We start from the raw sequence: 922,746 nt of genomic DNA, 5'->3' as shown, positions 1-922,746 counted from the left end.
TTTTAAGAGACTCCACGCCAGATATTAATTAATGCGGTAAAATCATTCGTTCACTAGGTTGAATTTTCAACTAACGAATTTGCTGATCAGCTAAACTTAGATTCAGCCCATGCAATTCATTACGTACCCATCGACCATCTAAGTATTGTTCAAGGTGGTCTTGGGCAAATGTTAAAAAACTACGCGCAGCATGAGCAATATGCCGATCAGTGCGGATCACAAAGTACCAATGACTTGCTAAGCTTGCATCACTTACAGTTAATACTTTGAAGCCATGATCTCCTATTGGCAACACATGGCGAGACAGCACACCAATTCCCATTCCTGATGATACTGCAACGCGAATAGCCTCATTACTTGCCATTTGCACGCTGTTACTCAGTACTAAACCGCGTCTTTGCAGTTCGCTCTCAAATAACATCCGAGTTGCAGAGCCAGGCTCTCTTAATAAAAAGCGGTATTTCACTAGCTCAGAAAGTGCAACGTGTTGTTGATTAGCTAATGGATGATCAGTAGGCACAATAAACTCAAGCGGGTTTTTTAAAAAGCGTGCCGCTTTTGCATGTTCAAGTGACGGTGGATGGCTAAATACATAAATATCATCTTCACCGCGTTCAAAGCGCGCTAACACCTCTGCTCTATTGCCAATCTCAAGAGGCAACTCAACATGAGGATGCAAATTACTATAGGGCCCGAGTAATTTTGGCAAAATATATTGTGCGGTATTCACCATGGCGATTTTACATCGCCCGCGCTCACCCCCTTTGAGTTCAGCTAAAAAATCGTTGTAATCATCAAAGTGGCCAAACACTCGTTGGCAAGTCCTAAATAACTCATGCCCGGCTTCTGTGACATGCAGTTTTTGTTGCTGCATAATCACCAGCGGCTCATCTACAGCCTCTTGTAAACGTTTAATTTGCAGCGACACCGTTGGCTGAGTTAAGTGTAAACGCCGTGCGGTTTCACTGATCGAGCCGGTTTTTACTACACTCATAAACACTTCAAGCAGCCGAAAAGAAATATGTCTTAAATCCATCGCTATCACATCCCCTCAGGTATTAATCAGCCCATAGATAATAACCTATAACTAACTACCAATCATTTTATTATTTACAATGCATGATTTTATCTACAATAGCGCAACTTTAAATTAATAGGAGAAAGGTGTGCCAGATATTGTTGTAATGTTTTTTGTTTTGGGTTTAGTTGCGGGGATTTTACGTTCTGATCTCGTTATTCCAAAAGCAACTTACGAGACCTTAAGTTTGCTGCTGATGCTGACCATAGGCTTAAAAGGCGGCATGGTATTACACGGCAATCTTAGTTGGCAATTATTGCCAGAAATGGGCTCGGTGATGCTGCTTGGCGCATTTATACCTTTAATGCTCTACCCTATTTTAAAATATGTGATAAAACTTTCGGTAGCGAACAGCGCAAGTATCGCCGCCCATTATGGCTCCGTAAGCGCGGGGACATTTGCAGTCGCCCTCGCTTATGCTGAATCGGCGCAGCTAGCAGTAGGTGCTGAAGTAACCCTGTATTTAGTGATGCTAGAGCTTCCCGCGATTATCGTCGGGCTGTTACTTTATCGACGACTTGATAAACAACATAGTGCCGATAATACCTTATCGCTTAAAGCACTCTGGCATGAAACCTTAACCAATAAGAGCGTTATTCTCCTCGTAGGCGGTGTTGTTATTGGTATGATGTATGGCACACAGCAAGGCAGCCAAGTAACTGGATTATTAACCAATAGTTTTAAAGTCGTGCTTGCATTATTTTTACTCGAAATGGGTTTAACGGCAGCGCAAACATTACGCCCTATACCTTGGCATCACTGGAAACTGACACTATTTGCTATAATCAGTCCATTAATATTAGGCGCGATTGGGGTCAGTGTCGGCACTTTATTAGCGCTTGAGTTAGGCTCAATCGTTATCTTGGGGAGTTTAGTGGCCAGTGCATCTTATATTGCAGCGCCTGCCGCTATAAAAGCCGCAATCCCCAAAGCCGATATAGGTCTGGCTATGCTCAGTTCACTAGGCATCACTTTCCCATTTAACGTACTTATCGGTATCGGTTTGTATCATCAACTTGCTGTTGCGATGCAATAAATTAAACAATAGATAAGGGCTATTTAGCCCTTATCTATCTATAGGTTAAGCAAGCTCGGGCCATTGAATTGACTTACTGTCTTTGCCATTTTTACAGCTAAGTGGATCATTACCTTTATAATTTTTGCATCCCCAAAACTGCCCTTTTGCGCTATTGCGTAATACCATTTCAGCACCGCATTTATCACACGTTGGCACTAGATGGTTACAGGCTGTATTTATACATAATTTAAACCCTGTATAGCGACTGCGAGTCATTGGGCTTTGGCACTGCTCGCACGATTTTTCTTTATGCTCACAACGCGGAAATAACGAACAGCCGTAGAATGGCCCAAAACGACCACTGTGTTTTTTTAATACCCCGCTATCACAGCGCATACAGTTTATATCTGCGATATGTAATTGATCAACATCACTAGTAAATTCATCCAGTTCTATGTCATGTTCAGCAATTAACTCCGAGACAAAACAACTGCTATTGGTCATATCAGCAATGATGTAGGCGCGGTGTTTTGCGCGCGTTAGTGCAACGTAAAATAACCGTCGCTCTTGTGCGTAAGCGAAGTTTTCTGGCGCTGGTAATAAAGCTTCGATAATTGCGGGCGCAACTTTTTCAGATGGAAAACCATGTTTACCCTTTTGTAATCCGATAATAATAACATGATCGGCTTCTTTACCTTTTGAGGCGTGAAAAGACTGCGACTGAATTTTTAACAACGGGTATTTAACACTCATGGTTTTAATATCCGTATTTGTTGGTAGCTGAAACCAAAATCGCGCTAAAAAATACACGGTTGTGGGTTTACATGCCTTGCTGTGTATTGTGCAGAGTATGTCATCAATCGCACCATTTAATAGTTCAGGAATGTCACTGTAATAACTATTTTTATAACCAATAGACGCATTACTACTGCGCCTTAATAACGACACACTAGTACTTCGTCACACAAATTTTGACTAGTTGAGAGCACCGTAAGCTCTCTCTAGTTTTTCACGTGCTGAATCAACATTAAACATCCAATTTATACTGGCGCCTTCTTTATTTCGGCGCCATTCCCACGCCGTGAGCTCTGTCTTTAACTCTTCCATACTTGCTATGCGCCGATCTAAGCATTGCTTATTCATATTGCCAATTTCTATCTCGACCATATTCAACCAACTCGCATGTTTAGGTGTGTAATGGAACTCTATTTTATTTAAAATACGTCGTGCTTCTTGCGGTGAAAATGCTTTATATAACGCACCTTCCGTATGAGTCGATAAGTTATCTAGCACGACACGAATTTTATTCGCATGTGGGTAGTGTTCATCGACTAAGTCCTTCATACAGTGTGCAAAATCAACTTTCGTTTTCCTCTGTGTTGCTTTAACGTGTCGCCAACCCCGATGACGGTCAAAGAATACAAATAAGTTAGCCACGCCAACCCGTTTATATTCATAATCTAGGCGTTTTACCTGTCCCTTTTTCATCGGTTGTACTGGCCGTGTATCATCAACAAGTTGCTTCATCGCCTCATCAAAATTAATAATGGGATTGAGCTCATCCGCTGGCTCAGCATATAATTCAAGTACATGCTCCATTCTTGCAATATACTCAGCGTCCATTGTTGCCACACACCACATCTTTTTTTGCCATGGCTTTAACGCATTTTCTTTAAGGCGTCTACGAACCGTTTCATATGAAATACTGTCTAAATCCGTTAATGTTATTAATCGCTCGCCAAGTAACGCTAATGTCCATCGGCAGTGTCCTGTTGGCGGCTCAGAACAGGCTGTGGCTATTAAAGTTACTTCATCTTTCGCGGAGGTTTTTCTCATAGCACCACTTCGTGCACCTTCATTTAAAGCGGCTTCTAAACCGTCTTCGACAAACTGACGTTTGACTCGAAATACAGTTGAAGAGCTCACTTGAACCGCTTCACATATTTGATCTGTTGTATATCGACAACGGTCCGCTTTTAATAAAATGGCGGCTCGTTTGTACTTTCGAACATTGACCATGCCTTTTTTGCAGTAGTTAACTAATTCGCATTTTTCTTCTGCTGATAATTCAACAATATACTTTCGGTTCATAACAATATTAAATGAGTAAATATGAGTTAAAGGATCGTCAATTAGGATAAAAGTTCATTATGAATAAAGAAGAGTTGCCGTCGTTCACTGTGAAACAAGGGCAGTATTTGGCATTTATTTATTACTACACAAAAGTGAATGGTGTTGCACCTGCTGAAAATGATTTTGAGCGTTATTTTGGAACTGCATCATCAAGTGTTCATGCAATGATTTTAACGCTTAAAAAGAAAGGGTTCATCACTTCAACTGCTGGAAAAAGCCGAACGATAAAGCTATTGATAGGAATAAATCAGTTGCCTGAATTTAAGTAAGGCAACTGATCAGAACTTCTGTGAACGAGTACTAGGATGTGAAACCTGAGTTAAAGAAGTAATCGTTTTATCAAGCTGCGCGGGATTTTTACTAATAAATGCTGAGGCAACTTCACCAATTTTATTATTGAAACGAAACGTAAGATCCAGCGCCGTTTGCGTAGTAAAGCCAAAATACGTTGCAAACTCAGTGGTCAACTTAATATCAGCGCCGCTGAATCGGTAAATTGCTTGCCAATCGTCACCCACTGCAAATACTGAACTACCCTTGTTGCTATCGCGAAGTGCTTTAACCAATCGTGCTCTTGGCTGTGATATATCTTGAAATTCATCAACCATAATATAACGCCAAGGCGATTTAAACTTGCCCGACTCAACATACTCGATTGCCTTGATAATCATATCATCAAAGTCAATTTCACCGCGCTGCTGCAAGTGAGCGTTGTAGTTAGATAAAATTGGTTTTAATAGCGCCAACGCTTGGGTTGTTTGTTTGGCGTCAAGGGAGCGTTTAATGACATCAACTTCATCAGCATCAGTTAAATAAGCCGCCTTATATAAACTCAGCAATTGACTAAATAACGCAGCTAATACGGTGATCCTGCCAGTTTCTTTTAAGCTTTCGAGCAGTGATTCTAAGGGCAATAACTGTGTTTTCACGCTCGCACTTAAAAGCGCTTGTTCAAGTTCGTTTAACAGCTTACCTTGTTTATGTTGCCCATAAGTCAAAGCTATACAGTGAGTGTTATTACTGGCATGAGTGGTATTTTTCCAATCAATTTCGCTATGGTATTGCGCTTTATCAATGTAAGGCGCAGTATTGCCAACGTCATCGATGCCGTAATATTCAATGTAAATATCGTACTCAGGTAAATAAAAATCAGGCTTGTACTGTCTGCGTTCAATGGTTTTTACGTCAACTTTATAAGGCGCTTCGTATTGATAATCTATGCCGTGATAAAACAGCCAATTAGCTATATATAACTCACCAAAGCTTTTTACCTTGTCGCCTTTTAGGCTACGGATATCGTTATCATTTAAGTAGCTGTAATAATCACCCAATGTTTTAAAATCAAATTCATTTTTTTCAACATAATAGTATTTACTAAAATAATCTAAAACCAGATGACGATACTCGGCACTGTTTTCAATCAATGATTCAAAGCACTGCTGCACCCATTTTGCTTTCGCTTTTTCGTCTTCTGCAAATACACTCATAGTCGGTTTAGCACGTTCAACTTGTGAGATAATCGCCAGTCCGACACTATGAAAAGTAGCGGCTTTTATTTTATCGGTGGCGAGCTTATTTTCGATCCGTTGATCCATTTCATCAGCAGCTTTGCGACCATAGGCCAGCAATAAAATATCACTGTAACTTGCCTGCTGACTTTGCACTAAAAACCCAGCCCTGCCAATCATAACACTGGTTTTACCGGTGCCTGCGCCAGCCAATAACAAGTTATTATCGTCATCAATCACACAAGCACGTCTTTGACTTAGTGTTAATGGATTTGCTTCAACACGGTCAAAAAAAGTGTGGTGTAGATTAAGTTGCTTAGTAACGTATTTTTGTTGTAGATACTGGGTAAGTGCAGCATCCCAGTTTGCATATTGCTCTAATACGTTTATTTTTTTATCCACTAAAACAAATGCGGGGCTGATTTTTATCCACGGCAACCAACGATCATGCTCTTGCTGTGCCAACCGCTGAATACGACTAACATAAGACTGGCGTAAATATCGCTGCTTGACCAGTTTTGTTATTTTATTAAGAAAAGTGTCAAGCTTAGCTTCATTAGCGTTCACCCAATAGCGTTCAAATTCAGCTTTAAATTTACGGTGAGCACCATATGCCAGCAGCGAAAATGTATGATTTTGTTGTGCCGTAACAAAAGAAATCGTTTGACCAAACAAGCCGAAAGCAAACGACGGCGGTGCCTCCAAATCACTCCAACTTATTTGTCTAGTTGAGTTTCCTTGGCAAATAGTCAACATATGGTGATCAAACGCCAACATGGCTTTATTAGAAAACATCCTGCCAAACAGGCTCACTGCAATAGAATTCATTACTGCTGAATTCCTAAATAAAAATAGTGAATTAACGGTATTTTAAGTTAATCAGCTGGATAAGTGTGAAAATAACGGCAATTATTTTAGCGTAGTTTTTCATCTGGATTTAAAAAGAACATTTTCTTCCAGCCTTGGCTTTGCGCGGTCATTAACCATGGGTACGGCAGTAACGATAAAATAGAGTAATGTACGTGAGGTTGTTTACCTGCCGCATTCCCCGTGTCTCCTAAGCTACCAATCAGCTCACTGACTGCAACATAGTCTCCTGCACTTACCGAATAACTTTCTAAGTGGGCAAAGTAATGCAGTCGCCACTTAGGCCCAAGTAATGCCACCACTTTACCACCGCGCTTTAGCTCACCTGAATACAGCACCACACCACTTACCGAAGCAACCACTGTAGTGTGTTTTTTGCCAAAAATATCTATCCCTTTGTGTACACCTGATTTACCCCAAGGGCCATACCAAAAGGTATTATGATGCCAATCATTTGCTGTTGCACCTTTGACTGGGATCACTATTTTTTCAGGTATGAGCAGCCCAATAACAAGGACTGTAAAGAACGTTAGTCCCATGTACTTCATCACTTTCATTACAACTTCCTTGAAATAGTTTAACAGTGAAATAGTTCATTATTGTTTGATACGTGTGCAACCAGCCACTCACACAACTCATGTGTTAAACTATCTTTTTTAAGCTGTAATTGGTCTACCTGCTGCGTTTTAACCGCCGTTAGCCATGCCTCTAGCATTGACTCAAAGCCCCGTTTATATAGCGTTGCTTGCCAATCATTTTGCATCGCGCTCTGCTGTATTCCATTGACCATAGAGGTCATATTGGTTAGCGATTCAAACCGCCACTTTTCATTCAAACCGGTTATTTCAACCACTTCTTCATTGCAGCCACTTAATCTATCCATAGCGCCTTGAAATAACCGCCCCTCAAACTCAAAACTAACATGTATTGCTGCCAATAAGCCTTGTGGATCTAGCTGTGAAAACACCTGTAACTGGTTAAGTTGATCAAAACGCTCTACATTTGCAAAATGGCATAAACTATCAACCACATGGATGAAGTCATCAAAAATAAAAGTGCGCGGCTGTGCTGGTAAATTTAAGCGGTTTTTTTGCCATTTAAGATGGCGTATTTGTGGCTTTGCAATATCGGCCATAATTGGTAAAAAGCGACGATTAAAACCTAAAAATAATGGCGTGTTATGTTTAGTTGCTAACGCAATAAGTTCACTTACCTCACTAAAACTATACGCTAATGGCTTATCCACAAACGTAGCGATTTTTTGTTCAAGTGCCTGCTTCGCAAACGTAAAATGAGACTCAGTATTAGTGTGGATCATCACCCCATCGGGCTTACACGCCAGTACCGCTTGGTAATCTGTAAAGCACTTTTGAACCCGATACTGCTTCTCTAACTGCGTTAATGTTGTCAGGTTTCGTGTACAAAAAATAGGATCGATCTGTGCATGTTGCGTGGCAATAGGTAAATATGCTTTTTGTGCTATATCCCCAAGCCCGACTAAAGCGATTGTTAGCTGGTTCATTTTTACTACTGCCTCTTGATGAAAAATAAAAACACAGCATACCAAGTTATTATTTAGATTGATAAAACAACTACAAATTTTAAACAATTTCGCTAAAAAAATGATACCAAAATGACGTAAATAACCGGTTTATTTACCTAACTAAGTGTTCTAAATAAAATGTTGAGTAAATATTCAAATATAACTTTACTTGTGTTCAAAATCGGATTAAATTCGCCGCAAAATTAACCAACCAAAAATAATTGCCAGCTATTAAAACACTCCAACGCAATTATTTATGCCCTTTAAATCGGATTCTTTAATGGTTGAGCTCGCTGCCGGTCATAAACCAAATAACCCACTTGCACCTGTTATTGGTTTGTCTTTTTTTGCTATTGCCTCAGGCTTTTTAATGAGTCTAATTCCTTTATCATTGAGCGCCTTTGGGCTTGATAATGAACTTGCCTCTTGGTTAGCTAGTGTCTTTTATCTTGGCTTATTAATTGGTGCTTTTTTTATTGAGCGTATTGTTGCAAGAGTAGGCCACCGTCATGCTTTTCTGGCATTTCTGGGGTTATTAATTTTCAGTGTTGCAGCACAGCTTATTTTACCTAATGCCAACGTGTGGCTTTTAGCCCGCTTTGTAGCTGGTATCGCCGTAGCTGGGGTATTTGTGGTGGTTGAATCTTGGTTACTAATGACTGACACTGCCAAAGCACGAGCTAAACGATTAGGCCTGTATATGACATCCCTGTACGGTGGCAGCGCCGTTGGCCAACTAGCTATCGATCCGCTTGGCACCAGTGGCCCACTCCCCTATTTGTTTGTTATTGCTCTATTATTTTTAGCGATGTTAGCACCGCTGCTGATTAAATCAGGGCAACCGCAAAGTCAGCACTCGCAAAAACTACAATTAACTGAGTTAAAAAAGCTCAGTCGCCCAGCAATTTTAGGCTGTTTGGTATCAGGATTAGTACTTGGCCCAATATACGGTTTAATGCCAGTATATATCGCTGCCCAAAGTGAGCAGGCCGCTTTTACTGGCACCTTGATGGCGGTGATTATTTTAGGCGGTATGTTAGTACAGCCGTTGGTGAGTTATTTATCAACACGAATGGCAAAAAGCTTATTAATGGCATTATTTTGTTTATTTGGCGCGATGGGTGTAGTTGGTATTATGCAAGCTGTACACTTCAACGTATTGATGGCCAGTTACTTTATTTTAGGGGCTGCAAGTTTTGCACTCTACCCCATTGCCATCACCTTAGCCTGTGACGCATTGCCAATCGAAAAAATAGTCTCAGCAACGGAAATTATGTTACTGAGTTACAGCTTTGGCTCGGTCTTTGGGCCTTTGCTTGCTGCCAACCTATTTGCTTCAGCTAACGGCATTATGTTGTATTTAGGCGGTTGTTTATTTACCACCTGTATTTATATGCTGATCAAAAGCCTTAAAGGCATCTCCACTGACAATACCCCTGTGGCAGGATAAGCCATAGCCTAATAACGCAAAAACCCCATGCTGAGTTAACAGTATGGGGCTTTAATTCAAGTAATAAGGCCTAATTTATAAAGATAGGTATTCTTTAGCACGAGTAAGGTTATGCGATACCATCGCGCTATCAGCCATTTGTGCAGCTTCATATAAATCTGAAAGACCAGCGGTATCATTTTTAGCCATCATACGTGATACACCGCGATTACTTAATGCAAACGATGTTAATTCACGTAATTTCATTTTTGGGCCTTCGCTTTGTTTTAGCAACGCAATCGCTTTAGTACAAATAGTTTCTGCTTGCGCGTAATTTTTTGATTTCACGTTTAGTGCGCAATTATTAAATGATTGTTCAACTGGCTGTGGCGCTGTTGCTGTCTCAATAACCATTAATTTGTAATCACTTTGATCAGCCAGAGCAACAGCTGAACATGTTAATAGTGAGCTAAGAGCAATAGTTTTGATAAGTGTACGTTTCATGATTATATTCCTATTTGATTATTTGCCTAAATCGTGTCGTATCTGGTGCCGACAATTGAACTTTAGAGTGTTAGCTCAATTTCAACAAACGATAAAAATAAACCTAATAGGTGAAGAAAATTAACTTATGGACTTTATAAAAATGAATTGTTACTGAAACTAGATTGAGCAACACAACTAAAAGGTGTCAATAGCGACACCTTTTTATCTATAAACAGCTACTTTATGTTTTTAATATGCGAGCTAATAATGCTGCTATTACTGATAAAATGTTTTTTCTGGGCTGGAAGGCGTTTGCACGAATGGTAAAGCAGGATCGTTCGTTAGCGTTTTTTCAGCTGTGGTACTAGGTATTACAGGGCTTGGGCCGACTGAGCCTTGCGTTGTTTCTGTGTTCAAAATTAATGGTAAACCATCTTTACCACCACCTATCACTACAACTTTACTATTGTTAGATTTGGCCAACTCCACTGTAGCTTCAATCCCTCGCCAGCGTAAATATGTTTCAGAAATACCACCACTGACTGTTTGCTGAAAATCTCTGATCCCTTCTGCTTCGGTCTTCTTACGCTGCGCTTCTTTTCTAGCAACAACTAAACGCATGTCGTATTCTTCGTTCAAATAATTTTGATTCACTTTTGCGATAATCGCATTATGTACCTTTTCTGGTATATTAACGCGCTTGATCAGCATATCATCCAAATTAACTAACACTTGCCCTGAGTGCGTCGCTTTTTCTTGCTGTAAAATTGTCTGCTCTTGTAATTGCAGTTCCTTTAAAACTTCATCTAGAAGCTCATTTTGCACTTGTAAACGCATATTACCGTACACTTGCTCTGCCGTATAACGCGATACAATCATGATCACCGCAGAATTAACTTCTGGTAGTACTGTTTCTTTTAGGTAATCCGTACCAACTAACTTATGTAGATAAGGTATTTGTGAAACCACTGGCCGATAACGCACAGTCACATCTAACGAAATTTGTAAGCCTTGGGAAGTAATAGCGTGAATTGTTTCATCAGCAGTTTGAAACCGACTTGAATAAAGCGTTAGCGTATCCCAAGGCAGAACTAACACTGTTCCTTCATCAAACGGTTTTTCCAAATAGGTACCACCGCCTAAACGTTTCCACAAAACTCCGACTTGGCCTGAATCAATTTTAATAAACATCACTGGCACCAGCACCATGCCTAGAAACATAAAAACCAGTAATGTGATCCCAGCTCTAAAACGCCATGACAAAATACGTTTATGAAATTTAGGCTTATAACGTTTAATAAAACGCATACTGATATTTGTGATTATTAATGCAAGTAGTAAACCCGCAAGCACCAACAGAGTTAAATCGGGAGTAATGACAATATTCATGATGAGACCCCATTGCTTACAATATCGTTATTATCGGTTAACTGCCCTTCCACCATTTTTAAATGGGCATCAGCTAAATGAAAGTATGTATCATCATGGGTAATTGCAATCACTGTATTTCCTCTTGCTTTGAGTCGTGGTAATACTTGCTCGTAGAATTTACGCCTAAAAATAGGGTCTTGATCGGCAGCCCATTCATCAAAAATATATACAGGTCGATTTTCTAAAATTGTACTCAATAACGCTAAGCGCTTTCGCTGCCCTGACGATAAGTCAACAGTGCTAAATTGACCATCGACGATACTCACTTTGGTGTTCATTTCTAAAAATGCCAACCATTCATCAATTTCTTGTTGTTTTGTATCGTGAATACCATACAGCTGTTTAAATAAATGAAAGTCAGAAAATACCGCAGTAAACAAGCTACGATAACCTTGCAGTGAAGTTTCATTGAGCTGTTGACCATCGAGGAGTATTTTTCCAGCCTGTAACTCATATAGACCTGTGAGCATACGAATAAAGGTAGTTTTTCCGCTCCCATTTCCCCCAGTAATAAAAGTAATTTTGCCTCGCTGCAGCTGAAAATCAATGGGACCAACTACAAAGGCATGTTCACCAGGTGCACGATTATGCTGATAATATGCACCACTTAGTTGTATCTGTTCAAATGTTGCGAGCTCAGCATTAGCCGATTTAGTATGTTGAGTTTTTTCCTGTTCAGACTGTAACTCCTTTTCCAACGCTAACACATTTTGTCCAGCTTCACTGGCAGCGGTAAAAATAGGAATACCGCCGACAATACTGGTGATTGGGCCAATTAAAAACAGCGAAGCTGTGGTAACTTTAATAACCACATCGGTGTAGACATGCGATAACACCGGTACAATAAAAACCATAGCCCCAGTTGCCGCAAAAAAACTGATTTGCGATAAAATAAAATCGCTGGCAAACAAAGTTTGTGTTTTCGTCTTAGAGCGTTTAGCGCGCGCTGAGTCCATTGCAAACTCATATTCAAGATCATCCGCTCTTGGAACACTTAGCTTTACTTCTTTAAAGCCATCGAGTAAATCAGACAAGCGTTGAATTAATTTGTTTTCGCTCTCAAATGACTGCTGCATATTCTTTTGTATTTCGTCTGCCCGAAGCCGGTGAATGCTGCCGCCAAGCATAATCAATACGGCCAACACAATGAAAGCCACAAAGGAGTGATATGCAATATACATAGATGTAAAAAAAACTAAGCTAATTGACTGACCTATAATCACAAACAGTTGCGCAGACTGAGAAATAGTCTGTAATTCTTTGCTTAGCGTAGTAAAAATTTTCTCTTTACCAATCTTCTCTAAGGTCGCCAGTTCAGTATGACGAACACATTCAAACAACTCGACACGTAACCCATCTATGGCTTGTTCAACCATTTTTGCAGCTTTAGTCATTAATCTATGTTGGGTGAGACCATAAATAGCAATGGTTAACGAAAATAAAGCGAGATAATAAAGAATATGATTTTCGCGGTGAATATCAGCAATATTTTCCGCAACATTATTTATTAGCGCTAAAACGAGGGCATTTGCTAATCCGGAAATACAACCTAGCGCAGCAAAAGTTCTTTTTTTAACTGTGATGTTTCGACTAATTAAATCGTATAATACCATTTTAGAATCTTTTATTGTTTTTTGATGGTCTTTATCAACACTCATTAACGTACAGCTGAATAATATTACCACTGCTTTAAAACCAGTGGTTTAACTAAGCTATATAACTAATTGAGCGTTAAACGTTGTTATCCATGTCGCTGTATTACTTGTTATGTATCTTGGCTATGTGTTGCATCTTTTTTGTGCGCAAAAATTAATATTAATAAACCGACAAAAGGTGTCAGCATCAGCGACAGCAAAAAAAAGCCTACCGGGCCTGCAAAAGTGTTTCGCCCCCAGTAACCACACAATAAACATAATCCTAAATATAAAATGACGATCATTATTAATTCCTTTTCAGTTAAGCTGTAATCAATTGATAAATAAACCAGCAATAACTGCTGGTTTATTTAGGGTTTAGCTCATTCTACTTACACTGCAGCTTGGCTTTGTTGAGCACTTGCATCACCTTTGTCTTTACGATACTTCGCTGCGATCTCAGAGATATCACCTTTAATACTCGCTAAATTAAGGTCTATCAATGTACCGCCATTTTCAAAGTGTCGAATAAACGTAGAACCGACTGCATGCGAAGATGCCGCCGAGATCACTGGCATAAATGCAATGGAACTAAGCGTTCCAATGATAGGTATAGCTTTAAGGAAACTACTCAAGCCAGCCCCTCCCAATGTCTGTGGAAAAGAGCCACCAATTACCGCACTAATAGTGCCTCGCAGCTTATTCTCACTATAGGATTGGCCATATACCTTAGCAATCTCATCAATCATTTTTATTTGAATACCTGTCAAAGCTACCAAATCAACCACTGGAATTGGAATAAGTCCGCTGCCAAATGACCATTTGCTATACTTATCGACGATGATCTGCGCTACAGCAACTCGATTTTCTGCTTCAACGAGATCTGCTTGTTGCTCAGAAACGGTGTCAGTATTCGCCTTTTCGTCCTTCGCTGTTTTTGCCGCTGTCATATTTTTTCCTCTATGAATTAAATTAACAGTTGTTGAACCCACCAAATTACTGCTCTAGTAAAACTTTAGTCAGTAACTTGCCCTTTTTCACTTTTCTTTTCATATTCATGAAAAGAAAAGTAATACTTTGCATAAACATGCAAACAGTAATTGGACTACAACCACTCCTTGTTCAGGTTTGGTTCCAACTTTATTAGTACTTAGCCCACAGCCAGTACAAGAAACTAATCAATTCAATTCTTTTGACATTCACCAATTCATCGACACAACTTTACGCATCAATTAATATCGCTTGGCACTTATCTTCTCGGTGCTTATCACTGTAAAAAATTATATTTCTGATCTCACTTGCAATGCAGTCCGACTCTAGTCCTGTTTTAACGTAATTACTAAAGACCATCACTGATTGATCCCGTTCCACTAAACGGTTAAAGCTTGTCACCCATGAATAAGGATAACTACCTGAGTACTGTAAAAATTTTTCATATTTTCGCAGGTTTGCATCAGCAGGATCTGATGGACAATCGGCAACTTTGCCAAACTGTAAAGGGTCAATAAATGTAACAAACCAACCATAACCATAGTATTCGCATTGCGTACTGTTACCGGTATTAGAATAAGGTGCAAATGCCACTAATTTTTGTGCCTCATCTAAAATTTTACTTGTGTATAATGCCTGATCCCACTTATGCATATCAGTCACTGTTGAGTACATATCACCAGCAGAATAAAGTACCAATGGATTGCTATAAGGATTCTTTAAAATATTCTCGTATGGCGCAGGACCGCCAACTAATGGCGGTCTGCCATTGGCTAGTGGTAAATATGGGTTTTGATTTGAGATATAGCCTGTGGTCATATTTTTATACACGCCAATGGCGCTAAATGAACCACTATCGTTCATATTAATGGGATCTAATATCTGTTCTTTAAGGAGGTTTTCGAACCAAAAGTTACGGTCAATATCGCCTTGGCTACCCGCAGCTATTTGCTCAATAATATTGCCGACTAAATAATAATTACAATTACTATATTGATACTTAGAGCCCGGAGTAAATGTCGGTTTTTCATCTTGTTCTGTACAAGTACAAAAACGATTACTGAAATCTTCAGGCCCATTTAAATTTAGCGTTTGATCATAAAGAAACGGCCGCCAACCATAATTATCATAAACGTCTTCATTATCACTGTAATTATTAATGCCTGAAGACATAGTCAATAAATTGTGCAATGACACATCCGCACATTGATTTTTAGGAAACCAAGGTAGATAGTCACCTATAGTCTGTGTTCTTAAATCTTTTCCTTTGAGCATTTTCATTAACATGGTTGCCGCAAATGCTTTAGTGTTAGAACCAATTCGGTATTTTGACTCTGTAGTATTTGCAATATCATATTGCATATTTTGTGGTCCACAATTAGCCTCGTATACAACCGCGTCACCAGAAGTAATATACACAGTGCCAAAAAAGACTAAAGTGTCACAATATTCTTGCACTGTTGTAGCAATCATTTCTATCTGAGCCGCTGTGATAGTGACATTTTTTGCCACACTCTTTTTTTGCAAACAAGACGCTAAAATCAAACTTAATAAGCAGACAACCATGATTTTAAACTTTACATGCATAAGCCATTTCATTATTTTTCTCCTGTAAATAGCCACATCTCTTTGCCAAAATCATCACTGCTAACAAAGTGAAAATAGTCTTAGTAAACTTCTCATAATAACAACCTGTTAAGCCATGCCCACCAGTACTTTTCGAGGACCGCTATATGCTTCTCGTCCATGGGTGTACAGCATGTTATCAAGCAACAAAATATCATTACGCTGCCATTGATAAGAGAATGTAAGCCCACGATACACATCATTGATTGCTGCTATGTCTTGTGGGTCAATGTCCGTGCCGTCACCGAAGTACGCATTACGGGGCAAATTTGCTTCACCGATACTACTTCGCATTGATTGCACCACGGCACTGTCCATACTTGAACAATGAAAAAGATGGGCTTGATTAAACCAGACTTTTTCACCACTTGAAGGGTGAGTGACAACAGCAGGGCGGCATTGGCGTGTTTGCAATTTATCGCCATCGACCCATTCGAACTGTATGTCGTTTGCATGGCAATACTGTTCAACATCACTTTTACTCTGTGTTTGAAACACTTCTTGCCAAGGTAAATCAATATCACCGTAGTTTCGCACGTACATGACGCCTAACCGCTCAAACTTTTCTCTGATCCGCATGGGTATGTGGTTATACACCGCACGACTATCGGCCAAGGGAGTATTGCCCCCAGTCGTCGCTGGCACCACACAGAAAAACCCCATTCTCTTAGGCCAACTATTCGAATACGCATTTTCGTTGTGTTGTAAAATCACCTGATCAGCATGGTATTCTGTAGTGGTATAAATATTATTCTTCAACGCAGTGCGTGGCGATGAACGATAAACATACTGCTTTAGAGGCTCACCAAAAATAGTTTCTAAAATAGTACTAAATTGGTGAGTACTCACAATATTTAGCCCTCTCAGTAGCGCTAAACCATCTTGATTTACCCAATCATTTATTAAGTCAGTATTGGCTTTAACCCATGCCAAACCACTTTGCTTTTGAGCGCTCATATCATGCACACGGCAATCGCTATTGTCAGTGCAAAAATCCATATCTATTGCTAATAACTGATCCATTTCATTCCCGTCCTTTTATAGGTAGAGGTTTACTGTAGAACATTTTTCACCCACTTGTTAATAAAGTGTATATTTACTTGCAATTTGTTCAACGATTGCAGCAACAAACTGATGCTGTAAGATTGACAGATGATTACCTGTGATCTCTATTGCCGAAAGTTCAGGGTTAACTACTCGCCAGCCCATATCATCAGCAAGCAATTGGCCTGCAAACTCTTTGGTATCGTGTGCTTTTATAACCATAAGCGGCACCTCAAGTAACTCTCTATTTATTTCTACCTTTGCTTGTAACTGCGCTTTATATACGCATTGCAGTGTTAGCAATTGACGAGCACTGAACTGGTAGCCCGCAGCAGCTAAATGCTTACTTAACCACTTTGTTTGTTGTTCATCAGCAAGCGTGCAATATAACTGCTGCTCATCGTCAGTTAAGTTCAATTGAAAAAATTCACTCAGGTTCGCTATTAGTAACGCTGCTATTTGCCTGTCTTGCAGTTCTAGCACAGCTGAATTAGGCATAGGCGTATCAATTACTAGCAGTGAGGCTGGAGCTTTATTGCGCAGTACTAATTGCTGCGCCATTTGATGAATAACAAAGCTTCCAAATGAATGACCAACCAAGTGAATATTAGCGTCTATCCCCTGCTCAATTAATGCGTTGCAGTAATGGTGTGCGGTCAGTGACAATGAATTAATAATATCTGGCTCTAAAGCGATCAGATCTGGCTGCAAACCATAAACAGGAATACGTTGATCTAGTTGATTAACCAATGCTTGATAGATCATCAGTAACCCTCCCGCACCGGCGACTAAAATCACCGGCTGAAACCCTTGTTCACCGGCCTGTAAACAGACTAAAGTTGTAGGCTGAAAATCAGCAGCGTGGCTTTTTTGTAATTGCTCAATTGCCTCAGCTAAAGCGTTTACAGTACGGTGGCGAAATAACATATCAATAGATACCGTTAACTGCATCTGATAGCTCAATTGTGATACCAAGCGCATTGCCAGTAATGAATGACCACCCAGCATAAAGAAATCATCGTTGATCCCCACTTGCTCTATGTTTAACAACTGACTAAATTGTTCAACCAATAATTTATGCAATGGCGTGATCGGCGCACTATATGAAAAGTCATTATGACTACTCAATTGTTGCGCTGTTTTACTAAGCTGTTTTCGATCAATTTTGCCATTATTTGTACAGGGTAAACTGTCAACAAATTGAACATTTTGTGGCACCATATACTCGGGCAACACACCAACTAAAGCACGAATTAGTTGCTCACTGGCTCGCTCTAGCTCACCCACATCAACAAATGCAACTAGCTGCTCATTGCCACTTTTATCTTTACGAACCACTACAGCACAGGCGTTTATTTGTGGCAACGCAAGTAAATGACGTTCTATTTCGGGTAACTCAACACGATAGCCGCGAATTTTAACTTGTTCATCTAAACGCCCTAAGAACATTACTTCTTGGGTATTTGTACAACGCACTTTATCACCCGTTTTATATAACCTAACGCCGCTTTTTGGTTCAATAATAAATGCAGCAGCCGTTTTCTTTACATCGTTAAGGTAACCCCTTGCTAACCCTTTTCCACTGAGGTACAGCTGCCCACTAACATAATAGGGAACCGCTCTTAAATATTTATCTAGAATGTGTAATTGTAGCCCTGCCACTGGTTGGCCAATCGGTACTTCAGAACCTGTATAATCAGTTACCTCAATTAATGTTGCAGAAATAGTTGCTTCTGTTGGTCCATAAGCATTGATCAAAATAATATTATCACTGTAATAAGCTTGCCATTGCTGCAACATTGCGGCTTGCATTTGCTCTCCACCAATTGTGATAATGCGTAACTGATCGGCAAGTGTTACTGGTGCTGCAGCTAATTGATGCCAATAGGCTGTAGGTAAACTCATTAAGGTCAATTGACTATATTGCGATAGTTTAGCTAAATACTGGGTATCGAGTAATTTTTGTTGATCGGCCATCACTAAAGTTGCACCGCTTAGCAAAGTACAAAAAACCTCCTCTGCAAATACATCAAAGCTGCAACTTGCAAACTGTAAGTAATTATCTTGCGAAGTGATCGCATAATTTTTTTGTAAGCACTGCACATAGTTAATAACACTGTGTTGCTCAACCATAACTCCTTTTGGCACCCCTGTTGTACCTGAGGTATAGATCACATAGCATAAATCATGCGGTGTGTAAGTTACTGTTGGGCTGTAATTAGGTTGTAAAGCAAGTGCCGCAGCACAAGTATGAAGATCGATGTTAAGTGTTGGCGGTAATGCGCCCTGCCAGTCTTGTTCGCACGTTAGCAATACTGCAAGCTCTGCATCAGCGGCCATAAACTGCCGCCTTTTTAATGGTAAACTAGGTGCAATCGGTACATAAGCCGCACCGATCTTTAAACTCGCTAAAATAGCGACAATCAAATCACAACCTGGGCTCAAACAGATCCCTATGGTCAAAGCTCTGTCAGAGCCTAGCGTATGTGTGAGTAAGTAATTAGCCAGTCTGTTAGCGGCTGCATCCAACTCATTATAACTCATTGTTTTAACTGGTAGGTTATTGTCATCATTATAATATTTCAACGCTGTTGACTCACCATAACTTGCTACAATTTGTGTAAATCGTTGTTGTAATGTTGTTGCTATATCCCAGCTTACATCTGCCACTTGATTAGCTGATAAACTAAACTCAGCTACCTTATCTATACCTGTTGTAAATCGATGATCTACTAAATCAATTGCTAAGCTAGACAATGGTTGCTCAGGTGCCATTACAAACGATTGTAATAACTGCTGCAACATAGCCAAGCAATGACTGGCAAGCGGATCATTAAATAGTGCGCTTTGATAACTCAAGGTCAATGAGAGTTGCTCAGCTTGGCCAACAACTAAAGTCATTGGATAATGAGTGAGATCTTTACTGTCATTCGCTAACACCTTAAATGGCATATTTGCAATTTCAGCCAATGGATCTGTCGGGAAATTTTCAAATACATACAAAGCATCAAACAATGGACTGCCATTAGCAATATTACTGTAGTTATGTACTTGGGTTAATGGAGTATGTGCATAATCAGATACAGCTAATAAGCTTTGCTTAACTGACTTTAAATACGCTAACACCGACTGCTCACCCGATGTGGTTAACAACACAGCTTGGGTATTAATGTATAAACCAACCCGTTGCTCAACGTTAGTAAGTTGGCTAGGTCGCCCAGATACTGTTTGCCCAAATAAGGCGTAATCTGAATTGCAACAAACACTCAGCCAGTAACCCCAGGCACCTTGCAGTAAATGATTAACTGTTAAACCCTGTTGACGAGCAAACTCAACCAATTGTGAACACAATTCAGGCTCAAGCACTAAGGTTTGCTCAGACACCGTGTTGATATCATCGCCTTGCTTGCGCTGCGCAATATGCTCAACCAATAATGTTGCCTGATCTATATTGGCTAGATAACCTTGCCAAAATTGTTGCTCGGTTGTTTTATCTTGTTGCTGTAGATACTTAATATAGTCGCTATAGTTATCTTTTTTTAGAGATAAACCATGCCCTGCAAGGCGAGCCTGATAATGCTGTAATAACTCTGAAAACAATACAGGTAATGACCAGCCATCCATGATCAAATGATGGTATGTCCAAATAAATGCCATTTTTGTATCACTCAGAGCAAGCAAACGTAATCGCATACAAGGCGCCGCAGCTAGATCAATACCTTGTTGATATTCCTGATCTGCAATAGCAGTAATATAGGCTTGCTCATCAAGTATTGATTGTTGTTGCTGCTGCATAATTGCGTCAGTTACCAAGTCAACCTGCAATGGTACATGGTATTTATCAACCACGATTTGCACCGGTCCCACTGGGCTTGCTACGAACGCAGTACGTAATATGCTATGTGTATCAAGTAGCTGGTGCCATGCATACTCGAAAGCTTCGATGTCAAATGCCCCCTCAAGTAACAGTGTCGTTTGTTCATAATAAGCACTATGTTGTGATACTTCACCAGTTCGTTGACTGTGAAACCACATACCTTCTTGCAGTGCACTTAGCGGGTAAATATCAACAATGGCTGATTGCTTAAAAGGGGCTAATAAATGTTGTAACTGATGATTTGCCATCGTTGGCAAGAGTGGAAAATCACTTACCGTATGGCGCTTAATGTCGTCTTGTATGCAATGTTCAAGCACCGTCATAATACTTGCTTGATAATGCGTCATAAATGAAGCGACATCGGCTTCAGCTATACGGGCACCACCATACTCCACATGCATCGACAATTGCTCATTGACTATTGCTGCTGTTAATTGCAGACCATAGTAGGCGTGATTATGTTGGCTATGCAAACTGCCCGCGGATTCTGGCGCATCATCTAATAAACCATTATGTTGCAGCGCACTATCTAGCTGGCCTAAATAATTAAAAAATAGATGATTCTCCGTCGTAATAGTCAACGATTGGCGGGTCTCCTCATCTGGATGATAATAACGTAAGGCTCCATATCGACTAGCTTTAGTCGATAAATTGGCTAATTGCTCTTTCATATCACAGATCAAATCGGCAATATTTTGCGTATTGCTAAATAATCGAAATGGATACATAGCAGTAAGCCAGCCAAGCGTTCGAGTACTATCAAGTTGATTATTAAGTAACTCTCGGCCATGTCCTTCAAGGATAATAAGATGATCGTCCAAGTCATAATGCCTAACTGCAGACCATTGTAACGCGGCCAACAGTAGCGTTTGGATACTGGTATTATAAGGTCTATTTGCTGTCGTCAAGAGCTGCTGCGTAGCTGCACATGGGAGCGTTAATGTATGTTGTTGCAGTTGTTTTTTGATTGGCTCTTGCTGCCTTACAAAACGAAAAAAGCTGGGCTTAGTCGCCACAGCAACCAATGCTTGCCAGTGTTTTAAATCATATTCATCTTTACCTTGCGCAATTAAAAATTGACTAATGTCATATAAATTAGCAGTACGAGAAGCAAAACAAATATTCTGCTGTAATTTTGCAGCTGACAACGCTTGGTTAATATCTTCAAGCAAAATGCGCCAAGATACACCATCAATTAATAAGTGATGGGCGATGATCAGCAAGCGGTTATCACTTTGCTGAGCTGGGGTTTTTATATGGCAGATTTGCAACAATGCAGTGCCATCAAAGCGAAAAGCTCCTTGTTGCACTTCACACACTTTCTCTAATGCTTGAGACCAATCATCATTGTGCTCAGCTAGATCAATAAAATGGCAAACGTGATCTGCACTAAGATGCTGTTTTATAAAAAATTGCTTTTGCAGGCCTTTATCATCAACGACTAACCGCAAACTATCATGGTGCGCTAATAAAGCGCATGTTAACTCTTTAATATGTTGCACAGTCACTGTTTTATCAACACTGAGTAAGAGTGACTGGTTCCAATGATCAGCTGCTACAAATTGTTGTTCAAAAAACCAATGTTGAATGGGAAGTAATGGCAATGCGCCTGAAAAGCTTTGCTGTGGCTCAACCTGTTTCCGTTGTGGCTGTTTGTGTACCAATTGCTCAGCTAGCACTGCAACGGTACTAAAGTTAAAAATATCAGCTACTGACAAACTAATATTTTGCGCTCTTGCCCGACTGGCAATTTGAATACTGAGAATTGAGTCCCCTCCCGCCGCAAAAAAATCATCATCAACTTGCAGCATCGGCTGATTTAATACTTGTCGATACAAAGTGAGTAGTAAGCTGCTTAATCCGCTTGCTTGTTGTGCTGCAGGTCCTTGATTTAATTGCTGTGTAACAATTTGTTCGCTTGGTGTGCGTAGGTGTTTATGTAATTGCAGATGATCTATTTTGCCATGTGCCGTCAGGGGAATTTCATCTACGTGAATAAGCTCACTCGGTATCATGTGATCCGGTAACTTAACTTTAAGACTTGCTATACTTTGGCGCTTAAATTGCGCTTGGAGCGAATCACTTATCTGTGGCGTGACAATAAAAGCCAACAGCTGCTTATGGCCTTCAGCCAATTCACTCACGCTAACAACACAATCCGTTACGCCAGCAATAGCACGTAAGTGATACTCAATTTCAGACAGTTCAATACGGTAACCGCGTAATTTAACTTGTGCATCATTGCGGCCAATATAGGCAATACGACCGTTATTTAATTGCCTAACTAAATCACCAGTTTTATAGGCTCGCAGTTGTTGCTCTGCAACTGTCGTTAAGTAAATAAAACGCTGTGCTGTAAGCTCTGGACGGTTCAAATAGCCTCGCGCTAATCCTGCACCAGCTATATATAATTCACCAATCATGCCAGGCACAACCGGCTGCCCCTGCTGATCAACAATTAATAACTCTACATTATCAATCGCATAGCCTATATCTGGAGCCATGCCCAGCTCTTCCGTTGTTTTACCAACCTCAGCCGAGGTGGCAACAACTGAGGTCTCTGTAGGGCCATAATTATTAATAATACAATACGGTTTTGCAGCTGAGGGGCATGTTTTTAACTTGTCGCCGCCAACCAGTAAATAACGCAAAGTAACAGGCGTAAAAGCGTGATCTGCCAACATTATTTCAGCGATTGGGGTGGCTAAAAAGCAATGACTCACATGATGTTCATCAAGTAGTTGCGCTAATTGTTGCGGGTTATCTAAACTTTCTCGCGGCACAATTACCAGCTTTGCTCCGGCGCTTAAATAAGGCCAGATCTCCCAGCTTGCAGCGTCAAACGCGATATTTGCTGTTTGACTGGCAATACTTGATTTATCAACAGCAAATGCGCGTTGATGCCAACGGCATAAATTGCTCAGCCCTTGGTGGGGGATCATTACCCCTTTAGGGTTACCCGTTGTGCCTGAGGTATAAATGACATACGCTAATTGCGCCGCCTCTATTTTGGGTAATTGCACTTGACTTAGTGTATTACATGCAAGGTTTAAAGTGTGCTTAAATTGCTCATTATCAAGGTAAATAAGCTGGCTGTTCGCACCACAATTATCTTCTAACAGCGCTGCAAATGCAGTGTGAGTGATAAGCCACTGCGCACCACAATCATTAATAATATAAGCAATTCTAGATGCTGGATAATTCGGATCAACAGGAACATAACAGCCACCCGCTCTCATAATCGCTAGCAATGAAACTATTAAGTCAATGCCGCTTTGCATGCTTACAACAACAGGCTGTTCAGCTTGTAAGCCTTGCTGTATCAAGTATTTTGCCAATAATTCACTACGCTGATGAATTTGCTGATAACTCGCAAATTGCCCTGAGGCTGCCTCAATAATGCCAGTGTCAGTTTTAGCATGCTGTTCGGCTACAGCAGTAAATGCATCTATGACGGTTGCAACTGGCTTATTTAGCCGTTGCTCACCTTTGAGCACGCAGTTATGCAGCTGTTTATCTGTCAACATTGTAGCTGACTGTATAGCAACCTGCGGATCGGCTGTGAATGACCTAATTAAAGTGCATAATGCCGTAGCCATGGTTTGAATTGTTTGTGGGGTAAATAACGCCGTGTTATAAGCCCAGCTAAAGCGTAACTCATCGTCATCTTCACTGCATGCCAGCTCAATATCAAATTTTACTTGCGGTGGCTGCTCATCAATCGCTGTAACCTGTATATTAGGTAATTTAAACTGTGTATTTAACCTTGGGTTTAAAGAAAATGTAAGCTGAAAAACACTCTGTTGACTCATGCCACGCGGTAACTGCAAAGCATCAACAATTTTTTCAAATGGCATGGCTTGATGCTGACCAACGGCAACAATTAATTGTTTTTGCTGTGCGAGTAGCCCTTCAAAACACATATCTTCGCGCAATTGACAACGGATCGGCAGTGTATTAATAAAGAATCCAATTAAGGGAGTTAGTTGCGTTTGTGAACGCCCTGAAAATGGCGCACCAATCACAACATCATCACACTGACTATACCTAGCTACAAATGCGGCATAAGCACTATGCAGCCACATAAATAAGCTCACATCAAACTGCTGGCATTGCCTGTGGATCGCCGAAACCGTGGTTTTATCTAGCTGTATTTGATAGCTCGCACCAGCGGACGTAAGCTGTTTAGGACGTATTTTATCCAGCGGTATTTGATGTATCGGTGGGGCATCTTGTAACTGTTGTAACCAAAATGCTTGGTGTTTATCTAACTGCTGCTGGTGTAACTGACTACGCTGCCAATGAGCATAATCCCCGTATTGAATTGATAAAGGTTGCGCAAGCTGTTCAGGCAACCGAGTTTGACTCGTAAAGCTTTGATAAAACGCTTCAAATTCACTCGCTAATATTGCTAAAGAATGTGCATCAGAGGCAATATGATGCATATTTACCCGTAACTTCCAATGCTTTGCATGCAGCTTAACTAAAATAATACGCAGCGGTAACTGGCACCTTAAATCAAAGGCTGTTTGGCTGTCATCGCGCAGCGTTTTTAACCACAGTCGTTGCTGTTGCTCATCGTTAAGTTCACTGGCATCTATGATCTTTAACACCGATGGAAATGTGTCTTGGATCACTTGCTGAGGTAAGTTTGCTTTACCGACTGTGATAAACGTACGCAACACTTCATGACGCTGCACGATAGCGTCACACACGCGTTGAAATGTACCAACATCAAGCAAACCATGCAGTTCAAAATTAGCTGGCATATGATATTGCACGTTTCCCGGCTGCAATTGATCTATGGTCCATAATCGTTGTTGAGCAAAAGATACCGGTAATTGCGTTACTGATTGCACTTTCGGGATAACTGCTGATGCTACAGTGTAGTTGGCAGCTTTATTGCGCGCAGCCGCTAACGCGAGTGTGTGGACCTGCGGCGCGTAAAACAGATCAGCTAAAGTAATCGACAACTGAGCGTGTTGCGCTAAGTGACTGACTAATTGGCTAGCTAATAATGAATGCCCACCCAATTCAAAAAAGTGCCCTTGCCTACCCACGTTTGAAACCTTTAATATCGCCTCAAATGCCGCAGCGATTGCTTGTTCGTCATCCGATCCTGGAGGCTCATCTGCAGTTGCTTTAAGCTGTAATTGATCCAGCGCTAAGAGTGCTTTTTTATCAATTTTACCGTTCACCGTTAATGGCATCTGCAGCACGGCAATAACATTCGTTGGCAGCATAAATTCGGGTAATGTGGTGCGTAAAAACTGTTGTACTTCGCTTGTGAGTGCAGCAAATACGGCATCACTTTTGACGATAACAAATGCTGTGATCCGTGGATTAGTCGGCTGTTGAGTATTCAGTAACACTGTTGCGCTACTCAGCTTAGGGTGGCCACGTAACTGGTTTTCTATTTCACCCAGTTCAATACGGTAACCGCGTACTTTAACTTGGTCGTCAATACGGCCCATATAACTCAATTCGCCAGTTGCTAACTGACGTACTAAATCACCCGTTTTATATAGTTTTTTAGCTGCGTTAGCTGAAGAAAATGTATCTGCCACAAAGCGCTCAACGTTGAGCTCATCACGGCGCCAATACCCCCTGCAAACCCCATCCCCACCTACATATAACTCACCAACTGCGCCAACAGGTAGTAACTGACGAAACTTATCCAAAACGTAGCAACTGGTCGTTGGTATTGGCCGACCAATATTGTTTGCACCAGATACCAGATCTGCGTCATGTAAACGCTTGAAAGTCACATGAACCGTTGTTTCAGTAATGCCATACATATTGATCAGTTGGCAGTCGCTAAAGCGTTTTGCCCAAGGGGTCAACTTAACGGGCTGTAATGCTTCGCCACCAAAAATGACGTATCTAATTTTGCTCTGCTGTATACGCTGCGAAGGCTTGGTTAACATTGCTGTTTGTAGCGCATAAAAAGCACTGGGGGTTTGATTTAGCACGCTGACGTGTTGATCTAGTAATAAATTTGCAAATGCATCACTGTCTTTTGCGGTATCTGCATCCACAATAACTAAGCGTCCACCAAAAAGTAACGCGCCGTACATTTCCCACACCGAAAAATCAAAACAAAATGAATGAAACAGAGTCCATACATCATGCTCATTAAAATCAAATAAACTCGGCTGTACACACAATAATCGGATCACTTGGCGGTGTTCAATTTGCACGCCTTTAGGCCGTCCAGTAGTGCCAGAGGTGTAAATCATATACGCTAAGTGGGATGGACAAATAGCTAACTCGAGGTTTTGTGTATCACTAATCTGATTAATAGCTGTGTAGATCGCGCAATCATCAATATTTATGCACGTTAAGTTATGCTGCGAAAACAACCCGAGACTACTGTTATCACACAACACTAAGTTACTCTGGACATCGTCTACAATATAACTGATCCGATCGCGAGGATAATTGGGATCAATAGGCACATAAGCAGCGCCAGCTTTTAGCACCGCTAATAACGTCACCACTAAATTAACATTGCGGGTTACGCTCACTGGCAGCATATCTTGCGCTTCAACACCCTGACTTAATAATACTCTGGCGAGTAGATTTGCCCGTTCATTAAGCTGTTTATAAGTGAGTGCTTCGTGCTCATCGACTAGCGCCAACTGGTCAGCAAACCTGATTGCTTGTTGTTCAAATACACTCACTATACTGGCGCTTTGATCCCAACTTGTACTATCCGCTTGCTGCGATGTGGCAGCGTCAGTTAATGCCTGTAGCTGCTGTTCATCAAGCAATGCCAATTTTGATATTTGGGTATCCGGTGCAGCAACAATGTTTGCTAATAATACGGCAAAACTATCTGCCCAGTGAGTAATTGTCGCAAGCTCATAAAGTGCTTCATCAAACTTCCAAGTAACTGTTAAACCTTGGTTGTCGATAACTGCATTAAGCTCCAAATCACATTTTACTGCACTGTGGTGCTCTCGCGCTTCACTGCGAGCCTCAGCTATTTCAACACCCGGTAACTGAAAGGTTGGTTGCTCATCAACAGTTAAGGTGAAGAAAATTTGTACTAAAGGATGATGACTTAAATCGCGTTGACAATTGAGCCCTTCAACCAGTTTATCAAATGGCATATTGCGATATTCAAACGACTGTAAAATACGTTCTTTTTGTTGCTGCAACCATGCATTAAAAGTTAATTCATCCGGCAATACGGCATGCATAACTAAGGTATTAACAAACAAACCGATTAAATCGTTTAGCTGTGGATGCTCACGGCCCTGAGTTGGCGTGCCGATCAGTACCTGTTCCGTTTGTTTAATACGGCCAATAAATAACATAAAACTACTTAACAACCACATAAATGGTGTGACTGATTGACTCGCCGCATGTTGTTGTATTTTTTCAACAAACGAGCGACTTAACCGTTGCCGATAAACTAAACCAGACTGCTTTTGAACGCTCGATCTAACTTTATCCGTTGGTAGTGATTGCAACGGTTCAAGATCGCCAAGTGTTGTACGCCAATAATTAATTGCTGCTGTAAAGTACTCTGCTGTTAAGGTATTTCGTTGCCACGCAGCGTAATCAGCATATTGAATTGGTAACGAGTCTAATTCGACATTACCTTGCAGTAGTTGCGTATAAATGGTTTGTAATTCTTGAGCAAATATTTGCATTGACGCGCCATCACTAACAATATGATGCATATTAAATGCTAAATAATGTTGCTCATTATCGGATACCAATAGCACTCGTATTAATACATCTCGACTCAAATCAAATGGCTGAGCTTGATGTTGTATCAGCGCCGCTTTTATTTGGCTTTGTCGCTGTGTAACTGGGAATGTTGACGCATCCAGCCACTGAAAAGGCGTCACAAAGGTGTCTGTTACTTGCACATACGGTATACCTTGCGGATCAGTTATAAACTGACTGCGTAATATTTCATGGCGACCAACAATGTGTTTGATTGCCGCGCGTAACAACGGCACATCTATGTGGCCTTTTAGAGTAAACTCAGCAGGCATATAATATTGTTGGCTGCCTTGTAACTGCTCAATAAACCATAAGCCTTGTTGAGCAAAGCTCAAAGGCAAACATCTATCTCGCTCAGCGATGGCAATTGCGTCCATATTACTTTGCAACGTAACCACTGACTGTTGTTGCTGAAAATAGCGGATAATCGCCGCTTTATGCTCAATGATCCGAGCTTTAAGTTCACTTGGAAAACCGTTACTTTGTTTAAATGCTAAAGCACCTTGTTTTTCATACAAAGTAACACCTGCTCGTAAAGCATCTGCGATTAACTCTTCAATTTCTAGCAGTTGATTTTCCATCACAAAAACATCTCTTCTGAGTTATCATTTTCACTCATGGCGTTATTAGCGGCTTGATGAATGGCGTACCAGCTAGCAATAGCCGCAATTGTCGGCCTTTCAAACAGAACTCTCACTGGAATATCAGCCTGTAACCGCGCCTTGAGCAACGCCATACATTGTGTTGCCAATAATGAATGCCCCCCGAGCGCAAAAAAGTTATCGGTGATGCCAACAGAGTCAACTTGTAACTGCTCTGCAAAGATATCGACCAAGGCTGCCTCAAAGTCATTACGCGGCGGCACATTTTCAGTTGCTACTGCGACTGATTGTCCCCATTGAAGCAGTTGTTTACTGTCAACTTTTGCGTTAGATGTCAGGGGAATAGCACTTATCGCATGCCATTTTGTTGGCATCATATAAGCAGGTAAATAGTTCGTAAGGTAGTTGCTAAGCAAAGCCTGTTGCTGTGCGCCTAAGAGTGTTATTTGCTGCTCTTGCCCAAACGCTTTAATCAATGAGTTATTTGGCGTAAGCACTAAGTAAGCCTCAAGGTTTTCAGTGTCTTTATTTAATATTACACATGCCTCACTAATCTCTTTATGCTGGACTAACTGTGCTGTAATTTCGCCCGGCTCAATGCGATAACCGCGCAACTTAATTTGTTCATCGACTCGTGCACAAAATAGCAGGTGTTCTGGTTGGCCATGTTTATCAAGCAACCAACGCACTTTATCCCCAGTACGATAAAATCGCTGCACAGTTTGCTGATGCCCAAAAGGTAACCACACAAAACTTTGCGCCGTTAAACTCGCTTGATTTAAATACCCTTGAGCAACATTGTCACCGGCAATATAAAGCTCGCCAATGGCACCCATTGCGGTTAATTGCTGATGTTCATCTAATATCACCAACTGACTATCTGCAATCGCCCGACCAATTGGCACCTGGGCCATTTTACGCCGTTCAAGCTCGCTAATTTGCTTAAGCTCGCAATGATAAACACTGCAACCTACCGTCGCTTCAGTTGGGCCGTACTCATTCACCCACTGGCAATTAGGCAAATACTGAGTTAACGATTTGAGCAACTGAGTGGGTAATGCTTCACCACCAATGACAACCACATGTGCAGTTGCTACTGCAGCAGCTGGAGCAAACGCAAGTAAGCCTTGTAAATGTGCAGGAGTAACTTTAAATAAGCAGGCTTGAGAGCTGAATATCTGCTTTGCAAGCTGCTCAAGCATCTGCTCATCATCAGCAAGTAGTGTAATATTGATACCCATTAGTAATGGTGCCCACAACGAAGTGACCGTAGCATCAAATGCCAATGGCGTACTCACCACACTGGTTGTTAACGCAGCTGATAGATACTCACACTGCGCATGTGCTAAGTAACAAGCTAAATTACCATGGCTGATCATCACCCCTTTTGGGGTGCCTGTGGTTCCTGATGTATAAATAATATATGCAAGATCATCCGCCGAATATGACGCAGGCAGTGCACTTTTCGAACCATTGAGTGAGCCATACTGCCAACTGTTTGGCTCATCAAGCAATACACATAATGGCGCAATAATACTCCCGGGCTCATCCGTTAGATGCTGTTTAGCAAACGCTGACTGTGTGATCAAACACTGTGCTTTACTGTCATCGATAATAAATTGCACTCTGGATACTGGTAATTTTGGATCAATCGGCACATAGGCACTGCCGGTTTTTAAAATCGCTAACATGGCGACCAGCATTTGTGCTGTTGCGCTAACACATAAAGCAACTTTACTTCCGGCGGTTATCCCTTGTTCTTGTAAATAATTGGCTAACAGCTGTGACTGAGTCTGTAATTCAACATAACTCAACACCTCACCATCAGGGCCAACGACCGCATTACGTGTTGGATATTGTTCAGCTTGACGTGCGATTTGCGTGACAAGGTTAAGTGACTGAGTGTGCCTTGCATAGGGTGGCGAAGATAAATTAAGCAGCACATTTTCTTTGGTTGCTGACACTACAGGTAATAGCTGCAACTTCATAAGAGGGTCACTTAGTATCGCATCAATCAATACCTCGAATGCTGCTGCATATTCAGTAATACTACTGGCATTAAATAATGTCTCACTAAAATTCCACTGCAGCTCAATGCCATCGCCTTGCTCAATTGCATTGACCTCTAAATCAAATTTCATTTTTGGTGCTGCGTGTGGCTGCATTTCAATATGTAAACCTGGCAGTGAAAAATCACTCGTTTCATTGTTTTGCAGTGCAAATAAAATTTGAAATAAAGGATGATGTGCTAAGTTTCGCTCAGGCTGCAGTACTTCAACTAATTGTTCAAATGGCACTTGTTGATGTTTAAAAGCATCTAAAATCACCTGTTTTTGCTGCATTAATAACTGCGTGAAGTTTTGCTGTCCTTCACTGCGGGTGCGGATCACTAAGGTATTAACAAAAAAACCAATTAGATTAGCTATTTGTGGCTGTTCACGACCAGCAACTGGAGAGCCAACTAAAATATCCGTCGCTTCACTCAATCGCATCATTAACAAGGAAAAGGTTGTGTGTAACCACATATATAAAGTAACACCGTGTGTGGCACATTGTTGGTGGATAGCTTTAGTCGTTGCAGCGGACAAATGCTGGTTAAAACATTGCCCTTGCAACTGCTGTTGGATTGCTCGAGGCTGCTCTATTGGTAATTGATGAACAAAAGGGGCACCTGTTAACTGAGTACGCCAATAAGAAAGTGATTCATGCAAGGCACTTTCACTGCATACTAAACGCTGCCAATAAGCGAAATCGGCATATTGGATAGCTAATGGTTGCTGTAATAATGCAGGTAAAACAAATCGCGGTTCAGCACTTGCAGCTCGGTAAAAAGCAATAAACTCGCGAACTAAAATTGCCATTGACCAGCCATCGCTTGCAATATGATGCATATTAAAATGTACAAAACTTTGCTCATTGCTAATTTTAGCAACCACCACACGCAGTAAAACGTCGCTTGCCAAATCAAACGCTTTACTACTTGCATGTGACGACAGTGATTGCCATTGGTGATCTTGCTGTTCACGATTAAGCATACTTAAATCGTGCAGCTCAAGTGGGATCTCAAAGTGTTCATTAATACATTGCTCAGGCGCTGAGCCTTGGTCGCGTGTAATAATAACGGTACGCAGCACTTCATGGCGTTCAATAAGTGCATATAACGCGCCCGACAACGCAGTCAGCTCCAACTTCCCCGTAAACACAAAGCTAGCTGGCATATGATATTGCACACTTTCATTATGTACTTGATCAATAAGCCATAATCGTTGCTGTGCATAGGAAAGAGGTAGCGCTTGCTGGCGAGATATTTTCACAATCTCTTGGTGTGGCTGAATTTTTTCACAGTTTTGTAATGCTTGCGCTAACGTTGCAATCGTTGGGGTTTTAAATAATTGCGGTAATGTTATGTCGAGCTGCTTACCTTCACGAATCTTACCAATCAAGCGGATCGCTAATAACGAGTGCCCCCCTAAATCAAAAAAGTTATCGTCTAAACCAATATGTGTAGTGAGTAAAATCTCACTAAACAGCTGTAACAAATATTGCTGTAATGGTGTTTGCGCGTGCTTGCTGTGTGTTGTGCTAGTTGGCTGTAAACAACTGAGTGCGTCAGCTATCAATGTGGCTTTATCAATCTTGCCGTTTTTCGTCAGTGGCATCACAGTAATAGCATAACAGTGTGCGGGGATCATATACGGCGCTAAGTAATGCGATAAATGCGATTTAATGGTGTTAACGGCTAATGGCTTTTCATGTTGATGGTAAACAATATGTGCCGCTAACGTTTGCTGCTTGCTATCAACCGTCACCGCACAATCAGCCACTTCAGGGAGTTCCAGGATCAGCTGCTCAATCGCGGCTAAATCAACTCGAAAACCGCGCAGCTTGATCTGTTGATCCTTACGTCCACAGTATCTTAAATAACAAGCAGCACCTGTTTCATCAGCTTGCCATAACGCTATGTCGCCTGTTCTATAAAAACGCTTGGTCACTTTTCCACCCTGTTGGCTAGGCAGCTGCAAAGTAATAAAGCTGGTATTATTAAGCTCAGTCTGATTAATGTAACCTGGGCTGACAACAGGTCCTGCTATAAGTAATTCACCACGCATATTCACTGCTGCTGGCTGATCAAATTGGTCAACCACTAACAGCGTTACATTATCGTTAGCTAAACCAATTGGGACATCATTATGACGCAGTAAAACCTCATCACTGGTACTGTGATCAATTACAAAAGTACTTGAACCGACTGTAGTTTCTGTTGGTCCATATTCGTTAATCCAACGACACAGTGGTAACTTTGCACGGATCGCCAACAACAATTCAGTTGTGAGTGCTTCACCACCGATCACCAATGTATGGGTAACATTGCTTACACAATAGTGCTGCGATAATGCCAAAATGGCACGTAAATGAGCTGGCGTGAGCTTAAACAGTTTAGCGTCTGTTGCTGTAAAGAGTAGTTCCGTCAGCTGGGTTAACTGTTCACCCCCTTGCGCAATAATTTCCACCACGCCACCTTGCATCAAGGCTGGATATAACGCCGTGACCGTTGCATCAAACGCCAAAGGTGTACTCAATACGCTGCTACAAAGGGCTGAATTATCGGGCATATAATGCGCAACCGCATGCTGTAAATAAGCCGCTAAATTAGCATGATTTATCATCACCCCTTTCGGCCGTCCGGTCGAACCAGAAGTATAAATAATGTAACTCAAATCATCATCTTTGACATTGAGGCTGAGTTGTTCATCTGGCTGCTCCACCGGGTAGCCGTCGAAGTTAGAATCGTCATCAAGAAGATCATCAACGAGCAAAAAATCTGCGCCACTGTTGATCAGCGTGTCGGCATTTTCACTCAATGCTAAAATCATCATCAACTCAGCATCTTCAACAATATAACTTAACGTTTTTATTGGTGTATCTTGGTGTATCGGTACGTATACATGACGTGCCTTTAAAATAGCGAGTATCGCCACCACCATAGCTGCACTTGATGGCAGCAAAATGGCAATTCGACTTTGCGCAGCAAAATCCATTTCGAGTAAACAATGCGCAAGCTGATTAGCACGTTGTTCAAGCGCGAGGTAACTATAGGTTTGGCCATTACATCTTACTGCGGGGTGTTGCGGGTGCTGCTTTGCAAAATGCGAAAAACACACATGTAAAGGCGATGGTTGGGTATTTTGTATATCAATTGAGTCACTATGAGATAATGCCGCTGCGTGCTGGCTCGGGCTCCACAGCATTAACTCTGCGAGCTTGACGCTTTGATCAGCCAAGCATTGCTGCAACACATAACTAAATTGAGCAAAGAATGTCTCTATATTCGCTTGATGCCATAGTGCGGTATCGTATAACCACTCAATTTCTAGCACGTCACCGGTATCTATAACTGAGACTTCTAAGTCAAGTTTAGCGCTACGCACCTTGCTCTGTGAGGCTTTAATTGATAGCCCTGCTAGCTGTAAATTTTCATTTATCGTATTGTTTACTCTAAAGATGACTTGTACTAACGGCGGAATTGCTAAACTGCGTTCAGTGGCTAATTCATCCACTAAGAGATCAAATGGGATCTGTTGATGAAGCAGTGCTTCACTCAATGTTGCTTTTACATCAGCTAATGCTTGGTTAAAGCTTGTATCCGCTGACACCGTATTACGTAACACCAGCGTGTTAACAAAGTTGCCAATAATAGGTTCAAGCTCTGCGGCAACTCGCCCTGCAACTGGCGTACCTAGCACACAATCTGATTGCCCAGAAACTCGACTAAACCACAAAGTAAATACAGTTTGTAAGGTTACAAACAAAGTGTCACCTTGGTTTGCAATAAACAATCTTAATTGTTCAGTTAATGCAGGCGACAACACGGTTTTATATAAACCGCCGCCGCTGAGCACTTCGTTACCTCGCTCGTACTGTGTAGGTAACTCATGCACTGTAGGTAATTGCGCTAACTGTTGACGCCAGTAGTCAATACTTATTTGCCACTGAGGATCAGCTTGCATACTATGCTGCCAATGTACAAAATCAATATAATTATGCTCTAGAGTTTGCAAATCAGTGGCGCTTGTCATACCAATGTGCTGATTATAATTGCTAGCGAGTTCACGGCATATCAAGCCAATAGACCAGCCATCGGCAACAATATGATGAACAGTAACAAGTAACTGATAATGATGATCGGCTATTTTAATCAAGCTTGCCCGTAACATCAGCTGTGAGGTTAAATCAAATGACTGATTATAATCTTCCACTATCATCTTCTGTAACAGCTGCTGTTGATCTGCTTGTGTGCAAAGGTCTATCTGTTGCAATGAAAAAGCTAAATGGCCGTTAAAATATTGGCATGGCTGCGCATCAGCTGTACTTTTATAGTTATAACTTAGGATCGTATGGCGCTTAATGATATCTTTAAATGCCTGCTGCAATGCCACCACATCAACATCACCGCGCAGCGTAAACACGCCCTGTAAATTATATTGACGGCTGTGTCCTTGCATCTGATCAACAAACCAAATACGCCGCTGAGAAAATGACAACGGGTGTTCCCCAGCTAAATCAATATGTGTTAATTGCACCTTTGAGCTAGCTTGTTCACTACAGGTTAAATACTGGGCTAACTCCTCAACGGTTGCATGATTGAAGATGTCTTTAAGTGACAATGAAACGCCAAACTGCTGACGAATTTGGTTAAGTAATCTAATTGCTAGTAAGGAATGCCCACCGATTGCAAAAAAGTCATCTTCTAGACCCACCCTAGCAAAGCCTGTTAACTGTGCAAATAACGCCGCTACTTGCTGCTGCATTAGCGTTTTTGGCGCTACAAAAGTATTGCTGCTGCGTACCATTTGTTGTTGTAAGAATTTACGATCAACTTTGCCATTTTCAAGATAAGGTAATTGCTCTTTCAGTACAAAGAAACTGGGGATCATAGGCTCTGGTAATACACACTTTAAGTCCGTTTTGATCCGTTGTTGTAAGGCCTCAGCAGTTAATTGCTGGCCTTCATTAGATGCCACATAGTACGCAACTAAAGTATCTGCAGAGGCAATTTCGCGACAAATCACAGCACTATTTTTAACCACTGATAAAGCCGTTAACTTTGCCTCGATATCAAGTAAGTCAACTCTAAAGCCTCTGATCTTAGGTTGCTTATCTAAACGCCCTAAATATTCCAGCGCACCGTCTTTGCGCAAACGTACATTATCACCAGAGCAATAATAGCGTTGTTGTCCCTTGGTCGTGTTAATCACAACAAAACTTTTCGCAGTCTGATCCGTTGCACGAATATAGCCTGTTGCTAAACTCTCACCACCAATATAAAGCTGTCCAGGCATGCCCATGGCAACGGGCTCGTGGTGTGCATCTAGTATGGCAAGTTCAACATGCGCAAGCGCGCTACCAATAGGATAACTCATCTGCTCAGCAGTTTGATGATCCTCAATTTCATAGGTAGCCACCCCAATGCAGGTTTCTGTCGGCCCATAATGATTGATTAATTTAGCGCTTGGATAGAGCGCCCGAATTTGCGCTACTAATTGCGCTGTTAATGATTCCCCCCCTAACACCCACTGTTGAAGAGGTGCGCGAGGTGCTTGACTCGCAGCAATCGTGGCTAATAGTTCAGCAGCAAAGCTGGGAGTGATCTTTAAAAAGTTAATTGCTTGCTCACTGAACGTATCGACAATCGCAACAGGATCACTTTTTACATGTGGCGAAATTAATACCACAGTGCCGCCACTCGCCCATACCGGGTAGATCCCAGTTAAACAAAGATCGGTCGCAAGCCCTGTAACCACAGCTGACTTGGTATCATTATTCAATTCAAGTCGCTTAGTAATACTTTGAACATAGTGCGCTAGTGCAGCATGATTAACTTCAACCCCTTTTGGCGCGCCTGTTGAACCGGAGGTAAATATCACGTACGCGCTGTCATTAAGGTTTAAATTGGGTAAGCCAGTTAAATTAACCGCCGCTTTTGACAGCTGCGCAAAAGGCCATAATGTAATATGTTGCTCATTTAATACCGTAACTGCTTGCTTTTCGAGCGCGGCATCATCAAATGTTACTAAATATTCACAGCCTGCCTGCTGTAAAATTTCCGCAATACGCGCCACTGGAGTGCCTTGCTCAATCGGTAAGTAAGCACGGCCTGTTTGCAATAGTGCAAACATCGTTAATAAGGCATCGATTGAGCGAGATACCAATAATGCAATGGGTGCTGCAGTTGTTTGTTGATGATGATGAGTTTGCAAAGCTAAAATATGGCTGGCGAGTGCTGCGCTTTGTTGCACTAATTGTTGATAACTCAAACTTCGTGCGGTTTTTCCATGTTGGTCAGCTTCAATACAAGCTGTTTTTTCAGCACTAAGCTCAGCCTGCTTTATCACCTGTACAGGTAATGCAATCACATCACTGCTGACTTTTTCATGATCTTTTTTACGCCCTAACAACTGGCTGGCATAACACGCAGAGGGTAACTCAACGGTTGCAATAGTTTGTGCTGCGTTATTGCCAAGAGATATAACTAATTCATTAAAATCATTGCTCATTTGCTGAATAACATGGTCATCAAATAGCGCACTGCAATAATCAAAACTAATATCTAAGCCCTGCTCTGATTCACTTACATTCAAGGTTAAATCAAATTTTGCAGTACCGTTATCTAATGGCAATAATTTAGCCGACAATGTTGCGGTTTCCACAGTACCGGTATCTACACCATTATAATTAAACAGTATTTGAAACAATGCTGAATGTGCTGACGATTTAGCTAAGCCAAGTGTTTCGATAATATCTTCAACTGCCACACTTTGATTTGCTAGCCCTTGCGCCACTAACACTTTAGTTTGCGCTATTAATTGTGCAAAAGAGCTCTGCGGTGACACCATTTGTCGCATAGGTAAGGTATTGATAAAACACCCTATAACATTCTCAAATTCGGGCTGTTCACGATTCAATACAGGCACCGCCACCGTAATATCCTGTTTTTGGCTATAGCGCTGTAATAGTACATAAAACACACTTAACAACCCGACAAACCGAGTAGCACTTAATTGCTGACAGCAACTGTCAAATTCGGTAACCAGCCGTGTCTCGATAACACTGTGCTGGCTCTTGCCTTGATAGGTTTTTTGTTTATCACGAGGATAACTCGTTGGCAGCTCAAATAACTCCATCCCTGTTAGCGCTTGTTGCCAATAACTTAGCTGCTGTTGATATATAGGTGATTGTTTAAACTGACCTTGCCAATGTACATAATCTAAATACTGTAAAGGTTTACATGCAGCCGCATTATTAACGGTATTATTATTATTTGTCAGTATCGCCAATAATTCTTGCACCAAAAGCCGTACAGACCAACCATCGGCAATAATATGATGCATCGCAATGTATAACCATTTACCCTCACCTGAGTGGCCAATTAACGTTGCACGTATCAGTAAATCATTTTCCAGATCAAAGCGGTAACTTAATTCATCGTGTAATTTTTCAACTATTTGTGTGGGTGTTTCATGCCGTGCTATCTCAAGTGCATTCAATGCTAAGCGCAACTGGCTATTAACTCGCTGCACAACACCTTGATCAGTGTTAAAAAATTGCGTTGTTAATATTTGATGGCGAGCCAACAATTTGTCAAATGCCCGCTGTAGTTCATTTATTGTCAATGAATCTGACAGCTGCAACAGACCACACATATTGTATGCAGTTGACTGCTGTTCATATTGATCAATAAACCAAATACGTTGTTGCGCACTTGATAAACCCCCTTGTTGCTGATGATGACGTTGCATATAGGCAATCAGCTCATCCTTACATGCTTTGATCTTTGCCAGTTCTGGTGCTGGGACTGTCGTTAACTTACTTCGTAACTTTAACCGCCCATCTTGCAAATAAACGAAGATACCTTGTGCGTCCAATTCGGCCAGTAAAGTTTTAATTGCTACATTATCCATGTTACAAGTCCATTTCAGTCATGCTGCTATCATCAAGGGCTTTACTAATATCACGGCCGCTCACTATATCGCTCACAACAGTAACCTGAGGCTGACTTTGCTCGGTACTTGCTGCTCGCGCTGATAATAAATCGTCAATTCGTAGCGCTAATTGCGCCACGCTAGGGTAGTCAAAAATATCGCCTACCGTCACCCGTACTTTAAATTGCAGATTAATTCGTGACACAAGCTGCATAGCGAGTACAGAGTTACCACCACAATCAAAGAAGCTTTCTTGGGTACCTAACACTGCAACCTTAAGTAATGCTAAATAATGTTGCAGTAAGCTCGTTTCAGTCGCGCAGCTGGGGGCAATACGCACTATTGCCGATTGCATAGCCGCAGTCGGAAGCGGTAATGCTTTCGTGTCTAATTTTCCATTTGGTGTGGTTGGCCACTGCGGTAACCAACAGATTGATTCTGGCACCATATAACTTGGCAATGATTGTGATAGCACACGGCGTAATTCACTCACACTCCAAACACTTTCCAAACTGTCGTCCTCAAGGCTATAAGCACATAAACTCGGCTGGTCTTGATTGTTTGGTTTGATAAAAACACGTACATCTTGGTTCGCAAATAACAAGCGCAGGTGGTGTTCAATTTCACTTAATTCAATACGATGCCCGTTTAGTTTAACTTGTTGATCTAACCGCCCTTGTAGTTCAATACGGCCATCGAGTAAACGCCTTGCACGGTCGCCAGTTTTATACAAACGCTGATGCGATTGACCATTAAAAACATGACTAACAAAACGTTCAGCTGTAAGTGCTGGTTGCTGTAAGTAGCCAGTCGCTAATCCTAAACCACCGATCCATAACTCCCCCCACACGCCAATAGGTAGAGGTAAACATGGACTTTGTGCATCCTCAGCCATAACATACAAGCTCGTATTAGCAATTGCTGAACCTATCGTAATATCATCACTGTGCTGAATATGGCTAATTGCAGACCAAATGGTGGTTTCGGTTGGACCATACATATTCCATAAATCCCCCTGCTGCGACAGCACCGCCTGAGCAAGTGCTGGATCAAGCGGTTCGCCACCACACAAGACCTTGATACCAGCTAAACAATCAGGTGCTGCATTTATTATTAATCGCCATAACGTCGGAGTCGCTTGCATAATAGACACTGGGAAATGTGCTATTAGATCGGTAATTGCATATGGGTCACTGCATGTTTGCTCACTCGCAAGCAGTACATTAGCCCCAACAATTAAGGGCGAAAACAGCTCTAACATCGCGATATCAAATGCAATAGTGGTAACTGCCAACAAGCAATCGGTTGGCTCTATTCCAGGCTGTACCGTCATAGCGAGCAACAGGTTTTGTAGCCCTTGGTGATTAATTTCCACACCTTTAGGTTGCCCCGTTGAGCCCGATGTATATATAACATAAGCGCTTGATAAAGGAGCAATAACGCGATCTGGATTACTGCTTTGCAAGCCTGTAAGTACCACAGTATCAATATCTAATACGGGCAATTTGTTGCTCGCAATAATTGGGCTACTATCACTAAAACTGTCACACAACAGTAAATCAGCTTGTGCATCAGCCAGAATATATTCAATGCGTGCTTGCGGAAAAGTAATATCGAGTGGCAAAAATGCAGCCCCCGTTTTTAATACCGCTAATAAGCTAATAATCAGCTCCGCACGCCTTGGTAGTGCAATTGCGACTAAGCTGCCGACCCCAATACCTTGCTCAATAAGATAATGAGCAAAGGTATTTACTCGTTGATTTAACTGTGAATAGTTAAGGCTTTGGCCATCACAGGTAATAGCAATATTGTCAGGGTATTGAGTCGCAGCATATTCAAATGAAACGATACAAGAATCGACACAAAGTTGTTTATCAACACGCTCACATTGTTCAGTAACCAGTGTCGCTATTTGTAAATCATCTAACAATGAACAGTTCGCACTGTTTAGTTCGTCTGTCCCAACAGCGTTGCTAAACAACCCTATTAACCCAGATAACCAATGATTTACCTGTTCATATGTAAATTTATCTTTTTGATATTCAAGGGTGAGTGACCAACTGTTAGCAAACTGAGTTAAGTTACAACTTAATTGGAATTGGCTATAACAGGTGTTGCTTGGCATGGTATTTAATTGCAATTCAGTAAATGCCGGTAAGGCAGTAACTTTATCTAAATTAAATAAAGTATTAGGTAAATTAAGCGATTCATTTGCTAACGCTGAATAAGGGAAATGTTGATGTTCAAATGCAGTTAATAATTCAGATTGCACTGTTTTGATTAACTCTCGAACACTGCTGATGTTTGTAACATCAATGCAAATTGGTAAAATATTCGTGCAATACCCGACTAATTCGCTATCGGAAGATTCTGCGCTATCAGCTTGAGGGAGTAATTGTCGATCAGAGCAAGGGATCCCAACGGTGATCATTGACTGCTGGCTAAGCTTACTTAACCACGCTATATATAACCCCAATAAAGTGGCAAATTGACCGCAGCCCTGCTGTTTAGCCAGATCAGCAATATTTCCTTTGGTGTGCTCATTAAGCTCAACAGTCAATACCGATACTGCATAGTTCGTTGTCGTTGCAATCGCAGTGTTTGTTGGTAGTTGCAACGGCATACTTGGCGCTAGTTGTGCCAACCAAAATGCCTTATCTTGCTGGTAATTAGCAGACTCTTTATAGTGGTCAAGTGCTTTAACATATGCACTAAAGTCTACCTGTGCTGCCAACGCCTCTGTTGTGGTGTTGTTATAGTGTTGGGCAACTTTACTCAAAATAATCTGCAACGATACGCCATCACAGAGTAAATGATGCGTAACCACACTTAAGTAAGCAGTATTATCATTTTCTCTTAGTAGCGCAAAGCGACATGCAACTTCATTATTAAAATCAAAAGCATGGTAACGTAACTCCTGCAACTGAGTTGCTACAGCGATATTATTATCTGAGTGTTGTAGATTAATAACTAACAATTGAGGACGATGCTCAGCCACTAACCTATGGCAAAGCGTATCGCTATCAATTGCATACTGTAAAATAGTGCACTCGCGTACTGTTTTATCAACTGCGGTAACTAAGCGACTTATATCTAACTGACCTGTTAATTTAAGTACGGCTTGTAAGTGATACGCAAAAGCCCCCTCAGGTGACTTTGACGCTAAGGCAAGTAATTGCTGCTGCGCCTCGGTCAATGGAAATGTCGCCGCTAAGGTGACCAAGCTCATCTTATCATCACGCTCAATACCAAAATAACCTGCCACCTTTAAGCTCAAGGCACTGTCTTTAACTGCGGTAATAATGATCTCTATATCTGCATCTGTATGTGCTGCTGATAAAAAGCAGTTACGTCCTTCCCAAATAAAGATGCCACGATTAAGCATTTCATAAAAAAACATATCTAGATTTTGGCTAAATCTAAAACGAAATAAAGAGCTAAAAGCTTCAATTTGAATTGGGATCATTGCATCAGCAAAAAAGCGATTAAGGGTTGTTTTCAGATAATTGGTTTTATCACTTAGCCTTTGTTGTAACTGTGGTCCTTGGCGTTTAATTTCGCTTAAAACCGCTTTTGCACTGGCCATTGCCATTGGGTGTTTACAAAATGTTCCAGCAAAAAAAGTCGTATCTGCCTGTGGATAAGACTGATCACCATATTGCCATACACCACCATCAATACCGTCTAAGTAATCGGCACTGCCGGCAACAACTCCGATTGGCAACCCTCCACCAACAATTTTGCCATAGGTTGCCATATCAGCTTGGATCCCCACTAATCCCTGTACGCCGCCTGGATGAGCGCGAAACCCGGTGATCATCTCATCAAAAATCAGTGCTATTCCATGCTCTGTGGTTATTGCTCTGAGCTCTTTTAAAAATTCCCACGGTTGTATTTCTGGGTATCTGCTTTGAACCGGTTCAACCAATACCGCAGCAATTGTATGTGCATTTGCACGAATAATTTCCAGCGCCTGCGCGCTACCGTAATCTAATACTAAGTTGTCATTAACTGCGCCTTGGCGAACACCTGCGCACATAGGCTCGATGTCTCCTTGGCCCACAGAGTGCGCCAAAGTACCATCATAATGACCATGGTATGCCCCACTAAACTGCACAATTTTGTCACGTTTTGTATAATTGCGTGCTAAGCGCAGTGCGGTCATGACCGCCTCGGTGCCTGAATTACAAAACGTCACACGCGCCAAACCAGTTAATTCGCTGATCAAAGCAGCCACTTCACACGCTAAAGGACTGGCTAAGCCTAATTGAATACCTTGATCTACTTGTTGCGCTAAAGCATCAGTCACAAATTCGGCTTTATGGCCAAATAAATTAACTCCAAAATCCATTGTAATATCAATGTATTCATTGCCGTCTATATCCCATAATCTGGCTTGCTCGCAGTGGTCTGCATAAATCGGATAAAGCATTTCCTTGCTTGATAACCTAAACCCCGCTGAGGCTCTGCAATCAGCTAAGTTGCCACGATGTTGAGCAACCAGCTTTTTCGATGCGCTGGTTTTTGCGCAATAATCAGCTTTTAGTTGTTCAAAATGCTGCTGCATAGCGGGTGACTGATGCTGCATGTGTAATTGTCTACTTTGCGATGCAGGAAGTTCTGTGGCGCGCTTATTTACGGGCATTGCAACTGTTTTTACTTGCTGCTGAGGCATATTGTCTGGCGTTACACTTGCCGAGGAGGTTATAGCACTGCCCTGTAGAAAACGTAATTGTTGCGCTGTCACCGCGGCAATGCTTTGACGGCCAAAATCATTAGTTACACTCGCGGCAGCTTGCAGCTGCTGCTGGCAAATTGCCATGATAGTCTGTTGATCAAACCCCATATTGGCTGAAGAAGTTGTTGTATCAGAGTACGAAGGGGTATTCTGCTCTACAATTGCAATATCCGAGGTTAACTGGGCATCTTCAGTGTGTGGGTAAAAGTCACTATGTTGCGCAATATAATCCAATAAACTATCCACTGTGCTTAGTTCTTCGTAAAACTGGCGTACGCTAAACTCTAAGCCAAATTCTCTTTCATAGGTGCGTACGGCTTGCATTATCATTAATGAATCAACCCCCATTTCAAGTAAGGGAACATTCGTTTTTATAGCATCAACTGGTAATGATAATAAATTTGCAAGATTAGAGAGTACGATGTCACGAATAAGCTCAGTTCGTGCAACAACTTGGTTTATGTTTGTTACCGATTTATTGGCCTGCATATTTTCCTGCATTGCAGTACTTTTTAGCGCTGGTTGCTTTGCTGTTGGCACTATCCAATGTGCATTTTTTGCAAACGGATAAGCGGGTAATGGCTGTTTTTGAATATTTATTTGTGGATAAATATGCGCCCAATTTAGCTCAATGCCTAGTTCAAAAATACGCCCTAAACTGGTTACTAAACGTGTTTTATCAGCACCTTGACTGTGCAATATAGGTAAATATTCAGCATCTAAATGGGGCAAGTTTTCTTGCAATAACACCATCAAAACAGGTTTTGGTCCAACTTCTACCGCGCACAAATGCTCACGTTTATCTAACTCGCTCACGCATAAATCAATGCGAACAGGTTTAGTGATCTGCTCGATCCAGTATTGAGGTGTTGCTAAGGCGTCAGTTTCTAGCTGGCCAGTCACCGACGACAACAAGGGATAACAAGGTTTTCTATAGTTTACTTGCGCTGCTATAGCAGCAAAATCATCAAGCATCGGATCCATAAGTGGTGAATGAAAAGCACGTGCTGTGTTGAGCTGTTTAATCGTCAGATTTTGTTCTTTTAATAACTCAATGGCAATCTCAAGCGCTGAGTTTTCGCCTGAGAACACCACGCCAGAAGCACCATGATAGGCTGAAATTGCAATTTGAGTCTTGCCATTATCATGGCATTTTGTAATGACTTGCTGGGCAACTTGCTCACTACAACGCACTGCAAACATGCCCCCATTATCAGCAAGTTCATGCATGAGTTGGCCACGCGCAGCTATCAATAAAATAGCATCAGCTAACGAAAACACCTGAGCAATGCATGCCGCTGCATACTCCCCAACACTGTGACCTAATAACAGCTTAGGAGTGGCGCCAAAGTGGATCATTAATTTGGCCGTAGCATACTCAACCGCAAATAAGCCGACTTGAGTCCAGTTAGTTTGTTCTAAAAACTGTTTATGGCTTTGCTGATACAGAACCGTTAGCAATGACTCGCCGAGTCTATCGCCAAGTAAATGATCACATTCATCAATCGCGTTTTTAAATACAATTTGCGTATCATACAATTGTTTTGCCATTGCCGGATATTGCGAGCCCTGACCAGTAAATAGCATTACTAACTCATAATTTGTCGCAGCTTTATCATTTTCAGCCGCACTTAAATGTGAGGTTGTATTTAAGCCACGCATCGCACGTAATAAACCTGCACGATCTTCGCCGCATACGGCACGTTTTGCTTCTTTAAACTTAGTCAGATGTGCTGCTGTGTAGATCAGCGCATCAAATTCATTATCAGATAAACTCTTTAATCTCGTTTCATAACGCGTCAGTAAATTGGCTAACGCATCTGGAGTTTTAGCTGATAACGGTAACAGATAAAATCCCGTTTGCGAGGCTAAATCAATGGTATCGACCGCACGTTGAGGTGCACTCGCACAGATAATATGTGCATTTGTGCCACCAAAACCAAACGAGCTAACACCAGCAATACAACCATTGTCTGAACCAACAGGCCACGGCTGTAAATCACGATTAATTTTTAACGCAATTTTATGCCAAGCAATGTGTTTGTTAAGCTCTTTAGCATGAGCTTGGCCGGGTATTTTTTTATGCTGCATGCATAACATGGTTTTGATCATACCAGCAATGCCTGCACCCGATTCCAAATGGCCAATATTCGCTTTCACAGCGCCCACAGTAAGTGGCTCAGCTAAGCTTGTTTGTGGCCTATATACTTTACTCAGCGCCGATACTTCTATTGGATCACCCAGCTCTGTACCAGTGCCATGGGCTTCAACATATTGCACGTCATCTGCTGCAATTTGTGCATTAGCTAACGCCGACTTAATAACACTTTGCTGTGACAAGCCATTAGGTGCTGTAATGCCATTACTGCGGCCATCTTGATTGACTGCACTGCCTTTTAGTACCCCGTAAATAGGGTCGTTATCCTGTACTGCCTGCGCTAACGACTTTAATAATAAACATCCCACCCCTTCACTTCGTACATAGCCATCTGCGGAGTCTGAAAACGTTTTACAACGGCCATCTTTTGCAAGCATTTGCGCGTTTTCACAGGCGTTCGTTACCTCATCACTGAGGATCAAATTCACCCCGCCCACCAAAGCTTGGGCTATTTCACCACTGTGAATACTTTGCATGGCTAAATGCAATGCAACTAACGAAGATGAGCATGCTGTATCAACTGCAACACTTGGCCCGCTGAAGTTGTAATAATACGATAACCGATTAGCCGCAATACTCAGCGCAGTACCAGTACCTAAATAAGCATTTTGCTTTTCATATTGCTGAGAAAGTAAGAAGTAATCATTTTGCGAGATACCAATATAAACCCCTACTTTTGCACCCGATAATTGCATCGGCGCATAACCTGCGGCTTCAATGGCATGGTAACTGGTTTCTAGCAACAATCGATGCTGAGGATCTATATGCTTAGCTTCGGTTGGAGAAATACCAAATAAATTTGCATCAAATTGTTCAATGTCACTGATGTAACCACCTAAACGGGTATTATCCAAATGTGGGCATAACATGCCGCGACTTTCGTTTGGCAGTCCAATTGCATCTTGTTGGTTACATAATAGCTGCCAAAACGCCTCTATACTTTCAGCTTCAGGGTAACGACATGCCATCCCTATAATGGCAATGTCTTTGTCCGTGGAGTCCCTTAGAGACTGAGCAGCTTCATTTAGTGTGGGTATAGCCGCGGGCATAGTGACTGTATTTGATGATATAGCAGCAGTTCGGATCGCAGCAAATTGCCATAAATAATTAGCAAGCTTTGAAATAGATGGATAGTCATATAAAACTGTCGGCTCTAACTCAATATCATGCAATTCCATTAACTCACCCGAAATACGCACCGCCTTCATTGAATCAACCCCTAAAGATTGAAATGAAGCATCAACAGCGAGTGATTGCGGGTCCATATCAACTTCCTGTGCAACGACGCTTTGCAACAAGCTAAGTAAATTTGCATGTTGTTCATCTTCAAGTGCACAGTGGTTACTGAATATATCTGCGGATTGTGGCTCAAACGTTTCGCTCTCAAAAGAACCACGCAATTGATAAAGTGGCGTTAGCTGCTGCGCTAAGTAATGACGTTTGTTTTCTTGACGTTGAATTTTTCCGCTAGATGTTTTTAATACTCGCCCAGGTTTTATCAGTACAACATCATAGGGCGTAATACCATGCTGCTCTGTAATCGCTTGGATCACATCTTTACATATCGCTTCAGGATCAAGTTTACGAACCGCAGTACGTTTTACTTGTTGCACAATGACAAGTCGCTCTTGCTGTTCGCACATTATTGAAAATGCCGCACCACCGTTATTATCAAGTGCAGCATTTGCGTTACTTACCGTCAATTCAATATCTTGTGGGTAATAATTTTTACCGCGAAAAATTAATACATCTTTAGAGCGCCCAGTGACGAACAACTCATCGCGATATACAAAGCCTAAGTCGCCAGTGCGTAAGTATGGGCCATCGTTATCATCAACATAGGCCTGAAATATTTCTTTTGTTAATGCGGCTTTTCCCCAATAACCTTGTGCAACACTTGCACCTTTGATCCAAATTTCGCCGGTTTCGCCATCAGCACAGCGTTTATTAGTGTCAGTATTAACAATGGCCATTGTATGGTTGTGCCACGTAATGCCACACGACACCGCATAATAAGGCGAGTTATCGGATGATGTGTGTAAATCACAAAATGAATCATCATCGCCATGCGTTACGTTTCTTACTTTACCTGTTTGTAATTCTGCAGTGATAAGACGTAACACAGTTGGCGAGTGTGATAATTTACCACCGCTTGCAAATAAAGTTGTTTCCGCCATACCATAACAAGGAGAAATACTGTCACGGCGAAAACCACACCCTTTAAATTTCTCTACAAAGCGCTCCAACGTCGTCGCTCGAACGGGCTCCGCACCATTTAATGCAGAGCGCCAATGTGATAAATCGAGGTTTTTTAAATCAGTATCTTTAACCGTATCGACACATAAATCATAAGCAAAGTTAGGCGCACTAGAGGTTACAGCTTTAGTATCACTTAACAGTTTGAGCCAGCGATACGGCTTTTGTAAAAAGTAAGTCGGATTCATCAAAGCCGCTGGTGCACCAATATAGATCGGATGCAAAATACCAAAAATAAGACCCATATCATGAAAGTGCGGTAACCAGCTGACAATACCGGTGCTGTGATCATGACCAAAGGCTTGCTTCATCATTTCTTGATTATCGAGAATATTGGCTTGGCTAACCATTACCCCTTTTGGCTCACCCGTTGAGCCAGATGTATATTGTAGAAAGGCTAATTCGTCAGCTGCTACTTCGCAGTGCTGAAAATCTATAGTGTTAATTTGATAAGTGGGTTCAGCGTCAGTGGTAAAAATAGCTAAATCAGCCAATAAAGGTTCAGCTTCAAATAATGGACGTGCTATTTCATTAATTTTTTCTGTGATCAGTGCACCTTTCGCACCTGCATCAACAACAATAGTTCTTAAACGGTCAATATTTTGATTCTTTTTGGGAGGATAGACAGGAACAGCCACAATGCCAGCGTACAGACACGCAAAAAATGCCTCCACAAATTCAAAACCAGAATTAAATAGCAATAGCGCCCTATCCCCTTGCGAAAAATGCTCCTGCAAGTGCCGAGCAATTTGCTTAGCACGTTCATCTAACTGTGCATAAGTGAGTGTTTTACAAGGTTGCTGATCGTCATAAAAATATTGATATGCAGTATCACTACCACGCGTGTTAGCTAATTTAACTAACCTAGCCGCTAAATTTATATTCATTCCATGACCTATTTTGGTTTGCGGCTCACTGCAACACCAAAGCCAAAATAAAACTCTGCACTTCTACAGCTTGGTTGCCTCAGTGTATAAACCACTAAAATTGAAATATAATCAATTACATAGATTCATAACATTATTTAACGATTGCACATATTGTAATCCGCACAATATAAATAACGTATTGAAACTTAAAGGTAAACTAACCGCTAAAACCACCAGCTGCGCTAATCAACTGCACCTTAATTTTGCAATAACTTTCATTTAAAACTTGGTATATAAATACCAACAAATAAAGTTACTGTGATAAAAATAATTAATATTGCGACTAAGAGAGTAGTACAAAAAAACTAGACCAACATTAATAAAGCCAATAATTTACAAGTTAACACCAAAAACCATCCTAAAGACGTATTTATTAATTAACCTCTATGCTGAGACTCATGTTACTTGATCAAACCCTATAGAAATATTACAAAACATTACGTTTTATTAAAAAACAATTAACCCAAAAGTGATGATTGATTTAAGGCAACAATTAGCTTTATTAGTAAATTCACTTTACCTACTTGAGCTATTTTCAGCATTTCCTGTATGAGTCTTATCGGGGTCTTCAAGTTACGTGACTAAATACACAAAAGCTAAATGTGATGCAAAGATGACCGACTTTAGCTACTGACAAACGTTCTACTCATTTAGTGCTAGTATTCCCTCACAAGGCACGCCTGCAATATTACGAACTCAATCGTCAAGTAAGTACACGGTTGATCAACTGCACATCTTCTCTATTAAATAAAGTATCTAATAACTTTGATTAATCTGTCCTAAGGTTAGTTAATTAATGCTTGCTGTGGTCAGACTGAATAAGCTAGATTACGCGCTTTTTAAACTATACTTGAGGGACTATTAAGCAGTGAGGAACTTTATGTCGGTATTCAACTGGTACAATGCGTCAATAAAGCAAAAAATTGGTGGATTATTTGTTTTTTTATTAACGTTTTTGTTTTGTGTTATTGTTTTTTCGGCCTATAAAGTAAATCAAATAGAACGTGAAATGCGCGTAGTGGCTTTTCTGGATATTCCGTTAAGTCAGTTAATGCAACAAGTGGAGTTCATAGAGCTTGAACAACACCTGCAATTTGAGCAATTTCAACTAAAAAACCAAATGGGTGATAAGCCGCTCAACCCACATCAACAATTTGCTTTTGAAAAACAAAAAATAAAACAATTGCTCGATAAAGCGGTAGCAATGATTAATCACTCATTAGCATTAAAAGAAGTCATATTACAGCCTGAAGCACATCAAAAAGTGGCCACCACAATTGAAAACTATACGCAAAAAAGTGACGAGTTCGAAAACTATTTAGAAAATGTTTACCAACAAAATCAACTTACTGAGCAAGCGCGGTTGCAAGTCGAAACAATGGCAACTGAGCTAGAAAGTGCAGAAAAGCAAATAATAGCGCAATTAAATAAATTAACCTCTGATGATGCGTATTACACAGATCAGCACGAAAAAGACTTTCTATTTGTCAGCAGCTTACTCGGTATATGCGCCATCATCCTCGGCTTGCTGTTAACGACCTTTATTATTCAAATTATTTTACGTCGTATTCAACGCATCCAATCTAATATCGAAACGTTAAACTCTTCTGTTGAACACCATGAGTTACCTTTGGAACTTCAGAAAAAGATCAAAACTAAAGATGAGCTTGCAGCATTAGAACACGATATAAAAATTGTTATATCACGTTTGAATCAGGAAATGACTAGCCGTGAGGAAATTGAAAAACAATTAATAATATTAGCAACCCAAGATCGTTTAACCGGTGTATTTAACCGACACAAGTGGGAAGAACAAATAGAAAACCAGATCAATATGGCAGCACGAAGCGAATATCTATTTGCTTTAATAATATTGGATATTGATCACTTTAAACAAGTTAACGACCAATTTGGCCATCAAATAGGTGATAAGTTATTAAAACATCTAGCTACACAATTACAGCAACAAATACATGCCATGGATATGCTGTTTCGTATCGGTGGCGAAGAGTTTGCAATTATTTCCCCCACACAAGATAAGCAACAAGCCCATCAACTTGCAGAGCGATTACGAGTGTATATTAGCGAATTAGATGAAGTGAGCTTACCTAAAGTGACCGCAAGCTTTGGGGTAACATGTTATCAGGCAGATGACTCGAGTTCAGTTATTTTTAATCGCGCAGATAAAGCACTCTATGAGGCAAAAGCACAAGGTCGTAATTGTATCGTAGTCGCTTAACTTGTATTGGCTGTATTATTTAGGCTGGCTTTACACACATGTAAATACCTATGTTGATACTGTTAACTGGCAAACTCAATACAATATTCTGCCGGCTCTATTTGTACTTGAGTTACATACAAATCATTGGGTAGCTGCACATTATTAGCCATATCAGCTGAATTAAGCGCGTTGAGGTTAGCCATTAACGCTTGCCGCTTTTCGACCCACTCACTAGGAAAGCACGGATTATCAATAAAATGTGATACTGCTCTGAACTCAAAGTAGATCGTTCTACGTATAGCTGAACCTTTCTGTCTTCCTGATGCATGAACCGTGTTTACATGGTGAATTACCACATCCCCTGCATTGGCCGTAATATCCACACTTTGTAATTGTGCAATGGATAGCTGGCGCTTTAAATCACACACACTTGCTTGGCTACAATGAGACTGCGGGATCACTGTTAACGCCCCTTGCTGCGCTATTGCATCATCTAAATACACCCCCACGGTAAAAATAGGCTCTTGAGTTCTCACCGCCATATCGCGGTGCCAATCAAATCCGCGTGCATCTAATGAATTTTTTATCACAAGTGACTCATAGCTAGGTAAAACAGCTTCGCCGATAATCGCTTCAACGTAACTCATTAGTTCGGTTTGCGCTAGCAGTTGAGCAAATTGTGGCTGAAATTGAAAAAGCTCATTAACGCGATACACAAAAGGCTCATCTGCAGTTTGCATAACAGCAATATTATCCAATGGTAAACCGGCTACATAGTGTGACTGTGCTTGAGCAACCAGCTCATCACAAAAGTGCTGCAGTTTTGTGATTACACTTGGTTTAAGTACTTGTTTAATTTTTACAAAACCCTGCTGCTTAAACCGTTCAACCACTAAATTGGTTTGCATATTTAATATCTCCTTTTAATATACAGGTACTTAAATTTGTAGTCCGGCGCTATTAATAACTAAACAGGCTGTATTTCACTTGCCCAACAGTTCAGAAAAGTAATAAAAAAGCATACTAACCTTGCTCAAATCTAGCTAGCACATATTCGATGAATAATCTGACGCGCAATGGTATATGGTCACGATCCCGATATAACATAAATAAAGTGCGTGCCTTGCTTTGCCAATCAGGCAAAACATGCTGAAGCTCACCTTGAGCTATCATTGGTAATGCATAATAGTCAGGAATATAACCAATCCCCAAGCCTTTTTTAACCGCGTGTGTGAGCATTTGAATTTCATCAAGCTCTAAACGAATGCCCTTACTGGGTTGAAAATCATAAGCGTCATCATTTTGTTTATTTACTAATTGCCAAATAGACATCGGCTGGCAAATCACAGCGCTTTTTGCACATAAATCAGTGGGATGCTTAACACTGTCGGCCACCGTCTGCGAATTACTGCACAAAATAAAGTGAATATCTTTTAGTGGCCTCGCAATCCAATTATCAACCACCGTATTACCCACCCTAAACACCACATCCATTGCTTGCGCTTCAATATCAATTAAAGTATTCGAGAGCCTAATATCTAGTTGGATCTCAGGATATTGCAGTAAAAAATCATAAAAAATATCCCTTAAAAATTGCGAGCCGGCATTAATAGGTGCACTGATTATGATCTTACCTTTCGGTTGATTCTTCTCGATATGAAGATCATCATTAATGCCATCTAACTCAGCAAACAATGCACTCGAACGTTGGTAATACAGCTCCCCCATATGGGTCAGCGATACGCGATGAGCATCACGGTTTAACAATCTAAGCTGTAAATCATCTTCAAGTTGTCGAATACGACGGCTCAATGTTGATAAAGGCACTGATAAAGCCAGTGCAGCATCTTTAAAACTTTTTAAATGGGCAACAATACAAAAATAGCGTAAATCGTCTAGTGAATATCTATATTTCATTTTTGGAATCTACTCTATTATTTTTGCTTGTTTATCCACATTATGGAAAGTAATACACTTGCCGCAACTTTTCAACATCTCTGGATTGCTGATGAACTTCTCAGCCAACACAAAAGCTATTTTACTCCTGTTATTATGTGCATTTTTTTGGGGAAGTTGTTTTCCTATTGGTAAACATGCATTAAATCAAGTACACGCACTGACTTTAGTATTTTGGCGCTTTAGTATTGCCGCAATCTGCTTGGCTATCTACTTAAAAATAATTAACAGTACAAAACCAAGTTTAACGTTCAACCAATGGGCTTGGGTGATTATTGTTAGTGCTGTTGGCGTAGGTGGCTTAAACCTCGGTTTATTTACCGGGCTGGAACATACCAGTGCCGCAAACGGCTCGTTAATAATGGCGCTGAGCCCACTTGCAACCTCATTAATAAGCTCAGTTGCAAAGCGCTCAATGCCTACTGCAGCACAATGTTTTAGCTTAATCGTTAGCCTATCAGGTGTATTATTAGTTATCACCAATGGCGACTTAGCCGTGCTTTTGAATATGCAAATCAATGCCGGCGACAAAATGATCTTTTTAGGTATGTTAGCTTGGAGTTCATACACTTACTTTAGCCAAGGTATCAATCAGTACATGCCTGTATTGCCTTATACTTTTGTTAGTATGCTAAGTGGTGCAACAATCATTGGCTTAATGTGTTTAGTGACCGCCAATGTACACCCGCTTAGCGAACTCAGTAATAGCTCAATGGTAGGTATTATCGATGTTATTTATATTGGCTTATTTGGAACTGTTGCCGGCTATCTTCTGTGGCTTAATGGCATACGCCAACTTGGCTCAGCGAATGCGTCGTTATTTTTTAACTTCGTTCCGGTATTTGCCATGTTAACAGCATTTTTGATGGGCCAACCAATTACAGAACTACAATTAATTGGCATTATTGTTGTGATCATCGGCTTATTAATGCCACGAATTGTTACCCCAAAACGCATTCCTGAACCTTGTAAATAACAAGTAATACAGCACCAGCTTATGAGATAGCGATGGGTTAACTGCAACTCTATCGCTATTTAACCGCGTATTATTTTAGGATAAACAGGTAAGTGTGGCAGTTACTCTTTAAATAGAAAGAGTTACAATAATGCATTAGCAGCACACATAAACACCAAAGAGCAAAAAAATGAAAAATAACGACACCTTTAAAACTATCGCCACCTTAATTTTTAAGCAGCTTTATCAGCAGTTTCCAACACCAGTCAATTTAGAGCCAAAAGCTATTATAGAAAGTGCATCAGCAGAGCAAATCGAATCAGTTAAAGGCACGATTGCGTTTCTTAACTACGAAGGCTATATTTTTGCTACCCCGAGCGCGACTTTTTTATTAACTGAAAAAGGCTTTGATCACGCTTTATGCCCAAAGTTTTAAACATTAAGTCAATACATTAGCCTATGTTAATTAAGATTAATCACAACCAACACTATATAAATAGTACTCACTAAAAATAACATTACGACGACCAAATAGACTTCTAATAACTTTTATTACCTTGAGGTGAAACTCTTTGGCTGGACTATTAATAGTTAAAAAACCTTCAGTAAAGAACACGTTTAGTTATATTTAGCTCACTAAACGTGTTTAAAAACATAAAAACGCACACTTATATTTACATTAAATTTACAAAATAAAAACATTAAACATACACGTGTAACCAGCTCATTTGTTGTTAACCATCACATTTTTGTTTTCAACTGGATAACAAACAAGTTTTTTTATTGACTTTATTGCACTTATTGGAGGTTCTAAATATTTCACGCAATTTATTGGCATTGATTAAAATTCACTCTAGATTTTGCTTTAGCAATTGGGTACTGATTATTTGCTAAGATTTTTATGAATCAAACATGCAATTAATCATTAGTTTTACATCAAACAGTCGGTAAATTAACTATGGTAGGAAATAAAAATGAAAAAATGTAAATATGCAGCATTAATTGCCATTGCCATCTATGGCCAACACAGTATTGCTGAAGTCGATGAACTGACTATTATGCAACATACCAATCAAGCAGCAAAAAAAACGACAATCGGTGCACAAGCCGATACTCATTTAAAACTCTCTAAGCAATTTGTAAATATTCAAAGCCAAGTAATCAGCCATACAATCAGTCATCCCGGTGCTGATTATATAAAAGTACATTTTAGTCGGGTGCAACTCAGTGGTAATGCAAAACTAGTCGTCAGAAACCAAGATAACACTGAACGATACGAATATAGTAGTGACAACATGAATGCTGCAACAATTGATGATGTTAAAGGTGATGACGGGGTGCATTCGTTTTCAGCTATGTCGGTCTCTAATGACAGCGTTATCATTGAATATTACCCCGACCCGACACTCAGTAAACAACAAACCCAGTTTGGCATTATTGATAGTTATTTTTATGGCACCGAAAGTGATATAACTACGAATACAGAGTTAAATAATGGCAATGAACCAGCGCTATTATCAACCTGTGGCGTTAATGAACGAAAAGATGTGCAATGCTGGGCTGATTCCCATCCAATAGAGTTTGACCGAAGCCGACCTATTGCGCGCTTAGTGATCGGTGGGCGCAGTTTATGCACGGGCTGGCGCGTTGGGAGTGATAATAAATTATTTACTAATAATCATTGTATTGAGACCGCATCAGAACTTGCCTCAACGGAAGTATGGTTTAATTATCAAAATAAAAGCTGTAATGGCTCAACTAAAGAAACTGTCGTAAAAGTCACGGGGAATGAGTTTTTTAAAACCGATTACACGCTCGATTATACTTTGTTCAGTGTTAATGATTTTAGCACTATCGAGCAATTTGGTTATTTAGGGCTAGATGTACGAAACGCGCAACAAAGTGAACGCATATATATTCCACAACATGGATCCGGTAACCCCAAAGAACTTGCAATAGAGTCAGATCAAGACAATGATGGTTTATGCCAAGTTAATGCTCCTTCAACAAATGGCCGTGGCAACAACACAGATATAGGATATTATTGCGATACCATTGGTGGCTCATCTGGTTCGCCTGTTGTAGCTGCATCAAGCAATCGTGTTATTGCATTGCATCATCTAGGTGGCTGCTACAACAAAGGAGCTAAAATAAGTAAAATTTGGCCTCAAGTAGCCAGCTATTTTAACGGTACTGTGCCCATTGGCGATAATGATGGTAATACCCCTCCTGCGCCTACGGCCCGTTTTGAATACAATTGTGATCAATTGCAATGTAACTTTGATGCTACTGGTTCCAGCTCTTCGGGCACAATAACTAATTACAGCTGGGATTTTGGCGATAATCAAATAGACAGTGGCGCAACTGTACAGCACACCTTCACTTCTACTGGAAACTACAACGTTTCTGTAACCGTTCAAGATAGCAATAACAACACCAACACACTAGCTCAGCTAGTCAGTGTTTCTGATGGTACGTCATCTGACATTGAGTTAAATAAAGGCCAAGCATTACCAGGTCTTAATGCAACAAGAAACCAAGAAAGTATCTATTTTATTGATGTGCCAGCTGATGCCAATAATATTATGATGAGCATATCAGGTGGTAACGGCGATGCAGACCTATACGTTAAGAAAGGCGCTAAGCCCACCACTTCAGACTATGACTGTCGGCCCTTTAAAAATGGTAACGAAGAAATCTGTACAGTTAACCTAGGAGAGGGTCGCTATTATATTATGCTCAAAGCCTATAGCAGCTACAATAATGTCACTATCATGGCTGATTATAAAAACAGTACACCACCGACGGGAGATAGCACAATTATTACCTCTCGCGCCTATGGATTTCCCGGTTTTTGGCAACGATACAGCTATCTGGTTCCTACAGGAAAAACATCTGTAACAATAAGTACAGCAGGCAGCCAAGGAGATATAAGCCTATATGTAAATGCAGATGGTGCAGTCACGCAAACAAAGTATGATTGCCAGTCAAAAAATCCCGGCAGCAACGAAAGCTGTACTTTAGCTGTTAACGCTGGTCAATCGTTACAAATCGGGTTACTAGGGATAGTCAGTTATGACTGGGTTAAACTAGTCGCTACTGCACAGTAAAATAACATTACTCCCCTTGTACAAAGCACTTCAGCGCCCTCTGAAGTGTTTTTATTTTTTACTAGTTTAGATAAAGCCCCACTCTACAACTTAAAATTTAATATATTTAGTACAGCTAAACTGAGGCCAGTAAATACGTAAATAAATAAGTGAATTTTACGGTTGGCTCAGAAGAGAAACACTTTAAAAAAACAAAAAACCACGTTGGCTTAGCCTAACGTGGTTTTGTCTTTAATCGTTTATAAAAACTATTATAGAGAAAGGTACTCTTTAGCGCGCGTCAGGTTATGAGAAACCATTTCGCTATCAGCGATTTGTGCCGCTTCGTATAAATCAGAAAGACCAGCCGTATCATTGTTTGCCATCATACGTGACACACCACGGTTGCTTAATGCAAATGACGTTAGCTCGCGAACTTTCATACGTGGACCATTACTTTGCTTTAGCAATGCAATTGCTTTGGTACAAATTTCATCTGCTTGTGCATAATTTTTTGATTTCACATTTAATGCGCAGTTATTAAATGATTGTTCAACTGGCTGAGACGCTGCCGCATTATCAATAATCATTAATTTGTAATCACTTTGATCAGCCATAACAGCCGCTGAGCAAGTAAATAATGAGCCAAGTGCGATGGTTTTGATTAGTGAACGTTTCATGATTATATTCCTATTTGGTTTGAGTCGTGTCATGTCGGCTCTGTTGCCGACAACTGAACTTTAGAGTGTTGGCTCAATTTCGACAAACGATAAAACTAAACCCGATAAGTGAAGAAAATTAACTTATAGACTTTAGTCTAATAAACGAACTGATCTTCTATTTATTAACGGCATTAAATTGTTCATATACGCCTGACAATGAAATATTACTGGACTTGTACGTAATCGCTATTAGTATTGAATACAATACTAGCTGTGGACTTTATACTTAGTTTCAACAACTTAATTATAAAATTTCCTTTTAAGTTGTAATTATGGGATCCAAGTTCAATGATGGCGATTTTTTGTAGACCCTGAAGCCGAATGCATTCACGGTTCTTACGTAGTAGCCCGCCTAGACAACGACAACCAAGCCACATTTAAACAGCTAATAATTGAAGGTGGCCACAAATTCTTAAAAGCCGCCAACCCCAACTGGCCAGAGCAATTAATCCCAATTAATGGGAATTATACGTTGGTTGGTAAGGTAATCTTTACGGGTAAGTCGCTTTAAAACGATTAATAACAATAAAATTAAAGGACTAATTATGTTTTTTGAAAAACAAAATAATCTCACTGTGCTAGAACACACGCTAAATAAGTATTGGGATAATGGCGAACGGTTACAATTTAAGAATAACTTTGATGTTGACGATAATAACTTTAGTCTTTTTGTTGACTCATTATCGATAATTAAAGAGATTTATAACCAGCCTAAAACTTGGGATAAATTCACTTTAGTTCAAACTCAGGTATCAACTGAATTAATCGATATATGCCAATATTTCAATAAACTGGATGCTAATCATAATCTAAACTTACAGAACCCGATAGAAATAATTTACTTGTGCTGTATAAGGTTATTTTACGAGGTCGATTTTAGAAGAAATGAAGAACTCGTGTATAGCACTCTTTTCAGTGAGCAATCTTTAGAAAAAGTAAAAGTTAATGCTGCTAATTATTCAAAAAATGAATATTTCAGTTCTCACTTCAGAAAAAAAGTGAATGACATAGTATTTTCTGTCCCCTATGATATTTTGAAGAACCTATTCAACTCAAAAGAAATAAAATTATTCTCTGAATTCGATGAAAAAAATGAGGTTGCCAACTCTACGCTTGGAAAAATTGATTCCTATGCAGATACAATTACCGAAAGAATAAATAAGTTTAATAATGAACTAAGCGAGAAAGAGCAAACCGTAAATAGCTTAAAAGAAACGTTAGATAAACAAGAAACTGCATTTAACTTTGTAGGTTTATATGACGGATTTAATAAACTGTTAAAAACAAAAATTTTAGAATCGAGGATACTGTTAGGCTCATTGGTTACAATGGGTATCATTATGATAGTTCCATTATTATGCACTATTTTTGGCTGGCTACCTGAAAATATACTAAAAGACGAAGAAGCAATTTCTCACTTGTTGAAACTAGTTCCATTTATTTCGTTAGAAGTATTACTTATTTATTTTTTTAGAGTAATACTCCAAAACTATAAATCCGTAAAAGCCCAAATACTTCAAATTGAGCTAAGACAAACACTTTGTCAATTTATTCAAAACTACGCTGATTACTCTAAAGACATTAAAAAAGATGACCCTGCTGTTTTAGAAAAGTTCGAAAATCTTATATTTAGCGGGATTATCAGCGATGCTGAAAACCTCCCGAGCACATTTGATGGCATGGATCAGATAGGTAAACTATTTAGCACACTTAAAGGTAAGGGATAGCATGGAAAAGCTCATTAAAAAAATTTGTATAACCGCTGCAATAGCTGCATTAATAGCTATAGGTACTTTCATCTCTCATTTTGGGTTAGGTTTCGCATCTAATATTGGTAACTGGGGTGCAGTTGGTGACTTTTTTGGTGGTGTACTAAACCCCACGTTCGCCCTACTCAGCTTAATTTTAATTGCTTATACACTAATGCAAAATAAAAAAGCGCTAGAGCAAAGCGAAAAAGCAATCGAGCAAGGCACCAAAGCAATAGAACAGAATGAAAAAGCACTTCAAGTGAGTAATAAAGAGCTAGAACTTACCCGTAACGAACTTGCAAACTCATCTGATGCATTAAAAGAGCAAGCTAGCTTATTAGCTGTGCAGAGCTTTGAAACTACGTTTTTTAATATGTTAGATTTACACAATAAACTACTAAGTAACATTTTCTACGGTGATGGCAAATCTTATGAAATTATCATAGGTTGGATCTTAAGAAACTTGAAGTTGAACTCTGTTAATGATCAAATAGTTACGCCAATAAAAACATGACCAAAAACAGAGTTCACATGCAGATTAACCAAGTTTCAAATCAATTAAAAGCCCTTATCTCAGAAAAACACCTCATTGAGCTTGCAAAAACCTCCGGATTTCAAGTTCGACACCGTTGCCTGTCGATCGTTTCTCTGCTCAAAGCTGTGTTCAAAAGCTTATCTTGCCTGCAAGACGCTAACTTGTCAGATATCCATCAGAACCTGCGAACGCAGGCCAATTGCACGATAAGTTATAAACCCTTTCATAATCAAATTCGAAAACCAGCCTTGACTGAGCTAGTCCGTGAACTCGTTATTCAAGCGATGTCTAAATTGACTGTAAACACGCTGGATAAAACCTTTTTTACCCAGCGAGGAATACAGCGAGTGTTATTGCAAGATGGCTCTTCATTTGCTCTACATTATGAATTAGCGCAGGTTTTTGCTGGTCGCTTTACTGCGATAAGTCCTGCCGCAATTGAGTTACATCTTACTTATGACCTATTTAACGAACAGCCTTGTGAAATAGATATCCGTCCTGATGTTGAAACCGAGCGAGCCTTTTTACCGGGTAGTCACACACTTGAAGATACGTTATTACTTGCTGATGCAGGGTATTTTGACTTAGATTACTTTGAACAAGTATCTCAAGATGGCGGCTACTTTTTGGTCAGAGCGAATAAAAACATCAACCCAACCGTCACATCTGCTTATTGCGCGGGCGTAGAGCTTAAAGAAAAGCATATTAAACTCAAAACCTTGCTCAAAAAGCGTGCTAGTCAGCCACTTGAGTTAACAGTACGCTGGAAGAAAAATGGACCCGAGTACAGGCTTATTTATCTACCCGATGAAAAGCGCCCTGTTTTCCTTGTTACTAATTTAAAAGAAACACAGTTTAACTTTGATGAGTTACTCGATATATACGCGACTCGTTGGCAAATCGAGTTACTTTTCAAAGAGCTAAAGTCATGGAATAACCTTAAGGGATTCATCACAAGAGACCCACACATTGCAGAATCGCTGGTTTGGCTGAGCATACTGCAAACACTTATCAAGCGTTTTATCTGCCATAGTGCAGCGACGATATTTAAGTGTGCGATCTCGACATTTAGAGCGAGCAAGTGCAGTTATCTTTGGTTGGATGATGTTTTGGATTGCATAGAGCAAACACGGTGCAGCCACAAGATACACCGTGTACTAAAGCTACTAGCGGTAAATTGTAAGCGTCAATCCATTGAAAAAGAAAGTGACATTTGCCGTTTTAAAATAGGAAGTCACGCGATCAATGTTCCTTAAGAACTAAGGTATGATGAAATTATTAAAGATGAATTAGATATAACTTATTATACAGATGGCTCATTTTATAACGAAGACAAAAAACATAAAGGGTTAGATTCAGTAGAACGATTACTTATTGCTATTAAAAGTGCTTTTGAAGATGAAAAAAACCAAGCAACTGTACTTTTTATTTTCAATACTATTTATAAATTTGAAAACAAAGCTTTTGGTAGCTATTTTAGAAACCTGTACCAAATTTTGAAATTAATAAAAAACAGTTTTCCAGATATAGATGTTCAAAAAAAGTATAGCAATATTCTTAGAGCTCAATTATCAAACCAAGAATTATCATTATTGCTTTTAAACTGCCTATGCCCTCATGTGGATAATGGCCAGTTTAGAAAATTAGTAATTCACTTCGAACTACTCGAACATTTAGATATCACCTACACTTTAGGTAGTGATTACATCGCAACTTTTACAATAAATAACCCAACCATGCATTTGACTAGTAATGAAATCGACCTGTACTTTTCAACAGATACCAGTGGCAAACTCATTAAGTCTGCTTTTGGGCAAAACGCTCAAATTATCAGCTATTGCAAAGATCAAAATTATATAGATAAAAATATTTAACAACTAAAGAAGTTAATAAAATATGGTTTTAAGTAAAACAAAGAGCTCTTTTTATAGAAGACTATTAATCGCTAGCTTGATTGAGCGTGGGTTTAATACTATTCCTAAAATAATGGACGAAATTGAAATTCCTCGGCGAACAGCGCAAGATACAATCTCTGCGCTGGAGGAATTAGATATTGAGTGTATTTTTATAGGTGCTCCCAAGAACGGCTACTATGAAATTCGCTCTTGGGGGGCTATTGATAAAAGCTGGGTAATGAACAATACCGTTAAGCTAATGGAAACACTTAGCTATTAATTTTAAAACCTATATTCCTTTTCTGACTTTCCACTGTAAACAAAGGTACTCTAAGTTTATATAAGCTGATTGATTTCGTTTTTTTACTTCAACAATATAAGATCTTAGATAATCATGAATATTCAAAACCAATGATGAAAGGGAACTATATAAGAACTCTTCATCATAAATATTATGTCTAACCCCTGCGGCCATTCTTTCAAACTCATTTAAAACTGTTCTAATGGCATTGGCTTCATCTGTACTCATATCTTTTATTGCGTATTCTGAAAGTGGTTTGTCTAGCCTATTATCTAAAAGTACAGCCAAAGTCTTCAATGAGCCATGAAATAGCTTATTTTCACTGAGTCCTTGAGAGAAAGACAAAGACTTTTCAAGTCTCTTCTCTTGTTTTTGAACTTTAATACCATAAAGAGCGACTAGTGCAGCTAATGGTATTGTAATTGGCGCGATAGCCGCAACTTTTAGTAAAAAATCATACATATTTACCTTCAATACTATTATTTAGTATCACCTAACGAACCTATACATGGTAATTAAGCGTTCTGCTGGATTATCTATCAGAATATTAAACTCAGCGTTTTGATATAACGATACTAATTTATCTACTTTTTCACATTCAAGTATGATTACTCTACCACCAACAAGTTGATTTGCTTTATCTATAATTGTGTAGGCTTCTTCGAGAATTAGATCCAGATTAATTGGGTTATCTTTGATTGAGTCATTCTTACCTACTTGGCCAATAAGGTAAGCATTTACACGGTCGCTATTTTTGCAAATACCATCAAGCCTTTTGCGTAAATTTTTACTTATCGGCTTTTCATTATCTTGATTAAGGTGGATTTCTTTTAGAGATAGAGAGAAATAAGCGAGTATTTGCCCATCATCATCGAGGATCAAAGACGTGCGTGATTTAGATGTATTTTCAAGGCGGATTGATTTATTGGGATCTGTTAAGAAGGACTGAACATCTGTGTTTTTATTACTGCAAAAACTAGAAAGGAGTTGATGTAATTCTTTTTCATCAAACTCCTCTATTAGATCTGAGAGTGGGACAACCGTTGTCTTAATAACGCAATTCCTTTTACTCTATCTGCCTCATGGTTACGGTTATTAGTTGTAACTTTATGGGCTTTTTTGCAGTTTTCTTTAAACGCTCTGATTGCGTTTGGGTCTGTTACTACAAAGTTTTTTTCAAATGACGTGGTAGCCATAACAAGCTCCTTAATGCCGTTTTGATAACCTTTTATACTGTATACATAATTTTGTATGCACTGTAATATAATAAAGCTATTGACGACTATGTCAATAATTTTGTATGCACAAGTATCTTGGTGTATGCTGCCGTTTCTATTTCTTTTGCAGCTCTATTTTTATTGCATCCTAAATGAGCTGACAATATAAAGCGTAACCTTCTGCCTGCTCTTTTATCCAATCGTGTTTGTTGTATACGGCAATTACTCCACGCATTGTGTGGCCTAACATTTTTTCGGTTACATGTGGTGCAACACCATTTTCGCTTAGCAATGTTGAGATTGAACGGCGGATGGCTTTATTTGTTTTTGAGTTTTCAGGTGGTAAGGTCCAAATATTGTTTTCAAAATCGAAATGTCCCACTTGGCTAAACGAATCTCTGATTGCCGTGCACCGGTTATATAAATTAGCTGCAAATATGCTTTTAAGCTCTTTCTCGTCGTAACAACCTGAAAATAAGCAATTGATGATGAATTCCATCTGAGCAATAGGAAAGCTTTAAAGTATAGAACATGATGAAAAGGTAAAAAACATTCGTGGCTAAAGCACACTCCTACTTATAGGGCCAAAAAGCTCAACAACAATTTAAATATTGCTTTTAATTTAGAACACTGATTTATAAAAACTTTAACGCTGATACTCGCCCTTGTTTTCTCGACCAAAAAATGCGCCAGCAAGCTTAACGCCTACGATAATGCTCTTGTAGCTCGCAGTAAAATTTTTTCAGGCTAAAACTCAACCGACAATTGAATGTATTCATAGTTATGAGTTTTTAAGCAGGATTTTCTTTTAATGATTAATTAGGTTTCGCAATACTTAAGACAAGCTACCCGAGAATAGTATGATTACCATCATTTCATCATCCAAACCTATAAACTCCCTCGCCTGTATGCCATAATCTAAATAATTCATGAATTTAGTAACTTGGCGGTATTGCAACCGCTTCAAGCTAACTTAAAGGGTTTTTAAATGGCTTATCAAGAGCAAAATCAAGCAACAATCTACTGGCACGATTATGAGACCTGGGGGGCGAGTCCGCAAAAGGATAAGCCGAGCCAGTTTGCGGGTGTTCGTACTGATCTTGATTTAAACATTATTGGTGAGCCGCTGATTGAATATTGCAAACCTGTAGCTGATTATTTACCGCATCCTGAGGCATGTTTGATCACCGGTATTACTCCGCAAGTGGCGATGCAAAAAGGTTTAGTTGAGGCTGACTTTATTGCCAAAATTCATGCTGAATTTAGTGTGCCGAATACCTGCGTGGCCGGTTATAACAGCATTCGTTTTGATGATGAAGTAAGCCGTTATAGCTTTTACCGTAACTTTTACGACCCTTACGAACGCGAATACAAAAACAATAACAGCCGCTGGGATATTATAGATTTAGTGCGTGCTTGTTATGCACTGCGCCCTGAAGGTATTGAATGGCCGTTAAAAGAAGATGGCAGCCCAAGCTTTAAGTTGGAACATTTAACGGTTGCCAATGGCATTGAACACGCTGCGGCACATGATGCACTAAGCGATGTAACCGCGACGATTGCTTTGGCTAAACTAATAAAAGAAAAACAGCCAAAACTGTATAACTTCTTTTTTAGTTTGCGCGGTAAAAAAGCCTTAGCTGAGTTAGTTGATGTATTTAATATGACGCCGCTGGTGCATACTTCATCACGTATTCCTGCGACCCAAGGCTGTACCAGTTGGATTGCCCCGATGAGCTTTCATCCGACTAATAAAAATGCAGTAGTGTGTTTTAACTTAACCGAAGATCCACAGGTATTACTCGATTTATCAATTGAAGAATTGCGCACCCGCCTTTATACCAAGCGCAGTGAGCTTGCCGATGATGAACTGCCTGTTGGTTTAAAACTGGTACATTTAAATAAATGCCCTATTTTAGCGCCGGCTAAAACCTTATTACCTGAAAACGCCGCCCGTTTAGGCATTGACCGCGAGCAGTGTTTAAAAAATCTTGCGATTTTAAAAGCCAACCCAAGTCTTCGCGATAAAGTGACTGAAGTATTTAACGATAAGCCCGATTACGGTAAAACCACCAATACTGATTACATGTTATACGACGGCTTCACCAGTCATGCTGATAAAGCTAAATTTGCCATTATCCGTGATGCCAGCCCTGAGCAATTAGCGGGTATGAAGTTGGATTTTGAAGATAAAAAGTTTGATAACTTATTGTTTAAATACCGTGCCCGTAACTGGCCGCAATCGCTTAATCAAGATGAACTTGATCAGTGGCGTCAATATTGCCAAAACAAATTAATGCATGGTGAAGATCAACCATCGATCAGCGCACAAGATTTTATGGTTACGCTAGAAAATCTCGCCCATGAACATGACGATAATGAAAAAAATCTGACTATTCTAAAAGCGCTTTATAACTACGCGCAAAGTATGTAGTTTGCAGAGATTTAAAGCCGCGAGCAGAGTTATTCGCGGCTTTTTACTTTAAAATTCAAACTCTAGGGCAAGGCGAAAACTGTGATCTTTACCTTGTTGGCTCAGCTCTGTCACAAATCCTGCTTCCCACTTTAGTTGTCGCTTCGCTGAAAATCGATGTAGCCCAATAAAACCTGGACCAATACCAAAGAAGTCTTCTCCGGCGTATAGCTCTAATGCAGGCTGAAACTCAGAGCGAAGGCGATAGCGATACTGTGCGCGAAACTCAGTTTCCCATTCGTTTTTAATATCACCGCCCCACTCGTAGACTAAAAATGCATTCATGGTGAGGCTAGTCCGGCCAAATTCTTTTTCCCATAAAAAGCCAGTTTTGGCTTCATAACTATCTTTGCCTTCTTGCATTTCAAGTTCAAATAAGGCGCCCCAGTCAGCCCACAGCCGCCCTTGCTCAACCAACTGCCAACGTAATTCTAATTCGTAGGCTGAGAAGCCAAAATTACCGTTGTCATCGCGCTCTCCAACCGCATAACCTTCCAAACTCATAATGTCGTTAAACGAGCCACCTAAGCCAATTCGTTGGGCTAAAATATTGCCCTTATCTGTTTGATGAGAGATCAAACGCCATTCAAATTCGCGCTCAAATGGTAATACGTAAGGGTGGTAAACTTTATCTACAACTATTCCATCGGCACGCACATTAAACGATGCCATGAACAAAATCGAAGTTAAGCACCACGCGAGAATAAATCTCATGATGGCTCCTTTTGAGAAAATTGCCGAGTAAATACTATGCTGGTGCCAATAAAGGCTAAAACCGCAACTAGATATAGCCATAATGCAGTTTTGCTTGGCGTTGCCTCATAGCCGACTAAGGCTTTGAGTACACGGCCTAACTCTGAGTTTTCGACTAACACTGCACGCCAATCAAAGTAGTTGGATGTAATATTGATCAAGTCAATTTGGCTGGCCAGATCTAACACTATGAGTAGTTTTGCCGAGACATTAAAAGCCAATAACAACATCAGCGGATACACACCAAATCGTGCTCTAACACTGTGCAGTAAAAATAATAGCAACACACCAAAACTACCACAGATCCCTATTCCCAGAGATGTCCCTATAAGCAAGGGTTTTGATGTGTCGGTGTTATGCCAAAAACCAACCAGATAAATAAAATAGTGACTCAAATACAGCGCCATAACCGCAACTATTGCAAGCAATGCGAATAAACGCCGCTGTTTACAACTTACTAGTGACGCAACATACACAATGACGCACAACAACATTTGACTAAACTCTAGGCCGCGATGATCAAATAACTGGCTCAACCAAGCGGCACTTTGTACATAAATAATACTACAAAGCAGCCCAACAAAAGCGGTCACTATCAGCACTCGCTGGTTTAGCTTTAACAATGACTGTAACAGCACGAGTAAAATTATGACCGGTAACAGCTGATTTATACTCATCAATAAACTAGTTATCAGCATCAGTCTTTCCTTCTACTAATACTGCACCACGGGCTGTGTTAGGTGAAAACTCACCAAAAAACTCATAACGCCCGGGACTTAGTGGCCCGATATAAATCACACTACTACGATTAGGATACAGCACTTTTTCTCGATTTAAATCAAAGCTGTCAAACTCTTCTGGCGTACTATCTTGATTTTCAATTAAAAGTTTTAGTTTAGTATTGGCCGGAACAATGATCTCCGCTGGATAAAAAAGGTGATCTTTTAAAATTAATTTATATTCTTTAGCAAAACACGAAAACGGTAATACGCTAAATAGCAGCAGGCTGATAAACCCTAACCAGTTATTCACTCTCTGCTCCTTGCATAAATTCTACTCGTACTTGTAAGCCGCCTAATTCACTGTCGGCTAAAGAAATACTTGCATCATAAATTGTTACTATATGTTCAACTATCGCCATACCTAATCCGGCACCTTGCTCTCCAGAGGGGTGTTTATCACCTCCAACACGGTAAAAACGGTTAAAAATTCGTGCTTTATGGGCATCATCAATACCAGGACCTGAGTCATCAATCTGCCAACCATACGCACCTTGTTGATTGTTTAAGCGGATCACTATATTGCCACCACTGGGCGTATATTTTATGGCGTTACTTAATAAATTACTAAATAAAGTTGCCAAGGTAAATTGGTCACCATTAATAACATAATCATCGCCTTCAATACTGATCATATGTTGTTTTTCATCAAGTCGTTCGTATAGCTGTGCAACCACTTGTTGACTGACCTCTAGCACTGAAATTGAGCTAAATTGTGCCTGCCATTGCTCTGGATAGGTGCGTCCCAAAATCAACATTTGCTCAACAATATTACTTAGTTTATCGATACCTTGCGCCATTGCATCAAGCTCCAAGCAACCATCACCTTGTGCGCGTAGATTATGAACATTTATTTTTAGGCTACTTAGCGGGGTGCGTAATTCATGGGCAGCATCTGAGGCAAAAAAGCGCTCTCTTAAGTAGGCACTTTCTACACGTTTAAACAGATCATTTAAACGTGAGATCACCGGTTTAATTTCGTATTCATTCACTTGCCAATTAATGGCAGTAAAGTCATTGGCTTGTCGCGTTTTTAATAATGTTGAAAGGCGTGTTAATGGCCTCAATCCTTGTTTGACAAATAGACTGATCAACACCGCAAGCAGTGGCACACTCCAAAGCAAAGGTGTCATTGCTGACAAAATCATGGTCTCGCTAAGTTCATAACGTTTACTCAGCGGCTCTGCCACCAGCACTTGTTTAGTGCCTTCGGTTAAATGAAATACGCGCATTCGCTGTCCGGCTAAGTTTTCGACACTAAATCCGTTAACCCTTGAGTTTTGCGCCAGCTCAGCTAATGATTTAGATGCGCTGAGTAAATTGTTATCTTGCCAAATTTGAAACAGTAATCGATTTAGATCACTTCTTAACACTGGCTTGTCGCTGTGTAGAGGTTGCTCGATCAGTACATGAGCAATGGTTTGCAATTCGTTATCAAGTAGCAGCTGGGCCTGGCTCATACTTTCGCGGTAGCCTTTGCTGAATGCCAAAAAGCAAGTCAGGATCACCGTTGATAAAATAATCAGCGTTAGTCTGCGTTTAATTGACACTAACGTTTACCTACCACATAACCTATACCTCGTAAGGTTTTAATTAGATCTTTAGGGAGCTTTTTGCGCAAATGATGGATATGCACCTCAATGGTATTTGAACCGACTTCTTCGCCCCATTCATATAGTTTGCTTTCTAATTGTTGTTTGGACAATACGCGCCCTTGGTTTTCAAAAAAAGCCTTTAGCAACATAAACTCTTTACGCGGCAGGTTTACTGGTTTCTGATCAAGTGTGACTGTAAAAGCGGAGGTATCCATTTCTACATTTGCTACATTAATAGTACTTGATTGCGCATGAGTTACGCGCCGACTAGCGACTCTTAAACGGGCAAATAATTCAGCAGGATCGAATGGCTTAGCTAAATAATCATCAGCACCTAAATCTAGCCCTTGTACTTTATCATCAATACTACCGCGTGCCGTTAAGATTACTACTGGTAAGTTAGGGCGATGCTTTTTGACGTGTTTTAATACATCAATACCATCGCCATCAGGTAGCCCTAAATCAAGTACAAGTAGTTCGATCTCGTCATTTTCGAGCCATTGCATGGCTGATTTTATACTAGCACAGTGCTCGACACTGTAACCTTGTTGACGAAGTGAACGACATAACCCTTCAGCCACTAACTTATCATCTTCAACCAGTAGTAAATGCATATTATCTCTTAAGTTTTTTCTCGACTTTTGCCAACAATTGGGTGATCTCTTGCTGGCGGTATAAATCCGCTTTTGGCCTATCAGGACGTGCAGGAGCCTGTTGAGCGGCAAGTAAATGTGTTTTTGCCTTTTTGTATTCTCTTTCGTCATACAAAAATGCCGCGTATAAGTAATTACTATCGATACCATTTGGATTAATAGCAAGCGCTTGGTTAAATAATTTATTCGCTTTGTCATCATCACCAAATCCAATTGGCCAACCCGGTACTTTACTATATAGGGTCGCTAAACTGGTGTAAGCAGAGCCTGATAACGCATTGGCATCAATTTCTATGGCTTGCTCTAACTGTGCTTTAGCATCTTTTGCTAATCCTAATGCACCTAAGCCGCCTTTTGCCCCAGCATAACTAGATAGCACAATACCATACCAAATATGGCTTTGTGCCTGATCATCATAGGTCTTTGCAAACTCAGCGGCCTGCTCTGATAACTTTTCAAATGCATTGAGCTGCGCTTTATCTACTAATTCATAATTCACAGTTGCCCAACTTGTTTGCACCTGAGTTAATTCGCTAGCAACATCAGCATGCGCTGCACTGGTTAAAAATATCCCAGTTAACAAGCAGCTAGTATAAAGTAGTTTAATCATAGTCATTCACCTTTATCAATTTTATCTGCAAAAAAACTTTTAATTTTAGGAAGTTGTTTTGCAATTGCGTTATCTACTAAGGATGGAAAAGCACCATTTAGTTTGACAAATAAGCGTTCTGGGAAGCCAATGTAACTGCGTGAATTTCCAGATTTCAATAATGAAATAAGCGCATCTGCCACTTTATCAGGTGGATCCATTGTATTGCCTAAAGCTTTATTCATCGCGCGTACTTGCACTGAATTGATATTTGTATCAGTTGCTCTAGGTGCTAAATATAATATTTTTACATCACAGTGACTAAGTTCGCGGGCCAGCGCTTCGGTCATTCCTCGTAAACCAAATTTACTTGCGCAATATAAGGTTTGATAAGGGTAACCAATACTACCAAACGATGATCCCACATTAACAATTGAGCCTTTTTTAGCTAAAATTTGTGGTAAAAATAGTTGGCATAACTTAATTGGCACCGACAGATTAACTATCAGTAAGTCATCTATTTGCTGCTCCGTCATTTCACTAAAACCTTGCATCACATTAATGCCAGCGTTATTGATAAGCATTGTTGCACCGCCAAGTGATTTAGCATGTGCAAGTAATTTTTGGCGAGTCTGTGCTGATGTTAAATCACCAATAAATATCTCACAGTCTTGGCCACACTTAACCTGTAATGCCTCTAGTTGTGCTTGTTGGCGACCAACTAGCAGTAAACGCCAACCATGCTGAATCAACTTTAATGCTACGGCTTGACCAATTCCGCCTGTCGCACCTGTTAACACGCAAAGTGGACGGTTCATGCAGTTTGCTCCAAGTCGCTACTTGCAAACTGTGGATCTGTATCTAATTCACGAAAAATATTGCCATATAATTTATAAAAACATTTAGCGGCATGCACAATCGCTTGTTGATCTGCAGGAGACTCTATTTTATTCATCAGATCTTCAAAAAACTTCACATGCTCAATATCCAAAGCTCCATGAGATGTTAAATAGCTAAATGCCTTTTTAGGTAATCCGGTCATATTGGCTATATTACTTGCCGCATTATCGGCTAACGCAATTGAAGTACCTTCGAGTACATGCACCATGCCAAAAAATGCCAATGGATTACCACGATTAATTGTATCGTAGGCATAAGCAACCATTAACTCGGTGGCAAATTTGGGAGCACTTTGACGTACTTGTTGTTTATCAAAACCACAGGCTGCAATATCATTGAGCACCCACTCTTGATGACCTATTTCTTCTTCTATATATTGTGCAACAGCCTCGCGGATCCACTCTTGTTCAGTCGATAATTTCGCGCCCACGGCCATCATTAATGGCACCGTATGTTTAACGTGATGATAGGCTTGAGCTAAAAATGAAGCATACTCAGTTGTGCTTACTTGCCCCTTGAATACTCGAGCAATGATCGGTGCAGCCAGTAAATACTCGCGTTCTGCTTGGGTTTGTGATTTTAATGTCTCGAAAAAATTGCTCATAATATTGCCTCACTGTACAGTGCTGTTAGTTGTGCATGATAATAGTTTGCTATTGCTTGGCGTTTAGGGCGGTTATTACTGGTTAATAATCCCCGCTCTGCAGTAAGTGGTTCAGCTAAGCGATGAAATGTTTTAATTTGGGCATATTCAGGTAATTGTGCGTTAATACCTCTACAATGCTCGGCTAATACCTCATCAGTCATATTTACTGATGCATAAATAAGTGCTACTAAATGCGCTTTACCTTCACCAAAGACAACAGCTTGTTGTACTTCACTGTTACTGAGTAGCAAAGATTCAGGCCACTCAGCGCTGATGTTGCGCCCAAAACTAGTAATAATTTGGTTTTTTAAACGCCCCTTAATAGTTAACCGACCTTGTTGTTGATCAACCAAATCACCGGTTGCATACCAACTCGTTTGATCATGGGGTTGTTGACCTAAATAGCCTAAAAATAAGGGTCCTTTAATAAATAGCTGCCCGTCTACCAGTTTGCTTTGCAAGTGATTTAACACCCGCCCTGCACACTCTATGTCATCATCATTTGGCGTGTTTAAGCTCACCACTGATGAAGCTTCAGATAAGCCATAACCTTGATAAACTGGTAACCCTAAACTACGCGCCACAGTGATCAATTCACTGCTGACCACAGCGCCACCAACGGCAATAAATTTCAGGCTCTTTGGTACTGTCCATCCCTGCTTGGCAAACCAGACTAAACAGGTCAATAATTCTGGCACCAAAATAAGCGTATTCGGTTGCACACGATCAATGGCATTGATCAGTTGACTGGCATCATTTAATTTTGCCCCAGAGAAGCCTAATTCTGGCAGTGTCATAACATGCACTTCACCTGCGGCTAATAACGGTGCAAAAACCCCTGCAATGTTTTCAAGTAATACTGGCAAAGGTAATAAACACAGATGTTTTGGCTGTTTTATCGCTATTTTTTTATGCAATGAGGTCGCCACTTGTAATTGGCTTTGTAAAGATAAACACACTCCCTTTGGCTCACCGGTAGAGCCTGAAGTAAACGTCACTTTTTGAGTATCTGTAAAAAATGTTGTAGGGCTCGAAGCGCTTACTTTATATATATAAAGCGGGTAGCGGGTTAACACGCTCAAGGTCGCAATACATTCTAACCCGTCAAGTTCACAGGGGGTGTCGCTGATAAAATGCGAAACGCCGCTTTTATTCACGCTATTAGTTAGCTGTTGTGGGCTAAAAAAGGTCGGCAGCGGAATGCTTACTTGTTGTAACTCAATCAATGCAAAGTCAACAATTAACCAAGCAGGCGTATTGTCCATTACAAACGCCACGGCTGACATATCAAGCGCTTTAAAGTCGATAATTAACTCTGCCACTGCTTGCATCAGCATCTGTTTACTGATCGGCTGCATTTGTTGGTCATGATGATCAACAATCACAGTATCAAGCGCTGCATGTGGTAGTTTCGATAAAAACCCCATTATGCCTCCAATTGCGATGCTAATTGGCAACTCGCTTGATGATAGTGCTGTTTAATATTAAACAAATGAGGTGTGTTTATTACGCAATAATGAGCAGCCGCTAAATCAACCACACACAGTGTTGGTTTATTTTCATAATAAGTCCCCCAATCTGCTGGGTTATCAAGTGCCTGACTATTAGCTAATGCAATTTCAGTGCAATTAACTCCGAGCATTTTTAATAATGCTCTAACCTTTGCAGTGGCACAAAATACCAAACGTTTTGCGCCAATTTGATAAAGTGCTTCGTTCATTAGTACAAAATGAGCGAGAGTCGCTTTGCGATTTGTTGAGCATAAATTACCAAGCTCGTAAATATCTTCCCTCGGTACATCAACAAAGTATTCAATCGGCTCTGGTAAGTATTGCTCGATAAAAAGTGATTGAGTAGCAGCTCTAAGTCCCAGCGTGCAAGAATCAGCGGCAATACTTAATTGGCATAACACCGGCATAAACTGCTTAATATTGGCGCCGTAAGCTCTGGCAAAACTCGCTTTAACGACTTGCTCTAATTGCACACGAAATGGCATGTTTGCATTTGCACACACATAATCATGTGTGTTGGTAACAGGCAAGTTAGTAACTTGAAGTGATTGCATAGTGTTCGCTCTTTTTAGACTATGGGTAAAATCTAACGAGCAAAACTTAAATAAACCTTAAGAAAAATTAATTTTTATAAAAAAACCCAAACAATGTTTGGGTCAGTGATTACGTAACTGGAGATTTCAGGAATAATAAGCCACATCTACCCGCTAATTGCGGGCTTATGCAAGTAAATTTAAGACAGTTAGCGTTTAATTTACTTGCTGGAGATAGACTTATTATCCGATGCTCTGATTATCTATTTTTTATGTAACGCTTCGATGCGCGCCAATAAGCTTGATGTGTCAAAACGCCCACCACCAAGTGCTTGTACGTCAGCGTAGTACTGATCGACCGTCGCGGTCATTGGTAAAGTGGCACCATTATTTTTTGCTTCATCTAACGCAATACCTAAATCTTTACGCATCCAATCAACAGCAAAACCAAATTCGTACTCACCTGCCCACATGGTTTTGTAACGGTTTTCCATTTGCCATGAACCAGCCGCACCTTTTGCAATCGTCTCAATGACTTTTTCGCCATCAAGGCCTGCTTGTTTGGCAAAATGTAAGCCCTCGGCCAAGCCTTGTACAACGCCCGCGATACAAATTTGATTAACCATCTTACACAACTGCCCAGAGCCAACTTCGCCAAGTAACTGGCTAAAACGGCTAAATGCCGCCATAACTGGTTGTACTTTTGCAAACACTGCTGCGTCGCCACCAGCCATGACTGTTAATACACCATTTTCAGCACCAGCTTGACCACCCGATACTGGCGCATCAATAAACGCAATATCTTTTAGTGCCGCATTAGCGGATACTTCGCGCGCAACTTCGGCTGAAGTCGTGGTGTGATCGACTAAAATAGTGCCTGCTTGCATACCTTTAATCACCCCGTCAGCACCATAAACGACTGAGCGTAAATCATCATCGTTACCTACACACATAAATACGATATCTGCATGTTCTGCGGCTTTTGCTGGCGTTAATGCCACCTGACCTGCGTATTTTTCTGCCCATTGCTGTGCTTTTGCTGTGGTACGGTTATACACGGTTACTTGATGACCGGCAGTTGCTAAATGACCCGCCATTGGATAACCCATTACACCTAAACCGATAAATGCGACTTTCATTGACATAAAATTGACCTATTTCAGTGGTAACTTAAAAAGATAATTTGATTATCTCAACCGAACAGTAAAAAAGCGAATGAAAAAGTCTTCATTAAATTTCTTCATGGACGAGACAAAATAGGTAACCTATGGATAGCATATATCAATTCAGTGCCCCGCTTTATAACGGCGAAAATTTTGCCTTAAGTCAGTTAAAAGGCAAAACGATTTTAATCGTCAATACCGCCAGTAAGTGTAACTTTTCGGTGCAGTTAAGCGCACTTGAAAAGCTGTATCAGCAATATAAAGCACAAGGGTTTATTGTGTTAGCATTTCCGTGTAATCAATTTGACTACAATGAGCCAATAGACAACATTGATATTAAAGACTTTTATCAACAACAGTTTAATGTTAGTTTTCCTGTGTTTAGTAAAGTAATGGTCAACGGCCCTGATGCTCACCCGTTATTTAACTATTTAAAAGCACATACCCGAGGAATTGCACAAAATCGTGCTATAAAATGGAATTTCACCAAGTTTCTAATAAACTCTGAGGGACAATTGGCGGTACGTTATGCACCGCGCACTAAACCCGACACCTTGAAACAGGTCATAGAGAGTAATATTAATGATGCAACTAACGGTAGCGCTTTTCAGTTCGCAAAAATATGAACATGCATCTTTTGATGCCTGTTTAAACAATCAAACACGCATCAAATTAACCCGTTTTGAACAATCTCTTGATGCGAAAAGTGCCATACTTAGCCAAGGCTTTGATGCTGTATGCGTATTTGTAAACGATATCGTTGATAAAACGGTTATTGATCAGCTTGCTCAATTCGGCGTGAAATGTATTTTATTACGCTGTGCTGGCTTTAATAACGTTGACCTAGCTGCGGCACATGCCCATAACATCAAAGTATGCCGAGTACCCGCTTACAGCCCTGAGGCAGTTGCAGAGCACTGTGTGGCATTAATGCTTACCCTCAATCGCAAAACTCACAAAGCCTATAACCGTATCCGTGAAGATAATTTTGATTTAAATGGCTTGCTTGGCTTTAACTTATTTAAGAAAACCATTGGTATCATAGGCTGTGGAAAAATTGGCTTGGCTTTAGTAAATATACTCAATGGCTTTGGTGCAAATGTATTGGTTTGCGACCCTTATGCAGTTCCAGGTAAGTATACAATTTGTGATCTAGACACTTTATTAAGTCAAAGCGATGTGATCTCTTTACACTGCCCGTTAACCGAGCAAACTCATCATATGATCAACGAACACGCTTTTGCCAAAATGAAGCAAGGGGTGATGCTTATAAACACTTCCCGCGGCGCATTAGTTGATAGCAAAGCCTGTATTGGCGCACTTAAAACTAAAAAATTGGGTTATTTAGGGCTAGATGTGTACGAACAAGAGTCAGAACTATTCTTTAAAGACCGCAGTGATGAAATTATGCAAGACGATGTGTTTTCGCGTTTGGTAAGTTTTCCAAACGTACTGGTCACCGGCCACCAAGGCTTTTTTACCAAAGAAGCATTGAGTGAAATTGCGCAAATCACCGTAAATAATGCACTTGAGTTCGCTAATAACCAACCACTAAGTAATGAAGTTAAATAAGAGGTTGATTTAGGTGCTAGGTGCTAGTACTCGTTCACAGAAGTTCTGATCAGTTGCCTTACTTAAATTCAGGCAACTGATTTATTCCTATCAATAGCTTTATCGTTCGGCTTTTTCCAGCAGTTGAAGTGATGAACCCTTTCTTTTTAAGCGTTAAAATCATTGCATGAACACTTGATGATGCAGTTCCAAAATAACGCTCAAAATCATTTTCAGCAGGTGCAACACCATTCACTTTTGTGTAGTAATAAATAAATGCCAAATACTGCCCTTGTTTCACAGTGAACGACGGCAACTCTTCTTTATTCATAATGAACTTTTATCCTAATTGACGATCCTTTAACTCATATTTACTCATTTAATATTGTTATGAACCGAAAGTATATTGTTGAATTATCAGCAGAAGAAAAATGCGAATTAGTTAACTACTGCAAAAAAGGCATGGTCAATGTTCGAAAGTACAAACGAGCCGCCATTTTATTAAAAGCGGACCGTTGTCGATATACAACAGATCAAATATGTGAAGCGGTTCAAGTGAGCTCTTCAACTGTATTTCGAGTCAAACGTCAGTTTGTCGAAGACGGTTTAGAAGCCGCTTTAAATGAAGGTGCACGAAGTAGTGCTATGAGAAAAACCTCCGCGAAAGATGAAGTAACTTTAATAGCCACAGCCTGTTCTGAGCCGCCAACAGGACACTGCCGATGGACATTAGCGTTACTTGGCGAGCGATTAATAACATTAACGGATTTAGACAGTATTTCATATGAAACGGTTCGTAGACGCCTTAAAGAAAATGCGTTAAAGCCATGGCAAAAAAAGATGTGGTGTGTGGCAACAATGGACGCTGAGTATATTGCAAGAATGGAGCATGTACTTGAATTATATGCTGAGCCAGCGGATGAGCTCAATCCCATTATTAATTTTGATGAGGCGATGAAGCAACTTGTTGATGATACACGGCCAGTACAACCGATGAAAAAGGGACAGGTAAAACGCCTAGATTATGAATATAAACGGGTTGACGTGGCTAACTTATTTGTATTCTTTGACCGTCATCGGGGTTGGCGACACGTTAAAGCAACACAGAGGAAAACGAAAGTTGATTTTGCACACTGTATGAAGGACTTAGTCGATGAACACTACCCACATGCGAATAAAATTCGTGTCGTGCTAGATAACTTATCGACTCATACGGAAGGTGCGTTATATAAAGCATTTTCACCGCAAGAAGCACGACGTATTTTAAATAAAATAGAGTTCCATTACACACCTAAACATGCGAGTTGGTTGAATATGGTCGAGATAGAAATTGGCAATATGAATAAGCAATGCTTAGATCGGCGCATAGCAAGTATGGAAGAGTTAAAGACAGAGCTCACGGCGTGGGAATGGCGCCGAAATAAAGAAGGCGCCAGTATAAATTGGATGTTTAATGTTGATTCAGCACGTGAAAAACTAGAGAGAGCTTACGGTGCTCTCAACTAGTCAAAATTTGTGTGACGAAGTACTAGGTGCTAGGTAAAAGTTTAAAAACTAAGGCACAAAAAATCAACCAAGTTAGCTTGGTTTAAACCGGTTAAGTTGCATAAGCTGAAGTAACAAATATCTGTTCTAACACTTTTAACCAATAATTAGAGTTGGCTGGCAGGCTGCTATGAGCGAATTATAGTCATTCACACCTAAGAACTACACTTTAAAGTGGTTTAGGGTATGTGCTTACGGAACTAACGCAGAAACTAACGCAGACAGCCACTCTAATTGAACAAGCAAAACTGTGTCACTAAATTTACTCTTTTAGGCTAAAATATATCTTTTGCTACTTGGTTACTTTCACCTCATCCATTAAATGGGTCATTGTCACTATTAAACCTAAATTACATGCATGACAATAACTGCATGATGCAGTTTTAAATTTTTACTGAGTAGTTTGATTCTCATGCAAGTAACTTTTCACAGTTACTCATATTCGCTCTTCGTTTCCTTCCTAAATTATCACAATAGCTTTCATGTGACGAAGGTCTTCCAACAGCGCCATGGAACACGCGGGTAAATTGCGTTGTGAGTTTTAACCAGTTCTCTGGGCTAATATTGACTCGCTCTAATAAAGTAAGGGATGTGTTTTCAATGTATCCTCGCTTATCTTCTCGCATTACACGGCCCGTTAATTCAACAAGTTCAAGATACGATTTAAGCTCAAACGGGAGTCCTTTTGGCATTCTTTGGCGTGGCATCCCTGCAAAACGTAATAGCTTTTTAGGTTGCTTACCTGTGGTTGCACTTTCAATTCGTTTTTGCACACTGGTATGAATTGATTCTTCTGGCGTGTTGGCTATTTTTGCTCTTATTGGGTTTAAATCAACATAGGCCATACAGGCTGCAAGTGCTGCTTCATCTAGTAGAGCTTGTGATTTAAAGCGACCTTCCCAGAATCGGCCTGTGCAGTTATCTTCTTTATTGGCTCTGCGGGCAATATCTTCATTTAACAACCGCATAAACCAGCTAATACTGGATAACCGCTCTCGATATTGCTCAACCGTTTGATTAAAAAAGATGAGCTCTGATTTACTTAATTTTTCACCTTGCAAATACTTTTTCGTCAATAACGTGCCTTTACACAGCTTATGCCAGCGTAGAATAATGGCTTTGTCATTAAGGCGTTTGGCTTTTTTATCATCAACATACAACACTAAATGTGTGTGATTGCTCATCACTGCATACGCACACACATCAATGCAAAACACCTTAGCCAATGCGAGTAGTTTATCTTCTACCCAGCCTCTGCGGTGCTCATAGGACTGACCTGTAAAACGGTCTTCACCGCATAAAAAAGCACGGCGTACACAGCGTGAAATACAATGATAGTACCTTGTATCAATCAAACTTACTTGACGCTTTCTTGCAATTGCCATGGAACACCCTATTTGTTTTTCATACTAATTTAAAGTTAGTAAAAAATAGGGGAAATACAAACTTTAGGGTGGGTGTCATCTTTGTTCTCCGTAAAATCGAAGTAACAGATTGAATCAAAATAGGAACTCGGCTATGGTTAATGCATCAATAAAAATAAATTAAAAACGAGTTATTCTACAGCCTCGTTAGGTATTCAGGGAAGGTTCGAGTTTGTATAATCTATTAAAATTTATAAGTATCGTTTTACAATGCTTTTTACTCTTATCATTACTTAACTTCTTTTCAGGTTTATATTCCGCATTCTTAGAGTTAGCTACAAACGATCCTAAATTAGTTGCAGGTCATATATCGGCAGGCATCGTGCTTTCTCTTATCCAGATAATTCCTGCTTTAATCGGTCTAATCATCAGTGTTTGGTTATTGAACAAAAATCATAGTTCCAAGTTGTTTGTTACTTACTGCAAATACTTCGCGTATCTATGGCTTTTATTTATTCCTATTGGTACATTCTTTGGTGTTAAGCAGCTAAAAAGGTTAAATAATACCTAATCGGGTAGCCGGAGGTCTCTAACCTCCAGCCCCCACACCACCCATCATGCGGGTCCGCAATGGGCGGTTCATCTCCCGTAGTGAATATTGATCCAAATATCTCTTAATGACGCTAAACCTTGTGACGCTAGATAGTCATTGCCTATCGCAATGTTAATTCCTTTTGTTTTTGAGCTTCTACAAGGACCTTTACTGGTGATACCACATGCAATGGCGAGTCGTTCGCTAACACCCAATTTCATTAAACTGCGTACTTTGGTGCGAGGTTTACGCCATTGCCGCCAGTAGCACATTCTTATCCTACGGCGGATCCAGTGATCTAAATCCACCGTTAGCTGATAAGCGTTGGCTATTAGGTAGTAGTGTCCCCAGCCGCGCAAATACTGTGTGAGTTTATGAATTTGTAGGGTCATTGAGATCCCCCAGTTGCGGTTAGTGAGCTCCCTGACATTTGCTTTAAATTTCTTTAGCGCCTGTTCGTGGATCTGCACTTGACCGTAGCGGAAGGTAAACCCGAGAAATTTCGAGCCTGATACTGGACCGACCCGACTTTTCGATTCATTCACTTTGAGTTTTAATCGCTTAGTGATGAACGCAGTAATTTCCCGTTGGATTATTAGTCCTTCGCTTTTGGTTTTTACTAAAATGATTATGTCATCAGCGTAACGGGCAAACTTAAGGTGTTTGTAGGCTAGCTTCTTATCTAATTCATCGAGTAAAATATTGGAAAGTAAAGGGGATAATGGCCCACCTTGAGGGACTCCTTTGGTTGACTCAAACCACAGACCTGTTTCGCACTCTGCTACTCCCGCTCGTAGGTATTTACCGAGTAGGCGCATGAGTGCTTTGTCTTTGATTTTACGACCAACACGATTCATCAGCATGTCATGGTTTACTTCATCAAAGAACTTAGACAAGTCGATATCAACCGCTGTTTTATAACCTTGTTTAACACAAAATTGAACATGGTTCACTGCTTGACTGGCTCTTTTATGAGGACGATAACCATAACTATGTGGTGAAAATTGAGTCTCAAAGTAAGGGCTGATCACTTGAGCAATGGCTTGTTGGATCACTCTGTCGATAACAGAAGGGATCCCAAGCATTCGCTCACCGCCATCGGGTTTGGGTATCATCACGCGTTTGACTGGCAAGGGTTGATAAGTGCCGTTAAGTAATTGTTGTTTAATACCCAGCCAATGTAACTTAGCGAAGTGATTAAACTCTTCAATACTCATATTATCAATACCCGCAGCCCCTTTATTGCGCTTAACATGTTGCCATGCTGCACCAATATTGTGGTTGCTTAGTACCCTTGCCATCAGGTCATGATCTGTTTGGCTATATTCATTCGAGGTATTATTCACAGTAGAACGCTGTTCATCACTATCGCAACACGGTGATCTATGTGAATTCAAGTTCATTTGTAGTATCTCCTCTGGTTAAGATGTTCAGGCCTTCACCGTGTCCCCTCCATTACGATGGGCGTTTGGCTACTATGCCGTCTGCTGACTTCTGATAAATCACTCTAGCGATTACTCGATAAAGCGCGTCTAAACTAACGCTTGTTTACTGCTATTTCGCTCGCTGTAGGTCGCAGCAACCAAAGCGCCAAGGGTTGATCAACCAGTCCCTAACTGGTAATCTCCAAGCGTTAGCGCGGATGCGTGTTTATCAGATCTCCCCGAATAAGGTGCATCGACTTTCTCTGCACAACTGCATCATTTACGGTGGCCGTTAGATCACATGACTTCGCTATCTTGTGCTAGCTCGTCTTCAGCCTACGCCTCATATGATGTTTTTGTTCATCAGCTCGCAGATTTGCTAGCGGCTTCCTCCAGACTATCTCTCGCGATTTAGCCCTTGCCATTCGCTAGTAGTTATCGTTTAATAACAGTATGTTATTTAAACGGTGATCTTCCTACAGAGGACTTTCACCTCATAAGTCAATGCCCATGTCGGGCGTACACAAGAGCCTCAATTCGCTCTCAAGTTCGCTCGGACAATTAACAATGGACTATTGTCGCTGCGCTCAATATTTTAGCCCATTATTAATCGCCGCTTAGGCAGGCGTTGAGGCTGTAGAATTACTCTTTTTTAAGAAAAACAGCTCGTTTTTTAAATGAATTTGGGTGTTGGAGTTATTCTACAGCCTCGTTATACCTTTAGGGAAAATTTACTATATGAATTATAGATTGGTTGCTATCGAGGTGGGGGATTTACTAAAGTATGACACTTCGGTAAATCAAATTAACCGTATTGGCCAAGCGATTCTAGGGATTAAGCAAGAGTCTTTTGTGAATGATTCTATTACCTCTTTAAGAGCGCGGACAGTGCATGATTGGATTCTGTCTTTAGCCAAAAATAAAATGGAATCAACGAAAAGAACTGCACTACTAATATCATTTTGCCGTCAAATTTGTCCTGATGAGCATATTGAGGCATTGGAAAAAATATTAGAGAATGCAGGGTTAAATTCTTCAGCTATTAATAAAGAATTACTCTCGGAATTTATGTCTCGCTCATATCACCCAGAGATTATAAAACACGCAAAAAAGTTATTCCTTCAAGGGCATTATTTTCATGCTATTTTTGAAGCTTGTAAGGTTTATAATAAATTGGTTCAAAGTAAGTCTGTTTCTCCTAAAGATGGCCAAGCATTAATGCTCGATGTTTGGGGGGCTGATAACGGTGTACTAAAAATAACACCATGCCAAACTGAAACAGATAAAAACACTCAGAATGGCATAAAGTTTCTATCCGCAGGTTTAATGCAGGCAATACGTAATCCTACTGCTCATGAGCCTGCAATTGACTGGCCTATAAATAAACAAGACTGTCTCGATTTACTTGGGTTTGTGTCTTATTTATTTAGACAACTTGATAGCTCAGTGTACGTAAAGGTATAACAAGGCGTTACCACCTTCCGCTTCACATCTGTGACAGGTCAGACTTGATTGAGTCCTATTAATCGAATCTGACAAACAAGCTTATACATATAAGTATCTTAAACACTGGCACTTACATTTTACGGATAGCATTTATTTTATTAATCTTTTTGATCACTCCTGACTCAAAAAGTTGCTGCGCGCTGGACTTGAGCAATTGAGTTTCCTCAAGCGTTATATGCTCTTTAATGATTAAGTTTGCATAGATAATTTGCAACTGGTTTATTGCACGGCTTTTCTTTCTGCATTCAAAGCACTTGATCGCATGTGCATCAATCCAAAACTTTAATTCTTCAAACCAATATTGCTGCTCTTTAGCAAAAAATATAAACGCTCTATGGCAATCTACACATTGCTCTTCTATATCAACATAGAGTTGCCTTGGATATACACAGTAACTTTGTTTTTCAATTGCTGCGGGGGTCGCCGTCTCAGGAAAGTAACGCAAACTTGCATATCGCCAATGGGCATTATCGATTTCTTGCTTTGTATAACTATTACCAGAGAGGATTGGCTCGCTGCCATATTTTGGGTGGTTTACATAATTGGTCATTTTAGCTATTTACCCAGCACAATGAGGGTTCCTAAAACACCTGCAGCCACACCGATAATAAAACCAATTACCCAGCAGATAGTATTTAGTTTACTAAATAATGCAGAAGCAATAGCGTCTTCTTCTGCTGAGCCGCTTACTGACAGTTTACTGTCATGGGTTTGGTCTACTGTTGGTCGTGCTGGCAGTTCGCTGTCTGCAAGCTGCTGCAAAGTCATTACAACCTGTTCAGGATTAACATGGTCGCCATTTGCAATCGTTATATTCTCAATAATGCCACTGCAGTCGGCCATTATTTCTAAAACAACCTTTTCAGTTTCAACATCAAATAACACATCACCGGCATAAACGAGTTGGCCTTCACTAACATAAAGTTTAGCGATATCTGCTGTGTGTATTGAGTCTGGAAGCGTAGGGACTTTAACATCTATGTTCATAATTCCTCCTTGGATATAATACCAATCGACTTAAATATTTAACCATTCTAGCGAGCTAAATGGTCAGTAACTTAAAACGATTGGTATAACACTATGTATTAACAATTAAAACTAAAAAACTGACCGCTAAATTATCAACCAAACGCGACATTAGCGAACACGGCGGTCATCAGTATCGGACACGCATAACGTATGTACTGAGCAAACCAATAACGCATGCCACTTGCAGCCTCATTTAATTGATTACCACGGCGCCACAACCACCCTACAGTGATAAAGTAAAATAAGCCCATAAGCGGTAATTGATACTGAGTCAGTACCATGATCACTAAACCAAATAGCCAATCAAAATTGAAAATAATCAACGATGACGCGGCTAAAACCGTTAAGCTCACTAAAAACGTCGCTTTTTTACGCTCTACTTGATGGTTTTCAACTAAAAAAGCAACTGGAATTTCAGTTGATGAAATAGTCGATGTGAGTGATGCAATCGACATAAGTACAAAAAACAGTAAACCAACCAATAAGCCAATTTCGCCCATAGTATTAAATAACTGCGGTAGAATTGCGAAAATTAGTTGCCCTTCTCCCACTAATTTTCCATCACTAAATACTTGCACGCCATTGTGCTGCGCCACGTAAATTGCAGGAATAATTAATAAACCAGCTAAAAAGGCAACCCCTGTATCAAGTAACGCTACCGACGCGGTTAACCGCGGCAAATTAGCATCAGGCTGCAAGTACGAGCCATAAATCATCATACAACCGACACCCAGTGACAGCGAAAAGAACGCCTGCCCCATTGCCGCAATAATTAAACCTGGGTCGAGTATTTGGCTAAAGTCTGGCACTAAATACGCAGCAAAGCCTTCACTTGCGCCATCAAGCGTGGCTATATAAGCAATTAGCACAACGAGTAACACTAATAGCATCGGCATTAACCGTCGCGACCATGTTTCTATGCCAGATTTAACACCTTTGAGAATAATACTCGCAGTGAGGATCAGCATCAGTGGTGTAAATACAAAATTACGCGCCATCGAATCCGTGTGTAAAAACGTACTGACGGTGGTAAATCCAAAAAAGCTAGCAATGGGTTCAAGGGCATAAGCAAGCATCCAACCTGCAACAATTGAGTAAAAGCTCAGCATCACAATCGCACCGGCTAAACCTAAATAACCAGCAGCAGCGCCTACTTGCGGTGCTTGCTCTTGCCATGCTTGTCTAAGTGCTTTAACCGGATTAGCTTGCGCTTTATGACCTAAGTACAACTCAGTGTATAAAGCTGGCAAGGCTAAAAAAAAGATAACTATAAAATAGACTAGTAAAAACGCGCCGCCGCCATGATTTGCCGCTTGCGTGGGAAATCCCCAAATATTACCTAATCCAACTGCAGCGCCAGAAGCTGCTAAAACAAAGCCAAGGCGGCTTTGAAAACCATCACGCAATTGTGCCATACATCTACAAATCTGTTATTATTTTTCATTATTGTGAATTAAACCATATTTAACTCTCACAGAGTAATAAATTTGCCTTGGCTTAATTAACCAGCGCACAACCGCACAAAATATAAACATGTTTGTTCTTTTATCACTTTAATTGTGGATTTTATGCCTGCGTTATTTTTTCAACAGCAACTCGTTATCACCAAACACAGCGTGCAGCCGTTCAATGCGAATACTATTTTATTATTTGACGCCCAGCAGTTAAATGTTGATGAATTTGATTTAAACGCACTATTAAGCCCATTTGAACTGACGGTTATCACCCGTAGAAAAAGTTACAAAGCCAAGCAAGAATATTTAGCCACTCGGCTACTGCTTAAGTATTTGGTAAAGCAAACGATGCCACAATTTCGTGAGCTAGCAAATAACCATATTAGCTCTGAATTTGACCAGCAAAGCAGTAAATTACTGCTACATATAACTGACAGTGACACTGTATTGCGTAGTTGTTTATCCCACTCTAATGGTTTTGTGGGTGCTGCATTAAATGTAGAACGAATTGAATTTGGTTTTGATATTGAAAAAATAAACCTGAAGCGTCCATTTGCAAAGCTCGCTAAGCATTTTTATCATCTTGATGAGGTAAATTTAATAACGCAAGATCAGCAAAGTGCAGAACGATTTTTTAGAATATGGACCTTAAAAGAAGCACTTGCCAAAGCCACCAGCCAACCAATTGCAAAATTACTCAGCCCCAATGTATTTACTGAACTTGAGCGAGCAAATTTAACAGCGCTGAGTTGTCAATATCATGAGTTTGATATCAGTGTGGTAAGTGACAAGAGCACTGACTGGCAGTGCTCTGTGGTAAATTCAACCGCCCAATTACGCGGCGTTTTGAACTTCTAATAAACGGCTGTGGATCGCTTGCACAACAAAGTCTGACTCGCTCTGCTCCACTAAAAAGCACAGGTTATGTTTACTTGCGCCATGACAAATTAAGCGAATATTAAAATCGCTTAATACATTCATTAAGTTAATTTCTTGCTGACGTAATTGAATTTGTGAACCAATTAATGCCACTAAGGTTAAGTTGTTCTCAACCGACACGTGGCAAAACTCCGCTAACTTATCAAGGCATTCTTGATCAAGCTCAGGACGCGAGGCATTTGGCGCATTATCTAAAGTAATAGCAACACTTATCTCTGAGGTAGTTACCAAATCAACCGAGATATTAAACTCACTTAAAATTGTAAACACGTGAGCTAAAAAGCCACTAGCCAAAAGCATTTCGGGGCTTTTTAAGGTTAACAATATTTGATTTTTACGCTGCGTGACAGCACGAATTCCGGGGATTTGTGATTTCTCACGTTCGATCCAGGTACCACCACGTTCAGGCTCACGGCTAGAACCAACAAACACACTAATATGGCTGCGGCTCGCAGGTAAGATAGTTGCCGGATGTAATACTTTCGCCCCAAAGGTAGCCATTTCGGCCGCTTCATCAAAACTTAAACGCGCAATCGGCGTAGCCTTAGCACATAAGCGCGGATCGGTGCTAAAAATGCCCACTACATCAGTCCAAATGTGCACGCTTTTAGCGTTTATAGCTTCGGCCAGTAATGCCGCACTGTAATCTGAACCACCACGACCAAGTGTGGTAGTTTGACCATGCGCGTCACTGCCTATAAAGCCTTGAGTTACAATAACCTGTTCAGCTAATAACGGAATTAAATGCTCTTTTGCGGCCATTGCTGTTGCAGCTACATCTGGGGTTGCTTTAGAAAATTGGCTGTCGGTTTTTAATACCTGTCGCACATCAAAACGCACCGCATTTAAGCCATTTAAACGCAGTACCTGAGTAAATAAATAGGATGATAAACGCTCACCAAAGCTCAATAACTCATCATGTTGTTGCTTTGATTTTAGTGGCTCACTGGCAAGTGACTTAAAAGCTTTAATGGTTTCATCAAAGCCATGAGCTAAATCAGCATCCAATGACAGCTCATTTAAAATAGCTTCTTGAATAGCAATAACGCCAGCAATGTTCTCATTGCGCTCATCTGCTGATAAATCTTTTTTACATAAGGTCACAAGGTGATTAGTCACTCCTGCGCTGGCACTGACGGCCACTACTCGTACGTTGTTATCGGCTACAATAATTTCACTGCAACGGCTCATCGCTTCAAAGTTAGCCACACTGGTGCCACCGAACTTTGCGACTACGTAGTCTGATTTTTGATTTTGTGCTGACTGTTGCAAGTTAGTTGCAGCTAATTGGGTATTCATGTCGTCTCCTTTTGTGGCATTCATACCACGATAAAACAAGAAGAACTTGGCAAGGGGGTGCTCGATAAGAAAAGTCCACTGCCAGAAGCTCTCCACCTAATTGGTGACAGTTTTGAGGATTCAGCCCCATAAACCGAAAAACCACTGTGACGTCCAGTTGCTTTCCTCGGCGAGTACTTCCCTCCTTAATGATTACAGGCATACGTCGCCTAACATTAAGTACCTAAGTACCGCACCTCTTCTGAATGTTAGATTAATTACGTAAATTATTAGCAATTAAATAACAAAACCCGCTATTAAGCGGGCTTTGAAAGTTATCGTTTAGACGTCTAGCTGTCAAGTTGTTTTAAATAATAAAAGCAATTAAATAAAACTACCTGCTAAATACGATCCCATATAACCAATTGTATAAGCGATTAATAAATACACCGACATACGTAAATAACTCATGAAGGTAAGCGCTTTTACTTTACTCATAGCGATAATACCGGCAGCCGAGCCAATAATAAGCATGGACCCCCCCACCCCAGTTGCATACGTAAACGACAACCATTGTTGTGGACTCATCACTATTTCAGCTTTAAGTAATGCAGCCGTTAGCGGTACGTTGTCAACCGCAGCTGATAATATACCCATTAAATAATTAGCGTATTGTGCTGGCATTAACTCGTAAAGATGAGTGAACTTACTGAGCATACCGACTTCTTTCAGGGCGCCTACAAGTAATAATACGCCAACGAAGAACAGCAAGGTGTCGTATTCTATTTCGCGAATATAATCGATGATTTTTTTATTCACATCTTTTTTGCGCATTAAAAATTGCGCTACTAAAAACATCAACGACAAACCAAATAAGAAAGTTAACAAAGGCGGCACATGATAAAGCACGCTTAACGTTAATGTCCCGACAATCGTTGATAAGAAAATCACTGCAATAGTGATATCTGTTTTCTCAATGCGACGGTCCTCTTGTTTGGTAAACTCAACTTGGCCGTTGAGTCCAAATGACAGCATAATGGCCAATAGCGCCACGCTAAATAACGCAGGCACAACCAACAATAGCAAGTGACCAATGGTAACTTTGTCATCAAGGAAAATCATCAAGGTAGTAACATCACCGGTAATTAACGACACTCCGCCCGAGTTCACACTAAAGATGATAAGCGTAGCGTATTTAATTAGCTTTTTCGGATCGAGTTTTAACGACATCACCACCGCAAGGGAAATTAATGTGGCTGTGATATTGTCTGAAATCGACGAAAATAAGAAGGAGAACCCGCCAATCAAAAACATCAGTTTGCGTTCGCTAATAGCACTGGGCATTATCTTATGCACAATATTTTGGATAAAACCTTTGGAGTTCAAATAGGCTACAAAGGTCATTGCAGCCATTAAAAACAACCAGAGTGTGGCAATCTCTAAAATATTGTGGTCAAGTTGATGTTGTACGTTTTCGGGGCTTTGCCCGTGAAGCGGCGAGATAAATAAGATAATCCAGCATAAAGTACCAAAGAAAAGCGTGGTTTTGGCCTTGTTTACATGGATAATATCCTCTATAACGATGAGCACGAATGCTAGCGTTATCAGGGTTAGGATAATTGCAGTTACCATGGTGTTTGAACAACCTTTATAAAAATGTAAAAATTGTATGTTATGAGCCGCAGGACGACACGGCGCGCAGTCTAGCACCAAAGAATGTGTAAAACTATTGTCAATTTGCTTTTCTACGACTAATCGCTGAGGCCTAACAAGCCGGCTTTACAAGATAAATTAGGATTTTTGGAGTTTTATGATCCCAGCTAAAAAGTTGCTAAATACCCTAACAGAGCACTGGGGAATGTTAGAGCTGCTATTTAAACGTTTTAAAATGGCTGATTTCAGCCTAAAAGACGTGCAAAATGCGATCAAACAAAAACAACCTACGTGGTCAAATGAGCGCATTTACAAAGAAACCAACCGCCTTTTAAACCAAGATATTATTATTCCCTTGGCTAAATCGTCACAACTTGAAATTAACCGTGCAATTGCAGATTTTGCCACTTTTTTATTGCAGGAGGAACATTTAGGCTTGGCGCAAGAAATTAGCGTGCTGGTTGAAGATTTAGCTCGTTTGGGTAACCGTTTAGACAATGCCGGTAGTATTGAAGACTACGACGAGATGCGCCGTTTTAGCCGCATTATGGATGATCGGGTGCGTAAAATAATGAAACTATTTGCCCACAACGAAAATGCCATTTTAAATATTGTAGAACAAGCAAAAGCTAATAATGCGGTGCAATCATTACAAAAGCGTTATCAAGCGGTGATTGAAGCATTTGATGAATACATTGAACCAATGCTTGAAATGGTTGATATTCGTGGCGATTTTCATGCTTGTTTTAATACCATCGAAACACAAATCAGTACGCAAATTGAATATATTGAACGCAGCGGTAAAGCTTATCAAGATAAACGCATGCTTGAACGATTACGTACCCGAATTTTAGAAATGCATTTAGTTGGTCGCGAAAGCCTGCGTAAAAGTGCCGATATGCTAATGCCACTGCGTGAAGAGTTGCGCCGTAATAATATGATCACTCGTCAAGCAGCTAAAGTACTTGGTTTAGTACGTAAAAATGGCGTTGATAATATGCTCAGCGCCGTACAACCACATTTTGTCTCTGACACGCAGCGATTCTCATTGGGGCAACAGCGCCATATGGTCGCTTATATGGCTGCACTTGTTGAGTTTGAACACAGTGAATACGAACTTCCTGATCAACAAGATGTGCCTGCTTTTGTTACGCCAAATATTCCAGATTACAATAATGTTAAAGCAAACTTTAAAAAACGCTTCAATGCTAAACGTAAAAAGCCACAACCATTATTGACCTTTTTAGAGCAAAGCTACCCAGACCTTGAAGCCGACGAAATGCTGTTTTTATATCAAAAGCTGGTAAGTGACACCGATATTGAAATCAATCAAAGTGATGAAAAAATGCGCGTAAAAATTGCCGGGCAACATTTTTCTCTTTTCCCTTTTAATTCTAAGCCTGTTGACCCTCAGCAAACACCAACAGTGGATGAGTAACCGTTATGACACAGATAAATTTAGATGAACTTAGTCATCTACAAGCAATTAATAAAAAATTAGTCACCGGCTATCACATTAGCGAACAAGACACCGTAATGTGGCAAGAGCTTGATCAACAAATTGATCATTACCGCGCATTATTCAGCGCCCTTGGCCACGATTTACAACATGACAGCCGTGGTTTTTATTACTTTGCCAGTGATGAAAGTACACCCAATATGGGGAAAATTTCCCGCGCGATTGCCTTAACCATTTATATCTTAATTGAGCACTATGCAAACTCAGGTAAAGACCCAATGCGTGCCTTATTTGATGAAGTGAATGATTTAGAACTGATGCAAACTTTAGTGCAAATGAACAAGCACTTATTTGATCAACTCGAAATTTTTTCAGGATCAGACCTACGTAAAGACGTGTACTTACGCATGATACGACTTGGCCTTGCCCGTGAAGTAGAAGGCGGCTTTATGCTGCAAGCACCTATCTACCGTTATATTGATGCCTTAATGGAAGTAAACGAAGAAACCTATATTGGAGAGGACGAATAATGAAAAACCTATACGGCCTCAGTAAGCTGGCATTATTAAACACCGCCGGTTATGCCAAATGTGTGATCCCGCTTGATAAAAGCAGCTCAATTTGTGCACCAAATAATACCGGTAAAAGCTCGGTGATCAATGCTCTGCAATTTCCGCTTATTAATGATTTACGCCTAACAGAATGGGACGGTCATGATTTAGACGAAACCCGTAAATTTTATTTTTCGTCAGATCAATCCTATATTTTACTCGAAGCCGACCTACCCCATGGCCCGGTGGTGATTGGTGTAGCTGGGCTTGGTAAAATTGCCGGTTACGCACATCAGTTTTTTTGTTACCAAGGCAAGCTTGATCTTGAGCAGTATACTCAAGGTAAAACCATTATTAAGTTCACTAAGCTGTTTAATCATTTAAAAGAGCAAGGCTTTAACCCTATCGAGCTTAAAGCGCAAGAGCTCAACGCACTATTAACGGGTGGTGCCACGCCATTTGATGGCGACATTAACTTAAAGATGATCCCGCTTAACAACGTGCAAGATTCGGCAATTTATAAAGAAATTTTCCGCCGTATTTTGAACCTGCATAAATTAGGCGCTGCCGACGTAAAGCGCTTTATGTTACGCGTATTTGAACGCCACATGTCAAACTCAAAGGTCGATTTTTATGAAGTATGGCGTCGCTCCTTTGATAAAGTAAACCGCGCAAAACGTGAGCTAAAAGCACTCGAGTCGATGCAAGAGCCTATCAGCGCCCTTGAATCTATGCTTGAAAACCAAACCGTACTCAAAGGTAAATTAGCCGCATACGCCCCCAAAATTGACCAAGCATTAATCGATTTTGATAGCTACCAAGAGGCGCAATTGAGCGAGCTTAATGTTGCCCTTGAAGACATTGAACACGAAAAGCACGAGTTTGAACAAAAACAACAACTTTATGTACAACAATCGCGCGATATTGAACGCAGGCAAACACAAATAGAGCAATGGTTTTTAGACTTTGGTGCTCTAAAATCTGAATTTGAATTGGTTAACATGGCAACCTTAAAAGTAAGCCTTGGTCAATTAAAGCAAGATTACGAGTCACTATCGCATTCTATCAACAGTGCGCAAGGGCAAAGCCTGCATACTCTTGATTACCGTATTAGTGAAACACAAAAGCAGATCAAAAGCTTAAAGCTGCAGCTTAAAAATCTTGAGTTTAATTTATTTACCCGTATGCGCGAGGATTTATCACTTAAAGAAGTTGAAGAGATCTCGCGTATTCTAAACCCTGACATTCTGTCATTTGCCACCACCAGTAATGGTGATATAGATATCACTGACGAAGATGCCTTTGGTGCATTTTTAGAGCAATTATCAGATAACGTGAAAGGCGGCGTGCTCACCCTGCCAGGCGCGACCATCAAGCTGAAAAAACTCTCCCCGGTGCAGATGCAAAGCGGTGAAAATAAAGAGCAACTTACTGCGCAACTCAGCGCCCTTGAACAGTCACTCAATGAATTTAAGCAACAGCGTGATGTGGCCGCCAATGTGGCCGACAAACAAAAAGAAAAAGATGCCTTATACGATGAACTCATGGCAGCAGAAAGCGCACTTAAACGCTTTGAACAATTCCAGGTTATGCTGCAATCTATTGATGCACAAACACTCTTAAAAGAGCAATTATTGGCTGAACGCGAGCAAGTTGATAGCTACTTACAAGATATTCAAAATAACAGCGGTTCAATTAGTGATCGACGCTCGATTATTAAATCGAAAAAAGATTTAATTTCACGCCAAGCCGAGCGCCTACGCCAAGTGAAATCTGAACGAATTGACCACACGCTGGATTTATATAGCGGTAAAGTCACCCCGTATATGATTGATGTGCAAATTGATTTTGATAATCTCAGTGACTTAGTTCATCACTTTAATAAAGATTGCCAAGAGCTGCGTAATTTTGATATCAACGTTCGTAATACCTATTTGCATATTTACAATGCCGGTATTACCAAATTTGATAACGAAAATGACGAGTTTAGTAAATACCAGAAATTGATTGGCGCGTTCCATAATATTGATAACGAACGTGATGCGGTTGAACGCCAAGCCCGGGTTGCACTCACAGAAGTAGCCGCGACGATTAAGGGACTGCGTGAAGATTTAGACAGACTGCGCCGTGAAATGAACAGCTTCAATAAAGGCATTAGTCAGCATCGTATTTCAAACTTACAAGCATTTAAAATTAACGTGATACCACGCAAAATGTTGGTTGATAGTATTGATACCATCATCAGTACCTCAAATCAGTTTGAACAAGGTGATACGCTGGATTTACTCAGCCAAGAACCCTACAGTGAAAGTGCTGTCAACGAAGCAAAAGATCACTTAATTAAACTTGCCTCTGATAAAGCCGGTTTAACCCTTACTGACTTATTTGATATTCGCTTTGAAGTAGTAAACCGTGCAGGCGAAACCGAGCATTTTGAAAAAATTGATTCGGCTGGCTCAAACGGTACGCGTATCACCATAAAATTATTATGCGGCATGTTGTTTATCCGCTACTTATTAAGCGACCAAGAGCAAAACTTATACCGCATCCCGATTTATATTGATGAAGCGGCCGATATCGATCCGCAAAATCAAAAAGCAATTATAGAAACCGCCCTGAGTTTTGGCTTTGTGCCAATATTTGCATCGGTGAAACCACAAATTAGCTGTGATTATATTGTGCCAATTCGCTCCGTTAAAGACGGCGCCCAGAACTGGGTAGATGAAAAGGATTGGATAGAAGTAGAGCATGAATAAGACAATAGCCACGTTTGTGTAAATTAATGCATCATTCAGTCAAGGACGACTAGACTGATCAACATCTACTTTGTACACAAATTACAGGTAAAAAATAACATTTCCTTGAATTAATTCTATGTTATGTTATCAAACGAATAGTAATTAAATTTGCCAAGGAGCAAACTCCATGAAAAATATACTAATTGCAGCTGCTGTATTACTACTAGCAGCGTGTGCAAAAACGCCTGATATTGACTACGACAAATCTGTGGACTTTGGTAACTACAAAACATTTGCTTGGTTTCCACAAGCGACCTTGGCTGACGCTGGTAACTATCAAATCAGTCCATTGATGGAAAAACGTGTGCGTGAAGCGGTAAATGCACAATTACAAGCAAACGGTATGACACCTGCGGATGAAGCATCAGCAGATGTATTAATTAACTATCATGCCTCTGTTGATACTAAAGTTGACGTTGATACATTTAATGTAGGTTACGGTGCACGTTGGAACTACTGGGGCATGGGTTATAACACGCAAACAACAACCCATGAATATGATGTGGGCACTTTAGTGATTGATGTTGTTGACCGTGCCTCTAACCAGCTTGTTTGGCGTGGTGCTCGTGAAGGTCGCCTTCAGAAGAAACAAACACCTGAAGAGCGTAACAAAGCAGTACAAGAAGCCGTTGCAACAATTTTAAGTGGTTTTCCACCAGAAAAACTAAAATAACACTTTAAATTAGCATTCAAAAAAGCTCACTATTTAGTGAGCTTTTTTGTAAGTCTTATGCCTCTTCTAGCACATTCGCCACAAATTCTGTGAACGAATTGGCTATAGGACTAGTAAAGCTAGCATTGTATACATTGCTTGTATCGGGTCTAATATAAATAGTACCATCTATATCGTTTGAAAAGACCATAAGAAACCCATATCTAAAATGTTCAGTGTGCTTATTTTGTTCGTAAATATCTAAACGTTTTATCTCAGGGTTAATCCCATAAATAGGCTCATCAAATATTTCTGCATAATTTAAGTTTACCAGGTAATCAAAAAAATCTTTTGGTAAATCAATATTTAATCTTGCTTCTAGCTCATAAACTTTTTTTCTTGCTTGGCCTTGGCCAACTACACTAGAATGATCTTTCAACATTTCTACTAGATTCATAAGTCCTTCTTATAATTAATTATACATAGCATTTTTTATGAAAGTTAAACTATGCAGGTTTATTAAATTAGTAAATGCTAATCCGCCTTATATTTATGCAGTAAATCTAGCGGTATATGGCAGTAATCATCTGGATGATTAGTTAGTCGGTCTTGGTGTTCAGCATCACTGGGGACGTAATTTGTTAGCGGTTTAACCTGCACAGCTATTTTGTCGGCATCATCTCGTTGGCTGATATAATCGCTTGCTAACGTTAAGTGACTTTGCTCTTCACTATAAATAGCCGTGCGGTATTTTTCACCCACATCATCACCTTGCTTATTAATACTGTATGGGTCAATAATTTCAAAGAAATAATCAATTAGTTTATTAGGCGTGACAGCATCAGTATCAAAAATGACTTTGACACACTCTGCATAACCATCGTACTCACTTTGTGTATTATCACTTGTACCATTAGCCCGCCCTGCTTCTGTAATAACTACTCCGGGTAAGTGCTTCATAAACTCTTGCACGCCCCACAAACACCCTCCCGCAAAATAAATAGTTTGCTGGCGAGCATAAAAGTTAGCTGGTTGTTTTTCATTCATAGAGGGACCTAATATATTTAACAAGCAAAGACAGTGTAATGCTTTCATTTTAAGAATGATTATCAAATGCAGTTTTTTCGAATTAATGTACAATAGCGCCAAAAATCGTGACTGTTTAATTTTGCTATTTTATCACGCTATAAAAAAGTGTTAAGACTTTAATTTTTATCGCAATCGCACATAAAGAATATGAGAAAAACAACATGAACCGTACCTCGCACCTTATTATACCCGCAGTACTTGCCAGCATATCAAGTGTTGCTTATGCGGCAGATGACTCTGAAGAATCGACAACCATTGAGCAAATAACAATCGAGGCATCCCCTACAGCAAATACGTTACCAGTAGGTACCTTTGACTCACCTATATCAAATTTAGAGTATGACCCTCGTGTTGATTTGCAATCGCGTAACATGGCAGAAGCACAAGCTGATGTTACTATTCGTGGCGGTATCTTTGAAAACACCGGTTTTAGAGTCGGCAGTGCTACTTTACTCGATCCGCAATCAGGCCATTATTTTGCAGAAATTCCTATTGCACCACAAATGCTCACTGGCGCAAGTGTATTGACCGGTGCTGATAATGCACTTTACGGTGTAAATAGCTCAGTAGGTACTGTGTCGTTTGGTTGGAAGCCAATTACCACTGGTGGCAGTGTATCTGTAGGTGTCGGCACTAACGACTTTAATTTACAGAGTGTTCATGCTGGTAAAAGTATCCCTTTAGATACAATCGCCGATTGGCGCCTAGGTTTTGAAGGGGAATATTCTCATTCACAAAGCGATGGCTCAATTGATTTTGGCGATCATGATTTTAATCGCGCTACAGCTCGTGTGCAATTAACGAGTGCAGATTCACAAACTGATTTATTTTTTGGCTCACAAGAGAAATTTTTTGGCTGGCCGAACCTCTATACCCCATTTGGCGTGAATGAAACAGAAGACTTAGAAACGCAACTGTTAATGCTTAACCATAAACAAAGTTATGCAACAAACAGTGAGTTTGAAGTATCAGCTTATTATCGAAAAAATAACGACCATTATATTTACTCTCGTGAAAACCCAAGCGCGTTTCAAGCTTTTCACGAAACAGAAGTTAAATCATTCGCCATCTCTGGGCGACATGCTCAAAACGATGTGTTCTCACTAAACTACTCAGCACAATTTATTGAAGATTCCATTGAATCAACCACGCTTGAGAATAACTTTACTTCGCGTAACTATTATAAAATCAGTGTATTGCCAGAATACACTATGGCTCTTGAGAACAATCAGCAGCTAACAGTGCGTTTAGGCGCAGCCTTCGATGATACCAACCGCGATGACTCACAATTGTCGCTGATAGGTGATATCACATTCAATACAATTAATAGTAACGCCACTGAGCGGACATTTTATTTATCCTACGCTGAGGCCAGTCAAGTTGCAGGTTATACTGCTATTGGTGGCAATGACACTGGTGGATTGTTTAGAAGTAATTATAGCCTTGAGCGTGAAACCACCAAAAACTTAGAACTGGGTTTATTACTAGAACAACAAAGTTGGCAGCTTAATTCGGCTATTTTTTACCGCCAAGATAATAACTTAACTGACTGGACATTTAGCTTTGATTCAACCTCAGCGCGTTTTGCAGAACCGGTTGATATTGATACCGCTGGCCTTGAATTTTTAGCCACTAAGCAATTTGAAAATACTGAAATTATAGCCAGTTACACCTACCTCCATAAATCAGAAACCTATGGCTCGCCAGACGTCGATGCAAGCTTTTATGCCTTAAACTTCCCTGATCACCGTTTAACTCTTGGTGCTGTATGGAGCCCGACGGATATATTAGAGTTTCGGATTGATAATGAATGGCGTAAACAGCATAAAAATGCGCTGCGACGCTCTGATGATGAAGCCTTGTTTACTCAGCTGACGTTAAAAGTAACGCCACCGATACTGCAAAACTTCTTTATTACTTTAGCAGCAGATAACCTTTGGGATGAATCGTTTGAGGAAATTCCAGGCACACCTGGGCGCGGTGAGCAATACACACTAACTGCAACTTATAGCTGGTAAATAAAAAATATGTATAAAAACCGCATTTTTAAGATGCGGTTTTTTTATGTCATTTGTTCAAGCTCGGTAATTAATTGCAGCGCTTGCGCATTCGTTGTTCCACACACATCAATCGTCGCACTAAAATCACTGCATACTTTTGGCCGCCTTTCATCACCAAATAACTTACATAAATTGTTGTTATCTAACTGAATGCAGCGCTCTCCTGCTTTTTTGCCATTAGGCATCCCCGGAATCGGTGAGCTAATACTTGGTGCGATACAACAAGCCCCACACCCGAGTCGACACGCCATTGGTGATGTATTCATCTTTGCCCCTTTTGTAATCTATTTCGCTAATTTGTTAACTGTGTAATGACTTGTTACATCTTAATACGCCTTGTAAACACTTTATTCATTATAATTGCTGTGTCACCTAATTATGAGGAAAGCCCTGTGGCTACTAAAAAACAAATAATTCTACCTATTGCCGTATTAGTCGCCGGTGTAGGTCTTGCGGTTGCGTTTTCAGCAATGAAACAACCGCCAGAAGAAAAGCCAGCACAAGATACACGCCCTCTGGTATCAGTTAGCGCAGTTCACCTTGATGCAATTACGCTAGACGTAAAATCGTATGGTGTAGTAAAAGCAAAAGATCACACCCCACTGGTTGCGCAAGTAAGCGGTCAAGTGGTATTTGTCTCTGAGCAATTTGTGCAAGGTGGATTTGTCAAACAAGGCGATATTCTAGCACGAATAGATCCAAATGATTATGAAGCTGCGTTAATTGAAGCCCAAGCAGGCATGGCGCAAGCCAGCTCTGATCTAGAAATTGAGCGAGCGCAAGCTCATGTAGCACAGGCAGAGTGGGATCGAATAAAAGACGATTCAAATCAAATGATCCCATCTCAATTATATTTACGCAAACCACAATTAGCCGAAAAACTAGCGCGTTACCGTGCAGCACAGGCATCTGAAAAACGCGCAAAACGTAATTTAGAGCGCACATACATAAAAGCGCCTTATGATGCGATTATTTCTGAACGTGCAATTAGTTTAGGCAGCGTAGTTAATCCTGGAAGCCAATTTGGCGCTCTCAGTTCAACCTTAGTGGCTGAAATTCGCCTTCCTGTGGCAGATAAAGAATTACAATACCTAATCGATAGCGGTATCGGCGCGAATGTAACACTCAGTGCAGACTATGCTGGTAAGCCAACTACTTGGCAGGCAAAAATTGTCCGCAGCGAAGGTGTTATTGATCAAAAAAGTCGTATGAGCTATTTAGTGGCGCAAGTAAATACACCTTATGCCAGTGAGCAACCGCTGCGCTTTGGCTCTTATATCAATGCGACCATTTCTGGCCGCGAGCTTGATAATGCGATTATCGTTCCTCATCACTTAGTGAAAAACGGTAAAATAGTGGTAATGAATGATGATTTAACTCTTTCGTTCAAACCTCTTAATATTATTAGAGAGCAAAATGGCATGGTCATCGCTTCACAAGGCTTAAATGATGGTGAGCAATTGATCACCTCGGCTTTAGATTTCCCAACCGAAGGCATGCAAGTAAAGCTAAATGACTCTGATAAGCCTGCAGCTGCAACTCAACTTGCACTGAAAGAGGAATAGAGCATGACCATCCATAGCGAAAAAGGCTTAATTGCCTGGTTTGCTCGCAACCCTGTTGCAGCAAACCTATTAATGATTTTTATTTTAGTGGGTGGTATTTTAACCGCGTTTTCTATTCGCAAACAAATGTTCCCACAATTTGAAAATAACTGGATCAGCGTCCAAGCTGTCTACCCAGGTGCTGCCCCACAAGAAGTAGAAGAAGGCATCACCATCAAGGTAGAAGAAGCTCTCGAAGGCCTAGAGGGTATTAAACGGAAGATTACTTATTCAAACCGCGGTTATTCTCAAGCGTGGATCGAAATTGAAGAAAAATATGATACTAAAGAAGTGCTCGATGAAGTAAAAATGCAGGTTGATGCAATCAACACCTTCCCTGCAGACATGGAGCGTCCTATTGTGCGCCATGATAAGTTTGAGCAAGAAGTAATGATCCTCGCCTTATACGGTGACATGAGCAATTATCAGCTCAAAGAACTTGGCAACAATATCAAAGACGAACTGCAAGCACTGCCACAAATTAACTTAGTTGAATTTAATGGTGGCCTTGATTATGAAATTGGTATTGAAGTTAGCCCTGATAAACTTCGTGAGTATGGTTTAACTTTTAGAGACATTGCGAATGCAGTGCGTGCTTTTTCAGCCAATATGTCTGCAGGTCAGATTCGCTCTGAAAACGGCTATATTTCGATGCGGGTTGAAAAACAAGCTTACCGAGGTGATGAATTTGCCAAACTGCCATTGATATTACTACCTGATGGTGCACAAGTGTATTTAGGCGATGTAGCAACCATTAACGATGGCTTTGCAGAAGGCTTACAATACTCTAAATACAATGGTAAAAATTCCTTGTCGTTTGAAGTAAATGCCTCAAAAGATCAAGATATTACCAAAGTTGCAAAAGTTCTTAAGCAGTACCTTAATGATAAAGCAGGTCAACTTCCAGCGGGTGTTAAACTCACGCCGATTGTCGATTTAACCTACTACCTAGAGGGTCGATTAGACATGATGATCGACAACATGGTGTGGGGTGGTCTATTGGTTATGGTAGTACTTGCGCTATTTTTACCCCTACGCTTAGCATTTTGGGTGATGATGGGTTTACCTGTGTCATTCCTTGGCGCATTTTTAATGATGCCGATGGGCTTTTTAGATGTCACCATCAACTTAGCATCACTATTTGCCTTTATATTAGTGCTAGGTATTGTGGTTGATGACGCCATCGTCGTAGGTGAATCAGCCAGTGCTGAAATTGAAAAGCATGGCCACTCTCTTGATAACGTAGTACGTGGTGTTAAACGCGTCGCAATGCCTGCCACCTTCGGTGTCTTAACTACCATCGCCGCTTTTTTACCGCAAACTTTAGCAAGTGGCCCTGGTGCTGCGTTTTCAAAAGCCATTGGCGGGGTTATTATTCTGTGTTTGATTTTCTCTCTGATTGAATCAAAACTTATTTTACCAGCCCACATAGCAGCAATGAAACACCGAGAACCAAATCCGAAAAACCCATTACATCGCCTCCGTAAAGTGATGGATGGCGGTTTAAAACGGTTTGTTGATAACTATTACACGCCATTTATTGGCCATTGTATTCATTATCGTTATACCGTAATTATTGGTTTTATTTGTGTATTAATTGTCAGTGCTGGGATGTTTGCCGGTGGTTTAGTGAAGTTCGTAGCGAACCCTAAAATTCCTCATGACTTTCCACGTATTTCAGTTGAAATGAACTTAGCATCGTCTGAACAAGCAACCCTAGAAACTGCGCAAAAAATAGAGCAAGTTATTATCAATGTTGATAAACAACTTAAAGAGCAATATGGCACAGCTATGGTACGCGATCTTTCAGTTAGCTTACGCGGACGTACCAATGCCAGTATCATGGCAGTATTAATTGATCCTGAGTTACGCCCTATCGATACCTTTGCATTGAGCGCACTATGGCGTGAACAAATGCCTCCTTTACCGGGCGTGAAAACACTAACCATTCAAGACAGTATTATGAATGGTGGTCGAGACGACGGTGATGTGAGCTTCCGCCTAGAAGGAAAGGGTGCCAAACAACTAAAAGAAGTAGCAGCAAAACTTAAAGAAAAACTCAACACCATGGAAGGTGTGGGTGATGTAAATGACTCAATGCAAAGCGCTACAGATGAAGTACAGCTTGACTTAAAACCACTGGCGTACAGCATGGGTTTAACCCTTGCCGATGTTGCCTCACAAGTCAGCTTTAGTTACTACGGCCTTGAAGCACAGCGTATTCTACGTGACGGCGAAGAAGTGAAAGTAATGATACGCTATCCTGAAGAAGCTCGTAACTCGATCAGCGATATCGCCAGTGCTCGTATCATTACACCTAGTGGCGCAGAAGTACCTTTGGCTGAAATTGCCGATGTAAAACTGGTTGATGGTGTAAACCGTATTCGCCGCGAAAACTCAAAGCGTACTGTTAATGTATGGGCTGCGGTTGATACCGACCAAGTTGAACCTTTTGCCATTGCTGAAGAAATACGTGATGAGTACTTACCGGCACTACTGAAAAACTACCCAGGTGTACAAAGTAGTGTTGCTGGACGTATTCAAGAAGAAATGGATAGCGTTGCTGAGCAAGTGCGTGATTTTGCACTTTCAATGATGATTATCTTCGCGTTATTGGCAATCCCACTACGCTCATACTCACAACCATTGATTATTATGTCAGTGATCCCATTTGGGGTTATTGGTGCCATGTTTGGCCATATGATTTTAGGCATGACAATGAGTGGCTTATCAATTTTCGGGATCATTGCTGTAGCCGGTGTTGTTGTGAACGATTCATTAGTAATGGTGGACTTTGTTAATAAAGCACGTGCTGATGGCGTAGCAATAAAAGACGCAGTAATGCAAGCTGGTGCACGTCGTTTTAGAGCGATTATGCTCACCTCAATCACTACCTTTATTGGCGTGTTACCAATCATTATGGAAACCAGCTTACAAGCTAAAATTGTCATCCCAATGGCAGTATCACTGGCCTTTGGTGTGTTATTTGCCACGGTGATCACGCTGATCCTGATCCCATGTCAATATGTCGCACTAGAAGATGCTAAACGATTAATTCGTAAATGGCGTGGAAAAGAAGCGCTGGTAGATGGTGAATCAATTCATAGCAAAGTGAATACTATAATAAACCGCTCACCTTTATAAAATTTGATATCCCAACCAACTAGCCCGAGCTGTATACAGTTCGGGCTTTTTTATGCTTATAATAACAATGAAATATAATTTATTCACATAAAATCAACACGATAATAATTTACTTTGTATTTTATCCACGGTAAAAGTAGTACATAAAACAAACTAAAAAACCAAGGAAGCTCATGAAACTCACCCGAATATGTTTTATCACACTATTTTTATCACAGCTCTACTACTGCTCTCACACACTGCAATTGCAGGCGAACACGCGAAAGAAATGGATGCATTTATTGAACAATTTCATGGTTTCAAACAATTCAATGGCAACGTACTGGTCGCCAAGCAAGGTAAGGTTATTTTTGAAAAAAGTTATGGCTACGCCAATTTTGAATGGGACATCAAAAATACTGCCGAGACTAAATTTCGAATAGGCTCAATTACCAAGCAATTCACTGCGTTGCTTATTTTACAGTTAGCGCAGCAGAATAAAATACAGCTTGATGCTCCCCTTGCTACTTACCTACCCGACTATCGCCAAGATATAGGTAATAAAATCACCATTAGGCAGATACTTAATCATACATCAGGACTTAGTAATTATACTCAAACGAAGACCTTCAGAAGTGAATACAGTCGCAACCCTTACAGTGTAGATGAATTTATAAAATTACTGTGTACTGATGATTTATTGTTTGAGCCTGGCACGCAATTTCGCTATAGCAATTCAGGCTACTTTATTTTGGGCGCCGTGATTGAAAAAGTCACTCAACAACGTTACCAAGATGTACTGCAAGAAAATATTTTTAAACCACTCAATATGCATAACACCGGTTACGATTCGCATGCAAAAATAATCAACCAACGTGCATCTGGTTATAGCAATAACTTAGACGGTTACACTAATGCTGATTACCTAGATATGTCGATCCCTTATGCTGCGGGGTCAATATACTCAACCGCACGCGATCTCGTTAAGTGGGACCAAGCGCTGTACACAAATAAGCTAATAAATAAAGAACTAAAAAAACAAATGTACACCGTATCTGAACAGCGTAATTACGCACTTGGCTGGGAAGTTAATCAGCTAGATGCTGATAAATATGGTAAACCATTGACACAAGTACAACATGGCGGTGGTATCGAAGGGTTTAATGCATTTATTAGCCGTATTATTGAAGATCAGCTACTGGTGATAATTTTAAATAACACTGGCGGTGCACCAATGACACCTATGACTAAAGGATTAACCAATATTTTTTATGGTAAGCCCTATGACGGTGCAACTGAAAATGTGGATAGCCAACTTTATCATGCCTTGCAAAATGGCGGTATTGCACAGCTTAAAAGCAAATATAATCAATTGGATGAGCAAAAAGTTCCGCTGCGAGAAAGAAGCATAAATTACTTTGGTTATGAATTAATAGCAATGAAAAAACTCGATGCCGCAATCGCAGTATTTGAACTAAATGCTGCTAAATACCCCGATTCTGCTAATACTCACGATAGTCTGGGTGAAGCGTATTTAACTGCTAATAAACCCGTACTTGCATTAAAAAGTTACCAGCGCGCCCTTGAATTAAACCCCGACAGTGAAAGCGCAAAGCAAGCAATTATAAAACTACAATAATTCTAAAAAGTCGCGTTATATTATTTAAAATCTGCAACATTAAACTCGCTTATGCTACGAACATAAGCGAGTTAGTAGTTTATAATTTCAAGTAATTAGTCATCAAGAACACTAGGTTCAAGTATACCTTTATCAATTAGTTGGCTTATCATCGTACGTGCTTTTTCTCTGCATATATCACGTAATAAACGCACTGCAGGCGTTATTGATTGACGGCTTGGACAAATTAACCACAGCTCACCACAAGTATGCTGGTAATTATTCATCACTGTAACTACCCTATCGTTAAGTAGATCATCAGCAATATCTAATGCCGATTTTACGGCAAGCCCTTTGCCAGCAACACACCAGCGCCTGACTAAATCACCATCATTAGAGGCGCGCTTGCCTTGCATTTTTACTTTGTATTTTTTTGCCCATTGGTGAACTCCCAAACATTATTGATAATATTTTGCAGCTGATAAAATAACCCTTGATGCTGTGCTAAATCATCTGGGTGCATAGGCGCACCATAGCGTTTTATATAGTCAGGTGTGGCGCATAACAAACGTGGAATATTACAAATTTTAAATCCGTAAACATTGGCATCAGTTGGCGAGCCATAACGCAGTGCTATATCCACCGAATCTCGGTAGAAATCCACGTTACTATCACTAATATGTGTGCGCAGGCTCACCTTCGGGTAACTATCCATAATTTCATCAATCCAAGGGATAACTAAATTACGGCCAAGATCAGAAGATAATGCAACCCTTAACTCACCTTCAATCTCATCATGTTCGCCTTTTAGGTTCTGCCGAGCTTGCTCAAGTATCGCTATTGCTTGCTCACACTGTGGGATATAGCGCTCCCCTGCGGCAGAAAGCCTTAGATGACGCGTTGTGCGCACAAATAGGTCTACACCTAATGTTGATTCTACCCGTTTGATAGTAGCACTGGCGGTTGCTGTACGCATATCAAGTTTTGCCGCTGCAAGGGTAATACTTTTAAATTCAGCAACTTTCAAAATAAGTTTTAAATCGTCAATCTGCATATTATCTAAATATATTTGATAATGATTCAATAATTATGCTGTTTATCAAAAGTAATGCAAGCGCTATCATCTGCCTCATTCAACGGCTTTGATTAAATAAAGCTATTCGCTACAGGAACCAATTATGACACACCCGATTATTACCGACTTAGAAGCGCGTTACACAGCAAAAAAATATGATGCAACTAAACGTGTATCGGCAGAAGATTTAGCTGTGATCTATCAAGCTATGCGTTTATCTCCGTCATCAATTAATTCGCAGCCATGGAAATTCATTGTTATTGAGTCTGAGCAAGCAAAACAACGTATGCATGATACTTTCGCTAACAAGTTTCAATTTAATCAGCCGCATATTAAAACTGCATCACACATTATTTTGTTTGCTTACAACCCGAAATACACCAGAGAAGATTATGCAAAAGTGATTGACTCTGATATCGCCAATGGCCGTACGCCAGCAGAAAATCGTGAGCAAGCCTTTGGCGCATACGCATTTGTTGACTTAAATACTGACGCATCTGGCAATAATGCCGCATGGACCAAAACACAAACCTATCTTGCACTTGGTAATACTATGCATGCTGTTGCGCGCTTAGGTATTGATTCAACACCAATGGAAGGCGTAGATAGCGAGCTAATTAGTGAACTTTTTGCGGATGAGTTAGATGGTTATATTTGTGAAGTCGCACTTGTCATTGGTTATCACGAAACACAAACCGACTATAATGCTAAGCTTCCAAAATCACGTTTGAGTCAAGATCAAATTATTCAAGTGGTTTAAGTTTTACATTACCGGTTAAGAAGAGCCTGTTACAGGCTCACTTAAACAAGCTTTTGGCATTATAGCCTCTGCTATGTGCTCTCTTTAGCAGCTCCACAAACAATTTTTTCTTCGCCAAGATGATATATATTATTTATTGCTACATAGGCGCCAGATACAACGCCTGTAATAGGGACTAATAATATCCCACTAATTGAATAGTAGGTATTGGTATCCTCAAAGCCATTAATTATTTTCAATGTCTTACGGTCAGAAGATATTTCACATTTATTGACTGCTGACATGTCCTTAGTTGGTACAACGATACAGCCTGATAACATCGTCAAAGTAAAACATATAGTCGTAACTAATTTCATCTTATAACATCCTCGTTTTTAATTGTCATATAGAAACCATAAAAATTAATATTTATAGATTGTTGGGTAACTATCTTATAAATACTTTACTAAACAAAGTATGCGCTCCCCGCAAACCTTGCACATATAAATCAAGCTTATAGGTTCAATTTTCACTAATAAACATGCACATCAGACACCACACTATGCAACCGTTTTATATTGAGGGAACTTCCCTAACATTCTCTTCAATAACAATATCATAGATAGGCAACTTACTTTAGCAGTGATTCTGTTAAAGAAGTCAAGTTGCACCCAAATAAAGAGATCAGCTTGAGTAGATAGCTACAGCGGTTAATGAACCTACAGCAGCCATTGAAGAAGTTGCGCATAGTGCAAACTCTACAAGTGATAATACTGAGGTTGCGGATAAAAGCACAATTAGGGCAGACTAAAATAAACAAAATTATCAAAACAATAGGTTCATTGGTTTCAGAGATCCAACACTAAGCAGCTGGTATTACGACCTTAGCCGCAAATATAAAAAATATAGAGTCAGTACTTGATGTGTATATAGCGATAGCAGAGCAACTCAATAACCTTGTATTTCGATTTACTCTTTAACTAATCCAAATTAAAAAATCATATAGTTACACGCTATTACGCAACTATAGGGTCAATGCAGCAAGTGACGCTCTCACGTGAAGTAGGTACGGGCATCGCAGCAGGCTTCGACTTTATTAACTTATAGCAATATTGTGACCTCTTTTTAACTATTTTGTATTTAGTTATAAAAAGAGGCTGCTCGAAGCAGCAGCCTATAATTCTAACTACACTATCTAAGGTGCCCGCTTTCAACAATAGGCGTAACCCAATATTTTAATGGGGTGTATTGACACACAGGACTTAATGCCGTTTTAATTGTTTGCAGCTGCGCTAGTAATATATGCACCTCAAACTGATAAAAACTGCGATGCCCTTCTACTTGCTCGGCAATATCAAATTCACTGTGCTCTTTACTGTAGCCTTCAATGTTTTTTAAGTTAAAGCCGGTAATGCAGTCTATGCCAATTAATATATCAACCACTTCATCTTTTATGTTTGTGGGTACATTTAAGGTAAAAAGTAACTGTTCAGCCATGTTTTTTCTCCAACCAACCATAAAAGATAGGTAATAAATAAAGTGTTGTAATTGTTGAGGTAATTAACCCGCCAATAACCACAATCGCCAATGGCTTTTGAATCTCAGCGCCGGGGCCGGTGGCAAATACCAGTGGCAGTAAACCAAACATTGCGGTTGTGGCTGTCATTAACACTGGACGAAGGCGTCTGCTTGCGCCATCTAAAATGCGCTGCGTTACATTGGCAGAAAACATTTTCATTTGCTCAAAGTAGCTGATCATCACAATACCATTGAGTACCGCTACGCCAAGTAAAGCAACAAAACCAACCGATGCAGGCACCGACAGGTATTCATTACTAATAAATAGGGCAATCACTCCCCCCATTAATGCAAACGGAATATTAGCAATTATCAGCGTTGATTTAGATAACGATTTAAACGTGGTAAATAAAATAATGAAAATCAGTATTAATGCCACCGGAATAAGCACCAGCAAGTTTTGTGTTGCACGTTGCTGGCTTTCAAATTCGCCACCAAACGACAAGGTAAAACCACTGGGTAATTTTATGCTGCTATTAATTTTAACTTCCAGTTCATTCACATAACTAACCACATCGCGGTTATCCACATTAACGCTTACAGAAGCAAAGCGCTTTGCTTTTTCTCGCTCTATTAACAATGGCCCCGTTTTAAAGCTAATATTAGCAACCTCTTCAAGTGGCAGTAGGCTGTTGTCGGGCATTAAAATTAACTTTTGTTTTAATGCGCTCATTGACGATAACTCAAAGTGTGCTGCGCTTTCGCCTTTTTGTGCATTAAACACAATAGGGATCACGCGGTTTCCTTCTTGCAGTGCCGATACCTGTAGGCCTTCTAATTGCGACTTTAAATAATCGCTTAATCCTGCGGTGGTTAAACCAAACTGACTGGCAACCTCAGGAATAAGTTTAATATTTACGTATTTACCCCCTTCAATAAGCGCCATTTGCACATCACTTGCGCCGTCAATATTAGTGGCAAGTGCAGTGATTTTTTCAGCTAATGAGGCAAGTGTCGCAATGTCATTACCGAATACTTTAATCGAAATATCACCGGTGCCACCGGTGAGCATTTCTGATACCCGCATTTGTATTGGCTGAGTAAAGCCAATATTTACCCCTGGAAATTGCGCAAGTGTTTGTCGAATATCCTCGATTAGCAGCGCTTTGGAGTCAAAACGCCACGTATCTTTTGGCGCTAATTCCATAAACACATCGGTTTCGTTTAACCCCATAGGATCAAGCCCGAGTTCATCGGAGCCGGTACGGGCAACAATTTGTACGATTTCTGGGGTGTTTTTTAGCAGTGTGGCTTCAATTTGTTTATCGATATCCAGCGAGGCTTGCAAGGAAATACTCGGCGATTTTTCCAGTTGCACAATAATGTCGCCTTCATCTAAAACGGGCATAAAGCTTTTACCAAGCCCCTGAAATAACACCCCACTGAGCACTAAAACAGCAACTGATATAACACTAATAGCCACCGGCTTTTTAATTGCTTGGGCAAGTGTTTTAGTATAAAAACCTTGTAATAGCGTGACCATTTTAGGCTGGGTTACGGGTTCATTTTTTAATAACAATGAGGCTAAAATTGGAATAACCGTTAACGACAACAACAGCGCACTTAGCATTGCAAACACGATAGTTAACGCCACTGGGGTAAATAACTTGCCTTCTAACCCTGTAAGCATTAATAGCGGTGAAAACACGATAATTATAATAATTGTGCCTGAGAACACTGGCGCCGCGACTTCTTTACATGCGCGATAAATAACATGCAGCCGAGGGAGGTGCTGATTGTTAGCCAACCGATTAACTATGTTTTCAACAATAACTACCGATGAGTCCACCAGCATACCAATGGCAATCACTAAGCCGCCTAAACTCATTAAATTAGCCGATAAATCAAACTGCTTCATCATTATAAATGTCAGCAATGCCGACATAGGTAAAGACAAAGACACCACCAATGAAGAGCGAATATCACCTAAAAACAAGGCAAGTAGCACTATCACTAAAATAATCGCTTGGCCTAATGCGCTGGTAATGGTGCTAATTGCGGTATTTATTAAGTTAGAGCGGTCGTAAAACACATTAATTTTTGTGCCTTGCGGTAATGAAGCTTCAATGGTGCGAAGTTTATCTTTTACATCTGCAACAACTTGCGCTGTATTACTATTTTTAAGCGCAATTATAAGCCCTTGTACCGCCTCTTCACTGTTTTTAGTGACTGCGCCATAACGGGTTAAACTGCCAACGTGTACCGTGGCAATATCACTTAACCGAATAACCTTATTTTGAGTGGACTTAATCACGGTATTTTCAATGGCGGTTATATCGTTGTATTTGCCCTCAGTGCGCAAAATTAAGGTGTCGTTGCCTTTTTCTAAGCGCCCTATGCCACCGTTTTGATTCGTTTGCGTGATTGCTAACTTCATTTCATCAAAGCTGACTTGATGCTGTTGCATCAATAAAGTATTGGGAAGTATTTCATAGGTTTTTGAAAAGCCGCCAAGGCTATTTACGTCAGCAACGCCGGTTACAGTGCGCAATAATGGACGAATTTGCCAATCTAAAAGCTCTCTTTTTTCAATCAGCGATAAGTGAGTACTTTCTATGGTAAACATGAACACCTCGCTCAAAGGCGTGCTCATTGGCGCCGTGCCGCCACTAATATTACTGGGCAAGGTGGGTAAAATATTTAATAAACGCTCATTAACTTGCTGACGGGCCCAATAAATGTCGGTGCCCTCTTCAAAGTCAATGGTAATATCGGTAATAGAATACTTAGTGGTAGAGCGCAGCATTTGCTGTGACGGAATACCCAGTAATTCGGTTTCAATCACCCGTGTTACTTGCGATTCTATTTCAAGGGCGTTCATGCCGGGTAATTTGTACACTATTTTAACTTGAGTGGGCGATATTTCTGGAAAAGCATCCACCGGAATACTTAACCAAGATTTAGCGCCAATGGCCATAGCAACAATAACAAAAATACTAACAAACAAACGCTGAGTAAGTGAAAACTTAATAAGCTGGTTTAACATTTACTCTCTCCCTAAGTGAAGCAACATACCTTGTAGCGCACTTACCGAGCTTATTAGTACCTGCTGATCATCTAGGTTTTTATTGGCAGTAAATACATAGTCTTTGCCTTGTGTACCTTTGAGCTCAATCGGCAGTAACTCAAGGTTATCGCCAGACTTTAAAGCAATGTAATTAACATCTTCAAATTCAAACACCGCTGACTTTGCTATTTTAAAGCCTGTTAATTTATTTACCGGCGTGACTTTGATGGTTTGCCCCAGTGTCAGCTGGCACTCATTTGAGCTTGGCGACGCCCACACAATTTGATGGTATTTATCTGCAATACTGTCATAGCTCTCAATATTTAAGCTGCAACTTTGTGACAGCTTAAAATGCGCTAACGTGTTGGTAAAACTAAGAGGGACTTTAATCTTAACGCGAATACTACTTGCATCGATAATATCAAACGCGGTGTCACCCATCACACGGTTTCCCGACTCATTGGTGAGTTTTAAAATGCCCGTTTTTGGACTCACTAAGGTCACGTTTTCATTATCATCAATGTTTAAAAATGCCATTTGATGTTGCATATGTTCAAAATTTAGCTTGGCTTCAAAATAGCTTTTTGTGATTTCAACCCATTCAGAACTTCTTATTATTTTGTTTTTTAAGTGCTGTTGGTTTATGTCGTAATGGCTTTTAGCAATAGCGAGCATGTCTTTTGCTGATTGATAGGCATCTAAAAAATGGTGAACATCACTGCCCTCAACGCTTGCGATAGTGGCGCCCTTTTCTACCATGCTGCCGTTAGGGTATAAGTAACGAACCTGCTGTACATCAAACGCAAACAGCACCGTATAATTGACCCCGGGTTTGAAATTGACTTCACCAATTAAACTTTGCCCGTTAATAAACTCTGTTTTTTGAATCGGCGCAAATTCAACATCAAAACCACTGAGTGACGAAAGCCCTACAGGTGCTAAATTTTGCGAAGCAAACACAGGATTAAATGTTAATAAAGCCACCGTAGAGAAGAAAAATAACGTATATTGAATACGCAAAAAATGACACATTTTTTTTGTAAAATTTAACAGCATTTCGTTTGTTCACATTTGATTAATTTTATAGAATCAACCATGACTTTTTTAGACTGTTAAATCATCAGGCAAACGCCTTAACGTACCCAAAAAAAGCGAAATTTACGCTATGGTACATTTGTCCATTGTATTTATAAAGCATTGATAATAGAGGTTTTAATGAGAGACAAGTTAATAGCAGCCACCTTGTTAATAATAATGGTGCTAAACTTTTTTGATGTACTAACGGATATACATTTAGGGGTGCCGCAGTGGCATATTTTTTCTGAGGGCTTAATCGTCGTCATTTCTGCAGCCTGTGCTATTTACTTAATTAGCGATATTCGTGCGCGTACTGCCAATATTAATGCGCTGAAACAAGAATTAGTGCATTCAAAAAAAGAACTTAAAAACATATCACAGGCAATGATGGATGCGCGCCATGAATACAGTGGTGTTATTCAAACCCAATTTTCACAGTGGACATTGACCCGCAGTGAGCAAGAAGTCGCGATGTTGTTACTTAAAGGCTTAAGCTTTAAAGAAATAAGCGCACTAAGAAGCACAAAAGAAAAAACCGTTCGTCAACAAGCGTCCGATATTTACAGCAAAGCCGATGTAGAAGGCCGACATGAGTTTGCTGCATGGTTTTTAGAAGACTTTATGCAACAAGGACAATACCAACCAACAAGTTCAAGCCTCAATTAATTGACAAGCTACAAAGGTGAGGCCTCTGGTTATTTCTATAGCCTTGCATCCGCTGCGCATTAAATCTTAAGGAATAATTAAAAACCTTAATGATTATCTCTGTGTAAAACTAGATGATTTCATTTTTACTATGACAACCATTGCTCAACTTAGCAAAAACATAACCCCCTACAGCCCCTGCAAGCAGCTGCATATAAAAACCCCAGCCTCTTGCGCCCGCTATAATAGTAATATTCATAATTGACTCAATAGCAATTAAAGCCGAAGCAAACGCCACAATACCCGCAATTACAAATAATTGCGCACCTTGTTTTTTAACTTTTTTAGCAATAAGCCAGGTAACCAAAAACGCGATGGCAAGTGCAATAGCAATAATAGCGCCATAGGTCGGTAGCAAGCCGAGCCAATCTTCAAGGGTTAAGTTAACACGGTCATTAAAGCCCACCACAACACCCACATTAACTAATTGATTGACAACGTATTGACTATGAAACAAGCTAGCGAGTGTAAATGTAAGTAACCAAGAAACTAAAAATGAAGGGAGTATACGTGTTAAAAACGACATGGTTATCTCAACTTAAAATGAAACTTTTTTCTTACAGTAGCAAAGGCTTGCAGGGTAAACAATCTCTACGTTGTATTACTCTACTCTCGCTTTTAGCGTTTTCTTGTAACGCCAGTGCCGAGCTACCAAAACAGCAATACACTGCTGATACCTTAGCTACTGGACTCAATTCACCGTGGAGCATGGTTAAACTCCCAAACAATACCTGGTTAGTCACAGAACGTGATGGCCATATTGTTATCATTAAAAACAACCAACAAACCCGAGTTAAACTAGATTTCGAGGGCTTATACGTTGCAGGCCAAGGCGGCCTACTCGATATAGTGCTTTCGCCAAATTACAGTGAATCAAAAGAAATTATATTCACTTACGCTCAAGGTGAGCTTGATGCAAACAGGCTCGTTATTGCCAAAGCTACGTTTGATGGTGCGCAATTTTCAACGCCAAAAATTATTTATAAAGTTGCCACTGATAAAGACACACCACAACATTACTCAGGCCGCGCCCTTGTCCTACCCGATAATACCTTATTATTTTCAAGTGGCGATGGCTTTGACTACCGTGAGCAAGCACAGGTTATGACCAGTCAACTTGGCAAAACATTACGCATAAACTTAAACGGCACGATACCAAACGATAACCCATTTATTAATCACAAAAATCCTGCAGCTCATGCTGTGTACTCACTCGGGCACCGTAACTTGCAAGGCTTGGTTTATGATTACGATACACAGCAAATTGTTAGCCACGAACACGGCCCCGCAGGCGGCGACGAACTAAACTATTTAACCCCAAGCACCAATTACGGCTGGCCGGTGATCACCAACGGAGATGATTACTCACAAGCACGTATTTCACCGTTTAGAGAATACCCTGGAATGGCTAAACCAACGGTTGATTGGACGCCCTCAATCGCCCCTTCTGGCATGGCTTATTATGGCTCAAAGCATTTAGCTTTTCCCTCACTACAACAGCATGTGCTAATCACTACGCTGGTCGATAAAAAGCTCTACAGCGTTAATTTAGCGAATGGTGAACTTACCCAGACTCATGTTTTACCAGAGGTAACTGGGCGTTTGCGGGATGTATTTGTTACAACCGAGGGTAATATCGCGGTGTTAACCGATGGAAAAGATGCAAAATTGCTGCTGATAACGCCAAAGTGATTAGCTTGACTAGATCGTTCAACACAACTGTATCTAAATACTCGACGAGCTTTTTATATGATTATCAGGTCTTATTTTTTGCTGTTTGAGCGAAAGTCAAAAAGAAAGACCTGACTTTATTGGTTTTTGCGATGCATATTTCTGATTAAATACAATCAAGGTGAGTTAGTTAAATTGGCTTTCGTCTATTTCAATGGTTATGCTATTTAATAAATCGTTAGTGAACTTTTCACTTTCTTCTTTACTGACATAACTTCCTTTGCCTTGAATATTTGCAAGTAACTGGTTTGCAATCTCCTCATAGGCAACATCTAATTGAGTCTGTAATGTTTTAATATCGTCGTGAGTCATCGAGTTGCCTAAAATAAAAGGCTTACTTGGATTCATTGGCCCATAGTTGCCTTCCCAAATTACTTTACCTGTTTTAGACTTAAGGACGGCTTTGAGCTGAGGTAAAAACCTTGTGCTTTTTTCGTCGGTAAAAATGACGCACCATGGCTCAAGTGTTATAACTTGTTTATGAAGATTTTCATTTAAGTGAATAGACTTTACTGATTCTTTTAAAATTTGAATGCTATTTAGCGAATTCAACAAAGTGCTCGCTAAATCAAAGTTCTCTTTTAAGTCGAGCTCTAAACTGCCTTTCATGTGCTTTTCATTAGACAAATCAGATGCTATAACGCCAAGAACCCCATAACGCAGCCCTACATCATCCGACGTATTAACCCAATTAGTAATAACAAAACCTGAACCTTCAATTCTTCGATCCCCTATAGCTAAACTCCAATCATTCCAATCGATATTTAATACATCTAGTTTAATTTTTTCATTTGAACCTAAAGGAACAGCACCTCCCCTTTGAACCGATTGGCACGCTGAAACTAAAAAAATAAAAGTGAATATAAATAGGTGCTTATACATTATAAAACAATCCTTGTTAAAAACTCGATTAATCAAAAGTAAACTATAACACCCTTATTTAACTCTGCGCACTAGTTAAAGTTTTCCGTGCTGAATGATGAACACTAACGCAATCAAATAAATGGCATTGTTAATCCACTTGATTGATTTGTTGTGTGCCTATTTCCACATAGCCAACCTACATTGTATAAATTTATCTAAGGTTTGCTGGTGTAACTTGTGATAAGTTACCCCATGCTATATCTATTTCAAACTTCCTACAACTTGTTGAATAAGCAAACTTTTTACTTATTTCATCAAAAAGAGTCATCTGCAACCTCAGTGGCTACAATAATAAAAAAGTTAAGCCTATCTTTGCAGTTGCTATTTACTCCTCGTTCATATGGTTGACGAGGTAATTTTTGAACCAATTCTGATAATATTTTTACCTCTTGTTGTTCAAGCTTTGTATTACAAGGCATAGCGTTCATATAAAACGAAGAAGCCCAGTAAATATCACCTTTACTATTTACCCATACTCGTTCCGTAGCTCTCATCGTCTCGATTTCAGCTCGAACTATCTAATCTCGCTCCTTTCCAACTACAAACATCGATAATACAAAAATCACTAAACCTATTAGTGATTTCATGAAACTTCCTTATGTACTTAACAACTTACCATGTGCCAAGTAAGCGGTTTATAAAACCCCAAAACAGCATTTAATACTGTTATTCGAAAAGCTAATTTATGGGGTTTAAACTATGATGGCTAAAGCAGATTCCTACGCGGTGAGTTTCACACCGAGTTAATCTCACAGCTCGCTAACTTGCTAACTGAACCCTGATTAACAAAAAAGCCGCTGTTCATTACAAACAGCGGCTTCTCTTCTTAAAGCTTACGGCTTAAAACTTACAGCTCTAAAGCTTATTTAATTACTTCAAGGCCGTTCATATATGAACGAAGTACTTCAGGCACGACTACTGAACCATCCGCTTGTTGGTAGTTTTCAAGTATTGCTACTAGAGTACGGCCAACCGCTAAACCCGAACCGTTTAGTGTATGCAATAACTCTGGCTTTTTCTCACCATTGCGACGAAAACGTGCTTGCATACGGCGCGCTTGGAAATCAACCATGTTTGAACATGATGAGATTTCACGGTAGGTATCTTGCGCTGGTAACCATACTTCTAAATCGTAGGTTTTTGCTGAGCCAAAGCCCATGTCACCCATACATAAAATTACTTTACGGTATGGTAGCTCTAGTGCTTGTAATATTTGCTCTGCGTGACCTGTTAGCTCTTCCAATGCTTGCATTGAATCTTCTGGTTTTACCAGCTGTACTAGCTCAACTTTATCGAACTGGTGCTGACGAATAAGGCCACGAGTATCACGGCCATAACTGCCAGCTTCACTTCTAAAACACGGAGTGTGGGCAGTTAAACGAATTGGTAAATCTTTTTCGTCGTAAATTTCGTCACGCGCGCTGTTTGTCAGTGGTACTTCTGCAGTAGGAATTAAGCTAAAACCTTCTTGCTCTTCACCGTCATCATTTACAAGACCTTTAGTGTGGAATAAGTCTTCTGCAAACTTAGGTAATTGACCTGTACCGTATAAACTGTCGCGGTTTACTAAATACGGTACGTACATTTCTGTATAACCGTTTTTATCTGTATGCGTGTCTAGCATAAATTGCACTAGTGCACGGTGCATGCGGGCCATTGCGCCGCGCATTACAGTAAAGCGTGAACCGGTAATTTTAACGCCCATTTCAAAATCAAGGCCGTTTAAATCTTGTCCTAAGTCTACATGATCTTTTACTGCAAAATCATACTTTTTAGGCTCGCCCCAGGTTGAAATCTCAACGTTGTCAGATTCATCAGCGCCCGCTGGTACTGATTCATCAGGTAAATTTGGGATAGCTAAAGAAATTTGCTTAAGCTCTTCTAAAATAGCGTCTTGCTCAGCTTTAACACTATCAAGTTGCGCGCCTAAGTTGCTTACTGCATCTAACAATGGTTGTGCATCTTCGCCTTTAGCTTTAGCTTGGCCAATCGCTTTGGAGCTACTGTTACGCTCACTTTGTAATTCTTGTGTTTTTACTTGTAATGTTTTGCGTTTTTCTTCAAGTGCGCTGACAGTCGCAGTATCTAGCTCGTAACCACGTGCTGCTAGACGCGCAGCTGTTTGCTCGAGATCTTGACGTAATAATTTAGAATCTAACATGTTAGTTTTTAACCTTTTTGCATTACCAGCTGAAGGCCCAGCCAAGCCATAAAAATACACACCACCACATTTAAGGTGATATTGAGGGCCATTTTAAAAAAGTGACCTTGTTGTAATAACAACAACGAATCCATTGAAAATGTCGAGAAGGTGGTCAAAGCACCTAGAAAGCCAATCCCTATAAGGGTTTTAGCGGGGCTAACGGTGATAATTTCGCGCTCTATCAAACCGTATAATACGCCCATCAACAATGAACCAAGAATATTAACCGTCAACGTGCCAAAAGGGAATCCCCTACCAAGTAGTTTTAGCATGGTTTCACTAATAAAAAACCGTAAACAGGCGCCTGAGGCTCCTCCTGCGGCAATCATGAGATATATCTTAAGGCTTGTCATAGCGTTTTATGTCACTGTGATGATCGCGCTCTTTTAAATAGTCGAGCTTTTGCTTTATTTTTTGTTCTAAGCCACGATCCGTTGGAAAGTAATATTGCTTATCGGCTATCTGCTCTGGAAAGTACTTTTCTCCTGCAGCATAGGCGCCTTCTTCATTGTGCGCATAGCGATATTCAGCACCATAGCCTAAGTCTTTCATTAAGTTGGTTGGTGCATTACGTAAATGCTCTGGCACCGGGTAACTTGGCTCGTTCTGCGCATCCGCTTTGGCTTGATTAAACGCCGCGTACACCGCATTACTCTTCGGTGCGCTAGCTAGGTAAATCGTAGCTTGTGCAATTGCACGCTCGCCTTCACTTGGTCCAACTCGCTGAAATATATCCCATGCATTGAGGGCCACTTCCATGGCACGCGGATCAGCATTACCAATATCTTCAGTGGCGATGGCGAGTAACCGCCTTGCAACATACAGCGGATCGCCGCCACCGGCTAAAATACGACAATACCAATACAAAGCACCATCTGGGGAGCTACCTCGAACTGACTTATGAAAGGCTGAGATCAAATCGTAAAATTCATCCCCCCCTTTGTCATACTTGGCTAAATGCGTTGGCAATACTTGACTGAGTACGTGCTCATCAACTAGGTATTGGCCGTTTTGCTCTACGGTTAAATCAATCGCCTGCTCAAGTAAATTAAGCACTTTACGAGCATCGCCATCACTGGCTTGGCACAACGCTTGTTTAGCATTTTGTGCAAGTACCACCGTTTTATTTTTCAGTTCATCATCGCTTGCAAGCGCTCGCTCAATAACAAGATGCAAATCAGTGTCTTGCAGCGATTTAAGGACATATACTCGTGCTCGCGATAAAATCGCATTGTTTAGTGCAAACGAGGGATTCTCGGTGGTGGCACCAACAAAAATAAAGGTACCATCCTCTATATGTGGTAAAAACGCATCTTGCTGAGATTTATTAAAACGATGTACTTCGTCAACAAACAGTAAGGTACGTTGGCCACGACCTTCAAGGTTAGTACGCGCTTCACTCACCGCATCACGAATATCTTTAATGCCTGCCGTTACCGCCGACATTTGAATCAGCGCCGCATCGGCATGGTTGGCAATAATTTGCGCTAAGGTAGTTTTACCAACGCCCGGCGGCCCCCACAAAATAAGACTGTGGCAACGCCCTGCTAAAATAGCTTGATAGAGAGGCTTATCTTGGCTTAATAGATGTTGCTGGCCAATATACTGATCTAAACTGGTTGGTCGCATGCGCGCAGCAAGTGGGCGCACATCCGGGCCAAAATTAAAGCCTAAATTACTCACCTTGACTTTGATCGTCTATTTCAACGCCTTCAGGAATACTAAACTCAAAGGTTGAAGTAGCAAGGCTTTGATTTACTTTAGTGTCGCTAAAAGTAAATGTAGATGATTGCCCGGAGCTGTCTTTAACCAATAATGACGCTAAGCCTACTTTATCTGCTGCAAACACAATATCCAGCTGTTCAACTTGGCTTTCAACGCCTTTATTAGGTGTAACACTGAACCCAGTATCCGTGGCGTGTACTTGGTACTTTTGCCATTGCGCCGGATCTTTGGAGGTGAGTAATACAAACGGTGTTGAATCAATCAAACTGTGAGTATTCATAATCGTTACTTGCTCAGCAAAGCTGTCGAAGTAATAGGTTTTATCGCCATTTGATACAAATAACGTGTCATCAGGGCTCGCTTGTTGCCAACGGATCATCATTGGCTGTTGTAAGGCGATAGTACCTTCACCTTGCATAATTGATTGACCTTGGTCGTCATTAACTTGCTGCGCAAATTGCGCTTGAAAACTCTTTAAACCGGCCAGTTTATCTTGTAATGCTTGGCTGTCATCCGTTGCACTGTCACTTGCAAATACTGATGCTGATAAAAAACAGCTAATTGCTAAGGCTAAATATTTAATTTGTTTCATTTAATTTGCTCCACCATTGGGCACTAATACATCTCGGGCACCGTTATGACCTGGTGCGCTTACAATACCCGATGTTTCCATTTGTTCAACTAAACGTGCGGCACGGTTGTAACCAACACGTAATTTTCGCTGCACACTTGAAACTGACACTTTGCCTGTTTCAACAACAAATGACACGGCTTCATCATAAAGCGGATCTGATTCTTCATCCGCATTTTCACTGGCTTCGCCCGGCAATAAAATATCCTCAGTGGCGTCACCATTTAAAATTTCGTCTATATAATTTGGTTTTGCACGTGCTTTCCAGTCATTCACCACCGCATGTACTTCATGGTCATCAACAAACGCGCCATGCACACGTATCGGTACGCTGGTGCCCGGCGGTAAATAGAGCATATCACCCATACCTAGCAGGTTTTCTGCGCCTTGTTGATCTAAGATGGTACGCGAGTCAATTTTACTTGATACCTGAAACGCCATTCGCGTTGGGATATTCGCTTTAATTAAACCAGTAATTACATCAACCGATGGGCGCTGTGTTGCTAGTATTAAATGAATACCTGCCGCTCGGGCTTTTTGCGCAATACGGGCAATTAGCTCTTCAACTTTTTTACCAACAATCATCATCATGTCAGCAAATTCGTCAATCACCACCACGATACTCGGTAACTTACCTAACTCGTCTGGTCCTTCTTTCATACCATCAGTATCTTTAAATAATGGATCGAGAATCGGGTAACCCGCCTCTTTCGCATCCAATACCTTTTGGTTGTAACCTTTTAAGTTACGAACACCTAACGCCGACATTAACTTATAACGACGTTCCATCTCACCTACACACCAACGCAGCGCATTGGCAGCTTCTTTCATATCGGTGACCACTTCACACAGTAAATGTGGGATACCTTCGTAAACAGAAAGTTCCAACATTTTCGGGTCAATCATGATCATACGCACATCATCAGGGCCTGATTTGTACAGTAAGCTTAATATCATTACATTAACGCCCACTGACTTACCTGAACCTGTGGTACCTGCCACCAGTAAATGCGGCATTTTACCCAAATCAGCACAGATTGGCTCACCGGCAATATCTTTACCTAAGACCATAGTCAGTGGCGATGGATTTTGCTCAAATTTTGGTGCGTCGATTACTTCTGATAACCGCACTATTTCACGGTGTTTATTCGGTAATTCAATCCCTACATAGGTTTTACCCGGAATAACTTCAACCACTCGGACACTAACCGCTGATAGCGAGCGGGCTAAATCTTTAGCAAGACCAGTAATTTTAGAAACTTTAATACCCGGCGCTAAATCAAGCTCAAAACGGGTTACAACAGGTCCAGGGTATACGGCAACAACCGTAGCTTGAACGTTAAAATCAAGGAGTTTAGTTTCAACTAACCTCGATACAGCTTCAAGCTCTTCTGGTGAAATTGGGTTTTTGGCTTTATCAGGTCTATCTAACAAATCAAGCGTAGGCAATGGTGTACTTGGCGGCTTTTCTTCGAGTAGCTGCTCAAACTTTTCTTTTGCGGTAGGTGGAGGCTGATAGGTACTCTTTGGTTTTGGCATTGGTCTTGCTGGCGAAACCACAGTAGTAACTGGTTTTTCAGGCTCAGTAACATGGCTTTGATCAAGCGCGTTTAAGGCAGCCGCAGTGTCCATTGGTTCATCATCAATGGCGCTAAAATTAATTTCTTGATCCAGAATATCATCCAAGTCATCAAATGCAGGATGAGAGTCTTGATTTGACACCGCACTATCACTATCCACTTTTGGTTCTGAAAAGCGAATGGCGGGTGTTTCTTTACGTGTCTGTTGCTCATTAACAGGGTCTTGTTCAATTACAACTTCAGTATTTGCAGTGCGTTCGCGTTGTAACCATGCTTTTAAGTGATGGGCAATAAAACGATAACCTCGCATGATCAAATCGCCAATAAAATCGACACATTGCACCCACGACACGCCTGTTAATAATGTTAATCCAGCAAAAAAGAAACATAATAATAAAATCGAGGTACCGGTAAAGTTAAATGCAGGCATCATCGCTGAAGCTATCACATCACCGACTACCCCACCGGATGAAAAATTATAAATATCATCAAAATTAATACTACTGATGGCCGTTGCTGAAGTGATAAATAATGCAAAACCAATCACTCTAAGCGATAACGTTGTATAGTCGAGTTGAAATATTCTATGAGGTTGCTTAAATAATAAGTAGCCGAATATTTGTAGTGCAGCTGGCACAAAATAAGCTAACCAGCCAAATGTCAGCAATAAAATATCGGCGATCCACGCACCTGCAGCTCCAGTTATGTTTCTTACATTGTCATAACCTGTTTGCGACCAACTCGGATCAGCAGGATCAAAGCTTACCAGCGCACACAATATAAATATTGCGGCAAAGGTGCTAATTATTAAACCGGTTTCTAATAGTCTTTGTACACCATTTAGGCGCATAACTCGCTATTCCTCATTTTTCTTTGTACTTCTTTGTACTCATTCTTAGCAATGGAATACCTTAGCAGGAAATACTTTTTGTTGCACTTTATCTTAACCATGATGGCCTGATTATGAACAGGTTTTTATTAATCGCGCATGTATCAATAATACAACTTAAGTAGTTACTAAAAAATAGCGCATAGTTCAGCCGATATATGGGCGAATAATCACCCCTTGCTCGCCTTTTACTTCTTCCATAACAACATAGGTACGGCTTTCACTAACGTTCGGTAGCTTGAGCAGAATATCCCCTAATACACCACGATATTCAGACATATCATTTACGCGGGTTTTTAGTAAAAAGTCAAAGTTACCCGAGACTAAATGGCATTCGATAATTTCATCATGCTTTTTAACTGCAGCACTAAATTCATCAAACACATCAGGTGATGTTTTAGTGATTGTCACTTCGACGTACACCGACAAACCTTGCCCAAGTTTAGCAGGGTCAACCACGGCTTTATAACCGACGATGTAACCTTCGCGTTCGAGCTTTTTTACACGCTCTAAACAGGGCGTTGCACTGAGCCCCACACGTCGAGCTAATTCAACATTAGACACTCGGCCATCGTGCTGTAGCTCTATTAAAATCTTACGGTCAATACGGTCTAATAACTCATGCATAATAACGACTAGTTTTTTGTACTGTTTAAACGGTGTTTTCAGATTATATCACTAGAATACCGATTAAAAAAGGTGAGACACACTGCCAGTACATGAATATAATAGTGAAAAATTTTATCCCGTTCTATTAAGGCAATATTATGATTATCGGTGTACCTAAAGAAATAAAAAACCATGAATACCGTGTAGGTATGGTCCCTGCTAGTGTTCGTGAGTTAGTAAACCACGGCCACCAAGTTTTTGTTGAATCTGATGCAGGTATGGGCATTGGCTTCACTAACGAAGATTACACACTGGCAGGTGCAGAAATTCTAGCAACTGCTGCTGAGGTTTTCGCAACAGCAGAGATGATTACAAAAGTAAAAGAGCCACAAGCCGTTGAACGTGCAATGCTACGTGAAGACCAAATTCTTTTCACTTACTTACACCTTGCACCAGATCTTCCACAAACTGAAGACCTAATCAAAAGCAAAGCAATTTGTATCGCATACGAAACAGTAACTGATTCACGCGGTGGTTTGCCACTACTTGCACCTATGAGTGAAGTTGCTGGCCGTATGTCTATTCAAGCTGGTGCACAAGCGCTTGAAAAATCAAACCATGGTCGTGGCATGCTACTTGGCGGCGTACCGGGTGTTGAGCCAGCTAAAGTTGTTGTTATTGGCGGCGGCATGGTTGGTCGTAGCGCAGCACAAATGGCTGTTGGCCTTGGTGCTGAAGTTGTCGTACTTGATCGTAACATTGACGTACTACGCGCACTTGACGCTCAGTTTGGTAATAAAGTTAAAGCGATTTACTCAACAGCTGATGCACTTGAAAAGCATGTACTTGAAGCTGACCTAGTAATTGGTGGCGTACTTATCCCAGGTGCTGCTGCACCTAAACTAGTTACTGCTGAACACATTAAAGCAATGAAGCCTGGCTCTGCAATTGTTGATGTTGCAATTGACCAAGGTGGTTGTATCGCAACGTCTAAAGCAACAACTCACGCTGATCCGACCTTCATCGTTGATGACGTTGTTCACTACTGTGTTGCTAACATGCCAGGTGCTGTACCACGTACATCTACTTTCGCACTTAACAATGCAACATTGCCTTTCATCATTAACCTTGCAAACAAAGGTTATAAGAAAGCATTACTAGATGACGCTAATTTCCTTAAAGGTCTTAACGTGATCAAAGGCCAAGTAACTTACAAAGAAGTTGCTGAAGCCTTCAACATGCCATACGTAGATCCACGTACTGCTGTTGAAAACGCATAACTAGCGTTTAGAATAATAAAAGCCTGTGAACATCAGTTCACAGGCTTTTTTTATATCACCAAAAAAGTTTATTACAGCTTACATTGTGGGTTTTTACCCGCCGCTTTTGCTGCTTTTTGCTCATTTAATGCTTGTGGCAATTTTGCTTGTAGCTCTTTAATGCGGTTAGCAGGTGCTGGGTGAGTAGACATAAATTCAGGTGTATTACCACTGCCTGCTTTACTCATATTCTGCCAAAGTGTTACGGATTCTTTTGGATTAAATCCGGCTTTTGCCATTAAATCTAAACCCACTTGGTCGGCCTCAGATTCATGAGAGCGACTAAATGGTAAAATAACGCCGTACTGCGCACCTAAACCAAGACCTTGCATAATTTCGTTACGATATTGTACATTGCCCATTTCAAGTGCGGCACTGCCCGCTTGCATACCTGTTTGTAGCAAGGAACTTTGTGATACGCGTTCATTAGAGTGCTCAGCAATTACATGCCCTACTTCGTGCCCGATAACGGTTGCTAGCTGATCTTGATTTTCAGCCACTTTCAACAACCCTGTATGCACACCAATGTAGCCACCGGGTAATGCAAACGCGTTAGCTGAATCGTCTTCAAATACCACCACTTCCCACGCCTGAGTTGCATACTGTTGCGGTAATACTGCAATCACATCGTCAGCAATGCACTTTACATACGCATTTACTTGAGGATTATTATTAATTTTTTGATTCTTTTTCATATCAGCAAAGCTTTGCTGACCCATCTGACTCATTTGTTGATCAGAATAAAGCGCAATTTGCGTACGCCCTGTTGGTGATGTTTTACAACCCGCTAATACAGCGGTGGCAAGCACAGCCAAAACTAATTTTTTCATTGTATTCTCTTAACTAACAATTTAATTGTTCTTAGAATAGCAAACCAGCCTGCAATTGAATATATCGACTGCCAGTAAAAACATCTGTTGCGTTATATTTCAGTTAAAGGCGATAGTTAGCATGCAAACTAAGTACCCAAGACTAATTGTCGCTGTTACAATAGCAGCCTCTTTTTGTTTAATGGGTTAGTCATGCAGGACTCGGTTTCTTTAAATAAACGCATTCTATTACCTTTACTCGCCAGTATTGTTGCAATTACGCCACTGGCAATCGATATGTATCTTCCGGCAATGTTAGTCATTGCTAACGACCTTAATACCACAATGCCCAATGTACAAATATCGTTAAGCATATATTTAGCTGGCTATGCGCTGGGAATGCTATTTTTTGGCCCAATCGCAGATCAAATTGGTCGTCGCGTGTTAACGAAGGTCGGCTTAGCATTGTTTGGCTTAAGCTCTGTCGCATTGGCCTTTTGTAATGACATTCATCTATTTTGGGCTTTGCGGGGCGTACAAGCATTCACAGGTGCTGCAGCAACCGTTGTGGTGCCAGGGATAATTCGTCATATTTATAAACAAGATACTGCTAAAGGAATGTCGTATGTATCGATGATCATGATGGTAGCGCCCTTAGTCGCACCAACGGTTGGATCAATGATCATGGGCTTATCTCACTGGCAAACAATCTTTTTAGTACTGGCTAGTTACAGCTTTGTTATTTTAGCCTTGGTACAAATATACTTAATCGATATCCCTATTTTCAAAAGCCCGATGAAAGGCTTTGCACTATTTTTCGATAGCTATAAAACCGTATTTAAAAATAAAGATACCCGAGCAGATATAGCCAGCTCAATGTTTGTCTCATTCGGCTTTTTTTGCTTTTTAACCGCAGTGCCCTTTGTATACCTTGATTACTTTAAAGTATCAGAACAATTATTTGGTGTTTTATTTGCTTTCAATGTCATGGCGCTAATGTTTGGTAACTTTTTAAATACCCGCCTAGTACCACGTATTGGTTCACGAAAAATGCTGTATTATGGATTAGCGGTCGGCTTTGTAGCTGGCAGTGCCCTACTCACATTTAGCATATTACACCTATCGCTGTATTTTATTGTTGCAGCTATTGCTCCTCTGATGATGAGTTTAGGGGTTACCGCTAGTAATGCTGATGCATTGATCTTAATGCAGTTTGAAGAGCGTTCTGGCACCGCTACGGCGGTTATTGGTACATTGCGCTTTGGCAGCGGTGCATTAGTCGGTCCAATTTTAGCCTTAATGCATGCACAAAGTGCGGTACCATTTTCAAGCTTAATGTTCAGCGCATTAGTATTAACACTAATAGCCCAGCTTTGGCACCGAGCTAGAAACAAAAAAAATGCCCGTAGTTAACGGGCATTTTTTTACTAAGCGACTTATTTATTCAGCTGCTTTAGATACCATCACCATTGCAGGGCGTAATAAACGACCATTTAATGTATACCCTTTTTGCATCACTGCTAATACAGTGTTAGGTGTTACATCATTGCTTGGTTGAATCGACATTGCTTGGTGGAATTCAGGATTAAACTGCTCACCTTGTGGGTTAACAATTTCAACACCAAATTTTGCAACCGCATCGTTGAAGCTTTTAACTGTCATATCAATCCCTTCAAGCAATGGCTTTAAGGTTTCGTTTTCTTTGTCTGAGAACTCAATAGCACGTTCTAGATTATCAATAACAGGTAATAATTCGTTAGCGAACTTTTCAAGTGCAAATTTATGCGCTTTTTCTACATCTTGTGCAGCACGGCGACGAATATTATCAACGTCTGCAGCGGCACGTACTACGCTATCTTTTTGGTTTGCGATAGTTTGTTTCGCATCTTCAAGCTCAGCATAAAGCATAGCAATTTCAGCTTCAGGGCTAACTTCTTCGCCTTCGTGCGCGTCAGCAGCTTCTACAGCCGCTTCAACGTCTGCTTGCATTTGCTCTAATTCTTCGTTTAATTCAACTTCTTGCTCTGGTGATTTTGTCTGCTCAGACATAATTTAAGTGCTCCAATACTTTTCAATTGCGGTAATTATGGGGATTGAATCAAAAGATTCAAGAGCCAAATGACTCGATTAATTTAAATTCTTGAATGATTGCTTCAATTTGCGCCGATTTAGGACAAATTACACAAAAACGACTTTGATATTCTTGATTTTGAAAATACGGCACGCTGATCACCATCAGTTCGTCACAATCAGTAAATGGCAATTGTGACGTATTTAAAACCGACACACCATTTTTAAAAGCTAACTTATCTTCTACAAAGTTCAAAAATGAGACACCAATATTTAAGCTTTGTTCACAATCAATTTGCCGATATAAATAATTTTCGCCGACCACGATACTGTTATCTGAGCCTAATTTATGGCTCAGCTCACGGGTCCATTGATTTAACGAATCATGACAATTTCGTGGTGCTGTATTTGCCATTGCTTGCATACGGTACAAGCCTTCCATTAAAGTTTGCTGACTGAATACAGTATTAAGCCAAGTAGCGAATTGATAACGTACGGTGTCAGACGCATCATCCGGCTTATGAATACAAATGTTATGGCTTTGCCCTGCTCTATCTAACAGTAAAATAAGCCAATCATTGCTGTCAAAATCTAATACTTCAACTCTAAAAACATGTTGAGAACTTACTTGCGGCAGACCAACGCAGCAACATACCTGATAACGCTGGCTTATACCATGCGCCATCTCGACTAATTGCGCTTGTGCAGGCTGCCAATATTGCGCAATCTGCGACAGAGGGAAAAATTCACTTAGCCAATAATCAAATCCGGCATTAGTAGGTACCCGTCCAGCAGAAGTATGCGGTGAATACAGCAGGCCTATTTTTTCTAGGCGCGACATCGCATTTCTAACTGTTGCAGAACACACAGCCATACCTTTTTGCTTGGCAATACGGCTTGACGCGACAGGTTGACCTTCACCATTACAGTACAGGCTCATCACGGCGGAAAATATTTGCTGATCTCGAGGGTTTAAATTCATAGTATCTACATCTTGCTGCATACTGGGGATATCGGGGCGTAGTGAGTTTATTTCAAGGTTATTTTCAAACTTGTCACTTTTGAGTTACTCTACTGATATTAATACTATTGATGCGTTTATCATGGAATCACCGTTTAAAACCATAGGTTTAATTGGCAAACCAAATCACAGTGGTGCAGCTGCAACTTTACAGCGCTTATACACTTTTTTAAATGCGTTAGGATTTGACGTGTTATTAGAGCAGAGAACAGGTCATCAATTAACCAATGTCCCCAAGGAAAAGTTAGTCAAACTGGTTGAGCTTGGCGAACGTGCCGATCTCGCTATTGTGGTCGGAGGTGATGGTAATATGCTTGGCGCAGCAAGGGTATTAGCCCGATTTGATGTTGCTGTTATAGGCGTAAACAGAGGCAATTTAGGCTTTCTAACAGATTTAAACCCAGAAGGCTTTGAAGCTAGTTTAGAACAAGTATTAAGTGGTCAATATCTTGAAGAAAAACGCTTTTTATTAGAAGTTGCAGTTTATCGCCATGGCGAATTAAAAAGTGCTAACTCAGCAGTGAATGAAGCCGTTTTACATGCCGATAAAGTTGCTCATATGATTGAATTTGAAGCCTTCATTAATAACGATTTTGTTTTTTCTCAGCGCTCTGATGGTTTAATTGTCTCAACCCCTACGGGCTCAACAGCCTATTCGCTGTCGGGTGGCGGGCCCATTTTGACCCCAGAACTAAATGCAATCTCATTAGTACCGATGTTTCCGCATACATTATCAAGCCGACCATTAGTGGTTGATGCCGATAACGAAGTACGCTTAAAGCTCAGCTTAGAGAATACCGACAGCTTACAAGTCAGCTGCGATAGTCATGTGGTGCTTGCTGTATTGCCTGGCGATGAAGTGATAATTAAAAAAGCAGATAAGAAACTGCGCCTGATCCACCCCAAAGACTACTCTTACTATCATGTACTTCGCACTAAGCTCAACTGGGGTAGTCGTTTATATTAATTTTATTGCGCTCATTCAGACTTTAGAGCAAAATAAGCTGAATTCATTTATTACCTTTTCAAGGGAAATCAAACCGAAATGACGTATGTTGTTTTCTTTGCTTTATTATTATTGATAACGCTGCTTGGCAGCTATTTGGTGATTGAAAATAATCGCCGAAAAGCGCTTGAAGCGCAAAAAAAGCTATTCAATAATCGCGTTAAAGAAGTAACTCAACAGTTAAAAATAAAATTAAATGAGTACTGCGACGCAAAAATAATTCGTCCTAAATACATCCCAAGAATACAAGTTATTGCCAGTAATTTCTTTGTCGTACAACCTCATACTGACGAAAACTTATTGTATCTTGAACGCATAAACGAGTCATTGATCAGCACGATTAGTAGTGAGTTGGCAAAAACTTATGTAACAGGTGAACGAGATGCACTAGCTGAACGCTTAGATTTTTTTGTGGCTGAGTTACCCATAGCCGGCGTTGCTTACAATAAAACGTTTTACCATGAACTTTTACCATCCATGATTAAAGTTTTACGCACTGATGATTTATCTGCGAATCCTGAAGATTATGTCAAACCTGTTGATCCTGAAACTAATTTTGAGAAATCAACCAGTGAGTAAGTAATAAACTAGATAGCGACATTAAAAATTAATTTGCAAAAACCCAAAACACTGTATAAATTAACAGTTAATTGACTGGATGGATGAACAGTATGTTAACTGGGTTAGAGATTAAAAATTTTGCAATTGTAAGCAATTTAAGCACCGAGTGGCAAAGCGGTATGACAGCCATTACGGGTGAAACAGGTGCCGGTAAATCTATTGCTATTGACGCCTTATCTTTATGTTTGGGTGAACGTGCCGAAGCCTCAGCTGTTCGCCCAGGCACTGAGCGCGCTGAAATATGCGCTACCTTCGATTTAACCAACCTCCCCTTGGCTAAGCAGTTTTTAGAACAGCATTTGCTATCGAATGATGAGCAAGAGTGCTTACTTCGTCGTGTGGTGTGTAAAAATGGCCGCAGCAAAAGTTACATTAATGGCACCCCAGTCACTGCAGCCCAACTAAAAGAAATCGGTCAGTACTTGATCTCTATTCATGGTCAACATGCTCACCAATATTTGCTTAAAAGCGAACATCAACTCCAGCTATTAGACGCTTATGCAGGTCATCAACCTCTGGTTGAAGCAGTGCGCCAGCATTATCGTAATTGCCAAAACTTACAAAAAGAATTTACCGCGCTCGAACAAGCCCAGTTGCAACAAGCAGCGCAAAAGCAGTTATTAGAGTACCAAGTAGCTGAGCTTGATGAATTTGCATTACAACCAGATGAATTTTCGCAAATTGAAGCCGAGCATTATAAGCTCAGCCACAGCCAAACTATTATTGAAGCATGCCAACGTGAGTTACAAAGCTTATACGAAAATGACGAGCAAAATGCCTGTTCCCTATTACAACATAGCGCGCAGCAGTTTGCTGAGCTTGCGGGGTTTGATGAAAGCCTAGCTAGTGTGGCTGCTTTACTCGAAGAAGCGGCTGTGCAAGTTGAGGAAGCGAGTCGTGAAATTCGTAATTATGCAGAGCAAGCTGAACTTGATCCGAGCCGACTAATCGACGTTGAAACACGATTAAGTGGTGCGATGGATTTATCACGTAAACACCATATTAAACCAGAGGACTTAGTTGAGTTTCACCAAAGTATCACACAAGAGCTTGAGTCGATTAGTAATAACTCTACCCGTTTAACGCAACTTGAAGGTGAAATTAACCAAGCATTAGCAGCTTATCAGCAAGCTGCGCAAACCCTAAGCGAAAGCCGTCATGAGGCCGCGCAGACATTAAATACATTGATCAGTGCAAGCATGGCGCATTTATCAATGGAAAATGGTGTGTTTGAAATCGCCCTTACACCACAACCTGAAAAAGCACCAAACAGCCTAGGTTTTGATAATGTAGCGTTTTTAGTATCAACCAACCCCGGGCAGCCATTACAACCACTGTCTAAAGTCGCCTCTGGCGGTGAGCTGTCGCGTATAAGTTTAGCGATACAAGTTATTATTGCGCAAAAAGTCATTACGCCAACGCTTATTTTTGATGAAGTGGATGTAGGTATTTCTGGACCAACTGCAGCAGCTGTAGGCAAGCTTTTACGTCAATTAGGCAAATCAACTCAAGTTATCTGCGTAACCCATTTACCGCAAGTTGCCAGCTCGGGGCATCAGCAGTTTTTTGTGGCCAAAGAAATTGCCAATGGCGAAACCTTTACACAAATGTTGCCACTCAGTAAACATGGCCGTATTGATGAAATTGCCCGTTTACTTGGTGGTGATAACATCAGTAAAACAGCCAAAGCTAACGCAAAAGAGTTAATTATGGCGCATGCTTAATTAAGCTAAAACAACACCTACGTTTAGACTATTTTTAAATACAACCATCCATTAAGCCTTACTTATATAAAGCAAGGCTTAATAACTAACAATAGAACACATATAAATCATGACGATAACAACATTGCCAATAAAATTAATTAGCCTACTTTTTTGTTTTACACTTTTAACGGGTTGTAACGATTACTTTATAAATACCACGCAACTGACGAATAGCACATGGCAACCACTTTTAGTCATTGCATTTATTAGCCTATTTTTGATCCCGTTAATTAGCTTAGCGCTGCTTATATTTAGTCAATGGAAGCACCTTCAGTTTAAAATAACTCTGCAACGTTATTTACATGGCTCACTTGTTTTAATGCTCGCCATAGCATGGTTTATCGAATTAAGCTTAGTGCAACGCGCTGATAACCGTATGGATTTGATGTTAACGCTGTGCGCGCTAGCCACTCAAATGGTATTAGTCGTGGCTGCTTTTGTACTTGTTAATAAACAACAAAAAATGCACCACCGCGCTAAAAACTTTCTGTAAAGCACTGTTTAAAATAACAATTAAAAACATTTACTTTACATAATTGACACATTTAATTTAGCAACATACACTCAATAAAATAAAAAAATCGATGGAATGAATAATGAGCGCTACACAATCTAAAATCACCCAGCTAAAACGTTGTTATGCAACATTACAACTGGGTGTTGCTAAAGCTGATGGCCGCCTTACTCTTACTGATAACCTGCTACATTTTGAAGCCCTCAATAAACAACTTAACTTAGGTTGTTATGCCATCAAACTTAATAACATTTCCCATGTCGAAAAATGCGCAGCTAAAGCCGGCGGTTTAATCCCTATTACCACCGCTGGAATCAAAATAACCACCAAAGAAAATTATCATCTAGAGTTTATTTTAGCTGAACCCGATGAGTGGCTTAATTGCCTGCAAGCTAGTCATTAAGTATTAAAGGAAAGGTACTAGGCTGGAGGTTCTAGGCGCTAGGCACCCTAACAAATAACTCGGCGTTTAATTCACCGCCGTAGGCTGGGTTGAGAGCAACGAAACCCAACGATGAATGATTAAAACTGAATGACGGCTTAGAGTGATAACCGGTCATTGAGATTGGCTAAATATCGTAGTTACTTGATAGGTCAAACTGATTTTTGCGCGTATATTCATGAAAATGAGCGCTGCGTGCATATTGGTTAATTTAACTTTACCTAAAAATTTTAGAAAACTTTGTGATAGTAATGTCTTAGGTAATTTGTTAAAACTATATAAAGCAGACAAATGAGCGTTAAGTCGGCAGAAATATGCGTGATGAGCTCACTATTAAATTGTTAGCTTTCAAGGTGGAATGTGCGACATGCTTGTTGTGAAAAATTGGACTATATGGTGGGAAAAGAAAAGATTTTTGATCATTCCTCATATTGTACTTTATTTTGATAATAGGCCTGAAAATTATTGGGTGGGTGTGTTTGACTACGACGGAAAACTGGATAAGTTGTTAAAAGCTGATCCATATCATGATTTAACAGGTGTTCTAATTCAGAAGAGAGATGTTTTATTGTACATTTTTTCGTTTGCGTATTTTAGGGGGCAACGATTTCGCCTAGTCGAGAAAGGATATGAAAGTGATAAGCATAATTTTTGAGAATAAAGAATGGCTATTTAGTGGGCTTGGTATAGCGTGTTTGGGTATAGTCTGGCGTGCTCTATCGGGAAAAAAATCAAACAGAGATAGTAACAATGCCCCTAGAAAAGTCGAGACTACGTTTGGTGCTATTACAACTGGCGATAACTCAACTAACATTCAGTCCAAGGGAAATGTGACGGTGAGTATAGAAAATGGCAAAGTACAGAAATCTGATTAGTGGAGATAATTCTGTGAATATACAAGCTGAATCTGTCAGCTTAATATTCCCAGAGCAAGTGATCTCTAATCCTGATAACCCGATCTCGGCTTTAGAGGAATCTCTACATTTCATTAGTGGCTTAAAGACTTCTTCATTTCTAATCGAAGCGTCAGATGCATTAGCTAAGTTATATCATCAATATTCTCGAAACTACTATCAAAGGGTTCCATTACATTTGTTAGCCTCACTAACTGAAGAATATGCTCTCGTGCAAATGGACCTTGGCAGAGTTTTTCATTGCAAGGACTCAGCATCCTCTCTCTTTCTGCGTGCTAGTCGGATTTGGAGGTACATTGGTAACGTCTATAATTCTCTATTCGATTTACATATGCTTGGCGTGTGCTCCGGCATTGCGGGAAGGAATGAACGAGCTCTTAGTATCTATAAGCTGTGTCAAAATAATATTCCTACATCAAACAGATTTAAAGCTCTGTCTGGACATGTTTCTAGAGATTTAGCAATTGCATTAAATAGAAGTGGGGAGTATGAAGCTGCTTTTAAACTGTTGTCAAATAGTCGAGCTGGAACTGAAAAATGGCGTTCTGAGTTTAATTTTGCTCTCGATACTCAAAAACTGGCAATTGCCGCGGCTGGATGCCAAAAGTATGATCTCTCTTGGTCCTTGATCGAAAGTGCATCTAAAGTTATGGAAACAAAAGACGACTTGTCTTTCGTGAAAAACCTTAACGCAAAGCATTTTTTTGCTGTAAAAGCAAAAGAAATGACACTAGCAAACACTCTATACTCAGAGATAGAAGAAATATGTAAACTCAAAGGATTATTTCACCAGATGCAAGTACTACATACGCAGTCTGCATTTGGAGTTACACGATAAAGCTAATCGGGTAGCCGGAGGTCTCTAACCTCCAGCCCCCACACCACCCATCATGCGGGTCCGCAATGGGCGGTTCATCTCCCGTAGTGAATATTGATCCAAATATCTCTTAATGACGCTAAACCTTGTGACGCTAGATAGTCATTGCCTATCGCAATGTTAATTCCTTTTGTTTTTGAGCTTCTACAAGGACCTTTACTGGTGATACCACATGCAATGGCGAGTCGTTCGCTAACACCCAATTTCATTAAACTGCGTACTTTGGTGCGAGGTTTACGCCATTGCCGCCAGTAGCACATTCTTATCCTACGGCGGATCCAGTGATCTAAATCCACCGTTAGCTGATAAGCGTTGGCTATTAGGTAGTAGTGTCCCCAGCCGCGCAAATACTGTGTGAGTTTATGAATTTGTAGGGTCATTGAGATCCCCCAGTTGCGGTTAGTGAGCTCCCTGACATTTGCTTTAAATTTCTTTAGCGCCTGTTCGTGGATCTGCACTTGACCGTAGCGGAAGGTAAACCCGAGAAATTTCGAGCCTGATACTGGACCGACCCGACTTTTCGATTCATTCACTTTGAGTTTTAATCGCTTAGTGATGAACGCAGTAATTTCCCGTTGGATTATTAGTCCTTCGCTTTTGGTTTTTACTAAAATGATTATGTCATCAGCGTAACGGGCAAACTTAAGGTGTTTGTAGGCTAGCTTCTTATCTAATTCATCGAGTAAAATATTGGAAAGTAAAGGGGATAATGGCCCACCTTGAGGGACTCCTTTGGTTGACTCAAACCACAGACCTGTTTCGCACTCTGCTACTCCCGCTCGTAGGTATTTACCGAGTAGGCGCATGAGTGCTTTGTCTTTGATTTTACGACCAACACGATTCATCAGCATGTCATGGTTTACTTCATCAAAGAACTTAGACAAGTCGATATCAACCGCTGTTTTATAACCTTGTTTAACACAAAATTGAACATGGTTCACTGCTTGACTGGCTCTTTTATGAGGACGATAACCATAACTATGTGGTGAAAATTGAGTCTCAAAGTAAGGGCTGATCACTTGAGCAATGGCTTGTTGGATCACTCTGTCGATAACAGAAGGGATCCCAAGCATTCGCTCACCGCCATCGGGTTTGGGTATCATCACGCGTTTGACTGGCAAGGGTTGATAAGTGCCGTTAAGTAATTGTTGTTTAATACCCAGCCAATGTAACTTAGCGAAGTGATTAAACTCTTCAATACTCATATTATCAATACCCGCAGCCCCTTTATTGCGCTTAACATGTTGCCATGCTGCACCAATATTGTGGTTGCTTAGTACCCTTGCCATCAGGTCATGATCTGTTTGGCTATATTCATTCGAGGTATTATTCACAGTAGAACGCTGTTCATCACTATCGCAACACGGTGATCTATGTGAATTCAAGTTCATTTGTAGTATCTCCTCTGGTTAAGATGTTCAGGCCTTCACCGTGTCCCCTCCATTACGATGGGCGTTTGGCTACTATGCCGTCTGCTGACTTCTGATAAATCACTCTAGCGATTACTCGATAAAGCGCGTCTAAACTAACGCTTGTTTACTGCTATTTCGCTCGCTGTAGGTCGCAGCAACCAAAGCGCCAAGGGTTGATCAACCAGTCCCTAACTGGTAATCTCCAAGCGTTAGCGCGGATGCGTGTTTATCAGATCTCCCCGAATAAGGTGCATCGACTTTCTCTGCACAACTGCATCATTTACGGTGGCCGTTAGATCACATGACTTCGCTATCTTGTGCTAGCTCGTCTTCAGCCTACGCCTCATATGATGTTTTTGTTCATCAGCTCGCAGATTTGCTAGCGGCTTCCTCCAGACTATCTCTCGCGATTTAGCCCTTGCCATTCGCTAGTAGTTATCGTTTAATAACAGTATGTTATTTAAACGGTGATCTTCCTACAGAGGACTTTCACCTCATAAGTCAATGCCCATGTCGGGCGTACACAAACGGCTACAAGCGACATCCACCCGTCGCGTCATTTGTTCCAATGGCCCGAGCGCCAATTTTGGCACAAATCCCGCTCCGGCTGGTTGCGCCTGAGCCGGGCGTTGAGGCTGTAGAATTACTCTTTTTTAAGAAAAACAGTCTGTTTTATGGGTTCAAAATGCATTGCCGAGTGTTTTAAAAACGCTTAGAGTTAATTACAGGAGCTCGTTTTTTAATTGAATTTGGCTGTTAGAGTTATTCTACAGCCTCGTTAAGTGTCAGGGCTTCTTCAAGAAAATGGTATATAGAATGAAAAGAGTGGGAGCTATATTGTCAGTGACCTTAATGTTGCAAGGATGTGCAATTAATTATGTAGATTCCTCTGGAGCGAATCATACGATTGGGTTTGCACATGTCATACAAAAAAAAGAAAAAAAGGACAATGCAGTTGCTAACATTCATCAGGTTAAAGCCGTTGGCGTCTATTTTCTAGTAATGGAGCAGAGCTCATCTTTTGGAGTTGGATATACAAACACTTACGAGGTCGTAATAGAGGAAGACAATGCTCTGAGTTTAGAACTGAAAGAAAGCAATCCAATCAATTTGAAATTCAAGACTACAAATTCACTAATCAAACAAGGAAAGCGTGATGAAGAAAAATAGAATATTTATTCTAGCCATGAGTGTAATTTTGGCTTCTGGGTGTTCAAATCTAGGTAAGAAAAACGTCCTTTTCGTAACTAAGACAAGCTTAGGTGTTGATGTAGATAGTACGCCTCCAGCTATTGATGTCGGTTATGCTCGAAAGGAGGGGACAGTAGCTCCCGTTTTTGAGGATGGACAGGTTCTATCCCAAATGGCGGCATTTTCGACTAAACAGGGGTTAGTAAATCAAGCCGCCGGACAAAGCTTCGCAACAGGTAATGCCGCCGAGCTGATGACTAAGTATTTAATCTCTAACGCCACAGTTACCACAGGTGACACCATAGGTATGGATGAAGTTCTGAAAATTCATACTATAAAAAGAAAAGGTGAGCCGGAACGGTATTTTTTTGGTACTGACATGAGCTTTGGTCTAAAGGTAGGATTGGCAGTTGAAAATGGGGGCATGCCAGACTCACTCAGCCTGGGCTATAAAAGAAAAGAATCTACTTTCGTACCTTTAATAGAAAAAAGTGTATCGAACAATGAAGTTGAAGTTGCTTTGCCATCTTTGATTTCTACATCAGGTTTCGAAAATCAAATATCATCTAGTGACTCCTCTCTGTTGCTACGTCAATTTTTTGCCACAGGAAATGCGGCCAATTATTTGGCCTCAATAGCAGGTATTCGCCAAGAAGTAGTACCTAAAATGATACCGGGAACTGAGGAGCTGGTCAGTTTTGTAAGAGAAAGAGGTTTCACAGAATCAAAAACTCAACAGCGAATTGAAAAGTTGTTAATCGCTGTTGATTCGCTTGACGATAATACTGTTTATTCAATAAATAAGACTCCTCCTCTAGTTAATCCTGCAGCAGACAATATCATCAATCAAATGGATCCTGCATGCCAGCGCCTTTCGGACAGAGATTGTAACTCTGACGGTACTCCCGACTTTGGAGGGACCGGAGCGACTGGAAATGTGGATATAGCTAAGCGGATGCTAAAATTTAGAGTGGTAATGTCGGGTAAAAGAAGCGAAGCTGAATTAGCTAGCTGGGAAGCGGTTATTAAAGCCAACTAAGGGAGTAAATGAAGATGCCAGCTATAGTTACAACAAAAGAAGAATTCGACAAAAGCATACCTAGAGAATCTCTAGAAAAGGAGGTGGAACTAAGAATTTTAGCAGGAGCTATAAGAAGTAAGATAGTAGATCTTGGAAATAAGTGGGTTATAGAAACTGAGTGGAATGTTGTTGGGCAGCAGTAGTAATTAAAACACTTAACAAAGCCATTAAATTCTCTCCCTTCGGTCGACGGACGCTCGCGGCGTTTATCGATTAACATAATTAATGACTCGTGATTACTCGAAAGGTAATCACTTATTACGCAGGTGAAACTGCAACATTAAGTGAAATTGAGGTTAATATGAACACATCTTTTTCTACATTATTTACTAATCTACGACGATAGAGCCCCTATAGGAAAGCTAGATCGTGGCACGCACTATTCAATATTACGATCTACAAAGGAGCTATAGTCGTTTCTGGTGTATGAGAAAAAGTCATTGCGATGTAATCTGTTAATTGATCTTGGCGGATCAACAATTAACCAGAGAGACATCGCAATAACTGAAAATGATAATGTTATTTCCATCGAGACATCAGTAAATCCGTTAGAACAATTACTGAAAACAGGGGCGCAGCAGCCGTTAGCTCAAGCTATAGAGGCGGAACTAGCACAATTGCTTACTCAATACCAGCATGAGACCGTCGAAGGGCTTCAGAGGATTGTTAAAAATGGTCACCAACCTGAACGTACTATTCAAACAGGCCTCGGTGATATTGAAGTAAAAATACCTAAAGTAAGGGATCGAAAAAAGGAGGGCGTTAAATTCAATAGTGCCTTGATCCCGCCTTATTTGAAACGGACGAAAAACATTGAAGAATTGATCCCATGGCTCTATTTACGAGGGATTTCAACAGGTGATATGCAGCCTGCTTTGGTGTCATTGCTCGGTGAGCAGGCCAAAGGGTTGTCCGCAAACAGCGTCTCTCGATTGAAAGCCGCTTGGGAAACAGAATACCATCAATGGACTGGACGTTCTTTGGCTAAGCGTCGGTATGTGTATATCTGGGCTGATGGGATTTACAGCAAAGTTAGAATGGATGATAAGTTGTGCTTATTAGTGGTTATGGGCGTAGATGAAACGGGTAGAAAGGCATTGTTAGCGGTGGTAGATGGCGTTCGTGAGTCTGAGCAGAGCTGGATTGACGTGTTAAACCAGTTGCACTCACAAGGTCTAACAATACCGCCCAAATTGGCCATTGGTGATGGCGCGCTGGGATTTTGGAATGCCCTCACCAAAGTATGGCCAACAACGCAACATCAGCGTTGTTGGGTGCACAAAATAGCGAATGTGTTAAACAAAGTGCCTAAATTGTTACCAGCAATGCAAAAATGATCCACTTCAACAATTGAAATCTGATCCAGTTAACTTAACACTGGTGCTTTTGGATAAGCACCATGATTTCAAAAGAAGAGTTCATGAAAATAAAAGTCTTAGCCATGCAAGGCATGTCTCAACGAGCCATCGCTAAACAATTGGGCATATCGCGCAACACCGTTAAAAAATACCTTCAAGGTGACTTTGACGAGCCGCATTATGCTACTCGTAAAACGGGTATTTCAAAATTAGAGGCATTTAAACCGTATTTACATTCTCGATTAGCTAAAGCCGCTCCAATACATTTATCAGCCGTTGTTTTACTCAGAGAAATTAAAGAGCAAGGCTATACCGGAGAAATATCGTTACTACGCCAGTACTTGTATCAATATCGAGGTAGCGTTGAACCCCAACCCATTATTCGCTTTGAAACAGAAGCGGGCAAACAAATGCAAGTTGATTGGGGCCAAATGCGAGGTGGGAAATCACCACTGCACGCCTTTGTCGCTGTTTTAGGCTTCAGCCGTGCATTGTTTGTCGCAATCACTGATAACATGCGCTATGAAACACTCGAAGCGTGTCATCGCCAAGCCTTTGAGTATTTCCAAGGCATTCCACAACAAGTGTGGTATGACAATATGAAAACAGTGGTAATAGAGCGTGATGCTTACGGTGAAGGCAAACATCGCTTTAATCAATGCTTTTATCAATTTAGTAAAGAAATGGGGTTCATTCCAAAGCTCTGTAAACCCTACCGCCCACAAACAAAAGGGAAAGTAGAGCGAATGGTGCGCTATGTGCGCGATAACTTTTATCAGCCATTAGCCACTAAATTATTTGCCCTTGAACTTACTTTGGACGTTGAAACAGCCAATGTTGAAGTCATTAACTGGTTGAACACAGTGGCTAACCAGCGCATTCACGACACAATAAAAGTAAAGCCCGCAGATAGATTAAAAGAAGAGCAAGCGTACCTACAACCTTTACCCCCGCTCCAACCTGTTGCACCACCACAGCCGGCAGAAGTGGCTATACCTGTATTTGATATGTCCTTCGAGACTCACCCGTTACATCATGACTTAAACATTTACGCGCAATTCTCGGAGGCACTATGAACTTGCAACTCGCACGCTTACATGAACTAACGGAGGAGCTGCAACTCGCCGGTGTTGAAACAAATGCAACAGCGCTAGCGCAGCAAGCAGCAAAAGAGGAATGGGATTATTTACAGTTCTTAGAGCGCGTACTGCAAGGTGAGCAGGCGTACCGGCACCAACGTAAACAGGTTATGTTTACGCGTATGGCTGGATTTGCGTCATTAAAATCGCTTGAGGAGTTTGACTTTACGTTTGCCACCGGTGTGCCCAAAAAACAAGTTAACGAGCTTGCCACACTCTCGTTTATTGAACGAAAAGAAAACGTCGTTCTGCTCGGGCCATCAGGTGTAGGCAAAACACATATTGCCAGTGCGCTAGGTTACAAGGCAGTGCAAGCAGGCTTAAAAACCCGCTTTATTAGCGCGTCTGATTTAATATTGCAATTAACCACAGCGCAACGTCAAGATAAGTATAAACAAGTGATGCAGCGCTCAGTTCTGGCACCCAGGCTACTAATAATTGATGAAATAGGCTATTTACCGTTTAGTGCTCAGGAATCTAAATTATTGTTTGATGTCATTGCAAAGCGTTATGAAAAAGGAGCGGTCATACTCACCAGTAACCTCCCATTTGGACAATGGGGGAGCATTTTTGCGAATGACACAGCGTTAACATCAGCGATGTTAGATAGAATTTTACACCACTCACATATTGTTCAAATTAAGGGGGAAAGTTATAGGATCAAAGAAAAGAAACAAGCCGGATTAATGGAAAACCTTAATAAATAGTGGATCATTATTCAAATGGTGGAGTGGATCACTTTTCGGTTGTTGTTGACATAAATCAATGCAGCCGAAAATCAAAGCGAATTTGCAAGATATCTGGATGGCAGAGAGTCGCTTTTCTGCTTATAAAGCGTATGATTTATTTGTTAAGAATTACTCTGTTAAATACAAAAAAGCGACGGATTGCTTGATGAAGGATAAAGATGAAATGTTAGCATTTTATGATTATCCAGCGGAGCATTGGATTGTAATGGTCAACTAATTCTGTAGAGATTCTAAGCGGCATTTTTTAATTCATTATATTTCTGATGTGGCGTCATATAATTAAGCGTAGAATGCCTACGTTTGTAATTGTAAAACTGAATATAATTGTCCACCTCACTTATAACTGAATGATGATTTATAAATGACAGGCGATTCAGTCGCTCTGTTTTTAAACGTCTAAAAAATCGCTCCATTACTGCATTATCCCAACAATTACCTCGACGACTCATACTTTGCGTTATAGTTAGTTGTGATAACCGAGCTCTAAACGAGGCCGCAGAATACTGGCACCCTTGATCGGAATGAAACATCAGTTGATTAAGAACCGGCTGTTGACGCTTAATAGCATTATTCAATGCTGCTATAGCCAATTCAGCATTTGGGCTTGTTGATAACGCATACCCTACAACTTCTCTCGTTGATAAATCTAACACACAGGCCAAGTAACTCCACCCTTGATGATTCCAAATATAGGTAATATCACCGACCCAATGCGTGTTATGTGAATCAGGGTTAAACTCTCGTTTTAAGAGGTTCTGTGCGTACTTATGTTCATCGCCTGAATTAGGGTAGTAATGTTTTTTCTTCGGCCTGATGGCTTTTATATTCAACCTCTTCATCAGCGCCGCTGTTTTATATATTCCAATCGTATGATTTAACGCATTCAATTCAACGTGCACTCTACGCCTACCATACGTATAACCAGAATCGTCAGCGATAGATTCAATTAACGCCAGCAGCGCCTGCTCTGCCTCATTTGGCGTGACGGGCGCATAGTAATAACTACTTGTACTGACCTCTAAAACACGACACAACTCAGATACCGTATAGCTTGGGGTCGCTTTCTTCAACGCTTTAATTACTTTAAATTTTGATTGTCGCGAATGAAGAAAGCGGTGGCTTTTTTTAATATATCATTATCCCTTAAAGCTCGCTGTAGCTGCTTCTCTAGCAATTGAATACGTTGCTGCTCAGGTGTGAGTGCTTGTACATTTCCCGAACTCTTACCATCAAGTTCAGATAAATATTGTTGCTTCCAACGTGATACAGCTGACTTTCCTGCGCCAGACATCTCTTCAATTTGCTTATTGGTATAACCTTCTTCTACCATTAATTTGGCATATTCAAGTTTTTGTTGTGCACTGAGTGTTACTTTTGATTTTCTGGTCATAGTGATACCTTTTTGGTTTAGCTCATTTTACGCTATAAACCTGTCCAGTTTCATTAGACCATTACAATAGGTCTTGTTGACATTATTGTTATCCTCATCAAACGATTTAGATAACGGTTTAACATACCTACAAAAATGATAAAACGTGAACTCGGTAACGAGTGGCATTAAGCTTTGATCGGCAAAATCATTAAGAACACAAAAGTGATCATTATCGCGTAATTTTCGTGATCAAAGCTTAATGAGAATAAGCGATCAAAGTTAATGCCATTGGGTGATCAAAGCTGGTGAGAATATGCACGTTGATAGAGTGGTGACAACAATTCAGCACAGCGTAGCATCCAACTCGACATGGTTTGCCTACTCAACTCAATACCGATATCGGGGTAATCCCCCCATTTTTAATGGAGGCGAGCTGTAGAATTTCCGTTGTTTAACTTTTCCATCTTTTGTATTGGTGTTATACCACCTAAGCCCATGTTAGGCCGTCCATTATTATAAGTCCATAGCCAATAAGTCGCTTTGTCTTGTAACTCACTAATATCGCTATAAATATAATGACTCAGCCAGTCGTAACGAACCGTTCGATTGAAGCGCTCTATATATGCATTTTGCTGCGGGTTACCGGGTTGAATAAACCGTAATTCGATATCATTATTTAACGCCCATTGCGCTAGCTGCTTACTAATATATTCTGGGCCATTATCACACCTGATAGCTTTTGGTTTTCCGCGCCATTCTATAATTTGATTTAACGAGCGGATCACACGTTCAGCAGGCAATGATAAATCAGCCTCAATAGTCAGTCCTTCACGATTAAAGTCATCAATGACATTAAACAGACGACACGCTCTGCCATCTGCTAATTGGTCATGCATAAAATCCATTGACCAACATTCATTGATGGTTTCTGGTACTGCCAATGGCTCAGGCTTATCTCTATTTAAGCGTTTCCTAGGCTTGATACGCAAATTTAACTCAAGCTCACGGTAAATGCGGTAAACTCGTTTGTGATTCCATTTATATCGTTTTACATTGCGAAAATATAAAAAGCATAGCCCAAAGCCCCAATTGCGCTTTGATTCAGTCAAATCGAGTAACAGCTCTGCTATTTTTAAGTTTTCATTTTTTAATGTCGACGTATAGCGATAACACGTTTCACTGATCATGAAAGTGCGACAGGCTAAGGCAATACTCATTTTATTTGTACTAACGACTTCATGTGCCAATATCTTGCGCTCAGAAGCCTTTACCACTTTTTTGCTATTGCCTCTTGAATGGCCTCAGACTTTAGCCGCTCTTCAGCATACATTTTCTTTAAACGGCGATTTTCATCTTCAAGTTCTTTCATTCTCGTCATTAAAGAGGCATCCATACCGCCGTATTTTGCGCGCCATTTATAGAAGGTTGAGTTGCCCATACCATGTTCACGGCATAGCTCAGGGATCGGGACACCGCTTTCGGCTTGCTTCAAAATAGCGAGGATCTGACTGTCTGTAAAATGTGCTTTTTTCATAATTTTCTCCTGTGTTTACAATAAGAGAAAATTCTACGTTTGACACCCATTATTTTTCGGGAGGATTACCTCGGCAAACACTGTTTCTTGACGACTTGAATTCAAGTATTAAGTGCAATCATTATGCAGCAACCAGAACTTCTGATTGCCCCGTAAATAATTCATGAGGGGTTTTATACCCTCTTGTTTTTCTTGGCCGATGGTTGAGCTTATCAACTGCCGCCTGTATTTCTGCTTCACTTAGCGCCATAAAATCAGTTCCCTTGGGGAAGATGCGTCTAAGTAAACCGTTGGTATTTTCATTTATGCCCCGCTCCCATGATGAATATGGGTGAGCGAAATACACATCAGCTTCTAATTTTTGTGCAATACGCTCATGGTGAGCAAACTCTTTTCCATTATCTAAAGTCACGGTAATAACCCTACTTTTATATGGTGTCATACACTTGATCAGCGCATCGGCTGTTATTTTCGCATGCTTGCTTTCAATTCTGTGAACGACTGTATATAACGTTTTACGTTCAACCATTGTGACAAAGGCATTTTTACGCCCTTTGCCTATCACTGTGTCACCCTCCCAATCACCAATCCTAGACTTTGAATCCACAATATCTGGGCGTTCATCAATATTGACTCGATTAACTATCTGTCCGCGTTCATCGTAGCTTCCATAGCGTTTTTTATACTTTTTACATGCACGAGTGAGTGTCTTATGTAGCTCGCCACCACGGGCCTTGTCTCTGTAAATATATTGATAAATCGTTTCATGATGTAAAACGACCTTTTTCTCTAAAGCTAAGCGGCCTGCCACCTGCTCTGGCGAAAGTCCGTCATGCAACAATTTATTAATCCAGTCAGTAACGTAATCTGTTAACTTACTTGCTTTGAAAGATGACTTGCGTCTTTGTTCAGCAAAACTATTGGCTTGGTTAGGCCGATAGCCTTTAAGTCCTTTATTGCGTTGTAACTCTCTAGAGATAGATGACGGTGAACGAGTTAGCTCATCAGCTATCTGTTTTTGGTTATTTCCTGCTTTTATTAACGCGTAAATCTGGTATCTTTCTTCTTGTGTCAGCTGTTTATATTTCATTAAAGCAATTTCCTTTGGCGAGAAAATGGCCGAATTATAACAGCTAGCCATCTAATCTGAGAAATTGCACTTATTATCCGAATTTAGGCGATAAAGCGGTAAGCCAAACTGGTATTTACACATGATTATTTGGCTCAGCAAGCTGGGCGTTGCAATGCTTTTTGGGATCGCTGTTGCGGGCATAAGGGCGGTTTTTACCACACTTTTAATCCCTTCTCGCTCACAATGGCGGCACGTATATTTCGGGCGAATGGTTTTGATGACTTTGATATGCGCTGGCACAAACTCGAGCGCTTCACTGCTGCTTTCACCCATTTTATGTAGTGGGCTTTGACAGCAATCACACTTTTTATCACCCTCATCAAGGTCAACAACGACCTCAACTCGGGGTAACTGTGCTGGCAGTGGCCGGCGTTTCGGTTTGGCTTTTTCTTTCTTTACTGAGGCCGATGTGGCCAATAGCGCTTTATCATGTTCATCAAGAATGTCTTCGGCTTCATTGAATACGTCGCCTGCACCCGGCATCTTTTCAGATTTCTTCGCGTACTCTTTGGCAAGTTTCGCGTTATAAGCTTGTAGCAATTCGTGAATTTGCGCGTCTTTTTCAGCCAACTTTTCATCCATAAGCTGTTGCAACTCAAGCACCATGCGCTTGAGTTGTACAGGATCGTCAGGTAATGAGTGGGCATCAAGTTTCATACCTGCAATTTAACAAAATTTCATGCACCTTTCTCGTTTGCATAGCAGATAAAATCTGATGTGTGGCAATGATCGTTTACTGTGAATATGATCAATTAGATCATAGACTGATACTGTAATTCTTCATGACCAAGCACGTCATATCCCGACAATAACCAATCCAGTTGTTGAGGACTGAGCTCAAACTCTTGCAAGCAGGCTTTGGTTGGCCATTTGAACTTTTGTTTTTCTAAGCGCTTATACCACAAAGCAAACCCCGTTTTATCCCAGTAAACCAGCTTGAGTTTATCTTTCGCTTTATTGCAGAACAAAAATAATGCGCCAGTGTAAGCATCACGTTCAAGCTCGCTTTCAACGAGTGCGACTAGACCATCAATGGATTGTCGAAAATCCACAGCATCGCGGTGTAAGTAAATACATTGAGGTTCAACAAACATTTTCATCAGGCAAACTCGCGTAGTAATTGGCCCAGATAAGATGCAGGCGTTGTGGGGGGTAAGCTGACTTTTACGTTGCTAATCGTAAGGATGATTGGCTGTTGCGGTTCGATAACATCGACGTGTTTCGTGACGTTTGCTCGAACAAAACTGCCTGATGAGGCATTAAGCTTACTTCGTGCGGCATAAAAAGTTGTTTTTGATAACGCATTTTGATGGCAATAGTCAGTGATAGTTAAATCGCTGGCTTGTTGTTCTTCGATAATACAGCGCCACTGCTCAAGGCTACGTGTTTTTCTCATGGCTATCTCCTCATTGAAATTCGGAAATAGCTTAATCATTTTGACCAGTTACTGGCAGGTGCATTTTGCTAGACGCTTACGATACATTAGCGAAATTTATTCCTGATATTAACCCTGAATTTAGGTATTTAACGATTGATAGAATTTTAAGCCATACTTCTGGTCTACCAGATTACTTAGGGGACCCTTCAGTAAGTAAAATTTATGATAAATATGCTTCTATTGATCAAGTTATACAAAGTATAAGTAAACAACCTCTTAACTCAGAACCTGGTAAAAAATATAGTTATTCAAATTTGGGTTACGTCTTTCTGGGAAAAGTCATTGAAACTGCTTCTGGTACTCCATATGACCAGTTCATGTCAAACACATTTTTTAAACCTCTGAAAATGGATAATACTTTTGTTATTACTAAAGGTACATCTGCTGGGGAAATAAACGGCTACACTACTAGTCGTAATGAGCCTAAAAAGTATATTAATCCGGAAGATTCAACTGAAAGGCGATGGAATGTTGATCGTAGTTGGATCTATTCTGCGGGCGCTATTGCTTCTACACTTGCTGATATGCACCTTTGGCAGAATGCATTAAAGTCAGGGCATGTAATTTCAAAAGAAAGCTATAAACTAATGACCTCCAAGGCATTATTAAATAATAATGCGCATGTGAATTATGGATATGGCTTAGATATATACAAAATAAGTGGATTAGATAGCTTTAGCCACCAAGGTCAGGTTCCCGGATTTTTTGCTTGGCATGTCTATTTCCCAAATGAAGATTTAACCGCTACAGCGTTAACCAACATCGACACAAAACACCCTGGTCCCGCTTTATTAGACATGGTAGCACTACAATTAAATTTATCCCCTAAGCCAGTAAATAGTCAAAAAGCAAAGGCTATAGCTGCATCTTTAGTTGGAAGTTATCGTTCTTCCGATTCGAAAATTTTAAAAATCTCGTTTGAAAAAGGTACACTTTACTCTCAATATGAAGGTGAGAATAAAATAAAAATCATACCCCGGGAAAACAACTCGTACTCTTATGAGTGTACTGAAAATTACTTTCAGCTTAGAGAAAACAATGGGAAACATGAAATCGTCCCAGTGTATTTATATCAAGGTGAGCAAGAAGCACTTGTTAAATTAGAATTATGAAAAATAGGCTAAGGTTATCAACGGCTGCTCATAGCACATTTAACAAAACCGATAATGCAAAGCCTTGATGCAGACTGATAGGCTATTTTTTCGTTGGGTTTAGTTATCCCCTACCTACGTTGCTTAATTTAACACCGCGCAAACTTTAAGCTTATGGCTTAAATTTTACGACTTAGCGCTTAAAACTCTACTATCCAAGCCATAAAAAAAGCAAGCCAATCGGCTTGCTCTTTACTCTTTGACTCGTAAAAGTCTTACACTTTCAAGTAGTCCATGATCCCTTCGGCGGCGTTACGCCCTTCGAAGATTGCGGTGACTACTAAATCTGAGCCGCGTACTATATCGCCGCCAGCAAAGATTTTAGGGTTAGTTGTTTGATGGGTAAATTCACCTTGCTCTGGTGCGTTAATGCCGCCCCAGTGATTTATCTCTACATCGTATTTTTCTAACCAGTCCATTTTGTGTGGTTTGAAACCAAATGCCATTATTACTTGGTCGGCTTCAATCACATGTTCTGAGTCAGGTACTACTTCTGCGCGGCTGCGGCCTTTTTCATCTGGTTCACCCATTTGGGTTTTTACCATTTGTACGCCTGCAACATGGCCGTTGTCGTTTAGTACGATACCGGTTGGTTGCACGTTAAAAGTAAATTCAACGCCCTCTTCTTTGGCGTTTTTCACTTCACGTCTTGAACCTGGCATGTTTTCTTCATCACGACGATAAGCACAGATTACTTTTTCCGCACCTTGACGAATTGAAGTACGTACACAGTCCATCGCGGTATCACCACCACCAAGTACCACAACCTTTTGGTTAGCCATATCAAGATAAGCTTGGTTAGACTCATCATAGCCCATTACGCGGTTGGTATTACCAATTAAGAACGGTAATGCATCATGTACACCTGGTGCATCTTCGTTTTCAAGGCCAGCACGCATGCTTTGATAAGTCCCCACTCCCAAAAATACTGCGTCGTATTCGGCCAATATCTCATCCATAGTGATATCAACACCGACTTCAGTGTTAAGTTTAAACTCAACCCCCATTTCGGTGAAAATTTCACGACGTTTTTGCATGACTTGTTTTTCAAGTTTGAACGATGGAATACCAAAAGTAAGCAAGCCACCAATTTCTGGATGACGGTCAAATACCACTGGTTTTACACCATTACGCACTAGAATATCAGCGCAACCTAGGCCTGCAGGGCCGGCACCGATGATAGCTACTTTTTTATCGGTCCATACCACGTACGACATATCAGGCTTCCAGCCCATTTTAAATGCAGTATCAGTAATATATTTTTCAATATTACCGATTGTTACTGCACCAAACTCTTCGTCTAATGTACATGAACCTTCACACAAACGATCTTGCGGGCACACCCGGCCACACACTTCTGGTAAACTATTTGTGCGGTGTGATAGCTCCGCAGCTTCAAGAATACGGCCAGTACGAATTAACTTTAACCACTGTGGGATATAGTTATGCACTGGGCATTTCCATTCACAATACGGGTTACCACAATCTAGGCAGCGGTCCGCTTGTGAGTTTACTTGCTTCTCTGAAAAGGGTTCGTAAATTTCAACAAATGATTTTTTACGTGACGAAATTGGCTTTTTGCGGGGATCAACCCGCTGCACGTCTATAAATTGATATACATTCTCGCTCATACTACCCCCTTACTGTGCTTGAACACGAAGTTCAGCACTACTACGAGCGCGATGCCCGAGTAAACTTTTCACATCACTTGATTTTGGCTTAACTAGTTTGAATTTTGGTAAATACGTTTCAAAACTGGCTAAAATAGTTTCTGCACGGCTTGAGCCTGTTAGTTCTAAATGCTCAGCAATTAGACCACGCAAATGCTCTTGGTGTGACGCTAGCTCATCTAAAAGCACCACTTCGACTAGCTCTGGATTAATGCGTTTTTCAAAGTCATTACGCTCATCCAAAATATAGGCAAAGCCACCGGTCATACCTGCACCAAAGTTCACGCCTACATTGCCCAACACGCAAACTACGCCACCGGTCATGTACTCACAGCCATTATCACCTACGCCTTCAACAACCGCTTGCACGCCTGAGTTACGAACCGCAAAACGCTCTCCCGCACAACCTGCAGCAAACAGCTTGCCACCCGTTGCACCATATAAACAGGTATTACCTGCGATGGTCGCTTTGTGACTTTCAAATGACGAACCCAGTGGTGGGCGAATAACCAGCTTACCGCCCGCCATGCCTTTGCCTACGTAATCGTTAGCATCGCCGACTAGGGTCATTTCTAGGCCACCAGCATTCCATACACCAAATGATTGACCAGCGGTTCCGTGTAACTCAATCGAGACAGGATCAGCTGCCATGCCTTGATTGCCATGCTTATCGGCTATATAACCCGATAACATCGCGCCCACTGAACGGTCAGTGTTACAAATACGGCTGACCAGTGAAATACCGCTGCTCTCATCAATTGCTTGTTGAGCTTTAGCAAGTAAGGTTTCATTCAACTTACCTAAATAATGTGACGTATTAGGTGCGCTGCAGTATAAGGTTTCACCAGTTGGGTTATTCGGCTGTGCAATCACTGACGATAAGTCAATTTTTTGCTGCTTTGCCGTTTTACCTTCAATCGCTTCGAGTAAATCAAGACGACCGATTAAGTCTGTTAGTTTGGCAACCCCTAGGCTTGCCATAATTTCACGGGCTTCTTGAGCAATAAACTTAAAGTAGTTCATCGCCATTTCTGGTAGGCCATGGAAATGTTTTTGACGCAATGTTTCGTCTTGCGTTGCTACACCGGTTGCACAGTTATTTAGGTGGCAAATACGCAGATACTTACAACCAAGCGCAACCATAGGACCCGTACCAAAACCAAAGCTCTCTGCACCTAAAATAGCTGCTTTGATGATATCAAGGCCGGTTTTTAAACCACCATCAGTTTGCAAACGAATACGATGACGTAAACCGTTTTCAACCAGCGCTTGTTGTGTTTCAGCAAGACCAAGCTCCCACGGGCTACCCGCATATTTAACCGACGTTAGCGGGCTTGCGCCAGTACCGCCGTCATAGCCTGAAATAGTAATTAAATCAGCATATGCTTTAGCAACACCAGTGGCGATTGTGCCCACACCTGGCTCTGATACTAGTTTTACTGAGATCAACGCTTTAGGGTTTACTTGTTTTAAATCGAAAATAAGCTGAGCTAAATCTTCAATCGAATAAATATCGTGATGCGGTGGTGGCGAAATTAAGGTCACCCCCGGTACCGAGTAACGAAGCTTAGCAATATACGGGGTTACTTTTTCGCCCGGCAATTGCCCGCCTTCACCTGGTTTTGCACCTTGCGCTACTTTAATTTGAATAACGTCAGCACTGCGTAAATAATGTGGTGTTACCCCAAAACGACCTGACGCAACTTGCTTGATACGTGAATTTTTCTCGGTACCATAGCGTAGTTTGTCTTCGCCGCCTTCACCTGAATTTGAACAGCCACCTAAGCGGTTCATCGCAATTGCAAGCGCTTCATGCGCCTCTGGCGATAATGCACCGATACTCATTGCCGCCGAGTCAAAACGCTTATATAGCTCAGTTGCTGGCTCAACATCATCAATACTGATCCCTTCTGCTGGCAGTTTCAGTGCAAGCATGTCACGTAATGTGGCAATTGGGCGCTTATTAACAAGATCTGCGTATACGCTGTAATCAGAATATTCACCTGAGCGCACCGCTTTTTGTAGCGTTTGAATAACATCTGGGTTGTACGCGTGATACTCGCCGTCATGCACATACTTTAATAAGCCGCCATGGCTGAGTAATTTACGTTTACTTAATGCCAAAGTATGTAACTTGCGTTGGTCATCATCAAAATCAGTAAAACACGCGCCTTTAATGCGACTTGCCACACCATTAAAACAGGTATCAACAATTGCATCCGACAAACCAACTGCTTCAAACAACATTGAACAACGATACGATGCCACGGTACTAATGCCCATTTTTGACATGATCTTGTACAAGCCTTTGTTGATTGCATTACGATAAGCAAGCGTAACTTGGCAATAGCTCTTGTTGATCACTTTAGAGTCGCTCATCGCAACCAGTGATTCATATGCTAAGTACGGGTAAATTGCCGTTGCACCAAAACCAATTAATACCGCAAATTGATGCGCGTCACGGACACTACCTGTTTCAATGATGATATTTGATTCACAACGTAAATTGTTATCAACTAAACGCTTTTGTACCGCTCCAACAGCCATAGCGGCAGGAATTGGTAATTTATTCTCATCAAAATTACGGTCACTCAAAAACAACATGACACAGCCACCAGCTGCTTTTTCTTGCGCTTCGTCACAAATACGGATTACTGCATCACCAAGGCCTTCTTCTTTGCTGTAGGTGATATCGATTTTGCAATAGCTGTAATGAGCCTGATCAGCGCTCAATAATTGTTGCATGTCTGCATACATTAGAATTGGAGTATCAAACTGTAGACGCTTAGCGTGGCCGGTGGTCTCGTTAAACACGTTTTGCTCACTACCGATACAGGTCGCCAGCGACATTACATGGTTTTCACGCAGTGGATCGATTGGCGGGTTAGTTACTTGCGCAAACTTTTGACGGAAGTAATCAAACAATGAACGGTTACCTTCAGAAAGCACTGCAAATGGCGTGTCATCCCCCATAGAACCGGTTGCTTCTTGACCAATTTCACCCATTACGCGAATAACGCTATCAAGTTCTTCATTGGTGTAACCAAACATTTTTTGATATTTCAGTAATGTTTCATCATCAAATGAACGGTTGCCCGCATCTTGCTCTGATAGCTGCTCAAACGGCGTTAAGCGCTTAACATTGGCCTCAAGCCATGCTTTATATGGGTGGCGAGATTTAAGGTCGCGATCAATTTCGTCTGAGTGCCAAATTTTACCTAACTGAGTATCAATAACTAACAGCTCACCAGGGCCAACGCGGCCTTTCTCAACCACTTCATCCGCAGTGTAATCCCAAATACCCACTTCAGAAGCTAGGGTAATAAAGCCATCTTGAGTGATCACATAACGTGCAGGACGCAGACCATTACGGTCCAAGTTACACGCAGCAAAACGCCCATCAGACATCACAATACCAGCTGGGCCATCCCATGGTTCCATGTGCATAGAGTTAAAGTCGTAAAATGCACGTAAGTCATCATCCATCGCACGGTTTTTCTGCCATGCAGGTGGTACTAGCATTCGCATAGCACGAAATAAATCCATGCCACCAGCTAAAAACAACTCAAGCATATTATCTAGGCTTGATGAATCTGAGCCGGTTTCATTGACAAATGGTGCTGCTGATTGCAAATCTGGAATAAGCGGCGATGCAAACTTATATGAACGAGCACGAGCCCACTGGCGGTTACCTTGTATGGTGTTGATTTCACCGTTATGCGCTAAATAGCGGAACGGCTGAGCCAAAGGCCAACGCGGTTGTGTATTAGTTGAAAAACGTTGGTGAAATACACAAATTGCGCTGGTCATGCGGATATCGGCTAAATCTAAATAGAAGTTAGGCAAATCCACCGGCATCATTAAGCCTTTGTAGATAGTTACTAACCCTGACAAGCTGGCAATGTAAAAGCCTTCATCTTCGCTTAAACGCTTTTCAGCACGACGGCGCGCAACGTATAAACGACGCTCTAAATCTTTTGGGCGCCAGCCTTCTGGTGCATTAACAAAAATCTGTTCAAATTTAGGTAACTGCTTTATTGCAATTGGCCCTAAACATGATTCATCTGTTGGCACAATTCGCCAACCTTGAATATTGAGGGTTTCTTTTTCGAGTTCTTCACTCAATATATCTTTTGCAGCTTGCGCAAGTACTGGATCTGAGTTTAGGAAAATCATGCCAACGGCATAATTTTTACCCAAGTGCCAATTTTTTTCAGCGGCAATAGCACGAAAAAAGCTATCTGGCTTTTGTAATAATAAGCCACAGCCATCGCCTGTTTTACCATCGGCAGAAATACCACCACGGTGTTCCATACGGTCTAAGCCAGTGATCGCTGTTCGAATTAAACGATGACTTGCCTGACCATTAACTTGGGCTATTAAGCCAAAGCCACAATTATCTTTTTCTAATTTTGAGTCGTATAACATAGACCCCTCCCCTTGCTACAACAGCTAGCTATGAATGACCTTCTCGACGGTTTGCTAGCAGACAGTCAAAACTATCGCCAATTGTACATTGAGTCAATAGCACATTGAATACATATTCACATTCTTGAATATTTCTCACCACAACACAATCTTTTTATTTCATGCCTATTTTTAACATTTAGCGATATTTTACCCGTTATTTTTTTATGACACTGGTGTCATATTTAACAAGTTGTAAAATAACCGCTCTATAAACCTGCAGTTTACGTTAACGTAAACCAGAGTAAAAATGAATAAATATTCACTGAGTTATGTGGCGAAAATAAATGCTTTCTTTTTTATTGAATCTCTTTGCTGTCGTTCAAGGTCGATACCACAGTGCACATTAGAGTAAATACTCTTTCCAGTGTCTTTTTATGGGTAAATTTAAAGCCACTAATTAATGCATAATTATCATCACAACAGTCACATTTTGCATAATTTACGCTAGTTAGTAAGTTTTTAGCTTGCTCACCCTGTTGACGCCTGCGGCAGCTTCTTAGCCGCCACAGTAAAGTGTCCGCAGCGGACACAATTTATGTCCGCGGACACCAAATAATTTAAAAATAAATAATTATTTCATTAAAATCATGACATTAAATAGTGGCATGATATTCGAATAAACATTAAAAGATAATTACAGGACACAACTTATGTTTATTCTCAGTTTATTTTTAGTTTCACCAATCACTGTCTTAGTAGTGAGCTTGATGATCACTTACTGCGAGAATAGACATAGCTAAGGATCACTCATGATAAAAGATACCAGCGCACAAGATGTAAGTATTACGCAAAGACGTAGTTACAAAAAACCATTAATAGTACTGGCGCTATCACTTGCTGTACTTGCTTTATGTGCACAAGCATTTATGGGTAACAATCAAGGCAGTATTTCTGTTGAGCGGGCTTCTTTACAGATTGCTACCGTTAATATTAGTCGTTTAGTACGTGATGTAGCCGCCAGCGGTAAAATTGTTGCTGCAAATGCTCCCAAGGTTTATAGCCCAGAACGTGGCTATGTGGATTTACAAGTTAAAGCCGGTGATAAAGTAAATAAAGATGACATTATTGCTTTAGTCGATAGCCCAGAACTCAATAATGAACTAAAACAGCAACAATCGGTGTTAGCCCGCCTTGATGGTGAATTACAACGTAAGCACTTAGAAGCACGCCGACAAAAGTTAAGCTTAACCAAAACGCTTGATCTCGCCCAAGTAGAGCTCAATGCAGCAGACAGGGAAAATCGCCGTGCTAAGCTTTCTATCGAAAAAAACTTGATCAGCCAAATTGATTTAGAAAAAGCAGTTGATGATCTTGCCCGTGCCAAGCTTTCTTACAAACACGCTCAACAAGAAGTTGAACTTGCTAAAGATACACTCGCATTTGAACTCAAAGCTGCAGAGCGCGATCTCGCTCGCCAACAACTGATCGTTGATGATTTAAATCGCCAAGTCAGAAACTTAACTATTAAAGCCAGCGTCACCGGCATTGTTGGTAACCTGCTTGTACAACAAAAAGAAGCCGTTACCCAAAGTCAGCCGTTAATGACGCTGGTTGATTTAAGTAATTTTGAAGCACAACTGCAAGTACCTGAAAGTTACGCCAACGAACTCGGTTTAGGAATGGAAGTTGAGCTCACACTCGGGGCAAAAAAAGTGACTGGTGTGTTGTCGGCAATTTCGCCGGAAGTTAACAATCGTGAAGTAACTACTCGAGTACGCTTTGACGAAGAGCTAAAAGGCATTCGCCAAAACCAGCGATTAACAGCGCGCATTTTATTAGAAAATCGTGATGACGTTTTACAAATCAAACGCGGTGCGTTTATGCAGCAAGGTGGTACGCAGGTTTACAAAGTTATCGGCGACACCGCACAACTGGTAAATATCACAACCGGGGCAAGCAGCATCAACGCAATAGAATTGCTACAAGGTGTTAGCTCAGGCGATCAGCTGATCATCTCCAGTTACGATAACTTTAAACAAGCGCCAACATTATTACTGAGATAAGAACAAACATATTACAAGGATCAACTCATGCTTAAAATGAACAATATTAGTAAACTGTATCAAACAGAAATGGTGCAAACCCATGCACTACGCGACTTTAATTTGCACGTAGATGAAGGTGAGTTTATTGCAGTAACTGGCCCTAGTGGCTCCGGGAAAACCACCTTTTTAAATATCGCAGGCATGTTAGAACCTTTTAGCAGTGGTGAATATCTGCTCGATGGTATTGATGTTGGCAAACTGAACGACAATCAACGGGCGGATTGTCGCAATCAAAAAATTGGTTTTATTTTCCAAGGCTTCAACCTGATCCCTGATTTAAATTTATATGAAAACATTGAAGTGCCACTGCGCTACCGAGGTATTAAAGCAAGCGAGCGTAAACGTCGTATTGAACAGTGCTTAGAACAAGTAGGTCTAGCTTCACGCGCTAAACATTTGCCGCAGCAGTTATCAGGTGGTCAACAGCAACGGGTAGCGATTGCCCGCGCCCTCGCCGGTGAGCCGCGCTTTTTATTAGCCGATGAACCAACAGGTAACCTAGACAGCTTAATGGCACGTCAAGTGATGGAGTTGCTGGAGCAAATTAACCGTGACGGCGCGACCATCATTATGGTGACTCATGACCCAGAACTTGCCCGCAGAGCACCTCGTAATATTCAAGTGGTTGATGGTCAACTTGCCGACTTTACCTTGTATCAAGGCGCGCAAAACCTAAAAAATGTGGCTGGAGTGTAACTTATGCTATTACATTACCTCGATTTAAGTTGGCGTAGTTTTAAGCGCACACCACTGGTAAGCATGTTAATGGTGCTAGCCATTGCTATTGGGATTGGTGTAACCATGACCAGTTTAAGCGTTTATCATATGATGTCGGCGGATCCTATTCCCGAAAAAAGCAATCAACTTTATACTGTGCAATTACAAACCATGGATGAAGGCCATACGTGGTGGACCGAGGATAACCTTCCTATGCAACTGACTTATCAAGATGCAGTCAATTTGCAGAATGCGCCGGTTCCTGAGAAAAAGGTCGCGATGATGCGTACTGGATTCTCAGTGTATCTAGACTCAAACAAAGTAAAGCCGTTTACCAGTAATGCACGGATGACTACGCCTGATTTTTTTAATATGTTTAATGTATCGTTTATTTACGGCGGTGAATGGAGTGAACAACAAGAGCAATCTGCCGCCCCTGTGGTGGTGATTTCAAAAGAACTCAACGATAAACTGTTTGCAGGAAACAACTCAATTGGCCAATTGATCTACTTAGATGATTACAGCTACGAAGTTGTTGGTGTGATCGCTGACTGGTCACTTAACCTTAAGTATTATGATTTAAATAATGGTGCATTTAATGAACCTGAAGAATTATTTTTACCATTTAGCTTAGTCAAAACCAAAGAGCTCACTAGTTGGGGCAACAGCAACGGTTGGAAACATGAGAATATCAATAGCTACGCCGATAGAATGCAATCGGAAATAGTTTGGATCCAATTTTGGGCGCAACTAGATAACGCGGAGCAAAAAGCAAACTACGAAAATTATCTTAATTCTTACATTCAAGAGCAAAAAAAGCGCGGCCGCTTTGCCCGAGAAAAACCCGAATATAAGCTACGTGATGTTAACCAATGGATGCAATACAACAATGTCGTTAGTGAAGACAATAAAATATTGGTCGGCTTAAGTTTTATGTTTTTAGCAGTGTGTTTAGCCAATATTCTTGGTTTATTGCTAGCTAAGTTTTTGCGTCGGGCACCGGAGGTAGGTGTGCGCCGAGCACTAGGCGCCAGTAAACGACAAGTGTTTTTACAACACCTTGTTGAAGTGGCTATGCTTGGATGTTTTGGCGGCCTAGTCGGTATCGTACTTGCGCAATTAGGTTTGTGGGCTGTTCGTCAAAGCTATGATTACTATTCATCAATCGCCACAATGGATATCACTATGTTACTCAGTGCGCCTGTTATCGCTATTACAACCTGCATAGTAGCCGGGCTTTATCCTGCATGGCTGGTTTGCCGTACTAACCCAGCTATTTATCTTAAAAGCCAATAAGGAGCACACTAATGTTAGAGATCAAACCTATATTTCATGCTCTTTGCCGCTCAAAAGTCGGGGCAATATTACTCTTAATTCAAATTGCCATAACCACCGCAATCGTTAGTAATGCGGCATTTATTATCCAAGATAGAGTCGCTTTTTTAAATCAAGACACTGGCTATCCTGAACACGATATTTTTAAATTCAATGTGATGACCTTTGGTAAAGATATCGATATAAGTCAACAGTTTGAATTAGACGAAGCGATGTTAAGAGCACTACCTGGGGTTGTAAATGCAGCGCAAAGCAGCAGTATTCCCCTATCCGGTAGTGGCAGTGCATCAAGCTTTAATTTGAAACCGGCTCCTCAAGAAAGTAAAAGTATCCGTAGTTCTTATATTTTCATTGATGAGCATGGTTTAGACACTTATGGTGTAAAACTAATTGCAGGGCGCAACTTTACAGAGGATGAAGTAACAATCACTAATTCACCTACTGAGAGAACTACCAATGTTACTGTCGTCACTCAAGCTTTACTCGATGAACTTTTTCCTGAAGGTGATGGCCTCGGCAAAACAATTTATTTTGGCGATTTGCCTTTAACGATTATCGGTGTGGCAGATCATATGAAGAGCCCTTGGCTTAAAGATAGTCACCCAAATAATGTTGCGCTGATCCCTTATATTCAAGGCAAAACTTACGCACAATTTGCAGTCAGAACCAAGCCTGGTCAACGTGCAGCTGTGATGAAGCAAATCGAAACCGCGATGCTAAATAATTACAATAAACGGGTGATCAACAATATCAATGGCTTAGATCAACTTAAAGACGAATATGTTGCAGCAGACAAATTGATGATGCGTATGCTGATTGTGCTCATCACGATATTAGTACTGGTAACTGCATTGGGGATTTTTGGCTTAACCTTATTTAATATCAGCAAACGCACCAAGCAAATAGGCACTCGCCGTGCATTAGGAGCCAGAAAATCAGCCATTATTAACTACTTTTTAGTTGAAAATGCGATGATCTGCTGCGTGGGGTTGCTCCTTGGCATTATTGCGGCGCTGTTACTTGGTCAATTATTAATGCAGCACTTTTCAATTGCCGCACTGCCGCCGAGCTATATCGCAGGCACTGCAATTATGGTGTTTGTTATGAGCTTACTTGCCGTGTTTGGCCCTGCAAAACGTGCCGCCAACATATCACCGAGTATCGCCACGCGAACAATATAAAGCAGCTCCCAACCTATGCTACACTGGTTTAATACCGTGTAGCATTTTGAAATAAAGATAACAAAAACAGCGATTAAATTCACATGGAAAAAATACTTATTGTCGATGACAACCCTGCCATATTAGAAGCCTTGTCATTACTGTTAGAAATTCATGACTATCAGGTTGTGACTGCAAAAACGCAGCTTGAAGCCTTACAAATAGTGCAATACCAACGTATCGCGCTGGTTATTCAAGATATGAATTTTAGTAATGACACCACCTCTGGCGAAGAAGGTAAAGCGTTGTTTTATCAACTAAGAGCTCTCAACCCGCACTTACCGATTATTTTGATCACCGCGTGGACTGAACTGGCCAGCGCCATAGAGCTAGTCAAAGCCGGCGCCGCTGATTACTTACCTAAACCATGGGACGATAGCAAGCTCCTCACCTGTGTTAATAACTTAATCGAACTTGGCCAAGCAAAACAACAAAATGTAATGTATGCGCGCCACCAGCAAGAGCGAACATCAAGTTTAGCCGATGCCAACCTAGTTGGTTTAGTGTATCAAAGTACCGCCATGGAAAAAATTCTCAATATGGCAATACAAGTCGCTAAGTCAGATGTCTCTGTGCTAATAACAGGTGCAAATGGCAGTGGTAAAGAACGCATTGCACAAATTATTCAAGCCAATTCTCACTTAAACCATGCCCCGTTTTTGACCATCAATGCCGGAGCCCTGCCCCATGATTTAATTGAAGCCGAATTATTTGGCGCTGAAGCGGGTGCTTATACTGGCATCACCAAACAGCGAATTGGTCGCTTTGAGGCCGCTGATGGTGGTACGCTGTTTTTAGATGAAATTGGTAACCTGCCATTATCAGGGCAAATGAAACTACTGCGCGTGTTACAAACTGGTGAGTTTGAACGACTCGGTTCAACAAAAACACAAAAAGTAAATGTTCGGGTTATTTCAGCTACCAATGAAGATTTAAAAGCGGCCATTCATGCAGGTCGATTTAGAGAAGACTTATATTATCGCCTCAACGTGATTGAGCTAAATTTACCCAGTTTAGCGCAAAGACCAGATGACATTTTAGCGCTTGCTAAACACTTCTTAGGCGAGCGCGAATTATCGCTTACAACAGAGCAAGGATTACTCGCGCACAATTGGCCCGGCAACGTTCGTGAGCTAGAAAATGCCTGTAAACGCGCAGCCGTACTCAAACCTAATGGCGACATTACCCTCGATGATTTTGCTCTACAATCGCAACCGCTGCACACTAACTTTGCTAAACAAGAACCCAGTAGAGTAGAACTAGAACAAGCTATGCGTCAGCACCAAGGAGTGATCGCAAAAGTTGCCAGACAGTTTGGTTTAAGTCGTCAAGCACTGTACCGCCGTTTGCAGAAATTTGAGATTGATTACTAATGGAAAAAAATAAACCTGCACTGTCTCTCACTCGTAAAATAGTGCTGATATGTAACATCTCTGCACTTATTCCTGTTTGGCTCATCTGCTGGTTAACCCATTTAAGCTGGCCTTCACTATTAATAACAACGCTGCTCACATCGCTGCTGGCAAGTTATTTATCTTTTCGGCTCAGCCGCACTCTGGTGCAAGGCATACACTCACTTGAAACTGGTTTGCTTAATTTTAAAGACGGTGAATTAGCCACCTTACTAGCTTATAACGACAACGATGAATTAGGCCGCTTGTGTCAATTGTGTAATCAAACTGCAAAGCAATTACGCCAAGAGAAACAATGGATCTATCAGCGCGAGCTGATGCTTGATAAAGTGCTACAAAGCTCTCCCCAAGCCGTTATTTTAAAAAATGATAAAGGCTTTATTGTTTATAGTAACTACAGTGCCCGAGACCTTTTTAATGCCAAAACAGCGCTTGAAGGAAGTCAGTTTGCACACCTGCTTGAAAATGCTCATCCACAGTTAAACAATGCTTTAACGCGCGGTAGCGATGGTTTATTTACGCTAGATACTGAAGACCAAGAATCTCAAGCGTGGCATTTATCAACCGGTAAGTTATTACTTAACAATCAATACCATTACTTATATGTCTTTAAACAACTCACCCGCGAACTTAGCCGTCAAGAAGTCGAGGTGTGGAAAAAGGTCATTCGGATCATCAGTCACGAACTTAATAACTCTCTGGGTCCCATGTCGTCAATGCTGCACAGCGGCCAGTTACTCAGTGAAAAAGTTGACGAACCCAGACTTAGCCGCGTGTTTGCTACCATTTCTGAACGCATCAAACATTTAAACGACTTTGTACAAGGCTATGGCAAATTTGCCAAACTGCCCACTCCTCAGCCAAGCGCAATTAATTGGCAAGTGTTGCTCACACAACTGCAAAATCAATGGTGTTTTATGCTCGATATAAGTAATGACGTGCATACACTGGCTGATCCGACTCAAGTCGAGCAGCTACTGATCAACTTAATAAAAAATGCTCACGAATCAGGCTCTGCAAGCGAACATATAAGTGTCACTGTTACACAGAATATTAAAGGCACACATATCAGTGTAAACGACCAAGGTAAAGGTATGAGTGAGCAAGTGATGGCCAATGCATTAATCCCATTTTATTCAACTAAAGTCGCTGGTAGTGGTTTGGGGTTAGCATTGTGCCGTGAAATAGTCGAAGCGCATCATGGTCAAATTAGCTTACACAATCGTAAGCACGGTGGGCTTAGTGTTCATGTCATTCTGCCCCACGGTCCTAACAAACAATCACAAAAAAGCCGCAATTAAGCGGCTTTTTGTTGATTTGCTGATAAACGTTACTCAGCGTCAGCTTCTTTATATTTAGCTGCTGTTTCGGTGATCAGTGGTTGTAATTCACCACGTTGAAACATTTCAATGATAATGTCACAACCACCAATTAATTCGCCATCAACCCACAGTTGTGGAAATGTTGGCCAATTGGCATATGCTGGTAATTCAGCTCGGATATCAGGATTTAGTAAAATATCAACATAGGCAAACGGTTCACCGCATGACATTAATGCTTGAGATGCTTGTGAAGAAAAACCACAATTTGGTAATTTAGGCGATCCTTTCATATAAAGGATAATTGGATTTTCAGAAATCTGCTGTTTAATTTTATCAATGGTTTCCATCTACAACCTCAAAAGTGACGATAGCTGAACATATTAAGGCTTGAAAAATTTTCATTAAGCCTCATATATGTATCTTAAAGTGGGCAAATAAAGCCGCAATCGAAATAGTCTTGCATTTGCACTGCTGTTTGGCATTGCTGTTTGCTAAAACTTGAGTAAAATACTCAACAATTATAGTAACACTATAATCTCATTTGGTATAGGTAACTACCCTGTTTGAACAGGCATTAACTATTACTATTTGAACTATCAACCAAAAGAAGATGGAGATAAAAAATGGCATTTGAACTACCGTCACTACCATATGCAATTAATGCACTTGAGCCACATATTTCACAAGAAACATTAGAGTTTCACCACGGCAAGCACCACAACACTTATGTGACTAAACTTAACGGTTTAATCCCAGGTACTGAATTTGAAGGTAAATCACTTGAAGAAATCGTATGTTCTTCTGAAGGTGGCGTATTTAACAATGCAGCACAGATCTGGAACCATACTTTTTACTGGAACAGCCTATCTCCAAATGGCGGTGGCGAAGCAACAGGCGCTGTTGCAGATGCTATCAATGCTAAATGGGGTTCTTTTGAAGCATTCCAAGCAGCTTTTGATGATAAAGCAGTGAACAACTTTGGTTCAAGCTGGACATGGTTAGTTAAATTAGCTGATGGTTCTTTAGACATCGTTAATACTTCTAACGCAGCAACGCCACTAACTCAAGACGGTGTAACACCGATCCTGACTGTGGACCTGTGGGAACATGCTTACTACATTGATTTCCGTAACGTTCGTCCAGACTACTTAAAAGCATTCTGGTCGCTTGTTAACTGGGAATTCGCGAACGCTAACTTCGCATAATTGATTGCTCGTTCTGAGCAAGCCCAATTTAAAAGACGCTACGGCGTCTTTTTTGTTTTCTAACATAAATTTTTAATTTTATTGCACAAAAAATCAAATTCGTGACTAAGCTTTAAATAACCTTTGCTTCTTTTTTAATTTGTAAGCACCTAGTTTAAGCAGGTTTTTCGGAGGTTTCCATGAGTATTTTTGAGCATTACCAAGCACGATACGAAGCGGCACAAGAAGAAGAGTATAGTATCGCTGAGTTCTTAGAGATTTGTAAAACTGATAAATCGGCTTATGCCAGCGCACCAGAGCGATTATTAGCGGCCATTGGTGAGCCAAAAATGATCGATACTTCAAAGGATGCACGGTTAAGTCGATTATTTTCAAACAGAGTAGTAGCACGTTACCCTGCCTTTAATGATTTTTACGGTATGGAGGATGCGATTGAACAAATCGTTTCTTACCTAAAACATGCCGCGCAAGGCCTTGAAGAATGTAAACAAGTGCTTTATCTACTTGGACCTGTTGGCGGTGGTAAATCATCGATTGCCGAAAAGCTAAAATATTTAATGCAACAAGTGCCTATTTACTCGATTAAAGGCTCACCGGTCAATGACCACCCGTTGGCGCTTTTTGATCCTAATGAAGATGCTGAGCTGATGGCAAAAGAATACGGGATTAAGCCCCGTTACTTAAAAACTATTATGTCACCATGGGCCACTAAGCGCTTATCTGAATTTAATGGTGATATTAGCCAGTTTAAAGTGGTAAAACGCTACCCCTCTATTTTAAATCAAATTGCTATTGCAAAAACTGAACCTGGGGATGAAAACAACCAAGATATTTCCGCTTTAGTCGGTAAAGTTGATATTCGCAAACTAGAACATTTTGCTCAAAACGATGCTGATGCTTATGCTTATTCCGGTTCATTATGTCTTGCAAATCAAGGTTTAATGGAATTTGTTGAGATGTTTAAAGCGCCAATCAAAGTATTGCATCCGCTTTTAACAGCCACGCAAGAGGGAAATTATAATGGCACCGAAGGTATTAGTGCACTGCCCTTTAATGGCATGATTTTGGCTCATTCAAACGAATCAGAATGGCAGACCTTTAAAAACAACAAGAACAATGAAGCCTTTTTAGACCGTGTTTACATCGTCAAAGTGCCGTATTGTTTACGTGCATCTGAAGAGGTAAAAATCTACGACAAGCTATTGGAACATAGTGAATTATATAATGCTCCTTGCGCGCCAGGCACACTGGAAACATTGGCAAAATTTACCACGCTATCACGGTTAAAAGATCCAGAAAACTCTAGTATCTACTCAAAAATGCGGGTATATGACGGCGAAAGCTTGAAAGACACCGATCCTAAAGCTAAATCGTATCAAGAGTATCGAGATTATGCCGGTGTAGATGAAGGCATGACCGGACTATCAACTCGGTTTGCATTTAAAATTTTATCGCGCGTGTTTAACTTTGACACACTTGAGGTAGCGGCAAACCCAGTGCATTTATTTTATGTATTAGAGCAACAAATTGAACGAGAGCAATTCTCTGCCGACGTTGAAGAACGCTACTTAAGCCACTTGAAAGGCTATTTAATCCCGCAGTATGTTGAGTTTATTGGTAAAGAACTGCAAACAGCTTATTTAGAGTCTTACTCTGAGTACGGGCAAAACATTTTTGACCGCTATGTCACTTATGCTGATTTTTGGATCCAAGACCAAGAGTATCGCGACCCTGATACCGGCCAGCTATTCAACCGCGAAGCATTAAATGCCGAACTTGAAAAAATTGAAAAACCAGCAGGCATTTCAAATCCAAAAGATTTCCGTAACGAAATCGTTAATTTTGTATTGCGTGCACGGGCGCACAACAATGGTAAAAATCCATTGTGGACCAGCTATGAAAAACTGCGCACTGTGATTGAGAAAAAAATGTTCTCCAATACTGAAGAACTATTACCCGTTATTTCCTTCAATGCGAAAACATCCGCAGAAGATCAGAAAAAACATGAAGATTTTGTCAATCGTATGGTGGAAAAAGGATATACCCAAAAGCAAGTTCGTTTGTTATCAGAGTGGTATTTACGCGTGCGTAAATCGCAATAACACGCAGCTGTGTATTTTTAGGGGGTCTTTATGGCGCGTTTTATAGACCGTCGCCTGAACGGTAAGAATAAGAGCACGTTAAATCGTCAACGCTTTATCAGGCGCTATAAAAAACAGATCAAAGAAGCGGTGTCAGATGCAATAAATAAACGCAGTGTCACTGACTCCAGTAGCGGTGAGAGTATTTCAATTCCGCAACGGGATATAAGTGAACCTACTTTCCATCAAGGTAAAGGGGGCGATAGAGAACAAATTCATCCTGGTAACGATCAGTTCTCAACCGGTGATAAGATTAAACGCCCGCAAGGTGGCCAAGGTGGTGGAGCCGGCGAAGGTGAAGCGAGTGACTCTGGTGAAGGAGAAGATGACTTTGTCTTCTCGATTTCTAAAGATGAGTATCTAGACTTACTTTTTGAAGACTTAGAACTGCCAAATTTACAGCAAAACCAGTTAGATAAACTCGTGCAAATGAAAACTCATCGTGCTGGTTTTTGTAGTGATGGTATGCCGAGTAATATTGATATTGTGCGTTCACTTCAGGGCTCACTTGCAAGGCGTGTTGCGATGAGCGCGGGTAAAAAGCGTCAATTAGCAGAGCTTGAAGCACAGCTTTGCCTATTAATGGCTGAGCCTGAACCTGATATAGCTGCTATTGCATTAATGGAGCAAGAAATCGCCGCATTACAAAAACGCATCAGTGCAGTGCCCTTTATTGATAATTACGATTTGCGCTTTCGTAACTATGAAAAACAGCCTCATCCAACTAGTAAAGCGGTGATGTTTTGTATTATGGATGTGTCGGGCTCGATGGATCAAGCAACCAAAGATATGGCAAAACGTTTTTATATTTTGCTTTATCAATTTTTGACCCGCAGTTATAAAGACATTGAAGTGGTGTATATTCGCCATCATACCCAAGCCAAAGAGGTCGACGAACAGGAGTTTTTCTATTCCCAAGAAACTGGCGGCACAATTGTCTCCAGCGCACTGAAGTTAATGAATGAGATAATTACCGAGCGTTATAACGCTGGCGAGTGGAATGTGTATGCAGCACAAGCCTCTGATGGCGACAATTGGGCAGATGACTCTCCCCAATGCTCAGAGATCTTACGCAACAAGTTGCTCAGTACCATTCGCTATTACGCTTATATTGAGATCACTACCCGCGCCCATCAGAGCCTATGGCGTGAGTATCAAAATATTTGTCAAACTCATAATAACTTTGCTATTCAACATATACGCAATGTTGAAGATATTTACCCTATTTTCCGTGAGTTATTCAAGAAGAGTCGTCAACACCAAGGGGCAGCCTAGGCTGTACAGCGAGGTATTTATATGACCAATAAACGAATGAGTGATGGGCCAGATTGGACATTTGAATTACTACAACAATACCAAGACGAAATTGCGCGGGTTGCTGAACATTATCGCCTCGATACTTATCCTAATCAGATTGAAGTGATCACCGCAGAACAAATGATGGATGCCTATTCCAGTGTTGGTATGCCTATTGGCTATAGTCACTGGTCTTATGGTAAAAAATTTATTCAAACTGAGCAAAACTACAAACGCGGACAAATGGGATTGGCTTATGAAATTGTCATAAACTCGAATCCTTGTATTGCTTATTTAATGGAAGAAAATACCCTTCCAATGCAGGCTTTAGTGATGGCGCACGCTTGCTACGGGCACAACTCGTTTTTTAAAGGTAATTATTTATTTAAAACATGGACTGATGCCAGCTCTATTATTGACTACCTATTATTTGCAAAAAATTATATTGCTCGTTGCGAAGAAAAACATGGCATTGATGAAGTCGAAAACCTAATCGATTCATGCCATGCACTTATGAATTACGGTGTTGATCGTTATAAACGCCCACAGCAAATATCTTTATTTGAAGAACAAAAACGCCAACAAGAGCGCGAAGATTACTTACAATCACAAGTGAACGAACTTTGGCGCACAATACCTTCACATCAACAGGAAACTAAAAAACACGAGCGTCATTTTCCTTCAGAGCCACAAGAAAATATTTTGTATTTTATAGAAAAAAATGCGCCATTACTGGAATCTTGGCAACGAGAAATAATTCGTATTGTGCGTAAAATCTCACAATATTTTTATCCTCAAAAGCAAACCCAAGTAATGAATGAAGGCTGGGCAACGTTTTGGCATTATACTATTTTGAATCACTTATATGATGAAGGGAAACTCACTGACTCATTCATGTTAGAGTTTTTACAAAGTCATACTAATGTTGTGTATCAGCCCCCTTACAATAGTAATTATTATTCGGGTATTAACCCTTATGCGCTGGGTTTTAATATGATGGTGGATATCCGCCGTATTTGTGAAAACCCTACCGAAGAAGATAAACAGTGGTTTCCAGAATATGCCGGGAGCAACTGGTTAGATACGCTGCACTTTGCAATGGAAAACTTTAAAGACGAAAGTTTTATTAGCCAATTTTTATCACCCAAACTTATTCGTGACTTTAAATTATTCACTATTATCGATCATGAAAAAGATCCGAATCTACAAGTTGGTGCGATCCACGATGAAAGCGGCTATCACGCGGTACGGACTGCGCTCTCAGCACAATATAACCTCAGTAATCACGAACCCAACATTCAGATCTATGATGTTGATATTAGAGGTGATCGCTCTTTAACCTTGCGCTACGTGCCACATCAGGATATTCCACTGGCAAAGTCTCACCATGAGGTATTAAAACACCTTTACAGACTATGGGGCTTTAAGGTAAAACTGGAACAAGAGTCAACCTCTGGCGAATTGAATATACTCGGGCAATGTCCATCAGATGATTCACGCCATACAACAGAGTGAATAGAATGGATAAAAAGCTTCTCGTACTAATTGATTCAGTAGAATTTGCACGTACTGCTATTTTGCACGCGAAACACAAAGCAATTGGTAAGCAAAAACATATTGATATTGTTGCCTTTGCCTATGAAAGTGCTGGTAATATTTTGTTCTCGCCGCCAGCTGAACAATTGCAAGTAATTCAAGAAACAAGGTTGGCTACTCTCAAAAAAGAATTAGTACCACTACTTGAAAGCGAATTGTCAGAATCAGATTATTCATTAAATATTATTTGGCATGAGGCACCTGAGCAATGGTTAGCCAATGAGAGTGACTTTGAAAATTATGAGATGGTGATAAAAACGCGCCATATTGACGAGCATTGTCAATTTAGTGAACTTGACTGGCAGTTGATCCGCTTTACCCCACTACCACTTTATTTAGCTGCGGATAATACCTGGCGCAATAACACCAATGTGTTAGCTGCGCTTGATTTAGGTAGCGAAAAAGCCACTAAATACAAACTAAACAAAGATATAATTGAAACTGGTTTAGCTTATTCTAAGCATTATGACTGTCAGTTTTATACTTGTTATACCGTTCATGTATCCCCAATTTTAAGAGACTTAGGCATTGTATTTTCAGACGAACAAGTACTGAATGCTTTTGACAAACTACCTGTCATTCAACGTAATTTAATTATTGAGCACGATATAAAAAATAACCTTCATATAAAAGCGGGCCTAGCCGAGCAAGTGATCCCAAGTATTGCAGCTAAGCTTAGTGCCGGTCTCGTGATCATGGGCTCAGTAGGCAACATAGGTATAAAAGGTAAGTTAATTGGCAATACCGCTGAAAAAGTTATGCGGTTACTAAAAACAGACTTGCTTATTTTGCCACCTGAATGCTAGATACCTGCTGGCGATAGCATAAAAAATGACGCATTTTGCGTCATTTTTTATGCCTATTCAAAGCAACTTAATTTAAACTTTTGCTATTGTGTCGCGAGGGTATTTATACTCATCAAGGTTAACTCAAATCTTTATATGCAGTAATACAATTTCTGCCATTTTCTTTTGAAAAGTAAAGTGCCTTATCAGCCGCTTCAATCCATTTTTCATAACGTTCGAATTCATCTTGAAAACAGGCAAAACCAACACTAACAGTCACTTTAATTTGCTGTTCGTCAAAGTAAATGGATGAGTTTTCAATTAAACTACGCAAACGCTCAGCAAATATCTCAGCACCTTTGTGATCCGTGTCTAATAACGTTACTGCAAATTCTTCGCCGCCATAACGACCTGCGATGTCTGTTTCACGTAATGTTTTACGCAGTAAATCAGCAATGTTACGCAGTGCTTCATCGCCACAACGGTGCCCATGTTCATCATTTACTTTTTTAAAGTGATCGATATCAAACATCAATAAAGTACTTGTGCCACCACTGCGTTTGATCCTAAGAAATTCTTTTCGTAGGGTATCTTCCCAATGACCTCGATTAGTCAATTTTGTTAGTGCGTCCGTTTGACTCACTTGTTCAAGTTTACGATTTACTTCTTCAAGTTCTTTTTTATTCACTGCCATATCAGTTACATCATAAAGAATGATACAAATATGGCCAACTTCTCCCATCGTATTTGATAGAGGAATAAACGTAGCGTTTTGAAACATATGGTCTGCTTTACCCGTGATTGGACGGTAATTTTTAAAGCGGAAAATATATGGCTGCTGTTCCCAAATAGTGAATGAACGGTTTTTCAAAATAAACACTGATTCTGACTTACTACGAAACCACTTTTCATCAATTGATGGAAATAAATCAAACAAGTCTTTATCTTTTACAGCGCTGGGTAACATACCTGAATGGTTTTCCATAAAACCATTCCAAATACACACTTTATAGTCCCTATCTAACACCACTAAACCAACATCTACGGTATTAAACATATCCATTAACCAATGGATTTCATTCATATTAAAATCAGCAGCAGGCATAATGTTAGTCTTCTAATAGGTAAGCAACTTTGTATTTCAAAGTTTTTAGTGAGTCTTCGGTAAATAATAGCATCAAGTCACAGTTAATATTGTGGTTCTCAATACCATAGCTAATTTCTATTGCCAGAGTACGTTGCCAGCGTGATTTGTTTGCTTTAACTAAATCAGATACATCACAATGTTGGCCTAACACCACCGGATGTCCTTGGCTAAAAGTCATATCTAATTGGCGAGATAATCCCGTTAAGATTGCACCAATCAGGATATTACTAATATCCATTAATAACTCCAGCTCAATTTTGTTAGTGAGCTCCCCTTCATAATTCATCAAGGACGCAATTTCTTTAAAGCTAGAATCATTTAGAAGTAACAATGCCTCACCGGATACACCACCACCGATAAAACCTTGGCACACGCCTGACGTTGTTGCATTGGCATCAATTGATCGCAGTGCCATATCAAGTTCATTAACTTCGAGAATATTGACATTAGGAATAGGCAATTCAACAAATACATTTAATAGCCGTGCTAATAAGTCTCCAGCCTGCCCCATTGCCACGTTAGTCAGCTCTTGGTATATGTCTCTGACATCTGGGTCAACTTGCTCACCTAAGCGGTGTGAGAGCCGCTCACGCATTGCTTTATCTTTAATTCCATGGTGTTCGATAATATCGGCAAGCTTTTGGGCATCACATGGTTTTTGGATAAAGTCTATCGCGCCAAGTTCGATTACCCGTTGATGCGCATTGGGCTGAATATCGCCAGAGACAACAACGGTTAATATATCCAAGTTTTGCTCTTGAATCGCTTGCAGTACTTCGTAGCCATCCATTTGCGGCATATTTAAATCGAGAAATAAGATTTCCGGGTTTAACGCTTTAATTTGCTTAATACAATGCACGCCATCTTCAGCAAACTCAACTTTAATATCCCAATCATCGGGCAACGAACGAGCTAACTGACGGCGCGCAAGCTTAGAATCATCACAAATTAGTACCGATGTTGACATAGTCTCTCTCTGATTGCTTTTATTTTTATTAGTAAAAATGTAAACATTTATTACTGCTTTATGTTAATCAATGTAACCATACATTACAATTTTAAATTGCATTAAACTCTTGGTGTCCATGGATGATTATAATACACTCAGCCTAATTGCGTTAACTCTAAAGGAAATACCTTATGCTCCGATCACTCACTTTTGCTTTAAGTGCCTTTTGTTCAATGGCTTTTGCCGCCGATATGACCGAAAACACGCTTGATGCGGGAAAAGTATCAGCACAATCTAAGCCAATCACTTTATTAGGACAAGGTGTAAAACTAGGCGATAAAGCACCAGACTTTAAAGTGGTTGATGGCTCATTCACGCCAATTACTTTAGCCGATTACCAAGGTAAAGCCGTTTTAATAAGCGTTGTTCCAAGTCTGGATACTGGTGTTTGTAGCATTCAAACCAAGCATTTTAACGAAAAGGTTGCATCGCAATTTCCAAATATAGCCATGCTCACCATTAGTGCTGATTTACCGTTTGCACAAAAACGTTTTTGCAAAGCCGAGAACATAGATAAAATTACTGCTTTATCTGATTCAGTATGGCGTGACTTTGGTCAAAACTATGGTCTGATCATTAAAGATATGGGTCTGCTTACACGAGCCGTATTTGTATTAGATGCAAGTCATAAAGTTGTTTACAAGCAGTTAGTAGCTGATTTATCAACAGAGCCAAAGTATGACCCAGTTATAAGTGCTTTAAACGCATTGTAATTTATTGCGCTCGAGTACATTACAATGATAAAAAAACCGCCAATCGGCGGTTTTTTATTGATTGAATTATCAACCCAATAATTCAGCAAGTTGCTGATTAACAGCTTCAACAGCTTGGGTACCATCTAGTTTATGATATTGCGTATTGCCCGCTTGCGCTTCCGCTTGGTAATAATCAACCAATGGCATTGTTTGCTCATGGTAAATACCTAAACGTTTACGTACTGTTTCTTCTGTGTCATCAGCACGGATGATCAGATCTTCACCTGTAACGTCGTCTTTACCTTCCACTTTTGGCGGATTGTAAACTACGTGATAAACACGGCCGGAACCTGGGTGAACGCGACGTCCTCCCATGCGGTCAACAATAATTTCATCAGCCACATCAAACTCAATAACGTGATCAACAACTACGCCATTTTCTTTCATTGCATCAGCTTGTGGGATGGTACGTGGGAAACCATCTAGTAAAAAACCTTTTTCACAATCAGCTTTAGTAATACGCTCTTTAACAAGGCCAATGATGATGTCATCAGAAATTAACTGACCTGCATCCATTACTTTTTTTGCTTCAAGACCCAGTGGAGTGCCTTCTTTAATTGCAGCACGTAACATATCACCAGTAGAGATCTGTGGAATACCGTACTTGTCCATCAAAAACTGAGCTTGAGTGCCTTTACCTGCACCCGGCGCGCCCAAAAGAATAATGCGCATATCATTGTCCTCGGTTGATACTAATCAAAAGAAAAATCCGCAGATCAGTATGATTTATTTTAAAGCCTGAATTCTTCCATAAGCGCCGCCGATACTCAAGCAACTTATACCAATTGACTACGTTGAGATCATAAAAAAAGGGAACCGAAGTTCCCTTTTTATTAAAATGTTAGTTTTTGAGCAATTACTTACTCAAATCTAACATTAATTTATTTAAGCGAGTCACAAAACCTGCTGGATCTTTTAATGTACCGCGCTCTGCAAGCAAGGCTTGATCAAGCAGTACATGTGACCACTGTGCAAATTTGTCTTCGTCTTGTTCAACATTTAAATGCTTAACAAGTTGATGCTCAGGGTTAAGCTCAAAAATTGGTTTTGCTTCTGGAGCAGCTTGACCTACTGATTCCATTAGCTTTTGCATTTGTGAGCTCATGTCGTTGTCATCAGCGACCACACAGGCTGGTGAGTCAGTTAAACGATGCGTAAAGCGTACATCTTTAACATTATCGCCAAGTGCTGTTTTGATGCGCTCAACTAAGCCTGCAACTTCTTTTTCAGACTCTTCTTGCGCTTTTTTGGTCTCTTCATCATCTAAGCTACCTAAGTCTAGGTCACCACGGGTAATTGACTTAAATGGTTTTTCAGCAAACTCGGTTAAGTGGCTCATCATCCACTCATCAACACGGTCACTCATCAACAGTACTTCGATACCTTTCTTACGGAAGATCTCTAGATGTGGAGAACTTTTCGCCGCAGTGAATGAATCCGCAACAACGTAGTAAATCGCGTCTTGGCCTTCATTCATACGCTCAACGTATTGCTCTAATGAAACGTTTTGTGCTTCTTCATCAGTATGTGTTGATGAGAAACGCAGTAACTTAGCAATCGCTTCTTTATTCGCTGCATCTTCTGCTGGACCTTCTTTGATCACTTGACCAAATTCATTCCAAAATACTTGGTAATCGTCGGCTTTATTTTTCGCCATACGCTCAAGCAGTTTTAAGGTACGTGACGTACAACCTTTGCGGATTGCTTGCGTTACTTTGTTATCTTGTAAAATTTCACGTGATACGTTTAACGGTAAATCGTTTGAATCAAGTAAACCTTTTACAAAGCGTAAGTAGCTAGGCATAAATTGCTCAGCATCATCCATTACAAATACACGTTGTACATATAGCTTTAAGCCACTTTGACGGTCACGATTCCATAAATCAAATGGTGCTTTTTTAGGAATATACAGTAAGCTTGTGTATTCAGTTTTACCTTCAACTTTGTTGTGAGCCCAGCTCAGTGGATCTTCCCAATCATGGCTTACATGCTTATAAAATTCTTTATATTCTTCATCAGATAGCTCTGATTTATCACGCGTCCACATTGCTGTGGCGCGGTTAATGCTTTCCCACTCACCAGGTACGGCTGGAATTTTCTCGCCATCTTCACCTTCTGACTCAGGCACTTCGGCTTTGTACATTTGTACTGGTGTTGAAATATGATCCGAGTACTTAGTTACAATACTACGTAGGCGCCATTCATCAGCAAACTCTTTTTCATCTTCACGAAGATGTAAAGTAATTTCAGTACCACGGCCTGCTTTTTCAATTTCTTCTAGCGTGTATTCGCCCTCACCTTGTGATTGCCATTCAACGCCTTTTTCTTCACCGGCTTTGCGAGTACGAACAGTCACTAAGTCTGCAACTATAAATGCAGAGTAAAAACCAACACCGAACTGACCAATTAGTTGCGAATCTTTGCTTTGGTCGCCAGTTAAGTTTTTGAAAAACTCAGCAGTGCCTGATTTAGCAATAGTCCCTAACGAGCTGATCACTTCATCACGGGTCATACCAATACCGTTATCTGAAATAGTGACAGTATTTTTTTCTTTATCAGCACTAATACGCACGCGTAAGTCTGCGTCACCTTGGTATAGTTCACCATTTGAAAGTGCTAAAAAGCGTAATTTATCAGCTGCGTCTGAGGCATTTGACACAAGCTCACGTAAGAAAATTTCTTTATTAGAATAAAGTGAGTGAATCATTAAGTTTAATAGTTGTTTAACTTCTGTTTGAAAGCCTAATGTTTCTTTTTGTGCTGCAGTCATTTATATATCTCCAATTTGCAAAGTGTCTGCGTTATGCACTTAATATGGGGCGCGGTTTGTTAACTTCAAGTCAAAAGAGCAAAAAAGTAAGCCATAGCAAGATAAACACGGAAGTTAAGTTGTTTTTTCTTACAATCAAAATGGCTGTGGGCAATGTAGGTGCGTTTGCTTGGAGCTTCGAGGGTGTACAAAAAACAGATCGCTGGCATGTAATTGTAAGCGCTCAGCCAGTTGTTGGCTATGTTGGTTTTTATACAGATCACAGCCAATAATTGGGTGCCCAATGCTGTGACTGTGTATACGTAATTGATGTGTACGCCCCGTCACAGGGGTAAATTGTACTAAAGTACGCGGCGGTGATGTTAAGCGCTGTAATACTAAATAGTCACTGACGGCAGACTTACCCGTCACATTACAAATTTTAACTAATGGAAAGAGTAACTTATCTTTGACTATTGCAGCGTTTATTTGACCTACGTCATTTAATAACCAGCCATCCAACATGGCTATATAGTGTTTTTTTATTGTCCCTGATTGAAACTGCTTATTAAGGAGCTTAGTTGATTCAGGGTTAAGGCCTACAATCATAATACCTGAAGTACCATAGTCTAATCGATGCGGCAATTTAGCTGTCGGAAATGCGGCAGTCAGACCTGGCTGCCCATTCACTAAACGATAATGCACAGAATCCCAATTGGCCGGATTTTTACCAGATAAACTCAGTAAGCCACTGGGTTTATTGATCAATAAAATATCATCGTCTTTATATAAAATTTCCACATGCTCATGACAAACCGATGCAATAAAGTCATCGACAATAGAATGCTGTGGCAAATTTATATTAGACATTATTTCTCTCATTATTGATTTTATAAAAACGTTGCGACATTAGTATCTTGAAACTAGTTAAATTTCTATCATACACAAAAAAGTCGGTATGCTGCGCTGTAGTTTGGCTTTTAACTATAAAGGGCACTAGTTTTCAAGATTAGAAAATGGCAGTGAACGCATGTCGAAGGTTAATACCAATCGTGTTAAGTTACTGACCATTTATAGCGACAGATAAATACAGTGATAACAAGGCGTAAATTTTGACATGTAGTTGTTCTACTTGAAAAAATTATAACGCAGTTAGCGCTTTATTTAGCTCGCTAGAATGGTTAAATATTTAAGTCGATTGGTATAACACTGCGCTGCTGACAGCTCAAAGCCATTAGCTTTCCTACAGACGTAAAAAAGCCGCTTCATTTCTGAAGCGGCTTTCTCAATTTGGAGCCTGGCAATGTCCTACTTTCACATAGCAAATGCTACACTATCATCGGCGCTGTTTCGTTTCACTACTGAGTTCGGCATGGGGTCAGGTGGGTCCAAAACGCTATTGTCACCAAGCAAATTTGGTGTCAGTCCGTATCGCTACGCACTAACTAAAATTTGGAATTCTGATAATAAAGTCTTCAAGTATCTACTTTAGTCTATTAACTTCTGCGCTATCAACTATCACATAAAACGCGTTTGGCGTTGTATGGTTAAGCCTCACGGGTAATTAGTACAAGTTAGCTTAACATATCACTATGCTTCCACATCTTGCCTATCAACGTTGTAGTCTTCAACGGCCCTTCAGAGAGCTTATAGCTCTAGTGAGAACTCATCTCGAGGCCTGCTTCGCGCTTAGATGCTTTCAGCGCTTATCAGTTCCGAACGTAGCTACCGGGCAATGCCATTGGCATGACAACCCGAACACCAGCGGTTCGTTCACTCCGGTCCTCTCGTACTAGGAGCAACCCCTCTCAATTCTCAAACGCCCACGGCAGATAGGGACCGAACTGTCTCACGACGTTCTAAACCCAGCTCGCGTACCACTTTAAATGGCGAACAGCCATACCCTTGGGACCGACTTCAGCCCCAGGATGTGATGAGCCGACATCGAGGTGCCAAACACCGCCGTCGATATGAACTCTTGGGCGGTATCAGCCTGTTATCCCCGGAGTACCTTTTATCCGTTGAGCGATGGCCCTTCCATTCAGAACCACCGGATCACTATGACCTACTTTCGTACCTGCTCGACGTGTCTGTCTCGCAGTTAAGCTGGCTTCTACCATTACACTAACCGTACGATGTCCGACCGTACTTAGCCAACCTTCGTGCTCCTCCGTTACTCTTTGGGAGGAGACCGCCCCAGTCAAACTACCCACCAGGCACTGTCCGTAACCCCGATTCAGGGGCCAACGTTAGAACATCAAAACTACAAGGGTGGTATTTCAAGGACGACTCCAACAAAACTAGCGTCTCATCTTCTAAGTCTCCCACCTATCCTACACATGTAGGTTCAATGTTCAGTGCCAAGCTGTAGTAAAGGTTCACGGGGTCTTTCCGTCTAGCCGCGGGTACACAGCATCTTCACTGCGATTTCAATTTCACTGAGTCTCGGGTGGAGACAGCGTGGCCATGGTTACACCATTCGTGCAGGTCGGAACTTACCCGACAAGGAATTTCGCTACCTTAGGACCGTTATAGTTACGGCCGCCGTTTACCGGGGCTTCGATCAAGAGCTTCTCCGAAGATAACCCCATCAATTAACCTTCCGGCACCGGGCAGGTGTCACACCGTATACGTCATCTTGCGATTTTGCACAGTGCTGTGTTTTTAATAAACAGTCCCAGCCACCTGGTCACTGCGGCTCCAATCAGCTTAGAGAGCAAGTCTCATCACCAATCGGAGCGTACCTTCTCCCGAAGTTACGGTACGATTTTGCCTAGTTCCTTCACCCGAGTTCTCTCAAGCGCCTTAGTATTCTCTACCTGACCACCTGTGTCGGTTTGGGGTACGATTCGGTATAATCTGAAGCTTAGAGGCTTTTCCTGGAAGTATGGCATCAGCAACTTCATCACCTTGGTGACTCGTCTCGTGTCTCAGCCTAACAGTAACCCGGATTTACCTAAGTCACTAGCCTACACACTTTCACATGGACTACCATCGCCATGCTTGCTTAGCCTGCTCCGTCCCCCCATCGCAATTATACCAAGTACGGAAATATTAATCCGTTTCCCATCGACTACGCCTTTCGGCCTCGCCTTAGGGGTCGACTTACCCTACCCTGATTAACATGGGATAGGAACCCTTGGTCTTCCGGCGTGCGGGTTTTTCACCCGCATTATCGTTACTCATGTCAGCATTCGCACTTCTGATACGTCCAGCATACCTCCCGGTACACCTTCAACCGCTTACAGAACGCTCCCCTACCACTCAGAATAAATTCTGAATCCGCAGCTTCGGTGCATAGTTTAGCCCCGTTACATCTTCCGCGCAGACCGACTCGACCAGTGAGCTATTACGCTTTCTTTAAAGGATGGCTGCTTCTAAGCCAACCTCCTGGCTGTCTGGGCCTTTCCACATCGTTTCCCACTTAACTATGACTTTGGGACCTTAGCTGGCGGTCTGGGTTGTTTCCCTCTTCACGACGGACGTTAGCACCCGCCGTGTGTCTCCCGGATATTACTTTACGGTATTCGGAGTTTGCAAAGGGTTGGTAAGTCGGGATGACCCCCTAGCCTTAACAGTGCTCTACCCCCGTAAGTATTCGTCCGAGGCTCTACCTAAATAGATTTCGGGGAGAACCAGCTATCTCCCGGTTTGATTAGCCTTTCACTCCTAACCACAGGTCATCCCCTAACTTTTCAACGTTAGTGGGTTCGGTCCTCCAGTTGATGTTACTCAACCTTCAACCTGCCCATGGCTAGATCACCGGGTTTCGGGTCTATACCTTGCAACTAATCGCCCAGTTAAGACTCGGTTTCCCTACGGCTACCCTATTCGGTTAACCTCGCTACAAAATATAAGTCGCTGACCCATTATACAAAAGGTACGCAGTCACCCAACAAGTGGGCTCCTACTGCTTGTACGTACACGGTTTCAGGTTCTATTTCACTCCCCTCACAGGGGTTCTTTTCGCCTTTCCCTCACGGTACTGGTTCACTATCGGTCAGTTGGGAGTATTTAGCCTTAGATGATGGTCCACCTATATTCAGTCAAAGTTTCACGTGCTCCGACCTACTCGATTTCACTTAAAAGGGATTTTCATGTACGGGACTATCACCCTGTATCGTGGCACTTTCCAGAGCCTTCCATTAACACCAATTAAGCTTAAGGGCTGTTCCGATTTCGCTCGCCGCTACTTTCGGAATCTCGGTTGATTTCTTTTCCTACGGGTACTTAGATGTTTCAGTTCTCCGCGTTCGCCTCGTTAACCTATGTATTCAGTTAACGATACCTGCAAGCAGGTGGGTTTCCCCATTCGGAAATCCTAGTCTCAAGTGCTTTTTACTAGCTTGACTAGGCTTATCGCAAGTTAATACGTCCTTCATCGCCTCCAACTGCCAAGGCATCCACCGTGTACGCTTAGTCACTTAACCATACAACCCAAACGGGTCTTGCTTGGTCTTTGTTACTTATGCTGCCTTGCTTTCTATTTTTGCTTGGTTACATAACACGTTATGCGCCCAGCGACAAAAATATCAGCGGCGTTGCCTAAGTATCAAATCCACGTCGCAATACTAAACAGTAAAGTTTAGTCATACGTTAGTGACAGTTTAACTTCGCCAGAAGTTAATATTGAATACTAAAGTAGATACCAATCAACAAACGTAAAACGTTCATTAAATGGCACTGAATGATACTGCTATCATTCTTTTTTACTTTTGAAAACTCTGTACAAATAACAATGTTATTCATACGAATTTTATTATCAGCTTTTCCAAATTTTTAAAGAGCATATTAATTAGTTAACCCAGAGGGTAAAACTAACTAACAATCATCTGTGTGGACACTACGAACAAATAAGTTCTAAATCGTATAAGGAGGTGATCCAGCCCCAGGTTCCCCTAGGGCTACCTTGTTACGACTTCACCCCAGTCATGAATCACTCCGTGGTAAACGTCCTCCCGAGGGTTAGACTATCTACTTCTGGAGCAACCCACTCCCATGGTGTGACGGGCGGTGTGTACAAGGCCCGGGAACGTATTCACCGCGTCATTCTGATACGCGATTACTAGCGATTCCGACTTCATGGAGTCGAGTTGCAGACTCCAATCCGGACTACGACGCACTTTAAGTGATTCGCTTACTCTCGCGAGTTCGCAGCACTCTGTATGCGCCATTGTAGCACGTGTGTAGCCCTACACGTAAGGGCCATGATGACTTGACGTCGTCCCCACCTTCCTCCGGTTTATCACCGGCAGTCTCCTTAGAGTTCTCAGCATTACCTGCTAGCAACTAAGGATAGGGGTTGCGCTCGTTGCGGGACTTAACCCAACATCTCACAACACGAGCTGACGACAGCCATGCAGCACCTGTATCAGAGTTCCCGAAGGCACCAAACCATCTCTAGTAAGTTCTCTGTATGTCAAGTGTAGGTAAGGTTCTTCGCGTTGCATCGAATTAAACCACATGCTCCACCGCTTGTGCGGGCCCCCGTCAATTCATTTGAGTTTTAACCTTGCGGCCGTACTCCCCAGGCGGTCTACTTAATGCGTTAGCTTTGAAAAACAGAACCGAGGCTCCGAGCTTCTAGTAGACATCGTTTACGGCGTGGACTACCAGGGTATCTAATCCTGTTTGCTCCCCACGCTTTCGTACATGAGCGTCAGTGTTGACCCAGGTGGCTGCCTTCGCCATCGGTATTCCTTCAGATCTCTACGCATTTCACCGCTACACCTGAAATTCTACCACCCTCTATCACACTCTAGTTTGCCAGTTCGAAATGCAGTTCCCAGGTTGAGCCCGGGGCTTTCACATCTCGCTTAACAAACCGCCTGCGTACGCTTTACGCCCAGTAATTCCGATTAACGCTCGCACCCTCCGTATTACCGCGGCTGCTGGCACGGAGTTAGCCGGTGCTTCTTCTGTAAGTAACGTCACAGATAGCCTCTATTAAAGACTACCCTTTCCTCCTTACTGAAAGTGCTTTACAACCCGAAGGCCTTCTTCACACACGCGGCATGGCTGCATCAGGCTTGCGCCCATTGTGCAATATTCCCCACTGCTGCCTCCCGTAGGAGTCTGGGCCGTGTCTCAGTCCCAGTGTGGCTGATCATCCTCTCAAACCAGCTAGGGATCGTTGCCTTGGTAAGCCATTACCTTACCAACTAGCTAATCCCACTTGGGCTAATCTTTTGGCGTGAGGCCCGAAGGTCCCCCACTTTGGTCCGTAGACATTATGCGGTATTAGCAGTCGTTTCCAACTGTTGTCCCCCACCAAAAGGCATATTCCCAAGCATTACTCACCCGTCCGCCGCTCGTCAGCAAAGTAGCAAGCTACTCTCTGTTACCGCTCGACTTGCATGTGTTAGGCCTGCCGCCAGCGTTCAATCTGAGCCATGATCAAACTCTTCAATTAAAAGTTTTTTGTCTTTCGACAGCTCAATGAATTCTGAATTATTTGTTTTTGTTACCAAAAACGAATTGACTGTGCTGCAATTCTTTTCTTAAGTAAAACCTAAGTAAGTTATTGCTGTTGGTCACTCAGTTTCAATTGAGACTCTAAATTTTTTGCCTTGCTTAGCGAACTAAGCTCGGCTGTTAGAACTCAATCTGTACGAGTGCCCACACAGATGATTGCTTTATATTGTTAAAGAACGTTGCGGTTAAAGTCAAACTTTATCTCGCTAGGGCTGAGCATATTACGCTTTCCTATTTTTTTGTCAACACTTAATTTTAAACTTTCTTAAAAATCTAAATTCAAGTTTTACTCGACTAACTGATTAACTCTTGCCTCGCTAAGCGTTGCTGTCTGCCGTCTCAGTGGGGTCGCATTATAGGGCGCGGCGAATTTTACGCAAGCGTTTTTATCATTAAATTCGCATTTATTTCATACCCTCAAGATACCCAAAAGAAACTTACACCTTACCCACAGAAGCCTGTGGATAACCTCGTTTTTTTCATCGTTTCACTAAACTATCTGCTTTGCTTATGGTAAGTTGCCCGCTGTTTTTTAAACTCGTTCATTAGGCATATAACATGATAGATATAATAAATAGTATTAGTGGGCTGCTTTGGGGTCATATTCTCGTCTACCTATTAATAGCGGCAGGACTCTTTTTTACTATTAAACTCAAGTTTATTCAATTTGTTCAATTCCCCCACATGATTAAAGTCATGTTCAATTCTCGTCAGTGTGATAAAAACGGTATTTCATCTTTTCAAGCTTTTTGTACTTCCTTAGCCGCACGTGTTGGTACCGGAAATATGGCTGGTGTTGCTGTTGCACTGTATTTAGGTGGTGCTGGGGCTATTTTCTGGATGTGGCTAATTGCCTTAATAGGTATGGCAACGAGTTTTGCAGAAAGTACTTTGGCTCAAGCTTATAAGATTCGTGATGAACATGGTAATTTCAGAGGAGGCCCTGCTTATTATATGGAATATGGTTTGGGTAAACGTTGGATGGGGGTGGTTTTCTCACTCTGTTTGATATTGGCATTTGGCCTAGTATTCAATGCAGTGCAATCTAACTCTATAGCCGCTGCATTTAAAGTCGCTTTTGACATTCCAAACTATGTTGTTGGTTTAGTACTAGTCGTTGGCTCTGGCATTATTATATTTGGTGGCCTGAAAACTATTTCTCGCTTTGCAGAGTTGGTTGTACCATTTATGGCATTAGCTTACTTACTTGTAGCTTTATATGTGTGCGCTATTAATGCAGAGCAATTACCGACTGTATTTATGCGTATTATTAATAGTGCCTTTGGAATTGAGCAAGCGGGTGCCGGTGCGATTGGTTATGGCGTTATGCAAGCAATGATCCAAGGAATAAAGCGCGGCTTATTCTCAAATGAAGCAGGTATGGGTAGCGCAGCAAATGCGGCAGCGACTGCGACGCCAAATCCGCCCCACCCTGCCTCACAAGGTTATGTGCAAATGCTTGGTGTATTTATTGATACGGTTGTTATATGTAGTGCAACAGCCGCGCTGATTTTGCTCTCTGATCAATTAATAGCTGACTCAGGTGTAACTGGTATTGCATTAACTCAGGCTGCTCTTGAAGAACATGTTGGAAGCTGGGGCACAATCTTTGTTGCGATTGCTATATTATTCTTTGCTTTTACCTCAATTGTTGCTAACTATTCATACGCAGAAACTAATCTATTATTCTTAGAGCATAATCATGAGCATGGTATGTTGATCTTTAGACTTATAGTATTAGGTATGGTGATGTTTGGCTCTGTGAGTGAACTGGGGTTGATCTGGACCTTAGCTGATATTTCGATGGGCCTCATGGCAATCGTGAACGTTATTGCACTGTTTATGTTATCAGGCGTGGTGATCTGGCTTGCGAACGACTACACCACACAGCGCAAAGCTGGCAAATTACCAACATTTGATCCAACCAAAAATACTCAGCTTGATCAAACCATCCCGAAAGGGATTTGGCATAAAAAGTAAATAAGCTTATTTACAATCAAAGAGGGAGCCTATGTGCTCCCTTTTTTGATCAAAATAATAATGCCTTAGTAGTTATTCAGATTTGCTATCACAAGCGTCTAATATATTCATCGCTAAAGCGCGGCCCTTATTGAGTGCTTTATAAATCTGGCTACAGCTTCAACAATGCTTCAGCGAAGCGCCACACAGGAGTGTTGCTCTGAATCTATTGGGTATGCATGCGGCTGCAATTGGCATAGTGACGCTTTACTGTTCTCAGCATTGGCCATTTATCAAGCGTCACCACAAAAGTAAAGCCTGCTGCTTTTTATACCAATCTGCCAAATTATGTGATCTAATTAGCGCACAGATACTTATCTACTTTTACTGAATTGAACTTAAAAGAATCCAAACAACTTTTAGTTTTATCACGTAAAGAGCCTAATGCAAGAAAACGCATACGCCTGCTTGCTGTTTCATTATTCTTTGAGGGTGGAAACAGAACGAATATTGCTAAGCGGCCAAATACAGCACGCGGCAGTGTCAAAAATGGATTTCAAACTACCTTAACAATTGAGTTGGATACGACAACACTGTCTATCTAATCGTGTATTTAGTGGTTATGAAGAAATAGTCGAACAGGTTTCGCAAGCGTGGAATAAATTCATCTCCGTCCCTGATACGGTTAAAATTATATGCTCTAGAGATTAGATCAAATTTACTTAATCTTTATGCAGATTGGTATTAGTGTTAGTTAAGCTAATTTCTCTGGCATCAATCAACAAAGTGATTTGCGTATATTTTGGTATTAAGATTGTCCGTACGCGCTATGGATAAAAGTTAAACGCATACAAAAGCTATAAGGTGAAAGTTTAATTTAATAGATAGATAAGCAATTTTGGGTGTGTTTTTTTACGCTGTAGGTATAAATGAAGTAATAGTAAATATAAAGTGGTGCCCGAGGCCGGACTTGAACCGGCACGACTTGTTAGTCGAGGGATTTTAAATCCCTTGTGTCTACCAATTCCACCACTCGGGCATCGAGTTTGCTAATTAAAGCGTGTGGAGTAATTATTTGGAGGCGGAACCCGGAGTCGAACCGGGGTAAACGGATTTGCAATCCGGTGCATGGCCACTCTGCCATTCCGCCTAAATGTAACAAATAATTTGGAGCGGCACACGAGGCTCGAACTCGTGACCTCGACCTTGGCAAGGTCGCGCTCTACCAACTGAGCTAGTGCCGCATAAAACTTTGTCAGTAATTTGTACGTTGGTGCGCGACTATGTCGCGGTAAACGTTCTGGCAACTGAGCTAGTGCCGCATAATTAGATATAATTCTTTGTAAGAAATATTTTTTATCGCCCTTAAATTACCTTGGTTGAGTAATTTAAAGTGGTGCCCGAGGCCGGACTTGAACCGGCACGACTTGTTAGTCGAGGGATTTTAAATCCCTTGTGTCTACCAATTCCACCACTCGGGCATCGAGTTTGCTATTTAAAGCAAGTGGATAAAACTAATATGGAGCGGCACACGAGGCTCGAACTCGTGACCTCGACCTTGGCAAGGTCGCGCTCTACCAACTGAGCTAGTGCCGCATCATATTAATTCTAATTACTACATTTTTAAAAGTTACATTTGGTATATGCAACTAAACCACAAAGTGGTGCCCGAGGCCGGACTTGAACCGGCACGACTTGTTAGTCGAGGGATTTTAAATCCCTTGTGTCTACCAATTCCACCACTCGGGCATCGAGTTTGCTAATTAAAGCGTGTGGAGTGTTGATTGGAGGCGGAACCCGGAGTCGAACCGGGGTAAACGGATTTGCAATCCGGTGCATGGCCACTCTGCCATTCCGCCTCAATACTGGGTAACCTTTGATAAACTGGAGCGGCACACGAGGCTCGAACTCGTGACCTCGACCTTGGCAAGGTCGCGCTCTACCAACTGAGCTAGTGCCGCATAACGCATGTAAGTATTAATATGTTTCATCGCAACCTTGTCGCGGTAAAACATTCTAGCAACTTAACCAGTGTCACTTTGTTTATCTAGGGGGCTATGCCCTCTCAACACGGACGCATTCTACAGAGATTATTAAACGCGTCAATACAAAAAATGCTAGTTTTGAACTGTTTGATTATTTTTTATCTAAAACGGTGCGTTATTATACGTTTAGAGTCAATTTTTAGTCAATTCAGACCACGCTGCTATCAAATATTGCAGCATAGAAGTAACCGTTAAGAAGGTCGCAATGTAAAGTAAGCCATAACTTAAGTACATCATCCAACTATCATATTGCCAAATGAGTCCAATAATAGCTAACATTTGCGCAGCAGTTTTAAACTTACCCATATTTGATACAGCTACATTACCACGCTTGCCTTGCTCTGCCATCCATTCTCGAAGTGCTGAGATAACAATTTCTCTGCTTATTATGATTAAAGCAGGAATAGTCATATACATTGATTGATAATAACTAGCTAAAGCAACCAATGCTGTACACACCATCACTTTGTCAGCAACAGGATCTAAGAATGCACCAAATGGCGTAGACTGCTCAAGCTTGCGCGCTAGATAGCCATCAAGAATATCAGTGATCGATGCAAGCCAGAAAATAAAAGCTGCAGCAAAGAAAGCCCATGAATAAGGCAGATAAAATACCACCAAAAAAATGGGGATAAGAAAAAGTCTAAATGTTGTGAGTGTGTTTGGAATATTCCACATAACTACTTGGGGATGTCTTTTTTTCTATATTCGCACGAAGGGCTAGCCCTTGTCATGCAAATGGTTAAATATCTTCTCAGCCATGTCAGAGCTGATCCCGGGTACTTGCTTTAATTGATCTATATTAGCAGCTTTTACTCCCTGCATGCCCCCTAAAAATTTTAATAATGTTTGGCGTCGTACCGAGCCGATACCACCTATCTCTTCTAATAGTGATTGAGTGCGTTGTTTTTGCCGCTTATTACGGTGCCCTGCAATAGCAAAGCGATGTGATTCATCGCGAATATGTTGGATCAAATGTAGCGCTGGTGCGTCTGAATCCATTGGAATTGTTTTCCGACCACCATCAATTAATAGTGTTTCAAGGCCTGGCCTACGACTGGTGCCTTTTGCCACACCGACTAACAGCGGCATTTTTGCATGTGGCCAATTAGCAAAATACTGCTCGGCACGAGAAAGTTGTCCTTTACCACCGTCGATAAAAATCACATCAGGAATTTTATCTTCGTCAACCAACTTGTTGTAACGCTTGTTTAACGCAAACTCCATTGCAGCATAATCATCACCTCCGGTGATCCCTGTGACATTAAAGCGTCGATATTCTTTATTATTCGGTCCTTGCGAATCAAACACCACACAACTGGCAACTGTGTTTTCTCCCATTGTATGGCTGATATCAAAACATTCCATACGATTAATATCATCAAGCCCTAACGTCGCTTTAAGTTGTGCGTAACGCTTATTAATCGAATCCTGAGTGCTTTGCTTCACGGTAATACTATTAAGCGCATTCTTATTAGCGAGCTGTAAGTATTGCGCACGCTCACCGCGTGTAACTGTTTTTAAAGTTACTTTGCGTTCACTCACTTGGCTTAATGCTTCACTGAGTACATCAATTTCATCAAGTGCAAATGGCAAAATAACTTCTTTAGCAATTCGCCCTGTTGCACCTGGCGCTAAATAATATTGCCCAAGAAATGAAGCCAGTATTTCTTGTGGCTGTGAATCTTTCGGTACTTTTGGAAAGTACGTTTTGCTACCGAGTACTTTATGATCGCGGATCATCAACAAATGAATGCCATTGAGGCCATTTAAATGAGCAAAACCCACAACATCCATTTCGGCATAATTACCTGATATCGATTGTTGCTCTTGCATTTTACGCAGTAGCATTATTTGATCGCGTACTTTAGCCGCGAGTTCAAATTGTAAAGCGTGGCTCGCAGCTTCCATTTTAGAGATCAACGCTGCGATGACTTCATGAGATTTGCCAGTCAAAAATTTACGTACAAAATCAACTTGCTGATTGTATTCATCGTCACTCACTTCATTCACGCAGGGTGCAGAACAACGTTTTAGCTGAAATTGCAAACAAGGTCGGCTGCGAACGCGATAATACGCATCTTCACATTGACGAACAGGAAATATTTTCTGCATTAACCGCAAACTTTCAGAGACAGCCCCAGCGCTTGGAAATGGCCCAAAATACTCGCCTTTTACTTTGCGGCTACCGCGATGAAATGCAAGTCTTGGATGTTTGTGAGCAGTTAATAAAATATACGGATAGGATTTATCATCACGCAGTAAAATATTGTAACGTGGCTGATATTTTTTTATTAAGTTATTTTCAAGCAGTAAAGCTTCGGTTTCAGTATTGGTTAAAGTGATGTCAATATCACTAATGTTACTGACTAAAGCGCGAGTCTTGCCATCCGTGACATTGCTACGAAAATAGCTACTAACACGTTTTTTAAGGTTTTTAGCTTTACCAACATAAATAACTTTGTCATCACTATCAAGCATCCGATAAACGCCGGGTTCGCTTGATAGTGTTTTTAAGAAATGGGCGTGATCAAATTCTGCCATGGGGCAACACTAGTGGGCGCTGTCGATGTCGATCATCTTATGACGAATAGCCAAATGAGTTAATTCAACATCACCACCCACATTCAGCTTTTCAAACATTCTATAGCGATAGCTGTTCACTGTTTTAGAACTTAAATTAAGGCGTTCGGCAATGTCTTGTACTTTTTCACCTTTAGTGATCATTAACATGATCTGTAATTCACGTTCAGATAAACTCTGAAATGGACTTTCATCAGTACGACCCGTCACTTGCGCAAGGGCAATTTGTTGAGCTATTTCTGGTGCAATATAGCGTTGCCCTGCATTTACTGCGCGAATTGCATTAACCATTTCATCAGAGCCCGCCCCTTTGGTTAAGTAACCATGAGCGCCAATTTGCATCACTTTACTTGGGAATGGGTCTTCACAATGTACTGTTAGTACAATAATTTTCACATCAGGGCAATAGCGACAAATTTTCTTGGTCGCTTCTAATCCGCCAATACCTGGCATATTCATGTCCATTAGCACAATATCAGGAGAATGCTGACGGCAAAATTGTACCGCTTCTTCACCTGTTTTAGCTTCACCAATTACTTTAAACCCACGAACATCATCTAAAATACGTTTGATACCCGTTCGTACGAGCTCATGGTCATCAACTAAAAGTACATTAATCAATGGGACACCCTCATATAACCTAACAGCACGTCAATATGACAATTTAATTGGTCACACTAACACAGAAAATCTGAAACGATAACTCAATTATCGTTTCAGATAACTAATTTAAGATGGCGTTTTTTCACTGAAGCGGTCAACCCACAAAGCAATTACACCATCACCGGTAACATTACAGGCTGTACCAAAACTATCCTGAGCCAAATAAAGCGCTATCATTAACGCCACAGCACCTTCATTGAAACCGAGCATACTGGTTAACAAACCCAGCGCAGACATGACGGCTCCGCCCGGAGCACCCGGTGCGGCAATCATTACCACACCTAGCATCATAATAAACGGCAACATCCCAAATAATGATGGTACATCCATGTTTGGTGATAAAAACATCACCGCCATCGCGCAAGTTACGATAGTGATCGTTGAGCCAGATAGATGAATAGTCGCACACAAAGGTACAGTAAAGTTAGCAACATCTTCTTTTACATTATTTGCTTTGCTTGAGCGTAAAGACACTGGAATAGTCGCAGCACTAGACATAGTGCCTAAGGCTGTAAAGTAAGCTGGGAGCATATTTTTAATTAATTCAACTGGGTTGCGTTTTAATAAGATACCCGTACCGATATAAAGAATACTTAACCATACCCAATGCATGATTAATGCAGCAATCAACACCACACCAAACGTTTGTAAGGTATCAACAACAGTGCCTGCAACTGTCATCTCAGCAAACACACCTGCAATATAAAACGGTAATGCTGGGATAATAACTTTTGCTAGCAAACCATCAATCACATCGCGGCCCTGATCCGATACTTTTTTCAAGGTCTCTAGCTCTAATTGGCTCATACCGATACCAAACACAAACGCTGTCGCAAGCGCAGTCATAACACCCATCAATGGTGGGATCTCTAAATCAATAAAACTTGCCACTTCGGTGGCTATTTCAGCTTCGAAGGTTAAACCGCCATCAAATAACGGAATAATTGCACTAACAACCATCACTGCTAATGTGCCTGCAATAATGGTCGAACCGTAGGCGAAACCAACGGTTTTACCTAACAGATGGCCTGAGCCTTTTGGTAAACCAGCAATACCTGATGCTATAAAAAATAAAATAATTAGTGGAATAGTAAAAGTGATCAGTTGGCCAATTATTTCTTTTACCGTGTAAAGGAGTTCAACTCCCGTTAGTGGAACATATAAACCCACTAAAATACCGGCCAATATACCGGCAATTAATTTTAAGATTAACGTCATTGTCATCACTTCATAAATTTTGATGGGTGAGGTTTTAGCATGTTTTTAATTATATGTATCATAAAACCGCTCAACAACAGCCTGTTTGCACAAAATACAATCACTTTTAGCGTTAAACGCCCGTCTAATTTGTTCATTATAATATCTACTAGGCAATTCATTATGATCTAGCGCATATAAATTTTGGTCAGTATTTGTATCCCTAATAATCCTATGTCAGCATACCTGATAGTATTTTTGTTTTAATAACTATACATACAAGCTGTCGCTGTTTTTATTTCATTCAGTTATAAGCCGAATAGATATATCTTATAGCCAAACTTTACTTTAGTTTTTTTAATTCAGCAGTAAAGTGTCACTATTACAGATCGATTTACAATAAAAATCGGTCACGATTGAATAAATTGCACCTAAGGGAACATTATGTCTACTATTTTTGAAGATAACTCACTCAGTATTGGTAACACACCGTTAGTAAAACTAAACCGTGTAACGACAGGTAATGTTTTTGCTAAAATAGAATCTCGTAATCCTAGCTTTAGCATTAAATGCCGTATTGGTGCATCAATGATCTGGGAAGCTGAAAAATCAGGTGAGCTGACTAAAGATAAAGAGCTGATTGAACCAACTTCAGGTAACACAGGTATCGCTTTGGCGTTTGTTGCGGCCTCGCGTGGATACAAACTTACGCTTACAATGCCAAACACCATGAGTCTTGAACGTCGTAAGTTACTAAAAGCATTAGGTGCTAATTTAGTCTTAACAGATGGTGCTAAAGGTATGAATGGTGCGATCGCTAAGGCAAAGGAAATTCAAGCATCAGCCCCTGAAAAGTTTATTTTATTACAACAATTCGAAAACCCTGCAAACCCTAAAATTCACTTTGAAACAACAGGCCCAGAAATCTTTAATGCATTAGATGGAAAAGTTGATTTCTTTGTGGCTGGTGTGGGTACTGGAGGTACAATTACTGGTGTCAGCCGTTATTTGAAACTTGAAAAAGGCCTTAATGTAAAGTCAATCGCTGTTGAACCAACTAATTCGCCAGTGATCAGCCAAACACTCGCGGGTGAAGAAATTAAACCTGGGCCACATAAAATTCAAGGTATTGGCGCAGGCTTTATTCCTGGTAATTTAGACCTATCAATGATCGATGGTGTAGAGCAAGTGTCTAATGAAGAATGTATAGCAATGGCTCATGAGCTGATGAAAAAAGAAGGTATATTAGTTGGTATTTCATCTGGCGCTGCGGTTGTTGCAGCAAAGCGCATTGCGGAGTTACCTGAAAATGCAGGTAAAAATGTCGTAGTAATTTTACCTAGTGCAACTGAGCGTTATTTATCAAGCCCACTTTTTGCTGAAGAGTTTTCAGAGCAAGAGCTGGTTCAATAAGTTTAAATAGCTTTTGAAAAAGGATGCAAACTGCATCCTTTTTTATTATTTATTGCATTCACATCACTAATTCTTACCGTAAACTTTACATCTGTCGCATTTCGTCACACACTAAATCATCACTAATAAATCTATTTATCTAATGAAATCATTTATAACTCTTTGCACTGCTACATTTTTACTGCTAATGAGCGGCTGTGGAAATGAAGATTCACCAAAAGGTGAAAAAAATACTCCAGGAAATAGCGCTGCACTATTTTTTGATACGCTTTATAACGAAAACGACCTAAGCAAAGCCAGTACTATGGCCACACCTAAAATGGCGCGGATCATGAACTCTTACGGCACCTCAAAACAATTTGCCCGCAATTTAGTCAACATGCAATACGATGATGTAGTAATTGAAGTTGATATGACTAATATGAGTTTAAGAGAACAATATGGCGATACAGCCAATATCAACCTTATTTTCACAGGCCACTTCAATGGGAATAAAGTTGATGATATGCGCAGCGTAAAAATGGTGCGTAAAAAAGGCAATTGGTACGTTGATAAAATCAATGCCGATCCATTTGCACGCTAACGCTTTATATTAAATATTTAGACCACTTAACTAGCCTTGCTCGCAGCAAGGCTTGTTAGTTTTCGCTATTACAGTTCACCTGGCTGATAATTATCTACCGCAATAGCCTGTTTGCGTAGGTTATTTGCAGCATGTAGCTTTTCGCCTTGCTCATCAGTTATTAACTGTTTTTCAAGCGCACTGTCGATTGCAGTTGCTATATCAGCATTACGGTTAAGTGTGCCGTCACGTTGCCATTTCTTCAATCGTTTGAAGGCGGCGCTGGTATCATGCATCGCTATAAATGCATTCTCCATCACACCAGTACCCGCTTTATCATCCACATAACATAAATGAGTTAAGCGGTTTCTAAATACCCCTGGTTGCGTCATATGCTCACAAATTGTTTGTGCAAGTTCATCACTTGGGCGCTGGTAATGATTACCAAGCGGAAATACAATACGTTTTAGGATGAAGTTAATAACCGGGTTTGAAAAGTTTTTGAAAAAACCGTCAAATGCTTGGCCAATTTCAAACAGTGACAATTCAACCGCATATTTTACGAACGGAAGATCAGCTTGTTGACGCCCCTCGTCTTCAAAACGTTTTAATACACAAGATGCTAAGTATAAGTGGCTTAAGACATCCCCTAAACGCGCTGAAATCATCTCTTTACGTTTAAGCTCACCACCAAGTACTAACATTGCCACATCAGTGCTAAAGGCAAGTCCTCGGCTCATACGCCCTAATTGCTTATAATATGAAGCAGTCTCACCACAAACGGGCGATTTTGCAAAATAGCTTCGCGTTAATCCATGTATAAAAGCCATACTCGCATTAGTAGCGGCAAATAAAATATGCTGCAGTAATAATGAATCAAATTCTTTTAACGCGAGATCGTCATCTTCCATTGCTGCGGCTTCCATTTCTTTGAGTACAAATGGGTGGCAACGAGTTGCACCTTGACCGAAGATCATCAGATTACGGGTTAATATATTCGCCCCTTCAACGGTAATTGATACTGGAATGCCCATATAACCGTGCGCTAAATAGTTATTTGGCCCCACTTGGATCCCCTTACCTGAATGAATGTCCATAGCATCATTCATTACCGTGCGGCCCATCTCTGTCATATGATATTTGGCAATCGCAGTCACCACTGATGGGCTTAATTTTAAATCAATGGCTCCGGCAGTCATTAAGCGGCATGATTCAAGACTATAGGTTAGTCCACCAATGCGAGCCAGCGCCTCTTGCACGCCTTCAAACTGCCCGATAGAAACACCAAATTGTTGACGTACCATTGCATAGGCCGATGTCATACGGGCACATAAATGCCCTGTTGCACTGCTCAATGCTGGTAATGAAATACCGCGCCCGGCACTTAAGCACTCAACCAACATCCGCCAACCTCGTCCTGCCCCTTTTTGACCGCCAATGATCCAATCAAGAGGAATAAATACATCTTTACCGTAGGTTGTGCCATTCATAAACGCCATATTCAATGGATAATGGCGCTCCCCCGTTTCCACACCAGGGTGATCTGTTGGGATCAGCGCACAGGTTATACCTAGCTCTTTATGTTTACCAAGTAATCCATCGGGATCATACATTTTAAAAGCAAGTCCAAGAACCGTTGCTACGGGTGCAAGCGTAATATAGCGTTTTGACCAATTTAATCGTAAGCCTACAACTTCTTGGCCTTCAAACTCACCCTTACACACTACGCCAGAGTCAGGAATACTGCCAGCATCAGAGCCGGCTTCAGGGCCTGTTAGAGCAAAACACGGCACATCATCCCCCTTCGCAAGTGAAGGTAACCAGCGCTCTTGCTGCTCTTTTGTACCATAATGTAATAGTAATTCCCCAGGGCCTAAGCTATTGGGCACCATCACGGTCACTGCTGCTGTTAAGCTTTTAGTGGCGATTTTAGCTACAATGGTTGAGTTTGCGATTGCTGAAAACTGGCGTCCGCCAAATTTCTCGGGAATGATCAGCGCAAAGAAACCTTGGGTCTTTAGGTAATCCCATACTTCTTTTGGCAAGTCTTTATCTTTTTGCACAATGTGATAGTCATCAAGCATCGCCAACAGTGTTTCCACTTCATTGTCTAAAAATATTCGCTCTTTTTCGCTCAACTCTGGCTTTGGGTAGCTGTGAAGTAATTGCCAATCAGGATTGCCACTAAATAGTTCTCCATCCCACCACACGTCGCCCGCTTCCATCGCTTCACGCTCAGTTTGCGAAAGCGGCGGTAATACCTTTTTAAACATTTTAAATGTCGGGCGGCTGACGAGATTTAAGCGGATATCTTTAACCGCAAAAATAACTATCACCAACACCAGTAACAAAATAAACACTGACATGGAAACTATCCTTATTAATTAATAAAACAGATTGGCTTAATTATGACCGATCCTTTAATAAATACAATGCCACTATAAACTCGCATGGCCTGAGCTTAAGAGTCGGTTATTGATAAACTTTGCCTAACACATAGACGCTGCTATCATCCTACACGATAAATAACAAATATAAGGACCAACATGACTACTCCACATTTTAAGCTCAGTTTGAGCGCAATAATGGTTGCCAGCACATTAGCATTGAGCGGCTGTAACCAAGAAGCCACTAACACAGTAACTCAAGTTGCAAGCCCTGCGCCGGTAACTGCAAAAGACGCGCAAGCCTTTTTAGATACAACAGAGCAAGAGCTCAGTGCTTTATATCTAGAATCAAGTCGCGCGGAATGGATTTACGCTAACTTTATAACGCATGATACATCAGCCCTATCAGCTGAAGTAAATCGTAAAATGACCGAAGCGGTGGTTCGCCTTGCTAACGAAGCTGCACAGTTTGACTCTCTCGAACTTGATTATGACGCACGTCGTAAACTCGACAAATTAAAACTGGCACTGACTTTACCTGCCCCACAAGATGCAGAAAAAACAGCAAAACTATCACAGCTTGTGGCTGAACTTGGCGGTATATATGGTAAAGGTAAATATTGTAAAGACGATGGCAGCTGTTTAAGCCTAGGTGATATGACTGCAACAATGGCCACCAGCCGTGATTACAACGAACTGCTTGATTTATGGCAAGGTTGGCGCCAGGTATCAAAACCAATGCGTCCACTGTATGAACAACAAGTTGTATTAACCAATGAAGGCGCTAAAGAGCTTGGTTATGCAGACACTGGTGCAATGTGGCGTAGTAAGTATGATATGCCAGCAGATGATTTTGCCAAAGAACTTGATCGTATTTGGGGGCAAGTAAAACCATTATATGATTCGCTGCATTGTCATGTTCGTGCTAAGTTAGGTGAAAAATACGGTGAAGACAAAGTACCCCAAGACCAACCTATCCCAGCGCATTTATTAGGTAATATGTGGGCGCAATCGTGGGGCAACATTTATAATGTAGTCGCACCTGAAAATGCCGATCCTGGTTATGATGTAACCGCATTATTAGCCGAGCATAACTACGATGAACTTAAAATGGTACGCGGCGCTGAAAAATTTTTCACCTCAATGGGATTTGCACCTTTACCTGACACCTTTTACCAACGTTCGTTATTCACTAAACCTGCCGATCGTGATGTACAGTGCCATGCTTCAGCGTGGAATATAGATAGTAAAGACGATTTACGCATTAAAATGTGTATTCAGCGTACTGGTGAAGAATTCTCAGTTATTCACCATGAGTTAGGTCACAACTTTTATCAACGCGCTTACAATACCCAACCGCTTTATTATCAAGAAAGTGCTAACGACGGTTTCCACGAAGCCATTGGCGATACTATTGCGCTTTCGGTAACACCTGGTTACTTAAAAGAAATTGGTTTATTAGAGCAAGTGCCTGATGAATCGAAAGACATTGGCTTACTGATGAAAATGGCGCTAGATAAAGTAGCGTTTATTCCATTTGGTTTACTTGTGGACCAATGGCGTTGGCAAGTATTTTCAGGTGCAGTAACCCCTGAAAACTACAATAAGGCATGGTGGGAATTACGTGAAAAATACCAAGGTGTAAAAGCACCTATCACACGAAGCGAAGCTGACTTTGATCCAGGTGCAAAATATCATGTGCCAGGTAATACACCATATACACGTTACTTCTTAGCGCATATTTTACAGTTTGATTTCCACCGTAGTTTATGTGAAATAGCAGGTAACAAAGAAGCCATTCATCGCTGCTCAGTATACAACTCTAAAGAAGCAGGTGAAAAACTCAATGCTATGCTAGAAATGGGTTCAAGCCGCCCTTGGCAAGAAGCATTAGCCACCGTAACAGGTAAACCTGAAATGGATGCAACAGCCCTACTTGATTACTTTGCGCCACTGCAAAAATACCTTGATGAGCAAAATAAAGGCCGACAATGTGGTTGGTAAGTAAACTTAGTTAAATAACAAAAATGCAAAAGCCCGCTCAATTGAGCGGGCTTTTTTAGTATTGCAGTACTAGTATTACAGTTTGATTAGAACTGTAAGCTTACATTTGCAAAGTAAGCGTCATAACCAGAATCATCCCAGTTATTGCCGTAACCAGCTTTTAAGCCAACATTTTTGTTGAAGAAATGTTGAGCACCAAAAGTGTAATCATCGTTTTTATTAAATGTAACAAACGCTGATGTCGCTTTAGTGAAGTAGTAATTAGAACCTAATTCCCATGAACTACCACTGTCGTCAGTATCTGAAATAGTACCTTCAACAGTTAGGTAGTTACCTTGCTTAAGATCCATGAAGTATTTAGCGTTCACAGCGCGGTAATCAAACTCGTCATCAGATGTTACAGTGAAACCGATGTAATCTGTGCTATTAAGTTTATGATCATAAGCAAGATCAAATATTACTGAATTTTCGCCATCTTCAACGTCAATGAATGTCGCTTTTAATAATAAATTTGGATTAAAAAAGTAACCTGCTGATACATTAAATACGTCTTTGCTTGAAACAGAATCAACATCAAGGTTGCTATATTGAGCACCTACCACAAAATTTTCAACAAAGTACTCACCACCGATAGTTGTTACATCGCTAAAGTCATTATCAATGTATGAACCATATACGTTGGTTTGCTTGTTAATATACTCAAATTGATCGTAAGGACCTAATGTTGCTTTTGGTGAGAAGTAATATTTTGAATCAACACTAACTGTGTCGTTGCCATCGGTATCCATATATCCTAAATGGCTGATTGACTGATAGTTATCCGCAGCAGTCGCGGCACTAGAAAGAAGAATACTCGAAATAATAACTGCTAATTTTTTCATAAAAAGATTTCCCTATTTTACATTGTTTTATTGCTACAAGGTTTAACGTTTAACCGGTTGGTTAAGACGGGGCACATCCTAACGCGAGTAAACTGAATTGAAACTTAACTAAGTGCTTGTATTTTATTATAAAAATGTAAGTGGATGTAAGGAAGTGTAAAAAAAAGGTAGCGAATAGGAATGTTAATCGCTACCGTTTTAAAAGTTCAATTATGATCAAAGCGCGTACTGGCTGATTATCCGGTACACATCATTGATATTATCACCCGATTTAAAGTCTTTGCTGATCGGTGTTGGATCAGAGCCAACCCAAATTTTTAATTCAGCATCTAAATCAAAATGACCTGCACTTTCTTTACTAAACTTAGTAATTTTTGAATAAGCAATACTGATCATCTCTATTTTTAAGCCAGTGACCCCCTGCTTATCCAACAAAATTAAACGTTTGTTAGTAAAAATAAACATGTCACGTACCACTTTATAGGCCTTTTCAACTTGTTCACCTTCAATCAGTGTATTTGCCAATACTTTTTCTAAATCATTGTCATCAATTTCACTGGCATTACCCATTAAACCACTTAATAAACCCATTATATTTGCTCCTGTTTAAATATTTGATTTTCTAATGTATGGCCGTTTACCAATTGGCGATACCGCCAACCTTGCTGATAACAATGTTGCAGTATGGTGATATCAAATGGTGTCGCCGTTTTTTGGTACTCAATAACATATTCTTTAGCTTGGCTCATATACACTTTAGACACTTCTGCTAAAGCTTGTATTTTCTCTTCAACATCCGGGTAATGCTCGCTCAATAACAATGTAATAAATCCAGACTCTAGTTCGCTATTATCACTGTGCGTTGGATGCTCTGTGAGCTTACCTTTATCAAGGTGCAGTACATGTGAACATAAGCGTTCTAGTTCAGTTAAATCATGCGAACTTAAAATAAAGGTAGCCTCACTGCTAAGATTCGCAACCACTTCGCGTACTTCGCGAGCATGAATAGGATCAAGCCCAGCGGTTGCTTCATCCAGCATGACTATTTGTGGTTTCCCGATCAGCGCTTGACCTATGGTGACACGTTTACGCATTCCATGTGATAAATCATCAGAACGCTGTTTAGCAACGTCAGCTAGTCCGACTAACTCAAGTACGCGGATCGCTTCTGCTTGGCTTTGCTTATTTGACAGCCCTTGTAGCTGGCCATAAAACGCCAGTTGGTGAGCGATACTAAAGCGCGGATCAAGTTGAGCATCTTGCGGTAACGCACTGAGCTTGCCAAACAATTCACTACTACCTGGATTATGTCCAATAATATTGAGCGTGCCTTTTGTTGGTAAAATATAACCGCATAACAAACTAAACAAGGTGGTTTTGCCTGCACCATTTGGCCCAACCAGTGCTACTGACGCGCCTTGCTGTATCTCAAAACTTACCTGATCAAGGGCCAATTTATTACCATACTGCTTAGTTAAACCTGTTGCGTGTATTAGTGTGCTCATAGAGAACTCCTTGCAAAAATACGCTGAGCAATCGCTAGCATCACGGTAGTTTGTATTAACGGAATGCCAATGCTATTAAATATTCCTGCGTTTTGTCCTGCCATTTGATCAAGTTGTACGCCAGGGAAAACATAATCAAGCATTGCCAAAACGGGTATTTGCCAGCTTAAAATACTGACCACAATATTTCCGCCAGCAAAAAATAATACGGCAAGCACTACAGTTAAACGCGCTGAGCGTGCAAAAGTATTTAACAACGTCATTAGTGCTATAAAGGGCAAAACAGCAATTAATAAATAACAGAACAAAATAAAGCTGCGACTTATGCCACTGACTAATAATGCTGGATCTCTAAATACCATAACCGCAACTGAAGCTACCAAGGTAACAAGTAGTAATGCTGCTAAAATAAATACCTGTCCTAAAAAGCGGCCAAATAACATTTCATTACGGGTAGCTCTAAGAGATAAAAAGCGTAGTGTTCCTCGTTGTTTATCACCAACAAGTTGGTCGCTACATAAAAACAAGCAAAAGCTGGGAAAGCTATACAATGCAATTAACCAATACATAGCTAATTCAGCTTCAGGCCAATCGAGTAATTTACTCAGCCCAATAGCGCCAAACACTTGTTGTGCTAAATCGGCTATTTGGGGCGAACTAATTAAGCTGACAGCTTGACCTATCGGATAACGTAAAATCAATAACCAACAAATCGAAAATGCGGCAACAGCAAGTAAGCCGCGCTTGGTCAAAAATAATCTCACTAGTTCAAACTGGGCAATCTTTAATAATCGCTGAGGGTGGAGTTGCGTCACAGATATTCCTTATTAATCTATATACAGCTTACACTAAGGGCAAACGTGTTGAATTACTAGCAAAAAAAAACCCGTATTAATACGAGCTTTGTAACAAATAATGTAGTCTTATTGATCCGCAGGCTACAAATTCTGTTGGTATATGTCGAGTGCTTGGCTTAAATCAGCAATCAAATCGTCCACATCTTCAAGGCCTATATGTAAGCGGATCACTGGTCCTTGCGTCCAACCAGTTGCTGAGCGTAAACCTTTCATAGTTAAGTTGGCAGTCACTAAACTCTCGAAGCCGCCCCACGAGAAGCCCATTTTAAAATGCTCTAAACTATCTAAAAAAGCATCAATCGCGCTTTGGTTACCTTGTTTCATAACAAAAGAAAACAAGCCATTACTACCATCAAAATCACGCTTAAAAAACTCATGACCCGGACACGTTGCAAATGCCGGGTGACGAATATGGTCAACCAACGGATGTTGCTCTAACCAAGTAGCGACTTCGATCGCGGCTTTTTCATGCTGATTTAAACGTACCGCCATAGTGCGCAGGCCTCTTAACGCTAAATAAGCGTCATCAGCCGACGTACATTGACCAAGTAAATATGAATTTTCTCGAAGTGTCGGCCAGTATTTTTTATTGGCCACTGCCACCCCCATCATCACGTCCGAATGACCCACAATGTATTTAGTTGCCGCTTGAATACTAATATCCACCCCGTGTTCAAGTGGGCGATAATGCAAGCCATTACCATAGGTGTTATCAAGCATGGTCATTACCCCATGCTCATTGGCAACTGCAACCATGGCTGGTACATCTTGAATTTCCATGGTGATAGAACCTGGCGACTCTAAAAACAGCACTTTGGTGTTGTCTTTGATCAGCGCTTTAATATCTGCCCCAATTGTTGGTGGATAATAAGTCGTCTCAACGCCAAAGCCAGCTAAAATTTTATCGCAAAAATCACGCGTTGGTTCATAGGCATTATCTACCATTAAGATATGATCGCCCGCTTTCAAAAAAGCCAATAGTGTGCTGCTAATGGCCGCTGCACCACATGGATAAAGCGCACATCCCTCACCACCTTCAAGCTCAGTGATCGCTTCTTGTAATGCAAAATGTGTAGTAGTACCACGACGACCATAAAAAAGTGTTTTATCGCCACGTTTTTTTGCCGCTTCTTTAAGCTCTGCCACTGAATCAAAAACAACTGTCGATGCACGTTGCACTACGGGGTTAACCACCCCATGAGTATATGCTTTTTTACGTCCGGTACTTACTAACAGCGTATTTTTATTGCTTTTTGTCGTCATCATTAATCCTTAAAATATTTCGTTAGAACATACTCTGCACTATGCTTAATCTTGCAAATTACACCAATAGTCGATTAAATAGCGCGAAATAGAATCAGCTCTTGGTAGCTTTAAATGCTCCCCCTTTTCGTGCCAATTGCCAAATTGAGCGAGCTCTTCACGGCTAAACCACTGCGCATCGTCTAGTTCGTCCTTATCAACCTGGATATTTTCTGTAACAGCTTCAGCGGTAAAGCCCAGCATAATCGATGATGGAAATGGCCACGGCTGCGAGGCAATATACTTAACATTTTCAACCACAATGCCCGCTTCTTCCATCACTTCACGCGCCACCGCTTGCTCTAAGCTTTCGCCCGGATCAACAAAACCAGCTAAAGACGAATACATACCTGGTGCCCATATTGCTTGGCGACCAAGTAAACAGCGTTCAACACCATCAGCAAATGTACGAGTAACCACCATGATCACGGCCGGATCAGTTCGCGGAAACGTTTGGTGTTTACACCCATCATTACTACATAAACGTGAATGACCAGCTTCAACAAGCTCGTTTTCGCTGCCACAACGTCCACAAAAACGATGAGTTGCATGCCAGTAACACAAACCTCGTGCCAGTGCAGCCATTGAGCCTTGCGCGATTTCCACTTGCACCCCAAAGCGGCGAATATCAACAAACTCAGCGTCACCTATCAGCTGACTTAAGACGGCTTCGTCTAGCTTGCTTACATCAAGTGCGAAATGACTGGTTTGCTGCTCATCTAAACCTAAAAAAATCGCTTCGTTTAATGCTAAGTGACTCACATCACTAAAGCTTAAAAAAGTCACAGCAATATTATTTATATCAAATAAAGTGTGATTGTTATTCACCAATAACCAACGGCTTTGCTCATTTATTTGTGCTGCCACCCATTGTTGCTCTTTACGTAGGTTTGATGCACGGTTTAAAGGCATCTGGCTGTAATTAAGCATGCTTATCCTTTTTACTATTTAGATGGCTAAAACTACCATAACACTTACTTAAACCCAATTATTACTCACTGACAAATAGGCAAAAAAAAAGCCCTTACGGACTTTTTTAAACACACAATAAATTCTGTCGTAATTACAATGTAGCTAAATGAGCCTGTAATTTTTGATTTTCAGCTTCAATATGCTGATAAAATTCTAAATCGGCTAATTTACTTGCCGCCGCTTTATCAATTACAATCACTGCATCTTGATGAAGCTGTAGTGCCGACGCTGGACATGCAGCCATCAGTGGCCCTTCAATCATAGCGCGTACCGCATCCGCTTTATTTTCACCCGTTGCAAGTAATACGACTTTTTTCGCCTCTAAAATCGTACCAATTCCCATCGTAATTGATAACTGTGGCTGATATTCATCAGCAGCAAAAAAACGGGCATTATCATCTACCGTTGCTTTTGTGAGTGTTTTTACGCGAGTACGTGAACGCAGACCTGATGAAGGCTCATTAAAGCCGATGTGACCATTACGTCCGATGCCTAATAACTGTACATCAACACCGCCTGCTGCAACTATTTTGTCTTCGTATTCTTTGCATGCTGTAATTGGGTTTAGGGCATCCCCTGGCGGTACAAAGGTGTTATCTTTGTTTATATCAATATGGCTAAACAATTGCTCATTCATAAAGTGGCGGTAACTTTGTGGATGATCGCCCGTTAAACCTAAGTATTCATCTAAATTAAACGTTGTTGCTTGTGAAAATGAAATCTCACCCGCTTTATTTTTAGCGATTAATTCTTGATATAACGCAACTGGCGTAGAGCCCGTTGCTAAACCGAGCACTGACGTTGGTTTTTTTTGTAATTGTGTTGCGAAAATATTTGCGCCATATGCTGCTACGGCTGCTGCATCATTTAAAATTACTATTTGCATATTAATTTGCTCAGTTATTAAATTAGTTGATGAAAAAATGGGATCTAAGTCCCAACCCCATGTGCAATCGGATTGGGCCTTAGATCAAACCAAACAGGGATACACTATTTGGTCAATACCATTATGACAACGCTGTCATTATTACCATTCAATTTTAGTTTGTAAAGTAAAAGTGAATAAAAATTTACCTTTTTTACTGTGCTGTACATTAGCCAGCTAAACACTGACAAATATTTTGCGCTTATACATCCAATGTAATAAAAGCATTTGCACCAGCAAAAGCGCAACAACGCCAATCAGTGGCTGCCAATCGGTAGCTGCTGCTGCAATAAAGCCACCAAACACGCTATGGCTTATAAACTCCCAATTCACTAAGCTTGATGCCAAATAAATAATGATTGAGTTAGCACCAATAATCACAAACGGATAAGCTAATTTTTGGCCATTGAGAATATCAACCACTGCATAAAACACAGCCAGTAATATTGCGCTCCACCCGACTGTGACTAAAACAAATGAACTGGTCCATAATTCTTTATTAACTGGAAACTGTAAATCCCAAAGCCAACCTAAGCAAACACTCACAACACCTGCAACAAATAATATGCCTGCTGTTTGCCACTCGCCAACCTTACTTGCTCTGGCGATTAGTTGTCCTGCAAATACCCCAAACATGGCATTCACAATAGCTGGTAGACTCGATAACACGCCCTCGGGGTCGACGGCTCTATTTTGATAACTAATACCGGGTAAAAAATGCGAATCAAACCATGCATTCCAACTCCCCTGTGCACTTAAATCACCAGCGTTACCACCTGGTACAGGAATAAAACACATCAAGATCCAATACCCTAGCAGGAGAGCGATTGCTGTAAAGAGCTGTGTGCGAATACTGGTATGCCACACTAGCATTGCACAGAAAAACCATGCAATCGCTATTCGACCAAGTACACTCGCATAGCGTATTTCATCGAAGGCAAGCGGAATACCTGTGCCCCAACCATGGTTATACATCACCCCTAACCCGCACAATAGCAATAACCGCTTTAATGCTTTAGCATAAAAAACTTTTCGCTCTTGCCATGGCAGGTGATCGATGCGTTTTGGTGCTAAGCCCATCGCCACACCTGATAAAAAGATAAATAACGGAAAAATCAAATCGTAAAATGTAAATCCATGCCATGCACTGTGTAGCGTATGCGCTTCAAATACCTGCCAACCAGTCCAACCGGTTAAAACAAATAAAGCGGCAAAAATAGATTGCCCACCTAAAATCCAAAACATATCCATGCCACGTAAAGCATCAAGAGATGCTAAGCGCTTTTTACTCGGCTTTGTGTCTGTATGTGCTGTTGTCATTATTTTTACTCTTAAATAAAAAGCCCCGCGATACAACTGCGGGGTTTTTACAGGGAAACGTTACACTGCATTACCTGCAATATAAGTGGCTTTTACAAACTGATGTTCATCGAGCACCACAAAGTCTGCATCAAAGCCATCAAGTAAACGTCCCTTTTTCTTGAGGTTTAAATATTCTGCTGGATACAGTGCAGCCATGCGTAAACTTTCACTGAGGCTTACATCCAATGTATTAATGGTATTACGCACTGCACTGGCCATGTCTAATACACTGCCTGCTAATTCGCCCGTACTTGAGTTTAATCTATCCCCAGTACGAATTACTTTGCGCCCGTCAAAAAAATCAAATTCCATATCATCGGTACCCACTGGTGGCATTGCGTCAGTGACTAACATAATTTTGCCGCGCTGTTTGGTGCGAATAGCTAATTGTGCAGACAATGGAGCTACATGATGCCCATCAACAATTAAGCCACACCAGCTGTTATCATGCCAAAGCGCAGCGCCAACCACGCCTGGTTCACGCGATGTAAACGGCGACATCGCGTTATATAAATGTGTAAACCCATCGGCGCCAGCATTGAGTGCCGCCATTGTCGTTGTATAGTCAGCATTAGTGTGACCTAGTGATACTTTTACACCACACGCCACTAAGCGCTCAATATCAGCAATGCTGACATTTTCTGGCGCTAAGGTAACCATTTTGATACCTAAATCTTGACGCGCATAAATGGCAAATTCTTGTTCGCTAATTGGGCGAATAAACTGCTCACTGTGTGTGCCTTTTTTTGGAAAAGACAAATGCGGACCTTCAAAGTGAATACCTAATACACCCGCGACCCCTTCGCATATTGCTTTTGCTGTTGCATCAGCAGCTGCTTGCATGGTTTCAACTTTATCGGTGATAAGTGTTGGCATCAGTGCCGTTGTACCAAATTGACCATGCGCTTTTGCAATACGATCTAAGCATTGTGTGCTTTGCTCAGCATTAAAAAATGCCCCGCCACCGCCATTAACTTGTACATCGATAAAGCCTGGCGCAACTAAACCATCTAGCTCAATAACACTGCCGGTGGTGGAAGTTTCAAGATGAAAAACGCCATTTTCAACGCTGAATAATGCATTATCTAGAAATTTTTCAGCCGTGAATAAACGTGTCGCGCGATAGAAGGTTTTCATTACAGTGCTACCTTTTGGTCTTGCTCTAATACTGATTGCTGTGCAAAATAAATTGCGCCCATTTCAGGCGGTTGCTTTGGTACTTCAACGAGTTTTGCAATTGCTGGGTCAAGCCATTGATTTAAAGGCTCTGCAAGACCACCGATCATAGATAAACGCGGAGGATTGTTCTCTAATAAACGATGCGCTAACTGACTCACGTATTGCGCTCCGTCTTTTACAATGGCTAAAGCGATTTGATCGCCTTGGTGTGCTGCATCAAATACATAGCGAGCAAGTTTTGCATAGCTACTTGACGGTTGTCCAGCCATTTGCTCTGCAATGCCCATTGCTGTGGTGACATTAAAATGCTCTTTAACCACTGGCGTCATTATCGTGTGAGGACCTAAACCATCTAGCTCCATTAACACCGCTTTAATTGCCTCTAAGCCCATCCATGCGCCACTGCCTTTATCGCCAAGTGCAAAACCATGACCGCCGTAATTCACCGACAGCCCTTTTACATATGAAAAACCACATGAACCAGTACCCGTGATTATCACGGCACCATCACCGCCTTCATGAGCCCCGATACACGCCGTATGTAAGTCAGTAGTTAAAAACATTTGTTTAAATGGGTGCTCCCACTCTGTTATTTTTTCATATAAGTTCGGTAAATTAACACCCGCCAATCCTAAACCGGCATACACTTGATGAATAGACTCTAATGGCAAACCTGCATCGCGCATCGCCAATTGTGTAGATACCATTATTGACTCTAATGTGCGCTCCAACCCATGTAATGGATTCGCAGGGCCACCTAAACCTGTTCCTAATACCCCGTTTTGCACAGAGTATATAGTTGCACGGCACTTAGTTCCGCCACCGTCGATACCAATATACAATTGGTCCTCATTCGCACTCTTAGCCATCATTTAACGACCTCTAACCTTCGTTTTATATTTGTATTAATCGCATGTTTTTTTATTATCTTAATGCGATTCACCCTCAACCCATGTTGAATTAATGTTACACAACAAATGACAGCGTTGTCATTAAGTTTTTTATAAAAAATCTCACATATCCCACATTTATCTCTAATTAACTGAATTAAATAAATAATTAATATCAATTAAATTAGTGTCGACTATCTTTTAACGTAATAATAAGGTTTAAAAATGACATTATTACCTAAAAAAACAACAAAAATGGTGATTTATAACACTATTTTCATAACTTAAATGGCCAAAAAACATAAATAAAAATGCAGAATATGCATCCAGTTTACCAAAAATAATAATTTAGTAAAGATTCACTGTCGATATTGGAATATTTTTTCTAGTGGTAGATTAAAAACAATCGCGATCTTAAAAGCGACCTCCAGCGACGGTGAATACCTTGCCGCTTCAATTGCGGCAATTGTTTGACGCGTCACCCCAACGACTTCAGCTAATTGCTGCTGCGTCATTTCATTATGCTGAAACCGTAATGCACGGATCGTGTTAGTAATCGCTAACTTTGCCATTCTAACCTCTATATAATAGCCAAGCTTCGGCCCCAGCGCCGATTATCTCGCTCACCAACGCTGCGATTACTAACTGGTGAACCGGACTAATTGCAAACCCAAAATGTGGGTCAATCAGCATTGCAAACACCGCGTTCACAACGCCTAATTGTAAAATAAGTAGTGCAACACTTTTTGCTTTTAAGGCAATAGCCTGTTCGCGTTCATCTTTCGCTTGATTCGCATATTTAGTATTAAATATCGCTAAGATAATGTGCATCACAATAAGCATTACAACGGTTTGTATCGTAAGTGATATCAACAAGCCACTTGCTAATAACGGATCCATCTGAGCTTCTGACGTCATTGATAATACTGACTGCAAGTAATTAAACAACACAACCATCGTTATGCACATCTCAAGTAACCGCGATTTTTGTGTATAACTCATATCACCCCCTTATAATAATAAATTTGATGTTAAGTATACTTAACATTAATGACTATAAGAGTGGGCTCACATCATGTCAAATATTTTTAACATGATGTTATGTTTTTAATACATTAGTTTCAAAGTAACAGGGAATCATCAATGCAAAAAAACTGTGCCGCACTTTGTTTTAATGCATCAGCCGTCAGTCTATCAGCGCCATAGACGTCACACGGTACATTATAATGATGCTGTAAATGACCCAGTAATAAGGCAAAATCCCCGTCGCCGGAGAGTAAAATAACTTTGTCGAGGTTTTTACCTTGTTCTAGCATGTCGATGGTGATGCCGACGTCCCAATCGCCTTTTGCGCTGCCATCTTTACGCTGAATAAATGGTTTTAGCTTTACCTCAAAACCAATCGCACGAAGAATATTTTGAAATTGAGATTGCTTTTCGTCCCCGCGATAGATTGCATATGCAATCGCGCAGTCTATATCATAGTCATCACTGATTTTTGCCCAAAAGGCATTGTAATCAAAGTTTTTTCGGTAGCTCTCTCGACAGGTGTAATAAATATTTTGGACATCGACAAAAATCCCCACTCTCGGCTTTTTCGCCGTTGTACTATGTATTTCTTGACTCATGCGTTATCCCTTTTAAATTAATCACGCTACTGTAGCATACCCTGATTAATTTCAAGCCCTTGCATTTAGCTTTCAAGTAACCTAAATTAGTTACATTGAAGCATGTAACCAAAGTTGGTTACTTTTCTTTATGTAACTTAAATCAAGGACATTTATGATTGCGGTGATCAGCGGTGATGTGATCAAATCACAACATATTCCAAAGCACGACTACGATGCGATGCTCTACCAGCTCGACCAAAGTTTGCGAGCAATTACTCAACGCCATCTAGGACAAAGTATTATTTATCGAGGCGATGCGTTTCAGGTGCAAATAAATCAACCAGCCCAAGTATGCCGTGTCGCAGTGCTGCTTTACTTACATCTTAAAGCCACCGGCTATGAAATTCGCCAAAGCCTTGCCATTGGTGAAATAGACAATGCTAGAGCCGATATTAAAACAGCAACAGGCTCTGCATTTACATTATCGGGGCGCGGTCTTGACGAAATCCATAACCAACGCTTTACTCTGAGCAGTATTGATGAACTCAAAAATGATGGCTTAGCCCTTAATCTAGCTTTTATTGACGTGCTCCTGAGCAAAATGACACACAAACAAGCGAATGCCTTATATGTCTATTTAACCGCAGAAAACAATCAACATAGTGAACTTGCTAAACAATTAAAAACCAGTCGTGAGAATGTGACCAAGTTACTTAATCTTGCACATTATCAGTTGATCGAGCGTTTTTTAGACTATGCAGAGCAGGCCATTGCTAATGCCGTGATAGGAGTAAAAAAATGAGTTTTATGTTGTTATTAGTTGCATTATTTATCGGTCATATTTTAGCTGATTTTTATTGGCAGCCAATGAGTTGGGTTAATAACCGTAATACACGTCACTTTCGTGCTAAAAAACTGTACTTGCATGTGCTAGTGCACGGTCTAACTACAGCAGCAATTGTCAGCTGGTGGGAGTTTAGTTTTGGCTGGCAAGAGCTCTCGCGTATCGGTATTGCCACAGCTATTGTTATCGTGACCCACTACTTAATTGATTTAGCAAAATCATATTCAAACAAAGGGGTTGTGCCATTTATCATTGATCAACTTGCTCATCTTGTCGTGATACTACTACTGACTGTGTGGTTGAGCGACAACAGTGAATTTATTACCAGCATTTGGCAATGGCTGATAACCCCCACTACATTATGGGTGCTATGTGGCTATTTACTGGTATTGAGTCCCAGTGCTGTGTTCATTCGTATGATGTTAGAGCGTCTCACTACCGGGTTTAGCTCCACAGGAAGTTTACCAGCAGCGGGGCAAAGTATTGGCATGCTTGAGCGAGTATTAATGCTTACATTTATTTTGCTAGATCAGTTGGCTGGCGTTGGCTTTTTATTAGCAGCAAAATCGGTATTTCGCTTTGGCGACTTACGTGCCAGTAAAGATAAAAAACTCACCGAATATGTTATGCTCGGTACACTTTTAAGTGTCACCGTCACCTTATTTATTGGCTTAGCAGTTAATTATCTTAAAGCATTATAGAAATAAAAAGCATAAAAAAACGCGCCAGCTTAGGCGCGTTTTTTATCAAAATATTATTACGTGTTACTCACGCCATCATTACCAGAGCGACGACGTTGACCACTGCCACCAACAGATTGACGCTTAGCCCATGGGTTTTGTGTTTGCTCACCAGCGGCTTTAGCAGCAGGTTTTTTACCTGAGCCACCACGGCGTGGGCCGGTGCCATTACCGCCGTTATTATTTGGCTTTTTGCTATCAGACTTAGGTTTAGAAAAAGGCTGACCCGCTTTTTTAGGCTTTTTAGGTTTGATAGGTCGTGCATCAAGCTCTCTTTCAGGCACTCCTTTTGTTGGCTCAAAACCAGCTTCTTTTGCACGTGGGATCAATTCACCGATAAAACGTTCAATACCGTATAAGTCATCAGCATCTTCCGGTGTTACAAATGAAATTGCGTCGCCAGATGCACCCGCACGGCCGGTACGACCAATACGATGCACATAATCTTCATACACATTAGGCAAATCATAGTTAACTACATGTGGCAGTTCAACAATGTCTAAACCACGGGCAACAATATCCGTTGCCACAAGTACGCGTACTTCGCCACTTTTAAAGCCTTCAAGCGCTTTAACACGCGCGCCTTGAGATTTATTACCATGAATTGCAGCGCCAACAATATCATCGCGCTCTAACTGCTTTACTAAACGGTTTGCACCATGTTTAGTGCGGCTAAATACCAACACTTGTTGCCAATCATTAGTACGAATTAAATGACTTAACAAGGCGGTTTTACGTGCTTTATCTACCGCATAAACGCATTGGGTAACACTTTTTGCCGTGGTATTTTTTGCAGCGACTGAAATTTCAACCGGATCATTAATAAGCCCTTTCGCAAGCGCTCTAATATCGTCTGAGAACGTCGCTGAGAACATCAAGTTTTGACGTTTAGCCGGTAACTTGCTGATGATACGTTTAATGTCATGAATAAAGCCCATATCAAGCATACGGTCAGCTTCATCAAGCACCAACACTTCGAGGTTATCGAACTTCAAGGCATTTTGGTTATGCAAATCCATTAAACGACCCGGAGTGGCAACTAAAATATCTACGCCTTTGCGTAAACGCATCATTTGCGGATTAATTTTAACACCACCGTACACAACAAAAGAACTGATATTAGAATGCTTAGCATACTCTTCAACGTTCTCGCTTACTTGTAATGCCAGCTCACGGGTTGGAGTTAAAATTAAAGCACGAACTTGGTTAACCTTGGCTTTTTGGCCTGTTGATAAGCGCTCAATTAACGGTAAAGTGAAACCCGCTGTTTTACCTGTACCAGTTTGCGCTGCAGCCATAACATCACGACCTTCAATGATCGCTGGAATGGCTTGAGCCTGAATTGGTGTTGGCGTTTCATAGCCCTTTTCTAAAACCGCATTAACTAAAGACTGTGATAAACCTAACCCATCAAAACTCATATTTTCTCTCAATAATTTTAAGGCCCAATCGGCCAATGGCGCATTATACCGATCGTACGCAATAATGCATGGTATATTCACGTTTGAAATAGCGTCAGCCAAATTTAACTAGCCACATCACACTATAAATCACTAAAAAAGAGATGCTGTGAATTGAACTATCACGATAGAGTCCTATCTATGCTGGTAATATACGGTTCCTGCAATTGCTTTGTTAGTGCTTTTTCATCAGTTTCGATTTATTGCAATCTTGAATTCAAGTATTAAGTGCAATCATTATGCAGCAACCAGCACTTCTGATTACCCCGTAAATAATTCATGAGGGGTTTTATATCTTCTTGTTTTTCTTGGCCGATGGTTGAGCTTATCTACTGCCGCCTGCATTTCTGCTTCACTTAGCGCCATAAAATCAGTTCCCTTGGGTAAGAAGCGTCTAAGTAAACCGTTGGTATTCTCATTTATGCCCGCTCCCATGATGAATATGGGTGAGCGAAATACACATCAGCTTCTAATTTTTGTGCAATATGCTCATGGTGAGCAAACTCTTTTCCATTATCTAAAGTCACGGTAATAACCCTACCTTTATATGGTGTCATACACTTGATCAGCGCATCGGCTGTTATTTTCGCATGCTTGCTTTCAATTCTGTGAACGACTATATATAACGTTTTACGTTCAACCATTGTGACAAAGGCATTTTTACGCCCTTTGCCAATCACTGTGTCACCCTCCCAATCACCAATCCTAGACTTTGAATCCATAATACGTGGGCGTTCATCAATACTGACTCGATTAACTATGTGTCCGCGTTTATCATAGCTTCCATAGCGTTTTTTATACTTTTTACATGCACGAGTGAGTGTCTTATGTAGCTCCCCACCACGGGCCTTGTCTCTGTAAATATATTGATAAATCGTTTCATGATGTAAAACGACCTTTTTCTCTAAAGCTAAGCGGCCTGCCACCTGCTCTGGCGAAAGTCCGTCATGCAACAATTTATTAATCTAGTCAGTAACGTCTCTGTTAACTTACTTGCTTTGAAAGATGACTTGCCTCTTTGTTCAGCAAAATTATTGGCTTGGTTAGGCCAATAGCCTTTAAGTCCTTTATTGCGTTTTAACTCTCTAGAGATAGATGACGGTGAACGAGTTAGTTCATCAGCTATCTGTTTTTGGTTATTTCCTGCTTTTATTAACGCGTAAATCTGGTATCTTTCTTGTGTCAGCTGTTTATATTTCATTAAAGCAATTTCCTTTGGCGAGAAAATGGTCGAATTATAACGACTGGACATCTAATCTGAGAAATTGCACTTATTTACCCGAATTTAGGAATGGTAAACTTTTTGAAAAATATTTAAGTATTATAACTTACCAAGATTTGAACATTCTCCAGCCACATAAAAATAGCCCTATCAAAAAAAGTAGGGCTATTTTCATATGATCGTTTTTGTAGTCAACCAATCAATTTATTCATTGTTGTTAGTAATATTACTTATCTTCAAAGTACAATTTGTCGCGTGCTTTTTTGCCGACTTCATTCATAGTCGCGGCATCAAATAACCGACCGTTGATCATCGTGTAATCAACTTTATCTGTATCACGAATATTAGTCAGTGGATTACCATCGATCACCATTAAGTCAGCCAGTTTACCGACTTCCAATGAACCGATATTCTGATCAAGACCGATGTACTTGGCCGGATCAAGCGTCGCCGCACGGATAGCTTCCAGTGGACTCATACCACCTTGAGCAAACATCCAAATCTCCCAGTGCGCTGCAAGGCCTTCGCGCTGACCATGTGCACCTAGATTCACTAAAACACCTAAATCTTGTAGCTCTTTTGCTACCCGTGCATTGTTAAAGTGATTATAGTGGTGATCGGGTGCTTTAACACGGCGCATTGAACGTGGTAGTAATTGGTTTTTTGGCACAAATTTACTTAAGCGCGGGTGATTCCACACATCAGTCTTATCATACCAATAGTTTTCTCCCCAGATGCCCCCATATGCCACACCAAGTGTTGGCGTGTAGCCTACATCACTTTGTGACCAAAGCTGCTTGATATCATCATAAATATTCGCCACGGGAATTGAGTGCTCAATGCCCGTATGACCATCAACCACCATCGTTAAATTATGCTGTAATAATGAACCACCTTCTGGCACCACCATCATTTCAAGCTCTCGGCCAGCTTCAATTACTTGTTGGCGTTGTTCACGTCGTGGTTGGTTGTATGATTTAACACTAAACGCGCCAACTTTCTTTAATCGCTCTAAGTGAAATTTAGCATCATCTAACGAATCAATGTGTGATGTATAACCTGGCATATTGGCACCATATAAAATAGTACCGGTTGAGAAAATACGTGGGCCTACAATAGTCCCCGCTTTTTGCATTTCGCTGGCTGTAAAAATCTCTGTTGTATCGTTTGATGGATCGTGAATTGTCGTGACGCCTAACGATAGGCCCGCTAAGTTTTTCCAATTTTGCTCAGGAATGATCTCATCGCTGCCTTGTGAACCATGCGCATGCGCGTCAACAATTCCTGGCATAATTGTTTTGCCAGATACATCAATTACCTGTGCGCCTTTTGGAATGTTAATATCAGCAGCTGTGCCAACGGCTTTAATATGTTTACCATCGGTTAATAGTATGCCATTTTCAATGACTTGCTCACCTTTCATGGTAATAATACGTGCGCCCGTTAAAGCTATCATGCCTTTTGGTTCAGCCATTTTGCTACTAAAGCCAATGTTATCGCCACTTTTTACTTTGAAGTCAGCGTCATCCGCTTTATTGATATCAAATAAACCTGCCAAACTTGCATGATAAAGCTCTGGGCCTAGCGTCCAATACAGTTTATCGCTGCTGGCGCTCCAGCTGATATTCTCACCGGCACGAACAGATAACTGCTCAATCGGAAATTGGCTGTCTTTAGGACCAATATTAATGGTTTTACCACTTTGCACTAATGGCGTAACAAACACTTTAAAACGTTCAGCAAAAGCGAGGTACTTGCCATCAGGCGATACTCTAAACTCAGTAGCATGCTCTGACTCATAAAGCTTAGTGATTTTTTTCGAATCAAGTTCAACCACACTTAGCGTTGGCTTAGGCCATGGGCTCATCACAAAAACTCGATCATTAGCTGATGCAAACTGCGGCTGATAACCACTTTTAGAAATCAACTCAGCTTTCCCGCCTTTGCTACTCACTGCATAAATACCCGGATGCAGTGACCAATCAGGGTTTAAGATGCTGCCTCCTGAGGCTTTACGGTACACCACTGTTTTGCCATCAGGGCTGAATGTTGGCTCAACATATTTACCTGGCTCTGTGGTAATATCATCACCGCGACCACTGCGCGCAGAGACAACTCGAACAGCACCCTGTTCGTTATCATCCCAAGTTACATAAACTATTTTTTTACCATCACGGGAAAACTGCGGGAACAACTCAAAGTGGTCATCTTGTTTAGTTAAACGCTTTATTTTTCCTGACTCTAAATCGCGTTTATAAATATGTCCTAGCGCTTCAAAAATTGCTGTTTCACCATCCGGCGAAATCTGTACATTACGCAACATTTTTACAGCAAATTCATCGCTATCAATATTTTGTGTAAAACGCACTGCTTGTTGAATTTTTTTACTGGTTTTTACTTCAAATGGTACGGTTTCTACATCGCCATCTTGCACATCAAGTTTATGAATAGTACCGCCAGCCCAAAATACCAGTTGGTTATTATCTGGTGTCCATGCAATGGTTGGATACACGCCATGAATAGCCCAAGTCTCTTGCATATCACGTTCAAGCTTGTCATATAGCTTAGTATGCTTACCGCTGGTTAAGTCATATAGGTAGAGGCTAGTTTGAAAATCATCTCGTTTAATATACGCAAGCTTCTTACCGTCTGGCGACGGGGTTGGTCTAATCGCGCCGCCCATACCATCAATAATCGTTTCTATCTCACCCGTTTCGCGATCGTAACGCTTGATTTTATAAATGCCAGCAACCGAATCTTTTGAATAATGAAAGGTTTTACCCGGCGTCGCATCATGTGAAAAATAAACATATCGGCCATCAGGTGAAAACATCGGCTCACCTAAATCTTTTTGATCATTCTCACGTTTAGTGAGTTGTACACCTTTGCCACCCGCTTTATGATAAAGCCATACTTCACCTGCGCCTAATGAACGGCTCGCTGTAAAATGCTTACGAGCAACAATATAGTCGCCGTCGGGACTCCATGCGGGGCTGTTCAATAAGCGAAACGTTTCATCGGTTACCGCGGTTTGATTCTCACCGTTTAAATCCATCAACCAGATATTATCGCCGCCACCTTGATCAGAGGTAAACGCAATATGTTTACCATCAGGACTAAAACGCGGTTGCATTTGCCATGCGATATCAGAGGTCAGTTGAGTGGCAGTGCCACCAGCCATCGGCATAGTGTAAATATCGCCCAGCAAATCAAACACAATGGTTTTGCCATCAGGACTGACATCGATATTCATCCAAGTGCCTTGAGAGACACTAATATTAGCATCAACAAATTGCCCTTGTGGCGCATCCACTTGCCATTTTTTGTCATCATTATCTTGTGCCTGAGCCTGACCATATAGCGCCAGTGACACAGCTACAGCCATTGCTGTATGAAGCATTTTTTTCATCGCCTTCTCGCTTATTTTTATTGCGGTTTTCATCTTATAAACATGATTGCAACAAAAACGGCAGCAAGTTACCAGCGATATCTGATAAAGCGTCGTTATTTGGCGGTTAATGCCATTTTATTGGATCAAACTGATAATAGCCGACCAATAAACTGTATATTTCAGGATCATAATGGCGCAGCTCACTGGGCTTTTCGAGAAAAGTTTCGGTGATCACGGCAAAAAATTCGGCTTCATTTGTTGCACCATAACTATGAATAACATGCGGCATATTATACGCAACATGCGTTTTTAACTGATTATAAGCGCGGCTAAAAACACGCCCCCACTGTTTATAATCTACTTCTTTAGCTAATATAGGCGTGCCTGTGGTTTTACCTGTTTCTTGATCGAGTTGGTGAGCAAATTCATGAAACACTAAATTATGTCCGTCACTGGGTAAGCGGTTCCCTTCAAGCACATCGTGCCAGCTCAGTACTAAAGTCCCTCCAGGCCATGACTCGCCTTGACGAACAGTATTATGATAGCTTACTAATCCGGCACTATCACGAGATGTCTGCGGCGCGTAATAAGCACTTGGGTACAGCAAAATTTCTTTCACATTTTGATAAAGTGGCCATGGTTTATTAAGCACCAACACACACGCATCCGCAGCAATTATTAACTTCATACTCTCGTTAAGAATTAAACCATCACAACCAATAAAGCGTTTTTCATTTAGAAACCAGACAATATGACGCTCTAATTTTTCCCGATCAGCATCCGTCATTTTTTGATAAATAGGCATATACCGTAACAATAATGTTTTTTGCTTTTCATCTAAACGATAATCTTGATACTTTTTTTGCCACAAGCGGTTTTGAATAACCGGCCAACGCCAATAAACAACTACAAACGCAATCAGCGCAAATATTAATAATCCATTTACCATTAAAAGGTCCTATCAACAGGTGTAGCTTATTAATATGTCCTGTGAGGATAAAATTCAATCATCTAGCCTAGCAACAGCTAAAAAAACCGCCCATAACTATGTTATAGACGGTCAGCTATATTATTTCGTAAAATCAATTATATTAACGATATAAACGGTCCCAAGCACAAGTACGGTAACCATTACGTTCAAAGTAAAAGTTATTACAATTGTCATCGTAGTTGCTATTGCCGACATCAATACGATGACCACTAATATATTGATTATGTAATGACACCTGCTGGCCGTTATACAACAAAGTAAAATGCACGTGAGGACCTGATGATTGTCCCCCTTCACATAGTGCTTGGTAATAATTGTTCGCATAACGACCGAGCCATGCACCTGACTGCACAAAATCACCGCTACTATACTGCAGATTAGACATATGATAATAGTTGGTTGAATAACCACTCGAATGCGTTACGCGGATATTACATGACGAAAAACGTGTGATAGTACCACCATGCGCCGCTTGAACATATGGTGTATTTGCGCCCCAACCACCAGAGCCATTATTAAAATCAAGCGATGAATATGGATAACCAGAGCCAGTATTAGAGTGAGCCCCACCGCTGTACCAATAATAACCTGATGACCATGGTAAGTTCATTGAAAAACTAGCCGCAGCAAACTGCTGATTGCTACTTTGTAGTGCACTTTTAGAGGATCTTTGTAACTGAGCGCGACTATCAGGGAATAGACGCTCAAACGTCGCTAAAAAGCCGGTTAGATCGCTCTTAGCGTAATTAACATTATCTTTGCTTAATACTTGTTTTTTAAGAACACTGACCAATGCTACTGTCGCTGCAGTACTGCTGTTGGTATTGACTCTATTAGTGATTTCCTCGCCCGCATACTTTGATGTTTCCGGGGTGGCTTGGCTATCTTGCCACTGTTTATATGCATAAAAACGTTGACTTAACATCATTACCACATCTTCTAGCTGGGCATCAAAACCGTGTTCGTCCGATAAACCTGCAAAAGCATTATTAATATCTGCGTCAGGATCAGAAAGTAAGCCACTTTGCAGCTCAATCAACGCTAAGATAACTTTAGGGTTGATACTTGTATAACCTGCCCAGTGCAAAACACGCTCTTTTTTATCTTCCAGTACTGGCGCATGCAGAGCAAAGAAATTATCCCAATCTTCACGCAACAAGTCATTATTGAACACAAACTGAGTATCGTCCACAGCCACCAAGGAGGTTAACTTAAGTGACTCAATGGACTGTGCAGTAAAGTTAAAATCATTATGCTTATGGCCTTGTGCAAACACCGCTGGCGACACACCTAAAACACCTGCTAATGCTACATATATCATCTTACTTTTCATCTTTTGTTCCTTCTGTTTACATCAAAAACATCCCAAATCGGGAACAAAAGGTATAGCATCAAACCCAATTAAATGTTAATAAAATGTTTTAATATATGTATTGATATATATTATGTACCCGAAAAGTAATAGCCTGTAGCGTGTTTTCCCAAATACTCTACTATAACTTTTAGAGTGTTATAACTTCGACTCGATTTCGCCCATTACTTTTTGCTTGATAAAGCGCTTGGTCAGCTTGCGCCAGTAACCTGTCATAGTCATTAACTGCCAATGAATCAGCGACTCCAAAACTAACCGTTACCGATAACCCGCTAGCGATGTTTGAAAAATCGTAGTTTGCAATTTGCACACGTAATTCTTCACATAATTGAGCGGCTTGTTGCGCGGTTTTATGAGGAAATAGTAATGTAAATTCTTCACCTCCCCAGCGAGCAACTTGACTATCATCACTCTCATTGAGCTCTCCTAGCATATGAGCAACCACACAAATTACACGGTCGCCAACAATATGTGACCACCCATCATTAATTCGCTTAAAATGATCAATATCCATAATCGCAATAGCGAGAGGTGAACCATGCTGTTTAAAATCAGCAAAATTGTCCGCAAGCCAACAGTCAAAGGCACGACGGTTTGGTAAATCAGTTAGTTGATCATGGGTTGCTTGATGAGCAAAGGCATCTGTTTGTTGTTGCAGATCATTAGTTTGTTGCTCAACCCGCTTAATCAGCTCTATCTCTATTTTTTTATAATGATAAAGCCGGTATCTATAAAGCCCGTAGACTAATGCTAATAAACCGATAAAAACCATTATTTTAAAAGTAATTTTTTGCCAAAAATATGACTGAATCACAAACGTTAAGGTTTTATCATTATTTTGCCATTGCCCATTAGGGTAGCCCGAACGTACCTTAAAAGTATACTTTCCCGGTGGTAAATTAGTGTATTCCGTAATGGTTAATTGATTACGATTAACCCACACATTATTATAACCAGTCAACTGGGTTTGGTAATTCAACCGATGAGGCATAATAAAACTTAGGCCAGCATAATGAAAAGAGAGCCGCGAAACGCCAAGCGGTAAAATAATTTCTTCATCTTGCTGCACCAAGGGGGTCATTTTGCCATCTACATACATTGCCTCAATAATTGTCGGTAATGTTTTCTTTGTAGCTTGCTTTAATCGTTCAGGGACGATAGTACTTGCCCCTTGCGCTGTAGCAATCCAAATACTGCCATCTTTGTGCAGCACTGCAGAAGGATTAGACCCGCCATTAGCCTGAGCGCTTAGCATGCCATCTCCTTCATCATATAGCTGATACTGGATTGGCAACGCATTATTTTGTGCTAACTGCGCTAGCCGCTGTTTGACCTGTTTTTGATTTACTTGGATCACACCGCGATTACTAGATAACCAAAACGAATCTCCCTGTGCCACAACTTGAAACAACTTATCAACTGGCAAGCCTTGTTCACGCCCAAGAATACTCATTTCTCCAGTTGGGATATGACACCGGACAAGACCACGGTCTGTCGCCATCCAAATATATTCAGATTCAGCATAAAAACCAAAAGCATATTCAGCATCAAAATGGGCAGGAAACACTTTAGCCGTAAATTTTTCTAAATTTGGGCTAAAAGATGCTACTCCAACGCCGGTTCCAATCCATACATTGCCATAATTGTCTTCACTAAGGGCTATAATAAAATCACCAGGTAAACCATCTGTACTTGAAAACTGCTTCAGAGAGCCATCCACGTCTATTCGTGTCAAACCTGCTGCAGTTCCCACCCATAAGCGCCCTGCACTATCAAATAACAACGCCCTAACTTCATTACTGGCTAAGCCATTTTGACGATCCAGAACAGGATAAACTTTACCATTGATAATCCGCATCAAACCTGAGGTATAGGTCCCGAGCCAAATTTGACCTTGCGCATCTTCGGCTAAACTTAAAACCGATAACGGATCATTCCCATAAGCAGGAGGGAATGTGTTTACTTTATTATCTTCAATGCGATTTAAACCAAGGCTGCTGCCTACCCATAAGCTACCATCAGAATGCGACAACACGGTACGGACATAATCGCCTGTCAACCCTCGTTTTGTGGTCCAAGTCGAAAAAGCGGCTTCACGCAATCGGTATAAACCGCCATTTGTGCCAACCCAAATACTATTTTCACGATCTTGTAATAACGATAAAATCCGATTTGCAGGTAAACCAGCGTCAGCATCAAGTTGTTCAAGTCCTAACGGGCTTAATCGAAACACCCCTTTATTGATCGTACCAAACCAAAGATCATCATGATCATCTTGTAAAATACTTGAGATAGCCTCATTTTTAAGTTGAGCATGAATACTGATAAAACGATTGTTTACCTGTTTCCATGCACCTTGTTCACTGCCGACTATGAGCTCACCTTGGCGGGTCAAATACAAGGTGTATATTGGGCTTTGTGGTAAACCGGAATCGGGAGTGATTAAACGCGCTGTTTTATTATTAATTTGATACAAGCCATTGCTGGTTGCAACCCAGATAATACCTGCATTGTCTTCTATTAGACGATAAGCACTGAGGTTTTCTAAAATAGCCGTGTCCGGCGCACTATCAAACTCTCGATATACAACACCTTGTCCCTCAAGGGCTAACCAAGTTTCATCTGAAGGCGTTTTTAATACGTGATTTACCATCGCAGTCGCATTTGGCTTGGCATGCCATTGCCCTTGATATAAATGACTGATCCCCCCTCGAGCGCCCACTATGTATAGACCGCCATCAGCTTGTGGGGCTAAACTACGTAAACCAGAATCTGGTAAACCAGTTATTTCCGTACGTGTAAACAGTTTAAACTCTCGGCCATTAAATCGGGCTAATCCTTCCCAAGTGGCAATCCACACGTAACCATCATTTGTTTGTACCACGCTATTGATACTATTATGAGGCAAACCAGAACGGGTATTCCAGGTTTCAGCAAAGTAGTCATTAAGAGGTAAGCGGGTTTGCTCAGCAGCAAAGCAACTAAAAACAACAAAAAAGAAAAAGCAAAGACCTAAACGAATCATTATACTAAACGCCTTCGTAATTATGGCGAGCTAACAACTTAGCATGAACGCAAATTAAATAGATAATGATTTTCCAGTAGTTAACTATCATTATGTGTTCTTGTATATGAATTATACTAACATAGTCTGAGTTTTATTTTCATTAACTAAATAACACAATTCGTTTACGGCCACGCTAAGCACACAGAGCGTCTATACTCTGCTGCAGCTGTTCAATAAACTTCGCTACATGTAAACCATCCATCAATGCATGGTGCACATCTATTGAGATAGGCATTGTCCCTTTTTGTGCATCAAACTGTCCAAACACTAATTTAGGAATGCCGAAATGATTACCTTGTGTATGTGCATGAGAGAAGCTTGTAAAGTTCAACCACGGTAAAACCGAAATATGGATCAAATCAGTCTGACCTTCGGTTTGCGCAAAAGCAGTTGAGAATAATGGCTGTTGCTTTGCCGCTAAGCTAACTCTGTTTGCATGTATTTGAAAGTCGTTCAACGTAGCTTGTTGTGAAAAGTAGCTAAACCTAAAGGTATCATCATCAGCAAGCTCTACAACACTGGCACGTTGAGCAGCTAGTTGCCAAGGTACACCGTCAATGATCCTCAGTAACATTGGTTGATAAGTATTACTTGCCTGCAATGTCGCATAGATATAGGCATGAAAAAAAGAACATTGCTGTGATTTACAATGCTGATACAACGCCCCCATATCTAATTGTACACATACATTAAAGTAGGGTTGCGTAAACTCTTTAAACAGTGAGAAGTGTTGTTCGCGTGGCCATGTGGCTAAATCGATGGGCGTCATATCTTTAAAAACTATACAGGTCAGGTTGACCGTATCGTGAGGGATTTACTGAATAATGTAAAGGCGTGCAATTGCACGCCTATAACGCGTTTATTATAAACCGTTTTTGATGATCTCTTGTGCGAGTTCGTCTGCGATCAAATGCGTTGATTTTTGCTCTTTCTCACTTCGCGAAAAAATTTCAGTTAAGGTTTTGAAGATCCCCTCAACATGTTTATTTGATGCCTCAGCACTGTAACCTTCTGGCGCTGTTTCATAATAAACATTAATAATACCACCTGCGTTAATCACATAATCTGGTGCGTATAAAATACCTTTTTCACGAATGATCTCACCGTGACGAGACTCGGCTAATTGGTTATTTGCACAACCAGCAATAATTGTCGCTTTAATGCGTGGAATAGTCGCATCATTTACTGTTGCACCAAGTGCACACGGTGCATATACATCGACATCAAGGTCGTATATTTCATCAATGCCTACAGCAGTCGCTGCAAAATCATTCACGACTCGATCAATTGCCACTTGGTTGATATCAGTTACAAACAAGGTCGCACCCGCGTCATGCAAATGTTTACACAAGCCATAAGCAACAGCGCCTAAGCCTTGTACTGCCACTTTAATGCCACTCAAGTCTTGGTGACCACGTTGATGTTGTAACGCCGCTTTAATTCCTAAAAATGTGCCATACGCTGTAAATGGTGATGGGTTACCACTTTTACCTTCAAGGCCTAATACATAGTTAGTTTCTTTATTCATGATAGCCACATCATCACAGGTGATGTTTACATCTTCAGCAGAATAGTAACTACCATTTAAGCGCTCTAATTGGCGACCAAATGCACGGAATAACTGTTCAGACTTAATTTCTTTGGCATTACCAATGATCACAGATTTACCACCACCAAATGGTAAACGTGCTACCGCATTTTTGTAGGTCATACCCTTTGATAAACGAAGCGCATCGACAACAGCGTCGTCATCACTTGCGTAATCCCACATTCTGCAACCACCAACAGCAGGACCTAAATTAGTATTATGAACGGCAATAATTGCACGAAGGCCTGATTCTTTATCTGAACAAAAAACCACTTGTTCGTGGTTATCAAAATCAACTCGATTGAACACAGCCACTTTATCTTACTCCGAAATTTGTAACCCGTGAGAGGGTATGCACGCTGAAATTGCCGAGACTCTACCACTTCATATTACAGCTTGCCACTATATGAGATGATAAAACCTATCAATATCAGGCGCCGTAATGAACAAGCTAAATTATCGCAATTTTAAACATTTTAAATTCAAAAATAGTCACTTTTTAGAATAGTTAATTAACTAAACTAAAAATATAGCATGATAACGTTTACGTGAACGTCAATTTAAATATTATTGTAAAGTTTAAATTACAAGGCAATAAACAGCAACAAGAGAGTAATGATGGGTCTTTGCGGGAGGTTAGGTGGTTTACATCCAACTGGTCAGAGCTGATAAGCGGTATCTGAGAAAACTCAAATACCGCATAATAAAGCGAATACTTATTTTAATTTAGCGTCTAACTCTGCAATTTTAGCTTTCCAAATTGCTGGGCCTTGGGTATGCGCATTTGCGCCTTCACTATCCACTGCGACAGTGACTGGCATATCTTCTACTTCAAATTCATAGATAGCTTCCATACCTAAATCTTCAAATGCCACTACACGGGCTTTTTTGATAGCTTTAGATACTAAATAAGCTGCTCCACCTACGGCCATCAAATACACAGATTTATTGTTTTTGATAGACTCAACCGTTGCAGGGCCACGTTCCGCTTTACCAATCATGCCAATAATGCCGGTTTTTTCTAGCATCATGTCAGTGAATTTATCCATCCGCGTTGCTGTTGTAGGACCCGCTGGGCCCACTGCTTCATCACGTACCGCGTCAACTGGGCCAACGTAGTAAATAAACTTATTATCAAAATCAACACCTGCAGGTAACCCTTCACCAGAATTGATCATATCTTGCAGACGTTTATGCGCTGCATCACGACCAGTTAATATAGTCCCTGACAGTAATACTGTTTCGCCCATTTTCCATTCATGCGTGTCTTCTTTAGTTAGCGTATTTAAGTCAACACGACGCGTGCCCTCACCCACTTCAAATGTGACTTCTGGCCAATCTTCAAGTTTTGGCGCTTTTAAGTTTGCAGGACCTGAACCATCTAATGTGAAATGTACATGGCGAGTCGCCGCACAATTAGGGATCATAACCACAGGTTTTGAGGCCGCATGAGTCGGTGCGGTTTTTATTTTCACATCAACCACTGTTGTTAAACCGCCAAGGCCTTGTGCGCCAATACCGAGCTTATTTGCGCGCTCAAATATTTCTAAACGAAGTTTCTCTTCGGTGGTTTCTGCGCCACGTTCCATAAGCTCATGGATATCAACTGGATCCATAAGTGATTCTTTTGCCATTACTGCGGCTTTTTCTGCCGTTCCGCCAATACCTATACCTAGCATGCCTGGTGGACACCAACCAGCGCCCATGGTCGGCAAGGTCTTTTCGACCCATTCAGCCACATCATCAGATGGATTAAGCATCACCATTTTACTTTTATTTTCAGAGCCGCCGCCTTTTGCTGCCACCATTACTTCAACATTGCCGCCTGCCACTAAATCAATGTGCACGACCGAAGGCGTATTATCTTTGGTGTTTTTACGGCTACCTGCAGGATCTGCAACAATAGATGCACGTAATGGATTATCTGGATTCAAATAAGCACGACGCGTCCCTTCGTCAACCATTTGCTGTACGGTTAAATCTGTTTTGTCCCACTTAACATCCATACCTACTTTCACAAAACAAGTAATAATACCTGTGTCTTGGCACAAAGGACGTTTGCCTTCTGCCGACATCCGCGAGTTAATTAAAATCTGCGCAATGGCATCTTTTGCCGCTTTACTTTGTTCTTTGTTATAGGCTTTTTCGAGCGCTTGAACAAAATCAAGTGGATGATAAAACGAAATATACTGCAATGCATCTTCAATGCTATCAATAAAGTCTTGCTGACGAATTGTACTCATAGGGGTTCCTTAAATTACCTTTACGTGAGAACACGTAAACTAGGCCAAACCAGTGACGGTGGTTTGTACAGCGCTTAGGCAACGTCACTAAACGCTGCCAAAAAATTATAACTTATGATACCCTCCTAGCCCGTTTCGAGCCAGTTCTTCAGGGTAAAAAAATAGATGATAAAGCAACAAAAAACCTGTATTCAATTAGACATTTCGCTCAACTGCCTAGAGGTTTTCGCCTATTTTGCCCATTTACCTTATGCCGTTCTGCTGGATTCAGCCAACAGCGACCATATAAATAGTCGTTACGATCTGATTGCTATAGCGCCAAAAATGCGCCTCGAAGTTAAAAATAACCACACGTTTATTGATGACAAGGCAACTGAACAAGATTGTTTTAGCATTATTAAAGCACAGCTAAATACTCTAGATAGCAGTAAAACTCAGCCTAACCTACCTTTTAGTGGCGGCTGGCTCGGGTATTTTGGTTACGACCTTGGCCGAGTCATTGAAAAACTTCCCAGCCAAGCTATCGATGATATCGATATGCCACAACTAGCTATTGGTCTCTATATGGATGCACTTATCTATGATAAAAAGCTGCACAGTTGGTTTTATGTCGCACAGCCTGATGTTGATAGATCAGCAATGTATCTACAGGAGTTAGCTCACGCCTCTCCAATTACCTCGCCATTTGAAATCACCCGAGGCTGGTCATCAAATATGAGCCGCGCACAATACAGCGCTAAGTTTGCAAGAATTCAGGGATATTTAAAAAGTGGCGATTGTTATCAAATTAACTTAGCACAGCGTTTTACAGCGCAGTATCAAGGCTCACCGTGGCATGCTTATTGTACTTTGCGCGAAGCTAACAAAGCACCATTTTCAAGTTTTATTAATCATCTTGATGGCGCTATTTTATCTATTTCCCCTGAGCGCTTTATTGCCATTAATGATAATCAGGTTGAAACCAAGCCAATCAAAGGAACGCTGCCACGGTGTCTTGATAAAAAAGAAGATGCGTTACAAGCAACTCGATTACAAAATTCAGCGAAAGATCGCGCTGAGAATGTGATGATTGTTGATTTACTGCGCAACGACTTAGGTAAAGTTGCCAAACCTGGTACCGTGCAAGTCCCGTCACTCTTTGCGATTGAGAGTTTTCCTGCAGTACACCACTTAGTCAGTACCGTGACAGCGCAGTTAGCTGACGATAAAACTGCGGTTGATCAGTTGTATGCTGCTTTTCCGGGAGGGTCAATCACCGGTGCACCCAAAATTCGTGCGATGGAAATCATTGAAGAATTAGAACCGCATCGGCGCAGTATTTACTGTGGTTCAATCGGTTATTTAAGCGCTTGTGGCAATATGGATACCAGTATTACCATCCGAACTTTAGTGTGTCACAAACAGCATATTTATTGTTGGGCTGGCGGCGGCATTGTTGCTGATTCACAAGTGGATTTGGAATACCAAGAAACTTACGATAAAGTAAATAAAATCTTACCTTTATTGAAGTAACCTGTGTGAATAGCAAACAGCTTATGGCTCGTTTTCAGCTAACTGCGCCTGCCAATGAGTATATACAGCCAGCTGATAAGAGACATTTTAAACAACGTTCCCAACGAGCCAGTGCCGTTATGTTACCGCTGATTGATGTAGATAACAGCGCGCACATATTACTATGCAAACGCCCAATGTTCTTAAATCACCATCCTGGGGAAATTTGCTTACCAGGCGGTAAGCATGAGTTGAGCGATGCAAACTTACGCCATACTGCACTGCGTGAACTAAGTGAAGAGCTAAATATCGCCCCATCAAATGTCACTGTCATCGGTCAATTAGGCGATTACTCTACTCTTACCGGCTTTACGATTACACCGTTTGTTGGTGTATTAGCCCCAGATACACATTGGCATGCAGACCAAAATGAAGTGGCCGCCAGTTTTTTGCTGCCCGTCAGCGCACTCGCTGATGTAAACAATTGGCAATCCTTACCTTTTCATCGCTTTGGCAAAACTATTACTTTACAAGGTTTTTCAACTCCTTACGGACTACTTTGGGGAGCCACTGCTAGCATTATAAAAAACTTTACAAAACAGCTTGCCATACCAGTTTAAATCTCTATTGCAAAGGGTTACAAGGGTACAATTACGCGTTATTATGTGCGACCGTTCAAAGGCAGCAATCGTGCTGAGTAAAAGTAGAGTAAAGTTATTATGATCAGTGCATTCGATATGTTTAGTATTGGCATTGGCCCGTCATCATCACACACCGTCGGCCCAATGCGCGCATCGCGTTTATTTGTTAACGAACTACAACAACAAAACTTGTTAACCGATGTCACCAGCATTAAAGTTGAGCTATATGGCTCATTGGGACAAACAGGTATCGGCCATGGCTCAGGCAAAGCAGTTATCCTCGGACTTGCGGGTTATGATCCGGAAACCATTGATGCCGATTTAGTAGACGGTATTCTCGCTAAAATTGAAAATGAACAAGTGATCCACTTAAATCAAGTGCATCAAGCAAAGTTTCCAAAACAAGGAGCGATTGTATTCCACCGTCGTAAAACTTTGCCAAAACACTCAAATGCAATGGAGATCATTGCTTTTAAAGGCGACGAAAAACTCCATAGTAAAGTTTACTATTCAATTGGCGGCGGTTTTATTGTTACCGATGAAGAATTTGAAAACGAAAAACAAGCTGCGCTCACTGTCCGTGAAGAAAACCCAGCCCCCTTTCCATTTGGCAGTGCCAAAGACTTATTAGAAATGTGTAAGGAGTCAGGTTATAGCGTATCAAGCTTGATGATGAAAAATGAAAAAACCTTACGCACAGAAGATGAAATAAAAGATGAACTATTCAATATTTGGCAAGTAATGAAAGCCTGTATTGAACGCGGTATGCGCACCGAAGGAATTTTACCTGGTGGTTTGAAAGTAAAACGTCGCGCCCCTAGCCTGTACTTAAAGCTCAATATTGAAGTCAGCAATGACCCCCTTCGCGCAATGGACTGGGTGGATTTATTTGCCCTTGCTGTTAATGAAGAAAACGCTGCAGGTGGCCGTGTAGTTACAGCACCAACTAATGGCGCAGCAGGTATTTTACCTGCGGTATTAATGTACTACCACACATTCATTAAAGAAATAGACCGCGATATTGCAACTCGTTATTTATTAACTGCCGCCGCAATTGGCATCTTATATAAAAAGAATGCCTCAATTTCAGGTGCTGAAGTTGGTTGCCAAGGCGAAGTTGGCGTCGCATGTTCAATGGCTGCTGGTGCATTGACTGAAATTGTCGGTGGCAGTGTATTACAAGTAGAAAATGCCGCTGAAATTGGCATGGAGCATAACTTAGGGTTAACCTGCGACCCTGTCGGTGGATTAGTACAAGTGCCGTGTATTGAACGTAATGCGATGGGAGCTATCAAAGCAATTAATGCATCGCGTTTGGCTATTCGTGGCAGTGGCGAGCAAAAAGTATCATTGGATAAAGTTATTAAAACCATGCTTGATACTGGTAACGATATGAAAACTAAATATAAAGAAACCGCTCGCGGTGGCTTAGCTGTAAATATAATTGAGTGTTAGGTTTTATACTCAGTAAAAAATCGTAATACATCTAACACCATTCAATTCAGATTGTTTTGATTGAATGGTGTAACTCGTTTTAGTGATCCTAACAGCCTTCGGTTTGAGTAGTTTTCATTGACAAAATAAACTCTTTAATTTTACTACGGGTTGCTTTCAGTTTAGTGAAGATTATTCCCTGTTTTCCTAACGAGCACAACAATATTAACCTATTTAAGAGTTAACGCTCAGTTGAGTTTACTGATAGCATCATCACTTGAGCAATCACGATTAAAGTCCCACCTCTGACAACTAGCTTTACTTGTTATTTAGACACCTGCTAATTGCTTTATTCGCGTATTCAATCGTTTCTATTCATTCCAATGGTAAACTTTTTGGAAAAATATTTAAGCATTACTGCTCAGCAAAAAAAGCCCTATCAAAAAGGTAGGGCTATTGTCTTATGCTCGTTTTTGCAGTAAAGCAGCTTATTCATTAATCCGCGTTAACAATTAGGTAGATGTTGAAAAGCTATCATCACTTGAGTGATGCTATTTAACACCTAACTCACGCAGACGCTCTTGTAAGTAACTGTCAGCAGTATAACGCGCTGATAACACCACATCTGGACGCGGGTGCAAAAATAACGGCAAAGAAATACGTGACTTAGATGACGCTTTGCCAGTAGGGTTAATAACACGGTGAATAGTCGACGGGAAATAACCACCTGACGCTTCTTGCAACATGTCGCCAATGTTAATAATTAAACTGCCAAAATCGCATGGCACATCTAACCAACCGCCATCTGTTTTTTGTACTTGCAAGCCTGGCTCATTTGAAGCAGGTAATACCGTTAATAAATTAATATCACCATGTGCAGCAGCACGAATAGCGCCAGGTTCTTCATCACCTGTCATCGGCGGGTAATGTAATATACGTAATAATGTTTGCTCTGAATCAGCAATCATATCTTTTAAATCGATTGAAAACTTAGCACGCACATCCGCTGGTGCTTCAGCTTGCACCCAGCTTAACAATGTCGCAGCAAATTCATTGGCTAAACGATAATATTCGCGAATATCTGCTTCTAACTGCGCTGGTACACGGCCTTTTGGATAAACATGAAAATATTCTTTAATATCTTTAACTGTAAAGCCTTTTGCAACTTCTGATACCGAAGGCGGAAAGTAGCCATCTTGAGTGTCTTTAGAGAATAAGAATTCATGTTTTTGTTCAGAATTAAAAAAATCCTGCCAATTTTTATAAATTGATTCAACAAGAGACTGTGGAATTGGGTGGTTTTTTAATACACCAAAGCCCGTATTTCTAAGAGACTCAACAAATTGAGCGGCCGCATCGCTCGCTTTATAATCAACGGTAGGTAATTGCATGTTCGTATCCAATGAATTAAGTTGTTAAAAGCCTTTGCTAATCATAGCAGTTGCTCCATTGTAGCGCTTCGCGAGCATAATAAAACGGGCAAAAAAACATAAGGACTTATGTCCTCTTTAGCTGGGTAAGCGTTTATTACTTGATGCAAATCAAAATGTTGCTATTGTGGATAAAACGCCAAAACAACTGTAATTATAAACGCACTTTAATGGTCTATTCTTCACTAACCTCTTTCATTAAGCAAAGGTAACCTATGCGCCAAAAAATTTCGTTCAAAAGTGGTGATTTAACACTCGCCGGTCAGCTTGAAACACCCGCCAGTGATATTAAATTTTATGCCTTGTTTGCCCATTGTTTTACCTGTGGTAAAGATATAGCCGCAGCAAGTCGAATTAGCCGAGCACTCACTCAACAAGGCATTGCGGTATTACGCTTTGATTTTACTGGCCTTGGTAATAGCGACGGTGATTTTGCCAACAGTAATTTCTCATCAAATATCCAAGATTTAATTGCCGCAGCAGATCACTTACGTGAACACTTTAAAGCGCCACAATTATTAATTGGTCATAGTTTAGGGGGCGCAGCGGTACTTGCAGCTGCTGAACACATTGCTGAAGTACAAGCCATTACCACCATAGGCGCACCATCAGATGCGCAACATGTAGCGCATAACTTTGCCGCTCATCTAGATGAAATTAATAGCAAGGGCGAAGCCAAGGTAAATTTAGCAGGGCGAGAATTTACCATTAAAAAACAGTTTGTGGACGACATTGCCAATTACGACCGCAGCCATATCAGTAAATTAAAGCGAGCATTGTTAGTAATGCACTCCCCTATTGATGCCACGGTAAGTATTAACGAAGCTGAAAAAATTTACGCCGCTGCTAAACATCCAAAAAGCTTTATTAGCCTGGATAACGCCGACCACTTACTCACTAACAAAGACGATGCAGACTACGCAGCAGACGTTATAGCATCATGGGCAAAACGTTATGTGGATTTTGATAAAAACCAGTACAGTGCCAAACTTAGCAGCGGCAATGTATTAGTTGAAGAGAAAGATCATGTCTTTACTCAGCATGTAAGTACCAAGGATCATACTTGGCTTGCCGATGAACCACTAAGTGTTGGCGGTAATAATTTAGGCCCAGACCCTTATCACCATTTACTTGCTGGACTTGGTGCATGCACAGCGATGACTTTACGTATGTATGCAAGTCGTAAAAACTTGCCACTTGAACACGTAAAGGTAGAACTGAACCACAGCCGTGATTATCACGCCGATTGCGATAACTGCGAGCAAACCGACAAACTCGAAGCCATCACCCGTAAAATCACCTTAGTGGGTGATTTGAGTGACGCTCAGCGCCAGCGCCTATTAGAAATTGCCAACAAATGCCCTGTGCATAAAACCCTGCATAACAACCCACTGATTGTAAGTGAGCTGGTAAAATAACTATCAAGCGCGTAAGAGTGGCAACTTAATATGTTTACGCGCTAAGTTTTATTATTTTAGTTTGCAACAAACGCTTTGATTTCTTTACTCATCCGCTCTACTAACCACTTAGGTCCGCCATCATACATATCATTATGGCGTGAGTTCTTTATCGCAATCTGCGTAACCGGATACTGTGCTAATTCATCTTCATTGAGTAATACCTGATTATCCGCAGGGTAATCACTGCCACGAAGCGTTAAAACCCGAATGTTATTATTGCGAGGTAACAACATACGCCGATGATCAAGCGTAATAATTTGACTCACTTGCTTAGGATAAATCGCCGCGTAAAGCGCGGCTATATCACCGCCATTAGAATGGCCAAATAACGTTAACCGCGTAAAATCATACTCTGGGTAGCGAGAGCTCAACTCAGTCACTAAAAATTTTAGAGTGACCACACCACGATGCCAGTTTTCCATACGAGTGGCCATATAAGGTGGCGTGCGGTTGAGCGCAGGATCGCGGTCTAATTCATGGGCTACAGCAATAGTTAAATAGCCCTTAGCTGTAAATATATCAGCCGCAAACTGATAGTCAGTATGCGCAATACCATATCCGGCATTAATAAATACCACAGGGCATTTTGTTTGTTGGCTACAATGCTCGTTATATGCTGGTAATGAAATACTGATCGGGATCGCGCGGTCACGCGCTTTATCAACAATCATTTCGCTGTTTGTTGCGGAACTGGCGACGGCACTGACTATGAGAAAGAAGAAGCTCACAAGGTACTTAAAAGGTAGTGGCATTAATTTGCTCGACTTATTTTATTTAAATTATAAAGTACTTTAAGCTTTTGAATATTAATTGCAATAAAACGAGGTACCTAAAACAGCAGAAGAGTTTTAAAGAAAAAAATAATTATTATAAATTTATGCGATAATAGTCGTATTGTCCTAACGTCTATTTAGAAAAGAACCTATCCATGAAATCATACAACAGCATCGAAGAACGTATCGATATTTTACAAAGCAGAATTGAAGCGTATCAAGATGAAATCGAAACGCTAGAAACAGAGCCAAAAAATAATAACGAGCGTATTATTTTTAAATTCATCGAAACAGGCAGCACTGGCAAGACTAAAGATTTTGTGCGTGAATTAGGCATTAAATCACCACGCGATAGTTTGTATTCATCAGGTGATGTATCAAAACTCATCAAAGATGGCGCCAGTGATATTTCCCCTGCATTACTTGAAATTGCCCGCGCACTTGCCAGCGCACGAAATAAAAATGGTCCTGCCTGCTAATTAAGCATTAGATTAGCCGTGTCATAACGGCTAATCTACCAGCTCGATATCTAGTCCGCTGAGTAAGTTTAACGCTGCAAAGCGCTCAAACTTAGCCCGGCTAACATTATTATTTTTAATATCAATATTAAAATGCATCGCCCCGACAAAGTTTACTTTACTCAAGTTTGTTTGCAGAAATAGACTATCTCTAAAGTCAGTGTTACTAAAATCACTGGTAGCTAAATTAGCCTGTCTAAAATCAACATCTTTGGCAAAACAGTCAATCATGATCAAGCCTTTTAACTGTAACTCATAAAATGAGCTATGACTAAGTTGGCAATTTTTAAAACTCACCGATGACGTAAGTGCCAATTGTGGCCAATTTACCTGCGCCCATTGAATACTGTTGAGCTTACAATCAACAAAGCAGACTTCTTCTAACGAACTATAGCCCCAATTTAAATCGCTTAAATTACAGTTAATAAATTCGCACTCAATAAAACGACAATTACTAAATTGACTATGACTAAAATCACATTCAATAAACTGGCACTGTTCAAACTCAATGTCACTAAAGCGCTGCGTATTAGCCATGCAGTTTGAAAAATGCTGGTCGTAGTAGTCTGTTTGTGAAAATTGATAACTCACAGCCATAAAATCCTCTAAAAAAATTATCTACACATCTAAATGAAAAAACCCCTAGGTATGAGCCTAAGGGTTTTCAACAAATCACTTATCGGATTGCTTATTCTGCTGATTTTTCAGCTTTTTCAACAACACTAATAGCAAGCTCTGTAAGCGAATCTGCATTTGCTTTACTTGGTGCGTTAGTTAACAAACACGACGCTTGGGTTGTTTTAGGGAAAGCAATCACGTCACGAATATTATCAGTACCACACAGTAGCATTGCTAAACGGTCTAAACCGAACGCTAAGCCAGCATGTGGTGGCGTACCGTATTTTAACGCTTCAAGTAAGAAACCAAACTTGTCTTGCTGCTCTTGTGCATCAATACCTAGGATTCTAAACGCTGCTTCTTGCATATCTGTATTATGAATACGTACCGAACCACCACCTACTTCGTAGCCATTTAGTACCATATCGTATGCATCTGAAATAGCCGCTGCTGGGTTTGCTTCAAGTTCGCTTGCATTTACATCTTTTGGTGCTGTAAATGGGTGATGAACAGCATGCAATGTACCTTCGTCGTCTTCTTCAAACATTGGGAAGTCAACAACCCAAAGCGGAGCCCAGCTATTTAGATTAGTGATTTCTAAATCAAGACCAATCTTAATACGTAGCGCGCCCATTGCTTCGTTTACTGTGTTGCGTTTATCAGCACCGAATAAAATGATGTCGCCAGTTTGTGCGTTAGTGCGTGCAAGAAGTTCGTTGATCACGTCTTCATTTAAGAACTTAGCGATTGGCGATTGCACGCCTTCAGCGCCTGCTGCACGGTCATTTACTTTCATCCACGCAAGCCCTTTTGCGCCGTAAATGCCGATGAATTTAGTGTAGTCATCTAGTTGCTTACGCGAAAGTGATGCACCGCCTGGTACTGTTAATACAGCAACACGGCCTTTTTCATCATTGGCAGGACCAGAAAAAACTTTAAACTCGACGTCTTTTACTAAATCGGCAACGTCAATTAATGTCATTGGATTACGTAAATCAGGCTTGTCAGAACCATACAAGCTCATTGCCTCAGCGTAAGGCATGATTGGGAACTCGCCTAAATCCACGTCTAGCAATTGCTGCCACATTTCGCGGATCATTTTTTCTGTGATACCACGTACCTGAGCAGAGCTCATGAACGAGGTCTCTATATCGATTTGAGTAAACTCAGGCTGACGGTCAGCACGTAAATCTTCATCACGGAAACATTTAACAATTTGGTAGTAACGGTCAAAACCCGACATCATCAACAATTGCTTGAACAACTGCGGAGACTGCGGTAATGCGTAAAAACTGCCTTTGTGAACACGGCTCGGTACTAAATAATCGCGCGCTCCTTCTGGGGTAGCTTTTGTAAGTACTGGCGTTTCGATATCTAAGAAATTATTTTCATCTAAGAAACGACGCACAAAGCTGCTAGCTTTAGCGCGTAGTTTAATACGGTCACTCATTTCTAAACGGCGAAGGTCTAAGTAACGGTATTTTAAGCGACGCTCTTCAGAGTTTACCTGATTAAAATCAAGTGGTAATGGCTCTGAACGGTTGATGATAGTAAGGCCTGTGCCTAAAATTTCAACTTCACCAGTTGCCATATCTTTGTTGATTTGGCTGTCAGGACGTGCGCGAACTACACCTTTTAATTGTACGCAAAATTCTTGACGTAATGTATTCGCGGTATCCATTAAGCCTTCAACTTCAGGATCGAATACAACTTGTACTAAACCTTCTCTATCGCGTAAATCGACAAAGATAAGTCCACCAAGGTCACGTCGTTTGTTGATCCAACCACATAGTTCAACTTCTTGATCTACGTGAGTTTTATTTAGCTGTCCGCAGTATATAGAGCGCATAGTTTTCCTGTCAGTGTAAAGACGAATAGCCGCTTCCCCTAAGAATTGCTGTTTTTGAGGGAGAATAAGCCACTATTTATAAATCATTTTAGGGGAAGCATTATACCCAAGTTACTTGAAAATGCGAGCTCGGCAGCAGCTACTATGCTTTCAATTTATAGATTTGATATACTAACCAAAACACACAATCAGTTAACCGTTTTATGTTGTATTTAGGGTGTCCGCAGTGGTCAAGTACCGCGTGGAAAGGCAATTTATTATCAAGTCACTGCAAAAATGCCGATATGTTGCACGAATACGCACAGGTGTTTAATTCAGTCGAAGGCAATACCAGCTTTTATGCCGATCCTAGTGTTGAATCATTAAATCGCTGGCGTGATGCTGTCGGCAATGACTTTAAATTTACTTTTAAATTCCATCGACGCTTTAGTCATGAATTACAGCTTACTAATATCGATGACGAACTCACTGCATGGTTTAATTTATTCGAGCCAATATTGTCTCATGTTGGGCAGATCATGTTGCAGCTACCAAGTAGTTTTAGCCCCAAACAACTGCCGTTATTAGCACAGTTTATTGCCAAGCTCCCGACAGGTTTAAACTACGGCGTTGAAGTTCGCCACCCCGAATTTTTTAAGAAAGGCGCAGCCGAAATTGCCTTTAATCAGCTATTAATAGCAAACAATGTCAACCGTATCTCAATGGACACCCGCGCATTATTTGCAGTTAAGCCGAACACTGAAGCACTCATCGATGCCCAACAAAAAAAGCCCCATTTACCCGTGCATGCCATTGCAACAGGCAATCAACCTATGGCCCGCTTTGTGATTGCCGATTTAGATCATGACTATAAAAGCTATTACCAACCGTGGCTTAAAAAAGTAAAACAATGGCTTGATGAGGGTAAGCACCCGTATGTATTTTTTCATACTGCAGATAACCGCCAAGCACCATTATTAGCACGCGAGTTTTGCCAAGATTTAGGTTACCCGCACCCCGTGCTAAACCCTTTCACTGGTGAAAAAGAAGCCAGTCAAGCCAGCCTTTTTTGACTCGCTTTGAAAATTAATTAACTACAAAGAAGTATTGAATGAGTGATTTTAAACGCTATTTTAGCGGCTATCCAGAGCAAATTGTAACGCAAGTAATGCAGCTTATTGAAAATGATAAACACGGCGCGTATTTAACTAAAAAATACCCCAGCTCCCATAATATTACCAGTGACAAGTCGTTATACGCATACGCCACTGAGCTTAAAAAGCGCTATTTAAAAAATGCGCCACCGTTTGGCCGCGCCGCGTTTAAAAAACAAGGCGATATGGTCACTAACGCGCTAGGTACTCATACGTATCGTATGCAAGGTAAAACCCGCAAGCACGATTTAGCCATCAACAGTGATTTACTGCGTGCACCAGAGGAATTACTCAAAGCTTTAGTAGTACACGAGCTCGCCCACTTTAAGGAAAAAGACCACAACAAAAGCTTTTACGCCCTGTGCTGCCACATGGAGCCAAGCTACCATCAACTCGAATTAGATTTACGGATTTTTTGTGTATTAGTAGCTGAAGGTAAAAACCCTTACACATAAAAATAACTGAATCACAAAGTACATAACCGAACAGTGAACATATAAATACTATGCAAGATGAGTACGGGAGATCTCTTCATTGACCCAATTTAGCAATTGCTTTATCGCTTTTGAAAGTACCTGATTTTGCCTCACTATATAACCTAAACTGGTAGTTGGAAATTGCGGTAATGCGGTCACTGTGGTAGTTAGATTTGCTTTACTGCGCAGGGAAAACTCTGGCACGATGGCAACGCCAAACCCCGCTTCAGCCCAATCAATTTGCGCATCCACACTGCCCACTTCCATCACCCGGTAATTTGGTAAGTTTAAAGATGGCAAGGCACTATCGAGCAAGTCTCGGGTTCGCGTATCATGGCCGAGTAAGATTAATGTTGGCGGCTCAGTCAGTGTAACATTGTTATCGTTTTTGGCTTGCTGCCATAACTTTAAATGATTACCTAATGCACACCATTTTATCTGCTGTAATTGCGTAAAATGCAGCGGCTCACTTTCTTTTTGGGCAATCACAAACCCTAAATCGGCTTCAGCACTTTTAACCAATGCTGACGCTTGCGAAGACGTTGTATTGAGCAAAGTAAAGTCAATGCCAGGAAACTGGCGCTTAAAAAGCTGAAAAGGCTCAATCAACAATAAACGAGAAATTATATCACTGGCGGCAATTGTCAGTGTGCCTTGGCTGAGATCATTAATCGCATTTAAGTCAGATTGGCAAACCTGTAATTCCCATAAGGTTTTTTGTCCAGACTCTAATAGCCGTAAACCTGCTTGGGTCAAACTAAAGGGATTACGTTCTATCAGTTTAACCCGTGTCGTTTTTTCTAACTGCTTAATATGCAAGCTAACATTTGGCTGTGTCATATGCAGCGCATTGGCTGTTTTACCAAAGTGCTTTAACTCAGCCAATGTGACAAAAGTTTTTAACCAGTGAATATCTAGCATCTTTATGACCTTAATGGTGTGAAATCGATATGAAATTCTTATCAAGATAATAATTATAATTAATTTCTCTTATTTTAATAGAGCGCATACCATATTCGTTCAATCAATTTGGAGATTAAACTATGCCGTCAATTGTTGTTGTAGGTGCAAACTGGGGTGATGAAGGCAAAGGCCGTATCGTCGATTTTCTAGCTGAGAACGCATCTGCGAGCATTCGCTTTCAAGGTGGTAACAACGCCGGACATACCGTTGTGAATGACTTTGGTACGTTTAAACTACACCAATTACCAAGCGGTATTTTTAATCCTGATTGTATTGCAGTACTAGGCCCAGGCATGGTGATAAGCCCTGCGGCATTAAGCGAAGAAATAGCCGAAGTTAACGCCGCCGGTGTTGATGTAAAATTATGTATTTCTGATCGTGCAACGTTATGCTTACCATTACACGCCCTTGAAGATACCCTCGAAGAAGTGCGCTTAGGCGATGCTGCTTACGGCTCTACTCGTCAAGGAATTGCACCTGCATACGGCGACCGAGTAATGAAGAAAGGCATTTTAGTTGGCTGGTTAAATCAGCCAGACGTTTTATTAGAGCGCATTCAATTTATGCTGGATTGGAAAATGCCACAGCTAAAAGCCCTTTACCCAAGCTGTGATTTTTCACAAACAGCTGAACAAATGACTGAGTGGTTATTAGCTGTCAGCGCTCCTTGGCGTGAATTTATTTGTAATGTAACAGAGCCTTTAAAAGCACTGCAAAAGCAAGATGCCAACTTATTGTTTGAAGCGCAACTAGGCGCAGGCCGCGATTTAGTTTACGGCGAATACCCGTATACTACATCATCAAACGTGACTGCTGCCTATGCAGGAATTGGCAGCGGGCTGCCAGCTTTGCGCCCTGAGCGTGTTATCGCTGTGGCTAAATCATTTAGCTCATCTGTTGGTACAGGTACACTTGTTACCGCCATGGCAGAGCAAGACAATTTTCGTGAAAGCGCGAACGAATATGGCGCAGTGACTGGCCGCCCACGTGATATGGGTTATTTTGATGCAGTTGCCACCCGTAACGGTGTTGAATTACAAGCAGCCACTGAAATCGCTTTAACCAAAATTGATTGCCTATCTGGCATGAAAGATTTAAAAATCTGCGTTGGTTATGCAGGCGATCACAGCGAAAACCCTATTTGGCCACAAACAGCGGCTTTAACGCCAATCTATGAAAGCATGCCAGCGTGGGATGAAGATATTACCGGTTGTCGTACCTTCGACAGTCTGCCTGCTTCAGCGCAGCATTATGTAGAACGCATCGAAGCACTGATGGGAGTACCTGTAAGTATGGTCTCTGTGGGCCCTGAGCGTGAGCAAATGATTATCCGCTAGATTTATAGCATAGCGTTTTTTTATCATTCAATTGAGCACAATAATATTGGGTTTCATTACGAAACCCAATATTATGCACTCTATTAATAACTAAATGCTTTGACCTGCTATTTAATGTCCTTGCAAGGTGTTATTTAAAGTCCGAGCTCTGCCATAAAGTCGTCATCTAAATCACTTGCTTTAGCATCATCAGCAGCTTTTTGTTTTTCTGCTTTATGCTTTGCTTCGTTTTCAATGATGTCATCTGGGTCAATAGCTTCAGCAATATCAAAATCGTGTAATTTGATAAACTCCGTTTTATCCATTGCTAATTCTAAATAAAAGATATTTTGTTTACTGGTGGTAAATGTCACGCGCCGTGCTTGCGGTCTATCCATCGTAGTATCGACCGAAATCTGTACTTGCTTGTTGATGGCCATCATCTTCGGTTGATTTTGGGTAATTGAAGTATGTAACTGCTCGCGTACCTTTGAAGTAAAATCACCAACGATTTGGTTCATCAATTCACCGAGTACATTTGATACATCGTCAGATAAATGACTGTGAGCTAGTTCTTCTTCAGGCATCCCCATATTACGCATGTAATCATGATAAATCTCCATCGCCGCTTGCGAGGTGAAATTAGTAATTACCAGTCCTGTAAATCCGCCATCAAATAATACAAAACAACCGATATCAGGACGCATACAGGTACGGGTTATTTTTTGTACCATTGCTGAGTAGCTAATGCTATTACCACTTGCCGACGACAATACACCCGTTACAGAATGGCAAAGGGTTGCCAATATATCATCTGTGCTGATCACTTTACTTTTGCTCATAAACTTCTCTTTTTCTACTTGTTATTCATTATTCTAGCCAAGCTACTGAAATTATCACTGACTATCCAGCATAAAATGCTAAAATAGCCCTATTATTTTTCAAGAGACTGTTTGTGTGAACATAAAAGACAGCATTTATGCCACTGAGCAAGCGGTTAAAGACTTTAGCTTTGACCAACATGTAGTAGAAGTTTTCCCAGATATGATCCAGCGCTCAGTTCCGGGTTATGCAACCATTGTTAGTACGATGGGTAAATTGGCCGGTGAATATGCGCAAAGCAATTCAAACCTTTATGATTTGGGCTGTTCCCTTGGCGCAGTAACATTAAGCATGCGCCGTAATATCCGCACTGATAATTGCCATATTATTGCCGTTGATAATTCACAAGCCATGGTTGAGCGCTGTAAATTACATTTGCACGGATTTCGCTCAGAAGTGCCTGTTACAGTGACGCTTGGTGATATTAATGAGCTAAATATTGAAAACGCGTCAGTGGTCGCCATGAACTTTACTTTACAGTTTATTCCACCCGCACAGCGCCAAGCCGTGCTTGAAAAAATATACGCGAATTTAAAACCCGGTGGTGTATTGCTGTTAAGCGAAAAAATCAAAGGCGAGAACGAGCAATGCGATAACTTGCTGATTGACTTGCACCACGATTTTAAACGCCACAATGGTTATTCTGAATTAGAAATTAGCCAAAAACGTACCGCCATTGAGAATGTAATGCGCCCAGATACTTTAAATGCTCACCTTTCTCGACTTACCGATATTGGCTTTAGCCAAACCCAAGTGTGGTATCAATGTTTTAATTTTTGCTCACTGGTAGCAATCAAGTAACAAATATAAAGAGTAATTCAATGTCTCAATGGTTTAACCAATTTTACGCCGCAATCGCACAAAGCCCGCTAAGTCACTGGCTGGAAACGCTACCTAGCCAATTAAAACACTGGCAATTAGAGGCAAGTCACGGTGATTTACCGAAATGGCAGAAAGTGTTAAAAAACTTGCCTGAAGTGGCGACCAAACACGTCAATATTATCGACAAAGTTGAAATTGGTGCCCCAGGCGAAATGACCGACGGCGAACAAAAACAAGTTACACACTTATTAAAACGAATGATGCCATGGCGTAAAGGCCCTTTCAGCCTACACGGTATTGAAATTGATACTGAATGGCGCAGCGATTGGAAGTGGGACCGTTTATTACCGCACATTGAGCCGCTAAAAGGCCGTACGGTTTTAGACATCGGCTGTGGCTCTGGCTATCACTTATGGCGGATGCGCGGTGAAGGCGCTGAGTTTGTGGTTGGCATTGATCCGTCTGATTTATTTTTATGTCAGTTTCAAGCCATCAAACACTTTAACCCAGATGAAAACGTGCATTTATTACCGCTAGGTGTTGAAGCCCTGCCTGAGTTAAAAGCCTTTGATACGGTGTTTTCGATGGGTGTGCTTTATCATCGTCGTTCCCCTATCGACTTTTTAGCACAATTAAAAGCGCAGCTTCGCCCAGGTGGTGAATTAGTGCTTGAAACCTTAGTTATTGAAGGCGATGAAAACACAGTACTCGTGCCCACTGATCGCTATGCGAAGATGCGTAACGTGTGGTTTATTCCGAGCACGGCAGCGCTAAAACTCTGGATGGAACGTGTTGGTTTTAAAGATGTGCAAGTGAAAGACTGCGCTATTACAACGCTTGACGAACAACGTAAATCAGATTGGATGGAAAACGAGTCCCTGATCGACTTTTTAGATCCAAACGATACTCGTAAAACCATTGAAGGTTACCCAGCGCCGTTGCGTGCAATTTTGACTGCAAAGGCTTAATACTAAAGGAACTAGGTTTTAGGTGCTAGGAACTACCTAGCACCTGCTACCTAAATCTATTGTGTCATTATACGGACAACTGTCCTTGTCAATAATAGTAAACTCATATTTGAACTAGCCGCGCCCTTGCAATTGTTGTAAAATACGCGCGTTTCTAAGCATACACATGCAAAACCATGCAACTTTTTTGAGGAAATCCTGTGAGCGAACAAAAACAGTCTCTAAGTTATAAAGACGCGGGCGTAGATATCGATGCCGGTAACGCACTTGTTGAGCGTATTAAAGGCGTAGTTAAAAAAACCCGTCGTCCTGAAGTTATGGGCGGAATTGGTGGCTTTGGCGCACTTTGCGAAATCCCAGCTGGTTATAAGCAACCAGTACTTGTTGCAGGCACTGATGGTGTTGGTACTAAGTTACGCTTAGCTATCGACCTTAAAAAACACGATACTGTAGGTATCGATTTAGTTGCTATGTGTGTAAATGACCTTATCGTTCAAGGTGCTGAGCCATTATTTTTTCTAGATTATTATGCAACAGGCAAACTTGATGTTGATACTGCCGCAGACGTAGTAACAGGCATTGGTAAAGGCTGTGAGATCTCTGGTTGTGCATTAATTGGTGGCGAAACTGCTGAAATGCCAGGTATGTACGAAGGCGAAGATTACGACATGGCTGGTTTTTGTACTGGCGTAGTTGAAAAAGCAAATATCATCGATGGCACAAAAGTAGCTGCTGGTGATCAACTAATCGCGCTTGCATCAAGCGGCCCGCATTCAAATGGCTTCTCATTGATTCGTAAAGTACTTGAAGTATCAAATGCTGATACAAGTGCTGAATTTGAAGGTAAAACATTAGGCGAAACTCTGCTTGAACCAACACGTATTTACGTTAAACCATTACTTGAGCTGTTCAAGCAAGTAGATGTTCATGCTCTTTCGCATATTACTGGCGGCGGCTTTTGGGAAAATATCCCACGCGTATTACCAGAGTCTGCAAAAGCAGTAGTTAAAGGTGATAGCTGGCAGTGGCCTGGTATTTTCAATTGGTTACAAGAAAACGGTAACATCACCACCCACGAAATGTACCGCACATTTAACTGTGGTGTAGGTATGGTATTGGTTGTGCCTGCTGACAAACTTGAGCAAAGCTTAAGCATCTTAAAAGAGCTTGGCGAAAATGCTTGGCACCTTGGTGAGATCCATGATGCCAAAGCTGGCGAAGAGCAAGTAGAAATCCTAGGCGGCCGTGATTAATGGCCCCTGCTCGTCTAGTAGTCTTAATTTCAGGTAGTGGCTCTAATTTACAAGCCATCATTGACGCCTGTAATAACGGCGAGATAAATGCAAACATAGCGGCTGTTATTAGTAATAAAGCAGACGCTTATGGCCTTGAGCGAGCAAAGCAAGCGGGCATTGCAACAGCAGTGCTCAGCCATAAAGATTTTGACTCGCGCGAAGCCTATGATGCGCAATTAATGAACGTTATTGATTCTTTTGCACCAAATCTAGTTGTATTAGCTGGGTTTATGCGTATTCTTACTCCTAACTTAGTGCAAAAATTTAAAGGAAAAATGTTGAACATTCATCCTTCTTTGTTGCCTAAGTACCAGGGGCTGAATACCCACCAAAGAGCAATTGATGCAAAAGATGACATTCATGGCGTAAGTGTGCACTTTGTTACTGAAGAGTTAGACGGTGGTCCTGTCATTCTTCAAGCCAAAGTACCCGTGCTGGCAGATGATACTGCTGACACATTAGCAAAACGCGTGCATGCACAAGAGCATATAATTTACCCTTTGGTGGTCAAGTGGTTCAGTGAACAACGACTTACTATGGAAGCAGATTATGCAGTTCTTGACAAAAAACAACTTCCTGCACACGGCGCGCACTACCCAGAATAAAAAACTAAGTGCCTTGCTATTGTGTGCGGGCACTTTATTACTTCCTACTAGTTTAATTGCTGGTGAACTTACTCAATTTGAAGCTAACTATGATATTTTGCGCAAAGGCGAAAACCATGGTCAAGGCGTCCGCACATTAAAAAAACTAGCAGATAACAGTTACCAAGTTAGCTACCACAGTGACATTGAGTGGATGATATTCTCAGATACACGTGAAGAAACATCCAATTTTACGTTTAACGACAAAATAGTCACACCTCTAAATTATAGCATGATCCGCACAGGTACAGGCCCAGATAGAGAATATACACTGCAATTTGATCATACTAAAAAACTCGTAAGTAGTAGTGAAAGTAAATACCCCATTGAATGTGAATGGTCTGAGCAATTTCAAGACTCAATTTCATATCAAGTACAAGTACGCGAAGAATTAAAAATGGGTAAAACCAGCTTTTCGTACCAGCTAGTTGATAAAAAAGGCAACTGCCGTGAGTATAACTTTGAGGTCGTTGGTAAAGAGACTATTTCCCTACCAATCGGTAATATCGAAGCGATCAAAGTAAAACGCTTATATGATAATGATAAACGCCAAGCGCTTGCATGGTTCGCCCCTGAAATGGATTACATGCTAGTCAGGATGTGGAAAGGCGAAAAAGGCGTAGAACAATTTGAAGTGCAACTTAACTCGTTCACTGTAACCAGCCCAGTTGCATTACCTGAAGAAGTTAAAAACGAAATAACACCAGAATAAATTGCTCTCAAGATGCAAGACGAAAGGCTCAAGTGTGACGCTCATAACTTGGGCTTTTCAGTTTATGACTTATTACCACATTAATTAAGTTCAAACGTTAAAACTGACGGCTAAATTAACTCACCCATTTTAAATAACGCAAATTCACCAGGTTCCATTTTTTGCCAACGCTCATCGTTGGTCAGTGGCCGAGTAGCGATCACCGTTACGACATCATTTGGCGTAGTTTCTTGTTGAAAATCTACCACCATATCTGCATCAATTAACGTAGCCTTACCGAACGGCGCACGGCGGGTGATCCAATGCAAATTATTAGTACAATACGCTAACACATACACACCATCGGTCAGCAGCATATTAAACACACCTTTTTCACGTAAAGTGTGTGCAAGCTTTGCCGCATAACGAAACACTGACGCCATATTAGCTGGACGTTTAGGGTATTTTTCACGAATTTGATCGAGTAACCAACAAAACGCCAGTTCACTGTCGGTATTACCCACTGGCCGATAATATTCAGGTTTTAAATCATAATAATTCGAAAGCTGACCATTATGCGCGTAGGTCAGCTCCCGGCCCCACAACTCTCGGGTAAAAGGATGCGTATTTTCAAGACAAACACGGCCACGATTACCTTGGCGAATATGGCTAATCACCGAGACACTTTTAATGGGATAGGCCTTTACTAACTTGGCAATTTCAGACTGACAGCTAGGCTCAGGATCTTTAAAAGTACGACACCCCTTCCCTTCATAAAAAGTAATGCCCCAGCCATCTTTATGCGGACCTGTGTTACCACCGCGCTCTAACAGCCCTGAAAAACTAAAACAAATATCTGTAGGCACATTCGCCGACATGCCAAGCAACTCACACATAAAATAAATTAACCCTTAAAATAAGTAAGTTAGTAGATTTAAAATTCAAATAAATCACTAGAGGCCGCAGTTTTGATAACACAATAGTATTTTTATTGACTGCGATTAATTATTCTTACAGCTTCCACAATCATTGTTAAACAACGGCGAGCTAAAGGCAAGATTCAATGTAAGGAATGATAATTAGAACCTTTTCTCACTAACGATTCTTTTTATTGTTAATCTCTCGAGAAAATCAACTCAAAACCGAAAAAACTTTACACAAAACAAACAAGAAGCTAACCTTTGTGTTCAATTTAAATACAAGGAAATGATTATGAAATTTATAACTTCTACGACAGTATCTCTACTATTGGCTTTTCCACTGGTAGCATCTGCTGCGGGTGATGAAAAAGTTAAATGTGAAACAAAAACAACGCAATTAGAGTACTTCTATGGATTAGCTAGTTGCACTACGTTTGATGGTAAATTCTTGAGTGAATACGTTTCTAGAAACTCTATTAGCTTGTACACGATAGATAAGAACATATATGAAAAAGGCTCATGGAAAAACTACCGCTGTAGTACTACCTTACCAAATTCAGCATTCGATACAGTATCAAGTGAATCTTGTCAGTACACTCCAAAGGCCAATATCAAGCAACATTATGTCGTAGAAAGTTACGATAGCCGAACTGATACCACATACTATGCTGCAGGAGTTAAAGTAGCTCAATTTACATTCAGTGATAGAGACGGTGAAGTACAAAAAGTAGAGAAATGGGTAAATGGTATAAGTACAACCAAAAACCATGTAGATATCACTTCTACTTCTGAAGTTAAATTAAAAGTAACCGATAACGATGGTAATGTTACTGAAACTAGGACTACTGTGCATCCGCCGATGATGCAAACATGTTCTCGAGGTGGTCAACTTATCTTATGCAATAATGAGTTTTAATATGGTATATAGTTTTCCTTAAAATTAATTTTTACATAAAGCTTGAATGCTATACATCAAGCTTTATGTCATTTACATTTCTACTGCGTTTTTCAAATGACTACACCATGCTCAATGAATAACAATGTATTACTAGACATTTTTATTGACTCGCCAAAGCAAGCTTATGCTTAAAGAACCTTACTATACTCTTTACAAAAGACCAACTAAACTCTCAGATTATCTCACTAAGCTACTTGATAATTATTCACTCTAGCGCTACTCTAACTAAAGGTGGTCTGACCTCTATTAAGGATTGAATACATGACACTCATATTTACACTTGGTTTAATCGTGCTGCTCAGCATCGCGAGTTACCACAGAGCGAGCTGGAATACTGCCCTTGGCGTTTCCATCGCAACACTTGTCATTGGTACCTTTGCAGGTGCATTTGGCGCAATTAGCTGGTTGATCTTCTTGATCATTGCAGTGCCATTGTCTGTTACTGGCATTCGTCAGCAATATATTATTAAACCTATTTTTGCCATGTTTAAAAAAGTTACTCCAACTATGTCTGAAACTGAAAAATCAGCCATTGATGCGGGTACAACATGGTGGGAAGCCGATCTTTTTTGCGGCCGTCCTGATTGGAACAAATTACACCAATACCCAATGCCTAAATTGACAATCGAAGAGCAAGCCTTTATCGATGGTCCAGTTGAGGTGGTATGTAGTATGTTGGACGACTGGGAAGCAACTCATGAGTTAACCGATTTACCACAAGATGTTTGGCAATACCTAAAAGATAATAAATTCTTTGCCATGATCATTAAAAAAGAATATGGCGGCCTGCAATTTTCTGCCTTTGCACAATCGTGTGTACTGCAAAAGTTAACCAGTAAATCTACCCTGCTTTCATCAATTGTAGGCGTTCCTAATTCATTAGGTCCGGGCGAATTGTTACAGCACTATGGTACTAAAGAACAAAAAGATCATTACTTACCTCGCCTTGCTAGTGGTCAAGAGATCCCATGCTTTGCCTTAACTTCACCAGAAGCAGGCTCTGATGCCAGCGCCATTCCAGATTATGGTGTGGTATGTAAAGGTATGTGGGAAGGCGAAGAAGTCATTGGTCTTAGCCTAACATGGAACAAACGTTATATTACGCTAGCGCCTGTTGCGACAGTATTAGGTCTGGCGTTTAAACTACAAGACCCAGATGGTCTACTAAGCGATGTTAAAGAGCCAGGTATTACTTGTGCACTTATTCCTACAGACATGCCAGGTGTTGAAATTGGTCGTCGTCATTTCCCGCTAAATGTACCATTTCAGAATGGTCCTACTCGTGGTAAAGACATTTTCGTACCGCTTGATTACATTATTGGTGGACCAGAAATGGCCGGCCAAGGCTGGCGCATGCTGGTTGAATGTTTATCGGTTGGTCGTGCTATTACATTGCCGTCAAACTCAACGGGTGGTATTAAAACAATTGCACTTGCAAGTGGTGCATACAGCCGTATTCGTCGTCAATTCCGTTTACCTATTGGCCAAATGGAAGGTGTTGAAGAGTCACTAGCAAAACTAGCAGGTTATGCGTACAGCTCAGATGCGGCTGTTAGCATGTCAACTGGTGCGGTTGATTTAGGCGAAAAGCCATCGGTTGTTTCGGCAATCATTAAATACCATTTAACCGAGCAAATGCGTGATTCAACCAACCATGCAATGGATGTTCACGGCGGTAAAGGTATTATGCTTGGGCCAAATAACTATTTAGGTCGTGGCTATCAAGGTGCACCAATTGCCATCACTGTTGAAGGTGCAAATATCTTGACCCGTAATATGATTATTTACGGTCAAGGTGCCATTCGCTGCCATCCATTTGTACTGACTGAATTGGGTGCCTGCGCAATCGAAGATCGTGAAGAAGCGCTAGCGGTATTTGATAAAGCGTTAATGGGCCACATCGGCTTTACTATGTCTAACCTTGTACGTACTAAGTGGATGAGCTTTACCGGAGCCCGTTTTGCAACTACACCATTTAAAGACGAAACAGCTGAGTTTTACCGTACTGCGTCACGCTTTAGCGCGTCACTTGCATTGATGTCTGACATTAGCATGGCTGTATTTGGTGGCTCACTAAAACGTAAAGAGCGTATTTCCGCTCGTTTAGGTGATTTGCTTAGTTACCTTTATTTAGTGTCTGCAACGCTGAAACGTTATAACGATGAAGGCCGTAAAAAAGAAGATTTACCGCTTGTACAATGGAGCTGTCAAGATCACCTTTACCACTGTCAACGTGCACTTGCTGATTTAATTAACAATATGCCATCAGCTCCGCTTCGTGCAGCACTTAAGTTGATGTTGTTCCCGTTCGGTCGTCCAGTTCGTAAACCGACTGATAAACTTGAGCATAAATTAGCACAAATTTTACAAGTACCTAGCGAAACACGTAACCGTTTAGCAAGCTACGTATACTTAACAAATGAACCACTTAACTTAGTTGGTCGTCAAGAGCAAACGCTTAAAGACGTGCTAGCTGTTGAACCTTTATTTGATAAGGTATGTCGTGAAAAAGGCGTTAAACTGCCTTTCTTCCAGCTTGATAAAGTTGCTCAGATGGGACTTGAAGCGGGTATTTTAACGCAAGCAGAGGCTGATCAGCTGGCAAGCGTTGAAAAAGCACGTTTAGATGTTATTAACGTTGACGACTTTGACCCTGCAGATTTATTAGCAGGCAAAGCCGCACGTAATAACACGGCAAAAAAGGCGAATGCTGCTTAACATCTTAAGTTAACACAGCCAACAGCCCGCCTGTTGTAATCATCCAAACCAGCGCAAAATGCGCTGGTTTTTTTTGTGCTATATATAATTGTAATATACACCAGCCAACACTCAGGCTCAGTAATAACCATTCTATTTGTTCAACAAACAGCAGATAGCTGCTCAGTGTTATCAAAAAGAACAAGCAACTTGGCATAAATTGGCTGATAAAAAACACCCGTTGTTGATAATTTGCTTGAAAAAACAACTGATACTTATCATGTAACTTACCACAATCAAATTGCAGTGAGCTGGTAAACAACACCATAAAAGCTGCGGCTATCACGTTAAATATAGCCTCTAAATCAGCACGCTCATTGAGCAAAGTAGTGATTGCCATAAATACACACAACAATAAAGCCACTCGCCATACTAGTACCCTGCTATGTTGCATAAAAAAGCTCAGCCAAAAAGTAGATAATGCATTGATCGGTAACTGGTCGCTCAGCGAAAATGCTGGCAACAACATGCTCAGCGCAAATAATATAATAAAGCCACAGTGATAGGCTAACGGCGCTATATTAATCGGTAGCAAGACTAAAATAGCAGTAAATACTAAGCCATATATTAATGCTCTTGGCTTGTACAAACACAGTACACCGAGGCTAAACTGCAGTAACATAAACAGCACAAAATGGGGTGCTCGTAGCCACTGTGAATAGTTTAAATCCAGCGCAATTACAGCACTTGCTAGCAACCAGCCATTGCTTAAAAGCAATAGTTTTATATCCATTAACTTAAGCCAGTTTGACCTTACAATAGTGCGTTGAAAGAGCCGCTGCTGACTATTTTGAATGGCTGATTTCATTGCACTGAGCATCACGCTTTGCAGTAATAGATACAGCCACGCCATTTGAGCGCCATATTGCGGCGCATCTATGCTGTTGATGATTTTGCCCAGACCTAAAAATAACAGCAAAATCATTCCAAGCATGGCTGAGCCAAGTACCACTAAAAATAATAAGCCGAAGTTTTTAAGTTGCTGTAGTAGTTGTGCCAGCTCAATTTTATAGGCCTGATAACGATACTGCATAAATGAGCGATATTGTGCAATCTCAAGCTTAATACCTAGCTTGCTCATAAGGGGACACACTCAAAGCCATGCTCGATAAACGGCGCCGGCTCATGGCAAGTGATAATGATTTGCCCATGCGCTTTATCTGCTAAATAATTATCTAGTAAACCAAGTAAATATATAATGCTGGCTTGATCAAGTGCCGCACTGGGCTCATCTAGTAACAAATACGGCGCACCGCGCATTAACGCTAAAATTAATTGGCACTTTTTTTGATTACCCGATGACAACGCATCAAAACGAGTCGCTAAAAAATCTGAAAAATTAAAGCCGCTGATAAGCGCTGTCGGCCAATCGCAGCCTAAACTGCTAACCGTTAAATTGATAATTTGTTTCGCGGTTAAAAACTCAGGCAGCGCGATGCGATCACTGGCAATTGCTACCTGTTTATAAGGCTCAGACAACACCTTGCCTGCAAATAATATCTGTCCACTTTGTGGTTGCTCAAGTCCAGCAAGCATCATTAGCAGCGTGGTTTTACCTTGACCGTTCGGCGCTTCAATACATACTCTCGGTGCTGTAAAGCTGATGCGATAATCTTTATATAGGATGTTTTGGGCAAATTGCTTGTGTAAACCACTAACTTCAATCATCACTTTCCTTTTATATGAGAGAGCCTTTTATATGAGTGAGTATTATAACGTAGGCTGTATTTTTAACGATACAGGCTTTGTAACACTTTGTTGCAGTTAAAATCAGCTAAAAACTTGCGTTAAAATAGGGTTAGGGCAACACTAAAACCGGTAAAAATATGCTTAGATAACAATAAACCAAGGAATGTACTATGAACAAAAAATTGCAATTTGCCGCACTCGCCTGTGCAATCAGTATTGCCTTGAGCGGTTGTAGCCAATCAACCTCAACAACAGCCGTCACCACAGTACAGTCGCAGCAAACTCAGCAAGTTAGCACCTATAATGCTAAAACCTTCTTTGATACGACCGCAATTATGGGCAGTAGCTTTTCACCCAATGGCGATAAAGTACTGGTAAGCTCTGATGAAAGTGGTATTTACAGCTTGTATGAAGTAGATGCAAAAACAGGCAACAAAACCCGCTTAACCAATTTTCAGGATAGCACCTACCCTGTCCGTTACTTCCCAAATGATGAAAGGGTCCTCTTTACCAAAGATTCTGGCGGCAATGAGCGCTTTCACGTCTACGTCCGTGAACTTGACGGGTCAATAACAGATTTAACCCCCGGCGATGAAACCCGCGCAAGCTTTGCAGGATTTACAGAAGATAGCAGCGAGTTTTTTATTACTAGTAACCAGCGCGATGCTAAATTTATGGACTTATACCGCGTTGATAGTAAAACCTATAAAATCACCCCTGTTTATCAAAATACGCTTGGTTTAGATGTCGGAGCAATCAGCCCCGATGGCCGCTATATCGCACTATCTAAAAATAACACCAATAAAGACAGCGACACATTTATTCTCGATACCTATAAAAAGACCCTCAAACCACAGCTAATTTCAAAACACAATACACCAGCTCAATACACGCCTGAAACCTTCTCTGTTGATAGTAAATACTTATACTACTCAACGGATGCTAAAGGCGAGTTTTCACAAGTGTGGCGTTATGAGTTGGCCTCAGAGGAGCATAGCCCTGTATTAAAAGATAATTGGGATGTCAGCTTCATTTATTTTTCTAAATCAGGGCGTTATCAAGTCAGCGGTGTCAATGCCGATGCCAGCACTAAAGTCACGGTGATTGATACCCAGTCAGACAAAGAGATTGCGATGCCTCAGTTACCCGCAGGTAACTTACGTGGTGTTAACTTTTCTGCAGATGAAAAAAGCATGGCGTTTTACCTAAACTCAGACACGTCACCAAGTAACTTATTTGTATGGCAAGTAGGCAGTAATAAAGCACAGCAATTAAGTAATACTTTAAGCAAAGAGATAGATCAAAATGATTTAGTTGAAAGTACCATAGTGCGCTTTAAAAGCTTTGACGGTTTAGAGATACCCGGCGTACTTTATAAACCCAAGCAAGCCAGTAGCAATAATAAAGTGCCAGCGCTAATTTGGGTGCACGGTGGCCCAGGTGGCCAAAGCCGCACTGGTTACAGTGCAATGCAACAACATTTAGTCAATCATGGCTATGCTATTTTTGCGGTTAATAACCGTGGCAGTTCAGGCTATGGTAAAACCTTTTTTCATTTAGATGATAAAAAACACGGCACCGACGACTTACAAGACATTGTTTACGGTAAAAAACACTTACAAAGTTTAGATTGGGTCGATGCAGAAAAAATCGGTATCATAGGTGGCAGCTACGGTGGCTTCATGACCGCAGCAGCGCTTGCTTTTGAGCCTGAAGAATTCAAAGTGGGCATTAATATTTTTGGTGTCACCAACTGGGTAAGAACGCTCAACTCAATTCCACCGTGGTGGGAAAGCTTTAAAAAAGCGTTGTACGATGAAATGGGCGACCCTGCAACGGACGGCGAGCGTCATCGTGCAATCTCACCGCTATTCCATGCTAAGAATATCACCAAACCATTAATGGTTATTCAAGGCGCCAACGATCCGCGCGTATTACAGATAGAAAGTGATGAGTTAGTTGCCGCAGTGAAAGCCAATGGCGTACCGGTCGAATATGTATTATTTGACGATGAAGGTCATGGTTTTAGCAAAAAAGAAAACCGTATCAGTGCCTCCAACGCGTATCTAAACTTTTTAGATACCTACTTAAAAGAACGCTTTGGCCCACAAGGCTAATATATTAAAGCTGACTAGAAGTTTAATTATAAGCCTGTAATTCTGATCAAGATTGCAGGTTTTATTATGTTCTTTGTCAAGTTCAGATAAGATAACTGATAGCTGATAGCTGATAGCTGATAGCTGATAGCTGATAGCTGATAGCTGATAGCTGATAGCTGATAGCCAAAGTATGTTTTATTGCAATAGGTATACAAGGACTTTATAAACTTATTATTGAGGAAATAACAAGTGGCGGAGTGGACGGGACTCGAACCCGCGACCCCCGGCGTGACAGGCCGGTATTCTAACCAACTGAACTACCACTCCGCAGTGGTATGTGCATGGGGTAATGCACTTACTAATTTTATTACTGATATCAAGTGGCGGAGTGGACGGGACTCGAACCCGCGACCCCCGGCGTGACAGGCCGGTATTCTAACCAACTGAACTACCACTCCGCAGAGATATCATTATACTTGTTATTACTTAATTTGTTGGCGGAGTGGACGGGACTCGAACCCGCGACCCCCGGCGTGACAGGCCGGTATTCTAACCAACTGAACTACCACTCCAGCATACAAATTTTGTAATATAACATTGTTTAAATAGTTGGCGGAGTGGACGGGACTCGAACCCGCGACCCCCGGCGTGACAGGCCGGTATTCTAACCAACTGAACTACCACTCCAGCGCATATTTAAACTGTTATTTTTTCTTATTGGCGGAGTGGACGGGACTCGAACCCGCGACCCCCGGCGTGACAGGCCGGTATTCTAACCAACTGAACTACCACTCCATAATAAGAATATGTTTTACAACCATATGTTGTGTAAGTGTTGGCGGAGTGGACGGGACTCGAACCCGCGACCCCCGGCGTGACAGGCCGGTATTCTAACCAACTGAACTACCACTCCAGCGTCTACTTACAAATTGTCGAAAATTGGCGGAGTGGACGGGACTCGAACCCGCGACCCCCGGCGTGACAGGCCGGTATTCTAACCAACTGAACTACCACTCCACATTTTCGTTGCTGTCTGAGTCTCCCCTGACAGCGGCGTGAATAATACGAACCAACCCCTACTTCGTCAAGGGCTTTTTTGTTTTTTTACAGGTTTTTTAGTCATCTGACATCGAAAGGTTTAAAATTTCACCGGTTCTATCAATTTTTGAACCATTTTTGTCGAGTTCTTTTTTTTCATTACTTTGCGGCTCATTTTCAACTGCTGTTTTTTTCTTCATAAATGGTAAGTTGATTTTCGGCATGATTGATTTTTTCTGCACAAATACACGAATTGCTAACCAACCCAACAGCAAAACCAGTAAATTCCCGCCAACAATTAAACTAATAAATGTAATTGTTGCCATTGATTCGGCTTCCTTAGCAACTCTTTCTATTTCTTGTTGCTGTGCTGGGGTAATAATTGGTTCTGGTAATTCAGGCACCACTTCTATTGGTCGTTCTATTTCAAATTTATAGGTCGGTAAAGTCGCCATAAATTCGCGCCCATTAACATTAGTACCAAAAACAGACAGTTCAATACTGTATCGCCCCCAATCATAATTTTTAATCGTCAGCTGACGGGTCAAACTGTTTTTAGCATCAAGCGTAAACATTTGCTCTTCATTATTGGGGTAATAAATTTTACCTTGGATCAATACCGTATCTGGTTGCACTATTTGGTTATCGAGGGTAATGGTTAATTGATGTTCTTGCAGGTCATCTTCGGCTAAGGCGATTTCATAACTAAAGGGGGGTTCTTTAACTTCGATAAGATCTTGCACGACGGTGCGCTTTAATAATGGGGTTTCAATATATAGCTCTGGTCGCCATTGTCCGGCTGGGAAAACTAATTTAAATTCACCGGTAAAAATACCATCTTTAGGGCGCTCATCGAAACCACGGCCATCGTCTTTAAATTCAGCAACATTCTGAGTGCCAGCGCCAAAGTTTGCAAAGTCACTGTTATTGGTGCTAATAAAGTCAACATTTAAACTGACCACATCCCGAAACAAGCCCACTTGAATCGGCTCACCATCATTTAGTATTTGCCCTGTAATTTTAACTGTTTCGCCACGAAACAGTAATGGGGGTAATGGTTCGGCTTGTAATTCTACTTCTCCTAACACCACAATCCGGCTTTTCGGCAAAATACTACCAACGACCTGCCAAGGCCCAGGCATTGGCTGCTTAATAGTAATCAGATCATAACTTAGCTCATCAAACCATTGTAGGTTGTCATCTTTTCTCGCCGAGGTTGCATAATATTTACTGCCATCGGGTTTTACCAATACCACTGCTGGTGCACCGGGCTTGCGAAAAAATAATAAGGTGATTTCGTCAACTTTATAATCAATACGAAAACGATTTTCCAGTAAAGGAATTTCATTTTGCCGCCCATCGCGCTGCAGTAAGGTTATTTTATCTTCATTTGTTGCACTGCTGGTGTTTGGTAACATCATAACCAAACACACAACTAACATTATGCTTCTCATGTTTTGCCTTATTCGGCGCGCCATATACATTGACCACCGGCTTCGTTGACTATATTTAATCGCTCTTCGTGAGCGAGTTGCTCATCATTATTGGCTTGTAAGACCACCAGCGGTGGACGGTTTGAATCTAAACGACGCAGTTCTTTTTGTTGTTGCTCACTGCCTTGATTTTTATTTTGATTAAGATTGAGCTTTACCTGCCCCCCCGTCATCGCTAAATAAACGTCAGCTAAGATCTCAGAATCCAGTAGTGCGCCGTGTAAGGTACGCTTAGCGTTATCTACATCATAACGCCGGCATAACGCATCTAAGTTATTCTTCTGTCCTGGATGCAAGTCACGCGCCATTTTGAGGGTGTCGAGAACTTGGCAGTAATCATGGGTTTTTTGATAACCTTGATTGAGCAACGCAAATTCATTATCCATATGACCGACATCGAACGGCGCATTATGAATTACCAGCTCCGCCCCTCTAATATAGTCGAGAAACTCTTGAGCTATTTGATGGAATAACGGTTTATCACGTAAAAACTCATTAGTGATACCATGAACATCAATGGCTTCTTCGTCACTTTTGCGCTGTGGGTTGATATAAACGTGAAAGTTATTGCCGGTTAAACGACGATTCACTAATTCCACACAGCCAATTTCAATAATACGATGCCCTTGTTTAGGGTCGATGCCGGTGGTTTCTGTATCTAAAACTATTTGTCTACGTGCCATATCGAATTTAGCCTGACTCTGGTATCTTTCTATAATCACTTTATTGTACATAAGATCAAGGGAAAACAGTGCAAAAAACCGTAGAGATTTACACCGATGGCTCATGTTTAGGTAATCCGGGCCCCGGCGGTTATGGTATTTTTATGTTTTATAATGACCACGAAAAAAAATTAAGCCAAGGCTATACCCTCACCACCAATAACCGAATGGAAATGCTCGCAGCAATTGTTGCTCTTGAGAGTTTAAACCGCCCGTGTGAGATAAACCTCACCACCGACAGCCAATACGTGAAACAAGGTATTGAATCATGGCTTGCTAACTGGAAGAAGCGAGGCTGGAAAACGGCTGCTAAAAAACCAGTTAAAAATGTCGATTTATGGCAGCGTCTTGATGTAGCCTGCGCCCGTCATAATGTGACTTGGAAGTGGGTAAAAGGTCATAGCGGCAATAAATACAATGAAATTGTTGATGATTTGGCGCGTGATGCCGCTGGCAGTAAAGATTTATTAGTCGATGAAGGTTACAACCCTGAATAATATTAGTAGGTAATTCATCATAAACCATTTAACAACTTAGTTATATGATATAGGATTTGGATATATTAAATAATGGAGTTGTTAAATGGCTATCTCGATCGAGTCTTTTTTTCATCAGCAAAGTGCTACCTTTACTTATTTAGTGTCTTGCCAAACCACTAAATCTGCCATGTTGATCGATGCCCCTGCTGACTTTGATGCTGCTAGCTGTACGTTAAGTTTTCAAACCGCCGACGAGATCATTGCCCATATAAACGATAACCAACTTATTCTTGAGTGGGTTTTAGAAAGCCACGCCCATGCAGATCACATTACTGCCGCCAGTTATATAAAGCAGCAACTTGCGACATATCATCCTTGCAAGTTAGCAACGGGTAAAAAAATAATACAAGTGCAAGAACATTTTAGCCGCCTGTATAATATTAATATGCCATGTGATGGCAGCCCATTTGAACAGCTATTTACTGATAACGAGCATTTTGCACTGGGCGCACACAAGGTTACTGTATTAGCGACTCCAGGCCATACTCCAGACAGTGTGTGTTATTTAATTGAAGGCAACTTGTTTGTTGGTGACACATTTTTTATGCCCGATAGCGGTACTGCACGCTGTGATTTCCCAGGTGGCAGTGCCAAAACGCTTTATCAGTCACTGCAACGTATTTTAGCCCTGCCCGATGAAACTATTTTATGGATGTGCCACGACTATCAGCCGGGTGATCGCCCACTTGCCAATAAAACATCGGTACTCGAGCAGCGCACCAGTAATATTCATCTACAAGCCTCTGAGCAAGATTACATAACAACCCGTAGCGCCCGTGATGCAACACTCAGTGCACCTAAATTATTGCACCCAGCAATACAAATGAATATTCGCGCAGGCCAATTACCAAAAGCACAGCAAAACAGTCAGCGTTATTTAACGCTTCCGCTCACAGTGTTGCTTTGAGGTTTGCCGTAAACCAGCTCCTTTTACTGGAGCAAACTGTGGACGAGCGTGCCATTTAGGCTTTATGGGTGTCAAAGGCGCAACTCGTTTACGAGCGACCAACATATACACACTTCCCATGGGTTTTAGATATTGCTTGGTAAAACGTCGCCATGGCGCAAACCGCGATAAACGGTTGCCTCGTGCTAATGACGAATAAATAAAACGTTCATCACTGACTATTTCAAAACCTAATAGGTTAAGCCAATCTTTTACCCGTGCGGGAGTGAAAAAGCGTCCCGTCCATGGCAACTTTTGACCGCTAAAGGGCAACAACTGCGCAAGTCCACATAAACTAAATGGGTTAAACCCGGTGATCACCATATAGCCACCTGGTATTAAGGTGCGGTGTGCTTCACGTAATATATGATGCGGATCGGTGTGATACTCTAAGCAATGACTTAATATACAGGCATCAACACTGTGCTCGTAAAAAGGGAGTTCATCTATATCGGCAACAACACCTGTAAATGGTCCTGACTCTGCTACGCAGACTTGGTGTTTAATGGTACTTTTACTGGTATTAAGTTCGCCACTGAGATTACCGAGTTTTAACATGTGATAGCCAAACATTCGCGGTAACCACTTGGCCATTTTACGTTCTATATCACTACGTAAATAGTCACCATGAGGAAACTCTTGCCACGACAGTGGTTTGGGTCCTTCTTGAAAACTAAGGGCTGGTTTCATACGCTGAGCTCGTTATACTGTTTGATATCGTCACTTTATAGAGCAATGTCACATGGTGCAAGTCAAAGCAATTAAAGCCTTTTCTGATAATTACATTTGGTGCCTTAGCGATCCTACAAGTTCGCAAGCATGGGTAGTTGACCCAGGTCAAGCTGAACCAGTGTTAACTTATTTAAACCAAGCTGGTTTAACCTTAGCGGGTATTTTAGTTACCCATCATCATTATGATCATACTGATGGCGTAGCCGCTTTGTGTGAAAAATTTGTGGGCATTGATGTATATGGCCCACACAATAGTCCATTTAAAGGGATCACAAAACCATTAATGGACGCGGATAAGATAACCGTACTTGGGACAGAATTTTCCATCATAACAACACCTGGACATACCTTAGATCATATTTGCTATACCCACCCTGCTCTCGCTTTTACTGGCGATACATTATTCAGTGGTGGTTGCGGACGCTTATTTGAAGGAACAGCAGAGCAAATGTACCACTCATTTAACAAACTAAAAGCGCTACCGCATGATTGTAAAATTTATTGTACTCACGAATACACCCAAGCTAACTTAGCATTTGCATTAGCCGTTGAACCGGATAATCAAGACTTGCTCAACTATTCACACTGGGTTGACGAGCAACGTAACAACGACTTAATCACTTTGCCGAGTACTTTAGGGCAAGAGTTAAAAATAAACCCGTTTATGCGTAGCGAGCTGCCAAGCATTACCACGCTATTGCCTGCACAATTTAAAGGACTCAGAAAAAACTCAGCACAAAAAACTGAACCTTGGCAAAACTTCGCAGGTCTGAGAACCTGGAAAGATCATTTTTAATATAATAAACCTGCCCTGTAGTTAATAAATCTAAGCAGATTATTTAGTTAGCTGGTAAACAGCAGCATTGTTGCATATTTTAAACGGTCATAAAGTGGTAATACCGACTCATAACGGGTAGTATTCGCCGAGTTTTTTACCTGATGTATTGGTATTTATGAATAAATCCCCCCTCGTTTTAGCCTTGGCTTTAGTGCTAAGTGGTTGTCAAACCTTGACATCAACACAATCTGATGACGCTATCGTCAATCAAGCAGAGCAGCCACAACTTAATGGCGCCAGCCCACACGATATCAGTGAAGCATTGATGATCAATGCACAATACCAACAAGTTAACGACTTGGATGATGCACCACCCGTTTTTGATGATGTGTGGGAGCGAATTCGTTACCAATTATCAATTGAAGTGCCGCAAAATCGCCCAGTTGTCACTGAGCGTAATTATTATGCTAAACATCAAGCTTATCTAGATCGCATCTCAAAACGCGCGGAACCTTATCTGCATTTTATTGTAGAAGAAGTTGAAAAGCGTGATATGCCAATTGAAATAGCATTACTGCCTATTGTTGAAAGTGCCTTTGACCCGTTTGGCTACTCATACCGAAGTGCATCGGGTATTTGGCAATTTATGCCACAAACTGGTGAGCGTTTTGATTTAAAGCAAAACTGGTGGTACGACGGTCGTCGTGACATTGTACAATCAACCCGTGCGGCGCTTGATTATCTATCTTATTTACATAAAACCTTAGAGGGTGATTGGCTCAACGCCATTGCGGCCTATAACTCAGGTGAAGGGCGTTTATTACGCGCCATAAAAAAGAACCGTAAAAAGCACTTGCCTACTGATTTTTGGTCTCTTGATTTACCAAGTGAAACCACCGCCTATGTGCCAAAGCTATTAGCATTATCAGATTTACTAAAACGCCAAGATGACTTTGGGGTAAAGTGGAACCCGATTATCAATGCACAAGTTGTTGAAGCCGTTGATATAGGTTCACAAATTGATTTAGCACTTGCTGCGGATATGGCTGACATTAGCCTGACTGAATTGTATCGTTTAAATCCTGGCTTTAATCGCTGGGCAACGGATCCAAATGGTCCTCACTTTTTATTATTACCAACAGACAAAATTGAGCAGTTTCAACAGTTATTAGCTAAAACAGCGATGAAAGATCGTCTGCGTTGGCAACAGTATATTGTCGCAAGCGGTGACAGCTTATCGGTAATTGCGAAGAAGTTTGCCACCAGCACCAGCGCTATCAAATCACTCAATAAACTAAAGTCAAATACCATTCGTATTGGTCAGCAATTATTAGTGCCGTTAAGTGACGGTGCAATTAATAGCGAACACCTACCAAAACAAATGCGTATGGCGGTGAATAACAATAGTCAAAAGAAACTGTCTCATACGGTTAAAAGTGGCGACACTTTATGGGATATAAGCCGAGAGTACGATGTAACCATTAATGAACTCGCTAGCTGGAATAAACTTAAAAAGAATAGTGTATTACGTTTAGGCCAAAAGTTAACGGTTTATCAGAGCCCTAAGACCCCTAAGGCGGCGTTAGTCAGTACCGAGCGGACAATCACCTATAAAGTTCGCCGTGGTGACTCTCTGGCTCGCATCGCAGCTAAGTTTAACTTAACAGTAAACGATATTATCAAATGGAATAACTTAGCAGGACAAAAGTACTTACAACCAGGGCAAAAGTTAAAGCTTAAAGTGGACGTAAAAAGCACCTAAGCGAAATAATACAGACAATAAAAAAGAGCGTTTTCGCTCTTTTTTATTGTCTAATGAGGTAACTTAGCTAACCACTCTTGGAGCCATGGCTGAGTTACTGGCCAAGGTTCAAAATCTTCACAGGCATCAATTTCTAAACGATGGCCGATAGGTTGTGCTTGTAAGTCACGAAATAACTCATCAAAACTTCGCCCTGCACCACAAAACGTATCACCATAACTTCGGTCGCCCATAGCGATAATGCCGTATGGCTTAGCAGTTAACATAGGAAAAGTGCTATTCAACTCGTTAAAAAAACCAGCAAGGTTGTCAGGAATATCACCTTGCCCGGTAGTTGAAGTGATAACTAAAATATGTGTGGCTTGCTGAATATCTGCAATGGTTGGTTGATCGACTAAATTTACGCTGTGCCCTGCTTGTTCTATTGCGTCAATAACTTCGTCACTTAAACGCTCGGCACCGCCATATACACTGCCTACAAATATGCTAATAGTTGCCATTAATAATCCCTCTCTTGATGTGGCCAGCCAAGCTGTTGACAAATAGTGAGCATTTCTTCACCTAGCGGCGCTTTAATATTGATCTGTTGTTGAGTATAAGGGTGCACAAAATTAAGCTCAGTTGCAAATAACATTAATCGACGTAATGCAAAATGCTCTCTAAAAAATTGGTTATGCTGATTATCACCATGATTAACATCACCAATTATAGGCAGTGATAAATGTTTTAAGTGACGGCGGATTTGATGCTTACGACCAGTTTTAGGAAAGCACTCCACCAGCGAATAGCGCACTGTTGGGTATTTATCAATTGGTATCGGTAACGTTGCTTGCTGCAAGCAGTTAAACAGAGTTTGTGCCTCTTGTGGGGCTTTATTTTGATCAGCAAACTTATCCGCAATTTTATCCAGCTGTTCTTTTAGTGGCTTATCTAAAAACACCGACTCCGGCGCAAAACCACGCACTAACGCGAGATAGCGTTTAGAGATTTGATTATCAATAAATAACTGATTAATGTCCCGTGCAGCTTCAGAGCTCAATGCAAACAGTAAGACGCCCGATGTAGGCCTATCTAAACGATGCACAGGGAACACATGCTGGCCAATTTGATCGCGCAGCATCTGCATCGCAAATTGTGTTTCATGTTTATCTAAAAATGATCTGTGTACTAATAAACCAGAAGGCTTATTAATTGCGATATAGTTTTCATCACGGTATAAAATTTCAAGCTCAGCAAATTCAATTGGCTCAGGGCGTTCACTCATGGCTGCTTCCTAGTACATTATCAAACTCTGTGAGTAACGCGATGATGGCATCGCCTCCAGCCTTTTCAGTAAGCATTAACTCAGCCATCGGTGCAATTGCAAAATTACTCGGTAACGGCTGCTGTTTAGCAACTAACATTTGCATTTTTTCAATAAATACAAATTGTAACCACTGCTCAAACGCCATAGTATCGTGACAAAATGGCACTGTTGAGTTTAACGCTTGCGGATCAATTGGAGTATTTTGCCAAAGTTGATGCTGTTTTAATAAGTCTTCGAGTTGCGTTAAGTAAGTTTGGGTCTGTTGGTACATAACCACCCTTGTTGATTATCATTGCTTGATTATACCCTGTTCCCACATGGCCTGCTATGGCGTATAATTTAACGAATTTTGCAGTAAAAAATCAGTGGATCATTATGACCGAGCAGATCGCAACCTTAGGGCAATTACTTGATGGCGCAGGTACAAATTGGCGCGCTTTTGATATTGGCAGACATATTACCAAGCTAGATAAAAAGCAATTTTTAGCCATTGAGCAAGCACAGATCCCCTATCCTTTCCCGCTCGCAGGCCATGCATGGTTAGCTATTCAGTTTTGGGATAGCAAAGCCAGTAGCGAGCCCTACGTGTGGTTTTTAAAGTTTCCAGTTGATGAGCAAAGCAAACTGGTATGCGCCAGTCGCGATCACTTTGCCAATATGGTGATAGAAGCACTTGGCAATGATTTGACCGGCGAGCAAGCCGACGGGAAGCTTGATAATAACCCATATGTGTTTACACCTAACGCAAATAAACTAGCTGCATTTAATGCACAGTTAAAAGTGTTATTAAAACAACCTGCCTCACAATATTATGAGTACACCCAACTGTATTTTAGTGGCAAACTAGGGTTTGATAATTGGCAAAGTGTTGCAGTACAGGGGATTGCTGATTTTGCATTACGCTTAGATAGCGATAAAAATCTAGCGTCATTACAACAAGCCTGGGAGCAACTGCCAGCTGAAGTGTTACAACCGCTCAGCGCAATGCTTGAACACGTTGAAATACCGCCGGTATTTAGTCAACAGTTGTTAAGCTACGCCCAGCAAGCCATTGCGCAAAAAGATACCTTAGCACTGTGTTGTGCCCTACGTGCAATGTCAAAAGCACAAGCGCAAACACTTACGGTACAATTAGTGGATACTCTTTTAGATTCAGAAATCGCCACAGAATCGGATGTTTTACTGACCATTGCAGGACGTTGTTTTAACTTGCTCACTGATCCCGAGCGGTTACATATTTTTATGGACAATTGCGCCCACCATCAGCAAATTGAAGAGCTTTTCCCAAGTATTTTTGCTGACTTAGTTGCAATACCGAGTATTCGACCACACCTATTAGGTTTACTTCGCAAAGAAAATCGCAGCGAAACCCTCGCGCGAGCAATTGGAAGGTTATTCTCGTAAATGGCAAGTTTATGGACATTCATTATCATTGGTGGTGTGATTTATCTTTTTTGGCTTAATCGTAAAGTTGCTGAAGCTGCCAACGCACACGCAAAACGTCAAAGCGACCAGTTACAAGTGCAATTAATGAGTGTCGCCTGCACTAAACGCCGCTTTGGCCTTCTAAAAAGCGGCAAACCTGGTATCAAAAGCGAGTTTATTTTTGAATTTTCCAGTGATGGTGAAAGCGTTTATCAAGGGGTGTTATTTATGGAAAATGAAATGCTGAAAAGCGTTTTAGTGCCGCCGCATAAGATTTAGTAGTGAGTTAGTGAGTTAGTGAGTTAGTGAGTTAGTGAGTTAGCAAGTTTGCGAGTTAGAAAGTTAGCGAGTTTGCGAGTTTGCGAGTTAGTGAGTTAGAAAGTTAGAAAGTTAGAAAGTTAGAAAGTTAGAAAGTTATCAGCGCACACTGATATTTAATCATTTCACGTCAACTATAAAAAACTAAGGCGTAACATATAGTTACGCCCCAATCTGACTTCGTCCATAATAAGGCATCCATACCTACGCCGAAGCTACCATTTTTATCTATCCCCTGAACGGGTATATATCCAAATACACCCTCACATTGCATCTATGCAATATCCTACACATCCTAGTGTTATCCTCTTTGCCTACCTGGCCGTCCTGCGTTTCCAAACGCTCCTATTACTTCCTGTAATATAATCCTTTGGGCTATCCTTATCATTAGCTCCGCTAATGTACTGCATCCTCGCAGTGTCCTAACTCATCCTTGCATCCGTGTTAACTTGTCCATTTGCTTCCTGCTAAGCATCTTGCTTAATTGCCATAATCCGTTTCCTTGGCAGCAGCTCATTCATTGAGTCTGTGTCGTCTTGACAAAGTAAAGTTTAAAGCAAAGTGGACTCAGCGGTAGTCATAAATAATAATAATTTTCATGTAACAAATTTGCAAAAAAAATTTTTTTACTATAAAACAGTTTGTTACGATGAAATCAATCATGATCACAGCGATATAAAAGGCTTAAGCGCACGATAATGTAAGATATCTCTCACAGTGACATTTCCATTATGGCGCTTTATCTTAAATCAATGCTGTTGAGCTGATTTAAATAGCAGTTCACCTTGTACATTGTTAAAAGTCAGTTGTTGTAAGTGCACAAAACCTTCACTGGCAAAAAACGCGGTATGTTTATCTTGGGTTACAAATACAGCCATACCCGATGCAGCTGGATTACCGCTAACTAAATCATTCAAGCCACGAAGTAGATGACGGCCGAGGCCTTCACCATGAAAATGAGGATCAACTGCAATAAAGGCTAAAAAATAGTAGTTTCCTTGTGCTGCGAGCGCATTACGGATCGTTTGCTCTTTCTCAATTAATTGATTTGTTTGCAAATAGCCAGCACTAAGCATTAACTTTAAACGCCAGTGCCAATAGCGCTGTGCTTGCAGCTGACTTGATGATTCGAATACACACGCAACCGCTTTTAAACGATCATTTTTATATAAACCAATCAGCGGCTGTTTTTCTTGCCAAAAAGTACTGAGCTCTTCACGGATCAGAGCACGTAATTTTTTTTCATAAACGGCTTTATTCGCCTCACTATAATTGAGCATTGGTTGCAATAGCGGATCATCATGATAAGCTTGATAGATTAAGCTCGCAGCAATACTAATGTCTTCTGCAGCAATATATTGAACTCGAAATGTCTCATTTTCAGTCTCAACTGTCATAGCTAGTCCTTTTTATTATTTTGATTTTTTGTACATCAACAACTATAGGTATATTCCTATCTGCGTTAAAAGGCAAATTCAGCGGGTGTTAAACTCTAACAACCCATCATAAAGTTCTATAACTGTTTTACCGTTACCATCAAGGAGCATGACATGGATACCACTAAACACGATATCAATACATTATTCAAACAACTCGGCTTACCAAGTTCAGAGGCTGAGATTGACACTTTCATTGCTGCTCATTCATTACCCGCCACAACATTATTACAAGACGCCCCTTTTTGGGATCAAGCACAACAACATTTTATTGCTGAATCATTAGCAGAAGATGGTGATTGGAGTGAAGTGATTGACGAACTGGATGTACGTTTACGTCAGCAGTAAAAGTATTTGGCTACGGCCAACCACCTGTTATTATACCCGGCGCAGCACATGTTAGTGCTATGCCTTACTTTAAAGAGTTTAAAAATCGAATGAATGCTGTTGTTTTTGATGCAATTAAAGCCCTTCTTGATGAAGGCAAAATTCCTACTGTAGCTTTAACTAAAAGTAAACTGACACAACCTATTCCATTGCCTGTTATTATTGCTGCTGTCAGCCAATATAAAAATAACCCTGATTCTATCCATAATTTAGCAAAACAACCTCAGCAAAAAAGTGAGACTATAGATAACTCTAGTCAACTTGATCGCATCGAAGCAAAACTAGACCGCTTACTAGCACTACTTGAAAAATAATAAATTAGAGATCCATCATGTTTGTTGTTGATTTAACGTTTGATTGTTACCAAGACACGACCCTTGAAAATGCCGAACAAGCGATAAACCGCTTAGTTAATGCACTGCGCTTTAATGGGCAAATAATGGGAGAAGAATTCCCAACAGTATTAAAAGATGGCTACTTTGTAACGCGTGTTATGTGTCCCACTGATGATGCAATGCACCCGCTCAACAACAGTCCATTTGTAAAACACAGCATTGATAAATTACATAGCGCTGGATTGCTGGCACCAAAAGTAAAAGTGATCGGCCAAGATATTCACTCTAATGGTGCAGATGAGTGTCATGAGCCGTCCAGCTATATTTTATATACAACCTATGTGCATACATGTAGTCCGCTGTATTGCGGTGATGATTTTTTACCCGTTCCGTTGTTTAAAATACCCGCGATTGCCAATGGTGATTATAAAACTTTAATAAAATGGCAAGAAGACTGGCAAGCTTGCGACCAAATTCAAATTAATGGTGCAACACGTTGTGAATTTCCTGCATTAGATGAAATATCAAACATTGATAGCGATCTTTCTCGTCGCGGTAAAGATATTGCCAAACGTGTTAGCTTTTTAACTAAAAAGCCAGTTTATTATTATTTGTATCGGGTTGGTGGCAAAGACAAAGCATCTGAGCTTGAACGTAAATGCCCAGGCTGTAATAACGATTGGAAGTTACCTGAATCATGGTTTGGCTTATTTGATTTTAGGTGTGAACCATGTGGTTTAGTGTCTAATATATCGTGGGATTTTCAGTAATAAAAACAAAAGGGAACTGCAGTTCCCTTTTTTAGCATTGTTATATTTCAAGTGCTGCAATAAACTCTCCAAGATTAGCCGCTAAGGTATGATGCGGTTTCTTTCCGACATACTCCAAACATACTTCACCTGAAGAAATTAATACTGATACTAATAAATCGTCTTGATCCGTTAAGCCTATAAATACCGTTGGCTCTTGCTTAAGCTTACGCTTCATCAATACATGCCCGGTTATATTTTGTTGCAGTAAATCAAAGTCATCTTCATTCCAAGCTTGCAGTAACTCCACGCTATGTTGGTTTATTTTGGCAGTAATTGCTCCTGCGAAAAACGCGCCATAATACTCATTCAGTGCTTGTGGAAACTCAACCTCAAGGGCTGCTGCTAAATCAGTTAAAGAGCCTGTAGGACTGCGACGCGTCGCCTGCCATTGGATCATACCATTTGCATCCGCACTGCCAACCTCACAAGGGCTTGACCAATCACTGTCGTGCTCAATACATGGTAATGAATCTGTTTGCTCTAACTGGCGCTGGGCAAATCGTTGATGAAGTTGTTCTAATTCTGTAGCAATACTCATACTGTGAAACTCATAAGCTTTAGGTATAATGGCGCTATTGTAACTATAAAAGACGTAACATGACAGATTACAGCAATTCACCTGAACTAAAAGGCAGCGTACTTGGCCAATCAACCGAGTATGTAGATACCTACACACCGAGCTTATTGTTTCCGATCGCACGTAAACTTAACCGCGATGATTTAAATATTGATGAAAGTGCCTTACCCTTTAAGGGTCAAGATCTTTGGACTGGCTATGAGCTATCGTGGTTAAACGCAAAAGGTAAACCTGTGGTTGCCGTGGCCACCTTTGAATTTCCTTGTCAAAGTAGCCATATCATTGAATCAAAGTCTTTTAAGTTATATTTAAATAGCTTTAATCAAAGCCGTTTTGATTCAATTGATGACGTACAGGCTATTCTAACTGCGGATCTATCGACAGCAGTAGCAAAGCCCGTCAATGTTACTTTGTACAGCCCGAGTGATTATAACTGTTTACCCTGTACGCCGTTGCCTGGTGAGTGCATTGACGACTTAGACATTGAAATTGATAACTACCATTTAAATGCTAACTCTTTACAAGCGGTCGCGACAAATACAGTGACTGAAACACTGCACAGTCACTTATTAAAATCTAATTGCTTGATCACCTCACAACCTGACTGGGCGAGTATTATTATTCGCTATACCGGTGAGCAAGTATGTAAAGAGTCTTTATTGCGGTATTTGATTTCTTTTCGTACTCATAATGAGTTTCATGAGCAATGTGTTGAGCGTATTTATTGTGACTTAATCACGCAATTGAAGATTACCAAGCTTGAAGTTTATGCCCGTTACACCCGCCGTGGTGGCCTTGATATCAACCCATATCGATCCACTGATCACGATACAATACCATTTAACGTGAAAATAAACCGCCAATAATAGCCATTTCATTGTATAGAACCCCGAGCCCGCTCGGGGTTAATTTTCAACTCGCTAACTTTCTAGCTCACTAACTCTTTTAGTTGGTATTGACATACCGCATACATCAACATAATTAGGCGTTTCTATAAACCATGCTTCACTGCGATTTTGACGCGCTTTAATCAACATTTTAAAACTATTAGAATCTGTTTTTAGCACCTTAAATTGACTGCGGTCCTCTTTGCTTATATCAGCTAAAACTTGCAGATCCGTTATTGGATTAAATTTCTCTCCTGCTGTTTCTATGCGTGAGAGCAGATTAAAATGAGCCATGCCTTCTAGCACCCGGCCAAATACGGTAATATTTCTATCTAAGTAACGAGGTCCATGACCTAATGTGACATAAAACTCAGTGCCACCGCTGTTAATATCATTATCCCTTGCCATCGCAAATATACCGTTACAATGTACTTGCCAAGTTTGGGCTTGCGCTTCATTTTGTGCCACTGCAAAGCCATTTAAAAACCCCGTGATTGCAGCGTAACCATCTTCTCTATCCAGTTCGGTAATTTTAAGTGCCGTTTTAGTCGCTAAATAAAACTCAGCAGGTACTGCTTTACTTGCAGTGTTAATTACTTTTTTACCACTGGCATCACCGCCTTGGGCTACAAAACCTTCCACAAAACGGTAAACACTCAAACCTCTATAAAAGCCTTCACGAGCAAGTTTTTTTATATTCTGTGTGTGTTTTGGTGCAAGTAATGGATTAAGTTCAATATACGCCGCGCCCGAAGGTAGAGTAATTTTAATGATATTATCAGTGTCTACCATTCGCCATTCTGATGCGCTTACATTACTCATTACATCACTGACTGTTGGTTGTTCAAGCGTGTTTGCCACGCTTGTTTGACTCAAGATTAACGCAACCGCAGCTAAGCATGATTTTTTCAACATATCCCACAACTTTTTTATTATTAGTGGTGCTACATTATTGGGTTAAGGTTTTTTTATCAAGCCAAAATTGTTGTTGCTGAATCGGCGCACTGCGCGGCAATAAGGGATTGCGAAGCTGAATAATTAGACGATTTTTTAAATTAGCTTGCGCAATAGTGATAGCAGACTTACTTAATACCAGTGCGAGTAACTCAGCAGGATAAGGATGACCTTCGGCTTAGCTAACACTTAATTGCGTGTTAGCTAAGCCACTAAAAGAACAAAATAAATAAGCTAAAATATAGGCTCTCAATGCATCATGACCATTAATCTAAATCGAATTTATAAAGAATATCAACATTTTGATACAGGCCACTGGTGATTTCAATGTATAACTGCGACAGTAACTGATAGCGTACAGCCACTTCACTAAGGGAGTCAAAAATCCCCACACTGTATTTCACTTGAATGCCTGGCGCAACGTAACCCGAAATTTCAACTTTGGTTTCCTCGCCGCTACCCTTAGAGCTCAAACTCACATCAGATAAACCAAACGTTTCACCAACTTTAGAAACCATTCCTTCACTGCGGCTCACCCCTTGCGATAGCAACAACTGAGTTAACATCGCATCGGTTGAGCTATCACCTTCACCTAATGGTTGACCATTTAACAAGTAAGCGAGTGATTGTGCTTGATCCATTGCAGGCTCTGAAAACACTTTGAATACAGGCTGGTCGATATTGCCTGTTAAAGTGATCCCGGCAATAACATCATTAGCTGTATTGGCTGGATTACGGATCGCTTTAATATTTAAGTACGGCTTATCAATTGGGCCACTAAAACCAATTTGCCCGGTGCGAATTATCAAATCTTGACCAAATGAACGATATGTCCCTTGTCGTAAATTCAATTCACCGGTGGTGATCATTGGCGTTTGTTGATCCATTTTAATCGCTAAATCACCTTCAATTTTTGACTCCAAACCAAAAGATTTTATACGAACATCGTTTTCAACAATTAGCTTTAAGTTTATATCGTAATCAAAAGGCACAGCTTGCGTTTGCTTAGTCTGCTTATCAATAATAATCTCATCATCACTGACTCGCACAGCGCCTTCTGGTAACTCTTCGATTTCTATTCGACCATACGGGACAACCACTTGCCCTGCTAGTTTAAAAGCATTATCAACTAAACTTATTTTTAAGTCTGGGGAGATCTTAAAAATCACTCCTTGCTGCGCACGCACATAAAACTGCTCACCAAGTACCGCTAAGTTAACTGCAGGCTGAGTCCCTTGCCAATCAATATCACCGGTCAGTGCTAAGTCACCGCCTTCAGCATCTTTTAACTGACCCTCTAAGGTCGCTTTGGTTTTATCAAATGCGATACTAATATTTGAATCCACAATCGCGACTGGAAGTTGCTCGCCTTGTAAATTCACGTCGGAAATCTCAAGTTCACCATTTAACAATGGCGCACTGAGCGTGCCAGCTAACGCAATTTGCCCGCTAATACTGCCTCTTAATTGCTCTAGAGTACCCATAAAAGGCTGTAAATCGGTTAATAAAATCTTATCAATCATAAGTTGACCACGAAGCAATTGCTGACCAGTTAAATCTTCAGTATTGAGGTCAGCACTGATATCACCAATCACACTAGAGCTTAGACGAGCCTGCAATTGTGCATTTTGTTGATCCGCGGTGGCGTTAAGCGAAAATGTTTCTATTGGTAAACGATAGCGTTTATCTTCATTTATAAGCGTGGTCGCTAAATCATGTGAGCTAATTACTGCTGTTAAAGTTTGTAATTGAGTGTTTTGCCAATTCGCATTTAGTTGGCCGTTCAAGCCCCCTTCGGTAATAATATTTTCAGGTAATAAATGTTTTATTTCAGCTAGATCAAAATTATCCAGTTGCGCTTTAAACTGGCCTTGTTGGTTAGTTTGGCTAAGCTGCTCAACGCAAAGTTTGCTATTGTCACTTTGCCAGCAATGTTGCTGCACCGAAAAATCACCATTGTCGATGTTAAATTCAATTGCAACCGCCGGTTGTGCGCTAATGCGAATAACATTATCAGTAAGCATTACATCACTGACATGGCCTTGCCATAATTGATTAGTAAATTTACCAGCAACTTCAAATTGAGCTTCTCCGTCAGCGGCATCTAAATTAAATTGCAATTGATGATCAGCTTTATCGCCTGCTGCTGCAATAGTAAAACTGTTGATATGACGACCAGATACACTCGCATCTGTGAGCTTTAAACTCACATTGGTTTGCCAATCAGCGGCATAATTAAAGTCCGTTTTGAGCGCTAGATGTTCAATCGCAATATCAGCAAAGCTTAAATGACTGATGCCAACATCTAGATTGACTATCGGCTCCAACCGTTGCCCAGTTATAGCAAGCTTACCTTCACCCACACCGGTAAATTCGAGTTCATTTTGCTGCGCTTTATTTAAATGTAACAGCCCTTTAATATTCCACTGCTTAGTAATATCACCAGATAATGTAAGTTTATTTTCACCACTGGCAAGCTCAAACTTATCAATACTTGCATACAGTGAGTTATTTAAATCAAAGTCTGAGGCTAAGCTAAATGGTATATCGTTCAGCGTACCAGCTAGCTGAGTATTGGTCATTTTCAGCTGCCATTGCTGCTGCTCAGCACTGAAAACACCGTTAAATTGCCCTGAAAGATCACTTGTTAGCGCATCTGTTAGGTACTGGGCTTTCAAATGAGTTAATTGCCCTGAAAACTCACTATGGATACCTTCATCCCAACGCGCAGACGCTGTAATAGTGGCTTTACTCTCGTTCGCTAACAATGACAAGTCATCGACGTGGATCTGGGTTAGGCCACCTTTAAGAGAGGACTTTAACTGTACCTTAGGGTATGCCGCCAACTGACTTTGCGCTATTAGCTGTAACTTATAATCATCAGCATTACCTTTGCCAGTTAACTGCACATCACTAATCTCTAAAGCGTTGTTATCTACTTCAAGCTGCCACTGAGTAATATTTGCATTGACTGAAAAAGGAAAGTTTATCGTTTTTAAATCTGCGTTTATTTTTGCACTTAGCGGATATTGCCCTTGGGTGATTACATCTAGTTGCAAATCGTGTAAATCACCATCCACAGCCAAACTGAGCTGATGCTCTGGATTGTTAAGAGTTATTTTTGCCGTAACAGGCGTATCATCAACTAAGGTTGCTTTCAATTGGCTACTCAAATGCCATTGCAAATAATCAGCACTGAATGAAGGTAATATCAGTTGGCTTTTTGCAATTGAGAAAGCACCTTTAATATCTGTAATTTCATGACTTTGCTCACCTTGTACAATCGTTACTTTCGATACCAATAATTGCTCAAGTGTTGCTGCAAGCGGCGAGCTAAAATGGATGTCAGGTAACGCCGCAAGTGCAGTTAGTGGTTCGCTAGGAGGTGATTGAGTCTCTTTGAGCAGCACATCAACTTGAGCAATTGAGAGTGAGTTTAACGTCACAAGGGATTGCTCTGCCGAGGCTGACAGCGCAAATTTTGTCACTGTGACATCAGCGCTGGGATGAGCAAGCTTAAACGATGCAATTGCGATACGTTTAATCGAAATTGCTATCGGTAAACTGATCTCATCAGTACTACTGGCAACTGGCTGCTCTGGAACAGTCGCTTCATCATCAGCTAAATTTTGTGAAATATCGGGCAATATCAGTGCCATACTCTGCGCACTAATATTTTCGATGCAAATACCTTCACATCCCCACCAATATAGGTCGAGTTTTAGGTTTTTAGCATTAAAATCTAAGCCATCTTGTTGAAACTGCACATCAAATGAATCGTTATATAAAAAACGGCCATTGTTAATATCTATGTGTAAGCCATCGACTAGTTTATTTGCAGTATAGGCAATCAGCTGATTACCTGGTGCTGTAAATAATAAACAAAATACCAGCACGAATACCGAGGCGAGAAACACTGTGAGTACAGTGATGATTTTTTTCATTCTTGACATTAAATTTCAGGCCCTATGGTAATACTTAATCGTGTACTTTTACTTTCTTTAGTGAGTCCCCACGCGTGATCAATTCTCACAGGGCCTACTGGTGTTAAATAACGAATACCCAACCCAGCTCCCACTTCGACACGATCAGTAAAGTCATTGGTCGCTGTACCGCTGTCTACAAATAAGGCTGCTCGCCAACTCTCTGCAAATTGATAATTATATTCAACAGTACCTGTAATTAGATATTTACCACCAATCAAACGACCGGCTTCATCTTCAGGTGATATTGATTGATATGCAAAACCACGTACGCTTTGATCACCACCAGCATAAAAACGCAGTGAAAATGGTACGTTATCAATATCATCGACTAGCATTGCACCAATATTTGCTTTTAAAAAAATCAGATGTCGGTCAAGGTATGTTTGCAACCAAGCATTTTGTATCTGCATTCTGACGATATTTGTGGTTGAAAACATGTCCTTTAAGCCAAACTCTGCCGACAATAACCATTGATATCCTGATAATGGCGTTGTGCCTCCCTCTGTGACTTTTTTTGCGTAACTGAGCCCGGGCATTAACATTTTTGAGCTTTGCTCTGCATCACCAATTCGGTATGTTTCTCGATCGCGGCGTAAAAAGGCAGTACGAACCCAATTATCATCAGTCAACCATTGGCGTTGTAGTTGTCCAGTAAGGATTTTACTGTAAACGTCGTTAGTTAACTCATCTTCTAACTTGTAACCGACAGAAAAACGCCATAAATCATCATTTGGATCATCAACAGGAACTGTGTAACCAAGTGAAATATCTTGTTGGCGCTGCGACACATTTAAGTTGCTTTCAAGGTAGTGGCCATTTTCAGTGAGCCAAGGTTTGGACCATTTAAAACGCACTTTTGGACCAAGATCTGTACTGTAACCGCCACCTATTTCATAACTGTTGGCAGGTCGATGTAGTACGTCAACCCTAATAGGTACTTGCTTATTCGCACGATTAGCAATATCAGCGTAAACACGCACACTGGCAAAATAAGGTGTGGTTGAAAGTGCTAAGTTATACTCAGAAACCAAGGTTGCTTTATAAGCTTCACCTTGCTTAAATTTTGCAATTGAACGAATGTATTTCTCTGCTCGGGTTTCTTCACCTAAAACTAACTCACCAAATTGGTAGCGAATACCGGTGTCGATCGTTAAAATCACTTCAGCACTGTTATTCTTTAATGAAATTGCGAGTTGATGTGCTTGCCATTTAACATCAAAATATCCTAACTCAAGCAATTGTCCTTCAATTTTTTTACGCGCCGCGTCATAATTGCTGTGATTTAAAATATCTCCTTGCTTTAAATTAATACTATTGATGCTTTGCTTGAGAAGAGGGTCATCTTTACCATCACCTTGAACAGTGATACGTACATCTGCAATTCGTGTTACAGGTCCGCGCTCAATGGTAGCGACTAAGGTTTGTGTTTCATTATTATATTTTAACTTAATGGTCGGTTTATAATAACCGAGTGCTTTTAAGCTAATCGCCACTTGTTTTTTTGCATGACTTAACAAAGTGCTGGTTACTTTTTCACCATCTAGTTGTTTTAAGTACAGCGCAACGTTTTTTTCAAGATCGCCCTTTATACCATTAATTTCATAACTAGTTACCACTTGCGAAGCTGCAAATACATGAAATGAAAACAACAAAAATAAACCAACCGCAAAGCGAGTTAATATCCAACTAGGCAAGTAATTTCCTTACTTAAAAAAATTTACCGATAATGATTGAAATAGTACCATATTGAAGTGACTTCACGCAGTAACTCAAATGTGAAAATTAGTACGCTTATGTGCTTTATTTTGGTTACAATAGTCGATACTAATTTGAAATAATTTTATTGAGTTTTTAAATGCACTTTCCTGATGATGACAATGGCCAACTTTTAGCTGAAATCGCCGCTGCGGGTATAGATTTGGCGCAGATGCACAAAATTGATTTCTATATTTTATTTGAGCAAAAAGTAGATGCCGAAAAGTTTGCCACCGCGATAGCCGAAGATGAACTCTCCCCTGCCACCGAATTAGTGCAATGCACAGACACGGGTATTTGGGAAGTGGTAACTCAGGTCGAGATGGTGCCAGATCACACTTTACTTGGCCAAACAGAGCAATATTTAGAAAGTATTGCAAATGGCTATAACGGTTATGGTGATGGCTGGGGATTAATGGATGGCGACGACGCCTAAATCTAAAATCAGTTAAGCTTATTAATAGCTTAGCTGATTTGCCTTTCTAAAGTTACCTTGATAATCAAATAGTTTATCGGCAACCTTCCAGCCATATTTTTTACTCTTTCTAGCAATAACAAAATCCGGTGCAACAAGCTGCATCTGTCCAGCAATAACTTGTCCAGCTGACTTATATTCTGTGGGTGTTTGACCATTAGCAGTACGCTGAGAAAATTGTTTATTAAACGCATAACGGGCGCCGGACTTTGAAAAATCATAAATTTCATCGCAACTAGCACCATCTTCATCATAATAAGTAACTTTAATAATATGTTCGTTATTTGCGAGGCTAACAACACTTAAACCACTGCAACGTAATACCAATGCATCTTTTAAATTTAATGCAGCACGTAGTTTATCATCAGGATCAGCCATTACCTCATGGCAAGACTGGCACTGACGTGCGGCAATATCATTTTGCGCACCACACGCTTCACATTCTTTAAAGCGAAAACGGTAATCACATTGCTCTTTTGAGCCATCATCATCTTCGAGTAAACCTTGGCAGCGACGGCCAAAATGCTCAATCACTTTACCTTGTGTATCGGTTTTTCCCCAAAATATATTGGCAAAACCACAACCAGGGCAAAGTACTTGTACAGGCTCGTTATCACTATCGCCTTTTTTACTTCCTACTTCGGGGTAAAATAAGTCAAAGCCATTACCTGCATAATCAATTACCAAACACTCGGTTTTCCCTTCGCTTAAACGCAGGCCTCGACCAACAATTTGTTGGTATAAACTAACCGACTCTGTCGGACGTAAAATAGCAATAAAATCAACATGAGGCGCATCAAACCCGGTGGTGAGCACAGATACATTGACTAAATACTTTAGTCGGCGCTGCTTAAATTCCATAATAATACGGTCACGTTCAGCGTTAGGAGTATCCCCGGTGATCAAAGCCGTTTGTTGTTCAGGCAAATAACCATAGACTTCTTTTGCATGCAGTACGGTCGCAGCAAAAATCATGATCCCTTGGCGTTGCTCGCTGTACTGAATAACTTGCTGCATAATAGCTTTGGTTGCTCTGCTATGCTTCTCTAGTAACTGGTTCATATCATCGGCTGTATAGCGTCCGAATGAATCACTTTGTAAAGAAGAAAAATCATAATGACTGATCGCCGCATCCACTTCCTTTGGTGCAGTCAAATAATGATGCTTGATCATATAACGCAGTGGTAGTTCAAAAATACATTCTCGAAATGGACTCGCTTTATCGCCTCGAACAAAACCATGATAATGACGATAATAAACCCAGCCCATTCCCATACGATAAGGCGTAGCGGTAAGTCCAAGTACTTTTAACTGCGGATTATATGCTTTTAGCGCAACGATCACTTTTTGGTACTGGCTATCTTGCTCACCACTGACACGGTGACATTCATCTATGATCACTAACGAATAATGTTCGTTAAGTTGCTCAATATTGCGTGACAGCGATTGGATACTGGCAAACGTTACTTGATGTAGCAATGACTTTTGTTTTAAACCCGCAGAAAAAATACTCGCCTGAAGACCAAAGCTTTTATATTTTTCAGCATTTTGCTCAACAAGCTCTTTGACATGGGCAAGTACTAAAATTTTCTTTCTGGCAATTCGCGCTAACTCAGCGATCACCAAGCTTTTACCTGCACCCGTAGGTAATACAATTAAAGCAGGATCTGAAGTTTTACGAAAATGAGCGACTGTGCGATCAACCGCTTCTTGTTGATAGGGTCGTAGTACATACGTCATAGTAGCAACTTCGAAGGGGTCAAAAAAATAATGGAGTAATAAACTATTTTGTAAATAAAGAGGGGGTATACACCCCCTACAGTATTAAGCTAAGTGGTCGGTAAGTTCAACACCTTGGAATGCTTTAGGGCGTTTACCACGGCCAGTCCATTCAACAATTTCACCCTCAAACTCAATACGGTATTTAGGCATTACTTTTGTGCGTTTATCGTTGGCACCGTCTTGAAGATCATCAAGAGTAAGACCTTTTTCTTTCAACAGATCAAGTACTTCCTGTTTAGCTTGCTGCTGCTGCGTATATTTTGCAATCGCATCACCAAGTAATGCCTGTGCTTTTTCTAAGTCTGATAGACTCGCTGATTTAATAAAAGCTTTAACTTCTTTCATTTTTTACTCACTAAGTTGTAAAGTTATAAATTAGATATTATTCAACTAAATTATAAGCCTATTCTTTAAAATAGGCCAAGCTGATTAATCAGTTTTTAAGGATTTTATTTAAACGAGGATTAATCAATAAGATTAGTATAGTCATTTATTAAGGTTAAGTAGTTTATTATTCACTTTATCAGCGCTGAAAAATATACTTAACATGCTTAATTAACCTAAAGAGTATGCAATCCTTTTATTTAAAAACGAACGTTCAGTTTAATATTTTCGCAATTACATAAAATAATTTGATCACTTTATAATACAACTACATCGACGTTATTAGCGTTTCAAATCGCCATTTTAAACCAATATCATTAATATTTTTTTCAATACCAATGAAATAGGATTGATTTTCGTCAGCCCAAGATAAACTAGTGTACACATTATCGCTATTATCTTTAAGTACATAAAGGATCCCTGGATTGCTATTTACATAATAATTCACCGCGTCCGCATCGATATATACACCACTGCTTTGACTAAAACTAAACATTTTTATAATCACAGTACCAAACGTATCATTTTTGACAACCTGAGTTAACTGATCCCAGCCGCTACCGGCAATAAAATTTCCACCGACCATTCTACTAAAGGTAATAAACTCTTGCTGTAACAAGATACTGTCTAAGCTAACTGTATCGCCTGCAAATTGCTGCGACAAATTAGTTTGGTCTGCGATTGATTGCGCCGCCATAATTTCAGGTTTTAAACTACGCAGAAATAGTTCATGGTCATTTTTGTGCTCTGCAATCACTTTTTCAATATCTTTGATCTGAGATGTGTCCACTAACGCAAAACCATTGCTTTTAGTCTCTAAAGCAAGCCGTAAATAGCCTGTATCTTGGGCTGTATTAATTTTATCATTTTCGTGCAGTTCAATTGGCGTTTCTTTAAAAGAAAACACCTGAGCGCCCTGCTGTTGTGTTGAAGGTTCTACAAGAAAAGGATTAGAATTTAAATCGGGCTCATTAGCAAAAGCTACAACCGAGAATACAGCTATTAGAGTTGCATTGAAGATCACGTTACATTTTTTCATAATAGGCTCTTTATCCATAAAGAAGGCAATTAATGGTGATTAACTAACAATCAGTATAGTCGATTAAATACACAACTTGTACCTATATAATAAAATTATTATTTTGATTTATATCTCGATGACCGGTTATAAACAGCAGCCCTTACAGCGTGTGCCTCCTCTTGTAAATTAAGCCGCAGTAATAGTGCTAATATTTAATAATAACCTTATAGATACAAAAAAGCCCTGTACGTGCAGGGCTTCAACCATCTGAATAATATTAGTTTAAATGCTAGGTACTAATTTAATTGCGCCCTGCTCTACTTTCATATCTAAAGGTAATTTACTTAATAGCGCAACCTTAGGGTCATTCATATTTAGTTTATAAACTGGGTTTACAGCTAAAAATCCGTTAATAACTTTCATTGCTTCATCATCAAGTACCGCTAGGTTTCCCTTAAAACCGCCTGCGTCGATAGTTGAATCAAGCAATTTTACATTCCGTAAAAATACCGCCTTTTTCTCACTATCATAAAATGGCGCACCTTCTATTTGCAGCTTTAAACGCACTGGGTATTTAAGTGCGAAAGCATTTATAACAGCACTCGAATCTGCACCTAATAAGATTACATCACGATTATCAGGGCCGACATTCACGCTCAAATCATTCACATTAAACTGTACAGGTAATCCCATCAAGCTGACTTTTTCACTAAGTTTTGGTAATTGCTGGTTAAGTGCTGTTTCAATTTCACTGCTAGTAAATGAATAAACCGATACGCCGTTCGTGGTGTTACAAGCAGAGAGTAATAAGCAACTAATTAATAAAATATACTTCATTGTTTTTCCTTTACTATAATATTATCGTCAAAACCAAATAAAAATAAAAGCCGCACAACGGCGGCTTTTATTTAATCTACAGCGCCCTAGATTATTTAAATGCTAAATACCGCTTTTAAACGTCCTAGTGTGTCAGCATCAACTGAACCTTGACCCAAAGCCAATAACTGTTTTAAGTAATAATGTAGATCAGCTTGTTCACCGCGATGCTTATCGTCAAGCATTGCAACCTGCTCAGCCATACGCGGTGCTCCCTCAGGACTGGCAACATTAGCTAGAATTTCCATTCTTAGCATCAGTTGTGTAATGGTTAAATGCGTATCAGCACCCCCTTGCCATTGTGCAGGGATTGCTTGCTGGTTTTCAAGCGCACTAAATAAAGCGCTAAAATCAGCCTGTGCTGCTTGCTCTGTCAGCACGGCTAATTTACCATCAATGTTAGCTAATAGCTTTTGCATGCGGTTATTTAGTTCTTTGCTCCCTTCAAGCGCAATTAGCTTAGTGCGTAAATCAAGTAATTGTGCTTTTTGATTAACCGCTGGTAATGCGTCTTCAAGTTCACTCAGTTGTGCTGCGATAACTGCGTTGTCGGCGGCTTGTTGCTGCTTATGCTGAGCAAACTCTTCACTGCGTTTAGCAAATGTCACATCGTTGCATTGACGGAATTTTTGCCATAATGCATTTTCAGCTTTTACACCCGCAAAGCCTATTCCCTGCCACTGCTGTTGCAGCTCTTTGAGCTGCTGACAAGCATCAGCTAAGTCTTCACTTACTGATAATTGCTGTGCTTGTTCAACTAGTGCATTTTTTGCTGCCGCGTTGCTTTTATGAAACGCATTCAACGCATTGAATACTTGCTGTTGCTGCGCTTTATATTGTGTTTGCAAAGCACGGTATACTTTTGGCTCTACATTACCAGCATTACGCCATACTTTATTGATACGATTGTATTGGCTTTCAAACTCTTTCCAATCAAACTCATCACTCGTCGTATCAGTATCAGCCAATGATTTCATCTGAGTAATAATCGCTTCGCGTTCAAGTTTCGTCGTTTCGCGCTGTTGTTCTAGTTGCGCAAAATGTTCACGACATGGTACAAATAATAGCTCTATCTTGTCATCAAACTCTTTACCTTGCGCCTGCTCTTGCTCGGTATCTAAACGCCCAAGCTCATTCCAACGACGACGTAATGTTTTCACTTCGTTTGCACGCGCCTTGGGATCTGTGCAAGGTTGATTGAGCAAACTGGTAATTTCAGTTAGTAGCTCTTCACGCTTAGGGGCAGACGCATACTTTTGCCAATCACGAGCATTTTCTAACTGCTGCTCAAGATCTGCTTTGACTTTTTCAAGACTTTGCTGACTAACTGGAGTTAACGTTTCATACAGCTCAATAAAGCCTTTAAACACACCAAATGCAACATTAAAACGGCCTTGTTCAATAAGGCGCTGAACATCGCGTCCTTTGCGAGTAGCTTGTTGCTGATTTTTCGTTAATTTATCACTAATAGGTGCAACAGCTTTATCCCAGCGTTGTTGTTGCTCATTTAATTGTGCTTTAAAAGGCCCTTGTAAAGGCTTAGGTAACTGAGCTAGAGATGCATTCGCCGCTTTATACGTCTGCTTAAATTGGCGATTAGCCTCATCATAATTTGCTTGGTCAATATCGTCAGTGTTGATACTGCACAATTCTTTTAATGAAGTTTTAAAAACCCTGATCGCTTCACTAAGCTCTGGTAATTTAGCTACTTGCTTAAACAAACTTGTTAATCTGCCAGTCACTTGGTTTTTTTGCCCGCCGTCTTGCAGTTCGCTTTGTGTCAGTGTTTCCTGTGCTTGTGCAACTTTAGCTTCCAACCAATCTTGTTGTATTTGCTCTGGTGTTTCTAAGCCAACTTGTAGCGCATTTTCAATTTCATCACTTAACGCTTCTAAATTTGCCAACGCCAATAATTGTCGTTGCTGCTGAGCTAACCGTTGTTGTTGTTGCTCATGCACAGCTTGTAATTGACTAACTAACTCATTTAATTTTTCGGTTAGTACGATGTATTTATTTGCAACCGTCTCGCGTTGTTCTGGATTTAACCAGGTTAGATCAAGTGCCTGCCATTGCTGAGTAAGTTCGCCATATTGTTGAGTAACAAGCGCATAGTCTTGTTTTTCACGTAATGCATTAAGTTTTGCCAAGATAACACGAGTATCATTTTGTACTTTTAATGGCATTTCAATTGCTAAACGCTCATTTTCTATATGCGTCTCAAGGGCTACTTTTGCCTCATCATGTGCATGCTTAACTAAGTTTTTCACTAATTGATGGGTGATCACTTGCTCAACAAGGTTTACTTGTAGTTCGCTTGAACCTTCTTTAAACGCCTTTTCAACTAACTTAGGATTAGCCAAGCGTTTTAATAGCTTCACTCTTACTTGTAGTTCTTTTTCTGCAAATGCAAGTTTTTCAAGTGTTTTTACTGGAGCAAAACGCTCTATGTATTCGTTTTTAATTTGGCTAGATAAGTTACTTTCATCACTCAGTACGGCATTTGATATATGCTGTTCTGCTAATTCTTTTAAACTTTGATCTTGTTTATACGCCTGCCACCACAACACTAAATCATTGACTTTATTAAGCGCTTTTTTACGGATCTCTGCTGAACTATCTTCCAGAGCTAATGCATTTAAAATCGTCGCATCACGCTCTACATCTAGCTTTTCAATTGCCTCTAAACGTACTTGTTGCTTTGGGTGCTTCCACTTCGGGGTAAAAAGGTGTTTAAAGATCATTTTCACTAAACCTTGCTATTTCGTTGTCTGCGGTAAATTCTTTTTGCAATTGTGCTTTGGTTTTTTGCACCATTTCACCATTAGAACCTATGGTGAATTGCTCATTTGTTTGCGCTACTTTTGCTTGGTAAAGCATAACTAATTGCACTGTCTGCTTCTTTTGCTCGTCACTGAGTACCGTGCCATCAGGCCACTTACCTGTTGCTGCACCATACTGAAGGCGTTCGAATAATTCTGGGGTAATTGTTTTTACGAGATTATCGATGTTCATGTCATTTTTTCTTTTTTAAAGTCACTAAAATAACGCGGTTTATTAAATACCAAATACAACCGATTGCAATGGCTGCGGTGCATGCGTACCACGATGGAGTTTCAGGTTCTGGATGTAAAAAGTATAAACTAAAGAAACCACCTAAAAATATCAGTAGAGCAAAAAAAGAATGATTCATAAACATTTGTTGTTTTTGAATGCGTTTTTCGCGCGCTAGCTGTTGACGTTGTTCATCATCAAGCTGCGCTACATTATTCTCACAGTGAGGGCACTGTTGGTGTTTATCGGATATTGACTTATTACAACTAGGACAACGAACAATTGCCATATCTTTCTCCATACTTCGCATAAAAATCTACGCATAAAAAAGGCGCCTTGCGGCGCCCTTTATTGTACGTGTTTTATTTGTCGTTGTCTTTTTTCAATTGCAGCCAATAGCTGAGATCCGAAAAACAACGAGTATCTAATTTTTACAATAACCAAAACATGTCTGATTACGCCACTCAATCCTATAACTGAGAGTCTTTTGATTGTTTTGCGAGACGCTTTTCCCAAAAAGTAGCGTTTTTGATCCCTAACTTAACAGGGTCAAATGTGATATCCCCACCTTTTTTCTTCTGATCTTCGTAATCGCGCAAACATAATAGCGCAGGTCTAGCCACAAAGAATATTGATAAAATGCCCAATATATTTATCCAAGCCATTAAACCCACACCAATGTCACCAATACTCCAGATATAACCAGAGCTGTTTACCATGCCATATGACACCATAAACATAATCACAAATTTCACCATCACAAGCGGAATAGTGCCTTTAAAATAACGATTTAAATATGCAATATTGGTTTCAGCAATATAGTAATAAGCAAGTATTGTAGTAAAAGCGAAGAAGAACAATGCAATACCAACAAATGCTTCACCAAAACCACCAAACACGCTGAATAAAGCCATTTGCGTGAAAGCAGCTGAACCAACTTCAGTTGCAGCATCAACGTTTTGTACAATAAATTGCCCTGCTGGTAATTCACCCACTACATTGTATTGCTGTGTAATTAAAATCATTAATGCTGTCGCAGTACAAACAAAAATAGTATCAACATAAACAGAAAAAGCTTGCACTAAACCTTGTTGGGCTGGGTGATCAACTTCGGCCGCTGCAGCTGCATGCGGTCCGGTACCTTGACCAGCTTCGTTAGAATAAATACCACGTTTTACACCCCAACCAATAGCGGCACCAAAACCGGCCTGTGCGGTAAACGCATCTGTTATGATTAAAGAGAAGATATCAGGTACTTTATCGATATTTAAAAATACCACGATTAAAGCTAATACTATGTAGCCTAACGCCATAAATGGCACCACAATTTGAGTAAAGTTAGCAATACGCTTAATACCACCGAAGATAATAAACGCTAAAACAATAAGAATAATTGCCAAAGCAACCAATTTAAAGCTACCGACTTCACCAAAACTCGTTGAGACCATAGTGCCATCACCAAACACTTGGGTAAACGCGTTGCCAACAGCATTGGCTTGCACGCCCGGCAGAAAAACACCACATGCAATAATTGCCGACACGGCAAATAAAATCGCCAGCCATTTTTGTTCTAAACAGCGATCAAAATAATATGCTGGGCCGCCGCGATATTGGCCATCTTCTTCTGTTTTATAAATTTGCCCTAATGTTGATTCGGCGTACGCTGTACTTGCTCCTAAAAAAGCCACAACCCACATCCAAAAAATAGCACCTGGGCCACCAAAACCAATAGCTGCCGCTACACCGGCTATATTACCAACCCCTACTCGTCCAGATAACGACACAGCCAATGCTTGAAAAGATGAGATCCCTTTATCTGAGGTGTTAGGGCTAAATAGTAATTTGCACATTTCTTTAAAATGTCTAACTTGAGCAAATCGGGTTAATACAGAATAGAACAAGCCTGCGCCTAGGCATAAATAGATGAGTGCGTTACTCCAAACAACATCATTAACAGCGCTTACAAAAGCTTCCATGGATATCCTCTATAGTTATATTTATTATTTTCTAGTTACGATACTCTGCTGTAGCTAATCAGAATGCGCGACATATGGCTATGGGAAATAAGGTAACAACATTACTACCTCCCCTGCAACTTTTTGAATATTAACTTAAACGTTCTAAGTTTGTTAACACTTAATTTTCAAAATAACTACTTTTAAAATTTAATTAACCCTACATGGTTTTATGTAGGTAACTTAAAGATACGGCTCGAACAGAGCTTGGAAAAGATTTAAGTAACACATTAAGCAAATATCATCGCTTTATTAGCGTCGCTAATGCCATTCATCGCGATTAAAAAAACTAAGGGCATCGATATGAATGATGCCCTTAGTAACAAACACGTTATCTTAATTTATCTACTACGTTAACAATCGCAGCCAAGGTGTCTTGGCCAAATTGATATGAACGGCGATCTGACCAGCCATAATCAGGATCTGGTAAACCATCGTTATCTTTAAATGGCATTTCAACCGTGTAAGCAAGCGCTTTAAATTCTTCTGCAACAGCTGATGACCCCACCGTTAGATTGGCTTGACCTGGCTCATCTTTCGGGTAACCGTGGATATCTTGAAACTCAGGAGTCACTATGTGCAATGCCGCTTTAAAACTGTCTTCTAAGTCTTTTAAGCGCGCATCATAGCTTGGGATACCTTCACTACCGGCTACAAAGTTATATGGAATCGCTTCATCTCCGTGAATATCAAGGTGCATATCAACACCGGTCTCACGCATTTTATTTAGCACTAAATATACTTCAGGGCTATTTTCCATGCTTGGAGTTTGCCATTCACGATTTAAGTTAACTCCTTTTGCGTTAGTACGTAAATGCCCACGAGCACTACCATCAGGATTCATATTGGGTACAATATAAAATACCGCTTTTGATAACAATGCTGCTGCATGTGGATCTTCATCATCTAATAACTTATGTAATACACCTTCAACAAACCATTCGGCCATCGTTTCGCCTGGATGTTGACGGGCTGTTATCCAAATTGTTTTCTTATTTTCATCACTTTCGCCACCAATACGCAGTACGCTCATATCACGGCCATCAAGTGTTTCACCTAAGGTTTCAAGCTGACAGGCTTCTTGGCTTTGTGCCCATGTGATTAGATCTAAGTGACGCTCGTAGCTATATGGTGCAAAGTAAGCAAAATAAACACAGCCACATTCTGGCTCAATCTCAAATGATAACGTGCCATCAGCATAGTTTGAAGGAACACGAAACCAGGTTTGGCGATCATACGATGCAACAGCCTGATAACCTTCCCAGCCGTCAGGGTAAGCTGAATTTTCAAGGTTATTGATATGTAATTTATGGCTTTGAAAAGGTGTTGTTTCTAAACGGAAATGGAACCACTGAAAAAAATCAGATAAATGATCTTTATTGATCTCAAGCTGAATATTAAGTGGATCGGTCGCGGCAATGACCTTGATATTGCCACTGTCAAAATTACTGGTGATTTTCATTTTATTAAACCTATATATGAAAAATTAATCGCTAACTTATCGCTTGTTAGTTAGAAATTAAATAACGCCCACTATAATGGGCGCATTGTTATTAAAATGTAGCAAACTGGAGACAGCCTACCACATGGCTTGGGTTTTGAAAAAACATTCATGACTAAAAAAGCCAGCGAATGCTGGCTTTTTGTAAAGATTTTTAAGCTATTACCAATTAACGTGGCAAGCTTGGGAATGAAACCTCGGCCATATCGCGCATACAACGCACAACTTGGCAGCTGTAACCAAACTCATTATCATACCAAACATAAAGTACAATACGGTTGTCATCAACGATAGTGGCGGTTGAATCAACCACACCCGCATAACGACTGCCGACTAAATCGGTAGACACAATCTCAGTAGAGGCCGTGTAATCAATTTGGTCGCGTAACTCTGAATGCAGAGCAGCATGGCGTAAGAACGAGTTTAACTCCTCAACCGTGGTGCTGGTCGCAAGGTTTAAGTTCAAAATAGCCAGAGACACATTCGGTGTAGGTACACGGATTGCGTTACCCGTTAATTTGCCTTCAAGTTCTGGTAATGCTTTTGAAACGGCTTTAGCTGCGCCAGTCTCAGTGATCACCATATTAAGTGCTGCGGCACGGCCACGACGATCTGCTTTGTGGTAGTTATCAATCAAATTTTGGTCATTAGTGTACGAGTGAACTGTTTCAACGTGACCATTGTTAATACCAAACTTATCATTAAGTGCTTTTAATGTTGGTGTGATTGCGTTGGTAGTACAGCTTGCTGCACAAACAATTTTATCTTCCGGTTTGATATCGTGGTTATTAACACCATATACGATGTTTTTGATATTGCCTTTCGCCGGTGCTGTTAATAGTACTTTTGCAGCGCCTTTTGATTTTAAATGTAAGCCAAGGCCAGCTTCGTCTTTCCAGATCCCCGTATTATCAACGATCAATGCGTTTTCAATACCATATGCTGTGTAGTCAATTTCATCTGGAGAGTTAGCATAGATCACCTGAATGTAGCTACCATTGGCTTTTATTGCATTACGTTCTTTATCAATGGTGATTGAACCATTAAAAGGACCATGAATTGAATCACGACGTAATAGGCTAGCACGCTTTTCAAGGTCGCCGTCTTTACCACCACGAACAACGATTGCACGTAAGCGTAAATCCGCATAAGGACCTGATTTTTCAATTAACAAACGCGCTAGTAAACGACCGATACGACCAAAACCATATAACACCACATCGCGTGGCTCTTTGGCTTGTGAGTTTACAATTTCAGCTAACTCGTCGTTTAAATACTCTTCGATAGAACGACCATTTGCAACATCGTTAAATAAATAACCATAAGCCAGTTTACCAATATCGATACGTGCAGAGTTTAAATCCATTTTGCTAATAGCTTCTAAAAACGGAAAGCTTTCACGTAAACGAAGTTTAGTGCCTTCAAACTGCGCCACTGTTTTGTGAGATTTGATGATATCAATTGTACTGGCATTGACGAGAGGACGGCCATATACCGCGATTTCAATACCACGATTACGATAAAGCTTTCCAATGATAGGTTGCATGCTTTCTGCGTAATCTTGGCGTTCTTGCCAACTATTTGTGTATTCTAACTCGTGAGATGAGGTCATTTTATTTACCTAATTAAACAATTTTTGAACGGATAGCCATAAGACGTATTGAGTTTTGAGAGCAACACGCCTCAGTGGGCTTCGCTATTCTAATTTAAACTAACTTTATTCTCCACTGTTAGAGAGCAATTCATTACGCTAGAATAACAAGGTAATTATTAAGGTGAGGTTAAGGGATGTTACTAAGAGCAAGTGTTTTACTGAGTTTGTTGGCATTAACTGGGTGTGAAGAACCGTTGACACTTGCACAGGTGTGTAAAGAAACCCCAGGTTTATGTAATGATTTAAATAAAGATAGTCACTGTAAAGCCCAACGTGCTGATGTGATCATGGCGCGTTACCATGAATACAAACAACCGACTGACGATAACAAATATTTATTATTAAAGGGTTTTGAAAAATACGATAGATGCGTATCGCTGGCGGCAAAAATTGAACATATCAAGTTAAAAGAAAAAACCACCTCCCGCGTTGAAGCACATTTAACCAGTATCAAGGAAATGACGCGGTTATTTCAAGATACCAAAAATACTAACCACCCTGGGTTGTTGTATTATCATTGGTCTCGCAATAATGACCAATCAGCCCTGACTAAATTACTTGCGCTTGAAAACGATCCTAGTGTCACTGAGGACGCTGAAATCCAGTTTTTCTTAGCCAGTTATTATATTAAGTTTGATGAAGATAAGACCATAGACTTACTGTATAAAACGTTAGAGCTAAACAAAGCTGAACAAACTCCAAACCCCGAGATTTACACCTCATTGATCAGTTTATTTTATAAACAGGAAAAATATAAGCATGCCTATACTTTTGCAAAAATTGCACAGCTTTCTGGGATAACCAATGTTGAAATATTCCCGATTGAGCAGCAACTCACAGCAACAGGAAAAAGTCTCAGCGGATTAGATACCCTCGCACAGCAAACCTACGACAGTATTCAAGCTGGGCAGTTTGTTTCACCACGGGATTTTTAATCGTGTTCAAACTTAGTTTATAGAAAAGAAAAAGGCAGCTGACGCTGCCTTTTTTAATTTATTTGCTCGTACCAACTTCAACACGAGTTTTGAGCTTTTGACCAGGTCGAAAGGTGACGACGCGTCGTGCCGAAATAGGGATATCTTCCCCAGTTTTCGGATTACGGCCAGGCCTTTCTTTCTTGTCACGAAGATCAAAGTTACCAAATCCAGAGAGCTTAACCTGCTCGCCTTTTTCAAGCGCTGAGCGGATTTCTTCAAAAAACGCTTCAACTAAATCTTTGGCATCCTTTTTATTGATCCCCAATTTTTCAAATAGGTGTTCAGCTATGTCGGCTTTAGTAAGCGCCATATCTAGTCCCTCAACGATGCATTAAACTGTTCGGCCAGTGCGGCCACCACGTTATCAACTACTAGATTGATATCTTTCTCTTCGAGTGTTCTATCAACCGCTTGCAGTGTTAGAGCAATCGCCAAACTCTTATAATTTGGCTCAATACCTTTGCCCTTATACACATCGAATAAGTTTAGGTCAACCAATTGATTTCCGCCAACTTTTTCTATCACTGATAAAATGTCGCCAGATTTCACCTGATCTTCCACTAAAATAGCGATGTCGCGGCGGTTTGAAGGGAACTTCGAAACCCCTACAGCCTCTGGTAAATTTCTTTTTTCAATGGCTGACATTTCAATTTCAAACACATAAGTCGCATTATTGATATCTAACGATTTTTGTACTTGAGGATGAATAGCACCAAAGAAACCGACCTTTTTACCTTCAACATAAATCACCGCAGATTGGCCCGGATGTAAGCCATCTGATTGCTCTGCTTTGATTTCAAAACGCGTTATATCATTGGTTAATGAAAGTAATGCTTCAACGTCACCTTTTAAATCATAAAAATCAACGGTGCGCTTTTCTTCAACCCAATGTTCACCATGTGCCAGACCAGTAATAGCCCCACCAATAACTGCAACTTGGTTTACGCCATTCTCTGCGTTTTCATCACGTAGAAATTTAAGGCCATGCTCAAATAAACGAATACGTGGCTGCTGGCGGTTTTGATTATACATTACTGATGCCAGTAAACCTGGCATAAGGCTCACACGCATTGCCGACATTTCAATCGAAATTGGATGTGGCAAAACCAGCGCGTCACTGTCTGGGTGTAAAATAGCTTGTGCTTTAGGGTCAACAAAGCTGTATGTGATCGCTTCTTGATAACCACGAGTCACTAGCGTATTGCGAAATTTGCTCACTGCAATATTGGCTTCGTTATGAGTGGTCATTTTTAATTTAGCAGTCGGTGCTACGTTTGGAATACTGTTGTAACCATATACGCGAGCAACTTCTTCAATTAGATCTTCTTCGATACGAATATCAAAACGGTAGCTTGGTACATCTGCACTCCACACACCATCGACAATTTTCACATCAAGCCCTAAACGGGTTAAAATGTCGGTTACTTTCGCATCTTCAATATGATGACCAATAACACGGTCTAAACGCGCACGACGAAGACGCACTTCAGTCACCTTAGGAAGCTTATCTTTTGCAACAGCTTCAACTACAGGGCCTGCTTGACCGCCTACAATCTCAAGTAACAACGCAGTTGCACGTTCTATTGCATCATGTTGCAGCGCAAAATCCACACCGCGTTCATAACGATGCGATGCATCTGTGTGTAAACCATAGCTACGGGCTTGCCCTGCGATAGCAACTGGATTAAAAAACGCACTTTCTAATAGAATATCCGTTGTTTGCTCGGTAACGCCTGATTGCTCACCGCCAAAGATACCGGCAATCGCCAGCGCTTTGTTATGGTCGGCTATTACTAAGGTAGATTCATTCAACTTAGCAGTATTACCATCTAGTAATACCAGCTCTTCATCAGCATGGGCGCTACGTACTTTGATACCGCCTTCAATCGCATTTAAATCAAAAGCATGCATTGGATGGCCAAGTTCAAGTAACACATAGTTAGTTACATCAACCACAGGATCAATTGCGCGCACGCCACTACGACGAAGCTTCTCAACCATCCAAAGTGGTGTTGTGGCGTCAAGGTTGATGCCTTTGATCACACGCCCTAAATAACGTGGGCAGGCTTCATCATTTACTAGTTCAATTGATACTTTATCATCAATAGTTGCTGCAACCGCTGGTATATCTAGGGCTTTAACATCAATACTGTTAAGTACGCCCACTTCACGAGCGATGCCTTTAATACCTAAACAGTCACCACGATTCGGGGTTAAATCAACATCAATAATGTTGTCATCAAGACTTAAGTATTCACGTAAGTCTGTGCCCACTGGTGCATCAAGTGGCAACTCCATGATACCGTCGCCTTCTTCGCTAATACCCAACTCCACGAATGCACACAGCATGCCGTGAGACGGTTGACCACGTAGTTTGGCTTTTTTAATTTTAAAATCGCCCGGTAATACAGCGCCAACCATAGCTACTGCAACTTTGATACCTAAACGGCAATTTGGCGCACCACATACAATATCTAATAGCTCATCGCCACCGACATTGATTTTAGTTACACGTAGTTTATCTGCATCAGGATGCTGACCACATTCAACTACTTCACCGACAACAACGCCAGAGAATTCTGCCGCAGCGGGCTCTACGCCATCTACCTCAAGGCCGGCCATCGATAACTGTTCCGAAAGAGCCTGCGTGTCAATTGCAGGATTAACCCACTCTCTTAACCACTTTTCACTAAATTTCATGTTATTTCTTCACTCTTAACGGAACTGATTAAGGAATTTCAAATCGTTTTCGAAAAACGCACGTAAGTCATTTACCCCATAACGCAGCATGGTTAAACGCTCTACACCCATACCAAAGGCAAAACCAGTGTATTTTTCTGGATCAATTCCCACTGATTTAAGCACGTTAGGGTGCACCATTCCGCAACCTAATACTTCTAACCATTTTCCGTCTTTACCCATCACATCAACTTCCGCTGAAGGCTCTGTAAATGGGAAAAATGAAGGACGGAAACGAATTTCCATATCTTCTTCAAAAAAGTTACGCAAGAAATCGTGCAAAATACCTTTAAGCTCAGTAAAGCTTACATCAGTATCAACCATCAACCCTTCAACCTGATGGAACATCGGCGTATGTGTTTGGTCGTAATCGTTGCGGTATACACGCCCTGGAGAAATAATACGCAGCGGCGGTTGCTCAGCTTCCATGGTGCGAATTTGCACACCACTGGTTTGCGTACGCAACACCAGTTTTGGATTAAAGTAAAAAGTATCGTGATCAGCACGCGCTGGGTGATGCTCAGGAATATTTAGCGCGTCGAAGTTATGAAAATCATCTTCTACTTCTGGGCCAGATTTAACCGCAAAACCTAATTCGCCAAAAAAGCTCTCAATCCGCTCAATGGTACGCGTCACTGGGTGTAAACCACCTGTTGGCATAACGCGACCGGGCAATGTTACATCGATTGTTTCAGCGGCTAATTTCTCTTCAAGGGCCTTGCTTGCTAGTAATTCGCGCTTGTCGTTAATCGCAACTTGTACATCTTGCTTAGCTTGGTTAATTACTTGGCCTGCTTCTTTGCGTTCTTCAGGGGCAATTTTACCAAGGGTTTTTAATAGATTCGTGATTTCGCCTTTTTTACCAAGGTAGTTAACCCTGATATCTTCAAGCTGCGCGATTTCACTGGCACTGGCGACCGCCTCAAGTGCTTGCGCTAATATATTTTCTAAGTTCATTCGATACCTGATCTGTCACAGAAGGTGATTTAAGTAATAGCTAATGATAACTGAAAGCAATGGCTAGATTCCAGACCTTATACCAATCTTATTGAATTCTTTCCCATTCTGGTTAAGCAAAATGGGAAGTTAGACGATTTTGTAGAGAAAACTAGAGTTTTAGAGTGGATTTTATGAAAGGAATTGTCAATTTACGTTGTGCAGCCATCGAGGCATGGTCAAGTTTATCAAGCACATCAAGTAACGCTCGCATATCACGACTCAAACGCGTTAATAAAAAGCGCGCACATTCATCACTAAGCTCTAAACCGCGCATATTGGCGCGCTTTACTAAGGCTTCGGCTTTATCATCATCACTCATAGAACGGATTTGAAATGTCGTACCCCATTTTAATCGTGACTCAAGATCCGGCAAGTTAATGTTAAGCATGTCTGGTAACAGATCCGCTGTCACTACTAAGCATTTACCCGGTTCGTTAAAACGGTTAAAAAAATTAAACAACGCTTTTTCCCACGCATCGTTACCAGCTACTAAGTGCACATCATCAATACACAACACATCAAGCGCGTCTAAGCCATCGAGCACCATAGGGCCAAAATCAATCACTTCGCGCATTGATAGCAGCATAGTCGATAAGCCATGCTCTTGGGCATGAATACAGGTTGCATACAGTAAATGTGATTTACCCGAATCTCCTAAACCACATAAATATGTATATTGAAAAGTGGTTGCTAAACTTTTAAAAGCATTTTTTAAATGACTCACTTCCAGTGAATTTTCACCACCAAAATAAGATGCAAAGGTTTCATCATCAGGCAACGTTACCGGTAATGCCATTTGCACCGGCTCAATTGTCTGCATTACAAACCAACCCATTGATATTCTAAATCGTCTTGCGCTACTACGGGATAAAATGCACGAGGATCAACAAATGGTTGAAAAGCACGGTCGAGCTCTAAGGCTTTTTGTAAATCATGCATACTACCAGTGTGATTGATCGCAAAACTAACTACATCAGCAGTACGAGAACGAATTGTCACTTGGGTAACTACGCTTAAGCTCTGAAGCTGACGTTTAGCCAACTCAATATCGACAAAGTTAGTGGTGCCTTTTAATTTAAATACCGCTTGGGCAAGCTGCGTTGTAGAATTTGGATCAACCGCATATTCATTGGCCAAGCCAGCTGCTAAGCTGTCGATCATTAAGGCTATGGCTTGTTGTTTATCACCGCTTACTCTATTTGCTTCAAACAGCTCATCATTAGTAAAGCGCCAATCCAACAACCAAATCTCGCTGTCAGGTTGTTTGTATAAACGCGCGGTAATACTGCGTTCTGCACTATAACGGCTTGATGCCTGTTCGACTGGCGAGGAGAAATTACCCCACACCTCAGGTATTCCCACTAATGCACGGTCTTGTAAATCAAGCAACGGTACCACGACAGGCAAACCACGTCGCGCTGCGGTGCTATAAATTAGTTGCTCTAATTGCGGATAGCTTTCTTGGGTAACAAGTTCGCGACGCCAGTTATCTTCAATGGCAAGCCAAATAGCCACCAGCGGACGACGCGTCCCCCACAATGGTAAATTAAGTTCTTTGACGAGTGCGTTGATTTTGTTTGCTTCAAATTTAACCACGAGGTTAAGCTGACCATTGGCTTTTTCGTCGTATTCAAATTTGAGCATGTAATCTGATATATCTTTACTACGTCGCTGAGCCGTTGGGTTTTTGTCCGCATTTGGATCGCCACTGACCTTAACCAGTACATTTAGCAACGCTTCGCGGCTGGCGCTGAGTCGAGCATCGCGAGATTTGTCAGATACTTTTAATACGTCCTGATATAGATCAGTAACTTCAACCGCAGTCGCAGTAAAACTTAGGAAAATGATGATAATAGCAATAAATAATCTAGACACAGGGCATTAGTTCTTGGTTTTAAACTGTTTTGATCCTAATTCAAAGCACCCAACAAAGCAAAAATATATTTGTTAAAACCCACTTACAAATAAGTGCTTGTGATCAGTGCATAGAAGCTTCCTGCTACATGCTCCTCAAAGATCTAAATTAGCTTGCGTATTAGTAATCAGTTTATGCTTTATCGCCAGTGCTAACAATCTCTTAATTGTGCTTAACCATCCCAAATTGGTTTCTAACCCTTTCAAAAACAATTACCATTGCGCATTCTATTACAGCAACTAACGGATGCTTACATGCTCGACTTCGCAGTCCTGGGGGTATTTATACCCACCTTCTTTTTTGTCTCTATTACACCTGGGATGTGTATGACTTTAGCCATGACCTTAGGAATGAGTATTGGCGTGCGCAGAACTATGTGGATGATGATTGGCGAATTACTTGGCGTTGCTATTGTGGCTGTTGCAGCAGTCGCAGGGGTGGCAAGTATCATGCTCAACTACCCGACACTTTTTAGCGTATTAAAATGGCTCGGTGCAGGTTATTTAGTCTATATTGGGGTTGCAATGTGGCGAGCAAAAGCAACCATCAAATTAGGCGCAGACAGTAAATTAAAAGTATCTCGCCAAGCGCTATTCTCACAAGGGTTTATCACCGCGATTGCCAACCCTAAAGGCTGGGCGTTTATGATTTCCCTGCTACCGCCGTTTATAAATATTGACTACGCGATTGCGCCACAATTGAGTGTGTTAGTCGCCATCATTATGCTCAGCGAGTTCACTTGCATGATGCTCTATGCCACTGGCGGTAAAAGTTTACGGCTGTTTTTAAACCAAGGTGACAATATCAAGTGGATGAACCGCATCGCTGGCAGTTTGATGGTTGGCGTTGGAGTATGGTTAGCGCTTAGCTGAGTCGCTTTATTTTAGAGCGACTATAAAAAAGCCTGCAAATGCAGGCTTTTCGCTTTCAAAGAATTTATTTACTTAACTGCAAAGCTAATTTTGACTAACCACTCGTCGGCCACTAAATGCATGCATTAATGTCATGCCATCGAGCAAATCAAGTTCTCCACCGACCGGAATACCATGGGCTATCCGCGATGCATCAACTTTATAACGGTGACAAAGCTGGGCAATATAATGCGCTGTAGTTTCCCCTTCAACTGTAGGGTTGGTCGCTAATATAACCTCGTTTATCCCACCTTGTTGCAACTTACTTTCAAGAATATCAAGGCCAATTTCATTTGGACCAATACCATCGATAGGTGATAAATGTCCCATCAATACAAAGTACAAACCTTTATACTGGCCAGTTTGTTCAATCGCCAACACATCGGTAGGTGATTCAACCACACATAAAATTCCGCTATCTTGACGTTTGGGGCTTAAACAGATTTCACACTGCGGCTGCTCTGCAAAAGTACGACACGATTGACAGTGTCCAATAGCAGTCATCGCTTTGGTAAGTGCATTACCAAGCTGAGTGCCCCCCTTACGGTCACGCTCAAGCAAATGGAACGCGATGCGCTGCGCTGACTTTGGGCCTATGCCCGGCTGACAGCGCAATGCTTCAATTAGCTGGTTTAAACTCTCTGAAAGCTGCATATTTTATCTTAAAATGGCATTTTCATACCTGGTGGTAATTGCATACCGCCAGTTACTTTACCCATGCGCTCTTGTGTTTCTTCTGCTACACGGCGAACTGCGTCATTACACGCAGCGGCAAGTAAGTCTTCAATAAGATCTTTTTCGTCTTCCATTAAACTTTCATCAAGTTCAACACGTCGAACATTATGGTTTCCAAGCATGGTTACTTTAACTAAACCAGCACCTGCTTCACCAACCACTTCTAAGCTAGCAATTTCGTCTTGGGCTTTTTGCATGCGCTCTTGCATTTGCTGCGCTTGCTTCATCATGTTACCCATTCCACCTTTAAACATAACTTTCTCTCTTTCTATTTCTAATTGCCATGAAGATAAGGGCTATTGCAGTGAATTACAATGCCTGAATACTGTTTTCATCGATAATTGCAGAAAATAGCTGCTGTAACTGTACGATATTTTCATCACCGTTGATCACATCAATTGCTTGCTGATGGCGCCCTGCATCAATCTTTTGCTGAATTAAGTAAGGCGAATCTATCACCCCAGGGGCAAAATTGATTGTCAGCTCAACATTATACCCGTAAATACTGGCCAGCGCCGCACTAAGCTTTTGCCTTAACATCGGGGTATCGAGATGTTTTTGCGATTCATCCACTTCTAAGTGCAGCTGTTGTTGTTGCTTTGAATAAATTGAATGCAAAGCAAATTGACGCATCCGCCCGCCAAGTCCCATCCGCTTAATTAAGTATGCCCACTCATCTTGTTGATGTGCAAAACGAATATCGCTGATCGGGCTTTGAAAATCATCCGGTATTTGAATATTTATTTCAGGCTCAGGTGCAGCAACTACTTTTTGTGGATTAATTTGCTCTAGCAATTCCGGTGCTAAATTCTCAGTAATAGTCTGATGTTTTTCTTTAAAGTCAGGTTTCACACGCTTATTTGGGGCGATATTCGGCGTGTAACCATCAGTCTCAGGCTGACTACTTGCCCCCGTTATCTGGGGCTGTGACTTTTTTACCGCAGTACCGCGCTCAACCGCAGCTGGTTTATTCGTTGATGGCGCAACAGATGTTTTACCACCAGAGAGCGTACCTGCACCAGAAATATTTCTATCTCGTAAAATACGTGCAATTGCGGACTGCGCTTGTGCTTCTTTTTGGCTAATATCTGTGGTATCTGAATAGTCAGAGAATGAGCTGTTATTTTGTGCTGGAGCGGTTTGCTCTGCGCTATATTGATGCTCAGGTAAAGATTGTTCTGGCGCATGCTCAAAGCCACTATGAAAGCCCTGCTCCACTGCGTTATTCATTACCTCATCATATTGGGATACTAATTGTTGCTCAAGCTCAGCATCTGAATCATGCTCATTACCATGCGCGGCTTCGTGCATAATTCCCGAATTTGTATGTGGTGCTGTGGTCACAGTTGGCTGCGTATCGACAGGTGCAATTTGCTCACTGGTTACAGAGTGTTCAGTTGTTGCAACGGCTTGTTCAGGCGCACTCACGGTCGTTTGTAGCGGTGCAGCTTGAGGCAATGATACTTGGTTATCAACAGGCTGTGGTGTTGCAGGCTTATTTTTATTGAGAATATCTCTCAATGCTGCTGAGCGAGACCGGTTGTTATCGGCCGCTGGAGCCTGCGCCGCAGTACTTGCAAGCATTTGGCTATCAACTGGTTGAAATGCCAGTAAGCGCAGCATAACCATTTCAAAACCTAAACGAGGCTCTGGCGCCCATTGTAAGTCTTTTTTGCCATTAAGCAGTAATTGATAATAAATTTGGATTTGTTGTGAATCGCAGCTCTTTGCTACTTCATTAATAAACTCGCGATTATATTCATCTAACTTGGCGGCATCGGGCACTAATTGGGTTAATTGTGCTAAATGTGTAAGGCCAATTAGATCATCTAACAAAGCAATATAATTTGGGTTTTGGGTGGCAACTTGCTCGATTTTCGCCATCAATGCATGACCGTCTTGGGCTAATAATGCAACCAGCAAGTGCTGGCTATAATGGTTGTCCATCAACCCTAGCATTGCTTGCACCGCTTGATGCTTAATATCACCATTCGTTTGAGCAATCGCTTGATCAGTTAAACTCAACGCATCACGCATACTGCCATCAGCCGCTTTGGCGATAATTTGCAGGGCTTGAGTTTCAAAACTTAATTTTTCTTCGCCTAACACATATTCAAGTTGTTGGAGTATTTCAGGTTGCGATAACGCATTAAGATTAAACTGCAAACAACGCGATAAAATGGTGACAGGCAGTTTCTGTGGATCCGTCGTCGCTAATAAAAACTTAACGTGCTCAGGCGGCTCTTCCAAGGTTTTTAATAATGCATTGAAACTATGCTTTGAAAGCATGTGTACTTCATCGATCAGGTACACTTTGTAGCGACCGCGAGTTGGCGCGTACTGCACGTTATCCAATATCTCACGGGTATCTTCAACTTTAGTGCGCGATGCTGCATCTATTTCAAGTAAGTCAATATAACGACCAGTTTCGATATCTATACAGCTGCTACACTTGCCACACGGTTGCGCCGAAATGCCTTCATCACAATTTAAGCTTTTTGCAAAAATACGTGCGATGGTGGTTTTACCCACCCCGCGAGTCCCAGTGAACAAATAAGCGTGATGCAGTCTGTTTTGTGTTAAAGCATTAATAAGCGCTTGTTTCACATGGGACTGACCGACCAATTCATGAAAGGTCTGTGGACGCCATTTTCTCGCTAGGACTTGATAACTCATTAATTATTCGCCTTCGAATTCAACCAATTTTAGGATTTTAATCCCCATTTTTGCAATGCGTTGCTCGCCACCAAGTTCTGGTAAAGAGACTACAAATGCTGCATCTGTCGCATGACCACCCAGCTTATTGACTAATTTAGCGGTCGCTTCAATGGTACCGCCGGTTGCTAATAAGTCATCGACTAAAAGCACTTTGTCACCTGGGACAATGGCATCTATATGCAGCTCTAATACATCTTCACCATATTCTAGCTGGTAATCTTGAGAGATCACTGCACGTGGCAGTTTGCCCGGTTTACGCACTGGAATAAAAGGAATACCTAATGCATATGAAAGCGGCGCACCGAAGATAAAACCACGTGATTCAGTACCTATAATCTTGGTAAAACCTTGATCTTTATAAGCTGAAATAAATGCATTAATTGTTGCTTGAAATGCAGCGGGATTAGCCATTAGCGTAGTTACATCACGGAACATAATGCCTGCTTTAGGGTAATCTGCAATAGTAGTTATGCTATCTTTAATGATAGATGGAGTTACTTGAGTCATAATTTAAACTGTTTTATCTGTAATATTACAAAGCAGACAATTATAACATCACAAAAATGAGTTGTCGGTAAGAAGTTAAATAATTAAGTAATAAGACTGTATTATATACAGCCTTATTATAATTTAGCAGTGCTAAATTAAGAGACTGTGGTGATCCAGCCTAGGATTGCATTTAAACAGCCGATTCCTGCAAACACAGCTAAGAACGCAAGAAAATACATTGCATTAAACGGATCTTTAAAATCTTTATCTTCTGACATAGGTACTACCTTTTATTAAGCGCGACGAATTAAGGCGCACATAATAGACGATGTAAAATAATCAATAAAGACTTTAAGGGTGATTTTTTGTCACGATAACGCCACGTTCCGCCATTGCATGTAATGTTACTGTAGCACCTTGAACAAGCTGTTCTGTAGTAAATTGCGGCGCTTGTAAAGCAACTTGCTCCACCAACGAAGCTAATTTGATACTCGGTGTTGTGTCTATAATTGCCAGTAATAATGCGGTCATTGCATTGGTAGCAAGAAATTGTACTTCGTCATCGGTATCGCGATACACCACAAAATAATGAGGCTGTTCACTAGGCTGCTGTGGTTGAAAATCAACACTGATATGCTGTACAGCAAACTGATAACTTAAATTTCGCGCGCAACTACTCATATAAAGAGGCACATTACTCAGCGGTGCATTAATGATGCAATCAGTTGGATCCGCATGCGCAACCGAGACATCAAGCTCAATCCATTCATAATGAGCAAGTTCAAGCATAAAGGGGGGATCAATTTCTTGCAATTGGTAATCACTACTTAAATACGCAATAAACTCACTAGCAATATCCAAAAAATAAGGTGATTGACAATCGTGTTCAGCAAAAAATTGGCGAACTAATCTTAACCAATTGTTATCGCTGTAGAGTGTTTTCAGAACCGGAAATGCTGAGGAAATAAAGCCATTGATATTATTGAAAAATAAATCACGGTAGATCGCCATACGACGCTCTTCAATGTCATCGAGCTTTGGTTGTGTATCTGGCGCTCGAATATGCGCCATAAACGCTTGTTGGGTTTCAATAAAATTCATATCAGGCACTTTCTTTACGCTGTATTATTGCGTGCTTGGCTTGTAGTTGATGAATTATATCCAGCTCTTTGGTAAGCTCAGCGATAGCTGGAATATTAAAATCACGTTCCAATAAAGTCGCAAACACTCCATGATGTTGATAAGCACGATCAAGTAATTGCCAAACAGGGTCAATCACGTCAGCGCCGTGAGTATCAATAAGTAAATCATCCGCCTCATTGAAATGCCCTGCGACATGACCATACGCTATACGTTGCGATGGCAAGCTAGCTAGAAAATGTTCTGCATCATAACCATGATTTATCGAATTCACATAAATATTATTTACATCGAGTAATAACTTACAATCAGCTTGCTGTAATATTTCAGTGGTAAATTCTAACTCGCTCATTTGCTGACCAGGTGCGGCATAATAAGACACATTTTCGATAGCTATTTGCTGCTCGAGAATATCTTGCACCTGTTTTATCCGCCCAACAACATGGGCAATCGCAGCTTCAGTAAATGGGATCGGCATCAGATCATACATGTGGCCGCTGCCGGAACAATAACTAAGGTGCTCACTAAAAAGCTTAACATTATGTGCTTTGAAAAAGACTTTTAATGCTTTAACAAATTCAATATCTAACGGTTCAGGAGAGCCGATGGATAATGACAAGCCATGACAAACAAAATTATTTGTATCGGTCAGTGACTTAAACTGCTTAGCAAAGCGACCACCGAGTTTTAACCAGTTCTCAGGCGCCACTTCCATAAAATCAATTTGCTTTGGTATCTGCATCAGCAATTCATCGAGCATTTCTCTACGCAGCCCAAGCCCTACCATGCCAAATTCACTGTTACTAGATACAGTCATATCAACTCCTTCATTTAAAAGGGCCACAATGCGGCCCTTTTATAAACATACTACTTAGCTAAAGTGCAGGTTACTTAACTTATCTAATTAATGGCTACCGCATTTGCCTTCTTTCTTAGCTTTAGCATCGCCGCCGCACTTACCTTCTTTGTTAGCTTTATCGTGTTTAGCGTCGCCGCCACATTTTCCTTCGCCGCACTTACCTTCTTTTTTTGCTTTATCGTGTTTAGCATCGCCGCCGCATTTGCCTTCGCCGCACTTTCCTTCTTTTTTAGCTTTGTCATGTTTAGCATCGCCACCGCATTTGCCTTCGCCGCACTTGCCTTCTTTTTTAGCTTTGTCATGTTTAGCATCGCCACCGCATTTGCCTTCGCCGCACTTGCCTTCTTTTTTAGCTTTGTCGTGTTTGGCATCGCCACCACATTTGCCTTCGCCGCACTTACCTTCTTTTTTAGCTTTGTCGTCTTTAGTTTTAGCATCTCCACCGCATTTACCTTCGCCACATTTTCCTTCTGTCGCGTCGACTTGGTAGCCCGTTACCATTTGTTGAAATTCAAACGGATTCGCTTGAACATCTGCAGAAATAAAACTTGTGCTACCTACTACTACCGCGCCTAATGTTAACGCGATTGAATTTTTTTTAAGTGTATTCATTTTATGACTCTCTCTAAACATACAAAGGTTGTACTAAGTAGACCTTGCTACAAAAATAATATTTCATTTAATCACATATTTTTATTTATTATTGATGATAACGCTACAAAGGAGTACAAAACTGGAGTTAACTATGGGAGTAAAATTGGCATTTATCAATGTTACAGGTAAAATACGCCTCCTTATGTAAAGTCAAAGTGCCCCTATCATGAAATTAGTTTTAGCGCCTATGGAAGGGGTTGTCGATTTTAAAATGCGTCAACTACTCACCGAAATTGGCGGTTTTGATTTATGCGTCACTGAATTTGTTCGTGTTATTGATGCCTGCCTGCCTGATAAAGTATTTCATCGCTATTGCCCAGAGCTAAATAATAACGGTTTCACTCGTTCAGGCACTCCTGTGCGTATCCAATTACTTGGCCAAGTTGCACACGCATTGGCTGAAAACGCAATCAAGGTAATAGAGCTTGGCTCTCACGGCGTTGATCTTAATTTTGGTTGCCCTGCTAAAACAGTCAATCGCAGTAAAGGCGGCGCCGTACTACTAAAAGATCCTGAACACATGTATGAAATCATTAAAGCAGTCCGTGATGCCGTGCCAAGCGAGCATCAAGTAAGCGCTAAAATTCGTTTAGGTTTTGATGATGACAGTAACAGTCAAGAAATTGTTGATGCCGTTGTCAGTGCCGGTGCCAATAGTATTGCCATACATGCCCGTACAAAGCGAGACGGTTATAACCCGCCGGCTTACTGGGAGAAGATTCCACCACTGATCAAAGATAAAAACATCGCCGTGGTCGCAAATGGTGAAATTTGGCAAGTAAAAGATGCACTACTTTGCCAGCAACGTAGTGGTTGCACAGACTTAATGCTTGGTCGCGGTGCATTATCGCATCCTGATTTAGCACGTAAAATAAAAGCACACTTTAATGATGAGCACTATGATGGCCTGCAGTGGGAGCATATTCTCTATCATCTGATCCATTCAGCCATACATCATGACCCAGCGAAAGATGAAAAGTATTTTGCTTCTCGTACTAAACAGTGGCTAGGCTATTTAAAGCGCCAATATAGCCAGGCCGATACTTTATTCGATGAGATCAGGCGCCTTAAAACAAAAGAAGATGTTGCAGGTGTTTTGAAAAAATATGCTATCGCACCTTAATTTGACACACATCATAGTCGGCTTTTTTAAATTAATGAATACTGCAGCATTGCTCAACGAGGACAATGACAATGATCAATGCTCAACATCACCTTCTAAGACTTAATACAGAGTTAGAGCAAGTAAGGCAGTGCTTGCTTACGACACTATCAAGCTCAAGTAACAAATCGCATCACTCGCTAGCTGAAACCTTGCACAAAAATAACCCTGAACAATGGTTAGAGCTTACGCAAAAGCAACTTGGCACTGAATATAAAGATATCATAGTACGCTTAGAACAACTTGAAGCGGCGGTCTGCCAAATCGATATCGGCCAATATGGTTATTGCTGTGACTGTGAAGAAAAAATTGACTCGCAACGGCTGAATGCCGATCCAACAGCGCAGCGCTGTGGCAACTGCGAGCCAAGGCTATAAAAATCAGCAAGCGGACTTACGAAGTTGTTAAAAGTGTTGCAAACGCAAAACTTTGCGCCGGATAAAAAATGATATCAGCCACTAAATAATCGACTTGTTGTGGCGTCATTTTCAGCCGTTTAAGCAAATTAACTTTCGCTTGTTGGACAGTCCAAGCATGGTAATGTATGCCAAGATCGGTTTCCATCATAGCTAACCAAAAAGTACGCTCTTCATTACTTAGTCCTGTTGCAGCTTGCCCAGCATAGCCTATCAGACTCTGATAATCTTGTGCCCAATCAAAGCCAACAAGCTTTTTATTAGACAATGCAAAACGCTGTGCAAGCACGGAATAGCGATGATCAACTGCTACATGGATAGAATATGCTTCTTGCTGCATTTCCTTCAACTGAGATTGTACTGCTACTAGCCAATTTATTGGTGCTTTAGTGACGCCTGAGAAGTAATTTAACTTACTTTGATACCAAGACCCACCATTTGATATGCCATGTAAACCAACACTACCTCGGGGTGCATAGAGCGCTAAATAATCATTAAATTCAGTTAGAGTGTGTTTAAGATTTTCTGGAAGATCAACGCGAGCAAGATTTTTAGTTACCTGCGCTTGTAAGGCATTAAGCTCGATTGAGTTGAGTCTAAGTTTGCTCTCTTTAGCAAGTATTAACTGCTGCTGGGTAAAACTAAGCCAATTTTTTATGTTTGCAGTAATATCGTGTTGCTGGTTATAGGCAAGCATGTTATCGAGCACAGGAATATACACCGGCCACGTAAAGTAACGCTGCGGAAAACGCTCTGCAATAATGAGGTAATCCAATGTGCGCTGAGCGACAGGAGTTAATTCAAGGGTTTGCATTGCTTGATATATGCTGTGGCGCTCTTTTAAATACGCATCACTGAATGGAAACTGTTGCTCGTTAACTGGTTTAATTTCACCTGTTGGTCTTAAAAATTGATTTAGTGTTTGCAACGCTTGCTGAGCTTGCTCTTTACTTTGATACTGATTATTCGTATCACCACATGCGCTCAAGAAAAGCGCTAAGAAGCATATCCATATTAGGTGTTTTATCATGAGTTAATCCAATAAAAAAAGCCCCATAGGGGCTTTTTATAAATTGCTATAGCGAATTAAAGTTAAATCTTAACACCGTTGCGAGCGGCTTTATCTTTAATAAATACAGACCAACCTTTCGCAAACTTACGCGTGCGAGGGTCATCCATTGCTTTAGTAATTGCAGCATAAGCTTGCTTATACTTTTCTTGATAGTAATAAGCTTCCGCTAAATCTGAATAAATAGTTCCTTTCTTATCAGAACCAAATTCAAGCGCCTTGTTCAGACGAACAACGGCAGCACTATAATTTTGCGATTGTAAAAGTAATGAACCTGCTTTGCGATAAAGCTCAGCATCGTCATCAAATTTAGCCGCTTCTTCATAGTACTTAGCTGCTTTTTCAATATCTTTTGAGCGATGATAGTTACTGGCTACTGCGCTGATATTTTGTTTATTACGCTTCACAATTTTATCATTGATAGACTTCTCTAAAACCTTAGCGGCTTTATAAGGAATTTCATTCAATGAATAAAAGTTAGACAAAACTTTATAATCAACTTCAGTTTCAAAATAACCATTTTTGTAAGCTACTTCCATCGTTGCAAGACCAGTTTTATAGTCTTCCGTCTGAAGGTAGTATTTACCTAAGCTTACCCATGCTTTTTTATCATCTGGCCAGATACGAACAATTTCTTCACCAACTTTGACCATATTTTTATAGTCTTTAAGCTCAAAGTAAGAACCTAATTTTAATTGGTAAGGGCCTTTGTTAGGCTCTTTTTGAAGTTTAATTGCTTTCTCAGCTGGTGTAAAAACATCACGGAATTTACCTAACTGATAGTTAGCTTGGGCTATACGAGTATAAACCGTTGCATCTTCTTCACCAGTAAAGTCCATCCATGCAACATAAGCATCTTTGGCTTTTTCATACTGCTCAGTACCAGCATACATATCGCCTAATGTTTTTAAACTTTGTTCTTGATCGGCAAAGTTCAAAACATCAGGGGCAACAGCTAATTTTAAGTAACCAATCGCAGTTTTGTACTGCTCTTTCTGGCCATACATGCTACCTAAATAGCGGTTAACTGTTGCTTTGTCGAAATCATCAGAAGCATCGATCTCTTTCAACATGGCGATAGCTTCATCAAGCTTTTCTTCGTTATACAAGTCAAACGCTTTTATAACTTTTTTACCAGTGCGCTCACCCATGATTCTAGTTTTTGCTTTCTTCCGCGCTTCAATTTTCGCGGGATCTGGCGCTGCTAGAACCGGTGCAGTAAATACTGCACCCGAGAAAGACATAAGTACCGCAAGTGCTGTTACTTTAGATAAATTTCTCATTACTTGCCTCCTTAATTGCCTTGGTTAATTTTAAAGTCTAGCTGAACTTGTAAGCCAACTTGCTTTTGTGGCTTACCGTCAATAATTTTAGGACGGTATTTCCACTTGCTCAAGGCGCGTTTAGCTTCTCTATCGAAAATACGTTTAGGGTCTGCGTCGATTACTTCAACATCAGTAACCCCACCCAATTCATCGATTGAGAATGAAAGTTGTACCCAACCTTCTTTGCCATCACGTGCTGCTTGTGTTGGATATTTTGGTTCAATACGAACGATTGGTGTCGCATCACCGTCTCGTCCGAATGCCCCTGGACCACTTAGACCACCTGCCGAACTTCCCACATTAATGCTTGGCATGTTAAATGACATAGCACCTGGATTTGGGTTGTTGTTTTCCGGCTGTGGCGGCTGCGGTTTAGGCGGCTGCTTTGGCGGTGGAGGCGGCGGAGGCGGTACTCGCTTCCGTTCCTGCACCTTAGATTCAGGCGGATTCGTCATAATTTCGACTATGATCTGCTCTTTTTGTTCCGTATTACGGTCAGCCCCACCAGAGATGAGGAAGGCCATGAAGTAGAACAAGCCGAAAGTAACTGCCCCACCTGCAATCAGTGAAAACAGAAAACGAATCATTACTGATCTCCAGCTATTGAAATTCTCAGGTTGTCGCCCGTCGCTTTGATCTGGTCCATAACTTTAACCACTACGCCGTGTTTTGCATCTTTGTCAGCTTGCAAAATTACAACTTCAGTAGGTTGTTCTGCTAATAAACTTTCAATTTTTGCTGAAACACGTTCAACATCAACTTGCTGTTTATCAATCCAGATTTCGCCGTTGTCACGAATTGCAATAAAAATGTTAGCATTTTTTTGCTTCGTAGCTTGGGCCGCTTTTGGTTTATTGACCTCGATACCAGCCTCTTTAACGAACGATGTAGTTACGATAAAGAAAATAAGCATGATAAATACGATGTCAAGCATCGGTGTCATATCTACCGTTGCATCTTCTTCTTCACGAAAACGTTGTTTACGTGCCATATTTAATTCTCTCTCTAGTGATGAGGCATACTATCAACAAGCTTGGCTTTCACCATTCTCGCTCTTGCCTCAAGGCGTGAGCTAAAGAATACTCCAGATAATGCCGCAACCATTCCAGCCATTGTTGGGATTGTTGCCATTGAAATACCTGATGCCATTAAACGTGCATTACCTGTACCTTGGCTTGCCATGGTTTCAAAAACCGCGATCATGCCTGTTACTGTACCAAGTAAGCCAATTAAAGGACAAACAGCTACTAATGTTTTAATCAACAACATACGCTGATCTAATTTTTCAGACGCTTCAGAAATCCATGCTTCACGGATTCTGTGTGCGTACCAAGACGTAGTGTCTTGGCGGGCATCCCACTTTGCTACAATTTCCGACGATAAACGAGGAAATTCTGCAAGTAAGAACCAATAGCGCTCAATCATTAAAACCCACATAAGAAAGAGTGCTATCGCGACCACGTATAAAACCTGGCCGCCTGTGCCAACAAAATCCCTGATAGATTCCCAGATCTCCATCAGGACTAGCATTAGGCTTTCTCCTTCTCCGCGTGAGTAGCAATAATACCTGCGCTTTGCTCATCAAGGATGTGTAATACCGACTTACTACGACCCGCAACAACAGCGTGAAGAAGAATAAGTGGTAGTGCAGCAATTAGACCTAGCGCAGTAGTTACAAGTGCTAGAGAGATGTTACCTGCCATGATCTTCGGATCACCTGTACCGAACAATGTGATTGTTTGGAACGTTAAGATCATACCGATTACCGTACCTAGTAGACCAAGTAACGGGGCGATTGCAGCAAGGATTTTAATGATATTGATACCAGCTTCAATGCGTGGCGTTTCACGAAGAATCGCTTCATCAAGTTTAAGCTCAAGGTTTTCAACATCTTGCGATTTATTGTCATGATACACTTTAAGAATACGACCCAGTGGGTTATTTGTATTCGGTGTAGACACGTTTTTAAGCTGGCTATTAATCTTACTACGAGTAAGTGTAAGGTCAATAAAGCGTACTAGTGTGATTAAGATACCTAAACCTAATAACGCAGTAATGATGTAACCAACTACGCCACCTTGGTGGAAGTATTCATCAAGTGTCGCTTTTTGTGTATTGATACGTAAGATAGCACCACGAGTCGGATCCACGTATACACCAGCATAGTTATCAGAAGACGTATTTTCTAAGTCTTTAATACCAGCAAGGATGTAACCATCAGGCTGTTTACCTAAAGGCTGAATTGATTTAGTTTCAGGCGAATAGATTAAGTAGCCATCGTCTGTTACTAAGTTGAAGTTACCGATACGTGTTACTTTCTTAACTGTCGCGTTACCGTCAAGACCTGCAACTTCAGTTTCGAATGTTGAAACTTTAGCTGACTCAGTCATTTCAGTTTGTAGTGAAATCCAAAGCTCTTCAAGTTCACGAACTGTTGGTAGTTCTTTAGCAGCAGCTAATGAACGTAAGATTTCAGCACGGCCAGGTTTTTCAGCAGAAACAAGTGATGCTTCGATTGAACCAATTGCATCTTGCGCAGCACGACGTACAACACCAAACATTTCACCCAACGTACCTTGTGCGCTTTGAAGAGCAGCCTCTTTCTCAGCTAAAGTATTTTCGTTTTGTGCATATTCTTTAGTTAAACGATCGCCACGAGCTTTTTCAGCAGCTAATTGGCTTTTTGCTTTATTAAGTAACGCTTGCTTATCAGCACGATCTGATAAGAATTCTTGCTCACGTTGCTTATTGATTTTGCCTTCAGATATACGCTCTTGCTTTACTTGCTCAAGAATTTTATCTAAAGCAGTGGTATTTGCATGTGCATTAAGCGCGGTACCTGCAGAAACAGATAGTACTGCTGCAACAGCAAAACCTTTAAATAGTTTCTTCATTATTGATTACTCCGCGCCAAAGATTGGTAGTTTAACAAGTTCTAATGTCGCTTGCTTACGCGCCATACGAATAACTTCTTTAACAGGTTTTAGGTATTCATCACCTAATTCTTTCCACTGTTTAGTATTGTTATCCCATACCCATGCGTGCTTTAAGTCAAACGATTGAGCAACGTAAGTGATACGACCAAGTTGGCCGAAATCAACGTTAATGCTCTTGCCATCAACTTCTAAAGTACCTTGTGAAGCAGCTACTAAAGAGCTATATGCAGCTTCGATAGTGTACGCCTCTAACACTTGACGGAACTTTTCTGAAGTAGTAACAGAAGAAGAAACCATTGTTTCACGTAATCTTTCAACACGCGCCAAACGATTGTCACTGTTAAACGGAACGTCCGCTTTGATGAATTGCTCGAGCGTATCGATCATGCGATACATCAAAGGCACAACGTTTTGTTTTGTGTTGTCGATCGTAGCGATTTGACGGTCAAACGATTCAATTGACGCGTTTTGGTCAGCGACCAAACGGGCAACGTGATCGTTGTATACTTTTAATAGCTCAGATTCATCAACAACGCTACGGTACTCAGCTAATAGCTCTTGAGTTTGACCATATACATTGTCAATTTTAGTTTGAGACTTAACCGCAGCCGTTTGAATTTGTAGACCTGCTTTTTGCACGTCATTCAAAGGATCTGCAATCACATTGCTGCTTGCGAATGCAAAAGCGCCAACCAACGCAGTTGCTACAAGACTCTTTCTGATTTTAACAGACATAGTTCCCAACCAATTAAGTAATGTTACTTTTATAATTTAATTACCTCCCGAAGGAGACAACCCTGATATCTTTTAATAGATATCAACCCTCCAATAATGCTAAATGCAATGCACGCTGTCAACTTGATGTTTGGAATTAACCATAAATAAATTAATTCAATCATTGCAAACTAAAACACAAAAAACAAAGGATTAACATAAATGTAACAGAGGTGGATTTTCATATAGGATGAAAGCCGCTTACTAACAACAGTTTTACCTCCCTTAATGAAAGAGAAAACATTAATGTAACATTTTATGTGTAATCAAGCAGGGTTAAAAAAAGTTCATAATAATTTCGAATAAGCGTAATCATTCAGTAAAAAAGCCTTTTTATGCAGCAATAACCTAGGTGTTTCGTACAAAAAACAAGCACCCGACCTTTAAAAGAAATCGTAGCCGCAATTTTACAAACAGAAGTTATATTTGTTTTTTATCTACAAGACTTAAAGGCGCACTGTAAATGTTACCAATATATTCGAAATAATAACGCTATATACCCAATTTCTTTTATACCGATTACTAACCGTGCCAAACTTGTCTATGAACAATCAGAGGTAAAATAGCATTATCTAATTAAATACTAATTTATACCAATCGTGTTAAGTTACTGACCATTTATAGCGACATATAAATACAGTGATAACAAGGCGTAACTTTTGACATGCAGTTGTTCTACTTGAAAAAATTATAACGCAGTTAGCGCTTTATTTAGCTCGCTAGAATGGTTGAATATTTAAGTCGATTGGTATTAATTAAAAACATCATCGTTATTGGTGTTGAGTAGCTGACTAACTGTATACAGTTGGTATAAAAAGTTTATTGAGGGACGCAAGGATGTACACCGCTTGTATTGAGCAGCATTTGGTCTAGTGAAATAGCATTCAGAATTTAGTGTATATTTATTGAATTTAAAAAGTAGCGGTAGAAAGTTTATTTTAAAAAAGAATTTGATGAGGGGGAAATTATGGTGAAACAGAGTCCTGTTTCACCAAGTTGAACCTAGGTTCACATAATAAAAATTATGCTAATTCTACGTTCTCAGCTTCAGGGCCTTTTTGGCCTTGCTTGATGCCGAAAGACACTTGTTGGCCTTCGCTTAGAGTGCGAAAACCTGAGCCTGTAATAGCGCTGAAATGTACGAATACGTCAGGACCATTTTCTTGTTCAATAAAACCGAAACCTTTAGCTTCGTTGAAGAACTTAACTTTACCAGTAACCGTGTTTGACATACCAAATTTTCCTGTAAGTCAATAATTAAAATTCAGCCAGATTGGCTATATCCTCCCTGAGTGAATGCCCAATAAATCGCTGGGATAAAGTACAGGAAGAAGTAATAACCATTAACCGGAAACCTTACACGCCGCACATTAACCAAAAAATTCAATACGCAAAAACTCAAAGCAAGTTAAGGTTAACACAATATAATTGTTTTAGCTCTATTAATTCAGAATTATTTTAATGCTTTTAACATCAACTCAATAAAACTGTTCAAGTGATTAATTTTAATACAAAAAGCACACCTTTCTCAGCTGTGCTTTACTTACTCTATGGTTATTTGATCAGCCAATCAATTGTACTTTCGGCTTTAATTGGCACCACGTGATCATTTCCTAATGGGTAACTTGCTGGCACTGTCCATGGTTGCTTTATAAGGGTAACAGTATCTGCATTACGTGCTAAACCATAAAAGTCTGGACCAAAATGACTTGCAAAGCCTTCAAGCTTATCAAGCGCTCCGGCCTCCTCAAATGCTTCAGCGTATAACTCAAGTGCAGCATGAGCGGTGTATGCACCGGCACATCCACATGCGGCTTCTTTTTTATCTTTATAATGCGGCGCCGAATCTGTACCTAAGAAAAACTTAGCACTGCCACTGGTCGCAGCACTAATAAGTGCTTGTTGGTGTGTATTACGCTTTAATATTGGTAAACAGTAGTAATGTGGGCGGATCCCTCCCGCTAACATATGATTACGGTTATACAATAAATGATGTGCAGTAATGGTTGCAGCCACATTATCAGAGGCATTATTTACAAAATCAACGGCATCTTTAGTGGTGATGTGTTCAAGCACAATTTTTAAATCTGGGAAGTCTTGTACAACATCCACTAAAATAGTTTCTAAGAATACTTTTTCACGATCAAATATATCAATCGATGAATCTGTCACTTCACCATGGATCAGCAATAACATACCGACTTCTTGCATGGCTTTTAATGCTGGGTAAATCTTTTTAATTGATGTTACACCAGAATCAGAATTTGTTGTCGCACCTGCTGGATACACTTTAGCAGCAACAATTTTACCAGTTGCATGTGCTTTTTTAATCTCATCCGCGCTCGTATTATCTGTTAGATAAAGCACCATTAATGGCTCAAAATTTCCTTGTGGCCCGGCCGCCATAATACGGTCGCGATACGCTAAAGCAGTTTCAGTACAGGTTGCCGGAGGAACTAAGTTTGGCATAATAATAGCGCGTCCCATATAGCGGCTAATATCACGCACTGTATCTTTTAGTTGATCCCCATCACGTAAATGAACATGCCAGTCATCTGGACGAGTGATAGTTAACGTTGACTGAGTGTCGAAGGCTTGCTTTGTCATTACTTGTTTCCTCGGCTGAATTTAGTTGATCATATGCATATGCCCTATCTGAGTAAAGATTTTATTGCGGTTTTTCCTGATGCTTTTTATCAACAGATAGAATGAAAACACTGGTTCATCAATCGTTTGGCGTGCGTTTACCTTTACAAACATACCTCGTTAATTTTATTTATTCTTTGTCTAAACGTTAACATTCCGTTAATCTATAAGTATATCAATGACACAAAACGGTATATTCACGCGTGGCATATGCAGAATAAAGTAGACTTATCTTCAGCGCTTGATGCAAAAACCGAGCAACTGAGTATTATTAATCAGTTTTCTTCAAGCTTATTACAGTTAGATAAACTCGATGAATTATTCGACTACGTGACCACTGAAGTAGTTAAGCGGTTAGGCTTTGTCGATTGTGTTATTTATATTGCCGATGAAAGTGCTACAACCTTACATGAAGTCGCATCAATGGGAGTGTCACCTGCAGATAGTAACTATGCCGTAGAACGAAAAACTATCGCATTTAATCAAGGCATTACTGGTTATGTTGCTTCTACAAGTCGCGCTGTTATCATTGGTGATGTCAGTACTGATAGCCGTTATATCGCAGATGTACGCCCTGCAATGTCTGAACTATGCGTACCATTAGTTTATAAGCAGCAGGTTTTAGGAGTTATAGACTGCGAGCACCCGGTGCGTAACTATTTTAGTGATGCCCATCTTGAAATTTTAACCACCGTTGCGCATTTACTCAGTGCCAAAATAAATCAGGTCAATACTGTTGAGAACTTGCAACAAACGGTGAGTAAATTAAATGCTGCACAAAAGCTAGAAGGAACGCTCTTACAAATAGCAAATTTAACCTATCAAGCCAATGACTTAGATACTTTTTTAGAAGCATTGCATGGCATTATGACCAACTTGCTACGCGCTGATAACTTTTTGGTAGGGCTATACAACAAAAATATCGATATCCTCGATATTGTTTACATTGTCGAGGAAGGAGTACGTTCAAATGCTCATAAAAAAATATCAAAAGAGCAACTAAAACATACCGCATCCTATTACCTTTTAAATTCCGAACAGCCATTACTATTAAATAAAAAAGAATATCAACAACATATAAATGATGGCCATTTTAAAATGGTAGGCCGCCAGTCAGAATCTTGGCTTGGTGTTCCATTTAAAGTAAGCGAACATATAAGTGGTGTGATCGTAGTACAAAGTTACGATAAAACTCACCATTATAATGATCATGACCGCGCTCTACTGACGTATGTCAGCCGCCAAATTAGTATGGCTATCGACAGACAACTATCTCGCCAAGCACTTGAACATCGCGCTTTGCATGATGAATTAACTGGGCTTGCTAATCGCTCTTTACTGATTGACCGCATTAAGCACGGCATCTTACGGCTAACTCGAACACCCAAAGGGCGATATCATGCGTTGCTGTATCTAGATTTCGACCGCTTCAAAAGCATCAATGATTCTTTAGGGCATGAAGTGGGCGATCACTTTTTAATCGCCATTTGTAAGTTAATTAAAGGCACAATTCGAAATACCGATACATTCGCACGACTCGGTGGTGACGAGTTTGCTATTTTTATGGAAAACATCACTCATAAAAACCAAGTTAATGATGCATTAAAGCGGATTAAAAAAGTACTCGCTAAACCACTTAATATTGATGGCCATTTACTGCAAGCTTCTACTAGTATTGGCGTTGCATTTTGCGAAAACGAAAATGATAAAGCCTATCAGTTATTACAGCATGCAGATGCTGCAATGTACGAAGCTAAATCAACAGGCCGTGGCCAAGTCAGATTTTTTAATAACACCATGCGTAAAAAGCTTAAAAGTCACGCAGATATAGAAAATGATCTACAACATGGCATTGAGCATCATGAATTTGAGTTATATTATCAGCCGATCTTTGCTATACAGCAATGTAACGTTGTAGGTTTTGAAGCGCTCGTTCGTTGGCACCACCCACGCAAAGGCTTTGTTTCACCTAATGATTTTATTTCAATAGCAGAAAACACTGGGCAAATAATTAATCTCGACCTGCATTTATTAGATCTGGCAGGAAAACAAATAGCTGCGTGGCAACAACAAGGTAAACGTTTCTTGCGTGTGACGGTGAATGTTTCCTCACGACACTTTGCAAGTGTAGACTTTATCTCGCAAATTCATGCTATTTATAATAAATATGAGCTAGCATTAGGCTCCTTATGTTTAGAGATCACCGAATCAGGTTTGATCGAAAACTTAGAATTAGCAACCAAGATAATTGAAGGGTTAGCGCCATTAAAAGTAAAGTTATGTTTAGATGATTTTGGCACCGGATACTCTTCTTTGGGTTACTTACACCAACTGCCAATTCATGTGCTAAAAATTGATAAGAGCTTTATTGACCGTCTTAAAGACACCGCCACGCCATTAGTTGATGCCATTTTGTCATTGGCATCATCACTTAAGTTAGATGTTGTAGCCGAAGGAATTGAAACGCAAGAGCAACTCGCCATATTGCAAAAAACTCAATGTGATTTTGGCCAAGGCTTCTTAAAAGCCAAACCCCTGCCCGCCGCTCAAGCAATTTTATTGATTGATAAACCACTTTAAAACAACCATAAAAAAGCCCTGATTAATCAGGGCTTCTTGCAAATAAAAAACAGGCAGAATCAGCCAACCAACCAATGTGCCATCAGAGCAATAACGGGTAACGTGATCAAGGTTCTGAGAATAAATATTACAAACAATTCAAATATATTTACTGGGATTTTACTACCCAATAAAAGCGCGCCCACTTCTGACATGTAAATTAACTGGGTTACACTCATTGCCGCAATAATAAAGCGAGTAACATCACTTTCAATCGTGCCAGCAGCTAAGATTGATGGAATAAACATATCCGCAAAGCCAACCATGATCGTTTGCGCGGCAGCTTCTGCTTCTGGTATTTGTAATAACTCTAAAAATGGGATGAACGGTTTACCTAAATAAGCAAATATCGGCGTATATTCAGCAATAATTAATGCGAATGTGCCCACAGCCATCACTACAGGTAATACTGCAAACACCATATCTAATGCGTTGTGAATGCCTTCTTTCATGGTACCTGCAAAGCCCGGTGAGTTTTTAGCTTTGTGCAGCGCGACATGTAGGGCATGTTTAAACACATTTTTGCCATGCGGCACGCGCTCTTTGTGCTGATCAGGCTGACTACCATCAATATATATATCTTTCTTAAAGCTCAATGGCGGTATACGTGGCACGATCAGCGCAGCAACAACTCCCGCTAAACAAACCGTTAAATAAAATGGGGCAAATAATTTTTCTAGTCCGACTTGGCCTAATACCACCAAACAAAACGTAATTGATACCGCAGAGAATGTAGTACCGATAATCGCCGCTTCACGCTGAGTGTAATGCTTTTCTTCATATTGGCGCGCGGTCATTAAAATACCCACACTGCCATCGCCTAACCAAGAGGTTGCACAATCAACAGCACTTCGTCCTGGCACGCCAAATAACGGGCGCATTACTCTAGTTAATAACGTGCCTACTAGCTCCAGCAAACCAAAATTTAACAATAAAGGCAGTAATAAGCCCGCTAAAATAAACACCGAAAATAGCACTGGTAATAAATCTTTTAGCACTAAGCCACCGGTACTTCCTGATGTAATACCATCGAAAAGCGGAATTAAAAACTCTGGTAATGTCGATTTAAAATCCGGATTATTAATGCTTAAAACCGTTAAGATAATAAACGCCATACCAAATAAACGGATCACTAGCCAAAGCCAATGCACATCAAAAAGATGCTTTAAAATAGTAGATTTCATTAATACCTCAGGCTTAAAAACCTTGAATATCAATGATAAAACACCTGTAGTACAAATAATTAATGTAATCAACGTATCGGCATACGATGTAATATGAGCTTGCACCGCTTTTGCCATAACAGCGATAGGAATAGTCATTGCCCCGTCCATTGGCACTGGAGTCATGAATAAGAGAACCCCAATTAGAGACGGAACTAAAAAATTAAACCATATCTTAAAGTCAAACTGCGGGTGAGAGGAAGTTAGATTAGACATTGTTTTCAACCTGTAAAAACCACAAAAAGAGCAAAAGCTCTTTTTGTGGTGTTATTATTATTTATTATTAAATTTTAATACCGCGTTGACGCAAAGCACTTTCTAACGCTTGTTGTAAGTCATTCATCGTACCAGGCTCTAACGTTGTGCCTTCATCGTCCATCCACGTTAAGCTAGTACCACCTTCTTTGGTGCGACTGACTAAAATTTGATATTGGCCATTTTCAATCGGTAATTCAGCAAGCTCTTCACCCCAAATTGAATCCCAAACACTTGATTCAGGTTTGTTGTAATCAGCTGTGATCAAACCACGATCTTGGTCAATTTCAACAATCGTAAACGACAAGCGCTCAAGGAACCCTGAGAAACGATCAAATATTAATGAGTAATCCTGTTCCGTTACCAGCGCCGCATTACCTTTATTGTCAAAGCCCATTTCCAACGAAATAATGCCTTGTTGTTTGCGAATTTCAACTTCAAGTTGACGATAACGATAATCAAATTCAGCCACAACTTGATTTAGTGCACGCACTTCTAGTTGCTGTTGCAAAATTGGCGTCAATGGCACATCTTTACTATTGTATTCCGCTAGCTTAGCGCTTAACGAAGCAGTACGCTGATGTGACTTCTCTTCAATAGTAAAAATAAAACGTTGCTCAGATACAGCGGTATCGCTATTCCACAACCAACCTTCCTCGGGTTTGATAATCGCATACCAGTCAGTTTCAATCGAACCTAATGACTTATCTTGTTTGATTGCCTTTGTTTGATGCTCAGTTAACACAGCGTGTACTGAATCCCAAATAAACTCATCTAAATTTGCAATACCATCGTTTTTATCAAAATAAACGCGTGCTTGTTTATCACCTTCTTCAACCCAACTGCCTTTTGCCACAGTTAATACTTGTGCTGGGGGACGATAGTTTGTTGAATCCGGATCATTATTATATTCTGCCACATCCATTTTATAAATGGGGTCTAAAGCTGGCTGAGCCAATTGTCCTGGCACTTGTACCGGCTCACTGGCACGGTAATTACGTTTTTGATGCGCTTCGTCAGTGAACACACCACATCCTGACAAGCTAACCAATACGCTTACAGCAAGCGCTTTTGGGATCCAATACTGCACAGATAATTCTCCTTAGCATACCCTTAATTGTTTTAACAAATATATGAGTGGGTTATGCCGATTTGGTTCAGTGTAAAGCCAATATTAACTTTACGTATCTTGTTTTTATGCAAACCCCGTTACTTTAGGGCACGGCTAAACGTAAATGTAAGCCAGTCTATATGCAAAATTTTAACTATGGTACTTTCCCATGCCACTAAAAACAAGAAACACCGTGCTTTAATAACAGCTTAATTATCTCGGCCTGTAGTTTAGCGATTGTTTTGTGTTAAACTTCGCCGCCGTGTGGTGGTAATTGCCGGCTCAGCTTACTCTGATTGTTATTAATAATATAACCTAGGTACTTGAATTCATGACTGCTTTTTCAAATCATCAGATCGTTTTAACTGCTATTGGCGATGATCGCCCTGGTATTGTCAGTGAATTAACCCAATTAGTCAGTGACTGTCACTGTAATATTATTGATAGTCGCATTGCCATCTTAGGCAATGAATTTACATTTATTATGCTGTTATCAGGTGATATGTCGGCAATCAGCCGCATTGAACACACCCTGCCCCTCAAAGGCATGGAGCTGGGCTTACTCACTATGATGAAGCGGACAGCCAGTCATACTCAAAGTGAATTTTGTGCCGGCTACACCCTCGAATATACAGGTATCGACACACCAGGCACGTTAAGTAAAGTTACCCGCTTTTTTGCCGACAACCACATTAGTATTTGTTCTTTAAAGTCAGATACCTATGACGAAGAAAAAGATACAAAAATGCGCTGTGAACTGGAGTTTAACATTCCTGTTGAGGTTGACATTGATACGTTTAAAGTCCAATTTGAAGATCTGTCGCGTACTCTAAACGTAGATTACATATTTCGACGCATTCGCTAAGGAGCAAAGCATGAACACAATTAATCCATTACAAGCCGGTGACAAAGCACCCGCTTTTAGCCTACAAAATCAAGATGACGAAACAATCGTCCTTGCAGAGCTATTAAAAGAGCAGCAAGTATTAGTGTACTTTTATCCAAAAGCATCAACACCTGGTTGCACCGTGCAAGCTGAAAACTTACGTGATGAAAAAGCCGTGTTAGCACAGCTAAATACCCGCGTGGTTGGTATCAGCCCTGATCCGGTAAAAAAATTAAAGAACTTTGAAACCAAAAAAGAATTAAACTTTGACCTACTTTCAGACGAAGATCACGCGATTGCAGAAGCATTCGGCGTATGGGGCTACAAAAAGTTTATGGGTAAAGAGTACGACGGTATTCACCGTTTAAGCTTCTTGATCGGCCAAGACGGAACAATAAAGCACTTTTTCGATAAATTTAAAACCAAAGACCATCATCAAGTGGTGCTGGATTATTTGACTAAATAATCGGTGCTAGGTGCTAGGTGCTAGGTGCTAGGTGCTACAGAGTTGAACTTAAGCGTTGCCTATTGGCAACGCTTTTTTTATGCACGAGAGTACGAAATAAAAGCGCACCTACAACATACTTGTAGTTGTTATTAAAAAACTACTTTTTTACATGACATCGCTAACGGTTTTACTATCAACAAATTGTTCAAAACTGATGATCTTACCCTCTTTGAGTATCCATAAATGGGCGACTCTGGCCTTAAAAAATTTGCCTGTGGCTTTATTGGTTCCGCTATAGCTACCATAAGCAAACACCTTGTCGCCAGCAGCAACATAGTCTTCTACCGCAAAATTATAACCATTCCATTCACAGCCTAACCGTACAAATACTTTTTTTTCAATTTCATCAAAGCCTTGGTAGGTTCCGGCATATGGAAAACCAGCGGCTTCCGTCCATTGTGTTTCGTTTGTTATATAACGCTTGAGGTTTTTACCGTTTTCTTCTGAGGTCTTACCTTCATAAGTACTTTTTACAATATCAAGATTGGTCATCAATTTAGTCTCCAGATTAAAACTATTGTAATGTTCTAATGACGATATTTTGGCAGTGGTACTGCATGCTTGAAGCATAGCCAAAGCCATTACTATCGTGATTACTCGCGGAATTTCCCCCATGAAATGAAGCCTGTACAAAGAGTTGAACAGACCTTTCAAACTGCAAGCAGCTTGAAAAGCCCTAAATAAATTTAAGCTGTAGTAATTAGCCCCAAGGCATCTCGCCCATAATAACTTTGGCACTTAACGCCAATACGCTATCGCCGCCAATATTTGGATAGCTTGCTTTCATTTTACTCATCAATTCACTTGAATTAGCTGAAGACTTGGCTGCAGCTTCAAAGTCTTGAATGTATTTGCGAGTAAAGTGCACCGCTTCAATAGTCAATGGCTTATCACCTAACATATGACCAGAGATCACAGTTTTAGGATGCAGCTGCTTAATAACATCAAGGGTTTTATACCAACTTTGACGTGATTCAGGTGTTTGCGTATCTGCTAAAAAAACATGCATGTTGTTAAATACCACAACACCACCCAACATAGTTTTAGTCGAAGGGATCCATACAAAAGTATGTTTTGGATCATGACCGTCAAGACCAACAATATTCACTTTTTCACCATCAACCAATAAGGTGTCGCCTTGCAATACTTCTGGCAAAACTAGTTTTTGCGGTGCGTTTTCTTTAAGAATTGGCCCCCAATAAGCCTTTTTAGGCGCCATTGACGCTTTAATATAATCTCGGGTTTTAGCAGTTGATAATAACTTAGCATCAGGATAGGCCTCGGTGATCACGTCTAAGCCAAAATAATAGTCAGGATCACCATGACTAATGTAAATAGTGGTTAATTTTTTACCTGATTTTTTAATCAACTCAACCACTGATTGTGCGTCATTACGCTGAAATTGCGCATCAACTAAAACCGCTTCGGTTGGACCGCTGATCAACACCGAACTAACTGGGAACGTGCTTTTTTGTTGTGGATTAAACACACTGGTTTCAAGTGTTGCACTAACCGCATTGGCAGATACTGCCATCATTGTAGCAAGCGTGCTTGCCTGAATTAATTTAGATAAAAATGTCATAGTAGCCTCTAAAATGTCGCTCATTTAGCGAGTAAATTGGGTGTTTTTAAACGTGTAAAATTATTGGTTAATCAATCGTATTAATTAATTGTTTTACATAAGCTAACCACTGCTGTGGCTGACCGTAATAACGCGAGTGGTCTAATTTAGTAAATGCGCCATCGCTGTGCTCAAACGCAAGTGTTGGAAACCCACTACCGCCAACTAAATTCAACATCTGCCGCGCTTTAATTATTTGCTGCTGCGTTTTTTCGCCACTAAAAAGGTCAAACGCATTTAAAAAAGCCCTAGAGCTAGCACCAAGTTGAGTGGCTATGTTAGCTAAATTAGCTATATCAGACTGAGAACGGCCAAGTACAAATTGATCAACTTGCATTCTATGCAGCATGGCAACAGTATTAAGACCTAAAGATCCACCAGCTAATAGCGCCGTGATCGGCGTATCTGAATCTAAAATTCGCTGCTTATCATCTAATAACGTTTCATAATAAGTTGGACTAAATACTTGCCCCGTTAAACTCGTGATCCTGTTATCCATGGCGATTATTTGCTGATGAAAATCAGCTGATAACTGACGTTTATTAGCCCCTGAAAATAAGCCGCCGCCATACAGCTTAATATCTATTGTTGTTAATTGAGTGAGCTCATCAATCAGCGGTGCGACGGCATAACACCAACCACACTGCGGATCCATAATGAAATGCAAGGTCTTCATTTTATTTTCCTGTCAGCAGTATTAAATTTATGAAACAAGTATAAATTGCAAATATGTTGCAATAAACATCACAACAGGCAATAGTTAATTGCATATATCGAACATATAGGAAATAAAATGGACAGGATCACCGCAGCTCAAGTCTTTGTTAGAATTGTCGAGCAAGGTAGTATGGTCAGCGCAGCGCATTCGTTAGATATGTCGCGCTCGATGGTAACTAGGTACTTAAGCGAAATGGAAAGTTGGGCGAATAGTCAGTTATTACATCGCTCTACGCGTAAACTCACGCTCACCGCCGCAGGTGAAAAAGCTTTTGTAAATTGTCTGTCGTTATTAGATTTAGCCAAACAAGTGTCTATCCCTTTAGAGCAAGATCATGTCGCACAACCTGAAGGGTCGATCCGTATTTCTTGCTCTCAATTTGTCGCCGCTAATTTATTGCCAGCAGTAATTGATCAGTTTTTAGATGAGTATCCCAAAGTACATATAGATATTCATATCAGTAACCAAGTAACTAATTTAGTTGAAGATAGAATCGATCTAGCAATACGTATTACCAACGACTTAGACCCCAATATCATTGCACGCCCGCTGGGTCGTTGCCGCTCAGTGTTATGCGCCACCGAAGATTACCTAAATCGTTTTGGTTACCCTGTTTACCCTGATGATTTGGCCAAACATAATTGCTTAATTTATTCTAATTTTGGAAAAAGTTTGTGGCATTTCAGCAAAGAAGAACTCGCGGTTGTTACTTCAGTCGCCGGCAACTTCAGTGCGAATGAATCAATGCTCTTACTTCAATCAGCACTCAAAGGACGCGGTATCTCTTTGCAACCTAAACATGCCGTACAACAGTTGATCAATGATAAAAAGCTGGTTCATGTGCTCCCCAACTATGAGCCAACGTCCTTAGGTATTTACGCCATATACCGTTCTCGCAAACATCAATCTATCGCGATTAGAAAGTTACTCGAGCGCCTAATTGCGTATTTTGAAAAAACAGACACTTAAAAATACAAATAACTTAAAATTAATAAGCGCATAAACCAGCTAATGCTACTTAAACGCCCGTGGTATTGCTCAACCGTTTGATTCAAAAAGGTGAGCTCTGTTTTACTCAATTTTACCCATTGCAAATACTTTTTCGTCAATAACGTAGCTTTACACAGCTTATGCCAGCGTAGAATTATAGCTTTGTCATTAAGTCTATTTGCTTTTTATCATCAACTTAAGTGCTAAGTGCGTGTGATTACTCATCACTGCATACGCACACAGGGAAATACAATGACCAAATTTTAGGCTGGGTGTCTTGTTTATTGTCTAGAAAAAATTAGGCCGCGATGAGACCGCAATAATCGATTACTGCGTAACGCAAGCTACTGACGTATCGACAGACGAATTAAACGAGTTTGTTTATTAATTTAGAATTGACCAACATTATATAAAAACGGTCAAAAAGACTAATAGCGCTTATTGGCAGAGTTAAGGCTCATATGTGTCATACGCTTGCTTCCAATTGACCAAGTAGTTCATTAAGAACTTCTAGCTCCGCGTCGTTATTTGATTGGCCTTCGATTTCATCTACTCGGTGACGAACTAGGTGCCACTCATTTTCGTTTTTGATTTTACCTTTAGCCACGATACGCTCTAGCTGCGCCTTGCTTTTTTGAAAGAAGCGAGGCAAATGCAAGCCGACAACTTTATAAAAGACCTCGATTGCTGACGACCTATATTGTGCATTTAGATCACCAAGCATCAGATGCGTGTCACGTAGCCCTTGTTCAAAACCTGATGCGATTTCAGAAGGCTTAACTGCGTTATCAGGGTTATTAATTATTTCGTTAACCTGACCCCAAAGACAAAGGCCAGCTATTTAATAACGGCTCTAACTCTGGGCTATTTAGTTTGCCAAGTGCATCGGCTAATTCCATGTATACATAAATTAGAGTATCTAGCTTCTTAGATCTCATGGAAAACCCTCAATTCCATAGTGCTATGAGCCTGTAGAATAACTCATTTTTAATTTATTTTTATTGATGGTTTAACCATAGTCCCATTAAATAGAGTTTACTTACATAGGTTTTAACAAACTAAGAAAACGCCCTCTCCCCATTTTGAAAACGTTATTTTACATTTCTTTTAAACCTTTGTGTGATTATTAACATCTTTAGATTGATTTTTAGCCGCTTACAAGATAGCCTCCATTTTAGGTACTAACTCATCGAATTAGTTAGTTTGAATAGTTTTTTACAAGGAAGTTATAGTGAAAGTTAATGTATTTTTTTTATTATTTTTTATCGTTTTTTTGTCAGGTTGTGGTGGCTCGTCAGATACACCCGCCAAACAAACCACTGTTGTTAATCAGGCACCAGTCGCAGTAATTACCGTAGCTCAAGAGTCAATATTTGTTGTTGGGCAAGAATTTGTTTTTAGTGCCGCCAAAAGTCATGATGCCAATAAAGATAAGCTCACATATCAGTGGTCATTAGTTAACAGTGATAAGCAAGCTATCAGCTTAGCTAATACCACCGCACAAAATATTACCTTGGCCTTTGCTACTAAAGGTGAATACCTGCTAACACTTGTGGTTAATGATGGTACCGTCAATAGCGTCGTTGCTTCATATGATATTAATGTTGAGCAAGCGACGGCGGCAGTGGTAGCACATGCAGGACCAGATCAAAGCGTTAAACTCGGAACGTTAATTAAGCTCAGTGGAAGATCAAGCTATGTCTTGCAGGGCAATATTCACTATCAATGGAGCTTCATTGATAAACCGGCGAGCAGTATTGTAGTGTTAGACAAAATTAACTCGATAGAAAGTGAGTTTATAGCCGATGTTATGGGGCAATATCGCCTTAGGTTGATCGTTAGTGATGATACAGGGCAACAATCAACAGACGAAGTCGATATTGAGGTAAAGCCACATACTGAAAATAGTAGCCCTAATGCAGCGATTTCTTTTATTGCTCCGCAAGTATTAATGTCACAAACACTTAATTTAAGTGCTCGTGATAGTTATGATGTTGATGGCGATCTATTAACCTATTTATGGGAAGTTATTAGTCAGCCAAGTAATTCCAGTGTGGAGCTCAATAATTATCGCACGGTCAATGCTGAGTTCTCTGCCGATACGCCAGGAGACTATGAAATTGAGTTAACTGTTGCTGATCCTACTTTAGCTTCAACAAGCACCAGTGCGATAGTCAAGGTAGTTTCGGGTAATCAAGTACCTGTTGCTAATGCAGGACCCGATAAAATCGTTAACACAGGTCAAAGTATTCCGCTGTCAGCTATTGCTAGCTATGATCCTGAGCAATCTCCTTTAGCATATCAATGGTCTTTAATTAAAAAACCTGATGATAGTAATCTGCAATTAATAACATCAAATCAACAAATAATAATGGTTGAATTAGATGTTGACGGTGAGTATGTTTTTTCTTTGGTTGTTAATGACGGTCAAGCTGACTCAACACCGAGTCAAGTTCGTATTACCGCGAAAAATAATCAAAAACCTATCGCTAAAATAAAGGCTGCAACCTCTGCCTATTTGTACCAAGAAGTAACATTAGATGGCAGTGGAAGTCAGGATCCTGAAGGAGCAGATCTTAGCTATCAATGGATATGGCTCAGTCGGGCTGGTGATAGTGAGTTAAATGATGCCCAATCTAAAAACCCGAGTTTTACCCCGCTAGTAGGGGGAGAATATGTTGTGCAGTTGATCGTTAATGATGGTAGCCAAAGCTCAGACCCTGTGCAGCTGGCTATTACCGCCCAAAAAAATTTACCGCCTGTTATCCATCTTGCAGGAGATAGTGAACGAGCTACTTCTTATGGTAGCGAAGTAACACTTGACGCCTCATTAAGTAAAGATCCAGAGGGAGGCGCACTAACCTATACTTGGACTTTGAGTAAACCAAGACTTAGTAATTCAATTCTAGCGAATACCACTGAAGCGATAACCTCATTTACGCCACTAACCCTTGGTACTTATACTGCTTCGGTTAGTGTAACGGACGATGCAGGTAATACGGTTGTAAAACAGATTTTAATTGCTGTTTCTATGCATGATGTTAGCTGGCTTGGTAGTGTTAGCGGTCGTTTGGTTGATTCTTTAGGGCGCGGCCTCGCTAATGTCGATCTCTTTTCAAGTGAAGCAATAATAGACAGTTTATATTTCTCTACGGATGATAATGGCTATTATCAAGCAGTAATAGGCGTAGGAGCAGAGAAGAAATTTAGCATTATGGGTTTTAGCTCTCCATTTATGTCTGCTAACGTTGTGACAGATCAGCAGGTAACTACCAACCACTTTATTATTGACTTAGGAACAAAAACAGCACTTATTAAGCAGAATGTCCGTATTGGTATAACTGCTTGTGGAGGATATAGTGGCCCTACTGAGCTTGAGCTTAGATTTTCTACATTAGATTTCTCGTTAGAGGGGGGTGAATTAGATCAGCGCGTCTATAGCGTTCAAACAATTACCATTGGCAAAACCAGTGAGTTTTCACTATTCGCACCTTTTTTATATCGTGTTGATACAGATGATTATCCTGTTACTTGGATAAAAAACACCGAAAAAGGAGATTATGATAGTAAGGAAGAATGGCAATTAGATTTACGTGCTAACTCAAATGATGTTGTTGAGCATACATTTGAAGTCTGTGACCAGCTCACCCCATAATGATTAAAGCTTGCTTGATAAACCTTTATAACCTTTATCGAATTTCAGCTTAGTTCGATTCAATTTATCTTAATAAGAAAAGCTTTTGTACTAGTACAGAAGCTTTTTTGTATAGTAAGTGTGGGTTATCTTTTAGTTGTTATAGTCTCAGTCAACTCTTTTAGAAAACATAAAAATCAAACTAGACAGCCACTTTTATTGAGCAACCAAAACTGTGTTACTAAGCTTGCTCTTTTAGATTAAAAATCATCCCTTTTTATATCATCACTCGCACAACGTTTTTAAATGAGTAGATATCACTGATTTTTAGTGAGTCGTTCAAGCTCTATATCACCTAGATACACCAAGATTTTAGTATTGAATATCGCGAAGATAGCCCAACATTATCCGCTGATGAAACATTTAAAATTAACAAAGGATCTTGTACTGACTTGTCTTAAATGCAAATTAATCTGCTGCGCCATTCTGGCATTGCCGTGCGTTTTGTCAGCGGCTATTTCTATTTTGATATGGAAACCCCTTCGATGAACTGCACGCTTGGCAGAGGTTTTTTACCTGGTACAGGTTGGTTAGGTTTTAACCCCAACCATGGCATTCTGATTAGTAATACCCACTTTGCTGTCGCGTCTAGCGCCCCCCGAAAACACCATGCCTATTTATGGTGGTATACGGGGCAGCGCAACATCGCAATTAATCTCCAACTTAAGTAAAGAAAAACGTCGATAACCTAAAGTCGGGCTAATGCTAAGGCGACAGAAAGGGTGCTGTTTGGCTGGCCTTTGACTTAGCGACATTGGCCGGTGGTCCTTGAGCAACAATATTCCCACCTTCATCGCCCGCACCAGGACCAATATCAATGACCCAGTCACTACGGCTCGCGACCTGCATATCGTGTTCAACCATGATTACGGTGTTACCTGCGTCTACCAGACCATTTAATTGCAACATCAACATAGCAACATCTGCGGGATGAAGGCCATTAGTGGGTTCATCGAGAATATACAAGGTGTCACCGAGTTGCGCTCGTTGCAACTCAGTAGCTAATTTTATCCGTTGCGCTTCACCGCCCGATAATTCAGTAGCAGGCTGACCAAGCCTTAAGTAGCCGAGCCCCACTTGCAACAAGGCATCCAAAGCGCGCGCTATTAAAGGCTCATCCATAAAAAATTCGCGGGCAGTTTCGACGGTTAAATCAAGCACTTCAGCGATATTTTTATCTCGATAAGTAATATCGAGCGTTTCATCATTGTAACGCTGCCCTTGGCATACCTGACAAGGCGAATAAACACTAGGCAAAAACAACAATTCGACACTCACAAATCCTACACCTTCACAATTCGAACAACGCCCCTTAGCTACATTAAACGAAAAACGCCCTGCGTTATAGCGCCTCGCTTTTGCTTTGGGTGTGGCGGCGAATAGCTTACGTACATGATCAAACAAACCGGTGTAAGTGGCAAGGTTTGAGCGTGGTGTGCGGCCAATAGCTTTCTGATCCACGGTCACTAAACGTCGGATGTGCTGTATACCATCAACAATTTTACCGCTGGTGGCGATTTCTAATTCTTCCTCAAGTAAATCAGTCTCATCATTGGGTGCCTCGACGGTATTTTGCTGACCAAGGGCATCAGACACAAGCTCCACCAGCGCCTGACTGACTAAACTCGATTTTCCTGAACCCGATACACCGGTAACGCTAGTCATAAGCCCTAGCGGAAACTCAATGTCGATATTCTTCAGGTTGTTTCGCTTAACCTGAACTAATTTGAGCCAAGCATTCGGCTGTCTTGGTCTATGTGCTGCACTGTCATCTTTACTAAACACAAATCGACCAGTGTGAGACTCGGTTACCTCGCGCAAGCCCTCAAGCGGACCACTGTAAATAATTTCTCCGCCATGGGTTCCAGCATTGGGACCTACATCAACAATCCAATCTGCATGGCGAATAACGCTAACATCATGCTCTACCACAAATACTGAATTACCCGCTGCGATTAATTCATCTAAGGCACCTAGCAATGCTTGAGTATCAGCGGGATGCAGACCGGCTGAGGGTTCGTCTAATACGTAAACGACACCAAATAATTGAGAGCGGATCTGCGTTGCAAGGCGCAGGCGCTGTAGTTCGCCCGGAGATAACGTGGGCGTACCACGTTCAAGCGACAAATAACCCAAACCAAGTCGAGTAAGCGCTTCAACACGAGTAAGAATATCGCTGGCAATACGCTGTGCGACGATGGCTTTTTCTCGATTAGCGGTGTTATCGTCGGGCTTGCTATTAGCAGTATCCTTTAACCGCAACGCCAACTCAGTCAGCGTCAATTGCGACAATTCACCAATATCAAGTCCAGCAAATTTAACCGACAGTGACGCTTGTTTGAGTTTTTTTCCCTGACATTCGGGGCATTGAGAAATCTGCATAAACTGCGACACCCGCTTTTTGGTACGCGGGCTTTGCGTAGTAGCAAACGACTGCAAAATAAAACGCTTGGCGCTTGTATAGGTCCCCATGTAATTGGGCTTTTCCCCTTTATCAATTGCCTCTCGTATTTGGCTAATATTGTAGTCTCGATAAACCGGCACTTCAGGGGTTTCATCGGTAAACAAGATCCAATCCCGCGTTTTTTGCGGCAATTTTTTCCAGGGAGTATCAACTTCATAGCCCAATGCAATCAAAATACGCAATAAATTTTGCCCTTGCCATGCTGGCGGCCATGCCGCGATAGCGCGTTCCCTAATGGTCTTGCTATCATCTGGTACCAACGACTTCTCTGTCACTTCAAATACACGACCTATACCATGGCATCGTTCACAAGCGCCCTCAGGAGTATTAGGCGAGAAGGCGTCAGCGTAAAGTATATTTTGACCTGTTGGATATTGCCCTGCACGGGAATAAAGCATGCGCAAGCCATTAGAAATCGTGGTAACACTACCAACAGATGAACGCACCGATGGAGTTCCTCGCTGCTGTTGCAGTGCTACTGCTGGCGGTAACCCTTCAATTGAATCAACATCTGGCTCCTCTACTTGATCAATCAAGCGACGGGCATAAGGCGAAACAGAATCTAGGTAACGACGCTGAGATTCAGCAAACAAAGTGCCAAAGGCCAATGACGACTTTCCTGAGCCAGAAATACCAGTAAAAACCACCAAGGCATTACGGGGCAAATCAACATCGATGTTTTTTAAGTTGTGAACCCGTGCACCTCTAACTTGGATACATTCATCAGGCTCGATATAACTAGGTTTGTTTTTTTGTCGAACGATTGTTATCTCCTTTTTGTCGCGTGTTGGCATAAAAAACCACCTTACGGTTTTATAGATATGGAGGTTGATGATAAATTAGCAAGGCTAAAATTATTATCACCTCTACCACAAAAAAAAGGATAGCCAAATTGCCTACCCTTTTTATAAAATCTTAAAATACTAACGCTAATCATTCGCTAAACTGATATTTATTTAAAGCCCCTTCCAAAGCATTCATACCCGCAAAACGTAATAAATTTTTAGGCTGCTTATCTGTTGTTACGCTTTCAATACGTTTTTGTACGCTGGTGTGGGTTGATTCTCGGGGGGGGAGCTATTTTGGCACGTATTGGGTTTAAGTCGATATACGCCATACCAGCTGGCAGTGCAGCTTCATCAAAGAGCGCTTGTGATTACTCGTTATCGAAAGGAAAGGTCCTTCCCACAAATTTAAAGGCCGTTAAGCAGCCCGAAGGGTGAGCGCCAAGGACGGCAGCGAATAATATTTACCCGTGCAGTTATCTTCTTTATTGGCCTCGCGGGCAATGTCTCCATTTAACAAACGCATAACCTACTGATACTTGATAACTTCTCTCGGTATTGTTTCACTGTTTGATTAAAGAAGATAAGCTCGGCTTTACTGAGTTGTTCACCTTGTAAATATTGTTGTGTCAGTAATGTGTCTTAACAAAGTTTATGCCATCTAATAATAATTGCTTTGTCATTGAGCCTATTTGCTTTTTTATCATCTGCATACAAGACTAAATGAGTGTACTTCAGACATCCTGTCTTTCGCCCTTCGGGCCAGCGGCACTGTTGTTAAATGTTCCTAACATTTTGCTGATTACTCACTACCGCATAGGCACACACATTAATACAGAAAATTTTGGCGAGTACAAGTAAGCTTATATTCCCCCTACAATGCTCGAACGATTGCTCCATAAAGTGATCTTCACCGCACAAAATACACAGCGCACGCAACGTGAAATACAATGACCAAATTTTAGGGAAAAATTTAGAACAGCGAATGCTGGGCCGAAGACTAAAAACCAAGGATGGTTTTTATAAAGTATTTCGTATCGGCCAAACTAACTCGACGCTTTCTTACAATAGCCATGTGACATCTTGTTTGTTTTTTGTACTCACTAAAGCCTAATTTTAAACTTTGAAAAGTACAAATTTTAAAATGGATGTCTTGTCTATTCGTCTTTTAAAATTGACCGCGTAACTCTAAACTAAAATACCTCGGATTTTCTTGTTGCCTTATTTCATATTGCATTATTTCTGAGTTGCCAATTTCATCGATATAACGTACGCGTTTTCGTTCTGCTCTAGCCTGCAATAATTCAGAAGCATTCAAGCGCAGTTTTAATGTAGGGTTGATTGTATATTCAATAAACGCTTCGGCATCAATATCTGGTTTAAAATTGCTGGTATACTCGCGTCTATTATACAATGTGGCTGAACTTGAAAAAACTCTAAAACCATAAGCCAAACCTAATTCAATTGCATCGTGCTTCAATTCAAATGACCAGAGATGTTTTTCTTTGTCATTTATCTGCCTATTTAACTGCGTAAATGGGTCGGTAAAATCAGATTCCTCAAAATGATAAATGCCATTGATCACGGTATTAATTAAACCTATTGAACTTAACCGAAGTGTTGCCTCTAGGTTAATAGCATATTTTTTTGCATCCATGACATTACCCGTACCTGAACCATTACCAAGTTTAATCTCAGTTAGGTGATCAGTAATGTTTTCGTGTAAAGCCATAATACCGATACTGCCCTGATCATCACTGAACGTGTGCTCGTAAGTTAGGCTAATTACCCAAGATTGTTCTGGAAGTAGCTGTGGATTAGTCGGTTCTAAACGTGCTTGTTCCTCATTAAACTCGGGGAGGAAATCAGTTAAGTCTAGTTGACTAACTTTCTTTTCAATATTAAAACGTAACTGATCATTGTTGGTATGGTCATAACGTAAATTAATACGGGGTTTAAGATAGCTAAAGTCTCTATTGAGCGCTAATTGTGATACCTGTGGTATTTCACTATTGAACAACATTTTATAATCAGTCGTTAAAGCGACCTCTGACCACTCAGAAACCAAAGATGTTTGTAAATTTAATCTCGGCGAAATAATAAAGTTATGATTTACAAAAGCTTGATAACGGTTCTCTTGGATATTTGATGATTCAATGCTTAGCTCATCTTTATTGTCGAACTGGGTAAATGTCGCAACGCCATCGACGTTGTTAATAGCTAATTCAAGACCTGCATCAAGTGAATGTTGCTGATTTAATACCTTGCTTAAACTGATACGAAGAATTTTCTCTCTGGTAATTGCATCTTCATCGAATTGAAAAGTTCGAATAGGTATGCCGGTATTCAGTTGATTTTTTTGACTATTAAAGTTATTACCATCGGATTTATTGGCGATAAATATTACTTTAAATTTTCCGAGCTCTTTAAATTTATAAGTAAAATCACCACCGATCTCCCAATCTTGTTCTTTTTTACTATAGTGATTGTCTTCAAGATGTTTGTCATTGTGTATTAACATACGGCCATGGTACTGCCGATAAATTGGCTTTCGCTCGGTCGCGTTAATAAATTTATAAGCGCTGTTTATGCGAAGGGCACTGGTTGTTGAAAAGTCATAGGCGATACTCGCAGACAAGTTATTACTGGACCATTTATCTGTCGTGTCAAATTGATTGGTTTCAACGACATTATGCTCATTATCGGTAAGCGTTTCGCTAGCAATAAATTTATCGGGTTCTACTTGATATTCATAAGCTAATGAATATTTTAACTGCTCATTACTGCCACTGTGGCTGATGCCACCAGAAGCTAAAGGCGCAAGTCCAGTTATATAATCAATACGAGTGTTCCAAATCGTTGACGAAATAGGGTCACCATATAAAACTACGTTGATAATTAAGCCCTCAGATTGCACATCCAACTCCGCCACTGTACCTCGAATAAGCTCTACATAGCGCACATTTTTTGCTTGGACACGGGAAAGCTCTGCGACAATGCCATTCATCTTTCCAGAAAGACGCTTGCCGTTAATTAATATTTGATCTCCACCGGAGCCAAAACCACGCGCAGGATCGCCATCATCGATATCACGTAAGATAGTTGCAGTGCCAGGAATTTTATCTAAAATATCTTTAGCGTTTTGCGGTGAAAATTGACTAAAGTAGTCACTCTCATATCGGCTGGTAGCAGCGGCGTATTCTACTTTTAATTCAGCCGATTCTGAGTGGGTTTTGATGGCCGCTAAGGAAGAAAATGATACTGTGCTGGCGAGTACGGAAGATAAAAATAAGGTGATTTTTATTACCGATCTGTATTGTAAAAAAGTCATAATATCCTTTAAAAAAGTAAAAAAGTTATATCAAAATGGGCAAGCGTCGCGTCGTATATTTGATGAAACGTAAAGACTATTGCGCAATGCCAGCTATTATCCATAACGAGATAAAATTTAAATGTAATAACACTGATTTAAAGCTGATGTTTTGCTGATGGCTTGATATATAAGGGTTTCCTTATATTTTTACGTGGCTAAATAATGATAAAAATGTATAATCCCGCCATCATAAGTGGGGGGTTATTTGTTCATTATTCAAAAGAGACGGCAAAGCCAAGATGATTGAATTTGCTGTAGGTAATTTTTATATTGATATGGCTCGCTCACAAATCAGAGACCGAGAGAATATTGTTGCTGTAGAGCCAAAGGTTTTACAGGTGTTGTTGATCCTGGCTGAAAATCAGGGTGACGTTGTTAGCCATGAAACAATTTTACAAAAAGTTTGGCCAAATGTGTATGTCGCTCCTAATGCTTTACAACGCTGTATTGCACAGCTGAGAAAGGCGTTTAAAGATAATGCAAAAAATCAGCGAATAATAGCAACACACCCTAAGCGAGGTTATAGCCTTATTGTTAATGTTGACTGGCAAGCTAAACTAACAACAGTACAACAGCGCAAGGGACAAGAAAGTAGAACTAAAATGAGTGATTTTTTCTTAAGCAAGCGAGTCACTTATTCTTTTGCCATAATATTAATACTACTTCTTTCTTTAATTTATTTACAGCCTGTGGCAAAACAGAGTTTACCCATTAATAAACTGACTCTGCTTACGACAACGGATAATAAAGAGTTTTCACCAGAATACTCTCCTGATGGGCGCTATATTGCGTTTGAACGACACCTGAATGTATGTGAAAACCAAGTATGGGTGAAAGATACACAGAATGATAAAGAATATTTATTGACCAAAGAGCCTGGTCTGTATGGCCCTCCTGCTTGGTCACTTGACGGTAAGCAGTTGGCATTTTCTCATGAAAGTAGTTGTGGGCAGGAGCAGGAGCTTGGTTGGTGTTCTGATATACGCCTATTGTCATTTGCCTTAGCCAAAAATAGCCCACAGTTAACTCGAACTATCTTACCTTGTGGTAAACAATATTATCAAGAGCTAAGTTGGCTTTCAAATGACAGTATTGCGCTAGTCGCGACAGAAGGTCAGCAAGAAAAAATTATGCGCTTATCATTGTCAGATAATTCGTTAACCACCTTGTATACCACGAAAAATAACATCATCACCACAATAGATTATTCAGCTAAGTACCAAAAAATAGCGGTTATGCAATACAATGCGATGCGGGTTGCTAATATGGTATTGCTCAATCCTGAAACTAAAGAATTTACTCAGGTGAAGTTACAGCCACCAGAAAAATTTAAATACAATACTCACTGGCCAGCAACTTGGCACCCAAACCGATAATCACTGCTCAGTGCGAACTATAGCTCATTATTTGAAATAGATTTATCGGGTACTTTTACTGAATATTCGATACCAACAATACAGGAATTTTATGGTCCAAATTACCACCCTAGCGGAACAAAAGTTGTTGCTGAAATGGGCTTTTGGGATAGTGATATTGTTGAACTAAGTTGGTCAACAAAGTCGGAGTTAACTGATTTCGACATTTTACCTGAGCAGACTGATTATCAATATAAAACTTTACATCGCAGTATAGTAAGTGAATACAGTGGTCAATATCACCCAAAAGGGCAAGCAGTCGCCTTTCTTTCTGACCGCAGTGGCTCAAAGCAAGTTTGGCTTACTCGCTCTGAAGGACAACCCCCAGAACAAATCAGTCACTTTAGTGAAACAATGCACATTGAGCAATTTCGCTGGTCAATGGATGGGAATTTGATCTTGGTGATTGCCGATCGCCAACTATACCTTTTGAACTTAAACGGTGAAGCACACTTACAAAGTACAGCCTTTGACATTTTAAATATTTACCAACTGCATCATGAACACCAAGTGTTATTAAGTGTGGTACAAGACGAAGAAGTAAAAGTCGTGTTATATAACCTTGAAACTGGTGCGGTGCAATCCTTATATAAAGGTGACAGTCTAGAGGCACAGCTCACCAAAGATAAAACACTATTTATTGTTGATAACAAGTATAAATTGAAAAAAATTATCAATGGCCAACAGCACGCTGTTGCTGCAACAGCGTACTTGGCTGTTACATTTTTATTCTATGATGATAAAGGACATTTATTGCTTGCAGATGATAAATCAAACATATGGCGTTATGATATAAACCAACAGAACAAGACAGTATTTTTACCCTCGATTGATGGCATAGACGAAATTACCGATATTGATATTAACAATAAACGCCTGTTGTTTACCCGTATGACGGCTGCGACAAGAGAGGTTGTTGTTTTTCATCAATAGTCATTATGTCTAGAAGTAGTGGCAAGGATAAGTTTAATGAAATTGGGTGTCAGCGAACTACTCGCCATTGCATGTGGTATCACCAGTACCAAAAGTAGGCGCTTGGAAGCGAAGGCCCTTGTAGAAGCTCAAAAACGAAAGGAATTAACATTGCGATAGGCAATGACTATCTAGCGTCACAAGGTTTAGCGTCATTAAGAGATATTTGGATCAATATTCATTACGGGAGATGACCCCCCCATTGCAGTTGCTGCTAATAAAAAGCGCATGATGGGTGGTGTGGGGGCTGGAGGTTAGAGACCTCCGGCTACCCGATTAGCTATATATTTTGGAATGTACCAGTCATTCGTCCCTGGCTAAATCCAAGTGGACTATTTTTTGCCTGTGGAATAACAAAATCTAAAGTGTGTATAACCCCATGTAGAGTAACAACTTTTGGATCTTCTGTTTCCTGATAGCTAATTAAACACAAATATGTTTTAAGTCCATCAGCACTCTTCATATATAACAAGTTACCTTCATTAAAAAGTACAATATATTGATTTGCTGTTGCTACAAAATGTATTGGCCCTGGATTCGCTTGGTTATACTGGAACTGAATAGGACCTTTGGTTTTATTTATTGGATCGCCGTTAACAGTCAAGCCTGTCCACTCCCAGCGATCTAACGTAATAGAAACAAGACCATTATTTTCACTTATATTTATATCTGCCATTTCAATCTCCAATTGATAGATTAGTTGATATTACTTATCGTAAATAAGAATACAGATATAATTTAGTTGTGAATTGAAGAAATAGATATTACAAGGCATTACACGTAATCACTAAAACTGGAAAGCTAACGAGGCTGTAGAATAACTCGTTTTTAATTTATTTTTATTGATGCATTAACCATAGCCGAGTTCCTATTCTGATTCAATCGGTTACTTCGATTTTACGTAAAATATAAAAAGAGGACTAGGTGTTGTTTTAATGGGCGTTTTGGAAGGTATGACAGGTGTTTAAGTGGCTTATTTGGAGAGGTAGCAGCTTACCTTTATTAATGCATCGTGTTTTGCAATAAAAAGGACCGACACATATTTTGTGTCAGAGAATTTAGCACCTCTCCCGTCATAGGTAACCGTATCATTATTTTTTGCACACTGTTAGTGTTAGTTACAGAGCTTAGAATTGAGGTGCTTGGAAAGAATTTTAGACGAAGCTAGGCCGTCACTTTGTTCAATAGTGTATTTTTAAAACAACCTAATAATGATGCAACTGTTCAGCCTGTGCCTTTGTACCATTTTACATCATTACTGGCGGCTTGCTGCTTTAACCGTTTTTTGCTGCCTGCAAAATTTGAGTACTGCTGCCTGAAACGTTGAATTGATTCAAGCCATTGCGCCTCTTCTATATTCAAAGTCAGGAGCACTTTTGGCATAGTTTTGTTGATATGCCCTTTTTTCTTTGGATCTATGTAGCGGCCACTCCAGTCGACTAATTCAATATAATCCAGTAAGGCAAAGGGGATCGTGTGTTTAATGTGATTGCCGCCAAATGGTTTTAGCTGTGCTGGTTGGCTTTCATGCTGAATATTATCTTTTTGTTTGAGAAGCTTATTCGCTTTAACCGTGTCTGTGGTAAAGGCTTTGAAGTGCGCTATACGTTCTTGAATTGAGGTGAAATCACTGTCTTCAAGCGTATCAGCTATGTTTGCTCTGATAGGGTTCAAATCAACGTAGGCCATGCAACTGAGCACTGCCGTTTCATCTAATAATGCTTGCGACTTATAGCGCCCTTCCCACAAATTTATAAGGAATAAATTTGAATGCCGTCAGGCAGCCCGAAGGGTGAGCGCCAAGGACGGCAGCGAATAATATTTACCCGTGCAGTTATCTTCTTTATTGGCCTCGCGGGCAATGTACTCATTGAGGTTTTTCATATACCAGCTGATGTCATACAATCTTTCTCGCCATTTAGCGATGATCTCATTAAAAAAGAGCAAACTTGGCTTATCTAACTGCTCACCTTTTAAGTGGCGGTCGACTAAAAAGTGGCCGTTATAAAGCTGATACCAGCGTTTAATTACTTCATCATCGGACCAATCAAGTGCTTGACGCCTATTGACGTTCACAACAAGGTGGTAGTGATTGCTCATAATCGCGTAGGCCGCAATTTCAATGGCGAATACACTACTTAATAACTTAATTCGCTCTACTAACCACTCCCTACGGTGATCAAAGTTTTTACCTGTGTATTTATCATCACCACACAAGAATGCACGTCTCACGCATCGTGAGATTAAGTGATAATAAGATGTCGATGCTAAATCAATAAGCTTTTTTCTTGCGCGAGTCATAATATATCAACTTCATCAGCTACTGTATGTAATAACAGTAGTTGATGCTATGATTTTTGCAAAAAAAATGTGCCTGTCCTTTTTTACTCCTATGGGCTATGTAAGATAATAATATTGCCAGAGCAAGATACAGGCCTCGGTGCAACGGTTGTTGCAGGTTCGAAAACAACATGTCTATCGAAAATAGAGGCACCAATACACAAGCCACCATCAAGACAACATTGCCTGTCGTTGTGCTAGATTCACCACCGCAATTTAGACAGACATGGTTTTTCCAACGACTAATTTTCCATGCTTTAAAGTAGCTAACTCTCACACCGCAATATGGACACTTCATATTCTCTCCTTGAATTGGCACTCCATCAATTGACACCTAACGCCCGAAGAAGGCGCGCCGCTTTTGGCGTCGCTCTTACTTCGATTGTTATATGGATTATTGTTTGGGCCTGAGCATTTCTATAACCTGCGAATCCACCCAGTAGATATCACCTTCAGGATCGCTACCATCGTTTGTTTGAATTGGGGTCCGATTAAAAAAAAGATACTTGCCATCGGGCGATACATACGCGCCAGATTCAACCCCATTAGTATTTACCTTCTATCCTAAGTTTATCGCCGCCCCCCATGAACCATCTTGTTGGCGAAAGCTGATATACAGGTCTTGATCGCCATATCCATCGTTCTTTTCACTATCCCAGATTAAGTAAGACTCATCTGGTGCAATAAAGGGGTGGGCAGTCCATTTTCCAGAGTTTATCTGCGATCCCATCAATTTTGGTGGTTGGCGTTTGCCATTTTTAATTGTTGAAATGCGGATTACATCATTGTTTTTGTAGTCATCAAATACATAAGTGCCTTTGGCCGATGCAGACAGGCGCATAATGCCCCAATCTTCCCTCTCAAACATAGGCCCCAGACTTTTTATCTCTGACCAGCCATTACTGGTGCGCTCCATATATTTATTGCCCAGATGCATGATCTTACCATCTGGCGCAAGTATAGGACGTCCCACTCTGGCTCCTACAACTGATTCTTGCCACTGGTTATTTTCTAACTTAAAACGTATTAACCACCATTTTTTAGTGTAAACATCCTTTCTCGTAAAATAGAACTCTTTCATATCAGGGGTGAAGGAACCGCTATAGTCACGATGCTTAGTCGCGACATACCCAGGAGCAAATGTTTTTGGGGTTAAGCCAGGTGGCTTTTGCCCAAGGTATGGCCCCTCTAAGACTGGAAATTCATCTTGGCTATAACTTTTGCTACTGATAATTAGAATAGAAAGCAGCAGAATAATTGAATTAAAAATATGCTTCACAATTTATCCTTGTTTTAAAATCAACGAATAATTTAACTTCGCTTCAATGTGATTGAACAAACGGTCAATTTATGCAAATCGACTTTAAAATACCTGACGTCCTTATGACTTTTTGATGATTTTTTCTGACGGCAATAAACAACTTATTAGGTGCATATAACGTCTCGTTAAGCGGATAAAAATGGTTGGTTAAAATCGCGAAGCGATAACCAACTGTTTTTATTCCGTTTAAACGACTTGTGTACGCCCGACATGGGCATTGACTTATGAGGTGAAAGTCCTCTGTAGGAAGATCACCGTTTAAATAACATACTGTTATTAAACGATAACTACTAGCGAATGGCAAGGGCTAAATCGCGAGAGATAGTCTGGAGGAAGCCGCTAGCAAATCTGCGAGCTGATGAACAAAAACATCATATGAGGCGTAGGCTGAAGACGAGCTAGCACAAGATAGCGAAGTCATGTGATCTAACGGCCACCGTAAATGATGCAGTTGTGCAGAGAAAGTCGATGCACCTTATTCGGGGAGATCTGATAAACACGCATCCGCGCTAACGCTTGGAGATTACCAGTTAGGGACTGGTTGATCAACCCTTGGCGCTTTGGTTGCTGCGACCTACAGCGAGCGAAATAGCAGTAAACAAGCGTTAGTTTAGACGCGCTTTATCGAGTAATCGCTAGAGTGATTTATCAGAAGTCAGCAGACGGCATAGTAGCCAAACGCCCATCGTAATGGAGGGGACACGGTGAAGGCCTGAACATCTTAACCAGAGGAGATACTACAAATGAACTTGAATTCACATAGATCACCGTGTTGCGATAGTGATGAACAGCGTTCTACTGTGAATAATACCTCGAATGAATATAGCCAAACAGATCATGACCTGATGGCAAGGGTACTAAGCAACCACAATATTGGTGCAGCATGGCAACATGTTAAGCGCAATAAAGGGGCTGCGGGTATTGATAATATGAGTATTGAAGAGTTTAATCACTTCGCTAAGTTACATTGGCTGGGTATTAAACAACAATTACTTAACGGCACTTATCAACCCTTGCCAGTCAAACGCGTGATGATACCCAAACCCGATGGCGGTGAGCGAATGCTTGGGATCCCTTCTGTTATCGACAGAGTGATCCAACAAGCCATTGCTCAAGTGATCAGCCCTTACTTTGAGACTCAATTTTCACCACATAGTTATGGTTATCGTCCTCATAAAAGAGCCAGTCAAGCAGTGAACCATGTTCAATTTTGTGTTAAACAAGGTTATAAAACAGCGGTTGATATCGACTTGTCTAAGTTCTTTGATGAAGTAAACCATGACATGCTGATGAATCGTGTTGGTCGTAAAATCAAAGACAAAGCACTCATGCGCCTACTCGGTAAATACCTACGAGCGGGAGTAGCAGAGTGCGAAACAGGTCTGTGGTTTGAGTCAACCAAAGGAGTCCCTCAAGGTGGGCCATTATCCCCTTTACTTTCCAATATTTTACTCGATGAATTAGATAAGAAGCTAGCCTACAAACACCTTAAGTTTGCCCGTTACGCTGATGACATAATCATTTTAGTAAAAACCAAAAGCGAAGGACTAATAATCCAACGGGAAATTACTGCGTTCATCACTAAGCGATTAAAACTCAAAGTGAATGAATCGAAAAGTCGGGTCGGTCCAGTATCAGGCTCGAAATTTCTCGGGTTTACCTTCCGCTACGGTCAAGTGCAGATCCACGAACAGGCGCTAAAGAAATTTAAAGCAAATGTCAGGGAGCTCACTAACCGCAACTGGGGGATCTCAATGACCCTACAAATTCATAAACTCACACAGTATTTGCGCGGCTGGGGACACTACTACCTAATAGCCAACGCTTATCAGCTAACGGTGGATTTAGATCACTGGATCCGCCGTAGGATAAGAATGTGCTACTGGCGGCAATGGCGTAAACCTCGCACCAAAGTACGCAGTTTAATGAAATTGGGTGTTAGCGAACGACTCGCCATTGCATGTGGTATCACCAGTAAAGGTCCTTGTAGAAGCTCAAAAACAAAAGGAATTAACATTGCGATAGGCAATGACTATCTAGCGTCACAAGGTTTAGCGTCATTAAGAGATATTTGGATCAATATTCACTACGGGAGATGAACCGCCCATTGCGGACCCGCATGATGGGTGGTGTGGGGGCTGGAGGTTAGAGACCTCCGGCTACCCGATTAGCTTTTTTTCTCATGCCAAAACTTCAACTCTCTACCCGCAAGCAACTCTTTAAATTTTTCTGCTGTTACCTTATTTTCAGAAGATCCACTTTCAAGTTTACTAATCATTTTTTCTCTAAATTGTTCATTCACCTTTCTACGATCCATAACCGCACTTAAGGTTTTCAACGCTAACCGATATGGGAATTCATTTTTATTCATATCGAGCAATAGTTGCTTATATTCTTCTGTAACATCAATCCAATCAACTAGTGCGTCAGCCTCTTTATCAAAATGAGCTGGGGTAACTTTGCTTGGAGCTTTACATCCAATTATTTCTATTTCTGCTCCCGAATATGCTTTTGCTACCAATTCAGAACAAAACGATGAATAATCAGTCCCTGCACCTAAAAAGACTTTATTATAATCTTGGGCGTAGTAATACAATACATTGCTGCTTTTTGCAGTTTCTCTGTTTCAGGACCTAAACCTGTGATCGATTTATGCCTAATGACTCTCCAATTATTATTACAACTCTTATCCTCGTCGAGGAGTAAAGTTAAATGGACACCACTATCACCTGTAGAGTGTATAAATACACCGTCTCCTAAACTAAGTTCAACATGGCTTGAAACTGCCTTTGAATAGATAACCTTTTGTCCAGCAACAAGAGATTTAGAAAGTTTCCCTTCACCTGTAACTAACAATATATCCCCTGGTAACAAAGTACACTCCTTAAAAAGCTAACGCCGCACTCACCGGTAAATTATGAGCGCAGCGAGTAATTTATCCGCGTGCAGTGCTTTGTTATAACGCGCTTTTAACTGCACATCCTCTCAGATATTTCCTTTAATTTTTCTATATCTAGGCGATCACTCGCCCAGCCCTGAGCAAATGGTATTGTATTTGATTTCGGCAATTGCTCTTCTTTTAGATCCCGTACCCTTACCCTAGAAGGTAGAGCAGCTCCTTCACCAACAAATATTGCTTCTTGCTGAGATAAAATAGGTAGCGCTCCAACCATCCCAGAAAGTCCATCTGGCAGGAATCGAGCAACATGTTGCTGGTCTGCAGAATTTGTAAGCCTTAATACAACCCAAGTACCACACTGTGAAATTACTGTACTGTCTACATCGGCTGGACGCTGACTTACCAGCATCAAGCCGATTCCGTATTTTCGTCCCTCTCTTGCTATGCGCCTTATTGCTCCTTGAGCGGCTGCGTATTGAGCCTCTCCATGATCCGGAACATACCTATGAGCTTCTTCACACACTAACAATATAGGATCTTTCTCTTTTTCTTTTTGAGTCTGAAATACTTTGTACTGAAAAAGTAACCTAGCGATTAGCGCGGTAAGCGGGCCTGCAACTTCATTTGGCAGGCCTGAAATATCAATAATCCTTATATCTTTGCCTGCCTGACTAGGTGCACCAATGAATTGATTCAAGACTTGATGTAGCTTTACTTCTGCATCGTTATCAACCCAACACCTCATCATAAATGAAAGTCGAGTATCCCTTCTCAGAACTTTTAGCTTATCTAAAACAGAAGGCACTGGTGACTTAGCTAAATCAGAGTTGGTCATACTTTCATGGCTATTTTTATTTATTCTTCCACCCTGAATATACCTAACATGGCTTTCAAACTCATCTAAGCAAAATGGTCTAGGTTTATCACGATCGAACTCCAGAATGTCTGAAGTATCTTTACCATCACACAAATCTGGATCGTCAAAATTTTCTAAATGGTTAAGGGCTTCTGTACCAAATTCTCTTGGGCAAGGCTTAACAATTCCAGCGGCAACCATTCTTGCATGAGCAAGTGCTTTTTGAACTACATTGTTTTGACTAGTAGCGCTTCTTTCCGTTTTACCGATAACTAGGTTTGTGAACTCATCACTAGACATTAACCAATACGGTAGCTTTATCTCTTCTTGGCCATCGTCGCCTGCTGCGATGTCATATGCTCGGTACTGTACCGCTCTATCTTTAAAGGCTGTACCATACTCGCCGTGAGGGTCAACAACCACTATCTGAGGAGACAGCTCTTTCTCATTATTTTTATGCGATAGTACGCTATGAATTATCGCAGCAACGGTACCTGACTTACCAGAACCTGTAGAACCAAGAACCGCACAATGCATACCAAACATTTTATTAATGTTAGCTCTACAGGCTGTAGATTCAGAAGCACTGTAAACCGCAAAGGGGACTAATGGATCCACCCCATCATCTCTTGTACCTTCAGCGGAACGGTAAACAAAAGAAATTTCCTCGTTGGTTAGAAGAAATACGCCTTGCTGGGGTAATGGGTAGGTTTTAATACCACGTTTGAAAGCCAAAGTTGATTTTGTATTATTCCAACTGCCTTCAGCTAGCAGTTGGACTTCCATTACACGCTGATCAGAATCAGCAGTTACAGGCATACCAGCTTCAATTAACTCTTCTGATCGCATTCTGAGCATTGTCACCAAGCCAAAAATTATTTTGCGGCCATAGTGAATTTTAACCATGCTACCTATTTGACCGATAGGGTAAACGCGACCATTGAATGTCCTAGACAGCTCAGAAATTTTATCGGAGATCTCTACCTTAATATTAGTTCCAGATACTTCAACAACCTGTCCAATCTTTAACTCTTCTTCCGGTGTAAACATAACTAAACCTCACATCCATTCTTTAGTACTGATGTTACACCTTTGAATGTCCACCAATAATCATCATCGTCTTTTCTTTTAAATGGTCCTTGGCCACCGACATATAAACCACGCAACGAAGCAATAATCACTCTTGAACCAAAACTAGAACTACGCCACTTTTCTAAACATGCTGGTATGTCATCCCTACATTCCAAAAATGCCAAAAGTACTGTTTTGTTTTCTTCTTTAGATAAAGCGAACTCAATTTCATTATTAATGTGGTCATCGCCAAAACTGTAACCACAAACAGCTAACGTATTACTTTGAGGAGAATTTAGAGATTTTCTAAATAAATCAAACTGAGAAGAAAACGGATCTTGCTGAGTAGCAATGTATTTTGTTGCTTGAGGGTAAATTAGAACGCGACGCTCTGCCTTGGGATAGCGGTCATTATCCCTAACGCGCCAGACATAGCCTTTATTACAAAGAAACCAATCTATCGACCCGTGCATCTTGATTAAGTTTGCGCGCTGTCCATTTGTTGGTGCTGGTTCGCCATATCTCTGAGTACGGTGAGCTACAGCTCCTCCAGCAAAACCGTCCCAATACGGCACTTTGTTCAGTGCTAATGCATCTTCCAAAAGAGTGTCATAATTAGTTGTGAAAATATTGACTGTTTTTCTTCGCTCATGAACACCAGCAGACGCATGATTAAACAGTGTGTCGATAAACTCTAAATGGGACTCAATATCGACAATTGGCTCTGACAACGTACCTTCTTCATCTGCCGTTTCATCACTGCCTTCAACATAGCCGCAACGGATAACATTTGAGATAGACTCAAGAATTGTGTTATGTACTTCTTCTAGAGTAGCTAGTTCAACTTTCGTCCCTCGAATTACTGTTTTCTTTTCTTTGTTTCTTTCAGCTAATGCAGCATAGTCGCCTAGATGACTAAGAACATGCTCTATATGGCATTGCTCTGGCAACTCTTCAAATAGTGGAGTAATAATATCGTCATATAATTTCTTATGGCTAGCTTTTATATCCTTCTTAACTTTATTCGTTAAAGGGTACATAAGCGGTAGTTTAGCGTCGAAACTTATTCCTGCACCCAGCAGCCAACTTTGCTCACTACACTTTAAGTGTTCCTCTACTTGCAAGAACAACTCGTCATCAATCAAATCATCCATTTCCTTTCCTTTCCTTCTTATAGAGTTGTACCGAAGCGGCAACCAGAGCGTTATAACGCTGCGTTAAGTAGTGAGCAACATTGCCACTTAACCTAAACCATTGTGCCGTAAACACTAAATTCAAAGCAAACCGAAAATGCTTAGCGTTGCGAATCTGCCTTAAACGCCTTGTTAGTTGCCATTCTACACCTTTGATTTTCAGTTCATTACCACTTTGCCTACACCGTTTTTGAGCGCTTTGAAAAACTCAAATCAGGCGCAGTTTCAAAGCGCCTGTCACTGAAACCACTTGGAATTAGCAACGCCGTAGAAAACTGACTAAATGCACCAAAAAAACCTTTTGGAAAGACAATGTCACAAAGCTGATTTTCAACAACTGAATTAGCATCTGAAACGGCAAAACAAAACTACAACATTAAAAATCGAACCCAACGTCAGCAAACGATACCCAGAAACAAAACCGAGCGCAATTGCACAATTCATTAGCCTTAATTTTTCTGATTTAGCTGCGTTTTTTCCGCTGGCAACTAACGAGCCTGTAGATTAACTCGTTTTTTATTTCTTTTTATTGATGCATTAACCATAGCTGAGTTCCTATTTTGATTCAATCGGTTACTTCGATTTTACGTAAAATATAAAAAGAGGATTTACTGTTGCTTTAATGGGCGTTTTGGAAGGTATGACAGGTGTTTAAGTGGCTTATTTGAGGTGATAAGGGGTTACCCTTATTAATGTATCGTATTTTGCAGCTTTTCTATATTATGAACTAAGCAATACAATTGCCATTGGGCATTCACTTTCGTTTGACCGCGTAAGGTCAATTTATTCATGCCTTTGTTAACTGTAATATTCCCGAACACCGGCTCTATACAGCCAAGTCGTTTACTGTACTGCCGTCGCCCGATTGGGCTGTCTATTTTGACCTTCATTTTGTCGATATAGCTTAGCTTTTTACGCGATTCATCATTTTTAAACTGAACTTGCCGTCCTGTTTTTATAGGTGGCTTTCGCATACATTGCTGTTGCAGTGGGCATACCTTGCAATCTTTTAAGTAACCGCAGAATCGGGTATATTTTTGGTTGTGGCTGTTTACATTTATACCGCTTCGCCACATTTCATTGCCTGCGGGACAGCGGCAGGTTTGTGTCGTCTCATCATAATGGAAGTCGTCTGAGGTAAATAACCGTGGCTTGCCTTTACTGCGTTTTAGTCGGCGCTTTTCTTGCTCTGTCTCATAGGTTTCACTTTCTTTAAACAGCGGATTTCGTTTTCTAAATTGGTTATCCGCAATGTAAGTATCAAAGCCACTTTTCGCCATAAACTCAAGATTCACTTCGCTGTTAAACCCACTGTCTGCGGTGAATTTGATGGCGTGTTTATCTGAGGATTCATCTGTGCTCAGTTTATCTAACTGTTGTTTTAATTGCTTAACCGCTGGCTGCAGGGTTTGCTGCTCGCCCACTGAACCCCATGCCTGTGCTTGCAGTATAATTTGATGTTTATCGTCATTTATCGCTATCCCGTTGTAGCCTTGGATTGTACCTTTTGACGTGGTCATTTTCGCGCTATCGGGGTCGGTAATATTACTTTTAATGGGCTTGCCTTTGCTGCCCGTTTTTTCCTCGTGGGTCGCTAAGAACTCCGTGATTTTATTTGCACTTTTATCCAGCTTTTCTTTTTGCTTTAAATCCTGTGTTATCAACTCTTCGCTCAGGCTATCTTGTGATTGGTGACGTTCGATAATACGTTTACTCGCGCGTTCTAGTTTTGCTTTTTTACGCCCTAGCTCATCGAATGTGCCGCTCCATTCTTTACTCGCATTCGATTTCAATTTGCATCCATCAATGGCAAACATGTTGCGACCTATCAAGCCTTCTTCGTCGCATATCATCAGTACTTGCGTAAACAACGGTTCAATCTGTTCGTGCATTTTGGCCACGAATCCCGCTACCGATGTGTAATGAGGTTGAATATCACCCGACACACTCATGAACAAAATATTCGTCTCACACGCCTTAGCAATACGGCGGCTGCTGATCAAACCATGTGCATAGCCGAGTAAAATAATTTTTAGCATCACTGAAGGCGGATACGCAGCTGCGCCCGTTTTATCATTGTTATACCACGCGTCAAAGCCCGACAAATCGAGTTTATTTTCGACAATATAACAAAGCGCATACTCAAATGTACCTGGCAATATTTGCTCAGCAAAATTGATTGGAATGAATTTATTTTGGCAGGATAAGTCAGGCTTGTAGTTGGCCATAACAATTTACCGTGGGTGAATAATATCTATTAGATCACAGTAACCCTGTGGGTTCAAGGTTAAAAAACAATCAAGTCAATTGTGTAGAACAAGTTCCTAAAAAGAGTAATTCTACAGCCTCAACGCCGCCATAATTTGCCGCTTGGAGCGCAGCGTAAAGCGGTCAAATTGATGGCTTTGTTATGACTTTTTACCCGCATTTGGCTCACTAATATTTTCAATGTCTACGAGGTTCCATGGCATATTTTTTTGACGAAAAATACGTTTTTTCAGCTTTGGATAATCACCAACGTCATGCTCTAAGCGTTGACCAATTACGATACATTTTAAAAGACAATTGCCGTTATTGCGGAGAGCGTGAGCTTCACCACCAGCACGATAACCCAAAAAATCGCCAGCCTTTACTGTATGTATTTCGTTGCCTATTTGCGCTTCCGCTGTACCCTCAAGCACATAAACGCATTCATCTTCGTGGTAGTGTTTATGAAACTCTGTCGATTCGTGGCCAGGTTGAATTTCAATAATGTGGAAGCCGAAACCGGTTAAACCTGTGAGATCACCCAGTGACTTATTAATCCTTTTGGCATTCTCATTAAGAAAATGGGTTTTCGAAATACCTTCAAGCTCTTCTATTTCTTCCTTAGTAACTAAATATTTATCCATTACACTCTCCAGAGTCATAACAGCTTATTCAAAGGATCTAAACCCACAAGTTGCAGACAGAAAATCCTTCGAGTTTTTTAATACTTTCAGTCTAACTCTGTATCTAAATGTAAATCAAGGGATTTATATTTGTTGTTTTTTTGTTGTTGTAAAATACAAGAAATAATCCCGCGAGTTGTTGAAAAAAAACCAAACACAACTACTGTTTATATATACAGCAATGACTGGAGCAGATCATGGCTTCTGTATTTTTAGAATCCATCCGTGACTTTATGACAACGCGTCGTTATGCCAAGCGCACTATAGACACTTATCAATATTGGATAAAATTTTATATTTTATACCATGCTAAAAAACATCCAGCGCAATTGGCAGAGTCGGAGGTTGAGCAATTCTTATCTTATTTAAGTAATCAGCGTAATGTTGCAATGAAAACTCAGGCAACGGCTTTAAATGCTTTGGTATTTTTATACCGTCATATTATTAATCGACCGTTATCACTTGAGATGAATTTTAATAAATCACTCGTGCCACCTAAATTACCTGTAGTACTGACCCGTGAAGAAATGCAGCGTTTATTATTGGCAATGGATCCAAAGTATAAACTTATCGCTCAGTTACTTTACGGTAGTGGTCTACGTTTAATGGAAGCTGTAAGGCTACGGGTAAAAGATGTCGATTATGACTATGTCTCATTAATGATTTGGCAGGGCAAAGGCAATAAAAACCGCAGAGTAACATTAGCACTCGAACTACTGCCGTTGTTGCGCAGCCAAAGTCACTTGGTAAATGACTACTGGCAACGAGACAAACAAGCAACAGACTATGCCGGTGTCTGGCTTGCGAATGCACTAGCTAGAAAATACCCAGCGGCTCCTTATGAAATGAGCTGGCAATATTTGTTTCCTTCTGCCCAGTTAAGCATGGACCCAGAAAGTAAAAAGCTGCGACGCCACCATATTGATGAAACAACGGTTCGTAAAGCAATTAAGCTGGCAGCAAAGCTGGCAAAAATTCAAAAAAATGTTACCTGCCATACACTACGGCACTCGTTCGCTACCCATTTACTTGAATCAGGTGCAGATATACGCACCGTGCAAGAACAACTCGGCCATAGCGATGTTCGCACCACGCAAATTTATACGCATGTACTTAACAGTGGTGCCAGTGGCGTAAAAAGCCCGTTGTCGCAGCTACTTTAGGTTCTTATTATCTATTGGAATATCGCGTTTGGGGAATACAAAAAACCGATAATAATCTTATGTGGAATTGCTGCTGTTAGAAGGGCAAAAAAATAGACCGCAGAGCACTCCCCGATGGTTTAGCTAGGGGTATATATCAGCTGCCTGATCAGTCTCACGAGCGAGTCACTCAACAGGACAATGCTTATTTGTAAGCTCCTTGCTTTTTATGAATTTTTCTAAAACACAGCGTCTCTTAACCCTTAATCTTTTTGTGAATAATTGTCTTAACTTTCTAATTTAAATTTTTACGCACACAAAAACGGCATTGCCAGAGCTTTCACCCCATGGGGTTATTTTTTCGTAGTCATGTTCAAACACATGTATTTCAAAATAAGGTTTTAGGGCTTCTTTTAACTGGGCAAAACTAACAGCGACCATTGGGTGCTCGTCGTGCCATATGAATGTTTCGTCTGCTGTTGCTTTATTTATACTGAGCTTTAATGACTGTTTTTCGCCACTGCCACTGTAATTCCAACCAGAGCGGAATGTGAATAAGCTGCCCGCGTTTTCAGCGCTATGCTCTACAAATGAATCGTTATCGATGTGATTTTTATCAACAACGTTAAAGCAAAATATACCACCGGCTTTTAGTGCATGGTGTACGCTTTTAATACAGTCTGTTAATTTATTAATGCCGTCGCAGTAATGGATTGAATACAAAAAGCAGGTAATTAAATCCACTTGCTCAGGGATCACAAACTCACTCATATTCTGCAATGAAAATTGCGCTTCTGGGCAGCGAATAATTGCTCTATCTAGCATGGGTTGATTTATATCAAGCCCACTACTTTGATAACCGTAATCAATAAAATGACGAACATGTGGGCCCGTACCGCACGCTAAATCAAGATGCGTATTTCCCTTATTACCAAATATTTGCTGTAGCCTATGAATAAAATAGCTTTGGGCTTGATAATCTATATCTGCGCACATTAAGTCATAGTAATCAGAAAGGTCTGTGTATAGAGCGTTCGCGGACATATCAGCCTAGTGGTTTGGAGTAGAGTATTTTAAGTCGCGCATAATAAACTAATTATCACCATTAACGAAGCAGATATGAAAGTAAGAGGTTTGTTGGGTTTTGTTTTACTCAACCCAACGTTCAATTTAAATGGCAAACTACTTAAAACTAACCACTGGCAACTTTACTTTAGTTTATCCCTAAATACTTATGTACTTGAACTGATAAGCGCCAGTTTTTTTCAATACAGGTTTCAATTGCCAACTTAGTTGCAGAGACTTTTTGGCTAATTGGTTGCAGGTAAACAAGCTTGGGGGTAACGCCTGTTTTTGCAAATAACTCTTCAAGCTCTGCAACGTGTTTTTGCATCGCGATTGGGTGTTTTATTTCATCGGCGCGTTGCATGGCTGAAGTAAGTACGTCGTAGCCGCCACGCATATTAATTTTCGGTGATACCGTCACCCAAGTTTGTGCTGGGGCTAAAATCTCAAAAGTGCCGCTGGTTTCTATTTGTGTGCTGTAGCCGTTAGCATGAAGTAATTCGCACACCGGGTTTAAGTCGTACATGCATGGCTCACCGCCGGTGATCACTACATGCTTGGCACGATAAGCACGATCGACAAACAAGTTAAATATTTGCTCAGCTGATGCGTCCGCCCAGTGATCTGAATCAGCCTTTTTCTCAACCGTGTCGTCCAGTGATACTTTATACACATTATCAACTTCCCACGTTTGCTTAGTGTCACACCAAGCGCAACCTACGGGGCAGCCTTGTAAACGTAAAAATATTGAAGGCGTGCCGGTAAAGCTCGCTTCGCCTTGAATGGTTTCAAATATTTCATTAATTTTGTACAAAAGAGTCTCACTCACTACTTGGCATTAATTACGAGCATAAACATAGTTTAAAAAATCAAAAAACACGGTCGAAAATTGTTATTTATGCCCCAGCCGTGTAGTATATCGCGCCCTGATATAAACCTCTATTAAAACTAAGAGCAAAACAGTTATGACGCAAAAAGTAGTTGTGATTTACTCCGGCGGTATGGATTCATTTACCGTATTAAATAAAGCCCTGCAGCAAGGCCGCGAGGTATATGCTCTGTCATTTGACTATGGTCAGCGTCATGTAAAAGAGCTTAAAGTTGCAGCCAGTGTGTGTGAAAAGCTTGGCGTACCGCATAAGATAGTTGATATTTCTGCGATCAATCAGTTAATTGGTGGCTCATCGTTAACTGATGATATTGATGTCCCAGAAGGCCACTACGAAGCCGAAAACATGAAAAGCACCATAGTGCCTAATCGCAACATGATTTTGCTATCACTGGCTGTGGGTTACGCTGTATCACTCAAAGCAAGCCAAGTTTATTACGGTGCTCACTCTGGGGATCATGCTATTTACCCTGATTGCCGTCCTGAATTTGTGCAAAAGATGGATGATTTATGTCGTATTGCTAATTACGACGCGGTGGAAATTTTCAGCCCGTATTTAAATGACACCAAAATTGACATTCTTACTGATGGTTTAAAAATGGGCTTGGACTACAGCCAAACGTGGACTTGCTATAATGGCCGTGAAAAAGCCTGTGGTAAATGTGGTGCCTGCCAAGAGCGCTTAGAGGCATTTAGCCTTAATAACATTACCGATCCAATCGAGTACGAATAACCCACATTAAAAAAGGCTATCATCGCGATAGCCTTTTTATTATTAACTGAAATAAGTTTACAGCCAACGTTTTACCCGAGACTTGTAATCGCTGTACCCTTGACCAAATATTTTTAATAGAGCCCGCTCCTCTGGAATAATTTGAAACCAAGTTAAGTAACAAATAAAGCCCAGCACACACAATAACGCCCACAGTGATGTTAACCACACTCCCCAACCTGCCAGTATAAAAGCAAAACCAACATACATTGGATTACGTGAAATTTTGTACACACCCGTGGTAACCAGTGCTGACGCTTGATCTGGTTTATTTGGGTTTACAGTGGTTTTTGCTAAGCGAAAACTAACCACCCCAGCGATACAAAAAATACAGCCTATAGTGAGTAAAATAACCGCAACATAAAAAATAAATGTGGTGAAATCAATCACACAGTAGTGGGCAATTACCGCCATCAGCACAGCAAAAAAAAGCACTATAATAATCGGAGGGATTTTATTATTTAGCATAGTAACTCACTGTCGTTGTTAAAATTAGTTAATGCTGCAATTAAACACTCATCACACTGTATCACTGATGAATATACTGCAGAGGTTCATGTTGATACAAATAAAGTTACAATTGTCAGCTTCATCATTTGCGCATTCTGGTTATACTTTACACACTATATAAAATAATAAGGAATACACCATGTCAGGAACTACTATGGTAGTCATGATCGTATTTATCTCTGTTGGGTTTGGGGTAATGTACGATATGTATAAAAAACATTTAGAGTTTAAACATCGCACACTCACCGATAATAAAGAGTCGAATAATCAAATTGCTGCTGTTAATGCTGAAATGCTTGCGTTAAAAGAGCGTGTACAAACATTAGAAGCTATCGTGACTGATCCAAGTTACAGCGTAAAACAGGAAATCAATAAACTTTAAATTCGCCGCGTTTAAAGCGCTTGCAAGTAATCTGGATATAAATGCGCGTTTTCTGGCTGCTCAATTCCATGAGCGGCTAAAAACCCACAGATCACTTGCCCGCACCCTTGTGGAGCACGAGAGCTGTCAATTTCAAAATTTAATTGATCGGCATGTTGTTTGCCAAGTTCGCATAATTGCAACGCATGCTGCGAACGCAACACAATACTCAATGCCCCGATTTGCTCTACATTAACGTTTTTACTAAAGCGCGCAAAACCTGCATATTTAAATTGTTCATTCACATAATCATTACTGATCGCTACCAACGCGGTCATCAAGCCATGCAAAAAAGCATTTGCAGATGTATCTGCGGCTAAAAAAATCACTGTTTTTGCGTTAAATTCGCTTAACTGACAGTCAGTACAATTGAGCCGCAGAGTGTAAAGTATGTGCTCATCGGCAATTTTTTGTTGTGTAATTAAAGTCAGTGCAGCTCCAGCAAATAAACATCTAGCAAGTAACTTTATGACACTTTGCGGTTGATGATCAGCAGCCATGGTTAATTGCGGGTTTTGTGCTAATAAAGGTAAATCATGATGGTTATTAAACGGCGTGCTGCTGCCCTGCTCACTATCGAGTTGAAATAGTTCTCTTACTTCGTGTTCACGGGCTATTTTTAACGCTAAAAAAGCGGTTTGGATCAATTCCGAGGTAGGTAAGTTTTCTTCCACAAACCAGCGCCGGCCAAATAATAACTTTTTTGCCTTGGTGCTGCGGTAATTATCTGGACTAAGAATGGCCACTTGTAAATAAATTTGCTCATTCTGCTTTGCGGCGAGCACCCGAAAGTGAGTTGAAAACTCAATTTTATCAAGGGTTTCGTTCACGCTTTCGAGGGTATGTTGATAACGTAAAAAATGTTGCGGCACTACCCAGCTCGCGTTACTCAATTGCACGATGGGTGCATAAGCAATTGGCTGCTCACAATTATATAGCAGCTCATTATGAGTATATTTGACTGATGTAAAGTGGTTATTTTTATCTGACATAACTAAACCAAGTAAACTCGCTAACACAAAGCGCTGAAGATGAGTTATTTACGCTGTAACGCTAGTCGATAGATCACAGTGCTGCGTTTAATTTAGCGATATTTTTTGATAATCATCGAGCACATGTTGAAAATATGTACGGTCTTTGTTCAACATCCGAGTATAGTGCGCAACTAATTGTTGCAGATACAATTCGTGCATTTGCTCAGCATTGTCCCACATCTGACTGCCAGTAACACTCAACGCAGTGTTACTGGTAAAACTTAGCTGTATCACTTCGTAAAAACGGTTGTTTTCTTGCACCAGTTGCTCTTTGATAAGTCCTAAACCTAACGCCTGTAAACCTTGTCGTAAGGTATAGGTATGATGCACGGGACAAACAATAAAACTGAGTTGTTCACGAAGCTTTTCAGGACAATTAGCAACCATTTTTTGTACTAGCCTCAGCAGTAATTCTCCACCGACTCCGGCGATAATGATCAGCTGCTTGGCTGATGGCTGCAGCTCAATTGTAGCTACATCCTGACATAATACTTGCCATTGGCAAGCTGCTTGCTGATCACTAAAACGCGTAAGCGTGTGTTCAAGCTCGCCCATTAACGTAGGCACTATATCAACAAAGTTTATTTGCTTGGCGGCTGCCCGCTTTAAAAGCGCCATACCAAGCAAACCGTGGTCACAACAACAGTCCCAAATTACATCATACGGCGCGCAGATCAACGAATCGATTGCACTGAGGCGGCTACTTAGTTTCATTTAAAGCTAAACTTGAGCCGTTTTATAGACCAATGCTTTTAAGCTACGGTCGCTATCAACATCAACAAAACCATGGGTCGGCGCTAGGCGCTCTACAAATTCAATCGCACCTTGAGTGTGTTCGTCTATCAGCGCTTTAAATGACGCTTCACTTAGCTCTGGACTGTTAGCACATAACAGCAATTGAGTATGGTCATTGAGCAGTTCAGGTAAGCGGCGCAGCACTTTTTGATAATCTTTAGTTAAAATGAAACTGCCTTTTTGAAAGCTTGGCGGATCAACAATAATTAAATCAAAAGGGCCAGCCTTTTTAAGTTTACCAAACGACTTTAATATATCGTGCGGTAAAAAGCTCACACTGCGGTCAAAGCCATTAAGTTGATGATTTTGCTTACCGGTGCGCAGTACCCCTTTATTCATATCCATGTTGATCACACTATCGGCACCGCCACGCATTGCAGCAACCGAAAACCCACAGGTATATGAAAATAAATTCAATACCTTAGCGTGTTTACTATGGGCTTGCACAAACTCCCGACCACGGCGCATATCCGGGAATATACCGGTATTTTGACGGCTCATTAAATCCACTAAAAACTCACTGTCACCTTCTTTAACACTATGCGGGCTCGGTAATTGACCAAATAACAGTTTATTTTCAGTTTGTTGTCCGGCGCGTTGTTGAAATACCAACGAGGTGATTAATTCTTTAGCGTGTTGTTGTGCCCATTGCCAAAGCTGCTCACTTAATTGCGTTAGCGTTTGTGCGTCAACGTCGTCGTACGACACTAAAAATAAACACGGTGGGTAAAAGTCGATATTTAGATGACTCAAATGCTCAGTAGTGTGACCGCGGCCATGAAACACACGACAAAGTTCATTGTCTGCTAAGGGCGCACTTTCAAGTGCTGTAATAAGGGGCGTAAAATTATGCATTTTTAATTAACTGTTGTTGTAATTCATGGATTTCATCACGAACGGATGCGGCTTTTTCAAATTCTAAATCACTAGCGTATGCATGCATTTTGGTTTCGAGTTGCTTAATTTGCACTGCGATCTCTTTTGCACTGAGCACTTGCTTACTTTGTTTTCGGATCAGCTGTAAATTATCTTGTGGGCCGGCTCGCTCACCAACATCCATAATGTCAGTAATTTTCTTCAATAAGGCTTGTGGTTCAAGGCCATGCTTAATATTGTAAGCGTGTTGAATATCGCGGCGACGCTGAGTCTCATCAATAGCTTTGGCCATTGATTTAGTGACTCGATCACCGTATAAAATTGCCCGACCATTTAAGTGACGAGCCGCACGACCAATGGTTTGAATTAATGCGCGAGCTGAACGTAAAAAGCCCTCTTTATCAGCATCGAGTATTGCAACTAGCGATACTTCTGGCATATCTAAACCTTCACGCAGTAAGTTAATACCCACTAACACATCAAACACCCCAGCGCGAAAATCACGAATAATTTCGACCCTTTCAACGGTATCGATATCCGAATGCAAGTAACGCACTTTTACATCATGTTCAGATAAGTAATCCGTTAAATCTTCAGCCATGCGCTTAGTAAGTGTGGTTACTAGCACGCGTTCATCAATTGCTACGCGTTTATATATCTCTGACAATAAGTCATCAACTTGAGTTGCCACTGGGCGTACTTCAATTTGTGGATCTAGTAATCCTGTGGGGCGAATAACCTGCTCGGCAATATCATCTCCACAACGTTCAAGTTCAAAATCCCCCGGGGTTGCTGATACATAAATTGTTTGCGGTGCTATGGCTTCAAATTCTTCAAAGCGTAGTGGCCGGTTATCCATCGCCGACGGCATACGAAAACCGTATTCCACGAGATTTTCTTTACGGCTACGATCGCCTTTATACATAGCGCCGATTTGCGATACCGTAACGTGAGATTCGTCAATAATCATTAACGCATCTTCAGGAAGATAATCAAGCAAGGTTGGCGGTGGATCGCCCGGCGTGCGACCAGATAAATATCGGCTGTAGTTTTCGATGCCAGAGCAATAACCAAGCTCGGTCATCATTTCAATATCGTATTGTGTACGTTGTGCCACGCGTTGCTCTTCGACCAGTTTATTAGCACTGAGTAACTGCGCACGACGGTCTTTTAACTCAGCTTTAATATGCTCAACCGCATCAAGAATTTTATCTCTGGGTGTCACATAGTGCGTTTTAGGGTAGATAGTTGCGCGGACTATGTGTTTTTCAACCGCGCCGGTAAGCGGGTCAAAAATACTTAGCCGTTCTATTTCGTCATCAAACATTTCTACACGCACTGCAAAAGTGTCTGACTCAGCAGGGAATATATCCACAACTTCACCGCGAACCCGATACGTACCGCGGCTAAAATCAATATCATTTCGCGTATATTGAATTTCAGCTAGTCGGCGCAGCATATCGCGTTGATCAACTTTTTCGCCCACTTTTAACAACAGCATCATCTTCATGTATGATTTTGGATCGCCCAAACCATATATGGCTGATACTGATGCCACTATAATTGTATCCCTACGCTCTAATAGCGCTTTGGTAGCACTTAGGCGCATCTGCTCTATGTGTTCGTTTATCGAGGCATCTTTTTCAATAAAGGTATCGCTTGCAACAACATACGCTTCTGGCTGGTAGTAATCATAATACGAAACAAAATATTCAACCGCGTTGTGCGGAAAAAACTCTTTCATTTCGCCATATAACTGCGCTGCTAAGGTTTTATTATGCGCCATAATAATCGTTGGGCGATTCAAATCATTGATAATATTAGCCATGGTAAATGTTTTACCAGTACCTGTTGCCCCTAATAATGTTTGATGAGCAAGTCCGGCTTCTAACCCTTCACATAACTGCGCAATCGCGGTGGGTTGATCCCCCGCAGGTTTAAATTTAGATACCAGTTGAAAATGGTCGCTCATGCTTGGCACTCCTGTACAGCTTGGTTACTGATCATATTCAGCTCTTTGATAAACCATTTATAAGCTATTATTGCAGTAAATAAATTACCCAGCGCTGCGCCGATCAGCAAGCCTGGTAAACCGGCATATAAATTACCGACATAAGCAAATGGAATATAAAAAATAAATAATCGGATCACACTTAGAATTAATGCATTCATTGGTTTGTGTAAGGCATTGAACGACGAATTAGACAAAATAATTATCCCTTGCAAACCGTAACTTAACGGCAAGGTAAAAATAAATAATTTGATCACATCGATAACCATCTGCTCTTTACCAAACAACTCACTGATCACTCCTGAAAATGCAATGAGCAGTAAATAAATAATAAACTGCCAAATCATCACAAATTTTAATGTTGTGGTGTACGCCTCTTTAACACGGTTAAGTTTACCAGCACCAAAGTTTTGGCTAATAAACGGCGGTAACGTCATCGATAAAGCTAACACCACCAGACTGGCAATTGATTCAATACGACTGCCTACGCCAAAAGCAGCAACAGCCTCAGGTCCATGATGGGCAACCATGGCAATCATCACCGCCATTGCAACTGGTGTTAACATATTTGCACCTGCCGCTGGCAAACCAATTTTAAGAATTTTTCGAATAGAGCTTAATGGGGTTTGGTTATTTGCATTTAGGCTCAGCAAGCCTTTTTTTACTGCTAGCAAATATAAAATAATGACAACGGCTACCGACCATGCGATGACGCTGGCAATCGCAGCGCCTTTAATGCCAAATGCAGGAATTGGCCCAAAGCCAAAAATCAATACTGGGTCGAGCACGGCATTGATAAGCCCCGCGCCACCCATCACTATGCTAGGTGTTTTGGTGTCACCGCTGGCACGTAACACTGAGTTACCAACCATAGGGGTAATTAAAAATACACTGCCTAAAAACCACACACTCATATACTCATGGATCAGCGGCAACACTTGCTCCCCTGCTCCCAGCAATTTAAATATCGGGGAAATAAACAGATAACCAAATAGCGATAAACATACCACCATCACCACTGCAATTAATAATGCGATGCTGGCGTCAAAGCGTGCTTCTTCAATATTATTACTACCCAATGCCTTGGCAATAACCGCTGACGTACCGATACCCAAACCAATAGCTAGGCTGATCACGGTAAAGGTTACCGGAAAAGTAAAACTGACAGCAGCTAATGGCTCAGTTCCCAATAAGCTAATAAAAAATGTATCGACAATATTGAACATCATTAACGTGATCATGCCGAAAATCATCGGCACAGTCATTTTCTTCAAGGTCGGTACTATTGGATCGTTTAATAAATCGGGAGCTGAGTTGCTCTGCAAAGTTGCGCGCATGGGAATAAATAAACCTCTTTTATTAAGCGTGGTATTTTAAAGCATCAGGGCTTTTCAAGCCACGCATTTATCAAGTGATTATAAATTGATTACAAAAACGCCTAAAAAACCATAGAAAAGTGTTCTTTTTACGTGTTTAGCGATGATTTCACTTCGAACCTCTACTAAAAACAATAAAAATACATTTTTATAACCTTTATCACAAAAACATCGCGACTGGTGCTGCATTTTTACACAAAAATTGCGCTAATCGAATCGTTACGAATAAATTTACTCATCAACGAAGCTCTTTTCAGCTTATTTTTTCAAGTCATTGTTTTAAAATGAGATAAAAAAACTGTTTTAAATGCTTGATATCCTCACAGTGCCCTAAAAATATGGCTCTGCCAACGTTCTTAAAGTTTCATAAACAGAGTTATCCACAGAAACCGTGGATAACTCTTGCAAAGCCACGTTAATAAAGGCGTGCAAAGGGGCGGCTTAAACACGCTAACGGCAATGTTGGCAAATACTAACTTTAGACAATTTGAGTTAAATAGCTGTAGCCGACGACCTAAAATGATAATTAACACGGATTTAAATGATAAACCCTTTTTTATCATCTATCCCGCGCGATGTAAGATGATAAACGATGGTCAATAAAAAAGCGCCAGCTCAAAGGGCGCTTTTTGTTTCTAGTTTCCCAAACCAGATAAACAGTTCTAAAATTACATTTAAACAACCTAAAAACACTCTAAGAGCTAATAACCTCTTCATTACACGGCAACGTTAAGGCTAAATAAACAAAGAGCTTAAAACCTCATACAGTTCCAAATTTATCAAGTCATGCACAAAAAACACACAAAGCTATTAATTTAGAGACTTTTCGAAAACTATTTTATAAATTTCTTTATCACTTAACCCTTTATTGTGGAGAGATATTATTAATTTTACAGTATCTAGATCAAAGTCTGATTCTTTAGAGGTCATTGTAAAATAAGAGCTAAGTAGTTCGTTATTATGTGTTAAAGAGCTTATAAGTTTATCTTTGTACTCATTAATAACTTTTTCATAGGCAAGATTTTCATGAATCAAACTCATATATGAGTCCTTATCAACATTGATTTTTTCACGTTCCGCGCTAAGCAATATCTTTGTATTCAAAAACGCTTGATTAACTTCAAGTTGAAAACTCGGACTTATCCAACCAGCATAACTGATAGCTATTAGCTGATGTCCATAAGTACCTCTATCAGTACCTGTTTTATATTGAACGATGACATCATGATTATTGTTAGGGTCATAATCTTGACCCTTTTTAGAATTAAGGTCATTAGACAACTGTTTAACTAAGGCTTTAGCTGTTTCTTGTTCTAGCCATCTATTTGGAGCTTTGTGCTTTGCAGCACTACTAAGATTATATAACGCATTGAGACTAATATAATTATTCTTATCTGTTGGAATATTAAATCCAGAAATTACAATGTAGCTAGACATAGAAACACTTTAGATTAATCACATATGTGTAATTATACATAGCATAAAAAAACAACTTATGCACACATTCGAGTGCATAAGTCAGAGCTAATACCTAAGCTTCATCCCACAGGTTAAGAGCATCTTTTTTTACTAGTTTTTTATTCGCGTCTTGGATTTCCCTTAGTTTCTTCTGATAAACCTCGTGTGTTTTAGAAAAGTCTTTGATTAAAGCAAGGGGCTCTCCATCTATTGGTGCTGCATATCTATATTTAACAATACCGCCCTCTCTACTCCAAGTATCAGTATCATCTAAATCGTATTCTAAAAGTAGTGAGCCTAATGGATGGAAAAGCTTTTTAACCGCATTACTCAAAGGGTCTGGTACGCGATTACCAGACATAAAAAAAGAAGGAGAACAATCCTCATCTAGAAATTCTTCTCCGTAACACCAAATTGAATCATCTTGTAGTATAGTCTCACATTCAGAATCAAGTGAAGCCAAAAGATAGTTGAACTTTTCCTTGATTGGCTTTAACCCCTCAACTCCAAGACTAGAAACTTTCTCGGGGTTTCTTGATACTGCCCCCCTCATCCAACTCTCAGCCTGAGCTTTAATAGATACCTTCAGTGATTCAATTATCTCACCTCGTTGCAGCTCCAATTTGTCAATTAATAGTTTAATATCTGGATCAACGTTACTCATTGTATGTCCCTTTAATTAATTACATTTCAATTGCATATTTTCATTATAAAAACGCTTTGTAAACAATAAAAAATTAATTAAATTTATGAGTATCAACTAATTTCTACACCTTGCTTCCGCAACATTCGATGTAACTCTCGTTGATTACTTATAATCTCCTGAACTCTGCGAGTGGAAAGTCCGTGCTCTAGCGCTAAAGCATTAGCATTCGAGCCGTCAAAATTTTTCCATATTGCTATATTACGCAAAGGAATAGTTAACCGTGTTGGCTGCGGTAAATAATAGTCTCTGCCGCCCATATAGTGGCTTAAACTAAGCAATACAGCATTTACTACACTAGCCTGTTCATTCAAATTAAAGCCCTTCAATGCCTCATCAATAACACAATGAAACGCTAGTAAATTTGCAGGCCATTTACTCATACAAGCTGCGCGATGCTGTTCAGGTAATTCACCTAAATTAGTAGCCGATTGTTTAATGTCGATTCTTTGTGAATTTTGCATTACACACCTAATTTAATTAAAGGTAAGGACAAACAAGAATTTCAACAGAGTCAAAGTTAATGTTACTTTCACCATTTGCTAAGCGTTCTTTTTTTACCACATCATGGGCGAGCTGGCGTAATGATGGAGGCACAACCAATACATTAGGTTTGATTCTCAAAGTGCGCCCTGAATCACCTTTCAGCCCTAGCATTCTTTGGTAAACTTTATTGAAGTTTTCAGGCGTTAATGATTCATTTGATTTAGAGGCCAGTTGCCAAAAACCATAACCAGCATTACCACGAGCACGAATACCATATAAATATTCATCTTTTAAAAACACATGTGAATCAGAATCATCAACTGTATTTTGTATTGCGGGTTTAATGCGCTCTTGCCATAAAAAAGGTTTTAAAACTCTTGTTGTATCAAGTAAATACCACGCTTCAAACACTTGAGCAGGGTCAGTTGGATAATCGTAGTTAGATATGTTTACTTGTTCTCCAATTGTATGATCGGTATCAAAGAAATTCTGACCATCTAAACACAGTCTGGTGTGCCCATCTTTTAATAATGCAAAGACATGATCATCTGGGAACTCTGACGCTTCACGCCCTAAATCTTCAAATAATATACCGTATTTGCCGTAGTCATTATCTTCAAAATCAGTACGTTTAACTGCTATTGATGTTTCAAATAGCTTGTTCTTAATTTCGTATTCATATTCATTAAGCTTTGCTAATTGACGGTCACCTACCCACTCTTGAATTGCAGGAATTTGACCTAAAAAGCCGTAGCCTGTTGATGATGACTTTGACGGAACAACCGTTGCCACCTTTATATAAAATGGCTCTTCATTGTGTGAAAGCCCTTTATCGAATCGTGATGCAAAGGCTGTTGATGCTTCTTTTAAGTTTGTACCAGTAGTCATTTTTGTTCCTTAATTTTTTTATAAAGTTCAGGCTCTACACCTACCAATTTACAAGCTTCAAGCTCGCCATTTGATAGGCCTAAGTTATTTGTATGTTGTAGCTTGGGAAGGGATTTTGTTTGGTGCGAGTTTAAATGAACAAAGCCAAAACCATTTAAGCTAAGTTTACTTACAATTGATTCAAAGCATTGTTTACCTAGCACTTTTCTCATTGAGAGAAATTCAGGCTCACAAGAGCGAGGAAATACGTATTTACCTATTGCTTCCTCAACATCCAGCGAACAACTAGCTAACTCGCTTGCTTCATTTTTTTGCCGTAAAGCGGCTAATATTTCATTCGGATTGTTTGTATCTAAAGACATTAAACTTGCAATTTCATGTGCAAAAGTAGAGGTATCGACCTTTAGTTTTTCTGTTTTAGTGCTACAAAATGCAGCCATTTCGAGCGCGGGGGTATTTGTGAGGCCAACGTTTACAATTTTAGTAATAACTTTATTACCAGCAGTGTCACTTGAAAGGCTAAGCAAAGGAGAAAGGTAACGATACTCTTTATTTTCAATCAATTGCGTAGCTGGCTTTGTCCATTCGACCTTACCCCAGATACCATCGTCACGTAGCTCTAACGCCTTAACCCAACCAGCAGCAGGCTTTATATGCTGGTTTTCATCTCTAATGCTGTGCTCATAATCTACGCTCATTTCAACGTTTTCACGCATAGAGTTTTGTATAACTAATTCGGGTTCACTTAATGTGAATTCACGACCATCAGCGGTGCTTATTTCAGGCCCAATTGGGAGTAACTGAACCCATAAAGGCAATGTATTTTGAGATAGTTTAATCTCTGAGGAAAGTTGTATTTGATTCACAATAAAATATCACTTGTTTGTATTTTAATGTGATATTACTGATTAGAAGGAATGTATGTAATACGCGAGGTTTCCAGAAAGCACGAAACCTCGCGGGGTTTATTTTTAGTGGCTTGAGAGGGAGATAGCCTTAGCAAAAGTAACATCTCTTACTAAGTTTATAGCTAGCATTAGTGTGTATACTTCTTCACTTGAAAACTCGGGTAACTTCTCAGACAAAGCCATTGATAGCTTTGTGACATCTTGATTTAACTGCATTAAATCAGGCGGAGTTGAGTATGACCCTAACGAATTTTGAATTACATCCTGAATTGGATCAAAATATTTTATTTCAAATGGTAATGTTGTTGACTTTGACATAATGGTAGTTCCTTTTTGATTTTTAAGAGGTGCCACCATTACATGAGGAGTGACGGGACTCACTCTCGGTTCAAAAAGATACCGCCGCCAATATTCCCACAAGGGTATTGTATTTTCAGCTGTCATCCCGTCATAATTTAATTAGATCTATGCCAAATTTCAGGCATAAAAAAACCGCTTATGTAACGGGTGCGGAAACCGCTTTTTGATTTTGAGAGACCTATAGTATGGTGGTAAGCTCTAATACTTGTCAATAAATAAATACATAATTAAGCATACAAATTTGTATTTATGGGGAGTTTAAGCGCTTGTAGTGTACCTATTTAAAGCGCGAAATTAAGTGCATACATAATTACTTTGCATGCATAATTATGTATGCATCCAATTATAAATAAAAACAGATAAATTAAATTTAAACAATTGATTTGAAAAGGATTAACATTAAATTGTTACACTTTATTTTTTTGATCGCACTTCGCGCTTTAAACTGCGAATGATCGCACTTTAAAAAACAAGGCTTTTAAAGCTGTTTTAATTACATTAAAAGGCTTTGCAAACGTACTCTGTAAGCCTGCTCTAGGATTTAATGGCAAGATTTATCAGTTATTTATTTACTCATGTTAAGCCGTGTTTATCATTTTTTCGCACTTTCGTTTATCACTTTTTCGCACTTTTTAAGATCGCACTTAATTTTACTTAAACTGGGCTTAAACCCTTATTTCTCCCGCGTTTTCCCATCTATTCCTATCTATTCCCTGTTTATCATTTAGATCTGTTAGTTACAATAGCTGTAGCCGCCGACCAAAAATGATAATTAGCACGGGATTAAATGATAATTCATTTTTTATCACTTATGGCGCGCGGGCTAAGGTGATAAACGATGGTCAATAAAAAAGCAGCTTTCGCTGCTTTTTTATTCGGTGGTAGTCTTTGCTAACTTGAGTAGTGCAGAAATAGGTTGAGATAGGTCTTCGCCTGTCTCATATTGCCTGTCTATAAGCTCCTCAGCGCCCCTAATCAGCTCAATGAACTCACCGCTAGGGTTATTAGTAAAGTGCTTCAAATGAGACGTACGGCTCGCTAGCTTGCGATTACGTACTAAATCTACAATATCCTTTGGCACACCTTCTTGACTTAATAAACCGCATAACTCAGATAACGATTCATCAGTTATCTTTTGCAAATGCCTTTCGGGTATTTTTACCATCGCCTCTAACATATAGAAGCGATAAGAGAAAACGCCTAAAGCGACAATGCCGCAAAGCAACAACAATACAATAAGAACATCCATACTAACTTACCTTTCAACTCGCCTCGGGACAGCAATGCTAGTGCAAGAAACAATAGATTTGCATTAATCCCTATGCTGTAAACATCCCAAAGTAACCAACTATCGTCACTGTATTCGTTTGGCCTACCGCTGAGATTCAACCCTGAAATGTTACGATCAATGAACATTACGGTGTTTAATAATGCATTTACAGCCATTGTTATAAACACCAGTTTAACTTGAGGTTTAAACAGCACACCTAGTAACCAATGAATAACAACAACAAAAAATGCCTGTAGAAGTGACAAAAACGCCCATGCTAAATACCAAAAGTATATCTGCTTATCTACGTCTAAACTGCCTACAAGCTGACCATGAAACAGATCCCCTAAAGCTAAACCAGTAGCCATTACTCCTGCTGATATAGCGATAGAAACGCGTTTCGGCCTTGAATATAGAGCCACACAAAATGCAACAATATACGCAATTAACTCAACCTTGTTTATAGAGTAGCTAAAAACAAGATCGAGTATTGATACTTGCATTACAGCGGTTTTTTCTCTTTTGGTGGATGTCCGCCGCCGCCGTTCATTAGTTTCATTTCTGATTCTAATGCTGCTGCAAAATCAACTTTCTGTTCCGTTGTTGGTTTTACCTGCGGTTTGTTTTGCTGCTGCAATGCGTTTGTATTAGATAGATTGATAGAATTATCAATTTTCATATTTAAACTCCTTTATTATTAAATATGGACGCAAAATTTACATTAACGTCTCTACTCTTACAACAAAACAGTACATTTACACTTCAATTTCAGTAAAAGGTAGTAGAGGTGCAGCGCCTACTATGCGCCCATTTTCTACATATACCGCACCAGTTTGAACACTATCACCTAGTACAACACTTTGGCTGCTGTCGCTGTACTCGACTAAGGTTGTGCCGTTTGTGTTAACTGTGACGATGTTCGCTATTGTGCGTTGGGTTTTGTCGAGTACTGAGCCGAGTCGGTTTAGTGTGTTAGACATTGCTGATCACCTGTATTGTTTGGCTAACTGTAATAGCGCCTTGGTCGCTGATACTGGCGTTAATTGTCATGCTGTCGCAGGTCGCTTTAAATACTGAATCTGTGTAAGTAATGCCAACTAACATACCAGGGCGGATTGGCGGTAAGTCGTCTAAAAGCTTGGTTCTAATTGTAGTGCTTTGTTTGTTACCGCTGTTAGCCAGCTCACACGTTCCGCGTTGGCGTGCTGCTTGATTATGTGTGATTAGCGTGTCTACAACATCATTTGCAAACTGATCGCCAAGTGTACCCGCACGTTTGATTTTACACGCTACGCCTTGCTGCTCACCTCGTACAAATACTGCGTTATGCTCTTGGTTGATGGTTTGGCTAGTGCTGTGCTCAAGTATGATTGAATCGTTAAGGATCACATCACATATTGCATTGGCTGTGTCCCATGGCATAACGGGCCATGCTGGGACTACTGAGACAGTTTTAGTTGCGTCGTTAATATCGAGTATTGCGCCAACTGATTTAGCCACACTTAACAGTGCCGCAGCGGGGGTTAAATTTGTATAAGTAAACGCGCCTGTAGGGATTGGATAATCGATCATTTTATTGTCGAGTGACCAGCCAGTATTTACCAAAATATCAGACATGATCCCCGCTAAGGTTTTTGCAGTTGGGTTGGCGTAGTTTGTAGCGCGAGCGTAAGGGTTAGATAGTAACGCAAAACGACTGCGACAACTTGCGCTATAGCTAGCATTTGCAAAACGGTTGCTAGTGCTTGGCTGCTCACAAATGACATAAAATTCATAGCCATTTAACGAGATTTTGAGTTCTTGGCCCAGGGCGCGCTCAAAGTCGATGCGTGAGCAAAATTTAATATTAGCTGTAGCGCTAAATTGGCCGCGAGATATTGAGTAATTAACGCTGTTGATTAGTATCTTTAAATCGTCTGAAACACGCACACAATTAATGGTTGGCTGCATGATGTATGTATTCCTTAGCTGGGGTTCTATGGGGATTTTGCGATCAATGGTTGGTACGTCATCATCACCGCGCACTAAGCCGCCCGGTAAGCCCCAATAGCAAACTTTGTCGGGGTTGTTAAAGCGCATAACCAAACGGCCGTTTTGAACTGCTGCTGGCGATGTAAACTCTAAATTGACATAGCCCTTGAATGGATGATTACGCCAATAACAAATGTATTCTTTATCAGTTTCGCCGTAGTGTATTACCAGCTCACGTGACTCTAATAATGGCTTTACATGCCAATGCAACTCATGCGCTGTTTTTAGCAACTCAGAGCTGTTCCAGTGCTGTTTAAATTCGGTATGTTCAATATCTAACTGAGTTAGCCAGTTAAAATCAGCTTCGTTGTATTCAATCGCCGTAATAGTTTTATACGGCATTTGAATGTAGTTTGATACGTAGCCGCTGTTGCCCCATTTTACAACGTTTTGCGCTGTGATTAATGCGGTGGTTTGCCAGTCAAAACTAAATGCCACAGGCGTTAATTCTGCGTTGCTAAAAGCCGTTTCAAACTCAGTTTTAACAGATTCTGTTTGCCATGCTAGCGCTTTACCTTGCGTGATTAATGGTGGGTTTAACCAGCTTAAACCTGATTCGATACCAATGTTAGCTTGTAAAAAAGGTAGCGTTGGATCAACTGGCCCAGTGTCATCACCAAAACGTATTGTTAAAGGTGATTGGTTTATTGCATACGGTTTGGTAAATCGCATCACCAACGCGGTATCATTGCCAACGACATCCATGTCATTTTGATAACTTAATTGAAGAGGCGATTTATTAACGTTGTAAAGGTTAATAAAACGCAGTTTATTCATAATTAAAATCCATTTATTGAGCTATAAAACTAACGTTACAGCATCTATTTGTTCAGCTTGAACATGATCTAAAATTGCCGCGTTAAACTCGCCATTATCATCCAAAATAATACACATCAAGGATGCGTTGAGAGAATATGAAACAGGTAATATTCTTGATACTTTCCCCGATACTCTTTGATGCCAAATAAGTGTGCCGCTACTACGTTCAAAAATTTGTAACCTTTCTGCGGCAGCATCTGCGTCTATTTCTAACAATGACTTTGGTAGGCTAAGTGATGGCCAAGCGTTTATATGAGAAAAAATATGCATTACCATTCCTCCATGTTAATCCAGACAGCCGAGGCTGCATTATTCGTGCTCGGGATATTAAAATAATCAACGCCATTTATTTTTTTTATAAAATAAAGTAATTCATCATAAAACCCTGTTTGCTGAGAAACATATAAGCCCGGAATAAGTCCGCGTATCAGTGGGTTGGTTACTGAATTGTTACTTTCAGCATAAGCATCATTGTGATAAGCAGAATTTGAGATTGTCAAATAATTTGGTGATAAAAAAGTAACCTCGGGCGTTTGCTTCTTTATAACACTGTCTAGACTGTTATGCCGACCATTCCCTATAAGATTAACAATCGAGCAGTCAACCTGTTGAGGTGGTGAATCCATTGTGTATGTTCTAATAATACGACCCATAGAACTATCAACCATCTGCCCAGATATATACTGAGCTGACGCTGGATTTGTATGATCACTGCCACTGTGCCCTCCCCAAAAAATAAATGTATTCTGATCGCCGGGAGTAAACGGCTTAAAGTCACCGACAAAAAAAACGGGGTATGTTGTATAGACTAAATTTGCCGGTTTAGTTTGGTTTTCTCTTTTATTAACAAAATAAAATGCTGCATTAGTTCCAATGATCATCCATTCTTTAAACGTACCACTATAATTTGTTCTGTATAATGAATATTGACTTGGCTGAACCAAATTATCAAAGTCGATGAATGACTGACAGCACTGCATCTTTATTTTTTCACCTGCAATATCACCACCAGATTCTGAACCAAATACAAAACTGCCGCCCGAACCCGCATTCATAAACGATATTTGATTTAATGGACTTTCATCTTGAACTTGCCAGCCAAGTCCTTGTTTTTCTCCATAACCTTCAACTAAGCACTTTTTAAATAGATTAATATATTCAGTAGGTTTGCCATCTACTATTTGCGGTGCGCCTGCATCATCCCATCTATAAACTGTTACTGGTGTTGCCATTATTTAGTCCTTATTTCCGCGAAATGATAAAGTTGAATTGTCACGCACTATTTCTGAGTGCCCGGGTGATACTGAGCGCGTAACTATGGTTGGTTTACTGGCAGCTAGGGTTTCAAACAAGAATGCTTCACCGGGGTTTAGTCCTGCACCAAATGCCTCTTTACGTAATATAAAATACGGTGCGCCTGCGAATGAATTAATCGGCGCACAGTCGTTTAGCGTATCGCTGCTGTAGATATTACCGACTGATTCACCGATGACGTTGTAAGCCGTGGTTGATGTAAACACGATGGCCCAGCGCTGGGCTATTGCACCAATGTTAGTTAGTTCAAGTGGGTATTGAGTGGTGTTGATTGCACTTGATGCAGCTGCACCAAAATCACCAAAGTTGTTTTGCCAAGCCGCTAATGTTCGCTCGTCCTTAGTTTGCGCTTGAAAGTCACCAAGCACTTGCACACTGCTCACTGTTGCACCAGCGGGATAAGCGCGGTTTAGCGGTGTTAGTAGGCTTAATGTGTTGCTGTCGATTGCGTCAATTAGCGCTAATTCTGACTGTATAGCAGTGATAATAAACGGCGGTGAAAATGCGCTTATTCCCGCGTTTATTGTAATGTCACCTGTTGCAGAATCGTAGCTGTAGTTATCATCAGTTACAGACCACAAACTAGCACCTAAGCTGTCAACAATATCGATAAAATCAGCATCAGCTAAAACGGTAATTGTTTGGCCGCTAGTTAAGCTAGAAGATGCTGTGCGTTCACGGTTCTGTACGCTGATTGGGTTGAACGTATGGAATATACGCACCGTGCCGTTATTCGGTAGCGTTGATGTATCAAAGCCACCCGGCGGCGCGGGTACTGTGGTTACTTCAATTTCGTCATAGTCAAAGCGAATTGAGTCTGGCTTAACATCTTCACTAAATGCTAAATCTACATAGCCCGTTGCGCTTACTGTACCCGTGCAGTTAGTACCTGTGATATTACCACTTAAATCGCTAGACGCTGAGAACGTGGCACCCGCTGCGGTTTCAAACGTAATATAAACCGAGTCACGCGCAAAGTTACTGCTCGGTAACTGCCAGCGCTTAGCATTGATTGTTAACGCACCTTTTTGAATTAATGCGCCAAGGTTTTCGGTTACTGTGCCGTTATAATTAACGCTATCAATTTCTGTGATTACGCCAGTATCATAATCAATTGTCGCAAACACATAACCGCCTGAGATAAAACGGCCTTGGCTATCGTCTTTATATACTGTTTCGTCACCCGTTTTTTTGAGCTTAGCCGAGCCTTTTAAAACGGTTTCACCAGCGCCCAATGTGATTACTGTACTCGTTGTAAATGAATGAAACCTAAAATCTTGATTTGATACATAGTAAAGCGTGAAGTATTGGTCTTTAGCCACGGCGGGGTTCAATTTTGCACAAGAGAATGTACCATTTTTATAAAGCAGTGAATTAAGTTCGCCAGTGCCAGCATTAATTTTAAGTGTTTTAACACCTCTTATCACGTTGCTTGGCTGATCCAAGTAGCTTGTGTCGTAATACCAGGTGTATTGATACTCACCATAAAATGTAGGCTCAGCTTCTAAGAAGTCCTCAACGCTCAGGTTTATTTCTGTAATTTCACCGTAGCTTAAAATGCGCTGGGTACGGTAAATACTAAATGGCTCTGAATCTGGTTTAAGTCCTATCTTTGTATTAACTGTGGTAATACTTGGCGTTAGCGTACGTGTGATTGACTCTACTGTTAGCTCTTGCCCTTGTGCGTCAACTGCACCAGTCATTAAGCTAGTGCCGTGAAATTTAGTGCTAGCAAGCCCAAGATAAGGCAGCATTTCTGCAACTGTGTCGGTGTCTTTTAGGTCTTTAGCTTCAACGAGTAACACATTGACTAACGGGTCGTCTGGTTGGTCGCTTAAGAATATGTGAGCGTCTTGCAAGCGGCTTGAATCGTCTGTGCTAAGCGCTGGATATAATTTAACGAGATCAAATGATGATCGCGCATGGTCAATGTCACTGATTGAGCTAAACACAGCGTTTAATTTACCGCTAACAATTGCATTGCTTGTGCGGTGGCCGCCTGCGTGTGGCTCGTTGCCAATACGCTGCGGTTCAAATATTTTTAAATCGGTTCTTTTCATTATATTTCCTATTATAAAAAGCGCTTTAAACAGTTTTTAAACGTAAATTTATATTTTGAAAATGTGCAGGGGCGGCATCTGCAAAATGCGTATGCGGCACGGCTTCAACAGCTTTTTGGCTGTGGTCCCACACGACATTAAACACAGTGCCGCGTATGGTTATTTCAAACGCGGTGAGGGTTGTTTGTGCATGCTCATGCAATGGTGTAAATACGCTAGCGTCTTCAAAATCACTGTATAAATTAATTGGGCGGCCTGCGGGTATCGGTGTTTTTTCAATGTGCTGAGCGCCATTAAGGGCGCGTTCGGTTTGCTCGGCTACTGGCAAATAATCAAACTCATTGAGCCAAACAAAGTTATCCAGGCTTTGTGCATTTATTAAAATCATTGGGTGTTACTCAACTGTTCAAGTTTTTGTAAAAATTGCTCTTCAAACTCAGCTAATAAACTGGCCGATTGGCCGCCAGGCAATGCAAGTTCTAACCGGACGGTTTTGCCATTGCTCGGCTGTTGGCTTTTAAGCATGGTGATCAATTCACGCACAGCAGCTGTAAGGCTGTTTAAATCGCCGTTAGAGGCGTTATTACTGGGCGTATAATTGTTTGTAGGCGGTGTATAGCTTGGCGTTGATGTAGGCGTATACGTCTGTACTTGCTCAACTGCTTTTTGAGTTGTGCTTTGCGCTTTTATCGCTTGCTGTTGTGCGTTAATAGCTGCGTTTAATGTGCTCTTTTGCTCACGCGTTAGGTATGTAAGCTGCTTATTGATTTTGTTGTATAACTCAGTCAGCGCTTTGCTACTGCTTGCATTATCAATCTGGCCGCTAAATTTACTAAATTGTGTATTTTGAGTATCGGCATAGGCCCGGCGTTCGCGTTCTTCGTTGATCTCTTTTGAGTCTAAATCGTATGCACTGCGGCCGTTCTCTTCCTGATAATCAACTACATCACTTACGCTGGCACGTTGCGATTGATTGTAACTATTTACACTGCTCGCAGCGCGATTTGCTGAGGCTGCTATTTGCTCTAATTCTTCTTTTTGCTCACGTAATGATTTAGAGGCTGATTCATTCGCTTTAACCTGTTCACTAGTGGCTTGCGTGCCAGCTCGAGTGGAAGCAGTGGCCGCATCTTGTGCGCCTTTAAAGTCACCCAGCAGGTTATTTACAACGCTTAATACATCGCCTAAGCGTTGTTTTTCATAGTTGTATTGCTGCGCTGTTAAATTGCCCGCTTGATAACGATCATTTAAGCGCTCAAGTTCATCTGTTAAGCGGCTATGTTCGCGTTGTAATTCACCTAAACTTTTAAGCTCTAGCTGCTGAACGCGCGTTAAATCACTTGTTTGGTTAGTTAAGCGCTGTTGTTGAATGGTCAGCGCGGCTTGCGCTTGGGCTTTTTGCTCAGCGGTGGCCGTGCTGCTCGCCATTACTTGCTGATTAGTTTTTATTGCGTCGCGGGTTTGCTCTAACTCGCGGGTAAAGCGGTTTACTGCATCGCTGTTTGTGTTATTTACTGGCGCTAATTGTTTTGATTTTTCAATGAGGTTATCAAGTTCTTTAGTTAACCCGAGCGCAGCCGCTGTGGCCTGTATACTTGCTGGCACAGTTCCTTTGGTTGCAACTGCTGTATCAATGGCAGCTGCCGCCCACTTTGTATATGCTTGTTCGAGCTCATACACACCGATTTCATTATTCTTATAAGCTTCTAGTAGGGTTTCATAAACTTGCTTGGCTTGTTCTTCAGTAGACTTTAACGAGTCACTTGTAACAATACCTGCCTTACTCATTATTACGCTAAGGTCTACAACTGCTTGGCCTGCTGTTTCAGCTACCGTATTAATATTTGCTTTTTGAGCTTCTGTGCTTGCGGATACTTGTTCATTTGTTGCTTTTACAGTTGTTTTTATAGCTTCAGTACTGGTTTGTGTTAGCTGCTCCCATGCCGCATTTAAATTTTTACCGTCCTCTAAAATTGATTCATAAAAGCCCTGGCTAACAGCCTTAAGTGCATCTGCTTGGAATTGTGCTTTTTGGGCTAGTTCGTCAGCGCCCACAAAATCAAGTACGCCCGCAAATGCATTTGTCATTGATGATGCATACTCAACCGCCGCCATAGCGACTGTTTTAATACCAGCAGTAAAACCATTGAAAACAATTCTAACGGCCCCTACAACGCGCTCAGCCCCTGAAATAAAACCGTTTATGTTATCGAGTAATACCTTAAATGATTCACCGCCATCGGTGATGATACTACTGAAAAAAGCACTGATTTTTTGAGCGGCTAAATCTATGCTGCCATCTTTCACTAGACGGTCAAATTCGCTATTGAGTTGCTTCATAAAGTCAATAGCAACTTGATACACGCCCGAATCAGCCATTTTGATTTTAAAGGCTTCCCACTTATTACTAATAAGCGTGACTTGGCCGCTTAATCTTTCAAGGCTCAACGCAGCTTGGCCGTTTGCTTGTTTACCCATTTCGTCAAACAGGGCTTTCATGGTGGCGCGACTGAGCTGACCTGACTCTGACATTTTTTGCAGCTCAATAGCGTTTTTACCGGTTACTGTTGCAAGCAAATCCCATACTGGCACGCCGCGTTCAATTAATTGCAGTATTTCTTCTCCCTGCAATTTTTGCTTAGCCCAAGCTTGACCAGCAGCAAGAATAATACCTTCTAGTTTTTCTTGTGAGCCACCCAATTTGGCGTTGTAATCAACCAATGACTGCATTGCACCAGCCATCGGATCAATGCCAAAGGTTTTTAACTTGGCAAACGACAACTGGGCGCTTTCTAAGCGAGTGCCCGTTTCGTTGGCAAAGTTTTTAATCCATGCTGTTGCTTGCTCACCAGCGGCAATACTGCCCATCATTGCGGCCATTTGCGCGCTAAATGATTGCGCTCTATCACCCGCAGATAAAACCCCTAATACACTGTCTTTTAGCTTATCAAGGCCAATATAAGCACCCGCCATTAAAAGCAGGTCTTTGGTTACTTTTTTAATACTAGAGCCAAATCCATCAGCACTTTTTTCAGTATCGTTTAGGGCTTTACGTTGTCTTTCTAAGCGAGTATTAACATTATCAATTGCTATTTTTGCGGCAACTTGTTGCTGATCAAGCTGCTTGGTTTCAGCGCTTAAGTTATTTAAATCCTTACCAGTAGCCGTTAACGTAACTTCAAGCTGCTTAAACTCACCTCGGTTTTTAACGATGGTGGTACTTAGGCTATTTACCGATGTTTGCGCTTCTTTTACGTTTAAATTGTATTCAAGTACTTGCTTGGCCGTGGCTTGCTGGCTTGTTTTAAGCTCGTTAAGTTCAGTTTGCTGTTTTTGGATTGCTGCGGTGTATTGTGCGCTGTCTGTGGTTGCTTCTTTTTGTTTTTGTGTAAGCGCTGCAAGCTCAGTTTCTGCTTTTTTAATACTCGCTATATAGTCAGTATCAGCTTGTTTAGCGGCTTTTTGCTTGGTAACTAGTTCAGTAAGCGACGTGCCAGCACGTGTGTAAGCGCGTTCGTTTTCTGCAAGCGATTGTGATAATTGCTCATAACGAGCAATAGCGGCTTTTTGAGCCTCAATATTACCTAGTTGATCGGTTAATATTTTACTCGCAGCTTCTAGCTCTTTAATTTTTTTATTTGTTTTTTGAGCACTGTCGCTTACGTTATCTAAGTTCTCGCTGTACTGCTGTGCCTTGGGGGCCGCGTTACTTGTGCTTTTAGTCGTATTGTCTATTTCATCATTGAGCTTTTGTGTGTTTGGTGCAGCCGTTTTAGTGGTGTTTTCAAGCTCGTCTATTGAGTCTGTCAGCTTTTTAGCTGCGGGGGCTGCTTTATCTGTGCTGGTGCTAACGTTGTCTATTTCATCACTAAGCTGCTCAGTTTGAGGGGCAGCTGATTTGGCTTTTTGCTCAAGTTCATTAATTAAATCACTGAGGTTTTTTGTAGCAGGATTAGCCGCATCGGCGCTTTGCTCAATATTTTTAAGCTCTGTTACAAGCTGCTCAATATTTTGCTTGCCTGTTGCCTCAGCAACTATACGTAGGGCTAATTCGAGTTTTTTATCTGCCATGGGTTCAACTCAGTTTAAACAGTGTTTAAATGGGGGATAAAAAGGCTCAAGGGCTGAGCCTTTTGGTACGAGGTAATTGATTAAGCGTCGTCTAGCTCGTCAATGTAGAATGGCTCGTCTTTGCCATTTACAAGCTTTGCTGTGCCTTCAAGTGCGGCACTTACATACTCACTGCCGGCTAAATCAAGTTCTTTAGTTGGCATCATTGAGGTGTCGTAAATTTCAAAGTTAACTTGCTTACCATTGGTTAAGTTGGTGCCTTCGCCAAAGATGCGTAAACGTGTTTGTGACTTAGTACCGCCTTTAATGCGTTTACCGGTGCGTGCGTTATAAGTGCCCGAAACTGTAATACTGCCACCAGCGGCGAGTGAACCACCTTTAATTGAGCGAATCATACCGAGTGCAAAATTAAACTCGTAATCAACGCCTGCAACTTTAGTTTCAGTGGCTTGTTTAACAACCACGTCATCAGTAAAGTTTTGACCAGGAACAGCTACCCACGATTGATTATCAGGTAATGTTACTGCTTCATCAGCTAACGTACCCGCTGCATCGTTAATGGATGCAACTTCGCCCATCAACGCTAAAGCAATTAGTTCGGCTGGTTGATCATCAAACTCCCATGTAATGGCCGCTGGCTTAGCGATTTTTACATCATCCAGGGCTTGGCCCTTACTGGCCTTTTTATTTGATGTACGGACGACTGAATCCGCCTCAGTTTTAATACCGAGCTTAGTGGTGTTAATTGGGCCAAAAATTTGGCCTGTGCTTACGCCTTGTTCGTTTAAGCGATCAACAAAAATATTGCCCGCTAATAAAATACCGTCGCTCATATTAAAGCGCTCCTTTAAGAGTCATTTGACATGTAAAAGCCAGCGGGTAGTACGCGTGGCCTCTGGTGAATTGAGGTTTAGCTGGGGTGTTTACTCTAAGCCATGGCCCCGTACCGTTAAGTACTTTGCCTGCTGTTGCGCGAATAATGTTTGTTAAGTGCTCGCCTGCGTTATCTTGCTTACGAACGACTAATACAACTATCCATGTTTGCGTTAGCTTCATTAAATAGCCGGCGTTTTTACTCTCCGGTAAATTATCGCCGTAATACATTAAATGAAGGCTTGGTGTTGTTTGGCGGTCTTCCTTAATGTCTGCTAGTTCATCACTCAAGTAAACGCACTTAATGCCTGGTACTTGTTCAAGTGCCTGCTTAAGCGGGTTTTGAGCTGCAAAGTAGTCAGTGGTAATTTCAAACATCAGATAAATCCCTTTGTTTTTTCACGCGCAAATACAGAGCCTGCACTTTGTATTGTGGCGGTGTCTTGCACTTTGGCGTCTTGGCCTAGTGCATCAACGCCTATACTTAGCTCGCCTTTTGCTACTGACATTAAAAATTTAATTGCATCCTTGTAACGGGTTTCTACATGCTCAGGTACATCATTTGTGCCGAGCTTATAGCGAGCAATATCACAACAAAACTGCTCAAGTAGATTAGGAACGGTGACAAGCGGTAGCTCATAACGCCCAGCTAAATATCCGTTAATTACGTCGCTTGCATCGTTTATAGCCTGCTCAATAACTGCGGTATTAATTACATCAGTGGGGCCATCTTCGCGCTCACTTAAATAGATAAGATCACGCTCGCCAAAGCGCTGTTGCATCGCGGTTATTGTTGCGTAAGCCATTTACTCGCCCTCGCCTGCTTTGGCTGCTTCTTGTAGCCAAAGCCATGCAGCATCACGCTCAGCGGCAGATACTTTAACTTTAACTATCTCGCCCTCGGTTTCGCCTGGCGCTTCATAAGCGACCTGTTCAACAACCGGCTTAAGCTCCATTTGTGCATCAATCATCAGCGCAATAACTGGCTGTAGCTCAATTGGGGCTTGAGTGTAATCAACGTTTGTATAGAGCAAAGGGTTGTCTAAATCTGCACCCAGGTTATTTGCGTCCAGCTGTGATTGCGGCGTAGTACTCGCATCGAGCGGTATAGCTTGCACCGATAAGCGTGGATCATTTTCAATTGCATCAAGCTGCTCTTGGTCAAGACCATCTGCGGGGATTTCATTTTTACCTTGGTTGAAACTGAGTCCAGCTCGGCGGTAGCCTGTTGGCTGCATGCAACTGACAATAACAGCAGAGATAAGGCTGAGTTTAAGCGTTTTAGCCATTTCATTATTACTCCTGGTTTCAAAGTATGGGGCTATAACGCCCCGTACTTATTAGGGTTTAACTATTGATGGGATTAAAGGTAATCAGCGACTAATAACTCTAAACGGCCTTTAAGTTCGTTTGAGCTGTTTGAGTCAAGCTCACGCTCTAACATACGTGTAGCTAGCTTTTCCATGCTGGCAGGGACAACTAACATGGTTGACTTAATACCGAGCTTACGACCACCGTCAGCTGTAAAACTGCGCATTTTTTCAATGCTGTCCCATAAATTATCTGCCGTTAGCGCACGCTTATTAGCAAAGGCAAGCTGCCAAAAACCAAACCCTGCGGCATCACGGCAATCAACGCCATAGCGGTATTGTTTAGAAGTAAAAACCGCCTCGTCATCAACTTTGGTCATAGCAAGCAATTGTGGCTTTTTGCGCTCTTGAAAAATAATTGGCTTAAGGGCTTTTGAGGTGTCTAGCACAAACCACGGTTCACCCTCATAAGCAACATCTTCGGCCATATTCGCTGTTGATACCGCTGCACCAGTGCCGTCGGCATTTGGTGCAACTGGGTGGTCTGTATCAAAAAAGTTTTGTCCGTCATAGCACAGGGTTGTAAATCCGGCAGCGAGTAATTCAAAACACATTTCGTCTGGGTGAATTGCCGCAGCGCTGCCCATCTCTTTAAAGATTGGGGAGTACACGCCTAGGTTATCGTCTTCAATATCGTTGCGGTCTACGCCTACTGTTGACTCGTAATCGTCATTGGTAATGGTATAAGCGTGCGCTTTCATGCTTTGAATATTACGATCACCCACCCATTTAGCCAGGCTTGGGAACTTACCCAACCAGCCGTAGGTATTACTGGCCGAGGTTGATTTAATTACACTGGCAATTTTTGTAAATTGCGGTGTAGCTTCTGATTTACCTGCTTCAAACTCGGTTTTAAAACCAGTAAATAAAGCGGTTAATAATGCTGGGGTCACTAAAGCCATTAGTTTTGCTCCTGTTTAGCTTTGGCAAAAGCTGCATGGCTTAGACCTAGTTGGTCTGCGGCATACTTATCTTCTGCTGTGAGTGCTGCTAAGCCGTCTTTGTCGTTTTCTGGCTTAGGTGTATGGGTGGTTTGCTGAGCCGTTAGGCTGGCAATTGGTGAGCGGGCATCTAACACTGCTTTTAACGCTGCAACGCCTTGTTGGTTGCCTAAGTTAGTTAAATATTCAACTTCTGACGCAATAATACGGCCGTCTTGCTTGGCTTTATTTACTTCTTGCTCAACTGACTGTGTAGCGCTGCTGCTTTTAAGCGCGACCATTTCAGTGTGCAAAGCGTTGTAAGTTTCAACCGGCACGTACTTAGCTAAATTAACCTCAGCATTAGGGCTATTGGCTTTAAGTGCAGCAACGGCATCATTGGCGTTACTTAATTGGGTGGTGAGCGTGTCGGCTTCGTCGGCCTTGGCCTTCAAAGCGGCGAGTGCTGTTGTTGCTTTGGTGTAATCTGCATCGGTGACATTATCACCATCCACAGTGACACCTAGCAAGCTCAGCAATTTTTGAGCTGCGTTCATGGGTGTATCTCCATTGTTAACATGGGTTTTAGAAGTCTTTAAAACGGCTACTTTGTCCATACCATCAACAGCAGGGTCATTTGTTAGGGCAAAGTGGCGTAATTTGGTTGGGCGGCCTGTTTGTTTGTCGTAATGAAAAACAGGGCTGATAAATCGGTACTCGTCGTTTTTTAGGTGTGCGCGGGCGCTGGGTGTCCAACGAACATTAAGGGCATAAAGCCCCTCGCCTGGCACGTACTCTAAATCAGCAGGGTTAAACCAACCGCTAGCAGGGGCTGGTTTGCCGTTTTCTTCGGCGTGTAGGGTTTGGTGCTCGTAGTCAAAGTGGTAATCGTTGGTGCGGGTACTTGCTGTACTTTTAAGTAGCTCAAATGCAGCTTGATCAAGTAACCAAGCATTAGCAGGTACATCGAACGGGCGACCATCGTGTGATTTAAAATAACCATCTGGCATCACCATCACACGTTCGCTAACACCTTGCTCGTTAATTTCGCTTGCAAAGCGGCACGCTGCAAAACCTAAATCAGCCGGCTGGTTTGCTGATAAAACAGCAAGCGCCGATGTAAGTGAGGCGGTTTCGAGTAAGCTAGTTTTGGTTGATGGTTTTTTCATTGTTGAGCACAGTTTGAATAATCTGTGTTCAGTATGAATTTAGATTTGTGTTGGTTGGCCGTGCGGTGTTTCGGGAATTTATAAGGGGGATTTACAGGTTAAAATGAGGGTTTTGGGTTTGCAACAGTAAAACACGAGTCAATATTAGCTATGCAACCCTGTTTAAACGCTGTTTAAAATCGCCTGTAAGCGATTATTATAATTTAAACGCCACATTGTGTGACTTTGCCAATCACAAGCGCTTAGATTTGATTCTACGCGCTTGCGTTTTATTTTTAAATCAAAAACTCGCTTAATATTTCTATTACTTCGATTTCATCGTCAGCGGATAGACCTAGAAACGGCCTTGCGGGTATGGCAGCCAAGCGGGGGATCATATCGCTGGTGCCGCCAAATTGGTGCATTGCGGCGTATTCCATGTTTGTACCAAATTCTAGTGATTCATCCCCTACGTTATAAGCGAACGTGTCGCGTAGTATGTCGTTAAGCCTGAGTATTTTATCTTTGTTCTTTTTTTTACTCTTGGCGTAGTCTGGGCTAAGTGACTGCCACGGGTCGCCATCTGGGCTGCGCTGCTCGTCAAAGTGATCACGATGGGTCAACATTAAATGCTCGCCCACGTTGCCAAGTGCAGGGGCAAGGTTGTCTAGGTTTTTTACTAGTTGAGTGAGCACATCGCTTACAGCGGCTGCGCCCTCTGTGCTTATGTCAATACGCGCGCCTGCCATTACACTAGCCCTTCGTCAAATGCTTGCATGTGGGTTTGCTGGTCCAGCCCTGCAATAAGCGCAGGCAGTAGATCAGCAATTTGGTTAGCCTCTTGCCCTTTTGCTTGTTGATATAAGTAATCAAACTCACGGCACGTTTGTATGGTGTACGGGGTTTGCTGTAACAGCTGCTGTGCTTGGGTTAATAATGTCATCGTCTTTTTTCCTGTGATTTAGTCGCCGTTTTTACAAGCTCGTCTATCCAGCTTACAAGCTCTGGTTGCCATTTTTTAAGCTCTTTACGAGCAAGCGCCCAGGCGGTGAATGCCTCAGCAAATTGCTCGTATTTATTCACCGCACCGTAATAGGTAACGGGCAAGGCATTTTTTAATAGCGCTGGCGCACCTGCATAGTAGTGTACTTGGTGGCCTAGTTCGTGCAGCCATGTAGACACTAAACTATGAGCTTGGTGTTTATCTAGTGAATCTGCGTTATGTGAAATAGTGTGATCACGTTTAATTGTCTCACCGTGCCAATTGTACGGGTATTCACCCTTGTTGTTTGCTGAGCGATTTACAGTAAGTGCCGCACTGTCTTTTAGCGCTTGCATATCAACTTTAGCTAAGTTTTGGGTGCTTTTCACTTTTACGACTATGTGCTCATACCCTACAGAAGTAAAACCCCCGCAGTTTTTAGCGCCGCGAATGCTGTATTGCATGCGGGCGTAAAATTCATCTACGCCTAAGTACTCCCCCACTTCTGAGCGTATAGCGGCATTTGCTTTAGAGCCTGCGCTCATTTGGGTTTGATTGACAAATACGGTTTTGGTTTGTTTGGCCGTTAAAAAGCTGTTTAACCCTTCGAGTACCTCACTGTCTAATTGTGCCAGTAGCGGATCAAGCTTTAGCGCGGTGACGTTTTTAGCACTGCTGTAAGCCGATGGTACAATGCGGGTTGCTTGGTAATCCTCTATACGCTTAGCAAGCGGTGGCTTATCGGCCACTTGTTTTTTAACCTGGCTTGTTAGCTGGGCGGTATTCTTGGGGGTGTAGTCAAAGCCCGGATCAATACCCAGTGGTAGCTCAAACTCTTCACCCGTTTTTTTGTTGGTCCACGTATAACTGCCGTTATCGGGCGCGGTGCCTACGGTTAAGCCTCGGCGTTTAAGCTCTCGCTCGCTTAAGCTAAACTTTTTACATTTACAGCCCCAGCCATTTTGCGGGCTGTGGGTGTCCCACCATGGATCATCAACCGGTAGCACCAAGTTATTCCATTTTAAGTGCAGTACACGCGGGGTTTCGCTATCGCCGTGCTTGTATAACGCATAAGGGCGGCTTGCTTTAAGCGCTTGTATTTGCCCCTCACGCCCAGCGTTGTAGGCTTGGCGTATATTGGTTTCGTATATTAACTGGCTGCGCCATGCTGGCTGGCCGTTGTGCTCCCAGCCGTAACGGGCTTTGATATTATCAAACTCCTTTTGAAACCAATTTAAACTTTTACCCTCGCTGATCGCTTTATCGACTGAGGTGTAAAAGTCGTTAAGCATATCGGCTTTGGTCACGCCTGCAACCATAAACGCGCGGTTATGGGCGTTTTGCCATACGTCATCCCAGCTGTTGCTAGGTGTGTTTAGCTTTTGCCGAAAAAAATTTATTCCATCGTCAAACGGTAATGAGCCATATCTAACAGCCATTTAACGGCCCTCATCCACTTCTAGTGCGCCTAGTAACTCACTGGCTGCCATTGCCTTTGCCATTAGCTCAGTAAGGCCCTCTGTGCTTATTTGTGGCTCTAATTCAAGTATGCCGTCGCGTATTTCTTCTAAGCTGCTGGCGTTTTTAACCAGCTCGGTTACTGCATCGCTCATGCTGTTTAAGTGCGTTTGTGCTTGTGCGGCTAGCTGCTCGGCTACTAAGTCGGCGTTGTCCTTTTGCGGGGCGTTTTTAAGTGCGGCAAAGCCTTTTAAAGCGGCTTGTGGCTCAGTTGGGGTAAGGCTGAGTATTGGCTCGTTTTTGTCTGGTAGAGGAATTTGCATTTTATCGCTCACCCATTTAGTTGGGATTGGATAATTTATTTCTACCAGTGTTTTTAAAGCTGGGGCTAATTCTGCGATGTCCTCTGCTTCGCTGGTGTCAAATTTAAAGCGCGGTATACGGCGTGCGCCTGAGTAGCTTTTAGAGTTAAGCGCGTGCATTGGGTAAATAATATCGCGCGTTATGGTATTAGCTACTTGCTTTAAATCACTTTCGGTTATGTCGTTTAGTACGTCCATGTGTACATTACCAAGCGCGTTTGTGCTGGTTTTACCATCCGCTTGACTGGTTAGCGTTGCGCCTAATACCGCTTTACTTTGAGTGGTTTCGCACCACTTGATCATGGCTTCAAATGGATCTGATTGACCGTTAGCAGCATTTTGAAATTCAATCTCCATACCTTTGGGGATTATACCGCCTGCGTTATGGCCGATGCTAAGCACGGCACGTAACAAGGTGGCTTTTTCATCATCACTTGCGCCATTTGGGTATTTGCCCAAGCGCAGTGGTAAGCCGTAAATCTCTAGGAACTCAGCAAGGTCACGGATTGAATAGTTTTTAAATAAGTACGGCCATGCCACCGTTGATGTTAACCCGGTGCGGTGAATATAACCCGATTTACTGCGGTGAATATGCGCGCACCAGCCAAACGGGTTTAACGCTTGGCCTGTGTAGCTATTGTCGCGCAGCATTAACTGGTTGCGGTTATCTGGATGGGTTTGGAATAAGTTTTGATCACGAAATTCATAACCGGTAATAATATGCTCGCCACCGTCAAACGCCCAGCTCAGCTCATTACACGAAAACGATTTTAGTATAGCGTCGCTACAATCAAAGATTAGATCATCTAACCAAGTGGCATCTTCTAGTATTTCTTGGATTGCAGCGGCGTCTTTTTCTTCTTGCTCTGTTGCGTTACGTGGCGGCTCTACTGACCAATCGTATTTAAGCCAGCCTCTGCGGCGTTTGGTAAGTTCACTAAACAAATGGCCGTCTTTGTCTTCCATGTCTTTGGCTAAATCAGCCATGGCCGCTAAGTTGCCAGCGTCGGCATCTTTTAGTAATTGCGCTAACTTGGCAGGGGTAAGCGCCTCGCTTGGGTGCTCAGCAAATTGACGCATCAGCATGCCCACACGGCTATCTTGCTCGGTTTGGGTTTGCTTAAAGTCGGTTGATTTAATTGGGTTGCCGTGAATATCTACTATTTGGGTCATGGGTTTACTCTAACTTTAATGATGGGCTTAATGCTTAGTACGTATATATCAAGCGTTAATGTGTATTGGTGGGCCTTGGCTAAACTGGCGGCGGTTATATCTAATTGCTGTGTTTGGGCTGTGAATATCTCTTGATAAAACACCCTAAAGCGGTGCGCTACCATGCTGCTTTACGATCACTTGCAAAATCGTCGCTGTGGTCTGGCCGCATGCTATTTACGCTTTGCTCAGCTTTGCTAGGTAGTGGTGTAAATTCGATTGCGCTACCGTCCATTTCTGCGGCACGAATTAGCATGGCGATTGATACCGCGCTATCGCCGTGGCGCTTGTTGCCATCGCTGCCGGTGTTTTTACCTTTATCTACCTGAGCAATACCATTTTTAAGTTTGATTTGGCCTAGGTCGTCGAGTACGTCCTGATCTCTTGGTAGCGTTATATTGTCGGTTTCAAAATAGTCTTTTAGTTTTGGCATCCACTCGCGATACCAGGCTTGTGATAAATGCACGCTATCAACTAACTCTGTGCCATAGTTAAGGCTGGCGGCTTCGGCTAAGTAACCGCCGTTACCTGTGGCATCAAACGCAAGGCCACGTAATTTTGGTAAACGGTCACAAATATACAGCATGATTTGCTTTTGCTGCTCGTAGGTGACGTTACGCAGCTCGACCATAAATGGCACGGTTAGGCTGGTGTCTTGGTTTATTTCACCAATACTGAATACCGTTAAATCGCCTTTACGGGCGAAATCCTCACCAAAGGCATGGGTTAGATCAGGATTTAACCCACTGAGTAAATCATCAATATTTTGTTCAAGCCAAGTCGCTACGTCTTTTACGCGCTGCTCTTCGGTCCAGCTTTCAAAGTCGGTTGGCGCTTCATAGCGCAGTACTTTGCAGTCGTCACTTAAAGCACGTTCACGTAAGCGGCGGCTTAGGTATTGCCCTGCGCCTTGGCTTGGCACACAGTATAGCTCTTCGTTTGCGGCATCCTGTGTGGGGTAAAAATCAACTTGATTAGCGAGCCATGCGTCTTCTTTTTCTTGCGTCCAGGTTTGCCCACTGACCAAACAAATACGTTTATATAGGCCATGTTTTAGCGCTTTATCAATAGGAATGTGATGCACTGAATACTTTTTAAGACCGCGCCTAGCTTGGGTTATTAGGGTATTAAATAGGTTATCTACCCCGTTATGGGTCGAAATAATACGTACTCGCCCGCCCCACATGGTAAGGGCCATGGCCGCTTTTAGTACTTCGTCTAGCTTGTCATGGAATGCGGCTTCATCTACTACAACGTTACCTTGGCGGCCTCGCAAGTTACGCGGGTTAGAGCTAAGTGCTACTATTTTTTTACCCGTACTTGGGAATTTAATTTCAAAGGTGTTGATTGATCGCTTTGTACCGTCTGGGTCTTTTTCTTCAAATATACCCTCTTCCACTTCGCTCATAACCATGTTGAGCTTTTGCGCCCAAAATGCACAGGCGTCTATAAACTCCTTAGCCATTTCTTTATCTGAGCCAAGGTAATAGGTGTTTTGTGCGTTTGCGGGGGCAGCTGCGCTTAGTACGTCGTCTAGCGCTTCGGCAAAGGTTAACCCAGTACGGCGAGACTTTTCGGCAATTTTTACTATTGCATCGTCTTCCATCCATGCTTTTTGATAGCCAAAAAGTATGTCTGTGCCCATGGCAACCGCTAAAGAACCTGCCACTTTGCTAAGCGGTAGTTCGTTAGTTTGGGTAATACTTTGCGCAGTGCTAGTCATGCTTTAGCCCTAATATGTCGCGTTTGAAAAAGGCCAGCATGTCGTCTGCGGTTTGCGGTAAGTTTTCGTTTTTAACCTTTTGGTCTAGGTCTTTAGCGAGCTTTTCAGCATAGGCTTTTTCTATTTCTTGCTGGCGTTTATGGGCGGCCATGGCGGTTTGCTCTAGGCGCTGAGCTGCGAGCATGGCATCTTTTATGATTGCAATGTCTATCGGTTCGTCATCTGGATTAGTTACTTGCTGCTGTAATACACGGTACAACTGGGTACGAGCCATTTCTAAAATAAGCTTGGTGGTGTCCCCCGTTGGTTTATCGCCAAGTTCAGCAGTAAGCGCTTTAGTTGTCTCGCGTAATTCGCGCAGTTTTTGGCCTACCGCTTCGGTTTTTTGCGCATGACGACTAAGACCACTGCGGCTAATGGTTGCGCCCTCGTCTAAGCCTGACTCAATAATAAGGGTATTTACGGCGTCGAGTATTTCGCCCTGGCTAAAGCGCTTATCACGTAGCATTGAGTCGAGCTGCTTTTTAATATCCTCGGGCAGTAAATCAACTTTGCTGGGTTGGCCTCTACGGATTAATTCGCTCATGCTTAACCTCGTGGCCCTGGGCGCTTAATGCCTGGAACAACACTTATGCCCTCAGCTACGTCGATACCTGATTGTGTAATACGCGCAACCCAAGTGTTTTCTGTGAGTTTATCGAGTGTTATATAGCCGTTTTGCTCTAACCAATTGAGTAAGGTTTTAAGCTGATCACGACTGCAACCCAGTGCATAGCGCTGTAGTACATCGGCTAGCATGCTGGTGTTAGCGCCAAAATCGGCGGATTCTTTTAGCGTTATAAGTATGCTAATTCGTTGGTGTTCGGCTTGAACTTGTAATATTGCCATGGTGGTTTTTTCCTGTAGTAAATTATTGTTGGCTTAGCTATCGCTGCTGCGTGTGCCTCTGAGTTCGTTTTCCATGAGTAGATCAGTGAGGCGTTTGAGATCAGTTAGCTGAGGGTTTAGGCCGTCAATTTTGCCGCTGACTTCGATCAAACGTTTATCTAGTTCGTGTAAGTCTTCTGAGTTGGGCAAGTCTTCAATGGTTTTCTCTACAGCGCTTAAACGGGTTTCTAACGCTTTTGAAATATCTTCATGTGCTTTTTTAGTTACAAAGGTACTGCGCAGCCAAGCCAATGCAGCGGCCCCAACTATGGCAATACCTACCGTTAAAATGGCTTTGTACCACTCCAAAATAAAGTCCATGCTAAGCCCTGTAATGCTGTTGTTTAATTTCAATCAGAGATTGGCACTCAACACAGGTACTACAGTTTTTAACTGCTTTACGCCGCGCAGCTGGAATCTCAATACCGCACTCTTGGCAGTGCAAAAACACTGCACCTGGTTTGTTTGTTTTTTCACGGTGTAGTGAAAGCGCCGCATCTAACAGGTGTTGTTCTATTTTTTGCGCATCGTCAAATTTGCTCAATTTGGTTTCCTTACTTTTTCAATGACGTTCTTAATGCTTTGCTTAACGCCCGGTGCAGCTTTCTCAACGGTGCGGCCTATAACGTAGCCGCCTATGCCAAGCTGTAGTAAATCCCATGCTTGCGCTGAGAGGCGAAACGCCAACCAGCCGAATGAGTCAAAGCACACCAACACTAAAAAAGTCAGCATGGTGATTGGCCGCCAATTGCGTTGTAACCAGCTTTCACCTTTGGCCTCGGCGGTAATAATTTGCGATTGAGCCTCTAGCACTTTGCCTTGTAGCTCTAAAATTTTGCCCTCAAGCTCTAATACTTGGCTTTGTGCAGTGTTTTCAATGCGTTTGAGTTCGTTGGTAACGGCTTGGCGCTCTTCGTCGCTGGTAAAGAGGTTGTCAATCAACTTGGTGACAGGCTCGACCACGTTAAACCAGTTTTTAATTGCCATTTTCACTCTCCTTGAAAAGCCGGTGCTGGCGCTTGTACTCTTTTTTAATTGCGGCCTGCAAGGCGTGCCATACCTGTTTAGCTTTGGGGTTGGCGTTTAACATGGTGTTGGTAAATGACTCAGGGTGTTGTGAGTCGTATTTTTTACCAGTGTCCTCTTCGTAGCTTGGTTTAACTACGTGCTTTTCTATTTCGCAAAACACTAAGGTAAGCGCTAGCTCTTTAATTACGGTTTTTTGTGCTGTAGTGAGTGGCTTTACTTTAGCGGCCATTAGATTCTCCAAAACGTTTTTTAAGGGCTGCACGGGCGTTTTTGTAGCTTTGCTGGCCGTCCACTCGCAGCTGTATATCGATGGCTCTAACTGATTGCCAGCCTTTGTTAAAGTGGCTTTGCATAGTGCCGCAGTGGCTGTGCAGGGGAATTGTGCGCGGGTCAAATGGCATGTTGTGCATGCGCGCATCAACTTCTAATTCCATACGTTTCTCACGGCCTTTTTGATATGACCACTCCCAATTACTGCCCATTTAATGCACCTCTAACAGCTGTTTAACAGCGTATTCAGAGGCATGAGCAAGGCGGTTATACCACCCCTCTAAGTTTGGTTTTTGGCTTGGATCATTCGCGCAAATACGTGCGTACTTACGACCACGGTTTACGCTTAGTAATACAGTCAGGCTAAGCGCTGGGCGCTCTACAATAGCTGCTAGGGTTTTTGGCCCCATGCGGCTATCTGGCTTTGAGTTAACTAGTCGCTGGGTGAGCATGGTCATGGCAGGTGCGCCGTGCTGTACTGCGCCATCGAGCATCATAAAGTCAACACCTGCGGGAACTTGCTCGCAGTACATAGCACGCCAATAGTCACGATGATAAAGGCGTATAGCATGGGCTAGGGTTAGGTTTTTAATATCTAGGTTTGGGTATGCGCGCTGGCTAATGCCGTACTTTGTAAGACCGCCACGGTCTGAGGCTATATCGTTTAACCCGCCGTCACTGCGTAACCCCCCCTCTAAATACAAAATAGGTAATATGCACTGGGCAAATTTAAGCGAGTACGGGGCAAGCGCTGCTTGTATTTCTGGCGATTGTTTAAAGTAATTTAAGTTGTGGGGATCAAATACGAACATACCGAAAAGCCTTGTTGTTTTTCGGTATTGTGGGGGGTTGTGCTTAGGTGTTGGCCGTGCGGTGTTTCGGGAAAGTTTATCTAAAAAGTAGACAGTTGCTACAAAGTTTTTTATGGTACTGCAACTTTACAATTTTCGCTAGTTACCATTTAAAAGGACTTATTTTGATGAAATACCTTGCCCTTGTTTTAGCTGCGCTATTACCACTTTCAAGCCATGCTGCAATTTACAAATGTATCATTGACGATGTGCCCACGTTTAGCCAAACACCGTGCAGCGCTAACGCTGAGACGCTTAATATTAAAGACGACAAATCAGCTAAGTCGAATGGGGTAAGTGATGAACTATTAAAGCAATGTTCTGACCTGGCGCTAAAAACTGGCGGGTGGCGCGACCCTCATTCATTTATTGTTTTATCTCATGAACACCAGTGGCGTAGTGACGCCAGCGGCGCTAGGCAAGTATTAGCAATGCGTGTTAATGCTAAAAATGGGTATGGGGGTTATGGGGATTCAAAACCATTTAACTGTTTTTTAAACCATAATGGTACGGGGTTAAGCTCTGTTCAACACTGGGTTAATTAACCAATAAAAAAGCCGCATGATGCGGCTTTTTTATTGGAAGTTTAACTTTTTTATTTCTCATTTAATGGCTTGTACTCTACATGACCTTTAAGCAGTTCAGCTAAATCTTTATCTTTAGTGATCATTTGACCCGGATGCAACTTAGTATTTTCGATAATTGTGTAACCGTCATACTTGAACTCATTTCCATAAAGAATACTAGCTTTTGCTTTAAGGATTGAAAATGCCTCAGAACCACAATAAAGCTTGTTTTTATGCTTATCATCACACATCGTGCTTTTATTTTCTGTCATTAGGTTAAAACCCCTAAATGTTTAAAATTCTTTAGTAACGCAACAAGGTAACTTTAATGCTTCTCTACGCATTTTTACAGCATCTTTTGCCGGATACCCCCAAATATTAGATCCATCAGTTCTAAAACCTTTAAAGCCTATTAGCCTGATATCAATTTGTTCTCCAGTTTTAATATACGTATAAAAATCCTCAACCAAGTTTCTTAGCGTTCCACCATGATTAAAGCCTTTCCACCGCCCTTTATATGCTACATAAATGCGGCGTCGTGTATATTCATCAACAAACCAAACCTTGCCTTTAGCATCTTTTTCCATGGTTGCTATTGTGCCTTTATGATTAAAGAATTTACGACCATAGCTTGCGATGATTTTTATTAACTGGTTAATGTGATCAACGCGTTCACATTGAATTGGTGCTGCTAGCTCATAGTAAGTATCATTTCCACACTTAGGGCAAACGTGAGTATAAGCAAAAGAAAATTCAGGGTCTTTTTTCTGCTTCATTTCACTCTCTGTTCCTGTCCATTTACATGCAGATTTTGAGCATTCAATTCTATTTTTCATCTATGGTGAACTCCTTTATTTTTTGCTGTAGCTCGGTAATGCCTTTTAACAGCTCGTTTGGCTTGTGTATTAGCATGAACTCTAGGTCTTTCGCGCTGGTACTTGCAAGCGCTGCTGGCGTTTTAGCTATCAGTGGTGCGCCTACTTCATCTATGAACTTGCGTTCGTCTTGCATTACGTGCAGCTGTACTTGTATATCTGTATTAGCTGATTGCAATGTCCCCAGTAGTACGTAGTTATCAGGGTGATTACCGCTAAGCATATCGGTTATTAACTCTTCCACGCAGTCGGCAGCAGTTGCTGCCATTTTGATTGCTTCACTCATTAAAACAGACTCCTTTGGCGGCGCTGGGTTTCTACTGCGCGTTGGTGTTGGATGATTTCAGCTATACGGCGCTCTGTTAGGCCAAATTTAATAGCCAGGGCTTCAACGTTGTTACCACGATACTCCTGCCATATTTGTATATCGCGTAGGGCTGCTTTTAGGCGTTGGTCCGTGGGTATGTATACGTCTCGCCCACCGAAATAATGACCTATCGCTAGGGTGATTGACTCGCCTATGAGTTGAGGCTCATTCACTTTGGCTTTGTTTAATTCTGCTTCAATGAGCAGCGCCAGTGATTGCAAGTTACTCGGCCAGCGTTTACGCACTTCCGCTGCATCCTCAGTAGATAGCTTGCTTAGGCAGTCTTGCAGCTGCTCTACGCTTTCGCCAAACAGCTCTGATTGGTGTTCATTTGGGTTATTTTGCATAATTTCATTTAACCTCTTGTACTGTTTTACGTTCTTTTAAACATGCTTTTAACGCATCTAAAATACGACACAAATACACGTATAAATCTGAGTCAACATCATCAATTACGTACCACCAATCATCTCCTGCGACGTCATGTAATAAGCTATGATTTGAACTGTCATGAAAATACGACTCACAAGGTTCTATTTGCTCGGTTAAATCCCAAAGCTTACGAGTTAATTCTTTGTTTTCACCATATCGCCTACGGTTTTCAATTAAGTTTTTACGTACATTTCTTACGAAACCATCATAATTTGGTGAGCTTAATGCACTCAGACTTACAAGATTTTTTGATAAGTAATGATTGTCACAGTCCAATACAAATTGCTCTATTGTGCGACCTCCCATCGCCCCCCAAAATGATGAATAGCTATCGCCACAAACCTCTATGGTTATTTTACCTCTGCCGACAGTATAATTTTCCAGATAAACAGTAATATCATCTAAGCTTTTTACCTCTGAAATAAGTAGCTTTGTAACTGTTGATTCTTCCCACTTCATTATTTCTTTTCCTTATTCACGTTTGCGCCGTAGCGACTCATTTGTTCTAAATAGGCTTGGTGGTTTTGCTGCTCACTCATTTCTAAGCCTTGGCGTTTTATTTCCATACTGCGGCTACGTTCTGCGGCGGTAGGCTGTACTATTTGCTCTAGCGAGGTGGTGAGCACCTGTTTTAAGTAGTTATGGTTTGCAAGCGGCTTTATGTTTGGCTGGCCTACTCGCTTTGCCATGATTGAGTTAGTTGTTTGCTCCATAGCGTGGCCCAGTGCGGCGATATTCTCGGTTAGGGCGAGCACTTCACGGGCTAGTTTTACTGCGCGTGTAGCGCTTAGGTCCTGCTTTGCAGGGCGAAACAAGGCTAAGTAACCGACCAATGCCTGGGCTGTGCGTTTGTTGATGCTGGCGACGATGCTTAATAGCTCTTTGCCTGCGTCGTCTTGCACTAGTTGGTCTAGGCTTAGGTGGCTTTTACACACGGGGCAACGGGTTAATTTCATTGGTGCTGATCTCAAATATGTCGCATACCGCTTGGTATGATTTGTGGGGTACGGTGCTAAGTGGTATTGGCCGTGCGTAAGTTTGGTTTGTTACCTCGCAATTAAACGCTTCATACGCTTGCATATTGTTTGTTTTTAAATGGGCGATCATTTCGCGTTTGTGCCATTTTTTAAGCGGCTCTAGCACTTTTATTGCCTGCGTGAGCGTTAAAAAATGGGTGTGGAAACTGACGTTTGCACCCACTTTTGCGCGGTTTAACATGCGGTTTACGTAGGCATCGAGTGCGGTTTCTGAGCCATCGCGCACAAAACTTTGTTTGTGCATGGTGATCCAAATAGCGCGAATTTTGTTTATTTCGCCATGTTGCGTTGGTGATGATTTAGGGCTTAAACGGCGTTTAGCCTTGGTTTTAAACCCTGCTTTTTTAAAGTGTTCCAACACTTGGTTTAGCTCTGATAAGCTCATTTGGCTACACGAACGGTAACCCGCTGATCCAAACAGTGCGGCGCGATAGGTGTCGTCGTCTAGCCCTAGTTGGCTTTTAGCTATGTGAATTAGCTGTATTAGCTTTGCTTTAGTCATTATTTTTAAACTCTTCTAGTTGTTCGCGTAGGCTTAAATAGCTTTGGCAAATGTCTGCGCCTTCTTGCTGTGTAAACACGCTGCTATCTATTGCGAAGGTATGCGATAGCTCTAAAAACTTAACCAATGCGGCCAGCTCTTTGAGCTGTAGCCTTGGCGTTACTTGTGTATTTGGTGTAGTCATAAAACCTCCTATGCTTGCTGTTTATCAAAGCTCTTGCTAATTGAAAAAGCTTTGATAAAAAGCCGCATCCGTGCGCGCTTTTGGGTTACTTAACTGGGTTGTGATATGCCTTTTTGCTCTGGTGGGTTGATGCCAACCAGCTGGCTTTGCACTACAAAGGTGATGTTTTGAAATACAAAGTTAATATTTACTGGCTCTTTGCTTTTAGCTACGAGGGTTACAATGCTTTGTAAGTCGCTGTGTTCGTTTACTTGAATTGTTGATTTAACTTCCATGGTTAGTACTCCCTACAGCTTGGCTATATCAAGTGAGATTGCGCGTTCTTGCTCGCCTATGGTTTCGTAAAAACGAATAAAGCGGGTTGAGTCTATGACTTGAATTGCATCGGCTATGATGTCCATGGCACGCTGCCATTTACCGCTGTCGTCGGTGATTTTAAGGCGGCGTAGCCCTAGCACTTTTTGCACTGAAACCTTGCCTTTTTTGTCCGTGGCAAAAGTTTGCTCAATAATGAGTTTGAGGTTTTCGTTTGCGCCCTCGCTCCACTCGTTTAAACACTCGTCTATTAGCTCCTTTGCTACTAGTAGCTCTGGGCCAAGCTCGATGCTCTCTTGTACTTGCAGGGTGATTTTTTGCTTGTGATCAAAACTGCGTAGCGTGACGTTGCCCTTTTTACCGCCCATTTCTACTGCGTAATCTTGGGCTAGTAAGCCCATAAATGCGTCAAACTCGCTCATTTGCTGCTTTTTAAATTCAGCAAGGGCTTGGCTTTGCTCTTTAGCTTTGGCAATGGCTGACTGCACAAACTCATGGCGAATTATGTCGGCTGGGCGAATGCCTTTAAGTGGCACTTGATGGCCTTTATGATTAACTAAAAAATCTTGTGGCATGGTGGTTTATCCTTCTATAAACATGATGATTTGACCGTGTAGTTTTGCTGGGCGAACTTGGCGCGTTTGCCCGTTTTTGGTTTCGGTTATTACTGGTAAATGTGCTGGGGCTTTGCCTGCCACTTCGATGATGTGTCGGCTAAAGCCTTTGTGTGAGCTGATAACTTGCAGCCCTTGTTTTTGTAACTCTTTTAGTGTGTTGCGTAGTTCCATGGTTATTTACTCCCGCATAGTTTTGAGTGGGGGCAACCGTTACGGCATGCTCTATAAAGCGCGACACGTACATGATTGGTTGCGGCAAATTTTCTAGCCTGATGCTCTAGGCATACGTTTACTGGTATGTCGTCTAAGATTGGGCAATTAACTACAAACGCCATAAACACGCCCTCTACACGCTGTTGTATTACGTGCGTAGAGGCTTTGTACTTGTCGTTTACCACTTGGCTAACCGTTGCTTTACTGACGCCGAGCTTTTCAGCTACAGCACGCATCCCTTGCTTTGCTGTTTCTTCCTTTAAAACGTCTAACCAATTATTGGTAGTCATGTGCCTCTCCTAGCTTTACAGGGGCCATTTGCACGGGTTTACGCGTGATTGGCTTGAATTTGACTAATTTATTTGAGTTGGCATCAAAAACGCCTTTGGTTTTAGGTATTGGCCGCTTGGGGCCTGTGTTTTTAAGCATTTTGTAAATGGTTGTTTCTCCTGCTCGCTCAATTAATGAGCCTGAACGCGGGGCGTTTTTAACTACAAATATGTACCCTGCTTTTTTGAGTATTGAGATATATGAGCGAGCTGATGACAGCGAGACGTCAGCGGTGCTTGCCACTTGTCCTGCGTCAAATTCGTTTAGGATGCGCATTGATTGCCACATACGTTGTCTCCCTGAGTTCTGGTTTTTTTCACCACGGTTTACAGGCTGTTCAAACGGGTTATAACTGGCATTTAAAACGCTGTAGTTAACGTCCTCGTGATCAACATGTTCAGCAATTGCATTTGCTGCGACCAAGCGCTTTGCAAAGGCTTTTAGGCTGTCTAATGTGGTGTGCTGTACTGCATCGCGCACTTGCTGCAATGAGAATCGCTTTAGGATTCTCATTGCTTGCCATGCGTCTTGTAATTGTTGGCGGCTCACTGGTTTTCCCCTACGCTTTTTTAAGGAAAAATTCTTTTGAGCCCCACTGCTGTAGGTCGATGCTGGTTAAGCCGTTAGCCAGTGCAAATGCCTCTACTTTTGAAAGTCCTGTGATGATGCGGCGTACTTCACCGCCAGTGTCACTAAGTAGCTGTTTTAATAAGTCGTCTTGGATTGTGAGCGTTGGCTCTATGACTGCACTAACGATGATTTGCAGGTCTTCAAACTGCGTTGGCATGAACTCTAACCACTCGCTGATACGGCTATAAAACTGCTTATGGCGTTGCAATTTACGGCGTACTGCTTCCATGCCAATTAACACTACTGGGCAGCTGGTTAAGTCGTGTATATCACGTACACTTTCTAAGGCTTCTTTGTCGTTTAGTAAGTAGTCAGCCTCGTCTATAAACAAGGTGCGTGGGTTTTCGGACGTTGCCATGCTTTCAATGATGTAATTGAGCATGCCCTCTTTAGTGTGTATGTCAGGACCGCTCAGCTCTTTAACTATTTGGCGCAGTAACTGGGCTAATGTCATACCGGACGTTGCACGAATGTAGATGCCGTTACAGCGGTTTACCAGCCATGCCGTAGCGGTGGTTTTGCCTAGTCCTGGCTCACCGTAAATTAAACCAATGCCTGGCACGCCATACGCGCGCTGATTCAACGATTCAACCATTAATTGTGTGGCTACAACATTGCTTACGATTGCGATTTTAGTTTTCATGGTTTATTCCTTTACTGTTTGTGTAATTGAGTTGGTGCAGCAGGTGCTGCGTTCATTTCTGTTAAAAGATCATCTAGTCGTGCTGATAAGGCACGGTTTTGCTGTTCCCACGTATTAAGCCAACCTGCATCTACATCACTTAACTGATTAGTTAAGCGCTGTTTTTTGTGATACATGGCTTTATCACGGGTGTTATTGAATAACGGTGTTGGGTTTACATTGGCTGCGGCGGCTTCGTTTTCTAACTGCTTACGGCGCTGTTCAAATTCGCTTAATTGCTCGTCGCTGTAGGTTGTGACAGGCTTGCTATCAAGTGCTTTTATAGCTGACTGGGTAATGACGTTAGTGTGCTCAACTGATTGCTTAGGCAGTGTTGCCAGTGCTTTATTTTGGGTTGTGTAATGGCTGAGTACTTCGTTTGCTATATCAGATACGTTTACTGATTTAGCTGTCTTTTTAAGCTCTTTTAGCTTGCGTGATGTAGAAGCTGCTTGGCTACGTTTTGCATGTTGCGCAACGTCTTGACGCGTCATACCAGCTGATTCAATTTCGTGGTCTACTGCGATACAAATAAACTCACTATTCATGCGATTAAATACGTAAATGCGGCCTACGTTTTTAGGATCCCACTTGCATAGCACTTCATCACCGACGATTGCGCCTAGTTCCGGTGCTATATAGAAACCACCACTTAGTTTTATGCCCTCTTTGCCTACCATGCGTAAACCGCGATTTGATGGTATTGGCTGTAGCATTACATCAAGCAAACGCTCGTCTTTGATCACTCTGATTTGGTCGCGGCTTGCTGCGAATAAATCGAATGGTGTTTTATTACCAACGTTGCTATGTGGCTTGTGGTGGTAGCGGCTTTCTATCCAGTTATCTACGAACTCTTGCAGCTGTTGGGCTGTCATGTTGATTTCGATTGCTGATTTATCGCCGCCCTGCTTTGCTAATAAGCGCTGTGCAAAGGTTTTGCGTGCTTCAATCGCTTGGCGTTCAGATACGTTATGGCCGATATAACCCGTTAACAGCTCTGCTATGTCGTGCGAGAAGGTTTTGAAAAAGCGCTCGATATATGGCTTTTCTTCACCGCTAAATGGGCGTGTTGTTTCGTGCTTTATGTCGAGTGCATCGAATACGCTGGTAATTTGAATTGATGTGTAGTCTTTACCGTTATCAGTACGAGCAATCTCTGGGATGCCCCAGTCGAGTATTGCTTTGCGGATAACTAAACAAATACCTGTGCTGTCACTCGTTGGGTGGATCACAACTTTAGTACGGCGTGTAAATACGTCGATAATACCTATCAGCGAGTGACGGCCATCAACGAGCATTACGTCAGATGGGGTTGAATCGAACTCCCATAACTGATTAATACGTTTAATGTTTTCGTCCATTTTACCCATGGCAGACATATACTTGTTTTTCCAAGCATCTGGGTTTGCCATTTTGGTATAAAGTGCGCTGTTTTCACGCTTCCAACGTGTTAGCCATTCGCGGATTGTGGTCTCTGCTGGGATTGCTTTACCCTGGCTGTAAAAACGAGCTATTAACCCCTCTTTTACTTGCGTGGCTTTTACATGCGGGTATTGATAAATCATAGCGATGCAAAAATCGCTTAGCTCTGGATCAGAGTCGATAATTGATTTACCTGATCGCTTAATTTTTACAGCAAGCCCTGCAATGCCTTTCTGCTGCACTGTTTTTTGCCAGCGGATCAATGTGATGCGAGAAACAGAAGGTATTAAGCTTTTGTACTCTGCTGGAATATCTAACATGCCTTGGTTATAGCGTTCACTGAACAAGTCAAAACCAGCAACTTTTGCAAGGTTATTCGCACTTACAAAGTTTTCAGCTGCTTTTAAAATGTGATTTTTCGCACTTGCTTTAGGCGGGATGTTATCAAGCCCTGCTAACTGCTTTAATTGCTGATGCTTTTGTTGTGTTGCTTGCTCTTGATTAAAACGATCACTTTGTTCATTTACAGCAAGATAAGCTTTTCCGGCTTCGGCTGCTGGGCTGGCTGTTTCTTTAAGTATTGCCTCTTTCACCTGCACACAAATGTGTGCAGGAAGATCAGCAAGTGCATACTTGCGTACTTTCCCACCTCGCCCTTTTATTTCAGTAAAAGGCCAATTCTCATTTTTTGCTTTGATTTGTATGCTGCGCTTATTAACGAGCATATATGCTGCAATTTGATGTGCTGTGTATAGTTCCATTACACACTCCTTTTGTTACTGCGACGCCCAGCTTTACGATTTGGCTTGCCATCTTTACCATAGCGTTCAGGCCATATTTCAAAGGCGCTCACGCCAATTACTTCGGCAATGATTTTTTCAACTAGAGGGTAAGGTCTATGCAATGCAGTTTGCACAGCATTCGACGCATAACCGCGACTAAATGAAAGCTGCCTACATGACCACCCTTCGCTCTCTAGTGCTGCTTTTATTTCTGTTACCGTCCAACCTGGACAATTTGCACGTTCCATTTCATGCACCCTTTAATGTGTATTTTGTATTCATGCACACAAATATACGCATACAAAATTGTGCATACAAGTTTTATTTGCACACAACGGTGTGCATTTAACATAAGCAATTGATTTAAATTGATATTTATTTTTTAAAATATTTAGTTTGGCGGGATCGCGCTTCGCGCTTTCAAGTGCGAAAGGATCGCGGTTTGAAAAGCTACACTTTTGTTGTTTTTATTTTGTATGCACTGAAATGTGTGTTTAAATAATTATTATGTACACCTTTCAGCAGATTATTAACGGGTATGGCTGCATTCAATCAGTATTTAAAAGCGCTTAGAGAACGCAAGTTCTTAGACATCGGCACTGTTGCTGAGCGCACAGGAGTGCATCGTAATACTCAATCTAAATATGAGGACAGCCGCGATCCTCCGCTTGATTATTTGGTGGAGTTTGCGGCCTTGGTTGATGTGCCTTTTATTGATGTTTTATTAAAGCGACTAGATGATTCTAAAGCGTCTCAAAGCGCTGTAAACCGCGCTGTCAGCTCTTTAGAGCCTGAAAAATCAGGCATTTATGAAGTTAAACAAATTTATAAAACTTCAAGTGAATTAATGCAGGTTAAGCTTAATGAGGTATCACACAAGCTGATCCCTACTGGTGCTACGGTTTTTATAAATACAAGTTCAAAAGCAATTGATGCTAATAGCATGTACGCGTTTCTTAACCCTATGAATGGTGAGCATTTCGCTGCAAAGTTGGTACTTACAGCAACAAAGCTGAAATTAGTATTTGATAACACTGAGCGTAAAGACCTGGTATTTAGTGTTGAAGGTGGCGAGACTGAGTCACGCTATATTTTAAAAACACTGGGGCTTTTAGGTAAAATTGTAAAAGCTGAGCTTATTTTTTAATTTATCAATGCAAGCCGTGTTTATCGCGGTTTCGCACTTAAAATTATCATTTTTTCGCACTTTTTAAGATCGCACTTAATTTTACTTAAACTGGGCTTAAACCCTTATTTCTCCCGCGTTTTCCCATCTATTCTTATCTATTCCCTGTTTATCATTTAGATCTGTTAGTTACAGTACCAATGACCTGTCACATTTATTTAAACGCCCATTCAATATGAAAAAATAAATTTAACCAATTGAAATAAAACAATATATATATATTTCCTTGCTATTTTCATGGGTATTAAGTCGCTAAACTAAGGGTTCAGATCTGTATGTCATTTTTTTCTCGGCATTTTTCGTTAACGACTAATTAAATGCATAAGTAAATTTAATTATTGCGAATTTGCGCTTTTATTAGCTAACGTTAAAAAAGTACATTTCATAAATTTATTCGTACAAAACTAGATAAATGATCACTTTTATAATTTGCTTGGCGGTTAACTTGTTTGTTTTTTAGTCGTTAAAAACCATAATTTTATGCCACATCTCGATCTACACGACTCAAATAGGGAGAAAAAAAGCCACAAAACAGCCAGATCGAACATAAAAACATCGAACAGACTGCTTTTTTTTGTTTATCCGGTTTTATGTGTTGACACTTTGCAGCGCGGTCATTAATATTTCGCCCCGTTGAAAGGCACATACGCTTCCCCCTTAGCTCAGTTGGTTAGAGCGACGGACTGTTAATCCGCAGGTCCCCCGTTCGAGTCGGGGAGGGGGAGCCAGTCTTTTCAGCCATAAACGATTCCCCCTTAGCTCAGTTGGTTAGAGCGACGGACTGTTAATCCGCAGGTCCCCCGTTCGAGTCGGGGAGGGGGAGCCAAGTTTATGTAATATGATTATTGTTCCCCCTTAGCTCAGTTGGTTAGAGCGACGGACTGTTAATCCGCAGGTCCCCCGTTCGAGTCGGGGAGGGGGAGCCAAATCATATAAAATTTAAGTATTGTAGTTCCCCCTTAGCTCAGTTGGTTAGAGCGACGGACTGTTAATCCGCAGGTCCCCCGTTCGAGTCGGGGAGGGGGAGCCAACTTAAAGAATCAATTAGACTTTCCTAAACAATTCCACTACTCTACTACAATCAAAATATTTCTTTTTAATACACATTTAATAAGTGTAAAATAATTTGATTAATCAAGGATCTGATTCCTTCCCTTTGATCTACTAAAAAGAATAAGACATGGCTGGTTTCAAAAAACTCATATTTATTCAATTAATATCTTGGCTGTTGTTTGCAAGTATTGGTGGCTATTTTGTTGCGTCAGCGTTTGACAACGCAGTAAGCGATGCACAACATAAAACGCAATCAGTGGTAAACAACTATATTAGTAAACATTCTATTGTCGATATAGCACCAGATAAACTTCAGCAAGTGCTTGCTGACGGTAATACTTTTTCTTCATTTATTTTGCGTGATCAGCAAGGTAAAGAACTTATAAATATTACATCCCCTACTTCATTACCAGCCATTGCGCAATTAGTTAACACCAGCTTTAACTCTATCCGTCCTCAATTTGCTGTTAATCAAGCGTCTGATATCAAAGTTGAATTTACTATTAATGCCAATAACCTTGGGTTGATACTCCAACAAGCGTTGTTTATTGTTATTTTAGTGTCAGGTTTAATGGCAATTATTCCCATTGTGTTTATGAAAACCATGTTTAGTAAGCTAAATAGAAATATAAGCATGACAGTGGCTGAGATAATTGATGTTTATATCAATCAAAATCAAGTCAACAACGGTCTTGAAACAGCAATTAATAGCAGCAAAATAAAACAACTGGGCGTTGACCTAGTGCCGAGCTTTAATCGCCTGTCGCACTTTTTACAAAGTAAGCATGATGATATTCAAAATGCCGCACATTCTATCAAGCAAGAAGCTTATAAAGATGTAGTTACTGAACTTGGCAACCGTAATATGTTTGTTGAATATTATGAGAAGTACATTGAAAGCAGTGAAAAAAGCACCTTTGGCTCTTTGGCGATGGTTCGTTGTAGTGAATTACAAGCAATCAACCAAACTCGTGGTTACCAAAAAGGTGACGAGTATGTCAAAGCTGTGGCTGATATTATTAAACATATCAGCGGCACATATACAGGCAGTAAAGTTTTTCGTTTGAATAGCTCAGATTTCGCGATTGTGCTGCCTAACACTCCTCTCAAGGAATCTGAACGTTTTGGTGATAACTTACAATCTCGATTTACTCAATATCAGCAAAACCAAGAATTAAGCTCAGTAGCAAATACTGGGATCGTCGCTTATGAAAAAGGCAAACCCTTAGGTGAGCTACTTTCGATAGTAGACAATGCTATGAGCATGGCCCAATCAAAACAAGCTAACGCCTGGCATATACAACGCGAAACTGATTTAGTTAATAATGTAAGTGCAGGATTTGGCAATCAAAACTGGCGTAAAGTGATTAATGAAGTAATTGAAGCTGAGCGTGTACATCTGGTAATGCAAAACATTATGCCAATTGGTAAAAGCATGAAGGCCTACGCTGAAATTCAAGTGCGCTTTAAAACAACAGAAAACCAAGTATTGCCTACCGCTTCATTTTTAGCTATGGCTGAAAAGCTTGATATGGCGATGGAAATTGATCAGTTAATCATTAATTCATCACTGGAAAAAATTAAGAGCCGTAATTTCTCTGAAAAATTCTTTGGTTTGAATGTTACCGCCTCAAGCGCACACAATGATCAGTTCGTAATTTGGCTAGAGCGACGTTTATTAAAAGACACAAATATTGCCTCAAAACTGGTATTCGAAGTGAGTGAATTTGGCTTACAGCAAAATATTAAAGCCAGTAAACGCTTTATAGATATGATCCACCGTGTTGGTGCTCGGATCACGGTAGAACGATTTGGTGTTGGTTTAACCTCGTTTAAGTTTTTCCGCGATTTAAAACCTGACTTTATCAAAATGGATGCAAGCTATACTCGCGGCCTTGAAGAAGATAAAAATAACCAATACTTTATGCGTTTAATGGTCGACCTCGCGCATCGAATTGGTGTTAGTGTTTTTGCTGAGGGTGTTGAAAGCCAAGAAGAAAAACACATTATTGAAACTTTATGTCTTGATGGTGTGCAAGGTTATTACATCGAAAAGCCAAAAGATATTTAATCAATCTAAAAGGTGCTTTGAGCACCTTTTTAGTTTTCTAGTAGTTTATTTCCCCCTCCCCTGATCTGCTTTATCATTCCAAATGTCAGTAACTAGGTTAATGAACAGTTAATCTTTATTTATCATGCTATAAAATTCTAAATGCAATTCACTATCATTATTAAATGAGCCGTTTATTTACCTTCTACGTGTTGTTAAACAGCCAATAAAAAAGGATAATGTCGGCGTTTATTATAGCTTGAGGCGAACATGACAGAATATGTATTGCTGTTGATCGGCACAGTACTGGTTAATAACTTTGTGTTAGTACAATTTTTAGGTCTATGCCCGTTTATGGGTGTATCTGGCAAACTGGATACAGCTATAGGCATGTCACTTGCGACCACTTTTGTGTTAACACTTGCCTCTGTAACAAGCTATCTAGTTAATCAATATATTTTGATCCCACTTGATATCACGTATTTACGTACTCTAAGCTTTATTTTAGTGATTGCGGTGGTGGTTCAGTTTACCGAAATGGTAGTCAGAAAAACCAGCCCTACGCTGTATCGCTTACTCGGTATATTTTTACCTTTGATCACCACAAACTGTGCGGTCTTAGGTGTTGCGTTACTAAATGTCAAAGAGGATCATACGTTTTTACAATCTGCAGTATATGGCTTTGGCGCTGCTGTTGGTTTTTCTATGGTACTGGTATTATTTGCAGCTCTTCGTGAACGCTTAACCGCTGCTGACGTACCTACCCCCTTTAAAGGCGCATCGATTGCGATGATCACCGCAGGCTTAATGTCGATGGCCTTTATGGGCTTTACAGGATTAGTGAAGTTTTAACATGACCTTGTTTTATGCCTTGATTGCGCTGGGAACCCTAGCACTCATTTTTGGTTTGATCTTAGGATTTGCTGCTGTGCGCTATCGAGTGCAAAGTAATCCGATTGTTGAACAGATCGATACTATATTACCGCAAACACAGTGCGGCCAGTGTGGCTATCCGGGTTGTCGCCCTTATGCAGAAGCCATCGCCAATGGCGATGAAATTAATAAATGTCCACCAGGTGGCGATGCGACAGTAAAAAAATTAGCTGACTTAATGGGTGTTGAAGCTAAACCCCTTGCCGGTGGCGAACAAGCCGAGCCGATAAAAACCGTTGCCTATATACGTGAAGATGAATGTATTGGTTGTACCAAATGTATTCAAGCTTGTCCTGTCGATGCCATTGTTGGTGCCACGCGCCAAATGCATACTGTTTTAATTGATGAATGTACGGGTTGTGACTTATGTGTTGAACCTTGTCCTGTTGACTGTATTGATATGCTGCCTGTAGAAACCACTAAGCAAACGTGGAAATGGCAACTAGATGCAATCCCAGTAACACAGATTGATTAAGGGCTCCCTATGGAAAAGCTAATCGCACAGATAAAACAAGGTAAAGTGTGGCCGTTTCCAGGTGGCATTCATCCACCGGGACAAAAAACAATTTCCAACAGTCAAGCAATCGCCCGTTTACCTTTGCCTGACAAACTCGTTGTGCCATTAAAACAACATATTGGTGCTAACGGTCAACTGATCGTCGAAAAAGGCCAACAGGTACTTAAAGGGCAAGCACTTACAAAGCCTGTTGCGAATTGGTCGGTGCCAATACACGCCCCCACTTCTGGGACTATTACTGATATTTGCCAAATGCCGTCTGCGCATCCATCGGCATTGCCTGAATTGTGTGTAATTATTGAGCCCGATGGCCAAGATAGCTGGTGTGCGTTAGCACCGGTGACAACACCAAGCCAGCTTTCTCACGAGCAACTTATCGATATAATTCATGACCGTGGTATTGCCGGTATGGGCGGTGCAGGATTCCCAACTTATATTAAAGCAGATAGTCGCAAAGCAATTGAGTATTTTATTGTTAATGCAGTGGAATGTGAGCCCTATATTACTGCTGATGATGTACTAATGCGTGAGCATGCTGCAGGCATTATTGCTGGCATAGAGATCATGCAGCAATTGCTTACACCAACACTTACTATCGTTGGTATAGAAGATAACAAACCAGAGGCCATCGCAGCCATGCAGGCAGCGGCTGAGTATAATGACAAAATAATCATTCAAACAGTTCCTACTGTTTATCCTTCTGGTGGTGAAAAGCAATTAATTAAGCTACTTACCAATAAAGAAGTCCCTAGTGGGGGAATTCCAGCAGATATCGGTGTGTTAGTACAAAACGTCGGCACTTTATTTGCTGTTCATCAAGCTGTCTATGAAGGTAAGCCACTAATTGAACGTGTTATTACGGTAACAGGTAATACAATTCATAATCCGGGTAATGTATGGGCTTTATTAGGTACTGAAATAAAACATCTACTTGATTGCCAAGGCTTTTCACCAGTGCCACAGCAACGCGTTGTAATGGGCGGCCCTATGATGGGCTTTACTTTGCCAACGGTGCGTATCGGCGTGGTAAAAACCACTAACTGTATTTTAGCCCCAGATCATGATGAGCTGGCAGAGCCCGGCCCTGAAAAAGCCTGTATTCGTTGTAGTGCTTGTGCTGATGCCTGCCCTGCTTCACTGTTGCCTCAGCAATTACAATGGTTTGCTAAATCAAAAGAATACGACAAACTGAAAGAGCATAACCTGTTTGATTGTATTGAATGCGGTGCTTGCGCGTATGTGTGCCCAAGTGAAATTCCGCTGGTGCAGTATTACCGTGTGGCTAAAGTTGAAATAAAAGAACAGCAAGCTGAGCAAGTTAAAGCTGAACGTGCGAAAGAGCGCTTTGAACTTCGAAAACAACGCCTAGAGCGGGAGCAAGAAGCACGACAAAATCGCCATAAACGCAAACCAGCTGCTGAAAAATCGGCTGACGAAAAACAAAAAATTGCCGATGCTCTAGCACGCGTTAAAAACAAACCAGCAAAAGATGACGACAAATCAGCTGTGGCCGCTGCAATTGCTCGCGCCAAAGCTAAAAAACAAAATCAAGAAGCAACGCTTGAACCAGATAACAGTGACGTAGCATTAGAGCGCGCAGCGCGCAAAGAGCAAGCTCGCAAATACAAAGAGCAAAAAGCCGCAAGCAGTACAGCTGCTGATCCGGATGATAAAAAGTCAGCCGTGGCCGCTGCGATTGCCCGCGCTAAAGCGAAAAAAGCGGCGGCATCAGAAGATGAAAGCAATAACACGACTGCCGCACCTACTGATGATAAAAAAGCCGCTGTAGCCGCTGCAATTGCTCGTGCTAAAGCAAAAAAGGCAGCACAGGCTGAACCAGCAGCAAGCGTAGAAAACGACAACTCTGAAAGTGAAGTCGCTACAGCCTCACCTGCCGATGATAAAAAAGCCGCTGTCACTGCTGCTATTGCTCGTGCAAAAGCGAAAAAGGCAGCACAAGCAGCAAGCGTAGAAAGCGACAACTCTGAAAGTGAAGTCGCTACAGCCTCACCTGCCGATGATAAAAAAGCCGCTGTCGCTGCCGCCATTGCCCGCGCTAAAGCGAAAAAGGCTGCAAAAGCTGAACAAGCGGCTAGCGTAGAAAACGACAATTCTGAAAGTGAAGTCGCTACAGCCTCACCTGCCGATGATAAAAAAGCCGCTGTCGCTGCTGCTATTGCTCGTGCAAAAGCGAAAAAGGCAGCACAAGCAGCAAGCGTAGAAAACGACAACTCTAAAAGTGAAGTCGCTACAGCCTCACCTGCCGATGATAAAAAAGCCGCTGTCGCTGCAGCCATTGCCCGCGCGAAAGCGAAAAAGGCTGCACAAGCTGAACAAGCGGCTAGCGAAGAAAACGACGATGCTGAAAATGAAACTTCGGCTACAGCGATAAACGAAGCTGAAATCGCTGAAGATAAACCAGAACAGACCGCACAAGATAAGAAAAAGGCCGCTGTTGCCGCTGCGATTGCCCGTGCAAAGGCTAAAAAATTACAACAAGAAGGAAGTGATAAGTAATGAAGCTAACGATGGCCAGTTCGCCGCATAGCCACAGTCATAAATCACTTAGCAGGTTGATGCAAACAGTGATCTTAGCCTGTATTCCTGGACTTATCGCACAACTGTATTTTTTTGGTACGGGTGTATTGATCCAGCTAATTTTAGCGTTAGTCACGGTTAGTATCAGTGAAGCCATTATTATGCTTATTCGCAAGCGCCCTGTATGGCCTGCGCTTGGAGATGGCAGTGCATGGCTTACTGCGGTCTTATTAGCATTAAGTATTCCGCCACTCGCCCAATGGTGGGTTATTGTGATCGGTAGCTTTTTTGCCATCGTCATTGTTAAACAGCTCTATGGTGGCCTTGGTTTCAATTTATTTAACCCTGCCATGGCTGCATACGTGTTATTGCTTATTTCGTTCCCTGTGCAAATGACCACTTGGATGCCAGTTAGTGACTTACTCGCAAACCCAATTAGTCTTACTCAACAGCTTAGCGTTATTTTTAATGGCTTTACCAGTGCAGGTTTTAGTGTTGATCAACTTAGAGTTGGGGTTGATGGCGTAACAATGGCCACACCTTTGGATACCATCAAGACTGATATCGCTCATGGTTTAACCGTATCTGAAAGCATGCAAGCCGCTATTTTTAATAGTTGGTTAGGACAAGGTTGGGGCTGGGTAAATCTTGGCTTTTTAATCGGTGGCTTATACCTTATTAAAGCCAAAGTTATAAATTGGCATATCCCAGTTGGTGTACTTGCATCAATTGCTGTGTGCAGCGCAATTGGTTATATCGCAGCACCTGGTACTGAGCCTGGTATGGTATTTCATTTATTTAGTGGCGCAACCATGTTAGGGGCCTTTTTCATAGCCACGGATCCGGTTTCGGCAGCTACCACTAATCGCGGCCGGTTAATTTACGGCGCATTGATTGGTTTATTAGTTTATTTGATCCGTACTTTTGGCGGTTACCCAGATGCCATGGCGTTTGCTGTGTTACTACTCAATATGGCCGTGCCACTGATAGACTATTACACTCAACCACGTACTTATGGCCATGGGGTGAATAAATGATTATTTCATCAATGACAAAAAATGGCGCTATTTTAGCCCTGTTTGCCCTGCTCACTACCGGCGCTGTTGGTATTATCCATAACCTCACGGCTGACAGTATTGCAGAGCAAGAGCGCAAACAACTTTCATTACAGCTGCAAGATGTACTCGCCCCTAATTTTTACGATAATACTCTTTATCAAGATTGTGCCATCATTGATGATCCACTACTTGGTAATAAACCACAAACCGTTTATCGTGCTCGCAAGGGTGGCCAACCTGTTGCTTTAGTAATGCGCCACGTGACGCCAAAAGGTTATAGCGGCGATATAAGTTTATTAACTGCCGTATTTGCAAACGGGGACGTTGCCGGAGTACGTGTTACTAAACACGAAGAAACGCCTGGTCTTGGTGATAAAGTAGAAATGAAAAAATCTCTTTGGATCACCTCATTTAAAGATAAAACTGTACTTGATGACGACGATACTCGCTGGGCAGTAAAAAAAGATGGCGGAGACTTTGATCAATTCACTGGCGCTACCATTACACCACGCGCCGTGGTTGGCTCAGTAAAACACGCTGTGTTATTCTCAAAAAACAATTTCGATGCGGTATTTAGTGCTGATAACGCATGCCAAATAGGTGAGCCATGAGCCAATTAAAAGAACTGTTTAACGAAGGAATGTGGAAAAACAACCCTGCCCTCGTGCAATTACTCGGTTTGTGCCCACTACTGGCCGTAACATCAACGATAACCAATGCGATGGGCCTCGGTTTAGCCACTCTGCTGGTATTAGTTGGCTCGAACGTCACAATTTCTGCGGTGCGTAATTTTGTGCCAAAAGATATCCGTATTCCTGTATTTGTGATGTTTATCGCAGGCTTTGTAACCATAGTGCAGCTATTAATGAATGCCTATACGTTTGGCTTATATCAATCGCTGGGAATATTTATTCCACTGATAGTTACTAACTGCGCTATTATCGGCCGCGCTGAAGCGTATGCCTCTAAGAACCCGATTCATTTATCAGCGTTTGACGGTTTAATGATGGGCTCTGGCTTTATGGTAGTACTGGTTGTGCTTGGCGCAATGCGTGAGCTTATTGGCCAAGGTACCTTATTTGATGGCGCCGATTTACTACTGGGCCCATGGGCATCGGTTTTACGCATTGAAGTATTTAGTTTTGATAATCAATTTTTGCTCGCTATTTTACCACCCGGTGCATTTTTAGGTTTGGGCTTACTGATTGCTGCTAAAAATGTCATTGATGCGCAAATAAAAGCAAAGCAAGTAGCACCACCAGTGGCCGAAAAAGGCCCACGAGCAAGGGTCACCAGTTTAACTTAAGGGGAAGCGCACAGTATTTACTGTGCGTTTAAGTTGCATGAATAAAGAAAAACGATACGAAATACTCTCTCGCTTGCGCGAGCAAAACCCACATCCAGAAACCGAGCTTGAATATTCAAGCCCGTTTGAACTGTTAGTTGCGGTAACGCTATCAGCACAAGCAACTGACGTTGGGGTAAATAAAGCCACCCGTAAGCTCTTTCCCGTCGCCAATACGCCACAAGCTATTTTAGATTTAGGTCACGATACGCTACGCGATTACATTAAAACCATCGGTTTGTTTAATTCCAAAGCTGCCAATGTGTACAAAATGTGCCAAATTTTAGTTGATAAGCACAGCAGCGAAGTGCCTGAGAATCGCGAAGCCCTAGAAGCCCTACCCGGCGTTGGCCGTAAAACTGCCAATGTGGTACTCAACACCGCCTTCGGCTGGCCCACCATCGCTGTAGATACGCATATATTCCGTGTATCAAACCGTACTAAGCTTGCTATGGGTAAAGACGTGGTCGCCGTTGAACAAAAGCTCGAAAAAGTGATCCCCAAAGAATTTAAAGTAGACGTACATCACTGGCTTATTTTACATGGTCGCTATACCTGTGTTGCCCGTAAACCAAAATGTGGCAGCTGTATTATTGAAGATTTGTGTGAGTTTAAAGATAAAACGGAATAATTAAAAAATAAAAGGAGAATATATGAAGGTTTTCAAAAAACTACTAGTTGGCATATTCATATTAAGTATTTTATGCGGCTTTTTTGTGATTGTTAGTAACTCATTATTAGTAATTACCAGCCAAGAAAGCTTTATGATCGAGCCAGGAGTTGCCGCTGTACTTTCATTAGTATTTCTCGTTGGCTTTGGCGGTATATGTGGGGGATTGGTCCACGCTCTTGAAAGTGAAAAATCACATCAACTCCTATTCAATGGAAAAATGTCTGACACTGGAGCATATGGACATATGTTTATTGGCTTTTGTGGAGCTTATGTAGCTTTAGCAGTTGTTATGATTGTGTTCGGTATGGACTTGGCTAATGCTTTGGACCATCCAACAAAAATATCAGTAATAGTTCAATACATGTTTTATTTGCTCGCGATCGGAGTTATCGGTGGGTACTCAGGACTGCCTATTATTTCACTGATCAGCAACGCAGCTTTAAAAAAGGTCCAGCAAGAAGTTGATGCATTGAAAAAGCAAGAGGAGCAATTCAAAGATGAAGTTGATTCTTTAAAGGCACAAGAAAAGAACTTTGAGCTTGAATTGAATACACAAAAAGATAAAGTTGGTAATTTGTACTTACAAAACCTTCTTTTGAAGGCCGAAAGCCACGCTAGAAATGAAGAATTTACTAAGGCCGTAGAACTTTTAGAGACAGAGTTTTTACCTAGAGATGATAATAATCCCGCAGCATACCATTGGCTAGCCCTATGTGAAAAACGTAGAGGTAATGTATTCAAGGCAGTTCAACATGTTAAAAAGTCTGTTGAACTATCTCCTTCAAGGCTAGGTTTTTTTAATTTAGCATGCTATTTGAACTTAAATGGCGAACCTGCGTCTAAAGTAATTGAAAACTTAAAACTTGCGTGGCAAAATGCGCGTACAGATTCTGATAAGAATAGATTCTATAAAGGTTTGCAAGATGATGAAGATCTTGCTAGTCTTAGAAGCACCAATAATGAGTTTGAAGACTTTTTTAAGGTCATTAAATCTGAAATAGGTAAACAATAGGTGATTATATGAAAAATTTAAAAGGTAACAATATATTTATAAATAAATTCACTATGAATGATGATTGGCCTAGCGTCTAATCAACCTAGCCTAAATTAGTATTTAATATAAAAGTCGCTTCTATGCGGCTTTTTTAATTTAGTTATATAATTTATCTCAAATGGCGACTTTTAAAAACAATCAGGTAAATCTGTTTATCGATTCTTTTTAGTTCTTCGAATTCACTAATTGTGATTATCCTCAGGTAAAGGGGGGTCAGCTCTAGAGCTAATTGATACGAATCTGCATAAAGATCAAGTCAATTTGATCCAGTCTCTAGAGCATATGCTTTTAACCGTGTCAGCTACTTAGATGGATTTATTCCACGCTTGCAAAATCTGTTCGACTATTTCTTCATAAATACTACACACACGATTAGATAGGCAGTGTTGCCGTATCCAACTCCATTGTTAAGGTAGTTTGAAACCCATTTATTGACACTGCCGCTTGCTGTATTTAGGCGCTTCCCCCTCAAAGAATCATGAAACAGCAAGCAGGCGTATGCGTTTTCTTGCATTAGGCTCTTTACATGATAAAGCTAAAAGTTGCTTGGATTTTTCTAAGTTCAACTTAGTAAAAATACATAAGTACCAGTGTGCTAATTAGATCACATAATTTGGCAGATTGGTATGACTACATGTAGTGTTATTTTTATTGGCTATCATTGTTAACATTTCAAACCTATCAGCAATCCATCTAGATAAAACACTTTTATACTTAAACCCTATTAATGAAATAGCACATTTCATTAAACATTTTCAAAGTATTAATTTCACAAGCGTCAATCCTTTAGTTATGCTGTTGAGCATTATGAAATTTTATTGCGAGAATTCCTATGTTACCTATACTTCGTATCTTGTTAATTGAGCAAGACCCCGCCACCTTGCAAGAGCTTTCTACTAATCTGTCGAAAACCATCCCAAATTTTGAGCGAGATGATATTCATATCGATATTATTGAGCGTCTTGAGTTAAAACAAGCGTTGGACATTGTAGAGGAAGATGGCGATATTCAGGCCGTAGTGCTTAGCTGGGATTTGCAAAATAAGGTTGGCGAGCGAACTTATAGTCGCTTTATCGAGCAGTTAAAGGGGATCCGCCTTGAGTTGCCTGTTTATGTTATTGGCGATGATACGAAAGGGCTAGAAATCGTTAATGAGTCGGAGGAGATTGAGTCTTTTTTCTTTAAAGATGAGGTGATTTCTGATCCTGAAGCAATTTTAGGCTATATGATCAACGATTTCGATGACCGCTCAGAAACCCCATTTTGGACGGCGTATCGCCGTTATGTTGGCGAAGCAAACGACTCTTGGCATACACCGGGACACAGCGGTGGCTCTAGCTTTAGAAATTCCCCTTATATCAAAGATTTTTATCAGTTTTATGGTCGTAATGTGTTCGTTGGCGACCTGTCGGTTTCAGTCGATTCGTTAGGTTCATTGTCAGATAGCACCAATACCATTGGCCGTGCCCAAGAGTCAGCAGCGGCGACGTTTGAGGTTAAGCATACCTATTTCGTTACCAATGGGTCGTCTACCTCAAATAAAATCATCTTGCAGACATTGCTACGCAAGGGCGATAAAGTGATCATCGACCGCAATTGCCATAAATCTGTGCACTATGGCATTTTACAATCAGCTAGTTTACCTGTTTATTTGTCTAGTATTTTAAATCCAAAATATGGCATCTTCGCGCCGCCGTCGTTGGCCGACATTAAACAGGCGATAGAACAAAATACCGATGCGAAATTGCTAGTCCTCACGGGTTGTACTTACGATGGCCTACTGAGCGATCTGAAACAAGTAGTTGATTTTGCCCATCAACATGGTATTAAAGTATTTATTGACGAAGCGTGGTTTGCTTACTCTCTGTTTCATCCAAGCCTACGATACTATTCCGCCATTCATGCTGGCGCTGACTACGTCACCCATTCAGCACATAAAGTGGTATCGGCGTTTTCTCAGGCGTCTTATATTCATGTTAACGATCCCGATTTCGATGCTGATTTCTTTCGCGAGATTTACAGTATTTACGCCAGTACATCGCCAAAATATCAGCTTATCGCATCGCTTGACGTGTGCCAAAAGCAGTTAGAGATGGAAGGATATAAGTTACTCAATGCTTTGTTGAACCATGTGGAAGAATTTAAACAACAAATGGCTTCACTCAAGCAAATTAAAGTGCTAGGTAAGCAAGACTTTATGGAAATATTTCCGCACTTTAGTGGTGATAACATGGGTCACGATCCGCTAAAAATTCTCATCGATATTAGCGAATTACCTTATTCATTAAAGGATATTCATAAATACCTGCTGGATGAAATTGGCCTAGAAATAGAGAAGTACACTCACAGCACCATCTTAGTGTTACTGACGCTTGGCGGCACGCGCTCAAAAATAATTCGTCTTTATAATGCGCTCAAAAAACTCGACAGCGGTAAAGTGAAGTTGTCAAAATCGACGCGACGATCTCGCTTGCCTGAGAATCTACCAGCCATAGACTTAGCGTGTATTCCAAGCGATGCCTTTTATGGCGAGCGCGAATCTGTGCCTATCGGTAAAAGTAACAACCGTATTTGTGCCGGTTTAGTCACCCCCTATCCGCCAGGCATTCCTCTTTTGGTGCCGGGACAGCATATTACAGAGGAACATATAGAGTACCTTAAAGAGTTAGCAGGACAAGGTTTGACGATTCAAGGGAGTTTTGATGGTGAAATCTATGTTCTTAAGGGCAAAGTTCAAAAGTAAAAATATACTTTAATACAGTCGAACTCCTTATAACTAAACAGCAATGTCACACGATATTGCTGTTTAGTGCGTTATAATTCTAGGCCACTTTAATAGAACTTGGCGTGCTAAGCTCATGTTAGTATTAGGTAATATCACGTCAGAATTTAAAGATAAGACAGAGTAAATAATACGAAGTATAGTAGATTAAAGAACTGACCCTGACACTACAAAAATAAATGAAGCGGATGCGTAATAATGCTAGTTAAGAACAAAAAAACGCTTACTTTAATGCGCATTGCTGCATTTATTGTCACCATCATGAGCATATACTTTTTTGCCCCTTGGCAGTTTGCTTTATATTACTTGCAACCGCTACCGGCGACGATCAAAGAACAAACACAAGAGGCTATTGAACAAGGAGTCGATGGCATTATTGTGTATATTCATATACAAGGACAGCAACCTGAATCTTTTGCAAACGGTTGGCATAATCGAGATCAAAAAATCCCCGCTTATGCTACTGCTTTGTTTAAGATTGGCAGTATCCGTAAGCTGTATGATGCATCAGCCTTAACAAAACTTGCCTCTGCTGGACTAATTGATGTGGATAAAACACTGGCTGATTATCTTCCATCGTTAATTGGACGCATTGAAAATGCAGATAAGATAACACTACGAATGATGGTAAAGCACAGAAGTGGCATACCCAATTACACAGACACTGATCATTTTGATTGGTCAATCACCTACCCCGACCCGCTTGCATTAGTACTCGATACTCCCGCTGACTTTAGTCCTAATGCTGATTACGGCTATTCTAATACTAATTATTTGTTGCTGCGGAAAATCATGTCTAATGTGCTGGGTTATGACCATAACCAATTTATTAAAAACGAGATTTTAACGCCATTGGGCTTAACGAATACCTTCGAGTCTGTAAATGAGATAAATTTAGCGCTATTAATGAGTGGCTATTATGTTGGCTACGAAAATGATTTTAAAGCACTTGATCAAGGGTATGTGGCAACAGCACAAGATGTGGGCGACTTTATTGTGGCATTAAATAATGGCACATTTTTTAGTGAACAAGAGCAAGCTTTGTACGCATCACTCTATAAATATGAGCACACAGGTTGGGTATTAGGGTATTCAAGCATTGCTCGTTATTATAAAGATATCGATACAGTCGTTGTGCAGTTTATAAATACTAATGGCAATGATACTGTGTTGCTCACAGAAATAATTTATAATCGGATTATTGATATTTTAACAGCGCAGCAGTAGTTACAGAGTAGCTGCGTTATCAAAAATTTATGTGAATTTTAAAGAGGGTTTAAATGCGTTTATTACACACCATGTTACGGGTTGCTGATCTAGATAAATCAATTGCGTTTTATACTCAAGTACTCGGCATGAAAGAGTTACGCCGTGCTGATAACGAAGAGTATCGCTATACCCTAGCCTTCGTAGGCTATGGCGATGAAAAAGACACAGCAGTACTTGAGCTGACCTATAACTGGGATACCGACAGCTATGATTTAGGCAATGCCTATGGTCATATCGCGATTGAGTTTGATGATATCTATAAAGCCTGTGCTGATATCAAGGCCGCTGGCGGCAATGTTAGCCGTGAGCCAGGACCTGTTAAAGGCGGCACAACAGAAATTGCTTTTGTAAAAGATCCAGATGGCTACTCAATTGAATTAATTCAGAAGAAAGAAAATATGAGTAAATTTTAGCAAATATATGTAATAGGTTTGCTAATCCGCTTTTTATTTATTTAAGCTCAACTCTGATACGATATTAAAAAAGGTGCTGTATGCACCTTTTTATCGTAATTGACTGTCTTTACTGGCACGTCGGTTAAACCCTTTAGAAAGCGTGCCTTTACCTTCTAGTTCAGCTTGGCAACTTACACAATACTTCACACCAAGTAACGCGAGCCTTCGTGCTTGTAGTATTGGTTCATCACATTCTTCACATAGCTCGGCACTAGCTCCAGAAACTAAATTACTTCTAGCATATTGCACAGCATCATTAACGCTGGCATCAATTTGATCTTGAATTGCACCCTTTCGTGCCCATCCACTTGCCATATAACCTCCTATTTATTTGGACGTTTATATGTACGCTAACATAGATGAAGTTTATTTAAGCTGAATATAAGAAAGGGAAAGATACTAATAAAATTTAGGAATTATTATATAAAAGATTTAATTTTTAGATTTTAACTTGGATGAATAATTCTGAAGTAACTATAGAAATGCAGTTAAATTGATGTTACAGGCTTTTTAATAAAAGCCATCTTACTAATAAATAGTAAGTTTCGTCCCAAGAGGTTAGTACTCTTTTTAACGTTGTGTATAGAGAGTGCAGTGTCACACTTCCTTGCACATTACTTAAAAAAAGTAAATGGCGTCCCCAAGGGGATTCGAACCCCTGTTACCGCCGAGAAAGGGCGGTGTCCTAGGCCTCTAGACGATGGGGACACAGAATATGTGTCACTAGGACAACTGAATGGTTTAACTCGTTTCAGGCGAGCTGCTTAATAACACTGCACTTCCCTATTTAAAATAAGTAAGTAGCGTCCCCAAGAGATTAGTACTCTTGTTAACGTCGTGCATAGAGAGTGAGGTGTCACACTGCTTTATACATTACTTAAAATAAGTAAGTGGCGTCCCCAAGGGGATTCGAACCCCTGTTACCGCCGTGAAAGGGCGGTGTCCTAGGCCTCTAGACGATGGGGACACAGAATATGTGTCACTAGGACGACTGAATAGTTTAACTCGTTTCAGGCGAGCTGCTTCATAACACTGCACTGACTATGAAAATAGTAAGTGGCGTCCCCAAGGGGATTCGAACCCCTGTTACCGCCGTGAAAGGGCGGTGTCCTAGGCCTCTAGACGATGGGGACACAGAATATGTGTCACTAGGACGACTGAATAGTTTAACTCGTTTCAGGCGAGCTGCTTCATAACACTGCACTGACTATGAAAATAGTAAGTGGCGTCCCCAAGGGGATTCGAACCCCTGTTACCGCCGTGAAAGGGCGGTGTCCTAGGCCTCTAGACGATGGGGACACATAAATGTGTCACTAGGACAACTGAATGGTTTAACTCGTTTCAGGCGAGCTATCTTAATAACACTACACCTACTATAGAAATAGTAAGTGGCGTCCCCAAGGGGATTCGAACCCCTGTTACCGCCGTGAAAGGGCGGTGTCCTAGGCCTCTAGACGATGGGGACACATAAATGTATCACTAGGACAATTGATTAGTTAGACTCACATCATGAGTTTTTAAGGTAATTGCGATTAATACAAATTAAGACTCGAGCTTAATTTGTTCGCTATTTTCTCGGTTAACCCGCCTTTAACTTATAAAAGTTAAGTGGCGTCCCCAAGGGGATTCGAACCCCTGTTACCGCCGTGAAAGGGCGGTGTCCTAGGCCTCTAGACGATGGGGACACAGAAAACTGCTACCCTAGGACAAACACTTTAATAAATTGGTGGAGCTATGCGGGATCGAACCGCAGACCTCTTCACTGCCAGCGAAGCGCTCTCCCAGCTGAGCTATAGCCCCAATTTATTTTGCTAAACACTTGCGCAGTTAAACCGTGCTGTGTATCGCTGAGTGCGGGGCGCATTCTATGCAGCCACCAAAATAATGTCAACATTTTTTTCAGTAACTTTCTTTAAACGGTTTAATTTTCAACAAACTGAATAATGAATAAACCGCGGCGCTCAAAATACATGCAAGGGAGCTGTTTCAAAACAAAAATTAGGACTGAAAGGCGCACAATCTAGATTAACTGAGGTGAAATATATTCTAAAACATCAAAACAATAAGGTATACATTTATATGCAAAATAAAGTCGGAGTCTTTTCTTGTTTTTCACAACAACGTTTTCATCACCAAGTAAAACGAATTTAAGATGAACATACTAGCAATTAACTGCAACGCCCCTACTCTATTGTCAGTTATTTATATGATCACAGAGGCTCCATTAGTTACAGTCGGTGTTTTATATCAATCGTATTTAACTAACGGTATTTGGATTTTTCAATGCGATTGACTATAACCTTCCTCCCTCATGATTAAAAAACAAATCCGCTTTTGACTAACAGGCACCACTAGCTATTAAAGTATTGCATTAAATAATGAGTAAATTGATTGCACATATAGATTGAATGTAAGTAAATTGGCTATAAAACAATCTCAATCTTACTTCATTGATTATAAAACCTGCATCTAAAACATTTTTCCTCATTCAAGTGTTGACACATTTACAACTCTATCTATAATAGCGCCCCACAACAACGTAGCAATGAGTTGTTGTTTAGATGTGGGTGATTAGCTCAGTTCTAAGAAAAGAGAGCATCACCGCTATTTACAAGTAACGGCGAGGTTCACTGGTTAAAGTCCAGTACTATTTATTTTAATAGTAGCGTTTTAATTTATATGTGGGTGATTAGCTCAGTTGGGAGAGCATCGCCCTTACAAGGCGAGGGTCACTGGTTCAAGTCCAGTATCACCCACCACATATAGAACCTGTTATTATATTAGTAGTTGCATGTTTTAAATTTGTTATATGAGTCACAAGCTCAGTTGGAAAAAAGAGAGCATCACCGCTATTTACAAGTAACGGCGAAGTTCACTGGTTAAAGTCCAGTACTATTTATTTTAATAGTAGCGTTTTAATTTATATGTGGGTGATTAGCTCAGTTGGGAGAGCATCGCCCTTACAAGGCGAGGGTCACTGGTTCAAGTCCAGTATCACCCACCACATATAAAACCTGTTATTATATTAGTAGTTGCATGTTTTAAATTTGTAATATGGATCACAAGCTCAGTTACAAGAAAAGAGAGCATCACCGCTATTTACAACTAACGGCGAGGTTCACTGGTTAAAATCCAGTACTATTTATTTTAATAGTAGCGTTTTAAATTTGTAATATGGGTCGTTAGCTCAGTTGGGAGAGCATCGCCCTTACAAGGCGAGGGTCACTGGTTCAAGTCCAGTACGACCCACCATTCTTAGAATGGTGCATATTACATGATATCTAGATGGGTGATTAGCTCAGTTGGGAGAGCATCGCCCTTACAAGGCGAGGGTCACTGGTTCAAGTCCAGTATCACCCACCATTTAGATATAAAACTTTACGGGTCGTTAGCTCAGTTGGGAGAGCATCGCCCTTACAAGGCGAGGGTCACTGGTTCAAGTCCAGTACGACCCACCATTTATAAAATGGTTATCGTAAAGTTTAGTAATTGATTATTTGGGGTCGTTAGCTCAGTTGGGAGAGCATCGCCCTTACAAGGCGAGGGTCACTGGTTCAAGTCCAGTACGACCCACCATTTAATCAAAATTATATGTGGGTGATTAGCTCAGTTGGGAGAGCATCGCCCTTACAAGGCGAGGGTCACTGGTTCAAGTCCAGTATCACCCACCACATATAAAACCTTACGTTATATTCTTTAATCGATAATTAGCTCAGTTGAAAAAAAAAGCATCGCCACCCTTCACAAATAATGGCGAGGGTCACTGGTTCAAGTCCAGTATCACCCACCACATATAAAACCTCACGTTATATTCTTCAATCGATAATTATCTCAGTTGAAAAAAAAGCATCGCCACCCTTCACAAATAATGGCGAGGGTCACTGGTTCAAGTCCAGTATCACCCACCACATATAAAACCTTTTAATATCATCAATCAAACCTTACGTTATATTCTTTAATCGATAATTAGCTCAGTTGAAAAAAGAGCATCGCCACCCTTCACAAATAATGGCGAGGGTCACTGGTTCAAGTACAGTATCACCCACCACATATAAAACCTTTTAAAACCCTCAATCAAACCTTACGTTATATTCTTTAATCGATAATTAGCTCAGCTGAAAAAAAAAGAGCATCGCCACCCTTCACAAATAATGGCGAGGGTCACTAGTTCAAGTACAGTATCACCCACCACATATAAAACCTTTTAAAACCCTCAATCAAACCTTACGTTATATTCTTTAATCGATAATTAGCTCAGCTGAAAAGAAAGAGCATCGCCACCCTTCACAAATAATGGCGAGGGTCACTAGTTCAAGTCCAGTATCACCGACCACATATAAAACTTCTTGTAATTCTGTTAAAAATAAAATTCAAAAAGCCTCTAAATACGCTAATTCTTTTCCAAACCTTAAACTCTTTTAATATGTTCCTTGATGGATAATTAAGTTTGAAAAGCATCAACCTAGGCGCTTTACAAACCTAGGGTCTCCTATCTCTATAAAAATCCTCAAGCAATAACTAGCGCTACCTAAATTTGGTGTTACCAGCAATGCAAAAATGATCCACTTCAACAATTGAAATCTGATCCAGTTAACTTAACACTGGTGCTTTTGGATAAGCACCATGATTTCAAAAGAAGAGTTCATGAAAATAAAAGTCTTAGCCATGCAAGGCATGTCTCAACGAGCCATCGCTAAACAATTGGGCATATCGCGCAACACCGTTAAAAAATACCTTCAAGGTGACTTTGACGAGCCGCATTATGCTACTCGTAAAACGGGTATTTCAAAATTAGAGGCATTTAAACCGTATTTACATTCTCGATTAGCTAAAGCCGCTCCAATACATTTATCAGCCGTTGTTTTACTCAGAGAAATTAAAGAGCAAGGCTATACCGGAGAAATATCGTTACTACGCCAGTACTTGTATCAATATCGAGGTAGCGTTGAACCCCAACCCATTATTCGCTTTGAAACAGAAGCGGGCAAACAAATGCAAGTTGATTGGGGCCAAATGCGAGGTGGGAAATCACCACTGCACGCCTTTGTCGCTGTTTTAGGCTTCAGCCGTGCATTGTTTGTCGCAATCACTGATAACATGCGCTATGAAACACTCGAAGCGTGTCATCGCCAAGCCTTTGAGTATTTCCAAGGCATTCCACAGCAAGTGTGGTATGACAATATGAAAACAGTGGTAATAGAGCGTGATGCTTACGGTGAAGGCAAACATCGCTTTAATCAATGCTTTTATCAATTTAGTAAAGAAATGGGGTTCATTCCAAAGCTCTGTAAACCCTACCGCCCACAAACAAAAGGGAAAGTAGAGCGAATGGTGCGCTATGTGCGCGATAACTTTTATCAGCCATTAGCCACTAAATTATTTGCCCTTGAACTTACTTTGGACGTTGAAACAGCCAATGTTGAAGTCATTAACTGGTTGAACACAGTGGCTAACCAGCGCATTCACGACACAATAAAAGTAAAGCCCGCAGATAGATTAAAAGAAGAGCAAGCGTACCTACAACCTTTACCCCCGCTCCAACCTGTTGCACCACCACAGCCGGCAGAAGTGGCTATACCTGTATTTGATATGTCCTTCGAGACTCACCCGTTACATCATGACTTAAACATTTACGCGCAATTCTCGGAGGCACTATGAACTTGCAACTCGCACGCTTACATGAACTAACGGAGGAGCTGCAACTCGCCGGTGTTGAAACAAATGCAACAGCGCTAGCGCAGCAAGCAGCAAAAGAGGAATGGGATTATTTACAGTTCTTAGAGCGCGTACTGCAAGGTGAGCAGGCGTACCGGCACCAACGTAAACAGGTTATGTTTACGCGTATGGCTGGATTTGCGTCATTAAAATCGCTTGAGGAGTTTGACTTTACGTTTGCCACCGGTGTGCCCAAAAAACAAGTTAACGAGCTTGCCACACTCTCGTTTATTGAACGAAAAGAAAACGTCGTTCTGCTCGGGCCATCAGGTGTAGGCAAAACACATATTGCCAGTGCGCTAGGTTACAAGGCAGTGCAAGCAGGCTTAAAAACCCGCTTTATTAGCGCGTCTGATTTAATATTGCAATTAACCACAGCGCAACGTCAAGATAAGTATAAACAAGTGATGCAGCGCTCAGTTCTGGCACCCAGGCTACTAATAATTGATGAAATAGGCTATTTACCGTTTAGTGCTCAGGAATCTAAATTATTGTTTGATGTCATTGCAAAGCGTTATGAAAAAGGAGCGGTCATACTCACCAGTAACCTCCCATTTGGACAATGGGGGAGCATTTTTGCGAATGACACAGCGTTAACATCAGCGATGTTAGATAGAATTTTACACCACTCACATATTGTTCAAATTAAGGGGGAAAGTTATAGGATCAAAGAAAAGAAACAAGCCGGATTAATGGAAAACCTTAATAAATAGTGGATCATTATTCAAATGGTGGAGTGGATCACTTTTCGGTTGTTGTTGACACCTAGCGCCTAGTCACTTCCCTGTAGGAACCCGCTTTAGTTGTGATTGTTTTAAAAACAATTTTACCACCGAGCTCACCGAGGCGCGGCGCTACACAGAGAAGATAAAAAGTGCTTCGAGCGACGGTCTGCGGGCTAATCCAAGCCAGCTCCTTTTACTACCGTAGGCGTTAAGCTTGCTGACGCGGTCTTTATATCCTTTCCTAAAGCGCAGCGCCTCTTAATCCCTGTGGTGAATACATCACTTACAATCAATTTGCACAAAGAGAAGACAATGAGGGTAAATAAGAATACAACGCAACGGGCTGCGTGCAGCGTGCTGGTGCAAACCCTAGTCCCTAGTCACGTCCCTAGCACCTAGCTCCTTTTAGCACTGTAGGCGTTAAGCTTGCTGACGCGAAAAGCGCAGCTTTTAAATTGTAGGCGGGAGTTTATCTCGCGGTCTGGTTTTTAATTGCAAATTATTCGTATATATAGCGTTGGCGACGATATTTAAAGCTTTATATTATTTAGTACTTGGTCGCAATATAACTTAAATACATCAAATGCATGCTCCCAATTAAGGCTATGATTACCATAAACCATTGGCACGACATATTTATTAAAACGCGCTTCATAAATTGAATTCGCTTGTAATACACCTAAAGCAAACCTAAGTTCAGTAATCGGATTTTCCATAAATTCTGCATGCTGATTACCATAACGAGTAATATCTTCCGCGATGACTTTTTGCACTAAAGGTACTACATCTTGAACATTCGCCAATCCAGCTTGTTGAATATAATACGTATCATAAATATGGCGAATTAGCGCAGGATCATCGTCTCTTCTATTATCACGTGCAAAGCTCGCTGTGCGCCTAAGCATAGACACTAACTTTTCAGCTTGTGTACTCTTAATGCTAGAAAAATCCATCAGCGGCACTTCTGGTGCCTGTTGAGTTATCTCGTTCACTAAAGAAGATATATTGCGGCTTTGTACATTATCAAAAAGTAACGTTTCAATAAGCTCTAATTTAATAAACGGTCGTAAGCATGGAGCTTTTGAATGGGCTTGAGGATAACGAATATCAATTTGTTGATATCGATATTCATCAAAAACGGTTGGAGCATTTTCTACAGAAAAATAATCATATGAATTAATTGCATCAATTAACTGTAAATGGAGCGCTTTTCTTGCCTTTCTTCTTTTAGTTTTAGAGGTGTTAGCAGCTAAATCTTTAGGAATGATTTTTATATCAACATCTTCAGACATTCGATGAGTTTTAATGCCTGACTTTGTTAATGCCGTACCACCTGAAAAAACTAAAAAATGCGTATCAAAAAATAACTCTGAAAGTAGCTTTAGCAATGCAACTACGTAATAATCTTTTTCAACAATGGCAGGGTTACCCATACCAAGAGCATCTGCTACATCTAAAAATAAATCGCTATCAACTTGCATTGATAGCGCTATTATTTACAACAATCTTGCGCTTAAATCGACTATTGGTCATTATTTTAAATGAAGCGGGAACTTGTAAACTTTCACCATTAAGACTGCGTTGTGAAAATTCATCAAATTGATACTCAACGCCCAGTTTTTCAATAGCCTCTAAAATGACTCCATCAGCTCCCGCAGGTGATGCTGGCATTAACTTGCCAGTAATGCGATTTTCTCGCGCTTTGGTATAAAGCCCATACCCAATACGTAACAACTGGCCACTATCAACCAGTTTTTTTAAGACCCGTCCCACTTGGTCGTAACCAGCAATATCAGCAAAATCAGCGCGCTCAAAAACATAACGCCTAGAGCGATTTATTCTTGTCGTTACTTTACTTGCTATTGTCATATTGATTACTCTCGTTGCTTAGACAAAATATAGCAAACATACGACATTTAAACAATGCAAACATACGACACTTAGTTGATGTAATCACATCATCTTAATGGTATCTATCACCAGTAGGAGCGCGCTTTAACTGTGATTGTTTTAAATTATTGCATATTCTCCCCAGCTTTGATCACCCAATGGCATTAACTTTGATCACTTATTCTCATTAAGCTTTGATCACGAAAATCACTCGATAATGATCACTTTTGTGTTCTTAATGATTTTGCCGATCAAAGCTTAATGCCACTCGTTACCGAGTTCACGTTTTATCATTTTTGTAGGTATGTTAAACCGTTATCTAAATCGTTTGATGAGGATAACAATAATGTCAACAAGACCTATATCTATGAGTAAATTACATGCTATTTTACGGCTGAAATATTCGGCACAATTATCCCATCGAGAGATTGCTAGAAGCTTAAATATCTCCCCTGGGACCGTCGCTAATTACGTTAAAAAGGCCAATGAATTAGGGTTAAACCAATGGCCATTACCTGAAGATAAACAACACGGTACTTTTCTTAATACAAAAATCAGGGACTTCTCAACTCGTCAAAAAAGATACCCAACACCTGACTGGCTCACCATCAATAAGGATTTAAAGCAGCACAAACATTTGACGTTGCAGTTAGTATTCGATGAATTGCGTGAGAAAGTCGCTGAGCCTTATTACAGCTATAGCCACTTCTGCTGCGCCTACCGGCAATGGTTAGGAAAACAACGGTTGTCGATGCGTCAGCATCATAAAGGCGGTGAAAAGCTGTTTGTGGATTATTGTGGCCCCACGCTGACCATCACGTGCCCTACAACACAGGAAACACGTACTGCTCAAGTGTTTGTTGCCGTGCTCGGCGCATCAAATTATACCTATGCTGAGGCAACGTATAGTCAACAACTTGAAGATTGGGTGATGAGTCATGCCCGTTGCTTTGCATTTTTAGGCGGTGTTCCAGAGCTTGTTATTCCCGACAACTTAAAAAGCGCCGTTAGTAAACCCTGTCGCTACGAGCCTGATTTAAACCCCACGTATCATCAATTAGCCGAGTATTTTAATGTCGCTGTCATACCGGCTAGACCTTATAAACCCAAAGATAAATCGAAGGCTGAAGTCGGTGTACAAATTGTTGAGCGTTGGATCATGGCACGTCTGCGTAACCAAACCTTCTACAGCTTAGCGCACCTAAATCAAGAAATAGCAAAGCTACTTGATGTAATGAACAATAAGGTCATGAAGCAATATCAACAGTCACGTAAACAGCTATTTGATAGGGTGGATAAAAGCGCATTAAAGCCATTGCCTGAAAAGCCCTATCACTATACACAAATCAAAACGGTGCGAGTACACATTGATTATCATGTCGAAATAGAAAAACATTACTACAGTGTGCCGTATCAGTGGGTTAAGAAACAATTACGCGCACACATAACCAATCAGCTAGTACAGCTTTATCATGACGATACCTTAATCGCACAACATCCTCGCTCACATCGTTTAGGTGGGCATACAACACAGTCTCATCATATGCCTCTGGCGCATCAAAAACAGCATGAGCAGTCACCGATAAATTTACGCTCATGGGCATTAAGTATCGGGGAGTATACCCACCAAGTTATTGAGTTACAGCTCAGTGGACGGCGTCACCCCGAGCACGCTTATCGCGCCTGTTTAGGGGTGTTGAGTTTAGCTAAAACCTATTCAAAAGAACGGCTTGAGCAAGCGTGTTATCGCGCAATCGTGATGAATACGACAACACTCAAATCAATTAAGCAGATGCTGAAAAAGGGGTTGGATCAACAACCGTTACCCACACAGCAAACAGAGCCAGAAAAGCCAATTAAGCATGGCAACATACGCGGCACACAGTATTACCATTAAGGAAATGAATCATGATAAACACCATTAACCAGCAACTTCAACTACTCAAGTTATCGGGTATAAAGCAAGCACTCAAGCAGCAGTTTGAACAGCCAAATCTATATCAAGAACAAAGCTTTATAGAGCGCGTCAGTTTATTGCTAACACATGAAATTGACACGCGTGAGCAAAGAAAAATCGACCGGCTCGTGCGACACGCTAAATTCCGCTTACCAGCTCAGTTAAATCAACTGATTTACTCACCGGCACGTAATATAGAAAAAGCACAGATACGTAACTTAAGCCAAAATAGCTGGCTGAACTTACATCAAAATATCTTAATCACCGGGGCAACAGGCTGTGGAAAAACATACCTCGCATGTGCCTTAGGGCATGAGCACTGCCTACAAGGAAAAAGCGTTTACTATATTCGATTAAAAGAACTACTTGAAAGCCTGTTTCTAGCACAAGCAGATGGTAGTTACCGGAAATTACTGGCGAAGTTAATAAAGTATGATCTACTGATCTTAGACGACTGGGGGCTTGAACCACTGAGTGCACAGCAACGAGGTGACTTACTCGAATTAATCGATGCGCGGTATGGGTATAAATCACACATAATTATAAGTCAGCTCCCGCAGGAAAACTGGCATGAGATGATTGGAGAATCAACCCATGCTGACGCCATTTTAGATAGGCTAATTCATGGTTCGATTAAGTTGAACTTAAAAGGAGAATCGATACGAAAACAGTTAAATAAATTGACTGATGATGATCAGTTAAGCTAATTTAAAAACGGCTCTACAAAATGATAAATCAGGTGATCAAAGCTGATGAGAATCGGTGATCAAAGTCATGAGAATACGCAAATTATTAGCTTCGGGCTACGAGCTACGAGCAAATCCTAGCATCTAGCTCCTTTTACTGTCGTAGGAACTGGCTTTAGCCGTGATTATCTTAAAAACAATTTTACCACCGAGCTCACCGAGGCGCGGCGCTGCACAGAGAAGATAAAAAGTGCTTCGAGCGACGGGCTGTGGGCTAACCCTAGCTAGCTCCTTTTACTGTCGTAGGAACTGGCTTTAGCCGTGATTATCTTAAAACCACTTTTACCACCGAGGGCACTGAGGCGCTTCGCTGCACGGAGAAGATAAAAAGTGCTTCGAGCTACGAGCAAATCCTAGAACCTAGCTCCTTTTACTACCGTAGGCGTTAAGCTTGCTGACGCGGTCTTTATATTTTTTCTCTAAAGCGCAGCGCCTCTTAATCTCTGTGGTGAATACATCACTTACAATCAATTTGCACAAAGAGAAGACAATGAGGGTAAACAAGAATACAACGCACGAATACAATCCCCTAGAACCTCGTCACTTCCCTAGAACCTAGAGCCTTTATCTTGCCTGTGATTGTTTTAAAAACAATTTTACCACCGAGCTCACCGAGGCGCGGCGCTACACAGAGAAGATAAAAAGCCACGGGTTAAGTATTAATCCTAGCACCTAGCTCCTTTTACTACCGTAGGCGTTAAGCTTGCTGACGCGGTCTTTATATTCTTTCTCTAAAGCGTAGCGCCTCTTAATCTCTGTGGTGAATACATCACTTACAATCAATTTGCACAAAGAGAAGACAATGAGGGTAAATAAGAATACAACACAACGGGCTTTGAGCTGCGAGCGACGTGCTATGAATTCAGCCTAGCACCTAGTCACTTCCCTATCGCCTTTTACTTACACCGAAGAAACTTAAATAAACGCTTTCATACTTGGTAACAGCTCAACCTGCTCACTCAGTTCGCCAGCTGCTTTATTGATAATGTTAATACATAAGCCGATATGTTCTAGTTCACTATTAGACAAATTATTTGCAATAGCAGTCGCTTTAGCCATTGTTATTGCAGCTAATACTGACTGAATTGTTTGACTCATCAGTAGCTGCATACGCGCAAGAGAAATATCAAACTCATCAGCAAAATCAGCTAACATATAAGCCGTTATTTCATTACTAAAATTACCCGCGCCTTGTGAATTATAGTCACCTAGCGACATTGCATAATGCCTTGAAATAGCTAGCTTTGAACCACCTTTTGCACAATCAATCCCCGTCTGTTCAATAATAGCTTCTATATTAACCAAGTCGTAAAACGGTGTGAGCTCTAAACCATTTTTGCCAACAAAAAAACTAATGTTCTTACCATGAGCATCATAATTACGCACTAAAATATTAAATGTTATCCAGCGAATAAGTTGCGCCTGATACGCTTGCAGATTCACTGTTTCAATATTAAAGAGCTTAGGAAAAGAAACACCATCTCGAATATAAATACCGTCCCCCTGATCACCGTGCTGACGCTCGTATTTGTAAGAAGGAGGCAAATTTGTCGCTTGGCACCCATCAATAACATGACGACGTAACACTCGGTTTTGCTCTTTAACAACACGCCTATCAAAACGATCGATAACAAAGGCCCGCATTTCACCATAGCTACGCAATTCAACGTCAGGCACATCAAGTCCTGCGCCTCTTGCCAGCAACATAGTAAATAACTCATTTACGGCAATGAAAGGCGCAGCGCCCGTTTCAAACTTAAAGATTTTATTAGAGCATAATTCGCCTTCACCAAACCCCAGCCTGCCGTCGATTTCGAGTAAATTAAGCTTATCTTGAACCCCAGCGACAGAGAGCCTCGTTCGCCCGTCCCATAATGTAATAGGCTCGCCCGCTTGCTTAAAACGGTTCAGCTTTTGACTCAATTGGTAATTCGTTACTTCACGAAAGGAGGTTTGCTTTACTGCACAATTACTTGCTCTAAACGATAAAGCACCTGATGTCTCCTCGCCAATCACTTTAATTAAGCCGAAGGTGTTATTTTTTGAAATAGTCGTACTGCTAATTATTTCCTCAAGGCCTTTCCCCTCAGGCAATAAGTTTTGCAAATAATTACGTACTGCACGAGAGTCAAAATCGCCATTGAGTGGCAAATGTGGTGAAACAGCAAAACCCTCGTTGATCCATTTAGCCTCATAAGTAAATGAAATCTCATTTTCAGAGCCTATTGCCAGCGTTATCTCAGCCACTTTTTGCGATTGACCGATAAACACATCTAGACGATTGGTGTTAGTACCACTGTTCATCACTCACCTCATCATTGCTATGAGCTATATCATCACTGACAAGGCTGAACGACAACCCTAAATACTCCATAACTTTTAGTACATTATGCAGTTGCACAGTTACATCACCTTTTTCTATTTTTATTAGCGTAGGCTTAGAAATAGCAAGCGCTTGTGATACATCCACTAATGTCAGCTTCATACCAGTTCGCTTTGCAGTAATGGCTTTAGCCAGCTGCATGGGTGAAAATGGCTTAGAAAGCTCAGGCATTTCAGTACGCTTAACAACTCTTCCGAGTGTTTTTTTGACGGAGGAATCGCTCATTTATGGTCAACTATAGTTTACTTATACAACCAATTCTAGAATACCTTAAGAAAAAGTCAACGATACTTTACTTTTAGACTAAATAATTAATCAACAAGACCATAAGTAAAATGCATTTAACTTATGAATACTTGTAATTAAATTAAAACCCATAAGTAAATTTTAATTGACTAGTTTATAGCGTAAAACTGGTAAGTTGAAAAACGGGCTACGGAATAATCCTAGAGGCTAGTCATTTCCCTAAAACCTAGCGCCTTTATCTTGCCTGTGATTGTTTTAAAACCAATTTTACCACCGAGCTCACCGAGGCGCGGCGCTACACAGAGAAGATAAAAAGTGCTTCGAGCGACGGGCTTCGAGCTACGAGCTACGAGCAAATCCTAGCACCTAGCTCCTTTTACTACCGTAGGCGTTAAGCTTGCTGACGCGGTCTTTATATTCTTTCTCTAAAGCGCAGCGCCTCTTAATCTCTGTTGTGAATCAGTCAGTTAATAACTTTTTGCACAAAAAGGAATGAATGAGGGTAAATGAGAAGATAACGGCTTCGAGTTACGAGCAGCGAGCAGCGTGCTGGTGCAAACCCTAGTCCCTAGTCACGTCCCTAGCACCTAGCTCCTTTTACTACCGTAGGCGTTAAGCTTGCTGACGCGAAAAGCGTAGCTTTTAAATTGTAGCGGGAGTGTATCTCGCGCTTTGGTTTTTAATTAAATTTTACAAACCCATGCCTGCTAATTTAATTTTTGTAGCATAACCTCTTGCAGAAAACACCTTACATACGAGGTAAACAGAATCATCTTTATCAGCAGATAATCTATACGCTATTTTGGCTAGTTCTTTAGCGACATACATAGCAGATGCCGCTAATCCTTGTGGTCTTGGAACAAAGTTCATGGCCTTAGTACATTCTTTTGATGAAGCTAACATTTCCCAAACTAACTCAATCACTTTATCGTTAATCTCTATTTGGCTAGCTGTACCTTTACTAAAAAACACCTCTAAGATCTTTTTTACGTCCTTGTCATCAATACCTTCATATTTTTTAGACATCATCCATTCCTTTGTTAAACATTATTTTTATCAGCAATTCTTTGCTTCCGTCAGTTCCTATACCAATAAACTCGTTAGGTTTACCTTCTTCAATATAAGCAACATAGTTTTTGTAAGCCGAATTTTTTATTTCTAAATCAAAGAAATAAACCCCACCTTTATCATATTTAATACCACTAGTAGTTGATTTTAAAAGGTTCTTTCTTTGGGCTTTTATATATTCGTTTTCAGGTTCACCTTGAGGTATATATATAGATAAAAGGAGTTCTTTCACTGTCAATTTATTACCTGAAACAAAGAAGTGATCTTCATGTGTGAAGTTTTCATCTTCAAATGAAATATCAATATAAGAACCCTCTTTCTTTAATTTATAGCTCACGATATTGCCTTCATTATTAACGGCTTTTTTACAGCTATCAAAGGGTGCTATTGGCTTTACTAATTGATAAATAGTGCGATCTTTACCCTGTAAGTCGCAATCTAAAATAGCTGCATTTACATGAAGCGAGCATAGAGCTAAAAAAGAGAGGTAGATTATTTTCATTTATATCCTTTAAATTAAATATGTTCCTATTTTGATGGTATCTGTTTTTTTTATGTGCAGCAATACCCATACAATATATGCAATTACTCCATAATCTTAATACGCTTAGCTTGTTGAAGCGAAAAGCGCAGCTTTTAAATTGTAGGCGAGTTTACCTCGCGGTCTGGTTTTTAATTGCAAATTTGAGTTATGTCGCGTTGGCGACGGCAACCAAGGGGCGCATAGCGCCGTACGCCCCTTGGAACCCCACGGCGCCCCGAGGATCACACTATTTCCTCAATTTAAATTAATGATATGAACGTAAATGCTGTGTATTCGCCGTCCATGGCGAAGTCACAGCTTAACGCGCATCCATGCGCTGTTATTACTCATCATTAATTTAATTTCGGGTGTGATCACGGAGGAACTGTCTTCACAGCAGTGTGTAATTTTGCCGTAGGCGTTAAGCTTGCTGACGCGAAAAGCGAAGTTTTTGAATTGTAGCGGGAGTGTATCTCGCGCTTTGGTTTTTAATTGCAAATTTGATGGTTAATGTCGCGTTGGCGACGGCAACCAAGGGGCGCATAACGCCGTACGCCCCTTGGAACCCCACGGCGCCCCGAGGATCACACTGCTTCCTCAATTTAAATTAATGATATGAACGTAAATGCTGTGTATTCGCCGTCCATGGCGAAGTCACAGCTTAACGCGCATCCATGCGCTGTTATTACTCATCATTAATTTAATTTCGGGTGTGATCACGGGGGAACTGTCTTCACAGCAGTGTGTAATTTTGCCGTAGGCGTGCAGCTTACTGACGTGAAAGGAATACTGTGATCTTCAGTGTTAAATTTGCTGAATATTTAAAATCAAATTAATCAGAGCAGTATTTTTATTAGGTACTTCAATGTTATTCTATACAAATACATGACTGAAAGGACTCCGCATGATTTTAAAAGATAAAACGCTCGTCACAACCAACTCAGCAAAATCAAAAGCAGGCCAAAAACAAGAGCTAGACGTAGCATTTTACTTACGTCGCGCATTTAAAGACCACCCTCAAGTATTTGTGTTTAATGATGTAAAGTTTAAACACAACGGCGAAAGCGCACAGATAGACCACCTTATTGTTTATACCTACGGGTTTATTCTTATTGAATCAAAAAGTATTACTGGTGAAGTTGCAATAAACCAACATCAAGAGTGGAGTCGCAGTTACCGTGGGCAATGGCAAGGTATGCCGTCACCTATCAAACAAGTTGAGCTACAATTAGCATTACTAAAAAGTTTAGTAAGAGACAATGCTCCTCAACTCCTGCCAAAGATGTTTGGTAAAATACAACAAAATTTTGGTGGCCGTGAATGGCATAGCATCTGTGCAATATCGAGTAATGCCATAATTAATCGAGATAACACGCCAAAAACGCTTGAAGAGCGACTTGTAAAATCAGAGTTTATAGCAGATAAACTTTTAGACATAATGAAGCTCCCGGCATCAATACCAAATGCCCTGCACTTTTTTTCAACCAATACTCGCCCATGGTTTAGTGAAGAAAGCTTAGTAAGGATCTGTGAGTTTCTTTTAGAGCAAAATATTACTCCTGCCACACAGCTAAAAACTGATGCAATAGCATCAAGTCTCAACGAACCAAGCCCGATTTATCAAGATGAATCAACACTTATAGCACCAAGTCCTATCGCATCCGTCGCTCAAGAGCAATCAAGCACCAATAATGAAGTAAATCTAAAGTGCAAACAGTGCCGTAATGGCAACACGCTTAAAGCGCGCTCAGGCCGCTACGGCTATTTTGTTACATGCAGCGAGTGCGATACCAATACACCAATGAAAACGTCTTGCCCGCAATGTAGCAGCGCTAATACTAAAGTGAGCAAACGCAAAGAGCTCTACTCATTAGTGTGTGGTGATTGTGAAAATACAGCGTTTTTCAAATTTGACTAGTTCTAGTTGAAATGTCGCGTTGGCGACGGCAACCAAGGGGCGGATACCGCCGACCGCCCCTTGGAACCCCACGGCGCCCCGAGGATCACACTGCTTCCTCAATTTAAATTAATGATATGAACGTACATGCTGTGTATTCGCCGTCCATGGCGAAGTCACAGCTTAACGCGCATCCATGCGCTGTTATTACTCATCATTAATTTAATTTCAGGTGTGATCACGGGGAATTATCTTAACAGCTGCCTTTAATTCAATAGTGAGTTAATGCTTGTTTACATTGCATTTTTTAGTAAACTGAATGCTCGCAAACAGGGAGCGATTTAATGCAGCAAATTGGTATATACGAGCAGTTGATTACACAAGTTATTAAGCAAAATTTAAATCGCGATCAATTTTATGTCGGTGAACGACAGCTTGAGTCAGCTGAGGCGGCTACGTGGCTTTCGCGTTTTTTAGGCAAGTTGGTTGAACATGCCATTGATGCAATCCCTAATTCAAGCGAGCGTTTGCACGAGCAAATTAACCTCGCAAACAGCCTTGTGCTGTGGCTGAAAGATCATATCCGCGATGACGAGCTGATCAACGAAAACCTTATCGACAGCCAAGGCCGTATTCTTACTGCGTTGTTTAATACCCAAAACCCTATTGCTGCAAATCTTAAAGATTACTCCAAAGATATATTCCCGCTAACAGGACTTACCCAAAGCGAATTATTCAGCGGGGCGAATGCGGGTATATCGCTCGAAACCGAGCTAAAACGCGAGATTAAATCGTCAGACACTATTTACTGGCTTGTCTCATTTATAAAATGGACGGGGCTGCGTATTTTTAAAAACGAACTTGAAGCCTTTACCAAAAGCGGCAATAAGCTCAAAGTTATTACCACCTCGTACATGGGCGCAACGGATGCTAAAGCGGTGGAGTTTTTAGCAAACCTACAAAACACTGAGGTAAAACTTAGTTACAACAACCAGCAAGAGCGTTTACATGCAAAGTCATACTTGTTTATGCGTAATACGGGTTTTCATACCGGTTATATTGGCTCATCTAATTTATCGCATTCGGCGCTTACCAGCGGCCTTGAGTGGAACTTAAAAATTACCGCGCAAGAAATCCCGCACATCATAGCAAAAACCAAAAGTACCTTCGAAACCTATTGGCAATCGCCAGATTTCGAGCTATTTACTGGCAAAGCTGAATGTAAAGAAAAGCTCATAAATTCACTTAACGAGCAACGCAGTGTTGGCCAAGCAAGCAGCCAGTTTTATTTTGATATAACACCAAAAACCCATCAGCTCGCAATATTAGAAAAGCTAAGCGTTGAGCGCAGCGTGCATAATCGCTTTAAAAATTTAGTGGTTGCCGCAACGGGCACGGGTAAAACCATTATATCGGCGTTCGACTTTAAAACCGTTTACGACAAAAACCCAAACGCCCACTTTTTGTTTGTAGCCCACCGCGAAGAAATACTTAAACAAGCACAAAGCGCTTACCGCGGCGTGCTTAAAAACAACGACTTTGGTGAGCTGTGGGTGGGTAACTACAAACCACAGCGTTACAACCAATTATTTGCGTCAATTCAAACGCTGAATAGCCAAATTGAATCGCTCAATCTAACCCACGATTACTACGACTACATTGTGATAGACGAAGTGCATCACGTAAGCACAGCCAGTTATCGCGCGATATTAAATCACTTTACACCCACAATATTACTTGGCTTAACCGCAACACCAGAGCGACAAGATGGCGCCAATATACTCGATGATTTTTGCGGCGTAATAGCCGCCGAAATTCGCTTGCCAGAGGCAATAAATCAACGCCACTTATGCCCATTTCAGTACTTTGGCCTTGATGATGACACCGACCTAAGTCAAATAACATGGCGTGGTGGCCGTTACGATATAAGCGAGCTAAGTAACCTTTATACAGGCGAGAACAACCGCGCTAACAAAATTATATCCAGCCTTGCTGATATAGTGACTAATGTTCACAACATTACAGCGTTGGCATTTTGCGTAAGCCAAAAGCACGCAGAGTTTATGGCGTCTAAGTTTAACTTAGCAGGCATAAACGCCGATGTGCTGATCAGCAAAAACACCAATGAGCGCGCGGCTAAACAACAAGCACTTCGCCAAGGTGAAATACAAATACTTTGCGTGGTTGATATTTTTAACGAAGGGGTCGATATTCCAGAAGTCGATACACTGTTATTTTTACGCCCCACAGAAAGCCTAACGCTGTTTTTACAGCAACTCGGCCGTGGCCTGCGCCTGCCCGACAACAGCCAAAAACAGTGCTGCACCGTACTCGATTTTGTAGGAAATGCGCGCCCAGAATACGACTTTGCCAGTAAATTCCGCGCGCTGATTGGTAAAAGCAACCAACCGATAAAAACCGAGATTGAAAACAACTTCCCGCATTTACCGCTGGGTTGTCGTATTGAACTGCAAGAGCGCGCGCAAAAAACGATATTAAAAAATATTCAGCAAGCCATAAACACTAAACGCCGTATACAGCAGCTGATAAATAGCTATTCACAGCATACGAATGATGCGCTAACGCTAAGTAACTTTTTACGCATAAACCCGCAAGTTACGCTTGAAGATATTTACAAACCAAAAGATAAAAAACTCGGCGGCTGGCACTGGTTAAAAGGCGATGAAATACCCGCAGAGCAAACCAACATTTACGCCGCGTATTACCGCGCAATCAACACCCAATTACTCGGCTGTGACTCGCTCAGTTACTTATGCTTTTTACGTGATTTATGTAATAACGACTTTAGCTTTACGCCAACAGCGAAAAACCACCAGTACGCGCTTATGGCGCATTACAACTTTTGGGATACCACTGGCACAGGTTTAGGCTTTAAAACGCTTGAACAAAGCTTACAAACACTTAAACACCAAGAGCTACAGCAGGAACTTGTGCAAGTGATTACGCTATTGATAAACCGCATTCACCAGCAAGAAAGCGATTTAGCCTGCCTACCAAACCACGCAATAAAATTGCACAGCCGCTACACACGCCAACAAATACTCGCAGCATTTGGCGCTCACTCGTTTGATAAAAAATCGACCGCCCGTGAAGGTGTTTTAGAATTTAAAAACCAAAACCTAGAGTTGTTATTTGTAACACTCAACAAGTGCGAAAAAACCTACTCGCCCACAACGCTATACCACGACTACGCAATTAGCCCCACCCTGTTCCATTGGCAAACGCAAAACAGCGCCCGCCCAGAACACGGCCGCGGCCTAAGCTATATTGAACACAAACAAACAGGCAAAACCATCCTGTTATTTGTGCGCGAACAAGGCAAAGATGAAAACGGCCGAACCATAGGGTTTGTAAACTATGGCGAAGTTAAATACCAAAGCCACAACGGCAGCCAGCCGATGAATATAACGTGGGAGTTAACCAACCCCATGCCAAGCGAAATGTGGCATGAGGCAGGGAAGTTAGCGGTTGGGTGAGCCGTCATATTATTGCTCAGGTGACAAAATACTATAAACATATCCACTAATTTTTTTTATAGGCCAGCCCAATATCCATTCAGGAACTTTCCAAAAAGTTAATAGCATGATAAACCAAGGTAACTTTTCTGCTAGTCCAGGTTTTATCGCTATATATTTATTTTCTACACCATTAGCCAAAATAACTTCCGTTAGGTTAAATAGTAAAAAACAAAATATGACAGAAAAAAATAATATTAAAATGTTCTCGGTAATTTTTTTACATCTTTCTGCCGTAGCAACCATTGCTTTATACTTAGAGCTGATTTGCTTATTTCTTTCTACATTACTTATTTGTTGCTTATTAGAAACTTCGGCCTTTAATAAATCCACTTCGTCCCGTTTTTTTTGCAATTCAATTTCTAGTCTATTCTCAATGTTAGCTTTTTGTTTAATAGTATTAATGGCTTTATCAAACTTTGATTCTAGCATTTCAAAACTATCTTTATGTTGAGCAAAATCAGATTGAATTGCCTGTATTTTATCTGTTGCCTCTTCTTTTACCTCTTCTATCAACTTATTTAAGGAAGATTCAGCTATTGAGCTTATATTTTCTTTCGTTACCTGAGTAATATCACCAGCGACTTCATCCATAAAACAATTTAATGCTCTATCATTATTAATTATATCCTCGAATATTTTTTCTTGTTCTTCTGTAAGATCATTTAAAAAGCTAGAAATACGAATAAAAACATCTCTATGCATTTCCATAACTTTGGAGCAATTGCTCAAGAGACTATTTGAAGCTATGTCTTTCCCTTTTCCTCCTGTAAGTACCCATAGAAAAACAGCAAAGTTTTTTTCACTTAAGATAGTCGTTATATCAGGCTTTACAAAAATATTATGACTATATAAGTAGTCATTGACGGTATTAACTTGCTTGCAGTTATGTGTGATATAAAATGATTTAGATTCAACTATTTGCTCAACAGACTTATAGCCATGATCAGAAACTACATAAGCAACAGTTTCAGCATCATGTAAAGCTGCTTCTTCATGTTTATACCAAGATGATAATTTTGAAAGTATATTATCTCTTAATGTAGTCGCTCTTATTGAGCTTATCTTATTGGATATATTTGTGAGCTTTGGCGATATATCAATTCCGCTGTCTTCTAAAAGACTTTTAACCCTAGTCTGAGAGTGCCTTACATCTATTACTTTATTAGGGTTTTTTGACATATATAAACTTATGCTACTCGTTCTTTCTCCCTTTTCATCGTGATTTTTTATTGCACGCCTAATAGAGTTATTAACTTCAGCAATATAAGATTCAGTGGTCGTTGCAATACCCTTGAGCTCCTTAATTTGTCTTAGTATATCCCTAGAGCATTCGACAGAGTAGCTGTCATTAAAACCTAAAATATTAATTAGAATTGATGTATCAAGATAGAATTTCTTCCCTTCTATGCAATCTTTTTCAAAATTAGGCTCTTTCAAACTTAAAATAACTTCAGCCAATAAAGCTCCTGAGTATGCAGCCTCTAACACTTCTAAAGATTTACCTCCTTTTTCAATTAGTAGGCCTACTAATCTATAGAACGCATAATCGAGTGTTGATTCATAACTTTTTGCTATTGTTCCGAATGAAGTCTCATTACCAGTGAAACCAGCTTCATTATTATAATCGGCTCTTGCTAAGCGTTTTGAAAACTCTTGACCATAATCAAAAACTTTTGGCTGTAAATTAACTCGCTTTGCATACTCGGTAAATAGCTTTTCGTAGTTTTCAAATATAGACTTAATCTTACTTTCTAACTCCTTGTCTTCAGTAGGCTCAATTTTTCCTATTATAAAATTATTTTCATACTTGTTAGAGGGAGCTTCAAATAGTAAACCAGCTTGAACCATCTTTGGTACAAACTGCTCGGCAACATAAGGGTGCAGTTTTAATCCATAACTTGTTTCTAAATCATGAATAAACATTTTTGGCTCAAACTTTTGGCCATATTTACCAGTTAGTATTGGAGAAAATAATGGTATGAGTCCTTTAAATAAATCTCCACTATTACCATATTCATTGTGAACCATTGCAAAATGAAATAAATGCTTGCTAAGCATACTGCTTCCTTATTAATTTATTATTTTTCTAATTAAAAAATACATAGTTATCTTATTTAGATTGCAAGCTACTGAATAATGAAAATCTTGCCAAATATAAGCTAGCCAAAGCGAAGTTTGTCCATGGAAAACGAATACACGGCATTTACGTTCACACCAATTTTTAGCTTGAGAAAATAGTGTGCTCCTCGGTTGCGCCCTGGGATTCCAAAGGACGGCAGCCACCTTCGGTTGCCATCGCCAACGCGATTTAACCTCAAATAGAGGTTTTAACCCACCTAAATCTCCACGATAAAACCAATTTATGAGCGCGATATAAAATCGCACCTACTTATTTAAAAGCTTCGCTTTTCTCGCGAGGTAAACTCACGCCTAAATTCATAAACACCAATCTACCAACACACTCCAATTCCCCGTGATCACACCCGAAAGTTATAAATTGATGAGTAATAAACTTGCATGGATGCAAGTTAAGCCGTGACTTCGCCATGGACGGCGAATACACGGCGCTTACGTTCACATCAATTTTTAATTTGAGGACACAGTGTGATCCTCGGGTGCGCCGTGGGATTCCAAAGGGCGGTCGGCGGCAGCCGCCCTTTGGTTGCCATCGCCAACGCGATAAAACCTCGAATAGAGGTTATTAAATCCCTTTTCCCAAAACCATGTAAAAAGCACGGCTCAAGCCAATTCCTACACTTTTAAAGCGCGAGGTAAACTCCCGCCTACGGCACGACCTACAAATTTAAAAGCTGCGCTTTTCGCGCGAGCAAGCTCTGCGCCTACAAGTTAAAGCGCGACTACAAACTACTCTGCAACCACTTGTTTAAACCGTGCGAATGTTCGCATGCTTTCATCTGCAATCATTACCTCGTAATCGGGGTTTTGAGCAATCAGCTCATATTGCCCGTTGGGTAATTTATTAACTTTGCGCAGTAAATACTGCCCTTCCCCGCCTATATCATCTCGTTCTATTGCCACTATTTGGCCGCGTAACGATCCTGCTTTATCGGAGGTTATAAGCTCAAGTAGCAGTAAATCACCATCAAGTATTGGGTGTTTACCGCCATTCATTGAGTTACCCGATGCGTGTGCTAAAAAATGCACTTGCGGGTCGAGCTTACCTGCGCCAAGTGGCGCGTCAATCAATTCCATATCGCTTTCATCCCCTGTTTTAAAATGCCCGCAGGCAATTTTAATATTTGGAAAGTACGGCAGCTTTAATGCGTTATCTTGCTCTTTTGCTGTATCGGCAAGAGCTTTAAACTCTAGCTGAGTCACATTGTCAGCTTGTTGCTCAGTATTTTGTTCAGTTGTTGCTACGTCTACTTTTAGCCGTTGGCTGTATTTAGCTAAGCTGTATTCAACCAGCTCTAACACGGCGTTGTTAAGTAATTCGAGTTTATCTGCGGGTACGTCAAACGTGGCTTTTACTGTGTCGTTTTCTAGCTTAAACCACTGCGTGCCATCTTTATTTTTATTGGTGTAAGCTTTGATTGGGTTTTTACGCCAGTAGCTTTGCCATGTTTGTGAATCAGCGGCAGCTTGCTGCTCTTTGGCTGATAAATCGTGTTGTTTTAAATTTGGATGACGCGCTAATACTTTAGCACTCATGGCTGCAAGCTCTGCAACTGTTGGGGGAATAGCAAAACCATTTAATGCTACATATGCTTCAAGCAAAATCGCTTTAAAGCATTTGGTCATACTGGTTGTTTGTATGCCCTTATGTAAAAAGTCATAAAATGGCTCTAGTTGCTCAGCGCCTTGTTGTGCATCATCATCAATGTTTTGTGTTTTAGCGATTAGCTCAAACCAACTAGTGTAATTGCTGTTTACCTTTTTTATATCACCGTAGTGGTAGTAAAACTCACTTAAGGTAGGTAAATGCCCAAGTTGCTCGGCAAGTTGTGTTATATCTTCAAGGGCTGTGGTGCGCTGCGCCTTAGCAAGTTGTTGCCAAAAGTCTGTGACTTTTAAATCAATATTTATAAAGCAACCGTCAGCAAGATTTGGCTTTTTAAGCTTTTTCACTACACCACTTGGCGTAGTTTCATGGAGTAGCGCATAAGGCTTATTTAAAAAGCTATGGTGGTTACCAATAAAGTCGAGCACCACTAAATGGGTTTTACCTTCTAGCGTTCGCAAACCTCGACCTAATTGCTGTAAAAACAGGATTTTAGAATCACTTGGGCGCAACATTAAAATAGTATCAATGCTGGGTAAATCAGTCCCTTCATTAAACAGATCAACGGTAAATAGTACTTCAACTTGACGCTGTTCTAATTGTTTAAGTGCCTCATTTCTGCGTACTTTTGATTGGCTGTGTACTGATAGTGCTTTTACACCCGCTTTATTAAACGCATCAGCCATGTAATCGGCATGTTTGGTGGAAATACAAAAGCCTAGCGTACGCTGTTGTTTGTATTGCTGCCACTGTGCAAGCGCATGATCGGCACGTTTTTGTGTCGCAAATTTGTTTTCTAGTGCTGCAGGATCAAATCGACCATTGCGCCATGGAATGGCTTGGTAGTTTACGTTTTCGTCCCAAATACCATAGTAATGAAATGGCACTAACGTTTTTTGATCAATCCCTTGCGTTAAGTTTCGTTCAAACACTAAATTGTTGTCACACAACCCTAAAATATCGGCTTGGTCGGTTCGTTCTGGCGTGGCGGTTAAACCAAGTAAAAACTGTGGTTCAAAATAGTTTAATAGCTGACGATAAACACGTGCGCTGGCATGATGAAACTCGTCAACAATGATGTAGTCAAACGCCGTTGGTGCAAATTGCTTTAAATGATTACTTCGGCCAATTGTTTGAATAGAGGCAAATAAACAATCAGCGTTTTTGTCTCGCTGTTTACCGTTATAAAATCCCGTTGAAAGCGGCAGTAGTTCAGCAAATGTACGCTGTGCTTGTAAAAGTATTTCTTCACGATGTGCGACGAATAACACTCGTTTAGCTTTGAATTGTTTAACATCAAACGCGCTTAACCATGTTTTACCCATGCCTGTTGCTAACACCACTAAGCCACGTTTGAAACCTTCTTGGCGAGTTTGCGCTAAAGCATTGAGCGCTTCAATTTGAGCTGGTCTTGGTGTTTTAGCTTCGCTTTGTTCAATAATTTGTTCAGCTGTATCGGCATCGTTTACCGCTACAAACTGCTGTACTTTACGCCTAGCAATGTAGTTATCAATCCATTCATGGCTTAAATGTGTAACAAACCCGTGGTTGAAAATATCGTAAAAAGCATCACGAATACTTAAAAATTGCTGCGCTGCTTGGCTTGTTTTTGGCTGCATGTAATCGTGTCTAAAATTCCACTCATGACCTTTAGTAAGTGCGCTGGCGCTAATGTTACTGGAGCCGATGAATGCACAACCTGACGTAATTTCGCTGGTGTCGTTTGTTTTGATAAAAATATACGACTTCATGTGGAAGCTTTGATTACTCTGTGTTTGGTAAATACGCGCATCAGCACCACGATCCACTAATACCATTAGCTCTCTGAGCGCATTAGGATGAGTAATATCAAGGTAATCGGAAGTTAACAGCTTTAGTGTTGCGCCACTTTGTAAAGCTTCATTGAGTGGATCAAATAACAAAGCCAAACCACTGGGTTGGATAAATGAAACTGTGATTTCAATCTCTGTGGCATTATTTATTGCATGCACAAGATTGGGTAATAACGGGTCATTATCACCGGTAATAAGCTGCTGCTTATTACTTTGCAATTGGTGCTGTTCGTTAAAACTATTCATTTATTAATTCGCTGCGCGTTAATAATGCATTGAGCCACACTTCACTCTCGCGCTCTGGTCGTTGGTCGACCGTTTGCCATTGTTTTAGTATTTTAAGCTCGGTGTGATGAGCAATTAGCGCGGTTAGGCCGTCTTCATTTAAATCGGTAAATTCACGGCCGTTATGTACGCGTTCTGTATCGCCATATTTAAACGACACATACAAAACCCCATTGGGTTTTAGGGCATTTTGCAGTTTTAAAAACACCTGCGGTAGCTCTACTTTTGGTACGTGCAATAAACTCGCGCAACACCAAATGCCGTCGTACATATTTGTACAGTTAAGCTGCTGAAAGGTTTTAACCTCTACGGCTTGTTGTAAGTAATTACTGGCTAACTTTGCAATTTTTTCGCTTGCATCAAACGCGCTAACAGTAAAATCTTGCTGTTTAAAATACATGGCATCGCGGGCGCTACCGCAGCCTGCATCTAATATATGGCCGTGTTTAGGGATAAGCGGTAAAAACTCAGCGTAAAGCGCCGACATATCAACATTAAGCGTTGAGTCGCTAAAACTTTGTGCGTTTTGGTTGTAGTAACTGAGTGTTTTAGTGGTCACTTGATATACCGCTCCGTGGCTAATTAATAATACTTAACTACTAGAACGTTAAGTTTTGATTAAGTTTAATCCTAACCTAACATGAAAATGTATTAAAAACATAGAGTTTTCCGATGAGTACCAAGTAGATAGCTGCTAATTAGCAAAAATTAAGAATTTAGTCTTGGTCATATTTATTGAGCGAAGGTGCTAGGTTTTAAGGAAATGACTAGGTGCTAGGATTAACCCGCCGCCCGTTATCTTCTCTGTGTAGCGCAGCGCCTCGGTGTTCTCGGTGGTAAAATAGCTTTTAAAACAATCACAGATCGAAAAAGCTGCGAGGCTCTAGGGAGTAACAGGCACTAGGATCTAGGAAAGTGACTAGACTCTAGGCTGTATTCGTTACTCGTCGCTCGAAGCCCGATATTCGCAGCTCGTTGCCCTCGGTCTTTTGTCTGCTCATTTACTCTCATTCACTTCTCTTTGTGCAAATTGATTGTAAGTGATGTATTCACCACAGAGATTAAGAGGCCTGCGCTTTAGAGAAAAACATAAAGAGTCTAATGTAGGTCGTGCTTTAGCGCGTCAATTTTCAACATTAGACATTGTCGCCATAAATGACGACCTACAAGGAAGCGCTAGGATTAGCCCGCCGCTCATTGCCCGAAGTCGGTTTATAGGGTGATATAAGTACGAGGGCTAGATGACAATACAAGTCAAACTAGAGTTAATCTAAACTCTAGTTTGCTTCAATTAAGCTTAAGGTCTACAATTAATAACATTATAAGTATGTAATTGTAGACCAAATGAATAAAGCAGAAAGATTATTAGCAATACTAGCTAGCTCTGTTAAAGCAGGTGGCGGTATTCATACCAGTGCAGAATTGGCTTTTATGATGGCTGAAAAACCCACTCCTGCATTCACTAAGTTTCTGACTGACAATGTTAATAAAGGACTATTAAGAAGAGTCTGCAATGGTATTTTTGAAAGCACGCTCACGCCACCTGACCCCACCACCGCTATTTATAAAATAGTTAAAAAACTACGTGGCGACGTTTTAAATTACATTAGCCTAGAAAGCCAGCTCAGTTACACGGGCGATATTTCGCAAATATTAATGGATAGGTTAACGGTAATAACGAAAGGTCGTAGTGGCACATTTTCAACTCCGTATGGGGTTATTGAGCTGACCCATACAAAAAAACCAATTGATAAATTTGCGAAAAACCTATATTTCGATAAAAGCATCAAGATGTACCGAGCAAATACGCTGCAAGCGATTGCGGATCTAAAAGCCTGCAATCGCAACGTACACATGCTGGAGAACTAAATGCTAACAGAATATATACGCCAAATTATAGCTGCAAATCCAGAGTACGCTGGCGTCACGCCTGTGATTGAAAAAGAAATTCTTCATCACGACATTATGGCTGCAATGGTAAAACAAGGTGTTATGCCTTCGCTTACTTTTATTGGTGGCACCTCACTTCGTTTGTGCCATAACAGTTCTAGATTATCTGAGGATTTAGATTTTAATGGTGGGCATGACTTCAAGCCAAGTAGTTTCAGTGGCTTAGAAGTTGAAATCCAAAAATACATACAAAATAAATATGAGGTGCAGGTATGGGTAAATAAACCAGCTGAAGATAATCAAGCTAATACTTCATCTTGGAAAATAAGTATCGAAAAAGAAAGTAATCGTCCTGATCTTCCCCGCCAAAAAATGCATATAGATATTTGCGCTATCCCTTCATTTGATATCGAAAAAAGGCCATTAATAAATCACTATAATATTGTCGCGCCAACAGAAGGTTTACTGATCCCTGTACAATCATTAACGGAAACGCTTGCAGACAAGTTTATTGCATTAGCCTACCCTGCTAGGCGCATTAAACCGCGCGATGTATGGGATATAGTTTGGATAAAACAAAGAGGTGTTGCGGTATCTAAGCAACTGATCAATAAAAAGCTTGTGGCCAGGGGTAAAACCAACGAAGACTTTATTGAGGCACTGACTATTCAATTAGACAAGCTACAGCATGACGATGAAGTTCGTAAAGACTTCAATATTGAAATGAGCCGTTTCATTCCAAATCAAATCAAAGAAAGAACAATCGATAACCCTGATTATTGGCCATATGTACAATCAGAAATTAGTACTATGTCACTCTCAATCCTTAATAATGGTATTAAAAATAATAAGTTTGATATGGGGAGCTAACTTTAAGGCCTACAAAAAAGCACCTTAAAGGTAATATTTTGTAGACCAACATTCACTGTTCATGTGCAAACGATCTTTAAGTAATTTATTCACAAAGAGGCTGTGAGGCGCTGCGCTGAAAGGGAAGGCTAAAGGCGCTAGGTTTTAGGGAAGTAACTAGGTGCTAGGCTGTTTGCACAAGCTCGCTGCTCGTAACTCGAAGCCGTTATCTTCTCATTTACCCTCATTCACTTCTTTTTGTGCAAAATGCCTTTAAGTGATTTATTCACCACAGAGGTTAAGAGACGCTGCGCTGAAGAGGTGATAGGTTAAAGGTGCTAGGTACTATCGGTGTAAAAACATATTTTTGTGGAAACAGGCTTTAGTGTCAACAACAACCGAAAAGTGATCCACTCCACCATTTGAATAATGATCCACTATTTATTAAGGTTTTCCATTAATCCGGCTTGTTTCTTTTCTTTGATCCTATAACTTTCCCCCTTAATTTGAACAATATGTGAGTGGTGTAAAATTCTATCTAACATCGCTGATGTTAACGCTGTGTCATTCGCAAAAATGCTCCCCCATTGTCCAAATGGGAGGTTACTGGTGAGTATGACCGCTCCTTTTTCATAACGCTTTGCAATGACATCAAACAATAATTTAGATTCCTGAGCACTAAACGGTAAATAGCCTATTTCATCAATTATTAGTAGCCTGGGTGCCAGAACTGAGCGCTGCATCACTTGTTTATACTTATCTTGACGTTGCGCTGTGGTTAATTGCAATATTAAATCAGACGCGCTAATAAAGCGGGTTTTTAAGCCTGCTTGCACTGCCTTGTAACCTAGCGCACTGGCAATATGTGTTTTGCCTACACCTGATGGCCCGAGCAGAACGACGTTTTCTTTTCGTTCAATAAACGAGAGTGTGGCAAGCTCGTTAACTTGTTTTTTGGGCACACCGGTGGCAAACGTAAAGTCAAACTCCTCAAGCGATTTTAATGACGCAAATCCAGCCATACGCGTAAACATAACCTGTTTACGTTGGTGCCGGTACGCCTGCTCACCTTGCAGTACGCGCTCTAAGAACTGTAAATAATCCCATTCCTCTTTTGCTGCTTGCTGCGCTAGCGCTGTTGCATTTGTTTCAACACCGGCGAGTTGCAGCTCCTCCGTTAGTTCATGTAAGCGTGCGAGTTGCAAGTTCATAGTGCCTCCGAGAATTGCGCGTAAATGTTTAAGTCATGATGTAACGGGTGAGTCTCGAAGGACATATCAAATACAGGTATAGCCACTTCTGCCGGCTGTGGTGGTGCAACAGGTTGGAGCGGGGGTAAAGGTTGTAGGTACGCTTGCTCTTCTTTTAATCTATCTGCGGGCTTTACTTTTATTGTGTCGTGAATGCGCTGGTTAGCCACTGTGTTCAACCAGTTAATGACTTCAACATTGGCTGTTTCAACGTCCAAAGTAAGTTCAAGGGCAAATAATTTAGTGGCTAATGGCTGATAAAAGTTATCGCGCACATAGCGCACCATTCGCTCTACTTTCCCTTTTGTTTGTGGGCGGTAGGGTTTACAGAGCTTTGGAATGAACCCCATTTCTTTACTAAATTGATAAAAGCATTGATTAAAGCGATGTTTGCCTTCACCGTAAGCATCACGCTCTATTACCACTGTTTTCATATTGTCATACCACACTTGCTGTGGAATGCCTTGGAAATACTCAAAGGCTTGGCGATGACACGCTTCGAGTGTTTCATAGCGCATGTTATCAGTGATTGCGACAAACAATGCACGGCTGAAGCCTAAAACAGCGACAAAGGCGTGCAGTGGTGATTTCCCACCTCGCATTTGGCCCCAATCAACTTGCATTTGTTTGCCCGCTTCTGTTTCAAAGCGAATAATGGGTTGGGGTTCAACGCTACCTCGATATTGATACAAGTACTGGCGTAGTAACGATATTTCTCCGGTATAGCCTTGCTCTTTAATTTCTCTGAGTAAAACAACGGCTGATAAATGTATTGGAGCGGCTTTAGCTAATCGAGAATGTAAATACGGTTTAAATGCCTCTAATTTTGAAATACCCGTTTTACGAGTAGCATAATGCGGCTCGTCAAAGTCACCTTGAAGGTATTTTTTAACGGTGTTGCGCGATATGGCCAATTGTTTAGCGATGGCTCGTTGAGACATGCCTTGCATGGCTAAGACTTTTATTTTCATGAACTCTTCTTTTGAAATCATGGTGCTTATCCAAAAGCACCAGTGTTAAGTTAACTGGATCAGATTTCAATTGTTGAAGTGGATCATTTTTGCATTGCTGGTAACATTTAGCCGTGATGCTGTTTTAGGTTATGTGTTAAAACCAATCGGCGCTAAAGCGCTCTCCTACGAAAGTAAAAGGTGCTAGGCTGTTTACACAAGCTCGCTGCTCATAACTCGAAGCCGTTATCTTCTCATTTACCCTCGTTCACTTCTTTTTGTGCAAAATGCCTTTAAGTGATTTATTCACCACAGAGGTTAAGAGACGCTGCGCTTTAGATAAAGAATATAAAGACCGCGTCAGCAAGCTTAACGCCTACGGTGGTAAAAGGCGCTAGGTACTAGGATTAGCCCGCAGACCGTTGCTCGAAGCACTTTTTTCTTCTCCGTGCAGCGAAGCGCCTCAGTGGCCCTCGGTGGTAAAAGTGGTTTTAAGATAATCACGGCTAAAGCCAGTTCCTACGACAGTAAAAGGAGCTGGGGGTTAGGATCAGCTCGTCGCTCGAAGCCAACAGCTTTTGCCCCCTCATTTACCCTCACTCACTGCTCCTTGTGCAAAAAGTTATTAACTGACTGATTCACCACAGAGGTTAAGAGGCGCTGCGCTGAAGATAAATAATATAAAGACCGCGTCAGCAAGCTTAACGCCTACGGTAGTATAAGGCGCTAGGTACTAGGATTAGCCCGCAGACCGTCGCTCGAAGCACTTTTTATCTTCTCCGGGCAGCGAAGTGCCTCAGTGGCCCTCGGTGGTAAAAGTGATTTTAAGATAATCACGGCTAAAGCCAGTTCCTACGACAGTAAAAGGCGCTAGGTTCTAGGATCAGCTCGTCACTCGAAGTCAGCAGCTTTTGCCTTCCTCATTTCCCCTCATTCACTGCTCATTGTACAAAAAGTTATTAACTGACTGATTCACCACAGAGGTTAAGAGGCGCTGCGCTTTAGAGAGTGAATATAAAGACCGCGTCAGCAAGCTTAACGCCTACGGTGGTAAAAGGCGCTAGGTACTAGGATTAGCCCGCAGACTGTCGCTCGAAAAACTTTTTATCTTCTCCGTGCAGCGAAGCGCCTCAGTGCCCTCGGTGGTAAAAGTGGTTTTAAGATAATCACAGCTAAAGCCAGTTCCTACGACAGTAAAAGGCGCTAGGTGCTAGCTTTAGAGAAAGAATATAAAGACCGCGTCAGCAAGCTTAACGCCTACGGTAGTAAAAGGAGCTAGGTGCTAGGATCAGCTCGTTGCTCGAAGCACTTTTTATCTTCTCCGTGCAGCGAAGCGCCTCAGTGGCCCTCGGTGGTAAAAGTGGTTTTAAGATAATCACGGCTAAAGCCAGTTCCTACGACAGTAAAAGGAGCTAGGTGCTAGCTTTAGAGAAAGAATATAAAGACCGCGTCAGCAAGCTTAACGCCTACGGTAGTAAAAGGAGCTAGCTAGGGTTAGCCCGCAGACCGTTGCTCGAAGCACTTTTTTTCTTCTCCGTGCAGCGAAGTGCCTCAGTGGCCCTCGGTGGTAAAAGTGGTTTTAAGATAATCACGGCTAAAGCCAGTTCCTACCACAGTAAAAGGAGCTTGGTGCTAGGCTGTATTCCGTAGCACCAAGCCCGAAGCCGGTTTATAGGTCGCGAGGTAAACTCGCGGCTACAATTTTTAAATCATTTTGATAACCCTGTCACCAGAATATTTACTCAACAATGACCGTATTCTTTACGAGCAAATTGTTTAGTTACCATGCAATATCACCCAACGGTGGCTGAGGTAAATGATCTGCGTGGAGTTAATGGGGCCAAAAAGTATTTTCCAATATTTGTAATGCTTTAAATATTAAGACGTTGTTCAGATATATTTGGTTATTATAAACGCTCACTCCTGTTGATATCCCTAACGACTTTAAGTTGTTTAAGCAGTTTGGCCAGCTCTTCTTAGAGCTGGTTTTTTTTGCCTGTTTTTACTGGCTTCATTTTCTTCCACTACAGCAAAGCAGCAATTACCCAGCATATTGCTGTAAAAATAACCTCGAAAAATCAACGCGGCCTAGTTACTCATAGGTAGTCATGTTACAGTTTCAGTAATTTACTTAGCACTTTAATTTATCGACTAGGCAGTAGTATGCGTCATTATTTTGTATCAATTTTACTTCTTTTTGCCACTTTTGTGGCAGCTCAGGCACAGGCTGAAGAGTCTCGCGCTGCACCCAGCCCACAACAGCAACAACAGGCACTCAAAAAACTTCAAGAGCCGATGTATAGACCCTTGATGGAACGCTATATTCTTGATGAACTCAAAGCGGTACGCCAAGATCAGCAAAAACTACGTGAAGACGTTACCAAACAAGTCACTCATGCTCAGCTTGATACCGCTGATCGCGCACTGACTTACACCACAGATACAATTAATAATGTATTTTTTATCATCACTGCCACAGCCTCTATTTTGGTACTGGTTGGTTGGAACTCGTTACGTGATGTAAAAAACAAAGTCGAAGATATTGTAAATACCCGTGTCAGCGTGATCACCAATGAATACGAAGCACGTTTGAATACATTTGAAGAAAAGCTACGCGAGCGCTCTGAAGAAATCTTAAGTAACCAACAAAAAATATCTGTGACCAATGAAGTCCACTCTTTATGGATGCGTGCAAATTTAGAAAGCGATATAGCCAATAAGATCGAAATATTTGATGAGATTTTAAAACGTAAACCCGAAGATGTTGAAGCTATCGCTTACAAAGCCGATGCATTACTAGAGCTTAATGAAACAGCTCAGGCGATAGAGTTGTGTAACCAAGCCTTGGATATAGACAGTGACTATGGCTACGCTTATTGGCAACGTGCATGTGCTTATGCGTTGACTCATAAACACGCTGATGCGTTGGCCGATATAAAAATGTCGTTGGAGTATTCACCAAACTTACGTAATGAGCTATTACATGAAAGTGCATTTGCCAGTTTGCACGACAACAGCAGCTTTAATGCGATTGTATCTGGCGACTTAACGTTCTAAAAAGCTTTCGATTGCTTGAGTGAGCAGTTCGTCGAGTTGCTCTTCAAACTCATCTTTGTTGGTTTTAAAGTGCGCAAGATAAGCCTGCGCATGCTGATCAGACAACAGCCGAGCATTAATACTGTATTCGCGCTCGGCTTTAGTTTTATCAAACCGCGGGGTAAAGTGATAAAGGGCAAAATAAGGGGCGAACAATTGCTGATTAGCATAATCGCAGAAACGCTCAATGGTTTGTGCTCCCGTTGGCCCTAAACAGCCTGGCTCTACACGATAAAGTAACTGAATTTTTTTATCATCACTAATTTGCATGCTAGTCGCGGCCCCTTTATCTGCCTGTAATCAATCTGCTTACTAATACTCTATCTAAAAAAGAGTACTTTGGTTATTTTGCCATTTTCAACTTGATAGCTAGAGATTAACTCTCCGCGCTTATCAACTACATTTGGATCTGTTGAACAGGTTTCTGAAAGTTCATGATCGATAACGATATTACCGTGCACAATACGTTTAATTGGGGATGATTTTATACACTTTAATTTTTTAAACATTATTCCGTAACGGGCAATCAGTTTTTCTTTGCCCTTAAAAAGTAACTCGTTTGGAAAGGCATAAAACTCTACATTTTCATCATACATACTAATAAATGCGTCGATGTTTCTGGCATTATACGCCTTAATTAATTGCTCAATAACGGCTAACGATTCGCGTGACTGTTTGGCTTTAACTTGTTGTTTGAGTGTTAGCGCTTCTTTAGCTTGGATCACCGCTTGCTCTGCTTGTGCGACAGCAAGCTGTTTTTCTTGTTGTGTTTTAGGAAGTTCAGCAGGTTTTGCCGCTTCAGTACCAAGTACCTTACTGGTATCAACTTCAGGCTCGCTTGGTTTGCTGGTGTCTGTTTTAATTGGCTGTGTTGGTTCAACGTTTACAGGCTCAGCTGATTGCTTATTTTCTGGCGTTAAGGTGATCACCGCTGGGCTATCTTGTAGTTCAGCCTCAGTTGATTTTGTTGGGGCTTTACTCTGCACTGATTTTTCTTCGCCAGTGCTAGTGTCAGTCGTTTTTACTGCAGCAGGCAATTTAGCTGCTGTTGTTTCAGTTTTAGCCTGTGGTTCAACTACATCAGCTGCAGTTGCTAATAACTGCCACGGAAATAGCAAACTTACTAAAAAAAATAACGGTTTCATACTGTTCCTGAGTAATTTAAGAAACTCTAAAATAACAAAATTTACCGGATCGCGATAGCTTTTTACCAATACTGCTCAACGGTGATTTGCCCAGGCTCCCTACGACGATTGCGAGTGTAGCCTTGCTCGGTTAATAATGCGCTGGTGTCTTTAACCATTTGTGGATTACCACAGATCATAAATTGACTATTTTGCGGGCTAACTGCGCTATCACAATGCTTAAATAAGGTGCCATCGGCGATTCGATCAGTAATACGCCCATCTAAGCCGACAATTGCCTGCTCGCGACTCACTACGGGCAGATAACTCAATTGCGGATACTGCTGCTGTAACTGCGCAATTTTTGCTTGATAACTTAAATCTGCATTCAAACGCACACCATGCACTAAGGTAACGTGCTTAAATTGCTGCCACACATCAGGCTGCTCTAAAATGGATAAAAACGGCCCAATTGCGGTTCCGGTGCTAAGCATAAATAACTGTTCACTGGCGGGGATTTCATCAATAGTAAAAAATCCACTGGCGCGGCTTTCAATCATCACCGTATCGCCGGGTTTAAGCTTGGCTAATTGTTGTGATAATAAGCCATCTACCACGTTAATAAGATAAAACTCTAAATCGGGAGAGCTTGGTGCATTTACGTAAGAGTACGCCCGTGCAATACGTTTTTCATCCATCATCATAGAAAGCTTAGTAAACTGTCCTGCTTTAAACGGCTCCACATCGGCATTCACAATTAAACTAAATAACGTATCAGTCCACCAAACAATATCTTTAACACTTGCCTCAACCCAATTAGACACAATTAACACTCCTTAATTATTGCTTTGTATAACAGTGGCAAGAGTGCACAGCATTGTCAATGTTTGCGAGTTTGCGAGTTTGCGAGTTTGCGAGTTTGCGAGTTTGCGAGTTTGCGAGTTTGCGAGTTTGCGAGTTTGCGAGTTTGCGAGTTTGCGAGTTTGCGAGTTTGCGAGTTTGCGAGTTTGCGAGTTTGCGAGTTTGCGAGTTTGCGAGTTTGCGAGTTTGCGAGTTTGCGAGTTTGCGAGTTTGCGAGTTTGCGAGTTTGCGAGTTTGCGAGTTTGCGAGTTTGCGAGTTTGCGAGTTTGCGAGTTTGCGAGTTTTATCAGAATGAATTTTTAAACGCGGTAGTCAAGTACTTCGTCTCTTTACCCTTGCTAACTTTACCCTTGCTAACTTTACCCTCGCTAGCTCCCCCTCCCTCACAGCTCAGCTTTTACTTATCACTTTAATTAATCCGCCCAGCATTTTAGATAATTCGGTTGTTTCATTGATCCACTGAAATGCCGTATTCGAATCGATTTCTCCTATTTCCATAGATATATAAAGTTGAGACCTCAATTCACCACAACTGCCTTTGGCGTAATACAAAAAACGAACACAATCTTTCGAAGACATTCTTTCATAGCCTTCCGCTATATTCGATGATATTGACAAGCTAGAACGGGTTATTTGATCTTTTAAACCTCGCTCATGACTTGATTTAAAGTGTTTAAATACAGCTACTGATAGTGCCGCTGATCGTTTCCATACGTCTAGTCGCTCAAAATTCATAATATCAATTATTCAGTGTTTTATATATTTATAGTACAAAAAATCAAAAAACAACATTAAAGGTACAACTTTACCCTAGCTAACTTTACCCTAGCTAACTTTACCCTAGCTAACTTTACCCTCGCTAACTTTACCCTTGCTAACTTTACCCTTGCTAACTTTACCCTCGCTAGCTTTACCCTCGCTAACTTTACCCTAGCTAACTTTACCCTTGCTAACTTTACCCTTGCTAACTTTACCCTCGCTAGCTTTACCCTCGCTAACTTTACCCTCGCTAACTTTACCCTTGCTAACTTTACCCTTGCTAACTTTACCCTTGCTAACTTTACCCTCGCTAACTTTACCCTCGCTAACTTTACCCTTGCTAACTTTCCCCTCGCTAGCTTTTCCCCATAAAAAAAGCCGCTTAGTTTAACTAGGCGGCTTTGGAGGTTAGTCTCACATTATTTTGGGCGTGTCTCCAAAATACTGCGAATACGTTACCAAGGAACTTTTTGTTTATTACGCTTAGATTGACTCTAAGGCAATTTTAACCATTTCATTGAAGGTGCTTTGACGCTCTTCACTTGGGGTTGCTTCACCGGTGATCACGTGGTCACTCACGGTAAATAATGCCATGGCCTTTGCGCCATATTCAGCAGCAACGCCGTATAAACCGGCTGTTTCCATATCTACCGCTAACATGCCTAGTTTATCAAGTTCTTGATAAAAGCTGTTATCGGCTTGATAAAAGGTATCGGTGGTAAATACGTTACCCACTTTCGCTTTAATACCTAGCTCTTTTGCTGCATTAACGCCGTTTAATAGTAAATCAAAATCAGCAATTGCTGAGAAATCATAACCACGTACACGTGCACGGTTTACATTTGAATCTGTGCTTGCGCCTTGTGCAAAGATAACGTCACGAATTTTAATGTCGCTACCAATACCGCCGCAAGTGCCGATACGAATAAGGTTTTTAACACCGTAGCTGACGATTAGTTCGCGGGCATAAATCGACATTGATGGAATGCCCATACCAGAACCCATAATGCTTACTGGTTTACCTTTATAAGTGCCAGTAAAACCATACATGTTACGAACGCCAGTTACTTTTACAGCATCATCAAGAAAATTTTCAGCAATGTATTGCGCACGTAATGGATCACCCGGCATTAATACCGTTTGTGCAAAATCGCCATTATTTGCGTCAATATGTGGAGTACTCATTATTCGTTTCCTTTTACTTTTAGCGCGTTAAGCTTATCAATAAAGCCATCGCCATATTCAAGTGCAGGTAAGTTAAACCACTGGGCAAGTGTTTGACCTATATCTGCAAAACTAGCACGTTCACCAAGCGGGGTATTTTCAAGCCCTACCTGATAAGCAAGTACAGGCACATATTCGCGGGTGTGCTCACTGCCCGGGAATGTTGGATCACAACCGTGATCCGCCGTAATAATTAGTACGTCGTCGGCTTTAAGCTGCTTAAGTATCGTTGGTAAGTAATCGTCCAACTGTTTAAGCGCTTTTGCATACCCAACAGGGTCGCGGCGATGACCAAATTTTTCATCAAAATCAACTAAATTAGTAAATATCAAACTGTGATCTGGCGCTGATGCCATTACCTCAGTGGTTTTTGCTAACAAGTTTTGTAAGCCTGGGGCTTTGTGTTTTTGGGTAATACCTTGATGCGCATAGATGTCAGATATCTTCCCTATGCTAATCACTTCACCACCGTCATCTGCTAGTTTGTCTAGCAATGTTGGCGCTGGCGGTAACACTGAATAATCTCGACGATTGCCCGTTCTGGCAAAGTCTTGATTATTGGAACCCAAAAATGGCCGCGCAATCACTCGTCCTATGTTCATTTCATCAAGCAGCGCCCGTGTGATTTCGCAGACCTGATAAAGTTTTTCTAGACCGAAAGTTTGTTCATGCGCGGCTATTTGAAACACGCTATCAGCTGAGGTGTAACAGATTGGTTTACCTGTTTTTATGTGCTCTTCACCTAGCTGTTCTAAAATCGTAGTACCCGAGGCATGGCAATTACCTAAAATCCCCGGGATACCGGTACGAGCAATCAGCTCGTCAATTAACTGTTGTGGAAAACTCGGTTGTGTTTTAGGGAAATATCCCCAATCGAATAACACCGGTACACCTGCCATTTCCCAATGACCTGATGGAGTATCTTTGCCGCTAGAAAGCTCTTTTGCGTAACCCCAAGCAGCAATCGGTGTTTGACGATCGCTAACAAGGCACGGTTCATTGCCTGCAGCTTCACATGCATCAACTAAACCTAATAACGATAGGTTAGGTAGTGATAGCCGTTCGCCGGTTTCTTCAAAGTATGCTTTAAGCAAATGTGCAAAAGTGTTTGCGCCCAAGTCGCCAAATTTGTCAGCGTCTGGTGCTGCACCTATGCCTAGGCTATCTGCCATTAATATAATTGCTCTTGCCATACTCACCTCGATTATCCAATGTAGCTACTTTATATTTTTGTGCTTTTTAACGTACAGGACATAAGTCCTGTTTCATAAAACCTAAACATTATAAATTTCACACCTTAAAGCGAAGCAAGAGAGATTATTCGTGTCTTTTTTGCTATTGTGATCTACCAACAATGTATCCTTCTGTGTGGATGAGAACTTTAGTGACACGAACAATAATAGCCATTGCTGGCGCTTCTGCGTCTGGCAAATCTCTTTTTAGCCAAACAATTTACAATGAATTGGTGAATGAGCTTGAACCAGGCGCCATCGCCGTGATTGAAGAAGATGCGTACTATAAAGACCAATCGCATTTGCCGTTTGATCATCGTACGCAAACGAATTACGACCATCCTGATGCGTTTGAACATGAGTTAATGTGTAAACATTTAACACAGTTACGTGATGGCGAAGCGGTAGAAGTACCTACCTATGATTATGCGCAGCATACTCGCAGTGACAAAACACGTACTGTGATGCCAGCAGAAATTCTCATAGTTGAAGGGATTTTATTGCTTAGTGATAAAGCGCTACGTAAAGAATTTGATATCAAAGTGTTTATTGATACACCGCTTGATATTTGCCTGATGCGCCGTATGCAACGTGATATGGAGCAACGAGGCAGAACATTACAGTCCGTTGTTGAACAATATCAAGCTACTGTGAGACCGATGTTTTATCAGTTTATTGAGCCTTCAAAGCACAAGGCTGATTTAGTGGTTACACGTGGTGGTATGAATCGTGTTGCGATTGATATAATTAAAAGTAAAATAAAATATTTACTGCAAAAATAACAACGGGAATAAGCAAAGATGACAACATTTATGAGCTTAGTCGGCATGTGTATGCTGCTAGGCATTGCATTTGCGGCTTCGACAAATCGCAAAGCAATTAGTTTTAGAACTGTCGGTATCGCTTTTGCCCTGCAATTTATAATTGGTGGTTTTGTCCTGTTTTCAGACGCAGGTAAAAATGCATTAGTTGGCATGTCAAAAGCCGTATCATCAGTGATCGGGTTTGCTAATGATGGGATCAGCTTTTTATTTGGACCGTTAGCAAATCAGGATACGTTAGGGTTTATTTTTGCTATTCAGGTATTGCCAGTTATTGTGTTTTTCTCAGCATTAGTTGCTGTGTTATATCACTTAGGCATTATGGATTGGATAATTAGAATATTAGGCGGTGGTTTACAAAAACTGTTGAAAACCTCACGCACTGAGTCGCTTTCAGCAACCGCAAACATTTTTGTTGGTCAAACTGAAGCGCCACTGATTGTTAAGCCGTTCATTGCAACGATGACTAAGTCAGAGTTATTTGCAGTAATGGTAGGTGGCTTAGCAACGGTAGCGGGCTCAGTAATGGCCGGTTACGTGATTATTGGTGTAGAGCTTAAATATTTAATTGCAGCCAGCTTTATGGCAGCGCCGGGTGGTTTCTTAATGGCCAAGATGATTGTGCCAGAGACCGAAACACCAAAAGATACTTTAGCTGATTTAGAGCTTGACGAAGACAAGCCTGTTAACGTAATTGATGCAGCAGCATCGGGTGCAGCAAACGGTATGCATTTAGCCTTGAATGTAGGCGCAATGTTACTGGCATTTGTAGCTTTAATTGCGCTGTTAAACGGTTTATTAGGTGGTATTGGTGGTTGGTTTGATTATCCAACCCTAACACTACAAGAAATTTTAGGTTATATATTTGCGCCGGTTGCCTGGTTACTAGGTGTACCGTGGAATGAAGCAATTATAGCTGGTAGCTTTATTGGTCAAAAATTAGTAGTAAACGAGTTTGTTGCTTATTTAGACTTTATGAATTATCGCGATACGTTAAGTGCGCACACACAAGCGATTGTCACATTCGCGTTATGTGGGTTTGCTAACTTATCATCGATAGCCATTTTACTAGGTGGATTAGGCGGTATGGCGCCTAGTCGGCGAAAGGATATCGCACGCTTAGGGCTCAGAGCAGTGTTAGCAGGATCTATGGCTAACCTTATGAGCGCCGCAATTGCAGGTTTTTTCCTCTCGCTAGCTTAGAAACTTTGAGATGAGCCTTGGTTGCAAAACAATAGGATAAGCCTTTAAGGGGTTAAAGACTTATCTTACTTGAACGATACTTCACAAAGGGCCTTTATGGCCCTTTTATCGTTTTTAATTCACTGTTTACTTTCATAATACTTTTCCTAGTTATTGCTATACTCAAAGTTCTATCGTCAAAAAGAGAAAATAAATGCGGCTATTTATTAATCTGCTACTTCTTTGTATCAGTGTCCATAGTACTGCAAATCAAAACTTAATGGTTGTGACCGAGTTGTCACCGCCGAATCAAGTTTTGCTGAATAATCAGGTAACTGGTTATAGTACTGAGTTAGTAAATATGATTATTTTAGAGGCTAAGCTCAATGCCCCAATCAACATGTACCCTTGGGCACGTGCTTATAAAATGGCGGTTAATAATAGCAACACCTTAATTTACAGTATGGCACGCACAACGGATCGCGAGACACTATTCCATTGGATAGGGCCAGTAGCACAGTTTGAAATGGGCTTTGTAAAACTCTCTGAGCGCAGTGATATTAACTTTGATAATACAGAGCAAGCTAAGCAATATAAAATTGCCGTACAGCGCCATGACCTTGCATCGCAAGTATTAGTAAAACGTGGTTTCGAAGTATTGCTGACCACTGATATTCAAAAGTCATATCAGTTACTACTGGCAAGAAAAGTTGATCTGGTAGTCGACGATGCTAATTATCTAGCTTCAATGAGTGAGCAGCTAGCGATCAATGCTAACGCACTGACGTTCGTACATGCCATAGAAGGACTGGCAGTAGCTGGTTACTTAGCTGCAAATATCAATACTGATGAAGATATTATAAAAGCACTGCAGCAGGCTTTTTTAAAGGTTAAAAGTACTGAAAAATACCGTCAATTAATAACGGCTCATTAACTAGCTATTGTACATAACGATGCCGATAAGCGTCAAAGTTATCCACCGCTTTAAGTTTTTCTAACTGCTCATTGAAGCGTTCAACTATTTCAATAGGCATCTCTTTATTAAATACTACGTAGTTACCCTGTAATGTATTTACTGGTAGCTCAACTAGTTTGACGACTTCTTTACCACCATGACCAAATTGCTGCAGTTGGTAATCTAAGGCAAACTCTGAGCCGAGAATTAAATCGATTTTATTTTTAAAAAATAGGTTCATATATTCATAGTGATGAGCTACTTTTAATAAGTTTTTATCTTGTTGGAAACCAATACTCTCCACTAACCCCTCATAAATATTGCCTCTAACGACACCTAAGGTATATGCACTAACTTGAGTAATATCAGTTGGATTGATGTGTTTGTTGTCGCGAAGACGATAAAAAAATGTACGTGAAGAAACCAACGGGCCAACCCAGTAAAATAAATCTTCTCGCTCAGCACTGCGAGCGGTTGATACTAGCCCTGAGAGCTGATTTTTTTGCACTAAATCGTATGCCCTTGCCCAAGGCAACAGCTCAAATTTGCACTCCACTTGTGAAAGCTCACACAACGTACGCACAATATCTAAATTAATCCCTTGCAGCTGCCCTTTATTCGAAAAATTATAAGGGGGAAACTGTTCAGTAAAAATAGTAATTATTGGCTTTGCAGCGCAAGTAAAAGTGAATCCAAGGCTAAACACTAGGATAAGTAATCGGTAGATAATCTATCTCGTTACAGAATAATAATAATAGATAAAGAATAGGAGGGGGAGCAAGTTACGTCAATTTTAAAACACAAAAAAGCAAGCCTAAGCTTGCTTTTTTTATTCTACCTAAAAGGTAAAATTATACAGCAGTGATGTTCTCTGCTTGTGGACCTTTTTGACCTTGTGAAAGAGTGAACTCTACACGTTGGCCTTCAGCTAAAGTTTTGAAACCTTCGCTTTTGATTGCTGAAAAATGTGCGAAAACGTCTGGGCCATTTTCTTGCTCAATGAAACCAAAACCTTTAGACTCGTTGAACCACTTAACTGTACCTGATACGATGTTTGACATTGTAATATCCTGATATAAAAATAAAATAATTGCTCTAGTGAGCGGTGTAGCAAAAAATGAGATGGTACTTTAAAAACTTCAGGACGGTACTACAAGTATTACTTATACAACATCGAAATGGAGATTTATAGCTTTCATGCTTTCTTTCTAGCTGCAGCAAACTATACAGGGTTAATAAGTTATGTCAACCCCCTTTCGAGTCTTTATTTACCTTAGCCAATATTTAAGGCGCGTTGAGTAATTTTTTCTATCACGGATGAGTGTTACTTTTTTTGTTACAGTTGATTGCTCAGCATCATTTTTTGCAACCTATCACGTATTTGAAAACTCACTGAAAAAATTGCGTAAAAGTAAAAATATATTCCATTCTTAGTGAGATTTCACCACTTATCGCAGCTAATAATCGCCTTATCTCAATAGGTGAGATCATTAGTAGTTATCTGCAGTATGCTTGGGCCATTGAGCACATAGTGATATTTGCCCCATTTAATTGCGCTTTGCTGCTATTTTTTGTGCACTTCAACTTTGATGACAGCAGGCACCTGCTGATTTACAAAGCGCTTACTGCGCTTATATCGGCACAATTTAATTTTTAAAAATGATAAGAGAAAAATAATGAAACACTTATTAGCAACCGCGATCAGTTCAGCGTTATTATTAACAGCCTGTTCTGAGCCCCAAACAACAGCAAACAACATTAAAGCCGAACAAACGGCTACAGCTGATCAAGTACAGCAAGCTAATCCACTGTTAGTGAAAAGCGTTTTACAATACGAAACGCCAGATTTCAATGCGATTAAAGACGAACACTTTATGCCGGCTTTTAATCAGGGTATGGCTGAGCAAATGGCTGAAGTACAAACGATTATCAATAATCCTGCTAAGCCTGATTTTGCTAATACAATTGTTGCGCTTGAAGAAAGTGGGGAATTATTAACCCGTACCCGTAGCATTTTCTATAACCTAGCAGGCAGTGACTCAAACCCAACGCGTCGTGAGATACAAAAAGAGCTAGCGCCAAAAATGGCAGCACACAGCGACAACATTTTCTTAAATAAAGCATTATTTGAAAAAGTAGCAACATTACACGCAGAGTCAGACACTCTGGCTTTAACAGCTGAAGAAACTCGCTTACTCGACGTTTACTACAAACGCTTTATCAGAGCGGGTGCGAAATTAAACGCAGAACAAAAACAACAAATTCGTGATATCAATACCAAGCACTCAAGCTTAACCACTCAGTTTTCACAAAACTTACTAGCATTGACTAACAGCAATGTTGTTATCGTTGACGATAAAGCGCTGCTTGATGGTTTATCAGCAGGCCAAATAGAGCAACTTGCCAATGCTGCAACACAAGCGGGTCACTCAGGTAAATATCTGATAAAAATCACTAACACAACGCGCCAACCAATTTTAGCAGCGCTTAAAAACCGTGAGCTACGTGAAAAAGTATGGCGTGCATCATCAGAGCGTGCGCTATCGGGTGAAAATAGTAACCGCGAAATCGTGGCTGAACTAGCTCAGCTACGTGCTCAAAAAGCAAAACTACTTGGTTATGACAGTTGGGCTGCGTTTGGATTAGAATCACAAATGGCGAAGAAACCAGAAGCAGTATTTGATATGTTTGCCAGCATGATCCCTGCGTTGATGCAAAACGTTAATGCTGAAGCTGCTGCGATCCAAGCGAAAATCGATGAGTCTGGCGATCAATTTAAGCTACAGCCTTGGGATTGGCTATTCTACGCAGAGCAAGTACGTAAAGATAAGTACAACTTAGACGAAAATGCAGTAAAAGAATACTTTGAGTTTAATCGTGTATTAGAAGACGGCGTATTCTTTACCATGAACCGCTTATATGGCATTACTTTCAAACCACGCACTGATATTCCGGTTTATCATCCAGATGTAAAAGCATATGAGCTATTTGATGCTGATGGTAAGAGCCTTGCGATTTTCTTTGCTGATTACTTTGCGCGTGAAGGCAAACGTGGTGGCGCATGGATGAGCTCGTTTGTAAAACAATCTGGCTTAAAAGAACAAAAGCCTGTGGTTGTGAATGTAATGAACATTCAAAAAGGCGCCAAAGGTGAACCAACGCTAATCAGCTATGACGAAACAACAACTATCTTTCACGAATTGGGTCACGGCCTACATGGTATGTTCTCGAACGTGAAATACCCAACTTTATCGGGTACTTCAGTATCTCGTGACTTCGTTGAGTTCCCATCAACGTTTGAAGAAGATTGGGCTATGTATCCTGAAGTTATCGCAAACTATGCAAAACACCACGAAACAGGTGAGCCAATTCCTGATGAGTTACTGACTAAAGTAATTCAATCACGTAGCTTCAACCAAGGCTATGACACCCTTGAGTACGTTGCAGCGGCACTTTTAGATATGGAATGGCACTCATTGCCTGCTGATGCCCCGTTACAAGATATTGAGAAATTTGAGCAACAAGCACTAACTAAGCACGGTGTAAATGTGCCATTTGTGCCACCGCGTTATAAGTCTGCGTTCTTCTCACACTCAATGGGTGGCGGTTACTCAGCGGGCTACTACGCATACATGTGGAGTGAAATTTTAGCGGCCGATGCATTTGCTTACGTTCAAGAGCAAGGCGGTTTAACCCGTAAAATGGGCGATAAATACCGTAAAGAGATCTTAGAAGTTGGTAACTCACGTGACCTAATGGAGTCGTTCAAAGCGTTCCGCGGTCAAGAGCCTGACACCTCAGCGTTATTAAAACGCCGTGGTTTAAAAGCAACCGTTCAGTAAAAACAAGCTACGGAGGGGAAAGTTAGAAGCTAGCTATTTCCTGCTTAACGATAAAGGCGCGAAACTAATTTCGCGCCTGTAACTAGCAATGGCTATATACCGCCTCATTATGAGTGTATAAATTAGTGGGCTGAATAGATGTACTTAGTTCAGCTCACTAACTTTACTGTTTTTAACTCGCTAGCACCTCACTGCACCACAAAATCAAAATAAGTATTTGGATAGGCTTGTGGCTGATAGGTAAAGTGCCACCACTCCATTGCGTAAGGCGAAAATCCAGCGGCCAACATGATATTTTTTAACTTATATCTGTTTGCTTGTTGATCTTGAGTAATACGCGGATCATCGGTATTTGAGATGGTATCGAACATATCAAACAATGAGCCCATATTTAATGCTTTGCCTTGACTATCAGTCAAAGTTAAATCAATTGTTGAACCACGGCTGTGGCCTGATTTAGCTGCGATATAATCACCGAGTAACTGATCTTTTCCTAAATTAGGGTAATACGCAGCTTTGGTTTTTGTGTCAGTTTCGTCGTTAACCCAACGCACAAAGTGGTCAACGGCTCGTTGTGGCCGATAACAATCATAGATTTTAAAATTATAACCTGCTTGCTCCGCCTGAGAATGTGCTTTTACCAGCGCTGCAGCTGCCGTTTTATGCAATAAGCATTTAGGCGCGTTATAACCTTCGATTGGTTTACCAACAAAGTTTTGCCCACTAAAATAGCGAATATCAAATAATGCGGTCGGTATTAACGTTGCAACATCAACAAACTCACTACGATAGCTTTGAGCTGGGTCGGAATATGTAGCGTTAGCGTCATGGGCAATTGCTGCACTGCTTAAAGCATACACTCCAAGCAGTGACATTAGTTTAAAACTGATATTTAACAACATTGTAGTAGCTTATAACTTTAAAAACAGGCTATTAATATTGCATAGTTAAAAGCCATTGCCAATAAATTATTCCTGCTCGACAAGTTCAGATTGGATAAACTGAGAATCATCAGATTGGATAAACTGAGAATCAATAATACACCGATTACGACCCGTTTTTTTCGCTTTGTATAAAGCCTGATCCGCTTGTTTGAGTATCTCTTCAACACTCAATTGCATCAGTGGCCAGCCAGAAATACCTATTGATATGTTGATACTTCCTACTGGTTCGATGATTGTTTCTGATACACGCATACGTAATCGTTCCGCAAGTTGATAAGCTGATTTGGCGTTAATATTTGGTAATATAACAATAAACTCTTCTCCCCCCGTACGTGCAACAAAATCATTTTCACGGGTTACATCAACAATAATTTTAGCCAACGATTGCAAAACAATATCACCAATATCATGGCCAAACTCATCATTAACACGCTTAAAAAAATCAATATCGATAGCAAGCACAGTGAAGGGTGTTTGCTGTAAAGTTAATTGATCTAACATGAGCTCCAGGCTACGTCTGTTATGTAAGCCCGTAAGTGGATCTGTTTGTGCTTCATGCTGTAATAGACCAATCTGGTTTTGTAATAAGCCGACTCCTTTTAGCATAGCTAAACGCAGTTCAGAGCTTTCATAATACCAAGACCGCACTTGCTTTAACTGTTGCGAAGTTGAAGGGTTATCAAGTGTTTTAGCCGTTTCTGCAAGTTGCCTTAACGGCTTTGAAATTAACCGAGCTAGCACCCAAATAAATATAAAGGTTGCCAACCCTACTGGCAGGGTTCGATATAAAACATTCATCATTAAATCGTCTAATGGCGCAAATGTAGCGTCTAATGGTCGTTGTGTGACAATGCCCCAAGAGGCACTTTTTAATGGTGCATAACCTGCCAGCATGACAATGTTTTGACTATTAATTAACTGCCTAGTGCCGCTTTCACCTCTTAGCACCGCTTCGATCACTGGATTGCCAAAAACTTGTTCACCGATCCGAGCAACATCAGGGTGATAAAGTAAGCGCCTATTCTTATCAACAACATAGATATATGAGCCGTCTTTATGAAAATGTACTTGCAGTAAGTCGTGTAAAATCCCTTTTTGTTTTAGGTATAATGTCCCTCCTATGTAGCCAAGGTATTCACCTTGAGAGTTAAATATCGGATGCGAAATAACTATCACGAGGTTCCCTACCGCAGAAATATAAGGCTCACTGATCATTGGCTTTTTATTCGCTAGTGCTTGTTTTGCACCATCACTTTCTAAAAGTTGACCTTTTAGCTTTAGACTCAATGGTGAATGGGCTAATACCACACCATTTTTGTCAACGACAACCGTTGAGTTAAAGCTATCAGTTTGCAACCTAAGTCGCTGCGCCTCTTGCGCAAGAGTGTTTGCATCATTAAATTGGATTGCAAGAATTTTTGCTGAATAAGCGAGTTGCTGCTGAGAAGCCAGTAGAAACCGGTCAGTGGCAGAGACAAGTTTAGCGGCATACGCATTATGGTTTTTTAAGGTTTGCGATTGTAGCTGCTGTTTTTGTACTTGGTAGCTGGAATAAAAGCCATTTAGAAAGGTGATCACAGTCACTGAAATAGCTAAAAATAAGATTAACTTTTTTAAATCAAGATTGATATTAACACGGCCTAGCAAAATACTTACTTCTCTATGCTGGCCTTGTATTTCCTTGGCAATTATACTAACGATAAATGATAGCAAATAGCTCCCATACGATCCAGCTAAAAGCTCGTAAAGTACTTATTTCTGTTGTTCCCAACGGCTAATAATTTATCTCTATGCAATTTTTAGACCGCGCTCAGCTTGGCTCTCGCGACATAAAAATTTTAAATTCAAATACTTGTAATATTATTTGAATTTTCACTACATGCCAGTTGAACTTATGCAACAACTTGTTGCTGAGCTTGCGCTAAGCGATTGCTGTTTCCCCATAGAAAAATCAATTTATCTGTTTGCGCTTTTAACAAAATAAGCGAAGAAAATTTACCTTGCTCAAAATGAATAAATTATTACAATTAAAAGGCAAATAACAAATAAAAGAACGTTATGGTTAAACATCACTGCCAGAATATATTGTCACAATTACCCAGTCATCGTTTGCTCGCCTTAGATGTACTGCGAGGGTTCACTATCACTGCGATGATTCTAGTCAATAACCCAGGAAGTTGGTTATATACCCAAACCACCTCATGATACAGAATTCAGCGTTGCACAGGGGCTTAATATCAAGGCGTTACTTTGCAACAATGGCAGTCCCTTTTAAGAAGTAACAACGATGAGAGTAAGTGCCTGTGAAACGCCCAACGGTTTGGTTTAAAAGCGATTTATACTGCGTTATTGATTTTAACAATAGAACCACTATTACTTGCAATCAATGCCTTGCCTACATCGCTTTTAATTCCAACTGAAACTCGGATCTTGAGGTGGTTTGGGTATCTCTGTACTGGCCGCTTAAACATGCTGATTGGCATGGCCTAACACCCACTGATTTAATTTTCCCATTTTTTATTTTTATTGTTGGGATGTCGATCACACTATCGGTTAATGCCATGCAGGCAAAAGGAATTACGAAATAAAGTATACTCAGATCTGGTGTAGTGCGTACGGTAAAGCTAGTTGCATTAGGTTGGTTTTTAGCCCTGTTCTACTATAATTTTCGCGATCCTAATTTCAGCTGGCTAGATGAACGTTTAGCAGGTATTAGGATCATGGGCGTTTTACAACGCATCGGTCTAGTTTATCTGATTGCCTTAGCTTGTTACCTTTATATAAAACCAAAGTATATTGCGCTTACCTTTGTTAGCTTACTCATCGGGTACGGCGCATTAATGATATATACGCCCTATTCATTGCCTAACGGTGAAATCGTTAAAGGGCTGTGGCTGCATGGTAATAACCTCAGCGCTTGGCTTGATAATTTACTGCTCGGTGCAAATCATGTTTACTATGCCACAGCAAAACCTTTAGCATTTGATCCAGAAGGAATACTCTCAACCTTACCTGCAGTTGCAACGGCATTATCAGGAATATTGTGCGGATACTATATAAAACCTTGGCAAACAAGTCAGAATATTTACCCTAGTGGCTATTACAAGCATTGTTTGCGGGTGCTTACTTTCACTTTTAATACCAATAAACAAAGCACTATGGACACCAAGCTATGTAATAATCAGCTCAGGACTAGCGATGTTATGCTATGCACTGTGTAGCTATATTCTCGATATTCGTAAAGTTCGCTTGTGGAGTGCGCCGTTTTTAGTGTTTGGCGCTAACGCTATTTTGTTCTTTATGTTTGCTGGCATAGTAGCGCGTATTTTAATTATGATCCCAGTGGCTGATACAAGTTTAAAAGGTGCTATATTTAATCAAGTATTACAACCGCTATTTGGTAATTATTTAGGCTCTTTTAGCTATTCGTTGCTATTTTTACTCGCCTCTTATCTAGTGATGTATGCGTGCTATAAACGCGGGATTTTTTGGAAAGTATAATGTCTAAGCCTCATCAAGAGGCTGCTTGACTCACTTTATCTAATAAATACAGCACAGATTGGTAGTTAATACCGCTGTGCTGAGTTAAGCCAATTTCACAACTGCGGCTATTAGAAATACCGCTACTGCAATTTTGAGGCACTTGGTAACGCAGCGTTTTTAATGCATTAGCATTTAGCTCTGGCAAGTTAAAGCCCTTATCGCCGGCAAAGCCACAACATTCAATATCAGCCGGAATAATTACTTCGTTACTGCATGCTTTAGCTACGGCAACAAGTTGTTGTTCACTGCCACGGCGCTTGCTACTACAGGTAACATGTAACATAACCGGCTCTGGTTGGGCTGTGATGGTCAGCTTAGGCAATAAATATTGATAAGCAAACTCAGCGCTTTCGAGTACTGTTAAACCGCGCTGTTGCGCTGCTTCATTGCTTGTTAATGCACATGGACTGGCGTCAAAAATAATCGGGTAACGACCATTTTCAGACACCTGCTGCGCGATATCGAGTAACTGCTCAGCTTTACTTTTTGCCTGTTCAGGTAAGCCTTTACTGGCAAAGGGCATGCCACAACATAGCTCATTAATTTGCATCGGCAGTAACAGTTCAATTCCCGCTTTAGTCGCGAGGCTATGCATAACTTGCATAATTGAGCGGCGATCATCCGCTTGCTCATCGGCTGCAAACACCCTGCTGGCACAACTGGGAAGATAAACCACTTTATCAGGCTGTTGTGCGTGTACTATGCTGTGATTAATTGGCTGCTCCCCCCTTGGCCACGCTGAATAATAAAGTGGGGTGCCAATCAGCTTATTAGTAGGTTTGGTTAAAGTACGCAGTGCCTGTGCACCAATGATGTTTCGCACCATCGCCATACTGGTTAAACCAAAGCGTGCTGTATTTGCTAATACCGCAAAATGTTTGACCGCAAAACTGGCTATGCGCGGCGCCACTTTTGCATTGAGTTGCTTTTTTGCCCTCAGGGATTTTATAAATTCACCGGTGTTAATACCAACGGGGCATTTCATGCCACACAGCCCGGTTGCTGCACAGCTATCAATACCTAAATATTGAAAATCTTTTTCGATACTGCTGAGCTGACGATTAATGTGCTGTTTTTCGCTAATATCACCGGTGTTACTAAGTTGATTAACCAATTCAGTGCGACGTCGCCACAGCGTAATACGTTGGCGCGGCGTTAAGGTGAGTCCTTTTGATGGGCATACGGTTTCGCAAAAACCACACTCAATACATTTGTCGATTATATCGTCGCTGCTAGGCATGGTTTTTAAATGTTGAATATGGCAGTTTTCATCGGTATTGATGATCACTCCTGGGTTTAAAATGTGGTCTTTATCAAACAATTGTTTAATACGTTGCATCACAGCAAAGCCATCAGTGCCCCATTCAGTTGCCACAAACGGCGCCATATTTCGCCCAGTACCATGCTCAGCTTTTAATGAGCCATTAAGTTCAACCGCCACCAGTTGCGACACGTCCCGCATAAATTGCTCATAACGCGCTACTTGCGCTGGTGTATCGAACGCTTGGGTAAATACAAAATGCAAATTACCCGCTAAGGCATGGCCAAAAATAATCGCTTCATCGTAACTGTATTTATCAAATAATTGATGCAGAGCTTTAACACCCTGAGCTAATACATCCAGCTCAAAAGCCACGTCTTCAATGATCACAGTGGTGCCATTTTCGCGCACTGCACCGACTGCCGGGAACGTACCTTTACGAATATTCCATAATGATGCATTGCGCTTAGCATCTGTTGAAAACGCCATAATCGCTAATTGATGGGCGCTAAAATGTGCGACAAGCTGATCCACTTGTTGTTGTAAATTAACTAATTTTGTTGCGTCTTCTGCACGTACTTCGATTAATAATGCTGCACTATCTGCTGGGTAGTTATGAACATCTTTAGGCATGATGTCATGATGCGCGACGCACAGGAGCGAGCGCTTATCCAATAACTCAACCGCCGCTACATCAAGCGTTGCTAGCTGCTTTACTAATTCACAGACTTGGCTTATATCATCAAAAATAATAAACGCTGAGCTTTTATGAGCATGATCAATCACCGTGTGGTAAGTAATATCAGCAATAAACCCCAGCGTACCTTCAGAGCCAATCATTAAATGCTTAATGATCTCAATCGGATCAGTGTAATCAATTAGCGCGTTTAAACCATAACCCGTGGTATTTTTTAAGCGGTATTTATGAGCAATACGCTGTGCCAACTCAGGATTATTTGTAACCTGCTGGGCAAGCGCAGTGATATCGTTAATAAACGGTTTATGGCTATGTAAAAATTTAGAACGGCTTTGCTCACTGCGTGTATCAAGCACTGTACCGTCAGTGAAGATTAAGGTCATGTCCTTTACTGTATGGTAACTATTTTGTGCCACGCCACAGCACATACCTGATGAATTGTTGGCTGCCATGCCAGCGATTTTACAACTATTGATTGAAGCGGGATCAGGGCCAATTTTACGGCCAAAAGGCGCAAGTACGGCATTGGCACGAGCACCAATAATAGCTGGCTCTAACCGAATGGCAGCGCCGTTATCTTCAATTTGATAACCAGACCAGCAATCACTAAGCAGCACTAATACAGAATCTGTAATTGCTTGGCCTGATAGGCTAGTACCGGCGGCACGAAAAGTAATGGCAACTTTATATGTTGCAGCGGCACTGATGACCTGTTGCGCTTGTTGCTGATCAGCAACCAGTACTATTAATTGCGGCACTAAACGATAAAAGCTGGCATCAGTGCCAAAAGCATAGCGCCTAGGGTAATCTTCAATAAACGCCGAGGCTGGCAGCTTATCACTGAGTTGTTGTTGAAATAGTGTCAGTGCTGTTGCCATTATTTGCCCCTTTGCGTTCTGTTAATTTACTCGCTTGGCGACCCACCAAGCATTATGGAATATATTATTACTTGAAATAAGAGCGAATTACCATTAATAAAAGCTCGTCTAATATTATTTTTTTTCATCTAAATAACTATTAACTCTTAATATTTATGTAATGATCAGGCAAGCATGTGATTCGTCGGTGGTTTTTGCAGTTCTGCAAAAAAAACGTTAATGTGACAAAAATATGTTGTATTTTAATCCAAAATGGCATTACCATCAGGAATAAAATATTCATAAATAAAATAAGCAATTCAGCTTTGGAGCCTACTGTGTTAAATAAGTTTGCCATATCATCAATTCTCTTTGGACTAGGGTGTTTATTACCAATGAAATCGACCTTTGCAGCGACCAATTTAACCCTTGAGCAACAGCTTGGCCAAAAGCTGATGCTCGATTTTCGTTATTATTGTGAGCAAGACAGCGAGAACACACCTGAGCAAAAATGCCGTAATGCAGTCACTGAATTACCTGCAGATTTAGCCAAGGTGATCACTAAACATAATATTGGTGGGGTGATCTTATTTGCTGAAAATATCGATAATATTGCGCAAATTGTTAAATTAAATAATGCTATGCAACAAGCTGCGGCAAAGTCGAGCTTAGGCGCACCTTTATTTATTTCAATTGACCAAGAAGGCGGACGTGTTGCACGTATTCCTCGTGATATTGCCACTTCATTTACTGGTAATATGTCGATTGGCGCAAGTTATGCGGTTCACGGCACCAAGTTTGCTACACAATCTGCACAAGTGATTGCTGATGAATTAAAGGCCATTGGTGTGAATGTTAACTATGCACCAACTATTGATGTAAACATGAACCCTGATAACCCGGTTATTAATGTGCGCTCATACGGTGAAGATCCAACACTTGTGAGTATTTTAGGTGGCGCACAAGTTGCTGGCTTTGAAGGTAATGGCGTAATTACCTCACTGAAACACTTTCCAGGCCATGGTGATACAAACGTTGATAGCCACACCGGCTTGCCAAAAGTAATGCACGATAAAGAAACTATCTGGGAAAAAGATTTACCTCCGTTTCAAACTATTATTAAAAAGCAAAACCCTGGCATGATCATGACTGCGCATATTCAGTACCCAGCACTGGATAGCAGCACATTTGTTAGTAAAGATGGCAAAACCATGATCAAACCTGCGACGATGTCGCATAAAATCATCAGCGAATTATTACGCGATGAAATGGGCTATCAAGGTGTAGTGATCACCGATGCGCTAGATATGGCTGGTATTAGCCACTTTTTCGAACCAATTGAAGCCGTTGTAAATACTTTTGCTGCCGGGGTTGATATTGCTTTGATGCCAATTGAAATTCGTAGTCCAAAAGATTTAGTCGTATTAGATAAACTGATCAGCCGCTTAGTGAGCGAAGTTAAAAAAGGTAATTTACAAGCCGACGAAGTCGCTATCTCTGCTCAACGCATCATCAATTTAAAAAGTAAATTTAAACTGACCACAGAGCTTGACGAATCGTTAGCAATGCAAAAAGCACAACTTATTCTCGGTGATGATAATCATCGCAAAGTCGAAGCTGAGCTGGCTCTTGCCGCCATTACCCAAGTTAAAAATGACCAGCACACTTTACCGGTTAAACTGACGGCAAATAGTAAAGTACATATCATCATGCCTGATACCCGCAAGTGTTTGGCGCTACAACAGGCAATTGCAGAAAATACTCAGCAACCACTTGCATTTAGCTGCACCAGTTTACAAGGCTTTGAGCCCACTGCGACGTTAAAAGCAATCAATGAAGCGGATATCATCATTGCAGGCAATGCATCACCAAACCAAAGCGCGGTAGAAATTGGCGGCATGGATGACCTTGCTGATAACCCTGCATTTGCAATTGCAAAATCGGCGCAAGGTCCGGCACTTGAAAAACTGCTTCAGCAAGCGCAACAAGCTGATAAGAAAACCGTTTTTGTTAGTTTACGAGCACCATACGATATTGCCACATTTGGCCAATATGCGGATGCAATTTTAGCAGCTTATGCGTATAACATAGATGTAGATAATGATGTTAAAGTAGCAGGGCCAGCTTTTACTGCTCTTGCAAAAGTACTAGTTGGTAAAAAGCCAGCGCAAGGTACTTTGCCTGTTACCGTCAGTGGCATTAACAACAACTAAAAGTTTACGAGGATACTATGCAACATAACGCATCACTTACTACGCCTTACGCTATTCGTAATATGATCAGGAATGAAGATTATACCGGTAGTACATCGGGCTTTGTTCCCGGCTTTGTACAGGCTAATTTAGTGATTTTGCCCCAGCGCTATGCGTTTGATTTTTTACAATTTTGCCAAGCAAACAAAAAAGCGTGCCCAATTGTAGCAAGTAGCCGCACGCCTGGAGCTACCAGCATTCCAAATGTTGCTCATGATTTAGATATTAGGACTGACATACCTCGCTATCGTATTTTTAAAAATGGCCAATTGATTGAAGAAGTAACGAATATCAAAGAGCAATGGCGCGATGACTTGGTCACTTTTTTAATTGGTTGCTCGTTTTCATTTGAAGAGTCGTTAAAGTTGGCGGGCCTAGAAATACGTAATATTACGGAAAATAAAAATGTACCTATGTACATGACTAATATTCCTTGCGAAAGCGCCGGTATATTTCATGCTAACATGGTCGTTAGTATGCGACCGATGAAGCCGGCAGATGCGATTCGGGCAATCCAAATATGTAGCCGCTTTCCAGATGTGCATGGAGCGCCAGTTCACTTTGGGGATCCAGCTGCAATAGGTATTAAAGATATTAATCGCCCTAACTTTGGTGAATCTGTCACCATTAAAGACGGTGAAGTACCGGTATTTTGGGCCTGTGGTGTCACGCCGCAAGTAGCCATAGCTAATGCTGCGCCTGATTTTTGCATTACACATAGCCCAGGTCATATGCTGATCACCGACATTCAAAACGCCCATATCTCGGCTTTTTAAACGGAAATAATGATGAAGCTCAATTGTGATTTAGGGGAAAGCTTTGGCGCATGGCAAATGGGCCTTGATGAAGAGGTAATGCCGCATATTGATATGGCTAATATTGCTTGTGGTTTTCATGGCGGTGATAGTGATGTTCTAGCACGCACCCTGATGCTTGCTAAACAACATAACGTCATTATAGGCGCGCACCCCAGCTATCCTGATAAACAGGGCTTTGGTCGTCGCTCCATGGCATTAACACCACAAGAGCTAAGCAATTGCCTGCATTATCAAATAGCCGCAATTGAAGGTATGGCAAAAGTACAAGGCCTCACTTTAGAGTATGTGAAGCCACATGGCGCGTTATATAACGATATGATGGCCGATAAAACAATTTTGACCACTGTGATGCAAGCTGTTGCCAGTTACCCGAGCCCTTTAAAACTAATGCTTCTCGCCACTGCGAAAGCAGAGCAACATCAACAACTTGCTCAACAATATCACCTTGAATTAATTTTAGAAGCATTTGCTGATCGCCAATATACCGATGACGGTCAATTAGTATCACGGAAAATTGCTGGTAGTGTGCATGATAAACCTGCGCTAATAGCGCAAGTTAAACAGTTACTCGCCACCGGCTGCGTAACCACACAATCGGGCAAACAACTGCCTTTACACGCAGACAGTTTATGTGTGCATGGCGATAACGCTGCAGGCATTGCCCTTATTCAAGAGATCAAAGCGTTATGCCACACTCGTTAAGTGATGAACAATTAAGTCAAGCAATCGAAACCATGATGGTAGAACAAAACCTACGTGGTATGCAAAATCTCTATGCCTATCAACAGACAGGTACTTATCTGCGCGCTGCAAAGTCGTTATTTGATGCCAAAAGTACGGTACTCATTGGTACCGGTTTTGCCGTCAAGCAAACCTTTGAAACCGATGGCCCTGTAGGCGCCATTGCTTTATACAATGCTTTAATTACGCTGGGTAAAAATCCTATTTTAGTCTGTGGAAACCCCCTTTACAGTGCACTGAAAAATGAATTTAACTGTTTTGAATTGCCACTGAATAATTTTACTGATGCAATGGCTTTTAGCAAAGCTGCGCTGGCTGAGTTAAAACCAGATTGCGTATTGTCTATCGAGCGCCCTGGGCTGTGTCACGGCAATAAATATTACAATATGCGTGGTATTGATATTTCGGCTGATTGTGGTTGTTTTGATTTTTTTGTCAGCCAAGCACCCTGCCCAACTGTAGCTATTGGTGATGGCGGTAACGAAATAGGGATGGGCAATTTATCACAATATATGACTGAGCTGAGCATTATGCCGTGCCTTACTTGCTGCGATGAACTGCTGTTAGCGGATGTATCAAACTGGGCAGCTTACGGCATTATTGCGTTTTTAAGCCGCTGGCATAGCCAAGACTTACTCGCAGAAGTCGATACTTTAGCAATCCTGCAATATTTGAGTGAACGTGGCAGTGTAGATGGCGTTACTCACAAAAACGAATTAACCGAAGATGGCTTACATGCTATGCATGGCCAACAACTCATCGCAAGACTACGTCAGCTTAGCGGTGTTGCCAATCAGAATGAGGATTTATAATGAGTACGGTGTATTTAAACGGCGACTATATGAACGCAGAGCACGCAAAAATATCGCCAATGGACAGAGGCTTTTTATTTGGCGATGGTATTTACGAAGTGATCCCTGCCTATAATGGCAACATGCTTGGCTTTGCAGCGCATATTGAACGCATGAAAAATGGTTTAAATGAACTGGAAATTGTACTCGATTATACAGCTGATACATGGCGTGAAATCTGTCAGCAGCTGTGTGAGAAAAATCACGGCGAAAACCTTGGTATTTATTTGCACGTTAGCCGTGGCGCTGATACTAAGCGTGCTCATGCATACCCGAGTGGTATTACGCCTACGGTATTTGCCTACGCCTTTGAAATTCCAGCACAACCCGTTAGTGATATCGACAACGCCACGACTTATACTGTATCCGTTGAGCAAGATAAGCGCTGGCAGCGTTGCCACATCAAGTCAACCGCATTACTCGGCAACGTGATTCATTACCAGCATGGTGCGGCGGCTGGCAATAAAGAAACCATTTTATACAATCGCTTAGATGAGCTTACCGAAGCAAGCTCAAGTAATGTGTTTATTGTTAAAGATGGCGTGATCAGCACACCCCCATTGGATAACCAAATTTTACCGGGTATCACTCGCTGGTTAATTTTAACGATATTACACAGCCACAGTGACTTTAAAGTTCAAGAACGTATTATTACTAAGCAGGAACTATTTGCAGCCGATGAAGTGTGGATCACCAGTGCCACAAAAGAAGTTGGCCCAGTGGTAAAACTCAACGGTCAACTGGTCGCTGATGGCAAACCAGGGAAAATATGGCAACAAGTACAGAGCTTATTTACTGAACATAAGTTTGATTATTAATAGCGCTAAGCGGTAATTATAAAAGCCGGGGTTGTTAAGTAAACACGGCTTTTAAAATCCAATTAAGTTTTCGCTTACTTAGGCTGATACGGCCAAACTTCTAGTACTCCATCACTGCTTTCGCTGACAATTGTTTTATTTTCTTTATCATACGCTACAGCTAAAACTGAGCCACGAATGCGCTGTTGTGTCGCTTTATACTCAGCCAATAATGTACCATCTTTTACACGCCATAATTGTATCGTGCTTTTCGGTGAGCCGGTTAAAAACCATTTATCATCATTTACAAACCGCGAGTGGTTAAACTCTATAAAATTAGTAAATATATTTAGCTCAGCTTTTTTAATACCGGTGTTTAAATCAAGAAATATACGATCATCAACAGAATCTATCGCAAAACCTAAACTTGCATTTTCGTTTATATTGACATGATTAACACGAGTCGCTAATTTGAACTCTTTTAAAATAGTGCCATCTTTCGTTGACCATAAATAACTAAACTTATCGCTTGAACCGCTTAATGCTGTTTGTCCATCTGCAGATAGTGCTACAGAATTAATATCAAGGCGATGAACTTGAAATAGCGTATTTTGCTTAGTTAGAGAGTTGATCACATCAGCTTCACCGCTACGATAGCCTACCACTATTAACTGACCGTTTGCTGATATTGCAATATCACGAGCAATGTTTTTCCCTGTTGACCAACTACCTAGTAGTTGACCATTTGCAACTGAAAATAAATGTACTGACGTGCGGTTAGAAATATAAAACTTAGTTTTATCATCACTAAAGCCAAGCAATTCAATATGTTTTGCATCATCACCGGAAATGCAACTAAACAAGATTTTGCTTATCTTATTATCCCATACACATACCTTACCTTGCTCTGAGACAACACTTAGCTGGCCATCATTAGATAACGCCGCAGACTCAACAATTTCTTGCGTATGGCGAAATTGTGATGTTGATGGAGCTTCAAAAACTGACTCTCCTGAGCAGCCAACCAGTGCCGATAAAATCCCTATTAAAACGAGTGTTAAAATACAAAATCGCACACGAGTTCTCACTTATATTATTGTTATTAAACGGTAATTGAAGATATTACGAGCTATAAAGTAAAGTCTATACTCTCATTTCATCGCCATTTTAGCCATCTGTTTTAAGCACTTAGCCCGCTACTTTGTCGTTAAACTGTTGATTGGACCAATATGCAGGGCAAGAGCATGAAAAAAGTCTATGATTTCAATACCTTTTCAAGGTAATCTGTACTGCGCATAGCTTTTTTCTGTTTTGCGGGCATGCCTTTATTAAAGCTTGTTTCTGCTTTTAGCTGATTAAATGCGATGTGTCTCAGCCCCGCAAATACAGGTGCTGCACCTTCACGCCTAATTCGGCAATCATCTTCTTTAAATCCGACATCTAAACGCCAATGTAATCCATTCTCTATTTGCCAATGTTGCCGTGCGGATCTTGCGAGTTCTTCCGCCGATAGATATGCTGAACTGATGTAGTATCTGTAGCATAACTCATTGCTTACTTTGTTTTTTTCTTTCCTATAAGAAACAATAACTCCCACTGTTTTGGCATCTTTCCAATTGCTCGTTTCTGATAAATCACTTACGTTATGACTAACAGCACAACACCTGAATTCTTCTCTGTTTTTATGATAATCGGCTTCATTAAACAAAACTCCTTCGGACGCTTGTCGTGTGACCTCAGGTAATAAAGCATTCTCTACTTGTGACAGCAGTCCTTTATGGTTCGCTTTTACTGCCAGTAGGTAATCGGCTTGTTTATCCACTATTGTCTCTGCAATTGATTTTTGACACCCCATCGCGTCAATCGTGACTAAGCAGCCTTTTATCTCCAGTAATTCAAGAAGCTCTGGTAACGCTGTTATTTCATTCGACTTTTTATCAACAGGGCATTGCGCCAAAACAACACCATTTTCGCACGCAAATGCACTGACCATATAAAGTGCATCGCGCCTATCTGACTGATTAAATGAACCTTTCAATCGCTTACCATCAATCGCAACTACATCGCCCTGAGTTAATTTAGAACAGTCTTTCATCCAAGAAGAAAAAGAATCTTGAAACTGCGTCATATCAATGCGACTCATCACACGAGCGATTGTGTCATGGCGAGGGATACCTTGCTCAAGAGGAACGTACTTCCTGAGCCAATCTAATCTATCATGGCCAAAATCTTCAATATCTTCCCAGCCTTGGCACCCAGATATGACAGCGCTGACAGCTAAGAATATGATATCAAAAAGTTTATGGACAACTTTACCCTGCTGGCGAGGGTCGTCAATTGATTCGAAATATTTAAATAGTTGAATATCAGGCATGGGGGCTCCTTAAAAAGGAGTATAAGATCATACTTTTAAGTCAAGGTAAAGTTCGTGATCTTGCCCTGGACCAATATGCGTTATTTTTAGCACTTTAATGCCACATAAGCCTAAAGTTGTGTGCTTTAACTGCTTTGTCACACAGTCTCCTTGAAAATAACGATAATAAACGGGGGTATCAAGCGTTAGTACAACCTCTGCGGTAAGTACTTTAAGAAGTTTTTCAGGAATGCTTTTATTAGGTTGATATTGAAAGGCAAAGCCATTAACGCTGGCCAATCTAAGTCATGTCTAGTGACTTTTAGCTGTTTTAATTGAGTTAAACTTAACCCTAATAATTGTGCACGTTTATAAGCGAAACAAATTCCACATCAGCGTTATCATAAATACGGTAACAACCTTGACGTTCTATGTTTGTCAGTAGACCTATACTTTCATAATGCCTAATTGCTTTAATTGACACGCCTGAACGCCTGCCATTTCACCAATATACACCAGTCATTCCTTCATCTGTTTGTTCATAATATTATAGGAGTCAACATAAGCTGCTGAGGCCCTCTATCCATTCGGGATGGCGAACCCGCTGCATTTAATAGTCATCACTTCAAAACTTCATTTAAATGCAGAAAACGCATGTTCTAGCTGATTTGTAAGGTCTGAACTTGTGATCCTGCTATATAATAACGCAGCTTAACTTGCCTGCGTAAACAAATGCATTAAGTTTATTGCCATCTAAATCACCAAAGTAACCGGCATAAAACCCTGACATTTCAAGTAGACCGGCTGCGCCCTTATCAGTAGCTCCAAGCTCAATCGCTTTGTTATCCCTGAGAATTTCCGGCTGGGGAGTAAAATAATATTAATGCTAAAATAAATATGTTAGTAGATCTCTTAACCAAAGCTCAGCTTAAATAGTCATAGCCTTTACTTTATTTATGAAGTTATTAGTGTATTATCAAAGTCTTACTAATGACACTAAACAAAACAGCAAAATGTTATGGATTTTTCTCTTTATACTAAACTGAGCCCACAACTTAGTCATAATAGTTATTGTTGTGAGTTTGACAGTAGCAGTTTTATTGACTGTGACTTTTTAAATTATCAGATTGTGTTACCGCAACAACTACAAAAGGCTGTTGTAAAACGAAGAGCTGAATACCTCGCCGGCCGTTTTTGCGCAAAACAGGTGTTAACCGCCCTCAATATCCCCTGTTTTGATATTATCTCAGGCCCCGATCGCGCGCCCATATGGCCTAAAAACATTATTGGTAGCATTACCCACACGCAAGGGATCGCAATGGCTATAGCATGTCAGCACACTGATATCGCTGGAATTGGTATTGATATAGAGCAACTAATGAGTGCCAAACAAGAGCTAGAGCTACAAAAGCAAATTTTGCATCCCGATGAATATCCACTGTTTAGGCGATTGGCTGGGCAGCTTTCACATCCATTAACCGTCATTTTTTCAGCAAAAGAAAGTATTTTTAAAGCACTATATCCAAGCGTAAAGCAATTTTTTGGTTTTGAAGCTGCACAGCTAATTGCTTTTAATCAGCAACAATTGCAGTTTAAAATTACTAAAACGCTTGCAGAGCAAGTGCCTCAAGACACTTACGTAACCGTTTTCTATCAATGTAATAAAAGTGTAGTACTCACCGAGTGTGAATTTACTATCGCAGCTCAACCACTCAAAAATACTAATGTCGGCAAGTAGCCACTAATAATCAATCAGGTATTCATCGCATGATGGTGTACCTTTGGGTTTTGTTATTCTATAACGGTTAGGTGCGATAATTAATAACAAGGAATTAAAATGAAATTGATTGCCCCCGCAGCCCTCCTAACCTCGCTGTGTTTTTCAGTATTAGCCAATGATAACCTGCAAACTTTTCAACTAGAAAATGTATTCGACCTTGAATATGCCAATCAAATTGAAATGACTAACGACGGTAAAACCGTCTACTTTGTTCGTAATCGGATGGACATTAAATCAGATAGTAAAGTTAGTAATATTTGGTCTGTCGACAGTAGTTCAAAGCAATTACAACCGCTTACATCGGGTGTACATATGGATTACTCCCCTGTCTTGTCGCCAGACCAATCACGTTTAGCGTTTATTTCAACTCGTGATGGCAGTAGCCAAATTTATGTAAAATGGCTAAAAACAGGCGCTGTTGCAAAAATTAGTAATCTTACTCAAAGCCCTTCAAGTTTGCAGTGGTCACCTAATGGTCGGCAATTACTGTTTAGCCAATTTGTACCGAGTAAAGTTAGTTCTCCTATTAACTTACCAGGCAAGCCTGAAGGTGCCAGCTGGGCAGAGCCTGCTAAATTTATTGATGACGTATATTATCGTGCCGATGGCGGCGGTTATACCAAGCCTGGTTTTCGTCATTTGTTTACTATTGAAGCCAATGGCGGTAATGCCCGTCAGTTAACCTCTGGCGACTTTGATCATGGCGGGCCAGTTAGCTTTTCTGAAGATGGTAACAGCCTTTATTTTTCGGCTAATCGCCATGCTGACTTTAAACTCAAACCAACAAATTCTGAAATATATCAGCTGACATTAAATGATCTACAAATAACAGCGCTTACCGACCGAGAAGGTCCTGATCAGCAACCGCAAATATCACCAGATGGGCGTTATCTTGCCTATACCGGTTATGATGATAAACGTACCAATTATGAAAATACCCAGCTATATATTCGCGATTTAAAATCGGGTGATACCACAAGTTTAACCGCTGATTTTGACCGCAGTGTCGAGCAAATTAAATGGGCTGATAATTCTAGAGGGCTTTATTTTAGTTACGCCAGTGAAGGCCAAACCGCACTCGCTTATCAACCACGTAGCGGCAAACGAAAAGTGATCACACAAAAAATAGGGAGTGTTTCATTCGGTCGCCCTTATTCTGGTGGTGACTTTGATATAAGCGACGATGGTGATGTGGCAATCACGCTTGCTGATACCCAACGTCCTGCTGATATAGCAATAGTTAAAAATGGTAAAACACAACGTTTAACAAAATTAAATGACGACGCGCTTGGTAATAAACAGCTGGCAAAAGTAGAAGAAATTTGGCTGAAATCAAGTTATGACGACTTACCAATTCAAGGTTGGGTCGCCTACCCTCCTGGGTTTGATAGTAGTAAAAAATATCCCCTTATTTTAGAAATACACGGCGGCCCTGTCGCTAACTACGGTCCACACTTTAGCGCTGAAATACAATTATTTGCCGCTAAAGGTAATGTGGTTTTATATATGAACCCGCGTGGTAGTGATTCATACGGGAAGGAGTTCGCGCAAACTATTCATCACAATTATCCTAGTAACGATTTTGATGACTTAATGACTGGCGTTGATGCGCTTATTGGCAAAGGTTTTATTGATCAGTCAAAACTGTTTGTAACCGGTGGCTCAGGTGGCGGTGTACTTACGGCGTGGATTGTTGGCCATACAGACAGATTTGCCGCCGCTGTTGTTGCCAAGCCGGTGATCAATTGGATCAGCTTTGTACTAACTGCCGACTTCTACCCATTCTTTGCCGATTACTGGTTCCCAGGTAAGCCATGGGATCATATTGAGCATTATATGAAACGCTCGCCAATTAGCTATGTTGGTAATGTTAAAACACCAACCATGCTACTCACTGGTGAAGCGGATTACCGCACTCCTATTTCTGAGACCGAGCAATTCTATCAAGCATTAAAGCTACAAGGAGTTGATACAGCAATGGTACGTATTCCTGATGCATCACATGGCATAACAAAACGGCCGTCAAACTTGATGGCTAAAGTAGCTTATATTCAATGGTGGTTTGATAAGCATAGTAAATAGAAGTTAGTTAGCGGCGAGAGTAAAGTTAACAAGTTGCAAGTGTGAAGCTAGAAACCGTAGCTTGGTCCTTAACAACTTTTACTCTCGCTAATTTGTCCCTAGTCAAATCCCCTGTAAACCCCCTTTACAAAAAGTGAGTGCTCATTCACATATTCTAAAGTTTACACAAGTATCGGACTTTGTAAAAAATCGAGTTAGTAAAATTTCGGTTTATGACATTTTTTGGTCATCGAGTTAGTAAAAAATCGGTTTGAGTCACTGTTTATGGCGTTTAAGTTGGTAAAAAAGTGGTTTGTAGTCGGTTAGAGTTGGTAAAAAATCGGTTTATATTTTCTGATTAATGGCTAATAACGGCCATTTTTATCAAAATCCCCCCTTTCCAAAGAGCTAAAAGCTGATTAAATCGCTAAATTGATAAAAAATACCGCCAAAAAATTCACTTGATTAAACTCTGATCCAAAAATTGAAAATAAATCTGATGCTAGTTAAATACTGATCCAAGCCTTAGTTAAAATCTGATCTGAGCGGTAAAGTTAGCAAGTGTAAAGCTGTATATCCTCTGTAATTGCTAGCATCAAAAAAAGGGCCTTGCGGCCCTTGGTAACATTGTTGAGTTGGACTGTTATGTTAAAACTGGTTCATAGTGTTTGCTTCGCCGCCAGCTTTAAGCGCATTTTCACCTGAGAAGTACTCTTTATGGGTATCTCCCATGTTAGAACCTGCTAAGTCTTGATGCTTAACGGATGCTTGTTCGCGGCGAATTTCTTGACGCTGCACATCACGTACATAAGCCAGCATACCTAAGTCACCAAAGTAGCCTTCTGACAGAATATCAGTGCTCAATGCAGCCGTGTGATAGGTCGGTAGCGTAATTAAGTGGTGGAAAATACCAGCTTCGCGCGCGCCATCACGTTGGAAGTTTTGTACTAACTCATCTGCTGCGACTGCAAGTTCAGTTGCATCCATCTCTGGTGCCATTAGCGCCTTATTATCATCAATGCTTGGATAAGCAGATAAGTCTTTACCTTCGTCTAACCACTGTTGATAAACTTGCTCGCGGAATTTCAATGTCCAGTTGAAAGAAGGTGAATTGTTATAAACCAGTTTAGCGTCAGGAACTTGCTCTTTAACCCGATTAACCAGTTCAGCAATTTGTTTTACATGTGGTTTTTCAGTTTCAATCCACAGTAAATCAGCACCCGATTGCAAGCTGGTAATACAATCTAGTACAACACGGTCTTTTTCTGTGCCTTCGCGGAATTGGTATAAACCATTATCAAGGCGAGTCGGCTTGCATAGTTGGCCGTTCAGCTTCATTGCCGTATCACCTTCATTTAAATCTTCAACACCGTTAATTGGTGTGGTTTCTAAAAACGCATTGTACTGACTAGCAAGGTCGCCAGGTGTTTGTGATACCGGCACTTTTTGGGTCAAGCTGGCACCAAGTGAGTCAGTACGTGCGACAATAATACCGTTATCAATACCCAGTTCTAAAAAGGCATAACGCACGGCGTTAATTTTTGCTAAAAAGTCTTCGTGTGGCACAGTTACTTTACCTGCTTGGTGACCACATTGCTTCGCGTCTGAAACTTGGTTTTCGATTTGGATAGCACATGCCCCCGCTTCAATCATTTTTTTAGCGAGTAGGTAGGTTGCTTCTTCATTACCAAAACCAGCATCAATATCTGCGATGATCGGCACCACATGACTTTCAAAGTTATCTATTTTATCAAGTACCGCTTGTACATCACCACCAGTTGCTTTGGCGTTATCTAAGTCTTTAAATAAATGGTCAAGTTCACGAGCATCGGCTTGTTTTAGGAAAGTATAAATTTCTTCAATCAACGCCGGTACTGAGGTTTTTTCGTGCATACTTTGATCCGGTAGTGGGCCGAACTCAGAGCGCAGCGCAGCAACCATCCAACCGCTTAGGTATACGTAGCTACGCTTAGTGGTTTTTTGGTGACGTTTAATCGCCATCATCATTTGTTGGGCAGTAAAACCATGCCAGCAACCAAGCGATTGTGTGTATTGGCTGGTATCAGCATCATATGCAGCCATATCTTCACGCATGATGTCAGCTGTAAACTGGGCGATGTCTAATCCCGTACGAAAACGATTTTGCAAACGCATACGACTTGCGTATTCAGGATTAATTGCTTGCCATGTTTTACCTTGTGCTTGACAAAGTGTAGCTAAAGTATCGGTTTCACGTTGATAAGTAGTCATAATAAAAAATCCTCTGAACGGGTTAAAACTAAATTTTATTTATATGGTTGTGTGAGAGGCTAAGAGTTAATGCTCTGTAGCGCTTAAATCAACATTAGGCCGATTTATTGGATTTAGTAAATTTATAGTTGTTATGCTGGCTATATATTTAGTGAATGGCTAAAAGAACACCTATTGCGTATTTTTAGGTTATGGTTAACAAAAGATTGCTCACATGCAGTCAATTGCACCGCGACCGTTTAAAAGGATATCGATTATGACACTCTCTCACAGCCAATTTGGATTAACCGTAGATAACCAATTAGCCGATTTTGTTAACCAGCAACTGCTACCCGGTACAGGTATTAGCGAACAACACTTTTGGCAAGGATTTGCTGAAATTATTGATGACCTTAGTCCGCTTAACCGTGCATTATTAGTCAAGCGTGAAGACCTACAACACCAAATTGATAGCTATCACCTAGCAAATAAACACTGGGATGCAGCGCAATACCAACAGTTTTTAACTGACATTGGTTATTTAGTCCCTGAGCCCGATAATTTTTGCATTGAGACAGAAAATGTTGAGCCTGAAATAGCCCGCACAGCTGGCCCTCAGCTGGTTGTGCCAGTAAGTAATGCACGCTTTGCACTTAATGCCGCTAACGCACGCTGGGGGTCGTTATACGATGCCTTATACGGCACTGATGTACTTAGCGAAGAAGATGGCGCTGAAAAAGGCAGCAACTATAATCCTGTTCGCGGTTTTAAAGTAATGGCCTACGCAAGGCAGTTTTTAGATAAAGCGTTACCACTTGAAAATGGCTCACATATTGAAAGTACTAATTATTCGGTAGTTAATGGCCAGCTCATCATCACCTTACGTGATAGCTCACAAACAGGCTTAAAACAACCAGCGCAACTTATTGGTTTTCAAGGTGAAGCACAAAACCCCAGTGCAATTTTATTACTCAGTCATGGCCTCCATATAGAGCTACAAATAGATCATAATCATAGCATTGGTGCAGCCGACAAAGCGGGCTTAAAAGACGTCCTCCTCGAAGCTGCACTTACCACCATCATGGATTGTGAAGACTCCGTTGCCGCCGTTGACGGCGAAGATAAAGTGCAAGTGTATCAAAATTGGTTAGGCTTAATGAAAGGAACTCTCGCTGAGTCATTCACAAAAGATGGCAAAACGATTGAGCGTACACTCGCCAAAGACCGCAGTTATTCAGGTATTGATGGGAAACCGCTAAGTCTAAAAGGGCGTAGTATGATGTTTGTGCGTAATGTTGGCCATTTAATGACAAACCCTGCGATTCAAGATAGCCAAGGCCGCGACGTATTTGAAGGTATCATGGATGCAATGATCACGGTCACTGCCGCACTGCATGACTTAAATGGCAATAGCCCGGTAAAAAATTCAACTGCAGCCAGTATCAATATCGTCAAACCGAAAATGCATGGTCCTGAAGAAGTTGCTTTTACCAATACATTATTTAGTCGTATTGAACAGCTTTTACAGTTACCCAAAAACACCATAAAAATGGGCATTATGGATGAAGAGCGCCGTACATCGGTGAACTTAAAAGCCTGTATTAATGCTGCTAAACAACGTGTGGTATTTATCAATACTGGCTTTTTAGACCGTACAGGTGATGAAATTCATACCTCAATGCAAGCAGGTGTAGTATTACCAAAAGCAGCCATTAAGCAACAACCTTGGATCAATGCTTATGAAGACAGAAATGTCGATATCGGTTTGCAAACCGGGTTAAGTGGTCGCGCACAAATAGGCAAAGGTATGTGGCCAATGCCCGATAAAATGGCGTTGATGATGGAGCAAAAAATTGCCCATCCGCAAGCAGGCGCTAATACTGCCTGGGTGCCCTCCCCTACTGCAGCCACCTTACATGCTATGCACTATCATGACGTTGATGTGTTTGCCTGTCAAAAAGCGATTGCCCAGCGTCAACAAGCTAGTTTAACAGAACTATTAACTCCGCCTTTGATGGTTGATCCTAATAGTTTGAGCAAAGAAGATATTCAGGCAGAGCTGGATAACAATGCTCAAGGTATTTTAGGTTATGTAGTACGTTGGATTGATCAAGGTGTAGGCTGTTCTAAAGTGCCTGACATTAACCATATAGGATTAATGGAAGATAGGGCTACACTGCGTATTTCAAGCCAACATATGGCTAACTGGTTGCAGCATGGGGTATGCACGCAGGCACAAATAGAAACTACCATGGCGAAAATGGCAAAAGTAGTGGATGGCCAAAATGAAGGGGATCCGGCTTATGTTAATATGGCCGATTCAGTGCAAAGCTTAGCACAAAGTATTGCATATCAAGCTGCATTAGCCCTTGTATTAGAAGGAGTTAAACAACCCAGTGGCTATACTGAACCATTATTGCATGCGTTTCGTATAAAATATAAAGCGCAACAATAGCTCCCCTTCGAGTTTGTTAGTGTCATATTGCCAGCCCTCGGGCTGGTTTTTTTTGCTTAAATTATCCTTTAACCATAACTTTCCTGAATAATCAGCATTCAGCAAAATAAGCCATCAACAACAAAAAAAGCACATTCCAGCAATGAAATGCGCTTTTGTATCTTCTCGAAACTACTAACTTGCTAACTTTATAACTTCAGCCTAATTCACTACCGTGGCGTTATGATAAACGTTTTGTACGTCGTCACAATCTTCCAACATTGCAATAAATTTATCAAAATTAGCGATAACATCGGCATCAGTAATTTCTATATGCACTTGTGGCACGAAGGTGATTTCGTCAACTTCAAAAATAATACCTTCAAACGCCTCTTCTAATGCTGTTTTTGCTTTGTAATATTCGGTATGTGGAGCAAAAACCGATACTTTGCCATCTTCAACTTCTACATCGGTTACATCAACATCAGCCATCATTAAAGCTTCAAGTACCACTTCATCATCGTCACCACTAAAACCAAGTACAGCTAAATGATCAAACATATGTGCTACACAGCCTGGTGTACCTATTTTTGAATCAGTTTTAGTAAACGGTAAGCGAACATCTTTAATAGTACGATTTGGGTTATCTGTTAAACAGTCAACAATCACCATACAGTTACCTGGGCCATAGCCTTCGTAACGGGCTGTTGCATAATCTTCACCAGCTCCGCCAGCAGCTTTTTCTATCGCTTTTTCGATGACATGTGCTGGTACTTGATCTCGCTTTGCGCGTTCGATTAAGCGTTTTAGCGACTGGTTTACTTCTGGATCAGGTTCACCATTTTTTGCTGCTACGTAAATTTCTTTACCGTACTTAGAATTAACTTTGGTTTTAGCATTGGCTGTTTTCGCCATGGAGCTTTTACGTACTTCAAATGCTCTGCCCATCTTATGCCTCTATTGGAAACTCGATATTGGCAACATTTTAACAATTTGCGCAGTATTGAGCTAGTGATTAAATGACTGCAAAATCACAATTATGACATTTCGTTTAACAGTACTTACGCTTATAAAAGTTAAACAACACGCTATTTAACATAACACTAAAATTCTACTTAAACTGAAGCATTTATAAGTCGAGATTGTCGTGTTTGCCCTAAATTATTTATTAAGTTAGGCAATTCAGAAAAATGGTGCAGAATATAATCAGCTTGTTCTGCATATGCAGGAACATCACTCGGTGCATATAAACAAGCACGCATATTGGCATTATGTGCAGCCTGGATATCATAAAGATAATCACCAACATAAAGTATATGTTGCTGATCTATTCCCCATAACGTTGCAATTGCATTCAAAGCACTCGGATCTGGCTTAGGGGGGGCATCACTACGCGTGAGTACAGTTTGAATTGGCAACGGATTATTTTTTAATTTCAGCGCAGTAGCTCGGTCGTAATTACGTGTCACGATTGCCATTGGTATTGCTTGCTCTTTTAAACGCGCGATAGCTTGCGCTACACCGGGTAACAACGTTGCATGTTGAGCATCAATAAGCTCATGCTGATGGACAATATTCATTGCTTCCTCACGCATGTAAGGAGACGGAAGGCCATCAATAAAACTAAGTAGATCATGCTCGTCAGGGCAACCGACTTGAGCTTTGATAAGAGTAAAATCAAGTTCAGATGATACTAAGGTGCCATCTAAATCAAAAATAACCCCAGCTACTGTACTTTGATACGTATTCATACCACTCCTTGTATATGATTTGATTTTCATCCAAATTACTTACTTTAAGATAGTTTACGCAATTAGATATGAAAAGGAACATATTCGTATTTAATATAAAAATTAATAAAAAACGCGCACAAAACTACTGTGCGCGTCGGTTGGGGGACTTTTAAATTTGCCTACTTAGTTTACTCTACAGCTGTATTAGCTGGTTCAAAGCGCGCTTCTAGCCAAGTGTCATCTTGGGTAAAGTGCAGTGTTTTCACTTTGCCTTGACCTTCAACATTAACCATATTCACTTGCGCAGGCCATAAATCACGCAGCGCGCCGTGACTCATACGGATCCCTTTAATGTCCTTTGGGATCGGCGCTTCTTGATAAACCCAAAAAAACTTACCATCAACTTGCGCACCCACTTCTTTCAACACTAGCGGCTCACCATATAGTGTTTGTAAAGCAACATGTGATTCTATGTAATCTACAAAGCGTTGTTGATCTTCTTTATTACTAATAATATCTGCACCACCGGCAAATAAATGCTCCACAGCATGCTCGGTATCATGTAAATAAAACCGATGCATTAGCTCAATATTACTAGTACGTTTATTAAATAAAACTGTAGTTACTGATGCTTTAAGTTGATGCGCCATCGCTGGCATAGCAACTATAAAAGCAAGAATAATAAGCATAAAACGCATTATTCTTGCTCCTTATCGCTGTCTTTTTCGTCACCTGTTTTTAGCTCAGTTTTAATATCATGCATGATATCGCGGCTGACTTTGGCTTTACTTTGCTCTTTTTTATACACTTCAATACGTGAAGGGATAATACGACGAGGGTAGTTATTATTTTCAACATCTACGTCTGCAGTTTCCCAACGAGGGTCAACCGTTACTGATACCAAAGGCTTGTTCTTATCAGTAATAATAAGTTTTTGCACATGTTTGTGGTTGCGACGCCAGATTTCGGCAGGGATCATACGCTCTTCTTTAGTACCATCTTCATAGCTAAGCTCAAGTAAAATTGGCATTACTAGGCCGCCTAAATTCGAAAATTCAAGCACGTAATAGTTTTTATCTTCTGCAACTGCGCGATCGAGTACTTTACGCTCCCATGGCTCTAAGCCTTTTAAGAATTTATTATACGAGTTGCGCTCTTTGTTAGTAACAGTGAAGCGGTCGTTTTCATCGTAGAAATCAGTTACGTCGGAGTTTTCTTCAACCCATAGCTTTTTAGCTTCAGCCTTATTGCGTTCCACAAATAGTGGCATAGGTTTAGCCGCTTCAATATCACGTAGGCGATTAAAATCTATATCAGGATTTTTAGTATCTAAACGTAATTGATAGACTTTATCGAGCGAGATATCAACATGATCAGTGCTATAGAACCAGCCACGCCAGAACCAATCTAAATCAACACCTGATGCTTCTTCCATGGTACGGAAAAAATCAGCAGGGGTAGGGCGCTTGTACTTCCAACGCTGGGCGTACTCTTTAAACGCAAAATCAAACAGCTCACGGCCTAAAATCACTTCACGCAAAATATTTAGTGCGGCCGCAGGTTTGGTATAAGCATTAGGCCCTAAACGCAGTACGCTGTCTGACTGAGTCATTACCGGCACTTGATTTTCAGACTTCATGTAGGCAACAACGTCACGCGGTTCAACACCCCATGGAATAGTTGGATCCCATTCACGCCCAGCAACACCATCTAAAAAGCTGTTTAAACCTTCATCCATCCAAGTCCATTGGCGCTCATCAGAGTTCACCACCATAGGAAAATAAATATGACCAACCTCGTGGATCACCACGCCAATTAAAAAGCGCTTTTCAGCTTGTGAATAAGTACGCGAACCGTCATCCTGTAACTCAGTTCGTGGGCCATTAAATGTGATCATTGGGTATTCCATACCGCCTACTGGACCATTGACTGACTGCGCAACAGGGTATGGATAATCAAATGAAAAGCGCGAATAAACTTCCATTGTATGTACGATTGCTTCGGTCGAATACTTCTTCCATAGATCGCCACCTTCTTTAGGGAAAAATGACATAGCCATCACTAATGGCTGATCATTACCTCCTTGTTGGTAACCTTTTGCATCCCACATAAATTTACGCGACGACGCCCATGCAAAGTCACGCACATTTTCCGCTTTAAAGTGCCATGTTTTGGTCTTATCTGTGCCTTCTTTTTCATTTTCTAAGGCTTCATCTTCAGTAACGATAAATACTGGACGCTTTGTATTTTTGGCTTGTTCTAAACGGTTTCGCTGAGTACGGGTCAGCACGCTACTAGCATTATCAAGCTTACCCGTTGCTGAGACGATATGATCGGCAGGAACAGTGATCTCAACATCATAATCACCAAATTCTAGCGTAAACTCACCACTGCCTAAAAAGGCTTTATTAGTCCATGCTTCGTAATCTGTATAAGCAGCTAAACGTGGAAACCATTGAGCAAGTAAGAATATATCGTTGCCATCTTTTTCAAAATGCTCGTAACCAGAGCGAGCGCCAACGGCATCTTCTTCAACGATGTTAAAAGCAAAGTCCATGCTGAATTCGGTGTCTTTGCCTGGTTTCAGTGGTTCATTTAAATCAATACGCATTAGTGTATCAACAACTGTGACTTTTAATTCTTTACCGTTGTCATCTTTAACATTAGCAATTGTAAAGCCAAGTTCATTGTCACTCATAAATTGTTGACGACGTAGCTGGCTTAAACTTAATTTAGTTGCTTTGGGTTGTGGATCTCCCTGCAAGGCAGAACCATTAAATGTAGCAGTACGTTCTGCAATAGAGTCACTTTTAAAAATATTTTGATCGAGTTGCAACCATAAATACTTGAGTGTGTGTGGTGAATTATTTTTATACTCTATGGTTTGACTTGCTGTTAAGCGACGCGCTTTTTCATCAAGCTTTACATCGATGTCGTAATTAACATGCTGTTGCCAGTATTTTTCACCAGGTTCACCTGCTGCACTGCGATAAACATTCGGTGTAGGCAGCACTTCATCGAGTTGGCGAAACTTATCAACATAACTGCCTTTTGTTTGCTCAACTACAGAAGCCATAACAGTACTTGAGAGAGCTAACGGTAAAAATATAGCCCCTAAAGTTACAACTGCTTTTTTCATAATTAATCCTGTTAATTTTTCGTAAGCATACTTTGTCAAAATAGTCAGATATATTCAATTAAATAGCGATAAACCGCCGCATTTATAGGGTAAAAAATAACTTTTTCTTAAATACTGATGATTAACAACATTGTAATTATTGTAAAGGGGGTTTACAGCAACTTTTGTACGAAATTCAGGCTTAATTAATGCAAGTCTATTACAGTTAACTTTACAGTTTGTAAACACGTTAACTTAAACGATGAGTAATAAACCTCTTATTATAGTATTGAATAAGCTAGCTGACAGCTTGCAGAGGTAACCGATGAAATTTTACATTGTAAAAAAAGATAATAGTGTTGCGGCTATTCCAGCTCAGACTGAGCAACTAAATGAATATCAAAAGCGGGGCTTTGAGTTTGTTGAAGTCGTTGCGGCTTGCGATAAAAACGACGCACTCGATCGCTTTCCAAAACATAGTAAAAAACGTAAAAAGTGGCTTGTTTTATGCAGCAGTTTGGTGGTTATAAGCATAACTTTTAGCTTAATTTCGGCTATTTTTGTATTAATGGCTAAATAATGAATTCTTTAGTTGACCTTTATAGTCATTTGTATTTAAAATCGCCCACTTTTTTGATTTGAGGGGGTTAAAAGCATCGCTTTTCTCCTCAAAAGTGTTTCAACATACTAGTAAAATGCGGTGGGCATATGGATTTTTATATCCTAAAAAAACAACAAGAAGTAATTGCAATTCCAGCAGATGAACAAAGTTGTAAACAGTATTTAGATTCAGGTTATTTTTATATTGATAAAGTAGCTGCCTGTAACGAAACGAATGCGTTAAAAGTACTGCAGGCCAAACAAACCAAAGCACTCAAAGTACCATTAGTGCTGGCATTGTTAGCTTTACCCATGGTGATCTTTGCTTGGTATAACCTAACAAGTTAAAGATTCAGCTTGTGCCCTTGCATCTTAATTTAGCTTGGGTATATTGACGCTCTTAACTGTTTTTTAAGAGCGTGACATGAAAGTCTTACATACCTCAGATTGGCATTTAGGCCAACAATTTTACGAACACAATCGCTGCCAAGAGCATCAGGTGTTTTTCAGTTGGCTGATAGACACGCTCGTCACACAACAAATAGATCTGCTGTTAGTCGCTGGTGATATTTATCACACAGCTACCCCGCCTGCTAGCAGTGAAAATCAACTCTACCAATTTATAAAAGATGCCAAAAAGCACTGCCCTGCATTGCAAATAGTGCTTATTGCCGGTAATCATGATTCTGCAAATCGCATAATGGCCGCCCAGCCGCTGCTTGCTCAGTTTGATACTCAGGTCGTAGGCCGTTTTGATGCGAATAGTCCAGCAGATGTGGTACTGCGTTTAAATAGCAACTCTGTAACAGCTCATATCGTTGCAATGCCATTTTTACGTGCCAGTGATGTTAGTTCACTTAGTCACACTGAAAACGGTCACGATTACGCTCAAGGCATAGCTAAGGCCTACCAGCTAAGTATTGAGCATGCGCTCATTGATAAGCCTGCAACAACGCCGCTGATAGTGATGGGGCACTTACATGCCAAGGGCGGCGATATCTCCAGTGATTCTGAGCGAAATTTGATAATTGGCGGAGAAGAATCAGTAACAGCAAACGTGTTTAGCAATCATGCTGATTACGTTGCGCTGGGCCACTTGCATAAAGCGCAAATAGTCGCAAAGTCCGAGACAATCCGCTATAGCGGTACACCAATGCCGATGTCGTTTTCAGAGCGCAACTATAAACACCAAGTATGTGTTGCTGAGTTTACAACCACCACTGATGATACGATTGCAGTGACTGTAAACCCCCTTTACATTCCTCGCCCAACAGAAGTGATTTTATTACCTGAAGGAGAGTGCGTACCTCTTGAACAATTATGCCAACAACTATCGAGCCTAAACCTAAGCCAATATAGCCAAGCTCCGTATTTAAGAGTAAAGCTCAGTGCAGGGGATACCGATACAACTTTTCGAGAGCAAATTGAAAAAGCACTAGAGAACAAAGAAGTGCGCTTTTGCGGCATAGAACGCGTTCGTCAGCATAATAAAGAGCAGCGTTTAACTGTCTTTGAAGATTTAAGCCAAGTCGAGATGCTCAACCCGCAAATGTTATTAGAGCAAGCGTTTGCCAATAACAAAGACATGGCGGGGCAAGCTGTCCCGGATGAGCTAAAAACCCTTTTAAACGATGTAATAAGCGAACTTGCGGAGCAAGAACAACTATGAAAATAACCGCAGTACGCATCCATAACTTAGCCTCAATTGTTGACGCCGAAATCGACTTTACCAAAGCACCGTTAAGGGATGCTGGTTTATTTGCCATAACGGGCGACACTGGTGCAGGAAAAAGCACTTTTTTAGATGCGATTTGCTTAGCCCTTTATACCAAAACAGCTCGATTAAGAGGTGATAAAGGTAACTTAATAGATTTTAATGGCGACAGTATAAAGTTAAATGATCCACGTAACTTATTACGTAAGGGTAAATGGGAAGGTTTTGCCGAGGTCGATTTTTTAGGCCAAGATAAACAGCTCTATCGCGCGCGCTATACCATTCAAAGAACTCATAAAAAAATAACCGGAAAGTTAAAAGTAGCAGAGCACAGCCTCTATACTTTGCCAGACGAAACGCTAATAGCTGATAAAAGCAACACCATAAAAGAAGTCGAAAGTAAAATAGGGCTCAACTTTGAACAATTCTCGCGGGCGGTATTATTAGCGCAACATGAGTTTGCGGCATTTTTAAAGGCCACGGGTGATGAACGAGCCCAGCTTTTAGAATGCTTAACTGGCACAGATAAATTTAGCTTGATTGGTAAACGTATTTTTGAGCGCCATAAAGAACAGCTAAATAAACTCGAATTGCTCAAAGCCAGTTTAGCCAGTTATACCTTACTCACTGACGAAGAACTTGCCGCGAAAACTCAACTACTTGATGATTTAAAACAGCAAATTGAAGATACTACAAAAACCTTAGCTGGCATCGAGCAGGGTATAAACTGGTATAAGCAAGCCAATAGCTTAGAGCAAGCACTGAATCTAGCAGAACAAAATCAACAACAAGCCAGTACAGCGCTTAAAGCCATTGCAACACAAAGTGAACAGGCTAAACAAGCGCAAAGTGCACTGGAAATTAAAGACAATCGCAATCGTTTTAAAAGCTTAACGGCGCAAAATAATGAACTAAATACCAAGGTAAATGATTTAAAGAGTATCGATCATACGGCACTCATTACTGATCTTGCCAGCGCACTTGAAAAGCACAACGAGAGCTTGCAAACGGCGAAACAACAGCAAAAAAGCGCGGAACCAATCATTGCTAAAGCGCGTGAGCTCGACAATCAACTTGCGATGCAAACACAAACCATAACCAGCATTACAAGGCAAAATGAAAAAGAGCAAAAACAACTTACTCATTTACAGCAGCAATTTAAACAAAGCCAAGCAAGTCATCAACAAGCAAAAAAACATTCCGAGCAACACCAGCAATGGCTAACCCAGCATAGTCAACTTAAGCAACTAGCGAGTGATTGGAATTACTATCAGCATAGCTTCAATCAGTTTTTGCACGCTAAGCAGCAATTTGCAACAACGACTGAACAAAGTACACAGTTAGCAGCTGAGCTTATACGGCAAAACGAGCAGCTGGAAACACAAACTAAAAAACTGACGCTAAGCGAACAAACACTTTTAAGCGAACAACAAAAGCTTGATCAACTCAACAAGCAACACGGCCAATTTAATATTGAGCAATGTGATGCCAAACTTAAAAGTATCGATTACTTAAAAGAGCAACGCGAGCGTTACAAACAGTTTAATCAAGAGCTAAAGCAAAGCACGCAACAACAAAGTGTTATTGCAAGCAAACTAAGTCAGGGCGAGCAAACACAAACAACGCTAACCCAGAACCTAGTAACACGAGAACAAACGCTTAAACACAGTGAATACGCACTAAATCAAGCTCGCTTGCGTGCCAGCGAAAGTGTCGAACATTTACGTGCTCAACTTACGCCAAATGAACCTTGTGTGGTATGTGGAGCAACCGAACACCCATTCGCAGATCAGCAATTAACTAACTTAATCGCTGCTTTTGAAAATGACTATAAAACTGCAAAACAGCACTACGAAAATGCCCTAGCAGAGCTTCACTCGCATCAAACTCAGCATGCTGTGCTCGTTGCTGAACACACACAACACAGCCAAGCGGTACAGACTGCACAGACTAAACAGCTTGAAATAAAACATACCATGCAAGCGGCCCGCACCGAACTTAATGACTTAACCTCAGAGCAATTGGAGGCCAGTTACATTGCGCTCAATGAACAAAAAACACAGTATTATGCAACACAAAAACAACAGCGCAACTTGCAAGAGCAGGTAAACCAACTGCAAAGTATCTTTAAAAATGAGCAGCAAGCTCAACAACAGTTACATACACGCCACCTTGAACTAAGCAATCAACAAAGCCAGCTCAATAGCAAGCTAAGTGAGCTAAGCACACAAATTAATGAGCTAACCGCGACCCTTGGTTCACAATTTCAAGAGGCTCAATTTTGGCAACAACTGCAAAATAATTCGCTTAATTTAATTGAGTTAAACCAGCAAGTTGAGCAATATCAGCACAACCAAGAGCAGCTTGAGCAAGCGCAAAAACAACTCGATAGCGCTGACCAACAGATGCAGCAGTTTACACCGCTGATCAGTGATACAGAGCAAATCTTAAAAAACCTAAAAGATGATTTAGCCAAAGCACAGCAACAACATAGCAGCTCGCAAAGTGAGCGCTTAGCGCTATTTAATAATGAACACATTAGTGCTGACGACTACCAAACGAAGCTAGCTGCTCAACAAGAGCAATACCAAGCACAGCTTCAGCACAGCCAAAAAGCGCACGATAACGCGATAAAACAACGCGACGAGCACGCGATAACGCTGCAAGGCCTCGAGCAACGGTTACTTGAAAATGCGCAAGAACAAGCCGACCTCGATACTCGCTATAATCAATGGTTTGCTGAATTTAAAAGCCGCTACAGCGATGCAAGCCACGAACAGGTCACAATTTTACTAACACTAAGTAGCGATGAAATTAAAACGCATTTAAAGCAACATGAACAATTAGCGCAAGCTTTAATAGATGAAAATGCCGCGTTAAAGCAGCACAAACACGCTTACTTACAGCATCAAAACAGCGATAAACCTAAGCAAAGCCATGCTGAGCTTATTCAACAGTTAGCCAATTTAAACGATCAGCAAGCTGCGCAGCACAAAGCACAGCTTGCAACCAATACTGTACTTGAACAGCACAATCAAAACCGTCAGGCGCTGCAAGGCAAACAAACTGAATTGGCAACCGTGCAAAAACACGTCGAGCAATGGCATGTACTTAATAAAGTGTTGGGTGATGCAACGGGTAAAACCATGCGTAACTTAGCACAAACGCAAACGCTAAAAATATTATTACACTATGCAAACAGCCACTTACGAACGTTAAACAAACGCTATGAACTTACAGCTATTGAGCAAACCTTGGATATCGCCATTGTTGATAAGGACATGGCTGATGAGCAACGTTCAGTTAATACCTTATCCGGCGGCGAGTCGTTTTTAGTCTCGTTGGCACTTGCGCTGGGCCTTGCATCTTTGTCATCCAATAAAGTAAGTATTAACTCTTTGTTTATTGACGAAGGCTTTGGTACGTTAGACAGTGAAACATTAAGCATTGCCATGGATGCACTTGATTCATTACAAGCGCAGGGGCGCAAAGTGGGCGTGATCTCCCATGTATCTCAAATGACAGAACGGGTTGCTACCCAAGTTCATGTCGCCAAGAAACCTGGTGGCTATTCGACTGTTACAATTATTTAAGGAATAGTAATGCCAACATTTACACAAGACGAAGCAACGCAATATGATTCTCGCATTCCTCGTTTAGTACCGGGGTATGAATTGCTACACAACAGTACCGCAGCGCAACTACAAGCAACGCTCGGCGATGAAGCGCATATTTTGGTAATAGGCGCCGGTACCGGTAAAGAAGTCGCCCTCCTTGCTGCCTTGCAGCCTAAATGGCATTTTACTGCACAAGATACCTCACAAGACATGCTCGATATCGCAAAGCAACGATTTGTTGAGCTTGGGATCAGCGAACGGGTTACTTTACACTTAGGCTCGCCATCCGAACTTACACAACAAGCGGATGCCGCATTATGCTTATTAGTGATGCACTTTGTGGCAGATAACGGCGATAAAAAAGCCATGTTGCAAGCAATTAGCACACAGCTAAAAGCACATGGGCAATTATATTTAGCCGATTTAATGCGTCCAGAAACACTTTTTGAGCGTGATGCCCAATTGATACTCAGCAAACAATTAGGCTTAACTGAAACAGGGGTAGAGCGCATGCAGCATAATTTTGAGCATGAGTTTTTCCCACTTGATAGAATTCGTCTTGCCGACTTACTCGATGAAACAGGCTTCAATAGTGGCAAGTTGTATTTTAAAACACTTGGTTTTAGTGGTTATGTGGCACAAAAACGCTAAACGTAAACTACTAATTTACCTTTCACAATGCTCTATTACTACTTAGACATGCATTAAAGCATTTTTAAAACCGTTTACCCAACGCTGGTTAACGGTTTTAATATTGACACTTTATTTTTCAATATTTTACCCTAACCAAATAGATTCGTATTAGGTCTAATAAAACCACCATTACTTGGGATTGTGTATCATCCCACTAACAACAATGTACTGACACACTTAGAATCAATAATAATTTTTTCATGTGCTTTTAAGCCAAATATAAGCTTTTAACGGTTACCGTCTTATTTGGTTGTACCTATAAAGTTTGCAATAACAAAAAATAATGGTAGGCTGTAAGTTCATCTTTTACAGGACGTAACTAATGAAAAAATGGATTTTTATATTAATCTCCCTCAGTTTCAGCCCGCTATGTACTGCATCCGCTGTTTACTCCCCTTTGACACAACCGCAATTAGAACAACCTGACACAACACTATTAACTCGACTAGCTGATTTTTGTAATCGCAGAGAAAACATCACAACATCAACCGATAAAGACAGCTTCGCGAATATAATTGAATCACCAATAACAGCTGGTTTTTATCTACACTCATATAACAACATGGCAAAACAGACTGCATGGCGCAATTTCTATGAGTTGCCAGCGCGCTGTAAAACTAAAGAAAACGCCACCATTAATGCATTATGGTGTACTGAGCATCAGCGAGTAAAGCGCCAACAGTTTGAATTACATTGGCAAACAGCGGGCAACTTACAACGTGCCGAAGTACAACCTAATGATCATGTCTATGAAATCATCCTACCCAAAAAAGGCATGCAATCTATTAGGTTAGCTACTCAAAACGTAAAGTCACTCCCCCAAACAAGCTTATTACAGCATGCCTCTTCATTAATGGGGATTGTCTGTATTTGTTTGTTTATTACCGTTGTGATTTTATTTTTTAGTTGGCGACATGCTAAAAGGGTGAAGCGGTTCGTAATCTTAACTCATACAAATAAAGTAATTTATAGCAGCAAGTAACAGCCCAGAGCAGGCTGCTACTAAACAAAATAGTCTGAGCTTTGGATAATCAATCTCCAGCGACAATTAATATATTAATCGTCAGTTTTTAACTGTTTTGCACGCTCCTGTGCTGCAATTAATTTGGCTGATTTTGGCACTGTTTTTTTCGGGACAATCGTCGGCTTTTCTTTTGAATTTGGATCCCAAGTGGGGTCGAGTGATAAATTAGCAAATGGGTTAGCTTTACTCTGATTTGGATCTGCTACAGATGCGCCAGATATATTATCTCTTTCATCTTGCTCTGATGCACTATGCTGCTCTGCTGCTAATTCATCGTTTAATGCCGCAAGCGCCTGTGCTATTTCATCATCACTGTCAGTTACCGTTAAAGTATCAGCTTGTGGTTGAACATCCACGGTCATTGATGGCTCAACTTCCCTCGTTTGCGAAAGGCCTGATGTGAGCGCTTGGCCACTACTATTAACAGCATCCGAATGGACAATTTCATTTGCTACTTCATTCGTTGCGCAATGAATAACGTTTTCATCATCCATTTTAGGTAATTGCTCAGCTTCGTTATTGAGCTCTGTTGTGGTCGTTTGGTGTGGTTCTAAATTAGTTTCAAGATCAGCTTCAACATTTATCGTCGCAGGCTTTATGACGTCTTTAGGTTGTTGTGGCTTCTGACCTGGTAATGGCGCATCAGGATCAAACATACGCACTTCAGGCTCTTTAAAATCATGCTCATTTTTAAAAAGCCGCTGCGTTAGCTCAACTTTTACGTTCACATCGTCTGAATTTATCACTTCAGTTTGTGGAGTTGCAATCACTTCTTGCTCTGCTATAACTGCTTTTTTTGGCGCAACAGTGGATTCGCTTGCTGCGGGCTCAGCCTTTGCGGGGGTTAATTTTGATACAGCGGCTTCTGTACTTGAAGCCTCATCAGTTGCAGGAATTAGCGGTACAGTTTCAGCTGCTTTTTTGTTAGCGCGTAAGCGCAGCAGCAACATTGCAGCTAATAATAAAACTACTAACAACAATAAACTTGGCATCAATAACGAATCCGACTCAGTGCGCACTGGTTCTGGGGCTGTTACCTTTATCGTCGCAGGTTCGCTTGTTATTACGGCTTCGGGTGTAGCGTCAACTTCATCATTGTTTTGCCCAAGCGGCTGTTCGACTGTGGTTTCTGCGCTGCTCTTTTGCTCAACTTCAATACTTTGGACATTCTCAACATTTTCAACAATTACAGACGCCTCCCTTTGAACTTCTGCTGGCTCATTTTTGGCTACTGACGAATTGCTGTCAAGGGGGTTTACAGTCGAGTTTTGCGTCTCTAATGTAGATTTTATTTTATTATCAACATGTGTTTTTGGTGCAACCACTACAGGTGCTGGTTGCGCTTGAGACGCTGCTGGAGGTGGGTTACTGCAGTTGTTTTTATAATCTTTTGCCGCATTTCGATAACTACGGCTACTTGTATTATCGCTGTATTGCTGCATTTGTTGTTTATACAAGATGCACATAGCTTCACTGTATTTAGCAAAGCTATTGAAACTAAAAGTAAATAAAATAAATAAGCAAAGTCGTAATACGTGAGCCATCATAAATCTATTAAACAAAATAACACAATAAACCCAGTTTAATAGTTGTGTGCAAATTTATCTAGCAGTGTGTTTTGCTAATCAATTACCATCAAGGTACGGTATTCATCGTAAGCAAATTGATCTGTCATGCCGCTGATATAATCTTGAATAAATCGACAGCGATAATAAAACTCATAAGCGAGTACATGATCGGGTTCTGCTTGCATCGCTTCAATGGCTTGTAAATAGCTATTTAAATGCTTTTTCGAAAGCTTTTTGAGCAACCGTGTTTCAATTAAGAAACGATCATCCCCTTTGATCACCCGTTTAAAGTCATCATGACTTAACAGCAGTAATGGCTTATAACAATCAAGTAATCCATTGATAATTCGATAGCCTTGTAATTCAAGTTTACCGACTTCCTTATGTGAAAACACATACTCAAACGCCACTTGTTTCAAAGTGGTGGTTATAGCGTGTAAATGACTGCGGTCTTCTAACAAGGCTTGATTAAAATCACCATGATAAACCGCTTCAATATTATCTATAAAACGTTTGGCCGCATAATTAACCAGAGGGTGGAGTAGAGTTACCCGTAAATAAATAAAAAACTCGCTATTAAAGTTATAAGGTTGCTGAGCGGCCTTATCGAGGGCATAGTTAACTGCTTTTTCAACCACGTGCTGATGCTCTACATCGTCAATAGTAAGATTAGTTAACACTTTTTGATAATGCTGTTTGAGTTTATCGCATAATAACTCAACAGTGATAATGCCCTTTTCTACGGCATCTTCAATATCAGCTAAGCAATATGAAATATCATCAGCCGCTTCCATTATATAACTGGCGGGGTGGCGACATTGTGGCTCTATCAATAGCTCTTTTTGCAATCTTTCAACAAAGTTTTTTTCACTGTAGTAAAAGCCTACTTTTTTCATCAAATAATTTTTAGTTCGTGGTATATCTTCTTTAGCCATACTTGCCGGACGCGTGTATTTTAAAATACCAGCCGTTTGGCTATAGGTTAAATTAAGTGATAACAGTGAGTGTACAATACGGATACCTTGCGCATTACCTTCAAAGTTACAAATATCTTGTGCTAAATGTTTAAATATTAAGCCAATTCCCGTGTGTGGATCGGCGCAGCGCTGAGGGGTAAGCGTTGCTAAATTTGCGTTAAACCAGTGATTAATCGCAGCTTCACCAAAATGACCAAACGGTGGATTACCTATATCGTGCATCAAGCAGGCCATTTCAACCAGACTTTCTAGCGGCCTCTCTAACCCTGTTAGGCCATATTCAGCTTGTTGTTTGGCCGTTAAATTCGCAAAGATGCGTTGCACTATAAAACGCCCAACTTGTTGTACTTCGAGGGAGTGAGTTAACCGCGAGCGTACCGCAGCATTGCGCTCCAACGGAAACACTTGCGTTTTTTGTTGTAAGCGGCGAATTGCAGCACTATTGATGATACGGCCACGATCGCTTTCTAACGCCATCTGTAAATTAGGGGTTGAGCGCAGCTCACGCGCTGACGTTATTTTTTTGCTGAAATCGATCATAGACGCTCCTTTTATTGTCTACTTTTAATCTAACAGCTTGTTTACTAAATTAATATCCATGACTGCTATTCGCACATAAATTTATCTATTAATAATTATCACGGTCATAAAATAGCGGTACACTGCATATTAAACATAAGCATATCGTAACGTATTTGTTTATTTTCTGATTACCAATAACGCCCAACAAAGGTATTAATACAATTAAGCCTATTTTAAGTTTTCTGTTATTAGCATTGCTCATTTATGGCTCTTTTAGCCACGCTAAAGACGATAGAAACTCTGCTAATAATACCGTAGTACTTGTTTCTCTTGATGGATTCCGCTGGGATTACATCGAAAAACACGGTGCTGAAAATTTAGCCGCAATAGCTAAATCGGGAGTTCGCGCAACTAAAATGCGCCCGGTATATCCGACTAAAACATTTCCTAATCATATATCTATCATTACTGGTTTATTGCCAATTAATCATGGCGTAGTAGATAACCGCTTTTGCGATACACAAAGAAATGAATGCTATAGCATGGGAAAAGGGAAAGACGACAGCACATGGTTCAACGGCATTCCACTGTGGAATTTGGCGTCGATGCAGGGATTAAAATCAGCCGCTTATTTTTGGCCCGAATCAGATGCGCGATTTAATGGCATGCTGCCGAATTACTTTTACCATTATTCAAAACACAGTAATTATCAAAATCGTGTTGATCAAATTATTCAATGGCTAACATTGCCAGCAGCGCAGCGCCCGCAATTAGTTGTTAGTTATTTTTCACTGGTAGATAGTATGGGCCATGAATATGGGCCTGATGCGGAGCAAACCAAGCAAGCGGTAAAAGAAGTAGATGTATTAATGGGGCAATTACAGCAACGCCTCAATGAACTAGAGCAAAATGTTAACTTAGTGATTGTCTCCGATCATGGTATGAGTACCGTTGAGCCAAACCAAAGTATTGCTATCAGTAGCTTACCGAAAGACGACAAGTTTATGGTTAAAAATACCGGACCGAGAGTATTGATCTATGCTAATAAAGGCACTACAAAAGCTGAGATCACAGCATATAAACAACACTTAACGAAAGCAGCAAAAGGGCGCTATACCGTACTAAGTGATGAACAACGTAAGCTTTATCACTATGCTAACAATGGCCGAACTGGTGATATTATTTTACAAACCACAGCACCAAGAAGTTTTGCTGATACCGGTAAAGTAAGCTATTTAGGTACCCATGGCTATGCTTATAGCGAAGATATGGCGGCAACCTTTATTGCCAATGGCCCAGCATTTAAAAATTCATTAGTAATCGATGAAGTAAATAACTTAGATGTTTACCCACTTATTGCCAAAGTACTGGGAATTAAAGTACTCAATGCAATCGATGGCGATGGCGATGGCGCAACACTTTGGCCAGCTTTAAATTAAATAATAAAAAGAGCGCTAATGCGCTCAAAAGGGAAAAACTGTTCACTAAAAATAAACGCTATTTAAAGTTAGCAATACTGTCTTTAGTGGCATTTACTGTACGCCATGCAAACGATTCACCAGTTACACCGTAAGGAACACCATTAACACTCCAGTTCGGGTTAGAAAAATAATCATACTGCGTGGCACTACCAAATACATGAGGGTACGCCATAATACTGGCAAACTGATTTTGTACGCCATGGCCCATACCATCAACATAAACACCACCTGATGTATCACCTTGCTTACGAGAGTGTGCTAAGCCTTGATTGTGGCCTAATTCATGTACAAAGGTTGTTGCTCCACAATCTACCGCTGTAATACTGTACATACTGTTACTTACTGAGCTATATAAATTACCATTACTGCCATTGCCAACCCACGCAATACCACACGAAATTAGGTTACTGCCAGCACTTTGACCAGTACCAAGCACCGCAACCATATCTGCCCCCCAACTATTGCGTAAACCTTGAATATAACTACTGTTAGTGACTGAATTTAGCCAGCTGCTAGAAGGTGTAATTGCATGATTACCTAAGTTTTCGCTGCCTACTAAACGCAGTGAAATATCAATACCATTTTGGCTATAAACCTGATTACTAAAAGCAATATACTGGTTAATTTTAGTATTAATGTTTGCAGTGGCGGCCGCCGCTTGATCTGTATATAAAATCGCAATATCAATAGTCGCGGCGTGGCTAGTTGCAGTCATACCTAATGCACATAATGCAGCTAAAGTAGTTAGTCGTTTATTCATAGTAGTTCCTTGTCAGGTTGTGTTGTATTACTGTGTTAAAGTCTGCTCTGAAAAATTTCTATAAGTTATTACCTTCTGCTTTTGGTGCAAACGGATCCTCACCATTGCTTGGCTCTAATGTGGGTTGATTAGTGACTTGATGTTCCATGTGGTTTTTATAAAGATCTCGCTTTGCCGCAAGCCAACCATATTGCCCTTTACCTTCAAATACATAATTACCGCTTGGTGCAGTTAATTGGCCATATATAGCGTCTGCGCCAATAGTCATCACGGTGGTGTGAAATCGCCCATCAGCACCAAGCACTCGGCCAAAAATACTTTTATCACCATTGCTAGCAGCAATTACATTGGTAACCTCTGCGCTAAAGGTTTCAGCGGTTTGTGGAATAGCTAGATCAAAATTATCGCCTTGCTTGAGCTTTCTGAGCGCAACTAAGTCAAATTCTATATAAACCTCATTATGTAAATCTGTAGGCAAAAATCCTGAGGCTTTGAGAATCTGCTCTGCTTTCTCTGAGAGTCGATTAATAGCATCAAATTCATCATGTGTTTGATTTACAGCTACTTTAGGTTTAGCTAAAACTCTTGGTAACGATATATCTGGTGATGTTTTAGCCCCTAACTTAGGCGCTATAGTCGATAACTGAACGTCACTCGTAGGAACCGAATGGGTTACATTGCTTTCTTTGTAGATAACGAACTCATATAGCAAAAAAGCACTGATCGGAACGATAACAATAAATGCAATAGCCCTTTTCATTTGTCTCTCTTTTAGATCTAAAGGTTAATATATTGTTATTTTTACATCAGAGTAAATTAAATCGCAAGCATAAATTTGTTACCGAAAACAAAAACGAAACTTTCAATATTTATCATATTAATCTTACAGTTAATAAATTAAATATATAAAAGTTATGAATGAATAACTTTAATACTAAAAATACAACGCGTTAAGTTAACATTAGCTTATCAATTATACCTTTTGTAGTTACATACTTTATTGCAATAAAAAAACACCTACTATTGATTAACCAAAATGAGATATGAAAAATAATATTATCGTGACGATAAAATTTATTTGTTTTACTGCACATCAGATGAACCTCATACTCCGCGTCTTTTGCCGCAGACTCTCATCATCATAAGTGACTGTGAACATCTATAACGTAGTGAGCCTATTTTTTCTGTGAGCTGCGGATCAATACTCAAGAGGAAATACCATGCGTGGCTGGATCATTTATAAAGACAGTGCTGGATTACTAAAACAAGAGACCTACGAAGTAGAGCGTTTACTGGCCGCAGCAAAAGAAGAAGGTATCGATTTACAAGTTTTCTCTCCCGATCAATTTGATTTAACTATCACCCGCGAAGATGGCAAAAGCATTCTAATTGACGGTGTAACCACAACTTTGCCTGACTTTGTTATTCCTCGCATGGGCGCCAGCACCACCTATTTTGCACTAGCAATTATTCGCCATCTCGAGCGACTAGGGGTGTACTGCGTTAATAGCTCACAATCAATTGAGACGGTAAAAGATAAACTGTTTGCACAGCAAATTTTAGCTGAGCGTAACTTACCTACACCAAATACTATGCTGGTAAAATTTCCAGTAAATATCGACTTAGTAGATAGGCAAATAGGCTTTCCAGTGGTGATTAAAACACTTTCAGGCTCGCAGGGCAGTGGCGTATTTTTATCAAAGTCAAAAAGCGAATTTGACGATTTAATGCAATTAATTGAAGCCGCCAACCCGCAAGCGAATATCATCTTGCAACAGTTTGTTAAATCTAGCCATGGTCGTGATTTGCGAGTACTCACTATTGGTGGCCGTGCTGTCGCATGTATGGAGCGAAACTCTGGCGGTAAAAACTTTAAAGCGAACGTGAGTGCAGGTGGCACTGGTAAACCGCACCCAATTACTCCAGAGATTGAATGGTTAGCTACACAAACAGCTAATGTACTCAATTTAGACGTTGCTGGTATTGATTTATTATTTGATGATAATCACTTTAAAATTTGCGAAGCAAATTCAAGCCCTGGATTTGAAGGCTTAGAAGCTGCACTGGGGATCAATGTGGCTCGTGAAATCTTGCATTTTATTCGCATTCGCTTGGGTATTTTTGACCGCCCAGAGAATTTAAGCTTAGCCTTGGATGAAGACAGTAAAGCAGCGATGGAACAGCCTACTCCAAGCCCCATATTAAGCGCTGTAATACAGTAAAATTTTAGTCGTAAATAACGACTATTGCTTTGTATACTAAGCTGTCATTGGTGACGTGTGAAAACTGTTACACCGTCGCCATTACAAATCTAACACTTTATCACTACCTCAGAACATCAATACTTTCTCCAACCAGTAAGACCTTAGTCATAAGTAACCTCGAAAGATAAACACGCCCTAGCATCAAAGTAATATTTGTGTATAAATAGAACGATTGAATTCAACGATTTAGGAACCACATGCAACTCTCAAATCAACTATTAAACCGTTTAACTGCGGGCTTAGTTGCGGTGATCATCGGTTTTACCAGCTCTATCGCACTTATTTACCAAGTCGTTATTGTGCTAGGTGGCACAGCGGAGCTCGTTGCAAGTTGGGTACTTATGTTAGGTCTTGCGATAGGTGTCACTTCAATTGGCTTATCGTACTACTATAAAATCCCAATTTTAATTGCCTGGTCAACAACCGGTGCCGCTTTACTCATTACCAGTGCCCAAGGTTATAGTTTAAATCAAGCTGTAGGCGCATTTATGTTCAGTGCTTTACTGGTATTTATATCAGGGATCACTGGCTGGTTTGAAAAAATAATGCAACGTATCCCGAGTCAAATTGCTTGTGCAATGCTTGGCGGTGTTTTAGTGACTTTTGGCATAGATGTATTTAACTTTATGGGTGAAAAACCATTGCTAATTGGTGCGATGGTGCTGGTTTATTTAGTCTGTAAGCGTTTAATGCCACGTTTTTCGATGCTTATGGTACTGATTGCTGGGTTTGTAATGGCTGGCGTTACAGGGCAAATAGATACCAGCAGTTGGCAATGGAAAATGAGCGAGTTTGCGTTTATCGCTCCTGAATTTAATTTACAAGCGATGATCAGCGTAGGTATTCCGCTTTATATCGTTACCATGACTTCACAAAACTTGCCAGGCATTGCAGTGTTAAAAGCACATAATTACCCTGCACCCGTCTCTGCAGCGCTCAATGTCACTGGTTTTAGTAATATCCTTATTGCCCCCTTTGGTGGCTATGCCATTAATTTAGCTGCTATTACTGCGGCAATTTGCATGAGTGAAGATGCCGACAGCGACCCTAAAAAGCGTTACTGGGCAAGTATCGCGGGCGGTGGTTTTTATATCCTGATGGCGATTGGAGCAGCGACTCTAGTGGGTTTAGTGGCAAGTTTGCCACAAGCACTTATTTTAGCCTTGGCGGGGATTGCTTTATTCACCACCATTGCCTCGAGCTTACAGCAAGCTTTGTCTGATAGTTACTACACTGAGGCGGCAATGATCACTTTTTTGGTCACCGCCTCTGATCTTACTTTATTTTCTATTGGCTCGGCATTTTGGGGGATATTGTTAGGCGCGCTGACTTTATGGTTGATCCCGCGAAAATAACACTCGCAATAAATCAGCTTAACGCATCGTTGAGTAGCGATTGTGTTAATTAGTGGTTTATAAACTCACGCCTAAAGTGATCATTATTTAAACACAGTTAGTATAACAAAGTAATAACCGCCCTAGTGCATAAGGAACTGACTAAGGCGGTTATTATATTAGTCGAAAGTATGATGACGGGTGACACTAAACCGATTAAGAATATGATGCATAATATACACCGCACATAAACTCACGATTATCGCAACCGATACAGACGAAAACCGATAAAGCGCACTGTAAACCAAGTCTTGCCCAGGTCCGAGAGACTGACCAAATAAAATTCCAAATGTGGTAATAACCCCAAATCCAACACCAGGAATACCGCCACCTAAAATATGATAACGGCTAAATATAAAAGTTAAAATCCACAAGATCAGCGCCGGAAAAATCAGAATATCGGTGTGATTATACAAAAACAGCTGCGATACTAACGCTAAATTACAACCAATTAATGTGCCAATTGCTCGTTGCCAGCCAGCCATGCCAGCGGCTTTCCAGCACAAAGGAAACAAAATTAAGATCGATGCCGCTTGTGCTGAAATTGAATCTTGTAAATCAAATACCTGAAAAATCACAAACGACAGTGTAGCAACCGTAGCGCACAACAGTACTTCGTGGCGAATACTCTCTTTTGCTTTTGTTGGCATCACCCGACCTTGGCGTGGTGCAACATCAGGAAATACAAAGTGCATTAATACCGCCGCTAACACGGTCACTACGACTGCTAAACCATTGCTGATGATCAACGGATAAATACTCGTGCCATTACCAACATAACTAGAAAAGTGCAGTTGAATAGATAAACTAACGACACTTAAAGCACCAAACAAAAAGTTAGCACCACAGCTCATTTGATAAAACAAAAATGCAAACGCTAAAAAGCACAGCAAGGTCATCGCCACTGGTAAATGAGAAAATAAACCCTGTACTATTAATACAAATAACCCACTAAATGCCGCGCTGGCAAAAAACTGACGAATGATATGTGCATTTAAAATCGGCACTAATCCTAATAACAACATAGGATAAACGGTGAAGAAAATACCATTTGGCCAATTCATCAATTTACATAAACTAAATCCCAACGCGCTGCCGCCAGCGATACGCAACGCTTGCCGAAGGCCATTCTGGTCTAGTTTTACAGGGACTGATGCAGACATAATAAAGCCTTATTAGTAAATGTAATGCAGTAAACTGATAAAGCGAATTTGCATGACACCAAACCATTGCCCAATTACTGACTCAGGCAGTAGCTGCACTGTTGCACGTGCACCACTAGGTAGTTTACTTAATAGCTGTGCTTGCTCTAAATCAATGTGAATACGTTGGCGCTGCGCATCACGAACCCAGCGATTACTGCTTTCAGTACTGCTTAATAAGCCATTAGCATTGAGCTGCCCATTACTTACGCCAGCTTCAAAAGAGCTCACTGTAGCTGCAAATACTTGGCCTGGCAGAGCATCAAACGTTACTTTTGCTTTGCTGCCCACTTTGATATTAACTAACGATTTTTCACGAAAATCAGCCACTAAATCAGCTTTATTGGCCACAATAGCTAACATCGGTTGACCTTTATTAGCAAATGTCCCGGTGCTTACTTGCAAGTTTGCGACTTTACCATCAGCATCAGCAGTCACTATGCTGTATGATAAATTGAGTTTCGCTTGTGCCAGTTGGTTTTGCGCATGGCGTAATGCTAGGTTGTCTTCGCCTAATTGCCCACGTGCCAGTTTTGCCTCGGTTAACTGTGCTTCAATAGCTGCGACATTCGCTTTACTTGATTGATAATTAGCGCTAATTGTTTCGTACTCTTGCTCCGAAATAGACCGTTTTTTCAATAACAATTCACTGCGATCAAATAACAACTGTTGCTCATGCAGCTTGGCATTTCCAGCGGCTAGCTGAGCCTGTATCGCTTTAACACTGCTATCTAAGCGCTGGTTTTGCAACTGCGCATCAGCATAAGCCAGTTGTGCTTGCTCTAGTGCTAATTTAAAAGGGGCTGCTTCTATTAAAAATAGCGCTTCACCCGCTTTAATCGCTTGATTATTATTCACCAATACTTGGTTCACGCGGCCACTTACTTGTGGCGTTACTTGTACTACAGGGTGATATACGCGCGCTTGCGGAGTAACCGGTAAAAACATATCGGCAACGACAAAGTAAGCGAACAATAAAATAAACCCAACTAATGATATTTTTACATAGCGGGCAAATTTCTGATCCGGTGTCATGAATTATTTCTCTCCAGAAAAGTGGCTAATACAACGTCGAGCATTGGCTTCCATTTGCACTAAACCATAGGCCATAGTATCAAGCTGCTGCGTTGTAAGTTCTGCATAAAGTTGTGTTTTAACCTCAGTCATAATGTCTTTAAGTGCATCTAATAATAGTAACCCTTGCTCAGTAAAATAGATTTTACGACTACGTTTATCATCGCTGTCAATGCGACGGACAATAATCGCTTGTTGCTCTAACTGTTTAACTGTTCGCGTTAGTGAAGGCATTTCAATCCCCAAACTGCTAGCCAGTTCTTGTTGTGTAACACCTTGTTTTAAATGATGGATATGGATCATCGCAGTCCAACGAGATTGTGTTAACCCTAAAGGCTCAACAGCGAGAGTAACGGCATCGCGACAGAGTCGAAAAACGCGCCCCATGCTACCGCATAAACTTAAATCTAAAGTTTCATGAAAAGGAGGTGATGAAATCATAATAGTACCTAGTTACTTAGCATGCTAACTAGTTTAACATTACTTAGCATGCTAAGTAAATGTCAAAATGATCTAAAAAATAACGGCAAAGAGGGCTTTAAAAACGATTTAATATCACTGTGTTGAGCAAATTAGCGAATGATCCAATGGGGGAGGGGTTGTGAATCGAGCAATATCTGCGCATCGCGACCTTGTAGCATGGCCAGAGTTGCTAACATGCCTGCTTGTATACATTGCGGCGCAGCGACGGTAACAGAGCGCGGTGCATCAGTGATCGAACAGCCAGTGAGAGGGTTAAGAATATGGCTATAACGAATGCCGTCTTTTAATAAATAACGCTTAGCATCGCCACTGGTTGCCAGAGCGCCGCTGCGCAAAGACACCACCATAGTTTGTTGTTGTACAAAGCCCGGATGTTCAATGCCAATTTGCCAGGCTTGACCGTCACTACGCTCAGTGGTGACAGCTAAGTCGCCCCCTAAATTAACTAACGCTGCAACAGGGCTGTGTGCTTGGAGTAACTGAATGCATTTATCAACTGCATACTCTTTGCCAATCCCTCCAAAATCAAGCTCCATACCTTTAGGCAAGGTAATACTGGACTGATCAAACACAATTTTGTTGAAACCGATATTAGGCAATAATGCACTTATTTGTGCCGGAGTTGGCAGGTGGTCGGAACAATCAAAATGCCATACACGCCGTAAAATACCCGAGCTAATATCAAACAGCCCGTCGCTTAAATCAAAGCATAGCTTGGCAAAATTAAGTAAAGCATAGGTTTCGTCATCGATGGCAAGTGGCAGCCCTTGGCTTTGATTTATAGCAGAGCAAACACTTTGAGTATTGTAACGACTGTATTTCTGTTCAATACGCCACACTTCGTTTGCAACCAGCTGCCCAAGTTGCTCGCCAAGCCGCTGATCGACGCTATCGACTAACAATTCACAAGGGCTGGCCATAGCGTTAAATTTTACACTTAGTCCAGCGGCTTGCGGATGAATTGATATTGCTTGTGCAGCCACGTTAGTAACTTAACCTATAACTCGTTAGAATGAATAACTAAATTGTAGCACTACCGCATCCACACTTGGGAATAAATCAAGTGATGCCAGCGCACCAGGTTGCTCAAACCCATTATTGGTAGGCTGCTGAGTGTAATATTCAGCACGTACCGACATACTGTGGCCATTACTAAGCTTAGTACCGTATTCTAAACCCAGCGTGTAAGTATCCATTTCACCAATACGATAATCAGCACTAGCAAACTGCAGCAAAGGCGCTGCTGCATTTAAAAATGGCTGATAGAACTCTGCCGCCGATTGCTGATAGTAGCGAAAATGCGGTTCTAGGTAACTGTCGTCCCCCAGTAATAGACGCCAACGTGAATCAACCGTATGCGATGTTATCTCCCAGTCATCCCACATATAACGATATGAAAGGTCAACAATACTGTTGTCAAAATGGTATTTGGTTTGCCAATATAGGCTTTGCTTGGTACGTTCATCAGGGCGGTTCTCGTATTGATAATCTTGTGTTAAACCATCATTATTTACCACACTAAGCACTTTAAACGGATCCGTTTGGTAACCATCCACCATTGAATATGAATAGTTAAACTGCATTAGCATTCTACGGTTGATGATTTGCGTAACACCGACAAGTAAATCGGTGGTCGTTTTATCATCTTGATCTGTGCGTCGCGTACTGTTAAAAGTGTCGTCCCAAGCCGCACTTTCACTGTCACCAATTGGCATAGATGCAAATGCTTTCGGGATACCACCTTCGGGGGTAAAGGTATCGCTAAAATAACTGCCGCCCAACGACAAAGTAGTGTTCTTTTTATTAAAGTCGATGGCTAAGTTACCATTAACACCTAACGATAAATAATCATACTCTTTTGAAATATGCACGCCACCACTGACGGTATAATCCTGCGCCAAGGGTTGAGTCCACTGGGCATTAAGCTGTACACGCGTATCACGAAAGGTATCATCCAGCGGTGTTTCACCAGGCTGAATATCATACTGGCCATTGCCTGAAGGACGGGTAAATGTTTGTACATTCGGTTGTGCTACCGCGCCATTTGCTGAGGCACCCGTTAATGTATCTAAGGTTAGCCGTAAATTTAAAAAGTGCTCGTCAGCAAATTCTTTATTGGCGTTGATCATCGCCTCTGTTGCCATAACACGATCTGTTTCACCGTAATACAACACAGCGGTGTCAAACTGCCAATCTTTGTTTATTTGCGCCTCTGCAGGCGCTGTGCCTAGTAATGCGCAAGCAGCCAGCCCTAGTGCTGAAGCAATATTACTGGTTTGGTTCTTTTCGGTTTGTGAGTCGACTAGTTGCATCCGCAGCCTCCACCACCAAAGCTGCGTCCACCACTGGAGGCTTCTTTACTAAAGTAAATATGATCGTCAACCGCAGCATCTAATCCGCCACTGAGTGACATTTCATCTTTAGCTAATAGATCTCGTTGCCACGGTTCTACGCCAATACTGACACACCCAGTTGCAGATAGTATTAACATCGTTAGGAGACTATTTTTTATTAATTTTTTCATCATTACCTCTTAAGGCTGAACGGCTAATAACTGAGTTATTTCTTGCTCGTATTGCGCTTTTTTACTGTTCTTAAAGCCAATATGGCGATATTTTATTTTGCCATCACGGCCATACACATAACTACTTGGCATACCGAGTAAATCGAATTGTTTGCCTATTAGTGCATCAGGATCATAAATAATGGGAAAATCAGCAGGAGTGTGTGCTAAAAAATCAACCGCATCTTGATGCTCAACATCTAAGTTAACTGCCAACACCGTAAAGCCTTGCGATTGGTATTTTGTTTGCATTTCATTAAGCCAAGGAAAAGACTTACGACAAGGTGTACACCACGAAGCCCAAAAATCTAAAAATACCACTTGGCCTTTAAGCTCTGCTAACTTATCGGTTAGTTGTTGCTGACTGGAGATAACTGGCACAACGGTTTCTTTACTTAACACTGGCGCACTCACCATAGCAGTAAAAAGTGCCGTCACAAGCATAAACCGTGATACAGACCGAGAAATAATCACCACTTTTTAAGCCCCTAAAAATACCTAGAAAAATAATTAGTTTAACAATAGCAGGCAATTCTTAAGAAATACTTAAGACAAGCCTAACTATAACTTTCGCTCAAAGCACACTATCTATCATTGCAGCAGCAGGAACCTTAAACTAATCTATGAGAGAAGATTCGATTAGAAATTTAATCGGGTATTAACTTAAAAAGGGGGAATTAGCAGTTAGCTTTGATGGCCAGCAAGCTGGCCTAAGTGTAGTAACAAATGGGCGTAAACTTTAGAAATTGAGTAAGTTTGCGGGTGAGTACTGATCAGTGAGTACTTTTGTATCGCTAGGCCAGTCTTTATTATCTTTGGTCGAAATCATCCCTTCGCTCACCGCTTTGATATCAACGCGATAGGGGGCTAATAACGGGGTTAGCTTTTCTATTCGCTGTGCTAGCTGCACAGGACTTGGAAATTTATTAAAGCCAGCTAAAATAATTCGATTACTATTTTTCTCAGTGCTCACATTAATAAAGTCACCAAATACCGCTTCATAAGTGGCAGATTCATGCTCATAAAGTTTGCTTGATGAAAAGGTATTTGCCGCTACTACGCCACCATCAGCCAGTACACTTTTCACTTCCGCAAAAAACTCTTTAGTAAGTAAATGCTCAGGGATGTAATCACCATTAAATGCATCAAGAATAATCCAGTCATACTTGGCTTGTTGGATTGCTGCGCGTTTAATAAAAATACGCCCATCTTGTACTTTCGAAGTGACTTTATCGTTCTCTTTAAAAGCAAAATAATCACGCGCCACTTTTATAACTGCGGGATCAATTTCAACATTTTCAATCATGGCGTCAGGGTATAGCTCGCTGATCACATTTGATAAGGTGCCGCCGCCAAGCCCGATAATAAGTACATTTTTTGGATTGTCTATCAGTAGTAAACTGGCAAAAGTGAGTTTGGTATAATTAAACACTAGCTTTTGTGGGTTGCTTTTATATATGCAACTTTGACTGCTTTTACGGGCTTTTTCGTCAAACTTTAAACAGCGTAAATCGCCGGTCTCTTCAACTAAAATATTACGATAAAGCGACCGCTCTTGATGGATCACCTTAGCTTGGCTGCTAAACCCAATTAACAGTAAGGTCACGAGCAAATACTTAAACATTGTGTTTCTCCTTGTTAGCTAATTGATTTACGCCAATTGCCAATAAACCTAATAGCCCTAATGTCGTCGCGAAACCCAAAATAATGGTATTCACATCAAACGCTAGCACCATGTAAAACGAGGTAATAATAGTCCCTAAGGCACTGCCTAAGGTGCTGACAAAATACAAGCCGCCAGCGACTTGGCCGCTGTGCTCGCTATCGGTCACTAATAAACGCACAGAGTAAGGCGAAATCATGCCTAAAATAATAGTAGGGACAAAAAACAACGCTGTAGAGGCCAATAACGAGCCATAACGGCTGTCTTCTATGTGAGAAAAAATATACGCCATAATTGGCTGGGCAAATAATGCAATGGGCAGCACCATAATACTGGCAACTAAAAATATTAAACCATATTTGGTTAACGAAGGCTGGCGAATTGAAAGCTTTCCTCCCAATAAATAGCCAAACGATAAGCTGAGCATAAACACAGTAATAATACTGCCCCAAATATGCACACTACTACCAAAAAAAGGCGCTAAAATTCGCCCGCCAAGTAGTTCTATTCCCATAATACTAAAGCCGCTAGTAAAGGCTAAAAAATAAATTAAAGCATTGGTTTTTAAAGTCATGTAATTATCATTTTGTAACTTATTTGAAGCACTATACTAACGTGATGTAAACATAGCCGCCAGTGTAATAATTAATCGAGCCAACATAACTCAAAGCTACTTTTATAAACCAAGACAGTCTCACTTTAGTTATGGGGCAACATAAAGTCAGCCATCAGAGAATAGGGATTAATTTCACTAGCCTGCAAAAGTATTAATGCGCAAATATGATGCATGTTGTTTAGTAACTGTTAACCCCCTTTACAGCCTTTATTAACTTTAAAACCACGACTCTTTTATATCATCTAGGCAAAGGCTCAATGAATAAGTAAAAAAGCAGTAAGGTTAAAACGCTGCACCTACGCGCAGCGTTGATTACCTTTTAAAACTGATAACTTACGCGGGCAGAAAAGCTACGCCCGGGCTGGGTATATTGGCTAAAATCAGCCCCCTGAGATTGCCCTGCAATCAGTTCAAAGGGTACATATTTTTTATCTAGTAAGTTAATTACACCAATATTTAGCTGCCATGTTTGCCATTCATAACTTGCGTATAAATCCACAATACCGTAACCATATCCTTGCGTTGTTTTATCACCACTTGCATCTCGCACTACATCAGACTGTGATTTAGCAAAGCGCCATGCTGCGGTCCAATCAATATCGCCAAGTGCTGTTGTTAATTGTATTGAACCGTTTAATGGACTGATACTGGTTAACGGCTCGTCTGTTTCTTTGTTTTCGCCTTCAACATATGCAATATTTGCCTCAACTAAAACATTATCGCTTACATGCATCAACAAGCTCGCTTCAACACCGCTGATCTGTGTTTCACTAATATTTTGGTATTGGTAAAAAGTTTTATTTACATTCGGTATGAACGTTGGCTCAACAGCTGCAATTGCAACATCAATAAAGTCATCATAAGCGGCGTAAAATGCGCTTAAAGTAACGTTGATATCATTACCAGAAAAGCGCATGCCAAGCTCATATGAGTCGCTGCTTTCGGGTGCTAAATCTGCGTTTGGTAATATTTGATAAAATGGTTCAACACCATGGCTTTGATACGCTTGATCATGCGGGGGAATTTTAAAACCACGTACATATTGCCCATACCAAGATAAATTATCATTAACTTGATAAATCATCCCAAGTTTTGGTGAAAACGCAGATTCGGTAATGTCATCAAGCTCAGCATCGCTATAAAGCTCATCATCTTTAGCTGCTAATGAATAATAATCAAAGCGTACACCTGCAATCAAAGACCACGCGCTATTTGCAAATTTAATATTGTCTTGCATAAAAACGCCCACTAAAGAGGTATCAGCGCCAGGAAAAGCTTTTTGTTTTTGATCTGTAAAATCGACTGTTCCATCAGCCAATAAGCGTGTTTTATAACGTGGACGTGTTGTATCGTATATATCTACGTCAGCACCATAAACAAAGTTGTGGGTCGCATCTTGTAAGGCTATTTTTTTATTAAATACAGCCCTTAACCCTAAAATATCTTGTTCAAAGCCATAGTCGTTGTAATCGGTATGCGCTGCTGTAGCACTAATTTGATCACTTTGCTGCTCATAACGACTAAACGATACTTGCCAATGCCATTGATCAAACGCTGCTGTGGCCGCTTTTGAGTCGTAATCCAGCGCTAGCGACCAATTAGTATTTTCGTCTTTAGTTTCTTGGCTCGCTTTGGTGATTACTTGTTCAGTAGTTTGATTAAAATAATCTAAGGTGTATTTTAACGTGCGCTTTTCATCAAGTTGCTGCTCTAGTTTAACCAATAACGAATCTGATTTAGCATCATAACCAGGTAGGTTTTCAGTAAAGTTTTGTACTTCTTCGCTATCTCGGTGGCTATAAACGGCACTAACACCTAAATCTCCCAAATCTTTAGCCGCAGTAATATCTACCGACATTTGATTACTCTGACCTTGATATCCAAGCGCCACTTGAGCAAAACTGTTTTCGTTTAATAAATAATCGCTCGGATCTTTAGTGGTGATAACCACAATACCACCCAGTGCATCTGAACCATACAATGAAGACGCGGCTCCCTTGGCGACTTCAACTTGCTTTATCCCAGCGACATCAAAATAGCTACGACCAACCAAATAGCCGTCTCCGCCAGCATAACCATCGTTAGTTCGACGGCCATCTTTAATAAACACCACGCGGTTACCACCGACTCCTCTAATTGAAAGCGTTTGAGCCGCAGAGCCACTGCCCGTGCTTGATATACTGGGGTCATAACGAAACATTGTTTGTAAATCAACAGCCAATTTACGTTCTATGTCTTGCTCTGTAATCACAGTTACAGAGCCTGTTACGTCTTCAAGTTTTTGTTCAAACCGAGAACCGCTGACAACAATATGCTCACCAATTATCTCCTCGGCAATGGCAGAGCCCGAACCAAGTAGTAACGTTGCTAAAGCAGTAAGTTGAAAAGAAGGAAAATTCACATTAACTCCAAATGATAATTGTTGTTATTTAGTAGGGAAGGGATGTTACAACTAACTAAAAACAAGATCAATTATTTATGATAATCATTTTCATTTGCATTTAGTTGAGTATAATAATCGAAAATAATGATTGGAGTTTTTTTATGAGATACCTTTTTATATTGATTTTATTGACTGTTCACCCCCTAAGCGCGCAGGAGCGTATAGTGAGTGCTGGCGGTACATTAACTGAAATTATTTTTGCCTTAGATAAGCAAGATACCCTTGTCGCGGTGGATCAATCGAGCCTATATCCAAAACAAGCGACACAGCTCGATCAAATTGGTTATTACCGTGATTTAGCCGCAGAAGGTGTACTTTCGGTGCGCCCAACTAAACTCTTAGCACTTGAAGGAGCAGGACGAGCACAAGCGCTTGCACAAATAGAAGCCACTGGTGTAGAGCTTATCCACTATAAAAAACCCAACTCAATTAATGACTTACTAAATCTTGTTAAACGCCTTGGTAAAGACTTAAATGCGAACGACAAAGCCCAAGCCCTCGTAGCACAAATAAAAAATTCATTACCTCCAAAAGCGAGCACCGAAACACACAGCGCTTTATTTTTACTCTCAGCTAATGAGCGCGGGCTTGTTGCTGCGGGCACTGACACGGTTGCTGACTTATTACTTGATTATGCTGGAGTCACTAATTTAGGCGCTACACACAAAGGTTTTAAAGTAATAAATAACGAAGTACTTGCCGTAAAACAGCCCGATTTTTTAATCGCACCAGCCCATGTTGTTTATAGCCTTGGCGGTAAAGAGGCTTTTTGTAATCAACCAACACTGCGCTTATTAACAGCTGCAAAGCAGTGCCGATTATTGGTGATGGATAGCCTGCTATCACTGGGAATGTCGCCGCGCATAGCCACGGGTATTAAAGAATTAAGCGACTATAAAGCTACCTTATGAACACATTAACTTTGAGCCGTTTTAAGCCTGTTTCTATAACTGCAAACCAAAAGTGGATGCTGCTAATTACTGTGTGTATTTTTGCTCTAGCACTACTGAGCATAGGATATGGCCCCGCAGGCTGGGATTGGCGTTTAGCCATCGCATGGATTGCCCCAGAGTATTTTAATCAATTTGATGCGCTACAAATCAATGTGGTCACGCAAATACGTCTACCTCGATTTGTACTAGCTGTATTGGTTGGCTTAGTGCTTGCCCAAACTGGCGCTGCAACGCAAGCTTTGTGTCGTAATCCTTTGGCTGATCCATCAATTATTGGTATTAGCGCAGGCGCAGCCATGGTCGCGGTCGCCTTTATAGCATTTAGCGCCCAGTTTAATTTTAATGCTCAATACTATTTACCTTATGCCGCATTTTTAGGGGCATTGTTAGTGACCTCTTTAGTGTATTTAATTGCTAAGCAGCATAGGCAGGTCAATATAACCACACTAATTTTAGTGGGGGTTGCGATCAATTCTTTATCCTTTGCTGTTATTGGCTTATTAAGCTATTTCGCTGACGATAGTGCGCTTAGATTAATTAACTACTGGACGATGGGCTCATTAGGTGGTGCCAATTGGGATGCCATAACTCAAGCAACACCATTATTGCTACTGAGTATTCTTGGTCTGTGGCGACTCAAAGAACCGATGAACTTACTATTGATTGGCGAGTCTCAAGCACAGTATTTAGGTGTCAACACAGACAAGCTTAAACTGTATGTAATTATACTCGTGGCATTAGGTGTTGGTGCCGTTGTAGCACTTACTGGCTTGATAGGTTTTGTTGGCTTAGTTGTGCCACACATTGCCCGTTTAATGGTTGGCCCGCATTTACGTAAAATGTTACCGCTGTGCATGTTATTAGGCGTTGTTGTGCTGCTGCTTTCTGACTGGTTAGCACGTTTAGTTGTTATGCCTGCAGAGTTACCCATTGGTATTATTACCGCGCTACTTGGCGCACCTTTGTTTATTTATCTGATCATTAAAACTAAGCGAGGGTAATGATGATTACTTTTAATAACCTAAGTGTTGGTTTTGGCAATCACAGTGTTTTAAAAAACATAAGTGGGCACATTGCAAAAGCTCAACTAGTAGCACTGATAGGCGAAAATGGCGCAGGAAAATCAACACTGCTGCATGCTTTAGCCGGGCATTATGACTTTAAAGGCGAAGTACGGTTTAACAATTATCCTCTGAGTACATTGTCTCAAGCACACTTAGCCACTCAACGAGCAGTAATGATGCAAAGCAATCTTGTTGGCTTTGATTTTAGTGTATTTGAGCTCATTGCAATGGGACGCTACCCCTATGCCGAGTCTCTTAAAATGCAAGCTGAAAAAGTCCACAAGTATGCCGCACTCATGGACTTAACCCAGTACTTATCCCGCCGTGTCAGTAAGCTTTCAGGCGGTGAGCAACAGCGCGTTCATATGGCGCGTACTTTGGCTCAGTTAGATGCTTTTTCTACTCATACCAAGCCTAAATTAATGCTGCTTGATGAACCTACATCAGCACTAGATATGCGCCATCAACATGCTCTATTGAGTTGTGTTAAAGCATTTGTAGAGCAGGGCAACAGTGCCATTATAGCCATTCACGATTTAAATTTGGCCAGCCTTTACGCAACCGACGCTATTTTATTACACGATCAAAAAATACTCGATAGCGGGCCAATAAACACAGTACTTACAGAATCTAATTTACAACAAATGTACGCCATGAAACTGCATGTTAATTCTCATCCATATAACAATGCACCCATGGTTTTTTCTCAACGTCAGGAGTTTTCATGAGAGAGCAAGCATTAAGCGATGCACAAAAGCTGGTTTTTAAAACCCATGCTGGTGTTATGTCGACTATTTCTTACAACTTAAGAGGTTATCCGTTTGGTTCGGTAACCCCTTATATGTGTGATGAGCAAGGCCGCATCTACTTTTTTATTAGCGATATAGCCCAACACACTAAAAACTTAAAGCACGATTCTCGTATGAGCTTAACTATTTTTGATGCCGCTGACCGTGGCGACCAAAACGAGCATGGCCGAGTCACACTGGTGGGCGATGGTTGTGAAGTTGCAGGCCCTCAGGCCGAAATACTGCTTAACAAATACATAGCGTTATACCCAGAAGCTGACAGCTATCGGAACGCCCACGACTTTAAATTATGGCAATTAGATGTTGTGCGAGTTCGCTTTATTGGCGGCTTTGGGAAAATATTTTGGCTTGAAAAAGATGAGTGGCAAAGCGCTGCTAAAAGCTGGGACGAAGATCAAGAACAAAGCATGATCACCCACATGAATGAAGATCATCAAAATGCAATGGCTCTAATATTAGCTCAGCATTATTGCGTATCAGATAATGCACCGGTTATGAGTGGCATACTGCCACAGGGGTTTTATATTCAAAGCCAACAACGTAATTATTTTATTAGCTTTGAAAACGTGTGCGAGACACCACAAGCAGTGCGAAAAGCGCTTGTTGCCTTAACCACAAATGCTCGCAATAGCATAGAAGAGCCAGCATAAGAAAACAAATAAATCACATGTGTGGTTATAACGCTTAGCACTACTAACCCAGTAGTGCATTTTCGGTATCAGAGGTCGCAGTAACTAAGCTGCGGCTGTTACAATTTAACACTGATGCCAATTAATTTAGTATGCACCTGCGCTGTAAATAAGCTCATAACTGTGGCTGTAAATCTCGAGAATGTTACCAAACGGGTCTTCCATGTAGATCATGCGATACGGTTTTTCACCTGGGTAGTAGTAACGGGGTGCTTCCATACGCTTTTTACCGCCAGCTTCAACAATACGCTCAGCAAGGCCTTCTACATCTGGATCTTGAACACAAAAATGGAATATACCGGTTTTCCAGTATTCAAAGTTGTCAGCTGGGTTTTCTTGATTTTTAAACTCAAAAATTTCTACACCAATACGATCACCTGTTGAAAGGTGCGCTATTTTAAATTTTTCCCATTGTTCACCAAATACTTCAGTACACATTTCGCCTATTGGGCTTTTGTCTTCGGTAATTAAAGTCGGCTCCATAATGGTGTACCAACCCATTACTTTGGTGTAAAACTCAACGGCTTTTTCAACATCGGGGACCGAAATTCCAATGTGCGAAAAACTACGTGGATAGGTATGACTCATAATAATGCTCCTGTTTAACTATGCTTAGTTGATGGAGTTAGTTTACGAACCGACCTGTATTAAGTAAAATTATCATTAATCATCATTTTGAGTACGTTTTATAATGATAAATCCTACATGGTTACATACCTTTTGCACCTTGGTGGAAGTAAATCACTTTACCCAAACTGCAGAACGCCTTTATATGACCCAGTCAGGCGTAAGCCAACACATTAAAAAGTTAGAGCAGCAGGTTAATTGCGCATTGCTTGAACGCCATGGCAAGCAGTTTACCCTTACCGCACAAGGGCAAGGCTTATATCAAAAAGGAAGCCAGTTACTAAAAGAGTGGCAGTTTTTAGAGCAACAACTGCATGACGACTCACCCTACAGTGGCAATATAAAGATTCAATCACCAGGCAGTTGCGGGCTTAAGTTTTATAATCAATTACTTGATTTACAAGGGCAACATAAAGCACTCACTATTGATTATAGTTTTGCCCCAAACGAAAGCGTGGAACAGGCCGTTGCTAATCACAATGCTGATATTGGTTTTTTAACTCAAGCCCCAACGCTCAGCGAGGTTACCAGCCATAAAATCGGCCAAGAAGCACTATTATTAATTACACCAACCGGTTACCAAACTCCAAGCTGGCAAAACTTATGCGAACTTGGCTTCATTGCTCACCCTGATGCAAAACATCATGCGCAATTATTGTTAAGAGAAAACTACGCGGAATTTGAACACATTGAGCAAATAAAACGCTCTGGTTTTTCAAACCAGATTAATTTAATTCTTGAACCTGTCAGCCTTGGTCTAGGTTTTACTGTGCTACCGGCACATGCTGTGAGTGCATTTAGTAAACCACAGTTGATTAACGTCCATCCATTACAGCACCCGATCAGCGAATCTATTTATGTGTGTTATCACCGTAATCGGCCTTTGGCAAAACGAATGAGTAAAGTGATCGAGGTGATCAAAGCTGGGCTGTAACTGTTTGCAAAAAAGTGAAGTCGTTGCAACAAAAGGTTTAGGGCGTGTTGACCTTTCGTGATTAATTTTACAGCAGTATGTTTGGTATTTAGGCAAGGCAGAGCCTATGTAGTGTGGTTGTTCCCCATAAATAGGCGATAACGCAGTATAAATTCCAAACATGCGCTGCCCAAAGGGTTCTTCCTAGGGGCGATTAACTCTTTGTTGCTCGATTTTTACTTAGCCCACTAGGTTACAAACCTCGCGCCGCGATTAAATCGCCCCTAGATTGAACAAATTTCAATCCACAAAGGTCAACACGCCCTAATCACCAACAAAAAATAAACCCTTTTTATAGCGTATTTATTAAATACTTCATGCTTTTTCTGTTAAGTTAATACTGAGTATTAATGCTAAAGGATAGTCTCAATGGAAGTAAAACAGCTAGCAAGTAAGACCTTAACCGGCTTAAAAGTAAGAACATGCAATGCCAATGAAATGAATGCTGGCACAGCAAAGATAGCTGAGCTTTGGCAAAAATTTGGCGAAAAATATACCTCAAAACTCACAAAAGACAGTAAAGTCTATGGTGTTTACACTAACTACGAGAGCGATGTGACCGGTGATTTTGATGTCATTGCCTGTAGCGATGAGCAATCAATTAACCTTCGTGATTCAGTAACAGTTACAACGCACGCAGGGAGTTATTTAGTCTTTAGTGGCGAAGGCGAAATGCCCGACGCTATAATTGATTTATGGGGTGAAATTTGGCAATACTTTAGCTCAGATGATTGTCGTTACACTCGTACTTATACCAGCGACTATGAATATTATAAAACCGCAACTGAAGTAGAAATAGCGATCGCAATTGCTGAATAAATAAGGAGTCTGTCGCTGTTCAAATGAGCGCTGAGTTCCTTTTTTTCGTGGGGGGGAGTGTGGGATTTCGCACTTCCCCAATTAAAAATATTATCTCATTCAACTAAATTTAATCCCACTAAAAATAAGTCTACACTCCATACCTAGATCACTTTAACAAAGCGAATGCAGAGACGGTAAGCATGGCTACGACTCTTCTTATTTAATCAATATATGTTCACAAAATTAACTTGGCTTTAAAAAGAAAAGTAAATAAAGCTTGTTATATGGTTTAAGTTACTGTTATCCTGCTCTGCATCGGGTTGATAGAAAGCCCTGTTTATTTGTAAGTACCACGTTGTTATTAGTAATAATCCTTCGCGCTATCCTCAGTTAAATGCTTGTTTTCTTCCTGTTAAATTGCCTAAATTAAGGCACACTTTTATTAATTCTTAGGATACTATTATGTCTAATACAACAACTGGTTCAGTAAAATGGTTTAACGAAGCTAAAGGTTTTGGTTTTATTGAACAAGAGTCAGGCCCTGACGTTTTTGCTCATTTCAGCGCAATCTCAAGCGATGGCTTTAAGACTCTAGCTGAAGGCCAACGTGTACAGTTTACTGTTACTCAAGGTCAAAAAGGCCCGCAAGCTGAAAATATCGTTAGCATCTAATTTTTAATTAATGGGTTAGTAATAACCCGTTAATGCACTATAAGTTTGAAAGAAATTCTGTTTATTTGTACGTACCACGTTGTTATTAGTAATAATTCATCGCGTTATCCTCAGTTAAATACTTGTTTTTTCAGCTAAACCGCCTGATTTTAGGCACACTTTTATTAATATCTAGGATATCTATTATGTCTACAACTACAACTGGTACAGTTAAATTTTTCAACGAAGCAAAAGGTTTTGGTTTTATCGAGCAAGAGTCAGGTCCTGACGTTTTCGCTCATTTCAGCGCTATCAGCGGTGACGGCTTCAAAACTCTAGCTGAAGGCCAACGTGTACAGTTTACTGTTACTCAAGGTCAAAAAGGCCCACAAGCTGAAAACATCGTTTGTATCTAAACGATTGTTTTAGTTAATACGTTTTAACGTATTAAAAACCCACTGATATTAATTTATCAGTGGGTTTTTTTATACCAATCGTGTTAAGTTATTGGTAGTTTATAGCGACGGATAAATAGAGTGATAACAAGGCATAAATTTTGATATGTAGTTGTTCTACATGAAAATTTATAACGCCGTTAGCGCTTTATTTAGCACGCTAGAAAGGCTAAATATTTAAGTCGATTGGTATTAATATCTGCGCTATTTTGCGTATAGCCAATCTAAACCTTGGATCAGCGTGGTTGGAAATGCCGTCGCATGCTTTGCTCCTTCAATGATAGAAAACTCAAGCTGTATATTTTTAGCATCCCCTTGACGTATTTTACTCGCTAACTTACTAGCTCCAGTTACCATATCTTGCCCTTCGCCAAATTCAGGTGTCTCTTTACTACCTACCGATAAGTAAACCCTAACGTCTTGCTTAGCTGTAGTAATCGACTGAGATAATATGCTCTCATTATCAAACCACACCGACGGGCTACCAATAATGTAACTTTCAAACATATTAGGCTGGGTAAAAAGTACATGAGCAGCAAATAAGCCCCCCAATGAATTACCTACTAAAGTACGTTGGTTCGGGGTCACACGGTAATTACTTTGCATATAAGCAAACACATTATCACGAATAAAAGCAGCATGTTGCTCGGCCTTACCCGTTTCGAGCTGCCAATCATTTGCTTTACTTGGTGTGTAATCTCTAATACGGCTTGATGACCCTTTAGAGCCTTGCGAATAACCAATTGCAACGAGTATTGCTTCATTCATGGCGCCACTGTTCATAGCAAAACGCGTCGCCCCGGATGCCACTTGAAACGCATACGAGCCATCAAGGAGGTAAACAACAGGGTATGTTTTATCTTTATTTCGACTGTAACTGCGCGGGAGCTTTATAAATAAAGGATAGCTAAGCTTTGCCTGCTGATCGGTAAGCTCTATAACCGCACTTCTGGGGATTTCAAACGATTGCTCAGCAACGCTGCTAAAAGTTGAAAACAAAATAAGAAAGCAAACTAAACACTTCAAATTAACCATTTTTAATTAATAACTCTTTTTTATAATTAATTCAGACAGCTTATCAAATAACTCAATATACGTGTGGCCATTTTACTGCCACTACTTTTTAACAATAAACATCAGATTAATCGATAGCTGCAATCGCTTTAAATCGTGATTTAGCGCTAGTTTTTAATCGTTAATCTTCTATATTGGTACAAAGGATGAACTTAAACAGGGTTTATCAATCAATATATTACATTCAGTAGCAAGTTAATTGTTATGAACTAAGCTTTTAAACACAGTGAGTTATAGACCGAGTTTTATATTCCGATAAAGGAGCTAAAAATGAGCAATTCAGGTGCGGGTAAATGCCCAATCATGCATGGTAGCAATACACAATCGTCTAATTCCAATACTAATTGGTGGCCAAAGGCCTTAAATTTAGACATTCTTCATCAACACGATACTAAACCTAATCCCTATGGCGATGACTTTAATTACGCTGAAGAATTTAAAAAATTAGATCTTGAAGCCGTTAAAACCGATTTAAAAAATCTGATGACACAAAGCCAAGATTGGTGGCCTGCCGATTGGGGTCATTATGGTGGCTTGATGATCCGTATGGCGTGGCACTCAGCAGGATCATACCGTTTAGCTGATGGCCGTGGTGGTGGCGGTACAGGTAACCAACGCTTTGCTCCTTTGAACTCATGGCCTGATAACGCTAACCTTGATAAAGCACGTCGCTTACTTTGGCCTATCAAGAAAAAATACGGTAATAAGTTATCGTGGGGAGATTTAATTATTTTAGCAGGCAATATGGCTTATGAATCAATGGGCTTAAAAACCTTTGGTTTTGCCGGCGGGCGTGAAGATATTTGGCATCCAGAAAAAGACGTCTATTGGGGCGCGGAGAAGCAATGGCTTGCGCCAAGTGATGAACGTTACGACAACGTAGCAAAACCAGACACCATGGAAAACCCGTTAGCTGCAGTGCAAATGGGGTTAATTTATGTTAATCCAGAAGGCGTAAACGGCCAGCCAGATCCACTCAAAACTGCGGCACAAGTACGCGAAACTTTTGCTCGAATGGCGATGGATGACGAAGAAACCGCAGCGCTCACGGTAGGTGGACATACGGTGGGTAAAACCCATGGCAATGGCAGCGAAGAGAATCTTAGCCCAGAGCCTGAAGCCGCAGATGTATTTGAGCAAGGCCTAGGTTGGAACAACCATAAAACGCGTGGGATAGGCCGCGATACTATGACATCAGGCATAGAAGGTGCGTGGACAACTCACCCAACTAAATGGGATAACGGTTATTGCTATCTGCTGTTAAATTACGAATGGGAGCTTACCAAAAGTCCAGCGGGTGCAAACCAGTGGGAGCCGGTAAACATTAAAGAGGAAGATAAACCTGTTGATGTTGAAGATCCATCAATTCGCCTAAATCCGATTATGACCGATGCCGATATGGCAATGAAGATGGATCCAAGCTATCGCAAAATTATCGAACGTTTTTATAATGATTTTGACTATTTCACCGATGTGTTTGCACGGGCTTGGTTTAAACTCACTCACCGTGACTTAGGCCCTAAATCTCGCTATTTAGGTGCAGATATACCAAGCGAAGATTTGATCTGGCAAGATCCCATCCCAAGCGTCGATTACACCTTATCTGATGCTGAAATTAGCGAGCTTAAAGACAAACTGCTAAATGCAGGCATTAGCGCCAGTGACTTGATCAGCACTGCATGGGACAGCGCCCGTACTTACCGTGGCTCTGATCATCGCGGTGGCGCCAATGGCGCACGCATTCGCTTAAACCCGCAAAAAGATTGGCAAGGTAACGAGCCAGAAAAACTTGCTAAGGTATTAACGGCTCTTGAAAAAGTGCAAGCAAGTTTAAGCAAACAAGTGAGTTTAGCGGACTTAATTGTACTTGGCGGTACTGCTGCAGTTGAACAAGCTGCAAAAGCCGCGGGTGTCGATATCACCGTGCCATTTGCAGCAGGTCGCGGCGATGCGAGCGACGACATGACCGATGCAGAGTCGTTTGATGTATTAGAACCAATTCATGATGGCTTTAGAAACTGGCAGAAAAAAGATTATGCCGTTTCAGCCGAGGAGCTACTTTTAGAGCGAGCACAACTTATGGGGTTAACTGCCCCTGAAATGACGGTACTACTTGGTGGGATGCGTGTACTAGGCACTAACCACAGTGGCAGCCAGCATGGTGTATTCACCGATAATGTAGGCACATTAAGCAATGACTTTTTTGTTAACCTAACCGATATGAACTATCGCTGGGAACCGGCAAGTAAAAGCACGTATAACATTATTGAGCGCAGCTCCGGTAATACTAAATGGACCGCTACCCGTGTTGACTTAGTGTTTGGCTCCAACTCTATTTTAAGAGCACTTGCTGAATTTTATGCGCAAGACGATAACAAACAGCGTTTTGTACAAGACTTCGTTAATGCATGGGTGAAAGTAATGAACGCAGACCGCTTTGATATTTAATTAAAGCAAAAAATGTATAACTTAAGCGCGAGAGTTAATATTCTCGCGCTTTTTATGTCAAAAACCGAAAATTCGTATTTGTAAAAATAAAATAGACTGTAAACCCCCATTACAACTTGGCTAAAAATACTACAGGAAAGCGAGTAATATTTAGCTATTCTAAATAGCCATATTGGTAAGTTGTAGTGCCAGTTCTGTTGCTTGACTGTAAGCATTACTTAACGATTGCTGATGACGAATATCGGCAAACTCTTGATACTCAGAAGCAATTTCATGAATTGTGCTCACGCCTAAATATTTGCTCAAAGTACGTAAATGGGGCACTAAATGGCTCATATGCTCACGTATACCGCCTTGCTCAAAACCAAACTCACCGCTTGAGGTGATCACAACCAATGTTTTACCGCCTAGTAAAGGCTGTAATGGAAAGTCTCCACGGGCCAGATCAAAATCAAAGGTTTTGTTGATCCTCACAACTTGATCAAACCACGCCTTTAACTGTGCGGGCATACCGTAGTTATACATAGGCGAGGAAATCACAATAATATCAGCGGCTGCAATTTCAGCGATTAATGTGTCTGACAAGGCCAGTAACTGTTGTTGTTTTGCAGTCTTTTTATCGTCAGGGGTAAATACCGCACCTATCCAGTCTTGGGTAATAAAAGGCGGCGGATTAACACCTACATCACGATAAATATACTCATCTATGCTTTGCTGCTGAGTAACGCTCTCTATAAAACGCTTAGCAATATTTTTAGAGATTGAATCGTGAGCTGGGTTGTCGTTTTTAGCGGCTCTTACGCTTGCATCAATGTGTAGTAGGGTAGTCATACTATTTATCCTCGTAGTAATTGTGCAGTAATCATCTAACTAACAGCGGCTTTTCACAAACGAGTTAACCTCAACTATAAGTAAGTTATACTCACCTATAATTAATTTCATCATTTGCGAATATCACTTATGCAAGTATCACGACAAGCGCTTAAAGCCTTTGAAGCTGCGGCGAGTTTAGGCAGCTTTAAAGCCGCCGCTGATGAACTCTCACTCACGCCAACCGCGATTTCACACCATATAAATAATCTTGAAAGCCGTTTAAATGTGGATTTATTTTACCGCCAAGTAAGAAAGATCACTCTCACTCCCACTGGTGAATATTTAAGTGCGGCCACAAGTGACGGCTTTAACCGCATCGACCAAGCACTGGCAACTGTGCAAGCCACAGGGGCAACAGTTAAAATAACCACCACCTCGTCACTGGCCGCCCTGCGCTTAATACCCGCATTGCAGGAATTATCTATAAACCAGCCTAATCTTGAGGTAGATATATCAACCAGTGAAGCCGTTGATAAACAATTGCACACATTACCCATTCGCTTTGGCCAGCAGCGCAATATAAACGCAGATGACATTATAAAAACCGAACAAATAAACATCCCCGGGGCAAGCCCTTCTGCTAACGCAGAACTCACTTCGTGAGCGGGGTATTTGGTTAGAACATAGCTAACTGATGATCCGAATGGAGTTGGTCATAATTATTTCCTTGGTTTTTCACATACTTTCTTATCATTGATTCGTCACCATGTTTTCCTACCGTACTTGCAAAATAACCATCTGACCAAAACTCTCCACCCCACAACTGCTTTTTAACATGAGGGCACTTTTTAAAAACCTCTCTTGCCGTTAAACTTTTAATCATCGTTACCAACTTTGTAATGCTGTAGGTTGGTACTGACTGAACTAAAAAATGAATATGATCTTCATCCGTCCCAATTTCTAAAAATTTGATTTCGTAACGTTTTTCTATTTCAACACAAATTTCTGTGATTGCCCTATCAACTCCCACATCAAGAACTGCTCTTCTATATTTTGCAGGGAAAACTAAGTGATAAAGTAAAACTGTCACATTGTGGCTTTTATGTATAAATTCGCTCATTACTCAATACTACGCCGCAAGCGGCGGGGAATAAACCCGAAGAGATTTAATCTATTTGGCTCACACAAAGCAGCCGATATCCCATGGCAAAATGGCCCTGTTACGCTGTATACCACAAAATGGAAAAACAACGCCCTGAGTGAGCCACCACTTAAACAATGGCTTACTCAAAACAACTTAGATCCTGCGTTATTTATTATTAAAACCTTTGACCAAGAGCTATTTGGCATTCAAGAAGCTATGGCAGGCTCAGGACTGGTGTTTTGCTCAACCACTCTTGTGCAACGACTTTTAAACACCGAGTTACTTAAAAACTTTAATACTCACGCGGTTGAATCTGAGTTTTGCTACTACATACCGAATAAACAGCGCTTTCAAACCAGAGATACACGCTTCGTTTTAGAGTGGGTAGAGAGGGATTGTTAAGTAGATAAGGGGCTGTTAGTTCTAAGTTTATTTTAATGATAATTCACAGAATACTGTGAATTTTGGGTTTGCGATAAAGTCTAAAAAATTAGCTGCGCAAATAGAAATAAGATCAGTAACTGTAGTTAAATTATTATTATCTATTCAAAAAGTTTTTTAAATAGTCTGCCAATAATTGCGATTCTTCAACAGCCTGCTCAACTACTTTTTTATAGAGCTCTGTTGGACGAAAATAAGGACTTCGATCAACAGTTAACCATTTCCAATAAGATTTAGATGCACTTTTAGCCTTAGAAGATTCAGCATAAGGCGGTAAAAAATTATCAGGGAATAATGTTTCTCTGTTTAAGTATATGAATAACTCAAGATCATCAATCCCTGAACTAACAACATTACTTTCTCCCCGATAAGAGCTCATAAAACGAGGAAATGCATCATTATCTAGTACAGCCAAAACATTTTCTGCATTTGAAAATAACTCATCGACTTCATTTTTCACAAGTAAAGTTTTTAATTGATTGCAGCCACCGACACCAATAACTTTGTACTCATAGTCAGGTTGTATATTAAAACATTGAATAATAAATTGTATGAACCCCTCTAATACAGGATCTTCTGTAAGGATGTATTTATCAGACCCTTTAAAGCCATATAAATCAGAATTTATATAACCAAATGACTTAGGCTCTAAAACTAACTTTCCTTGAATGCTTTCTAAGTAATACAAAGCACCATCAGGTGTTTTTTTCATTAGTGCCAAGGAGTGAGAAATGAGTATTAATTTAGACTCTGTTTCTTGCAGAATCTCAGTCAGTGAATTGTACAAATTCACTTGTGCGACAGCGTCTAAAGCAATATCAACTTCATCAATAATTATAAATTTTGCACCTGTTTTGATAAAGCGGAAAAGCTGAATCAGAAAAAACTCACCTGAACTAAAATGATCTTCTCTTAAATAATAATCATCATCTTGTGGTATAAAATAATACTTAGTTCCCTTTACTCTTGTTTCGCATAAATTTTCATACCTTTGGCTTGATGCCTGCCCATACACTGAAACCAAAAATGCTTTGAGCTCATCAGCAACTTTATAGTTTGAGGTAGCAATATTAGTTCTCAAATCTACATCAACGGCTGATACATCCGAATAACGCCTAAAGCGGTCACCAAATGGAACTGGAAGCTCTGCAACAACTGTATTCTTTGCAGGTAGTACATTTCTAGTATCAAGCGCTTTTAAGTGTTTGTTATATTGAAATATTACTTCAGGATGGTGACTTAAATGAACCGATATTTCACTTGAATCACTGATAGAGCCTTCACTAGAGGTGTGTGTAAATACTTTAGGGTCATAAATTTGCTTGAGCGCTTTAACAATCGTAGTTTTACCTATGCCGTTCTTTCCTGTTATAACGATCATTTGTTGCTCAGAAAAGTTAAATTCCAGCTTTAATGATTGAAAGCTCTTAACATTTTTTATTGATACTTGATGCTTAGTCATTCCACTTATTTTCCAAGAGGTCAGTAATTGCATAAGCTCCATATTTGCGTTGCAACTTATTTATATATCTTGGTTCAACAGATTTTGCATAATGAAGTAAGCCAAATAAAGACTGTTCTTTTCCTGCGAAATGCTCTTCCAAATAATCTTGAAAACGCAACTTATCCGTCACGAAATAATGAAGAGCCACCTCCAAATGGTTTTTATGTTTTCGACTAATAGTTAATGTTTGGTACTGAGTAATCACTAATCCAAGAATCGTAAATGGCTGACCTATCGTATATATTCTAGTTTTATCGAGATTAACTTCTAACTGTCCGTTTGTATTTTGTGAAATTAAGCTCTGTAATTGGGTTTGAAGCTCTATTAGCGGCTCACGAGTTTGACTTGATACAATTAAATCATCTGAATACCTTGTATAAGTTAAGCTATGCTTTTTACAATAATCAGCCATTGCCGAATCAAAGTGGAAGAGTGCGGCATTACTTAATTTAGGGGAAGTTACAAAACCAACAGGCAAACAGTCATTCCAACATACTAATGTAACTATTCTAGGTATGTAATGCTCAATATCTTCAATTGGGATATTTGAAACGTTTGCCACTAATATTTTTTTTACATCTTCAGAATTTACGTTTGAAAAAAAGCTAACAATATCAGAAACTAGAAAATACTTACTATTTACATGCGATTGTACAGCTGACATAGCACTTTTTTCTTTGATATACGAGTGTACAACATCATCATTTATTTTTAAGTGTTGTAAAATAACTTTATCGATAAAGCGGAGAAATGTTTTGAATTTGTCAGATACTCGGATTACTTTTCGTGGTTTTTCTTTGCCTATGTAAAACTCTTCCACTTCGTTCGATAAATCAGAACCAAGAAACTCTTCAAATAATTGAGGGTTATGAAACATAGTATTAAAAGCTTTCTCTAAGCTTTTTAAATGCATTAAAACCTCCTCAGAAAAACTATGAATTTACCATGTAAATTAAACATAACTACAAATACAAATCGAATCAACTTTATGAGTTTTAGAGGTTAGATTTGAAGCAAGGCATAAAGCAAGAGACTCATTTCAACTAGTTGCCTTTGTCGAACCGAATCGCAGACAAAGGCAACAGAAGAAACATACCTATAGGCATTTAGGGACCAGCATATTGACTGGAGATACTCCGAGTCGCCAGTAGTTTCATTATAAAAGATCCTTATAATTATGCAATCTATTACATCATAAAAGGCGTAGCGGTCAGATAATGAGATACATCTTACTATTTCTATTTATCCAGATAACTATCATTAACTGGACTTCCTATGGCTTGCTCGCAACCCGACAGTTGCCAAAAAGCTTTGTCCTTGAACCTTTCCCCTCAAAACTAGATTTTGTAAACCCCCGTTACGTTTTGATTAAAAAAGCCACACACTAACTGTTAGTGTGTGGCTTTTTAGCATCTAACTTTTTTAAAGCGATTACTTATTCAATAAGTTCTTTTCAAAAAAATCGGCCATCATAGTGTGATAGTGCAAGGTGGTACCTTTGCCTTCTCGTAAGCTATGTGAGCGATTTGGATATGAGAAAAACTCAAACTGTTTGTTGTACTTAACAAGCTCGTTAATTAAACGCTCTGAGCCTTGGTAATGAACGTTATCATCCCCTGTGCCGTGAATAAGCAATAGCTTACCGGTTAGGTTTTTGGCAAAGGTAATTGGCGAGGTGTTGTCGTAACTTTCAGGATCTGTATTTGGGTTACCTGCATAATGTAGTGGTCAACTAATTTTGGCCACAGTTTTAGAATCTTGGTATCTAACCTCAGATTCATTTGGTGCTAAACCTGCATTATAATGATGTGGTCTAACATTGTTGTAATATCCGTTGATATAATCACTCACACTATATTTAGCTTCTTCAAAGTTTTCATATCCAACTTTTGGCATCCACTCCGTTTTAAAGCTTCTAAAAAATCGTTCCATTGGCGCATTATCCCAACAATTTCCGCGCCGACTCATGCTTTGTGTGATTTTAAGCTAGAGTGGTCAAATCTTGACTTCAGACATTGTAACTCCTGACTGTCTGTAAATGGCACTTTCCAATCCATCGATAATACCTAGCGGCTCGGTTAGGTTTAATTATTTTTGCTGGGTTTGTTGCACTCAATCCAATCAATACTCAACTAACTTAAACCTTTTCCCTAGCACCTTTACCTTTCACCTCGTTGTGTAAACCCCCATTACGATTTGATTAAAAAAGCCACACTTCAGAGCAATTAAAGTCTGGCTTTTTAGTGTTTTAACGCGTGTAAAGCTATTAGCTAAAATTTACGTCATTTGGGCATGCTTAATAAATTCATCGTAAATACTGTCTTTAATTAGCCTGTCGGGCGTAAAGGCATAATAATGCTGATAAACATTATTAATTGTACCAATATAGCTAACGTCATAATGGCGCTCAACTTCGGCTCTGACCAAAATAGGCGCAGGGAACACCCCAAATCCTTGCTCACCCAATGCTTTCATTAATGCGCTGTCATCAACATGGCCTGCTATTGATACTTCAATACCCTGTTCTTGCAGCCAATAATGAATAGCACGTGTGACTGGGCTTCCTTTTGCAGGGAGAATTAAAGGCTTATTATTAAGAGATTGTGGAAACTGTTTATATAATTGCGAGTGCCATGTTGCATTGCCAAAGAGAGCTATTTGGCTTTTTCCTATTTCATGACAAAAAGCCTTAAATGGTAATGTGGTATCAAGCGGTTTATCAGCTAAAACTAAGTCGAGCTTATGAACCGTCATTTGCGCGAGCAGCTCATCTTGCTGACCGTCAATGCAATGTAAGTTTGTAATACGCTCGTTATCAATTAAAGGGGCTAGCCACTTAGAAACTAATGATTTTGGTAATACATCCGAAATGCCTACTTTTAGTGTTCGTGACAATTGCGCAATATCACCTTGGGTAGTTTCTAGCCATTCATGGGCAATAGCAAACATATCATCTGTGTATTGCTGAGTGACATGGCCAAACTCAGTTAGTCTTAGCCCTCTGCCTTGGCGAATAAACAGTGGCTTACCTAATCGTTGCTCTAAGTTAGTAATTTGAGAGCTGACCGTTTGCGGCGTTAAGTTGAGTACTTTACTGGCAGCAGCAATACTGCCGTGCTTACTCACTTGCCAAAAATAGTATAAGTGATTGTAGTTTATGTTGGTTATCATTCGAAAAAACCTGTCTTTAAATCAGAAATAATCAGCTTTATCCTTTGTTACTAAGTTAGTAGATTACATCCATGCCTGCAACACAGGTGCTACTAAAGGTGTAATTGCATGAAGCTAAAACTTACGGTTAAAAACAAAACAATTAACTCAAGTGAAAAAATGTCAATTTTGAAATTAGTGAAAAGCCAGTTGGCAAAACATGCTTTAAATATTCGTAAAGTAGATATTCAAATTAATGATCTATTAAACGAGCGGCTGGGTACTTTGCAGCAATGCAAAATCAATATTCTTCTACCTGGTTTGCCAAGCATAAATGTAAATACCAAAGGAAGGAACATGCTACAAGCTATAAAGCGGGCACTAAAAAGTTTGCAGCAAATTCTCGTTAGTAAGTATCAACCTTCGCAACCAAGCTCTTAATTTTTCTTAATATCGCACTTGTAGTGGCACGGATGCTACTTTTTTATTTGCGTAAAGTACGTTTAACACTAAAACGACTCAAACCTTTGACCTTTAACTTTATTTTATAAACCTCACACCATTTTGATTAAAAAAGCCACACACTAACTGTTAGTGTGTGGCTTTTTAGCATCTAACTTTTTTAAAGCGATTACTTATTCAATAAGTTCTTTTCAAAAAAATCGGCCATCATAGTGTGATAGTGCAAGGTGGTACCTTTGCCTTCTCGTAAGCTATGTGAGCGATTTGGATATGAGAAAAACTCAAACTGTTTGTTGTACTTAACAAGCTCGTTAATTAAACGCTCTGAGCCCTGGTAATGAACGTTATCATCCCCTGTGCCGTGAATAAGCAATAGCTTACCGGTTAGGTTTTTGGCAAAGGTAATTGGCGAGGTGTTGTCGTAACTTTCAGGATCGGTCTTTGGGTTACCCGCATAACGCTCTTGGTAAATAGTGTCGTACAAGCGAATATCTGGCACCGGTGCTGAGGCAATACCTACTTTAAACTTATCGCCATGGCGGAACAATAAATTAAGGGTTGAGCTGCCACCGCCTGAGTGACCCCATACACCAACACGGTCGGTGTCTATTACATCCCAGCGTTTTGCCATGGCATCAAGCGCATCAACTTGGTCTTGTACAGTGACTGAGCCGATTTTTTTATAAATCGATTTACGCCAATCACGGCCTTTTGGTGCTCGCGTGCCACGGTTATCAACCGATGCCACAATAAAGCCTTTTTGCGTTAATAGTGATTTATACAAGTAGCTGTCGCCTTCAAAGCGGTCTTGCACTGTTGAGCCCCACGGTTCGCCATACACGTAAAAAACGATTGGGTATTTTTTACTGTTATCCATGTTTTCAGGGAACATAATGTAGCCGTCAAGCTCAGTGCCATCGCTCGCATTCACTTTAAAGAACTCATGGCTTGGTAAGCTTTGCTCAGCCAGTTTTTCTTTCAGCTCTTTATTTTCAACTAAGGTTTTAACATTACTGTGATCGCTTACTTTAATGATCTCTTTAGTTGGCGGCGTGCCAAATTGTGAGTAAGTGTGCATTGCCCATGAGGTATCTTTAGACATGTAATAGCTGTTTGAACCTTGAAATTCAGCAGGCGTTACGCGTACAGGTTTACTACTACCATCCAAAGACGTACTAAATAAATAACGTTGACCTGCATCGTCTGGCGAAGCGGTAAAATACATCACGTTCTTATCTTCGTTTAGCGCCAGCATATCAACAATATCGTAATCACCTGGGGTTAAATCGATAATGGTTTTACCATCGCGAGATACACGATAAAGGTGACGCCAGCCGTCGCGCTCGCTGTGCCAAATAAAGAACTTACCATCTTTTGACCAGTTGGCTTTGTAAAACCACTCGATAAAAGCATCGTCTTTATCTTCTAAAATTTTGGTCAATTGCTGTTTTTGCCAATCGAACAGCCAAACCTTGTTGTGGTTTTGCGGGCGGTTTAAGTCTTGGATCATTAATTCCTTACCGGTGCCTGCCCAGCTAATACGAGGAATATAGCGGTCGCGATTATCGCCTTCAAGTTTGGCCCAGCGGGTTTTCTTATCAGCAAGGCTAACAACCCCCACGCGTACTGCCGAGTTAGTTTCACCGGCTTTTGGGTAAGGAAACTCTTTTAAAGTAGGGTAAAGCTCGTCGGTGTTGTTGATCATGGTGAAAAACTTAACGCCGTTGGTATCAAGCTGCCAATAGGCGATTGATTTGTTATCTGGGCTCCAACGAAAGCCATCAGCAATGCTGAATTCTTCTTCGTAAACCCAATCAAAGTTACCATTAACGATTTTAGCGCTGCCATCGGTTGTAAGCGCTGTTACTTTGTTGCTGCCAACCGCTTGCATATAAATGTTGTTATCACGCACGTAAGCTACTTTTGAGCTGTCTGGTGAGAATTTAGCAAACATCAGTTTTTTAGGTTCTGGTTGCTCACCGCCGAGTTGCTGTAATTTATTGGTTTCAAGGTTTAAGAGCCAAAAATCACCACGGCTGCGAGAGCGCCACACTTGCTCGCTATTGGTAAATACCATCAACCATTTGCCGTCTTTTGACCACTGGTAGCTTTCGATTGCAAATGGCTCATCTGCGCCCTCTGGCAGTAGTTTTTCAAACTCAACTAGAACTTTGCGGCCAGTACCATCGGCGTTGTAAAATACAATGTCGTTGCCTTTTACACCGTGCTCTTTTTCGTCATCTGCTTTGGCATTTTCAGCGTCGTCTTTTTTATCTTTTTCGCTTCCACGTTCTTCAAGCACGGTGTAGCCGGTGCCATCATCAAGCCATTTAAAGTAAGTGCTACGCTGCGCTTTGAAATATTTATCTTTATAGATTTGTTCAAGCGACAGTGGATTGCTAATTTGATTCATCGTTGTTGTAGCCGTGACGTTGTGTGTTACCGAACAGCCTGATAGCGACAGCCCAGCCAATACCGACAGGACAAGCCCTGAGGTTTTGATTATATTCATTATATGATCCTAAAAGTGCTGTTATTAGTTATTGTATTTGTTCAAATGGTTGAGGAAGTGACAAAATGATTCGCTCGTAAAACTGAGCAAGGTTAACTACAGATACTTTAGCAAAGTTTGCATATAAGATCAGAACGTTCATCGCAAGCATTCATCCATTGACCCCAAACATTACATGCAATATACAACATAAAGTTTAATCTTTTTTGTTTAACTGCCAAACAACTATATTTGCCGGTACAACGCCTTTAACTCCATTCGCAATAGCTTCACATCTAATTAGTTGTAGCGAATAAGCATGGTGATAGTGATCAAATACCTCTTGAGCGCTAATACTGTATGGTGTGCCATCGCGTTTAGACTGATCATATACACAACAAATAAGTAGCTGTGGTGCTTTTTGTGTGATCATCACTACATGCCTGCTATATTTTTTACGTAGTGTAAAAGGCAGGGCTACTAATGATCCGCGATCATATATAACATCAACAGATCCAAGTAAGTTGGCGGTTAGTGCAAAAATATCTCCCACCCAAATAGCCAAATTATCCGCACTATACAGTTTAAACTTGTCGTGCACCGTTACTGTAGGTGTAACATTTAAAGAGCCAAATAGTTGTTTAATGGCGCTTTCACAGAGCTCAACGCCCACAACCTGTATATTCTGCTCGAGTAGCCATGCAATGTCGTTTGTTTTACCACATAAAGGCACGAAAACTCGGCCATTTTGAGGAATTTTCAAGTTAGTAAAATAACGATCTAAGTATGGATTTACTCGGCTTTCATGAAAACCAATATCATTGTTTTTCCAACGATTTAACCTATAATCAGCAGACATAGTAGCTCCTCAAAATAGCAATAAAACAAGCGAGCTGATATAAATTCCTGCACCAAATACACAATGTGATACACAGCTTTTAACTCTGGCCGACGCTGGTCTTGGCGTTTTACTCGCAGCAATACCCAGCCCAAGCGCAGGTTGCATAATAAAAAAAGGCATACATACTGTGGCTAAACCAAATATAAGGGCGGGTATTAGGCGGGGGGATACTAGCCAGTCATTTGACATAACCAATAAAAAAGTAAAACTAAAAATAACGCCTATTACATAATGGATAAACCAACCGATTGCGCATTCGCCTTTTTGCGATGGCGCTTTGTTTATTGCTGTATGTTTAAATTGACCACTTCGCATCAAGCTTATCCAGCGACCGACCATACAAAAGTTTAAAGATGGCACGCCAAACACTTTCGCAAGTAATAGCGACCAACTATCAAGCACTGCTGTTGCGCCTACACCGATAACAATAACAGCTACCCAATTAATACTGTGTTCCATAAAAATACTCTTTAACAAGAAAACCTAAGAGCAATGATATAGACTTACTAAAATGTTAAATATAAAGCTTTAATCAAACTTAAATTGCAAAAGTGGAATCATGCTAGATGATATAGTGCTGTTTGTGCACATAGTACAACAAGGAGGATTGTCTCAAGCGGGGGAGTATTTATCGCTGCCTGCGGCAACAGTTACGCGGCGTTTACAGCGCCTTGAATCTCGCCTTGGGCAAAAACTGCTGCATCGCTCTGCACGCCAATGCACACTCACACAACAAGGACAGGTGTACTATCAAAGTTATGCCAACTTAGTTGAGCAATTTGAACAAACTCGTTATCAACTCAATCAACAAAAAGAACAACTTAGTGGTAAGCTAAAAGTGCTCGCGCCACTGAATATCTGTCATGGTTTTTTAAAGCCGATGTGGTTGTCGTTTTGCAAGAAATACCCTGATATTCAGTTGGAGCTGATTTTAAGTAATCAACTTGACGATATTATTAAAAACCAAGCTGATTTAGCGCTCAGGATCGGCCCTCAAGCTGATTCGTTATTACAGCAAAAAAAGCTCGCAGAAGCCGACTCTATCTTAGTCGCATCACCTGAGTACCTAACAAATGCAGCAAAACTTGTTGAACCGAACGATTTAAAACATCACCGTTTAATTGGTACAACACTTAGAAATAAATGGCTATTAACGAACACGCAATCATGTGCTACTTACACACACATGTGCCGCTTTAAAAGCATTTATAACGATACTGGCTTTGTAAAATATCAAGTTGCGGATCATCAAGGTATCGGTTTGTTACCGCGCTTTGAAATTATAAATGAGCTACAAACAAAAGAGTTAGTTAGAGTATTGCCACTATGGCAAAGCCTGCCGCGAGAAATTTATGCCATTTGGCCAAGTGGTCGTTTACTTAGTAAAAAAGCGGTTTGTCTTAGAGATTATATGCATAACTTTATCAGTGAACAGTTACCGAACAGTTAAATTTTTTTGTGCCACTGGTACTGCATTTGTTTTGCCGTAAGCTCTGCAAGCTCAGGGCTCCCCAGCTCAGCAACTAATTGCAAGCTCATATCAATTCCTGCAGAAATACCCGCTGAAGTGGTGAATTTATCTTGTGATACCCAGCGCTTATTACTGATCACATTTAACCGAGGGAACATATTAGCGAGATCCGCAAGATCTTCCCAATGCGTGGTAACCGTTAAGCCATCGAGTAAACCCGCTTTGGCCAGTAAAAAAGCGCCTGTACACACTGAGGCAACTTTAGCAGTAGCACCAGCGGTTTCTCGTATCCAGTTTATTACGGCAGGTTTTTCAAGTTCAACAGTGTGTACACCACCAACAACAATGAGCAAATCAATAGCGGGGTGATCAACAAAACTGTAATGGGGGTTTACACTAAAACCTGCACGGGCAATTACTGGTTGAGCATGCTCTGCCACAAAAAATACTTGCCAGTTATTATCTGCTAAGCGCTTTGCCGTGCTAAACACTTCAAATGGGCCTGAAAAATCCAGCACTTCTGCATCATCGTAAATATATATACCAATGTTCATAATATGTTTTCCTTAGCTTCCTCTGCATCGAACATTAGCTTTAGCCACCTTAAGTCTTTTGCACCTAAATTTGCTTGTTTATGCAATGAGGGATCATCATAGACATCTTTATAAACATGGCAGATCGCAACTTCTGTTAACTCACGCCATTTAGCGTCATTAAACTCTGATAGCGAGCCATCAGCTAAATTAAAAGAACTTATAGGATCGTGCTCAGCTTCAGTCGTTCTAAGAGTTAACTCTAACTCTTGTAAAATAGGGTTGATCAACTGTAGCGTATTTGCGGCCTCAAACTCTGCAATTATATTGTTTTGAGCTGCTTTGATTTCTTTTTCAAGTTGATATTGAGACAGTTTATTAGCAGAGGCACGCACACCGTATTTATTCAGTAGGCCAGTGATGCTTGGCAGCATAGCTTTGGCCGCAATACTGGCTCCCACCAATGGGTTTGCAATAGCCGCTAAGCCGCCCACCAAAAGCATTCCGTAGGTGAGTTTTTTATCTAAGGCATCAATATCATTAGCAAGCGACTGTAATGAATTAGTTTGCCCCACAGCTTGATCACGCATAATTGCATCAGCGCTATTTAGCATGTAATGGCGAAGTCCGGCCTCAGCATGCTCATTAGGAAAATGAAAAATACGCCGCTTAGGTAAGTTATTAATCTCAGGTACGCCGTTTGGTAAATAACGCATGGTGTGTAAAGCGAATTGATGTTCAGATAGTGCAAAAGGAATTACAAAATAATGCTTTTCATCAAATGACGTGGGGGTTTGCGTACCAAATCTTTCAAACGACATAAAGATAGGCAGACCATCGATCTTTTCTTTTGCTAATACATAGCCTTTATTGAATTCATCAAACACTTTATTAGATGTCGATTTTAGCTTAACAATTCCTTTATTTATAAAATCTTTCATAATTATTTGTTGATCCAATTCGATTCTAGCTGGCTAGCTGCCGTAAAGGTTATACAAGCTGGTCTAAAAAGCCCAGCAATTAAATATCAAACTTTAGCAGCTTAAACACTACCTTGCGTTTCAATCACTAAAATACGCGCTTCACCCATAGGGTGGGCTACGTGCTCAGTACCTATTGAGGCATAAAAAATGTCACCACTTTGCAGTACAGTTGAGTGCGTCTCGCTATCTTGTTTGTAAAACATTTCAACGACTCCATCAAGCACCACAAAGACTTCTTCGCCATCATTAATATGCCATTTATAGGGTTTATCAGTCCAATGTAAACGGGTAGTGATGCCATTCATATTGGCAATACTTTTAGCTCCCCATGCCTTTGCTGCGGTGAATTCTTTACCACGAATGATCTGCATACAATTTCCTTATTCATCTAGCTCTAATTGCGCCCGCTCTAAGGTTTCGGCGGGTAACTCTTTTTGTACTGATACACCCAACTCTTTAAATTCAGATGCTTGTTTAATTAAGTTGCCTTTTCCGCGATATAACTGCGAAAACGCTTTGTCATAACTTTCTTTGGCTTTATCTAGTTGCTTACCAACGCCTTCCATACTGGTTAAAAAGCCGTTGAGCTTGTTATAAAAACGTTCGGCGCGGTTTGCCAATTCTTTGGAGTATTTAGTTTGCTCCTCAAAGCGCCATAACTGTTTCACAATATTTAAGCTGGTTAAGAGGGTAGTGGGGGTGGCAACCAGAATGTTCTTTTCTATCGCTTGTTGGTAAATATCACTCTGGTATTTAAGGGCTTCAACAAAAGCTGATTCTATCGGCACAAACATCACCACCACTTCAGGAGAGTTAAGCCCAGGTAAGCGATCATATGATTTACTCGCCAGCTCATTAATACGCGCTTTTACAGCCTCAACATGCTCTTTAATTGCTTGTTGAGCCTGCAGTTCATTATCTGCATTTACGTAGCGAGTGTAAGCGTTTAGCGAAGTTTTAGCGTCAATCACTAAATGCCGACCTTGAGGCAAATACACCACCACATCAGGGCGAAGACGGCCTTCTTCGGTGTTGAACGATACCTCGCGTTTATAATCAGTACCAGCGCGCAACCCTGCGCTGTCTAACACGTTTTCAAGCATGAGTTCGCCCCAATTACCTTGGGTTTTCTTTTGCCCTTGTAATGCGTTACTGAGCCTATCTGCTTGCTCAGTGATTGCTTGGCTTTTCGCTTGTAGATGTAATAACTCTATTTTCAGAGCTTCACGTTGTTTTACATCTTCAACATGAATTGATTCCAATTTATCCCTGAAGCCTTTTAGCTCACCTTGGACAGGTTTTAACAGCTGCTCAATACTTTCTTGATTGAGGACTTTAAATTTTTGCGATTTTTCTTCGAGTATTTGATTAGCAAGGTTTTCAAATTCTTTTTTAAGTTGCTCTTTGCTTTCTTTAATATGTTGTAACTGTTGCTCAAAGTGGCTTTGCTTTTGCTCAAGCATAGTGCGCATATTATTGAGCTCAACATCACGGGCATTGTATTCGCTTCGTAGTGTTGTTAAATCAGCTTCAGCCTTGCGCCAATAATGGTTGTATTGCTGGCTTTGCTTTTCTTGCTCAGTGAAGCGGGTTTTATAGTGCTGAGTTTCGTCGCGTTGTTCTTGGTGGCTTTGCTTAAGTAAATCGTGTTCATCTATCAAGGCAGTATATTGCTGCTGTTTTTCATTGGACTGTGTTTGCAATAAAGCTAGTTGTTGCTGCTGCTCACTTAGCTCTGCTGTTAGTCGCTTACCACGACTTGCATAAATAACACTAAAAAGCACCGCGCCAACACTAAAACCAATCCCAACACTTACCCAATCAATGTTTGTAAGTAACTGTATATACATAAATAAACTTTAATTAGCCAAAAGACACTTCATGATAGCCAATCTAAAAATACCACGATAGGTTTTTTTACTTTTTTATGACCCTAAAAATCATTACAGAGCATTACAAAAGACCCATCTTAATTAGTTATATAAACAATTTTATTCTACACTCAGAACAATAATAGAAACCAACAAGTGGTTTTACTTATACAACAATACAAGGACTGAAAAAATGAACGATATCAAAACCCCAAATATTGAAGTGCAATGTAAAGCAGATAACTACTTTTCCGTTAAAACGTTGACTGTTTTACCTCATACACAAGAAAATTGGTTAACATTTTTTAATAACGAAACAAATCCGACTGAGTCGCTGAGTGTTTTGTTTAATAATGCAGGAAAAAACGATCTCATAAGCACTGAAAAAAGACAATACGTAGAACTTATTATCAGCCTAGATCCGTCAGTGGCTGCCGATTGGGAATTTTACGGGAATGGTGTTGAATATTGTGGTGCAGATAGCAATTGCCAATATAATATCTCTACCGAGATCACTGATGACGACACCTTAGTTTTAAGAATTGCTCAAGTAGAGCCGACCTATGAATTTAACGGTGTAGATAAAGACAACCTTGAAAAAGTTGTTGAAGTAACCGAAGGCAAAGAAACTGAGTATTTACCTATTTCGTTTAGGTATACAGCTAAACATGTGCCTTCTGGCAAAATTTATATGTCACAAGATCCTAAAATCATTGTTCGTAGGCCTGGTGCTACATACTAATATAAAGCACTAGCACAACGAAAAGAAGAGTCATATTGCTGCATTAACGCAATAAACTCTTCTTTTTGACACCAAGGTTTAAACCAGGGTAAATTAAACCACATTGGGTGATAACCTATCATTAATGACTTTTCTATATACATTAACGCTGACTGATATTCACCAATCACACTATACACAAGTGCTGCTGTAAACACATATTCATAATGGTCTGACGCAATACTGATTGCTTTATTGAGTGCTTGTAAGGCAAGTTTAGCTTCGCCTAACTGGCTGTGTGCTTGTGCGACTTCTAAATAACTATCAAGAGTGTGTTGATCTTGTGCCAACTCAACTACTTTTAGATAATTTGCCGGGTATGATTCCACCAGATTAAGTGCCTTTTGAGTATCAGCTAAGTTGAGTCTAAAACCTACATGCCCCGGGTTTATATCCACAGCCTGTTGGGCAACTATTAACGCTTGATCAAACTCCCCTTGCAAAGAATAAGCAATGCTTAAATTACTTAAATTCGTACTATCAGGTTTAATCTCAATTGCCTGTTTATATTGCTTTATAGCAATGGCTAAATCACCTTCTGTTAGGGCTATATCTGCCAGTAATTGATTTGCCATATAGTTTTGAGAGCTTAAGCTTATAACTTCATTAAGCAGCTGCTTTGCCTCTTCAATTTGACCTTGCCACCATAATACTTGCGCTAAATTTTGCTTTATTATTGGATTTGCTCGTATTTTTAATGCAAGTTCAAACGCCTGCTGTGCTTCAGGCAACTGATCTTGTTGTAAATATAATAAACCTTTAAGTTCATAAAGAGCGGTAGAACTTGCTCCAACTTGTTCAGCTTTAGCTAAATACTGCTTCGCAGTTAACCAATCTTGCCTAGCAACCGCGATTAGCATTGCATTTGTAGCAAATGCAGGGGTGTTTTGATACGCAGTTGGTGAGTTAAAAAGTAATTTACTGGCAATATTTAAATACTCTGCTTGCTGTGATTGCTGATATAAACTCAGGGCGACTTCACGTAATAACTCATAGTTGGCATATAACTGCGGGGTTTGTTCTATAGCCTCTTTAATACGCATAAATAATTGATCGGTGTAATCACCAACTTGCTGCACTTTTTGATAAAGCTCAATATGTTCTATTTGTTCTTTGTCACTAAGCTGCGCCATTGCAATATATTTATTATCAAAATCAGGGAAAAGCGCTGTTAATTGCTGACTGCTTAAATGGTACATCTGATTATAACTATCAATTACAATGGGCCATTGCTTACGCGCTTTTACCGTCCAATTTGGCGCCTCGAGCCGAACTAACGTTAAATAGCATTGCGGTTGCATACAATTAAGCTCAGCGGTCACCACTTCTTGTGCACCCGTTGCTTGCTCTAATTTATGTAACTTATCTGTAAAAGTAAGTTTAGCATTGCCGCTTTGTAAAATGAGCGCAACCTCATCCTGCGAAATAAGATTTAACTGCTTACTATTAATAATACTTTGCCTAATAGCATCATCAATTGTGGCTTTGAGCATATTTGTATCTGCGGATAACAGTGCGGCTGATTTTACCACCGGAGGTAAAAATGCAACATAGTGCTCTGCTGGTTTATGTACTTGCAGCTTATACATTAAGCCTGTTGCAACCACGGCAATACAAAGCAAAGTCCCTAAAAAAACAGCCTTTTTAGGCGATTTTTTTTGTAATGCGAGTCGCTCTATCGGAACTGTGTCTTGCGCCAAAATTTCTTGCTGTTTAATAGCTATAATAACGGCTTGTAACTTACGCTCTACACTTTGAGCATCAACAGGGCGGCGGTCTTTTTTTCGTTGTAATAATTGATTTAGTAAATCACATAATTCATTAGGTAACTTGGGAATGATCTCATGTGCATTACACGCTTTACCGTTGGCAATATTATTAGCAATCGTTTGCGCAGATCCTTCACCAAATGGATGACGGCCACTAATAAACATATAGGCCAGCATACCAAAAGAAAATAAATCACTGCGAAAATCTAACGGCTGTTTATTAAGCTGCTCAGGCGACATCGCACTAGCACTGCCACAACTGGATTCATCACGTTGCTCACTAAGCGGCTTATTTTGTAATGTTGCAATACCAAAATCAGTGATTTTTAATTCATTTTTATCAATTAAAATATTGCTAGGCTTTAAATCACAATGCATCACATCTTGACTATGGGCATGGGTTAGACCAGCACACAGTTGTGCTAATAAATTAAGCTTTTCGGAGAGTGTGGTGACGTGCTGATGTTGAAACTGCTGTAATGTTTTGCCTTTTAAGTACTCCATTACAATACAAATTTGCTGCTCATACAAAATTACATCGTGTATTTGTACAATATTAGGGTGATTTAAACGAGCAAGTAGCTGGGCTTCAACCAAGGGATCGCTATGTTCTATTGAGTGCTCAGTAGGCTTTAATAATTTAATCGCAACGTAACGCTTTAAACGTGTATCCTCTGCAAGATACACACTTCCCATACCTCCTTGGTTAAGTAGCTTAATTAATTTATAGTTAGTGATGACTTTATTAAATTTTAATACTGTTTCATGCTCTAACGACATCCGAGGTACTCTCTAATTCACACCCTTTATAAATCATAAAGGATGCGCCAGCAAACCGCACTTTTCGCAATTGTCTTTCGATGATATTTTCAGCATCATGAACATTTACTAAAACTTCTGAAAACTGCTTGCGAGCACGATGTATCTGTATATTTAAATAGCGCATGTCGACACCTAAATCTTTCACTAATTGCTCCGTATTTACCCAACCTTGGTTAGCTGGTAATACTCCTTTTTTAGCATCTAAAGCTCTATAGCGCGCTAAATTTAAGGTTAAGTAGTGATGGCAGCGAACATGCAAATCAAAATCTTTATTATTATTGTGATGTTGAACTTTTAATTCTGATGTTTCTTCATCCAAACTTAGGTTAAAAATAAAGTCTAAATCACTAATATACAATTGTGGTACGGAGCTCATCTGGGTTGCAACTTCCAGATGACTAGAAAGAAACATCCATTGTTCACCACCTAAGGTAATAATACTATGATCTTCTAAGACTTCTCGTATCGTAAACTCATCATCGTGTAATGATTCTAACAACCATTGGCCGCTACTTTGCTCAAAAACAACCACGCTATCAGGTTGCTGCTCAGGCAATAGGTGGTAATGATTAAGCTTAATTGTCTCGGCTGTTTGACTTTGCTCGTCATCTAATTTGATTAATTGGTCTGTAGGAGCACTGAGATCTTTAACCACATAAGTAACCTCTGAATTACCGGCAAAATAAATTTTATCGCCAATACTTAGTTCTTCAGAGTCATCCTTCACCAAACGCTTATGATTTAACCAAGTACCATTCAGGCTTAAGTCACGGATATACCACTTACCATTCAACCACTCAATAATAGTGTGTATTTTCGACACACTCAGATCGTTGACAAGTGTATCTACAGAATATTGAAAGCGCCCAAAACTATGATGCGCATATAAAAAACAATATTCGCTTGTATGTTTATTAATTAAATAAGCCATTATCACTACCTTTTATCGAATGATGAGGTATGTGTCTAACTATTGATATTACAATCAATTCTCCATAATAGACACAACCAAACCAAAATAAAACAAAAAATTAACATTCAATCTATTCATGGATTAATCCGCAAACAATTACGGCCAGATAACAGTATTTTAGAAACAAAAAGGCAAAATAAACATTACGTACTATTACAGCAATTGTTTATTAAAGGGATAAGTAAAAAGAATGAAATATAAAAAAAGCCAGCTCAAGGTGAGCTGGCCTAATATTACTAAAATAAGTAACTAAAACTAGGGAATCAACATGATGCTTGCGTAAACTGCAATTCAACAACAAGCAAAAGAGTAGACGCCCTCAGGCTACTTTAGTTCAAAATAAATTTAAAATTGATGAAAATAATACTGCATGCACCAAATAGCAGGCATAAAAAAAGCCAGCTCAAAATGGGCTGGCTCAATCATTACTAAAATTAGTAACCAAATAGGGGGTAATCAACATGATGCTTATGTAAACTGCAATTTAACAACAAGCATAAGAGTAGACGCCCTCAAACTACTTTAGTTCAAAAATAAATTTAAATTTATTGAAATAATGCAACGGCTCACAATTGCAGGCATAAAAAAAGCCAGCTCAAAATGGCTGGCTCAATCATTACTAAAACTAGTAACCAAATAGGGGGAAATCAACATGATGCTTATGTAAACTGCAATTTAACAACAAGCATAAGAGTAGACGCCCTCAAACTACTTTAGTTCAAAAATAAATTTAAATTTATTGAAATAATGAAACGGCTCACAATTGCAGGCATAAAAAAAGCCAGCTCAAAATGGGCTGGCTCAATCATTACTAAAATTAGTAACCAAATAGGGAAATCAACATGATGCTTGCGTAAACTGCAATTCAACAACAAGCATAAAAGTAGACGCCCTCAAACTACTTTAGTTCAAAAATAAATTTAAATTTATTGAAATAATGCAACGGCTCCCAATTGCAGGCATAAAAAAAGCCAGCTCAAAATGGGCTGGCTCAATCATTACTAAAACTAGTAACCAAATAGGGGGAAATCAACAATGATGCTTGTGTAAACTGCAATTCAACAACAAGCAAAGAAGTAGACGCCCTCACGCTAATTTAGTTCAAAATAAATCAGGCTAATTTGAAATAATGCTAACTTTTTATCAAAGAAAGCATTTGTTGTTCGTCAAACTTTGTAAAACTCATTGATTTTTCAGTAAATAATGCATCAACAAGCGCTTGCTTATGTTGTTGCATTTTAAATACTTTTTGCTCAATTGAATTCGCCATTATCAGTTTATAAACAAAAACAGGATTTGTTTGACCGATTCGATAAGCACGATCTGTCGCTTGTTTTTCTACTGCTGGATTCCACCAAGGATCGAAATGGATCACAGTGTCCGCCTGAGTAAGATTAAGCCCTGTACCGCCAGCTTTTAAACTGATCAAAAATACCGACGTTTTACCACTGGTAAATTCTTCGATCACTTTATCGCGATGACGTGTTTGCCCTGTAAGCAGGCTGTAATTAATCTCTAACGATGCTAGCTGCTGCGCAATAATATCTAATGCAGAAGTAAACTGGCTAAAAATAATAATATTGCGACCTTCACTTAACATTACTGGTAAATGGCTACTCAACCAGTCAAGTTTTGCACTTCTAGCTGAGGTGTGTTCGTCAATCAAACGCGGGTGACAACATATTTGTCGTAACTTTAATAACGCCTCTAAAAAGGCTAATTTGCTCTTTTGCGCGCCTTGGGAAGCAAACAGGTCGACCATTTTCTCTTCTAGAGAATCAGTAATGCTTTGATAAATATCTTTTTGCTGTGCTTCGAATTCAAACTCTTTAATCAACTCTGTTTTCGGTGGTAGCTCTTGTGCTACTTCAGCTTTAGTTCGACGTAAAATAAAAGGCAAGATCAGTGATTTAAGCTCTTTAGCACGATCACTATCAGCGTCACGCTCAATCGGAGTCTGAAAATGCTGCTTAAAATGAGCCTGTGAACCAAGCAAGGAAGGCATTGCAAAATCTAACAATGATTTCAATTCAAATAAATTGTTTTCAATCGGTGTACCACTTAAACATAAGTTAAATTGAGCATTTAAACGCTTAACTAAACGAGATACTTGCGCACTGTCATTCTTTATATACTGCGCTTCATCAAGGATAATATTCTCGAAATACAACGGTGAGTAGTAAGCGATATCACGCTTGAGTAATGGATAAGTAGTAAGAATGCAATCTGCCTGGGCTAAATGTTGTAATTGCTCAATCCGCGCGCTACCAAATAGGGTCGTCACTTTAATACTACTGGCGAATTTAGCCATTTCATTTTGCCAATTACTTACCAAGCTCGTTGGGCAGACAATTAACGTTGGGCCTGCTTGCTCTCGTTGCCGTGCGTTAGCTAAAAATGCAATAACTTGTAAGGTTTTGCCTAATCCCATGTCGTCGGCTAGTATTCCGCCTAACTGATGGCGTTTTAAGAACTGTAGCCACTGAACGCCTTGCTGTTGATACTCGCGAAGCCGCACGCCCGCATTCAAGCCATGTAACACTGTAGTGGCAGTAGTTGGTGCATCTAGCTCAGCTAAATAAGACTCTAAGCTGTCGTCGACTAAGTTAACCGCAAAACAGCTCATCTTTATTAAATGCACTAAAAATGATAAAGGTATAAGTAATTCATCGCGTGTTTTTATAAACTCAAAACGATCTTTAAAATCAGTAAGCGTATCAAAAGCTGGTTTTGTTATTACTCCAAACTGTTTACCATTTGCATAATAATAAAAAAGTTCGCTTTGACGATTAAGTGATTGAAATTCTGAATTATCGTTTGCTAATACGGTGGCAGCTTTAGCGTTTGAGATCATTATTTTACTAACAATTTGATGACCTTTACCACGTTTAACATCCAAGCTGACATTAGTGATTGATTTTTTTATCACTAGTTTTTTATCAGTTACCTTCCAACCACGCTGACGAAGTTTAGGCAAAACCTCGTATTTAAACCAATGCTGATGAATAACTGATTGTTTATTAAAAACAAACTCATTTTGTAAAGCCCCTTTACATAGTTCAAAGCCTAAATTTGTGAGCTCTGTGATAACGGTATTTTCAAGCGATGCATTGAGAATATTTGCTGGTGCTGAGTTTGGAGCGTAATTACCATCTTGATAGTTAAAGGTAAGCGTAAGCTTTAATTGGTTATTGCTATTACTAACATCAATAACCGCGCAAGTATCTGCTACCCGTTTTATTTTTTTACGTTCAGATAATTGGTAATGGGGTATTACACCGTCACCAAAATTTGCAGCTAATTGCTTATAGACACGATCAAAATTAGCAGTATGAATGGCTGGGATCGCTCTGATATGAGCAACTTCTTCACCACTTAGTGGCGTACGTAAACGGCCTATGCGTAGTAACTCTGTATCAAGGTAAGTTGGTGGTGTGGTTTTAAGTAAGAACCAGGATTGTTTACCCGTTAAACTTACATTTAATTGAATAAGATCTTTTTTGTGTGACCACGAAAAACTCAGATCTTCAGCACTATCAGCTTTAATCGACTGACGAGAACGCCCAAAAAACAAACGCTGAGAAGCAATCAACTGCTGCAATGCGTTAAATCCCCATTGCCCTCTAAGCTCTAAATTACCAAGTGCATTTTGAGAACGGATCCAACTGTATAAACGAAAATCAGTTTCGAGTAAATCGGATGGTGTTACAAAACTATTAAGCTGCTGATCAGTAAGGTTTCTACCGAGGGTATACTGATGTTCTGCAGAGAAAGCGGCAATTTTTGGTGTTAAAATAACCCGATTGTTTTCTACATCAAGCACAAATAAAAGTACATTTTTAGCTTGTGCTGACTGGTTTTGCTTAAGTGTTGTTAGCTCTTCAAACCAATCATTCATTATATAGTCTTGGCCGTAATCACCAGAATGATCAATCTTCAGCTTTAACAATACAGCAGCCAAGTGGCGACAGTTAGTTTTGGCATTACATGAACAGTGTCGATCAACTGCAAAACCATTGGCTAACTTCTTTATCTCTATGTGTTGGGTAAAAGTACTGCCTTGATTTCCAAACACCGAGGCATCAATGACAGAGAAATCATGATTATGCTCTAACCAATTAATTTGACCATTTGCTACGTACTCTTTTGCTTTACTGAGCACATGAGGCTTAAACAGCTGTTTAATAAATCGTTCAGATAAAGGAAATTGAGTCGCTTGCTCTTGCTTGATCTCTTCAAAAATAGCGAGTAGGTCATTCTTAGATAAGTTAGCAGACATATTGCTCAGGGCAGTAAAAAATAAAAATAATTTTACCAGTATATGATTTATCGGCGTCGAGCTAAAGCATTAAAATGATTAAAAAGACTGGTTGGAGCTGATAAGTTAGTAAAAAAATGATCTCAATACAAAAACAGCTGAATTTAATAGTTAAACACAACTAACCAACAACAAACCCACAAGTTATAAACATATTGTTAATAATTAAGCGCGTTTACAGATCACATTTTTACTAAGGTATAAAAAAATAGCGGTAAGAGTGAAAAATATAGCTAATCAGTTAGTAAAAAAATGATCTATGAGCTCAATAGTAAGGTTTATTGATATTTCAGATCATTATTTTACTAACAAAACACAGTTTGGGATCAGAATTTTACTAACAAAAAAAGCCTTCAGATCAGATTTTTATTAACTAGTTAAATGCATTTAATAACTTAGTTAGCTGTTCTAAGCGCTTGTCAGTCATCACTTTATTATCAATTTTGATTGATAAATCACCACTTTTTAAATTACGTTGCAAGCTGATATAATTATTTTCTAGTAGTGCTTCTCGACGTTGAGCTGACTGTGGCTCAGCGGTAAGCAATTTAGTGATCGCCATTGCACGCTTATCATCACCAATTATATCTTCTAAGCTATTATCGTGTGTCAAATGATTTACTTGCTGATTAAAACTATGCTCATCACGTTCTTTTGCTGCAATCAGTTTTTTAGCTACTTCACGGCCAACATGATTCGCTGTTGGATAAAGGGCAAGTACAGCAGCAGGAAGCTTCTCAAAGGCTTTAATTGCATCAGCAATAGCTGTATGCGATACACCTTCAATGGCGGCTACTTCACGGTAAGAGCCTTTTTTTCCCTGTGCAACTAACTCATCTTTTGTTTGTTGATATGCTTGGCCAAGTTCCCAGAGGCTCGGGGCAATATATTGGTCTGACGATACCGCTAAAATCTTAGCATCTAAATCTGTAAAATCACTCGAACTAAGAACCATGTAGTCAGCATTGCCGATTATACATGCCATACGACGACGTGAGCCGGCTAATACCAGCGTTTCATCACCTTTGTCCCAACATAAGGCGGGGTGTTGGTTACGACCATCCTCGGCTATTGCAGGGAGTATATCTGCGACAGACTTTTCATTGAGTAACACTTGAACACGACGATTTTTTGCGTACACCTTGGTGGTACTTTCTATTTCAGCATGCGGGATCACTTTGCAAACGAGTGTGATCTGACGATTAGGATCACTTGGTGCAGGCATTTTGATCACATCGCCTGCGTTTGCTTGTTCTAGTAATTCATCAAGATTACTATTACCAATTGAAGTAGCAAAAGGGTCTAAGCTGGTGTCATTTTTACGTTTTTTAGCCATTTTTTGTTAACTACCTTACTTAGTTTCATTCAATTGAGATTGTGTTGATTGCCAATTTGAACGGATCAGCATTTCTAATTCATCAACAACATCTTTTATATTTTCTTGAGCTCTGATCAGTGATTCTCTACTTGCTAAACTATCAGATGTTTTTTGATCAAAAATAGTATTGAATGACGAAGAGCTCGCTGTAATTGCTGAGCTATGGTTAATTGGGTAACTCATTACCTGACGACCAAATGCACTGCGTACATCTTTAACGATGTCACGCTGTGAATGATTGCCTTTTACGTAATTAGTTACTAAAAATTGCATAAAGTCCCAACCTTCATGACCTAAAGATGCAACGGTATGATAGATCTCGCCTAAACGTTTTAAATATTTGTTATTAGCATCGAAATCAACGGCTTCAGGATGCACCGGGATCAGCATTGCCGTAGATGCCATTAAAGCATTATAAAACATGAAGTTAAGAGATGGAGCTGTATCAATTAAAATGATATCGAATTGATCCTTAACCGGATCAATCACTTTTTCTAATAGTTTATGGTAATGACGGGTTTTTTCATAACTTGAACTATCTTTTAGCAACGTTGCAGTTTCATGTTCAAAGTAAAAGTCATCCATACCAGAAGGCAAAATGCGTATATTTGGGATATGCGTAGGCAAAAAAGCATTTGTAACAAGTTGCTGCCAAGTTTCATCTGGATCTAAATCAATGCAATCTCGCATTAAATCACCGACCGTGATCGGTTCAGGTTCACTGGGTGGGAAAAAACTCGATGATGACCCTTGCGGATCTAAATCAATAATACCAATACGGTAACGTTTAATGTTTGTCGTAGCTAGGGCTGCAGCAATATTTACCATACTGGTTGTTTTACCACAGCCGCCTTTTAGAGAGTTAATAACAATAACTTGTAATTTATCGTCAACATTGCGGTGATCTGGCTGAATATCCATTATATCTGCCATAGCAAATATATTTACCAAGGTGTAAGCGTAATGGCCGTTAGCACCGCGTTTAATGTTTAGCTCATCAAAATCACCATTGTCATGGCGGCGTTTTAAGGTACGATTGTTACAGCCTAATAGATCTGCTGCTGCTTTTTGAGTGTAAGTTCGAAGCTCTTTTTCTTCAGATTTTAAGTGGGCACGATAATGCTGAATACGTCCTGCTAATGATTTTTCTGCGACTTCTGCAGTTGCTTTTAAAAGCCGATAGGTGGATAGCGCATTATTATGAATTGACATACTTTATTCCTCAAAGTTAGGTATTAAGTATAATGTCCATTCAATTGACTGTAAACAACTATTTATGACGACATGGCTTTTAATAACAAGACATTTAGAATTAATTTGTAATTTTAAAATTGCTTAGTATAAATAAAGAAGTTTAAAGGTGGTTAAATATATAAGGTAGTAAAGGTTAAGGGCATAAAATACACATCTAAATTGTTGATATATATAAATAATAGTAAAAAAAGTGGATCAGGTTTATACTTGGTTAAGATCAGATCTTTAGTAACTGACAGATCGTAATTTTACTAACTCTGAATCTGAGACTTAAGTTATGCACAGTTTGAGCACAGGTTTACGCACAAAAACCGCTGTTGAGATCAGTTTTTTACTAAGATAATTAAGAACTTATCCACTTACGATCGGGATAAATAGGCTGTTCAATTAGTATAGATCTGATCTGTAGTAGGTATAGATCAGATCTATGCTAACTGATTCGATGATTATCCACAGGCATTAGTAAAAATTAGATTTATGTCGTGTATTTTTGGTTAAAAAACAAAAATAGACGGACAAAAATATGCGTGAGTTAGTAAAATTTAGACTTATAACCGTAGTGTTAGTAAAAAACTGATCTGAAAATCAAGATCATTAAGGTTACTTAGTAAAATAGTGATCTGAACATATATTTTAATCCCAGATCAGTTTTGTACTAACTTAAACATTTAACTTTTTCTGTTTAATGTGTTGTTATTAGCTGTCGCAATAAAATTGGAAATAAGAACAATGAACCGAAAGGTCAACATCTCGGTAGATAACTTACCCGATACATTACGGGGTCAGATCCACGGGGTGGAAAGTGCAATAGATAACGAAAGCCTCGCATTATTTACAGACAATAAAGATGTGCGGGTTTCATTAGAAAATGCAGCGCATGGATTAAGGGCCTATTCGAATACTTTTAATCATTATGATTTGTGGGGACGTTTTGTTCGCTCAGGCCATAAAAAATTACCACTCGAAGAAGCGCCTAAAAAAACCATTATTACTCGAAAAATATCCGAAAAAGTGGATGGCATTTTGTATGATGGTGAAATTAAAATTACTCCAGCGGTAGTAAGTACCCGTAAAGACGGTGAAGATGTTGAATATTTAGTTTGGCCATCAGATCGTGAAGAAAAAGTAGAACGTGCATTAATCCGTTTAGCTTCTAAAGGTAAAATTGTTAAAATCAATTTTAAGTCCGGTATTCAATATGCCGTGGTTTTTTCGATGAACGAATTAGCGCAAGAACTTAAAGCTGTTGGGCAATCAATGCCTTACCCACAAATCAAAGAAGCATTAGAAGCACTGCAAGGTTCTAAGCTATCGTTTAAGTATTCAGCGACAGATACTAAAAATACCAATATTGATGATTCATTTTACGAATCAAATATGAACTTTCTTTCTTCTTTGCACTTTAGTGGTAAAAAAGGGCAGGGCGGTAATGTTAAATGTGTTGCGTGCTTGAATGCGTTTGTCCATAACATGATCGATAACCTTGAATACAAAGGTTACTATTTCAATAGCGCGCAAGAATTAAAGCGCGGATTATCTCGCTGGATGATGTTGCGTCTTTATCATCTTTGGCGCTATGCGGCACCAGGAAAAACATATCATTTTAGATTGTTATCTATCATGGAAAAATATGGCTCAATCTATTCAACTGACGATATCACTGAAAATAAATTAAAAGCATTGCGTCGTGATATGACCACTACGATGAAAGATCTTATCGAAAAAGGTGCTATTTCAGAATATAGCATTACTAATGTTAAAGATGATAAAACTGGCAACATTGTAGATTATACATACGAGATGCATCCTTCAGATCAGTTTTGTGATGAAATACTTACTTTGAATAAGCATAACAAACGTATTGAAATTCAAGGTGGTAAACGCATAGTTGAAAATGCAGTTTTAATCGACGAAGATAAAATTGAAGAAATAGTTAAAGATTAACTTACCGCTTAAGCTCATTCTGACTAAGGCCGCTATAAAGCGGCCTTTTTAACATAATTATTTATCAACTTGTTCCAAATATAATCTATCAACAAGAAAATCATACTCTCGTTTACGCGGATGGCTTTGTGGTTTTTGATAATCTGATAACGTACCTAGTTTTACATCCGGTTCAGGGTTTATCAAAATAAAAGGTAGTGCGGCACTAACATGATAACGATTTTGCGCGGTGTATCTCACATTTACTTGTGGGCTAACGCGGGTTGGGCGTCTTATTCGTAATTTATCTTTATCTCCTAAACTAGCGACACGTAATTGTTCTTGAGCAACGAGTGTTTGCCAACTGAGTTGATCTATCATTCTAGGATTGGAATAACCGGCTGATTTTTCGAGCATGGCTAGTGCCATCTTTTTTGTCAGTGTTTTAGTCGCGTGTTTGTGCATCCAGGTAAAACGAACTGAAAAAGGGGAGTTTACTTCAAAATGAATTTTACGGTACGCGGCGAGTGTTATTAAATTTGGTATCGCATTATGAACCGCTTCAAAGCGAGCATCATTATTATCAATGGCTAGAATACATTCTTTAAATGCAGCTTTTGCTTTATTTAATTGTTGAATTCGAGCAACAAGTTGTTTTTGATCCGCATTTTTTATTACCAGTAACCCAGGGTGACGTTTTAAAACACGACTACTTAAGCCTGATTTTTTATAGATATCGTTAAATGAATTTAAAATCAACTTTTGGCCCGTAGCACCTGTAATTTTCGTAACATTGATCGATTGAGGGACTATCTTTTCATCGTTACTATCAATATCAGGCAATTGATAATAATCAGCCTTTGAATAATCGCATTGCATTAAATCATCAATAAAGTGATTAGTTAAATCACTAAGTAAATCGAACTGACTGCGAATTTGTACTTTAGTTACCATAAGAACACATCATACAATATAGATGATAATAGTCTACCATAGCCGCAGTTAAACTAAAAACAAAGCAGCGCACAATCACCTGTTTATTTATTGCCAAATTTCACTCGATGCAGAGTAAATATTATAAACCAATAAAGTATGATGTGTTCTTTACTCTTGGTAAGGATCTTATAACGGATAGGTTGATAGTTTTTCTAACTTAAAAGTTCGATCATCTCTAAATAAGTATGTTTAAATATTGCCTTTGAGCTGATGATTAAGTACATCATGTTGCTGCAATTGCATAATCTCCGATGCGATAGAAGTATTTACCTCAAGTATAAGTTGTGTAGTTAAAGGGTGAGGACTAACTCTATTGTAGTTTTCAGTTGCCAATGGATACTGGTATATCAATGCAATAATTTACGGGAGCTTATTGATGTGACCAATTCTATAAATTAGTTATAGGCACACTATTTCAATTTTGCTTAAGGGGATTATCTAATTTAAATCTCTTCGGGTTTATTCCCCGCCGCTCGCGGCGTAAAGGTTTTTGACCTCTGGCTAATTAAGATACCCCTCTTCGCGAAGCGAATTTGAGCCTAAGCGAAAAGCCTTGGCGCGGGGTAGTTCATTAGCTAAAAAATATCAGTCGTGCAGTTGCAGTAGTAAGTTTATGGCTATGAGCACAAAGATAAACAGCGCATAAAGACTTTATAACCATTAAGCTTAAGCAAACGTCGATATAGTTAAAGAGCTGAACTACAGTGATAACAAGCTGCTAAACCTATCTAGTTTAAGCCAGGTATAAACGCTGAGAAATAGGCCAATAAGATGTATAGGAGTTGGAGTCAAACCAGCGCTCGAATTTTACAATTACATACTATTGCCTTAATTTAATTGCAGTGTCATTCAGGCTTGAATTGACAACTATCAGTAATTTGAGATACGTGCCAACATGAATCAAACAAGGTAGTTACAAGCAACATGAGACGAACTGAATTTCATTTAATTTAGGTATACCTCTTTATTACTCAGCACCCTTAGCACATATTTTAAACTTCAGCCATTTGATATAAAAAATAATCTAATTTCAACTGTAAAGTTAAGGTTACATAGCATTGCAATTTAAGTATGATGTGTTCTTATTTTCAGTTGTAGAGTAGGCACTTAATTTATTTACTAAGGTCTCGCTGTATTATTTAATTTTATGTTTTATATTAATAAGTTAAACAATACCCTGTGCATATTTTAAAAAATAAAAAGGTGGCAGAACAGTGCAAATCATCAATAATATTTATCTCATAACTAAATAATTGATAATTAGCGAATATAGTCCTTGAACAGGGGCACTGCATACGTTAATTTTCATCTATCAGGTAAATGTAGGAATGAGGAAATTAATATGCAGTCGTGGAACCCAAATAGCTGGAGAGAGCTCCCAATACTTCAGCAGCCACAGTATCCAGATCAAGAAGCGCTGAAAACTGTTGAAGGCCAATTAAAGAGTGCACCGCCACTGGTCTTCGCAGAAGAGACCCGTAGTTTATTTAAACAACTAGAAGACGTTTGTGAAGGCCGTGCCTTCTTACTTCAAGGTGGTGATTGTGCTGAATCATTTAGTGACTTTAATGCCGCTAATATTCGTGACACATTTAAAACAATATTACAGATGGCAGTCGTACTAACTTATGGCGGTAAATGCCCTGTAGTTAAGATTGCGCGCATGGCAGGGCAATATGCTAAACCACGCTCAGCAGATTTAGAAACCATTGATGGGGTATCTTTACCTTCATATCGTGGTGATATCGTAAATAATTTTGAGTTTACTGAACAAGCGCGTATTCCCGATCCACAACGCTTAATGACGGCTTATCATCACAGTGCAGCAACATTAAATTTATTACGCGCATTTGCACAAGGTGGACTTGCAGATTTACATCAGGTAAATCGCTGGAACATGGGTTTTGTTGCAGCAAACCCACTTAAAGAAAAATACCAACAACTTGCGGATAAGATTCAAGATGCGCTTGAGTTTATGGAAGTGTGCGGTATTAACTCAACAATTGCACCAAGCCTTAAAGAGACTGATTTATACACCTCTCATGAAGCGTTATTACTGGGGTATGAAGAAGCGCTTACTCGCCGTGATCATCTATCTGGCGATTGGTATGACTGCTCAGCACATTTTGTTTGGATTGGTGAACGTACTCGCCAACTTGATCATGCACATATCGAATTCTTTAAAGGTATTAAAAATCCAATTGGGGTAAAAGTTGGCCCAGGAATGGATCCTGACGACTTAATTCGTTTAATTGATGCGCTTAATCCAGATAACATCCCAGGGCGCTTAACATTAATTACACGTATGGGTGCTGATGTACTTCCTGAAAAGTTGCCGGCCTTAGTACGTCGCGTTCAACAAGAAGGCCGTAAAGTAATTTGGAGTTCTGATCCAATGCACGGGAATACTGAAAAAGCGACATCAGGGTATAAAACCCGAAGCTTTGACAATATTTTGCGTGAGATCAGCCAGTTCTTCGCAGTTCATAAAGCTGAGGGCTCGTATGCAGGTGGTGTTCATTTAGAAATGACTGGCCAACATGTTACTGAGTGTACTGGTGGTGCTTACGGATTATCTGATGACGATCTAGCACAGCGTTATCGCACACAGTGTGACCCACGTTTAAATGCTGATCAGGTATTAGAACTTGGCTTCTTAGTTGCAGATTTATTAAAAGACGCACGTAAGTAGAGTTAGTCCAAAAAATCAAAAGCCGCATCTGCGGCTTTTTTAATGTCCGATATTATTTTTATACCTTGTGTAACTATAATTAGCTATATTGAAGTTAGTACTTACGTCGCTCAAGGTTAGTATCAGAAATGATCTTAGCGGAAATTTCTTCTACAGAGTGATGGGTCGAATTTAAATACGCCAGCTTATGTTTTTTATACAGCATTTCAACTTCGCGTACTTCGATTCGACATTGCTTAAGTGATGCGTATTTTGAATTAGCCATACGGCGTTGGCGAATATCAGCCAACCTGACTGGATCAATCGTTAAACCAAACAGCTTATGCTTATAGGCTACTAAGCACTGTGGTAAGTTACCCGAATCTAAATCTTCTTCAGTGATAGGGTAATTAGCTGCTTTAATACCATACTGTAGCGCTAAATATAAACTAGTTGGCGTTTTACCACTGCGGCTTACGCCGACCAAAATTATATCGGCTTCAGCATAGTTACTAATATTAGCGCCGTCATCATTAGTAAGCGCATAGTTCACGGCATCAATTCTAAAGTCATAACTTTTTTCATGCATTGAATGAGTACGATGAATTTTAGGCACAGGCGCTACTTTTAGTTCTTGCTCAATTTTCTCACTAAATGTAGTTAAGAAATCATAAGTAACGGCGGTCGATGAGCGAATAATTTCACTTAAATTGTGATTAACAAAAGTAAAAAAAACCAATGGTTTTTCGCCTTCGCGTTGTGCCGTTGCATTGATCAATGCTTTTATTTCGTTCGCTTTTTTTTCAGTTTCAACAAAAGGGATAGTTTTATGATTAAATTCAACGGGAAATAATGACAAAGTGGCGTGGCCAAATACTTCAGAAGTGATAGCTGTACCGTCAGAAATATAAAATGCAGTTCTCATATTAACCTTTTTATTACGTTTAATAGTTAAAATAGCCACCCTACGGTTTACGTAAGGTCTATTGCCAGTGTAGAATGAAGGTGACCTTTTTAGAAGGTTTTCTTTCTTAACTCTCACAGTTATTACTACAATTTGTTTTTTTGGAGAAAGATCCGTGCAAGAATACGTTCTCTGGTATCAAGAGCTTGGTATGCAAGATGTTCCTCGTGTTGGCGGCAAAAATGCCTCACTCGGCGAAATGATTTCTAACCTAGCAAACGCTGGTGTACAAGTCCCAGGTGGTTTTGCTACTACCGCAGACGCATTTAATGAGTTTCTTGAGCAATCAGGACTAAATGCAAAGATCCACGACATTTTAGACACACTGGACGTGGAAGATGTAAATACACTAGCAAAAGTCGGCGCTGATATTCGTCAGTGGATTATCGACACCCCATTCCAACCTAATTTAGACCAAGCAATTCGCGACGCATACAGCCAACTCCACGGCAATGCAGCAGACGATGTTTCATTCGCAGTACGTTCATCAGCAACAGCTGAAGATATGCCTGATGCATCATTCGCAGGTCAACAAGAAACCTTCCTAAATGTACGTGGTATCGACTCAGTAATGGTCGCCATCAAGCATGTGTTCGCATCGCTTTTCAATGACCGTGCCATTTCATACCGTGTTCACCAGGGTTATGATCATCGCGGCGTAGCATTATCTGCGGGTATTCAACGCATGGTACGTTCTGATAAGTCATCGTCTGGCGTTATGTTCAGTATTGATACTGAATCAGGTTTCGAAGATGTCGTGTTTATCACCTCAAGTTATGGTCTAGGTGAAATGGTTGTACAGGGCGCAGTAAACCCTGATGAATTTTATGTTCATAAACCAACACTTGCTAAAGGTAAGCCATCTGTAGTGCGCCGTAATATTGGCTCAAAAGCGATTCAAATGATTTACTCTGCCGATCAAGCGCATGGTAAACAAGTAGAAATCGTAGATGTAGATGCAGCCCTTTCAAATAAATTCTCAATTACCGATGCCGAAGTTCAAGAGCTTGCAAAGCAAGCTGTGATCATCGAAAAACATTATGGCCGCGCGATGGATATCGAGTGGGCAAAAGACGGTAATGACGGCAAGCTATACATTGTACAAGCTCGCCCTGAAACAGTTCGTTCAAACGAAGATACGAATGTTATGGAGCGTTTTCAACTAAATGGCAGCAGTGCTGTTGTCGTTGAAGGACGTGCCATCGGTCATAAAATTGGCTCAGGTGTTGTTCGTGTACTTGATTCGATTAAAGAAATGGATCAAGTTCAACAAGGTGACATTTTAGTAACCGACATGACTGATCCAGATTGGGAACCTATCATGAAACGTGCTGCAGCGATTGTAACTAATCGTGGTGGTCGTACATGTCACGCGGCAATTATTGCCCGTGAGTTAGGTATTCCAGCAGTTGTAGGATGTGGTAATGCAACTGACCTAATTAAAGCAGGCCAAGAAGTAACCGTATCATGTGCTGAAGGCGACACTGGCTTTATTTATGAAGGTATTTTAGATTTTGAAATCCTCACTTCACGTGTCGATAAAATGCCTGAACTACCAATGAAAATCATGATGAACGTTGGTAACCCAGATCGTGCATTTGATTTTGCACGCTTACCACACTCAGGTGTTGGTCTTGCGCGCGTTGAATTTATTATCAACCGTATGATTGGTGTGCATCCTAAAGCATTGCTAAATTTTGATGCTCAAACAGATGAGTTAAAAGCTGAAATCACACAGATGATTGCAGGTTATGAATCACCGGTTGAATTCTATATTGCTAAATTAGTTGAAGGTATTTCGACCTTAGGCTGTGCATTTGCACCAGAGCGTGTAATTGTTCGTATGTCTGATTTTAAATCAAATGAATATGCTAACTTAGTTGGCGGACAACAATACGAGCCTGAAGAAGAAAACCCAATGATTGGTTTCCGTGGCGCAGCACGTTATATTTCGGAAGATTTCCGTGACTGTTTCGCACTAGAGTGTGAAGCAATCAAACGTGTTCGTAACGACATGGATATGGCCAACATTGAAATCATGATCCCATTCGTACGTACCCTTGAAGAAGGTAAACGTGTTATTGAATTACTTGAAGAACATGGTCTTAAACGTGGCGAAAATGGCTTAAAAGTAATCATGATGTGTGAACTTCCATCAAATGCATTACTTGCTGATGAATTTTTAGAACATTTTGATGGCTTTTCAATCGGTTCAAACGATTTAACGCAACTTACGCTTGGTTTAGACCGTGACTCAGGATTAATTGCCCATTTATTTGATGAGCGTAACCCTGCAATCAAAAAACTACTTTCTATGGCAATTCAAACTGCCAAAGCAAAAGGAAAGTATGTTGGTATTTGTGGTCAAGGTCCATCAGATCATGAAGATTTTGCTGCGTGGTTAGTAGAGCAGGGAATTGATTCTGTTTCACTAAACCCAGATACAGTACTTGAAACTTGGTTATACCTTGCTAAAAAATTAGCAAAATAATCGTTAAAGTATAAAAAATGCCAGCGTTATTGCTGGCATTTTTGTTTACTCAATATGTTATAGCCTATTTATAACTTTTATCGGGCTAACTTCTTATCTAAGAACGCGCAAGATTTTGTCAGCGCTTTTTGGCAAATTGCTAAATAATGGCGTGCTTTAGGGTAATAAAAAGAGAAACACATAAGCCCTGCAATAAAAAAGATCAAAGAAGGGCCTGGTACAATAGCAAAAAATAATCCTAGCAACATAAATAAACTACCGACTAAAACTAATACACATTTTTTCATTTCAATTCCCTCGCAATTAAGCATCTACTATGAGTATAAGTAATCACAGTCTTTTTACGATAAAAAGAGTGTTACAAACTGTAAAATCTTCAATTTCTATTGCTCTTTAGCATGATATAATCGAACAAATGCCTTAATTTACTACCGTCATGATAGCAACTATTAGCCAACAAGATGCCGCGACCGATTTAGTCGCAAGTTACTTAAAAACTATAATTAAACAAGGGTTTACTGGCGACACTGATGCAAGTTATGCCACTCGTATAACTGCATCAACTGATAACAGTATTTACCAGCAGTTACCGCAAAGTGTTATTTTTCCTAAAACTGAAAAAGATATTCAAATTGCCCTGCAAACTGCTGCACAAGACCCTTATCTATCGCTGACTTTTGGACCTCGCGGCGGTGGTACAGGCACCAACGGTCAATCATTAACTCCCGGGATCGTAGTCGATTTATCACGTTATATGCGAGAAATCCTCGAAATTAATCCTGAAGAAGGTTGGGTTAGAGTGCAAACGGGCGTGATTAAAGATCAACTAAATGATTTTTTACGCCCTTATGGATTTTTCTTTGCACCTGATTTATCAACGAGTAATCGCGCAACAATCGGCGGAATGGTTAATACCGATGCATCAGGACAAGGCTCACTGGTGTATGGTAAAACTAGCGATCATGTTTTAGGACTTACCACTTATTTAGTCGATGGCACACAAATGTCAACGACACCAATCGACATTGATAAAGCCAAACTAATCGCCGAACAAAACACTACAATCGGTAAACTGTACGCAACAGTGCTTGATATTTGTTTGTCTGAGCGGGATGCAATTTTAGCCAAGTTTCCACGTTTAAATCGCTTTTTAACCGGATATGACCTAGAACATGTGCTAAGTGATGACTTACAAACTTTTGATATGAGTAGGCTAATAACTGGCTCAGAAGGTTCGCTTGGTATTGTTACTGAGGCTAAATTAAACATCACACCTATTGCTGAATTCAAAACCTTAATCAACATCAAGTATGATAGCTTTGATTCGGCACTGCGGCATTCACCATTTTTGGTCGATGCCCGTGCTACCTCAGTTGAAACCGTTGACAGCAAAGTTTTAAATCTTGCACGTGAAGATATAATTTGGCATTCAGTATCGGACTTAATAACCGATGTGCCAAATAAAGATATGCAAGGGCTTAACATGGTTGAGTTTAATGCTGTATCGCCTGATGACATAAAAGACAAAGTTGAGTCGCTATGTGCATTGCTCGATGATTGCGTTGCACAACAAAAAAATGGCGTAATTGGTTATCAACTAACCAGCAGTAAGGCTGATATTTTAAAAATTTATGCCATGCGTAAAAAATCAGTTGGCTTGTTGGGTAATGTTAAAGGCGCACAAAAACCTTTGGCGTTTGCTGAAGACACCGCCGTACCACCTGAGAATCTTGCAGATTATATTGTTGAATTTAGAGCTTTGCTCGATAGCCATAATTTACAATATGGCATGTTTGGTCATGTTGATGCCGGTGTATTACATGTTAGACCGGCACTTGATATGTGTGATCCCGAACAAGAAAAATTACTGCGGGTGATCTCTGATGAAGTTGTTAAACTCACAGCTAAATACGGTGGTTTAATGTGGGGCGAGCACGGCAAAGGGTATAGAAGTGAATATGGCCCTGAGTTTTTTGGTGAGCATTTATTTAAGCAATTACGACTTATAAAATCAGCTTTTGATCCTAACAATAGGATTAATCCCGGTAAAATATGTACTCCAATTGAAAGTAAGGACTCACTAGTTAGCGTTGACGATCAAAAGCGTGCATGGTTCGACAGACAAATTTCGGTTGATGTTAAAACTAGTTTTAATAATGCAATGACATGCAATGGTAATGGTATTTGCTTTAACTATGATGAAAACTCTCCTATGTGCCCATCATATAAAGTAACCGGTGATCGTCGTAATTCACCTAAAGGTCGCGCAAGTTTAATGCGAGAATGGTTACGATTACAAGAAGCAAAAGAGATTGATTTAATTGAGGTTGAAAAAGAACTTAACAAAGGTGAAGTGATCACCTGGTGGGAACGTTTTCAACATAGCCGCGATAAAAAGAAAGGCGTATATGATTTTTCTCATGAAGTTAAAGCCTCAATGGATGAGTGTTTAGCGTGTAAAGCATGTACCACAGCGTGCCCAATAAAAGTTGATGTACCGACTTTTAGATCACGTTTTTTAAATTATTATCACAGTTACTACGCGCGCCCACTTAAAGATTATCTAGTCGGTAATATTGAAGCCAGTGCACCATTAATGGCCAAATTTTCAAATGTAATAAACCCAATTGTAAAAACTAAATTAGTCAGCTCATTAATAAAAAAATCTGTTGGCTATGTTGATACACCCGTGCTTAGTTCACCACGTTTAACAAAACGGATTAATAAAACACACGAATTTAATTTTGCACAACTTTCAGGCTTATCTCCCGAGCAACAAAGTGAGTATGTACTAATTGTGCAAGATCCGTTTACCAGTTTTTATGAAGCTGAGCTGGTAGAAAGTTTTATAAAAATAATTTCCGCACTAGGTAAGAAGCCAATACTGTTACCGTTTAAGCCAAATGGAAAACCGCAACACGTTAAAGGTTTTTTAAATGAATTTAAGATCACAGCAAAAAATGCAGCAACATTTTTAAATTCATTATCTGAAATAAATGCACCACTTGTAGGTTTAGATGCATCATTAGTAATGTGTTATCGGGATGAATATAATTCTATTTTAGGTGATGAACGTGGTGAATTTGAAGTGCTACTTGCTCATGAATGGTTAGCAACACAATCTTTTAAATCATTAGCTAACAAAGTTGATAGCAATATAACATTTACGTTATTAAGTCATTGTACTGAAACAACCGCTTTACCAAAAGCGGCGAATGTATGGCAAACAATTTTTACTGACTTAGGCCTAAAACTTAATACAACAGCAACAGGGTGTTGCGGTATGGCAGGTACATATGGCCATGAAGCGCAAAACCAGAAAAACTCTCGAGCATTATATGAAATGAGTTGGCAAGGTGTTGTAGAGAAAAATAAACCTGAGCAATTATTAGCAACCGGTTTTTCTTGTCGTAGCCAAGTTAAACGCTATGAAAAATTCAAACCAAAACACCCAATAGAACTACTAGCAGATAAGCTAAGCAATAACATTTAATATAAAAATGCCGCACGCTTTTAAAAAGGAATGCGGCATTTTTTATATCGTTTTTTTATTTTAAATAACTATCAGCAATAGGCTTGGTGCTCATACCATGAATAAAAACACTAAATAAAATAGTTGTCATAGCAATCGTAGCTATAAGGTATTTATTTTCGATGCCGCTATCGATCACCATTAAAGTAAATACAATAGATGCTAAGCCTCTCGGGCCAAACCAAGCAAAAGTAAAACGTTCTTTCATTTTTAATTTAGTAAATTGTAATGACAACATCACAGGGATAATTCGAATAAGCGTTGTACTCAGTAGTGCAAATACAGTAAGTGCCCATGATAATTCTGGCAAAACTAAATAGCTGCATACAAAACCAAATAAACACCAGATCAACAAACCAGTAAAGTCAGCGATGTGTTCACTATCTTCAACGAGTTTTAAGCGTAAAGCCTGATTGGTAAATCTATCAAAAATTAATCCAGCAACAAACACCGCAATAAAACCACTGCTATGCAAACTTTGTGCGATTGAAAAAATGGCCATTGCCATACCAACCACTAAAAATGGGCTACTATTATTTGAAAAATAATGACGTTGCATGGCAAATTTAATCGCGGGAATGATCAATCCCATTGCAGCAACTGCAACCAGAATAGCCACACCTAATTCACGCGCAAAAACAATGACCGTATCAAAAACCGAAAATGTAGATGCAGGCTCTTTTGCTAACAACATCAAGACTAAAAATATTGGCACACATAAACCATCGTTTAAACCACTTTCAGTATTGATCCCTTCACGAATTTTTTCAGGCACCGCGCTGCTATTTAATAATCCTTTACTAAGCGCTGCATCTGTCGGCGTTAATATTATTGCAACTAGTGCAGCTTGAATAAGTGTCAGCTGGGTAAACATTAAACTCGCAATAATAATTCCAGCAAACAAGGTAAGTGGTAAAGCAATAAAAAGTAATAGGCTAGGGTATTGAAAACTGTGTTTTAAAACCATCAGTTTGGTTTTTGCCGCATCAGTAAATAAAAATATGCTCAGTGTTAATTCTATTAAAGGTAATAAGTGATCTAAGTCTCTGGTTAAATATGCCGTTTTACTTGGTAGCATAAACCCGATCAACGCACCGATAATAACAAAAAACATAGGTCCGGTAATTTCAGCTCGCTCTAATTGATGCATAGATAATGAATAAATTAAAAAGGCTAAACCCACTGCAGCTAATACAACATATTCCATTTAGATTTTCCTTTTAAGTCCAGATTTTGCTCGTTCTTTGATATTTGTCTGAATATATATTTGATCGGTGGTGGCAATTTTTGCATGTCCTAAATCTTCTGATAAATGTTTTAAAGGGCGAGTTTGTGCATCATGCGTAGCACCAGTATGTCTGAGCCAATGCGCTGTTGCCGATTCTAGTTGCTCGGCATCATCAGTAAAGCCATCATCAAGTAAAGATTGTTTGGCTAAATCAAAACTTTGTTGAACTAAGCGACGAATTTGTCGAACGGTCATTCCGCCTTGACCACGAATTTTATGCACCAATGGATCAGATTCATCAACGCGGGGCAGGGCTGGTAAACCTCGGTACAACCTATAACGTTTTAAATAAGTTACAAAATCTTCACTGAGTGTGACATCACGTAATTTATTTCCTTTACCCATAATTCTTAAAAACCAAAAGCCATCATTATCTTGCCAAAAATGAGACATAACAGGCGACCATTGTGGTCGCTCTGATAGTTCAGAGATCCGTAAATAAAGACCTTTTAAACACGCTAAGGTAAATAAATTTCTTTCAAGATCAGGTTGTTGCTCACACTTATCACGTGTGACACCAAATACATATTCCCATTGAATATCACTCAAGGTATCAGGAATTTTTATTTGTGATTGCACAACTAAATAAGGGCTATTCTTTTTTACAACCGGTACAAAGTTAGCAAAGGTTTTTTCTTCTAAAATAGCAAACTTGTAAAATACATTTAAAGCAGTAAACATGGCCGCTAATGTTTGTTGGCTAGCAATAGATTCTTTGAGCATAAAAGGGCGCCAATTTTCGTTTAATCTACGGATCCCTTGCTCATCTTTATAGCGCCATTGCAATGAAGTCATCGCCCAGCTTTTATCGGGTTCGACCATAAAATCGACATAGGCTTCTATGTCTTCACGTTTTAATTCAAATACTGATTTTTCTGCGACTAACCAAGACCATAGGTAAAAGCGTTCGAGTTCGTTCCGAAAACGATTATATGTCGCTTCTGATTTTCGGCCATAAACATATAAAAATTGATACAAAAATACTAATTCTTGCTTAGATTCAGCGACAGTCAAGCCAACTTGCTGTATAAAGGTGGCAAGTTCTGGGTATTCTGATTGCATTGTATCATCTTCAAGATGGGCAATTTGATACCGTAATTGTTTTAATGTATCGACCAAAGCAACAAGCATAATATAGTTATTTCTAATAAAATAAAGTAGTTAAAGTTTAACTTTAAAGTCCGATACTGTCTAGTATTGGACTTAGTGAATAATTATATTGTTAAGCTAATCAGATAATACCAAGGCAATGTTGCTGGTTTAAGGAAGGCATATGAAAAAGTTAATAGTTTTAAGTTTAGTTGCACTTACATTAGTCCTGTTTGGTTGTGCTACAACAGGTAGTGCTTCTCCAACTGAAAAGCGTAATCTAGTGCAAAATATGCGAGCAGATACACTCAGTAAATTATACAAAGAAAAACCAGATGTTAAAGAGCAAATTAAAAATGCCGCTGGTTATGCAGTATTTGATAATGCTAATGTCAATGTTGTTTTAGCCAGCTTTGGTGGCGGCTATGGTGTGGTTAAAAATAATTTGACGGGTAAATCCACTTATATGAATATGGGTGAAGCTGGTTTAGGACTTGGTTTAGGTGTTAAAGACTTTAACGTTGTAATGGTTTTTCATAATCAAGCTGCGTTAAATCGTTTTATTGAAAATGGTTGGGCCTTCGGTGGCAATGCCGATGCAGCGGCAAAATACCAAGATAAAGGCGGTGCACTTGTTGCCGAAGCCATTGCAGGTCAAGTAACTGTTTATTCATTAACCGAAAATGGCCTTGCATTACAAGCCGTACTAAAAGGCACTAAATTCTGGGTAGATTCTGAGCTAAATTAAGACATCAAAACCCTTCTAAAAGTGGGCTAGTTCGTATGATTACGCCCACTTTAATTTATTTCAGCCTATTTAACATAACGTAATTTATGGGCTGTTAACTATCAGTGATAAAACTACATTACTTGATAGATTAGATCATTCAATTATTTTCAGCTCAACATTTTCACTATTGAGTTTTTTATCAAAATCATCGGCTAATTTTTCAGTTTCACTAAACACGGTGTTCCAATATTTAATGCGTGTATCCACATCGAGTTCTGTAAAGTCGTTTCTGTCGGGGATTTTTCCGTAAGGTAAGCTGGCGATGAATTTTTTAGAGGGAGTGATCATTACTACGTTATCGTAATTTTCAGCGGCGACTTTACGTTTTAAACTTTTATCAAACCACCCTGCTTTTGGATCTGAATTGAAATGTGGATATAGAATAAGTCCAGGATTGTTAATTTTAAAATCAAAGTGGTAATCAACAATACCACCATCGCGATACATGCCTGCAGGCGCGCCGGCAATATTTTTTATACCTTGCATTACTAGCGGTATTGATCCCGATGCCAGTAAGGCATCTTTTAAATTTGTTTGTGTGAGTGCGATATTTTGAGTTTTAAAATTGTAGCTGTCAGTAATACTTAAATTACTATTCGGTGCGCCAAAAATAAAACGCTCATATTGCCCGCCTAATAATTTACGATTAACGCGATTAAACAGATAACTTTTTGATAAACCCAAAAGCTGTATTAATTTATGTTCACTGGCAATTAACCCGTTAGATTTTGCAACGATAAAATGCGCTTTAAATACGGGGTTATTTATAATTTCGGTGACACCGTTATCGCCAAACACATCTTCGAGTAGTGCGCGGGCTTTAGTGGTAATTTCATTAGGAGTGGGTTTATTACTAGAATATCGGGTTTGCGAATACGATTTTGCTAAGCGTTCAATGGCCGCAACGGGATCGTTTTGTGAAAAACATGCAGATCTGAATGCTCCAGCCGATGATCCAATTAAATTGAGTTGCGATGATCGGTTTTTAAAAAACTCACCAAAAATATACTTATCTAAACCAAATAAAGTAAACCATTTAGGGCCACCGGATGCACCTAAAAAGGCATTAAAAAGGTCTGGCTTAAAACCTTGTTCTGTAATTATTTTTGCCGCAGTTTTACCTGCATATATATCAATCATAAAAATACTTAATCATTTTCAACAACCAGCAAGGTGAATACTTATGCAAAAAACCTCACAGCAATAGTCATGTTTAGTGCCAAATACCCTGCTCGGTTTTACCTTGAATGAGCACATTTTTTGCATTAAATTCAGGCTCAATACCTTCAGCTCGTTGCCTATTATAATCGTCTGTGACATTTAAAATAGTCGGGGTGAGCAGTATTATGGCAATTACATTGACAACTGTCATCAAGCCAAGAGCAATATCGGCTAAATCCCATACTTCTTTTAATGTGGCAGACGCCCCCCACATCATCATTGATAGATATAAAAATGTGTAAATGCCGCGCCCTACTTTATTATCGAGCTTAAATAAATGTAGGTTACTTTCGGCGTAAGCGTAATTAGCCACTACCGAGGTAAAGGCAAATAAAGTAATGGCTGCTGCTACAAAGTACACGCCCCCTTGTGCTAAATGTGCGGTCATTGCCGCTTGTGTTAAGCGAATGCCTGCCATCTCACCACTGATATCAATATCAGCAAGTAAGATAATCACAGCGGTACAACTACACAACACGATAGTATCAAAAAACACCCCAAGCATTTGAATATACCCTTGCGTTACTGGGTGATTTGGAATGGGCGACGCACTTGCTGATGCATGCGGTACACTGCCTGCGCCAGCCTCGTTCGAATACAAGCCGCGTTGAATACCGTTTTTGATTGCCGCGCCCATTGCGCCTGCACCGGCTTCTTGTAGCCCAAAAGCAGATAAGAATATATCCTTCAACATAGCAGGTACTTGGGTGAAGTTAATCAAGGTAATAATCACAGCTGCCAGTACAAATACAATGCCCATCACCGGCACTACTCGCTCAGCAAAGCGGGCAATAGCTTTAAAGCCACCGAGTATAATAGAGCCTGCAAGCAGAGTTATGACTATGCCTGAGTATAAGGTTGGAATTTCAAAAGCGAAATTAAGCGCATCAGTAATGGTGTTGGTTTGCATCGCGCTAAAAGTAAAGCCATAACCTAAGAACAAACACAACGCAAACGCGATAGCGAGACTACGGCTGCCTATTCCTTGTTGAATATAATAAGCGGGGCCACCTCTAAATTCGCCTTGGCTATCACGTACTTTATACACTTGGCCAAGTACGCTTTCTGCAAAACCGGTCGCCATGCCCAGTATGGCAATCACCCACATCCAAAATATGGCGCCACTGCCACCTAATGATATCGCAACAGCAACACCGGCTAAATTGCCAGTTCCAACCCGCGCACTTAATCCGGTGCACAGTGCTTGAAACGAACTAATGTCGTTTTTATTGCATTTGCTACTGCCTTTGAGAAGGCTGAACATGTGTTTAAATTTTAAAATTTGAATCAGTTTTAAGCGTACTGAAAACCAAATACCTGTAAACAGTAAAATGTAGATCAGTATTTGTCCTTCACCCCAAAGTAGGTTATTTATACTGCCTACGATTAAATCAAACATGTTTGCCCTTGTTATTATTTTTCAACCTGCAATAGAATACATATGCTGAATTTAAGAATATTTAGTTGGCAATACTTTATCTTGCTGATATAAATTAGCAAGTATTGAGTGTATTAAAATAACAAAAAGTTATTTACAACACCCTACAATTCCCTTCATGATTGTTTGTCATAGCAATTATTAAATTTAATAGATGAATAGCTTATCGATTCGATATTACACACGAAAAATCCACAGCCACCAGCACCACTATCACCAACTTGTTTTACCACTTAGTGGCTATATAGAACTTGAAATGAATAATTTCGCGGCGCCTGTTGGTGTTGGTCAATGTGTTGTGATCCCTAAAAATACTCTACATGCGTTTAAATCAGATGAAAATGCGCGTTTTATAGTGGCCGATTTATTAGAGCTCCCTAATAACTTAACGACGATGAATGCCCCCTGTTTCAGTATTGACGATAAATTAATGAGCTATCTAAGTTTTACCCAAAAGCAGTTGCAAGGTGTAACTAACATAGATGAAGCAGCGTTATGTTTTAATTTATTTTTGGTGTTACTCAGGCAACAAACTACCAATGCGACTATTGATCCGCGGATAAATAACGTTTTGTTATTAATAAAAAAAGATTTATCGATAGACTATACATTGAATGATATGGCAGCGGTTGCATGTTTAAGTGTTACTCAATTCAAAGCGGTTTTTAAGCAATGTATGCACACCAGCCCGGTTAAACATCACACGCAATTAAGAATGGAACATGCGCGTTCCTTACTTTGTTACTCTGATTTACCTATAGCAGTAATTGGTGAACAGGTTGGTTATAACGACCCATCAGCTTTTAGTCGCGCCTTCACTTGCTACTTCAAACAATCCCCACGAGACTTAAAAAAGCAGCTTTAGCGTCAACAATATCGCCTTTTAAGTACAGTGTTAGATAGTAAAATTGATAAACTACCTTTATCAATTAATTTTTAATTAAATGTTTGCTATGTCTACAATTTTCGGCGTATTAGCTATTTTTTTATGGGGCGCATTAGCATTGTTAGGTAATTTAACTAAAGCATTACCGGCTTTTCAATTACTATTTATGTGCTTCTTTGTGTCGTTCTTATTGCTGTTTATTAAACGGCTTGTTACCAAGCAGCGTTTGTTAACTCTGCCTACACTTGGTAAGGCGCAAACAATTATTGGCATAGTTGGTTTATTTGGTTTTCATTTTTGTTATTTTATGGCACTTAAATATGCACCATTGATCGAAATTAGCCTGATTGTATATTTATGGCCATTGTTATTGGGTGTTTTTGTCGCGCGGTCTGAAAACAAAATAAATGCGATTATAGGCGGGCTGGTTGGTTTTATAGGGATCGTGTTTTTAATTAGTGATGGCAGTGGTTTTACTATCAATAGCCAGTACTTTTTAGGCTACCTATTTGCTGCGAGTTGTGCGCTATTATGGTCGAGTTATTCATTGTTCATGACTCGCTTTGATAATCACGTTGATGATATTGGTTGGCTTTCTCTTTATGTAGCTATTTTGGCCTTATTGGCACATATATATTTTGAACAAACAGTCACACGTTTTTCATTAACGCAGACTGTAGGTATTTTTTTGTTAGGGTTAGGACCTGTCGGTGGCGCATTTTACTTATGGGACATCGCTTTAAAAAGAGGTAATAAAACGTTACTTGCCTCTTTGAGTTTTTTAACACCGCTACTATCTACCGTGTTACTGGTTATGGCTCAACAAATACATTTTTCATGGTCAATTTTAATTGCATTGGCATTTGTTTTAATTGGCGCAGCGATCAGTAATTATAAAGGCAGGCCTCGGGTCGTTAATGCGAGCCATTTATGACTCGCTTATTAATTATAAACTAACAACATATGAGACTTATCCAACTCACATACAACTGATCGGAATAAATTTATCAATACTAATTAGTTAGCTACAGCAACAGGATGGGTATTGTTTGCTGGGTATTGCTCAGTAAAATAGTTATTACCTGCCAATAAACCTAATTTATAATCACGACGTAGATCATTGGTTGAACTACCAAGTAATTTGCTCGAAAGCTTTTGGTTTGCAAAAATTTGTATTATTTCTACATCTTTAGGAGGATTGGCAATAAATGCTAACTCATCCTCATACGCTTGTTCGTGTTGTAATAAGTAATCTAAGGTTTTTGGGCAATATCCTGATGCACAAACAAACGCTTTTAACTTGTTTACCCATGCCGATTGCGCTTGAAAGTCTTGATCAACTGTGCGGATCACCACAATTTTACGTGCACCACGATTGTAGGCTTCGCGCACTGGTAGTGGCGCAGCAAGGCCACCATCTAGGTAAAAGTCTGACTCAGCGTGTACGTCGGTTTTATCTATTTCATTAGCAGCTAATGCATTTAACCATGGCGTGAGTTTTACACCTTGTTTATATAAAAATGGCAGTGCACTTGACGCTTTTAATAGATCTCGCCATTGCTGGCCTTCACCGGTTGGTGATAAAAAATAAGGTTTTCGATCACGGGCATTAGTGGCGGTAATAAGTAACTCCCGTTCACCCAAACTGGCTTTTGCAGTTTTAAAATCAAGTGCTCTGTTAACTTCGGTAGTTTTATCAAAGTACCAGTCTAAGTCGACTATATGTTTACCAACTAAACCACGGCCTAATTGAAAAAATCGTTTGTGACGCGAAAGCCCTCTTATTAAGCGTTTGGCATACCCTTTTTGGCGAGCTAAATAGCTAGTAAGGTTTTGTGAACCTGCTGAAGTACCAATAAATAAATCGAATGGGTCATATTCATGTTCAAGCCATGCATCGAGTACACCTGCGGTGAAGATCCCTCGTTGCCCACCACCTTCCGCGATCAATGCTGTTTTATCGAAAGTATTTGTGATTTTGGGGTCTTGAGGTTTCAAAATATGCCTTCCTTTGTAATTACTTTACTGGTTTATACCTTCATTTTAATGTGTTTAAATCAAACGTTAAAATTGATTATATAAATCGAATTGATTATAAAAACAGAACGCAAGCTTAAATAAGATTAGTGCTGTGTTTTGCACTTTTAAGTAGAGTTCAGAAACTAGTAAACTTTGTGTATTAGCTAGTTTCTGTATTGTAACGGGAGTTAAGTGTACCTTAGCTTAATTTTCAGTGGTTATGCTTTTATTGACCGTAAAATCTCCAACGCGTGATGACGGTCGCTACTTTGGTAAAGATCATTGGTAAAAATGAACTCATCGACACCAAGCTCTTTGACTATCATATTTAGCTTATGAGCAATGGTCACAGGACTCCCTACCACAGATAATCCTAAAAAGTTTTCAACTTGAGCCTGCTCTTGCTCATTCCATAATCCAGACATGCTTTTAACGGGAGCTTTTAGCCATAAAGGATCACCACGTAACAGTGCTAAGATACGCTGTTTTGACGTGGTTGCTAAAAACTGTGCATGTTCATCGCTATCTGCTGCAACAATCGGTAAGCCAAGCATTACATACGGTTTGTCTAACACATCAGAAGGTTGAAATTCACGGCGGTATAAAGCGATTGCATCATAAACAAAACGCGGTGCAAAGTGGCCAGCAAACACATAAGGGAGGCCTTTTTTAGCAGCTAGTTGCGCACTATATAAACTGGAACCAAGTAACCAAATAGGTACATTGGTATTCTCGCCAGGAATAGCGCGAACAGGGTGACTACCATCGTAAGGGCCTAATAAAGTTTGCAGTTCAGTAACTTCATCGGCAAAGTTTTCAGCGCGTCGTTCATCTCGGCGCAGAGCACGGCTGGTTATATGATCGCTACCTGGTGCGCGACCTAAACCTAAATCAATACGCCCTGGGTATAAACTCTCTAACGTGCCGTATTGCTCTGCAACAATCAGTGGCGGGTGATTTGGTAACATAACGCCACCAGCACCTACTCGTATAGTTTTAGTTTGCCCTGCTATGTGGCCAATTAATACAGAGGTTGCCGCGCAGACAATTCCCGGCATATTATGATGTTCAGCCATCCAAAATCGGTTAAAACCGAGTTCATCAGCTTTTTGTGCATAAGCGACACTATTTGCAAGAGTACTTGAGACGGTGGCACCTTCTTTCATTGGGCTAAGCTCAAGTAAAGAAAACGGTATTGCAGATAACCCAGACATGCGTACTCCTCATTGCCTTTAATTAAGTGATAAAGATAATCAAAATAATTTAACCATCATTACATTAATGGGTCTGTTGGGGGGGTAATTCAATCAATAATTTTAGCTAATCAATTAATCCAGTCGATTAAGCTAAGTGCACAGAAGTTATTGCATTGAATGTATTTACACCCATCCAATGCAATAACACTACACTAAATAAACTACATACGTTATTAGCTACATCATGCTTAACCGAAAAATTTATAGATAATTACTTTTATTTTAAATGTTTTGGATCAGGTATGCGTAATTGTTTAACGAGTGGGTGATTTATTTTTTTCATTTCAGTTAATACTAATTGAGCAACTTCTCGAGCACCAAGTTCATTGAAATGGGTATTGTCTTCTACGCCCATAGGGTAATTTGGATGTAAGTTAGGTGCTATATGCATAAAACGTAAGCGTGAGTTGATCCCACCAAGCTTTTGAAAATACTGTTGGGTCACCCGTTCCATGTCAATAAAATCGACCCCTGTCTGTTTAGCTACATCTCTTACTATATCAGCGTAAATAGGATGGGTGTCCTTGATCTGACCTTTTTCATCAAAATAACGACGCGTTACCGGGGTCATCAGTAATGGCTGTGCCTGCTTTGCTCTTACTTCAGCAATAAAATTAACTAGGTTTTGCTTATATTGCTCTGGTGTAGTGTAGCGGTCTACTTTCTGTTTTGACTGATCGTTATGACCAAATTGAATGATCACAAAATCATCTTTATTAAGTTCATTTATAATGCCCGCCCACAAGCCTTCACTGATAAAGGTACGTGTACTACGACCATTTTTAGCACGATTTTTAACGTCGATGCTGTCATTAAAAAAGATACTAAAGGGCATTCCCCAACCTGTTTCAGGGTAATCCTTCACTTCTTTAATTGACATGGTTGAATCCCCTGCCATAAAAAGCTGAACTTTAGTAGTTGCTGACATACTTGAAAAACTCACCATGATAAATATTGCTGCTATTAATTTTCCCATTCTACTCGCTCTTTATTGTTTTTAAAAAATCAGTTTAGCTCTTTATAAAATTATCTTTTGTAATTGAGTGAAAAAATAATTTTACTTAATTGTGGTTGTCGTTATAAACATACCACCAACTGCCACCGGTGGCAAATAACAAGTTAAATCATGGTGCTGAATAAAATTAAACCAGTCCTTAATGTACTTTTACTGCAAAAAAAATGTAAATAAACCATGAAAAATGTAATTTCTTAGGTTTGACAATACGCTTTTTTAGATATAGCTTGACTTGGGTGCCACCGGTAGCAAATGTATTTCCCTGATATTGCTACCGTTTCAAATTATATTTTTATGACATCAAATCATAGACTTATATTTTACTGGCTAAATAAAGTAATAAAAATAAAAACTCAAATCAACAGCATAAAAAAGGAACACACAATGAAGACTGCAAATAAGTTCGTTCTAAAGCCACTTAACTGCATTGTTAGTGCCTTATTACTGGGCACAACATCGTATGCAATCGCAGCCGATGAACAACCACAAACAGAAACTAAAGCCCAAAATGACATAGAGTTAATTCAAGTAACAGGATTTAGATCATCATTAAATAAATCGTTAGCAACTAAACGTTTTGAAGTAAATACCACAGAATCTATCGCTGCTGAAGATATTGGTAAATTTCCTGATCTGAATATCGCCGAATCATTACAACGTATTCCTGGTGTGGCAATTTCCCGTGAAGGTGGTGAAGGTAGGCAAATTACCTTACGTGGTTTAGGTCCTGCATTTACACGTACTACTTTAAATGGTATGGAAGTACCTGCAAGTACCGATGGCACTGACTCTGGTGGCGGCGTAAATGGTGGCCGTGCATTTGATTTTAATATATTTGCATCCGAACTATTTAATCGTGTTGATATCCAAAAAACGCCCACAGCTGCAACTGAAGAAGGAGGTATAGCGGGCACTGTTGATATGTATTCTGCACGTCCTTTTGACACAACAGGCTTTCATGTTGCTGCGTCTGCGCAAGCCGGTTATAACGACCTCACTGAAGAAGTCGACCCACGGATGGTATTTATGATCAGCAACACATTTGCTGATGATACAATCGGGGCTTTATTCTCTGTCGCAAAATCTGAACGCACCGTGCGCCAAGAAGGCTTTGGGACTGTGCGCTGGACCACCCCCGTACTCGATGGTGGCGGTATTTATGCTGACACCTCTAGTACAGAAGTTATTGGCACACCCAATACTGGGGAGTGTGAGTTCGAAGGTCAAACAGTCGATGCTGTGAACTGCTTATATACGCCACGTCTGCCTCGCCCTGATTTTTTTGGTAATGAACAAGACCGTTTAGGCTTTACCGGTTCATTACAATATGCTCCTAACGATGATCTGGTCCTTACGCTAGATACATTACATTCAACCCTCGATAATGATCGTACTATGTACAACTTTTTCGAGATGTTTAGAAACACATTCAGCGAAATTACCCCTGAATCGATTACCGTGGCTGAAAATGGAAAACAGATCCAAGCAGCGACATTTAACGGCGTTAAATCTCGAGTAGAAAGCCGTCAGCAGATTTCAAAAACAAAATTTCAACAATACGTATTCTCAGCTAAATATCATTTATCTGATTACCTTCGATTAGACGCTATGGTGGGCACTGCTGAATCGGATGCTCGCTCTGAGCAGTATCGTTATAACATGACTAATAACGCACCTCATAGAGTATCGATGGATTTTGGCACCAGCAATAATACCGCTGTGATGAATTACGATTACGATACTCTAGATGCCAACTCTTTTGATTTAGCCGATGGGCGCTTACGTGCAACAGATGTACTGCGCGAAAATGACACCGCTAAAATTGATTTATCATACGAGATGGATATGATGAATATCAAAGGCGGTATAGCCTATAACGACAGAACGGTTAGTTACGATGAATCACAAATAAACGGTTTTCCTGATCAAGATTCTGCAGCTGGATTTTCTCAGTTAATGCCCTACGATGATTTTGGCACCGGTTATGACGGCACGTTATCACCCTTTATAGTGGCTGATTTTGATGCAATAAATTCACAGCTTTTAGTTAAAGAGTGGGTGCCACGCAGTGCGCAGAGCTGGAAAGTTGAAGAAGAAACAATGGCTGCCTATGTGGAAACTAATTTTGAATATGAAATTTCCGATATGCTACTACGCACCAATGCAGGTGTTCGCTATGTAAAAACTGAAACCACATCAACAGGTTTTATTCAAACTGATGCGGTATCAATCGACAATAGCTATGACAATGTTTTACCGGTGCTAAATTTAGCCCTTGATGCAACCGATGATGTGATTGTAAGGCTGGGTTTATCTAAAACCATGACCCGCCCGAGTTTGAGTTCACTCAATCCTGGTAATCCATCGTTTTCTTATTTAAACGGCACTGTTAGTGCGGGTAACCCATTCTTAGACCCTTTCACCTCTACCAATACAGACTTTGGTGTTGAATGGTACTTTGCAGAAGAGTCGCTATTAGCAGCAACAGCGTTTTACAAAGATATTGGCTCTTTTATAAAAAGTGATAGTGAAGAAAAACTCGTCGATCCTGCTTATTTACCCTTTATTGATAATGATCCGCAATATGATCCATCAAGTGCGCTCGATCCTAGAACTACCCCTTACACACATTTCGTCCCTGTAAATGGACAAGGTACTGTGATCAAAGGGCTTGAACTTATTTATCAGCAACCTTTTTCATTCCTACCTGGGTTGTTAAAAAATATGGGGTTAGTGTCTAACTATACGTATGTCTCTGCAGGTGAAATTACCGGCCTTTCTAAAAATTCTTATAACTTTACCCTGTATTATGAAGAAGAAAACTATGGCGCTCGTGCCTCAGTAAATAAACGCGACAATTACATCACAGATTACACGGGTAACAATGGTAATGCCGAAGAAGCGACATCTGGTCCAACACATTTTGACCTATCTGCTTTTTATAATATTAATGAAAATGTCACTGTAACATTTGAAGCTATTAACCTTACCGATGAGTATGAACGCCTATATACAACAGGTGATGGCAGTTTAGATTTACCACGTGAATATAATCATACCGGCCGACAGTTCTTTTTAGGAATACGCTACAACTTGTAAAACAGTATTTAAATTTTAAACTCCCCTAAGGTAAACAGCTTAATTAACATTTTAATTAAGCTGTTTTTTTACGCACAATACCAACAACTCAATGTTAATTGCCTTTCTTAATTGATAATCAAAAATTACTCACATACTAACAAAAATATTCTTATATTGTTTTTATACGACTAAAGTAGCGCATCCATTATTTATAATTAAAATACAATGCCACCGGTGGCAAATGATCAGTTAAATCATAGTACTTATAGATAATGTTGCACTTGAATGGTATTCGTACGCTGTTCTAAATGTAAATTAATGATGAATAATGTTATGTTTTTCATTTGACTTCACATCAATAACGCTATATTTTTCATTTTGTGCCACCGGTAGCAAGCCATTTCATAAAACACTTTGCTACTTGCTTTCTCGTTGTTTTTCCCATTATGGATTATGAGGTTAGGTGCAATAAAAATCAGAACAAGGACATGACAAACACTCTCTTTTAAGTCATGTTAACTTAATAACAATAAGTAGAACGTGGAACCACTATGACAACCAGCACACACAATTTTAAACTTAGTAAGTTAATGACCAATTTAATACTCAGTGGCGCATTGACCAGTGGCTTAGCATATGCAGCCCCTCAAGATGATGCTGTTGCTGATGATCAACTCGAAGTGATCGAAGTAAAAGGTTTTCGCGGTAGTATCAATGCCGCTTTAATGTCTAAGCGTGAAGCCGTAGGCACCCGTGAAACCATCATTGCAGAAGATATTGGTAAATTTCCTGACTTAAATGTGGCAGATTCTCTTTCACGCGTACCTGGTATCTCTATTGAGGAGGATGCGGGTGAAGGTCGTCAAATTACCATTCGCGGTTTAGGTTCTCGTTACGTTAAAACCACAATTAATGGCATGGAATCAGCATCTGCTGGTGCTGCTACTGATGCGGCTGGTGGTTCTAATACTTCTCGTGCTTTTGATTTTAACGTATTCGCATCTGAACTGTTTACCCAAATAGATATTAATAAAACCGTTTCTGCTGAACTTGAAGACGGCGGCATATCAGGGAATGTAAACTTACAAACGGCGCGTCCATTTCAATATGATGGCTTTAAAGGCGCTTACAATGTCAATGCTCGTTATAGTGATGTTGATGAGGATGTATCGCCTCGTGCTTCTTTTATGCTCAGTAATAACTGGGATAATAAGTTTGGTGTACTTGCCTCTATTGCATACTCTGATGGCACAGTACAAAGTGAAGGTTCTTCAACTGGACGTTGGACTGTAAACAATCCCAGTTTTGTCGAAGATGGTTTACCTGTTGGTCAAGGCGGCTCAAATTATCTTACCGTAGCACCTAAAACATTACTGATGCCAAACGGGAATTACACCAATGAAAATTTAGATGGGCTATATTTACCGCGAATTCCTCGCTATTCATTGTATTCAAAACAGCAAAAACGTCTTGGTGCAACAATTGCTTTTCAGTATGCGCCTACCGATGACCTCTCATTCAACTTAGATGTGCTGCATGCAAGCTTGGATAATGATTCTGAAGAATATCACTACGAAGTATTATCACGAGATCAAAAAGATATCGTCCCTGAAAACATTTATGTCGATGCCAACAACACCATAGTCGCAGGTGCGTATTCAAATTCCATTATTCGCTCAGAGACACGACGGGATTCATCTGAATCAACTTTTGATCAAGTTAGCTTTACTGGAAATTGGTTTATTAACGATCGTTTTAAAATGAACTTCCTAATAGGCCAAGGTAAATCAGATTTAGACATTCCGAATATGACCACCTTTGCCCTAGATAGTAATCAATCTACCGTGGCCTATAGTTTTGATAGTAATATAGACCCATTATCATTAATTAATAACCCGGGCGGACAAGCGATTGGTAGCGGTGAGTTAAACACTAATATGCCATCATTTGCATTTGCTGCAGGTCAGGCACCTGGCGGTAATTATAGTAAAGATGAAATAGCATCGGTGATGACAGATCCAAGTAATTACACCGCTGGTTTAGTGCGTAACCGCTCTCAAACGATTGAAAGTGAAAATAAAACTATTAGAGTTGATTTTACATACGAGATTAACGATGAATACACAGTTAAGTTTGGTGTTGGTCAGCGTAGTTTTGAAACAGAACAACACTATAATTTAAATAACTGGAAAGACATCAATAAAGATACAAATAAAACATCAGGCGCAATAGCAGAAGAGCGTGTTATATCGCTAGATGCAGCCCAAATTGATGGCAGCTTGTTTAATACCACTTTAGATAAACAAGGTGTAAGTTTTGGTAACAACGCTTCAATTCCTGGTTCATCAACGCTTAACAGTAGTACTTGGTTAGCACCTGATTATAATGCCATGTATAACGCCTTTGCTGGGGCAGACTTTTTTCAAGCCAAAGAAGATTTTAGACGCACTTATTATATTAAAGAAGAAGTTGCTACAGCATTTGTCCAGTTAGATTTCAGAAACTACATATTTGATAAAGAGCTACGTGGTAATGTTGGTGTACGTTATGTTGATAACAAAAACACCAGTCGTATCGTAAATTTAGATCATATTTACAAAGATGGTTTCACTGCGGGACGTGGCGACGGTGCAAACTATGCTGCAGGTTATGGCTGGCGTGAATCAGTAAGTGAAGGTGATGAATGGCTACCGTCTTTTAACCTTGCTTACGATATTACAGAGGACTTAGTCGGTCGCTTTAGTTATTCACACGCAATTACTCGCCCAAAATTATCTGATTTACGCTCTTCAATCAGTATTAATACGCCGAGTATTGATGATCCATCAGCGACAATTAAGATGGGTGCAGGCCCGTCACTCAAGCCTTATAAAGCGAAACAATACGATCTAGGTTTGGAATGGTATTTTGCTGAAGAGTCACTGCTTGCAACATCACTGTTTTATAAAAATATTTCGGGTTTAACAAAAGCAAGTTCTGAGCAGGTTTTATCACAAACCGAACTTGATAGACTTGGTATCGACCTTGGCGACACAGATCCTAGCACTGTAACTTGGCAAGTATCGCAACTTGTCAATACCGATGCTGAAGGCATGTGGGGCGCAGAATTTATTTATCAACAGCCTTTTACCTTCTTACCTGAACCATTTAATGCCTTAGGTTTACAAACTAACTACACCTATATTGATTATACACGTGATATAGAAGACCCATTTTACGGCACGCAACTTAACTTAGTAGAAGAAGAAACATCAAAGAACACATACAATATAACCTTGTACTATCAAGTAGACGATTGGTCGGCTCGTTTTTCTTATAACTACCGAAGTGGCTATAACAAACAATATTTAGACGAATATAAAGATGAATCAACCTTTGTGCGTGGTTATGATGCAAAGGCGAAGCTTAATTTCTCTGCCCGCTACAAGTTAACAGAGAAAATGAGTGTTTCATTTGAAGCCGTTAATTTAACAGATGAAAAACAAGATATGTGGAATGATATTTACACGCCACGCCCTTATGAAAATCTGTCATCAGGTCGCCAGTTTTTAGTGGGTGTAAGGGGCACTTTCTAAACTTAATCAACACATAGCCTCGTTAACTGAGGCTATGTCTGCAATATAATACTCTCCCCAGTGCATAATCGATGATTTTTACTATCGATTATTTTATTAGTCACTAATTTTAAATAACTTTTTCAAAAACAATAAGTCTTTGAAAATTTAAACTTTGTAGTAAAATCACATTGCCACCGGTGGCAATAACTGCTAATGTTAACCTATTATAATAATTCCAATTTCAGCAGCAGGATACAAAATGAATAATCAACGACGGTATTTTCTTAAAGCATTGGCTTCTAGCACGTTGGTAACAGCAACCTTAGTTGGCTGTAAGTCAGCCCCTTTGCTCAATGTTTTTGACGCACCAATTAGCGCTGACGATTGGCAAATGGCTGCACAAATCAAATCAGCGATTGTAGTACCGACCTTCCCTGCTAAACAATTTAATATTAAAGACTTTGGTGCAAAAGAAAATGGCCAATATGATTGTACGCAAGCAATTAAAGGCGCCATTGAAGCCTGCCACGCACAAGGAGGTGGTCAGGTCTACATTCCAAATGGCACCTACTTGACCGGTGCCATTCATTTACTTTCTAACGTAAATTTACACTTGGCTGATAAGGCAATATTAAGTTTCAGCACTGATCCTAATCATTACTTACCAGAGGTATTTACTCGCTGGGAAGGCTTAGAAATGATGGGCTACTCACCACTGATTTATGCTTATGAACAAGAAAACATTGCCATCACAGGTAAAGGAACACTGCAAGGAAATGGTGATAACCAAACATGGTGGCCTTGGAAGGGACCACACAAGGAAGGTCATTGGGATTTAATTAAAGATAGCCAAGGTAAAGTATTGCACCAGCGTGAAGCACGTGATCAGTTAATGGTTGATGCCGAAGCTGGTGTGCCTGTCAGCCAACGTATATACAGTACTGGTGCCTATTTACGCCCTCCTTTTATTCAACCGTATAAATGTAAAAATATTTTAATCGAAGGCGTAACAATTAAAAACTCACCTTTTTGGTTAGTGAACCCGGTTTTATGCCAAAGTGTTACGGTTGATAACGTCAATTTTTCAAGCCATGGTCCTAATTCAGACGGCTGTGATCCAGAAAGTTGTGACCACGTGCACATTAAAAACTGTGTCTTTGATACCGGTGATGATTGTATCGCGATCAAATCGGGCCGAAATGCTGATGGTCGCCGTGTTGGGGTAGCATCGCAAAACATTGTTATTGAAAACTGCCATATGAAAGAAGGCCATGGTGGTGTTGTGATCGGCAGTGAGATATCTGGCGGTGTAAATAATGTCTTTGTGCAAAACTGCACCATGGACAGCCCCCACCTAGAGCGCGCTATTCGTATCAAAACTAACTCAGTACGTGGCGGTTTGATCGAGCATATTCGCATACGTAACATCGAAGTTGGCACGGTTAAAAATGCGGTTGTGATCAACTTCTATTATGAAGAAGGCGATGCAGGACAATTCGATCCAACAGTTCGAGATATTCAAATTGAAAACTTACATTGTAAAAATGTGCTCAGTAAAGCGTTTTATCTTAATGGTTTTGAACGCGCACCAATTAACGATATTCATTTTAAAAACTGCCATTTTGACCAAGTAGGCAGTCAGTCAATCGTAGCTCATGTAAATAATATGAGTTTAGATAATGTCACTTTAAACAAACAGCCACTGACAATGGCGCAATTACAGCAATCATGATAGGAACCGATGTATGAACGCGTTTTCAACATTATTAGGCACCCAAACAATTCTGCCTATAATACAAGCAAATAGTAGTGAAGAAGGTGTCGCTATTGCCACTGCCATGCACAAGGCTGGCATTCATTTAGTTGAAGTTGTGCTGCGCACGCCAGCTTCCCTTGACGCATTAATCGCGATTAAAAAAGCGTTGCCCGATTTATGCGTTGGTGCCGGCACGATTACCGATCAAGCATTACTTGCAAAAAGTCTTGCCGTCGGCAGTGATTTTATTGTTACTCCTGCGGTATCACCACGATTATTAGATGCCCTTAGTCAATCTTCTGTGCCCGTTGTGCCGGGTGTTTCAAACACCGCCGATATTTTACTTGCTAAAGAATATGGCTTTACTGAGCAAAAATTATTTCCTGCCTCTTTGTGTGGTGGCGAGCAGTTTTTAAAAGCAGTCAGCAGCGTATTTGCTGATATTCGCTTTTGCCCAACAGGTGGCATTAATGAACAAAACTTTAAAGACTATTTAGCACTTAGCAATGTGATAGCCGTGGGGGGTACTTGGATTGCACAACCACAATGGGTGCAAAGTAAAGACTATGAAAAAATCACTCAAGCCTGCCTTCAGGTACTAAACAACAACTAATTAACATATTGACTGCCATACGTTGACAGTGTAATTTACCTTTACATGCCACCGGTGGCAAAATACAAGCAGAAAAGTTAAGGAATCTTCAATGCCGAGCAATATCGAACCTTTAGAGTTGCACCCAGATCGTTTATTTTCAAGCGATCCTAGCGTCGTTGCTATCGCTAGAAAGTTATATGAATCAATTAAAGACTTACCGATTGTTAGCCCACACGGTCACACTGATCCACGTTGGTTTAATGAAAATGAAAACTTCGGCAATGCAACCGAGCTGTTTATAAAACCCGATCACTATGTGTTTAGAATGCTCTACAGTCAAGGTATCCCAATGACTGATTTAGGAGTACCTGAGCATGGTCTGCAAGGCGACATGGCTCGTTCAAAAGCAGCTGATCCTGAAAAAGTATGGCAAATCTTTGCTGATAACTATCACCTGTATGCCGGAACGCCAAGTGGCTATTGGTTAGATGCGGTATTTAGTGATGTGTTTGGTTTTACAGAAAAACTTTGCTCTGAAAATGGTCAGCACTATTATCAAAAAATTACAGCTGCGTTAGCAACACCCGAGTTCAAGCCTCATGCACTGATGGACCGCTTTAATATTGAACTAATTGCCACAACAGAAGGTGCACTTGATCAGCTCCCGCACCACCGCGCAATTGCAGGCTCTGCAATAGCAAAACGTGTGATCACCACCTTTAGACCTGATGATGTGGTTGATGCTAGCCGTGAAGATTTTATCGACAACGTAATTAAACTTGGTGAGATAACCGACCAAGATACAACGACTTGGCAAGGTTATTTAGCGGCAATTCAAATACGTCGTGATTACTTTCGTATTGAAGGACGTGCAACAGCAACCGATCATGGCCACCCTACTGCATTAACTGCTGACTTACCTACCGCAGAATGTGAAGCATTATTTGAAAAATGTCGAACAGGCCATTCAACAGAGCAAGAGCAAGAATTATTCCGTGGCCAAATGCTCACTGAGCTTGCCGGTATGAGCATTAAAGATGGTTTAGTGATGCAAATTCACCCTGGCGCGCATCGTAATCATAACCAAGCGGTATTTGATCAATTTGGCCGTGATAAAGGCTGTGATATTCCAAGCCAAACTGAATACGTTAATGCACTCAAACCACTATTGAGTAAATACGGAAATCACCCGGATCTTAAAATCATCCTATTCACATTAGATGAAACGACCTATAGTCGAGAACTTGCGCCACTAGCGGGTCACTACCCTAGCCTCAAGTTAGGTCCTGCTTGGTGGTTCCATGACAGCCCCGCCGGTATGCTTCGTTTTAGACAGCAAACAACTGAAACAGCTGGTTTTTATAACACGGTTGGCTTTAATGATGACACCCGCGCATTTTTATCAATTCCAGCTCGTCATGATGTTGCACGCCGTGTTGACTGTCGCTACTTGGCTGAATTGGTAGCTAATCATCAAATTAGCGAAAGTAGCGCACAGACACTTGCTTATCAACTAACCTATGGGCTAGTTAAAAAAGCATACAATCTCGATAAATAACAATAATAGAGCCACCTAATTTTAGTGGCTCAACCATTGAGGACACACAATGACTTTAAAAACATCACTGTTATCAAAGCGCTTTATGATGGGAACAGTTCTGAGCTCTAGCCTATTATTGATTGCATGCCAAGAACAAGCAGCCATTAAAACGCCACTACAAGCAAGCGAAACTAACTCCTTTGGAAGCGCATTAGTTGCTAAAGTAGACATTGTTAATCCATCTTCATTTGAACGCCCTGATGAACCTATTTATATTAGCTATTATGATTTAGGCCTTAACCAAGCAGCTGCTTTAACAATAAAGACAGCGCAGCAAGTGTTACCAAGCCAAGCAGTAGATATTAACTCAGACGGTGAACTTGATGGTGTTTATTTTATTGTCGACTTATCTGATAAACCAATTGAAGTCACTATTACACAGCAAAGTAAGCCGCCAATAACAACACAAACAAAACGTGTTCAAGCTGATCTTGCCCATAAACAGGGCGGTCAATGGCAGCCACACTCGCGCCCACCAAAACATCAAGTTGGTACAGGTAAAAAAGAATATGTAGGCGGTGAATTTACAAATGTTGATGAGTTAACGCCACCAGATTATTACACAGATCATTCAAATTGGATCCGTTATGAAGGTCCTGGCATTGAATCAGATAAAGTAGGTTACCGTTTTTACCTCGATTGGCGTAATGGCTTTGACATTTTCGGTAAGTTAACCACTAAACCAGTTCTACATACAGTTGGACTAGATGGATATGACTCTTATCATGACAAGCAAGATTGGGGAATGGACATTCTCAAAGTGGGCAAGTCTTTAGGGGCTGGTGGATTTGGTTTAATGGGTAGTAATGATGAGCTGGAACATGTCGCTGATGTAAGTTCACGAACAGCACGGATTATTGAAAATGGTGATTTACGCGCCAGTATACAAATTGAGTATCAAGGCTGGCAAAACAGCTATCAACAGCAAGATTTAATAGCCAATATTAGTATGCACGGCGGCTCACGTTTGGCACATGTAGAACTGAGCACTGATAAAAATTTGCCTAATATAGTTGCCGGAGTTGTTAAGCACCCTGAGACTGAGTTTATTCAAGCTGATCTAGATACTATGAGTAATTATGGCTATGGCTATATCGCCAGTTGGGGGAATCAAAGCTTAGATAAATCAGCTTTAGGTATGGCGGTTTTCTTTAAAAAAGGTGATGTCATTGACGTGCGCCAAGACAAAAATAACTACCTTGCAGTACTCAAACCTAAAGGACAAAGTACACAGCATACTGATTACTATTTTGCCTCTGTTTGGCAACCTGAAAGTGGTATCAACGATAAAGAAAGCTTTATTGAGTACCTTGATCAACAAGCTGAAAGATTGACAATTAAACCACGCATTACTTTGCATACCACAGTTACAGCAAAAAAAACGACGCAACCGCTTAATGATAAAATAGCCCTTGAATGGGCCCGCGCCCTTGCCGATTCAGAGCTGAAAAGAAAAGCACTAGGCTATCATGCCAATGGCTGGGATGTGAACCGTAAGCGCAGCCCAAAGTTTGAATACGACATTATCGGCTTACAGCCATATGCTTACTACCAATTAGGGATGGCAACTGATGAGCAAACTTATAAGAATGTGATTGCCCAAGTTACTGGTAGCTTTATTGATCAACAAGGCAAAATCACCGCCTATAAACAAAGCAATTTTAACATTGATAACATTCCGCCTGGGCGTAATCTTATCCAGCTATACCAAGATACCCAGCAGCAACAATATTTATCTGCCGCAAAAGCTTTACGTGCACAATTACAGTTACAGCCACGTACATCACAAGGCGCATTTTGGCACAAAAACAAATATCAACATCAAGTGTGGCTAGATGGCGTTTATATGGGTATGCCGTTTTTAGCCCAGTACGGTAGCTTATTTGAAACGGGCCATCAGCAACAAGAAACCTTCGCCGAGGTTGTAAACGAATTTAAGCTCACACGTGAAGCACTACGCGATCCAAAAACAGGGTTGTACTATCACGGTTGGGATGAATCTAAACAGCAAGCATGGGCAGATAAAAAAACGGGTGTTTCTGCAGAATTTTGGGGCCGTGGTATGGGGTGGCTCGCTATGGCAGTGGTTGATGTACTCGATTACATCCCAGCAAAAAACACAGAGCAACGCGATACCTTACTCGCCATGGTAAAAGAGTTGGCCACGGATATTGCCAAAGTTCAAGATATTGATACCGGCACATGGTGGCAAGTTTTAGACAAACCAACGGCTTTAGGTAACTACCAAGAATCAACTGCAACAGCCATGTTTGCTTACTTTTATGCCAAAGCACTTAATAATGGCTATATCGATGCTGATTATCAAGACACTGCCCTTGCAGCGTATCAAGGTTTACTTAACCAATTTACATTAGTACATAGCGATGGCACGGTAAGTATGACAAACCAATGCTATGTTGCAGGCCTTGGCTTTGGTCGTGATGGTAGTTATCACTATTATATGAGCGAGCCGGTCAGCAAAAATGATCCTAAAGGAAATGGTCCCTTCATTCTAGCAAGCCTTGAAGTAGCAAAGCTTCTAGCTGGTAACAACTAAACAGCCATAGATTATTCAGCCGGAAAGCAAAGTCCATCGCATTTTGCTTACCGGCCAAAACTCACTTCCCTTCAACAACATCAGCACACTAAGCTCATAAGGATTTATGATGCGTATAATCAAAATCAATAAAAACAGCGTAAATAAAAATATTTTTTCATTTTTGCTCTGCTGCTTATTCTGCTCAATAATGAATGTGTCTGCGCAAAATAATAACAACTCACTGAGCTATGCAGTACAAATGGTTAGTTCTGAGATGCTCTGTAACCTTCAGGCGTACACCACCTATTGGCGCGATTAACCGCGATGGGACTACACTACCCATTGCTTAGTGTTACTGTCATTCGTGAAGCTCTATCTGCGTCAACCAGAGCAACGCTATTAGTCTACAGGCGGGATTGTTGATAGCAGCGACAATGACTCGAAGCGAATTAATGTCCAAGCGCTTATAAATATTGATGGGTTAAGTGATTTCACTTCAGCTAGCAAGAGGTGGGGGGACCGTTATGAAACTATCCCACAACGTTAGCGCTGTGCATCACCTATTTCCTATATTGATAACAACGCGTTTGCGACACTTTTCATTAATAGCTCAGTACCACGCTCTCGAGCAGGCCGAAACAGCGCAATACAAAAGTTAGAGGAATTACAAATAACCAGCCAAGTTTATCAATTCAAAGGCGCGCAGCATTCATTTTGGTTATTCCAGCCGTGGTTAACACCAACGACTGCCGTTATTGATGACTTTTTAACAGCACAATTCGCTAACAGTCGTTGAACACTATTGAAGTTATAATCGAAAGCCACGATGACTTAACAGATCTGTTAAAGTCAAAGTGGTTTTTGCTTTATTATTCGCTAAGTGAATTTAAGTACTGCTGTAAAACCTGCTCTTTAGTGGCATTTTTCAATTGCGGCTGATGTTTTTTTAGCCAGTTATCATCCACACCATCTTGATCGGCATCTGTGATTGCTGTAAAGCCTATAAATTGTTTTTCATAAGCATCCCAACTACCTATTAATTCAAACTCGTGGTCTATTAGACCGTTTTTCTTGATGGGCACAGCGTCTATTAATTGTTGATAAACTAAGTTATCAACACTATCAATAAATCGGCCATTGGCATTTTTGCTTGCACCAATGTCTTGTGCTTTGGTGGCAGTATAAAATGCTTGCTCTGCACTAATATAGGCCAACGATTCTTGCACAGCAGATGTAATAATTACTTTATCGCTTAACCAAGGGCTCTTTGTATCACTCTTTGTGCGCTTTGCTTTGACTGCTTTACGGTAGTTTACACCTAAGTAGTTATGCTCACTCAGTTGTGGATTGTTCTCAAGTACATTACCCATAATATACGCCTGATTTTCTTTTATCTCAGGGGAGTACCAAATATCCGCAAACTGCATGATCTTACTTGCTTTGCCTGGCTTATAGTAATTATTGATCAGGTTAAAACGACCATTTTCTGAGCCATACACATTGTTATGTCCCCAGTTAAAAATAATATTATTAATTATTTCAACAAACTCTTCATTTTGTGCGTATGGTGATTTAAGTCTATGCCCGTTGATCCTTGGTGTTCTGCTGGCATGATTAGCGAGTATATTATTAATGAAACTTGCATTTGCTCCGCCCCAAATACCACCATAACCATGATCTCCTTTAGGGTGAATTGAATGGCTTAAACTGTGCGAAATCATTGAGTTTTGTAGTGTGAAATTGCGGTTATTATAAAAACTTGCAGTTTCATCAACCGACCAACTTAATGAACAGTGGTCAATTATCACCGTATCACTATTTCGTACTGACAAAGAGTCATCTGCGTAACCAAATGTACCTAAACGAAAGCGCATATAGCGAATAATCACGTTAGTACTGGACGACACAATCACAGGTGCACCAATAAGGGTAATACCTCCAGGCGAGCTTTGTCCTGCAATGGTGATATTGCCGTGTGAAATTTTAAGTTCGTCTACCAGCTTTATCACTCCTGACACCGCAAAAACAATGGTTCTAGGATGCTTTTGCTCTACCGCATAGCGTAACGTACCCTCAATTGGTTTATCAGCTTGATCTGCTAAGCTTGTGACAATATAAAGCTCACCGCCCTTTCCTCCGGTTGCATATTTTCCGAAACCTTGCGCAGAAGGAAATGCTAAATTAGCATTTATTTGTTCAGCAGATAATTTAGCTGAAATAGAAATAGTAAACACAAAAATCATACACATGTAAGCTATGTGCAGATATTTTGAGTGATTATTTTGCAATAATTGCATAATGGTCCTTTAAAATTGCTTTTACACTTTAGGGTTTAAATAAAAAAATACACATGTTGATGGCTAATAAATTGACAACATTATTAATACAGTGTTAACTTCATGTTATTCCATTTTGCCACCGGTGGCAAGCTGGGATTTAAATCAACGGGAATCGCATAACTTGCACACACAATTAAAAGCCTGAAAAAGGAATAAAAATGAAGAGCATGAGATTAAGCGCGATCGCTGCGGCATTACTGGTAGCAATGCCAATTTATGCACAAACGGCCGATCCTGCACAGCCAAAGGTTGAAAATAATACACAAAAAACCACAACCAATGCTGAACAAGAACCAACCAAATCAGCACAAATTGTTGAAGACGATATAGAAATAATAGCTGTAACGGGTGTTTACCAAGCTGATTTAAAAGCACGCGCTATGGAACGTGACAGCAAAGCGTTTAGCTCTGTGATTGCCACCGATGACATGGGTAACTTTGTTGACCAAAATGTTGCTGAGTCACTGCGTCGGATCCCGGGTGTCACTTTAGAGCGCAGTGAAGGTGAAGGTAAATATATTGCAGTTCGGGGCTTAGGTCCTAAATTCGTTTCGGTAAGTATGAATGGTGCTGAGCTTTCCGGTGCAGGCGATGATCGTAAGATTGGTCTTGATGGCATCACCAGTGATTCTCTGGGTGCCATTGAAGTTTTTAAAACTCTCACACCCGATATGAACCTTAACTCTATTGGTGGCTCAGTTAATGTCAGAGCCATATCAGCTTATGACCGAGGTAAAAACACCTTAAAAATGAAGCTGCAAGATTCATACAGTGAACTCAGAGAAGAACACTCGCCGAAGTTTAGCCTTGATGGCACACAGTTATTTTTAGATGACAAAATCGGTGTTGGTTTTGCGCTTTCTTATGAAGATAGAAAAACTCAAGTAGATGAAGTACGCCATCATAGCACCCGTGAATTAAACTTCTTACAAGGTGGGATTGGTCTAAGTGAAGAGCAACTTAGCAATGCACCAGAAATATTAATTCCGGCACAACTAGAAAATCGCCGAGAAATCGCCGATAGAAAACGCTCCACCGCAACCCTCAATTTTGAATTTAAACCCTCAGAAGACAGTTTTTATTACTTACGTGGTAATTACTCTAATTACACTGATGGGGATATTGCACAACGTGAGTTTTACAACTTTTATAATGGCGATGAGGCCGATGAAGTTATCTATGTGAATGCAGAAACAAAAGAGTTTGCTCTGTCAGATGTGGATGTCTTCAACCAGTACTTTATTCAAGAAGGTGAAACCACTACGACTAATTTCAGTGTTGGTGGTGAAAACTATATCGCTGATTCATGGCGTGTCGATTATGAATTTGCTTACTCTAAAACTGAAGATAAATCAGTCGGGGATCGACGAGCCCAATTTCGTGAACGCGAAAATATCGTCTATGGTAAAGGCAGCAGAGACAACATTATCGCTAAAGTATTGACCCCTGCAGAAGCAGCAGCTCTGGGCGGGTTTGCCCTTAAAGATGACGAAGATGTATTTGCTGGTGAAGCCGATGGTGATATCAGCGATTTATCAAATATGGAATACGATAATCTGTTTATGGAAGACAGTACCCGTACAGATGAAATTACTAGCCTGAAGTTAAACTTACAAAAAGATTTTGATTACCAATACCTTAACTTTATTAAAGTTGGCGGTACTTATAATGAACGAGAGCATTACAATAATAAAGATCGCTGGAGTTATACCGTTAATAGCGCCGATTGCGGTGGCGACCAAACCTGTATGGATGTCGCAACATCAAATATCACTGATTATAATTACGCGGTGCCAGCAGGTGGTTTATTTACCTATCCATTTGTAAGCCAACAGGATGTTGAATACATTGTAAATTCTACAAAAATAACACGCGAAAGTGCCACCGGTGGCGAAGAGTCAATTGACAGTACCAAAGAAGATTACACGCTTACTGAAGACACTTATGCAGCTTTTATCATGGCTGAAATGCCACTTTCTGAGCAACTAACCGTGATCACCGGTGTACGCTATGCGCATACTGAGTTTTCTTCAACTGGTTTTATGTCGCTTGAAAACGATGACTGGGATTTTGGCAATGACAAAATGCTTGATTTAGCAATCCCATTACCTGAATCGTCAATTACCTATAGTGAGTTTTTCCCGAGTATTCATGTTCGCTATGAGCCTAGCGATCAAATTTTGGTACGTACTTCATTATGGACCAGTTACACCCGCCCTTCTTTTAAACAAGCTCGTGGTTTTGCTAAGTTTGATGACGACATAAGCTTATGCGATCCAACAACGAACGAATGTTACAGCTCGCCAGATGGACAGAGCGCCATTGAACTTCAAGGTTATATTTTAGGACCCGATAACGCAGTACAAGTTGGTAATCCTAATCTAGTAGCCATGACATCTGACAACTTTGATGCATCATTTGGCTGGTATCCATCAAAAGAGTTATTTATGGAAGCAGCAGTATTTTACAAAAATATCGATAACTTCATCGTCGATGTCACCGGTATTCAAATGGGGATAGACGAATTACCACTGACTTTACCAGTTAATCAAGTGTCTGATTTTGCAATTCCACAAGATCTTGTTCTCAATCAGGTCGATATCACTTTAAACGGCGATAAAGCAACTGTTTATGGTATTGAATTGAGTTACAACCAGTTCTTTGAGAATGGTTTATTTTGGCAAAGTAATATGACATTTGTAAAAAGTGAAGCTGAGCTCGATGCCACTATTCGTCAAGATAAAATGCCACTGCCTGGTCAGGCTGACGTTACCGGTAATATTGCCGTGGGCTGGGAAGATGAGTCATTCTCGTTACGCCTAATTAGTAATTACCGCTCTGATATTCTTGAAGAAGTTGGCTCTTGCCCTGTGTCAGCGAATAAAGCCGATAGTCATACTTGCAAAACATGGGCTGATATTTACCAAGACGACATAATGACTTTTGATATAAAAGTAAAATACGACTTTTCAAAAAGCCTCAGCGTGTACTTTGATGCAATTAACCTAACCGACGAATCAGATCTACGTTACTTCACCGGTAATAAGCAATCTGGTGGCGAGATCCTCTACCAGCGTGAAGATTATGGCCGCACATTCCAGTTAGGTATGAATTATAAATTTTATTAACAATCAATGAAGTAATAAAAATCGTTAATTTCACACACAATTAACGCGTAGAAGACACGCTTTCATCCTTGGAGGGATGCATGAATAATACAATAAAAATACCATCATGTTTGCTGATCACCGCGATTTTAGCAGGCTGCGGTGAAGAAAGTTCTATTAATATAAAAGAAGCCCCGTTACCCGCTATCCAAGGGGTGTTTGTTGACAGCCCTGTTGCTGGTTTAACTTATAATAGCCCATCGGTTACTAATGGCGTAACCACAGCTGAAGGACAGTTTGATTACTTTAGGGGGGAAGCCGTCGTGTTTTCCATTGGTGAGCTTACCTTCCCCACGGTTGCCGCAGCAAATGTGCTTACCCCACTTGCTTTATTTTCAACAGATACCGTGTTTCACCCCGCTGTTATAAATAGCTTACGTTTATTGCAGTCACTCGATGTTGATGGCGATCCAAGTAATGGCATCACCATTAGCGCGCAAGCTGCGCAGGCAGCGCAGATGACGCTTAGTGAAGGACAAACAGTTACTGATTATTTTAGTAGCGACGAGTTTGAGGCGAACGTAAATGCATGGCTCGCTGATGCAGGCTCGGCTAACACAGCGTTAGTGCCTACTGATCAGGCCATTGTGCACTTTGTTGATTTTATTTTTAAGCAATACAACAGCACCCAACCTTTAGCATTTAATACTGCCGATTTTAGCGGAACATTGTATAACCCGTTAGTACAAGGCAGTGAGGCAAGTATTGCACAGTTGATATTCACGCCCGTTGATGAAGCAAACCTTAGTGGAACATTCAGCCAAGTAGTGGATGGTAACAAAACAGTAACAGGCAATTATTCGTTTTTATTCGGTAACCGTGTACTTGTACTGACCTCAGTTGAGGGCGAGTCTGCTACCACTGAGTATATAATCTCTCGTTCGCATAATACGGTTAATAACACCTACAGTGTTTGTGCCACCAGCGATGCAAGCGCACTGGCAACACTGGTGCTTACTTGTGATAGTAATGATGATGCTAAAAACAATATTTTAGTGTTCTCCGAACAACAAGCTCAAGAAGAGTTAGTTAAACTCAATGATTTAGCACAGCAAGCTGGTTTAGCCTTAATTGAAGAGTTTGATACTGACACTGAAACATTTTTCTCATCGAGCTATAAAAGCTTATCGGATGAGCAAGGCAGCGGCCCGTTATATTTTAAAAGTGGCGGTAGTGCAAAAATTGACGATGTAGCAGGCCACCTAATTCTAGAAGGCGACCGTATTACAATCGGTAATACTCTGCCCGGCAAAGAATCAACAGCGACTGATAGCTCAGGTGTGGGGATTTATAATTTAAGCGAAGGGTTTACCATTAGCTTTGATGTTATTTCTCATAATAGTGCCGGTGGATTATCGCTGTATGTTGATAATAATACTGCCAGTCAAAGTAATTCAGTGCATGGTGGTGCTTCAAAGTTTTATGGTAAAGATATAAACGAAACCAACACCCCTGCAGGTAAAAAGTTCTCTTATACGTACATTCCAGGTGAAGATGTAAATACCGGCCCAGATCTAACTAATATCGATGCCCGTGGTATTTTAAATCCTGAGATTAAAAATTCATATTTCCAAATACGCACTGATTCAGCGGCAATGATTGTCATTGATAACTTAACCATTGAAACAGTTGCTACAGATGTGCCAGATGTTGAACCGCCAGTTGAGCCACCTGTTGAACCACCTGTTGAACCACCTGTTCAAGGTGAGATCCCAACAATAGAATTACCAATTATCACTGACTTTACCGCACTTACTGCGGATATTTTCTCTGTTGATCATCAAAAAGTTATTGATGCTAACGGCGATGAAATCCCCATGTTTAGCAAAACAGGCGGCTCAGTCACTGTGATTGATACTGGATTAGAACTCAATGGAGGACGTTTCACATTAGGTAACACCACACCAGGTATTGAAACAGCAGCAACGGATACCACCACCAGTGGAGCACTGGATTTGTCTCGTCCTTATCAAGTGGTGATGGATATTGTCAGTGTAAGTGACCCTGAAGGTGATAATAAATTCCAAATTTATGTGGATAACAACTCATCAAGCAGTTCTAAATCAATCCATGGTAATGACTCACGTTTTTATAATGAATTGATCAACTCGCTTACCCCTGGTCAAACTTTAACAGTACCCGGAAAGCTTGCGACTAAAAATTCATTTTTACAGTTACGTACCGAAACAGGCGGCACTGTGGTTATCAATAACCTCAGAGTTGAGTATGTTAAAGATCCATCTGTATTTAGCTGCACGGATGCACCTGAACTGTATTTTTGTGATGACTTTGCCAATGGTGATTTAAATAATTGGCAAATTTTAGCCAAGCCAGATAACACAGAAGCCCCAATGGGTGAGTTTGATGTACTCGACATTATGGGTAATAACATGATGCGATACACCGCAGGCGGTGCTGGTGGCGAGCTAATTTTAGCCACTGAAGAAGCTATGGCAAACGTACCTGCGACAGGTAACTACTTTGTTGAAGCGAAAATTCGCCCACGTCAGAACTCTACCACGGCCAATAAGCAGATCTTTCTGATGGCACGCTATTTAAATGCCGGTAATTGGTACGCCGGTGGCTTAAATGTGCAAAACTCATCAAGCAGTACGCAAGTGGAAGTTGCCGTTAGTAGCGAAGGATCAATTTCGCGTCCGGTGCAAACAAAATCACCAATCTTACTCGGTGAAAAAGGCGCTACAGAAGATGGCGTTTGGTACACCACTCGCTTTGAAATGATTGATGACCAACTTACCGTGTACTTAGATGGTGAGAAAATGGGCTCTGCGACTGATACCAGCTATACAGCGCGTGGCTTAATTGGTGTGTTTACGAATAATCGTTCGTTTGAAATTGATGATGTAAAAGTGGGCGACCCTAGCATCAAGCCAATTCAGTTAACCCTTGATTACAAAGAGCCTAATTGGGACACAAGTACCAGTATGGATCCATTGTTGATCAACGTTACAGCAATTAAAAACGACGGTATCACAGCCGACACCTACACGGTCACTTCAAGCAATGAAGCAGTGGTGAGCGTTACAATCGATGCAAATACGATCACCCTTACACCGATTGCTGCAGGCGATGCAACGATCACATTTGTATCGGATTCAGACCCAAGTATTACCCGTACTATTAAAGTCTCTGTTGCAGAAGGCTTTGTTATGCCAACTGCTGACTATGGTGATTTAACAGCTAAAGTAATGCCAGCGATTGCTAGCGATAACCAATTTGTTGATACCCAATTATCGCTTACTTTTGATAACGCCCCTACCTTTGGTAGTTTAGGTGAAGTTCGTATTTATAAGCAAAACGACAACACCCTAGTTGATACCCTCAAAGTGGGTAAAAATGTCGATGTGATAGGCTACACCGGCCAGGATAAAGTCCGCTCTGTGTACTACTACCCGCTCACAATTGAAGGCAATACCTTAACCATTAAACCGCATAATAATGTGCTTGAATATGGCCATACTTATCGTGTTGTCATTGGTGATGATGTGGTATTAGGCGCACAACTCAACGGTACTGATTTTATTGGCCTCGGTGATAATAGCCAATGGACGTTCACCACTAAAGTGACAACGCCGGCAAGCAATCAACTATTGGTTGATGATGACGGTGTAGCTGACTTTAGAACCGTGCAAGGTGCACTTAACTTTGCAATGGCAAATCTTGCTAAAGATGAGCAAACTATCATTTCAGTCAAAGATGGGATCTACAACGAACTGCTGTTCTTACGTAATAAAAATAACGTAACAATACAAGGGCAAAGCCAAGACAATACCATTATTCAGTACGAAAACTACGAAACACTCAATGGTGGCTCAGGTGGCAGTGCGCCTATAGGTTCTGGCACACCGGGCGGCGGTCGTGGTGTATTCTTAGTTGAAGGTGCGGATATGTTAGTGATCAACAACCTAACATTGAAAAACACCCACTTGCGTAACAATGTTGATTCAAACCAAGCTGAAACTATTTACTTTAATAGTAATGGTCGTTTAGTGGCTAATAATGCCAGCTTTATTAGCGAACAAGATACCCTATTACTTAAAGGTTACACATGGTTTTACAATAGCTTAGTTGCAGGTAATGTTGACTTTATTTGGGGCTACCCGGTCACTGCATTATTTGAAGACAGTGAAATTCGCACCATTGGTGACTCCAAAGATGGAGATCCAACTAAAGACTCATCAGGTGGTTATGTGTTACAAGCCCGCGTACCTGTGCAAACAGATCCTGGCTTTATCTTCTTAAATAACCGCTTTACTCATGGCCCAGGACCAATTGGCAATGATGTGTTAGATAATTCAACCTATATTGCACGCAGTGGTGGCAGTGACACATATTTTGATAATGTTACTCTTATCAATAATAAATTTGATACTCACATTGCAACCTCAGGTTGGGCTGTGCAAGGAGTTAACAGTCAACCTGCACCAAATCCAGAAATTGCAACGGCTACCAGTGGCTGGCGCGAGTATGGCAGCATGGATTTAGCAGGTAATACCCTTGATTTAAGTGCCCGTGTTGGCGGTTACATTATGCAAGACAGCGACGTAGTTAACTTACTTGAGCGTAACGCTATTTTTGCAAGCTTTAATGATGGCCAAGGTTGGACACCTGAACCACTAGCTATCCCAATCTTGCCAGATGAGCCAATTGCAATAACACCGGTGAATAATAGTCTGGGTTTTGCTGGTTATAATTTTAACCTAACCGGTGGCGAAGGTGGAACAGTAGTGACCGTTGATAATGGCACAGCGCTTAAATCGGCTTTAGCACAAGCAAAATCATCAGGTGTTCCAGTGACTATTTATGTCGATGGTGTCATTACTGATGCAAACAGTGGCGGCGATAATTCTTCTATCGAAATTAAAGATATGGATAATATCTCAATCATTGGTGTGGCAGATCGTGGTGAGCTAAGTGGTATCGGCATTGCTATTCGTCGTGCTAATAACATCATTATCCAAAACTTAAAAATCCATGAAGTACTTACCGGCGGTAAAGATGGTATTTCGATTGAAGGTGATGAAAATAAACCTACCGCGAATATCTGGATTGATCATAACGAACTATATTCATCGTTAAATGTTGATCAAGATTATTATGATGGTTTAATCGATTCTAAATCGGGTGCTGAAAACATTACCATTTCATATAACTATATTCACGATAGCTGGAAAACGTCACTCCATGGTCACAGTGATGATGACTCGAGCAGCAACAAGAATCGTCATATTACCTTTCACCATAACCGCTTTGAAAACATCATATCGCGTGTTCCGTTGTTTAGATTTGGTCAAGGTCATCTCTTCAACAACTATTATAACAATATCACCTCTAGCGCGATTAACTCACGAATGGGCGCAGAGCTACATATTGAGAATAACTACTTTGAGCATACTAAAAATCCTGTGGTCTCTTTTTACTCAAAAGTAATTGGTTATTGGAATACCTCGGGTAACTACCTAGGTGAAGGTGTTACTTGGGGTGATGTGGCTGACGGCGATGTGGCTGCAGAGGTTACTGCTACTGGTATGACACCCACCAGCTCATACCAAGCACCTTATGAGTATAAGTTAACACCAGTAATGGATGTTAAAGCGCATGTTATTGCCCATGCCGGTATTGGTAAAACGGATCAAAGCGATTTAGACATCCCTGACATTGCAGCGCCAAGTGAGCCACCTGTGCAAGAGCCGCTTGGGTTACCCTTTACTGAAAATTTTGCTGCAGCGAATACGGACGAGTTTTTTAGTAATAGTTATCGTGACTTATCGGGCTTAGCTGGATCTGGTACGCCGCTGTTCCATCGTGTAACAGGCGCTATTGATGTATCAGCAGGCCAATTAACCATGACAGGGGCACGCATTAGTATAGCGAATACTACCCCTGCGGTTAGTACAACCTCAGCAGATGCAAGCACCACGGGGTTACTTGATTTAAGTAACAGTTATCAAGTGAGCTTTCAAGTCGCGGCTGTAGCAGGCAATACCGCAAAAAGCTTCCAAATATATGTAGATAACAACACCTCTGGTAGCGCTAATTCAATCCACGGTGGTTCATCGAAGTTCTACTCAGTACAGCTTCAAGACTTAGTCCCAGGTCAAACGTACACCGTCGATGGATTGGTAGCCACAGCTACCTCATTCATCACTCTCAGAACGGAAAGTGAAGCAACTATCACATTGGATGAAATAACCATCCAATAGTTGTAATGAGAGCAGCCAAGCGCTGCTTTCACACAATTTGATAGTTACCAATACCCTTGCCCCGCACAGCAAGGGTATTCTTTTATCCATATCATTCCTTTCTCTTTGCGCAACAAAATCTTCAAGTTAATAATTCACAAAGAGATTAACAGGCGCTGCGGTTAAAGAGCGAGGGCATGAAGTTAACGTTATTAAATTGAGTTAGTAATTTTTCAAGTACGACTGCATAGATGCAGGAGGTAGAGCAATGCAGGAGCAATTGCCAAGAACACCCTATCAAAATTCCTGCCTTGTTATCACTGTATTTATCTGTCGCTATAAATGGTCAGTAACTTAATACGATTGATATCAGCCGGGGCTTACAGCGCTCAAAATGTTCCAGATATTAAAAACGGGCGCTATGCATTTTATCCTTTAGGCAGCATATCGGCCGTTTCGTTTAACACCGATATTTCATGCTATTTTATCAAAGGTGCTCCTCAGATTTAATTAACTCATGAATTAAATCAAAAAAGTATTATTGGATTACGGATAGAAGTAAGCGCCCTACTGTCAGTAAGGCGCTTTGAATGTCTGTAACAAAAATATTATGAGGGGGGTTAATCGGTACTATTTAGCGCATCTGTTGGTAGATTCACGCTTCACTAAGTAAGGAGTGACTACGTCATCTAATTTAATTTTTTCACTTTGTGTCGATTGGCTTTTATTGATGAGTTTTTGTACCGCTAAACATGCCATGTTTTGTACAGGTCTTCGAATAGTCGTTAGCGATGGAATGATCCGTGAAGCCAAAATATTATCATCAAAACCTGCTACTGATAGCTGTTCTGGTACTTTGATATTTAAATTACTGGCAACCCGTAATACCCCCGCCGCCATTTCGTCGTTGTTAGCAACAATGGCCGTTGGTCTTGGTTCAGTGCTTAACAACGTCATAGCGCATTCTATACCACTTTCGTAACTATTTTTGCCTTCAATAATACGATTTCCAGGCAGTTGCACATTACATTGTTGCAGTTCAGCTAAAAAGCCGGCTAAGCGTTCAATTGAAGAACGATAAACCTGCGGTCCAGAAATAAAACCAATGTCTTTATGGCCAAGTTCAACCAAGTAGCTGGCCATTTCTTTCATTGCTGCGCGTTCGTCTGAGACCACAATGTTATCAGCATCATCTAAATCTACCGATGCTAAGCGCACATAAGGACAACCTGCTTCACGAATTGCTGCAGCTAACTCTTTGTTTTCAGATACTGGCGGTAAAATAATCACGCCATCAAGTTTAGAGCGAGAGATAAATGACAGGCAATCGTCAATAAATTCAGCACTTTTAGAGTAACTAGGATGAACAACCAATTCATAGCCAAGTTCAGAGCAGACGCTTAATGCACCTCGTTGCACCTGATCAATATACAATGCATCGGGGTTATCATAAATTAAACCTAATAAGTAAGAACGACTTGATGCCAGCCCCCGTGCTTGTTTGTCAGGAGAAAAACCAACTTCGCTGATAATTTTAAGCACTCGCTCCCGCGTCGCCTCACCCACAGCGGGAGAACGGTTGATCACACGTGAAACTGTGCGCTTTGAAACACCGCACAGCTTAGCTACATCATTAATCGTTACTGACATAAAAGTTCCTATTTAGGATGATTGCAAAGTTTAACACTAACCGTAGATCCATAGAAGTAGTTAGTCAGCTCTTGTTATACATTGACTACTTTGATTTAAAAGAAAAATGGAGCTGTAGAGCTCCATCACAGATTTGTTTGATTAAGTTAACCTAAACGCTGACAAATAAATTATCCTAAGTTCAGGTTAGTTACTCGATTAAACCAAATAAACGCGGTAACGTTTCACTGATTGCCGGTACATATGTGACCAACATCAAGACTAAAAACATCACAGCATACAGCGGCATCATTGGCTTAATTATTTTATGTAACGATGTTTTCGCCACCGCACAACTGACAAACAGCACACTCCCAACTGGCGGAGACACCAAGCCAATTGATAAGTTTAATACAATCATAATACCAAATTGAATCGGCGACATACCAAATTGCTCAGCTACCGGTAAAAAGATCGGTGTAAAAATCAATACCGCAGGTGTCATATCAATAAACGCGCCAACCAAAATTAAAATCAGATTGATCAACAACAAGATTAAAATCGGATTATCACTGAGTGTTAAAAAGAACTCACTGACCAGCTGTGGAATATGTGTGTATGACAATAACCACGACATGCCCGATGACGCGGCAATGATCAGCATTACAATAGCCGTTGTTTCACAAGCTTTTAGTAATATAGCGGGCATTTCAGCTATATTGATTTCTTTGTAGATAAATACCGACAGTACTAAAGCATAAATAACGGCAATAGCGCCTGCTTCAGTTGCGGTAAATACACCGCCAATAATGCCGCCAATAACAATAAAAATAAGCAATAAGCTTGGCAAAGCTGCGAGTATTTTTTTCATCACAATGTTAAATGGCAGTCTTGCTGTTACAGGGTAATTGTTGCGAATAGAGTAAATAGCGCAAACAATCATCAACGCCAGCCCCACTAAAATTCCCGGTAAGTAGCCGGCAATAAATAATGCCGCAATCGACACCCCACCACTGGCGATGGCATAGATAATTAAAATATTACTCGGTGGTATTAACATGCCCGTAGTGGCTGCACTTGCGGTAACCGCCGCAGCAAAACTGGCACTGTAACCATGTTTTTTCATTTCTGGCACCATAAAACTACCAATCGCCGATGTGGCTGCAACGGCAGATCCTGATATTGCACCAAATAACATGCACGACATTACATTTACTAGTGCCAAGCCGCCGGGTAAAAAGCCTATCATCGCCATAGCACATTCAATCAGCCGTTTAGCAATGCCGCCTTGACCCATTATCAATCCAGACAAGATAAAAAATGGGATTGCCAATAATGCGAAACTATCAATGCCACCGGCCATTTGCTGGGCTATGGTCGTGGTGGCAGGCGTAAAATCAATGTGCATTAATAGCGCTGCTAATGTTGATAGCGCAATACACAAAGAAATAGGTACATTAATAAACAATAAAGCAAAAAAGCAAATAATTAAAACGATGGCTGTTAAGTCCATTACGCTTCCTCCGTGAATGTTTGCTGTGCATAATTGATCAGGTTTTCAATGCAATTAATCACAATCAACACCCCGCTTAGCGGTAAAACGACATACACATAACCCATGTTGATCTCAAGCGCCGCTGAGGTTTGCTTTAATTCAAAGCTCAACATCATCAATTGGCTGCCACCATAAACTAAAATACTTAATGCTGTGATCAGCACGCAGATTTCGATTAAAAATGAACACTTATACCTAAGTGACGGGATCATTTTTTGATAAAACAGATCAAGTCCTAAATGTGCTTTAGTGCGATACGCGTAAGATGCGCCCAATACCCCAATCCAAATCAGTATAAAACGCGCTAACTCTTCGGTGTATGAGCTCGGTGCACGTAAAATAAACCGTGAAAAAACTTGCCAACAAACAACGGTTACTATCGCTATCATGGCCAAAATAAGTAATCGCTCTATGATGCGATTTAAGTGTGTGTTTAGATGTCGCATTGTGTGCTCCTACATGCTTTTTATTTTTTTAATGTGATCTGCAACCGCTGTATTAGCGAACGAAGCATGAAAATCAGCCACTTTATCTTGAAACGCTTGTTTGTCTGGGTAAGTCACTTGTACGCCTTCTGCAATAACTGCTTTAAGCGCCTCATCAGATGCGTTTTGCCACAGTGAACGTTGGTACTCAACAGAGTCGGCCATCGCTTGGGTTAACCACTGTTGTTGTTCGTTGTTAAGTGAGTTCCAAACTTCTAAGCTTGCTAAAATTACATCTGGAACAAAGGTATGTTCGTCCAGCGAATAATATTTAGCGATTTCGTAATGACGAGATAAGTAATAACTTGGCGGATTATTCTCTGCGCCATCAACTACACCTTGTTGCAGTGCGGCATATAATTCGCCCCATGCAATCGGTGCTGCTGCGCCGCCTAAAGCTTGCACTGTTGCAACTGCTGTAGGGCTATTTAACACGCGAATTTTTTTACCTATTAAATCATCTGGGGTATTAATCGCGCCATTAGTGGTGTAAAAGCTGCGGCTGCCTGCATCGTAATAGCCCAAACCTTTAAGCCTTGCAGTGCTTACTTTATTAAGTAGCTCGGTGCCTAAGTCACTTTTAAGTACACGCCAAAAATGTTCACTATCGCGAAACAAATACGGAATGCCAAACACTTTCATCTCAGGTACAAAGCCTTCCAGCGGGCTTGCCGATACTTTAGTGATTGATAAGCTACCTATTTGCAATAGTTCAATGAGTTCACGTTCAGACCCCAACTGACCACCTGGATAGATAACAATTTCCATTGTGCCATTTGAATAAAATGCCAAACGTTCAGCCATATATTCCATTGCTTGATGCACCACATGGCGCGTGTCTAATGTATGTGCCAAAGTTAATCGCACTGTTTTTTTGTCATCAGTGCAACTAGTTAGCAAAAATAACGACAAAACTAGCATTATCTTTATGAGAAGATTTCTATTCATTATTATTTCTTCTTATCGCTATATGATCATTAAAGAGCTGATTATCTCAGCTCGCTTGGTTGATATTTATCCATATCATCATAATCGAGGTTTTCACCAGCCATGCCCCAAATAAAACTGTAGTTTTGTGTGCCAGCACCTGAGTGAATTGACCATGGTGGCGATACCACTGCTTGCTCGTTATGTACCCAAATATGGCGAGTTTCAGTCGGCTCGCCCATAAAGTGACACACCGCTTGCTGCTCTGGCACTTCAAAATAAAAATACACTTCGTTGCGACGATCATGCTGATGAGCTGGCATGGTATTCCAGACGCTGCCTGGTTTTAATTCCGTTAGCCCCATTTGTAGTTGGCATGTTTGTACTACGGTATTGATCAGCATCTGATTAATATCGCGCTCATTGGAGGTTTCAAGCGCACCTAAATGCAATACATTGGCATCATTACGTGTCACTAACTTATTTGGATACTTGTGGTGAGCTGGTGCAGAATTAAGATAAAATTTTGCCGGATTGCCACTGTCATGACTAGTAAACAGCACCTCATTGGTATCTTTACCTAAATACAAGGCATCTTTATAGCCAAGCTGAAAATCTTCTCCATCAGCAGTCACCGTGCCGCTGCCGCCAACATTGATCACACCAAGCTCTCTACCCGTTAAAAAGTTTGCTGCTTTTAAGTTGTCTACCGTTTCTAACCTAAGCGGTGCGCTGGTTGGCACCGCACTGCCCACCATAAAACGCTCGTAGTGAGTGTATAACCAATAAATGGTGTTCTCTTGCATGAGTTTGTCGACCAAAAACTCATCTCTTAACTGTTGGGTGTCATAGCCTTTAACTTCATTTGGACCAACGGCATAACGTGACTCTATTTGTGTGCTCATAACATGCTACCTAAAATTAAAAATTATCGTGCTAACCAGCCACCATCAACCGCGAGAATATGGCCATTGACATAGTCACTGGCTGTTGATGATAAAAATATGGCTGAACCAATTAAGTCTTCTGCTTCACCCCAACGCCCCGCAGGGATACGCTTTTCAATTTCACTATTACGGGCGGCATCATCTTGTAATGCTTGGGTGTTATCGGTTCTAAAATAACCTGGCGCAATAGCATTAACCTGAATATTGTGTTGCGCCCATTCGTTTGCCAGCGCTTTGGTAAGACCCGCTACCGCATGTTTGCTCGCGGTATATGCTGGGACTGTCATACCGCCGCTGTATGACAGCATTGAGGCAATATTAATTATTTTGCCAAACCCTTGTTTGATCATGTTTGGCGCAACCGCTTGGGCCAATAAAAAACTGGCATCAAGGTTTACTTTCATAACATTCTGCCATTGCTCATACGGGTAATCCACCGCAGGGCTGCGAAATATAGTGCCGCCAACATTGACCAAAATATCAATCCCGCCATGTTCAGTTAACGCTTTGTTTGCTAATGCGTTAACTGAGTCTGCATTACTTAAATCAGCAGCATAATCAAAAGCTACACCGCTACGGTCTTTGATCATCTTACACGTTGCTTGGCAGCCATGCTCTTTACTACTACTGCAAATAACCTTTGCACCAGCAGCTGCTAAACCCAGTGCAATTTGTTGACCCAGTCCGCGGCTTGCACCGGTGACGAGTGCTGTTTTTGAAGTTAGATCAAACAAGGTGGCTGTCATTTAAAATTCCTGTATAAAGTATTTATTACGTAATTACTAACTCAATGTAAATTGAATTAACTAAACTTGTTAACACCCATTCTTCGCTACCGGTGGCAGTTTGTCAAATATTATTTGCCACCGGTGGCAAATGTGGCTAAGATGTAAAAATCAATCAGCCCATATAACGTTTATAGGTTCATATTATGCAAGCACTGAATAGAAAAAACTTTAATAAAAACAAATACCCAACAAAAATAATGCAATACGGTGAGGGGAATTTCTTGCGTGCCTTTATCGATTGGCAAATTGATAAACTCAACGAAACGAGTGATCTAAACGCCGGCGTTGCGGTGATCCGCCCTATTGATTATGACGCAATTCCTTTACTTAATGTTCAAGACGGTTTGTATACCACTATTATTCGTGGCTTAAACGAGCAAGGTGAAACAGTTGCCGATCACCGTATTATTAGTTCAATCAATGAAGAAATTCCTGTCTATAAAGATTTTCCGCGTTATATGGCATTAGCTGAGAATCCGGATCTGAAAATTATTTTTTCAAATACCACTGAAGCTGGTATTGAATATATTGATACTGATAAACTCGATAACGCACCCGCTAAAGCATTCCCAGCTAAATTAACGCAGTGGCTGTTCCATCGCTTTAATCACTTTAATGGCTCAGCTGACAGCGGCATGGTGATCATCCCTTGTGAGTTAATTGACTACAACGGCGAAAAACTCAAAGAAATAGTATTTCAATACTGCCAACTTTGGCAATTACCTGAGGCGTTTTCAACCTGGTTGAATGAAGCTAACCACTTTTGCTCAAGCTTAGTTGACCGTATTGTTACAGGCTTCCCCCGTGATGAGCATCAACAACTACAAGAATCGTTAGGTTATTTAGATAACTTTATGGTAACCGCTGAGTACTTTCACTTGTTTGTTATTCAAGGACCGCAGCATCTAGCAGAATTACTATGCTTACAAAACAGCGACCTAAATATAAAAATTGTTGATGATATTTCACCTTACAAACAACAAAAAGTCGGTATTTTAAATGGTGCTCATACGGCTTTAGTGCCACTAGCTTACATGGCGAACATTGATTCTGTGGGCGATGCGCTGGCCGATCCTTTGTTTGAAAAATACCTAACACAATTAATCTTTGCTGAAATTATTCCCACTCTTGATTTACCTGAAGATGAATTAAAGCGCTTTGCCAATGATGTACTGAACCGCTTTAGAAATCCGTATATTTGCCATTTATTACTGGCTATTTCACTCAACAGTATGACTAAATTTAAGACCCGTATTTTGCCGCAGTTGCACACCTATGTGAAAACAAATAACGCCGTACCGAATATGATGGCATTGGCTATTGCAGGGCAAATTTTGATGTATAAAGGCCTACGTAATGAGCAGCAAATTGAATTGAGCGATGCACCACAATGGCTAGAACTATTTAATACCCTGTGGCATGACTTTGATAACAACACCCTATCCTTAAACACGCTTGTTGAACAAGTACTAGGGGCACAATGGCATTGGGAAAGTGATTTAAATGAACTTCCTGAATTAACTGCCACCGTTACATCTCACCTACGTAATATGCTCACTGAAGGTGTAGCTACTACGCTTACTAACCAGTTAGGCCAATAATATGAAACCATTAATTAAACTACACCCAACTGATGATGTTGCCATTGCAATGCGTAATATCACCGCTGGTGAAATATTGCCCGTTGATGGCGAAGAGATCTTAGTCAATGAGAACATTGATAAAGGCCATAAAGTGGCGCTGCGTGATATTAATAAACAAGAGAATGTTATTAAATACGGTGCCCCCATTGGCTTTGCCCTAGAGAATATTCAAAAAGGCGGTTGGGTGCATACCCATTGCGTTAAAACCACCCTCAATGATGAACTGGATTATCAGTATATTCCTGAGTTTATTGAGCAAAGTGAAGCGACCCCTTCGCCTGAAGTAAATATTTATCGTAGACAAAACGGTGAAATTGGCATTCGTAATGAAATCTGGCTGATCCCTACGGTAGGCTGTGTTAATGGCATGATCAACCAAATGATCAAAGAGTTTAAACTGCGTCATCCACAATTAGAAATTGATGGCATTTATGCGTTTCCTCACCAGTTTGGCTGCTCTCAGCTGGGCGATGATTTAGACACAACACGGATACTGCTACAAAACATGGCACTGCATCCAAATGCTGGTGGCGCTTTAGTCGTTGGCTTAGGCTGTGAAAATAATCAATTACCGGCATTTCGTGATGGCTTAGGGGATTACGATGAAGGCCGAATTAAGTTTTTGATCACCCAACAAGCGGATGACGAAATTGAAGAAGGCGTTGCGCTACTTGAACAAATTTATGCCCAAGTAAAACAAGATAAACGTCAACCGGGTACTTTATCTGAAGTAAAGTTTGGCCTTGAATGTGGTGGCAGCGATGGTTTGTCTGGTATCACGGCGAATCCGATGCTGGGTTATTTTTCAGATTATTTAATTGCTCAAGGTGGCACAACGGTATTAACCGAAGTACCTGAAATGTTTGGCGCTGAAACTTTATTAATGTCGCGCTGTAAAGACGAGGAAACCTTTAACAAGCTCGTTAACATGGTTAATAACTTTAAAGGTTATTACAAAGCTCATAATCAACCTATTTATGAAAATCCGTCGCCAGGTAATAAAAAAGGCGGGATCACTACCTTAGAAGATAAATCATTAGGGTGTACGCAAAAAGCCGGCACCAGTAAAGTACAAGCGGTTTTACACTATGGTGAACGCCTGCAAATACCTGGATTAAATCTATTAGATGCACCAGGTAACGACCCTATTGCCACCAGCGCACTTGGTGCTGCAGGTTGTCATATGGTGTTATTTACCACTGGCCGCGGTACGCCTTATGGTGGATTTGTGCCAACGTTAAAAATTGCTACTAATTCAGAACTTGCCAATAAGAAAAAACGCTGGATAGATTTTGACGCTGGCGTTTTAATTAACGATGTCTCAATGGAGCAAGTCCACGGGGAGTTTGTTGAACTGCTAGTCAACATCGTAAACGGCCAACCAACTTGCAATGAAATAAACGACATTCGTGAAGTCGCTATTTGGAAAAAAGGAGTGACGTTATAAATGACACCTAAGTCCATCGCAATTATTGGCGAATGTATGGTTGAGCTTAGCGGCCAACCATTTACTGCTATGCAACAAAATTATGGCGGCGACAGCATGAATACCGCCATTTACTTAAAAAAACTCGCAGGCAATGAAGTAAACGTCAATTACGTCAGTGCCATGGGCACTGATCCACTAAGTCGTGCACTGATTGAAAAATGGCAAGCTCACCATATTAATACTGACAATGTGCTGCTCAGTCATAACAAACAACCGGGTTTGTATATGATTCAAAACGATGTGTCAGGGGAGCGTACTTTTCAGTATTGGCGTAGCGACTCAGCCGCTAAATATTTATTGCAACATACTGATTTTAAAAAAGTACTAACCAGCCTTGCCGAAGTTGATGCTATTTATTTATCGGGGATCTCGCTGGCAATTTTAGCAGAGCAAGATTGCCATACTTTACTCAGCCATTTAGCGTTACTAAAACAGCAAGGGATAAAAATTATTTATGATAGCAACTATCGCCCTGCATTATGGTCAAGCAAAATGCACTGCCACCTTGCCAATAATAAAGCATACGCACTAGCCGATTTAGCATTAGTGACCTTTGACGATGAAGCACAATTATGGGGAGATAGTAATGTTGCGCAATGTACCGAGCGTTTGCACCAACAAGGCGCTCACGAGGTCGTTGTAAAACTCGGCGCAGATGGCTGCCAATACAGTAAAAAACACCTTGATAATTCAATTTCAGTCGAGCTGTTTAATACTGTCGCTGTAGAAAAAGTGATCGACACTACCGCCGCAGGTGACTCATTTAACGCCGGCTTTTTAGCCCAGTGGTTAACAGAGCAACCTATAAAACAATGTGCACAAGCGGGTAATTTACTGGCCGCCCAAGTGATCCAAAAGCGTGGAGCAATTGTCGAGATAGACATTGCTACAATCAAACACACAATAAAGGCTTAGCTATTTTTTCTTGCTCTACATCAAAAACTACTAATACAGTGAGCGCTTTATTTAGCCCGCTAGAATGGTTAAATACTTAAATCGATTAGTTAAGACTCTTTAACGTCTCGACACCGAACCTGAGTGCATACCTAAGTTTACTTATTCTAAAGTAAGTGCTGTGAGACGCTTATTTTGTTTAAGTAAACTTCCTCTCATGGGTATGCACTCTAATTCCCTTACTTGCTGCTAATAATGTGATTAAACCGTTAGCTTGCCATCTGCATCAACACCTTGCTTCCAATACGCTGAGCAGACAATCTTCTCACGCGGTATTGCATATTTATCAATCGCTAAATCTTTAATGGTGCGCACAATAGCAGCTTCTAGCGCCATGAAAATCAATGGTTTTTGCGTATATTGATTCAATAGCACTGAAGCCTGATCAACCACATCTATTTGCGGCTGCATTGTAATTAACCAATTTATAGTGTGTTTGCTGTGTGCTTTGATTGTATCGAGCTCGATAACATCCTGCGCGTCAGCAACATGAATGATCACATCAACATCAGCTGTTGCAGGTAGTTGCTGTAAATACCCGTTAATAGCATTAACTGAGGTTAAATCAGCAATCATCAAATACTGCGACTGACTAAAATCATCAAGCTTTTTAGGGCCAGGGCCTGCAATTGCGAGTTTATCACCAGGCTTTGCTTGTTTAGCCCAATCAGTTGCGATACCACGATGCTGATTGACGACAAAATCAAGCGTAATTGTATGGTTAATAGTATCTATAGCTCTGATTGTATATGAGCGCTTAGGTGCAGGTTCAGCTGCTTTGAGGTCAGTTTCAACCTCATCTTGTCCAGCATGTGGTAATAGTACTTTTACGTACGCACCTTGTTGATCCGCAGGAAAATCATGAAACTCATCTGAGCCAACAACCAGACGCTTTAAATGCGGGGCTATCGCTGTTGTGCTTATTACGGTTGCACGACGTACTTTTCTACTCATTTTGATCTCCTCAGAAGGTTTATTTACGTGTTTAATTGCACAACGCCCCATTGGTTGATAAAATCAACTATAGCAATTTAATTGACTTTGTCAACCATTATGGATTTATTATGAACTCTTCATTGGCCAATACATTATTTGCTTTAATGCAAAATTATCGCGTTACCATACGCGAAGCTATTAATGCAGGTGAGCTTGGGTTAAACGCAATGCATGTGCGTTGCCTACATATTATTGCAGCGACAACTCACTGCACTGCTAACGATATTGTGAATCAAACCCAGCGCGATAAAGCGCAAATTGCACGCTTAGTTAAAGAACTAATTACATTAAAGCTGATTGACAAAGATGCCAGTGAGCACGATAAGCGTTGCTTTATCTTATCGTTTACCTCTGAAGGTCATGCTCTTTATGACAAACTATTAAACGCCGAACAGCATGTTAATGAGCAAATGTGCAAAAACTTAAACTCTCAACAAATCAATGACTTTTTAGATACTGCTCAAAAAATGATTAAAAATATGCAGTGATCGCAACTTCATTACTTGGCATAAGTTAACTAAAACACATATACTGTACACTTATACAGTATATGTGTTTGGTTAATTATTTATGTTTGTTATTCCTATTTATATCGAAGCGGGCGTATGCGGGTTTGAATCACCTGCCGCTCAGTATAAAGAACTTGGTTTATCACTGGATCAGCTATTGATCAAACACCCCGATGCGACGTTTATTGGTGTGGCATCCGGCTGCTCAATGCAAGAGGTCGGTATTTTTGACGGCGATTTATTATTGGTTGATCGCGCCGAAGAAGCTAAAAATGGTGATGTCATTGTAGCTAACTTAAATGGTTTATTTGTTTGTAAATTATTAGATAAAACTAATGCACGGCTACTCTCTGCATCGGACTTATATCCCCCAGTGCAACTGACTGATAGTGATGAATTTCAATTAGAAGGTGTGGTTACTCGTTCGATTCGATTACATCGCTCTAGTGCTGAGCTGCGCCAATGTATTGCTTAGTGGATGCAGTGGCGTTTTACGCCAGCGCTGAAAAAGTATTTGATCCAGCGATCCGCTCAAAACCTGTTGTAGTATTAACCAATAACGATGGCTGCATTTGTGCGATATGTCCTATCGCGCGGCGCTTAAATATCCCTAAGTTTCAGCCCTACTTTAAAGTTAAACATTTACTGGCCAAACATAAGGTGGTTATTCGCTCATCTAATTATGAGTTGTACGCGGATCTAAGCGATAAAATGATGAATGTGATCAGCCGTTTTTGCGACACCCAACATGTATATTCGATTGATGAAGCATTTTTGCAGTTTAACGGCTTTACCCCACTCATTAATGACTGGCATCAGTATGGCCAGTTAATTCGTCGCACAGTTTGGCGCGAAACAAAACTCCCTGTTGGAGTTGGCTTTGGCCCTACACCAACCCTTGCTAAAGCAGCTAATCATGCTGCTAAAAAGCTCAACGGTTTTAATGGGATTGCAGTGATTGATAGCGAACAAGCACGACAACATATTTTAGCCGCGATGGATGTAGCTGATGTATGGGGCGTTGGCAAACGTTTAGCTAAAAAACTCAAACTACTTAACATTAACAGCGCGCTTGATTTAGCCAAACAAACACCAAAACGTATGAAACGTTTATTTAGCGTAGTGCTTGAGCGTACAGTTAATGAGCTAAATGGCATTGTGTGTTTAAATTGGGATGATGTACGCCAAGATAAGCGTGAAATTTTTTCGACCCGTAGTTTTGGTGAACGTTTAACTGATCCGGTTGCATTAAAAACAGCGTTGATCAATCACAGTATTATTGTCGCTCGCAAACTACGTCAGCAACGCTCCTTAACTAAACGCCTGTTACTATTTGTAGCAAGCTCGCCCCATGAGTCACATTACTATAAAAAATCATTAGTGTATGAGTTACCCGTATCTAGCGCAGATAGCCGTGTATTTGCTAAAGCAATTAGCGAAATATTTACGCAGCTATATCAACACAACGTCCGTTTTTATAAATGTGGTGTGGGTGCACTCGAGCTTAGTTCACAACAGTTTCAACAACCCGACCTATTTGCTCCTAGCCAAGACAACATAAAACTAATGGAGTGTTTAGATTCAATTAATAAGCGATACGGCTACGACACGCTAACTCTGGCAAGTCAGCAACTAAGCCAAGCATGGCATATGAAGCGTGCATTTTTATCGCCTCAGTACACAACGCGTTGGCAGCATTTACCGAAAATAAGTTGTGATTTATAAAAAACTCACATTATCGTTAAATTTAAAGTTGTAGTTCAAACTGACAACGAACATTACTTCTCTCTACACTGTACGCAAGCGTTGTAGGCGAAATAAAACGCAGCGTTTGGCTAGTGTCTAAATTATCTGTCTCGTTTTCACAGCGAGTATGGCGTAGTGACATGGTAATGCTTTGCGTGGTGTATTTATACTTAGTAGTGACCAAACAAAAGTTAGCGACTTTATTCGTTTGTGTGCCATGGTGTAAGTTATTAAAAATAATTTCATCACCGAGCTTAAAGCCAAGATCAGGCTCATTTGCATCAAGCCATGTTAACTGTCCACCAGCACACATTTTAGCCTCACCTGATACCAATTGATAACTACCAACCTTAGTATTGAATAAACTAATAAACTGACTCTTATTACTTGGCAGCTCAGTTTTAGCACTGACAACTGTACTTAAAAAAACCGACACTAAACACAGTAATACTTTACGATAGCGCATTAAATACCTGACATTTATTGATTTATATACTCAGCATAGCATAGCTACGGTGATTAAAATAAAAACCAGCCAGTATACTGAGTCATGGTTGGTTTTTAATATTATGTTACTGCCAATATTTAGCAAATAGTTGCGGATATGCCAACTTTAAAAATTTAGGCTTATCTTTAAAGCGCTTACCTTTGGGTTGATCAAGGCCTGAAGGAGCAAAGGGTAATTCGTCTTCATTACGCTGTTCATATAATAAACCAGCGATCAAGTCATACTCATCTAAGTAAGGATAAGGCTGCTCGTTTAAATGATAAACAGGAGTGCAATCAGCCAAAGAATCAGCATTTTCAAGCGCAGCATTAAAAGCTGCTTCACCACGAGAAATTAACCAACAACGAAATTCTGAGAAACCGTATTCATCATTGCAACCGGCCATTACAAACGCAGCACCGAATAGCTCCCAAGTATAACTTTGGCGCATACAAATGCTAAATTGCTTATCAAATTCAATGAGCTGTGCATCGCTTAAATCTGTAAGTAAACCTTTTAAACGTTCACTGACTGATTCTGGCTCTGCGGTTCTATCTGCAACGGTAACTAATTGCCAGAATTCGCTTAAAGTAAGTACACTCATGACAAAATCTCTTTCACTCGCCCTACTTGACCATCCTCTAAGCGCACTTTAATACCATGCGGATGATTGGGTGATTTAGTCAAAAGGCGCTCAACAACACCTTGCGTTAATGTGCCGCTACGCTGATCTTGTTTTAAAACGATATTAACTTCGGTGCCAGGGGTGATTTGTGAACGAGTAGGAACTGCCATAATGGATCTCTTTTACTATTTTGTTGGATTATAGCTGTATGTCATCTTGATACCAAACTAAAGCACCGTAATCGTTGTGTTTTCACGCTCTGATAGTTAACCTGAGCTTTGCTTGTGCAATAAACAATCAGTCTGGATTTTGATTATTGATTACATTAGACACATCGATTTTCCTTAAATTTAATCAGCTAAAAACAGAACCTCTTGAGGGGTTAAGTTAATAACAGCCAGCTCTGTTACTATAATACTTTCGACTAACGCTAGCTGTTGCTTTTGTTTTGCCTGCTCAAGTGCAAGCGCATCAATAAAATAACATCTGACTTTAAGTGATGTAGCTGGTTTTTTTAAATCTATATGATGAGTTAACCAACTAAAGTCTGTTAGATGATCTTTGATCTGCTCGCATGCGCCAGTTAAAGTAGCGCGCAATAATTTATCGAGCTGCTTTTGCGTTTTAGTCATTTTTAGTGGTGTGCTCTTGGCTTAAGTCGTTCTCTGGGACTATATCTTGCTGCTGTTTAAATTCTTTGTAACCGTCTTCTTGGCGCTTTATACATTGATGGTATTCTTTATCTGCCATATGACTACATTCGCCTAAGCGAGCAGCTTGAACTTCGTGATAGCGGGCATCAGTACTACAAGCGGTTAAAAACAGAACCACGAAGGCACTTACAACCCATTTTAGCCTATTGAAAAGCATTAAAAATTCCTTACATTTTAAACTGGAAAAGTAATTCATCCGTGACGATTTTGCTGTATATTGCAAACGTTTTATATCTATAACCGTTAAGGGCTAATTATGATGTTGTCGCAGTTACAAGAGCTGTTCCAGCGTATCGATAAAAGTAAACTATTTCAATCATTTGTTATCGCCGTTATTGTCGTATCAGCGCTCACTGTTGGTGCACACACTTATTCGTTACACCCCACTGTTGAATTTGCTTTACATTGGATGGACGTTGGCATCACGGTGTTTTTCTTAATAGAACTAATTATCCGCTATGTTGCAAGTAAAGGCTTAAAAGCCTTTTTTAGCAAAGGCTGGAATATTTTTGACTTTATAATCGTTATTGGCAGTTTATACCCAGCTGCAGGTTCGACCATTTTTATAGCCCGTTTATTACGAATATTCCGTGTACTACGTTTAGTCTCTATGGTGCCAGAACTGCGTTTGTTGGTTAATTCATTATTAAAAGCCATACCGCAAATGGGCTACATTGCACTATTAATGTTTGTTATTTTCTATATTTATGCCGCAACTGGTAGCATGTTATTTTCTGATATAAACCCAGTCCTATGGGGAGACGTATCAATTTCAATGTTAACTCTGTTCAGAATAGCAACCTTTGAAGATTGGACCGACGTCATGTACGAAACCATGGCTGTCTATAAGTTGAGTTGGATTTACTACCTTACCTTTATATTCTTAACCGCTTTCGTATTTTTAAACATGATGGTAGGCGCTATTTTAGAAGTTATGTCAGAGGAGCATCGCAATGCCCGCGAAGAGCAAGCCGATGTAGATTCATTGCCCGCAACCCAAGGGCAAATAAATGAGTTAAAAGCGCAAATAGCAGAACTAAAAACACTATTAAAACCCAAAAGCTAAGTATTGATAAACTAGCACCTAAGGATATAAAGGCTTAGGTGCTACCGCCATTATAATTAAGCTGCTCTGTAGTTTCCTCCCTCCTAAACCAAGCATTTATTCTTAGTAAAGGATTTAAAAACTAATAAATTATTGCTTTTAGCTATTTATCAATGGTCTAATAAAAAAATGATAAATCTACACCAACTATAATGCATTACTTAAGTCGCTACTTTTTACTATCAGATCACGTTAATTCAAACGTTCTAGTACCTAACTGGCGTATCAGTGCACTACGCATTATTTTAACCGCTGGTGTAATTTTATGTTTCTCAGTATTTTGCCATACTTTAAACGCCGCAATTGAGTTCAACTTAATATATATTATTGTGCTTGCTGCAAGCTTTTCTGTGACAATGGCCACCTTACTAATTGCTAGCCGTAAATACTTTACTTTATGTGCACATGCCCTGCTATTAAGTATTGTTGCCGCAACAATCTCAATGAATGTATTTTTAACAGACATCAACCTTGCAAAGGTAGGCTCTATGTATATGTATGCATGCCCTATTATTGCATTGATGCTGTTAGGTGTGAGGACCGCGCTAGGTTATGCAATTTTAAATATCGTGCCTTTTTACTTTATAATAAACAACGTTGATATTTCATCTCTGACTTCTATAAATACACAACTACCAAATTCAGACTGGTATATATCAGGGCTATTATTTTTATTCTTTAATATCTGTATTCCGCTCGCAGTTGCGCGAACCATTGTTGCTGCAAAACGCTTAAATCAAACCATGGCAGAATCAAATAGTCATCTAGCAGCAAAAAAAGAGCTTTATAGAACGTTTTTTACTGAATCAAGTATTGCAAAAATAATTATCGATAGTGATAACACCGTTATAGATTTTAACAGCCAAGCGAAAACGTTATTTGGTTTCAAAGCAACAGTTAAAAACAGCACCGTTAAACTCGATAAATTATTACCTAATCTAGTAATTGTAGCTAACCAACATAAGGACCAAGTATTTAAATATAAAAACACCTATAAAACTGTACATTGCCAGCAAGTTACTAACTCTAATTACTGTGTGCTGCGCTTTGATGACTGCACTGAACAACATCAAATAAAACAAAACTTATTAGCAATGGAGCAAGAAAACAAACGTTTACGTTACAGCGATGGTCAAACACACCTCCCCAATAGAGAATGGTTTGAGCTTCAGTGTGAAAGATTTGTAGCAAAGTACCAAGGCGATTTCTATATTGTGGTCACCCAGAGTGCGAATAATGAATATTTAAATCTCAAATACAGTAAAGCAGATGCAAAAGCACACTTAGTATCTGCTTATAAGCGCTTAAAAGACTCTAATGAAGCCCTCGTTCTGTGCGCTCATGTAGGTAATAATAAATTAGCATTTGTAATAACTACAAGCACTACTAACGAAATAGAACATAAGCTCTTAAACGAGATTAAACATGTGGTTGATGAACCTTATATAATCCGGGGCGAAAAATACCAACAGTCATTTTTATTTGGTTTTTCCAACTTTCCAAGACAAGGAAAAAGCAGTGCTAATGTATTAAACAATGCAATTGAGGCATTAAAACTTGCTGATAATCATCGCCCTATTAATGGTTATGATGAAAAACGCTCACAAGAATTTTTAGAAAAACACGAAATATCAATGTTATTGGACGAAGCACTTCATAACGGCGAGTTAGAGTTACACTATCAACCTAAAGTAACACATGACGGCAAGTGCATTGGACTTGAAGCATTGGCACGCTGGAACAGTCAAACTCTTGGTGTTGTATCACCCGCGGTGTTTATTCCGATCGCAGAGGAATACCGTATGATCAGTCGGCTAACAGATTTAATAATTCAAAAGGTATGTGCTCAAATTGCAACTTGGAGCAAAGATGAAATCCCACTAGTGCCTGTTGCAATAAATATATCATTGCTTGATTTTGGCCAAAGCGATTTCATGTCAAAATTAGTAAAATACTTAGCGGACTTTAATGTCAAACCAAGTCAAATTGAATTAGAACTGACCGAAACATCATTAGAAGCGAACCAAGAATATTCATTGACGTTGATGCAAAACCTACAATCATGGGGATTCACAATTTCCGTAGATGACTTTGGCGTAGGCTATTCAAATATTGCGCGCTTAGCCGAATATCCTATAAATAAGCTAAAACTTGATCGCTCGCTAATAAGCCAAGTTACAAGCTCAACAAGGCAGAAGAGCTTAGTAAAAGCAATTCACGTCATGTGTGATGAACTTGGAATAAAATGCGTATCTGAGGGAGTTGAAACACAACAACAAGTCGAAATTATGGCAAATATGGGGTGTAAAGAATTTCAAGGCTTTTATTTCTCAAAACCATTATCTGCCTCCCACTATAACGAGCACATAAAACAACAAGGTTTGAATTTCAACCCCAAAAAAATACCAGAAAATTAATGCAGCACATAGAATAAAATCACTATTATAAAGCAGACAACACTCATTAGCATTGCAAAATAATGAGTTCAATTGTCAAAGAATGGCTATATGTTGATTATTCTTTATTTTAGACGCTGTTATTATTACACTTTAAATTTACCAACTAAATCAGTAAGAACGTGCGATAAGGCTTTTAATTTATCTCCATTATTACTGGTATTAGCGGCAATATCGCTAACATCATCAGCCGCATTTTTAATTTCTATAACATTGCGATTTATATCTTCAGCGACATGCTGCTGCTCTTCTGCAGCGGTTGCTATCTGCGTATTTAAGTCACTAATATTAACAATAGACGCTGTTATTTCCGTAAATTGTTGCTGTGCAGCATAGGATAGTTCAACCGTTTTATTAGTGCTGTCTAAACTGCGTTTCATTTCAGTAGTGACTTGACCAGACATGCTACGTAGTTTATCTAATTGCGTAGCAATCTCTTCTGTGGATTCAGACGTACGTTGCGACAGTGCACGCACTTCATCTGCAACGACAGCAAAACCACGACCATGATCACCCGCTCGAGCAGCTTCTATTGCAGCATTTAAAGCAAGCAAATTAGTTTGCTCAGCAATGCCTCTTATAACGCCTAAAATCGACATGATATTTTCACTTTCAGTGTCAAGTTGCGATATATCATCCGTTGCTTTACTTATAACTTCGTTCAAAACAACCACGCTTTGAACGGTCTCGGTGATCACTGTTTGACCTATCTCTGATGCCTGTTGCGTTTGCATAGCCAGATCTGCCGCATTAGCACAACTTGAAGCTACTTCGTTGGCTGTCGCAGCCATTTGATTAATTGCGGTTGCCGCCATTTCCAATGCTTGCTGTTGTTGTGAAGTAGAACAAGTTAATTGCGATGCTTGTGTAGACGTTTGCTCTGACGTACCGCTCACATTTAGTGCACATTCGTTGATCTGTCTTACTAAATCAGCAATCAAGTTTAAGAATAGGTTAAAACTATTGGCCAGCTTAGCCGTTTCATCTTTTGTCTTAATTGTGAGTCGTCGAGTAAGATCACCACCACCTTGTGCAATTTCAGTCAGACCATCACTGACTTCAACTATAGGCGAAGAAATTACTTTTGAAATGTAACTTGCGATTAAAATGAATACAATAATTAGCACCGTACTAATAATTATAATTGTCAATGTCATGGTGTTTGCAGCGCTCATCACCTCTGACTTTTCAACTAAACCAATAAATTTCCAGCCCAACTTAGCTGAAGTATATATATTGGCAATAAAATCTTTGTTATTGATGACAATTTCAAACTGACCTTGAGTATTTGCAGCTAACTGTTTGTATTTACCATCCGCAATATCTGCCAGACGTTTAAAACGAAAGTTTTCATTTTTAACATCAACAAGTACATTTCCCGTATCTTCAATCAACATTAAGTAACCGGTTTCACCCAGCTTAATATTAGCAATAATTTCTGTCAGTCCTTGCAAAGAAACATCCATTCCCTGTACACCGATAATTTGTCCATTATCTTTTATTGCTTTTACAGTAGAGACAATAACCATATCGTCAGCAGCCCAATAATAAGCACTAGTGCGAACCGTTTTACCACTTGCAGATTTACCTGTTAAATACCAAGGTCGAGATCGTGGGTCATAATTAGCATTAACTTCTCCCGCTGGCCACTGAATATAACCACCTTGTTCATTACCCATATAAATATAAGCAAGCCCTGGGTGAGTTTGGCCGAAGTGATCAAACTGTTGAAATGCGGCACGCTCAACACTGCTGCCTTGGAGATGTTTCAGCATCACTGGATTATTTGTGTCAACATGAGCTTTGACATCTTGCTTAGCAGCTAAGACCATTTGATGTGAAGCTAGATAATCAACATTTTTTTCTATTTCAGAAAAAAACATAGCAATCCCATTATCTATTTGCCGTGCTTCTCTTTCGCTCATTTGCGCAAAGTTATCAAGCGCTTGGTCTCTTGTTTGCGTGATCACTAGCGCCGCAATAATAAAAAGAGGTAAGGCGATAGCTGAGGCAAAAGATAGTTTTAACTTTTTTGATATATTCATAACAGAAGGCCAAATAAATACTCTCATAAATATAATAAGCTGTTGAGTATTTAGCAAGAAACTATCAAGCTAATTAAACCGTAACAAAACTAAAGCGAGGTAAAGACAACAATAAAAACAATGCTAATGGCGCGTTTAATTACTGCGTTTTCGAGAAAGTTAGCTATATATCAATCAAGGGTCTATAATTCAATGAGTGTTTGAGAATTTCATCCTCTTGTCCTCTTGATGTCACCCTATTGCTGAAAATAATTATAGCTGCGACTGATCCAATAGTTCATCAGAACGTTTGACGGGTAGGAGTTACGCTAAATAACTCAGACTAATGTTTGTAAAGCTTGTTTAGGATATATCTACTATCTGAGTAATGTATTTAAACTAATTTTATTTTCAAATGAATTACGCTCGTTATATGGCTAACCCTGCTACTTAACTTCTCTTTCTCTTATCTAATATTTCATCGCTCTTAGAAAGCGAATACACACTGCTAATAAACAGCCTGAATACGCCTAATGGCATCTGCAAACTGGTGTGTTAATACACTAAAATGAAAAGGTTTTTCATGTTTTTCAAAAATAATGATTTGTCTAAACGTTCAATGGATCAAACTGTAATCGCAGTTATAACCATTAATGATAATAATGACGTTGTATACATCAACCATGCTGCCGAGACACTCTGGGGATATAAAGCTGAAGAAGTACTTGGTAAAAATGTTCGTATGTTAGTACCAAAAGCTCATCAAAAAAACCATGATAGTTATGTAAATCGCCACCGTGCAACTAACGAAGATCGGATTGTTGGCTCTGCCGTTGAACTGCAAATAGAGCGTAAAGATGGTTCAACAACTTGGATCAATATAACTTTATCTCAAGTAAAAATGGGCAAAAAGCTTTACTACACAGCGTTTTCCCGCGATTGCAGTAAAGAGCGTGATGAGCGCTCAATGACTGAACAAGTTCTAGAGCAAGCTCACGATGGTGTAATAACTATCGACAGTCAAAACTTGATCATTTTTGCTAATCCTGCGGCTGAGAAAATATGGGGCTATAGCCGTGAGGAAATGATCGGTCAAAATATTAAAATGTTGGTAGCACCAGAGCACCGCAGCAAACACGACAGTTACGTCAATCGTAACCGTGATACCGGGGTTAATCGGCTAATTGGTAAGCCAATAGAATTACCAATTCATACTCGCGAAAAGACTATTCGCTGGGGCTTAATTACTTTAGCTAAAGTCGTTGTCGGCGATGAGATTTTATATACTGCGTTTGTAAAAGATGTCACCGATGAAGTATCGAAACGCGAAGAAGTTGAAATGTTATCGCTAGTGGCTAATGAGACCAGTAACGCCGTTGTTATCACCAATGAACAAGGTGAAATTCTTTATGTAAATAATGGTTTTCAAACAATGACAGGTTACCAACTCGATGAAGTGAAAGGGAAAATACCTGGTAAATTCTTGCAGGGCAATGACACCGATCCCCAAACCATTGCAAATATTCGCAATAAGCTTAGCCAAAAGCAGCCCTTTTATGAAGAGATATTAAATTATAATAAACAAGGCAAACCATATTGGATTGCTATGTCAATTAATCCTGTATTTAACGAACAAGGAAAAGTACATCGTTATGTCTCTGTGCAAGCTGACATTACTGTAACTAAACAATCAGCCAAAGACTCTCTTGATCGATTAGCCCTCATTAATGGGTCGTTAATGGTTGTTGAATTTCAGCCTACAGGTGAGCTCGTGAATATGAATAAACTGTTCCTTGAAAAAGTGGGCAGTAACGAGGCAGCAAAAGTAGCAGCGAATACCATATGGCAACAACTTCAAAAGCAGCAGAGCACAACTATCAATCAAGACGAGCAACTAAGTTTGGTCGTTGAATTTACAGATAAACAACAAGTTCAACGTTCGTTCGATGCACAGGTTTGTGAATTGAAGGATTTTTCTGATCAAGTAACACGTTACGTAGTGTTTGGTGTAGATATTACTGATCGTCAAATTGCACTAAAAGAAACACATCAGGCAATGCAAGAACTCTTAAAAGTGGGTAATCAAATCGGTGACATTGTTGGCAGTATTTCTGGTATTGCAGGACAAACAAACCTACTAGCTTTGAATGCCGCTATTGAAGCTGCTCGTGCTGGTGATGCTGGCCGAGGTTTTGCCGTAGTCGCATCAGAAGTTAGAGAGCTGGCAAGTCGTTCGTCAGGATCAGCTGATCAGATCAGTGATTTAGTAGATGCAACACGGACCCGAATTGACCAATTAGCAGACTCACTTGAACGCATTAATCGTTAATTAACATCGTACTATATTTGCTGGCTATTCACGCGCAACTAAGTGTGTTTAAAAGTAAAAGGGCTGGCACATTGCCAGCCCTCCATATTAACTGTAATAAATGGCAGCTAATAAACTAATGTTTATTATCAACAATAATGCGTAGCATACGACGCAGTGGCTCTGCAGCACCCCATAATAACTGATCGCCAACGGTAAAAGCACTAATATATTTAGGTCCCATTGCTAACTTACGAATACGCCCTACAGGAATACTTAATGTACCAGTTACTTTAACTGGGGTTAAATCCGTAGCAGTGATATCACGCTCATTAGGGATAACTTTAACCCACTCATTGTGTGAGGCTAAAATCTGTTCTATTTTCTCGACGCTAATATCTTCACGTAGTTTAATGGTCATAGCTTGGCTATGACAGCGCATTGCACCAATGCGCACACATAAACCGTCAATAGGCACAGGCTGTTTAGATGAACCTAAAATTTTGTTCGCTTCAACTTGCGCTTTCCATTCTTCTTTAGATTGACCCGATGGCATTGGCACATCAATCCATGGGATAAGACTGCCTGCTAACGGCACACCAAATTGCTCTTGCGGTAAATCGCTTGAGGCTATTTGCTGTGTGACTAGTTTATCAATTTCTAAAATAGCGGCTTGTGGATCAGCTAGCTTGTCAGCCACACTTGCATGAATAGAGCCCATTTGCGCAATGAGCTCTTTCATATTGCGAGCACCGGCACCCGATGCAGCTTGATAAGTCATTGGGCTTACCCACTCAATCAAGTCTTGCTCAAATAAACCACCCAATGCTAATAACATGAGTGACACTGTGCAGTTACCACCCACATAGGTTTTTACGCCTTGCTCAAGACCTTGTTCAATCACATCTTTATTGACCGGATCAAGTACAATAATACTGTCGTCGCTCATACGCAGTGCTGATGCCGCATCAATCCAATAGCCGTCCCAACCTGCTTCACGTAATTGTGGATACACAGCTTTAGTGTAGTCACCACCTTGACAGGTGATAATAATATCCATTTCTGCCAGCGATTCAAAATCCATTGCATTAAGTAATGGTTTTGCAGGACCCGCTAAGTCAGGACCAAGCTGACCGGTTTGTGAGGTGGTAAAAAAAGTGGTGTCGATATGAGTAAAATCATTTTCTTGTTGCATACGCTCTAATAACACTGAGCCAACCATGCCCCGCCATCCGACCAATCCTACTTTTTTCATTGTTTGTTCCACTGTTTGAGTCATAAGAAATACCTAATACGTTAAAAATTAAAATTCATTGCGTGAGATTTAATTTTCATTAGTGTCAAAATAACACCACCAGTCCCCTAAAACTAGTCAATAAACCGTAACTCAAATATTTTTCATGGTGTAAAAAATACAAAGGCATATAACGATTATTTTTAAACTTTAATAAAAGCTTAACCTTGTTGAAATCTGTATTTACCAAGCTTAGAAGGCACATTGAATAAAGACGTTTTGTGTAATTCTACATTCAACTAAAGGAAAAGATAATGAAGACACTTACTTTCGCTCTACTCGCTTTAAGTTCAGCATCACTTAATGTACTTGCAGATACAACGCTTTCAGCAAGCACAATGGCATTAAAAGAAAATGAAAAAGTATCTTTTGAACGCGCAGAAATAAATATGGAAGAGCAACAAGGCGTACTAGTCAATACTGCAACAACCTATTACAGCCCAAAGGTATGGATAAATGGGCACTTAGAGCAGTTTTTTGTGGGCTCTACAAATGGGAATCAATTTTGTGAAGAGCGTGGCCACAACCAAGAAATATCTGGAAGCACAATTACTTGCGGAGAGGATGAAAGCGCCTATGGAGACTTCGATTGGTATAATCAATCATGGGGCATGAAAAGCACGGGCAGTAAAAACCAATGTTATCAGCTCTATGCAACTATAAAATGCCAATAAAATAACAAAATATAAAACTAAAAAGCCCTGTATTAAATACAGGGCACGTAACTATTGTTGTCGTGGCTCATATCAATCTTGACAGTGTAGAAGTTAGGTTCCAATCTAACAAACAGTTATGAGCGAATTACAGCCAGTTAATAATTGCGATGTATGAAGTCGAAATTTGATTCCTTTTGGCTTCATGACCTGCGTTTTTTTAATGCCTTAAAATAAACATCAAGTGCTGTAATATCAGCCAACAATTCATCAATATCTGGCATTTCCGTAACACCCAAACCAGTAGCGGTATCGTGACCTTCAAAGTAAGTACTACATTTCCCCATTCCAGCACTAATGGTAGCTACATCCTCTGGTGTACTATCAACTATATATCGGATATTTTGAGTCTGAACAGCACGACTAAACCGTTGCACAACATTTCTAATTAGCCATTCTTCAACTAACCTCTCCCACGTTTCTCGCATTTTACCGTAGATATGTTTAGCATCTCGACTATAAATATCTTCAATAAAGTCATCTCGTTTAGTGTACCGTCTAAGCTCTACTTCTAACTGCCTCAACTGTCCTATCCTATCTACAGTTTTTAAAGTATCCCAAGGTGGACTTCCTTGCGGGAACCCTGAGAGCTTCCCTATACGAGTGATAGACTGGATATTAATCGGATTTGAGGATTCCTCACTCAACATCATCAAGAATGGCAAGTCGTGCGTAAGCACAATCACCTGCCTATGTAGTGCTTCATCTGCAATACGTTTAGCAAACTTTCGCCTCCACTTATGATCTAAGGAGTTGACTGGATCATCAAAAATGATGGCTGACTTTCTATTATCAATTGTTAACTCAGCCATAAAACCAGCTAGAGCGATACATTTTTGCTCACCCTCACTGGCAATATGTCCTATCTTTGACGCATTCCTTGAAATCTGTAGAGTCAATTTCTGTTGACCAGCAGAGCCTTGAGTTTTAGTTTCTACATCAAAGCTTTTAAAGTTTAACGCTACTAACTCTTTGGTAAATGCGGCATTGATTACCCCCAAACTGCCAGTTTTAGCTAACTCGGATATAAACCGCGTAATAAGTGAAAGGTTAGTTGTAGCTAAAGCTGAGTTAAAACAGCCAAATGTCTTAATACGGTTTATTTCAATAATGATATTATCTTTATGCGCAGATAACCTCTGTCGATCTTCAAGCTCTATCAATCTGTCCTGACTAAACTTAATTGTCTGAGTTAACGTACCGTCATCAACAACATCATTCATTTTTACTTTTATTGCTTCAACTTGCCGAGATAGTCGATGTACAAATCTCATATCTAGGGCTGGATGAGTAAATGTTGGGTTAGCAGACGTTAGGCTATTCTTCCTATCAAACAATTGCTGTATACAGATGTTGAATTGCTCTATGGCATCAGGTGTAGATTGCCTTAACTCCTCAAAAATACCACTATACGGTTTAAGGTCAAAACTCAATTTAGTTATGAGGTTCATCTGTACAGATAGTGTATTAGTTGCCTGATCTGCATCTACCTGAGACTGATATGTAATATAATTATTGAACCTAGTCATCCTTTCTGCAGCTTGCCTTCCTATCGATTGTAAGCATGTAGGACAGTATTCATTTTCAACTGGTGGGAAAGTTTTATCATCACCATTACCAATTATAAAGTTCTGCGCATGGTTCCACATTTCTTTCCAAGCATCATTGCCAATACCTTCAATTGGTAAACCATTTAAAGTGTTCTGCCTTACTTGTTCAGCAACTTTCAATTTAGTTGATTTATCATCATATAACACCCCAATTTTGGCCACATTAACATCACCCAGTTTTGAACACAGGTTGTTAAAAAAATCCAGTAATGGTTCACGGTGTTTTAATTTGGTTGCATAAAAAGCTTTTACTTGAGCAGGTGTTTTTCCACTTAGCTCTGCCACCTCTTTCTTCAATCGATCTATTTCTAGCAACTCAACTTCATCACCACATTGAGCATATAATGTAGCTTCAGTGGCAGTAGCTAGTGAGTTACAGAAAGTACTCACCTTAGATAATGGGTTTAAATCAGGTATTTTATATGGTGTTCTAAACGGAACTATTTCACGTGTCAATTCGTTTTTCACAAATAGGCAAGCACTACTCAACTCATTTAATAATTTTATTTCTGATGGTTTGTACTCAACACTATCCGTTTTAGATATGTAATTGGAAGCAGAGTGAGAATCAAATACCCTTATAGACTTTAACTCTGGATTTGGTTCACCACCATTAGTCCAGATATTTTCAACTATTGCGGCACCACCAACTGATAGACCTAATGTAGCTTGTGATGGAACGGTAGAAGGGTTGAAAGCATTAGTAGTAATAACAGGGACATCACCCCGAGTTAAACATGCACTTTTCAGTATTTTTGCATAGCTTGATTTACCAGCACCATTATCTCCATAAACGGCTGTTAAACCCTCAATTGGAAAGTTTAGTGTTACATCTTCAATTAACGATGAGACATTTTTTACATTGCCTAAGCTTGCTAACGTTACGGGGGCAGCTTCAGTTTCAAACCCTGTAGCCGCAACGGGTTTAACGTAGTTATTAAACTCAGGTGCTTGAGGAAGTAGACCAAACTCCATTTTGGCAACTTGGTAAATAAGCTGCAAATCTTGCTGCTGAAGCCCTCCCTGCTCCATGACCTTGCGGATTACCTGTCTCCACCATAGCGGCTTTTTAGCGCTATTTACCCACGTAACAACTTTCTCTATTTGTGTCATAAAAATCCTTTTGTGCCATGCGTTAGTATACGAATATTCGACTAAGAATTTAATATCCTGATATTAAAAACAATATCCATTTGATGAATAATCTTGTAATCAAATAATTTCAGGTAATTTACCCTAATCCAAGATTGGTCTAAAGCAGGCTTAATAGTCTAATTTTGTTTCTTCCCTATTCATTAAAGAATGTACGGTAAATATAGCTAGCTGTAGAGTATCTAGCTTTGTGAGAGCCAATAACCCTATAGCACTAAACAATCTGCCAGATTTGAACAAGGTCAGCCATAAGGCGTGACCGCTTAGATAAGCCCACCACTTTATACACTATAAGCAAAATACTATTTACCATACTCCTATTAATTTCATAAATAACAAGCAATAAAAAGCCCTACACTTGGTAGGGCTAAGTAATGCTGACTATAACTGCTATTTATTAGAGGGTGTTAAAATTCATAGCTAAAGCTTAAACTCAACTCTCTTGGTGTTTCTTGAGAACGAATTAGCACATCATTTTGATTAACTTCAAAGTTTTGTCCCAACATATTTTTCACTTTAAGTGTTAATGTGGTATTGAACGTTGGGTAATAACTATAAACCATGTCTAACGAGTTTAAAGGTTGTTCGTAAGCGTCATCAAAGTTATTAACACCCGCAGCTAAAATACGATCACCAAATACATTGTAGATAACAGATGCTTGATGCATGCCATCATGTGAATCGTAATTCAGTTGCAAGTTGGCAACATACTTTGAATGGCCCGTCATACGTCGCTTTAGGTTCGTGAGATCGCCGCGCTGTTCTTCTGCAATTTCAACTTCTGAATCACTGAGCGTTATATTTCCAGAAGTAAAAAAAGCGCCCCCTAATAAATCACTGTGCAACTCAGTTAACCATTCAGCTTCAATACCGTAAACATAGGCTGTTTCTGCATTGTCAAACTGCAGAGTAAAACGGCCGTCGCTTTCTGTTAATAGTGCTTCGATTGGTTTATCGATATCTTTATAGAATGCGCCAACTGAGTAATTATCGCCATTGTCCATATAAAACTCGATACGTGCATCAAAGTTATCTAGGTAACTAGATTCTAAGAATGGATTACCAAGCGTTCGACAACCAGTCAGCGGATCTTGGAATTGAACAGGGCTTAGCTCTCGCAAATCAGGGCGTACAACCGTGTTGCCATAACCAAAACGAACTTGATACGATTGCTGACTATATGTCATAGATAACGAAGTAAAATACTCATCTTCCATCACACTTGCTTGTTCTATCGCATCTGCACTTAATTTATCAGCCAATAAAGCAGGATCGAATGCTGAGCGAGAAAAAGCAAGCGCAACTTGGCGGAAGTCCTCGTAACGCACACCACCGCTTAAACGCCAATCTTGAGCAAACGTTACGTCAAAAGAGCCGTAGTAAGCATCAATCATTTGCGCTGCTAAGTAATCATCAGCTGTTGGTTCTTGGAACAATAACTCGACATCCGTTGAATCAACAACAGCATCGTTAGCAAAAAAACTACCGATTGACAGTGCTTCTTCTTCACTTTGTGCTAGATCTAAAGACTGAGTTTGGTTAAAACGATAGTTAAAAAAGTCAGTGCGGTAATCACGTGTTTTTTCAACAAAATAACCACCACCCGCAATTTCTACTTCGGCGTTATCAAAGTAAAAAACTTTGTTTACATTAACGCCCCAGTTTTCTACATCGTCTTCTAGCTCTACAAATCGATACAAATAAGGATTACCACCTAAGCTACCATTGTAAAAAGTACGTTGATATTTGCCATCTAAGTACTCATCACGAACCGTTACTTTAAGCTCACCAGGTATACTTGTAGTCGCTGTTGAGTCAGTATACTGCCAATCTACACCAACACCTTCAAGAAAACCCCAATCTAAATTGTGCATTCCACGAAGCTGAAGTATTTCAAGTTCTCGTTCCTCAAAAGAGGTTAAGTGACTACGCTGCAACTGCCCAGCATCAATACTTAATGACTTTGAAGGTTCTTGGTAAAGCGCAACAGAGGCTTCATCTTCAGAATCTCGTAACATCATATAAGTTGCTGTTAAATCATGACCTCCAATTTTATAACCTAAATTTAGAGAGCTATTTAACTTTATATTATGCTTGGTTGACACTTCTTTCTCTGTTGCAGAGTAACAAGTAAAGTCATCTTTTGAACATGAGGACTCAGATGCGTCAACAGAAGAAAGTACAGCGCTAAACTTCTCTGCATTAGACCATTCATTTTCATAGGCAACTGACGCTAAGAAACCAAACGAGCCGTCTAAGCCAAATAAGTTATCAAAACGGTCGCCATACACAGCTTTAATACCGGCATCAGGATTTAAACTTTCTTTTTCCAAGCCAAAATCTCTTGGCAATGCTTTTGCTAAACTTTTATTTAAGTCTATCGCGGCAGCTTGGCCAATATCAGCCCCCTGACGTTTTGACTCTACATCTCTGATATTTCTATACGAAATATCAGACAGGCCATTGATATAGGTATTTAACGCAGTCTTAACTGAACCGGGTAATGCGCGTGTACCATCATCTTTACCTAACCAATCATCACTGCCACCATTATATGTATAGCCTTCGTCGTTTGTATCTTTATAACTGGCACCAATTTCGACTTTAAATAAAGTATCATTTGGAATGCTCTTGGTTCTGATATTAACGTCACCACCACCAAAAGCCGCAGGCATATTTGGTGAATAGGCTTTTTGTACAGCCAAGGATTCAATAATACTTGATGGGAAGATATCAAGTGGAATTACATTTCGTGTTAGATCCGGGCTTGGAACTACCGCGCCATTTAAACGTACGCTAGAGTAACGCTCACCTAATCCACGGACATAGATAAACTTATCGTTAACTAATGATAAGCCTGTAACACGGCGAAGTGCCGAAGCTGCATCACTATCACCCGTTCTAGATATTTGCTCTGAACCCATTATATCAGCGACAAACGCCTGATTTTTACGCTCATCAATTACCGCACTAGCACTGCCTTTAAGGCGCGTACCTGTTGCAACAACTTCTTCTATCGCGTCTTCATTTATTATTTCTTGTGCCTGATCAGCGAAAGAATGAAATGAAGAAAAAAGGGAGAGCAGAGATAAAGTTATTAGATTGGTTTTAAACTGCTTTTGATGTTTCATATTTATATCCTCTAAACCTAAAATTCCCTTAAAAAAGGCGCCGTAGCGCCTTATAATTAGAGCCGGTCTAGATTAATTACTAGCGCGTTGTAAAGATGCGGCAACAAAATCAGCCCACTCACTTGATTCACCTTCTTTAAGTGCACCAATATAGCCTGCGTTAGTAAAGAAAGAGTTAACTTCACTCATGTCTTTAGCTGTTGTAGCTACTGCAGTGCCTTGTGAATCAGTAATAGTGGCAGCTGTTGAAACACCATCAGCACCAAGTACATTTGCAAAATCAGCAAAACCAATTAACTGGTTATTCTCGCCACCAGTAAACCAAGAAGCAATATCAAAACTTGCTAATGCGCCAGTTAAAGGTGTATTTACGTCTTCAAAATTCTTACCACAAGCAAATATTGAGCTCATAAATGCGATATCGCCATTATTTGCATTCGCATGCACACCAGCATCCCCTGATTGGTCTTTTTCATTATATAAATCAAGACAACCAGCACCATCTACAGATGAAGAGTTTACAAATAGCATATTAGCTAATTGCGCTTTACCCCATTCTTTCATTTCCATACCAGCACCAGTACGACGCCCTTCAGCACCTTGGTCGCCAGTAGTTACAACCGTTGCATTAGCAATTGTTGGATTAGAAACAGTTGTTACTAAATCTTGTGCATCTGCTGATAATGGATCTACCTTAGCGCCATCTGTTTCAAAGCCATGGTTTCCATATTCATTTGAACGTACAAGAATAAATTGTCCATAGCCTTTCCAGCCTTCATCCCAATCAATACCATCATCACCTGTATCAGTAATAACAATATGTTTAAGGTTAACGCTACCACCAAAAAGCTCTATACCATCATCGAAACCATTATGAACATGCACGTAATCAATCGTTGTGCCTGAACCTACAGCATTAAGGGTTAAACCATTGAGCTCATCGCCTTCAACACCAAAACCCGCATATTTTATAACTATATGCTTAAGGATACCGCTGCTATCTTGCGGATCATTACCACCATAATACGATACAATACCTTCGGCAGCGTGGTTACACATATCTTGTGCCGCAGCCGCAGCCGTACAACGGATAGAATGGCCTCGGCCATTTACCTGAACGCCACCCCAATCACCAATTTGTGCGGTTGTTGCATCATCGCCATCAACTTCTTTGATGCTTGTGAAAATAATTGGCTTATCTACTTCACCAATTGCTTCAATATTTGCACCACGTGCAATACGAATAAAACTCTCAGGCTTAGTAAAAGCTATCGTCGCGCCAGCTTCAATAGACAATGTAGGACCATTGCCATCAATTGTAGCGCCTGTTGATGTGTCTACATCATCACCAATAAATAATGCACCTTCAAATACATGTGCGCCGCCACTGCTTAATGCAGGGATAACAAAAGAGCTGGTAATTTCTTTCGCATTACTTGCAAATGCTTGACTGTAAACACAGTTAACACCCTTTGCTTCACCTGTAAATGTAGCTCCATCTAATGTATATGTAGCGCAACTTAATGTATCACCACCATTATCACCACCTGGGTTAGTCACTGAGTTGTCTACACTATTATCTACACTGTTATCAACTGTTGTAGGTGTAACATTAATATCACCACCGCCACAGCCAGCGAGTGTAATTGCAGTAGCCACAAGGCTGACTTTAAATAAACCAGATAATTTCATTGTTCACTCCGTTAAAGTATTTAATTATTTTGTTAGCGCATTAAGTAAAACTCAAGTCACTTTAAAACACGAAAAACATGCTTTAAGGTCACTTGAGCTTTAGAACGAGGACTACAATACTGGAGGTGTATGACAATACAGTTACACTTTAATAAACATAAAGTGACAATCTAATTTATTTAAATAACAATTTGTTAGGAATATTTAGAACGAAAAAAACCGCCCTGAGGCGGTTTTGGTGTTGCGATTATAAAACGAGTTTTTTAATAAAACCGTTGAAGTTAAAATAGCGTTTCTTAACGCATATTTACTTATAACAAAGCGGTGCGTAATGTTTCAGCATGCAATTTTTCACGTTTCACGTATTTGATCCATTGTTCAGCTAATCGCTGCGATTTTTTATGCTTCTCGGCTTGTTCGAATGCTAAAATAGACGCGTCAAAGTTTTGTAAACTATATTGCGCCATACCTAAAGCAACATAAGCATTTGATTCAAAATCTAGTGAACCTTTATCAAGCGCTTTACGCGCTGCATCAGCTGCATCTTCATACTTTTCAAGATTCACATACACTTCGGCTAAACGTTGCTCGTACTTTCCATGGCTTGAAAGATCAGCTGCTTTTGCAAAATAACTAACAGATTTTTCATCTTCTTTTGCTTGTATCATGGCTTCTGCAATAAATGCGTAATTTTTAGCTGACTTTTCCGCAATACCAGATGCAACAGCTTTACTCATCACATCGGCAGCTTTAAAAGCTAAACCATTGTATAAATAAACTTGTGCTAGTTGACGCAAGTCTGATTTAGAAGTCAAAAAACCTTGCTGGTAAGCGGCTTCGAGTATTGCTAACTGCTGTTTTTCTTTACCTGTTTCGCCATACATACCACCGAGCTGAACCCAATACTCAGGCTTATTGTAAAGTTTGACCATACGTTCAAGTACAGCAACTACATTCTCAGTTTGATTAAGTGAATAATACATAGCACGCAGTAACACTAACCAGTTCTCTTTTGGCTGTTTGCCTTCACTATCACTTTGCGCGATAGCCAAGTTAATGTTATCAATACCATTTTGGTAATCTTTTAGCTGATAGTAAGCTTGCGACTTAAGCACATAGTAAGCATCAGTTTTAGGCTTAGTGTTGATTGCATCCCATTGCGCTAAAAAGTCTAACACTTTGTTGTAATCGCTATTCGCCATTGCAAGCTGCGCTAAACTAAAGCTGGTACTTAATCGTAAAGACTCAGGGATCTCTTCTTCAGCAACGACTTTTTCAAACGACGCGATCGCTTTCGGTAAATCATTCTCGTTGTAATAAATAAAACCATAAAAATTATACATCATGGCTTTTTCATACGAGTTCATACTGGATGAACGTTCATTAATATTATCAAGCGCAGCAAGGCCCGCTTTTGCATCACCATCATCAGCTAACTTTTGCGCACGAGCCAATTGGCTATATACTTTTTCACGCAGTGCCGGCACGCGCTTTGTTTTTACTTCCTCTGCATAGGCCGTTGCTAAATTAACACCTGGCAACAAACTTACTACGCTTGGTAAAGCAACACTAGCACTTAGTGCTAACGAGCAAAATAATGCTGTTTTTAATAATTTCATAATCGCCTCGTTTCTCTATCCATTTATTCAGTGCTAACCATTTATTTGGAAAGAAATTTTATTCTGTACACCCGCAACTTCAACAGCTTCACCGTCTACTACGCGAGGTTTGTATTTAAATTTAAGTGCGGCATCCATGGCTGCTTGATCAAACAATGATTCAGGCTCAGCTTTTACTACCTTTGCATCACGAACAGTACCTTGCTTAGTCACTGTAAACTCAACAATTACATAGCCTTCAATGCCCCGTGACAATGCTCGACGCGGGTAAACAGGTGCTACTTTTACAATCGGTAGATATTCACCATCACTAGAGTCAAGAGCTAGACCACCACTGAGACTCACGTCAGCATCCACACTGGCACCAAAGTCAAAGTTAGACGCTGCTGCATTTGGATCACTATTTTGCATTTGCGGTGAATCCATTGGCGGCGGAGGCTCTTTCGGCGTTGGCGGCTTTTGTGGTTTACGTTCTTTCTTTTGTACCGTTTCTTCTTTTTTAAGCCTTACAAAATCAAGTACATTGCCTTTTGCTGGCTCAGTCATCGCCCCTTCACCACCGGTGATAAGCGCTTGCATGCCCAAAAACAACATAAAGGTCACAACACCGGCAACTAATAATGCTACTAAATAACGCATTATGGCTTCCTTAGGCTTCTTGTGCCGCGATAGACACATCAAATACACCTGCGGCGCGTGCTGCATCCATCACTTTAATAAGGGTATCTGTAGTGGCTTTTTTGTCAGCCTGAATAACCACACTACCTTGTGGATTTTCTGCTTTTAAACGCTCAATGTTTGCTTGCACAGCACGCACATCGATTTGACGTTTATTGATCCAAATTTCACCTTGATCTGAAATCGCAACTAGAATATTTGCACGCTCTTTCTTAACGGCTGTTGCCGCTTCTGGGCGATTTACATCGATACCTGACTCTTTAACAAAAGAGGCGGTTACAATGAAGAAAATAAGCATGATGAACACAACATCAAGCATCGGGGTCATGTTTATTTCTTCAGCTTCATCTTCTTGAAAAAGGCTTCCTAATGGGGCTCTCATTTTATTCTCCTGATTGTATGTGGCTTTCGCCACATACTAAAAATTGTTGTTTAATGGTCTAAAACCATGCTGTCTTCAAGTAGGGCTACTTCGCGCTTTGCTTTGCGTTGTAAGTACGTAGAAGCAAATACACCAGATAACGCACCAACCATGCCTGCCATTGTCGGGATAGTCGCTTTCGATACACCTGATGCCATTGAACGCGCACTGCCCGTTCCGGTAATCGCCATCACATCAAACACTTCTATCATACCTGTTACCGTACCGAGTAACCCCAGCAGCGGACACAAGGCAACCATCACATTGATCAGCGCTAAGTTGTTGTTTAACTTCATCCCAGCGCGTGAAATAGTTGCTTGGCGGATTTGCTCAGCGTTCCAGCTATTACGCTCATCGCGCCCTGTCCAACTACTTTTAATGGCATGTTTGTAACTACGAAAACCATTAAAAAAATAAATAAATCGCTCGAGTATCAATAACCACATCGCGAAGATTAACACTCCGATGACCAACAGAACTTGGCCACCAGTGTCGAGAAAATCACGGATAGCATTGATTGAGTCAATCAATAGCACCATGGGTTATGCTCCCTTTTCGCTACGCTCAGCGATAATACCTGCGCTTTGTTCTTGCAAAATAAGCAGCAAGTTTTTAGAGCGGGTATTCAATAAGGTGTATAAAAATACTGTTGGGATTGCCACAACTAAGCCAAGTACCGTAGTAACAAGCGCTTGTGAAATACCACCAGCCATTAATTTAGGGTCACCTGTACCAAACAAGGTGATTGCTTGGAAGGTATTGATCATACCGGTTACCGTACCAAGAAGACCTAACAATGGAGCAACGACCGAGATAATCTTAATGAGCGTTAAGTTGCGGGTGATTTTTGGCATTTCACGTAAAATCGCTTCACTTAATTTAAGCTCTAAGGTGTCGTATGCTACATCTGGGTATTGATCTTTGACTTTCATTACACGACCAAGTGGATTGTCATCACGTGGCACTGAGTCTTTAAGTTGACGACGGATTTTGCTGCCCATTAGCATCAATGAAACAAATCGTTCAATAGCGATAATTAAAGCAAGTAAGCCAACGCCTAAAATAACGTAACCTACTGCACCACCTTGATGTACTTGCTCTGAAGTATCAGGTGCTTGTACCAATAAACCAAGGATAGAGCCACCGGTTGGGTCAAGCGCAAATTGTACAGTGCCTGATTTAGCTTGTTGTAAATCATTCGCCGTTGAGGTGTAACGGCCAACAGGCTGACGGGTAAGCTCGCTTAACGTATTAGTGCTGGTGTTATAATCAAGGTACTTACCTTCTGAAATTAAGTTAAAAGCCCCCACTCGCATAACTTCTTGTTTAGCTTTGTTGCCGCCTTCTACAATTACATCTGTTGTAAAACGTGACACTTTACCTTGCTCAGTCATTTCGCGTTGCAGTTCAAACCATACTTTTTCAATGTCTTCGATTGATGCAAGTTTAGAAGTCGAGCCCATTTTTTGAGCCAATTCATCCATAAAAGCACCACGACCAGGTAGCTGTGCAGACACTACTGACGTTGCAAATTTATTACTTGAATCGCCAGCCACTTGTTGCAGCACACCAAAAAGTTCTTTCAATGAACCCATACGCTTAGATAATGTATCGGTTAGGTTAGCAAGTTTTACTTCATTTTCTTCGAACTGTGTTTCAAGACGCTCAGACTCAACCAGCATTTGATTACGTTTTGCTTGAGTGTTTTTAAGCATTTGCACTTGTTCATTTTGACGTGCAGCAAATTCTTGCTCGCGTTGTTTATTTTGTGCTGATTGCTGTGTTTTACCTTGCTCAAGTGTTTTTAATAACGAGTCTAAATCCATAGCTTCAGCAGCAACGCTGTTGCCCGCAAAACCAAGGGTGGCACCAAATAAAGCAATTTTGGTCATTTTTGTAAAAAGTTTCATTTTAACCTCTTAATCCGCAGCGTGTACTGGCAGTGTTAACATATCTGGGGCAAGTTGCTTACGTGCAATACGTAAACCTTTACTAATTTGGCTGATTGTTGAGTCATCCAGGGCAACAAACTGTTTGCTTGTTGTATCCCATGAGCCTGCTTTTTTACCATCGCGAGTAAGGTAAATAAGTTCTAAACGACCAATGCGTAAGAAATCGACTTCACGCTCTTGACCATCAACATCTAATAACGCGGTATAGGCTTCGATGGTACGGCCGTAATCAACTTCAACTTGGTACGCTTCTAAAACACGGCGGAATTTTTCACTTGAATTAATGTCAGCACGGTTCATCATGTCTTTTAATGACGCTAAACGCTTTTCACGTTCATCGGTTAGAAACGGCACATCAAGAGCAACAAATTGCTCAAGCCCTGTGATCATGCGTAGCATTAATGGAGTAATTTGACGTTCAATAATAGACACTTGATCCATAGATAAGTTAATGGCTTCCATTTCACTCACTTGGTTACTAAGCTGTTTGCTTAGTTGTGCGTTATAAACTGTCAAACCATCAATTTCTTTATTAAGGGTTTTAAACTGTTGTAAACGACCCTGCATAGAGTCTGCAATCTTGTCTATTTTTGTTTGTGATTGCGCAGCTGACTGGTTAATTTCACTGCTTTTATCGATAACCTTATTTAAATCACTTGCTTGCACTGTTGCACTCATGGCTACAATACTAGCTAATATCAATGGTTTAACGCCTTTCATCGCATACACCTTTACTCGTTAAATTAGCGGATTTGCTAGTTGCTTAATATCAATGAACGAGATTCTATAGGTGAAAAATGACAGAGGTGTTGCGCTAAAAAGTCCTTTTTATGACAACTGCCATAAATACAGCTTTTTACCTTAGATAAAGCAATAGTTTTTAATATTTAACAAGCGTATACGCTTGAATGATGAGTGAAGTGAGATTAAATAAATTAATCAGCAAGTATGCAATGAATGGTGCTGATCATAGCATTTGCGTTGGTATAGTTTACGGCGATAGCAAAGTACTGCTGTTTATGACAAAGAACTAAAGATGGAAAACCCTGCACGGGTAACTGCTGAACATACGCTAACTCTTGTTGAAACGCCTGTTCAAGTTGTTCACTTTGCAATATAGCTAAAAACTCATCAGCAGCAATACCTATTTGCTGTGCACAGCTAACGAGTGTATTAAGATCCGAAGGATTTTGTGCCGATAAATAATACCCCTGCTGGATAGCGCCAAGCATAACCCGCTCTTTATTGAAATAACGTGCTGCAATAACCGCCCGACACGCAGGATAAGTGCTGCGGCGTGGTTGACAGTTTTGCCAAAAATCAAAGTTAAATTTAGCACCGGTTTGCTGGCCAATACGCTGCCAAGTTTGTTGTAAAAACTGTTGCATACTTACTGGCATTGGCTGATCGGAATCAACAGCAAGGCCACCTACTTTATAAATAATATCAACTTCATTCGCTAAGGCGTCTTGGATTTTTTGCCAGCACTTTTGAAAACCCCAACACCAACTGCACATTGGGTCGTACACATATATAAGCTGACTATTGTTCATTATTGGCCTGTTGCTGTTCACTGGAAACAACGTTATTTCGCCCTAGGCGTTTTGCTTGGTACAAGTATTCATCAGCTAGTTTAACTGTTTGGTTAAACGTTTCGATATGACTAACTTGTGCAGCCCCTATGCTACAAGTGACAGAGGTAGATTGATGCTCATTAAACACTATTACTTGTGCAGCTACGTATTCTCTAAATTTATCGGCTACGGCATAGGCTTCAGTGATTACTGTTTTTGGTAATATCACCATAAACTCTTCACCACCGTAGCGAACTTTAATATCTGATGAGCGTAACTGTGTTTCAAGCATCCTACTAAATTCGATTAATGCTTGATCGCCAAAATCATGCCCAAAATTATCATTAATATTTTTAAACAAATCCAGATCGATTAACAACACTGTAAAAGGTAAATACTGCTCAGAGTTCAATTTTGCAAACGGCAAAAAATGGCTGCTAATAAAGCGCCGATTGGCAAGGCCTGTTAACTGATCAGTATAGGCGTCTTGCTTTTGTAACAAAGTAATGCGTGCAATTTCTAAGTGGCTTTTATTACGGAAATACTCGCCTATAAAAGCGAATAAAAACACCAAAATAAATGAGGCGGTAAAACGAACTTTTTCAGCATTACCATACATCACTTGCCCTATGTCAGGACCATAAAGAAACAAACAGGTAAGTGCTAATAGCGATGACACGGCTAAAAATCCAACTCTTAGGCCGAGTGTAGAAAACGAGACAACTGGGTAAAACATCAGCCAATAAAGCGCTGTATTTTCCTTGCCCCCGGTGTACACCAATGCTAAACATAATACACAAATAACACTCAGTACGAGTATTGCAACCCCAGTTAAACGCCCAGTACGCAAAAAATACACTGCGCATATAAAAAAGGTTAAGTCGGATAGCACTAACATAATAGTCAGAAGTTTTGCATAAACCGAGTAGTTAACTGTGACTAAAGTTGTGATCAATACAACCGCAATGAATATCATAGTAAAAAATGTAAACGCACGACGCTGTTTTTCAGCGCTGTAAACACTGTCTATATTAACTAAGTTAAGCCAACTAGGTTGGCTTTCAGGTGATTCAGGCGTCATTTATTATATCTTTTTAGTTATCGCTGATTGCATTTAGACTTTAAAACGTAGCACCATTTTTTCAAGTTCATCAAATTGCAGTTTTAAACGAGTACACTCAGCTAAGGTATTATTTAAGTTTAGCTGGCCTTGTTGAGATAACTCACTAATTGTATGAATATCATTATCTAAAGATTGTATTACCTGATTTTGTTCAGTGGTTGCATTTGCAACACTATGATTTACATCATCAATTGCTTTTATAGCTTTGGTTACTCCTGCCATTTGCTCACCGGCTGCTTGCGCTTGTTTTACAGTATTTTCGCTTTCAACTAAACTAGCCTTCATAACTGAAACAGCAGTGTCCGAGCCTTGCTGTAATTGGCTAACAGTATTTTCTATTTCTTGAGTTGATTGCTGAGTACGGTGAGCTAACTGGCGCACCTCATCTGCAACAACTGCAAATCCACGACCAGCCTCACCGGCACGAGCGGCTTCAATTGCAGCATTAAGCGCAAGTAGATTAGTTTGCTCGCTGACTCCTTTAATAACTTCGAGTACTTGACCAATACTTGCAGAGTGTTCAGCAACACTACTAATAATTTGTTGTGCTTGTTCCATATTTTGCGATAACACACCAATGGCATTGATATTATCATTTAACGTACTTTGACTTTGTACTGACTGTGTATTCGCATCAGTAGCAAGGGTTGATGCATGACTTGCGCTGCTTGATATTTCAATCGCACTTGATGACAGCTGATTAATCGCTGTTGCAACGCTGTCTGTACGTTTAGTTTGGTCACTGTACATCGTTAGCGTCGACTCTGTTTGCTCAACTAAGCTTTCCACTGAACGTTCAAGTTCAACCGTGGTCGTTTTTACTTGGTCAATTGAGGTATGAATTTTATCTATAAAGGCATTAAAGTAACCTGAAAGTTCACCAAATTCGTCATCGTTTTCAATCTCTAAACGACGAGTTAAATCCCCCTCACCTTGGGCGATATCTTTAATTGCATCGTTTAAACGCTGCATAGGCCGCATCAAATAACGCAGTGAAAATTGCATCATTAATATCGTCGCGATAACACCCAAACACATATATATTGCAGCCATATTTCTAAATGAAGCAACAGATGAATAAGCAATATCTTTGTTGATCACCACACCTAAATACCAATCTACATTTTCAATACCTTTGATATGTGTAAATGATACAAGATGGTCAATACCAGCAATTTCCTGCTCGACAAATTCAGCTTTTAAAGCAAGCTTTTTACCAAACAGCTTCGCCATACTCTGATCGTTTAGTTTGATATCTGGATGGCTCAGAATGCGACCGTCACTGTCTAATAGAAAACCATAACCAAAACCTAAAAAATCAATTTCGTTGACTATTTGAGTAATGGTTTGCATATCAATATCGGCACCTGCGACACCACTAAAACGGCCATTATTTAAAATGGGCGCAACCGCTGAAATAGTTAGCTCATTGGTGGTTACGTCGATATAAGGAGTCGTAAACGCTGTGGTGGTTTTATTTTCTACCAGCTTATACCAAGGACGGATTGTGGCATCATAATCAGCAGGTAATACAACTGTTTGATCATTGAGTACAAAAGTACCATCAGGTTTGCCTATATAGGTGTTTTTAAACTTACCTGCAATTTCTGCGCTATTGAGTTGACTAAGAGTTAATTCCTTAGTGTCATTTTGCTGATGCGTTTTCGCAACAGACTGAACAATAGCTAATTTATTATTGAGCCAATTAGCAATATTTTGTGAAACCGATTGAGAGCTTTCTTGTAATATTAGAGACAGTTGCTGCTGCGTTTGTGAGCGCATTGAAATAAAGTTATTGATGGTAAATAACCCCAGCACCAACACTAATACTACAGACGCTGCGATAGTTACCTTGGTGGTAAATTTTAGCGAGCTTTGCATGACACACCTATTTATCTTTTATCGTTGTTAGCTAACTACTTTTTAACAAAAATAACGCTATTTGTCTTATCTTATCGGCAAAACTTGCTATATCCCAGTCAAAAACAATAATAAAGCATGGTAAAAAATTAAGTGTAGCACTTATTAATACAACAAATTAATAACGTAATTCATTGTCAGTTAAAGTTAGCCAATTTCGTAATTACACAGAAAAATAACAAACTCAAAATTGGAAGCTTCCAATTAATATTATAAGCAATAGCGATTGAATACGTATTCAGTGCATATAAGTCGTTATTTTGTAATGAACATAACTGAGAGGTTTTCACTTTAGAGTGCGGCTAATTAATTGAGAATAATAAGTAGATAAATGCATTAACAGTGCTGCAAATGCATTTATCTGAAGAGGTTTACGATTAGCTTAGTTTATTTTTTGTTGCCACTTGCTCGCAAGTTTTACAACATTTAATCCGTACCAAGCGATAAAACAATAGCAAAGTGCTGGGATGATAAAACTAACTTGAATATTCATTGCATCAGCAACAATACCTTGAATTAAGGGTATTAATGCACCACCAACAATCGCTAAACAAAGCCAACCTGATCCTTTACTAGTTAATGAACCTAGCCCTTGAATGGCGACTGAGAAAATTGTTGGAAACAAAATTGAATTAAATAAACCAATCGACAGTACAGCATACAAAGCAACGTCACCTTCGGTGAAGATTGTAATTAGAAGTAACGCAATTACCGCAAATGCATTAAAAGCAATTGCTTTTGATGGTGCAATTTTTTGTAATGCAGCAGAGCCAATAAAGCGTCCTACCATCGCCCCGCCCCAATAATAGGCAATTAATGACGCGGCGGCATGCTCTTCAAGTCCTGCAATGTGAGCTTCACCAAAAAAGTTAACTAAAAAGCTGCCTATTGCCACTTCTCCACCAACATAACAAAAGATACCTAACACCCCCATAACTAAATGCGGGGCTTGCGTTAAAGAATGATCTTTTGCTTTGCAATCAAGTTCTTCTTTATGTGATTTGATTTCAGGCAGTTTTAAAAATGCAAATACGACCGCAATAGTAAGCAGTGCTGCAGCAAGCATTAAATAAGGGACTTTTACCGATTCAGCAGTCGCCGCAGATGCCGTCAATGTGCCTGCGGCACCAAAGAACAATATACCACCAACATAGGGCCCAATAGTAGTTCCCAATGAATTAAGCGCTTGCGCTAAATTTAACCGAGACGAAGCTGTTTTTTCAGGCCCAAGCGCCACAACGTAAGGGTTAGCTGATACTTGCAATACGGTAATACCACCAGCTAGAACAAATAATGCGGTTAAAAATAGCCAATACTCATGTACGACTACAGCAGGGTAAAATAACATACAGCCGATAGAAGCCACGATAAGACCGCTAAGCACACCATTTTTATAACCAAATTTCTTAACCAATATTCCCGCAGGTAAAGAAACAATAAAGTAAGCGCCAAAGAAGCAGAACTGCACTAACATCGCTTCAGTATAACTAAGATCAAACACCCCTTTTAAACGCGGGATCAGTACATCATTTAGTACTGTGATAAAACCCCATAAAAAAAATAGAGTTGTCATTGCAGTCAAAGGTAACAGGTAATTATTATTTTGCTGCGACTGCTCAGTGACAAACGTTTTATTTGTATTTATTTCACTCACGTGATTTTCACTCCATTAACAAGTTGTGTTTGATTCTACACACTCCAATAAAAAGATCACAAACTAATATTTGGACCGTTCCATACTTTTTATTCAATGGTATCGCTATTTAACGAATTTAATTAACTAGAAATGGACATAGATGCTGGCTAATTTCCAAAGCAGTGATTTTTTTTCAAGGACATATCAAAACCAGTTTAAATTTTTATCACCTAAATTGTGTTGACAAACAAGATCAGGAAGGCTTTTAGCACTTCAATAAAGACGATGGCGCCATTTTTGATTTTTTGATAAATAGACTCGCTACTTAGCCTCTTGTACACATTTTATATTTAACTATGCAATGGCCTATTTAGGTGAGATTAACAGTGGCTTTGCTATTGTAGATGATTACCAAGGGCAAAATGCCAACATATATTTATGCGAAGTGTTGCTATTTCGCTGCCATTGCTAGCGCATCTGCATCTTAACCAACTATTGCCGATTTATCGCAGTAAAAATTAATAATTTTATATAATACCGTGCCCTCATTACAACCAACACTAATAGTGCTTTTCCTCGCTAGACTACGCACTTTTATGATATCGTTTTACAAAACATAAATACTACAGAACGTACCGCTTGGTACTGATACAAAAAAGGAATTTCCAAATGAACACCAAACTACTTGCTGGTTGCGCAGTTGCTGTAGCGGCCGGTGCAATAATCTATACACAAACTGACAGTTCAACAGCCTCATTAGAACTTGCTCAACTTGATTACGTCCCTGCTGATACTGCTTTATTTTATGGTCAGCTAAAACCATTTCCCTATAGTAAATATTTCAATTTGATTCCAGATCAAATGAAAGGTGCAGACGATTTTACGCCATTGATCGAAAATTTAGCGGCAAGTAACGATAACAATGCACAGTTTTTAGCGTCTCTATTAGATCAATATCAAACATCATTGGCATCTTATGAAACACTAAAAGCAGCCTGGGGATTCGCCGATGATTATAAAGCTCTAGCCTATACGATTGGTCTAATGCCAGTATTACGCTATCAACTTGAAGATGAAACGGCTTTATTTAATACAATTAATAGCTCAGCTGATAAAGCGGGAATTAACTTCACAACACAAACCATCGAAGGTGTTGACTACAACACGTACCCTTTAGTACTTGAAAATGACATTACATTAAACTTAATTGTGTCTGTTAAAGATAACTGGGCTACCATCACGTTTGATACAAAACTTAATACAATTAAAGATTTACGTCTTGCTTTAGCAATTGATAAACCAACAAAATCATTAACGCAAACCGCTAAACTTGAAAACTATATTGCTAATTATTCATTTGATGGCCACTCTATTGCGTATATAGACCATGTTGAGATTGCTAATGCTATTACCGCTAGAACACCATCACGCCTAGGTGAAATGCTTGATGAACTATTAAAAGAATTGGGTGATCCAAATGCTTTAGAGGTAGCTAGAACACCACAGTGCCAAAATGACATTACCAATCTTGTTAGTTATTGGCCTGCATCAGTAACCGGTAGCACGTACATACAAGTAACAAACTCTGATGCTCATTTTAAAGCTGATGCTATTTTCCAAAGCACTGCTACAGATATTATTAAAACATTAAAATCTGTGCGAGGTTTTGTTCCTGAGCATACGACTAAACTTGACGGGCAAATGCTAAGCTTTGCTTATGGTGCGGATATTTCAAAAATTCCACCGCTTTTAAATATACTCTCAAGTACATTTAAAAAAGCTGAATTTGAGTGTGCACCTCTTGTTGCTTTACAGCAACAAACTCAAGACTCAAATTTAGCTGCACTATCAATGATGACCGCTATGGCTAATGGTATTCAAGGTGTCAGTGTAAGTATTCAAGATCTTGCTTTAGAAGCCGATGCAAATCAACTGCCACAACTAAAAGCTTTAGACGCGCTAATCACACTTTCTGCGACAGATCCTGATAATTTACTTTTTACTGCTAAAGGATTTTTACCCGCATTAGCGGAGCTTGAAATACCAGAAAACGGCGATGCAATTAGTGTCAATGCTGCAATTCCTTATCCTTTACCTGCTGGCCTTGATATAAGGTTAGCTAAAAAAGGAAAGCATATTGTTTTATTCACTGGTGAAAAATCAGCAGCTATTGCAAATACATTATCAGAACAAGCGCTTGAAAAAAATGGATTTTTAACTTCCGCAGTTGACCTCAGCTCATTAATGACTCCTGTCATCGAAGTATTTAAAATGACAGGGCAAGTGATCCCGGAAGAACTTGAACAATTAAAAAATCAAACAATGTCTGTGTATTTTGCAACAGATATAAAAGATGAAGGGATTGTTATTAATTCAGAGATCAAAATTACTAAAAAGTAATAACTTTTTTGGAATTAAACGAAAAAAGGGGCATTAATTGCCCCTTTTTTCAATTGTTCAATTCAGTTTGTACTATTTCTGCCATATCATTTTATTATTGGTGTCGCGGCTTTGAATAATCGTTTGATCAGAACTTTCTACTCCACCGAGTTTAGCTTGTCGATCGTAAAGAACCACATTACAGGTAGCTGCTAAATTCATACAACCAATTGTTGGGATATACACCACTTCATCGCACCAGTTCAGTACATCTTTGCTAATTGAGCCATCTTCAGGGCCAAAAATATAAAATGCGTTTTCAGGATGAACAAACTCAGGCAAAGGAGTTGCACCTTCTATTAGTTCAATCACCACCACGGTCGCACCTGCGGGCTTTGCTGTTGCTAAATCCTCAACGCAAGTCAGTGGAATGCGTTCAACAACATTTTTTGTGTCGGTATGAAACTTTTTAGCATTTAAATAACGCGTGCCTGTAAAAAATACTTGTTCAGCCCCATAGCAACCCGCAGCTCTTAACACTGCGCCAACGTTAGAGGGGCTTTTAGGATTGATCAAACCAATCTTCGCAGTCATTAATCGCAATCCCTCGTTGGCCAATCAGCTTCATACAGATCAAAGTCATCTAGAGCTACATCACAATCTTTTACTGTTTTGTCTTTTACAGAAATACCCAATGTATGCATTAGTTCTTTGCTGCCACCGTTATTTAGTGGATGCCAAGACGCTAAACCACGGCCTTCGTGTAAACGGCGGTAACTACAACTTTGCGGCATGAAGAAAATGCTGTCGAGGTTTTCTTTAGTTAATTTTACACATGACGGGACTAATGTTTGTCGATTTTCATACTCACTACAACCACACGTATTATTATCTAAGTATTGGCAAACAATATTAGTAAAAATGAGTTCTTCACCATCGCGAAGTTGATCTGTGGCGGTAAACTCATCTTCATCTTCGCTGTCTATAAAGGTATTTAAACAGCATTTTCCACAGCCATCGCAAATGGCTTCCCACTCATTTTGTGACATTTGCTCAAGTGATTTCTCAAGCCAAAATTGGTTTTCAAACATGGTATAACTCGGTGCCCCTAATAGCGCGCATTTTAGCTTAATTGAGCACCGCGCGCAAAGCTACATTCAGCTTTGCGCTATTTCAAGTTTAAAAGTTAGCGCTGCGTATCAACCCAACGTTTAATTTTCGCTTCTAGTATTGGCATCGGCAAAGCACCATCAATTAAAATTTGCGTATGAAACTCTTTAATATCAAATTTATCACCTAATGCTTGTTTACAATAATCTCGCAGTTCTTGAATTTTAAATTGCCCTAATTTATACGACAATGCTTGTCCTGGCCAAGCTATATAGCGCTCAACTTCTGCGGTTACATCACTTAAAGCCATTGAGGAATTAGCCAGCATGTAATCAATACCTTGTTGACGAGTCCAGCCTTTAGCATGAAAACCTGTATCGAGCACTAATCGCATAGCGCGTAATTGCTCATCAGATAAACGGCCATACCACATATATGGGTCGGTAAATAAACCCAATTCTTTACCTAGACTTTCAGCATATAATGCCCAACCTTCGGCGAACACTGTGTAACCACCAAATTTTCGAAACTCAGGTAATGACTGAACTTCTTGCTGTAAGGCGATTTGAAAATGGTGTCCTGGGGCTGCTTCATGGATTGACAATGTTTCGAGTAGAAACTTAGGCTGCGCTTTTAAATTAAAGGTATTAATATAAAAAATTCCCGGACGAGAGCCATCCGGTGCTGGTGATTGATAAGATGCTCCTGCCGCAGACTCAGCACGAAAATCTTCAACCGCTTTTACAACGTAATCAGCTTTGGGGACAATGTTAAATAATTTAGGTACACGCGCATCAATTTTTAACTTTACGGCTTCATAGGCCGCAATTAATTGCTCAGGTGTATCAAAATAAAACTCATCAGAATCTCGTAAATGAGTAAAAAACTCACTTAAACTGCCTTTAAAACCAACGGTTTCCTTTACTTTTTTCATTTCATTAAGGATACGCGATACTTCTTTTAAACCAATTTCATGAATTTCATCTGCAGATAAACTCAAGGTGGTGTTTTTCTTTATTTGGTATTCATACCATGCTTTACCATTTGGTAAATCGCTATAACCTACTGTTGCACGGCTATTTGGTATATAAGTGGTTGCTAAAAACTCGCTCATTTTTGTATAAGCTGGGACCAACTTATCCATAATAAGTGCACTATATTGGTCAGTGAGTTGTTGCTTTTGCGCTGCTGTGAATTGCTCTGGAAGCTGCTTTATCGGACTATAAAATAAAGATTGTTCTGCACTGGTAACTATATGAGCTTGAAATTGCGGTAATAACTTTTCAGCTAATGGCTTTGGTAAAACAATGCCTTCATTTACCCCTTGCTGCATAGCATCTTGCACACTGCTTAACCAAGTTACAAAACCTTCAGCACGCGCGACGAAATTTTCATAATCTTGGTAATTTGCAAATGGCTGCGCACTTTGCGCCGATCCAAAGCCTGCAAACGTATTGTGAGCGCCAGACATTTGGTTAATTGGTAATAAGTAACTCGGGAATTGAAAACCTTCGATTGTTAATGCTAAATCCCGTGCCAGTATTTCATAACTTAACAAGGCTTGACCGGTTAACTGCTGCTGGTCAATCGCCGCTAAACGTTGCTGATAATCTTTATAAAAAGCAAGCTGCTGAGCTCGGTTTTGCGCAGTACTCGGTGCTGTAAATTGGTTATTGTATTGATTATAACCAATATAAGTGGCGCCAAGAGGGCTAAATTGCAACGAATCCACAAAGTACTGCTCAACCAAGCTATTTAATTGTTGTGTTGTTGCGCTGGCAGTTTCACTTGTTAATGCTGCTTGTGGCTTATTTAAATTATTATTAGCCGTATTTGAACACGCAGACAAAGCGCTGAGTACACCAGCGACAAGCAAGGTTAACTTAAATTTTTTCATAATGATCCCTGAGTATAAGTAGTTAGCGCAAGTATGCAGCTTTCAAATCGCTAAATAAAGAAAATACGATACTTATCGCGTTTTGTTTACAGCCTAAAAACTGCTTGCTACATTGCTATATTAAATAATCAAAAATTAGAAAATAAATGAATAAATTATCACTTTCTGTCCCTTTGGGCTTACTGTGTGTCAGCGCTTTTAGCGCGCAAGCAACAACATACGTTAGTGCTAAAGCAATGCTAGACGTAAATAATGGCAAGCTTATTAATGCGCCGCTTATTCAAATCGATGACGGTATTATTACTAAAATCAGTAGTGGCACCATGCCAACCCTACAACAAGGTGATGACCATATTAAGTTGCCCGAGTTAACCATTCTGCCTGGCCTGATGGATATGCACGTACACTTAACCAGCGATCCAACAGTCCCTCGTAGTGAACGTATCGGTCAGTCAGTGCCACGTAAAGCGATTAAAGCGGCCTATTTTGCAGAAAAAACCTTAAAAGCGGGTTTTACAACCTTACGTAACGTGGGCGCCGAAGGTTACAGTGTCATTGCAGTACGTGACGGCATTAATGCAGGCGATATTATTGGCCCACGCATCTGGGCTGCTGGTCCCTCTTTGGGTGTAACGGGTGGTCACTGTGACAACAACCGTCTACCTCCTGAAATGAAATACACTGCCGAAGGTGTGGCTGATGGCCCATGGGCTGTTCGTGCAAAAGTACGCGAAAACATCAAGTACGGTGCCAATGTTATTAAGTTTTGCGCCACTGGCGGAGTATTTTCCAAGGGCACAAAAGTAGGTATTCAACAGTATTCATTAGAAGAAATGACTGCCATTGTTGATGAAGCACATATGCGCGGTTTAACGGTTGCTGCACATGCACATGGTACCAGTGGTATTACCGCAGCCATTAAAGCCGGTGTAGACAGTGTTGAACATGTCAGTTTTGTTGACGATGAAGCAATTAAACTGGCTAAAAAACACGGCACTTGGTTTTCAATGGATATTTATAACACTGAATATACCCTCACGTTTGGTGAGCAAAATGGTGTAGCAGAAGAAAACTTAGCAAAAGAACGTCAAGTATCTAAAAAGCAACGCGACAGCTTTAGCCGTGCCGTAAAAGCGGGTGTCAACATGGTATTTGGTACCGATGCCGCAATTTACCCACATGGTGATAATGCAAAACAATTCTCGCGAATGGTTGAGTTTGGTATGACCCCTCTGCAAGCAATACAAGCTGCAACAATCAACAGTGCTAAATTGTTGAAAGTTGACACTCAGTTAGGGCAACTCAAAACGGGCTTTGCCGCAGATATCATCGCAGTCAAAGGCAATCCACTGCAAGACATAACCTTGCTAGAAAATGTAGCATTTGTGATGAAAGCAGGTGTTGCTTATAAATAAATGTGTGGAGTTAGCGTTAAGCTAACTCCATCATTAAGCAAGGGTTAAACTAACAGCTAACTAAATACGTTGTTAATATATTAATATTTTGAAAGCAAAAGGTAAGCAGCTTGGGGTAGGTTTAAATAATTGCCTTTTTTAGGTAATTAAAACTTGAAATACAAATGCCACACATTATCATTACGAAAATTTTTTAATGGTAATGACTATGACAACGCATAAATTCTCTCTAATTACCCTAGCCTGTTTATCAGCATATAATGCAACTGCGGCCGAACAATCCGATCTTGAGCACATCACAGTTTATCAAAAGCAAAATCATGTTGTATTAAACTCGGGTTTAGCAACAAAATCTGATATGTCGTTAATGGAAACACCTGCGCCTATCGTTATCGTCGATCAAGAGCTTATCAACTCGCAAGGCGTTGATAACTTACAAGACTTAGCGCGTAATATCAGTGGTGTAACCCAAGCAGGTAATAACTACGGCATTGGCGACAATTTAGTGATCCGTGGCCTTGGTGCAAATTATACTTATGATGGTATGTATGGCGGTGCGGGCCTAGGAAACACATTCAATCCAACTCGATCACTAACCAATGTGGAGGCCGTAGAAGTATTAAAAGGTCCCGCCACTGGTTTATATGGCATGGGCAGCGCAGGTGGTGTTATTAACTTGATTGAAAAAAAGCCACAGTTTACAGAGCAGCACAACATACAAGCGGAAATTGGTCAATGGAATACCTATTCATTATCAATTGATAGCACCAACGCAGTTACCGAAAATCTAGCATACAGAGTTAATGCAAAAACAGCACGCAGTGATGGCTACCGTGATTTAAAAGATGACCGCGATGAAATCTATGGCGCATTAAAATATGTGTTCAATGACCGCCAAAATATTATGATCTCAGCCGCTTATATTAAAGATGCCATTGCAGTTGATTCAATTGGCCACCCTATCCGTATTTATAATGCGCAGTCGGTAAATGGCAAAACCGCCGGCCAAGTAACTGCGGATGATTTAGTCAATGATCCAACCACTGCTGGGCTGCAATTATCTGATGCACAGCGCCAACAATTAGCGAATTCACTTGCAGCGTCTGATGGTTTAACACCGTATAAATTTGGTCATCGCGGTATTATCTCACCCATGGCAAAAGATAATAAAGGTGAAGAACTGCGTTTTAAACTCACTCATAATTACTACATAACTGACAATTTATTTTTAAATCAACAGTTACAATACCGTAATTATGAGTCAAGTTTTGCACGTCAAACAGGCGCCTATAATTATGTCTATTGGCAAAGAAATGGCGTGATCAATGCTGATCCTCGTGCGCCATTGGTAGTTGATGATGTACTTTATCCATTTGCTGCACGCCGTCAAGAATATCGCCAAGTAGAGGCCGATGAAAAGTCATGGCAATACTTTGCAGATTTACGCTATGACTTTAGTTTAGGTGATATAGAAAACGAATTTTTGGTCAATGCTAATTATGAAGACCGCGATATACGCTTCACGCAGTATTCTATTTGGGATAAAGACTATATTCTCAAAGATAAAAATGGCGATATAACCTATCAAGGCTCTTTACCCTATATTCTAGATATTCGTACACCGGTTTGGTCAGACGGGCAATTTAGCGACTATGATCCGCTTAAAACCAGTAACTATAGTAAAAAAGTGCAAGCATGGGGCTTAGGACTGCAACATGTTGCTTATATCAATGACAGCTTCACAACCCGTATTGGTGTTGCATACAACGAAATTACTCAAAAATATGAACATTTAGGTGTTGATGCACGTTACCGGGCCAGTGCCGCTGCTGCGACGCCAGAAGCAAGTACCTCGGATAATGGTTTAACCTATAATTTAGGCGCGACATACAAACCGACTGATGACCTGTCTATATTTATAAACCATTCGAAGGGTCGCACTGCGTATAGCGTTTTAGGCTCTGTTTCAGGCAATGAAGCTGACCGTGATGATGCACAGTCTCTTAGTACTGATTTAGGTATAAGAGTAAAAGCCTTTGATGATCAGGTACTCGCCTCACTAGTCGTATTTGATACCGCACGTACTAACTTAGAATATGCAAACCCTGCCTATGATGATACAAAGCCAGATCCATCGGTCCCAAAAAATTACTTTAATGGTGAAGAAAAAACCCGTGGTGTCGAGCTTGATCTAAATGCCTATTTAAATGATCAATGGAAGGTCAATATCAATGGTGTTTATCAAGATGCGCGTGAACAGAAAAACCCTAATGTGAGCACATTTGCTGCGCGTCAAAAAGGTGTGCCTTATGTAACAGCAAGCACATGGTTAACATACAGTGCTCAGTGGTTTGAACTAGCCCAGCCACTAAAATTAAGTGCGGGCGTAAAGTATGTTGATGATCGCAGTACTAATTCGTCATCATTCGGCATTCCTGATGGTTATGTACCAAGCTATACTATTTATGATGCTGCGTTAAGTTATAACACTGATAAATGGGGCTTACAGCTAAATTTAAATAATTTGTTTAATAAAGTTTATTACTCAAAAGCAATGTTTTTAGGTGGTATGCCAGGCGAAGAACGCAATGCGAAGCTAACTTTGAGCTATAAGCTTTAAGTTATAAGCTGTAAAAGCGCACAAAATGCTTGTGCGCTTTTTTACGTTTACATAGTGACTACTATACGGCCATTAATTTCACCTTTGAGCATATCGTCAAATATGTCATTGATATCTTCAAGACGTTTTTCTTCAATAATTGCTTTAACTTTGCCCTGTGCAGCAAACTCTAAACATTCTTGTAAATCTCTACGTGTGCCAACAATTGAGCCAACAACAGAAACGCCATTGAGTACAGTATCAAAAATAGGCAACGGCATATCCTCTGGAGGCAGACCAACTAACACGCATTTTCCACCACGGCGAACACTCTTATAAGCTTGCTCAAACCCCGGCTTGGATACAGCGGTACATACCACAGCATGTGCGCCCCCTACCTGCTCAAATATAGCCTCACTAGGCACACATTCTTTAAAGTCCAGTGTGATATCTGCACCTAACTCTTTTGCTAAAGCCAGTTTTTCAACACCAGTATCCACTGCAATTACATTAAAGCCCATTGCCTTTGCATATTGCACCGCAAGATGCCCAAGCCCACCTACACCAACAATAGCGACCCATTGTCCTGGCTTAGCACCTGACACTTTTAGCGCTTTATAGGTTGTAACACCGGCACAAAATAATGGCGCAGCTTCTGAAAAACCTAAGCCTTCAGGGATCTTTACAACATAGTTCCCATCAGCTAAGCAATATTCTGCGTAACTACCATCAACTGAGTAACCCGTATTATGCTGTGAAAGACATAAGGTCTCTTTACCTTCTAAACAAAATTCACAATGACCACATGCACTGTATAGCCAAGGAATGCCAACACGATCACCAATTTCCAAATGAGTAATATTACTACCCAGCTGTTCGATCACTCCAACACCTTCATGCCCTGGAACTAACGGCATTTTAGGCTTTACTGGCCAATCACCATGACAGGCATGTAAATCAGTATGACACACACCACATGCGGCTATTTTAACTAAAACATCATTGACTCCAACGGTTGGAATGGGTAAGTCTGAAATTTCTAATTTGCCTTTGTAAGTACTATTAACGGCTGCTTTCATTGCTCGTTCCTTGTTGTTGCGAAGTTGTTATTGAGTAGTTGTTAAGAAATTAGTTGTCGTAAATTAGTGTACACCTTACGCGACTCTAGATGAGCAAAAATTAATCTAAATCAAACTTTAGTGATATAACTTGTTCTGAACGACTAAGAACGACTATTAGTACCAACACATAATCCCCTAGGCTTGATTCAGCCAAGGAAAATTCAGCGTATTGCGCAGTAAATCTTGCTAAACATATTCAGCGTGCTAGCATTAATTTCATTATTTATTGAAACTTGAGAAGCAATGACATTATCAGATAAGAACTTTGCCTTTGTAATGCACTGTGGCGAAATGGGTAGTCGTTGGGGTTTTAATCGCACCATTGGCCAAATGTGTGGATTATTGATCATCACCAAAGAGCCAATGACAGCGAACGAAATCGCCGATGCCTTAAGCATTTCTCGTGGTAATGTCAGCATGGGGATCAAAGAACTGCAATCTTGGCGTTTAATAAAAGTGCAGCATATTCCAGGTGACAGAAAAGAATATTACGCCCCTGCAGGTACTATTTGGGATATGGCAAACCGCGTATTCGAAGAACGTAAAAAGCGTGAGATTGACCCTACTCTCAGTTTACTCAGAGATAACCTGTTAGAGCCTGCAACCAACGACGATGAAAAGTTTGCGCAACAACAAATGCATGAAATTCATGATCTACTCGAAACCGTCACTAAGTGGTCTTCAGAACTACAGCGTTTAAGCCCAGAGCAACTACAAAGCTTAATGAAGCTCGGCTCTGGTATTGGTAAAGTACTCGACTTTAAAGATAAGATATTGAAGAAATCGTAGCAGCGATTTTATATCGCGTCTGTGCACCTATTAACTGAGCGCTTTGAGCGAATTTTAACAAAGCTAAATAACAATGATGTCGAGAGTCAGGATTTGAGCATTAAGTTTGAACCTTTGATATTAAAAGAACCTCCTTATAATATAAAGTTCTATATTTATTACTCTATCACTAAATTAAACTATTTCTTTTTCTATTAATATTAGTGTTAATAGATTCAATATCTTTGATGTAACTATCTGGAAGCTAATGAAAAGTATTACAGCACTAGAAAATTTAGCTAATAAACTTCATGAATTATTTGTTATGAATCAGAAGCTCTATGCTGATCAATTGGATGATGGGACCTATAAAACTCTCTACAGGCCTATTTATCCCGCTGTTATAGCCAAAATGTTAGATGAAAAAGGTAGTTTGCTTACTTACCAAGAGTCAGCAGGTTATGTCCGTTGGGTATGCTTAGATTTTGATGTAAAAAAAGAGTTTTTAACTGAGCTTGATATCCATTTACATGCATTGGTTACCGTTGTTGAACAAACCTGTAATATTTTAAAAGATATGAATATAGATTTCTTACTTGAACACTCTGGAAATAGAGGTATTCATATTTGGATTATATTCAAAACTGAAATAGTTAAATCAGTAGCTTACAACTTTGTTAGCTACATTTATAAAAAAACAGGAACGTTACCTGAAGCTATTGGAATTGATTTATTTCCTAAAACGGGATCATATAATAAGAAATCTAAAGGAATAGGCTTAGGCGTAAAAATACCATTGTCATTGCACAAAAAATCAAATTGTTATTCATATTTTTTTGAAAAGATTACACTAGACAAAGTAACCAAGTTAGATTCAATTTTTATAAAATCACAAACTGATATTTTAGATAACTACAAACTTGTTGATTTTGAAGTTATAGATGCAACAGTAAATTTGACAACTGATACTGAGGCTCTTTCAAACATAATAGATATAAAATCTAAAAAAGCTATTGTTGATGAAAACTCAAGTTTAGATTCTATTTTAGGTCACTTAGCTAAATGTAACAGCCTACAACCAATAATAAATAATTATCGAAATGGCATTTCTAACAATGATAGATTAATTATTGTGGGTCTGCTCACTAGGCTCAGAAAAGAAAGTGATCCTAACTTCAGCCAGTCTATTCTCAAAGAGTTTTTCTCGCGTTTACCTGGATATGATGAATTAGAAACATCAAAAAGGCTTAGTTCACTAAATAACCTTTACCCATTATCTTGTTCAACGCTAAAAAAGAAATTTAATTCTAATTGTGATGGTTGCTCTTATAACCTTGGAGTGACCCCACTGTCACTTATACCTGATATTGAAATTATTGAGGCAGATAAATGGTTTTGTATCTCCGAGTCAATTTTTAAAGATATAAAAAATGCTCAACTTAACTACATAAATACAAATGACGAAATACCACTATTTCATTATCTGGCTATTATTAATAGTTTTAATTTCAGCGATTTTAGTTCTCAATTAGAACAATTAATTGCAGGGAATCTCAAACCTCATAAAGAGTACTACTCTTTTAAAAGAAAAGAATCACCAAGTAAAACTAGGGAGTTAGTTTCACTTAGTCCGGCTGATAAACTCTTAAGTACCGCCACTATAGGAATGATTCATAATATTTGGTACGACATATTTTTCAATAACTCATATGGATATCGCCTCAATCATAACTGCAATCATGGTTGGGTATTTGAAGGGTGGTTTTCATTGTGGAAAACCTTTATTAAGAATGTAAAAGAAGTAATAAACGATGAAGATAATTCTTATGATGATTACCAGCTTATCAAAATAGACTTAAAAAACTTCTATGGGAGCATTGATCATCAACGATTAAAAATAAAGGTTCTTGATCACCCTATTGAATTTATAAAAAACAAGATTGAGTCTTTACCTCAAGAAGAAAGAAACATATATGAAAATATAGTTTCATATATGTTTTCATTAATTAAATTATATCACCCACACACTGGACTCCCCCAAGGACCTGCTTTTGCGAGGTATTTATCTGAGATTTATTTATTAGGATTAGATGAATTAATCAATAAAAAAATAAAAAGAGGTCATGAATTTTATTTTAGGTATGTGGATGATATTTTCATTTTTGTTCAAAACAAAAATAGAGAAGAAGAAATATATTCAAAAGTAACAGAATGGATAAGCTTAAATAGCTTGGAACTTAACTATAATAAGAGTCTGAGAATGAGCGTAAAGGAATATAAAGATTATAATATTATGGATAATTATTCAGATGAAAGTAAATACAATATTGACCAGACTACAAAACATTTTTCCATCACCACAAATAAAGAAAATGACCGAGCTTTAGAACAAGCAAAAGATCTATTAGCACAATCAGAATTAGGTTTAAAAGATGACTTTCGTTTTGTATTTACTAAATTTAAAGAAGGTATTGAGCTTGACGTAGATAAAAGTAATGTTGAAAATCAAATAATTACAAGTGAGTATGGGAGGGGGTCAATGTATTCCATTTTTTTTGATACTTATTTTTTTAAAAAAGCGTCAGTAACCTATATAAATGAAGATGAATATAATCTTATGAGCACTCTCGCTAAAGAGTGTTATTTAAACTCCCTGTTAAAGCACGCTCAAGAAAATAAAGAAGAAGAACTAATAAATCATATTGAAAATCTGATAAAGCACAACAGTGAAATAACCTTATCTAGTATCGAAAGATTATCAATTTTTCAGTTAGCCTTGGGTTCCAATCTTGAATTAGACTTTAATTTTATTAATAAGATAGAGTATTCAAGTTTAATTTCTATTCTTACATCACCCGTTCGTTTACCTATCAATGAATGGTTACTGACAGAGGACTTTTTCTCATTAATATTCCCATCCTCTTTGAATTCAAAAGAGTTTATTAATAATATATCGAAAATAATATATAAAAATGAATTTTCAGTGCATTCATTAGCCAAAGTTGCTAATTACTTCTGGATTAGGGCATCTGAAAACTCTTATAAGTTATTCAATTTGCAGGACAATAATATAAATGCAGGTGAAATATATAATTTATTATCCTTGTTTTCCTTTGTTGCGAAAAACATTAACGATATTAAAGTTTCTTTCTGCGAATTGTGGGGAAGGTTATTCAGCTATATTAATAGTAAAGACTGTAAAATAACTCAGTTTAACTGGTTTGAAGTTATCCCTAGCAATGAAATTAGTCAAATAAATAATGCCACTTTAACTACCTGTATAACTTTAGATCAAGATGGTGGTCTGCTTCAAAGTTGTATTGATACGCACAATTTATTAGATAAATTTAGGGAGATCATTTTAACTATTGAAAGAAGTGATAACCCAGACGTCCAAGCTATAGACTCTCAGCTTATTGATAAACTAAAAGAAAACGATGAGTTTATTAAGTGGATATACGATCATGATGCCAAGTTATATCCTACCAAAGAAATTTGCCTCTCTAATATTGCTCTAAATAACACAGTTGTTATGAATAAGGGCAACCATTATTTAGTTAAATCATTAGATGAAAAGTTAGATTCGTTTGATTATTTAGAACAGTTAGAACATTTCAATGACAATAGTATAGTTACATTTTCAAAAAGTAATAAGTATAAAAAAGTTGCAAAGATCTTTTCAGATGGGAGCGTTAATAATGTAATTGAAAGTATCTTAAGATTACATGAAACAGGCCTTAACTTTAAAACAGAATACCGGACATTTGGATTTCCTAACTACTTCATACTTGATTCGCATGTAAATGAGGAATATAAACCATGCATACCTTATTATGCTAATGGAAGTTATATCTTTCCAAGTTGTAATTCCAAATACGATAATGATATTGAAAAATTTTCTGCTCTATTACTAGGCTTGTTATATGACCAAAGCCTTGAAATACTTTCGAATAAAGGAACTAGCTTTTCATTTGTAATTAATAAAATTAATGAACACAAACTGTTTCCTAAATTATGTAATACAAACAGCAAAAAATTAGATTTTTTAAAATCTTATATTAAAAATTGTAACTCAGAACTACATTACTTTGGTTTTTATTCATTTGAAAGTGCTTGGGCACTATCTTTGTGGGATTCAGTTGACGGTACCGATAATATAAATAGTAATAAATTATTAAACTTTTTTGAGACTTATTTATACCATCACGATAATTCAAAAAGATCTTCACCTCCAGAGCTATATCATTTGATATTAAACGCTCAAGAAAGCCCTAATATTAACTTTAACCTTGATGATTTTCTTAGTTTTATTACAAGTTCGATTACCTTGCCCGATATGCCTAATGCAATGACTGAGCTTAAATTAGAAATAATAAACACAATAAATGATAATTTAGAGAAAGAGATTGGTTCAACATGCTTAATTAGTGCCAATGAGCTCAAAGAAGAAAAAATTACTGTTATAAATGAAAGCTCTTTCGGGGACGAAGGTAAATATAAATTAACCATATCGGGAGTTGAGTTATACAGCTCTGAAGGTAACGATAAAGGTTATATTTTAGATTATGGCAAAAAACCTTATTTTCAAGAATTAACAAAAGAAAGTCTAAAGTTGCTCAATAATGAGCGAATTACTTTCACTATTGAGTTACCAAATTTATGCTTGATTCTTTTGATTCCTAGAGAGATTCAAAAAATATATGAATCAATTAATACTAGGTTTAAATGGTTAAGTGACGCCAAAAATGATAGCGAGGATACTAGACTACTTTACAATTACGAATTAGATATAAATCAAATAGATGACAGCATATGTGATGCAGCTTCAATCGTTCAATATCATTATCTTGATAAAAATGATTTTGAACGAGCAAAAGATAGAGTCACAAACTGGCTGTTACTATTCAACAGAGTTTCGTTAAAGGGATCAAAACTACAAGAGTATATGGATGCTGAAGGCTACTCTCTAAAATACTTATACAAAACGATATTGGATGTATTGTCAAAGCATGTATATATAAGCCCTGAGGATATTACAAAGTTTGGTGGTTTACTTACGGATTCTATGGAAAATAGCAAGTCTGAGATCTTTACACTGAAAAATATTCATAAAGATAAGAATGGATTACAGCATTTAATTTCCGAAACTGGTGCTGCAAATTTAAGAGCTCTAGAAGTTGATAATTGCTTCGATAATATTGTTAATTTATCTCGTGATATCGAGGAAATAGTCATACTGTGCGATGTCGGCATATCGGGCACAGAATTGAAAAAAGCCTTAGATTTTTATCTTACAAACTATAGGCAAGCCAATGAAATTTCAGATGAAAAAAGGGACGATCTAATCGAACAGGAATCATATTTCTCATTTGATCATGAGGATAGTGTTCTTTGGTCTTCGTTTAAATCTAATTTCTATTCTGTCAATAAAGTTGTAATCGTTGCAGCTTTGGTTACTGAGCGGTTTAAAACAAGAGTAGAACAAGTTATAAAAGGCTTATTTAATGATTTCAATAATTCTAGTGTTTCAGTTGAATTTAGAGTAGCGAAAGTTGAAAGCAGGTTTAATTTTTGTGACTTTACAGATGATATGCAGGCAAAAAGAGTAGCTTTATTTAAGGAGCTTTTAAAAGATACTGCTTTACTAAAGTCAATCTTTCAAGATGATTGGAAAAAGTATTCCAGCTCAATAAAAATTACGGATAGTAAAGATAAGATATTGGATTCAAATATGATTTTACGTCTGCAATCAACCCCTAAAGGACGCTTCAGGCTATTTACAATGAAGCCTAAAACAGGAGAAGAAAGTTTATTGGATCGCAGGCGGGAACATAATGAGTCAATGTGATATTAAAGATCGCTTATTTAATTTAAGATGAAGGGGTCTACAAAACATGAAAAAAGTCAGATTTTGTCACCATATATCAAAATTTTTGACTATGTGCTTATGATGAAAAGCAGTCTATTTTCTACCCTGTTACTTATAAATTTTGAAAACAAAGGGTCAAATCTAGTCTTCAGACATCAAAATTTTTAACTCTGTTCTTATGACACAAAGCTTTATATTTTCTACCTTGTTACTTATAAATTTAATGTCTTCTCTTAAGCGCAGCGTCTCATAGCCTCTTTGTGAATAAATCACTTTAAGGGCTTTAAACACAATGCAGAATAAAAAAGGGAACAAAGGGGTCAAATCTTGTCTTCAGACATCAAAACAACCAGTAAATATCTGTAAAGCTAAAGTTTAGCTTTTTAAATAATCTGGATGTGATTTGTCCAATAACATTGTTACGTCGTTTTACGGAACTTACGAGCCATAATGCCCGTTAGTTTAATTAACTGTTTACAAAAGTAGTTATTGCTGGAATTATCACGATTTAAAATAATTAGTGTGTTGCCAATTACCCGAATAGGAAGGTTGAGCCGCTAGACTATCTAAGGAATGGTGTTAAATTTAATTATGATATTACCTCGAAATCGAGATTATTTTCAGATATTTTTAGCCTCTCTATCACCAATGATTTTCGTGGTACTTTTACTTGCAGAGCTTGGGTTGGAATGGGTGTATTCATTATCAATTATTACTCTTTGCTACTTAGCTTCATTCACCTTTTGGTTTAAGAATGGAACAAAGCCGGCAGCATGGATTAGCAAAGGGAAACTACATATTCGAGATGGTGTGTTCGGTACTGATGTTATTTATAAAGACCGACTAGAATCCATGCGTTATGAAATTGGCCATAAGCGTGCTGTCGCAGGTAGTAATGCAGAGGAAGCTGAGATGCACATATTGGTTATTAAAATGAAAGGTTTTGATGAATGGACTTTACCTATTAAAGATTTAATAGAACATGGGCCAAATTTAAGGCTTTATAAGTTTATCAGAGATAATTTTTATAATTTGAAACTGGTGAAAAAGTAGTTATAACAAGCTTTTAAACACAACACAGAATAAATATAACGCTTATTAATTAATGCAGTTTTTTAGTTCAGGTTTACAGAGGATTTTTCGTTGGGTTTCGCTGCACTCTACCCAACCTACGCAGTCAAGTTTAACTCCGGACATACAACTTAAAGCCTACCGACCCTTGCAAGTTTATACATTTTTTACAAAGCAAAGCGCGAGATAAACTCGCGCTTTCTGTAAACGCCCTAGTACCTAATTACCTAGAGCCTAGCACCTAATTACTTATTAAATCGCTGGGTAACCAATGCGATCAGACAAGTAACCAACACTGGTGGCAAAGTAATATGAGCGATTCCAATGCATTAACGCTTTGTAATTATCATAAGCTAAATACATACGGCCATTCATATCATCAGGCATAACCAATGCCGCCGTTACATCTACGGCTGGTAAATCAGTACCATCCATTTTACGTACACCTAAAGCTTGCCAATCAGCTAACGAACGCTCTGAATCAGCCCAAAACTCTAACCATTGAGTACGTGTTTTAGTGCCACGTTGCAATACATAGCTAGGTTCGAAGCTTTGTGGTAACTTAATTTGACGACCCCAAGTAAGATCACTATTCCAGCCAGCTTGCTTTAAATAGTTAGCTATTGATGCAAAGGCATCAACTTGGGTGGTCCAAATATCTTTTCGACCATCTTTATCATAATCTACCGCGTAGGCATTAAATGAGGTTGGCATAAACTGCGTTTGCCCCATTGCACCTGCCCATGAACCTTTGAATTTATCTAAAGTAATGTGCCCTTCCTTTAGAATGTCAAGCGCGGCCCATAATTGGTTTTTATACATAGTTTCGCGACGGCCATCAAAAGCCAGCGTGACTACCGATGAAATAACGTTGTGACCGCCTTGGATTTTACCAAAATTACTTTCAAGGCCCCATAACGCAACAATAAAGCGTGCTTGCACGCCGTACTCGGCTGCAATTTGTTCTAAAATATCTTTATTTTCAGCGTATAGTTTACGTGCGCGGTCAATTTTCCATTGTGGCACACGCTTTGGTAAGTAAGTCTCTAAGGTTTCTTTAACTTCAGGCTGATTTTTATCAGCAGAAATTACCTTTTCTTTAAAGTGTGCTGTAGCGAAAGCATCTTCAATTAATTGACTATCGTAGCCTTTTTGTGCTGCTTCTTGTTTTAAACCTGCAACATATTCATCAAATTGTGCTTGGGTCTTGGCCAGTGCCGATGTACTGATACAGGCACTACATAAAATTGCAGCCAATTTAGTCATTATATGTTTAGTCACTATCAACTCCATTTTGTTTTCTATGCTCAGCTAGTAAGTTAGCTTCAGGTGGCGGTAACTGGAGATAAAACCCGACATCAGTTAATGATTTCTCAACCAAACTTAAATCAGCCCCGCCTAAATGCGTTCGTTTTGCTAAATTAATTAACATTACGTAATGAGGTTGACCGAACATAGCCATTAAAGGTTCCGGTACCTTGCTAAAATCATCTCTTTTTTCTACAAAAAGGAAGGTATCCGCTTTTTTCTTACTTTTATATACCGCAGTCAGCATTATGACCCTATAAAATCTTGCTTAACAGTGCTGCACACTATAACATGAGAGTCATAATAAGTTAGAAAAATTAGATTAGAAATTTCACCTTATCCATATAAACACAGGCCTTATTCAGCCTGCGTTTATCTAAAATTGATTTCTGATCACACTATTCAATTGAGCGTGTATGTCGGACCAAACTTTTGAGCTAAAAGGGAATCTTTTTACGTTATCAGTTTTACATCTTTATAGTACTGATATAAACCTGTTAGCTGAGCAACTGTATATAAAAATTGCCCAAGCCCCTCGTTTTTTTGAGGGTGCTCCTATTGTTGTTAATTTAATTGAGATAAAAAATAATCTTGTTGATTTTGTTCATCTAAAGTCTTTATTAGAACGAATGAACTTTAATGCTGTTGGAGTCTGTAATGGCTCTGATGAGCAACATACGCAAGCCAAAGCCGCTGGGCTCTCAGTTTTAAATTATTCACAAGACGTTAAGAGTGAACCTGTTACAAAGCAGAGTAATACTTCAATTGTTGAGAAAACAGTTTACTTACCTGCCCAAGTTATCAATGGCACAGTGCGCTCTGGTCAACAAGTGTATGCTAAAGACCGTGACCTAATCGTTATTGGTGCGGTAAGCCATGGTGCAGAAGTGATTGCTGATGGCAATGTACATATTTATGGCACATTACGTGGTCGCGCAATAGCAGGCGCACAAGGTTACAACGAAGCACGTATTTTTTGCCAAAAATTAGAAGCAGAACTTGTTTCTATCAATGGCAACTACTGGATCAGCGATTCTCTGCAAGGTGAGTTCTGGGGCAACGCTGCACAAATCCAACAAAAAAATGAATCATTAGAAATTTCAGCTTTGGTTAAAGGATAAATCTTATGGCAAAAGTCATTGTCGTTACGTCAGGTAAAGGTGGTGTAGGTAAAACTACATCAAGTGCTGCAATTGGCACAGGTTTAGCACTTAAGGGCTATAAAACAGTCATTATAGATTTTGATATCGGTTTACGTAACCTTGATTTGATCATGGGCTGTGAACGTCGCGTTGTCTATGATTTTGTTAACGTTATAAACGGTGAAGCAAATTTAAATCAAGCACTTATCAAAGATAAACGGGTAGATAAATTATTTTTATTACCTGCTTCACAAACCCGTGATAAAGATGCTTTAACTCGCGAAGGTGTTGAACGCGTATTAAACGAGCTGAAAAAAGACTTTGATTATATCGTCTGTGATTCGCCAGCAGGGATTGAAGCCGGCGCTATGATGGCGATGTACTTTGCTGATGAAGCAATTGTAACAACGAACCCTGAAGTATCATCAGTTCGCGATTCAGACCGTATTTTAGGTATTTTGCATAGCAAATCTAAACGTGCTGAAGAAGGGCTTGAAAACATAAAAGAACATTTATTACTGACTCGTTATAACCCAGAGCGAGTAGCTAAAGGTGAAATGCTGTCAGTTGAAGATGTGCAAGATATTCTTTCTATCGAATTGTTAGGTGTAATACCTGAATCACAAGCGGTATTAAGTGCATCAAACTCAGGCCAGCCAGTTATATTAGATACAGAGTCTGATGCTGGGCAAGCTTATGCCGATGCAATTAATCGCTTATTAGGTGAAACAGTCGAATTTCGCTTCTTAGATGTAGAAAAGAAAGGTTTGTTCAAACGGATATTTGGAGGTTAACGTGTCACTACTTGACTACTTCCGCTCAGAAAAGAAAAATACAGCGTCACTAGCAAAAGAGCGATTGCAGATCATTGTTGCGCATGAGCGCTCACAGCGTGGTACACCTGATTACTTACCACAATTAAAACAGGATATTCTTGATGTTATCCGTAAATACGTCAACATCAGTAATGACGCGGTTCAAGTCCAATTCGATCAAAACGAAGATGACTTAGCGGTATTAGAGCTCAACGTCACTTTACCTGACGAAGAGAAAGAAAAGAAATAACTAAAAGGGCGCTATTACAGCGCCCTTTTCACATTTTATTACTTTATTTAATGTTCAAATTACTCCTGTTCAACATCATTGCCTGTTACAAAAAGCTCAGTCGTTGATTGTTAGTCTAGCTATAGGTATCAATCAAAGGACATTATGATAAATAAAGTTCTATAGTTTGCTGCACATATTTAAAAAAATACCACGCATTATTTAAACTCTTTAATTCGGCACTTAAAGAATACTCGCCGAATCAAGTAATTTACTTCCTGCCTTTGAGGTAACTGCATAATTAAAACCAGGTTGAATACAATAAGAGCCATATTCACCAGATTTACTCAAGGCTAAAAAACCGACTTGAAACTGTTTATAATCACCCAGCTTATGGGCAATTCGCTCAACTGCGGCCTTACACGCTTGAGTAGGTGTCATACCTTGGCGCATCATTTCAACGACTAAATGGCAGCCTACCGTTTTTATCATTAACTCGCCCATGCCCGTTGCCGTTGCAGCACCGACTTCATTATCAACGTACAAACCGGCTCCTATAATGGGCGAATCACCTACTCTGCCTGACATTTTAAAGGCCGCGCCACTAGTGGTACACGCCCCAGATAAATCACCACTACTATCTAGCGCTAACATGCCGATTGTGTCGTGATTTTCAATATTGATCACGGGCGCATATTTTGATTCCACCAGCCAATCTTGCCAGGCCTTTTTGGCTTGCGGAGTTAATAAGTTTTCTTCTATAAACCCTTGTGATTTAGCAAATTGCAGCGCCCCCTCACCTACTAACATCACATGCGGGGTGTTATCCATCACTAACCGGGCAACCGAGATTGGATGCTTAATATGTTGTAAAAATGCAACTGCGCCACAGTTTTGATTTTCATCCATAATGCAGGCATCGAGAGTAACGTTGCCTTCTCTGTCAGGGTAACCACCATATCCTACTGTCATCACATTCGGGTCTGCTTCAGGAATTCGCACACCGGCTTCCACAGCATCAATGGCTTTACCATGCTCAGCAAGTACCTGCCACGCGGCTTTATTAGCCGCTATACCATGTTGCCACGTTGAGACCACTATGGGTTTAAGTTGCGAATTTAAGCTTTTAATTGATTTATTAACGACCTGTTTTTGAGCCAATACTTTTGCCGTCAGTGTACTCGCTCCTACGGCTAGTAAAGCGGTTATCGATTGTCTTAAAAATTGTCTTTTACTATTCATGACTAAATCCTAGTTATTCATTTTAGTAATATCGTTGCAGCTTTATTTAAAGTCCCACTCAGAATCATTAAAAATAAGGCCAGAGGGATAGCCCTCTGACCTGTAAGTAATTAAAACTATTTTTCTAATCCGAGTAACTCGATTTCGGCAATTTGTAGTAATCCGTCATTATTTGCATTTTTGCTAATGCTAAGACGATAGCTTAAAAAAGCAAAACCATTATTGAATTCAAATGAACGACGTTGCAAACGCTCATCCCAGCTTTCGCCTAACCATGATGAAACAACAGTCCAGGTTTGGCCTCCATCATTTGAACCTAATAAACTAAAGTTCTCAGGGTCTCGTTCAGGTGCATCATTGGCGCTAGTTATTGCAAGACCGCTGACCGTTTGCGGATCACTAAAATCAACTTGAATCCATGCTGGATTTTCTTCTGTTGGCGCTCCTTGCCAATCATTATGATCCAGCCATTTGGTCTGTATATCACCATCAAATGCTTTATCTGCACTTTCTGCATCACCAATACTAAAGCGGGCACTAAATACACTACCGGTAAGTGAAGTTAGATCTTTAAAAGCATAGTCAGGACCAATTAAACCAACTTCGGCAATTTGAACTAAACCATCATTATTGGCATTTTTAGTTACAGCAAGTCGGTAGTGGCTATACGCGAGTGTATTTGCCACAGGAAACGTTCTTTTTTCTAGGCGCTGATCAAAACTTTCGCCGACCCATGCACCGATATCCAACCAGTTTTCACCATCCATCGATGCCATTAAAGTAAATGATTCAGGATCGCGCTCAGGGGCATCGCTTGCACTTGTGAGTGTCAGTGTATTAACTGCTTTTGCTTGCGGTAAAATAACTTGCAACCAAGCTGGATCAGCATTAGTTGGTGGTCCCTGCCAATCGTTATGATCAAGCCATTTGGTATTTACATTATTATCAAATGCTTGCGCTGCACCTTCACTATCACTGATACTATTACGTGCGCTGTAGCTTGCTCCTGCAACTTTACTATGATCTTCTCCTGGCAATTCAGGGCCAATTAAATCGATATCAGCTATTTGTAATAAACCATCATTATTCTTATTTTTGGTCACTTCTAAACGATAACTACTAAATGCTAGTTGATTAGAAAAAGAAAACGCTCTGCGCTGTGCTCTAGAGTCGAATGATTCTCCTACCCAAGTTGCAAGTTTTTGCCACGTGGTGCCATCATCGTTAGAAGCTAGTAAAGCAAAGTTTTCTGGGTCACGTTCAGGCGCATCATTAGCACTGACAATTACTAACTGATCCACGGCTACAGGACTTACAAAGTCCATCTGTATCCATGATGGCTTGTCTTCAGTTGGAGCCCCCTGCCAATCATTGTGATCTAACCACTTTGTTGTAGGGTCATTATCAAATGCTTTATCTGCATTTTCTGCATCCCCAATACTATTACTAGCACTGGTAGTACCGCTGGTAATATCAGTATGATCAACACTTGTAAAAACAGGGCCTACCATCTGAATGTCCGAAACTTGCACTAACCCATCATTGTTTTTATTTTTTGTAATATTAACTCGATAACTAAGGTACTTTTGTCCATTAACGAAGCTAAATTCTTGGCGAGAAAGCCGATCCTCGAATGATGCACCAATAATATTTGCAAGCTCAAACCAACTTTTTCCACCATCATTAGACCCCAATATGGTAAAATTCTCTGGGTCTCGCTCTGGCGCATCGTTAGCACTGGTAATGAATACACTATTTACAGCCTGTGGCTTTGCAAAATCAACTTGTATCCATGAAGGTGATGCTTCACTTGGTGCCCCCAACCAATCATTATGATCAAGCCATTTAGTATCTAGGTTATTATCAAAGGCTTTAGCTGCACTTTCAGCATCACTAATTGCGTTTCTAGCTGTAAATACTGCACCAGTTAAGTTCTCTTGTGTGGTGATTTCTTGAAGTGGGCCTGTTGATAATGCTTCATCAAAAAGCGGTAATGACAGATCAACTATCGAATCTGCAGTTAAGCCTAGTTCAGTGGTTAGAGGATGACTGCTAATGGCATCATAAATACGCTGACGAAAGGCAGCTAGCGCATCTGCGTCATCGTTTAGTGCAGCCCTAATATTCTGCTGCGCATTATCCATCACTGATTTTAAATTATCAGATTCACTAAACTGTGCAAAAGAAGCATTTAACAACGATAGTTTAATTATTGCCTCATCTGCATATTGCGTTGAGCATACTTGTTCTGCGCTATCATTTTCTTCACAACTTTCACCTAGTATGAAGTTGTCGAGCTTGTCAGCACTTATCACTGCCATGTTAAAAACATTAGTATTGCCCGTTTGCCAACCCATAGTTCGCAACAACAACGCAGACATTTGCGCCTGTGCTAATGCCATTAACTCTGCAGTTGATACATTTCGACCATCAGCAATTTGTTGCTCTACAAGTTGAGTCGCCAAAGTTGTTAATGCGTTGGCTTGCAAAGTTGTGTCTGCAACACCATCGGCATCATTGCCATAAGGTACCGTTAATTGCCCTAACGTTGAAAATACACTCCCAGCAATTGCTGCACCACTGGTTAATTGTGTAAATTCAGCATCACCACAGCGCAGCGCATCACATTGCATTGTAGAACTATCCGTGGTTGAAATATTAAGTTTTACGGTGGAATTGATCCCAAAACCTGCCTCACTGCTTAATTCAATAAAAAAGCGGCCCTCTTGATCGGTATTGCTGGCACTGTTTATTGTTAAATTACTACCATTGAGCGCAGTAACGGCGATATCTGCATTTGATAAAACACCTTTGATTATTGTCCCTGCAATTTCAGCATGTGTAACATCAGGTGTTACTGGTACATTATCTACTTTTGGGTCATTACTTGATCCACCACATGCGCTAAGTAAACTTGCAGTTAAAAGTGAGGTCCCTACAAGTTTAAATATATTTAGTGTATTCATAATTTTGCCTTTTAAAATCAGCTGTTGATAACACGCTAACTAACCGTATTCATTTTGTTTTATTAAACGGTTATAACTTGTCACTGAGTACGTAAAAACTCTTTTTAACAAGTGCTTAGTTAGCCTGTTGATAAAACGTTTTAGCCAAACCTTAACAATTAAAACCGATAGGTTAGTCCAGCATAATACCGGCGACCGCTATAGCTGCTACTGCGAAGTCGCGCTTTACTATCATCACCATAGAATGTTCGTGACTCTTCTTTTGTTAAATTAATAACCGATGCCGAGAGCACTAAATTTTCCATCACGCTGTATGACGCATTTAAATCAACTTGTTGATAAGGTTCTTGGGATACAGTTAAGCCATCAGCTAATCCTAAGGCCATTTTCCCACGGCGGTTATAAGATGCCCGAACACTGTAGTTATCGTCTTCAAAGTAAGCTGAAAAGTTGAATTGATCATCGGCACTGCCCACTAAGGCTGATTCACCTACTTTTTCACCATCAACACTGACATCAGCTTGATTAGTATCATTGAGGGTATAGTTAGCATTGATACCAAAACCATTATCAAAAGCATGTTGAGCAAATAATTCGATTCCGCGAGAAGTGGCATTAGTACCATTTGCAGTGGTGGTAAATGGTGTTACTGTGATGTCTCCAGCTGGAACAATTTCAACGCCAGTAAAAGGATTTGTAAAACCATCGAATGGACGTTCTGAAGTAATGATCAAAGGCACTATGAAATTATCAACGTCCTTATTAAATAATGCGATGCCAACCGCTGAACCATTTCCATAATAATATTCAGCTGATAAATCGAGTTGCACAGATTCAAATGGCTGTAATGCTTTATTACCACCCGATCCACTCCAACCTTGATCAACTGGGTTACCTCTAAATTCGAGTCGGTCGTCAGCCCACTCTTGTGATATGAAGGTTAATTGTTCCGGTGCACCTAAATCATTAAAAGGTGCGCGTGACATAGTTTTGGCAGCTGCGGCTCTGATAACCAGAGAATCACTCGCTTCCCAGACTAAATTTAAGCTAGGTAGGAATCTGTCATCTTTGACAGTGCGTAATGTGGTAGTTTCAACATCAACCAAACGCTCATCACCAAGAATATCTTCACCGGTCGCATCATTTATATCATCTAAAAAGTAGTTTATTTTGTCTGAAGACATAATTTGTGTTTGCGTTTCTACATAACGAACGCCGACATTGCCGCGAAAATCACCAAACGAAAAATCAGCTTGAAGATAAGCAGCTGTTATTTTTTCTTCAATATCAAAAACAAAATCGGGTTCACGGCGTGTATATTTAACATATCCATTAGTAACAATATCCCGATATTGCTGCCAATTAATACTCGGCATAGTATTAACTTCAAACCCACCCGCAATATTTTGTTCCGATTCTTTATTTAATACATCCTCAAGGTTTGGCATGCCACCAATCCACTGATAGGCAACTTCATCTATTGCACCTTGACTGAATGGATCAAGTTCCCCACTAGCAATGCGATCGGCACCATCTTGAGTAATAAAAAACGTATTATTGGTTTCCCGATGCAGACTTGCTTTTCGATGCTTAACTCCCACACGCAATGTATCAACTATGCCATAAGCAACATGGTAATCTAAATCAAGTTGACCATAGTCTTCTTTTAAGTCACTGACAATGAAACTTGAGCCTGTTGACCCTGGATCAGGATCACCTGCAATACCTGCTTGTAAATTCGCAAGTAATGCTGGATCTGCATATAAAGAAACACGTTCACCTAAGCGCCAACCTGCAAACGATGCCGCATTTTCATTTTTTCCTGAATCACTACGACTGCCAGGCTGACCGCTTTTATACGCTGCATTAAATGACTCCGATGGCCCACCGCTTGCCTTCGTACGACCAAATTTGCCTTTAAGGTCAAAGACATCACCTGCATATTCAAATGCAAAGTCATACGTATCTGAAGTATCTTTTTCTTTTGTATAACTACCTATGATCCAAGGAAACTCTAAATTGCCTTCACTACCGCCTGCACCACTGGTGAAATCCATTCCAGTAACAATAGAGCCCGTTTCATCAAGTATTACACCGGTTAAATAGTCAGGGTTATATTTCCATTCAGGGATCATCAGTTGTGAAGTAGTTCTATCTTGACCTAATTCAAAGTGAAAGTGATTAAATGTCAGCTCTAAATTATCTGTTGGTCGCCATTGCATTGTCGCTTGCACACCAACACGTTCGCGCTTTTCCTCAGTAATGCCAACACCGGCAACTTGCGGTGCCCACACACCATCATAGGAATTACCATACGCATCTTCTAACGCCCCAAAACGCCGAGTACTGTCAGTAATTTCATTGCCATTTACATCAGTTGCTGGCTGCTCGCTCCCCGTTGCCCATCGCCAACCACCTCCGCCTGACATATCTCCAGTCAGAGAGCGGTTAGTACGATCTTGCTTAGTATAACCGAGTAAAAAGCCAACGTTTTCATCTTCATTTTTCCAAGAATACACACCGCTAAAATTAGGCTCATACTCTTTTGTTACATCAGCATAAGTGTATTCAACATTAAATGCACCAGAGTTTGCATCCATATCCAATGGCGTACGACTATTTAGAATAACCGTACCACCTACACCGCCTTCATCTAAGCGAGCTTCTGATGATTTAAAAACTTCAACCGATTGCACCATAGTCGAAGGCAGTAAAGAATAGCTAAAAGAACGAGATGGAGAACCCGGTGATGAAGCAATAAAATTACCGTTAAGTTGAGTGAGGGTTAAATCAGATGACAACCCACGAATACTAACATTCTCGCCTTCACCACCACTGCGAGATATCACAACACCAGGTACTCGTTGTAAAGAATCGGCCACATTCTTATCTGGAAATTTACCTATATCTTCTGCGGTGATTGCATCAACAATCGAATTGGACAGTCGCTTAATCGCTAAATTTTCTGCCATCGAGGCGCGAATCCCCCTGACTTCTATTACTTCTAGATCGCTTTCTTGTTCATTTTGTTGATCTTGTGCGTATGCGCCATTACAGCTTGCCATCACCGCTAGAAGCAATGCAGATTTCTTAAATCGCCGAGCAAGACCCGCCGATTCACGACTGTTATTATTATTGGTCATGTTTATCTCCAGTATTATTGTGTGCTATTGATTGTATTTAGTAACTTAAAACCCACGATAATCCGTGCCAATAAACTTTAAGGCGTTTCATATCTGAGTTAATAGCTTGTTAAACTGCTTTTCAAGAATAGGGTTCTGTCGAAGAAAGTGATAATAGAAATTCGGTTGCCTCTAGAACAAAATCGGCGTTAAGGTTAAAAAAAGATCCAATTAGTGCTGAGCTAGTTTATAGTCGTCAACTTAAATTAATGGCATATAAAAACACTTCCCATATTCATGAAAAGTAAAAAAACAAAAATAAGAACATGATTTACAAATGAATTTTATTTATTCTATTATAATCTAATATAATTAAATATTTTATTGTTCACAACATCGCTGGTATTTTGGAACGAAACAATGCGTAAAAATTTAGAAGTCTGTTTAAACGCAGATAGTCATATTCAGTTAGCTGATAATGTAAAAACCGCATTTACAGCTGGCGCCTCTAGAATTGAACTTTGCAGCACAATGCAACTTGAAGGTCTCACTCCTAGTGAAACAGCAATGACTATTGCAGCTCATGCAATGCCCTCAGAAGGCGAGTTGCTTATCATGATACGACCTGTTGCGAATCAATTTATTGTTGATGCAACAATACTGAAGCTAATGCTTACACAAATAGCACACGCGGCGCACGCAGGTGCTACCGGTGTTGTTTTTGGTGCGCTAAACGCCAATGACGTTGATATCGCAGCTACCACAGCGCTTATTGCCTGCGCACATAAATATAATTTAGCAACGACATTTCATCGCGCTTTTGATTGTATAGAAGACAGCGAAAAGGCAATTGACCTATTAACTGAACTGGGCATTGATCGTATCCTCACAAATGGCACTAAATGGACTGGTGATAAAGGTGTTATGCAAGGTCTTAATCATATACAAACAATCATTAGCCACGCCAATGATCATATAGAAATTGTTATTGGTGGTGGCGTAACCACTGATAATGCAAGTACACTTTGGCAACTTGCCAACAATAATTTAGTGTCACTACATGCCTACTCTGGTGTACACAACAAGGATGGCTGGGTGGATCCGTTATTAATTAACGCAATTTTAAATCAACGAACTAACGAGCAGGCTAAAAATGACTAACCACTCTCAACCTCCCCTGTATTTAGGTATTGATGGCGGCGGTACAAAATGCCGAGTCAGGCTTGAAAACGCACAAGGCACCCTACTTGCTGAGGCAGTAAGCGGTGCAGCAAATATTGCAACCTCCGTTGAAGTGGCGCAGCAATCCATTATTGATGCAACAAAACACGCATTACAACAGGCTGGTTTAGGGCTATCAACACTCGGGGCAATTTATGCCTATGCAGGACTCGCTGGCGCTGGCATTGCCGGTGCAAATAAAAAGATGGCACAGTGGCAGCATCCATTTGCACAATTTAACTTTTCAACTGACTTACACATAGCCTGTCAAGGTGCCCATGGTGATAACAGTGGTGCGATTATTATTTTAGGCACTGGCTTTTGTGCTGGAGCAATAAAAAACGGTAACGTTATTGAATTAGGAGGCCATGGATTATTATTAAGTGATGGTGCAAGCGGAGGCTGGATTGGTTTAACTTTATTTCGTTATGCATTAGAGGTTTTAGATGGCTTATCCCCCTCAAGCCCATTAATAAATACCTTATTGGCACAGCTTAGTTGTGATACAAGTAACCAGCTGACAGAACTAGCACTCAATGCCAAACCCGCTTTTTTTGCCGGTTTTGCGCCTTTAGTTTTCGCAATGCAAGATGATCCTTGGGCCATTATTATTTTAGAGCAAGCAGCGCGCTATATTACCCGTTATATCGATCATTTAGTTAGCCACGGCTATTACAACATTACATTAATGGGAGGCACAGCCGAGAAAATTACTCCTTGGTTATCTACCAAAGCACAAGGTTATCTATGTGATGCGCATTACCTGCCCGAGCAAGGCGCTATTCAATTAGCTAAACGGCTGGCTTAGGGCTCAATTTGGTCGCGCATTTGCGAAGGGATCTCACCAAATAAGCGTCTGAATTGTTTACTGAAATAGCTAGGCTCAGAAAAACCGCATTGATAGGCTATTTGTGAAATAGGTAAACGAGTTTCAACAAGTAGCTTACGTGCGTTTTCTAAACGTATTTCATTAATAAATTGATTAGGTGTTTTTGCTAAATGTTTTTTAAAACGCCGCTCTAACGCACTTACCGATAAATGAGCAAGCTCGGCAAGTTCTTCAATACAGATATTACGATGATAGTGTTCACGTATATAATTTACTGGCCCTTCAATCGCTCTTACATGCGACAAAGCCTTTGATGTTTTTTGTAAATGCCGTGTAACGCCATAGGTGCCCAGTATCTGACCATCGTCAGTTAAAATCGCTTTTTTGGACGTTGAAAACCAGGCCAATTCACCATTTGAGGTTTGGTTTAGCTCCAAACGATCAATAACCACATAGCCATTCATTACGCGTTTATCGTCATTGACATATTGAAATGCTAAGTGCTTGGATGAAAAGTCAAAATCAGTTTTAAGTAAAATCTGCTCTAATGACTTATACCCTTGATGCTCAATAAAGTGTTGATTTGCGTATAAAATTCGGCTATCAGAATCCTTAACCCAAAACAAAATATCAGGTAATAAATCAAATGCCGCGATCAGTTGATTTACGCCCGCTTTATTTATAATCCCTTGTACTTCCATAATAATATATTCTATAAATATCAATTCGAAATAATATATAAAACGCCGATTTTGTTGCATTGTCAACCGAATTTTTATTATCCCTTACGCTGTTCATTCCTTATTATCAATAACATGATATTAACTAAACTCAGTAGACGATTACTGACATGGAGCTTTTTCATGAATAATGCCAAAATCCGCATGGGGATGGTCGGTGGTGCACAAGGTGCATTTATCGGTGCAATCCATCGCATTGCTGCACGCTTAGATGGCTTAATTGAGTTAGTCGCAGGCTCCTTTAGTTCAAATCCATCACGCAGCCAAGCTACAGCTGCAATGCTAGGAATAAATCCAGATCGTTGCTATGACAGCTACCAACAAATGTTTAGCGAAGAAGCTAAGTTACCTGCCGATCAACGAATTGATTTTGTGGCAATAGTGACGCCAAATCATTTGCATTTCCCAATTGCAAAGTGTGCAATTGAAGCAGGTTTTCACGTTTTATCAGATAAGCCAGCCACCCTAAATTTAGAACAAGCGCTGTTATTAGAAAAAACTCTGCAAGCCAGTGATTGTTTATATGGATTAACTCATACCTACACTGGTTACCCGATGATTAAAGAAGCGCGCCAACGTATTACTGATGGCGAGCTGGGCGCTATTCGTAAAATTATTGTTGAGTACAGCCAAGGTTGGCTTGCCACCAGCGAAGATGAAAATGCCAAACAAGCCAAATGGCGTTTAGATGCTGATAAGGCCGGTATTAGTTGTTGTATAGCTGATATAGGAGTGCATGCTGCAAATCTAGCTGAATACGTGAGCGGCCTAGAAATCACCGCACTATGCGCTGACTTAAATCATGTTGTTGCAGGCAGAACACTCGATGATGATGGCACCGTTTTACTGCGCTTTAACAACGACTCTAAGGGAGTTCTTCTTGCTAGCCAAGTTGCATTAGGAGAAGAAAACAATCTTAATTTGCGTATTTATGGCGATCAAGCAAGTCTTGAGTGGTCACAAATGGAACCAAATAGTTTGTGGCTCAAAAGTCATAACGCGCCAACCACCCTATTACGTGCAGGTGTTGGCCTAAAAAGTACTGCGGCACAAAATTCACTGCGAACACCTGCAGGCCATCCAGAAGGATACCTTGAAGCATTTGCCAATATCTATGTCAATTTTGCAAAACAAATTCACGCAAAAAAAGCCGGATACTCAGCATCTAACAGTGACTTCGACGTGCCTGGTATTAAAGAAGCAATTCGCGGAATGGCATTTATAGAAAATGCTGTAGCAGCGTCGAGCAAAGACACTAAGTGGCAACCATTTAAAATTGGATAAAAAATGAAACAAATTAAAGGTCCAGCGATCTTCTTAGCACAATTCATCAGCGATGAAGCTCCTTTCAACAGCTTTGCCACTATTTGTCAGTGGGCAGCAAATTTAGGCTACAAAGCAATTCAGCTACCGACTGCAAATTCTCGTATTTTCGATTTAGAAAAAGCAGCCCAAAGCCAAGATTATTGCGATGAAGTGACTAGTATTGCTGCACAGGCAGGGCTTACAATTTCAGAGTTATCAACTCATTTACAAGGGCAGCTCGTAGCCGTTCATCCGGCTTATGATGAAATGTTTGACAATTTTGCCCCTCAAGCACTACGCGGTGACCCTATAGCCAGAACGAAATGGGCCATCAATCAGTTAATGATGGCCGCTAAAGCCAGTAAAAATTTGGGCTTGAAAAGCCATGTGACTTTTTCAGGAGCACTACTTTGGCATACTTTTTATCCTTGGCCGCAGCGTCCAAAAGGACTGGTAGAGCAAGGATTCCAAGAACTTGCGAAACGCTGGCTACCAATCCTCAACTACTTTGATGAAATGGATGTGGATGTTTGCTATGAACTTCACCCAGGGGAAGATTTACATGATGGCGTAACGTTTGAGCGCTTTTTAGCTGCGACAAATAATCATCCTCGGGTAAATATTCTTTATGATCCCAGCCATTTCATCTTACAACAACTTGATTACTTATCATTTATTGATATTTATCACCATCGTATTAAAGCATTTCACGTCAAAGATGCAGAGTTTAATCCAAATGGTCGCAGCGGTATTTATGGTGGCTATCAAGATTGGCAAGACCGCCCTGGTCGGTTTCGCTCCTTAGGTGATGGCCAAATTGATTTCAAAAGTATCTTCAGCAAATTAACGCAATATGGTTTTGATGGCTGGGCAGTTCTAGAGTGGGAGTGTTGCATTAAACATCCTGAAGATGGGGCGAAAGAAGGCGCACAATTTATAAAAGAGCATTTGATCCGCCCTACGGCTAAAGCATTTGATGACTTTAGCGCAATGGACACAAATGATCAGCGAAATAAGCGGATATTAGGTATTTAATAAACAGGGTCACACACAATGAATAACAACAATAATCGTATTATTTTTCGGCTTTGCTGCATTGCATTAATTGTCACATCAATGACTTTCGCAATAAGGGCTGGCGTTTTAGGACAACTAGGCGAGCAGTTCGGCCTCACTGGTACACAGCTAGGCTGGGTAAATGCCATGGCATTTTTAGGGTTTCCGGTTGCAACCATGCTCGGGGGCATCATTTATAACGCGATTGGTGCTAAAAAGTTGGTTGCATTAGCGTTTATTTGCCACCTAGGCGGACTTATTTTAACTATCACTGCAGATGGTTTTTGGGGATTATTGATCTCTACCTTTTTAATTGGCTTTGCTAATGGATCGGTTGAAGCCGGTTGTAATCCACTGATCGCCCAAATGTATCCTAAAAACACCACCACTATGTTAAACCGCTTTCATGTTTGGTTTCCTGGCGGGATCGTAATTGGTGCATTAGCTTCAAATGCAATGACATCCGCTGGCTTCAGCTGGCAATGGCAAGTTTCGCTGATCCTTGTGCCCACCATTATTTATGGTGTGATGATGCTTAAAGCGAAATTTCCACAGTTTGATACACAGCAAAATTCAACCACCAGCAACTTAAAACACTTACTCTCGCCGCTGTATTTGTTTCTCATTATTTGCATGACACTGACAGCAGTCACCGAATTTGGCACACAGCAATGGATTGAGCAAATCCTTGGCTCGTCAGGCGCTTCGCCTATGGTTATTTTAGCTTTGATCACCGGATTGATGGCATTAGGTCGGTTTTTTGCGGGCCCGATTGTGCACCGCTTTAGTCCATCAGGTGTCCTACTGGGCTCAGCCATTTTTTCAACACTAGGGATATTTTTAATGAGCCAAGCGCAAGGTAATACCATCTACCTTGCCGCAGCACTATTTGCCGTTGGCGTTACTTATTTTTGGCCAACCATGATCGGTTGTGTCGCTGAGTATGCCCCAAAAACAGGTGCACTTGGCATGTCGTTAATTGGTGGAGCTGGCATGTTTGCAATGAGTATCTGGAACCCCGTCATAGGCCATTGGATTGATAATGCGCGAACACAAGCACAAACAACTAGTGTCAGTGTAGAACAAGTTGAAGTGCTCGCAGGACAAGCTGTATTACAAAATCTACTGGTTTTTCCGATTGTCCTGATCATTGTATTTATTGGTCTTCATCTGTTTATAACAAAAAATAAAAACGTTGAGAAATACGTTTAGTCATAACAAGTAACACACAAAAAATAAGGGGTATTATATGCTTAAATCAATCTCGATGTTGTCAATTGCACTGGCTTTTAGTAGCAGTGCTTTTGCTAAGACACCCGATAACCAACTTTCTAAAGAAGAACAATCAGCTGGCTGGCAATTACTGTTCGATGGCAAAGATATGTCGCACTGGCGCAATTTTAAAAGTGAGACACTCAGCCCAAAATGGACCATAGACAATGGCGCAATGTTACTCACTAAAGGCGGCGGCGACATACTCACGAAAAAAGTCTATCGCAATTTTGATTTACAAATAGATTGGAAAATTTCAACTAAAGGGAATAGCGGTATTTTTGTGCTGGCAGATGAAACTGGCAGTATGATTTATTCTCACGCCCCTGAAATTCAAATAATTGATAACGAAGAGCACCCAGATAACAAAATAGACTCACACTTGGCTGGCTCTATTTACGATCTGTTTGCAGCCCCGACAACAGCGCATAAACCAGCCAATAATTGGAATAGTGTTCGTATTCGTATGCAAGATAAACACTTGCAGGTTTGGCAAAATGGCATAAGTACATTAAGCATAGTAATCGGCAGCACAACATGGAATACCCTTGTCGCAAATAGCAAATTTGCTACTTGGAGTAACTTTGCTGCGGCAGAGCAAGGACATATAGGTCTTCAAGACCATGGTGACAAAGTGTGGTTTAAAAATATAAAAATTAAGGAACTATAAGCATGTCTACATTTGATCATAAAGTACTGGTTGTTGGCTCCGGCGCAGGTGGCGCAATGGCCGCTTATACCTTAACTAAACTAGGCCATAAAGTATTATTACTTGAAGCGGGGCGTGATTACGATCCAAAAAAAGAAAGCCCAATGTTTCGCCGTAACAGTGAAGCTCCTTTAATGGGCGCAGGAAATAAAGACAAAAACTTTGGCTTTTACGATGCAACCGTCGATGGTGGCTGGCAAGTTCCTGATGAGCCTTACACTAACGCCAAAGGCACTGATTTTTACTGGTGGCGTGCGCGCATGCTAGGTGGAAGAACTAATCACTGGGGACGTTACTCATTACGCTTTAGTGAACATGATTTTAAAGGTAAGAGCCAAGATGGCAACGGCGCAGATTGGCCTTTCACTTATGATGATATCGCACCATGGTACGATAAAACGGAAGAACTAGTGGGTATTTGCGGCACCAATACCGGCCTTGATGATATGCCGCCATCTGCACCTGGGGTATTACAGCCACCACCAACGCCGCGAATTCCTGAGTTACTTATTGCTGCCAGTGCGAAAAAACTGGGTATCGCAGCCGTGCCTATGCACAGAGCAGTATTAACTCGGCCAAAAGATGATCGTATGGCATGCTTTTATGCAACACCTTGTGGCCATGGTTGCTCAATCGGCGCGGCGTTTCAAACTACAACCTCATTATTACCTATGGCAAAAGCAACTGGGAATTTAGAAATAATTACTGATGCAATGGTTAAATCAGTGGCTGTTAATGATGACGGTAAAGTAACGGGTGTTACTTATATAGATAAGCAAACCGTAGCTGAAAAAACACTAACAGCAGATATCGTGATCCTTGCTGCTAGTGCCTGCGAATCCGCACGTATTTTGCTAAATTCAAAACACGCCAAGCATCCCAAAGGTTTAGCTAACTCAAGTGGCCAAGTAGGTCGTAACTTAATGGATTCAACCGGTGCTTGGCTTGGTGCGCAAGTTCCAGCATTAAAAGGTCGCCCACGTTATAACGAAGATGGCCACACTGGGAACCATTTATTTATTCCTTGGTGGGGACACAAAGCACATGCCAAAGGTGAGCTTGATTTTCCTCGTGGTTATCACTTTGAGATCAGTAGCGGTTTTAATCAACCTGGCTCTGGAGTCTCTGGCGATAAACGTGGTTATGGTATTGAACTAAAACAACAAGTTCGTGATGCCTATGGATCTTATGTTGGCTTTGCGCTGCGCGGAGAAATGCTCCCCAACGATGATACCTACATGGAAATTGATGAAAATGTTAAAGATAAATGGGGCATTCCGGTTTCGAAATTTCATTTCAAATGGTCAGATCGTGAGCTAAAACAAATTGAGCACGGCTTAAAAACAGCGAAACAGATCCTTGAAAATCTAGGAGCTACTGTGGGCAAATTACCTGCTGCTGAAAAAGCAATTTCAAAAGGTGGCGAGATCATTCATGAAGTAGGCACCACTCGCATGGGTAGCTCAGCAAAGGATTCAGTGACCAATCAATGGGGCCAAACATGGGATTGCGACAACTTATTTGTGATGGATGCAGGGGTATTTGCCTCTAATCCACATAAAAATTGCACATTAACCATCATGACATTGGCAATGCGTAATTCAACCTGGATAGCCAAACAAATAGAACAAGGAGCGCTGTAACATGCATAATGAAGATCGTGTTGACTCATACAAATATATTTCCGGCATGACACGGCGTGAATCGTTAAAGTGGCTTGGTTTATTAGCCGCAGGTTCCGCCGTATCACTTTCAGCAGGGTGTAGTAAAGCGTTAGAAGAGAAAATTAGTGATAAAGGACATTGGCCTGACTTAGATTTACAACCTATAACAGCTAAAGGTTATGGCACTGATCCCAATATGGTTATGCCACCACAATCACCTTGGCCATTGACATTAACTCAAGCACAATTAAATTTAGTTGCGGTGTTAGCCGATTATATCGTGCCTAGCGAAGGTAACAACCCAAGTGCAACAGAGGTAAATGTACCGAGTGTGATTGATGAGTGGGTAAGCTCACCTTATAACGGTCAACAAAAAGACCGCGTTACTATTTTACACGGCTTAGCATGGATCGATGATGAGGCAGTGCTGCGTTATAAAGCACCATTTGTCGCATTGAAAAAAGAGCAACAAACAGCCATCTTAAATGATATTGCTTATTTTGATGATGAAACTCCTGCGCAGTTTCAACGCATTGGTAATGCTTTTTTACGCTTTAAAAACCTTGTACTTGGTGCCTACTTTTGTACACCGCAAGGTTGTAAAGATATTGGCTATTTAGGCAATGTGCCTATTGCAGGCGATTACCCAGGACCTACTGACGAAGCAAAAGCCCATTTAGATAGCGTTTTAGCTGAACTGGGTTTGACTGAGTATGCTTATCAAGATTCAGTTGCCAGTTAACGCTAAGTTATTTTTTAGCTAGCCCAGCCCTAAGCAGGGAGCAATTCCCTGCTTTTCCTCGTAGGTGTTTTTTATGTTCAAAATCAAATCATCATTTAATTATGTTATTTCAATTCTGTTTATTTTTTGTGTTTTAAACTCGCTGTCTATCTATGCAAAAACAAGCAAACAACTACTCCCCGTTAGTGTTCAGCTTTGGTCTGTTAAAGATGCCTTAAAAGCGGATTTTGATGGCACCCTTTCATCTATTGCTGATATGGGCTTTCAAGGTGTGGAATTTGCAGGTGACTTTGGGCCTTATAAGAACAATCCAAGTGCACTGAAGGACAAACTCGCGAAGCTAAATTTAGTCGCTAGTAGCGCACATATCGGCTTTGACTCCTTAACGGATGACACCTTAGCAGACACATTATTGTTTTATAAAACCCTTGGTGTCTCGATTTTATTTGTACCTTGGGATGAAAGAGCTTGGCAGCCACAAGGAATTACCTCTCTGACCGAACAACTCGTTCAGGTTAATGAAATCGCTCAGCGCTATGCTATGCACATCGGTTTTCACAACCATAATAAGGAGTTTAATCAATTCCAAAACGCGACATACTGGGACGCTATTGCCAGTAATACGCCAAATACCCTGCCACTGCAGCTTGATATAGGTTGGGTACATTATGCAGGAAAAGATCCTGAATATTTCATTAAAAAATACCCAGGACGAACCCTGGCAACCCACTTAAAAGTTCGCACCCATCCTAACGATGGCTTAAGTCCTATATTAGGTGAAAATGATTATCCATGGCAAAAAATAATAGAAACATTGATTGTTGATGGCGCCACTCAGTGGCTAGTCGTAGAGCAAGAAGAATACCCGAATGGGTTAACACCAATGCAAAGCGTGGCTAAATCTAAAGTTAATTTAGATAAGATCCTCGCTAAAATGGGCGAATAAAGTAAACCTACATCATTGATAAAATAACTTATTATACCAATCGTGTTAAGTTACTGACCATTTATAGCGACAGATAAATACAGTGATAACAAGGCATAAATTTTGACATGTAATTGTTCTAATTGAAAAAATTATAACGCAGTTAGCGCTTTATTTAGCTCGCTAGAATGGTTAAATATTTAAGTCGATTGGTATTACACCCTCTGACACAAACAGTAGGGACTAACAATAGTACATTAACTATCTTAGTCCCTATGAACTCTTAATAATTATACATCCCACTCTTTCAGTGTGTCTTTTAAGTATTCATAACGCCATGAGTTAAGTAAATCGGGCTTTGGAGTCTGTTCACGCTCAGCGCTGGTTAACTTCCAATTCCAACTGATCAACTGGTTGATTTGCTTTTTAGATGCAAATACATCTTCTGGAATGCCCTGTTTTTTAGCAACTGCAGTGATTTTTTGTTTAATTTCTTTGGCTACTTTTTTATAACTTGGAAAGTCAATAAGTCGTCTTAGTGGCTCAGGAAAATCTGCAACAGGGATCACTTTAGCTTTTTCAATACACTTTAAGATTTCAACGCCCGAGCGGTTAACTTCGATGCTATCGACTTCTGGCACATTACGCATTGCAGTTAAACTCGTTGGTTTGCGTTTTGCCAATTCAACCAAGCAATGCTCTTTTAATACAAAGTTAAGCGCTAAATTTTTGCGTATCGCTTTGTTACGACGCCAAGCCGCAAGCTCTCTTAATACAGCAAGATCCGCAGGTTTTAATTGCCAAGCATTTTTAATGTCTCGATACAGATGTTCATCCGGTGTTTGATAAGCCCGTTTTTGTGCAATCAACTCACTTTCATTGATCACAATATCAAAGAAACCAGCGTCGTTGGTTTGTTCAATAATAATTTTAAAGCACGGTAATAAATGAAATACATCAGCTGCAGCGTAATCGAGTTGTTTAATTGTTAGCGGACGCTGTAACCAATTGGTCCGTGATTCGCTTTTGTCGATTTCAATATCGAGTAAATTTTTTACCATATGAGCAAAGCCCATGCAGTTGCCATTGCCTAATAATTGCAAGGCAAATTGGCTATCAAATAAGGGAGCTGGTACGAAGCCGGCGTATTTTTGAAATACTTCAATATCTTCCGACGGTGAATGCAAGACTTTTAACACCGCAGGATCACGTAGAATCTGCCAAAAATCAAACAATGATAGCTCGGCTAGCGGATCGATTAATGCTAAATGTTCGCCGTCATAAACTTGAATAAGGGCAACTTCAGGATACAAAGTACGACGACGCATAAATTCTGTATCAATTGCTAAGATGGGTTTGTTACGGATCTGCTCTACAAACTCATTTAATTGATTTTGGGTTTGGATCAATTGATATTGCACTTAATCTCCTACAATAAAAAAGCCGACATATGTCGGCTTTTTTAGCTTGCTAATCTTTCAAGGCTCGTCTGAGTATTTTGCCAACGTTTGTTTTTGGCAATTCATCCCTAAACTCAACCAGTTTAGGGACCTTGTAATTAGTTAAATTATCACGACAGTGTTTTATTATATCTTTTTCAGTCAAAGATGGGTCTTTTTTAACAATAAAAACTTTAACTTGTTCGCCGCTAACATCATGAGGGATACCAATTGCTGCTGCTTCTAAAACACCTTCATGCATTGCAATCACTTCTTCGATCTCATTTGGGAACACATTAAAGCCAGATACGATGATCATATCTTTTTTACGGTCAACAATATAAAAGAATCCTTCATCGTCATAAGTGGCTATATCCCCTGTGGCAAACCAACCATCTTGCAAACACTCAGCCGTTGCATCAGGACGATTATAATAACCAACCATCACTTGTGGACCTTTAACCCATAATTCGCCCGGCTCACCTTTGGCTGCTTCTTCACCATTATCTAACATCAACTTGATCTCAGTATTAGGTGCAGGTAAACCAATCGAACCATTGTATGAATCTAGATCATAAGGACTGACAGTAACTAATGGCGAACACTCAGTTAAACCATACCCTTCCATTAATTTGCTACTGGTGATCTTTTGCCATTTTTCAGCAACAGGTCGCTGTACAGCCATACCACCACCAAGGGACATTTTCAAACTTGAAAAATCAAGCTCGGCAAAACCCGGTGTGTTCAACAAACCATTAAATAATGTATTTACACCCGTGATCGCGGTGAATTTATGTTGGCCTAATTCTTTCACAAAGCCTTTCATATCACGCGGATTAGTGATCAATAAATTTAATCCGCCATACTTCATAAACGTTAAGCAGTTCGCTGTTAGTGCAAAGATATGATAAAGCGGTAAAGCAGTGACAACAACTTCTTTGCCACGTTCTAACACTTGATCTAAGCAACCAGAAACCTGCTCTAAGTTACCTACCATATTGCCATGGGTCAGCATCGCACCTTTAGAGACACCCGTTGTGCCACCGGTATATTGTAAAAAAGCAATATCAGATAAACACACTTCAGGTTTAATGTAATCTTTTTCGTTCGCTGCAAGTAAGGCTTCAAACTTAATGGGGTTAGGCAATGAATAGCTTGGCACCATTTTTTTAATATGCTTAACAACAAAGTTAACCAAGTGCTTTTTAAAGCCACCCACCATATCACCCACTTGGGTAACTACGATGTGTTTTACTTTAGTGTGCGGCAATGCTTTTTCAAGCGTGTCTGCAAAGTTAGCCAGTATAAAAATCGCTGATGTTTCTGAATCATTTAATTGATGTTCAAGCTCACGTACAGTGTAAAGCGGATTAACGTTAACTACGACACAACCGGCACGTAAAATACCGAGTATTGAAACAGGTGTTTGTAATAAATTTGGCATCATTACAGCCACTTTATCGCCTTTTTTCAATCCCAGCTCTTTTTGAATATACACAGCAACACGTTTTGTTGCTTGGTCTATTTCATCATAGCTCAATGTTTTACCCATATTGGTAAAAGCAGGCAAGTCTTTGTAGTCAGTGAAGCTTTTTTCAAACACTTCTAACAACGAGTTGTAGTGCTCAGGATCGATTGTTTCAGGCATACCCTCTGGGTAGCGCTTCAGCCAAATTTTGTCCACTCTTAGCTCCTGTTCTATTTATAATTTATTTTTATTAAACCTTAAACTAAGTAAGGCAATTTCACAATTGAGCAATCACTCTAATTCGCAAATATTCCCACATTTTGTGCAAATATACAATTAACATGCACCAGTTTGCAGCATAAAGGCATGAATCTGCTGTAAACACTGCTCAGGGCTTTGCATATGACAGTGGTGGCCACCTTCAACTTCATTTACTATTAAGCTTTTGTAATAATTAGCATATTTATTTAAATTATCACTAATAAATTGATACCCTTCACTGCCTAGAATTAATTGGCACGGCACATTTATTTCGCTTATTACCGCTATGCATTGTTGCTCATCAAATCTAAAACCTGAATGATTTTTAAGCTTTGGATCAGTTCTTAGCAGCCATCCTTGTTCAGTTTCTCGTATATTTCTGTCCATCAAAAGTGCTATTAAATCCAAAGGTAAGTCACTTTGTACCGCCCGTGCTTGGTGTATTATTTGTTGTGACTCGTACTGTCGGGGTGCTTTTTTATTTACACGACGTCGATTCAAAATTGCATTTCTAAGCTGCTCGACCACTTTTTTACTGGGTGTTGTGACAACTCCCAGTCCTTCTATCATAGTGACCGTATTTACTTTATCAGGAAAACAGCTGGCAAAAAGACCAGCGGCCATTGCGCCCATAGAATGACCAACCAAGTGTACTTTATTAACCCCAAGTTGCTCGATTAAGTTATAAATATCATCAATGTAATCAATGAAATAATAGTGTGCATCGCTTCCACGCCAATCTGATAAACCATGTCCAGGAAAGTCCACACAATACCAAGTTGCAGTTAAGGTGTTATGTTCTAGCATGGGTAAAAAACTATGACAATTATCAAGCCAACCATGTAATGCAATGACAACCTCTTTTCCTTGCCCAAATGTTAGGCCATGAAGTGTTAATGCGCCACTTTGAACTGAAAATGGATGCACTGCGTAATTCCCCTTTGTTTTTAGTTTGTTTAACGTAAAAGACATTTATTTATACTACATTGCGTATACAATGGCACTACATAATAAACAGGGTACAAAGATGAAGAAACAAATAAGCCTCTTGGCATTATTATGCTCAGCAAGTGCATACGCAGAGCAAGCACCAAAAAACATAATTTATATGATTGGTGATGGCATGGGCCCCGCTTATACTACAGCATATCGCTACTTTAAAGATGATCCGTCTACCAAAGAAATAGAAGGCACGGTGTTTGATACAATCCTTAAAGGCATGGCACATACTTACCCTGACGACCATACTTATGTAACTGACAGTGCTGCTGGCGCAACTGCTTTGAGCTCAGGCCATAAAAGCTATAATGGTGCAATTGCAGTTGATACCGATAAAAAACCGGTAAAAACAATGCTCGAAATTGCCAAACAAAAAGGCATGATCACCGCATTAGTTGCAACCTCACAAATCAATCATGCCACGCCTGCAAGCTTCGCTGCACATAATGAATCTCGTCGTAATTACGATGAAATTGCCAATGATTATATTGATAATAAAATTGCCGGAAAACTTCCCGTTGATTTAATGCTCGGTGGCGGTACTAAATATTACATCCGCGAAGACCGTAATTTAGTTGCAGAATTTAAGCAAGCGGGCTATCAATACAGTGATGACTTTAGTGCGTTAAAAGATATTAAGCAAATTCCTGCGCTGGGATTATTTGCTCCAGTTGGGCTTGACTTTGCGTTAGATAATAACCCAACACGCTTAGCACAAATGACCAATAAAGCGCTTGAGTTACTTGATGAAAATAACAAAAATGGCTTTTTTGTGATGATCGAAGGTAGCCAAATTGATTGGTGTGGCCATGCCAATGATATTGCCTGTGCAATGGCGGAAATGGATGATTTTGCTAAATCAATCGAGCAAGCAAAAGCGTACGTTGATAAAAACCCGGATACCTTATTGGTGATCACCGCAGATCACTCAACAGGTGGTTTAACATTAGGTGCGCATGGGCAATATAAATGGGAAACCGAGGTAGTAAAAGGCGTGAAAGCCACAGCCGTTAAATTAACTAAATTAATGTCTGAGTCTAATGATTTAAAAGCCATTTGGACTGCTAACACGAATATAGAATACACTCCCGAAAACCAGATCAAGCTTGAACAAGCAAAAAAACTAGGCGATAAACCACTTAATCTTGCCATTAAAGATATTATCAGTAGAGCCAGCTTCACCGGTTGGACTACCGGCGGTCACACTGCTATTGATGTACAAGTATTTGCCTATGGTAAAGGTGCTGATAAATTTATCGGCTCACAAAACAATACTGATATTGCAGATAAACTGATCGGCTTTATTGAACAGCAGTAACGTTTAACTGGCATGTTGCTTTTCCTTAGGGTAGAGGCTAACTACAATATTAAAGGTTAATTATAAAAAGCCCAGTCATAATGTATCTGGGCTTTTTTAATCACAGCTGGAGGTAAACTTTTGCCAAATACTGGCACATCAACACAGAGTTAAATTACTGTCTAATTGTTAAGCGTAGATGTCCACACCAATTAAGTTTTGTACTTCAGCTCGGCGTTCTAAATTAGCAAACTCGGTGTAGGTTGAAATAGCACGACTTACTTTGGCTGTCGGCTGGTCATAAATCGTTTGTCGGTAACTAGGTTGGGCAGTGTCACTTTGTAACTTATCAGCCAGCGCAATACCTGCTTGGCTTGATTTAACAAACTCCGCAGACTGTTTATTATCAGCAGCAGATTGCTCCAATAACCCCTGAGGTTTATTAGTGTTGATCTGTCTTGAGGTAATTTTACCGGGTATGTCTCCCGAGTAAAACCCAGAGCCAATAGGTAGATTCAAAGTTGCGTCTCGTTACTTAGGTTATTAAATTATGTGCCAAATTTAATAACCTTGCAAGTTGCTTTATTAATCAGTTTATTCGCGTCCAGGTAATTTTTTCCAGGTTACTGTATCACGTACATATTTAGGTTGAGCTTGCGCAGCACTGACCGTACGTTGCGCACTGAAATCATCGCTAATTGTAGCCAACATAAAACCGGCATCAGGTAATATGATGTCGTTATTGATAGCAATTTGTGGGTTATCTGCCAGTGCCTCAGGGTATGTTTGCCAGCCAGTGCCCACTGCAATCCCTGGTTCGTCTGCAAGAGATAATAATGCTGGTTTTAATACTTGTTCGTCACCTTGTAAGGTCATCACACCATTATCACTGATTCTGTAATGGGCAAAATATATTTCTCCCATACGCGCATCAATAGCACTAAATACACTTTTTTCACCGGTTTGTTGATAAGCTTGCTGCGCCATCATTTGCAGCGTTGACACACCAACTAGTGGCAGTTTACATGCATAAGCTAAGCCTTGCGCAATGGCGACACTAATACGCACGCCAGTGAAACTACCTGGGCCTTGGCCAAAACCAATAACATCTAAATCAGTTAAACGGCAATTTGCCTTAGCTAACAACTGATCAACCAACGGTAAGATTTTTTGACTATGCTGTTGCGGGCATACTTCAAAATGGTGAAATAACTGACCATTATAATTGAGCACTAAAGACAATGCTTCGGTAGAAGCGTCAAATGCTAATAGATTAATATCACTAGTACTGATTGCGTTATTCATGGTAATTATTTCTCTAGTTAATGTGTTCTAAAAATTCACTGGCCACTTGAAGGCTACGTGTGCGGCGCATCGGCGGCAAGCTTTTTAAAAAGACTTGGCCGTATTGGCGTGTCACTAAACGGTTATCGCAAATCACCAACACCCCTTTATCCTTACTATCGCGGATCAGTCGTCCAACGCCTTGTTTTAGTGCAATCACCGCTTGTGGCAGTTGAATATAAGCAAAGGGATCATGTCCTTGTAATTGCGCATCTTGCATTTTAGCTTGGAGCAGTGGATCATCGGGTGCTGCAAAGGGTAACTTATCAATAATAACACAACTGAGTGTGCTACCTCTGACATCAACTCCTTCCCAAAACGACGCAGTACCTAATAATACGGCATTACCATGGCGGGTAAATTTTTCTAAAATAATACGTTTAGACATTTGCCCTTGCATATAAATAGGATAATCAATCTGAGTACTTAGCCCTTCGGCGACTAAGTGCATCATCCGATAGCTGGTAAACAATACAAAGCAGCGCCCTTTTGCTGCTTTAATTAAATCGAGGGTAAGCTTAACAATCGCATGAGGCATATTCGCTGCATGTGTTTCAGGTAAATAACGCGGTAAACATAATAAGGCTTGCTGATAATAATCAAACGGACTATCAACCATCATACTTTTGGCAGGCTTAAGGCCAAGGCTTGCGTTAAAATGATCAAGTGCATTATCGACAGATAGAGTCGCTGAGGTGAATACAAAGCCAGCCCCCGTGTCTGCCATCATTTGCGCAAATTTAACTGATACGTTAAGCGGAGTTATATGTACGGTTAAATAGCGGCGTGTTGTTTCATACCAATAACTGTTACCTGTTTGGCTTATATCAAACACCCGTTCTAATTGCCCTTTAAAAGCTAAGGTACGCTCAAATGGGTGTTCTATTTTATCGCTACGGTCTAAACAATGTTTGAGTACTTGATACAAAAAGTCTAAATCGCTGATCACCCTATGTAACGCGGCGCAAATTTCTTTACTTGCCAGCATTTGTCGCCAATCACCTCGGCTACCATCTAAGCCAAATTGTAAGCGCAAGTCTGCAACACTGGTTTCAAGCTTATTTAAGGTTTTACCAAGTTGCAGCATATCCGGAATGTCAGAGCGATAAATTGCTCGTAAATCATTAATTAAGTCCACCAGCTTTTTAGTGCTGATACTCTCACCAAAGTAATCACTGGCAATTTCACTTAATTGGTGTGCTTCATCAAATATATAGGCATCAGCTGTGGGAATGAGTTCAGCAAAGCCGGTATCTTTTACCGCCATGTCTGCAAAAAACAAATGATGGTTAACCACTACTATATCGGCATCCATCGCTTTTAAGCGGGCTTTGCGAATATAGCAATCTTGAAAATCAGGACACTCTTTACCTAAGCAGTTATCCGCAGTGGAGCTTACATAAGGTAATACTTTGGCATCTTCTTCGATACCAATACAATCAGCCAGATCACCGGTGTGCGTTTCACTGGCAAATTTAGCCACCATGGCCAATTGATGCATCACATCAGAATCATCGGTCGGTACATGGGCAACATGCTGATTAAGCCGATAAGTACATAGATAGTTACTGCGCCCTTTTAGCAGCGCGGTTTTTTTACTCGCACTAAGCGCTTTGACTAATTGAGGTAAATCACGGTGATATAATTGTTCTTGCAGCGCTTTCGTGCCGGTTGAAATTATTGTTTTACCTTTAGACTTTAGCGCAGGGGCTAAATAAGCGTAGGTTTTACCTGTACCAGTGCCCGCTTCAACCACTAATTGCGAGCGGTTTTTTAATGCATCACTCACCGCAACCGCCATATCGATCTGCGGTTGGCGAGGCGTATAACCATCTAGAGATTGCGCTAACGGGCCTGCTGCACTAAAAAGCTGTTTGATAATAACGATCGCTTTGCTAAAAATAATAGCGGGATTTTACGTAAGCATAGCCCCAAGGGCAAGTGAATACGCAAAGCAAATAGCAAAGGAGCAATGCCCCTTTGCTATTGTTATTATTGTGCGTTGATCGTTAAAGTAATACCACTTGCCGCAGTGTAACCTTGTAAATCAATATACCAAGCACCAGCTTGGGGATTGCTAATAGTACAGCTTTCATTATTACCATTTTTATAAGGTCGACATTGATATGTTGACGTTGATGACGGCGAACCAAAATTCACATACAGATCAGCATCCCCGCTACCACCTAAAATAGAAATATTTAACGACGCGTAACCCGCACTGATATTTTGACTAAAGCGAGTCCAACCTCCTGTTGCCACACTGACATTCGTCTCGGTACGATTAATCGGTGTCGGTACATTATTGTCACCATCATAACTACCCGTTAAGGAAACATCGGTAATAGCGCTCCATGCTTCAACCATGACATGATATGTACCTGATTGTATATTACTAATAGCGCATGCTTCATTACTGTTTGAATTAGTGCTGTTACAGTCAAAGTCTTGTAAAGTAGGCGATGCGCCAAACTTAACGTATAGATCAGCATCGCCACTGCCACCTGCTGTAGTAAAGTTTAAATTACTACTTCCTGCAGGGACTGCTAAGGTATAAAAAACTTGCTCTTTAGCAAGCGCATTAATTCCAGACACTGTGACACCATTTTCCAGTTCATTGTCAGTGGGTGGTACTTCATAGCCGGCATTTTTAGCCAGTTCAGCTAAGTAGCTCACCGCAAGTTTGGCAAATTTACTCGCATGATCAGCATCAAAATTACTGTCGTTTGCAGTATGGATTAGCGGGTTAATATCAGCCATGCGCGACTCAAATGGCATTGAGGCGGCAAAGCCCTGCTGATACCACGAAGCATGATCTGAACAGCCATATCCACACTGATCAAAACCATAACTTAGGGTGGGTAAATAAGTGTCGATCAATTGTCCCAAAAACTGATTTTGGCCGCTGTTAGTATAATCTGTCATCATCACAATATCATCGCTACTGCCATGATTACCGGTCATATCAAATTGCACCATACCTACCACATTTTTGCCCTGTGATTTATACGCCGTTGCAATCGCTTTTGAACCTCGCAGCCCTACTTCTTCAGCTGCAAAACCCATAATTTGGATTGTTCTTTGTGGTTGATAGTTATTATCTACGATTGCCCGAAGCACTTCTGACAAGACCGCAATACCGGAGGCATTATCATCCGCACCGGGCGCTCTACCATTACTAGGATTTGATTGATTAATTGAATCTAAATGACCGCCAACAATTACTATTTCATCCGCTTTTTCGCTGCCTTGAATAGTCACAATTACAGATGATTGCGACCAACTATGGCTAAAGTAATCAACACTAATATCAGCGCGGTTGCTCGCTAACTGTTGCCAATAATCTTTTAACCATTGAGATGCATCAACTCCACTTTGTACTGAGTAATAGCGATTATTAAAAGCACTCAACGAATTAACGGTATTGGTTAGATCATTAGGACTAATGTTATTGATCAGTGTCTGTACCGTTTGCGCATTATCTATTGTGTAGTTAATAGCCAAACTGTTGATTGACTGATTCTGTACTTTAGCTAATTGCTCAGTATAAAGCTGCGCCTCAAGCAATGATTCATGTGCTACAAAGCCACCGCAACGATGGTAATTGTCGTGCATAAATTCACTTAAATTAGCCACTTCAGCCTGTTTAATACGCATAAAATCAACAGAAGATAAGCTGGATGCTTGTGGAGCGAGGAGCTCTGTACTGTGTTTATGAGCTGTTTGGTTTAATTTGTAATGTTTAGCTGCTACAGGGTCAATACTTACCCAAATACTGTCAGGCTCTTGTGCTATTACCAGCTGACTTACCAATAATGACACAGTGCCAAGCAGGACGCTTGGTGCAAAGATATTCATAACAGTTTCCTTTTTTTCTGTGTTTACCCAAATTCAGACTCTGAAAATATAAGGGGAAAAAAGGGAGCGAATACTCCCTTAGGTGAGGGATTAGTTAGCCGTTATTGTTAACGTTACGCCACTTGCCGCGCTGTAGCCTTGTAAATCAATATACCAAGTGCCCGCTTGTGGAGCAGTAATTTCGCAACTTTCGTTGTTACCATTTTTATATGGTCGACATTGATAAGACGATGTTGATGATGGCGAACCAAAATTAACATACAAGTCTGCATCACCAGAACCACCCGCTATAGCGACATTCAATGTTGAATAACCTGCGCTTAGTTCTTGACTAAAACGAGTCCAACCACCTGAGCTAACACTTACATTGGTTTCAGTACGGTTTATTGGTGTACTACCCGTATCACCGCCATCAAAACTCCCCGTGAGTGAAACGCCCGATATTTGGTTCCAGGCTTCAACCATTACATAGTAAGTACCTGCTTGAACATTGCTGATAGCACAGCTTTCAGTGCTGGTTGAAGTCGTGCTGTTACAGTCAAAACTATTTAGTGTTGGTCTTTGCGCAAATTTTACATACAAGTCCGCATCACCACTGCCACCTACCGTATTAAACTGCAAATTAGTGGCATTAGCTGGTACTTCTAAGGTAAAGAACAGTTGCTGTTTTTCTGTACCACTGATCCCAGTGCGTGGCACGCCATTGCTAAGTGGCTCGTCAATTGGTGGCTCTACTCCTCCACAACTACTGCCAGGGCTTAAATTTGACGTTACACCCACTGCCGCAAGTGCGCTTTGTACATCACCTGGGCTGTAATCTAAATCACATGCCGCATCCATTACGCCATTCCCTGCCAAGTCCCAATTGGTACTAGCGGTCCAATATAATTGGTTTGCACGCGCCATAACCTCAAAAGCTTTTCTAGTATCCCAACCAGCTTTAGTTGCTAAGTTATAGAATGCTTTATTAAATACACCGGAGCTGTAATGTACATCCATCCCAGAATAATAACTCGATTGGTTATCAATTGAACTACCATCTTGGGTCGGGTTATTCATGTAACGCAATGCACCATTGCCTTTGAAAATTTCTTGGCCAACTAACCAATCATTAGTGCCTAGCATATAAAACTCGGCAGCTTCACCAGCCATATCAGAAAACGCTTCATTCAAGCCGCCCGATTTCCCACTGTATACAAGCCCTGAATTTTGCTCAGTAAAACCATGGCTAACTTCATGAGCAGAAACATCTAAACTAACTAATGGATAAAAGGTATTTTGACCATCACCAAAAGTCATTGCTGATCCGTCCCAAAAAGCATTTTCATAATTACTGCCGTAATGAACACGCATTTGCAATTGAAAAGACAGCGGAGGAGAACCAATCCAGTCGTTATACATATTAAAAATGACATTACCAAAGTAGTGCGCGTCATTTAATGGCGAATAAGCGCCATTTATTTCCTTAAAGGTGTTTTCGGGGCAAGTAAAGGAATACGCTGAAGAGCCACTGGTGCCACCATTTAAATTAATGGTTTTAACATTTGCGTTATTCATGGTGCAAGTGTTGCCTGATTGCGACACATCTAAACTACTAAAATCAGTTCCGTAAATGTACTTTCCTGTTTTTAAATTTCCACCAGGGCCTGTAGCATTGGCATGTTGAAGGTTATCAAAGCTATGCAAAACCTCACCAGAATTCGCATCAATGATCTGATAAGGTCGAGAAGGATTAGCACCATAAGTAACATACGATACTTCATACACTAAATGTGCGACATGTTGCGCATCAAGCCAAATCGCTAAACGCGATTGTTCATTGTGTTTTTTAAGGCTTACTGATTTAGCCGCTGCGGGGGAGTTTTTTAACCCCTGTGTAATAGCCATTTTTTTACTGAGTTTTGGCATCACTGAGCTTATATCGCTACTAATATCATATACAGCAGCACCATGAGCGCGTTTTAATTGGCCATTATTATCAAACGTTAAACTCACAGTATCACCAATGACTGGTAATCCTTGATACTGTTGTTGATAACGCCGAGTCGTATCACCATTATTACTTTTTACTTCTTTTAATACGACTAACTCATTACCTGCATCCAAACCAACTAACTGGATTGGGCTTGCCATAAGTACCGATGACGCACTATTTTGCAAAGCTGTAGTTAGGGCTGCTTGCTCATTCAGATATTGTTTATTTGCAGCTACTGCACTTGATACTTGCGTTACCGCAAAAGCAGCAAGAGTTGCTAATGTGATTTTAGATAAATTCACGTTTACGCTCCATTTAAATTGTTATTTATTTAATATTTTTGTATTAAACCGGCACTACCCGTTCCCGATTCAGATTCAGCCTAGACTGTTTTTACTGAAATTGAAAATTAAACAAAAAATTAACAAATACGAAAGCTGAAACACTCTAAAACAATGACTTAACCTTAAATTGTTAATTAAAAAACAAAAAAACCCAGCAAATGTAAATATATGGATACATAAAATTAACATTTGCTTGCATTTCATTTGTCTTTATTATTGGTAATGTATTAAATGTCATTTCTGCTCAGACCTATAACTGCAGTGATTATGTTGATTGACAACAGAGCTATATATGTAGATAGCAAACTGCAAATATTGACGATTAGCAAAGAAGCTATTGCGGTTTAAAAGCAGTAATGTCGATAAAGTCTCAAACAAAACCATCAATTAATTTCGTTGTTGCTACGTGAGTAGCAAAAACGCCTCTTAAAAGTGTAATTATCAGCATTGTCGCGGTGACATTTCAAAGTCTCAGGAGTAACATACCCGCGCGAAAGTACATTCCCTTTTGCTCATTCCAATATATTATTTAAGGTCAAACAATGAATGCTTGGTACCTCATTTGTTTTTTATCTGCATTAGCGATTTTTATCGCATTTGCTAACCAGTATATCCTCAAAATGCAAACCACTATTGCCATAACAACTGGCTCAGTAGTGATTTCATTGTTATTAATACTCGCGGTAAAATTATTGGGCGATTCAACCGCACTGGAGATTACACAAATAGTCTCAAGTATCGATTTTAATCAATTATTACTCAAAGGCATGCTCGGCTTTTTACTGTTTGCAGGCGCACTGGAAATTAACCTTGCGGCACTCAAAAAACAACGTTTTGAAATTACCGTACTGGTGTTATTTTCGACCTTAGCCTCCACCTTTATCATTGGCTTTTTAAGCTTTTACTTATTTGCCGCGTTAGGCTTTGCGGTGCCTTTTATCTATTGTTTATTGTTTGGTGCATTAATAAGTCCAACCGATCCAATTGCAGTGCTTGCAATTATTAAACAAATGCGTGCCCCTGAAGGCATTTCTGTGCAAGTTGAAGGTGAATCATTATTTAATGACGGTATTGGTTTAGTTATTTTTACCACTATTTTTGCCGTGGCTTTTCTCGACACTGAAGCCAGTGCAGCAGGCATTGCAGAGCTATTCTTTGTCGACGCACTGGGAGGGATTGCATTTGGTTTAGTGATTGCGTTAGTGGGTCATTATCTGATCATCAACAGTCGTGATGTAAATATTCGCTTGTTACTAACCTTAACTATACCGACAGCAGGATTCGCCGCTGCCAATATATGGGAAATATCTGGCGCACTGGCGATGGTAACTAGCGGTATATTGTTAGGTAATATAACCCGTACTAAAGCGACAGAGCGCACCGGGCCTGAAGACACTCGCTACGTAAAAGACTTTTGGCACGCCACCGATAGCTTTTTAAATGCGTTGTTGTTTTTGATTATCGGTATGCTAATTGTCACTATGCCCATCAGCCTAGCTGAAATTGGTTTAGGACTACTAATGGTGCCTGTAGTATTACTTGCTCGCTTTATCAGTGTTGGCGCACCGTTTGTGGTATTTAAGAAATTTAGAAAATACGACAAACACTCAGTTAAAATTTTAACCTGGGGCGGCCTGCGCGGTGGCCTTGCTTTAGCAATGGCTGCGGCAATTCCTCGTGATCAAGTATTTGTGGGCGGCTCTGATTTACATAACCTGCTTGTTATTGTTACCTACGTTGTGGTGATATTTTCGATTATTGTGCAAGGGCTCACTATTTCGCCGTTAATTCACAGTAGCATTAGTGCCAAACAACAAAACTAACATTTAAACTTACTTCTGGCGCCGCGAGCTAATGCTTACGGTGCTAGAATTAGTTATGCATTTCCTATGCATAAGATCCTATAAATATTACGCCCATGTGTCTAAATGGGTTTCGTCTTCCTCGTCTGTTTTGCGCTCTTTCTTAGCTGTTTCAAGCTTTTCTTTAGGCAGTAGTTCTTTGCGCTCCAACTGACGTTTTTGCCGCTTTTCACGTTCAATTCGCTGCGCGTTCGAATCTTTTAGCCCCGCAATATGAAAAGCGCCTTTCGACTCAAGTTGCAAACGAGTGATCTGCCCTAAATAAGGGATCATAATATCCATACGTTCCTCCTTTGGTTACTCTTATCATCGGCCGTTATAGCTTATTCTTTAATTTATGCAAAAAAAACTTGCCAGCTTCCCCACAAATGTGTTTTTCTATATGTGAAATTTACTTAAACAGATTAAACACTTTTGTTTACATGAAGCAATGATAAAACGAAAGTTATTTAGGATATATTATAATGCGCTTAAACCTGACAACAGTACATCATCACCACCATTCACCGGAATAACCTGTCAGGTCTTTCGCTGAGAGGTTATTCCTAAAAGGAACCTCTGGCGAGTCAACATACAATGATTCATTTTTCGCCCTGAGGTTCCCTCGGGGTTTTTAGTTTTTAAATTAAAGGAAAAATGAATAATGAGTAATAGCAACCGTCTACGTATCGCCATCCAAAAAGGTGGCCGCCTTTCTAAAGATTGCCAAGACTTACTAAAACAGCTAGGTGTTAAACTTAACTTGCGTGAGCAACGTTTGATTGCCCACTCAACCAATATGCCGATTGACGTACTACGTGTGCGCGATGACGATATACCCGGTCTGGTAATGGACGGCGTGTGTGATTTAGGCATAGTAGGCGAAAACGTACTCGTTGAAGTACAAGCTGAGCGCCAGCGCCAAGGCGTACCAAGTGAAGTAACTAAATTGTCTAAACTTGATTTTGGCTACTGTCGCCTTGCACTTGCATGGCCGTCAGAACTTGGCAAGCAAGATAAAAGCTGGTTTGAAGGCAAACGCATTGCTACCACCTACCCTGAAATCTTAACTCAATACTTAAAGCGTGAAGGCATAAACGCCAGCACAGTAATGCTGACTGGCTCTGTAGAAGTCGCACCACGTGCAGGACTTGCTGATGCAATTTGTGATTTAGTATCTACCGGTGCCACACTTGAAGCCAACGGCCTTATGCAAGGCGATACTATTTTAGAATCAAACGCCTGCCTTATCCAAAATAAAGACTTACAAGATGCTGACAAACTAGCACTTATCAACAAACTTATGCCACGCTTACGCGGCGTGAGACAAGCCAAAGAAAGCAAATACATCATGCTGCACGCGCCAAAAGATAAACTGGATGAAATTTGCGATATTTTACCAGGCTCTGGCCAACCAACGGTATTAGCTCTTGCTGGCTCTGATGAGTACGTAGCCCTGCACATGGTGAGCAGTGAAACATTATTTTGGGAAACAATGGAGCAATTAAAAGCGCTAGGCGCCAACTCTATCCTCGTTATGCCAATTGAAAAAATGATGGAGTAAGTCAATGTTGCGCTGGAATGAGGTTTCCAAAGATGCACAAGCAGCGGCGCTAATGCGCCCTGCTGTTAGTGCAAGTGTGGAAGTAGAAGCTATTTGCCAAGCTATTATGGCAAGCGTAAAAGAGCAAGGCGACACAGCCTTACTCGACATGGCTAAGCAATATGATAACCGCGAAAATCCGCGCTTATTAGTGCCGCAAAGTGAGCTCAATGTCGCTGAGCAGCAGTTAAGCGCTGAGCTTAAATACGCGATAGACACAGCCTACGCTAATGTAAAACGTTTTCACCAAGCACAGCTACCCAAAGATATTAAATTGTCGACTCAGCCCGGTGTGTTATGTGAACTAAAATACCAAGCCATTGAAGCCGTTGGAATATATGTGCCAGGTGGCAGTGCGCCATTGCCTTCATCAGTGATCATGCAAGGTGTACTGGCGCAGCTAAGTGGAGCGACAACCGTAGTGTTAGCAACACCGGTGCAAGGTGATTTACCGATAAACCCAGCAATTTTATATGCGGCTAAACTATGCGGTATCAAAACAATCGTAGAAAGTGGCGGCGCAGGTGCAATCGCCGCAATGGCTTATGGTACAGACTCAGTGCCCAAGGTGAATAAAATTTTTGGCCCGGGTAACAGCTTTGTGACTATGGCTAAACAACTAGTAGCTCAGACCATACCAGGCATGGCGATCGATATGCCTGCGGGCCCGTCTGAGGTGTTAGTGATTGCCGATGAGCGCGCAAACCCTGAATTTATTGCCGCTGATTTATTATCTCAAGCTGAGCACGGCGCTGATTCGCAAGTAATTTTACTGTGTAACAGTGAACGTATGATTGCCCGCACCGAGCAAGCTATTGAACGCCAATTAGCCAAACTATCGCGTCAAGATATTGCCGCAAAAGCATTGGCTAATTCATCGCTTATTTTGGTTGATTCAATCGAGCAAGCATTTGCTGTATCAGCACAATACGGCCCTGAACACTTAATACTGCAACTGGCTGATGCCAACCCATATTTAAACAAAGTTAAAAATGCAGGATCTGTGTTTGTGGGTGACTACACGCCAGAATCTGCTGGTGATTATGCCTCTGGTACTAATCACGTATTACCAACCTATGGCTACAGTGCCACTTATTCAAGCTTAAACTTACTTGATTTTTTTCGCACTTATACCGTACAAACCATTACTCAAAATGGTTTAAAAAACTTATCAAAAGCAATTTTACCATTGGCTGATGCAGAAGGACTTGATGCCCACGCAAATGCCGTTAAGGTGCGTTTAGAGGCGATGAACAATGAGCAATAACCCTTTATTACCGGCCAATATTGATGCATTAGCAGCATATAGCTCGGCAAAAAGTGAGAAACTAACCGGCACAACGTGGCTTAATGCAAATGAAAGCCCGTATGTTAAAAGTATCGATATCAGCATTAATGATTTAAATCGCTACCCTGATCCGCAGCCTATGAATGTTATTAACCGCTATGCTGATTACGCAGGACTCACTGCTGAACAAGTACTTATGACCCGTGGTGCGGATGAAGGTATTGAGCTACTGGTACGCACCTATTGCCAACCAGAGCAAGATTCGGTTGCTTTATTTTTACCTACGTACGGCATGTACAAAGTCACCGCCGACACTCACAACGTAGCAATAAATGGCTTAAGCCAAGCATTATTATTCGATGGTACTGTTGATCAAATAATCAACGCTGTTGGTAATAGCAAATTAGTGTTTATTTGTAATCCAAATAACCCAACAGGCAGCTTAACACCGCTTGAAAAAATAAAGGCTATTGCAACAGCACTTGCCGATAAAGCACTGGTCGTTGTGGATGAAGCTTATATTGAATTTTGCCCAGAGCAAAGTGCAAGCAAACTCATCAACGAATTTGCCAACATAGTAGTACTGAGAACGCTCTCTAAAGCATTTGCGTTAGCAGGCCTGCGTACAGGCTTTACTCTTGCCCAATCGTCAGTACTAGCGCCAATCCGTAAAGTGATTGCACCGTATCCGGTATCAACGGTAGTGGCAAGCATTGCTGCAAATGCACTCAGCCCAGATGCCATTACTTCAATGCGTCGCCAAGTAAGTATTTTAAATGCACTAAGGGCAAAGCTAAAGCTGTGGCTCGAAGCCTCCCCTGCCGTATTACAAGTGCTCAGTGGCGAAGGAAACTTTGTCACCCTAAAGCTCGCCGATAAAAACAGCTTTAATATCGCACTTGAGCAAGGCTTAGTTATGCGTGCTTTTACTTTATACGGCGAAAACGATTGGCTACGTATTTCAATCGGCAGTGAGCAAGAACTAGAACAAGTAAAAATATGGTTAGATGGCCTAAGCCAATCAGCCACTTTTAAAGAGCAGGAAGTATCATGAGCAACCCGTATTTATTTATCGACCGTGATGGCACTATTATTGAAGAGCCAATCACCGACAAGCAAGTAGACAGTCTTGAAAAGTTAGCGTTTTTACCAAGCGTGATCCCTGCTCTTTTGCAATTACAAGGCGCAGGCTATCGTTTGGTGATGGTGTCAAACCAAGATGGCTTAGGCACTGACAGCTTTCCAATGGCTGATTTTGATATTGCCCAAGATAAGATGATGGCTATTTTATCAAGCCAAGGCATTAAATTTGACGACGTATTAATTTGCCCACACTTTAATGAGCAAAATTGTGATTGTCGTAAGCCAAAAACAGGGTTGCTTACCGAGTTAATGCGCTCAGGTAAAGTCGATTTAGCACGCTCATTTGTGATTGGCGATCGCCAAACAGATATTGGCCTTGCACAAAACTTGTGTTGTGAAGGTATTTTGTATGACGGTGATTGGAATGCAATTGTCACTAAACTTACCACCGCTGATCGACAAGGCCGCGTGACTCGCAACACTAAAGAAACGCAAATTGATGTAAAACTCAATTTAGATCAAAGTAAAAATGGCGAGATCAGCACTGGCCTAGGCTTTTTTGATCACATGCTTGATCAAATTCGCACCCATGCCAATATTGGCCTTGATATTCAAGCCAGCGGCGACTTGCACATTGACGAGCACCACCTTGTTGAAGATATCGGCATTGCCCTTGGTTTAGCGCTTAAACAAGCCCTTGGTACTAAATCACAAATTGCTCGCTATGGTTTTGCCCTACCGATGGATGAATGCAAAGCAGAGGCACAAATTGACTTGTCAGGTCGTGCTTCGTTTGTATTAAACGCTAACTTTAGCCGTGAAAAAGCCGGTGATTTAGACGTACAAATGGTTGAACACTTTTTCAAAAGCTTAAGCGACAATGCAGCGATCAGCTTAATATTGTCGGTTAGCGACGGTAACTGTCATCACCAAGTTGAAGGTTTATTTAAAGCGTTTTCTCGCGCTTTACGTATGGCCATTGCCGCTGACGCCAGCCAACAAACAGCAAGCTCTAAGGGGTGTTTATGATTGCCATAATTAACACCGGTTGTGCCAACATAAACTCTGTACGCTTTGCTTTTGAGCGCTTAGGGCAAACGCCAGAAGTGATCACCTCGCCAGAGCAACTTAAAAACTTTGAACGCGCCATTTTACCAGGTGTTGGCCATGCATCTGTTGCTATGAAGCGCTTGGTAGAAGGCGGTTGGCAACAGGCAATCAATGAATACCAACGCCCTCTGATGGGAATTTGTTTAGGCATGCAGTTACTGTGCGAAAGCACTGAAGAAGGTAATGTGCAATGCCTTGGCAAAATACCTGGGCACGTTAAAGCACTTGATGTGGGTAGTTTAACGTCTCCGCACATGGGTTGGAATAACCTCACCGTTAATCGTGAACATGCTTTAACCAAAGGCCTTGATGCAAACAAGCAAGTATATTTTGTGCATAGTTTTGCTCATACCGTGAATGATGCAACATTGGTTAGTGGCGAATACGGGCAAACCTTCTCAGCGATTGTTGCCAACGATAACTACGCGGGTATGCAATTTCACCCTGAACGTAGCGCTAAAGTCGGCACTCAGTTATTGCAGAACTTTTTAGACTGGCAGCTATAAATAAAGCGTATCAACACAAATTAATAAAGAGAATTCAAGTGATTATTCCAGCATTAGATGTATTACAAAATCAAATTGTGCGCTTATATCAAGGTAAATACGATACCGCACAGTTTTACCCGTTTGAGCTTGGTGCGCGCTTACAAGAGTACGCACAAAGCGGCGCAGGTAAATTACACCTTGTTGATTTAGAAGGCGCACGCGATCCTAATAAAAAACAATGGCAACACATTCAAGCAGCCACCAAAGCACTAAACGTACCGTATCAAGTTGGTGGCGGTATTCGGACAGAACAAGACGTAAGCGACTGGCTTAAAGCCGGTGCTAACCAAGTAGTAATTGGCTCTATGGCGGTTGAAAAACGCGATGAAGTAAAAAACTGGATTGAAAAATTCGGTGCCAAGCACTTTGTTATCGCCCTCGACGTTAATAAAGCCGATAATGGCTGGGCCCCTGCCACTCACGGTTGGTTAAGTGAATCAGAATTCGGCTTATTTGAATTAGTAGATTTTTATGTAGCACTGGGTGTAATTGACTTTCTATGCACGGACATCAGTAAAGACGGCACCATGACTGGTCCTTCGTTTGCATTGTATGAAGACTTAATAAAACACAACAGCAATATTAAAGTACAAGCGTCTGGGGGTGTAAGCTCGCTTGATGACATTAAAAAGCTCAAAGAGCTTGGCGTAGGCGGTGTTATTTTAGGTAAGTCACTGCTTGATGGCGCATTTAATGTAGAGGAGGCGTTGGCATGTTATCAAAGCGCATAATCCCGTGTTTAGACGTTAAAGACGGCCAAGTAGTCAAAGGCGTTAAATTTAAAGGCCACGAAGTGGTTGGCGACATATTAACAATGGCTAAAGCGTATAGCGAAGCCGGTGCTGACGAACTGGTATTTTATGAAATTAGCGCCAGTGTTGAAAAACGCCTTCTCGATGTAAACTGGGTAGAGAGCATAGCACGTCATATTGATATTCCATTTTGTGTTGCAGGTGGTATTAAATCAGTGGCTGATGCAGCGCGCGTATTAGAACGCGGCGCTGATAAAATCAGTATAAACAGCCCTGCTATTGCCCGTCCTGAGCTTATCAAAGAACTACATGATGAGTTTGGCAAACAATGTGTCGTTGTCGGCATTGATAGCTTTTACGATGAAGTAACTGGCGAATATTTAGTGTATCAGCTTACTGGCGATCCTAATGCGTCAAGTCGCACCCGTTATAAAACCGAAGAGTGGGTAAAACGCGTGCAAGACTTAGGCGCAGGCGAAATCGTACTCAACTGCATGAACCAAGATGGCGTACGTAATGGCTACGATAACCAGCAGCTGTCTAAAATGCGTGCTTTGTGTGATATTCCACTTATCGCCTCAGGCGGTGCTGGCACCATGCAAGATTTTGTCGATGTATTTAAACAAAGCCACGTTGATGGCGCACTGGCAGCCAGCGTATTTCACAAAAATGTGATCAATATCGGCGAATTAAAACAATATTTAATAGATAACCAAGTGGCGGCGCGACTATGCAACTAACCAAACAAAACCTTACCCAAGTTGATTTTACTAAAAGCGAATTGATCCCTGCCATCGTGCAAGATGCCCGTACTGGGGTTATTTTAATGCAAGGCTTTATGAATCAAGAATCGCTGGAAGTCACCTTTGAAAAGCAAAAAGTGACGTTTTACTCGCGTTCAAAAAACCGTTTATGGACCAAAGGCGAAACCTCTGAGAATTACTTAGAAGTGGTGTCTGTTCATACTGATTGCGACTATGACTCTATTTTAGTGCTGGCTAACCCACTTGGGCCAACTTGTCATTTAGGCACACAAAGTTGTTTTGGTGATGCTGCAAAACCAAGCCTAAGCTTCTTAGCGCAGCTTGAGCAAGTGATTGTATCGCGTAAAAACGACGACCCTGAAAAAAGCTACACCGCCTCTTTGTTTGCTAAAGATTTAAGCCGCAGTTGTCAAAAAGTGGGTGAAGAAGGCGTTGAGGTCGCTTTAGCTGCAATGAAACATGATAACGAAGAGCTAACCAACGAATCAGCTGATTTGTTATATCACTTAATCGTATTGCTACAGCGCCAAGGTCTAGAGCTACAAGACGTCGTTGCATGTTTGCAAGGCCGCCATAAGTAACTATCACAATGCTAATAAAGCGCTGAGCTTGGCTGAGCGCTTTGCAAAGAATATTTCAGTTTTTTTACCAATTAAAAATGCGGGCATTCCACCTTAGATTGCATGACACTGCATCAAAATATAATAAATTAAGAACTCCCACTTAGCATCTTTACAAAAATAGTTAACAATTACACTACCTCAACGTCTCAATTCCATTTAAAGTCGGGAGCACTCTGACGAAAATGTACATGAAGATGTTACAAAAAACTTTGTCTCAATTCCCTTTAAAGTCGGGAGCACTCTGACGAATTTGTAGTGCATAGACCAAAAATAAGTGCGTCTCAATTCCCTTTAAAGTCGGGAGCACTCTGACTGTAATGTCTGTAACTAAAGACCAAATCCTTCCAGTCTCAATTCCCTTTAAAGTCGGGAGCACTCTGACATTGATGATGTTATTTTCAACCTCATTAATCGTGTCTCAATTCCCTTTAAAGTCGGGAGCACTCTGACCAAGGAGAGGCTGTACCCTGCACTATAGCCAAGTCTCAATTCCCTTTAAAGTCGGGAGCACTCTGACTATAGCCGATCTAGGCCCCGTAGCGCAAGGGCTTGAGGGGGCATAAATGGCGGTCTTGAAAAATCCGTTCCTAAAAGGTCGTTTTTTCTGCCATTTTAATTGAAAAAAATAAATAAAACGCATTAACTTCAACAACCTGCGGTATTGACTACTGACAAGCAAACTTATTCAGCTTAAATTCAGTTAAAAAGTCATTATTAAGCCCTGCCCACACTAAAGACTCTTTTCGTATCAGTAGTAAAATTAAACTCTCCTAGTAATAATAAAAACGCGCAGGCCAACCCACATGCCCAGCACCATCAGCCTTTCTTGCCCCCATGCATTTACCACACAATGGGAAAATATGCGCTTTATCCTGTTTGTTTAATAACTTATTAAGTTGTTTATGCAATAAGTTAAGTTGCCTTTGTGTTACATCAATTTCAAAAACAGAATACTGTACCCGTTCACCAAAGCCTAAAATAAGTTTATTGGCGCGATACCGCACACGATTATCGGTGACATCAAGGGCAATTAAAACACGCATTATAGGATCTCAAAGTGTTGAGGGTCATATACCTGCGCCTTTGCAACGCCATGCCTGCGAACTTTGCAATGACAACAGATCGGGTAGTAATTTAATATATCGTCATTACTTATTACGTGTCTAAGTTGATTACGTAATAATGTAAACTGACTTTGGGTTAAGCAACATTCATAAACAGAGAGTTGGATCCGCTCACCAAATCCTGCCAGTACTTTATCAATGTAATATCGACGCTTATTGCATGATGTGTCGTAACAAATAACGTAATGATGAGGCATATTAAAGTACCTTAAATGCTAGGAATTCACTCTGCTGTGTTAAATATGTCTTAAGACTAAGCACTTGATCACTCATTGCTTTGCGATAATCTTTAAGTTGCTTTGATTGTTTACAATGAAAGGTTGCCACGCATTTTTCTTCAATGGCTGTAATAAATATTTTTAATGCGTCTTGGCTAAGTAAACATTGTTCACCTTGGTAAACAAAATCAGTTGGCCTCAATTGCTGTTTGTTAATTAGTTTTAAAACAGTTGCATCAACAACTAATGGCCTAAATGGCTCCATAAGATCAAGAATTAAACTTGGCTGATAATCACCACAGTGCAAAAAACCAATATCTGGATGCAAACCGTGCTTACGTACCAAACAAAGTAAGTTATTAAATAATAAATTATAGCCTAACGATAATAAGGCATTAATAGGATCTTTTGGGGGCAGCCTGTTACGTCCAGAAAACTGCCATTGCGCTGTTACAGCTATTATTAGCCCACTAAAATACTGCTTTGCTACCTTTGCTTCTAGTAAAAAGTGCTGTTGTGGCGTGGTCATACTCAATATTTGATTTTTTGCTTTATTGAGGCTTTTTATTACTTCATTCAGGTGCTCGCACTTACTCGCATTTAAGGTTTTGCGTCTTGCTTGTTGCTCTAATACCCGTTGACAGTTAGTAAATTTTGCCTTTAACACGCTTTCGCTTAATGACCTTTCAAACCCAGACTTGCAAAACTGTGCTACCTGTTTTTTTAATACATCTAAATTTTTTGGGTAATTTGATACTTCCCCTTTATATCGCCCAGTTGATGAAGCTAATATAATTAAAATTCCATGCTCTGAACAATACCCTAAAAAATCAGTTGTTAGCTGTATTCGCCCCATTACAATTACAGCATCCAGTACGCTTAAAGGCCATGTTTTCACAGTCTCATTATGAAAACTTAAATACGCACGATTGCCGCGTATTCCTACCACACTCCCGACTTGAGTTAAATATAATGTTTTAAGCACTTTACGTTGCACTGTGCTTGGCTGTTGAAGCAAATGCGCAGGTAAATCAACCAGTCCTGTTCGTCTTCTATTGCTTTATGATGCCAATTTGCGGGGGTATCGAGTTGTAATAATTGTTGTTCTTGTTGGTATTCTGCCGCACTTATTGTCCACTCTTTTGCGTTATCCATAACACCAAATACCAAGCTTGATTTTTCATCTATTACTTGTTCACCTAAAAAGTTATGGCCTAAAAATCGAAAACCCTCTGCAAAGGTTGTTAATTGTGTTTTTTCTTCATTGAGCGTTAAGCTTAAATGATTCAGTACTTGTTCCGTGTGATATTGAGCGTGCTGGGCCGACTTTGCGCTATCGCAGCATATTACAAAATCATCGGCATAACGCACCATATGATAACCTTGCTTGATCATATGTTCGTCTAATTCATCTAGGTAAAAATTAGCTAATAATGGGCAAATTGATGATCCTTGGGGGATCCCTAAGCCATGCGCTTTACCAAACACCAAGTTGCCATCAATTGATTGCTTTTCAAATAAAAGACTGAATATGAGCGATATTAGGAGTGGGTCAATGGCTGTATGTTGCAGTTTTGTCAGCAAACTAGCTTGCGGAATGTGATCAAAGTAACCATTAATATCTGCATCAAATACATAGCGGCGATTTAAATTCCGATGCTCTATCACTTTCTCTACTGCCATTAAATAACTACGACCTGGCCGATACCCATAACTGTTATGCTCAAACTCGTCTTCAAAATAAGGTTGCAGCATAATGGCAATTGCGGTATGCACGATACGGTCGCGCACAGTAGGAAATGCAAGCCAACGCGGTTTTTTGCCTGGCAATTTTAATTGACTACGTTTTAAAGGCTGAGGTTCGTATTGACGCTCTTTAAGGTCATATAAAATACTATTTAGTCCTAAAGCTAGCTCGTCCTCAAAACTGACTATAGTTTGACTGTCAACTCCCGGGCTGCCATCATTTTGCTTGACTCGGGTAAATGCTTGCAACAGTAATTCGTAACTACATAGCGCGTCGTACTGCATCGTAACTCCTTGTAAATTTGGTAAATTTCGAGTCTAGTTTACTAATTTTGTTGCAACATAACAGGTCCTTTTTTTGTGCATGTCAACATTTGTTGTTGTTTTTTCTCATTATCAACAAACCATTGATAACCCTTGTTATCTTTAGATGGATATTTAATGTTTTCGCGTGGTTTTGCTAAATTTTGTAACCACATTAACGTGCCTTCATTCCATAACTGAGTGTTATTTTTACATGGCGCAGACTCTAGATCGGCTATCCATTCGAGTAAGAGGTCTTTATTATTTTGTGCTAGCCGCCATTGTGTTAATTTAGCTGATTCAAACTGAGTGTAACGCGTTACTTTATCCTCCAAGGTTAAGGATGTGATAGATAAATGAATATTCCCGTAACCATATGGTTTAGCTAATCCAATTTGATGGGTGAATTTTTCACTCCCCTCAACTGCTAACGCCGGTTCTAACATAACTGCTAATAGCTGCAGTTCTGATGCGGTTAAGTTATCAAACTCAATAGTAAATTTCAGTTTGGTATCTTTACTAATAGTAGGTGCAGCAGTCCTATTTTTATTATCTTCATTAATTAGGCTTTTAGATAAAAACTCGACCAATTCACATTTTTGGCGAACAACAAATCTCTTACTTCCATTTAAACTATGACTTCGAGGGGTGAGATCGGCTTTTTTAATAAAGCACCTATTGTTAACGCTTTTATTATGAATATACATGGCGAGGCAAGGAGGTTTTGGCTCCATTAGTAATGGTAACATAAAGTAACTGGTCTCATTTGGGGTGATTTCAACGTCACTAATTGCATCATAAACCCTAATTCTACTTGCGTAAGCGGTGACTTTATTTTTATCGTGTTGATCAGCTTTGCTATCGGCCACAGTGCCAAATAATTGCTCCATAACACTCAGCCCACGTTGGGAGTTAAAGGGCTGAATATCCTTATTAGGTAAAAAGTCAAATACTGTATGCTTAAGCTTATTTCGCCATATTTGTGAATCACGTAATTCACATATTTCTCCACTGTAATCCACACTAAAAAGAACAATTTCTCCATTTATAGCATCTAAATCGAACTCAGTTTGCTCTTCTTGCTGCTTATTATTTCCCGCTTTTTTTAATAGTTCTTTGGCGCGGTCTGAGGTATTAAAAATATCAAGATATAATTCAACTAACTCTGTATTAATGGGCATAGGCGCTGCGATTAAGTTCTCAGTAAAAAAAGCATACCCATTACTTTCTTGATTAGACTCATTATCCTTTTTTATTCTGTATGTGTAGATTGCTTTTTTTGCATTGTTTTGTTCATTTACTACTTTGCCTTCACGTAGTAAACGGTAATAACCCGATCCTATTTCGGTTTCTCTAACCCAAGGATGATCCTTTGCTATCTTAGTACATGCCACATATTGACAATCATGAGGCGCACACTCCTCGATAAACACTTCATTTTGCCAACTAAGAGAGTATGTGTTCTTTGTTTTATTTTTTTCATCTTTTTTACACTCTAACTTGCAGGAACTAAGCTCTTGATCTATAAGTTTATCTGCACTAACACGTATTGCCGCTAATTTCGCCAAAGGGAGAGGTTGTTTATTCTTATCTATAAATACCATCCGTAACGCTTTTGGAATAACAAGATCATTTTTTTGTTGTTGTAATATAGATGCAGGAATACCAAGTGGCTTTAAATACCACTGCTCACCTTGCTTATAAATAGCACCATAAGCCTGATTTTTTCTTGGCTTAGCATCGCGATAATACATTGGACTGTCAGCGAGTACACGGGGTGGTGAGTGGGTAATAATTTCGCCAATGCTGCTTAACATGCCACGAATACTGCTTGCAGGAATAGCTTGCTTACCATTGCGTAAATACGGGGCTTTGACGCTAATATTGAGTTCTTCTGCCTTCTTTTTGGTTTCCTTATTAAAAATTTTGGCGATATCCAAAGGCTGATTTCCATAAAACACGGGCGACTTAACCGTTATTTGGCACTTTATTTCGCCACTTAAACCTGTAAAACGATGATGACTTATATTTTCTTTTTTTAGCTTTTCTTTTTTTGCCTCAATAAATTTATGCTCACTAATATCACCAAAAGGTACAAAGCTATAAGGATTATAAAAATTAGTCATGAGTAGCTCCTTCACTTTGCTGCTCTTTTTTGGAGTCTGTTTTGTATTCTTTAATAGTTTTCTTTATGCTGTCTTCAAGTGTTTCACTTGAAAAATGCGCTAAACAATTGTCTATTACGTCCTGAATATCTGTATATTCTTTTTTGTGAGCAAAAAATTTGCCTTTAATACGCCCATATCCGCGATTTTTATTAGCGCCAATTGCCATCTTTTGCTCAAGTAGGTCTTTGAACACCAACATCAACACTGCGGTTGAAAAAGGATGCGCTTTTAGAACGGCCATCGGTATGCTGCAAGCCGTCTTAAAATCACCGTTTACGGTGACGGCTTCAACATTGATTAAAGCACCATCTTTTACGCCACCGGTAAAACGGTCAATGGCTATCATACTTTGCGGGTGGGTAATTGCTGTTGCTTCTTTCGTTAAGGTTGCATTAGGAATAATTAAAGCACTGCGCTGGGCTGTTGAGCCCCAAAATGGAGTCACAAATTGCTGCAATGTTTTACAATCGATTTGAGGTAACAATGTGCAAATAATTTTTATGAATCGCGCTCTGAGCATGCCACGTAAAGCACTGGCTGGGAGTATCGGCTTGCCCTCTTCACGTACAAAATATGCCGCCATGGTTTGCTCTGTTTTATGCGGTTTGTTTTGCATTTTAAGGTGTTCTGGACAAGCGATTAAAATTGGATCAGGGCTTGATAAATGTAAATCAAATTGCCATGTGTCGATCAACGTTTTTGAGGTGATATTACCTATTTCACTTGGTAAATTTTCTAGCTTAAAATCATCATAAAAATCGCTCAGCTTTTTTTGGTCATTATTATCACTTTTAAACCATGCTGTTAGCTTTTCAGCACTTAAAACTTTTACGTTTAAGTCGGATAATTCAACCTGACCATACCCCCATTTACTGCCTGCCCCAACTTGCAATTGTGCTATTTTAAGCACTGAACAAAGCGCTTTTAGCTGTGTTTCACTTATAAATTCCGCATGTAGCTGCCCCTTAAATTGACCGCCTGAGTTAACCCAAGCTTGGCTAAATAAATGATTATCTAAGACTGTGTCTGTAATTGCATCAATACTGTTGTGAGTTTGATAAGTCACTGCTTTTTCTGAATTATTAGTACCCATCAAAAAAGCCGATTGCACTGACACACAGCCATTAAAACGCTTGGTTATAGCTTGCTGTGCGCTATTTCCCTCCCTTTGTTGACCGCCAAATAATGCTTGCGCCATTTTAGGCTCAAATAAAGCGCGTAATACACCTTTCAAGCTGCTGCCAGGCAACATAGGTCGTTTGTTAACGTCCAACATTAATTGTGCGTAGGTGAGTGTGTTTCCCTCTGATTGTATTTGTTCAGCGTTTGTTAACTCTGCTTGTTCACCACTGTGAACACCAATACGGGATTTAGCTGTTAGTTTAAAATCTAACGTCACTTTAGGGTAAGTTTTATCCGCCATGCTACTTGCTCCCTGTCTCACTTTTTATAATGCTATCACCCACAATTTCAATAGCTACTTCACCAAAGCCATTGGCGGGGTCGTAAGGGCTTAGTTGCCAACGTTGCTTGTTATTTTGTTGCAATTCGACTTCAGAGACATCAACAGAAGGCACGCCATGGTGCAGCCATTGTGTTAAAAATGCCTGCGCTTGTTTACGTTTACCTGCTTTTATTGTCAGGGCAAAACAACTACCAGGCTGGGTTTCAATATATGGGCTGTAATATGGTTTATGACGCTGAAACCGCGACTGCCAAAAACTGCCACCGCGTAACTCTTCACACGTATAGTGGTCTTTAAGTTCAAACACATCTGGGGCAAGCTCATTAAATGCGTGTTGATAAAGCGCTTTACTGGGTTCAACCACATTGAGCTTAGCTGGTCGCAATAAACACACTGGGGAGTAAAATGTTAAGTAAAGGGTATTTTGCTCTTCACAATGCGGTGTATGCCTAGCTTGCCAGCAAGTATTTGTTACATGGGCTATGGCTTTGGTTTTCCCTAGCCCATGTAGTGAATGCGCCAATAATTGTGTTAATTCATCGTATACAGTGTTGTGTTGGTCATCAGGAATTTGAGAAAGATCGACATAGCTGCGCCATGTAATTGGCTCGTTATTATTCCATTGGTGGCTAACGCAATCGTAGCTAAATAGCTGTTGCTCTGCACTTGTATTACGTTGCTCTAACTGGCTGAATGCTGTAGTTTCATTTTTCCACCATTGGGTAATCGCATTACGCACTAATAAAACCCGCGGTAATGTTGCTATATTTTGAACTAACTTGGCATCGCCTTCTTTAAAATCAGGCTTAAATACCATTATCCCTTTGAGCGGTGCTGGTGATGTTAAACAATCATGTTTTTCACTTACTTTTTTACCTTGCTCATTCTTAGTGTGGCATATTGCAATTGATAAACGTGCTGGCTGATTAAGCACTCCTTGCGCAGTTAGGGGTTTAGCGTGCCGAAAGGTGATAGCGTGTAAATATTTAGCGAGTACTGACTCAGCTGAGCTATGGTTAGCGACTAAGCCTTTTAATATTGCGCCCGTTATTATATTTTGCGATTTAAAGGTATTTTCTTTTGCTGTGGGTGCGTTGGCAATACACAAGGGACGATCTACTTGCCAATCTATGGCTAGAATTTTATCCCTTTCAAATGCGGGCCAAATACAACTGGGGGCTTGGGGTTTAATCAACTCTAAACTGACAGCCTCAATTTTACCAAAACCAATATTTTTAAAACTCCCTAAGGCATAACAATATTGCAGTGCCTTTGTTATGTATTTTTCAATTATTGACGCTTCATCAGCTGTTGCCCTGAATTTTATATTACCGCTAATATTGACTTTTTCGCCGTGCCTATAAGGTAACTCAACACACCTTAGGCTCCCTTTTTCAGTAGTGCCATGTTGATTTAGTTTTATTTTGTTTTGCACTGCATAGGCATCATTTACAGGGTTTGACATTTGCCAGTAAAAATCAAAATTTAACCGGCTTCGTTGCCCCAACCCAACGTCCAGTTCCGCTTTAGTCGTTGCTTGCATGCCTTCACTACCAAACCATGTTTGCAGCCATTGGGTTAACTTATCATCTTTCATAAAGGCGTTAATTTCATTTAACGCATGGCGAATGTTACCCTTTATAAAGCTGCCCGTTAGTACTGGCTTTCCAGAAGCATCACGCAATACTGCCACATCAAGGCCATGCTGTAATGCGCCACTGTGTTGGCTAACAATAGGGCCTTGCACCTGCATTGTTGTATATAATTGATAATAATTAGTTTGCATCATCACTGCCTCCTTGCTGACTTTGCAGGGCTATATAGTCCCAACACTCCGTGAGCAAAACCCACAATAAGGCACGTGAAGTTGTATTTTTATCGTTGATCGATAATGTTTCCCCCATCAAAACCTGACTTGCACAATTTATAAACTTGTTAATTTCATCATGACTTAAAGCTGTTATGTAACTGAGCCTTTGCTCAACTTTAATTAAATCACTTAAATCATCTGCACTGCATTGGTTAACACTCTGTGCCAAAGTATGAATAGTGCTTTTATTAAATGTACTGCTTAAAAAATTAGCTAAACTTGCAAGGTCAGCGGTATCAAACGTCCTCGCAAACATATTTTGACGTGAGGATGCTAATTCACCATAACAGATTTCAAAATGCTGGTTAATGCTCTGCGCGGGTATATCAATCGACTCAAGTACTGAATAATTATAACAATTGTGGATCCCCTCTATATTTGGAGCGTCTTGCTGGTTGGTGTTATCTTGCTTAACAACTATATCTTTTACGTTGTCAGCTAAGTTTTTAACAAAGTCACACGCTATCGATACTGGGGTTTTGTGATGGCAAAATAACAACCCAAATGCATGAGTTAATGAGTAGGTTTCTTGATCTTTTTTGATTTCCCAGTTATTTGTCCATTCTAATAGTCGAGCTAGCACTTTAAACCCTTGCGAAGCAGGAAGTACAAAAAGCACTTCGTCGCCTCCCCACATAAGTGTTTCTAGCTTGATTTTTGTTATCGTTTCGTTGTTATGATCTGTTTCCTGAAAACAAGCATCATCTTGATCTTCAAGATAATTTAATAACTTATCAAGTAGCTCAGCACGTAAAATCCGCAACCGTTTATCAAAGGCAAGTTGATCATCTACGCCTTTAATAAATTTATCTTGAATCTTTGAAAACTTGTTGCCATCAAAATAAATATACGCAACTTTATTGTCAAGATGATAAAACTCTTGTGCATTACAAAGTTCATCAAAACTATGAGTAAAAAAACGTTCTTTATTATCGTTATATGGCTGGTTGTTTAGGACGGCTAACTGAGCAAGCTCTTGATTATAAAATTGCTGTTTTTGATCACGACCATATTCAAACCGCTCTTTAACTAGCGCGCTTATGTGTTTGTTTCCGTCTTGAATGTATTTATTGTCTGTTGCAGGTAATGTTTCGCTTAGCTGGCAAATCAGATTACTTTGCTGATTTAGGTCAATACTCAAACTTGTTTGCTGCAATTGACGTTTTCGCCCTGCGTTTATCAGTGCGATTTTGGCCTCTAAAAAATTAGCGTCGCTAATATTAGATACGCCATTAACAATAAAAGTAATTCCTTGGTGATGACTGTTTAGCCTGTCAATTATTTGCTCGCACAACAATTGCTGATCAGACTGGCATTTATAAAGCCCAACTGAGCCACCTACAGAGATAGGTTCTAAGCTATCAAAATATTTTGGTAGTTCTAGTACAATAGCTCGCAATAACATACTAGTCCCACGGTAAACACTCAGGTTATTACTTAGAGATAATGCGTTATCAAAGTTAACTGCTTCCACCTTGATCAGATCATAGCAGTTTTTGTTTGCAGATTGACTGGCTTTATTGTGATGCATTGTTAGTCCTTTTTTTGATTCTCGTAACTTTTTTAGCTTGTTTGCCCAGCCACTTTTGTAGTGGTGTGCTAAACCACGTAGCCTTGCAGGTAGCCACGATGCAATTTTTTCATGCTGGTATTCAAATAACGCATTAGGCTGGGTAATAAAATCAAGTAAACCAAATACAGCTGCAAATAATTTGGTTTTAATCCCCATTAATATCACTACACCCAGTATCATCATTAATAGTATGCGATCTAGAGTGTCGCTGCCGAATGGGTCTAGCGATTGCGGCCATGCTGTAACAATGGCTATTAATGCCAAGATCCCGGCTATTTGGCCTGTTTTATCGGCTTTATCAACAAAGTAAATATTACGCCAGCTTTCCATGTAATCATCAGCCCAAGAGACTTGTTCTTTTACTAACTCAAAATGCTGCTCTAATGCGGTGGCTTGATATAGCTTTTGATATATTTCTGCCCCTTGCTGCTCATGGCTTAGTGATTTAAACCAATACCTATTCATAAATAAAATAAAGTTACGGCGAATATCACGATAGGTGTTTTCAGGTTTTGCATCGGTGTCTTTTGCCGCCAAATCCTCAGTGGCCTGATTCATAGTGCGTTTAAAGCAATTGATTGTTTCGCGAGTTAACAGAGTGTAATTAAAAAAGTGACGATAAACACTATGCCAATGGGGCAAAATATGATCAACATAATAGCTACCATAACCAATTGTGATCGTGGCAAATTCATTAAATCCGGTTTGCGCACTGATATCTTGCCATCGGGTATAAGCTTGTTGCTGCGCAAGCTCCTTCACAAACTGTGCATTGTAGGCGTAGCCTGTTGGGTAATCGTTAAACAAACCGTTGGGGCTATCCACCATACTGGCAAGCGTAGCGTTTTGTTTTGCAACCTTTTTACCCAACTTAGTTTGAGGGTAAACGCCATAGATACCGTACGTGGCATTGAGGTACATACGTGAGTCATGCTGCTTCATTGAAAGCGGGTTCAATTGGTCAATAATGGCGTTTTGCTTTTTAGGATCACCCCGTGATTGCTCATCTAAGAAAAACAAAGATACCAGCCTAAGTACATGCTCGGCTACTGGTTGCCTATTTTCATTACTCAGGGTTAAATCGTCCAAACCAGATGGTTTATTGCCGTTATAAATTAAATGCTCATATTGATTCAACAACAAAACCAAGCAATTTATCTTTTGTTCTTCTTTTTGTTCAATAAAAGTGGGGTATAAAATACGTGCTTGTTGATTAAATTTGAGCCAACGCCCAAATTGCATACCTTTTACAAGCTTTGCTAGTCGTGATGAATATGCCGCCAACACAATACTCCACCACCACTGCGCATCGGATAGGTCACCATTAAATGTATTCATACTATTTTGCTGTTTAAGCAATTGCTTGATTGCCACTTTGGTTTGTTCAGGCAAACTGTATATGGGCGAATATTGCACTTCAATAGCAAGTAAAAAACTGCCCCTTGCAACGGGGTGACGTATTAAATTTAGGCTTGTGACTGTGGCACTGGGTTGCGATTGTTGTTCAATAATGGTTTTTATGTTGAACTCGGAAAGTTTTGTGGGCGTTGATGTTTTATTAACCCTACCAGTGCTAATTCCCAAGATACAGCCCTCAAGAGTTAAGCGGTATTCTTCAAATGCATTAACCGTATTTTTGGCATTTGTATCTTTAAGATCCCCAAACAAACAGCTTTGTGCTTGCGGGTTATAAAATAAAAAAGTTTGCACTTGTTGTTGTTTATTGAAATCCCAATACTGGGGGTCATTCCCCACATCATAATGAAATTGATAGCGCGGCGCCTCAATGTTTAGCACACCACTTGGGAGTGTAACTTGACGTTTTTGTAAGTCAGTTAGGTGATTAGGTTGTGCGGTTTTTAATGCTGCCTCACCATTGAGGTCAAAGGGATAATAAAAGGTTGTTTTATACCGTTTAAGGGGGCGAGAAAACTCTGCAAATGTTTCAAATAATGCACTGATCACCGCCTGACTTATTGTCTGCTTAGGCAGTAATAACGTTGTATAATAAGTGTTTTTAATAACCACTTGTTGTACATGGCAGTGGGGGTATTCTATAGCAAATTCGCCAACCAATTGTAACTTACGTGGTTGACGCGTGATCATTACTGCCTCAAGAATAGTTAAACCTAGCTCGTCCACCTTAGCGTGCAACCAAATTAAGGCTTTATCTGCTAATTTGTCCGTTATACTTTCATGCTGCTCGCACCATGAAAGTACTCCTTGCTGAGGTGCATTAGGGGTAAAATCATTGACAATAATAATATCATCTAATTCTAGCCAGTTGTTTGTCTGTTCCATAGAAAGCCATATTTATTATTTTATAAGTTGGCGAACCTGCGCATATAAAGTGTTAAACGAAGATTCATTATTCAAATTATTATGTTTACTAGCGGCACCAAAGAAAAACTGAGGCGTTTGACCACCAAACCAGCTTGTTAACTGCGGGTATGGCCACTGCTCAACAAGATTTGCAAAAGCAGCTCGGTTATTGTGCGCTAACACCTCTATTTGAGTGGTTTTGTTTTGTTCTTGATAACGTATAACGACTTGTCGCAGCAACAATGGCTTGGCTGTTTGCAATGCGTTATTGTAGGTTTGCTCATTGGGAAATTGTGCAACTTCACTCATCACTGAAGCAAATTCAGCAGGACAGTCAAAACACAACAAATGAGCCGATTTTTGCGGCTCCAAGAGGGTATTTTCAAACCAGGCAAAGGCACGTTTACGTAATGCTACTACTCCCCTAATTCTCGCTTCATGATCGCGTATTGCGTGCATTTGTTCGTAGCTTGCCCCTGCTGCTAATAAAGCAGGTATAAAGCCTTTATCGTTGGCCGCCACAAGTTGCTGGTATTTTGTTAGCTGCAATGAAAAAATCGCGGCAAATTGCTCAATTGCGCTCAGCCTATGTTGCGCATTGAGACCTGCGTATTGGTGATGATCTAAGGTGTGTAAACATATTCCGTGGTTTTGTAAAAGCAACGCACCTTGACCGTTAATATCGGGTAACTCAATGGCTAGCAAATTAGCTTTACAACTTGAGATATCAATACCTTTAAGAGCCTGTGCTAATGTACAACCCCAATAATTAGGCCCTGCAATAGCATGAATATGCTGCTCATTGGCAATGGCTAAAATGCAATGCGCTTCGAGATCGTTGATAGGGCACAACACCGTTGTATTATTTTTATTTAACATTAAATATTCCTTTTAACAGGTATTTGATAACACAGTTCAATTGAGGTTACAATCAGCAACGCTAGTTTTAACCTAAAATTTAGACTGGCTTAGACCTTTTATTAAAACTAGGAAATTCAAATGACATGGAGTTTAACTAAATTAAGCAAGCAAATCTGGTTTAGTCATTTAAGAGTGACACTAGCTCCGCAATCGACTCTGTTTGGCTATCAGTTTGCCGGGAGTATGTTACATGGGGCCTTGATCAATGCATTAAATGTTGTAGACCCCAAGCTTTGCCAAACACTACTGACGGCGCAAGATGGTTCGCACCCTCGCGCTTATTTTTTTATAGCCCCATACTTACCTAAAGGAGAAGTTATTGCTCAACAACCGCTTAGTTTTGAAATTAAGCTTTTTGGCCATGCTTGTGAATACCTAGGCGCGGTGGTGCAGTCTTTATTTGAGTTACAAGCAATCGGTCTTGGCAATAACAGAGTGCCTTTTAGTATCACACATATTGAGCTTGGCAGTCAGGGGCGTTGGCTTACGTTATTTCAACGTGGGCAAAATGATTTACTGTGCCCACCACAAACCACCTTAGCCGATCAGCTTTATACACCTTTTACCTGCCTAGCTAAAAAGTGGCATGTACGAGTAGAAACTCGCTCACCATTGGCACTGACTCGGTCTAAAAACACATTAAATTCAGCGCCGAATTTAGCGGACTTATTATTTTTTATTGGCAACCGACTGCGCGCATTATGTGACCATTTTCACTCTGTAGATTTTTCAGTTATGGCGTTACTGCCAAAGATAGAACAACAACCGAGTAGTCCAAACACACATTTTTTCGTTCAAAAACGTCATCCTGATCTAGCAGAAAAAAACCATGATTTACGAGGTATTACAGGGTCATGGTGTTACGCAATTGATGCCAGTTTAATTCCTTGGCTACAATTAGGCGCTGCACTACAAGTGGGAAAAAGAGCCAATTACGGTCAAGGTGCATACCTTTTAAGTTGGGGAATACTCTCAGAATAAATGAATGTTATTAAATTCTTATGGGTGTAAATACCATACTGTACCTTACTATCTTGCATTGTTATCTGAATTTAAGCTGAATAAGTTTTTATGTCAGTAGTTTAGACCGCAGGCTGTTGATGTTAATATGTTTTATTTGAATTTTTCAATTAAAATATCAGGAACAAAGACCTTTTAGGAACGCATTTTTCAAGACCGCAATTTATGCCCCCTCAAGCCCTTGCGCTACGGGGCCTAGATCGGCTATAGTCAGAGCGCTCCCGACTTTAAAGGGAATTGAGACCCAGATTGTGAAAGGATAGTATTCATAGTAACGTCAGATTGCTCCCGACTTTAAAGGGAATTGAGACAATCAATAAATTATCTATGCACATAAAATTATTTGTCAGGGTGCTCCCGACTTTAAAGGGAATTGAGACATACTCACTTTATTGCTTACTTTCTCCATTTTAGTCAGTGTATTGGTCAACTAATTTTGTAGAGATTCTAAACGGCTTTTTTTAATTCATTCTATTTTTGATGTGGTGCCATGTAATCTAAAGTGGTATACCAGCGTTTGTAATTGTAAAACTGAATATAATGGTCTATTTCACTTATCACTGAATGATGATTAATAAATGAAAGGATATTCAGTCGCTTTGTTTTCAGACTTCTAAAAAACGCCAGTCACTGCGTATAATTGTCAACTAAGTTTGTAGAAATGCTAGGCTGAATGAAAACCAGTGATGACACTATAGTTTATCGTCGTAGAGCGACCCATTGCTGAGCCGACCCCAAACAGATGCGGACGTACAGAACTACCCCATCAGAGCTCTTCTGTTACATATTCGCTCTTGTAAAATATAACTCTAGTACCAATCAACAACTGTATTGCGCTTGCTGATTTTGATACTCTCAATCTGAATATAAGCTAACATCTTTTTAAAATTACTCCTGTTATAACTTCGTCAAGTACTGCGTATGTTCACACATTTATATAAACTATGTAACACATAGTCATATATTTTAGATAAACTGCGGCCGCTGTCAGGTAAACCAAAGTAGTTTCTAATCCTATCAATTTGTGTTTTGTTTTAGTTGCGGTAACCATTCTTTCAGCTTTCGTGAACGCATGGCTTTAATCCATTGGTAATAATCACTCAACGTCGCCTTTTGCTTCTTCGCAGCAGTTCGTCGTCTAAGTCTTGGTTTGCCATGTGAATTTGTACCCCAGTAAAACTCAAACCCTAGAAATACAAAGTGACGTTTTCGACCAACATGAAATCTGCTAAATCGCATTAATGATATCTTGTGCAACGTCTAAATTAAATTTCTGTAAAAATTCATGATGGTTCAGGTAGCGTTACAATAAAAAATGTGCCTATTCAAAATCTATAAGTGGCTGCGTTTGCTTAAAGAAATACTTAGTTTTGGGGCAAAAAAATTTAAAAAATTGCGCTAAAACGTTTGATATAAGTCATGCAATAATTTTATTTTCACGTCTTTAATGGCATTTTTTCAAGCCCTTAGGTATCCTTTAAGCAACTTCGAAGGATTAGCTATCACAAAAGGATAGTCCACTATGAAAAAGTATTTATCGGTATTATTAACAGGCCTTATTTTATCGGGTTGTAGCAGCTTAACAACAGAGCAAAAAGCAAGTATTGATAACCTCACGCCTTGTGAAAAAATCAATGGTTTATTAGCCGCCTACGACTCACGTTTTGAAGTGTTAAAGCGCACCCGTGTAAATACAAAGTACGCAGAAACCTGGACAGCTAAATACAATCTCGTTGGTGAAGCATGCCAAATCAGTGCTTTGGATGCCGATACAGTGACTTATCGTTGCCAAGATAATTACCAAGAAAAAACGCAAGCGGTGGCCATTCATCAAAAGGCTGTTGATTTCACCCGAGCTTGTTTAGCGCAAAATAACTGGCACGAACAACAAAAAGAATCTGCTGATTCATTACGCACTACCTTTGTACTTGATGAAAAAAAACCAGCTATTTCAATTCATACCGGAAAAACTTTATCTCGCTCAACGCCTTGGTCTACCTCATTTGAAGTAGGTAAATCGGTAGCAAATAAATAGCATTAAAACCATAAAACAGGTCAGCAAATGTTGACCTACTTGGCTAAGGATTTATGAATTCAACACCCCAAAAAAGTTCATCGCTATTAAAAACCGACTGCATTGGGAAATGCCACCGCCTCAAAGGCTATTGCAGCGGCTGCGGCCGAACTAGCGACGAAATATTTGATTGGATCATTTTATCAGACCAAGAGAAACAAGCTATTTTAGATACTCCTAGAGAGGATGCTAATACCCCATAGCTTATTAAGGTGCATTGCGTTGCGACGGGTCGCGTTTAAAGTCTTTAATTAATTGCTTAGGGTCAACCTGCTCGCGTTGCTTACTTGCTGCCTCAGCCCACCACAGTAACTGATTAAACGACCGCGAAAAATATTCGCGCCATGATGCTTGCTCTGCCTCATTGTTTGTTTCACCACTTTCAATAAATACATCCTGTGCTTTTGGCACATGGATCATAGCCGACACCGGCAAACACCCAAGTTCACTTAAAAAACTGCGCATCCCAACAGCGGCACGAACGCCACCCCACTGCCCCGCAGAATACGTAACAATAACGCTGGGTTTGTAAGCAAATAAAGAGCTACCAAAATGGTTTAATAGATTAGCCAATGCTGGACTCATTGAATGATTGTACTCAGGGCTGACCATAATAAAACCATCACAGGCTTTAATTTTTTCCGCTAGGTCATCGAGTTTTTTAGGCACCTCGGCTTGTGAATAAGCAAAGTGCGGTTTGAATATAGGGTCCAGCTCATAGTCTAGCGGATCTATCAGTTCAATATCGTGATCATTGTATTGCTCAAGCAAACAGCGTTGGCATGCCTTGGCAACTCTTTCACCGAGACGTGCCGGCTTAGGTGGCGAACTTTTTCGAACTGAACCTAAAAAAATTAATAGTTTCATGTACAGGCACTCCATTTTATTTAAATCAATATACGAATATAAACGTAAATTTGTGCGGTAGGTCATAAATAAAACCTACCTTACAAGCAAAACATAAAATGCATGTTTAAACATTAATGTGGATCACGCTTTACCCCTGTAGCTAACATTACTAAGCTTTATCGAGCGCTTGGCTTACATCAGCAATGATATCGTCGATGTTTTCAATACCCACTGATAAACGAATTAAATCGCGGCTAACCCCTGCGTTCGCCAATTCTTCATCATTTAATTGTCGATGCGTGGTTGATGCTGGGTGGCAAGCCAATGACTTTGCATCACCGATATTTACTAAACGTAAAATCATATTCAGCGCATCAATAAAGCGAGTGCCAGCTTCAAGGCCACCCGCTATCCCAAAGCTTAAAATACCAGACGCTTTGCCACTAGTGGTTGTTTTACTCATTGCGTTATAGGGACTTGACGCTAACCCCGCGTAATTAACCCAAAGCACCTTAGGGTGATTATCTAGGTATTCAGCAAGCTGTTGCGCGTTTTCACAGTGGCGCTGCATTCTTAGCCCTAAAGTTTCAAGACCAATTAAAATGTCAGAGGCGTTTTTAGGCGCAAGTGCCGCACCGGTATTTCTAAGTGGAACAACGCGGCAGCGACCAATAAACGCCGCTTCAGCAAAAGCATCGGTATAAACCACATTATGATACGACGGATCAGGCTCATTCATCATCGCAAAACGAGTGGCATTGGCTTTCCAGTCAAACTTACCCGAATCAACAATTATGCCGCCAATCGCCGTACCATGACCGTTAATATATTTAGTAAGCGAATGCACCACAATATCGGCACCCAACTCAAATGGCCGGCATAAATAGGGCGTTGCCACTGTGTTATCTACAATCAGCGGCACGCCTTTGCTATGGGCTATTTTAGCTAATCGAGCGATATCAACAATATTCCCTGCAGGGTTGCCAATCGACTCACAAAAAACCGCGCGGGTATTCTCATCAATCGCGTTTTCAAAACCGGCAAAGTCATCCGCTTTAATCATCCGCGCTTCAATACCTTGGCGAGGTAGACTATGGGCAAATAAGTTATAAGTACCACCATACACTTGGCTGGTACTGACAATATTAGTGCCCACTTCACACAAACATTGAATTGCGTAAGTAATGGCCGCCATACCAGAGGCCACAGCAAGCGCACCAATGCCCCCTTCCATGGCCGCAATACGCTGTTCAAGCACCGCATTAGTCGGGTTCATAATACGGGTATAAATATTCCCGGGTACTTTTAAATCAAATAAATCAGCACCATGCTGAGTATTATCAAACGTATACGATGATGTATTGTAAATCGGCACCGCCGCCGATTTAGTTGTAGGTTCAGATTCATAACCGTGATGCAGCGCTAAAGACTCAAGTTTCATAATTATTTCCTTCAATTAATTTGCCACTAAGCTAGCATTTATCGCTCACAAAGTGCACATGAAATATATTAAAGGATGTTGAAGTAATTAGATTTAAGTTAAATTCTGCTAAGAGCGAATTATGTTAGTTCGTTCCACCTTAAACGAACACCTGCTTTTCTTAAGAAAGTGAACATAGCTGTTTATTATGGTTTAGGCTGTGAAGCGTGCATAGACTGATTGAACATATCTTAACTCCAGATCGTCCTCTGGACTTTTCAGCTATAAAAAATAAAAAGAACAATAATCTGTTGTATTTTTTACTCATCATTACAGCCAACTATAATCATCTTCTCGTAGTTTGTAGCTATTTGAAAAAACATTGATTCTCGTCAAACGGTGCTATAAGGAAATAGCCACTCAATACTCTCTATTTAAAACTTCTGTTTTTACAAAAAATAGACTATAGCTATTGTTATATATAGCAAAAGAAAAGACAAAATTAACAGTGAATTCTTATGAGTAATCCCACAAACGATCTCGAAGCGGAGATTGACCAGCTTAAAGTTCAGCTTGCAAACGCTAGAGCTGAAAATATAAAGTATAAGAAGTTGTTTGAAGTATCTGGGGACGCACTATCAATAATCGACCTGAAATCTGGTAAATTCACAGAATGTAACCAAGCTGCAATCAATATGCACGGCGTCGAAAGTAAAGACAACTTTATTAATTTAAAGCCTTCTGATATCTCACCTGAGTATCAACCATGTGGCAGACGTTCAGAGGAAATAGCCGCAGAACACATTGAAAAGACTCTGACTAAAGGACCACAGCTGTTTCCGTGGGTTCACTCTCGATTAGACGGCTCATCTTTTCCATGCCTTATATCTCTGACTGTATTAAATGTGGATGATGATGCTTTCATTTTAGCCATAGGTAGAGACATTAGTGAATTAGTTGAGACGCAAAACAAATTGCATAGTGCTTCAACAGACATAGAACGAATTAGCTACGCTTTCAATGAGGAAAAAGAAAAATTTGAACAGTTTTTTAGCTTAGCGCCGGTAGGCATTGCAATTAATAGGTTAGATAATGGTTTATTTGAGTATGTTAACAAGGAATTGAGTCGTTTTAGTGGTTATGACAAAGACGAACTAAATCAAATGGACTATTGGAAGTTGACACCAAAAAAGTACGAAGAGCAAGAAAAAGAACAACTAAAATCCCTCTCAGAAACAGGCCGTTACGGACCTTACTATAAAGAATATATTCATAAAAAGGGTTATGAATACCCCGTACAATTGTCGGGCGTTATAATTAAGAGTGCAAATGGCGATGAGCTGATTTGCTCTGTGATCCAAGATACTTCCCATCAGAAACAGATAGAAACCGAATTACAAATAGCAAAAAACCAAGCTGAAACCAATTCTCTGAGAATGAAATTGGCAAATGACTCAGCTCAAATTGGTGTGTGGGAGTGGGATGTCATTTCGGGAGAATTAATCTGGGATGAATGGATGTACAAGCTGTATGGCATTACAGAGAATTGTTTTTCTGGTGCTTATGAAGCTTGGACTCATAGTCTTCACCCTGATGATATGGAAGAGTCTAACAAACAATTAGAGGATGCCGTATCAGGCATAGGTGCTTTTAATCCAGAGTTTAGAGTAGTACATCCAAACGGGCAGGTAAGAACAATCAAAGCTAGCGCAGAAGTTATTAGAGATAATGATGGCAACGCTCTAAAAGTCATTGGTGTAAATTACGACATTACAGATAAGATAAATGCGATAAATGAGCTAGAAGTAGCTAAGCAAAAAGCTGAGCAGGCAACCCAAACGAAAAGTGAATTTTTGTCAAATATGAGCCATGAGATACGTACGCCCATGAATGCAATTTTAGGCGGACTGCAGATGGTCAATACTGAGTATCTCGATGCCAAGTCCAAAGTAATGCTTAAAAATGCAGTATCGTCTTCTAAATCGCTGTTAACCATTATCAACGATATTTTGGATTACTCAAAGATAGAGAGCAATAAACTAAGCCTAGAGCAAGAGCCTTTCTCGATTAGCGATATAATTAAATCTGTGAAATTTGAAGTGGACAGCATAGTCAGTAATAAGGGTATTAAACTTGTCAGTAATATTGATGAAAATTTTAATGATCACTGGTTAGGAGACATTGTCCGTGTTAAGCAAATATTACTCAATCTTGTCTCGAATGCTGTTAAGTTTACTGAAAAGGGTAGCGTAAACATTCACTTGAGCGAAACTCTTTACCAAGAAAAGCAGGCTATTAGTCTTGAAGTGGCTGATACAGGAGTTGGAATGAGTGAGGAAGCTCAAGCTCGTATATTTGATCGTTTTTCACAGGCAGACAACTCAACAACACGTAAATTTGGTGGAACTGGGCTGGGTATGTCGATTACCCTCAGTCTTATTCTTATGATGAGAGGCACTATCGATGTAAAAAGCAATGTGGGTAGAGGCACCACTATAAGAGTCATATTACCATTAACTATAACCAATAAGAGTGTCAGCTCTTTCGTACAAAAATCTATGACTCCGCCGCCGTTGAGGGGAAAGAAAATACTGATTGCTGAGGATAACGAAATCAATCAAATTGTCATTCAGTCAATGCTCGAAGGCACTAATGCATCATTAACTATTGTAGATAACGGTAAACAGGCAGTAGAAGCAGCTAAAGAAAAGGACTTTGATTTGATACTTATGGATATACAAATGCCTGAAATGGATGGTGTTCAAGCAATGAAAAATATCATTAATTTCAATAAGCATATACCGATAATTGCACTAACCGCAAATGTAATGATTGATGACGTTGCTGATTATTTAAGCCAAGGATTTGATGCACATATAGCAAAACCAATTGATATTGCTACCCTATACGGTGTTCTGAGCTCATTTATAAAGTAAGTACTTGCTTTGTTTGTGCTTTATTGCCAGTTCGGCTTCGGCAAATCAACTTCCGCTCATAGCAAAAAGTAGACATAAGTCATTACAAATTATACTTATTAAAAAAGGCGCTTACCGTTAAGGTAAGCGCCCTACTATTTTACTGATTACTTATTTTACGATTTTCATTTCGTCTAATAGGTTTTGTGCGTTATCTACTTTATCCATTACCCATAGCATGTAACGTGAATCAACGTGGATTGAACGATTAAGTGCTGGGTTATAATCCCAATCGCCGATAATACTTTCGTACACACCGTCAAATAATAAGCCTACCAGTTCGGCTTTGCCGTTAAGTGTTGGTGAACCAGAGTTACCTCCGGTAGTATCAACATTTGATAAAAAGTTAACCGGTACGGTATTCATGCCACCGGTGTAATCACCAAATATTTTAGCCTTGATTTGCTGTTGCAGTTTTTCAGGCGCGTTAAATGGATCAACATCGGTGTTTTTTGCAAGTAGCCCTTCAAGTGATGTAAACGGTGTTGCTATCAAACCGTCTTGCGGTGAATAGCCTCCAACAGTGCCATACGTTACACGTAATGTGCTATTCGCATCTGCATACACAGGTTTATTTTGTGCTTCATTAAACGCTATGATAGCACTCATTAACTGTGGACGCGCCGCTTGTAGTTTACCGGCAAGTGCTTTGTCTTTGTCTTCTTCAGCTTTCATTACGGCAAAGATGGCCTTCGCGTATTGCATAAATGCATCTTGGCTTTGTTCAAGTTCAGCAAATGATTGCGTAGATAACGCGATACGAACGTCTTCATTATCTAGCGTTGAATTAGCATACATTTTTGCTAATAGTGCACTGTGCTTGGTTTTATCAAAGCCATTTTCTAATTCAAAAACTTTATCTACTTCTGCAAAACGCTCTTCTTTAGGTAACGCGGCATACAGCTCTAAAAAATGTAATAAAATGGCTTTATCAACGTTTGCATCAAAACGGCGACTCATGCGCTTTAAACCGGCTTCAAAGCGTGGTAAATCGCGTTCTTGATAGCCAGATTCACGTTCGCTATCAGGTTTTTGTTGCTCATAAGCTAGGCGATATAAGCTACGTGCGGTACTGATCATTTGTGAGCGGTGCACATAGCCAAGCATACGATCACGCTCATTGTGCTGTTGCGATTGAGCGACTAACGCCGACAATTCATTTAACACTTTACCGTATTGTTTTTTACGCTTACGGTCACTGTTTATCCACGCGGTTAGATCTTGTTCAAATTGCTTTTTACGTTCATACATCGTGCCTTTATTAAAGCTTTCGATCATTGAACCGTAGTTTTTAATATAGTTGTTGTAGCCCGCTATAGTACTTTCGTAGGCGATGCGCGCTTTGCTGCCATCTTCTGAATTTTCTTCAATCAAAGCGACATATTTTGAATTATGCTCGCGTGATTTTGGATAGCTGGTATTAAATACATAATCAACTTCAGCAGCAATGCGGTAACGGTTAGTGCGCCCAGGATAGCCTGCTACCATAACAAAGTCGCCATCTTGGACCCCTTTGGCGCTGACACTTAGATATGAATCAGGCACATAAGGTACATTGTCTTCGCTAAATTCAGCCGGTTTGCCGTCTTTACCTACATATGCACGATAAAATGAAAAGTCGCCGGTATGGCGCGGCCACATCCAGTTATCGATATCGCCACCATACTTACCTACGCCCATAGCAGGCGCATATGCTAAGCGTACATCTTTAATTTCTAGTGATTTGATCAAATAAAACTCTAAACCACCGTGGAATGAATACACATTACAGCGATAATTGTCGTCAGCTTCACATGCTGACACTAACGCTTTTTCATTTTTTTCTAGCGCGTCGTAGCGCGCTTTTGCGCTGAGTTTTTCAGTGCCTTTTATTACTTTTTTGGTCACATCGGTAACTGTTTCAGTTACATACACTCTAGAGCCGGGTGCCGCTGGTAAGTCTTCAGCCGGTGTTGTTGCTAAAAAACCGTTTTCTAAAATATTGTTCTCTGGTGTTGAGTTATATTGAATCGAACCATAAGCACAGTGATGATTGGTAACCACCAGCCCTTTTGGCGATACGAAGGATGCGGTACAGCCACCAAGGCTTATCACAGCATTCATTGGGAACTCGGTTAATTTAGAAATCGATTTTGCGTCAATTTCTAGTCCTTTGGCTTTTAGAATTGATTCTAGATCAGGAAGTTGGTGTGGTTGCCACATGCCTTCATCAGCAAATGTTGTGCCCGATACTGCAATAGCAAGTGATGCTATGAGTGGTTTTAAGCGCATTTTTTTATCCTTTTTATTGTTTCTATAACAGGTTACGCGTGCAGCCTTAGCAAGGTCAATATTTCTGCGACAAAATAGCTGCACTATTGTGTAACAAAATACTGAAAACAAATACTTCTTCGAGCTCTATTGGCAATAAAAACAACACAACAATGCAATCATTTGGTCATTTTCAATAGCTAGGATTTAAATATTATTAATAATGCACGGCCTAATTATGACTGCTATTTTTTTGATCAACCTCGCTCGTTCAACGGAGCGATTAGCAAACAGCCAGCGACAATTAGCTGCACATGGGCTAAGTTTTGAGCGTATAGATGCAATTGATGGCGCCATGCTTTCACAAGCGCAAAAAGAAATTAATTACAGTCCTAGCCTCAACAAACAAAAATACCATTACCCGCTCAGTGCTGGGCAGATTGGCTGTTACTTGAGCCATCGCAAAGCATGGCAAACCATTGTCGATAGAAAACTTGATTACGCAATTGTGCTCGAAGATGACTTTATCTTAGATACGAGTATTAATAGTGCAATTAAAAATATTGAACAATTACCGCTCACTTGGCAACTGATAAAACTCTCAGCTTATCAAAACCGTACTCGCAAAATCGCCTATCAAGTGCCGTTGCAGTTTGAGCAAAAATTAGTGATCCATAAAAAGTTGATGACAGGATGTTGTGCTTCTGCAATCAGTTATCAAGGTGCGAAACAATTATTAGCAGCTACTAAGACATTTGCCCGCCCTGTTGATTGTGACCTACAACATATATGGGAAACTCAAGTAACAGGCTATTCATTACTGCCGTATCCAGTCTCTCAAGATTGTGAGCAAGTAAGTGATATAAAGTCGCGTAGCAATGCCAGCGTAAAAAAATCATTTTTAGCCCGTAAAGGTCAGCAACTCAGTAGCGCGGTAAATAATCACTTTGCAACGGCGGCATTTATCAAAAAGACTAAGCGTGCTTTACCCGATGATCCTAAGTACAAAAAAGGAGCCGCAGCTCCTTTTTACTCATAACCTAGAATCATTAAATAGTATTTATTTTTTAGCGAGGTTTGGGTGCTCTACACCCATCCATGCTTTAAATAATGCCATTTGCTGTGCAGTTGCCTGTTTGTCAGCAACCAGCTTTTTATCTTTATCAAAGCTTTGTGCTAGCGTTATCGTGGTGCTTTGCAGTGCATCACGGCGGATAAAATCAACGGTTACTTTATCCCCGGCTTTAAATGTTTCTAAGCTTGATTTTAAATCTTTACCAACATGCTTTTTATTAATCGCTACAATTTTATCATCCGCAGTTAAACCGGCTTGCCATGCAGCGCCATCGCGACGCACATGAGTTAAAGTTAATAACTCACCAGTATTTTTTGCCATTGCATCAACACTGGCAAGCGCTTTAGCTGCTTTTGGACGCTCTAACACTAAGCCTACCTTTTTAAACAGTAAGTCAAAATCAATATCTGCTGGTGCATCAACATTATTTGCCCACCACTGGCTGTAATCGCGGCCCGTTAACTGTTTTAAAATAGTTTTCACGTCTTTAACAGTGAAGCCATGCGGCATTTTATATTGATTATAAAGTGCACGATGAACATCACGGTAGCTTTGCTTACCTTGGCTGTTCTCAAGTAAATCAATATCAAGGGCCATCGAAATCAATGAGCCTTCGGAGTAAATATTAGTACTGTAGTTACGTGCATGGTCACCACCTTGATTTATCCATTTATCAAAACTGGTTTCGCTGGCACTTTGTACTTCGCGCCCTGGCGATAATAAATGACGGTTGACGGTTTTCGTTAACACGTTTAAAAATTCATCAGTCGTGGCAATCCCTGACCGCACCATTAAATGATCTTCAAAATAACTGGTTGAGCCTTCAGCTATCCATAATAGTTTATCGTAATTAATATGCGTGTAATCGTAAGGAACTAAACCTTCAGGTCTATATGCTTTTACATTCCAAGTATGGATAAATTCATGTGCCGCGGTGCTAATAAAAGCAAGGTAATCTTCACGTGAACCAAAACGATCTCGCGGACGTTGGATAATCGTTGAGTTTAAATGCTCGGTGGCGCCACCTGCTCCTGAGGTTGCATGTACCATAAATACATAACGTTGATACGGGTAAGCATCCCAAATAATATTACCAGTAGCGACTAATTTTTTCAGATCGATAAGCATTTGCTCAACATCATAGTTGCCCTCTCCCCAAATCACTAATTCATAATCGCGGCCATCAACTGCAAAGGTGTGGTGTTGATTAATACCCGTTTCAATCGGCGAATCAACTAATACATCGTAATCTGCGGCTTTAAAACTATGCTTTGAGCCCGCACTATCCATACCTGATACTGAGCGCCATGCTTTCGGCACATCTAGCTTGACCGTTACTGGCTCTTGGCGAAATGATTCACTAAACATAAAAAAGCCTGATGCATCTATAAATGCGTGACTATCATCGATATGACGTGCGCGTTTACCTAACTCATTGGCATACACTTGATAATCAATTTTAACTTCCGTTGGTTTATCTAAATGTACTCGCCATGTACTAGCATCAATTTTTTCCCATCTTAATGCTTTGCCATTCTCACCTGTTGCTTCGAAAAAACGCACACCGTTTGCAAGGTTCAAAATTTCGTAACGGCCTGTTCGCCAAGCTGGCAACTTTACATCTAAATGTGCTTGTGCCGTTTGTGGAAATTCTACGCTAACGTTGCCTAAATGATGTTCAGGTTGAGTAACAGCGAGCGAATAATTAACATCGGCCCATGCCGAGTGAGATAATGCGGCTAATACCGATAATGCTAAAAACTTTTTCATTGCGGCTCTTAATTCATATATCAACTAATTTTATTGTGCCTGAGCGTAACAATGATGATAGAAAATGTGAATTAAAAGCGATAAATACACGTGCAGATAGGTTCAATGAATAAAAATCATCAACAAATGCTAAGTTTTTGACTTACTGACTACATTTGTGCGATTTTTGTTGTAAACTTACAGCAATGAAAGATTTAATCAATGGCGGTAACTATTAGTGTCACAACAGCTCGAAGTTTTAAACAAAAAACTTAAACAAGCCATTGATACTCGCATGGTCGTTGAACATGCACGTAAACATCAGGTAGACACATTGACACACTTTGCAGCTAAGTTATCGTTAAGCTGTAAAGGGATGGATATTGAACTTGATAATCGCTTAGCTAAGTTTCGTAGTGCACTGGCTAAAGGGGTGGATTTTGAGTTATTCGCGCCACTCATAGACGAGATTCTCACACTACTAAAAAACCAAGAAGCACAACAGGCTACACATCAGCGTGAACTTCATAACAGTGTGCTCGATGCTGGCAAGTTACTACAAAAAACCAAAGGGTTACCGGATGATGCACGCCGAACGTTGCGTCATTTACTAGACCATGAACTGAATAATGTGCAATCGACACGGGATTTTATTCCGCTACTTAATCGTTTAGTGACTATTTATCATCAAGCATTACAAGTAAAACTAACTGTTGCAGATGGTCAACAAAGTGCTGTACAACCCAGTTTAGCAAAAGAGTTATTAAATTTAGCTAATGATCTAGTGTTTGAAGATGAATCCGCAGATCAAGTAAAAACTATCAAAAATAATATCTCTGAAACAGATTCAGTTGATGATTTATTGACCTCAGCAATCGATATTATTCGCATCATTGCCAGTAATATCAGTAAAGAGCGACAATCAGCACAAAGTTTTTTAGTGTCATTGAACCAAACGCTCGAAGAATTACATCACTCGATTGTCTCTACAAGTAAACATTCAGAAGCAATGGGAGCTGAATTTACAGCATTAAATAAGCGTATTGAAGGTAAAATTAATAATCTGACGGCACAAACCCAAAATGCCACTTCAATCTCATCATTAAAAGCCTTAGTTGATAACGAATTAAAATCGTTAAGCGAAGACTTAATTGAAAAAGAGCGCCTTGAACAGCAAGACCGTGAAATGCTATTAAGCAGTTTCCAAGAAATAAATCAACGTATTGGCAGCCTCGAAACAAAATTATCTAAATACAAAAAACGCCTGCATGAGCAACGTTTTAAAAGTTTGCTTGATGGACTTACAAAACTGCCAAATCGAGCTGCATTTGACGAACGTTTTCATCACGAGTTTCATTTGTTTGCAGTACAAGAATCAGATGTCACCTTAGTGGTGATTGATGTTGATCACTTTAAGTCTATCAACGACAAATACGGTCACAGCGCTGGAGATAAAACGTTACAAGTGATTGCTAAAGCATTGCAAATGTCAATCCGAAAATCTGATTTCATTGCTCGCTACGGCGGTGAAGAATTCGTTTTATTAATGCCAGGTATGCCCTTAGAGCATGCTAAAAGACCCCTTGAAAAACTAAGAAGAGCGGTGAAAGGAATTCCGTTCAAGTTCAGAGATAAACAAGTAGAGATAACGGTTTCTATCGGTGCCACTCAATTTAAAAAAGGTGATACCCCATTGGGCGCTTTTGACCGCGCCGATGATGCCCTCTACAAAGCAAAAAATACCGGTCGTGATCGCTTGTGTATCAATGAATAACTACGACCGACCCAGTGCTTTTTATAGCAAGGAGAACGCCTATGTTAATACAGTTAAACCCGACAGGTGTGTTAGATTTACTGTCGCAGCTCGAAGTTGATTTATTAGAACAATCGTCTAACAGCGAACGCTATAAGTTATTTAGAAACTGTGCGCTAGCTGTTCTTAATGTTGGCAGTCATACTGACTCAAGCTCAGAGATTTACAATAAATATCAAGATTTTGATATTCGCTTACTAAGCCGTGAGCGAGGCATAAAAATTGAGCTACTGAACCCTCCGACTACCGCTTTTGTTGATGGTGAAATAATCACCGGAATTCATGAACATATTTTCTCAGTTATACGTGATATTTTATTTATTTGTCAAAAATACGAAAAAGATTTAACCGAACAAAAAGCCATTACACATATGGTTTTTGATATGTTGCGTAATGCCGCAGCGCTTCGCGTAAATAGCGATCCAAGTATGATTGTCTGCTGGGGTGGTCATTCAATTAATGAAAACGAATATAAATACACTAAACAAGTAGGCTACGAGCTTGGTTTACGAGGCTTAAATATTTGTACTGGCTGTGGCCCCGGTGCCATGAAAGGCCCGATGAAAGGCGCAACCATTGGACATGCAAAACAGCGCAACACCGACAACCGTTATTTAGGTTTAACAGAGCCTAGTATTATTGCCGCAGAGCCACCAAATCCGATCGTCAATGAACTAGTTATTTTACCAGACATTGAAAAACGCCTTGAAGCCTTTGTACGCACCGCCCACGCTATAATTATTTTTCCTGGCGGCGCTGGCACTGCCGAAGAGTTATTGTATTTACTTGGCATTTTACTTCACCCTGATAATGCCAAACAGTCGTTACCGGTTATTTTAACTGGGCCGAAAGAAAGTGAAAATTACTTTAGCGAATTATGTCAATTTATTGAAATGACGTTAGGCAAAGAGGCGCTTGATAAATTTGAAGTTATTATTGATAACCCAGAATTAGTTGGGATCAAACTCAAATCTGCAATGGCAAATGTGCGTGATTACCGCAAGAGTCAGGGCGATGCATATTACTTCAACTGGACGTTAAAAATTGAAAATGAATTTCAGCAACCTTTCGCGCCAACTCATGCCAATATGGCTGGGCTTGATTTACATTTAGACCAAGAAAAGCAATTACTAGCCGCTAATTTACGCCGTGCATTTTCTGGTATTGTTGCTGGTAATGTCAAAGACGAAGGCATTCAAGCCATTAAACAACATGGCCGGTTTATCATTAGCGGTGAGCCGACTTTAATGAAAGCCATGGATAAACTGCTGCAAGCATTTGTTGAGCAAGGAAGAATGAAGCTCCCAGGCAGTCAATATGTTCCATGTTATGAAGTCAAAGCATAAGGGTTAATGTATTCGTGTCAGGTCAGTTACTTTTAATCGATGCGCTTAATTTAATTAGGCGCATTTATGCAGTTGATAGTAATCAAAATAAAGGCAGTGATGAGCAAATGATAAATACCTGCTGCGCGCGGGTAGCTCACGCTTGCGAAAAACTTATAAAGATCACCCAAGCAACACATGCTATTGCTGTATTTGATGGTGATAAAAGCTGGCGTTATCATTATTACGCTCAATATAAAAGCAGCCGTGCCCCCATGCCTGAAACTCTGAAAAATTCATTAGATAAATTTAAACAGGCAATTGAGCAAACGGGTATTGTGGTGTTTGCCCCAGTAAATGATGAAGCTGATGATATTATCGCCACGTTAGCCCATAAAATGGCGCAAAATCAGTTGTATTGTACAATTGTTTCCACTGATAAAGGGTTTCTACCTAGCTTAAATAATTATATTAATGTTTATGATTATTTTAAAAAAGAATATTTAGATCATCACTCTATCGTACAACGTTTTGGTGTTGAGCAAGCTCGATTAATTGATTTTTGGGCAATGGCTGGTGATAAAACTAATGATATCCCTGGTATTAAGGGAATTGGTACTAAAACAGCACAAGAGATTATTAGTAAGCACGCAGATATAACATTCGCAATAGAGGATGAAACGCTCTCTGCAGCAGTACGTAAAAAGTTAGCAACAGGAATGGCTGACTATATTACCTCGAAACATTTGGTTGGTTTACGTACAGATATTAACTTAGGCTTTAGTTTAAAGCAGTTAAGACTCAATTAATCGCATTCACGTAGCACTGAATTTGAACTATGCGTATACTGAATTTAAGTCTCAGCGTAAGAGTGCACAATGTTTAAGAAGTTTTTTCGCTATCTCATATTAGGTTTAGGTGTATATGCCTTAATCGCTACTTTGGTCATTACTTTTTATAAAGATGATCCGCAAGCGATGATATGGCAGGACCGAGAAGCGTTCAATAAACGTTATATCGCTAAATTAAGTATCGAAACACCGACTAACTTAAACACTGTATTAGAGTATTTAGGCAGTCCAGATCTAACATTCGCTATACGTGATAACGAAGAGGTATGGCAAATTATTTTTTACCGTACTCAACATATCAAATCAGATGGGATCACGACTATGGATGAGTGTACTGGTTTACTGTTTAAAAATGGCGAATTGATTTTGTGGGGACCAAGTGCATTTGATGCATTTGAGCAACGCGGGTAATTGATTATTTATGGATGAACTCTGCGCACAAGATCTTGCCAGCCTATTTGAAAGGACTGACAAATTATTAAGGTTTTATCATAATAGAAGTCAGTGGCCACAAATTTATCCGCTGTTAACACAACTGGCTGAGCAATATTATAAACTCTATGATTCACATCCAAATGCAATGCAAGCCCAACTTACTCTATATGCAGAAACACAAGGTTATACAACCAACTTAGTAGTCAATCAATGTGTCATTGTCGCCGCATTTTGTCGCAGTTTAAGTTACGACAGTAAAATCAGCCAATTGCTTATTTGTGTGTGTTTAACTAACTATTTATGTGTGCAAACACAAACTAATAAGCTGGCCCTGCGCCAACCTCTTACCCAACAAGAAAAAAAGCAATGGCAGTCGCGTCATCAGCTAGCAGTAAAATTACTGCAATCAGCTAACGTTCCCACTGACCATATTGCGTGTATTTTAGCGCGCTTAAATAAGTATAAGCAGGCCTTGCTAAGCACGCCAAAAATCATGATCTATGATGGACCAACAACGTTAGTTGCGTTAGCAAATATTATTGCGATGAACATTACCTATCGTACCCAAAATGATCATATTGATATCTATAAGGCAGTGGCTGATATTTATATCCGTACTCCTAACCTGTTTGCCCAACAAGCATTAAAAGCAATAATCGGTCATTTTGGCCCTTACCTGCCTGGCTCTTTGGTAAATTATAGCGATCAGCAGCTCACTTATATTGGTAAAAACCACCAGCAACGGGATTTATTAATTGCGTTGCATGAGCAGCAAAAAACCAAATGGTATAGTGTTAAGGCAAAGCTAGAATCACATTCAAAACAACGCCCAAGTAAAGACAAGCGATTATTGTTTAGCGTATGGTTCAATGAGCACATATCCCCCCCTGTTGAAATTGTAAACTTTGAAAAACAACAATTATTGATGTTGATAAGCCAAGTTAAAATACAAAAAGAATACTCATACAGTGCCCTTGCTAAATTACTCAACAATCATTCAGCGACAATTGAGTTACTTCGTGAAGCAGTGAAGCCTTATAATAAAGAGCACCTAGCAGGCAAAGATTTACGCCATTGTTTATCAATGGTCGGCTTATACAATGCGCCAGCGATCATTCAACGGGTGCTCTTTGAGCAATTAGTAAACTACCAAGCACATCCATTAATGCAACATATACAATTACGCTTACAGGCAATAATAAGTTTATTAAACCAGTTGGTAAGTCGTGATCAACACAACCAGTTTGAGCACCTCGCTTTGCCTATTTATGGTTACGTTAATTATTTGATTGAATATTGCAGCACCACAATTAGCCGTAAAACAGTGTATGAACACTCACCTAAAAGTGATGTAAGTATGCCCTTTACGTGGCTATTTGGTGTCACGGTTCATGACAGTGGGCATTTATCGGCTTATTTACTTGAATTGCTTGGTGACAACCCATGGACACAAGCGCTTTTAGATGCTGAGCAGCAAAAAAAACAACACTTATCTGCAGAAGCACAATTATGGGTTGCAATAAAACTCGTCGTTATTAAGGTGTATCAACCCAACGCAATACAAAGTAGTTGGCAAACACACACTTTTGAGCAAGTGTTAAAACGCTTAGATTGGCAGTCCAGCGAGGATTTTTATGCGCAGCTTCCAAGCCTAGGTTTAAGCAATAGCGTATGAATATTTATTAGACATAGTGACTAATTTAGTGCGTTTTCGTGGGTTTTACTGGCAAAAAGTTGAATAAATTGCTATAAAAGCCGCTTGTATTTTCAAACTCATTCACGTAAATAATCTAACAAGTTATCGCAGTTTAATAATGCGTCACATTTACGTGCATTTCTAACTCGTAATAGGAAAAGTTCATGGCCAAACAAACCATCACAGTGATCAAAGGCGACGGCATCGGTCCGAGTATTATTGATTCAGCCCTTGAGATCTTAACAGCCGCAGGGTGCGATTTTGATTATGAATTCGTTGATGCAGGTCTTGCAGCCCTAGAAAAGACCGGTGAATTATTACCACAAGATACCATTGATACTATTGCGCGTAATAAAATTACTCTAAAAGGCCCACTAACTACGCCAGTTGGTGAAGGTTTTACTTCAATCAATGTAACATTACGAAAGCAGTTTGGTTTATACGCCAATGTACGCCCAGTAAAGTCATTTGTTGGCACCAAAGCACGTTATGAAGACATTGATATCATCACGGTACGTGAAAATACGCAAGGTATGTATTCAGGTTTAGGCCAAGTGACATCAGAAGATGGCAACGAAGCACAAGCAATGTCTATGATCACCCGTGAAGGTGCTGAAAAAATCGTTACTTTTGCCTACGAACTAGCCGTGCGTGAAGGTCGTAAAAAAGTGACAGCGGTTCACAAAGCTAACATCTTAAAATCAACTTCAGGTTTATTCTTAAAAGTAGCTCGTGAAGTTGCTGAGCGTTATCCTGAAATTGAATCAACTGAAATGATTGTTGATGCAACCTGTATGAAACTGGTAATGAGCCCTGAAGAGTTTGACGTTATCGTTACTACAAACCTGTTTGGTGATATTTTATCTGATCTATGTGCTGGTCTAGTAGGCGGTTTAGGTATGGCGCCTGGCGCTAACATCGGTGAAGATGCAGCAATCTTTGAAGCAGTTCATGGCAGCGCACCTGATATTGCTGGTAAAAACTTAGCAAATCCAACCTCTGTTATTTTGGCATCTATTCAAATGTTAGAGCATTTAGAAATGGGCGAAACTGCAGAGCGTATTCGCAGTGCTGTAGCTGACGTAATTAAATCGGGTGATCGTACCACTCGCGATTTAGGTGGCAGTCACGGTACTACTGACTTCACACAAGCTGTTATCGACCGTTTATAAACCAAACCTAGATTATTAGCATTATGATAAAAGCCAGTATTTACTGGCTTTTTTGTCACTTAGTTTATGCTTGCCTCTTTGTTCGAAAACTGAGCGGCAGCAGTAACAATAACCAAAATATACTTCCGCCACTGGAGCCTGAACTGGCAACTTGTTTTTGCACTGTTACCGTAAGCTTGCTAGACGGTAAGGTATTTTTTATACCATTTGCAGAGGTATCAGTCACGATCAGTGTCACTGTATAACTTCCCGCTTGGTTATAAGTATGTGTAGGATTAGCACGTTGGCTTACAGCACTACCATCTCCAAAATCCCAACTGTAAGTGTAATTATTAAACCCGCCTTTGGTATCACTGTTAAAATTAACCAGCAAATCTTTTGCACTGTAACTGGCCTGTGTTGTAAGTAATACATCTGCCGACACTTGGGTTGCAAAAGACTGCATAGCGCCATTTGCATCAGTTACAATAACGCTCAAGGTATAATCGCCACTGTATTCATAGCGGTAGTTAATGCTCTGCCCTTTCGCAGTTGAGCCATCACCTAATTGCCATGCATAGTCATAAGGTGCTTGACCACCTGATACAGTGACTTTTGCAGTAACATTGCCTTTCTCTATACTGGTATCCACACTAGAAATTGATAACGGCGCAGTAAGCACAAAAGTCATCGATTCTTGAAACTGCTGCCCTTGTTCATTAGTACGAGTAAAACCCACAGTGTAACTACCGTAATCGGCAAATGTATGACTTGGATTCAATTCATCACTGCTTTGCCCATCCCCAAACTGCCAGTTAAAACTATCGGTTGGGGTCAACGCCATTCCTTTAATTTCAAAACTCGCTTCGAGATCATTAGTAATTACATTGATCCCAGACTGTGGTGTATAGCCTAAATTCAATTCAATTGAGCTATTATTAATCGCTTGCTCAACAATAGAAAAATTAAAACCAAACGTTGAAACTTTTACACCAGAGGCCGGTTGCGTGGCAAAACTGTAATCATTATTATCATTAAACTCAGTGATTGCTGTTAACTGCGTATCGCCTAAACCTTGGCGCTGATCATAAAGACTAAAAGCAGCATCTCTTAACTGAATCGTAGTACTGGCAGGTGCGCTGCTATTACCTTTTGCAATGGCATTTTGATCGGCATCAACAACCAATATAAACCCTTCACCAATATGCTCAGGAGTATTATTATCTGTATACTGTTCATTAGCAGACCAAAGTAATAAACCCGGTGAATACTGCTCAACTTGTAAACCACTATCTATTCCTAAATAACTACGTAACTGTAAATAGTAATTGTGTGGTTTTGCATAGATGTGATCCCCCACTCGGCTAAAGCCATCAAGTTGTGCTTGTGTTGACTGCTCTGCGTTATCTTGCCAAACGAAAGTATCACCTTGGCTAATGGTCATATCATCAACCACTAGACCAAAATAATGAGTATAAGTGTCCGTTTTATAGTTAAAACTAAGTGTGATTGTTTGACCAGCATAAGCTGATAAGTCAAAACGATGCCGTAAATAATTATTCGGCTGCTGAGCGTCATTTACTGAACTTGAAGACCCTGTTATATATGGACCAATGTCTCCATAAAATGGATTAACCGCTTGGGTATATTGCGACGCAATAGGTTGGGCGTTTACTAATACTTGAGCATAATCATAATGCGCTTCAATGCTGTAATAAGCACTTAAATCAAGATAAGTAGGCTGCGTACTTGCAGGTATATTAACTGTAAATGTCATACTTTGTGAAACATTATCGCCACTGCCAGAGTAATATTGCAAGTGCCCTTCTACCGCTTGATAAAACGGCTGTAAATTAGTTGGCAGGGTGATTTTCAACTGGTTTAATTCAGTTGATACCCCACTACTATGGCGAAGTATTTGCTGTTGATTGGTATCGATTTCGTCTAACGATATCGTCGTTTGATTAAGCCAGTTTCCTTGGTAACGGTTTTGTAAATATTCGAGTGCATAAGGACTGAACATCACCGGCTGTGAACCGCTAGGTGAGCCTGCCCAACTACCACCAGACATAACTGACCATAATGCCACAGGCTCACCAAGCGCACTGCCGGTTAAATCATATTCATCAGGCAAACCTAAGTCGTGACCAAACTCATGTACCACCACGCCAATACCAGCGTCGATAGGATTGATAGTATAACCAAATAAACGAATACTACTGCCATCAACCGCACTTGGCTGATTGTTTTGATCGTACACATAAAAACGATGTGACCAAATTGCATCAGTACCCAATATACCACCACCGGCTTCCTCACCTATACTCGAGTGGAAAATCATAACATGGTCAATAATGCCATCAGGTTCATTGGTGATCCCATCACCATCACGATCATCCAAATCTGTTAAATCATAATCGGCTAAATTAATATTAAATTTGGCTACGGCTTTTTCTACCGCTTCATGCACTAAACTTGGTGCATCAATATCATTATTTCCCCCTTGGCGAGCCCCATAACTTTTCGCATCATTATCGGCTGTTACCCAGCCATAAACTTGACCCGTAAATGCTAAGCTTTCCCCTGAGGCTTGCTGATAATATTGATATGCTGTTTGCAAAGTTTGCTGCTGAGGTCCTGAGTAACCATCAGTAGCGAATAACATTTGTTGGTAATGCTGCTGACTATAGCTTGAGTAGTACATATCGCTGTCAGCTGCGGCTAAGCCATTATCATCATGAGGTAAGTCAGGAAAATCAACCAATATAGCCAACACTTTTACGGTATTTTTTTTCGAATTAGGTAACTGCGAAGACACACTCGCTAAGCGCTGAGCCATTTTTCGTTGTTGAGTTAAAACTTGAGGGTTTAGTTGCCGACGTGAATGCACTGATCCACCACGGCCAATATAATCAGACAATAATTTATCATGCGCTATTTTATCGTCAAGCTGCCCGCGTTTATCTAACCAATATAAAATTCGCTCTTTGTTAACGACCCCAATATCAGTTGGGCTACTATTTTGTGGTATTGCCACACTATGTTGACTTAACAATACCAAAGTCAGTGCACATAACAATTGTGAGTATTTCACAGGATCACCTATCAACAACTTCATAAAGATAATAATAGCTAATAATTTATATACTTACATTACAGTTATAGGTACACCTTGAATACCCCAACAAATCAAAAAGCATAATTTCTTTATTTTCCACGGCTAATAATGCGATTTAAAGCAATTTTTAAGTAGAAAAACAATTAATTTGGAATTTTAATGCAACATTGCCGTTTTGGCTGTTGACATTAGCTGGCAAAACCTTTAAAAATAAGGCTATTAAATTAGTAGACTTAGTGTGTATTTGGCTATTACGGCGCAATAACTCATTAAAATTTACATAACAAATACCGAGAAGAAAAATAACATTATGAAATATCAATTTCACCTAGTCACTGTACTCGTACTGGTCTTAGTTTTAAGCCCAGCGGGGATGTATTAGAAGGTGAAGTAGCTTTTTAAAAACCCCCGCCCTAAGCGGGGGTTTTTTTATGCATTTAAATTATACGGTAATTGCACAAAATAAATGGGGAGTGCGTGCAATAGCACATTATTACTCATGATAATAATCAATCGGTAACTGGCACACAGAGGAATGAGGATGAGTACACAACAATATAATGGCTCCGAACTAGTTGTTCAGGCATTAAAGGCATTGAAGGTAAAATATATATTTGGCTACCCCGGTGGCTCAGTATTAGATCTTTATGACGCATTATTTCAGCAAGATGATGTTGAGCATATTTTAGTTCGTCATGAGCAAGCAGCAACCCATATGGCTGATGGTTATGCACGTGCCACAGGTGAAGTGGGCGTAGTATTAGCAACATCAGGTCCAGGTGCGACAAACTGTATAACGGGGATCGCTACAGCCTATATGGATTCTATCCCTATGGTAGTGCTATCCGGTCAAGTGCCGACTAACTTAATTGGTGATGATGCATTTCAAGAAACCGATATTGTTGGTTGCTCTCGGCCAATCGTAAAACACAGTTTTAACTGTCGTAGCGCAAAAGATATTCCTAAAATTTTGGCTAAAGCATTTTATATTGCAAGTACTGGACGCCCAGGTCCTGTGGTCGTAGAACTGCCAAAAGATATGTTAAACCCTGCACTTAAATTTGATTTTGAGTTTCCAGCAACCACAGAGCTGAGAACCTATAGTCCAAATACCAAAGGCCACCCAAAGCAAATTCGCAAAGCCGTTGCCGCTATTTTAGAAGCTAAAAAACTGGTCATTTACTCAGGCGGCGGGATTATTATTTCTAACACTTCAGAGCAACTGACTCATTTGGTTGAATCACTCAATGCACCAATAACTAATACCTTAATGGGATTGGGGGGTATTTCCGGTGTTCACCCTAATTTCGTTGGTATGCTAGGTATGCACGGGAGCCTTGAAGCAAATAAGGCGATGGCAAATGCCGATGTGATCTTAGCTCTGGGCGCCAGATTTGATGACAGGGTAACCAATAACGTGAAGAAATTCTGTCCCAATGCGACGATTGTTCATGTTGATGTTGATCCAACCTCTATTTCAAAGACGATCAAAGCTCACATTCCAGTCGTCGGTTGTTTATCAACCGTACTTGAGCAATTACAAACAGCCATAGATAAAAGTCCAATCAAAATTGATCGTAGTGCTCAAGAAGATTGGTGGCGTCAGATCATTAGCTGGCGTGAACAAAAATGTTTAAGCTACAGCACTGCGGGCGATAAAATAAAACCTCAGGCCGTCATTGAAGCAATTTATAAAGCCACCAATGGTGATGCCTATATAAGCTCTGATGTAGGTCAGCATCAGATGTTTGCGGCGCAGTACTACCCGTTTAAAAACCCGCGCCAATGGATCAACTCAGGGGGTCTTGGCACTATGGGCTTTGGTCTGCCAGCGGCAATGGGAGTGAAACTTGCGTTCCCGGATAAAGAATCAGTGTGTGTCACCGGTGATGGTTCGATTCAAATGAACATTCAAGAACTTTCGACATGTTTACAATATAACTTGGCTGTAAAAGTGGTGTCACTGAATAATCGCTCTCTGGGTATGGTGCGTCAATGGCAAGATATGGTCTATGGCGGTCGTCACTCATCGTCGTATATGGAATCGTTACCTGATTTCGTCAAACTTGCTGAAAGTTATGGCCATGTCGGTATTCGCGTTAATACTCTTGATGAACTACAGCCCGCAATCGATAAAGCCATGTCGATCACTGACCGTTTAGTGTTTTTAGATATTCTTGTTGATGAAAATGAACATGTATACCCAATGCAAATTAAGCTTGGAGCAGTTGATGAAATGTGGTTACGTAAAGGAGTGAAAGCATAATGCGTCGTATATTATCTATTTTACTTGAGAATGAACCAGGGTCATTATCGCGTATTGTTGGCCTATTCTCACAACGAGCTTATAACATTGATAGTTTAACAGTTGGCACAACAGACGATCATTCTTTATCACGTATTACTATCACTACCATGGGTGATGACCGTGTGGTTGAGCAAATCACTAAACAGGTAAATAAATTAGTTGATGTATTAAAAATTATTGATCTAACTGAAATGGCGCATATTGAACGTGAGCTGCTTTTAGTAAAAGTATTCGCTCAAGATGAAGCTAAGCGAGCTGCAGTAACACGGGTGGTAGATGTATTCCAAGGTGCTATTTTAGACATGGGTCGCAACAGCTACACATTGCAGCTTGTTAGTAGCACAGATAAAATTGAATCGTTTTTAGATACCTTACGCCATGAGACTGACATAATTGAAGTTGTACGCTCTGGTGCGGTAGGTATTGGCCGCGGTGATAAAGCACTAAAAGCTTAAACCTTAGATTAATGAGCAGATACAAAAAAAGGGCTAATCAGCCCTTTTTTATTTAACCAATCTAATTGATTAAGGATTAACTTGATCTTTAAGACCTTTACCTGCTTTAAAGCTTGGGATAGTTGCCGCTGAAATTTGGATTTCGGCACCAGTTTGTGGATTACGGCCAGTACGTGCAGCACGCTCTTTTACAGAGAAAGTTCCAAAACCAACTAGTGCAACTGAATTACCTTCTTTTAAAGAAGAAGTAACAGCACCAGTGAATGCGTCAAGTGCGCGTGTAGCTGCTGCTTTAGAGATTTCTGCATCAGTAGCGATTTTTTCAACTAATTGAGCTTTATTCATTTGTTAAATTCCTATTCGTTATTATTTTGCCTTCGCAAAACCTATCTTTATGCATTTTTTAAGTATTGGCAACAGCAAAATGCTTTTTTCACGTAAATTCTTAAAAAATGAGTAAATTTTAAATAATTGCTGAAATAAATATTGATTTAAAGATTAACCAACAATGAACTTAAGCACTATTTAGTAAATCAATATGGTAATTTGTTGATCAATCAACTTTTTCGATAACTAAGGTTACTTCCCCAACCTCAATGCCAAACTTATCAATAGCTGTACGGTTAATCAAGCGTGATTGTGTTACCAGATACATCCAATCATCTAAATTAACTTCAATGGTGTCATCTCCATAAGGTAGTTTTAGGGTATATTGCCAATGAAAAACACTGCCATTACTTTTCCCTTTCGCGATACCTATGACATCACCTGCAGTGCCAGTTAAAGTATTGTCTGCATTGAGTGTTATGTTCCACACTCGACGTTGAGTTTCACCGTCATCGTAAACAAAATCTTCCTCTATAACACCGTTATTGCCATCCCAGCTCGCATTCATGTCAACAACCATCTTACGGGTTAATTCACCTTTATAATCTTGGACAACGCCGTAGGCTTTCAATTTGCCACTAAAAAATTGTTTAAAATTAAATTCTGGCTGACTTCCTTGGTAATACTCAACATCTGGCGCAGCACAACTGCTTAATAAAAATGTGCAACTAAGTAAAAATAATGTAGTAATTCGCTTCATGTTATTGCCCTATTAGTTGTTTTCGCATTTGTGGCTCAGAGGTATCGGCGTCAAGCCAAATAGCTAAGAAGTTATCCGCAAAACCATTTTGCTCTATAGCCCCTAACTTTTTACCATTAAAATAAAATGTGCCAATACCATTTTCATCCGTAATGAACGATAGCGATTCACCTTTTTTGATATCTGGCCAAAGCGCAGCTAACTGTGCATCGTATTTACTAATAATCTCTTTTTTACCCAAATGCTGCCATTGTTCGTTTGTCGCTTTGATTATGTCCTTTGCAGCAAAATCGCGTAAATAGGTCAATGTCAGTTTAGTGGGGTGATTACCAAACTGATAGGTCCCAGATGGGGTTGCTAACTGCGCCTGATAGACATCCCAAAATAGATACTCAAAACGAGCCTCACCGACCACTTTAAAATCAGCTGCAAAGCTTCGGCTGCATATCAATACAATTAAAATGATTAGCCCTTTAGTTAATCTTGCTATCATTACCGGACTCCAAATTTCTAAGTTAAATAGTTACACCTGTATGCTCATTTGTGTTCAGAAACTAACAGGTACTTTTTGCTATATGTGTTTATCATCCTGATAAAATTGAACATAAGCGACCAAGCAAAACCATATATAAGCCAAAATTGCCAAACTACAGGATGAACCTCTAACGCCCCAAAGCGTGCACCAGCAATATAACTTGCGGGGGCAAAAACAGCACAGAGCAACATCGCTAAATACCAAGGCGTGCGATGCAAAAATTGCATTGACGTATTGATGGTTAAGAGTAAGGCACACCAAAGTAATATAAACCACAATGGAAAAGGGGATATACTAAAAGATAAAAAGCCAACCTCAACCATCAAATATTCAAAGCTTAACGAGATCATTAAGCCATAGCACAGTAACAGCATATCTTGTTGCTTTTGCTGCGACAGGCATAGCATTAGTATGATGATTAATAAAATCGGTATAATAGCGCGCTGCTCAAGGAATAATGCTAAAAACCACACTCCTTGAAACAGCAAAAAATTAATAACTGAGCGCAATGTCATCACTTGAATGGTTAAAACGCGGTTTACGAGCAACTAAATGCACTGTACTGGTTACTCGCGCCCTAAATGCGCCTTCACAGTAAGCTAAGTAAAATAACCACAATCGATAAAAACGCTGGTCGAACTTAACTTTGTCGATTTCTGGCCAGCTTGCAATAAACCGTGTGCGCCAATCAGCTAAGGTTCTTGCATAATGAACGCCGATATCGCTAATACTGTGTACCACCATGTCTGATTGATTTTTTATTTGCTTATTCATTTCATCAATACACGGTAAACAACCACCAGGGAAAATATACTGCTGAATAAAATCAGAATTTTTCAGGTAATGTTGATAGCGTTGATCAGCAATTGTAATTGCTTGGATCAGCATTGCACCACTGTCTTTGAGTAAGTCATTACATTTTTTGAAAAAGCTGGGTAGGTATTCATGACCAACCGCTTCTATCATTTCTATTGACACGAGCTTATCGTAACTGCCTTCGAGTAAACGATAATCTTGTTTCAATAAGGTTATCTTATCTTCAAGCCCCAACTGGGTAATTTTTTCTGCCACAAACGCATGTTGCTCATCAGAAATAGTTGTAGTAGTAACGTGGCAGTCATAATGTGTTGCAGCATGAATGGCAAACGCTCCCCACCCTGTGCCAATTTCAATAACCGTTTCACCGGGTTGTAAATCTACTTGTTGGCAGATTAAATCAAGCTTATGGCTTTGTGCTTGCTCAAGAGAAGCATCTTTTGATGGGTAGACAGCACTTGAGTAAAGCATTTCAGTGCTTAAAAATGATGAATACAACTCATTGCCTAAATCGTAATGAGCAACAATGTTTTTCTTTGAACCTTGCTCAGAATTTTTGTTTTTACGGTGGTTTATTCGATTGTAAAGATTACTAATAAACGCAAACTTACGTTCAAATTGGTCCAGTTGAGCCTGATTAATGGCAAAAATTTCAATCAACTGAGTTAAGTTAGTACATTCCCACTGGCCTAAAATATAAGCTTCGCCAGCTCCGACACTGCCAGAGAGCGCAAATGCTTTATACATTGCCGGATTATTAACAACTACTTTAGCCTGCAAGTGACTTTGAGGATCACCAAAGTGTTGAACGTCGTTACCATCAACTAGGGTAATCGCGCCGACTTCAATGCTATCAAACGCACCAATGACTAACTTTTTATACAGCTTACTTAACAAGCTACTTGATGCGTTATCAGCTAAACTGGATACTTTTTCCATCTCATGACCTTCATTATTTTAGCTTATCAATTCTTGCCTGAGTGACCTAAAAAAGGCACTCGCTTACAAAATAGTTTAAACGCCTGTACGTAAATTCCTTTCATCACAGTGATTGTCATAGCAGGAAAACGTTTCAGTAACGCAGTAACCGCAGCACGACTGAGTGACTGGCGTTGTAAACGCAAACTGGCAGTAAATAATAGCGTATTATCTTTTTTATTTTCTATATGGATCATAGTATTGTGCTTTGTTAAACGCACTTTCCAGTGGTAATCCATATCTAAATTCATAAATGGTGATACGGAGAAAGCCTTTTTAAAGTTCACTTTCTTGTGTAAATCAACCAAGTAATAGTGTCGCTCGTTCCAGGGGGTATTACTCACTTCAGCGACCATATAGGGAAAATCGCCATCAGCCGTTTCATAGAAGAAAAAGTTAACTGGGCTAAAATACACCCCAAAACAGCGCAGCTGTCCGAGCATATAAACATTACTAAACGGAGCAGTAATCCCCAGCTCGACAATTTTATCAATTGCTCGTTGTTTGATTGGTTGTTGAGTATCTAAATCACGATTAAGATAATCTGATTGTTTAAATTTAAGTGCTTTAAAGCCTGTTGTTCCAAGCCAAGGGTGAACACCATCAAGTTGCTGAGGAGCATTAAGATCAACCCACATCATGTACAACTGATAATTAAAGCTATGCGCTTTAATTGCTAATCGGTGATGACGAACATCACCGATTAAAAGTGCACTATTCAAATTCAACCCCAAGTTTGCGAGCAACATCTACAGCGCTTTTCACGCCGTCTTCGTGAAATCCGTTATACCAATAAGCGCCACAAAAATAACTGTTGTTGGCTCCATCAATAAGCTGTTTCTGTTGCTGAGCAGCAATAGACGTTTTATTGAATACTGGATGATGATACGTAAATTCTCGGAGTATTTTAGTTTTATCAATTCCCTCACGGTGATTAAGCGTGACACAAAATTGCGTTTTACTTGTTATGCCTTGCAAAATATTCATTTGATAAGTCACAACAGCAGCTTTATCAAGATTATCGGTAAGTAGATAATTCCAACTGGCCCATGCGGCTTTACGTTTTGGCAGCAAAGCAGTGTCAGTATGCAAAATCACTGAATTTTCAGTGTAGGGAATGGCTGATAAAATTGCTTTTTCATCAGTGCTTGGGTTTTCAAGTAAAGCGAGAGCTTGATCAGAATGACAAGCAAAAATAACTTTATCAAATTGCTCAACGGTACCATTTTTCAATCGGATCAACACCTGCTCTGGGGTGCGAAAAATAGACTGTATATCCGTGTTCAATTTTATTTTATCTTTAAAACCACTGATCAATGGATTGATATATTCCCTTGAACCACCGGGAATAACATACCACTGCGGACGATTAGTAATATCTAATAAGCCATGATTGAAAAAGAATTTTACAAAAAACTCAACCCCTACATTACTCATTTCTTTAATACTTGTTGACCAGATAGCCGCGCCCATTGGCAAAATATAATGGTAACGAAAAAAATCATTAAAACCGTGTTGGTCGAGCAACTGACCTAACATCTGCTCACTTTGGTAGTCGTTGTCATGATATAGTTTTTTACACAACGTGTTAAAACGCACAATATCACTGAGTAACTTCCAAAAGCGCGGACGAAATATATTGCGCTTTTGAGCAAACAAACTGGCAAAAGTGTGGCCATTGTATTCAAAACCAGTTTGCTGATTATGCACACTAAAACTCATTTCTGTCGGTTGTCGTTCAACGCCGATGCGCTTTAACAGCTTTTCAAAATAAGGGTAAGTGCGATCATTAAAAACAATAAAGCCAGTATCAATAGCATGCTTAACACCATCAACCTGTATATCTATCGTTGCGGTGTGCCCACCAATGTAGTTGTTTTTTTCAAATACCGTAATATCATACTTTTTGTACAACAAATGCGCGCAGCTTAATCCTGCAATTCCAGAACCTATAATTGCTATTTTTTTCAACGACTTAATCCTTTTGCAAGCATGAGCCAAATTGGCAGCGGCAACATGCGTAAACATTTTAAAATAAGGGTGAAACGATAAGGAAAATGCACCTCTTTGCGGCGCTTAGCGACCCCTTTGATAATATAATTTGCCGCTTTTTCTGCAGTAACTGCCATTGGCATTGGAAAATCGTTTTTTTGAGTCAACGGTGTTTTAACAAAGCCTGGGTGCACTAAGGTTACGTCAATATCAGCTAAATCAATGGCTAAACTTTTTGCTAAGTAACTGACCCCAGCTTTTGATGCGCCATATGCTTCAGAGCGCGGTAACGGTAAATAAGTTACGCTTGAACTGACAATCACCAACTGACCACCGGACTTTATCCTCGGTAGTAAAGCCTCAAGACAATAACCCATCGAAAGCAAATTAGTAGTAACAACGCGGGTAAACAATGCACTGTCAAAATTATGCGCATCATCGATATACTCACAATTGCCAGCATTAAGAATAACGCGATCAAATTGCGTATAAGCAACAGTGCTACTTCGTATTGCTTGTAAATCAGTAGCGTCAAACTGACAACTTTCAATATTCGTTAGTTGCGCAAGTTCGTTTAGTTTTTCTTGGTTACGCCCACAAGCGATCACTGTATCCCCGGCTTGCGCATACAGTTTCGCAAGTTGTTCACCAATACCTGATGTTGCACCTGTTATAAGCGTGATCATTATTCCGCTGCCTTATTATCTATGTATTTAATAATTGAACCGAGAATAGGGATATGTCGATAAAGTAATGCACCAGCATCAAAGTAGTCTTTATGAAGGCTGATTTTGTCACCAGTAAATGTTAACTTGCTATGGCCTGCTACGGCTATTTGCTGGCCATTGCTAAGCTTTGGATGGCGATAATACATAGTCCAGTAAACAAAAGCATTATCGCCTACACTAACAGTGTCACTGATATCAAACGTGCATTCAATAACATTACTATAAAGTTTAGCAAAATATTGATGTAAGTCAGCTAAACCATCGACTTCATGCAATGGATCAGAAAAGTGAATGTCTGCAGCATAAATATCACTCAGTAAATGTAGATTTTCTTTACTTAGCTTTTGGTATATCGCGATAAATTTATCTGTTCTGTGGTTGCTCATATCATACCTTAAATGCATCAAGCGCTCGTAAGCGAGCCGTTTTATGATCAACGATTGCTGGCCAATAAACCGCTTTTGCTTTGCCGCTTTTCGCTAAATATTCATGTGGAAAATGAATTTGCTTATTCGGCACATTTTCCAACTCCGGTATATACTTACGAATAAAATGACCATCAGGATCAAATCGCTCACTTTGAGTAATCGGGTTGAATATTCTAAAGTATGGCTGGGCATCGCAGCCGGTACTTGCAGCCCATTGCCAACCGCCATTGTTAGACGCTAAATCGCCATCGATCAAATGCTGCATAAAGAAACGTTCACCTTTACGCCAATCAATTAACAAGTGTTTGGTAAGAAAACTGGCAACCACCATTCGTAAGCGATTATGCATCCAGCCAGTTTGAATAAGCTGCCTCATAGCGGCATCAACAAGCGGGTAGCCTGTTTTACCTTCACACCAAGCAGTAAAATCAGCCTCATCAGTTCGCCACTTTACTGGGTCATATTTCTCATTAAAGTTGTTATATTTATTAAGTTTTGGATAAGCCACAATTAAATGACGATAAAACTCACGCCACACTAACTCGTTGACCCAAGTAAATAAATTGCTTTTAGAGCTACTTAAAGCATCGACATATTGTTGCTGTACAAGAGCAATTAATTGCTGAACGCTGACAATTCCTAAAGCTAAATACGGACTTAAGCCTGATGTGCCTTTAATACTTGGAATATCTCGCTGATCTTTATAGCTGAGTAATTTATCGCTGATAAAGCGGGCACAGATTTGACTTAATGACGCATCATCAACTGGCCACTTATGTGAGGAATCGTCACCGGTAAGTAACGCTGAACCTTGCCAAGGTATTGGGCTAAACATTGTCGGGGGGGCTTGAAAATAAAAATGAGTATCTTGATATTGCTTTAGCCAGGCATTTTTAAAAGGGGTGAACACCTTAAACATCTCACCACTTTGATTCAGTACCGTTCCAGGCGGTGCAACCACGTCACCATCAAACAAGGTAACTGATACTTTAAGTTTATCAGCATGATGTAAAAATGCGTTATCGCGCTCAACTTCATTAATTTCATATTCTTTATTGGCAAATAACTGCGTTACTGAATGTCGCTGGCAGAACTCGCTTAACTGCTGCACACATCCTGCGTAATTACCCGCTTCAATGATATGCAAGGTGATGCCATTATCAGCTAGTAACTGACCTAAGAAGTTTAACCTTCGTTTTAGCAAATCAATTTGTATTGAAGCAACACCATGGCGTTGCCATTGTTGCTCAGTGATAAAAAATATAGCGTCTTTACAACCATTGTCGATTGCTTGATAAAGGGCATGATTATTAAAAAGGCGCAAATCGCGCCTAAACCAAAATACAGTGTTCATTAAATTCCGTAGCGTAATTTTAGTTCGTGAGGATAAGGGTTGAAGTAAACTTGCTTTGCTAAGTATTCGTTTGGATGTACTTTCAAATGATGTTTTAAGAGTGTCAGCGGTACATACAGCGGCACTAAACCTGAGCGATATTCATCAATTGCATCTCGTAGCTCTTCTTTTTCAATTTTGGATAAATGTTTTTTAAAGTAGCCTTGTAAGTGCATTAAAGTATTGCTGTTATTTTTGCGTGATGCAGGTCTTTTCAGCGCTGCCATTAATCCTGAAATATAATCGTCAGCAAGCTGCTCAAAATCATCGCCGACATAGGTGCCCAGTAAATTACCAAGATCTTTATATGCCTGATAATTGTGAGCCATTAACAAATACTTATATTGCGCATGAAACTGCGTTAACCTATGCAGGGTTGCTGGTTGTTGACGCAACAATTGCCAGTTTTTATAAGTAAACACTCGCATTACAAAGTTTTCACGCAAGTGCATATCATTTAAACGACCATTTTCTTCACACGGTAACAATGGGTTGTGAGCCATAATTTGCGCAGCAAAAAAGCCCACACCTTCAGATGTATTACCTGTGCCTGCTTCATTGTATATTTTGATCCGTTCCATGCCGCAGCTTGGACTTTTAGCACAAAAAACAAAGCCGCTTAATTGTGCAGCCTGCTCTGTGGCAACTTTTTTACCATATTCTGTCAATTGTGGGCCAACATCACCACTGCCGTCAGGACGGCACACTTTAATAGTTGTGCCTACTTTAACTTGTCTAATTGTCGGTCTTGGGATCGGTAGACCTACCGCCACTTCGGGACAAAAGCGTTTATATTCAACATGTTTTGCGAATTCATCCATGCAAAAATTTGATTTTTTATGGCCACTATCAAACCGAACTTTCTCACCTGCAAGGCATGCACTTATGCCTATTTGAATAGTCGATTGCTGCATATACACTCCTAGTAAATCAAATTGCCAATTGGATTGAGTAACTTACTCAGTCCCTTCTTAAAGTGTAGAGCACTACTGACTACTGTGTAACATAAACAACCTTTTTCTGTGATCGGGGTATGTTGATGACGACCATCGAGCCACATAAAGTCCCCAGGCACATATTGACCCTCTTCATCACTAAACTCGCCATCAAGTAATAAAGTCAATTCGAAACCAGTGTGAGTATGTTCAGGGATTTCTCCACCAGCATCAATGTGCAATAAGCTAGAACGTAACGCACCATCATCTAGATCGATACGAGAACGTGATAATTTCCCCATTTGCATAAATTTGCTATGTGAAATACGGGCAAGAGCACGGGGCAATTGATAATTTTGCTGATTAACAAGGATACTTTGAGGCGCGACCTTGTATACCTCATCAGCAGTTACATCTGCTGTAATTGCATCAATTAATGATAATTCATCAATAGCTAAATCTGTAGTTTGAGGATGCTCATCATCAGTGCCAAACACATCTACGGCATTGTTTGCTTCAGTGCGTTGCACTTTTTCTTTACAGCAACTACACATATCAAGATGAATAGCGACGGCGACGTTTATACTTGCCGGTAATGACGCATTACAATACTGCGCTAATAGCGCATCGCTTGGGTGATGTTTAATCATTGCGGTCTCCCATTTCATTGCGTAATTTTTGTAACGCTAAACGTAAACGTGACTTCACGGTACCAATTGGAATGTTCAATTGTTCTGCAAGTTGCTCTTGTGACATATCTTGAAAATAAACGCCTTTAACCACATCGCGTTGAGCTTGGGGTAATTTATCTAGGTAATTTTTTATTTGTTGATTTTCAAGATGATCACTAAATTCATAGTCAGCATTATCATGTTGCTCAACTAACGGCCAAATATCTTCGCTAATATTATCTTCTTTATTACTTTTCATTTTTCTGAGCATATCAAATGATGCGTTTCGCATTACGGTATATACCCACGTTGTAGCAGCGCCTTTATCATTATTATAGAGATGTGCTTTTCGCCACACGGAAGTTAGCGTGTCTTGTACTAATTCCATCGCTTGTGCTTCTGAGTTAAATTGCTTGATACCAAAGCGTTTTATTTTTGGTGAAAAGTACGCAAATAAATAAGCGAATGCTTGTTTATCGCGATTAGCTGCAACCGCAGATAATGCATCAGCAAGTTCTTTGCTTGGCGTTTGTGGCATGGCAGTGTAATTACCTGTGTTAGGTTCACAACGTGTTGAAAGTTGTTGACTCACCATCATAATATTCCCATTAGTGTTCTTGCTTATTCAATACGCAGGGCAACTAAATTAAGATCATATTAATTAGGAAAATTCGTTATTAATCACAGTATGAAGGAAAGAGTGAATATTCGCAAAGTCTGATTTAAAGGCAAGCTGTTGTTTTTTATCAATTGAAATAGGTAATAATTCAAGCCATCTAGCAATAACCCAGTTCAAATCATCAAAGTGTGTCTGGCGATATAAATCGGTTAATTCTGTATTAACATCAAACAACTGCTCTAAAGCAGTTACTAAATATGTATCATCGCGATCTAAATTATGGGGTTGTTCAAACCAAAAAGGCATTGTAGGTGCTGATAGCTGACCGAAACGTAGCTGCTGCTTATCTTCAGTTACATCAGTTAACTCAACTACAGATTTAGCTACCACATCAATCAGTAATTGCCCTTGTTGATCTTGTGAAAAGTCAATAATATCCACTAAGCATCCATACTTAGGAACGTTGAGATGACTATCAACATCATACTGGCAAAGAACAAATCCATGATCATTTTTAAGTGATTCTTTTACCATATCAAGATAACGAGGTTCGAAAATTCTTAACCGCGTATACCCACTTGGTAAAATAAATACAGGTAATGGAAAGATTGCACGTTTCATAAGGCTCACTACATCAGTTTAACTATGCATTACGTTACGTGCACTGCAGCAAACAAGATCAATGTTACTGATTATTACTTATCGGTATCCCCTTAGCCTATGTTTAGCCACTGCCCTACATTACGTAACAATTCAACTGATGCATACGCACTTAACAAGCTTACAACGGGTGCTAACATTAAAGCTAATAATCCTAATTCGCTGCTCATTACTTTAACCCTCAACTTTTACTGCATTGCTAGTTGCAACGAGTTGTGATGTATTTTCAGCTACACCTACTTCAGCTGATTGCTCGCTTTGCTGAGAAAACAGTTCGGTTAACATTTTTTGCGAATCACTAAACAATGACTGTTTTAATTTGCTTTGTAATTCATTACTCGTACTTTCAATGTATTGTGCAATGCTGCTTGATAGCGTTTGAGTAATATCTAATTGACCGTCATTTGCACTTGCTTGTGTAGAACCAACAACCAAAAGTGCTGCAACAGATAGTTTAATAATGCTTTTCATGATGGTATTCCCTATTATGTTATTAAGTTAGTCGCTATTACTTAATCAAAGGTTGTGCCAACCACGAAATAAATTTTAACTAATTGTTTTTTATGCACTTTAAATCACACAAGTGCATAACCTATTGATGATGTGAATTTTAAAACCATTCAAATTGGTTAAAAAAACCAAAATATAGTCAATAAATAAGCATTGAAAGTTTCAGCGTACACTTGTACACTCAAATCCAAATTAATGTTTTATGATGAGTATGTCATGTCGGTTGAACCCGCTTATTCTAAAAAAGAAGAGCAACTTAATAGCCTGTCTCACGGCGCAGGCGTTATATTTTCATTGTTTGTATTGTGGGAGCTGATCAGCAAGACACACACGATTGAAGCAACGGTCAGTGCAATTGTTTATGGCGGTAGTTTATTGTTGCTGTTTTTATCATCTACGCTTTATCACAGCAGTAGCAGCATAGGTGCGCGGGCTTTTTATAAAAAATGTGACCACTGTGCTATTTATATTTTGATTGCAGGCACTTACACCCCTTTTTTAGTACTCTCATTAACCGGAATTTGGTCGATTTTAACGCTGGTATTTATATGGTCTTTAGCACTTGGCGGAGTGTGCTATAAATTAATGGTGAAAAAACAAAACAAAAAGGTGTCTTTATCAACATATTTATTAATGGGTTGGTTTGCAGTTGCAATTGTCTACCCGCTTTATTTAAATGTGCCAGTAAACGCACTATGGTGGTTACTCAGTGGAGGGATTTTGTATAGTCTCGGCACACTCTTTTATAGTGCTAAAAGTCGTCAATATAGCCACGCACTTTGGCATGTATTTGTGATTGCAGGCTGTGTTTGTCACTATATTGCAATCAGCCGCTATATTATTACGGTCGGTTAAATTTTTTAATTAGTCCCACTGAAATTGACGCATATTAACACGACCATTTTTAAAAATTACGCCTTCACTTTGCAGTAATTGATATTGCTTTTGGTACTGCGCTGTCCCTTCAGGAAAAGAAATTTTACCTTGGCTGTTGATCACTCTATGCCAAGGTATGCTTGAATCTTTTGGCATTAACTTTAATAACCGCCCTACTAGCCGAGCATTATTTAGCAATCCTGCCATTGCCGCTACTTGTCCATAACTGGCTACTTTTCCTGGCGGTATATTCGCCATCACAGTATAAATTTTGTCTTCTTTACTGGCTTGCATTTACGACCCTAAAAACGTTTTACTTAACTGCTTAAAATCTTGCCACACGGCTCTTGCCACGGGTCCATGATGAGTGGCATTTTGTCGGAATACTCTGATCTGTGCGCTAAAAGTATTTTCTCTGTCTAGTATTTTAATTTGTTGTAATACACCACTTTCAAGTTCATTTTGACAATGCGCTAAACTCATCATTGCCCAGCCAGCTCCCGATAATAAAAACGATTTTAAAGTTGATATATCATCAATTTTCATCATGGTAGAGCCTTTTGAATACGATAAACGATCAGAGTCAAAACTCATATCACTTTCAAACATCGCTAAACAAGGAAAGTTCTGTAATTGTTGATAAGTTACTTTATCTGGCACTAATCCTGTCACACTAACAATACCAATATCGAGCTTGCCAATCGGTAAACTTTCTAAATCGCCTGTAGCATGAAACAAATCAAACCACGGACCAATCCCTAAGTCTGCTTGTCCTTTATTAACTTGCTCAAGAGAAACAAAGCGTTTTCCGCTGGTTACACTAAACTCGGTGCTGGTATGTTTAACAAAAGCATTGCAAATAATATCGTTATACAGTGCTTGGTGACATAACTGCTCATAACAAATTTTGTAATTTGCTTCATTACCAAGTGCAAGTTCACTGGCCAGTTGTGCTAAATGTGCCTGAGCATCTAATAATAATGCTGCTTCGCGATGATAAATACGACCCTTTTCAGTTAATTGCAATCGATAATGGCTACGATCTAACAATTCAAAACCAAGCTCAGCTTCAAGTTTCTTAATAGCTAACGTTAAAGCTGGTTGCGATTTATACAGTGCTAAAGCAGCTTGCGACAAGCTTTGAGTGCGAACAATGGCATCAAGCATTTTTAACTGCACTAAGTTCATAATGGTCCAACTTAAAATCATAAATTTTATTTATGATCTTTTTAAAATTTAATAATTTTTATTTTATATGTTCGCGGCGTATGCTGCATCTAATTTATGTTTTCATAGCCACGGAGAAGACCATGAAACTGTCGCCAGTTTTAATTATATCAACATTAATACTGAGTTTAGTCGCCTGTAAAGAATCAAATACCGACACTCACGTCGAACAAGCTATTCGTCCAGTAAAACTATTTGAAATTGATACTAACTCAGATCAGACAATACGCAGTTTTCCGGCAGAAGTAGTGGCAAATCAAGGCTCTTATTTGGCGTTTAGAGTTAACGGTGAGTTATTAGAGTTCCCGGCATTGGCGGGTCAACATGTTGAAAAAGATCAACTCCTTGCCAAGTTAGACCCTGAAGATTTTCAACTGCAATATGATGAGCGAAAAGCACGTTTTGAATTGGCGCACTCGCAACTTGAACGCGTACAAAAACTATTTAATAAATCAATTACCAGTCAATCCGAACTTGATCAGGCACTTGCCAATAAACAGGTAGCTGAGTCGGCATTAAAAATTGCAAAAACCAACTTAGATAATAGCGAATTACGTGCCCCTTTTAGCGGCACCGTTTCCAAAGTGTTTGTTAAAAACTTTGAGAATATCCAAGCAAAACAAAACATTCTTCGCTTAGAAACCCGTGATTTAATGGATGTGATCATTCAAGTACCCGAAAAACTAATCGCCCGTATTGATAAAGACATTGACTATCAGCCAAGCGTGGTTTTTGACGGTTTTCCAAATAAATCATATACCTTAATGATTAAAGAATTCGACACCCAAGCAGATCCAGCCACATTAACTTACAAGGTGGTATTTTCATTACCAGTGCCTAAAGATTTTAACCTGTTGGCAGGCATGACCGGCAGTGTAGATATTGATCTAAGTAAAGTTACTCACTCGCAATCACACTATATTTTACTCCCTGTTGAAGCTGTGTTCTCTGAACCAACACAGCCTACTAATAACAGCTATGTCTGGCTATACGATCCACAGACTGGCAAGGTGAAAAAGCAAGCTGTTGAAGTTGGCCAATTACATCGACGTGGTATTGAAGTGCTTGCTGGTTTAGAGCAAGGTCAAACTGTGGTCGCCGCTGGTGTTCACTACCTTAAAGAAGGCATGCAAGTACGTCCGTGGCAAAAAGAGCGAGGCTTATAAAATGAGCATTGCTGAACTTGCCATAAAACAAAAGGTCGTCAGTTGGATGTGCGCGCTATTACTATTAATCGGTGGCGTAGTATCTTATTTAGGACTTGGTCAGCTTGAGGACCCTGAATTTACAATAAAAAAAGCCATGGTGATCACCTTATATCCTGGCGCTTCACCACAACAGGTAGAAGATGAAGTTACTTATCCGATTGAAAATGCAATTCAACAATTGCCGTATGTGGATTACGTAACCAGCATTTCATCTCCAGGGAAATCACAAATTACCGTTAAAATGAAAAGCAACTATCGCAAACAAGACTTACGACAAATTTGGGATGAGCTACGGCGCAAGATTAACGATAACGCTTCATCACTGCCAAGTGGTGTATACCCAAGTACCATTTTAGATGATTTTGGCGACGTATACGGCGTAATGTATGCCGTCACTGGCGATGGTTACTCTTATGACGAACTAAAAAACTATGTTGATTACTTAAAGCGCGAACTGGTACTCGTTGACGGCGTAGGTAAAGTGACCGTCAGTGGTGAACAACAAGCACAGGTGATAGTTGAAATATCGACGCGTAAGCTGGCGCAGCTTGGTATTGCACCAACTAGAATTTATCAATTATTGCAATCACAAAATACCGTATCGAATGCAGGTAAAATACGCGTAGGCGATGAATCAATTAGACTGCACCCAACAGGCGAATTCAAAGACGTAAAAGAGCTCGAAAATCTACTGATCTCAAAACCAGGTGAAAATGAACTGATTTACCTCGGTGACGTTGCAACGGTGTTTCGTGAATACGCCGAAGTACCTAATAATGTAATCCGTTTTAACCAGCAGCAAGCCTTGCTCGTTGGCGTATCGTTTAGCAGTGGTGTAAACGTTGTGGATATAGGCGATAACATTAAAGCGCATTTAGCATCGCTTGAATATCAGCGCCCCCATGGCATGGAAATAAATACCGTTTATAACCAACCTGTTGAAGTCGAAAAATCAGTCAATGGCTTTATCATCAGTTTACTCGAAGCTGTCGCTATCGTTATTGTTGTCCTGCTTGTCTTTATGGGCTTTAAAAGTGGCGTACTGATCGGGGCAATTTTATTGCTGACCGTATTAGGAACATTCATTTTCATGAAACTGTTTGCGATTGATTTACAACGTATCTCTTTAGGTGCACTGATCATTGCATTAGGAATGTTGGTTGATAACGCCATCGTAGTCACTGAAGGTATTTTAATAAACCTAAAGCGAGGGCAAACAAAGATAAAAGCAGCGGCTAATATAGTGGAGCAAACAAAGTGGCCTTTACTTGGCGCAACCGTGATTGCTATTACTGCATTTGCGCCAATTGGCTTAAGCTCTGACGCTAGTGGGGAATTTGCCGGCAGCTTATTTTGGGTATTATTTATCTCATTATTATTAAGCTGGATCACTGCCATTACCTTAACTCCTTTCTTTGCTGACTTAATGTTTAAAGAAACAGAGCTCAAGCAGCAAAGCCATGATGAAGACCCATATCAAGGTGTGATCTTTAATCTATATAAAAGTTTATTAAGCACCTCGATGCGTTTTCGTAAAACCACTTTATTGTTGATGGTCGTTTTATTAGCTAGCTCTGTTTTTGGCTTTAAGTTTATTAAACAAGCGTTTTTTCCAGCTTCTAACACGCCAATGTTTTACGTAGATTATTGGCATACACAAGGAGCTGATATTCATGCCACTTTAGATGGCGTCGCCAAACTCGAAGCATTCTTACAAAAAGATGAGCTGGTCGAAGAAGTAACATCAACGATAGGCCAAGGCGCACCACGGTTTATGTTGACCTACGCACCTGAAAAATCATACCCAGCTTATGGTCAATTAATTATCCGTGTAAAAGACCGCGAAGCAGTGGCGACGATGATTGCAAAAGTTCGCGACTATGAATACAACCATGTATTTGATGCCAAGCTTAAAATAAAACGTATGGAAATAGGCCCTTCTACTGATGCTAAAATAGAAGCGCGTTTTTCGGGGGCTGATCCAGTAGTGCTTCGCCAATTAGCTAAACAAGCAAAAGAAGTGCTAGCAAAAGATGCCGGTGCTTATAATATTCGTGATGATTGGCGTGAACGCTCAAAACTCATTCGCCCGCAACTTAACGAACAAAAAGCACGGCGTCTGGGTATCGCTAAAACAGACTTGGACCAACTATTATTAACCAGTTTTTCCGGTAAAAAAGTCGGCATTTACAAAGATGGTACTCAACAGATCCCCATTATTGCCCGCTCACCTGCACAAGAGCGTCTTAATGTTGAAAGCCTCCGTGACCTACAAATATACAGCCCAGTATTAGGCGTATTCGTGCCAATTACTCAAGTGGTGGATGAGTTTGTTGTACAGTGGGAAGACAGCCTAATAATGCGCCGCGATCGCAAACGTACTATTACAGTAATGGCCGATCATGACGTAATAGGCGATGAAACACCCGCTAAACTATTTTCAAGAGTCAGGCCAGGTATTGAAGCAATTAAACTCCCTAATGGCTATGAATTACAATGGGGCGGTGAGTTTGAATCATCAACAAAGGCAAAAAAAGCTATTTTTGGCTCGTTACCTTTGGGCTATTTAGCGATGTTTGCAGTCACTGTGTTGCTATTTAACTCAGTAAAAAAACCACTGGTTATTTGGGCCACAGTACCTTTAGCAATCATCGGTGTCAGCGCCGGCTTGCTAGTGATGAACGCCGCATTTAGTTTTATGGCGCTACTTGGGTTATTAAGCTTAAGCGGTATGTTGATTAAAAATGGCATTGTGTTGGTAGATCAGATCAACCTTGAGCTCAGTGAAGGTAAAGAGCCTTATCAAGCAGTATTTGATTCCGGTGTAAGCCGTGTGCGCCCCGTTGCGATGGCAGCAATCACCACCATTTTAGGAATGATCCCATTATTATTTGATGTGTTCTTCCAATCAATGGCGGTGACGATTATGTTTGGTTTAGGCTTTGCAACCGTGTTGACATTAATCGTAGTGCCGGTGCTTTATACCGTGCTATTTAAAATTGAGGTGCCAAAAGCAAAATAACTGAGGTTTAAATAAAACCAGGAGCACAATTTATGTTGTTTCTGGTTTTACAATTTGATCTTATTTTTTAAGGCTTAATGTGCCTGTGCGAGTGGTGCTATTTCTTCTTGCAGGTTTGGCGTTAGTTTGGTCATTTTTAGAATCAAAACGGCCTTGTTTGACATGCTTAGCAAAATCACGCTTTTTATCGTTTTCTTTGTAAGGCGTGCGTGCTTGTTTCGGCTTGCTGATATTCGCAGATTGTTTGTTCTCATCCACTGATAACTCTTCGGTTTTGCCCGAGTCGGCAATCGAATTATTAATCTCAGCCATTTCTTGCTCAGTTAAATGGCGCCACTGGCCAACATTTAAGCCTTTTAACGTGACATTCATAATACGTACGCGTTTTAAGGTGACCACTTCATAGCCCAAGTACTCGCACATACGACGAATTTGACGATTCAAACCTTGCGTTAATACAATAGTAAATTGTTGCGGTCCTGTTTGTGTAACTTTGCATTTTTTCGTGACTGTATCTAAAATTGGTAAACCACCTGCCATCTTATTCACAAACTGACGATTTAATGGCTTGTCGACTGTAACAACATATTCTTTTTCATGATTATTGCCAGCACGAAGAATTTTATTGACGATATCCCCTTCATTTGTCAGAAATATCAACCCTTCTGATGGCCGATCTAAGCGACCAATTGGAAAAATACGATCTGGGTAGTTAACCGCTTTGACGATATTACTTTGAATTTTACGCTCAGTTGTACAGGTTATACCAACGGGTTTGTTGTAAGCGATGTACGCCCGTTTCGGCACTTTCTTCAGCGGCTTACCATCAATCAGTACCGTGTCAGACAATGCTACTTTGACACCCATTTCCGGTCGTATACCATTGACAGTAACACGACCATCTTCAATATATTTATCCGCTTCGCGTCGTGAACAAAAACCGGTGTCACTAATAAATTTATTTAATCGTTTTAAGTCTGTCATGAGCCAAATTCACATTAATTTTAAAGGCCGATATTGTATACCCAAACCACCTTAAGATGCGAGCGCAGTTGAAATAAACATCCCCGGGGCAAGCCCTTCTGCTAACGCAGAACTCACTTCGTGAGCGGGGTATTTGGTTAGAACATAGCTAACTGATGATCCGAATGGAGTTGGTCATAATTATTTCCTTGGTTTTTCACATACTTTCTTATCATTGATTCGTCACCATGTTTTCCTACCGTACTTGCAAAATAACCATCTGACCAAAACTCTCCACCCCATAACTGCTTTTTAACATGAGGGCACTTTTTAAAAACCTCTCTTGCCGTTAAACTTTTAATCATCGTTACCAACTTTGTAATGCTGTAGGTTGGTACTGACTGAACTAAAAAATGAATATGATCTTCATCCGTCCCAATTTCTAAAAATTTGATTTCGTAACGTTTTTCTATTTCAACACAAATTTCTGTGATTGCCCTATCAACTCCCACATCAAGAACTGCTCTTCTATATTTTGCAGGGAAAACTAAGTGATAAAGTAAAACTGTCACATTGTGGCTTTTATGTATAAATTCGCTCATTACTCAATACTACGCCGCAAGCGGCGGGGAATAAACCCGAAGAGATTTAAAAGCGATTTAGACAAGGCACAGATTGCAAACAATAGAAGCCACTTGTTAAAATTAATCACGCAGTATAAAGCGCTGTTAAACCAACTATTAGCCTTTTCACAGCAAGCACCTAATCGGTTTGTTTATACTTAAACGATTGCTCTGTTTTACGGTATGTAGGTTTGCGCTAATTTTAACCTACAGTGACAGAGAAAAAATTACCACACTATTTACAGTAGCTTCAACTCAAGCAGCATTTGTATACTTTCGCCAAATAAATTCCATTGGACCTTGCTTAAAATAACGCGAATAAATCACACTAAAGCTAAGTTGAAAAATGACTAAACCACTCACTAATACGTAATATTCTAAATGATTAAAGCTGAGCACCCAGTGCGGATAAAAAACTTTAAACAACACTAACAAGCAAATAGTTTGCATTAGATATAAAGTTAATGCGAGCCTTCCTGCACGCTGCAATGCAATAAAGTGAAAGTCATGTTTTGTCGTCAGCCTTACCACAAAATGAATAATTAATAGGGCTGTGAATAATGCTGCAAACCAGCTTACGGGTTCTTTTAATGCACTAATAAATAAGCTAGATTGATATTCAAAACTGATCCTAATCGCACTTAACAGTAGCGCAATTGCCAATACTCTGATTTTGCTTAATTTAGTTAAACCAGTCTCAAACAGTTTATTTTTATAGCCATAAATACCGAATAGCATTAATCCTGCAGCCATCCACAAAGTGATCAGCGGAAGTGCAATGAGCATCACGATAAACATCACACTATTATTGACAAAAATAGTTAATGCCGATCCTCGTGAAGCATTATAACTTGCTAAAAAATCGGCCGAATCTCGATAGATAGTCAGTGTGGGGTCAACTAAGGCTATCAAAAACGTTATCGCTGCGGCTAGTGATAGAAATTGCCAACCGCGTTTTAATAACATCTCGTCACTCGCATCAAGGTATTGTATGACCAACCACCCTGCGCATGCATAGATAAACAAAATATCACCAGCCCACAACAAAAAGCCATGTAGTAAACCAAACACGGCTAATACTTTTAAGCGTTTTTGCAATTGCTCAACCTGCTGGTAACGCTGCCACTGAATATATAATCCAGCACCAAAGAGTAAGCAAAATAAGCTGCGAAAGCGGCCGTCAATAACACTAAGGCTCACCCATTGAATAACATGATCCGAAAAAGGCGGGGACTGTAATGGTACGTAACCAAATTCAAATAAACCGAAGGAATAGGCATTCATGTACATTAAGCCGAGCACAGCAACACCACGAATAACATCCATATTTTGATTACGCATTATTGAGCTCGACTTGTTAGTTGTGCTTATGTATGTTTGACCAGTCTAGCGCATCTCTATAAAACTTCGGTAGTAAATCACTATTTATGTTAATAAATACAACTGCTTGCTCCATAGCCCACCAGCTACCTGATTCATACGCTTTTACTGTTGCAAGGATATAATACAGGGTGTTTTTTTCTTCCATTAGAGCGTCTTTGATTGGTTCTGGAAATGGTAAACGAAGGAGTAATTGCTCCATTGGGCGATCTAATATTGCATCCAACAACGAAAAAAGACCGGTTAAAAAGGCACTATTCGCTTGCGAAGGCGCTATCTTTTTCGCTATCAGCTCACAAAATCGGGCCCGAATGATACACATTTTGATCAATTCGTTAGGTTTCGTTTGTGCAACGTGAGCGGTGATAATCAAGCTAACAAACTTCTTTATATGATCATGACCTAAATAAACTAAAGCCTGTTTGAGTGACTCTATTTCTTTTTGGACAGGAAACACACCGCTGTTGATCAATCTTAATAACTTAAATGCTAACGCTGTATCTAATTGAAACAATCGCGCAATCGCATTGATATCAGGATGCTCTTTCATAACTTGTGCATAGATGGTCAAGGCTAATGCATAGTTTATATCAATGTCTCTTTGTTGAATGACTACCGGCTTGGCAAAAAAATAACCCTGAAAATAATCAAAGCCCATCTTATGAGCTATTTTAAAATCATCAATAGTTTCGACTTTTTCGGCAAGCAACTTTAGCTTTTTGTATTTTTGCAGCCGTCGAATAAGCGGTTCAATTTGCTGCAAAGGAGTTATTTGAATATCAAATTTGATTAATTTAACAAGTTTTAAAAACCTTTCCCACTTAGGCTCATATACAAAATCGTCAAGTGCTAACACAAAGTTTTTATGAAACAGCGCACGACATAGCTGGTAGTTTTCTTCAGTCGGCTCAATTGTTTCGAGCAACTCAAGTACCACATCTTGCGAAGGCAAAAATGCACATAAATCCATTTTTAAAGAATCAGGACCGATATTTATCAGTGCTTTTTTACCAGAAGTAATATGTCGAGTGCCAAAATTAAGCTGATTTTCCATGATCAGTTTCGCCGTTGCGACACTTTCTTCAATATCCGGAAAATAATTATCACTACTATTACGAAACAACAATTCGTAGGCAACTACATGTTGACGACGATTGAATATTGCTTGGCGCGCAACAAATACTTGCACTTTTTCACCCTTAAACTCGACTATTGATGGTTAGTTACAAAATAAAAAACAATACTAAGTAACTAAATCATAATGTTATTACAATCCATTATAGCTAGTAAGATGATAAATAGCAGTATTAATTATAAAGTTTACTAATATAGTCCTTTGCTACGTGGGACCATGTAAAGCGAGCAGCCTTTGCATTGCTGACAATTTCGACCCATTGTTTAGGTTGTTCTTGTTTCAGAGTAAGAGTATTAGCAAAGCACGTTACTAGCGCCTCGCTTTGTGTTTGTAATGTGTCACCACTAAAACTAAAACCATTTTCCATATGTGTAATGGTATCCTTTAAGCCACCAACTTGGTGCACTAAACAAGGCTGTCCAGCTCGCATAGCTAGCATTTGGCTAATACCGCACGGTTCAAAGGAGCTTGGCATCAAGAATAAGTCTCCTAACTCATACAGTAATTCGCCAACGTTATTACCATAACCCCTTAAAAACAATAGGTTACTATTACGCGCCATGGCGGCTGTCATGACATCTTCAAGAGCCGTGTCACCGGAACCTAAAATTATCATACGTCCTTGCTGTTCATTTAACTTTTCACACAATGCATCAAGCACTTGCTGGTTTTCGTAGGGTTGGCGCAGTAACAAAGCTTTTTGATCGGTTAGGCGTCCAACACTGGTGACTAAAGGCCCTTTAACTGGCTGCTCAATAAACTGCTGTAACCGCTGATGAGCTATATAGTAACTGCTTTGCAGGTTAACTTCTTTAGCCATCCAAGCAAACAATGCCTGCTCTATTTCAAAGTATAATTGTGATAACGTACTGCTTATCTGTGCATTTTGATTGTGCTCAGTGTACTCACAGCCATTTAATATTCCGACGACTTTATTGTTTGCCATCGCATTATTCAAATCGCGCTCTAAACCTTCGCCACCAAAAAAGCCGTTATGCGGTGCACTGGCTTGCAATACTTCTAGTGCGTAGCTTGGAGATACTAAATGTATCTTATCAACTAAATTGATAGCGCTGCGCATCGGATTAAAGCAATGAGGATAACGCGGATCGCATAATACCTCGCCGTTATAACTTAACGCCGGAAACCATGCTTCTAAACTTGAATCATCTCCTTTGAATGGGCGGATCCCTTGCAGTGCAATATTGTGTACTGTAAATATACTACGCAAAGAAGAAAAAGATGCAAACCGATGATCAAACTTTAACAATACCGCCACACACGCACTGTGCCAATCATGCAAATGCAACACATCGGGACGGGTGATAACACCTTGCAATAGCGCTTCACACACTGCAGCATTAAATAATGCAAACTTAGTGGCATCAGTGGCAAAAGGTCGGTCACCATCATCATTACAGTATACAGCGCCATGGTGCTGGCTAAATAACGGATGTGACATTACTAATTGCCTGACTTGCTGCTGATCTACATATACTTGCGACACTTGAACATCATAAATATATCCTGCAAAGGGCACATGGAGCGTGCCTAATTGCACACGCTCTAACGCGGTAAAACCATAATCTGGAATAACCACGTCAACGGTTAAGCCAAGCTCCGCTAATGCTTTGGGACAATCTCGTAGTACATCTGCAACACCACCCACTTTGGCATTTGGTAAAGCGTCATTTTCGGCCGCAACCATTAATACATGCATCTTTTTCTTACTTCCTACAACTGTATGATATTTAAGCTAACTGTTTACTCTCACGCTCTTGGCGCTCAAGCTTTTTGGAAAGTTCTGTGAGCATTTCACGAGTCACTAATACTATGCCCTTTTTAGACACTCTAAAACCATTTTCCTCGTCGACTTTACGATCAAAACCGATTTCAACACCCGCAGGCACTTCACAACCGCGGTCGATAATAGCACGACGAATGCGACAATTACGTTGAATAATTGCACCTGGTAATATCACCGACTCTTCAATTTCACAGTATGAACGAATATGTACATTAGAAAATAACAGTGATTTACGAACCACCGAGCCTGAAATGATACAGCCGCCTGATACGGTTGAATCTACAGCCATGCCACGTCTGTCGTCATTATCAAAAATAAACTTAGCGGGTGGCAGTTGTTCTTGGTAGGTCCAAATAGGCCAAGTTGGATCGTATAAATCCAGCTGTGGTTCTGGCATCACCAGCTCCATGTTTGCTTCCCAAAATGAGTCCAGTGTACCCACATCGCGCCAATAAGGTTGGCCGTCATGACCAGGCTCTCGAAATGGAAAAGCAAATACATTATGCTCTTCAATAATTGCCGGAATAATATCATGGCCAAAATCACGGCCTGAACCTTCGTTTTCTGCGTCTTTTTTTAGTTGTTCAAATAAGAACTCAGTATTAAATACATAATTACCCATTGATGCTAAGCAAGTCCCCGGACGACCAGGAATTGAACTTGGCATTTTCGGTTTTTCGTCAAAACGACGCACTCGCTTTTCTTCATCTACCGTCATCACACCAAATGTTTCTGCAGCTTCCTCGCAGGGAACTTCTATACAGCACACTGTCATGTCCGCACCAGTTTCTACATGTTTTGCCAATAAGCCACCGTAATCCATACGGTAAACATGATCGCCAGATAAAATCATTACATATTTAGGTAACTCATGACGGATAATATCCATATTTTGAAACACCGCATCAGCAGTGCCGCAATACCATTCGTCACCATAACGCTGTGATGCAGGTAATATCTCTACAGATTCACCCAGTTCCTTTTTAAAATGACCCCATGCACGGTTAACATGGCGGATCAGCGAGTGCGATTTATATTGTGTTGCAATCCCAACACGACGAATACCTGAATTAATACAGTTTGATAGCGGGAAATCGATAATACGATGTTTGCCACCAAAATAAACCGCCGGTTTGGCCCGCCAATTTGTTAATTCATGTAAGCGTGAACCTCTGCCCCCTGCTAAAATCAGTGCGTAGGTTTCTCGTGTCAGACTACTTATGTAGCGATTTGCATAACTTGGCATAATTTATCTCCGTATTAATCTTTGCTATTGCTTATGGCTGTGTCGGCCGAACTAGATGTTGTTAATGCTTCTAAATGCCAAATATCATCACTGTATTGGCTGATCGTTCTATCACTTGAAAAAGTACCACTGGCCGCAGTATTTAAAATACTCATTTGCGTCCAATGCTGTTGATCTTGATAAGCGTGTTCAACAGCTTTTTGAGCTTGTACAAAACTATCAAAATCGTGGGCAACCAACCAAGGATCATGAGGGCTTTTGATTGCACCAATAATGTCGTCAAATAAACCAGGTTCGAATAAATTAAAGTGCCCACTTTCAAGTAATTGCATAACATTCAGTAAGTCAGGTGTATTATGAATAATATGTAATGGGTTATAGCTTTGTTTTATTCCCTCAATTTGCTCAGCTTGTGCGCCGAATAAGAAGAAGTTATCAGCTCCTACTGCATCGCGAATTTCTATGTTAGCACCATCTAATGTGCCAATTGTCAGCGCACCATTCATCATAAACTTCATATTACCGGTACCAGATGCTTCTTTACCTGCGGTTGAAATTTGTTCAGACAAGTCTGTTGCGGGGCAAATAGTTTCCATTGCTGTAACATTATAATTTGGTAAAAATGCCACCCGTAAATAAGGCTGAGCAAGTGGATCTTTGTTGATCACATCTGCAACATTATTAATTAGCTTAATAATGCGCTTAGCCATGTAATACCCCGGTGCTGCTTTGCCTCCTAGTAATACACAGCGTGGCACTAAATTGGCGGTATCGCCACGACGAATACGGTCATATAGGTGAATAATGTGTAATACATTCAGTAATTGGCGCTTATACTCATGAATTCGTTTAACTTGCACATCAAATAGCATGCTAGTATCAAATTCAACACCACAACGTGCTTTGACTAAATCAACTAGCCGTTGTTTGTTTTCAAGTTTGACGCTTTGCCATTGTTTATGGAATTTAACATCATCATAATAGCGACGCAGCTGGCTAATTTGCGCAAAATCCCTCACCCAATCTTGACCAATTTTTTCACCAATCAACTGGGTTAGTTTAGGGTTACAATGAGCTATCCACCGCCTTGGCGTTACACCATTAGTTTTATTGTTGAATTTTTCAGGCCACAATTCATAAAAAGTTTTAAACAAACCTTCTTTAAGTAATTCTGTGTGCAATGCTGCTACGCCATTAACTGAAAAACTGCCAACAATGGCTAAATACGCCATTCTTACTTGTGGATCTGAGCCTTCTTCAATTAAAGACAGCGCTTGTTGTTTTGCAACATCACCCGGCCATGCCAACGCAACTTGAGCAAGAAAGCGCGCATTTATTTCATAAATTATTTCAAGAATACGCGGTAATAAACGCGCAAATAATGACACAGACCACTTTTCGAGCGCTTCTGGAAGCAACGTATGATTGGTATACGCCATGGTTTTTGTGGTGATCTGCCATGCAGCATCCCAATCCAAGTCATAATCATCAATCAGCAATCGCATTAACTCTGCAACAGCAATACTTGGGTGGGTGTCATTAAGTTGAAAAACATGAAAATCAGCAAAATCACTAAACTTTTCACCATGCTGTGATACCCATAGACCAACAATATCTTGTAAGCTCGCCGACGATAAAAAGTATTGCTGCCTTAAACGTAGCTCTTTACCATTTTCGCTGCTGTCATTAGGATAAAGTACCATGGTGATTTGTTCGGCAAGGTTTTTATGCGCGACGGCTTCTGAGTAACTACCGGCGTTAAACTCACCTAAATCAAACTCATCAGTGGCTTCTGATTTCCAGAGTCTGAGGGTGTTAACTATGTCATTTTTATAACCTGGGATCGGCACATCATAAGGGACAGCTAATACATCTTCAGTGTCTAACCATTGTCGATGAATGCGTCCGTTCTTATCAGTATAACTTTCAACATGGCCAAAAAACTTAACACGCTTGGCTTGCTCTGGTGCGCTCAGCTCCCATGGATGCCCTTCACGTAACCAATTATCAGGCTGCTCTATTTGATGGCCATTTTCGATTGACTGGTTAAACATGCCGTATTCATAACGAATACCATAACCGGTTACGGGTAATGCTAAACTCGCACAACTATCTAGAAAACACGCAGCTAAGCGTCCTAGACCACCATTACCTAACCCAGCGTCATGCTCTGCTTGCGCAACATGTTCAATGTGAGCGCAATAATTATTAAGTGCAAGTTTGACTTGCTCTTCTAAGTCTAAATTTAAAATGGCATTACCTAGTGCTCGGCCCATTAAAAACTCAAGTGATATATAAGCCGTTTTACGACGCTTTTCACTGTGCATTTGCTGTTTTGTTGCTCGACAACGAGCGACTAATCGATCGCGAATTGTCAACGCTAATGCGTTATACAAATACAATTGAGACTTTCCGACCTTATCGCGTCCAAGGGTATAATAGAAATGGCGTGATAAGTCATCTTCAAGGGTACTTTTATCTATCAAAGGGGCATCTTGCCAACCTTTAGCAACACACATTTGTTCACCATTATTCGCCATTACATTCGTCCTCTAAATTGGCTGTAAAAACCCAACTGCTTTGTGCAGCAACCTCAAACTGTTCTGTATTTTTAACCATTGCTTGATCAACACTACTAAGCGCTAAACGCCATGCCGATAAATCATGATTCGCGGGTAATTGACATTTAACTGCCGCATTACTGGCATTCAAAATAATGAGTAATGCCGTATTTAGTTGTGTATCTTTTAAGCTATACATCAAAAACTGTTTTGAACCATCATGCCAGTCACTTTCTTGCATGGCTTGGCTTTGCTCGGTATACCAATCAACACTAAATCGATTATCACTATCGTGTAAAAATACACTGTGTTTAAACACACAGTGTTGCTTTCGTAAGGTCAATACATCGTCAATAAAACGAATGAGGCTGTGGCTACGTTGCGAGTCTTTCCATGCCAGCCAACTAGTGCGGTTATTTTGACAATAAGCATTGTTATTCCCCCCTTGCGAGTGCCCCATTTCACCGCCTGATGACAGCATAGGCACCCCTTTGGAAAGTAGTAAGGTAAGTAAAAAGTTTTTTTGTTGTTGTAACCGTATGGCGGTAACTTTTAAATCATCAGTAAAGCCTTCAACACCGCAATTGAACGAATAATTGGCACTGTGACCATCGCGGTTATGTTCACCATTTGCTTCGTTATGCTTTTGTTCGTAACTCACTAAATCGGTTAAGGTAAAGCCATCATGACTGGTTATAAAATTAATACTATTTAATGGCCCACGGTGATTATGATCAAACAAATCAAAAGAGCCATGTAAACGTTTTGCAAGATCAGCCAGCATATTGTGCTGCCCTTGCCAAAAGCGCCTAACAACATCACGGTATTTATCATTCCACTCACGCCAAGGCGCAGGAAATGCTCCCAATTGATAACCACCAGGGCCTATGTCCCAAGGCTCAGCAATTAATTTCACTTGGCTTAACACTGGATCTTGATTGATTGCTTGTAAAAAACTATGGGTTTGGCTAAAGCCATGCGGCGTCCGTCCAAGAATAGTTGCTAAATCAAACCTAAAACCATCAACACCCATTATTTCTACCCAATAACGTAAGCTATCGAGTACCATTTTCAAGCTAAATGGGTCGTCTATATTTAAGGTATTACCACACCCAGTGTCATTGATATAAACTTCAGGGTTATCGTTAACACTACGGTAATAACCAGGGTTATTTAGGCCGCGCCAAGATAACAAAGGACCGTCGCTACCAGCCTCTGCGGTGTGGTTGTAAACCACATCTAAAATCACTTCAATACCCGCTTGATGAAGTTTAGTAACCATTTGTTGAAATTCACCAATTTCATCAGTTACTAAGTAATCTTTATTTGGTGTAAAAAAATTTAATGTATTGTAACCCCAGTAGTTTTGCAGGCCTTTGGCGGTTAAAAACTGTTCGCTAATAAAACTATGTACCGGTAACAATTCTAAAGTGGTTACGCCAAGTGTACGTAAATGCTCTATAAAACTGGGATGGCTCAAGCCCAAATAGGTACCTTGTAGCTGACTTGGAATAGAGGGATGTCGTGCTGTGGCGCCTTTAACGTGACATTCATAAATAACCGTTTCTCCCCAACTATGGCCCGGTTTTTTACCTTGATAAGGCTGCAGCTGTGTGACTTTAGATTTAGGGATATCAATGGCGTTATTTACCGTACTCAAAGTACCTTTAGGCATTTGCCCATAGTGGCGTTCACTCCAGGTAAACTCACCAAATAAATCTTTTGCATAGGGATCAATTAACAATTTTTGGCTATTAAAAAACAATCCTTTTTTAGGTTGATATTCACCTTCTGCGCGATAACCATATAAAGTGCCCATAGCCAGTGGGGTTATATGTAAACTCCATATCCCCCCTTCATTATTATTCATTGCTAACTTTAAAACTTCGGTATGACCACTGGCATCAAATAAACACACATACAACTGTTTAGCCAATGGCGCATAAACGGCAAAATTTACACCGTTTGTTAATACACTGGCTCCCAGCGGAAAAGTTTGCCCTTTATTTAATTCAATCGATAAACTCATCAGCCACCCTTTTTAAATAAACCGTTGCAAGCGCTGGCAGTGAGAGTTTAATACTATGTTGATGCCCGTGGCATGGAGTTGCTGTACTAGTTGTTTTAGCTGATTGCCCACACACTTGTACTCCAGAACCAAATAACTGTTCATCATCGGTATTTAAAATTACTTCAAATTCACCTGAGCTTGGCACACCAATACAATAATCATGATAAACCGTTGGTGTGAGGTTACTTACCACAACCACGTAATGACTGGCTTTCTTAGCAAAGCGAATAAAACTAAAAATACTCTGTTGAGCATTTTGATTATCGATCCAGCTAAAACCTGACGGTTCAGTATCTAGCTGATGTAAAGCTGGAACTTCGCGATATACTTTATTGAGCTGCGCGATAGTTCGTTGCACACCTTGATGCGATAGATGCTCAAGCAAATGCCAATCAATTGATTGATCATGATTCCACTCGCTACGCTGGGCAATCTCACCGCCCATGAACAGTAATTTTTTGCCCGGATGCGCCCACATAAATGCATAGTACGCGCGTAAATTTGCAAATTTTTGCCAATCATCACCAGGCATTTTTTCAATTAATGAGCCTTTACCGTGCACCACTTCATCGTGGCTCAAAGGTAAAATATAATTTTCACTATAGGCATACACCATCGAAAAAGTTAATTCATGATGATGATGTTGGCGATATAATGGATCGCGTTGCATATAGTGAAGGCTGTCGTTCATCCAGCCCATATTCCACTTGTAGCCAAATCCTAAGCCATCATGATTCACCTGACGGGTAACACCAGGCCACGCTGTTGACTCTTCAGCCACCATCATAATGCCGGGGTTATTAGCATAACAACGTAAGTTAACTTGCTTTAAACACTCAATAGCACCAAGATTCTCGCGCCCGCCAAACTTATTCGGGATCCACTGTCCATCTTCACGACTGTAATCAAGGTACAGCATTGAGGCAACAGCATCGACACGTAATCCATCAATGGCAAATTCTTCTAACCAATACATTGCATTAGCAACTAAAAAGCTGCGGACCTCTGGGCGATCATAGTTGTAGATATAGGTATTCCAATCTGGATGGAAACCTTGACGCACATCGGCATGTTCAAATAAATGTGTGCCATCAAAACGATGCAAGCCATGCGGATCACTTGGGAAGTGGCCTGGAACCCAATCAATGAGTAAACCAATGTTAGCTTGGTGACATTGCTCTACAAAATAACGAAAATCATCCAAACCGCCAAACCGACTCGTTGGTGCAAATAAGCCAACTGGCTGATACCCCCAAGAACCATCAAATGGAAATTCACTGATCGGCATAAGTTGGATATGCGAAAAGCCTTGTTCAGTGACATAATTAATTAACCGCTGTGCTAATTCTTGATAAGTTAAATAACGATCTCCCTCTTCTCGCTGCCAAGAACCTAAATGCACTTCATAGATAGAGATAGGTGCATCAATCGCGTTGCGTTTAACACGCTGACGTTGCATTTTATCAGTTAGTTTAATTGCTGCGGGCCGAGTTTGAAGTACTGAAGCAGTGCCTGGTGCTTGCTGCATTTTAAATGCAAATGGATCAGCCTTTTCGAGCACTTCGCCACTGAGAGTTGTTATAGAAAACTTATAACACTGACCTTCACTGAGCTCTGGAATAAATAAGTCCCAGACTCCAGACGCAGGGTTAAAACGCATAAAGTGTTGGCTTTGCTGCCAGTGATTAAATTCGCCAATAACTGAAACACTGCTAGCATTAGGTGCCCAAACACTAAAACGTACACCTGAAACACCTTTAAAATCAATAAAGTGGGCACCAAGATGGCGATATGCGTGCTCTAATGTGCCTTCATTAAATAAGTACATAGCACTATCATCTAGGCTGCTATCAAAACTATACACATCTTCACAAATAACCTGACAATCGCTGTAATCTACCACTAGCTGATAAGCTGAAATATCTTGATTATCAAGCTGTGCTATAAATAAATCTGAATCACCATAGCGGGTGCTAACAATCATTTGCTGAGGCAGTTTTATCGTTACTTTTGTTGCCCCGGGCATATAACAGCGTATTTCACTGTGCGTGTCAGTAATTGCATGTACGCCTAAAAAACTAAACGGATCTTTAAAACAGCCACGCTTTAAAGCATTAACTTGTTGATCATAGTGCTGTGACTTTGCGGTTTTACGAACAATACTGTTCATTTAATTAGTCCTTATGGAATTAATAGCACTGAGGAATGCACTGTGACGTGTGAATATTTGTTCACTTGAATGCGTTAATACCCGACGCCAATTAGGGTATTCTTGATCCGTTCCAGGAATGTTTACAGGTAACGTTTGCTCATCTAAATCATCGAGCTGGATAGTAAATAACCGCGCTGGTGCAGCGGCCAAGCCTAAGGTCAGCGCCTGATAAACATCACTTGCTGTACTATCTAAAAACAAGGTGTGTGCTGCACATCCTGACAGAAAACGCAGTAGTCGTTGTTTTTCAATATCTCGGTCTGCACGCAGTTGAGTTAACTGTTGTTCATCAATTAATTGATATTTTAATTTCAAAGTAAGATCAAGCCCCTGCCACCAACCAAAGAAAGGCGGTACATCATGGTTTGCAACCATTAACAATGATTGTGGCGCAAATGACTGGGCCGCTAAAAATTCACCTTGATAATCTTTTTCAAAATAGAATAAGCTATTTGAAAATATTGCTTTATCTGCAAGTGCAGCTTTCACCTCTGGTGGAACAACCCCAAGATCTTCACCAATGACAATACATTGATTCAAATGGGATTCTATTGTCAGTACCGCTAATAAATGCTCAAATGGATAATACACATAGCAACCATCTTGTTGCTGTTGATGCTCGAAACACCACCATAAACGGCGAATTGCCATAACATGATCGATACGCAAACCACCGACGTTTTCCATATTTGCACGGATCAATGCTCGGTAGTAGCTAAAATTATTATCACTGAGCTTAATCGGATTCAGTGCTGGCAATCCCCAGTTCTGGCCATGCTCTGCCCATGGATCAGGCGGTGCGCCTACATAAGCAGAATCGGTAAATAACGATTGTTGATTGAGGAATTCGCTACCATCGCCGGCGCAACCCACCGCTAAATCATTGATCAAACCAATACTCATTCCCTGCTCTCGGGCGGTAGTTTGGCATAATTTTAATTGCACATATGCTTGCCATTGCAAGTAGTAAGCAAAGTCGCTGTCAGTAACTTTTAAGGTCGCAAGTGTCGCACCATGTTGTTGACAAAAATCACTAAAGTGTTGTTTGCGGTGCTTACTCCCATGCATACAAAAATGCTGGTATAGCAAGTTAAAGGCTGCGTATTTGAACTCACTCACTGCACTGTAATTAATATACTGCGACTGCAGAGTCCGCTTTTTAAAGTCACTCGCATAGTTGCTTTGTAAATACGCAGTGATATTGGGGTTATTAATGCTGTCATCGCATAAATCAATTGATATATAGAGTGGATTTAATAATGCACGATTATTCGGGCTATATGGACTTGCTCGCTCTGGTTGCTCAGAAAATAATAAATGCAGTGGATTGAGTAAAATATAATCCAGTTTATGACTTGCTGCTTGCTCTGTCAGCGATAATAAATCGGCAAAATCGCCTATCCCTAGTGCTGCATTATTTTTTAAACTGTAAAGTTGAATTGAAAGCCCACTTTGTTTTTTATCCGTCACTTGAAAGCTATATTTAGGTGTCACCCACAGTTGAGTTTCAGCCGTTAAACCTGCAACGTTAATGCTTGCATCATGATAACCAGTAGGCAATGCTGGAAGCGGGAAAATGAGCTCTAAATAAGTAACGTCGTTAAACAAATAATCGCCACTGCATTGTAAATCAGCTAATTGGTGAGTAATGCTGGGCAAATCAAGCTGCGCAAATGAGACTGTACATTGTTGCCCTAACATACGCTTATCAATACGCACTTTAACGGCTGGTTGTTCAGCACATACCAAACTACAATCGGGTACTAATTGCAGCCATTTATTGGCATCTAAGCTGATATTTAAATGAGAAATTTGGGCGTGATCCGTAACATCAACACCACAACAACTGAGTGCCGCACTGCGGGTTGCATCGCTAAAAACCACGTGTTCACCGGTATACTTGGTGTATTCATAGCCAATACCATGTAGATAAAAAAGCTGTGAAAGAGACTCCATTTACCACGCCTTAAATACGTTGTGTATTGACTATGCTATTTTCTGTACCAAAACTGTTTGCTATGTATCCATCGGCATGATGGTCATTGTCCCAAATAGTACCATTAACTAAATACCGAAAATGAAACTGTTGATCGTTCGGTAATCGCTGCTTGAGCTTAAAACATTGTTCTTTTTTATTAAACTTCATTGCAACAGGTTGCCAATCAGTAAATTCAGCGACTAACTGAACTTGCTCAGCCTGAGGATGCTGAAATTCAAATGTTACTTCAGCTTCGTTTTTAGTTTTAAAAAATCGTTTACTTAACATATTGGGCTCCAAACTAAACCTTAAGGTCAATTAATCCTTGCCACAGAAGTGCGTTCAACTACTCAACATACGCAGGGCTGTAAAATATTATTAGTGCGTGTTGACCTTTCAGAGTCAAAATCTTCAACCTTTAGGCTGTGTGTTCGATCGGTATACTACGTTATCGCACAATTTATGTAGATAAAACACTACTATGTGCTCTGTCTAGCATAAAAACCAAACATACTGCGGTAAAAGTAAACTCAAAAAATAAACACGCTCTAGTTAAACAAAGTTATATTTATGCTTTATGACAGTGCGATTAAATAAATATTGCACCAAATGTATGCAAATAAAGCAAAAAACACTCACTTTATGATTACCATCTTAATGACAGCAAGAACTAAACCAAGTTAATCACTGTCTGAATTGTGACCTTTAAAGTAGTTAACAAATAACCACTGGTAAAGTGAATTTATTTAATAGTTGAATTGAGTAAACGCTCAAAAAATACTGATAAAATAACATCTAACTGAAAAGATGTTCCTTATTCAGGGTCGTTATTAAAGAAATGTTTTGTCAGTTAGTCTTACAAACTATATACTGAAAAAAATGTGTAATACCTAATAACAAATTCATATAATTAGGATAAAATGGTTTAATGGAATGACTAAACTTTTTCGCTTACTCAGTATTGCCTTTATTGCTATATTTATTTTTTGCTTTAGCATGAATATTTTATTAACGAAACAAGTCAATACCATTAATCCGCAACAATCTAGTATTGCCACTCGCGCTTTTGATACTGCTACCACCCAACTAACGATGCCCTCTTGGTATAACCCGATATTAAATGGCCACTATATAGTTAGCAAAGACGGTACTGATTACTTACTAATTAGAGCAACAGATACACAGTTTATTACCGCTCAAGCATCATCCATCATCAATGCCACTATTTTATCACCTGTAAACTTTATTCTACTGATTTTAATAGGTTTATTTTTAACATGGTATTTTGGTAAACAATTAAACATAAAGCGTGAAAAACAGCTGATAGAACAACTTAATATACAAACAAAAAAAGTTATCGAATCATTTAATATTCAACTTCCTGAACTTGAGCATGCGACAGAAGTAACTCGTTTAAGCCAAGCAATTAATGCATTAACCAGCCATGTAGCTAATTATGCCCGTGAAACTCAAACCAGCATTTGCCAAGATAAATTGACTTTGTTGATTGACCGTCATGCTTATATCGAGCACCTAGACCGCCAACTCAACGGTGCTGAACTAAAAAATATTCACTGTGCCTTGTTATTTATTGATTTAGATGGCTTTAAGCAAGTGAATGACTCTTTTGGCCACAGTTTTGGTGATGAAGTATTGATTCAAGTAGCCGAACGCCTGGCTAGCGTATTACGCCATCATAAGCTTAATGATATCAATCCCACCAGTCTATTAGAGCAAAATTTAGCGCGTTTAGGGGGCGATGAGTTCTCTATTTTCATTAATAATATTGATTGCAACTCTAAAAGCTTAGATGTGGCACAGCATGTACTAAACGAAATAGAGCGGGACTTTGTTCTGGGTAATAAACTAATTAAGATCAGTGCCAGTGTTGGTATTGCTGTTTATCCTGAAAGTGCATCAACTCCCCATGCTTTGTTGCAAATGGCGGATGTTGCTATGTATCGTGCTAAAACCGATGGGCGTGGTATTTTTAAAGTCTATTCGCCAGAAATGGGTAATAAAATGCGTCGCTACCATTACTTACTCGAAGAGCTGCGTTTAGCCATTGCGTGTCATAATTTTCATTTATCATTTCAGCCTATTGTGCATGTTGAAGATTGCGCCATTGATTACTTCGAAGCGTTAGTGCGCTGGGACCATCCTGTTGAGGGGGCTATTTCTCCAGTGGAGTTTATTCCGATTGCAGAAGAATCAAACCTTATATTAGAGCTTGGTGATTGGATAATGCTAGAATCATGTCGACAAATGGCAGCTTGGCACAATGCTGGTATGCGCAAAGTTAAAATCTCAGTTAATGTCTCTGGCATTCAACTCAAACATCGCCCAATTCATGAATGGGTAATGAAAAAACTAGCCAAGACAGGGCTACCGCCCACTTCATTGATGTTAGAGATCACTGAATCGACATTGATCACCGCTAGCAACACTATCATTAATGAATTAGAGAAATTGCGTAAAGAAGGCGTCACTATTGCAATAGATGACTTTGGTACCGGTTTTAGCTCATTAAGTACCTTAGCTGATCTACCTATTGACGTAATCAAGATTGATAGATTATTCATAGCGCAAGCTAATGAAAACCCGAAATATAACAAAATATTAAATTCAATCAGTGAATTAGGTACTAAGCTTGGGCTTAAAATCGTTGCTGAAGGAGTTGAAGAAATCGCCCAGTTTGAATTAGTGAAACGCATGGGAATTAGCAGCGTACAAGGGTATTTAGTTAGTCGTCCGCAGTCATCTGTGAATGTTGGCAGTAAGGTACTACAAGGGAATGTTAATCATATCGCCGCGACGGGCACTGGCGTTTGGAACCTCGAAACTTAACGATTTGTCATTTAAAATTTTATTACCATGGAAATCTAGCTAAAAATAGATAATAATACTTAATAATTAGTATCCAATCCCCCATCTTACATGCTTAAAAAAAGTCTCTTTTCCTTAATCTCAATCGTAATTTTAGTTAGTGTTATTCTTACTAGCATGTCAATTTATACCTTATACAGCAAAAAGAAACTCAGTGTTGATCCTAAACTAAAAGAAATATCGGGGATCGAATTTGATAAATTCAAGCGCTTATGGGCAATAAATGATGGCGGTAATGAAGCAAAACTTTATCGTCTCAACGAGGACGGCTCTATCGCCAAAGAGGTACTGGTTACTAATGCAAAAAACATTGATTGGGAAGATATGACTCAGAATGATTTTGGGCACTTCTTTTTAGGAGACTTTGGTAATAATAATCAAGAACGTAAATGGCTCACTATTTATAAAATAGAAAATCCCATCGACATTAAAACTGATACCACCGAAGCTGAAATTATCAAGTTCACTTATCCAGAACTCGACGGTAGCCCTATCACTCCAGATAAACGAAACTTTGACCTAGAAGCATTTGTAGCCTTTGGCCGCCACTTATATTTGTTTACTAAAAACCGTACGGAACCGTTTGATGGGATTACAAATTTGTATAAAGTTGGCGATCATGCAGCGAATTTTGATGCGCAGTTAATAGATTCCTTTAAAACTTGTACAACGATGGAAAAGCTCTGTTGGATAACTTCAGCGGCACTTAGCCCCGATCGTACAAAGTTAGTATTACTAGATTCAACAAGCATTTGGTTATTTGAAAACTTTACTGGTGATAAATTTTTCTCAGGAGACGTATCGCGGATAGATTTGGGTATTGTGACTCAAAAAGAAGCGATTACATTTTATGATGAAAATACCATTGTATTTACCGATGAAGAATTTAAAGGAATTGGCGGTAACGCCTATGTCATTAAACTCGATGAAGTAAAAAAAACCATCATTAAGAAAATACCAACGGCGTCAGATTAAAATAAATCTATATCAGTGCTTTTGTCGTTTGAGTTAATTAAGTTATTTTCCATTAACTGTTCATAAAAGCACAGCCTATTGCGACCATTTTCTTTTGCATAATAAAGTGCCTTATCCGCATTTTCCAATACAGTAATAGGGAAATCATAAGGACTGATACGACACATGCCTATACTTACAGTCATATTTTCAACAAATGGAAAATGAGTGTCTCTGATCATCTCCATAAACTCATTCATTTTCTTTTCGATAGATTCAAAGTTAGTAGGTTCAAACACTATCACAAATTCCTCACCACCAAAGCGAAAAATCAAGTCTGTTGAACGCAGGAAGTGACGCATTTTTTGTGCAAGTAACAATAAAACCTCATCACCACAAACATGACCAAAGCTATCATTAATTTTTTTGAAATGATCAATATCAAGCATTGCTAACCAAGATGTTGAACTGAGCTTTCGCTTGCGATTATCATCCGTTTTAACCGTTTTATGCTGTTTAATTACTTGCTTTTCAATTAGCTGCTTTATTTTTTTATCAAATGTTTGCCTATTTAACAGACCAGTCAGTTGATCCCGTTCATTCTCATGCAAGATAAATAAATAATTTTCATAAATACGGCAAAAGGCATTAAGCAAAACCTGATCCGAGCTTTTTAAACCTTTGCAAACAACAGCAATTGCACCTATCGGCTTTTCTTGCAAAGATATTGGTAACCAACGTTTCTCGATACCATCAGCAGACTGTACAGTAATAATGCAAGCTGAGCGCAAACATGACAACAGTTCAGGCTCTGGTGAATCAACAACTTGACGTTGCGCCCACTCAAACTGATTATCATTGATTACTTTTAACGATATACTGCGCTCAATCGTTAAATCACTTTGCACGTCTAAATCCTTATAAACTACAATTTCTGTACAACCAACAAATTCTTGGATCGTCGAGATCAAGCTATATTCCAATGAATCTACATCACGGTTTTTGGTTATTTTAATTAGTGAATTTAATAAGTTTTCTTCCATAAGGATCCTGTATTCAAATAACTGAACATTCTTATTATGACTAATTACCCGTATAAAAGATTATAAAAATATAAATCAAACAAAAACGTCAATAAAGTTTGCTCTCATAATTACATTAACGAGTAAGAAAACCCAGTGCTAGTCGTAAGTGTAGTGTGTAAATACTGTTTAGTCACAATAGAAAGTATGACATTCTGTATTTATCGTCAACTTAGCGTTTAAATTTTGTTTCTAAAATAACAGAAGAAGTCGTACGTTCAACTCCATCTAAATTACCAATATCATCGAGTAAATGGCTGAGTTTTTCTAGATTTTGTGCTTGCACAACTGCAATTAAATCAAACTCACCACTGATAGCATACAATTGTGAGATGGCATCAATCTGCTTGAGCTCGAGGTTAGTTTTAGTGGTTAGTTTTTGCTTTACCTTAATCGATACATGGGCCGATACCATGGCACTTAAGTACGCATCGCCATAGTCAACACTGTAGCCCTTTATCACTCCAGTCTCTTCTAGCTTTAACATCCTACTTTGTACAGTTGAGCGTGATAAGTTAAGTGCCCTGGCAAGATCAGAAATACTCGCTCTGGCATTCGTGCGAAGTATAGAAAGTAGCTTTTCGTCTTGTATAGTTATCATATTGATTATTAACCTCGTCATTTTGTATTTTATTTTAATCATTTTTCACAAAATAGCACTGCAAATTTAAGCTTTGAACTCAGATAATAGCGGTAGTAAATAAGAAAAATTATTAAAGCACATTATTGCAGGGTAATAACGGCTTGATTAACCCATCAAATGCAATTTGTTTTTTTTCATATTAAGCCAGAATTAGGTGTAACAAATGCAAGTAACAAGAGAATTATTCAACGACGTAATGGTCCCTAACTATAACCCATCAGAGGTTATTCCGGTGCGTGGCCAAGGTTCTCGTGTTTGGGATCAAAACGATAAAGAATATATCGACTTTGCTGGCGGTATTGCGGTCAACTGTTTAGGTCACTGTCACCCAGCCCTTGTTAATGCGTTAAAAGAGCAAGGCGAAAAAATCTGGCACTTATCCAATGTCATGACTAATGAGCCAGCACTTCGATTAGCTAAAAAAATCACCGACGCAACATTTGCAGACAAAGTTTACTTTGCAAACTCAGGCGCAGAAGCAAATGAAGCAGCGCTAAAACTTGCGCGTCGTTTCGCATTGGATGTACATGGTGCTGATAAAAGCCAAATAATCGCATTTAACAAAGGCTTTCATGGTCGTACCTTTTTTACCGTAACTGTGGGTGGCCAAACCGCATATTCTGACGGTTTTGGTCCTAAACCAGCCGCAATTGATCATTGTGACTACAATGATTTAGCTGCTTTTGAAGCACTGATCAGCGATAAAACCTGTGCCGTAATGATGGAACCTCTGCAAGGTGAAGGCGGCATTATCTCTGCAAATAATGAATTTATCAAAGGTGTGCGTGCTTTGTGTGATAAACACAATGCATTGCTTATTTTTGACGAAGTACAAACGGGTGTAGGCCGTACAGGCTCACTATACGCATACCAAGAATTAGGCGTGACACCAGATATTTTAACAACAGCAAAAGCGTTGGGTGGCGGTTTCCCTATTGGTGCGATGATCACCACTTCTGATATTGCAGCACATCTTAAAGTGGGCACGCATGGTTCAACCTATGGCGGTAACCCGTTAGCGTGTGCAGTGGCAGAAGCGGCATTTGATACCGTGAATACCGAACAAGTGCTAAGCGGCGTTAAACAGCGTGAACAGCTTTTCCGTGATGGTTTTGCAGCGATCAACGCAAAATACGACGTATTTAGTGAAGTACGCGGTAAAGGTCTATTATTAGGCGCCGTACTAAACAGCAAGTTTGAAGGGCGCGCTCGCGACTTCTTAGTAGCAAGTACTCAACAAGGGCTAATGAGCTTAGTTGCTGGTACTGATGTTATTCGTTTTACGCCTTCGCTGGTGATCCCACTTGAGGACATTAAAGAAGGTCTAGTGCGCTTTGAAAAAGCCGTAGCAGACGTTGTAAACGGTTAACCTAATTTAACGCCCTGTTTAGGGCGTTAATGGAGCACTTTTAAATGCAAGTATTACGTCCTATAACCGCAAATGATTTTGACTCACTAAAACAAATAGCAATAGAGTCAGGCCATGGTTTTACATCATTACCTGTTGATGATGCCTTGTTGCTAGAGAAAATTGAACGAGCAGAAAGGAGCTTTGCAAAAAACATTAATAAGCCTCAAGACGAGGGCTACCTATTTGTATTAGAAGACAGTGAAACAGGTCAAGTCGTTGGCACTACCGCGATTGAAGCGGCGGTCGGTATGAACGTTCCTTTGTATCACTATCATTTAGGTAAAACGGTTCATCATTCACGCACTCTTAACGTATATAACACCGTTGATATTCTCAGCATGTGTAATGATTACACCGGCTGCTCAGAGATATGCACACTATTTTTACGTGAAGATAGCCGCAAAGGGCTAACAGGACGTTTCTTATCGCGTTCACGCTTTTTGTTTATGGCTCAACACAGTGAGCGTTTTGCCGATACCATCATTGCAGAAATGCGTGGCGTTAGTGACGAAAACGGCCATTCTCCATTTTGGCAATGGCTTGAAGAACATTTTTTCAGTATTGAATTCCCACTAGCCGATCATTTAGTCGGCTTAGGCGATAAAGTATTTATTAGTGAATTAATGCCCAAGTACCCTATTTACGCCAACCTGTTAAGCAAAAAAGCGCAAGCTGTAATTGGTAAAGTACACGAGCACACTAAACCTGCACTAAAATTGCTTGAAAAAGAAGGTTTTGAGCATCGAGGTTACGTTGATTTATTTGATGCTGGGCCAACAGTTGAAGCCAAACTTGGCAATATACGTAGCATCCGTGAATCTCAAGTATGCCCTATTACCATAGGTGAACTTGATCATATTAATCAACAAAGTTCCGACACCTTAGCTATTTGTAATCAAGGCGTGAATGACTTCAGAGCCACTTTCACAAAACATGCACATTATAATCATGCTAAACATACCTTGATTATTAGCAGTGAAGTTGCAAAAGCACTTAAATTAAAACAAGGAGATGCAGCGCGGTTTTTCCGTCTGTAAACCTCTGTAGGAGTTTCTATGAGCGTTAATACGCACAACAGCCAACTAATCAATAACCAATGGCAAACTGGCTTAGGTCATGATTTCAGTTCAATAAACCCAAGTAACGGGGATATTGTTTGGCAAGGTAAAGCAGCAAGTAAAGAACAAGTAGACTCAGCGATTAAATCAGCTCGTCAGGCACACATTACATGGGCAAATACCCCAATTACAGAGCGTATTGCGGTTCTTGAACGTTTTGTCAGCCAGCTAAAAGAAAATAGCGAAGAGTTTGCGACTATCATTGCCCGCGAAACAGGTAAACCACTATGGGAAACACGTACCGAAGTGGGTGCTATGACAGGCAAAGTGGCGATCTCAATAAAAGCTCATAATGAACGAACAGGCACTACTGAAAATCCAATGCCCGGCGCTAAAGCTTTTATTCGTCATAAGCCGCATGGCGTAGTGGCTATTTTTGGCCCTTATAATTTCCCAGGCCACCTCCCTAATGGTCATATAGTACCGGCAATTTTAGCGGGTAATACCGTCGTATTTAAACCATCTGAGCTAACCCCACTTGTTGCTCAATACACACTTGAGTTATGGTTAAAAGCAGGCCTGCCAGCTGGGGTGATCAACCTTATTCAGGGTGAAGTTGACACCGGTATTGCACTTGCTAGCCACCAAGATACCGATGGGTTGTTTTTTACTGGCAGCTCAAACACAGGTCATTTATTACATAAGCAGTTTGCTGGACATCCAGGTAAAATTTTAGCGCTAGAAATGGGGGGGAATAACCCGCTCATAGTTAAAGATGTGGCTGACGTAAATGCTGCCGTGCATGATATTATCCAATCCGGCTTTATAACTTCTGGTCAGCGCTGTACGTGCGCCCGTCGGGTATTTATTGCAAATACAGCTAATGGTAATGCTATTTTAGAAAAGCTGATCACCGCAACTAAAAGTATTAAAGTTGCAGACAGCTTTAGCGAAGAACAACCTTTCATGGGGGCTATGATCAGCGAAAAAGCAGCGCTTGGGATGGTCGCCGCTCAGCAACAATTGATTGATATGGGAGCTGAACCTTTAGTTGAACTAAAACACTTAAAACCAGGCACTGGTTTTGTAAGCCCTGGTATTATCGATGTAACAAATGTGGCCAGCATCGCAGATGAAGAACACTTTGGCCCATTAATTAAAATTTATCGCTATAGCGACTTTGACAGTGCAATTGTGGAAGCGAACAATACCTCATTTGGTTTATCGGCTGGGCTTTTAAGTGACTCAAGTGAAGATTATGAGCACTTCTTAAAACATATTCGCGCCGGTATTGTTAACTGGAATCGCCCAATTACCGGTGCATCAAGTGCCGCGCCATTTGGTGGTATTGGTGCCAGTGGTAACCACAGAGCGAGCGCCTATTACGCCGCAGATTACTGCTCATACCCAGTAGCCTCTGTTGAAGCACCAAGCGTTAGTTTACCAAGTACCCTTGCGCCGGGCTTAATTATTGAATAATCAGTCTGCAGCTTAACGGCTGCAGAAATTAAATTAAGGAATTAAAAATGCACACAGATGTAAATGCCCTTTTTGACAACTTATGGCAAAACTACCTAGCGGTAACACCGTCAGCTGTAAAAGTTCATGAGCTATTAGGCTCGACACAACAAGATGATGTGATCAACGACCATATTGCACTACGCACTTTCAATCATGAAAAAATTGGTCTGGAAAAGTTAGCCGCCCATTTCTTAGCTGTCGGTTATAAAGAATGTGGTGAATATCATTTTGAAGCTAAAAAATTGTATGCTAAACATTATGAGCATACCGATCCAAAGCAACCAAAAGTATTTATTTCTGAATTACTTGTAGAGCAATGTTCTGAGCAACTGCAAGCCATCGTTAATGAGCTGGTTGCCAGCATAGATGCAGATGCCGTAACCGCAGAAAACTTCTTATACTCAGGCACCCATTGGCAAGTAAGCTCTGAAACTTATAAACAGTTACTCGCTGAAAGCGAATATGCAGCGTGGATGTCAGCATGGGGTTACCGTGCTAATCATTTCACCGTGAACATTAATGAACTTGCCAAATTTGATAAAATTGAAGACGTTAACCAAGCGCTTAAAGATGCCGGTTTTGCCCTTAATATTTCAGGCGGTGAAGTAAAAGGCTCACCTGAGGTATTACTTGAGCAATCATCAACCCTTGCCGATGACTTTGCCGTAGAGTTTAGTGACACGACGATGAGCGTACCTAGTTGTTTTTATGAGTTTGCCCTGCGTTATGCGAAACCTGATGGTGAACTATATACCGGTTTCGTTGCTGCATCGGCCGATAAAATCTTTGAAAGCACCAATGCACGTTAATTAATTAAATAAAGCCCGCAAGGGCTTTTTTAAAAGACAAAATTAAAGTTTCTTGTTATTTTTAATAATGACTGAAGGAGCTTGTATGAAAATTCTGATACTCATTTGCTGTGCTTTTATGCTGCCGAGCCTTGTCTATGCAAAGCAGGCTGTTACTTTTTTGTCTTATGAATATTTTATCACTGCAAAAGAGAAATCTATTGATGATGAACGCTACCTTGCTGCTTTTACGAAAGTACTCAGCCATAAATTTAAAGTAGAGCAACACACAACTAACGTCGCTCGGATGTTAAAGCAGCTCTCTGGTCAAACCGATGTGTGTAGTTTTAATATATTGAAAACACCTCAGCGCAAAAAACAATTTATTTTCTCTGCGATGCCCTCCTCTATGTTCTTACAACGCAGAGTATTTGCTCTGAAAGACACGCTCAAAGATTTGCCTGAACAAGTGTCAATTTCAAAGTTACTAGCAAATAAACACACTTTTGCCACACTTACATCTACTAGTTATCAAGAACTTGATAGTATGCTGACAATGTACCAACATCAAATCGTGCCCATAATTGGTGCTGGTGATTTTTCCCGTTTAGCAAAACTACTCTTGCACAAGCGTGTTGATATGATCATTGACTATGACGTAAGTGTTAAACATTTTTTAACATCCCAGCAATATGCTGAACTAGATAGTCGTGAGATCATAGAATACCCAGAGTTTAATAGCGGCTACTTTGCTTGTAGCAGAACCCAAGTTGGCACGCAGGTGATTAAGCAAATAGATGCACTCATGCAAAGTGCTAAAATGCACCAGCCCATCAAGCAATATCACTATGCTAATTTTGATCCTGAAATAGCTGAACGAATTATGACTATTTATAAAACTTACTATAAACCAAGTATTTATAATGATTAAATTTACTTACCGACAAGGTATACAAAACGAGCGTGCAATATATACATGAGGGTAATGCGGATACTCATGATGCCCTTGAGTAGGATGTAATGTATTGATTGATAACATCAACAAACTTGCAAACTTTATTACTTACAAAAACCTGGTAGATATATTAGTTTACTTGAGTTTTCGTAATACAGATACACTTGCTGACTGCTCTAAAAATTCGGTTGTAGTCCACAAATAGCAATAGCAATAATTACCCATGCAACTTTTAGACACTCGTGTTGGAGCGCATACACTAGTAACGGCAACTAACTTTTCAATTCTTCAAATTTGCTGAAATTGTAGTGTTAAATGCACATATTGACAGCCAAGAGTAACTGACTGATTTATCAAACTCTTAGTTATACGATACGAAAATGCAGTTGTTCATTACAACTGCGTTTTTATTGTTTGTATACTAGGATTATGAGTCACTATATAAATAGTGGTTTATAGTCGTTTTCTAACTGTTCAAATGACAAATCACCAATAAAACGGCCAAAACTAAGCCACGTTACTAAACCACGTAAATCTTTAAAATGTGGTGGAACAAACTTAGGGTCTTCAATTACACCTAAATCATGTAATTGCGATATTAGTCTAAAGTCATCAATCGAGATTTTACCCACTAACAGCAAAGGTAATTGATCGATGCGGCCAAGTTGTATCGCAACCCGAATTAAATTGTAAACCAATACAAACCCTTTGATATAAGCGATATCTTTAGTAAATGGCAACCCTGTTGCGGTACTGCCACGAAAAACTCGCTGTGCCAATGTATAGCTCTCATCTTTACTCAAGCCTTGAGCAACATAATCACGATATATATCAACAAACTCAGCCCCATCAATTACCTTAGTCACCGCTTGAATACGATTTACTAACTTCGCTAAACGTCGAGGTGTTGATTTAAGGGTGATGATTTCGGTTAGTACTGCCAGCCCCTCTTGTGTCACTGTTGAACTTGGCGTGCCTTTACTTAAACAGGTTAAGTATGGCTGAGCTAAACCATTTTGCGTTGTACCGACGTGGATCCAGCCCTCATGTACTTCTAAAATATCAAGCTCTCGTTGAGAAAACTTTACATCTTGATTTAGCTTAATATTATTAGCACCAGCAGCTGCATCACTGACGATCCCATCACTAATGACCACTTCAACATCGATACCTGGCATGCTTAAACGTACTTGTTCAGCTAGAATCCGAACGGCTTCATCAGCATCTATATTTTTAGGATCATCAGGTAAAATATCGGCCGCTAATAGATTTTTGAGCGGTAACTCAAGCATATTTGCAAGCTCTGATAACGATGGCTCACCGGCATGAAATAAATCTTTTGGATGACCAAACAACTCTACAGATAAATCATGAAATTCAGCAGTGCCACGGTATTCAAGCATACTTAATACTGTTTTGTACTCGCTGCACATTTTACTCATATATTGAGCGATAGGATTGAGTTGCCCAAGCTGGCTAATGATATTACGGTTTAGATCAGAAAATGCTTGGCGTAGCTCGCTAGGTACAAAACCTAGATCCCGTTGCTGATAATAGGCTTTATCAACCAGTGGATTTTTTTGACATTTTTGTCTAAAAAACTCTTCTTTTATGCTTTTATCCCAATTTATCGCATCTAAGATACGGATCGGGGTTTGTAGGGCGATTAATCGATCTGATAACTCGCGAGTTTTAAGTAATAACGCCTTATCTATCATGCTCTAAGCTCACTGATGAATGAGCCTAGAGGATAGGCTAGATTTGCTCATTTTCAAAGCAAATTATTACTTACTTTGCAAATTTACAGGGCTAGAAAAATCGCTGATACGATTGACCATGTGTCCATTTTTATAAATGACCAAGGTAGGCACACTACTGATTTTATTATCAATAAATAAATCATTACCGTGATCAATGTACACCGGATGTATGACTTTAAATTTTTCGATATATTCATCAACAGCGGCTTGATCTGTCCATAATTGGCTAACCCTAGCTTCAGTATCAATTCCCTGATTGGTTAATAGATTGATTTGCTTTTGAGCTGCGGCACAGTTTGTTGCCATCTTCGGGCGAGTGTCAGCTAAATACCAATCACACCACGTTGCCGTATATAATATTGCCTTTAAGCCATGCTCTGGAATAACTAAAGCAGTCGCAGCTTGCTTATTACCTTCATCTAACAAGTGGGCCTTTGCCACCATGCCGTCATGTGATAATAATCGCAGTGTATTATCAAGTGCTTTATCTGCTTCATGGCCTTGAAAAATCACTTTGCCCGTTTTATCGAGTAATACATGAAAAGGAGTGCCTATAAATTGATAATGCTGAGCAACTTTTGCGGTATGATCACTCATGATAGGCATGGTTAAATTAAACTGTTTTTTAACAGCTGCAACAGCAGTAGGATCATCATTTAGATCAATGTTAATCGCTATTGTATCAATTGTATCTCCATACTGTTCATAGGCCTGCTGAAAGTGTGGCATTTGCTCCATACAAGGCTTACACCACGTTGCCCAAAATTTTAAATACACAGGCTTTTTGCCAACGATTTTATTCAGCTCGAACAGTTCGCCCTGTTGGTTTTTTAAAACCAAATTTGACTCATTTGCTAACAAATGTTGACTGCTTGAAAAGTACAAAAAGACCCACAACAGCGTAATATATTTAGACTTCATCATTGTTATCCCTAAAATAAATACACCTTAGCATGGTCGCTTTCTTAGCTGATTGTAATTTTGCGACATCGGTGAACTTTTCGATCATTTATCATTACATGGTATAAACTAAATAGAGTTAGGTTTCGTATCAATTTAATTATCAAAGCAACATTTGGAGTAGTGATGAAAAATGACATCGAAGGAAAACAAATATTAGCTGTCTATGAGCAGATCATCCAACATGGTGAGATAAATAATGAAGGAAAACACTATAAAGGATTAACCGCATTTTCAGATATTGATGGTTATACCATTTATCTTAAAGGCAGTGGCGTATTGCTTAGATTTGGTTTTCATAACACCTATCATCTCGATTATGAACATGAAAAGCATAAAGATGACTTCCTTAAAAAGCTGGAAAATATAATCAATGAGGTGTAATTGTGTATAACAGCAAACCGCGAATTCGCCCAGCTAATAAGCACAACCAACATACAGATTTTATAGCCAAGGTTGTGCAACAATTACGCGACGATGAAAGTAAGCTTGCCATAATTAAAGGTAATCTCGAGGAGTATCGGCAACAACGGTTCCTAAAGCGAGGTTTTTTAACTGCAATCGAACGATTCGACTGGGTGTTTGAAGCTTCTGATAATATTGAAGATATTTGTCAGCAAATCTTAGCGGATGACTATATTGGCCAGCGATTACGTCGCTATCCATTACTTTTCAAAGGAATTCTATAGCCTAATTGACAGTTTATCGTACCCATCTGGTAAACCACCGTTTATTGATGATAATAATGCTTAAAAATGATAGATTGCGGAAATTTTAAATTTTAAGAGCCTTGCTATGTCAAAAGCCGTCGACACTGCCGACTCATCGAGTGAAGAAAAACAATCGGGATTATTTAACCGATTTTTAGCCTCGGTTGAGTTTTTGGGGAATATGTTACCCCACCCAATCACCTTGTTTGCCCTATTTTGTGTGGCCATTATTGTTTTCAGTGGTATTGCTGATTGGTTTGGATTAACTGCAATTGATCCTCGCCCAATTGGCTCCGCAGGTCGTGAAGCTGACGGCGTTATCGAAGTTGTGAGTCTATTAAGTGCTGAAGGCTTACAACGTATCGTCACCGGTCTTGTTACTAATTTTACTAGTTTTGCCCCTTTAGGCACTGTGCTTGTTGCACTATTAGGTGTCAGCGTTGCCGAACATTCAGGGCTATTATCTGCTGCAATGCGTGGCATGGTAATGGGGGCATCAAAACGCTTAGTTACTTTTATGGTGGTATTTGCCGCTATATTATCTAATACCGCATCTGAACTTGGTTATGTTGTATTAATCCCTTTAGCCGCAATGATCTTCCATAGTTTAGGGCGTCATCCTTTAGCCGGCTTAGCCGCGGCTTTTGCTGGTGTATCAGGTGGTTACAGTGCTAATTTATTGTTAGGTACGATTGATCCATTGCTTGCAGGTATTACGACTCCGGCAGCACAAATGATTGATCCAACTTACCAAGTTGGCGCTGAAGCAAACTGGTATTTTATGATGATTTCAGTTTTATTAATTGCCGTATTAGGCACCATCGTTACTGAAAAAATTGTTGAACCCCGCCTTGGAAAATACAACCCCGACGATGCCAGTGCTGATCTGGCGCAGAATAATATAGAAGGCTTAACTGCTAAAGAAAAATCAGGCTTAAAATGGGCTGGATTTTCTTTATTGTTAGTATCACTACTACTTGCTTGGACAATCGTGCCTGCAGATGGCATTTTGCGCCATCCTGAAACAGGCTTATTTGCCCACTCGCCTTTTTCTAAAGGGATTGTGGTATTTATTTTTATTACCTTTGGTATACCAGGTTTCGTTTATGGCCGTGTAGTAGGCACCATGAAAAATGATAAAGACGTGATCAACGCAATGAGCAAAAGTATGAGCTCAATGGGCATGTATATTGTATTAGTATTTTTTGCCGCGCAGTTTGTTGCCTTCTTTAAATGGACTAACTTAGGGACTATTTTAGCCATAAATGGCGCTGCTATGTTACAAGCCCTCAATCTGACTGGTCCTGAAGTATTTGTGTTATTTATATTAATGTGTGCATTAGTTAATCTAAGCTTAGGTTCTTCATCTGCACAATGGGCAATCACTGCGCCAATATTTGTACCTATGCTCATGTTGATTGGCTATGCGCCAGAGACCATTCAGGCGGCTTATCGGATTGGTGATTCTGTCACGAACTTGATCACCCCAATGATGAGTTACTTTGGCTTGATCCTCGCCGTTGCCACTAAATATAAAAAAGACATGGGAATAGGCACTTTAGTCGCCACCATGCTGCCTTATAGTATGATTTTCTTTGTCGGTTGGGTTGCTCTGTTTTATTTGTGGGTGTTTGTATTTGGTCTGCCAGTAGGGCCTGGCTCACCAATTTATTACACACCTTAATAACCGATAAATAATGCCAGCTGTTGCTGGCATTATTATTGAGTAACTCTAACCTGTTTGAAAAACTAAACTATCTGCTTTAATAATAGTAACTACTTATACAATTGCCACATTACTAGCAACTTCAACGAGATCTAAAATTATGAAAATAGTATTTTTTATTATCACTTTAGCATGTTCTTTGATCAGCATAACAAGTTATGCGCAGCCACTCCCATCAGTAAATATAAAGTCCGTTGCATTAACTAATTATGCGAACCCGCAACAACACATCTATACTGCAGGACAACCTTCTAAAGAGCAATTTCAGCAGCTTGCAAAGCAAGGTATAAAGTATGTGATTAATTTACGCGGGGATGGGGAAAATAATTGGGATGAACAGGCTTTAGTGACCAATTTAGGACTGCAATACTTTTCACTGCCCATTTCATCAAGAGCCGATATCAATATTGAAAATGCAAAAAAGCTGCAGCAATTATTAGCGCAAGCATCTGAGAGCCCAACATTACTGCATTGTGCAAGTGGTAACCGAGTTGGTGCACTGATTGCACTTTATAACGCAATAGAGCTTAACCAACCAATTGAAAAAGCGATTGAAACAGGTAAGCAATGGGGCTTACAAGGTCTTGAACCTGTGGTAAGAGACGCCATAGCAACCTATAAAATAAAAGAGCATTAAAATAACACGTTAGCTATGTTAAAATGTTTAACTATTTTGTTTAACTTTAAATGGATTTAACAATGAAAAATATCTTTCTGTTACTCAGTTTATTCTGCACTTGTAGCTACGCGATAGAATTACAAAAATATCCTCTTGTACTTGAGTCATCAAGTGGCGAGCAAGTGACTATTATTAATACCCTTGATAACAGCCAAGCATTGGTCAAAGTCGTTGGGGTAAATAGTCCTATTGACGAAGTGGTTTTTTTAACCGCTCTGAAACCTCACGGAAGTATACAAGCTTACAAATACACGTTTGACGGGGAACAGCGAGCACTCGTCACGAAAGAGCAAGGTTATAGCTGTTGTAGCTACACACTATATTTGCCAAATAGCCGCCAAGCAATTTATTTGAGTGAACTAAAAGATAAGCGAGCAAAAGGAATAAGCGAAGATACCTATGCACAATATATAAGCCAACTTGAGCAAGGTATTCAGTTAAAACTAGCTAAGTTTGATCGCGATAATGCAATTAAACAATCACAAATCGCACTTACTGACGCTAGTAAAGAGCTAAATTTACAGTGTGAGAAAGACATAGCCACCTCAGTAAATTGGCAAGCACTTGATGATAAAACCTTACAAACTTATGCCGTTGGCGCATATTGTGCACAAGTAGCCAACTCATTAGCAAAGCAATGCCAACAATCAGCTAAATTTAAAGCTAAAGTACAACAATTTAATCAGGTTGATTGTGAATTTAGTAATGAACTAAAACTGCGTCATACCGACTCATTAATCAAATTTACTACAGCGCCAAAAGCACCAAACCAACAACAGTTTGTTGATGCATATTTTCGTAATTTATAGCAATAAAAAAAGCCCTTAGTTAAATACTAAGGGCTTTTTTAAAATGTAATTTAAAGCTGCCATGCATAACTTAATTTAGTAAAGAAAGTACGTTGATCGCGTTCTATACTTTTTAATGAGTCATCTTGATAGCCTTTATCTGAATAACCCAAGTAAAATAATGTTTGTGCGTTAATTTTATATGAGTAAACAAGCTGACTGCCATAATCTCGGTTGATGTGATTTACAGCAAAGTAATAAGCATTTTGATTTCGGTCGATATCTTCAAACTGTAAAATCAGTTTCAGCATCGAGCGCATATTAAATTTATAATAAATTCGTAAATCGGTTAGATTCGCTGTAAATACATTTTCACCTTGTGGGTTATCTAAACGGCTATAACTGTGTTCAAGCTGTAGTTGCCAATGATCATTGATGTCCCAGGTAAGTTCTGGCTCTAGAGTAAATAAATCACCTAACTGCTCATTACTGTAATCTATTTTACTACCAAACTCACTATAGAGCGTAATACGTAAATCTTTGCTTGGGTTAAAACCACCATAAATAAAGCCGATATTTTGATTATAAAAATCATCTTTATAGCTCTCATTACGATGGATCAAACCAAACTCTAAGGATGACTGTAATTGGCCTTTTAAAAAAATATACCCTTCGTACTCTTCTTCAAGCAAGCTACCATCTTGCGCCCAGGTTTTGTCCCAATCAACATTATAAGAATATTCGGTTATCATCTCACTTGCGTCTAAGTACCAAGTTTGCCCGCCGCCTAGTAACACTTTTTTATAATCTACTTTTCCTTGATAGCCAACATCGGTACGATAATCCTCACCAATATCTTCGTAACTGGCAAGTAGCTTATAATCCCGTTTCTCGCGAGCAAACTCGATCTTATAAGCTTGATCAGATTGATTTTTCTCCAAGCCATAATTATCAGTTAAAAAAGCGGAGTTTTTAGTATCAGAGGTAGCAACTTGATACAACACACTATCTGTTTGATTAAACCAATAACTACCATCTACCGACAGTACGGTATTGTGATAGTCATTCGCTTCACGGTGGGTGCTCATCACCCCAATAGTGCCCTGCTCGCCAATGTCGTATTGATATCGGCCAACCGCTGACTTTGATTTTTCAGCTAAATTAGCAAAGCCAGAACCTTGGTTAGTCGGTAAAAAAAGACTGGTATTTTCATCATCGGCATACATAAAAGCATAACTATGTGCATCTGTTTTACCGGTTATTTTGGCGCCAATTTCAGGCTCGGCAATTGTACGAGTATATAAAAGCTCAAATAAACTGCTTTTGAAATACGATGCACCATCTAAAAAGAACGGGCGTTTCTCAGCATAATAAATAGAGTATGTGGTATTGACATCCAACTCTAAACTATCGGTCTCAACTTGCGAGAAATCGGGATTAATTGTGGCATTAATAACCGCATCTTGGCTGATCCCCCAACGTAAATCGAGTCCAGCTTCAGTCTCAATATCACCATTTTGCCAATCCCCTGGTACAGCCTCTTTCACATCATTGCGAAGAGCGGTCAAGGTCGGTGTTAATTGAATATTTTTGCTCGGCTCCATGGCATTAAAGCCTGTTATTTTATCAAACTGGCAAAAACTGCATTTCACGTCGCGGTCAAAACCTACATTGGATAATTGATATAAAACATCTCGAGGATAATTACGCCACAGCGCAAACCCCCATGTCATATCGGCTTTATTTTTAGGAAAACGCAATGCAGTGAACGGGATGCGCATCTCTACGGTATAACCTTGGTCAGTTATTTGCCCTGCACTGTCCCAAATCGCATCCCACGATGGGTCTTCAGTCCAGCCATCGGTATCGGTCATGCGCATATCACCTTGTGCACCGAGTGGATTTACGTAAAACTCATAACCTGTTCGCTCATCGTTAAAAGTATCAATCATCAATGCGACATTATCATCCGACCATAATGTATCGCGATCTCGAAGTGCTGCACGTATTTGACTGGGATCATTATCATAAGCAACAAAACCAAGATATAAATAGTTGCCATCTTCATAGATATAAGCGTCTGTTTTTACAGGTGGTATGCCTTTTTCGTTGGGTTCATTTTGATAGCGTAAAGGGATTAAAGTGGCTTGTTGCCAGTGCGGTTCGCTCAACTCACCATCAAGATCAATACCTTGATCAATGTGCGCTAAACTAAATTGTTGTTGCTCAGCGTGTGCAAACGTACTACATAAAGCGAAAGCTAAAACCCAGACAGGTAACGTTATTAATTTTATATACTGCATAAACATCCATTTAATACTCAGTTACTCGGATGAGTAAGTTAAGTAGCAATTGTAATTCACGCAGGTACATTTGTTAATAGTTTGATTGTAAAAATGTTATTTTAATTAACTAATCAAGACAAAAAGCTGAGATTTTAGGTCTCAATTAACTTTAATTTATCGGCCACACCATTCCAGGTATCGGCATCTTCAGGGGCTGGTTTTACATCAGTGATACGCGGCCAAATAAGAGCAAGTTCGGCATTCAGTTCTGTGAATTCTTGTTGCGAATCAGGTAATTCATCTTCTTGATAAATTGCTTCAGCGGGGCATTCTGGAACACATAAACCACAATCAATACAATCAATCGGACTGATCGCCAAGAAATTAGGGCCTTCATAAAACGCATCTGCTGGACACACTGCTACACAGTCAGTGTATTTACACTTTATACAGTTTTCAGTGACTACAAATGCCATTTTAACGTTTGCCTAACATATCTTAATACAGCTGGAGATCATACCCAACCACAGCCAAAATACAATAAATAATCGCTGCCATCGAGGCATAAATTAACGTAAAATAGTCCGTTATTGTGAGCAACTCGCGTCAGCGACTGCTAAGACACCTAACAGAGACTAAATATGATACGTTTAACAGAAATTAAGCTGCCACTTGATCATGGCGAAGATGCCATAAAGCAAGCAATTATAACTAAACTGGGCATTGATAACAGCCAACTCCATAGCTTTAATGTCTTTAAACGTGGTTACGATGCCCGTAAAAAAACCGCCATTTTACTTATTTATACCCTCGACATTGAGGTTGATAATGAAGCGCAATTATTAATTCAGTTTGCTAAAGACCAACATGTAAAACCAGCCCCTGACACCAGCTATAAATTTGTTGCTCAAGCACCAGCAACAATTCAAGAACGTCCTGTGGTAATAGGCTTTGGCCCTTGTGGACTGTTTGCTGGTTTAATACTGGCGCAAATGGGATTTAAACCCATTATTTTAGAACGTGGTAAAGAAGTACGTGAACGTACCAAAGACACTTTCGGTTTTTGGCGAAAACGTACTCTAAATACCGAGTCAAACGTGCAATTTGGTGAAGGCGGCGCAGGAACATTCTCTGACGGAAAACTTTACAGCCAAGTTAAAGATCCAAAGCATTATGGTCGTAAAGTAATCACTGAATTTGTAGCTGCGGGCGCACCAGAAGAAATTATGTATGTCAGCAAACCGCATATTGGTACTTTTAAGCTGGTTACGATGATTGAAAAAATGCGTGCAAGTATTGAAGCGCTCGGCGGTGAAATTCGTTTTAGCACCCGCGTTGATGACATCCTACTTGATGATGGCCAAGTAACAGGACTGAAATTATCCTCCGGTGAACAACTTGATACCCGTCATGTTGTGCTTGCGGTAGGTCACAGCGCACGTGATACATTTAAAATGGTATACGATAAAGGGATTTACGTTGAAGCAAAACCGTTTTCAGTTGGTTTTAGAATTGAGCACAAACAATCTATGATCGATGAATGCCGTTTTGGTGATAATGCTGGTAACCCGATTCTTGGCTCTGCAGATTACAAACTGGTTCACCATTGTCACAGCGGCCGTACTGTTTACAGTTTTTGTATGTGCCCAGGCGGTACTGTGGTTGCAGCAACCTCTGAAGAAGGTCGCGTGGTAACGAATGGCATGAGTCAGTATTCTCGCAGCGAACGCAACGCTAACAGTGCCATTGTTGTGGGGATTTCTCCTGAAGAAGATTTCCCAGGTCATCCATTAGCCGGTATTGATCTGCAGCGAAAACTAGAAGAGCAAGCCTTTGAACTAGGTGGTAGTAATTACGATGCACCAGCACAGTTAATTGGCGACTTCTTAAAAGGTAAAGATTCAAGTGACTTAGGCGATGTAAAGCCTTCATACACACCAGGTATCAAACTCACTGATCTAGCAAATGTGTTACCTAAATATGCAATTGATGCCATTCGTGAAGCAATTCCTGCATTTAATAAGCAAATTCGTGGTTTTTCATCAAACGATGGCTTATTAACTGGCGTTGAAACCCGTACTTCATCACCAATTTGCATTAAACGAGATAAAAGCATGCAAAGTATCAATACCCAAGGCCTATACCCTGCCGGTGAAGGTGCGGGTTATGCAGGTGGTATTCTTTCCGCAGGCATTGACGGTATAAAGGCCGCTGAAGCATTAGCGTTATCTATGCTTGAGAAAAATAGCTAAGTAGTTTTTCACTGTTCACAAAAAAGCCTCATTTATTGAGGCTTTTTGGTGTTAATGACTTAACTTATACCATTATTTCTTTAACGAAAGTTTGGCACCTTTGAGGGTTTTACGTACGTTTGAGATACGTGAACGGTTTTTAGCTCGCGCTTCACCAGTTGCTTGACCTGATGGTTTATTTGAATGGCTACGACGCAAATGCGATGGTTTTTTGCCAATTTTATCAATCAGTACTTCACGGTTACTTACTTCATAACCCGGCAAGTATTCACGCTGAATTTTTTGACCGATTAAGGTTTCAATTTCAAACAACATATTTTCTTCTTCGCGGCTAACAAATGAGATTGCTTGACCTTGTTTACCGGCACGACCTGTACGACCAATACGGTGTACGTAATCTTCAGCAAGCCATGGTAAGTCAATATTAATTACACGTGGTAGGTCATCAATATCAATCCCGCGAGCGGCAACTTCTGTAGCCACAAGCACACGTACTTTACCCGCTTTGAAATCACTTAATGCACGACGACGGTTACCTTGGGTTTTATCACCATGGCACACAGCAGCCGGGATACCATCTAAGTTTAATTCTTTAACTAGCTCATCAGCCGTTTCTTTCATGTTGACGAACACTAACACTTGCTGCCAGTTTTTCTTACCGATCAATTCAGAAAGCAGCTCTTGTTTACGGCGCTCTTCAACTGGATAAACCACGTGATGAACGGTTGCAGCAGTGCTGTTGGTTTGATCAACACGGACAATTTCAGCTTGCTTGAGTACTTTGCTAGCAAACTGTTTAATTGCCGCTGGGAATGTTGCAGAGAACAACAAAATTTGGCGATCTTCAGCACAGCCATTGATCACTGTTTGCATATCACCAATAAAGCCCATATCAAGCATACGGTCAGCTTCATCGAGCACAAGATGTTGTACGTCAGCAAGGCTTAGATTACCTAAACGAATATGATCCAGTAAACGACCCGGTGTTGCGACTACGATATCGACACCCGCTTTTAAGCCATTAGCTTGACCTACCGTACTAACACCGCCAAATAAACTCACAGTTTTAAGCTTGGTGTACTTTGCAAAATCAGTAAAATTATTTGCAATTTGCTCTGCAAGCTCACGGGTTGGTGCTAGCACTAAGGCACGTGGTGCATTAGTTTTTGTGTATTCAACTTCAGATAATTTTTGAATAATTGGTAAAGCAAAAGCAGCTGTCTTACCGGTGCCTGTTTGGGCACTGGCTAAAACATCTTTGCCTTTACGTACTGCTGGAATAGCATTACGTTGAATGGGCGTAAGGGTGTGATAGTTAAGTTCATCTAACGCCTGAAGAAGTTCAGGGGCAAAACTAAAAGATTTAAAATTCATGCTGTATAACCTGCGGCCACATTATCAAGGGTCGCAAATTATACAGCAATTTAAGGCAAACAGTTAGTTTTTAAATATATAAACCAACTAGAATTACCTTTTCTCTTCTACAGCCATTTTTGTGTTTGACCTTTTCAAAGCATACTTTGCTAAGCAATAACAATAATGGTTGGCGATCTTTTAAAGCCCAAACTAAATTATGGCAGAATAATTGTATTTTCTAAATTTAATGGTGTGGCTTTAGAGCCACCTACAACAGCAACATCATCAAGTTGATTGATCAACGTAACCCCTTGCGCTTGCTGCTGCTCATTTAATGGCACATAAGGTAATCTAAATACAGGCTTGACTGCACCTGTCATCATCAATGCAGTATTAATTGCAATTGGATTTGGCTCACAGAACAACCAACTGATCAAAGGTTGTAATGACGCGTTCAGCGCATCGCTTTTGCTGTCCATTAATTGACGATACAAGCCAGGAATTAAATTAGAGGTTACCGAGATCACGCCATGCGCTTTATAAGTATGGCGAGCATCATGTGCTTCATCGTCATTACCAGACCAACAAGCAATGCCTTGTTGCTCGTAGTGCTCAATGCGTTCATTACCACCACACTCTTTAACACCTATAAAATTTTCGTGTTGTGCTAACGGTTCAATTATATCAGGGGTTAAATCTTGCCCCGTGCGCCCTGCTACGTTATAGATAAACGCAGGACCAATTGCCAGCACTCGTTTGAAGTGTTCAATTACACCGGCAATCGATGTGCGGCCATAATAAGGGTTAATTTGTAGTGCTGCGTCCATACCGCTGGCAAAGCCATACTCAGTCGCTTTAACGGCTTCGCGGGTATTGTTACTGCCAGTGTTACCAACAATCACCAACTTATCTGCATACTTATTAACGCTGTGCGCAATCAGCATTAAATGCTCTTCCCAGTTCATTAACTGGCCTTCACCTGTGGTTCCACCGACCACAATACCATCAACACCGGCGGCGATTTGCTGTTCAACTAAATAATCATAGGTGGCTAAGTCAATTTCACCACTGGCTAAATAAGGCGTTTTAATTGCTGTGATGAGGCTTGCTTGTTTAATTTGTTCTAGGGTGCGCATAAAAAATTAATCTTAAAAAAACTTGCCGTAGTTGTAACATAAAAGCAGGCGTTTTCCGAGTGTTGCATAACTAATTAATTAAATTACTTGTGTTGTAGAGGTGCTTAGTCCAAAATAAACAACTGTATAAATAAACAGTATATTTATTTTCTAACCTTGAGTGCACTTTTATGCGTTTATCACGATTTTTAGCAACCCATTTTTATCACAGCGAAGAGCTTTGTCATGCCTTAGCAATCGATGAAGATACTCTTGCAATTTGGCAACAAAACGGGTTATTTCCAAAACCCAGTTACTGTATTAAAAATCAGCTTAGTTGTAGCTCTTACTCTGGTTTATATGAATGCGAAGAATACGACGACTTCTATCCAAGAGGATGCGTTAACTGGGGACAAGGCTTAGCCAAGCAAAAAATTGATTCATCCAGTCAAGCCTTCAACTACTTTGCACAACAATACAGTGCAAGTTTAACGAAGCTAGCTCAACAAGGATTTGAATTTAACGAAGAGCTATTTGGTTGTGAATTAGAAGAGCACCTACAACAAGTATGGCAACAATTTTTATGCAGTAAATACGGTGTGCTAACTCAAAATGGCTTAATTGAAGAAATCGCCGCCGTTGATATTGGTCGCTTAGTTGTAGATGATATAACCGAATTACGCACAAAGCCAAACCTCACACAAGCAGAGCGAAGCAAATTACACCCTGCTTTAAAACTATTAAATCGCGCGCTTAGTCATGGTGCCGAACACGAAAAACAACATACCCTTCGTGCCCGTTATATTGATGCACTAGTGCTTAAATATGATTTGTCGGTTAAGTAAAGAAGAAAAGGTGCGAGGGGAAAGGTTTTAGGTTTTAGGTTTTAGGAAAAACAATAGTGCCACATCACAGTTTTGCATAAATGTAACCGCAATATGATGATTTTTAAGAGTAGTGTAACCAAACTTACTGAATGAGTACTTTGAGCGCGATGCAGATGGCCACTCTAGCGCGTTTTTGGACAGAAACAAGTTTGGAGTATGTCCACTCTTGTGCAAATAGCTCCAAGTAAAGACTGACAATAAGCTCAGCCATGATTCTCTTGGTTGAAGTAATCAAGCGTTTAGCAGTAACCCTCAACTTCTTACAACTTATAGGTATTAATAAGCCGTTTTGCTCTTAATCACAAATGGTCTAAAAAACAACATTTAGTTTATTATCACATTGTTTTACATGTGATATATAATATACATTGTATAAAAGTTAATTGCCGTTAGGGTTAATTTCTTTCAAATTTTTTATTGATAGTGTGAGAGATGAATCGATAGTAATAGATTTTACTCTAAGATAAATTGCGTTTAAGGGAACTAAATGAAATTGAATAAAGTATGGGTTTCGGGCTATAAAAGCATCTCTAATGACCACCCACAAACAATCGAGTTTGATAAAAATGTGACTGCGTTTATAGGACACAATGGCACAGGTAAAAGCACCGCAATTGAAGCTCTGAATAAAATATTCGCAACAGATCACTCACTTCGTGGAGTTTCACCATCCGACTTTTACCTATCTGACGAAGATGATAAATCTACTCCTCGTAATTTGGTCATTGAAGCTTGGTTTAACTTTGAAAATACTGATGGAAACATATCTATTCCAACCCTTATAAATGGCTTAACTGCAACAAGTGCCGATGGCAAGGTCATCTTCAGGGTGAGACTTGAGGCTAGTTTAAGCTTTGATTACAATCCACTTGGCGATGTTGACGAAAAAGTATGGGTTATTGATGGTGATATGCAAGTTCCTCAAGACGATAACAAACATCGGTTATCGGCAGTGCAACGAAATGGAATCCAAGTTCATTATGTTCCGGCCAACCGTGATCCACTCGTCCAATTAAAATATTCATCAAGAGCCGTATTAGGTAGGCTTCTTAGAGCAATAAAGTGGCAAGTGGGAGAGCAGGCACAGTTTGAAGCCAAAGCCCAAGAGTTAAATAAATTAACAGCGGAAAATCCTGCTTTAGTTCAGATTGCTACTGCAATTAATAAAAACTGGCAAAATATATACAAGGGGCAACACCTAAATGAAGCAACCCTCAATTTTCCCGTTGGAGATATCGATGAAATATTAAAGTTAATTCAGCTTCAATTTATGTCTGATGCTACAGGTAATAAGGTTGATACAAGCCGTTTAAGTGACGGGCAGAAATCACTGGTTTATTTTGCTTTGACTAAAGCTTTATTTGAAATAGACAAAGCAACCAGAGAAGCTGTTATGAAGCGAGAAGACTCTAATTTTGACCCTGAAAAGATGAAGCTTCCTATCTTTAGTTTAATTGCTTTAGAAGAGCCTGAAAATCATTTATCGCCCCATTATTTAGGTAGAGTTATAAAGCTAGTTAAGGAATACGGCGGTAGTAAATTATGTCAAGCCATTGTATCGACTCATTCACCTTCTTTAGTAGGAAGAGTTGAACCACTTCAAATCAGACATTTCAGGCTAGACGCTGATACAAAGAGCACTCAAATTCAGCCATTAACATTACCTGATAACGCAGATGAACAGGCGAAATATATTAGTGAAGCGGTAAAGGCTTACCCAGAAGTTTACTTTGCTAAGTTAGTAGTCTTAGGTGAAGGTGACAGTGAACAGGTGATTTTACCAAGATTATTAGAACTCTACGATACAGATGTTGACTCTCACGCTATATCAGTTGTTCCTTTAGGTGGCAGACATGTAAACCACTATTGGCGACTATTAAATGCTTTAAAGATTCCGTTTGTTACCCTATTAGATTTTGACATAGATAGAAATGGTGGTGGATTTGGAAGGATTCATTATTGTGTTGAGCAGTTATCCAAATTTAATCCAAATATACGCTATCTTCACAATGGCATTTTAAAACAAATACCAGCATGGGACTCATCAGATAACCCTGTTAGTTATTGCATTGATTATAAAGTCGATGGAACCTCAGAAACAGAAAGTATCAACATACTATCGAAACTCGAAGACAATAATGTATTTTTCTCAAGCCCTCTTGATATTGACTACTCAATGATTTGTGCATTCCCAGATATATTTTGTGAAAAAGATAGCGATTATGGTGAACGTGGGCCTGTTGAAGGCAAAGAAGACGAAGAAGATACAGATAAAACCAAACGAGAAACTGCGCTAATTAACGCTGTGCTTAAAAAAGGTAACTCAGGAATACGCTACCCCTTTGGCGATGAATGGGAAAGAAACTTTCTTTGGTATAGATATCGCTTTTTATCGAATAAAAGCAAGCCAGCATCTCACGTTCGCATGATGTTAAAAATTAAAGAAAAATATGATGCGGAAGAAATAAAAGAAATGCTACCACCAGAATTAACCAGATTAATGAAAAAAGTTATCAACCTTGCTGAACAGGTAATCGAATAATGGTGGAATGGAAGCCATCACCTGGTATTGAAGCAACTGACGAGTTGATGGATATTATTAATTTTGAAGGTTCGCTCTCAGTGCTGGCGGGAGCAGGCGCTGGTAAAACAGAATTGCTCGCGCAAAAAGCAAATTATTTATTCGCAACAAATAAATGCTCTTGGCCTAAAAGAATACTGTCTTTGACTTTCAAAACAGAAGCCCAAGAAAATATAAAGAAAAGGGTAGATCGTCGCTGTGGGCAAAAGTCAGAACGCTTTGATTCATTCACGTTTCATGGCTTTTGCAAGAGTATCATTGACAGATTTAAGAATATTCTCGATGAAGCCGAACGACCAACGGATAATTACGATATTGTCCTCAAGCAAGCAGAAGCAAACGGTTCCGATAAAATATTAATGAGAGAATTACCCACGTTAGCACTTAAAATAATAGCTCAAAGAGAAGATATAAAAAGTATTTTTTCGATGTCTTACGAATATGTTTTTGTCGACGAATTTCAAGACACTACAAACCAACAGTATTCATTGCTAAAGCAACTATTTTGTAATACTACGACTAAAATCATAACTGTGGGTGATGTTAATCAAAGTATTATGTTGTGGGCAGGAGCTAGACCCTCAGTATTTACAGATTTCTCAAATGATTTTGCCGCAGAGAAAAAGCTGCTTCTTAAAAATCATAGAGCATCAATAGAAGTTCAAAACGTTCTAAGTGTCGTTTTAGAGTTTGTTGAGGGAACTGCCACACCACTAACCGTCTTGCAAGAGCCACCTACAAATTGTGCAGTGCACCTTTTTAGTGACGAGCTACAAGAAGCTAAGTTTATTGCTAATGAGATACAGCGTGCCATTCAAGGTGGCATAAAAGAAAGTGAAATCTGTGTACTAACCAAACAGCATTCTGCTGAGTATACAGAGCTACTTAGAAGTGAACTTACTAGGTTAAGTATCAATAATTTAGAGATGAGTGACTTGCAGGATGCTTTGAAAGAGCCGCTTGGTAGGATTTTTTCTCTATTCTTAAAAGCTGTTGTTTGTCCAGAACCAAAGGTTATAACTGAGCTATATGACATTCATAGAAGTTTAAATCGGGTTGAATTAGACGATGATAAAGAAGCTGAATTTACTTCATTGATTGCAAATTTTATTTCTGAGAAACAAAGCACATTTATTTTGAATACAACGATTGAAAATATCATTTCAGATATGCAAAGTTTTATTCATTTCTTAGGTGTAAAAAAAATTAAAGGACGCTGGAAGCAATACAAATCATCAGCTTATTATTCAAGCGTTTGGCAATCGCTTGAGTTGCACTTAAGAGATATGTACGTGCAGTCTGGTAATATTCGTGAAGCGGCAAAGTTATTTACCGCCGACAATGCTGTTCAGATAATGAATATCCATAAATGCAAAGGGTTAGAATATCAATCGGTATATTTCATGGGACTGGAAGATCAAGCATTTTGGAAGTACAAGAATGAACCATTTGAAAATAATTGTGCAATTTACGTTGCATTATCAAGAGCCAAAGAAAAGATATACGTAACCTACTGCTGTAACAGAGAGCATCGGGTAACACAGCGGCATGATAATAGGAACTCCACCTATAACTCGGTAAAACCAGTGTTTGATTTACTACTTGATAACTGTAAATTTCAGGCAGTTAATCATATAGTATAAATCATACAACTCTTTTTAATGCATGATTCTGTGGAAATGAAGAAAAATGGGAGTAGCTTGATTAAGCTATTCCTAACCGTTCAAACTCTTAATGGGGCAAAGGCAGCATAAGAACACTGCCTGCGTTAAATCAACAATCGGTTTCTTTCGATATTTTAATGGCGTCTTCAATCTCTATACCCAAATATCTGATGGTGTTATCAATTTTTGTATGACCAAGTAGTAACTGAACGGCACGTATATTTTTGGTTCGAGCATAAACCAAAGTCGCTTTGGTTCTTCGCATTGAGTGAGTTCCATAAAAGCTAGAATCAAGTCCTAATTGCTCAGCCCAGCTCCTGATGATAGACCTGTAATATGAATAGCTTATTGGTTGATTAGAGCGACGTATACTCCGAAACAAATAATCACTGGGTTGCAATTTAACTTCTTGAACCCAATGAATAATACTTTGTTGTGTTCTCGGAGTTATCTCAAATTGAACTTCGATCCCTGTTTTCTTTTGCGTTAATTGAACCCTTTCAAATACTTGATCGAGAGTAGCGACGTCTCGAACTTTTAAAGAGAGTAAGTCACATGATCTTAGCTTGCTATCTATAGCTAAATTCAGTAAAGCTAATTGCATCAAGTTGTTTTGAATTTCAATTCGAGTGCGAATACGCCAAATCTCTTCAAGCTTGAAAGGACGTTTCACACCAGTAGCATTGTGGTTTAGTATTGGTTTCATAGTGACCTCCTATTTAAAAGTCACTATGAGGATAGTGGATGTATTACTGATTAGGGTTTGGACAGAAATAATTTAGCGCCGAAGTATGACTCTGTGCGAAAAATAGCATTTATAATTAACGGCGAAGGAGCTCAGCCTGCTATTTTTCGTACTTTGGTTTAGGCACTTATTATAACTCAATTAGTTACAGGCCACGTTTATTAATGATAGTGGCTAACTTTAAACCTTTTCGAAACTCTGTAGCGTAACTTTCGTTGCGACCGATTGATAAAGCGAAATCAATTGGATCAATTTCTTTCAATTGCTCCGCATATTTAACAACAAGGTACATATTTACTGCATCTTTATTTTTATCCAATGCGGCTTGAGCAACTTCATTTTTAATATGTTCGATTAATTCATTTGTATCCACGAATGCTCCAAATTTTGTTTTCAGTTATAACAGCTTATTATAATTCACAATTCGATAAGTGATTTCCAATCAATATAATCAGCCAAATTTTTAATTTGGCTGTAGTCAACGAAACCCCCTTTAAATGGAGTGTCTTCTACAATTTCAGAGAAAATACTTTCAAACTTTTTCAAAACTGCTTCTGAATTGGTACAACTTTCAAAGGAAATTACATGATAATTACCATAGCACTGATCTGGAGGGATTAAATCAAAGTAACGCTTTGGGCTCCTAGGTTTTTCGGGATTCGATTTCGAAATAATAAAAGTGAAGCCACCTTTTCCTTTACCTATTCTAATCCAGCCTATCGCATGATTTTCTCGCCAACTCCTTCCCATTTCCTTAGCTAATTGGTCTTTCATCATAAACTTCATTCTTGCACTAACATCTCCGCTTGTTTGATCTTCAAGTTCTGAGACTCTTTTAGTGAAAGCTTTTTCGTACCGTGCTTCAAATTGCTCTTTTGTTTCTTTATAAATCGGTAAATAAAAGTACATATTTTCCTCCATGACCAACGCCCTGTTAAGGGCTGAGCAACGCAATATCAAAGCCGCCGCATACCACCTTAAACACTTAAACTAACGCATAGTAAAAATGCCACGCGTTGCGAATCCCTCTTAAACAGTTTGTTATGTGCATGTTTTATCGTAATTTCCTTGGACGATTCTCATTGCTGACTCGGCAGCAACGTTGTAACTGTCAAACTCCTGCTTGTAAAAATAGAAAAACGCGACCCCAAACTCGGCTAACTCAATAAATATAAAGTTATTTGTAGAGTGGAAAAAGTGAAAATCTTTGTTTGTAGTATGGATAACACAGAGAGAATTAAGCCTCTTTACCTTTGATTTCACGCTTAATACTTGCAGTGCAGAGCGAAGATTCGAGAAAACTTTTGCGGGACTTGTATCCATAGGACCTTGAAACATTGCTATTGGCATTTTGCCAATAAAAGGTATGTACTCCGCGCCTTTTACCTTGTTTAGGTTTCTTCTAAGGTCAAGAACTTGGAATTTGTACTCTAAAGTTTCTAACCATAAAACGATTAACTCTAAGGTATCTTGAGAGAACTCTTGCTTGCTCACATCAATTTTTTCAAATTCATGCTTCAAAAGCCTTTCCAAATAGCCAAGCAGATTCGAATTGCAATCTTTGCATGCCGGTAGCGTCGTCTTGTTGTATGTTTGATAAGCGCCGTTAGTCGTTGTATTGAATGTACGTTTTGTACAGCGATTATAGATCCACTGAGGAATCACATGCTCTTTAGTCAATTGATCTGTAGAACCGCAAATTATGCATATATTTGCAGAGTGATTTGCAATAATTGTATCAATTACTTTCTTCTTATTTGCCCTGATTTTCTTTCTAAACTGAATCAGCTTCAACTGAATACTCATTTCACAAATGATTCCTAACTCACTCAGGGGCATAACAATTTTATACGCCCATCGCGCATCTTCCTGCCGATGTTACGCGCATGTATTAATAAATCTATATTTAACAAATAACGTAACACAATGCCAACTATAATATCTTTATTGACACTAAAGGTATTCAGAAAAAGAAGATACGCTCATCGATCATTTTTTTGAATATATGCGCGAGCTAAACAGTGTGGAAATCAATTAACTCTTATTTTAAGTCAAACTCAATGTTTAGCTATTTCTGAAAAATCGATATTAGGGCATTTATTCCAACTCAATTTGGGGCAAAGGCGATTTATATACATAACCCGTCTATGGACAATATTGAGTTACGGCTTATAGACGGCTTTGTGTCAGTAGTATGTCACAAATTTGCTATATAAAAGCTCCTTGTTAGTTTCATTTTACGAATTTTGCGGTATGCCCAGTAAATACCCAACCAGACATAGACTCACCGCCTTCATATTCATACATAACTTCTACCCAATTCTTTTTCTTTGTTAAAACAGTTACGATTTGGCCTAGGACTAATTCATCATAAATTTCAGCGTTGGTAGAAGGACTAGCTCGAAGACGCACGTTGTTGCCTGTTATAAAGCGTAAATCTGTTATATCAATATCATTCAATTTAAGTGGAATTTTTTTGATATCTTTAATTTTTTGCCTATCTGATTTCTTGTTAAACTCTAAATAATTTTCTACTAAAGGAGTCAGCAGATTTGCTGAAATGCTATTTACTTGCGGTAAAATGATATTCATTAAAAAGGCAAAAAGTATAAATTGAATTAAAGGTGGCAAACTTTTGAAAGTGCTGAGAAAGTTTTTATCATTTTCCACTAAGTTAAATTTAGACTCTGTACTCTCTAACTCCCTTTCTATGCTAGATGCATTTACTGACTCAATATTAGCGGCAGATACTACTTGCGCCATTTCAGATAAATAACTTGAATCAGATAGAAAAAATGAACTAGCTGTAGCAAAACTTTTAATAGCGTGCGCAAGACTAGAGGAATCTGCTATAACTGTCATTGCGTTATCAATAACAGCCTGCTGAGAAGAAAAGGCCTGCATTGCACTTTCTAAAGCTATTGGTTTTACCATAGCAGCCATTGCGTTATCAATAACAGATTGCTTAGCAAAAACCTGTGATGCAATATCTATAAAAGATGGTCTCGCTATAGCTGCCATTGCTTTATCAATAACAGCCTGCTGAGAAGAAAAAGCCTGCATTGCACTTTCTAAAGCTGTTGGTTTTGCCATAGCAGCCAAAGTATTATCAATAACAGATCGCTTAGCAAAAACTTGTGATGCAATACCTGTAAAAGATGGTCTTGCCACAGCTGCAAGAGCCTTATCGATGCCAGACTGCCGCAAAGACAATGATTTTATAGTCCTGTTTACTGAAGGTAAATCTAATTTAATTTCTTTACATTCAGTAGTGTCTCTTGAAGTTTCATCATCCATAAATTCATCTCATATATAGGAAGCTAAAGCTTACTTAGCGAGACATAGTAAGTTTTGAGTTCCACATGTAGAGTCATAGTAATAAGACTCTGAAAATTGTAGTAAAACATACAATAAAATAATTGTTGGCTCTGCACAATAGCACTGGAAGCCGTTAGCGTGCGCACCTAGCTCTTTGTGAAGGTTCGGTTAATTGCCAGCTGCCGTTTGTAACGCTCTGATGTTACTGCTCCAGAGAGCCTCCTGCCGACTCTTAAAGTGGTTATTAGGCTTTCGCCTCTTCAGATGAAGAGTCCACATCGAAGTGGTCAATCAATTGCTCGGCCTGTTTTTAACTAGTATCCCAAGTCCTGTCTGAATGTACCCGTCCACATGTGCTCCAAATCTAATTTATGTATAGTATGTTTATAGTGAACTTCGCTTTTTGCTACCGAATTACAGCTCGTTTTTCTGAATATGTTATTTCTACCAGAGTCATTAACTAATTGTAAGCGTCCGAGCAACGACACCTAGCAGAGTGGATTTAATTAATTGAAAATACCGTCAGTTTCTACTGGAGGTATTATGCAAAAAAGAACCATTAATGACTGGCAAAAATTGATTGAGCAGCAACAAACCAGCGGCTTATCTATTGTCGCATTTTGTAAAGAAAACATGTTACCCACTTCAAACTTTTATAAATATCGGTCTAAGTTACAAGACGCTGCAAAAGCACCTAAATTGGTGAAAGTGCAAAACAAAGCCATTTCCCATAAAGTGAATGCCTCAATCACGTTATCTCATGGTGAAACTCATTTAACTATACCAACCTCATCCGAGCCTACATGGGTGGCTAATTTAATAAAGGCGCTGCAAGCATGAACATGTTTATTGATGTGCCCGACGTGTACCTTTGCAATCAGTTTGTCGACTTCAGAAAATCCATTAATGGCTTAGCTGCCATTGTTGAAAGTGAACTCGAACTGTCAGTGCTATCCGGTGCCGTGTTTGTTTTTTGTAATAAAAGCCGAGATAAGCTGAAGATATTGTATTGGGATAACACAGGCTTTGCCCTGTGGTATAAACGCCTCGATAAGCACAAATTTAAATGGCCGAAAAACCTCAGCGCCGACACCCTAAGCTTAACCGAGCAACAATTACACTGGTTATTATCTGGGTATGATGTCATAGGGCATCAACAAATCAACATCGAAAACGCTAGCATTATTTAGATCGTCGCGGGATCAATATTAACCATCGCATTAAGCTAGTTTACGGTAAAAAACATTATAAAATAAAAGGATGAATATTGATGTTAACTGCCTTCCAGACGATCCGGCTTTGCTTAAAAAGCTGCTGGCAGAGCACGCTGAAAAATTAGCGCAAGCGACTGCAAGAAACCGGTATCTAGAGGAACAATTCCGCCTAGCGCAACAAAAACAATTTGGTAAAAGTGCCGAAGTCTTTGACGCACAAGGTGAATTGTTCAATGAAGCCGAAGACATCATTGAGCAACCTGATGAGCTTGCTACGCAAGAGATTAGCTACACTCGCAAAACACCAAAGCGCAAACCATTACCCAAAGACTTACCCCGTGAGCAAGTGATTCATGACATTGCCGAAGAAGACAAGTTGTGTAACTGCTGTGGTAATGAGTTGCATAAAATGGGTGAAGACGTCAGCGAAAAGCTCGACTTCGTCCCCGCAAAGATAAAAGTCATTGAGCATATTCGCCCAAAGTACGCGTGTCGTGAATGTGATAAGTCAGGGTCGAATAACAGTATTAAACAAGCCAAGATGCCAAACATGGCCATCAACAAAGGCATGACCACGTCCAGTTTGTTAAGTCAAATCATCACCAGCAAATATCAATATGCACTGCCACTGCACAGACAAGAGTCGATGTTCAAGCAATACGGCATTGAGCTTAGCCGTAAAACCATGAGTGACTGGGTACTCGCATCCGCTACCTTGTTTGAACCGCTGATACAACGACTGAAACACGCGTTACTTAAACAGCCTGCGATACATGCCGATGAAACGACGATCAATGTGGTCAACGCCGACAAAGTAAAAAGTTACATGTGGCTATATTGTACCGGCACGGATTCGCCATCGGCTATAAATAAACACAACCCAATACCAAACATTGTGCTTTACGACTATCAAAACAGTCGGGCAGCTTCCTGTGTGGTTAATTATCTGGATGGCTATTCGGGCTATTTACAGGTTGATGGTTATCAAGCGTATGCACAAACGCAATCAACACTAGTTGGTTGCTGGGCCCATGCACGTCGTAAATTTATAGAAGCAAAACACGTGCAGGGTAAAAACAAGACAGGCAAAGCCGACGTAGTCTTGAGTCTTATTCAAAAACTGTACGGCATTGAATCAAAACTCAACGATAAAACACCAGAACAAAAGCATGAAATAAGGCAAGAGCAAGCGAAACCTATTATCGATAAACTGCATAAATGGCTAGAGCAAAACCAGCCACGTTTAGTCGGGAAAACCAAGTTAGCAGAGGCAGCAACCTATCTCGCTAATCAATGGCATAAACTTATAGTTTACCTTGAAAATGGTCAGCTTAATATCGACAATAACCGCGCCGAGCGCGCTATCAAACCATTTGTTATTGGCCGTAAGAACTGGATGTTTAGCCAAACCTCACGCGGCGCAATAGCAAGCGCTCACCTATACAGCATCATCGAAACTGCAAGATCCAACGGCTTAACGCCATTTGATTACATCATGCATTGCCTCGATGAGCTTTGTCAGCCTGAGCCAGACATAGAACAATTATTGCCTTGGAATATCAATATCTAGGTGATGATCACCGGACGTTTACTTATCTAGTAATCCCACTAATAATTAATTTACGGAGAAGGGTATGCGTGCATTTAAGCAGTGCGCTTAGCTATAATCGAAGTCTAGCTGCACATTCCACGGTATTAGGTTCGGTGTGAAATTTTCTGGCGAATTCAATTATACTTTATCTCCATGCTTTTTTTCATACCGCAAAGATCAACACGCCCTAGTTGGAGCCAGGGCGTTCTCCATACTTTGTTAATCGTTAATACCCTGCTTGAGAAGACCACTCTCCTTGTTCAGATAATCAAGCCAACTCAGCTCTTTTTATCCAGTGTCGATTAATAAGAACCACTTGAGTCAAGATAATAAGCAATGCGGCCGCAGACAAATAAAAGTCGTTCTTGTAAATAGGTTGATATAACATGTCAAAATTGCCGTTATCAAACGCGTCCCAATTCATAAAGTGCTGTAAAGCAGCAACATGTGCACCATAAAACGCAAAAACATTTCCGAGATGCAGCATTGACCAATGAAGATTTCGGAATAGCATTAGTATCCCCAATAAACCAATCACCGAGCGCTGTGTACGACAATATGGGCAAGGATCGACAACTGAAAAAATATCCATTCCCCAAGTCACCAGAAATACCACAATTGCGCCAATACCAAGTAGTCTGATTTTACTATCATTCAATACATTAAACATAAAATCCCTTATTTAAAGTTAAACATAGCAAGGAAAAGTTCTTTCAGTTCACTTGCCTAATTAAGTTACCATTGGTATATTAAAATGTAAATTACTATTGGTAACTAGATGAGATGGTACAGAACTCCTATTGTTTAAGCCGTGTATACATTTGGATTGTACGGGGTCACGACAAAGCGACAGCTTCCAGATGTACTCACTGCCCTCCTATTTTCTCAAATGAATAAAAAATTAATTTGAGATATTGAGGAGAAAGCAATGCAAGGTATAAAACGACGAATTACTTATGTATTTTTTTATGAAGCTATTACTATAGTACTAATCAGTATGGCATTTCATGCATGGGCAGATGACGATTCAGGGCATCCGGTACTACTCGGAGTAATCACTGTGGTACTGGCTGTTATTTGGAATACGCTTTACAACACTCTGTTTGAGAGCTGGGAAAAAACATTGATTACCCGTGGAAGAGGCCTTAGAAGACGGATATTACACGCTGTTGGTTTTGAGGTGGGTTTTGTAGCTGTGACCTTACCCATTTTTACATGGTGGTTGAGCATTAGCCTCTGGGATGCATTCCTGTTAGATGCTGGACTCACCCTGTTCTTTATGTTCTTTACATTCTTTTATAACTGGTTATTCGATCTGATTTTCGGTTTACCAGTTTCAGCACAATAAGAAGGGAAATGAAATGAAAAACTTTAAACTAAGGACCATTCAGACGGCTGACGAGCTAGCAGCTCCGGTTCTGGCGGACTTCAAAGAAAAATACGGCATGATCCCGAACTTTTATGCCGCCCTAGGTATCGATGGTGCAAGCCTGAGGGGGTATTTAGACTTTGAACAAAGTATTGAAGATTCTGGAAATCTTACCGATCGGCAACGAGAACTGATTTCACTCTGTGTTGCTAACTACAACAAGTGCCATTACTGTGTATCTGGCCACACTTTTTCTGCCAAGAAAATTGGGGTATCATCGCAAGAATGTGCTGATGCTCAGAGAGCTACATCAACAAACTTGGATGATCAAGCTATTTTATCCCTGTCTCGAACGGTTCTTGAAAAGCAAGGACATTTGAGCAACGAAGATGTTGACTCAGCCTTGTCTCATGGGCTGACTGAAGGCCAGATCATTCAGATATGTGCATGGGCTGCTCTAAACACGTTTAGCAATTGGGTCAATAACATCACGCAACCAAAGATTGATTTCCCTAAAGTTGATTTTGCGTAGAAGAAGCAAGGAAAGTCATATTGAAATCTCGTTTTAAAAAGGAAGAACGCTATACCCAGCTTCTGGATTTGGCTTTCGAGATGGTTAAAGAGCAGGGAACGGATGCCCTGACTCTGATCAGTCTGGCAAAAAAAGCAGGCGTAACTAAGCCCATTACTTACAATCATTTTTCAACTCGCCAAATGCTGTTGTACTCACTATTTCGACGCTGTGACAATGAGCTGTCATCCCAAATGAATAGTCTGATAAAAACGCAATCAAATAATTTGCGAAGTGCCATCGCCGTTTACATATCGTCTTACATCAACTGTCTCGAAACTAATGGAAAAGTTTATGATGATATTGTCTCAGCGTTAAAAGCCTACCCAGAGTACTCTGGTATAGAAAGCGATATCAGGGACTATTTCTGCGAAGTGATAAAGAAAACATTATCGCCATTTATGTTATCCAACGGAAAGCATTTAACCAAGCTGATGCAGATTTCGATATTTAGCATCACTGAATATTTGGGTGTCTTTTTGCAAGAAACCACGGAGAATAAACATGTTCTTATTGATGAAACCATCGAGATTATCTTTAAGATTTGTAACTGAGTCGCGGTAATCCCCCCGAAAAATAATAGAAGCCAAATGTAGAATTACCTCTTATTCTAAACACAAAAAAAATTATGAAAAGCACATTTTACAAACAGCTAAATCCTTGCCATTTTAAAAGGGGTTTGTTGCCCATTCCCTCGAAATTAACCTTAAGCCTATTTCTTAAACAGTAATTTGAGGGTTAAACAATTATCAAAAGGTTTACATAATGATTTTTGCTGTAAATACCGTAAGCGTCTAGCCAAGTGCACCTGCAAGTAACTCGACAAAACGATTAAGCTATTTCCGAATTTCAATTAGGAGGTAGTCATGAGTAAAACACGTAGCCTTGAGCAGTCGCGTAATATTATAGAAGAGCAACAATCGAATGATTTAACTATCACTGAGTATTGTCAGCAAAATGCTTTATCAAAAACAACTTTTTATGCCGCAAAAAACAAGATAAAGGCATTACCTGGCAATTTTGTTCGCGCCAAAATCACGAAACAACCTGACGTTGTCAAGCCGCAACAGCCGATAACCCTCATCGTTGGCAAAGTAAAAGTCAGCTTGCCACTCACAACGCCTGCAACTTACCTCAGCCAATTGTTACGCGAGTTTGCCTGATGAAAATGTTTGTTGAACCCGAGCTTGAACGTGATGCCTACACTGCCAGCGCAGTTACCGCGAGTAGAGGTGATTGTTGACCTCGATGAGGGTGAAAAAGTATGTGGTTGCTGTCAAAGCGCCTTACATAAAATGGGTGAAAGCAGCAGTTGCGTATTCTCATCAGCTTTGATCACTTGATTTATCATTTTGTATAGCCATTTTTAAATGTAAGCGCGCATTTAAACAGTGTGCTTAGCTATAATTGAAGTTTAGCTGCACATTCCACGGCATTAGGTCGGTAAAGTCATCATCACCCACATCTCTGCTCGGCAACGTTTTAAATAAATGCAGGAAGTAGTAATAAGGATTGATATCATTGGCGCGGCAGGTCATCACAATACTATAAAGTATCGCGCTGGCCTGAGCACCATTAACCGATTTTGAGAATAACCAGTTTTTCCTACCTGTGGTAAACGGTCTTATATCTCGCTCAGTAATATTATTATCAATGCCTAAATGGCCATCTTCAACGTATCTAATAAGTTTATGCCACTGGTTGAGATTGTATTTTATTGCTTTGCCAATATAACTTCCCGCAGTGACTTTTTCGCCGGAATAATCTTCACTTGCTCGCTGTCTTCACTACCGCAATGGTGTAGTTGTTCACCACAGCATGGGCAATCAAGTACCGTTAACCTGTACTCAACTTCTTCGCGCTCAAAATGCGCCGCTAATGTTTGTTTACCTTTTTTATGATGCTTAGGCGGCTCAGTCGATTTATGCTGCTCAGCGCCTCGCGGGGCTTTTTCACTTTTCTTGCCGTATTTTTGTGATTTACTTAATTTAAGCTCAGCCAGTAAATGGTCGATACGCGCTTGCATTTCAACCTTATCATTCTTGCAATGAAATTTTATCTTTTTCTAAGGCATCAAAATTAGCTTGCATAAGTGCAAGCTAATTTTGTAGTTCGGTGATGAGGATATTGTCTGTCATTTTAATAGCATGGCACATGGGGAAAATCGTTCAAGTATAAAAAAACGATCGTGTTAATTTACATCACCGATAATCCTGATAAGGTTGGGTGCCGAGTTTGATTACTGACTGGCAGCCCCGAGAGTAACCATTGTAATTGGCGTTGCTCAATCCCCATGGCTACGTGTGCTTGAGCATGATTTGGCCATTGAAATCGTCCTTGCTCTAAGCGACGATAATAAAGCCAAAAACCATTGGTATCCCAAAACAAAATTTTTAATTTATCGCGTTGTTTATTACAAAAAACGAACCACGCTTGGCTTAAAGGATCGAGAGATAGGGTATCGCTGACAATAATACTTAACCCATTGATTGATTTTCGCATGTCGGTGAATCCCGTGACCAAGTAAACTTGGTGGGTGCAAGGTGTCACAGTACGCTCAATAATTTGGCGAGTGCTTGGTGCGCTAATGTCGACTCGAAGTCTATTTGATAGCCGTTTGGTGTGGTGAGTTTAATGATTGAAGGGTGTGTAAAGGCTTGCTCATGAATAACAAACGGGATCACCTGTTGCTTTTTAACCCTTATCGTTTCGTCAGAAAGGCGTTTACGCCAAACATAGAAAGTCGATGCGTTAATGTTGTTATCACGACAAAATTGAATGATGGCTAAACCACTCGATTTTTGCTGCTCAAAAATGCTTTGCCAGTGTTTTATTTTTTGCTGTTTATTCATAATTACCTCAGGTTAATATGCTGAGTAAATTATGCATAGGTACCATTAACATTGGTATGTGGGGTTAATTACGCGCTTACCTTTAACTAAGTAGCCTCTAAGCCAGAGTAATATGCTTCATAAGCTACTCGCAGCTAAAACTATTAACTTTGCAAGAAAAAGCTTAGTGAATGTCACTTGTTATAAAAAACATGCCGCCTGATATTGTTCTTACGTCAATTCGTTAGCGCTAGCAAGCAAGTTGACATTCCAAAAAACAGCGTCTAACCAGCGTGAATATTCCAGCTTCCGCTAGGCACTAACTAAAAATCATTAATCTCTAACCAAAACATCACTATTACGACTAATATAAAAATACAAATCGGATATCTTAGTAACGCGCTTACGAGCTTTGCAGGGGAGAAAGAGTTCTCACTTATACCCCGACCTTAAGAATAGCTACTTCATATACCTTGGTATGGAGTATCTTCATCATTTTAAAGCTAGAGGAGTTCTTACTAGTTTGATTACTGTTCGTTTGCAGGTGTTGTTTAAATCTCTTCCTTTTTAATTGTTGGATCAACAAATGGTTTGTTAATGAATGTTTCATTAATAAATTTTTCGTTAAAATAGAATAATTTTGAACTAATTAAATCAATAACATTAATGCGGTACATTAACCACCTGTAATGACATTTTAAGTATTTCATTCCATGAGTACTTACAGGCCCTTTATGACAGACATCTCCACCGATAGCCTCATAAAAATTAGCTAACTCTGGATAAAAGCATTTAGCAAAAATATATTTAGGAAATTTATTCGACTCCAATATTAGATCATAAACAAGTTTATTTTGATAATGAAATATATCCTTGCAACTAGCATGCATTGAAGTTATGTAAATAGAACCCTTTAAATCATCATCAGCAAAAGAGAGTTTGAGACCTGATTTTTCATTTATGACAGACAATGAGTAATCATCAGTTATTTGAAAAGAGATTAAGTGCCCAATGATATAGTTTTCGGTTGAATAGATTTCATGAAAATTTATATTACTTAGATTTTCATTTAACATTTGTAGATGTTCACTATCGCATGGTACGCCATGAATATCAGAATAATAAGCACTGTAGTGTTTTAAACGACTATTCGGTATTTTCTTACTAGATCGGACAGTAACTTTATTATGAGAAGAAACATTTAAATAAGGGTTATCACTACCCAAAAAATTATCTTTATATCTTTTTGATAAAAGAGACTCTAATTTAACTTTGTCGGGAGTAATAAAGGTATTTAAATCGTGTTTAAAGCCCATATATACCATTAGTAATACTTGTTTTTTTAACGAAGGCCTTGTTCTCTCATTCTCCCATCTAGAAAGTGTAATTTCATCTAGTAACTCAAATGAGGCTTCAACATCTAAACTCTGTATTTTTACAATAAAATCAAACTGAGTTAAGTTGTTTTCTATTCGATAGCGTTTTATATATTTACCTAACAAATTCACTCCAATAAAGTTTTTAAAAGTTAACTTTAACGATAATTAACTACTACATTAAATAGGAGTACCTTTACAAAAAAAGAAGCCCTGATACCCATAAATATATTGATGAGGTAAATTTTTATAGAGTTCATCTAACGTCTCAATTCGTTCGACTATAATACCTTTCTTGAAGTACTTATTATTTTCAAATGCGAAATTTCTAAGTAGATCTAATTCTAGTTTATTTTTTGACATGTCTACTTTTACATAGTCGTAATAACCTAACTTAAGCTCATTATACCTGAAATCACCAAATACATAGTCATAATCATCTAGAGCTAGTTTAATACCCCGCTCCTTCAGAAATGTTAACCCTTTAATAACATTACAGCACTTTCCACATTTATCTCTTTCAGTAATTTCAACGACTAACTCAAGCCCATTTAAAGAACAAACTAAGTTTAACTCTAATATTTGCGATAAAATTCTCACATCACATAAATTATTTCTTTCTAGGTTAAAAAATAAAGTACTAAATTTATTTAAATTTGTTGCATTTGTAATGTTATTAAAAGCAAAATCAAGACTAAATTGAGTAATAATTCCAAGATTTATTGCATTTAAATAGGTTTGAAGTTCAAGATTCGATTCTGCCCTTGAAAAATCAACTAACAGCTCTCCAGCCACCACTTTATTATTTATATCAACAATTTTTTGCACCTTATAATTAAGGTTTGAAGTATGTAATTTACTATTAAGTGATAGATGTAACTCTTGCATTAAAGAACATTGATATAAGATTGTGATGCTGCCCTAAAAACAATTCAATAATTCAATAATACAGGGTTTCTAACATATGAAATTAGCATTTAAAAATAATAAAAAAAAGAAATGCTAAGCTTTACCTCTCTTCAATAGATTATCATGATCGTCGCAGCGCTCCTGTGTCAGGAGCTGTCTAATGAACATATTGATAACCAACGCTAAAACTGACCACAATACTAAGCAATATTCTTCAATTTAAATGCTTCTGGGTTAAATAGCCACTCGTACTACGTTTCCTTGTTTTGTTGCAATGAACTTCAATGTATTCAAATACAGCTTGCCGCATTGTTTTCTTATCCATAATTGACTGACCATGAATTGCCTTGACTTTCAATAAGTGGAAGTAACTCTCTGCGCGTGTATTGATATCACAGTCAATAAGACTAAGTATATAATCTATGTTCCAATAATTCCCTTTTGGCATACCATAACGCAGCTTTGAATCAACAAAATCGTTGTATTTGCTCATCTCGCAGCTGTTGTTACAATGCTCTCTGACTGACCAATTCACCGAATTTAAGTTATTAATAGAACCAACTTCGCGACACCTTAAGTATCGAAGCAATACATGACACCCTCAATTTTCCTTGATGCGCTCGCAAGAATTTGTACCGCTTTATTTATGATTCTTCGAGAAGTAGATAGCGAAAGAATAATAATTACAAAATCGCTAATAACGCATTAACACTTTTATTGGGAAGTTAAATCGATATTTATGCTGTAAGTGTTATTTTACCAACAGCTTTTCCTGACTCAAGGTGGTCGTGTGCTTTAGAAACCTCCCAAATTGAGTAGTCACTTTCATCAATAATTGGGGTTATCTTGCCAGCATCAACCAGTTCAGCAATTTCAGTCAAAATTTGACCGTGTGATTCATGGTTGATGCCATGAACAAGTGGAATAAGCATGAGTACACTATGGAATGACAGGCTTTTCAAAGCGATTTGTAGTGGATCTTCAATCGGTAAAATTGTTGATACATGACCATTAAACTTAGCCGCTTCAAATGACTTTTGAATGTTTTTACCAGAAACAGTATCAAATATTTTGTCAAATCCAACACCGTCAGTATATTTAGCCACATAATTGGCTACTTTTTCTGTTGTATAATCAACTAAATTATCCGCACCAACGGTTTTTGCAAGTGCTTCGTTAGCAGGCGAATAAGTAGAAGTAACATTAGCGCCTAGCACTTTTGCTAATTGAACAGCGATATGGCCAACACCACCAGTAGCACCATGGATAAGAACATTATCACCTGCTTTAACATTCATTTTATGAACCAGTGCTTCATAAGAAGTTATTGATACTAACGGAAGTGCTGCTGCTTGTTTCATGGTTAGTGTTTTAGGTTTTTTAGCCATTAAACGTGCATCAACCAACATAAATTCAGCTAAAGCACCATCTACACCATTAACACCACCAGCCATACCATAAACTTCGTCACCAATGATAAAACCAGTGACACCTTCTCCTACTTCGCTAACAATACCCGCTACATCACCGTGTAGTACTTCTGGCAAATTAGCTGACCAAGGTAATTCAACAGAGCGTAGCATGGTATCAATAGGGTTTACACTTGTTGCTTTAACTTCCACTACCATATGTCCTTTTTTAGCCACGGGCTTTGCTTTTTCCACTAGCTGAAAAACTTCAGTTGTGCCGATTTCATTAATGATCATTGCTTTCATATTATGTGCTCTTCATTTGTATGTTCGTTTAAGTACGACCATTCTATTTGTTGTCAACAGAACAAGCCATTACCCAATTAACAAGTTACTTTTGTCTTTTAAGCAATGCGGTATTAGAATAACAAGAAACTTTATATAGGTAGAAACAGTTATGAGTTCACTAAATCGGTTATTGTATTTTAATTGTGTCGTTGAAACAGGGAGTATCTCACAAGCCAGTAGAATATTTGATGTACAGCCTTCTTCTATCTCAAGACAATTAGCCGTTCTTGAACAAGAACTAGGTGTACGCCTTTTAAATAAAACCACCAGGAATACTGGGTTAACAGAAGCTGGGCGTAAGTACTATGAATTTTCTCAGCGTATTGTATCGGAGTTTGATGAAGCCAAAAGAGCGGTAAATGATTTGCAAGAAAAGCCAAAAGGTAATCTCAAAATAAGTATGACCGTGGGTTTTGGCGAAAGTGTTGTACTACCACTTATCCCGAAGTTTATGTTGTTATATCCAGATATTGATATAAGGCTTGAGTTAACAGAACGAGTTGTCGATCTTGTCGAAGAAAATATCGATGTTGCCATTCGAAGCGGACGCTTATCTGATTCGACAATGATTGCTAAACGACTGGCATTCAACAATTTTTTATTATGTGCTAGCCCCCAATATTTAGCTAACAGGGGCACACCTCAATGCCCTAAAGATTTAGCCGAACATCAATGTATTAGATACAGCTATGCTCGCTGGAAAGATTGGTTTTTAATGGCAGAAACAAGAACAAAACTAGTCATTAACAATGCTATTTCAGTGAATTCAGTAAATGGCCAAAAGCAGCTAGTGATGAATCATACAGGGCTTACCTTAATGCCGTTATGGGCAATTAAAAATGAATTAGCTGATGGCTCTCTGAAGCATGTTATGCAGAACTATACCTTTAGCCCTTACGAAGAGCTAAGCGCTACCTACGCAATTTATTTAAAGCGAGATATGATTTCACCAAAGGCACGGGTTTTCTTAGATTTCTTAGTAGAGAATATTACAAGTATTGATATCTAGTTCTACTTCTATGTGTACAGCGGAGGTGTTGGTGCTACTACAGCTTATCAATATGAGCGCAATTGGCACTTTTGTGACGTTTGGTTTCAATCAGTGATCTCAATCACTCGGTTTAATTACTGATGATATTGCTTCAACTTATTTGCTATTAATACCATTTTTCTATTGGCTACAGGTAAAAGCTCATAAGGATAGACTTAACAGGTGCAACCTCCTGAGATGAACAGCAGTCCTAAATTGACTATTTTGAAAACTTAACAACGGCGAACCCCTCGTTCTAGTACTTCATATACATTTTGTATTTGTCGTAGAGAGTATTGACCGTAGGAGAGCATTGTAAATCTAACTCATAGGGCAAGTATTGAGCAGAAATAATTGCTGCCTATTTACATATGCAATTTGAACGCGTTGGAATACAGAAAGTCAGCTACATTGATACTTACGAAGATTTAAGGCAAAACGGTTTAAAGAAGCTTAGATACAGGCAAGATTATCAATAAACACTCATAGCTTTACATTAGAGTAACAATCAAAATAAAAAAAGCTTAGAGTCACTATGCTTTACAACCGTTGTGAAGCATAGCTTAATATTTTCATAATTCGCATCAGTTTCGATATTGGCCTTCCCTTCAGAATTATTTTTCAAGGGAAGTGAGTCATCAGGATTTTCTATGAATGTATAAATTATAAAATCAAGCTCTTCTTGTGATAGCAACTGCATACAGCCTATAAAATGGTATATTAAAATTTATTTTATATATTTTCTCCTCTTAATCGATTAGCACTCTTAAAATATATTTAATTTAGAATGCTATCCTACAGTCCAGCCATTTGAATAGTGAACCATAATTTAAATGGTGGTATAGATCACTTTTCGATTGTTGCTGACGTCCTTAAATCTCAATAAATAGGAACTATTTATACTTTGATGATATCGGCCATATGATAAAGAAGCACAGTGAGAGTCAGATATAATTTGAGCTTATTTATTAACTATGTACGGCATAAATTTAAAGGCATCTTCGGTACAGTAGCAAAGAGAAAAATCACCAACGAGGGCAAAGCTGTCTTAGGGCTCGAATTGATTAAACCACTATCACATCGAACGAAAATTTAAGAGTTAACAGAAATACCAGTCGACTTTATGTCAGAACAAATCATGATTTACAGCCCCGTATTTAGTAGCGCCAAAGTATTCCTCTACACGAACGTGAGTAAAGTACATTAAGGTAGTTTAACAGGCACACTGCATGTTGAATCAATGGAAAACTTCAAATAAGACAAACTGCGGATCACTAATATCTTAGCTGAAAAAACACTTTCAGCCGTTTCTCATCTGGCGAAAACTGTAGAGTAAACTGAAGCACTCCTGTCTTAAAATATAAGCAAGAACTAACCCGCCTTTTGGTGTCAAGGTTAAGCATCTACACCTGTTTGAATCGCCCCGAGTTCATCGGAGACCAGTTTGTTTAAGTCAGGCCACTTTACCTGACTCGTTTAAATTATCATAGTAGTCTGTTTCATATTGAGCTGGTGAAATATACCCAATTGAAGATAATAAGCGTTGATTATTAAACCAATTGACCCACTCTAACGTTGCGTATTCAACAGCATCAACATTCTTCCACGGGCCATTTCTGCGAATAATCTCTGTTTTAAATAATCCATTTATTGTTTCAGCCAATGCATTGTCATAAGAGTCACCCACACTGCCTATAGACGCTTGAATTCCAGCTTCAGCAAGTCGCTCAGTGTATCGTATAGACAGATATTGACTCCCTCTGTCGCTGTGGTGAATTAACCCCTCGGGATTGCCACGATGCCAAATAGCTTGCTCTAACGCATCAAGAATAAGCTCTGTGTGCATTGTCGTTGATACACGCCAACCTACAATGTATCGTGAAAAAACATCTATCACGAAAGCGACATAAACAAACCCACTCCATGTGGCAACATAGGTGATGTCAGCTACCCAAAGTTGATTTGGCTGCTCAGCAGTAAATTGACGATTAACTAAATCCAGTGGCTTATCTTGTTGCTCGTCAGGTATCGTTGTCTTATGTGCTTTACCCCGACGAACACCTTGAATTCCCATAACTCGCATCAATCGTTCGACTGTACAGCGGGCGACTTGATGGTCGTCAAGCTGTAGCTGCTTCCATATTTTTCTTGCACCATAAACTGACATATTATCCTCCCACACTTCGCGAATGAGTATTATCAGCTCAGCATCACGCTTTTTGCGGTTAGACAGTCGCTCAGGCTCTCTTTGTATCTGTTTATGAGAATAATACGTTGATGGTGCAATCGGCAATTCCTTGCAAATTGACTCGACACCGTAATGCTCTCTGCAAGCATCAATAAAATCCACTATTACTTCTGTTTGCGGTCGAGCTCCGCTTGGGCGAAAAAAGCGGCAGCTTGCCTCAGGATATCATTCGTTCGCTTGAGCTCTTTATTCTCGCGCTCTAAGACGGCAAGGCGTTCTTCAGTTGATTGCGTATTAGAAGAGGGTTTAGACGGTTGAGCTTGAGATTTCTTGACCCATGCTCTAAGTGTTTCTGGGGTACATCCCAGTTTATCTGAAATCGATACTAGCGCAGCCCAAAGAGAAGGGTATTCATGCTGTTGTGTGGTAACAAGCCTAATTGCACGTTCACGAAATTCTGATGTATAGCGATTTGATTTTTTCATAGTTCCAGTTTCTCAAGTTATTGAGTCTCTGGCAAACACGGGGCGATTCAGTTATTTAGTTATAGGCTTTCTAGACATATTTATCTATGTTGAATTGATATACCTGAATCTTACTAAAAGCGGTCAACTTAGTTGTCGCGAACTGGCAAAGTCAACTGCTGCTTAATAGTTTATCATGAATTTTAAATGGTAATAGCATATTGTTTTTAAATGCATGTCTAGATGCTATTCGACTGAGTGATTGACAGGTGTAAGATTCTTTTTCTACTTAATTAAAATTGGATTTAGATATGTATAGAAAGAGTATAAAAATTGGACTTGTGGCAGCTTTGGCTTCTTGCTTTACTGTAAATGCGGCAACTCAAGTTGTAACTGTTACGGCATCAGTTGATAGTAGTTTAACGGTAATTGATACCTCAGGATCGTGGGATGCTCCTATCGCAATGGCTGTTAATAGCGCAGGAGATGGGCTTCAAACAAAAAACATCAACTTAAATATGGTATCGAATAACTATAAGGATGTTCTAATTACATTACAAAGCTTCCCTAGCTTGACAGATTCTGTGAATGGAACATCTATTCCAATGACTTTTAAAATAGCGGATACCGCATTAGCACAAAACACACCTGTAACAATTGATAAAGATGCTTTGTACAATACTACTGAAGGTGCAATTACTAGCGCTAAAGATATTACTTTATCAATAGAAAGTGCGTCAACTACTGCGCTAGCTTCGGGTCAGTATAGAGGCTCTTTTACATTCGATTTTTCTATCGCTCCATAAATTTGTAAAGGTTCACAATGATTGGTGATTGTAGCAATGTTGAGCATGAAACATACTATTTTATAAAAGACTGTTTATATCGACAATCTAATACCGAATATAACGATGTAAGAGGCTACATTCACCATCATTTTCCGAGTTTTGTTATTGATGATGGCCTAACTAACAATGAAAGTTTAGATCTAGATAAAGAAAGTGATGAAAGAACAAATACAGACGATTATAAAAGTTTTGATGTGAACCCACCAGACTGGTTCAGTGTGGATGAAATTGAATTTGAACCGTATCAAATGTACATAAATGACACGAAATCATCCGTTGTGTATGTAAAAAAAAATAATAATAAAATAATATTTAAAGAAAAACTAAGATCGGAAAAATTAGAACAAATATTCAAAAATAATGAAGTCGAATATAATGATTTTATACTAAAAGCAGCTAGCAGTGGAATTGAGATTGATAAACCAATTAGATATACCAATATATCAATCGCTGTTAGCTATGATGATAAATTTATTTATATACGCTCAAAAAAATACTCAAAGGATGAAGTGTATTCGTATGGAGTAAATACAGGGATATCACATTGGCATTATGCAAAGTTAAATTATCAATCTGGAGGAGAAGAAGATATATCTTTAAGAGGTCAGGATAGTTATAAAACAAAATATGGACTGTTAATAGCTGAGTATGATGTAGACAACAAAAGAAAGAATGACCCTTTTAAATTTGATAACTTCTCATATCTCCTTAAACCTATACTTAATAATAAACTGCAATTAGCCTTTTCATATATTAATGATACTGGGTACAACAATCCGGCCAATGGAATAGGTAGAACCTATTTTATAAAACGTAATACTTTTTTTGGCTTGGAATTATATAACTTTAGCTTATTTGATTATGATTATAATGCAAGAAAGTCCGAAGGTAATTTACTCGTTTACTCTAAGGATTATTCTTTAGCCACCATATCTTCAAATGAAAGAAAGATATTAAGTATACAACTTTCACCAGGATTTAATGAAGTCGATGATAGATTGTTAAGTGCGGGATACAGCAGGTTAGTCATAGAAAAAGAATACTCTAACGGCGAAAAAGAAACTGAGATAAAAGAATATTTTAAAAAAAGCATTAGTAAGAACAAAGTAAATACTTTCTTTGCTAAAGTTATGGTTGGCCGTAATTATTATGGAGATAATTATTATGACTCACTTGGTTTTAACGGCTTATATGTTAGCTCTTTAGGTGATTTTCGTCTTAACTCATTCTATATTCCAAATAAAGGGGCTGCAAGTGAACTTGTTTATTCTATGAATGGAATTGATATTCAATCAGTCATAAGTAGTAAAGGAGATTTCGCTCTTGGATCGCAGTTTAGATTCAAAATTTTGGATGATTTATTTGTATATGCTTCTGCTTATAAAGTTGAATTATATGATTGTAAAAAAGAGTCTATTTTTCTAAATCGTAAGTGTGGAACCAATTTATCAGGAAGTCTTACTTATTCACTTCCTGGAGCGCTTAATGCAACTTATACATATACAGATTACAAGTCTGCAAGCTTAGGGGTCAACTATGATAGCAATCGACTCTCTTTAAGTAAAAGCTTTAATTTTAATCGATTCGTAATTAGCTTTAACGCTAATTACGAATCGAAAAATTATGATTCAATATATAATAGTAAAATGACTAGTTTTAATGCAGGAATAAACTTTAGCTATGGATATAAATCAAATTCCTACTCCTACTCATCTTCGATACATAATAGTAATAAAACTAATAAACAGGGTAGCAGTAACGCCTTATCTTTTGCTAAAAATGATAAGGACTATAACATGAATTTTAGGGTGTCAAAATATAATAAAGGTGAAGTGTCCTCAAGCTTATACGCGGGTTATAACTCACCATACGGTGCATTTAGATTAAATACTAATTATGGGGTTATTAATAATATAGGGGTAAGTCATGAATATGTGGCAGCAATTAATGATAAAAGCTATAGCCTCAAAAGTGTAAACACACTACGTTCTGACGCAGGACTTATATTTGACATGAGAAATATACCAGAAGGAAGTGATTTCCGATTAAATATTAAAGGTTCTGCAAGAAGTAATGTAAAAATAAGCTCATCAGAAACTAGTTTTTATCAAATAAAACCAGGGAACTACAGGATAATGATTGAAGATGATTATCTATCAGATAATGGAATTTTTACTGTTAAGGTTAAAGATGACAGTGTGGATGTTTTTAAGGGTGATATTAAAACAATACAATTTTCATACGAAAAAACTATAGTGATTGGATTTAAAATTAGAGGTTACCAAAAAATAAATATAGAAGGTTGTACGGTATCAAATGTAGGTGATGAAAATTATGAGGCTACTTGTTTGTCAGATGAATTTCTTACCAAAGGATTTATTGATATTAACAATGACGACCTACCGTTACGTTGCACTTTTAATAATTACAATAATTACAACAATATATATTACAGCCTTGGAGAATTGACTTGTGATTAGAACAATATTTGTTTTTACATTTTTCTATTTATTATCCCCTTTAAATAGTTTTGCGATATCCGTATCCCCAATGGAAATATACGGAAATGAAAATGACCTAGTTACTAAAAGTATCAAGGTAACTAATTCCTCAAAATACACTGAATATGTTCGTGCCTTAGTGTATGAAATAGTGAACCCTGGAACCCCAGAACAACGTGAGGTGTCAGTTGATAATAGTGAAATCTTATCATTTAGTATTTTCCCTAGGAAAATAATATTAAGCACAGGTGAAAGTAAAAGTGTAAGGCTACTATATTCTAGAAATGAAAATGTTATAGCTGAAAAACTATACAGGGTTAGATTTATACCTACATCAGAATTTTCCGTAGGCGTTACAGTAAAGTTATCATACGGTGTTTTAGTTAGAGTGCTGCCCCTTGAACTAAATTATAATTACAAAACTTATAGTGATGGGAAAGTAGACTTCATTGAAAACTCAGGGAATGTCAGAGTGCATATTAATAACAAGTGTAAGGCTGACATTGACAATAAAAGTAAGCAAGAATTTAGGCTTTACCCCGGTAGTAAGTTTGCAATAAATAAATTGTGTTCTATTTCAGACTTCGAGATAAAGAACGACGCAGGGAAGATAATTTAATGAAAACAATAGTGTGTTTGTTTTTCATTTATTTTTCTATGATAGGTTATGCAGTTGCCAGCTTTGAAAGAGGAGTGCATTTATCTCATACATTTAATAATGTTCACTTAGATCCTGATTTAGCAGGTCATCAATATATTTCTAGTTGGAGACCAAGTGAATCCATAGTATGTCGGAGCGAGGACAGCATGAGTGATTGCGGTCAAGACTTATTCCGAAACGGCAATGCATTACTTGTTTTTAGTAATTACGACTCTAGAGCGCCTGCTTGGTCTTCAAGTACTAAATCACATGTTATGAATATTCCGATAATTAATCAAGAAACGGGAACTATTTATAATGTTAAATTATTATGTGATATTACTAATGGAGTGAGTAACTATGGGTGCTATGCTGGGGTTTCATCAAGTTCAAATGGTAGAAGAGCCATTTATTTATACTTAGATAGGGCTAGCTTTTCAGATGTTCCTGACGGTATCTACTCATCTTCTAGTATAGGTATAAGCGCTACAGATTGGCACTCTTCTTATCTTATATTTACTGCCTCATTTAATATAAATATCATAGTTAACAGGAGCTCCAGTGAGCAACCTGTAAATGTAACAACGTTGCATCCAATACAGGGAAATACACTGCCGATAATTTTTAATAAAGTAAGTGTAAATGAAGAGTATGGAATAGGAAGTTTAGACTTTTGTCTAGAAACCGATGACTATTCTAGTCTCGATATGTTTATAGTAACAGATGCTCCCTATATTAGCCTCTACGGACGTACAAGGGACCTTGCAAAGTTTCAGTTGACCAATATAGAAGGCTCTACAGAGCAGTCTAAAAGGGTCATAGAATACACCGTAGAATCCCAAACCTTAGGACTTATTGGAGCTGGCAGCTGTTCTTCTAATAATACTCGATTTTGTCAAGCAATTATAAAAAATATAGATTTTGAAGATTTAGCGACTTCTGACTCACCAGGAGGTGGGGTGTGTAAAAGATTTGATTTGAGAATTAAAACAGACGTGTTTAATACCCAAGAAAAACTATCTGGAGAATATACTAGCAGTTTCTATATAAATATAGATAAGGGAACCTAATAGTGTTAAAAGTAATCTGTATTGTGTTCTTTTGAATTTAACTTCATTTGGTCACGAATTTCTCGAAGCGCTCAGAAACAATGAGGTTTGGGACACTATCAAGTCTGAATTTGAATCCATCTACAAACTCATTTTAAGCTAGCAGAGAATAATAATTAACCTCAGATCTGCATAAGAATTAAAGCCGAGTCACTTTTATACTCGGCTTTCTAGTCTGAAAAGTATAGGCAATTAATCCAGCCATTAAATTAACCATAAATGAGATGCAGCTGCGGTGCCTTGTGTGGTCTATTTGAGCCATATTTTTCAGCTGGTCGAAAACTGTTTCAATGATGAAGCGCTTTGATAACATCGCTCTATCCCAAGATGATATTGGCTGACGTTTCATATTACTTCGTTGACCTGTAATAAAATCAATGCCTTGCTCAGCAAGTTCCACTTTTAAGTTTGCAGATACATAACCTTTATCAGCGTATAAACTACCTGTAACATTATCGACCATATCTAATACCGGCTGTCTATCATCAACATTCCCAGCTGTCACTTTTACAGCTAATAAGCCACCTTCATCATTCATGATGAGGTGAAGTTTAAAGCCATAAAACCAGCCCATTGTTCCTTTGCCTCGTTTGGCTTCTCCCGCGAAAACTTGGTGGCGAGGAATACGCATGTTGTGACACACCTTGAGAGAAGTGGAATCGATAAATGCAATGCCTGTTGGTTTATCAAAGCGCTGCTTCAGATAGCTACACAGAGCAGGTAACGTGGCCTGAAGTAACTTCAACATACGTGTATAACTGACTAAATCAGGAAAATAATGTCGCCAATACTGACAAACAAATTTGGTGTAGTAAGTTTTAAAATCGCGATAACCTGATTGATGAAAAGCAATTAATATAGTCATCACTTCGCTAGAGGATAGTCGAGATGGCTTAATGCGTTGCTTTTCACCTGATTCTATTAGGTGTTTAAGCCATTGAGGCTCAAACAATAAACAAAAATCATCGACATCTACGTAAATTGCATCTAAGTTATTCATGCCCTTGCCTCGGTAATCTTATGTTTCTTGGTCGAAAGATCTGATCACCGCAAGGGCATTTAGTTCCATTTCTTATGTGCAGCTCAGGTTAATTAATCAATGCAATGCGCGGCAGATCCAATATGAGACTATAAAGTTGGTATGTATCTGGGGGGATTAATTTAATCAAAATCAAATCTTTCAGTTTTGATTTGATAATACTCGATCGGCAAATTAAATTTGCTTTGCAGTTCTTTCAGATAGGAATGTTCAACACTTGTGCATTTCATAGGACCAGCAACAATTAACTTTTCAACGAAACCTGTTTGATAAAAGTAGGCATACTCTAGAAGTTGCCCAATTGATTGTCGTATACATGATTTAGCACTAAATGCTGTTTTGATTTCGTATAATCTGTACTTATCACCCAATTGAAGAGTCAGGTCAACTCTTCCGCATCCGATTAGGTTTTCAGTGCCTACATTATCTCTGCTATAGGGTATTTGCGTTAACTCATAAAGGGGCAGAAACGATTTACGCTTGAAGGTACGTTTTTGGCACTTTTCTACCTATCAAAAATAGAGCTATTCGTCATTTTCACTGGTTTTTATTCGATGGCTCAGATAACCACCAAACAACACCCTGCTCTTTTCGTTAAAACTTGTTGCTGCTTGTAATTGTTTTCGCATTATCCATCATTAGATCACGCTTTTTGTCCAAGGGTTTACGCTGTCGAAATGGTCTATGTGATACCGTACTGGTTTTGTTCTTTGCCGAGCTCTGCTGCGAAGGTGCATTAAAATAAGCTCAAGCTATCTTAACTTTACACCTTGCCTACTAACAAGCTGAGTATGTGCAGCATTTGGACCAGCAATAATAGCAAGAAATGCAAATTGCCTTATAAAGATTAACTCAGAGCCAATTTATCCAATATGCAAAAGTTACTCTTGATGCTCAAACTGACCGCGATATACTTCAAATACTTTTAAAACCGTATGTTGTGCTTTACTAAGGCCATCAAACCAGGCATCAAAAACATCATCATCGTCTTGATCACTTAATGCCAAATACTGTGCAAGCAATTCAACAATGTCATTATGGGTGCAGCTTAATGGGTCTATTTGTTGTGCTAGGACACTATGATCACGACTACGTAATGTCTCCATGACGCCCTGATCTATTTCCTGACTTTGTTCACTACTATGCTGTTGCTGGGCTGATCCACTCATAATAATCTGACTCCTATTCTTGATTACTTATTATTTATAACAGGCTAATTCCCAATAGCTAGTTTTTTTAAATCAACTGCTGTTTTTTTAACTTGTTTGTGTGAATAAACATCAAATCAGCTACTTTACCAACAACTCAAAAATAGTATTTGCAAAGAATTCTTATTTACTATAAATTATAGTGATAATATCACATAACATTAATTTCCAGTAAAAGGCTATTTATGAAACCTAATATTCACCCTGATTACCAAACGGTTGCTTTTCATGACACGGCCGCCGATAGCTACTTTATTATTGGTTCAACAATTAAAACTGATCGAACCGTTGAGTTAGATGGCAAAACATACCCTTACGTACCTATTGATGTATCAAGTGACTCACATCCATTTTATACCGGTAAGCAAAAATCTGTTGCAACAGATGGTCGAGTTGCAGCGTTTAATCGCCGCTTTAAAAACTTAGGGAGCAAATAATCATGAAAGTCTTGAGTTCATTGAAAAGTGCTAAAAACCGCCCGGGATGTCAAATTGTCAAACGCAAAGGACGCGTTTTTGTGATCTGTAAAGACAATCCACGCTTTAAAGCAGTGCAAGGTATGAAAAAGAAAGGAAGAAAATAAACAACTATCACAGACTGTACACCTTGATATAGGCGTACAGTCTTTAAGGCTAAACTTAAATACAATCTAACACTACTTACCGAACAACAACTCCCAAAACCCTGGTGGCTCATGCAGTTTATGGTATTGCTTACGGAGCCCATCAATGGCTTTTAACGGTCCTTTGGCTGCATCGAGTCCTTGCTCATTCGCTAATTTTTTTGCAAGTTCAGCTTTTGCGATCACTTTATCTAAACCTTGCAGTGACTGCTCAGCCTCTTTGTGAAAAGTGGCTGTTTTACTTCGCTTAACCAATATCATAAATTCATCGATCGCGGTATTAAACTCCTGTAGTTGTGTTGCTTCTACAGTATGCTTGAACGCAAGCCCCATATTCTTCATGTTGGCTTCAAGATCTAAATCGTCGTTAGCAAATAAACTCGGAACAAACAGCAGTGCCACAAGACACAGAAATACTTTCATAATAATCCCAACAGTTACAACTCAAAAAATGAAAAATCATTATACACCTCAGCGGCAATGAATATAACCTTACGCGGTGTAAGGATAACAATGATTTTATGTTATAATCGCTGCTTAACGGCGTGACTCTTTTTAGGTTTAGGTTTAATGCAACTATTAAAAATTTATTGGCTGGTCTTATTATTGTGTTTAATAGTTAGCCCTGGTAGCTTCGCCGCATTGAATATTACATTTATAAATCCTGGTTTTGCCAAGCAGCACGATACTTCAGCGAATAGTACCGGTGAATTTTGGTATAAAGTAGCCAGCTCAATGCAAGCTGCTGCAAATGATTTAGATATTAACCTCACCATACATTTCGCAAGCCGTAATCATATCGAAATGAAAGCCTTGATTGCTCAAGCAATAAAATCAAAACCCGACTATTTAATCCTCGTTGATGAAAAAAAAGTACTCAGCGATTATCTGGTCAGCATTAAGACCAATAATATTCCTATCTATTTTTTATTAAACAGACCCGATGAAGTAAAATTACGCATGTTAAAGCAACATAACATTGATGTTATTGGTAGCGTAGTACCCGGTAATCGTGATGGCGGTTATAAATTAGCACAAGCGCTGTATCAGCAACATCAAAAGCGTCATGTGGGTAAAATGAATATCCTCGCATTATTAGGTGATCACACCACACCCGCAGCAATAAAACGACGCGCAGGATTAGATGACTTTTTAGCTACACATCCTGACGTAACAATTGTTGCCGAAGATGTTGCAAACTGGTCTATGGAGCAAAGCTTTTCAAAAACATTAGCTTTTCTCAATGCAGTTCCTAATGTTAATGCTATTTGGTGTGCAAATGATGCAATCGGCTTTGGCGCAATTAATGCTTTAAACACACAACAACGAAGAGAAAGTGCTGTAGTCGGCGGTTTCAACTGGGATAAAGCACCGTTAACTAATATGAACTTAGACGTCTCTATGGGCGGACATGTATTACTAGGGGCGTATGCCATGATAGCTATTTCTGACGAAATAAAAAAACCGCAGCAGTTTTCATTAAAGCATGAAGACCTGACCTTTTTTACTGAAAAAACCCCAAAAGCCCAACAACTAATTGAACACATTAACCAAGGGAAATTACATAAAATAGATTTTTCAAAGTTTTCTCGCAGCCAAGCACACCCATTGAAATTTACTGTAGATAACCTAGCCAAAGAGATCGAAAACGCACTGTAAAGCCCCTTTACAATGCGCTTACAAGTCAATAATTTACAATACTTGCATCGACTTAGAATCAGTACTTACAAGCTTTCACTATTACAATATACTGCCATGATACAAATTACTCAAAGCAATACAGTAACATTACGACTCAAAGCCGACTATTTTTAGGTGATAAATTTAAGTCTGATTAGATAACCAAAGCGCCTGATAAGGTAGGAGCTCAATGCTTTGTATATCGTCCATTAATTGCACACCCATAATCAATTCATACCAATATTCAGTGTTGATTAAATTTAAATCCGCTAATCGCAAAGTTTGCGGTACATCACTGACGTTATAGACACAAAATATACTTTGGCTTCTATCAATACTTTGCCGCCAAAACCCAAACAGCGCACCACTTAAATGCAAAGTAAACTGGGTTGCATTAGGATGAAAAGCTGGCTGTTTAATGCGTATTGCTAACAGTTTTTGCATGCTATTAAATACCTGCGCATAATGACTGGTTTTGTCAGCTAGTTTATTGAGTAGATCGGCTTCTTGCCAGCGATGACGGTTAATAGAGCGATTATGCTGGGTATTTTCTAAACGAATATAGTCGTTAGTAGTGCCCATTAAACTATGAATATACAGTCCGGGGATCCCTTCAAGGGCCAACATAATTGCATGAGCACACAAAAAGCGTGACACTCCCCATTTATCAAGGCCTTTATGAGTACCCTGCAAGGCATCGAACAACGCTATATTTAATTCATACGGTGAGCTGGTGCCATCTTCAGCGGTGCGCATCGATATTTTTGCCCCAAAATGACTAACCGTACTGACCATCTTAGCCACTTCATTATGATCTAATAATCCCTCAATTGGTCTCAGTCCAATGCCATCATGTGATGCTATAAAATTGAAGTACGCCGTGCCGTTTTGTGCCGGTGGCATGCTCATCATCCAATTCTTTAGTGCTGCACTGTCACCACTGAGCAAGGTATGCAATAACAACGGCGGCAACGAAAAGTTATAAATACAATGGGCTTCATTAGCGTTACCAAAGTAAGATAAGTTTTCCCTGTTAGGTATATTAGTTTCAGTGATTATCACAACACTGGGCTCAACATGCTCAATTAAGGTCCTCAGTAAACGGATCACTTCATGTGTCTGAGGTAAGTTAATGCATGAGGTATTTAGCTGCTTCCATAAAAAAGCCACTGCGTCTAGGCGAAAAATGCGTACTCCGTTATCAAGATAGTGACGGATGATCCCCACAAATTCATTTAACACCAACGGATTTTCAAAGTCTAAATCCACTTGATCATGGCTAAACGTACACCATACATGACGCTCTCCCAAAGCCGTTTGCACTGTATTTAATAGTGGCGAGGTACGAGGCCGAACAACTTGTGATAAATCATCTTCAAGCGCTGCGGTTTTAAAATAACTGGCACCAGGTTCCTTACCCTGTAAAAAGTTTTCAAACCAACGACTACGGCTCGAGCAATGATTAATCACTAAATCAGCCATGAGTTTCACATCTTTAGTTATGGCTTGAATATCTTGCCAACTTCCCAAAGACTCATTCACCTGCACATAATTCATCACCGAAAAACCCTCATCGGAGCTGTAAGGATAAAAAGGAAGAATATGTAAAGCGTTAATATACCCCGCACATTGCGTTTTAATAAATCGATGTAAAGTATGCAGTGGTGGCTCACTCGGGCTTGGTACAGCATCAGTAACATCATTAAACTGCATGATCGAATCGCCATACGCAATTAAAATAATATCCTGCTCATCCCAGCGATTTTTATGCGGCGTAGGATCTCGTACCGCATCCTCTTTTAGCATGGTAGAAATTAGCTCTTTGGCAAGCCGAGTTATATTTACCCCAAGATCCGTTTTTGCGTAAATCGTCTCTAAATGCTGCTCAACACGTTGTTGTAATAACTCTCTAGTCATTTAAGCTCCCCAAGTTCACGACAAAAAGTCTTTATTATCAAGCTCTACTGCTTCCTCTAAACGCGCAAACACATCAGGCATTGCTGAGGCTACACGGTTCCAGCTAGGCACAAATGGCGCTTCCATTGGATACTGTAAAAAATGCTCACCTGCGTTCATAATGTTTTGCGCAAACATTTCGACTGCTTTTTCTTCTTGATGAATATCGAGTTTTAAGCCGTTCATCATGGCATCGTTATGATAAGTTTCAATAAAATCCAGTGCGATACGATAATAAGTTGCTTTAAGTGACCGGATGGTTTCCGTGGTAAATGTCACTCCTTGCGTGGCTAACTTACGAAACAGCGCTTTGGTGATATCTATCGACATTTTTGATAAGCCAGCCGCTTGATTATCCAGTGACAGCGCTTGGTGTTTATGATCATAGTTATCTGCAATATCTACTTGGCACAAGCGATTGTGTGAGTAGTTACGATACATTTCAGACAGTACGCCAATCTCTAAGCCCCAATCGCTAGGAATACGAATATCGTTGAGCACATCACGGCGAAACGAAAATTCCCCCGCCAGCGGATAACGAAATGAATCCATATATTCAAGGTAGTCAGTGCTGCCTAAAATGGTTTTAAATGAACGCAATAAAGGAGTAACGAGTAAACGCGATACACGGCCATTGATCTTGCCATCAGCAGTACGAGGGTAAAAGCCTTTACAAAATTCATAGTTAAACCGCGGGTGAGCAACTGGATAAATTAATCGCGCTAATAAACTACGGTCATAAGTTAAAATATCACAATCATGCAGTGCTATTGTCTCAACTTTTGCCGTTGCCAATTTATAACCCATGCAGTACCACACATTACGGCCTTTGCCGAGTTCACGCGGCGCGACGCCTAACGCTTGCAACTCTTTATCGAGTGCTTGCAAACGTGGCCCTTCGTTCCAAAGCACGCGATGATGTTGGTCAAGCTCTGCAAAAAATTGTAATGCATGACGATACTGACTCTCATCGGCCCTATCTAAGCCAATCGTAATTTGCGACAAATAAGGAACATGTTTTAATTCTTGCACAATATTTTGTAATGCAGGGCCTTCCAGTTCACTGTACAGCGAGGGTAAAATCAAGCCCATTGGCCGTTGTTTTGAAAAGCTAACGAGTTCAGCTTCTAGATCAGCCAGCGGACGGTCGGCAATATTATGTAATGTTGTTATGATGCCATTTTGGTAAAAATCAGCCATGTGATTGCTCCTGTTTAGACGCTAATTGCGCTTTGATAACACTTAGATCTGCTACTTCATCGAGCCAACCTTGTGGGGCTGGGTGTTCACTAACACGCCATGGTTTGTGGGATAGTTTTGCCTTGGCTTTACTGGCAGGATTATTAATTAAAATCGCGATATCTGCGGCATCCAACATCGCCATATCATTTTGGCTATCACCCAGTGCAATAGTAGTGAAAGCATGACGACAATGTTTTTTAAATTGCTCTACTAACCAGTTTTGCGCTTTACCTTTATTGGTGCTGCGATTTAAATGAATAAAACGCCCGCCTATTAACACTTCATAACCAAGCGGTTTTATTGCCTCTAAAAAGTCAAGCAGCTGTTGCTCTGTGCCTTGCCAAAAAAGCGGATCTGAATATTCACGAATACGGGCAAGTTCGCTTTGTGCTAGGCTCAAGTCTGTTATCTGACTGACTTCTTGCGCTGATAATTGACTGAACAAACGGTAATAAGCACTAAACTCGCTACCGTATTCAAGTAATTCACTGTACAACTGTTTATTGGTTGGCGACAGCGCATAACGCCAATATTCATCCAGCTCTTCGCAGCCAATTGGTTTTAATGAAAAATAATTTTTTGGGATATATACAGCCCCGCCATTTTCAATAATAAACGGCTGGTTTAGCCCAAGTGATTTTTGCAGTGCGATTACCTCTGCAAACGTTTTGCTGGTATTAAATACTACAGCGATACCTGCGCGACTCAATTGGCTTAAAAACGGAGCAATCTCAGTACATTGATAATCGTTATGATCAAGTAACGTACCGTCTAAATCAGTGAAAATAAGTGGCATTGCAACATCATCTGCGCGTAGTTTCATAGCACTAATATCACGTACTTTATCTAAGCTCAGTAATGCATCGACCTGCTCTGGTAACTGAGTTAAATTTTCTCGCGTAATACGTTCAAAATGAGAAATAAATCGCACTAATTGTTGCTCATCGAACGTTCCTTGGCCTCGTCCTTTATGCGACAGTAATTTTTGCTCTTGCTCTAATCGCCACCCATATACATCGGCAAATGACGGTGCTTTTAGCATCACGGTATAATCAATCATTGCAAAAATATCTTGGTATTCATTCGCTAGACAACTATTTACACAGCGTCGCCAAATACCTTCAGGATCCTCATATTGTTCTAATTGATTAACTGATTGATGTAATTGATAAGGTTGTTGCGCTATGCTGCCAACACACCAACCTTCAAAAAAAATGATATCAACAGGCTGTTTATTAGTAGGCCATAACGCTTGCGTAACTGGATCATCGGTTTGTTTATCAAACTGTGGCAAAGGCACCCCTACTTTACCTGCAAGTAACGCGGTAAAAGTCTGCTGCATAAGCGCTGTATCATGGGTACCTGGCACACCGCGCGTTGCAAATAACGGATGTACATCTTTACTTAGTTGTTGACGATGCGCTTGGCTGTGATAAAAATCATCAATCGAAATCGCAATACTGTTAAACGCTGTATTACAGTTGATCCAAGTAACTAAAAAATCAGCTAATGTCGTTTTACCGGAGCCTTGGCAACCATTGATTGCCACCAGCATTGGACCATCGGTTGGTTTGCTGTGGAGAATATCTTCAGCGAGTGGGACGAAGTACTGTTCACTCAAATACTGATATTTGAGTGGCAGCTGATGTTTTGCTAAAAATGGGGTGATATCCACAATATTTGTCTCTTGCATTAAACGCTCCTGATCAGTATGACACTGTTAATGAGGTAAATGCAGTTACTAGACCAGTTTTATAACTTTATATTTTTTAGTTAGTTAAAAAAATAGCGCATATTAAATGCGCTATTTTGGTGCAAATTATTAGCTGAATGTGCAAAATATTACGTTGGCTTATCAGCCTTTGGTAACACTAAATTAAGCACTATGCCTAAAATAGCGCATAGGCTCACGCCTTGTAAGCTAAATTCGTTGCCACCGATATGCATACCACCAATGCCACACACTAAAATCAGTGCCACAATACTGAGGTTACGTGGAGCCGTTAAGTCTTCTCCACTTTTCACTAACGAATTTAAACCCACCACAGCAATTGAGCCAAACAGCAAAATCATGATCCCCCCCATCACAGGTACTGGTATGGTTTGCAAACCAGCGCCCATTTTAGCCACAAACGCTAAAATAATGGCGATAATGGCAGTCCACATCATCACTTTAGGATTAAAGTTACGCGTAAGCATCACTGCGCCGGTGACCTCTGAATAGGTGGTATTAGGTGGCCCGCCGAATATAGACGCTGCAGTAGTAGCTAATCCATCACCAAACAAGGTGCGATGTAAGCCCGGTTTTTTCAAATAGTCTTTATTGGTTACTTGGCTAATCGCCATCATATCGCCAATATGTTCAATAGCGGGGGCTATTGCCACCGGCACCATAAATAACACCGCTTGCCATTTAAACTCAGGCCAAGTAAAAGCTGGCATTGCAAACCACGGTGCATTAGTAACAGCATCAAATTGCACGATCCCTAAATATAGCGATAAACTGTAACCTGCGATGACTCCAGCTAAGATAGGGATCAGCTTAAATACACCTTTGCCCCATACCGCGAAAATTAGCGTCACTAACAACGAAAATGCCGCCACCCAAATGGCTTGTTGATACGCAATCAACTGAATTGAACCATCGCCGCTTTTACCCATTGCCATATTAACTGCAACAGGTGCCAGTGCTAAACCAATTACCATGATCACCGGACCGACCACAACTGGTGGTAATATTTTATGCAGGGTAGCTACACCTTTTAATTTCACTAATAGACTTAACAACATATAAGCCCCGCCGGCAGCCATTAAGCCCCCCATTGTGGCAGGCACACCCCATAGCTGCACGCAGGCAATAATAGGGGCAATAAACGCAAATGATGAAGCTAAAAATATCGGCACCTGACCTTTAGTTACCAAATGGAACAGCAAGGTACCAATACCAGCCGTAAAAAGTGCCACATTTGGATCAAGCCCCGTTAATAAAGGAACTAACACCAAGGCACCAAAGGCGACAAATAACATTTGCGCCCCAGTTAAAATTGTTTTGATTGAAAAGGTAGAGTTATCCACTGTTAGACAGTACCAAAAATTTTATCGCCAGCATCACCAAGACCAGGAATTATATAGCCTTTTTCATTTAAGTGGCTGTCTAATGATGCGGTAAAAATCTCTACATCAGGATGAGCTGCAAGGGTTTTTTCAACCCCTTCAGGTGCGGCAACCAATACAATTACTTTAATTTCTTTACAACCCGCTTTTTTCAGCATATCGATAGTCGCGATCATCGAGCCCCCAGTTGCGAGCATTGGATCAATAACGAGGCTCAAGCGCTCATCAATTTTGCCTACTAACTTTTCAAAGTAAGGAATTGGTTCTAACGTTTCTTCATTACGTTGCAGGCCCACAACACTGACTTTTGCAGCAGGCAGTAACTGCATAACACCATCCATCATGCCAAGGCCAGCACGTAAAATTGGCACAACAGTAATTTTTTTACCTTTGATGTGCTCAACATCTAATTGATTACCATCCCAACTAGTGATTGTTACTTTTTCAAGAGGCAAATTTTTAGTCGCTTCGTAGGTTAATAATGTACCGACTTCAGACGAAAGCTCACGGAAACTCTTAGTACTTATGCCGTACTCTCGCATAAGACCAAGTTTATGTTGAACAAGTGGGTGATTAATTACATGAATAGTCATAAAAACGCCTAAAAGAAAAATAAATTGCGCTTATTTTAGCTTAAAAAAAACCATCAGACTTTAAAAAAGCATGATCTGTGCAATAAAAGTATTATTTTATCACTCTGATACAGTGCTTTTATTTCATTTAACGCAATTATTATTATTTTTTAAAGTAACTAAACTATAATAATGGCTATAGAAGATTTGCTCACAAAGGTTTTATGTCAAAGTTTGCTGTTGGGATCCTGATAGGTATTTTATTTGCAATAATGCCTTCATTTGCGATGGCTAAAAAACCATTAAAGGTGCAAATAATGACCGACTTTGCACCACAGATTAATGACGATTCACAAAACATAGCCACTAGATTTATGCTTGATATTGAAAAACAGCTCAATGGTGCCATCGCGTTAAACTTTATCCCAGCGAGTAGATTAAGAGAATGGCAACAATTGCACGCAATGAAAGATGTGTGCTTATACAATAAAACCAAAACACCTGAGCGTATTGAAAATGCATTATTTAATACCTACCCAATTATGGCTTTTCCGGCCAACCGCTTAGTGGTGTATAATCATCCAGAACTACCTGAAAATATTAGTTTAAATGATGCCGTAAATAAATATGATCTCACCATCGGCATTGCTTCAGGACGTTCATATGGTCACGAAATAGATGACTATATTGCCAAGCATAACGAATCATTTATGGTTTTAGGCGGCACAACGAGCGCTTATCGCCTTAGCCAAATGTTATTTCAAAATAAGTTCGATGCCATTATTGAATACAGTGCGGTGTTTATTTCGCGTCACTCAGAAGATACCAGAATCGCCAATATACGTTATCTTAGTGTTGATAAAACCCAACAAGCTGTGTTTGGTTATATTGCATGCTCGAAATCGGAGCTAGGCAAACAAGCAATTACGCTATTTGACCAAGCATTGCAAACACAGGCAGTCCAGCAAATTATTCTTCAGAGCCACGCACAAATATTTGCACCGCCAGAGCAGGCGCTAATGCTAAGCGCATTGCAAGATGCTTTTAACGTAGCAATACCCGCACGCTGATTTAGTTGTTTAAAATTTGCTCCATCACCCAACTAGTATGTGCGGCCGAATGACCTGTTGACGGATGTGTCATATTTTCAAGTAATGACGAGGCCATATTTTGCACATGATATTGTTGAACATGAGGCGGATTTTCGATACTTAGTTGTTGCTGACCACTTTCGTTAATAACCGTAATTGCTTGTTCATCAAACACACTAAAGCTGATCTCGCCCTTTTCACCGTACACAGTAACAACATCAAAACGAGAAAAACCACCAAAGTTCCAACTTCCTGAGCCGGTAATACCGTTTTTATGCTGCCAACACGCAGTGATTGCATCAAAAGCGCCATATAAGTTTTGCTGGTTTGTCGCCAGTCCTTTCACTTGTTCATAATCACCAAATAAGTAACCAAATAAATCGAGACCATGGCTGGCTAAATCATCAAAATAACCTCCTGGTGCGATAGTTTTATCGGTACGCCAATTGTAAACACCTGATCTATCTTGCTCGCTGGAGGCTTTACTTAAGTGCCAATTAATATGTCGCACCTGGCCGATTTCTCCCGTGTCAATCAGACTTTTTACTTTATTAAAGCGCGGTAAAGAACGTCGATAATACGCGACGAACAAGGGAATATTTTTACTGCTGAAAGCTTCAAGAATAACTTCACTGTGAGCCAATGTAGGCGCCAGTGGTTTTTCAATACAACATGGTTTGCCCGCAGCAGCAACTTTTAGCGCCAGCTCCATATGGCTATCTGGAGGCGTTGCGATATACACGGCATCAATATCAGAACTTACGATCAATTCATCGGCCGTTTTAAATACCATAGGCACGTTATGGCGTTTTGCGTAATCTTCAGCGAGTGCGGTATCTCGTCGAGTAACGCCTTGCAACACAAAACCTTTCGTATTTTTATACGCAGGGCCACTTTTCACCTCGGTTACAGCGCCACAGCCAATCATTCCCCAACGGATCTGTTTCGTCATTCTACGTTACCCCAAAATTTGTTTTTGTAATTTGATATTGCATATAAGCATTAATTTTTACGTGTTCTGGACTCCAGCCCATTAAAAATCGGTAAAAGTCAGCCCATACAACTGGCCATAAGGTTTTCCATTCGTTAATAGCAGCATGGCTATATGCGCTTTTATCAAATATGTGCATGGCGTTGGCAAAATATTTAAAGTAGTCGGCTAAGTAATCATCAGCTCTTTGTTGTAATTGCTGTTCATTTAAACAACTACCCAAAAAGTACATAACGTCAATAACACCTACTCCAGCGCCAACATATTGAAAGTCATATCCGACAACATTTAGTGTCGCGTTATTAATAGCAAAATTCGCTATTTTTGCATCACCATGAATAAGCGTTTGATACGGACATGCCCTAATAGTTTGATCGATGCTGTGTGCTTGTTGCTTGATAGCACAATCTGCCATTTTTTCATACTCGTCTGGTCGAGTGGCTAAATGCCAATAACCCCCCTGCGACCATAAGCCATCAGCTTTGACTTGAAAATGAAAAGCATGAAAATTCGCCAACCACTTAATAATGGCTGTAACATGTGTATGGATTGGTTTTGCGTTTACAAAGCCACACTCTGTAAAATCAGCAAACACTAAGACTTTGTGCTGCTCATGTTCTATGGCATTAAAACACCTTAAAGCACCTGCTCTAGATGGTAATCGCGACGCATAATACTGATACCAATAAAATTCGACTTCATAAGAGTGACGCTTTCGGTTAATTGCAAACTCAGTTTGCGAAATTCGCGGATGATTTATGTGATCGGGCACACTAATCGCTTTAATGACGCAGACTTTACCGTCTAAACGACAACGCACTATTTCACCACAGCCACTCCATAAAGCAGTGATTGTTTCAGTGATTTTAATATTTTTATAATGAAGACCAATTAATGGCAGATAAAAAGACATACGCACCAATATCCATAAAGCCAGCGCCTAGGGTCTGTTGACCTTTGCGGATTAATATTTGTTCAAACTAGGGGCAATTTAATCGCGGCGCGAGGTTTGTAACCTAGTGGGCTAAGTAAAAACCGAGCAACAAAGAGTTAATTACCCCTAGGAAGAACCCTTCGGGCAGCTCCTGTTTGGCATTGATGCTGCGTTATCGCCTATTTATGGGGAATGACCACACCACATAGGCTCTGCCTTGCCTAAATACCAAACAGACTGCTGCAAATTTAACCTTTAAAGGTCAACAGACCCTAGTATGACATAAACATTTTAAGATTAAAGCGCTTATAGACAACACAGCTCACTACTTAACTACATGTTAGCAATCATTATCTTTTGCCTGCTTACTATTTCAACATAATGTAAACCAATACATTAATTGAAACGTATCTATCTGCACCAGTTACTGTACGAGTAATATATGTTTTCATTCTTTAAGAAAGACCCAACTAAAAAGTTACATAAGCAGCTTTCTATAAAACTAGAACAAGCAATGCATGCCCAACGTAACGGCGATATACGCAAATACTCAGAACTCTCCTTTGAAGCCGATCAAATAGACAAACAAATAATAGAGATAGAAAAACAAGCGAAACAAGATGGTTAATTTAAATTCTTAGGCATTAAATTAAGAACAAGTAGCGAATTACGTAAAAAGCCCATACAAAACTGTATGGGCTTTAAATATAAAAGCGCCCGAACTTCTGGGCGCTTACATTGTTGAATTAAAAAATATTACTGATTAACAACACTTTTCAGTGGGTTTATCGGTTTTGCATTTTCGTCTAATAAGTTCATATCAAAATCAAACTCATCAACACGAATTGCGCGTTCACGTTTTTTGTTGTAATCAATCAGTTTAGCGTATTCTTCTTCAGTGATTACATTTGCTACAAGTGCATTATCAAGAGTAAGTGCAAAACGAATACCTGGTTTGATTGTTTTAGCACGCAAGGCTTTTTTCACTTTTGCGAGTAAATCTAAACAGCCCATTTTCGCTTTATACGCTTGCTCGTTAATGTAATGTCCATCACCTTCAATAGGTTTAACTAAGTGCGTGATTTGCTTTTTAAATGCCGTGTCAAGTTGCGCCTGTGTAGCTAATTCGCGAATTAAGTCATCGCTAATTTTTGGCATTTTAGTCGAATAGTTCATGGTAATAAAACGCATAAACTTACGTGTGCCACTTGCAGGGAAGTTGTCTAAAAACTTATGCAATGCTTGTTCGGCGCTTTGTAATGCAAAACGTGTTGCGTAGTGGAAATATGGCGCTGCTTGCTCGCGTTCACTGCTTGCCACTTTTTGCTCATAATATTTAATTGATGCCATTGCCGCATATAAGAAGCTCATTACATCGCCTAAACGGGCTGATAGCATTTCCGCTTGTTTAAGTTTTCCGCCGAGTACCAGTAACGAAAAATCTGCATATACTGCTAATTTAGCTGATAATTTATGAGCTGCTTTTTCATATTCACGTACTTCTGGAAGTGGTGAATTAGCACCTGCTGTAAATGGTAATACGCCTAAACGAAATGCACGTAAACTGTTTGCTACGCTATAACCCACTGTTTTACGCAGAATGCGGTTAAATTCTTTATCTGCATTTTTATCTTCGCTGTGGATTGATTCAACCATCGATTGTAAATATGGGTGACAACGCATTACACCTTGACCAAAGATCATCAAGTTACGTGTAAGAATGTTGGCGCCTTCAACCGTGATGGCAATTGGCTGTGCAACATAGCCGCTTGCTAACGTATTTTGCGGGCCGTTCTGAATTGCTTTACCAGCTTGAATATCCATTGCTGAGTCAAGCACGTCGCGACCAATTTCAGTCATGTGATATTTTGCAATTGCAGTCACAACCGATGGCTTTAAGCCCATGCCTAAACCTTCGGTTGTAAGTACACGCATTGCTTCTTGTAGGTATGTTTTACCAGCAATATCAGCGAGTTTTTCTTGAATACCTTCAAATTGACCGATTGCTAAGCCAAATTGCTCACGTACCGCAGCATATTCAGACGCACCTTTAAATGCTACCTGAGATGAACTAACACCTAATGCAGGTAATGAAATACCACGGCCAGCGCCTAAACAGCTAACCAACATTTGCCAGCCACGGCCGATGTTCTTTTGCCCACCAATAATGAAGTCCATTGGTACAAATACTTTGTTGCCACGCGTAGTACCGTTGTAAAAACGAATCCCCATTGGATCATGGCGATTACCAAGTTCAACACCTGGGTGCTCTTTTGGAATAAGTGCACACGTAATACCGAGGTTTTCCTTACCACCTAGCAAGCCATTTGGATCAACCACTTTAAATGCTAAACCAAGTACGGTGGCAATTGGCGCAAGGGTGATATAACGCTTGTCCCAAGTGATCTCAAGACCAAGTACTTCTTCGCCGTTGTACATGCCTTTAGTCACAGTACCTAAATCTGGAATGCCACCGGCATCAGAACCAGCCTCTGGGCTTGTGAGTGCAAAACATGGAATGTCACGGCCATTGGCTAGGCGTGGTAAATAATGTGCTTGCTGCTCTTTAGTACCAAAGTGCAGTAGTAACTCACCAGGGCCTAACGAGTTAGGAACCATAACGGTTACTGCAACAGCAGAACTTTTAGTGGCGATTGTGCCAACGATAGTTGAGTTTGCGTAAGGGCTAAACTCTAAACCACCAAATGATTTAGGAATTATCAGTGAAAAGAAACGTTCCTTTTTCAGAAAATCTAAAATGTATTCAGGTAAATGAATGCCATTTTGAATTTCTGTATCGTCGATCATACCCAATAGCTCTTGTAATGGGCCGTCGATAAATGCTTGTTCATCTGCGCTCAATACAGCAGCAGGGACTGCGCGAAGTGCGTTGAAGTCAGGCTTACCTTGGTAAATAGAGCCTTCTAACCACACATCACCCGCATCAAGGGCTTCTTGTTCAGTGATAGAAATACTTGGTAATACTTTTTTTAATTTTGTACGTAAACTCATAATCAACTCATCCGACCAGACAATAATACCTACATTACGTCATAAAAAATGGTTTAGATCAATTACTCTAAGCAATTTTTTAACAGTTTTTTCAATTTATTTATTTTTAGGCTATCTAAGCCATTGAATAAAAAGAGCTAACACTTGTACGCTGAAAAGTATTTAGTTGATTTTTTTTTACTAAAAAACGCTAAAATAATTAAACCTCAGCAACAATAGAAACAAAATGAGGGAAAATAAAGATATGTTAAAGTTTGTGCAAGGTAAGTAGTGTAAGCTTATCGACTGTTAACTAACACTGTTAATCACCACTAAAAGTCGGCTAATTTGCCATTACATAGTTTTATTAATGTATTGGGATCAAGTGCAATTTCAAGGCCGCGTTTACCAGCGCTTACATAAATAATATCAAACTGCTTTGCGCTACTATGGAGGTAAGTTGCTAAGCGTTTTTTTTGCCCTAATGGACTTACGCCACCAAGAATATATCCGGTGCTATTTTCTACCTTTTGTGCAGCGGCCATATGTACTTTTTTAACACCACATGCTTTTGCTAAGAGCTTTAAGTTAACTTGTTGACTCACAGGCGTAATTGCCACTACTAACTGCAATTCATTGGTTTCAAATACCAAGGTTTTGAAAACCTGCTCAGCGGCTAGATTTAACTTTTCAACAGCTTCTAAACCAAAGCTATGTGTACTTGAGTTATGCTCATAACTGAGCAGCTCAAAAGTGGCCTTGTGTTTTTTTAATAATTGTGTGGCTGGCGTCATGACTAACTCCATTGAATTGTTAACTGCTTTAAAATTAACAAAAAAAAGAGTACCAAGGTACTCTTTTTTAAACTATATTCACTCGCTAAATTATATTAACAACAGGGATTAAACGACTCTTTGCAGCCATTTTATTACCATAAATCCGCATAGAGCTTATTGCCAATGCAATAACGACAGCGCACCCGAGTAACCAAAATGCCGAAAACATCGGAGATTGCTTAAAGTTACCCACTTGATACACCACAGAGGCTGTGATGTAAGCAAGCCCTGTTGACCAAGTTGCAACAAATAGCATCCATTTCATTCCAGCTTCTCGGTACATAGCGCCCATCACCGCCACACAAGGTGTATAAAGCAATACAAAAACTAAATAACTGAATGCAGCAAGTTGACTGCTAAATAGGTTTTCCATGGTTGCGAAGGTCGATACATTCACTTCTTGATCAATGGCCGCACTACTTTGATCGCTCACATTAGTGACATTTAAACCCAGTGGATCGAGTAAATTACCGAATACGTCTATTAGGTTTGCAGGAATACTCGCGAACGCCTCAGCCAATTTATCGATGACATTAACTGGCTCTTCATTCACAGCCGCTGCGCCATCTAAATTTGAATATAAACTATCTAAAGTACCAACTACTGCCTCTTTAGCAAATACGCCAGTAAAAATACCGACCGTGGCAGGCCAGTTATCTTGCTCTACCCCGATAGGAGCAAACACCGGTGTTGCAATTTTTGAAATTTCACTGAGCATCGATTTATCTGTGTTGTCATTGCCAAAGGTAAAATCAGTACCTATGGAGCTTAATATTTTTAAAATAACAAACACCACAATTATAGTTTTACCGGCGCGCATACAAAAGCTTTTTAAGCGCTCCCATGCTTTGTAAAGTACGCCTTTTGCCGTTGGCATATGATACGCAGGTAATTCGAGAATAAACGGGGTAAGCGTTGGACTAAACAAGGTATTTTTAAGTACCAAACCGGTTAATACCGCCATAACAATACCTAAAATATACAGTGCAAATACTAAGTTTTGGCCATTAGTGGTAAAAAAGGCAGCGACAAACAAGGCATACACACTTAAGCGCGCGCCACATGACATAAATGGTGACATGGCAATAGTCAGTAAGCGATCTTTATGGGTTTCTAAAGTACGAGTTGCCATTACTGATGGCACGTTACAGCCAAAGCCAACAATTAAAGGCACAAACGCTTTACCCGGTAAACCAATGGCGCGCATTAATCTATCCATGATAAAAGCAGCACGCGCCATATAACCTGAATCTTCAATAAAGGCTAAACAAAAGTATAAAAAGCCAATCACCGGGATAAAGGTGGCAACAAGCTGAATACCACCACCTATACCGTCCGCAAGCAATGCGCGTAGCCAATCAGGTGCGCCTAATGAAGTTAATATTTCACCAAAGCCATCGACTAAAATCGCGCCTACAGCAATATCGAAAAAGTCTATAAATGCGCCGCCAACATTTACCGCAACAGTAAACATTAAATACATGATCCCTAAAAATATTGGGATCCCTAAAAAACGATTGATCACTACCGCATCTATTTTATCGCTAATGGTTTCAGAGGCGATGCCTTTAGTATTTTGAGCAAGTTCAGCCAGTTGATGGGCAAACTCATAACGACCATTGGCAAAAAGCACATCAAGTTCATGGTGATCGGCAAACTGTTCAAATTCAGCTTTTGCCACTGCCAGTGTTTGTTTATCAGCATAGCCAAAACAGCTTTCATCTTGCTCTAATAACCGCAATGACAACCAATCAGTGTCGATGTTTTCTATCGGTTTATTATTGGCAGTAAAACTGGCTGCAATGTTGTTGGCCGCTTGCGTTATTTTTTGCTCATAACTAGGGGTATGCATTGATACTTTTTTAAGTTTAAGCCCTTGTGCAATAAACTCTTTTAAACCTGTAATGTCTGTTTTATTATTTGCACTTAAGGCAATCACAGGGCATCCAAGTTGCTTTTCTAGCGCCTTTGGATCCGTTACTAAACCATTTCGTTTTGCCACATCGACCATATTTAGCACGACAAGTAAAGGTACTTTCATCTCAAGCAGCTGAGCGGTGAGGTATAAATTGCGTTCAAGATTTGATGCATCAAGAATATTGATGATCAGTTGTGATTCACCACTGAGTGCATAGTCACGCGCAATTTTTTCATCTAAAGGGGTTTGTGCATTTACATCTAAAGAATAAGTGCCAGGCAAATCAACTAATTCGACAGTCTGATCAGCCACTTTAAATTGACCAATTTTCTTATCGATGGTCACCCCTGACCAGTTACCTACTTTCTGTTTGCTACCGGTTAACGCGTTGAATAGTGTAGTTTTACCACAGTTTGGGTTACCTATTACGGCAATGTTTGGATTCATACTGCGAGTTCCAAATTAATTGATTGTGCCTCGGATTTACGAAGACTAAGCACGGTACCGCGAACTTTAACAATCATCGGATCGCCAAATGGAGAAAAGCGCAATACGTGGACAGGAGCGCCTGGCGTTAAACCCATTGCAAGTAATTTCTGGCGCAACAAACTCGCATTAGGATCGATGCTTACAACAGAGCCATGTTGGCCAATTACTAATTTGTCTAACGTTAACATGCCATCTCATTTCATTTAATACATCAATGGCGCTGATTTTACGCCGATTATTCAATCATGCAAGTGAGACTAATTATCATATCGATAAGTAATGCAAAATAAAGCAGCAATGGCAGAATTATACCTATATTGGATCCTAAATCTCATTTGATAAGATAAAAATAGCCGTTTAGTGACAAGTGCTTAAGAAGCCTAATCGCTCTGTAAAGGTAGCATTATGAATATGTATTATACCAATCGTGTTAAGTTACTGACCATTTATAGCGACAGATAAATACAGTGATAACAAGGCGTAAATTTTGACATGTAGTTGTTCTACTTGAAAAAATTATAACGCAGTTAGCGCTTTATTTAGCTCGCTAGAATGGTTAAATATTTAAGTCGATTGGTATTACTGCGTGGTTTTCAGCAAAGCTGTAGCCAAATAAAAACCTGAACTCTTGAGGGTCAATCTCTTAACCAGAGTTCAGATTAATAAGCTTTTGTTAGCCAATAAAAAATGGCGCTAATTAGCGCCATTTTATAAGTAATGAGTGATTACTTAGTTAAATCATCAAAGAACTTTTTTACACCATCAAAAAAGCCTTTTTCTTTTGGACGGTTTTTAGAACCATCCTTACCCATGCTTTGCTCAAGCTCTTGCAATAACTCGCGTTGGCGTTCATTTAACTTAACGGGTGTTTCTATTACCACTTTACAGATCAAGTCACCAACTGCGCCACTACGGACAGACTTAACACCTTTACCGCGCATACGGAACATTTTGCCCGTTTGACTCTCAGCTGGGATCTTCAATTTAGCACGACCATCTAAAGTCGGTACTTCAATTTCGCCACCAAGAGCAGCCGTTGTAAACCCAATCGGCACTTCACAATATAGGTTATTACCATCACGCTCAAAGATACGGTGTTCACGGACCGATACTTGCACATACAAGTCACCAGCGGGTGCACCATGTACCCCTGCTTCACCTTCACCAGATAAACGAATGCGGTCGCCAGTATCAACCCCGGCTGGGATTTTAACCGATAATGTTTTGGTTTTTTCCACACGGCCTTGACCATGACAGCTATTACATGGATCAGAAATTATCTGACCAGTGCCCTGACAGGTTGGACAGGTTTGTTGCACAGCAAAAAAACCTTGGCGCATTTGCACTTGGCCTGCACCATGACAAGTCGTACATGTTTTCGGTTTAGAACCCGCTTTTGCACCGCTGCCGTCACATGGCTCACAGCTTACCCACGTAGGTACTTTAATTTCTACTTCTTTACCACGAACCGCTTCTTCTAAGCTTAAGTCCATGTTGTAACGTAGGTCTGAACCTCGTTGCTGACGCGATTGACGACGGCCACCACCGCCTCCAAAAATATCACCGAACACGTCACCAAATACATCACCAAAGTCACCATGACCGCCACCAAAGCCGCCATGACCACCACCGCCACCGCCACCGCCTTGTTCAAACGCAGCATGGCCGTATTGATCATACATTTGACGTTTTTGACTGTCAGTGAGGATCTCGTAAGCTTCTTTTACTTCCTTGAATTTAGTTTCAAGTTCTTTATCGCCTGCGGTACGATCTGGATGATATTTCATCGCTAAGCGTTTATACGCTTTTTTTACGTCTCTTTCGCTGGCGTCTTTTGCCACTCCAAGGACTTCATAATAATCGCGTTTTGACATATCTATCACACTACTCTTTTCTTACTGCAGCATTGCTGCGGATAAATCGATAAATCGTATCGATTTATCATCTAATTTACATGCAAAAGGCGCGTCAAGCTTTAGCCCGCGCGCCTTAGTTGTTCATCCTAACTTAAATTGCGATATCAGTCATCGTGTTTTCAGTTAGGCGAAGCGCTAACAACAATTACTTGTCGTCTTTAACTTCTTCGAACTCAGCATCCACTACGTCGTCATCTTTCTTCGCAGATTGTTGCTGCTCGGCACCGGCGTCACCACCTTGTTGTGCTTTAGCTTGTGCGATTTCCATTAACTTTTGTGACTTTTCAGCAAGCGCTTGAGTTTTTGCTTCAATCTCGTCTTTTTTGTCACTCTTAATCGCAGCTTCTAGCTCAACAACAGCCGCTTCAATCGCTTCTTTGTCTTCGCTTGGTAATGCATCACCCGCTTCTTCGATTTGCTTACGCGTACCATGCACTAATGCATCAGCTTGGTTACGAGCTGCAACTAGCTCTTCAAACTTTTTATCGTCTTCTGCGTGTGCTTCGGCATCACGAACCATTTTTTCAACTTCTTCATCGCTTAAGCCTGAAGATGCTTGAATGGTGATTTTTTGCTCTTTACCTGTATCTTTATCTTTTGCCGATACATGTAAGATACCATCAGCGTCCACATCAAAAGTAACTTCGATTTGTGGTGTACCACGTTGTGCTGGACGAATACCTTCTAGGTTAAATTGACCTAGTGACTTGTTGTCGCTAGCACGTTTACGCTCACCTTGTAATACGTGAATAGTTACCGCAGCTTGGTTATCTTCAGCAGTTGAGAATGTTTGCGATTTCTTCGTTGGAATAGTCGTATTTTTCTCAATTAACGCCGTCATTACAGAGCCCATAGTCTCGATACCTAGAGATAATGGCGAAACATCTAGTAATAGTACATCTTTCACATCACCAGCTAGTACACCACCTTGAATCGCTGCGCCTACGGCTACTGCTTCATCAGGGTTAACATCTTTACGTGGCTCTTTACCGAAGAAATCAGCAACTGTTTTTTGTACTAAAGGCATACGTGTTTGACCACCAACAAGGATGATGTCGTCAATGTCGCTTACTGATAAATCAGCATCAGCAAGGGCACGTTTTAATGGCTCTAGTGACTTCATTACTAAATCTTCAACTAGTGACTCAAGCTTAGCGCGTGTTAGTTTCACGTTCATGTGCTTAGGACCAGTTGCATCAGCAGTTACGTACGGAAGATTTACTTCTGTAGATTGTGCAGATGATAATTCAATTTTTGCTTTTTCAGCTGCTTCTTTAACACGTTGCATTGCAAGTGGATCAGTTTTTAAGTCTAAACCTTGATCTTTTTTGAATTCAGCAACTAAATAGTTGATTACGCGGTTATCGAAATCTTCACCACCTAAGTGAGTGTCACCATTTGTAGCAAGTACTTCAAATGTGTGCTCACCTTCAACTTCATCAATTTCAATGATTGATAAATCGAAAGTACCACCACCTAAGTCATATACTGCAACAACGTTTTCGCCTTTGTTTTTGTCCATGCCATAAGCAAGGGCAGCAGCAGTTGGCTCATTGATGATACGTTTAACTTCAAGACCTGCAATACGCCCAGCATCTTTAGTAGCTTGACGTTGTGAATCGTTAAAGTAAGCAGGTACTGTAATAACCGCTTCAGTTACTGCTTCACCTAAAAAGTCTTCAGCTGTTTTTTTCATTTTTTTCAAAACTTCAGCTGAGATTTGTGGTGCAGCGCGTTTTTCGCCGCCCGCTTCAACCCATGCATCACCATTATCTGCTTTGATAATTTTAAAAGGCATGATGCCGATATCACGTTGTACTTCTTCGTCTTCAAAGCGACGACCAATTAAACGCTTAATTGCAAATAATGTGTTTGTCGGATTAGTAACCGCTTGACGTTTAGCAGATTGACCTACTAAAGTTTCTCCGTCTTGCGTGTAAGCTATAATAGACGGAGTGGTGCGATCGCCTTCCGCGTTTTCAATAACACGTGCTTTGCCACCATCAAGTACTGCAACACAAGAGTTAGTAGTACCTAAGTCGATTCCGATAATTTTACCCATGAAATATCTCCAACTTCAAAATTCATTAATACGTTCGATGACTAGTAGATAGGGATGCCACAAACTTAATTCAACTGTAAAAATGAAAAAAAAGTGCTTTTTTGTAATTTATTTTGCAAATAACCCTAATTAATGTGTGGATTGTCTTTTTTTGCATCATTAGGGGCCATTTCACAATCTGGTCTGATGAGTTTTTATGTGTTATAAAATCACTAATAATTAAAAAATGTCTCAAAGGATCACCATGCATTTTGATCAACTATTAAAGCAAGCGGCACTCATAGGCCAGCTGCCCCATTCTGAACAAGCTCACGCAACGATGCAATTTCCTGCAAACTGGTGTCAAGGTCGAACTGCTTTTGGCGGTTTATCAGCCTCACTACTGTATCAGGCAATGCGTCAACAAATAGAACCAAGTCGTCGTTTGTTGTCTATTAGTACAAATTTTGTAGGTCCTTTGTTAGCAGATACTGATTTTTCCCTCTCAGTTGAAATTTTACGGGAAGGAAAAAGTAGCACACAAGTACTGGCAAAAGCGTTGCAGGACGGCCAAGTAAGCGTGGTCGTACAAGCGTGTTTTGCAAAATCGCGAGATTCAGCCATTGAAGTACCAGTGACAAAAACAATGAGCCTAAAACCGGTTAACGAACGTTACACACTGCCATTTAAATCAGGTGCCATGCCGGAATTTTTCCAACACGTCGCGCTTTGCCCTCAGCAAGGTGGAATGCCGTTTTCAGCAGCCCAAACGTCGCATTTAGGCGGATGGATGAAGTTAAAACAATCGCCAGTAGAACTTAGTGAAGCACATATTATTGCCTTAACGGATGCATGGCCGCCTACTTTATTACAAATGTTTAACCAACCAGCGCCCGCCAGCAGTATGTCGTGGTATTTAGAGTTTGTAAAAACACCGCAGTTGGCAGCCGATGAGTGGCTTGGATTTGAAGCAGAAACTCATCACTGTAAAGATGGCTATGGTTTAGAGGATGGTTGTATTTGGTCACAATCCGGCGAATTGCTTGCGCTTACCCGCCAAACCGTAGCATTATTTGATTGAGCTTGGTTCTACAACCTGAGCATAATCACTGCCATCAAAAGCCATTATTTTACTGTATTGCCCATTTTCAATGATATGGGCAAGTCCCATATCAAAAATCTCTTGTAACACTTTACTGTTAAAATAGGCTGGTCGAGGAGCCTCAGGAAATATCGGGTGTACAGTAATAGGCTTGATTGGGTGCGATTCTTTATATTGCTGTAGATAATATAAAAACACCCGTTTTTCTAGTACCACCACATCAACCCACTCTTTCATTAGATGATCCACTTGCGCAGCTTGGTATACGACTTCTTCATAAGCGCTTAATTTAGTCGTTAATGCTTTAAATGGCGGCGGCAGAAATTCGGTGGCGTTTTGAAAGGCAACAACACTTTTCCCCAGTAGATCATAGACAGTATTAATTTTAAAATTATTTTTACGTAAGCTAATTGCCACATTTTGATACGCCAATAAGCTTTGGCTTGGATAAATCGCAGAAGTGGTGAGCCCCGCATAATTCATCGCAATATCGACCTTCATTTGTTCTAAGGATTGCCCTGCACGTTTATTAGACATATAGACTATATCTAGATTTGTTATACCTTGATCTTTAAACGCAGATTTTAAAATCTGCAACTGCAAGCCGGTATCATCCTCACTAAAGACGTAAGGAGGCAAAGAAGGGCTTACCGCAACGGTAATAATGTCGCTAGATTTTGGCGCAGCTAAACTCAATGCAAAAGTGCTATATAAAACAAAAAAAAACACTATAAAATACTTCATTCACCACCCACAGATAGATGCTTTTTAGCAACTGTAAAATTACATGACAACTTTCTTATTAGGCTAGCCTAGTTAAACCAATTTCGCATTTGTATTTAGCATATAATTGATGCAAACTTGATCTAAGATACTTCTAAGTGGTTATTAATTTGCAAACTGCCTGCCCTAATTGTGACTTGATTATTGATATCCCGCACATAGTTGCAAAACAAATGGCTGTCTGTCCACATTGTCACAGTAAACTATGCGCAGCAAATATAAATTATGACAGCCGTATTGTAGCACTCAGTATTAGTGCTTTACTCATGCTGCTAAGCAGTATGTTTTATCCATTTATCTCATTTAGTAGTAATGGCATTACACAGACGATTACCTTGCCCGATGCCGCTCGTATTTTGTTTAATTACGACAGCGATTTATTAGGCATTTTTATTGATGTTAGTATTATTGGTTTACCAATGGCATTACTCACTATTTTGATCCCACTGCATTTAGGCTTACTTAAAGTACTTCCACAAACGATTGCCAGACGCTTACTCAAATTCACCTTAGCGCTAGAGCCATGGATAATGTCAGAAATATTTTTAATCGGTGTATTGGTCAGCATGGTAAAAATAATGTCGCTAGCGGAAGTCAGCTTTGGCGTTAGTTTTTGGGCCTATGCCGCGTTTGTACTCTTCTATATTGGCTCATTAGCACACTTAAATCGTGCTCGATTATGGGATCAAGTACAGCCTCAGGCTGAAATTGCAGCCGCAAAACTTTCTTATCGTGCCATAGATAGTAACATTCGAGCCTGTCATGTCTGCCATCAACTAAGCGATAGCGAATACTGTTCTCGCTGTAATAGCAAAACCCATATCAGAAACCCCCACAGCGTACAAAAAGCAACGGCATGGTTAATAACTTCAATTGCCTGTTATATTCCGGCAAATTTATTGCCAATAATGTACACCACTAGTTTGGGGGATGAATCCCCCTCAACATTAATTGGTGGGGTAATAACACTGTGGCAAGCTGGCTCATACCCTATTGCATTAATCATTTTTTTAGCGAGTGTAGTAGTACCATTAGCTAAAGCGCTCATTTTAACATTTTTATGCTTTTTGGTTAGCAAACCCGCTAACGGCCAGACAAAAGGCTATACGAAAGTCTATCAATTAACCGAGTTTATTGGTAAGTGGTCTATGATCGATGTATTTGTTGTCGCGATTCTAGTAGCCTTAGTGCAATTAGGAAATTTAATGTCAGTAACGCCAGGTTTAGGCACTGTATTTTTTACTATCATGGTGATTTGCCAAATGCTTGCAGCACACGCGTTTGACCCTCGGCTATTATGGGATTCGCCAAACAATGATAAAAAGACCATAAATTAGAGAAACAGCATGAGTGAAACAGCTAATATAAAAAAAGAACCTATTATTTCTGCGATTTGGATCATACCGGTTATAGCTTTGCTCGTTGGTGTGTGGATGCTTTACCAATACCAAGCTAATAAAGGCGCAACCATTTATATTTCAATGCCTCATGCTGAGGGTATCGTGGCAGGCAAGACTGAAATAAAAGTACGTAGTGTGAAAATCGGCCAAATTGATCACGTTCGCCTCTCTGATACTAAAAACAGTGTGATTGCTCGAGCTCAAATTGATAAACATTATGATGGTTTACTCACGGAAGACGCCAACATCTGGGTAGTAAAACCACGTATTGATGAAACGGGTATCAGCGGTATGAGCACGTTACTATCGGGTGTATATTTAGAATTTTCACCAGGTGAAAGTAGTAAAACAAAAGAGCATTTTAAATTACAAGAAGAGCCAGCGCTGATTGATAAAGATGTCAAAGGCGGTCGCTTTTCATTACTCAGCTATGATGCTGAGGTTATGGATGTCGGCACCGGTATATTTTTTAAGAATTATAAAATTGGTCAAGTTGAAACAGCGACATTTGATTGGAAGAATCAAGCGATGAAGTATGGTATTTTCATCAACGAACCTTATCAAAACCTGATCACCTTAAATTCTATTTTCTGGGTCAATACGGGTGTTGAAATTGATTTATCTGCCGATGGCATTAATGTAAAAACAGGTTCATTAAGCAGGTTATTAAAAGGAGGGATCTCGGTTGGTTTGCCTGAACAACAATCGCCGGGTGATTTTGCTCAAGAAGGTCATAGCTTTTCGCTTAGTAATAGTTACAAAGATGCTCTTGAGGAACGCTTTTATAATTTTGATTATTACCTAATTGAGTTTGAGCAGTCTATTCGAGGTTTACGTGCCGGCGCACCGGTTGAATATCGTGGCATGCGCGTAGGTACTGTTGTAGAAGCACCTGCGAATGTGATGATCGATGGCAAACCCGCACACTTTAGAACTGATAATACTGCAGTGCCCGCTTTAATAAAAATAGAGTATGGCCGTATTTACCATGACAATGCCTCAGCCAAACAATTTTGGCAAAGCAGTGTTGATGGTTGGATCAAAAATGGCATGCGCGCTTCTTTAAAACCAGGCAATTTGCTTACTGGCGCTGTGTATGTCGATTTTGATATCTACCACGATGCCCCAGCTGCTAAGTTAGAAACACTGTCTCAATATCAAGTATTTCCGAGTGTCTCCAGTGGCATTACCGTATTAGCAGATCAAGTGTCTGACGTATTAAATAAAGTAAATAATTTAAAAATTGAAGACAGCTTAGCGCAAATTGATTCCGCGTTTGCTGATTACCAAGCGCTGGCGAATGAAATGCGTACATTGTTAAGTAAACAAGATACCCAAAATTTACCCGGTGATATTAATCGTAATTTTGCTGAAATGACAAAAAGTATGCAGCAATTTGATGTCACCATGAAACAGTTTGAAAAAACCATGGCCAGTTATCAACAAGGCTCCTCATTTCATCAGCAATTACAACAAACACTCTCAGAGTTTAAGCGTTTAAGTGAAGAGCTACAGCCACTCTCGCGTGGCTTAAATGAGCAACCAAATATGTTTATTTTTGATAAATCATTGCCTGCCGATCCAACGCCGAGGAAACAATAATGCGGACATTTTTACGTATACAATTTTTTGCTGTTATTGGGGTGCTATTATTATCAGGTTGTAGCCAATCACTTAATACACCCGTTAAATACTACCAGTTTGAGCAAAGTATTAAACCAATGCAGCGCAGTAGCACTGACACATCAGCTCAATTACGGATCAACACAGTAAGTTTACGAGGCGCATTAAATAACCGTGGTATTGCAATGAAAATGGATAATAATCAGGTCAATGCTGCTAATTATCACTTATGGAGTGAAGCGCCAGATCAAATGCTAACAGCTAGCGCCCATCAAACATTATTTACCACGCTTGATAACTGGATGGTGGTCAAAGGATTACCTGTTATAACAGATAAAGATCAGCAAAGTTATTATGAATTAGAATATGAGCTACATCATTTCAATGGTGATAACCAAGGTAATGCGGATATTTCTGGTTTGTGGCGCCTATATTATACGTCGTTTGAAAATGGCCGCTCTTTAAAAACAATTCATTATTTTAGTGAGGTTAACCCTTTAACTGGTGATGATTACGAAGGCCTCGTCGAAAGCTTAGAGCAAAACTGGCAGAATATTAATCAACAGGTAGCAACTACCCTGAGTGTTCTTATTCAAGAATAAACACCACTAAAGCAGTGCCATCATTATTAAGCACTGCTTTGCCTATATACCCAAACCCGAGTTTATTTAATAACCCATGCGAAGCGGTATTGTTAGCATCGGCTATCGCGGCAATGTAGCTGAACTTACCTTGATACGCGTGTAATAGTTTTGCAGCCGCTTCATAGGCACTGCTAGTGCTTCTCGTTGGAATAAGCCCACCATGCCCATGGCAACGCCTTGTTTATTTGCCACAATATAAGGTCCAAAACCTTGCTGTTGGTGGCCATCAATAAAGGTTTTTTGTAAATAATCTTCGGCTTGTTGTTTGGTATAAATGCCTTTATCAGCAATATAACGATAAAAGCTGGGCTGATTTAATAAGCTCAAGATAAACGACGCATCACTTAGCTGGCCATGGCGAAGAATTAAACGTTGCGTATTCATATCTCGTTTTCCTATTAATGATAGTGATCGTTTAAGCTAAATTAAAATGCAGCACTATCAACTGTACCGGTATAATTTAAACAGGCTGCGACACGATGTTGTTGAACCTTGGAAAGCTCCGACAATTTATAATAACGATGTGCTAAGTGTTCATCGCTGAGCGTGATCACAGCATCTTTTAACAAACTAACTCTAAAAATAAAAGCATGAGAATTAAACGCTTTGTGATAATAAATACCGGTTAAGTGTTCAATTTTCACTTCACAGCCGAGCTCTTCTTGGCATTCGCGTATGAGTGCTTGATGTACAGTTTCACCGACATCTAAGGCGCCACCAGGTAATCCCCAGCTTAGCTCACCATAGCTTGCCTTTAGCAGCAAAACCTCCCCGCTGGCATTAGTGATCACCCCATGGGCGCTGAGTCGATAAAAATCTGTAAATGCCATGTTTCCCTCTAAGTTGATAATCTTAAACAATAACAAAAAGCCCCGCAATTGCGAGGCTTAAAGATTATGAATCACGGTTAATAATTAATCATGGCTAATTTTCACTACCTGCTTTCCGGTAAAGCCACCAGCAATTTGTTTATTCAGCGCCTGTGAAATACTACTGGCGTTAAATTCAACCTCAATGATCTGCGGTATTTTGATACTGCCACTGGCTAAATTGTCTAGCAATAAATTGCCCATAAAACTCATTTTTTGCTGAGCACATAAACTGTTTGCTAACCACGCTCCACCTAAAGAAACAATACCTATATTTGGCGCACGTCTGAACATCAGCTCCTGCTCAAACTTAGGCAGTGGATTTAAGCACGCAATACGGCCACAAAAACGCATTAATTCAACATTACGTACCGTGGTTTCACCACCAATCGAATCGAGCACTGCATCAAAGCCTTGTGGACCAAGTTCTTTACGAATTTTATCGCTAAGCGTTTTATCGTTGTAATCAAACACCACATCAGCACCCAATTGTTTAACAAGCTTATGGTTGCGTTTGCTCGCGGTGGTAAATACCGTAGCACCACGTTGTTTGGCAAATTGAATGGCGAACTGACCGACGGCCCCCGCACCAGCTTCAATTAAAAGTGAATCACCTTCGGTTAATTGCAGTTTATCAAGAGCTATTAATGCCGACATCCCTGCGCAGGGTAATGTCGCGGCTTGCTGTAACGTAACGCTGTCAGGAATTTGCGATACAGCAAAGTTAGGCACTTTAGCGTATTGTGATAACACCCCTTGGTCGCCAACATTACCATGCCACATAACCCGAGTACCGACACTTGGAAATACCCCTTTAGTGGCTTTTACCACCACCCCTACAGCATCAAGGCCTAGGGTATGAGGATAGTGCCATTTACAAAAACCTTGTTTAGCAAAATACGCATCAACCGGATTCAACGCAACATACTCAACCTTTATCAACAATTCGTTGTCTACAACATCAGGCACCGGCAATTCAAGCTCAGATAAATTAATCTGTTCATTAGGTTCAAGTAACGCAATCGCACGCATTGTCGCGGGGATTGTTGATAAAAGATCAGTATGTGGCATCAAAAACTCAACTTAACTTAATTAACTAACGCATAACTCCAACGACCATTAAATACTTGGTAAGTGTCTACTTTAGCAAGTAATGATGAAATCGTTGAGTCAATTGCATTTTCCTGCGCTATTAAAACATCCTGTCGCGCATCTAACAACTCTAAGTAAGGTATTTGCCCTTCTTGGTACATCGCCTGCGCTTGTAAAAAGGCATTATTAGCAAACTCATAACGTGCTTTGGCATAGCCTAGTTGTTGAGTTTGTTTGACTAATAACTGCAGTGAAAGTTCACTCTGCGCTAATGCCTCCAACACCACTTGTTGATATTGGCTGTAAGCGGCTTCACTGAGATATTGCTGAGCATCACGTTGCGCCAATAACGCAGGGTAGCTCAATAATGACCACTGAATGCGTGGGGCAACTTGCCATTGCTGCGTAGTGTCAGAAAGCTGGTTGTTATCTAAGCTCAATACACCTGCAAACGCCGTTAAACTGATATCAGGTAATAATGCTTTACTCGCAGCCACGCTTAATGAATTAGCTTGGCTAAATTCAAATAATGCTTGGCTAATATCAGGACGCAGTGCAATGGCATCACTTGGGGTGGCTAAACTTACAGTAAATGCATGCTCAAACAGCGCTTGCTCATCAACTAAGGTTAGATCAGCAGGTAACTGCCCTGTTAACGTCGCAAGCGTTGCTAGATCACGAAATTGCGCGTATTCAATATCTGGCAACAAAGCTTGCTGCTGCTTCAATTGTGCTAAGGTTCGATTTAAATCAAGCTCATTAGCGACCCCTTCCTCAACGCGAGCCCGCAGAACCGCAATACTTTGCTCTAATGCTTCAATTTGTAGGTTAATGATCTGCTGTTTTTGCTTATTACCTTGAAAACTGACAAACCCTTTTACCACAGAGGTAACAACTTCAATATGCAAAGCACGTAATTGTTCCGCTTGACTCATTGCCCCTGCATTCGCAGCATCAACAAGCGCAGTTATTTTACCAAATAAATCAAGTTGCCAATCAAGGTTAACATTGGCTTCCGATTGACGCGTGTTAACGTTACCAGTACTTGAGCGAGTGGCATCAACTGCCACTGCACCTTGGGGAAGATACTGTGCTTTTTGCCCACCTAAACGAGCAAGCGCGCTTTGTAACTGCAACTGACTAGTGTGCAAATCATGATTATTAGCGCGCGCACTGAGCACTAGATTATTTAACTGGGTTGAATTTAATTGCTGCCACCAGTTAAGCTCATCTTGACCTTGTAATTGTGCTGCGATTTGTGTTTTTGCAACAAATTCTTGTAGCTGATTTTGCTGTTGCTGCTCATCAATTTTACTGGCGCAGCCACTTAATAAACCCGCCACAACAAGAGCGGTTAACTTATACTTACTCATTAATTTGCTCCTGCGTAGTCACTTTACGGGTTTTAGTTACCAAAATATAAAATACAGGGGTAAATAATAAACCAAACACGGTTACACCAATCATACCCGAGAACACTGCGTTGCCCATTGCATGGCGCATTTCTGCTCCAGCTCCCGTTGCTAATACTAAGGGAATAACACCCGCAGTAAAGGCAATTGACGTCATTAAGATAGGTCGTAAACGCATCCGACAAGCTTCTAAAATAGCGTCGAAATGACTCAACCCATGGTTATTTTTATCGCGTGCAAACTCCACCATTAAAATGGCATTTTTAGAAGCCAAGGCAACCAATACAATCAATGCTATTTGCGTGAAAATATTATTATCAGCGCCAACCAACCATACACCCATTAATGCTGAGAATATTGTCATTGGTACAATAAGAATAATAGCCAGTGGGAGACGTAAGCTTTCATACTGCGCAGCCAATACCATGAACACTAATAACACCACTAATGGGAATACGTAGACCATGGTATTACCCGCTAGAATTTGCTGAAAAGTAACTTCGGTCCATTCGTACTCAATACCCGTAGGTAAATTATCAGCCAAGATCAGCTCAATTGCCTGCTGTGCTTGATCTGAACTGTAACCAGGCGCTGGACTACCATTAAGCTCTGCACTTGGGTAACCATTGTAATGCATCACTCGATCAGGACCTGTTGTAGGCGTTGCCGTTAATACCGAACCTAATGGCACCATATTCCCTTGGTTATTGCGCACTTTTAGATTCAATATTTGTTCTGGATCAAGGCGGAAATCAGCATCAGCTTGGGCATTAACTTGGTACGTACGGCCAAATAAATTAAAGTCATTAACGTACATTGAGCCCAAATACACTTGCAACGCATTAAATACTTCATCCAATGGAATACCTTGAATAAGCGCTTGCTCTCGGTCGATATCAATATCCATTTGTGGTACTTGAATTCTAAAACTTGAATAGAGCCCCATTAACGCAGGATCTTGCTGAGCTTTAGTAATCACCGTTTGCAAACTGTTAAATAGTGTTTCAAAGCCTTTATTACCGCGATCTTCAATTTGCAGTTTAAACCCACCCGTGGTGCCTAAACCTTGAATTGGCGGCGGTGGGAATACAGCCACAAATGCTTCATCAATGGCACTAAAACGCTGGTTTAACTGTGCCGCAATAGCCATCGCCGATTTACTAGGATCGCTTCGCTCACTAAAGGCTTCTAGCGGTGTAAATACAATGGCGCTATTAGGACTGTTAGTAAAACCATTTACCGACAAGCCAGGAAAGGCAACTGTGTGAGCAACCCCTGGTACTTGCAGTGCAATTTCTTGCATTTGCCTAACCACATCTTGAGTACGGTCTAAACTCGCTGCATCAGGTAATTGTGCTATCGCAACTAAATACTGCTTATCTTGTGCAGGAATAAAACCACCCGGCACGGCATCAAATAGCTTAATTGTTCCGCCTAATAAAACCACGTATGCAATCACCACTACCACGCTCATGCGCATTAGTTTTTGTACCAGCTTTTGATAGCCTTTGGCGCCACGGTCAAATACTCGATTAAAGGGTGCAAATAACCAGCGACCAAATAAACGATTTAATAAACGCGTCAGCGCATCCGGTTTAGCATCATGACTTTTAAGTAATAGTGCCGCCAACGCCGGTGATAAAGTTAATGAGTTAAATGCTGAGATAACCGTTGAAATAGTAATAGTTAACGCAAACTGTTTATAAAATTGACCTGATAAACCACTAATAAACGCGGTAGGAATAAACACTGCACACAACACTAACGCAATCGCGATTATAGGCCCTGTCACTTCAGTCATCGCCACGCGCGTTGCTTCCAGAGGTGATAAACCTTGTTCAATGTTACGTTCAACGTTTTCGACCACCACAATAGCATCATCGACCACAATACCTATGGCAAGTACTAAACCAAATAACGACAGCGTATTGATCGAGACCCCTAACCACTGCATCACCGCAAAAGTACCAATTAGTGAAACTGGCACAGCTATAAGCGGAATAATCGAAGCACGCCAGGTTTGTAAAAATAACACCACTACAATTACCACTAACGCGATAGCTTCAAGTAACGTTTTGATCACCGCATCAATCGAGCCGCGAACAAATACCGTAGGGTCGTAGACAATGTCGTACTCAACACCAGCTGGAAAATCTTTCGATAAACGCGCCATGGTTTCGCGTACTTGATCTGAAAGCTCAATCGCATTAGAGCCAGGACGTTGAAATATCGGCATCGCCAGCGCTGGTTGATTATCAAGTTCAGCTCTAAGTGAGTAAGTATTTTGGCCTAAATCGACACGTGCAACATCGCTTAGACGTGTTAATTGACCTTGTTCACCCACTTTAATGATCACTTGCTGAAACTCTTCAATACTGTTTAAGCGCCCTTTTACATTTAACAATATTTGAAATTGACTGTCTGTTGAAGCAGGTTGTGCACCTAAGCTACCCGCTGCAACTTGTTGGTTTTGCGCACGCAATGCGTTGACGACGTCCATTGCAGTTAATTCTCGTGCTGCTAATGCATCGGGGTTAAGCCACACTCGCATTGAATATTGACCACCACCAAATAATTTTACATCGCCTACGCCACTCAAACGTGCAATTTGGTCTTTCACATATAAATCAGCGTAGTTAGATAGATACGCTGTATCATGTGTTTTTTCCGGTGAGAATAAGTGTACCACCATGGTTAGATCCGGTGATGATTTTTCAGCGACGACGCCTAAGCGCTGCACTTCTTGTGGTAGTCGCGGCAAAGCACTGTTAACCCGATTTTGTACTTGTACTTGCGCACGATCTAAATCCGTTCCCAATGAAAACGTTACCGTCAGTGTCATACGCCCATCACTGGTCGCTTGGGAAAACATATACAACATGTTCTCAGTACCATTGATCTCTTGCTCCAATGGAGTGGCCACAGTTTGTGCTATTACGGTTGGATTTGCTCCTGGGTAGTTCGCAGTTACCACAACTGTCGGCGGAACAACTTCAGGATACTCACTGACCGGCAGTTGAAACAACGAAATACCACCGGCAATTAAAATCACCAATGACAGCATGGCTGCAAATATCGGTCGTTGAATAAAAAAGTGAGAAAATTTCATTATTCGTCCTACTTCTTAGCCATAAGTGTGTGCTGCGCCGTTGGCGATAACGTAAAAGCAACACCGGTGGTGTCTAGGGTCACTGTATTAGGTGAAATCGGCATGCCAGGTCCAACACGCGCAGGACCATTAACCGCAATCACATCGCCAGCTTTTAAGCCCGAGGTAATAGCGCGAAAACTGCCATAGCGCTCACCGGTTGTAACCAGTTTATATTCAAGAATATTGCCTTCACCTACAGTGAGCACAAAGCGATTTTTCAAATCGGTGCCAATTGCTCTATCAGGCACAATAACTTGCTCTGTAACGTCATTGGCCGCTAACTTAATACGTGCAAATGAACCGGCGCGTAAGGCGGTATTTTCATCAAATCGTGCACGAACTCGCAAAGTACCTGTTGCTGCATTGATTTGATTATCAATAAAGTCGATATAACCGGTGTGTGCAAAGCCATTTTGACCAACTTTTTGCATGACTACTTGCTGATGAGCAGCGGCGGTTACTTCATCAAATGAACTATTCCAAGTACGTTCATCAACATCAAAGTAAGCATACATAGTTTGATTTGATACGATTGAAGTCAGTACACTTTGCCCTGCAAGCACATTATTACCTTTGGTAATATTTGCACGCGAGATCACACCATCAATGGGTGAACGTATATCTGTAAATTCTAAATCTAAATTAGCTGCAATTAGCTGGGCTTTTAAGGCCGCAAGTTGTGCTTCACGTTGGCGTAACGTTGACGTACGTGATTCCGCTTGCTCTGTTGAAATCGCTTTTCGCTCGGTTAATCGCACCGCTCTTTTAGCTTCACTTTGCGCTTGCGATAAAGCGGCTTCAGCACTGACTACTTGTGCCTCTAAACTTGCTACAACCGCAGCATATGGGCGAGCGTCAAGTTTAAACAGTAAGTCACCCTGTTTAACCTCGTCGCCCTCATTAAACGCAATATGCTCAATAACTCCGGCAACACGTGGCATAAGTGATACTTCTTCCGGCGCTTCTAAACGCGTAGTGTAGGTGTGCCAGTTTTGCACTGGCTTAATGATCACTGAGGCAACATCTATTGGTTGAAGATGTGGTTGATTGCTCTGTTGAGCAGGCTCTTCTGCACAACCGGTGAGGGCAAGTGATGCCCCTAAAACTGCAATAGCTATTAAGTGTTTGTTCATGACGACGCTCCATTTAGTGTATTTTTCTATGTTACGGAACATTTTTGTGGACAAAAACCATAGATTTTTAAATTCATTAATGCCAATATGGCATCAATTAAATATTGGTGAGTAATTAATGGATACCACAAGTCGCTTATTGATGTTGTTAGAAGTCGTTGAGCGAGGCTCATTCGCTAAAGCAGCAGAAACCCGTAATATTGATCGTTCAGTGATCTCAAAACAAATAAGTCGTCTCGAAGATGATTTAGGAGTACGTTTACTGAACCGCACCACCCGCTCATTTTCACTGACAGCTGCAGGGGCCGAAATGATTAAAAAGGCCAGTGAGTTGAGGCAACTACTAGGTGAAACTGTGCGTTTAGCCGAGAATTATCACCAAGAGCCACGCGGTGTATTAAAAATCACTTCATCAACCATTATCGGCAGGCGTTATCTACAACCTGTAATTAATGATTTTCAAAAACGCTTCCCGCAAGTAGAAGTTGAACTAAGACTCGATGATAAGTTAGTTGATCTGGTATCTGAAGGCTTTGATCTTGCTTTTCGGGTCGGTGAGCCAAAAGACTCATCACTGATCGCACGTAAAATTGCGCGCAATAGATTACTAATATTAGCCGCACCTGAGTTTATTCAAACGTATGGATTGCCAAGTAAAATAGAGGACTTAATTGATTTACCCGCAGCCAGTTATTCCAGCACTTCGTTGCGCGTTGAGGGTATTCGTTATGTAGATCAATATGGTCTACCGCAAGAGCAAAAAATTAAGAGTGTGTTTAGAGCCAATGATGCCGAGGTACTGCTCGATAAAACGCTTTCTGGAACAACCTATGTGCTCGCGCCAGCATTTATCATTAATGATGAAATAAAGCAAGGACGTTTAGTGCCCTTATTAACAGACATCAAATTACAAGAATACAGTGCGATGTACGCGGTATATCCACACCGTGATTTACCTGTAAGAACACGGTTATTTTTTGATGCGATACGTGATCACTTAGGTAAAGAAACACCACTTTGGGAAAGTAACATTCCCGGTTTCGAGCACATGTATCTAGGTTAAGAAACCTGTTCTAGTTTTGCTGAGTATTGCTGTGAGTCAAAATAAACATTGTTTCGACCATGTTTTTTTGCATAATAAAGTTGCTCATCTGCTGCTTTAATCGCTTGTTTTAGGCTATCGCCATCACGATAAGCAGCTAAACCGATACTTGCTGTTAAACTTATTTCACGCGCACCAACATTGATAGCCGTACTTTGCAAACCGACTCTGATATTTTCAGCAATTTGATAAGACTCTTGTTGATTTGAATCAGGAATGAACAGTGCAAACTCTTCGCCGCCAGTACGAAAAACTCGCCCCTTGTTAAGTGTTTCTCTTAATATAGTGGCAATTTCAACCAGAACTTGATCGCCCACATCATGACCAAATTCGTCATTTACTTTTTTAAAGTAATCAAGATCTAGCACCATAATAAATAAATTAATTTTGTCTACCAACTCAACTTCAAAGTAATGGTTCATTGCTAAACGGTTGCCGGTGTTTGTCAGCGGATCTAACAAGGCAAGGTTTTCTAGTCGCTCTGAAAATTGTGCTCGGCTCGCTTCAAAAATATGCGCAGTAACCCAAACTATCACATAGCTAAAACTCATATTTAGGTACAGGTTAAGCTCTGAAAATGGTGCTAAGGAGGGTTTACTAATAAACACAGCCGTTTGTACACACACTAATAACAACGATAGGTAAAAACCACACTTACAACCTAACAATAAATAAAATAATATAGGTAAAGTAAAAGTCCAGACGAACAGGCCACTCTTAACAACAGCAAGGTAAGTGCCCAAGATTACTAATAGCATAATACAAAGGCACAATAATAACGGCTGCCAAGTCTGAAATTTTCGTGTCCGAGCATAGTTAAAAGTATAAAAACAATAAATAGCAAAAACCCCTTCTAAAATCCCTAATGAGTAAAAGTCATTAATAAAAAGATTAAAATAGGTAAAAACACTCGCTAAAATTCCGAAACAGAAACAAATCCATTTCAGTAAATTTTCACGTAATACTTGAGCGCTATCTAAGGCTGCGATATCCATTGATTAACTTTAATTCGAACGAAAAAAAGTCAGTCTAACGGTTAATTGAAAGAGTACAAGCTCTATTTGTTTTTGATATATTCATTTTTATAAAAAATTTTTAAAATTAAGATCTTAGTAACTAACAGCCTATTCATCATTAATTAATTGTTCTATATCTTCTAACATATCGGAGAACTCAGCATTAGCATGCTGGCGCTGTTTTGCTGTCAACGTGGCTCTTAAACTCACAAGTAAACGCGCATAGCGCTTTGAATTTTCAGCATCTAAGCGAATTAATTCGTCACTCATAAACACCTCTCGCTCAGTAATGACAGCTGATAATTGGCTAATAAACTGATCGCGGCTAAGTTGGCTATCAAAAAATACCTGTTTGAGTTTATCCAGCCGAGTTTGCTTGTAAGCTTGCCTTAATAAAAATGTTGCTTGAAATTCGCTGTTCGCTTGGGTGATCAAAGACACTTGTTGTTCACTCAGTTTACCAAGCCACTGTTTATAAGTATCTAACTGACGTTCAAGGCGATCTTGCTCACGCTGTGTTGGGGTTTGTTCATTATACTCGTCACTTTCTGTTGTTATATCCTCTGCAATGGCAGCAACAAATTCTTCTCTTTGCTCCGTGGATAAACCAATAGTAAGTTCAATAAGATCGTCTCTTACATACATAACTAACGATTGCCAATGTGTTTTAAAGCCTTGAAAATACGTTAATAATGCTTGCTCTGAAGGGTCTTCATCAAGTAGCTTTTGTAATGCCAACAGATCCTGTCGATACAAAGGTAATTGCGTCTTACGATGCCAATCCCGACTTTTCTTAATTAAGTCTTTAGCTTGTTTGCTTTGCTGCTTCGATAAATCAACGTAATCATCAATCCAAAACGCCGATAACCAGCCTATATTATTGTAGGTAAATGTAGCTGAGCATCCAGTCAGAGCTAATAGCAACACACCAACTACTGCGGATGTATAATTCAAGCACATGTTTTTTATCGACATTTTTATTTTTCTTACGGTTCTTTATAGCACTACGTTAATCAACTTAGCGCATTATGTAAATGAGGTAATTAAAATAAAACCGAACAAATAGAAATAATTATCATTTAGCTATTGACGCACATTCAAATACAAGTAATAATCGATCGCATCAACACCAAGCAGCCCAACACGACACGTTTGCGCTTCTTGTAAGAATTGAACGTACCGACCTCAGTGCCCTAGGGAAGATCGACCAGTAAGGATGCTGGGCCCCTTTAGTACAAAGTTGTTGATGAAGATGGTGACGCTTCGAGCATATTACTTACTCGACCCAAGTAATATAATTAAAAGATCACACTCACTTGCTACATTGCTCATATCGGTGACGGTTGATATGACCCAAAAAGCCCCATCAGGGGCTTTTTTTATTCCTTTAAATTTTCTGTAATATCTGTATCTTATGTCTAAGTTTTATCATTTATAGTGCGAAGCTGGGCAATTGTGGTTGTTGGGACTAAAATTAAACAGTAACACGCTAATTGGAGGTATTGTCATGTGGCAGCCGAAGTTTAAGATATTGTTGATGGTCGGTGCACTTAGCATCTGTGGTGTTGCTCATGCGGGACTTGAAGAAGGGATCCGCGCAGCCAATGAAGGTCAATTTGAAGATGCACTTAGAGAGTTTAACTACCTTGCAGAAAAAGGCTTTGCACCAGGAATTTACGAGCTAGGGCAGCTATATGAAGGTGGCCACGGCGTAACGCGCGACTATCACAAAGCTGCTGAACTTTACCAGCAAGGCGTTAAAAAGAACCACGTCGACTCAATGTTTGCATTAGCTGTACTTTACCAAGAAGGTAAAGGCGTTAAACTTGATAAACAAATGTCAGTTTCACTCTTTAAGCAAGCCGCGGCAAAAAACTTACCTGCTGCTCAGTTTAACTTGGGTGTGATGTACGCCAACGGCGATGGCGTTGCGCAAGATTATAAAGAAGCTATTAAATGGTATGAAAAAGCCGCTGGTAATAATTATACGCTAGCACAGTTTAATATGGCGCTGATGTATTTCGAAGGCCATGGAGTCGAAAAAAACATCGAAAAATCATACATCTGGAACACTGTTGCTGAGTATAATGGTAATTTAGATGCCAGTCACAGTCGCAAGCTAGATGAGCGCAAGCTGATGCCTGCGCAAATTGCAGAAGCCAAAGAAAAAGCTGATGCATTGTATGAAAAAATCCAAGCTGGGCTGTATGCGGGCGAAGATCGGATGTTTTAACTGCCAGTTAAAACGCTATTGGATTGTACTTAACGCCAATTTATGGCCGCAAGTACAACCATTTAAGTATTTTAATCAATATCTTATTTTGCGCCAACAACAATCCTAATTTAGGATTAAAACCACTCGTTTTCAATGTATTACGTGCATGGCTAAAGGTTAAAAAGCCTTCTATACCGTGATAGTTTCCCATCCCAGAAGGACCTAAGCCACCAAATGGCGCATCATCAGCAGTCACCTGCATTAAGGTGTCATTTATTGCGAAGGTACCACTTTGTGTTTGCTGTTGAATACCTTCATTGATTTGTTTATCTTGCCCCATTATGTACAAAGCTAACGGCTGAGGACGTTGATTTATGTATGCAATCGCCTGAGGTAAAGCTTGATAACTGACAATCGCAAGAATTGGTCCAAACAGTTCTTCTTGCATCAACTTCATATTGTCATTCACATCAGTCACAATGTGCAAACCAAGACGATGCTTATGTTCGTCGCTTTGGTTTTCATCTAACGGCTTAATTATCTGTGCGCCCTGTTGCTGTGCATCTGCCAATAAATCGGTTAAACGCTGAAAATGGTGGTGATTAATAACCGAGGTTAAATTTTTACCCTCGACACCTAAGTTATAATGTTTTTTATATAAGCTACAGAGACTTCTGACTAACTGATGCTGTAAGTTTTCCGGCACTAAAACATAATCGGGGGCAACACAAATTTGCCCTGCATTGGTCATTTTACCAAATAAAATAGCTTTAGCCGCCTTATCTATATCCGCTTGCGCGGTAATGATAACGGGCGATTTGCCACCTAACTCAAGAGTTACTGGGGTAAGGTTTTTACTCGCAGCGGCCATAACATGGCGCCCTACAGCTGTAGAGCCGGTAAAAAATAAGTGTGCGAATGGCAAACAGCTAAACTGTTGACTTAATTGCGCTTCACCTTCGATCACTGCGCAATGTTCGCTAAGCTCGCCGATAAATAGTTTTTTGATTACTTGATTGGTGTGCGGAGTAAATTCACTGACCTTTAATAATACCCGATTACCTGCGGCAATTGCGGTTATCACCGGCACGATTGATAATTGAATTGGGTAATTCCATGGAGAAATTATTCCCACCACTCCTTTGGGTTGATAGCTCACAGCAACTTTTGATGGCGCTAGGCTCAAACCCGCTTTTCGTGGTGAATTTTTTGCCCATTTAGGTAAATGCTTGATGGTGTGGCTGATCGTTTTGACCGTAGGCAGTATATCACCCAAAATCGTATCAAAAGCAGTGCGAAAGCCAAAGTCTTTCGAGCTTGCAGCTACCAATTCAGCCTCTAATGCCAACAGTTCACGTTTTAAAGATTTTAATAAACGGATCCGCTGTGATAATGCTAAATATGGCTGGGCATCAAAATGCAGCTGCATTTCATCAAATTGCGCTTTTAGCTCAGGGTTACATACAGTGCCAGTGTCAGACAAAAGCATACTCATAAACAAAATAAAGATTTAACCACTATAACTTTGTTTCTTAGCAGGGGCAATATAGAGCGCTATCAACAAACGAATAGCGCTCCGGTTGGGTAACTTTGAATTACTTAAAAATTAAATACCGATGCAGCAAGGGTCATAGTGACAAATGTGATCAGCGCAATTGCAACAATATTTAATGCAAAGCCGGCTTTGATCATATCCCGCATTTGAATTTGCCCAGAACCAAACACAATGGCATTAGGCGGGGTCGCTACAGGCATCATAAACGCACAACTACAGGCTATAGCCGCAGGAATAACCCAGACCAATGGCGAACCTGTGACTGACTCAGCGACAGGGCCAAGAAGTGGTAAAAATCCAGCTGCGGTTGCTGTATTACTGGTGATCTCAGTTAAGAAAGTGATCAAGGTTGCAATTGCTAATACACTCAATACTAATGGAATGGCGCTGACGCCTTCAATCATATGAGCTATGTATTCAGCCAAACCTGATGACTTTATTTGTGCCGCTAGGGTTAAGCCACCACCAAACAACAATAACACTCCCCAAGGAACTCCTGCCGCACTTTGCCAGTCAAGAATACGTTCATCACTGCCTTTATTAGCAGGCAAAACAAATAATAATAATGCTGCGGCAATGGCAATACCGGTATCCGATATTTTTAAACCAGAAAAATCAGCGATCAGAGGTCTAAATATCCAGCACACAGCTGCAAATAAAAACACACATAACACCCCTTTCTCAGCGCGTTGCATGGTGCCAAGACCTTTTAACTGCGAGCTAAATAGTGACTTGGTGTCGACTTTTTTAGATTTTTCATCCGTTTTATCAACTTTGTAAGCAAACTTGGTCAGCCACAACCAACAGATGATCAACATAGTCAGTGACAATGGCACACCCACCATCATCCATTGCGCAAAACCAATTTCAATTTTATAACTATCTGATAAATAAGCGGCCATCAATGCATTCGGTGGCGTACCAATTAATGTTGCAATGCCGCCAATGCTGGCACCATAAGCAATAGAAAGTAACAGTGCTTTACCAAAACCATTATTATTTGGATTAGATTTTTGCACTAAATGGGTGATAGACATAGCAATAGGTAACATCATCACTGCTGTTGCAGTATTTGACATCCACATTGATAAGAATGCCGTTACTAACATCATCGCTAATATCTGCAAACTCGGTTTTGAGCCCGCGTAGAGCATAGTACGTAAAGCAATGCGCTTGTGTAAGCCCCAACGTTCCATCGCAATGGAAATTAAAAAGCCACCTAAAAACAAAAATATTAAGGGGTGCGCATACGGTGCAGCGACACTTTTTATCGCAGCAATGTCAGCCAACGGAGAAAATACCAACGGCAATAGCGCCGTAGCTGGGATAGGAACTACTTCACTCACCCACCATGATGCCATCCAAAATGCTAATCCTGAAGTACGAAGAGCAGCGGTACTCATGCCAGCAGGAGGATCGATCAAACACGTAAGTAACATGACCGCAGGGCCCAATAACAGCAGCAAGATCTGTATCATTGGATTTTTTTCAGGTTTATCGTCTAAAGTTTGTGTGCTCATATTCAACCCCTTTAAAATTTATACTTTAAGCCAAGGGCTAAGCTACTATCCGTTTGCTGTTGCAAATCTAAGTCAGTATAGAATAAGTACGCGGTAGTTTGTTTATCAAATAAATAATCCACACCTGCAGTCCACTGGCTGCCCTTAGTACTTTGGCGAATAGTTGAGTCATCACTGGCAAATTGTAGTTTTGGCTGCCATTTGTCAATGGTATAACTGGCACTCAACACATAGCCGTTTCCTGATTTAGTACCATCTACTGACTCACTGTGCTGGTAAATAGCACCTAGTTGTAAATCATTTTTTTGCCACGCGCCAACGATGCGACTGGCGTTGATATTATTGAGTGAATCAATATGGCTGATCGCCACATAATAATTTTTATTTTTTAAACCACGGTCACCATAAATTAACGTAGCGGCATAACCGGCTTCATTATTGGCACTGTCATCCTTCAAAGCATAGGTAAGTGATAGCTGAGCACCCGCATATGATTTTGAACTATACGTTATGGTATCACCAAGGCGATCTTGACCCGGTAGTAATTGAGCAATATCGGCTTGAGTTTCATTGAAGTTATCAACTTTACCTTCTGAATACTTAAAGCGTGTATCGTTTCGACCAACTACAACTTCACCAAAATTTCCCGCTAAACCTAAATATGTATTACGGGCACTAAATGGCTCATCGGTATCATCGTGCTCAAAGCCCTTTACTTGCACTTCGTATTTAAATACCGCTTTTAACGAGTCAGTGAGTACATGTTGCCCTTTCACACCAATGCGTGAAAAAGGCGCATCGATTTGCGTTCCTTTTTTAGCATAGCGCATTACACCGTTGTCAGTATTAGCAATTTGTACTTCTGCTTTACCATAAATGTCATACTCTGCAGCATGAACACTTTGTCCAAAGCAAGCTGCTGCAAAACTCGTTGCTACAAAAACAGGGGTTAGCTTTTTGTCTATTATTATCATTGTGTGCCCTTATTGTTAGGATCATTTGTTGTTCCCGCTAATAAAGGCAAGTTTACTGCCAACTGCTTATAAAAAAGTAAAGTTTAATATATTCAGATAGTTAAATTTAAAATTAAATTATACTTACAATAAAGTGTGCGGGATCCCACACACTATCAAAGCGTCTGTGTCACTGTTTCCACCCATCAAATTAAGCTGAGCAGGTAAATCACTTAAGCAAAGCTCTGGTTAATCAATAAACATGTCACGATTGAGGCCATATTTACTCATTTTGTCATACAAGGTTTTACGAGCAATCTGTAAGGTATTCATAGTTTCTTTAATACTACCTTGGTGGCGCTCAAGGGCTTCTTCGATTAAAGATTGCTCATAAAAGCACACTTTTTCCGCCAAACTCAGATCGGGCGATAACTCACTGCCATTATTATTTTCGGTATTGGCGAACGCTAATTCAGCACCCAGCAGCACCGCTCGTTCAGCTTGGTTTCTAAGCTCTCTGACATTACCTGGCCACTGGTAACTAAGTAAACGCTGTAATATATCGCTACTTAGAGGAGCCGGAGGTTTATGAAAACGAGTCGCGGCAATAGAGCTAAAATGTTTGAATAATAAAGGAATATCAGCTTTCCTATCACGCAATGCCGGAATACTTACCCTCACTAAATTGAGTCGATAATATAAGTCAGCTCTGAAGTCCCCTTTTTCGACCAAGGATAATAAATCAACTTTGGTTGCCGCAACGATACGTATGTCTAAGTCAACCGCGGTATTAGCGCCGACGGGGGTCACTTTTCGCTCTTCTAAAACGCGAAGTAACTTTACTTGTAATGATGCCGGTGTGCTTTCTATCTCATCTAAAAACACCGTACCACCTTGAGCAAACTCAAACTTACCTTGGCGACTGTGTGTTGCCCCTGTAAACGCGCCACTGGCCGCACCAAATAGTTCACTTTCAATCAGTTGCTCTGGTATGGCACCACAGTTAATTGCCACAAAATTACAGTTTGAACGACTGCTTTGATCGTGTAAAAAGCGTGCAACTAACTCTTTACCGGTGCCAGTTTCACCTTCAATCATCACATCTGCGGGAGTGTCGATCACCGCATTGAGCAGATGCATCATTTGCTGCATTTGCACGGTTTCCCCTAAGATCCGCACACCTGGGGCTGACGTTTTTTCTACCGCTAATTTTAAAGCACGGTTTTCCATTACCAAGGCACGCTTATCGCACGCTCTGGCAATGCAATCTAATAACTGCTCAGTGAGAGGTTTTTCAAATAAGTCGTAAGCCCCTAATTGCATTGCTTTAACAGCCACTGATACATCAGCAAATCCAGTCAGAAAGATCACCGGTAATTCGCTATCAAATGCTTGAACTTGTTCTAAAAAAGCCAGTCCATCCATTTTCGGCATATTAATATCACTGAGCACCACCCCGTTAAAACGACGATTAAGTTTTGATAAAGCACTCATTGGATCACTAAAACACTGTACTTGATAGCCTTCGAGGGTCAGCAATTGGTCAAGTGAATCGCGGATCATCGCTTCGTCATCAATAACAATGACCTGTTTACAATCAGTTGCTAACGTATTCATAACGCTCCTTTAGTACTTGCTAAGGTAATAATGAATTGAGCACCACCGCCAGGGCGATTATGCGCACTTAAACAGCCATTAAATGAATTAATAATTTGCTTAGAAATAGATAGCCCTAAGCCAAGGCCATTAGTTGATTTAGTGCTATAAAAAGGCTCAAAAATAGTCCCAAGCGCATGTAACTCGATACCAGGCCCAGTATCCAAAATAGACAGCTTAACGCGGTCGTCAAACTGCTCTATCTCAAAACTCAGCTCTCGCACTGTGCTGTCAGCCATTGCTTGGCTGGCATTGGTGATCACATTCACTAATACTTGCTCAAATTTAATGCCATCAACCCATACTTTTACAGTGTCAGCAATATCAGCGGCGTTAACGTTGACATCATCCTGCTTTAATTGCGCGGAGGCGATCACCATGGCATTTTTAAGTAGCTGGCTTAAGCTTTGCTCCCTTAACTGTGTTTGTGCTGGTTTGCTAAAGTGCTTTAATTGTCCAACAATTTTATGTACTCGTTCGATCAGCGATTGCACAATAACAATATTTTCAGCGGCCTTTGCAATATCACCTTTGGCAATCAAGCGCTTAGCACTAACCAAATACGTACTCATAGCACTCAAGGGTTGGTTAATCTCATGATTGATACCAGCACTAAGTTGACCTATGGTGGCCAATTTGGCTGTTTGCACCAGCGCTGTTTGTGCTTTTTCGAGTGCATGGGTGCGCTCTATAACTTCTTGCTCAAGGCTATGACGAGAAAAAAGTAATTTTTTATAGCCGGCAAAACGTGCCATTAAACTGTAAAAAAGCATTAACCCCCCAGCATAAATCACACTCAACCAAAACAATCGTCCTAGTTGATTAATATTCACCGACGATATATCAACAAGCACAGTTATTTTTGCATTAAGTCGCTCAATCGGCGCACTTGCAGGCACATATTTACTGCGTTTATTCGCATCATTAACGTATAACAGGGGCATCCCTTGGCTAGTAATGTGCTCAGCAGTGATAACTTTTGGTACATACTCTAGGTAGCGTCGGCTTGTCGTAAAGTGTTGATAGTCTGCTGCTGTGAGGCTATGCAACGAATTGAGTCGCCATGATGGGCTATCGGACATAGCAATAATATTATCGTCTAAGCTTAAATAAAAATGGCTAGCGTGGGACGCATTCAGTAATTGTCGATCAGTTTCAAACTTAGATACATTCACTTTTAAGGTGACCACACCTATTACTTGGCCATCGCGATAAATCGGTTCAGAAAAATAAATGCCACGCTCTTTAGATCGTAAACCAAGAGCAAAATAGGCAATTTTGTTACCCGCCAATGCCTGAGAAAAATACGGACGAAATGCAAAGTTATTACCGATATAACTGTAATCAAGTTGCCAATTGCTCGATGCAATAACATCCCCTTCACGATTAAGTACATAGACGTCTGATGCACCACTGGCTTGTTGGATATCAGCCAAGTAATTATTAATAGGCTGCACGGGCTGATCAGTATCACTGAGAAATGCAGTGAGTAACTGGTTATCAGTAACTAAATGAGGAATAGTTGCAAAACGAGAGAGTTCGGTATCAAGATAATTACGCAATTGACCCACTTGGAGTTCAGCTTGCTGCTTTGCTTGACTTAAATCATAGTGTCGGCCAAATAGAAAACTAAGCAACAATACACTGATTAAAATGACAACAGCGATTAATATTTTTCGGGGAAAACGCAGCATGTTCAACCAAAGGGCACACCTGAGCGTCCCTAAAACTTAAAATTTGATTTGATAGTGTAACGAGTATTCACTGCCGACACCAGCAACAGCACCATCTGTGACTCTTGGATCGTACACACGGTAGTGCTTACCTAAGAGATTATGGGCTTTAAAACTAATTTCACTGCGTGCAGAAAATTGCCAACTCACAGCCCCGCCGAGCAAAAAGTAAGCCGGTTGAGTAAAGTCGCTTGTCATTGTCGGGCCACTGACGGCATCGCGCCAAACACTATTGAGGCTCAGCACCCATTGCTGATGATGATAATTAGCAATCACACTAGCAAAGCGCTTAAACGTTGGCTTAATTGGCGTATCAAAATACTCGCTGTAGGTCGCTTCCACTGATAAATCACTAGTAATGTGGATCATGCTATCTAATTCAACACCACGATTAATGTCATCTAATTGATTTTCAAAGGTAAACTGATTATTGGCAGCTGAATTTGGCACTAGATTAATAAAATCAACAAGTTGATTATAAAAAAGCACCGAATTAATATGCCAATCTTGTCCCTCGTAGCGCCAAACAAGCTCTGTGGTTTTAACATATTCAGACTTTAAGTTTGGATTGCCCTTAGTCACATCATCATCTGAATACAATTCATTCGTCACAGGAGTGCGAAACGATTCACCGTATTGTAATTTAAAAGTATGCGCGCGAGTTGGTGAGTAGATTGCGGAAATGCGAGGCGATAATTTACTGTCTATCGCTTTAACATCATCATAACGTGCCCCTAAAAATAAGGTCAATTGCTCAGCAAAAGGCACTTTGATTTGCCCATAAATACTTCGGGTTTCAAAGGTAGATTGCAAACTCTGAAATGGCGCATAATTACTGATTGTAACAATCCCCCCTTGATAAAACGGATCTTCAACAATAATTTCACCGCTGTTAATATCAAAATAATTAACACGTAAGTCCGCTTTATGTTGCTCTGCGTGGCTATATTGCAAGCCTGAATTAATTGACCAACCATTATTAAATTGCTGACTGGCCTCTACACTGACTGTTAAATCCGTCGTATGCCAATCAGGACCAATAAAAAAATCATAGCTGGCATTGGGTAAGGCTACTGCAGGTGCGATTAATCCAGCACTTTGTATTTGATGATGTGCATACGCTATTTTTGTAGCCAAAGTACGTGTATCAGTTTCAAGCCAATCATAACCTACAGATAGGAAAGTATTCTCACTACGATGTTGATTACTGTCAGAATAACCACCAAGGTTTAAAAACTCATTCAGTTCAACCTGATTATAACGCGCTCTCAAAGCCAGTTTATTGATATCGACACCCGCTTCAAAGTAAACTGATTGCAGTGGATCGTTTACCCCTTGTGGATAACGCTTACCACTTTTCTGGTTATACGCGCCATTAGCAAATAGATGTGTTTGCTGATTAACTTGATGACTAACCGAGAATGCAGCGCCGGTTTGACCTACATTTCCCACAGCCAGCGACATTTCATTATTTTGGCTTTTAGTCACTATATTCATCACCCCTAAGAATGCATTACTGCCATATAAAGCAGACCCAGGGCCACGTATGAACTCAACTTTATCAATAATTTCTACAGGTATATAAGGGATATAAACTGACGCTTTGCCAAATGATGACTCATTTAAACGTTCACCATTGATCATCACTAAGATATTGCCGCTATCAAGGTAAACACCTCTTGCGTGATCTTTTGGTACAGCGCCTACCCAATCACCACGAGTAGATTGCATACCAGGAACAAAATTCATCAATTCAAACGCATTATTCACCCCAAGCGAGGCTATTTTTTGGCGATTAAAAACGGTGATGGTTGAAGGTGCTGAAGCGAGAGTTTCTAAGGTTTTTGAGGCAATATCGACATGAACGTCAAGTAAATCCTCAAAGCTAAGCGCAAATAAATCCTCAGCCTCGCTCGCCAATAAGGGAGTTGTATAAATACACAAAAAAAGACATGCTGTTTGCTTCAAAATCATTACGCCGCTTTACACCTATATTTTTCATTGGAGTTAGCACATCATAAGTAACGTGCTATTTACAATATTAATACAAATACGCGACGGCGTGAGAGTTTTTCTCTATTAATTTATAAATTTAGGCTACAGCTGAAATCTGCTTAGCTTTTAGGTATTTATATAAACCAATTAATGAGGCTGCGATCCAAAATATTTCAATCACAAAACTTGCTAAATTAAAGTTATAACAAAGACTTATAAGCAACAAAATAGCGCCAGATAAATTCATCATGTTATATAAAAGCCCTGTTGGCGTGGCTTTACCCAGTTGTAGCATAAAAAACGCGCCAACCACTAAAAACGTACCTGTCATACCAACAATATCAAATAAAAGTGCAATCACGGGTGTCCCCTATCCTTTTTAATCATACCCAACAAACTGGCCCATTCCATGGGGAGGGTTGTTTTCAATCATTGAAACAGCAAACCGGGTAAGTTTAGCAGCCTCGCCAAAAGCGCACAGGATAAATGTCCGCTTTAGCGAGTTCATTTAAACGTAACTTTGCCGCCGATCATTTTATACGCGGGTGCGCCTCGGATAATTGCTTCTCGAGCAAAAGGGCGTGAGCAGTTGGGGCATACGCAAGGAATAGTGGTGAAATCTTGACTGATCCGTTCGATAAAACATTTAACCAATGCCCCTTTGCCGCCTTTACGATATTTGAATAGGGGAGCTTTACATTGACTACAAAAAATATCGACCGTTTTAGTAGGGCCTTTTTTATTCGGTTTTGCCATTATTTTGTTACTTTTACTACAAACACGCGAATAGATTAACAGCTTATGGCCAAAGTCCAAAGATTAAGCCCATTAAAGTAAACTGTAAAATATGGTAACCGCTATTGATTAAAAACAGCTTTAGTGGTCGTTGTTCATAAATATAGCTCATCCCTAAGGCACTGCTTACCCAACATAGTCCAACCGCAAAGCCAACGCCTACCGCAACCCCTAAATGTGGATGTGGTCCTAAAAACAGTGATAAGCCAAAAGCGATAAATAAAGATAAAACAAAACCGCCACCAAATACCCATTTTGGATTTGTTGCTTTTAAATCCAGCTCCGTTAATCCACAGCCTTCTAACCAGGCTCGTTGAAACAACCAAGGTGAATACCAAACGCCTCCTAACATAAAAGAAGACATGGCAGCTAATAATACGGCTACAAAATCCAGTTGTGATAAATCCATAATGACTACTTATGCTGATTGCAAAAAATACAATGATATTTTTACTGTAGTTAATGAACGCCATTGCAGCAACTATCTAAACTGCAAAACTATCTATGATGCGTGGCTGGTGCCCAAATATAAATGCACTAAAGTAATCTGAGCTTCATTTAAAGTGACTACAGGCGACTGTATTACTTAGTTGACCGGGTAAAACTTATTGCCTAAAAGGCAACAATAAACTTACTGAGCATTACTAAACCGGAAACCGTGATCCGAAATAACGCTCACTATTGCGCTAGGATTTACTGCTGAACTGGTTTTTTTTGTAGCTTACGCTGTAAAGTCCGCCGATGCATATTAAGTTGCCGAGCAGTTGCTGAAATATTACCTTGATTGGTATGCAGCACTTGCTGAATATGTTCCCACTCAAGACGCTCTGGCGACATAGTTACAATATCATCTGCAATTAACTCAGTAGTTGGCTCGCATGTGCCTGTTAAGGCTCGAAATAACGTGAGCATATCAACGGGTTTTGTTAAATAATCATTTGCACCTAGGCGCATAGCCTCTACCGCTGTGGCAATACTGGCATAGCCTGTTAATAATACAATATGTGCGTCTGTTAGTAATGCTCTCAGTGGTGCGATAAGAGCTAAACCGTTATCGTCAGCTAATTTCATATCTAACAGAATATGTGTCGGTGCGAAGTTTTTAGCTATGCCAATAGCCTCGGCTTTATCATGTGCCAGCTGACATGCAAAACCGTGTTTGTTTAAGCGCCGCGCTAACGTATTGGCAAGATTAATATCATCTTCAATAATTAATAGCTTCATACAGGCTCGACTTGTGGCTCATCAATGGTTAATTGTACTTTGGCAACCGCGCCACCTTGTGGGTGATTAAATAATGTTAAAGAGCCTTGTAAACGCTCAAATGTTACATTTGAAAGCATAACTGCAAGCCCCATCCCCGTTTCACTAGGCATTAACTGACCCCCTAACTCTGCCAATTGTGCTGCGCTAAATCCTTTACCAAAATCACGTATAACTAAACTCACTGTTTTAGGGTTATCTGGAGTCTGTTGCCAGTTCAATTCCAGTGTTTGTTGCTGTGCCTGTTGATTGGCAAAAGCAGCATTTTGCAACAAGTTTAATATCGCTGGCAGTAACATAGCATCATTAGTAACCGAGCTAGCAGGCGCTGCATTTAGCCAATTAAGCTGTTGATCGGGATACTGTAATAGCATTGTATCGCTAATTTGTTGAGCTAATGCGTTTAACGATACAGTCGCTGCAACCGTTTGTGTGCGTAGTTCAGATGACAGGGTACGAAACTGTTTTAACTGCTGTGCGCATTGCAACAAGGGCTGCTGCATGTCTTTCACAATCTCATTATCGGGCTGCTCTTCAAGAAGCTCTTCATACAATAATTGTAAATTGGCGATTGGGCTGGCTAATTGATGAGTAATTTGTGCCGCAGCACCATCAAGCGTGACTAACTGCTCTGCTCGTAATTGTTTTTCTCGCACAGTTGCAATTGTGCGCTCTCGCGAATGCAGTGCACGGTTCATAGTGCCGATAACGAATGCTATAACGCTAGCACTGATCACAAAGTTAACCCACATACCCACAAAGTGACTGGTCATTTGCATATGATGCATGCTGTGCTGAGGCATTTTAAATAGCAGCACGCTATAGGCGGTGATCGCTAATACAGCAATATAAGCTAAGCCGCGAGCACTGACACTCACCGCAGCAATCATTATTGGTAACAACAGTAACGACACAAATGCATTGGTCGCACCACCACTCAAAGACAGCAATACCGATAAAAAAAGCACATCGGCCGTAAGCTGCATTAACATCCCAAGTTCTTTCGCTTTACTGACATTACGATAAGCAATCACGCTTAAAATTTGGAATACGGCTTCAAGGGAGATCACTACCAGTAGAGGCAATAAAGGGATTTGGTGCTCAAGTAAAAAATAGACTGCTACAACGGCCAATAGTTGAATTGCAATTGCACCACTGCGTAACATCAGTAAACGGCTAATCGCAGGATCAGTGCGCATTAAAAACGCCATACATAACTACCTAATAAAAAATGCCTAATTAAAGAAGGTTAACCTAATCATCATCCATAGAGATACTAAACACAGCACACGGCGTTCCTTGATGAAACACCATTTTCCACTGGCCTTCGGTTAATCGCCACAGCGACATCCGTAACGAATAGTTAAACTCAGCGCGCGCAGAGCGCCGATATGCCGCTTGATAACTTAGTTGGGCAATATCATCACTAAGCATTCGGCCTTTAAAATGCTGATTGTAAAACTGCGGCACGACTTCGGTAGGTAACCGCGTTAATACTTGATATTTATTAAATACAGTACCATTAGCGGCAATTTCAATAAAATCATCATCGAGCAAAGCATCCAATGCCTGCTCAGATTGACGGATCTCAGGATCTAATAACTGGCGCTCAGCGTCAATCAAATGATTAAACAATGATGCCTTGATTTTGCTGCCCATACTGTATCCTACAATTGGTGTTTATATATTTGCCCTGCTTTCATCACAAATTGTACATTTTGCAATGTCGTTATATCATCAAGAGGAGAGCCATTAACGCTGATGATATCTGCTTGTTTACCAACACTCAACTGCCCTAGTCGGTCTTGTTGGCCGAGTAACTTAGCGGCATTAACTGTTGCTGACATAATAGCCTGCTTTTCAGTCATGCCATATTTAACTAACCATAAAAACTCATCAGCATTATTACCATGGCGTGATACGCCAGAATCTGTACCAAAAGCAATATTAACATTGTTTTTTAATGCCAGCTTAAATGAAGCTGCAACATTTGGTACAACGGTGCGTACTTTATCAGCAATAGCTGTTGGCATATTTGGGTTACTGAGTACTTCTTGACTGACCGTTTGGCCTGCCAATAACGTGGGCACTAAATAAGCGTTATATTGCTTAAATAACTTTACAGTCTCTTTGTCTAGGTAAGACCCATGTTCAATTGAATCAACACCTGCACGTAATGCCGCTTTGATCCCTGATGTACCATGAGCATGGGCTGTTACGCTGCGCCCTAAGTTATGTGCAGTATCAACAATCGCCATCAACTCTTGATCTGTGAACTGCTGATTGACACCCGCTGCGGTATTACTTAACACCCCACCCGTTGCGGTAATTTTAATTACATCAGCACCTGATTTAATTACTTCACGAACCGCGCGGCGACAATCATCAGCACCATCACACACCCCTAACCCTCCACTTATCACATCACTAATATCTTTACGGTAACCGTGCAGATCAGCATGCCCGCCTGTTGGGGTAATTGTATCTCCTGCAGCAAAAATACGTGGCCCTTGAATATCTCCACGCTCAACGGCACGCTGTAGTGGAAAGATCACTTTATAACTGCTACCTAAATCACGTACCGAGGTAAAACCGGCATCAAGACTACGCTGTAAATATTTAATTGAGCGCAGAGCATAGTCCGCTTCATACTCTGTAAGCCATTGATGAGGGTTTGCGTTTGCGTCACGCTCAAATGTAACATGTACGTGCATATCAATTAATCCAGGCATAACAAATTGATTTTTTAAATCAATGATCTTTGCATCGGGCAATGCTAGATCAATAACACTCACATAGCCTTTTTCGATGCGCGTGATGATAGCGTCTTCTATAACAATAGTGCGTTGCTTTTCTAGTATTTGTTCAGCACCTGCTAACATTGATCCTGCGTAAATAACCTGAGTTTGTGTTGCAAAACTCGCCGCAGAATATACCGTCGTACCCAATGCAGCCAAGATAGTAATTAATTTTTGTTTCATGTTTACCTCATTTTTCTACTACCATTAGCCTAAATTACGTTTAATTACCACTATTTACGACGTAAGCTAAGTTATAAACTAGTCTTAGAACTGGATTTTTGGTATAAATCAAACATAGATGACACATGTCTGACCACTTAAAGAGAGCACACTATGACCTACGCACACATAACGGGTTGGGGTAAATGTATCCCACCAGCGCGTATTAGCAACGATGAAATTAGCCAATTAGTTGATACCAATGATGAATGGATCACATCCCGCACTGGTATAAAAGCCCGTAGAGTAAGCCACGTTAGTACTGCAGAGCTTGCCACTGTAGCAGCTAAACATGCAATAGCCTGTGCTGGCATTGATGCTAAAGACATTGACTTAGTGTTATTAGCAACATGTACGCCCTCTACTATGGTGGCAAACACAGCTTCGTTAGTACAAAAAAACATTGGTGCAGTTGGCGCTGCCGCTATGGACACCAATGCAGCTTGCTCTGGTTTTTTATATGCAATACAAGCAGCGACTGCACAAATTCAAGCCGGTATGATCAAAAAAGCTGTAGTAATTGCTGCTGAACGTATGACCTGGTATGTAAACTGGGATCGCCGTGACAGTGCGGTGTTATTTGGTGATGGCGCCGGTGCCGTAGTACTTGAAGCAGCAGACACGCCAGCGGGTTTACTCGCGACAAAAACAGGCTGTGATAGCGAAGACCGTGATATCTTGCATATCACTAACTTTGGTAGTGACTTAAATAAATATGTGCCTATTGGGCCATCTGATTTATTATTTGAAGGTCGCGAAATCTTTAAGCGCGCAGTAAAGGGCATGAGTGAAGCCTGTGACGATGTGCTCACACAAGCAAATTTGAGCCTTGATGATATCGATGTACTTGTGCCACACCAAGCAAATTTACGTATCATTCAAGCCATTCAACATCGCTTAAAAGTGCCAGATGAAAAAGTAATGGTTAACATTGGCGAATACGGCAATACATCGGCAGCAACTATTGCAATCGCATTATGCGAAGCTGTTGAGCAAGGATTAATTAAACCACATGCTAATATCATGTCTGCAGCATTTGGTGCCGGATTAACTTGGGCTGCTAGTTACATAAAATGGGGCGAACGCGTCACGCCAATCAGCGTTAGCGATGCAGCACTACCACCGTGTGATAAAACCGGTTTAGAGTTAGTGGCCCCCGCAGTAGCAGCTTGCAAAGGTAGTGATCAATAACATACTCAATATGGCGCAGCTATACTGCGCCATTTACCACAGATAGCTAAAAATGATGCAATTGCTAGGAATTCACCACGCTGCAATTATATGCAGCGATTACACCCGCTCAAAACATTTTTATCATCAGATCTTACAGCTGCCCATAATTGCAGAGCATTTTCGCCAACATCGCCACTCATACAAATTAGATTTAGCCTTGCCTGATGGTAGCCAAATAGAGCTATTTTCATTTGATAATGCACCAAAGCGACCTAGTTACCCAGAAGCACAAGGTTTACGACATTTAGCATTTAAAGTGGCCAATATTGAGCAAAGTAAAGTGTATTTGCAAAGCCAAGGTGTGGCAGTAGAAGAGATTCGAACTGATGAATACACAGGTAAACAATTTACCTTTTTTGCAGATCCTGATGGGTTACCGCTTGAGCTTTATGAGGCATAACCTCACAAAGCTCAATAAATTTATTTAAAACGACTTTGTAAGTAGTTAAATACGGCACGAATACCGAGTGCTTCACCACCGACTGGACGACCTGGTAATGAGCGGATATTCCATGCCATTACATCAAAATGTACCCATGGTGTGGTTGGCTCTACGAATTCTTTTAAATAAAGTGCAGCAGTAATTGCCCCGCCGAATGGGGTACTTGCACAGTTAGCCATATCAGCAACATCACTTTTTAATAAACTTTTATATTGCTCAAAAAGCGGTAATTGCCAAACAGGGTCGCTTACTGCAATACCGGCGTCAATAATGCCATTGGCAACATCACGCTCAGTTGAGAAAAACCCTGGTAACTCAGTGCCTAACGCAATACGACAAGCACCGGTTAAGGTTGCAAAATCAATGATCAACTCAGGATTGTCATTTTGTGCTTCCGTGAGTGCATCACATAACACTAAACGCCCCTCTGCGTCGGTGTTATCGATTTCGACCATAATGCCTTTACGTGTTTTAATTACATCGCCAGGGCGAAATGCATTGCGCGATACCGCATTCTCAACAGCGGGTACCAACACGCGTAAACGAATTGGTAAATTTGCCGCCATAATTAACTGCGCTAAACCAATTACATGAGCTGCGCCGCCCATGTCTTTTTTCATATTGCGCATACCTGAGCTTGGTTTAAGATCTAAACCACCAGAATCAAAACAAACACCTTTGCCGACTAAGGTGATCAAAGGAGCATCTGCAGCGCCCCAGTGTAAATCAAGTAAACGCGGTTTATTTTCACTGGCGCGGCCTACCATGTGGATAGTTGGATAGTTTTGTTCTAATAATTCATCCCCTATCCATTCATTGAATTGACCATTGTAAGTGTGTGCTAAATCAGCCATCACTTGTGATAAGTGCTGTGGCATCATGTCTACGGCGGGAGTATTAACTAGATCTCTAACTAAGTTAATCGCATTTGCTTGGCGTGTAATACGCGCAAACAATGCTTCATCGGCAATTGCTAATTGTGCTTTTACAGCACCTTTGGCTTTATATTCGCTAAATTCATAACCACCAAGTATAAAACCCAGAGCAATCTGTTCTAATTGTTGTTCACACTCTTGAACTTGGTAAATTCCTGCTGGCAGTTTGCTGGCTAATTCACCCGCGAGCCAAAAGTCATCAACGCTATTAACTAAACAATACACCTGACTTAGCGCTCCACTTTGTGGATTGACCACCAAGGCTAAACCTTGTTTTGCAAAATCACAGCTATTTAGCCAGTTTTGTAAAAAAATTGGCTGCTGTGCTTGCCATGTAGCTAAGTCATTTTTAACAATAAAAGATAAAGGAATACCCGTAGAACTATGACGAATTAATGTACTCATTAAATGACTCGTTTAAAATTATATGATGATCAAGCATATCAATAACTCAGCATAAAAGGTATAGCACAAAGACTATCCTTTAAACTGCATGGCATTATTTTTTTACAGGTGGTTTTACGTCTGATTTTGCCGTTTTTTCAGCGTGGTGGTGTTGCTGCTCTTCATCAGCGATCTGCTGGTCAATATCTTTAAGTGATTTATTTATATTAAATGAACTTGGCAGTACATCAACTCCAACCCATTGACCCAACTTAACAACCAGTGGAATAGTCACAGGTGCAAAAGGTAAAACAGCAAAAACACCTAAACCCAATCCTTTGAGAATATCAACAAACTGGGCATTCGCTTTTTGCAGATCCTCTTTACTCACATCTCCTTGGGTGTAGCGACGATAAATTGTGAGCATTTCTTTGGTTTCTTGCTTTTCCTGCGCCAGTGCAATTTTAAGTGCTACCATAGCGCGCTTAAAACGCAACTGTTGGCGTTTTGTACTAATTTTTGCCACTCGAATTGGGGCACGATGAATAACTTTATATAGTCGCATAACGCTATTCTCACATAGCCTTAACGCTTCACAAAGCATAATTTAATACAATCACCGATTAACAGATCAACATCATTTCTCAACTAGCAAAAAAGCCATGATTAAGTATAATCACGGGCCAATAAACAGCCCATGCTATTAAATCTGTAAATAATGAATAAAATGCCGCAAAACACAGCCGATATACCATACCGAGTTGACGACACAAAACCAACCAGACCGACTGCTGATCAGTGCTGCGGTGGTGGCAGTTGTTGCCCATGTGTTTGGGATGAATACCGAGAAGCGTTAAAAGTTTGGCGACAACAAAATCCTGAACAAACTGATCATTAATAATTATTGAACTTTATTGAATTTTACTTAGTCTAAAGATTTATTTACAAAATTATTATTTCATTTACTTATAAAAAAATCCCACTTATTACTTTATTTCTAATTTCCCTTTTCAAAATATCATTACTTTTCATATAGGTATGTAAACCTCTAATTTCCTCTATAGAAAAACCAAAAAAAACCAAATCATTTAACACCTTGCACAATTATTTAACAAGTTGTATAACTTTAATAGACTATTTGGCTTTTTAAAAATCATATAGTTACGAAATTACAATAATTCTAACTGGGGAAATTAGAATGAAATTTAGAAATAACATATTAAATCATGCAGTTAAACTTGCATTAACGACAACCACCGCAGGCTTATTTATTTCGGGGACTGCCTTAGCTGCAGATGAACAAGCTGAAGTAACTAAAGTAAATAAAAATGTAGAAAAAATAGCCGTAGTGGGTACTCGCTCTGCACCGCGTTCTATTGGTGATTCACCGGTACCTATCGATATCATCGGTGGTGAAGAACTTGGTAAATCAGGTAATACGGATATGCTCGAGCTATTAAAAGGCTCAATTCCATCATTAAACGTGCATTCAATGCCTATTAGTGACGCAGCATCTTTGGTTCGTCCAGCTAACTTACGTGGCTTACCTTCTGACAGTACATTGATATTACTCAATGGTAAACGTCGTCATCGTGCCTCTGTTATTGCCTTTTTAGGTGGCGGCATAAACGATGGCGCACAAGGTGCGGACATTTCAGTTATTCCAAGTATCGCTCTAAAACAAGTTGAAGTACTAAGAGATGGCGCAGCCGCTCAGTACGGCTCAGATGCGATTGCTGGGGTTATCAACTTTGTACTAAAAGATGCCTCGGAAGGCGGCAGTTTCGAAGTACGCCAAGGTCAGTACTATGAAGGCGACGGTGATACAACACAGATTTCCGGTAACATTGGTCTACCATTTACCGACAATGGCTTCGCAAATTTAAGTTTCCAATACAAAACGGCTGACGCAACTAGTCGTTCAGTGCAACGTTTTGATGCAGCAAACTTAATTGAGGCTGGTGTTCCTGACATTGCCCCGATTACACAAATATGGGGCGCACCAGAAGTTGATGACGATATCTCTATTTTTGGTAATGTCGGCCTTGAGCTGACTAAAAACTCCGAATTTTACATGTTTGGTAACTATTCAGAGCGTGATGTACGCGGTGGTTTTTACTATCGTAATCCTCACACTCGCCCTGGGGTCTATTCAAACGATGGTGGTGAAACATTGTTAGTTGGCGATTTAACTGGCGATATGAGTGGTAACTGCCCTACTAACATCATGATTGATGACAACGTATTAGATAACCCAGTTTACATCAACCAAGTAGCTAATAATCCAGACTGTTTTGCCTTCAATGAAATGTTACCTGGCGGTTTTACGCCTAACTTTGGTGGCAACATTACAGATACCTCGCTTACAATAGGTACTAAAGGCGAGTTCACTGGTGGTATGTTAGAAGGTGCGTACTACGACTTAAGTGGTACGGTCGGCTTTAATGAATCTCGTTACTTTATTTACGACACTATTAATGCGTCATTAGGCCCTGATAGCCCGCGTGATTTTAGCCCAGGTAAATACTCACAATTAGAGAAAAACTTTAATTTTGATTTATCAAAAGGCTTTGATTTTGATCTAGCATACGATGTGAACATAGCCGGTGGCCTTGAATGGCACGAGGAAACATTTACAGTTACCTCTGGCGATGTAGCATCATTTACAGCAGGCCCACTAACGGATCAAGGTTTTGGTATCGGTTCAAATGGTTTCCCTGGCTTTAAACCATCTGACGCTGGTGAATATACTCGTCGCAACTACGCGGCTTATCTTGATATTGAAGCCCCATTTACTGAAGAGTTCTTAATGGGTTTAGCCCTACGCTATGAAGACTATGATACGTTTGGCTCTACTGTTAACTATAAATTGATGGCTCAATATCACTTAACCGATGATTTAAATGTTCGTGGTTCAATCAGTTCAGGCTTTCGCGCGCCTACAGTTGGCCAAGCCAATGTCAGTAACGTGCAAACAAACCTAAGCAGTGGCGTATTGGTCGACTCTGCTTTACTACCACCGACCAATCCAATTGCGGTACAGTTAGGCGGTACAGAGCTTGAGCCTGAAGAGTCGCAAAGTTATACCTTTGGCGCGGTATACACCATCGGTGAAGTATTTCTAACCATTGATTATTACAATATCCAAGTTGATGACCGTATTAGTCAATCTGATAAAATCGAGCTGAGTCAAGCTGATAAAGATACGCTTGAAGCCGCTGGTGTGCCAAACGTGCAAAGCTTAGCGCAAGTAAGCTTCTTTACTAATGACTTTGATACCACAACTCAAGGTATAGACTTTGTAGCAAACTATGCCACAGATTTACTCGGTGGTAGCTCAACATTTAGTTTAGCTTACAACTGGAATGAAACTGAGGTTACTCGCTCAACTAATATTACTGGGGTGTTTAAAGTAAGCCGTTTAGAAAATGACTTACCAAATCACCGTGGTACGCTTAGTTGGTCACAACAATGGGAAAGTTTCTCAATGTTTACTCGTGCAAATTATTTTGGTGAATACCAAGGTGTGCATGTAGATTATGACGATACAGCAAAAATGGCAGATGCGGCAATTACGCTCGACGCTGAAGTAACTTACTTTTTGAATGATTCGATTAGTTTCTCTGTCGGCGCACAAAACCTGCTCGACCAAGAAGCAGAGAAACTTGATTTTACCGTGGCACCTAATAATAACTGGGGTGGTAAATACTATGAAACTTCGCCATATGGTATAAACGGCGGCTTCTATTATGCCAAAGCAACTTATACGTTTTAATCATAATTAAGCGTTGAAAAGAAAGGCGAAATGCTCAAGACATTTCGCCTTTTTCGTGCTATACCCAAATAATAAATATAGTAATTAAAAAATAAAAAAAGTGATGTATGTTGCTAAAAAAAGCTAACCAACTACTTGCCGAAAACAAACTCCAAGAAGCGGAGTTTCACTATAAAACCTTGCTTGAAAGTGATCCCCAAAATGGCGAAGCGCTATTTGGTTTGGGCCGTATTGCCCTGCGCTTAGAGCGCTTTGATGCTGCAGTTTATTTATTACAAAGAAGCTGTGAACGTCTACCTAATATGTTGGAGCCACTGCACGCGTTAGCGGATGCATTTAATGGCGTTAATTCGCCAAATGATGCATTAACCGTACTGGAGTATGCAAAAAGCATTGCTAGTCATAACCCAGAGCCACACTATTATCTCGCACAACATTATTTAACCCATGGCGAATTAGATAAAGCACATACCACCTTTGCACAAGCACTAAGTATTGGTTTATATCCGGTCACTGCTTATATTTTATTTGAACTGGTACAACTTGGCCGCTTTGATCAACAGCATAACTACATCAGTAACTTGCATCATTTACTCACACAAACCAATAACTTACGTTTAAAAATGGTTTGTTATTACGCCTTGGCAAAAAGTTATGATCAACTCAATGATATAGAACAAGCTGTAAATTATTATAAACTAGCCAATAAATTGCAGCTGCAATTGAGTAGCTTCAACACTGAACAATTAACGCCGTTTTATCAAAGTATTATACGTTATAACCCAAAACGTTTATTTGCCACTATCAAGCCTGGATTTACTGGTACTGTTACGCCCGTTTTTATTATTGGCATGCCACGCAGTGGCTCAACATTATTAGAACAAATGTTAGCTTCACATAGTGAATTTGCAAGCCTTGGGGAAGATCGCTGTATTAGCTCGCAAGTTGTTGCATTCATAGAACAACAAACCAAGTTGTCCTACCCTGAATGTATCAGCGCACTAACACCGCAACTGATTGAGCAAGCGCGGGCTCTTTATACCGCACGGTTAAAACAAGCAAAACCTATTCGCGCGTTCATGATCAACAAATTGCCCGCTAATTATCAATCGTTAGGGCTTATCTATTTATTGTTTCCAAATGCTAAGTTTATTAACTTGCAGCGCGATTTTAATGCCACAGCTTGGTCCGTTTATAGTAATTACTTTGCAGAAAATGAACCTTATTTTTGCTCATTACCTGAATTTAAACGTTACTATGATTTATACCAAGGTTTGATGACGCATTGGCAACAAGCAATACCTTCGGCTATCTTAGATGTTCATTATGAGCAACTGATCAGCGAGCCGCGCGATACGTTAAAAAGCGTATTTACATTTTTAGGTACCGCATTTGAAGCACAATGTTTAGACTTTTATAAATCAAAAAAACCAGTTACCACGCTTAGCAAAGCAGCTGTACGAAAACCGCTACATAACCGTGCAATAGAACACTGGAAACGTTTTGAAACGCCACTCAGGGCGTTGCTGAATGACGCTCAAACCACGTCACTAGATCCTTAAATTGATCTGCTTTAGCACTAGCGTGCGTTAACATATTAATATGATCGTAATCATATTGATGGCCGTGTTTTTTCCCGTACATTTGCAGGTGTTGAATACCAGTACCTGACTCGGCAATAAATTTTTCAATATCAATTTGTTGTGCAAGCGCTTTGTCTTTCACCCCCCCTATGTGTAAGGTCGGTGGCAAACTTAAGCCAGCCACAGCTTGCGCGTAATCAAACCCGTCGTCGCTATCTAACCATGGTTTACGTTTAGCCCATTGCATACTTTGATAATGCGACTTTTTAGTTTCATCATCACTGCCCCACTTGAGTCTTTTGGCGGGTAAATAACCATGTTTTTTAGCCAGTATTGGCGCTAAAAAATACCAAATCAAATTTCCTTGAAGGTATTTTTGTGGATGATGATTATAAAGCGAGCGTTTAGTACCAAAGTAAGCACATGCTTTTACATCATTGATATACTGTGGGAAACGCGCAAACACACTATTCATTAATACACCACCCCAGGAATGGGCTACCCAATACGCTGGTGGTCTACCTTCACGCTCGGTAATTTTAGCAATAAAAGCGGGAATATCTTCAATAATAGCTTCGGTTTGGCCATAGTGAGCATGCTTTGAGATAGCCGGTTTGCTGTCACCACGACCTCGTAGATCAGCCACATAACACACATATCCTTGCTCAGCTAAAAAAGGTGCTAACCCCTTATTTGAATGCGTATAAAATATTTTACCGTTTTCAACAGCACCATGCATAAACAACACAGCTGGCCCAGCGGCTTTGCTGTTATCTGCTATGCGGCGCAAATGTAATGTTTGTAGCTCAGTTAGTTTAATAAATACTGATTCTTGTACGATCGCCATTTCAGTTCCTTGTTGTCATTGTTATGAACCGCAACTCATCCTACCAGTAATTTAAACAAGATCACACGTCAATGTGTTTCTCTGGTAAAATAACTTTTTTGTTTGTTAAGCTAATTATTTGTTATGAAATCAACACCATTAAAATCAAAACTACACCCTCGAAATCGCCATAACAAAGGCTATGATTTAGACTACCTAAGTATTAAAGTGCCCACTTTAAAACCATATATCGTGCTTACTCCCAATGGTACTAAAAGTATTGATTTTAGTGATAACAAAGCAGTAAAAACGCTTAATCAAGCACTTTTGCAAGCGTACTATAACGTTGATTTTTGGGATATACCTGAACACAACCTTTGCCCACCGATTCCAGGACGCGTTGATTACATTCACTACTTAGCCGATTTACTAGCAAACGATAATCAAGGCGTTATACCTCAAGGCAGACAAGTTAAAGTGCTGGATATAGGTACTGGTGCGAACATAATTTACCCGTTACTAGCAAGCCATGAATATAACTGGAGCGTCACAGGCTCAGATATAGATCCGAGCGCTGTAAAATTAGCCAAACAAATCGTACAATTTAATAATCGCAAAATTACCGTCAAGCTACAAAAGCAGTCGCAGCATATTTTTCAGGGGGTAATAAATGCAAAAGAGCTTTTTCATATTACATTGTGTAACCCTCCTTTTCATGCCAGTGAACAACAAGCAGCTCAAAGTAGCGAGCGGAAATGGAAAAACTTAGGCAAAGCCCCTAAATCGTCTTTAAATTTTGGCGGGCAACATAATGAGCTTTGGTGTGAAGGTGGCGAAGCGCAATTCATTTGTACCATGATCGATGAAAGTGCCCTATTTGCTGAGCAGTGTATGTGGTTTACCTCTTTAGTTTCAAAAAAAGAAAACTTAGCCACGTTACAAGCACAATTAAAAACACACCCTGTGGCTGAAGTTAAAATCATTGAAATGGCGCAAGGGCAAAAAGTGAGTCGCTTTATTGCGTGGAGTTATTTTGATCAACAAACTCGCCAAGAGATCAGCCAGCAATTTACACAACCGGAGATATCATGATTGATTTTCGTTCTGATACTGTCACTAAGCCCTGCGCTAAAATGCGCGAAATTATGTTCAACGCCCCTTTAGGTGATGATGTATATGGTGATGATCCCAGTATTAATAAATTAGAAAGCGTTGCAGCACAGCGTCATGGCTTTGCCAGTGCATTGTTTTGTAGCTCCGGCACCCAAGCAAACTTATTAGCGTTAATGGCTCATTGCGAACGTGGTGATGAATATATTTGTGGGCAAAATGCACACAATTATAAATTTGAAGGCGGTGGCGCGGCAGTGCTTGGATCAATCCAACCGCAACCTATCGAGAATGAAAATGATGGCAGCCTCTGCTTTGACAAAATACGCGCCGCTATCAAACCCAAAGACTTTCACTTTGCTAATACCCGCTTACTCAGTTTAGAAAACACCATTGGCGGTAAAGTGCTGCCATTAAGTTATTTAGCCCAAGCGCGTGAGTTCACTCACAGCCATCAATTAGCACTGCATTTGGATGGTGCTCGCGTTTATAACGCTGCGGTTGCGCTTAAGGTAGATATTACCGAGATAACCAAACACTTTGACTCCGTGTCTATTTGCTTATCAAAAGGCTTAGGCGCACCAGTAGGCTCATTACTACTTGGCTCTGTTGAACTGATCAATAAAGCAAGGCGTTGGCGTAAAGTACTTGGCGGCGCTATGCGCCAAGCTGGTATGCTGGCAGCCGCTGGCCACTATGCACTTGAGCACAATGTTAGTCGTTTAGCCAACGATCACAGCAATGCGCGTTACTTAGCGCAGCAGCTCAGTGCCATTGAAGGCTTTAACGTTGACTTGTCGCGCGATACAACCAATATGGTCTATGCAAATGTTGCTGATAATGTTGATATTAATGCCATTGCACAGCAACTAAAAGGACAAGGGATAGTATTCAGCCCAAGCAAAACTTTGCGTTTAGTAACTCATTTACAGATCACTCGAGCCGATATTGATCAATTTATAGCAGCGTTAACTTCGGCGCTGCATGTTTAACGCAGCTTTATAGTGTTTGCGGCACACCGACACATAACGGTCGTTGCCGCCAATTTCCACTTGATTACCATCGGCAATCGCTTTGCCTTGCTCATCCGTACGCAATACATGGTTCGCTTTGCGACCGCAATGACACACCGTTTTAAGTTCAACCAGTTTATCAGCCCACGCCAGTAAGTACTGCGAGCCGCTAAATAACTCGCCTCTAAAGTCATTACGCAAGCCATAGCACAACACCGGAATGCCTAATTCATCCACCACATCGGTCAGTTGCATTACTTGCTGACGTGATAAAAATTGACATTCATCCACCAGCACACAGTGACGTTTTTGTTCACTATTAAGCTGTTTGATCAGTTCAAAAACATCTTTGTCAGCATCAAAAATATGTGCATCAGCTTGTAAACCAATTCGAGAAGATACCTTACCAACACCGGCACGATCATCCAATGCAGCCGTTAAAATAACAGGCTCCATGCCGCGTTCGCGATAGTTAAATGCCGATTGTAAAAGCGTGGTAGATTTACCTGCGTTCATTGCAGAATAATAAAAGTACAGCTGAGCCATGAAAATGCCTACCCTGAAAAAAGTGCGCTAATGCTACCTTAATCTTGATTGAACATCACCTTTTTTACCCGTGCTAAAACTAATTCCTGGAGTCTAATGACCCTTTTTTGAAGATTAAATCAGCCCTTCGTGCTCAAGTAACCACTGCTTGCGCTCTAGCCCACCCGCATAGCCGGTCAATTTACCGTTGGCACCAATAATACGGTGACACGGCACAATAATACTGATTGGGTTTTTACCATTAGCAGCCCCCACTGCGCGAACTGCCTTGGGATTATTGAGTGCATGAGCAATATCTGAATAACTCTGTGTTTGTCCAAATGGCACCGCGGTGAGCGCTTGCCATACCGCTTGTTGAAAAGCAGTACCATGGGTGGCTAGAGTGACATCAAAGGTTGTTCGCTTGCCTGTAAAGTAGTCATTAAGCTGCGCAGCACAATTTAAAATATGTGGCTGCTCAACCTCTGAAAATGGGGTTTCTGAGCACTCTATAACTGGATAAAAGCCCACATAACTCACCCCGTGTTGGTTACCTTGAATAATAATCTCATCAATTGGGCTGGGTATTCGGGTTTGAATAATAGTCATGTTAGCTGCTGCCATAGTTGAAAGGTTAAATAGGAGCGAAATGGCGCGCACATCTCATCATTAAATGGTTTTGCCCCCGCCTGTGCTTTCTTTACACCTAAATCTCCTGCTAATAAAATATCGGGCTGACTTTGGCCGCGTAATTTTGCATAGTTTACTGTCCAAGGTCCAATCCCTTTGAGTAGCAGCCATTGATCAAGCTGTTGACAATCAGGGTTATCGGCGCAGAATTGCGCTAAATTACGCAGCGCATTCTTTCTCGCTTGAGGCATTTTAAAAAATGCCAGCTCACTGTTTGCCACTACCTCAGGGGTTGGAAAATACACTCGCTCGCCATCTTGTTCGCCCAGTTCATCCACCAGCTGAGTCACTAAGTTATGCGCGGCAGTCACACTGACTTGTTGGCCAAGTACCGCACGAATACCAGCCTCAAATACCGACCAAATACCCGGTAACCGCAGCCCTTGGGTTAACACAATTGCCCCTTGAAGTTGAGTTGTTAGGTGTTGTTCGATTTGCGCAGTATCGGCATCTAAATCGAGCACCCTGCGAATTTCACTTAAAATAGGCTGTAAAAAGCGTGGCTGATCAATATCAATGCTGACTAAAAAATGATGTTTGTGCTCTACAAACTCAGCCGTAAACTGGCCTTGGCAATGCTGGTTTTTAAAGCTGCGACCATAATATGTCTCACCAAGCCACTCAAGAGGTGAAATTAACCGCTTAGCTAAAAATTGCTGTAACGCAGCCCAATTATAAGGGGGCCGAAAAGGTAATTTAAGCCTCAACATCGCACGTGATGTACTAAGCTCACCACGCATTTTTGACGGGCAAATATGTAACTGCTGTAAAAAAGCATCATTAAAGCGACGAATACTATTAAAGCCCGCTGCAAAAGCAACTTGGGATACCGACAGGCTTGTTTCTTGTAATAATTTTTTAGCGAAATGGCATTGATTAAATAACCGATATTGAGTTACTGAGATACCAAAATGTTGCTGAAATAACTGCCTTAAATAGCGGCTACTCACGCCTAGTCGCTCAGCTAACCGTTCACAGCTTTGTTGTGTTGTTAAGTCACTGTCTATCAGATGTTTGGCTCGCAGCGCTGTGGTTTTTGTTCCTTGCCATGCGCTACTTCCAGGGGTGCTATCTGGGCGACAACGAATGCACGGGCGAAATCCAGCCTGGGCAGCATTATGGGCATATTGAAAGTATTCTACGTTTTGCTCTTTTGCAGTAGGGGCAGGACAAATTGGCCGACAATAAATACCGGTGCTTTTAACACCGATGAAAAAGAGTCCATCAAAACGATGGTCGCGGCTTTGTCTGGCAAGTTGCCAATGGCTAGTATCCATAAGGTGCTCTTAACTATACATCTGCTAATAGAGTACGTGAAAAAACACAGTTTACTAGCCATTTTCGGCACTCAACCTTTATTCGCTGATTGATTTACTGGTAGCAGCTAAATAACGACGCTCAACTTCAGCCCAATTAATAACATTATAAAATGCTGCGATATACTCCGGGCGGCGGTTTTGGTATTTCAGATAATAGGCGTGCTCCCACACATCTAAACCTAAAATCGGCGTGTTGCCGTGCATTAATGGACTGTCTTGATTTAAACTACTTTCCACCACAAGCTGGTTATTTTTATTAACACTTAGCCACGCCCAGCCACTGCCGAAGCGACTAACAGCTGCTGCTGTAAATGCCTCTTTAAAGTTATCAAAGCTGCCAAGCTGCTCTATGATCGCATCTAATAAACTCCCTTTTGGCTGACCCCCACCATTGGGGCTCATTACTGTCCAAAACAATGAATGGTTTGCATGTCCGCCACCATGCTCTTGCACTACTTTTTGCAGCTCAGTTGGCAACGTGTCAATCTTTACGAGTAACTCATGTACATCAGTATCGCTATACTGGGTATTTTCAAGTGCCGCATTGGCTTTATTGATATATGTTTGATGATGCAAAGTATGGTGGATCTCCATAGTTTTAGCATCTAAATGTGGCTCTAACGCATCGTACTCATATGGTAATGGGGGTAATGTAAACGCCATAATTGTTCCTTGTCGGATTAAGAATAAGTGATCAATGCACAGTGGCAGTTTGATCTGGGGTGTAACTTAACGTCTGATTGATTTGTTCTATTAATTGCGGGGAATGACTGTGCAATTTGGCAAACCGTACTAACTCTGTGTAGGTTTTGTGATGATGGTGCACAACCACTGTACGCACCGTATCGCATGAATGCTGGAGCAAATGACTTAAACTTATATGCACATCACACAAGCACTGACACGCTTGCTCTGCTTGATTCATCGCTCGATATGTATCCGCTAAATTATGAGCGGCAACAACGAATGCGGGGCAGCAATGTTCAATTGCGCTAATAACTGACTGGCATATTTTTGCTTGGCTAAATTGGCTTAATAAACGAGCTGCGAGGGTGTGTGCTGTCGTGTATTTATCGCGAGCTTCAATTAAAGCACCGCGTTCAAACGCTGTATTTCCAGCAATAATGTTGGCTTGCCAAGGACTTAATACTTGCTCAACCTGAGACAATTTATTACTGCTGTGAAACTGTGGGTGTGACATAAAAATCACCTGCACAAAATTAAATGATGTGATTAATTTACACAGCCAAACAACTTAATGCAAATGATTTTTATTTATATTTGCGTATTTTTATTTCTCGGCAAAATCAATTAATGCTTGTCCTGTAAGTCGATAAATGATCCACTCATTTTGTGGCTCTGCCCCCATACTATTGTAAAAATCGATCGCAGGTTGATTCCAGTCAAGTACCACCCATTCAAAACGGCCACAATCTTTTGCGATAGCTTGGCGTGCCAAATGTTGCATAATCAATTTACCCGCACCATTACCTCGGCTATCTGGGCTAACATATAAGTCTTCAAGGTACAGGCCATTCTTGCCAAGCCAAGTCGAGTAATTGTAAAAGTACACCGCAAAGCCAATTGGCGTATCGCCTTCAAAACAAATTAAACTATGCGCTGTTGCACCTTCACTAAACAGGGTTTTTAAAATCGCCTGTTCATCGGTTTTAACTGCATCGGGCTCTTTTTCATAAATTGCCAATTCGGTAATAAAATGCAAAATAGTAGCAGCATCCGAAGGCTGCGCATCTCTTAAGGTAATCGTTTTTTGGTCTGTCATAAGCTCTCTTATTTATTACTGCATTGTTTAATACTGATCTAGTTTATCTTTTAATATTTGTAGTTGAATCGGTTTAGCCAAGTAGTCATCCATTCCAGATGCTAAACACAACTGTTTGTCTTCATCCATTGCATTGGCTGTGAGTGCAATAATCGTAATCTGTTGATGTTTAGCACCCGCCTCACCGGCACGAATTGCGCGAGTAGCGTCAAATCCATCCATCACCGGCATTTGGCAGTCCATGAGCACTAAATTAAAGTGTTCTGCAGGTACTTTCGCTAAAATATCAAGAGCTTGCTGACCATTCTCCGCTAGCGTTACGGTAAAATTCAGTTTACTTAACATTAGTTTAGATACTTGCTGGTTAATCGGATTGTCTTCAACCAATAAAATATGGCTATTTGCTCTATGCTGATCACTACGCAGTGAGGATATATAACTTGATGTCACTAAAGGTAAGTCTGTCGAACACTGTTCATCAGCGATCACTGCTATTGTTGAAATCAAATCAGCAGTGGTAATCGGTTTTGGAAAGTACGCTTGAAATCCAGCATCATTAAACCGCTGCGCGCCTTCCATCCCCGCAATACTGGTCATCATTACTAATGGCATAGCTTTAAAATCATCATCAGCTTTTAATTTTCGACACAGCGCTAAGCCATCCATTTCTGGCATTTGCATGTCTAATAACGCTATATCATATAAACTCTGTTGAGCAGCTATACGCTTTTCACACAGCTCAAGCGCCTGCCTTGCATTACATGCAAGCTCTACTTTAGCTCCCCAATGAGCAAGCTGTTGGCTTATCACAATCCGGTTGGTTTCGTTATCATCAACCACCAATATAGTGAGCTTGGTCAGATCTATGGTCGGTATACTGCGTTCGGTTTCGCTCCCCTCTTGTAGCATAATCGTCGCTGTGAATTCACAGCCTTGGCCAACTTCGCTGGTTAAAGTGACAGTTCCGCCCATCAGCTCACACAGCTGCATACAAATTGCTAAACCTAAGCCAGTACCGCCATATTCGCGCGTAGTCGACGCATCAACTTGTGAAAAAGGGCTGAATAAATCTTTTTGCTTGGTTAGATCAATTCCGATGCCAGAGTCTTTTACACTAATACTGAGCTGATATTGTTGTTCAATAGGAGTTACTGATGCGCGGATCACTACTTCACCTTGCGCAGTAAACTTAACAGCGTTACTCAGTAAATTGGTCAGCACTTGGCGAATACGCCCCGGATCGCCTTTAAATTGCACCGGTGTCACAGCCACTAAATCAATAATGATTTCGATATCTTTATCTTGCGCCGCAAGGGCTTGAGATTCCGCCACCTCTCCGAGTAAATTACAGACATTGAAGTTGATACTTTCTAGCTCGATTTTACCGGCTTCAACTTTCGAAAAATCTAAAATATCATTGATCACCGACAATAAAGAATGCGCGCTATTTTTTGCTATCGCGACTTTCGTTCGCACCGGCTTGGTCAAGGCCTCAAGTTCGATCAGCTCAAGCATACCCAACACCCCATTCATTGGGGTACGGATTTCATGACTCATGGTTGCTAAAAATTGACTTTTTGCTGTTGCAGCAGCATTGGCTTTGACTAATGCAATTTTCAGCTCTTGGGCGGTTTGCTTGCGCCTTTGCGACATTAACACGCTGCCCACTAATGTCGCTAAAGAGCGTAAATAGGTTTCTTCATTTTGGCTCCAACAGCGATAGCTACCGACACTTTCCGCACATAGCACTCCTAATATACCCTCACCGGTAGATATCACCGCATCGAGCATCGAATTAATATTTAATGGTGTTGTGTAAGTGTCAATCAATTCGGCGGTTGCAGGATGGCTATTAACATCATCGATTGCTACTAAGCCTTGTTCAAATATCGATTGGTAATAAATTGGAAAATCGCTGGCTTTAAGCACTAACGATTGCTCAACAAACCCTTGCTGCTCTACAAACAAACTCATGCAATGCATTTCATCATTGAGTTCATCAAACAACCACACAGAGGCCCGTTGCACGCCCAAGACTTCGCACATAGACTGCGCAACTAAGCTTTTCACGTCATCAAAGTTACCCGCTAACACCTCAGGTGACACCGTTAAGCTTGCCAAGTTTTTATTGTACTGATTGGCTTTTTTACTCTCTAATTCAAGGTGTTTATGGGTATCAATATTTTGGAAGGAACCATACACACGAATACAACGACCATTTTTATATTCAGCTTGGCCAATTGATTTAACCCAGCATTCATTGCCAAGTGCCGTCACTATAATTAATTCAATTTCCCAACTGTTCCCCGTTATTATGGCATCTTTGAATAACTGACTGATCCTATCTCGGTGATAGCCTTCCTTGTAAAAATCAAGTGCTTGAGTAACAACCGGTTGGTAATCCTCAGCTACTTCATGAATTGCTTTCACTTCGTCTGACCAATACATAGTATTAGTTTCTAAATCGACTTCCCAAGCACCAATTTGACCTTGCTTACTCATTGCTTCTAGGAGGCTTTGCTGGCGATAAAGTTGCGACTGGGTGTGGTAACGTTCTGTAATATCATGAATAAAGCCATCTAAATACAAGACATTACCGGCGTGGTCGTACACGGCTTGGCCTTTTTCATGGACCCAGTGAGTACTGCCGTCCGAAGCAAGTAAACGGTATTCTACAGACCATGGCTGATGGGCTTCAATATCAATTCTCACCTTCTGTGCTACGTTTGCAACATCATCAGGGTGAATTAACTCAACGAAGCTCAGCTTATAATTATCAACCAAGTCATTTGGTTCATAGCCTGTGATAACTTTAGTTTGCTCACTCAGATACAGCATGCTCCATTGCTCATCATATTTACAGCGATAAACAATACCTGGGATATTTCCAACCAGTGACACAAATCGGTCACGACTTAATTGCAGTTGTGCTTCTGTTTCTTTTCGCTCGGTGATATCAAGGTGGGTACCTATCATGCGTTTTGGCGAGCCATCACTATTTCGCTCCACGATACGTCCGGTGCTCAGTACCCATACCCAATGACCAATGACCAAGACGATGCAACATGCGAACTTCGCAAACATAATAGTCGCTTTCACCGGCAAAATGTTGTTCTAAAAGCTTCCCTGAGCTGACAAGATCATCTGGGTGAGTATATTTACTCCAAGTATTAAAGTCAGTCGGTTGCAGCTCTTCCAAGGTATAACCGATAATACTCGCCCAACGGTTATTAAAGTATGCTTTGCCGGTATCTACATACCAATCCCAAATTCCCACCGCAGTGCTATCGAGCACCAGTTGTAATTGTGTTTTATGCTGCTCAAGTTCTAATTCTTGAAGTTTTAAAGCGGTTATGTCGGTACGAATTGCAATATAACTTTGCGGCTTACCTTGTTCATCTAAAAAAGGCGCTACTGTGGTATCAACCCAATAAAAAGCGCCATTTTTCGCTCTATTACATACTTGTGCATGCCAAACTTTGCCCTCTTTAAGGGTTTTGTACATGCCTTTAAAAAAGCCTTTAGGATGGATACCTGAATTTAACAAGCGATGATTTTGACCAATTAACTCGCTTTGACTATAACCACTAATTTCACAGAATTTACTATTAACAAAGGTGATCCGCCCGGTTATATCGGTTACTGCCACAATAGCGTGCTCGTCAAGGGCACTTTTTTGCTCCGCTAATTGTTTCAACGCTAGTTGCAGCTCAGCACTTTGATGCTCAAGCCGTTCTTGTTGCTGGACTTTGCTGCTAACTAAATGCTCAAGATCAATCGAAAGCTGATGTAATTCACTACTGTCATCTAAGATAGGAATATGAGTGCGCTCACCTCGGGTGATTTCTGCACTGGCATGAGCAAGGCTAATAAACGGGCGAGATAAACGCCGTCCAAACCACCACGATAAAACTAAAATCACTAAAAATGCCAAACCATTGGCAACTATAGCTGCAAACTTATAATCACTGGCACTTTGTAACATTACCGCTGCGGGTTTCTCAACCAACAACTGCCAGCCGGTGGCATTTGCAAAATTCAAGTCAGTTAAAATAGCATAATGCAGGGTATTATCTGTTTTATGGTAAGTGAAAACATGCTCAGTATTTGCCGAATTTGTAAAAAAATCAGCCTTTGGCAGTAAATCGGGATGCAATTGAGCACCCGTTATTTCGCCATTTTTGACGATAAAAAACGTCAGTTCTTCATTGTTATTATGGATATGCTCTAAATTATCGAGCAGACCTTGAAAATTAACATCCACTATAATTATTGCATGTAAACCGCGTTGATTATCTTTCATAGGTAACGCGACAAAATGATGTATTTTCGCCCCCACGGTTGATACAAATACACTTTTTTGTCCTTGCTCTATAGCCGCGAGCATGGCGATTAACTGATCCCGTGTTAAGGCTGAGAAGGCCTCGTTGCTAACTGGATTTGGAGTATTTAAGGGGTCGAAAATAATATGAATTTCATTAACAAAATCGTATCGAGCAACAAACTCATCAATCAATAGTTGTTTATTAAGTTGGCTGTGACTGAGTTGATCATTTAATAAATAAAGATCTTTAATATGATCAGCAAACCAAATATCAGCAAATTGCTTACCAATACTACTTAGTTCGCCAAGTTCGGTATGGGCACTTTTTTCAAGAGAGTTGCTTACATGTTGAAAACTGAACCAAGACATTAGAAATAAAGGCGCGAGCGCAATTACAATAAACGTTACAATCAGCTTAGTCCGTATAGATTGGCCTTTATTCTTTATCAGGCTATGTAGCATCTTATTTCCATTATCAACATTAATATATTTAATCAGTTACGCAGTCATATTAATGCACTAAATAACACAAGACGCAAGTTTATGCGCCTTGTGCTAGCAGATTTAACAGTCCTAGTTACTGATATTATTTGTCCGGTAGAACTGCTGACTAAATTTTGCGTAAAGCACAGGCAATACAAATAAAGTCAAAAATGTTGCAGTAAACAAGCCGCCTACAATAACCGTTGCCAATGGCTTTTGAATTTCAGCACCGATACCGGTTGAAATTAACATCGGGATCAAACCAAGTGCAGAGGTTAATGCCGTCATCAGCACCGGACGTAACCGTGATAATGCGCCATTAAATGCTGCTGTATCTAAGCTATCACCGCTTTTTACACGATTGTTAATACTTTCAACCATAACCACACCATTAAGTACCGCCACCCCAAACAAGGTAATAAACCCTACCGAACTGGGAACTGATAAATATTGGCCTGATACGTATAGTGCAACCACGCCACCAATCACGGCTAAAGGCACATTTACTAAAATAAGCATTGCTTGACCTATTGAGCCAAATGCAAAATAAAGCAACAGTGCGATTAACGCCAATGAGATAGGCACAACGATAGATAACCGCTGTTGTGCTCGTTGCTGGTTTTCAAACTGACCGCCAATACTAATGCCATAGCCTGCTGGTAAATCTACTTGATCATTAATGGCAGTACGAATATCAGCAACCACAGAGCCCATGTCGCGCCCTTGTACATTGGCTTGGATCACCACTCGACGCTGAACATCATCGCGGCGTACTTGCGGCGGTCCAGATTCAATATTAACCGTTGCTACATCTCCTACGCGTACCAAAGCACCTGTCGGTGATGATAAGCGTAAGTCTGCAATAGCTTCAGGGCTGTCACGAAATTCTGCGCCAATGCGAACATAAATATCATAACGCTCATTAGCATTAATTATTTGCCCAGCGGCAGTACCACCAATGCCATGTTGGACAATGGTCATTAAATCACCCACCGATAATCCATAGCGAGAAAGCGCTAATCGATTTGGTTTGATCACTAATTGTGCCTCACCAGCGATTTGCTCCATGGCAACATCTTTTGCGCCAGCTACACCTTTTACAGCTTGTTCAATAGCTTGACCTTTACTGACCAACACATCTAAATCAGCACCAAACAGCTTGATCGCAAGTTGTGCTTTTACCCCTGAAAGTAATTCATCCACCCGTGTCGCTATCGGCTGTGAAAAGTTAAATAATAAACCAGGGAACTGCTCTAGTTTTGTCTCCATTAACACTTGCAGTTGTGCTCGGTTATCAGCAGATTGCCACTCACTTACAGGCTTTAAGCCTAAGTATATTTCAATGTTATTGACTGGCTCTGGATCACCGCCTACTTCAGGGCGACCAACACGGCTCAATGCATACTCAACCTCAGGAAACTCAAGCAATATTGCTTCAAGTTTTGGGGCAACTGCCAGTGCAGTATCTAAACTAGCAGAAGGTGCCAAAGTCACTCGTAAGTTGATCGTGCCCTCTTCAAGCTCTGGCACAAACTCTGTGCCTAGCTGCGGCAACAACACACCCGCTACCACGACTAATACAGCAGCTACGGCAATAACTGTTTTACGAGCATTCATTGCCCAGCCCAAACACAGCTTATAAGCTTTATCTAATGGCTCTAGCACCACACTGCGTCTTAGCGTCACGCCATTGGCAAATAAGTACACCGCTAACGCTGGCACAATCACTAACGCCACAATAACAGCCGCAACAATTGCCAACATTATACTAATTGCCATAGGCTGAAACAGCTTAGCTTCAACGCCTTCAAAACTAAACAATGGCATAAATACCACTAAGATGATCAACGCCGCAAAGAACACCGGGCGCGCAACTTCTTGAGCTGCTAACTTAATACGCTCAACATAACTGTGTGATTGAGTGCTTGGCTGCGTTAAATGACGGAAGATATTTTCTACCATAACCACCGAGCCATCCACTAACATACCAATTGCAACAGCAATCCCGCCCAATGACATTAAATTTGCAGAGAGCCCAAACCACGCCATTACGCAAAGTGCTAAGCCAATTGAAATTGGGATCGATAATAAAACCAATAATGTGGCTCGCAGATTCATTAAAAATAATGCTAACACCACCACAATAAACACAAATGCCAACAACAACGCATCAACCACAGTATCAACCGCTTTGGTGATCAGATCAGCTTGGTCATACAGGGGTTCAAACGTTACACCATCAGGTAATGCTTGATTAATTAACTCAATTCGCGCACTGATACCGTCGATAGTTTGTTTAGTATTAGCGCCAATACGCTTTAACACCACGCCTGTTACCACTTCACCCAGCGATGTAATATTACCATCAGCATCTTTTTTACTCATGGTCGCCGCACCTTGGCGGATTTCGCTGCCTAATGACACATCAGCTACATCAGCAATAGTAACAACCGTTCCATTAATGGTTTTCAGCGGCGTTTGCGCAATTTCTTGTAACCCTTGTTTACCCGCATTAAACCAGCCAGTACCACGGATCACCAATTGCTCTTGGCCGCGATTCATATACCAGCCACCAACATTGGTGTTATTTTCTTCAAGCGCGCTCACTACTTGTTGCTGATCTAATTGATAAGCAAGTAACTTATTTGGATTGAGGTTAACTTGATATTGACGAACATCACCACCAAACGACAGTACTTCTGTTACGCCATCAACAGGTAAAATAAGTAGTTTTACAATCCAATCGTTTAAGCTACGCAGCGCCATACTATCCAAACCAGACTCAGGAGATGCCGCCAGTAAGTATTGATACACTTGGCCAAGCCCTGACGTGTTCGGTCCCATTTCTGGCAAGCCAATTCCTTCTGGGATCAGCTCTTTAGCAGCTTGCAGACGTTCAAACACGAGTTGGCGCGCAAAATAAATATCCACACCTTCTTTAAACACCACAGTTACGCCTGATAAGCCGGTTTTTGAAATCGACCTAACTTGATCGACATCGGGCAACGCATACATTACCGCTTCAATGGGATAGGTTATAAGCTGCTCAACTTCAACGGCAGCTAAACCCGGTGCTTCGGTATTAATGGCCACTTGCACATTAGTCACATCTGGAAACGCATCTAAATTTAATTTAGGGATCACCACAGCGCTCATAGCAACTAATACACACAGCGCTAAAAAGACCAGTAATCGATTGCTAATAGCTGCATTAACTATTTTATTAAACATATTCGTCGCTCCTAGTGGTTATGCGGATCAAAGCCGCCTTTCGCTTGCTCTGACGCAACAAAAAATGCGCCTTCAGTCACCACTTTCGTGCCCTCTGGTAATCCTTTAATTTCACGAAAACCAGCAAAGCGTTGGCCTAATTCAACTTCTGTCGAGATAAGCTCACCATCTTCATCTTGTACAAACACCGCCCAATCTCCATCTGGGTTTCTCAGTAATGCCTGCTCAGGCACTGCAAGTACTTTTTGCTCTGTAGCAAATTCAAAATATACGTCACTAAACATACCTGGATGCAGCGTATGCTGATTGTTCTTAACACTTAAACGTACCACTCGTGAGCGTGTGGCTTGATCAATCGTATGGGCTTCTTGGATCACGGTTGCAGGATACATTTGCTGATTAACTTTAACTTGAGCCGTGGTCCCTTCATCAATATCAATTGTTTGATTTGCTGATAGTTTTGCCTCAACCCACAGTAAGCTCTCATCGGCAATTAGCATAAGCTCAATCCCAGCATCAACTCGCTGACCTTGAGCGAAATTATCACTTAACACTGCACCAGAGGTGCCTGCGAAAAGTGTGTATTCACCAAGTTTTTCAGCGGGAATATCTGCACTTTGCTCAATCGCTTTGCTAGATAAACCAAACGCCACCAGCTGACTCTGCGCTACTTCGTATTCAGCCTTAGCTGTCAGTAAACGCTTTTCACTCACGGTGCCTTTACCCATTTTTTGCACTCGTTGCCACTCAGCTTTCGCTAATCGATAAGTGGTTTGCGCACTGGCAACTTCAGCGCTAAATAAGCTGACCAATGGCGCGCCCGCTTTAATGTGCTGCCCTAATGTGGCATGGCGTTTTACCACGATTGAATCAACTCGTGGCGACAGCACATAGCTGCTATAGCCATTTGCTTTAATTTCACCTGGTGCGTAAAGCTGTGATTGGTAAACACGTTTTTCTAACTTGCTGATCTGCACATTTGCTAAGCGCATTTGGGTGTCTGTTAAGCGTACCCCACCAGCTTGCTCGTCGTGCTCTGGCTGCGGCTGTGAAACAGCTTGTTCATCCTCGTGAGGAGCTTCATCAGCTTCGTGCACATGCATAGCTTGTAATTGTGCTTCACTGTGTTCGTGGCCTGATTTGGCATGTTCAACATCTTGCGGTGTAGATGTGGCTGCCGGTGCAAAGTTGGCAAACATTAATACAAGGGCAGAAAAAGTAATATTTAAGCGCTTCATAAGGCAGCTCCATCAATTAGGGGACGTGTAAAGGTAGTAATATAATTGCTAAGTTGGCCACTTTTAGTTAACCAATTAACGCTTGCCAATTGGCTTTGCTGAACAATCTCAACGCCAGCAAGCAAACCTGAAATACGTTGTTGACGCATCGTAAGGTATTCAGCAGTGCTGATATCGCCGCTTTGCCATTGTTGCTCAATCAATTCGAGGCTACTGTCTGCATTGGCTTGGTTAATTGATTGCCAACGTTTTACCCGCTGAGCATAAGCTTGCATCACTTCTTTACTCGCTTGTGCTTGAAATGTCATCGTGCGCTGTAACGCTTGATATTCGGCTTCCTTCGACATTGCCTGCAATTCAGACGCCTGATATTCATCACTAAAGTCATTCAATATATTCAGAGGCATAGAGAAGTTTAACGAGACAATACTATCATCGCCATTTTTCCCCGCCGCAATCCCCACAGTGGGTTTAACAGCGCGTTCAGCTTTGATCACTTGTGCTTGTTGGCGTTGATATTGCCATTGTGACTTAACCAATAATAGCTGCGGATGCTGCAACACATTGTCAGTGTTGGTATTGGTGTTAATACCAGTAAGTAAGCGCTCTGGAGTGAGCGCAGTGTCTTCTCGCCAAGCAGGTAGTAAGGCTTGAACTGCTAATTTAGCATCGGCATAAGCACTGGCTTGTTGTGCTGTTTGATTCAAAATTTCAGACAGTGAATATAAAGCCAGTTGTTCATCAAGCAGGCCGACTTCACCAGCAACCCGACGGCGCTTAATTTCGTTTACTAATCGCTCTAGCTGCTGCTCTTGATCTTGTGCAAGTTGAAAAGCCGCTTTGCTGCTGCGCCAATTGATCAGCGCAATCAAGGTTTGTTCTACAAGTTGTAGATAGCTCAGTTGCAGTTCTTGCTGCTGTGCATTTAGCATTAGCTGCGCCGCAGTTAATTGCGCACCTTGTTGATCATTAATATCAAATGTTTGACTCAAGCCGAGGCTAAAGTTATTCGCATCACCCTCTTTTTCAAGGCTCGATTCAAAGTTTGGGTTGTATAACGATTGCCCAGCGGCTCGAACAGAAGCCTCCGCACTTTGTAATTGCTGATAATCAGCTTGTAAATTTGGGTGTTGTTTTAATTGCGTCAACAACCAATTTAAATCGCCAGTATTAGGCGTTGGCGCAGCCAATGTATTTGTGGTAGTTAATACAACCATACATAGGCAAGCAAACCGAAACGGTTTGTTTAAATTCATAACGTATTCTCTTACTAAATAAATCGGTGGCCAAAAGTGGCCAGCTAAAAAATTAACTTAGTAAGGTTGTGATCGGAGGGCGTAGATCAGGAATAAGTAAGCGAGAGTTAAACGCAGGATCGTTTAAACTAATAATATCGTAACTTGGTAGATTAGCGTGCTGCTGCCATGGCTCAGTAAATAAAATAGAAATATGACAGACGTGGCAATGAGCATCATCAGCGTTATCCGCAAGTGCTTTGCTTAGTTGTTGATGCTGTAATTGGTGAGAATCATGATCATTGTTAATCATACAATGTTCATCAAGTTCGCTTTGCTGGTGTAATAATTGCGAAGTGGTGTTAATAGCAGTGTTATGTTCAGCCACGTCAAAACTATCCAGCACTGGCTGAAGAAGTAATAAAGCTAAAATTAACAACACTGATTGCTTCAAGCAATAACCCCATACAAACGATATGCAAATAACTTTAACAGAACTTAATCCCTCTGCAAAGAATTTAAGACAGTTTTATTAATTATTATGCCAGCACTGGCTAATTTAATAACGCTCACTTAATATAAATCAACATAATAAAAATACATAGAAGCGCTAAATATGGCAAATCAACATTCTCACAGTCATGACACTGACAACCAAAGCAACCGCCAGTTAGGCTTTGCGGTGTTTATCAATGTGCTGCTAACAATAGCTCAAGTTATTGGCGGTGTAGTCTCAGGTAGCTTGTCGCTAATTGCTGATGCACTGCATAACTTAAGTGATGCAGCAGCCATTTTTATCGCCCTCATCGCCCGTAAAATTGGCAGTAAAGCCGCTGATGAACGTTACCACTTTGGTTATAAACGAGCTGAAATTTTAGCCACCCTATTGAACAGCACTACGCTTATCATTATTGGTGGTTTTTTAATTGTCGAAGCAATTGAAAGTTACTTTAATCCCGCCCCAATCGATGGTTGGATTGTCGTTTGGGTAGCAGCAATAGCATTGATCATTGATATTGCCACGGCGATACTCACCTTTAATGCGGGTGCTAAAAATAGCATGAACATTCGCGCGGCATTCATTCATAATATATCCGATGCATTAGCGTCAATTGTGGTCATTGTAGCGGGCTCATTGATCATTCTATATCAGTGGTACGTTGTTGATTTAATAGCGACAATTTTAATTTCTGGCTATGTAATTTATCACGGTGTTTTATTACTCATTGAAAGTTGTAAAATTTTGATGCAAGCCGCTCCCGATGACTTTGACCGCAATAAGGTAAGCACAGCGCTGTGTAAACAGTTTGCTATTAAACAAGTACACAGTATTAAAGTATGGCAACTCGATGATAATCAAGCGTGCTGCGAACTGGTGCTCACACCATCCACAGAGCTGGTTCTCAAAGATGTTAAAAACTATTTGCATCATGAATTTGCAATCGAACATTGCATTATTGAGTATCGCGAATAAGCAAAGCATTCATCGAATTTTATTGAAAACAGCTCGCGTTCTCATTTATCATCGCATTTTATAATAAGTGCAGGGTGTGTGAGTTGTTAAAATTGTGGCTACGCCGTACTCATTTAATACTAACATTAGTGAGTGGGCTGTTTTTGATCTGTTTAAGTGTCACTGGCGCAATCTTGGTGTATGCCAAAGATATTCAACGCCTTGTCCAGCCACAACTGTGGACGGTAGAAAACCCCAATAATAACAATGTAATTGCCTACCCTGTTTTGCTAAACACCATCACATTACACACCCAGCAACCCGTAACATTATTAATGCCAGAGCAAAGCCCAAATTATGCCTGGCAAGCGCAACTGGCTAATAAACAATATGTCAGTGTTAACCCTTATACTGGTACGGTTATTCATCAGTATGATTATTACCGCACAATTTATGGTTTCACCATGGCACTGCATCGCTGGTTAATTTATGAAGATGGTGACGGCAATCGGCCCTTGCGTAATTGGGTATCTGTTTGTGCACTTATTTTTATTATTAATATGCTCGTTGGCGTCTACATTTGGCTTAAACCCAAAAACCGCTTAAAACGCTTGGTGATCAAACCAAAAGCCAAACTACGAATTTTGCTTTATCAATTACATACTGTAATTGGCATGTACTTATTTATCCCATTGCTATTAATTGCTTTCACAGGCATGGCATTCAATTGGAAAACACAAACCCAAGCAGTACTGGAGTTTGTTACACAAAACACGGTAGATCCAAGGCCTAAAGCGCCAAGCATCGAAGTCCCCGATACAATTGATCATGATAACTTGGCTGTCGCTTTACACAAGGCGTTGCTGGTATACCCTGATGCAGAATTGTTTCGTATCTACATGCCTAAAAAAGCCAACGAACCACTAGCACTGAGAGTAAAAAACCCAAGCGAGAGTCACGCGTACAGCTGGGTGTGGGCAAATCAATATACTGGCGAAGTATTGCAATCTTATGATGCCTCCCGTGCTAACTTCACCACCCAAGCATGGAACTTTAAATATAAGTTTCATATTGGTGATTTTGCAGGCCCATTGGTGCAAATAATCTGGTTATTTATCGCCCTCACCCCTGTACTTTTTACAGTAAGCGGTGGTTACTTTTGGTATAAACGCCATTATAAATAATGGCTAAAAACCGTTTAGTTTTTCTTGAGGTAGCCAGCCGCTGTGCTGCTCGTTGGATATTTTGATACACCAAGCCCAACCATTTAACTGGCGTGTTACTTGTACCATTTCGCCTGGGCATACATCCAACTCTTTAGCTGTGTAATCTTGTAAAGCTCGCCCTTGCGTTGCACTTAACCACTGTATCACTTGGCTTGGTACCCAGCCATCGTGTTGATCTGCAACACTGCACAAATACCAATTATCCCAAAGTGGATTTGCTTGGTATTTTTCGCCAATCTGCAATAGCGTGCCTTTAATAAAGGTGATCGGGTTTGGGTATTCACTTTTATGTGCGGTTATTACTTTGTACTTTTTCATACAGCTCCTTGCCTATCTAACCAGCATTGATTTTCCTATTTTAAAGACTAAAATTAACTTATACAAACCTCAAGGATGAGCAGATGAAAACCGTTTTGGCACTATTTATCATTAACCACCTGTGCTTTTATATATTTACTGAGTACTTTAACGGCACAATGAGTAAGATCTCCGGCAATACTTACCTCTCAGTGATGGGACTTGGGTATTCGTTTATCGGTTTTCCACTGCAATTACTAATTGAGCTGTTACTTATTATTGGTTTTAGTTATCAAATCTTCAATGTCGGAAAATATCAAGCAAGTATGCCACTTTGGTTAGCATTTTTTGCAAGTATTGCACTGGTTATTAGCTGAAAAACACCCCACCCCATCTTATGAGAGCAATATTGTTGTTTTAGCCACAAGTTAAATGCAATTGATAATAACTATCAGCAACCTTGCGCTTACCGTTCCTTACCTTTATTATTGCACCAATTAAAACAGCACTTTCATAATTACATTGTCGTAAAGGATCTTCATGTATAAAACTTCGTTAACCTTATTAGCCCTCTCTGTAAGTACAGCTACTTTCGCTGATGACGCTATCAATAAAACGCAACTCACAGACAAACAAATGGAGCGTATCATTGTTTCTGGTAGTCGCGTTTTTGAAAGCATTGATGAAGTCCCGGCATCTATTACCGTTATCAATCAAAAACAAATTGAAGAGCATTTAAAAGTAAACCCTGAGCTACAAAGTTTACTTGCGCAAATGGTGCCGGGCCTCGCTCCAGATACCGGCAGTTCAAGTAATACAGGGCAAACACTGCGCGGCCGCGCCCCGTTGGTGATGATTGACGGAGTACCGCAATCAACACCGCTGCGTAATGGCTCGTTAGGCATTAAAACCCTCGACCCTAGTGCCATTGCTCGTATTGAAGTGATCAAAGGAGCAACCTCGATTTATGGTAACGGTGCATCGGGCGGTATTATTAACTACATCACAAAACAGGCAAAAAGTGATGATAAAACAACTGGCGAAATAAGCTTGTCGAGTCGTTTTAGCGCAGTAAAACTTGAAGAAAGTGCTGGCGCAAGAGTATCGGCGGCGATTAATGGTCGAGCAGATAAGTTCAGTTACTTGGTTACTGCTAGTTATGAAGAAAATGGCGTACAACGCGACGCACAGGGTGATATTTTAGGATTGCAATACGGTTTATCTGACGCAGTCACACAAAACTACTTTACTAAGTTAGGGTATGATTTTGATGATGAAAAGCAATTACAATTTAGCTATAACTACTTCAGCTCACAGCAAAAAACTGATCTTGGTGATATTACCGGAGATATGAGTTTAGGTGAAAAAACATACGCAATTCATGTACCACCCGAATTACAAAAACAAGGTAAACCCCAAGGCCCAGAAGGCAACGAAAATATCACCCTAAAGTACACCGATTATGCGTTATTTGAAAACACTCAAATGACCC

Annotated in this window: 756 protein-coding genes, 34 tRNA genes, 3 rRNA genes, 15 pseudogenes, 1 CRISPR repeat array, 1 riboswitch and 1 other annotated feature (2 of these 811 running past the window's edge); of the genes and pseudogenes, 304 read left to right on the top strand and 504 right to left on the bottom strand. The window is 40.3% G+C overall.

The window, feature by feature from the left end:
* Positions 1 to 32, top strand: partial view of a LacI family DNA-binding transcriptional regulator gene (locus PVK79_RS13045; RefSeq protein ID WP_145233053.1) — the 3' end only. It extends 970 nt beyond the left edge of the window; the window shows 32 of its 1,002 coding nt (coding positions 971-1,002); its start codon lies off the left edge, out of view; it ends in the stop codon at positions 30 to 32.
* Positions 33 to 70: 38 nt separating this feature from the next.
* Here the strand turns inward: PVK79_RS13045 and PVK79_RS13040 are convergent, their stop codons facing one another.
* Positions 71 to 1,036, bottom strand: coding sequence for a LysR family transcriptional regulator (locus PVK79_RS13040; RefSeq protein WP_182718892.1), 966 nt, complete (start codon positions 1,034 to 1,036; stop codon positions 71 to 73).
* A gap of 130 nt (positions 1,037 to 1,166) precedes the next feature.
* Here PVK79_RS13040 and PVK79_RS13035 point away from each other — a divergent pair, with 130 nt between their 5' ends.
* On the top strand, positions 1,167 to 2,114 hold the full coding sequence (locus PVK79_RS13035; protein ID WP_145233051.1) for a sodium-dependent bicarbonate transport family permease: 948 nt from the start codon (positions 1,167 to 1,169) through the stop codon (positions 2,112 to 2,114).
* Between the two features lie 45 nt (positions 2,115 to 2,159).
* Here the strand turns inward: PVK79_RS13035 and PVK79_RS13030 are convergent, their stop codons facing one another.
* Positions 2,160 to 3,044 (bottom strand): topoisomerase DNA-binding C4 zinc finger domain-containing protein, encoded by an 885-nt coding sequence (locus tag PVK79_RS13030; RefSeq protein ID WP_257325832.1) that lies wholly within the window; start codon positions 3,042 to 3,044, stop codon positions 2,160 to 2,162.
* Positions 3,045 to 3,071: 27 nt separating this feature from the next.
* Positions 3,072 to 4,187: an IS630 family transposase gene (locus PVK79_RS13025; RefSeq protein WP_257324033.1), complete on the bottom strand. Its 1,116-nt coding sequence runs from the start codon at positions 4,185 to 4,187 to the stop codon at positions 3,072 to 3,074.
* A 59-nt stretch (positions 4,188 to 4,246) separates the two neighbouring features.
* Here PVK79_RS13025 and PVK79_RS13020 point away from each other — a divergent pair, with 59 nt between their 5' ends.
* On the top strand, positions 4,247 to 4,498 hold the full coding sequence (locus PVK79_RS13020; RefSeq protein ID WP_149983453.1) for a LexA family protein: 252 nt from the start codon (positions 4,247 to 4,249) through the stop codon (positions 4,496 to 4,498).
* Positions 4,499 to 4,507: 9 nt separating this feature from the next.
* Here PVK79_RS13020 and PVK79_RS13015 read toward each other — a convergent pair whose 3' ends face one another.
* From PVK79_RS13015 to PVK79_RS13005, 3 genes are all read right to left on the bottom strand, one after another.
* Positions 4,508 to 6,565, bottom strand: coding sequence for a UvrD-helicase domain-containing protein (locus PVK79_RS13015; RefSeq protein WP_257325830.1), 2,058 nt, complete (start codon positions 6,563 to 6,565; stop codon positions 4,508 to 4,510).
* Between the two features lie 86 nt (positions 6,566 to 6,651).
* Positions 6,652 to 7,161 (bottom strand): M23 family metallopeptidase, encoded by a 510-nt coding sequence (locus PVK79_RS13010; protein WP_257325828.1) that lies wholly within the window; start codon positions 7,159 to 7,161, stop codon positions 6,652 to 6,654.
* A gap of 20 nt (positions 7,162 to 7,181) precedes the next feature.
* Positions 7,182 to 8,126: a Gfo/Idh/MocA family protein gene (locus PVK79_RS13005; RefSeq protein ID WP_257325826.1), complete on the bottom strand. Its 945-nt coding sequence runs from the start codon at positions 8,124 to 8,126 to the stop codon at positions 7,182 to 7,184.
* 301 nt (positions 8,127 to 8,427) lie between these two features.
* Here PVK79_RS13005 and PVK79_RS13000 point away from each other — a divergent pair, with 301 nt between their 5' ends.
* A complete protein-coding gene (locus PVK79_RS13000; RefSeq protein ID WP_149980981.1) occupies positions 8,428 to 9,597 on the top strand; it encodes an MFS transporter in 1,170 nt (389 codons plus the stop codon).
* Positions 9,598 to 9,672: 75 nt separating this feature from the next.
* Here PVK79_RS13000 and PVK79_RS12995 read toward each other — a convergent pair whose 3' ends face one another.
* The 10 genes from PVK79_RS12995 to PVK79_RS12950 all read right to left on the bottom strand — a co-directional run bounded on the left by PVK79_RS12995 (position 9,673) and on the right by PVK79_RS12950 (position 49,025).
* Positions 9,673 to 10,080 carry a hypothetical protein gene (locus tag PVK79_RS12995; protein ID WP_182718887.1) on the bottom strand — a complete coding sequence of 136 codons (408 nt, stop codon included), beginning with the start codon at positions 10,078 to 10,080 and terminating at the stop codon, positions 9,673 to 9,675.
* Between the two features lie 258 nt (positions 10,081 to 10,338).
* On the bottom strand, positions 10,339 to 11,451 hold the full coding sequence (locus tag PVK79_RS12990) for a prohibitin family protein (RefSeq protein ID WP_145233046.1): 1,113 nt from the start codon (positions 11,449 to 11,451) through the stop codon (positions 10,339 to 10,341).
* Positions 11,448 to 13,151: a cyclic peptide export ABC transporter gene (locus PVK79_RS12985; protein ID WP_257325822.1), complete on the bottom strand. Its 1,704-nt coding sequence runs from the start codon at positions 13,149 to 13,151 to the stop codon at positions 11,448 to 11,450. The genes PVK79_RS12990 and PVK79_RS12985 overlap by 4 nt, the downstream gene beginning before the upstream one ends.
* A gap of 107 nt (positions 13,152 to 13,258) precedes the next feature.
* Positions 13,259 to 13,432: a hypothetical protein gene (locus PVK79_RS12980; protein WP_182731271.1), complete on the bottom strand. Its 174-nt coding sequence runs from the start codon at positions 13,430 to 13,432 to the stop codon at positions 13,259 to 13,261.
* Between the two features lie 87 nt (positions 13,433 to 13,519).
* A complete protein-coding gene (locus PVK79_RS12975) occupies positions 13,520 to 14,077 on the bottom strand; it encodes a YcjF family protein (protein WP_145233045.1) in 558 nt (185 codons plus the stop codon).
* Positions 14,078 to 14,348: 271 nt separating this feature from the next.
* A complete protein-coding gene (locus PVK79_RS12970; RefSeq protein ID WP_257325819.1) occupies positions 14,349 to 15,716 on the bottom strand; it encodes a serine hydrolase domain-containing protein in 1,368 nt (455 codons plus the stop codon).
* A gap of 96 nt (positions 15,717 to 15,812) precedes the next feature.
* On the bottom strand, positions 15,813 to 16,766 hold the full coding sequence (locus PVK79_RS12965) for a TauD/TfdA family dioxygenase (protein WP_257325818.1): 954 nt from the start codon (positions 16,764 to 16,766) through the stop codon (positions 15,813 to 15,815).
* 57 nt (positions 16,767 to 16,823) lie between these two features.
* A complete protein-coding gene (locus PVK79_RS12960) occupies positions 16,824 to 28,985 on the bottom strand; it encodes a non-ribosomal peptide synthetase (RefSeq protein ID WP_274803888.1) in 12,162 nt (4,053 codons plus the stop codon).
* Positions 28,985 to 38,965: a non-ribosomal peptide synthetase gene (locus tag PVK79_RS12955; RefSeq protein ID WP_257325814.1), complete on the bottom strand. Its 9,981-nt coding sequence runs from the start codon at positions 38,963 to 38,965 to the stop codon at positions 28,985 to 28,987. Before PVK79_RS12955 ends, PVK79_RS12960 begins: the two co-directional genes overlap by 1 nt.
* Before the next feature lies 1 nt (position 38,966).
* Positions 38,967 to 49,025 (bottom strand): non-ribosomal peptide synthetase/type I polyketide synthase, encoded by a 10,059-nt coding sequence (locus PVK79_RS12950; RefSeq protein WP_257325813.1) that lies wholly within the window; start codon positions 49,023 to 49,025, stop codon positions 38,967 to 38,969.
* A 922-nt stretch (positions 49,026 to 49,947) separates the two neighbouring features.
* Between PVK79_RS12950 and PVK79_RS12945 the strand changes: the two genes are divergently transcribed.
* The gene (locus PVK79_RS12945; protein ID WP_257325812.1) at positions 49,948 to 51,306 is read left to right on the top strand and encodes a GGDEF domain-containing protein; all 1,359 of its coding nucleotides are present in this window, start codon (positions 49,948 to 49,950) and stop codon (positions 51,304 to 51,306) included.
* A gap of 62 nt (positions 51,307 to 51,368) precedes the next feature.
* Here the strand turns inward: PVK79_RS12945 and PVK79_RS12940 are convergent, their stop codons facing one another.
* Together PVK79_RS12940 and PVK79_RS12935 are read right to left on the bottom strand one after the other, a co-directional pair.
* A complete protein-coding gene (locus PVK79_RS12940) occupies positions 51,369 to 52,196 on the bottom strand; it encodes a phytanoyl-CoA dioxygenase family protein (RefSeq protein ID WP_257325810.1) in 828 nt (275 codons plus the stop codon).
* 115 nt (positions 52,197 to 52,311) lie between these two features.
* Positions 52,312 to 53,205: a LysR family transcriptional regulator gene (locus tag PVK79_RS12935; protein ID WP_149980968.1), complete on the bottom strand. Its 894-nt coding sequence runs from the start codon at positions 53,203 to 53,205 to the stop codon at positions 52,312 to 52,314.
* 91 nt (positions 53,206 to 53,296) lie between these two features.
* Between PVK79_RS12935 and PVK79_RS12930 the strand changes: the two genes are divergently transcribed.
* The 3 genes from PVK79_RS12930 to PVK79_RS12920 all read left to right on the top strand — a co-directional run bounded on the left by PVK79_RS12930 (position 53,297) and on the right by PVK79_RS12920 (position 57,309).
* Positions 53,297 to 54,220, top strand: coding sequence for a DMT family transporter (locus PVK79_RS12930; protein WP_145233037.1), 924 nt, complete (start codon positions 53,297 to 53,299; stop codon positions 54,218 to 54,220).
* A 169-nt stretch (positions 54,221 to 54,389) separates the two neighbouring features.
* Complete coding sequence (locus PVK79_RS12925) at positions 54,390 to 54,635, top strand: hypothetical protein (RefSeq protein ID WP_182734323.1); 246 nt, start codon at positions 54,390 to 54,392, stop codon at positions 54,633 to 54,635.
* Between the two features lie 538 nt (positions 54,636 to 55,173).
* Positions 55,174 to 57,309 carry a pre-peptidase C-terminal domain-containing protein gene (locus tag PVK79_RS12920; RefSeq protein WP_257325806.1) on the top strand — a complete coding sequence of 712 codons (2,136 nt, stop codon included), beginning with the start codon at positions 55,174 to 55,176 and terminating at the stop codon, positions 57,307 to 57,309.
* A gap of 251 nt (positions 57,310 to 57,560) precedes the next feature.
* Here PVK79_RS12920 and PVK79_RS12915 read toward each other — a convergent pair whose 3' ends face one another.
* Positions 57,561 to 57,968 (bottom strand): hypothetical protein, encoded by a 408-nt coding sequence (locus PVK79_RS12915; protein WP_149980964.1) that lies wholly within the window; start codon positions 57,966 to 57,968, stop codon positions 57,561 to 57,563.
* Positions 57,969 to 58,311: 343 nt separating this feature from the next.
* On the opposite strand from PVK79_RS12915, the pseudogene PVK79_RS12910 reads away from it, so the two are divergent.
* The 6 genes and pseudogenes from PVK79_RS12910 to PVK79_RS12885 all read left to right on the top strand — a co-directional run.
* Positions 58,312 to 58,521, top strand: a pseudogene (locus PVK79_RS12910) (LexA family protein); the annotation flags it as partial.
* Between the two features lie 34 nt (positions 58,522 to 58,555).
* Positions 58,556 to 59,737 (top strand): hypothetical protein, encoded by a 1,182-nt coding sequence (locus PVK79_RS12905; RefSeq protein ID WP_257325804.1) that lies wholly within the window; start codon positions 58,556 to 58,558, stop codon positions 59,735 to 59,737.
* A gap of 1 nt (position 59,738) precedes the next feature.
* On the top strand, positions 59,739 to 60,275 hold the full coding sequence (locus PVK79_RS12900) for a hypothetical protein (RefSeq protein WP_257325802.1): 537 nt from the start codon (positions 59,739 to 59,741) through the stop codon (positions 60,273 to 60,275).
* A 17-nt stretch (positions 60,276 to 60,292) separates the two neighbouring features.
* Positions 60,293 to 61,552, top strand: a complete 1,260-nt coding sequence (locus PVK79_RS12895) for an IS4 family transposase (protein ID WP_257324454.1) — start codon at positions 60,293 to 60,295, stop codon at positions 61,550 to 61,552.
* Positions 61,553 to 61,792: 240 nt separating this feature from the next.
* Positions 61,793 to 62,170, top strand: a complete 378-nt coding sequence (locus PVK79_RS12890) for a putative phage abortive infection protein (protein ID WP_274803885.1) — start codon at positions 61,793 to 61,795, stop codon at positions 62,168 to 62,170.
* A gap of 22 nt (positions 62,171 to 62,192) precedes the next feature.
* Positions 62,193 to 62,471 carry a winged helix-turn-helix domain-containing protein gene (locus tag PVK79_RS12885; protein WP_257325800.1) on the top strand — a complete coding sequence of 93 codons (279 nt, stop codon included), beginning with the start codon at positions 62,193 to 62,195 and terminating at the stop codon, positions 62,469 to 62,471.
* A 9-nt stretch (positions 62,472 to 62,480) separates the two neighbouring features.
* Here the strand turns inward: PVK79_RS12885 and PVK79_RS12880 are convergent, their stop codons facing one another.
* The 4 genes from PVK79_RS12880 to PVK79_RS12865 all read right to left on the bottom strand — a co-directional run bounded on the left by PVK79_RS12880 (position 62,481) and on the right by PVK79_RS12865 (position 64,208).
* On the bottom strand, positions 62,481 to 62,954 hold the full coding sequence (locus PVK79_RS12880; protein ID WP_257325798.1) for a DUF4760 domain-containing protein: 474 nt from the start codon (positions 62,952 to 62,954) through the stop codon (positions 62,481 to 62,483).
* Between the two features lie 27 nt (positions 62,955 to 62,981).
* Positions 62,982 to 63,374 (bottom strand): acetyltransferase, encoded by a 393-nt coding sequence (locus tag PVK79_RS12875; RefSeq protein ID WP_257325796.1) that lies wholly within the window; start codon positions 63,372 to 63,374, stop codon positions 62,982 to 62,984.
* Positions 63,375 to 63,511: 137 nt separating this feature from the next.
* Entirely contained in the window at positions 63,512 to 63,688 is a 177-nt protein-coding gene (locus PVK79_RS12870; protein WP_257325795.1) for a hypothetical protein, read from the bottom strand.
* Positions 63,689 to 63,857: 169 nt separating this feature from the next.
* Entirely contained in the window at positions 63,858 to 64,208 is a 351-nt protein-coding gene (locus PVK79_RS12865; RefSeq protein ID WP_257325794.1) for a hypothetical protein, read from the bottom strand.
* Positions 64,209 to 64,697: 489 nt separating this feature from the next.
* Here PVK79_RS12865 and sbcB point away from each other — a divergent pair, with 489 nt between their 5' ends.
* Entirely contained in the window at positions 64,698 to 66,143 is a 1,446-nt protein-coding gene (sbcB, locus tag PVK79_RS12860; protein WP_182731262.1) for an exodeoxyribonuclease I, read from the top strand.
* Between the two features lie 48 nt (positions 66,144 to 66,191).
* Here sbcB and PVK79_RS12855 read toward each other — a convergent pair whose 3' ends face one another.
* The 11 genes from PVK79_RS12855 to PVK79_RS12805 all read right to left on the bottom strand — a co-directional run bounded on the left by PVK79_RS12855 (position 66,192) and on the right by PVK79_RS12805 (position 75,286).
* Positions 66,192 to 66,854 carry a hypothetical protein gene (locus PVK79_RS12855; RefSeq protein WP_257326369.1) on the bottom strand — a complete coding sequence of 221 codons (663 nt, stop codon included), beginning with the start codon at positions 66,852 to 66,854 and terminating at the stop codon, positions 66,192 to 66,194.
* A gap of 38 nt (positions 66,855 to 66,892) precedes the next feature.
* Positions 66,893 to 67,633: an iron transporter gene (locus tag PVK79_RS12850; RefSeq protein WP_257325780.1), complete on the bottom strand. Its 741-nt coding sequence runs from the start codon at positions 67,631 to 67,633 to the stop codon at positions 66,893 to 66,895.
* The gene (locus PVK79_RS12845) at positions 67,620 to 67,946 is read right to left on the bottom strand and encodes a cupredoxin domain-containing protein (RefSeq protein WP_246175520.1); all 327 of its coding nucleotides are present in this window, start codon (positions 67,944 to 67,946) and stop codon (positions 67,620 to 67,622) included. Before PVK79_RS12845 ends, PVK79_RS12850 begins: the two co-directional genes overlap by 14 nt.
* Before the next feature lie 13 nt (positions 67,947 to 67,959).
* Positions 67,960 to 69,264: an ATP-binding protein gene (locus PVK79_RS12840; protein WP_257325779.1), complete on the bottom strand. Its 1,305-nt coding sequence runs from the start codon at positions 69,262 to 69,264 to the stop codon at positions 67,960 to 67,962.
* Positions 69,264 to 69,923: a response regulator transcription factor gene (locus tag PVK79_RS12835; protein WP_257325777.1), complete on the bottom strand. Its 660-nt coding sequence runs from the start codon at positions 69,921 to 69,923 to the stop codon at positions 69,264 to 69,266. Before PVK79_RS12835 ends, PVK79_RS12840 begins: the two co-directional genes overlap by 1 nt.
* A gap of 1 nt (position 69,924) precedes the next feature.
* The gene (locus PVK79_RS12830; protein ID WP_404936324.1) at positions 69,925 to 70,578 is read right to left on the bottom strand and encodes a hypothetical protein; all 654 of its coding nucleotides are present in this window, start codon (positions 70,576 to 70,578) and stop codon (positions 69,925 to 69,927) included.
* Positions 70,575 to 71,369 (bottom strand): SDR family oxidoreductase, encoded by a 795-nt coding sequence (locus tag PVK79_RS12825; protein WP_182757570.1) that lies wholly within the window; start codon positions 71,367 to 71,369, stop codon positions 70,575 to 70,577. Before PVK79_RS12825 ends, PVK79_RS12830 begins: the two co-directional genes overlap by 4 nt.
* A complete protein-coding gene (locus PVK79_RS12820) occupies positions 71,366 to 72,055 on the bottom strand; it encodes an iron-containing redox enzyme family protein (protein ID WP_149980954.1) in 690 nt (229 codons plus the stop codon). The genes PVK79_RS12825 and PVK79_RS12820 overlap by 4 nt, the downstream gene beginning before the upstream one ends.
* Positions 72,052 to 73,524 carry an AMP-binding protein gene (locus PVK79_RS12815; RefSeq protein WP_182778489.1) on the bottom strand — a complete coding sequence of 491 codons (1,473 nt, stop codon included), beginning with the start codon at positions 73,522 to 73,524 and terminating at the stop codon, positions 72,052 to 72,054. The genes PVK79_RS12820 and PVK79_RS12815 overlap by 4 nt, the downstream gene beginning before the upstream one ends.
* Positions 73,524 to 74,162: a thermostable hemolysin gene (locus tag PVK79_RS12810; protein ID WP_257325774.1), complete on the bottom strand. Its 639-nt coding sequence runs from the start codon at positions 74,160 to 74,162 to the stop codon at positions 73,524 to 73,526. Before PVK79_RS12810 ends, PVK79_RS12815 begins: the two co-directional genes overlap by 1 nt.
* Positions 74,163 to 74,404: 242 nt before the next feature.
* Entirely contained in the window at positions 74,405 to 75,286 is an 882-nt protein-coding gene (locus PVK79_RS12805; protein WP_182731253.1) for an NAD(P)-dependent oxidoreductase, read from the bottom strand.
* A gap of 122 nt (positions 75,287 to 75,408) precedes the next feature.
* Here PVK79_RS12805 and PVK79_RS12800 point away from each other — a divergent pair, with 122 nt between their 5' ends.
* Together PVK79_RS12800 and PVK79_RS12795 are read left to right on the top strand one after the other, a co-directional pair.
* Complete coding sequence (locus tag PVK79_RS12800; RefSeq protein WP_182731252.1) at positions 75,409 to 75,930, top strand: glutathione peroxidase; 522 nt, start codon at positions 75,409 to 75,411, stop codon at positions 75,928 to 75,930.
* On the top strand, positions 75,890 to 76,876 hold the full coding sequence (locus tag PVK79_RS12795; RefSeq protein ID WP_182768032.1) for a 2-hydroxyacid dehydrogenase: 987 nt from the start codon (positions 75,890 to 75,892) through the stop codon (positions 76,874 to 76,876). The genes PVK79_RS12800 and PVK79_RS12795 overlap by 41 nt, the downstream gene beginning before the upstream one ends.
* Positions 76,877 to 76,934: 58 nt before the next feature.
* On the opposite strand, the gene PVK79_RS12790 is transcribed toward PVK79_RS12795, so the two are convergent.
* On the bottom strand, positions 76,935 to 77,186 hold the full coding sequence (locus tag PVK79_RS12790; RefSeq protein ID WP_149983453.1) for a LexA family protein: 252 nt from the start codon (positions 77,184 to 77,186) through the stop codon (positions 76,935 to 76,937).
* A 59-nt stretch (positions 77,187 to 77,245) separates the two neighbouring features.
* On the opposite strand from PVK79_RS12790, the gene PVK79_RS12785 reads away from it, so the two are divergent.
* Complete coding sequence (locus tag PVK79_RS12785) at positions 77,246 to 78,361, top strand: IS630 family transposase (RefSeq protein ID WP_257325772.1); 1,116 nt, start codon at positions 77,246 to 77,248, stop codon at positions 78,359 to 78,361.
* Positions 78,362 to 78,810: 449 nt separating this feature from the next.
* Here the strand turns inward: PVK79_RS12785 and PVK79_RS12780 are convergent, their stop codons facing one another.
* A complete protein-coding gene (locus tag PVK79_RS12780) occupies positions 78,811 to 79,785 on the bottom strand; it encodes a transposase (RefSeq protein WP_257325771.1) in 975 nt (324 codons plus the stop codon).
* Positions 79,786 to 80,403: 618 nt separating this feature from the next.
* On the bottom strand, positions 80,404 to 81,759 hold the full coding sequence (gene ltrA, locus PVK79_RS12775) for a group II intron reverse transcriptase/maturase (RefSeq protein ID WP_257324051.1): 1,356 nt from the start codon (positions 81,757 to 81,759) through the stop codon (positions 80,404 to 80,406).
* Positions 81,760 to 82,518: 759 nt separating this feature from the next.
* Between ltrA (PVK79_RS12775) and PVK79_RS12770 the strand changes: the two genes are divergently transcribed.
* The gene (locus tag PVK79_RS12770) at positions 82,519 to 83,244 is read left to right on the top strand and encodes a TIGR02391 family protein (RefSeq protein WP_257325769.1); all 726 of its coding nucleotides are present in this window, start codon (positions 82,519 to 82,521) and stop codon (positions 83,242 to 83,244) included.
* Positions 83,245 to 83,356: 112 nt separating this feature from the next.
* Here PVK79_RS12770 and PVK79_RS12765 read toward each other — a convergent pair whose 3' ends face one another.
* The 3 genes from PVK79_RS12765 to PVK79_RS12755 form a co-directional block, all read right to left on the bottom strand.
* On the bottom strand, positions 83,357 to 83,836 hold the full coding sequence (locus PVK79_RS12765) for a zinc-ribbon domain-containing protein (RefSeq protein ID WP_257325768.1): 480 nt from the start codon (positions 83,834 to 83,836) through the stop codon (positions 83,357 to 83,359).
* 5 nt (positions 83,837 to 83,841) lie between these two features.
* The gene (locus PVK79_RS12760; RefSeq protein ID WP_182758643.1) at positions 83,842 to 84,273 is read right to left on the bottom strand and encodes a biotin/lipoyl-containing protein; all 432 of its coding nucleotides are present in this window, start codon (positions 84,271 to 84,273) and stop codon (positions 83,842 to 83,844) included.
* 134 nt (positions 84,274 to 84,407) lie between these two features.
* Complete coding sequence (locus tag PVK79_RS12755; RefSeq protein ID WP_257325767.1) at positions 84,408 to 85,730, bottom strand: sodium-dependent transporter; 1,323 nt, start codon at positions 85,728 to 85,730, stop codon at positions 84,408 to 84,410.
* 153 nt (positions 85,731 to 85,883) lie between these two features.
* Here PVK79_RS12755 and PVK79_RS12750 point away from each other — a divergent pair, with 153 nt between their 5' ends.
* Positions 85,884 to 86,627 carry a 4'-phosphopantetheinyl transferase family protein gene (locus tag PVK79_RS12750; RefSeq protein ID WP_182778481.1) on the top strand — a complete coding sequence of 248 codons (744 nt, stop codon included), beginning with the start codon at positions 85,884 to 85,886 and terminating at the stop codon, positions 86,625 to 86,627.
* On the opposite strand, the gene lysC is transcribed toward PVK79_RS12750, so the two are convergent.
* Complete coding sequence (gene lysC, locus PVK79_RS12745) at positions 86,604 to 88,007, bottom strand: lysine-sensitive aspartokinase 3 (RefSeq protein WP_149982695.1); 1,404 nt, start codon at positions 88,005 to 88,007, stop codon at positions 86,604 to 86,606. The two genes, PVK79_RS12750 and lysC, sit on opposite strands and share 24 nt — an antisense overlap.
* Positions 88,008 to 88,084: 77 nt before the next feature.
* Positions 88,085 to 88,256, bottom strand: a riboswitch (Lysine riboswitch).
* A gap of 114 nt (positions 88,257 to 88,370) precedes the next feature.
* Positions 88,371 to 89,618, bottom strand: coding sequence for a sodium:proton antiporter NhaD (gene nhaD / locus PVK79_RS12740; RefSeq protein ID WP_145242276.1), 1,248 nt, complete (start codon positions 89,616 to 89,618; stop codon positions 88,371 to 88,373).
* A gap of 178 nt (positions 89,619 to 89,796) precedes the next feature.
* Here nhaD and PVK79_RS12735 point away from each other — a divergent pair, with 178 nt between their 5' ends.
* The 4 genes from PVK79_RS12735 (at position 89,797) to PVK79_RS12720 (ending at position 95,120) form a co-directional block, all read left to right on the top strand.
* Complete coding sequence (locus PVK79_RS12735) at positions 89,797 to 91,077, top strand: hypothetical protein (protein WP_182734337.1); 1,281 nt, start codon at positions 89,797 to 89,799, stop codon at positions 91,075 to 91,077.
* 5 nt (positions 91,078 to 91,082) lie between these two features.
* On the top strand, positions 91,083 to 91,628 hold the full coding sequence (locus PVK79_RS12730; protein ID WP_149982697.1) for a condensin complex protein MksE: 546 nt from the start codon (positions 91,083 to 91,085) through the stop codon (positions 91,626 to 91,628).
* The gene (locus tag PVK79_RS12725; RefSeq protein WP_182760613.1) at positions 91,628 to 94,405 is read left to right on the top strand and encodes a coiled-coil domain-containing protein; all 2,778 of its coding nucleotides are present in this window, start codon (positions 91,628 to 91,630) and stop codon (positions 94,403 to 94,405) included. The genes PVK79_RS12730 and PVK79_RS12725 overlap by 1 nt, the downstream gene beginning before the upstream one ends.
* A gap of 169 nt (positions 94,406 to 94,574) precedes the next feature.
* Complete coding sequence (locus PVK79_RS12720) at positions 94,575 to 95,120, top strand: DUF4136 domain-containing protein (RefSeq protein ID WP_145242267.1); 546 nt, start codon at positions 94,575 to 94,577, stop codon at positions 95,118 to 95,120.
* 55 nt (positions 95,121 to 95,175) lie between these two features.
* Here PVK79_RS12720 and PVK79_RS12715 read toward each other — a convergent pair whose 3' ends face one another.
* Together PVK79_RS12715 and PVK79_RS12710 are read right to left on the bottom strand one after the other, a co-directional pair.
* Positions 95,176 to 95,556, bottom strand: coding sequence for an SMI1/KNR4 family protein (locus tag PVK79_RS12715; RefSeq protein ID WP_257325763.1), 381 nt, complete (start codon positions 95,554 to 95,556; stop codon positions 95,176 to 95,178).
* A 77-nt stretch (positions 95,557 to 95,633) separates the two neighbouring features.
* Entirely contained in the window at positions 95,634 to 96,146 is a 513-nt protein-coding gene (locus PVK79_RS12710) for a peptide-methionine (S)-S-oxide reductase (protein ID WP_182785017.1), read from the bottom strand.
* 203 nt (positions 96,147 to 96,349) lie between these two features.
* Here PVK79_RS12710 and PVK79_RS12705 point away from each other — a divergent pair, with 203 nt between their 5' ends.
* Positions 96,350 to 98,206 carry a TonB-dependent receptor domain-containing protein gene (locus PVK79_RS12705; protein WP_257325761.1) on the top strand — a complete coding sequence of 619 codons (1,857 nt, stop codon included), beginning with the start codon at positions 96,350 to 96,352 and terminating at the stop codon, positions 98,204 to 98,206.
* A 44-nt stretch (positions 98,207 to 98,250) separates the two neighbouring features.
* On the opposite strand, the gene PVK79_RS12700 is transcribed toward PVK79_RS12705, so the two are convergent.
* Positions 98,251 to 98,514, bottom strand: coding sequence for a YkgJ family cysteine cluster protein (locus PVK79_RS12700; RefSeq protein ID WP_145242261.1), 264 nt, complete (start codon positions 98,512 to 98,514; stop codon positions 98,251 to 98,253).
* Between the two features lie 126 nt (positions 98,515 to 98,640).
* Here PVK79_RS12700 and PVK79_RS12695 point away from each other — a divergent pair, with 126 nt between their 5' ends.
* The 3 genes from PVK79_RS12695 (at position 98,641) to PVK79_RS12685 (ending at position 104,614) form a co-directional block, all read left to right on the top strand.
* A complete protein-coding gene (locus PVK79_RS12695; RefSeq protein ID WP_145242259.1) occupies positions 98,641 to 99,813 on the top strand; it encodes an efflux RND transporter periplasmic adaptor subunit in 1,173 nt (390 codons plus the stop codon).
* Between the two features lie 3 nt (positions 99,814 to 99,816).
* Positions 99,817 to 102,996, top strand: coding sequence for an efflux RND transporter permease subunit (locus tag PVK79_RS12690; RefSeq protein WP_257325760.1), 3,180 nt, complete (start codon positions 99,817 to 99,819; stop codon positions 102,994 to 102,996).
* A gap of 190 nt (positions 102,997 to 103,186) precedes the next feature.
* A complete protein-coding gene (locus PVK79_RS12685) occupies positions 103,187 to 104,614 on the top strand; it encodes a serine hydrolase domain-containing protein (RefSeq protein WP_257325759.1) in 1,428 nt (475 codons plus the stop codon).
* Positions 104,615 to 104,709: 95 nt separating this feature from the next.
* Here PVK79_RS12685 and PVK79_RS12680 read toward each other — a convergent pair.
* A pseudogene (locus PVK79_RS12680) lies at positions 104,710 to 105,647 on the bottom strand (LysR family transcriptional regulator).
* Positions 105,648 to 105,771: 124 nt separating this feature from the next.
* On the opposite strand from PVK79_RS12680, the gene PVK79_RS12675 reads away from it, so the two are divergent.
* The gene (locus PVK79_RS12675) at positions 105,772 to 106,428 is read left to right on the top strand and encodes a nitroreductase family protein (protein ID WP_257325758.1); all 657 of its coding nucleotides are present in this window, start codon (positions 105,772 to 105,774) and stop codon (positions 106,426 to 106,428) included.
* 71 nt (positions 106,429 to 106,499) lie between these two features.
* On the opposite strand, the gene PVK79_RS12670 is transcribed toward PVK79_RS12675, so the two are convergent.
* From PVK79_RS12670 to PVK79_RS12655, 4 genes are all read right to left on the bottom strand, one after another.
* The gene (locus tag PVK79_RS12670; RefSeq protein ID WP_145242251.1) at positions 106,500 to 106,784 is read right to left on the bottom strand and encodes a hypothetical protein; all 285 of its coding nucleotides are present in this window, start codon (positions 106,782 to 106,784) and stop codon (positions 106,500 to 106,502) included.
* A gap of 814 nt (positions 106,785 to 107,598) precedes the next feature.
* Positions 107,599 to 107,904, bottom strand: coding sequence for a DUF3240 family protein (locus PVK79_RS12665; protein WP_145242247.1), 306 nt, complete (start codon positions 107,902 to 107,904; stop codon positions 107,599 to 107,601).
* Entirely contained in the window at positions 107,897 to 110,971 is a 3,075-nt protein-coding gene (locus tag PVK79_RS12660) for an efflux RND transporter permease subunit (RefSeq protein WP_257325754.1), read from the bottom strand. The genes PVK79_RS12665 and PVK79_RS12660 overlap by 8 nt, the downstream gene beginning before the upstream one ends.
* Positions 110,972 to 112,012, bottom strand: coding sequence for a hypothetical protein (locus PVK79_RS12655; RefSeq protein WP_257325753.1), 1,041 nt, complete (start codon positions 112,010 to 112,012; stop codon positions 110,972 to 110,974).
* A gap of 195 nt (positions 112,013 to 112,207) precedes the next feature.
* Here PVK79_RS12655 and PVK79_RS12650 point away from each other — a divergent pair, with 195 nt between their 5' ends.
* Entirely contained in the window at positions 112,208 to 112,735 is a 528-nt protein-coding gene (locus tag PVK79_RS12650) for a helix-turn-helix transcriptional regulator (RefSeq protein WP_182740866.1), read from the top strand.
* 109 nt (positions 112,736 to 112,844) lie between these two features.
* Here PVK79_RS12650 and PVK79_RS12645 read toward each other — a convergent pair whose 3' ends face one another.
* Complete coding sequence (locus PVK79_RS12645; RefSeq protein WP_145242239.1) at positions 112,845 to 113,300, bottom strand: hypothetical protein; 456 nt, start codon at positions 113,298 to 113,300, stop codon at positions 112,845 to 112,847.
* Here PVK79_RS12645 and PVK79_RS12640 point away from each other — a divergent pair.
* Complete coding sequence (locus PVK79_RS12640; protein WP_182731958.1) at positions 113,285 to 114,466, top strand: PQQ-dependent sugar dehydrogenase; 1,182 nt, start codon at positions 113,285 to 113,287, stop codon at positions 114,464 to 114,466. The genes PVK79_RS12645 and PVK79_RS12640 overlap by 16 nt on opposite strands.
* A gap of 165 nt (positions 114,467 to 114,631) precedes the next feature.
* Here PVK79_RS12640 and PVK79_RS12635 read toward each other — a convergent pair whose 3' ends face one another.
* From PVK79_RS12635 to lrp, 7 genes are all read right to left on the bottom strand, one after another.
* Positions 114,632 to 115,387, bottom strand: coding sequence for a hypothetical protein (locus PVK79_RS12635; RefSeq protein WP_145242235.1), 756 nt, complete (start codon positions 115,385 to 115,387; stop codon positions 114,632 to 114,634).
* 904 nt (positions 115,388 to 116,291) lie between these two features.
* Complete coding sequence (gene serS, locus PVK79_RS12630) at positions 116,292 to 117,590, bottom strand: serine--tRNA ligase (RefSeq protein ID WP_149982716.1); 1,299 nt, start codon at positions 117,588 to 117,590, stop codon at positions 116,292 to 116,294.
* A gap of 8 nt (positions 117,591 to 117,598) precedes the next feature.
* Positions 117,599 to 117,961, bottom strand: coding sequence for a fluoride efflux transporter CrcB (gene crcB, locus PVK79_RS12625; protein ID WP_392352509.1), 363 nt, complete (start codon positions 117,959 to 117,961; stop codon positions 117,599 to 117,601).
* A gap of 10 nt (positions 117,962 to 117,971) precedes the next feature.
* On the bottom strand, positions 117,972 to 119,315 hold the full coding sequence (locus tag PVK79_RS12620) for a replication-associated recombination protein A (protein WP_145242220.1): 1,344 nt from the start codon (positions 119,313 to 119,315) through the stop codon (positions 117,972 to 117,974).
* A complete protein-coding gene (gene lolA, locus PVK79_RS12615) occupies positions 119,308 to 119,949 on the bottom strand; it encodes an outer membrane lipoprotein periplasmic chaperone LolA (protein ID WP_149982719.1) in 642 nt (213 codons plus the stop codon). Before lolA ends, PVK79_RS12620 begins: the two co-directional genes overlap by 8 nt.
* Positions 119,950 to 122,418, bottom strand: coding sequence for a DNA translocase FtsK (locus PVK79_RS12610; RefSeq protein ID WP_182731956.1), 2,469 nt, complete (start codon positions 122,416 to 122,418; stop codon positions 119,950 to 119,952).
* 186 nt (positions 122,419 to 122,604) lie between these two features.
* Positions 122,605 to 123,084: a leucine-responsive transcriptional regulator Lrp gene (gene lrp, locus PVK79_RS12605; RefSeq protein ID WP_145242214.1), complete on the bottom strand. Its 480-nt coding sequence runs from the start codon at positions 123,082 to 123,084 to the stop codon at positions 122,605 to 122,607.
* A gap of 140 nt (positions 123,085 to 123,224) precedes the next feature.
* On the opposite strand from lrp, the gene ald reads away from it, so the two are divergent.
* Positions 123,225 to 124,346, top strand: coding sequence for an alanine dehydrogenase (gene ald / locus PVK79_RS12600; protein ID WP_257325748.1), 1,122 nt, complete (start codon positions 123,225 to 123,227; stop codon positions 124,344 to 124,346).
* A gap of 71 nt (positions 124,347 to 124,417) precedes the next feature.
* On the opposite strand, the gene PVK79_RS12595 is transcribed toward ald, so the two are convergent.
* Positions 124,418 to 125,215, bottom strand: coding sequence for a M48 family metallopeptidase (locus tag PVK79_RS12595; RefSeq protein WP_145242210.1), 798 nt, complete (start codon positions 125,213 to 125,215; stop codon positions 124,418 to 124,420).
* Between the two features lie 192 nt (positions 125,216 to 125,407).
* Here PVK79_RS12595 and PVK79_RS12590 point away from each other — a divergent pair, with 192 nt between their 5' ends.
* On the top strand, positions 125,408 to 126,607 hold the full coding sequence (locus PVK79_RS12590; RefSeq protein ID WP_145242208.1) for a Bcr/CflA family efflux MFS transporter: 1,200 nt from the start codon (positions 125,408 to 125,410) through the stop codon (positions 126,605 to 126,607).
* A gap of 27 nt (positions 126,608 to 126,634) precedes the next feature.
* Here PVK79_RS12590 and grpE read toward each other — a convergent pair whose 3' ends face one another.
* Complete coding sequence (gene grpE / locus PVK79_RS12585; RefSeq protein ID WP_145242206.1) at positions 126,635 to 127,243, bottom strand: nucleotide exchange factor GrpE; 609 nt, start codon at positions 127,241 to 127,243, stop codon at positions 126,635 to 126,637.
* 58 nt (positions 127,244 to 127,301) lie between these two features.
* Positions 127,302 to 128,267 (bottom strand): HrcA family transcriptional regulator, encoded by a 966-nt coding sequence (locus PVK79_RS12580; RefSeq protein WP_257325746.1) that lies wholly within the window; start codon positions 128,265 to 128,267, stop codon positions 127,302 to 127,304.
* 100 nt (positions 128,268 to 128,367) lie between these two features.
* On the opposite strand from PVK79_RS12580, the gene nadK reads away from it, so the two are divergent.
* From nadK to PVK79_RS12545, 7 genes are all read left to right on the top strand, one after another.
* The gene (gene nadK, locus PVK79_RS12575) at positions 128,368 to 129,252 is read left to right on the top strand and encodes an NAD(+) kinase (protein ID WP_145242288.1); all 885 of its coding nucleotides are present in this window, start codon (positions 128,368 to 128,370) and stop codon (positions 129,250 to 129,252) included.
* A gap of 78 nt (positions 129,253 to 129,330) precedes the next feature.
* Positions 129,331 to 129,870 carry a hypothetical protein gene (locus PVK79_RS12570; RefSeq protein ID WP_145242202.1) on the top strand — a complete coding sequence of 180 codons (540 nt, stop codon included), beginning with the start codon at positions 129,331 to 129,333 and terminating at the stop codon, positions 129,868 to 129,870.
* 92 nt (positions 129,871 to 129,962) lie between these two features.
* Positions 129,963 to 131,636: a DNA repair protein RecN gene (gene recN, locus PVK79_RS12565; RefSeq protein WP_182778461.1), complete on the top strand. Its 1,674-nt coding sequence runs from the start codon at positions 129,963 to 129,965 to the stop codon at positions 131,634 to 131,636.
* A 109-nt stretch (positions 131,637 to 131,745) separates the two neighbouring features.
* The gene (locus PVK79_RS12560) at positions 131,746 to 132,171 is read left to right on the top strand and encodes a hypothetical protein (protein WP_145242198.1); all 426 of its coding nucleotides are present in this window, start codon (positions 131,746 to 131,748) and stop codon (positions 132,169 to 132,171) included.
* Between the two features lie 103 nt (positions 132,172 to 132,274).
* A complete protein-coding gene (locus PVK79_RS12555) occupies positions 132,275 to 132,595 on the top strand; it encodes a hypothetical protein (protein ID WP_145242196.1) in 321 nt (106 codons plus the stop codon).
* A 406-nt stretch (positions 132,596 to 133,001) separates the two neighbouring features.
* Positions 133,002 to 133,289 (top strand): hypothetical protein, encoded by a 288-nt coding sequence (locus tag PVK79_RS12550; protein WP_257325743.1) that lies wholly within the window; start codon positions 133,002 to 133,004, stop codon positions 133,287 to 133,289.
* A 233-nt stretch (positions 133,290 to 133,522) separates the two neighbouring features.
* Positions 133,523 to 134,386, top strand: coding sequence for a hypothetical protein (locus PVK79_RS12545; RefSeq protein WP_257325742.1), 864 nt, complete (start codon positions 133,523 to 133,525; stop codon positions 134,384 to 134,386).
* Positions 134,387 to 134,460: 74 nt separating this feature from the next.
* On the opposite strand, the gene ltrA (PVK79_RS12540) is transcribed toward PVK79_RS12545, so the two are convergent.
* Entirely contained in the window at positions 134,461 to 135,816 is a 1,356-nt protein-coding gene (ltrA, locus tag PVK79_RS12540; RefSeq protein WP_257324051.1) for a group II intron reverse transcriptase/maturase, read from the bottom strand.
* 837 nt (positions 135,817 to 136,653) lie between these two features.
* Between ltrA (PVK79_RS12540) and PVK79_RS12535 the strand changes: the two genes are divergently transcribed.
* The 7 genes and pseudogenes from PVK79_RS12535 to PVK79_RS12505 all read left to right on the top strand — a co-directional run.
* Positions 136,654 to 137,007, top strand: coding sequence for a hypothetical protein (locus PVK79_RS12535; RefSeq protein WP_257325741.1), 354 nt, complete (start codon positions 136,654 to 136,656; stop codon positions 137,005 to 137,007).
* On the top strand, positions 136,994 to 138,067 hold the full coding sequence (locus PVK79_RS12530) for a hypothetical protein (protein WP_257325739.1): 1,074 nt from the start codon (positions 136,994 to 136,996) through the stop codon (positions 138,065 to 138,067). Before PVK79_RS12535 ends, PVK79_RS12530 begins: the two co-directional genes overlap by 14 nt.
* An 8-nt stretch (positions 138,068 to 138,075) precedes the next feature.
* Entirely contained in the window at positions 138,076 to 138,252 is a 177-nt protein-coding gene (locus PVK79_RS12525) for a hypothetical protein (protein ID WP_257325737.1), read from the top strand.
* A gap of 357 nt (positions 138,253 to 138,609) precedes the next feature.
* Positions 138,610 to 139,422: pseudogene (locus PVK79_RS12520) on the top strand (IS256 family transposase); the annotation flags it as partial.
* Positions 139,423 to 139,508: 86 nt separating this feature from the next.
* On the top strand, positions 139,509 to 140,543 hold the full coding sequence (gene istA / locus PVK79_RS12515) for an IS21 family transposase (RefSeq protein WP_182762801.1): 1,035 nt from the start codon (positions 139,509 to 139,511) through the stop codon (positions 140,541 to 140,543).
* Positions 140,540 to 141,313 carry an IS21-like element helper ATPase IstB gene (gene istB, locus PVK79_RS12510; protein WP_182762799.1) on the top strand — a complete coding sequence of 258 codons (774 nt, stop codon included), beginning with the start codon at positions 140,540 to 140,542 and terminating at the stop codon, positions 141,311 to 141,313. Before istA (PVK79_RS12515) ends, istB (PVK79_RS12510) begins: the two co-directional genes overlap by 4 nt.
* A 52-nt stretch (positions 141,314 to 141,365) precedes the next feature.
* A pseudogene (locus PVK79_RS12505) lies at positions 141,366 to 141,554 on the top strand (transposase); the annotation flags it as partial.
* Between the two features lie 31 nt (positions 141,555 to 141,585).
* Here the strand turns inward: PVK79_RS12505 and PVK79_RS12500 are convergent.
* From PVK79_RS12500 to tnpA (PVK79_RS12475), 7 genes are all read right to left on the bottom strand, one after another.
* Positions 141,586 to 142,745, bottom strand: a protein-coding gene (locus PVK79_RS12500; protein WP_257325736.1) for an IS3 family transposase whose coding sequence is annotated in 2 segments (ribosomal slippage) — positions 141,586 to 142,472 and positions 142,472 to 142,745 — 1,161 coding nt in all. Because the reading frame shifts where the segments join, the coding sequence is not laid out codon by codon here.
* A 278-nt stretch (positions 142,746 to 143,023) separates the two neighbouring features.
* A complete protein-coding gene (locus tag PVK79_RS23560) occupies positions 143,024 to 143,098 on the bottom strand; it encodes a hypothetical protein (RefSeq protein WP_425607893.1) in 75 nt (24 codons plus the stop codon).
* A gap of 48 nt (positions 143,099 to 143,146) precedes the next feature.
* Positions 143,147 to 144,261, bottom strand: a protein-coding gene (locus PVK79_RS12495; protein ID WP_257325735.1) for an IS3 family transposase whose coding sequence is annotated in 2 segments (ribosomal slippage) — positions 143,147 to 144,012 and positions 144,012 to 144,261 — 1,116 coding nt in all. Because the reading frame shifts where the segments join, the coding sequence is not laid out codon by codon here.
* A gap of 121 nt (positions 144,262 to 144,382) precedes the next feature.
* Positions 144,383 to 145,351 (bottom strand): IS30 family transposase, encoded by a 969-nt coding sequence (locus PVK79_RS12490; protein WP_257325734.1) that lies wholly within the window; start codon positions 145,349 to 145,351, stop codon positions 144,383 to 144,385.
* A gap of 51 nt (positions 145,352 to 145,402) precedes the next feature.
* Entirely contained in the window at positions 145,403 to 146,050 is a 648-nt protein-coding gene (locus PVK79_RS12485) for an IS66 family transposase zinc-finger binding domain-containing protein (RefSeq protein WP_257325732.1), read from the bottom strand.
* A 95-nt stretch (positions 146,051 to 146,145) separates the two neighbouring features.
* Positions 146,146 to 146,493, bottom strand: coding sequence for an IS66 family insertion sequence element accessory protein TnpB (tnpB, locus tag PVK79_RS12480; protein WP_257325731.1), 348 nt, complete (start codon positions 146,491 to 146,493; stop codon positions 146,146 to 146,148).
* Positions 146,493 to 146,789 (bottom strand): IS66 family insertion sequence element accessory protein TnpA, encoded by a 297-nt coding sequence (gene tnpA / locus PVK79_RS12475; RefSeq protein WP_257325730.1) that lies wholly within the window; start codon positions 146,787 to 146,789, stop codon positions 146,493 to 146,495. The genes tnpB (PVK79_RS12480) and tnpA (PVK79_RS12475) overlap by 1 nt, the downstream gene beginning before the upstream one ends.
* Before the next feature lie 65 nt (positions 146,790 to 146,854).
* Here tnpA (PVK79_RS12475) and PVK79_RS12470 point away from each other — a divergent pair, with 65 nt between their 5' ends.
* Positions 146,855 to 147,943: a serine hydrolase domain-containing protein gene (locus PVK79_RS12470; protein WP_257325728.1), complete on the top strand. Its 1,089-nt coding sequence runs from the start codon at positions 146,855 to 146,857 to the stop codon at positions 147,941 to 147,943.
* 254 nt (positions 147,944 to 148,197) lie between these two features.
* Here PVK79_RS12470 and PVK79_RS12465 read toward each other — a convergent pair whose 3' ends face one another.
* Both PVK79_RS12465 and gltB read right to left on the bottom strand, forming a co-directional pair.
* Positions 148,198 to 149,613, bottom strand: coding sequence for an FAD-dependent oxidoreductase (locus PVK79_RS12465; protein ID WP_257325726.1), 1,416 nt, complete (start codon positions 149,611 to 149,613; stop codon positions 148,198 to 148,200).
* Positions 149,614 to 149,622: 9 nt separating this feature from the next.
* Positions 149,623 to 154,080 (bottom strand): glutamate synthase large subunit, encoded by a 4,458-nt coding sequence (gene gltB / locus PVK79_RS12460; RefSeq protein ID WP_145242134.1) that lies wholly within the window; start codon positions 154,078 to 154,080, stop codon positions 149,623 to 149,625.
* Positions 154,081 to 154,871: 791 nt separating this feature from the next.
* On the opposite strand from gltB, the gene PVK79_RS12455 reads away from it, so the two are divergent.
* The 6 genes from PVK79_RS12455 (at position 154,872) to PVK79_RS12430 (ending at position 162,152) form a co-directional block, all read left to right on the top strand.
* A complete protein-coding gene (locus PVK79_RS12455) occupies positions 154,872 to 156,125 on the top strand; it encodes an efflux RND transporter periplasmic adaptor subunit (RefSeq protein WP_257325723.1) in 1,254 nt (417 codons plus the stop codon).
* A 27-nt stretch (positions 156,126 to 156,152) separates the two neighbouring features.
* Positions 156,153 to 156,863, top strand: coding sequence for an ABC transporter ATP-binding protein (locus tag PVK79_RS12450; RefSeq protein ID WP_182731947.1), 711 nt, complete (start codon positions 156,153 to 156,155; stop codon positions 156,861 to 156,863).
* Between the two features lie 3 nt (positions 156,864 to 156,866).
* Positions 156,867 to 158,180, top strand: a complete 1,314-nt coding sequence (locus PVK79_RS12445) for an ABC transporter permease (protein ID WP_257325720.1) — start codon at positions 156,867 to 156,869, stop codon at positions 158,178 to 158,180.
* A gap of 11 nt (positions 158,181 to 158,191) precedes the next feature.
* The gene (locus tag PVK79_RS12440) at positions 158,192 to 159,400 is read left to right on the top strand and encodes an ABC transporter permease (RefSeq protein WP_182719481.1); all 1,209 of its coding nucleotides are present in this window, start codon (positions 158,192 to 158,194) and stop codon (positions 159,398 to 159,400) included.
* Positions 159,401 to 159,483: 83 nt separating this feature from the next.
* Entirely contained in the window at positions 159,484 to 160,812 is a 1,329-nt protein-coding gene (locus tag PVK79_RS12435; protein WP_145242142.1) for a sigma-54-dependent transcriptional regulator, read from the top strand.
* Positions 160,812 to 162,152, top strand: a complete 1,341-nt coding sequence (locus tag PVK79_RS12430; protein ID WP_257325717.1) for a sensor histidine kinase — start codon at positions 160,812 to 160,814, stop codon at positions 162,150 to 162,152. The genes PVK79_RS12435 and PVK79_RS12430 overlap by 1 nt, the downstream gene beginning before the upstream one ends.
* Positions 162,153 to 162,181: 29 nt before the next feature.
* On the opposite strand, the gene PVK79_RS12425 is transcribed toward PVK79_RS12430, so the two are convergent.
* Positions 162,182 to 162,520: a Grx4 family monothiol glutaredoxin gene (locus PVK79_RS12425; protein ID WP_064665960.1), complete on the bottom strand. Its 339-nt coding sequence runs from the start codon at positions 162,518 to 162,520 to the stop codon at positions 162,182 to 162,184.
* Positions 162,521 to 162,796: 276 nt separating this feature from the next.
* On the opposite strand from PVK79_RS12425, the gene PVK79_RS12420 reads away from it, so the two are divergent.
* From PVK79_RS12420 to PVK79_RS12400, 5 genes are all read left to right on the top strand, one after another.
* Complete coding sequence (locus tag PVK79_RS12420) at positions 162,797 to 163,378, top strand: superoxide dismutase (RefSeq protein ID WP_145242146.1); 582 nt, start codon at positions 162,797 to 162,799, stop codon at positions 163,376 to 163,378.
* A gap of 179 nt (positions 163,379 to 163,557) precedes the next feature.
* The gene (locus PVK79_RS12415) at positions 163,558 to 165,480 is read left to right on the top strand and encodes a PrkA family serine protein kinase (RefSeq protein WP_149982777.1); all 1,923 of its coding nucleotides are present in this window, start codon (positions 163,558 to 163,560) and stop codon (positions 165,478 to 165,480) included.
* Positions 165,481 to 165,510: 30 nt separating this feature from the next.
* Positions 165,511 to 166,794, top strand: a complete 1,284-nt coding sequence (locus PVK79_RS12410; RefSeq protein ID WP_257325715.1) for a YeaH/YhbH family protein — start codon at positions 165,511 to 165,513, stop codon at positions 166,792 to 166,794.
* Positions 166,795 to 166,815: 21 nt separating this feature from the next.
* The gene (locus PVK79_RS12405) at positions 166,816 to 168,330 is read left to right on the top strand and encodes a SpoVR family protein (RefSeq protein ID WP_145242153.1); all 1,515 of its coding nucleotides are present in this window, start codon (positions 166,816 to 166,818) and stop codon (positions 168,328 to 168,330) included.
* Between the two features lie 5 nt (positions 168,331 to 168,335).
* Complete coding sequence (locus PVK79_RS12400) at positions 168,336 to 169,217, top strand: universal stress protein (RefSeq protein ID WP_145242155.1); 882 nt, start codon at positions 168,336 to 168,338, stop codon at positions 169,215 to 169,217.
* 118 nt (positions 169,218 to 169,335) lie between these two features.
* On the opposite strand, the gene PVK79_RS12395 is transcribed toward PVK79_RS12400, so the two are convergent.
* Together PVK79_RS12395 and PVK79_RS12390 are read right to left on the bottom strand one after the other, a co-directional pair.
* Positions 169,336 to 170,301 carry a sensor domain-containing diguanylate cyclase gene (locus tag PVK79_RS12395; RefSeq protein ID WP_182731944.1) on the bottom strand — a complete coding sequence of 322 codons (966 nt, stop codon included), beginning with the start codon at positions 170,299 to 170,301 and terminating at the stop codon, positions 169,336 to 169,338.
* A 4-nt stretch (positions 170,302 to 170,305) separates the two neighbouring features.
* Complete coding sequence (locus PVK79_RS12390) at positions 170,306 to 171,310, bottom strand: response regulator (protein ID WP_145242159.1); 1,005 nt, start codon at positions 171,308 to 171,310, stop codon at positions 170,306 to 170,308.
* Positions 171,311 to 171,483: 173 nt separating this feature from the next.
* On the opposite strand from PVK79_RS12390, the gene tpx reads away from it, so the two are divergent.
* A complete protein-coding gene (tpx, locus tag PVK79_RS12385) occupies positions 171,484 to 172,065 on the top strand; it encodes a thiol peroxidase (RefSeq protein ID WP_145242161.1) in 582 nt (193 codons plus the stop codon).
* 69 nt (positions 172,066 to 172,134) lie between these two features.
* Here tpx and adk read toward each other — a convergent pair whose 3' ends face one another.
* The 6 genes from adk to PVK79_RS12355 all read right to left on the bottom strand — a co-directional run bounded on the left by adk (position 172,135) and on the right by PVK79_RS12355 (position 181,268).
* Complete coding sequence (gene adk / locus PVK79_RS12380) at positions 172,135 to 172,779, bottom strand: adenylate kinase (protein WP_064665952.1); 645 nt, start codon at positions 172,777 to 172,779, stop codon at positions 172,135 to 172,137.
* 184 nt (positions 172,780 to 172,963) lie between these two features.
* Positions 172,964 to 174,877: a molecular chaperone HtpG gene (gene htpG / locus PVK79_RS12375; RefSeq protein ID WP_182731943.1), complete on the bottom strand. Its 1,914-nt coding sequence runs from the start codon at positions 174,875 to 174,877 to the stop codon at positions 172,964 to 172,966.
* 135 nt (positions 174,878 to 175,012) lie between these two features.
* Positions 175,013 to 175,726 (bottom strand): RluA family pseudouridine synthase, encoded by a 714-nt coding sequence (locus tag PVK79_RS12370; RefSeq protein WP_145242687.1) that lies wholly within the window; start codon positions 175,724 to 175,726, stop codon positions 175,013 to 175,015.
* A gap of 425 nt (positions 175,727 to 176,151) precedes the next feature.
* A 5S ribosomal RNA gene (gene rrf, locus PVK79_RS12365) occupies positions 176,152 to 176,266 on the bottom strand.
* Positions 176,267 to 176,399: 133 nt separating this feature from the next.
* Positions 176,400 to 179,286, bottom strand: a 23S ribosomal RNA gene (locus tag PVK79_RS12360).
* A gap of 440 nt (positions 179,287 to 179,726) precedes the next feature.
* A 16S ribosomal RNA gene (locus PVK79_RS12355) occupies positions 179,727 to 181,268 on the bottom strand.
* Together the 16S, 23S and 5S rRNA genes form the textbook arrangement of a ribosomal RNA operon.
* Positions 181,269 to 181,888: 620 nt before the next feature.
* On the opposite strand from PVK79_RS12355, the gene PVK79_RS12350 reads away from it, so the two are divergent.
* A complete protein-coding gene (locus PVK79_RS12350) occupies positions 181,889 to 183,310 on the top strand; it encodes an alanine/glycine:cation symporter family protein (RefSeq protein ID WP_257325709.1) in 1,422 nt (473 codons plus the stop codon).
* Between the two features lie 931 nt (positions 183,311 to 184,241).
* On the opposite strand, the gene PVK79_RS12340 is transcribed toward PVK79_RS12350, so the two are convergent.
* The 12 genes from PVK79_RS12340 to PVK79_RS12285 form a co-directional block, all read right to left on the bottom strand.
* Positions 184,242 to 184,328 (bottom strand) — tRNA-Leu (locus PVK79_RS12340).
* 37 nt (positions 184,329 to 184,365) lie between these two features.
* Positions 184,366 to 184,439 (bottom strand) — tRNA-Cys (locus PVK79_RS12335).
* Positions 184,440 to 184,457: 18 nt separating this feature from the next.
* A tRNA-Gly gene (locus PVK79_RS12330) sits at positions 184,458 to 184,533 on the bottom strand.
* A gap of 150 nt (positions 184,534 to 184,683) precedes the next feature.
* Positions 184,684 to 184,770 (bottom strand) — tRNA-Leu (locus PVK79_RS12325).
* Positions 184,771 to 184,809: 39 nt separating this feature from the next.
* Positions 184,810 to 184,885 (bottom strand) — tRNA-Gly (locus PVK79_RS12320).
* 66 nt (positions 184,886 to 184,951) lie between these two features.
* Positions 184,952 to 185,038 (bottom strand) — tRNA-Leu (locus tag PVK79_RS12315).
* A gap of 36 nt (positions 185,039 to 185,074) precedes the next feature.
* Positions 185,075 to 185,148: transfer RNA gene (locus PVK79_RS12310), tRNA-Cys, on the bottom strand.
* Between the two features lie 26 nt (positions 185,149 to 185,174).
* A tRNA-Gly gene (locus PVK79_RS12305) sits at positions 185,175 to 185,250 on the bottom strand.
* A 216-nt stretch (positions 185,251 to 185,466) separates the two neighbouring features.
* Complete coding sequence (pgsA, locus tag PVK79_RS12300; RefSeq protein WP_145242294.1) at positions 185,467 to 186,012, bottom strand: CDP-diacylglycerol--glycerol-3-phosphate 3-phosphatidyltransferase; 546 nt, start codon at positions 186,010 to 186,012, stop codon at positions 185,467 to 185,469.
* Positions 186,013 to 186,054: 42 nt separating this feature from the next.
* A complete protein-coding gene (uvrC, locus tag PVK79_RS12295) occupies positions 186,055 to 187,878 on the bottom strand; it encodes an excinuclease ABC subunit UvrC (RefSeq protein ID WP_182735608.1) in 1,824 nt (607 codons plus the stop codon).
* Between the two features lie 9 nt (positions 187,879 to 187,887).
* Positions 187,888 to 188,538: a UvrY/SirA/GacA family response regulator transcription factor gene (gene uvrY / locus PVK79_RS12290; protein WP_016707677.1), complete on the bottom strand. Its 651-nt coding sequence runs from the start codon at positions 188,536 to 188,538 to the stop codon at positions 187,888 to 187,890.
* A 108-nt stretch (positions 188,539 to 188,646) separates the two neighbouring features.
* Positions 188,647 to 189,798, bottom strand: coding sequence for a dicarboxylate/amino acid:cation symporter (locus PVK79_RS12285; RefSeq protein WP_182779119.1), 1,152 nt, complete (start codon positions 189,796 to 189,798; stop codon positions 188,647 to 188,649).
* Positions 189,799 to 190,221: 423 nt separating this feature from the next.
* Here PVK79_RS12285 and cysK point away from each other — a divergent pair, with 423 nt between their 5' ends.
* On the top strand, positions 190,222 to 191,190 hold the full coding sequence (cysK, locus tag PVK79_RS12280) for a cysteine synthase A (protein WP_145242300.1): 969 nt from the start codon (positions 190,222 to 190,224) through the stop codon (positions 191,188 to 191,190).
* Between the two features lie 187 nt (positions 191,191 to 191,377).
* Positions 191,378 to 191,773 (top strand): hypothetical protein, encoded by a 396-nt coding sequence (locus PVK79_RS12275; RefSeq protein WP_392352533.1) that lies wholly within the window; start codon positions 191,378 to 191,380, stop codon positions 191,771 to 191,773.
* 68 nt (positions 191,774 to 191,841) lie between these two features.
* On the opposite strand, the gene PVK79_RS12270 is transcribed toward PVK79_RS12275, so the two are convergent.
* Positions 191,842 to 194,118: an acyl-CoA dehydrogenase gene (locus PVK79_RS12270; protein WP_145242304.1), complete on the bottom strand. Its 2,277-nt coding sequence runs from the start codon at positions 194,116 to 194,118 to the stop codon at positions 191,842 to 191,844.
* Between the two features lie 180 nt (positions 194,119 to 194,298).
* On the opposite strand from PVK79_RS12270, the gene PVK79_RS12265 reads away from it, so the two are divergent.
* Positions 194,299 to 196,143 (top strand): M2 family metallopeptidase, encoded by a 1,845-nt coding sequence (locus PVK79_RS12265; protein WP_257325707.1) that lies wholly within the window; start codon positions 194,299 to 194,301, stop codon positions 196,141 to 196,143.
* Positions 196,144 to 196,229: 86 nt separating this feature from the next.
* Here the strand turns inward: PVK79_RS12265 and PVK79_RS12260 are convergent, their stop codons facing one another.
* The 13 genes from PVK79_RS12260 to PVK79_RS12200 all read right to left on the bottom strand — a co-directional run bounded on the left by PVK79_RS12260 (position 196,230) and on the right by PVK79_RS12200 (position 207,644).
* Entirely contained in the window at positions 196,230 to 197,024 is a 795-nt protein-coding gene (locus PVK79_RS12260) for a putative porin (protein WP_145242308.1), read from the bottom strand.
* A gap of 216 nt (positions 197,025 to 197,240) precedes the next feature.
* The gene (locus tag PVK79_RS12255; protein ID WP_257325706.1) at positions 197,241 to 197,615 is read right to left on the bottom strand and encodes a PH domain-containing protein; all 375 of its coding nucleotides are present in this window, start codon (positions 197,613 to 197,615) and stop codon (positions 197,241 to 197,243) included.
* Positions 197,615 to 198,529, bottom strand: coding sequence for an ABC transporter ATP-binding protein (locus tag PVK79_RS12250; protein ID WP_257325705.1), 915 nt, complete (start codon positions 198,527 to 198,529; stop codon positions 197,615 to 197,617). Before PVK79_RS12250 ends, PVK79_RS12255 begins: the two co-directional genes overlap by 1 nt.
* Positions 198,526 to 199,344: an ABC transporter permease subunit gene (locus PVK79_RS12245; protein ID WP_145242314.1), complete on the bottom strand. Its 819-nt coding sequence runs from the start codon at positions 199,342 to 199,344 to the stop codon at positions 198,526 to 198,528. Before PVK79_RS12245 ends, PVK79_RS12250 begins: the two co-directional genes overlap by 4 nt.
* Before the next feature lie 123 nt (positions 199,345 to 199,467).
* Positions 199,468 to 200,649: a cystathionine beta-lyase gene (locus PVK79_RS12240; protein WP_145242376.1), complete on the bottom strand. Its 1,182-nt coding sequence runs from the start codon at positions 200,647 to 200,649 to the stop codon at positions 199,468 to 199,470.
* Positions 200,650 to 200,694: 45 nt separating this feature from the next.
* Positions 200,695 to 201,618 (bottom strand): NAD(+) diphosphatase, encoded by a 924-nt coding sequence (gene nudC, locus PVK79_RS12235; RefSeq protein WP_145242315.1) that lies wholly within the window; start codon positions 201,616 to 201,618, stop codon positions 200,695 to 200,697.
* A 133-nt stretch (positions 201,619 to 201,751) separates the two neighbouring features.
* The gene (nagB, locus tag PVK79_RS12230; protein WP_145242317.1) at positions 201,752 to 202,546 is read right to left on the bottom strand and encodes a glucosamine-6-phosphate deaminase; all 795 of its coding nucleotides are present in this window, start codon (positions 202,544 to 202,546) and stop codon (positions 201,752 to 201,754) included.
* A 216-nt stretch (positions 202,547 to 202,762) separates the two neighbouring features.
* A complete protein-coding gene (gene nagX, locus PVK79_RS12225; RefSeq protein ID WP_145242319.1) occupies positions 202,763 to 203,905 on the bottom strand; it encodes a transmembrane glucosamine N-acetyltransferase NagX in 1,143 nt (380 codons plus the stop codon).
* Between the two features lie 60 nt (positions 203,906 to 203,965).
* Complete coding sequence (gene nagA, locus PVK79_RS12220; RefSeq protein WP_257325702.1) at positions 203,966 to 205,084, bottom strand: N-acetylglucosamine-6-phosphate deacetylase; 1,119 nt, start codon at positions 205,082 to 205,084, stop codon at positions 203,966 to 203,968.
* Positions 205,084 to 205,998 (bottom strand): N-acetylglucosamine kinase, encoded by a 915-nt coding sequence (gene nagK / locus PVK79_RS12215; protein ID WP_257325701.1) that lies wholly within the window; start codon positions 205,996 to 205,998, stop codon positions 205,084 to 205,086. The genes nagA and nagK overlap by 1 nt, the downstream gene beginning before the upstream one ends.
* A 377-nt stretch (positions 205,999 to 206,375) precedes the next feature.
* Positions 206,376 to 206,588: a helix-turn-helix transcriptional regulator gene (locus PVK79_RS12210; protein ID WP_149982957.1), complete on the bottom strand. Its 213-nt coding sequence runs from the start codon at positions 206,586 to 206,588 to the stop codon at positions 206,376 to 206,378.
* A gap of 1 nt (position 206,589) precedes the next feature.
* A complete protein-coding gene (locus PVK79_RS12205) occupies positions 206,590 to 207,018 on the bottom strand; it encodes a hypothetical protein (protein ID WP_257325700.1) in 429 nt (142 codons plus the stop codon).
* Between the two features lie 119 nt (positions 207,019 to 207,137).
* The gene (locus PVK79_RS12200; protein WP_179959226.1) at positions 207,138 to 207,644 is read right to left on the bottom strand and encodes a LabA-like NYN domain-containing protein; all 507 of its coding nucleotides are present in this window, start codon (positions 207,642 to 207,644) and stop codon (positions 207,138 to 207,140) included.
* Between the two features lie 154 nt (positions 207,645 to 207,798).
* Here PVK79_RS12200 and PVK79_RS12195 point away from each other — a divergent pair, with 154 nt between their 5' ends.
* Both PVK79_RS12195 and PVK79_RS12190 read left to right on the top strand, forming a co-directional pair.
* Complete coding sequence (locus PVK79_RS12195; RefSeq protein WP_257325698.1) at positions 207,799 to 208,428, top strand: hypothetical protein; 630 nt, start codon at positions 207,799 to 207,801, stop codon at positions 208,426 to 208,428.
* Positions 208,425 to 209,171 (top strand): DUF3307 domain-containing protein, encoded by a 747-nt coding sequence (locus tag PVK79_RS12190; RefSeq protein WP_149982955.1) that lies wholly within the window; start codon positions 208,425 to 208,427, stop codon positions 209,169 to 209,171. The genes PVK79_RS12195 and PVK79_RS12190 overlap by 4 nt, the downstream gene beginning before the upstream one ends.
* Before the next feature lie 56 nt (positions 209,172 to 209,227).
* Here the strand turns inward: PVK79_RS12190 and PVK79_RS12185 are convergent, their stop codons facing one another.
* The 9 genes and pseudogenes from PVK79_RS12185 to PVK79_RS12145 form a co-directional block, all read right to left on the bottom strand.
* On the bottom strand, positions 209,228 to 210,631 hold the full coding sequence (locus PVK79_RS12185; protein ID WP_182732235.1) for a DEAD/DEAH box helicase: 1,404 nt from the start codon (positions 210,629 to 210,631) through the stop codon (positions 209,228 to 209,230).
* 300 nt (positions 210,632 to 210,931) lie between these two features.
* A pseudogene (locus PVK79_RS12180) lies at positions 210,932 to 211,871 on the bottom strand (IS30 family transposase).
* Between the two features lie 247 nt (positions 211,872 to 212,118).
* On the bottom strand, positions 212,119 to 215,301 hold the full coding sequence (locus PVK79_RS12175) for an amidohydrolase family protein (RefSeq protein ID WP_182734938.1): 3,183 nt from the start codon (positions 215,299 to 215,301) through the stop codon (positions 212,119 to 212,121).
* A 106-nt stretch (positions 215,302 to 215,407) separates the two neighbouring features.
* The gene (locus PVK79_RS12170) at positions 215,408 to 216,232 is read right to left on the bottom strand and encodes a M90 family metallopeptidase (RefSeq protein ID WP_145241028.1); all 825 of its coding nucleotides are present in this window, start codon (positions 216,230 to 216,232) and stop codon (positions 215,408 to 215,410) included.
* A 142-nt stretch (positions 216,233 to 216,374) separates the two neighbouring features.
* Positions 216,375 to 217,607, bottom strand: a complete 1,233-nt coding sequence (locus PVK79_RS12165) for a M23 family metallopeptidase (RefSeq protein WP_257325694.1) — start codon at positions 217,605 to 217,607, stop codon at positions 216,375 to 216,377.
* Between the two features lie 169 nt (positions 217,608 to 217,776).
* Positions 217,777 to 220,671, bottom strand: a complete 2,895-nt coding sequence (locus tag PVK79_RS12160) for a ligand-binding sensor domain-containing diguanylate cyclase (RefSeq protein ID WP_182734941.1) — start codon at positions 220,669 to 220,671, stop codon at positions 217,777 to 217,779.
* Positions 220,672 to 220,846: 175 nt separating this feature from the next.
* Complete coding sequence (locus PVK79_RS12155; RefSeq protein WP_182734942.1) at positions 220,847 to 221,482, bottom strand: CatA-like O-acetyltransferase; 636 nt, start codon at positions 221,480 to 221,482, stop codon at positions 220,847 to 220,849.
* A gap of 93 nt (positions 221,483 to 221,575) precedes the next feature.
* Positions 221,576 to 222,616 carry a Leu/Phe/Val dehydrogenase gene (locus PVK79_RS12150; RefSeq protein ID WP_182734943.1) on the bottom strand — a complete coding sequence of 347 codons (1,041 nt, stop codon included), beginning with the start codon at positions 222,614 to 222,616 and terminating at the stop codon, positions 221,576 to 221,578.
* A 401-nt stretch (positions 222,617 to 223,017) separates the two neighbouring features.
* On the bottom strand, positions 223,018 to 224,544 hold the full coding sequence (locus PVK79_RS12145) for a fumarate hydratase (RefSeq protein WP_145241038.1): 1,527 nt from the start codon (positions 224,542 to 224,544) through the stop codon (positions 223,018 to 223,020).
* A 165-nt stretch (positions 224,545 to 224,709) separates the two neighbouring features.
* Between PVK79_RS12145 and pabB the strand changes: the two genes are divergently transcribed.
* The 3 genes from pabB to PVK79_RS12130 all read left to right on the top strand — a co-directional run bounded on the left by pabB (position 224,710) and on the right by PVK79_RS12130 (position 228,131).
* Complete coding sequence (gene pabB, locus PVK79_RS12140) at positions 224,710 to 226,056, top strand: aminodeoxychorismate synthase component I (RefSeq protein WP_257325693.1); 1,347 nt, start codon at positions 224,710 to 224,712, stop codon at positions 226,054 to 226,056.
* 5 nt (positions 226,057 to 226,061) lie between these two features.
* Positions 226,062 to 226,655 (top strand): NUDIX hydrolase, encoded by a 594-nt coding sequence (locus tag PVK79_RS12135; RefSeq protein ID WP_257325692.1) that lies wholly within the window; start codon positions 226,062 to 226,064, stop codon positions 226,653 to 226,655.
* A gap of 99 nt (positions 226,656 to 226,754) precedes the next feature.
* Positions 226,755 to 228,131 (top strand): L-serine ammonia-lyase, encoded by a 1,377-nt coding sequence (locus PVK79_RS12130; RefSeq protein ID WP_257325691.1) that lies wholly within the window; start codon positions 226,755 to 226,757, stop codon positions 228,129 to 228,131.
* 530 nt (positions 228,132 to 228,661) lie between these two features.
* On the opposite strand, the gene PVK79_RS12125 is transcribed toward PVK79_RS12130, so the two are convergent.
* The gene (locus PVK79_RS12125) at positions 228,662 to 229,501 is read right to left on the bottom strand and encodes an isopenicillin N synthase family dioxygenase (protein WP_145242335.1); all 840 of its coding nucleotides are present in this window, start codon (positions 229,499 to 229,501) and stop codon (positions 228,662 to 228,664) included.
* 254 nt (positions 229,502 to 229,755) lie between these two features.
* Between PVK79_RS12125 and PVK79_RS12120 the strand changes: the two genes are divergently transcribed.
* Positions 229,756 to 230,958, top strand: coding sequence for a bifunctional alpha/beta hydrolase/OsmC family protein (locus tag PVK79_RS12120; protein ID WP_257325690.1), 1,203 nt, complete (start codon positions 229,756 to 229,758; stop codon positions 230,956 to 230,958).
* Positions 230,959 to 231,014: 56 nt separating this feature from the next.
* On the opposite strand, the gene PVK79_RS12115 is transcribed toward PVK79_RS12120, so the two are convergent.
* The gene (locus PVK79_RS12115) at positions 231,015 to 231,752 is read right to left on the bottom strand and encodes an alpha/beta hydrolase (protein WP_182732237.1); all 738 of its coding nucleotides are present in this window, start codon (positions 231,750 to 231,752) and stop codon (positions 231,015 to 231,017) included.
* A gap of 176 nt (positions 231,753 to 231,928) precedes the next feature.
* Between PVK79_RS12115 and PVK79_RS12110 the strand changes: the two genes are divergently transcribed.
* Positions 231,929 to 232,252, top strand: a complete 324-nt coding sequence (locus tag PVK79_RS12110) for a hypothetical protein (RefSeq protein WP_182732238.1) — start codon at positions 231,929 to 231,931, stop codon at positions 232,250 to 232,252.
* Between the two features lie 30 nt (positions 232,253 to 232,282).
* Here PVK79_RS12110 and PVK79_RS12105 read toward each other — a convergent pair whose 3' ends face one another.
* Positions 232,283 to 232,828 carry a pentapeptide repeat-containing protein gene (locus tag PVK79_RS12105; RefSeq protein ID WP_257326367.1) on the bottom strand — a complete coding sequence of 182 codons (546 nt, stop codon included), beginning with the start codon at positions 232,826 to 232,828 and terminating at the stop codon, positions 232,283 to 232,285.
* 151 nt (positions 232,829 to 232,979) lie between these two features.
* Positions 232,980 to 234,758 carry an aspartate--tRNA ligase gene (gene aspS, locus PVK79_RS12100; protein ID WP_257325689.1) on the bottom strand — a complete coding sequence of 593 codons (1,779 nt, stop codon included), beginning with the start codon at positions 234,756 to 234,758 and terminating at the stop codon, positions 232,980 to 232,982.
* 203 nt (positions 234,759 to 234,961) lie between these two features.
* Here aspS and PVK79_RS12095 point away from each other — a divergent pair, with 203 nt between their 5' ends.
* Positions 234,962 to 235,810 (top strand): DUF72 domain-containing protein, encoded by an 849-nt coding sequence (locus PVK79_RS12095; RefSeq protein WP_257325688.1) that lies wholly within the window; start codon positions 234,962 to 234,964, stop codon positions 235,808 to 235,810.
* Between the two features lie 38 nt (positions 235,811 to 235,848).
* The gene (locus tag PVK79_RS12090; protein WP_149982946.1) at positions 235,849 to 236,346 is read left to right on the top strand and encodes a M48 metallopeptidase family protein; all 498 of its coding nucleotides are present in this window, start codon (positions 235,849 to 235,851) and stop codon (positions 236,344 to 236,346) included.
* Between the two features lie 48 nt (positions 236,347 to 236,394).
* Here the strand turns inward: PVK79_RS12090 and PVK79_RS12085 are convergent, their stop codons facing one another.
* On the bottom strand, positions 236,395 to 237,288 hold the full coding sequence (locus tag PVK79_RS12085) for a LysR family transcriptional regulator (protein ID WP_257325687.1): 894 nt from the start codon (positions 237,286 to 237,288) through the stop codon (positions 236,395 to 236,397).
* A gap of 122 nt (positions 237,289 to 237,410) precedes the next feature.
* On the opposite strand from PVK79_RS12085, the gene PVK79_RS12080 reads away from it, so the two are divergent.
* Positions 237,411 to 238,667 carry an adenylosuccinate synthase gene (locus tag PVK79_RS12080; protein ID WP_257325686.1) on the top strand — a complete coding sequence of 419 codons (1,257 nt, stop codon included), beginning with the start codon at positions 237,411 to 237,413 and terminating at the stop codon, positions 238,665 to 238,667.
* Positions 238,668 to 238,801: 134 nt separating this feature from the next.
* On the opposite strand, the gene PVK79_RS12075 is transcribed toward PVK79_RS12080, so the two are convergent.
* The gene (locus PVK79_RS12075) at positions 238,802 to 239,488 is read right to left on the bottom strand and encodes a DUF3334 family protein (RefSeq protein ID WP_257325685.1); all 687 of its coding nucleotides are present in this window, start codon (positions 239,486 to 239,488) and stop codon (positions 238,802 to 238,804) included.
* 115 nt (positions 239,489 to 239,603) lie between these two features.
* Here PVK79_RS12075 and cmoA point away from each other — a divergent pair, with 115 nt between their 5' ends.
* The 5 genes from cmoA to PVK79_RS12050 all read left to right on the top strand — a co-directional run bounded on the left by cmoA (position 239,604) and on the right by PVK79_RS12050 (position 243,969).
* Positions 239,604 to 240,329 carry a carboxy-S-adenosyl-L-methionine synthase CmoA gene (gene cmoA / locus PVK79_RS12070; protein ID WP_145242356.1) on the top strand — a complete coding sequence of 242 codons (726 nt, stop codon included), beginning with the start codon at positions 239,604 to 239,606 and terminating at the stop codon, positions 240,327 to 240,329.
* 20 nt (positions 240,330 to 240,349) lie between these two features.
* Positions 240,350 to 241,318: a tRNA 5-methoxyuridine(34)/uridine 5-oxyacetic acid(34) synthase CmoB gene (gene cmoB / locus PVK79_RS12065; protein ID WP_182784930.1), complete on the top strand. Its 969-nt coding sequence runs from the start codon at positions 240,350 to 240,352 to the stop codon at positions 241,316 to 241,318.
* A 200-nt stretch (positions 241,319 to 241,518) separates the two neighbouring features.
* On the top strand, positions 241,519 to 242,571 hold the full coding sequence (purM, locus tag PVK79_RS12060) for a phosphoribosylformylglycinamidine cyclo-ligase (protein ID WP_145242360.1): 1,053 nt from the start codon (positions 241,519 to 241,521) through the stop codon (positions 242,569 to 242,571).
* On the top strand, positions 242,571 to 243,218 hold the full coding sequence (gene purN, locus PVK79_RS12055; RefSeq protein ID WP_145242362.1) for a phosphoribosylglycinamide formyltransferase: 648 nt from the start codon (positions 242,571 to 242,573) through the stop codon (positions 243,216 to 243,218). The genes purM and purN overlap by 1 nt, the downstream gene beginning before the upstream one ends.
* Complete coding sequence (locus tag PVK79_RS12050; protein ID WP_425607892.1) at positions 243,172 to 243,969, top strand: DUF3108 domain-containing protein; 798 nt, start codon at positions 243,172 to 243,174, stop codon at positions 243,967 to 243,969. Before purN ends, PVK79_RS12050 begins: the two co-directional genes overlap by 47 nt.
* A gap of 110 nt (positions 243,970 to 244,079) precedes the next feature.
* Here PVK79_RS12050 and PVK79_RS12045 read toward each other — a convergent pair whose 3' ends face one another.
* A complete protein-coding gene (locus PVK79_RS12045) occupies positions 244,080 to 244,844 on the bottom strand; it encodes a class II glutamine amidotransferase (RefSeq protein WP_257325683.1) in 765 nt (254 codons plus the stop codon).
* A gap of 316 nt (positions 244,845 to 245,160) precedes the next feature.
* Here PVK79_RS12045 and PVK79_RS12040 point away from each other — a divergent pair, with 316 nt between their 5' ends.
* Both PVK79_RS12040 and fadE read left to right on the top strand, forming a co-directional pair.
* Positions 245,161 to 245,784, top strand: a complete 624-nt coding sequence (locus PVK79_RS12040; RefSeq protein WP_257325682.1) for a hypothetical protein — start codon at positions 245,161 to 245,163, stop codon at positions 245,782 to 245,784.
* 303 nt (positions 245,785 to 246,087) lie between these two features.
* Positions 246,088 to 248,544 carry an acyl-CoA dehydrogenase FadE gene (gene fadE / locus PVK79_RS12035; protein ID WP_149982939.1) on the top strand — a complete coding sequence of 819 codons (2,457 nt, stop codon included), beginning with the start codon at positions 246,088 to 246,090 and terminating at the stop codon, positions 248,542 to 248,544.
* A 4-nt stretch (positions 248,545 to 248,548) separates the two neighbouring features.
* Here the strand turns inward: fadE and PVK79_RS12030 are convergent, their stop codons facing one another.
* Complete coding sequence (locus PVK79_RS12030; protein ID WP_257325680.1) at positions 248,549 to 249,664, bottom strand: DUF6136 family protein; 1,116 nt, start codon at positions 249,662 to 249,664, stop codon at positions 248,549 to 248,551.
* The gene (locus PVK79_RS12025) at positions 249,661 to 250,251 is read right to left on the bottom strand and encodes an ABC transporter ATP-binding protein (protein ID WP_182732242.1); all 591 of its coding nucleotides are present in this window, start codon (positions 250,249 to 250,251) and stop codon (positions 249,661 to 249,663) included. The genes PVK79_RS12030 and PVK79_RS12025 overlap by 4 nt, the downstream gene beginning before the upstream one ends.
* 191 nt (positions 250,252 to 250,442) lie before the next feature.
* Between PVK79_RS12025 and PVK79_RS12020 the strand changes: the two genes are divergently transcribed.
* On the top strand, positions 250,443 to 252,389 hold the full coding sequence (locus tag PVK79_RS12020; protein WP_257325679.1) for a S9 family peptidase: 1,947 nt from the start codon (positions 250,443 to 250,445) through the stop codon (positions 252,387 to 252,389).
* Positions 252,390 to 252,621: 232 nt separating this feature from the next.
* On the opposite strand, the gene PVK79_RS12015 is transcribed toward PVK79_RS12020, so the two are convergent.
* The 9 genes from PVK79_RS12015 to dnaQ all read right to left on the bottom strand — a co-directional run bounded on the left by PVK79_RS12015 (position 252,622) and on the right by dnaQ (position 255,585).
* Positions 252,622 to 252,698, bottom strand: a tRNA-Asp gene (locus PVK79_RS12015).
* 54 nt (positions 252,699 to 252,752) lie between these two features.
* Positions 252,753 to 252,829, bottom strand: a tRNA-Asp gene (locus tag PVK79_RS12010).
* A gap of 37 nt (positions 252,830 to 252,866) precedes the next feature.
* A tRNA-Asp gene (locus PVK79_RS12005) sits at positions 252,867 to 252,943 on the bottom strand.
* Between the two features lie 38 nt (positions 252,944 to 252,981).
* Positions 252,982 to 253,058, bottom strand: a tRNA-Asp gene (locus PVK79_RS12000).
* Between the two features lie 31 nt (positions 253,059 to 253,089).
* Positions 253,090 to 253,166, bottom strand: a tRNA-Asp gene (locus PVK79_RS11995).
* Positions 253,167 to 253,207: 41 nt separating this feature from the next.
* A tRNA-Asp gene (locus PVK79_RS11990) sits at positions 253,208 to 253,284 on the bottom strand.
* A gap of 27 nt (positions 253,285 to 253,311) precedes the next feature.
* Positions 253,312 to 253,388: transfer RNA gene (locus PVK79_RS11985), tRNA-Asp, on the bottom strand.
* Between the two features lie 98 nt (positions 253,389 to 253,486).
* Complete coding sequence (locus PVK79_RS11980) at positions 253,487 to 254,863, bottom strand: TIGR03503 family protein (RefSeq protein ID WP_257325678.1); 1,377 nt, start codon at positions 254,861 to 254,863, stop codon at positions 253,487 to 253,489.
* A gap of 8 nt (positions 254,864 to 254,871) precedes the next feature.
* The gene (gene dnaQ / locus PVK79_RS11975) at positions 254,872 to 255,585 is read right to left on the bottom strand and encodes a DNA polymerase III subunit epsilon (protein WP_145241655.1); all 714 of its coding nucleotides are present in this window, start codon (positions 255,583 to 255,585) and stop codon (positions 254,872 to 254,874) included.
* Between the two features lie 68 nt (positions 255,586 to 255,653).
* Here dnaQ and rnhA point away from each other — a divergent pair, with 68 nt between their 5' ends.
* Both rnhA and PVK79_RS11965 read left to right on the top strand, forming a co-directional pair.
* The gene (gene rnhA / locus PVK79_RS11970; RefSeq protein WP_257325677.1) at positions 255,654 to 256,121 is read left to right on the top strand and encodes a ribonuclease HI; all 468 of its coding nucleotides are present in this window, start codon (positions 255,654 to 255,656) and stop codon (positions 256,119 to 256,121) included.
* Between the two features lie 85 nt (positions 256,122 to 256,206).
* On the top strand, positions 256,207 to 257,070 hold the full coding sequence (locus PVK79_RS11965) for an MBL fold metallo-hydrolase (protein WP_145241651.1): 864 nt from the start codon (positions 256,207 to 256,209) through the stop codon (positions 257,068 to 257,070).
* On the opposite strand, the gene PVK79_RS11960 is transcribed toward PVK79_RS11965, so the two are convergent.
* On the bottom strand, positions 257,041 to 257,799 hold the full coding sequence (locus tag PVK79_RS11960) for a class I SAM-dependent methyltransferase (protein WP_145241649.1): 759 nt from the start codon (positions 257,797 to 257,799) through the stop codon (positions 257,041 to 257,043). The genes PVK79_RS11965 and PVK79_RS11960 overlap by 30 nt on opposite strands.
* A gap of 52 nt (positions 257,800 to 257,851) precedes the next feature.
* On the opposite strand from PVK79_RS11960, the gene gloB reads away from it, so the two are divergent.
* Positions 257,852 to 258,637: a hydroxyacylglutathione hydrolase gene (gene gloB, locus PVK79_RS11955; RefSeq protein ID WP_145241647.1), complete on the top strand. Its 786-nt coding sequence runs from the start codon at positions 257,852 to 257,854 to the stop codon at positions 258,635 to 258,637.
* 157 nt (positions 258,638 to 258,794) lie between these two features.
* Positions 258,795 to 260,381: a lytic transglycosylase gene (locus PVK79_RS11950; protein ID WP_145241645.1), complete on the top strand. Its 1,587-nt coding sequence runs from the start codon at positions 258,795 to 258,797 to the stop codon at positions 260,379 to 260,381.
* A 50-nt stretch (positions 260,382 to 260,431) separates the two neighbouring features.
* On the opposite strand, the gene PVK79_RS11945 is transcribed toward PVK79_RS11950, so the two are convergent.
* Genes PVK79_RS11945 through PVK79_RS11935 form a run of 3 tightly spaced genes read right to left on the bottom strand, consistent with a single transcriptional unit; the run spans position 260,432 to position 261,958 of the window.
* Positions 260,432 to 260,881, bottom strand: a complete 450-nt coding sequence (locus PVK79_RS11945; RefSeq protein ID WP_182731914.1) for a flavodoxin — start codon at positions 260,879 to 260,881, stop codon at positions 260,432 to 260,434.
* Positions 260,881 to 261,645 carry a tRNA pseudouridine(65) synthase TruC gene (truC, locus tag PVK79_RS11940; protein WP_145241641.1) on the bottom strand — a complete coding sequence of 255 codons (765 nt, stop codon included), beginning with the start codon at positions 261,643 to 261,645 and terminating at the stop codon, positions 260,881 to 260,883. Before truC ends, PVK79_RS11945 begins: the two co-directional genes overlap by 1 nt.
* Positions 261,638 to 261,958 carry a YqcC family protein gene (locus PVK79_RS11935; RefSeq protein ID WP_182731913.1) on the bottom strand — a complete coding sequence of 107 codons (321 nt, stop codon included), beginning with the start codon at positions 261,956 to 261,958 and terminating at the stop codon, positions 261,638 to 261,640. Before PVK79_RS11935 ends, truC begins: the two co-directional genes overlap by 8 nt.
* A 104-nt stretch (positions 261,959 to 262,062) precedes the next feature.
* Between PVK79_RS11935 and PVK79_RS11930 the strand changes: the two genes are divergently transcribed.
* Together PVK79_RS11930 and PVK79_RS11925 are read left to right on the top strand one after the other, a co-directional pair.
* A complete protein-coding gene (locus PVK79_RS11930; protein ID WP_145241667.1) occupies positions 262,063 to 263,091 on the top strand; it encodes a DUF3549 family protein in 1,029 nt (342 codons plus the stop codon).
* A complete protein-coding gene (locus PVK79_RS11925; RefSeq protein ID WP_145241637.1) occupies positions 263,092 to 263,391 on the top strand; it encodes a DUF3301 domain-containing protein in 300 nt (99 codons plus the stop codon).
* A 788-nt stretch (positions 263,392 to 264,179) separates the two neighbouring features.
* Here PVK79_RS11925 and PVK79_RS11920 read toward each other — a convergent pair.
* On the bottom strand, positions 264,180 to 264,827 hold the full coding sequence (locus tag PVK79_RS11920) for a GNAT family protein (protein ID WP_145241634.1): 648 nt from the start codon (positions 264,825 to 264,827) through the stop codon (positions 264,180 to 264,182).
* A gap of 153 nt (positions 264,828 to 264,980) precedes the next feature.
* On the opposite strand from PVK79_RS11920, the gene PVK79_RS11915 reads away from it, so the two are divergent.
* From PVK79_RS11915 to PVK79_RS11905, 3 genes are all read left to right on the top strand, one after another.
* Positions 264,981 to 265,214: a DUF2789 domain-containing protein gene (locus PVK79_RS11915; protein WP_145241632.1), complete on the top strand. Its 234-nt coding sequence runs from the start codon at positions 264,981 to 264,983 to the stop codon at positions 265,212 to 265,214.
* Positions 265,215 to 265,303: 89 nt separating this feature from the next.
* Positions 265,304 to 265,567 (top strand): hypothetical protein, encoded by a 264-nt coding sequence (locus tag PVK79_RS11910; protein ID WP_145241630.1) that lies wholly within the window; start codon positions 265,304 to 265,306, stop codon positions 265,565 to 265,567.
* Between the two features lie 17 nt (positions 265,568 to 265,584).
* The gene (locus tag PVK79_RS11905; protein WP_182731912.1) at positions 265,585 to 266,358 is read left to right on the top strand and encodes a Zn-ribbon-containing protein; all 774 of its coding nucleotides are present in this window, start codon (positions 265,585 to 265,587) and stop codon (positions 266,356 to 266,358) included.
* 40 nt (positions 266,359 to 266,398) lie between these two features.
* Here the strand turns inward: PVK79_RS11905 and syd are convergent, their stop codons facing one another.
* The gene (syd, locus tag PVK79_RS11900) at positions 266,399 to 266,938 is read right to left on the bottom strand and encodes a SecY-interacting protein (protein ID WP_182731911.1); all 540 of its coding nucleotides are present in this window, start codon (positions 266,936 to 266,938) and stop codon (positions 266,399 to 266,401) included.
* Positions 266,939 to 266,997: 59 nt separating this feature from the next.
* Here syd and queF point away from each other — a divergent pair, with 59 nt between their 5' ends.
* The gene (gene queF / locus PVK79_RS11895; protein WP_257325676.1) at positions 266,998 to 267,843 is read left to right on the top strand and encodes an NADPH-dependent 7-cyano-7-deazaguanine reductase QueF; all 846 of its coding nucleotides are present in this window, start codon (positions 266,998 to 267,000) and stop codon (positions 267,841 to 267,843) included.
* A gap of 54 nt (positions 267,844 to 267,897) precedes the next feature.
* Here queF and PVK79_RS11890 read toward each other — a convergent pair whose 3' ends face one another.
* The 3 genes from PVK79_RS11890 to PVK79_RS11880 form a co-directional block, all read right to left on the bottom strand.
* Positions 267,898 to 268,779 (bottom strand): peptidylprolyl isomerase, encoded by an 882-nt coding sequence (locus tag PVK79_RS11890; protein ID WP_257325675.1) that lies wholly within the window; start codon positions 268,777 to 268,779, stop codon positions 267,898 to 267,900.
* 305 nt (positions 268,780 to 269,084) lie between these two features.
* On the bottom strand, positions 269,085 to 272,771 hold the full coding sequence (tamB, locus tag PVK79_RS11885; RefSeq protein WP_257325674.1) for an autotransporter assembly complex protein TamB: 3,687 nt from the start codon (positions 272,769 to 272,771) through the stop codon (positions 269,085 to 269,087).
* Positions 272,771 to 274,456 (bottom strand): autotransporter assembly complex protein TamA, encoded by a 1,686-nt coding sequence (locus tag PVK79_RS11880; RefSeq protein ID WP_257326364.1) that lies wholly within the window; start codon positions 274,454 to 274,456, stop codon positions 272,771 to 272,773. The genes tamB and PVK79_RS11880 overlap by 1 nt, the downstream gene beginning before the upstream one ends.
* 203 nt (positions 274,457 to 274,659) lie before the next feature.
* Here PVK79_RS11880 and PVK79_RS11875 point away from each other — a divergent pair, with 203 nt between their 5' ends.
* Complete coding sequence (locus tag PVK79_RS11875; RefSeq protein WP_182731907.1) at positions 274,660 to 274,995, top strand: ribonuclease E inhibitor RraB; 336 nt, start codon at positions 274,660 to 274,662, stop codon at positions 274,993 to 274,995.
* Between the two features lie 21 nt (positions 274,996 to 275,016).
* On the opposite strand, the gene radD is transcribed toward PVK79_RS11875, so the two are convergent.
* From radD to PVK79_RS11825, 10 genes are all read right to left on the bottom strand, one after another.
* A complete protein-coding gene (radD, locus tag PVK79_RS11870; RefSeq protein ID WP_182760430.1) occupies positions 275,017 to 276,774 on the bottom strand; it encodes a DNA repair helicase RadD in 1,758 nt (585 codons plus the stop codon).
* Positions 276,775 to 276,858: 84 nt separating this feature from the next.
* Positions 276,859 to 277,161 (bottom strand): H-NS family nucleoid-associated regulatory protein, encoded by a 303-nt coding sequence (locus tag PVK79_RS11865; RefSeq protein ID WP_145241611.1) that lies wholly within the window; start codon positions 277,159 to 277,161, stop codon positions 276,859 to 276,861.
* Between the two features lie 307 nt (positions 277,162 to 277,468).
* Complete coding sequence (locus PVK79_RS11860; RefSeq protein ID WP_257325673.1) at positions 277,469 to 278,239, bottom strand: hypothetical protein; 771 nt, start codon at positions 278,237 to 278,239, stop codon at positions 277,469 to 277,471.
* A gap of 264 nt (positions 278,240 to 278,503) precedes the next feature.
* On the bottom strand, positions 278,504 to 279,058 hold the full coding sequence (locus tag PVK79_RS11855) for a YceB family lipoprotein (RefSeq protein ID WP_182731905.1): 555 nt from the start codon (positions 279,056 to 279,058) through the stop codon (positions 278,504 to 278,506).
* A gap of 95 nt (positions 279,059 to 279,153) precedes the next feature.
* Positions 279,154 to 281,838, bottom strand: coding sequence for a DUF349 domain-containing protein (locus tag PVK79_RS11850; RefSeq protein ID WP_257325672.1), 2,685 nt, complete (start codon positions 281,836 to 281,838; stop codon positions 279,154 to 279,156).
* On the bottom strand, positions 281,828 to 282,109 hold the full coding sequence (locus PVK79_RS11845) for a YeaC family protein (RefSeq protein WP_257325671.1): 282 nt from the start codon (positions 282,107 to 282,109) through the stop codon (positions 281,828 to 281,830). Before PVK79_RS11845 ends, PVK79_RS11850 begins: the two co-directional genes overlap by 11 nt.
* Position 282,110: 1 nt before the next feature.
* On the bottom strand, positions 282,111 to 282,437 hold the full coding sequence (locus tag PVK79_RS11840; protein ID WP_145241601.1) for a hypothetical protein: 327 nt from the start codon (positions 282,435 to 282,437) through the stop codon (positions 282,111 to 282,113).
* A gap of 181 nt (positions 282,438 to 282,618) precedes the next feature.
* Positions 282,619 to 284,124 carry an alanine/glycine:cation symporter family protein gene (locus tag PVK79_RS11835; protein ID WP_145241599.1) on the bottom strand — a complete coding sequence of 502 codons (1,506 nt, stop codon included), beginning with the start codon at positions 284,122 to 284,124 and terminating at the stop codon, positions 282,619 to 282,621.
* A 370-nt stretch (positions 284,125 to 284,494) separates the two neighbouring features.
* The gene (locus PVK79_RS11830; protein WP_182731902.1) at positions 284,495 to 285,625 is read right to left on the bottom strand and encodes a M14 family metallopeptidase; all 1,131 of its coding nucleotides are present in this window, start codon (positions 285,623 to 285,625) and stop codon (positions 284,495 to 284,497) included.
* A 208-nt stretch (positions 285,626 to 285,833) separates the two neighbouring features.
* A complete protein-coding gene (locus PVK79_RS11825) occupies positions 285,834 to 287,276 on the bottom strand; it encodes a glyceraldehyde-3-phosphate dehydrogenase (protein ID WP_145241596.1) in 1,443 nt (480 codons plus the stop codon).
* Between the two features lie 176 nt (positions 287,277 to 287,452).
* Here PVK79_RS11825 and PVK79_RS11820 point away from each other — a divergent pair, with 176 nt between their 5' ends.
* Entirely contained in the window at positions 287,453 to 288,253 is an 801-nt protein-coding gene (locus PVK79_RS11820; protein WP_257325670.1) for a DUF2989 domain-containing protein, read from the top strand.
* Positions 288,254 to 288,311: 58 nt separating this feature from the next.
* On the opposite strand, the gene ihfA is transcribed toward PVK79_RS11820, so the two are convergent.
* The 5 genes from ihfA to PVK79_RS11795 form a co-directional block, all read right to left on the bottom strand.
* Positions 288,312 to 288,605, bottom strand: a complete 294-nt coding sequence (gene ihfA, locus PVK79_RS11815; RefSeq protein WP_016707763.1) for an integration host factor subunit alpha — start codon at positions 288,603 to 288,605, stop codon at positions 288,312 to 288,314.
* A 2-nt stretch (positions 288,606 to 288,607) separates the two neighbouring features.
* Entirely contained in the window at positions 288,608 to 290,995 is a 2,388-nt protein-coding gene (gene pheT, locus PVK79_RS11810; protein WP_257325669.1) for a phenylalanine--tRNA ligase subunit beta, read from the bottom strand.
* A 15-nt stretch (positions 290,996 to 291,010) separates the two neighbouring features.
* Positions 291,011 to 291,991 carry a phenylalanine--tRNA ligase subunit alpha gene (pheS, locus tag PVK79_RS11805; protein ID WP_145241591.1) on the bottom strand — a complete coding sequence of 327 codons (981 nt, stop codon included), beginning with the start codon at positions 291,989 to 291,991 and terminating at the stop codon, positions 291,011 to 291,013.
* A gap of 151 nt (positions 291,992 to 292,142) precedes the next feature.
* Positions 292,143 to 292,853: a DnaA inactivator Hda gene (hda, locus tag PVK79_RS11800; RefSeq protein ID WP_182731917.1), complete on the bottom strand. Its 711-nt coding sequence runs from the start codon at positions 292,851 to 292,853 to the stop codon at positions 292,143 to 292,145.
* Positions 292,853 to 293,908, bottom strand: a complete 1,056-nt coding sequence (locus PVK79_RS11795) for a DUF2066 domain-containing protein (RefSeq protein WP_257325668.1) — start codon at positions 293,906 to 293,908, stop codon at positions 292,853 to 292,855. The genes hda and PVK79_RS11795 overlap by 1 nt, the downstream gene beginning before the upstream one ends.
* Positions 293,909 to 294,202: 294 nt before the next feature.
* Between PVK79_RS11795 and PVK79_RS11790 the strand changes: the two genes are divergently transcribed.
* The gene (locus tag PVK79_RS11790; RefSeq protein WP_257325667.1) at positions 294,203 to 294,820 is read left to right on the top strand and encodes a LysE family translocator; all 618 of its coding nucleotides are present in this window, start codon (positions 294,203 to 294,205) and stop codon (positions 294,818 to 294,820) included.
* Positions 294,821 to 294,904: 84 nt separating this feature from the next.
* Here PVK79_RS11790 and recR read toward each other — a convergent pair whose 3' ends face one another.
* From recR to PVK79_RS11750, 8 genes are all read right to left on the bottom strand, one after another.
* Positions 294,905 to 295,513, bottom strand: coding sequence for a recombination mediator RecR (recR, locus tag PVK79_RS11785; RefSeq protein WP_145241586.1), 609 nt, complete (start codon positions 295,511 to 295,513; stop codon positions 294,905 to 294,907).
* A gap of 8 nt (positions 295,514 to 295,521) precedes the next feature.
* On the bottom strand, positions 295,522 to 295,848 hold the full coding sequence (locus PVK79_RS11780; protein WP_145241584.1) for a YbaB/EbfC family nucleoid-associated protein: 327 nt from the start codon (positions 295,846 to 295,848) through the stop codon (positions 295,522 to 295,524).
* Positions 295,849 to 295,903: 55 nt separating this feature from the next.
* Positions 295,904 to 298,270: a DNA polymerase III subunit gamma/tau gene (gene dnaX, locus PVK79_RS11775; protein ID WP_257325666.1), complete on the bottom strand. Its 2,367-nt coding sequence runs from the start codon at positions 298,268 to 298,270 to the stop codon at positions 295,904 to 295,906.
* Positions 298,271 to 298,273: 3 nt separating this feature from the next.
* On the bottom strand, positions 298,274 to 298,819 hold the full coding sequence (apt, locus tag PVK79_RS11770; RefSeq protein WP_145241580.1) for an adenine phosphoribosyltransferase: 546 nt from the start codon (positions 298,817 to 298,819) through the stop codon (positions 298,274 to 298,276).
* Positions 298,820 to 298,956: 137 nt separating this feature from the next.
* Positions 298,957 to 299,079 (bottom strand): hypothetical protein, encoded by a 123-nt coding sequence (locus PVK79_RS11765; protein ID WP_257325665.1) that lies wholly within the window; start codon positions 299,077 to 299,079, stop codon positions 298,957 to 298,959.
* Between the two features lie 73 nt (positions 299,080 to 299,152).
* Positions 299,153 to 299,902 (bottom strand): HvfC family RiPP maturation protein, encoded by a 750-nt coding sequence (locus tag PVK79_RS11760; RefSeq protein WP_257325664.1) that lies wholly within the window; start codon positions 299,900 to 299,902, stop codon positions 299,153 to 299,155.
* 1 nt (position 299,903) lies between these two features.
* Positions 299,904 to 300,758 (bottom strand): HvfB family MNIO-type RiPP peptide maturase, encoded by an 855-nt coding sequence (locus PVK79_RS11755; protein WP_442961539.1) that lies wholly within the window; start codon positions 300,756 to 300,758, stop codon positions 299,904 to 299,906.
* A gap of 87 nt (positions 300,759 to 300,845) precedes the next feature.
* A complete protein-coding gene (locus PVK79_RS11750) occupies positions 300,846 to 301,412 on the bottom strand; it encodes an HvfA family oxazolone/thioamide-modified RiPP metallophore (protein WP_145241576.1) in 567 nt (188 codons plus the stop codon).
* Positions 301,413 to 301,620: 208 nt separating this feature from the next.
* On the opposite strand from PVK79_RS11750, the gene PVK79_RS11745 reads away from it, so the two are divergent.
* Positions 301,621 to 302,577, top strand: coding sequence for a tRNA-dihydrouridine synthase (locus PVK79_RS11745; protein ID WP_182735411.1), 957 nt, complete (start codon positions 301,621 to 301,623; stop codon positions 302,575 to 302,577).
* A 71-nt stretch (positions 302,578 to 302,648) separates the two neighbouring features.
* A complete protein-coding gene (locus PVK79_RS11740) occupies positions 302,649 to 302,993 on the top strand; it encodes a TraR/DksA family transcriptional regulator (protein WP_145241572.1) in 345 nt (114 codons plus the stop codon).
* 16 nt (positions 302,994 to 303,009) lie between these two features.
* Here the strand turns inward: PVK79_RS11740 and PVK79_RS11735 are convergent, their stop codons facing one another.
* The 9 genes from PVK79_RS11735 to pyrC all read right to left on the bottom strand — a co-directional run bounded on the left by PVK79_RS11735 (position 303,010) and on the right by pyrC (position 311,743).
* Positions 303,010 to 304,062 carry a hypothetical protein gene (locus PVK79_RS11735; RefSeq protein ID WP_257325663.1) on the bottom strand — a complete coding sequence of 351 codons (1,053 nt, stop codon included), beginning with the start codon at positions 304,060 to 304,062 and terminating at the stop codon, positions 303,010 to 303,012.
* Positions 304,063 to 304,124: 62 nt separating this feature from the next.
* Entirely contained in the window at positions 304,125 to 305,384 is a 1,260-nt protein-coding gene (locus PVK79_RS11730) for a tetratricopeptide repeat protein (RefSeq protein WP_257325662.1), read from the bottom strand.
* Between the two features lie 11 nt (positions 305,385 to 305,395).
* Positions 305,396 to 306,013, bottom strand: coding sequence for an energy transducer TonB (locus tag PVK79_RS11725; protein WP_145241566.1), 618 nt, complete (start codon positions 306,011 to 306,013; stop codon positions 305,396 to 305,398).
* A complete protein-coding gene (locus PVK79_RS11720) occupies positions 306,013 to 306,417 on the bottom strand; it encodes an ExbD/TolR family protein (RefSeq protein ID WP_054205753.1) in 405 nt (134 codons plus the stop codon). Before PVK79_RS11720 ends, PVK79_RS11725 begins: the two co-directional genes overlap by 1 nt.
* A 14-nt stretch (positions 306,418 to 306,431) precedes the next feature.
* Positions 306,432 to 306,956 carry a MotA/TolQ/ExbB proton channel family protein gene (locus PVK79_RS11715; protein WP_145241564.1) on the bottom strand — a complete coding sequence of 175 codons (525 nt, stop codon included), beginning with the start codon at positions 306,954 to 306,956 and terminating at the stop codon, positions 306,432 to 306,434.
* Positions 306,956 to 308,320, bottom strand: a complete 1,365-nt coding sequence (locus tag PVK79_RS11710) for a MotA/TolQ/ExbB proton channel family protein (RefSeq protein WP_145241562.1) — start codon at positions 308,318 to 308,320, stop codon at positions 306,956 to 306,958. Before PVK79_RS11710 ends, PVK79_RS11715 begins: the two co-directional genes overlap by 1 nt.
* Positions 308,321 to 308,326: 6 nt before the next feature.
* The gene (locus PVK79_RS11705; protein WP_145241560.1) at positions 308,327 to 309,097 is read right to left on the bottom strand and encodes a DUF3450 domain-containing protein; all 771 of its coding nucleotides are present in this window, start codon (positions 309,095 to 309,097) and stop codon (positions 308,327 to 308,329) included.
* A gap of 1,061 nt (positions 309,098 to 310,158) precedes the next feature.
* Positions 310,159 to 310,368 (bottom strand): cold-shock protein, encoded by a 210-nt coding sequence (locus PVK79_RS11700; RefSeq protein WP_145241558.1) that lies wholly within the window; start codon positions 310,366 to 310,368, stop codon positions 310,159 to 310,161.
* Positions 310,369 to 310,690: 322 nt separating this feature from the next.
* The gene (gene pyrC / locus PVK79_RS11695; RefSeq protein ID WP_145241556.1) at positions 310,691 to 311,743 is read right to left on the bottom strand and encodes a dihydroorotase; all 1,053 of its coding nucleotides are present in this window, start codon (positions 311,741 to 311,743) and stop codon (positions 310,691 to 310,693) included.
* Between the two features lie 249 nt (positions 311,744 to 311,992).
* Between pyrC and PVK79_RS11690 the strand changes: the two genes are divergently transcribed.
* The gene (locus PVK79_RS11690) at positions 311,993 to 314,362 is read left to right on the top strand and encodes a bifunctional diguanylate cyclase/phosphodiesterase (protein WP_145241554.1); all 2,370 of its coding nucleotides are present in this window, start codon (positions 311,993 to 311,995) and stop codon (positions 314,360 to 314,362) included.
* A gap of 59 nt (positions 314,363 to 314,421) precedes the next feature.
* Here the strand turns inward: PVK79_RS11690 and PVK79_RS11685 are convergent, their stop codons facing one another.
* Both PVK79_RS11685 and bamC read right to left on the bottom strand, forming a co-directional pair.
* The gene (locus PVK79_RS11685) at positions 314,422 to 315,840 is read right to left on the bottom strand and encodes a YjiH family protein (RefSeq protein ID WP_182758690.1); all 1,419 of its coding nucleotides are present in this window, start codon (positions 315,838 to 315,840) and stop codon (positions 314,422 to 314,424) included.
* Positions 315,841 to 315,907: 67 nt separating this feature from the next.
* Entirely contained in the window at positions 315,908 to 316,969 is a 1,062-nt protein-coding gene (gene bamC, locus PVK79_RS11680; protein ID WP_145241551.1) for an NlpB/DapX family lipoprotein, read from the bottom strand.
* 352 nt (positions 316,970 to 317,321) lie between these two features.
* Between bamC and PVK79_RS11675 the strand changes: the two genes are divergently transcribed.
* Complete coding sequence (locus PVK79_RS11675) at positions 317,322 to 317,855, top strand: glycine cleavage system transcriptional repressor (protein ID WP_145241549.1); 534 nt, start codon at positions 317,322 to 317,324, stop codon at positions 317,853 to 317,855.
* A gap of 10 nt (positions 317,856 to 317,865) precedes the next feature.
* Entirely contained in the window at positions 317,866 to 318,342 is a 477-nt protein-coding gene (gene bcp, locus PVK79_RS11670) for a thioredoxin-dependent thiol peroxidase (protein WP_145241547.1), read from the top strand.
* 147 nt (positions 318,343 to 318,489) lie between these two features.
* On the opposite strand, the gene PVK79_RS11665 is transcribed toward bcp, so the two are convergent.
* The 3 genes from PVK79_RS11665 to PVK79_RS11655 form a co-directional block, all read right to left on the bottom strand.
* Positions 318,490 to 318,999, bottom strand: coding sequence for a nuclear transport factor 2 family protein (locus tag PVK79_RS11665; protein WP_257325661.1), 510 nt, complete (start codon positions 318,997 to 318,999; stop codon positions 318,490 to 318,492).
* A gap of 85 nt (positions 319,000 to 319,084) precedes the next feature.
* Complete coding sequence (locus tag PVK79_RS11660) at positions 319,085 to 319,966, bottom strand: MBL fold metallo-hydrolase (RefSeq protein WP_257325660.1); 882 nt, start codon at positions 319,964 to 319,966, stop codon at positions 319,085 to 319,087.
* A gap of 67 nt (positions 319,967 to 320,033) precedes the next feature.
* A complete protein-coding gene (locus tag PVK79_RS11655) occupies positions 320,034 to 320,681 on the bottom strand; it encodes a DsbA family protein (protein ID WP_182731890.1) in 648 nt (215 codons plus the stop codon).
* A 117-nt stretch (positions 320,682 to 320,798) separates the two neighbouring features.
* Here PVK79_RS11655 and PVK79_RS11650 point away from each other — a divergent pair, with 117 nt between their 5' ends.
* Positions 320,799 to 321,692 carry a LysR family transcriptional regulator gene (locus PVK79_RS11650; RefSeq protein WP_257325659.1) on the top strand — a complete coding sequence of 298 codons (894 nt, stop codon included), beginning with the start codon at positions 320,799 to 320,801 and terminating at the stop codon, positions 321,690 to 321,692.
* A 20-nt stretch (positions 321,693 to 321,712) separates the two neighbouring features.
* Here the strand turns inward: PVK79_RS11650 and PVK79_RS11645 are convergent.
* The 3 genes and pseudogenes from PVK79_RS11645 to PVK79_RS11635 all read right to left on the bottom strand — a co-directional run.
* Positions 321,713 to 321,965, bottom strand: a pseudogene (locus PVK79_RS11645) (hypothetical protein); the annotation flags it as partial.
* A 214-nt stretch (positions 321,966 to 322,179) separates the two neighbouring features.
* Positions 322,180 to 322,371, bottom strand: a complete 192-nt coding sequence (locus tag PVK79_RS11640; RefSeq protein ID WP_257325657.1) for a hypothetical protein — start codon at positions 322,369 to 322,371, stop codon at positions 322,180 to 322,182.
* Between the two features lie 151 nt (positions 322,372 to 322,522).
* Positions 322,523 to 322,651 carry a hypothetical protein gene (locus PVK79_RS11635; RefSeq protein ID WP_257325656.1) on the bottom strand — a complete coding sequence of 43 codons (129 nt, stop codon included), beginning with the start codon at positions 322,649 to 322,651 and terminating at the stop codon, positions 322,523 to 322,525.
* Between the two features lie 293 nt (positions 322,652 to 322,944).
* On the opposite strand from PVK79_RS11635, the gene PVK79_RS11630 reads away from it, so the two are divergent.
* A complete protein-coding gene (locus tag PVK79_RS11630) occupies positions 322,945 to 325,368 on the top strand; it encodes a PKD domain-containing protein (RefSeq protein ID WP_257325655.1) in 2,424 nt (807 codons plus the stop codon).
* 440 nt (positions 325,369 to 325,808) lie between these two features.
* On the top strand, positions 325,809 to 326,078 hold the full coding sequence (locus tag PVK79_RS11625) for a transglutaminase-like domain-containing protein (protein ID WP_257325654.1): 270 nt from the start codon (positions 325,809 to 325,811) through the stop codon (positions 326,076 to 326,078).
* A 34-nt stretch (positions 326,079 to 326,112) separates the two neighbouring features.
* Here the strand turns inward: PVK79_RS11625 and PVK79_RS11620 are convergent, their stop codons facing one another.
* The 3 genes and pseudogenes from PVK79_RS11620 to PVK79_RS11610 form a co-directional block, all read right to left on the bottom strand.
* Positions 326,113 to 328,665, bottom strand: coding sequence for an excinuclease ABC subunit UvrA (locus PVK79_RS11620; protein ID WP_257325653.1), 2,553 nt, complete (start codon positions 328,663 to 328,665; stop codon positions 326,113 to 326,115).
* 184 nt (positions 328,666 to 328,849) lie between these two features.
* A pseudogene (locus PVK79_RS11615) lies at positions 328,850 to 329,731 on the bottom strand (hypothetical protein); the annotation flags it as partial.
* Between the two features lie 93 nt (positions 329,732 to 329,824).
* Positions 329,825 to 331,987, bottom strand: coding sequence for a TonB-dependent receptor plug domain-containing protein (locus PVK79_RS11610; protein WP_257325652.1), 2,163 nt, complete (start codon positions 331,985 to 331,987; stop codon positions 329,825 to 329,827).
* A gap of 281 nt (positions 331,988 to 332,268) precedes the next feature.
* On the opposite strand from PVK79_RS11610, the gene PVK79_RS11605 reads away from it, so the two are divergent.
* Entirely contained in the window at positions 332,269 to 333,405 is a 1,137-nt protein-coding gene (locus tag PVK79_RS11605) for a winged helix-turn-helix domain-containing protein (RefSeq protein WP_257325651.1), read from the top strand.
* 135 nt (positions 333,406 to 333,540) lie between these two features.
* Positions 333,541 to 334,377: a TolB family protein gene (locus tag PVK79_RS11600; RefSeq protein ID WP_257325650.1), complete on the top strand. Its 837-nt coding sequence runs from the start codon at positions 333,541 to 333,543 to the stop codon at positions 334,375 to 334,377.
* Between the two features lie 319 nt (positions 334,378 to 334,696).
* Here PVK79_RS11600 and PVK79_RS11595 read toward each other — a convergent pair whose 3' ends face one another.
* From PVK79_RS11595 to PVK79_RS11585, 3 genes and pseudogenes are all read right to left on the bottom strand, one after another.
* On the bottom strand, positions 334,697 to 335,092 hold the full coding sequence (locus tag PVK79_RS11595) for a hypothetical protein (RefSeq protein WP_257325649.1): 396 nt from the start codon (positions 335,090 to 335,092) through the stop codon (positions 334,697 to 334,699).
* 548 nt (positions 335,093 to 335,640) lie between these two features.
* A pseudogene (locus PVK79_RS11590) lies at positions 335,641 to 336,717 on the bottom strand (transposase).
* Positions 336,718 to 337,150: 433 nt separating this feature from the next.
* Positions 337,151 to 338,035, bottom strand: a pseudogene (locus PVK79_RS11585) (TolB-like translocation protein).
* A gap of 785 nt (positions 338,036 to 338,820) precedes the next feature.
* Here PVK79_RS11585 and ltrA (PVK79_RS11580) point away from each other — a divergent pair.
* Positions 338,821 to 340,176, top strand: a complete 1,356-nt coding sequence (ltrA, locus tag PVK79_RS11580) for a group II intron reverse transcriptase/maturase (protein ID WP_257324051.1) — start codon at positions 338,821 to 338,823, stop codon at positions 340,174 to 340,176.
* 68 nt (positions 340,177 to 340,244) lie between these two features.
* Here the strand turns inward: ltrA (PVK79_RS11580) and PVK79_RS11575 are convergent, their stop codons facing one another.
* From PVK79_RS11575 to PVK79_RS11550, 6 genes are all read right to left on the bottom strand, one after another.
* Complete coding sequence (locus PVK79_RS11575) at positions 340,245 to 340,673, bottom strand: hypothetical protein (protein ID WP_257325648.1); 429 nt, start codon at positions 340,671 to 340,673, stop codon at positions 340,245 to 340,247.
* Positions 340,634 to 340,951, bottom strand: a complete 318-nt coding sequence (locus PVK79_RS11570) for a hypothetical protein (RefSeq protein WP_257325647.1) — start codon at positions 340,949 to 340,951, stop codon at positions 340,634 to 340,636. The genes PVK79_RS11575 and PVK79_RS11570 overlap by 40 nt, the downstream gene beginning before the upstream one ends.
* 95 nt (positions 340,952 to 341,046) lie before the next feature.
* Positions 341,047 to 342,882, bottom strand: a complete 1,836-nt coding sequence (locus PVK79_RS11565; protein WP_257325646.1) for an ATP-binding protein — start codon at positions 342,880 to 342,882, stop codon at positions 341,047 to 341,049.
* A gap of 2 nt (positions 342,883 to 342,884) precedes the next feature.
* A complete protein-coding gene (locus tag PVK79_RS11560) occupies positions 342,885 to 344,057 on the bottom strand; it encodes an SIR2 family NAD-dependent protein deacylase (RefSeq protein ID WP_257325645.1) in 1,173 nt (390 codons plus the stop codon).
* Between the two features lie 728 nt (positions 344,058 to 344,785).
* Positions 344,786 to 346,324: a transposase gene (locus PVK79_RS11555; protein WP_257325643.1), complete on the bottom strand. Its 1,539-nt coding sequence runs from the start codon at positions 346,322 to 346,324 to the stop codon at positions 344,786 to 344,788.
* A gap of 180 nt (positions 346,325 to 346,504) precedes the next feature.
* Positions 346,505 to 346,987: a cupin domain-containing protein gene (locus PVK79_RS11550; protein WP_257325642.1), complete on the bottom strand. Its 483-nt coding sequence runs from the start codon at positions 346,985 to 346,987 to the stop codon at positions 346,505 to 346,507.
* Positions 346,988 to 347,223: 236 nt separating this feature from the next.
* Between PVK79_RS11550 and PVK79_RS11545 the strand changes: the two genes are divergently transcribed.
* Positions 347,224 to 348,189 carry an integron integrase gene (locus PVK79_RS11545; RefSeq protein ID WP_182719353.1) on the top strand — a complete coding sequence of 322 codons (966 nt, stop codon included), beginning with the start codon at positions 347,224 to 347,226 and terminating at the stop codon, positions 348,187 to 348,189.
* A 279-nt stretch (positions 348,190 to 348,468) separates the two neighbouring features.
* Here PVK79_RS11545 and PVK79_RS11540 read toward each other — a convergent pair whose 3' ends face one another.
* Positions 348,469 to 349,212: a class I SAM-dependent DNA methyltransferase gene (locus tag PVK79_RS11540; RefSeq protein WP_182735424.1), complete on the bottom strand. Its 744-nt coding sequence runs from the start codon at positions 349,210 to 349,212 to the stop codon at positions 348,469 to 348,471.
* 169 nt (positions 349,213 to 349,381) lie between these two features.
* Positions 349,382 to 350,047 carry a 7-carboxy-7-deazaguanine synthase QueE gene (gene queE, locus PVK79_RS11535; protein WP_182777985.1) on the bottom strand — a complete coding sequence of 222 codons (666 nt, stop codon included), beginning with the start codon at positions 350,045 to 350,047 and terminating at the stop codon, positions 349,382 to 349,384.
* 151 nt (positions 350,048 to 350,198) lie between these two features.
* On the opposite strand from queE, the gene queC reads away from it, so the two are divergent.
* Positions 350,199 to 350,855 (top strand): 7-cyano-7-deazaguanine synthase QueC, encoded by a 657-nt coding sequence (gene queC / locus PVK79_RS11530; protein ID WP_145240745.1) that lies wholly within the window; start codon positions 350,199 to 350,201, stop codon positions 350,853 to 350,855.
* Positions 350,856 to 350,912: 57 nt separating this feature from the next.
* Here the strand turns inward: queC and PVK79_RS11525 are convergent, their stop codons facing one another.
* Complete coding sequence (locus tag PVK79_RS11525) at positions 350,913 to 351,362, bottom strand: methyltransferase family protein (protein ID WP_257325640.1); 450 nt, start codon at positions 351,360 to 351,362, stop codon at positions 350,913 to 350,915.
* Between the two features lie 181 nt (positions 351,363 to 351,543).
* On the opposite strand from PVK79_RS11525, the gene PVK79_RS11520 reads away from it, so the two are divergent.
* Entirely contained in the window at positions 351,544 to 351,786 is a 243-nt protein-coding gene (locus PVK79_RS11520; RefSeq protein ID WP_182732466.1) for a hypothetical protein, read from the top strand.
* Between the two features lie 11 nt (positions 351,787 to 351,797).
* Here PVK79_RS11520 and PVK79_RS11515 read toward each other — a convergent pair whose 3' ends face one another.
* From PVK79_RS11515 to PVK79_RS11320, 40 genes are all read right to left on the bottom strand, one after another.
* Positions 351,798 to 352,817 (bottom strand): hypothetical protein, encoded by a 1,020-nt coding sequence (locus tag PVK79_RS11515; RefSeq protein WP_182732467.1) that lies wholly within the window; start codon positions 352,815 to 352,817, stop codon positions 351,798 to 351,800.
* Between the two features lie 87 nt (positions 352,818 to 352,904).
* Positions 352,905 to 353,573 (bottom strand): tRNA (adenine(22)-N(1))-methyltransferase, encoded by a 669-nt coding sequence (locus PVK79_RS11510; RefSeq protein ID WP_182740218.1) that lies wholly within the window; start codon positions 353,571 to 353,573, stop codon positions 352,905 to 352,907.
* Between the two features lie 6 nt (positions 353,574 to 353,579).
* A complete protein-coding gene (locus PVK79_RS11505; protein ID WP_257325639.1) occupies positions 353,580 to 354,509 on the bottom strand; it encodes a class I SAM-dependent methyltransferase in 930 nt (309 codons plus the stop codon).
* Complete coding sequence (gene uvrB / locus PVK79_RS11500) at positions 354,502 to 356,502, bottom strand: excinuclease ABC subunit UvrB (RefSeq protein ID WP_145240732.1); 2,001 nt, start codon at positions 356,500 to 356,502, stop codon at positions 354,502 to 354,504. Before uvrB ends, PVK79_RS11505 begins: the two co-directional genes overlap by 8 nt.
* Positions 356,499 to 357,878: an MATE family efflux transporter gene (locus tag PVK79_RS11495; RefSeq protein ID WP_145240731.1), complete on the bottom strand. Its 1,380-nt coding sequence runs from the start codon at positions 357,876 to 357,878 to the stop codon at positions 356,499 to 356,501. Before PVK79_RS11495 ends, uvrB begins: the two co-directional genes overlap by 4 nt.
* A gap of 849 nt (positions 357,879 to 358,727) precedes the next feature.
* Entirely contained in the window at positions 358,728 to 359,354 is a 627-nt protein-coding gene (locus PVK79_RS11490) for a KilA-N domain-containing protein (protein ID WP_257325638.1), read from the bottom strand.
* 94 nt (positions 359,355 to 359,448) lie between these two features.
* Positions 359,449 to 360,039 (bottom strand): hypothetical protein, encoded by a 591-nt coding sequence (locus tag PVK79_RS11485; RefSeq protein WP_257325637.1) that lies wholly within the window; start codon positions 360,037 to 360,039, stop codon positions 359,449 to 359,451.
* A 92-nt stretch (positions 360,040 to 360,131) separates the two neighbouring features.
* The gene (locus PVK79_RS11480) at positions 360,132 to 360,542 is read right to left on the bottom strand and encodes a Mor transcription activator family protein (protein ID WP_257325636.1); all 411 of its coding nucleotides are present in this window, start codon (positions 360,540 to 360,542) and stop codon (positions 360,132 to 360,134) included.
* 16 nt (positions 360,543 to 360,558) lie between these two features.
* Positions 360,559 to 361,452, bottom strand: a complete 894-nt coding sequence (locus tag PVK79_RS11475) for a Mu-like prophage major head subunit gpT family protein (RefSeq protein WP_257325635.1) — start codon at positions 361,450 to 361,452, stop codon at positions 360,559 to 360,561.
* On the bottom strand, positions 361,449 to 362,318 hold the full coding sequence (locus PVK79_RS11470; RefSeq protein WP_257325633.1) for a phage protease: 870 nt from the start codon (positions 362,316 to 362,318) through the stop codon (positions 361,449 to 361,451). Before PVK79_RS11470 ends, PVK79_RS11475 begins: the two co-directional genes overlap by 4 nt.
* A gap of 105 nt (positions 362,319 to 362,423) precedes the next feature.
* On the bottom strand, positions 362,424 to 362,678 hold the full coding sequence (locus tag PVK79_RS11465) for a hypothetical protein (RefSeq protein WP_257325631.1): 255 nt from the start codon (positions 362,676 to 362,678) through the stop codon (positions 362,424 to 362,426).
* Between the two features lie 913 nt (positions 362,679 to 363,591).
* Positions 363,592 to 363,969 carry a hypothetical protein gene (locus tag PVK79_RS11460; RefSeq protein ID WP_257325629.1) on the bottom strand — a complete coding sequence of 126 codons (378 nt, stop codon included), beginning with the start codon at positions 363,967 to 363,969 and terminating at the stop codon, positions 363,592 to 363,594.
* Entirely contained in the window at positions 363,921 to 364,493 is a 573-nt protein-coding gene (locus tag PVK79_RS11455; RefSeq protein ID WP_257325628.1) for a hypothetical protein, read from the bottom strand. Before PVK79_RS11455 ends, PVK79_RS11460 begins: the two co-directional genes overlap by 49 nt.
* Positions 364,493 to 364,669 (bottom strand): hypothetical protein, encoded by a 177-nt coding sequence (locus tag PVK79_RS11450; RefSeq protein ID WP_257325627.1) that lies wholly within the window; start codon positions 364,667 to 364,669, stop codon positions 364,493 to 364,495. Before PVK79_RS11450 ends, PVK79_RS11455 begins: the two co-directional genes overlap by 1 nt.
* Before the next feature lie 76 nt (positions 364,670 to 364,745).
* Positions 364,746 to 364,970, bottom strand: a complete 225-nt coding sequence (locus PVK79_RS11445) for a hypothetical protein (protein ID WP_138561860.1) — start codon at positions 364,968 to 364,970, stop codon at positions 364,746 to 364,748.
* Positions 364,963 to 366,798, bottom strand: coding sequence for a hypothetical protein (locus tag PVK79_RS11440; protein WP_257325626.1), 1,836 nt, complete (start codon positions 366,796 to 366,798; stop codon positions 364,963 to 364,965). The genes PVK79_RS11445 and PVK79_RS11440 overlap by 8 nt, the downstream gene beginning before the upstream one ends.
* A 21-nt stretch (positions 366,799 to 366,819) precedes the next feature.
* Positions 366,820 to 367,110, bottom strand: a complete 291-nt coding sequence (locus tag PVK79_RS11435) for a hypothetical protein (protein ID WP_257325625.1) — start codon at positions 367,108 to 367,110, stop codon at positions 366,820 to 366,822.
* On the bottom strand, positions 367,110 to 368,072 hold the full coding sequence (locus PVK79_RS11430) for a hypothetical protein (protein WP_257325624.1): 963 nt from the start codon (positions 368,070 to 368,072) through the stop codon (positions 367,110 to 367,112). The genes PVK79_RS11435 and PVK79_RS11430 overlap by 1 nt, the downstream gene beginning before the upstream one ends.
* Before the next feature lie 3 nt (positions 368,073 to 368,075).
* Entirely contained in the window at positions 368,076 to 370,214 is a 2,139-nt protein-coding gene (locus PVK79_RS11425) for a hypothetical protein (RefSeq protein WP_257325622.1), read from the bottom strand.
* Between the two features lie 25 nt (positions 370,215 to 370,239).
* Positions 370,240 to 370,602: a hypothetical protein gene (locus PVK79_RS11420; RefSeq protein WP_257325620.1), complete on the bottom strand. Its 363-nt coding sequence runs from the start codon at positions 370,600 to 370,602 to the stop codon at positions 370,240 to 370,242.
* Positions 370,599 to 374,285 (bottom strand): tape measure protein, encoded by a 3,687-nt coding sequence (locus PVK79_RS11415; protein WP_257325618.1) that lies wholly within the window; start codon positions 374,283 to 374,285, stop codon positions 370,599 to 370,601. Before PVK79_RS11415 ends, PVK79_RS11420 begins: the two co-directional genes overlap by 4 nt.
* 80 nt (positions 374,286 to 374,365) lie before the next feature.
* Positions 374,366 to 375,118 carry a phage tail tube protein gene (locus PVK79_RS11410; protein ID WP_257325616.1) on the bottom strand — a complete coding sequence of 251 codons (753 nt, stop codon included), beginning with the start codon at positions 375,116 to 375,118 and terminating at the stop codon, positions 374,366 to 374,368.
* A 1-nt stretch (position 375,119) separates the two neighbouring features.
* Positions 375,120 to 375,536 (bottom strand): phage tail terminator protein, encoded by a 417-nt coding sequence (locus tag PVK79_RS11405; protein ID WP_257325615.1) that lies wholly within the window; start codon positions 375,534 to 375,536, stop codon positions 375,120 to 375,122.
* A complete protein-coding gene (locus PVK79_RS11400) occupies positions 375,536 to 375,964 on the bottom strand; it encodes a gp436 family protein (protein WP_257325614.1) in 429 nt (142 codons plus the stop codon). Before PVK79_RS11400 ends, PVK79_RS11405 begins: the two co-directional genes overlap by 1 nt.
* Positions 375,965 to 376,447 carry an HI1506-related protein gene (locus PVK79_RS11395; RefSeq protein ID WP_257325613.1) on the bottom strand — a complete coding sequence of 161 codons (483 nt, stop codon included), beginning with the start codon at positions 376,445 to 376,447 and terminating at the stop codon, positions 375,965 to 375,967.
* Positions 376,448 to 376,521: 74 nt separating this feature from the next.
* The gene (locus tag PVK79_RS11390) at positions 376,522 to 377,430 is read right to left on the bottom strand and encodes a Mu-like prophage major head subunit gpT family protein (protein WP_016707822.1); all 909 of its coding nucleotides are present in this window, start codon (positions 377,428 to 377,430) and stop codon (positions 376,522 to 376,524) included.
* Entirely contained in the window at positions 377,430 to 378,617 is a 1,188-nt protein-coding gene (locus PVK79_RS11385; RefSeq protein ID WP_257325612.1) for a phage protease, read from the bottom strand. The genes PVK79_RS11390 and PVK79_RS11385 overlap by 1 nt, the downstream gene beginning before the upstream one ends.
* A 275-nt stretch (positions 378,618 to 378,892) precedes the next feature.
* Entirely contained in the window at positions 378,893 to 379,345 is a 453-nt protein-coding gene (locus PVK79_RS11380; protein WP_257325611.1) for a phage virion morphogenesis protein, read from the bottom strand.
* Positions 379,345 to 379,539 carry a hypothetical protein gene (locus PVK79_RS11375; RefSeq protein WP_257325610.1) on the bottom strand — a complete coding sequence of 65 codons (195 nt, stop codon included), beginning with the start codon at positions 379,537 to 379,539 and terminating at the stop codon, positions 379,345 to 379,347. Before PVK79_RS11375 ends, PVK79_RS11380 begins: the two co-directional genes overlap by 1 nt.
* A complete protein-coding gene (locus PVK79_RS11370; protein WP_257325608.1) occupies positions 379,536 to 381,017 on the bottom strand; it encodes a phage minor head protein in 1,482 nt (493 codons plus the stop codon). The genes PVK79_RS11375 and PVK79_RS11370 overlap by 4 nt, the downstream gene beginning before the upstream one ends.
* Entirely contained in the window at positions 381,018 to 382,571 is a 1,554-nt protein-coding gene (locus PVK79_RS11365) for a DUF935 domain-containing protein (protein ID WP_257325606.1), read from the bottom strand. It lies immediately after the preceding gene.
* 157 nt (positions 382,572 to 382,728) lie between these two features.
* Positions 382,729 to 384,333, bottom strand: coding sequence for a terminase large subunit domain-containing protein (locus PVK79_RS11360; protein WP_257325604.1), 1,605 nt, complete (start codon positions 384,331 to 384,333; stop codon positions 382,729 to 382,731).
* Positions 384,326 to 384,919 carry a DUF3486 family protein gene (locus tag PVK79_RS11355; RefSeq protein WP_257325603.1) on the bottom strand — a complete coding sequence of 198 codons (594 nt, stop codon included), beginning with the start codon at positions 384,917 to 384,919 and terminating at the stop codon, positions 384,326 to 384,328. The genes PVK79_RS11360 and PVK79_RS11355 overlap by 8 nt, the downstream gene beginning before the upstream one ends.
* A gap of 2 nt (positions 384,920 to 384,921) precedes the next feature.
* Positions 384,922 to 385,221, bottom strand: a complete 300-nt coding sequence (locus PVK79_RS11350) for a VpaChn25_0724 family phage protein (protein WP_016707833.1) — start codon at positions 385,219 to 385,221, stop codon at positions 384,922 to 384,924.
* Positions 385,222 to 385,254: 33 nt separating this feature from the next.
* Positions 385,255 to 385,581 carry a DUF2730 family protein gene (locus PVK79_RS11345; RefSeq protein ID WP_257325601.1) on the bottom strand — a complete coding sequence of 109 codons (327 nt, stop codon included), beginning with the start codon at positions 385,579 to 385,581 and terminating at the stop codon, positions 385,255 to 385,257.
* Between the two features lies 1 nt (position 385,582).
* The gene (locus PVK79_RS11340) at positions 385,583 to 385,804 is read right to left on the bottom strand and encodes a TraR/DksA family transcriptional regulator (protein ID WP_257325600.1); all 222 of its coding nucleotides are present in this window, start codon (positions 385,802 to 385,804) and stop codon (positions 385,583 to 385,585) included.
* A complete protein-coding gene (locus tag PVK79_RS11335) occupies positions 385,801 to 386,247 on the bottom strand; it encodes a holin family protein (protein WP_257325598.1) in 447 nt (148 codons plus the stop codon). The genes PVK79_RS11340 and PVK79_RS11335 overlap by 4 nt, the downstream gene beginning before the upstream one ends.
* Entirely contained in the window at positions 386,237 to 386,518 is a 282-nt protein-coding gene (locus PVK79_RS11330) for a hypothetical protein (RefSeq protein WP_257325596.1), read from the bottom strand. Before PVK79_RS11330 ends, PVK79_RS11335 begins: the two co-directional genes overlap by 11 nt.
* On the bottom strand, positions 386,508 to 386,771 hold the full coding sequence (locus PVK79_RS11325; protein ID WP_257325595.1) for a hypothetical protein: 264 nt from the start codon (positions 386,769 to 386,771) through the stop codon (positions 386,508 to 386,510). Before PVK79_RS11325 ends, PVK79_RS11330 begins: the two co-directional genes overlap by 11 nt.
* The gene (locus tag PVK79_RS11320; protein WP_257325594.1) at positions 386,772 to 387,371 is read right to left on the bottom strand and encodes a glycoside hydrolase family 108 protein; all 600 of its coding nucleotides are present in this window, start codon (positions 387,369 to 387,371) and stop codon (positions 386,772 to 386,774) included.
* A 167-nt stretch (positions 387,372 to 387,538) separates the two neighbouring features.
* Between PVK79_RS11320 and PVK79_RS11315 the strand changes: the two genes are divergently transcribed.
* The gene (locus PVK79_RS11315) at positions 387,539 to 387,955 is read left to right on the top strand and encodes a hypothetical protein (RefSeq protein WP_257325593.1); all 417 of its coding nucleotides are present in this window, start codon (positions 387,539 to 387,541) and stop codon (positions 387,953 to 387,955) included.
* Positions 387,956 to 388,005: 50 nt separating this feature from the next.
* Here PVK79_RS11315 and PVK79_RS11310 read toward each other — a convergent pair whose 3' ends face one another.
* The 16 genes from PVK79_RS11310 to PVK79_RS11235 form a co-directional block, all read right to left on the bottom strand.
* The gene (locus PVK79_RS11310) at positions 388,006 to 388,248 is read right to left on the bottom strand and encodes a hypothetical protein (RefSeq protein ID WP_257325591.1); all 243 of its coding nucleotides are present in this window, start codon (positions 388,246 to 388,248) and stop codon (positions 388,006 to 388,008) included.
* A 21-nt stretch (positions 388,249 to 388,269) separates the two neighbouring features.
* Positions 388,270 to 388,812 (bottom strand): hypothetical protein, encoded by a 543-nt coding sequence (locus tag PVK79_RS11305; RefSeq protein ID WP_257325590.1) that lies wholly within the window; start codon positions 388,810 to 388,812, stop codon positions 388,270 to 388,272.
* Positions 388,802 to 389,137 (bottom strand): hypothetical protein, encoded by a 336-nt coding sequence (locus tag PVK79_RS11300; RefSeq protein ID WP_257325589.1) that lies wholly within the window; start codon positions 389,135 to 389,137, stop codon positions 388,802 to 388,804. The genes PVK79_RS11305 and PVK79_RS11300 overlap by 11 nt, the downstream gene beginning before the upstream one ends.
* On the bottom strand, positions 389,137 to 389,565 hold the full coding sequence (locus tag PVK79_RS11295; protein WP_257325588.1) for a Mor transcription activator family protein: 429 nt from the start codon (positions 389,563 to 389,565) through the stop codon (positions 389,137 to 389,139). Before PVK79_RS11295 ends, PVK79_RS11300 begins: the two co-directional genes overlap by 1 nt.
* Before the next feature lie 4 nt (positions 389,566 to 389,569).
* The gene (locus PVK79_RS11290; RefSeq protein ID WP_257325587.1) at positions 389,570 to 390,109 is read right to left on the bottom strand and encodes a phiTE_072 family protein; all 540 of its coding nucleotides are present in this window, start codon (positions 390,107 to 390,109) and stop codon (positions 389,570 to 389,572) included.
* The gene (locus PVK79_RS11285; protein ID WP_257325586.1) at positions 390,109 to 390,606 is read right to left on the bottom strand and encodes a hypothetical protein; all 498 of its coding nucleotides are present in this window, start codon (positions 390,604 to 390,606) and stop codon (positions 390,109 to 390,111) included. Before PVK79_RS11285 ends, PVK79_RS11290 begins: the two co-directional genes overlap by 1 nt.
* A complete protein-coding gene (locus PVK79_RS11280) occupies positions 390,578 to 391,189 on the bottom strand; it encodes a gp16 family protein (protein WP_257325585.1) in 612 nt (203 codons plus the stop codon). Before PVK79_RS11280 ends, PVK79_RS11285 begins: the two co-directional genes overlap by 29 nt.
* Positions 391,182 to 391,373: a hypothetical protein gene (locus tag PVK79_RS11275; protein ID WP_257325584.1), complete on the bottom strand. Its 192-nt coding sequence runs from the start codon at positions 391,371 to 391,373 to the stop codon at positions 391,182 to 391,184. Before PVK79_RS11275 ends, PVK79_RS11280 begins: the two co-directional genes overlap by 8 nt.
* A gap of 89 nt (positions 391,374 to 391,462) precedes the next feature.
* The gene (locus PVK79_RS11270; protein WP_257325583.1) at positions 391,463 to 391,648 is read right to left on the bottom strand and encodes a hypothetical protein; all 186 of its coding nucleotides are present in this window, start codon (positions 391,646 to 391,648) and stop codon (positions 391,463 to 391,465) included.
* A gap of 12 nt (positions 391,649 to 391,660) precedes the next feature.
* Entirely contained in the window at positions 391,661 to 392,263 is a 603-nt protein-coding gene (locus tag PVK79_RS11265) for a DUF3164 family protein (RefSeq protein WP_257325582.1), read from the bottom strand.
* A 6-nt stretch (positions 392,264 to 392,269) separates the two neighbouring features.
* Positions 392,270 to 392,476 carry a hypothetical protein gene (locus PVK79_RS11260; RefSeq protein ID WP_257325581.1) on the bottom strand — a complete coding sequence of 69 codons (207 nt, stop codon included), beginning with the start codon at positions 392,474 to 392,476 and terminating at the stop codon, positions 392,270 to 392,272.
* Between the two features lie 2 nt (positions 392,477 to 392,478).
* A complete protein-coding gene (locus PVK79_RS11255) occupies positions 392,479 to 392,808 on the bottom strand; it encodes a LacI family DNA-binding transcriptional regulator (protein ID WP_257325580.1) in 330 nt (109 codons plus the stop codon).
* Positions 392,795 to 393,397 carry a hypothetical protein gene (locus PVK79_RS11250; protein WP_257325579.1) on the bottom strand — a complete coding sequence of 201 codons (603 nt, stop codon included), beginning with the start codon at positions 393,395 to 393,397 and terminating at the stop codon, positions 392,795 to 392,797. Before PVK79_RS11250 ends, PVK79_RS11255 begins: the two co-directional genes overlap by 14 nt.
* A 10-nt stretch (positions 393,398 to 393,407) precedes the next feature.
* The gene (locus PVK79_RS11245) at positions 393,408 to 394,121 is read right to left on the bottom strand and encodes an AAA family ATPase (RefSeq protein ID WP_257325578.1); all 714 of its coding nucleotides are present in this window, start codon (positions 394,119 to 394,121) and stop codon (positions 393,408 to 393,410) included.
* Positions 394,122 to 394,132: 11 nt separating this feature from the next.
* Positions 394,133 to 396,343: a Mu transposase C-terminal domain-containing protein gene (locus PVK79_RS11240; protein ID WP_257325577.1), complete on the bottom strand. Its 2,211-nt coding sequence runs from the start codon at positions 396,341 to 396,343 to the stop codon at positions 394,133 to 394,135.
* Positions 396,343 to 396,612: a helix-turn-helix domain-containing protein gene (locus tag PVK79_RS11235; RefSeq protein ID WP_257325576.1), complete on the bottom strand. Its 270-nt coding sequence runs from the start codon at positions 396,610 to 396,612 to the stop codon at positions 396,343 to 396,345. Before PVK79_RS11235 ends, PVK79_RS11240 begins: the two co-directional genes overlap by 1 nt.
* Positions 396,613 to 396,902: 290 nt before the next feature.
* On the opposite strand from PVK79_RS11235, the gene PVK79_RS11230 reads away from it, so the two are divergent.
* From PVK79_RS11230 to gloA, 17 genes are all read left to right on the top strand, one after another.
* Entirely contained in the window at positions 396,903 to 397,511 is a 609-nt protein-coding gene (locus tag PVK79_RS11230; protein ID WP_257325575.1) for a helix-turn-helix domain-containing protein, read from the top strand.
* A 690-nt stretch (positions 397,512 to 398,201) separates the two neighbouring features.
* Positions 398,202 to 398,278 (top strand) — tRNA-Asn (locus PVK79_RS11225).
* 21 nt (positions 398,279 to 398,299) lie between these two features.
* Positions 398,300 to 398,376: transfer RNA gene (locus PVK79_RS11220), tRNA-Asn, on the top strand.
* A 23-nt stretch (positions 398,377 to 398,399) separates the two neighbouring features.
* Positions 398,400 to 398,476: transfer RNA gene (locus PVK79_RS11215), tRNA-Asn, on the top strand.
* A 27-nt stretch (positions 398,477 to 398,503) separates the two neighbouring features.
* Positions 398,504 to 398,580 (top strand) — tRNA-Asn (locus PVK79_RS11210).
* Positions 398,581 to 398,730: 150 nt separating this feature from the next.
* Positions 398,731 to 400,674, top strand: a complete 1,944-nt coding sequence (locus PVK79_RS11205) for an EAL domain-containing protein (RefSeq protein WP_145240729.1) — start codon at positions 398,731 to 398,733, stop codon at positions 400,672 to 400,674.
* A 249-nt stretch (positions 400,675 to 400,923) separates the two neighbouring features.
* Positions 400,924 to 401,505 (top strand): electron transport complex subunit RsxA, encoded by a 582-nt coding sequence (gene rsxA / locus PVK79_RS11200; protein WP_145240727.1) that lies wholly within the window; start codon positions 400,924 to 400,926, stop codon positions 401,503 to 401,505.
* Between the two features lies 1 nt (position 401,506).
* Positions 401,507 to 402,061, top strand: a complete 555-nt coding sequence (gene rsxB, locus PVK79_RS11195) for an electron transport complex subunit RsxB (protein ID WP_145240725.1) — start codon at positions 401,507 to 401,509, stop codon at positions 402,059 to 402,061.
* Between the two features lie 9 nt (positions 402,062 to 402,070).
* The gene (gene rsxC / locus PVK79_RS11190) at positions 402,071 to 404,620 is read left to right on the top strand and encodes an electron transport complex subunit RsxC (RefSeq protein ID WP_257325574.1); all 2,550 of its coding nucleotides are present in this window, start codon (positions 402,071 to 402,073) and stop codon (positions 404,618 to 404,620) included.
* A complete protein-coding gene (rsxD, locus tag PVK79_RS11185; RefSeq protein ID WP_257325573.1) occupies positions 404,620 to 405,678 on the top strand; it encodes an electron transport complex subunit RsxD in 1,059 nt (352 codons plus the stop codon). Before rsxC ends, rsxD begins: the two co-directional genes overlap by 1 nt.
* Positions 405,675 to 406,310, top strand: a complete 636-nt coding sequence (rsxG, locus tag PVK79_RS11180; protein ID WP_182760208.1) for an electron transport complex subunit RsxG — start codon at positions 405,675 to 405,677, stop codon at positions 406,308 to 406,310. Before rsxD ends, rsxG begins: the two co-directional genes overlap by 4 nt.
* Positions 406,307 to 407,005 (top strand): electron transport complex subunit E, encoded by a 699-nt coding sequence (locus PVK79_RS11175; RefSeq protein WP_145240717.1) that lies wholly within the window; start codon positions 406,307 to 406,309, stop codon positions 407,003 to 407,005. Before rsxG ends, PVK79_RS11175 begins: the two co-directional genes overlap by 4 nt.
* Before the next feature lie 37 nt (positions 407,006 to 407,042).
* Complete coding sequence (gene nth, locus PVK79_RS11170) at positions 407,043 to 407,675, top strand: endonuclease III (RefSeq protein ID WP_257325572.1); 633 nt, start codon at positions 407,043 to 407,045, stop codon at positions 407,673 to 407,675.
* A gap of 22 nt (positions 407,676 to 407,697) precedes the next feature.
* A complete protein-coding gene (locus PVK79_RS11165; RefSeq protein WP_257325571.1) occupies positions 407,698 to 408,729 on the top strand; it encodes a tetratricopeptide repeat protein in 1,032 nt (343 codons plus the stop codon).
* An 874-nt stretch (positions 408,730 to 409,603) separates the two neighbouring features.
* Entirely contained in the window at positions 409,604 to 411,514 is a 1,911-nt protein-coding gene (locus PVK79_RS11160; protein WP_182760203.1) for an aminotransferase class V-fold PLP-dependent enzyme, read from the top strand.
* Between the two features lie 234 nt (positions 411,515 to 411,748).
* Positions 411,749 to 412,780 (top strand): serine hydrolase domain-containing protein, encoded by a 1,032-nt coding sequence (locus PVK79_RS11155; RefSeq protein ID WP_257326359.1) that lies wholly within the window; start codon positions 411,749 to 411,751, stop codon positions 412,778 to 412,780.
* Between the two features lie 53 nt (positions 412,781 to 412,833).
* Positions 412,834 to 413,235, top strand: coding sequence for a lactoylglutathione lyase (gene gloA, locus PVK79_RS11150; protein WP_145240703.1), 402 nt, complete (start codon positions 412,834 to 412,836; stop codon positions 413,233 to 413,235).
* Positions 413,236 to 413,325: 90 nt separating this feature from the next.
* On the opposite strand, the gene PVK79_RS11145 is transcribed toward gloA, so the two are convergent.
* The 8 genes from PVK79_RS11145 to PVK79_RS11110 all read right to left on the bottom strand — a co-directional run bounded on the left by PVK79_RS11145 (position 413,326) and on the right by PVK79_RS11110 (position 415,077).
* Complete coding sequence (locus tag PVK79_RS11145) at positions 413,326 to 413,592, bottom strand: DksA/TraR family C4-type zinc finger protein (RefSeq protein WP_257325570.1); 267 nt, start codon at positions 413,590 to 413,592, stop codon at positions 413,326 to 413,328.
* Positions 413,593 to 413,909: 317 nt separating this feature from the next.
* Positions 413,910 to 413,985 (bottom strand) — tRNA-Glu (locus PVK79_RS11140).
* 183 nt (positions 413,986 to 414,168) lie between these two features.
* Positions 414,169 to 414,244, bottom strand: a tRNA-Glu gene (locus tag PVK79_RS11135).
* A gap of 90 nt (positions 414,245 to 414,334) precedes the next feature.
* Positions 414,335 to 414,410: transfer RNA gene (locus PVK79_RS11130), tRNA-Glu, on the bottom strand.
* Positions 414,411 to 414,500: 90 nt separating this feature from the next.
* Positions 414,501 to 414,576: transfer RNA gene (locus PVK79_RS11125), tRNA-Glu, on the bottom strand.
* Between the two features lie 90 nt (positions 414,577 to 414,666).
* Positions 414,667 to 414,742, bottom strand: a tRNA-Glu gene (locus PVK79_RS11120).
* A 144-nt stretch (positions 414,743 to 414,886) separates the two neighbouring features.
* Positions 414,887 to 414,962 (bottom strand) — tRNA-Glu (locus PVK79_RS11115).
* A gap of 39 nt (positions 414,963 to 415,001) precedes the next feature.
* Positions 415,002 to 415,077: transfer RNA gene (locus tag PVK79_RS11110), tRNA-Ala, on the bottom strand.
* Positions 415,078 to 415,960: 883 nt separating this feature from the next.
* On the opposite strand from PVK79_RS11110, the gene PVK79_RS11105 reads away from it, so the two are divergent.
* The 10 genes from PVK79_RS11105 to istB (PVK79_RS11060) all read left to right on the top strand — a co-directional run bounded on the left by PVK79_RS11105 (position 415,961) and on the right by istB (PVK79_RS11060) (position 419,705).
* A tRNA-Val gene (locus PVK79_RS11105) sits at positions 415,961 to 416,036 on the top strand.
* A gap of 169 nt (positions 416,037 to 416,205) precedes the next feature.
* Positions 416,206 to 416,281 (top strand) — tRNA-Val (locus PVK79_RS11100).
* Positions 416,282 to 416,453: 172 nt separating this feature from the next.
* Positions 416,454 to 416,529: transfer RNA gene (locus tag PVK79_RS11095), tRNA-Val, on the top strand.
* Positions 416,530 to 416,564: 35 nt separating this feature from the next.
* A tRNA-Val gene (locus PVK79_RS11090) sits at positions 416,565 to 416,640 on the top strand.
* Between the two features lie 19 nt (positions 416,641 to 416,659).
* A tRNA-Val gene (locus PVK79_RS11085) sits at positions 416,660 to 416,735 on the top strand.
* A 42-nt stretch (positions 416,736 to 416,777) separates the two neighbouring features.
* Positions 416,778 to 416,853: transfer RNA gene (locus tag PVK79_RS11080), tRNA-Val, on the top strand.
* Positions 416,854 to 416,872: 19 nt separating this feature from the next.
* Positions 416,873 to 416,948: transfer RNA gene (locus tag PVK79_RS11075), tRNA-Val, on the top strand.
* 572 nt (positions 416,949 to 417,520) lie between these two features.
* Positions 417,521 to 417,610, top strand: a tRNA-OTHER gene (locus PVK79_RS11070).
* A gap of 290 nt (positions 417,611 to 417,900) precedes the next feature.
* Positions 417,901 to 418,935 (top strand): IS21 family transposase, encoded by a 1,035-nt coding sequence (gene istA / locus PVK79_RS11065; protein WP_182762801.1) that lies wholly within the window; start codon positions 417,901 to 417,903, stop codon positions 418,933 to 418,935.
* Positions 418,932 to 419,705 (top strand): IS21-like element helper ATPase IstB, encoded by a 774-nt coding sequence (istB, locus tag PVK79_RS11060; protein ID WP_182762799.1) that lies wholly within the window; start codon positions 418,932 to 418,934, stop codon positions 419,703 to 419,705. Before istA (PVK79_RS11065) ends, istB (PVK79_RS11060) begins: the two co-directional genes overlap by 4 nt.
* Before the next feature lie 542 nt (positions 419,706 to 420,247).
* Here istB (PVK79_RS11060) and PVK79_RS11055 read toward each other — a convergent pair.
* Positions 420,248 to 421,198 carry a nucleotidyl transferase AbiEii/AbiGii toxin family protein gene (locus PVK79_RS11055; protein ID WP_257326742.1) on the bottom strand — a complete coding sequence of 317 codons (951 nt, stop codon included), beginning with the start codon at positions 421,196 to 421,198 and terminating at the stop codon, positions 420,248 to 420,250.
* A complete protein-coding gene (locus PVK79_RS11050; protein WP_182794393.1) occupies positions 421,188 to 421,586 on the bottom strand; it encodes a DUF6088 family protein in 399 nt (132 codons plus the stop codon). Before PVK79_RS11050 ends, PVK79_RS11055 begins: the two co-directional genes overlap by 11 nt.
* A gap of 367 nt (positions 421,587 to 421,953) precedes the next feature.
* Here PVK79_RS11050 and istA (PVK79_RS11045) point away from each other — a divergent pair, with 367 nt between their 5' ends.
* Both istA (PVK79_RS11045) and istB (PVK79_RS11040) read left to right on the top strand, forming a co-directional pair.
* Positions 421,954 to 423,504 carry an IS21 family transposase gene (gene istA / locus PVK79_RS11045; RefSeq protein WP_257324076.1) on the top strand — a complete coding sequence of 517 codons (1,551 nt, stop codon included), beginning with the start codon at positions 421,954 to 421,956 and terminating at the stop codon, positions 423,502 to 423,504.
* An 11-nt stretch (positions 423,505 to 423,515) separates the two neighbouring features.
* Positions 423,516 to 424,271, top strand: coding sequence for an IS21-like element helper ATPase IstB (gene istB, locus PVK79_RS11040; RefSeq protein ID WP_257323996.1), 756 nt, complete (start codon positions 423,516 to 423,518; stop codon positions 424,269 to 424,271).
* A gap of 954 nt (positions 424,272 to 425,225) precedes the next feature.
* On the opposite strand, the gene PVK79_RS11035 is transcribed toward istB (PVK79_RS11040), so the two are convergent.
* The 4 genes from PVK79_RS11035 to PVK79_RS11020 all read right to left on the bottom strand — a co-directional run bounded on the left by PVK79_RS11035 (position 425,226) and on the right by PVK79_RS11020 (position 428,509).
* Entirely contained in the window at positions 425,226 to 426,614 is a 1,389-nt protein-coding gene (locus PVK79_RS11035) for a HipA domain-containing protein (RefSeq protein ID WP_257326741.1), read from the bottom strand.
* Positions 426,598 to 426,918: a helix-turn-helix domain-containing protein gene (locus PVK79_RS11030; RefSeq protein ID WP_145242858.1), complete on the bottom strand. Its 321-nt coding sequence runs from the start codon at positions 426,916 to 426,918 to the stop codon at positions 426,598 to 426,600. The genes PVK79_RS11035 and PVK79_RS11030 overlap by 17 nt, the downstream gene beginning before the upstream one ends.
* A gap of 711 nt (positions 426,919 to 427,629) precedes the next feature.
* Positions 427,630 to 427,968, bottom strand: coding sequence for a hypothetical protein (locus tag PVK79_RS11025; protein ID WP_257326740.1), 339 nt, complete (start codon positions 427,966 to 427,968; stop codon positions 427,630 to 427,632).
* On the bottom strand, positions 427,958 to 428,509 hold the full coding sequence (locus PVK79_RS11020; protein WP_257326739.1) for a hypothetical protein: 552 nt from the start codon (positions 428,507 to 428,509) through the stop codon (positions 427,958 to 427,960). The genes PVK79_RS11025 and PVK79_RS11020 overlap by 11 nt, the downstream gene beginning before the upstream one ends.
* Positions 428,510 to 429,434: 925 nt before the next feature.
* On the opposite strand from PVK79_RS11020, the gene PVK79_RS11015 reads away from it, so the two are divergent.
* Together PVK79_RS11015 and PVK79_RS11010 are read left to right on the top strand one after the other, a co-directional pair.
* Positions 429,435 to 430,448: a nuclease-related domain-containing protein gene (locus tag PVK79_RS11015; protein ID WP_257326737.1), complete on the top strand. Its 1,014-nt coding sequence runs from the start codon at positions 429,435 to 429,437 to the stop codon at positions 430,446 to 430,448.
* Between the two features lie 323 nt (positions 430,449 to 430,771).
* Positions 430,772 to 433,924, top strand: coding sequence for a DEAD/DEAH box helicase (locus tag PVK79_RS11010; protein ID WP_257326736.1), 3,153 nt, complete (start codon positions 430,772 to 430,774; stop codon positions 433,922 to 433,924).
* A 9-nt stretch (positions 433,925 to 433,933) separates the two neighbouring features.
* Here PVK79_RS11010 and PVK79_RS11005 read toward each other — a convergent pair whose 3' ends face one another.
* From PVK79_RS11005 to PVK79_RS10995, 3 genes are all read right to left on the bottom strand, one after another.
* Positions 433,934 to 436,024, bottom strand: coding sequence for a V-type ATP synthase subunit E family protein (locus tag PVK79_RS11005; protein ID WP_257326735.1), 2,091 nt, complete (start codon positions 436,022 to 436,024; stop codon positions 433,934 to 433,936).
* A gap of 807 nt (positions 436,025 to 436,831) precedes the next feature.
* A complete protein-coding gene (locus PVK79_RS11000) occupies positions 436,832 to 439,786 on the bottom strand; it encodes a DEAD/DEAH box helicase family protein (RefSeq protein ID WP_257326734.1) in 2,955 nt (984 codons plus the stop codon).
* On the bottom strand, positions 439,779 to 440,384 hold the full coding sequence (locus PVK79_RS10995; protein ID WP_257326733.1) for a class I SAM-dependent methyltransferase: 606 nt from the start codon (positions 440,382 to 440,384) through the stop codon (positions 439,779 to 439,781). The genes PVK79_RS11000 and PVK79_RS10995 overlap by 8 nt, the downstream gene beginning before the upstream one ends.
* A 785-nt stretch (positions 440,385 to 441,169) precedes the next feature.
* On the opposite strand from PVK79_RS10995, the gene abiEi reads away from it, so the two are divergent.
* Positions 441,170 to 441,694 (top strand): type IV toxin-antitoxin system AbiEi family antitoxin, encoded by a 525-nt coding sequence (gene abiEi, locus PVK79_RS10990; RefSeq protein ID WP_145238776.1) that lies wholly within the window; start codon positions 441,170 to 441,172, stop codon positions 441,692 to 441,694.
* Positions 441,695 to 442,585, top strand: a complete 891-nt coding sequence (locus PVK79_RS10985; RefSeq protein ID WP_145238779.1) for a nucleotidyl transferase AbiEii/AbiGii toxin family protein — start codon at positions 441,695 to 441,697, stop codon at positions 442,583 to 442,585. It begins immediately after the preceding gene.
* A gap of 416 nt (positions 442,586 to 443,001) precedes the next feature.
* Here PVK79_RS10985 and istB (PVK79_RS10980) read toward each other — a convergent pair whose 3' ends face one another.
* Both istB (PVK79_RS10980) and istA (PVK79_RS10975) read right to left on the bottom strand, forming a co-directional pair.
* The gene (gene istB / locus PVK79_RS10980) at positions 443,002 to 443,775 is read right to left on the bottom strand and encodes an IS21-like element helper ATPase IstB (protein WP_182762799.1); all 774 of its coding nucleotides are present in this window, start codon (positions 443,773 to 443,775) and stop codon (positions 443,002 to 443,004) included.
* The gene (gene istA, locus PVK79_RS10975; protein ID WP_257324812.1) at positions 443,772 to 444,806 is read right to left on the bottom strand and encodes an IS21 family transposase; all 1,035 of its coding nucleotides are present in this window, start codon (positions 444,804 to 444,806) and stop codon (positions 443,772 to 443,774) included. Before istA (PVK79_RS10975) ends, istB (PVK79_RS10980) begins: the two co-directional genes overlap by 4 nt.
* A gap of 2,121 nt (positions 444,807 to 446,927) precedes the next feature.
* Between istA (PVK79_RS10975) and PVK79_RS10970 the strand changes: the two genes are divergently transcribed.
* A complete protein-coding gene (locus tag PVK79_RS10970; protein ID WP_145238782.1) occupies positions 446,928 to 447,821 on the top strand; it encodes a tetratricopeptide repeat protein in 894 nt (297 codons plus the stop codon).
* Here PVK79_RS10970 and PVK79_RS10965 read toward each other — a convergent pair.
* The 4 genes from PVK79_RS10965 to PVK79_RS10950 all read right to left on the bottom strand — a co-directional run bounded on the left by PVK79_RS10965 (position 447,810) and on the right by PVK79_RS10950 (position 450,580).
* The gene (locus tag PVK79_RS10965) at positions 447,810 to 448,130 is read right to left on the bottom strand and encodes a hypothetical protein (protein ID WP_182732152.1); all 321 of its coding nucleotides are present in this window, start codon (positions 448,128 to 448,130) and stop codon (positions 447,810 to 447,812) included. The genes PVK79_RS10970 and PVK79_RS10965 overlap by 12 nt on opposite strands.
* 50 nt (positions 448,131 to 448,180) lie before the next feature.
* Positions 448,181 to 449,005: a nuclear transport factor 2 family protein gene (locus tag PVK79_RS10960; RefSeq protein ID WP_257326731.1), complete on the bottom strand. Its 825-nt coding sequence runs from the start codon at positions 449,003 to 449,005 to the stop codon at positions 448,181 to 448,183.
* Positions 449,006 to 449,067: 62 nt separating this feature from the next.
* Positions 449,068 to 449,808, bottom strand: coding sequence for a ferredoxin--NADP reductase (locus tag PVK79_RS10955; protein ID WP_182732154.1), 741 nt, complete (start codon positions 449,806 to 449,808; stop codon positions 449,068 to 449,070).
* Positions 449,809 to 450,235: 427 nt separating this feature from the next.
* A complete protein-coding gene (locus PVK79_RS10950) occupies positions 450,236 to 450,580 on the bottom strand; it encodes a four helix bundle protein (protein WP_149980369.1) in 345 nt (114 codons plus the stop codon).
* 120 nt (positions 450,581 to 450,700) lie between these two features.
* Here PVK79_RS10950 and PVK79_RS23555 point away from each other — a divergent pair.
* A pseudogene (locus PVK79_RS23555) lies at positions 450,701 to 450,976 on the top strand (pentapeptide repeat-containing protein); the annotation flags it as partial.
* Positions 450,977 to 451,087: 111 nt separating this feature from the next.
* Here the strand turns inward: PVK79_RS23555 and deoD are convergent.
* Positions 451,088 to 451,789 (bottom strand): purine-nucleoside phosphorylase, encoded by a 702-nt coding sequence (deoD, locus tag PVK79_RS10945; protein WP_145238795.1) that lies wholly within the window; start codon positions 451,787 to 451,789, stop codon positions 451,088 to 451,090.
* Positions 451,789 to 453,021 carry a phosphopentomutase gene (locus PVK79_RS10940; protein WP_145238798.1) on the bottom strand — a complete coding sequence of 411 codons (1,233 nt, stop codon included), beginning with the start codon at positions 453,019 to 453,021 and terminating at the stop codon, positions 451,789 to 451,791. The genes deoD and PVK79_RS10940 overlap by 1 nt, the downstream gene beginning before the upstream one ends.
* 191 nt (positions 453,022 to 453,212) lie before the next feature.
* On the opposite strand from PVK79_RS10940, the gene udk reads away from it, so the two are divergent.
* From udk to PVK79_RS10925, 3 genes are all read left to right on the top strand, one after another.
* A complete protein-coding gene (gene udk / locus PVK79_RS10935; protein WP_145238801.1) occupies positions 453,213 to 453,842 on the top strand; it encodes a uridine kinase in 630 nt (209 codons plus the stop codon).
* 18 nt (positions 453,843 to 453,860) lie between these two features.
* A complete protein-coding gene (locus PVK79_RS10930) occupies positions 453,861 to 455,084 on the top strand; it encodes a NupC/NupG family nucleoside CNT transporter (RefSeq protein ID WP_182731970.1) in 1,224 nt (407 codons plus the stop codon).
* Positions 455,085 to 455,277: 193 nt separating this feature from the next.
* Positions 455,278 to 455,997, top strand: coding sequence for a substrate-binding periplasmic protein (locus PVK79_RS10925; RefSeq protein WP_182731971.1), 720 nt, complete (start codon positions 455,278 to 455,280; stop codon positions 455,995 to 455,997).
* A gap of 4 nt (positions 455,998 to 456,001) precedes the next feature.
* Here PVK79_RS10925 and PVK79_RS10920 read toward each other — a convergent pair whose 3' ends face one another.
* On the bottom strand, positions 456,002 to 456,724 hold the full coding sequence (locus PVK79_RS10920; protein ID WP_145238810.1) for a substrate-binding periplasmic protein: 723 nt from the start codon (positions 456,722 to 456,724) through the stop codon (positions 456,002 to 456,004).
* 145 nt (positions 456,725 to 456,869) lie between these two features.
* Positions 456,870 to 457,079: a cold-shock protein gene (locus PVK79_RS10915; protein WP_058559473.1), complete on the bottom strand. Its 210-nt coding sequence runs from the start codon at positions 457,077 to 457,079 to the stop codon at positions 456,870 to 456,872.
* 615 nt (positions 457,080 to 457,694) lie between these two features.
* On the opposite strand from PVK79_RS10915, the gene PVK79_RS10910 reads away from it, so the two are divergent.
* Positions 457,695 to 459,860: a M3 family metallopeptidase gene (locus tag PVK79_RS10910; RefSeq protein WP_145238813.1), complete on the top strand. Its 2,166-nt coding sequence runs from the start codon at positions 457,695 to 457,697 to the stop codon at positions 459,858 to 459,860.
* Positions 459,861 to 460,048: 188 nt separating this feature from the next.
* On the opposite strand, the gene PVK79_RS10905 is transcribed toward PVK79_RS10910, so the two are convergent.
* The gene (locus tag PVK79_RS10905; RefSeq protein ID WP_145238815.1) at positions 460,049 to 460,762 is read right to left on the bottom strand and encodes a M15 family metallopeptidase; all 714 of its coding nucleotides are present in this window, start codon (positions 460,760 to 460,762) and stop codon (positions 460,049 to 460,051) included.
* 66 nt (positions 460,763 to 460,828) lie between these two features.
* On the bottom strand, positions 460,829 to 462,517 hold the full coding sequence (locus PVK79_RS10900) for a sensor domain-containing diguanylate cyclase (protein ID WP_425607887.1): 1,689 nt from the start codon (positions 462,515 to 462,517) through the stop codon (positions 460,829 to 460,831).
* A 722-nt stretch (positions 462,518 to 463,239) separates the two neighbouring features.
* On the opposite strand from PVK79_RS10900, the gene PVK79_RS10895 reads away from it, so the two are divergent.
* The 3 genes from PVK79_RS10895 to PVK79_RS10885 are packed head-to-tail and all read left to right on the top strand — an operon-like array spanning position 463,240 to position 464,305.
* Positions 463,240 to 463,392 (top strand): hypothetical protein, encoded by a 153-nt coding sequence (locus PVK79_RS10895; protein ID WP_274804084.1) that lies wholly within the window; start codon positions 463,240 to 463,242, stop codon positions 463,390 to 463,392.
* A 21-nt stretch (positions 463,393 to 463,413) separates the two neighbouring features.
* Positions 463,414 to 464,025: a hypothetical protein gene (locus PVK79_RS10890; protein ID WP_257326730.1), complete on the top strand. Its 612-nt coding sequence runs from the start codon at positions 463,414 to 463,416 to the stop codon at positions 464,023 to 464,025.
* Positions 464,003 to 464,305, top strand: coding sequence for a hypothetical protein (locus PVK79_RS10885; RefSeq protein ID WP_257326729.1), 303 nt, complete (start codon positions 464,003 to 464,005; stop codon positions 464,303 to 464,305). The genes PVK79_RS10890 and PVK79_RS10885 overlap by 23 nt, the downstream gene beginning before the upstream one ends.
* Positions 464,306 to 464,318: 13 nt before the next feature.
* On the opposite strand, the gene PVK79_RS10880 is transcribed toward PVK79_RS10885, so the two are convergent.
* Positions 464,319 to 467,183 (bottom strand): FAD-binding and (Fe-S)-binding domain-containing protein, encoded by a 2,865-nt coding sequence (locus PVK79_RS10880; protein WP_257326728.1) that lies wholly within the window; start codon positions 467,181 to 467,183, stop codon positions 464,319 to 464,321.
* Positions 467,184 to 467,557: 374 nt separating this feature from the next.
* Between PVK79_RS10880 and PVK79_RS10875 the strand changes: the two genes are divergently transcribed.
* Genes PVK79_RS10875 through PVK79_RS10855 form a run of 5 tightly spaced genes read left to right on the top strand, consistent with a single transcriptional unit; the run spans position 467,558 to position 472,642 of the window.
* The gene (locus PVK79_RS10875; protein ID WP_257326727.1) at positions 467,558 to 469,375 is read left to right on the top strand and encodes a glycoside hydrolase family 3 protein; all 1,818 of its coding nucleotides are present in this window, start codon (positions 467,558 to 467,560) and stop codon (positions 469,373 to 469,375) included.
* A 17-nt stretch (positions 469,376 to 469,392) separates the two neighbouring features.
* The gene (locus tag PVK79_RS10870; RefSeq protein ID WP_149980357.1) at positions 469,393 to 470,190 is read left to right on the top strand and encodes a putative hydro-lyase; all 798 of its coding nucleotides are present in this window, start codon (positions 469,393 to 469,395) and stop codon (positions 470,188 to 470,190) included.
* A 12-nt stretch (positions 470,191 to 470,202) separates the two neighbouring features.
* A complete protein-coding gene (locus tag PVK79_RS10865; protein ID WP_182767388.1) occupies positions 470,203 to 470,934 on the top strand; it encodes a 5-oxoprolinase subunit PxpA in 732 nt (243 codons plus the stop codon).
* Positions 470,919 to 471,785, top strand: a complete 867-nt coding sequence (locus PVK79_RS10860; protein ID WP_182761157.1) for a glutamate cyclase domain-containing protein — start codon at positions 470,919 to 470,921, stop codon at positions 471,783 to 471,785. The genes PVK79_RS10865 and PVK79_RS10860 overlap by 16 nt, the downstream gene beginning before the upstream one ends.
* A complete protein-coding gene (locus PVK79_RS10855) occupies positions 471,785 to 472,642 on the top strand; it encodes an aminotransferase class IV (protein ID WP_145238837.1) in 858 nt (285 codons plus the stop codon). Before PVK79_RS10860 ends, PVK79_RS10855 begins: the two co-directional genes overlap by 1 nt.
* A gap of 74 nt (positions 472,643 to 472,716) precedes the next feature.
* Here the strand turns inward: PVK79_RS10855 and PVK79_RS10850 are convergent, their stop codons facing one another.
* The 4 genes from PVK79_RS10850 to PVK79_RS23550 form a co-directional block, all read right to left on the bottom strand.
* Positions 472,717 to 473,697: a WD40 repeat domain-containing protein gene (locus tag PVK79_RS10850; protein WP_257326726.1), complete on the bottom strand. Its 981-nt coding sequence runs from the start codon at positions 473,695 to 473,697 to the stop codon at positions 472,717 to 472,719.
* A 179-nt stretch (positions 473,698 to 473,876) separates the two neighbouring features.
* Complete coding sequence (locus tag PVK79_RS10845) at positions 473,877 to 474,995, bottom strand: ISAs1 family transposase (RefSeq protein WP_257326725.1); 1,119 nt, start codon at positions 474,993 to 474,995, stop codon at positions 473,877 to 473,879.
* Positions 474,996 to 475,022: 27 nt separating this feature from the next.
* Entirely contained in the window at positions 475,023 to 475,274 is a 252-nt protein-coding gene (locus PVK79_RS10840) for an NADPH-dependent FMN reductase family protein (protein WP_257326723.1), read from the bottom strand.
* 52 nt (positions 475,275 to 475,326) lie between these two features.
* The gene (locus PVK79_RS23550; protein ID WP_222428961.1) at positions 475,327 to 475,458 is read right to left on the bottom strand and encodes a MerR family transcriptional regulator; all 132 of its coding nucleotides are present in this window, start codon (positions 475,456 to 475,458) and stop codon (positions 475,327 to 475,329) included.
* 534 nt (positions 475,459 to 475,992) lie between these two features.
* Here PVK79_RS23550 and PVK79_RS10835 point away from each other — a divergent pair.
* Both PVK79_RS10835 and PVK79_RS10830 read left to right on the top strand, forming a co-directional pair.
* Positions 475,993 to 476,712: a 4'-phosphopantetheinyl transferase family protein gene (locus PVK79_RS10835; protein ID WP_257326722.1), complete on the top strand. Its 720-nt coding sequence runs from the start codon at positions 475,993 to 475,995 to the stop codon at positions 476,710 to 476,712.
* Between the two features lie 99 nt (positions 476,713 to 476,811).
* A complete protein-coding gene (locus PVK79_RS10830) occupies positions 476,812 to 478,836 on the top strand; it encodes a S9 family peptidase (protein WP_182757837.1) in 2,025 nt (674 codons plus the stop codon).
* Positions 478,837 to 479,463: 627 nt separating this feature from the next.
* Here PVK79_RS10830 and PVK79_RS10825 read toward each other — a convergent pair.
* Positions 479,464 to 481,065, bottom strand: coding sequence for an isocitrate lyase (locus tag PVK79_RS10825; protein WP_145238853.1), 1,602 nt, complete (start codon positions 481,063 to 481,065; stop codon positions 479,464 to 479,466).
* A gap of 256 nt (positions 481,066 to 481,321) precedes the next feature.
* Here PVK79_RS10825 and PVK79_RS10820 point away from each other — a divergent pair, with 256 nt between their 5' ends.
* Positions 481,322 to 483,499, top strand: a complete 2,178-nt coding sequence (locus tag PVK79_RS10820) for a malate synthase G (RefSeq protein WP_182731980.1) — start codon at positions 481,322 to 481,324, stop codon at positions 483,497 to 483,499.
* 201 nt (positions 483,500 to 483,700) lie between these two features.
* On the opposite strand, the gene PVK79_RS10815 is transcribed toward PVK79_RS10820, so the two are convergent.
* From PVK79_RS10815 to PVK79_RS10800, 4 genes are all read right to left on the bottom strand, one after another.
* Positions 483,701 to 484,426 (bottom strand): YebC/PmpR family DNA-binding transcriptional regulator, encoded by a 726-nt coding sequence (locus tag PVK79_RS10815; RefSeq protein WP_145238859.1) that lies wholly within the window; start codon positions 484,424 to 484,426, stop codon positions 483,701 to 483,703.
* A gap of 167 nt (positions 484,427 to 484,593) precedes the next feature.
* On the bottom strand, positions 484,594 to 485,229 hold the full coding sequence (locus PVK79_RS10810) for an HAD family hydrolase (protein ID WP_257326721.1): 636 nt from the start codon (positions 485,227 to 485,229) through the stop codon (positions 484,594 to 484,596).
* A gap of 170 nt (positions 485,230 to 485,399) precedes the next feature.
* Entirely contained in the window at positions 485,400 to 485,909 is a 510-nt protein-coding gene (locus tag PVK79_RS10805) for a DUF6702 family protein (protein WP_257326720.1), read from the bottom strand.
* On the bottom strand, positions 485,909 to 488,350 hold the full coding sequence (locus PVK79_RS10800) for a M1 family metallopeptidase (RefSeq protein WP_257326719.1): 2,442 nt from the start codon (positions 488,348 to 488,350) through the stop codon (positions 485,909 to 485,911). The genes PVK79_RS10805 and PVK79_RS10800 overlap by 1 nt, the downstream gene beginning before the upstream one ends.
* Positions 488,351 to 488,654: 304 nt before the next feature.
* Here PVK79_RS10800 and PVK79_RS10795 point away from each other — a divergent pair, with 304 nt between their 5' ends.
* The 6 genes from PVK79_RS10795 (at position 488,655) to PVK79_RS10770 (ending at position 495,935) form a co-directional block, all read left to right on the top strand.
* Positions 488,655 to 488,909 carry a hypothetical protein gene (locus PVK79_RS10795; RefSeq protein ID WP_182731983.1) on the top strand — a complete coding sequence of 85 codons (255 nt, stop codon included), beginning with the start codon at positions 488,655 to 488,657 and terminating at the stop codon, positions 488,907 to 488,909.
* Positions 488,910 to 489,037: 128 nt separating this feature from the next.
* On the top strand, positions 489,038 to 489,277 hold the full coding sequence (locus PVK79_RS10790) for a hypothetical protein (protein WP_145238872.1): 240 nt from the start codon (positions 489,038 to 489,040) through the stop codon (positions 489,275 to 489,277).
* Positions 489,278 to 489,353: 76 nt separating this feature from the next.
* Positions 489,354 to 490,598, top strand: coding sequence for an exonuclease SbcCD subunit D C-terminal domain-containing protein (locus PVK79_RS10785; RefSeq protein ID WP_257326718.1), 1,245 nt, complete (start codon positions 489,354 to 489,356; stop codon positions 490,596 to 490,598).
* Complete coding sequence (locus tag PVK79_RS10780) at positions 490,595 to 494,236, top strand: AAA family ATPase (protein WP_257326717.1); 3,642 nt, start codon at positions 490,595 to 490,597, stop codon at positions 494,234 to 494,236. Before PVK79_RS10785 ends, PVK79_RS10780 begins: the two co-directional genes overlap by 4 nt.
* Positions 494,237 to 494,245: 9 nt before the next feature.
* On the top strand, positions 494,246 to 494,911 hold the full coding sequence (locus PVK79_RS10775) for a class I SAM-dependent methyltransferase (RefSeq protein WP_257326716.1): 666 nt from the start codon (positions 494,246 to 494,248) through the stop codon (positions 494,909 to 494,911).
* Positions 494,912 to 495,275: 364 nt separating this feature from the next.
* The gene (locus tag PVK79_RS10770) at positions 495,276 to 495,935 is read left to right on the top strand and encodes a hypothetical protein (RefSeq protein WP_257326715.1); all 660 of its coding nucleotides are present in this window, start codon (positions 495,276 to 495,278) and stop codon (positions 495,933 to 495,935) included.
* A gap of 74 nt (positions 495,936 to 496,009) precedes the next feature.
* On the opposite strand, the gene PVK79_RS10765 is transcribed toward PVK79_RS10770, so the two are convergent.
* Together PVK79_RS10765 and dgt are read right to left on the bottom strand one after the other, a co-directional pair.
* On the bottom strand, positions 496,010 to 497,524 hold the full coding sequence (locus tag PVK79_RS10765) for a hypothetical protein (protein ID WP_257326714.1): 1,515 nt from the start codon (positions 497,522 to 497,524) through the stop codon (positions 496,010 to 496,012).
* Positions 497,525 to 497,598: 74 nt separating this feature from the next.
* Positions 497,599 to 499,062 (bottom strand): dGTPase, encoded by a 1,464-nt coding sequence (gene dgt, locus PVK79_RS10760; RefSeq protein WP_257326713.1) that lies wholly within the window; start codon positions 499,060 to 499,062, stop codon positions 497,599 to 497,601.
* Between the two features lie 236 nt (positions 499,063 to 499,298).
* Between dgt and PVK79_RS10755 the strand changes: the two genes are divergently transcribed.
* On the top strand, positions 499,299 to 500,483 hold the full coding sequence (locus PVK79_RS10755) for an alkaline phosphatase family protein (RefSeq protein ID WP_257326712.1): 1,185 nt from the start codon (positions 499,299 to 499,301) through the stop codon (positions 500,481 to 500,483).
* Positions 500,484 to 500,541: 58 nt separating this feature from the next.
* Here PVK79_RS10755 and PVK79_RS10750 read toward each other — a convergent pair whose 3' ends face one another.
* Positions 500,542 to 501,285 (bottom strand): zinc-dependent metalloprotease family protein, encoded by a 744-nt coding sequence (locus PVK79_RS10750; protein ID WP_182731990.1) that lies wholly within the window; start codon positions 501,283 to 501,285, stop codon positions 500,542 to 500,544.
* 58 nt (positions 501,286 to 501,343) lie between these two features.
* Positions 501,344 to 502,045 (bottom strand): hypothetical protein, encoded by a 702-nt coding sequence (locus PVK79_RS10745; RefSeq protein WP_145238898.1) that lies wholly within the window; start codon positions 502,043 to 502,045, stop codon positions 501,344 to 501,346.
* A gap of 460 nt (positions 502,046 to 502,505) precedes the next feature.
* Here PVK79_RS10745 and PVK79_RS10740 point away from each other — a divergent pair, with 460 nt between their 5' ends.
* Positions 502,506 to 503,507, top strand: a complete 1,002-nt coding sequence (locus tag PVK79_RS10740; protein ID WP_257326711.1) for an ATP-grasp domain-containing protein — start codon at positions 502,506 to 502,508, stop codon at positions 503,505 to 503,507.
* 239 nt (positions 503,508 to 503,746) lie between these two features.
* The gene (locus PVK79_RS10735) at positions 503,747 to 504,904 is read left to right on the top strand and encodes a benzoate/H(+) symporter BenE family transporter (RefSeq protein WP_257326710.1); all 1,158 of its coding nucleotides are present in this window, start codon (positions 503,747 to 503,749) and stop codon (positions 504,902 to 504,904) included.
* Positions 504,905 to 505,062: 158 nt separating this feature from the next.
* On the opposite strand, the gene PVK79_RS10730 is transcribed toward PVK79_RS10735, so the two are convergent.
* The 10 genes from PVK79_RS10730 to PVK79_RS10685 form a co-directional block, all read right to left on the bottom strand.
* A complete protein-coding gene (locus PVK79_RS10730; protein WP_145238906.1) occupies positions 505,063 to 506,106 on the bottom strand; it encodes a DUF2955 domain-containing protein in 1,044 nt (347 codons plus the stop codon).
* A gap of 12 nt (positions 506,107 to 506,118) precedes the next feature.
* Positions 506,119 to 507,180 carry an HlyD family secretion protein gene (locus tag PVK79_RS10725; RefSeq protein WP_182819651.1) on the bottom strand — a complete coding sequence of 354 codons (1,062 nt, stop codon included), beginning with the start codon at positions 507,178 to 507,180 and terminating at the stop codon, positions 506,119 to 506,121.
* A gap of 3 nt (positions 507,181 to 507,183) precedes the next feature.
* Positions 507,184 to 507,660 carry a MarR family winged helix-turn-helix transcriptional regulator gene (locus PVK79_RS10720; RefSeq protein ID WP_257326709.1) on the bottom strand — a complete coding sequence of 159 codons (477 nt, stop codon included), beginning with the start codon at positions 507,658 to 507,660 and terminating at the stop codon, positions 507,184 to 507,186.
* 131 nt (positions 507,661 to 507,791) lie between these two features.
* Entirely contained in the window at positions 507,792 to 508,685 is an 894-nt protein-coding gene (locus tag PVK79_RS10715) for an FAD:protein FMN transferase (RefSeq protein ID WP_257326708.1), read from the bottom strand.
* 24 nt (positions 508,686 to 508,709) lie between these two features.
* Positions 508,710 to 510,014, bottom strand: a complete 1,305-nt coding sequence (locus PVK79_RS10710) for a DUF3570 domain-containing protein (protein WP_257326707.1) — start codon at positions 510,012 to 510,014, stop codon at positions 508,710 to 508,712.
* The gene (locus PVK79_RS10705) at positions 510,005 to 510,226 is read right to left on the bottom strand and encodes a DUF4266 domain-containing protein (protein ID WP_182731994.1); all 222 of its coding nucleotides are present in this window, start codon (positions 510,224 to 510,226) and stop codon (positions 510,005 to 510,007) included. Before PVK79_RS10705 ends, PVK79_RS10710 begins: the two co-directional genes overlap by 10 nt.
* A gap of 9 nt (positions 510,227 to 510,235) precedes the next feature.
* Positions 510,236 to 510,709, bottom strand: coding sequence for a TlpA disulfide reductase family protein (locus PVK79_RS10700; protein ID WP_182819660.1), 474 nt, complete (start codon positions 510,707 to 510,709; stop codon positions 510,236 to 510,238).
* Positions 510,710 to 511,004: 295 nt separating this feature from the next.
* Positions 511,005 to 511,889, bottom strand: a complete 885-nt coding sequence (locus PVK79_RS10695) for a spermidine synthase (RefSeq protein WP_149980333.1) — start codon at positions 511,887 to 511,889, stop codon at positions 511,005 to 511,007.
* Positions 511,882 to 512,502, bottom strand: a complete 621-nt coding sequence (locus PVK79_RS10690; protein ID WP_182735482.1) for a fused MFS/spermidine synthase — start codon at positions 512,500 to 512,502, stop codon at positions 511,882 to 511,884. Before PVK79_RS10690 ends, PVK79_RS10695 begins: the two co-directional genes overlap by 8 nt.
* Positions 512,503 to 512,863: 361 nt before the next feature.
* Complete coding sequence (locus PVK79_RS10685; protein WP_257326704.1) at positions 512,864 to 514,945, bottom strand: TonB-dependent hemoglobin/transferrin/lactoferrin family receptor; 2,082 nt, start codon at positions 514,943 to 514,945, stop codon at positions 512,864 to 512,866.
* A gap of 143 nt (positions 514,946 to 515,088) precedes the next feature.
* Between PVK79_RS10685 and PVK79_RS10680 the strand changes: the two genes are divergently transcribed.
* The 4 genes from PVK79_RS10680 to PVK79_RS10665 are packed head-to-tail and all read left to right on the top strand — an operon-like array spanning position 515,089 to position 518,463.
* Positions 515,089 to 515,898, top strand: a complete 810-nt coding sequence (locus PVK79_RS10680) for a heme/hemin ABC transporter substrate-binding protein (protein WP_149980331.1) — start codon at positions 515,089 to 515,091, stop codon at positions 515,896 to 515,898.
* Positions 515,895 to 516,941, top strand: coding sequence for a FecCD family ABC transporter permease (locus tag PVK79_RS10675; RefSeq protein ID WP_145238934.1), 1,047 nt, complete (start codon positions 515,895 to 515,897; stop codon positions 516,939 to 516,941). Before PVK79_RS10680 ends, PVK79_RS10675 begins: the two co-directional genes overlap by 4 nt.
* Positions 516,941 to 517,732: a heme ABC transporter ATP-binding protein gene (locus PVK79_RS10670; protein ID WP_257326702.1), complete on the top strand. Its 792-nt coding sequence runs from the start codon at positions 516,941 to 516,943 to the stop codon at positions 517,730 to 517,732. Before PVK79_RS10675 ends, PVK79_RS10670 begins: the two co-directional genes overlap by 1 nt.
* Complete coding sequence (locus PVK79_RS10665; RefSeq protein ID WP_182717315.1) at positions 517,729 to 518,463, top strand: HugZ family pyridoxamine 5'-phosphate oxidase; 735 nt, start codon at positions 517,729 to 517,731, stop codon at positions 518,461 to 518,463. The genes PVK79_RS10670 and PVK79_RS10665 overlap by 4 nt, the downstream gene beginning before the upstream one ends.
* Positions 518,464 to 518,589: 126 nt before the next feature.
* On the opposite strand, the gene PVK79_RS10660 is transcribed toward PVK79_RS10665, so the two are convergent.
* A complete protein-coding gene (locus tag PVK79_RS10660) occupies positions 518,590 to 519,090 on the bottom strand; it encodes a lactoylglutathione lyase family protein (protein WP_149980329.1) in 501 nt (166 codons plus the stop codon).
* Between the two features lie 103 nt (positions 519,091 to 519,193).
* Between PVK79_RS10660 and PVK79_RS10655 the strand changes: the two genes are divergently transcribed.
* The 4 genes from PVK79_RS10655 to PVK79_RS10640 all read left to right on the top strand — a co-directional run bounded on the left by PVK79_RS10655 (position 519,194) and on the right by PVK79_RS10640 (position 521,970).
* Positions 519,194 to 520,063, top strand: a complete 870-nt coding sequence (locus PVK79_RS10655) for a LysR family transcriptional regulator (RefSeq protein WP_182759744.1) — start codon at positions 519,194 to 519,196, stop codon at positions 520,061 to 520,063.
* Between the two features lie 408 nt (positions 520,064 to 520,471).
* Positions 520,472 to 520,921, top strand: coding sequence for a GyrI-like domain-containing protein (locus PVK79_RS10650; RefSeq protein WP_182759745.1), 450 nt, complete (start codon positions 520,472 to 520,474; stop codon positions 520,919 to 520,921).
* 444 nt (positions 520,922 to 521,365) lie between these two features.
* A complete protein-coding gene (locus PVK79_RS10645) occupies positions 521,366 to 521,575 on the top strand; it encodes a cold-shock protein (protein ID WP_145238950.1) in 210 nt (69 codons plus the stop codon).
* Between the two features lie 185 nt (positions 521,576 to 521,760).
* Complete coding sequence (locus PVK79_RS10640; protein WP_016706518.1) at positions 521,761 to 521,970, top strand: cold-shock protein; 210 nt, start codon at positions 521,761 to 521,763, stop codon at positions 521,968 to 521,970.
* 243 nt (positions 521,971 to 522,213) lie between these two features.
* Here the strand turns inward: PVK79_RS10640 and PVK79_RS10635 are convergent, their stop codons facing one another.
* A complete protein-coding gene (locus tag PVK79_RS10635) occupies positions 522,214 to 523,044 on the bottom strand; it encodes an alpha/beta hydrolase (protein ID WP_425607886.1) in 831 nt (276 codons plus the stop codon).
* Between the two features lie 309 nt (positions 523,045 to 523,353).
* Here PVK79_RS10635 and katG point away from each other — a divergent pair, with 309 nt between their 5' ends.
* Positions 523,354 to 525,531 carry a catalase/peroxidase HPI gene (gene katG, locus PVK79_RS10630; protein WP_182759747.1) on the top strand — a complete coding sequence of 726 codons (2,178 nt, stop codon included), beginning with the start codon at positions 523,354 to 523,356 and terminating at the stop codon, positions 525,529 to 525,531.
* Between the two features lie 159 nt (positions 525,532 to 525,690).
* Here the strand turns inward: katG and PVK79_RS10625 are convergent, their stop codons facing one another.
* On the bottom strand, positions 525,691 to 526,362 hold the full coding sequence (locus PVK79_RS10625) for an FMN-dependent NADH-azoreductase (RefSeq protein WP_257326697.1): 672 nt from the start codon (positions 526,360 to 526,362) through the stop codon (positions 525,691 to 525,693).
* 129 nt (positions 526,363 to 526,491) lie between these two features.
* Between PVK79_RS10625 and PVK79_RS10620 the strand changes: the two genes are divergently transcribed.
* Entirely contained in the window at positions 526,492 to 527,007 is a 516-nt protein-coding gene (locus PVK79_RS10620) for a LysR family transcriptional regulator (RefSeq protein WP_257326696.1), read from the top strand.
* A gap of 13 nt (positions 527,008 to 527,020) precedes the next feature.
* Here the strand turns inward: PVK79_RS10620 and tnpA (PVK79_RS10615) are convergent, their stop codons facing one another.
* Positions 527,021 to 527,464: an IS200/IS605 family transposase gene (tnpA, locus tag PVK79_RS10615; RefSeq protein ID WP_182700879.1), complete on the bottom strand. Its 444-nt coding sequence runs from the start codon at positions 527,462 to 527,464 to the stop codon at positions 527,021 to 527,023.
* On the opposite strand from tnpA (PVK79_RS10615), the gene PVK79_RS10610 reads away from it, so the two are divergent.
* Positions 527,447 to 527,890 (top strand): hypothetical protein, encoded by a 444-nt coding sequence (locus PVK79_RS10610; RefSeq protein ID WP_257326695.1) that lies wholly within the window; start codon positions 527,447 to 527,449, stop codon positions 527,888 to 527,890. The two genes, tnpA (PVK79_RS10615) and PVK79_RS10610, sit on opposite strands and share 18 nt — an antisense overlap.
* Before the next feature lie 136 nt (positions 527,891 to 528,026).
* Here PVK79_RS10610 and PVK79_RS10605 read toward each other — a convergent pair whose 3' ends face one another.
* From PVK79_RS10605 to nhaR, 5 genes and pseudogenes are all read right to left on the bottom strand, one after another.
* Positions 528,027 to 529,424, bottom strand: a complete 1,398-nt coding sequence (locus tag PVK79_RS10605) for an AAA family ATPase (protein WP_257326694.1) — start codon at positions 529,422 to 529,424, stop codon at positions 528,027 to 528,029.
* Positions 529,384 to 530,346: a reverse transcriptase family protein gene (locus PVK79_RS10600; protein ID WP_257326693.1), complete on the bottom strand. Its 963-nt coding sequence runs from the start codon at positions 530,344 to 530,346 to the stop codon at positions 529,384 to 529,386. Before PVK79_RS10600 ends, PVK79_RS10605 begins: the two co-directional genes overlap by 41 nt.
* 518 nt (positions 530,347 to 530,864) lie before the next feature.
* Positions 530,865 to 531,152, bottom strand: a pseudogene (locus tag PVK79_RS10595) (alpha/beta hydrolase family protein); the annotation flags it as partial.
* Between the two features lie 9 nt (positions 531,153 to 531,161).
* Positions 531,162 to 531,416 (bottom strand): annotated as a pseudogene (locus PVK79_RS10590) (integrase core domain-containing protein); the annotation flags it as partial.
* Positions 531,417 to 531,710: 294 nt separating this feature from the next.
* Positions 531,711 to 532,604 (bottom strand): transcriptional activator NhaR, encoded by an 894-nt coding sequence (gene nhaR / locus PVK79_RS10585; protein WP_145238972.1) that lies wholly within the window; start codon positions 532,602 to 532,604, stop codon positions 531,711 to 531,713.
* A 108-nt stretch (positions 532,605 to 532,712) separates the two neighbouring features.
* Between nhaR and PVK79_RS10580 the strand changes: the two genes are divergently transcribed.
* Positions 532,713 to 533,024 carry a hypothetical protein gene (locus tag PVK79_RS10580; RefSeq protein ID WP_145238975.1) on the top strand — a complete coding sequence of 104 codons (312 nt, stop codon included), beginning with the start codon at positions 532,713 to 532,715 and terminating at the stop codon, positions 533,022 to 533,024.
* Between the two features lie 190 nt (positions 533,025 to 533,214).
* Here PVK79_RS10580 and PVK79_RS10575 read toward each other — a convergent pair whose 3' ends face one another.
* The 3 genes from PVK79_RS10575 to PVK79_RS10565 all read right to left on the bottom strand — a co-directional run bounded on the left by PVK79_RS10575 (position 533,215) and on the right by PVK79_RS10565 (position 536,896).
* On the bottom strand, positions 533,215 to 535,557 hold the full coding sequence (locus tag PVK79_RS10575) for a S9 family peptidase (protein ID WP_257326692.1): 2,343 nt from the start codon (positions 535,555 to 535,557) through the stop codon (positions 533,215 to 533,217).
* A 196-nt stretch (positions 535,558 to 535,753) separates the two neighbouring features.
* Positions 535,754 to 536,395 (bottom strand): thiopurine S-methyltransferase, encoded by a 642-nt coding sequence (tmpT, locus tag PVK79_RS10570; protein ID WP_257326691.1) that lies wholly within the window; start codon positions 536,393 to 536,395, stop codon positions 535,754 to 535,756.
* Between the two features lie 9 nt (positions 536,396 to 536,404).
* Positions 536,405 to 536,896, bottom strand: coding sequence for a DUF2938 domain-containing protein (locus tag PVK79_RS10565; protein ID WP_145238984.1), 492 nt, complete (start codon positions 536,894 to 536,896; stop codon positions 536,405 to 536,407).
* Positions 536,897 to 536,996: 100 nt separating this feature from the next.
* Here PVK79_RS10565 and PVK79_RS10560 point away from each other — a divergent pair, with 100 nt between their 5' ends.
* Positions 536,997 to 537,887, top strand: coding sequence for a LysR family transcriptional regulator (locus PVK79_RS10560; protein ID WP_257326690.1), 891 nt, complete (start codon positions 536,997 to 536,999; stop codon positions 537,885 to 537,887).
* On the opposite strand, the gene PVK79_RS10555 is transcribed toward PVK79_RS10560, so the two are convergent.
* From PVK79_RS10555 to PVK79_RS10540, 4 genes are all read right to left on the bottom strand, one after another.
* Positions 537,884 to 538,462: a DJ-1/PfpI family protein gene (locus PVK79_RS10555; RefSeq protein ID WP_257326689.1), complete on the bottom strand. Its 579-nt coding sequence runs from the start codon at positions 538,460 to 538,462 to the stop codon at positions 537,884 to 537,886. The two genes, PVK79_RS10560 and PVK79_RS10555, sit on opposite strands and share 4 nt — an antisense overlap.
* A complete protein-coding gene (locus PVK79_RS10550; RefSeq protein ID WP_257326688.1) occupies positions 538,459 to 539,382 on the bottom strand; it encodes a hypothetical protein in 924 nt (307 codons plus the stop codon). Before PVK79_RS10550 ends, PVK79_RS10555 begins: the two co-directional genes overlap by 4 nt.
* Before the next feature lie 101 nt (positions 539,383 to 539,483).
* Positions 539,484 to 539,795 (bottom strand): cupin domain-containing protein, encoded by a 312-nt coding sequence (locus PVK79_RS10545; RefSeq protein WP_257326686.1) that lies wholly within the window; start codon positions 539,793 to 539,795, stop codon positions 539,484 to 539,486.
* Positions 539,796 to 539,804: 9 nt separating this feature from the next.
* The gene (locus PVK79_RS10540) at positions 539,805 to 541,274 is read right to left on the bottom strand and encodes a DNA recombination protein RmuC (protein ID WP_257326685.1); all 1,470 of its coding nucleotides are present in this window, start codon (positions 541,272 to 541,274) and stop codon (positions 539,805 to 539,807) included.
* Between the two features lie 214 nt (positions 541,275 to 541,488).
* On the opposite strand from PVK79_RS10540, the gene PVK79_RS10535 reads away from it, so the two are divergent.
* Positions 541,489 to 542,037: a hypothetical protein gene (locus PVK79_RS10535; protein WP_257326684.1), complete on the top strand. Its 549-nt coding sequence runs from the start codon at positions 541,489 to 541,491 to the stop codon at positions 542,035 to 542,037.
* Here the strand turns inward: PVK79_RS10535 and PVK79_RS10530 are convergent.
* The 5 genes from PVK79_RS10530 to PVK79_RS10510 all read right to left on the bottom strand — a co-directional run bounded on the left by PVK79_RS10530 (position 542,034) and on the right by PVK79_RS10510 (position 552,548).
* Positions 542,034 to 544,625, bottom strand: a complete 2,592-nt coding sequence (locus PVK79_RS10530) for a serine/threonine-protein kinase (protein ID WP_257326683.1) — start codon at positions 544,623 to 544,625, stop codon at positions 542,034 to 542,036. The genes PVK79_RS10535 and PVK79_RS10530 overlap by 4 nt on opposite strands.
* Positions 544,609 to 545,598 carry an FHA domain-containing protein gene (locus PVK79_RS10525; protein WP_182717283.1) on the bottom strand — a complete coding sequence of 330 codons (990 nt, stop codon included), beginning with the start codon at positions 545,596 to 545,598 and terminating at the stop codon, positions 544,609 to 544,611. Before PVK79_RS10525 ends, PVK79_RS10530 begins: the two co-directional genes overlap by 17 nt.
* A gap of 1,174 nt (positions 545,599 to 546,772) precedes the next feature.
* On the bottom strand, positions 546,773 to 549,919 hold the full coding sequence (locus PVK79_RS10520; protein WP_257326682.1) for a DEAD/DEAH box helicase: 3,147 nt from the start codon (positions 549,917 to 549,919) through the stop codon (positions 546,773 to 546,775).
* A gap of 412 nt (positions 549,920 to 550,331) precedes the next feature.
* A complete protein-coding gene (locus PVK79_RS10515; RefSeq protein WP_257326680.1) occupies positions 550,332 to 551,294 on the bottom strand; it encodes a transcriptional regulator in 963 nt (320 codons plus the stop codon).
* Positions 551,295 to 551,309: 15 nt separating this feature from the next.
* The gene (locus PVK79_RS10510) at positions 551,310 to 552,548 is read right to left on the bottom strand and encodes an AAA family ATPase (protein WP_145239012.1); all 1,239 of its coding nucleotides are present in this window, start codon (positions 552,546 to 552,548) and stop codon (positions 551,310 to 551,312) included.
* A gap of 771 nt (positions 552,549 to 553,319) precedes the next feature.
* Between PVK79_RS10510 and PVK79_RS10505 the strand changes: the two genes are divergently transcribed.
* Positions 553,320 to 554,534 carry a replication protein A gene (locus PVK79_RS10505; RefSeq protein ID WP_145239015.1) on the top strand — a complete coding sequence of 405 codons (1,215 nt, stop codon included), beginning with the start codon at positions 553,320 to 553,322 and terminating at the stop codon, positions 554,532 to 554,534.
* A gap of 57 nt (positions 554,535 to 554,591) precedes the next feature.
* On the opposite strand, the gene PVK79_RS10500 is transcribed toward PVK79_RS10505, so the two are convergent.
* The gene (locus PVK79_RS10500; protein WP_145239018.1) at positions 554,592 to 555,467 is read right to left on the bottom strand and encodes a DNA replication terminus site-binding protein; all 876 of its coding nucleotides are present in this window, start codon (positions 555,465 to 555,467) and stop codon (positions 554,592 to 554,594) included.
* A 1,384-nt stretch (positions 555,468 to 556,851) separates the two neighbouring features.
* On the opposite strand from PVK79_RS10500, the gene PVK79_RS10495 reads away from it, so the two are divergent.
* The gene (locus PVK79_RS10495; protein WP_145239021.1) at positions 556,852 to 558,201 is read left to right on the top strand and encodes a class II 3-deoxy-7-phosphoheptulonate synthase; all 1,350 of its coding nucleotides are present in this window, start codon (positions 556,852 to 556,854) and stop codon (positions 558,199 to 558,201) included.
* A gap of 94 nt (positions 558,202 to 558,295) precedes the next feature.
* Here PVK79_RS10495 and ppsR read toward each other — a convergent pair whose 3' ends face one another.
* On the bottom strand, positions 558,296 to 559,105 hold the full coding sequence (gene ppsR / locus PVK79_RS10490; protein WP_149980299.1) for a posphoenolpyruvate synthetase regulatory kinase/phosphorylase PpsR: 810 nt from the start codon (positions 559,103 to 559,105) through the stop codon (positions 558,296 to 558,298).
* 154 nt (positions 559,106 to 559,259) lie between these two features.
* Between ppsR and ppsA the strand changes: the two genes are divergently transcribed.
* On the top strand, positions 559,260 to 561,635 hold the full coding sequence (gene ppsA, locus PVK79_RS10485; protein WP_149980298.1) for a phosphoenolpyruvate synthase: 2,376 nt from the start codon (positions 559,260 to 559,262) through the stop codon (positions 561,633 to 561,635).
* Positions 561,636 to 561,712: 77 nt separating this feature from the next.
* Here ppsA and PVK79_RS10480 read toward each other — a convergent pair whose 3' ends face one another.
* Complete coding sequence (locus PVK79_RS10480) at positions 561,713 to 561,922, bottom strand: PGPGW domain-containing protein (RefSeq protein WP_145239030.1); 210 nt, start codon at positions 561,920 to 561,922, stop codon at positions 561,713 to 561,715.
* Positions 561,923 to 562,071: 149 nt separating this feature from the next.
* Here PVK79_RS10480 and ydiJ point away from each other — a divergent pair, with 149 nt between their 5' ends.
* Positions 562,072 to 565,128 carry a D-2-hydroxyglutarate dehydrogenase YdiJ gene (ydiJ, locus tag PVK79_RS10475; protein WP_257326677.1) on the top strand — a complete coding sequence of 1,019 codons (3,057 nt, stop codon included), beginning with the start codon at positions 562,072 to 562,074 and terminating at the stop codon, positions 565,126 to 565,128.
* Positions 565,129 to 565,183: 55 nt separating this feature from the next.
* Here the strand turns inward: ydiJ and PVK79_RS10470 are convergent, their stop codons facing one another.
* Complete coding sequence (locus PVK79_RS10470; protein WP_257326675.1) at positions 565,184 to 566,374, bottom strand: cation:proton antiporter; 1,191 nt, start codon at positions 566,372 to 566,374, stop codon at positions 565,184 to 565,186.
* On the bottom strand, positions 566,375 to 567,586 hold the full coding sequence (locus PVK79_RS10465; RefSeq protein ID WP_257326674.1) for a tyrosine-type recombinase/integrase: 1,212 nt from the start codon (positions 567,584 to 567,586) through the stop codon (positions 566,375 to 566,377).
* Positions 567,587 to 567,728: 142 nt separating this feature from the next.
* On the opposite strand from PVK79_RS10465, the gene PVK79_RS10460 reads away from it, so the two are divergent.
* Positions 567,729 to 568,292 (top strand): lipid-binding SYLF domain-containing protein, encoded by a 564-nt coding sequence (locus tag PVK79_RS10460; protein WP_182778923.1) that lies wholly within the window; start codon positions 567,729 to 567,731, stop codon positions 568,290 to 568,292.
* Between the two features lie 135 nt (positions 568,293 to 568,427).
* Here the strand turns inward: PVK79_RS10460 and PVK79_RS10455 are convergent, their stop codons facing one another.
* Together PVK79_RS10455 and PVK79_RS10450 are read right to left on the bottom strand one after the other, a co-directional pair.
* Positions 568,428 to 569,474: a patatin-like phospholipase family protein gene (locus tag PVK79_RS10455; RefSeq protein WP_257326650.1), complete on the bottom strand. Its 1,047-nt coding sequence runs from the start codon at positions 569,472 to 569,474 to the stop codon at positions 568,428 to 568,430.
* 73 nt (positions 569,475 to 569,547) lie between these two features.
* Positions 569,548 to 570,954, bottom strand: a complete 1,407-nt coding sequence (locus tag PVK79_RS10450) for an alanine/glycine:cation symporter family protein (RefSeq protein WP_182717275.1) — start codon at positions 570,952 to 570,954, stop codon at positions 569,548 to 569,550.
* 193 nt (positions 570,955 to 571,147) lie between these two features.
* Here PVK79_RS10450 and PVK79_RS10445 point away from each other — a divergent pair, with 193 nt between their 5' ends.
* Positions 571,148 to 571,858: a helix-turn-helix domain-containing protein gene (locus PVK79_RS10445; RefSeq protein ID WP_145239052.1), complete on the top strand. Its 711-nt coding sequence runs from the start codon at positions 571,148 to 571,150 to the stop codon at positions 571,856 to 571,858.
* A gap of 88 nt (positions 571,859 to 571,946) precedes the next feature.
* Positions 571,947 to 572,813, top strand: coding sequence for a DMT family transporter (locus PVK79_RS10440; RefSeq protein WP_257326647.1), 867 nt, complete (start codon positions 571,947 to 571,949; stop codon positions 572,811 to 572,813).
* A gap of 83 nt (positions 572,814 to 572,896) precedes the next feature.
* Here the strand turns inward: PVK79_RS10440 and PVK79_RS10435 are convergent, their stop codons facing one another.
* The 3 genes from PVK79_RS10435 to PVK79_RS10425 all read right to left on the bottom strand — a co-directional run bounded on the left by PVK79_RS10435 (position 572,897) and on the right by PVK79_RS10425 (position 576,130).
* Positions 572,897 to 573,877: a patatin-like phospholipase family protein gene (locus PVK79_RS10435; protein WP_145239058.1), complete on the bottom strand. Its 981-nt coding sequence runs from the start codon at positions 573,875 to 573,877 to the stop codon at positions 572,897 to 572,899.
* A 239-nt stretch (positions 573,878 to 574,116) separates the two neighbouring features.
* Positions 574,117 to 575,112, bottom strand: coding sequence for an LLM class flavin-dependent oxidoreductase (locus tag PVK79_RS10430; protein ID WP_257326645.1), 996 nt, complete (start codon positions 575,110 to 575,112; stop codon positions 574,117 to 574,119).
* A 259-nt stretch (positions 575,113 to 575,371) separates the two neighbouring features.
* Positions 575,372 to 576,130 (bottom strand): rhamnogalacturonan acetylesterase, encoded by a 759-nt coding sequence (locus tag PVK79_RS10425; protein ID WP_182757802.1) that lies wholly within the window; start codon positions 576,128 to 576,130, stop codon positions 575,372 to 575,374.
* Between the two features lie 423 nt (positions 576,131 to 576,553).
* On the opposite strand from PVK79_RS10425, the gene PVK79_RS10420 reads away from it, so the two are divergent.
* From PVK79_RS10420 to PVK79_RS10395, 6 genes are all read left to right on the top strand, one after another.
* On the top strand, positions 576,554 to 579,268 hold the full coding sequence (locus PVK79_RS10420; RefSeq protein ID WP_257326644.1) for a TonB-dependent receptor: 2,715 nt from the start codon (positions 576,554 to 576,556) through the stop codon (positions 579,266 to 579,268).
* A 533-nt stretch (positions 579,269 to 579,801) separates the two neighbouring features.
* Positions 579,802 to 582,825, top strand: a complete 3,024-nt coding sequence (locus PVK79_RS10415; protein WP_257326643.1) for a TonB-dependent receptor — start codon at positions 579,802 to 579,804, stop codon at positions 582,823 to 582,825.
* A gap of 241 nt (positions 582,826 to 583,066) precedes the next feature.
* The gene (locus PVK79_RS10410) at positions 583,067 to 584,539 is read left to right on the top strand and encodes a glycoside hydrolase family 28 protein (RefSeq protein ID WP_257326642.1); all 1,473 of its coding nucleotides are present in this window, start codon (positions 583,067 to 583,069) and stop codon (positions 584,537 to 584,539) included.
* Between the two features lie 13 nt (positions 584,540 to 584,552).
* Entirely contained in the window at positions 584,553 to 585,176 is a 624-nt protein-coding gene (gene eda / locus PVK79_RS10405; RefSeq protein WP_257326641.1) for a bifunctional 4-hydroxy-2-oxoglutarate aldolase/2-dehydro-3-deoxy-phosphogluconate aldolase, read from the top strand.
* 91 nt (positions 585,177 to 585,267) lie between these two features.
* Positions 585,268 to 586,716: a glucuronate isomerase gene (gene uxaC, locus PVK79_RS10400; protein WP_257326640.1), complete on the top strand. Its 1,449-nt coding sequence runs from the start codon at positions 585,268 to 585,270 to the stop codon at positions 586,714 to 586,716.
* Between the two features lie 49 nt (positions 586,717 to 586,765).
* Positions 586,766 to 589,315, top strand: coding sequence for a glycoside hydrolase family 88 protein (locus tag PVK79_RS10395; protein WP_257326638.1), 2,550 nt, complete (start codon positions 586,766 to 586,768; stop codon positions 589,313 to 589,315).
* A gap of 851 nt (positions 589,316 to 590,166) precedes the next feature.
* Here the strand turns inward: PVK79_RS10395 and PVK79_RS10390 are convergent.
* Entirely contained in the window at positions 590,167 to 591,594 is a 1,428-nt protein-coding gene (locus PVK79_RS10390; protein ID WP_182779024.1) for a pectate lyase family protein, read from the bottom strand.
* A 200-nt stretch (positions 591,595 to 591,794) separates the two neighbouring features.
* Between PVK79_RS10390 and PVK79_RS10385 the strand changes: the two genes are divergently transcribed.
* Both PVK79_RS10385 and PVK79_RS10380 read left to right on the top strand, forming a co-directional pair.
* Positions 591,795 to 594,764: a TonB-dependent receptor gene (locus tag PVK79_RS10385; RefSeq protein ID WP_257326637.1), complete on the top strand. Its 2,970-nt coding sequence runs from the start codon at positions 591,795 to 591,797 to the stop codon at positions 594,762 to 594,764.
* Positions 594,765 to 594,844: 80 nt separating this feature from the next.
* A complete protein-coding gene (locus PVK79_RS10380) occupies positions 594,845 to 601,027 on the top strand; it encodes a pectinesterase family protein (protein WP_257326636.1) in 6,183 nt (2,060 codons plus the stop codon).
* A 609-nt stretch (positions 601,028 to 601,636) separates the two neighbouring features.
* On the opposite strand, the gene PVK79_RS10375 is transcribed toward PVK79_RS10380, so the two are convergent.
* The 6 genes from PVK79_RS10375 to PVK79_RS10350 form a co-directional block, all read right to left on the bottom strand.
* The gene (locus PVK79_RS10375) at positions 601,637 to 602,656 is read right to left on the bottom strand and encodes a LacI family DNA-binding transcriptional regulator (RefSeq protein WP_145239108.1); all 1,020 of its coding nucleotides are present in this window, start codon (positions 602,654 to 602,656) and stop codon (positions 601,637 to 601,639) included.
* Positions 602,657 to 602,846: 190 nt separating this feature from the next.
* Positions 602,847 to 604,148, bottom strand: coding sequence for a TRAP transporter large permease (locus PVK79_RS10370; RefSeq protein WP_165742666.1), 1,302 nt, complete (start codon positions 604,146 to 604,148; stop codon positions 602,847 to 602,849).
* On the bottom strand, positions 604,148 to 604,636 hold the full coding sequence (locus tag PVK79_RS10365) for a TRAP transporter small permease (protein ID WP_182735177.1): 489 nt from the start codon (positions 604,634 to 604,636) through the stop codon (positions 604,148 to 604,150). The genes PVK79_RS10370 and PVK79_RS10365 overlap by 1 nt, the downstream gene beginning before the upstream one ends.
* A gap of 9 nt (positions 604,637 to 604,645) precedes the next feature.
* Positions 604,646 to 605,623 carry a TRAP transporter substrate-binding protein gene (locus PVK79_RS10360; RefSeq protein ID WP_257326635.1) on the bottom strand — a complete coding sequence of 326 codons (978 nt, stop codon included), beginning with the start codon at positions 605,621 to 605,623 and terminating at the stop codon, positions 604,646 to 604,648.
* A 41-nt stretch (positions 605,624 to 605,664) separates the two neighbouring features.
* Positions 605,665 to 606,507 (bottom strand): 5-dehydro-4-deoxy-D-glucuronate isomerase, encoded by an 843-nt coding sequence (gene kduI, locus PVK79_RS10355; protein ID WP_145239116.1) that lies wholly within the window; start codon positions 606,505 to 606,507, stop codon positions 605,665 to 605,667.
* 23 nt (positions 606,508 to 606,530) lie between these two features.
* On the bottom strand, positions 606,531 to 607,295 hold the full coding sequence (locus tag PVK79_RS10350; protein WP_182735178.1) for an SDR family oxidoreductase: 765 nt from the start codon (positions 607,293 to 607,295) through the stop codon (positions 606,531 to 606,533).
* 185 nt (positions 607,296 to 607,480) lie between these two features.
* Between PVK79_RS10350 and PVK79_RS10345 the strand changes: the two genes are divergently transcribed.
* From PVK79_RS10345 to PVK79_RS10335, 3 genes are read left to right on the top strand one after another with little or no spacing between them, the layout of a single operon-like run.
* A complete protein-coding gene (locus PVK79_RS10345) occupies positions 607,481 to 608,938 on the top strand; it encodes a tagaturonate reductase (protein WP_182779028.1) in 1,458 nt (485 codons plus the stop codon).
* A gap of 1 nt (position 608,939) precedes the next feature.
* Positions 608,940 to 610,427: a UxaA family hydrolase gene (locus PVK79_RS10340; RefSeq protein WP_145239125.1), complete on the top strand. Its 1,488-nt coding sequence runs from the start codon at positions 608,940 to 608,942 to the stop codon at positions 610,425 to 610,427.
* Positions 610,428 to 611,384 carry a sugar kinase gene (locus tag PVK79_RS10335; protein WP_182731228.1) on the top strand — a complete coding sequence of 319 codons (957 nt, stop codon included), beginning with the start codon at positions 610,428 to 610,430 and terminating at the stop codon, positions 611,382 to 611,384.
* A 240-nt stretch (positions 611,385 to 611,624) separates the two neighbouring features.
* Here PVK79_RS10335 and PVK79_RS10330 read toward each other — a convergent pair whose 3' ends face one another.
* A complete protein-coding gene (locus tag PVK79_RS10330) occupies positions 611,625 to 612,377 on the bottom strand; it encodes a siderophore-interacting protein (protein ID WP_257326632.1) in 753 nt (250 codons plus the stop codon).
* A 110-nt stretch (positions 612,378 to 612,487) separates the two neighbouring features.
* Here PVK79_RS10330 and PVK79_RS10325 point away from each other — a divergent pair, with 110 nt between their 5' ends.
* The 3 genes from PVK79_RS10325 to PVK79_RS10315 all read left to right on the top strand — a co-directional run bounded on the left by PVK79_RS10325 (position 612,488) and on the right by PVK79_RS10315 (position 614,653).
* Positions 612,488 to 612,907 (top strand): MarR family winged helix-turn-helix transcriptional regulator, encoded by a 420-nt coding sequence (locus tag PVK79_RS10325; RefSeq protein WP_145239134.1) that lies wholly within the window; start codon positions 612,488 to 612,490, stop codon positions 612,905 to 612,907.
* Positions 612,908 to 612,989: 82 nt separating this feature from the next.
* Positions 612,990 to 613,403, top strand: coding sequence for a LexA family protein (locus PVK79_RS10320; RefSeq protein WP_145239137.1), 414 nt, complete (start codon positions 612,990 to 612,992; stop codon positions 613,401 to 613,403).
* Entirely contained in the window at positions 613,391 to 614,653 is a 1,263-nt protein-coding gene (locus PVK79_RS10315) for a Y-family DNA polymerase (RefSeq protein ID WP_257326630.1), read from the top strand. The genes PVK79_RS10320 and PVK79_RS10315 overlap by 13 nt, the downstream gene beginning before the upstream one ends.
* A 22-nt stretch (positions 614,654 to 614,675) precedes the next feature.
* On the opposite strand, the gene PVK79_RS10310 is transcribed toward PVK79_RS10315, so the two are convergent.
* From PVK79_RS10310 to PVK79_RS10290, 5 genes are all read right to left on the bottom strand, one after another.
* Positions 614,676 to 615,140, bottom strand: a complete 465-nt coding sequence (locus tag PVK79_RS10310; protein WP_182735182.1) for a hypothetical protein — start codon at positions 615,138 to 615,140, stop codon at positions 614,676 to 614,678.
* 106 nt (positions 615,141 to 615,246) lie between these two features.
* Positions 615,247 to 615,765 carry a DUF4240 domain-containing protein gene (locus tag PVK79_RS10305; protein WP_257326629.1) on the bottom strand — a complete coding sequence of 173 codons (519 nt, stop codon included), beginning with the start codon at positions 615,763 to 615,765 and terminating at the stop codon, positions 615,247 to 615,249.
* Positions 615,762 to 615,956 carry a YwbE family protein gene (locus PVK79_RS10300; protein WP_145239148.1) on the bottom strand — a complete coding sequence of 65 codons (195 nt, stop codon included), beginning with the start codon at positions 615,954 to 615,956 and terminating at the stop codon, positions 615,762 to 615,764. The genes PVK79_RS10305 and PVK79_RS10300 overlap by 4 nt, the downstream gene beginning before the upstream one ends.
* Before the next feature lie 180 nt (positions 615,957 to 616,136).
* On the bottom strand, positions 616,137 to 616,418 hold the full coding sequence (locus PVK79_RS10295) for a hypothetical protein (RefSeq protein WP_145239153.1): 282 nt from the start codon (positions 616,416 to 616,418) through the stop codon (positions 616,137 to 616,139).
* Positions 616,411 to 616,656 (bottom strand): hypothetical protein, encoded by a 246-nt coding sequence (locus PVK79_RS10290; protein WP_182759776.1) that lies wholly within the window; start codon positions 616,654 to 616,656, stop codon positions 616,411 to 616,413. The genes PVK79_RS10295 and PVK79_RS10290 overlap by 8 nt, the downstream gene beginning before the upstream one ends.
* Positions 616,657 to 616,758: 102 nt before the next feature.
* Between PVK79_RS10290 and PVK79_RS10285 the strand changes: the two genes are divergently transcribed.
* Together PVK79_RS10285 and PVK79_RS10280 are read left to right on the top strand one after the other, a co-directional pair.
* Complete coding sequence (locus PVK79_RS10285) at positions 616,759 to 617,565, top strand: ion transporter (RefSeq protein WP_182731243.1); 807 nt, start codon at positions 616,759 to 616,761, stop codon at positions 617,563 to 617,565.
* Positions 617,566 to 617,756: 191 nt separating this feature from the next.
* Positions 617,757 to 620,021, top strand: coding sequence for a GGDEF domain-containing phosphodiesterase (locus PVK79_RS10280; RefSeq protein WP_257326628.1), 2,265 nt, complete (start codon positions 617,757 to 617,759; stop codon positions 620,019 to 620,021).
* A gap of 125 nt (positions 620,022 to 620,146) precedes the next feature.
* Here PVK79_RS10280 and PVK79_RS10275 read toward each other — a convergent pair whose 3' ends face one another.
* Complete coding sequence (locus PVK79_RS10275) at positions 620,147 to 622,105, bottom strand: methyl-accepting chemotaxis protein (RefSeq protein WP_257326627.1); 1,959 nt, start codon at positions 622,103 to 622,105, stop codon at positions 620,147 to 620,149.
* Between the two features lie 562 nt (positions 622,106 to 622,667).
* Here PVK79_RS10275 and PVK79_RS10270 point away from each other — a divergent pair.
* Entirely contained in the window at positions 622,668 to 624,413 is a 1,746-nt protein-coding gene (locus tag PVK79_RS10270) for a PAS domain S-box protein (RefSeq protein WP_274804080.1), read from the top strand.
* A gap of 115 nt (positions 624,414 to 624,528) precedes the next feature.
* Here PVK79_RS10270 and asd read toward each other — a convergent pair whose 3' ends face one another.
* Entirely contained in the window at positions 624,529 to 625,671 is a 1,143-nt protein-coding gene (gene asd / locus PVK79_RS10265) for an aspartate-semialdehyde dehydrogenase (RefSeq protein ID WP_257326626.1), read from the bottom strand.
* 269 nt (positions 625,672 to 625,940) lie between these two features.
* Here asd and PVK79_RS10260 point away from each other — a divergent pair, with 269 nt between their 5' ends.
* The gene (locus tag PVK79_RS10260; protein WP_257326625.1) at positions 625,941 to 626,360 is read left to right on the top strand and encodes a hypothetical protein; all 420 of its coding nucleotides are present in this window, start codon (positions 625,941 to 625,943) and stop codon (positions 626,358 to 626,360) included.
* Between the two features lie 182 nt (positions 626,361 to 626,542).
* Here the strand turns inward: PVK79_RS10260 and PVK79_RS10255 are convergent, their stop codons facing one another.
* The 13 genes from PVK79_RS10255 to PVK79_RS10195 form a co-directional block, all read right to left on the bottom strand.
* Positions 626,543 to 629,122: an AAA family ATPase gene (locus tag PVK79_RS10255; protein WP_257326624.1), complete on the bottom strand. Its 2,580-nt coding sequence runs from the start codon at positions 629,120 to 629,122 to the stop codon at positions 626,543 to 626,545.
* A gap of 446 nt (positions 629,123 to 629,568) precedes the next feature.
* On the bottom strand, positions 629,569 to 632,292 hold the full coding sequence (locus tag PVK79_RS10250; protein WP_257326623.1) for a TonB-dependent receptor plug domain-containing protein: 2,724 nt from the start codon (positions 632,290 to 632,292) through the stop codon (positions 629,569 to 629,571).
* A 72-nt stretch (positions 632,293 to 632,364) separates the two neighbouring features.
* Complete coding sequence (locus PVK79_RS10245; RefSeq protein WP_145235567.1) at positions 632,365 to 633,984, bottom strand: hypothetical protein; 1,620 nt, start codon at positions 633,982 to 633,984, stop codon at positions 632,365 to 632,367.
* A 311-nt stretch (positions 633,985 to 634,295) separates the two neighbouring features.
* Positions 634,296 to 635,603 carry a tetratricopeptide repeat protein gene (locus tag PVK79_RS10240; RefSeq protein WP_145235570.1) on the bottom strand — a complete coding sequence of 436 codons (1,308 nt, stop codon included), beginning with the start codon at positions 635,601 to 635,603 and terminating at the stop codon, positions 634,296 to 634,298.
* Between the two features lie 33 nt (positions 635,604 to 635,636).
* Positions 635,637 to 636,242, bottom strand: a complete 606-nt coding sequence (locus tag PVK79_RS10235) for an energy transducer TonB (protein ID WP_149980248.1) — start codon at positions 636,240 to 636,242, stop codon at positions 635,637 to 635,639.
* Between the two features lie 10 nt (positions 636,243 to 636,252).
* Complete coding sequence (locus PVK79_RS10230; protein WP_145235576.1) at positions 636,253 to 636,663, bottom strand: ExbD/TolR family protein; 411 nt, start codon at positions 636,661 to 636,663, stop codon at positions 636,253 to 636,255.
* A gap of 50 nt (positions 636,664 to 636,713) precedes the next feature.
* Positions 636,714 to 637,241 carry a MotA/TolQ/ExbB proton channel family protein gene (locus PVK79_RS10225; protein ID WP_145235579.1) on the bottom strand — a complete coding sequence of 176 codons (528 nt, stop codon included), beginning with the start codon at positions 637,239 to 637,241 and terminating at the stop codon, positions 636,714 to 636,716.
* Between the two features lie 3 nt (positions 637,242 to 637,244).
* On the bottom strand, positions 637,245 to 638,612 hold the full coding sequence (locus PVK79_RS10220) for a MotA/TolQ/ExbB proton channel family protein (protein ID WP_145235582.1): 1,368 nt from the start codon (positions 638,610 to 638,612) through the stop codon (positions 637,245 to 637,247).
* 9 nt (positions 638,613 to 638,621) lie between these two features.
* Positions 638,622 to 639,374: a DUF3450 domain-containing protein gene (locus tag PVK79_RS10215; RefSeq protein ID WP_024605229.1), complete on the bottom strand. Its 753-nt coding sequence runs from the start codon at positions 639,372 to 639,374 to the stop codon at positions 638,622 to 638,624.
* A 215-nt stretch (positions 639,375 to 639,589) separates the two neighbouring features.
* Positions 639,590 to 640,207 (bottom strand): DsbA family protein, encoded by a 618-nt coding sequence (locus tag PVK79_RS10210; protein WP_182759780.1) that lies wholly within the window; start codon positions 640,205 to 640,207, stop codon positions 639,590 to 639,592.
* Positions 640,197 to 641,309 carry a GGDEF domain-containing protein gene (locus PVK79_RS10205; RefSeq protein ID WP_257326620.1) on the bottom strand — a complete coding sequence of 371 codons (1,113 nt, stop codon included), beginning with the start codon at positions 641,307 to 641,309 and terminating at the stop codon, positions 640,197 to 640,199. The genes PVK79_RS10210 and PVK79_RS10205 overlap by 11 nt, the downstream gene beginning before the upstream one ends.
* Before the next feature lie 33 nt (positions 641,310 to 641,342).
* Positions 641,343 to 643,232, bottom strand: coding sequence for a methyl-accepting chemotaxis protein (locus PVK79_RS10200; protein ID WP_257326619.1), 1,890 nt, complete (start codon positions 643,230 to 643,232; stop codon positions 641,343 to 641,345).
* A 421-nt stretch (positions 643,233 to 643,653) separates the two neighbouring features.
* Positions 643,654 to 644,925, bottom strand: a complete 1,272-nt coding sequence (locus tag PVK79_RS10195) for a sugar MFS transporter (RefSeq protein ID WP_145235602.1) — start codon at positions 644,923 to 644,925, stop codon at positions 643,654 to 643,656.
* A 651-nt stretch (positions 644,926 to 645,576) separates the two neighbouring features.
* Here PVK79_RS10195 and PVK79_RS10190 point away from each other — a divergent pair.
* The gene (locus PVK79_RS10190; RefSeq protein WP_182757735.1) at positions 645,577 to 647,307 is read left to right on the top strand and encodes a hypothetical protein; all 1,731 of its coding nucleotides are present in this window, start codon (positions 645,577 to 645,579) and stop codon (positions 647,305 to 647,307) included.
* 72 nt (positions 647,308 to 647,379) lie between these two features.
* Here PVK79_RS10190 and PVK79_RS10185 read toward each other — a convergent pair whose 3' ends face one another.
* The 3 genes from PVK79_RS10185 to PVK79_RS10175 all read right to left on the bottom strand — a co-directional run bounded on the left by PVK79_RS10185 (position 647,380) and on the right by PVK79_RS10175 (position 650,293).
* Entirely contained in the window at positions 647,380 to 647,880 is a 501-nt protein-coding gene (locus PVK79_RS10185; RefSeq protein ID WP_182819688.1) for an RNA methyltransferase, read from the bottom strand.
* Positions 647,880 to 648,377: a YcgN family cysteine cluster protein gene (locus tag PVK79_RS10180; RefSeq protein WP_149980241.1), complete on the bottom strand. Its 498-nt coding sequence runs from the start codon at positions 648,375 to 648,377 to the stop codon at positions 647,880 to 647,882. Before PVK79_RS10180 ends, PVK79_RS10185 begins: the two co-directional genes overlap by 1 nt.
* 95 nt (positions 648,378 to 648,472) lie before the next feature.
* Positions 648,473 to 650,293, bottom strand: coding sequence for a DUF885 domain-containing protein (locus tag PVK79_RS10175; RefSeq protein WP_145235614.1), 1,821 nt, complete (start codon positions 650,291 to 650,293; stop codon positions 648,473 to 648,475).
* Positions 650,294 to 650,439: 146 nt separating this feature from the next.
* On the opposite strand from PVK79_RS10175, the gene PVK79_RS10170 reads away from it, so the two are divergent.
* Together PVK79_RS10170 and PVK79_RS10165 are read left to right on the top strand one after the other, a co-directional pair.
* Entirely contained in the window at positions 650,440 to 651,708 is a 1,269-nt protein-coding gene (locus tag PVK79_RS10170; protein ID WP_145235618.1) for a Xaa-Pro dipeptidase, read from the top strand.
* Between the two features lie 208 nt (positions 651,709 to 651,916).
* Positions 651,917 to 654,328, top strand: a complete 2,412-nt coding sequence (locus PVK79_RS10165) for a TonB-dependent receptor (protein ID WP_257326618.1) — start codon at positions 651,917 to 651,919, stop codon at positions 654,326 to 654,328.
* Positions 654,329 to 654,375: 47 nt separating this feature from the next.
* Here the strand turns inward: PVK79_RS10165 and adhP are convergent, their stop codons facing one another.
* A complete protein-coding gene (gene adhP, locus PVK79_RS10160; protein WP_149980237.1) occupies positions 654,376 to 655,386 on the bottom strand; it encodes an alcohol dehydrogenase AdhP in 1,011 nt (336 codons plus the stop codon).
* Between the two features lie 285 nt (positions 655,387 to 655,671).
* Here adhP and PVK79_RS10155 point away from each other — a divergent pair, with 285 nt between their 5' ends.
* The 3 genes from PVK79_RS10155 (at position 655,672) to PVK79_RS10145 (ending at position 663,118) form a co-directional block, all read left to right on the top strand.
* Complete coding sequence (locus PVK79_RS10155) at positions 655,672 to 656,217, top strand: GbsR/MarR family transcriptional regulator (RefSeq protein WP_257326617.1); 546 nt, start codon at positions 655,672 to 655,674, stop codon at positions 656,215 to 656,217.
* Between the two features lie 247 nt (positions 656,218 to 656,464).
* Positions 656,465 to 662,044, top strand: coding sequence for an RNA-directed DNA polymerase (locus tag PVK79_RS10150; protein WP_257326616.1), 5,580 nt, complete (start codon positions 656,465 to 656,467; stop codon positions 662,042 to 662,044).
* A 612-nt stretch (positions 662,045 to 662,656) separates the two neighbouring features.
* Positions 662,657 to 663,118, top strand: a complete 462-nt coding sequence (locus PVK79_RS10145) for a hypothetical protein (RefSeq protein ID WP_257326615.1) — start codon at positions 662,657 to 662,659, stop codon at positions 663,116 to 663,118.
* A gap of 270 nt (positions 663,119 to 663,388) precedes the next feature.
* On the opposite strand, the gene PVK79_RS10140 is transcribed toward PVK79_RS10145, so the two are convergent.
* Together PVK79_RS10140 and PVK79_RS10135 are read right to left on the bottom strand one after the other, a co-directional pair.
* Positions 663,389 to 664,405: a lytic murein transglycosylase gene (locus PVK79_RS10140; protein WP_145236295.1), complete on the bottom strand. Its 1,017-nt coding sequence runs from the start codon at positions 664,403 to 664,405 to the stop codon at positions 663,389 to 663,391.
* A gap of 4 nt (positions 664,406 to 664,409) precedes the next feature.
* Positions 664,410 to 664,691, bottom strand: coding sequence for a YcgL domain-containing protein (locus tag PVK79_RS10135; protein WP_145235637.1), 282 nt, complete (start codon positions 664,689 to 664,691; stop codon positions 664,410 to 664,412).
* A 169-nt stretch (positions 664,692 to 664,860) separates the two neighbouring features.
* On the opposite strand from PVK79_RS10135, the gene minC reads away from it, so the two are divergent.
* From minC to minE, 3 genes are read left to right on the top strand one after another with little or no spacing between them, the layout of a single operon-like run.
* Positions 664,861 to 665,565, top strand: a complete 705-nt coding sequence (gene minC / locus PVK79_RS10130; protein WP_145235640.1) for a septum site-determining protein MinC — start codon at positions 664,861 to 664,863, stop codon at positions 665,563 to 665,565.
* Positions 665,566 to 665,570: 5 nt separating this feature from the next.
* The gene (gene minD / locus PVK79_RS10125) at positions 665,571 to 666,380 is read left to right on the top strand and encodes a septum site-determining protein MinD (RefSeq protein ID WP_145235643.1); all 810 of its coding nucleotides are present in this window, start codon (positions 665,571 to 665,573) and stop codon (positions 666,378 to 666,380) included.
* A 1-nt stretch (position 666,381) separates the two neighbouring features.
* The gene (gene minE / locus PVK79_RS10120) at positions 666,382 to 666,651 is read left to right on the top strand and encodes a cell division topological specificity factor MinE (RefSeq protein WP_145235646.1); all 270 of its coding nucleotides are present in this window, start codon (positions 666,382 to 666,384) and stop codon (positions 666,649 to 666,651) included.
* A 222-nt stretch (positions 666,652 to 666,873) separates the two neighbouring features.
* Here minE and PVK79_RS10115 read toward each other — a convergent pair whose 3' ends face one another.
* The 3 genes from PVK79_RS10115 to PVK79_RS10105 all read right to left on the bottom strand — a co-directional run bounded on the left by PVK79_RS10115 (position 666,874) and on the right by PVK79_RS10105 (position 673,981).
* On the bottom strand, positions 666,874 to 667,872 hold the full coding sequence (locus PVK79_RS10115) for an isoaspartyl peptidase/L-asparaginase family protein (RefSeq protein ID WP_257326612.1): 999 nt from the start codon (positions 667,870 to 667,872) through the stop codon (positions 666,874 to 666,876).
* 116 nt (positions 667,873 to 667,988) lie between these two features.
* Positions 667,989 to 670,838: a discoidin domain-containing protein gene (locus tag PVK79_RS10110; RefSeq protein ID WP_182732275.1), complete on the bottom strand. Its 2,850-nt coding sequence runs from the start codon at positions 670,836 to 670,838 to the stop codon at positions 667,989 to 667,991.
* 158 nt (positions 670,839 to 670,996) lie between these two features.
* Positions 670,997 to 673,981 (bottom strand): TonB-dependent receptor, encoded by a 2,985-nt coding sequence (locus tag PVK79_RS10105; RefSeq protein WP_257326611.1) that lies wholly within the window; start codon positions 673,979 to 673,981, stop codon positions 670,997 to 670,999.
* A gap of 399 nt (positions 673,982 to 674,380) precedes the next feature.
* Here PVK79_RS10105 and PVK79_RS10100 point away from each other — a divergent pair, with 399 nt between their 5' ends.
* A complete protein-coding gene (locus tag PVK79_RS10100) occupies positions 674,381 to 675,121 on the top strand; it encodes a copper homeostasis protein CutC (protein WP_257326610.1) in 741 nt (246 codons plus the stop codon).
* Positions 675,114 to 675,989, top strand: a complete 876-nt coding sequence (locus PVK79_RS10095; RefSeq protein ID WP_182734191.1) for a glucosamine kinase nucleotide-binding domain-containing protein — start codon at positions 675,114 to 675,116, stop codon at positions 675,987 to 675,989. The genes PVK79_RS10100 and PVK79_RS10095 overlap by 8 nt, the downstream gene beginning before the upstream one ends.
* On the opposite strand, the gene PVK79_RS10090 is transcribed toward PVK79_RS10095, so the two are convergent.
* Entirely contained in the window at positions 675,986 to 676,711 is a 726-nt protein-coding gene (locus PVK79_RS10090; protein ID WP_145236298.1) for an AraC family transcriptional regulator, read from the bottom strand. The genes PVK79_RS10095 and PVK79_RS10090 overlap by 4 nt on opposite strands.
* 162 nt (positions 676,712 to 676,873) lie before the next feature.
* Between PVK79_RS10090 and PVK79_RS10085 the strand changes: the two genes are divergently transcribed.
* The 7 genes from PVK79_RS10085 (at position 676,874) to PVK79_RS10055 (ending at position 684,444) form a co-directional block, all read left to right on the top strand.
* Positions 676,874 to 678,034: a Gfo/Idh/MocA family protein gene (locus PVK79_RS10085; protein WP_257326609.1), complete on the top strand. Its 1,161-nt coding sequence runs from the start codon at positions 676,874 to 676,876 to the stop codon at positions 678,032 to 678,034.
* Between the two features lie 3 nt (positions 678,035 to 678,037).
* Entirely contained in the window at positions 678,038 to 679,090 is a 1,053-nt protein-coding gene (locus PVK79_RS10080) for a sugar phosphate isomerase/epimerase family protein (protein WP_182732278.1), read from the top strand.
* Between the two features lie 18 nt (positions 679,091 to 679,108).
* Positions 679,109 to 680,323 (top strand): MFS transporter, encoded by a 1,215-nt coding sequence (locus tag PVK79_RS10075; RefSeq protein ID WP_145235670.1) that lies wholly within the window; start codon positions 679,109 to 679,111, stop codon positions 680,321 to 680,323.
* A 37-nt stretch (positions 680,324 to 680,360) separates the two neighbouring features.
* Entirely contained in the window at positions 680,361 to 681,053 is a 693-nt protein-coding gene (locus PVK79_RS10070; RefSeq protein WP_257326608.1) for a 3-keto-disaccharide hydrolase, read from the top strand.
* Between the two features lie 2 nt (positions 681,054 to 681,055).
* Positions 681,056 to 682,735 carry a GMC family oxidoreductase gene (locus tag PVK79_RS10065; protein WP_257326607.1) on the top strand — a complete coding sequence of 560 codons (1,680 nt, stop codon included), beginning with the start codon at positions 681,056 to 681,058 and terminating at the stop codon, positions 682,733 to 682,735.
* A gap of 1 nt (position 682,736) precedes the next feature.
* A complete protein-coding gene (locus PVK79_RS10060) occupies positions 682,737 to 683,498 on the top strand; it encodes a gluconate 2-dehydrogenase subunit 3 family protein (RefSeq protein WP_145235681.1) in 762 nt (253 codons plus the stop codon).
* A gap of 73 nt (positions 683,499 to 683,571) precedes the next feature.
* Positions 683,572 to 684,444 (top strand): sugar phosphate isomerase/epimerase family protein, encoded by an 873-nt coding sequence (locus PVK79_RS10055; protein WP_257326606.1) that lies wholly within the window; start codon positions 683,572 to 683,574, stop codon positions 684,442 to 684,444.
* 269 nt (positions 684,445 to 684,713) lie between these two features.
* Here the strand turns inward: PVK79_RS10055 and rnd are convergent, their stop codons facing one another.
* The 3 genes from rnd to PVK79_RS10040 all read right to left on the bottom strand — a co-directional run bounded on the left by rnd (position 684,714) and on the right by PVK79_RS10040 (position 688,518).
* Positions 684,714 to 685,844 (bottom strand): ribonuclease D, encoded by a 1,131-nt coding sequence (gene rnd / locus PVK79_RS10050; protein WP_257326605.1) that lies wholly within the window; start codon positions 685,842 to 685,844, stop codon positions 684,714 to 684,716.
* Positions 685,845 to 685,893: 49 nt separating this feature from the next.
* Positions 685,894 to 687,546, bottom strand: a complete 1,653-nt coding sequence (gene fadD, locus PVK79_RS10045) for a long-chain-fatty-acid--CoA ligase FadD (RefSeq protein WP_145235691.1) — start codon at positions 687,544 to 687,546, stop codon at positions 685,894 to 685,896.
* A gap of 120 nt (positions 687,547 to 687,666) precedes the next feature.
* Positions 687,667 to 688,518, bottom strand: a complete 852-nt coding sequence (locus tag PVK79_RS10040) for an alpha/beta fold hydrolase (protein ID WP_257327012.1) — start codon at positions 688,516 to 688,518, stop codon at positions 687,667 to 687,669.
* Positions 688,519 to 688,618: 100 nt separating this feature from the next.
* Between PVK79_RS10040 and PVK79_RS10035 the strand changes: the two genes are divergently transcribed.
* Positions 688,619 to 689,908, top strand: a complete 1,290-nt coding sequence (locus tag PVK79_RS10035) for an alkaline phosphatase (protein ID WP_182734183.1) — start codon at positions 688,619 to 688,621, stop codon at positions 689,906 to 689,908.
* 168 nt (positions 689,909 to 690,076) lie between these two features.
* Here the strand turns inward: PVK79_RS10035 and PVK79_RS10030 are convergent, their stop codons facing one another.
* From PVK79_RS10030 to PVK79_RS10010, 5 genes are all read right to left on the bottom strand, one after another.
* The gene (locus PVK79_RS10030) at positions 690,077 to 690,406 is read right to left on the bottom strand and encodes a hypothetical protein (protein ID WP_149980212.1); all 330 of its coding nucleotides are present in this window, start codon (positions 690,404 to 690,406) and stop codon (positions 690,077 to 690,079) included.
* A gap of 75 nt (positions 690,407 to 690,481) precedes the next feature.
* Positions 690,482 to 691,192: a tRNA (adenosine(37)-N6)-threonylcarbamoyltransferase complex dimerization subunit type 1 TsaB gene (gene tsaB / locus PVK79_RS10025; protein WP_182732282.1), complete on the bottom strand. Its 711-nt coding sequence runs from the start codon at positions 691,190 to 691,192 to the stop codon at positions 690,482 to 690,484.
* 13 nt (positions 691,193 to 691,205) lie between these two features.
* Positions 691,206 to 693,119 carry a DNA repair helicase YoaA gene (yoaA, locus tag PVK79_RS10020; protein ID WP_149980210.1) on the bottom strand — a complete coding sequence of 638 codons (1,914 nt, stop codon included), beginning with the start codon at positions 693,117 to 693,119 and terminating at the stop codon, positions 691,206 to 691,208.
* 104 nt (positions 693,120 to 693,223) lie between these two features.
* A complete protein-coding gene (locus PVK79_RS10015; protein ID WP_257326604.1) occupies positions 693,224 to 695,089 on the bottom strand; it encodes a M28 family metallopeptidase in 1,866 nt (621 codons plus the stop codon).
* 90 nt (positions 695,090 to 695,179) lie between these two features.
* On the bottom strand, positions 695,180 to 697,366 hold the full coding sequence (locus PVK79_RS10010) for a M4 family metallopeptidase (RefSeq protein ID WP_182760406.1): 2,187 nt from the start codon (positions 697,364 to 697,366) through the stop codon (positions 695,180 to 695,182).
* A 584-nt stretch (positions 697,367 to 697,950) separates the two neighbouring features.
* Here PVK79_RS10010 and PVK79_RS10005 point away from each other — a divergent pair.
* Complete coding sequence (locus PVK79_RS10005) at positions 697,951 to 699,231, top strand: cation:proton antiporter (protein ID WP_145235717.1); 1,281 nt, start codon at positions 697,951 to 697,953, stop codon at positions 699,229 to 699,231.
* A gap of 87 nt (positions 699,232 to 699,318) precedes the next feature.
* On the opposite strand, the gene PVK79_RS10000 is transcribed toward PVK79_RS10005, so the two are convergent.
* Entirely contained in the window at positions 699,319 to 699,552 is a 234-nt protein-coding gene (locus tag PVK79_RS10000; protein ID WP_149980207.1) for a hypothetical protein, read from the bottom strand.
* Positions 699,553 to 699,913: 361 nt separating this feature from the next.
* Between PVK79_RS10000 and hisG the strand changes: the two genes are divergently transcribed.
* Genes hisG through hisIE form a run of 8 tightly spaced genes read left to right on the top strand, consistent with a single transcriptional unit; the run spans position 699,914 to position 706,978 of the window.
* Positions 699,914 to 700,813 carry an ATP phosphoribosyltransferase gene (gene hisG / locus PVK79_RS09995; protein ID WP_145235723.1) on the top strand — a complete coding sequence of 300 codons (900 nt, stop codon included), beginning with the start codon at positions 699,914 to 699,916 and terminating at the stop codon, positions 700,811 to 700,813.
* 4 nt (positions 700,814 to 700,817) lie between these two features.
* Positions 700,818 to 702,119 carry a histidinol dehydrogenase gene (gene hisD / locus PVK79_RS09990; protein WP_257326603.1) on the top strand — a complete coding sequence of 434 codons (1,302 nt, stop codon included), beginning with the start codon at positions 700,818 to 700,820 and terminating at the stop codon, positions 702,117 to 702,119.
* Positions 702,109 to 703,194 carry a histidinol-phosphate transaminase gene (hisC, locus tag PVK79_RS09985; protein ID WP_182734178.1) on the top strand — a complete coding sequence of 362 codons (1,086 nt, stop codon included), beginning with the start codon at positions 702,109 to 702,111 and terminating at the stop codon, positions 703,192 to 703,194. Before hisD ends, hisC begins: the two co-directional genes overlap by 11 nt.
* Complete coding sequence (gene hisB, locus PVK79_RS09980; RefSeq protein WP_257326602.1) at positions 703,191 to 704,252, top strand: bifunctional histidinol-phosphatase/imidazoleglycerol-phosphate dehydratase HisB; 1,062 nt, start codon at positions 703,191 to 703,193, stop codon at positions 704,250 to 704,252. The genes hisC and hisB overlap by 4 nt, the downstream gene beginning before the upstream one ends.
* On the top strand, positions 704,249 to 704,839 hold the full coding sequence (gene hisH, locus PVK79_RS09975) for an imidazole glycerol phosphate synthase subunit HisH (protein ID WP_149980203.1): 591 nt from the start codon (positions 704,249 to 704,251) through the stop codon (positions 704,837 to 704,839). Before hisB ends, hisH begins: the two co-directional genes overlap by 4 nt.
* A 38-nt stretch (positions 704,840 to 704,877) precedes the next feature.
* The gene (locus PVK79_RS09970; RefSeq protein WP_182734177.1) at positions 704,878 to 705,612 is read left to right on the top strand and encodes a 1-(5-phosphoribosyl)-5-[(5-phosphoribosylamino)methylideneamino] imidazole-4-carboxamide isomerase; all 735 of its coding nucleotides are present in this window, start codon (positions 704,878 to 704,880) and stop codon (positions 705,610 to 705,612) included.
* Entirely contained in the window at positions 705,594 to 706,373 is a 780-nt protein-coding gene (gene hisF / locus PVK79_RS09965; protein ID WP_182732287.1) for an imidazole glycerol phosphate synthase subunit HisF, read from the top strand. The genes PVK79_RS09970 and hisF overlap by 19 nt, the downstream gene beginning before the upstream one ends.
* Positions 706,364 to 706,978 carry a bifunctional phosphoribosyl-AMP cyclohydrolase/phosphoribosyl-ATP diphosphatase HisIE gene (hisIE, locus tag PVK79_RS09960; protein WP_257326601.1) on the top strand — a complete coding sequence of 205 codons (615 nt, stop codon included), beginning with the start codon at positions 706,364 to 706,366 and terminating at the stop codon, positions 706,976 to 706,978. Before hisF ends, hisIE begins: the two co-directional genes overlap by 10 nt.
* A 185-nt stretch (positions 706,979 to 707,163) precedes the next feature.
* Positions 707,164 to 707,537: direct repeats of the CRISPR family, unit length 35 nt; unit sequence GTCTCAATTCCCTTTAAAGTCGGGAGCACTCTGAC.
* 253 nt (positions 707,538 to 707,790) lie between these two features.
* On the opposite strand, the gene cas2 (PVK79_RS09955) is transcribed toward hisIE, so the two are convergent.
* Genes cas2 (PVK79_RS09955) through PVK79_RS09915 form a run of 9 tightly spaced genes read right to left on the bottom strand, consistent with a single transcriptional unit; the run spans position 707,791 to position 720,688 of the window.
* Positions 707,791 to 708,063 carry a CRISPR-associated endonuclease Cas2 gene (gene cas2, locus PVK79_RS09955; protein WP_257326600.1) on the bottom strand — a complete coding sequence of 91 codons (273 nt, stop codon included), beginning with the start codon at positions 708,061 to 708,063 and terminating at the stop codon, positions 707,791 to 707,793.
* Positions 708,063 to 708,341 carry a CRISPR-associated endonuclease Cas2 gene (cas2, locus tag PVK79_RS09950; RefSeq protein ID WP_257326599.1) on the bottom strand — a complete coding sequence of 93 codons (279 nt, stop codon included), beginning with the start codon at positions 708,339 to 708,341 and terminating at the stop codon, positions 708,063 to 708,065. The genes cas2 (PVK79_RS09955) and cas2 (PVK79_RS09950) overlap by 1 nt, the downstream gene beginning before the upstream one ends.
* Position 708,342: 1 nt before the next feature.
* Positions 708,343 to 709,311, bottom strand: coding sequence for a CRISPR-associated endonuclease Cas1 (gene cas1, locus PVK79_RS09945; protein WP_274804091.1), 969 nt, complete (start codon positions 709,309 to 709,311; stop codon positions 708,343 to 708,345).
* A 14-nt stretch (positions 709,312 to 709,325) separates the two neighbouring features.
* Entirely contained in the window at positions 709,326 to 710,393 is a 1,068-nt protein-coding gene (locus PVK79_RS09940; protein WP_257326595.1) for a reverse transcriptase domain-containing protein, read from the bottom strand.
* A gap of 41 nt (positions 710,394 to 710,434) precedes the next feature.
* A complete protein-coding gene (locus tag PVK79_RS09935; RefSeq protein ID WP_257326594.1) occupies positions 710,435 to 712,537 on the bottom strand; it encodes a TIGR03986 family type III CRISPR-associated RAMP protein in 2,103 nt (700 codons plus the stop codon).
* Positions 712,530 to 714,002, bottom strand: coding sequence for an RAMP superfamily CRISPR-associated protein (locus PVK79_RS09930; protein WP_257326593.1), 1,473 nt, complete (start codon positions 714,000 to 714,002; stop codon positions 712,530 to 712,532). The genes PVK79_RS09935 and PVK79_RS09930 overlap by 8 nt, the downstream gene beginning before the upstream one ends.
* Position 714,003: 1 nt before the next feature.
* Positions 714,004 to 715,833 (bottom strand): RAMP superfamily CRISPR-associated protein, encoded by a 1,830-nt coding sequence (locus PVK79_RS09925; RefSeq protein WP_257326592.1) that lies wholly within the window; start codon positions 715,831 to 715,833, stop codon positions 714,004 to 714,006.
* A complete protein-coding gene (locus tag PVK79_RS09920; protein ID WP_257326589.1) occupies positions 715,820 to 719,788 on the bottom strand; it encodes a hypothetical protein in 3,969 nt (1,322 codons plus the stop codon). The genes PVK79_RS09925 and PVK79_RS09920 overlap by 14 nt, the downstream gene beginning before the upstream one ends.
* A gap of 15 nt (positions 719,789 to 719,803) precedes the next feature.
* Positions 719,804 to 720,688, bottom strand: coding sequence for a hypothetical protein (locus PVK79_RS09915; protein WP_257326588.1), 885 nt, complete (start codon positions 720,686 to 720,688; stop codon positions 719,804 to 719,806).
* Between the two features lie 120 nt (positions 720,689 to 720,808).
* On the opposite strand from PVK79_RS09915, the gene cas6 reads away from it, so the two are divergent.
* The gene (gene cas6 / locus PVK79_RS09910) at positions 720,809 to 721,711 is read left to right on the top strand and encodes a CRISPR system precrRNA processing endoribonuclease RAMP protein Cas6 (protein WP_257326586.1); all 903 of its coding nucleotides are present in this window, start codon (positions 720,809 to 720,811) and stop codon (positions 721,709 to 721,711) included.
* A 510-nt stretch (positions 721,712 to 722,221) separates the two neighbouring features.
* On the opposite strand, the pseudogene PVK79_RS09905 reads toward cas6, so the two are convergent.
* Positions 722,222 to 722,371, bottom strand: a pseudogene (locus PVK79_RS09905) (IS3 family transposase); the annotation flags it as partial.
* A gap of 901 nt (positions 722,372 to 723,272) precedes the next feature.
* Between PVK79_RS09905 and PVK79_RS09900 the strand changes: the two are divergent.
* Entirely contained in the window at positions 723,273 to 723,785 is a 513-nt protein-coding gene (locus PVK79_RS09900) for a hypothetical protein (RefSeq protein WP_257326585.1), read from the top strand.
* A 53-nt stretch (positions 723,786 to 723,838) separates the two neighbouring features.
* Positions 723,839 to 724,027 (top strand): DUF1289 domain-containing protein, encoded by a 189-nt coding sequence (locus tag PVK79_RS09895; protein ID WP_149980198.1) that lies wholly within the window; start codon positions 723,839 to 723,841, stop codon positions 724,025 to 724,027.
* 4 nt (positions 724,028 to 724,031) lie between these two features.
* Here PVK79_RS09895 and PVK79_RS09890 read toward each other — a convergent pair whose 3' ends face one another.
* Positions 724,032 to 724,691 carry an NADPH-dependent FMN reductase gene (locus PVK79_RS09890; protein WP_182731606.1) on the bottom strand — a complete coding sequence of 220 codons (660 nt, stop codon included), beginning with the start codon at positions 724,689 to 724,691 and terminating at the stop codon, positions 724,032 to 724,034.
* Positions 724,692 to 724,842: 151 nt separating this feature from the next.
* Positions 724,843 to 726,114, bottom strand: a complete 1,272-nt coding sequence (locus PVK79_RS09885; protein WP_257326584.1) for an O-acetylhomoserine aminocarboxypropyltransferase/cysteine synthase family protein — start codon at positions 726,112 to 726,114, stop codon at positions 724,843 to 724,845.
* Between the two features lie 497 nt (positions 726,115 to 726,611).
* Here PVK79_RS09885 and PVK79_RS09880 point away from each other — a divergent pair, with 497 nt between their 5' ends.
* Complete coding sequence (locus PVK79_RS09880) at positions 726,612 to 729,029, top strand: PAS domain-containing hybrid sensor histidine kinase/response regulator (protein WP_257326582.1); 2,418 nt, start codon at positions 726,612 to 726,614, stop codon at positions 729,027 to 729,029.
* A gap of 150 nt (positions 729,030 to 729,179) precedes the next feature.
* Here the strand turns inward: PVK79_RS09880 and PVK79_RS09875 are convergent, their stop codons facing one another.
* Positions 729,180 to 731,339, bottom strand: coding sequence for a S46 family peptidase (locus tag PVK79_RS09875; RefSeq protein ID WP_257326580.1), 2,160 nt, complete (start codon positions 731,337 to 731,339; stop codon positions 729,180 to 729,182).
* 217 nt (positions 731,340 to 731,556) lie between these two features.
* Here PVK79_RS09875 and PVK79_RS09870 point away from each other — a divergent pair, with 217 nt between their 5' ends.
* A complete protein-coding gene (locus tag PVK79_RS09870) occupies positions 731,557 to 732,357 on the top strand; it encodes a glycosyltransferase family 25 protein (protein WP_182734168.1) in 801 nt (266 codons plus the stop codon).
* A gap of 21 nt (positions 732,358 to 732,378) precedes the next feature.
* Here the strand turns inward: PVK79_RS09870 and PVK79_RS09865 are convergent, their stop codons facing one another.
* The gene (locus PVK79_RS09865) at positions 732,379 to 734,163 is read right to left on the bottom strand and encodes a M61 family metallopeptidase (protein WP_257326576.1); all 1,785 of its coding nucleotides are present in this window, start codon (positions 734,161 to 734,163) and stop codon (positions 732,379 to 732,381) included.
* A 274-nt stretch (positions 734,164 to 734,437) separates the two neighbouring features.
* Between PVK79_RS09865 and PVK79_RS09860 the strand changes: the two genes are divergently transcribed.
* The 6 genes from PVK79_RS09860 to PVK79_RS09835 all read left to right on the top strand — a co-directional run bounded on the left by PVK79_RS09860 (position 734,438) and on the right by PVK79_RS09835 (position 741,434).
* Positions 734,438 to 735,916: a GGDEF domain-containing protein gene (locus PVK79_RS09860; protein ID WP_145236304.1), complete on the top strand. Its 1,479-nt coding sequence runs from the start codon at positions 734,438 to 734,440 to the stop codon at positions 735,914 to 735,916.
* 41 nt (positions 735,917 to 735,957) lie between these two features.
* Positions 735,958 to 737,301, top strand: a complete 1,344-nt coding sequence (gene ppnN, locus PVK79_RS09855; protein ID WP_182819502.1) for a nucleotide 5'-monophosphate nucleosidase PpnN — start codon at positions 735,958 to 735,960, stop codon at positions 737,299 to 737,301.
* A 14-nt stretch (positions 737,302 to 737,315) separates the two neighbouring features.
* The gene (gene xni, locus PVK79_RS09850; RefSeq protein WP_145235810.1) at positions 737,316 to 738,089 is read left to right on the top strand and encodes a flap endonuclease Xni; all 774 of its coding nucleotides are present in this window, start codon (positions 737,316 to 737,318) and stop codon (positions 738,087 to 738,089) included.
* A 69-nt stretch (positions 738,090 to 738,158) separates the two neighbouring features.
* Positions 738,159 to 738,542, top strand: a complete 384-nt coding sequence (locus tag PVK79_RS09845) for a DUF3192 domain-containing protein (protein WP_257326572.1) — start codon at positions 738,159 to 738,161, stop codon at positions 738,540 to 738,542.
* A gap of 10 nt (positions 738,543 to 738,552) precedes the next feature.
* Positions 738,553 to 740,241 carry a hypothetical protein gene (locus tag PVK79_RS09840; RefSeq protein WP_257326569.1) on the top strand — a complete coding sequence of 563 codons (1,689 nt, stop codon included), beginning with the start codon at positions 738,553 to 738,555 and terminating at the stop codon, positions 740,239 to 740,241.
* A gap of 185 nt (positions 740,242 to 740,426) precedes the next feature.
* The gene (locus tag PVK79_RS09835) at positions 740,427 to 741,434 is read left to right on the top strand and encodes an isocitrate dehydrogenase (RefSeq protein WP_182718661.1); all 1,008 of its coding nucleotides are present in this window, start codon (positions 740,427 to 740,429) and stop codon (positions 741,432 to 741,434) included.
* Between the two features lie 64 nt (positions 741,435 to 741,498).
* Here the strand turns inward: PVK79_RS09835 and PVK79_RS09830 are convergent, their stop codons facing one another.
* Positions 741,499 to 744,531, bottom strand: coding sequence for an immune inhibitor A domain-containing protein (locus tag PVK79_RS09830; RefSeq protein ID WP_425607885.1), 3,033 nt, complete (start codon positions 744,529 to 744,531; stop codon positions 741,499 to 741,501).
* Between the two features lie 541 nt (positions 744,532 to 745,072).
* On the opposite strand from PVK79_RS09830, the gene PVK79_RS09825 reads away from it, so the two are divergent.
* Positions 745,073 to 746,797, top strand: coding sequence for an acetolactate synthase 3 large subunit (locus PVK79_RS09825; RefSeq protein ID WP_145235824.1), 1,725 nt, complete (start codon positions 745,073 to 745,075; stop codon positions 746,795 to 746,797).
* Positions 746,797 to 747,294: an acetolactate synthase small subunit gene (ilvN, locus tag PVK79_RS09820; RefSeq protein WP_149980181.1), complete on the top strand. Its 498-nt coding sequence runs from the start codon at positions 746,797 to 746,799 to the stop codon at positions 747,292 to 747,294. The genes PVK79_RS09825 and ilvN overlap by 1 nt, the downstream gene beginning before the upstream one ends.
* Positions 747,295 to 747,363: 69 nt before the next feature.
* Here the strand turns inward: ilvN and PVK79_RS09815 are convergent, their stop codons facing one another.
* From PVK79_RS09815 to PVK79_RS09745, 15 genes are all read right to left on the bottom strand, one after another.
* The gene (locus tag PVK79_RS09815) at positions 747,364 to 747,639 is read right to left on the bottom strand and encodes an HU family DNA-binding protein (protein WP_145235830.1); all 276 of its coding nucleotides are present in this window, start codon (positions 747,637 to 747,639) and stop codon (positions 747,364 to 747,366) included.
* A gap of 208 nt (positions 747,640 to 747,847) precedes the next feature.
* Positions 747,848 to 748,381 carry a DUF3833 domain-containing protein gene (locus PVK79_RS09810; RefSeq protein WP_145235836.1) on the bottom strand — a complete coding sequence of 178 codons (534 nt, stop codon included), beginning with the start codon at positions 748,379 to 748,381 and terminating at the stop codon, positions 747,848 to 747,850.
* Between the two features lies 1 nt (position 748,382).
* Positions 748,383 to 748,874 (bottom strand): chalcone isomerase family protein, encoded by a 492-nt coding sequence (locus tag PVK79_RS09805; protein WP_145235840.1) that lies wholly within the window; start codon positions 748,872 to 748,874, stop codon positions 748,383 to 748,385.
* A 44-nt stretch (positions 748,875 to 748,918) separates the two neighbouring features.
* Positions 748,919 to 749,431: a DUF2878 domain-containing protein gene (locus PVK79_RS09800; RefSeq protein WP_145235843.1), complete on the bottom strand. Its 513-nt coding sequence runs from the start codon at positions 749,429 to 749,431 to the stop codon at positions 748,919 to 748,921.
* Entirely contained in the window at positions 749,409 to 750,671 is a 1,263-nt protein-coding gene (locus PVK79_RS09795; protein ID WP_145235846.1) for an SAM-dependent methyltransferase, read from the bottom strand. Before PVK79_RS09795 ends, PVK79_RS09800 begins: the two co-directional genes overlap by 23 nt.
* A gap of 26 nt (positions 750,672 to 750,697) precedes the next feature.
* Positions 750,698 to 751,432, bottom strand: coding sequence for a DUF1365 domain-containing protein (locus PVK79_RS09790; RefSeq protein ID WP_145235849.1), 735 nt, complete (start codon positions 751,430 to 751,432; stop codon positions 750,698 to 750,700).
* Positions 751,425 to 752,681 carry an NAD(P)/FAD-dependent oxidoreductase gene (locus PVK79_RS09785; protein WP_257326564.1) on the bottom strand — a complete coding sequence of 419 codons (1,257 nt, stop codon included), beginning with the start codon at positions 752,679 to 752,681 and terminating at the stop codon, positions 751,425 to 751,427. The genes PVK79_RS09790 and PVK79_RS09785 overlap by 8 nt, the downstream gene beginning before the upstream one ends.
* On the bottom strand, positions 752,678 to 753,388 hold the full coding sequence (locus PVK79_RS09780; RefSeq protein ID WP_169018644.1) for an SDR family NAD(P)-dependent oxidoreductase: 711 nt from the start codon (positions 753,386 to 753,388) through the stop codon (positions 752,678 to 752,680). The genes PVK79_RS09785 and PVK79_RS09780 overlap by 4 nt, the downstream gene beginning before the upstream one ends.
* The gene (locus PVK79_RS09775) at positions 753,388 to 753,816 is read right to left on the bottom strand and encodes a nuclear transport factor 2 family protein (protein WP_182734157.1); all 429 of its coding nucleotides are present in this window, start codon (positions 753,814 to 753,816) and stop codon (positions 753,388 to 753,390) included. Before PVK79_RS09775 ends, PVK79_RS09780 begins: the two co-directional genes overlap by 1 nt.
* A gap of 1 nt (position 753,817) precedes the next feature.
* On the bottom strand, positions 753,818 to 755,212 hold the full coding sequence (gene phrB, locus PVK79_RS09770) for a deoxyribodipyrimidine photo-lyase (protein WP_182760060.1): 1,395 nt from the start codon (positions 755,210 to 755,212) through the stop codon (positions 753,818 to 753,820).
* Positions 755,212 to 756,165: a YbgA family protein gene (locus PVK79_RS09765; RefSeq protein WP_182760061.1), complete on the bottom strand. Its 954-nt coding sequence runs from the start codon at positions 756,163 to 756,165 to the stop codon at positions 755,212 to 755,214. Before PVK79_RS09765 ends, phrB begins: the two co-directional genes overlap by 1 nt.
* Positions 756,166 to 756,173: 8 nt before the next feature.
* On the bottom strand, positions 756,174 to 756,836 hold the full coding sequence (locus PVK79_RS09760; protein ID WP_257326562.1) for a ChrR family anti-sigma-E factor: 663 nt from the start codon (positions 756,834 to 756,836) through the stop codon (positions 756,174 to 756,176).
* The gene (locus tag PVK79_RS09755) at positions 756,829 to 757,452 is read right to left on the bottom strand and encodes a sigma-70 family RNA polymerase sigma factor (RefSeq protein ID WP_145236307.1); all 624 of its coding nucleotides are present in this window, start codon (positions 757,450 to 757,452) and stop codon (positions 756,829 to 756,831) included. Before PVK79_RS09755 ends, PVK79_RS09760 begins: the two co-directional genes overlap by 8 nt.
* A 66-nt stretch (positions 757,453 to 757,518) precedes the next feature.
* Positions 757,519 to 758,097, bottom strand: coding sequence for an LON peptidase substrate-binding domain-containing protein (locus tag PVK79_RS09750; RefSeq protein ID WP_145235874.1), 579 nt, complete (start codon positions 758,095 to 758,097; stop codon positions 757,519 to 757,521).
* A gap of 213 nt (positions 758,098 to 758,310) precedes the next feature.
* The gene (locus tag PVK79_RS09745; RefSeq protein ID WP_145235879.1) at positions 758,311 to 758,607 is read right to left on the bottom strand and encodes a hypothetical protein; all 297 of its coding nucleotides are present in this window, start codon (positions 758,605 to 758,607) and stop codon (positions 758,311 to 758,313) included.
* Between the two features lie 255 nt (positions 758,608 to 758,862).
* On the opposite strand from PVK79_RS09745, the gene trhA reads away from it, so the two are divergent.
* The gene (gene trhA, locus PVK79_RS09740) at positions 758,863 to 759,501 is read left to right on the top strand and encodes a PAQR family membrane homeostasis protein TrhA (protein ID WP_145235882.1); all 639 of its coding nucleotides are present in this window, start codon (positions 758,863 to 758,865) and stop codon (positions 759,499 to 759,501) included.
* Between the two features lie 9 nt (positions 759,502 to 759,510).
* Here trhA and PVK79_RS09735 read toward each other — a convergent pair whose 3' ends face one another.
* Together PVK79_RS09735 and PVK79_RS09730 are read right to left on the bottom strand one after the other, a co-directional pair.
* Positions 759,511 to 759,816: an MGMT family protein gene (locus PVK79_RS09735; protein WP_145235885.1), complete on the bottom strand. Its 306-nt coding sequence runs from the start codon at positions 759,814 to 759,816 to the stop codon at positions 759,511 to 759,513.
* Positions 759,817 to 760,710 (bottom strand): LysR family transcriptional regulator, encoded by an 894-nt coding sequence (locus PVK79_RS09730; protein ID WP_145235888.1) that lies wholly within the window; start codon positions 760,708 to 760,710, stop codon positions 759,817 to 759,819. It lies immediately after the preceding gene.
* A gap of 122 nt (positions 760,711 to 760,832) precedes the next feature.
* Between PVK79_RS09730 and PVK79_RS09725 the strand changes: the two genes are divergently transcribed.
* Positions 760,833 to 761,915: an efflux RND transporter periplasmic adaptor subunit gene (locus tag PVK79_RS09725; RefSeq protein ID WP_145235892.1), complete on the top strand. Its 1,083-nt coding sequence runs from the start codon at positions 760,833 to 760,835 to the stop codon at positions 761,913 to 761,915.
* Position 761,916: 1 nt separating this feature from the next.
* Positions 761,917 to 764,979 carry an efflux RND transporter permease subunit gene (locus tag PVK79_RS09720; protein ID WP_257326560.1) on the top strand — a complete coding sequence of 1,021 codons (3,063 nt, stop codon included), beginning with the start codon at positions 761,917 to 761,919 and terminating at the stop codon, positions 764,977 to 764,979.
* A gap of 60 nt (positions 764,980 to 765,039) precedes the next feature.
* Here the strand turns inward: PVK79_RS09720 and rluF are convergent, their stop codons facing one another.
* The 11 genes from rluF to PVK79_RS09665 all read right to left on the bottom strand — a co-directional run bounded on the left by rluF (position 765,040) and on the right by PVK79_RS09665 (position 781,243).
* Positions 765,040 to 765,963, bottom strand: a complete 924-nt coding sequence (gene rluF / locus PVK79_RS09715; RefSeq protein WP_182731591.1) for a 23S rRNA pseudouridine(2604) synthase RluF — start codon at positions 765,961 to 765,963, stop codon at positions 765,040 to 765,042.
* Positions 765,964 to 766,100: 137 nt separating this feature from the next.
* Positions 766,101 to 766,544: an IS200/IS605 family transposase gene (gene tnpA, locus PVK79_RS09710; protein WP_182700879.1), complete on the bottom strand. Its 444-nt coding sequence runs from the start codon at positions 766,542 to 766,544 to the stop codon at positions 766,101 to 766,103.
* Positions 766,545 to 766,820: 276 nt separating this feature from the next.
* A complete protein-coding gene (locus tag PVK79_RS09705) occupies positions 766,821 to 767,906 on the bottom strand; it encodes a DUF418 domain-containing protein (protein ID WP_257326559.1) in 1,086 nt (361 codons plus the stop codon).
* Between the two features lie 16 nt (positions 767,907 to 767,922).
* Positions 767,923 to 769,134 (bottom strand): EAL and HDOD domain-containing protein, encoded by a 1,212-nt coding sequence (locus PVK79_RS09700; RefSeq protein WP_182731590.1) that lies wholly within the window; start codon positions 769,132 to 769,134, stop codon positions 767,923 to 767,925.
* A gap of 118 nt (positions 769,135 to 769,252) precedes the next feature.
* Positions 769,253 to 770,800: a glycogen synthase gene (locus tag PVK79_RS09695; RefSeq protein WP_257326558.1), complete on the bottom strand. Its 1,548-nt coding sequence runs from the start codon at positions 770,798 to 770,800 to the stop codon at positions 769,253 to 769,255.
* A 31-nt stretch (positions 770,801 to 770,831) separates the two neighbouring features.
* Positions 770,832 to 772,133 (bottom strand): glucose-1-phosphate adenylyltransferase, encoded by a 1,302-nt coding sequence (gene glgC, locus PVK79_RS09690; protein WP_145235911.1) that lies wholly within the window; start codon positions 772,131 to 772,133, stop codon positions 770,832 to 770,834.
* A 14-nt stretch (positions 772,134 to 772,147) separates the two neighbouring features.
* Positions 772,148 to 774,673 carry a glycogen/starch/alpha-glucan phosphorylase gene (locus tag PVK79_RS09685; RefSeq protein WP_257326557.1) on the bottom strand — a complete coding sequence of 842 codons (2,526 nt, stop codon included), beginning with the start codon at positions 774,671 to 774,673 and terminating at the stop codon, positions 772,148 to 772,150.
* On the bottom strand, positions 774,663 to 776,723 hold the full coding sequence (gene glgX, locus PVK79_RS09680; protein WP_257326556.1) for a glycogen debranching protein GlgX: 2,061 nt from the start codon (positions 776,721 to 776,723) through the stop codon (positions 774,663 to 774,665). Before glgX ends, PVK79_RS09685 begins: the two co-directional genes overlap by 11 nt.
* Complete coding sequence (glgB, locus tag PVK79_RS09675) at positions 776,707 to 778,935, bottom strand: 1,4-alpha-glucan branching protein GlgB (RefSeq protein WP_145235921.1); 2,229 nt, start codon at positions 778,933 to 778,935, stop codon at positions 776,707 to 776,709. The genes glgX and glgB overlap by 17 nt, the downstream gene beginning before the upstream one ends.
* Positions 778,936 to 780,933 (bottom strand): 4-alpha-glucanotransferase, encoded by a 1,998-nt coding sequence (malQ, locus tag PVK79_RS09670; RefSeq protein ID WP_145235924.1) that lies wholly within the window; start codon positions 780,931 to 780,933, stop codon positions 778,936 to 778,938.
* Between the two features lie 10 nt (positions 780,934 to 780,943).
* Positions 780,944 to 781,243, bottom strand: a complete 300-nt coding sequence (locus tag PVK79_RS09665) for an isoamylase early set domain-containing protein (protein ID WP_145235928.1) — start codon at positions 781,241 to 781,243, stop codon at positions 780,944 to 780,946.
* A 645-nt stretch (positions 781,244 to 781,888) separates the two neighbouring features.
* Here PVK79_RS09665 and PVK79_RS09660 point away from each other — a divergent pair.
* Together PVK79_RS09660 and PVK79_RS09655 are read left to right on the top strand one after the other, a co-directional pair.
* Positions 781,889 to 783,802: a putative bifunctional diguanylate cyclase/phosphodiesterase gene (locus PVK79_RS09660; protein WP_145235932.1), complete on the top strand. Its 1,914-nt coding sequence runs from the start codon at positions 781,889 to 781,891 to the stop codon at positions 783,800 to 783,802.
* Between the two features lie 90 nt (positions 783,803 to 783,892).
* Entirely contained in the window at positions 783,893 to 784,816 is a 924-nt protein-coding gene (locus PVK79_RS09655; RefSeq protein ID WP_145235936.1) for a hypothetical protein, read from the top strand.
* On the opposite strand, the gene PVK79_RS09650 is transcribed toward PVK79_RS09655, so the two are convergent.
* Together PVK79_RS09650 and PVK79_RS09645 are read right to left on the bottom strand one after the other, a co-directional pair.
* Positions 784,813 to 785,838, bottom strand: coding sequence for a GGDEF domain-containing protein (locus PVK79_RS09650; RefSeq protein WP_257326554.1), 1,026 nt, complete (start codon positions 785,836 to 785,838; stop codon positions 784,813 to 784,815). The two genes, PVK79_RS09655 and PVK79_RS09650, sit on opposite strands and share 4 nt — an antisense overlap.
* Positions 785,839 to 786,049: 211 nt before the next feature.
* Complete coding sequence (locus tag PVK79_RS09645) at positions 786,050 to 786,478, bottom strand: Lrp/AsnC family transcriptional regulator (RefSeq protein WP_145235943.1); 429 nt, start codon at positions 786,476 to 786,478, stop codon at positions 786,050 to 786,052.
* Between the two features lie 205 nt (positions 786,479 to 786,683).
* On the opposite strand from PVK79_RS09645, the gene PVK79_RS09640 reads away from it, so the two are divergent.
* The 5 genes from PVK79_RS09640 (at position 786,684) to PVK79_RS09620 (ending at position 792,229) form a co-directional block, all read left to right on the top strand.
* Positions 786,684 to 787,889: an aspartate aminotransferase family protein gene (locus PVK79_RS09640; protein WP_145235948.1), complete on the top strand. Its 1,206-nt coding sequence runs from the start codon at positions 786,684 to 786,686 to the stop codon at positions 787,887 to 787,889.
* Positions 787,890 to 787,933: 44 nt separating this feature from the next.
* Positions 787,934 to 788,968 carry an arginine N-succinyltransferase gene (gene astA / locus PVK79_RS09635; RefSeq protein ID WP_149980153.1) on the top strand — a complete coding sequence of 345 codons (1,035 nt, stop codon included), beginning with the start codon at positions 787,934 to 787,936 and terminating at the stop codon, positions 788,966 to 788,968.
* An 18-nt stretch (positions 788,969 to 788,986) separates the two neighbouring features.
* Positions 788,987 to 790,468 (top strand): succinylglutamate-semialdehyde dehydrogenase, encoded by a 1,482-nt coding sequence (astD, locus tag PVK79_RS09630; RefSeq protein WP_257326553.1) that lies wholly within the window; start codon positions 788,987 to 788,989, stop codon positions 790,466 to 790,468.
* A gap of 47 nt (positions 790,469 to 790,515) precedes the next feature.
* Entirely contained in the window at positions 790,516 to 791,319 is an 804-nt protein-coding gene (locus PVK79_RS09625; RefSeq protein WP_182734133.1) for a DUF1338 domain-containing protein, read from the top strand.
* An 85-nt stretch (positions 791,320 to 791,404) separates the two neighbouring features.
* Positions 791,405 to 792,229 carry a transporter substrate-binding domain-containing protein gene (locus tag PVK79_RS09620; RefSeq protein WP_257326552.1) on the top strand — a complete coding sequence of 275 codons (825 nt, stop codon included), beginning with the start codon at positions 791,405 to 791,407 and terminating at the stop codon, positions 792,227 to 792,229.
* A gap of 461 nt (positions 792,230 to 792,690) precedes the next feature.
* Here the strand turns inward: PVK79_RS09620 and PVK79_RS09615 are convergent, their stop codons facing one another.
* Together PVK79_RS09615 and PVK79_RS09610 are read right to left on the bottom strand one after the other, a co-directional pair.
* On the bottom strand, positions 792,691 to 793,971 hold the full coding sequence (locus PVK79_RS09615; RefSeq protein WP_257326551.1) for a flavohemoglobin expression-modulating QEGLA motif protein: 1,281 nt from the start codon (positions 793,969 to 793,971) through the stop codon (positions 792,691 to 792,693).
* 66 nt (positions 793,972 to 794,037) lie between these two features.
* Complete coding sequence (locus tag PVK79_RS09610) at positions 794,038 to 794,937, bottom strand: redoxin family protein (RefSeq protein WP_182778433.1); 900 nt, start codon at positions 794,935 to 794,937, stop codon at positions 794,038 to 794,040.
* Between the two features lie 162 nt (positions 794,938 to 795,099).
* On the opposite strand from PVK79_RS09610, the gene PVK79_RS09605 reads away from it, so the two are divergent.
* The 5 genes from PVK79_RS09605 to PVK79_RS09585 all read left to right on the top strand — a co-directional run bounded on the left by PVK79_RS09605 (position 795,100) and on the right by PVK79_RS09585 (position 798,897).
* Complete coding sequence (locus tag PVK79_RS09605) at positions 795,100 to 795,357, top strand: DUF3081 family protein (protein ID WP_149980149.1); 258 nt, start codon at positions 795,100 to 795,102, stop codon at positions 795,355 to 795,357.
* Between the two features lie 2 nt (positions 795,358 to 795,359).
* Complete coding sequence (locus PVK79_RS09600) at positions 795,360 to 795,662, top strand: hypothetical protein (RefSeq protein ID WP_145235984.1); 303 nt, start codon at positions 795,360 to 795,362, stop codon at positions 795,660 to 795,662.
* A 106-nt stretch (positions 795,663 to 795,768) separates the two neighbouring features.
* Entirely contained in the window at positions 795,769 to 797,367 is a 1,599-nt protein-coding gene (locus tag PVK79_RS09595) for an AbgT family transporter (protein WP_182731581.1), read from the top strand.
* A 142-nt stretch (positions 797,368 to 797,509) separates the two neighbouring features.
* Positions 797,510 to 798,046: a protein tyrosine phosphatase family protein gene (locus PVK79_RS09590; RefSeq protein WP_145235990.1), complete on the top strand. Its 537-nt coding sequence runs from the start codon at positions 797,510 to 797,512 to the stop codon at positions 798,044 to 798,046.
* Positions 798,047 to 798,108: 62 nt separating this feature from the next.
* The gene (locus tag PVK79_RS09585) at positions 798,109 to 798,897 is read left to right on the top strand and encodes a hypothetical protein (protein ID WP_145235993.1); all 789 of its coding nucleotides are present in this window, start codon (positions 798,109 to 798,111) and stop codon (positions 798,895 to 798,897) included.
* Positions 798,898 to 798,947: 50 nt separating this feature from the next.
* On the opposite strand, the gene PVK79_RS09580 is transcribed toward PVK79_RS09585, so the two are convergent.
* Together PVK79_RS09580 and fdxA are read right to left on the bottom strand one after the other, a co-directional pair.
* Positions 798,948 to 801,179, bottom strand: a complete 2,232-nt coding sequence (locus PVK79_RS09580) for a carbohydrate binding family 9 domain-containing protein (protein ID WP_182731578.1) — start codon at positions 801,177 to 801,179, stop codon at positions 798,948 to 798,950.
* Between the two features lie 134 nt (positions 801,180 to 801,313).
* On the bottom strand, positions 801,314 to 801,637 hold the full coding sequence (fdxA, locus tag PVK79_RS09575; protein ID WP_145235999.1) for a ferredoxin FdxA: 324 nt from the start codon (positions 801,635 to 801,637) through the stop codon (positions 801,314 to 801,316).
* Between the two features lie 165 nt (positions 801,638 to 801,802).
* Between fdxA and PVK79_RS09570 the strand changes: the two genes are divergently transcribed.
* Positions 801,803 to 803,413 carry an NAD(P)/FAD-dependent oxidoreductase gene (locus PVK79_RS09570; protein ID WP_149980145.1) on the top strand — a complete coding sequence of 537 codons (1,611 nt, stop codon included), beginning with the start codon at positions 801,803 to 801,805 and terminating at the stop codon, positions 803,411 to 803,413.
* 72 nt (positions 803,414 to 803,485) lie between these two features.
* On the opposite strand, the gene PVK79_RS09565 is transcribed toward PVK79_RS09570, so the two are convergent.
* The gene (locus PVK79_RS09565; protein WP_145236005.1) at positions 803,486 to 804,787 is read right to left on the bottom strand and encodes a DEAD/DEAH box helicase; all 1,302 of its coding nucleotides are present in this window, start codon (positions 804,785 to 804,787) and stop codon (positions 803,486 to 803,488) included.
* 197 nt (positions 804,788 to 804,984) lie between these two features.
* Positions 804,985 to 805,905, bottom strand: coding sequence for a 4-hydroxy-tetrahydrodipicolinate synthase (gene dapA / locus PVK79_RS09560; RefSeq protein ID WP_145236009.1), 921 nt, complete (start codon positions 805,903 to 805,905; stop codon positions 804,985 to 804,987).
* 170 nt (positions 805,906 to 806,075) lie between these two features.
* Between dapA and PVK79_RS09555 the strand changes: the two genes are divergently transcribed.
* The 3 genes from PVK79_RS09555 (at position 806,076) to PVK79_RS09545 (ending at position 810,995) form a co-directional block, all read left to right on the top strand.
* Positions 806,076 to 806,729: a DUF6058 family natural product biosynthesis protein gene (locus PVK79_RS09555; protein ID WP_145236013.1), complete on the top strand. Its 654-nt coding sequence runs from the start codon at positions 806,076 to 806,078 to the stop codon at positions 806,727 to 806,729.
* Positions 806,730 to 807,258: 529 nt separating this feature from the next.
* On the top strand, positions 807,259 to 809,313 hold the full coding sequence (locus PVK79_RS09550; RefSeq protein WP_257326545.1) for an ATP-dependent nuclease: 2,055 nt from the start codon (positions 807,259 to 807,261) through the stop codon (positions 809,311 to 809,313).
* Positions 809,313 to 810,995 (top strand): UvrD-helicase domain-containing protein, encoded by a 1,683-nt coding sequence (locus tag PVK79_RS09545; RefSeq protein ID WP_257326544.1) that lies wholly within the window; start codon positions 809,313 to 809,315, stop codon positions 810,993 to 810,995. The genes PVK79_RS09550 and PVK79_RS09545 overlap by 1 nt, the downstream gene beginning before the upstream one ends.
* Before the next feature lie 130 nt (positions 810,996 to 811,125).
* Here PVK79_RS09545 and PVK79_RS09540 read toward each other — a convergent pair whose 3' ends face one another.
* The 5 genes from PVK79_RS09540 to PVK79_RS09515 form a co-directional block, all read right to left on the bottom strand.
* Complete coding sequence (locus PVK79_RS09540; protein ID WP_257326543.1) at positions 811,126 to 811,722, bottom strand: tyrosine-type recombinase/integrase; 597 nt, start codon at positions 811,720 to 811,722, stop codon at positions 811,126 to 811,128.
* Positions 811,723 to 811,906: 184 nt separating this feature from the next.
* On the bottom strand, positions 811,907 to 812,134 hold the full coding sequence (locus PVK79_RS09535) for an HTH-like domain-containing protein (RefSeq protein WP_257326541.1): 228 nt from the start codon (positions 812,132 to 812,134) through the stop codon (positions 811,907 to 811,909).
* A 44-nt stretch (positions 812,135 to 812,178) separates the two neighbouring features.
* Complete coding sequence (locus PVK79_RS09530) at positions 812,179 to 812,682, bottom strand: hypothetical protein (RefSeq protein WP_257326540.1); 504 nt, start codon at positions 812,680 to 812,682, stop codon at positions 812,179 to 812,181.
* A gap of 120 nt (positions 812,683 to 812,802) precedes the next feature.
* Entirely contained in the window at positions 812,803 to 813,567 is a 765-nt protein-coding gene (locus tag PVK79_RS09520; RefSeq protein ID WP_257326539.1) for an HNH endonuclease, read from the bottom strand.
* A 426-nt stretch (positions 813,568 to 813,993) separates the two neighbouring features.
* Positions 813,994 to 815,058: an SH3 domain-containing protein gene (locus PVK79_RS09515; protein WP_257326537.1), complete on the bottom strand. Its 1,065-nt coding sequence runs from the start codon at positions 815,056 to 815,058 to the stop codon at positions 813,994 to 813,996.
* A 564-nt stretch (positions 815,059 to 815,622) separates the two neighbouring features.
* On the opposite strand from PVK79_RS09515, the gene tnpA (PVK79_RS09510) reads away from it, so the two are divergent.
* The 3 genes from tnpA (PVK79_RS09510) to tnpC all read left to right on the top strand — a co-directional run bounded on the left by tnpA (PVK79_RS09510) (position 815,623) and on the right by tnpC (position 817,863).
* Positions 815,623 to 815,919, top strand: a complete 297-nt coding sequence (gene tnpA / locus PVK79_RS09510; RefSeq protein WP_257326535.1) for an IS66 family insertion sequence element accessory protein TnpA — start codon at positions 815,623 to 815,625, stop codon at positions 815,917 to 815,919.
* Positions 815,916 to 816,269, top strand: a complete 354-nt coding sequence (gene tnpB / locus PVK79_RS09505; RefSeq protein ID WP_257326534.1) for an IS66 family insertion sequence element accessory protein TnpB — start codon at positions 815,916 to 815,918, stop codon at positions 816,267 to 816,269. The genes tnpA (PVK79_RS09510) and tnpB (PVK79_RS09505) overlap by 4 nt, the downstream gene beginning before the upstream one ends.
* A 70-nt stretch (positions 816,270 to 816,339) precedes the next feature.
* The gene (tnpC, locus tag PVK79_RS09500; protein ID WP_257326533.1) at positions 816,340 to 817,863 is read left to right on the top strand and encodes an IS66 family transposase; all 1,524 of its coding nucleotides are present in this window, start codon (positions 816,340 to 816,342) and stop codon (positions 817,861 to 817,863) included.
* A 289-nt stretch (positions 817,864 to 818,152) separates the two neighbouring features.
* Here tnpC and PVK79_RS09495 read toward each other — a convergent pair whose 3' ends face one another.
* Positions 818,153 to 818,554, bottom strand: coding sequence for a disulfide bond formation protein B (locus tag PVK79_RS09495; RefSeq protein WP_257326532.1), 402 nt, complete (start codon positions 818,552 to 818,554; stop codon positions 818,153 to 818,155).
* A 258-nt stretch (positions 818,555 to 818,812) separates the two neighbouring features.
* On the opposite strand from PVK79_RS09495, the gene PVK79_RS09490 reads away from it, so the two are divergent.
* From PVK79_RS09490 to PVK79_RS09470, 5 genes are all read left to right on the top strand, one after another.
* Positions 818,813 to 819,232: a PACE efflux transporter gene (locus PVK79_RS09490; RefSeq protein WP_257326531.1), complete on the top strand. Its 420-nt coding sequence runs from the start codon at positions 818,813 to 818,815 to the stop codon at positions 819,230 to 819,232.
* Positions 819,233 to 819,245: 13 nt separating this feature from the next.
* The gene (locus PVK79_RS09485) at positions 819,246 to 819,785 is read left to right on the top strand and encodes a carboxymuconolactone decarboxylase family protein (protein ID WP_257326530.1); all 540 of its coding nucleotides are present in this window, start codon (positions 819,246 to 819,248) and stop codon (positions 819,783 to 819,785) included.
* Between the two features lie 20 nt (positions 819,786 to 819,805).
* Entirely contained in the window at positions 819,806 to 820,378 is a 573-nt protein-coding gene (locus PVK79_RS09480) for a TetR/AcrR family transcriptional regulator (RefSeq protein WP_257326529.1), read from the top strand.
* 312 nt (positions 820,379 to 820,690) lie between these two features.
* Positions 820,691 to 820,987 (top strand): IS66 family insertion sequence element accessory protein TnpA, encoded by a 297-nt coding sequence (gene tnpA / locus PVK79_RS09475; RefSeq protein ID WP_257326528.1) that lies wholly within the window; start codon positions 820,691 to 820,693, stop codon positions 820,985 to 820,987.
* Between the two features lie 9 nt (positions 820,988 to 820,996).
* Positions 820,997 to 821,167, top strand: coding sequence for a hypothetical protein (locus PVK79_RS09470; RefSeq protein WP_257326527.1), 171 nt, complete (start codon positions 820,997 to 820,999; stop codon positions 821,165 to 821,167).
* 54 nt (positions 821,168 to 821,221) lie between these two features.
* On the opposite strand, the pseudogene PVK79_RS09465 reads toward PVK79_RS09470, so the two are convergent.
* From PVK79_RS09465 to PVK79_RS09430, 8 genes and pseudogenes are all read right to left on the bottom strand, one after another.
* A pseudogene (locus PVK79_RS09465) lies at positions 821,222 to 821,557 on the bottom strand (IS66 family transposase); the annotation flags it as partial.
* Entirely contained in the window at positions 821,539 to 821,850 is a 312-nt protein-coding gene (locus PVK79_RS09460) for an IS66 family transposase zinc-finger binding domain-containing protein (protein WP_257326526.1), read from the bottom strand. The pseudogene PVK79_RS09465 and the gene PVK79_RS09460, both read right to left, overlap by 19 nt.
* Positions 821,851 to 822,020: 170 nt before the next feature.
* Positions 822,021 to 822,326 carry an IS66 family insertion sequence element accessory protein TnpB gene (tnpB, locus tag PVK79_RS09455; protein WP_257326525.1) on the bottom strand — a complete coding sequence of 102 codons (306 nt, stop codon included), beginning with the start codon at positions 822,324 to 822,326 and terminating at the stop codon, positions 822,021 to 822,023.
* A gap of 44 nt (positions 822,327 to 822,370) precedes the next feature.
* The gene (tnpA, locus tag PVK79_RS09450; RefSeq protein ID WP_257326524.1) at positions 822,371 to 822,676 is read right to left on the bottom strand and encodes an IS66 family insertion sequence element accessory protein TnpA; all 306 of its coding nucleotides are present in this window, start codon (positions 822,674 to 822,676) and stop codon (positions 822,371 to 822,373) included.
* A gap of 530 nt (positions 822,677 to 823,206) precedes the next feature.
* Positions 823,207 to 824,157, bottom strand: a complete 951-nt coding sequence (locus tag PVK79_RS09445) for a helix-turn-helix domain-containing protein (RefSeq protein WP_274804078.1) — start codon at positions 824,155 to 824,157, stop codon at positions 823,207 to 823,209.
* A 54-nt stretch (positions 824,158 to 824,211) separates the two neighbouring features.
* Positions 824,212 to 824,919 carry an EAL domain-containing protein gene (locus PVK79_RS09440; RefSeq protein WP_257326521.1) on the bottom strand — a complete coding sequence of 236 codons (708 nt, stop codon included), beginning with the start codon at positions 824,917 to 824,919 and terminating at the stop codon, positions 824,212 to 824,214.
* A 221-nt stretch (positions 824,920 to 825,140) separates the two neighbouring features.
* Positions 825,141 to 825,337, bottom strand: a pseudogene (locus tag PVK79_RS09435) (IS3 family transposase); the annotation flags it as partial.
* 340 nt (positions 825,338 to 825,677) lie between these two features.
* The gene (locus PVK79_RS09430; protein WP_182798224.1) at positions 825,678 to 826,655 is read right to left on the bottom strand and encodes a zinc-dependent alcohol dehydrogenase family protein; all 978 of its coding nucleotides are present in this window, start codon (positions 826,653 to 826,655) and stop codon (positions 825,678 to 825,680) included.
* A gap of 151 nt (positions 826,656 to 826,806) precedes the next feature.
* Between PVK79_RS09430 and PVK79_RS09425 the strand changes: the two genes are divergently transcribed.
* A complete protein-coding gene (locus PVK79_RS09425) occupies positions 826,807 to 827,706 on the top strand; it encodes a LysR family transcriptional regulator (protein ID WP_182798223.1) in 900 nt (299 codons plus the stop codon).
* Positions 827,707 to 829,180: 1,474 nt separating this feature from the next.
* On the opposite strand, the gene PVK79_RS09420 is transcribed toward PVK79_RS09425, so the two are convergent.
* Positions 829,181 to 830,400, bottom strand: a protein-coding gene (locus tag PVK79_RS09420) for an IS3 family transposase (RefSeq protein ID WP_236613520.1) whose coding sequence is annotated in 2 segments (ribosomal slippage) — positions 829,181 to 830,112 and positions 830,112 to 830,400 — 1,221 coding nt in all. Because the reading frame shifts where the segments join, the coding sequence is not laid out codon by codon here.
* Positions 830,006 to 830,122 (bottom strand) — a sequence feature (AL1L pseudoknot). It overlaps the preceding gene by 117 nt.
* A gap of 290 nt (positions 830,401 to 830,690) precedes the next feature.
* Between PVK79_RS09420 and PVK79_RS09415 the strand changes: the two genes are divergently transcribed.
* Genes PVK79_RS09415 through PVK79_RS23545 form a run of 5 tightly spaced genes read left to right on the top strand, consistent with a single transcriptional unit; the run spans position 830,691 to position 835,580 of the window.
* Complete coding sequence (locus PVK79_RS09415) at positions 830,691 to 831,185, top strand: CS1 type fimbrial major subunit (protein WP_182758613.1); 495 nt, start codon at positions 830,691 to 830,693, stop codon at positions 831,183 to 831,185.
* Positions 831,186 to 831,202: 17 nt separating this feature from the next.
* Positions 831,203 to 833,707 carry a hypothetical protein gene (locus PVK79_RS09410; RefSeq protein ID WP_257326519.1) on the top strand — a complete coding sequence of 835 codons (2,505 nt, stop codon included), beginning with the start codon at positions 831,203 to 831,205 and terminating at the stop codon, positions 833,705 to 833,707.
* The gene (locus tag PVK79_RS09405) at positions 833,700 to 834,347 is read left to right on the top strand and encodes a hypothetical protein (RefSeq protein WP_182758611.1); all 648 of its coding nucleotides are present in this window, start codon (positions 833,700 to 833,702) and stop codon (positions 834,345 to 834,347) included. The genes PVK79_RS09410 and PVK79_RS09405 overlap by 8 nt, the downstream gene beginning before the upstream one ends.
* Positions 834,347 to 835,438 (top strand): hypothetical protein, encoded by a 1,092-nt coding sequence (locus PVK79_RS09400; RefSeq protein ID WP_257326518.1) that lies wholly within the window; start codon positions 834,347 to 834,349, stop codon positions 835,436 to 835,438. The genes PVK79_RS09405 and PVK79_RS09400 overlap by 1 nt, the downstream gene beginning before the upstream one ends.
* Positions 835,439 to 835,469: 31 nt before the next feature.
* Positions 835,470 to 835,580: a hypothetical protein gene (locus PVK79_RS23545; protein ID WP_425607884.1), complete on the top strand. Its 111-nt coding sequence runs from the start codon at positions 835,470 to 835,472 to the stop codon at positions 835,578 to 835,580.
* A 36-nt stretch (positions 835,581 to 835,616) separates the two neighbouring features.
* Here PVK79_RS23545 and PVK79_RS09395 read toward each other — a convergent pair whose 3' ends face one another.
* Positions 835,617 to 836,477 (bottom strand): IS982 family transposase, encoded by an 861-nt coding sequence (locus PVK79_RS09395; protein WP_257326517.1) that lies wholly within the window; start codon positions 836,475 to 836,477, stop codon positions 835,617 to 835,619.
* A 920-nt stretch (positions 836,478 to 837,397) separates the two neighbouring features.
* On the bottom strand, positions 837,398 to 837,685 hold the full coding sequence (locus PVK79_RS09390) for a hypothetical protein (protein WP_257326516.1): 288 nt from the start codon (positions 837,683 to 837,685) through the stop codon (positions 837,398 to 837,400).
* A gap of 224 nt (positions 837,686 to 837,909) precedes the next feature.
* Here PVK79_RS09390 and PVK79_RS09385 point away from each other — a divergent pair, with 224 nt between their 5' ends.
* Positions 837,910 to 838,161: a type B 50S ribosomal protein L31 gene (locus PVK79_RS09385; protein ID WP_145236032.1), complete on the top strand. Its 252-nt coding sequence runs from the start codon at positions 837,910 to 837,912 to the stop codon at positions 838,159 to 838,161.
* A gap of 2 nt (positions 838,162 to 838,163) precedes the next feature.
* Positions 838,164 to 838,307 carry a type B 50S ribosomal protein L36 gene (ykgO, locus tag PVK79_RS09380; RefSeq protein WP_149980141.1) on the top strand — a complete coding sequence of 48 codons (144 nt, stop codon included), beginning with the start codon at positions 838,164 to 838,166 and terminating at the stop codon, positions 838,305 to 838,307.
* Between the two features lie 72 nt (positions 838,308 to 838,379).
* On the opposite strand, the gene PVK79_RS09375 is transcribed toward ykgO, so the two are convergent.
* Positions 838,380 to 838,769, bottom strand: coding sequence for a cytochrome b562 (locus tag PVK79_RS09375; protein ID WP_145236040.1), 390 nt, complete (start codon positions 838,767 to 838,769; stop codon positions 838,380 to 838,382).
* A 147-nt stretch (positions 838,770 to 838,916) separates the two neighbouring features.
* Here PVK79_RS09375 and PVK79_RS09370 point away from each other — a divergent pair, with 147 nt between their 5' ends.
* Positions 838,917 to 840,005, top strand: a complete 1,089-nt coding sequence (locus PVK79_RS09370) for an ABC transporter substrate-binding protein (protein ID WP_257326514.1) — start codon at positions 838,917 to 838,919, stop codon at positions 840,003 to 840,005.
* Positions 840,006 to 840,170: 165 nt separating this feature from the next.
* Here the strand turns inward: PVK79_RS09370 and PVK79_RS09365 are convergent, their stop codons facing one another.
* From PVK79_RS09365 to upp, 5 genes are all read right to left on the bottom strand, one after another.
* Positions 840,171 to 841,943: a sugar phosphorylase gene (locus PVK79_RS09365; protein WP_182760072.1), complete on the bottom strand. Its 1,773-nt coding sequence runs from the start codon at positions 841,941 to 841,943 to the stop codon at positions 840,171 to 840,173.
* Positions 841,944 to 841,958: 15 nt separating this feature from the next.
* Positions 841,959 to 843,182, bottom strand: a complete 1,224-nt coding sequence (locus tag PVK79_RS09360; protein WP_257326513.1) for a glycosyltransferase family protein — start codon at positions 843,180 to 843,182, stop codon at positions 841,959 to 841,961.
* On the bottom strand, positions 843,175 to 844,917 hold the full coding sequence (locus PVK79_RS09355) for an HAD-IIB family hydrolase (protein WP_182778449.1): 1,743 nt from the start codon (positions 844,915 to 844,917) through the stop codon (positions 843,175 to 843,177). Before PVK79_RS09355 ends, PVK79_RS09360 begins: the two co-directional genes overlap by 8 nt.
* Positions 844,918 to 845,066: 149 nt before the next feature.
* Positions 845,067 to 846,251 carry a uracil-xanthine permease family protein gene (locus tag PVK79_RS09350; RefSeq protein ID WP_220493590.1) on the bottom strand — a complete coding sequence of 395 codons (1,185 nt, stop codon included), beginning with the start codon at positions 846,249 to 846,251 and terminating at the stop codon, positions 845,067 to 845,069.
* Between the two features lie 50 nt (positions 846,252 to 846,301).
* A complete protein-coding gene (gene upp / locus PVK79_RS09345; protein ID WP_145236059.1) occupies positions 846,302 to 846,931 on the bottom strand; it encodes a uracil phosphoribosyltransferase in 630 nt (209 codons plus the stop codon).
* A 203-nt stretch (positions 846,932 to 847,134) separates the two neighbouring features.
* Between upp and PVK79_RS09340 the strand changes: the two genes are divergently transcribed.
* Positions 847,135 to 847,980 (top strand): ABC transporter substrate-binding protein, encoded by an 846-nt coding sequence (locus PVK79_RS09340; protein WP_257326512.1) that lies wholly within the window; start codon positions 847,135 to 847,137, stop codon positions 847,978 to 847,980.
* 1 nt (position 847,981) lies between these two features.
* On the opposite strand, the gene PVK79_RS09335 is transcribed toward PVK79_RS09340, so the two are convergent.
* A complete protein-coding gene (locus PVK79_RS09335) occupies positions 847,982 to 848,953 on the bottom strand; it encodes a Gfo/Idh/MocA family protein (protein ID WP_257326511.1) in 972 nt (323 codons plus the stop codon).
* Position 848,954: 1 nt separating this feature from the next.
* Positions 848,955 to 849,905 (bottom strand): oxidoreductase family protein, encoded by a 951-nt coding sequence (locus PVK79_RS09330; protein ID WP_145236070.1) that lies wholly within the window; start codon positions 849,903 to 849,905, stop codon positions 848,955 to 848,957.
* 463 nt (positions 849,906 to 850,368) lie between these two features.
* Between PVK79_RS09330 and PVK79_RS09325 the strand changes: the two genes are divergently transcribed.
* Positions 850,369 to 850,554: a DUF6435 family protein gene (locus PVK79_RS09325; RefSeq protein WP_145236073.1), complete on the top strand. Its 186-nt coding sequence runs from the start codon at positions 850,369 to 850,371 to the stop codon at positions 850,552 to 850,554.
* Between the two features lie 128 nt (positions 850,555 to 850,682).
* On the opposite strand, the gene PVK79_RS09320 is transcribed toward PVK79_RS09325, so the two are convergent.
* From PVK79_RS09320 to dnaK, 6 genes are all read right to left on the bottom strand, one after another.
* A complete protein-coding gene (locus tag PVK79_RS09320) occupies positions 850,683 to 852,938 on the bottom strand; it encodes an acyl-CoA dehydrogenase (protein WP_145236077.1) in 2,256 nt (751 codons plus the stop codon).
* A 311-nt stretch (positions 852,939 to 853,249) separates the two neighbouring features.
* The gene (gene ybaK, locus PVK79_RS09315; RefSeq protein WP_145236081.1) at positions 853,250 to 853,711 is read right to left on the bottom strand and encodes a Cys-tRNA(Pro) deacylase; all 462 of its coding nucleotides are present in this window, start codon (positions 853,709 to 853,711) and stop codon (positions 853,250 to 853,252) included.
* 85 nt (positions 853,712 to 853,796) lie between these two features.
* A complete protein-coding gene (gene feoB, locus PVK79_RS09310; protein ID WP_145236084.1) occupies positions 853,797 to 856,118 on the bottom strand; it encodes a Fe(2+) transporter permease subunit FeoB in 2,322 nt (773 codons plus the stop codon).
* Entirely contained in the window at positions 856,115 to 856,348 is a 234-nt protein-coding gene (locus tag PVK79_RS09305) for a FeoA family protein (protein ID WP_145236087.1), read from the bottom strand. Before PVK79_RS09305 ends, feoB begins: the two co-directional genes overlap by 4 nt.
* A gap of 537 nt (positions 856,349 to 856,885) precedes the next feature.
* Positions 856,886 to 858,034: a molecular chaperone DnaJ gene (gene dnaJ, locus PVK79_RS09300; RefSeq protein ID WP_257326510.1), complete on the bottom strand. Its 1,149-nt coding sequence runs from the start codon at positions 858,032 to 858,034 to the stop codon at positions 856,886 to 856,888.
* Positions 858,035 to 858,221: 187 nt separating this feature from the next.
* On the bottom strand, positions 858,222 to 860,138 hold the full coding sequence (gene dnaK / locus PVK79_RS09295; RefSeq protein ID WP_182732509.1) for a molecular chaperone DnaK: 1,917 nt from the start codon (positions 860,136 to 860,138) through the stop codon (positions 858,222 to 858,224).
* A gap of 244 nt (positions 860,139 to 860,382) precedes the next feature.
* Here dnaK and PVK79_RS09290 point away from each other — a divergent pair, with 244 nt between their 5' ends.
* Positions 860,383 to 861,198, top strand: coding sequence for a thioesterase family protein (locus PVK79_RS09290; RefSeq protein ID WP_257326509.1), 816 nt, complete (start codon positions 860,383 to 860,385; stop codon positions 861,196 to 861,198).
* Here the strand turns inward: PVK79_RS09290 and PVK79_RS09285 are convergent.
* Entirely contained in the window at positions 861,187 to 861,963 is a 777-nt protein-coding gene (locus PVK79_RS09285; protein ID WP_145236099.1) for a substrate-binding periplasmic protein, read from the bottom strand. The genes PVK79_RS09290 and PVK79_RS09285 overlap by 12 nt on opposite strands.
* A gap of 149 nt (positions 861,964 to 862,112) precedes the next feature.
* Here PVK79_RS09285 and PVK79_RS09280 point away from each other — a divergent pair, with 149 nt between their 5' ends.
* Genes PVK79_RS09280 through PVK79_RS09270 form a run of 3 tightly spaced genes read left to right on the top strand, consistent with a single transcriptional unit; the run spans position 862,113 to position 865,627 of the window.
* Complete coding sequence (locus tag PVK79_RS09280; protein WP_149980384.1) at positions 862,113 to 863,339, top strand: paraquat-inducible protein A; 1,227 nt, start codon at positions 862,113 to 862,115, stop codon at positions 863,337 to 863,339.
* Positions 863,340 to 863,348: 9 nt separating this feature from the next.
* Complete coding sequence (gene pqiB, locus PVK79_RS09275) at positions 863,349 to 865,004, top strand: intermembrane transport protein PqiB (RefSeq protein ID WP_182734109.1); 1,656 nt, start codon at positions 863,349 to 863,351, stop codon at positions 865,002 to 865,004.
* Positions 865,004 to 865,627: a PqiC family protein gene (locus tag PVK79_RS09270; protein ID WP_257326508.1), complete on the top strand. Its 624-nt coding sequence runs from the start codon at positions 865,004 to 865,006 to the stop codon at positions 865,625 to 865,627. Before pqiB ends, PVK79_RS09270 begins: the two co-directional genes overlap by 1 nt.
* Before the next feature lie 102 nt (positions 865,628 to 865,729).
* On the opposite strand, the gene PVK79_RS09265 is transcribed toward PVK79_RS09270, so the two are convergent.
* From PVK79_RS09265 to PVK79_RS09240, 6 genes are all read right to left on the bottom strand, one after another.
* Complete coding sequence (locus tag PVK79_RS09265) at positions 865,730 to 866,053, bottom strand: GNAT family N-acetyltransferase (RefSeq protein ID WP_257326507.1); 324 nt, start codon at positions 866,051 to 866,053, stop codon at positions 865,730 to 865,732.
* Between the two features lie 41 nt (positions 866,054 to 866,094).
* On the bottom strand, positions 866,095 to 866,499 hold the full coding sequence (locus tag PVK79_RS09260) for an NUDIX hydrolase (RefSeq protein ID WP_149980118.1): 405 nt from the start codon (positions 866,497 to 866,499) through the stop codon (positions 866,095 to 866,097).
* 84 nt (positions 866,500 to 866,583) lie between these two features.
* Positions 866,584 to 867,609 carry a zinc-binding dehydrogenase gene (locus PVK79_RS09255; protein ID WP_274804077.1) on the bottom strand — a complete coding sequence of 342 codons (1,026 nt, stop codon included), beginning with the start codon at positions 867,607 to 867,609 and terminating at the stop codon, positions 866,584 to 866,586.
* Positions 867,610 to 867,626: 17 nt separating this feature from the next.
* Positions 867,627 to 869,003 (bottom strand): TolC family protein, encoded by a 1,377-nt coding sequence (locus PVK79_RS09250; RefSeq protein ID WP_149980117.1) that lies wholly within the window; start codon positions 869,001 to 869,003, stop codon positions 867,627 to 867,629.
* Complete coding sequence (locus tag PVK79_RS09245; RefSeq protein ID WP_182734104.1) at positions 868,996 to 872,151, bottom strand: efflux RND transporter permease subunit; 3,156 nt, start codon at positions 872,149 to 872,151, stop codon at positions 868,996 to 868,998. The genes PVK79_RS09250 and PVK79_RS09245 overlap by 8 nt, the downstream gene beginning before the upstream one ends.
* An 8-nt stretch (positions 872,152 to 872,159) precedes the next feature.
* Positions 872,160 to 873,326: an efflux RND transporter periplasmic adaptor subunit gene (locus PVK79_RS09240; protein WP_149980115.1), complete on the bottom strand. Its 1,167-nt coding sequence runs from the start codon at positions 873,324 to 873,326 to the stop codon at positions 872,160 to 872,162.
* Positions 873,327 to 873,444: 118 nt separating this feature from the next.
* Here PVK79_RS09240 and PVK79_RS09235 point away from each other — a divergent pair, with 118 nt between their 5' ends.
* Positions 873,445 to 874,389 (top strand): LysR family transcriptional regulator, encoded by a 945-nt coding sequence (locus PVK79_RS09235; RefSeq protein WP_145236132.1) that lies wholly within the window; start codon positions 873,445 to 873,447, stop codon positions 874,387 to 874,389.
* Here the strand turns inward: PVK79_RS09235 and PVK79_RS09230 are convergent.
* Positions 874,386 to 875,423, bottom strand: coding sequence for a GGDEF domain-containing protein (locus PVK79_RS09230; protein WP_182758518.1), 1,038 nt, complete (start codon positions 875,421 to 875,423; stop codon positions 874,386 to 874,388). The two genes, PVK79_RS09235 and PVK79_RS09230, sit on opposite strands and share 4 nt — an antisense overlap.
* A gap of 129 nt (positions 875,424 to 875,552) precedes the next feature.
* Positions 875,553 to 876,419, bottom strand: coding sequence for a DUF6279 family lipoprotein (locus PVK79_RS09225; RefSeq protein WP_257326504.1), 867 nt, complete (start codon positions 876,417 to 876,419; stop codon positions 875,553 to 875,555).
* A gap of 532 nt (positions 876,420 to 876,951) precedes the next feature.
* Here PVK79_RS09225 and PVK79_RS09220 point away from each other — a divergent pair.
* On the top strand, positions 876,952 to 877,677 hold the full coding sequence (locus tag PVK79_RS09220; RefSeq protein WP_145236141.1) for a tetratricopeptide repeat protein: 726 nt from the start codon (positions 876,952 to 876,954) through the stop codon (positions 877,675 to 877,677).
* 40 nt (positions 877,678 to 877,717) lie between these two features.
* Here PVK79_RS09220 and PVK79_RS09215 read toward each other — a convergent pair whose 3' ends face one another.
* From PVK79_RS09215 to PVK79_RS09155, 13 genes are all read right to left on the bottom strand, one after another.
* Positions 877,718 to 879,148 carry a coniferyl aldehyde dehydrogenase gene (locus PVK79_RS09215; protein ID WP_274804076.1) on the bottom strand — a complete coding sequence of 477 codons (1,431 nt, stop codon included), beginning with the start codon at positions 879,146 to 879,148 and terminating at the stop codon, positions 877,718 to 877,720.
* A gap of 110 nt (positions 879,149 to 879,258) precedes the next feature.
* Positions 879,259 to 880,734 carry an SLC13 family permease gene (locus PVK79_RS09210; RefSeq protein WP_145236148.1) on the bottom strand — a complete coding sequence of 492 codons (1,476 nt, stop codon included), beginning with the start codon at positions 880,732 to 880,734 and terminating at the stop codon, positions 879,259 to 879,261.
* An 11-nt stretch (positions 880,735 to 880,745) separates the two neighbouring features.
* On the bottom strand, positions 880,746 to 881,708 hold the full coding sequence (locus tag PVK79_RS09205; RefSeq protein ID WP_145236151.1) for a porin: 963 nt from the start codon (positions 881,706 to 881,708) through the stop codon (positions 880,746 to 880,748).
* Positions 881,709 to 881,936: 228 nt separating this feature from the next.
* Complete coding sequence (locus tag PVK79_RS09200; protein WP_145236154.1) at positions 881,937 to 883,304, bottom strand: sigma-54-dependent transcriptional regulator; 1,368 nt, start codon at positions 883,302 to 883,304, stop codon at positions 881,937 to 881,939.
* Positions 883,301 to 885,037, bottom strand: a complete 1,737-nt coding sequence (locus PVK79_RS09195; protein WP_257326502.1) for a sensor histidine kinase — start codon at positions 885,035 to 885,037, stop codon at positions 883,301 to 883,303. Before PVK79_RS09195 ends, PVK79_RS09200 begins: the two co-directional genes overlap by 4 nt.
* A gap of 36 nt (positions 885,038 to 885,073) precedes the next feature.
* On the bottom strand, positions 885,074 to 887,050 hold the full coding sequence (locus PVK79_RS09190) for a TonB-dependent receptor (RefSeq protein ID WP_257326501.1): 1,977 nt from the start codon (positions 887,048 to 887,050) through the stop codon (positions 885,074 to 885,076).
* Between the two features lie 118 nt (positions 887,051 to 887,168).
* Positions 887,169 to 887,432, bottom strand: a complete 264-nt coding sequence (locus PVK79_RS09185) for a CBU_0592 family membrane protein (protein WP_145236163.1) — start codon at positions 887,430 to 887,432, stop codon at positions 887,169 to 887,171.
* 143 nt (positions 887,433 to 887,575) lie between these two features.
* Positions 887,576 to 887,827: a hypothetical protein gene (locus tag PVK79_RS09180; protein ID WP_149980101.1), complete on the bottom strand. Its 252-nt coding sequence runs from the start codon at positions 887,825 to 887,827 to the stop codon at positions 887,576 to 887,578.
* 43 nt (positions 887,828 to 887,870) lie between these two features.
* Positions 887,871 to 888,275, bottom strand: coding sequence for a DUF1761 domain-containing protein (locus tag PVK79_RS09175; protein ID WP_145236169.1), 405 nt, complete (start codon positions 888,273 to 888,275; stop codon positions 887,871 to 887,873).
* A gap of 284 nt (positions 888,276 to 888,559) precedes the next feature.
* On the bottom strand, positions 888,560 to 889,090 hold the full coding sequence (locus PVK79_RS09170) for a response regulator transcription factor (RefSeq protein WP_257326500.1): 531 nt from the start codon (positions 889,088 to 889,090) through the stop codon (positions 888,560 to 888,562).
* A complete protein-coding gene (locus tag PVK79_RS09165; RefSeq protein WP_145236312.1) occupies positions 889,087 to 890,328 on the bottom strand; it encodes an ATP-binding protein in 1,242 nt (413 codons plus the stop codon). The genes PVK79_RS09170 and PVK79_RS09165 overlap by 4 nt, the downstream gene beginning before the upstream one ends.
* A 55-nt stretch (positions 890,329 to 890,383) precedes the next feature.
* Complete coding sequence (locus tag PVK79_RS09160) at positions 890,384 to 890,788, bottom strand: nuclear transport factor 2 family protein (protein WP_145236175.1); 405 nt, start codon at positions 890,786 to 890,788, stop codon at positions 890,384 to 890,386.
* An 8-nt stretch (positions 890,789 to 890,796) separates the two neighbouring features.
* Positions 890,797 to 892,110, bottom strand: coding sequence for a metal-dependent hydrolase family protein (locus tag PVK79_RS09155; RefSeq protein WP_145236178.1), 1,314 nt, complete (start codon positions 892,108 to 892,110; stop codon positions 890,797 to 890,799).
* 153 nt (positions 892,111 to 892,263) lie between these two features.
* Between PVK79_RS09155 and PVK79_RS09150 the strand changes: the two genes are divergently transcribed.
* Both PVK79_RS09150 and gloA2 read left to right on the top strand, forming a co-directional pair.
* On the top strand, positions 892,264 to 893,340 hold the full coding sequence (locus PVK79_RS09150) for a ketoacyl-ACP synthase III (RefSeq protein WP_145236180.1): 1,077 nt from the start codon (positions 892,264 to 892,266) through the stop codon (positions 893,338 to 893,340).
* A gap of 55 nt (positions 893,341 to 893,395) precedes the next feature.
* Positions 893,396 to 893,782: an SMU1112c/YaeR family gloxylase I-like metalloprotein gene (gloA2, locus tag PVK79_RS09145; RefSeq protein WP_145236314.1), complete on the top strand. Its 387-nt coding sequence runs from the start codon at positions 893,396 to 893,398 to the stop codon at positions 893,780 to 893,782.
* Positions 893,783 to 893,802: 20 nt separating this feature from the next.
* Here gloA2 and PVK79_RS09140 read toward each other — a convergent pair whose 3' ends face one another.
* Positions 893,803 to 895,164 carry a leucyl aminopeptidase family protein gene (locus PVK79_RS09140; protein WP_145236183.1) on the bottom strand — a complete coding sequence of 454 codons (1,362 nt, stop codon included), beginning with the start codon at positions 895,162 to 895,164 and terminating at the stop codon, positions 893,803 to 893,805.
* Between the two features lie 94 nt (positions 895,165 to 895,258).
* Positions 895,259 to 895,708 (bottom strand): hypothetical protein, encoded by a 450-nt coding sequence (locus PVK79_RS09135; RefSeq protein ID WP_145236186.1) that lies wholly within the window; start codon positions 895,706 to 895,708, stop codon positions 895,259 to 895,261.
* Between the two features lie 162 nt (positions 895,709 to 895,870).
* On the opposite strand from PVK79_RS09135, the gene PVK79_RS09130 reads away from it, so the two are divergent.
* The 3 genes from PVK79_RS09130 (at position 895,871) to PVK79_RS09120 (ending at position 900,480) form a co-directional block, all read left to right on the top strand.
* Positions 895,871 to 896,041 (top strand): oxidoreductase-like domain-containing protein, encoded by a 171-nt coding sequence (locus PVK79_RS09130; RefSeq protein WP_145236189.1) that lies wholly within the window; start codon positions 895,871 to 895,873, stop codon positions 896,039 to 896,041.
* Positions 896,042 to 896,341: 300 nt separating this feature from the next.
* On the top strand, positions 896,342 to 898,918 hold the full coding sequence (locus PVK79_RS09125; protein WP_145236193.1) for a TonB-dependent receptor plug domain-containing protein: 2,577 nt from the start codon (positions 896,342 to 896,344) through the stop codon (positions 898,916 to 898,918).
* Positions 898,919 to 899,025: 107 nt separating this feature from the next.
* On the top strand, positions 899,026 to 900,480 hold the full coding sequence (locus PVK79_RS09120) for a tetratricopeptide repeat-containing sulfotransferase family protein (protein WP_182819355.1): 1,455 nt from the start codon (positions 899,026 to 899,028) through the stop codon (positions 900,478 to 900,480).
* Here the strand turns inward: PVK79_RS09120 and PVK79_RS09115 are convergent.
* Positions 900,434 to 901,348, bottom strand: coding sequence for an alpha/beta fold hydrolase (locus tag PVK79_RS09115; RefSeq protein ID WP_145236199.1), 915 nt, complete (start codon positions 901,346 to 901,348; stop codon positions 900,434 to 900,436). The two genes, PVK79_RS09120 and PVK79_RS09115, sit on opposite strands and share 47 nt — an antisense overlap.
* Positions 901,349 to 901,471: 123 nt before the next feature.
* Between PVK79_RS09115 and rlmF the strand changes: the two genes are divergently transcribed.
* Together rlmF and ltaE are read left to right on the top strand one after the other, a co-directional pair.
* On the top strand, positions 901,472 to 902,419 hold the full coding sequence (gene rlmF, locus PVK79_RS09110) for a 23S rRNA (adenine(1618)-N(6))-methyltransferase RlmF (protein ID WP_182758509.1): 948 nt from the start codon (positions 901,472 to 901,474) through the stop codon (positions 902,417 to 902,419).
* The gene (ltaE, locus tag PVK79_RS09105) at positions 902,416 to 903,429 is read left to right on the top strand and encodes a low-specificity L-threonine aldolase (protein WP_257326498.1); all 1,014 of its coding nucleotides are present in this window, start codon (positions 902,416 to 902,418) and stop codon (positions 903,427 to 903,429) included. The genes rlmF and ltaE overlap by 4 nt, the downstream gene beginning before the upstream one ends.
* On the opposite strand, the gene PVK79_RS09100 is transcribed toward ltaE, so the two are convergent.
* From PVK79_RS09100 to PVK79_RS09050, 12 genes are all read right to left on the bottom strand, one after another.
* Positions 903,406 to 903,996: a thymidine kinase gene (locus PVK79_RS09100; RefSeq protein ID WP_145236208.1), complete on the bottom strand. Its 591-nt coding sequence runs from the start codon at positions 903,994 to 903,996 to the stop codon at positions 903,406 to 903,408. The two genes, ltaE and PVK79_RS09100, sit on opposite strands and share 24 nt — an antisense overlap.
* Positions 903,997 to 904,110: 114 nt before the next feature.
* Positions 904,111 to 904,584, bottom strand: coding sequence for a methylated-DNA--[protein]-cysteine S-methyltransferase (locus PVK79_RS09095; RefSeq protein WP_145236211.1), 474 nt, complete (start codon positions 904,582 to 904,584; stop codon positions 904,111 to 904,113).
* Positions 904,581 to 905,942 carry a DNA-3-methyladenine glycosylase 2 family protein gene (locus PVK79_RS09090; protein ID WP_257326497.1) on the bottom strand — a complete coding sequence of 454 codons (1,362 nt, stop codon included), beginning with the start codon at positions 905,940 to 905,942 and terminating at the stop codon, positions 904,581 to 904,583. The genes PVK79_RS09095 and PVK79_RS09090 overlap by 4 nt, the downstream gene beginning before the upstream one ends.
* A gap of 78 nt (positions 905,943 to 906,020) precedes the next feature.
* Positions 906,021 to 906,647, bottom strand: a complete 627-nt coding sequence (locus tag PVK79_RS09085; protein WP_257326496.1) for a superoxide dismutase — start codon at positions 906,645 to 906,647, stop codon at positions 906,021 to 906,023.
* A gap of 31 nt (positions 906,648 to 906,678) precedes the next feature.
* The gene (locus PVK79_RS09080; protein WP_182758507.1) at positions 906,679 to 907,185 is read right to left on the bottom strand and encodes a hypothetical protein; all 507 of its coding nucleotides are present in this window, start codon (positions 907,183 to 907,185) and stop codon (positions 906,679 to 906,681) included.
* 90 nt (positions 907,186 to 907,275) lie between these two features.
* On the bottom strand, positions 907,276 to 907,767 hold the full coding sequence (locus PVK79_RS09075) for a GNAT family N-acetyltransferase (protein WP_149980086.1): 492 nt from the start codon (positions 907,765 to 907,767) through the stop codon (positions 907,276 to 907,278).
* A 27-nt stretch (positions 907,768 to 907,794) separates the two neighbouring features.
* On the bottom strand, positions 907,795 to 910,851 hold the full coding sequence (locus tag PVK79_RS23540; protein WP_425607883.1) for a response regulator: 3,057 nt from the start codon (positions 910,849 to 910,851) through the stop codon (positions 907,795 to 907,797).
* A complete protein-coding gene (locus PVK79_RS23535) occupies positions 910,763 to 912,553 on the bottom strand; it encodes a PAS domain-containing protein (RefSeq protein WP_425607882.1) in 1,791 nt (596 codons plus the stop codon). Before PVK79_RS23535 ends, PVK79_RS23540 begins: the two co-directional genes overlap by 89 nt.
* Before the next feature lie 111 nt (positions 912,554 to 912,664).
* Positions 912,665 to 915,805 carry an efflux RND transporter permease subunit gene (locus PVK79_RS09065; protein WP_257326495.1) on the bottom strand — a complete coding sequence of 1,047 codons (3,141 nt, stop codon included), beginning with the start codon at positions 915,803 to 915,805 and terminating at the stop codon, positions 912,665 to 912,667.
* An 11-nt stretch (positions 915,806 to 915,816) separates the two neighbouring features.
* Positions 915,817 to 917,043, bottom strand: coding sequence for an efflux RND transporter periplasmic adaptor subunit (locus PVK79_RS09060; RefSeq protein ID WP_257326494.1), 1,227 nt, complete (start codon positions 917,041 to 917,043; stop codon positions 915,817 to 915,819).
* Positions 917,040 to 918,299, bottom strand: coding sequence for a TolC family protein (locus PVK79_RS09055; RefSeq protein WP_257326493.1), 1,260 nt, complete (start codon positions 918,297 to 918,299; stop codon positions 917,040 to 917,042). The genes PVK79_RS09060 and PVK79_RS09055 overlap by 4 nt, the downstream gene beginning before the upstream one ends.
* Before the next feature lie 52 nt (positions 918,300 to 918,351).
* Positions 918,352 to 918,732: a hypothetical protein gene (locus tag PVK79_RS09050; RefSeq protein WP_257326492.1), complete on the bottom strand. Its 381-nt coding sequence runs from the start codon at positions 918,730 to 918,732 to the stop codon at positions 918,352 to 918,354.
* 162 nt (positions 918,733 to 918,894) lie between these two features.
* On the opposite strand from PVK79_RS09050, the gene PVK79_RS09045 reads away from it, so the two are divergent.
* Positions 918,895 to 919,752, top strand: a complete 858-nt coding sequence (locus tag PVK79_RS09045) for a cation diffusion facilitator family transporter (protein ID WP_257326491.1) — start codon at positions 918,895 to 918,897, stop codon at positions 919,750 to 919,752.
* Between the two features lie 83 nt (positions 919,753 to 919,835).
* Positions 919,836 to 920,915: a PepSY-associated TM helix domain-containing protein gene (locus PVK79_RS09040; RefSeq protein WP_257326490.1), complete on the top strand. Its 1,080-nt coding sequence runs from the start codon at positions 919,836 to 919,838 to the stop codon at positions 920,913 to 920,915.
* 3 nt (positions 920,916 to 920,918) lie between these two features.
* Here PVK79_RS09040 and PVK79_RS09035 read toward each other — a convergent pair whose 3' ends face one another.
* Positions 920,919 to 921,275: an SH3 domain-containing protein gene (locus tag PVK79_RS09035; RefSeq protein WP_257326488.1), complete on the bottom strand. Its 357-nt coding sequence runs from the start codon at positions 921,273 to 921,275 to the stop codon at positions 920,919 to 920,921.
* 83 nt (positions 921,276 to 921,358) lie between these two features.
* Between PVK79_RS09035 and PVK79_RS09030 the strand changes: the two genes are divergently transcribed.
* Together PVK79_RS09030 and PVK79_RS09025 are read left to right on the top strand one after the other, a co-directional pair.
* Entirely contained in the window at positions 921,359 to 921,631 is a 273-nt protein-coding gene (locus tag PVK79_RS09030; RefSeq protein ID WP_257326487.1) for a hypothetical protein, read from the top strand.
* 163 nt (positions 921,632 to 921,794) lie between these two features.
* Positions 921,795 to 922,746, top strand: partial view of a TonB-dependent receptor gene (locus tag PVK79_RS09025; RefSeq protein ID WP_257326486.1) — the start only. The gene runs 1,187 nt beyond the window's last position; the window shows 952 of its 2,139 coding nt (coding positions 1-952); the start codon lies at positions 921,795 to 921,797; the stop codon falls past the right edge of the window.

The sequence above is a fragment of the Pseudoalteromonas rhizosphaerae genome (assembly GCF_028885455.1).
Lineage (GTDB): Bacteria > Pseudomonadota > Gammaproteobacteria > Enterobacterales > Alteromonadaceae > Pseudoalteromonas > Pseudoalteromonas rhizosphaerae.
Note: the sequence above shows the minus strand (reverse complement) of the source record. Positions and strands in the feature narration are given on the sequence as shown.

What these genes read in the sequence shown, in the direction of transcription:
- PVK79_RS13040 (WP_182718892.1), bottom strand. Translation starts at nt 1,036, where the DNA reads ATGGATTTAAGACATATTTCTTTTCGGCTGCTTGAAGTGTTTATGAGT.
- PVK79_RS13025 (WP_257324033.1), bottom strand. Translation starts at nt 4,187, where the DNA reads ATGAACCGAAAGTATATTGTTGAATTATCAGCAGAAGAAAAATGCGAA.
- PVK79_RS13020 (WP_149983453.1), top strand. Translation starts at nt 4,247, where the DNA reads ATGAATAAAGAAGAGTTGCCGTCGTTCACTGTGAAACAAGGGCAGTAT.
- PVK79_RS13015 (WP_257325830.1), bottom strand. Translation starts at nt 6,565, where the DNA reads ATGAATTCTATTGCAGTGAGCCTGTTTGGCAGGATGTTTTCTAATAAA.
- PVK79_RS13010 (WP_257325828.1), bottom strand. Translation starts at nt 7,161, where the DNA reads ATGAAAGTGATGAAGTACATGGGACTAACGTTCTTTACAGTCCTTGTT.
- PVK79_RS13005 (WP_257325826.1), bottom strand. Translation starts at nt 8,126, where the DNA reads ATGAACCAGCTAACAATCGCTTTAGTCGGGCTTGGGGATATAGCACAA.
- PVK79_RS13000 (WP_149980981.1), top strand. Translation starts at nt 8,428, where the DNA reads ATGGTTGAGCTCGCTGCCGGTCATAAACCAAATAACCCACTTGCACCT.
- PVK79_RS12995 (WP_182718887.1), bottom strand. Translation starts at nt 10,080, where the DNA reads ATGAAACGTACACTTATCAAAACTATTGCTCTTAGCTCACTATTAACA.
- PVK79_RS12990 (WP_145233046.1), bottom strand. Translation starts at nt 11,451, where the DNA reads ATGAATATTGTCATTACTCCCGATTTAACTCTGTTGGTGCTTGCGGGT.
- PVK79_RS12985 (WP_257325822.1), bottom strand. Translation starts at nt 13,151, where the DNA reads ATGAGTGTTGATAAAGACCATCAAAAAACAATAAAAGATTCTAAAATG.
- PVK79_RS12980 (WP_182731271.1), bottom strand. Translation starts at nt 13,432, where the DNA reads ATGATCGTCATTTTATATTTAGGATTATGTTTATTGTGTGGTTACTGG.
- PVK79_RS12975 (WP_145233045.1), bottom strand. Translation starts at nt 14,077, where the DNA reads ATGACAGCGGCAAAAACAGCGAAGGACGAAAAGGCGAATACTGACACC.
- PVK79_RS12970 (WP_257325819.1), bottom strand. Translation starts at nt 15,716, where the DNA reads ATGAAATGGCTTATGCATGTAAAGTTTAAAATCATGGTTGTCTGCTTA.
- PVK79_RS12965 (WP_257325818.1), bottom strand. Translation starts at nt 16,766, where the DNA reads ATGGATCAGTTATTAGCAATAGATATGGATTTTTGCACTGACAATAGC.
- PVK79_RS12960 (WP_274803888.1), bottom strand. Translation starts at nt 28,985, where the DNA reads ATGGAAAATCAACTGCTAGAAATTGAAGAGTTAATCGCAGATGCTTTA.
- PVK79_RS12955 (WP_257325814.1), bottom strand. Translation starts at nt 38,965, where the DNA reads ATGGATAATGTAGCAATTAAAACTTTACTGGCCGAATTGGACGCACAA.
- PVK79_RS12950 (WP_257325813.1), bottom strand. Translation starts at nt 49,025, where the DNA reads ATGAATATAAATTTAGCGGCTAGGTTAGTTAAATTAGCTAACACGCGT.
- PVK79_RS12945 (WP_257325812.1), top strand. Translation starts at nt 49,948, where the DNA reads ATGTCGGTATTCAACTGGTACAATGCGTCAATAAAGCAAAAAATTGGT.
- PVK79_RS12940 (WP_257325810.1), bottom strand. Translation starts at nt 52,196, where the DNA reads ATGCAAACCAATTTAGTGGTTGAACGGTTTAAGCAGCAGGGTTTTGTA.
- PVK79_RS12935 (WP_149980968.1), bottom strand. Translation starts at nt 53,205, where the DNA reads ATGAAATATAGATATTCACTAGACGATTTACGCTATTTTTGTATTGTT.
- PVK79_RS12930 (WP_145233037.1), top strand. Translation starts at nt 53,297, where the DNA reads ATGAACTTCTCAGCCAACACAAAAGCTATTTTACTCCTGTTATTATGT.
- PVK79_RS12925 (WP_182734323.1), top strand. Translation starts at nt 54,390, where the DNA reads ATGAAAAATAACGACACCTTTAAAACTATCGCCACCTTAATTTTTAAG.
- PVK79_RS12920 (WP_257325806.1), top strand. Translation starts at nt 55,174, where the DNA reads ATGAAAAAATGTAAATATGCAGCATTAATTGCCATTGCCATCTATGGC.
- PVK79_RS12915 (WP_149980964.1), bottom strand. Translation starts at nt 57,968, where the DNA reads ATGAAACGTTCACTAATCAAAACCATCGCACTTGGCTCATTATTTACT.
- PVK79_RS12905 (WP_257325804.1), top strand. Translation starts at nt 58,556, where the DNA reads ATGTTTTTTGAAAAACAAAATAATCTCACTGTGCTAGAACACACGCTA.
- PVK79_RS12900 (WP_257325802.1), top strand. Translation starts at nt 59,739, where the DNA reads ATGGAAAAGCTCATTAAAAAAATTTGTATAACCGCTGCAATAGCTGCA.
- PVK79_RS12895 (WP_257324454.1), top strand. Translation starts at nt 60,293, where the DNA reads ATGCAGATTAACCAAGTTTCAAATCAATTAAAAGCCCTTATCTCAGAA.
- PVK79_RS12885 (WP_257325800.1), top strand. Translation starts at nt 62,193, where the DNA reads ATGGTTTTAAGTAAAACAAAGAGCTCTTTTTATAGAAGACTATTAATC.
- PVK79_RS12880 (WP_257325798.1), bottom strand. Translation starts at nt 62,954, where the DNA reads ATGTATGATTTTTTACTAAAAGTTGCGGCTATCGCGCCAATTACAATA.
- PVK79_RS12870 (WP_257325795.1), bottom strand. Translation starts at nt 63,688, where the DNA reads ATGGCTACCACGTCATTTGAAAAAAACTTTGTAGTAACAGACCCAAAC.
- PVK79_RS12865 (WP_257325794.1), bottom strand. Translation starts at nt 64,208, where the DNA reads ATGGAATTCATCATCAATTGCTTATTTTCAGGTTGTTACGACGAGAAA.
- sbcB (WP_182731262.1), top strand. Translation starts at nt 64,698, where the DNA reads ATGGCTTATCAAGAGCAAAATCAAGCAACAATCTACTGGCACGATTAT.
- PVK79_RS12855 (WP_257326369.1), bottom strand. Translation starts at nt 66,854, where the DNA reads ATGGCATCGTTTAATGTGCGTGCCGATGGAATAGTTGTAGATAAAGTT.
- PVK79_RS12850 (WP_257325780.1), bottom strand. Translation starts at nt 67,633, where the DNA reads ATGCTGATAACTAGTTTATTGATGAGTATAAATCAGCTGTTACCGGTC.
- PVK79_RS12835 (WP_257325777.1), bottom strand. Translation starts at nt 69,923, where the DNA reads ATGCATTTACTACTGGTTGAAGATGATAAGTTAGTGGCTGAAGGGTTA.
- PVK79_RS12830 (WP_404936324.1), bottom strand. Translation starts at nt 70,578, where the DNA reads ATGACTATGATTAAACTACTTTATACTAGCTGCTTGTTAACTGGGATA.
- PVK79_RS12825 (WP_182757570.1), bottom strand. Translation starts at nt 71,369, where the DNA reads ATGAACCGTCCACTTTGCGTGTTAACAGGTGCGACAGGCGGAATTGGT.
- PVK79_RS12820 (WP_149980954.1), bottom strand. Translation starts at nt 72,055, where the DNA reads ATGAGCAATTTTTTCGAGACATTAAAATCACAAACCCAAGCAGAACGC.
- PVK79_RS12815 (WP_182778489.1), bottom strand. Translation starts at nt 73,524, where the DNA reads ATGGGGTTTTTATCGAAACTACCACATGCAGCGCTTGATACTGTGATT.
- PVK79_RS12810 (WP_257325774.1), bottom strand. Translation starts at nt 74,162, where the DNA reads ATGCAATCACTTCAAGTTACTAACTTGCCTGTTACCAACACACATGAT.
- PVK79_RS12805 (WP_182731253.1), bottom strand. Translation starts at nt 75,286, where the DNA reads ATGTCAATGAAAGTCGCATTTATCGGTTTAGGTGTAATGGGTTATCCA.
- PVK79_RS12800 (WP_182731252.1), top strand. Translation starts at nt 75,409, where the DNA reads ATGGATAGCATATATCAATTCAGTGCCCCGCTTTATAACGGCGAAAAT.
- PVK79_RS12795 (WP_182768032.1), top strand. Translation starts at nt 75,890, where the DNA reads ATGCAACTAACGGTAGCGCTTTTCAGTTCGCAAAAATATGAACATGCA.
- PVK79_RS12790 (WP_149983453.1), bottom strand. Translation starts at nt 77,186, where the DNA reads ATGAATAAAGAAGAGTTGCCGTCGTTCACTGTGAAACAAGGGCAGTAT.
- PVK79_RS12785 (WP_257325772.1), top strand. Translation starts at nt 77,246, where the DNA reads ATGAACCGAAAGTATATTGTTGAATTATCAGCAGAAGAAAAATGCGAA.
- PVK79_RS12780 (WP_257325771.1), bottom strand. Translation starts at nt 79,785, where the DNA reads ATGGCAATTGCAAGAAAGCGTCAAGTAAGTTTGATTGATACAAGGTAC.
- ltrA (WP_257324051.1), bottom strand. Translation starts at nt 81,759, where the DNA reads ATGAACTTGAATTCACATAGATCACCGTGTTGCGATAGTGATGAACAG.
- PVK79_RS12770 (WP_257325769.1), top strand. Translation starts at nt 82,519, where the DNA reads ATGAATTATAGATTGGTTGCTATCGAGGTGGGGGATTTACTAAAGTAT.
- PVK79_RS12765 (WP_257325768.1), bottom strand. Translation starts at nt 83,836, where the DNA reads ATGACCAATTATGTAAACCACCCAAAATATGGCAGCGAGCCAATCCTC.
- PVK79_RS12760 (WP_182758643.1), bottom strand. Translation starts at nt 84,273, where the DNA reads ATGAACATAGATGTTAAAGTCCCTACGCTTCCAGACTCAATACACACA.
- PVK79_RS12755 (WP_257325767.1), bottom strand. Translation starts at nt 85,730, where the DNA reads ATGGCACAATTGCGTGATGGTTTTCAAAGCCGCCTTGGCTTTGTTTTA.
- PVK79_RS12750 (WP_182778481.1), top strand. Translation starts at nt 85,884, where the DNA reads ATGCCTGCGTTATTTTTTCAACAGCAACTCGTTATCACCAAACACAGC.
- lysC (WP_149982695.1), bottom strand. Translation starts at nt 88,007, where the DNA reads ATGAATACCCAATTAGCTGCAACTAACTTGCAACAGTCAGCACAAAAT.
- nhaD (WP_145242276.1), bottom strand. Translation starts at nt 89,618, where the DNA reads ATGGTAACTGCAATTATCCTAACCCTGATAACGCTAGCATTCGTGCTC.
- PVK79_RS12735 (WP_182734337.1), top strand. Translation starts at nt 89,797, where the DNA reads ATGATCCCAGCTAAAAAGTTGCTAAATACCCTAACAGAGCACTGGGGA.
- PVK79_RS12730 (WP_149982697.1), top strand. Translation starts at nt 91,083, where the DNA reads ATGACACAGATAAATTTAGATGAACTTAGTCATCTACAAGCAATTAAT.
- PVK79_RS12725 (WP_182760613.1), top strand. Translation starts at nt 91,628, where the DNA reads ATGAAAAACCTATACGGCCTCAGTAAGCTGGCATTATTAAACACCGCC.
- PVK79_RS12720 (WP_145242267.1), top strand. Translation starts at nt 94,575, where the DNA reads ATGAAAAATATACTAATTGCAGCTGCTGTATTACTACTAGCAGCGTGT.
- PVK79_RS12715 (WP_257325763.1), bottom strand. Translation starts at nt 95,556, where the DNA reads ATGAATCTAGTAGAAATGTTGAAAGATCATTCTAGTGTAGTTGGCCAA.
- PVK79_RS12710 (WP_182785017.1), bottom strand. Translation starts at nt 96,146, where the DNA reads ATGAATGAAAAACAACCAGCTAACTTTTATGCTCGCCAGCAAACTATT.
- PVK79_RS12705 (WP_257325761.1), top strand. Translation starts at nt 96,350, where the DNA reads ATGAACCGTACCTCGCACCTTATTATACCCGCAGTACTTGCCAGCATA.
- PVK79_RS12700 (WP_145242261.1), bottom strand. Translation starts at nt 98,514, where the DNA reads ATGAATACATCACCAATGGCGTGTCGACTCGGGTGTGGGGCTTGTTGT.
- PVK79_RS12690 (WP_257325760.1), top strand. Translation starts at nt 99,817, where the DNA reads ATGACCATCCATAGCGAAAAAGGCTTAATTGCCTGGTTTGCTCGCAAC.
- PVK79_RS12685 (WP_257325759.1), top strand. Translation starts at nt 103,187, where the DNA reads ATGTTTTATCACACTATTTTTATCACAGCTCTACTACTGCTCTCACAC.
- PVK79_RS12675 (WP_257325758.1), top strand. Translation starts at nt 105,772, where the DNA reads ATGACACACCCGATTATTACCGACTTAGAAGCGCGTTACACAGCAAAA.
- PVK79_RS12670 (WP_145242251.1), bottom strand. Translation starts at nt 106,784, where the DNA reads ATGAAATTAGTTACGACTATATGTTTTACTTTGACGATGTTATCAGGC.
- PVK79_RS12665 (WP_145242247.1), bottom strand. Translation starts at nt 107,904, where the DNA reads ATGGCTGAACAGTTACTTTTTACCTTAAATGTACCCACAAACATAAAA.
- PVK79_RS12660 (WP_257325754.1), bottom strand. Translation starts at nt 110,971, where the DNA reads ATGTTAAACCAGCTTATTAAGTTTTCACTTACTCAGCGTTTGTTTGTT.
- PVK79_RS12650 (WP_182740866.1), top strand. Translation starts at nt 112,208, where the DNA reads ATGAGAGACAAGTTAATAGCAGCCACCTTGTTAATAATAATGGTGCTA.
- PVK79_RS12645 (WP_145242239.1), bottom strand. Translation starts at nt 113,300, where the DNA reads ATGTCGTTTTTAACACGTATACTCCCTTCATTTTTAGTTTCTTGGTTA.
- PVK79_RS12635 (WP_145242235.1), bottom strand. Translation starts at nt 115,387, where the DNA reads ATGTATAAGCACCTATTTATATTCACTTTTATTTTTTTAGTTTCAGCG.
- serS (WP_149982716.1), bottom strand. Translation starts at nt 117,590, where the DNA reads ATGTTAGATTCTAAATTATTACGTCAAGATCTCGAGCAAACAGCTGCG.
- crcB (WP_392352509.1), bottom strand. Translation starts at nt 117,961, where the DNA reads ATGATTGCCGCAGGAGGAGCCTCAGGCGCCTGTTTACGGTTTTTTATT.
- lolA (WP_149982719.1), bottom strand. Translation starts at nt 119,949, where the DNA reads ATGAAACAAATTAAATATTTAGCCTTAGCAATTAGCTGTTTTTTATCA.
- PVK79_RS12610 (WP_182731956.1), bottom strand. Translation starts at nt 122,418, where the DNA reads ATGCGCCTAAATGGTGTACAAAGACTATTAGAAACCGGTTTAATAATT.
- lrp (WP_145242214.1), bottom strand. Translation starts at nt 123,084, where the DNA reads ATGCATGAGTTATTAGACCGTATTGACCGTAAGATTTTAATAGAGCTA.
- ald (WP_257325748.1), top strand. Translation starts at nt 123,225, where the DNA reads ATGATTATCGGTGTACCTAAAGAAATAAAAAACCATGAATACCGTGTA.
- PVK79_RS12595 (WP_145242210.1), bottom strand. Translation starts at nt 125,215, where the DNA reads ATGAAAAAATTAGTTTTGGCTGTGCTTGCCACCGCTGTATTAGCGGGT.
- PVK79_RS12590 (WP_145242208.1), top strand. Translation starts at nt 125,408, where the DNA reads ATGCAGGACTCGGTTTCTTTAAATAAACGCATTCTATTACCTTTACTC.
- grpE (WP_145242206.1), bottom strand. Translation starts at nt 127,243, where the DNA reads ATGTCTGAGCAGACAAAATCACCAGAGCAAGAAGTTGAATTAAACGAA.
- PVK79_RS12580 (WP_257325746.1), bottom strand. Translation starts at nt 128,267, where the DNA reads ATGCAGCAAGATGTAGATACTATGAATTTAAACCCTCGAGATCAGCAA.
- nadK (WP_145242288.1), top strand. Translation starts at nt 128,368, where the DNA reads ATGGAATCACCGTTTAAAACCATAGGTTTAATTGGCAAACCAAATCAC.
- PVK79_RS12570 (WP_145242202.1), top strand. Translation starts at nt 129,331, where the DNA reads ATGACGTATGTTGTTTTCTTTGCTTTATTATTATTGATAACGCTGCTT.
- recN (WP_182778461.1), top strand. Translation starts at nt 129,963, where the DNA reads ATGTTAACTGGGTTAGAGATTAAAAATTTTGCAATTGTAAGCAATTTA.
- PVK79_RS12560 (WP_145242198.1), top strand. Translation starts at nt 131,746, where the DNA reads ATGACGATAACAACATTGCCAATAAAATTAATTAGCCTACTTTTTTGT.
- PVK79_RS12555 (WP_145242196.1), top strand. Translation starts at nt 132,275, where the DNA reads ATGAGCGCTACACAATCTAAAATCACCCAGCTAAAACGTTGTTATGCA.
- PVK79_RS12550 (WP_257325743.1), top strand. Translation starts at nt 133,002, where the DNA reads ATGCTTGTTGTGAAAAATTGGACTATATGGTGGGAAAAGAAAAGATTT.
- ltrA (WP_257324051.1), bottom strand. Translation starts at nt 135,816, where the DNA reads ATGAACTTGAATTCACATAGATCACCGTGTTGCGATAGTGATGAACAG.
- PVK79_RS12535 (WP_257325741.1), top strand. Translation starts at nt 136,654, where the DNA reads ATGAAAAGAGTGGGAGCTATATTGTCAGTGACCTTAATGTTGCAAGGA.
- PVK79_RS12530 (WP_257325739.1), top strand. Translation starts at nt 136,994, where the DNA reads ATGAAGAAAAATAGAATATTTATTCTAGCCATGAGTGTAATTTTGGCT.
- PVK79_RS12525 (WP_257325737.1), top strand. Translation starts at nt 138,076, where the DNA reads ATGAAGATGCCAGCTATAGTTACAACAAAAGAAGAATTCGACAAAAGC.
- istA (WP_182762801.1), top strand. Translation starts at nt 139,509, where the DNA reads ATGATTTCAAAAGAAGAGTTCATGAAAATAAAAGTCTTAGCCATGCAA.
- istB (WP_182762799.1), top strand. Translation starts at nt 140,540, where the DNA reads ATGAACTTGCAACTCGCACGCTTACATGAACTAACGGAGGAGCTGCAA.
- PVK79_RS12490 (WP_257325734.1), bottom strand. Translation starts at nt 145,351, where the DNA reads ATGAAATATAAACAGCTGACACAAGAAGAAAGATACCAGATTTACGCG.
- PVK79_RS12485 (WP_257325732.1), bottom strand. Translation starts at nt 146,050, where the DNA reads ATGAAACTTGATGCCCACTCATTACCTGACGATCCTGTACAACTCAAG.
- tnpB (WP_257325731.1), bottom strand. Translation starts at nt 146,493, where the DNA reads ATGAAAATGTTTGTTGAACCTCAATGTATTTACTTACACCGCGATGCT.
- tnpA (WP_257325730.1), bottom strand. Translation starts at nt 146,789, where the DNA reads ATGAGAAAAACACGTAGCCTTGAGCAGTGGCGCTGTATTATCGAAGAA.
- PVK79_RS12465 (WP_257325726.1), bottom strand. Translation starts at nt 149,613, where the DNA reads ATGAGCGAGAATGTATATCAATTTATAGACGTGCAGCGGGTTGATCCC.
- gltB (WP_145242134.1), bottom strand. Translation starts at nt 154,080, where the DNA reads ATGTTATACGACTCAAAATTAGAAAAAGATAATTGTGGCTTTGGCTTA.
- PVK79_RS12455 (WP_257325723.1), top strand. Translation starts at nt 154,872, where the DNA reads ATGATAAAAGATACCAGCGCACAAGATGTAAGTATTACGCAAAGACGT.
- PVK79_RS12450 (WP_182731947.1), top strand. Translation starts at nt 156,153, where the DNA reads ATGCTTAAAATGAACAATATTAGTAAACTGTATCAAACAGAAATGGTG.
- PVK79_RS12445 (WP_257325720.1), top strand. Translation starts at nt 156,867, where the DNA reads ATGCTATTACATTACCTCGATTTAAGTTGGCGTAGTTTTAAGCGCACA.
- PVK79_RS12440 (WP_182719481.1), top strand. Translation starts at nt 158,192, where the DNA reads ATGTTAGAGATCAAACCTATATTTCATGCTCTTTGCCGCTCAAAAGTC.
- PVK79_RS12435 (WP_145242142.1), top strand. Translation starts at nt 159,484, where the DNA reads ATGGAAAAAATACTTATTGTCGATGACAACCCTGCCATATTAGAAGCC.
- PVK79_RS12430 (WP_257325717.1), top strand. Translation starts at nt 160,812, where the DNA reads ATGGAAAAAAATAAACCTGCACTGTCTCTCACTCGTAAAATAGTGCTG.
- PVK79_RS12425 (WP_064665960.1), bottom strand. Translation starts at nt 162,520, where the DNA reads ATGGAAACCATTGATAAAATTAAACAGCAGATTTCTGAAAATCCAATT.
- PVK79_RS12420 (WP_145242146.1), top strand. Translation starts at nt 162,797, where the DNA reads ATGGCATTTGAACTACCGTCACTACCATATGCAATTAATGCACTTGAG.
- PVK79_RS12415 (WP_149982777.1), top strand. Translation starts at nt 163,558, where the DNA reads ATGAGTATTTTTGAGCATTACCAAGCACGATACGAAGCGGCACAAGAA.
- PVK79_RS12410 (WP_257325715.1), top strand. Translation starts at nt 165,511, where the DNA reads ATGGCGCGTTTTATAGACCGTCGCCTGAACGGTAAGAATAAGAGCACG.
- PVK79_RS12405 (WP_145242153.1), top strand. Translation starts at nt 166,816, where the DNA reads ATGACCAATAAACGAATGAGTGATGGGCCAGATTGGACATTTGAATTA.
- PVK79_RS12400 (WP_145242155.1), top strand. Translation starts at nt 168,336, where the DNA reads ATGGATAAAAAGCTTCTCGTACTAATTGATTCAGTAGAATTTGCACGT.
- PVK79_RS12395 (WP_182731944.1), bottom strand. Translation starts at nt 170,301, where the DNA reads ATGCCTGCTGCTGATTTTAATATGAATGAAATCCATTGGTTAATGGAT.
- PVK79_RS12390 (WP_145242159.1), bottom strand. Translation starts at nt 171,310, where the DNA reads ATGTCAACATCGGTACTAATTTGTGATGATTCTAAGCTTGCGCGCCGT.
- tpx (WP_145242161.1), top strand. Translation starts at nt 171,484, where the DNA reads ATGCTCCGATCACTCACTTTTGCTTTAAGTGCCTTTTGTTCAATGGCT.
- adk (WP_064665952.1), bottom strand. Translation starts at nt 172,779, where the DNA reads ATGCGCATTATTCTTTTGGGCGCGCCGGGTGCAGGTAAAGGCACTCAA.
- htpG (WP_182731943.1), bottom strand. Translation starts at nt 174,877, where the DNA reads ATGACTGCAGCACAAAAAGAAACATTAGGCTTTCAAACAGAAGTTAAA.
- PVK79_RS12370 (WP_145242687.1), bottom strand. Translation starts at nt 175,726, where the DNA reads ATGTCTAATATAAATTTGCCACAGCATTCTATTGTCGATGACTTTATT.
- PVK79_RS12350 (WP_257325709.1), top strand. Translation starts at nt 181,889, where the DNA reads ATGATAGATATAATAAATAGTATTAGTGGGCTGCTTTGGGGTCATATT.
- pgsA (WP_145242294.1), bottom strand. Translation starts at nt 186,012, where the DNA reads ATGTGGAATATTCCAAACACACTCACAACATTTAGACTTTTTCTTATC.
- uvrC (WP_182735608.1), bottom strand. Translation starts at nt 187,878, where the DNA reads ATGGCAGAATTTGATCACGCCCATTTCTTAAAAACACTATCAAGCGAA.
- PVK79_RS12285 (WP_182779119.1), bottom strand. Translation starts at nt 189,798, where the DNA reads ATGACGTTAATCTTAAAATTAATTGCCGGTATATTGGCCGGTATTTTA.
- cysK (WP_145242300.1), top strand. Translation starts at nt 190,222, where the DNA reads ATGTCTACTATTTTTGAAGATAACTCACTCAGTATTGGTAACACACCG.
- PVK79_RS12275 (WP_392352533.1), top strand. Translation starts at nt 191,378, where the DNA reads ATGAGCGGCTGTGGAAATGAAGATTCACCAAAAGGTGAAAAAAATACT.
- PVK79_RS12270 (WP_145242304.1), bottom strand. Translation starts at nt 194,118, where the DNA reads ATGTCAGTGTTTATTTTGTTACTGGTGTTGGTGATAGTTATTTTTGCG.
- PVK79_RS12265 (WP_257325707.1), top strand. Translation starts at nt 194,299, where the DNA reads ATGACTACTCCACATTTTAAGCTCAGTTTGAGCGCAATAATGGTTGCC.
- PVK79_RS12260 (WP_145242308.1), bottom strand. Translation starts at nt 197,024, where the DNA reads ATGAAAAAATTAGCAGTTATTATTTCGAGTATTCTTCTTTCTAGTGCC.
- PVK79_RS12255 (WP_257325706.1), bottom strand. Translation starts at nt 197,615, where the DNA reads ATGGGTTTATTAAGTGGTTTAATGGGTAATGCCAGTGAAATTGATGAC.
- PVK79_RS12250 (WP_257325705.1), bottom strand. Translation starts at nt 198,529, where the DNA reads ATGAGCACACTAATACACGCAACAGGTTTAACTAAGCAGTATGGTAAT.
- PVK79_RS12240 (WP_145242376.1), bottom strand. Translation starts at nt 200,649, where the DNA reads ATGACGACAAAAAGCAATAAAAATACGCTGTTAGTAAGTACCGGACGT.
- nudC (WP_145242315.1), bottom strand. Translation starts at nt 201,618, where the DNA reads ATGCTTAATTACAGCCAGATGCCTTTAAACCGTGCATCAAACCTACGT.
- nagB (WP_145242317.1), bottom strand. Translation starts at nt 202,546, where the DNA reads ATGCAAATAGTAATTTTAAATGATGCAGCAGCCGTAGCAGCATATGGC.
- nagX (WP_145242319.1), bottom strand. Translation starts at nt 203,905, where the DNA reads ATGACAACAGCACATACAGACACAAAGCCGAGTAAAAAGCGCTTAGCA.
- nagA (WP_257325702.1), bottom strand. Translation starts at nt 205,084, where the DNA reads ATGAAAACCTTCTATCGCGCGACACGTTTATTCACGGCTGAAAAATTT.
- nagK (WP_257325701.1), bottom strand. Translation starts at nt 205,998, where the DNA reads ATGATGGCTAAGAGTGCGAATGAGGACCAATTGTATATTGGTATCGAC.
- PVK79_RS12210 (WP_149982957.1), bottom strand. Translation starts at nt 206,588, where the DNA reads ATGGCAAAGTTAGCGATTACTAACACGATCCGTGCATTACGGTTTCAG.
- PVK79_RS12205 (WP_257325700.1), bottom strand. Translation starts at nt 207,018, where the DNA reads ATGAGTTATACACAAAAATCGCGGTTACTTGAGATGTGCATAACGATG.
- PVK79_RS12200 (WP_179959226.1), bottom strand. Translation starts at nt 207,644, where the DNA reads ATGAGTCAAGAAATACATAGTACAACGGCGAAAAAGCCGAGAGTGGGG.
- PVK79_RS12195 (WP_257325698.1), top strand. Translation starts at nt 207,799, where the DNA reads ATGATTGCGGTGATCAGCGGTGATGTGATCAAATCACAACATATTCCA.
- PVK79_RS12190 (WP_149982955.1), top strand. Translation starts at nt 208,425, where the DNA reads ATGAGTTTTATGTTGTTATTAGTTGCATTATTTATCGGTCATATTTTA.
- PVK79_RS12185 (WP_182732235.1), bottom strand. Translation starts at nt 210,631, where the DNA reads ATGAGTTTTGATGGGTTAGGTTTATCACAGTCTTTAGTTAATGCGGTT.
- PVK79_RS12175 (WP_182734938.1), bottom strand. Translation starts at nt 215,301, where the DNA reads ATGAAAAAAATGCTTCATACAGCAATGGCTGTAGCTGTGTCACTGGCG.
- PVK79_RS12170 (WP_145241028.1), bottom strand. Translation starts at nt 216,232, where the DNA reads ATGGTAAATGGATTATTAATATTTGCGCTGATTGCGTTTGTAGTTGTT.
- PVK79_RS12165 (WP_257325694.1), bottom strand. Translation starts at nt 217,607, where the DNA reads ATGAAAAGTAAGATGATATATGTAGCATTAGCAGGTGTTTTAGGTGTG.
- PVK79_RS12160 (WP_182734941.1), bottom strand. Translation starts at nt 220,671, where the DNA reads ATGATTCGTTTAGGTCTTTGCTTTTTCTTTTTTGTTGTTTTTAGTTGC.
- PVK79_RS12155 (WP_182734942.1), bottom strand. Translation starts at nt 221,482, where the DNA reads ATGACGCCCATCGATTTAGCCACATGGCCACGCGAACAACACTTCTCA.
- PVK79_RS12145 (WP_145241038.1), bottom strand. Translation starts at nt 224,544, where the DNA reads ATGAGTACAATTCGTCAGCAAGACTTTATTGATAGCATTGAAGATGCA.
- pabB (WP_257325693.1), top strand. Translation starts at nt 224,710, where the DNA reads ATGATAAAGCAACAAAAAACCTGTATTCAATTAGACATTTCGCTCAAC.
- PVK79_RS12130 (WP_257325691.1), top strand. Translation starts at nt 226,755, where the DNA reads ATGATCAGTGCATTCGATATGTTTAGTATTGGCATTGGCCCGTCATCA.
- PVK79_RS12125 (WP_145242335.1), bottom strand. Translation starts at nt 229,501, where the DNA reads ATGCAATTACCTACCGTTGATTATAAAGCGAGCGATGCGGCCGCTCAA.
- PVK79_RS12120 (WP_257325690.1), top strand. Translation starts at nt 229,756, where the DNA reads ATGCGCCAAAAAATTTCGTTCAAAAGTGGTGATTTAACACTCGCCGGT.
- PVK79_RS12115 (WP_182732237.1), bottom strand. Translation starts at nt 231,752, where the DNA reads ATGCCACTACCTTTTAAGTACCTTGTGAGCTTCTTCTTTCTCATAGTC.
- PVK79_RS12110 (WP_182732238.1), top strand. Translation starts at nt 231,929, where the DNA reads ATGAAATCATACAACAGCATCGAAGAACGTATCGATATTTTACAAAGC.
- PVK79_RS12105 (WP_257326367.1), bottom strand. Translation starts at nt 232,828, where the DNA reads ATGGCTAATACGCAGCGCTTTAGTGACATTGAGTTTGAACAGTGCCAG.
- aspS (WP_257325689.1), bottom strand. Translation starts at nt 234,758, where the DNA reads ATGCGCTCTATATACTGCGGACAGCTAAATAAAACTCACGTAGATCAA.
- PVK79_RS12095 (WP_257325688.1), top strand. Translation starts at nt 234,962, where the DNA reads ATGTTGTATTTAGGGTGTCCGCAGTGGTCAAGTACCGCGTGGAAAGGC.
- PVK79_RS12090 (WP_149982946.1), top strand. Translation starts at nt 235,849, where the DNA reads ATGAGTGATTTTAAACGCTATTTTAGCGGCTATCCAGAGCAAATTGTA.
- PVK79_RS12085 (WP_257325687.1), bottom strand. Translation starts at nt 237,288, where the DNA reads ATGCTAGATATTCACTGGTTAAAAACTTTTGTCACATTGGCTGAGTTA.
- PVK79_RS12080 (WP_257325686.1), top strand. Translation starts at nt 237,411, where the DNA reads ATGCCGTCAATTGTTGTTGTAGGTGCAAACTGGGGTGATGAAGGCAAA.
- PVK79_RS12075 (WP_257325685.1), bottom strand. Translation starts at nt 239,488, where the DNA reads ATGAGCAAAAGTAAAGTGATCAGCACAGATGATATATTGGCAACCCTT.
- cmoB (WP_182784930.1), top strand. Translation starts at nt 240,350, where the DNA reads ATGTCTCAATGGTTTAACCAATTTTACGCCGCAATCGCACAAAGCCCG.
- purN (WP_145242362.1), top strand. Translation starts at nt 242,571, where the DNA reads ATGGCCCCTGCTCGTCTAGTAGTCTTAATTTCAGGTAGTGGCTCTAAT.
- PVK79_RS12045 (WP_257325683.1), bottom strand. Translation starts at nt 244,844, where the DNA reads ATGTGTGAGTTGCTTGGCATGTCGGCGAATGTGCCTACAGATATTTGT.
- PVK79_RS12040 (WP_257325682.1), top strand. Translation starts at nt 245,161, where the DNA reads ATGAAATTTATAACTTCTACGACAGTATCTCTACTATTGGCTTTTCCA.
- fadE (WP_149982939.1), top strand. Translation starts at nt 246,088, where the DNA reads ATGACACTCATATTTACACTTGGTTTAATCGTGCTGCTCAGCATCGCG.
- PVK79_RS12030 (WP_257325680.1), bottom strand. Translation starts at nt 249,664, where the DNA reads ATGAGCAAGCTAGGTATTAAGCTTGAGATTGCACAATATCGCTCATTT.
- PVK79_RS12025 (WP_182732242.1), bottom strand. Translation starts at nt 250,251, where the DNA reads ATGATTGAAGTTAGTGGTTTACACAAGCAATTTGCCCAAAACATCCTA.
- PVK79_RS12020 (WP_257325679.1), top strand. Translation starts at nt 250,443, where the DNA reads ATGAACAAAAAATTGCAATTTGCCGCACTCGCCTGTGCAATCAGTATT.
- PVK79_RS11980 (WP_257325678.1), bottom strand. Translation starts at nt 254,863, where the DNA reads ATGAGAAGCATAATGTTAGTTGTGTGTTTGGTTATGATGTTACCAAAC.
- dnaQ (WP_145241655.1), bottom strand. Translation starts at nt 255,585, where the DNA reads ATGGCACGTAGACAAATAGTTTTAGATACAGAAACCACCGGCATCGAC.
- PVK79_RS11965 (WP_145241651.1), top strand. Translation starts at nt 256,207, where the DNA reads ATGGCTATCTCGATCGAGTCTTTTTTTCATCAGCAAAGTGCTACCTTT.
- PVK79_RS11960 (WP_145241649.1), bottom strand. Translation starts at nt 257,799, where the DNA reads ATGAAACCAGCCCTTAGTTTTCAAGAAGGACCCAAACCACTGTCGTGG.
- gloB (WP_145241647.1), top strand. Translation starts at nt 257,852, where the DNA reads ATGGTGCAAGTCAAAGCAATTAAAGCCTTTTCTGATAATTACATTTGG.
- PVK79_RS11950 (WP_145241645.1), top strand. Translation starts at nt 258,795, where the DNA reads ATGAATAAATCCCCCCTCGTTTTAGCCTTGGCTTTAGTGCTAAGTGGT.
- PVK79_RS11945 (WP_182731914.1), bottom strand. Translation starts at nt 260,881, where the DNA reads ATGGCAACTATTAGCATATTTGTAGGCAGTGTATATGGCGGTGCCGAG.
- truC (WP_145241641.1), bottom strand. Translation starts at nt 261,645, where the DNA reads ATGAGTGAACGCCCTGAGCCAATTGAATTTGCTGAGCTTGAAATTTTA.
- PVK79_RS11935 (WP_182731913.1), bottom strand. Translation starts at nt 261,958, where the DNA reads ATGTACCAACAGACCCAAACTTACTTAACGCAACTCGAAGACTTATTA.
- PVK79_RS11930 (WP_145241667.1), top strand. Translation starts at nt 262,063, where the DNA reads ATGACCGAGCAGATCGCAACCTTAGGGCAATTACTTGATGGCGCAGGT.
- PVK79_RS11925 (WP_145241637.1), top strand. Translation starts at nt 263,092, where the DNA reads ATGGCAAGTTTATGGACATTCATTATCATTGGTGGTGTGATTTATCTT.
- PVK79_RS11920 (WP_145241634.1), bottom strand. Translation starts at nt 264,827, where the DNA reads ATGACAGTTGAGACTGAAAATGAGACATTTCGAGTTCAATATATTGCT.
- PVK79_RS11915 (WP_145241632.1), top strand. Translation starts at nt 264,981, where the DNA reads ATGGATACCACTAAACACGATATCAATACATTATTCAAACAACTCGGC.
- PVK79_RS11910 (WP_145241630.1), top strand. Translation starts at nt 265,304, where the DNA reads ATGAATGCTGTTGTTTTTGATGCAATTAAAGCCCTTCTTGATGAAGGC.
- PVK79_RS11905 (WP_182731912.1), top strand. Translation starts at nt 265,585, where the DNA reads ATGTTTGTTGTTGATTTAACGTTTGATTGTTACCAAGACACGACCCTT.
- syd (WP_182731911.1), bottom strand. Translation starts at nt 266,938, where the DNA reads ATGAGTATTGCTACAGAATTAGAACAACTTCATCAACGATTTGCCCAG.
- queF (WP_257325676.1), top strand. Translation starts at nt 266,998, where the DNA reads ATGACAGATTACAGCAATTCACCTGAACTAAAAGGCAGCGTACTTGGC.
- PVK79_RS11890 (WP_257325675.1), bottom strand. Translation starts at nt 268,779, where the DNA reads ATGTTGAAAAAATCATGCTTAGCTGCGGTTGCGTTAATCTTGAGTCAA.
- tamB (WP_257325674.1), bottom strand. Translation starts at nt 272,771, where the DNA reads ATGTCAAGAATGAAAAAAATCATCACTGTACTCACAGTGTTTCTCGCC.
- PVK79_RS11875 (WP_182731907.1), top strand. Translation starts at nt 274,660, where the DNA reads ATGCACTTTCCTGATGATGACAATGGCCAACTTTTAGCTGAAATCGCC.
- radD (WP_182760430.1), bottom strand. Translation starts at nt 276,774, where the DNA reads ATGACGTATGTACTACGACCCTATCAACAAGAAGCGGTTGATCGCACA.
- PVK79_RS11865 (WP_145241611.1), bottom strand. Translation starts at nt 277,161, where the DNA reads ATGAAAGAAGTTAAAGCTTTTATTAAATCAGCGAGTCTATCAGACTTA.
- PVK79_RS11860 (WP_257325673.1), bottom strand. Translation starts at nt 278,239, where the DNA reads ATGAAAAAATGTAACGTGATCTTCAATGCAACTCTAATAGCTGTATTC.
- PVK79_RS11855 (WP_182731905.1), bottom strand. Translation starts at nt 279,058, where the DNA reads ATGAAGTATATTTTATTAATTAGTTGCTTATTACTCTCTGCTTGTAAC.
- PVK79_RS11850 (WP_257325672.1), bottom strand. Translation starts at nt 281,838, where the DNA reads ATGATCTTTAAACACCTTTTTACCCCGAAGTGGAAGCACCCAAAGCAA.
- PVK79_RS11845 (WP_257325671.1), bottom strand. Translation starts at nt 282,109, where the DNA reads ATGAACATCGATAATCTCGTAAAAACAATTACCCCAGAATTATTCGAA.
- PVK79_RS11840 (WP_145241601.1), bottom strand. Translation starts at nt 282,437, where the DNA reads ATGGCAATTGTTCGTTGTCCTAGTTGTAATAAGTCAATATCCGATAAA.
- PVK79_RS11835 (WP_145241599.1), bottom strand. Translation starts at nt 284,124, where the DNA reads ATGGAAGCTTTTGTAAGCGCTGTTAATGATGTTGTTTGGAGTAACGCA.
- PVK79_RS11830 (WP_182731902.1), bottom strand. Translation starts at nt 285,625, where the DNA reads ATGAAAATCACCAGTAATTTTGACAGTGGCAATATCAAGGTCATTGCC.
- PVK79_RS11825 (WP_145241596.1), bottom strand. Translation starts at nt 287,276, where the DNA reads ATGACCTCATCTCACGAGTTAGAATACACAAATAGTTGGCAAGAACGC.
- PVK79_RS11820 (WP_257325670.1), top strand. Translation starts at nt 287,453, where the DNA reads ATGTTACTAAGAGCAAGTGTTTTACTGAGTTTGTTGGCATTAACTGGG.
- ihfA (WP_016707763.1), bottom strand. Translation starts at nt 288,605, where the DNA reads ATGGCGCTTACTAAAGCCGACATAGCTGAACACCTATTTGAAAAATTG.
- pheT (WP_257325669.1), bottom strand. Translation starts at nt 290,995, where the DNA reads ATGAAATTTAGTGAAAAGTGGTTAAGAGAGTGGGTTAATCCTGCAATT.
- pheS (WP_145241591.1), bottom strand. Translation starts at nt 291,991, where the DNA reads ATGAACTTAGAAAATATATTAGCGCAAGCACTTGAGGCGGTCGCCAGT.
- hda (WP_182731917.1), bottom strand. Translation starts at nt 292,853, where the DNA reads ATGCAGACAATTGAGCCGGTGCAAATGGCATTACCGGTAACGTTGCCT.
- PVK79_RS11790 (WP_257325667.1), top strand. Translation starts at nt 294,203, where the DNA reads ATGCTCGACTTCGCAGTCCTGGGGGTATTTATACCCACCTTCTTTTTT.
- recR (WP_145241586.1), bottom strand. Translation starts at nt 295,513, where the DNA reads ATGCAGCTTTCAGAGAGTTTAAACCAGCTAATTGAAGCATTGCGCTGT.
- PVK79_RS11780 (WP_145241584.1), bottom strand. Translation starts at nt 295,848, where the DNA reads ATGTTTAAAGGTGGAATGGGTAACATGATGAAGCAAGCGCAGCAAATG.
- dnaX (WP_257325666.1), bottom strand. Translation starts at nt 298,270, where the DNA reads ATGAGTTATCAAGTCCTAGCGAGAAAATGGCGTCCACAGACCTTTCAT.
- apt (WP_145241580.1), bottom strand. Translation starts at nt 298,819, where the DNA reads ATGACTCAAGTAACTCCATCTATCATTAAAGATAGCATAACTACTATT.
- PVK79_RS11765 (WP_257325665.1), bottom strand. Translation starts at nt 299,079, where the DNA reads ATGTCAGAAGATAAAGATTTTAAAGATCCGTTTAATGCAATGTATTTT.
- PVK79_RS11760 (WP_257325664.1), bottom strand. Translation starts at nt 299,902, where the DNA reads ATGAATTTTATTGAAACCCAACAAGCGTTTATGGCGCATATTCGAGCG.
- PVK79_RS11755 (WP_442961539.1), bottom strand. Translation starts at nt 300,758, where the DNA reads ATGACTGTATCTAGTAACAGTGAATTTGGCATGGTAGGGCTTGGGCTG.
- PVK79_RS11750 (WP_145241576.1), bottom strand. Translation starts at nt 301,412, where the DNA reads ATGAATACACTTAAAAAAAATTCAATCGCGTTAACATTAGGCGCGGTA.
- PVK79_RS11745 (WP_182735411.1), top strand. Translation starts at nt 301,621, where the DNA reads ATGAAATTAGTTTTAGCGCCTATGGAAGGGGTTGTCGATTTTAAAATG.
- PVK79_RS11740 (WP_145241572.1), top strand. Translation starts at nt 302,649, where the DNA reads ATGATCAATGCTCAACATCACCTTCTAAGACTTAATACAGAGTTAGAG.
- PVK79_RS11735 (WP_257325663.1), bottom strand. Translation starts at nt 304,062, where the DNA reads ATGATAAAACACCTAATATGGATATGCTTCTTAGCGCTTTTCTTGAGC.
- PVK79_RS11730 (WP_257325662.1), bottom strand. Translation starts at nt 305,384, where the DNA reads ATGAGAAATTTATCTAAAGTAACAGCACTTGCGGTACTTATGTCTTTC.
- PVK79_RS11725 (WP_145241566.1), bottom strand. Translation starts at nt 306,013, where the DNA reads ATGATTCGTTTTCTGTTTTCACTGATTGCAGGTGGGGCAGTTACTTTC.
- PVK79_RS11720 (WP_054205753.1), bottom strand. Translation starts at nt 306,417, where the DNA reads ATGGCACGTAAACAACGTTTTCGTGAAGAAGAAGATGCAACGGTAGAT.
- PVK79_RS11715 (WP_145241564.1), bottom strand. Translation starts at nt 306,956, where the DNA reads ATGCTAGTCCTGATGGAGATCTGGGAATCTATCAGGGATTTTGTTGGC.
- PVK79_RS11710 (WP_145241562.1), bottom strand. Translation starts at nt 308,320, where the DNA reads ATGAAGAAACTATTTAAAGGTTTTGCTGTTGCAGCAGTACTATCTGTT.
- PVK79_RS11705 (WP_145241560.1), bottom strand. Translation starts at nt 309,097, where the DNA reads ATGTCTGTTAAAATCAGAAAGAGTCTTGTAGCAACTGCGTTGGTTGGC.
- PVK79_RS11700 (WP_145241558.1), bottom strand. Translation starts at nt 310,368, where the DNA reads ATGTCAAACACGGTTACTGGTAAAGTTAAGTTCTTCAACGAAGCTAAA.
- pyrC (WP_145241556.1), bottom strand. Translation starts at nt 311,743, where the DNA reads ATGACAAAGCAAGCCTTCGACACTCAGTCAACGTTAACTATCACTCGT.
- PVK79_RS11690 (WP_145241554.1), top strand. Translation starts at nt 311,993, where the DNA reads ATGCAGAATAAAGTAGACTTATCTTCAGCGCTTGATGCAAAAACCGAG.
- PVK79_RS11685 (WP_182758690.1), bottom strand. Translation starts at nt 315,840, where the DNA reads ATGTCTAATCTAACTTCCTCTCACCCGCAGTTTGACTTTAAGATATGG.
- PVK79_RS11675 (WP_145241549.1), top strand. Translation starts at nt 317,322, where the DNA reads ATGACTGCTTTTTCAAATCATCAGATCGTTTTAACTGCTATTGGCGAT.
- bcp (WP_145241547.1), top strand. Translation starts at nt 317,866, where the DNA reads ATGAACACAATTAATCCATTACAAGCCGGTGACAAAGCACCCGCTTTT.
- PVK79_RS11665 (WP_257325661.1), bottom strand. Translation starts at nt 318,999, where the DNA reads ATGGGGGAAATTCCGCGAGTAATCACGATAGTAATGGCTTTGGCTATG.
- PVK79_RS11660 (WP_257325660.1), bottom strand. Translation starts at nt 319,966, where the DNA reads ATGACATTTTTATCTAAATTAATTCAGGCAAGCACGCTTGCTACAATG.
- PVK79_RS11655 (WP_182731890.1), bottom strand. Translation starts at nt 320,681, where the DNA reads ATGAAGACCTTGCATTTCATTATGGATCCGCAGTGTGGTTGGTGTTAT.
- PVK79_RS11650 (WP_257325659.1), top strand. Translation starts at nt 320,799, where the DNA reads ATGGACAGGATCACCGCAGCTCAAGTCTTTGTTAGAATTGTCGAGCAA.
- PVK79_RS11635 (WP_257325656.1), bottom strand. Translation starts at nt 322,651, where the DNA reads ATGAGATCTAAGAAGCTAGATACTCTAATTTATGTATACATGGAATTA.
- PVK79_RS11625 (WP_257325654.1), top strand. Translation starts at nt 325,809, where the DNA reads ATGCAAATTAATCTGCTGCGCCATTCTGGCATTGCCGTGCGTTTTGTC.
- PVK79_RS11620 (WP_257325653.1), bottom strand. Translation starts at nt 328,665, where the DNA reads ATGCCAACACGCGACAAAAAGGAGATAACAATCGTTCGACAAAAAAAC.
- PVK79_RS11610 (WP_257325652.1), bottom strand. Translation starts at nt 331,987, where the DNA reads ATGACTTTTTTACAATACAGATCGGTAATAAAAATCACCTTATTTTTA.
- PVK79_RS11605 (WP_257325651.1), top strand. Translation starts at nt 332,269, where the DNA reads ATGATTGAATTTGCTGTAGGTAATTTTTATATTGATATGGCTCGCTCA.
- PVK79_RS11600 (WP_257325650.1), top strand. Translation starts at nt 333,541, where the DNA reads ATGGGCTTTTGGGATAGTGATATTGTTGAACTAAGTTGGTCAACAAAG.
- PVK79_RS11595 (WP_257325649.1), bottom strand. Translation starts at nt 335,092, where the DNA reads ATGGCAGATATAAATATAAGTGAAAATAATGGTCTTGTTTCTATTACG.
- ltrA (WP_257324051.1), top strand. Translation starts at nt 338,821, where the DNA reads ATGAACTTGAATTCACATAGATCACCGTGTTGCGATAGTGATGAACAG.
- PVK79_RS11565 (WP_257325646.1), bottom strand. Translation starts at nt 342,882, where the DNA reads ATGTTTACACCGGAAGAAGAGTTAAAGATTGGACAGGTTGTTGAAGTA.
- PVK79_RS11560 (WP_257325645.1), bottom strand. Translation starts at nt 344,057, where the DNA reads ATGGATGATTTGATTGATGACGAGTTGTTCTTGCAAGTAGAGGAACAC.
- PVK79_RS11555 (WP_257325643.1), bottom strand. Translation starts at nt 346,324, where the DNA reads ATGGCCAACTACAAGCCTGACTTATCCTGCCAAAATAAATTCATTCCA.
- PVK79_RS11550 (WP_257325642.1), bottom strand. Translation starts at nt 346,987, where the DNA reads ATGGATAAATATTTAGTTACTAAGGAAGAAATAGAAGAGCTTGAAGGT.
- PVK79_RS11545 (WP_182719353.1), top strand. Translation starts at nt 347,224, where the DNA reads ATGGCTTCTGTATTTTTAGAATCCATCCGTGACTTTATGACAACGCGT.
- PVK79_RS11540 (WP_182735424.1), bottom strand. Translation starts at nt 349,212, where the DNA reads ATGTCCGCGAACGCTCTATACACAGACCTTTCTGATTACTATGACTTA.
- queC (WP_145240745.1), top strand. Translation starts at nt 350,199, where the DNA reads ATGACGCAAAAAGTAGTTGTGATTTACTCCGGCGGTATGGATTCATTT.
- PVK79_RS11525 (WP_257325640.1), bottom strand. Translation starts at nt 351,362, where the DNA reads ATGCTAAATAATAAAATCCCTCCGATTATTATAGTGCTTTTTTTTGCT.
- PVK79_RS11520 (WP_182732466.1), top strand. Translation starts at nt 351,544, where the DNA reads ATGTCAGGAACTACTATGGTAGTCATGATCGTATTTATCTCTGTTGGG.
- PVK79_RS11515 (WP_182732467.1), bottom strand. Translation starts at nt 352,817, where the DNA reads ATGTCAGATAAAAATAACCACTTTACATCAGTCAAATATACTCATAAT.
- PVK79_RS11510 (WP_182740218.1), bottom strand. Translation starts at nt 353,573, where the DNA reads ATGAAACTAAGTAGCCGCCTCAGTGCAATCGATTCGTTGATCTGCGCG.
- PVK79_RS11505 (WP_257325639.1), bottom strand. Translation starts at nt 354,509, where the DNA reads ATGCATAATTTTACGCCCCTTATTACAGCACTTGAAAGTGCGCCCTTA.
- uvrB (WP_145240732.1), bottom strand. Translation starts at nt 356,502, where the DNA reads ATGAGCGACCATTTTCAACTGGTATCTAAATTTAAACCTGCGGGGGAT.
- PVK79_RS11495 (WP_145240731.1), bottom strand. Translation starts at nt 357,878, where the DNA reads ATGCGCGCAACTTTGCAGAGCAACTCAGCTCCCGATTTATTAAACGAT.
- PVK79_RS11490 (WP_257325638.1), bottom strand. Translation starts at nt 359,354, where the DNA reads ATGTCTAGCTACATTGTAATTTCTGGATTTAATATTCCAACAGATAAG.
- PVK79_RS11485 (WP_257325637.1), bottom strand. Translation starts at nt 360,039, where the DNA reads ATGAGTAACGTTGATCCAGATATTAAACTATTAATTGACAAATTGGAG.
- PVK79_RS11480 (WP_257325636.1), bottom strand. Translation starts at nt 360,542, where the DNA reads ATGCAAAATTCACAAAGAATCGACATTAAACAATCGGCTACTAATTTA.
- PVK79_RS11475 (WP_257325635.1), bottom strand. Translation starts at nt 361,452, where the DNA reads ATGACTACTGGTACAAACTTAAAAGAAGCATCAACAGCCTTTGCATCA.
- PVK79_RS11465 (WP_257325631.1), bottom strand. Translation starts at nt 362,678, where the DNA reads ATGTCAAAGTCAACAACATTACCATTTGAAATAAAATATTTTGATCCA.
- PVK79_RS11460 (WP_257325629.1), bottom strand. Translation starts at nt 363,969, where the DNA reads ATGGATGTTCTTATTGTATTGTTGTTGCTTTGCGGCATTGTCGCTTTA.
- PVK79_RS11455 (WP_257325628.1), bottom strand. Translation starts at nt 364,493, where the DNA reads ATGCAAGTATCAATACTCGATCTTGTTTTTAGCTACTCTATAAACAAG.
- PVK79_RS11450 (WP_257325627.1), bottom strand. Translation starts at nt 364,669, where the DNA reads ATGAAAATTGATAATTCTATCAATCTATCTAATACAAACGCATTGCAG.
- PVK79_RS11445 (WP_138561860.1), bottom strand. Translation starts at nt 364,970, where the DNA reads ATGTCTAACACACTAAACCGACTCGGCTCAGTACTCGACAAAACCCAA.
- PVK79_RS11440 (WP_257325626.1), bottom strand. Translation starts at nt 366,798, where the DNA reads ATGAATAAACTGCGTTTTATTAACCTTTACAACGTTAATAAATCGCCT.
- PVK79_RS11435 (WP_257325625.1), bottom strand. Translation starts at nt 367,110, where the DNA reads ATGCATATTTTTTCTCATATAAACGCTTGGCCATCACTTAGCCTACCA.
- PVK79_RS11430 (WP_257325624.1), bottom strand. Translation starts at nt 368,072, where the DNA reads ATGGCAACACCAGTAACAGTTTATAGATGGGATGATGCAGGCGCACCG.
- PVK79_RS11425 (WP_257325622.1), bottom strand. Translation starts at nt 370,214, where the DNA reads ATGAAAAGAACCGATTTAAAAATATTTGAACCGCAGCGTATTGGCAAC.
- PVK79_RS11420 (WP_257325620.1), bottom strand. Translation starts at nt 370,602, where the DNA reads ATGATTTTAATAAATGCACAAAGCCTGGATAACTTTGTTTGGCTCAAT.
- PVK79_RS11415 (WP_257325618.1), bottom strand. Translation starts at nt 374,285, where the DNA reads ATGGCAGATAAAAAACTCGAATTAGCCCTACGTATAGTTGCTGAGGCA.
- PVK79_RS11410 (WP_257325616.1), bottom strand. Translation starts at nt 375,118, where the DNA reads ATGAGCGACGGTATTTTATTAGCGGGCAATATTTTTGTTGATCGCTTA.
- PVK79_RS11405 (WP_257325615.1), bottom strand. Translation starts at nt 375,536, where the DNA reads ATGTTTGAAATTACCACTGACTACTTTGCAGCTCAAAACCCGCTTAAG.
- PVK79_RS11400 (WP_257325614.1), bottom strand. Translation starts at nt 375,964, where the DNA reads ATGGCTTACGCAACAATAACCGCGATGCAACAGCGCTTTGGCGAGCGT.
- PVK79_RS11395 (WP_257325613.1), bottom strand. Translation starts at nt 376,447, where the DNA reads ATGGCTAAAACGCTTAAACTCAGCCTTATCTCTGCTGTTATTGTCAGT.
- PVK79_RS11390 (WP_016707822.1), bottom strand. Translation starts at nt 377,430, where the DNA reads ATGGCTTTAGTGACCCCAGCATTATTAACCGCTTTATTTACTGGTTTT.
- PVK79_RS11385 (WP_257325612.1), bottom strand. Translation starts at nt 378,617, where the DNA reads ATGAAAAAACCATCAACCAAAACTAGCTTACTCGAAACCGCCTCACTT.
- PVK79_RS11380 (WP_257325611.1), bottom strand. Translation starts at nt 379,345, where the DNA reads ATGGCAGGCGCGCGTATTGACATAAGCACAGAGGGCGCAGCCGCTGTA.
- PVK79_RS11375 (WP_257325610.1), bottom strand. Translation starts at nt 379,539, where the DNA reads ATGACATTATTAACCCAAGCACAGCAGCTGTTACAGCAAACCCCGTAC.
- PVK79_RS11370 (WP_257325608.1), bottom strand. Translation starts at nt 381,017, where the DNA reads ATGGCTGTTAGATATGGCTCATTACCGTTTGACGATGGAATAAATTTT.
- PVK79_RS11365 (WP_257325606.1), bottom strand. Translation starts at nt 382,571, where the DNA reads ATGACCCAAATAGTAGATATTCACGGCAACCCAATTAAATCAACCGAC.
- PVK79_RS11360 (WP_257325604.1), bottom strand. Translation starts at nt 384,333, where the DNA reads ATGACTAGCACTGCGCAAAGTATTACCCAAACTAACGAACTACCGCTT.
- PVK79_RS11355 (WP_257325603.1), bottom strand. Translation starts at nt 384,919, where the DNA reads ATGAGCGAATTAATCCGTAGAGGCCAACCCAGCAAAGTTGATTTACTG.
- PVK79_RS11350 (WP_016707833.1), bottom strand. Translation starts at nt 385,221, where the DNA reads ATGGCAATATTACAAGTTCAAGCCGAACACCAACGAATTAGCATACTT.
- PVK79_RS11345 (WP_257325601.1), bottom strand. Translation starts at nt 385,581, where the DNA reads ATGGACTTTATTTTGGAGTGGTACAAAGCCATTTTAACGGTAGGTATT.
- PVK79_RS11335 (WP_257325598.1), bottom strand. Translation starts at nt 386,247, where the DNA reads ATGGCAATTAAAAACTGGTTTAACGTGGTCGAGCCTGTCACCAAGTTG.
- PVK79_RS11330 (WP_257325596.1), bottom strand. Translation starts at nt 386,518, where the DNA reads ATGGCCGCTAAAGTAAAGCCACTCACTACAGCACAAAAAACCGTAATT.
- PVK79_RS11325 (WP_257325595.1), bottom strand. Translation starts at nt 386,771, where the DNA reads ATGGGCAGTAATTGGGAGTGGTCATATCAAAAAGGCCGTGAGAAACGT.
- PVK79_RS11320 (WP_257325594.1), bottom strand. Translation starts at nt 387,371, where the DNA reads ATGTTCGTATTTGATCCCCACAACTTAAATTACTTTAAACAATCGCCA.
- PVK79_RS11315 (WP_257325593.1), top strand. Translation starts at nt 387,539, where the DNA reads ATGAAATACCTTGCCCTTGTTTTAGCTGCGCTATTACCACTTTCAAGC.
- PVK79_RS11310 (WP_257325591.1), bottom strand. Translation starts at nt 388,248, where the DNA reads ATGACAGAAAATAAAAGCACGATGTGTGATGATAAGCATAAAAACAAG.
- PVK79_RS11305 (WP_257325590.1), bottom strand. Translation starts at nt 388,812, where the DNA reads ATGAAAAATAGAATTGAATGCTCAAAATCTGCATGTAAATGGACAGGA.
- PVK79_RS11300 (WP_257325589.1), bottom strand. Translation starts at nt 389,137, where the DNA reads ATGAGTGAAGCAATCAAAATGGCAGCAACTGCTGCCGACTGCGTGGAA.
- PVK79_RS11295 (WP_257325588.1), bottom strand. Translation starts at nt 389,565, where the DNA reads ATGCAAAATAACCCAAATGAACACCAATCAGAGCTGTTTGGCGAAAGC.
- PVK79_RS11290 (WP_257325587.1), bottom strand. Translation starts at nt 390,109, where the DNA reads ATGAAGTGGGAAGAATCAACAGTTACAAAGCTACTTATTTCAGAGGTA.
- PVK79_RS11285 (WP_257325586.1), bottom strand. Translation starts at nt 390,606, where the DNA reads ATGAAATTAACCCGTTGCCCCGTGTGTAAAAGCCACCTAAGCCTAGAC.
- PVK79_RS11280 (WP_257325585.1), bottom strand. Translation starts at nt 391,189, where the DNA reads ATGACTAAAGCAAAGCTAATACAGCTAATTCACATAGCTAAAAGCCAA.
- PVK79_RS11275 (WP_257325584.1), bottom strand. Translation starts at nt 391,373, where the DNA reads ATGACTACACCAAATACACAAGTAACGCCAAGGCTACAGCTCAAAGAG.
- PVK79_RS11270 (WP_257325583.1), bottom strand. Translation starts at nt 391,648, where the DNA reads ATGGAAGTTAAATCAACAATTCAAGTAAACGAACACAGCGACTTACAA.
- PVK79_RS11265 (WP_257325582.1), bottom strand. Translation starts at nt 392,263, where the DNA reads ATGCCACAAGATTTTTTAGTTAATCATAAAGGCCATCAAGTGCCACTT.
- PVK79_RS11260 (WP_257325581.1), bottom strand. Translation starts at nt 392,476, where the DNA reads ATGGAACTACGCAACACACTAAAAGAGTTACAAAAACAAGGGCTGCAA.
- PVK79_RS11255 (WP_257325580.1), bottom strand. Translation starts at nt 392,808, where the DNA reads ATGACTACCAATAATTGGTTAGACGTTTTAAAGGAAGAAACAGCAAAG.
- PVK79_RS11245 (WP_257325578.1), bottom strand. Translation starts at nt 394,121, where the DNA reads ATGAAAACTAAAATCGCAATCGTAAGCAATGTTGTAGCCACACAATTA.
- PVK79_RS11240 (WP_257325577.1), bottom strand. Translation starts at nt 396,343, where the DNA reads ATGGAACTATACACAGCACATCAAATTGCAGCATATATGCTCGTTAAT.
- PVK79_RS11235 (WP_257325576.1), bottom strand. Translation starts at nt 396,612, where the DNA reads ATGGAACGTGCAAATTGTCCAGGTTGGACGGTAACAGAAATAAAAGCA.
- PVK79_RS11230 (WP_257325575.1), top strand. Translation starts at nt 396,903, where the DNA reads ATGGCTGCATTCAATCAGTATTTAAAAGCGCTTAGAGAACGCAAGTTC.
- PVK79_RS11205 (WP_145240729.1), top strand. Translation starts at nt 398,731, where the DNA reads ATGGCTGGTTTCAAAAAACTCATATTTATTCAATTAATATCTTGGCTG.
- rsxA (WP_145240727.1), top strand. Translation starts at nt 400,924, where the DNA reads ATGACAGAATATGTATTGCTGTTGATCGGCACAGTACTGGTTAATAAC.
- rsxB (WP_145240725.1), top strand. Translation starts at nt 401,507, where the DNA reads ATGACCTTGTTTTATGCCTTGATTGCGCTGGGAACCCTAGCACTCATT.
- rsxC (WP_257325574.1), top strand. Translation starts at nt 402,071, where the DNA reads ATGGAAAAGCTAATCGCACAGATAAAACAAGGTAAAGTGTGGCCGTTT.
- rsxD (WP_257325573.1), top strand. Translation starts at nt 404,620, where the DNA reads ATGAAGCTAACGATGGCCAGTTCGCCGCATAGCCACAGTCATAAATCA.
- rsxG (WP_182760208.1), top strand. Translation starts at nt 405,675, where the DNA reads ATGATTATTTCATCAATGACAAAAAATGGCGCTATTTTAGCCCTGTTT.
- PVK79_RS11175 (WP_145240717.1), top strand. Translation starts at nt 406,307, where the DNA reads ATGAGCCAATTAAAAGAACTGTTTAACGAAGGAATGTGGAAAAACAAC.
- nth (WP_257325572.1), top strand. Translation starts at nt 407,043, where the DNA reads ATGAATAAAGAAAAACGATACGAAATACTCTCTCGCTTGCGCGAGCAA.
- PVK79_RS11165 (WP_257325571.1), top strand. Translation starts at nt 407,698, where the DNA reads ATGAAGGTTTTCAAAAAACTACTAGTTGGCATATTCATATTAAGTATT.
- PVK79_RS11160 (WP_182760203.1), top strand. Translation starts at nt 409,604, where the DNA reads ATGTTACCTATACTTCGTATCTTGTTAATTGAGCAAGACCCCGCCACC.
- gloA (WP_145240703.1), top strand. Translation starts at nt 412,834, where the DNA reads ATGCGTTTATTACACACCATGTTACGGGTTGCTGATCTAGATAAATCA.
- PVK79_RS11145 (WP_257325570.1), bottom strand. Translation starts at nt 413,592, where the DNA reads ATGGCAAGTGGATGGGCACGAAAGGGTGCAATTCAAGATCAAATTGAT.
- istA (WP_182762801.1), top strand. Translation starts at nt 417,901, where the DNA reads ATGATTTCAAAAGAAGAGTTCATGAAAATAAAAGTCTTAGCCATGCAA.
- istB (WP_182762799.1), top strand. Translation starts at nt 418,932, where the DNA reads ATGAACTTGCAACTCGCACGCTTACATGAACTAACGGAGGAGCTGCAA.
- PVK79_RS11055 (WP_257326742.1), bottom strand. Translation starts at nt 421,198, where the DNA reads ATGCAAGTTGATAGCGATTTATTTTTAGATGTAGCAGATGCTCTTGGT.
- PVK79_RS11050 (WP_182794393.1), bottom strand. Translation starts at nt 421,586, where the DNA reads ATGACAATAGCAAGTAAAGTAACGACAAGAATAAATCGCTCTAGGCGT.
- istA (WP_257324076.1), top strand. Translation starts at nt 421,954, where the DNA reads ATGTCAACAAGACCTATATCTATGAGTAAATTACATGCTATTTTACGG.
- istB (WP_257323996.1), top strand. Translation starts at nt 423,516, where the DNA reads ATGATAAACACCATTAACCAGCAACTTCAACTACTCAAGTTATCGGGT.
- PVK79_RS11035 (WP_257326741.1), bottom strand. Translation starts at nt 426,614, where the DNA reads ATGAACAGTGGTACTAACACCAATCGTCTAGATGTGTTTATCGGTCAA.
- PVK79_RS11030 (WP_145242858.1), bottom strand. Translation starts at nt 426,918, where the DNA reads ATGAGCGATTCCTCCGTCAAAAAAACACTCGGAAGAGTTGTTAAGCGT.
- PVK79_RS11025 (WP_257326740.1), bottom strand. Translation starts at nt 427,968, where the DNA reads ATGATGTCTAAAAAATATGAAGGTATTGATGACAAGGACGTAAAAAAG.
- PVK79_RS11020 (WP_257326739.1), bottom strand. Translation starts at nt 428,509, where the DNA reads ATGAAAATAATCTACCTCTCTTTTTTAGCTCTATGCTCGCTTCATGTA.
- PVK79_RS11015 (WP_257326737.1), top strand. Translation starts at nt 429,435, where the DNA reads ATGATTTTAAAAGATAAAACGCTCGTCACAACCAACTCAGCAAAATCA.
- PVK79_RS11010 (WP_257326736.1), top strand. Translation starts at nt 430,772, where the DNA reads ATGCAGCAAATTGGTATATACGAGCAGTTGATTACACAAGTTATTAAG.
- PVK79_RS11005 (WP_257326735.1), bottom strand. Translation starts at nt 436,024, where the DNA reads ATGCTTAGCAAGCATTTATTTCATTTTGCAATGGTTCACAATGAATAT.
- PVK79_RS11000 (WP_257326734.1), bottom strand. Translation starts at nt 439,786, where the DNA reads ATGAATAGTTTTAACGAACAGCACCAATTGCAAAGTAATAAGCAGCAG.
- abiEi (WP_145238776.1), top strand. Translation starts at nt 441,170, where the DNA reads ATGAATAAAGCAGAAAGATTATTAGCAATACTAGCTAGCTCTGTTAAA.
- PVK79_RS10985 (WP_145238779.1), top strand. Translation starts at nt 441,695, where the DNA reads ATGCTAACAGAATATATACGCCAAATTATAGCTGCAAATCCAGAGTAC.
- istB (WP_182762799.1), bottom strand. Translation starts at nt 443,775, where the DNA reads ATGAACTTGCAACTCGCACGCTTACATGAACTAACGGAGGAGCTGCAA.
- istA (WP_257324812.1), bottom strand. Translation starts at nt 444,806, where the DNA reads ATGATTTCAAAAGAAGAGTTCATGAAAATAAAAGTCTTAGCCATGCAA.
- PVK79_RS10970 (WP_145238782.1), top strand. Translation starts at nt 446,928, where the DNA reads ATGCGTCATTATTTTGTATCAATTTTACTTCTTTTTGCCACTTTTGTG.
- PVK79_RS10965 (WP_182732152.1), bottom strand. Translation starts at nt 448,130, where the DNA reads ATGCAAATTAGTGATGATAAAAAAATTCAGTTACTTTATCGTGTAGAG.
- PVK79_RS10960 (WP_257326731.1), bottom strand. Translation starts at nt 449,005, where the DNA reads ATGAAACCGTTATTTTTTTTAGTAAGTTTGCTATTTCCGTGGCAGTTA.
- PVK79_RS10950 (WP_149980369.1), bottom strand. Translation starts at nt 450,580, where the DNA reads ATGAATTTTGAGCGACTAGACGTATGGAAACGATCAGCGGCACTATCA.
- deoD (WP_145238795.1), bottom strand. Translation starts at nt 451,789, where the DNA reads ATGAGTACTCCACATATTGACGCAAATAATGGCGATTTTGCACAAACG.
- PVK79_RS10940 (WP_145238798.1), bottom strand. Translation starts at nt 453,021, where the DNA reads ATGGCAAGAGCAATTATATTAATGGCAGATAGCCTAGGCATAGGTGCA.
- PVK79_RS10930 (WP_182731970.1), top strand. Translation starts at nt 453,861, where the DNA reads ATGACAACATTTATGAGCTTAGTCGGCATGTGTATGCTGCTAGGCATT.
- PVK79_RS10925 (WP_182731971.1), top strand. Translation starts at nt 455,278, where the DNA reads ATGCGGCTATTTATTAATCTGCTACTTCTTTGTATCAGTGTCCATAGT.
- PVK79_RS10915 (WP_058559473.1), bottom strand. Translation starts at nt 457,079, where the DNA reads ATGTCAAACATCGTATCAGGTACAGTTAAGTGGTTCAACGAGTCTAAA.
- PVK79_RS10910 (WP_145238813.1), top strand. Translation starts at nt 457,695, where the DNA reads ATGAAACACTTATTAGCAACCGCGATCAGTTCAGCGTTATTATTAACA.
- PVK79_RS10905 (WP_145238815.1), bottom strand. Translation starts at nt 460,762, where the DNA reads ATGTTGTTAAATATCAGTTTTAAACTAATGTCACTGCTTGGAGTGTAT.
- PVK79_RS10885 (WP_257326729.1), top strand. Translation starts at nt 464,003, where the DNA reads ATGTTATGCTATGCACTGTGTAGCTATATTCTCGATATTCGTAAAGTT.
- PVK79_RS10880 (WP_257326728.1), bottom strand. Translation starts at nt 467,183, where the DNA reads ATGGCAACAGCACTGACACTATTTCAACAACAACTCAGTGATAAGCTG.
- PVK79_RS10875 (WP_257326727.1), top strand. Translation starts at nt 467,558, where the DNA reads ATGAAATCGACCTTTGCAGCGACCAATTTAACCCTTGAGCAACAGCTT.
- PVK79_RS10870 (WP_149980357.1), top strand. Translation starts at nt 469,393, where the DNA reads ATGCAACATAACGCATCACTTACTACGCCTTACGCTATTCGTAATATG.
- PVK79_RS10865 (WP_182767388.1), top strand. Translation starts at nt 470,203, where the DNA reads ATGAAGCTCAATTGTGATTTAGGGGAAAGCTTTGGCGCATGGCAAATG.
- PVK79_RS10860 (WP_182761157.1), top strand. Translation starts at nt 470,919, where the DNA reads ATGCCACACTCGTTAAGTGATGAACAATTAAGTCAAGCAATCGAAACC.
- PVK79_RS10855 (WP_145238837.1), top strand. Translation starts at nt 471,785, where the DNA reads ATGAGTACGGTGTATTTAAACGGCGACTATATGAACGCAGAGCACGCA.
- PVK79_RS10845 (WP_257326725.1), bottom strand. Translation starts at nt 474,995, where the DNA reads ATGCCTGATATTCAACTATTTAAATATTTCGAATCAATTGACGACCCT.
- PVK79_RS10835 (WP_257326722.1), top strand. Translation starts at nt 475,993, where the DNA reads ATGGATTTTTCTCTTTATACTAAACTGAGCCCACAACTTAGTCATAAT.
- PVK79_RS10830 (WP_182757837.1), top strand. Translation starts at nt 476,812, where the DNA reads ATGAAATTGATTGCCCCCGCAGCCCTCCTAACCTCGCTGTGTTTTTCA.
- PVK79_RS10825 (WP_145238853.1), bottom strand. Translation starts at nt 481,065, where the DNA reads ATGACTACTTATCAACGTGAAACCGATACTTTAGCTACACTTTGTCAA.
- PVK79_RS10820 (WP_182731980.1), top strand. Translation starts at nt 481,322, where the DNA reads ATGACACTCTCTCACAGCCAATTTGGATTAACCGTAGATAACCAATTA.
- PVK79_RS10815 (WP_145238859.1), bottom strand. Translation starts at nt 484,426, where the DNA reads ATGGGCAGAGCATTTGAAGTACGTAAAAGCTCCATGGCGAAAACAGCC.
- PVK79_RS10810 (WP_257326721.1), bottom strand. Translation starts at nt 485,229, where the DNA reads ATGAATACGTATCAAAGTACAGTAGCTGGGGTTATTTTTGATTTAGAT.
- PVK79_RS10805 (WP_257326720.1), bottom strand. Translation starts at nt 485,909, where the DNA reads ATGCGTTTTATGCTTATTATTCTTGCTTTTATAGTTGCTATGCCAGCG.
- PVK79_RS10800 (WP_257326719.1), bottom strand. Translation starts at nt 488,350, where the DNA reads ATGAAAAAAGCAGTTGTAACTTTAGGGGCTATATTTTTACCGTTAGCT.
- PVK79_RS10795 (WP_182731983.1), top strand. Translation starts at nt 488,655, where the DNA reads ATGAAATTTTACATTGTAAAAAAAGATAATAGTGTTGCGGCTATTCCA.
- PVK79_RS10790 (WP_145238872.1), top strand. Translation starts at nt 489,038, where the DNA reads ATGGATTTTTATATCCTAAAAAAACAACAAGAAGTAATTGCAATTCCA.
- PVK79_RS10785 (WP_257326718.1), top strand. Translation starts at nt 489,354, where the DNA reads ATGAAAGTCTTACATACCTCAGATTGGCATTTAGGCCAACAATTTTAC.
- PVK79_RS10780 (WP_257326717.1), top strand. Translation starts at nt 490,595, where the DNA reads ATGAAAATAACCGCAGTACGCATCCATAACTTAGCCTCAATTGTTGAC.
- PVK79_RS10775 (WP_257326716.1), top strand. Translation starts at nt 494,246, where the DNA reads ATGCCAACATTTACACAAGACGAAGCAACGCAATATGATTCTCGCATT.
- PVK79_RS10770 (WP_257326715.1), top strand. Translation starts at nt 495,276, where the DNA reads ATGAAAAAATGGATTTTTATATTAATCTCCCTCAGTTTCAGCCCGCTA.
- PVK79_RS10765 (WP_257326714.1), bottom strand. Translation starts at nt 497,524, where the DNA reads ATGATGGCTCACGTATTACGACTTTGCTTATTTATTTTATTTACTTTT.
- dgt (WP_257326713.1), bottom strand. Translation starts at nt 499,062, where the DNA reads ATGATCGATTTCAGCAAAAAAATAACGTCAGCGCGTGAGCTGCGCTCA.
- PVK79_RS10750 (WP_182731990.1), bottom strand. Translation starts at nt 501,285, where the DNA reads ATGAATAAACGACTAACTACTTTAGCTGCATTATGTGCATTAGGTATG.
- PVK79_RS10745 (WP_145238898.1), bottom strand. Translation starts at nt 502,045, where the DNA reads ATGAAAAGGGCTATTGCATTTATTGTTATCGTTCCGATCAGTGCTTTT.
- PVK79_RS10740 (WP_257326711.1), top strand. Translation starts at nt 502,506, where the DNA reads ATGCGTGGCTGGATCATTTATAAAGACAGTGCTGGATTACTAAAACAA.
- PVK79_RS10735 (WP_257326710.1), top strand. Translation starts at nt 503,747, where the DNA reads ATGCAACTCTCAAATCAACTATTAAACCGTTTAACTGCGGGCTTAGTT.
- PVK79_RS10730 (WP_145238906.1), bottom strand. Translation starts at nt 506,106, where the DNA reads ATGTCTGCATCAGTCCCTGTAAAACTAGACCAGAATGGCCTTCGGCAA.
- PVK79_RS10725 (WP_182819651.1), bottom strand. Translation starts at nt 507,180, where the DNA reads ATGACACCGGATCAGAAATTTGCCCGCTATGTAAAAATATCATTAGTT.
- PVK79_RS10720 (WP_257326709.1), bottom strand. Translation starts at nt 507,660, where the DNA reads ATGATTTCATCACCTCCTTTTCATGAAACTTTAGATTTAAGTTTATGC.
- PVK79_RS10710 (WP_257326707.1), bottom strand. Translation starts at nt 510,014, where the DNA reads ATGCAACTAGTCGACTCACAAACCGAAAAGAACCAAACCAGTAATATT.
- PVK79_RS10705 (WP_182731994.1), bottom strand. Translation starts at nt 510,226, where the DNA reads ATGAAAAAATTAATAAAAAATAGTCTCCTAACGATGTTAATACTATCT.
- PVK79_RS10700 (WP_182819660.1), bottom strand. Translation starts at nt 510,709, where the DNA reads ATGCTTGTGACGGCACTTTTTACTGCTATGGTGAGTGCGCCAGTGTTA.
- PVK79_RS10695 (WP_149980333.1), bottom strand. Translation starts at nt 511,889, where the DNA reads ATGTTTAAGTATTTGCTCGTGACCTTACTGTTAATTGGGTTTAGCAGC.
- PVK79_RS10690 (WP_182735482.1), bottom strand. Translation starts at nt 512,502, where the DNA reads ATGACTTTAAAAACCAATGCTTTAATTTATTTTTTAGCCTTTACTAGC.
- PVK79_RS10680 (WP_149980331.1), top strand. Translation starts at nt 515,089, where the DNA reads ATGAGATACCTTTTTATATTGATTTTATTGACTGTTCACCCCCTAAGC.
- PVK79_RS10675 (WP_145238934.1), top strand. Translation starts at nt 515,895, where the DNA reads ATGAACACATTAACTTTGAGCCGTTTTAAGCCTGTTTCTATAACTGCA.
- PVK79_RS10670 (WP_257326702.1), top strand. Translation starts at nt 516,941, where the DNA reads ATGATGATTACTTTTAATAACCTAAGTGTTGGTTTTGGCAATCACAGT.
- PVK79_RS10665 (WP_182717315.1), top strand. Translation starts at nt 517,729, where the DNA reads ATGAGAGAGCAAGCATTAAGCGATGCACAAAAGCTGGTTTTTAAAACC.
- PVK79_RS10660 (WP_149980329.1), bottom strand. Translation starts at nt 519,090, where the DNA reads ATGAGTCATACCTATCCACGTAGTTTTTCGCACATTGGAATTTCGGTC.
- PVK79_RS10655 (WP_182759744.1), top strand. Translation starts at nt 519,194, where the DNA reads ATGATAAATCCTACATGGTTACATACCTTTTGCACCTTGGTGGAAGTA.
- PVK79_RS10650 (WP_182759745.1), top strand. Translation starts at nt 520,472, where the DNA reads ATGGAAGTAAAACAGCTAGCAAGTAAGACCTTAACCGGCTTAAAAGTA.
- PVK79_RS10645 (WP_145238950.1), top strand. Translation starts at nt 521,366, where the DNA reads ATGTCTAATACAACAACTGGTTCAGTAAAATGGTTTAACGAAGCTAAA.
- PVK79_RS10640 (WP_016706518.1), top strand. Translation starts at nt 521,761, where the DNA reads ATGTCTACAACTACAACTGGTACAGTTAAATTTTTCAACGAAGCAAAA.
- PVK79_RS10635 (WP_425607886.1), bottom strand. Translation starts at nt 523,044, where the DNA reads ATGGTTAATTTGAAGTGTTTAGTTTGCTTTCTTATTTTGTTTTCAACT.
- katG (WP_182759747.1), top strand. Translation starts at nt 523,354, where the DNA reads ATGAGCAATTCAGGTGCGGGTAAATGCCCAATCATGCATGGTAGCAAT.
- PVK79_RS10625 (WP_257326697.1), bottom strand. Translation starts at nt 526,362, where the DNA reads ATGACTACCCTACTACACATTGATGCAAGCGTAAGAGCCGCTAAAAAC.
- PVK79_RS10620 (WP_257326696.1), top strand. Translation starts at nt 526,492, where the DNA reads ATGCAAGTATCACGACAAGCGCTTAAAGCCTTTGAAGCTGCGGCGAGT.
- PVK79_RS10610 (WP_257326695.1), top strand. Translation starts at nt 527,447, where the DNA reads ATGTATAAATTCGCTCATTACTCAATACTACGCCGCAAGCGGCGGGGA.
- tnpA (WP_182700879.1), bottom strand. Translation starts at nt 527,464, where the DNA reads ATGAGCGAATTTATACATAAAAGCCACAATGTGACAGTTTTACTTTAT.
- PVK79_RS10605 (WP_257326694.1), bottom strand. Translation starts at nt 529,424, where the DNA reads ATGCAATTACTGACCTCTTGGAAAATAAGTGGAATGACTAAGCATCAA.
- PVK79_RS10600 (WP_257326693.1), bottom strand. Translation starts at nt 530,346, where the DNA reads ATGCATTTAAAAAGCTTAGAGAAAGCTTTTAATACTATGTTTCATAAC.
- nhaR (WP_145238972.1), bottom strand. Translation starts at nt 532,604, where the DNA reads ATGATAACCAACATAAACTACAATCACTTATACTATTTTTGGCAAGTG.
- PVK79_RS10580 (WP_145238975.1), top strand. Translation starts at nt 532,713, where the DNA reads ATGAAGCTAAAACTTACGGTTAAAAACAAAACAATTAACTCAAGTGAA.
- PVK79_RS10575 (WP_257326692.1), bottom strand. Translation starts at nt 535,557, where the DNA reads ATGAATATAATCAAAACCTCAGGGCTTGTCCTGTCGGTATTGGCTGGG.
- tmpT (WP_257326691.1), bottom strand. Translation starts at nt 536,395, where the DNA reads ATGTCTGCTGATTATAGGTTAAATCGTTGGAAAAACAATGATATTGGT.
- PVK79_RS10565 (WP_145238984.1), bottom strand. Translation starts at nt 536,896, where the DNA reads ATGGAACACAGTATTAATTGGGTAGCTGTTATTGTTATCGGTGTAGGC.
- PVK79_RS10560 (WP_257326690.1), top strand. Translation starts at nt 536,997, where the DNA reads ATGCTAGATGATATAGTGCTGTTTGTGCACATAGTACAACAAGGAGGA.
- PVK79_RS10555 (WP_257326689.1), bottom strand. Translation starts at nt 538,462, where the DNA reads ATGAACATTGGTATATATATTTACGATGATGCAGAAGTGCTGGATTTT.
- PVK79_RS10550 (WP_257326688.1), bottom strand. Translation starts at nt 539,382, where the DNA reads ATGAAAGATTTTATAAATAAAGGAATTGTTAAGCTAAAATCGACATCT.
- PVK79_RS10545 (WP_257326686.1), bottom strand. Translation starts at nt 539,795, where the DNA reads ATGCAGATCATTCGTGGTAAAGAATTCACCGCAGCAAAGGCATGGGGA.
- PVK79_RS10540 (WP_257326685.1), bottom strand. Translation starts at nt 541,274, where the DNA reads ATGTATATACAGTTACTTACAAACATTGATTGGGTAAGTGTTGGGATT.
- PVK79_RS10535 (WP_257326684.1), top strand. Translation starts at nt 541,489, where the DNA reads ATGAACGATATCAAAACCCCAAATATTGAAGTGCAATGTAAAGCAGAT.
- PVK79_RS10530 (WP_257326683.1), bottom strand. Translation starts at nt 544,625, where the DNA reads ATGTCGTTAGAGCATGAAACAGTATTAAAATTTAATAAAGTCATCACT.
- PVK79_RS10525 (WP_182717283.1), bottom strand. Translation starts at nt 545,598, where the DNA reads ATGGCTTATTTAATTAATAAACATACAAGCGAATATTGTTTTTTATAT.
- PVK79_RS10520 (WP_257326682.1), bottom strand. Translation starts at nt 549,919, where the DNA reads ATGTCTGCTAACTTATCTAAGAATGACCTACTCGCTATTTTTGAAGAG.
- PVK79_RS10515 (WP_257326680.1), bottom strand. Translation starts at nt 551,294, where the DNA reads ATGGCTAAAAAACGTAAAAATGACACCAGCTTAGACCCTTTTGCTACT.
- PVK79_RS10510 (WP_145239012.1), bottom strand. Translation starts at nt 552,548, where the DNA reads ATGTCAATTCATAATAATGCGCTATCCACCTATCGGCTTTTAAAAGCA.
- PVK79_RS10505 (WP_145239015.1), top strand. Translation starts at nt 553,320, where the DNA reads ATGAACCGAAAGGTCAACATCTCGGTAGATAACTTACCCGATACATTA.
- PVK79_RS10500 (WP_145239018.1), bottom strand. Translation starts at nt 555,467, where the DNA reads ATGGTAACTAAAGTACAAATTCGCAGTCAGTTCGATTTACTTAGTGAT.
- PVK79_RS10495 (WP_145239021.1), top strand. Translation starts at nt 556,852, where the DNA reads ATGCAGTCGTGGAACCCAAATAGCTGGAGAGAGCTCCCAATACTTCAG.
- ppsR (WP_149980299.1), bottom strand. Translation starts at nt 559,105, where the DNA reads ATGAGAACTGCATTTTATATTTCTGACGGTACAGCTATCACTTCTGAA.
- PVK79_RS10480 (WP_145239030.1), bottom strand. Translation starts at nt 561,922, where the DNA reads ATGAAAAAATGTGTATTAGTTTTAGTCGGTAGTTTATTTATGTTGCTA.
- ydiJ (WP_257326677.1), top strand. Translation starts at nt 562,072, where the DNA reads ATGATAGCAACTATTAGCCAACAAGATGCCGCGACCGATTTAGTCGCA.
- PVK79_RS10470 (WP_257326675.1), bottom strand. Translation starts at nt 566,374, where the DNA reads ATGGAATATGTTGTATTAGCTGCAGTGGGTTTAGCCTTTTTAATTTAT.
- PVK79_RS10465 (WP_257326674.1), bottom strand. Translation starts at nt 567,586, where the DNA reads ATGCTTGTTGCTTTGGTCGATACATTAAAACAATTACGGTATCAAATT.
- PVK79_RS10460 (WP_182778923.1), top strand. Translation starts at nt 567,729, where the DNA reads ATGAAAAAGTTAATAGTTTTAAGTTTAGTTGCACTTACATTAGTCCTG.
- PVK79_RS10455 (WP_257326650.1), bottom strand. Translation starts at nt 569,474, where the DNA reads ATGATTGATATATATGCAGGTAAAACTGCGGCAAAAATAATTACAGAA.
- PVK79_RS10450 (WP_182717275.1), bottom strand. Translation starts at nt 570,954, where the DNA reads ATGTTTGATTTAATCGTAGGCAGTATAAATAACCTACTTTGGGGTGAA.
- PVK79_RS10445 (WP_145239052.1), top strand. Translation starts at nt 571,148, where the DNA reads ATGAATAGCTTATCGATTCGATATTACACACGAAAAATCCACAGCCAC.
- PVK79_RS10440 (WP_257326647.1), top strand. Translation starts at nt 571,947, where the DNA reads ATGTCTACAATTTTCGGCGTATTAGCTATTTTTTTATGGGGCGCATTA.
- PVK79_RS10430 (WP_257326645.1), bottom strand. Translation starts at nt 575,112, where the DNA reads ATGTCTGGGTTATCTGCAATACCGTTTTCTTTACTTGAGCTTAGCCCA.
- PVK79_RS10425 (WP_182757802.1), bottom strand. Translation starts at nt 576,130, where the DNA reads ATGGGAAAATTAATAGCAGCAATATTTATCATGGTGAGTTTTTCAAGT.
- PVK79_RS10420 (WP_257326644.1), top strand. Translation starts at nt 576,554, where the DNA reads ATGAAGACTGCAAATAAGTTCGTTCTAAAGCCACTTAACTGCATTGTT.
- PVK79_RS10415 (WP_257326643.1), top strand. Translation starts at nt 579,802, where the DNA reads ATGACAACCAGCACACACAATTTTAAACTTAGTAAGTTAATGACCAAT.
- PVK79_RS10410 (WP_257326642.1), top strand. Translation starts at nt 583,067, where the DNA reads ATGAATAATCAACGACGGTATTTTCTTAAAGCATTGGCTTCTAGCACG.
- eda (WP_257326641.1), top strand. Translation starts at nt 584,553, where the DNA reads ATGAACGCGTTTTCAACATTATTAGGCACCCAAACAATTCTGCCTATA.
- uxaC (WP_257326640.1), top strand. Translation starts at nt 585,268, where the DNA reads ATGCCGAGCAATATCGAACCTTTAGAGTTGCACCCAGATCGTTTATTT.
- PVK79_RS10395 (WP_257326638.1), top strand. Translation starts at nt 586,766, where the DNA reads ATGACTTTAAAAACATCACTGTTATCAAAGCGCTTTATGATGGGAACA.
- PVK79_RS10390 (WP_182779024.1), bottom strand. Translation starts at nt 591,594, where the DNA reads ATGCAATTATTGCAAAATAATCACTCAAAATATCTGCACATAGCTTAC.
- PVK79_RS10385 (WP_257326637.1), top strand. Translation starts at nt 591,795, where the DNA reads ATGAAGAGCATGAGATTAAGCGCGATCGCTGCGGCATTACTGGTAGCA.
- PVK79_RS10380 (WP_257326636.1), top strand. Translation starts at nt 594,845, where the DNA reads ATGAATAATACAATAAAAATACCATCATGTTTGCTGATCACCGCGATT.
- PVK79_RS10375 (WP_145239108.1), bottom strand. Translation starts at nt 602,656, where the DNA reads ATGTCAGTAACGATTAATGATGTAGCTAAGCTGTGCGGTGTTTCAAAG.
- PVK79_RS10370 (WP_165742666.1), bottom strand. Translation starts at nt 604,148, where the DNA reads ATGGACTTAACAGCCATCGTTTTAATTATTTGCTTTTTTGCTTTATTG.
- PVK79_RS10365 (WP_182735177.1), bottom strand. Translation starts at nt 604,636, where the DNA reads ATGCGACATCTAAACACACACTTAAATCGCATCATAGAGCGATTACTT.
- PVK79_RS10360 (WP_257326635.1), bottom strand. Translation starts at nt 605,623, where the DNA reads ATGAATAGAAATCTTCTCATAAAGATAATGCTAGTTTTGTCGTTATTT.
- kduI (WP_145239116.1), bottom strand. Translation starts at nt 606,507, where the DNA reads ATGAGCACACAAATAGAGTCACGTTATGCCGTTGGTCCAAATGAAGTT.
- PVK79_RS10350 (WP_182735178.1), bottom strand. Translation starts at nt 607,295, where the DNA reads ATGACAGCCACCTTGTTTGATCTAACTTCAAAAACAGCACTCGTCACC.
- PVK79_RS10345 (WP_182779028.1), top strand. Translation starts at nt 607,481, where the DNA reads ATGCAAGCACTGAATAGAAAAAACTTTAATAAAAACAAATACCCAACA.
- PVK79_RS10340 (WP_145239125.1), top strand. Translation starts at nt 608,940, where the DNA reads ATGAAACCATTAATTAAACTACACCCAACTGATGATGTTGCCATTGCA.
- PVK79_RS10335 (WP_182731228.1), top strand. Translation starts at nt 610,428, where the DNA reads ATGACACCTAAGTCCATCGCAATTATTGGCGAATGTATGGTTGAGCTT.
- PVK79_RS10330 (WP_257326632.1), bottom strand. Translation starts at nt 612,377, where the DNA reads ATGAGTAGAAAAGTACGTCGTGCAACCGTAATAAGCACAACAGCGATA.
- PVK79_RS10325 (WP_145239134.1), top strand. Translation starts at nt 612,488, where the DNA reads ATGAACTCTTCATTGGCCAATACATTATTTGCTTTAATGCAAAATTAT.
- PVK79_RS10320 (WP_145239137.1), top strand. Translation starts at nt 612,990, where the DNA reads ATGTTTGTTATTCCTATTTATATCGAAGCGGGCGTATGCGGGTTTGAA.
- PVK79_RS10315 (WP_257326630.1), top strand. Translation starts at nt 613,391, where the DNA reads ATGTATTGCTTAGTGGATGCAGTGGCGTTTTACGCCAGCGCTGAAAAA.
- PVK79_RS10310 (WP_182735182.1), bottom strand. Translation starts at nt 615,140, where the DNA reads ATGCGCTATCGTAAAGTATTACTGTGTTTAGTGTCGGTTTTTTTAAGT.
- PVK79_RS10305 (WP_257326629.1), bottom strand. Translation starts at nt 615,765, where the DNA reads ATGAGTGTACTTACTTTAAGCGAATTCTGGCAATTAGTTACCGTTGCA.
- PVK79_RS10300 (WP_145239148.1), bottom strand. Translation starts at nt 615,956, where the DNA reads ATGGCAGTTCCTACTCGTTCACAAATCACCCCTGGCACCGAAGTTAAT.
- PVK79_RS10295 (WP_145239153.1), bottom strand. Translation starts at nt 616,418, where the DNA reads ATGACTAAAACGCAAAAGCAGCTCGATAAATTATTGCGCGCTACTTTA.
- PVK79_RS10290 (WP_182759776.1), bottom strand. Translation starts at nt 616,656, where the DNA reads ATGCTTTTCAATAGGCTAAAATGGGTTGTAAGTGCCTTCGTGGTTCTG.
- PVK79_RS10285 (WP_182731243.1), top strand. Translation starts at nt 616,759, where the DNA reads ATGTTGTCGCAGTTACAAGAGCTGTTCCAGCGTATCGATAAAAGTAAA.
- PVK79_RS10280 (WP_257326628.1), top strand. Translation starts at nt 617,757, where the DNA reads ATGCATTACTTAAGTCGCTACTTTTTACTATCAGATCACGTTAATTCA.
- PVK79_RS10275 (WP_257326627.1), bottom strand. Translation starts at nt 622,105, where the DNA reads ATGAATATATCAAAAAAGTTAAAACTATCTTTTGCCTCAGCTATCGCC.
- PVK79_RS10270 (WP_274804080.1), top strand. Translation starts at nt 622,668, where the DNA reads ATGTTTTTCAAAAATAATGATTTGTCTAAACGTTCAATGGATCAAACT.
- asd (WP_257326626.1), bottom strand. Translation starts at nt 625,671, where the DNA reads ATGACTCAAACAGTGGAACAAACAATGAAAAAAGTAGGATTGGTCGGA.
- PVK79_RS10260 (WP_257326625.1), top strand. Translation starts at nt 625,941, where the DNA reads ATGAAGACACTTACTTTCGCTCTACTCGCTTTAAGTTCAGCATCACTT.
- PVK79_RS10255 (WP_257326624.1), bottom strand. Translation starts at nt 629,122, where the DNA reads ATGACACAAATAGAGAAAGTTGTTACGTGGGTAAATAGCGCTAAAAAG.
- PVK79_RS10250 (WP_257326623.1), bottom strand. Translation starts at nt 632,292, where the DNA reads ATGAAACATCAAAAGCAGTTTAAAACCAATCTAATAACTTTATCTCTG.
- PVK79_RS10245 (WP_145235567.1), bottom strand. Translation starts at nt 633,984, where the DNA reads ATGAAATTATCTGGTTTATTTAAAGTCAGCCTTGTGGCTACTGCAATT.
- PVK79_RS10240 (WP_145235570.1), bottom strand. Translation starts at nt 635,603, where the DNA reads ATGAAATTATTAAAAACAGCATTATTTTGCTCGTTAGCACTAAGTGCT.
- PVK79_RS10235 (WP_149980248.1), bottom strand. Translation starts at nt 636,242, where the DNA reads ATGCGTTATTTAGTAGCATTATTAGTTGCCGGTGTTGTGACCTTTATG.
- PVK79_RS10230 (WP_145235576.1), bottom strand. Translation starts at nt 636,663, where the DNA reads ATGAGAGCCCCATTAGGAAGCCTTTTTCAAGAAGATGAAGCTGAAGAA.
- PVK79_RS10225 (WP_145235579.1), bottom strand. Translation starts at nt 637,241, where the DNA reads ATGGTGCTATTGATTGACTCAATCAATGCTATCCGTGATTTTCTCGAC.
- PVK79_RS10220 (WP_145235582.1), bottom strand. Translation starts at nt 638,612, where the DNA reads ATGAAACTTTTTACAAAAATGACCAAAATTGCTTTATTTGGTGCCACC.
- PVK79_RS10215 (WP_024605229.1), bottom strand. Translation starts at nt 639,374, where the DNA reads ATGAAAGGCGTTAAACCATTGATATTAGCTAGTATTGTAGCCATGAGT.
- PVK79_RS10210 (WP_182759780.1), bottom strand. Translation starts at nt 640,207, where the DNA reads ATGAACAATAGTCAGCTTATATATGTGTACGACCCAATGTGCAGTTGG.
- PVK79_RS10205 (WP_257326620.1), bottom strand. Translation starts at nt 641,309, where the DNA reads ATGACGCCTGAATCACCTGAAAGCCAACCTAGTTGGCTTAACTTAGTT.
- PVK79_RS10200 (WP_257326619.1), bottom strand. Translation starts at nt 643,232, where the DNA reads ATGCAAAGCTCGCTAAAATTTACCACCAAGGTAACTATCGCAGCGTCT.
- PVK79_RS10190 (WP_182757735.1), top strand. Translation starts at nt 645,577, where the DNA reads ATGAACACCAAACTACTTGCTGGTTGCGCAGTTGCTGTAGCGGCCGGT.
- PVK79_RS10185 (WP_182819688.1), bottom strand. Translation starts at nt 647,880, where the DNA reads ATGACTGCGAAGATTGGTTTGATCAATCCTAAAAGCCCCTCTAACGTT.
- PVK79_RS10180 (WP_149980241.1), bottom strand. Translation starts at nt 648,377, where the DNA reads ATGTTTGAAAACCAATTTTGGCTTGAGAAATCACTTGAGCAAATGTCA.
- PVK79_RS10175 (WP_145235614.1), bottom strand. Translation starts at nt 650,293, where the DNA reads ATGAAAAAATTTAAGTTAACCTTGCTTGTCGCTGGTGTACTCAGCGCT.
- PVK79_RS10170 (WP_145235618.1), top strand. Translation starts at nt 650,440, where the DNA reads ATGAATAAATTATCACTTTCTGTCCCTTTGGGCTTACTGTGTGTCAGC.
- PVK79_RS10165 (WP_257326618.1), top strand. Translation starts at nt 651,917, where the DNA reads ATGACAACGCATAAATTCTCTCTAATTACCCTAGCCTGTTTATCAGCA.
- adhP (WP_149980237.1), bottom strand. Translation starts at nt 655,386, where the DNA reads ATGAAAGCAGCCGTTAATAGTACTTACAAAGGCAAATTAGAAATTTCA.
- PVK79_RS10155 (WP_257326617.1), top strand. Translation starts at nt 655,672, where the DNA reads ATGACATTATCAGATAAGAACTTTGCCTTTGTAATGCACTGTGGCGAA.
- PVK79_RS10150 (WP_257326616.1), top strand. Translation starts at nt 656,465, where the DNA reads ATGAAAAGTATTACAGCACTAGAAAATTTAGCTAATAAACTTCATGAA.
- PVK79_RS10145 (WP_257326615.1), top strand. Translation starts at nt 662,657, where the DNA reads ATGATATTACCTCGAAATCGAGATTATTTTCAGATATTTTTAGCCTCT.
- PVK79_RS10135 (WP_145235637.1), bottom strand. Translation starts at nt 664,691, where the DNA reads ATGCTGACTGCGGTATATAAAAGTAAGAAAAAAGCGGATACCTTCCTT.
- minC (WP_145235640.1), top strand. Translation starts at nt 664,861, where the DNA reads ATGTCGGACCAAACTTTTGAGCTAAAAGGGAATCTTTTTACGTTATCA.
- minD (WP_145235643.1), top strand. Translation starts at nt 665,571, where the DNA reads ATGGCAAAAGTCATTGTCGTTACGTCAGGTAAAGGTGGTGTAGGTAAA.
- PVK79_RS10115 (WP_257326612.1), bottom strand. Translation starts at nt 667,872, where the DNA reads ATGAATAGTAAAAGACAATTTTTAAGACAATCGATAACCGCTTTACTA.
- PVK79_RS10110 (WP_182732275.1), bottom strand. Translation starts at nt 670,838, where the DNA reads ATGAATACACTAAATATATTTAAACTTGTAGGGACCTCACTTTTAACT.
- PVK79_RS10105 (WP_257326611.1), bottom strand. Translation starts at nt 673,981, where the DNA reads ATGACCAATAATAATAACAGTCGTGAATCGGCGGGTCTTGCTCGGCGA.
- PVK79_RS10100 (WP_257326610.1), top strand. Translation starts at nt 674,381, where the DNA reads ATGCGTAAAAATTTAGAAGTCTGTTTAAACGCAGATAGTCATATTCAG.
- PVK79_RS10095 (WP_182734191.1), top strand. Translation starts at nt 675,114, where the DNA reads ATGACTAACCACTCTCAACCTCCCCTGTATTTAGGTATTGATGGCGGC.
- PVK79_RS10090 (WP_145236298.1), bottom strand. Translation starts at nt 676,711, where the DNA reads ATGGAAGTACAAGGGATTATAAATAAAGCGGGCGTAAATCAACTGATC.
- PVK79_RS10085 (WP_257326609.1), top strand. Translation starts at nt 676,874, where the DNA reads ATGAATAATGCCAAAATCCGCATGGGGATGGTCGGTGGTGCACAAGGT.
- PVK79_RS10080 (WP_182732278.1), top strand. Translation starts at nt 678,038, where the DNA reads ATGAAACAAATTAAAGGTCCAGCGATCTTCTTAGCACAATTCATCAGC.
- PVK79_RS10075 (WP_145235670.1), top strand. Translation starts at nt 679,109, where the DNA reads ATGAATAACAACAATAATCGTATTATTTTTCGGCTTTGCTGCATTGCA.
- PVK79_RS10070 (WP_257326608.1), top strand. Translation starts at nt 680,361, where the DNA reads ATGCTTAAATCAATCTCGATGTTGTCAATTGCACTGGCTTTTAGTAGC.
- PVK79_RS10065 (WP_257326607.1), top strand. Translation starts at nt 681,056, where the DNA reads ATGTCTACATTTGATCATAAAGTACTGGTTGTTGGCTCCGGCGCAGGT.
- PVK79_RS10060 (WP_145235681.1), top strand. Translation starts at nt 682,737, where the DNA reads ATGCATAATGAAGATCGTGTTGACTCATACAAATATATTTCCGGCATG.
- PVK79_RS10055 (WP_257326606.1), top strand. Translation starts at nt 683,572, where the DNA reads ATGTTCAAAATCAAATCATCATTTAATTATGTTATTTCAATTCTGTTT.
- PVK79_RS10035 (WP_182734183.1), top strand. Translation starts at nt 688,619, where the DNA reads ATGAAGAAACAAATAAGCCTCTTGGCATTATTATGCTCAGCAAGTGCA.
- tsaB (WP_182732282.1), bottom strand. Translation starts at nt 691,192, where the DNA reads ATGAATAACGCAATCAGTACTAGTGATATTAATCTATTAGCATTTGAC.
- PVK79_RS10015 (WP_257326604.1), bottom strand. Translation starts at nt 695,089, where the DNA reads ATGAATATCTTTGCACCAAGCGTCCTGCTTGGCACTGTGTCATTATTG.
- PVK79_RS10005 (WP_145235717.1), top strand. Translation starts at nt 697,951, where the DNA reads ATGAATGCTTGGTACCTCATTTGTTTTTTATCTGCATTAGCGATTTTT.
- PVK79_RS10000 (WP_149980207.1), bottom strand. Translation starts at nt 699,552, where the DNA reads ATGGATATTATGATCCCTTATTTAGGGCAGATCACTCGTTTGCAACTT.
- hisG (WP_145235723.1), top strand. Translation starts at nt 699,914, where the DNA reads ATGAGTAATAGCAACCGTCTACGTATCGCCATCCAAAAAGGTGGCCGC.
- hisD (WP_257326603.1), top strand. Translation starts at nt 700,818, where the DNA reads ATGTTGCGCTGGAATGAGGTTTCCAAAGATGCACAAGCAGCGGCGCTA.
- hisC (WP_182734178.1), top strand. Translation starts at nt 702,109, where the DNA reads ATGAGCAATAACCCTTTATTACCGGCCAATATTGATGCATTAGCAGCA.
- hisB (WP_257326602.1), top strand. Translation starts at nt 703,191, where the DNA reads ATGAGCAACCCGTATTTATTTATCGACCGTGATGGCACTATTATTGAA.
- hisH (WP_149980203.1), top strand. Translation starts at nt 704,249, where the DNA reads ATGATTGCCATAATTAACACCGGTTGTGCCAACATAAACTCTGTACGC.
- hisF (WP_182732287.1), top strand. Translation starts at nt 705,594, where the DNA reads ATGTTATCAAAGCGCATAATCCCGTGTTTAGACGTTAAAGACGGCCAA.
- hisIE (WP_257326601.1), top strand. Translation starts at nt 706,364, where the DNA reads ATGCAACTAACCAAACAAAACCTTACCCAAGTTGATTTTACTAAAAGC.
- cas2 (WP_257326600.1), bottom strand. Translation starts at nt 708,063, where the DNA reads ATGCGTGTTTTAATTGCCCTTGATGTCACCGATAATCGTGTGCGGTAT.
- cas2 (WP_257326599.1), bottom strand. Translation starts at nt 708,341, where the DNA reads ATGCCTCATCATTACGTTATTTGTTACGACACATCATGCAATAAGCGT.
- PVK79_RS09940 (WP_257326595.1), bottom strand. Translation starts at nt 710,393, where the DNA reads ATGCAGTACGACGCGCTATGTAGTTACGAATTACTGTTGCAAGCATTT.
- PVK79_RS09935 (WP_257326594.1), bottom strand. Translation starts at nt 712,537, where the DNA reads ATGACTAATTTTTATAATCCTTATAGCTTTGTACCTTTTGGTGATATT.
- PVK79_RS09930 (WP_257326593.1), bottom strand. Translation starts at nt 714,002, where the DNA reads ATGGCGGATAAAACTTACCCTAAAGTGACGTTAGATTTTAAACTAACA.
- PVK79_RS09925 (WP_257326592.1), bottom strand. Translation starts at nt 715,833, where the DNA reads ATGATGCAAACTAATTATTATCAATTATATACAACAATGCAGGTGCAA.
- PVK79_RS09920 (WP_257326589.1), bottom strand. Translation starts at nt 719,788, where the DNA reads ATGGAACAGACAAACAACTGGCTAGAATTAGATGATATTATTATTGTC.
- PVK79_RS09915 (WP_257326588.1), bottom strand. Translation starts at nt 720,688, where the DNA reads ATGTTAAATAAAAATAATACAACGGTGTTGTGCCCTATCAACGATCTC.
- cas6 (WP_257326586.1), top strand. Translation starts at nt 720,809, where the DNA reads ATGACATGGAGTTTAACTAAATTAAGCAAGCAAATCTGGTTTAGTCAT.
- PVK79_RS09900 (WP_257326585.1), top strand. Translation starts at nt 723,273, where the DNA reads ATGAAAAAGTATTTATCGGTATTATTAACAGGCCTTATTTTATCGGGT.
- PVK79_RS09895 (WP_149980198.1), top strand. Translation starts at nt 723,839, where the DNA reads ATGAATTCAACACCCCAAAAAAGTTCATCGCTATTAAAAACCGACTGC.
- PVK79_RS09890 (WP_182731606.1), bottom strand. Translation starts at nt 724,691, where the DNA reads ATGAAACTATTAATTTTTTTAGGTTCAGTTCGAAAAAGTTCGCCACCT.
- PVK79_RS09885 (WP_257326584.1), bottom strand. Translation starts at nt 726,114, where the DNA reads ATGAAACTTGAGTCTTTAGCGCTGCATCACGGTTATGAATCTGAACCT.
- PVK79_RS09880 (WP_257326582.1), top strand. Translation starts at nt 726,612, where the DNA reads ATGAGTAATCCCACAAACGATCTCGAAGCGGAGATTGACCAGCTTAAA.
- PVK79_RS09875 (WP_257326580.1), bottom strand. Translation starts at nt 731,339, where the DNA reads ATGCGCTTAAAACCACTCATAGCATCACTTGCTATTGCAGTATCGGGC.
- PVK79_RS09870 (WP_182734168.1), top strand. Translation starts at nt 731,557, where the DNA reads ATGACTGCTATTTTTTTGATCAACCTCGCTCGTTCAACGGAGCGATTA.
- PVK79_RS09865 (WP_257326576.1), bottom strand. Translation starts at nt 734,163, where the DNA reads ATGAAAAAGTTTTTAGCATTATCGGTATTAGCCGCATTATCTCACTCG.
- PVK79_RS09860 (WP_145236304.1), top strand. Translation starts at nt 734,438, where the DNA reads ATGGTCGTTGAACATGCACGTAAACATCAGGTAGACACATTGACACAC.
- ppnN (WP_182819502.1), top strand. Translation starts at nt 735,958, where the DNA reads ATGTTAATACAGTTAAACCCGACAGGTGTGTTAGATTTACTGTCGCAG.
- PVK79_RS09845 (WP_257326572.1), top strand. Translation starts at nt 738,159, where the DNA reads ATGTTTAAGAAGTTTTTTCGCTATCTCATATTAGGTTTAGGTGTATAT.
- PVK79_RS09840 (WP_257326569.1), top strand. Translation starts at nt 738,553, where the DNA reads ATGGATGAACTCTGCGCACAAGATCTTGCCAGCCTATTTGAAAGGACT.
- PVK79_RS09835 (WP_182718661.1), top strand. Translation starts at nt 740,427, where the DNA reads ATGGCCAAACAAACCATCACAGTGATCAAAGGCGACGGCATCGGTCCG.
- PVK79_RS09830 (WP_425607885.1), bottom strand. Translation starts at nt 744,531, where the DNA reads ATGAAGTTGTTGATAGGTGATCCTGTGAAATACTCACAATTGTTATGT.
- PVK79_RS09825 (WP_145235824.1), top strand. Translation starts at nt 745,073, where the DNA reads ATGAGTACACAACAATATAATGGCTCCGAACTAGTTGTTCAGGCATTA.
- ilvN (WP_149980181.1), top strand. Translation starts at nt 746,797, where the DNA reads ATGCGTCGTATATTATCTATTTTACTTGAGAATGAACCAGGGTCATTA.
- PVK79_RS09815 (WP_145235830.1), bottom strand. Translation starts at nt 747,639, where the DNA reads ATGAATAAAGCTCAATTAGTTGAAAAAATCGCTACTGATGCAGAAATC.
- PVK79_RS09810 (WP_145235836.1), bottom strand. Translation starts at nt 748,381, where the DNA reads ATGAAGCGAATTACTACATTATTTTTACTTAGTTGCACATTTTTATTA.
- PVK79_RS09805 (WP_145235840.1), bottom strand. Translation starts at nt 748,874, where the DNA reads ATGATAGCAAGATTAACTAAAGGGCTAATCATTTTAATTGTATTGATA.
- PVK79_RS09800 (WP_145235843.1), bottom strand. Translation starts at nt 749,431, where the DNA reads ATGACATTGCGCTCAGTTATTAATTTTTTGCTGTTTCAAGGAGTGTGG.
- PVK79_RS09795 (WP_145235846.1), bottom strand. Translation starts at nt 750,671, where the DNA reads ATGGAAAAAGTATCCAGTTTAGCTGATAACGCATCAAGTAGCTTGTTA.
- PVK79_RS09780 (WP_169018644.1), bottom strand. Translation starts at nt 753,388, where the DNA reads ATGATCACGCTTATAACAGGTGCAACATCAGGTATTGGTGAACAACTT.
- PVK79_RS09775 (WP_182734157.1), bottom strand. Translation starts at nt 753,816, where the DNA reads ATGAGCAACCACAGAACAGATAAATTTATCGCGATATACCAAAAGCTA.
- phrB (WP_182760060.1), bottom strand. Translation starts at nt 755,212, where the DNA reads ATGAACACTGTATTTTGGTTTAGGCGCGATTTGCGCCTTTTTAATAAT.
- PVK79_RS09765 (WP_182760061.1), bottom strand. Translation starts at nt 756,165, where the DNA reads ATGCAGCAATCGACTATTCAAATAGGCATAAGTGCATGCCTTGCAGGT.
- PVK79_RS09760 (WP_257326562.1), bottom strand. Translation starts at nt 756,836, where the DNA reads ATGATTAAACATCACCCAAGCGATGCGCTATTAGCGCAGTATTGTAAT.
- PVK79_RS09755 (WP_145236307.1), bottom strand. Translation starts at nt 757,452, where the DNA reads ATGGTGAGTCAACAACTTTCAACACGTTGTGAACCTAACACAGGTAAT.
- PVK79_RS09750 (WP_145235874.1), bottom strand. Translation starts at nt 758,097, where the DNA reads ATGAAACGTGCAATCTTTCCATTACCTGTATTTATTTTACCAAGTGGG.
- PVK79_RS09745 (WP_145235879.1), bottom strand. Translation starts at nt 758,607, where the DNA reads ATGAAAAGCATTATTAAACTATCTGTTGCAGCACTTTTGGTTGTTGGT.
- trhA (WP_145235882.1), top strand. Translation starts at nt 758,863, where the DNA reads ATGTCGGTTGAACCCGCTTATTCTAAAAAAGAAGAGCAACTTAATAGC.
- PVK79_RS09735 (WP_145235885.1), bottom strand. Translation starts at nt 759,816, where the DNA reads ATGCAAGCCAGTAAAGAAGACAAAATTTATACTGTGATGGCGAATATA.
- PVK79_RS09730 (WP_145235888.1), bottom strand. Translation starts at nt 760,710, where the DNA reads ATGAACTTAGTGCAGTTAAAAATGCTTGATGCCATTGTTCGCACTCAA.
- PVK79_RS09725 (WP_145235892.1), top strand. Translation starts at nt 760,833, where the DNA reads ATGAAACTGTCGCCAGTTTTAATTATATCAACATTAATACTGAGTTTA.
- PVK79_RS09720 (WP_257326560.1), top strand. Translation starts at nt 761,917, where the DNA reads ATGAGCATTGCTGAACTTGCCATAAAACAAAAGGTCGTCAGTTGGATG.
- rluF (WP_182731591.1), bottom strand. Translation starts at nt 765,963, where the DNA reads ATGACAGACTTAAAACGATTAAATAAATTTATTAGTGACACCGGTTTT.
- tnpA (WP_182700879.1), bottom strand. Translation starts at nt 766,544, where the DNA reads ATGAGCGAATTTATACATAAAAGCCACAATGTGACAGTTTTACTTTAT.
- PVK79_RS09705 (WP_257326559.1), bottom strand. Translation starts at nt 767,906, where the DNA reads ATGCGTAATCAAAATATGGATGTTATTCGTGGTGTTGCTGTGCTCGGC.
- PVK79_RS09695 (WP_257326558.1), bottom strand. Translation starts at nt 770,800, where the DNA reads ATGCATGTATTAATGGTTGCGGCCGAAAATGACGCTTTACCAAATGCC.
- glgC (WP_145235911.1), bottom strand. Translation starts at nt 772,133, where the DNA reads ATGCCAAGTTATGCAAATCGCTACATAAGTAGTCTGACACGAGAAACC.
- PVK79_RS09685 (WP_257326557.1), bottom strand. Translation starts at nt 774,673, where the DNA reads ATGGCGAATAATGGTGAACAAATGTGTGTTGCTAAAGGTTGGCAAGAT.
- glgX (WP_257326556.1), bottom strand. Translation starts at nt 776,723, where the DNA reads ATGAGTTTATCGATTGAATTAAATAAAGGGCAAACTTTTCCGCTGGGA.
- glgB (WP_145235921.1), bottom strand. Translation starts at nt 778,935, where the DNA reads ATGAACAGTATTGTTCGTAAAACCGCAAAGTCACAGCACTATGATCAA.
- malQ (WP_145235924.1), bottom strand. Translation starts at nt 780,933, where the DNA reads ATGGAGTCTCTTTCACAGCTTTTTTATCTACATGGTATTGGCTATGAA.
- PVK79_RS09665 (WP_145235928.1), bottom strand. Translation starts at nt 781,243, where the DNA reads ATGTTAAGTAAACGATTTTTTAAAACTAAAAACGAAGCTGAAGTAACA.
- PVK79_RS09660 (WP_145235932.1), top strand. Translation starts at nt 781,889, where the DNA reads ATGACTAAACTTTTTCGCTTACTCAGTATTGCCTTTATTGCTATATTT.
- PVK79_RS09655 (WP_145235936.1), top strand. Translation starts at nt 783,893, where the DNA reads ATGCTTAAAAAAAGTCTCTTTTCCTTAATCTCAATCGTAATTTTAGTT.
- PVK79_RS09650 (WP_257326554.1), bottom strand. Translation starts at nt 785,838, where the DNA reads ATGGAAGAAAACTTATTAAATTCACTAATTAAAATAACCAAAAACCGT.
- PVK79_RS09645 (WP_145235943.1), bottom strand. Translation starts at nt 786,478, where the DNA reads ATGATAACTATACAAGACGAAAAGCTACTTTCTATACTTCGCACGAAT.
- PVK79_RS09640 (WP_145235948.1), top strand. Translation starts at nt 786,684, where the DNA reads ATGCAAGTAACAAGAGAATTATTCAACGACGTAATGGTCCCTAACTAT.
- astA (WP_149980153.1), top strand. Translation starts at nt 787,934, where the DNA reads ATGCAAGTATTACGTCCTATAACCGCAAATGATTTTGACTCACTAAAA.
- astD (WP_257326553.1), top strand. Translation starts at nt 788,987, where the DNA reads ATGAGCGTTAATACGCACAACAGCCAACTAATCAATAACCAATGGCAA.
- PVK79_RS09625 (WP_182734133.1), top strand. Translation starts at nt 790,516, where the DNA reads ATGCACACAGATGTAAATGCCCTTTTTGACAACTTATGGCAAAACTAC.
- PVK79_RS09620 (WP_257326552.1), top strand. Translation starts at nt 791,405, where the DNA reads ATGAAAATTCTGATACTCATTTGCTGTGCTTTTATGCTGCCGAGCCTT.
- PVK79_RS09615 (WP_257326551.1), bottom strand. Translation starts at nt 793,971, where the DNA reads ATGATAGATAAGGCGTTATTACTTAAAACTCGCGAGTTATCAGATCGA.
- PVK79_RS09610 (WP_182778433.1), bottom strand. Translation starts at nt 794,937, where the DNA reads ATGATGAAGTCTAAATATATTACGCTGTTGTGGGTCTTTTTGTACTTT.
- PVK79_RS09605 (WP_149980149.1), top strand. Translation starts at nt 795,100, where the DNA reads ATGAAAAATGACATCGAAGGAAAACAAATATTAGCTGTCTATGAGCAG.
- PVK79_RS09595 (WP_182731581.1), top strand. Translation starts at nt 795,769, where the DNA reads ATGTCAAAAGCCGTCGACACTGCCGACTCATCGAGTGAAGAAAAACAA.
- PVK79_RS09590 (WP_145235990.1), top strand. Translation starts at nt 797,510, where the DNA reads ATGAAAATAGTATTTTTTATTATCACTTTAGCATGTTCTTTGATCAGC.
- PVK79_RS09585 (WP_145235993.1), top strand. Translation starts at nt 798,109, where the DNA reads ATGAAAAATATCTTTCTGTTACTCAGTTTATTCTGCACTTGTAGCTAC.
- PVK79_RS09580 (WP_182731578.1), bottom strand. Translation starts at nt 801,179, where the DNA reads ATGCAGTATATAAAATTAATAACGTTACCTGTCTGGGTTTTAGCTTTC.
- fdxA (WP_145235999.1), bottom strand. Translation starts at nt 801,637, where the DNA reads ATGGCATTTGTAGTCACTGAAAACTGTATAAAGTGTAAATACACTGAC.
- PVK79_RS09570 (WP_149980145.1), top strand. Translation starts at nt 801,803, where the DNA reads ATGATACGTTTAACAGAAATTAAGCTGCCACTTGATCATGGCGAAGAT.
- PVK79_RS09565 (WP_145236005.1), bottom strand. Translation starts at nt 804,787, where the DNA reads ATGAATTTTAAATCTTTTAGTTTTGCCCCTGAACTTCTTCAGGCGTTA.
- dapA (WP_145236009.1), bottom strand. Translation starts at nt 805,905, where the DNA reads ATGCGCACCCTAGAACAAATTAAACAAGCAAGCCTCATCACAGCAATT.
- PVK79_RS09555 (WP_145236013.1), top strand. Translation starts at nt 806,076, where the DNA reads ATGCGTTTATCACGATTTTTAGCAACCCATTTTTATCACAGCGAAGAG.
- PVK79_RS09550 (WP_257326545.1), top strand. Translation starts at nt 807,259, where the DNA reads ATGAAATTGAATAAAGTATGGGTTTCGGGCTATAAAAGCATCTCTAAT.
- PVK79_RS09545 (WP_257326544.1), top strand. Translation starts at nt 809,313, where the DNA reads ATGGTGGAATGGAAGCCATCACCTGGTATTGAAGCAACTGACGAGTTG.
- PVK79_RS09540 (WP_257326543.1), bottom strand. Translation starts at nt 811,722, where the DNA reads ATGAAACCAATACTAAACCACAATGCTACTGGTGTGAAACGTCCTTTC.
- PVK79_RS09530 (WP_257326540.1), bottom strand. Translation starts at nt 812,682, where the DNA reads ATGGAGGAAAATATGTACTTTTATTTACCGATTTATAAAGAAACAAAA.
- PVK79_RS09520 (WP_257326539.1), bottom strand. Translation starts at nt 813,567, where the DNA reads ATGAGTATTCAGTTGAAGCTGATTCAGTTTAGAAAGAAAATCAGGGCA.
- PVK79_RS09515 (WP_257326537.1), bottom strand. Translation starts at nt 815,058, where the DNA reads ATGGATGATGAAACTTCAAGAGACACTACTGAATGTAAAGAAATTAAA.
- tnpA (WP_257326535.1), top strand. Translation starts at nt 815,623, where the DNA reads ATGCAAAAAAGAACCATTAATGACTGGCAAAAATTGATTGAGCAGCAA.
- tnpB (WP_257326534.1), top strand. Translation starts at nt 815,916, where the DNA reads ATGAACATGTTTATTGATGTGCCCGACGTGTACCTTTGCAATCAGTTT.
- tnpC (WP_257326533.1), top strand. Translation starts at nt 816,340, where the DNA reads ATGAATATTGATGTTAACTGCCTTCCAGACGATCCGGCTTTGCTTAAA.
- PVK79_RS09495 (WP_257326532.1), bottom strand. Translation starts at nt 818,554, where the DNA reads ATGTTTAATGTATTGAATGATAGTAAAATCAGACTACTTGGTATTGGC.
- PVK79_RS09490 (WP_257326531.1), top strand. Translation starts at nt 818,813, where the DNA reads ATGCAAGGTATAAAACGACGAATTACTTATGTATTTTTTTATGAAGCT.
- PVK79_RS09485 (WP_257326530.1), top strand. Translation starts at nt 819,246, where the DNA reads ATGAAAAACTTTAAACTAAGGACCATTCAGACGGCTGACGAGCTAGCA.
- tnpA (WP_257326528.1), top strand. Translation starts at nt 820,691, where the DNA reads ATGAGTAAAACACGTAGCCTTGAGCAGTCGCGTAATATTATAGAAGAG.
- PVK79_RS09460 (WP_257326526.1), bottom strand. Translation starts at nt 821,850, where the DNA reads ATGCAAGCGCGTATCGACCATTTACTGGCTGAGCTTAAATTAAGTAAA.
- tnpB (WP_257326525.1), bottom strand. Translation starts at nt 822,326, where the DNA reads ATGCGAAAATCAATCAATGGGTTAAGTATTATTGTCAGCGATACCCTA.
- tnpA (WP_257326524.1), bottom strand. Translation starts at nt 822,676, where the DNA reads ATGAATAAACAGCAAAAAATAAAACACTGGCAAAGCATTTTTGAGCAG.
- PVK79_RS09440 (WP_257326521.1), bottom strand. Translation starts at nt 824,919, where the DNA reads ATGCAAGAGTTACATCTATCACTTAATAGTAAATTACATACTTCAAAC.
- PVK79_RS09430 (WP_182798224.1), bottom strand. Translation starts at nt 826,655, where the DNA reads ATGAAAGCAATGATCATTAATGAAATCGGCACAACTGAAGTTTTTCAG.
- PVK79_RS09425 (WP_182798223.1), top strand. Translation starts at nt 826,807, where the DNA reads ATGAGTTCACTAAATCGGTTATTGTATTTTAATTGTGTCGTTGAAACA.
- PVK79_RS09415 (WP_182758613.1), top strand. Translation starts at nt 830,691, where the DNA reads ATGTATAGAAAGAGTATAAAAATTGGACTTGTGGCAGCTTTGGCTTCT.
- PVK79_RS09410 (WP_257326519.1), top strand. Translation starts at nt 831,203, where the DNA reads ATGATTGGTGATTGTAGCAATGTTGAGCATGAAACATACTATTTTATA.
- PVK79_RS09400 (WP_257326518.1), top strand. Translation starts at nt 834,347, where the DNA reads ATGAAAACAATAGTGTGTTTGTTTTTCATTTATTTTTCTATGATAGGT.
- PVK79_RS09395 (WP_257326517.1), bottom strand. Translation starts at nt 836,477, where the DNA reads ATGAATAACTTAGATGCAATTTACGTAGATGTCGATGATTTTTGTTTA.
- PVK79_RS09390 (WP_257326516.1), bottom strand. Translation starts at nt 837,685, where the DNA reads ATGAGTGGATCAGCCCAGCAACAGCATAGTAGTGAACAAAGTCAGGAA.
- PVK79_RS09385 (WP_145236032.1), top strand. Translation starts at nt 837,910, where the DNA reads ATGAAACCTAATATTCACCCTGATTACCAAACGGTTGCTTTTCATGAC.
- ykgO (WP_149980141.1), top strand. Translation starts at nt 838,164, where the DNA reads ATGAAAGTCTTGAGTTCATTGAAAAGTGCTAAAAACCGCCCGGGATGT.
- PVK79_RS09375 (WP_145236040.1), bottom strand. Translation starts at nt 838,769, where the DNA reads ATGAAAGTATTTCTGTGTCTTGTGGCACTGCTGTTTGTTCCGAGTTTA.
- PVK79_RS09370 (WP_257326514.1), top strand. Translation starts at nt 838,917, where the DNA reads ATGCAACTATTAAAAATTTATTGGCTGGTCTTATTATTGTGTTTAATA.
- PVK79_RS09365 (WP_182760072.1), bottom strand. Translation starts at nt 841,943, where the DNA reads ATGACTAGAGAGTTATTACAACAACGTGTTGAGCAGCATTTAGAGACG.
- PVK79_RS09360 (WP_257326513.1), bottom strand. Translation starts at nt 843,182, where the DNA reads ATGGCTGATTTTTACCAAAATGGCATCATAACAACATTACATAATATT.
- PVK79_RS09355 (WP_182778449.1), bottom strand. Translation starts at nt 844,917, where the DNA reads ATGCAAGAGACAAATATTGTGGATATCACCCCATTTTTAGCAAAACAT.
- PVK79_RS09350 (WP_220493590.1), bottom strand. Translation starts at nt 846,251, where the DNA reads ATGTTATTTGTCGCCTTTGGTGCCTTGGTGTTAGTTCCTTTATTAACG.
- upp (WP_145236059.1), bottom strand. Translation starts at nt 846,931, where the DNA reads ATGACTATTCATGTAATTAATCACCCACTTGTTCAACATAAACTTGGT.
- PVK79_RS09340 (WP_257326512.1), top strand. Translation starts at nt 847,135, where the DNA reads ATGTCAAAGTTTGCTGTTGGGATCCTGATAGGTATTTTATTTGCAATA.
- PVK79_RS09335 (WP_257326511.1), bottom strand. Translation starts at nt 848,953, where the DNA reads ATGACGAAACAGATCCGTTGGGGAATGATTGGCTGTGGCGCTGTAACC.
- PVK79_RS09330 (WP_145236070.1), bottom strand. Translation starts at nt 849,905, where the DNA reads ATGTCTTTTTATCTGCCATTAATTGGTCTTCATTATAAAAATATTAAA.
- PVK79_RS09325 (WP_145236073.1), top strand. Translation starts at nt 850,369, where the DNA reads ATGTTTTCATTCTTTAAGAAAGACCCAACTAAAAAGTTACATAAGCAG.
- PVK79_RS09320 (WP_145236077.1), bottom strand. Translation starts at nt 852,938, where the DNA reads ATGAGTTTACGTACAAAATTAAAAAAAGTATTACCAAGTATTTCTATC.
- ybaK (WP_145236081.1), bottom strand. Translation starts at nt 853,711, where the DNA reads ATGACGCCAGCCACACAATTATTAAAAAAACACAAGGCCACTTTTGAG.
- feoB (WP_145236084.1), bottom strand. Translation starts at nt 856,118, where the DNA reads ATGAATCCAAACATTGCCGTAATAGGTAACCCAAACTGTGGTAAAACT.
- PVK79_RS09305 (WP_145236087.1), bottom strand. Translation starts at nt 856,348, where the DNA reads ATGTTAACGTTAGACAAATTAGTAATTGGCCAACATGGCTCTGTTGTA.
- dnaJ (WP_257326510.1), bottom strand. Translation starts at nt 858,034, where the DNA reads ATGTCAAAACGCGATTATTATGAAGTCCTTGGAGTGGCAAAAGACGCC.
- dnaK (WP_182732509.1), bottom strand. Translation starts at nt 860,138, where the DNA reads ATGGGTAAAATTATCGGAATCGACTTAGGTACTACTAACTCTTGTGTT.
- PVK79_RS09290 (WP_257326509.1), top strand. Translation starts at nt 860,383, where the DNA reads ATGCATTTTGATCAACTATTAAAGCAAGCGGCACTCATAGGCCAGCTG.
- PVK79_RS09285 (WP_145236099.1), bottom strand. Translation starts at nt 861,963, where the DNA reads ATGAAGTATTTTATAGTGTTTTTTTTTGTTTTATATAGCACTTTTGCA.
- pqiB (WP_182734109.1), top strand. Translation starts at nt 863,349, where the DNA reads ATGAGTGAAACAGCTAATATAAAAAAAGAACCTATTATTTCTGCGATT.
- PVK79_RS09270 (WP_257326508.1), top strand. Translation starts at nt 865,004, where the DNA reads ATGCGGACATTTTTACGTATACAATTTTTTGCTGTTATTGGGGTGCTA.
- PVK79_RS09265 (WP_257326507.1), bottom strand. Translation starts at nt 866,053, where the DNA reads ATGAATACGCAACGTTTAATTCTTCGCCATGGCCAGCTAAGTGATGCG.
- PVK79_RS09260 (WP_149980118.1), bottom strand. Translation starts at nt 866,499, where the DNA reads ATGGCATTTACAGATTTTTATCGACTCAGCGCCCATGGGGTGATCACT.
- PVK79_RS09255 (WP_274804077.1), bottom strand. Translation starts at nt 867,609, where the DNA reads ATGCCACATACTGATCTTTTATCAACAATCCCCGCGACAATGCGTGCG.
- PVK79_RS09250 (WP_149980117.1), bottom strand. Translation starts at nt 869,003, where the DNA reads ATGAGTAAGTATAAGTTAACCGCTCTTGTTGTGGCGGGTTTATTAAGT.
- PVK79_RS09245 (WP_182734104.1), bottom strand. Translation starts at nt 872,151, where the DNA reads ATGAAATTTTCTCACTTTTTTATTCAACGACCGATATTTGCAGCCATG.
- PVK79_RS09240 (WP_149980115.1), bottom strand. Translation starts at nt 873,326, where the DNA reads ATGAACAAACACTTAATAGCTATTGCAGTTTTAGGGGCATCACTTGCC.
- PVK79_RS09235 (WP_145236132.1), top strand. Translation starts at nt 873,445, where the DNA reads ATGGATACCACAAGTCGCTTATTGATGTTGTTAGAAGTCGTTGAGCGA.
- PVK79_RS09230 (WP_182758518.1), bottom strand. Translation starts at nt 875,423, where the DNA reads ATGGATATCGCAGCCTTAGATAGCGCTCAAGTATTACGTGAAAATTTA.
- PVK79_RS09225 (WP_257326504.1), bottom strand. Translation starts at nt 876,419, where the DNA reads ATGTCGATAAAAAACATGTGCTTGAATTATACATCCGCAGTAGTTGGT.
- PVK79_RS09220 (WP_145236141.1), top strand. Translation starts at nt 876,952, where the DNA reads ATGTGGCAGCCGAAGTTTAAGATATTGTTGATGGTCGGTGCACTTAGC.
- PVK79_RS09215 (WP_274804076.1), bottom strand. Translation starts at nt 879,148, where the DNA reads ATGCTTTTGTCTGACACTGGCACTGTATGTAACCCTGAGCTAAAAGCG.
- PVK79_RS09210 (WP_145236148.1), bottom strand. Translation starts at nt 880,734, where the DNA reads ATGAGCACACAAACTTTAGACGATAAACCTGAAAAAAATCCAATGATA.
- PVK79_RS09205 (WP_145236151.1), bottom strand. Translation starts at nt 881,708, where the DNA reads ATGATAATAATAGACAAAAAGCTAACCCCTGTTTTTGTAGCAACGAGT.
- PVK79_RS09200 (WP_145236154.1), bottom strand. Translation starts at nt 883,304, where the DNA reads ATGAATACGTTAGCAACTGATTGTAAACAGGTCATTGTTATTGATGAC.
- PVK79_RS09195 (WP_257326502.1), bottom strand. Translation starts at nt 885,037, where the DNA reads ATGCTGCGTTTTCCCCGAAAAATATTAATCGCTGTTGTCATTTTAATC.
- PVK79_RS09190 (WP_257326501.1), bottom strand. Translation starts at nt 887,050, where the DNA reads ATGATTTTGAAGCAAACAGCATGTCTTTTTTTGTGTATTTATACAACT.
- PVK79_RS09180 (WP_149980101.1), bottom strand. Translation starts at nt 887,827, where the DNA reads ATGGCAAAACCGAATAAAAAAGGCCCTACTAAAACGGTCGATATTTTT.
- PVK79_RS09175 (WP_145236169.1), bottom strand. Translation starts at nt 888,275, where the DNA reads ATGGATTTATCACAACTGGATTTTGTAGCCGTATTATTAGCTGCCATG.
- PVK79_RS09170 (WP_257326500.1), bottom strand. Translation starts at nt 889,090, where the DNA reads ATGAAGCTATTAATTATTGAAGATGATATTAATCTTGCCAATACGTTA.
- PVK79_RS09165 (WP_145236312.1), bottom strand. Translation starts at nt 890,328, where the DNA reads ATGCGCACTGATCCTGCGATTAGCCGTTTACTGATGTTACGCAGTGGT.
- PVK79_RS09160 (WP_145236175.1), bottom strand. Translation starts at nt 890,788, where the DNA reads ATGGGCAGCAAAATCAAGGCATCATTGTTTAATCATTTGATTGACGCT.
- PVK79_RS09155 (WP_145236178.1), bottom strand. Translation starts at nt 892,110, where the DNA reads ATGAAACAAAAATTAATTACTATCTTGGCTGCATTGGGTACGACGGTA.
- PVK79_RS09150 (WP_145236180.1), top strand. Translation starts at nt 892,264, where the DNA reads ATGACCTACGCACACATAACGGGTTGGGGTAAATGTATCCCACCAGCG.
- gloA2 (WP_145236314.1), top strand. Translation starts at nt 893,396, where the DNA reads ATGCAATTGCTAGGAATTCACCACGCTGCAATTATATGCAGCGATTAC.
- PVK79_RS09140 (WP_145236183.1), bottom strand. Translation starts at nt 895,164, where the DNA reads ATGAGTACATTAATTCGTCATAGTTCTACGGGTATTCCTTTATCTTTT.
- PVK79_RS09135 (WP_145236186.1), bottom strand. Translation starts at nt 895,708, where the DNA reads ATGCGACTATATAAAGTTATTCATCGTGCCCCAATTCGAGTGGCAAAA.
- PVK79_RS09130 (WP_145236189.1), top strand. Translation starts at nt 895,871, where the DNA reads ATGCCGCAAAACACAGCCGATATACCATACCGAGTTGACGACACAAAA.
- PVK79_RS09125 (WP_145236193.1), top strand. Translation starts at nt 896,342, where the DNA reads ATGAAATTTAGAAATAACATATTAAATCATGCAGTTAAACTTGCATTA.
- PVK79_RS09120 (WP_182819355.1), top strand. Translation starts at nt 899,026, where the DNA reads ATGTTGCTAAAAAAAGCTAACCAACTACTTGCCGAAAACAAACTCCAA.
- PVK79_RS09115 (WP_145236199.1), bottom strand. Translation starts at nt 901,348, where the DNA reads ATGGCGATCGTACAAGAATCAGTATTTATTAAACTAACTGAGCTACAA.
- rlmF (WP_182758509.1), top strand. Translation starts at nt 901,472, where the DNA reads ATGAAATCAACACCATTAAAATCAAAACTACACCCTCGAAATCGCCAT.
- ltaE (WP_257326498.1), top strand. Translation starts at nt 902,416, where the DNA reads ATGATTGATTTTCGTTCTGATACTGTCACTAAGCCCTGCGCTAAAATG.
- PVK79_RS09100 (WP_145236208.1), bottom strand. Translation starts at nt 903,996, where the DNA reads ATGGCTCAGCTGTACTTTTATTATTCTGCAATGAACGCAGGTAAATCT.
- PVK79_RS09095 (WP_145236211.1), bottom strand. Translation starts at nt 904,584, where the DNA reads ATGACTATTATTCAAACCCGAATACCCAGCCCAATTGATGAGATTATT.
- PVK79_RS09090 (WP_257326497.1), bottom strand. Translation starts at nt 905,942, where the DNA reads ATGGATACTAGCCATTGGCAACTTGCCAGACAAAGCCGCGACCATCGT.
- PVK79_RS09085 (WP_257326496.1), bottom strand. Translation starts at nt 906,647, where the DNA reads ATGGCGTTTACATTACCCCCATTACCATATGAGTACGATGCGTTAGAG.
- PVK79_RS09080 (WP_182758507.1), bottom strand. Translation starts at nt 907,185, where the DNA reads ATGTCACACCCACAGTTTCACAGCAGTAATAAATTGTCTCAGGTTGAG.
- PVK79_RS09075 (WP_149980086.1), bottom strand. Translation starts at nt 907,767, where the DNA reads ATGACAGACCAAAAAACGATTACCTTAAGAGATGCGCAGCCTTCGGAT.
- PVK79_RS23540 (WP_425607883.1), bottom strand. Translation starts at nt 910,851, where the DNA reads ATGTTTGCGAAGTTCGCATGTTGCATCGTCTTGGTCATTGGTCATTGG.
- PVK79_RS23535 (WP_425607882.1), bottom strand. Translation starts at nt 912,553, where the DNA reads ATGCTACATAGCCTGATAAAGAATAAAGGCCAATCTATACGGACTAAG.
- PVK79_RS09065 (WP_257326495.1), bottom strand. Translation starts at nt 915,805, where the DNA reads ATGTTTAATAAAATAGTTAATGCAGCTATTAGCAATCGATTACTGGTC.
- PVK79_RS09060 (WP_257326494.1), bottom strand. Translation starts at nt 917,043, where the DNA reads ATGAAGCGCTTAAATATTACTTTTTCTGCCCTTGTATTAATGTTTGCC.
- PVK79_RS09055 (WP_257326493.1), bottom strand. Translation starts at nt 918,299, where the DNA reads ATGAATTTAAACAAACCGTTTCGGTTTGCTTGCCTATGTATGGTTGTA.
- PVK79_RS09045 (WP_257326491.1), top strand. Translation starts at nt 918,895, where the DNA reads ATGGCAAATCAACATTCTCACAGTCATGACACTGACAACCAAAGCAAC.
- PVK79_RS09035 (WP_257326488.1), bottom strand. Translation starts at nt 921,275, where the DNA reads ATGAAAAAGTACAAAGTAATAACCGCACATAAAAGTGAATACCCAAAC.
- PVK79_RS09030 (WP_257326487.1), top strand. Translation starts at nt 921,359, where the DNA reads ATGAAAACCGTTTTGGCACTATTTATCATTAACCACCTGTGCTTTTAT.